This window comes from Streptomyces sp. SCA2-17, from assembly GCF_044336695.1.
Genome location: NZ_CP117521.1, coordinates 5,695,361 through 6,614,351, shown reverse-complemented (window position 1 = coordinate 6,614,351; position 918,991 = coordinate 5,695,361). Strand labels below are relative to the sequence as shown.

Here is a 918,991-nt window from a genome sequence, read left to right as displayed (position 1 = left end):
GCATGATGTGGGCGTAGGTCTGGTGGGTGATCTTGGGGTCGCGGTGGCCGAGCCATTCGGCCATATCGGTGACGGGTACACCCTTGGACAGGCCGGCAGAGGCGAAGAAGTGCCGGAGCCAATGTGGGGTGATCTTCCTGGTGATGCCGGCGGCTTTCTTGGCGTTGCGCCAGAGCCGGTCGACGAGGGAGTACATGAGGATGTTGGTGCGTCCGACGTTGGAGAACAGGTAGTCCCCTGCGATCCGGTTCAGCCCGTCCTCGACGTGGAACGTGCCGTGCATTCGCAGGTGTTCGCGGATCTTGGCGGCGATGGTGGCCGGCAGGGGGACGGAGCGTCCTTCGTCCTGGTCCCGCCACTTGAGGTGGCGGATGCAGTGGGCGCGCCCCTTGCCCTTGGTCACCGCCTTCTGCCGCTTCGTGGTGGGTTCCTCGTTCTCCCCGTCCTGGGTGATCTGCCGGTCGACGTAGAGAGTGCCGTTGTCGAAGTCGATCTGCTGCAGGGACACCGCGCTGGCTTCGCCGATGCGCAGGCCGCAGCCGGCCATGAGCCAGACCAGGAGCCGGTACGGGCCGGGGAGGTTGGCGGCGATGGCTTCGAGCTCCGCCAGGGTGGGCAGGTGGATGGTCTTCTTGGTCTTGCGCTTGGCGCGGGTGCGTCCTGCCTTGACCTGCTGGCAGGGGTTCTTGGCGATGTAGTCGTTGGCGAAGGCGAAGCTGAAGACCCCACTGAGGGTCTCGTAGCGGTTGATGGCGGTGCTGGCTTCGTAGCCGCGGTCCTCGACCATCCACTTCAGCCAGGCCTTGAGGTCCTTAGGCTTGATGGCCCCGATGGCCCGAGCGCCGAAGTACGGCTCCACGTGAAGGCGGAGGCTGGTCTCGTAGGCGTAGCGCGTGCTGTTGACGCGTTCGTCACCGCCGATGTCGATGAACTCGCGGTAGACCTGAATCAGCGGGGTCAGGAAGCCAAGGGGTTCGATGTAGGTGCCGAGGTCCTTCTCCCGCTCAACCTTGTCCACGAAGGCATCGGCCTGGCCCTTCTTCCGGAAGGACTTCTCGCGCTGGCGGCCGGTGCGGCCTCCGGGCTCACGGTAGCGCGCGGTCCAGGGGTGACCGCAACGTGTCTGATCACACGGGTAGTGCCTGTTCTCCTCGTCTTCCTTGCACTTCTGAAATACCCTGGCCAAGCTATGCCGTCCGCCCCGTGCTAATCGTGAAGTGCTGCATCATCCGTATCTGCGGTCCAAGTAGGCCACCACGTCGCGCTCGCGGAAGCGAAGCAGACGGCCCACCTTTTGGGGCTTCAAGCCCCAGCCCTGGTACTTGTTCTTGATGGTGTTCTCGCTGACCTTCAGCCAATCAGCCACCTCCGCCGGTGTAAGCAGGCGGTAACTGCCACCCTGCGCCAAGACACACTCCCTCAATCGTTCCGATTTCCGAGCGCAGCCGTCCCCGCGGCTAACTACACCTTCATGGTGCGGAGAAATCCCGGTTTGGCTAACCGGAGATCGTCGGCTATGTATGGCCGTCGCCCGGGTGAGGGGCGCTCCTGCTGTAAGTCGGCCAGTTGCCATAAGGCCAGCCAGTTCGATGTCGGTCTCCAGCACGACGAAGTCGTCAGCGGTGCGGCGGCCAAGATTGCGGGACCAGGGCGCGTCCCCGGACTCCGGCAGCGCGGGCGATGTGCCGTTACCAGCACCGGGATTACCGGCAAAGCGTACGATGAACCTGCCCACGTCGGACGTCGCGTTGCAGCAGCTCCTCTGCAATAGGCCGGCCGCACTGACTTTGAGGCGTAGGGCGGTGGCCCGGGCCTCGTGGCCTTGACGTTGCTGCGCCCCAGGCTTCCGCTGTGCCGAGAGCGAAGAGGACCGTAGCGGTGAAGCGTAGGGAACTAAGCACAGTGTTGGATAGGTGGGCTCCTTGAGCGTGCTCCCTATCACGAAGCAAGGACGGCGAATGGGCGCGGCCTCATAAGGTGGGCCGGTAATGACGGTTGACCAGCGCTCGGCTTGCGAGACCCTGCACCTCCATTGACCTGGTGTTTCCGGGGGACGCTGTACGTTGACATGGCCCCGGGAAACATTCCAGCCCTTGGAGGTGTTTCGTTGTCTGCCGTGGGCGAATTACGGCGGAGATGCATTCACATGCGCCTGCGCACGGCGGGGTTACAACACGAAAGGGGCTTGATCGATAGCCCCAGAGATGTCGCCCGGCTGAGGCCGAGCACGGGTTCAAATCTCGCCCTTCAGATCCCCCCTCAGCCGCTCGCCGGCTCGCTGCGTGGCGTGAGCCCGCCCAGCGCCACTACCTGCTGTCCGGCCAGGTCCCAGCCGTTCCGCAACCGAGTACCGCTTCTCGCTCAAAGGCGAGGTTAAGGGGGGCCAGGTCATCGACTCATGCGCGCACCACCCCACCGAGATGGCCGCCGGCCTGGAGGCCATCCGGGGCGCTGGCGGCTCGCGCATCCTCGCCGTCTTCCAGCCGCACCTCTCCGCACCCAGGAGCCGGGCGCCGAGATTGGCCAAGCCCTCGCGCCGACCAACGCCTCCATGGTCCTCGGCATCTGCCCGGCCCGCGAGAACCCGATCCCCGGCATCGCCAGCGAGCTGATCACCGACGCCGCCCGGTCCGCCGGCGATGACGTCTGGCCCGAGCACGCCATATCCGCCGTCCCGGACGTCGTCGCGAGAATGATCCGCCCCGGCGATCTCGCTCTGACCTTGGGCGCCGGCAATGTGACGTGCATCGGTCCGCGCGTCCCCGCCGGCCTCGAAGTCTGATCGGCTTCCACTGCTCCGGCCCCCGGCCCCCTGCACAGCAGGATGCGTCCGCAGCGGCGCTTCCGTAGCAGGGGGGACTGGTTCGCCTCCGCCGGGCTGATGCCGTACTGTTCACCGTACCGACGCGGGGTGGAGCAGCTCGGTAGCTCGCTGGGCTCATAACCCAGAGGTCGCAGGTTCAAATCCTGTCCCCGCTACTCACACGTGAAGGCCCGGCATTTTCCGGGCCTTCACTGTTTCCTGACCTGTCCCTCGGCGATAGGACCACTGCTGTGGCAGTCCTGGGAACACTCCTGGGCAGTCACACCGAACGGCGGTGGTCCGAAGTCGAGTTTGGAGGTTAGGCGGTGCGTTCCAGGAAGTCGCGGACGAGGGGGACTTCCTTGCGGATGGCGAGTTTGGCCCGCAGGTCGTCCAGGGTGGAAGTGCCGCGGGCGGAGGAGAATCCGCCCATGTGCTCGACTGCTCGGTGGGCGGTCTCGACAGCGCCGTCGAGGTCGTCGAGGGAGATCCGGGCCTCGGCTTCGCGTGCGAGGTAGATGGCGGCGCCGCGCGGGAAGTGGTCTTCTTGATAGGCGTCGGCGGCCCGGAGTGTGGTCGGAGCGGCGGTGAATTGGATCAGTGCTTCCTTGGGGCGGCCGAGGTTGAGCGCGCAGGAGCCGGCCAGCATTTGCAGCTCGCCGAGGTTGACCCAGTACCGCAATCCGGCTCTTCTTGGGGCGAGCAGTCGCGTGCTTGGTCGTAGGCGTCCAGGGCAGCGTTCTGCGCGCGGGCCGAGGCGCGGGTGATCGCCGGCGTGAGCGTGCGCCACGGCCCAAGCGGGCATGGAGCATGGAGATCATCCTCGGGGAGCCGATCGAACGGGCCCGGCCGAGGGCATCGGTCACCAGGTCGGCTGCCCCCTGCGGGTCTCCGGTGGAGTAGCGCATGATCGCCCAGACGGCGAGGGTGTTGGCTGTGACGACCGGGTCGTTGGAGGAGGCAGCCGCGCGCAGGGCGGCCAGGTAGTACTCCTCGGCCAGGGCGTGGTGGCCGGAGTCGTAGGCGGTCCAGCCGCAGATCCGGGCGGCCTCCGCCGCGGCTGCGTGGAGCTGTCGGCCGGTCTCGTCGGAGTATGCGTTGTTTTTGAGGGCCGAGATGATCAGCCGGAGCTGGGCACGGGCGGAAGTGTGCACCTGGCCGGATCCGAGTTGGTCGTCCTGGCGCCGCAAGATCGCCAGTGCCTTGTCGAACAGAGCTGGGGCCTGGCGGCCGATCCATCGGCCGCATGGTCGGGCTACGGCGGGCTCGGCGCCGGCAACCCCGGCGAGAACCGGGGCTATCCCCGTGACGACCAGGAATCCCCTGCGGTCCATCGGTCCTCCCGTCGAGGCCACGCGATCCAATAGGTCAATCGTGGTCTGTGGATCCCATGGGGCGTCAAGTAGTGGCCACTCGCGGATACATGCCAGCTTGAGCCACTCCGGCCACGGCCGATCCGTGACCTCCTCCTCCGGGATGCCGTGCAGGAAGGCCATCGCCTTCTGAGCGCGCATCTCAGGAGTGACGCCGTGCCGGGTCCAGCGCGTGACCCGTTTGCGCTCCGTCTTCGTAATCCGTCCGTAGCCGAGGTGACGGTGCGCGGCGTCCAAGAGCGTCAGGTAGTGAGGGGCTGACCAGCTATTGAGGTGGAGCAGGTAGGCCAGCGAACGCACCCTTCTTCGACAAAAGGAGCTGCGCAGAGAGCCGCTTCTTGAAGACGGTGGCCCGCTCCAGCGGGTTGGCCTGGACGTTCAGGACGTGCAGGAGCGGGTGGTCGGTGAGCGTTTCCGCGAACTGCCGCTCGTCACCACCACGTCCGATCTCGACGGTGAGAGCACCGGGGTGTTTGGAGATCGCCTCGACTGACTTGAAGGTCCAGATACTCCGCTCGTATCCCTCCTGGATGACGCGGTCGGGTCCCAGCCCGTGGCGCGGTTCTCGGTGCCCCATACGGTCGTGGTGCCCGCGTAGGTCATGGAGACGTATGAGTTGCCGATCGGCCCGGCTGATTTCTCTTCCCGCGGCAGACGCGGGGCGCGGGACGAGGAGGCGGCGGAGGCCGGGCAGGAACTGGCGCTGCGGCATCAGGCCCCCTCGCTGGCCAGCCACACGCCTACCGCGGCGAGGGCCGTGCCGACTTCGGCCCAGCCCAGCAGTGGAAAGTACGCGAAGGCGCAGCACACGGCGGCCGCGACCACGATGGTGCTGATAGTGCAGGTGACGGCGCGGGAGACCTTGGTCCTCGGCGGTGCCAGGAAGCGGAGGGCCGCGAAGGTGCCCGCGGCCGCCACGCTGCTGCTCAGTACCGGGTGCATGGCGCCCAGGGCAACGAGCACGACGAGGATGCCGGCGGCGGCGAGGAGCAGTCCGGCGGCTTCGCGGGCGAGGCTTCGCGGCGAGGGTGTCTCAGGCGGTGTACTCACGGCGCGCACGATGGGGGCAGCGTGGCGTTAGTGTCGCGCGCTGGTTGGGAAGGTGGCCAGGGGCGGCTGGGAGAGGACGTGCGCAGTCAGCGGGGCCGGCTGACTCCGGCCATGTAGGCGCTGATGCCGCGCCGCCGGATTTTCTCACCAGGGATGATCTTGGTGCCCATCGGGGGCGGCGGGATCTTGCGCTTCTTGCGCGTCGACTGGTCCCCGCCGATCAGGTGCCTGTTGTCCACCTTTTCTGCGCAGTCCTCACCCTTGACCTCGTCGTACGGGCGTCGGCAGCCCTTGCAGTACACCTCAAGGGCGTCGACGCGCTGGCCGGCAGTCGCTTTGAAGGAGCCTCGGAAGTCGGCGATGCTCGCGATGCGCGGTTCCACCTGGATCTCAGCGGCGACGACCCAGGTGTGAGAGAGGTCCTGGGGCGGTTCGGCCGGCGGGATAGGAGGTGCGGGAGGCGCTGCCTTCGTCTCCACCTTCATCACCGGAGCCTGTGAAGCCGGGGCGGGCTTTGACGGGAACAGCGGTTCCTGCTAGAAAGCCCGGCCCGCTGCCCGTGAGAGGGGAGCAGTAGCAGTCGTCACCCATTCCTCCGCGCCGATTCGCTGGCGGGATTGACACAACAGCCGACCTCTTTCACAGCGCGGAACGTCAAGCGACCGTGATCTGTTACACCGGCCGCTGGCCGAGTCCGCTCTTACCCCAATGCGGACAGCGTCCACTGGTGTGCCGGGTCGGTGAGCCATTCCACCGTCTCGGGGTCGTCCAGCAACAGCTCGGGGTCTTGTACGCCGACCCTCCGCATGAACTCCACCAGGTCGGCATCACGGAAGGCGCGACCGAGCGGCTGTTCGACGCCGCCTTGGCGAGCGGTTACGCGACGCCCGCCGCGCGCGTCGATCCGGTGGACGGAGAACGGAGCAGCCACCGCTTCAGCCTCCGCCGCCGTCGACCGACCGGCACGTGGTAGGCGGCCGACCGGGCGGTCACGGCGGCGGGGCGAGTTCGTCGAGGAGCGGTCGCAAGGCCAGGCGCAGCTTCTCAGCCGTGTTGTCCGTCCGGGTCTGTTCGAACACAGGGGTAGCCCGGGTGATCAGGTCGGTCAGGCGGCCGGCAGGCGCCTCACGCAGGCTGGCCCGCAGCTGGGGCCCCGAAAGGCCACGGCGTGCCAGGTCCTCGGCGAAGGCCCGTTCGACGTCGGCGGGGTTCCAAGTGCCGGAGCCGTACTCGTCGAGGAGCGCCGCGGCTTCCCGGCGGGTGCTGTCCGCGGTTAGCCCGGACTCAAGCATCACCCGGTTCGCCGTCTCGGTCAGCGAGCTGGACGAGGGGACCACGGTCTCAAGACTGCCCGGCAGCAGGTCTCCGGGCCGGTACCAGTCCCGCATCTCCTTCTCGCCGTATTCGCTGGCCTGCGGCTTGGACGCGTGACGGCGCAGGGTCTCTTCGAACGGGATGTCGAAGTAATACAGATGGGTGTGGCCCCGGTGGTCACGGACCAGCGCGTCAATCATCGGGCCGTAGTGGGCGGCGTACAGGATGCCTTCGAGGACGACGTGGAAGCCGTGGTCGAGGGCGTAGCGCGCCGTCACGTTGATGAGGCCGATGTTCGCGCCGTCGGGGGTGTCTCGCTCGCGCAAGATCACGCGGCGGAGGTTGTCCTGACCGACCAGGGCGATGCCCCGGCCGTAGCGCTCGCGCAGCTCGGTGGCGACCGAGGTTTTCCCCGAACCGGAGTTCCCTCGGAGGATGACGAGCCGGGTGTCCTCGGTTCCGAATGGCGCCGGCTGGGGCTGCTCGGACAGCTCGGGCCTCACTCGACGTCTCCGGCGTAGAACGCGTGCGCAGTGCCAGCGGCTGCCTGGGCGGCGAGCCCGGGGAGCAGGGCCTGGAGGAACGGGGGGATCATCGACAGGCTGGCGACCTTTTCGAGCGGGACCCATTCGATGCCGGTCTGGAGGGCGTCGTGCTGGGTGCCACCGAGGGTGTCGGGTTCGTGCAGGATCTCGCACCAGAAGACGGCCTCGACACGGTGATGACCGGTCTCCGCCGGGATGTTGCTGTCCGGGTGGTTTCCGGCGATGTGCTCGCGCAACAGGAGCATCTGGCCTGCTGTGACGCGGACGCCGGTTTCTTCGAGGACTTCGCGCTCGGCGCAGGCGGCCAGGGTCTCGCCGGGCTGCTGTCCGCCGCCGGGGAGCCAGTAGTTCTCGGCGTTCGGGTCAGGCCAGGTGCCGCGGACCATCAGCACGTGGCCGTCGCGGACGACGAGGCCGGAGGCAGCGTTGCGGAGATAGAAGCCGTCGGCGGGCTGCTGAGTCGTCATCGCCCGTACGGTAGTCGCACTGGGTGCGCCGTCGTCCGGTGTTCTCCGAGGATGTACCGGTCGGGGTGACGGGGCTCGACGGTCCGGCGGGCTCATCGTGCTGGTCGCCAGACCATGCGCTGGTAGGGGGTCGGCCGGAACCCCAGCTCCTCGTATAGGCCGATGCCGGACTCGGTGGCGGTGAGAGCGGCCGAGGAACAGCCCTGGGCGGCGAGCCAGTCGCGGGCGGCCCGGGTGACACGGCGGGCGTAGCCGCGACGGCGGTACGCGGGGTCGGTGGCGACCTGGTGGATCTCGCCATGCCACAGGGCGAGCGAGGCGTGGCCAGGAAGTCGTGGGGAGAGGCCGGCGCCCGCGCATGAGGCGAGTCTGCCGGGTGTGTCGGGGGCGTCGAGGACGAACATGGCGAAGCGGGGAGTCTCCAGCATGGAGATCAGCGCGTTCTCACACCGCTTCAGCCATTCTCCGTCCGGGGTGGGCTCGTCGTGGTTGGCGTCGAGCATGACGCGGCGGAGCCGGACGAGTTCGGGAGCGTCGTCGGGTATCGCGCGACGGACGATCGGCATGCGCGGGATCGTAGCGGTGTATTGCCGTTGCGGGAGGCCGAATGCCTACACTGCCGTGGTCCGGACGCAAGGGACGCTCCCCTCCCCAAATCCCCGACACTGTTGGCTAATCCGACCGCGGGCGTTACGTCGGCTTCGGCGATCCGTTGAGGATCTTCGAAGCCGACGTCGTGTTGTGGGGAAGGTGCCGGTATCGCTGCACGTCAGGAGTGGGAGGCTCGAGGTTCCGGTAGAAACGGCTCGGGTGGCGCGGGCCGCGTTCCCCAAGGGAAGCCTGCCGATGCGCATCCGTGACGAGCTGGGGGTCCTGTTCGATGACGAGGAGTTCGCAGAGCTCTATCCATCGAGGGGGAAGCCGGCGTGGTCTCCGGCCCAGCTCGCGCTGGTATCCCTGCTGCAGTTCGTCGAGGGGCTCTCGGACCGCCAGGCCGCGAACGCGGTGCGAGGACGCCTCGACTGGAAGTACCTGCTCGGGCTTGAGCTGACCGACCCGGGATTCGATCACTCGGTCCTCAGTGAGTTCCGGAACCGGCTGGTTGCCGGTGACGTGGGCCTCCGCCTTCTCAACCGGATCCTCGACACGGTTCAGGAGCGGGGCATGGTCAAGCACCGGGGCCGCATGCGAACGGACTCCACGATCGTCCTCGCGGCGACGCGGAAGATCAACGGCCTGGTCCGGCTCGCAGAGACCCTGCGCGCCGCGCTGAACACCATCGCCACGACCGACCCACGGTGGCTGTTCTCCCACGCCCCGCACGCGTGGTCCGAGCGGTACGCGACGCGGTGCGAGGACAGCCGCCTGCCCCAGGGAGCCACGAAGCAACAAGAGATGACGGAGGAGGTGGGCGCGGACGGGATGAGGCTGCTCACCGCCGTCTACGCCACTGACGCTCCCCCCGCGCTGCGTCGGCTACCGGCCGTTGAGACGCTGCGTGTGATGTGGATCCAGCAGTACGTCGTCGTCGACGGCCAGGTGCGCCGGCGGGAGAAGAAGGACCGCCCTCGTGCAGCCGCATGCCTGGTCACCCCCTACGATACGGACGCCCGAGCCAGCACCAAACGCGGAACGTTCTGGGACGGGTACAAGGTCCACCTGACCGAGACGTGCGAGCCGGACACGCCCAACCTGATCACGCATGTCACCACGACGGGCTCCACCGTTCAGGACTTCTCCATGGTGAGGCCGATCCACGACGCCCTCGCCGCGCAAGGCCGGCTGCCGGGGACCCATCTCGTCGACGCCGGGTACGCAACGGCGCGCGCAGTCGTTACCGCCCGCGAAATGCACGGCATCAACCTGCTGGGGCCCGTCCTGGGGTCCACCAGCTGGCAAGCGAGGGAAGGCACCGGCTACACGCAGGATGACTTCCACACCGACTGGGAGAAGAAGACCATCACCTGCCCGGAGGGGAAGGCGGCCCGCAGCTGGCTTGATGACCTTTCACCGAAAGGCACCCCGGTCATCCGCGTGAAATTCGCCTACAGCGACTGCCGCGCCTGCCCGTCGAGAGAGAAGTGCACACGCGGCACCCAGAAGGCCGGCCGCAAGATCACTCTTCAGCCCAGGGAAGAACACGCCGTTCTCTGCGAAGCCCGGCAGCGCGAGAACACTCCGCAGTGGAAACAGCAGTACTCCTGCCGCGCCGGCGTCGAGGGAACCATCTCCCAGGGCGTGCGGGTGTTCGGCCTCAGGCAGTCGCGCTACCGAGGGCTGACCAAGACCAGTCTCCAGCATCAGCTCACCGCCTCGGCGATGAACCTGCGGCGCATCGACGCGTGGCTCACTGGCACACCACGCGCCCGTACCCGGGTCTCGCCTCTGGCCGCGGCCGCGCAGCCGTAGCAGTCGCCCTGCGTTTTCCAGGCGCTGTCTGATCCGTTCGCCGCCGGGCCGCCGGGAGCCGCAGCCACCGTCGTCTCCTCCAGGCCCGGCCAGGACCCGGCCTACGCCCCCAGGACTTTGTCGAAGTAGCCGGGCCCGGTGCTGGGGATGACCTGAAGGGCGCTGGTGTAGCGGCGGGTCTGAGTCTGCCAGGCGTGGTAACCGCTCATCCAGGCCCCCATGACCTCGACATACGTAGCCACGGCGGTTCGCTCCAGGTCGGTGAGACCGAGCTGTAGGCACATGGCCGGGACCTGGAGGGAAAGTTCCTGGAACCGCTCGACGCGCCCGTCGATTTCTCGGCGGGCGGCCGTGATCGCGTCATCGCGGGTACGGTGCTGGGCGTGTTCGATGACGAGGACGAGGTTGTCCATGTCGCCGCGTGCTTCTTCCTTCTCCAGGGAGTACACGTCGTTGCACATCATGGGGACATCGACTGCGATGTCACGCATGACACGCAGCTGGGGGCTGTGGAAGGCGGCGGCGGGGATGTTGATGCCGGCGGCGCGCTCTGCGAGGGAGATGGTGAGGGCGGTACCAGCTATGCCGCGGCGGACCTGGAGGTAGGTCTCCATGTCGCCGGGGGTGCCACGAAGCCGTCCTATGGCCTCGTGGGCCTGGGCAGCGAAGTAGTACTCCCACTCGTGCGCTGTACGCGCCACCCAGCCCGGGTGCGCGCCATCGCAGCTACGCGTCCAAAGGTCGGCAAACGCCACCGAGCACGCATCCGCCCCCGAGGCGGGGGCAGCGCCGTCCACGATGTTGATCAGTTGCTGGCACACAGCCGCGGCGCGGGCGGGGTCCTGACCGAGAGGACCGTCAAACTGATCATCGAAGACGAAGAAGAACGCCATCGCGTCCGCGCACAAGTCCAGTCCCGGACCTTGAGCGTGGGGAAAGCCGTAGGCGGCCAGGAGCGGCATGTCCCACGACGCGTACCACTCCAGCGAGCGGCCCTCCCCGACAAGGCCCATACGCCGCACCCACGCCAGATTGCGCTGCCGCGCGCCCTGCAGATCCGGGCTGAGGGAGCTCGGGAAGGGCAGGTGGAACTCGATGTCCTGCGGCATGTGCCCTCCGTGAAGCAAGCTGGCCACAGCCAGGTAGAAGTCCCCACCAGCTTCCGATACGGAGTTCACAATCTCCCGGTTCCGCGGCAGAACGAAGCTGGCTGTCAGCCAGATAATGGCCGGTATCCGCCGGTCTTGTCGCGGTAGCCGAGCACATTCGCGATGACCGGGGACCCCAGGCGCTTCGCTCCCGGTGGACGGTCCTTGATGCCGCGGCGGTGGACCTGGCGCTCCATGGCGACGTACTCCTGGACCCACATCGCCCGAAGGGTCTGGACAGCGGGCAGCAAGCGAAGGAGGGTCGGGGTCTGCGGGCTGGTCACGGAGTGCAGGAAGTCCATCCCGTCGGTGCCTATCTACGGAACGCGGCCCGCGCTACCCGCACCGTCTCCGGCGGAACTTCCCCAGGCTCGCCCGCCACATCGACACCCCGCCCCCCCGCACACAACAAACACGACGGCGGTCTCCGAGAGCAATCCTCGAAGACCGCCATCACTCCCCGCAGCCGATCAGTCAGCGGGCCGTCCTGGCTAATCCTTCCCTACCCATGCGAAGACCTCAGCCCCGGTGAAGAGAACGACGGCGTCGTCGTTGTCGAGGCGAATGCGCCTGACCTCCGCGGTGTAGCGGGCCACCACGCGGCCTTCGGCGTCCACGACGTCGATGCCTTCGGGGACGGCGCGTCCTTCGCCGAGGGACAGGACAGGCACCCCGTCCACGTAGATCGGTTCCAGACTGGGCGCACCCTCGGGCTTCACCTCTGTCGCCGGGGTTGGCGTCCACTTGGCCGGGGCCGGACCCTTTGAGTTGGGTGTGAACTGCTCAGCCATGCTGCTCCCCCTACCGGTCGATTCCCTGCCGATTCCCAAAGATCCTTCCATGACCGATCGTCACGGACACGTCACTCACTGAAAGAAGGGTGCGCGGATCTACTGATGCCTGATGAGCACGAGCGCGACACCCCAGCAGCACTGTCCCTGCTGGATTCGCCAACAGTGTCAATCCCCTGGGGAGGGGAGCGTTCGGCACATGGCGATGGTATTGCTCAGGGCCCTACAGCGCGCCGTTGATGATACTGGCGCAGAACTTTGCCCACTCTTGGGTGTGGTAGCGCAGGTCGCCCTGGTTCGGGTCCTTGGAGTCTCGGACGGCGAGGCCGAGCCCGGGGAGGTCGGTGATCTCAACGCACTGGTTACCGCCGTTGCTGCGTGACGACTTACGCCACGTGGCGCCGGTCAGGTCGATGGCGTACAGGTCTTCCTTGCGATTCATGTTTAGCCGTCCTTCTCCATGATCTTCTTAATGGTCTCCCGTGAGTCATCTACGGGAAGTGCGGTGGCGAGGATGCGATCGAAGGCCGTCTCGAAGTCCGCCACGTCGTCGGTCCCTTCCACGAAGGAGCCTCCTTGCATGTTTTCGAGATTGATTACGGTGGGCCAGGGGTGCGGGAACCGTACGATCTCGAAGAGGCCCATCATCCCGGGGTTGGGGGCCATCGACATCGGCATGATCTGAATGGTGACGTTCGGCAGACCGGCCATGTCCAGCAGGTGCCGGAGCTGTTCCCGCATGAGCATCGGCTCGGATGCGAAGCGCTGGTGCAGCACGGCTTCGTGAATGACGGCCCAGAAACTGAGTGGTGACCTGCCGTTGCGCGCGGTCAGTACCGCTTGGCGCGCCTTGCGGACCTCCGCGAGCGCGTTCACCTCGTCCGGCGTGCGGTTGAAGGCGGTGGCGGCGATGATCTCTCTGGCGTACGCGCCGGTCTGGAGCAGGCCGGGGATCAGGTTCGGGGAGTAGATGCGCGTGCTGTCGGCGTCCGACTCCAGTGACAGGTAGTCCTTGTAGTTGGCGGCGACGACATCGCCGTAGGTCTGCCACCAGCCTCTCTTGCTGGCGTCTCTGGCCAGGGCGTCGATGGCCATGAGGATGTCCGGCGAGTCCACGCCGTAGATGCCGAGCAGCTTGGATGCCTCAGTGGGCTTGATGTGTGCCTTGGCGTTCTCGATCTTCGAGAGCTTGCTGCGGTCCCAGCCCATGATCTCGGTGACCTGGTCACCGCTCATACCGGCTTCCTTGCGGAAGCGGCGCAGGGCTTCGCCGAGGCGGCGCCTTCGTAGGGTGGGGACTGGTAGCACTGTCGGCATTCTCCCGATTTGCCTTCCTGTGCGCTGGCGAGGTCGCGATGGGGTGTTGCGCTGACCCTGCGGGGGCGGTTGGCCGGGCAACAGGGTTTCTTTGCCTTGCAGTTGGGCGTCCATGTTGACGGTACGGGGGCAGCATGAAGCCAGTCGGGGGTTCAAGGCAATAGAACAAGCGTATTTCTTTGGCGAGTTGAGCTAGCAAGGTTGCCAACTGGTCGAGAAAGTCGGCATGCTGCCTGAGCCAAGGTGATGCGCATCACGTTCGCGCTCATCCGGTGATCAGTGCGCGGCGGCTCGTCGTCCCCCGACGGATGAAGCGGCGGGCCGCCGCTGCCGGCCGCTACCTTCACCGCTCGTCCAGGAGCCTCCCCATGCCCGTGTTTCCTGGTACCGCCATGTCTGGACCCGCCCCCCGCGTCCAGGAGAAGTACGAGATCCCCGCCGAGTCCCCCATTGGCGCCCGCTTCCGGCAGGCTCACGGGGACACGGCGGACTGGCCCGCTGACGACTTCGAGGTCTACTGGGACCTCGCCCGCGTAGTGCCCGTCCCCGACCTCGGCCCCGGGCAGACCCAATGACCGCGCCTGCAGCCCCGCTGCTACGCGGCCATCTCCTGTCGCATCCGGTCCAGCGCCTCGCCGACCGCGGCCCGGATGTCCGGCAGCCGCTGGCTGGTGGCGCGCATGATGCGCTGCAACTGATGCGGCAGCCGCTGCACCACCGCTTCGCCCACCGCCACGTCCAGGGCCTCGGCCGCCCCCGTGCCGTCGCCGCCGAGCAGACGGACTTGGGCGACGGTGATCAGCTCGATCACCCTCCACTGCGGCGCTACGGTCGACGAGCGTGCTGGTCGGTCCTCCGCGAGCCTTATGGCCGCCGGTGCGCGGCCCGTCGCGAGGAGGCCGCGCAGGCGGATCTCGTGCAGGGCGTATGGGTTGAACAGCGAGGTGTGCGCCGCGGTGTCGAGAAGCCGGCCAGTCTCGCGCATCACCGAGTCGAACAGCTCCTGGTCACTGAGGGCACCCGCTGCGCGGGCCAGGAGCGGCAGGACGGCGGCCCGGTCGTCGAGCGTGGGTGCGATGGCGGCGGCGTGGCGCAGGCGCTCGACGGCTGCTCCGGTCAGGCGGGCCTTGCGCAGTTCGTTGCCGTGCATGCGCAGGATGCCGGAGAGCAGGCCGGAGTCGTGGCCAAGGTGGCGGGCGGCTTCGAGGCTGCGGGCGGTCCATCGGGCTGCGGTGGCCAGGCGCTCTTCGGGGAGCACGTTGCCGAGGGCGACGCCGAGGCCGAGGCGGGCGTGGGCGAGGAGCCGTACGACGTCGCGTTCGCTGTGGCCGTCCTCGACCCGGGCTTCGAGGCGCGCGACGAGGGGCCACAGTTCGGCGACGGCTTCGGAGGCGTGGCCGGACTGGCGGGCGATCTCGGCGAGCCGGACGGTGGACTCGCCGAACTGCAACATCGCCCGGTGGTCGGTGTCCGCGACGTCCGTCACCCCGAGGATGTGCGGCGGGAGGCCGAGGCATTCCGCGACGCGGCGTCGGGAGCCGACATCGTCCAACGAGCGTTTGCCCAGTTCCAGGGCCGAGACGTACGTCTTGTCGTAGCCCAGGATCTCGCCGAGTTCGGTCTGGTTGAGCCGGTGCACGGCCCGGTGGAAGCGCAGGATGACGCCGAGGTCGCGGGTGGCGAGGACGGCCTCGGCCTGCGGGGTCGCCCAGTGCCACACCACATGGCGGGCGGCAGGACGGGACGCCGGAAGCATCGTGTTGCCGGCCGGTCAGCGGTGTCGCTGTCCGTACCAGGCGGCAATCGCGCGCTTGTACCCGTCGGGCATGTTCAGCCCCGGCACCTCGTCGGCCGTGAACAGGGCGATCTCCTTGTGCTCGTGGCTGACGACCGGCGTCCGGTCCGGGGTAAGCACAGTGCAGCCGTAGGTCACGATCAGGACGCGCCGGCCGGGGATCGGCTCGTAGATCCACACGCCACCGTCGATGAGCGGTCCGGTCTTCACCTCCCAGCCGGTCTCCTCCAGCAGCTCCCGCTCGACCGTCGTCTCCGGACTGTCGTCGTCGTGCTCGAGACGGCCCCCGGGCAGCTCCCACTCCTGCCTCTCGTTCTTCAGCAGAAGTACGCGCTGATGGATGTCGAGTGCGACGGCTTTGACGGAGACGGGCCAGGTCGGGGGCGTGTAGGTCATCGCTGCTGTCCTTCGCGGGGCATCGCCGGTCCTTGGGGCGTGCGGAACATAGCACGCGCCCGGCAACCTGCCATCCCGGTAAGCGAATTGTCCGAGTCGACAATCCGTCGCTGTACCCGGCCCGTCGCTGCCGCCGACTCTGTCCGCATTCCCTTCGATGAGAGGAGCACGCCGATGCGTGAGGCCCAGCCGTTCGCGGCCCACTTCGTCGACATCGAGTCGCCGCGGGCCGAAGAGGTCGTCCAGGAGCACTTACGCGACTCCGGGATGATCACTCTCAGCGGCTTCACCTCCCGCAGCGTCGTCCGCGACTTCGCCGCCCGGATCATGGACATCACCGCGCACCGCGACAGCGACCCCGACGGGCTGACCACCATCCGCGACACCCGACGCCACACGCACCTTGCCGGACTCAACGAGCTTCTGGCGCAGCCAGGGGCCCGGCCGGTCCGGCTGCTGCTGGGCGGTGAGGCGGTGTCGCCTCAGCTCCTCGCTCGGACCGTCGAGGAGTTCCCGGACGTCGAGGTGTGGAACCTGTACGGACCGACGGAGACTACCGCAACCGCGACGGCGGGCCGGCTACTGCCGGGCTGTCCGATCGACGCCGGGGCACCGGTAGCCGGAGCGCGGCTGCTCGTGGTTGACCGCTGGGATGGACCGCTGCCCGAGGGCTTCCCCGGCGAGGTGTGGCTGGCGGGCCCCGGAGTCGCCGCCGGCTATCTGAAGGACGGCCAGGTGTCGCCGTTCGGGACCGTCGCCGTGGACGGCCGGGACATCCCGGCCTACCGGACGGGCGATCTCGGTGTCCTGTCGCACCGCCGTCTCCACCTGCGCGGGCGCAAGGACCGGCAGGTCAAGATCCGCGGGTGGCGGATCGACCCCCAGCAGATCGAGGCGGTTGCCGAGAAGCTCGACGGGACCCGGGCCAGGGTCGTGGTGAGCGACCGTGGCGGGCCCGCGCTCCACCTCTTCCACACCGGGCCGGTATCCGCGGAGGACATGACCGCGCACCTGCGCCGGGAGCTCCCGGCCGCTCTTACACCGACTGTCACGTGCGTCCCCACGTTCCCGCACACGCCCACCGGAAAGCTCGACGAGCAGCGGCTGCTGACCGCCATGAAGCAGACCGGCTGGATCGACCCCGACGAGGCCTACACGCCGGCGGAGCGCGTGGTGGCCGGCGTCTGGCGGAAACTGCTGGAATGCGAATGGCCCAGCCCCAAGGCCGACTTCTTCACCATCGGCGGGCACTCGCTTGCGCTGGCTCGCGTGGTGAACGTGCTCCGTGCGCAGGGCCATGACCGGCTCACGCTCAAGGCCGCCGTCCGCGAACCCACGGTCAGGTCCATGGCAGGCCTCCTCGACCTCACGGTTTCGCCGTCGTGACCGCCGACGTGGGCGAGGGCAATCTCCTGACGCTGCGCGAGAGCGGTTCGTCGGCGCTGGTGTTCGTGCATCCCGCGAGCGGGATGGCTACCGCGTTCCGACGGCTCCCCGCCCATCTTGACGGCGACTACTCCTTGGTGGCCTTCGAGAACGCCGGGCCGGTGGGGACCGGACTATGCTCGGTGGGGCGCCTGTCGGCAGCGTACGCGGCCGAGCTGCTGGCCCACAAGTTCGACAACGTCGTGCTGGCCGGCTGGTCCTTCGGCGGGGCCGTCGCGGTGGAGCTCGCGGCACTGCTGGAAGCCGCCGGGCGGGTGGTGGCCTGTGTTGTTCTGATCGACTCGGCCTCACCCGACGTGCTGGCTTCCAGCGAACGCACGTTCGTCGGCGAGCTGGCGGGCCTGTTCGAGTTCTCGCCGCTGGAGGAGCGCGAACTGGAGTCCACCTCCTCCAGCGAGGAGACCTGGGCGGCGGTCCTACGCGTGCTGCGGGCCCGGTACCAGCTGCCGTCGCTGACCAAGGACGACCTGCAACCCTTCCTGGACGCCTACTCCTGGCACCTGACGGCGTTGCGCGCGCCTTGGACGCCGCCCCAGCTGCGCCTGCCCGTACTCCAGATCAGGGCGCAGCACGAGACCGGGTGGGGCGACGCCCCCACGGACCTGGGGTGGGCGGCCTCCCTGGACGTACCCGTCCAGCTGGCCGAGTCCCCCGGGAACCACTACAGCATGCTCAGCTCGGACAACGTGGCTGTCTTCGCAGATGTTCTGACGTCCTGCCTGAAGCGCCTGGGGTGGCCGAAGTGACGATCGAGGATGACACCATGGAACACGCCTTCTCCAGCCCGAGCGCTGCCCTGGAAAACTGCATAGCCATTGTCGGCATGGCGGTGAGAGCCCCCGAAGCACCGGATCTGGAGTCGTTCCGGGCCGTTGTCGAGGAGGGGGCGGACGCGACCACCACCTGGGGCCCGTCCGACGTCGAAGCGTCCCGGGTCACCACCGCCGGCCTGCTGGCCGACGTCGACCTCTTCGACGCCGCGGCGTTCGGGCTGAGCCCCGCAGAGGCGGAGATCCTCGACCCGCAGCACCGGGTCTTCCTGGAACTGTGCTGGGACGCGCTCGACCGGTCCGGGGTGGTACCCGACCCCGATCTGCTCACAGGTGTCTACGCAGCGGCGGCGCCCAGCAGCTACCAGGTGCCGCCGTTCAGTTCGGAGGCCGCCCGGTACCAGGTGCTGACGAGCAATGAGCCCGACTTCCTGGCCACCCGGGTCAGCTATCTGCTGAACCTCCAGGGCGAGGCGATCAACGTCCAAACCGGTTGCTCCTCCTCGCTCGTTGCCGTCCACCTCGCGGTCGAGAGCCTGCTCTCCGGCAACATCGACGTCGCTCTCGCGGGCGGCGTAACCGTCAACCTCGGCTTGGAGGACGGCTACGTCTTCGAGGAGGGGATGATCGCCTCCCCCAACGGCGTCTGCCGGCCTTTCGACGCCGCCGCAGACGGCGCCGTCCCCGGCAGTGGGGCGGGTGTGGTCGTCCTGCAACGGCTTGAGGACGCGCTCGAACAACGGCGGGTGATCCACGCCGTCATCCGCGGCACCGCGGTCAACAACGACGGCTCCGAGAAGTCGAGCTTCCTGGCGCCCAACCAGCGAGGGCAGGCGGACGTCCTGACCTCCGCCATCTCCCGCGCTGGGGTACCCGCCGAAAGCATCGGCTACCTGGAGACGCACGGCACCGGGACCAGGCTGGGCGACGCTATCGAACTGGCCGCCGCGCAGGACGCGTTCGGCGCTCTGACCAGCGCGGCCCAGTTCTGCGCCGTCGGCTCCCTCAAAGCCAACTTCGGCCACCTGGACCGCGCCGCCGGCGTGGTCGGCCTGATCAAGGTCGTGTTGTGCGTCGAGCGAGGCTTCGTGCCCCCGCTCCGGAACTTCCGGGCGCCCCTTCCTGACTTCCCGGCACAGACCTCGCCGTTCACTTTCCCGACGCAGGCTGAGCAGTGGCACGGGCCCGTCCGCCGAGCTGGTGTCAGCTCCTTCGGGGTCGGCGGGACCAACGCCCACGTAATCGTCGAGCAGCCACCGCCCGGCTACCGGTCCGAGGCCGCGCCTGCACGTGGACCAGTGGCTCTCCCCCTCTCGGCGCCGCAACCATCGGCGCTGACGGCCGTGGAGGAGCGTGTCCTCGGCCACGTCGATCGGCACGGCATCGACCTCGACCTCCTGCACACGCTCGCCCTGGGCCGGCGCCGCCACGGCTACCGGAGCGTGGTCGTCCAGGGCGGGCCCGCGGGCACACGGCGGGTCGCCGGTCCCCGCGTGGATAGGCGGTCCGGCGCTGATGGGGTCGGCGTCGCCCTCGCGACCCTCGACACGCAGCCATGCCAGGGGTTCGAGGAACTACTGAGCCGCTATCCAGCGGCACGCCCCATCTGGGAGTCGACGGCCCGCAGGGCGGGAATCGGCGCCGACGTCCTGGCCCGCGCGCTGCGAGGCGAGGAGGAGGACAAACGGGCCCGCGCCGCGGCGCGGGTTAGCTACCATCTCGTCCTCGTCGAGCTGCTGAGGTCCTTCGGAGTTCGGATCGCGTCGTTCACAGGCCAGGTGCACGACCCGCTGCTGCCCCTTCTGAGGGGCAAGACCGGCCTGGAGCACATCCTCGTCACACCGGGCGGCTCCGGGGACGACACGAGCCCGTCGGCCTCCGAGAAGGGGGTGATCCTCGACCTGGCCGCCGCCATGGCGCATCCCGACGGCTGCACGGTGGGGCTGCTCACGGAGCTCGCGGCCCTGTGGGTCGTCGGCCACGACGTCAACTGGGACGCGGTGAACCGCGCGGAGCAGGGCTCGATCACCGTCCTGCCTGCCTATCCCTTCGACCGGCGTTCCCACTGGGTGCACAGCACCGACGCTGACCCGGTCCCCTCAACGCTGTACGGGCGCTGTGTACTGGAGCACCCCGTCTGGGTGCCGGACCCGGCTCCTCTCCGTGACGGCCTCCGAGTGCCGGCCGAGGTGCGGGTGATCGGCGAGGGAGTGCTCGCCCGGGCGCTGCGTGACCGGTTCGCGGCGATCGGCGCCGCCGAGCGGAAGACGTCCGGAAGCGCCGTCGTGGTCGTCACGGACGAGCCGCGGCTGGCCGCGGCGACCGACCTGGAGGACTTCGACCTGTCGGCGTGGCTCCGGAACACCCTGCTCGGCCCGGCGGGAGCGCTCACCGAGAGCACCTCCGACCTCGTACTGGTCTCCCGGGGCGGCTTCGCCGTCCTCCCCGGGGAGCTTCCCCACCTGCACGCCTCCGGCCTGATCGGGGTGAGCACCTGTGCGCCCCACGAGGTCGTCGGTCTGCGTTCTTCCGTCATCGACCTGGAGCCGCACAACCCGACGGGCCCGGGCCGGGACGCGGACGCCGAGGCCGCGGCGGAGGCCGACTGGATCCTGTTTCACCTCGCGGCCGGCCGGCACGCGGACCGGGCGCTTCGCGGCACCACGTCTTACCGGCGGGTGTACCGATCCGCTCCCGCCGTCAGCCCGAGCATGCTGCGCTGGGGTGGTACCTACCTGGTGCTGGGCGGGACGGGGAACCTTGGGATCAATCTCGCCGAGGCGATCTGTGAACAGACCTGCGCGCGTGTCGTGCTGGCCGGCCGCAGTGCGCAGGCGGCCAAGGCACCGGCCGTGCGGGAGGCCGAGCGCAGGATCCGCGAGTCCGGCTCGGCCCTTGAGTGGGCCACGGTCGACTGCGCGCATCGGTCTGACCTCCAGCGCCTCATCAAGGAGGTCGCTGCCAGCACGGGCCGGATCGACGGCATCTTCCACTTGGCCGGGGACACCGACCGGGACATGTTCCCCGAGCTGTCCGCGGTGACGGAGGAGTCCGCACTGGCCACCGTCCGGGCCAAGGTCGACGGCGCGCGCTTCCTTTCCCTGGAACTCGCGGACGTCGACTACGACTTCGTTGCCATGTACTCCTCGCTCTCCACCGTCATCGGGGCCCGCGCCTTCGGCCCGTACGCCAGCGCCAACGCCTTCCTCGACGCCCTGGCCCAGATGCAGACTCGGCGGACGGGGCGCCCGTGGTTCTCGATCCAGTGGGACGGCTGGTCACACGACGGCAAAGAGAGCGAGCGCGGGCTCAGCAAGGAGGAGGGCGCACTGCTGTTGAGGGCCTCGCTGTGCACCAGGGCCCCGATCGTGGCCCCGGCGACCGAGCCGGTCGAGACCCGCCTGCGGACAATCCGCCGGGACCTGCTGGCGGTGGCCGACAGCGTGGCCGATGGTGTCGGCGGTGCGCAGTACACCGATGCGCTCGACGCCACCCTCGCCGCCCTACGGGTGGTCACCGGCCACAGTGAGGTCTCGGCGGACGAGGCCTTCCTCGCCCTCGGGATCGACTCCCTGCAGATGATGCGGTTCGCTGCCCGGGTGCGTCCGTTGCTCCGCTCGGACGTCCCGCTCGCGCGGCTGATGGCCTGCCGGACTCCCCGGCAGGCGAGTGAACTGCTGGCCGGTCCGGCGATCGCGCCCGCTCCGGTGGGGCCCCGCTCCACCGACGACTTGGGCGATGCCCTCTCAACCATGCAGGAGCGGCTGTTCTACGAGAGCCAGCTGGGCGGGGACATCGACTCCTACAACGTCCCCTTCGGCTGGGCCGTGAACCAGGAGGTCTCCGAGCAGGAGTTACGGGCCGCCGTCGACACGGTGCTCGACGAGCACGCGTCGCTGCGCTCGGTCTTCCGGACCGACCGTGGGGGCGTCGCGCGGCGCACGCCGACCGCGGTCTCCGAGGTCCCGGTCGAGGTGTTCCCCGGACGGCTTGAGGACGACCCGGCGGATGCGCTGCTGGAGGAGTTCATCTCGCGGCCCTTCGACCTCGCCGCGAACTCGACCCGGGTACTCCTGTGGCAGGGGCCGGAGCGGTGGAAGGTGGTCTTCGTCTGCCACCACATCTCCGTCGACGGCTGGTCCACCGACCTCATCGCGGCCTCGCTCTCCGCGCGGCTCACCGGAATGCCGAACAGCCGGCCGGCCGGCGACTACACCGACTTCGTCGCCTGGGAGCGTTCGTTCCGGTCCGGAGCCGGGCACACCGAGCAGCTGGAGTTCTGGCGCCGAAACCTGGCCGACGCGACGCCCACGCTTCCCCCGTCGGACAGCGGGGCCGACCCGAACGACGGCGTCGGCCTGGTCTCGCGCTCGATTCGCCGGGCTGTCCTGATCGGCCTTCAGGAGACCCTCGCGGTCGAAGGCGCGACGCTGTTCGCGGCCGCCCTCTCCGCCTTTTCCAGCTCGCTCGCCCGCTGGTGCCGGACGGACGAGGTGGTGATCGCCACCAACGTCTCCAAGCGTCCGCTCCCGAGCCACGAAAACATCGTGGGACTGCTCGTGGATCCGGTGCTGCTCCGGCTGGGGGAGCAGCGGCCGGACCACGGGCTCTCCTTCGGTGAGAACCTCGCTGGGGTACGAAACCGGCTCCTTGAGTCGATGGGCAATGCCGACATCCCCTTCCTCGACGTGCTGCCGCTGGTGCAGCGCGGCCCCCGGGCCCGGTCCCGCGCCTTCAACGTGATCGCGACCATGTTCGACGGGGAGTCCGCCGACGCGGTGCTGGAGCCGCTGGAGGTCGGGCTTCCCGGGACCGCGAAGTTTCCGCTGGCTGTCGAGTTCCGGACCGCTGCGGGCGAGCTGCGGATTCGGGTGCTCTATGACCGTCAGCTGTACCGGGAGGCGACCATCGTGTCGTTGCTCGACGACATGACGCGCTATCTCGAGACGTTCGCCGCCGAGGGCGCCAGCGGAATGGTCCCCACGGCCGCCGCCCGCCCCGCGCCGTCCACCCGTGCACGCCTGGCAGCACGGCTGACCTCCGCGGTCGGCGGCGAGGGCAAGCAGATCGCAAAGGAGTCACAGTGAGCACGTTGACCGAGCGGCGGGGCCTCTTCGAGGCGTTCCTCCACCAGGCCCGGACCCGTCCGTCCGTGGAGGCGCTGGTCACACCTGCCCGGACTTGGACCTACGGTGATCTCAAACGCGACGCGACGGCGCTGGCCGGGCGGCTGACCGCCGCCGGGGTCCGTCCCGGCGACCTGGTGGGCGTTCTCGGCGACCAGCAGGGCACCACCGTGGTCGCCATGATTGGCGTGCTGGCGAGCGGCGCCGCCTTCTGCCGGATCGACCCCTCGCTGCCGGACCACCGGCGCGAGCAGATGCTCCAGGACCTCGACGGCCCGGTGCTCGTCGACGCCGACCGGGACGTACTGGTGCCCTGCCCGCAAGCCGCCCGTGAGTCCAGTGCCGGCTCCCACCGCGAGGCGTCCGGCCTCCCTGGGCGGCGACCGGAGACCGGGCTCGCCTACGCCATGTTCACTTCCGGGTCCACGGGCCGGCCGAAGGGGGTGCTCGTCGGAGCGGACAGCCTGCTCAACATGCTGTCATCGCTGCACGAGCTCGCCCCCTGCGCCGAAGGATTCCGGGGTGCTCTGCTGGCGCCGCTTAGCTTCGACGTGTCCATGTGGGAGGTCTTCTCGACCCTGGTCTACGGAGGCACCCTCGTCGTTCCGCCGAAGGAGGCCGTCCTCGATCCCCGCGAGCTGTGGGACTTCCTGGTCCGCGAGCGGGTGAACAGCGCCTACGTGGCGCCAGCGCTGCTGGCCGGACTGGTCGCGGAGGCGAAGCGGGAGGGGGCGGCGGCAACGCTGGAACGGCTGCTGGTGGGGGTCGAGCCGATCCCCCAGTCGCTGCTGGCGAACCTGCTCGACGCACGGCCAGGACTGCGGATCGTCAACGGCTACGGGCCCACCGAGACGACCGTGACCGCGACGCTCCACCTGGTCGGCCGCGAGGACCCGTACCGGCGCGTTCCCATAGGCCGCCCGGTCGTCGGCACGATCGTCCGGCTGCTCGGCGACGACGGTGCCGAAGTGCCGGACGGGGAGGTCGGCGAGATCGTGGTGTCGGGTGCCGCGGTGGCCCGCGGCTACCTGGGGGAGGAACAGGGCGGCTTCACCATCGAGTCCGGCACCCGCGGCTACCGGACCGGCGACTACGCCAAACTGCTGGAACAGGGGGTGCTGGAGTTCGTCGGCCGCCGGGACCAGCAGGTCAAGATCGACGGATTCCGGGTCGAACTGTCCGATGTGGAACTGGCCATGACAGCACATCTGTTGGTGCGCCGGGCCGTGGCCTTCACCACGGAGGGGCCCGACGGAAAGCCGCGCCTCGTCTGCGCCGCGGAGGCGCCGGAGTCCGTCAGCGAAGCCGAGCTGATCGATTTCGCCGCGCAGCGCCTCCCGCGTCATCTGACGCCCGGCCGGATCCTGGTCGTGTCGGCCTGGCCCCTGACCGCGAACGGCAAGGTCGACCTCGCCGCGCTCACCTCGCAGGTGGGCGCCCGTCCCGCCGGACTGCCGTACCTGCCCCCCGAGACGCCGCTGGAGGAGCAACTGGCCGCCGTATACGCCACGCAGCTCAACGTGGACACGGTCGGCGTCGAGGACGACTTCCGGCTGCTCGGGGGTGCCTCCAGCGACGCGGTGCGGCTCGCCGTGCAGCTGAGGGGTCTGGGCATCCAGGTCACCGGCGGCGCGATCCTCAGGTGCGGGACGATCCGGGCCCTGCTGGCGGAGCCTGTGGAGACGTGGGCGGACCCGACGCCAGGACGCAGCCTCCTGGGCGGCCATCCGGCCACCCAGGAGCAGGCGGGTGTGTGGGCCTGGCGGGAGCTGAACCCCTCCTCGGCCTCGACCACCGTGCTGTCCGGCGTGGAGATCGAGGGGCCGGTCGACGCCTCGGCCCTGGAGAAGGCGTTCTCGGTCGTGGTGCGGCGCCACCCGTCCCTGCGGACCACCTTCGCCCCGGACGAGACCGGCCGGGTCGCGCAGCGGGTCGGCGAGGCGCCGGCCGGACGGTTCTCGGTGCGCGCGGTGGAGGGCCGGGAGGCGGTGCACCGGCGCTTCGAGGAGCTCGGCGCCCACCGCTTCGACGTGACCTCGGAGTGCTGGGCCGCGGAGCTGCTGATATCCGACGGGTGTGCCGTCCTCCTTGTCGCCGCAGACCACAGCGTCTTCGACGGGGAGTCCGCAGTCATCCTCCAGGCCGATCTGGCCCGCGCCTACGACGGGCTCCTTCCCGAGGGCGAGGTACCGGGGCCCGCGGCGCACCGGGCCGGGCTGGTCAGCTCCGGTACGGACCGTACGGCGCTGGAGGAGTACTGGAGCACCCGGGCGGTAGCCGCCGACCTCTCCCGCTCCGTCCTGCCCGAGCTGTTCGACGAGGACGTCACCGTGGCCCGCCCCCGGCGGCTGGAGCAGCGCTCCTTCATGCTCGCCGGCGAGGAGCTGGCCGGCTTGCGCGACCTGACGCGCACGACCGGCGCCACACCCGTCACCGTGCTGCTGGCAGCGGTCAAGGCCGTGTCCCGGCTGCGGTCGGGAGTCGCCCGTAACGCGGTCTGCCTGGCGCGCTCCCGGCGCGAGGAGGTCGGCGCGGTCGACGCGATCGGCATGTACGTCACTCTGCTGCCCGTCTACGACGAGGTGTCGCCGGCCCTTCAGGGCCGGTCGACGTTCCGCGAGCACCTGGCGCAGGTGACGGCGACGGCCGGGGAGGCCCTGGAGCACGCCCGTCTCTCCTATGAGGAGATCCTGCGCGTCCTCCCGGACTCGGGCCAGCCGGGAGCGCCCGCTGTCGTCGTGGTGGAGGAGCTGACTCCGGAGCCCGCGCTGACTGTGGATCGGCTCCGCCTCAGCGCCTACCCGCGGACGTACCCGGTGAACGCCATCTACGACCTCACCGTCTTCGTCCGCCGGCGCCCGGGGTCGGTACCCGGCTGGGAGGTGACGGTAGTCGGGGACGCCGGAGGTCGCCTGGAGCACGCCGTCGCGACCTTCACCGAGGCCCTGTCCGGGTTCGTCCGGTCGGCGCTCCGCCGTCCGGACGCGCCCGTCGGCAGCCTGCCCTACCTCACCGGGGCCGAACGTGTGCTGATCGACACGGCGGTGCACGGCTTCTCGGCTCCACAGGACGAAGCGGCTCCGACCAGCCTGACTGCGGCGGTCGCCGCCCATGTGGTGCGGCAACCGCACCGACCGGCGGTCGAGTTCGACGGGACGGTGCTCACGTACGAGCAGCTGTGGCAGCGGGCACACGAACTCGCGGCCGTGTTGCGGCCCACCCCGTCGGAGCCGGCGATAGCCGTGGTGCTCCCGAAGAGTCCGGACCTTGTGGCCGCCTTCCTGGCCTGTCTGCTGACCGGCTACGCGTACCTGCCGCTGACCCCGGAACACGCAGCGACCCGGCTGCCCGCGCTGGTACGCAACAACGGTGTACGGCAGTGCATCACATCCATCGGGGTGGCACGTGGCCTCGACCTCGACGGCTGCCTGGCCATCCTCGTCGACGAGGTCGCGCCACAGGGCCCGGACGCCCGTCCCGCGCTCGGCGACTTCCGGCGGGAGGAGGACTCTGGCACGGCCCCCGCGTACGTCATGCCCACCTCGGGCAGCACTGGGCCTGCCAAGCTGGTGCGCGTACCGCAGTCCGCCGTCTGCCGCCTGGTGATCGGGAACTCCACGCTCCCGCTGGACGAGCACGATCGCATCATGCTCGTAACGAATTCCTCCTTCGACCCGGCCGCGTGGGAGGTCTGGGGCGCGCTGGCAAACGGCGGCACCGTCGTCGTTCCCACCTCCGAGGATCTCTCCACCCCGCAGGCTCTCTGCCAGGCGCTCGAACGAGATGACATCAGGTCGGGGTTCTTCGCCACGCCGCTGTTCGCCCAGATGGTCGCCGCGGAGCTGCCCGGCCTGGGCCGCATGCGGCAGATCGTGGTCGGTGGCGAGGCCGTCCCGGCCCAACTCTTCATTCAAGCCGCTGCCTTCGTCCCGGACACGAGGCTGGTGGACGGCTATGGGCCGACGGAGAACAGCGTCTACTCCTGCTGCTACCGCTACGACCCAGCTGACGGCTACGAGCGCAGGCTGCCGATCGGACCGCCGCGCGACGGCACCGGCGCGGTGGTGCTCGCAGAGGGCCTGCACGTGGTCGCCCCCGGGATGCCCGGTGAACTCGTCGTAACTGGGAGCGGGTTGGCCGACGGCTACGCCGGCGACGAGGCACAGACCGCCGCACGCTTCATCCGGCTGCCCGAGGAACTTGGCGGCCGCGGCTACCGCACGGGCGACGGATCCCGTCTACTGCCTTCAGGTGACTTCGACTACCTGGGCAGACTCGACTTGCAGCTGAAGATCCGCGGCTTCCGGGTGGAGCCGAGTGACGTGGAGAGCGTGCTGCGGCAGCACCCGGACGTACGCCGGGCGGTCGCCTTCGACGTCAAGACAGCTACGGGTTCACTGCTCTGCGCGGCCGTCGAGCCCGCCGGACTCAACAGCCAGACGCTCCGTCAGTTCGTGGCTGATAAGGTGCCGGAATATCTCGTGCCCGCACGTGTGCTCTCGGTGGACATCATGCCCGTGACTGCACAGGGAAAGACCGACGTCAACAAACTCAGCATGTTGGCAGCCGCAATGCACAGCGCTCACGACGGAGCGGTGACGGCGACCGAGACCGTTCTGCTGGACGTGTGGCGGGATGTGCTGGCGCTAGAGGGGGTGGACGTCGAGGCGGATCTTTTCGAGCTCGGGGCGAACTCGCTGTCCATCCTGACCGCCGCCGCCCGGGCGTCCGAGAGGCTCCCGGGTCCGCTGCCCGCGCACCTCGTCTACGAGACGCGCACCATCCGAGCGTTGGCCGCCAGGCTCGACACCCAGGGCGGCGCAGGCTCGCACTACGACCCGAGCCGAATCCAGCAGCGGTCAGCCCGCAGGCGCGTCGCTGTGCAGGGCAGAGCAACTCCATCAAGAACTGACAGGCCAACCGACCGAGGGATAGAGGAATAACCGACGCCATGCAACCCGACCAGAGCAACGTCCACCTCCGCCCCGGCCGAGCACACCAGGATTGGTCGAACCGGCTCGCCGCCCTGGCCCCCGGGGAAGCCAGGCGGCTCGGGCGGGAAATTGAGCACAGCTGCAGGGAGCTAGGCATCTGGCAGTACACCGACCTCGTCCCGCTTCAGCCCTTCGTGGTCGATACGGCCGGAGGTCGGGGTCTCGACGACCTGAACGCGCAGCTCGGACAGCTGCTGGTTTCCTACGCGCTGGATATTGCGGACGGGGACTACGGGCGGCTCGCGGACCGGACAGGGGTTCCGGTCGAAGCACGGTGGTTCCTGCCCTCCGCCCAGCCGCTGGGCCGGGCGCTCGGCTGCTCCCGCGCGGACGTCCTGGTCCAGGCGGGCCGCCCCCAGTTCCTGGAGTTCAACTTCGGTGCGTGCCTCAACGGGGCAACCTCGACCCCGATCTTGACCCGCGCCTTGATGGAGTCCGGCCCCGGAATCGAGGCCCGCCGGGCACACGGGATCGCGACGGAGTCGGTCTTCGCCGCGCGGCTAGCCTGGCTGATGGACCACCTCCCCGATCGCACCGGCCGGGTGGCCCTGCTGGGCTTCGCCCGGGACGGCGACGAAGGCTCCCTGCGCGCCTTCGAGCTGGAGGCCGCCCACCACGCGGCGTACGGGGTTGCCTGCGACTTCGTGCCCTTCGACGAGGTCGACATCGACGCGAGCGGACTGCACTGGCAGGGCATCACCTACTCCGCGGCTGTGAAGTACTTCATGGTCGGGGAGCGAGTGTTCGGGGAACACGCCGACAAGCTGGCCGCGCTGGAGCAGAGCGGTGTGCCTCTCTTTGGCGGCCAACTTGCGGCCTTATTCACCAGCAAGGCACTCACGGCCGACCTGTTCCAGAGCACCAATCTGTCGTCGGCGCAACGGCGCTTCTCGACTACGTCCCCTGGACGGCCCGACTACGGGAGGGACCGGCCCGCCGCGGTGAGGGCGTGGTCGACGCTGCTCAATGGGCGGCCGACCACCGGGAGCAGGCGGTGCTCAAGCCCTGCAACGCATTCGGCTCACGAGGGGTAACTCTCGGCGCCGTTACTCCAGCCAGCGACTGGGAGCAGGTCCTCCACGACGCCGTCCGGAGCGGCGACTACGTGGTGCAGGAGGCCGTTGAGCCCGACCCCTGGCCGCTCGCCTACTGGGACCTCAAGCGGGAGGAGATCACCACCGTTGAGGCACCCGTCCTGCTCGGCCCGTTTCGCGTCGGCGAACGCAGTGGCGGCTGCTACACCAAGCAGCCTGGCCTAAACGATCCGGCCCGGCTGGTGCGCAGCCGCGACGGGCTCTCCTTCGGCTGTGTGGTGACCGCTGGCGAGATCGGCCCGTCGGCCACGGGAGTGCAGGGGTGATCCTCCTCGGTAAGAAGGCGGCACGCCGTATAGGGGATGCCGAGGGCAGCGACCAGACCCGGAAGGGTGACTGTCGGCTAACCCGGCTGTTCGTCGCCTTCGGCTTCGCGAACATCGCCGATGGCGTGAGCCTCGTTCTGCTGCCGCTCGTTACCCTCTCGCTCACCCGCTCCCCGCTCGCGCTAACCGCCGTGGCGCTGGCCCGCACCCTGCCCTGGTCGGTGCTGTCCATGGTGATCGGGGTGGTGGCCGACCGCCGTCCGCTGCGTACCTTGATGATCGCCGCCAACCTGACCCGGTTCGTGGTCATGGCCTCGCTCGCAGTCCTGTTCGTCCTCGGGAGGTTGCCGCTCGTCCTGGTCGTTGCCGGAGCCGGCGTGATCGGTGTCTGCGAGGTCTTCTACGACATCGCGGCGCAAACCTCCCTGCCCAGACTGGTGCAGCACGAGGCGCTGGAGAAGGCGAACTCGCGCCAGACGATGATCGCCGAGTCACTGCACGGCATGGCGGGCCCGGCGCTGGGCGGCCTGGTCTCCACCATTGGCCCTGGCATTGCGCTGGCCGGTGCGGGCGCGTGCTACCTCATCGCGGGCCTGCTCGGCCTGCGGCTGCCACACCTGCGGCCGGAGGGCACCGCCAAGGGGCGGCTCAGGGCGGAGTTCCTGAGCGGCATCCGGACCGTCTGGTCAGAGCCGCTGCTCCGGGTCTTCCTCGTCATGACGGGGTTCGGAGCGGTCTCCTTCGCCGGCTGGCAGGCGATGCTCAGCCTGTTCGCGCTCGGGTCCGGACCAGTGCACCTCAGCAACTTCGAGTTCGGCCTGATCTACACGGTCGGATCCTTGGGCGGTGTGCTCGCGGCCGCCGCGATGCCGGCGCTCACCACCCGTCTGTCACGGACCACGCTGATCGTCGGCTGCCGCCTGCTCGCGGTCGGCAGCCTGGCGCTGCCCTTCTTCCTCCCCACCTTCCTGGGCTGCGCCCTGGCGGTCACCGGTTACAGCGTGGCCGTCATCGTCTGGAACGTGGTGACTGTGTCCTACCGGCAGCGCAGCCTCCCGGTGTCCGTCCTCGGCCGCAGCAACGCCTCCTACCGCACCGTGGCCTGGGGGTTACTGCCACTGGGACCGGTCGTGGCAGGGCTGGTCAGCCAGGCCGTCGGCCCGGCGATCGCTCTGCTCACCATGAGCGGGCTCAGCGCACTCTCCCTGCTCCTACTCCCCGCAGTCCACCGCCGTCGGGCCATGCTCGACACAGAACACCCTGAGATGGCGTAATGGCAACTACCAGACTGGACACCCACCTGCTGGACTGTGGGGTCGGCAGCAGCCGGGGCCGGTGGATAGCCGAGCGCGTGGACGAGGCCATGTCCATCGGCCCGTACCGCCACGTCGACGCAGCCGTTCCGCTGCGGCCGCTGTACCTGCCGACGAAGGAGATCGCCGACCTCGCCCGGATCGGCCGCCGCCTCGCCCGGCTGCTCGTCAGGACCTGCCGAGCCAGGGCGGGAAGTGCGATCGAACTGGAGCCTCTGCTCCGCTACGAGCGGCCCGCCGAGTCACTGCTGACGGACAGCCGGGCACAGAACCGGTTCGCCCTGGACTCGCTGCGCCCTGACATCGTGATCAGCGAGGGCATGCCCAAGGTCGTCGAATGCAACATCAACTCGGCCATCGCTGGCCCCGAACAAGTGGCCGCCCTCAACGGGCTGTACCGTCGGCACCTGCTCGGACACCCGGAGACCGCCGCCCTGCTCCCCGAGGCCCAGATCCTCGAACCGCTGCCGCTGCGCGCCCAGGTGGTGGCGGCAGCCTCCGCCGCCTTTCACGGCGCGCCGGGCACGGTCGCCGTCATGGGCTGGGCCGAGGAGGGCTTCGGAGCCGAAGAGTACTTCGCCGACGTTCTAGCGGAACTCCGACGGGCCGGACTCGACGCCCACTTCGCCCTGCCCGGGCAGCTCTCCTGGCACGCCGACCGGCTCCTCTCGCACCGGGGTCCGGTCGGCACGGTCCTGCGCACGTTCGTCACGGCCGACGCCGAGGAGGCGGGGCTGGACCTTTCGCCGGTGCGTCGTGCATTGGCTGCCGACCAGGCCCTGGTACTCGCTCCGGAGGTCGGCTCACTCCTCGCGTCCAAGCTCGTGCTGGCGTGGCTGAGTTCCGACGCCGACGCACAGCGGCTCGCCCCGGCAGACGCCGCCTTCGTGGCACGCCACCTGCCGTGGACCCGTGAGGTCCGCGACGAGCGCGTGACCTGGCGCAACCGTCCGACCGACCTGCTGCCGCTGCTCCATCGCGAACGGCACCGGTTCATCCTCAAGCCCCTGAACCAGTACGGCGGCTCCGGCGCGGTCGTCGGTCGGGACACCGACGCCAGAGCATGGGCCGACGCCTTGCGGCTTGCTGAGCAGTCGCAGCGCTACGTGGCGCAGGAGTTCTTCCGTCCCGACCCGGTGGAACTTCCCGTATTCCGAGCGGGCGGCCTCGAGCCCCACCTACTCACGGGAACCGCGGTGTTCAGCCCGATGCTCTTCGGCTGGCGGATGGGCGGTCTGCTGGCCCGCATCGTCCCGGACCGCGAGCGGTCGATCGTTAACGCCGCGACCGGCGGCCTGATGAACTGCGTATGGGGCACGAAGGAGAACTAGCCGATGCCAGACATATGGGATGAGACCCATCCCGCCCATGCAGCGCAGTGGTCGGCGGGGAACCCTGCCAAGGCCGCCGCCGCAGCCGAGCTGATCAACGCCAGACTCAACGGGCTGCGGTTTGCCTCGGCCGACGATCTGACCGCCTTGCGTCCCACCATCCTGGCATCCGGGCTCCGCGAGGAATTGGCCCGGGCGGCCCGCCGCCTGGTCGACGTGATCACCCACTACTGCTGGGGACTCACCGGCGACCCGCGGGAACTTGCCCGACTCTGCGGCCTGGAACCGCACCAGCAGCCCTTCCTCGATGCGGCCAGCCCACAGCTCGAACGGGCCCTCGCCGCCTGCAACGCCCGCCCGGACGCCCTCCTCCGAGACGGGGTACCCGTCTTCCTGGAAGCCAACTTCGGGGCTGCGAACAGCAGCCCCATCACCACGAACGCGCTGCTCCCAGTCTACGAGGAGCTCTACGGATGCGTCCCGACCACTGGCCAGGCGGAACTCCGCGAGCCCTTCGCCGCTCGTGCAGCCCTGTACTCCCGCATCTGCGAGGACTACGGATTCGATCGGCGGGTCCTGATCCTCGGGACGGTGCGCGAACCGGACATCGGCTCGGCCCGGTACCTGGAGGCGGAAGCTGACTACCTCGGTGCTCACGGCTTCGAAAGCCGGTATGTCGAGCCCGATTTCTTCGCCACCCCGCGCGGCCACGACGTGGCGCGGAGCGGGGGGATCGTACTGAAGCACTTCCTGCCCGAAGAGTGGCAATCACTCGGCTTCAACATCCCCTGGCCGGACCTGCGGAGCGCTCATCGCACCATGGCCTGGATCGTGCCCGACTCCGGCCTCTCACTGTCCAGCAAGCTCGTGTTCGGTTGGCTGAGCCAGCACAGCGACCGTCTCGACCCCGACGACGCAGCCTTCGTCAGAAGGCACATCCCTTGGACACGCGTACTGGACGGCAAAGACCTCGACTTCCGGGGAACGACCTACGCACCAACAAAGCTACTCACCGAGTTCCAGTCGGACCTGGTCCTCAAGCCCGCAACCTCCTGCGCCGGCCAGGGTGTCCTCGTGGGCCGAGCCACACGCGAATCCGTCTGGGCTGACAAGGTGGCCCGTGTCGCGTCCGCGGGAACACATGTTGTCCAGGAACGTGTCGAGGCGGACGAGCTGGTGATGGATTTCTACGATGCGTCGGCGAAGTCCGTCGTGCGCAAACCCGTCTCCTATGTCCTGGGGCCCTATGTAGTCGACGGCCGCAGCGCAGGTTGTTCTATTCGGCACACCGTCTCTTCGGAATCCGGCATCGTCAACCACGCCAGCGGAGCTGGGATAAACATCGTGCTCTAGAAGGCGGCCGGCCAAGACCGGCGTCGCCCGCAGCGAGGACCACCGCCCGTCATGTGAGACCAGCCTAATGATGCATACCACCCCCGGCCAGGTCCGCGAACGCTTCCTTGCCAACGACATCAGCCAGCGACGCGTCCGCTGTCTGATCCTGGCTCTGAACCAGAAGTCTGTGAAGGTCAAGGTCGGGTGAGGACCCGGATGTGGAGGAACTTGAACGAGGCCCAGCCGTACATGACCCCCTTGAGGTTTTTCACCCTGTTTCCGTGATCCTCCACGATGCCGGAGAACCACGGCAGGGCGAGTCCAACGGTGACGGCAGCGCGGTCCTGGCGAAGGAACCCGGCGAAGCCCCGAACGGGATCGGGAGCATCGTGTTCTGCCTGTCGGATCCTCGACCATGAGCGCGGTCCCGGCAGATGCTCTCGGTAGAGACGCGGGTCAGTCACCCCACCTGACAGGTGAAAGCCTCGTACGCCGGCGCGTCGAAGAGTACGAAACGGACCCCTCCACTAACGTCGGCGTCTGCCGGACTGTCTCGACCGCGATGCGGGACGCGCCTTTCAGAGGCCATCCGCAGACACCCGTGAAGATGGCTGGGAAGTCGACCGACTTCGCTCTCGTCTGCGATCCGCGGGGAGTCCCGATAGCAGGACGCCAGTAGCGACTCGTCGCCGCCGGAAACCTGAACACCGGGCCACGATATGGACGGTCCTGAGCGGTCATGTACGTCCGGCTACCTCTTTCCGCCGCCGCAGGCGGAGCGGGACGCCTTGCACGGAAGATCTGCTCAGCGATCCGCCGACCCGCACCTCCACTCCAGGGGCCATCGCATCCCTTGAGAGGCCGCGTCCGCCCTCGCAACACAAGGCCAGGGCGCCGAATGCCCTGTCGAGGAGCGGACCTCGCCGCTGAAGAACACCGAGACCCCTGCCAGCACTCTGTCCGGCAGGAGCCCCAGCGACCATCACGTGTCACGTCGCTGTCACCAACACCATCGACACACCGGGACCACAGCGGCCCCACCTGCATGAACAGCAGCGACATAGACCACGTGGACACCAGCAGACGCTTCCGCCTACCTGTGCCAGGTGGTATCGAGTGCGGGGCCGACGACCACGGCAGGCCCGCACTCAAAGCTGCCGATCCGGGACCCAGCCGACCTCGGCGGCCTCGTCCTCGCCGAACGGCGACCTCGCTGTCCCCCAGCTCGGGGACGCTGGTGCCAACCCCGAGAGCCACTTGTCGAACCTGTCGCGCTCGACCCTCGAACTACAGAAAGAGCAAGCTCGCCTTCCAGGCATTGACCTCATCGGAGGCGACGTCCTCCACATAGGGCGGACCCAGGTGGCGTGAAGGTCTCCCAACACATCGGGCCGAGGAGTCCTCCGGCCCAACGCAGGGTCCGATCCATGCCCGAATGAAGAAGTTCAACGCTCCGTAGTCAGCACCAAGTCAGCACGGGATAGGTGACCAGGGGTGCTGACGTGGGATTTTAGTCAGCACCAAGTCAGCACGGGAATCCGCACCCAAGTGCCAGATCATCCCAATCACGACATCACTCCGTGCCGAATTCCTAAATCGAGTTGAGCGACACGCAGGGCCCGCGGCGCCCCCTCATAGGCGCCGCCCTCACACCCCGCCCCCGAAGTGTGGTCTCCCGCCACATAGGCCATTGACCTGCACCTTCCTACGGTATGGCGACGCAATGACGCGCCCCTGGCCCACCCGGAAGTGATGACCATGACCACCCCTCCCCCACCCACCCCAACTCCCAACTCGCTCTCCAAAATCGTCGTCGCGAGCCTCATCGGGACCACTATCGAGTGGTACGACAACCCATCCGGTCAGAGCTATGACCTGGGCTTTCCCCCTTGATGAGGCGCGGGAGGCAGCACCGAACCAGCACGGGATCCTGCCCGACCCCCCGGCTGATGGTCTGCAGGGCGGGCGAACCGGCCACCGGTGGGGCGCCCTCAGTATCGGTGTTCACCACTCTCCGTGATCATGCGGCGGAGCGCATATCAGCTCAGGCCCAGTCGGTCAGGTCGTAGACGGCTTCGCACAGGGGGTCGTGGGCGTTGTGGCCCTGGTGAGCGGCCAGGGTCGTGGGTTCCTCCGGGCGCAGGAGCGCGATGAGCCGATGGTGCGACCCTCATGGCCGAGGTAGACACGGACGACGCCGGGGGCGTGATGGTCGAACCCCGTCAGGACGTAGAGCTCGGGAGCCGCGGAGGGCGTCGCGCCGTGCCAGAGCGGGTCGCCGACGAGGTCGGCAACGAGGTAGTCGATGCCGTCGTCCAGGGTGACCTCGGCTGCTTCGGGAACGATCGAGCCGACCAGTGCGGCCACGTCGACGTACGGAGCCTCCTGCCGCTCGGCGGCCAGGGAAACCGTTCCCGCGGCCAGTCCGCCGGCCGTATGGCGCAGAGCTCCGACGTACCACCAGCTGCCACGCTCCCAGCCGAAGCTGGTCGGCAGGTCCACGAGGACGTTCTGTCCCGCGCTGTCGGCGAGGCGGACGCGGATGCGGTCCCCGTCCGGCCACATCAACGCGCGGATGCGCCACTCGGTGGCCGGGAGGGGTACACCGATGAAGCGGCGCAGTACCAGAAGGGCTTCGGTGAAGTGGTCGTCCATGAGCGGTCTCTCCCCGTCCTCGTCCAGCCGCCGCCGGTGGTGATGCTCACAGGTCGTTGACCCAGTCGAGGCAGAGGGTCTGGCCCACGCGATACGCGGTCACGGTGCCCAGCGGGCGCCCGTCAGGGGTCCTCTCACCTCCAGGCCCCCGGTCGCCGCGCTCGGCGACGCTGACCGTGATCATGCGTACCTGGCCGCTGCTGGTGGCGATGACGCCCCAGTACTCGGCCCGGCTGCCGGAAACCTTGTCGGCCCTCCCGTGATACGGGGCGTCGATCGCCTTCTCGCTGCGCATGTTGTGCTTGGACGAGGCATGCTGCCGCCCGAAAGCGGCGGTGCCGTGGCGGGTCGGGATGTCGTGACCGTCCCAGTCACGCACGGACCAGTTGACCTTGTGCCAGGGCTGCTGAGGGTCGAGCACTGCTCCAACCGCCGGTGCCAAAGGGTCGGAGAGCATCCGGACACCGGCCACCCGAGCAGACTGCTCGCCGAAGGGCTTGACGTACTCCTCGTTGGAATACGTGTACAGCTCGCCCTCGCCATCGCGTCCTGCGGCCCACACCATTCCCGGCGCGACGAACAGGACGGACAGACATATCGCCATGAGCACGGGCAGACCACGCCGCATCAGGTTTTCAACCACACCACAGGTTGTACCGGGCCGGATGGTCGTCCTCGGGGGATTCTGGTACTCACCTCACCCATACGGCTGCACTCCCCCTGCAGAGAGCTGTCGGCATCAGGCCGTGAGGGCAGACGTGGATGAGACACCCGCTCGCAGGCTCGTCACCGCACACAGCCGGATCTGTGTGCGGCGGCCGGATTCGTGCCTCCAACCATCGCAGCCCCGGTATGAATCGGCTGCGATTCTCCAGCACCAGCCATGGCCGGGCCCGCCGGACGAGCAGGCCGAGGCGGAACAGTCTCTCGACGGCGGCGCCGGCCCTACCCCTATGGATCAGGATGCGGGGCTCCACGTCTCGATCTGGGCCGTATCACCGGCTCAGGATGCCACCGGCCCAACCTCAAAGGAGGTAAGTGCCCCGACCGCATCGGCCACGGAAGCCTGCGCGAGGTATCCCACGGCGTCGTGTGGGGCGGCGAAGCCATTGTTGACCCGGTTGTCCGCGAGGGATCCCGACGTCACGACGTGTGCGAGACCGGCTCCCGCGGTGACCGGGTCGCCGTCAGCGTGGAAGTTGTGTCAGGCGAGCGACTCCGGCACGACCAATTGCGCGTCGCCCGGCAAGCTACGGCGCACCGTGAACCAGCCGAGCGGGGAGCCGAGTGGGGAGCCGCAGGTGATCAGGGGGTGGATGCCGGGATCCCGTAGCTCCCTGCGGTGCAGCATGTCGTACGCGATCACACTGCCGAGCGAGTGAGCGATGAGGACACGCGCCCCGGAGCGCTCGACCTCGGCCCGGACCACCTTGCGGATCTGCTCGCCGAGCGCCTCGTCGTACAGGTAGCGATAGGCTTGCCGGACCAGGACCAGGGCCTTTGCCCCCGCCCCGCGCCCGTGGCGGGCGTCTGCCGCCGCGAGGCGACGAGTGACCGCGTTCGGGACATACGGCAAAGGAGGACCCAGCGTCCCTGGGGAGGGGATGGCCTCAGGCAGCGGGCCAGGCGCATAGGCCGTGAGGACCTGCAGGACGAACTCCTCCTCTCGCTCGTCCATTGGGCCGTCCGCCCCGGGTACTTGCTCGTCCACCGAACCCAGACGTCGTTCGGCACCGGGCGCGTCTGGCTTGTAGAGGCCGGTGCAGTGCGGCCTGCCGATGAAGGCCGCCGCGGCCCGCCCCTCAGCATCGGCGCCCCGGGCCGCACCAAGCGTTGAACTCCCGGCCAGCAAGCGCCCGAACCGGGGATACGGACGGAGCCCGGTAGACCCAGGATGCGGGAGTGTCCCTGGCGAATGGCACAGTGGGCCGGTGATCCCTTCCCCCTTCGCCGATGTCCCGCCCCTCCTGTACACCGACAGTGTGCACATACCCGTGGTGTTCCACGCAGTCCGGCGGCACGGCCGTTCAAGCAGTGGAGGACCGCGAAGTCGGCGCCATGGCCGGCGGCCGCCGGGTTTCCCGCGAAGAACGGCTGGTACCTGCCCACCACCACCTGGCGAGAGATCCTCAAGGCCGCTACCGAGGTGGGCCGGGACATCACCCCGAACCTCCTGCGACTGCCCCAGCTGGCCAGCAGCGAACTCGTCGCCCGCGTCGCCCCTCTCTACGCCTACCTGGGCACCCACGCCGCCGACACCAAGCACACCCTGCCCGCAACTCCGCGTCCGGGGAGCACGTCGGCGGCCGACCCCCTGCCGGGACGAGTGGATCGCCTGCGGGCCGCTGGTGCCCGACGACGGCGCGACCTGGCCGGGCACGGCGGCGCTGATCCGGGCGCCCGATCCGCGGACCGCGCGCCGCCCCAACCCCGGACCGGCCCGCCGATGTCGAGGTGCATCCCTGGCAGTTCGGGGGGCGTCCGTCATGAGTCGGAGGGGGCGGCGGGCGGGGTGGGGGCACGGCCCGCATCCTGAGACCCAGACCCATACCCAGACCCATACCCAGACCCCGACCCCGACCTCCCCGACGGCACTCCGCGCAGGAGGGGAAGGCAGGCCAGCAGCAGCAGGCCTGCCAGGGCCCAGGGGGCGCCGAGCCCGGTGTGCTGGGCCAGTGCTCCGCCCGCCGACGCGCCGATCGGCATGGCCCCCCAGGCGGCCAGGCGGTAGCCGCTGGTGACGCGGCCCAGCATGTGCGGTGGCGCGAGTCGTTGGCGGAGCGAGACGGTGCACACGTTCCACAGCACCACTCCGGCGCTGTTGAGGGCCAGCATCAGGGCGACCAGCGGCCACCACGGCAGCAGGGCGACCACCAGATAGCTGAGCGCCGACACGGACACCGAGACCTTCAGGCTCCGCCCGGACCCCAGCCACCGCGCGGCCCTCGCCGCCCCGCTCGCTCCGGCGAGGCTGCCGGCGGCGGCCGCGACGAGCATCAGGCTATAGCCGTAGGCCGGCAGCCCGAGTTCCCGTTCCACGTACACGACGAGCACCGCGTAGACCGCCTGCTGCCCCACCCCCAGAACCGCCACCACCACCATGAGCCGGCGCAGGACCTGGTCCCGCCCCAGGAACCGCAGTCCGGCCCAGGTGCCGCGCAGCAGACTCCGCAGGCCCCGCCCGTCGCCCCCCGCCCCCTCGTGCGCGGCCCGCGACGGCAGGCCCATGAGTAGCAACGCCGACGCCAGGAATGTCACGCCGTCCAGCAGGAACGGCAAGGGGTGCCACACGGCCCACAGCGCGGCCCCGACCGGCGGGCCCAGGAACCCCGTTCCGGTGATCTGCGCGGCGATGACCCGGGCGTTCGTCCGCTCCAGTTCGTGGTCCGCGGTCAGCATGGGAACGACGGCCTGCGCGGCGCAGTCGAAGAACACCTCGGCCACCCCCGAGGCGAACGCCAGCAGCACCAGCGCCGTCACCGACGTCCGCCCCGCCGCCACGACGGAGAACAACACGAGCAGCATCACGCAGCGCGCCAGATCCGCGCCGACCATGGGCCGACGTCCCGGCATGCGGTCCACCAGGGTACCGATGACGGGTGCGAGCAACCAGGCCGCCCGGCCCGCGGCAGCGACCAAGGACACCCAGAACACATCGCCGGTGGTCCAGGCCGCCAGCAGGGGAAGCGCGGCGAACCGCGCGCCGTCACCCACCGCACTGAGCGCGTTGGCGGTGACGAGCCGGCGCAAGGCCGGAGTTCGGGACCCGTCGGCCGGAGGAGAGGGTGGACCGGCGAATGTCATGGGCAGCGGATTCTTTCGTCGGCGGCACGTCGCGGCGCGCACACGAATACACCCGAAGGAACGGACGCGCCACAACCTGAAGCAGGCACACTTGCCTCTCCGCCTGCCCCCTCCGTGGCGAACTATTCATGCCGCCCGGCAGAGTTTGTGAACTCCTTTCGTGTGCCGCCGGATTGGTCAAAATCGATATCTGTGGCGGTTGACGCACCTCCCCTCCCGTGGCAGGGTCGATGAGTCGATGGAACGTCAGTTGCGATTGAGGCGTCCACGACTTTGCCGACAGTCTTGTTGACCCGTGCCGTCCGCCGCGACCCTCGAATGACGCAATGAGTTCGCTTGCGCAATGAGTTCGCATTGCGCAATGAGCGCCGGACGTTCTTCGACAGGGACCGCTGTATGCAAGAGCCTGCACTCGTGGCGCTCGCCCGCCATCCCGTCTTCGCCGAATCGGCGGGAATCCTCAGCCGATTATACGAAACCTACGATTTCCTTCTCGACTGCATCGCGCCCCATGAGTGGCCGACCGGCCCGGGCCAACGCCGGATCCTTCCGGAAACCGCACTGGAACCCATCGTTCGGCACGGACTCGACCAGGCGTTGCGCAGAATCCGCAACCCACCCGCCTGCAAAGCGGAATTGACCGCGCTCGCGGAAAGAAGACACGTCGACTCGACGCTCGCCGTACTTCATGTTCGTGGACGAGATCATGAGCCTGCGGACGCTGCGCAGCGTCGGCGAGGCGCTGTCGGCGACGTCCGCCGACGTGTACTGGTACGGCGAGACCCGGTTCGCCGGGGGCCTGGACGGCGAACTCGCCCGCCTGCTCCACGCCTCCGGCTGCCGCCGGATGAACTTCGGCCTGGAGTCGGCGAGCCAGCGGGTCCTGGACCTGATGCGCAAGGGCACGCGGATCGAGGACGCGTGCGAGAACATCACGGCGATGCTGGAAGCCGGCGTGCCGATCCACCTGTTCGTGATCCACGGCTTCCCCGGCGAGACCCAGGAGGAGGCCGCGCGCACGGTCGCGTTCGCGGAGGCCGTACGGCGCCTGTCCGTGGACCGGTACGGCGTCGCCCACACCACCTGGGGCGGATCCCCCTTCGTCCTGGACGTGCACTCGCCCGTCGGCACGCAGCCCGAAGCCTTCGGCGTGCACATCGAACCCCCGGCGCCGCTGGACGACCTGAGCCTGAGCCGGAACTACCGCACCGACGCCGGGCTGTCCCAGCAGGACAGTCTGCGGGTCGCCGAGGACGCCGCGGGGTCGGCCGGTGACACCACCGTCTGGTTCCGCGCGGCCGGCGACCCCATGGCGCGGGAGATCGAGGAGTTCACCTTCCTGCGCGCCTGCGTCGGGGCACCGCAACCCAGGGCGGCTGCCGTCCCGCTGTTCGACTGGCCGCCGCCCGAGCCGGACGCCCGGCTCGCCCTCGCCTCCGGGGTGACGTTCACCCGGGTTCCCTGGCCGACGACGGAGGCGGACGCCGAACCGGCGATGGCGCTGTACCACCCGGCCGAGGACAGGTTTCTCCAGCTCAACTGGACGGGGCACACAGACCTGCGGCAGCTGGACGGTCTGTCCTGGCGCGATCTGGAAGCGTGGCTGACCGACCGGGAGTGCCACTACCTCGGCTCCGGTCCCGGCGCCACGGCCGCCCTGCTGCTCAGGCACGGCTTCCTGGTGCCCTCGCGGCGGCAGGCCCGCCCGCCGGCCGCCCGGCTGTGCGCCGAGATCGGCACCGGGACGGAGATTCGCGACGGAACCCAGTACGTGTCCAACCCCGTCACGGGCGTGACGATCCGCCTCCGGGGCGCGGCCGTGGAGACGTGGCAGGGTTGGCAGAACGGCGTGGCACCCGCATCGACGGACGACCCCGTCACCAGTGCGCTCGTCCGCTACGGATTCCTGTACCGCGAACCGGTCGGCTCCGGGCGGGCGCAGCCGAGGTACCTCACCCAAGGACAGGCGGTGTAACGCAGTGAAGCAGTTCCCGACATCCGGCGAGGCCGCGCCGATGGTGCGCCCCATGCGGCCGGAGGACGAACCCGACGTGGCCCGCGTGCTGGCAGCCTGCGACGACTATCTCCTCGCGGCCACCGGCTTCCCCACCCTGCCCGCGGACGTACAGAGCCTGTACTACTCCCTGCCGGACGGCGCCGACTTCGAACAGAAACACCTGTTGGTGGTGTGCGACGGAGCGACGGTGGTGGGTGTGGTCGACGCCGTCGCCGGTCACCCCGACCGGCTCGGCTGCTCGGTGGGCCTGTTCCTCCTCGACCCGAAGGCGCGCCGCACGGGAATCGGCACGCGGGTGGCCCGGCACCTGCTGCGGGAAGCCGCGACGCGTGGCATGCGGTACGTGACCGCCACCTGTCCGCGGAGCTGGGCGCCCGGCCGGGCCTTCCTGGTGAAGATGGGCTTCGAGGTGAGCGCACCGGCACAGGACGCGGGACCGACGGTCGGCAACCGGCTCCGGTTCCCCGCGGAGGAGGGCCTGTGCACCGCCGTACGGAAACTGGACGGGGCGTCCGCGGACGGTGCGTCCGCGGACGACGGGCACCCGGACCGGGGCGCACCGTGACGGCGGTGGCAGGCCTCCTCGACGCGAGCCCCGAGGGCGTCGAAGAGGACATCAAGGAGGCGTACGCGCTGGTCCGCGCCTACGACGACGCCACCACGCTCGCGCAGGGCGGTGATCCGCACGCCGAGTTCGCGGCGCTGCGCCGACAGGGTGCCGTGCACCGGTCGACGCTCGAACGGGTGCTGACCGGAACCGACGGCGCCGAGGGGACGACGACCCCGGCCTGGCACGTCGTGTCGTTCACCGCGGCCGAGCAGGTGATCCGCGACGAGGACACCTACTCGTCGGCGGCCTACGACGACAGCATGGGCCGCGTGATCGGCAGGTCCTTCCTCCAGATGGACCATCAGGAACACAGGATCTGGAGGAACGTCCTGCAAGGCGGCTTCAACCGGCAGACGGTCCTTGCTCACCGCCAAGACGTCCGCTTGGCCGTGGCGTCCAGGCTCTCCTCCGTCACTGCCCGGGGGGGGCGGTGACCTGGTCGCGAAGGTGGCCTTCCCGGTGGCCCTGACGACCATCGCGCGCTTGGCGGGCCTGCCGCGCGGAATACGCATCGGCACTCTGTACACCTGGGCGGTGGGGCTGCGCGAGGATCCGGACGGCGAGGTCACCTCCGCTGTACGGGAGTTGCTCGACACGCCCTCGGCCTGGACACCGGGCAGCCTCATCGACCTCCTCCTGCGCGCGAAGAACCCGGTCATCGGAACGGGGCCACAACTCCTGCCCGCGCTGCGGTTGCTGCTGTCCACCGGCACCGAGCCACCGTTCCGTTCCCTCGCCACGCTGATGTACGCGGCTCTCACGGCCCCCTCCGTGCCGGCCCTCCTGCGCACCGACCTGTCCCTGGCTCCCACCGTCTTCCAGGAGTGCTGGCGTTGGGAGCCCCCGCTGACCTGGGTGTTTCGCCGCTGCACCACCGGGACGGAGCTGGCCGGGCAGAGGATCGACCGTGGCGAACTGGTCTGTGTCAACCTCGCGTCGGCCAATCGGGACGACAGCCGGTGGCGCCACGCGCATCTCTTCGACGTCCGCCGCGAGCAGCTGCCGAGCCTGGCCATGGGGACGGGCCCCCACACCTGCCTCGGGCGGCACCTCGCCGCCGTGGAAGCGCAGGAACTGCTGTCGGAACTGCACGACGCGGTAGGTTCCGCCTGGCCGACGGGGTGGACCCTGCACACCGACGGCCCGGCCGGACGCGGCTTCCGCTCACCCGGCCGACTCGGCGTCCGGCTCTGCAACACCTGACGGCGGCTCGGGAGCCGAGCCCACATCGGCTGGCCCGGCTGGACCGCGGCGGTCGTCGCGACCGTGGCCGAAGGGGTCGGGACGGCGGTGGCCCCGCTGCTCGCCGGCGAGCCGGCCGAGCGCGACGTGGCCGCCGACCAGGCCAAGGCCTTGGCCGCCGCCCTGGCCGAGCTGCCCTCCGATGAGGCCTTCGGCTTCCTCCTGGAGCGGTCCGGCAAGGGCCGTGAGCATCTCGGCCAGGTCTGAGAAGGGTGTCCTCAAGGGGCAACCAGGAGCGGAGACGCGCGCAGGCCCCAGGGGCCGGTCGTGCTCGGTTCCTGGGGCCTGTCTTTGGTGCTCAGTTAAAGGTGGTGGTCCGGTCAGCCGTCGGTCGGATCGCCCTCGGCTGTGCGGCGCCGAGCACGGCGAGCAGTGCGCCTCCGCCTGCGGCGGTCAGTACTCCTGCTCCGGCCATCAGCCATCCAGTGGAGTCCGCGCCGGTCTGAGCGAAGGAGCCCGTCGGGGCGTGCGAGGAGGTACTGGAGGTGGTCTGTTCCGGGGTCGGGGCTGCGGAGCTGGTGGGGGGCCGGGAGGTGGCCGGGGTGCTCGGGGTCGGCTTGGCCGACGGCGTGGCCGTCCAGCCCTTCACGGGCCTGCGCGATATCACCGTGCGTCTGCTTCATTTCCCGGCGCAGCCGTCGGTCACCCTGAAGCAACATGTCTGCGAACCCGATCCGCACCGAATGCCGGAGTTCAACGCTGCGTAGTCAGCACCAAGTCAGCACGGGAGGAACGACAACGTGGGATGACGTGGGCTTTTAGACCGTGTCCTACATGGTTGTTGGCCGTTGGTCTGGTCATGGGGAGTGGGGCTGGATTGTTCCTGGTGAGCTGTGGCAGTTGGTGAAGCCGTTGCTGCCTGCCGCGCGGGTGCGTCCGCAGGGCGGTGGGGTGGCGAACATCGATGACGAGGCAGTCTTCGCTGCAATCGTCTATGTACTGGTCAGTGGGTGCGCCTGGAGAGCTCTGCCGCCATGCTTCGGGGCATCGAAGTCGACGGTGCACCGCCGGTTCCTGATCTGGTCACGGGCCGGTGTCTGGGGCCGGCTCCACCAAAAGGTGCTCGAGTTGCTGGACAGGCAAGGGCTGGTCGATCTGTCCCGGGCTGTGTTGGATGCGGCCCATGTCCGGGCGAAAAAGGGGGGCGAACTTGCAGGCCCGTCGCCCGTGGACCGGGGCAGGCCGGGTTCCAAGATGCACATCCTGTCCGATGCTGCGGGGCTGCCCCTCCGCGTCGGACTCTCCGCGGCCAACACCCACGACAGCCTCGCCCTGAGCTCTGCGCGCCAGCGCGCGGCGTTGCTGCCGTCCAGTTGCCCAGCGAAGGCAGCACGGGCGGCGTCGACAAGTTCGGCAGGGGCCCCCGGACCATACTTGGCGGTCTCCCACAGCGCGTCATCCGTTGCCATGTCGAGCCCAGTGCAGGTCCGCAAACCCTGGCCACTGAGCACCTCTTCCAACACGGCGCCGAAAGTCCTCCTCAACTGGTCCTCGGTCGGCCAATCACCGAGCATGGACCCACCCCTCCCTGAAGCGAACGAACTGTCCCGTCCCTGTACGACGCCCGGCGCGATCGGGCGGGTTCCCGCCGCCGTCACCGCTCGCATCCTCCCGAACGATCCACCCGGCGACAACAACGCCGTCGAGCCGAAGCTCGGTAGTTGTCACATATTGATCTGAAACGGTTTGGGCTTTGGGTCGTTGGTGGGGTGTGAGCGATCTGGTGGGGGACGCGCGGCATCTGTCGCCGTCGGCGCAGGAGACCCTGCGACTGCGGGCGGTGGCTGCGTTAGTGGCGGGGCGGGACCGTGAGGACGTGGCGGCGGTGTTCGGGGGTCGCTGAAGGCGGTCGACAAGTGGTGGGCGAAGTGGCAGGCCGGCGGCCGGGAGGCGCTGGTCATGCGGCCGCGGGGCAAGCCGGTCGGGGTGCACCAGGTGCTCGGGGAGGCCGAGCAGGGCGCGGTGCGGCAGGCCGTCCTCGACCACCGGCCTTGTGACGTGGGACTTTCCGGGCAGTTGTGGACGCGGCAGCTGATCGGTGACCTGATCGCGAAGCTGTACCGGGTACAGCTGACCGAACCGGGGGTGGCAAGTACCTGAGGCGTTGGGGGCTGTCCTTCCAGCGTCCGGACAAGCGGGCCGTCGAGCAGCACCCGGAGGCCGTGCGCCGCTGGCACGAGGAGACCTGGCCGGCGATCCGGGCGAAGGTGAAGAGGGACGGCGGCGAGATTCTGTTCGCCGACCAGGTCGGCATCCGCTCCGACCAGGTCACCGGCCGCACCTGGGGCGAGAAGGGCAGGACACCCGTCGTGCGGCGGAGCAGGAACCGGTTCTCGGTGAACGCGATGTCGGCGATCAGCACCAAGGGCCGGATGCACTTCATGGTCTTCACCGAGAGCTTCACCGCCGAGGTGATGGCCGTTTCCTGGACCGGCTCGCCGGCCACTTCGACCACAAGGTCCACCTCGTCGTCGACGGGCACTCCGCCCACCGGTCCAAGAAGGTCCGCGACTGGCTCGCCGCCCACCCCGACGACGTCGAGCTGCACTTCCTGCCGCCCTACGCACCCGAGCTGAACCCCGACGAGTTGGTCAACGCGGACCTCAAGCACAGCCTGCCCAAGCAGCACCGGGCCCGCGACCAGGCCGAACTCGCCGCCGAGACACGCCGCTTCTTCCACAGGCGCCAACGCCAGCCACACATCGTCCGCGGCTACTTCGGCGGCCCGCACGTCCGCTACGTCCTGGACGAGAACCCCATCAGTTTCTGATCAATAGCCATCCAAGCCTGAAGGTGCCGATGCCGCGCCCAGGGCTACATGTGTGGCCATCACTATCGGAGACCGTGCGCTGCAGCGATGTGCGGTTTCTGGGCAAGGAGGGTTTCTAAGCGGTCTTGGCGAAGTTCGCTGCGGCCCCCGTCAGGTCCTCACCCGGCGGGGACCGTCTCGTCAGCCGCAAGTGAGTTGCCCTCGGCGATGCTGCCGCAGGAGGATGGGGCCTCCTTGCCGGCGAACCGGTCGCGCAGCCAGGCGAGCGCGGTGGGCACCGTGGCCGTGGGTGCGGTCAAGTGGCTGAGGGCGTCGTACTGCTTGTACCAGACCGCGGCGTCGCCCTCGGCGCAGTACTTCCGTGCCAGCGCCCGTGTGTCCCCGGCGACCGTGATGCCGTCGCCCGAGCCGATGCCCGCGATGTTGCTCGTGGTTCCCTCAAGGGAGCCGGCGTTGCCCTGGCCGATGTAGCCGGGGACGGTCGGGGTCGGTGCCAGGCCGAGGTTGGTCTTGTTGACCGCCTCGACGAGCTCGGGTACGGAGTTCGGGTTCGCGTACTCCGGCTTCGCCATCTTCTTCCACGTCAGACCGGGGTAGTGGCCCAGCGCGTCGGCGATCGAGGCGTGCTGGTGCTCGTTGACCAGCTGCTTGCCGTAGCCGTTCAGGTACTTCTTGAGGTCGAAGTCGTACGAACGCGCTTGCCCGATGAGCAACTCCGGGATGAGCCCGGACCACACCTGACTGCCTTCGATGTACCTGAGGATGTGTGAGGGCTTCACGAGCACCCCGCCCTCGGCGTATCCCACCAGGCGCTTGTTGACGTCAGGGGCGTATTTGGGCGCGAGGGAGGCGGCCCAGTTGGTCGCGACGGCGCCGCCGGAGTAGCCCATGAGGCCGACGCGCGCGTCGGGGCTGATGCCGGTCCTCGACGCCGCGCTAGAAGCGGCACGCAGGGAGTCCAGCGTGTTGTACCCGTACTCGCGGGAGGCCGTGAGGTGGGCGGCCTGCCCCTCGGTGTCAGGGAGGACGACGTCGTAGCCGGACAGCAGGAGCGGCGCCACGAGCGTGGACTCGCCGTTCGCGATCAAGCCGCCGGGCAGCTTGACGTTGCCCGCGACCGCCCGGGACGGACCGTCTTCGGGGTCGAGCGAGTCGTAGAACGACTGGTACGACACGACCTTGCGGCCGTCGCCGCCAGGGCTGCGCAGCACGGAGGTCACGCCTGCGGACGGGTGGCCCTGCTCGTCGGTGGTGCGGTAGAGCAGCTGCGTCGCCTGGATGGGTGTCGCGATACCCAGGACGTGGTACGGCAGCGTCCGGACCTTGAGCACGTCCCCGGGCCTGTACGAGGACAGCGGCTTGCTGCCGTTGTAGGTGTAGAACGCGTCGCTCCCGGCTGTCGTCGACGAGGACTGCTCCTGAACGCCGGACGCGACAGTGGGCACGGCGGCGACGGCGAGGGCGACGACGCCCGCGATCGCGGCTTGCCGCACTCTGAATTTGCGCATGACTCTCCCAAACGGTGTAGCGGATCAGAGAGAGGACCGCTACGGCTACGGCCCGAAGGGGGAAGTGGCCAAGGGTCGGTTCCGGCGCAACCTAACAAAGGGACACGGCAGTTGACCAGGGGTGCGCCAGAGTCTTCACGGGGCGAACGGCGGCTGAGTCAGTGACCCCGCTCCGCCAATTCCCTTGGGGTGCGACTCTTCTCCGGTGAGGTCGTCGTTCAGGCGGTGAGTTTGCAGTTGGCCTGGTCGGCGGCGGGATGGAGGCGCCGGTGTTCGGCCTGGACGTGGAAGTTCCAGTACGCCGGGAAGTCGTCGTTACTGATGACGGCGCGGAGGATGAGGAGGGCCTCGGCGCCCGGGACGCTCCATCTGCTGCCGGTAACGTCGAGCCTGTCGGCGAGGTGGCGGGCTGCGCCTTCGATGACGCCGCTGGCGATCGGCCAGCCGGCGGCGAGTGCCCGGTCGTAGTGGACGAAGTCGGCGTTGTTGTTGAGGTATTGACAGACTTTCGTCGGCGGCCGTGTGTTAATCACCCGTCAGCTTGCAGTGGTCGGCCTCGGCGCGGATCTCGTCGGCGGCCTGCTGGGCGTATCCGCGGAGGATGCGGGCTGTCTTGACGGCGATCCAGTTCTCGGCGTCCGCATCGGCGGGGGCGTGGAAGCAGCGGGAGGCGGCCCACTGGGTAGGCCGCGCGGCGAGGTGCCCGTTGCCGGGTCCTTTTCCGACGGCCCCCACCGAACCCACCGTGCTAAGCGATCTTGAGTATTTGGGCTGTGGCTAGCGTCATCGCAGCAGCCCGCCTGTTCAGGGCACGGTCGACGGCGGTGTGGAGCTCCTTGGCGGTGGTGTAGGCACGGACGGGCATGTCCTGGTACTTGGCCGAGCGCCAGATGCGTTCGATGCGGTTCAACTCCGGGGATCTGGAAGGGAGGTAGAACAGATGGACTCCTATGGCGGCCAGTTCCTCGCGACGTCCCTTGAAGGCGTCGGCGCGGTGGATGGAGGCGTTGTCCAGCACGATGGTGCAGGGCCGAGAGCGCTTGAAGCCAGCCGGCGACGTACTGAGTCGATCCGCTCCGCCGGGCAGCCTGGCGATGTGGTTGCAGACGAAGTCGAGCACCGTCGCCGCGTCGATCCGGTGCTCGACCGTGGTCCACAGCAGTTCGGGCTCGGGGCCGGTGTCGTTGAGCGCGCCGAGCACGTTGACCCGGCGGTTCTTGGTGTCCTCGCGGTTGACCACGACTCGTGTTCCGGTGCGGGCCCAGGTGTAGCCGGTCGGCAGGGTCGGGGAGAATCCACACTCGTCGAGGTAGTACAGGTCCTCGATGCCGACTTCGGACCTCAGCCGTACAGCCGCAGACCCTCCAGTCGTGCCCATGCGGCGGCCTGGAGGGCCGGGTCGGCCTGGTGCCGGATGCTGTCCCGGGTGCGTTTCCAGCGGAAGCCGTCCCGGTGCAGCAGCACTGACAGCCACGAGGAGTCGAGGACGACACCGCGTTCGCGGCGCAGCCACTCGGCCAGTGCCGGCAGCGTCCAGATCTCGCCTCGCACCGCGGCCTCGTCCAGCATCGCCTCCAGGGCATCAAGGTCCTCGCGCCCCCAGCGCGGCGGACGCCCCGGCCGCGCGGCGTCCGCCAGAGCCTCGAACCCTCCGTCAAGAAAACGGTGCAGGGCTTTGCGCACCGTGACCACGTGTTTGTCGAGAATCGACGCGATCTGGGGCGCGGTGCGGCCCTGGGCCGCGAGCCGCACGCAGTCCAGCCGCATCCGTTGCGTCCGGCACGGCAGCGCACCGCTCCGGCTGCCGGGAGGGCGATCCCGTCCTCCTGGCGCCCGACGGGTGGCAGCACCGCCTTCGCCACGGAGACCGATCTCGCCGCCGATGCCCCCTCGGTGGCACGAGCCACCCGGCGACTCCTGGAACTGGCAGCACGCGTCGCCGACCAAAGCCGCCGAGCCCGCCACGCCCACGACACTCCGGTACGTGCCCTCGTGCAGGCCCACGAGACCGGAACCGTATCCAAGGATGAGCTCCTCGGCACCATCGTCTTCCTGCTCTTCACCGGAGCCGACGCCCTGGTCCACCCACTGGGTGCGGGCATCTTCACCCTCCTGCGGCACCCTGCTCAACTCGACCAGTGCCGGGCCGACCCGGGTCTGTGGCCCCGGGCCGTCGAAGAAGTCCTGCGCTACCACCACAACGGCTCCCTCGGCCCACCACGCCTCGCCACCGAAGACGTCACCCTGCACGGCGTCACCATCCGGAGGGGACAGGGCGTGTGCGTGTCCATGCGCAGCGCGACCTGGGACCCCGGCCACTACGCCGATCCCTCCGCCTTCGACATCCACCGCACCACGGACGGCTCCGCCACCTTCGGCGCCGGCCCGCACTACTGCCTCGGCTCCGCCCTAGCCCGCCTGACCTTGCACACCGCATTCACCGCACTGTTCCACCGGCTGCCGGCACTGCGGCTGGCCATTTCCGCCGACGACGTGCCGTGGGACCGCGGATCGACCTTCACCGGCCCCAGCACCCTCCCCATCCGCTGGTAACGGCAAGCCTCCCAGATGGCTCAGCCGCCAGCTCCGGAGGCCACCGGCCATGGAACAGCACCGGAGACGTCGTCGCGAACCCACTGAACAAAAAGGTACTTGGTCGCTTAGAAGGCTTGCCGGTTGCGACTCGCACGGAACAGGTCAGTCACGACATCAGTGGACTCACGCCGCACGGCCACGGCACCCGCCCGGTCCGCGCCTGGACCGTCGGCACCAACAGCGGTATGCCCGACGGCTCTCTCACCCGCGGAGTGCCGGATGTTCGCCAACCCCACTGCCAGGTCACGCTCGTACGGAACTTCCACGCGACCCCGTTGAAAACCCGGCGGTCGTCCAGCCACCTCCTGCCCTCCCAGGACATGGACAGCCACGGCTGGAGAAACTCCGTACCGTAGCCCACTAAAGCGCAGCTCCGGCACGTCCGCGGGCTGTCACAGCCCCCCAGCCCCCCGCGTCGGCGTCTCGCAAATATCCCGAGCGGTGAGCGGCGCTCACCGAGGGGGCTCATCGGGATCAGGGGCGCTGTCCTTCCTGCGGTCCCCGTCCCTGATCAACGCCTCGATCTCCTCCCGGGGCAGCGCCACGGCAACAGCCCATCGGTAGATGCCCAGAGCGAAGGCCGCGACCACGAGGACGTCCCACCACAGGGGTATCCACCCAGTGCCTCCAAAGCTGCCCTGCCAGGAGACGAGACCGAGGCCGGCGAGGTAGGCAGGCAGCCACTGGGCGGAACTCCAGCTTGCCCGAAGCGCGGCTGCGGACCCGGGCCGTGAGAGGGCGTACCCGCCGAGGAGGAGGTAGCCCAGCACGACGGCAAGTCCCAGGCGCCATACGGTGCCCCACCCGGCCCAGTAGATGATGAGGCCGGAGACCACGAAGGCCGCGGGCGAGACGAGGCCGCCGAGCGGCAGCCGGTAGGGGCGGTGCCGGTCCGGGAGCCGCTTGCGCAGCGCACCGAACGTCAGCGGCGCACCCGCATACATGAGGACGCTCGCGGAGGTGATGAAGCCGACCAGCTCCTGCCAGCTGGGAAACGGCAGGAAGCACACCACTCCGGTGCCGAAGGACAGGAGGAGCCCCAGCCAGGGGACACCGCGGCGGGTGGTCTTGTCGAACGGTCGCGGCGCATAACCGTTCCTGCTGAGGGCGACGGTGATGCGGGAGGCCGACGTGGTGTAGAGGAAACCGGTGCCGCCCGGCGAGATGATGGCGTCCACGTAGAGCAGCCAGGCGAGCCAGCCGAGCCCGAGGACCGAGGCGAGGCCGGCGAGCGGACCGCTGATCCCCGAGTAGTGGAGGTGCGCCCAGCCGTCGGCGAAGGAGCCGGCGGGCAAGGCTCCGATGTACGCCACCTGCAGGGCCGTGTAGACGACGGCTCCCACGGCGACGGCACCGAGCACGGCCCGAGGAATGTGACGCCGGGGGTCGCGGCTCTCCCCCGCCAGCTGAATGGCCTGCTCGAAGCCGAGGAGGGCGAAGATGACGCCGCTCGAACTGACCGCGGTCAGCACACCCTGGATGCCGTACGGCGCGAACCCGTGGGAGGTGAAGTTGCCGGTGTCGAAGTGTGCCGCTGCCAGCGCGAAGATCGCGACCAGGGGAACGAACACCTTCCACCACGTCACCGTGCTGTTGGTGTGGGCCAGTACGCGCACGCCGAGGAAGTTCACGGCGACGAAGACGGCCATCAGTGCGACGGCGACGGCGAAGCCGGAGGGGGTCAGCGTCCCGTCGGCGCGCTGCAGGCCCGCCGCCCACGGCCAGTGGGTGGCGTAACCGATCACTGCCGTGACCTCGATGGGCGCCGTCGTGGCCGCCTGCAGCCAGGAGAACCACCCGAAGGACATGCCCGCCAGGCTGCCGAAGGCGTAGAACGGGTAGCGGGCCGTGCCTCCCACCGTGGGAAACATCCCTCCGAGTTCCGCGTGCACCAAGGCCAGGAGGACGACTGCCGCGGCGCCGATGAGCCAGGAAACGAGGGCGGCCGGCCCGGCGACCACCACTGCCTTCTGGGATCCGTACAGCCAGCCGGAGCCGATGATCGAACCCACGGAGGCGAACAGGAGGCCGACGAACCCGACCTCTCGCCGGAGCCCGCCACCACCGTGCACATGGGGTGGGTGCCTGTCGGTTGTGGCGGGAGACGGCATGGGGTCCTCTCAGCCGTAGAGGCAGGTCCGTTCCAGCTCGCGGAGCCTGGCGGTGTCAGCCTCGATCACTGCGGGGTCATCCGAGGTGAGGTACACGGCGCCCGGGCAGGTGGCCAGGTCCACGGTGCGCGGTGCGGGCCCGCCTTCCGCCAGGTTCGTCACGAGCCCGGCGAAGGACGCGAGCGCCCGGATCGGGGCCCACCCCTCACCCGACGGCACCGTGCCGCCCGTCTCGCTGATCAGGTTGACGCACCGCAGCCGGGACAGCAGGCGGTACGGCTCCTGAGCCCGGCGGAGGAATTCCTCCGGCCGGGCGATGGACAGGGCGAGAGAGTCCACCTGGTCGGTGCCGACGCAGCGGGAGAGCACCTGCGGCATCTGGCCGCCGCCGAGCCGCGCTCCGCACTCGACCAGGACGGGACCGCTCCGCGTCAGCATTACCTCGGTGTGCGCGGCGCCGTTGCGGATCTCCAGGGCCTCGAGCACGGAGAGGGTGTAGTCGGCTACCCGGCGACCGCCCGGATCGTCCGGGGGAAGGAGGTCCTCGTAGTCGTTGATGGACCTCCCGCCGGGCGCGGGCCGCTTGTAGTAGTGCCAGATCTCGATGATGCGGTGCACGCCGTCGCGGCTGACGGTGTTGACGTAGTGCTCCTCGCCCGCGAGGTACTCCTGGGCGAGCACTGCGGGGTTGCCTCGGCCGTAGCGGTCGACGCCTGCCACGATCTTCGCGTGGGCCGCGGCGACGGCCTCGGGGCTGTCGCAGAAGATGACGTTGTCCGTGCCGGCGCTGGCCACCGGTTTGAGGACGACCGGCCAGGTTCCGCGGTCCTTGGCCCACTGCAGGATGTCCTCGACGTGTGCCGAGAGGACGCTGTCGGCCGAGGGGAGTCCGGCCTCCTGCACCGCCCGGTGCATACGGAACTTGTCCCGGCGTGCCTCGGGGTGGCGCATGCCGTTGCCGGGCGTGCCGAGAGCTGCCGAGAGCTCGTTGGCGAGCAGGACCCCGGACTCGGCCGCGGCCACCACGATTCCGGTGCCGTGTCGCCTCAGGGTCTCCGCGGTCTGCTGCACGTCCCCTCGGTGTGTCACCTCGGTGGTGAAGTCTTCGGGGCAGTAGGTGAGATTGGTGTCCGGGTGCTCGGAACGCACGTGGAGGTAGTCGACTCCGTGGCGGCGCAGGGCGGCGGGCAGGAGGCGCCCGGCTCCATAGGCGTCCACAATGGCGCATTGCATGCCGTATTCCATGGCGGGCTACCCCTTCCCGTTCGGTGCCTGCGGGCCCGTCACCGACTCGCCGGGCGGGCTGACCGGCGTTTCGTCGAGCGGCAGTTGCGCCCCCTGGTGATTCTTCGCGCTCCCCTGGAGATCCTTCTCGTTCCCCCGGAGATCCTTCTCGTTCTCCTGGAGTTCCAGCTCCTCCTGCCGGTCCTTACGGGAGCGCTTGAGGATGCCTGCGGCCACGAGGGCGAGGATCGCCAGCGTGCACAGGAAACTGGACAGGGAGGGGTTCAGGCGCCCGTCGAGGAGCTGGAGCAGCAGGGTGACGAGGGGCGAGGCCGACAGCAGCAGCGAGGTGGTGATCGGCTCCGTGTGCTTGATGCCGATCTGCAGGACGTAGATGGGCAGGCCGACGCCGATGACGGCCACGATCACGGAGGGCCAGAAGGCCTGGGCGAGCTGGGGCCGTTCCTCCAGCGCCGTCATCACCCAGGTGATGCCGATCATCAGGAAGAAGCGGATGGCGAGGACGGACTGCGGTGTCCCCCCGGCCTCGCTCAGCCGCTTCATGTAGATGATGTTGGCGGTCGACCCGATGCCGCAGGCGACGGCGAAGACGAAGCCGGCGACGGCGTGCGCGGTGCCGAGGTCGCCGACGCCGCTGCGGCCGGTGAAGGACTCCCGGACGAGCAGGACGAGGACGAGGCAGATGCCGAGAGAGACCACGATCTCCGTGGCCATGGCGGCGCTCCCACGCCGCAGCAGGGGCCCCATCACCACGGTGAGGATGGGACCCAGCGCCACGACGACCACGCTGACCACGGCGGGTTCGAGGTACTTCAGGGAGTAGAGCATCGACAGCCAGGTCACGGCCGTCGTCACGTTGATCGCGACGACGTCGTACGTCTGCGTGCGCAGCGGGCGCAGTGTGGTGGCGAGGCCGTGCCGGACGGATTCGAGGCCCAGGAAGAACGCCGCGGTCACGGAAAAGGAAATCGCGGCCAGGGCCTGCGGGCTCACCACCTGCAGCTGGTGGCCCCCGTAGACGTCGAGGGCGGCGGTGAGGACGCCGAAGGCGAGGATCGGCGCGATGCCGCGGCCGATGCGGGAGGTGGAGCGTATGGGACTGTCAGCCAATTATGGAGTCTCCGATTCGGGGGCTGAGGAGGTCGTCGGTGCCGTGCGCCTGCCGGTCGCCGGGCTCCAGCCGGTGCGGGGACGCGAAGTAATGGGCACCGGTCTCGTGGTTGTCGAGGTGGTGGTAGAAGCCGCGGAGTGAGCGGAACTCATAACGCACCTCCTCCCGGTCCACTGCGGACGTGTCGCCCGCGGCGATGCGGGTCAGCCCTTCGACCATATCGAAGGGGAAGCTTTCCGGGGCGCTTACGTATGCTTCACCGTCTTCCCGCCAGCCTGCCGGGAGTTGGTCGCCCGGGGCAGCGTACACGGGGCGGCACTTGCGCTCGAACCGGTAGAGGTGACGGCCGAACTCACGCCACTGGTACGGGAACAGCGGAACGATCTCCTGCATCCACCACTGCTCGAACGCCGTATCGATCGCGGGGTCGGTGTAGAGCATCCGGTGGCCGACGGCGACGGCGGGGGACTCGGCGAGAACGGGGAAGACTTCGCGGAACCTCGTGACGGACGGGTCGGCCGAGGCGTCGATCCAGCGCAGCAGCGAGTGGATCACCTGGGACTGCGTCAGGCCGGCCAGCAGCCGGGCCGGGTGCCAGAGACGCTTGAAGTACTGGTTCTCGCCCAGGATGCGCGCAAGGAACATGAAGCGCTGCATCACGAAGTTCTCCTCCAGGGTGGAGGTGCGGTTGGCCAGGACGTACTCGAAGTCGTCGGCCTGGCCGCGCAGCGTGACGAAGCCGTGCAGGTCGCGCTGCTCGCTGTAGGCGGTGTTGGGCAGCAGCAACAACGGGTAGACCGCTATCCGCGGGACTCTCTCGGCTATCTTGTCGTATCCGTCGAAGAACGACTGTGTCGTCTCCCCCGGAGCTCCCCATATCAGTTCGACGAACGACTCCATGCCTTCGTCGGCCAGCCAGTCGGCGAGCTCCTCCCACTGGTTGAGCTTCATGTTGCGGCGCTGCATGCCGGTGAGCGCCTCGCCGGAGAGCGTCTGCAGGGCGAGGGTGAAGGAGCTCTTGAAGCCGTGGTCGCGCAGCGTCCGCACGATGCCGTGGAAGCGCTGCGACTTGTTCTTCGCCCAGTTCGCCTCGAGCGCGGTGGGGAAGCCGTACTTCTCGTGGACCCTGAGGAGGTCCTCCGTGAACTCCTCGTCCGCTTCGAGCATGCCGAAGTTCGCGTCGCAGAGGAAGACGGTGGGCACCTTGTGGAATCCGAAGAGGTCGAGCTCTTCGGCCAGCCGTTCGCGGGAGAAGGAGCGCACCCGCTGACCGGTGGCGCCGCCCCAGTAGCAGAAGGAGCACCGGTAGGGGCAGCCGCGGTTGGTCTCCATCAGTGCGAACTCGTACGGGAAAGCGCCATTGCGGTCGTGAAGGGGTATCGCACCCGTGAGGAAGGGGGACGGCAGGATGTCCAGGTCGTCGATCCGGGCCCGGTCGGGAGTGGTGTGATAGCCGGGGACCGGTGCGGTGGGCTCCCCGGGGGCACGGAGGTCAGCAGGGAGCCGGAACGACAGGCCGGAAACGCCGGAGAATTCAGGCTCGCTACGGCCGTGGCCGGCGAGAAGGACCGTGATCAGCTCCCGGAACGTCAGTTCTCCTTCGCCGTTGACGATGAGGTCCACGGACGGGCATTCCCGGAAGACCTTGCCGGCCTGGTGGCTCACGTGGTTGCCGCCGAAGACGCGGTAGCCCTCGGGCTTCAGCTGCTGGTGGACCTCCGCCAGGAGGCAGAAATTCCGGTAGTTCCAGCCGAGTACGGAGAAGGCGAGCACATCCGGAACCCCTTCGGCGAAGATGGCCCGCGCCATTTCCGTCACCGACCACCCGCCCCGCATGTTGTGAATGCGGACGTCGACCTCCGGACCGATGCCGGTGTCGGAGTCGAGCAGCGCCTTCAGATATCCGGCTGCCAGCGGCATGGAGTCGATGGGGAGATCCCAGGCGCTCTGCTGCACCAGACCGATCTTGAGCATGGTAGCGATACCTCCATGGGGGCGGAGTGCTCCTCGGGGCGTTCTTCGTCAGCCGCTGGCCACCCAGGTGACCTCCGTGTCCGCGGTGTGGTCGAAATCGTGGAACGTCACGCTTTCACTGTGCGGAGCCACGCGCTCCGCGAGCTCGCGCCGGGCCTCGGCGAGGACCTCGGGCGGCACTACGGAGGCGATTCCCTCCAGCAGGAGCATGACGTCTCGCGTAGCACTTGTAACCTTGGTGTTGTCGGCGTCGCGGTGGTTCCAGTGGCGGGTCAGAACGGACGAACCGTCGCCGTAGACGACCTCCCCATCGCCCGGGATCTCCTGCTCGTCGGGCTTGCCCAGCGGGATGTGAATGTCTCCCTCGCGGGCGTAGCGGAGGCAGAAGCCCTCCCGGATGCCGTCGAGATCGTAACCGCCCGTGGGCAGCATGTACTTCATCGACACGAGGTTGCAGGTGTCGACGAGCGGCGAAACCCTGGGAAGGCGACCGGACTTGACGAGCCGCCGCCTCAGGGCGTCCACGCTCGGGCGCGTCCTGCGGGGGTTGGTGCCGAAGCTGCGCAGCAGGTCGTGCCATGCGGAGATGGAGGGCGCGCTCTCCTCGGGCATGCTCCGCACCCCGTCGCGCACCTCGGCCTCCAGGACGCTCAGCTCCTCTTCGGTCTCGGGCCAGGGCTCGGCGTTCTTGACCCCGAGGACAAGGATCGCCGCGGTGCGGCAGTCGGGGTACCGGGCGGCGATCTCGCCCGACACGCTCAGCCGGAGGGTCCGGACCTGCCGGCCGGGAGGAGTGATGTGAGGAGAGGTGCGGCGAGCGGGGTGGGGAGTGGCGTCATGCGAGTGGGTCATCAAGTCTTCCTGGTACGAGGAGTCCGGTGCGGAGTGCTGCACGGCTGTTCAACGGTCGGTTCGCTCGATGGACACGAAGCCGGCCGGCCGCGCGGGGCGGGGCGGCACCACCGGCCTGCACCCGGCCTGTCGCTCGCCCAGCCTGCACCAACTGCCCTGTGAAGCCTCAGGGGGTCTCAGGGGTCCGTAGAGGGGCCTCAAAGGGTCCGTAGAGGGGTCTCAAGGGTCCGTGGAGATCGCAAAATGACCTGGGGGATCGGAAGCAGACGAAAAAATCACCAGGACGCGACGCTACGTGAACGCCTCACCGGAGGATAGGACTCCGTATCACTTGGCGCATCAGGCACGCATATTCGGCCAGCACTTAGGTCTGAACATTCCTGAAATAACCTCCGAAGGCCGGTCCGGAGAAGATCAACATAGCGAGTGACATGCGTCACACTCCTCTTTCCCGGGGTTGATTCCTGTGCCACGCGCCCCGCACTGTTGGCGGGCGCCACCAGGTCCTGTCCTACCTGCTGTACGGAGGGTCAGAGAATTGAGCGCCACCGAGATCAACGCCGCGGATGTCGAACCCATTCTGAGCCGGCACATCCCCCGGGCATTCGACGATGAACGACTGCGGCGGGCTTCGCAGAAATTCCGTCGCGAGGGGTACGTAAAGATTCGCGAGATGGTGCCCGACACCCTCTTCGAAGCGTTGCAGAAAGAGACACACGAACTGCTCGCCCTGCACGAGAAGCGCATCGACGTCAACCTGCCCGAGACCAGTAACTCGCCCCGCTACATGAGCACGGTGAGCTCCACCTCCATAGCCAAGGACGGCAAGCTCATCCCCGCCGTCTACGACTCGCAGTCCCTCAAGGATGCGCTGTCCCGCATCGCGGCCGAGCCCGTACTCGAATGCCCCTGGGAAGGCGAGAAGTTCGCCATCCTCCACCAGCACAAGAAGGGGGACACCCACGGCTGGCACTGGGGGGACTTCAGCTTTGCCATCGTGTGGCTGATCGAGGCCCCCGACCTCGAATACGGCGGGGCGCTCCAATGCATCCCGCACACGGACTGGGACAAGAAGAACCCGCGCGTGATGGACTACCTCCTGGAGAACCCCATCCACACGCATGGGAACGTCGTGCGGGACCTCTATCTGCTGCGCACGGACACCACGCTCCACCGGACCATTCCGTTGTCCGAGGACAAGACGCGGATCATCCTCAACACCACCTTCGCCGGTGAGCGGGACCTGTCCAAGCCGGTCACGCACGAGACCATGAGCGCCATGTTCGACTGAGCAGGCCGCCTGCCCGTGGCTCAGCGGCTCAGCGCTCGCGCAACGTAACGGCCTGCAATGTAACGGCCTGCGTAGCCAGTCCTTCTGCGTAGCCAATCCTTCTGCGTACCCACCGGCCCCGCGCACTTCTGCGGTCGCAAGCCGGTGGGTACGCACGCCCATGCGCCACGCGCCCACTGCAGCCGGCAGAAACGGGGGACCATGAACATTTCACTCGACGGGCTGCGGCTGCTCCATTTCGCCGCAATCGTCTGCGGGGCGGCGGGAGTTGTGGCGATGGGAAGGATCGCGGCCCGGCGGACCCGGCAGCCCGAAGTCATCGGTGAGATCGCCGCGGGCATGCTGAGCGGCCCGGCCCTGCTGTGGCTCCTCGGCCCGGACGGTTTCCATTCCGCCCTCCCGCCCTCCCTCCTCGCCACGCTCAGACAACTCGCCCAGCTCGGGCTCGTTCTGTTCCTGGTGGGTTTCGCCTACCGCCTGCGGCACAAGGAACTGCAGCCCTCCCTCAGATCGACGGCCTGGGTGACCCTGGGATCCTTCCTGCCGGCGATGGGCGCCGGTCTCCTGCTCGGGATGACAGTGATCCGTACCGGATCGCCATCGACCCGCGGGACGGCTCCCACGGCCTCCTTGCTCCTCATGCTCGCGGTGGCCCTGTCCATCACCGCGGTTCCGGTGCTCGCCCGCATCCTCGCCGACCGGAACATCACGGATTCCCTGCCCGGACGGCTCGCACTCAGCTCTTCCGTCGTCATCGACTCCGCGGCCTGGCTCCTTCTCACCCTTGCGGTGGGCCTCCGCACCGGTCAGCTCAAGGACTTCCTCGGAGCGGTCGGAGTCCTCGGCGCGGGCATCGTGGCCTGCGTGCTCCTCCGCCGCCTGCTGGGCACACGGCTCGCCCTGCGGCTCTGCGGCCGCAGGACCGCGGGAGCCGCCATCGCAGGAGGGCTCGCCGTCGCCCTGGCCCTCGCCACGGAGCACGCCGGCATGACGCTGATCCTCGGCGCCGTCCTGGCCGGGTACGCGATCCCGGACGGCAAGCACTGGGCCCGGGCCATCGCCGTCGTGTCCCGGATCGGGGAGACCCTCCTGCCGGTCTACTTCGTCGCGAGCGGGGCCACCGTCCTGACGAAGGGGCTCGGCAGTTCCTCTCTGACTCTGACCGCCCTGGCCGTCGCGCTGGCCACCCTGGGGAAGGTGGCCGGGGGCTATGCCGGGGCGCGCATGGGCGGCCACCGGCACGCGGACTGCATGCGCGTGGGCGTCCTGATGAACACCCGCGGCCTGACAGAACTGATCATCTTGCAGGTCGGATACAGCGCGGGCATCCTCACGGCGCCGCTCTACCTGTCGCTGATCGTCATGGCACTGGTGACCACGGCACTCACCGGCCCCCTGCTCCAGCTGATCGACTACTTCGACACCGGTGGCAGACCGTGGCGCCCGGGCAACGCCAAAGTCATGCAGGACGAGACCATCCGGCGCAGACCCACTCCCCCATGGCGCGTCCGCGCTGCGTCGTACCGAGGAAGCGGTGCTCCTCGCGGTCGTGATACCGAGTTGCCGGGCGGTCAGCCGGGGCATACCCCGGATCAGACCGGAGGGCAGGGCGCCTCGGCAGGTCGACGCCGGGAATGAGGCCGGGAATGAGGCCGGGCGACGGCGGTGGACGTCCCTCCGGAATGATTCCGCAGCACCCTCTCGGCTGCGCTCATCGGCCGGTGCCGACGCGCCTTTGCCCTCACCGGAATCTCCCGCATCCTGGGCAACCCCGTCACCGTCCGCATCACGACCACCCCCGAGGAGGCCGGCGGGCCCTCCCTCGTCGTCACTCCGTCCGACGGCGCACCGATGCCGTCACAGGAGTGAGGAAATGTTCGCTCCTTCCCGCCTGTTCGCGTACGACCCGGCCCATGTGGCGACGTCCGTGCCCAGCAGGGAGCGGGCCCGCTGCACGATGGCACGAAGCGCCGCGTCGAGGTCGGGGCGGCGAGCCGGTCCGGCGAGGCGTCGTCGGCGCGGGCGCGCAGCACCGGACGCTCGTACTCCGCGGCGGGGGCGCCGCGGGCGAGCAGCGCGAGGTACGGGGTCTCGGCGTGATCGCCGGACATGCGCACAGGCTTACCGCCGTGGTCCGGCGGCGCGCCGGTCACGGGTGGCCGCCGGCCGGTGGGCGAGGTCAGTGGGCGGTCCATCCGCCGTCCATGGTCAGGGTGCTGCCGGTGATGAAGGAGGCATGCGGTCCGCACAGGTAGGCGACGGCTTCGGCGACCTCGCCGGGTTCGATGAGGCGCTTGACGGCCGAGTCCGCCAGGAGGATCCCGGTGAGGACGCTCTCGGCAGGGATGCCGTGGAGGGCGGCCTGGTCGGCGAGCTGCTTCTCGACGAGGGGCGTGCGCACGTAGCCCGGGCTCACACAGTTGGACGTGACGCCATGGGGCGCCCCTTCGAGGGCGGTGACCTTGGACAGCCCTTCGAGGCCGTGCTTCGCGGCGACGTAGGCGGACTTGTACGCGGAGGCCCGCAGCCCGTGTACGGAGGAGATGTTGACGACGCGGCCCCATCCGCGCTCGTACATGTGCGGCAGGGCTCCTCTCAGCAGGCGGAAGGGCGCTTCCAGGAGGAGGGTGAGGACGGCGCGGAACTCCTCCGGAGGGAAGTCCTGGATGGGGCGTACGAGCTGGGTGCCGGCGTTGTTGACGAGGATGTCGGTGCCGGCGGCCGCCTGCTCGGCGGCGTCGAGGTCGGTGAGGTCGAGGAGTACGGTCTCGACGGCGCCGGGCAGCTGCTCCGCCCGCGCGTGAAGGGCGTCCAGCCCGGGGCCGTCACGGTCCACGGCCCGGACCCGGGCCCCGGCAGCGGCCAGCCGCAGCGCACAGGCGGCTCCTATACCGCCTGCGGCACCGGTGACGAGCGCGGTGCGCCCGCGCAGGTCGATGGAGGAGTCCGCCGGGGGCGGCGGCGGGTGCAGTGGATTGAGCGGCGGTTTCGGGGAATGAGGCGCGGTCATGCTCGCACCCTAGGCGGGGACGACAGCCGGAACGATGTAGTGTGCAGCCATAATGTGGGCGGGGTATGTGGCATGGGGAGACATCTAGTGGATCTCAGATCTCATGGAGGCCGGGCGGTGCGGTTCGTCTGCCGGAACTTCGGGCTGTCGGACCTGCCGCGGCGTGGTCTCGCCCCGCAGGAGGCTCCCCTGGCAGTGCTTCTGCTCGACATCGAGGCAGAGCTTTCCCTGTGGGAAGACGGGCGGCCGGTGTGGTCCGAGGAAGCGTTCCCCGTGGCCGAGCTGGCCTACCACCTGGCACTGTGGCTCCGGAGCCCGGACGCCGGCCGGGAAGACTTCGAGCTCGACTCGATGCAGGCGGATCCGGGGCTGATCCGTATCACGAGCTCGGATGAGGGCTGGCAGATCGGCTCCAGCTTCACGCCGGGCTTCTGGACCGCGCCGGTCCCCTGGGACGTTCTTGTCGCGGACATCAAGCAATTCGTGGCTTCCGTGCGTGCAGGTGTTGCCGCCCTGGGTATCGAGCCCGCCTTTCTGCCGGCGCTCTGACAGGCCTTCCGCGGTCACCTGGCCGACCACCGGTCCGGCCGGCCCTCAAGGCCGGGAGAGCAGCCCGTACGCGTGCAGCGCACCGGAGAACGTCGCTACGTATACCTTGCCGCCCGTTACGGTCGGCGGCACGAACTTGGCGAACAGGCCCACGTCGTCGCGCGTGGCGTTCATCTTGCTGTTCCACAGCTCGCGTGTGAGGTCCTCTGCTTGGTAGCAGCGCAGGATTCCCTCCACCACCGCCTGGTTGGCGTCGTCCCGGTAGGGGTGAGAGGCCCACAGCACGGCGGTGGCGGGGTCGGTGTGGTGGGCGGAGAGGGAGAGCATGCCGCCGGGCATGCCCGGGGAGCCGCCGGGGACGCCGGTGGGGTCGGTGGTGGTGCTCGTGGACACCGGGGTGGTGGCGAAGAGGCGGCCGTCGAAGCGGTAGGCGCGCAGGAAGGCGTTCTCGGGCCAGACGTAGGCCCGGGGGCCGCCGGGGAAGTCCCCGTACACCGGTCCGCCGTGGATGTGGTGGCGGTTGCCGTCGGGGGTCACGACGTAGAAGCTCTGCGGGATCTGGGAGTCGGACCCGGCGTGGAAGTGGCCCATGCTGCCGGTGTCCAGCAGGTAGAACTTTCCTTCCTTGCCGCCGCCCAGCAGCAGTGACGTGCCGGGCAGGAGCAGGGGGCCGGCCGAGCCGAGGTCGGCGTCCTGGGCGTCGAGGGCGGCGTTGTTGTACGGCGAGAACCAGTCGGCGAGGGCGAGATCAGGGGTGAGTTTGACGACGCTGTCGCCCAGTTCGCTGCCGTCGGCGGCGAATCCGCCGTTGCCGGTCATGAAGTACAGGCAGCCGTCGGCGTCGACCGCGAGGCCCTGCCCCGCCTGCCAGATCCCGCCCATGCGCGTGCCCGGCGTCGTCACGTAGGCGCCCGTGAGGGCGAGGGTCGCGGCGTCGTGGGCGAGGACCCAGCCGTGGTAGGGGCGGCGGTCGCCGTAGGAGGCGAAGGCGATGTACACCCGGCCGTTGGCCAGGGTCAGCGCGGTCCGCTGGATGTGCCGCCTGCTGACGAACGCGATCCGGCCGCCGCTGCTGCCCTCGCCCGTACCGGGCACCTCGGCCGCGATGCGGACCGGGCCGCCGAGGGCCTGCCGTCCGGTCGGCAGATCGAGGGCGTGCAGGGTGTGGTGGTAGCCGTCGGCGTCCTTCGTGAAGGACACGGCGTACAGGACTTGCCGCACGGTGTCGATGACGGGCGTGCTGACGATGCCGACCTCGACGGCGATGTCGCGGTAGCCGGACGGCCCGATCTGCGGGTCGGGCAGCGGGACCGGCGGCCCGAGGGACACCCGCCACAGCGGGGCACCGGCGGCGGGGTCGTGCGCGTCGAAGGCGTAGACGCTGTTGTGCATCGTCGCCGCGTAGACGACGTCGCGCCGCCCCGCGCCGGGCACGTCGACGCCGGGGACGACGAGGGGCTGTGCGTAGATCTGGCCGTCGACGGCGCGGGTGAACAGCTTGCCGAAGGTCGTGGGGCCGATGCCGGCGGGGGTGAGCATGTGCTCGCGGAGATTGGCGCCGGTGCGCCGGTTGTCGTTGTGCTGCGTGGTCACCGGCGCGGGGCCGGCCCCGTCGGGGATCGTCGGCATCCGTATCGGCTCCCTTTTCCTCAACCGCCCGCTACATGCCCTCTCCCGGCTCAGCGTCGGTGAGGGACCGCCGGGCCTCAATCACCGGAACGGGTGACGCGGGGGTGCGGCGTCACCATTGGTGGTGCGGCATCGAATCGGTGGTGCGTCATCGACCGGAACGTCACCGGCCGGTGCCTCATCGTCCCGTACCTCATCCGCCGGCGTGCCGTTCGAGGTAGATGGAGGTGAACACGGCGACTTTGGCGCGCAGGGCCCAGGGGTCGAACGGCTTGCTGATGTAGTCGACCGCGCCTGCCGCGTACCCGCGGGCCGAGTGTTCCGGGTCCACACCCATCGCCGTCAGGAAGATGATCGGCACGTCGCGGGTACGGGGCCGGCGCTTGATGTGCGCGCACGTCTCGTAACCGTCCATCTCCGGCATCTGCACGTCCATGATGATGACCGCGAAGTCGTCGTGGTCGAGCAGCGCCTTGAGCGCCTCCCGCCCGGACGAGACGGTGACCAGGTCCTGGTCGAGGGTCTCCAGTACGGCCCTCATCGCGAGCAGGTTGTCGGCCTGGTCGTCGACGATCAGGATCTTGGGCAGGGCCCTGGAGCCCGTACGCGGGCCCGGGCCCGGCGCCGAGCCTGACCGCGAGCCCGAACCGCGGCCGGAAGACACGGAAGGCACGGAGGACACGGAAGACACAGAAGATACGGACGGCAAGCCGGTGGGCAAGGCCGTGGGCAGGGCGGTGGGCAGGGCAGCCGTCACGGGCTGCCGCTCGACGGCTTCCAGCTGCCGTTCGAGCAGGTCACACCGGGCCTCTGCCGCAGCACGCTGTTCCCGCGCCTCGCGGAGCTCCCTCCCCAGCCGCGACACTTCGGCCTCCAACGCGCTGCGTTCCTGGAGGAGGTCGGAGACGTCGGGATGGGCCGCCGCGAGCCTGTCCGCCCGTTCCCGTTCGGCCATGCGGTCGGCCTCCAACTGGTTCAGGCGCACTTCCAGGTCGGCGATGCGGTGCGTGCGGTCCAGCAGCGCGTCGCCCAGCACGTCGCCCCGTACGGTCGAGCGCCGGGAGACCCGGTCGGCGTCGGCCAGTTGCTGCTCCAGGATCTCCAGGGCGTGCTTGGGAGAGGAGCCGGCGTCGACGGCCGACCCGTACAGGCCGCGTACGAACTCGATGGCCTCGGCGGTGACTGCCGTCCCGCGGTGTTCGGCGAGGTCCGCGAACAGGTCCATGATCACTTGCCATGGCGGTAACCGGGTCCCGTTCAGGTAGCGCGAGAAGGTCCCCGGATCGCGCCGGCGGCGGGCCGCGTACCGCCGCACGGACACCTCCAGTCCCTCGAACAACTCGCGCAGCGCCTGGGCCAGGGCCCGGGACGTGTCGGTCAGGTCGTCTCCCAGCGGCCGAAGCTCACCCATGCCTCTCCCTTCCCTTCTCCAGCGAACTCGCCCCCCTCCCGCCGGACGCGGGAAAGGGGAAGGGGATTCACAGAATGAGGGGCCGCGGACCCGTTGCACTGCGCGATCCGGGAAGTGACGCAACGGTGCTTCGCGTTGCCGCCGTTGCACCGCAACACCCGCCTCTTGAGGCTGGTTTCAATACAGACGTACGCTGTATCGTAATTCCATGAACCTCGGCAGCGGCAACGGCCCACGCAGCAGTACCACCACCGCCACCCCGCCGGCCCCGGGCACGCGACTCCCCGGCCGCCCCCGCAGCCAAGAGGCCGACGAGGCCATCCTTGCGGCGGCACTCGACCTGCTGATCGAGCGGGGCGCCGGCGCGGTCGGCATCGAGCAGGTCGCGCGCCGCGCCGGGGTCACCCGCGCCACCGTGTACCGCCGCTTCCCGACCCTCACCGACCTCCTGATACGGGCGATCGAACGGGAGTACCGCGACCTGGACCCCGGCTCGCTGGCCCGGCCGGACATCGAGGCCATGGTCACGGACTGGGCCGGCCATCTCAGCAACCCCCGTGCCCGCCGGCTCGCCCGCCGCCTCTACGCTACGGTGGACGACCTCCCCGAACTGCTGCGCGCCTACCACGACGCGTACGGCGTCCACCGCAGCCGTGCCGTGCACGCCGCACTCGAACGGGCCCGCGCGGCCGGGCAGCTCCCGCCGGACAGCGACCCGGAAGTCCTCCAGCAGATGCTCAGCGGCGCGGCGCTGCAGCACCTCGCCGCCCACCCCGACACCGTCGGCGCCGAGGAAGTCGAGGCCTACTTCGCCGCCGTCCTCCGCCAGGCCGGCTACCGGCCGTCAGCCGTACCCGCTGCGCCCGCCATCTCTCCTGAACCCGCCATCTCTCCTGAACCCGCCATCTCTTCTGAACCCGTCATCTCTGCTGAGCCCGTCGCACCCGTCCCGCCCCGAAGGAGTACCGGCCGATGAGCGAGAGCAAGGCGTGGCTGGGGTGGGACGTCCGCCGGGCCCGCAGGCAGGGCACGGCCGCGATCGTGCAGCGCCAGCGGGAGCGGCTGGCGGACATGGTCGCCTACGCCCGTACCGCATCGCCGTACTACCGCGACCTCTACCGCGGCCTCCCCGAACGGGTGGAGGACCCGGCGCTCCTGCCCGTCACCGACAAGAAGACGCTGATGGAGCGCTTCGACGACTGGGTGACCGACCGCGACATCACCCAGGAGAAGGTGCGGGCGTTCACCGGCGACCCGGAGCTGATCGGTCGGCGGTTCCTCGGAAAGTACCTGGTCGCCACCACGTCGGGCACCAGCGGCAGGCGCGGCCTGTTCGTGCTCGACGACCGGTACATGGACGTCGGCTCCGCCGTGATCTCCCGCGCGCTCGTCTCCTGGCTGGGCCCGGCCGGCATCCTCCGCGTCACCGTCCGGGGCGGGCGCTTCGCCCTGCTCGTGGCCGCCGGCGGGCACTACGCGAGCTACGCCGGCTACTCCCGCGTGGTCCGCGAGGGCGGGCGGCGCGGGAAGCTGCTCCGCGCGTTCTCCGTGCACACGCCCATGCCGCAGCTGGTCGCGCAGCTCAACGCGTACCGCCCCGCCGTCATCGTCGGCTACGCCAGCACCGTCATGCTGCTGACCGCCGAGCAGGAGGCCGGGCGGCTGCACATCGACCCGCTGCTCATCGAACCCGCGGGCGAGACCATGACCACGCACGACACCGACCGCATCGCCCGCGCCTTCCGCACCACGGTCCGCACGGCGTACGCCGCGACCGAGTGCACGTTCCTCAGCCACGGCTGCGCGGAAGACTGGTACCACGTCAACAGCGACTGGGTGGTGCTGGAGCCGGTCGACGCCGGCCACCGGCCCACCCCGCCGGGCGAGTTCTCCCACACCGTCCTGATCAGCAACCTCGCCAACCGCGTGCAGCCGTTCCTGCGCTACGACCTCGGCGACAGCGTCCTGCTCCGGCCCGACCCTTGCCCCTGCGGCAGCCCGTTTCCCGCCCTTCGCGTACGGGGCCGCGCCGGCGACGTCCTCACTTTCCCCACGGGCAGCGGCGGCATCGGTGACCACGGAGATCAGGGAGATCAGGGAGATCACGTCAGCCTCTCCCCTCTGGCCTTCGGCACCCTCTTCGACCGCACCCCCGGCATCGAGCTGTTCCAGATCGAGCAGACCGCCCCGTCGGCCCTGCGCGTACGGATCCTCCCGGCTGCCGGCGCCGACCCGGAGCTCGTGTGGCAGACCGTGCTCCGGGAGCTGACCCGCCTGCTCGCCGACAACGGACTCGGCCACGTGAGCCTCCAACGGGCCGAGGAGCCGCCCTGGCAGACGCCCGGTGGCAAGTACAGGACGGTCATCCCACTCGCTTGACGCCCGCCGGCTCCGCCCGCCCCCGGCCTACCCTGCGCCTATGCCTGCGCCTACGCCTGCGCGGTCAAGCCACACTGGCGAGGTGCTCGGCGACCTTGGCGGTGAGGAGCTCCGGGGTTCTCGCCCGGGAGGCCGTGGCCGCCCGGCACGCGCAGCAGCCGGGCGTGGGGTATCCCGTCGGCCAGTTCGAGCTGGTGGTGCGGGAAGACGATGCGGTCGTCGGCGCTGGAGATGATCAGAGTCGGGGCCGTGACCTCCGGGAGCAGGGAGGTGAGATCGAAGGTCACGTTGGCCTCGGACTGCCGGGCGAACCCGTCCCCGGCCCTGCCCCCGGACCCCTCCTTCTCCCCCTCCCCCGCCAGCAACGCGGTGAAGGCGGCGGCCGCCTGCTCGAAGGTGGCCCCGTCCCAGGTCCGGAGGGTGTCCTTGCCCATCGCGGTGAGCAGGAGCATCCGCGCCATCGCGGCCGGGTCGGTGCGGACGAGGTCCTTCCATAGCTCGAACTGGAACGCCATCTGCGCATCCGCCCGGACCCACCCGGCGTGCACCGCCAGGGAGCTGACCAGGCCGGGGTGCAGGCCCGCGGTGGCCGTGGCCACGACGGCGCCGAGGGAGTGCCCGGCGAGGTGGAAGTGTTCGAGACCGGCGTCCCGGGCCGCCGCCACGACGTGGGCGACCATGTCGTGAAGGGTGATCGGCCCGCCGGGGTCGCGGGTTCCGCCCGAGCCGGGCAGGTCGGGAGCCACGATGGTGTACCGGTCGGCGAGGGCTTCGATGAGCGGCCCCCAGTTGGCCCGGCCGGTGGCGCCGGTGCCGTGCACCAGGACCAGGCCCGGTCCGCTTCCGGTGACGAGGTAGTGGGCCTTGCTGATTCCGCCGGAGACGGCGACGTCGACTACGGGCATGGTGGTTCTTCCTCCGGAGATCGCTGGTCCCGGCCGAGACCTGGTCCTGGCCAGTACCCGTTGAGGTGTGGGTTCAGGGGGTGTTCAGGCGGCCTGGGCAGGGGCCGTCAGCCTCAGCGCCGCGCGGAGCGCCTCGTTGAAGCGCCCGGCCCGGTCCTGCTGGGAGATGTGGCCGCGTCCAGCAGTTGCCGGACCGTCCAGTCGATCATGGCGGCGCTCACCCCCGGGCGGTACCAGTGCGGGACGAAGTCGGCCAGGGTGCCCGCCCTGTCGGCGCGCAGGTCCGCCAGCAGCTTGTCCATGGCTTCCCGCATCCCGGAGAAGTGGTGGATGCCGGCGTCCACGGGGCGGGCCGGTCCGACCGGCCGCAGCCCCGCCAGTCCAGGGTGATCACGCGGTGGTCGGTCATCAGGTCGGCGGCCTGGGCGTCCCACACGCGGCCGCTGGTGCCCCAGCCGTGCAGGAACACCAGGGGACGGCCGGAGCCGAGGTCCTGGTAGTGGAGCGTGGTGCCGTTGACGGTCGCGTAGGCCATCGTCCTGTCCTGTCCCTTTCTTCTGCGGGCCGTTCGAGGAGGCCGCGCCGCGCTGTGGTGACGTGGCCATTCCAGTGGACAGGGCGGTGACGACCAAGGAGCGGTCCGCTCCTAGACTGATCAAGAAACGTGATGAATAAGAGGAGTAAGAGGGGCAAGAGGCCTCAGGGACATCAAGGGCCTCCAGGGCCTCAGATTGCCTCAGGGCTTAAGAGGGGGAAGCAGCGTGGAGCTGCGTCAGGTGCGCTACTTCGTTGCGGTGGCCGAGGAACTGCATTTCGGGCGTGCCGCCGAGCGGCTGCACATCGTGCAGCCGACCGTCAGCCAGCAGATCCGGCGGCTCGAACGCGAGCTGGGCCTCAAGCTGTTCGACCGCACGACCCGTACCGTGACGCTGACCGCCGCCGGGCGGGCCTTCCTGGCGCACGCCCACGCCGTCCTGGAGGCCGAGCGCTCGGCGCTTGAGGCTATGGCCGCGCTGCAAGCCGAGCAGGAGTCCACGCTGCGGGTCGGCACCACCACGGGGCTCGGCCTCCGTCTGGACGCGGTGCTGACCGCGCTGACCGAGCAGGCCCCGCAGCTGATGGTCGAGCTGGTCAGCGCGCCCCGCGCGGCCCGGCTCCAGCAGCTTCGCGACGGCGAGCTGGACGCCGCGTTCGTCCGGGGCGCGGACGCGCACAACCCGGGCCTGGAGTTGCTTCCCCTCTGGCGCGACGCCCTCGTCGCCGCCCTGCCGGCCGGCCATCCCCTGGCCGCGCGGCCGTACGTGAACCTCTCCGACCTGGCCGGGCTGCCCCTGCGGATCACGCCCCGCGACACCAACCCGTACCTGGTCGACACGGTCACCGGTGCCTGCCGCGCCGCGGGCTTCGAGCCGGTCATGGGCGCGGCGTTCACCACCGACCAGGACACTCTGGCCGCGATCGCCACCGGCAGGCCGAGCTGGACGGTGTATTACGCGGCGCAGGCCCGCGTCCAGCCGGCTCCCCGCATCGCCTTCCGCCCGTTCGCCGCCCCTGCCCCCGCCGTCCGCACGTACCTGGTGGTCCGTCCCCACACCCCTACCCGGCGGTTGGCCGCTCTTCTGGACGCCTGCAACAGCCTGGAACGAGCGGAAGGGCCGGGGGACTAGGGCTGAGCACCCCGGGCAAGGCTTGTGGGTCCCCGGCAGCGAGCCGCCGGGGACCAGGGGGCGCCGTCAGACCCGGTCGGCCGCGATGAGCAGGTACTGGAAGCTGCCGTCCTTGTACGCGGTCAGGAAGGCCTTCTCGATGCCCGTGGCCAGGGGCGACTGGGCGCGCAGCTCCCAGTACGGGATCGTGGCCTCGGTCAGGTCCACCACGGCGGCCGGGACCAGGCGGTTCTTCGCCATCTCCTTGAAGTAGCTGCTGCGCGGGTGGATGTCGCAGATGTAGTGGGCGTTGATCTCGCTGACGGCCCGGGACGGCAGGCCGTAGCTGTCGTTGTAGCAGCCGGTGATGGTCACGTACCGGCCGCCGTGCCGCAGCATCCGGGCGTACTCCGGGAACAGCTGGGACAGGTCGACGTACATCGTGCTCTCGTTGTTCCAGATGGCCCGGAAGCGGCCCGTCTCGAAACCGGTGTCCAGCATGTTCTTGAGGTGGAAGCGCACCTTGCCGGACACGCCGCGCTTCTCGGCCTGCTCGTTGGCGAACGCCACCTGCGTCTCGGAGATGGAGATGCCGTCGACGTGACAGCCGAACCGCTGGTTGGCGACGAGGCTGCTGCCGCCGCGGCCCGAACCGGAGTCCAGCAGGTGGTCGTCGGGGGTGACGGGGCCCAGGTGGCTCAGGAGCAGGTCCGCCTGGGCGCACTCCAGGCGGTGCAGCTCGGCGGTGATCCGCTCGTCGCGGGTCTCCTCCGGCCCTTCCAGGACCGACCAGTCGGCGTCGCCGATGCCGTAGTGGTGGTGGTAGATGCCGTCCACTTCGCCGAGGCGGAGGTTGACCGGGTTCTTCTCGCGGTTCCAGTAATCGGCGACGGACCGCTGGTACGCGCTGGCGAGGACCGCGGCCGGGGTCACCTGAAGGGCGGGGGTCTCCTGAATGGTCACCGTGTCTTCTCTTTCCGATAGCCGGCGAACTGATGGGAACTGTGGGAACTCATGGTCATGTGCAGGGACTCAAGCTCCAGGCGAGTCACTGGCCCGCTGTGCCGTGGTAGCGGGGGCTGGTGGCGTGCCACTCCTTGCTGCCGCCCATCCAGGCCCACAGCCCGGTCAGGTAGCGCCGCAGCGCGGGTGAGCCGGCAGCGCTCAGGGCGGCGCACTCGGCCTCCACCGTGTGCATCAGCTCGTCGTGGACGCAGGCCGCGCGGTCGACGGCCTCCTGGAGCGAGCAGTTGTCCTCGGCGGCGATGAGGTTGGGCAGGTTGGTGTCGGTGGGGTCTTCCTTGGTCATCGAGTACAGGTCGTTGAGCAACACGTTGGCCGTACCGGCGTAGAGGTACGTACGGCGTACGCGCGCGTCGGCGAACTCCGCGGCGGGGAGTTCGTAGCCGCCGACCGGGTCGATCAGGACCATGCACGGGTAGAAGGCGTTCTCGTAGCGGTGCAGCATGTACTCCCACACGGCGGGGGTACGGCCGGAGCTGCGCCACTCCGCCTCCTGGTTGTAGCCCACGAACATCACGGCGAGTTCGTGGCGCAGCCGTGCGACCTGGGTGGGGCTCGCGATCTGCGCCAGGTGGTCGAGGCAGGAGCGGAAGGCGCGCAGCACCGGCTCCTTCCGGACGACGTTCTCGAACTCCGCCTGGTAGCAACCCGGGAGGCGGACGGGGTCGACCACGGCGTGGGCGAAGGCCAGGCGCGAGCCGATCAGCTCGGGGTTGGTGTCCTCCCCCTCGTCGACCCAGTGGTCGTCGACGGCCCACTCGGCGAGTCCGCACCGGGCGGCGGTGAGGATGCGCTCGGGGTCGTCGGTGTCGGGGTGGGCGAGCATGAACAGCCGCCCGAAGTTGTGGGACCGCAGCCGTTCGAGACGGCCCTGGAAGATGCCGATGTCCTCGGCCCACTCGACGAGCCGGTTGTTGACCTCTTCGCCGAGGGCCGGGTCGTCCCGCTCGGCATCCGGGCAGTAGAGCGGCGGCACCACGACGGAGGCCCCGTCCGCGCCCTCTTCGGAGCCTTCGCCGGCGGGCGGGGCGGCGTCCTGCCCGGCGGGGGGAGCTGCGGGGGCCTTCGCCGGCTCGCAGCCGGCGTCGGTGAGGGACGTACGAAACAGGCGGACCGCCGACGTGCCCAGCCCCGTAGGCCCGGCGAGGAGGCCGTGCACCGCGTCCGCCACGGCCGACGGCGCCCCGCCGACTGCGGGTTGATGGGGGCGGGGGGCACTGCGCGCTCCCGCCTGGAGCGGAGAGGCGCCGTCAAGCTGGGGCATCCGGGGGTCCCTTCGCTACGCATGCGGGCATCGCGAACGGCGGTCCGCGACGCCGGAGTTCTCCGGTGCAGCAGACTGACGGGCCGGGAGGCACCTGCACAGCAGAACCGGCACACATTCATCCGTATGTAGCTGTGTATGTTTATCCGGTCGCGTTGTGGTGCAGATACGGCAGAAGCGGTACCTGCGACCAGTGCCCGTGCGCGTGCGGCCGCATCCCGTCCGCGCCGGAGGCCGGCAACCGGCTCGGGGCGCCGGCCGCGGCGGGTCCGGGCCGCGCTGCATGCCCGCGACGCCGGACTCACCGGCTGGAGATCCGGCCGAACCCCTTTACTCCAGCAGGCGCTTCGCTGCGTCCGCGCGAGGGGGCCGACGTATCGACGTGCTGACCGGTGGGCGAGTAGATTCTCCGGCCGAGGGGCCCAGTACAGCACCGACGAGGTCTTCTGCAACGAGCGGGTGAAAGAGAGTCAGTGGGAGCACACCATGTCCACGCCGATGGTTCCGGATCCGCGGCCGCCCGCCGCCGGTCCGGACGAGCACTGCGGCGGCTCCGCCGAGGCGCCGCTGCCCTGCTGACCCGGCTCGAACTGCCCGACCACTGCGACATCGTGACGCTGTGCGAGCACCTGAGCCGCGAGCGGGACCGGCCGCTCCACCTCGCTCCGGTGATCATGGGGCCGTCGTACCCGTGCGGGATGTGGGTGGCGCTGGACACGGCCGACATCGTCATCTTCGAGGCCAACACCAGCAGGCTGCACCAGGACCACATCATCGCGCACGAACTCGCGCACATGATCTGCAGCCACAGGGGGGAGACCGAGCCGGCCGGCACCTCGGGCCTCTTCACGATGTTCCCGCACCTCGACGCCCAGCGCGTCCGCGAAGCCCTCGGCCGCACCAGCTATTCGACGGAGGAGGAGCAGGAAGCCGAGATCATGGCGTCGTTGATCCTGGAGCACGTCACCCGGCCGCCGCTGGAAAACAGGTGGGACGTCCCCTCGGTGGACGCGGAAACCGTGGCCCGCATAGAAAGGTCACTGTGATCTCACCACTCCTCGCCGAGGAGGAGCGGTGCTGGGCCTGAAGAGCGTCATCTTCCCTGCCTGCGCCGCCCTCTGCGCCATCGCCTTCCTGTACAAGCTCCTCGACGTGCGCGGAGGAAGCCGAGGAAGCGGGGGAAGCGTTGAGAACAACGGAAGCAAAAAGAGCCGGGACCCCGCGTTGTTCGCCCTCCTCGCCGCATTTCTCTGCAAGGGCGTTTCCTTCGTGCTGTCGACCCCCGCGGTGTCGGCCGGCGTCGACGCGTTCTCCGGCGTGCGGAACCTGGGCGCCCTCGGCATCCACCTCATGGGCGGGGCCTCCTCCAGCGCCGCCTTCCTGATCGCGATCGTCCACTGGGTCCACCCGCGGGACGTGGCCCGTGCGAGGACCCGCATGCTCCTGACCGTCACCGCCCTCTGCGGACTGGTCATGATCGTGCTGTGGTGGGCGGGGGACGACGGGTCGGGCCGGAGGTCGCAGCACTACCTGTTGCAGAACGCGCACCGGCCCGTCACGGCCGCCTATCTGCTGCTGTACGTCACCGCGTTCGGCGCGGGCATGGTCGAGATCATCCGGCTCAGCCTCCGGTACGGCAAGGTGTCCGGCCGCGCGTGGCTCCGCCGCGGCCTGCACTGCACGGCGGTCGGCGCCGCCGCCTACCTCGTCTACTGCCTCAACCGCGCCTGGGCCGTCGTGGCGGTGCAGCTGGGCCTGGCCCCGCTGAACTGGGAGGCCGTCACCCCCGTCGCCAACGGCATCGGCATCACCTTCCTCGCCGCCGGGCTCACCATGCCGTCCTGGGGCCCGCGCGTCTCCGCCGCGCGGCAGCGCACGGACCACTTCCTCGCCCACCAGAAGCTGCACCGGCTGTGGAGCGACCTCTGCGCCGCCAGCCCGAACATCGCGCTGAGCCCTCCGGAGCGTTCGAGACTCGTGCGCTTCGCGCCGTACGACATCAACTACCGGCTGTACCGGCGCGTCATCGAGATCCAGGACGGCATCCTCGCCCTTCGCCCGTACATGCCGGAGGAGCCGGACGGGGTCACCGCCGATACCGAAGCGGCCCTTGTGGCGGCGGCGATCGATGCGAAGATGCGTGAAGTCGAACTGCCCGAGCCGCCGCCGACCGTGACGTCCTTCGTTCCCACGAACGTGGATTACGCGGGCGAGGTCTCCCGGCTGATCGGAGTGGCCCGTGCCTATTCCGCCCTGGTGAAACAGGGAGGGGGCGGGGCAGCGGCGGACGGTGGAACATGGGACACGTGAGGAGAAACAGGTCATGAAGAACCGCAGGCTCGGTGACAGCGGTGCGACCGTATCGGCCATCGGCCTCGGATGCATGGGCATGTCCATCGCCTACGGTCCCGTCGACACGGCGGAGGCGCGGCGCACCCTCGACCGCGCCGCCGAGCTGGGAATCACCTTTCTCGACACGGCGGACGCTTACGGTCGCGGGGCCAACGAGGAACTCCTCGGGAACTGGCTGCACGGACGGGCCCGCGAAAGCTTTTTCCTCGCCACCAAATTCGGGCTGCGGCACGACCCGGTCAGCGGCCGGGTCGACCGGGTCGACAATTCGCCGGAGCACACGAAGAAGGCGTGTGACGCGTCGCTCCGCAGGCTGGGCGTCGACCACATCGACCTGTACTACGTCCACCGCCGCACGCCCGACATCCCGGTCGAGGAGACCGTGGGGGCCATGGCGGAGCTCGTCTCCGCCGGCAAGGTGCGCTTCCTCGGGCTGTCGGAAGTAAGCCCCGGGACGCTGCGGGACGCGCACGCCGTGCATCCCATCAGCGCCGTGCAGATGGAGTACTCGCTCGCCACCCGGGACGTGGTGGAGGGCGACATGCTCGCGACCTGCCGGGAGCTCGGCACCGCCGTCGTGGCGTACTCGCCGCTGGGCCGCGGCATGCTCGCCGGCGCCGTCGCTTCGCGCGACGAGCTCTCCGAGGGCGACAACCGCCGGCGCTGGCCCCGGTTCTCCGAAGAGAACCTCGGCCGCAACCTCGCGCTCGTACGCGCCCTCGAAGCCGTGGCCGGGGAGATCGGCTGCACGCCCGCCCAGGCCGCCCTCGGCTGGCTGCTCGCCCAAGGCGAGGACGTCATCCCGATCCCCGGCACCAAGCGCCTCGCCCGGCTCGAAGAGAACGCCGCGGCCGTGGACCTGGTCATGACGCCGGAACAGCTGGCGCGGATCGGCGACGCCGTCCCCGCCGAGGCGGTGGCCGGCGCGCGCTACCCGGAGCAGGCCCTGAGCCGGCTGGGCCACTGACCGCGCCGGCCGGGCCGGTGCCGGCGCCGGAACGGCCGGGGGCCGGCCCGGCGCGGCACGTCAGTAGTACCGCGGTCCGGAGTCGGTGGCCCGCACGGGCTGGGCGAAGCCCGACGGCTTCTCGCCCTTCATGACCACGTCGCAACCGTACTTGGACGGGCTGCCCAGGGGCGCGAGAACGGCCTTGGGGATGTCGTTGCACAGGGCGTAGTCGATGCTGCCCTTGAAGTTGCCGTAGAGGAGACGGGCGACGCCGTCGCGCGTGAGGATTCCCTGGCGCGGGGTCGCCGTGTACTTCACCGTGCTGAAGACGGACTTTTCACCGATGCGCACGTCCCACTCCACCTGAAGGCCCTCGAAGGTGGTCTTGCAGGTCGCCTGCGTTCCGTTCTCCGACCCCAGGTTCTCGGGGCACTCGGCGGTGATGCTGCCCGTGGTGCCGGCCATGTCCCGGGTCTTGCGACGCAGCTCGTACTCCAGGTTCTCGCTGAACGAGGCGTCGGCGGCCGGGGAGGGCTCCGCCTTGTCGTCGGGCATGGCGGGCGGCTGGTCCAGCCTCTGCGGCAGGGCGGTGCGGGCCGGCTTCGGCTCGGCGCCGGCGCCGTCCGCGCCGGACTTTCCACCTCCGCATCCCGCGGCCACCAGGCACACCGCACCGGTTATGAGCACTGACACGATCTTCGATTTCACGGCGGCCACTCTACAGAGGCGCCGGACGGCGGCCTCATTGTGAACGGGATCACAGTGGCGACCTGTCACGGTTCGCCGGTGCGGGGTGTCTCGATGGGCATCTGAAGAACAGACGGCCCGCTGCTGACGGCCCGATACCCCGACGAGAGGAGCCGGGCGTGATCCCGGAGCGCCGATGCGCACGCGAGGCGGAGGCAACTCATGGCTGAGGGCGACGCCTTCACCGAGCACCGTCCGCTGCTGTTCACCATCGCCTACGAGATGCTGGGCAGCGCCGCCGACGCCGAGGACGTCCTCCAGGAGAGCTACCTGCGCTGGAGCGCGGTCGATCCGGCCACGGTCGAGCACCCGCGGGCGTACCTGGTCCGCGTGGTGACCCGGCAGGCCCTCAACCACCTGCGCACGCTGAAGGCGCGGCGCGAGGACTACGTCGGCTCGTGGCTGCCCGAGCCGATCCGCACGGCTCCCGGGGTGGGCGAGGACGCGATCCTGGCCGAGTCGGTGTCGATGGCCATGATGCTCGTCCTGGAGACGCTGAGCCCGGCCGAGCGCGCGGTGTTCGTGCTGCACGACGTGTTCGGCTACACCCACGGCGAGATCGCCGCGTCGATCGGCAAGACGGAGGTCACCGTCCGGCAGATCGCGCACCGCGCACGCCGGCACGTCCACGCGCGCCGCCGCCGCTTCGAGCCCGACTCCGGCGCGGCCCGGGAGGTCGTCCAGCGGTTCCTGCTCGCGGCGGAGACCGGCGAGGTCCAGGCGCTGATGGACCTGCTGGCGCCCGACGTCGTGCAGGTGTCCGACGGCGGCGGGAAGGCGACCGCGGCCCGCCACCCGATCACGGGCAGCGCCGAGGTCGCCCGCTACGTCCTCGGTGTGGCCCGTACGAGCATCACGGCGACGACGCGCATCGAGCAGGCCACGTACAACGGCATGCCCGCGGCGCGCTCCGTCACCGGCGGCGCACTCGACTGGCTGCTCGCCTTCGAGATCCACGAGGGGCGGATCACCGGCCTCTACGTCATGCGCAACCCCGACAAGCTGCGGCGCACCGACGCGGTGCGCCCCCTCGACCGAGGAGAACTCCAGCCATGGAAACCATGACCGTCGAGCGCACCATCGCCGCCCCGATCGACGAGGTCTTCGCCTGGCTCACCACGACGACCAACTACACGAGCTCGCCCCTCGTGCTGCGCTGCCGCCTGGCCCGGCGCGGCGAGGACGCGCCCTACGGCGTCGGCGCGGTGCGCGTTCACCTCTGGCTGATCGGCTGGTTCCGCGAGCGCATCACCCACTACGACCCGCCGTACGCCACCGAGTACGTCGTCGAGCGGAGCCGGCCGCCGGCCCGGCACGAGCTCGGCCGCATGACGTTCACCGAGACCGAGGGCGGCACCCTGGTCCGGTGGACCACGCGCGCAGCGGTTCCCGTCCCGCTGCTCGGCGCCTTCCTCACCCGGCGCTTCGCGAAGCCGATCATCATGCGTACCTTCGGCAACATCCTCTCCGCCGCCGACACCGCTCTGTCCCGGCGCACGGGCGGGGGCCACGGGCGGCCTGCCACCCCGCCGCTCACCTGAGCGCCCGGGGTACGGGGCCCGGCCGGCCAGCGGTTACCAGTAGTGCCGCCGGCCTCCGACTTCGTGGCCCACCGCACCCAGCACCCACAGGATCGCTCCGATGACGAGCACGATGATCCCGATGGTCCACAGGATGGAGATACCGGTCAGGAACCCGATGATGAGGAGAATGACTCCGAGGACGATCATGATGGCCTCCGCTCGGCGGAAATCCCCCTCCTCCTACTGTCCACCCCCTCCGGGCCCCGCGCCAAGGGGAACGGGTGGCGCCCGGTGCCCTCAGGCGGCGAAGCCGACGTTCGTGACGTACTCGTACTGGCCCCACTGCGAGCCCAGGTCGATGATCGTGTCCGTCCAGGCGTCGTCGAGCCCCTGGTAGTCGCCGGCGGCCCACGCGGCGACGATGCGGTCCCAGCGGCGCACGTTCATCGTCCGGTACTCGACCACGCGCTGCAGCGGCCTCGGCACCTGGGACTGGTTGAGGGGGTGGATCTCCACGCGCGTCCCGCCGGCCGCGTTCAGCCGCCGCAGGAGGTGCCGGGCGACGTTCTGGCGGCGTACCGACCGGTAGGCCTGTTCGATGCGGTCCAGGTTGGCCTTCGAGGGGCGGCGCCTGCCGTCCAGCCACGCCTTCAGGGTGCGGTCGGTGACGGTCAGGCCGGCGTCGCGGGCGGCTGCGCGCGCGTGGGCCGTCCTCGTCAGGTAGTGCAGGCGGGCCATGAGGCCGCGGCGGGCGGTCACGGGGGTGGTGATGCCGCCGGCGAGCTCGTCGAGCTTGCGGGCGACGGCTTCGCTGCCCCTGACGCCACGGGCGCCGTACTTGCCGAAGTCGATGTTCTTCTGCGGCATCTACTCCTCCTCCCCCGTTCCGGCGGCAGCGGTGTACGCGTCCTTGACCTTGACTTCGGTAACGCCCCGGCCCTCGGGGAAGACACGCCGCCAGTCGCCGATGACGTGGAGCTCGTCGGTGCCCATCGCCCGGACGACCGCCAGCCCCTCGTCGTGGGCCTTGAGGGCCTTCATCCAGAGGTTGGCGAACGCCTGGGAGCGGATGATGTGCATCCAGTCCGGGCGGTAGAGCTCCCGGTTGTAGTTCGACTCCCCCATCGTGGAGACGAACTTCGAGTACATCGCCTTCACGTACTCCAGGGTGACGTCGTCGTTCTCCGTGATGGCCGCGTCGCGGGCGTCCTTGAGGGCGACGCGGAACTTCTCCAGGAGGTTCTCGGTGGCACCCGAGGTGTACGACTCGTGGATCTCCGGCGGTGCGCACAGCCCGTACTTCGGGCCCGACAGGCGCAGCAGGAGGCGCAGGGTCGGCTCGGTGACCCACAGCGGGCCGGGCTCGTCCCGCTGCCCGATGGGGTTGGGGAGCACCGCCTCGTGTTCCCACGGGGGCGGGGTGATGAGGTGGACGCCCGCGCGGCGGCGGTCGTGGGCGAGGCCGGCGGAGTGCTCCAGCTGCCCGAGGGGCAGGTGGGTCTTGAGGGCGCTCAGGTAAGCGCCGTTGACGTCGAGCGCGGTCACCTCATGACGGCCCGGCGGCAGCTCCTGGCGGGTCCACTTGGGGCGGGCCTCCCAGATCTGGTCCGCGCCGCGCGAGGTCTGCTTCTTCAGGATGTCAGGGATCCACGGGTGGGCGACGATGTCGTAGCGGGCGCCCTTGCGGGTCTCGTCCAGCAGCCGCATCGCGTCCGGGATCGCCCGCTTCAGCAGGGCGGCGGTGGCCGCTTCCACGTCGCCTTCGTGCTCGGCGAGGGCAGCGCGGACGGCCTGGCCGATCAGGTCGGCAGGGCCGGACGGCTCCTGGAACGCGCGCCGGGCAGGGCCCTGCGCGCGGCCGGAAGGGCGCGGCGTACGCGACGGGGCTTCCTGTCTCGCTACGGGCCGGGCCGCCTCGGGGGCGGGGGCAGGAGCGGGGGCGGGGGCGGCGTGGCAGTCCGCCGGGTCCAGGTGCTGGGCGAACCCCGCCACCCGGCTCCCGGCCGGCTGCCCGCACAGCACGCACGGCTCGGGCACGGCGAGCGACTCCACGTCGTCCCCCTCGCCGGCGCCGACCGTTTCAGGGGCGGGTGAAGCGGCATCGGCCGGGGCCGAATCCTGCACGGGCTCCGGCTCCGGTTCCGGTTCCGGTACGGGCTCCGGTTCCGGTACGGGCTCCGGCTCCTCCTGGACCTGTACGGCGAGCTTGGCGGCCAGCCCGTCCAGCAGGTACGCGTACCGGGTACGGATCTCGCCGGACGGATCCCGGGTGTCCTCCCAGCCGGCCACCGTGGAGGGGCTCACCCCGAGCGCCCGGGCGACCTGGGCCTTGGACAGGCGGGCCTGCTCCCGCAGTTCCCGGCGGACTCCAGGGGCGGGCAGTCCGGCCTCCGGGCCGACGGCGGCGAGCAGCGAGTCGATGGCGTCGAAGTCACCCACCGGAGCGCACCCCCCGCGCGGCCGTGGTGTCCCGGCGCCGGGCCGCGGGCAGCGCCTGGCACGCGCGGGCCGGACCGGCCAGCAGATCCAGGGCGCCGATGCCGTAGTGCACGGCAAGGGCGTCCACGTCGCCCAGCGTCCACGACGCCGCGCCCGACTGCCTGCGCGACACCTGTGCCTGCGTCAGCCCCAGCACACCGGCGACCACGCGCTGCGACTCCCCCGTCGTCCGCATCAACGCAGCCACCGACAGGCGCAACGACTCCTCCAGTCCCGAGCTCATGCCGGACACCCTACCAATGACCATGCGCAAACCGCATACACGCAGGGGGGTGATCGAGCGGTCCTCCTACGTGGCGGTGGGCGCCCGCCGAGTCCCGGCCGGCGGCCCGCCGTTCATCCGGAGGCGCCGGACCCCGCGGTCGGCAGGTAGCGCGGTGCCCGCCAGGCCTTCAGGCGGTCCTCCACCGCGGCCCCCAGCGCCAGCAGCCGGCTGTCCTGCCGGTCGCCGGCCATGAGGAGCAGGCCGACCGGGAGTTCGCCGACGAACCCGGCGGGCACCGACAGCGAGGGGTATCCGGCCACGGCCGCGGGGGTCGAGGACGGGATGATGTCGTTGTCGCCCCGCGCGCAGTCGGTCGTCCAGGCGGGCGGGTTCGCCGGCGCGGCGATGGCGTCCAGCCGGTGGGCGGCCATGGTCTCGTCCACGGAGCGCCGGGAGAGGTCCTTCAGCTCGGCGCGCACGGCCCGGTACCCCGGGTCGGTGACGGGTGGCGCGGCGAGGGCCTGTTCGAACAGTTCCTGGCCGGCGAAGCAGGTCCGTTCCGCCGCGTGAGCGCGGTTGAACGCGATCAGCGCGGCGAGGTCGCGCGGCCCGCGGCGGGTGGCGAGGTAGGCGTCGATGTCGCGGTGGAACTCGCTCAGCAGCGCCGGGTATTCGAGCTGAGCGAGCCGTTCCTGGTACGGGGGCGTCACCTCGACGACCACGGCTCCCGCGTCGCGCAGTTCGCCTGCCGTACGGCTCATGAGGGCGTCGACGTCCGGCCCGAGCGAGGGCAGCCGCCACAGGCCGATCCGCTTGCCGCGCAGCCCGCCGGGGCGTGGCGGGCCCTCCGGGAGGGCGGCGCCGGCGCGCGAGGAGCCGTCCTCGCGGAGCACCGCGAGGGTGAGCGCGACGTCGGTCACGTTGCGCGCCATGGGCCCCGCGGTGTCCTGCTCGGCGGAGATCGGCACCACGCCGGCCCCGCTGACCAGCCCGAGGCTGGGCTTGTGGCCGACCACCCCGTTCATGCCGGCCGGGCACACGATGGAGCCGTCCGTCTCGGTGCCGATCGCCACCTGCGCGAGCGACGCGGCGAGCGCGGCGGCCGAGCCGGAGGACGAGCCGCACGGGTTCCGGTCCAGGACGTAGGGGTTCCTGGTCTGCCCGCCCACCGCCGACCACCCGGACGTCGGTGTCGCCGCGCGGAAGTTGGCCCACTCGGACAGGTTGGTCTTGCCGAGGATCACCGCTCCCGCGTTCCGCAGCCGGGTCACGAGGGCCGCGTCGGTATCCGGCGGGCTGCCGGCCAGCGCCAGCGATCCGGCCGTCGTGAGCAGGCCGCGGGTGCCGATGTTGTCCTTGAGCAGGACGGGAATGCCGTCGAGCGGTCCGCGGGCGGTGCCGTGCCGGTGTCTGGCGTCACTGGCGGCGGCCTGGCGCATGGCGGTGGGGTCGGTGCGCAGCACCGCGTTGATCCTGGGATCGACGGCCGCGATCCTCCGCAGGTAGGCGGCGGTGAGGTCCGACGAGGTGAGTGATCCGTCGGCCATGCGGGCCTGTAGCTCCGGGATCGTCACCCTGTCGAGGCCGGCCCGCGGCGCCGGTGGTGGATCGTCGGTCAGCGGCGGGCTGCCGGCGTCGCGTTCGGCGGCTTGCGCGCGGGCGTCCGGCACACCGGGCACGCCCGGCACACCCGTCATGAGAGACCCCAGCCCCACCGCCAGTGCGGCCATCAGTACGAGAGCGCTCTGCTTCCCCATGCGTGCCAGCGCACTACATCGCCGCGCCCGGCACAAGAGCCCGCACGCGCCACGACCCGAAGCCGGCACCCCCGCCGCACCCGTAACAGGGACATCGGGCACCATTGGGGCATGAGCGTAGTCAAGATCAACGTCCTGACCGTCCCCGCCGAGCAGCGCGCCGTCCTCGAAGAGCGCTTCTCCGCACGCGCCGGGCTCGTGGAGTCCAGCGACGGCTTCGAGTGGTTCGAGCTCCTGCGGCCCGTCGAGGGCACGGACGACTACTTCGTCTACACGCGCTGGCGCAGCGAGGAGGACTACCAGAACTGGATGAACGGCCCCATGCGCCAGGCCCACCAGGGCGGCGACGGCGCCCGGCCCAAGCCGGCGGCCACGGGTTCCAGCCTGCTCTCCTTCGAGGTCGTGCAGCACACGGCGCCCAAGAACGCCTGAACGGGCCCGGGGGCGCGAGGATCGTTCCTCGCGCCCCCGGCCGTCACCGCTTCCGGGTGTGGGCGATCAGGTCCACTCTCCGGTGAGGGCGATCAGGTCCACCAGACGAGTTCGTTCTCGTCGTTCAGGGCCGTGAAGCAGGTCAGCAGCAGCCGCTTGGCGTCACCGTCGAGCGTCTCCCCCGGATCCCCTGAATCGCCTGAATCCCTTGAATCCACCGGCCCCCCTGTCTCCCCGCCCAGGACGGCGTGGGCGAGGTTGCCGTTGATCACGCACAGGTCCCCGCTCCCGACCGGGACGACCACGCCGGGGTGGCCCTCCAGCTGCTCCGGCGGGTAGGGGAAGCCGCTGTAGGTCAGGCCCAGCCGCTCGCGGGAGCGGTCGTCGGGCTCGACGTTCCACAGCTTGATCTGCCCCGTCCCTCCGGGCACCTGCGGGTAGACGTTGACGGCCATCACCCGCCGCAGCCGCTGTATCTCGAAGCCCGCTTGCAGCGGGTCCCGGAGCTGCGCGAGGTCGTCGTGCGGCATGAGCAGGAACGCGCCGGTGTTGTTCCAGAGCACGGCCTTCGAGTCGCCGGCGGCGCGCCCTTCGTGCACCGCGGGGCGGACCCGCGACAGGCCGCCGTGCGCGGCCAGCTCGTCGCGCAGCGCGGCCACCGGGTCCGTCGCACCCTCGTACAGGGCGCGTACGGCGTCCGCGGACCGTTCCACCTCGGTGAGGTAGGCGTCCGTGGTCTTCTCGATGTGCGACGCGCCGACGATGTACCCCTCGACCCCGTCCTCCCCTTCCCCGTAGCGCGGCGTGCGGCGCGTGGAGGCCCAGAAGTTCTCCACGATCCGCCGGCAGTCCGCTTCGGGGACGAAGCCGGTCACCCGGTAGGCGGCCAGCTCTCCGCGCAGCACCCGGAGGACGGCTTCGACGTCGAGGCTGCCGTGCGTCTCGTGCACCCGGAACTGATCCGCCGGCATGGACCTGCCGGTGATCCGCGGTGCCGTGGTGCTGGTGGTCATGCGCTCCTCCGGCGGGTCTCGGTCGCGGTGGACGGCGTGCCGCCGGCCGCGGTGCCGTGGTGGAGCAGCGGGCGCTTGCGGTCGAGGAAGCCGAGCATGGCCGGGACCGGGCTGATGATGCGCGGCCGGCTGTCCAGCTCGCCCCGGCGCCGCTCCCGCACGACGGGCATCTGTGACCAGTGCGTCGCCGGGCTGAGGTGGTGCTCCTGGTGGTAGCCGTCGTTGAAGGTGAGCGCGTTGTACAGACGGCCGTAGTGGCTCACCGAGTCCGTCGCGCGGGACGACGGGTCGGCCCCGTAGTGCCGGTAGTAGTTCTGCACGTTCACCATCGCCAGGGCGATGAAGAACGAAGGCAGGTAGCAGAACAGCGTCCACTGCCAGGAGATCACGGCGAACAGCACGAGGGACAGGCAGTGCGCGGCACGGTCGGCCTGCACCTGGCGGAGTTCCTTGCTGCGGCGCGGCTCCCTGCGGGAGGCCAGCTCCAGCAGGTTGCCGTCGCCGGGCGTCACGCGCCACAGCCGCACCACGTAGAGGATTTCCTTGCCCCGGCCCACCAGCGAGTCCAGTGCGCCCATCACCACGTAGGAGAGCAGCGGCGCGTGTTCGCCGTCCTTGCCTTCGCGGTAGGTGGAGGAGGTGTCCCGCGTCGTGCCGTCCGCGCCCTTGAGGTCGTTGTTGAACCGGTGGTGGTTGCGTACGTGGGTGAGGTGGTACGCCTGCACCGACTGGCCGATGTTGACCGAGTTCAGGAGCGACACCAGCCCGTTGAGCCGGGACGAGGCGAACCACGGCACGTGCGTGAACAGGTGGGAAATGACGATGATGTTGTAGGCCGTCATCACGGCCAGGAGGGCGTATCCCCCGGCCCTCCAGGGGGCGGAGGCCCCGTCCCAGGCGGTGGCGAGCCCGATCGTGATGGCGAACTGCGCCACGCTGAACACCAGCAGGAGTGCGTCCCGCGGTGTGTGCTTCCATATCCCCCCGGTCGTCATGAGAGGTACGACTCCAGGGTGCCGCGGCGGCGCACGTCCAGCGTGGCGCAGTGGAACGAGCCGCCGAAGCTGTTGAAGTTGCGGAAGTTGACGGGGATCGGCTTGAAGCCGAACTTCTTCATCGCGTCGATCATCGGCTGGTCCTGCCGCTCCACGATGACCCGCTCCTCGTCCAGCATGAGGATGTTCATGTTGATCCACTTGCTGGTCATGTACAGCGGGTGCGCGTCGGGGATGACCGGCGCGGGGGCGGCCATGACGTCCCAGCCCTTGAACAGCGCGGGCACCTCGGGGACGCGCTCGGGGTGGATGAGCAGCTTGCCCGGGGCCATGGGGACGAGCGTGGCGTCGATGTGCATCGGGTGCGAGTCGTTGAACTCGAAGACGTGGATGCGGTAGTCGTCGCCGAGGTGGCGGCGCAGCCACTCGATGCCGAAGTCGTTGGTGACGTTGCTCTTCTGGGCGATGATGTCGCGGCCGCAGCGCGTGAAGTCGGCGGCGTCGAAGGTCGGCTCGAACTCGGTGACGACGAGGCGCTGCGGGCCGTCCTCGCCCGGGTCGGTCCAGTCCTGGTCGAACTGCTCGTCGGTCAGCTCGGGCTTGGGCCCGGCGCTCCACTTGGCGCCGCCGCGGAAGTACTCCTTGAGCAGCGGGCGGTAGGCGAGGTTCTCGTAGTAGCGGGAGCGCCAGGCCATCGGGCACTCGATGATGTCGTCGCCCACCACGAGCAGGGCGTCGCGCGGCATCGCCGCGTACATGCCGGTGCTCTTCCAGTCCAGCGTGCTGTACTCCGTGCGCTGGGGGATCGGCTCGGGGCGGCGGACCTTGACGCCCTCGCTGGTGAGGATGTGGGCGAACTCCTCCAGCTCCTTGTGCGCCGCGGCGACCTGCTCGGCGGGGAAGGGCCGGCCGGCGTTGCGGCGGAAGGTCTCGTGCTGGTTGCCGGGCAGCACGGGCGGCAGGGCCATGTGCCAGGTGGGGAAGCTCGCTTCGTCGACGATGCCGACGATCACTTCCTCCAGTGGGTCCCACTCGGTGTAGGAACACACGGGGCCTGCCGGCTGTTCTGCCTGAGCAGTGTGTTCGGTCGCGCTGTTGTCCACTGCGTCAAGTGTCACGGGTAGTGCTCCTCTTGCTGTGCGGTGCGACGTGCGGGGCCACCACCAGGAGGTACCGGCGGTACGCGTGGTGATGCGGTGCGGCGAGTGCGTCCTCACCGGCGGCGGCCGTCGATCGAGTGATCGAATTCAACGCGTGCGCCCGCCGGGCGGGCAAGGCTCCCGGCGATGTTGTCGCAAAAGGTGTTCTTGACAGGCGCCACGCGCCTGATGCGGCGTCAGGACAGCTGGCCGTCGTAGTCGGGGAGCTTGAAGCCCTTCTCGTAGTAGCCGCCTTCAAAGTCGGTCGACCGGTTTCCGATGTTGGCGGTGATGGCGTAGCCGTCCCGGGTCAGTTCCTTCCGGCAGCGGGCCTTGCCCTCGCCCTTGCTCTCGCCGTGCTCGCGCGTGCATATCGCGTCCACGGGATAGCCGGCGTGCTCAAGCTGCTGCCGGGCGGAGGACGAGGAGGTGCGGGCGGTGACGAACAGCACCCGCATGTGGTGCTCGTGCGCCCACTCGGCCACCTCCAGCACCGGCTGGTTCGCACGGCCCTCGTGGTAGTACGTCTCCAGCGCGGTGTTGTCGATGTCCAGCACGATGGCGGGCTTCCCGCCGCGCTCGGCGGACCGGCCGCGCAGCCACGGGACGGCGGGGGCGACGGCCTTCTTCACGTCGGCCTGCCAGGTCTGGTAGCCCGGCGCTGCCGCTGCCCGCTCGGAGGCGGCGGTCTGCGCCCGGGGAGCGGCCTGGGCGGGGGCGGCGAGGGCCGGCATCACGGCCGGGAGCGCGACTGCCGTCAGCACGGCGAGGGCGGCGATACGGAACTTCCTGACGGACATCAACCCGTTCCTTCCGATGGTCGAACGATCAACCTGTCGGTCAGACAGATCAACACCGCGGAAGGACGCCGGGGCGACGGGGAGATGTCACCGTCATGAACGCGCCAGGACCGGCTGCCGTCCGGATCCGGACCGGCTGCGACCCCTTCCGCGCGGCGTTCGCCTCAGTCCGCGGGAGCGGCCGCCGTCCACTCGTCCGGCACCCGTGGCGGCGTGCCCCGGGTCCACGTCACGTGCAGTGCCGAGGAGCTGATCCGCCAGCCGTCGGGCGTCCTGACCAGTTCGGTGAGGGTGCGGCCGCCGGAGACGAAGAGGTCTTCCGAGCCGCCGGCGAGGACGTGCGTGCTGAGCTGGGCTCCGCCGGCGGTGGCGCGGTCGCCGTCGATCTCGATGACGGGAGCGGACCCCAGGTGCACGGTGCGGTCGAAGAGCGCCATGCCGCGCCGGATATGGGCCAGGAGGGCCGCGCGGCCGCGGACGGTGCCGATGGGCATCTCCGCGGTGACGTCCTCGGTGTGGAACGCGCGGGCCCAGGCCTCGTCGAAGACCCGCTCGTCGAGGGAGCGCAGATAGCGGGCCAGCAGGTCGGTGATCTCCGCGCGGTCGGTGAGGGCTTGCAGCTGACGGTGCATCCGTTCGGTTTCCATGAGGGAACCCTGTCACCTCAAGCGCACTTGAGGTCCAGCGGCAAAAGAGTGGCTGCGGCCACGGTGAGCGGTTTGAATGGGGCCGGTGACCTCGACCAACGATGCAAGCAGCAGCAAACGGGCCGCGACCGGAGCCATGATCGGGCTGGCGCTCGGTGACGCGCTCGGGTTCCCCACCGAGTTCAACGACGTCCCACAGATCCTCGCCAAGTGCGGGCCCTGGCGGTCCATGCCGCTGCCCGCGCGGGCCTTCGTCACGGACGACACGCAGATGACCCTCGCCCTGGGGCGGGGCCTGCGGACCGCGAGGGAACGGGGCCCGCTCGCGCCGGCCAGGATGGAGCGGCCCGTACGCGAGGAGTTCGTCGCGTGGTGGCGCTCGCCGGACAACAACCGGGCCCCGGGGACCACCTGCCTGGTGGCTTGCGAGCAGCTGAGCAACATGGGCCTGCGCTGGCAGGCGGCGAGCCGGACCGGTTCCAAGGGGTGCGGGGCGAACATGCGCGTGGCGCCGCTCGGGCTGATGCCCGGGCTGCCCGACGAGGTCCGCTCGGGTGCGGCGCAGTTGCAGGCCGCGCTCACCCACGGGCACCCCACGGCCCTGGCCGCCAGTGACCTCGTCGCGTACGCGGTGCACCTGCTCGCGCACGGCGCACGGCCCGGCGAACTCGTCGGCCTGCTCAAGGAGTACGCGCTGGCCAACCGCTCCGTCTACCGGGAGCGGTGGCTGGGCGGCCTGTGGGAGTTCGCGCAGGACCACAGCGCGGTCGCCTTCACCGAGCGCGGCTGGGACGAGTGCCTCACCGCCCTCGACCGGGTGGGGGCGGCGCTGAGCGATCCGGATCCCGAAGCCGACCCCTGCCTGGCCACGGGGGAGGGCTGGATCGCCGAAGAAGCCATGGCCACCGCGCTGCTGTGCTTCCTGCTCTTCCCCTCCGAGCCGGTCACCGCGATACGCCGGGCCGCCTGCACCTCCGGCGACTCCGACTCGATCGCCTGCCTGACCGGCGCGTTCGCGGGAGCTCACCTTGGCGCCGACGCGTGGCCGCGGGACTGGGTGCGGCGGATCGAGTACCGCGACGAACTCCTGGCCTTCGGGGCGCTCTGGGACCACTGAGGGGCCCGGCCGGGGCGGGTTCGCCGCCGCCTTCGCCAAGGGTGGACGCGAAGGTGGCGGCGTGCCGTTGCACCAGTTGCCGCGGTTCCGCTCAGGCGGCCGCCGGCTCCGGGAGCCGGGATTCGGCCACGGCGAGGCCCGCGACGGCGGCCAGCAGGAGGAGCGTGCCGAGGACGGTCGCCGTGGTGAGGTGTTCGCCGAGGAGTGTGACGGCGAGGATGGCCGCGCTGACCGGCTCGATCAGCATCACCACCGCCGCTGTCGTCGCGCGGACGGCCGCGACGCCCGCGAAGTAGAGCGGGTACGCGAGCGCGGTGGTGACGGCGGCGACGTAGGCCATGAGCAGCAGCACGCGCCCGAGGTGCTCGGTGTGCGGGACGAGGCCTTCGGCCCAGGCGAGGGGCAGCAGGACCACGGCGCCGATGCCGAAGGACCACATCGTCAGGCTGTACGGGTCTTCGCCCCCGCCGCCGCGGCGGCCCGTCCAGCGGGCCAGGAGCGTGGCCACGGCGTATCCGGCGGCGGACAGCAGCGCCAGGCCCACCCCGAGGGGGTCGACCGTGCCGGTCTGATCTCCCAGGACCAGTACGGCCAGGCCGCCCAGGGCCCCGCACACGGCCAGGACCCCGCCTCGCCCGATCCGCTCGTTCAGCAGCAGCCGCCCGCCGATCGCGGTGAAGACGGGCCCGGCCCCGAGCGTGACGATGGTGCCCACGGCCAGACCGGTCTCCTGCACCGCCCCGAAGTAGGCGGTCTGGAAGACGGCCAGGCCGATGCCCGTACCGCCCAGGAGCAGCAGCCGCTGCCCCCGCCACCACGGCTGCCGGACGACGCGGGGAGTGGAGGGAGAGGCGGGGGCGGTGCGGATACGGAGGAAGGCACGGGCGGCGAGCAGCAGCGCCAGACCGCTGACGTACCGCCAGAAGGACAGCGCCATGGGGCCCAGGTCGCTGGACCGGTAGACGATGTCCACGGCGGCGCCGGTCGTTCCCCAGGTGGTGCCGGCGACGGCCAGGTAGACGAGGCCGCGCCCCACGGAGCGCGACGCCGCCCGCGCGGGGTTGCCGGCGTCGCCGGCCAAGGACGACGGCGCTATGGGCGTTTCAGAGATGGATTCTGACACCGATTCGGACACAGTGCGTTCTCCAGACGGAGCGGATGGTCATGGACTCCCGTGCGCGGGCACAACCACAAAGCGCGTCGGCCTCGAAGGGCCCGGCGCGCTGAGGAGACGTGGCGGCCCGCCTCAGGCAGCGGGAGGCGCAAGCACTGTCGAACGCATGCCGACCACCCTACGCCCTCCCCCACTCCAAATGATCAATGATCCGGCTGCGGTTGGCGGAAATTGACCGGTACGCGAGCCGGATCAGGCCGCGTTCGGGGAGCGTCCGGGGTGCGCTCCGCGAACACGGCCGGTCAGCCGTGTTCGGCGAACGCCACGGCGATGTCGTCGTGTGCCGCGCCCGCAGCGAGCAGCAGGCGCAGCAGCACCCTCGCCTTGTACGGGTCGAGCAGTCCGCCGTTGATCAGTCCGCGCTGCTGGAGGTCGGTCTCCGAGCCGGGCGCGCTGTACGTGCGGCGGAGCACCGGGCCGCTGCCGGTGCGGGAGGTGAGGACGACCGGAATGCGGTCGGCGAGGGCACCCAGCACGGGGGCGAGGGAGGCGGGTACGTGCCCGGCCCCGAAGCCGGCGACCGCCAGGCCCCGGTACGCAGCGGCGAGGCCTTCGAGCCGGCCGGGGTCGTCGTCGAACGTGACGCAGTGCAGGGCCACGCGGGCGGCGTCGAGCCGCGCTCTGCCGATGCCGGCCGGCAGGACGGCACGGCGCGGCGGCGGGGCCAGGACCCGTACGCCGCCTTCGACGACGCGCCCCACCGGGCCGGCGTTCGGCGAGACGAAGGCCGCCGTGTTCGTGCTGTGGGACTTGCGCACCCACCGCGCCGCGTGCACCTCGTCGTTGAAGGCGACGAGCGCGCCGAGCCCGCGCGCCGCGGGGGCGGCGGCGACGCGGGCGGCAGCGAGCACGTTGGCCGGCCCGTCGGCGCCGGCCATGCCCGGCTGCCGCATCGCCCCGGTGAGGACGAGCGGTGCGTCGTGCGGCCACACGAGGTCGGCGAGGAACGCGGTCTCCTCCAGCGTGTCGGTGCCCTGGGTGACGACGGCACCGGCGGCGCCGTCCGCCACGGCCCGCGAGGCCGCCTCAACGACGTCGAGCACCTGCGTGAAGGTCAGGCTCCCGCTGGGAACGGCGTGGACGTCCCGTACGTCGAGAGGCACCCCGAGGTCGTCCAGCCCGGGGACGGCCGCGGTGATCTCGGCCCCGGTCAGCCGCTCCCCCGTGGTGCGCCCCGACACCGATATCGTGCCCCCGAGCGCGAACAGCGCGATGCTCACGTTCTCCCCCAACCGTCGACGCCGGCGTCCGGCGCCGGGCTACGCGCCCCGGATCAAGTCCGCGGCCTTCTCCGCGATCATGATCGTAGGCGCGTTGGTGTTGCCGCGCACCAGGGCCGGCATGACCGAGGCGTCGACCACCCGCAGGCCCCGTACGCCGTGCACCCTCAGCTCGTTGTCGACGACCGGTCCCATGGCGCAGGTGCCCGCGGGGTGGTAGAGCGTGTGCGCTTCCCGCCGGGCGAAGTCGAGGAGGTCCTGGTCGCTGTCCGACCGAGGTACGCGGAAGTCGGCGCGCCGGTGCGCGCGCAGGGCGGGCCGGTCCGCGATGTCGAGCAGGACCCGCAGGGCGCGCACCGCGGCCGCGCGGTCCTCCTCCGTGGACAGGTAGTGGTGCACGATGCGCGGCTTGGCGCTGGGCAGGGCCGAGCGGAGGGAGACCTTTCCCCGGGCGGTCGCGCCCAGCAGGACCGCGCCGTGGTGGAAGCCGTGGGCGGCCGGGGCGCCGAGCCCCTCGTCCTCGTACGTGGCCGGAATCGCATGGATCTGTATGTCCGGCGCTTCGAGGCCGGCCAGGGTCCGTACGAATCCGCCCGCCGGGGCCATCGCCGTCATCGGCGGCTCGCTGCTGGTGAGGTGGATGAGGGGCAGGTGCACGTGGTCCTGGAGGTTCTCGCCCACGGGGAGGTCGGCGCGGGGCGTGATGCCGAGCGCTTCGAGCTCCGCGGCGAAGCCGATTCCCGAAAGCATCAGCAGTTGCGGGGAGTTGTAGGTGCCCGCGGAGACGATGACCTCCCGTTCGGCGCGCAGGTCCACCAGCTCCCCTTGGTGCTCGGCCTCGACGCCGGCGGCCCGGCCGCCGGAGAAGAGCAGCCGGGTGCAGTGGGCTCCGGAGAGCACCGTCAGGTTCGGCCGCTCCAGGGCGGGGCGCAGGTACGCGTCGGCCGTGCTGCACCGCATGCCGTTGCGCTGGGTGAGGTCGTAGTAGCCGAAGCCGTCCTGCTCGGGGCCGTTGAAGTCCGGGTTGAACGGATGACCGGCCTCCTGCGCGGCCTCCACGTACGCGGTCAGGAGCGGGCTGCTGGAGCGGCCCCCGCTGACGGTGAGCGGGCCGCCGGCGGCGTGCCGGCCGGAGGCGCCGCCGTGGTGGTCCTCCGCGCGGAGGAAGTACGGGAAGACCTCGTCCCAGCTCCAGCCCTTGGCGCCGGCGTCCGACCAGGCGTCGTAGTCCCTGTGGTTGCCGCGGATGTAGATCGTCGCGTTGATGGACGACGAGCCGCCGAAGGTCTTCCCGCGCGGCAGGTAACAGCGGCGGCCGTCCAGGCCCGGCTCGGGTTCGGTCTCGTAGTCCCAGTCGTACTTGGTCCGGAACAGCGTCGTGAACGCCGCCGGGACGCGGATCTCCTCGGCGTCGTCGGGCGGCCCCGCCTCCAGCAGCAGGACGCGGACGCCGGGGTCCTCGCTCAGCCTCGCGGCCAGTACGCAACCGGCCGACCCCGCCCCCACGATGATGTAATCGTGGCTCTCGTGCTGTGCATCCCTTGCGCCCTGCATGGGCATGGGTGTCCCCTTCCAGGTGACCGATGCGACGGCGCTCTCATGATGGCCCCCAACCCCGGGGACGAACAGACGACCGCTGCGGCGCGGGCGGCTTGCAGGACGAGACCGGGATGAGTACGCGCACCCGTGCGTTCTGAGTACCCGGCCCGATGCGGGCAGGCCCGGGCGCAGGGTTCAGTGGACCCATGAACGACCTCACGACACAGGCACAGGCGGACGACGGACCGCGGCGGGACCGGGCCGTCGCCGACTCCGCGGGTGCCGCCGCCGCGCGGACCGGCGGCACCGGCCGCCGCGGGCCCGACGAGCAGGACGAGCGCGCCGGGGGCTCGATCGTCCTGCCCGTCGTGCTCGCAGTGCTGCTCATCCCTGGGGCCCTCCTCTTCGGCGGTCTCGCGCCCATGGCCACCGACAGCTGCGGCCCCGACCACTGCTCCCGCGCTCTCGACCAGGCCCTCTCGGATGTCTCGTACGGCCTGCACGCGACCTTCGCCGGGACGCCGGCGCTGCTCCTGACGGCCGGGCTCCTGCCGCGGCGCGCGCGGTACGCCACGGCGCGCAGGCTCACCGCCTGGAGCGCCGTGCTGCCGCCTGCCTTCGTCATTCTCAGGGTGCTCGGCTTGCCGCAATGAGCACGGCCGGGGGTGCTGCTGAGCGGGGACCGGGGATCAGGGGCCGGGGGCGGTGTCCGGGGGTTTTCCCCATGGCAGAGGTCCGGTGAGGCGCATAGTCTCGCCTGGACAGGCAGCTCCCCGCCAGGAGTACCTGGCCTTCCCTGACGTCTCATCAAGAACGGTGGATATTCCTCATGCGTGCGCGCCTCCGTCTGCTTACTGCCGCCATGACAGCCGCCATCGCTGCCGGCGGGATCAGCGCGTGCAGCATGATGCGGAAGAACTTCGACGACGACACCACCGTCACGCAGAAAATCACCTCCGTACGGCTGGACACCGGCTCCGGCGGAGTCACTCTGCGTGGCAAGGAGGGTGCCACCTCGGTGAGCCTGCACCGTTACGTGGAGTACGGCGGAGACCGCCCGGAGGGCGCCACGCATCGCGTCGAGAACGGCGTCCTCGTACTCGGCGGGTGCGACGACGACTGTTCCGTGGCCTACACCGTCGACCTGCCGGCAGGCATACCGGTGTCCGGCCGGACGACGAGCGGCGCGGTCAGCGTGTCCGAGTCGGGCGCGGTGAAGGTGCGGACCGGTTCCGGCGCCATCGACCTGGACGGCGTCAACGGCGCGGTCGAGGTGCGGGCCGGCAGCGGCGCCATCACGGGGAAGGGGCTCAAGGGCGGCCCCGTCGCGGCCAAGTCCTCCAGCGGAGCCGTCGACCTCACCCTGTCCGAGGCGCAGGACGTCAAGGCCGGCGCCGGAAGCGGGTCCGTCACTCTGGCCATGCCCGACGGGCGGTACCGGGTGACCGCCGAGAGCGACAGCGGTGGCAAGGACATCGCCTTCCACGACGACCCGTCCGGCCCGCACCGGCTCGACCTGAGCACGGGCAGCGGCGCCATCACCGTCAAGCGGTCCTGAGGGCGGCCGCCCGTGCCCGGGCCCCGGGTCATGAGACGCGGCGCAGGAACACGTCGTCGGCGTTGTTCGTGTCGCCGGGGACGAGATTGCCGGCCGAGCTGGTGAAGACCGCCGTGCGGCCCTGGCCGTCGGCTGCGACGCCGGTCGACTCGCCGTCGGCCGGGGTTCCGTCGGCCGCGACGTCGAGCCGTTCGACGGCGCCGGTGCGCAGGTCCCGCGCGTAGACGGCCTGCCGTCCGCCGGTGGGGCCGCCGGGGACCAGGTTGGGGGCGGTGGAGGTGAAGAACACCTTCCGGTTGTCGGCGCTCATGACGGGACCGCGGGAGTCGCCGAGGGCCTCGGACCCGTCGTGGGCGAGGCTGAGCCGCCGCGTGGTTCCGGTCCGGAGGTCCCGGGCGTAGACGTCCGTCGTCTGCGTGGTCTTGCCCGGTACGACGTCGGCGTTGCCGGTCGTGAAGAGCGCGTAGCGTCCGTCGGGGCTGAGGCGGATGTCGCTCGCCCCGGCCTTGCTGCCGTCGCGTTGCCGGGCGGCGAGCTCGGTCCGGCCGGTGCGCATGTCGTGGACGTAGAAGGTGCTCAGCCGCGGCCTTGCGAGCCCCGCGGCGGCGGAATCCGCGGGTTCGCCCTCGCCCAGGCCGCCCAGCGACAGGAACCCGACCTTGCTGCCGTCCGCGCTGATGACCGGCACCGCGGAGCGGGTGCCCGCCTGGCTGCCGTCCGACCGGACGCTCACCCGCTGCGTGGTGCCCTTCCAGCGGTCCCGTACGTAGACCGCCACCGGATCCGTGCTCGGGCCGGGGACGAGGTCGGTGCGGTCGGAGGTGAAGGCGACGAACCTGCCGTCGGCGCTGATGGCAGGTGCGTAGGACGCTCCCGCCTGCTGTTGTTTGTTCTCCAGCAGCAGCTCTGTCCGCCCCGTCAGGCGGTCGCGGACGAAGAGATCGGCGTCTCCTGGGCGCTTGTCCGGGGAGAGGTTGCCGGCCCGCGAGTCGAAGACGGCGTAGCGCCCGTCGGCGCTGAGCGCGATGTCGAAGGACGAGTCGTCGGCGGGCGTGCCGTCGCTCGCCACGTTCGCCTGCTCGACGGCCCCGGTGCGTAAGTCCTTGATGAACAGGTTGACGGCGTTGCGCGTGCCCGGCGTCAGGTTGGTGGCCACGGATCTGAAGGTCGCGAAGCGGCCGTCGGCGCTGATGCCGGCGGTGTACGAGTGCGCGTTGCCCTGGGTACCGTCGGCGGCGACGCTCACCCGTTCCGTACGCGGGCGCTGGTGCCCGGCGTCGCTGGTGGCGGCGGTGGCGGTGGCGGGCAGTGCGGCCACCGTGCAAGCGCTCAATGCGGCGGCGAGCAGTGCGGTTCGTGCGAGACAGCGCATGGTTCCCCTCCTGGAGCGGACTGGACTGGACTGACGTCAAGGTGAGGGAAGCCAAGCCCCGTCGAGCGGGCCCGGTCAACCCGTCTACTCGCCACTTCGGCCGGCCCGTCGGCGGCCGAGGCTTGCGATGTCACGGGCCGGGGAACGGCTCTGTGCATCAGGGATCCGGTGAGCAGCGCCGTGCTCGGCGCGACGGGAGGGGCCTGCGATGCCAGAGATGCCGGACGTGTCGGGCGGGCAGCCGGGGTGGCCGGATGTGTCGGACGGGCTGCCGGCGTGGCCGACCCTGTCGGACGAGGTACGGGAGGCACTCGCGCGGGGCCGGCCGGTGGTCGCCCTGGAGTCGACGATCATCGCGCACGGCCTGCCCGCGCCGCGGAACCTGCACGTGGCGGAGGAGCTGGAGGAGCTCGTACGGGAGGGCGGCGCCGTCCCCGCGACCGTCGCCGTGCTGGACGGGCGGCCGCGCGTGGGGCTGGACAAGGCGGAGCTGGCGCGGGTGGCGGGCGAGGACGGCTTCCGCAAGCTGGGGCACCGGGACCTGGCGCCGGCGGTCGCGGCGGGGGCGAGCGGGGCGACGACCGTGTCCGCGACGGCCTTCCTGGCGGCACGGGCGGGTATCCGGGTCTTCGCGACGGGGGGCCTGGGCGGCGTCCACCGCGAGTGGGTGCGGACCCAGGACGAGTCGGCGGACCTGCGCCTGCTGGCGCGGGTGCGGATCGCGGTGGTGTGCGCGGGGGTGAAGTCGGTCCTGGACGTGCCGGCGACCCTGCAGCGGCTGGAGACACTGGGCGTCGGCGTGCTGGGGTTCCGGACGGCGGAGTTCCCGGGCTTCTACCTCAGCAGCTCCGGCGAACCGGTGGACTGGACGGCCCGTTCCGCGACGGAGGTGGCCGATGTGCTGCGGGCCCAGGACGCGCTGGGGGGCCCGGAGTCGGCCCTGATCGTCGCGAACCCGGTTCCCGTGGCGCAGCAGTTGGATCCGGCGCTGCACGACCGGGTGCTCGCCGAGGCGCTGGCGGCCTGTGCGCGGGAGGGCGTCACCGGGCAGGCGGTCACTCCCTTCCTCCTCGGCCACCTCGTCCGGCACACCGGCGGCGCTTCCCTGGAGGCCAACGTGGCCGCGGTGCGGGGCAATGCGCGGCTCGCGGCCGAGATCGCCGTGGCGTACGCCTCATGAGGGGTGTCCGGGCCGGGGCGCTGCTCGTCGTCGGGGACGTGGTGACGGACGTCGTCGCCCGTCACCGCACGCCGCTCGTCACCGCGACCGACACCGCAGCCGCGATCGTCACGCTCCCGGGCGGCGCAGGCGCCAATGTGGCCTGCTGGGCGGCGCGTTCGGGTGCCCGGGACGTCCGCCTCCTGGCCCGGGTGGGGGCGGACGCGGCGGCGGAGCAGCACGAGCGCGCGCTGCGGGCCGCCGGGGTCAGGCCGCATCTGGTCGTCGACCCCGAGGCGGCCACCGGCACGGTCATCTGCCTGGTCGGCGCGGACGGTGAGCGGACGTTCCTCACCGACAGCGGTGCCGTCGAGCGGTTGTCGCCTGCGGACTGGAGTGACGGTTTTCTCGCCGGGGTCGGTCACCTGCACCTCTCCGGCTACCTCTTCTTCGCCGAGACGAGCCGCCGGGCGGCCCGGGCCGCCATGGAGGCCGCCCGCGCCCGCTCCGTACCGGTCAGCGTCGACCCGGCTTCCGCGGGCTTCATCGCCCGGCTGGGGGTGGACCGCTTCCTGGAGGCCGTTGCGGGAGCGGACGTCCTCCTGCCCAACGGCGACGAGGCGGCGCTCCTCACCGGCCTGCCCGGCCCGGCCGACGCCGCGGCCAAGCTGAGCCGGCAGTTCCCGCTCGTGGTGGCCACCCAGGGCGCCCGGGGCGCGCTGGTCGCCGTCTCCGGCACGGTCACGGCCCGGGTGCCGGGCCGGCCGGCCTCGGCCGTGGACACGACGGGCGCGGGCGACGCCTTCACCGGCGCCTTCCTCGCCTCCCGCCTGACCGGCGACGCCCCGGCCACCGCCGCGCACCACGGCTGCCGCGCCGGCGCGGAGGCAGTCACCCACGTCGGCGCCCGTCCGGGCGGCCGGGGCAGCGACAGTGGCTGATGCGTTCCTACGGAGCGAGGGAGGCGTCCGAGCGCGGGTCCCGTCGGGTGTCTCTCAGCCCTCCGGCGAGACGCCGAGGTCGCGGCGCATGGCGGCCCTCAAGGACCGGAGCATCTCCCAGATCTCGTACTGGGCCCGGGAGGCGCTCTCCATGGTCTCTCCCGGTCCGGGTTCTCCTCGTTCGAGGCGCTTTACCTGGCCGTACACCCGGTTCAGGGCCTGGTTGACGGTGCTCGCCCGCTCGAGGACGGCGTCGGGGGCGATCAGCTGCGCTTCGGAGTACCGGTCGCGGTGCGCGCTCTTCGCCACGTCGAGCGCCGCCCTCTCGGCGTCGTCCACGCCGCGTTCCCTCATGATGTGGAGGTGGTGGTTGAGTGCCGTGGTGAACTGCCGGGCGTCCCGGTTGAGCTCCACGTAGCACGTACGGCGGAGCGAACGGTTCTCGCGCGCGTCCTCGTGGGCGCGGACGAGCTCTATCTCCCGGCGCTTCGCGCGTTCGGAGCCGCGCTGGGTGAGCAGCGCGGCCCCCAGGGTCCCCGCGACACCGGCCACCGCGATGACCACGGCACTGGGATCCACCGGCTCACTCCTCCACGCTGTCCGCCTCCGGCGCCGTACCGCGCGCCCATCCGATCGTAGTGAGGGTGGTGCCTCTGCCCGGTCTCGGGTCCGCGGTCACTCAGCCCGTCGCGTCGGCGGATGTGCGGGGGTGGGGGATCAGGGCTTCCCCGCCCGGCTGCTGGAGGGAGACCGTGCGCGCCGGAGCAGGGATCTTGATGCCCTCCTCGCGGTAGCGCCGGTGCAGGCGCTTTACGAACTCGTGCTTGATGCGGTACTTGTCGCTGTACTCTCCGACGCCGAGGATCACCGTGAAGCCGATCCGGGAGTCGCCGAAGGTGTGGAAGCGGACGGCGGGCTCGTGGTCGGGGACGGCGCCGGCGATGTCCTTCATCACGCTCTCGACGACCTCGTTGGTGATCCGCTCGACGTGTTCCAGGTCGCTGTCGTAGCCGACGCCCACCTGGACCGTGACCGACAGCTTCTGCTCGGGGCGGCTGAAGTTGGTCATGTTCGTGCCGGCGAGCTTGGCGTTCGGGATGATGACGAGGTTGTTGTTGAGCTGCTCGACCACGGTGATGCGCCAGTTGATGTCACGGACGTAGCCTTCCTCGCCGCTGCTGAGCCGTATGTAGTCGCCGGGCTGGACCGTCTTCGAGACGAGGATGTGGACGCCCGCGAAGAGGTTGGCCAGGGTGTCCTTCAGGGCCAGGGCGATCGCGAGACCGCCCACGCCGAGGGCGGTGAGCAGCGGGGCGATGGATATGCCGAGGGTTTCCAGGATGATGAGGAAGCCCATCGCCAGGATCCCGACGCGGGTGATGTTGACGAATATCGTGGCCGACGCGGCCACGCCGGACCTCGACTGCGCGACGGACCGCACGAGCCCGCTGACGACCCGGGCGGCGGTGAACGTCGCCGTCAGCATGACGAAGGCCGTCAGCGCCTGGTTGATGGTGTGGCCGACCTGACTGGTCAGCGGGAGCGCCGCGGCCGCCGACGCCACGCCGCCCGCCACCGCGGCCCACGGGGCGACGGTGCGCAGTACGTCGACGATGATGTCGTCGCCCTCCCACGCGGTACGGGCGGCCCGTTCGCCGAGCCAGCGCAGGATCACGCGCAGCAGGAGGGCTACGGCCACGCCTGCGGCCACCGCGATGCCGGCGACGACGGCGTCGTGCAGGGTGAGGTCACGGGTCACCGGTGACCCCCTGCCGTTGCGGAGAACGGAGCGACGGCGTCGCAGCCTGCCGGAAGCGCGGAGTAGTGGTTCGTCACCTTGTACCTGTCTGTCCTGACGGATCGTGAGTGCGCGGGGGCCCACGGAAGTGGATCACCGCGACAGGACATCCTGCACCACGCCCGATGCGCCCCTGCGCGCCCGGGTGGCGATCGGCCGCGCGGTCGCCACGGGCTCCGTCAACGACGCTCGGCTGTAGGGGCGTTGCCGCCGCACGCTCCTCCGCCGGCCGAAACACGTCGACAGCCGCCCGCTACGGAAGCAACCGCACCTGAAGGCGACTGAAGTCAATCGGGATTCTCCCGGAGGTAACACCCGAAACTGAAGTTTGAGCCATGTCTTAAACGTCGGCGGAGCAGAGGCGCCCCCACGCTCCCACGACCGGCAAATCTCCGCAAATATCACCAAAGGTGAAACGCTACTGGAGGGTTTATGACGGTGAGTCGCCACCCGGGAGGACGAAAGGTGGCCGGAACATTAAGTCGTGGACGCACAGGGCTGTAACCTGATGAGAAGTCATTTGCAGCGCGCGATCATCGGCGATTCCCCTCACGTGCCGCGCAGGCTCCAGGCGTGGCTCTTCGCTCTTCGAGCCGGAGCCCCGGCGGGCAGGCCCCTTTGCGCGAGTGATCAGCCCTCAATGCATGACGGGGATCATGAGACTTTGATCCTTTCAAGACCGAGAACAGCCCCTATCTGCTCGCGAGCCTGATTTCCGGCCGCATACCGGCCCGACGCCTGACAGTAGCCGCTGCGTAACGCTCATAACCGGGGGGTCAGTTGAGTCAGAACGCCGGACACGCATTACCCGCGCACCCACCCCGCCCCGGTTCGGCGATCCGCCGGACCGGCCGCACCTCTCCGCCCTGACAGCAGCCATCAGCCACGCCGAGACGCAGCCGGAACACAGCTGAGCACCGTCGGCCTCGGTGAATGCAGCCGTGCCCGGAATGCCCCGGACCGGCCCGCTGCCCCACTTGCCTGCTGATTTCCGGCCCGGTGCGCCCCGGGAGTGCCGGCGTACCCCTCTTCACCATGCCTGCATTCGCTCCGGGCGCTTCCACCGTAAGCCGCTCACGGAAACTCCAGCCGCTCATCAAGAAAATGGACTGCTTCTCTGCACATTCCGCCCCGCCGTCGCCCTGCCGCCGATCAGGAGAACACTCACTTGACCGACCAGACGCGTACCGCACGCTCCATGCTCTCCCGAGGGCTCTCCATCCTGAACTGCTTCCGTCCGGGGGAATCCGAGCTGGCCCTGTCCGAGCTCGCGCGCCGTGCCGACCTGCCCAAACCGACTGCCCACCGCCTGATCGCCGAACTGGTGGACGCAGGAATGCTGGAGCGCGGGGACAGGGGCCTGCGCCTCGGGCTCAACCTGTTCACGCTGGGCACCCGTGTGCCCCGGCAGCGCAGGCTGAGCGAACTGGCACGCCCGCATCTGAAGCGGATGCGGGACCTCACCCGGCAGTCCGCCTTCCTGTTCCTGCCGGACGGCCTCGACCCCGTCATGGCGGACGGCGTGTGCGGCGGCCCGGCAGGTGTGCCCTGCCCCCCGGCGGAGGGCGAGGCGGCGGCGCGCGCGGTCATGACGCTCTTACGGGTCCACCACGCCCGGCTCGCCCCCTCCGGCGCCGGCCCCGCCGAACGGTCCCGGCCGCTTCGCCGTGCCGCTCGCGCACCGTCGTCCGTGGAGCTGGCTCGCGTGGCGGAACAGGGCTTCGCCATCGCCCGGTGCGGACCGGAGACCATCGCGGTCGCCGTGCCCGCGTTCGGTGCCAGCGGTGTCCTGATCGCCGCGCTCGCCGTCGCGGGGGCGCCGGAGCGGACACATCCGGCCAGGGCGGCCTCGCACCTGCGGGCCGCCGGCACGAAGCTGTCGCGCGCCTTGAGTAACACCCCCGGCCTGGTACCCGCACCGTGATCCCCCGGTCCGTGCCCGGCTTCCTCCCGCCCGTCACCCGGCTGAGGTTCCTGCCCCGGCCCGCCCGTGAAGGGCCGGCACCCTGCGACACCGCCCGGGACACCCACGTGCTCGTCAAGCCCGACGGCGTAAGCCGGGGCCTGGCCCAGGAAGTGATCCGGTCTCTGCGAGAGGCCGGACTGACCGCCGAACCGGTGGGCAGTCTCCGGCTGACCCGGGCTCAGGCCGAATGCTGGTATCCGGAGAAGCTCAACGAGCCGGACGGCCCCCTCACGCTCGCCTATCTCAGCGAGGGGCCCATGCTGCTGCTGGCCGTCACCGGGGACGACGCGCTGCGCCGGACGTGCCGCGTCAAGAAGGACCTACGCCGCCGGTTCCGGGCGGACGAGCGGCGGAACGTCGCCCACTGCCCGGAGACGCGCGGCGAACGGGACCACGAGAGGGCTGTGTTCGGCCCGCTCCTGCGGCCCTGCCAGTAGGGGCGTGCCCCACCGGCCGCCCCCGCCGGCCCGCTCGTCCCGCCGGGCGGCTCACTCACGGCGGAAGACCACCTGGGCCGAGAACCGCTCCTGACCGCGCGTCCCCTCACGTACCCGCTCCACGGCGTGCCAGCTGTCCTCCCGGCGGACGAGGAGGACTCCGGTGTTGGCCACGGGAGCGACCCGCCGCACCACGTCGTCACCGGACGAGGAGCCCAGCAGCAGCAGATCGCCGCCCTGCCCCGCGGGCCATGCCTCGTTGAAGTACAGGACGTGGGTGACGAGTTTCTCCGGCTTGTCGACGTGCGGGTCCAGCCAGCAGCTCGGGCCATAGCGCCAGAGGTTCACCTCGAGGGGCGCGCCGTCGAGTCGCAGGCCCGTCAGCCCGGCGACGGCCGCGCGGTAGGCCGGTTCCGTCACTTCGGCGACGAAACGCCGCCAAGGCCCGGCGAGTCCGGCGGCGCCGTCCTCGCCGTCGCCGGCAGGGTGCAGCGGGCGGTGGTACATGGCGTACGACTTGTCCGGTCCTGTGCGTGTGACCCTCCGGAACCCGTCCCGCGGAAACGTCCGGCACAGCGCGTCCGCGTCGGCCGGGCGGAACGTGTCGCGGACGTGGTACCAGCGGAAGGGGGCCTCCTCGGCCGCGGTGCCGTCGAAGGAGAGCAGGGACAGGGATGGCGTGCTCAACGGGTCTCCCCCGCACGCAGCGGCTCGGAGGCGCCGGGAGTCAGCTCCTGCTCGACGTCGAAGAGGAAGCGCTGCAGCTCGGCCGCCCCCACCGCGTAGTGGCAGTACTCACGGCGGACGCGCTCCAGCGCGGTCTGCGCGCTCGCCCCGCCCAGGACGATGTCGAGGCAGGACAGCACGGTCCCCGTACGGCCGTGCCCGCCGTAGCAGCCCACCTCCACCGTGAACCCGTCCTCCAGTGCGGCAGCGGCCTGTTTGACCAGGCTCACCAGCAGGGAACGCTCCCCCGGAGCCTGGAGCGTGGGCCAGTACACGAAGTGCGTGGCGCGGGCGTGCGTCGCGCCACGCCACCGCTCGTCGAGATAGAGGCCGATGTCGGCCGGTTCGGTGCGCGGCGCCTGCCGGCGGCGCTCCTCGCTGTCCAGCGACGTGCCCCACGCCTCGTACGCGCCCACCCGGTAACGTGTCCTCCAGTGACGGTCCTTCATGGCGTCCTCATGTCTTCCTTCTCGTCCTGTGCCGGCGGTGCCGGCGCTCGCTTGCCGGCGGTCGCCCCGGGAATCCAGTAGCCGGCCGTGTGGTATTCGTCCGGGCCGAAGGCCGCCTTGAAACGGGTCACCGACGTGCCGGGATAGGTGTCGCCCATGTGGAGCGCCCGTGCGCCGCGGGCGCAGGCCTCCTCGATGACCAGGTGCAGCAGGTACGGGGCGGCGCGGGTGGGCGCCGCCAGGGCCTTGTCCATCGCCCCCTGCCAATAGACGACGTGGGGGCCCTGGTGCAGCGTCAGCACCGCGGCGGCCGCCTCCCCGCCGTGACGCGCCAGCCAGATGCGGCAGTCGCGGCCCAGCCGACCGGCGACGGTGGCGAACTTCGCCGGCGGGTACTTCTCCTTCACCCGCCGGCGCAATTCCCCCGGCGGCTCGTCCGACTGGCGGTCCCAGCGGTCTGCCGACAGCTCGAAGAGCCGGCAGAACTCCGGGAGGAGGCGGCCCGTGGCGTCGTGTTCCACCGTCAGCCCGGCCCGCTCGGCGCGCCGTACCGCGGTACGCAGCGTGCCCCGGAAGCGGTGCCGCCACACGTGGCCGAAGCCGTCTTCCAGATTCAGGATCTGGGTCAGCCGCGGAACGCGCCGGGTGCCGGGCGGAAGCAGCCGGTCCCACAGGGCCGTCGACGTGGGGTGCGGACGCAGGTAGACCCGGTCCGCGGGCAGGGCCGCCAAGTCGTCCAGCACGGCCCTTGCGCGGCCGGGAGTGAGCGCGCCGGGAGCCGGGAGCACGCCCCCCACGCCCCAGCCCGCCGGCCACGACGCGTACTCCGCACGGGCCGGGTCGGTGGCACGCGCCAGGGGCACGAGGAGCCCGGTGCCGTCGGGCCAGGTGTAGAGGCGTGTGGCGTCCTGCCAGCCGTGCGTGCACACGGCCGCTCGCCAGCCCGGTGTCTGGCTCGGCAGGGCGTCGCGGGCCGCTTCGGCGAGCAGGTCGTGCCACAAGCTGTCCGGCACCGGCGTCCGCACCCGTACGCCGGCACCCGGTGCGCGGCTCATGGCGTGCCTTTCACGGCATGACTCATGGTGTGCCTTCCTGCGCGTCCGCGGCGCCGGCCGGGCGCCGGGGACGAACGGCGGCGGGCGGGGGTTCGGTCAGCAGTCCGCGCACCCGCTCCACGTCGTCCTCCGCGACGCCCGCGGCCTTCAGCGCCTCTTGGACGCTGCCGTGCCGGGCGTTCACCTCGGCCAGCCAGCGCTCCATCGTCAGCGGCGAGGTGCGCAGCCGGGAGAGGTACTCCTCGCGAGTGTGGCCGCGCCGCAGCCACTTGTCCTGGAAGCGGTCGGCATGGGCGATGAGGTCGGGCATGCCGGCGGCGTAGTCGGCGGCGATCTCGTGCGGGGGCGCGCCGGCGAGCGACAGCAGAGCCGCTACGACTGCGCCGGTGCGGTCCTTGCCGAAGTGGCAGCACAGCAGGAACGGGCGGTCGGCCGCCCCGGCGAGCGCCCGGAACAGGCGCGGCCAGCTGCCGGAGGCAGCTTCGGTGAGGATTCCGTGCAGGTAGCGCGTACGGTCGGCCACGCCGGGCCGGCGGGCGGCGATGCTGTCGCGCGGATAGCCGGTCAGCGGCACGCGCAGCCAGTGGACGCCGCGGGCGAGCAGTCCGCCCGGCGGCCCGTAGCGTGCCACCTCGGGGTCCGACCGGAGGTCCAGTACGGCGGTCAGGCCGTGCCGGTCGACGAGGACGCCGGCCTCGTCCGCCGTGATCGCGGTCGGGTCGCCGGAGCGGTGCAGGAGGCCCGGCCGCAGTCCGGCGGCCCGCGGCATGCGGTAGTTGATCCCGGGAGCAGTGGGCACGGCGCTCACCCGGCCCGGGCCGGCAGAGCGAGCGCCGCGGTGACCTCGTCCCAGAACCCCGGGAAGCCGGCGTTGACGTCCGGACCGTAGGAGACACTGACGCAGGGCAGTGCGCCGAGTGCCGCGAGGACGTCCGAGCGCACGGCCGGCTCGGGGCGCGGGCGCGGCAGCAGGCCGAGGTAGTCGGTGAAGTGCCGCAGGTCCGGCCCGGCCAGCAGGGAGCCGTCGAGGACCGCCGCGCGGTCCGTGACGGGTTCGATGTCCCAGCCCCTGCGGTCCCGTTCCGCCCGGGGCAGCACGATGCCCGCGGGGCGGGTGTCCGTGGCCACGGCGGCTCCGGTCAGCGCCGTGAACTCGTCCAGGTCCGCAAAGAGCCGCTTACGCGCCTCGGGCGTGGTGCTCCAGGCGGCGTCGGCGGGCACCCGCGGCGTGCCGGAACCGTGCCGGCGCAGCGATGCGCGCTCGAAGTCCTCGCGGGCGGGATGGCCGGCGAGCAGGGCCGTGGCGATGCCGACGCGTTTGGGCCAGCCCCGCAGGACCGGCGGCGAACCGGTGCCCGGCGCCCAGGCGACGAGGGTGTCGTCGGACACGAAGTCCGCGCCGCACAGGGTGACGGCGAGGAAGGCCAGCGACGATTTGCCCCGGTGCTTGGGTCCCAGCATGAGGACCGAGGAGCCGTTCACGGCCACGGCCGATCCGTGCAGGAAGACCGTCCCGCGGCCGGTGAGCTGCGCGCCGAGGAGCGTACCGAGGAACCGGACGACGGCCCGTACGGAGGCGGGACCGGTGTCAGGCGTCTCCGCAGTCACCTCGGCCGTCGGCTCGCCCGTCACGCCGGCCGTGGCCTCTCCCGTGCCGGGCGTCGCGGTGATGACGAGGGACGCGCTGTCAGCCTCGCCGTCCCGCAGGAGCACGGTCCGTTCGGCGGAGCGCTCCAAGACGACGAAGCGGGGCCCGTCGCGGTGCACGATCAGCTGCGGCGCGGCGTCCAGGTCGCGCGGGCCGGGCAGGGCCGGGTTTCCCGGGGCGGCCGTGACGGTCAGGCGCGGTGCCGACGGGTTCACGACGCCGCCCACCTCGAACAAGGGGTGCACCAGAGCGCTGATCGCCGCGCGGAGTCCGGGAAACGCGCTGTGTACGGTCAGTTCGGCCGGTGGCGCGGCGAGCCGGAACGTCTCGGCGGTGGCCGGGAGCGGACGGGGCTGCCGGGGGCGGGTCAGGGGCGATGCGGCGACGGCCATGGGCCTCCTTCGGAGGGGTGTGGGCGCGCTCGGGCCCCGCGGATCCTGACGCTGTGATGATGGCCGATCCCGGCCGGGCCGGAGAAGGAGGTGTTCCCCCGTGTGGAACGGCGATGCGAGGAGGGGCCTTTTCGTTCCGCCTGACGGAACACCCGGGTGCGGGAGGAAGGTCGAAGCGCACGACGGTTGAGGGGCGCGGCGCTCGTGGACACGGCTAGGGTGCGGTCCGTGATCGAGATCGTGGAGTACGACGCGGCCTGGCCGGCCCGCTTCGCGGATCTGGGGTCCCGGCTGCGCGCCGGGCTCGGGGACGTCGCGCTGCGCATCGACCACATCGGTTCGACCGCGGTGCCGGGACTGCGGGCGAAGCCGGTGATCGACGTCCAGGTGTCGGTCGGGGCGCTCGAGCCCGCTGTCTTCCGCGCGCCGCTGGAGGCAGCCGGGTTCGCGTTCCGTGGCGGCAACCCCGACCTGACGAAGCGGTATTTCCGTGAGACGTCCGGCCCGCGCACCCATGTGCACGTCCGGCGGGAGGGCAGCTTCTCGCAGCAGCTCTGCCTGCTGCTGCGCGACTACCTCCGGGACTCCCCGGCGGACGCGGACTGGTACGGAGCGCGGAAGGCTGTACTGGCCGGACGGTACGGCGGGGACCGGCGTGCCTACACGGCGGCGAAATCCTCGGTGGTGTGGGAGCTGGCGCACCGGGCCGACATCTGGGCGCAGGCGCGCGGGTGGCAGCCCGGTCCGAGTGATGCCTGATGTGCCATCAGGGCTGCCCTCCCGGTTCGGCGCGCTCGTCGCTACGGACCAGCGGCGTCGTAACGACCGTGAGGAAGACGGTGAGGACCGTGACGGTCCCGTCGGCGCCGCCCGGCTCCGGTGGCACCAGGGTGAGCACCGCGGCCGAGAGCACCAGGGAGTACAGCACCGGCAGCCGGGCGCGCACCCGGTCGGCGGCGGTGCGGCGCGCTGCCCGGGCCGTGGCGGTCGCGACGCGCGCGGAGAACTCCGTATGGCGCCGCAGCAGCAGCGGGACGAGCACCGCACCTGCCGGGCCGGTCCAGGCGTCTTCCGTGGCGGTCCGCACGATACGGCGCACCGCGCGGGCCGCGTCGGCGTCCGCGCCGCTCAGGGCCGGCGGCGCGGGGGCAGGCACGGTCCGGCACAGAGGAAGGAAGGCCGGCGCCAGTGCCGGGTGCACGGTGAGGGCCACCGTCAACCGTACGGTCCGGTCGGCTATGTGACGGGCCGTTGACAATCGGCTACTGGTGGAGGGACGTACGCCTGCGGCGAGGGCGCCCGTCAAGCGGTCCGCGGCGCCTGCGCAGCAGTACGCGGCGGCCAGACCGCACAGGGGCTGCCATACAGCCCCGCCGGTCTGTGCGGCGTGCACCACAAGGCCCCCGGCGGCCCCCAGGAGGGCCGCCACCGCACCCAGCAGCACGGCTACCGCCGCCGAGGCCGGCCCACGCTTCACGGCGCGGCCTCCTCGGGCATGGGGAGCCTCACCACGTGCGTGCCGGCGCGGGGGCTCCAGGCGGCCAGCACGGCGGCCAGGAGGGCGTCGGGCTCGCCTGTGAGCCGCACCTGTGTCGCGCCCAGTTCCAGGGCGGCGCTGACCCTGGCGGCGGCGATGCGCCTCCAGGTCTCGTCGTCCAGGTCTGCGCCGCCCGAGAACTCGGCGGACAGCACGGTGTGCCAGCCGTGCGGCAGGGAGCGCGCGAGCTCGTCCAGCCGGCACAGCCGTACGGTGCGGGGAAGCCGTTCGGGCACGGATTCGTCCGGGCCGAGGGCGCCCAGGTGGACGTTCTCGGCGAGGTCGGCGAAGCCCAGGCGGCTCGGCCGCACCGGAACGGTGACGAGCCCGGCGGGCGCGCCCCGAGGCCCCTCGCCGCCCGCCGCCGCGGCCTGCTCGGCCGCGTGCAGGTGACGCCGCGTCACGCGCGCGTGGCGCACGGCGGTCAGATCCGCCGTCGTCAGGCCGTACAGGCTGCGGGCGATCAGGATCGCCGCCGTCACGAGGCCCGCGGCGGCGGCCGCACGGTTCGCCGCGCCGGCTGCGGGCACGAGCGCGGCGACGCCGGACAGCACGGCGGCGAGCACGGCGACGGTGCGCGCCTCGCGGCGGCGAGCGTGCCAGCCGGCCCGTCCGGTGCCCCGCGCGCGCAGCCACCGGGGCCGCGTCACCACCGCGAGGGCAAGTGCGCCGCACAGACCCGGACCGGCCGCCAGGACAGGGTCCACGAGGGCAAGTGCGCCGCACAGACCCGCGAGTGTCATCACGTCGCCGGCGATGCGGGCGAGGGTGGCGAGGGCCGCACCGGGTTTGGGCTCCCAGCGGATCGCGACACCCGCTGCCGCGTACAGGTGGTCCCGCAGCGCCGCCGTGCTCCGGTCGTCGTGGCCGGCGCCGAGCCGTTGCACGGCGTGCAGCAGCCGCGTACGGGCGGCCCGGTCCCGGGCCCGCGCGGCCGGTCCGAGCGCGGCCGAGCCGAGGGCGGCCCCCGCCTGGTGTACCAGCCGGCATCCGGCGAGCCACCAGAGCACGGCACCGGGCGGGTGAACAAGCAGCAGGACACCCGCCGTGCACGCGGCGCCGCGCAGGGCAGCGCCCCCCAGCACCCCGGTCAGTCCGACGCTTCCGATCACCCCGGCACTCCGTTCACTCCGGCACCCCGGTGCCGCTCGCCGTCCTGATCACTTCACTTCGGTGGCCCGATCGCTCCGACGCCCCGGAGGGGCCTCTCATGGCGCCGCAGCGCGGCGCCCGGGCGGCCCGGTACCGGGTGCGTTCGCCAGGAGACGGTTCAGGGCGTCCTCAGCCCGGTGGCGGAGGGGGTCCCATGCCAAGCCGGACCCGGACACCCCCGTGGCCAGGCCCGCGAAGTCCGCCGCATCAGCGCGGCGGCCGGGGAACGGCTCCTCAAGGCAGCCGGCGTCGGAAGGGAGCAGGTGCGCCCGGACGGCCGCGACCGTCGCCTCCCGGCCGGCCGCACGCACGGTGGGGACGTCGCCTCCGGCCGGGGACAGCACGACCAGTGCGCCGAGCGGGGCGCAGTCCGCGGTCGTCACGTCCAGGACGCGCTCCGACTCGCCCGGGGTGAAGATCACCTTGCCGGGTGCCCGGGGCAGGTCGGCCACACGGCAGCGGCCGTCCCCATGGCGCATCAGCGCGGTGTCCCGCACCCGCCCCGCCAGGCCCAGCCCTTCGAGCGTGCCCCAGCGGAAGCGGGGCAGCAGGCCGGATCCGACGGCCCACCAGCCGGCCGGACCCGGGACCAGCAGTGTCCGGTCGCCGCTCACGAAGCGGCCGCCCGCCCGGGCGAGGTGCAGGGCGAGCGTGCTCTTGCCGGTGCCGGAGTCGCCGAGGAACACGACAGCCCTGCCGTCCGGGCCGGTCGCAGCGGACGCGTGCACCGTCAGGCCCCCGCGAGCCGCGAGCGCGGCTGCCACCAGGGCCCGCAGCACGATGTCGCCGGCCATCGCGCGCTGCGCGGTGCCGCTGTCGGCGTGCAGGATCGTCCACTTCCCGTCGCCGGGGACGATGGCGTGCCGGTGAAGACGGGGCTGTCCCGCGCCCGCCGGCGGGCGCTCGCCGCGCACCCAGGCCCCCTCAGGAGTGCGCTGGTAGCCCTCCTCGCGCAGCGGGCGGGCAGGCCCTGAGGCCACCCGCTCCAGCCGGGCCAGCTCCACCCGGTCCCGCACCGAGCTCACGCTGAGCCGGACCCGGTCGGACGGGGGCCAGCGGCAGGGCGTGGACGTCACGTGCTGCGCCTCCACGCGTGCCGCCTCGGCGGCGTCGTCGGCCGTGTACGACCAGGACACCGGGCCCCGGCGGCCCGCCGCCGTCCGGCGTCCGGGCGTGTCGGACACCATGTCAGCCGGCCTCCGCACGGCGTGCCGTGAGCAGCGACGGCAGCAGCCGTCCGGCGAGGTATTCCTCCCGGGCGGTGGCGAGCGTGCGCCGGATGAGCTCCACCGGCTCCTCGCCGTAGATGCCGGCCACGCTTCCGTGGAACACCCGGACCACCTTCAGGCGGTCCGCGAGCAGCGCGACGGCCCACTCCCGCAGGTCCCTGCGTGCCACGCCGGTGAACCCGGCCTCGCTCAGCTGACGCAGCCGGTCCGGCAGGGAGGTGACGTAGAAGACGTCCGGCGGGTGCACCTCGTGGAAGGCGGTGGAAGGCCGCAGCCCGGCCGGTGTCAGGCTGACCTCCTCGGTGGCGACGAGCAGGCCTCCGGGGCGCAGCAGGCGAGCCGCCTCGCGCAGCACCGCCGCGGGCCGGGGGAAATGCGGCATGGAGCCGGTCACGATGACGACGTCGAGCGTCCCGCCGGGCAGCGGTACATCGGTCGCGTCGGCGCAGATCTCGGTCACGTCGGCGCGCCCTTGGGAGGTGGTGATGCGGCGGCTGACCGCACAGTGCTCGGGCACCAGATCGATGCCGTACATCCGTGCGATGCCGGCGCCGCCGGCCGCGAGCGCGTCCGCCAGGTAGCGCAGCGCGCCGCCGAAGCCGCTGCCCAGTTCGCCCGCGGTCAGCCGGTCGCCCGGGAAGGCCTCACGGACGGCGCCGGCGACGAGGTCGCAGCCCTGGGGCCCGAAGTGGCCCATCTGGTCCAGGCCCAGCAGGCCCTTGGGGCCGTTCTCCCCGGTGAACTCGACGATGGAGGCCTCGGTCCGCTCCCAGTCGTGCAGGGCGGGGAACAGCTCCCGGTGGTACTGGTGCTGCACGCGGGTCTGCTCGGTGCCGCCGTGGCGGCCGGGCGTCGGGGTCACCATGCCGCGCGCTCCTCGGACACGAAGTGCACCAGCAGGACGCGCCGGTCCTGTGCCGCGCGCTCGGCGACCGGTGTGACGGCGTGCCAGGAGTCGGGCGAGGGGACGAGCAGGACCGAGTCGGTCAGCCCCGGCAGGACCTCGGCAGCCACGTCGTCCGCGGCGGGGGAACGCAGGATGCGCAGCGTTCCGTTCCACTCGGGGCGCCAGCCCTCGTTGAAGTACCAGGTCTGCGTGACGATCTTGTCGGCGCGGTCGGTGTGCGGGTCGATCCACGACCCGGGGCCGTAGCGCACGGCTCGCACCTCAAGGGCGCAGCCGCCGAGGTCACGGCCGGTGGCTTCGGTCACGGCCGTGCGGTAGTCGTCGTCCAGCAGGGAGGCGATCAGGTCCTGCCAGACCGGTGTGAGCCGGCGCGTGCTCTCGGCCACGGGGAGGCCGTCCCGGACCAGGACCAGGTTCCAGGTGCGGTAGCCCTTCCCGGCGGCGGTGCCGCCGGCCCGCTCGGTGAGGACGAATCCCTCGGCGGGGAACTCCCCGGCGAGGCGCCGCCGGGCCGGCAGCTCCGGCACGGAGTCCGTCACCAGCCCCCAGGCGAAGGGGTCGCGGGCCATGGCCGTGCGGGCGATGGCGGCCCGGTCGAGCACCGGGGCGGTCGTCATGGGCTTCCTCCCGTTTCCGTTGCTCCCTTTTCCGTGCCGCCCGCTGCCGTATCTCCCGGTTCCGTTCCTCCCGCTTCTTTCGGCACGTCGATCCGCGCTCCCAGCGCGGCGAGCTTCGCCGGCAGGTCCTCGTAACCGCGGGCGAGGTGTCCGACGCCGTGCAGCCGGTGCGGCACGCCGGTCCCGAGGGCGGCGAGGAGCAGCGTGGCGGCGGTCCTGAGGTCACCGGCCACCAACGGCTCGCCGGAGGGCTTCAGCGCGCCGGGGGATATCCGCAGCTCGTTTCCGGCCGCATCGAGCGCGGCGCCCATGCCGCGCAGGCCCTCCGCGTAGCCGAAGCGGTTCCCCCATACGCCGTCGGTCAGCCGTGACGGTCCGTCGGCTCCCAGCAGCATCAGCGCGAAGAGCGGGCCGGCGTCGCTGTACACGTGGTGCGAGGCGGCCAGGACGCGGGTGCCGCGCAGCCGCTCCGGCGGCCGGATCCGCAGCGCCGGCCCCTCCCAGCTCAGCGGCACGCCCATCGCGGCGAGGCATTCCAGCTCCGGGGCGAGGCCGGAGCGCACCACATCGGGCCGCTCCAGCAGCAGGTCCAGCTCGCGGCGCAGGTGGACGGCCCAGGCGATGAAGGTGACGACCTCCATCAGGTCGGAGGGCAGCGTGACGTCCGCGCCGCCCAGCGGGCCGCCCAGGCCTTCCACGGTGATCCGTCCGGGGAGCACGTCGACCCGTGCTCCGGCCCGGCTCAGGATCCGCGCCAGCTCCAGCGCGTCGGGCTTCGGGTACGGGTTGTCCAGCACGGTCGTCCCGTGTGCGGTGACCGCGGCGAGGAGCGCCGTCTTGGTCGCGCCCGAGTAGTGCGGGCCGGTGGGCGTCCCGGTGCCCGGTGCGGGCTCCGCGAAGTCCGCGAGGTCGATCCGGGTGCCCCGCAGCCCGCTCCGGGGTGCCGTGGCGCGGAACCCGCCGGCGCCCGCCTCACACACGGCGCCGAACCGCTCCAGGACGGCAGCGATGTGGGACAGCGGGCGTGAGCCGTGCGTTCCGCCCCCGATGGCACAGCCGCCGTGCCGGCCGGAGCTCACCTCGCCCCGCGCCGCGAGCAGCACGGGCAGCAGGTACACGCCGCCGTGGACGCCGGCGCTCCAGTGCGCCGGTATGCGGTGCCCGGCGAGGCCGGACGCGTGGACGGTGACGCGGGCCCCGGCGTCGTCCACGGTCGCGCCGAGGTGACGGAGCATCGCGGAAAGCAGCCTGCGGTCCTCGATCCAGGGGGCGTTGCCGATGTTCCAGGGACCATCGGCGAGGCAGGAGGCGGCGAGCGTCGGTACGAGCAAGTGCTTGAAGCCGCCCATCGCGAGCGCCGGGCGCGGGACGTCCGGTCCCCCGAGGACGTCCCAGTACGCCGCCGGGGCGGTGGGCATGCGGTGGCCGACCGGGCAGCCGGCCACAGCGGCGGACGGGGTGTTCGGCACGCTGCTGCTCCTTGGGGGTGTGTCGGCCGGGCGGCGTCACCCGGCCTCGCGTACCGTCCCGTCCTCGGCGAGGTCGCCCGGATGGCCGAGCACCAGCACAAGGAACCACGGCTTCCGCGACAACTTGTCGAACTTCTGGCCGAACTCGTCCCGCCGGGCCGGGTCGGCGCGCGGTTCGTACAGCTCGCGCAGGGCGAGCCCCGCGCGGTGCACGTCGGTGATCATGCGGCCGAGGGGGCGCCGGAAGAAGTGGACGACCGGCGTGGGCGGACCGAAGCCCGGCCACTCGTCCTCCAGTTCCTCCACCCGGAAGTAGTCGCCGCTGGGGGACATCTCGAAGTCGTTCAGCGGATGGTGCGTGGAGAGCACCACGGTGCCGCCCGGCGCCAGGACGCGCCGGAACTCGGCCAGCGCCGGCACCCAGTCCTCCAGATAGTGCAGGGTGAGGGAGGACACCACCACGTCGACGGACGCGTCCGGCAGGAAGTCCAGCCGTTCGCGCAGGTCGTGCACCCGTACGTCGGCCTGGTCGCCCAGCCGCTCGCCGGCCAGCTTCACCAGGGTGGGGCTCGCATCCAGTGCGACGACGCGCGCCGCCCCCTGGTCCACCAGCCACCGGGTCAGCCGGCCGCCCGCGCAGCCGGCCTCCAGAACGCGCCGCCCGGCGAGCGGAGGACACTTGCTCTGCACCGCGGGGCGGTCCAGCAGCGTGTTGTAGATGTTGTCCGCGCTGCCCTCGTCGTACTGAACGGCGAACTCCTCGTAGCTCCTGTCGCGAGCCATGTAGTGCTCCACTCCTCATCGCGCACGGGGGCGGCCTGGCGCCGGCGCCCCGCCCTTCGCCCGCCGTGCCGGGCCGGTCCCCTCGGCGCCGTCCTCGGGCAACCTATCGCGGTGGCCGGTGAGGGGGCCGGACGCGTTTCGTGCGGCGGAACGGAATTCGTCGGGCACCGTCGCGCAGGTCGCGTCCAGGAGGTCCAGCGCCTCCTCGGCCTCCTCGTCGGTGGCCACCATCGGCGGAAGCAGGCGGATGACCTCGGGCTGTCCCAGGCACGGAGACACCACGAGTCCGCACCGGCTGAGTTCGAGCAGAACGTGGCCGGCCGCGCCCGGCGGGCCGAACTCGACGCCCCACAGCAGGCCTCGGCCGCGGACGTCCGTGATGAGGCCGGGGTGCCGGCCGGCGATCCGGCGGAGCCCCTCCGCCATGAGTGCCGCCAGCCGCTCGCCGCGGGGCGCAAGGTGCTCCACGGCCCGCAGCGCGGCACGGCCGGCGGCGGCGGCGAGGGGGTGGCCGGAGAAGGTCGTGGTGTGCACGAACGGGTCCTTGGCCAGAGGGGCGTACAGCTCCTCGGTCGCCACCAGCGCCGCCAGGGGCTGGACGCCGCCGCCGAGGGCCTTGCCGAACAGCACCGCGTCGGGCCGCAGCCCGGCGGTGACGCTCAGCGCCCGTTCGCCGCACCGGCGCAGGCCCGTCTGGATCTCGTCGGCGATCACGAAGGCCCCGTGCTCCCGTGCGGCGGCGGTCAGGGTGTTCAGGAACGCCGGTGGCAGCGCTCTGACCCCGCCCTCGCCCTGCACCGGTTCCACGATCACGGCGGCGACGTCGCCGTCCGCGAAGGCCGCGGGCACCGCCTCCGGGTCGGCGGGGAGGTGTGTCACCCCGCTCAGCAGCGGCTCCAGGGACTGCCGGTAGCGCCGGTTCCAGGTGGCTGCCAGCGCCCCCAGCGACTTGCCGTGGTAGGCGCCTTCGACGGCGACGACCCGGGTCCGGCCGGTGGCCAGCCGGGCCAGCTTGAGCGCGGCTTCCACCGCGTCGCATCCGTTGAGGCCCTGCCACACCCTGGTCAGCCGGCCGGGGCCGGTGTACGCGACGAGGTCGGCCGCGAACCCGGCCGCCGTGCCGTTGGCCAGGACCCGGGTGGAGACCGGCATCGCCTCCAGTTCCTCACCGACCGCGCGCAGGACGCCGGGGTGCCGGTGGCCGAGCAGCGTGACCGCGTAACTCCCGAAGTCAAGCGCGGACCGCCCGTCGGACAGGACGATCCTCGCCCCCTCCCCGCGCGACTCGACCGCCCCCGCGCCGTTCATGCCGTAGACGAGGGCCAGCCCGGGGGACGAGTGGGCCCGCACCCGGCCCAGTACGGCCCGGGCGTCGGGCTGTGCTCCCGCGGGCCCGGTTCCTCCGGATCCCACTCCCCCGCGCCCTGCGCCCGGGGGCCCCGCCCCGGGTGCCGCTCCGTCGCGCTCCGCTCCCCCGGCCCCCGCGCTCACGCCCGCCCGCCCGCCGCCGGCGCCGCCGCGGCGGCCCCCGCACGGTCCTGAGCGCGGTCCTGCGGCGGACCGCCGGGGCGCTGGGCGAACCACTGGTGCACCGCGGACGTCGCGTAACCGCCGGACGGCAGGAAGAACGAGACGGCAGCGGCGTACCGGCCGGGGTGCAGCGGATCCGGCTCGACGCGGTGGACCGAGATGTGTGTCTGCAGAACGGTCGGGCGCGCGGCCGTGCTGCGTACGCACTCGCCGTCCGTCCAGCGGTAGCGCACGTAGTCCAGCTCCGGGCAGCGCGCGGCGAGGGCGAGCACGGCGTCGCGCGTGGTCGCGAAGGCGTACGGGATGCCCTCCCGTTCGACGCCGGTCACGTCCCCGCCCGCGGCCTCCCCGAGGAGAGACCGCACGTGTGCGTTCCACTCGTACGAGGCGTGCGCGCACCGGTAGAAGACGGGGGTGCGAGGGTCGAGTCGCTGCCAGAACTCCCGGGCGGTCCCCCGGTGTTCGAGCGCCTGTGCGCCCTCGGCGGAGCCGGAGCGGCGCAGCAGGTCCAGCGCCGTGTCCTGGTCACCGGCGAGCAGGGCCCCGCCGATCAGGTGGGTCTGCTTGGGCCCGCCCGGCACGCCGAAGCGCTGGGTGTCGTAGTAGTTGACGAAGAAATGCGTGTGCCGTCGCGGCCCCCGGTCGAGTGCGCCGGCGGTCGTCGCGTCCAGGCCCCGGAGGACCAGCCGGAAGCAGTTGCCGTCCAGCTCTCCGGTCCGCAGCGGCGTGGTGCCGGTGCCGTGCGGCCTCACTTTCCAGAGGCGGTCCGCGCCGCCGGAGCGGCCGCGCGCGTTGGCGGCCTCGACCTCGCCGGGCGAGAGCACGGCACGCACCGAGACGTACTGTTCCGTGATGCCGTCCTCGTCCTTGAGCCCGGCCGCCGCCACGGCCTCGCCGTCCACGCCGAGCGCCCCGGCGAGTTCACGGATCGCCTCATGGGTGGTCAGGCCGCGCTTCCACAGCGACAGGTAGGTGTGCGTGGACGCGCCGGGCGGCGCCGTGCCGAGCCCGAGGGCCTCGGTGACCCGGAAGTCCTCGGGCAGGACTTTGAGCAGAGGCAAGGTCAGGGGCGGGGGCAAGGGCAGGTCCATGAGGCTCTCTCCGGACTCTGGACGGCCGGCGGACGGCCGGCGGGAGGGATGAGCCGCTCCCCGCGCGTCAGCCGCCGTGGGTGACCGGCGCTTGCGCCCTGTCCCGCGCGAAGGAGCGTCTACAGGTGACTGCTGCCCGCTGCCTTCGGCGTTCCCGTACCCGTGCGGGGGCCCGACCGTCCGGCGCACGGGCCGGAAGGGCACCTCCGCCGCGTACGACCGGCGCGACGACCACTGAAGTGGGATCACATGGGATTCATGAGGTGACAGGTGATGACTCAATGGCGCCGAGCCGTGGCGGCAGTTCTGCCTCGGCAAGTTCTACCGGCCGCCTCCGCCGCGGGCGGGAACCGTTCCGCGCACCGGAACACTTCCCGGGGCTCCTTGCCGCCCGGTCGGCGGCCTGCCTACCGTGACCGGGTTGCCGGGCCCGGGGAGCTGCGCTCCCCGCTCACTGCTCCCTGCTCTCTCGCTCGTCGCCACGCTGCCGCCGGGAGGCACAGACCGTCATGAAACGCATCGCCGCACCGGCCGCTTTCCCCGAACGGCATGTTCAGGAGAAACGTCTCCGGGAGTTCCTGGAGGAACGCCGCCTCAGCCTCGGTGACGTGATCGGCGAGACCGACCAGGGGCTCGGCCGGCCGGCGCTCGCGGTGGCCACCGGGTCGGTGCTCGCCGGCTTCGGCAACCGCCGCAGCGACCTCGACCTGCTGGTGCTCGTGGAGAGCGAGCAGCTCACCAGGTTCCCCATCCAGTCGCACGAGCACGGCACGCTGATCGACGTCAACATCCGTCAGGCCAGCGCGGTCCGCGACCGTACGGCGGAGCTCCGCGACGGCGCCTGGCCCCGCTTCGGGAGCGTCACCCAGGAGGCGTGGAACCACCGGCGCCGCGCCATCAAGACCGCGAGCAGACTCGGTCTCGGCCTGGCGCTGACCACCACCGAGCCGTGGGACACCTGGCACGCGGGCCTGCGGGAGCCGTGGCTGGCGCGGGTGGTGGAGCAGTGGTGGACGGTCGAGGCGCACCGGCTGGCCCGTGCCGCCCTGCTGCTCGCCGGCGAGCGGCCCATGGCGGCCGCGGTCCGGGGCCGTGAGGCCGTCGTGGCCGCGCTGAACGCCCGCGCCGCGGCCGCCGGGCAGATCTACTTCACCGAGAAGTGGGTCGGTGAGAAGCTCAAAGCCCTGGGCGACGGGGACTCCCTCGCCCTCCTCCATGAGGTCCTCGCGCCGCCGCTCTCCCCCGGCGACCGGGTGGCGCGCTGCGTCGGCCTCGTCGGTCAGCTGGCCGCCCCGGAGGCGCCCTTGCACACCGTTCTGCGCTGGGCGACCGGCATCGGGACGGTGCCGCTGGAGGACCGTACCGTGGTCGACCGCTGGCAGCTGCGCGCCCTGGAAGTCCCCCGCACCGACCTGCCGCCCGCCGGGAGCGACGCCGTCCTGTGGTCGGGGCCGCCCGGCACCGACCCGCCCGCCGAGGTCAAGCGGCTGTTCACGCACGACATGCTGTGGCTCGGCGTGGCATCAGCAGAGTCCGTGGCGTCGTCGGAATCAACGGCGTCACCCGAGGAGGAGGCTCCCGGACGATGACCGCACCGTACGCGCAGACTCACGAGCCCCTGCCGGACCTGCGCCGCCTCGTCGCCTTCCGGGCTCACGGGGCGGGGCGCCTGCTGCTGAAGTGCCGTGCCGCCCTGGAGGACGTCGAGGGCGCGACGGCGGCGGGCCAGGCCGAGGTCGCGGTCCTCATGGCCTACGACCTGGTGCAGCTGTCCCTGTCCGTACGGGGTCTGCGCACGCACGGCGAGCTGTCCTACACCGGTGAGCAGCCCGGCTTCGACCCGTTCGCCGGGGTGCCCGCGCAGGACGTCAAGGACGGTCTGCGGCTCGCCGCGGCCGGGCTGGAGGCCGTCCCCGAAGGCCGGGGCGAGGAGTGGCTGGACCGGCTTCGCACCCATCTCGACGTCACCGAAGCGCAGTTGGGCTACGCGCGGAAGCTGCCCGACGTCCGCTCCGGGAGCGGACTGATGAAGGGGTTCAAACTGGCCCGTTCCTGGGCGCCGCACCTGGAGCGGCTCGGCCTCCCGGACCTTGTCCCCGGCAACTGGACCCGGCGTGCCGACTGAGCCCCGCGCCGTGCCCGGCCCCGCCCTGACGCTGCGCGGGATCACCAAGCGGTACGGCCCGGTCACCGCGCTGAGCGAGGTGGACCTGGACGTCGCGCCGGGTGAGATCGTGGGCCTGCTCGGACACAACGGCGCCGGCAAGACGACCCTCATGTCCGTCGTGGCGGGGCTGCTCCGCGCCGATGCCGGGCACGTCCGGGTGCTCGGCAAGGACCCGGTGCGCGAGCCGCACGAGGCCCGCCGCCGGCTCGGCCTCGCCCCGCAGGAGCTCGGCCTCTACCCGCCCTTGACGGTACGTCAGAATCTGGCGTTCTTCGCCGAGCTCGCCGGGCTGCGCGGCCGGGCGGCCGACCGGCGGATCGAGGAGGTGGCCGAGCCGCTTGGCCTGACCGCGCTCCTCGGCCGCCGGGCCGGGCAGCTGTCCGGCGGCGAACAGCGCAGAGTGCACACGGGAATGGCCCTGGTGCACCGGCCTCCCCTGCTCCTGCTGGACGAACCGACGGCCGGGGTCGACGTGCAGACCCGTGAACAGCTGCTGGAGATGGTCCGCACCATGGCCGCCGAGGGCACCGCCGTCTGCTACTCGACGCATTACCTGCCCGAAGTGGAGTCCCTCGACGGCTCCGTCGCCGTGCTCAGCGACGGCCGCATGGCCGCCCGCGGCACGCTGAAGGAGCTGGTGCGGCAGTACGGCGGCAGCGGCGTCGAGCTCACCTTCTCCGGAGGACCGCCCGACCTGCTCCTGCCCTGGCCCGTGGCGCGGGACGGCCGGGTCCTGTCGGTGACTGTGGAGCAGCCGCACCTGGCGGTGCCCCGGGTGATGGAGTCCCTGGGCGAGGCGGCCGGGGAGCTGGTCAACCTGCGGATCGTCCAGCCGAGCCTGGACAGCGTGTTCTTGCGGGTCACAGGACGCCGGTACGACGCGGCCACGGAGGAGGAACCCCATGCGTGACGGTGCGCCCGGGCGGATCGCCGCACTGATCCGCCAGGACATCCGGCTCCAACTGCGCGACCCGGCCCCCCTGATCGTCCGTACCGTCATGCCCCTGCTGCTCATGGGCTTCATGCAGCCGCTGTTCCGTACAGCGCTCAGGGCGGACCGGGTGGAGGGCGCCACAGGTGCGGAGCAGGCGGTGCCCGGCATGGCCGTCATGTTCACCTTCTTCCTGGTGAACCTGGTCGGCTTCGCGGTCTTCCGGGAGCACGGCTGGAAGACCTGGGACCGGCTCCGGGCGAGCCTCGCCCGGCCCGGCGAGGTCGTCGCCGGCCGTGTCGTCGTCCCGCTGGGCATCGCCGTACTGCAACTCGCGGTGGTGTTTCTCGCCGGCGGGCTCCTGTACGACCTGCGGATCACCGGCTCGTGGCCGGCGCTCGTCGCGGTCGGGGCGGCACTGGCACTGTGCGTGGTCATGTTCGGCATGGCGCTCGTGTCGCTCTGCCGCACGGTCTCCCAGCAGGCCGTGTTCGCCAACCTCGCGGCGCTGTTGTTCGCGGGCCTCGGCGGTGCGCTGACGCCGCTGTCCGCCCTGCCGGACTGGGCGCGCCCGCTGGCGCCCGCGGTGCCCAGCTACTGGGCCATGCGCGGCTTCACGTCGGTCGTCATCGACGGGGGCGGAGCCGGCGCGGTGCTGCTGCCGGTGGTGGTCCTGCTGGGCTTCTCCGCCGGCTTCTCCGCCGTGACGCTGGTCTTCTTCCGCTTCGAGCACCAGAAGGTCTCGTGGTCATGACGGATCGAGAGACGGGTCAAGAGACGGGTCGGGAGATGGATCGTAAAACGGCTCAGAAGGCGGATTCCCGGGGCGGCACGGCCGGCGGCGGGACAGTGGTGGTCTTCGACTGCTTCGGCACGGTCGTCACCGAGCGGCGCCCCATGCCGGGCCCGGACGACTTCGCACGGGCGGTCGCCGACGTGCTCGCCCTGGACCGGCGGCTGGCCGGGGAGGTCGTGGAGACGGTGTTCACCACGCTGTACACCGCGCTCGTCGACAAGGCCGCCGTCCAGCCGGGGACCCGCGACCTGCTGGTCACCGCCCTGGGGGAACGGGGAGTGGTCCGCCCGGCGGAAGACGTCGACCGGGCCCTGTGGCGGGCTCTCGGGTGCGAGGACGACGACCGGTACGAGCTGTGCGAGCCGGCCGCCGACGCCCTGCGGCGCACCGCCGCGGCCGGCCACGCGGTCCGCCTGATGTCGAACTGCTACCTTCCCGGCAACCTGATGCGCCGCCTCCTGCGCGATCTCAAGGTCCCCGAGGTCTTCGACCGCGCTCTGTTCACCGCCGACGGAGGACCGAAGAAGCCGGACGCGCGCGCCTTCGAGCTGATCTCGGCCGGCCCCTTCCGGCGCAGGATCATGGTCGGCGACTCCGACGCCAACGACATCGTCCCGGCCCGCCGGCTCGGCTGGGAGGTGGTCCCGGTGGATCCCGCCCGCCCCCGGTTCGCCGGGCTCTACACGCTGCTGAGCCTGTGACGCACGGATCCGTGCCGCGTGCATCCGTGACGCGCGGACCTGTGACAGGCCGGAAAACCGTTCCGCCCAGAGGAACACCCGCTCACCGGCCGGTCGTCCGCGGATAGCGTTTCACGGCGACGCGCCGCGACGCGCGGCCCTCCGCCCTCCTCTGTGCACCATGCCGAAGGAGCCCCCTGTGAGAGTCCTGGTCATCTGGCCTCCCCACGTCCCCGGTTACTTCAACGCCGGCCACCACACCCCGCTGTACATGACGGCCGGTCACCTGCGCCGGCTGCCGGCGGTGGAACGGGTCGACGTACGGGACGCCGGCGTGCTGAACACGCACTGGAAGGCGGTCGGCGACCTCCTCCACCAGGGCCGGTACGACGTCATCGCGATGATGAACGACTTCGACGCCATCGACGGCTTCGAGCGGTTCACGGCCTACGCCCGCGAACTGTCCCCGGACAGCCGGCTGATCACCTTCGGCCGCCTGAGCAGCATGAACCCCGGCTTCTTCCAGCGGTACGGACTGGACGCGATCGTGCGGTCCGGCGACTACGAGGCGGGCGTCGCCCACTACGTCCGCGCGCTCGCCGCGGGCACACCCCACCGCGCGCTGCCCGGCGTCGCCGTACGCCATGGGGAGCAATGGCAGCCGCCGTCGCGCGACGGGGACAGCCTGCCTCCCGCGGAGTGGACGCTGCCCGACGTCCGGGAGATCCCGTACGAGCATTACGACCGGCTCTACGCGCGGGACGAGGACAAGTTCTGCGGCATCCCCTTCCGCCGGGAACTGGTGGTCCCGGCGGCCCGCGGCTGCCCCATCGGCTGCGAGTTCTGCGAGGTGCACGAGATCTTCGGGCTCCGCGAGCGGCGGCTGTCCACCGACGCCGTCGTCGCGTACATCGAGGAATGCCTGAGCGCCCTGCCGTTCGAGTACGTCTCCTTCTACGCGCCTACGTTCACGCTCGACAAGCGGTGGGTCCGCGAGCTGTGCGAACGGTTCCTGGCCGGCCCCGTGTCGCCGCGGTGGAAGTGCGCCACGACGGTCCATCACCTCGACGCCGGCCTCGTGGAGCTGATGGGCAGAGCGGGCTGCGTGCGCATCTCCGTGGGCCTGGAAACCCTCGAACCCGACGGTCATGGCGCGCTGCCCCGGGCCAAGCGGATCGAGGAGGAGCGGTTCCGGGAGCTCGCGGAGCAGTGCGCCGGGGCGGGCATCGAACTCAATGCCTTCGTGATCATCGGCCTGCCCGGCACCGGGCCGGAGGGGGCGCGACGCACCCGGGAACTGGTGGAGCGGGTCGGCGCGCGCTTCCGCCCCACGATGTACACACGGCTGCACGACATGACTCCCGCCATGACGCCGCTGGAGATCAGCAGGTTCAACCGGCACCTGATCGCCGACCCCGGCCACGCGCCGGACGACGGGCTCTACGACTTCCTGTTCGGCCGCGAGACCCGGGTGACGTCCGTACACGAGCAGATCCCCGTCGTGGCCGCGGCCCGGAGCAGGGTATGAGCGCCCCGCCGGGCGCGACGTCGGCGAGCGCCGTGCCGTTCCCCACCCGGCGGGCCGTATGGGACCTGCCGTGGGAGCCCCGGCGGCAGCGGCCCGGGGTCCTGAACCTGAAGAGCTGCGAACTGCGCCACCCCGCGGCCGCCGAACTCGTCCGCGCGGCGGCCCGCCGGCTCACCGTCGCGGACCTGATGCACTACCCCTACCAGCAGGCCCTGCTGGCCGCACTCGGCGGCTATCACGGCCACGACCCGTCCGGCATCCTGCTCACCGCCGGCTCCGACTGCGCCGTCGGCCTCGTCGTGGACGCCCTCGCGGCCGGCGGCGCGGGAGGCCTGATCCTGCACGAGCCGGCGTTCGAGAGCTGGCGCTACTACGCGGCCCTGCGCGCCGTGCCCGTCACGGGCTGCGCCGCACCGGATGCCGGGGCGTCCCGCCTCGACCCGGCCGGGCTGCACGCCACCATGGCGGACCACCCCCCGGCGGTGGTGGTGGTCACCAACCCGGCGAGCCCGTCGGGACTCGCCCTGGCACCGGAGGAGATCCGCGAGACGGCCGGGCTGGCGCGGCGCGCGGGCCATCTGCTCGTCGTCGACGAGTGCTACGGCGCCTTCACCGGCATCACCCATGTCCCGCTCGTCGCCGCGTCACCGCACCTGCTGGTCGTCCGCTCGTACTCCAAGACCTTCGGGCTCGCCGGGGCGCGCATCGCCGCCGTGTTCGGCTCACCGGCGCTGGTGTCCTACCTGTCGCGGTTCCGGCCGGACAGCACGGTCTCGGCCACGGCGCTGGCGCTGCTGCACGCCCTTCTACAGGACCACGACCGGTTCGCGGACGTATGGCGCGACGTACGGGCCGTGCGTGCCGAATTCATCCGGGAGGTGCGCGCGGGGCACCCGGGGTGGCAGGCTCTCGACCCCGGCGGCAACTACGTGACGTTCCGGACCGGCGACCGCTCCCTGCCCGGGCGGATGACACGCCATCTGGACGAGCACGACGTTCGTATCCGCCCGCTCGACGGCCTCCCGGGGCTGGAGGGGTGCCTGCGGGTCTCCCTCGCGGATGCGCCCGCGATGCGGAAGGTGGCCGCGCTGATGACCGGCCCGGCGGCCCCGCGATGACGCGCGCCGTGCCGCACAGGATCGTGGTGCTGGGCAGCCCCGGCAGCGGAAAGTCGACCTTCAGCCACGCCCTCGCGGCCGGTACGGGGCTGCCGCTGATCCACCTCGACGACCTGTACTGGCGAGCGGGCTGGCGCAGGCCTCCTGCGCAGGAGTGGGAGCGGACGGTGGAGCGGCTCGCCGCCGGACCGCGCTGGATCATCGACGGCAACTTCGCCGGCACCGTGCGGCAGCGCGTCGAGCAGGCGGACACCGTGATCCTGCTCGACCGGCACCCCTGGCTGTGCGCGGGCGCTCTCGTACGCCGCTCTCTGCGGCTGCGCCGGGACGCGCTGCGGGGGCGCCGGCCCCGGGACTACGTGCCGGCCGGGCTGGCGGCGGACGACCCCCCGGTACGCAGCCTGACCGCCCTCGTCCGCAAGGCCGCCGGCTTCCGGTGCCGCGAGCTGCGCAGGATGCGTCCCGTGCTGGCATCCTGCTCCGCCCCGGTCCTGCGCTGCCGCAGTCGCCGGGCGTCGGCGCGGCTGCTCAGGCAGCTGTCGGCGCAGGCCCGGCCGCTGCCGGCCGGCCTTGCCGGGAAGGATCAGGCACTGGTGTGCACATGTGCCCGGCGGCGGAGCCGCGATGGTGGTGGCCCGGTGCCGGATCCACCCGGTCAGCCGCTGTGTCCCGGTCAGCCGCCGCATCCGGACCAACCGTCGTCCCCGGCCCGTCCGGTCCACGAGAGGAGCACCTGAGCATGGGCAAGCCCGCAGATCGGGAGCAGCCGCCCCATGCGGCACTGCTCGCCTCCGGCTGGCGTGCCGGCTGGGTGCCGGACCCCGCGCCGGACGGCGCCTCGGGCCCGGACCGGATACGGCAGGTGGCGGCGAGCGGCTTCGCCGCGCTGGGCATCCCCCGGGAGTTCGGCGGCGGCGGCGCCGACCTGGTCGAAGTGGCCTCCGCGCAGCGCGCCCTGGGAGCCGCCGACCCGTCCGTCGCCATCGCCCTGAACATGCACTCGTTCACCGTGGGGCTGATGGCCGACTACTGGCGGCGTCACCGGGACACCAGCTGGATGCTGCTGGAGGGCATGGCCGGATCGCACGCCCTCGTCGCGTCCGCATTCGCGGAGCCGGGCGGCAGCCCCAACTTCATGAGCAGCCGGTCGTCGGCGGTCGAGACCGGCAAGGGCTATCTGGTCTCCGGGGTCAAGTACCCCTGCTCACTGGCGTCCAGCGCCACCCTGGTGTGCCTGACGGCCCGCGTCGAGGCGACGGACGAGACGATCCTCGCCCTCTGTCCCGCCGCCTCCCCCGGGCTCACGGTGGAGGGCGACTGGCCGTCCCTGGGCATGACCGGCTCGGACACGGCCAAGATCGTGCTCCGGGACGTGGAGCTCGATGACCGTCTCGTCTTCCACCGCGGACCGGCCGACGTCATCGACGACAACGTGATCTCCGGGATGGTCTGGTTCTCGGTGCTGCTGAGCGCCACCTACCACGGCGTGCTCAGCGCCCTTCTCGACCTGGCCTTCACGCAGGTGACCGGTTCCGGCCAGTACGGTCCGCGCGTCGCCCTCCTGGGCCGCGCGACCCGGGAGGTGCTGACGCTCGGCGGTGCCTGCCGCCAGCTCGGCCGGGACTTCGAGGACGGCGTCCTCCGTGGCCGCGCGGCCCTGGCCGCGGCGATCGCACTGCGCGCCACTCTCAGCGACGTACGGGACCGCGTCACGTCGGCCGTCACCCCGGTGATCGGGAGTCGCCTGTACACCCGGGGGCACCCCGCGGCGCGGCTCCTCGTCGACTCCCTGGCCGCGCACCACCATCCGCCGAGCCTGCTCGTCTGCGACCAGGTCGTCGGGGACCACTGCACAGGACGTGAGATCAGCTTCGACCCGGCCGGCTGAGCGGTCCGCACCGTCCGCACCCTCCGAACCGGACCGCACGCCGAGAGAACCGTCCCAAGAGGAGAGCACCCGCCATGCCCCAAGTCGAAGTGAACCTGCGGATCGAGGCACCGGTCGAAGAGACGTGGCGCGCCGTCACGCGCCTGGAGGACTATGCGGCCTACATGGACAACGTCGAGTCCGTGACGGTGCGGGGCGAGTCGCACGGCAAGCGCGTGAGCGAGTGGTCGGTGCTTCTCAAGGGCTCGGTGCTGGAGTGGGTCGAGGAGGATCAGCTCGACGAGCCGTCCCGCACGATGACGTTCGATCAGATCTCGGGGGACCTGGACCGGTTCACCGGCTACTGGCGGGTGGACCCGCAGGGCCGGGGCGCGTCCCTCGTGACGTTCTCGGTCGACTTCGAGATCGGCATCCCGCTCCTTGCCGACATGCTCAACCCGGTCGCCACGAAGGCGCTGCGGGAGAACTCCGAGCAGATGCTCCGGGCGATCGAGAGGCGGCTCGTCGTCTCGTGACTCCCCCCGCACGCATTCTCGTCACGGGTGCCACCGGCGCGGTCGGCGGCGCGGTCCTGTGCCGGCTGGCCGCGGCGGGCCACGACGTGTACGGGGTGAGCAACCGCGGCGGCTCCGGCTCCCGCCAGTTCGCCTGGCGGATCGGCGCCGAGGAGCCCCCGGAAGCGCTGCGCGGCCCCTGGCACGCGGTGGTCCACTGTGCGGCCGACACCCGCTGGAACCTCTCGGCCGCGGAAGCGGAGGCGGCGAACGTGGCTCCGCTGCGCGCCCTGCTGAAGTGGATGGGCGATGACGTCCGCCTCGTCCATCTGTCGTCGTCCTACGCGACCGGGCTGACGGGCAGCGTGGAGCCCACGTCGCCGGACGCCTACCGCAACACGTACGAGTGGTCCAAGGCAGCCGGCGAGCGGCTGATCGCCGCCGAGTCCGCGTCGGCGGACGTAGTCCGTTTCCCGATCGTGATGGGCACGCGCCGGGACGGCTCCCTGGACCGCTACAGCGGCTTCTTCTGGCTGCCGTCCTCGCTGTGCACCGGGGCCGTCCCCGCGCTGGTCGGCGACGAGAGCGCGTACATGGACATCGTCAGCACCGACGACATCGCCGGGCACGTCCGGAAGCTGGTGGAAGGGGACCGGCCCGACGGGATCAGGCTCTCGGTGCTGGGCCGCGGCGACGGCGCCCCGCGCGTCGCGGAGGTCTTCGACACGATCCTGTCCGCCCTCAACGACTGGCGCGCGGACAACGGCGTGCCGGCGCTCCAGCCGCTGCCCTACGTGTCGGTGAGCCAGTGGAACCGGTTCTACCTGCCGTTCGCGCGGGAGCACTTGGACCGGGCGCAGCTGCTGCGCGTCACGGCCTTCCAGGCCTACCAAGGCTACTTGTCGATGACCGACCCGTTCGAGGTGACGCACAGGGTGGACCCCATCCTGCCCACCCTGTACCGCTCCATACGAGGATGGGCCGAACACCACGCCCCATCCGCCCGCCGCATCCCCAGAGCATGGCGCGCGTAATCCGCCCGGCCGGTTGCCCGGCCCCCGGCAGGGCGGGGGCCGGGACGGGGGCGGTCAGTTGTTCCAGGGGTTGGCCGGCTGGTCGTTGATGGCCGTCCAGAAGCGCGTGCCGGCGGGGACGTCACCGTAGGCCCAGAAGCTCCAGCCTCCCGAGCTCTCCAGGTTGGGGCCGTATCTGCCGTCGTGGAACTCGGCCATGCGCCAGCCCTCGCCGAAGGTGTTCGCGCAGACGCCGTCGGCGGCGGCGCGGCTGGTCAGGCGGGTGCCGCGGATCGGGTTGGTGGCGGCGACGGCTCCGCGGGCCCAGCCCGCGTAGAAGCCGGGGGTGATGCCGGCGGGGGCGGCCCGGCCGTCGATCCTGAGGCAGAGCACGGGCAGGGCCGTGGTCGTGGCGGTGTCGCCCTGGTACGGGTTGCTCAGGGCGCCGCCGCCGACCTGCACGGTCCCGCTGGGGCCGTCCGCCATCAGCGTCCAGGTCATGGCCTTGCCGCCGGAGTGGGTGGCGGGCGCGGCTGCGGTGGCGGGCGCGGCGAGGCTTCCGGCCGCGGCGAGCGCCGCGACGCCGAGCGCGAGGGCTGCCTTCACCGACTTCACCGACTTCACCGGGGATTTCACCGAGCGCATGACTTCTCCTCACTGATGTGACTTGAGATGCATGGCGTGACGTGACGGTGCGGATTCTCCACGCTCTTCACAGGGCCTCCAAGCCCGGAACCGGACACCCCGTCCCCGGCTTTCAGCCGAAGCGTTCGACGAGTCCGGCGAAGGCGGAGAAGGCGGGCTTGGGCGCGTAGTCGTCGGTCATGAGCCCGAACCGGTGGAACAGGCCGGGCTGCTCACTGTCGGCGTCGCGCAGGGCGAAGTGCGTGTAGCCGCTCAGTCCGAGCGTCCCGACCTGGGCGGCGACCACTCCGACCACGGTCTCGACGACTTCGGCCTGCCGGTGGACGGGCCTGCCGGGGCCGGTGGGCCAGCCGTTCTCCGTGATGTGCAGGGGCAGGTGCCCGAGGCCGGCAGGGTCCAGGACCGTACGGCGGTGGTGGCGCAGCAGCCCCTCGACGGCGTCCGGGAGGGCGGGCGCGGCGACGGGCCGGAAGACGTCGGGGAAGAAGTCCAGGCCGACGTAGTCCAGGTCGGCGAGGAAGGCGTCGCCTGCCCGGCGGGTCAGGTCGGTGACGAAGGAGGCGGCCGGCCCGAAGAGCGGGGTGGTGTTGAAGCCGACCCGCAGGTGGGTGTGCCCGAGGGCGCGTGCGCGCTCCTTGGCCGCGGTCACCCCGCGGACGATCGCCTCCTGCACGCCGGGGTAGGCGCCGTCCAGGGTGGGCATCGACGTCATGTTCGGCTCTTCCGTCACTTGCAGGGTGCTCGTGACGGCCCCGTACTGCTCGACCAGTTCGCGAAGGAAGGCGCAGTAGCCCTCGATGTCACCGGCGGCGGACTGGTACTGGGCGACGAGATCCAGGCGGCGGCCCCGCACGGCGTACCGGGCCGCGTCGGCCGGCGCGGACGTGGCATGAGGGCGGCCGAGCGCGGTGGTGTCGTTGAAGCGGGTGTAGGCGCGGACGAGGAAGGGGCGGCCGGGCCTCCCCTGGAGCAGGTCGAGCGCGGCGGTGATGCGGGACGGGTCGTCGGGCGGGCCTGCTGCCAGGCCTCCGGTGTCGTCACCGGCGACACCGCCCGGGTATATCCCGAAGAGCATTCCGTCGTGCACTGTCGGCGTCATGGGGCGATTCCTCTCGACCGGGTTTCGAGCAGGGCGCGGCGAAGGGCCCCGCCGGCCGCCCGTGCGGAAGCCAGGCGCTCCTCGTCGGCCGCCGTGCGCTGCCGGAGCCGCTGCGCCCGCTCGGTGAGGGCTGCCACGGTACCGTCCGGACCGAGCGCGCCGAGGTAGGTGACGGCTCCGAGGAAGCGGGTGAACTCCCGCTCGGGGTTACGGATCCGGCCGTCCAGCCGTCGTACGAGTTCTTCGCGTCCCGCCTCCGTGAGCGCGTAGACGGTCCGCTCCGGACGGTTTCCCGAGCGCTGCCGGCCCTGAACGGCCATCCACCCCGCCTCTTTGAGGGCGGCGACGGTGTTGTAGAGCGTGCCGCGCGTGATGGCGACCGCGTGGCTGTCACTGCGCTGCCACAGCTCGGCGAGCATCTGGTACGGGTACGAGGCCTGCTCCAGCAACAGGCCCAGCACCGCCAGCACGAACGCGCGAAGGGCGGTGGCGCCCCGGGTTGCGTTCCGGGGTGCCACCGCCCTCGCGATGGTGTTCAGCTGTCTGCTGTCGGCTCCGGATCAGTACGCGGAGTTGACGTTGTCCATCGAGCCGTACTTGTCGGCGGCGTAGTTGCAGGCGGCGGTGATGTTGGCGACCGGGTCGTAGATGTCCCAGGACGTGCCCTCGACGTGGTACGCCTTGAACGTCGGGTCGATCATCTGGAGCAGGCCCTTCGACGGCACACCGTTGGCGGCGTTGACGTCCCAGCCGTTGATCGCCCGCGGGTTACCGGTCGACTCACGCATCACGTTCTTCTTGATGCCCTCGTAGGAGGCGGGGATGCCCTTCGCACGCAGGATGTCCAGAGCCTCGCTGATCCAGCCGTCCACGTCGTTCGCGTAAGCCTTCTTCACCGGAGCGGCAGGCTTGGCGGCCGGGGCGGCGGGCTTGGCCGCGAGGGCCTTGCGCTCGGTGGACCGGTTGGCGGCCTGCTTCTCGGCACGCGCCTTGTCGGCCTGCGCCTTGCCGGCGTCGGCCTTGGCAGCCGTAACAGCGGCGGCGGTCTGCGCCTCCAGCGCACCCTGCTGCGTCTCACCGAAGGACTCGGCGCTCCACGCCACCGGCTTCACCGAAGCAGCGGAAGCGGTGCCGGCGGCGAAAGCGTGCGGGGCGACGGCCACCGCGACGACGGCGGCACCGGTCGCGGCAAGGCCGGCGACGGAGAACTTGTGAATCTTCGGGAGACGGTTATAGCGGGAGATGGTGGAGCGCATGTCTGAGCTGAACCTTCCGATCGCGGATGTCGCCCGGCCCTGAAGCGGCGCAATAACGAAGCGCCGTTTCTCGGTCGACGGCGCCCAGCGACTCCGCAATTGTTAGCGGCGGCCAAAACCCCTGACAAGCACGGTGACCTACTACGCCCGCTCATAGCCCCTGGAAAAACCCCGCCCTTTCCCCCTCATTCCGCCCTCGTATCCACTAACGCGTTTCGTAAGTGACCCAGGCCTCATGGGCGGCCTCACACGGAGCGGCCCCGGTTGTCACGTAAAGCGAGCGGGTCTTCACACAGGAGCGGCCGCGCTCGTGTCGCGTCCGCCCGGGTGGCGGTGGCGCCAGGTCCAGAAGACGGCGCAGGCGAGGACGGCCCAGGCCCCGAGGACGGCGAACGGGAAGAAGTGCTGGTACTGCCGGAAGTACACGGCCGTGTGCTGAGCGTTTACGGAGGCCCCGGGCGGCAGCCAGCGGCCGATCTCGCCGAGGAGGGAGGGCAGCAGCGGCCAGGAGACGGCGCCACCGGAGGAAGGGTTGCCCAGCAGGACCATCAGCCCCCATGTGGGCAGCATCGCCCACCGCCCGAAAAGGGCGTTGAACATCGTGAAGACCATTCCCGACGTGAACATCGTCAGCGCGAGAATGAACCAGGATTCCGTGAACGGCAGCCGCACTGCGCCCAGCGCCCAGTCCACGACGGCGGCAATGGTGAATCCGCCCAGCACGGAGTATCCGGCGGTGAAGGCGATGCGCTCGGCGGGATTGAGCGCGGAGGCGTGGACACCCAGCTGAATGGCGCCGACGAATCCGACGATGACCGCGGCGAGCGTGATGTAGAAGAGCGCGAGTCCTCGCGGGTCGCCTTTTTGCAGGGGATTGATGTCCTTGACGGCCACGGGCACGCCGATGGTCTTGCCGACCTCCGGCGCGGTCTCGGTCAGGAGCTGGGCGACGGTCGCGCCGGAGGCCCCGGAGACGTCCAGTCCGGCCGCGCCGGGACGGTCCTGGAGGATGGCGTAGACCTGCTGGTCGTCGACGGCGTTCCGGGCGGCCTCGTAGGTGGTGAAGTGGCGCAGCCGGAGCTCGGCCCCGAGCGCCTTCTCCATGCCCTGGACGAATTCGGCCCGCTTGATCTCGGACGCGGGGACGCCCGTGACCGCGGTGGGGATGTTGTGCGGGGTCGGGTTGGCCATGGCGTACGTGTACGAGCCGGCGAAGAGCCCGGCGGACGCGGCCACGATCAGCAGGAGCACGGTGGCGGGGAAGAACGGCGAGTGGCGGAACGCGTGCCGGCGCGTACGGTCGTGCCGCCCGGCACCGGCGGGGGCGGGCGCCGGGCCGGTGCCGCGCGGCGCGCCGGGGTTGCTCTCTTCACCCATGGGATCACCCATGGGGTCACGATAAGCGGATGATCCTTACGAACCGGGCACGGCGCGGCCGGGCCCGCGCGTCGCAGGTGAGCGGCCAGGCGGGCCGGGTCAGCGCTCCCCCGCCTGCGCCGCGTCGAGGCTCTCGGTGAGCCGCTCCAGGAGCCCGCGCAGAGTGCGGGCGTCCTCAAGCGACAGGCCCGACGCGGCGGCGATGCTGCGCGGCACCGGCAGGGCGCGCTCGCGCAGCCCCTCACCGGCTTCCGTGACGCGGACGACGACCGAGCGCTCGTCCTCCGCGCTGCGCTCGCGTGCCACGAGGCCGGCCGATTCGAGCCGCTTGAGCAGCGGGGAGAGGGTGCCGGAGTCGAGCCTCAGCCGCTCGCCGATGGCCTTGACCGGCTGGGGGTCGGGCTCCTCCCACAGGACCAGCATCGCGAGGTACTGGGGGTAGGTGAGGCCGAGGTCCTTGAGGGCGTCGCGGTAGACGCCGCCGAAGGCGCGGGCCGCGGCGTGCAGCGAGAAGCAGATCTGGTGGTCGAGGCGGAGCAGCTCCGCGTCGTCCGGGAGGGGAGGGTGCGGAGCGGTCATGGCCCAAGACTAACCCGCACCACGATTAAGTTGTGCACAACTAAGTTGTGTGCAATGCTCATGGCTGTGCGAAGGCGCCGCCCGCCCCGCACAGGAACCTGCCGAACGAAGGAGCTCCCATGGATGCGCTGTACACCGCTGTCGCCACCGCCAACGGCCGCGAAGGCCGCGCCGTGAGCTCGGACGGGCAGCTCGACCTCGCCCTGGCCATGCCCCCGGCGCTCGGCGGCAACGGCCAGGGCACCAACCCCGAGCAGCTCTTCGCCGCCGGCTACGCGGCCTGCTTCGCGAGCGCGCTCGGACTGGTCGGCCGCGAGGCGAAGGTCGACACGAAGGACGTCTCCGTCGCCGCCGAGGTCTCCATCGGGAAGGACGACACCGGCTTCGGCCTGTCCGTCGTCCTCCGCGTCGAACTCCCCGACACCCTCGCCGGCGAGACGGGCACCCGCCTCGTGGAGCAGGCCCACCAGGTCTGCCCGTATTCGAAGGCCACGCGGGGCAACATCTCCGTCGAGCTCGTCGTCGAGTAGGCCCGGAACGGCGCGGCCCCTCCCCCACGCGGCGGGGCCGCACCCGTCCCCGGCCACCAGCGCAACGGCGACGCCGCAACGACGCCACAGCAACACCCGAAGCCGCGCCCCGAAGGTGGCACGATGACGGCATGCCCCCTCACCCGTTACTGGACTGCTCCCGGACCTCATCCGTATCGATCGAGGCCCATCTCGACCGGATCGGAAGGATCTTCGCTGCCTTCCGGGGACAGGACTCAGGGTGCGTGTCCTACGGCGTCCGTCTCGCCGACGGTGAGCGCTGGTTCGTCAAAGAAGCCGTCACCCGCGACGCGCGGCGGTCCCTCGACCGGGCCTGGGCCTTCCACCGGGCCGTACAGCACCCGGCGATCGTGCCGCAGGTGCACCGCATCGCCCTACGGGACGGCTGGGCGGTGGTCATGCCGTGGCGCGACGGCGAGGTCCTCTACCATCCCGCCGTCCACGGATCCGCGGGCCGCACCGCCCCCGGCAGCGCCACGGCACGTTTCCGGGCGCTGCCCCTCCCCCTCGTCGTGCGCGCCTTCGAGCGGATCCTGAGCGCCCACCTCGCGGTGGAGGACGCAGGCCACGTCGCCGTGGACTTCTACGACGGCTCCCTGCTGTACGACTTCGCCGCCCGCACCATCCACCTCGTCGACATGGACGAATACCGTCCGGGCCCGTTCGTCCTGGAGGAGGAGCGGCTGCCGGGCTCCACGCGGTTCATGGCGCCCGAGGAGTTCGCGCGCGGGGCCGTCATCGACATCCGCACCACCGTGTTCACTCTCGGGCGCGCCGCCCGCCTGCTCCTCGGCTCCGGTGACTGCGAACGCGCCTGGCGGGGCGGGCCCGCTCGGCTCACCGTCGTAGAACGGGCCACCCGGGCCGAGCCCGGGCAGCGGTTCGCGTCGGTCAGCGACTTCGACCGCGCCTGGCGCGCCGCCGGCGCGTCATGAAGCGCGCAGGTGCCCCAGGACGGACCGCATCGCGCGTTCCACGGCGCCGCGCGCCTGCTCGGTGCGGTCAGCCGTGTCGAAGCCGTGGCGGCCGTCCGGCACGTCGATCACCTCGACCGCGGCCCCGCAGTCCCCGGCGGCCGTGAGGAACTCCTCGACGGTCGCCGCGAGCTCCGCGAACTCCCGGCCCGCCCGGGTCAGTACGACCGGCAAGGACCCGGCCGCGCGCACCGCATCCGCGGGCCGGAAGCGCGACCCGGCCAGCCCCCAGTTCGCCAGCGGGACGAGGACGGGGTACGTCGCCGCCACGCACCTCAGCCACGGCGGGGGCGCGGCCAGCCAGTCCGCCGACAACAACGCTCCGCCGGAGAAGAACCACAGCGCGACCCGCTCCCCGTCGACGCGCGGGTCGGCCCGTACGCGTTCGACCGCCGCGGCGACGTCCTCGGCGGCGCGCTCGTAGTCGGTGAGGTCGTGCAGCCGATGGTCCACCGTCGCCCCGACCGCCCCCAGGCTCGCCGCGTACTGCGCGTAGCCCGTGTAGAGCGGCCAGTCGCGCGGCGTCGGCCGCACGTCGGCGGGGACCGGTCCGCCGTGGACGAAGACCACCGCGGGGCGGGGGCCGCCGGCCTCGGGCAGGTGGAGATCGACCCGCCCCGCGCGCTCGCGGCGCTGCTCCGGTACGTCCAGGAGGAAGGGCCGCAGATGGGACGGCGGTTCGTCCGCCGGCTCCGCGGACAGCCGGTGTCCTTCGTCCGCGGCGGCGCGGAGGAGGATTTCGGCCAGCTCTCCAGGGGCGGAGAGCATCGGCCAGTGCCCGGTGCCGAGTTCGAAGAAGCCGACCCGCGGGTGGACGAGCTCCAGGAGGCCCGGGTCCCCCATCCTCACGAGCGACTCGACCAGGGCGATGCCGGCTCCGCCGGCGGTGCAGAGGATGCCGGTCGTCGGCAGTTCGGAGACCGCCCCGCCCGGCGCATGCAGCGGCCGGGTGAGCGTGGCCAGGGGCTGCGGGGCGGCGAGGCCGGTCAGCCGGTCCAGCGCGTCCTGGGGGATGCCGGCGAGGCTGCCCCACCGCTCCCACTCGGCGGGCGCCGGCGGGGAGAGCCGCCCGTCGGCCCCGGCCCCGGGCTCCCCCGCCCGCTTCCGCACGGCGTCCCGGAGCGTCTGATCCGGTATCAGTTCGAGGGCCGGGGCGCCGTCCTGAGGCACGGTCGTGTCCACGTAGACGACCCGGGCGACCCGTCCCGGGCGCCGGGCGGCGGCGCCGAGTGCCGGGTGGACGCCGTAGCAGTGGCCGACCAGCACCACTTCGGGCGCGCCGCTCCCGTCACTCTCATTGATCTCGTCGATCAGCCGCACCACGTCTTCGATGTGTGTGTCCAGGTCGATGCCGGTACGGGTGTCCGCGCCCGCCTCGTCGCCGCCACCGCCCATACCCGTCAGTGTTACGGGACGGGCCTCGGCGCCCGCCTCCCGCAGCCGGGCGGCCACGTCCTCCCAGATCCAGCCGCCGGTGTGGGCACCCGGCACCAGGACGAATGTCGTCACGCTCTCCTCCTCGCAGGCCGTCGTGCGGCCTCGTACGCCTCGGTCCGCAGGCCCGGCCCGCCGGGCCGTCCGCGCTCGCCGGTACGGTAAAAGCTCCAGCTGGGGGAGGTTCAAGCCGTGTCACCTGACGGCATGTGGAGCATCGGAGAGCTCGCCGAGCACGCGGGCGTCACCGTCAAGACCGTCCGCTTCTACTCGGACCGCGGCCTGCTGCCCGAGGCGGGCCGCAGCGCCGGAGGCCACCGGCGGTACGGCCCCGAGGCCCTCGACCGGCTGCGCCTGATCCGCTCCCTGCGCACCCTCGACCTGCCGGTCCCGGACGTGGGCCGGGTCCTGGACTCCGAGGACGCCCTGGAGGACGTCGTCGCGGGGCAGTTGCGGGAGCTCGGCACGCAACTGGCCGCCCTGCGCTGGCGGGAGGCCGCCCTTCAGCTCGTACGGGACTGCCCGGCGGGCGAGCGCGCCGACCGGCTGCGCCTGATCGGCGCCGTGTCCGCCCCGCCCAGCACGGCCGCGCTGGCCCGGTTCTGGCGCCGCTGGCTGCCGCCGCGGCTTCCGGCGCGGGTGCTGTCCGCGGTCGTCGACCAGGCAGTGCCGGCGCCGCCCGCGGACCCGACCCCGGCGCAGGTCCTGGCCTTCGCCCGGCTGCACGCCCTCGTCTCGGGCCCGTGCACCGGAGCGTCCGACGTCAGCAACTGGCAGCCCGCGGCGCACCGGACCGGAGGCGGCTACCGCCCGGCCATGCTCTACGAGGGCCTCGGCGAGGCGTATGCCCTGGCCTCGCCCGACCTGCGGGCGCAACGGCAGCCGTACGACGGCGAGGCGCTCGACTGCTTCGTCGCGGCCTACGCGCGCTCGCGCGGCACGCGCGACACCCCGGCCTTCCGCTGCGAGCTCAGCAGCCAGCTCGCCGCGGATCCCCGCATCGACCTCTACTGGCAGCTCGCCGCCGAGCTGTACGGCCCGGCGCAGCCGACTCCGGGCGCCGCCCACGACTGGCTCTGCGCCGCCCTGGACGCCGGAATCGCCCGTTCGGCGGTGTGAAGCGGCTTGCCGTCGCCCTCGGAGTGAAACCCCGCCCGGGAAACGTTTCCCGCCGTGCTCCGGCTCGTTGGCCCGTATGCACGAATCGCCATGCCCCGGTACGAGCCGGAATGAACCGGCATGAACCGGCATGAAAACGAGAAGGCGGAGGGAAACTGTGCGTCGTATGAGGATCCTGGCGGCCGCGGCCGTCGTGGTCGGCGCCTTGGCCGCACCCGCGGCGGCCGCGCAACCCGCGGCGCGACCGGCCCCGGCGGCCCCGCCCGCCGTGCACCTGCCGGCGGCGCACCCGCCTGCCGGCAAGCCGCCCTTCCCCTACGCGGACTGCATCAAGGCCACCCAGAAGCGCGGGGAGAGCAAGCGCTACGGCAAGTGGCACTGCGACCAGCTGGTCAAGAAGGGATGGGTCAGGCCCCCGAAGCGCTGACGGCGCGACGGGGGCCTGTGGGCCCGAGGCGGGCAGGGCGGCCGGTTACGCGGCGGCGCGGGCTCCGGCCAGGCTCTCGATGACCGCGGTCAGGCCGGTGGTGACCTCCGCGTCCTCGACGGGGTGCAGCTCGGCGAAGCGCGTCATGGAGCCGGGGATCGCGACCTTGGCGTGCTCCACCACCGTGCCGCCGGCAATGCCGACGGCCTTGCGGGCCTCGTCCTGCGCCCACACCCCGCCGTACTGGCCGAAGGCGGTGCCGACCACGGCGACCGGCTTCCCGGCGATCGCGCCGCCGCCGAACGGGCGCGACAGCCAGTCGATGGCGTTCTTCAGCGCGGCCGGCATGGTGCCGTTGTACTCGGGCGTGACCAGCAGGAGCGCGTCGGCGCGGGCCACGGCCTCGCGCAGCTCGACGGCGGCCGCGGGGACGCTCCCCTCGACGTCGATGTCCTCGTTGTAGAAGGGGACGTCGGCGAGGCCCTCGTAAATCTGGACGTCGGTGCCCTCGGGGGCGATCTTGACGGCCGCCTCGGCGAGGCGGCGGTTGTGGGACCCGGCGCGGAGGCTGCCGACGAGCGTGAGGATGCGGACGGACATGGTGATCTCCATAGGGGTGAGCGACAAGAGGGAAACCGGACCGGGGCCCTGTTTAAAGTTGTAGCACTTATCCGGACCGCGGTCCAGTTAGTTGTCCTACGCGCTACGCTGGTCCCATGACCGGCCTCCCCCCGCCCCCGCCCTGCCCGGACCCCGGCGGCCCCGAAGACGCCCCCGACAGCACCCGGGGCGACCGTCCGGGCCTCGCGCTCATCCCGATCGGCGAGGCTCCGCAGCTGCGAGCCGACGCGGCACGCAACCGCACGCGCCTGCTGGAGGCCGCGTCACAGCTGACGGCCCGGTGCGGGGTTGCGAGCCTGACCATGGAGGCCGTGGCCGCGGCGGCCGGTGTCGGCAAGGGCACCGTCTTCCGGCGCTTCGGCGACCGCACCGGCCTCCTGCTGGCGCTCCTGGACCACCGCGAAGAGCAGCTCCAGGCGGCCTTCATCTCGGGCCCGCCGCCCCTGGGCCCCGGCGCGCCCGCGGCGCAGCGCCTGCACGCCTTCGGGCCCGCCCTCATCCGCCACGAGCGGGACCACCACGACCTGATCCTGGCCACCCGGACCGACCCGCTGCGCGCCTACAGCGTCCCGGCCCGCCACTTGCGCCTCACGCACGTCGCCATGCTCCTGCGCGGGGCGGGCGTGGAGGGCGACGCCGAGCTCCTCGCGCACACGCTGCTGGGCTCCCTCGACACCGCCCTCGTCCACCACCTTTCCGTCGAGCGCGGCATGCCCCTCGACCGCCTGGACGCGGCCTGGCACGACCTCGTGACGCGGCTGGGAGCCGGCCCGGTCGTCTGAGCCTGCCGCGGTCCGCGCCGCACTCGCCTGACCGCCGGAGGTCAGGCGAGGGGCTCGCTGAGCTCGATCGCCCGCAGTGCGGCGGAGTGCGCCTGCTCGTCGGCGACGTCGAGGGCCGTGTCGGCGAACTTGATGACGTGTTCGTCGCCGTGCGCCACCGCGCGCTCCAGCACGTCCGCGGCGGCGACACCGCCCGAGGAGGCGTACGGGACGGCTTCCGCCGGGGCGTACATCGCCGTGACCGCGGCCGACGCCTTCCAGGCCGCGTGCAGGCTCGGCGCCCACAGGGGCCGCGGCAGCGCGGGGAGGGTGCGCAGAACAGCGCTGGGAGCCGTGGCCGCGTGCACGAGCATGGTCGCGTCGCCGTGGCCGTGGGTGGCGTAGCGGTGGGTCGCGGCGCGCACCAGCTCCGCGAGCCGGCGCCGGGCCGTGTCCGGGTCGGTGACGTCACCGGCCCAGGCGGGCAGCCGCTCGACGCGGGCCAGTCGCGCCGGGAAGCCGCCCTCGGCGGCCGGGACCGGGGGTACGGCGTGCAGGCTCGCGGCGGCGTGCGGCCGGCCGGGGAGCCAGGTGATGCCGGTGAGCGGGTGGTGGCGGGCGGCCCAGTAACCGAGCGCGTGGGCGAGTTCGGTCAGCCGGGGCTCGCTCTCGCCGTCGCGGAGCAGGGCGCGTACGGCGTGGCCGACGCGGATCACGGGATGGGTCGATCCTCCGTACATGCCCGGCAGCAAACGGGGCCACCACGTCGCGAGCACGCTCTGCCGGCCGTGTTCGGAGAGCGCGCGGCCGAAGTAGGCGATCCAGTCGGCCGCCCGGCGCGGGTCGCCGAGCGCGCCGGGCCAGTCGGCGTCCGTGACGGGTGCGACGGCGGCCGGGAACTCCTCCAGCCGCTCCTCGTAGAGATCGAGCCAGCGGTGCACCGCGTCCGGGCGGCCGTGGGCGACGAGCGCCTCGACCACCATGGGGGCGTGGTTGGTGAGCCGCCCGAGCCGCTCCGGGCCCGAGGCGTGCAGCCGCTGGAACGCTTCGTCGAGCACGCCGCTCGTGTCCGGGGTGTCCGTAGTGTCCATACGGGGCACGCTAGGCGCGGTCGCCGGCCGCCGTATCGGCCCGTGGGACCACGTCGGGCGGCGCGCCGGTCCTAGGCCGGACGGCCAGGTTCTTTCAGGGGCCCCGCCAGATGTTGTCGAAGGCCGCCTGCTCGATGGTCCGCCGCTGCCGTACGGCCTCCAGGTCGAGCAGCGCGTCATTGACCGCGGCGAGCACGGTCTCGGCCTCGTCACCGGCCTCGACCGGCGCCTCCCCGTCCGCGCCGCTCTCGCCGCGGATCCCGACGGCCGTCGCGAGGCCGGCGAGCACGGGCTCGTCCGCCGCCAGGCGGTCCTCGGCGAGGCGGTGGTCGGCGGAATCGGCCGGGACCGCCCGGCCGGACCGGAACGGCATCCAGCGGCTGCCTCGCCGCGTCAGCTGCCCGTCCGCCTCCAGGGCGCCCAGGTAGACCGCCGCGAGGCCGCGGCCCCTGCGCCACAGCCAGTCGCCGACCGGCTCATAGGGCGCTTCCCGGACGAGCGACGCCGCGGCCTCGCCCAGCACACGATCCGCCGGAGCTGCCGGAGCGCCGGGCACGAGGCGGTCGCCGTCCAGGATGACGGCCCCGGCGGCCAGGAGGTCGATCACCTCCGCTCCCGCCAGCGCGAGCGAGAGATCGCCCGGCTCCACGGGGTGCGTCGACGCCGCGTCCATGGCGGTCATCATCAAGTCCCGTGCTGTGGTCATCAAAGACTCCACGTGGGCCGCCGGCGAATACTCCGCCCCCGAGCCTACGGAGCAACCCCGGCCCCTGCACCCCGTTCCGCCCCGGACACCGGCCGCCGCCTCCACCCAGGCGCCGGTCGTCGACCCGGTGGCCGTGCCCGTCAGACGCGGTCCACGATTCCCACCTTGCCCTCGGAGCGTGCGCAGTGGGCTCCGCAGTACCAGTGGCCGTCCGCTTCGACGCCCTGGCCGATGATTTTGACCCGGCAGTGCTCGCAGACGGGGGCCATCTTGTGGATGGCGCAGGTGAAGGAATCGAAGACGTGACGCGAACCGTCCCGGGTCTCCACGGAGAACGCCAGGTCGTAGTCGTTACCGCAAACCTCGCAACGTGCCATGAGCCGCATGCTCCGCGGGGAGGGGACCCGGGGCAAGGCTATGGCGGGCGGGTCGGCGGGGCTGCACCCGGCCGGCGGAACCGGCCGGCCGCGGGGCAGGGCTCGTGGGGTCGCTCAGAGCAGGCTTCCGGGCACGGGGCCGGCCGGCTCGGAGGGCACCGAGCGGCAGGTGAAGCCCAGCCGGGTCAGCGCACGGGTGACCTCGTCGGCGGTGAAATCACGCCGGTCCTGCCGGGTGATCACCTGCCCGACCTGCTTGACGGGATACGTGCGGCGGCCGATGGCCACGCAGGCACCCACGGCGGGCTCAGGCGCAACGCCCTTCATCATCTGCTCGACCTCGCTCTTGACGAGATCGAAGGGGAAACGGGCGATAACGCAGCGCATAGTGCCTCGACGAGGTGGGAGGGAAACCCGGGGGCGGGATGCCGGCCGGCGCGTATCGAAAGAATTCCCCGGCGGCCACGGGCCGCCTGCCGGAATGGAGCGGAAAAGCAACGAGCCGGGGCCCGCACCCCAAGGTGCGGGCCCCGGCTGCGTTCAGCACACGTCAGGCGACGGGCGTCAGGCGGGGAGGATGTTCTCCGCCTGGGGGCCCTTCTGGCCCTGGGTGACGTCGAAGGTCACCTTCTGGCCCTCCTGGAGCTCACGGAAGCCCTGGGTGGCGATGTTCGAGTAGTGGGCGAAGACGTCGGCGCCGCCGCCGTCCTGGGCGATGAAGCCGAAGCCCTTTTCAGCGTTGAACCACTTCACGATGCCGGTAGCCATATTAATCTCCTTCGGGGCATTACCCGGGGTCCACACTGTGCGGACCCCGCATCGCCGCGATGATTGCCCTGTCCGGAAATGGAAAAGCCGGAAATACAAAAAGTGCCATCATCGACTGGAGGCCGACCGATGAACACTTGCAAGTCTTTGGGAACCACAACTGCAACTGAAAAGACAGTAGCACGGAACCCCCGCCGGTGGGGCGGAAAAATTTTTCGCCCCACGGTCGAGTGAAAAATCATCTCTACGCCGGGATTTTCCGCGAAGGCCCCCCGGACCGGGCGACGGTCCTGCCGGCATCAACACCCCTGTGCTCGCCATGCGTTTCATGTGTTTTCCGGGGGTTGCGTGTCGGTTCGTCCCCATGGTCGTTCTGCAAGACATGAAGAACCGCATCGTGACGCGTATCGCTGTGGGATCGGCCCTCCTGGTGTGCGGCGCCGTCTCCGCATCCGGCACCGCCCAGGCCGCCGGCGGGGGCGGGCTCAGCCCGCGGCCGCTGATGAACCGGCTGGCCCACCTCGCCGACGTCGAGGAATCTCCCGTGGGCGACACCGTCTCCTTCGTCAACGAGAAGCTCCCCAAGGAGGCCTCCAGCCGCATTTCCCTCCGGTGACACCCGACGAGCCGGCGACCGCGGTGCCGGGGCCCCGGCACCGCACCGCCCGCACCGCCCGCACCGCCCGCAGCGAACCCGTAGGGCGATAATCCCCGGGTGGCTTCCCTCGACGAGCACCTGACCGGCCAGTGGTGCAGCGCCCCTTTCGACGCGGGCGCGATGGAGACGAGCGAGCTCGTGCTCCTGGCCGACGGCCGCGGATGGAGCCGTTTCGACAGCATCAGCGGCGAGCTGAGCATCGGCCGGTTCGCCTGGTGCCGGCCCTCCCCCGGCCTGCTCGAACTGGGCTACACCTGGCGGGTCAACGGCCGGTGGAGCCCCTCCGGGGACGGGTTCGAGAGCGTGGACGACAGCGGCCCGGACGGCGAGCTGATCCGCACCGCGTACCGCATCGGCACGGAGCGGCCGCCGCTCTCCGGCGCGCCGGTGACCGCGCTGCGGCTCGACGTCCCGGTCGAGTGCGCCGGAGCTTTCGCCCGCGGACGCCGGATCATGACTCCCGCCGATGATCCTTCGTCAGCGGCGGCCCCGTACGCACCGCCCGTCCATCCCGCCTCACCCGTACGCTGACCATCGCACCAAACCCTCCCCCGGGCGCCCGCAACGGCCCTACGGTAGGCGGTCGCCACCGCCGAAGGAGGGGAACGTCCGTGGACAAGGACCAGCGCGCCCGCATCGTCGCCCGGGTCACGGAGGAGCGCGAGCGCCTGCGCCCGCTCCAGCCGGAGATGACCCGCACCGTCATCGAACTCCTGCGCCGCACCGTGGCGGAGAAGGAGCCGGGCGTCGTGCCGTGGGTGAACCTGGCCACCATCAAGGCCATCCAGGCCGAGCACGGCACGGACGGCATCCTGGCACTGGCCCTGTCCCTGGGGAACTGGGCCGCCGCGGTGGCCCAGGACTTCGCCCGCACGACCGGGCGCACCGCGGAGCAGCTCATGGATTTCTACGAGACGCAGTTCTTCGAGGACGACGACCCGTCCGACGACGACGCGTCCTGAGCGGGCGGCGGGCTCACGCGGCGCGGCGCTGGGCGAAGCGCAGCATGTTGCCCGCGGGGTCGCGGAAGGCGCAGTCGCGGACCCCGTACGGCTGGTCGATCGGCTCCTGGAGCACCTCGGCGCCCGAGGCCCGGATGCGTTCGAAGGCGGCGTCGCAGTCGTCGGTCGAGAAGATCACGCCGCGCAGCATGCCCTTGGCGAGCAGCTCCGCCATGGCCTGCTTGTCGGCCGGGGAGGCGTTGGGGTTGGCGGCGGGCGGTTCGAGCACGATCTCCACGTCGGGCTGCGAGGGGGCGCCGACCGTCACCCAGCGCATGCCCTCGAAGCCGACGTCGTTGCGCACCTCGAAGCCGAGCGCGTCCCGGTAGAAGGCGAGTGCCTTGTCGTGGTCGTCGACGGCGATGAAGCACTGTGAAAGCTTGATGTCCATGCAGCTCACGCTACGGGCGGGCCGCGTGCTGCGCTTCTCCGATCCTGACCGGTTCCGCGTTCCTCGCCGGTCTCGCGTCCCCCACCGGTTCCGCGTTCCTGACCGGCCGCGTGAAGATCTTGGCGACGCAGGCGGGTACGGCCGCGCCCTGCTCGTGCGGGCGCGCCCGGTACGCGCTCGGGCTCTCGCCCACCAGCTCGGTGAACCGCGAGCTGAACGACCCCAGTGAGGTGCATCCGACCGCGAAGCAGACGTCCGTCACCGACAGGTCGCCGCGGCGGAGCAGGGCCTTGGCCCGCTCGATCCTGCGGGTCATGAGGTAGCTGTACGGGGTCTCGCCGAAGGCGGCGCGGAAGCTGCGGGAGAAGTGGCCGGGCGACATGTGGGCCGAGCGGGCCAGCGCGGGCACGTCGAGGGGCTCCGCGTAGTCGCGGTCCATCGTGTCGCGCGCCCGGCGGAGCCGGACCAGGTCCGTCAGCATCACCTGACCAGCATCGCACGGCCGCCGGCGGCCGCGACGGCCGTGAGCGGGGCCCGGGGGAACGGCGGAATCTCGTCGCGCGAGCCCTCTTGCGTTGCCCCTGTCACAGCCGTCAGGGTCACTTACCGACGTCACGAAGTCAGCGAGGTTCACGTACGCGCCGCAGCTCACATCAGCCCCTTGTATCCAGGAGGACCGATGCACGAGTCAGCTCCGCAGAACCCCCGGCAGCCGGAGCCGGAGACACCCGGCCGCGCCCAGGACCCCGGTGTCAGCCGCCGCTTCCTCTTGAAGTCCGCCGGCGCCGCGGGCGCGGGGGTGGGGGTGGGCCTCGGCGCGGGTTCGGCCCAGGCCGCCACCGCAGCGGCAGCACCCGCCGCGGCGGTCCCGCGGCGGCAGGGCGCGAGCATGATCGGGGTGCCGTTCGAGCGGCGCGGCACCGTGCGGGTCGGGATCGTCGGGCTGGGCAACCGCGGCGCCTCGATGGCGGAGCTGTTCCTGGCGGTGCCCGGGGTCCGGGTGGTGGCGCTGTGCGACACAGTGCGGGCGAAGGCGGAGAAGGTCGCGGCCACGGTGAAGGCGGCGGGGCAGCCGGCTCCGGCGCTCTACACCAAGGGCGAGGACGACTACGCGCAGCTGTGCGGGCGCGGCGACGTGGACTTCGTGTACGTGGCCACGCCCTGGGAGTGGCACTTCCCGATGGCCGAGGCGGCCCTGACGGCCGGCAAGCACGTGGGGGTGGAGTGCCCCGCCGCCATGGAGCTGGATCAGCTGTGGCGGCTGGTGGACCTGTCCGAGCGGACGCGGCGGCACTGCATGCAGCTGGAGAACTGCTGCTACGGCAAGAACGAGATGCGCGTGCTGCGGATGGCGCACGCGGGGGTCTTCGGCGAGCTGCTGCACGGTGCGGGGGCGTACCTGCACGACCTGCGGGAGCTGATGTTCTCGCCGACGTACTACGAGGGCCCGTGGCGGCGGCAGTGGCACACCCGGCTGCGGGGGGACATCTATCCCACGCACGGTTTCGCGCCGGTGGCGAACTACATGGACGTCAACCGCGGGGACCGCGCGGTGCGGATCTCGACGGTGGGCTCCCCCGCCGCCGGGCTCGCCGCCTACCGCGCGCAGCACATGCCGCCGGGTGATCAGAGCTGGAAGGAGACGTACGTCGGGAGCGACCTGTCGGTGAGCCTGGTGCAGACGGCGAAGGGGCGGGTGATCCGCCTGGAGCACGGGGTCTCCAACCCGCACCCGTACAGCCGTGTGAACACGCTGGGCGGCACGAAGGGCGTGTTCGAGGACTATCCGCCGCGGATCTACCTGGAGCCGGAGATGTCCGGGGACGAGTGGGGGGACTTCGGGGCGTACGCGCAGTGGGACCACTGGCTGTGGAAGGAGCACGCGAACCCGCCCGGCGGGCACGGCGGCATGGACTACATCATGGTCTTCCGGCTCATGCAGTGCATGCAGCGGGGCCTGGTGCCGGACTTCGACGTCTACGACGCGGCCACGTGGAGCGCGCCCGTGCCGCTCAGCCACGCCTCCATCAGAGCGAAGGGGGCGCCGCAGGAGATCCCGGACTTCACTCGGGGGCAGTGGCGTGCGGGGCGGTCGGGCGTGGACTCGGTCAAACCGTAGGCGCCGGGCCCGGCCGAGCCGCAGACAGGGGGCCCGGGCCGAGCCGCAGGCACGCGCAGAGGCGCCCACCCCGGTCTTCCGGGGTGGGCGCCTCTCTTGCTTCATCCGGTCAGGACTGACCGGCCTCCGCACGGGCGAGCTCGTTCTCGCGCTGGATCTTCGCGACCCGGCCGCGGACGAGGTACCAGCCGCCGATCAGCATGGCCACGATGATCGGCAGGCACAGGACGGTGGTGCGCCCGGCGCCCGGCTCGGCCGCCATCAGACCCAGCACGCCGGCGAGGAAGAGCAGCGTGACGATCTGGGTGTACGGGGCCCAGGGCAGCTTGTAGCCGGGGCGGGTGACCCGGCCTTCCTTGGAGCGGCGGTAGAACAGCAGGGAGCAGACCATGATCATGCCCCAGGTGCCGATGATGCCGATGGCGGCGAAGTTCAGCACGATCTCGAAGGCGTCCGCCGGGACGACGAAGTTCAGGCCGACGCCCAGCACGCAGAAGAACGCGGTGAGCAGGATGCCGCCGTAGGGGACCTGGCCCTTGTTCATCTTGCCGGTGAACTTCGGCGCCGAGCCCGACATGGCCATCGAGCGCAGGATGCGGCCGGTGGAGTAGAGGCCGGAGTTCAGGCTGGAGAGCGCCGCGGTGAGGACCACGAGGTTCATCACGCCGGCCGCGTACGGCACGCCGATCTTGGACAGGACGGTGACGAAGGGGCTCTCGCCGGCGTGGTAGGCGGCGTAGGGCAGCAGCACCGCGAGCAGGATGACGGAGCCGACGTAGAAGAGGCCGACGCGCCACATGATCGAGTTGATCGCCTTCGGCATGATCTTCTCGGGGTTCTTCGTCTCGCCCGCGGCGACGCCGCACAGCTCGACCGAGGCGTAGGCGAAGACGACGCCCTGGATGACCATCAGCATCGGCATCACGCCGGACGGGAAGATGCCGCCGTGGTCGACGATGTTGCTCAGACCCGGGGTGCCGTCGCCGACCTTGTGCTGGCTGGCCAGCAGGAAGATGCCGACGACCATGAAGGTGGAGATCGCGGCGACCTTGATGATCGCGAACCAGAACTCCATCTCACCGAAGTACTTCACCGAGATCAGGTTCACGGTGAGCACGACCGCGAGGGCGATCAGCGCGAGGACCCACTGGGGGATGTCGCTGAACATGCTCCAGTAGTGCGTGTACGTGGCGACCGCCGTGATGTCGGCGATGCCGGTGGTGGCCCAGTTCAGGAAGTAGAGCCAGCCCGCGGCGAAGGCGCCCTTCTCGCCCATGAACTCACGGGCGTAGGAGACGAAGGCGCCGGAGGACGGGCGGTAGAGGACGAGCTCGCCCAGGGCCCGGACGACGAAGAAGGCGAAGAGGCCGCAGACGGCGTACGCGATGAAGAGGGAGGGTCCCGCGCTCGCCAGGCGGCCGCCGGCACCGAGGAAGAGTCCGGTGCCGATCGCTCCACCAATGGCGATCATGTTGACGTGGCGGGACTTGAGGTCCTTGCTGTACCCGGCATCGCCGGCGTCCACGTGCGCGGAGGCCGCCGGCGCCGCCGTGGCGGCGGGCTGGGTTTCGGCCGCAGTGAGGGTGCGGTCACTCATGTGGTACTTCGCCTTCTTTGGAGGGGGCAGGACCGGGCCGTGGTGGTGCTGCGAGGGGGTGGGCCCGGTGACCCGGAGGGCCGGCCGGCGAAGCCGTTCCTCCGGGGGGTGGTGCGATGCCCGCCGGCCGTGAGCCGGGCATGTCCTCTCCACCGGCCGGGCGCGGGCGGCCCCGGGTGCGGGGTCGTCTGCGGCCGTGCAGGGGGGAGCGGGCACGAGGGTGCGTGGCCCGGGGCGGCGGAGCTGTTGCTGCCGTCCTGGGCGCCGCTGGGTCGGCGCGGGGAGGTCAGCCCTTTAAGGGCCGCCGCCGGCCGGATGTCGCCCGACGGGCCGGCCTGCCGTGGGACGCGTGCGCCCCGTGGCACGGCATGGCGCCGGGGCGCTGCTGCGCCTCGGTGCTCGGCCGGCTGTCGGTGGACTCCATGCCGTGAATGGTGTGAGGCGCGTAAGGGCGGCGTCAAGACTTCACAGAGAATTGATATTTCCGTCGGTAAGTGATCGATCAGTGCTGGTCAGAGCGGGGTGACAAGGGCATTTCCCGGACGGGCAAAGGGATTCGCGGGCCGGGAAAGGCAGGCTCGTACATGACCGTTTTCGCGCATTGCCCCTGTCCGGTGTGATCAAGGCCACAGCTGCGTGATCTTGCATTGTTTGCCCCGGGCGACACATGCCTTCTGCATTCATGGCTATTGCATTCATGCATCCCGCATACGGATGGGCGGGCAGCCGGACGGGTGGACCTGGGCCCGGCCCGAGCGCGGGGGCGCGGGCGCCCGAAGGGGGCGACTTACAGTGGCCGCCACAGAAAGCTGCAACACGGCGGAGGTGTTTTGCCCATGCAGGTCGCCGGCTGGCACGTAGAAATCGAATTCGACGAGGACGAATCCCGTACCCGGGCCGCCGCCCTCCTGCGACTGCGCGACGGCACCGAGCTCCGCGCCCGGACCAGCTCCACCCGGGACTCCCGCGACCCCAACGAGCCGCGCGTCGGCGAGGAGATCGCCGGCGCCCGCGCCCTGCGCGACCTCGCCGAGCAGCTGGAGCTCAAAGGCCGGGCCGAGGCCCGGAACCTCTCCAAGCAGTAGGCACCGGCACCGGCCCGGCCCGCGGCGGCCCGCCGCGACGTGATCCGACCCGCGGGATCCGGTCGATCCGCGGGCATATGCACGGGGGCCGGCCACGGGACCGGAAGGGGCCCCTCAACTGCGGGGCGAGTGCGGACCGGTGTGCCCCGCACGACGCTCCGGAGGCGCGGGTGGTCGGCGTGAAACCATCGCCGGCCACCCGCTTTTACCTTGCCTATATTGCTGCATGACTATCTCTTGACTAATCTCCCGAAGGCACCGACCGGCACCACCAGTAGCAGAGCACAGCAAAAATCCCTGGGGTACGCCTTCGCGCGGCGCACCCCAGGGACCTCCGGTCGGTCATCGTCTCCCGCAGCGGCTGCGGGCTTCCGTCAAAGACAGCAGCCGAAGCGGGCCCAACCGACGCCAAACCAGTCTTCGGAGGGTACCGTGAACCACCCCGCCCGGCTACGTGACGCCATCGCCGCGGACGGCACCACCCCCCTCATCGGCATCTTCGACATGTTCTCCGCCTCCGTCGCGGCCCAGCACTACGACGGCATGTTCGTCTCCGGCTTCGGCTTCGCGGCCTCCCACTACGGCCTTCCGGACATAGGTTTCATCGCCTGGCCCGACATCGTCGCCTTCGTGCAGCGGCTGCGCCTCGCCTTCCCCGCGCAGCACCTGCTCGTCGACATCGACGACGGCTACGTCGACCCCGAGACCGCCTGCCACGCCGTCCAGCAGCTGGAAGCCGCCGGCGCCTCCGGGGTGATCCTGGAAGACCAGCAGCGGCCGCGCCGCTGCGGGCACGTCGACGGCAAGCAGATCCTTCCCCTGCAGGAGTACCTGGACAAGCTGAACATGGTCCTCGACTCCCGCCGCGACCTCGTCGTCGTCGCCCGGACCGACGCCACGGAGGAGCAGGAGATCCTGCGGCGCGCCAAGGCCCTGGCCGCCACCGACGCGGACGTCCTGCTCGTCGACGGCGTCCGCAGCACCGACTGGATCCGCAAGGTCCGGGACGTCATCGGCGACAAGCCCCTCCTCTTCAACCAGATCGCGGGCGGCAAGTCGCCCCGGCTGTCGCTGCCGGAGCTGTCCGGGCTCGGCGTGGACGTGGCGATCTACAGCACCCCGTGCCTCTTCGCCGCGCAGTCGGCCATGGACGAGGCGCTGGCCGGGCTGAAGGCCCGGGACGGGCGGCTGCCCGAGCACACCCCCGACAGCATCGGCGTCGCCGAATGCCTGTCGCTGCTGGAGAAGAACATCAGCCGTCACCACGGCCGGGCCCTGACCGCCGCGCCCGGCGCCCACTGACCGCACCCCTTCCCCATCCGGCCCTCCGGGGCCGCCCGTGGCCGCGCCCCCATCCCCTCCGGCGCGGCCACGGGCCTGTTTTCCCGCCCGGTCCGGTGAACCAGCAGGGACATCCGGTGAACCGGCAGGGTGCGCCACGGCGTCTGAAGGACTGGCCCTGCTGCTCAAGGCGGCGGGCGCACAGCAGCCAAGGGCAGGGGACACCAGACCGTGAGCCGGACCGGCACGACAGACAGCAGCACTCCGGCGGGCATACCCGCCGGCGATCCGGCGGATCCCGCGGGCCCGGCGGCGCAGGCCGGGCCCGCGCCCGCGTCAGGGTTCCGCCCCAGGGGGCTGGTCGACCTGCGGGCGGCCGGCTGCCGGGCGCCGGAAGTGCTGTCGTATCCGGCGGGGTCGGTCGTCGTCGTGTCGGGGCTGCCCGGCAGCGGCAAGAGCACCCTCATGCGCCGTTGGTCGGCGGCGGCACCCGCCGTCGACCCGAGGGCCGCCCACGAGCGGTGGCAGGCTCGCATGCCGGACCGGCTGCCCTACGCGGTCTACCGGCCGTGCGCCCGGCTGGACCACTTCCTGCGGATCCGGGCCGCCGTACGCAGCGGGGAGCCCGTGCTGGTGCACGACTGCGGCAGCCGCCCGTGGATGCGGCGCTGGCTGGCCCGCGAGGCCGGCCTCCGGGGCCACGAACTGCACGTGGTGCTGCTGGACGTGGGCCCGGCACAGGCGCTGGAAGGGCAGCGTGTACGGGGCCGCCGGGTCAGCCGGCGCGTCTTCACCCGGCACGCGCACGGGCTGGGCCGGCTGCTCCGCGGGCTCGACGGCACCGCGGAGCCGGGCGGCGGGAGCAGGCCCGTGCCGCCGGACGTCGCGGAGGCCGCCTCGCTCGTGCTGCTGGGCACCACGACCCGCGAGCACGTCTCCGGCCTGGAGTTCCGGCCCGCCCGGTGACCCGGACCGCCTCGCCCTTCCGGTTCAGTACCGCAGGACCGCGGCGAGGCGGTGTTCCTCGGCCAGGGTGTCGTCGGGGACGAACTCGACGTCCGCGCCGCTGTCGAGCGCGCTCTCGACGATCTCGTCGACGGCGTCCTCGATGAGGGAGGCATCCGCGCTGAGCGGCTCCGCGGACTCCTCCACCAGCTGCGGGTGGCCGCCGTTGCCGTCGGTGCGGACGGTCGCCTGGTAGTGGTCCTCGACGGCCAGGAGGGCCACCCGGCCCTGCCGCACCGTCTGCCAGACCTCGTCGAGTCCGGAGGTGTAGCGGCGGGCCCCGCGCGCGTCGCTGAGCCTGCGCATCACCTCGCCCCGGCGCGCCTCGCGGCGCTCCTCGAAGGCCGGCCTGAGCACCTCCAGGAGCTCGTGGCCGCTCTTCGCGGTGCCGCTGCCGTTCTCGACCACGGCGGTGATCGCGCCCTGGTTGGGAAAGGCCTCCTTGAAGTGCGCGGTGAGCTCGCGCAGGCCCACGAGGTACAGGGGCCGGGGCTGCTTCTCGAGGACGCCCGCGAGCGCCCCGGCGACCGACCGCAAGTACTGCCGTTCGCGCTCGGCCTGGCCCTCTTCGCGGATGGGCGTGCCGTAGTTCTTGCCCGGCAGCGCGTCCACGTGGTCGGGCAGGGCCGGGTGCACGGGGAAGCCGTTGCCGGTGAACTCGGTGAGGAGCTCGCCCGCGCCGTCCCACAGGCGGCACTCCCCCTTGGTGACGGCCAGGGCCCAGTACGGCTCCTCCATCCGGGCGGCGGCCACGAGGTTGCGGGTGAGGAAGGTCTTCCCGACCACCACGCGCTGGGGCACCGAGCGCGGCAGGTACCAGACGTGGTGCTCGCCGGGGGCCGCGAGGATCAGCAGCCCGTCACTGGTGTGCGTCAGGTCCACCCCGGCGACGGCCGCGTCGAGCTGCCCCTCGACGTCCGACCGTACGGACCGGGAGACCCCGGCGTCCTCGGCGAGCCGGCGCTTGGCCTCGGCGACGGTGTTCCGCAGCCGGACGGGGTCCTCGGGGCTGTAGGGGGAACGCCGGGTCGTCGGCACGAGCAGCGAGACCGCCGGATAGGGCCGCTCTCCGCGCAGATCGCGGAGGATCTCGTCGGTCAGGTCGCCGATGTCCATGGGTGTTCTCCTACCGCCGCGGCCTCCGGGACCCTTACAGATCACCAGAAACACCCCGCACCAGCCACCCCAGTGCCACCAGACGGGGACGCGGGCAGGGGGACGTAAGACTTTCGTCACCGGAATTCCGGACCCGGCCCGGGCCGGATCGCGTTCCAAGGAGTGAAGGGAACACGCCGGGTTTACGGAGGCAGGAAATGGGACGTGTACGACGGGTGCTGCGCAAGCCGGTCGTCATCGGGGTGCTGGTCGCGGGAGCCCTCGCGGTGGCCGCGGGGCTGGTCTGGTTCCAGCCGTGGAAGCTGTGGGTGGACGAGACCGTACGGGAGTCCGTGCCCTCGGCCACCGGCTCCGCACGGGCGGGCGGCACCGGCGGCGTGCGGACGCTGGCCACCGGCGACCTGATCAGCCACGAGCACAGCACCAGCGGGAAGGTGCGCATCCTCCAGCTGCCCGACGGAAGCCGCACGTTGCGCATCGAGAACCTCGACACCAGCAACGGCCCCGACGTCAAGGTCCTGCTCAGCGACGCCCCGGTGAAGAAGGGGCGGGACGGGTGGCACGTCTTCGACGACGGCGCGCACCGCAGCCTGGGCTCCCTCAAGGGGAACAAGGGCGACCAGAACTACGCCCTGCCGGCCGACGTGGACCTGTCCCGCTACACGAGCGTCAGCATCTGGTGCGACCGCTTCGACGTGTCCTTCGGGGCGACCGCCCTCAAGCCCGTCTGACTCGGAGCCCGTCGGGCCTCAAGCCCGCCGGGCTGCGGTCCTCCCGCCGTGTCAGGTGACGTCGATCGTGGCCGCGACGGGCGCGGTCCCGGAGACCTCGCAGGTGACGGTCACGCCGAAGACGTGCACGGTGGCGTCGCCCGGCGTGATGGTCGCGGATCCTCTCGCGGCGAGGCCGATCGAGGCCGTTCCGCCGGTGAGCGTGACGGTGGAACCGCTGGGCACCGTGCCGGCGTTGGTGAACCCGGTGGCCGTCACGGAGCCGGTCGCCGAGCCGCCGAGAGCGAGGACCATCTCGCCGGTGGAGGCGCGGGCGGGCACGTCGATGGGGACGGTCAGCGCGGTGGTGACCTCGATGGACACGTCCGCGGTCGAGCCCTGCGGCGCACTGGCGGGTGCGGTCACGGTGACGAGGAGGGACTGGACGCCGCCGGGGGCGCCGGGGCCGGTACAGGTGTAGCCGACGGTGACGGCGTCGGCGGCCGCGGCGGGCGGGGCGCCCAGCACGGTGCCCGCACCGGCCAGTACGGCGACTAGGGCCGCGCCTGTGATCGTCCGGCTGCGATTCCGCTGTGCGCGGGTGTGGGGGATGCTCATCGCCGTGCTCCTTCCGTCCGGCGCCGCGGTGGGCGGGCCGGATCCGAGGACGGGGGCTGCCGGAAGACGGCAGGACTGACGTGAACATGTCATCTCTGCCACGAGGGTGCGGAGAAGTCAACAGCCGTGCGGACGCCGCTAGTTCTCCGGGCTCCCCGGCCCCTCCGTGCTCCCCGGACTCCCCGGGCCCCCCGGCCCCTCCACGCTTTCCTGGCCCTCCGGTCCCTCCACGCTTTCCTGGCCCTCCGGTCCCTCCGTGCTCGCCAGAGCGGTCAGGGCGGTCAGCCCGCCCGCGGCGAGGGCGCTGCGCAGGCGGTCGGCCGGGGCGCCGCGGCCGAGGAAGAGCCGCAGCAGCCGGTTGACCTCACGCGTGTCCCCGGCTTCGTCCAGCGCCGGGGTGATGTGCGCGAGCAGGGCGCCGACCGCCTCGCCGGGGCCGAGGCGCCGGCCGTGGGCGTCGATGAGGCCGCGGTGCAACCCGTAGCGTGCGGCGTGCCAGTTCGCGGCGTGCAGCATCTCCGGCGTGCAGGTCGCGAGCGGCAGACCCTCGTGTTCCTCGCGCAGCGCGGTGGCGACCAGGGCGCGGACGATGCCCGCGAACAGGACCGCGTCCTCGACGGTGAGCTGGACGTCCAGCGCCCGCACTTCGAGGGTGGGATAGCGCTCGGAGACGCGCGCCTGCCAGTAGAGCTGGCCGGTGTCCATGATCGCCCCGGCCCGGAGCAGGGCACCGACCCGCAGGTCGTAGTCGTCCGGCCCCTCGAAGCGGGGCGGCGGGCCGCTGACCGGCCACCGCCCGAAGACCACCGTGCGCCAGCTGGCGAACCCGGTGTCCCTCCCCCGCCACAGCGGGGAGTTCCCTCCCATGGCCACCAGCACCGGCAGCCAGGGCCGCAGCCGGTTCAGGGCGCCGACGGCTTCGGCCCGGCCGGGCACCCCCACGTGCACGTGCATGCCGTTGACGAGCTGCTCGTCCACCAGGCGCCCCCCTTGCGCCTGGAGCGCCAGGTACCGCCCCTCGCCGGTGACCGGGACGGGCGGCCCGCCAGCCAGCGGCGCGGCGCCGCAGGCGACGGGCCGGCACCCGGCCTTCCGCGCCGCCGCGCTGACCGCGTGCCGCAGCCGCAGCAGGTGCCCGCGGACCTCCGCGAGGCCGGTGCAGACCGGAGTAGCGGCTTCCAGCTGGGCTTGCAGCAGCTCGGACTTGATCTCCCGCGCCCCGGCCGTCGCGTGCAGGCCGGAGGCCGCCCGCACCTCCTCCGCCAGTGGCACCGGCAGCGCCGTGACGGGGTCCAGGAGCAGGTACTCCTCCTCCACCCCCAACGTGATCATGCGACCGTCCGCCCTTTCGTCCGCCGTTCCGCACCGGGGCAAGGGCTCCCCGGCGTCCCCGGAAGACCCGCCGGCTGGAGGTGTGCCCGGTGGTCGCGGGCGGTAACGGCCGCTGCTCCAGATGCACCGGGCGGGCCCGCCCCGCCCGGAGGGCCGACGGGGCGATTCCGGCCAATACTGATACGGGGAACCGCGGCACTACGAGAGGGACGCCGATGCGGGAAATAGCCACCGCGGTGGACATCGCCGCCACGCCCGGCCAGGTCTGGCGGATCCTGACGGACCTGGAGCGCTACGGAGAGTGGAATCCCTTCATCCGTGAAGCGTCGGGGACGGTCTCGCCCGGCCGGCGCCTGCGGCTGCGGGCCTTCCCGGCCGGCCGCCGGCCCATGACGTCCCGCCCGAGGATCCGGGTCGCGGCCCCCTCGGAGGAGCTGCGGTGGCTCGGCCGGACCCTCCTGCCCGGCCTCTTCACCGGCGAGCACCGCTTCGTCCTCACCGACCTGGACGGGGGCGGCACGCGCGTCGTGCAGAGCGAGAAGTTCACCGGGGTGCTGGTGCCGTTCCTGCGGCGGAGCATCGCCGCCTGCGTCGCGGACTTCGAGGCGCTCAACCGGGCCCTGAAGAAGCGCGCCGAGACGACGGCGAAGAAGTGTGCCGCGCCGGCGGCGGGCGGCCTCTGAGCTGCGGTATCCCCTGGGAGACCACTCCGACACTACAAACCGGACTGTCGGTTTCTCACTTCCAGCCAAAGCCGCAAATCAGCACATCCATAAACCATTCACCCGTGGCTCAATCCGGGCCGTCGCGTCGGCGTTATCCATCGCCGGGAATCCGGCCCGCCACTTACCCGTCGATAGGCCGCATTCCGGGCAGGCGAAGTAGAAATCAAACCAGTTAGTTGGTTTCATGTGTCCATGATGTTGTCGAACCACCGCAGGAGCTTTCGGTGACGAAGCAAGAACGGGCCATGAACACCCGGCACGCGCTGATCCGCTCCGCAGCGCAGGCCTTCGACGAGTTCGGCTACACGCGCGCCAAGCTCGCCGGCATCAGCGCCGGGGCCGGGGTGAGTTCGGGTGCCCTGCACTTCCATTTCGACACCAAGGCGGCCATGGCGGCCGCCGTGGAGTCCGAGGCCACCAGGACCCTGCACGCCCTGGCCCGGCACGCCCACCGCAAGAGCCCCTCCCCCCTCCAGGCGCTCATCGACTCCTCGCACGTCATCGCCCAGCAGCTGCGCCGGGATGTCGTGGTGCGCGCCGGCTTCCACCTCAACTGCCGTACCGCGCACCACTCCGAGGTGAATCTGCACCAGGAGTGGCTGGAGTGCGTACGCCGTACGCTGGAGCGCTCCGCGGCTCACGGGCAGACGCCGCCCCATGCGGTGCAGGAGGAGCTGACGACCACGGTCGTGGGCGCGACCGCCGGCTTCGAGGCCCTGGCCCGCCAGGACCACACCTGGCTCTCGCGCCCCGCCCTCACCGGCCTCTGGCACACCCTCCTGCCGCAGATGGCCACCCCCAAGGCCCTGACGCAGCTTCAGGCCGCCGGAACGGAAGCCGTCATCAACGCGACCGGACCCGCTCCCGCGCAGCCCGCCGCGGTCCACGCCACCGTCGGCTGAGGGCCGGCAGCAGAGCCGGGCGGTGGAGCCTCGCCGCCGTCCTCGGGCCCGCAACTCCCTTGCGGGCCTTTGCCGTACCCGGGAAGCCGCCTCCGGCACCCGCCCCGGCTCCACCCCCGGAGCCCACCCCGGAATCCCGCCTTCCCTCGCATGCCCCGCAGGGCATCCACCCTGGTGAAACGCGTGAAGGAATGTCGTTCACCCTTGACAAACAGGATATCCGGTTTGTTAGCGTCCTGGCATCGGATCACCGGAGGATCCGCTGCCACGGGCAGCGGCCTCCGGACAGCTTTCCGATGCCGCGCAGGGGTGACGAGGGGGGGCTCGTGACCCGTTGGCGCTGTGCGCCCGACGCGGCATCGGCCGGACACCAGGGGGAAAGCGTGGACGTCATCAGGAGGCGGTCCTGTCCAGCCCGCCGCCCGGCCATCCTCCGCGCGCCCGGCGTCACAGCCGGAACGCGCGCGGCACGTCACGCGGAGGCCGCGGCCTCCGCCTCTTCGCCCTGGGCCCGGTGCGCCTGCCAGACCCGCGCGCCCCGGTCGGGGGCCGTGTCCAGCATCCGCAGGGCGCCCGGCACCGCGACGCTCGGCAGGAACATGTCGTACAGCAGGGCGATCCGCTGCTCCAGGGAGTCGCCTTCCGGGTGCGCCGTCGTCAGGATCTCGACGCCCGTCCAGGCGCTCACGAACAGCATCGCCGTCCGCTCCGCGTCCACGTGGGGCAGCAGCTCCCCCTGCTCCTTGGCCTCGGTCAGCTGGCGCGCGATGAACTCGATCCACCCGGGCCAGGACGTGCCGAAGAGGTCCCGCGCCTTACGGTCGGCCGACAGCCGGATCGCGGCGCTCAGCAGGGGCTCCGCGGGCAGCCGGTGCGCCAGCACCATGCCGACGTCCACCCACTCCTGCAAGCGCGACTCCTGGGGCAGTACGCCCTCCGTCGTCAGCGCCTCACTCAGAACCCCGCGCGCCAGCTCCTCCTTCGACGCGAAGTGGAAGTACAGCGCACCCTTGGTGACACCCGCACGCCCGAGGATCTCCGCGATCGTCGCCGACTCGTATCCGAACTCGTCGAAGACCTCACCCGCCGCCTCGAGAATCAGGCGACGCGTGTGAATCGCCCGCGCCTGCTTCGCCATTGACTACCTCCCGCTCACCGGCAACACGCCGATACGAACGCCCGGCCGGCCCCGGCCGCCGAACGCGTCCTGCCGGACGAAACGGGCAGGGCCCGGAATCGACGGCCAGGGCAAGCACGAGCGACAACCCTAAAGCAAACCGGATAGTCCGTATCTTATCACCGGGCCGGTTAACAACCGGGACGCACGATTCCACTCCGAGGAGAGACGTGTCTCAGATCCTGCTCCGCCCCGCACTCGACGCCGCCCACGGCACCCCGCGGCAGTCCACCGACCACGCCACCGAGTGCCGGCTCGTCCGGCTGGAGGCCGGCGGGACCGATGCGTCCGGTGGGTCGCAGGCCTCGACCCCAGACCTTAGCGCCCGCACCGCACTCCCCGCCCACGACGGCGCCGGAACCGCCGGCGGGCCCGCCGCCAAGGAACTCGTGCACCTGAGCTTCGACGACGCCGTCTTCGTGGCCCGCTGGGAGCAGCAGGACCCCACGCACTACACGGTCACCGGGAGCTGGCCCGCCCACACGACGCACCACGTGCCCGGTCACGGCACTCATTACGAGCCCCTCACCGTCGCCCAGACGATACGCCAGGCCGGGCTCCTCCTCGCCCACACCGCGTTCGAGGCCCCGCTCAGCCACGCCACGCTCCTCCACACCTTCTCCTACACCCTCAACCCGGGTGCCGCCCTCGCCACCGACCGGGCCACCCCGCTGCACATCGACGTCACGGCCACGCCCACGACCACACGCAACAAGCGCGTCACCGCCCTCCACCTCCGTATGACCATCACGGCCGCGGGGCCCGCCGCGGGGCCGGGGGCCGCCGACGGCACGGCCCCGGCCCCGGTTCTCGTCACGGGCGAGACCACGTTCGAGTGGATTCCCCCGGCGGTCTACCGGCGGCTGCGCGGTGAGTACCACCAGCCGCCCTCGGCGATGCCGCCGCTCACTCCGCATCTGCCGCCCGCGCACGTCGGCCGGAGCAGGCCGGACGAGGTCCTGCTCAGCCCCACGGACGAGCCCCGCCGGTGGCAGCTGCGTCACCCCTTCGACAACACGGTCTACTACGACCACGGCGTCGATCACGTCCCCGGTCTGGTGCTGATCGAGGCCGCCAACCAGGCCGCGTTCACCGGGACCGCCCCGACCGCGACCGGCCCCGTGGCCGGCGCCGCCGGGTCCTGCGCCTGCGACCCGGCAGCGGGCTCCGGCTACCGCCCGCAACCCGCCACCACGCACACCACCTTCCACCGGTACGCCGAGTTCGACGCCCCCATCGCCATCACGACCGAGCGTCAGACGACGCCGAGCACGACGACCCACACCACCGTCGGGCACCAGAACGGCGAGGCCGTCTTCACCACCACGCACACCGGCCCCGCCGCGTGAAGCGGGGGCCCGCCGGCCGTCGTCCGGCCGCCGGGCCCTCTCCCCCTGCCGCGTCACGCCCCGAACCGCGTCACACCATCGTGAAGCCGCCGTCGACCGGCAGGACCGCTCCCGTCACGAACGACGCCCGGTCGCTGCACAGCCACGCGGCCGCCTCCGCGATCTCCGCCGGCTCGGCCGTACGGGCCTGCGGCGTCAGGCGGTGCAGCTCCGGCTCGATGTGCGGGTTGCGCTCGAACCAGCCCGCGATGATCTCGCTGCGCGTCGTGCCGGGGGCGACCGTGTTCACCCGGATGCCGTGCGGCGCGTACTCCGCCGCCGCGGCCTTCGTCAGGCCGATCACCGCGTGCTTCGAGGCGACGTACGGCGCGGCCGCGGGTATGGCCAGCATGCCGGCGACGCTGCTGTTGTTGACGACGGAGCCCCCCGTCCCCGACTCCACCATGGCCGCGAGTTCGTGGCGCATGACGTTCCACACGCCCCGTACGTTCGTGTCCATGATGGCGTCGTAGGCGTCGTCCTTCATCAGGTGCATCGGCTCCTGGTCCCAGCCGATGCCCGCGTTGTTGAAGGCGGCGTCGAGGCGCCCGTGGCGCTCCACCGCGCACTCCACCGCCCGCCGCGCGTCGTCCTCCACGCGCATGTCCCCGACGACGAACGCGGCGTCGCCGCCGCTCCCCCCGATCTCCTCGCACAGCGCCTCCAGGCGCTCGCCCCGGCGCGCCGTCAGCACCACCGCGGCGCCCTCGCGCGCGAACACCTTCGCGGCGGCAGCGCCGATGCCGCTGCTCGCCCCCGTAATCAGCACACTCTTACCGGTGAGAAATCCCTGATGATCAGTCATGGCCGGAATCCTGCCATTCCCTGACGGCCGCTCTCCCCCGCCCCCGTGCCCCAAGTGGCGCATCGGTGGCTGGCAGAGAGGCGGGAAGGGGGAAGGAGGACCGACGTGCCCGGACTTCGTGATCCCCTGACGATGCTGGTGAGGCGCGGCAGGGAACCGGCGGTCGTGCAGACGGTGCGGTCCACCGCAGCCGCCGTGATCGCCTATGTCGTGGCGCTGTGGCTGAGCAGGGAACCGGCTCCGCTGACCGCGCCGCTCACCGCGCTCCTGGTCGTCCAGGTCACCCTCTACTCCACGCTCACCACGGGCGTGCGCCGGGTCAACTCGGTCGTGGCCGGCGTCCTGATCGCGATCGGCTTCAGTGTGCTGGTCGGGCTGACGTGGTGGAGCCTCGGGCTGATCATCCTCGCCTCCCTGGTCATCGGGCGGTTCGTGAAGGCCGGCGAGTTCGTCCCCGAGGTCGCGATCAGCGCGATGCTCGTCCTGGGGGTGACGCGGGTCGCGGAGACGGCCTGGGACCGGGTGCTGGAGACCCTGATCGGCGCGGTCGTCGGGCTGCTGTTCAACGTCCTGCTCGTCCCTCCGGTGTGGGTGCAGCCCGCGGGCGAGGCGATCGAGGACCTCGCGCGCCGGATGCGGCGCCTCCTCCAGGACATCGGCGAGGAGGTCACCGGCCACACGCCCGTGGCGCAGGCCGCGGCCCGGCTGCACGCGGCGCGGCGGCTCGACCACGACATCGTCGAGGTGGACGCCTCGCTCCGGCAGGCCGAGGACAGCCTCCGGCTCAATCCGCGCGTCAAGGAGGGGCTCCTCTACCGGGTGGTGCTGCGCACGGGGCTCGACGCGCTGGAGATCACGGCCGTCGTGCTGCGCGTGACCTGCCGGACCCTCACCGATCTGGCCACGCACCGGGCGCAGGAGCCGCTCTTCCCCGGGGACACCGCCGCCGCCCTCGCGGAGGTCTACGGGCACATGGCCCTGGCGGTGGAGAACTTCGCCGTCGTCATCACCACGCACGTCACCACGAGCGCCGAGCACGCCGAGGAGCACCTCACGCGGGAGCTCGACGCCGCCCGCCGCACCCGCGACCGGGCGGCCGACCTGCTGCTCCATCAGGTCCAGCAGCACCCCCGGCAGTGGCAGCTGCACGGGGCGCTGCTCGCGGAGCTCGACCGCATCCTCGACGAGCTCGACGTGGAGAAGCGCACCGAACGGCTCACGGAGGAGCTCGACCGCCGTTCCCGGGAACAGCGCGAGCGCTACCCGCGTCTCCACCGCGTCGTGCAACGGCTGCGCAAGAGCCGCTACGGCCGCCGCAGCACCCTCGGATAGCCCGCCGGGGCCTCCCGCGCCCGGCGGGGATCGCGACGTTCCGCAACCCTGGCGTGACAGCGCGCGGCGATCTACGATCGCAGGCGGCTGGGGCACATGTACGAGGGGGGCTCGTGGTACTGCCATTGACCGCCTTGGGGTCCGCCTCACGGACCGGGAGACCGCGATGACCCGGCGCCGATACCGGGTCATGTGCCCGCCCGTCCCTACGACCGCGGGAGAAGCGACTGAGATGCACTGGAGGCATCTGCGCCGCCGATGCCAGAAGGTGATCGGCGGGATTCCTGTGCCCGACCCGTTCTCCGCACAGGACCTGTGCGAGCGGCTCGCCGCCGAGCGCGACCGGCCGCTGCGCCTGCTGGCCCTGCCCACACCGACCGTCCCCGGCACGCCCTCGGGCATGCTGCTGTCCGTCGAGACGGAGGACTTCATCCTCTACGACGGGCAGACCAGCCCGCTGCACCAGGAGCACATCATCGTCCACGAGATCGGGCACCTGGTGTGCAACCACCGCTCCGCGCTCGACGACACCCGGCTGTACCGCCACCTCGACATCACCGATCCCCAGTCAGTGCGCCGGGCGCTGCCGCGGATCCGCTACGGCGACGAGCAGGAGCAGGAGGCGGAGATGATCGCCACGCTGATCCTGGAGGCGGCCGGGCGGGTGCCCGCGCCGACGCTGCTGTCGGGGATGCTCGGCGGGCTGGAATCGGCGATGGGGCTGCGGGTGGGCCGGCCGACGGGGGCGTCGTGCTCGCCTGGATAGCGGAGCTCACCTGGATCGAGAACGCGGGCATCGCCGCCCTGTGGTCGGCAGCCCTCGTACGGGCTCCGCAGGCCGTCCGCCACCGCGAGCAGCGGCCGCTGTGGTTCGCCGTCGTCATGATCGCCCTGGCGATGTCGATGCACCTCGAACCCGTGACGGCCGTGCTGTCCCGGATGGTGCCCGGGGCGCACTGGGTGGACCTGACGACGCACCTGTTCAGCATCGTCGACGCGGCAGCGGTCCTGTGGTTCATCCACGGCGCGGCCGGCCGCCGGCGCCACACCGGTGTGCTCTTCGGCACCGCGGCGGCCGTCATGGTCGCGCTCGTCCTGCTGGACGTGCTCGGGCCGGCGCACGCGCGGAACCAGATCGCGCCGTCCCGGGCCACGCCGAGCGTGCCGGACGCCTACTGGTGGGTGTTCTTCGCCTTCCACCTGACGGCCGACACGGTCTGCGGCGTCGTGTGCTGGAGCCACGGCCGCCACGGCACGCCGCGTCTGCTGCGCTACGGGCTGCGCCTGTTCGGCTCCGGCATCCTGCTGGCCTCGGTGCTGTGGTCGCTCAAGCTCGTCTATCTGTACACGCGGTCGCCGGTGTTCGCCCCGCTGTTCTCGCCGGTCACCGGGGTCGAGGCCGTGTGCATGGCGCTCGGGGTGGCCCTGCCGGTGTTCGCCCGGATCCGCACCCACGTGCAGTACCGCAGGTCGTACCGGGGCCTGGAGCGGCTGTGGCAGGACCTCACGACGCACACCCCGGACGTCGTGCTGCGCCCGGCCAACCGCATCGGGGCCGTGGCCGTCCCCCTTCAGCTGCGGCTCTACCGCCGGGTCATCGAGATCCGCGACGCGATGATCGTCCTGCGCAACTACATCCCGCCCGCCACGCTCGACTCCATCCAGCAGAGCGTGAACGGGCGGTCCCTGCCGGCCCACCTGATGGACGCGCACATCACCGCGTGCTGGCTCACGGCGGCGCTGCGCAACAAGCGCGAGGGCCACAAGCCCCACGCCCAGACGGTGAACCTCACCGGGCCCGGCGACGAGGACGGGCCTTCGGCGCACAGTCTGACCCACGAGATCGACCACCTCCTGCTGGTCGCGGCCGCCTACCGCGCCACCACGACCGCCCCGCCGCGCGCGGGGGACTGAGAAAAGGAAAGGACGGCACACCACCGTGCTCATCGCCTTCACCCTGACGCCCGTCGGCGTCGGAGAGAGCTTCCCCGACGAGATCGCCGACGCCGTGGCCATCATCCGCGCCTGCGGGCTGCCGTACCGCTCGGACTCGATGTACACGATGATCGAGGGCGAGTGGGACGAGGTCATGGACGTCGTCCGGCGGGCCACGGAGGCCGTCGCGGCGCGGGCGCCACGGGTCCAGCTGGTCCTCAAGGCCGACCTGTGGCCGGGGCGGCCCGGCCTGCTGGACGGGAAGATCAGCACGTTCGAGCAGCACATGGCCGATCGCGGACAGTGAACGGGTGCGCATGGCGTCGGGCGGTTATCCGTGTTGCGATGGAAGGGCAAGAACCTGCCACGACGGGAGGAGCGATCATGGCACGGAACAAGCCGCTCAAGGCCCGCGACATCATGACGGCGGGCGCGAAGTGCGTCGGCGAGCACGAATCGCTGCTGGACGCGGCGAAACTGATGCGCGAGCTGCACGTGGGCGCGCTGCCCATCTGCGGTGACGACGACAGGCTCCAGGGCCTGGTCACCGACCGGGACATCGTCATCAAGTGCGTGGCCGACGGCGTGGACCCGGCGAGCGTGGAGGCGGGTTCGCTCGGCGGCGAGCTGCACTGGATCGATGCGGACGCGTCCGCGACGGACGCCCTGGCGACCATGGAGCAGCACCAGGTCAAGCGGCTTCCGGTGATCGACGTGCAGAACGGCCACCGTCTCGTCGGCATGATCTCGGAGGCCAACCTCGCGCAGAACCTCTCCGACAAGCAGATCGCGGAGTTCGCGGCGAAGGTGTACGCGGGCGCCCACTGACGGGGCGCGCGTTCCCCGGCGCGGGCTCTGCGGTCCCGGGGCTCAGAGGCGGGCACCTGCCGGCCGGGCGGGTGTCACCGCCGTCTTGAGGTGGGTCATGGCCCGCTCGCACAGCCCCGCCGCGTCGGGGTCGGTGGAGGTGACGCTGAAGAACAGCCTGCCGCCGAAGCCGATCAGGATGACCAGCGGGGCCCCGGAGAGGCTGGTGTGGGCCGCGCCGTGAAAGGCGGTCAGGCGCAGGTCGCCGTACGTGTCCGGGATGGACGTGAGGAAGTTGCTGAGGGACACGTCGAAGCGTGCGCCCTTGTTCTCGCTGCGGTGCAGGAGCCGTGTGATCATCCCGTCCGGCAGGGGCAGCAGGCGGAATCCCGCGACGAGCGGGCGCAGTTCCTCCGGCCGCAGGCGCCGGTGGAGGCGCTCCCTGAGCTCTCGTGCTCCTTCCCAGAGGTCGTCGTGGGGGCGGCCGGTCGCCACGGGCAGCAGGAAGCTGGCCGCGTAGAGGCCGACGGACTCCTCGGGCACGGGCGCGAGGATGCGGCGCAGGTCCGCCGCGACGGCGATGCGGGCGGGCCCGGGGGCCCGGCGGGCGCGGGCGAAGGCCGCGCAGAGGGCGGCGTGGACGGTGGTGCGCTCGGCGCGGCAGCGGTCGAGCAGCGCGGTGGTCTCCGCCCGGTCCAGCGTCCAGGTGCGGCAGGTCAGCGGGGCGGCGGGGCCCGGCGGCAGGGGCGGCGGGCCGGCCTGGCGGGGAAGGCGCAGGGAGCGGGAGAGCTTGGCGAGGTCGGCGGGGCGGACGCGGGGACCGGGCAGGAGGCCGTCCGCGGGCGGGGCGGCGACGGCGGGGCCTCCGGCGCCGGGCGCGGCGAGGTGCCGGAGGATGTCGCGGAACACGACGGCGGCGGAGTGCCCGTCCGCCACGAGGTGGTGGAAGACGGCGATCAGGTCGAAGGAGGTGCCGCCGTCGACGACGACGAACCGCGCCAGGGGCCCGTCGGCGGTGGCGAAGGGGCGCTGGAGTTCCTCCTCCAGCACGCGGGCGACGGTGCGGCCGGCGACGGGATACTCCACGCGCAGGGGCGTCTCGGGCACGCCTTCGGTGGTGAACCAGGCGCGCCAGGGGCCGCCGCGCTCCACGCGGGAGCCGAGGAGGGGGTGGCGGGCGCGGACGGCGGCGACGGCGTCGCGCAGCCGGCCGGGGGTGGTGGCGCCCTCCACGTGCACGGCGCCCGCGACGGTGGCGGGCAGCGCTTCCCCTGCCGCCCACACGGCGCGTTCGTACGGGGAGAGGTGTCGGCGCACGGTCATGTGCTGCTCCGGATGTCGAGGAGTGCGGGGCTCGGGGTGGTGCGGAGCCCGTCGGGCCAGGTGATGCGCGGGGTGAAGGCGGGCAGGGTGCCGGGGGCGGTGGTCCAGGAGGGGTGACGGGCCTCGCTGACCTTGTCCGGGTTGAGCATGCCGGTGCGGCCGAAGGCTCGGGCCGCGGCCAGGGCGAGGGGTGCGGGGAGGTGGACCACGCGGGGCGGGCGCCGGCCGAGGGCGGCGGCGACCGCCGCGCCGATGTCGCTCCACAGGTGCTCGGCGCCGTCGCCGACGTGGTGGACGGCGCCGGGCCTGCCGTGTTCGGCGGCGGCGAGCAGGGCGCGGCACAGGTCGTCGACGTGCAGGAGGGAGTAGCGGCGGGGGCCGCGGGGGCCGACGGCGGGGAGCAGGCCGCTCCGGGCGGCCGCGGCGAGGCGCGGCAGGAACTGGCGGTCGCCGGGCCCGTAGACGATGGGGGGCCGGACGGTGAGGGCGGGCAACCGGTCCGCGGCGCGGTGCAGGGCGTCCTCGCCGCCGAGTTTGCTGCGGCCGTAGGCGGAGACGGGGGCGGGCGTGTCGCTCTCGTGGCGCAGCCGGCCGGGGCCGCTGGCGGCCAGGGAGGAGCAGTAGACGAGCCGGGGCGGCCGGGGGTGGGAGGCGAGGGCCGCGGCCAGGCGGCGGGTGCCGCCGGTGTTGACGGCGGCGAGGGCCCGGGGGTCGGCGGCGTGGGTGAGGGCGGCGAGGTGGATGACGACGTCGGCGCCGGCGGTGGCCTCGCGCAGCCCGGCGCCGGTGGCGAGGTCGGCGGCCGCGGTGCGGGCGCCGGGCACGGTGCGGCGGGGGTCGCGCACGAGGACGGTGACGTCGTGGCCGAGCGCGGTGAGGTGCGCGACGAGGCGGGTGCCGACGAATCCGGTGGCTCCGGTGACGGCGTACCTCATGAGGCGGTGGCCGGAGCGGGGCCGAGGGGGCGGTGGTAGAGGCGGTGGGTGCGGATGCGGACGCCGCCCATGGCCTGGACGAGGGAGGTCATGGGCCGGTTGTCCTCCAGGACCCAGGAGTACTCGGTCTCGGTGTATCCGAGGCGGGCCGCGGCCTGCTGGGCGCGGTGGAAGAGGGCGGCCATCAGGCCGCGGCCCCGGTGTTCCTTGAGGATGCCGCCGGTGGAGGCGCGGGTGCGGTTGATGCGGCGGCGGGCGCGCGTGGCGCGGATGAGGCCGAGGGGCAGGCCGTAGGTGGTGAGGCGGCCGCGGGCCGCGGCGAGGGCCTGGTGGGCGTCGGGGAGCCAGAGGGTGAAGCCGGCGGGTTCGCCGCCGACTTCGGCGATCTGGAGCAGGTCGGGGACGAGGAGCGGCTTGAGGCGGCGGCCGAGGTGCCGGAACTCGGCGTCGGTGAAGGGCACGGAGGCGTAGTTCCCGGCCCAGGCCTCGTCGTAGATGCGCCGGACGGCGGCGAGGTCGGCGTCGTAGCGGCGGGGGTCGAGGGGGCGGATGCGGACGCCGGGGTCGGTCAGGGCGCGCTGCGCGGCGCGTTGGATGGCCTCGGAGGGCTCGCCGTCGGCGGGCACGGGGCCGGTGAAGGAGTGGAGGTCTTTGGCCTTGGTGAAGCCGCAGGCGGTGAACAGGCCGCCGTAGTACGAGGGGTTGTGCGGCATCTGGACGGTGTGCGGGCCGTCGAATCCGTCGACGAGCACGCCGCATTCGTCGTTGGTGGTGAAGCTCAGGGGCCCGAGGACGCGGTCGGCGCCCCGGGCCGCGAGCCAGCGGTCGGCGGCGGCGAACAGGGCGCCGGCGACGGCCGGGTCGTCGGTGCACTCGAAGAAGCCGATGTGGCCGGTGCGTTCCTCGTGTCGCTGCTGGTACCGGGGGTCGATGTGGGCGGCGATACGGCCGAGGGGGGTGGTGCCGCGCAGGGCGAGGAAGAGCTGGGCGGTGCCGGTGGCGTGGAAGGGGTTGCGGCGGGGGTCGAGGCAGGCGCGCAGCTCGTGTTCGAGGGGGGCGACCCAGTGGGGGTCGTGGCGGTAGAGCGCGCGGGGCATCCTGATGAAGGCGGTGGTGGCGGCGCGCCCGCGCACCGGGGTGACGGTCACGTCGGTCATCGGGCGGTCTCCGGGGCGAGGGCCTGAGGGGAGCGGGCGGGCAGGGGCGCGGGGACGGCGGGCGGCGGGGTCCTGCGGGCGCTCGCGAAGGCTTCGGCGATGTGGTCGACGTGGGTGTCGGTGTGGGTGGCCTGGAGGGTGACGCGGATGATGCTGGAGCCCTCGGGGACGGCCGGCGGGCCGACGGGGTTGGTGTAGACGCCCGCGTCGAGCAGGTGCTGCCACAGCCGGACGCAGTCGGCCGGGTCCCCGGTGCGCACAGCGATGACCGGTCCGGGGGGCGGGGGCGCGCCGGGCGGGGCGGGATCGGCGTGCGCGGGGCCGGTGGCGTAGCCGAGGGCGGTGAGCCGGGTGCGCAGGCGGGCCGCGAGGGCCAGGACGCGGTGGCGGCGCCAGGGCTCGTCGATGCTGATCTCCAGGGCGCTCATGGCCGCGGCGAGGGCCGGCGGCGGCATGGAGGCGGAGAAGAGGATGGCGCGGGCGGCGTAGCGCAGGTGGGTGATGACGCGGGCGGGACCGGCGAGGAACCCTCCGGTGGAGCCGAAGCACTTGGAGAACGTGCCGGTGAAGAGGTCGACCTGCTCGTGGACGCCGAGGAGCTCGGCGGCGCCGCGCCCGGTGGGCCCGAGCAGCCCGATGTCGTGGGCGCCGTCGACGAGGGTGCGGGCGCCGTGGCGGCGGGCGGCGGCGGTCAGGGCGGGCAGCGGGGCGAGGGCGCCGTCCATGGAGAACATGCCGTCGGTGACGACGGCCTTGGCCGCGGCGGGGTCGGCCGCGGCGAGGAGCCGGTCGAGGTGGCCGGGGTCGGCGTGGCGGTAGCGCAGGCGGTCCGCGGCGCCGAGGCGGATGCCGTCGATCAGCGAGGCGTGGTTGGCGGCGTCGCTGAAGACGGCGTCGCCGGGGCCGAAGAGGGCGGCGAGGGCGAGGTTGGCCTGGAAGCCGGTGGTGACCACGGCGGCGTCCTCGGTACCGAGGAAGTCGGCGACGGCGGCTTCGAGTTCGCCGTGGAGCGGGAGGGTGCCGTTGAGGGTGCGGGCGCCCGAGCAGGAGGTCCCGTACGTCTGGAGGGCGGTCGCGGCCGCGGCGGTGACCCGCGGGTCGGTGGCCAGGCCGAGGTAGTCGTTGCAGCCCGCCATCACGACCTTGCGCCCGTCGACGACCGCCTCGCCGTCGCGTGCTTGCAGGGGGCGGTAGTAGGGCCGTACGGGAGTGGCGTGGACGGCCCGCAGGAAGGGGGAGGCCAGGGGCTTGTCGAAGAGGTCGGCGGGTGGATGGTGACCGGGGCTGCTGTCGGAGTTGCTGTCGGGCATGAGGGAGGGGGGCTCTTCCGTCGGCGGCAGTGAGCGGGGAGGTGCACGGGGCGGTGCGGTGGGGAACGAGCGCGGTGGTGCGCCTGGCAGCCTGCCCTGCGGGGCGTGCGGGTGCCAGGGCGTCAGGGCCGCTTTCACTCACGCGTGGTCGTCATTGGCTTTTCCGCTTGTGTCTCTATACGATTGCCCGCCTCCCGGGCCGAGACGGGTGCGGGGCGCCGGCGGCGGGCTTCTGATGGTCCTTCGGCTGATCGGCGCAAAGCCCCGGGACGACGAATTGCGAGGTTCCGGGGGCGGGCGCAAGGTGACCGTAACGATCACCCGTCCTGCCCGAAGGAGTTCGTTCATGGGTGCTTCCCGCAGAACCGCTCTCATGGTCTCCGGCGCCCTGTGCGGTGCGCTGGCCCTTGGTACGACCGGTTCCGCCGTCGCTTCGGCCGGTTTCCCGCCCCCGGTGCCGCCCACGTCCCCGGCGGCCGAGGCGCCGTCACCCGAGTCGCTGCGCGAGGCCGCCGCCGGCGGGGCCCGGGCCATCGACCGCAACGTGATCCGCAAGCGGGCCGTGGAGGCGCTCAAGGCCTGCCGGGCGGCCGGGCCGGGGGCGGCGGAAGCTGCCGGTGGCACGCAGCAGGGCCTGCCGTGCCCGCAGGTCAAGGAGCACCTGGACGGCCTGAACCGGGCCCGGGGCGCGCTGGCCCGGGAGGCCGCGGCCGAGCACCCGGACCTGGAGCGGATGACCACGGCCGCCACCGACGCGGCCGCGGCCACGGCGCATCTGGCCAAGGACGGGGTCGAGGTGTCCGACCGGGGCCGGCCGCCCGGGCGCGGGCACGGACACGGGCCGCACGGGCATGAGCGGTACGACGGCCGGGGCCCGGGCCTGCTGAGCCTGGTGACGGGCGTGCTGGGCGGTCTGGTGTTCGCGCTCGGCGGGGTGGTCGGCGGGCTGACGGGGCTGGTCGGCGGGGTGCTGGGCGGCATCCTGGACTGAGTGCCGGTCAGCTCGCGAGGGCGGCACGGGCCTTACCGGGGCCCGTGCCGCCCTCGTGTGTGCGCCGGGCTCTCCGGGGCGCTCTGCGTGTGGTGGGCCCTTCACGTCTCTTGACACCTCAACAGTTGTCATGGACATTCTCATCGCTTGGTCCGGTCCAATGCCCCCCACCGCATGCACCGCGCACCCCGCCCGGAGGAGCCATGAAGAGAGCCCGTACGGCCCTGCTGTCCGCAACGGCCGCACTCGCTGCACTCGCCGCCCTCGGCGCCACCGTCCCCGCCGCCTCCCACCCCCGGGCGGCGGGGAGCACGGCTTCCGCCCACCGCGATCCCGTCCCCTCCCCCGGCGCCCCGCACCGCGGCACGGTCGCCGGTGCCCGCACCCCCGGCCACTCCCCCGCCCGCGACCGCGCCGCGCGCATCTTCGCCGAGGGCCGCCGGGCCGCCGCGCAGGCGGGCTCCCTGAGCCGCCACGACCGGACGCCCGGCGGCGGGACCGCGACCCCGGAAGCGGACCTCACGCACAACTGGTGGGGCGTCTTCCCGCAGCCCGGCACCCACGACGGCATTCAGGCGACCCACAGCGTCGACGCCTCCTACCGGGTCTCCGACAGCGAGAACTTCACCTACTCCCCCACCACCAAGGCCCAGAACTCGTGCATGGAGGTCGTCACCGCCTACTGGGACAGCGGGAACGAGATATGGGCCTGGGACTGGTGCTCCAGCCCCGGCGGCCCCGCGAAGACCCTCGCCGTCGACGCCGCGTTCCTCACCACGTACACGGACAAGGCGAGCGGGCGCCCGGCCTACAGCGTGCAGATGGTGCAGGACAACGCCGCGGCCAACCAGTGGTCGGCGTACCTCTACAACTACCGCACGGCCGGCTGGGACCTGCTCTTCCGTCAGTCCGGCAAGGACCAGAGCGGCCTGTCGCACGGCTGGGACATGTTCGAGATCTACGCGAGCGTCAACCCCGCGACCGGAACGGGCTACTACTGCACCGAGGCCCGCACCACCGTCTTCGACTCCAGCGCCGTCGCGCTGCGCAGCCGCGGGGCGTGGCGGCCCGCCCGGCCGGCCGACTCGCCGTGGACCGAGGAGAGCCCCCAGGGCCGCGACTTCCTCTGCCCGCCCCTGAAGTTCCTCCAGGCGGGCGCCAACGACCACTGGACCGTCCGTCAGTAGCCGTGCGGAGCAGCCACGTACAGCACCAGGCACGGCGGCCGCACGCGGAGACCGCACGCAGCGACCACGCACAGTAATCAACCCGCCGGAACTCCTGAGCGGATGATACGCAAAACCGAAGGTGCGCCAGGGAAAGAGGACTACCCACCCCCGGCCGTCGTCACACGCTGCGTCACCGAAGCGAGGGAGAGATCCGCCGATCCGCCCTCCCCCGCCCCGCGCGTCCCCCGAGAGTTAGCCCCATGAGCCTCACTACCGCAGGCAAAACCCCGGGCCCCGTCCGCTTCTACCTCGCGTGCGACCACCACGGCTGCACCACGCACACGACCTTCGACCTCGTCATCCCCGACCCCGGACCCTCGCGCGACGACGACCTGTGGGGCCACCTCCTGCACCACACGTACACGGCCACGCCCCACATCGAGGAACTGGGCTGGAGCTACATCCACGGCAACGGCTACACCTGCCCCACGCACCGGGTTCCGGCCCTGCCCAGCGCCTCCTGACGTCCCGTCGGAGCGCTTCCCGGCTCCGGCCCCGCCCAGGGGCCGGGCCCGGGGCCGGCAGCGCCGCCCGCGCCCCCGCCTCCGGCGGGCCGCCGGCCAATGGCATCCTGGCGGCGTGAGCAGACCGGAAATCCATGTCACCCTCGCCCCTGAGCTGCGGCTCTTCGTCAACTCCGAGCTGCGCCGCGAGCGGGCGCCCGTCGCGATCGACGCGTCCTCGTCCCTGGGGCACGTCGTCGAATCGCTGGGCGTTCCGCTGACCGAGGCCGGCACGCTGCTCGTGGACGGCCGCCCGGCGGCGGTGTCCCACGTCCCCTCCGCGGGTGAATCCGTCGAGGTGCGCGCGGTCGGGCGCCCGCAGCGGGTGCCCGGCGCGCCGCTGCGCTTCCTGCTGGACGTGCACCTGGGGACGCTCGCGCGCCGGCTGCGGCTGCTGGGCGTGGACGCGGCCTACGAGAGCGAGGACATCGGCGACCCCGCCCTGGCCGCGCTGTCCGCGGCGGAGCGCCGGGTGCTGCTCAGCCGCGACCGCGGGCTGCTGCGGCGGCGCGAGATATGGGCCGGCGCCTACGTCTACAGCGACCGGCCCGACGAACAACTGCGGGACGTCCTGAGCAGGTTCGCCCCGGCGCTGGCCCCGTGGACGCGCTGCACCGCCTGCAACGGGCCGCTCGCGGACGCCGCGAAGGACACGGTCGCGGAGCGGCTGGAGCACGGGACGCGGCACACGTACGACGTGTTCGCCCAGTGCACCGTCTGCGAGCGCGTGTACTGGCGCGGGGCGCACCACGCGCGGCTGGAGGCGATCGTCGAGGACGCCGTGCGGGAATTCGGCGGCTCCGCCGCCTGAGGGCGGCCGCCGCGCGTGCCGTACCGCTGAGGACCGCTTGACGGAATGTAGCGTGCTGTCCGGAGGTCGGTCATGCTCAAGGGATTCAAGAACTTCGTCATGCGCGGTGACATCGTCGTCGTCGCCGTCGGCCTGATCATCGCACTCGCGCTCAGCACGCTCATCAAGGCGTTCACCGACTTCGTGATCAATCCGATCATCGCCCGCGCTCAGGGCGGCCATGCGATGGGGCTGGGCTGGCAGCTGGGCCGGGCGGGCAACAAGAACACCTACCTGGACCTGGGTTCGTTCCTCTCGGCGGCCGTCTACTTCCTCATCTTCATGGCCGTGGTGTACTTCCTGATCGTGGTCCCGTACAAGCACGTGCAGGCGCGGCGGGGCGTGGTGGTCTTCGCGGAGCCGGGCCCGCTCAAGACCTGCCCGGCGTGCCTGTCGGAGGACCTGCCCGCGGCAGCGGTCAAGTGCCTGCACTGCGGCAGCGATCAGCCTCCCGCGGCCGCGGCCGCCGGGGGCGCGGCGCCCGCGGGCCGCTGAGCGTCAAGGCCGCTCAAGGGCATCGGAGCGCCCAAGGCGCTCAAGGCCAGGTGCGGTTACGGGCCTGGGCGCGGGCGCGGCGCTCCTCGGTGCGGATGCGGCGCTCCTCCGCGGCCCGCCGCACTCCCTCGGCGCGGCGCTCCGCATAGCCGTTGGGCTCCACGACGTGGAAGCACTGGCCGCAGACGTAGCCGCCTTCGGGGCCCTCGATAACCGGGTTCAGACAGTCCTTGCACAGCATCACGACAGCATTCGGCCGGGAAACAACGACATCGCCCATTATTCCGCCCGCCGTCCGACGCGACAGCACAATCCGTTACCGTCAGCCACCCGGAGTAACGGGGTGCGGACGCGGCGCCCCTGAACGCATCCGCTCCGCGCCGGGCGGGCGGCCCGGCGCGGAGCGGATGCAGAGGGGGAGAGAGATCACCGGCGCCGCCCTCTCACCGGGTGCGGCGAGGGGCGGTCCGGCGCCCGTGCGCCGGCGGCGCGCGGCGGGCCTCAGCCCATGGCGGCCCGGGTGGCGGGGGCGCTGTCCAGGGGCGTGCGGTCGACGTCCTTACACAGCGGGACGGCGCCGGTGCCGGCACTGCCGACGAAGGCCGCCGCGACCCAGGTGTTGCGGTTGCGGATCAGGTACCAGACGTTGTTGCCGCCGACGGTCTGGGCGCGGACCTTGCAGCGCAGGCCGATCTTGGCGCCGCGGGCGACGGTGCCCCGCACCGCCGAGTCCGTGCTGGGGTACATGCGCTCGTTGACGCCCGAGGCGCTGACGATCTTGCCGGCGGGCTGCTGGGGGACGGGCGGGACGACGGGGCCGGAGGCCGCCTGGGCCGAGCCGGCGACCAGCAGCGAGCCCGCCAATGCGGCCGCAGCGATGGCATCCGTCGAGATCTTCTTGCTGCGGACTGCGAGTGTCCTGGGCATGGGGGCTCCCTGTTCTGCGGGGTGGATGACGCAATGCCGTCGTACCTCGCCGCAATCCTTAATAAACCAGGGCAATTCGCCCTCACTCTTTCGTGTCTGATGTTCCCTCAGTCGGCCCCTTCTTCGCCCTGCTCGGCTGGACGCGCTTCGGCTCGCCCTTCATCTTCGGGTGCTCCGGCGGGTACGGCAGATCGCCCAGGCCGTGCTCGCGCTCGTCGCGGTCGGCCAGCTCCAGGGCGGCCTCCAGCCCGCACGGCTGGTCCTCCATTCCCGCGTGCACGTCGCCCACGGCGTCGAACCGGGCCGGCATGCTCGCCAGGTCGAAGTCCTCGGGCACGGCACCGCCGGTCACCTCTTCCCACGTCAGCGGCGCGGACACCGGGGCGTGCGGGCGGGGGCGCACCGAGTAGGCGCTGGCGATGGTGCGGTCGCGGGCGGTCTGGTTGTAGTCGACGAACACCTTGGCGCCGCGCTCCTCCTTCCACCACGCCGTGGTGACCTCCTGCGGCACCCGCCGCTCCACCTCGCGGGCGACGGCGATGGCGGCCCTGCGCACCTGGACGAAGGTCCACCGCGGTGCGATGGGCACGAAGACGTGCAGCCCGCGGCCCCCGGACGTCTTGGGCCAGCCGGTCAGCCCCAGGCCGTCGAGGACGTCGCGGAGTTCGACGGCGGCCCGGACGGCGTCGGCGTACCCGGTGCCCGGCTGCGGGTCGAGGTCGATGCGCAGCTCGTCGGGGTGCTCGGTGTCCGTCCGGCGCACGGGCCAGGGATGGAAGGTCAGGCAGCCGAGGTTCGCGGCCCACAGCACGGCGGCGGCCTCGCCCGGGCAGATCTCGTCGGCGTAGCGGCCGCTGGGGAAGGCGATGCGCCCGGTCGGGATCCACTCGGGGAGGTTCTTCGGCGCCCTCTTCTGGAAGAAGGACTCGCCCTGCACCCCGTCCGGGTAGCGCTCCATCGTGGTCGGGCGGTCCTTCAGGGCCCGGACGATGCCGTCGGCGACGGCGAGGTAGTAGCGGGCCAGGTCGTACTTGGTGAAGCCCCGCTCGGGAAAGTAGACCTTGTCCGGGTGCGACAGCCGTACCGTTCGCTCCCCCACGGTGAGCTCCAGCGCCTCCTGTGCCATGCCTCTCACGCTAGAGGGCGGCACCGGGCCCCGCCTGCGGACGGCCCGCGGAGAGGAAGCTCCGGAGAGCCGGCGGAGGGGCGGCCGCGGACGGCTCGGCGGAGAGGCGGCCGGGGCCCGGGGCCCGCACAATCGCGGTCATGGACCTCCCCGTGATGCCCCCGCTGCAGCCGATGCTCGCGAAGTCCGTGGCGGCCATCCCGCCCGGCATGCTGTACGAGGCGAAGTGGGACGGCTTCCGGGCGATCGTCTTCCGCGACGGCGACGACGTCGAGCTGGGCAGCCGCTCCAGCAAGCCCCTGACCCGCTACTTCCCGGAGCTCGTGGAGGCCTTCCGCGAGCGGCTCCCGCCCCGCTGCGTGCTCGACGGGGAGATCGTCATCACCCGCGGCGGGCGCCTGGACTTCGACGCCCTGCTCGAACGCATCCACCCCGCCGCCTCCCGCGTCCGCCGTCTGGCCGAGGACACCCCGGCGAGCTTCATCGCCTTCGACCTGCTCGCCCTCGGCGAGGAGTCCCTGCTGGCGGCACCGCAGCGGGACCGGCGCGACGCCCTGACCACGGCGCTGGACGGGGTCTTCGCCCCGGTGTACGTCGCTCCGGCCACGTACGACCTGGAGACGGCGCACGCGTGGTTCGAGCAGTTCGAGGGCGCCGGGCTCGACGGGGTCGTCGCCAAGCCGCCGGGCTCCCCGTACCGGCCCGGCGAGCGGGCCATGGCCAAGGTCAAGCACGAGCGGACGGCCGACTGCGTCGTCGCCGGGCTGCGCCCGCACAAGAGCGGGCCCGTCGTGGGCTCACTGCTGCTCGGCCTCTACGATCCGGCCGGGCGCCTCCAGCACGTCGGCGTCTGCGCCTCGTTCCCGATGCGCCGCCGCCAGGAGCTCATGACCGAGCTGGAGCCGCTGCGGATGCCCACGGCCGAGGGGCACCCGTGGCAGGAGTGGACCAGCGAGGAGGCGCAGGCGGCCGGCCGGATGCCGGGCGGCCCCAGCCGGTGGACCGGCACCAAGGACCTGTCCTGGGTGCCGCTGCGGCCCGAGCGGGTGTGCGAGGTCGCCTACGACCACCTTCAGGGCGACCGTTTCCGGCACACCACGCAGTTCCGCCGCTGGCGCCCCGACCGCGAGCCCCACCAGTGCACGTACGCCCAGCTGGAGGAGCCGGCGGACTACAAGCTCGCCGACATCCTCGCGCTGTGACCGGCGGCCTCCCGGCGGGGCGGGCGGTTTTCAGAGCGTGCGCAGGGCGGGCAGCAGCTCCTTCCGGGCCCATTCCAGGTACGGCTCCTGGTGGCCGCCGCCGATCTGGACGAGCGCGACCTCGGTGAACCCCGCGTCGGTGTACGCCCGTACGGCCTCCACGAAGCGGTCCACGTTCGGGCCGCAGGGGATCGCCTCGGCGACCTCCTCCTTGGTGACGGAAGCGGACGCGGCGGCGAAGGACTTGTCGTGCGGCAGCTCGGCGTTGACCTTCCAGCCCAGCCCGAACCAGCGGAACTGCTCGTATGCCCGCTCGACCGCCGCTTCGTGGTCGGTGTCGTAGCAGACGGGAAGCTGCCCGATCCGGGGCTTCCCGGCGCCGCCGTGGCGGTCGAAGGCCTCCAGCAGCTCCTGCTTGGGCTCCGTCGCGATGACCAGGTCGGCCGCGCTGCCGGCCAGCCGGCAGGAGTGCTCGCCCGAGACGGCGATCCCGATGGGCGGGGGCGGTACGGGGACGTCCCACAGCCGGGCGTGCTCGACGTCGTAGTGGGTGCCGTGGTGGGTGACGAGGTCCCCTTCGAAGAGGGCCCGGATGATGAACACGGCTTCTTCGAGCATCTCGTGACGAACGCTGATATCGGGCCAGCCGCCGCCCACGACGTGTTCGTTGAGGTTCTCTCCGGAGCCGAGTCCGAGGCGGAAGCGCCCCTGGGACAGCAGCTGGACGGTGGCCGCCTGCTGGGCGACGAGCACCGGGTGGTAGCGCGTCGTGGGGCAGGTGACGTAGGTCATGAGCGGGATCCGGGACGTCGCCTGGGCCGCGGCGCCCAGCACGGCCCACGCGTTGGGCGCGTGGCCCTGCGCGGCGAGCCACGGGAAGTAGTGGTCGGAGGTGACGGAGAAGTCGAACCCCGCCTCCTCCGCGCCGGCCACGTGCGCGACGAGGTCCCGGGGCCCCGCCTGCTCGGTCATCATCGTGTATCCGATCTGCACCATGCGGCAACGGGTTCCCGGTGGTGGCCCGCCCGTAACTGACGCTCTGTCGACAGAGCGATTTATCCGGGTTCCGTTCGGAGTAATCCGACGTGTCTGACGGGTCGGCACCTGTCACTGTGTCTGAAATGGACCGATCAGCCAATATGAAGTGCGGGGGATCGATGCCATACGCGGCACCGCGGCACGCCGCCCGGCCCCATGCGGGCCGGGCGACCGCGCCCGGCAGGAAGAAGACGAAGAAGGCACTGCGGTGCGGCGCGGCCCTGGTGGTGTCCGCGTGCGTGTGCGCCGGCGCGATGTCCCTGGCCTGGCCGGCCAAGGGGGCGCTGACGGACGACGAGGAGAACCTCGACGCCGCGTCCCCGTTCTGGATCGAGCCGCGGGGACCCGCTGCCCGCCAGGTGGAGGTGTGGCGGGAGCGCGGGCGCGAGGACGACGCGCGGGTCCTCCAGCGCATCGCGCGCGAGCCGATGGCCGTCTGGCTGACCGGTGACGACCCCAAGGCGCAGGCCGAGGACGTCACCCGGCAGGCGGAGCGCGACGGGGTCATCCCCGTACTGGTCGCCTACAACATCCCGCAGCGCGACTGCGGTCAGTACTCCTCCGGCGGCGCCGCCGACGCCGCCCACTACCGCACGTGGGTCTCGCGGGCCGCGGCCGGGATCGGCGCGCGCCGGGCCTGGATCGTCCTCGAACCCGACGCGCTCGCCCAGTGGGCGTCCGGCTGCGTGCCCCGGGCGGCGGCCAAGCAGCGGCTCGCGCTCATCGCCGGGGCGGTGCGCGCCTTCAAGGCCCGGCCGGGGGTCTCGGTCTACATCGACGCCGGCAACCCCGGCTGGATCAAGGACCAGAACCTCATGGTGACGGCGCTCACCGAAGCGGGGATCGCGGAGGCGGACGGCTTCGCGCTCAATGTCTCCAACTTCCACACGACGCCCGTCACGCGCGCCTACGGCGACCGCCTCTCGGCGCTGCTCGGCGGCGCCCACTACATCATCGACACGAGCCGCAACGGCAACGGGCCGCTCCCCGAACCGCCGCACAAGGGCAAGAAGAAGGGCGGCCGGCGTCCCGCTCCGGCTCCTGTGGGCGCGGCCGAGGCCCGGCGTGCTGCGGGAAGGGTCGATCCCGACGATCCCGAGGAGATGGAGGAGCTGGACGAACCGGAGGGGCTGGAGGAACTGGACGGGGTCGCGGGGGCGGAAGGCGACGGGACGGACGGGGAGGAAAGCGAGGACGTGCCCGGGCAGGAGCCCGGGCACGAAGACGAGCATGAGGCCGGGCACGGAAGCGGGCACGAGGCCGGGCAGGAAGGGGAGCACGAGCCCGGGCCGAAGCCCGAGGCCGAGCACGAGCCCGAGTCCTGGTGCAACCCGCCCGGGCGCGCCCTCGGCTCGCCTCCCACGACCGCCACCGGCGACCCGCGCATCGACGCCTTCCTGTGGGTCAAACGGCCCGGGGAGTCCGACGGGGCCTGCCGCGGCGCGCCGCCGGCCGGCCGCTGGTGGGCGGAGTACGCGCTCGAACTGGCCCGCGCCACACCGGGGCAGGTCACGCGTCCGTCGCAGGAGCCGGGCGAGCCGGAAGTGCCGGTATCGCCGCCTGCCGTTTCTCCCGGCACCGCTCCCGGGCGCCCGCCCGCGGACGGCGCCGCGGCGTCCCCGGCCGCTCGCGGACGCACGAAGACGCCGGCGGCCCCCGACCCCCTGCCGCCCGCTCCGGTGCCGGTCCCGCCGGCCTCCGCAGCGCCGTCGCCCGGGCCGGGCGGCGGGCAGGCGCCCGCGGCCACGTCCGCGGCCCCGCCCGCCGGGCCGCCCGTGGACCCGCCGGACGGGCGCGCCACGGGCGAGTGACGGCCGGCTCTCGCAGGGATGCCGGCGGACGCCCTGCCGGTGTTCGGCGAGTTCGCCGTGCGAGTGGTCAACATCCCCTGTACGAGAGGCCCCGCCCTGACGAGTGATCCGAGGCGCTCGGCCGGCCGGCCTCAGTAGTGCCAGCGCGGCTTGCCGCTGCCGCCGCAGTTCATGAGCCGGCCCTGGGCGTCGTGCGTGCTCGACCCCACGTCGGCCGTGCGGCAGAACTGGCCCGCCTTGTAGCAGTTGCCGGCGCTGGAGCGGATCTCGCACGTCGTACCGGCCTCGCGCGGGGCCGGCGTTCGCGCCGAGGAGCCGCCCGCGCCGGTGTGTTCGGCGGCCGGCGGGGTCGCGGACTTGCGGGGCGGCTTCGGCAGGATCGGGGAAGGGGTGGCGGCCCGGGAGGGCGGCGCGGTCGGGGACGCCGAGGGAGCCTGCGACGGCGACGGCGAGGAAGAGGGGGACGCGGAGGCGGAGGCCGAGGCCGAGGGCTTCTTCGCCGGTGAGGCGTCCTCGTCGCCCCCGGTGCAGCCGGCCAGCGTGAGGACTCCGGCGAGGGCGATGCCGCAGGCGCCGGCCCAGCGGCGGCGAAAGGCGGGGAGGGATATGCGGGAAGACATGGTCGGGCAACTCCACGATCGGAACGGGCAGGAAAGAAGCCGCACTTCGAAATCCATGACTCCGCTTTACGCGGGCACGGAGTCCGCTGCCGACACGTGGGGGGATCCGCCTAGGCGGATCCACATTAGCGGCATGCCGCCGGGCGAGTGAACCAAGATCGCAGGAAAAGAGCAGGAAAAAGGCGTTCGAAGCGGAGGGGCCGGCGCCGGGCCCCGAAGAGAGCATTCGTCGTCAAAGCACAACAACCGGGCCCTTCCTGGGGTCTGGAATGATGGCCGCGTGGACGAAGAAGTCATCCCGGTGCTTTATGTCGAGGACGCGAGGACGGCGGTCGCTTGGTATGCGCGCCTAGGGTTCGCCGAGCAGTGGGAGCACCGCTTCGAACCGGGCCTTCCGGCCTTCGTCGAGGTGGCGCGCGGGCCGGTGCGGCTGTTCCTGTCGGAGCACGAGGGCGACGCCCGGCCCGGAACGCTGGTGTATCTGCGGGTGCGCGATGTCGACGCGGTTGCCGCCGAGTTCGGCGTACCGCCGCAAACCGCCCCCTGGGCGCGGGAGATCGAGCTGCGTGACCCCGACGGAAACCGGCTGCGAGTGGGCACCCCGACCATCCGTTGACCGAATATCGACGTTTCGGCCCGGCATGCCCCGCTCAAGCCTCCTCCCGACTTGGCGCTGTTGATCGATGGCATTAGCATCGAACTGGTTGCCTAAGTCAACTGCTGGCAATCGCCCTGCCGCATCAGGAGGAATCACGCATGACCGCCACGGCGCAGCAGTTCCGCACATACGTGGAGCGGAACCTCGACATCCTGGGGGCCGACCCCACCAGGACTGCCGTCGTCCACCACGACCGTCGCGTCACCGCCGGTGAGCTCCGCGACCTCGTCCACCGGATGGCACGCGCGCTGCGTGCCCGGGGCGTGGAGCGCGGACAGGTCGTCACCCTGCTCAGCGGCAACCTGCCGGAGACGATCGCCGCCCGTTACGCGGCCAACCTGATCGGCTGCGCGGTCAACCACCTCTACAACAAGCTCTCGGCCGACGTGCAGGCCACCATCATGCGCGACGTCGAGACGCGCGCCCTGATAGCCGACCCCGCCTACGCCGGGCGGGCGGCCGAGCTGGCGGAGCTGACCGGCGTCGAGGACGTGTTCCTGCTCGGTCCGGGCACCGTGGGCACCGACCTGCTGGAGCTGTCCGCAGGGCAGCCGGCCGAGCCGCTCTCGGGTCTCGCCCGCCCCGAGGACATCTGCATGATCCGCCACACCGGCGGCACCACGGGCCACCCCAAGGCCATCTGCACCGCCTTCGAGCGGCTGCCCGGATTCCAGGACGACGTCGACGAGATCCTGGAGCCGGAGGGCAAGAGCGACGACGGGATGCGGCAGCTGGTGTGCACGACGCTCGCCCACGCCGCCGGGCTGCTGGCCGACGTCACCCTGCGCACGGACGGCGGCACCGTCGTCCTCCTCGACGACTTCGACGCGGCGGAGGCGCTCGCGGCGATCGAGCGCGAGCGCATCACCCACATGTTCCTGCTGCCGCCCCTGCTGTACCAGCTGATGGACCACCCGGACGTGGACGGCACGGACACCTCCAGCCTCCGCAACGTCACCTACGGCGGCTGCCAGTCCTCCCCGGCCCGCCTCGCCTCGGCCGTGCGGCGCTTCGGGCACGTGCTGACGCAGTTCTACGGGCAGAACGAGGCCGGCGGCATCAGTGTGCTCAGCCCGGAGGACCACGACCCGGACAACCCCGCCCTGCTGCGCACCGCGGGCAAGGCCATGAACGGCGTCGAGATCGCGATACGCGACGAGTCCGGCCGCGACCTGCCCGCCGGCGAGCACGGCGAGGTCTGCGTGCGCTCGGAGCACATCATGACCGGGTACTGGAAGCAGCCCGAGCTGACCGCCGAGGTCCTGCGGGACGGCTGGCTGCACACCGGCGACATCGGCTTCCTGGACGACGAGGGCTACCTGACCATCGTCGACCGGATCAAGGACATGATCGTGGTAGTCGGCGGCCACGTGTACACCACCGAGCTGGAGGACCTGCTCAACACCCACCCGGAGGTGCTGCAGAGCGCCGTCTTCGGCGTCCCCGACGCCAACCGCATGGAGCACGTGTACGCGGCCGTCGTGCGCGCCCCCGGCAGCGAGCTCGACGAGAAGGAGCTCCGCGAGCTGGTCCGCGACGAGCGCGGCGCCATGTACGAGCCCGCGCACATCTCCTTCATCGACGCCCTGCCCCTGACGGACGCCGGCAAGCCGGACAAGAAGTCCCTCCGCCGCGAGGCGGAAGCCGCGGCGGCTGCGACGCGCTGACGACGGCGGACGGATGCGCCGAGGGGGCCGGCTCGCGTACTGCGGCCGGCCTCCTCGGCCACCCGTGCCGTTCCGGTCGGCGCGTCCCTACGGCGCGGGGTTCAGCTCGGGCGCGTCCGCGCCCTGTTCGGCGCGGAGCCGGTCCGCCACCGCATCCGTGCGGGCGCGCAGGGCGAGGACCCGCTCGCCGGTCTTCGTGCCGTGCAGCGGGGGCTCGGCAGGGAGGACCGGGACGCCCTTGGACTGAGCGGTGCGGACGAGGCTGTGCATGACCTCGGGCTGCTGGGCCAGCAGGGCCGTGGTGAACATGTTGGCGCGCAGCGTCTTCTTCACACCGAGCATGCCGCGGTACGTGAGCTCGCAGGCGACGTCGACGGTCTCCAGGCGCTGCTCGCCCGCCTGTTCCAGCGCCGCGAGCATCACGGACGCGAGGCCCTCAACCACCTTGGTGACCACCCACTTGCGCCCGGGGAGCGGGGGCAGCAGGTCCCGGATCCGGTCGATCTCGGTGTCGAGCGCGTCCGTGGTCATGGCGCTGAACGCGTCGTGCAGCCGGAGGTGGACGACCTTGTCCCAGGGGACGTCCTCGCCGTCGAAGCCGACCGACTCGGGCCCGAAGCGCAGGGCGCCGATGCCGTCCAGCGGGCGTAGCGCCTTCGCGGTGAGGGCGGGGACCTTGGGGTGGCGGCAGATCAGGGCGCCGAGGGAGAACTCCCACTCCGCGGTGGCGGGCGCGGCGGGGGCGGGCAGCGAGCGCAGGACGGAGAGGACCCAGTCGCCGGAGGCGTTCGTGCCGGTGCGCCCGGCGTCGACGCCGCGCTGCACGGCGTTCGCCACGTCCATGCCGAAGGCGGTCGCCGCCGTTCCCACCTGGTCGCCCAGGTTCTTCACCCGGTTGAGTATGCCCATGCCCTGTCCCCGTCTTCACCTGCGATGTTCGTACGATCTCGTACGGCGGCGACACTTTACCCAGTGGCCGGGGGCGTGCTCCGGCCGGCCGGATCCGCGGCCGGGCCGGGGCGCGTACGGCAACGGCACGGCCGTGCTCACCCGCGCCGGGGGTCTCGACTAGCCTGTGGGCACGATGAACCGTTTGATGACGCCGTGGGGCGAGCTGGTCCTGACCCGTTTCCCCGAGGACCCCCGCGACCAGCTCCGTGCCTGGGACGCCGCCGATGAATACCTGCTCCAGCACCTGGCCGGGAGCGCGGAGAGCGCCGACGGCTCCGCGGACCTGTCCGGCACCGTGGCCGTCCTGGGCGACCGGTGGGGCGCGCTGACCACGGCCCTCGCCCGGCAGGGCGCCCGGCCCGTGCAGATCACCGAGTCGTTCCTGGCCCGGCAGGCCACCCTGCGGAACCTGGAGCGCAACGGCCTCGGCGCCGGTGCCGCGGAGCTCCTGTCGACCAGGGACACGCCGCCGGACCGCATCGACGTCCTGCTGGTGCGCGTGCCCAAGAGCCTCGCGCTCCTGGAGGACCAGCTGCACCGGCTCGCGCCCCGGCTGCACGCCGGGACCGTCGTCGTGGGCGCGGGCAAGGTGACCGAGATCCACACCTCGACGCTCAAGCTGTTCGAGCGGATCGCCGGCCCCACCCGCACCTCGCTGGCCGTGAAGAAGGCCCGCCTCATCTTCTGCACGCCGGACCCCGCCGTCCCGCAGTCCGGGAGCCCGTGGCCGCACCGCTACGCCCTGCCCCTGGGCGTCGGGCCGGCCTCCGGCCTGACGGTCACCAACCACGCGGGCGTCTTCTGCGCCGACCGCCTCGACATCGGCACCCGTTTCTTCCTGCGCAACCTGCCGCAGCGGCGCGGCCCGGAGCGCGTCGTGGACCTCGGCTGCGGCAACGGCATCGTCGGAACGGCCGCGGCGCTGGCCAATCCGCAGGCCGAGGTGGTGTTCGTCGACGAGTCCTACCAGGCGGTGGCGTCCGCCGAGGCCACGTTCCGGGAGAACGCGGGGCCGCGGGCGAAGGCCGAGTTCCGGGTGGGCGACGGCCTGGCGGGCGTGCCCGCCGAGTCCGTGGACCTGGTGCTGAACAACCCGCCCTTCCACTCCCACCAGTCGACCACCGACGCCACGGCCTGGCGCATGTTCACCGGGTCGCGCGCCGCGCTGCGCCGCGGCGGCGAGCTGTGGGTCATCGGCAACCGGCACCTGGGCTACCACGTGAAGCTGCGCAAGCTCTTCGGCAACTGCGAGACCGTGGCGAGCGACCCGAAGTTCGTCGTCCTCAAGGCGGTCAAAAACTAAACGACTTGGAGCAAGCCGACCCCACTGGCGGGCAGTGATCCAGATCACTGCCCGCCAGTGGTTTAGGACTTCTGAGGGCCGCCGCACCCATGGCATGATCATGCCGTTACCGGCGGGTAGCCGTCCGGTTCACCCGCCCATGCCGTGTGATGCGGGCCGGAGTGCCGACTCCTCCGGCCCGCCCCCACCTCACGCTCCCGAGGATCGAATTTGCGCAAGTCCGCACGTTTTTTGGCTTTACCCGCCATCACCGCTGCCTCCCTGCTCGCCACCGGGTGCTCCGCGGCCTCCGGGCCGTCCGGCAGTGACCCGGGCGCCGGCGCCGAGAAGGCAGCAGCAGCCCGCCCGCCCGCGGCGGAACCCCAGCTCGCCGTCCGGGCCGCGCCCGAGGGCGCGGGCGCCCCGAGCGCCGTGGCCCGCCCCTCCGGCTCCGGGAAGCCGGCGCAGAAGTCCGCGCTGAAGGTCGCCTCGTTCGACCAGAAGAGCGGACGCGCCGTCATCTCCGGTGCGGCGAAGCCCCCCAAGGGCGTGGCCCCCGGCCGCAAGCCCGCGCCGTCCGGCTCGGCAGGGGCCGCGAGCAGCGCGTCCCCCGAGGCCTCCCCCGGCAAGAACGGCCAGGTGGACGTCGGCGACATCATCGCCAGCGCGCCCGCCCCCGGCGCCCCCGACGGTGTCCTCGCCAAGGTCACCAAGGTGCTCGGCAAGACCGAGCAGGGCACCGAGGTCAACACCGCTCCCGCCACCCTGGGTGCCCTGCTGGGCGACTCCCGGGCCAAGGGCGCGGTGCCCGTCGACCCGTCCACGGTCGAGGTCGAGCCGCTCGTCAAGGGCGTCAAGACCTCGTGGACGAAGACGGGGAACGTGCACTTCGGGCCCAAGGGCGCGAAGGTGCCGCTGGGCAACCTGCGGCTCGACGTCGGCACGTCCATCGCCACCGCCAAGGACGCTCCGGTGTCCGCCGCGGCGTCGGCCTCGGGCTTCGTCCAGCTGGCTCCGGAGGTCGACTTCGCCTACGACGGCGGCGGCGCGGGCTTCGGCGGCGCGCCCGCCAGCGCCTCGGTGTCGCTGTCGGGCGACTGGTCCTCCCAGTGGGAGCTCAAGGGCCAGGCGGCCGCCTCGACGGACGGCAAGCCGCTGCGCGTGCCGTTCGCCAAGCTGCACGCCTCGCCGGTCATCCAGGTCGGCCCCGTGCCCGTCGTGGTCAACCTCGGCCTCACCTGCTACCTCCAGGTGGACGCCGACGGCCACGTCAACGTCGACGTCAAGGAGGAGCTCAAGGGCGGCTTCCGCGTCGGTGGCGCGTACAACCGCGGCAAGGGCTGGTCTCCGGTCAACACCTCCGACTTCTCGGCCACTTCGCCGCAGGCGTCCGTGACCGCGGCCGGCAAGGTGAAGGCGGCGCTCGGCGCCGAGGCGTCCGTGGGTCTGTACGGCGCGGTCGGCGTGAAGGCCGACGTCGCCCCGTACCTGCGGGCCGAGGCGGAGGGCAGCGCGACCGCCTCCGCGGACGGCAAGGCCTCGGCCACCGGCAAGTGGGGCGCCTACGGCGGCCTGGACCTCGCGGGAGCCCTCCAGCTCCAGTTGCAGGTCTTCGGCACGCCGATCTTCGAGAAGCCCATCCCGCTCGGTTCGCTCCACAAGGAGTGGAAGCTGGCGGGCGGCGAGGGCACCGTTTCGACGAACTCCCGCCGCAAGTAGGTCCCCGCACGCGGGGTGAGGGCACCGGTGCACGCGCGTTCAGCGGCGTGCGCCGGTGCCCTCCTGCGCGGAGGCCTCTGCGGAGGCCTCTTTGGAGGCCCGCAGCGAGTAGACCATCGGGACGCGCGGGCGGCCCTCCGGGAGGCGGTAGACCGTTCCCTCGCCGCCCCGGCTGCCGCTCGTGTCCCGCGCCCGGTCCATGTCGTCGAGGTACTTGAACAGCGTGAAGTCGTGCTCGTGCAGGAACTCCAGCCGCAGGCCGGCCGTGGTCACCGCGCTGACCACGTCGCCCAGGGGATGCTGCCACTCCACCGTGCGGTTGTGCCGCGTCGGGGCGGTCATGTCGGCGTACGAGCCGGGCTCGTCGTACGTGAACGGCCCCCGCGCGAAGTAGTCCTCGGCGAAGGCGCTGCCGTCCCCGCCCAGGCACATGGCCACCGGGTGGAACTCCGCCAGGTACAAGAAGCCGCCCGGCGCCACGAGTTCCGCCGCCGTGCGCGCCCACTCCGTCAGGTCGGGCAGCCAGCACAGGGCGCCGAACCCGGTGTAGACGATGTCGAAGGTCTCGCCCCGCAGCGCGGCCGGCGCGTCGTACACGTCGGCCTCGACGAACCGGGCCCGCTCCTCGCCCGCCTCCGCCGCCAGCGCCCGCGCCGCCTCCACCGCCGGGCCGGAGAAGTCCAGCCCGGTCACCTCGGCGCCCTTGCGGGCCCAGGACAGGGTGTCGGTGCCGATGTGGCACTGCAAGTGGAGCAGGCGCTTGCCGGTGACGTCACCGACCTCGTCCGCCTCGAACCCGCGCAGGTCGTTGCGGCCAGCCTTGAAACCCGCCACGTCGTAGAAGGCGCTTCCCGTGTGGAGGGGCACCCTCTCGTCCCACATCGCGCGGTTGTCCTCGCGCCAGTTCCCGGCGTGGCCGCTCCGCCCGCCGTCCGTTCCTCCGCTGGTCGTCGTCACCAGCGTGACGCTAGTGGGGGTCCTTGCGAGCACGCGAACGGTTTTCCGGCGCGTCGCCGAGGAGCGGACGGCCGGCGGGGAGGTGCACCGGGCACGCGCACGCCGGGGGGTGCGTGCCGTGGCGCGGCGCGCCGCACGCACTGCGGGAGAGGCGTACGAAGCGGCGGTTCGCGCGTTGTGCTGGGTAAGGAGGAGCAGGACGTCACGGGTGACACGGGCGTGACTGCGGGAGAGGGACGGGGCGCGTGAGTGAGCTCCGTGTCCGCCTCTGACGGCCACCGGGCTCCGGCACACGGGAAGGAAGGCACGTTGATCCGTCTGGCGCGGGGCGCTACGGGATTCCGGGGGCCGCACGAGGCCCCTCTGCCGCGGACGGAGGCGGCGCTGTTCCGGGCCGCCTGTTTCACCGCGGCCATGGAGGCCCGGGGGCGGGCCGGCGAAGTGGTGCCCGGCGAGGTGCAGACGTTCCGCCGGGCGGCGCTCAGCGACGGGTACGGCCGGGTGTTCACCGCCCTGGGCCACGTCCACCTGCCCGTGGTCGCCTTCACGACGGACGCGGTCCGCGAGGGCGAGCCGGTGCCGGGGTTCGCGGACCCGCCGGTGTGGGCGCAGGTCTTCGAGACGGCGGGGCTGCGGGTGATGGGGGTCAAGGAGCTGATGACCCCCTTGGAGGAGGTCGACGTCTCGGACCTGTCGTCGGCCGAGCTCACGGAGATCCGTTACTGGAAGCCGTCATGTCTGGGGGACGTCCTGTTCAACTGGTGGGACTGACCGCAGGCCTGATACCGGGCCGGCCCCGGACCGGCGGCCGCCCGCAACGCCTCACGGAGCGGGCGGCCCCGCCCTCTACGCCGTCAGCGCCGCACGCTCCTCCGTGTCGGCGCCCGCCGCGGCGACGGACGCCAGCTCCTCCATCGACAGACCCAGCACGGAGGCCAGCGCCGCGATCGTGAAGAAGGCGGGGGTGGGCGCACGGCCGGTTTCGATCTTGCGGAGCGTCTCCACGGACAGGCCCGCGGCGGCGGCGATCTCCACCATGCTGCGGTCGCCGCGCGCCTCGCGGAGCAGGGCGCCGAGCCGCTCGCCGCGCCGTCGTTCCCAGGGGGTCAAGGGGGTCCTCACCATGACCCGGATTCTAGACCGTGATACTAATACCGGTATAAGAATTGGTGACGCCGAGCTTAGGGGAGTTCCGGGACCATGGTGGAGATCAAGACCGACGGCGAGCTGGACGCCATGCGCGAGGCGGGCCGGGTCGTGGCCCACGCGCTGGCCGCCGTCCGCGACGCGGCGAAGCCGGGCGTGACGCTGCGGGAGCTGGACGAGGCGGCCCACGCCGTCATCAAGGACGCCGGGGCGACCTCCCCCTTCCTGGGCTACAAGCCCGACTTCGCCCCCACGCCCTTCCCCGGGGTGATCTGCTCCTCGGTCAACGACGTCGTCGTGCACGGCATCCCGGACGACTGCGCGCTGCGCGACGGCGACCTGGTCAGCATCGACTGCGGTGCGCAGCTCGACGGCTGGACGGGCGACGCCGCCATCAGTTTCATCGCCGGCACGCCGCGCCCGGCGGACACGGCCCTGATCGAGGCCACGCAGCGGGCGCTGGACGCCGCCATCGCCGCGGCCGTGCCCGGCAACCGCATCGGGGACATCTCCCACGCCGTCGGCACCGTCGCCCGCTCCGGGGGCTACGGCATGCCCGCGGACTTCGGCGGCCACGGCATCGGCCGGCAGATGCACGAGGACCCGCACGTGCCCAACCGGGGCCGGCCGCGCCGGGGCATGACGCTGCGGCACGGTCTGGTCCTCGCGCTGGAGCCGATGCTCATGGCGGGTGGCAGCAACGGCTACCGCACGGACGCCGACGGCTGGACGATACGCACCGCCGACGGCAGCCGCGCCGCGCACATCGAGCACACGGTCGCCATCACGAAGGACGGCCCGCGGGTGCTGACGCTGCCCTAGCGGCGCGGCTCAGGCCGAGAACTGCCGCATCAGCCGTACGCCCTGGGCCGCCGTCATGTGCGGCAGGTACGCCTTGCCGATGGCGCGGGTGATGGCGGGCAGGGCGGCGGGGTCGGGGTAGGCCATGTACATGGGGTGGTACTGCGGCTGGAACTTCGCTTTGAAGTTCAGCAGCGACCGGAAGCCGTAGACCGGTTCGAGGACCTTGCCCCCGTAGTCGAGGATCCGCTGGAGCGCCGCCGGGGGCTCCTCGGTGGCCTTGCGGGCGAGCGGGGCGCCCGAGAGGCTGAGGAAGCGGGCGCCCTCCTCCTGGAAGCCGAGCGCGGCCGAGGCGATGAGGAACTCCATCGAGCCGCGGAACCCGGCGGCGCGGCGGCGCATGAAGTCCAGCGTCCAGCCGGCGGGCCGGCCCGCTTCGTACACCGGCATCCAGCTGGTGATGCCGTGCACGGTGCGGTCGCCGTCCACGGCGATGAGGCAGCGCACGGCGGGGTCTTCGAGCTCCTCCAGGCCGCCCAGGGTGAAGCCCATCTCCGGCAGGCCCTTGTCGGCGACCCACTCCTCGGAGATGGACCGGATCTGGTCGGTGAGGGCGACCGGAGCTTCGGGGTAGGACCACCACTCGGCGGTGATGCCCTCCTTCTTGGCCTTGTTGAGGGCGGTCCGGACGTCCTGCCACTTCTTTCCCGTGAAGGCGAGGCCGGGCAGGGGGACGACGGTGTCCTCGGCGACCTGTACCGAGCGCCAGCCGAGCGCCTCCGCCGCGGCACGGGTCTCCTCCCCCACGCTGTAGAAGCACGGCGTCCAGCCGCGCTCGTCGCAGTGGCGCGCGAAGCCGCCGACGGCCGCCGCCCGCGCGTCCGGCGCGCCGAACGGCTCGCCGGTGGTCAGGGCCACGGTGGCGATCACGCGGTAGGCGACGGCTGCGCGCCCGGCCGCGTCGAACCAGTAGTAGTTGCCGTCCCAGGTCGTGAGGAACGACAGCGTGGAGCCGCCGTGCGCGGCCAGGAGTTCGCGGGCGCGGACGGCGGCGTCGGCGTCGGTGTGCAGGCGCGGGCGGCGGAAGGTGACGAGCAGCGCGATCAGGGTGACGAGCCAGAAGACGAGCCCGCAGTAGTGGAAGAGGGCCTGGGCCGTGCCCCCGACCGGGACCGGCCAGTCGGTGAAGGTGGCGAGCAGGGTGGGCGGCAGGAACTCCGACGCGAGCCCCGAGAAGAGCACCGAGGGCGTCGCCGCGGGGTCGTACTGGTCGCGCACGGCGTAGCCGATGCCCACGTACGCGGCGCAGGCCAGGACGAGGGCGCCGCCGGTGACGGCCGCGAGGCCGCGCGTCGCCGAGCGCGGCAGCCGCAGGCCGAAGCGGGCACGGGTGACGATCAGGAGGGCCACGATGAGGACGGGCAGCAGCATCTGTTCCGCGAAGGCCTGGGCGTACGTCGAGCGGTCGGCCGGCTCGGCCCAGCCGGCGGGGTGGCTGAGGAAGTCGTGCAGCCACCACGAGAACAGGGCGGTCCAGGCGAGGTGGACCAGGACCGCCAGGCTCCAGGCGAGCCGCAGCCCGCGGCGCAGGCCTTCCGCGAGGACGAGCATCAGCGCGGGGACGAGGACGGCCATGACGGCGGCGGGCGAGTCGTAGAAGTTCCGCAGGGCGTGCACGAAGTGGCAGTCCCCGGCGGAGGCGGCGCACGCGTCCGCGACCTCCTGTCCGGTGGGCTGGACCGAGACGTAGAGCTGGAAGGAGTTGAGGGGCCCGTAGGCGTCGCGGTAGAGGATCGCGACCATGGGGCCGATGGCGGCGGCGGCCACGACGAGGGCGACGAGGACGCGGGCTTCGGTGTGGGAGGAGTGCCGCAGGCGCAGCGGTCCGGCCCGGCGGTACAGGAGCGCGCCCAGGAGGAGGCCGACGACGGCGCCTCCGAAGCGCAGGACGCCCTGGAGGTGGCCGACGTAGAGGGCCATGACGAGGGCGAAGGCGACGATGCCGAGGCGGGTGCGGCGCCGCCACAGGGCGGTGAGCCGGTAGCTGAGGACGCCGCCGACGGCGAGGGCGCCGACGGTCGGGGAGACGGCGAGGTAGCCGGCGAGCTCCTCCAGCCACCACTCCCCCGCGATGTTGCCGAGCTGGACGATGCCGGTGCCCAGGAGCGTGCCGAGGATCTGGCCGCCGATGAGGACGGCCGCGGTGCGGGCGACGCCCAGGCGGCGCTCGGAGGGGGTGACGAGCAGCAGGATGATGGCGGTGGCGCCGAGGTAGCCGCCGAGTCCCGGGCACCACAGCAGGGAGCTGACGGGGGTCCACCAGCGGCCTTCGGCGAGGGCGGGGACGCCGGCGCCGACGTGCTCCATGCGGTGCCGGCTCGGGCCGCTGCCGAGGCTGCCGGTGACGGCGCCGACGATCCACAGCACCGCGAGGAAGCCGAGGGTGAAGGGGGCGTGGCGGACGGGGGCGAGCAGCCGGTCGAGGGTGACGCGCCAGGGGTGGGTGCTGTCGCCGGGGGTGGGCGCGGGCGGCGGGGCGGTGGTCTCGCTCATCGGGTCAGCCCCGTCTCACGGGAGATCCAGGGCAACTGGCGCTCCAGGCCGGGCCGCCAGACCTGCCAGCTGTGGCCGCCGGGGAGCAGGACCCACTCGGCCCGCATGCCGGCCCTGACCGCCGCGTCGTAGACCTTGCGCTGCTGGGGCCGGTAGGTGCTGTCGCTGCTGCCGGCGACGAAGGCGGCCTTGGTGTCCGGGAAGCGCTGCCGTGCCATCACGTCGAGGGGGTTGACGGCGGTGAAGGCGGCGGTGTCGCCGCCGAAGGCCTTGTCGATGGTCTTCTGCGGGCTGCCGAGGGTGGGGGCCTCCTGGCCGGAGATGTCGTTGACGACGCCGTAGACCCCGGGGGCGTTGACGCCGAGCTGGAGGGAGCAGGTGCCGCCGAAGGAGATGCCGGAGATGGCCCAGGAGGTGCGGGCGCCGGCGACCTGGAGGTGGGAGCGGATCCAGTCGGGGACGTCGGTGGCGAGGTAGGTCTGGACGTTGCCGAGCCGGGAGTCGAGGCAGAGGGTGTTGGCGAACTGGGAGCCGAGCGGGTCCACGACGACGACCACGGGCGCGAGGCCGCGGTGCCCGGCCGCGAAGGTGTTCATCATGTCGACGAGCCGCCCGGAGTTGATCCAGTCGTCGGGCGAGCCCGGCTGTCCGGCCATGAGGACGAGGACCGGCAGGAGGGGGCGCGGCGTGGCGCGGTAGGCGGGCGGCAGGTAGACGTAGGCGCTGCGGGCGTGGAAGCCGGATCTGACGCCGGGGACGGACGACTTGGAGAGCGTGCCGTGCGCGGCCATGCCGGCGGGCGGGCGCCAGACGTCGGCGATGGTCTTGCCGGCGGGGACGCGCAGGGCGGGTTCGGTGCGCCCGGTGGCCTCGGTGATGCTCGTGGTCTTGGTGAGCCAGGAGTTGAGGGCGCTGCGGGCGGTGGGGTACTGGTCGAAGTGCCGGTTGATCTCGGAGGCGCCGAGGAGGACGACGAGGAGGCCGGCGAGGACGGCGGCGGCCCAGTGCCGCGGGCGGAGCAGCGGGATGCGGAAGGCGGCGAGGCACACGCCGAGGACGGCGATCCCGGCCCAGATCACCACGCCGGCGGGCAGGGGGTCGGGGAAGGGCTGCCACCAGTCGTCGACGGCGGTGCGCAGGAGCCAGGTCGCGGCGGCGGCGAGCAGGACGGCCGCCGGGGCGAGGCGGGTCCACCAGGTGCGGCGGCGGGAGAAGAGGAGCGCCGCGAGGGCGCACAGTCCCACGGCCAGGAGGGCGACCGGAATCCATCCGCTCACCAGGGACCAGTCCAGCGGGCCTGCGGAGATCTGCATCCATCGCACCTCCCTGAAAATGCTACATATCGCCGTAAATGCGGCAACTCAGGAAGGTGTGCCGCGACCCTTGCCGGTGACCCCGCCCGGTGGGAGATTCTCGGGTGGGCCGCGCCGGCCGGTCCCCTGCGGGGAATTCCCGGAGCCGGCGCCCCGCCCGGCGCGCGGGGCAGGCAAAGGCGCATTCGCCCCCCTCCGGCGCACTCCCTCGCGCACGCGCACGGCCGTAATGCCGCAGCCCGGGAAGAGCACCGGGCGGCACGGGAAAAAAGCGGGCCACAGATCATGTGAGGATCCGGGTCGGCATATCGATCGCCTCGTAACGAGCGGTAAGGCCCTGGCAATTGATCCATGCCATGCACATGCGTATGCGAAAAGGCCCCCGGCGGCGGCGTTTTCCGCATATCCCCTGGTGACGCCGGAGATTCGCACTCCCCGCACGGCCCCCCACTCCGCTCTCGAACAGGAATCCACACCGTTCATGCGCTAATACCAGCGGACCGGATCAAGTAATACGCTCCGAAAAAAGTGGCCGGAACGAATATCCCCCGAATCAGCCGGGCCATGATTCGCTGACCGCGTATGCACGCATACTGCCGGACCACGGCGAGGAGAGACTGATGGCCGAAGTCAAGAAAATGATCACTCCGACGCCCACGGCGTCGTCGCGCCCTTGCGGGTTCGTCTCACCCGACAAGGGCAACGCCCCGACGATCACGCCGGTACCGAAGGCGGAGTCGGTCCGCACGGACGTCGCCGAGACGAAGGAACCGGTCACCCCTGCCTGACCATCCCGGCGCACCGGTTCCGGCGGGCCCGCCGCGACGCACGCCCGCGGCGGGCCCGTTCCACGGGCGCGCGCCCCCGGCCGGCGTCCCGGCCCCGTTCGATCCGCACCGCTTCCAGGAGGAAGTCCACCGATGTCGGCTCCGGTTTACCAGTCCTCCCGCTACGTCCGTACGATGCGCACCGCCCGGGACCGCGACTTCGCGCGGTTCGGCGGCCGGCTCGACGCCTACGACGGCACCGAGCGCACGGTGGCCTTCCACTCCCTCTTCGGCAACGCCCGCCTGGTGGACCGCGATACGGTCGAGCTGCTGCGCGAGGCCGCCGGCGGCCTCCCCCTGGACGCGCTGCGCGCCCGCGCGGGCAGCGAGACCGTGGACAGCCTCATCGAGGCGAAGTACCTGGTGGAGGCCGGCCACGACGAGGCGGCGCAGATCGACGAACTCCTCGCCGCCCGCGGCGAGGCGCTCAGCAGCGGCGTCTTCCACTCCTCGATCCAGCTCGTGCTGACCAACGCCTGCAATTTCTCCTGCCAGGGCTGTTTCGCGTACAACTTCGACGGCGGCGTCGAGGAGCGCAACACCTCGGGCGAGTCCGTCAAGCCCGGTCCGGTCCTCGTCCAGCTGCGCACGGCGCGCGGCGACAGCGGGCCCACGCTCGCCCGCGGCGACTGGAACGAGGGCACCGACGGCGCCCGCAACCCCTCGATGCACATGTCCCCGCAGGTCGCGGAGAAGACGCTGCGGGAGGCGGTGGCGCTGCGCAAGGCCAACGGCGGCGGCGAGCTCACGGTGTCGTTCTTCGGCGGCGAGCCGACGCTCGCACGCAACACGATCCTGCACATCCTGCGCACCTTCGGGCACTTCTACGACGGCGTGACGCTGTCGTACGACATGACGAGCAACGGCTCGCGCATCGACGACGAGCTGCTCAAGGCGCTCGCCGAGTACCGCGTCTCCACCACCGTCTCGATCGACTACCTCGTCCCCGAGACCGGGGAGTTCCGCGGCGGGCAGCAGCAGCGCACGCCGTGGCCGGTGGTGCGCAAGGCCATCCTCGACATGAAGGCCGCGGGCGTGCCCGTCGCCATCACCACCGTCCTGTCGCAGTACACCTGGGACAAGTGGGGCACCCCGCTGATCGACTTCGTGGCCGAGGCCGGCCTGGACTCCCTGGACGTGATCGTCTCCTTCCAGGCGCGCGAGTTCTTCGAGCAGCACAGCCCGCACGACGTGGCGCAGAAGCTGCTGTCCGCCGTCGACTACGGGCGCGAGCGCGGCGTGCAGCTCAGCGGCTACTGGTACCAGACGTTCCAGATGATCGCCGACGAGGCGAAGTGGGCGGCCCAGGCGGACTACAAGACCTGCCCGGCCGTGGGCCGGCAGCTGTCCATCGAGCCCAACGGCAGCGTGTTCGCCTGCAAGGCGACGGCCCGCAAGCTCGGCACCATCGACGACTGGCGGGGCGTGTTCAACTCGGCGGCCTACCGCGACTACGGCATGCGCGCCTACACCAACGGCCCCGGCTGCCAGGGCTGCGAGCTGCAAGGCACCTGCTCGGGCGGGTCCGCGGGCGCGCTGGAGGAGGAGAACGGGTCGATCCAGGTGATGTCGCCGGGCTACTGCGCGTACATGCGCGAGGTCGTGCAAGGGCTGCTGGAACGCCACCACGCCCAGGTCTGCGCGGGCGTCTGAAGGGGCCCGGCAGATGCCGACGATCGGTCTGAACTTCGGGCACGACGGGGGTGCGGCCCTGGCCCAGCCCCCGGGGATCCACGTCATCGAGGGCGAGCGCCAGGTGGGGCTGCGCCACGTGTGCGGCGGCAACGCCGGGTTCGCGGCGTCGGTCGGCGACTGGGTGAACCGGCTGCACGCGCTGGCGCGCGGCCCGGTCACCGCGGTCGCCGTCGCCGACTGGTACACACCGGCGTGCCGGACCCTGCCCGGCGGGCTCGTGGAGCTCGTCTCCGAGGACATCACGTGGAGCCGGCCGGGCGACGCGCTGGCCACGTCCGTCCTGCGCCCGGTCAAGTCCGTGGACTGGCCGCTCGCCGACGGCCCGGCCGGCCCCCTGCCGGTGATCGCCGTGCGCCACCACTACGCGCACGCCGCCCTGGCCTACTACACCTCCGGGGCGGACAAGGCGCTCGTCCTCGCCCTGGACGGGACGGGCAACTACGCCGAGTGCGGCATGGTGTGCCTGGGCGACGGCACGTCGCTGACGCCCGTCCTGTCGTTCAGCAACCGCACGGGGCCGCGCTTCGGACTGGTCTACGAGGCGCTGGCCCGCCGGGTGCACGGCGGGCAGTTCGACACGGGCAAGCTGCTGGGCCTGGCCGCCACCGGCACCGTCGACGCCGACCTCCTGCCCGTGCTGCGCGCGATGCTCGCCGGGGAGCGCGCCCGGCGCACCACGCCCGACCTGCTCCCCCCGCTCGGCGGTGAGGCGCCCGCCGGCAGCGCCCTGCGCTACGAGGACACCTGGTACCCGTACGACGAGGACGCGGGCGGCTACCTGGACGGCCTGCTGGGCGACGCCACCGACGACGACGTGGTGCACTCCTACGGCGGGGTGTTCCCCGACGAGATCCGCACCCCGCGCGGGCACCGGTTCCTCGTCGGGCACAGCCCCGGCGACCCGGTCTGCCGGAACCTGGCCGCTACGCTCCAGGCGGCCGTGGAGGAGGACCTCACCCATCTCGTCGCCGGACTGCACGCCCGCTGGCCCGGTCACCCCGTGCTCTGCTACGCCGGGGGCTGCGCGCTGAACATCACGGCGAACACCCGGATCGTGGAAAGCGGGCTGTTCTCCCGGGTGCACATCCCCACGTGCTGCGACGACTCCGGGATCGCGCTGGGCGCGGCGCTGGCCGTGGCCGCCCCGGAGGACCGGCCCGCGGCAGGTGAGCACCCGGGAGCGGAGCTGGCCTACGGCGGTCCGCCGCTGACCGCGCGCGGCCCGGTCGGCACCGGGCACACCCGTACGACCCTCGCGAGCGACGCCGCCCTGGCCGAGCACGTGGCCGGCATGCTCGCCGGGCGCAAGTGCGTGGCCTGGCTGGGCGGCCGGATGGAGACCGGGCCGCGCGCCCTGGGGCACCGGTCGCTGCTCGTCTCGCCGCACTGGGCCGGCGCCCGGCGCCACGTCTCGCAGACCATCAAACGGCGCGAGTGGTTCCGGCCGGTGGCGCCGCTGTGCCCGGCGGAACTGGCCGGCACGTACTTCGCCGGCCCGCTCGACCACACCGACACCATGCTGTTCGCGGTGCGCGTCCGCGAGGAGCACGCGGAGCGGCTCGCCGAGGTGCGGCACATCGACGGCACGGCGCGGTTGCAGACCCTGCACGCCGACCGGCATCCGCTGCTGCACCGCGTGTGCCACGCGCTGGCCCGCCGGACGGGGCTGCCGATCCTCATCAACACCAGCGCCAACGGCGGCGGCCGGCCCATCCTCAACGACCTCGGGGAGGCCCTGGAGCTGCTGGACGCGACGGCCCTGGACGCGGTCGTCCTGGCGGACGAGCGGACCGTCATCACCTGACCGGGAGCACACCGGCACCCCTGAGACCCGAACGTGAACCTGACCAGGAGCAAGGAGCACCGACCATGGCGAGGACCCAGCTCAGGGACATCCGCAAGAAGCTGCCGCTGCGCGTGCTGTCCCCCGAGGACTGGGAGCACTGGACCACCCGCGGGTACGTGGTCGTCCGGCAGGCCGTCCCCGCGGACAACGTCGAGCGGCTGACGCGGGCACTGTGGGAGTTCGAGGACATGGCGCCCGGCGACCCCGCCACGTGGTACGCGGACCGCACGGACAACCAGCGGCTGCCGGGCCACAGCGGGCTGGTGGAGATCTACAACCACCAGGCCATGTGGGACAACCGGCAGACGCAGCGGGTGTACGACGCGTTCGTCGACATCTGGGACACCACCGGCCTGTGGGTCGTGATCGACTTCGCCAACGTCAACCCGCCGAACCGCGGCAGCCGTGCGTTCGAGGGATTCGTCCACTGGGACGTCGACACCTCCCGGCGGCCGCTGCCCATCAGCTGCCAGGGGGTGCTCTCGCTCAGCGAGGGCAACGAGGAGATCGGCGGCTTCCAGTGCGTGCCGGGCATCTTCGAGAAACTGGACGCGTGGCTGGAGGAACAGCCCCCCGGCCGCGACCCGATGACGCCCGACATCACGGGCTACGCGGTGGAGACGCTGCGCGTCGACCCCGGCGATCTGATCATCTTCAACAGCCTGCTGCCGCACGGGGTGCGCCCGAACCGCTCCGCGGACCGGGTGCGTATGGCACAGTACATCTCCATGGCGCCCGCCCTGGAGGACGACGCCGCGCTCCGGGACAGCCGCGTACGGTTCTGGCGGGACCGCATCCCGCCGCACGAGCACGAGCACCACGGAAGCCCCCGCAAGAAGGAGCGCGAGCTGTACGGGCGCGCCGAGCTCACCCCGCTGGGCGAGCGGCTCCTGGGGCTCACGAGTTGGTCGTGACCGTGCCGGGCGGCGGGGCGGCGGTGCGCGGCGGCCGGACGCGGAGTGAAGTCCCTTGACCGAGACCGGGGCACCCGCCCGAACACCCGTGCTGGGCCGCCGTTTCCGCTGGCTGTGGTCGTCGTCCGTGGCGTCCAACGCCGGCGACGGCGTCACCCGCACCCTGCTGCCGCTGCTGGTGGTCGCGAGCCACCCGCAGCCGATGGTGGTGGCCGGGCTCACGGCGGTGAACATGCTGCCGTGGCTGCTGTTCGCGCTGCCCGCCGGGGTCCTGGCGGACCGTCACGACCGGCGGCGGATCCTGCTGTTCAGCAACGTCACGCGGGCGGCGGCGCTGCTGGCTGCCGTCGGGGCGTTCGCCGCGGGCACGTCGCTGGCCGTGCTGTTCGTGCTCTCGTTCGTCCTCGGAATCGCCGAGACGCTGGCGGAGACCGCGGCGCCCGCGATGCTGCCCGACATCGTGGCCTCCGAGCACCTGGAGCACGCCAACGGCCGGCTCTTCGCGCCGCAGGTCATCCTCAACGAGATGGCGGGCCCGCCGCTGGCCGGCCTCCTGGTCGGCGTCGGCGCGACGCTGGCGCTGGCGACGGGCGGCGCGCTGTACGGGCTCGCCGCGGTGCTGCTGCTGGGGCTGGCCGGCGTCAAGGCCGCCCCGCTCGCGGCGCCCCCGCCGGGGACGTCCGCGGCCCGGTCGCTGTGGCAGGACCTGCGCACGGGGGTCTCCTTCGTGCTCACCCGGGCGGCCCTGACCCGCACGCTGGCCGCCAGTGCGCTCTACGGCCTGGTGTACTCGGCGACGTTCTCGATGCTCGTGCTGCTGGCCTACCGCACCCTGCACCTGCACGCCACCGGCTACGGCCTGCTGCTGACCGCCGGCTCCGTCGGCTCGATCGCCGGGACGTGGCTCGCGCCCCGGCTCGCGCGGCGGCTGCCCACGCTCGTCCAGGCGCTGTGGTCGCTGATCCTGTCCGGCGCGGCCTACGTGGCACTGGGCCTGGCGGGGCACGTGGTGGCCGCCGGTGCCGCGATCTTCTGCAACGGCGTCTTCATGATGAGCTGGAACATCCCGGTGCTGTCCCTGCGCCAGCGGTTCGCCCCGCCGGAGCTCCAGGGCCGCGTGATGAGCGTGTCACGCCTGTGCTCGTGGGGAACGATGCCGATCGGGGCGGCCCTCGGCGGGCTGCTCGCCCGTACCACGTCCGTCACCACCGTTTTCGTCACGTCCGGGGCCGTCCTGATCGTGGGATCCGTCGCCCTGCTCGCACCGCTGCGCCAGGACGCGCTCGCCGGCGAACAGCCGGAGGCCGCCCGCGTGCCGCGGCAGCACACCGACACCGAAAGAGGAGAGCATGACCGCGGAACTGTATGACACCGTGATCGTCGGCGGCGGACCGGCGGGCCTCAACGCCGCGCTGTACCTGGGCCGTTCGCGCCGGCGCGTCGCGCTCGTCGACTCGGGCGACGCCCGGAACATGGCCGCGGGCGTCATGCACAACATGCTCACCAACGACGGTGTGACCATCGCGGACTTCCGCGCCCGCGCCCGCGCCGAGATCTCCCGCTACGGCGTGGAGTTCGTGGACGACGAGGTGATCTCCGTGGCCCCCGAGGGCGACCGTCTGGTGACCGTGGCCAAGCAGTCGGGGGCGTTCAGGAGCCGCACGGTGATCTACGCGGCGGGCGTGCGCTCGAAGGTGCCCGACGTGCCCGGGCTCGCCGCGCTGTGGGGCAAGGGCGTGTTCGAGTGCCCGTACTGCCACGCGTACGAGGTGCGGGAGGGGGACTTCGGCGTGTACGGCGGCGCGGTGCCCGGCGAGTGCCTCGCCGCGACGCTGACCGCGTGGACGTCCTCGCTGACCTATCTGTCGGACCGGCGGGAGCTGCCCGAGGAGGAACAGGGGTTCCTGGCCGCCTCCGGGGTGAAGGTCGTGCCCGACAAGATCGCCGGGGTGGCCGCGCACCCCGACGGGGTCGCCGTCGACCTGACGGACGGCAGCGTCCTCACGTTCGCGGCCCTCTTCCTGCACATGGACACCGAGCCGCGCGTGGAGCCGCTGCGGCCCTGGCTCCGGGCGGCCGACCTCACGGAAGTCCAGACGGACGAGCGCGGCCGGACCTCGCTCCCCCGTCTGTACGTGGCCGGTGACCTGGGCAAGAACATGCAGCAGGCGGCCATGGCCGCGGCCAGCGGCGGGCTCGCCGCCATGGCCGTCAACGCCGACCTGATCCGCGAGGACCGGCCCGGCGCGCTCTACGACCTGCCGCCCGCCGCCCACTGACGCGCCCGTACCGCACAGATCCGAGGCCGTCCCGGAAGACCCGAGGAGAGCCCTGCCCCATGAAGTCCCCGCGCGCCGAACTCGTCCCCCACATGGAGCACTACACCTTCGTCCTGGAGGACCAGCCGTACATCGGCTTCTTCCAGTACGGCAACGAGCGGACCCCGGTGTACTCCACCGACTCGTGCGGTTTCCGGGTCACCCACACGACGGACGGCACGGCGACGGTCGCCGACGGCCGCCCGCCGGGTCCCGTCCGGCTGCTGGCCGGCAGCTCCTCCGTGTTCGGCGTGGGGGCGAGCGGCGACCACGCCACAATCGCCTCGCGCCTGGGCAGCCGGCACGCGCCCGGGCCGCCGTGGCTGACCTTCGCGGGGCAGAGCCTGAACTCGGCTCAGGAGCTGATGCTGCTGACGCTCTTCCAGCACCTGCTGCCCGAGGTCGCGGAGATCGTCGTGTTCTCCGGCGTCAACAACCTCGTGCTCAGCCGGCTGCCGGCGGCACAGCACGGCCGGCACGGCGCCTTCTTCGAGTGCGGGCCCGCGCCGGACCCGTCCGGGGTGCCGGCCCCGGCCGAGCGCATCGCGCACGCCACGGCGCTGACGGTGCGGCACCTGGGCGGGTGGCGGCTGCTGGCCCGGGCGTTCGGGGCGCGGCTGACGTTCGTCCTCCAGCCGCTCGCGCCCTGGGTGCGGGAGGAGCCGGCGCCCCAGGAGAAGGCGCTGTTCGACGAGCTGGACGACGTCTCCAACTGGCGCCGGCTGCACAACGACATCGCCTCGATGGACGTCGGGCGGGCCTACGCGGCCGCCCTGCGCGAGGGCTGTGCGGCGCTGGAGGTGCCCTTCATCGACATGAACGCGGAGCTCGGTGCGGCGGCCGGGCCCGGAGACTGGCTGTTCGTGGACCGGGTGCACTGCGTCGACGCCGGATACGACGCGGTCGCGCGGGTCCTCGCCGGCCACCTGGGCACGTCTTAAGGCGAGGGGGGAGGGTTCGCATGGCACTGCTCCGCAGAGTCCTGGCGCGGCTGCTGCGCCTGCGTCTGCGCCGCAAGCGGGCGCTGAAGCCGCAGCCGGCGGACGACGCGTCCATCTATCCCATGTTCTGATCCGGGGGCGCCGCGTGACGCAGCTGGTTCTGGGTTTGTCGGCCTTCTACCACGACAGTGCGGCCGCGCTGGTCGCCGGCGGCGTTCCGGTCGCGGCCGCCCAGGAGGAGCGGTTCAGCCGCAGACGGCACGATCCGTCGTTCCCGCACGGGGCGGTCGGCTACTGCCTCGAGCAGGCGGGCGCGGAGCTCGGTGACGTGTCCGCCGTCGCCTACTACGAGGATCCGGCGCTGAAGTTCCGGCGGGTCCTCGCGACGTACGCGGGGGCCGCGCCGCACGGCCTGCCGTCCTTCCTCGACGGGCTGCCGGCCTGGCTCGGCTGGAAGCGGTCCGCCACGCGGGCCGTGCGCGAGCACCTGGCCGGCGCCGGGCGGCGGGCCGCGGTGCCGGAGGTCGTGGCACGGCGCCACCACGAGTCCCACGCCGCGTCCGCGTTCTTCGCGAGCCCCTATCCGGCGGCCGCCGTGCTGTGCGTCGACGGCGTCGGCGAGTGGGCGACGACCACGCTGTGGCAGGGCGCGGGGACCCGGCTGCGGTGCCTGGCCGAGCTGCGGTTCCCGCACTCGCTGGGGCTGCTGTACTCGGCGTTCACGTACTTCTGCGGCTTCAAGGTCGACTCGGGCGAGTACAAGCTGATGGGGCTCGCCCCGTACGGGACGCCCCGTTTCGCGCCGCTGATCAGGGAGCGGCTGATCGACGTCAAGCCGGACGGCTCGTTCCGGCTCGACCTGCGCCGGTTCGAGTTCCTGCGGGGCCGGGTGATGACCGGTGCCGCCTTCGAGCAGCTCTTCGGCGGTCCGCGGCGGCAGCCGGAAGGCCCGCTGACCGAGCGGGAGTTCGACCTCGCGGCGTCCGTGCAGCAGGTGACCGAGGAGGTGATGGTCAAGCTGGCGCGCACCGCGCGGCGGCTGACCGGGGAACCGCGGCTGTGCCTCGCCGGCGGCGTCGCTCTCAACTGCGTCGCCAACGGCCGGCTCCTGGAGGACGCGGGGCTGACGGAGCTGTGGGTGCAGCCCGCGGCCGGGGACGCCGGGGGCGCGCTCGGGGCGGCGCTCGCCGAGGCCTGCGAGCGGGGTGCGCCGCGGGTGCACGCGGCCGCCGGGCACGACGCGATGGCGGGCGCGCTGCTGGGGCCGGAGTACTCGGACGACGAGATCGGCGCGTATCTGGACGCGCACGGCATCCCGTACGAGCGCCCGGGGTTCGAGGGCGTGGCGCGGCGGGTGGCCGCCGCGCTGGCGGACGGGGCGATCGTGGGCTGGTTCCAGGGGCGGATGGAGTTCGGGCCGCGGGCGCTGGGGTCGCGGTCCATCCTCGCCGACCCGCGGGATCCGGGCATGCAGTCGGCGCTCAATCTGCGGACGAAGTTCCGCGAGTCGTTCCGGCCGTTCGCGCCCGCGGTGCTCGCCGAGGACGCGAAGGACTGGTTCGACCTGCGGCAGGAGAGCCCGTACATGCTGATCGTGGGCAAGGTCGCGGAGGCGCAGCGGCTGGCCGCGGACGTTCCCGGCGGGGTGGGCGGGCTCGACCTGCTGCACGTGCCCCGGTCGACGGTCCCGGCGGTGACGCACGTCGACGGTTCGGCGCGGGTGCAGACCGTGGACGGGCGGCATCCGCGGCTGCGGCGGCTGCTGCTCGCGTTCAAGGAGCGCACCGGGTGCCCGGTGCTGGTGAACACGTCGTTCAACGTCCGCGGCGAGCCGATCGTGAACACGCCGCGGGAGGCGTACGCCTGCTTCATGCGGACCAACATCGATCTGCTGGCGCTGGGCGGCTTCCTGCTGCGCAAGCAGGGGCAGCCGCCGTGGCATGAGGAGCGGGACTGGCGTGCCGGGATCCCGATGGACTGACTGCCGGGGAAGGAGGTGTGACGCCGTGCGGACGTTCCTGCTGACGGCGGTGTACTACCTGGTCGTCACCCCGTGGGGGTGGTGCCGGCGCAGGGTGCGCGATCCGCTGGCGCGGCGCTGGCAGCCGCGGGCGGAGACGTACTGGCACTTCGTGCCGGGGAGCGGGGCGAGTACGGGGTCCGGCGCGGACACGGGTGCGGGTACGGGTACGGGTACGGCCGGGAGGCGCTGACGGGTTGCGGGCGGGCCGGGTGTGGCTGATGGTGGACATCAATCATGACGCACGTCACCGGCCCGGACGGTCAGCCCCAGGCGCCGCGCCTGCCGCACCGCGCGCGGCTCCTCGTCGTGGCGGCGTACGTCCTGCTGACCGCGGCCGTCGCGATGGACCTGGCGGAGAGCCCGGAGTGGACGGTGTCCCCCGTCCTGGCCACCGCGCCCGTGCTCGCCAGCATCGGCACGCGGCGGCCGCGCGTCCCGCTGCTCGTCGGCCTGGTCGCGCTGGCCCTCGTCGCTCCGCTGGCCCTCGCCGACGACGAGGTCCCGATGCTCGTCCACCTGACGTCGGCGTTCACCGTGCTCGCGATCACGTGCGTCAGCACGGCGAACGTGGTGCTCGTCGCCACGCGCGAGCGGGAGCTCCTGGCGTCGCGGTCCGTGGCGGAGGCCGCGCAGCACACGCTGCTGCGGCCGCCGCCCGAACGGCTGGGCGGGCTGCGGGTCGCCGTGCGGTACCTGGCGGCGGCGGCCGAGGCGCGGGTCGGCGGCGATCTGTACGAGGCGCTGGTCACGCCCTTCGGGGTGCGGCTGCTCATGGGCGACGTGCGGGGCAAGGGGCTCGCCGCGATCGACACGGCGGCGGCCGTGCTGGGCACGTTCCGGGAGGCCGCGCAGGTCGAGCCGTCGCTGGCGGTGGTCGCGGGGCGGCTCGACGCGGCGATGGGGCGGCGGCGGCCGGGCGAGGAGTTCGTGACCGCGGCGCTGGTGGAGGTGGCCGGGCCGGGCAAGGCCGAGCTCGTGAACTGCGGGCACCTGCCGCCCCTGCGGTGCCGGCCGGGGCGGGCGGGCGGAATGGAGGTGGACGAGGTGCCCACCCACGACCCGCAGCCGCCGCTGGCGCTCCTCGGCCTGGCCGGCGGCACGTACCGGGGGCGGCCCTTTGCCTTCGAGCGGGGCGACCTCCTGCTGCTGTACACCGACGGGGTGACGGAGGCGCGGGACGCGGCGGGCCGCTTCTACCCTTTGGCGGACCGCCTCGCCACCATGCCGGACGCGTCCCCGGCGACCCTCCTGGACGGCATCGTCGCCGACCTCCTCGCTTACGCGGGCGGCGAGCTCTCGGACGACGCGGCGCTCCTCGCGGTGCGGCGGGAACACTGACGTACGGGGCGGTTCGGCACCGCCGGGAAGGTCGTGGTCGGCTGAGCGCCGCCGCGGCGGATTCAAGGGGGCGCGCACCCTTGAACCGGCGGCCGGGTCGGGGACGTTCCGGCCGCGGCCGGAGGATCGTGCCGGCCGCAGCCGAATCACGGGCCCGCAGGCCCAGGTCAAGGATGCCCGCATCCTTGGAGCCGCCGCCACGGCGCTCAGCCGACCACGACCTCCTCGGCGGTGCCGAACCCACCGCACGCCGGAACGGCACCGCCGGACACCTCGCCCGCGGCGGAGGAACACGGAGGTGCAGGGCCCCGAGGCACCGAGGCGTGTCAACACAATGCAGTTATCTGCCTCTTGGCGGTTCCGCCTCCGGTGCATAGCGTCATTGGCATGCAGACGATCACCTTAGGCGGAGTGGGCATCACCCGCGTCGTGGAATGGCACGCGCCGGTCGCCCCCACCCCCGCGATCTTTCCCTCCAGCACCCCGCGGATGTGGAAGGAGAACGAGTCGTGGCTGGCGCCGGACTTCTGGCGGCCGGCCACCGACCAGCTGGTGTGCAACGTGCAGACGTGGGTGCTGCGCAGCGAGGGCCGTACCGTCGTCATCGACACGGGGCTGGGCGACGACAAGGACCGCCCGCACATGCCGGACTGGTCGCAGTTGAGGACCGGCTACCTGGAGCGGCTCGCCGCCGCCGGGGTGCGCCCCGAGGACGTGGACGTCGTCGTCAACACCCACCTGCACGCGGACCACATCGGGTGGAACACCCGCCTGCGGGACGGCACGTGGGTGCCGACGTTCCCGAACGCGACGTACCTCGTCGCGAGGGCCGACTTCGACTACTGGGACCCGGCGGGGCCGCACACGCCGCGCGGCGTCCTCGGGGACCTGAGCCTGGCCGAGGGCATCGAGACGGTGTTCGAGGACAGCGTCCTCCCCGTACAGCGGGCAGGGCAGATGGTGCTGTGGGAGGGCGACACGTACCGCATCGACGCGGGCCTGACGCTGGAGGCCGCCCCCGGGCACACGCCGGGGTCGGCCGTCGTACGCCTGGAGTCGGGCACGGACCGCGCCCTGTTCATCGGTGACCTGGTGCACAGCCCGCTGCAGATAGCCGAGCCGGACTGCGACACGTGCCTGAGCGAGGACCAGGCGCAGGCGACCCGCTCCCGGCGGCGGATCCTGGAGGAGGCCGCCGACACCCGCGCCCTGGTGTTCCCGGCGCACTTCCCGGGCCACGGGGCGGCCGAGGTCCGCCGGGAGGGCGGCAAGTTCGCGCTGTCGCGCTGGGCGGCGTTCGACCGTACGGAGGACGGGGACCCGGGCCCGGCCTGACCGGGGTCCCGGTACGCCGACGGGCCGGCCCGGAAGGGGCCGGCCCGCGGATCCGGGGCGGTGCGCGCTAGCGGATGCCGAACGGCAGGTCCTGGTGGAAGAAGGACAGGTCGCCGTTGCCGACCGTCACACCCGCGTCCGCCCGCGACACGTCGCGGGGGGCCGACGCGGCGACGGCGATCCGCAGCCGGTAGGAGACCGTGGCGCCGGGGGCGAGCGGCCCCTTGGCGACGGGCAGGAGCGCCGCGCTCATGCCGGGGTCGCAGCCGCCGGCGACGAGCGGGACGCGCTCCCATCCGTGGCCGGGCCGGTACTGCTGCAGGACGAGGTCCTTGGGGGCCAGCGCGTGGCTGTTGCCGGTGCCGTAGGCGAAGTAGGAGGCGTACAGGGCGGGGTAGGGCCGGTCGGTGGTGTTCTTCACGGTGACCGTGAAGGGCCCGCCGGCCGCGCCGCCGCGGGTCAGCCGCTCGCCGCTGCGCCAGCCGCTGACGGAGACGTCGGGCCGGGTGGTCGTGGCGGTGCGGGCGGGGGCCTTGTAGGTGTGGCCCTTGCCGTCGTCGACGGACGGCGTGACGGTGAGGGTGCCCGGCCGGTCGAGGTCCTGGATCCGCAGCGCGACGCTGTGCGGGCGGGCCGCGCTCGCGTCGGCGGTGACCGGGAAGGTGAAGACGCCGTGGGTGTCCGAGCCGGTGGGGCTGCTCTTGAGGTCCGTCCACTTGTGCGTCGCGGGCACGTAGCGCTGGACGGAGAGGGAGTCGGTGCCGAAGCCGCGGCTGCGGACGTCGAGCCGGACGGTGCCCTTGGTGACGGGGGCGCGGAGGGTGACGCCGGAGCGCGACCACATGCCGATGGGCAGCTGGGAGGGCAGGCTGTAGGAGATCTTGTCCGCGGCGGTGCCGACCGCGGCGGCCGGCGGCTCGGCCGTGGCCGCGCGGGCCGCGGCGGCCGCGGCGGCGGACGGCTGTTTCTCCTGGTCGCTGCCGCAGCCCGCGGTGGCCCGCGGACCGCTGCCGGCCGGTATGGCCGTGGCCGTTCCGGCCGTCCCCGCGACGAGGACCAGGCCGGCCGCGAGGGCGGCCACCGATCCCATGACGCCCCGCACCGCCGGCGACCGCCGCTGCGCGACTCTTCGTGACATGTACCGCCCCCTGTTTCCGGGTTCGTACGCACACTCGTGCGTCTCCGACGTACGAGATTGCCTTCCGTAGCTGATGGTTCCCTGTGACACCGGAAATACCGCGGAAACTCGTAGGTGTGCCGCGCACGGGTCAAGCGGCGGCGCCCTGGAGCTGAAGCCGGGTCAGCGAGGCGGTCAGCTGGTCCACTTCCTCGGCCGTGTTGTACAGCGCCAGGGAGGCCCTGGTCGCGGCCTCCAGCCCGTAGTGGCGCAGCGAGGGCTGGGCGCAGTGGTGGCCGGCGCGGACGGCGATGCCTTCCTGGTCCAGCCACCGGGCGATGGTCGTGGGGGCGTGGCCGGCGAGCGTGAAGGTGAGGACCGCGATCTTCCCGGGCGCGTCGCCGAGGACGGTGAGGCCGGGGACCGCGGCGAGGGCCTGCCGGGCGTGGCCGAGCAGGGCGGTCTCGTACGCGGCGACCGCCTCGCGGCCGAACGAGCTGAGCCAGTCGATGGCGGACCTGAGGCCGGCGACGCCGGAGATGTGCCCGGTGCCGGCCTCGAAGCGGTGCGGGGCGGGCGCGTAGGTGACGCGGCCGAACTCCACCTGGTCGATCATGTTGCCGCCGCCCTGCCACGGCGGCATGCCGGCGAGGATCTCCGGCTTGGCGTAGAGCGCGCCGATGCCCGTGGGGGCGTACAGCTTGTGCCCGGAGAAGACGTAGAAGTCGCTGTCCAGGTCCTGGACGTCCACGGGGAAGTGGGCGACCGCCTGGGCACCGTCCACCAGCACCTTGGCGTCGTAGCGGTGGGCCAGTGCCGTCATCTCCTTCACCGGCGGCACGGTGCCGAGCACGTTGGAGGCGTGGCTGACCGCGACGAGCCGGGTGCGGTAGGAGAGCAGGTCGGCGTAGGCGTCCTGGTCGATGCTGCCGTCGGGCAGGAGGGGGATGGGGACGACCCGGGCCCGCCGCTCCTTGGCGATCAGCTGCCAGGGGACGATGTTGGAGTGGTGTTCCAGGGTGGAGACGAGGATCTCGTCGCCGGGGCCGAGGTTGGCGCGCCCCCAGCTCTGCGCGACGAGGTTGACGGCCTCGGTGGTGCCCCGGGTGAAGACGACGGTGTCCGGCGAGGGGGCGCCCAGGAATCCGGCGACCGCGGCCCGTCCGCCCTCGTACATCTCGGTGGCCTCGCGGGCCATGGTGTGCGCGCCGCGGTGGATGTTGGAGTTGGCGGTGGCGTAGTAGGCGGCGAGGGTCTCGATGACCTGGCGGGGCTTCTGGGTGGTGGCGCCGTTGTCGAGCCAGACGACGGGGCGGCCGTTGACGGGCCGCTGGAGGACGGGGATGTCCCGCCGGGCGGCTTCGGGGGTGAACTGCCCGCTGCGGGTGGCGGCGCTGCCGGCGGAGGGCCACGGGGGCGGGGCGGCGTACGCGCCCCACTGCACGTCAGGAGTAGTCATGGTACTTGGACACCTCGACGTTCTGGAGCACGGCGAGGGCGTCCTCGACCAGCACCGCGGCGTTGAAGTAGGCCGTCATCAGGTACTGGGTGATGCCCTTCTGGTCCATGCCCATGTTGCGCATGGACAGGCCCGGTTCGACCTCGTCGGCCACCTTCGCGGGCCGCAGGCCCACGACGCCCTGCTCGGCCTCGCCGACGCGCATGAGGAGGATCTCGGTGGTGGCGGCGCCGTTCGGGCCGCTCATGCGCACCTTGTCGGAGGGCAGCAGGGGGACGCCGCGCCAGGTCAGCAGGGGGCTGCCGAAGCGGTTCTCGATGACCGGGGGCACGCCGCGGCGGGTGCACTCGCGGCCGAAGGCGGCGATGGCGCGCGGGTGGGCGAGGAAGTAGGAGGGCTGCTTCCAGACCTTGCTGAGCAGTTCGTCCATGTCGTCGGGGGTGGGCGCGCCGGTCCGGGTCTGGAGGCGCTGGCCGGGGGCGACGTTGTTGAACAGGCCGGACTCGGGGTGGTGGAGCATCGAGCGCTCCTGGCGCTCGCGCAGCGCCTGGATCGTCAGGCCGGCCTGGGCGCGGGTCTGGTCGATGGGCTCGTTGTAGAGGTCGGCGACGCGGGAGTGGACGCGCAGCACGGTCTGGGCGAGCGTCATGTGGTACTCGCGGGGCGTGTCCTCGTAGTCGACGAAGGTGCCCGGGAGGTCCGGTTCGCCGACGTGCCCGGCGCTCAGGTCCACGGGCACCTCGGCGCCGGGGACGGTGCGTTCGCCGGTGGTGTAGGCCGCCAGGGCGGCGCGCAGCGCCTTGTCGCGGCCGGCCAGCCGGGCCAGGTGGCTGCGGTCGGCGCAGAGGGCGGTGCCGGGGGTCAGGGCCTTGACGCGGTGGGCGGCGGGCGAGCCGCAAGCCCAGGCGTCGAGGTCGAAGAACTCGCCGTCACCGAGGATGCCGAGGAGGGCGTCCTCGCCGTAGCGGCCGGTCGTCCGCTTCTCGGCGCGGCCCTGGACGAGGATCCAGAGCTTGTCGGCGACCTCGCCCTCTTGAAGGAGCGGCTGCCCGGCGTCGAAGGACACCTCGGTGAAGGCGCCCGCCAGTTCGCGCAGCAGCTCCTCGTCGGCCTCGCGCAGGAAGGGGATCTCCCGGAGGTCCTCCGGGACGACGTGGTGGGCGTCGTCGTTCCTGAAGGTGGATATCCGGTCGTCGCCGAGGATGAAGGTCCGCCGGCGGTTGACGCGGTAGACGCCGGACTCGACGTCCACCCACGGCAGGGCCCGCAGCAGGTAGCGGGGCGTGATGCCGCGCATCTGCGGGGTGGTCTTGGTGGTGGTCGCGAGCTGCCGTGCCGCGTCCGGGCTGAGACTCAGCCGGTCGTTCATGAGGACCTCCTCGTGTGGGCAACGAGGGTGATCGTCTTGTCGGCAACATTGCGTTCACAAGGCCGCAGCAATGCGTCATGGCCTTAAAGCGTTCAGCGGTGTCGCAGTGTTAGTTCTGCTCGGAAGTGAACACATCTTGTTCGTGGGGGCGTTGAACAGTGCGCTTTTCCGCGTCTTTGCCGGGTCGGGCCTCCGGTCTGCACGGTACAGAGCCGGTCCGTCTCGCGCACAATCGACCAGATCCGATCGCCGGCGGGCTTCGCGCGACACCTGCTGCTCACCGGGCCCGGTGGCGGCCCTTCCCCCGGGGGCGGCGGGCTCCCGAGGACACGGCGAGCAGGACCAGCCACACCCCCACGAGCAGCAGGTGCGCCCGCTGGGGGACGCCGTGCCAGCCCGGCCGCCCGAACAGCGGGCCGACCGTGCTCACGGCCGTCACGAGCGCGGCCGCCAGGACCCACGGCCCCCAGCGGCGGACCAGCGGCCACCGGGTGCCGCGGGCCGCGGCGGTCACCATGAGGGCCATGGAGGCGAACAGCGCGGCGTGGGCCAGTGCGCTGGTGGCCGTGTGCCAGGGGTTGACGGCCTCGCAGGCGTGGTTCACCGACGGTGCGCACCGCATCGGGACGACGACGTCCGCGATGGAGGACGCGGCGAAGGCGACCAGCGCCCACCGTCCGGCGGCGGACCAGCGGTCGCCTCCCGCACGCCGGCCGAGCAGAACCGCGCCCGCGGCGACGAGCAGGGCGGTGACGACCTCGACGACGCCGAAGAGCCCGTGGAAGGGCTGGTCGGCGGCGTAGAGCTCGCTGACGTAGGAGTGCCGGGCGTCCAGGCCCGTGGGCAGCAGGAACTCCAGCACCCAGGCGTTGTACGCCACCGCCGCCACGGCCAGCGGCCACGCCGCCCGGCGGGCTCCGCCCTGGTCCTGCGGGCTCGTGCCGGCCGCGGCCGTCACCCGGCCGGGGGCGGCTTCCCCCGGCCGGGGCTCGGTGGGCGCGTCGCGCATCGGGGCCGTCTCAGGCCCGCCGGGCGGCGGGCCCGCTCATGCCGCCCCTCCCGGTCCGGCGAGCCCGCGGTTCTGCGGCCCGTAGGCGGGCCCCGGCTCGGTCGGCGGCTTCTGCGGTTTCTGCGGGGACGGCGGGGCCGTCGAGGGGGTCGGCGGGGCGGACGAGGACGGCTTCGACGGCTCGGTACTGCTCGGCTCCTCCGACCCCTGCGAGGCCGGGCCGGACGGGATGGCGCCGCTGGGCGGCGGGACCGGGCGGTCGCTGCCCCCGTCGGTGCCGACCGGGCGTTCGAACCACTGGCCGGTCACGGGGTCGTACACCACGATGACGTAGACGACGGTCGTGGCCTGGGTGACGGCGACCACGTTCGACGACTTGTACGCGCTCCAGCTCTGGCCCTTGGTCTTCGGGGTGCCCTTGGCCGCGACGGGCGGGCCGAGGGGGTTGCCGCAGGCGCAGCGCACGCGGGGCAGGCCGCGGTTGTCGACCAGGACGGCCGTGCCGGCCTGGAGGACGGACTGGAACGTGGTGGCCGAGCCGTCCTTGTAGCCGTGGTTGGTGACGCGGGTGTCGGAGCGCAGTTGCAGGGGCGTCAGGCCGCGCAGGTAGCGGGGGATCTCGCCCTGCTGGATGCCGGCGGCGCTCGCGAAGGCGCGGGACTTGGCCTGGTCGTCGTTGAGGTAGCGGATCTGGCGCTCGACGTCGCAGCTCGCCGCGTTCTGGGTGCCGCCGTAGAGGCCCGGGGTCGAGCCCTGGTACGTGCGGGTGCCCCCCTCGGCGGGGGTGACGGGTTCGGCGGCCTCCTTGGTGCCCGTGTCCTTGGCCGTGGACGCGGTGAAGGGGTCGTTGCCGTGGGCCGACGCGGCCTGGAGGAAGACCTCGCCGCCGCCTTCCGGGCGGAGGAAGAGGATCACGAGCGCCGCGGCGGCGACCAGGGCGCCGGCGAGGAGGGCGACCCTGGGGGCGGAGCGCCACCAGGACTTGGCGGGCTCCCCCGCGGGAGGCGGCGCGCCGTGTGCGCCGGACGGCGGTGCCGGCGGGCCCGGCGGCTCCGGGGGCTGCGCGCCCGTGGGGCCGCTGATCTCGGTGGCGCCCTCACCCGACGGGGTCGAGTGCCAGTCCGGGCGGGTCGGTTCGGGAGGGGGTCCGGACGGGCCGGACCTGCCGGACCCGCTCCCTCCGCCGCCGGACAGGGGGCCGGAGGGCGGGCCGGTGGGTCGGTCTTCTGACGGTGGTTCGGACGACACGAGCCCTGCTCCTCCGGTTTTGTCCTCTTTGGCAGGCTTACGGGCTCATTGTGTGCCGCAAACCGGCGCGGCCCGCAAGCGGGGTTCCCTCCGGGAGGGGCGGGTACGGGAGGGGTGCGCCGGGCGCGTCCTCGGCAGGCACCGGGCGCGTTCTCGACAGGTGGGGCGGGCCGCGCGGGCGTAGGTTGGGCTTCCCGGGCCTCCCCGCCGGAGGCCGGGTGTCCGACCGTCGACGACGCACGCGGAGGCAGTGTGAGCCAGCCGCCCGGAGGCGCGCCCTCCGTCGTCCGCGCCTGGGGCGAGGCCCTCGCCGCCGTCGCCGCCGGGGTGGCCGCGATGTTCGCCGTCGCCGCGCTCGGCCTGTGGGCCGCCGGGGCCGGCGGGCTCCCGGGCGGGGCGTTCCCCTCGGTGACGGCCGCCACCGTCGTCACCGCCGTGGGCGGCACGGTGGAACTGTCCGGCGACGCGGGCGTCCTGGGCCGTACGGGGGCGGGCATCGCCGTCGTCCCGCTCTCGGTGACCCTGGCCGGCGCGGTCGCCCTCGCCGTCGTCTTCCTGCGCCCGCTGCGGCACCACGCCGTGACGGGCGGGCGCGCGCTGCTCGCCCGCGTCGCCCGGACGGCCGTCCTGTGGCTGCTCGCCCTGCTGCTCATCGGCCTCGGCGCCCGCCACGACTTCCGGATCGACCTGGGCGACTCGCTCCTCGGCGACATCGGCGACGTCATCGACGTCGCCCCCCGCGTCGGCTTCCGCGCGGCGCTCGGGCCCACGCTCGGCTATGGCCTGCTGTGGCTGCTCGTCCTGCTCGCCGTCGCCGTGGCGGCCTCCCGCAAGACGCCGCTGCCGTCGCGGCTGCTGCGCTTCCAGGACCCCGTGCGGCCCGTGGCGTCCGCCATGGTGGCACTGCTGCTGGGTTACGTGCTGCTCGGCCTCGTCGCCGGGCTCGTGACCGCGGCCGTCCGGGGGCATCCGGGGGACACGATGGCGGTGCTCCTGCTCGGCCTGCCCAACCTCGCCTGGCTCGCGTTCGGCCTCGGCCTCGGCGGCTCCTGGGACGGCCGCGTGCCCGGCACGTCGCTCGGGCTGCCCATGCCCGCGCCGCTCACGGCGGTGCTCCGCGAGGGGGGTGACGGGCCGTCCACGCTCAGCGTCTCCTCGCTCGCCGAGCACGACGGCCGGGCGTGGCTCCTCGTGGTCGTCGCCGCGGTCGCCCTCCTCGCGGCGGCGTTCCTGACGGCCGTACGGTCACCGGCGACGACGCGGCCGTGGGAGCACGCGGTGCAGGTGGGTGCGGCCTTGGCGGTCACGCTGTTCGTCATCGGCACCCTCACCCGCATCTCGGCCCGCTTCGGCCTGTCGCTGCTAGGCATCACCGACATGTCCGCCTTCGGCGGCGAGGTCGCCTTGCGGCCGCATCTCCTGCTTCTGGTGGGCCTGGGCTTGCTGTGGGGCGCGGTGGCGGGCTTCGCGGGAAGCGTCCTGTCCCGCAGGGTGCGGCGCGGGGGCCTTGCCGGCGAGGCCGGAGCTCCTGGGCGGGGGTGAGCCCGGTACCGCGGATTGCCTGCGGCGCAGGGCGCCCATTGAGCCGGGGCGAGCCCGGCACCGCCGGAATGGTCGGCGGTGGTTGCGCGCCGCGGCGGCGGAGGGGATGCGCGCGGCCCGCACGAATTCGGCGCCGCCACCCGTGCCCCGGGCCGGGGCAGGCCCGGCACCGCCGGACAGGGCCGTGGTTGCGCGCCGCGGCGGCGGAGGAGATGGGCGCGGCCCGCACGAATTCGGCGCCGCCACCCGTGCCCCTGGCCGGGCAGGCCCGGCACCGCCGGAAAGGCCGGCCGTGGTTACGCGCCGCGGCGGCGGAGGAGATGGGCGCGGCCCGCACCCAGAACCGGCACGGGACAGCCGAACCACCCCCGCCGCAACGGCGGACCACCACGACGGCGTAGCCCGGCGGTGCCGGACCGGCCGCGCCGCCCCGCCCCCGAACCCGCCGTCAAACGCCCCGTTCCGGGAACGCGACCGCCGCCCACCCCGGCGGCTCCGGGACGCGTCTCGGGCCGGGCGTCGCCGTCGCCGAGCGCAAGGCCGCCACAAACCGCAGGCAGCTGTCGAAGCGTTCGTCCGGGGTTTTGGCCAGGGCCTTGGCGAGGACGTCGTCGGCGGCAGCCGGCAGCCCCGGGACCTGGTCCGACGCCCGCGGCGGCGCATCGTACTGGTGCGCCCACAGCAGCGCCATGTCGTCCTCGCGCCGGAACGGCGGCGCTCCGGTGAGCATTTCGAAGACGACGCACCCCAGGCTGTACACGTCGCACCGCCCGTCGACCGGCTTCCCCGCGATCTGTTCGGGCGCGACGTAGTCCAGCGTGCCGACGAACTGGCCCACCCGGGTGTACCCGGTCAGGGACAGGGACTTCTTCGTCAGCCCGAAGTCGGTGAGGTAGACGTGCTCGGGATGGTCGCTGTCCGTGCCCTCCGTGACAAGGATGTTCCCCGGTTTGACGTCCCGGTGGACGAGATCGTGCGCGTGGGCCGCGTCGAGCGCGGAGGCGACCTGCCCGGCGATGCGGCACACCACGACCGGCGGCATCGGCCCGTCCCGGTCGAGGAGGGCGCGCAGATCGAGCCCGGCCACGTACCGCATGGCGATGTAGAGCACCCCGTCGGCCTCCCCGGCCTCGAACACGGGGACGATGTGCGGATGGTCGATGGCCGCGGCGACGCGCGACTCGTGCCCGAAGCGCTGGCGGAAGGTGTCGTTGCGGGCGAGTTCGGGGGCGAGCAGCTTGAGCGCGACGATCCGGCCGAGCCGCAGGTCGCGGGCGCGGTAGACCACGGCCATGCCGCCGCGCCCCAGTTCGCCCTCCACCTCGTAGCCGGCGATGCGGTGGCCGGTCAGCTCGGCGGGCCGGTCCCCGGCCGCCGCCATCAGCGCTCACCGCCGGAGCCGCCGGAGCCTCCAGGGCCGCCGGGACCGGCGGGAGACGTGAGCGCGGCCATGGCCGTGCCGTCGCAGTAGCACCACAGGTCCCGCTCGGCGTCGTAGAGCCAGACGGCGTCGCCGTCGACGACGGCCCCGATGCGCAGGCCCCGGGCCGTCCGGCCGAAGGCCTCGGCGTCCGTGCGGCCGGCGGCGAGGTCCTCCATCGCCCCGCGGTAGCGGTCGAGGGCCTCCTGGACGCGGGTGAGGAGCCCGCGCGCGTCGTCCGTCCGGACGAGCGGGCCGCCGGCGGCGGGCGGGTCCTGCGGGAGGACGACGAGGAGCCGGGCGTCGGTCCAGGCGGCCCAGCCGTTGGAGCAGAGCACCCGGCCCCAGTCGCCGCGCCGCTCCACGAGCCGTACGGGCAGGAGCGGGTCCAGCGCCGTGGTGGGCACGGCCCCGTCGGGGCCGGCCCAGGTGGCGAGCCCGCCGGGGGGCACGACGTGGGTCGGCAGGAAGCCGGGGATGCCGGACGCGCCGCCGGACGCCAGGGGGACCGTGCTCATGGCTCCGTCTCCTCCGTCTCCGTCACTTCCGCATGACCGCGGGTTCGTGGCGGCGCAGGAGGCGGGCCACCAGGAGCGCGAACACGAGCGACAGGACCACCATCATGCCCATGTCCATCAGCCAGGTACCGACGGCGTGCCGGAAGAGCGGGTCCCCTCCCCCGGCCGACGGCGGGAGCTGCCCGGTGGCGGGCGGGATGCGGGTGAAGTCGATCGTGGAGCTCATGGCCGCCAGCGCCCAGCGCGAGGGCACCAGCCAGGACAGCTGTTCCAGCACGAGCTTGTTGTTGAGCTCGATCATTCCGCCGCAGAAGACGACCTGCACCAGGGTGATGAGGACCAGCAGCGGCATGGTCACCTCTTCCCTGCGGACGATCGCCGAGACGAGCAGGCCGAGCAGCATGGACGTGAACGACAGCAGCGCCAGGGCCAGGGTCATCTCCAGCAGGGGCGGCATGAGGACGCCCCGGCCGTGGGGCGCGCGGGTGTCCACCCCGGCCAGGCCGACGATGGACAGGACGATCGCCTGCGCCACGGTGATCACACCGAGGACGAGGATCTTCGACATCACGTAGGCGGACCTGGACAGGCCCACGGCTCTCTCGCGCCGGTAGATGACCCGTTCCTTGACGAGTTCGCGCACGGCGTTGGCGGCGCCCGTCAGCACGCCGCCGACGCACAGGATCAGCAGGACGGTGTTGGCCTTGTCGGCGGAGGCGAAGCGGGTGCCCGAGGACAGCCGCGCCATCGCGCCGGTGACGAACGGCAGCACGATCATGATGATCAGGAAGGTGCGGTCCGTGCTCAGCGCGCGCACGTAGCGGCGCATCAGGGTCGACAGCTGGGCGCCCCAGCTCTGCGGCTTGGGCGGCGGTGCGGGCTCCTCCTCCGGCGCGTGCGCCTCGCCGGGGCGCGGCTGGCCGGCGGCGGGGGCGACGTACTGCCGGAACTGGGCCGAGGCGCGGTACTCCCCCGGCCAGTCGCGGTCCTTGTCGTTCTCGAAGGCCTCGAAGGCCTCGGGCCACTCCTTGAACCCGAAGAAGCCGGGGGTGTCCCCGGGCGGGCCGTAGAACGCGGTGCGCCCGCCGGGGGCGAGGACGAGCAGCCGGTCGCAGACGTCCAGGCTGAGGACGCTGTGGGTGACGACGATGACGGTGCGGCCGTCGTCGGCGAGGGTGCGCAGGGTGTTCATGACCGAGCGGTCCATGCCCGGGTCGAGGCCGGACGTCGGCTCGTCGAGGAAGAGCAGGGAGGGCTTCGTCAGGAGTTCCAGGGCGACGCTGACGCGCTTGCGCTGGCCTCCGGAGAGGCTGTGGATGGGCTGGTCGGCGCGCTGTTCGAGGCCCAGTTCGCGGATGACCTCCTCGACACGGGCCAGGCGTTCGGCCTTGGCGGTGTCGCCGGGGAAGCGCAGCTCGGCGGCGTAGGACAGGGCGCGGCGCACCGTGAGCTGCACGTGCAGGATGTCGTCCTGGGGGACGAGGCCGATGCGGGCGCGGAGTTCGGCGTAGTCGCGGTAGAGGTCGCGGCCGTCGTAGAGCACCGCGCCCTGGTCGGCGGGGCGCAGGCCGGTGAGGGCGTTGAGGAGGGTGGACTTGCCGGAGCCGCTGGGGCCGACGACGGCGAGCAGGGACTTCTCCTCGACGGGGAAGGAGACGCCGTCGAGGAGCCGTTTACGGCCCTCTTCGGCGTCGACGTGGACGCACAGGTCCTGGACGTCGAGGGAGATCTCGCCGCTGTCGACGTACTCCTGGAGCTGGTCGCCGACGAGGCAGAAGGCGGAGTGGCCGATGCCGATGATGTCGCCGGAGAGCACCGGGGCGCGGCGCACGGGGTGGCCGTTGAGGAAGGTGCCGTTGTGGCTGCCGAGGTCGACGATCTCGTAGTCGCCGCCGGGGCCCGCGCGCAGTTCGGCGTGGCGCCGGGAGACGACCAGGTCGTCGACGGTGACGTCGTTGTCGGGACCGCGGCCGATGCGGATGGTGCGGGCCGGCAGGGGGCGTACGGAGGTGGGGCGGCGGAAGGTGCCGGTGGCGGCGGGATGGGACACCGACGTCGGGCGCTCCGCGAGGGACGCCGGGGGCGGAGGGGGCGGCGCCGCGGGTGGCGGGGCCGGGGGCGGGGCGCTCTTGAGGACGGCCGCGGGCCCGTCGGCGGGGCTGCCGAAGCGCAGGACGGTGCCGGGGCCCACGTCGAGGAGCTGCACCCGCCGGCCTTCGGCCCAGGTGCCGTTGGTGCTGCCGGCGTCCTCGACGGTCCAGTGGTCCGCGACCGGGCGCAGCACCGCGTGGTGCCAGGAGACGCGGGCGTCGTCGAGCACGATGTCGCTCTGCGGGTCGCGCCCCACCTGGTAGACGCGGCTCGGGGTCATCGTCTGCGAGCCGCCGTCGGACTCGACCACGAGTTCGGGGGCGGAGGGCACGACAGGCCGCTCTCCCATACCGGTAATTTTACGGCGGACCACCCTGCCCCGCCTTTCGGTGGTGCGGGCGGTTGTGGCGGCAGGGGCGTGCGGGGCGGCGGAGGGAGCCGGGGATGGCGGCGGAGCAGGAGCGGCTGCCGGTGTTCGTCTACGGGACGCTGCGTCCCGGGCAGGTCAATCACGGGCGCTTCCTGCGGGGCCGCACGGTGGCCGAGGAGCCGGCGCGGCTGCGGGGCGCGGTGCTGTACGAGGGGCCCGGGTATCCCTACGCCGTGGCGGAGCCGGGCGGTGAGGTCAGTGGCGAGCTGGTCCGGCTCGCGCCGGGGGTGTACGCGGCGGTGCTCGCGTCCCTGGACGAGCTGGAGGGCTGCGCTCCGGACGGTACGGGCGAGATGTACGTACGGGTGGTGCGGCCGGTGCTGCCCGGCGGCGGAAGCGGCCCGGTCCGCGCCTGGGTGTATCTCGCGGCGGAGCGGACGGCGCGGCGGCTGCGGGCGTCGGGGACGCGCGTGGCGGGCGGCAGCTGGCCCGGGGCGTAGGGGTCCGCGTCTCACATTCCAAGATGACGGCGACCGCCGGCAACCCTCAGCCCGGGACCCCCATCTCACCCTGCGGTTGACGCCAAGTCACCACATAGGCACCTTCCGTTCGGTCATTGTTAACAGTTGATCAACTGTCCGGACATCACGCCTATCTGATCTTTTCATGCCCATGCCAGTACAGGCAGAGTCCTCCGCGGGACCACAGGTTCCCGCGGTGCGCGAGTGACGGCGCCGCGTGCATGCAGGCGGCCGGGCGCGTCCCGAACCGCCCTCGACGCAAAGGGCGCTGAACTTGCGTACATCCCCCACGACGCACCAACGAATACTCACGGCCGCCGCGATCGTCGTGGCCGCGGCCACGATGGCGGGCACCGCGTCCGCCGCTCCGTCCCAGCCCGTGGACAACGGCGGCTCCCTCCGGGACCGGGCCCGCGCGGCCGCCGCGGACTCCTCCATCAGCGCGGCCGCCCTCGCGGCCAACGCGGAGACCGTGAAGGCCGCCACCGCCGCGGCGCTCGCCCACGCGGACGCCACGGGCGTCGGCAAGAACGAGACGCTCCGGGTCAAGGACACCCTCGTCGACCCCGAGGGCAAGCGCCACGTCCGCTTCGTCCGGGCCTACCAGGGCGTCCCCGTGGTCGGCGGCGACCTCGTCGTCCACCTCGACGCCAAGAAGAACTACCTCGGCGTCACCCGGGCCATCAAGCACCAGGTCGCCGTGGACTCGGTCGCCCCGAAGCTCACCGCGCCGCAGGCCGCGGCCACGGCGGCGAAGTCCGTGTCCGGCAAGGCCGCCAAGACCGAGCTCGTGGTCGACGCGCGCAGCACCGAGCCGGTCCTCGCCTACCGCGTGACCGTCACCGGCGGCGGCAAGGCCGAGACCGGCGTCAGCCACAGCGTCGTCGTGGACGCCGGCAGCGGCAAGGTCATCAGCAGCACGCCGCTCAGCGACGGCTTCATCTCCCCCCGCCTGAAGGCGAAGCTCCGCGACCAGGGCCAGCAGGCGAAGCCGCGCAAGAACGCGAAGTCCGCCCCGCCGGCCAAGGTGCAGCCCGGCGCCGGGTTCCCGGCCCAGGCGAGCGGCACCGGTGCCTCCTTCTTCGCGGGCGACGTCCCGCTGACGACGACGCAGAACGCCAAGGACTCCTTCGTCCTCAAGGACCCGAGCCGCGGCGGCGGCGAGACCCGCGACGCCGGGGGCAAGGAGCTCGACTCCTTCGCGTCCGGCAAGGCGTTCACGGACTCCGACAACCGCTGGGGCAACGGCACCACCACGGACGCCGCCACCGCCGCCGTCGACGCGCAGTTCGGCATCACCAGCACGTACGACTACTACAAGGCGGCTTTCGGCCGGAACGGCATCAAGAACGACGGCTCCGGCCCGCACGCCCTGGTGCACTTCGGCGACAAGGTCGGCAACGCCTTCTGGTCGCCCGAGTGCGGCTGCATGCTCTACGGAGACGGCGATGGAGAAACGTTCAAGCAGCCGCTGGTGGCCCTGGACGTCACCGGTCACGAGCTCAGCCACGGCGTGATCGAGGCCACCGCCGACTTCCAGCCCACGCGGGTGGACGCGCGCCAGAACCAGTTCGGCGAGGCGGGCTCGCTCAACGAGTCGCTCGCGGACATCTTCGGCTCGGGCGTGGAGTTCCGCACGAACAACGCCGGCAACCCGCCGAACTACCTGCTCGGCGAGAAGCTCGGCCTGGAGCAGAAGTTCCTGCGCCGCATGGACAAGCCGTCCCTGGACGTCCTGGAAGGTACCGTCGACTACTGGGACAAGGACTCCTACGACCGCGAGGTGCACGCCGGCTCCGGCGTCTCCTCGCACGCCTTCTACCTGCTGGCCGAGGGCAGCGGCAAGAAGACCGTCGGCGGCGTGGAGTACGACTCCGCCACGTACGACGGCAAGGCGGTCGCCGGCATCGGCCGCGAGAAGGCGCAGCAGATCTTCTACCGCGCGCTGACCCGCTACATGGTCTCGACGACCGACTTCCACGAGGCCCGTACCGCCACGCTGCAGGCCGCCGCGGACATGTACGGCGAGAAGAGCACCGAGTACCAGGCGGTCGACGCCGCCTGGGCCGGGGTCAACGTGACCGCGAGCAACACGCCCAAGGAGGGCCCGGCCGTCAAGCGCTGACGGTCGCCCGCGTCCGGCCCGGCCGGTTTCCCCGCGCGCTGTGCGCCGGGGAACCGGCCGGGCCGGTGTGATCCACAACCCCTGGTCCGGCGAAGTGGATGTTGTTATCGTCGACGCCACCAGAGAGTTGGGGCTTCAAACCCACCCCACGCGCACTGGTCGACGACAAGGGGGAGCAAGTGCCGGCACCTACGGAGAACGCTGCGACGGTCACGAGCGCGGAGGAGCTGAAGGCTCTGAACGCGGAGCTCGCGGCGTCCCTCGAAGGCGGTTTCACCAGCGAGTACGCCGAGGTCAACGGCGTCCGGCTGCATTACGTGACCGGCGGTCAAGGCGATCCGCTGGTGCTGCTGCCCGGCTGGCCCGAGACGTGGTGGGAGTACCGCAAGGTCATGCCCGCCCTCGCTGCCCGCTTCCGCGTGATCACGGTCGACATCCGCGGCATGGGCGGCTCCGGCAAGCCGCAGTCCGGCTTCGAGAAGAAGTCCATGGCCCGGGACATCCTGGAGCTGGTCCGCCACCTCGGCCACGAGAAGGTGAACATCGCCGGGCACGGCATCGGCGCCATGGTCGCCTTCGCCTACGCCGCGAACCACCCGGAGGCCACCGAGAAGGTGGCGATCCTCAACACCACGCACGCGGACCAGAGCTACTACAAGTTCCCCATGCTGCCCAACCCCGGCGACAAGGGCCCGCACCGCTGGTGGCTCGCTTTCAACCAGGTGGCCGACTTCCCGGAGAAGCTCCTGACCGGCCGCTACCGCCACATCATCGACTACATGTTCGGCCTCAGCCTGGTGAACCCGGAGGCGATTACCGACCGGGACCGCGACATCTACGCCAAGGCGTATTCGTCGGCCGAGGCGATCCGGGCCAGCAAGGGCTGGTTCCAGTCGTACCAGCAGGACATCGCGGACTTCGAGTCGTACGACAAGATATCCGTGCCGATGCTCGGCCTCGCGTACGGGACGTTCTTCGAGTACATGCGGGAGGTGTTCCCGCAGCAGGGCACCGACGTGCGCATGGCCGAGATCGAGGGCAGCCGCAACTACCTGGTCGAGGAGCAGCCGGAGGCCGTCACGCGCGCGCTCCTGGAGTTCTTCGGCTGACCCTTCGGCCCCTTCGGCCGGACCCGCCCCGCGGGTGACGCCCCGCGCCGGGCCCCCGCGGCCCGGCGCAGGGACCTCCGCTCGGCCTCGCTCGTCCCGCCCCACACGCCGCTCTCCTGCCCGGACTCCAGCGCCCAGCGCAGGCAGCTCTCCAGCACCGGGCAGCGGCGGCAGACCGACTTGGCGTCCTCGGTCTGGACGATCGCGGGGCCCCGGCTCCCGACGGGGAAGAAGAGCTCGGGGTCCTCGTGGAGGCACGCGGCGTACTGTCGCCAGTCCATGTGGCGATTCATGTGACTATCCCTTCGATCCGGGTCTGCGGTTTCCCCCTCTCCCCTTACTCCGCGTTGCCCGGGACGCGCCGCGTAAGCCTCACTCCATGTGAATGTCGACGCCCATCTCCTTATCCCCGGGATTCCCCTGCACCTCGATGGTGACGCCGGAGAACTTCCCGTTCGGCAGGTTGAGCGCGGGCCTCGTGCTCTCGCCGAGGGTCGCGTTGCCCAGGGAGGGGTAGAGGTCGTCGGAGTCGCCCCGGTTGCCGCGCCCGAAGATCGCGCCGAGGTCGCGCTTGCCGTCGGCCTGCATCAGCTCGATCGCGAGCCGGTTCTCACGGTTCACGTCCGCGATGGCCTGATCCACCACGTAGCAGGCGATGCCCTCGTCGGGAGCCGCGGCGTCCTGCCCCCGGCGGCGCCGGTACTCGACGATGAGGTACTGCAAGTCCGTCATCGTGTCCGGGTTCTGGACGAAGAGCAGGTCGCCGGTCTCCGCCGCCGGCCGCAGCACCACGTCCTTGGTCGTCGCGGCGATGCTCCGCGGCGTGACCCAGCCGTGGAACATGCGCAGCATGCCGTTGGGGAGCGTGGGCGTGAGGCCGTGGTTGCCCCAGTTGCCCGAGGCCATCAGGCAGTAGTTGCCGAGGCCGTTGGACTTGGTGGCCTCCAGCTCGCCCGTGTCGTAGTAGTCCGCCCAGCGCGCCGCCAGGTGGCCCCACTCGTGGGCGCACACGCCCATCGCGCAGTCCTCCGGCACGGTGAGGAAGGTCTCCACCTTCAGCCCGGGAGCGACCTTGATGCCGTCCGGGATGCCCCACTTGAGGCTCCAGATCTCGTCACGGCCCTCCGGGCCCTCGATCTCCTCCGCACCGCGGCCCGCGTGCACGATGAAGAGGGCGGTGACCATCTTCTCGTCCAGGACGTCGAACGGCGTGAAGTCGACGCCCGCTTCGAGGGCGAGCCGGACCGCGTCCCGCGCCATTCCCTGGGAGTTGCGGGGGAACCCCTCCTCGGTCAGGCCCGAGTTCCCGTCGGCGTAGAAGGAGAGCGGCTGCGGCAGGCGGAACCAGCCGTGGACCTCGCCCTGGACGTCTATGCCGTTCTCGCTGAACGACTGGAACCCGCTCACCGTGCGGTAGTAGTCGCGCATGCTGCCGGTCGGGAGGGAGTTCGCGCTGAACAGCAACTGTTCGTAGTGGCCCGGGCGGTGGTCCGGGTCGTGCGGCCGGTCGGGGAAGTCCACCAGGAGCACCAGGGTGTGGATGACGCCCTTCAGCTTCTTGGACGGCGGCGTGATGAGCTCGCGGCCGGCGAAGGCCGGCCCGACCCCGGCGGCGCCGTCGTCGAGGCCGACGCGCTTCTCGCCGCGCCGGGCGGAGCGCCAGACGTAGTAGTAGTCCTCGAAGGTGGTGCCCTTCGGCAGCCGGCCCCGCTCCGCCAGGTCGAGGTACCGGGCGTAGAGGCGGGCCAGCGCGTCGGGGGACAGCGGCACCGGACAGGGCCGCGTGCAGGTGTTTCTCATGGCGATCACTCACGGGATCGGTTCGGTCACAGGATGCGTGGCATATTTACCTCGTAAACATGTCGTTTCCGTTTATGCTGTATATGTACAGGTTCAACCTGGCCTGTCCCCATGTCAAGGGAGGCCGTCGCCATGGCTGCCCGCCCCCGTCTCACCAGGGACCGCGTCGTCGGCGCGGCGCTGCGCGTCGTGGACGCCGAGGGTCTCGACGGCCTGAGCATGCGCCGGGTCGCCGACGAGCTGGGCGTCGAGACGATGGCCCTCTACCGCTACACCCCCAGCAAGGACGAGCTGCTCGACTGCCTCGTCGAGAGGCTGTTCATAGAGCTGGAAGAGAGCCTGAGCGGCACTCCGTTCGGCCCGGCGGCCCTCGCCGCCGGGGACGCCGAGACCGCTCCCCCGTGGCGCGAGGCGCTCGTCGGCGTCGCCCGGGCGATGTACCGCGTCGCGCTCGCCCACCCGCACGTCGTCCCGCTGATGGCGCTCCGGCCGTTCACCGTCCCGCTGACCCGGCGGCCGCCCGCGGTGCTGCGCGCCCACGAGCGGCTGCTGACCCGGCTGGAGCGGGCCGAGCTGGGAGAGCGCGCCACGCTGGAGCTGTACCGGGCCTTCATCTCCTGGGTGCTGGGGTACATCGTCACCGAGCTCCGGGAGGTCGTGGACAATCCGGACGAGCCCGAGCCGTCCTTCCGGCTCGGGCTGCACCGGCTGCCCGTCAAGGACTTCCCGCGGCTGCGGGCCCTCGGGCCCGGGCTGGCCGCCCGCGGCGGCGAGGAGCAGCTCGCCGCCGGCGTCACCGCGCTCATCGACCGCTTCGCTCCCCCGACCTGACAGAGCGGGCCGCGCGGAAGGGTGCCGCGCCCGGCTGATCGGTAGGTAGTGGTTCCACGCCCATGCCTCCCTCGAGCCCCAGGACGGTCAGCATGCTCGCACCCTCCCCCGCCGACACCGGCCGGCCCGCCCCGGCCGGCTCGGTCACCCCGGTCACCCCGGGCACCGCGCTTCCGGGCGGGCTCAAGCAGCGCCACCTGTCCATGATCGCGCTGGGCGGTGCCGTGGGAGCGGGCCTGTTCGTCGGCTCGGGGGTGGGGATCAGGTCTGCGGGGCCCGCGATCGTCGTCGCCTACGTCCTGGCCGGCGGCCTGGTGTTGCTCGTCATGCGGATGCTGGCGGAGATGTCCGCCGCCGACCCGGCCACCGGGTCGTTCTCCGTGCACGCGGCCAAGGCGCTCGGCCCCTGGGCGGGTCTGACGGCGGGCTGGCTGTACTGGTCGCTCCTGGTCGTCAGCGTCGCCGCGGAGGCGATCGGAGCGGCGGACATCATGACCGGCCTGCTTCCCGGCGTCCCCGGCGGGGTGTGGATGACCCTCTTCATGGCCGCCTTCACGGGCAGCAATCTCGCCGCCGTCCGGCGCTTCGGCGACCTGGAGTTCTGGTTCGCCGGCCTGAAGGTCGCCGCCATCTGCGTCTTCCTGCTGCTGGGGGCGCTCGCCGTCACCGGCCTCCTGCCGGGCTCGGCCGCGCCGGGGACCGCCCATCTCACCGGCCACGGCGGCTTCCTGCCGCACGGCTGGCACGGGCTCGCCCTCGGCCTCGTCGCGGCGGTCTTCGCCTACGGAGGGCTGGAGACCGTCACGATCGCGGCCGCCGAGTCCGCCGATCCGGTCGGGGCCGTGGGCCGCGCCGCCAGAAGCGTCGTCTGGCGCATCTGCCTCTTCTACATCGGCTCGATGGCCGTGATCGTCACCCTGCTGCCCTGGGACAGCGGCACCGCCGGCACCAGCCCCTACAGCGGCACCCTCGCACGCATGGGCGTCCCCGGCGCCGGGCACGTCATGAACGCGGTGGTGCTCGTCGCCCTGCTGTCGGCCATGAACGCCAACATCTACGGTTCCTCCCGCATGCTCTACTCCCTCGTGCACCGCGGCGACGCGCCCCGCGCCCTCGGCCGCGTCACGCCGGGCGGGGTCCCGCGCAACGCCGTCCTCACCTCCGCCGCGTTCGGCTTCGCGGCGGTCGTCCTCAGCGTCGTCTGGCCGGAGTCCGTCTTCCGCTTCCTGCTCAACGCCGTGGGGGCCATCATCCTGATCGTCTGGTTCCTCATCGGCCTCTCCCAGCTGCGCCTGCGCCGCCGGCGCGCCCGGCGCGGGGATCCGCAGCCGCCGGTGCGCATGTGGCTGTTCCCGCACCTCACCCGGCTGTCCCTGCTCGCGATCGGCGCGGTCCTGGTGGTCATGGCCCTCGAACCGGACTCCCGTACGCAGGTCCTGTGCACGGGGGCCTGGGCGGCACTGCTGGTCGTGTGCGCTCTGGTGAAGGGGCGCAGGAGGGCGGGGTGACCGGGGCGGCCGGCCGCCCCCGGCTCAGGCCGGGCGGGCACTCCCTTCCTTGCGGTACCGGCCCGGCGCCACTCCGAACTCCCTCTTGAAGGCCTTGGCGAAGGCGAACTCCGAGGTGTAGCCGGCCTGCTGCGCGACGGAGCGCAGCGGGGCGTCGCCGTCGCGCAGCAGGCGGCCCGCGGTCGTCATGCGCCACCAGGTCAGGTAGGCGAGCGGCGGCTGGCCGACCAGGGCGGTGAAGCGGCGGGCGAAGGCGGCGCGGGAGAGTGCCGCCCGGGCAGCGAGTTCCTCCACCGTCCACCGCCTCGCGGGGTCGTCGTGGATGGCGTGCAGGGCGGCCGTGACGGCCGGGTCGCCGAGGGCGGCCGTCCATCCGGCCGGCGCTTCCGGGCGCTCGGCGAGCCACCAGGTGCGCAGCAGGTACAGCAGCAGGGTGTCGAGGAGCGCGGGCACGATGGCGTCGCTGCCGGGCTGGGGGCCGGCCAGTTCGGCGCCGAGGAGTTCCACGGCGGAGTGCAGCCGGTCATGGGCGCCGACCCGGGCCGGGACGTGGATGAAGGGCGGCAGGCCGGTGAAGAGCGGGTGGGCCCGTGCCCGGTCCAGCCGGTACGCGCCGCACAGCATGAGGGTGTCGTCGCCGGCGACGGGACCGTGGTCGCGGAGCTCGGGCCAGGAGCCGTCCGGATTCAGTTGCGCGTCCTCCAGGGGCGTCGCGGGGTGGTCGGCGAGACCGTGACCGTATCCGTGGGCGAGGAAGACGACGTCGCCGGGGCCGAGCCGGACGGGTTCGCCGTCGCCGGGCGGCAGCAGCCAGGCCGAGCCCTGGAGGACGACGTGGAACCCGGCCCCGTCGGATGCGGGAAAACGGACGCCCCACGGCCCGCGCTTGACGGAGCGTGAGGAGTGGGGGCGCCCGCTGCGCATGACGGCGATCGCGTCGCTCAGTACGTCCATGGCGGCACCCTACCGCCGCGATCGCACCCTGCCGCCATGATCGCGAGACGCTGGGACATAACCAGGATGCTTTCAGATATGGATCGTCTCCCGACTCCTCCGTACGGTCGTTCATATGACAACTTCCCCCGCAGTCAAGGCAGTCACCAAGGCCGTTCTCTTCCACGAGCTCGGCGGCCCCGAGGTCCTGAAGATCGAGGAGGTTCCGCTGGCAGAGCCCGGGCCCGGCGAAGTCCTCTTCCGCGTCGAGGCGATCGGCCTCAACCGGGCCGAGGCCCTGTTCCGGGCCGGCCGCTACTACTACCAGCCGACGCTGCCCGGCTCCCGGCTCGGCTACGAGGCCGCCGGTGTGGTCGAGGCGGTCGGCGAGGGCGTGACCGCGTTCGCGCCGGGCGATCCGGTGATGGCTGTGGCCAACTTCGACTTCGGTGTCCACGGGGTGTACGGCGAGCACGCCGTCCTGCACCAGACGTCGCTGGTGCACCGGCCCGAGGGCGTGGACACGGTCACGGCCGCGGCGGCGTGGCTGTCGTACTCGACGGCGTACGGCGGCATGGTCGAGACCGGCGGGCTGGCCCCCGGCGACCACGTGATCATCACGGCCGCCTCCAGCGGCACGGGGACGGCCGCGATCCAGACGGCCCTGCGAACGGGCGCGATCCCGATCGTCACCACACGCGGCGAGGCCAAGCGGGAGCTGCTGCTGGAGCTCGGTGCGGCCCATGTGGTCAGCACCGGCTCCCAGGACCTCGTCGAAGAGGTCAAGCGGATCACCGGTGGCAGGGGCGCCCGGATGGCCTTCGACGGGGTGGGCGGCCCGGGTTTCGCGACCCTCGGCGACGCGCTCGCCCCCGGCGGCACGATGGTGGCCTACGGCTTCCTGGACCCGCGTCCCATCCAGCTGTCGATGAACTGGCCGCTCACCGTTCACGCGTACGGCAACGGAGTCCTGTCCCGCGAGGAGGCCTACCGCCGCCGCTCCGCCGCCTTCATCGGTTCGGGCCTGGCGAGCGGCGCGCTGGCGCCCGTGATCGCCGAGACCTTCGACGGCCTGGAGCGCATCACGGACGCGCACCGCCTGATGGACTCCAGCACGTTCACCGGCAAGATCGTGGTCACCGTATGACGGCGTGAGAAGGCCCGGGGGGTGAACCCTGCCCGCGCGCGCCGCGGGCAGGGCCGTCGAAGAATGGGGGGATGAGCAGCGCGACGAGCAACGGCCCCGCCGTCTCCCGGCGGGAGTTCGACGCGATGTTCGAACGGGTGTGTGCGTGGGGCCGCTGGGAGCCCGCCGGGCGGGGGGCCTGGAACCGGGTGGGCGCGGCTCACGTCCGGCGCGCGGCCGCCCTGGTGCGGTCCGGGACCGTCGTCCCGCTGGGCCGGCCGTGGGACACGGCGTCCGGCCCGGACAACCGCAAGCCCGCCCTGCACTACATGTCCGACCTGGGTGACGTCGAGGCCCCCGAACCCTCCACGCACAAGGACTTCGTGGGCGCCGACTACCACGGCAAGGGCATCAGCCACCTGGACGCCCTCTCCCACGTCGCCTATCGCGGGCAGCTCTACGGGGGCGGCGCGGCGCGGGAGCTCGTCGGCGCCGCGGGCGCCCGCTTCGGCAGCGTCGCGGCGCTCGGCCCCCTGGTGACCAGGGGGGTGCTCCTGGACCTGCCCGCCGTGCGGGGAAGAGCCTGGCTGGAGCCGGGAGAGGCCGTACACGCCACGGACATCGCCGCCGCGCAGGAGGCGCTGGGCGTGGAGATCGCCGAGGGCGACGCCGTACTGCTGCGGACCGGCCGCTTCCGGCGCCGCCGGGAGCTGGGCCCCTGGGACGCCGACGCGGCCTGCGCGGGGCTCCACGTGGACGCCGTGCCGCTGCTGGCCGAGCGCGGCATCGCCCTGCTGGGCGGCGACGGCGACAGCGACGTGCGGCCGTCGCCGGTCGAGGGCGTGCACTCGCCGGTGCACACGCTCGCCGTCGCGGCGATGGGCGTGCCGCTGCTGGACAACCTCGACGTCGAGGAGCTCGCGGCCGCCTGCGCGGGCACGGACCGTTACGACTTCCTGCTCCTCGTGTCCCCCCTGAACATCCCGGGCGGTACGGGCTCGCCCGTCAACCCGGTCGCCGTCCTGTGACCAGGGAGAGCCCTGGAGAGACGACCGCGGAAACAACCACGGAAGGAACCACGGGATCCGATATGTCCGGGAAGTTCTAAAATGGAACATCAGTGCAGGCGTGCGGACCGTACGGGGAAGTGATGCGGATGGGGCTCGTCACGGAGGACACCGGCCCCGTGCTCGCCCGTGAGCAGTTCTTCGCCGGCGTGCCGGTCGAGGGTGCCGTGCGCAACCCGATCCTCGATTCGTGGCAGCGGAGCCGGTCCCTGGGGCTCTCCCCGGACGGCTGTGAACTCCCGTACTTCCCGGACCTCGACCTCGACGGCCGCCTCGTGCGCGCGGCCGGCCCCGTGCTGGACCGCCTCCAGGCCCGGTTCGCGGGCCGCAACATGAACGTGGCGCTGGCCGACGGGCGCGGCGCGGTGCTCCAGCGCCGCTTCGGGGACACCTCCCTGGTGCGGCGGCTGGCCGCGATCCAGAGCGTCCCCGGCTTCGTGTTCGCCGAGAAGTACGCCGGGACCAACGGCATCGGCCTGGCCCTCGCGGAGCGGCAGCTGGTCAACGTCTACGGCGCCGAGCACTTCGCCGAGCGCTCCCAGTCCAACGCGTGTGCGGCGATCCCCGTACGGGACCTGCTCAACGGCCGCATAGAAGGGGTCCTCTGCCTGGGCTTCCCGCGGACGGACGCGGACGCGGCGCTGGACGTCGTGATCCGCAAGGCGGCGGGCGCCATCGAGCGGCGGCTGCTGGAGCAGAGCTCCGTACGCGAGCGCGCCCTGCTCCAGGCGTACGTCGACGCCAGGCTCCGCGCGCCGGCCGGGCCCGCGGCCGTCAACGGGCAGTTGGGCGAGCCGGCGGCCGCGAGCGGCCTGGACTGGCGGGACCGGATGATCCTGGAGGAGCGGGCCACCGAGCTGATCGCGTCGGCCCAGCGGGCCGCCGTCGAGGTGTCGCTGCCCGGCGGGCGGCGGGTCACCCTGCTGAGCCGCCCGGTGACCACGGCCTCCGGGGTGGAGGGCGTCGTCGTGGAGGCGTTCCTCGACGCACGGCACCAGCGCCTCACGGTCGCCACCGAAACAGTCGCCGCCGAAGCCGGGACCGCACCCGAGGCCACGGCCGCAGCCGCCGGAGCCGCACCCGGACCCGCGGCCGCCGCGGCCCCCGGCCTCCTGGCCGAGCAGGCCCTAGCCCGCTTCGTCCCGCTGCCGGGACGGCCGCCCGGCACCGCCCCCGGCCGGCCCGCCGCGACGGCCCGCGCACCGGGCCCGGCAGCCCCCGGCGCCGCCGCGGGCGCCTCCGCGGCCGGCAGCCTGCTGCTGGTCGGCGAGCCGGGCGTGGGGAAGCACGCCGTGGCGGCGCGGCGCCGCCTGGAGCTGCTGTCCGAGGCCAGCACCCGGATCGGCACCACCCTGGACGTGGCCCGCACGGCCCGCGAGCTCGCCGAGATGGCCGTCCCGCGCCTGGCCGACTTCGTCACCATCGACCTCCCCGAGGCGGTGCTGCGCGGCGACGAACCGGCCGACCCCGCCAAGGGCCTCCACCGCACCGTGGTCCACGGCATCCGCGGCGACTGCCCCTTCTACCCCGTCGGCGAGCGGGTCCACCTCAAGCCGACCACGCCCCAGCTGCGCTGCCTGACCGGCAGGAGGACCGTCCTGGAGCCCGATCTGCGGGACGCCCCGGGCTGGGTCACCCAGGACCCCGCGGCCGCCCAGCGCATCCTGGCCCACAACGTCCACTCCCTGATCGCCGTCCCGCTGCTCGCGCGCGGCATCGCCCTGGGCATCGCCAGCTTCTACCGCGCGCGGGACCCCGCACCCTTCGGGGACGACGACCGCGCGCTGGCGCAGGAGCTCACCACGCGCGCCGCCATCTGCATCGACAACGCCCGCCGCTACACGCGCGAGCACGCGATGGTCCTCGCCCTCCAGCACAGCCTGCTGCCGCAGGGCTTCCCCGAGCAGAACGCCGTGGAGGTCGCGCACCGCTACATGCCCGCCGAGTCCGGCGTCGGCGGCGACTGGTTCGACGTCATCCCCCTCTCCAGCGCCCGCGTCGCCCTCGTGGTCGGCGACGTCGTGGGCCACGGGCTGCACGCCGCCGCCACGATGGGCCGGCTGCGCACCGCCGCGCGCAACTTCGCCGAGCTGGACCTGCCGCCGGACGAGGTCCTCACCCACCTCGACAACCTCGTCGGGCGCCTGGACCGCGAGGAGGGCGGCGGCGACCCCGTCGCCGGCATCCCCGGCATCATCGGCGCCACCTGCCTGTACGTCATCTACGACCCCACCACGCAGGAGTGCACGATGGCCCGGGCCGGTCACCCGCCGCCCGCGCTGGTGCGCCCCGACGGCTTCGTCTCCTTCCCCGAGCTGCCCGCCGGCCCTCCGCTGGGGCTGGGCGGCCTCCCCTTCGAAACGGCGGAGTTCCTGCTGCCCGAGGGCAGCCAGCTGGTCCTCTACACCGACGGGCTGATCGAGGACCGCCGGCGCGACTTCGACACGGCCCTGGAGGACCTGCGCCGGGCGCTGTCGCATCCGAACCGGCCGCCCGAGGACACCTGCCGCGCCGTCCTGGAGGCCGTGGTCCCCGCCCACCCGGAGGACGACATCGCCCTGCTGGTGGCCCGTACCCACGCCCTGGACCGGAACCGGATCGCCACCTGGGACCTGCCCGCCGACCCTGCGCTGGTCTCCTCCGTCCGCGCCGCCGTCACCCGCCGGCTGGCCGAATGGGGGCTGGAGGACACCGCCTTCGCCGCCGAGCTGCTGCTCAGCGAGCTGGTCACCAACGCGATCCGCTACGGCTCCGGCCCCATCCAGGTGCGCCTGCTCTACGACCGGGCCCTGACCTGCGAGGTCGCCGACACCAGCAGCACCTCCCCGCGCCTGCGCCACGCGGCGGCCACCGACGAGGGCGGCCGCGGCCTGTTCCTCGTCGCCCAGCTTTCCCAGTCCTGGGGCACCCGCTACACCCCGGAGGGCAAGGTCATCTGGGCGGAGTGCGCGCTGGAGGTGCCGGGCGGCAAGGCCGGTCCCGCCGCGCTGCGGATCGACCTCGACGACATCCCCGCCATCTGACGGGCCATCCGGCATACGGGGCGAAAGGGGCCGTAGCATGACGGGCGTGCGGAACTCCCAGCCCCTCGTCCGCATCCGCGGTCTCGGCAAGCGGTTCGGCGGCACGCTCGCGCTCGACGCGGTCGACCTCGACATCGGCCGCGGCAGCGTCCTGGCCCTGCTCGGCCCCAACGGCGCGGGGAAGTCCACCCTCATCAAGGTGCTCGCGGGCGTCCACCGCGCGGACACGGGCGAGGTGACCGTCGCCGGGCACCCGCTCGGCACGGAGGCGGCCTCCCGCGCCATGTCGTTCATCCACCAGGACCTCGGGCTGGTCGGGTGGATGACGGTCGCCGAGAACATCGCGCTGGGCACCGGATACGCCCGCCGCGCGGGGCTGGTGTCCTGGCGGCGCACCCGCCGGCAGTGCGCCGAGGCCCTGGGCATCGTCGCCGCCCACCTCGACCCGGACGCCGTCGTCTCCGGCCTCACCCGCGCCGAGCGCTCCCTGGTGGCCATCGCCCGCGCCCTGGCCACCCGGGCCGGGCTGATCGTGCTGGACGAGCCGACCGCCAGTCTCCCGGCGGCCGACTGCGCCCGCCTCTTCGACGTCCTGCACACCCTGCGCGACCGCGGGCACGCCGTCGTCTTCGTCACCCACCGCATCGACGAGGTGTTCAAGGTCGCCGACGCCTTCGCCGTCCTGCGCGACGGACGCATCGTCAGCCACGGCCCGCTCGCCGGCTATCCCCCGGCCCGGCTCGTGCACGACATCGTGGGCCACGAACCGCGCGGCTACGCGTTCACCGCCCCCGCGCCCGGGCCGCCCGTCCTCAGCCTGGACGGCGTGCGGACGAAGCACACCGGGCCGGTCAGCCTGGAGCTGCGCGCCGGCGAAATCCTCGGCATGGTCGGCCTCACGGGCGCCGGGCACATGGAGCTGGGCCGCGCCCTCGCCGGCGCCCGGCCCCTGCTCGGCGGGCGCGCCGTGCTCGACGGCCGGCCCTACCGGCCCGGCACGGTCACCGCCGCGGTGGACGCCGGCGTCGGCTTCGTGACGAGCAACCGGCTGGAGGAGGGCTGCGCGGCGGAGCTGACCGTACGGGAGAACTTCCTGGCCAACCCCCGGGCCGGCGGGCTGCGCAGCGCCCACTGGATCAGCCCCTGGCGCGAACGCGCCGAGGCCACGGTCCTCATGGAGCGGTTCGCCGTGCGTCCCCCGGACAGCGAGGTGCCGATCGCCACCCTGTCCGGGGGGAACCAGCAGAAGGTCATGATCGGCCGGTGGCTCGGACCCCACCGGAACCTCCTGATCCTGGAGGAGCCGACCGCCGGCGTGGACGTCGGCGCCAAGGCGGCGATCTACCACCTGCTCCAGCACGCCCTGGCCGACGGCCTCGCCGTGCTGCTCCTCTCCACCGACTTCGAGGAGGTCGCCGGCGTGTGCCACCGCGCCCTGGTGTTCGTCCGCGGGCAGGCGACGGCCGAGCTGAGCGGCGAAGCTCTCACCGTCGCCGCGCTCACCCACGCGGCCTCGGCCATGGCGCCCCTCACCGGGACGCCGTGACGATGGCCTCTCCGAACCGCCGTCCCGCGGTCCGTCACCGGATCGGGCACCTCATCGGCGCCTACGGCCTCCTGGCCCTGACCGTCCTGCTGTTCGCGGCCTTCTCCCTCACCTTGCCGGACACCTTCCCCACCCTGGACAACATCTCCGCCGTCCTGTCCAACCAGTCGATCCCCGCGATGCTCGCGCTGGGCGCGACGGTCCCCATCGCCACCGGCAAGTTCGACCTGTCCATCGGCTACGGCCTGGGCCTCGCGCACGTCGTGATGATGCAGCTCCTCGTCGCCGGCCACTGGCCGTGGCCCGCCGCCTGCCTCGCGGTGGTCCTGGGCGGTGCGGCCGTCGGCGCCGTCAACGGCGCCGTCGTCGAGTTCGCGCGGATCGACTCCTTCATCGCCACGCTCGGCACCGGCAGCATCATGTACGCCTTCACCGGCTGGATCACCGGCGGGGCCCGGATCGTCCCCGGCCCGGGCGGCCTGCCGGCCGGCTTCACCGCGCTCTACGACTCCCGGTTCCTCGGCCTGCCGGTCTCCGCCTTCTACGTCCTCGCCCTGACCGCCGTGCTGTGGCTGCTCCTGGAGCGGCTGCCGCTGGGCCGGTACCTGTACGTCATCGGCTCCAACACGCGCGCCGCCGACCTCGTGGGCATCCCCTCGCGGCGCTACGTCACCGGCGCCTTCACCGCCTCCGGTCTGGTCGTCGGCCTCGCCGGGGTGCTGCTCGCCGCGCAGCAGCAGACCGGCAACCCCAGCGTCGGCATGGACTACCTGCTGCCCGCCTTCGTCGGCGCGCTGCTCGGCTCCACCGCGATCCGGCCCGGCCGCGCCAACGCCCTGGGCACACTGGTCGCCGTCACCGTCCTCGCCATCGGCCTCGCCGGCATCGGCCAGCTCGGCGCCCGCTTCTGGGTCACCCCGATGTTCAACGGCGCCACCCTGCTCATCGCCGTGGGCCTGGCCGGCTACGCGGCGCGCCGGCAGCTGCGCCACGGAGCCGGATCGTGAACCGTACGGCCGTGCCGGCGGGCGCGGTCGTCCTGGCCGTGGCCGTCGCCGCCCTCACCGGCTGCGAGCGCGGCTCGTCGACCGGCCCCGTCCCTCCTTTGGAGACGCCGGCGAGGAGCGGCTGCCCCGCCGCCCTGGCCAGGGCCGAGGCGGCCGTCCGGCGGGCCGAGCGGACCGACTCCGCGTGGGGCGGGCCCGCCGCCGGGCCGCGGGCCGTGCCCGGCAAGTCGCTCGTCCTCGTCGCGCAGTCCATGACCAACCCCGGCGTCGCGGGCGTCGCCCAGGGCGTGCAGGAGGCGGCCGGGGCCATCGGCTGGCGCGTCCGGGTGATCGACGGGCAGGGCACCCCCGCCGGGATCCAGGCGGCGTTCGGCCAGGCCGTCGCCCTGCGGCCCGCGGGCATCGTCATCGCCGGCTTCGACCCCCACCTGACGTCGCAGCAGGTCGCGCAGGCCGGGGCGGAGCACATCCCGCTCGTCGGCTGGCACGCGGTCGCCTCCCCCGGCCCCAGCAGGGACCCCGCGCTGTTCACCAACGTCACCACGCGGGTCGGCGACGTCGCGCGGATCAGCGCGGACTGGGTCATCGCGCACGGGCACGGCGCCGCCGGGGTCGTCGTGTTCACCGACGCCTCGATCCCGTTCGCCAGGAACAAGTCCGAGCTGATCACGAAGGAGCTCGGCACGTGCGCGGGCGTGCGGCTGCTCGCGGAGGAGAACGTCCCGCTCGCGGACACGAGCAGCCGGACGCCCCAGGAGGTCTCCTCGCTCCTCTCCCGCTTCCCGCGGCGGTGGACGCACTCCGTCGCCATCAACGACGTGTACTTCGCCGACGCCGCGCCCGCCCTGCGCGCGGCCCGCAGGAAGGGCGCGGGCGCGCCGTACAACATCGGCGCGGGCGACGGCGACCCGTCGGCCTTCCAGCGCATCAACAGCCGCCAGTTCCAGGCGGCCACGGTGCCCGAGGCGCTCTCCGAGCAGGGCTGGCAGATCGTCGACGAGTTCAACCGGGCCTTCGCCGGCGCGCCCGCCAGCGGGTACGTGGCCCCCGTGCACATCGCCACCGCCGCCAACAGCGGCGGCGCCACGTCCTGGGACCCGCCCGGCTACCGCGCGGCGTACCGCAGGATCTGGGAGGGCGCGGGGCGCGCCGGTCAGATGCGGTCGGCGGCGATGAGGAGGTAGTGGAAGCTGCCTTCCTTGTACGCCGTCAGGAAGGGGTCCTCGACGCCCGTGGCCAGCGAGGACTGGGCGCGCAGCTCCCAGTACGGGATCGCGTCGGCCGTCAGGTCGACGACGTTGATGGGCACGAGGCCGTTGGCGGCCATGGCCTTGAAGTAGGCGCTGCGGGGGTGGATGTTGCAGGTGTAGTGCTCGTCGATGCGGCTGACCGCCTTGGAGCGGCCGCCCGTGACGTCGTTGGAGCAGCCGGTGATGACGACGTAGCGGCCGCCGAAGGCGAGCTGGCGGGCGTGCTCGGCGAAGAGCTCGAACAGGTCCACGTACATGGTGGACTCGTTGTTCCAGATGCCCTGGAAGGCGCCGGTGGGCAGGCCGGTGTCCAGCATGTTGGCGAAGTGGTAGCCGACCTTGTCGGCCACGCCGCGCTTGCGGGCCTGCTCGTTGGCGAAGTCGACCTGGGCCTGGGAGATGGAGACGCCGTCGGCGCGGCAGCCGAAGCGGGCGTTGGCCATGATGCTGGTGCCGCCGCGGCCGCAGCCGGCGTCCAGCACGCGCTGGTCGGCGGCGATGGGGCCCAGGTGGTCGAGGAGGACGTCGGCCTGGGCCGACTCCAGGCGGTGCAGCTCCTCGGTGATGCGCGCCTCGCGGGTGGCCTCGGGGCCCTCCAGGACGGAGGGGTCGTAGTCGCCGAGGCCGTAGTGGTGGTGGTAGAGCCCGTCGACGTCGCCCAGCCGGAGGTTGACCGGGTCCTTCTCGTTGTTCCAGTACTCGGCGACGGACTTCTGGTAGGCGGTGCGCAGGACGGGGGCGGGGGCGCTGGACATGGTCGTGCTCCTTTGGAACGGGCAAGGAAGGTGAAGCGGGTGGTTCAGGCGTTGTTGTAGCGGGGGCTGCCGCTGTGCCACGCGCGGTTGCCGCCGAGCCAGGCCCACACCCCGGCGAGGAAGCGGCGCAGCTGGGGCGAGCCGGTGACGGCCAGGGCGGCCGCCTCGGCCTCGTAGGTGCGCACCAGCTCGTCGTGGACCTCCACGCTGCGCTCGATCGCCTCGCGGGGCGAGCACCGCTCCTGCTCGGCGATCACGGTCGGCAGGTTGAACTCCACGCCGGTGGCGTGGTGTTCCTTGGTCATGGAGTACAGGTCGTTGACGAGCGTGGCCGCGGTGGCCGCCATGGTGACGGCGCGGCGCACGCGCGGATCGGCGTACTCGCCCGCGGGGAGCGTGTAGCCGCCGACCACGTCGGCCAGGGCGATGCAGGGCAGGAAGCTGTTGATCTGGCGGTGCGCCAGGTACTCGGGGACGGTGGGCACGTACTCCCGCGAGCGCCAGGAGCCCTCCTGCCCGTAGCCGACGAAGAGGACGGCGACTTCGTGGCGGAGCCGGTTCAGCTGGGAAGGCTCCGCGTAGCGGGCCAGGTGCTCCAGGCCGGAGCGCAGGGCGACGCGGACGGGGTCGGCGCGCATCTCGCGTTCCCAGGCGGGCGCGTAGCGGGCGGGGAGGTGGGCGGGGTCGAAGGCCGCGTAGGCGGGCCCCAGGTGCGAGCCCAGGAGCTCGGGTCCGGCGCCGTCGTCGCAGTAGTAGTCGTCCGTGGCCCACTCCGCGAGCGCGCACTTGCCCGCCGCGAGCAGCCGGTCGGCGTCGTCGGTGTCGGGGTGGGCGAGCATCATCAGGCGCCCGAAGTCGGCGGCGCGGACGCGGTCGAGCCGTCCGGCGTAGATGCCGGTCTCGCCGGCCCAGGCCAGCAGCCGGTCGTTGACCTCCCGGCCGAGGGCCGGGTCGTCCCGGAGCGCGGGCGGGCAGTACAGCTCCGGGACGCCGGAAGCGGAGACCGAGGAACAGGCAGCGGAGGCAGCAGAGGCAGCGGACGCAGGGGTGGGCGCGGCCGGCGGCGGGGGTGCGACGCGGGCCGCGGAGGTGCCGAGGCCGGTCGGCCCGGTGGGCGGCCGGAGCGCCCTGGGCGCGGCCGGGACGCCCTGGCGGGCGAGCAGGGCCGCCGCGAGCAGCGCCGCGTCGTGCCGGGCCGTGGGCGCGGTGATCCGGGACAGCAGTGACACCGGTTCTTCTTCTCCGTTCCGGGGGCGGTGGTGGGCGGCGCCCGTCAGGACGGGGTGTGGAAGACCTCGGCGTTCTCCAGGACGCCGAGCGCGTCGGGCACGAGGACGGCCGCCGAGTAGTAGGTGCTGACCAGGTAGGAGATGAGGGCCTGGTCGCTGATGCCCATGAACCGCACGTTCAGGCCGGGCTCGTACTCGTCGGGTATGCCGGTCTGCCGCAGGCCGACCACGCCCTCTTCGGCCTCGCCCAGGCGCATGGCGAGGATGGAGGAGGTGCCCTCCTCCGAGACGGGGATCTTGCCGCAGGGCAGGATCGGCACGCCGCGCCACGCGGGCACGGCGTGGCCGCCCACGTCGGCGCTGTCGAAGGACAGGCCCCGCTTGTTGCACTCGCGGGCGAAGGCGGAGATGGCCCGGGGGTGGGCGAAGAAGGCCTTGGTCCCGCGCCGCATGCTGAGCAGCTCGTCCATGTCGTCGGGGGTGGGCGGGCCGGAGTGGGTGGAGATGCGCTGGCTGTGGTCGGCGTTGTGCAGCAGGCCGAACTCGGGGTTGTTGACGAGCTCGGACTCCTGGCGCTCGCGCAGGGCCTCGATGGTGAGCCGCAGCTGCTGCTCGATCTGGTCCATCGGGTCGTTGTAGAGGTCGGCGACCCGGCTGTGCACCCGCAGGACGGTCTGGGCCACGCTCAGCTCGTACTCGCGCGGGGAGAGCTCGTAGTCGACGAAGGTGCCGGGCAGCACGGGCGCGCCGGTGTGGCCGGAGGCGAGGGCGATGTCGGCCTCGCCCTTCTTGTTCTGCGGGCGGGCCTGCTCGGCCTGGCGCCGGCGGACGTGGGCGCGCAGCCGCTCGTTGCGGCCGGCCACCTCCTCGTACGCGGCCCGGGGCAGGGTCAGTACGGTGCACGCCGTCATCGCGCGCGCCGTGAACTCCCAGGTGCCCGGCGTCTCGGCGACGGCCCGGGCGCCGAAGAACGCGCCGTCGGCGAGCACGCCGCGGCGGGTCTCCTCGCCGTACTTGCCGGCGCCGGCCTTCTCGACCTTGCCGTGCGCGATGAGGTAGACGTGGTCGACGGGGCTGCCGCGCTCGGCGATCACCTGGCCGGGCTCGTACTCCTCCTGCCGGCACCGCTCGGCCAGCGCCCGCAGCGCCCCGGCGTCGTCGAAGCCGCGCAGCAGCGGCAGTTCGCCCAGCTCGGCGGGGACGACCTTGACCGCGGCGCCTTCCTGGACGAAGGTGATCCGGCCGTCGCCGACCTCGTACACCAGGCGCCGGTTGACGCGGTACGCGCCGCCCTTGACCTCCACCCAGGGCAGGGTGCGCAGCAGCCACCGCGAGCTGGTGCCCTGCACCAGCGGGGCGGTCTTGGTGGTGGTCGCGAGGTTCCGCGCGGCGGCGATCCCCAGGCTGAGCTGTGCCCGGCCCGTCTGCTGCTCGGGCTGCTCCTGCTGCTGCCGGTGCGCTGCGGTCGACATCCCGGTCCTTCCCCTCTGGGCACGTGCGTCAAGAAGGAGCCCCTCGATTAGCCCGTTCGGACTACCAGGAGCTCCCGCGGCGCAAGTGAAGCAGCGCGCGATGATGTTGGTCGAGACGATGGGGACCGTACCGTCGCTTTTGCGCCACCGGGACGGCACGGGTCCGTACGGCCCGATCCGGGCTGGAGGCACAGGTGAGGGCGGATGGCCATGTCCGCTATGCCGCGGTGTGGGCGGTGGCTGAGGTGGCTGATTACGTACGGTCAGCCGGCCTTCCGCGGGCTTCCTCAGGCGGCGCGGAAGTCGCGGCGGTAGCCGCCGGGGGCCAGGCCGTACTCGCGCTTGAACGCCTTGGCGAAGGCGTACTCGGAGCCGTATCCGGAGCGGGCCGCGACGGTCGTGAGCGGGGCGTCGGACTCGCGCAGCAGCTTGGCGGCCGTGGTCATGCGCCAGCGGGTCAGATAGGCCATGGGCGGCTCGCCCACGAGGGCGGTGAAGCGGCGCGCGAAGGCCGCGCGGGACAGGCCCGCCCGGCCGGCCAGGGACTCGACCGTCCACGGCGCGGCCGGGTCCTCGTGGACGGCGGCGAGGGCCGGCGCCACCGCGGTGTCGCTGAGCGCGGCGGCGAAGCCCTTGGCGTCCGCCGGCGGCTGGTCCTCGATCCAGGCGCGCAGGATGTAGAGGAGCAGCGAGTCGATCAGCGCGGGGATGATGCCGGCCGAGCCGATGCGGGGGTTCTCCAGCTCCGAGCCGAGGAGCTGGACGGCGGCTTGCAGTTCGGCGTGGCGGCCGTGCCGGGTGGGCAGGTGGATGATCTCGGGGAGCTGGCGCACCAGGGGGTGGGGGCGCCCCTGGTCCAGGTGGTAGTGGCCGCACAGCAGGCTGGTGCGGGGGCCGTCGGCGCCGATCGTGACCGTGCCGAGGGGTGCGTCCGGGCAGACCTCCCCGTCCCCCGCCGTCTCCTGGGGCGGGGTGGAGGGGTGGTCGGCGAGGACGTGCCCCCGGCCGTCGCGCAGGAAGATCACGTCTCCCGGGCTGAGGGCGATCGGCCGCACGTCCGCCGGGTCCCCCTCGGGGACGAGCCAGCAGGTGCCGTAGAGCACCACGTGGAAGCCGGCGCCGGCGACCGGGGAGAGGCGCAGGCCCCAGGGCGCGAGGCCGTTGGTGCGCACGGAGCTGGGGCGGCCGGTCCGCATCGAGCTCAGCGCCTCGGTCAGGATGTCCATCGCCGTCCCCTCCCCCTGCTGTCTTCTGTCCCTGTCCGGCGTCCAGCCTACGGGCCGTTCCGTGCGCCCTTTCCGTGTCAGTCGACGGTCAGGACGACCTTGCCCTGGGTCCGGCCCGATCCGACGACCTCGTGGGCCTTGCCGGCCTCGGCGAGCGGGAACGTTTCGGCGACGTGCGGGCGGATGCGGCCGGCGTCCACGAGGGCGGCGATCGCCTCCAGCGAGGCGTAGTCGGGCTCGACGGCGATGCCGGCGAAGCGGCGTCCGACGGCCTCGATCCGGGCGGCGAGCTCCCGGTCCCCGTGCTCCATGATGCTGACGAGCGTGCCGCCGGGGCGCAGGACCTCGAGGGCGCGCACGCCCTCGGAGGAGGAGTCGAAGACGACGTCGACGTCCTTGACGGCCTCGGTGTAGTCGGTGGTGCGGTAGTCGATGACCTCGTCGGCGCCCAGGCTCCGGACGAAGTCGTGCTTGGGGGCGCTCGCCAGGGCGGTCACGTGGGCGCCGCGGACCTTGGCGATCTGCACGGCGAGGTGCCCGACGCCGCCGGCCGCGCGGTGGATCAGCACCCGCTGCCCTTCGGTGAGCCCGGCCGCGTCCACCAGCCCCTGCCAGGCCGTGAGCGCGGCGAGCGGGAGGGCGGCGGCGTGCACGTGGTCGAGGGTGGCGGGCTTGCGGGCCACCTGGCGGGACGGCACGGCGACGTACTCGGCGTAGCCCGTGGCGGCGCGCGGGAAGAACGGCATGCCGTACACCTCGTCGCCCGGCTTGAAGCGGGACCCGGCACCGGCTTCCTCGACGACGCCGGAGATGTCCCAGCCGACACCGAAGGGCGGCTCGCCGAGCAGCGGGTAGGCGCCGGAGCGGACGGCCACGTCCACCGGGTTCACGCTGCTGGCGTGGACGCGGACGAGGACCTCCGCCATGAGGGGGGTGGGACGCTCGGTCTCGACGACCTCCAGGACCTCGGGGCCTCCGAAGGACTTCTGGATGACAGCGCGCATGGTGTGTTTCTCCCTGCTGGTGGGGTGGGTTCCTGTTCTGTGCTCAACATTAGGGAGATCGAATGAGCCGATGAATATCCCTGGATCTTCGGAAGATGTCCCATCGTCTTCCTGCCCGGGAGGCTGGGCCATCAGCCCCTGTCAGCCCGTCACCCCGTCACCCCCGTCACCGTCCACCCGTCAGCCCTCCTTCACGACGGCGTCGACCGTCTCCTCCAGGGTCATCTGGGAGGTGTCGAACCACGTGCCCCGGCCGCCGAGCTCGGCGCGCAGCGCCCCGTCCAGGAACGACCAGTCGTCCGCCAGCACCTTGTCCCGCTCGGCCACCCGCCGGGCGACGACCTCCGCCGACGGCGCGAGGACGATCAGGCGCAGCGGCAGGTCCTTCAGGTGCTCCAGGTAGAAGTCGAGGTGCGCGCGCCGCACGACCACGTCGTCGATGACCGGGACGACGCCGGCGGCGTGGAAGCTGCGCGCCAGCACGGCCGCGTTGCGGGCCCTGAGCAGCAGCTGGCGGTCGGCTTCGAGGTCCTCCTCCGGCGAGGGCAGGCGTCCTCCCGCCACGATCAGCTCCTGGAGGTGGTCGCCCTCGATGTGCGCGCCGAGGGGGAACCGGCGGGCCAGCGCCGCCGACACCGAGCTCTTCCCCGACCCCGGAATGCCGATGACGAGATAGGCGGCGGAGGCGGGTCGTGCGGTGTCGACGGTCTGGCCCTGGAACGAGGTCTCCGGCATGGTGTGCGTACTCCTTTTCGCTGTTCGGGCAAGGGTAGTTGCTCATGCCGGGCGTATCGCGGGGGACTTCGTTCGCGCCGTTCCGCGTGCGTTCCGCCCGGCCGGCGCCGACGATGGGCGCATGGTGCGGTCACGGCGGGTGCAGGTGCGGAGGGTCTACGACCCGGCCGAGGAGGCGGACGGCAGCCGGGTGCTCGTCGACCGCATCTGGCCGCGCGGCCTGAGCAAGGAGGCGGCCGCGCTGGACGAGTGGTGCAAGGACGTCGCGCCCTCCACCGGGCTGCGCACCTGGTACGGGCACGACCCCGCCCGCTTCGAGGAGTTCACCCGCCGCTACCGCACGGAACTGCGCGACGAGCCCCACGCGGCCGCCCTCCAGCACCTGAGGGAGCTGTCCCGGCACGGCACGCTCACCCTGCTGACCGCGACCAAAGACCGCGACATCAGCGCGGCGGCGGTCCTGCGGGACGTCATGACGAAGGACTGACGAAGGACTGACGCCGTGCTGCCCCCGGGCCGACCCTTACGGAGTGATGACGTGCCGCGTGCACCCGGGCCGTACGGCCGCCACCCGCCCTACGGTCGGACGCATGCGCGTACTCGTCACCGGAGGAGCGGGCTTCATCGGCTCGCACATCGTTTCGGCCCTGCTCGCCCGCGGGCACGACCCCGTCGTCCTCGACGCCCTGCTGCCCGCCGCCCACCCGGTGCGGCCCGCCCTGCCCGAGGGCGTCACGTGGTGCGAGGGCGACGTGCGCGATCCCGGCGCCGTCGCGCGGGCGCTGCGGGGCGCCGACGCGGTCTGCCACCAGGCGGCGATGGTCGGCCTGGGCAAGGACTTCGCCGACGCGCCGGCCTACGTGAGCTGCAACGACCACGGCACGGCCGTGCTGCTGGCGGCGATGGCCGAAGCCGGCGTGCGCGGCCTGGTGCTGGCCGGGTCCATGGTGGTCTACGGCGAGGGGCGCTACGACTGCGCGGAGCACGGCCCCGTGCGCCCCGGGCCCCGGCGGGCCGGGGACCTCGAAGCGGGCCGCTTCGAGCCCCTGTGCCCGCGCTGCGGCACGCAGCTCGCGCCGGGGCTCGTCGGCGAGGAGGCCGCGGCCGACCCGCGCAACGTGTACGCGACGACGAAGCTCGCCCAGGAGCACCTGGCGTCGTCCTGGGCCCGGATGACGGGCGGCCGCGCCGTGTCGCTGCGCTATCACAACGTCTACGGGCCGGGGATGCCGCGCGACACCCCGTACGCGGGCGTCGCCTCGTTCTTCCGCTCGGCCCTCGCGCGGGGCGAGGCGCCGCGCGTCTTCGAGGACGGGCGCCAGCGCAGGGACTTCGTGCACGTCCGCGACGTGGCCATGGCGAACGTCCTCGCGCTGGAGGGGCTCGGCACCCGCCCCGCGGGGAGCGCACGGGCGTACAACTGCGGGAGCGACGCGCCCCGCACGATCGGCGACATGGCCCGCGCTCTGAGCGCGGCCCACGGCGGGCCGGCTCCCGTGGTCACCGGAGAGTTCCGGCTCGGGGACGTCCGGCACATCACGGCGACCTCGCGCCGGCTCCGCGAGGAGTTCGGCTGGTCTCCGCAGGTGGACTTCGGGGCGGGCATGACGGAGTTCGCGCACGCCCCGCAGCGGCGGCCGGCGCACGCCTGACGGAAGCCGCCCGGGTCAGGTGACGGGAGGCGTCCGGGTCAGGGCGCCGCCGGCAGGACCACCTCGAACCGGCAGCCGCCCTGGACGTTGCAGACCGTCGCGCGCCCCGCATGCGCCTCGACGATGCCGCGCACGATCGCCAGGCCGAGGCCCGCGCCCGCGGTCGGCGTACGGGCCTCGGAGCCCCGCCAGCCCGTGTCGAACACGCGGGGCAGGTTCTCCTCCGGAATGCCGCCGCAGGCGTCGGTGACGGACAGGACGACCGTGCCCGTCGCCTCCTCGTGCCGCGCGGCGATCGCGACGGTCCCGTCCGCGGGGGTGTGGCGGATCGCGTTGACGAGGAGGTTGCCGAGGACCCGGGTCATCTCCCGGCCGTCGACCTCGACGGGCACGCCGGCCGCCTCCTCGCCCTTCTCCCCGATCAGCCGGACGCCGTGTTCGCGGGCCAGCGGCTCGGCTCCGGCGAGGGCATCTCCCACCAGGTCGTGCACCGACATCCGGCTCGGGCTGAGGGAGAGCGCGCCCGCGTGGATGCGGGAGAGCTCGAAGAGGTCGCTCACCATCCCGTTGAGCCGGTCGGTCTCCGTACGGATCTGCCGGTGGTAGCGCGCCGGGTCCTCGACGACGCCGTCCTCCAGGGCCTCCGCCATGGCGCGCAGCCCGGCCAGCGGGGTGCGCAGGTCGTGCGAGATCCAGGCCACGAGCTCCCGGCGCGAGGCGTCGAGGGCGCGCTCCCGCTCCCGGGACTCCTCCAGCTTCGCGCTGGTGGCGGCCAGCTCCCGGCCGAGCGCGGCCAGTTCGGCCGTGGCGTTGCCGCCCGGGGCCGCGAAGCTGCCGCTGCGGCCGAAGTCCCGGGCGGCCAGGGTCAGGGCCTTGCTGCGGGCCACGACCCAGCGGCCGAGCACCAGCGCGGTGGCCAGGGAGACCACGGCGGCCATGGCGCACACGGTCGTCACGACGGTCAGGTCGTGCGAGGACAGGAACATCGCCCACGCCACGCTCAGCGTTCCGGCCAGCATGGCCGTCACCGACACGGCGGCCACGACCGTCAGGGACACCGCCACGGAGCGGTGCCGGAGCAGCCGCAGGGCGAGGGCGCCGAGCACGCCGGCCGCGGTCGCTCCCGCGAGGGCGTAGAGGGCGATCAGCAGGATGTCATTCATGGGTGCCGGTCTCCCCGTCCCGCGCGGCACCGGCGGCGGCATCGGCGTCACCCTCGGCGTCGAAGCGGTAGCCGACGCCCCACACCGTCCGGATGTGGCGCGGCCGGGCCGGGTCGTCCTCGACCTTCGCGCGCAGCCGGCGGACGTGCACGGTCACGGTCGACAGGTCGCCGAACTCCCAGCCCCACACCTTGTGCATCAGCTCCTCGCGCCCGCAGGCCCGCCCCGGGTTCCGCAGGAGGAAGGCGAGGAGGTCGAATTCGCGGAGGGTGAGGGCGAGCGGCGCCCCGTCCTTGGTGGCCTGCCGCGCCACGGGGTCGAGGACGAGCCCGGCGGCGCGCAGCGCGGGGGCGGGCGGCGGCACGTCGGCCCGGGACCGGGCCCGGCGCAGGACGGCTTCCGCGCGCAGCACGAGCTCCCGGGGGCTGAAGGGCTTGGTGACGTAGTCGTCGGCTCCGATCTCCAGCCCGAGGATGCGGTCCTCCTCGTCGCCGCGCGCCGTCAGCATGATCACCGGTACGGGTCCCGCGGCCCGCAGCCTGCGGCAGACCTCCAGGCCGTCCATGCCCGGCAGCATCAGGTCGAGGAGGACGAGGTCGGGGCGCACGGCGGCGGCGAGCTCCAGCGCCGCCGGGCCGTCCGCGGCCAGGTCGACGGCGAAGCCGGCCCTGCCGAGGTAGCCGGAGACGACCTCGGCGACGGTCGGGTCGTCGTCGACGACGAGGACGCGGGCGGGAGTTTCGTTCTGCATGACTCCAGCCTCGCACCGGCGGGGACGCGCTGGTGCGGGGCGTCCCCGCCCGCGGTCGGGCGTCCTCGTTTCGTAAGACCCTGACATCCGAAATGCCGGAATTCGCTCCGTAGGGTGAGTGGCGTGACTCACTCCACCTCTCCTACCGCGGACGTTGTGCTGCCCTGTCTGGACGAAGCGGCGGCCCTGCCCTGGGTCCTGGCGCGGGTGCCCGCCGGCTGGCGGGCGATCGTCGTCGACAACGGCTCCCGTGACGGCTCGGCGGACCTGGCCCGTTCCCTCGGCGCGACCGTCGTCCACGAACCGCGCCGCGGCTTCGGCGCGGCGTGCCACGCGGGGCTGGCCGCCGCCGAGGCCGAACTCGTCTGCTTCTGCGACTGCGACGCCTCGCTCGACCCCGGCCTGCTGCCCGGCCTCGCGGCGGCGGTCGCCGCCGGCGACGCCGATCTGGTGCTCGGCCGGCGCCGCCCGCGGGGGCGCGGAGCCTGGCCGGCCCACGCCCGCCTCGGCAACGCGGCCGTGGCCCGGATGGTCCGCCGCCGCACCGGGGTGCGGCTGCACGACCTGGGCCCCCTGCGCGTCGCGCGCCGGGAGGCCCTGCTGGGCCTCGGCCTGACCGACCGCCGCAGCGGCTATCCCCTGGAGATGGTGGTGCGCGCCGCCGACGCCGGGTGGCGGGTGACGGAGACCGACGTCCCGTACCTCCCGCGCACCGGCCGCTCGAAGGTGACCGGCACCTGGCGCGGCACGTGGCGCGCGGTGCGGGACATGCGGGGCGTGCTCCGGGCGCCCGCCGCGCCGCGGGAGGTGACGGCCCGGTGAGCGCCGCCGTTCCCGCAGGCCCGGCACCGGGCGGGCCGACGACCCTGCTCGTCATCGCCAAGGAACCCCTGCCCGGGCGGGTCAAGACGCGCCTCACCCCGCCGTACGCACCCGCCGAGGCGGCCCTGCTGGCCGAGGCCGCGCTGACGGACACGCTGTGGGCCGTGCGGGCCATGCCCGCCTGCCGCCGGATCCTCGTCCTGGACGGCCGGCCCGGTCCGTGGCTGCCGCCGGGCTTCGAGGTCCTGCCGCAGTGCGCGGGCGGCCTCGACGAACGGCTCGCCGGCGCCTTCGCCGCCTGCACGGGGCCCGCCCTGCTCGTCGGCATGGACACTCCGCAGCTCACGCCGGCCCTGCTGGCCCCGGCGCTGGGCCCGGCGGGCTGGCAGGGCTGCGACGCCTGGTTCGGGCCCGCCGCTGACGGCGGCTTCTGGGCCCTGGGGCTGGCCGAACCGTGGCAGCCCGGTCTCCTGCGCGGCGTCCCCATGTCCACGGCCACGACCGGCGCCGTGCAGCGCCGCCGGCTCGTGGCGGCCGGGCTCCGCGTCCGGGACCTCCCGGAGCTGCTCGACGTCGACACGGCGGCGGACGCCCTGCGCGTCGCCGAAGCGGCACCCTGCAGCCGGTTCGCGGCGGCCGTGGAGCGGCTCGGGCGGCGGGTGCCTGCGCCGCGGGGGCCGGTGCGAGAGCCCGCACAAGAGCCGTCATGGAAGCCGGCTCCCGCGCCGCTCTCCCCCGGCGGAGGTGGCCGGCCGTGCCGACGCGCGCACTGACAGCAGAACCGGCGGCGCCCGCCGCCCGGATACCGGCCCCCTGGCGCAGCGACCCCTACGCCGACGCGGTCAGCGCCGGCCGCGGGCCGCTGTTCCTGCGCCGTACGGACGGCTGGATGCTGCCGCTCGACGTCGAGCGGTGGTGCGCGGAGGCCGACCCCGCCGACCTCACGGTCCTCGACCGGTGCCGGGGTCCCGTCATCGACATCGGCTGCGGCCCCGGCCGGCTCGTCACCGCCCTGGCCGTCCGCGGCCACCCGGTGCTCGGCGTGGACGTCAGCCCGGCCGCCGTCGACCGCACCCGGCGCGGCGGCGGTGCGGCCCTGTGCCGGTCCGTCTTCGCGCCCCTGCCCGGCGAGGGGCGCTGGGGCACGGCGCTGCTGATCGACGGCAACATCGGCATCGGCGGTAACCCGGCCGCCCTCCTCGACCGCGTCGCCCGCCTGACGGCGCCGGGCGGTCTCCTCATCGCCGAGTCCGCCGGCGCGGACGTCGGCGAGCGCGTGGACGAACGCGTGGAGGTGCGTGTCGACGACGGGCGCGGCCGCACCGGGCCGCCCTTCCCGTGGGCCCGCGCCGGCACGGCCGCCCTGACCCGCCACGCGAGGCGGGCCGGGTGGCGGGTGACGGAGCGGTGGGCCGTGTCCGGGCGGGTGTTTCTGGCCCTGCGCCGCTGAGACCGGGGCCGCGACGCCTGGTGGGGCGCTCTCCGTAAGCCGGAGGGCGCCCCACCCACGCGTCACGAGTCCCGCGACCCCTGCCGTAGCCTCCGGGCCCCTGCCCGTACGAGTACGGCCGCGGCGGTCACCGCAGCCGTCAGCCCCAGCAGGAGAAGCCAGTTGCGCAGGTAGTCCAGCGGCAGCACCGACGGGTTCTGCGGGACGCCCGGCCGGAACAGGACCGGGTAGGCCACCGCCGTCAGGCTCGCCGCGACGAGCAGGCCGGCGCGCACCGCACGCCGCGCCCGCAGCCGTACGACCACGAGGCCCGCGAGGAGCGTCAGCGGGACGACGATGCCGTCGTGCACGAGCACCGCCCCGGTCAGCCACCGCACGACCGGCCACGGATCCTGCGGGTCGTCGCCGCACCACGCGGCCCACACGCCCACCCCCATCAGGGCGATCCCGCACGCGCCGGCGGCCGCGCGGAACACCCGCAGTGCCCGGCTCCCCCGTCCCCGTCCTCGCCCCCGCATCACAGCGCCTCCATCCGGGACACCCACTTGGTCTGGAGGACGCCGGGCCTGTTCGGGGCGATGATCCGGGCCGGATAGCCGTGGTCGGGCGGGAGTTCCTGCCCGTTGAGGCGCAGGGCCAGCAGCGTCAGGGGATCGCGGGCGTAGGTGTGCGGCATGACCATCACCCGGTAGGCGCCGTGCCGCTCCAGGGAGGTGACCCGGATCAGGGCTCCCTCCGGTGCGCCCGCCCGGTCCAGCAGGTCGCGCACCCGTACGCCCGTCCAGCGCGCCGACCGGCTCCAGCCCTCCACGCAGGCGATCGGCAGGGTCGCCTCCCGCTGCGGCATGGCGCGCAGTTCGTCCAGGGTGATCTCGTACGGGCGCGGGCCCCCGACGTACAGCCGCCAGCCGCGTACGGCCTCCGTGGTCACTCCGGCGCGGGCGGCGGTGCGGTTGACGGGCAGGCCCAGTTCGCCGTGGTCCGGGTGGCGCGGGGCGAGGAGGTCCAGGCTCTTGAGGGGCGTGAGGGACTGGCCCGCGGTGGTGAGCGTCACCGCTCCGACGGCGGCGCCCGTGGCGGCCAGCAGCGACCGCCGGTCGGGGCCGTCCTCGGCGGGGAGGGACAGCGTCCCGGGTGAGCGGCGCCGCCAATGGGCCGCGATGTCCGGTGCCTTGACCGCCAGGTGCAGGAGCAGCGATCCGATGAGCAGCCAGCCGACGGCGTAGTGCACGGGCACGAAGGAGAACGGCCACGGGTACCACTGCGCGGTGTTGAACAGCCCGGAGAAGAGCTCGAAGAGCGCCGACGCGACCAGCACCGCGACGGACAGCCGCTCCAGGGCGTGCCGCACCGAGCGCACGAGCGGCCGCGTGAAGAGGCGGGGGTAGACCGTCCACAGCTTCACCAGCAGCAGGGGGATCGCCGCGATCCCGCTCGCGACGTGCAGCCCCTGACTCCACCGGTAGCCCCAGGAGGGGCGGCTGGGAAGGCTGTTCGCGAGCAGGGACGGCGGGTGCTGCACGACGTGGCTGACCAGCCCGGTCACGAAACACACGGCGATCACCAGGCCGAGCCAGCGGCCGACGGCGGTGGCGGTACGGGCGTCGTGCAGCCTGCCCGAGAAGGAGGGGAACGGGAGCCCGGGAAGGCGGAGGGATGGCCGGAGGGGGCGCTTGAGAGGGAGCCGGAGCGGGAACTTCATGCCTTCATCAGAACGCGCGCGGGCGCCGGGACGGGGGTGCGAGGACCTTACGGAATACGGACGTTCGCCCTGTGCGGCACGTGTTCCGCCGGTGCCCGGTGCAGGCTGGCCTGGTGATCGTCCTTCCCCGCCGCCCCGCCGTCATGACCGCCGTCACCACGGCCGCCCTCGCCGCGCTCACCGCCGTCCTCGTACTGGCCGTCCGCAGCGACGCCTACGTGACCGACCCCGCCGCGCTCGCCGGCTGGTACGCGGTGGCGTGGGCGCTGTTCGGCGCGGCGGCGTGGGCGGTGCGGCACGTACCGGCCCGCATCGTGGCGCCCCTGGTCCTGGCGGGGTCCGTGGCCGTCGCCGCCGCCGGGCTGGTCGCCGAGCCGCGCACCAGCTCCGACCTCTACCGCTACGTCTGGGACGGCCGGGTCCAGGCCGCGGGCATCTCGCCGTACGACCACGTGCCCGGCGACCCCGCCCTGTCCCGGCTGCGCGACGACTGGCTGTTCCCGCGGGGCGCGGAGTGCGGGGAGCCGGAGCGGTTCGGGGTGGCGGCAGCGGCGGAAGGCGGCCCGGCCGTGGAAGGCCGCCCCGCCACCTGCACCCGCATCAACCGCCCCTCCGTGCACACGATCTACCCGCCCGTGGCCGAGGGGTACTTCCTCCTCGTCCACGCGGTCTCGCCCGCGGACGCCCGGCACAAGCCCTTCCAGGTGGGCGGGGCGGTGCTGTCCGTCGCCGTCTCGGCCCTGCTCCTGGCCGTCCTGCGCCGCCGCGGCCGCACTCACTGGGCCGCGTACTGGGCATGGTGCCCGGCGGTCGCCGTCGAGGCCGTCAACAACGCCCACGTCGATGTGCTCGGCGTGCTGCTCGCGGTCGCGGGCCTGGCGGCGGTCCGCGCGCGCCCGGTCCGGGGCGGCGCCCTGATCGGCGCCGGAATCGCCACCAAACTGCTGCCCGCGGTGGTCCTCCCCGGAGCCCTCGCCGGATCGGCCGCACGCGGGCCGGGCCGGCCGGGCGGCGCCGTCCGCCGCGCCCTCGCCACCCTGCTGCCGGCGGCGGCCGTCGTCGGCCTCGGCTACCTGCCGTACCTCCTGATCTCCCACGGCTCGGTCCTCGGCTACCTCGGCGGCTACGCCGCGGAGGAGGGCTACGACGACCCCACCGTGAAGAACCGCTACGCCCTCCTCCGCCTGATCCTCCCCACCTCCTGGGCCCAGCCCGCGGTCCTGGTCCTCTGCGCGGCGGTGGTGGCGTACGTGCTGCTGCGCGGAGACCCGGAGCGCCCCTGGCGAGGCGCACTCCTGGTGACCGGCACGGCATTCCTCCTCACCACCCCCGGCTACTCCTGGTACGCACTCCTCCTGATCGCCCTCGTCGCCCTCGACGGCCGCTGGGAGTGGCTGGGCGTCGCCATGGCCGGAGCGGCCACATACGTGGGAGGCCGCGCGGTGGAAGACTCCGCCCTCCTCGGCACCACGGCCTACGCCCTGGCGGGCACCGCGGTCCTCACGGGCCGGCTGCTACGCCGCCGGGGGCGGGGCAGCAGGGCCCTGGGGAACCCGAGCGGGCGGCCGTCGGCGACACCCCCTGAACGATCGAAACCGCATGGGGTTAGCATGTGAGCGCTGCCTAGCTCGAAAGAGAAAAGCCTGTGACTGTCAACGACGACTCGTTCACTGACTGGAAGAACCGCGAGGAGATCGCGGAGTCGATGATCCCGATCATCGGGAAGCTGCACCGCGAGCAGGACGTCACCGTCCTCCTCCACAGCCGCTCCCTGGTGAACAAGTCGGTGGTCAGCATCCTGAAGACCCACCGATTCGCCCGGCAGATAGCCGGCGAGGAGCTCTCGGTCACCGAGACGCTGCCGTTCCTGCAGGCGCTGACCACGCTGGACCTCGGCCCTTCCCAGATCGACATCGGCATGCTCGCCGCGACCTACAAGGCCGGCGACCACGGTCTGTCCGTCGAGGCCTTCACCGCCCAGGCCGTCGCCGGCGCCACCGGCGAGAACAAGATCGAGTGCCGCGAGGGGCGCGACGTCGTCCTCTACGGGTTCGGCCGCATCGGCCGCCTCGTGGCCCGGCTCCTCATCGAGAAGGCCGGCTCCGGCAACGGCCTGCGGCTGCGGGCCATCGTCGTCCGCCAGGGCGGCGAGCAGGACATCGTCAAGCGCGCCTCGCTGCTGCGGCGCGACTCGATCCACGGCCAGTTCCAGGGCACGATCACCGTCGACGAGGCCGGCAGCACGATCGTCGCCAACGGCAACGCGATCAAGGTGATCTACGCGAACGACCCGTCGGAGATCGACTACACGGCGTACGGCATCAAGGACGCCATCCTCATCGACAACACCGGCAAGTGGCGCGACCGCGAGGGCCTGTCCCAGCACCTGCGCCCCGGCATCGACAAGGTCGTCCTGACGGCCCCCGGCAAGGGCGACGTCCCCAACATCGTCCACGGCGTCAACCACGACACGATCAAGCCGGACGAGCGGGTCCTGTCCTGCGCCTCCTGCACCACCAACGCGATCGTCCCGCCGCTGAAGGCCATGGACGACGAGTACGGCGTGCTGCGCGGCCACGTGGAGACCGTCCACTCGTTCACCAACGACCAGAACCTGCTGGACAACTACCACAAGGCCGACCGCCGCGGCCGCTCCGCGCCGCTCAACATGGTCATCACGGAGACCGGCGCCGCCTCGGCCGTCGCCAAGGCCCTCCCCGACCTCAAGGCGCCGATCACCGGCAGCTCGATCCGCGTCCCGGTCCCGGACGTCTCCATCGCGATCCTCAGCCTGCGGCTCGGCCGCGAGACCAGCCGCGAGGAGGTCCTCGACCACCTCCGCAACGTGTCGCTGACCTCGCCGCTCAAGCGCCAGATCGACTTCACCACCGCCCCGGACGCGGTCTCCAGCGACTTCATCGGCTCGCGCCACGCCTCGATCATCGACGCCGGCGCCACCAAGGTCGACGGCGACAACGCGATCCTCTACCTGTGGTACGACAACGAGTTCGGCTACTCGTGCCAGGTCATCCGCGTCGTCCAGCACGTCTCCGGCGTGGAGTACCCGACGTTCCCGGCACCGGTGCTCTGAAGGCCCTGAGCCGGTCCCGGTGACCTGCGGCGCGGCCGCCACCCCGCTGAGGGGTGGCGGCCGCGCGCCGTACCGGGGCGGCGCTTACGGGCGCGGACGCGCGTGGAGATCCAAGCCGCTCGTGCCCGCGCTGCCCGGCGAGGCGGGCGAGGGCCTGAACCGCAGCCCCGGTCCTTACTGTTCGGGGGAGGCGTACGGCCGGTCGGGCGCCGGCGAACCGGACGTGCCGCCTGAGCCCGGGGCGCGCGTGTCCTCGTCCTTCTTCCAGGGGCCGACGCCCAGCTTCCCCGTCGTCCCCAGGTCGAACTCGGGCGTCACCATCACCGCGGGGGCGCCGGGCTGTGCCACCACCCGCGCGTAGGGGGCGTTCACAGGTCCGCCACTGGTGACGGTGTTGCGCCAGACCAGAACGGAGTACGCGCGCTCGCCCGGCTTCAGGACCAGCGGCTGCGGCGATCCGTCGGCTCCCGTACCGCTCGAAATGGCGCTGCCGCCGCGGAGGATGTCCACGCTGTCCACGGACCGGTGGCTCGCGTCGAGGAGCTGGATCTTCGGGTAGCCGTTGAGCCGGTAGGGCTGGGTGCCACAGTTCTGCAGCAGGATTCCCTGGACGCGCAGCCCCATGGCGGCGTCCCCCTCGTCCACGGAGACGTGCACCCCCGACGGCGGGCAGGCGCCTCCCTGGGACGGCGCTTCGGCGGTGGGAACGCTCCGCACCTTCACGACCCGCACCCGCGGGCTGTCCTGCCCGCCTGACTTCGGCGTGTCCGGTACGCCCGACTCCGGCCCGCTCAGCGTGAAGGTGCCCCGCGCGGTCCGTCCGGGCTCCACCGACGGCACCGTCTGCTGCGTCGTCTCGACTCCCCTTCCGGAAGGCGACGGGAAATCGAAGGTGACCGTGTAAGTGAACGGTTCCTTCTCGCGATTGGTGACCTCGAACGTGACGCAGGGACGCGCGCCGCGCCCCACACCGGTAATCGTCACTCCGTCCTTGCCCGGCTCCCCGGACGTCGCGCCGGAAGGCGACGGCAGGCCCTCGCAGGGGGAATCGCCGTGAGAGCCCGGGGCTCCGGACGCCCGCGCCGCCGGACCGTCAATGTGCGAACCGCACGCGGTGAGCAGCACGGCCCCGGTCAAAACAGCGGGAAGAGCACGAAAGTTACGCAGCATGCGGTGATTCGACCAAGGCCGGCCCGCAATTGCAATTGCCGTGACCTGGGCCACACTCCCCTGTCAACCTTCGTGCCGCGGGCGCCGTCAATGCTGCGGGTGAGCGTGCCACCGGTGGCCGCGGCCGCCCGCGCCACCCTGCCGCGCGCCGGGAGCGGACGGCTTTCCGAGCCGCGCGCGCAGCCGGATGCCGTGCCCGACCTCGATCAGTCCCATGACGACCAGCATGATGCCGACGACCATCGTGAGGACGGCGATCGACGCGAAGGGCGACGTGATGACCACGATTCCGGCCAGGACGCTGACGATTCCGAGGAAGACCTGCCAGCCACGGGCCGGGAGCGCCGGGACGGACAGGGCCACGCCCGTCAGCATGACGCCGCGCAGCAGCCAGCCGAAGCCGATCCACAGCGCGAGCAGCAGCAGCGACTGCGCGGGCCCGCGAAAGGCCACCAGCCCCAGCAGTACGCAGATCCCGCCGCTGACGAATCCCAGGACGCGCATGTGTCCCGGAATGTGCGTGCCGAAGGCCCCTGCCAGCTGGAAGACCCCCATGGCCAGCAGATAGATGCCGAAGAGCACGCCGGCCACCGTCAGGCTCGCCTTCGGCCAGGCCAGCACGACAACGCCGAGGGCGACCGAGGCCACGCCCGCGCTCACCAGGACCTGCCAGCCGGCGTCGGCCAGCATGCGCAGACCGGAGGGAATCTCGGTGGGGGCTTGGGCAGCGGGTTCACCGGCGCCTTCACCGACGCCCGCGTCTGCCTGGTGAGCCGCGTTGAATTCGCTGGAACCGCTCGAGGAAAAACTCATAGCGCTTACCTCTCGCCCCCGCGCATGAATTGCCCGACTACTCCCCATATCAGGCTTGCACAGTTCCCGACGGCGCGACACCGGAATCCCGGGCAAGTGGAATCCCCGGTCAGCGGGAATCCCCGGTCAGCCGTCCGCGGAGACGACGCGGATCTCGGCGCCCTGGTCGCGCAGCCGCCGTACCTCCGGGGCAGGAACGGCGTCGTCCACGATGACCAGGTCGAAGTCGGTGAGGGGGGCAAGCGCGTACAGCCCCTGGTTGGCGAACTTGGTGTGGTCGACGAGCAGCACGCGCCGGGTCGCGGACGCCATCATCGACCGCTTGACCTGCACCGTCTCCGGCGACATGTGGTAGCAGCGGCCGCCGGTGACGGCGGTCGTCGACATGAACAGCAGGTCGGCGCGGTACGCCTGCGCGCTCTGTGCGGCGTGCAGGCCCATGAAGGCGTCGTAGGCCGGGAAGTACGTGCCGCCGAGCGAGATCAGCGAGATGCCCGGCTCCCGTGCCAGCGCGGAGACGACCGGCAGCGCGTTGGTGATGACGGTCAGCGGTGTGCGGCCGGCCACCTGCGCGGTCAGTCCGAAGCACGTGGTCGAGTCGTCGATCATCACGACCCGGCCCGGTGCCAGCAGGCCGGCCGCGGCACGCGCCAGCCGCTGCTTGACCGGCGCCATCGTCGTCATGCGTTCGCCGACGCTGCCGTGGAACTGCGCCGACGGCTGACAGCTCGCGCCGCCGCGCACTTTGCGGAGCCATCCCTGGGCCTGGAGCGCGTCGAGGTCGCGGTGCACGGTCATCACGCTGACGCCGAACTCCTCGGCCAGCGCGGACGTCCGGACGAATCCCCTGGCCGCCACGAGGTCGCGCAGCTGCCGGCGCCGCTCCTCCTGACCGTCCCCCCGGGTCACGCCGCCCCTCCCGCCGCCTTCATGTGAATCTCACATGAAGCTAACACGGTGTTACGCGGCCGTCCGGGCTGCCCGTACCGGCCCCCGTACCAGCCCACGTACCGGCCCCGGGAAGGACCTCACATCACGCGCGTCCCGCGGCGCGGGAAATGGTCCGTGGCTGATTGACGCCCTGTCCGGCGGCGGGTTTCGCTACCTCCGCGAACCGGCCGTCGTCCCGGGAGGCAACGCCCTCCCCGGTGGCACGGCCACTGCAAAGAGGCAGAAGAGGTAGAAGAGGCAGAAGGGGCAGGGGGACCCGAAGTCATGTCGGTTCTCACCATCGACGTCGGCACGTCGGTGATCAAATCGGTCGTCTTCGACGACCAGGGGCGGGAGATCGCGGTCTCGCGCGTCGCCACCGAGGTGCTGCGGCCCCGCCCCGGCCGGGCGGAGCAGGACATGGACGCGGTCTGGAACGGCGTGGTCTTCACCGTGCGCAGTGCCCTGTCCGGGCTCGGCCGGGGCGCCGGCCCCGTGTGGCTCGTGAGCCTGACCGCACAGGGCGACGGCTGCTGGCTGGTCGACGACCGGGGCCGCCCCACCGGGCCGGCGGTCCTGTGGTCCGACGGCCGGGCGGGCGGGCTGCTGCGGCGCTGGGAGTCCGAGGGCGTCCTGGAGGAGGCCTACCGCCGCAACGGCTCCCTCACGTGCGGCGGCATGCCCAACGCGGTGATCAGCTGGCTGGCGGAGCACGACCCGGAGCGGCTGGAGCGCTCCGCGACGGCGCTGACGGCGGCCGGCTGGCTGTTCCTGAAGCTCACCGGCGTCGCCGCGATCGACGAGTCCGACGCGTCGGCGCCCTTCCTCGACCACGCCACCGGCGACTACGACCCGCGGATCCTGGAGCTGTTCGGCCTCACCTGGGCGCGCCGCCTCCTGCCGCGCGTCCTGGGCGAGGACGAGCGCATCGCCGAGATCACCGCGCGCACGGCCGGCGAACTGGGCCTGCCCGCCGGGCTGCCCGTCGTCATGGCCCCGTACGACATCGCCGCGACCGCCCGCGGCGCCGGCGTGGTCGACCCCGGCCAGGCCTGCGGCATCCTCGGCACGACCCTGTGCACCGAGATCGTCACCCGGCACGTCGACACGGCGGGCGAGCCCTGCGGGATCAACATCGCCTACGGGGGCCGCGGGCGCGTCCTGCGCGCGTTCCCCACCCTGTCGGGCACGGAGGTCCTGGACTGGGCGGCACGGACCCTCGGCGTCGCGGGGCCCGCCGCGCTGGGAGAGCTGGCGTTCGGCACCGGACCGGGCTCGGGTCCGGGCGCCGGACCCGGCGCCGGAGGGCTCGCCTTCCTCCCGTACCTCTCCCCCGCCGGGGAACGCGCTCCCTTCCTCGATCCGCGCGCCCGCGGCACGTTCTGGGGCCTGTCGCTGGAGCACACCCGCGCCCAGCTGGCCCGCGCCGTCTTCGAGGGCCTGTCCCTCGTGGTGCGCGACTGCCTGCACGCCTCCCGCACCGAGGTCCGCGAACTGCGCCTGTGCGGCGGCGGATCGGCCAGCGACGACTGGTGCCGGCTGATCGCCGACGTCACCGGGGTGCCCACGGCCCGCAGCACCGACGCCGAACTCGGCGCCAAGGGCGCGTTCCTGACCGGGCTGGTGCTCACCGGGGCGGAGCCGAGCATGCGCGACGCGGCCGCCAAGTACGTCCGGATGCGCGCCGGCTGGGAACCCGACCCGCGGCGGAGCGCCTTCTACGACGAGTTCTACGCCTCGTTCCTCACCTGGCGCGGCGCCGCCCGCTCCCTCGGCTGGTCGCCCGGCGCCACGTCCACACGGGAGTCGTCGTCGGCGCCCGCTCCCGTAGAGGAAACCGCACATGTCTGATTCCCCGCACCTCTCACCGGCCGCCTCCCCCCTCCCCGACCCCGACGCCGTCCACCTCGGCCTTGACCTCGGCACCCAGAGCGCCCGGGCGGTCGCCGTGGACGGCACCGGCCGCGTGGTCGGTGCCGCCTCCCGGCCGCTGAGCAGCCGGCGCGAGGGCGTACGCCACGAACAGGACCCCGAGCAGTGGTGGACGGCCCTGGCCGCCGCCTGCCGGGAGGCCCTCGCCGGCATCGCCCCCGAGCGGGTGCGCGGTCTGGCGGTCGACGCCACCTCGGGCACGATCCTGCTGGCCGACGGCCGGGGCACGCCGCTCACGCCCGGCCTGATGTACGACGACGGGCGGGCCGACGCGTACACCGAGCGCGTCAACACCGCCGGCGCCGCGGTGTGGGAGGCGTCGGGCTACCGCTCCATGCAGCCGTCGTGGGCGCTGCCCAAGCTGCTGTGGCTGCTGGACCGGGGGCCGCTGCCCGCCGGAGCGCGACTGCTGCACCAAGCCGACCTGATCACCTGGCGGCTGACCGGACGACAGGCGCCCGCCGACGCCGGCCACGCCCTGAAGACCGGCTACGACCTGGTCGAGGAGCGCTGGCCGGAGGCGGAACTGTCCGCGCTGGGCGTTCCGGACGGGCTGCTGCCCGACGTCGTACGCCCCGGGGCCGTCCTCGGCACCGTGTGCGCCGACGCGGCGCGCGTCACCGGCCTCCGCGCCGGCACTCCGGTCGTCGCGGGGATGACGGACGGCTGCGCCGCGCAGATCGGGGCGGGGGCGCTCGCGCCGGGTGCCTGGAACTCCGTCCTGGGAACCACCCTCGTCCTCAAGGGCGTGAGCCCCCGCCTGGTGCGGGACCCGGCCGGCGTCGTCTACTGCCACCGGGGCCCCGGCGGCACGTGGCTGCCCGGCGGGGCGTCCAGCAGCGGCGCCGGCGTCATCGCCCAACACTTCCCCGGAGCCGGCCTCGACGCCCTCACCCGGCAGGCCGCCGCCTCCGATCCGACAGCCGTGGCCTACCCGCTGACCGGCGCGAGCGGGGAACGCTTCCCCTTCCGCGCCCCCGGAGCGCGCCCCTTCGTCCTGGGCCGGGCCTCCGGCGAAGCCGAGCGCTTCCACGCCTTCCTGCTCGGCGTGGCCTGCGTCGAGCGGCTCTGCTTCGACTACCTGGACCACCTCGGCGCCCCCGTCCACGGCCCGGTCACCCTCACCGGCGGCGGAGCCCGTAACGCCTACTGGTCACAGCTACGGGCCGACGTCCTGGGCCGTACGGTCCGGCTGCCCGAGCGGTCCGGGAGCGCCACCGGCATGGCGGTGCTCGCCGCGACCCTCTCGGGCGCCACGCTGGAGGACGCGGCGGCCGCCATGGTCCGGGTGCGCGCGGAGCTGCGCCCCGACGCGGCGCGCACCGCCCGCCTGCTGCCCCGCTACCTCGACTTCGTCGACGAACTGACCCGACGCGGCTGGCTGGAGCCGGCCGTGGCGGCGCACGCCCGCAGAAAGGCCGAGCAGTGACCGACTTCCTCCTCGTACGCCACGGCGAGACCGAGTGGCACGCCGAGAACCGCTACGCGGGCCGCAGCGACGTGCCCCTCACCGAACGCGGCCGCCGGCAGGGCGAGGCGCTCGGCGCCTGGGCGGGCGGGCAGGCGCTGGACGCCGTGATGTGCTCTCCGCTGTCGCGCGCCGGGCTCACCGCACGGCCGGCGGCGGACGTACTCGGGCTGCCCCTGCGGGTGGACGAGCGGCTGACCGAGGTCGGCTTCGGGCGGGGCGAGGGGCTGACGCGCGGGGAAATGGCCGAGGCGTTCCCCAAGGAACTGGCCGCGTTCCTCGACGACCCCGTGGCCCATCACCTGCCCGGCGGCGAGGACCCCGCGGCGGCCGCCGCCCGGGCCGTCGCCTGCCTGACGGAGACCGCGCGCGGCCTCCCCGGCGGCCGCGTCCTCGTGGTGGCGCACTCCACGCTGCTGCGCCTCGCCCTGTGTGCGCTGCTCGGCATTCCCCTCTCCCGCTACCGCGTCGTCTTCCCGGCCCTGGAGAACGGGGCCCTGACGGAGCTGCGGCTGTGCGAGGGGCGGGCGTCGCTGCTGCGGCTCAATGTGCCGGTCGCCGGCGGCGGCCCTGCCCTTGCCTGACCCTTCTTCCGCCCCCTCACCCGCCCCACTGTCCGATTCCCTCTGGAGCACCACCATGACCACCACCGTCCTCGCCGCGGGCGACCACTTCGTCCTCCCCCGCCTGCTGTCCGGCGAACTCCGTACCGCCGCGCCGGAAGCCCCGCTCGACGTCCGCGAGCTGACCCTGCCCTGGCCGCACACCCCGTTCGGGCCGGTCGCGGAGGTCGACGAGGCGTCGGGCACGGAGGACGAGCTGATCGAGGCGCTGCAAGGGGCGCGCGTGTGCGTCACCCAGATGGCGCCGCTGACCGAACGGGTCCTGCGGGCGTGTCCCGGCCTGGAGCTGTTCTGCGTCAGCCGCGGCGGCCCGGTCAACGCCAACCTGGCCGCCGCCACCCGCCACGGCGTGGCCGTCAGCTACGCGCCCGGCCGCAACGCCACCGCGACCGCCGAGCACACCCTGGCCCTGCTGCTGGCCGCCGCCCGGGGCATCGGTGACGTGCACTCCGACCTCAAGCGGGGTACGTGGCGCGGTGACTACTACGACTACGACGCCTGCGGCATCGAGATAGAGGGCTGCGTCGTCGGGCTGGTCGGCTACGGAGCCATCGGCTCCCGCGTGGCCCGCGTGCTGGTCGCCATGGGCGCGCGCGTCCTGGTCCACGACCCGTACGTGCCGGCGGAGGCGCTCGCCGGCCTGGCCGAGCAGGTCACTCTGGAGGAGTTGCTGCGTCGCTCCCGCATCGTCTCCCTGCACGCGCGCGTGACCGACGAGACCCGGGGCATGATCGGCCGCGCGCAGATCGCGGCCATGGAGCGCGGCTCGGTCCTCGTCAACTGCGCGCGCGGCGCCCTGGTGGACTACGACGCCGTCTGCGACGCCCTGGAGTCCGGGCACCTGGCCGGCGCCGGGTTCGACGTCTTCCCCGCCGAACCGGTACCGGCCGGCGCCCGGCTGCTGGCCGCTCCGGGTGTGGTGCTCACCCCGCACATCGCGGGCGGCAGCCGGCAGGTCGCCCAGAAGGCGGCCCGTATCGTCGCCGCGGAAGTCGGCCGCTTCCTCAGCGGCGAGCCGCTGGCCCACTGCGCCAACCCGGAAGTGCTGGCGGCTTGAGGCCGTGACCCGGCCCCTGCCGGGCCCCTGCCCGGCCCCCGAGCGCCGGTGCGGTGCCGCCCCTACCATTGGAGTGACTGCGGGCGGGTACCACTCCCGCCACTGACGGCTCGGCTGTGTGGAGCGTGACCGGCCGGGTATGCGCGGTCGTACGCCGGAGCGTCCGACCGCCGCCGGCCCGCCGCGCCGCACCCCCGTCCCCGCCCTGATTCCGCCCCCGATCCCTCAGGTGGAGCATTGAGCGCCGATCGCAGAAGACTCCCGAACGGGGCGCCCGCGCCCCGGCGCGGCGCCCCGCAGCGCGGCGGGACTTCGGCCACCGACCGGATGCTGAGGACCCTGCTGCGGCGCCGCAAGAAGATGCTGACCATCGAGGACGTCACCGTCACGGACCGCCCCGAGGTCCACCGCGCCGTCTCCGCCGCGGCGCTGGGGAACATGATGGAGTGGTTCGACTTCGGCGTGTACGCCTATATGGCGGCCACGCTCGGCAAGGTCTTCTTCCCCTCCGGCTCCCCCGGCACGCAGGTGATCGCCGCCTTCGCCACCTTCGCCGCGGCGTTCGTCGTGCGCCCGCTCGGCGGCCTGGTCTTCGGCCCGCTGGGCGACCGCATCGGACGGCAGAAGGTGCTCGCCGCCACGATGATCATGATGGCGGTCAGCACGTTCGCGGTCGGCCTCCTGCCCGCGTACACCACGGCCGGCGTCCTCGCGCCCGTACTGCTGCTCGTGTGCCGGCTGGTGCAGGGCTTCTCCACGGGCGGCGAGTACGCGGGGGCCACCACGTACATCGCCGAGTACGCGCCGGACAAGCGCCGGGGATTCCTCGGCAGCTGGCTCGACTTCGGCACCTTCGTCGGCTACGCGCTCGGCTCCGGCCTGGTGACCGTGCTCACCGCGGCCCTGGGCACCGACGGCCTGGCCGACTGGGGCTGGCGGCTGCCGTTCCTCGTCGCCGGGCCGCTCGGCCTGATCGGCCTCTACATGCGCATGCGCCTGGAGGAGACGCCCGCCTTCCGCGCGGAGACGGAGAGCGCGGCGGAGCTCGCCGGCGCCGAGGAGGCCCGGCAGTCCGGTCACGGCCGGCTGAAGGAGATCTTCACCCGGCACTGGCACGCCGTGCTGATCTGCATGGGCCTGGTGGTGGTCTACAATGTCACCAGCTACGTCGTGACGTCCTACCTGCCGACGTTCATGACCGAGACCCTGAAGCAGAACCCCACCACCGCACAACTGCTCGTCCTGGCCACGATGATCCTCGTCGCCCTGACCATCACGACCGTGGGACGGCGCTCGGACACCTGGGGGCGCCGCCCGATGTTCATGGCCGGCAGCGCCGCCCTGGTCGCCCTGGCCGTACCCGCGCTGCTGATGATCCGGGCCGGCGGCGTGCTGCTGCCGGCGATCGGCTGCTGCGTGCTCGGGCTGCTGCTGGTGGTCTTCGCCGGCACCTCCGCGGCCACACTGCCGGCCCTCTTCCCCACCCGCATGCGCTACGGCGCGCTGTCGGTGTCGTACAACATCTCCGTCTCGCTCTTCGGCGGCACCACGCCGCTGGTCGTCTCGGCGCTGCTGGAGAGCACCGGCAACGAGATGGTCCCGGCCTACTACCTGATGGGCGCGGGCGTCATCGGCTTCCTCTCGGCGTTCTTCCTGCACGAGACGGCGGGCAAGCCGCTGCGCGGCTCGGGCCCGATGGTGGAGACGCCGGAGCAGGCGGAGCGGCTGGTGGCCCACAGCCGCACCGAAGCGGGCCGCCGAGCCCGGAACGTATGGCTCCACCTGCGCCATCCGGGCCACCGCCACCACGAGAAGCCGTGACGGCGGGCGAGCGTCGCCGGCGCCGGGGCGCCACGCCGGAGAAGGACGAGTACGGCCCCGGACGCGTACGGCCCGGACGCTAGGGCCCTCCGGGCGGTCAGATCCCCGGCGGTCAGATCCTCGCGCATGCGACCGTGTCGTCCAGGACGTCCGCCGCGTGGTCAGCGACGAAGGAGACGACGTCCTCGCCGTCGCCGTCACTGAGTTCGAGCAGGAGGCTCCGCACGGGGAGGTGCTCCGCACACGCCGCCAGCAGGGCCGCGACGATGGTGCGCCCTTCGGGGTCGGAGGGGTCGACGGGCCCGCCGGAGAGGTCACTGTCGTCGCCGGGGAATTCGTCGAGGAAGCCGATGCCGGCGATGGTGCCGTCGGGGCGGCGGGCCGCCACGAGAGGCGCGTAGCTCTCGCAGTAGAAGGACCGGCGCTCCTGGCTCATCGGCGTCGGCGGGGTGGGGTGCGGCCAGTCCCGGGCGTCGAGGGAGTCCCACCACGCCTGCATGACGTCGTCCGGTGCCCAGGTGGGCCCCTCGTGCCACTCGATCGCGTAGCCGTGCTCTATGGGGCCGATCGCCCGGGGCCGGACCCGGAACGTTCGCGTGCGGCGCTGGTGGCGGAATCCGCGGTCGGTCATCCAGCGGTGCGCCGGGGTGCCGGTGACGGCCTTGCCCCACGGGCGCAGACCCATGTCGCTCATCATCGTCGTCAGATGGGCCAGGGCGGCCGAGCCCAGGCCGCGCTCCCGCAGCCCGGGGACGATCTCGACGTACGTCCACACCAGGCTTTCGCCGAGGAGGCCGGGGAAGCGGCGGAAGCCCGCGACGCCGGCCGGTTCCCCGGTCGTGCTGTCGCGCATCACGCGTGCACGGCACAGGCCGTCGCCGTCCTCCTCGCTGCGCAGGAGCATGCGGCCCTGACTCACCGTCATGTCACCCGCGGGCCCCAGCGCGCCGAGCACGGCGCTCGCCCCGGCTTCGTCACCCGGCCACGGCTCGAACCTCAGCGACGGGAACGAAGGGGACGCGGCGTCGTCTGTCGTGCGCATTGTCGCAGCGTAACGCCGTTGTCAGTGGCTGCCCTTACGGTTTTCGGCATGGCGATGCTTCCCCGACCTCCGCCGCCGGGATCGTCTCGCGGAAGGCCGCCACCCACTCGGCCGTGGCCCGCAGGCCGCCGAAGCTGTAGAAGTGCAGCTTGACGGTGCCGTGCCGCTGCGGGTCGTATCCCTCGGAGAGGGCGCGGAGGAACCGGTCGGGGCCTGCGGTTCCCACGAGGTGGGTGAGGGAGAGGCCGTACTTCCGGGCGATGCCCGCGCTGGTCCCCACGCCGAACCGGGCCGCGTACCCGAGCAGCCTGCGTACCCCGGCGGGCCCGGGGACACCGACCCTGACGGGCAGGTGGATGCCGCGATCACGCAGTTCCTCGATCCATCCGAGGACCGGGCCGGGGTCGAAGCCGAACTGCGTGATGACGTGGCCGGGTATGCCGCGACCGGCGAGCGCGGCGGCCTTCTGCTCCAGCGCCGACCACAGCTGCGGGCCGGTGATGGCCGGGTGTCCCTCCGGGTAGCCGCAGACACCGACCTGCCGCACGCCGTACTGTTCCAGCAGCCCCGACCGGATGAGCGCCAGGGCGTCCTCGTACGGCCCCTCCGGCACGGCCGGGTCGCCGCCCACCGCGAACACCCGCCCGGACGTCCCGTCCGCCCGGAGCCGGGAGAGGAACTCCTCGAACGCCGCGCGGGAGGGCATCCGGCGGGCCGACAGGTGCGGGACGGGCTCGAAGCCGAGGTCCTTCACCGCACGGGCGGCGGTGAGCCGCATCGACAGGTCCTCGTTGCCCAGGAAGGTCACGTTGATGCGCGTACCCGCGGGGAGGAGGTGTTCGGCCTCGTGGAGAGCCGGGACGTCCTTGCCGGTCATTTCGACGGAGAAGTCTTCGAGCAGCAGGCCGGTGGCCCCACCGGGCGAGGCGGTACGAGAATCCATCGTGCTCCGTAAGGCGTGGGACGACCCGACTGCACGAGGGTAAGGGAACACCCGTCCGCTCCCGTCCGCGGGCGCCCCCCGACGCCCCACCGGTGGCCGCGGGCCGGGGCCGGTCAGATGACCGACGCGGCGTGGACGAGCGGCAGATCACCCCACCTGCGCCGCGAACGCTTCGTACGCCCGCTCGTCGAAGAGGACGAAACGGACTTCCTGCACCTGTGTCTCCGTCTCCCGCACCGTCTCGACCGCGATGCGGGCCGCGTCCTCGACCGGCCAGCGGTAGACACCTGTGGAAATCGCCGGGAAGGCGACCGTCTTGGCACCCAGTTCGTCCGCCACGCGGAGGGACTCCCGGTGGCAGGACGCCAGCAACGCGGAGCGGTCCTCCTCCTGGGAGAAGACCGGGCCCACCGTGTGGATGACCCACTGAGCCGGGAGGTTGCCCGCTGTTGTGGCGACCGCCCGGCCCGTGGGGAGGCCCTTGCCGTAGTGGGAGGCGCGGAGGGCGCGGCAGGCGGTGAGGATGCCGGGGCCGCCCTTGCGGTGGATGGCGCCGTCGACGCCGCCGCCTCCGAGGAGTGAGGAGTTCGCGGCGTTGACGACGGCGTCGACGTGCTGTTCGGTGATGTCGCCCCGGACGAGAGTGATCATGGTCATGGGGCCATCCTCTCCCGTCCGGTCGGGCCGGACCGGGCCAGAGCGGGTCAGAGCGGGTAGCGCACGCTGCGGACCGGCGGGTCGGTCAGGGAGCGGCCGGGGCCGAGGGTGCGGGCGCCGCGGGTGCAGTGGCGGTCGGTGTAGTAGACGACGGTCCGGTTCGTGCCGTTGGTGAGCTTGCGGATCTTCGCGCGGTTCTCGGTGAGGAGGCTGAAGCACTTGCCGTCCTGCGGGTCCTTCTCGCTTCTGCTCACCCGCTCGGGGAGGCAGGCCACGCCGGGAATGCCGGTGCCCGCTTTGCAGCGTGAGTAGTCCACGCTCAGGGTGCCGTTCGCGGCGTGCGCCGCGGGCGTGGAGGCGAAGGAGGAGAGCAGGAGTACGGAGACGGCGGTGCCAAGGGCGCGGCGGATACGCACGGGATTCCTTTCGTGGTGGAGGGGCGGTGCGGTGCCTCCAGCTATCCACGGCCGCTGATCCATCCGGCGGAATCACTCGTCGGTGGGCGCGGCATTGCCACGCCTCCGCGATCTTGGAACAAGCGAGCGGGCGACCGGACGGTCTCGGCGCGATCTCGGGGTGGTCACGCTTCTTTCCGGATCGGGACATATTCATCGGCCGGTTTTGACGGCCCTCGATCAAAGTAGGTAAGCCTTGCCTAATTCTTTGCTCGTGCCCTGGAGGTCCCGTGTCCGTGCCACAGCTGCCGCATCCTCAGCCGCGGCCGCTCCGCCTGTACGACTCGTGGTGGACGGTCACGGCCGGCGCGCTCCTGGCGTGTGCGGGCCTGGCCGGCTGCCTCTGGGTCTCCCTGCACGTACGCACCGACCAGGTCCTGCACACCGGGGCCCTCTTCGTCCACCTCGCCTCCCTGGTGCTCGGCTTCGGCGCGGTGCTGGCCGCCGACTGGTTCGGGCTGCTGTGGATCACCCGGCGGCTCGCGCTCGCCGACGCCCTGGGCGCCGTCGGCCGCCTGCACGTGCCGGTCTGGGCCGGGCTGGCCGGGTTGCTGGTCAGCGGTGCCTTCCTGCACCCGGACCCGGCCTCGCCGCTGACCCGCATCAAGCTCGTGCTCGTCGTCGTCCTCACCCTCAACGGCCTTCAGGCCGGGGTGCTCACCCGGCGCCTGGCGCAGCAGTCCCCCGCCCCGCCGGGCCGCCGGATGCTGGCCTGGGGCGCCGGAACCGCCCTCGTCTCACAGGTGTGCTGGTGGGGTGCCGTCGTCATCGGGTTCGCCAACGCTCAGCACTGACGGCGGCCCGCCCCGTACGCCCCCACGCCCCTGCACGTCCGGGCTCTCCATCGCCCAACTCGCCAGGATCCGCAGGGACTCGGCGGAGGGCGAGCCCGGCTCGGCGTGGTAGGTGACCAGCTGCTGGTCCTGGTCCGCGGGGAGCACCAGCGTCTCGTACGAGAGGGTCAGCGGGCCCACCACGGGGTGGTGCAGCTTCTTGACGCCGAAGCCCTTGTCCTCCACGTTGTGGGCGGCCCACAGCGAGCGGAACTCCGGGCTCTTGACGGACAGCTCGCCGACGAGCGCGGCGAGGTGCGGGTCCTCGGGGCAGCGGCCGGCGTCGAGCCTGAGGAAGGCGACGACGTCGGCGGCCTTCTTCTCCCACTCGGTGTACAGCTCGCGGTTGGCCGGTCCCAGGAAGATCTGCCAGGCCAGGTTGCGCTGCCCGGCGGGCATCGCCTCGAAGTCGCCGAGGAGGGCGCGGGCCAGCCGGTTCCAGGCGATGATGTCCAGCCGGCGCCCGACCACGTAGGCCGGGGTGTTCTCCATGCTGTCCATGAGGTGCTGCACCGAGGGGCGCACGCGCTGCGGGCGGGCCGGGCGGCACGGGCGCGCCTTCTTCACGCTCGGGCGGACGAGGCGGGAGAGGTGTTCCCGCTCGGCGCCGGTGAGCCGCAGGGCGCCGGCGATCGCGTCCAGCACGGCCGTGGAGACGTTCTGGCCGTGCCCCTGTTCCAGGCGCGTGTAGTAAGCGACGCTCACGCCGGCGAGCTGGGCCAGCTCCTCGCGCCGCAGGCCCGGCACCCGGCGCCGCCCGCCGTAGGGCGTGAGGCCCACTTCGGCGGGCTGCAGGCGGGCCCGCCTGCTGCGGAGGAACTCGCTCAGTTCGGTGCGCTGGTCCATGCCCACCAGTATGCGGGGGTGCCGGGGCCCGCGAGAGGGCCCAGGGTGACACTCCCAGTGGTAGGAACGGCAAGCGTACGTTCGGCCGGGTTCTGGCTGGGTTTCGCGGGCCGCCGCATGCTGGCGGGCATGAACCACACCACTGTTCCCGCATACGCCGCCCCTTCGGCCAAGGCTCCTCTGGAGCGGATCACGATCCAGCGCCGGGAGCCGGGTGAGCACGACGTCCTCATCGAGATCAAGTACGCCGGCATCTGCCATTCCGACATCCACACCGTCCGCGGCGAGTGGGGCGACGACGGGCACTTCCCGCTCGCCCCGGGCCACGAGATCGCCGGTGTCGTGACCGCGACCGGCCCGGGCGTCACCCGCTACCGGGTCGGCGACCGCGTCGGCGTCGGCTGCTTCGTGGACTCCTGCCGCGAGTGCGACAACTGCACGGCCGGCCTCCAGCAGTACTGCACCGGCGAGCTCGGCAACGTCGGCACCTACGGCGCTACCGGCCGCGACGGGGAGATCACCCAGGGCGGCTACTCCACGCACGTCGTCGTGGACGAGAACTACGTCCTGCGCATCCCCGACGCCATCCCGCTGGACCGGGCGGCGCCCCTGCTGTGCGCCGGCATCACCCTCTACTCCCCGCTCGCGCACTGGCAGGCGGGGCCGGGCAAGAAGGTCGCGATCGTCGGCCTCGGCGGCCTCGGCCACATGGGCGTGAAGATCGCGCACGCGATGGGCGCGGAGGTCACCGTGCTCAGCCAGTCCCTGCGCAAGCAGGAGGACGGCCTGCGGCTGGGCGCCGGCCACTATTACGCGACCTCCGACCCGGCGACCTTCGAGGAGCTGGCGGGCACCTTCGACCTGATCGTCAACACGGTCTCGGCCGACGTCGACCTCAACGCGTACCTCGGCCTGCTCAAGACCGGCGGCACGCTCGTGCAGGTCGGCGCCCCGGAGAACCCGCAGCCGGTCGCCTCGTTCGCCCTGATCACCCGGCGCCGGTCCCTGGCGGGCTCGATGATCGGCGGCATCCCGGAGACCCAGGAGATGCTCGACTTCTGCGGCGAGCACGGCATCGGCGCCGACATCGAGCTGATCCGCGCCGAGCAGATCAACGAGGCGTACGAGCGGGTGCTGGCCAGCGACGTCCGCTACCGCTTCGTCATCGACGCCGCGACGATCTGACCCCTCGCACCGGTGCGGGGCGCTCCGTAAAGCCCGTCGCCCGCCCCGCACCGCGCCGGTAACGACTCCGCGCGCCGCCGGCCCCCGGCCATCGCGTCGCGCGGTGCTCCGGAAGCGGTGCAAGACTTGGGTCGCGTCGGGGGACGCCGAGCGCCGCGCCCGCGGTGACGGGGCGGGGCCTCGCGCGCATCCGTTGCCCCCGCGCGCATCCGCCGGAGGAGCACCCACCATGCTCAGCACTGATTTCGTGACCGGATCACCCAACTGGCTCGACCTCGGCAGCCCGGACACCGCGGCGTCCGCCGGGTTCTACGGAGCGGTCTTCGGCTGGGACGTCGCGTCCGCCGGGCCCGACACGGGCGGCTACGGCTTCTTCCAGCAGGACGGCAAGGACGTCGCGGCGCTCGGCCCGCTGACGGAGGAGGGCGCGAGCCCCGCGTGGACGGTGTACTTCCAGACGCCCGACGCCGACGCCACGGTCAAGGCGGCCGAGCAGGCCGGCGGCGCCGTACGGGTCGCGCCGACGGACGTCATGGACGCGGGCCGGCTGGCCTGTCTCACCGACCCGGGCGGCGCGGAGTTCGCCCTCTGGCAGCCCGGCGCCGTCAAGGGCCTGGAGAAGGTCTGCGAGCCCGGCACCCTGCTGTGGGTCGAGCTGCACACCGCGGACCCGGCGGCGGCCGGGGCCTTCTACCGCGCCCTGTTCGGCTGGGGCACGCAGGAGAAGGAGTTCTCCATCGGCACCTACACCCTGATCGCCACCGCCGGGGCGAGCGGCGACGACGCCGCGTTCGGCGGCATCGCACCCGCGCCCGAAGGGGGCGGGCCCGGCCGGGGCTCCCGCTGGATCCCGTACTTCCTGGTCACGGACACCGACGCCACCGTCGCCAAGGCGCAGGAGAGCGGCGGCTCGGTGGTCGCGCCCGCCCACGACGTGCCGGACGTGGGCCGGATCGCCTGGCTGGCCGACCAGTTCGGCGCGGTCTTCGGCGTCCTGAAGCCGCTGCCGCGCGCCGCCTGACCCGCCGGTCCGGGGCGCGGCGCGCGCCCCGGACCGGACCCGGCCGGCGCCCCGGTCCGCCCCGCCGCAAGACCGCTCAGCCGCCGCCCTCGCCCTCGGGGGCGGCGGCGCCCTCCTCCTCCGGGGCCCCTTCGGCCGCCACCGCTGCTTCCTCCTCCTCGGCTTCCTCCTCCTCGACCGGCTCGGTCTGGGCCGCGACGATCTGGAGGACGGCGTCCTCGCCGTCGACCGCGAGGCTGGTGCCGCGCGGCAGGGGGATGTCCTTGGCGTGGATGGTGTGCCCGGCCTCCAGTCCCTCGATGGAGATCGTGACGCCCTCCGGGATGTGCGTGGCCTCGGCCTCGACCGGGAGGGCGTTGAGGATGTACTCCAGCAGGTTGCCGCCGGGGGCGAGCTCGCCCTCGGTGTGGATCGGGATGTCCACCGTGACCTTCTCGCCCTTCTTGACGATCAGCAGGTCCACGTGGACGAGGAAGCCGCGGATGGCCTCGCGCTGGACGGCCTTGGGGATGACGAGCTCCTTCTTGCCGTCGACGTCCAAGTTGATCAGGACGTTCGGGGTCCGCAGGGCCATCAGCAGCGCGTGCCCGTTCACCGACACGTGCCGCGGGTCGGCGCCGTGGCCGTAGATGACGCAGGGGACCTTGTCCTCCCTGCGGATCCGGCGGGCGGCACCCTTGCCGAAGTCGGTGCGCGTCTCGGCGGTCAGCTTCACTTCGGCCATGCCTGCACTCCTCGCGGTTCGGTCGTCTGAAGATGTGTTAACCGCAGGCCGGAAAGGTGCCTCCGCGGCTACTCCGTACGGGAGCGATATCGGGCGGTTTTCCTTCTGATGGCAGAACCGGCGGCAATGGCGGACGCACCGCGCGCCCGGGTGCGCATCGCCGTATCCGGAATCCGTCCGCCCACGCCGGGGCGATCGGGCAGACTTTGCGGGCACCGTCCAGCACCTTCCAGCACCGTCCAGCGCGAGACCCCGTCACACCGTTGTGAACCCGAGGGGACACCCATGAGCGGTATACGAAGATTCAGCCGGAGAGCCCTGTTACGCACCGGCCTGGGGGTGAGCGGCGGAGCGCTCGCCGCACAGCTCCTGCCCGCTTTCCCCGGTGCCCGGGCGGGCGCAGCGCCCGCCTGGGCACCGGCCGCGGCCCGGCAGGGGCTCTTCCCCGAGTGGAGCCGCTACGCCCGGCTGGCCGACGGCACCTTCGACGAGGACGCCGACCCGCTCCGCGACATGAAGCCCGTGATCACGGCGCTGAAGGCGCAGAACGTCAGCGTCATCGAGCTCGACACGGTCCTGTCGAACTGGCTGACGCCCGCCGAGTTCACCGAGCACATGGGCAAGGTCAAGAGCTTCGTGGAGCTGGCGCACGCCGCCGGGATCCGCGTGGTCATGTACTACCCGTCGCTGGAGCTCATCAGCGTCGGCGGCGAGAAGGGCCGGTCGTTCTACAAGGACGGCGAGGGGAAGTCGTGGGTGCAGCGCTCCCTCGACGGCAAGCCGAACGTCTTCTACGGCAGCCTGGTCGTCTGGGTCGACCCCGGCGACGAGAGCTGCTGGCTCAGCCCCAACTCCCCCTGGCGCGACTACTACCTCGGCCGTATCAAGGCTCTCGCCGCCACGGGCGTGGACGCCATCTGGCCGGACGTGCCGATCTACTTCGACGGGGCGCTGAGCTGGTGCGACGGCTCTGCCTGGGCCGCGGACGCCTTCAAGGCCGACACCGGTCTGGCGCTGCCCGCGAAGGCCGACTTCTCCAGCCCGCCCTTCCGCCGCTACGTGGAGTGGCGGCACCGCAACCTCAACCAGTGGCAGCTCGACATCGCCGCCGCCGGCCGCTCGGTCAACCCGGACCTGGTCACCTTCGTCGAGACGGTGAGCATGGACTACCAGTACGCCACGCTGGTCGGCCTCGACGGGGCGTACCTGCGCAAGGCGGAGGGCGTGAGCCACGTCTGGGAGGTGGACATCCTCGGCAACTACGACGGGATGCGCCACGCCACGGCGACGGACTGGACCTGTCTGATCTCGATGTACAAGTACGCGCGCGCCGCGAGCGGGACGAAGCCCGCGTGGGCGTTCTCGTACGGCTGGAAGGCCGACGACGCCTCGCTGGTGATGGCCGAGCTGCTGGCGGCGGGCTGCAATCCGTACGAGGTCAAGAGCCCGTTCAAGAACGAGACCACCGACAAGGCGATGCGCACCCGCATGTACGCCTTCGTCGCGGCCAACCAGGCGAAGCTGTACGACGCGGTGCCGGCGGCCGAGGTCGGCGTCTACCACTCCTCGGCCTCCCGGGACTTCGTCAGCCCCTCCGCCGGCACGGGCATGTACGCCAACGCGAAGGCGCCGTCGGGGGTCAAGGACTGGTGGGCGTCGGGCAGCGCGGAGGAGAGCTGCACGTCCCAGGCGTGGCTGGGCGAGTTCCGCGGCACGGTCAAGGCGCTGGTGTACGCCCACATCCCCTTCGGCACCGTCCCGAGCCCGCACCTGTCCGCCGCCGACCTCGCCCCGTACCGCGTCCTGATGCTGCCGAACCTCCAGGCCGTCTCCGACGCCGAGGCCGCGGTCCTGCGGGAGTACGTGGCGGGCGGCGGGACGGTCGTCATCACGGGCCCCGTGCCGACCGGGCTCGACGAGCTCGGCACGGCCCGCGGCGAGTACGCGCTGGCCGACGTGCTCGGGTTCCGCAAGGGCGACGCGCTGCCGGCGAGCAAGCAGAATCGATTCGGCGCGGGGACGTGCTGGTACGTCAAGAACCTGGCCGGCCACAGCTACCTCGCGAAGACGGACCAGGCGAGCGCCGACCAGCTGCTCGCGCCGGTACGGGCGGCGGCGCCGCCCGCGGTGGAGCTCACGGGCGACCGGCGCATCCACATGGAGGTGAGCCGGCTCGGCGCCGACACGGTCGTCCATCTGGTCAACTTCACCTGCTTCGGTGACAGCCCGGCGGCCTTCAGGACCACGCCGGCCGCGTGCTCGGTCGCGCTGAAACTGCCCGCGGACAAGCAGGTGCTGGCCGCCACGGTGAGCTCGCCGGACGGGGCCTCGCCGGCTCCGCAGCCGGTCGCCTGGCAGACGGCGGGCGAGACCGCCACCATGTCCCTGACGGTGTCCCAGTACTCCCTGCTGACCGTCACCACCGGCTGACTGCCGTGACCAGCTGACCGGGCCCGCTCTCAGGGCCCGTCGGTTCCGGGGGCGGGGATCCGCCACAGCGAGGCCGGCCGGTCCTCGTCCCCCGGGTGGGACTCGAAGGCGATCCACCGCCCGTCCGGCGACCAGCTCGGCGCGCCGTCGTAGTCCGCGCCGCGCGTGGTCACCCGGACGGGGCGCCCGCCGGCGGCCGGGATCACGAAGATCTGCGGCACCTCCAGGCCGCCGGCGGTGGAGGAGAAGACCACCGACCTGCCGTCCGGCGACCAGCTCGGGTCGGTGTGCTCCCCCGGGCCGTCGGTGAGCCGCCGCAGGCCGCTGCCGTCGGCGTCCATCACGTACAGCGCCCACGCGTCCGCGCCGCGCTCGCGGCGCTGGAAGACCAGCCGGTCGCCCTTGGGCGACCAGTTGGGCTGGCGGTTGTCCGTGCCGGTGGCGGGGCCGTCCAGGAGGCGGGTGCGCCCCGTGCCGTCCCTGCGGACCTTCCAGAGGGAGCCGAGCGCGCTGCCGCCGTCCCCCGCCCCCTTCTCCCGGATCTCCTGGAAGACGATCCACGACCCGTCGGGCGAGAAGCTGGGCTCCAGGTAGCCGGAGTCACCGCCGTGCTCGGTGACGCGGGAGGGGCGGCCTCCGGGGGGCATCACCCACACCTCGTCGCGGCCGCCCGCCCGGTCCGAGGCGAAGGCCACCCCGGCCGAGGGGTGCCAGCTGGAGCCGGGCAGGTTGACCGCGGCCTTGTCGGCCTCGTCGAGCAGGGTGCCGGGGCGGCCGGGGGCGCCGCCGCCGTGCAGCGGGAGCACGCGCAGCGCGGCGGCGCCCTCGTTGTAGCCGTCCTCGAAGAGCGTGAAGAGCACGGACTTGCCGTCCGGCGAGAAGGCGGGGTTCTGCGCGCTGGCGTGCCCCTTGCCCCGGTAGAGGAGCTCCGCGCCGTCGGACCGGCCGGCCAGCCGCCCGTCGGACGGGTCCGGCGGCCGCGGCCCCTCGGAGCTGCTGCACGCCGCCAGGGCGAGGGCGGCCAGGAACGCTGCGACGTAGACGTACAGGCGACTGCGCACCCGGCCGACCCTAGTGGCTCCGGCGCGCGCCGGAAGGCGGAACGGCGCAAGGCGGCGTACACCCGTGCGGGCCACCCGTCCGGGCCCGGCAGCGCGCCGGATTGCCCGCGGCACCGGCCGGTGCCGACCATGGAGTCGCCGACTGACGCTACGTCAATCGGCGGCAGCGCCCCGTCGGCTGGGAGCACTCATGAAGGACCCGTCCACGGCGCACCGGCAGCTGCTGTTGCGGTTCTTCCGCGGGTTCGGCGCCCCCTACCGCCGGCTGCTCGCCCTCGGGGTCGGGCTGCGGCTCTGCGAGACGGCCGCGGACCTGGTGACGCCCTGGCCGGTCGCCGCCGTCATCGACCACGTCCTCGGGTCGGGCGGCTCGCGCAACCCCCTCGGCTCCCTGCTGGACGTCCTCGGCACGGACCGGACCGCCATGCTCACCGCGGCGGCCGCCCTGGTCGTGCTGGTGGCGCTGGTGTCGGCCGCCTTCGACTACGCGGGCGACCGGCTGATGAACGGCGTGGGCGAGCGGATGAGCGCAGCGATCCGCCGCGAGACGTTCGCGCACCTGCAACGGCTGCCGCTGAGCTATCACGACCGGGGGACCGTGGGCGGGTCCACGAGCCGGGTGATCACCGACTGCGGGAACGTCAAGGACGGCCTGGTGGCGTTCTGTTCGGTGCTCTTCCCCGGCGTGCTCTCGGTCACCGGCTACGCGGCCGCGCTGCTCCTGCTCGACTGGCGGTTCGGGCTGATCGGCGCCGCGGTCGTCCCGGCGGTCCTGCTCCTCGGCGTGCGCAACCGGCGGCGCGGCCACCGGGCGGCGCGGCGGCGCCGGGAGGCGGAGGGCGAGCTGACGGCTCTGGTCGCCGAGGCGTTGCAGGGCATCCGGACGGTGCACGCCTTCGGCCGGCACGGCGTGCACGACCGGGACTTCGCGGCGCGCAGCGGCGGCGTGCTGAGCGCGGGCCTGGAGGCCGTGGACGTCCAGGCCCGCCGGGCGCCGCTGCTGGAGTCGGTGACGGCCGCCGGGACGGCGGCGCTGCTGTGGGTGGGCGGGGTGGGAGTGCTGCGCGGGTGGTGGAGTACGGGCCATCTCGTGGTCGCGATCGGCTATCTGACGGGCATGGTGGCCCCGCTGCGGGCCCTGTCGAAGCTCTCCGGCACCTTCGCCCAGGGGCAGGCGTCGGCGGAGCGCATCGCCGAGGTCCTCGCCGAGCCGTGCCCGCTGCGGGCGCCGGTGCGAGCCGCCGCGCGCGGCCTGCCACCCCGTGCGCGGGGCCGGGTCGACTTCGCCGGGGTGTCGATGGACTACGGCGACCGGCGCGCGCTGCACCGCCTCGACCTGAAGATCGCCGCCGGTGAGCGGATCGCCCTCACCGGGCCGAACGGCGCGGGCAAGTCGACGGCGCTCGCGCTGGTCGCGGGCCTGTACCGGCCCACGCGCGGCACGGTGAGCATCGACGGGACGGCGACGGCCGACCTGCCGGAGGAGTGGCTGCGCCGCCAGGTGACGGCCGTGCTTCAGGAGACGTTCCTGTTCGCGGGGACGGTCGCCGACAACATCCGCTACGCGCGGCCGGACGCGAGTCCGCGGGAGGTCCGCGCGGCCGCGGACGCGGCACTGGTGACGGCGTTCACCGACGGCTTCCCCGACGGGCTCGGCACGCGGCTCGGCGACTGCGGCGGCGGCCTGTCGGGCGGTCAGCGCCAGCGGGTGGGCATCGCCCGCGCGCTGCTCGCCGACGCCCCGATCGTGCTGCTGGACGAGCCGACGTCGGGCCTGGACGCGGAGGCGGAACGGCTGGTGGTGGCCGCGCTGGGGAGGCTGGTGGCGGACCGGACGGTGGTCATGGTCACGCACAGGCCGGCGCTGCTGGAGACGGCGACGGGGGTGGTGACGCTGGAGGCGGCCGGGCCGGGGGCGGCTGGGCGGCGGCCGGAGGGACGGTGAGGAGGCTCCATGCCGGTACGTACTGACGCGGCGTTCGGCGCATCGGCCGGTCCGGGCACGCCGGTCCCGGCCGTAAGCCGCGGTGAACCTCCGGCCGGCCGGCCGGCGGTTACCGGCCCTGGACCAGGTCCGCCGGGTCCGTGTTGGCGCCGCAGAGGATGACGGCGATCGTTTCGCCCTCGGCCGGCTCGTAGGCGCCGGCGAGGGCGGCGAGGGCCGTGGCGCCCGCCGGTTCGACCACGATGCGGCGCTCGTCCCACAGGGACTGCCGCGCGGCGGTGATCGCCTCGTCCGATACGAGGAGGGAAGTGACGTCCGGCCGGCGGGCGGCGGCCAGGGCCGCCTCGGAGACGCGGCGGGCTCCGAGGGCGTCCGCCGCGACCGAGTCGACGGTGACGTCGACGACCCGCCCCGCTTCGAGGGCGGCGTTGAGCGCCCGGCTGCCGGTGGGCTCGACGGCGACCGTCCGTATGCCGTGGTGGCGCGCGGCGGCCGCGACGCCGGCGAAGAGCCCGCCGCCGCCGACCGCGACGACGACCGTGTCGAGGCCGGGGACGCCGGCGCGGATCTCGTCGAGGAGGGTTCCCGCGCCCGCGGCGATCAGCGGGTGGTCGTAGGCGTGGCTCGCGAGGGCGCCGGTCGTGCGCGTGAACTCCTCGCAGGCGGCGAGCGCCTCGGCGTACTCCGTGCCGACGAGGCGGACGTCGGCGCCGTAGCCGCGCAGCCGGGCGACCTTCACCCGCGGGGCGTTCCCGGGCAGGAAGACGGTCGCGGGCAGGCCCTGCTGCCGGGCGGCCCAGGCGCAGGCCAGTCCGGCGTTGCCGCCGGAGGCGATGGTGACGCCGGCGTCGGGCAGGGTGCCGGCCTCGCGGTGGGCAGCGAGGAAGTTCCAGGCGCCGCGCGCCTTGAAGGACCCGGTGTGCTGCATGAACTCCAGGGCGAGCCACACGTTCGCGCCGCGGCCGTCGCTCCGGTCGGCCGGGGTGACGGCGACGGGGCGGGTGCGGCCGGCGATGCGGGCCGCGGCCTTCTCGACGTCGCCGTATGCGACACCGCCGTGGGTGAGGTCGTGCACGGGTTCTCTCCTCGGAGCGCAGGCGGCCAGCGTATGTAACAGCGTACGATACGCTGTCTCACATGCCGCGGCAATCTCCCTCCCTCGCCCGGGCGACCCCGGAACTCATCGCCCGCACCGCCCTCGCGATCATCGACGAGGAGGGCCCCTCCGCCCTCAGCTTCCGCTCCCTCGCCGAGCGGCTGGGCGTCTCCCACGCGACGATCCACCGCCGCTGCACGGACCTGGGCGGCCTGATCGACCTGTGCACCGACCACCTCGCCGCGGGGCTGCCCGAGATCCCGCCGGGCACACCCTGGGCCGAGGCCACGGAGCGGCGCTTCACGGCGCTGTACGAGCTGCTCACCGCGCACCCGGGGCTGGTCGCCCTGCGCGGCTCTCGCCCCTGGCTCAGCCCTCAGCTGCTGGCCCGCCTGGTCGAGCCCGCGCTCGCCGACAGCGTCGCTGCGGGGATGACGCCGGAGCAGGCGTTCCGCACCTACCGGCGGATGTACCTGCTCACCCTCGGCAGCGCCACCTTCGTCGACCACCGCGACCCCGCCCGCACCGCCCGGAGCACCCGCACCGCGCTGGCCGCGCTCGACCCCGCGCGGTTCCCCGTCCTGACGGGCGGCATGGCCGCCGTCCTGCCCGTCATGACGGACCATGAGGTCTACTACGGAGCGTTGCGGCAGCTGATCGAGGCGGCGCACCCCTGAGCCTCATGGGTCGGTTGGTGAGATGGATGTGCTCCACCGGAAGGCTTGGGGAAGCAAATCCGGCTGCTCTACGATGGGGAACATGACGAAGCCGCGCCCCTGTTCGATCGCCGACGCGCTCGGTGTGGTCGGCGAGAAGTACTCCCTGCTGGTGCTGCGTGAGGTCTTCTTCGGAGTCCGGCGCTTCGACGCGATCGCCCGCAACACCGGGGCCCCGCGCGACATCCTGGCCTCACGGCTGCGGCGCCTGGTGGAGGCGGGAGTGCTGGAAAAGGTTCCCTACAGCGAACGGCCGGCGCGCTTCGAGTACTGCCCCACCGCGTCCGGGCACGATCTGCGTCCCGTCCTCATCATGCTGATGAGCTGGGGCGACCGGCATCTGGCGGACCTGCCGCCGACGGTGTTCGAGCACTCCTGCGGCTCCGACCTCGACCCGGCCGTCGTCTGCCGCTGCTGCGGCGAGGAGGTCGACGGCGCGGCGATCACCGCACGCTTCCAGGTGCCGGGCTGGAGCGTGGAGGGCGCGGCCTGACGGGCCCCGGGCACCGGGAGCCGGATCCCGTTCACCAGTCGGCGACGCGGTAGTCCTTGAGATGGACGCCTGACACCGGGTCGCCCGCCTCACCGCGCACGATCGGGTCGTAGACGCGGGCCGCGCCGTCCACGATGTCCAGCGGGGTACGGAAGCCGTGCGCGGCCATCCACTCCTTCTTCGGCGCCGGGTTCTCGTCGGTGATCCAGCCGGTGTCGACGCTGCACATGTGGACGCCCCGGGCAGCGAGTTCGTGGCCGCTGGTGCGGGTGAGCATGTTGAGCGCGGCCTTGGCCATGTTGGTGTGCGGGTGCCCCGCGGACTTGTTGCGCACGGCGAAGCGGCCTTCGACCGCGGTCACGTTGACCACGTAGCGGCGCGGGTGCGGGGAGGCCAGCAGGAGCGGCAGCAGCCGGTCGCACAGGAGCGCGGGGGCGAGCGCGTTGACCAGCTGCGTCTCCAGCAGCTCCGCGGGATCCAGCTCCCCGATGCGCACGGACCAGGAGTTGGCCGCGGAGCGGTCCGGCACCAGCCCGGCCTCGTCCACCTCTCCGGCGGACGGCAGGACGAGCCCGAGCGCCGCCGACGCGCCCGCGCCGTGCCCGCTCCCCTCCAGCGCGTACGGCGTCCGGAAGCCGGGTGCCTCCCACACGTCCGCTCCCGCCGGGCCGGCGGGCAGGGCGCGCGACTCCCCCGCGATCAGCGGCGCGTAGGCGCCGGGCGGGCGGCGGATGGTCTGCGCGGCGTTGTTGACGAGGACGTCCAGCGGCCGGCCCTCCGCCCTCAGCCGCTCGCACAGCCCGAGCACCTGCCGGGGGTCGCGCAGGTCGATCCCGATCACGGTGAGCCGGTCCAGCCACGCCTCGCTGCCCTCGGCCGCGCGGAAACGGCGGACGGTGTCGCGCGGGAAGCGGCTGGTGACCAGCAGCTCGGCGCCGTCGCGCAGCATCATCAGGGCGAGCTGGAAACCGATCTTGACCCGGCCGCCGGTGAGCAGCGCCAGGCGGCCCGTCAGATCGGTGCGCAGGCCCCGCCGCCGGGCGTTGTCGGCGGCGCATTCCGGGCAGAGCAGGTGGTAGAAGGCGTCGGCCCGGCTGTAGGGGGTCTTGCAGACGTAGCAGCGCCGGGGGCGGCCGTAGGTGCCCGGGGTGCCGGGGGTGCTCAGGGGCGCGTCCTCGCGGCGGTCGAGGGCGCCGGTCGCGGTGGCGGCGACCACGGCGGCGTCGGCGGCGTTCTGTTCCTGCCGGCGGACCTTGCGGCGGTGGTGCCGTCCCTCGCGTGCGAACGAGGAGGCGACGTGCTCGGCGCGCAGGCGCACCGGGTCGTCGGCGGGGAGCTGCCGCAGCTTGCCGACCGTGCGGTCGAAGGCGGCCAGCTCCTCCTCGGTGATGCCGGTGCTGCCGGTGTCGCCGGCACTGACCTCCACGTCCGTGTTCCCCGCCCCGCGGCGGGGCCCGGCCCCGCCTCCGCTCCTGCACGACAAACTGCCCGTCCGGCCGGAATCGAACCGGCGTCCTCCGTCATGCAATGACGGCGCGCCTGCCTCTGCGCTACGGACGGGCATTGGCCAGAACCTTACCGATTTCCGGGGCGACGGCAAAAACGGTTTCGGGAGGCGGTGCCTCCGCCGAGGGGGCGCCCGCCGGGCGAAACGGCTCTAGACTTCAAGGAATCACCTGTTCGTGCCCATGGTGCTGGGGGCCGTCGTGAGCGAATTCGCCGAGGCCATGCGACAGCGCGTGCGGCAGGCCCGGGAGGCCCTCGCGGCGGCGGAATCCGACGGTGACGCCTACGAGATCGCGGTCGCGGAGGACGAGCTGGAGGACGCCCTGCGCCTGGCCCGCGGTCACGGTCTCGATCCCGGCGACGGGGCGTCCCAGGCGGCCGTGCCCTAGAGGTCGTTGCCCGCGTACGACAGATTGAAGCTCTTGTTGGCCAGGGGGAAGTCGGGGACGATCGTGTCCGCCAGCGCCACGGGCAGGGCGGGCCAGTTGAAGAACGACGGGTCGACGGTCTTGACCCGGGTGAGCGTCTCCTCCGCGCCGAGTTCGACCCGCGTCGTGATCGTGCCGCGCCAGCCCTCCACGATCCCGACCCCGGCGCGGCGGGTGCTGCGGGCGAACAGCGGCGGCCAGGCGAGCGAGGTCCCCGTGGTCCGGCCCGCTTCCAAGCCGGCCGCGAGCCGCTCGGCCGTCGCCAGCGAGGCCTCCGCCTCCTCGGCCCGCACGAGGAAGCGGGCCAGGACGTCACCGGTGGTGTGGACGGGGATGGTCAGCACTCCCCCATGGTCGTGGAAGGGGTGGCTCGCGCGCGCGTCGGCGGACAGGCCGCTGGCCCGGGCGACGTAGCCGAGGCAGCCCAGGTCGCGGGCCGCGGTGATGTCGAGGCGGGCGGTGCCGGTGAAACGGTCGCGCACGGTGGTGTGGCCGAGGGCGAGGGTGACGATGTCGCGGATCTCCCGGCCCAGTTCCCGCAGTCGCGCCGGGCCGGGCACGGCGCGCAGCACGGAGCCGCCGGGCACGACGCCGCCGCGCAGCAGCCGGTGCCCGGTGACCTCCTGGTTGAGGCGCAGCAGGCGTTCGCGGACGTGCTGGGCGCGGGCGTGCAGGATGCCGTGGCCGACGTCGTTGCAGAGCGCGCCGAGGTCGGCGACGTGGTTGTGGAGGCGTTCGAGTTCGAGGAGGAGGGCGCGGGCGCGGCGGGCGTCGAGGGGGACGTGGGCGCCCGTGGCCTCCTCCACGGCGAGGCAGTAGGCCAGCGCGTGGCCGACGGCGGTGTCGCCGCTGATGCGCTCGGCGAGCGGCAGGCCCTGGTCGGGAGTGCGGCCTTCGAAGAGCTTCTCGATGCCTTTGTGGACGAACCACAGCCGGGCCTTGAGCTTGATGATCGTCTCGCCGACGACGGAGAAGCGGAAGTGACCGGGTTCGATGATGCCGGCGTGGACGGGGCCGACGGGGATCTCGTAGACGCCCTCCCCCTCGACCTCCAGGAAGGGGTAGGGGCCCTCGGGTTCGGCGAAGGGCGGGGGCGGGCCGGCGTCGGGATGCATCGGATACCAGCCGCGGGGCCAGTGGAAGTGGCGCACGAGGCGGTGCGGGAGGGGGTGGCCGACGGGGACGATGCCGTGCAGGTCGCGCATCTCACGCTCGAAGCGGCCGGCGGGGAAGGAGAGGTGGGCGAGGGTGGGGACTTCGGGAGCCTTGGGGTCGAGGCGGACGTGGAGTTCGGTGCGGGTGTCGGGCGGGCCGGCGACGAAGAGGTAGACGACGCGGACGGCCCGGCCGCCGGGTTCGTCGGGGCTGTCGTGGTGGGCGGCGACGAGGGCGAGGCGGTGGCCGGCGACGAGGAGGTCGGCGGCCCTGCCGGGCAGTTCGGCGGGGCCGATGTCGGTGACGGTGCGGTGTGCGGTGGCCGGTTGCATGCTCAGTGGCCTCCGATGATCTCGCCGGCCTCGGACAGCAGCGTGGTGAGGGGTCCGGTGGTGACGCCGAGGGCCGCGCAGGCGGCCAGGCCGGCGACCAGGGGGGCCGCGGCGTCGGCGCCGAGCGGTACGGGCTCGGCCTCGTCGTCCTCGCCCGGCGGCGGCCCCAGGAGCATCCGGGCGGTGCGGGCGGCCAGGGCGGCGAAGGCCGCGAGCATCAGGACGAGGGCGGCGGCCAGGGCCCAGCGAGGGCCGGAGAGGAACCCCGCGCGCGCGATGCCCAGTTCGGAGGCGAAGAGGCCGAACGGCGGGAGGCCGAGCAGGGCGACGACGGCCGCGGCGAAAGCGGTGCCGAGGCAGGGCGAGTGGGCGAGCAGCCCGCGGATCCTGCCGATGCGGGTCGTGCCGCACAGCCGCGCGATGTGGCCTGAGGCGCAGAACGCCACGGTCTTCGCGAGGCCGTGGCCCGCCATGTGCAGTAGCACGGCGGACAGGGCGAGCGGACTGCCGACGGCGGTGCCGAGGGCGATCAGGCTCATGTGCTCCATGCTGGAGTACGCCAGCATGCGCTTGCAGTCGCGCTGGGCCAGCAGGAGGGCCGCGGCCAGGGCGAGGGTGATCACGGCGACGCCCGCGAGCAGGGTGCGGGTGAAGCCCGCGCCGAGGGCCGCGTCCGCGATGACCTTGTAGCGCAGGAGGCCCGCGAAGGCGACGGAGAGCAGGACGCCGGACATCAGGGCCGAGACGGGGGCGGGCGCCTGGCTGTGGGCGTCGGGCAGCCAGGCGTGCAGGGGCGCGAGGCCGGCCTTGGCGCCGAAGCCGAGCACGACGAGGCCGGTGGCCAGCCGGGTGACGGAGGGGTCGAGGCGGTCCGCGCGGGCGGCGAGGGTCTGCCAGTCCAGGGCGTACGCCTCGGGGATGCCGGCCTGGCGGGCCGCGTAGTAGAGGAGGACGGTGCCGAGGAAGGCCAGGGCGATCCCGGCCGAGCAGATCACCACGTATTTCCAGGCGGCTTCGACCGAGGCGCGGGTGCGCCGGTGGCCGACGAGGAAGGCGGTGACGATGGTGGTGGCTTCGATGGCGACCCACAGCACGCCGAGGTTGGCGGCGAGGACCGCGGCGCTCATGGCGGCGAGGAAGGCGTGGACGAGCAGGTGGTAGCGGCGGGCCGCGGGCTCGTCGGTGCGCTCGTGGGCGAGGTGGGCGGGGTTGGCGGCGCAGGCCAGGCAGGCGACCGCGCCGACGGTGAGGAGCATCCAGACGGTGAGCGCGTCGGCGCGCAGCAGCCGCCCGTAGGCGGTGACGGGCCCGCTGTCGGGGACGGTGCAGGCGAGGGCGGCGCCGCAGGTGAGGATCGCCGCGGGTGAGACGAGCCCGAGCCGGCCGGTGAGCGGGCGGGGCCCTCCGGGGCGGAGTGCGCCCCACGGGCGCGGCATCGGGGAGGGTCCCCTGCCAGGGCGGGGTTTCCCATCGGTGCCAGTGCTGGTGCCGGCGCCCTCGGCAGGCTGAGCGCGGGACCAGGTGGGCGCGCCCGGATCCGGATCCGTGACCCCCTCAGGTCCCGCGCCAGGACGTCCTGGAGACCGGCCTGGACGCGTGCCCGGCCAGGCGGGCGCGCCCGGACCCTGCCCTGGGAAGCTGTCAGCTCCAGTACGGGAACCGGGAGAGGTGTCAGGACGGCCGTCCGGCCAAGCGGGCATTCCCGGACCCGGGATCCCCTCAGACCACGTACGAGAGCCCGGAGACGTCCCCGGCCCCGCGCCCGGAGACCCGGAGGACCCCCCGCCGGAGCGGACGGGCCCGCCCCGGCCGCCGCCCCGGTCCGTGGAGTTGCCCGGGCCGGGCGGCGCGGAAGATCCCCCGCCGGACCAGGCGCGCGCGCCCGGCCCCCCGTACGGCGAGCCGTCAGCGGTCTCGGCCGGTGTCGTGCCGTAGGTCGCGGGGCCGCGGCCCGGGCGGAGGACGAGCGTGGCCACGGGGGCCGCGGCGCCGCGCCGGCGCGGCGTGCGGTGCCCGAGGGCGGCGGCCCCCGCGGCGCGTGCTTTCGCGTCGCGCAGGCCGGACGCGGCGTACGCGGCGGACGTGGCGAGCGGCACCACGATGGGCGCGGTCAGCAGCAGTGCGGTGGTGGCGTGCGTCATCAGTCGCGAAGCTCCCGCAGGTCGTCGATGCCGGTGCCGCCGAAGGCGGCCCGCATCCGGGTGGTGAGGATCTGCAGGACGAGAACGGCGAGGAGGAGGTCGAAGGACACGCCGAGTTCGACGATCAGGGGGACTCCGGAGGCGGCGAGGAAGGCGGTGACGGTGATGCCGTTGTCCAGCAGCAGGAAGCCGACCATCTGGGCCAGCGCGCGGCGCCGGGTGACCAGGGTGAAGAAGCCGATGAGGACGACGGCGAGCCCGACGGGCAGGGCGCGCGTCGCCGGCGTGGGGTTGAGCTCGACCAGCGGCCGGGACACGGCGTAGGCGAGGAGGGTGAGGAGGGCCGCGCTCAGCAGGGATGCGGCGACGTTGACGAGCGGCTGCGTCTCGCGGGTCTCGCTGACGTCCTCCTGGTAGTGGGGATGGGAGCGGTGCGGCGTGCCGGCGGTCAGGGCGCGCAGCATCAGGCGCGGCAGGGCGACGGCCCGCAGCAGGCCGATGCCGGCGGCGACGGCGAGCAGGCCGGGGCGGTCCTCGTGCAGGCCGAGGAGGGCGGCGACGGCGGCCAGGGCGACGCCCTGGAGGGCGAAGACGCGGACGATCGAGGACAGTTGCCGCAGCCACAGGACGACGACGGCCGCGAGCAGGAACGCGCCGCACGCCAGGTCGAGCAGCTGGGTGTAGACGCTGTCGGTCATGTGTCCCTCACTCACTCTCCCGTGAGGAAGTAGGAGGCGGTCACCGCGAGGAGTGCCAGCAGGAAGGAGCCTGCGAGCAGCTCGGGCACGCGGAAGAGCCGCAGTTTGGCCCAGAACACCTCGGCCGCGGCGAGTGCCGCGCCGAGCAGGGCGACCTTCAGCGCGAGCAGGACGAGGGCGAGGACGAGGGCCGCCGGGGAGGCGGTCGTGGCGATGCCCCAGGGGGCGGACAGCGAGGCGAGCAGGCCGAGCAGGACGGTCAGCCGCATCTGGGAGCCGAGTTCGACCAGGGCGAGGTCGGGTCCGGCGTACTCCAGCACCATCGCCTCGTGGACCATCGTCAGTTCCAGGTGGGTGGCGGGGTTGTCCACCGGGAGCCGGCCGGTCTCGGCGAGGACGGCGACGGCCAGGGCGGCGGTGGAGAGCAGCCCCGCCGGGGAGGCGAGGCGGACCGGGTCGTGGATGCCGCCGGAGACGATGGCCGACAGGTTCGTCGACCCGGCCGGTATCGACAGGGCGAACACCGCGAGGAGGATCGTCGGTTCGACGAGCGCGGCCACGGTCATCTCCCGGGAGGCGCCCATGCCGCCGAAGGCGGTGCCGGTGTCCAGGCCGGCCAGGGCGAGGGCGACGGTGCCGAGCCCGAGCAGCGCCACGACGAGGATGAGGTCGGCGCTGCCGCTGACGGGGGTGGCGGTCGAGGCCAGCGGGACGAGCGCGGCGACGACGGCCGTGGTGGCGACCAGCACCAGGGGTCCGAGCCGGAAGGCCGGGCCGGTGCCGGCCGGGGTGACGGCCTCCTTGCGCAGCAGCTTGCGCAGGTCGCGGAAGGGCTGGGTGACGCCGGGCCCGGCCCGCCCCTCCAGCAGCGCCCGTACCTGCCGCATCAGTCCGGCGAGCAGGGGTGCGCCGGCGGCGACCAGGGCGACCTGGAGGGTCACCGCGGCCGTGCCGGTGGCGGTCATGGTGCCGTTCACGGCGTCTCCTCGTGCGAGGTGGCGCTCACCAGCCGACCGCCAGGGCCAGCAGGAGAGCGACGAGACCGAAGAACCCGTAGCCGAGGTAGCGGTGGACGCTGCCGGGGGCCAGCCGGCGCGCGGCCCGGCCGAGGGCCACGGCGGCGGCCAGGACGGGCCGGTAGAGGCGGTGCTCGATCCGGTCGGGGACGCTGCGCCGGAAGCGCACGCGCTCCACGAGGTAGGCGGATTCGTGCACCGGGGTGACGTCGACGTCCTGTTCGGGTTCGAGGACGTCGTCGAAGACCCGTTGCAGGGGCTCGGCGAAGGAGGTCGCCGTGTACGACATACGGGGCGTGGGGGCGCCGCCTCCGCAGTCCCACAGGCGGGCGTTCGTGCGGCGCCCGCGGCGGGTGGTGAGGCGGATGAGGCCCGCGGCGGCGACGACGCCCGCGACCAGGGCGGCTGTCACCCACAGGGGGGACAGCGAGGCGGCGACCTGGTCCAGCCGCAGTTCCAGGCCGCCGCCCGCCAGGGGGCGGCCGCCGTGGAGCCCGGCCGCGGCGACGGCTCGTGACAGGCTGTTGCCCAGGGTGCCGGGGACGAGGGCGAGGGCCGTGCAGCCGATGGCGAGCAGGCCCATGCCGAGGTGCATCAGCGGCGGGCTCTCCTCCGCGGCCGCGGCCCGCGCGCTGCGGGGCCGGGCGAAGAAGCCGACGCCCAGGGCCTTCACGAACACGGCCGCCGCCAGCCCGGCCGACAAGGCGATGACGGCGACCGCGAGCGGCAGCACGATCGCCGTGGACACCCCGGGCACGGTCATGCCGTGGATCAGGGATTGCAGCAGCAGCCACTCGCTGAGGAAGCCGTTGCCCGGCGGGAGGGCGACCGCGGCCAGCGACGACACGGCGAAGAAGCCGGCCGTGGCCGGCATCCGCGCGCGCAGCCCGCCCATGCGGTCGAGGTCGCGCACCCCCGTGGCGCGCACGACGGAGCCGGCCGCGCAGAACAGCAGGGCCTTGAAGACGGCGTGGTTGGTGACGTGCAGCAGGGCCGCGGCCAGGGCCAGGGCCGCGGGGACGGGGTAGCCGGAGGAGGCGAAGAGGCCCGCCGCGCCGACGCCGATGAGGACCAGGCCGAGGTTCTCCGACGTCGAGTACGCGAGGAGGCGCTTGATGTCCGACGCCATGGCCGCCTGGAGGATGCCGTAGACGGCGGACAGGGCGCCCGTCGCCAGGACGAGCAGCCAGCCCCAGCGGGGTCCGCCGCCCAGCAGTTCGAAGTTCACGCGGATGATCCCGTACGCGCCCAGGTTCACCATCGCGGCGCTCATCAGCGCGGAGACGTTGCTGGGCGCCTCGGGGTGGGCCCGCGGCAGCCACGGGTGCAGCGGCACCATGCCGGCCTTCGACGCGAACGCGGCCGCGACGAGGAGGAAGACCGCGCCGCGGGCGCCCGGTGACATGCCGCTCGCCCCGGCGCGCAGCTGCGCGAAGGTCTCGCCGCCCGCGCCCGCCGCGAACAGGGCGAGGCCCGCCAGCAGGAGGACGAGGCCGAAGTGCGTCATCACCGCGTACCAGACGCCGGCCTCGCGGACGGCGGAGCGCTCGCGCTGGTCCGCCAGCACGAGGACGAGCGACGTGACCGCCATCGCCTCCCACAGCAGCAGGAACGACGACACCGAGGCGGCCGCCGGGACCAGCACCAGCGTCAGCGCGAAGACCGGCAGGGCCGCCTGCACGCCGCGTGAGGCCGGGCCGCGCGGGCCGCGCCCCGACGCGTAGCCGATGCCGTAGACGGCGACCGCGAGGACCACGGCGCCGGCCACCGCCATGAACAGGCCCGAGAGGGCGTCGACGGCCAGGCGCAGGCCGGCCAGCGGCAGCAGGCCCGGCAGGTACGCGGACCAGCGGGTGCCGCCCAGGGCCGCGACGCCGCCCGCGAGGCCCGCGCCGCCCAGGCCCGCCGTGCACAGGCCGACGGCGACGACCCGGATCCGGCCCGGCAGGAGCATGCCGGCCAGCACTCCGGCGCCGGCGAGGCCCGCGGCCACGACCGTCGCGGACTCGGCCGAGCTCATGCGGCCTGCCCTGCGGGGCCGGGGGTGGGGGTACGGGTGGAGGTGCCTATCGACCGGGTCCCGGGCGCGGGACTTGCGGCTCCCGCCGCCGGCTTACGGAGCGCGCCGTACGGATTCACCGGCCGGTCACGACGCGCAGCGCCGCCACGATCCGCTCCGGCTCCGGCGGGCAGCCCGGCACCAGCAGATCCACGGGGACGACGTCCCCCGCCGCGCCCTCCACGCCGTGGCCGCCGGCGAACTCCCCGCAGCCGATCGCGCAGTCGCCCACGGCGACCACCAGGCGGGGGCGGGGCATCGCGGCGACGGTGCGGCGCAGCGGCTCGGCCATGTTGCGGGTGACGGCGCCGGTCACCAGGGCCACGTCGGCGTGGCGGGGCGAGGCCACCAGGCGGGCGCCGTAGCGCTCGGCGTCGTACACCGGGCCGAAGGCCGCCGCGATCTCGATCTCGCAGCCGTTGCAGGACCCGGCGTCGATGCAGCGCACGTGGGCCGAGCCGGCGAGTTCCGCGGCGCCGGGGGGCGGGTCGCCCGCCGGGCGGGGCGGGGCGTCCTCGGCCACCCGGCCGGTCTCACGGATCTTGCGGAGCAGGCTCATGCGGGTTCCCTCACCTCGGCGTCGGTGTCCCTCACGAAGGTGTGGCGGCCGTCTCCCGCCGTCACAGCGCGGATTCGCGCCGAGAGACGGCCGCCGGTCGGAAGGGCCGCGACGGCCCGCGCGGACGGCGGTCGGTAGCCCGGTCTCCGGCGCCGCGCGGATTCCGCCGACGCGGTGGCCCGGGCCCGCCGGCGCTCCGGGTGGGATCGTCGTACGGCCTTCGGCAGCCCCGTTTGCATGAGGACTGATCTGGCCGGGTCAACGCCTGCCGCGGCCACGGGTCACGGGCGGGCGGGCCTCGGCCCGCGTGTTGTGACAGGGCGGACAACTGGGACGGATGAGTCGAATCCCCTTGTCCCCCACGGGCGCGAGTTCGCGCGAACCGGCACGGCCCACCGGGCGCGCGGCCGGCACCTGGCGGGGTGACCGGTGGTTGCTCGCCGCTGCGGCGGAATGAAGCGCGCGGCCCAGAGCCGCCCCCAGCAGGCATGGGGGCCCGCCCCCATGAACCCGCCGCCGCGGGGGCCCGCCCCCACCGGCCTCACCGGCGGTGCCCCGCACACATCACGCCGCACGGCACCGCCGGTCACCTCGCCGGTGGTTGCTCGCCGCTGCGGCGGAAGAAATGCGCGGCCCAGGGCCACCCTCATCAGGCGGTTCGGCACCGCCGACCGCCTCGCCGACGATTGCTCGCCGTCGCGGCGGAATGGAGTGCGCGGCCCGAAGCCGTCCCCGCCAGGCCTGGGGGGCCGGCCCCCATAAATCCGCCGCCGCGGCGGCCCGCCCCCACCGGGGTGACCGGCGGTGCCCCGCACACATCACGCCGTACGGCACCCCCGGCCGCCTCGCCGTCGCGGCGGAATGGAGCCCGCCCCCAGCCCGTGGTCAGCTGACCGGTTGGGCCGTTGGCGTCGTGCGGGCGCGGTGGGTGCCCCGTGCCGTGTGCAAGGTCAAGGCCGCCAGCGCCTCCGGCGCGCCGGATTGGCCTCGGATGCCCGGGAAGGCGTTGACGTCCACGATCAGGGGCGTTCCGGCCACGTCCAACAGATCGACGCCGTACACGTCCAGGGCGAACGCCTCGCCGACGCGGCGCACCACGTCCAGCCAGCCCGCCGGCAGGCGATCCGTGGGCAGGGACTCCGTACCCGTGCCGGCGGGGGAGGCGAGTTCGGAGCGGCGGAGGCCGGCGAAGACCTGTTCGCCGACGACCCACAGCTTGTGGTCCCAGCCGTCGTTGGGCGTGAAGCGCTGCACCACGACGGGCTCGTCGCCCCACTCGGCGGCGAGCACGGCGAGCCGCACGGGGTCGTCGACCCGGGCCACCAGGTCGTCGCGGCGGCTGTGCCGGCTCTTGACCACGACGGGGTACGACAAATCGCCGCGCGTGGCCAGCCCCGCGAGGGACGGCTCGGTGGCGGTGGCGACGAAGGGGAGGCCCGCCGCCAGGGCGACCTCGGCCATGGCGGTCCGGTCCTGGACCCGCGCGGTCGAGGCGGCCGAGTTCAGCACGGGCGCGCCGCGCTCTTCGAGGCGGCGCGCGAAGGCGAGGGCGCGCGGGGTGCGGGTCTTGAGCAGGTAGACGTCGGCGAGCTCGCCGGCCGCCGGGTCGGCCGCGTTCGCGGGGTCCAGCGCGACCACGTCGTGGCGGGGCGTCAGCAGCGCCGTGGCGGCGGCGAGCAGCGGGTGGCCGGGAAACGGGGTGAGCAGGCCGATCCTCATGCGTCGCCGCCCGTGGCACCGCCGAGGGGCAGCGCGGCGGAGGCGTGGCCGGGGAGCGCGTCCGCCGCGGGCAGCGGGCGCTCGCCCCCCGCGTCGGCGAGCCGCAGGATCGCCCACGCCACGCGGGCGACCGCGTCGGGGACCTGGCGGAAGCTGGGGAAGTCGTTGACGTCGACGACGACCGGGCCGTCGGGCCCGAGGACGACGTCCACGCCGTACAGGTCGAGGCCGAAGACCTCGCCGACGCGCGCGGCGATGGCGGCCACCTCCGCGCCGAGCGGCACCTGCCGTTCGACGGCGGGCTGGTCGGGGTGGAGGGGCGAGCAGCGCTCGGTGGCGTAGAGCCGGCCGTCGACGCAGTACACCTTGAGGTCGGTGCCGGAGTTGGGCACGTACGGCTGGGCGATCAGCATGCCGCCGTCGGGACGCTCGTCCCGGGAGGCCGGGTCGGTGAGCCGGTCCGGGGAGGGCACGAGGCGCACGGCGCGGCCCGAGCTGCCGTCGGCGGGCTTGACGACGAGCGGGTAGGCGGCCTCGGGGACCTCGGCGAACTCCTCGATGCGCAGGGCCGCGTAAGTGACGGGCACGGGCAGGCCGTGCCGCTCGGCGGTCACGGCGGCCAGCACCTTGTCCCGTACGCCGCGGATGGCGCGCGCGTCGTTGATCGTGGTGAGGCCGGCGCCGGCCGCGGCTTCCAGCAGGGTGAGGCCGGGGCCGCCGGAGACCGTCTTGAGGACCCAGGCGTCGTGGCGGCCGGCGGCGACCGTGTCGGAGAGCTTGAGGAGCGAGCCGCCGGGCCTGAGCACGTCCACCCGGTGACCCCAGGACCTCAGTTGGCGGATGACGTCCACCGGCATGCCGTCGTGCCGGTACTGCTCCTCCACCAGGAAGCAGAGTCTCATTGGTGCATCCTCGTAATCCCCGGACATCCGCCGATCCCGTCCGGCAGAACTCATGACGGCTCAGGATGTCATGCGGGCAGGGCGGGGCATGACCAGGCCTGTCTCAATTCCGTAGCAACCCGGCCGGGCCCCGGCCGATTTTCTCCGGATACGACCGACTGATACCCCATCGGATACGGGCCGACCCCCGCCGAACGACGGACGGGAGCGGCTGCAGCAGGGCTACGCACCCCGGGACTTCATTGGCCGATACACCGGCTTTGGCCTCGGCCGGGACCCCGCGGGAACCACCCCCGGGATCCCGCCGGGATCCGCGGCAGTTCGGGCAGAGATAGATGCTTCAGTGCCGGTTCGGGCGGGAAAGATAGCTACAGCCTGAATTATGCGGGCGGCGGGGCGGACCGGCCGCACGCGCCCGCCGAACGGGATGACCGCCGATGCACGCGTATGCCGACCCCCACTCCCCCACCGCGACCGTCCCCATGACCGCCGTCGACGCGGAGGGGACCGTCACCCTGTGGAGCCCCGCGGCCCGGCACCTGCTCGGCCACGCGCCGGGCGAGGTCGTCGGGCGCCCCGCCGCCGCCCTCCTGGCCGCGCCCCTGCCGGGCCCGGCCCTCCGGGCGCTCACGCGTTCGGCGCCCTGGAGCGGCGTGCTCACGGCCCGTCACCGCGACGGGGGCGCCGTGCGGGTGACCGTACGGGCACACCCCTGCCCGGAGGGCGACGGCCGCGTGCAGTGGGTGCTCCTCGGGGCCGCACCGGAGGCCGCCGGCGCCACCGGGCCGGAGGCCGCGCCCGACGCGGTGCTCGCGGACGCGGCCCGCAAGGACGCGGCGCTCAAGGAGTGGGCGTACGTCCAGTCCCCCATCGCCACCGCCGTCTACGACCGCGACCTGCGGCTCACCGGCGCCAACAGCGAGATGCTGCGCCTGTCCGGCCGCCCCGAGGAGGCCATGCTGGGCTTGCAGCTCACCGAGATCTTCCCGGGCTCCCCCTTCGACGAGTTCGGCCGGCTCATGGCCGAGGTGCTGCGCACCGGGGAGGCGCTGCGCACGGACACGTTCTTCCGAGCGCCCGGGCAGTCCCGGGAGCGGGCCTGGGCGACGTTCTTCACCCCTCTCAAGGACGGCGACGGCCGCGTCCAGGGCGTGTCGATAGCGGCCCTGGACCGCACCGAGCCGCACCGCGCCCGCGAGCGCCTGGCCATGGTCAACGACGCGGGCGCCCGCATCGGGACCACCCTGGACGTCGGGCGCACCGCCGAAGAGCTCGCGGACCTCACCGCGGGCGGCTTCGCCGACCTCGTCACCGTCGACCTGCTCGACGCCGTCCTGCACAGCGGCGACCCGGCCGCAGCGGCCTCCGACGGCGACGGGCAGCCGGACGGGGCCGTCCTGCGCCGGGCGGCCGTGCGCCCCGGCCGCGACGGCCTCCCCGCGGGCCCGCCGGGCGCCTTCTCGTACGCGCCGGATTCCCCGCCCGCCGAAGCCCTCGCGTCCGGCCGCGCCTCACTGCACCGCGCGGATGCGGCGACGATCGGAGCCTGGGCGGACGGCACCGGAGGAACCGTTCCTTCCACCGGCCCGGCCGCTCCCGGCAGCCGGGACCTCCGCGACGGCGCGGGCCTTTCCGCCGCCCCGGCGTCCTCCGGCTCTCCGGACCCCGGTGGCGCGCACTCCGTGCTCGTCGTCCCGCTCGGCGCCCGCGGCACGCCGCTCGGCGTCGCCCTGTTCGTCCGGCGCCCGGGCACCGAGCCGTTCGACGCCGACGACCTGCTGCTCGCCGAGGAGATCGCGGCGCGGGCCGGCGTGTGCGTCGACAACGCCCGCCGGTACGCCGCGGAGCGCTCGGTCGCCCTGACGCTCCAGCGCAGCCTGCTGCCGGGGCGGCTGCCCGAGCAGGCGGCGGTCGAGGTCACCTCGCGCTATCTGCCGGCGGGCGCCCAGGCGGGCGTCGGCGGGGACTGGTTCGACGTCATCCCGCTGTCCGGCGCCCGCGTGGCGCTCGTCGTCGGCGACGTCGTCGGCCACGGGCTCCAGGCGTCGGCGGTCATGGGCCGGCTGCGGGCGGCCGTACGCACCCTGGCCGACCTCGACCTGCCGCCCGACGAGCTGCTCACCCACCTCGACGACCTGGTCGTCCAGCTGGCCCAGGACCAAGCCGCGGAGCGGGCGCCGGGCACTGTCCGGGAGACGGGCGCGACCTGCCTGTACGTCGTCTACGACCCCGTGTCGCGCTCCTGCGTCCTGGCGCGCGCGGGCCACCCCGCGCCGGTGCTCGTGACGCCCGGCGGCGCGGCGCGCTTCCTCGACATCCCGGGCGGGCCGCCGCTGGGCCTGGGCGGGCTGCCCTTCGAGTCCACCGAGCTGCACCTGCCGGAGGGCAGCCTCCTCGCGCTGTACACCGACGGGCTGGTCGAGGGCCACGACCACGACATCGGGGCAGGCCTGGAGGGGCTGCGCGCGGCGCTCTCGGGGCCTGCCGCGCCCCTGGAACAGACCTGCGACGCCGTCCTGGACGCGCTCCTGCCGCGCAGGCCCGAGCGGCCCGCGGACGACGTCGCGCTGCTCCTGGCCCGTACGCGCGCGCTGGACGCCTCGCAGGTGCGCAGCTGGGACCTGCCGGCCGAGCGGTCGACGGTCGCCGACGCACGCAAGTTCGCGTCCGAGCAGCTGACGGCCTGGGGGCTGGAGGAGCTGGGGTTCACCACCGAACTGGTCGTCAGCGAGCTCGTCACCAATGCCGTACGGCACGCCTACGCGCCCATCCGGCTGCGGCTCATCCGCGAACGGGCCTCGCTGATCTGCGAGGTGTCGGACGCGAGCAGCACATCGCCGCGGATGCGCCGGGCCCGGGTGACGGACGAGGGCGGCCGGGGCCTGCTCCTGGTGGCGCAGCTGACGGAGCGGTGGGGGACGCGGTTCACCCCGGACGGCAAGACGATCTGGGCCGAGCAGCCGCTGGCCGCGGCCGGCTGAGCGCCGGTGCGGCCCGCGGCCGGCGGCCCCTCAGCGTTCCTTCTGGCACACCTGCACTTTCGTCAGGTGACCGGCGACGATGGGTCTCGCCATGCGGGCCGCCTCGCGCACCTCGGCGTTCTTGCCGCCCGCGATCTCGGCGTCGAGGAGTTCGAGGGCCTGGACGTGCCCGGCCTCCGCGGCCTTGAGCCAGAGCGTGTCGTACTCCCGTTTGTGCGCCTTCCTCCGCAAGTCCCGCAGCGACTTGCGCTGCTCGGAGGTCTCGACCGGCAGGGTGACCTTCAGGCGGCGCGCCAGCTCCCGGATCTCCTTGTCCATCCGGGTGTGGTCCTTGACGAGGAGTTCGGCCGTGTTCTTGACGCACGGCATGACGGCGTTCTTCCTGGCGTCCCTGCTCATGGCGATCTCCGCCAGACCTGCCTGGTGGGCCGCCTTGAGGAAGGCGCCGTCGGTCTCCGCCTTCGGCTCCGTCATCTTCCCGGGCTTCATCCCCGGCTTCTTCGCCGGCTTCGCCGGCTTCGTCTCCGCCGTGTCCTCCGACTTGCGTCCCGTCTCGTGCCCCTTGTCGCAGGCGAGCGCGGCGCCTGCCGGTGCCGCCGCCAGGACGAGGGCTGCCGCTGCGGCCGTGAACCGGTGTCCCATACGCATCCTGCACACTCCATTCGTTGGGTGACGCCCCCACGGGCTGATGCCTGCCCGGGGGCCGGGCGTGCCGCATCAGCCCGGCCGTCACTCCCCTCCAATGGAGCACCGATCCGCGTCAGCGATCTGTCGGGGCGTCAGGTGCACCGGGTCCGGTCGGCCGGCAGCTTCCCTTCCAGGAGGAACGCGTCGACCTTCTCGTTGACGCAGTCGGCGTCCGAGGAGCCGTAGACGCCGTGCCCGCCGCCCGCGTCCGTCATGGTCACCGCCGACGGGCCGAGGGCCCGGGCCATGCGGCGCAGCCACGCCACGGGGGTCGCGGGGTCGAACTCGGGGGTGTGCAGGAGGATCTTCGGGGCGCGGGGGGCCGCGACGTCGTGCGCGGCGTCGTCCCCGGCCTGCGGCCATCCGGTGCACACGGCCATGCCGGCGGCCAGGGCGGGGCCGAAGACCGGGGACGCCTCGACGAAGTCGTCGTAGGCGGCCGCGACCTGGTCGGCGGTGTAACGGCTCCTGGTGTCGGCGCAGTTGACGCCCGCCGCCGCGGCCCCGGCGCCGTCGCGGTCGCCGGCGTCCTTGCCGCCGGCGCGGGCGACGGCTTCCTGGGCCATGTGCGCGGCCTCGCCGGGGCGCAGCCGGTGGACGATGGCGGCGAGGAGGTTGGGGGCCTCGGGCAGGCCCACGCGGGAGCGCAGGAGGCCCATGGTCTGCGTGACGGCGGCCTCGCGGTCGAGGGTGCGGCCGCCCACCCACGGCAGCGGGTGCTCGTCGAGGCGGTTGAAGGCCGCGGTGACGCTGTCCATGGCGCGGTCGGTGTCGGAGCCGAGGATGCAGTCCTCGTCGCCGCGCCGGGTGCAGATCTCCACCGCGTGGCGCAGGGCCTTCTGGTAGGCGGCGGTGCGGGCGAGGGCGTTCTTGCGCAGGTCGGGCGCCGGGTCGTCGACGCTGTCCATGACCATGCGGCCGACCTTGTGCGGGAAGCGGTGGGCGTAGGCGGCGCCGAGCCGGGTGCCGTGCGCGTAGCCGAGGTAGTTCAGCCTGTCCTCGCCGAGGGCGGCGCGCAGCACGTCCAGGTCGCGGGCGGCGTGGGCGGTGCCGAGGTACGGCAGGACGGGCCCGGTGCGCTCGGCGCAGTCCCGCAGGGCCTTGGCCCGGTCGTCGACGCGGTCGGCGAGTTCGGCGGCGGCGTCGGGGCCGTCCTCGTCGTCGCGGCTGCGGGGGGCTTCCGGGAGGCCGTCGCCGGTGCCGCAGCGGACCGGGGAGGCGGCGCCGGCGCCGCGCGCGTCGAAGGCGACGAGGTCGTAGCGGCCGGCCGCCTTGCTGAAGCCGTCGGGGCCACGGGCGCCGAGCTGCCCGAGGCCGGACACGCCGGGCCCGCCGAAGCCGACGACGAGGGAGCCGAGGCGGTGGTCGCGGTCCGCGGCGGGGTAGCGCATGAGGGCGAGCCGCAGCTCGCCCTTGCCGGGGTCGTCATAGGTGTAGGGGACGGTGAGGCGGGCGCACTCGGCCGTGCGGCCGGCGTCCCGCGTCTCGTCCCTGACCGTCCTGTCCTGCTCCCGGGAGCAGGGCTCCCAGGAGATCTCCTGGTCGTAATAGCGGGTCAGATCCGGCCGGGCTGCCGCCTCGTCACGGCTCGCGCAGCCGGTGAGACCGCATGCCAGCAGGGTGGCGGCGAGGGGGAGGGAGAGGGAGGGTGCGAGTACGGACCTCATGCCGCGGACGGTACTTGTCCCGCTAGCGTCCGGCGCCTCGTGCGGCTCGTCCGGGTGACGGACGGTCCGGTCCACGGCGTGTCGCCGGGCCGAGCGCCGCTGCGGCGATCACGAGGAGCGCGGCACCCAGCAGGACGGCGACGGCCCGGTGGGGCCCGGCCGCCCCGGAGAGGTGCAGGGCGAGGGTGACCAGGGCGATGCCGAGGGCGGTCCCGAGGCCGCGGACCATGTTGACCAGCCCGCCTCCGGTGCCCGAGGCGGAGGCCGGGACCGCCCCCATGACCAGGGCGTTGTTGGCGGGCGTGAAGGTCCCGAGGCCCAGGCCGAGGAGGGCGAGGAGCGGCACCAGCGGTACGGCGGCGAGCGGCAGGGCGAGCATCGCGGCCAGGGCGGCGGCCGCGACGGCCGCGCCCAGCAGGCACCGGGCCCGGTCGCCGAGGGCCGCGGGCAGCACGCGGTCCGCGCAGGTCGCCGCCAGGGCGAAGCCGGCCGGAAGGGCCGTCAGGACCAGCCCGGCGTGCAGTTCGGAGGAGCCGGCGCCGGTCAGCACGACCGGTACGAGCACGAGCGGGCCGAAGAGGACGAGGTAGGCGCCGAGCGCTCCGGCGAGCCCCGTAGAGACGGCGCGGCGCCGCAGCAGGGCCGGGTCAACCAGCGGGACGGCGGCCCGGCGCTCGCGCAGCGCGAAGCCCCCGGCGGCGGCCGCGGACAGGGCGAAGAGGACGGCGACGGCCCAGGCGGGCACGGACAGGCCGGAGAGCATGGACAGGCCCAGCAGCAGCGCGGTGGTCGAGACCGCCAGGAGCACCGGGCCGAGCCGGTCGGCACCGGCCACGGGGCTGCGCGTACGGGTGCGGGGCAGCAGGTACCGGCCGGCGACGAGGGCGGCGACGCCGACGGGCACGTTGACCGCGAAGACCCAGCGCCAGCCGAGCCCGGCCACCAGGGCGCCGCCCACGGTCGGGCCGAGGGCGAGCCCGAGGGCCTGCGCCGCGGCCTGCACGCCAAGGGCGGCGCGCATCTTCTCGCGCGGGGCGCTGGTGGTGACCAGGGCCACGCTGTTGGCCTGCATCATCGCGGCCCCGGCGGCTTGCAGCACCCGGAACCCGACGAGGACGCCGAGGGACGGGGCCAGCGCGCAGGCGGCGGAGGCGAGGGTGAAGACCAGGAACCCGTAGAGGTAGAACAGCTTGCGGCCGTGCGCGTCCGCGAGCCGGCCCACCGGCACCAGCAGGGCGACGAGCGTGAGGAGGTAGGCCAGCGAGACCCACTCCACGGCGGCCAGCGAGGCGTGGAACTCGCTGCGCAGCCCGCCGTAGGCGAGGGTGACGATGCTCGCGTCGAGCTGGCCCATGAAGGCGCCGAAGCAGACCGTGGCCACGGCGAGCCGCCAGCCCCCGGGGCGTGTCCGTATGCGCTCGGGGCGGGCCCGCTCCTCGACGAGGGCCGAGGGCCACGACCGGGGGCGGCGGGGGTGCGGCGGCATGCGGCGAGGCTACACCGGCCCCGGCAGGGGTTCCCGGGTGCGCCGGGCAGGTCGCCGAGCGCGGCGCACGCCGTGGCCGGCCGGGCCGCGTTCTACTCCGGCTCCCCCGGGCTCTCCTCGTACTCCGGCAGCGTCAGCGTGGTCAGTGCTCCGCCGCCCGGGGCGTTGGCGAACGTCAGCTCCGCGTGGATGGTGCGGGCCTGGCCGATGGCGATGGTCAGGCCCAGGCCGTGCCCCTTGGCGCCCGAGCGCGTCGGCTCGGTGCGGAAGCGCTGCGGGCCGTGTTCGAGGAGGTAGTCCGGGTAGCCCTCGCCGTGGTCGCGGATGGAGACGACCGGGCCGTCGACGGTGACGACGACGGGCGGGCGGCCGTGCCGGTGGGCGTTGGCGAGGAGGTTGCTCAGCACCCGCTCCAGGCGGCGCCGGTCGGTCTCCACGCACGCGTCCCGCACGACGTGGACCTCGGCCTCCAGCCCCGACGCGCGCACGGCCCGCTCGGCGAGCCGCCCCAGCAGGTGCGCGTCGAGGTCGGCCTGCTCGGTCAGCGAGTCGAGCCGGGAGATCTCCAGCAGGTCCTCGGTGAGGCGGCGCAGGGTCTGCACCCGGTCGCGCACGAGCTCGGTGGGGCGGCCCGGCGGCAGCAGGTCCGCGGCGGCCTGGAGGCCGGCGAGCGGGGTGCGCAGCTCGTGGGCGACGTCGGCGGTGAAGCGCTGCTCGCTCTGGAGCCGGGCCTGCAGGGTGCCCGCCATGGCGTCGAGCGCCGCGGAGACGGCGGCGACCTCGTCCTGCTCGCGGGCGGGCCGCGTGGTGCGCGGGTCGGCGACGCGGGCGTCGAGGTCGCCGGCGCTGATGCGGCGGGCCACGTCGGCGGTGCGGTGCAGCCGGCGGGTGACCCTCGAGACGGCGAAGACGCCGATGAGCAGGGTGCCGCCGATGGCCAGCGTGGCGGAGCCGGCGATGGCCCGGTCGAGGCCGTCGATGGTGTCCTTGCTGTGCCGGTAGTCGAAGCGGGCGGTGATGACGCCCGCGTCGGCGGGCCCGGCGGCCCACATGGTGGGGGCGCCGTCGTGGTCGCCGAGGGCGGTGCCGCGCTCGCCGCGCAGCGCCATCTCCTGGAGCCGCCGCGGCAGGTCGGGCGGGTTCAGGGCGGCGGGGTGGTGCATGGGGTCGCCGGACGCGTAGGCCCGGGTGGCGGAGTCGAGCCGGGCGAGGGCCTCGGAGCGGGCCTGGTGGACGGTCTGCCGCGTGACGATGACGTGCACGAGGACGCCGAGCACGGTCGCGACGACGCAGCACACGACGGCGAGGAAGAGCGTGAACTTCCCGTAGAGCGAGCCGAGCCGGGAGAGTCTGCGGAGCCGGGCGCGCAGGCCCCGCGGCCGGGTGGCGGTCACGGGCGCCCCTTGCGGTCGCGCCGGGTGCCGGAGGATGCGGGGGTCTCGGCGCGGCGGATCTCGTAGCGCCGGAAGTCCATGTAGTGGGTCTGGGAGTTCCAGGTGTAGACCGAGCGCAGGGCGTAGTGCGGGGTCGTCCAGGGCTCCCAGACGATGAGGTCGCGGCCGGCGACCTCGATGGACGAGGGCTGGGCGATGGTCGACAGGACGCGGGTGGGCTCGCCCTTGACCAGGGTGTAGGCGCGCAGCGAGAGGAAGTGGTCCTCCATCTCGATGCCGACGACGAGGTCGTCGCGGCCGTCGCCGGTGAGGTCGCTGTAGACGGGCTTGCGCATGGGGCAGGCCCGCTCCTGGCGCGCGGCGGAGCACGAGGAGGCCAGCTTGGCGGCGGTGGCGTCGTCGAGGGCGTCGGCCCCCGAGGCCTTGCGGTTGGCCGCGACCTCGGCCTTGACCAGGGCGTACGCATCCAGCTTGTGAATGTCACCGGAGGGGACGGGGGCGACGCCGGGGACCTTCTCGGCCGTCTCGCCGTCGTGCTGCGGCCCGCTCGGCGAGGGCGCGGGCGTCGCCTGCGGCCACAGCCTGGAGGGTGCGGAGGCGGGGGCCGTGCGCCCGGCGCCGACCGGCTCGCCCGCGCTGGAGCACCCCGCCACCGCGGTCACCGCCGCCGCCAGCGTGGCCAGCGCCCCGAGCGCCCGCAGGGCGCGCCTGCGGGGCGCGGTAGGCGGGCGCGGCACGGCTCTCCCGGCGTCGGGGCGGGCGGATCGGGGCACTCGGGGTTCCATCGTCGGCTGCGGCGGCGGCCCCTGTGCGGGGCCGGGATACAGCACGATGTTATGCGAGCTGCCCCGTGCGCCGGCCGGGTCCGCCGCGGGGAGCCGCCCGCCGTCCCGGGCCCGGAGCCGGCGGCCGCCCGGTGGGACGGCCGCGGCGGTGCGGCGGCCGTCCCGCGGGCGGTGCGGTCTAGCGCTTCCTTCCCCGGCGCTTGGCGATGGCGGTCATGACGACGGGCAGGAGCAGTTCGAGCGCCCGGGCGACCTGGGCGGCCGGCAGGCCCGTGCGTTTGGCGACGGTCTCGGCGACGGGTTTGGTGATCCTGCCGAGGACACCGGACATCAGCCCGCCGCCCGGGCCGCCGCCCGGCCCCTGCCCGAGGCCGCCGAGACCGCCGAACCCGCCGAGGCCGGCCACGCCGGCGGGGGCCGCTCCGTTCTCCCGGGTGAGCTCGTCGGGGAGGGCCGCGACGGTCTCCCGCACCATCCGCGTCGCCCCCTCGGCGTCGGTGCCGAGCTCCCCCGCGAGCTCCTGGATGCGGTCCTCGCCCAGCTCGTCCAGTACGTCCTTCTGCAGCGCTTCATCGCCCATGGGGCCGACATTACGCGGGCCGAACAGATCTCGGTACGCAAGGTAGTGCGGCGGTCACCGTGCGGGACGACGTGCGCCCGCGCGCCGTCCCGCACGGAAGCGGCGGCACCGATCTCAAGATCCTTATGCGGAGCGGCTCCGACTTTCACCTCATTGAGGGGAAATATGACCTTCCGATCTACCCACCCGGGGTGCGCGAACTAGCGTGGGCGGCCATGTCACACCCTTTCGAACTCCCCTCCTTCTACATGCCGTATCCCGCGCGCCTGAACCCCCATCTGGAAGGAGCCCGGGAGCACTCCAGGGCCTGGGCCCGCGAGATGAACATGCTGGAGGGCTCCGGCATCTGGGACGCGGCGGATCTGGACGCGCACGACTACGCCCTGCTGTGCGCGTACACCCATCCGGAGGCCTCCGGCCCGGTGCTCGACCTCGTCACCGACTGGTACGTCTGGGTGTTCTTCTTCGACGACCACTTCCTCGACGTCTTCAAGCGCACCGGCGACATGGCCGGCGCGAAGGCCTATCTGGACCGGCTGCCGGCCTTCATGCCCCTGCACGGTGGTGAGACCCCCGAGCCCACCAATCCGGTGGAGGCGGGCCTGGCGGATCTGTGGGCCCGCACGGCCCCGGCGATGTCGGAGGACTGGCGCCGCCGCTTCACCGAGAGCACGCGGCACCTGCTCAACGAGTCGGTCTGGGAGCTGTCCAACATCAACGAGGGCCGGGTCGCCAACCCGGTCGAGTACATCGAGATGCGCCGCAAGGTGGGCGGCGCCCCCTGGTCGGCGGGCCTCGTCGAGTTCGCGGTGGGCGCCGAGGTCCCCGAGGCGATCGCCGGCAGCCGGCCGATGCGCGTGCTCAGGGACACCTTCGCCGACGGCGTGCACCTGCGCAACGACCTCTTCTCGTACGAGCGGGAGACCGGCAGCGAGGGCGAGCTGGCCAACGCCGTCCTGGTGCTGGAGCGGTTCCTGGGCTGCGGCACCCAGGAGGCCGCCGACACCGTCAACGACTGGCTCACATCACGGCTCCAGCAGTTCGAGCACACCGCCCTGACCGAACTCGCCCCGCTCTTCGAGCTGCACGGCCTGGATCCGCAGGCCCGGCACGACGTCTTCGCCTACGTCAAGGGGCTCCAGGACTGGCAATCCGGCGGCCACGAGTGGCACATGCGCTCCAGCCGCTACATGAACGACGCCCCGCCGGGCGCGGTCAACGCCCCCGGGGCCCTGCTCGGCGGGCCGCTCGGGCTGGGCACCTCCGCGGCCCGGCAGTTCGCCTCGGTGGTGGCGACGGCGCCGGCGCGGATCCGCAAGCACACGCACGTGCCCTTCCAGGCGGTGGGCCACCTGCCGCTGCCGGACTTCCCCATGCCGTACCGGCTGCGGCTCAATCCCGGCCTGGACGCCTCGCGGCGCAACAACCTCGCCTGGGGACACCGCATGGGCATGCTGGCCCCCGACCCGGCCCTCCCCGGCTCCGGGCTGTGGACCGAAGAGAAGCTCGCGGACTACGACTTCGCCCTGTGCGCCGCGGGACTCCACCCGCGAGGCACCGCCGAGGAGCTCGACCTGGCGACGGACTGGCTGACCTGGGGCACGTACGGCGACGACTACTACCCAGCGGTCTTCGGCGGGCGGACCGGGGCGGCCGGCATGGCCGCGGCGCAGGCGTGCACGGAACGGCTGCTGCTGTTCATGCCGGTGGACTCCCCCGTCACCCCGCGGCCGGAGCACGTCCTGGAGCTCGGGCTGGCCGACCTGTGGGCGCGCACGACCGGGGCCATGAGCGGGGAGGAGCGCGCCGGCCTGCGCACCGCGGTCGGGACGATGCTCGACGCCTGGCTCTGGGAGCTGTGGAACCAGAAGCAGCACCGCGTCCCCGAGCCCGTGGACTACATCGAGATGCGCCGCCACACCTTCGGGTCGGAGATGACCCTGACGCTGTGCCGCAACGGCCTCGGCGCTGCGCTGCCGCCGGAGATCTACCGCTCGCAGCCGGTCCAGGCCATGGAGAACGCGGCCATGGACTACGCCTGCCTGATGAACGACATGTTCTCGTACCAGAAGGAGATCCAGTTCGAGGGCGAGGTCCACAACGCCGTCCTGGTCGTGGAGAACTTCTTCGACTGCGGGCGCGAGGAGGCGCTGGCCGTCGTCAGCGACCTCCAGGCCTCGCGGATGCGGGAGTTCCAGCACGTGGTCACCCACCAGTTGCCGGTCCTCTCCGAGGACTTCGGCCTCGGTGAGGAGGAGCGGGCGGCACTCATGCAGTACGCGCAGGAGCTCCAGGACTGGATGGCCGGGATCCTCAACTGGCACCGCGAATGCCGGCGCTACCGCGAGGAGGACCTGCTGCGCCACAAGGGCGCCGGCCAGGTGCTCTCCGCGCCGCCGGTGGGCACCCTCACCGGGCTGGGTACGTCGGCCGCACGCCTGACGGCGCTGCTCCGCGCGCCGGCGCGGGTCCCCGGCGGCCGGCCGGCCGGCTGACGCATTCCGGTGCCGTACCGGGGGCCCGGTCTCACTCCCCCGTACGGCGGCGCTCGCGGAGGGCCCGGACGCGGCCCCGGCTCGCGCAGGAGGGGGCGGGGCACCAGCGGCGGCGGCCGGTGGGGTTGGCGAAGACGCCCCGGCAGTCGTGCTCGGGGCAGACGGAAAGGGTGTGACGCTCGGGGCCGGTGAGGTGATCGGCGGCCTGCCGGGCGATGCGTGCGAGGGCCGCTCCGGCGGTGGCCGGCGGCTCGCGCAGCAACCGGTCCGCCGCGACCAGCCGTACGGGGTCGCCCTCCTCGCCGAGGAAGCGGGTGAGTCCCGCAACGGCCTCGGCCGGCGGCGGCCGTTCCTCCACGACGGCCAGGGCCAGGGGGCGCAGGGTCTCCCGCAGGGCGCGGGCCCGGCGCAGATCCGCCGCGCCGGGCGGCCGGGAGGGCGGCAGCTCGCTGCGGTCGAGCCACTCCGCCAGCCGCTCGGGGGTGGCCAGGCGCTCGACCGGGTGCGCGCTGAAGTGCCGGCCGCTGGTGGCGAGCAGGTTGAGCCAGGTGGCGCCGCAGTCGAAGCGGAAGGCCGTGCGGTCCTCGTCGGTCATACGGGCATCGTAACGGTTCACCCGTTACAGTGATCACGTCGATCACGGTAACGGGTGAACCGTTACACGCTGGGACTGAGGAGACGTCATGGGGCCTGTCATACGGACCGTTCTCGGGGACATCCCCGCGCCGGAGCTGGGGGTCTGTGACGCGCACGACCACCTGTTCCTGCACAGTCCCCGCCTGCCCGGCCAGGAGCTGGACGACGTGGACGCGGCGGGCGAGGAGCTGCGGGCCTTCCGCGCGCTCGGCGGGCGGGCCGTGGTGCAGTGGACGCCCCGCGGGATGGGGCGGCGGCGGGCCGCCCTCGCGGCGCTGGCCTCGGCCACGGGAGTGCACGTCGTCGCCGCGACGGGGCTGCACCAGGCGGCGCACTACGCACCGGAGTACCTGGAACGCGACCGGGACCGGCTCGCGGAGCTGTTCGTCCGGGACCTGACGGAGGGCCCGGTCCGGGCCGGGCTGGTGAAGGTCGCCGGGGGCTTCCACGGCCTCGACGCCCACGCCCGGCACGTCATGGCCGCCGCGGCGCAGGCACACCACGCGACGGGCGCGGCCGTCGCCGTCCACCTCGAACTCGGCACGGGCGCGCTGGAGGTGCTGGACCTGCTGTGCGGGGAGCTGGGCGTACCGCCCGGCCGGGTCGTGCTCGGCCACCTCAACCGCTTCCCTGATCTGCGCGTGCCTCTCCGGGCGGCGGCGGAGGGGGCCTTCCTGGCCTTCGACGGGCCGTCACGCGCCCATCACGCCACGGACTGGCGGCTGTTCGACGCGCTGACGGCGCTCGCCGGGGCGGGTCACGCGGGCCGGATCCTCCTGGGCGGGGACACCACGACGGCGGCCGCCCGCTCGTCGGCGGACGGCCCCGGCATGCCGTATCTGCTGCGCAGGCTCCGGCCGGCGCTGGTGGCGGAACTGGGCGAGTCCTTCGCCCACGGGGTGTTCGTCACGAACCCGGCCCGCGCGTTCGCCGCGGACTGGCGAGAGGCCCCGCGCCCCTGACAGGGCGCGGGGCGGGACCCGACGGCGAGGGCCCGGCGGAATGCGCGATCACCGGCGTCAGCGCGTGCGGCCGGACGGGCCCCGTGCCCGCTCTTTACCTGTTGTCCACCACCGTGCGCAGCTTGCCGCTGGCCGGGGTGCGGTGGAGGGACGCGCCGTCGACCGTTTCGACCGTCAGGTCGAGCAGTTTCTCGTCGACGGCCGTGCGCAGTTCGGGGTAGCCGGACAGGAAGGCGTCCCGGGCCGCGGCGGCGTCGGTCGCCTCCGTGCGCTCCATGCGGACGGTGAGCCCCTCGCGGGGGCCGTCGTTGTCCAGGACGACCTGGAGTTCACCGACGAAGCGCAGGCTCTCCTCGGCGATCGCCACGAAGCGGCGGTAGTTGAGGAAGTACGTCGCGACGCGCATCACGTCGCCGAGCCGGCCGAGGAGCTCGAACCGGGGGGCCCGGCTGCCGCAGGGGCAGCGGCCGGGCAGGGCGCGCCCGAGGTCGCCGATGACGTAGCGGTCGAGCTGCTGGCCGCGGCGGGCGCGGGTGGTGAAGACCAGGCGCCCGGTCTCCCCCGGCTCTACGGGCTCGTCGGCGGCGACGTCCAGGATCTCCAGCGTGTGCAGGTCGGCGTGGAGGTGGTGGACGCTGCCGGTGCTCTCGGCGCACTGGTAGCCGAGCGGGCCGAGGTCGGTGCTGCCGTAGGTGATGGAGCGGATGACCTCGATGCCGAAGGTGTCGGCGAGGGTGCGGCGCTGTTCCTCGGTGAAGTGCTCGCCACCGTAGAAGATCTTGCGGATGCCGCCGTACGAGCGCAGCGCGTCCTCCTGCTCGTGCAGGAGCTGCCAGAGGTAGGAGGGCATGCCGAAGAGGGTGTCGACCTCGTGGGCGATGACGGCCTCGGCGGTGGCGCGGTGGTCGGGGCCCGCGGCCATGGGTATCTGGACGCCGCCCAGCCGCTCCAGGATGGAGAAGAAGCTGATGAAGCTGCCGTACATGCCGCCGCAGTAGAAGAGGTTGGCGGTGCGGTCGCGGGCCGGGTCGTAGCCGGCGGCGAGCAGGCCGCGGGCGGCGGCGTGCATCTGGGTGTCGTAGTCGTCCCAGCTGAAGAGGGACAGGGCCGGGGCGCCGGTGCTGCCGCCGCTGCGGAAGTACAGCTCGGCGTCGCCGCGGGCGACCTCGCGGTTGCGGTCCTGGACGGCCGCCTTGTCCAGCAGCGGCCCGGCGGGCGCCGGGAAGTCAGGGGTGCGGGCCAGGTCGTCGAGGCAGGCGGTCGTGGCGAAGCGCTCGTCGGCCTGGACGGCGACGCGGCGGCTGTAGCGCTGGAGGGCGTAGACGCCGTCGTGGGGTTCGCCGGAGTAGCCGGCGGTCATGGCGCCGACGGGGGTGACGCGGGTGGCGCCGGCGGCGAGGACCGTGGCGGACAGCTCCGCGACGTCGGTGCGGCTGCCGGCGATGCCGGCGGTCTGGAGGTAGCGGCGCATGGGGCGCAGGGCGCCGATGAGGCCCTTGCGCGGCAGGGGCTTGACCCACACGCTGCGGTGCAACGGGGAGGCGGTGAGCGCCGGGCGGGTGTCGGCCATGACGCGCCAGGAGCCGTCGGGGGCGGCGTGGACGCGGGTCAGGCCGAGGTGCTCCTCCAGGCGGGCGATGAGCTCGGTGGTGGTGAGCTCAGCCTCCTCGGCGGGGTCGAGGGGGTCCCCGTCGGCCGCCGGCATCCCGGCGAGGACGGCGGCGAAGCGCTCCGCGAAGGCGAAGACCTCGTCGGCGTCCTCGGTGTCGAGGTAGACGACCTGGGGGCTGGAGCAGGCCTGCTGTTCGAAGAGGCACACGTCGGCGGCGAGGGCGGCCAGCGTCGCCTCGTCGGCCCAGGCGTCGCGCGTGAGGTACGCGAAGGAGATCTTGTGGCCCCACTCGACGAGCCGGCAGCCGGCCGGGACGTGGGCGGCGACGCCCTCGACGGCGGCTTCGCCGCCCCAGACGGCGACGGCGTCGGCCGGGGCGCACATGAGCTTCAGCCAGTCCTGGCGGCCGGAGGAGAAGCGCAGCACGATGACGCGCTCGGCGAGGGCGCCGCTCGGGTCCAGGGCGGCGAGCTCGGCGAGGAGGTGCTGGGCGAGGAGGGTGTCGGCGCTGCTCGTCTTGAGGATGTTGACGTTGCCGGCGAGGAGGCCCTCGATGAGGCTGAGGGGGGCGACGGTGGCGGCGTTGCCGGGGGCGATGTGGGCGACGAGGCCGACGGGGGCCCACGCCTCGTAGACGGTCTCCTTGGCGTCGGGGCGGGTCAGGCGCTGCGGCGCGGTGCCGCCCAGTTCGCGGCGGAGCTTGCGGCTGAGCGCGCCGCGGTCCAGGAACGCGGCGAGCTCGCCGAGGAGGGCGGCGGCGTCCTCGCCGACGGGCACGTGGGGCGCCAGCCGGGCGCGGACCGGGTGGGCCGGGTCGCGCAGGGCCTTCGCCAGGGTGTCGCAGGCGGCGAGGACGGTCTCGGTGTCGAGCGGCGCGGCGAGGGCCGCCTCGACGGCGGCGGGCAGGGTCTGAAGGCGGCGTGCGGCCTCGTCGTCGCCGATGAAGGCGCCCTGCCAGTAGTGGTGATGCATCGAAAGCCCGTTCTCGGTCATGACATTCCCTTCATCAGCTCGGCGGCGGCCACCGCGCAGCTCTTGTTGCGGCTCACTCCGGCGCGGCCGTGGATGGTGAACCACGGCGTCTCCAGCTCGCAGCCGCACTCCTCGCCGGGGTGGAGGGAGGCGAGGTCGCCCATGACGACGCTCTGGGCGGGCACGGAGGTGATGTACGGGGAGACGAGGTGCAGATAGCCCTTCTCGCCGTACGGCAGCGGTTCGAGGGTGCGGGTGGAGCGGATGAACACCCGGGACCACACCGGCGCGTGCAGGTTGTGGTGGGAGCACTCGATGTACGGGATGCAGTGCTCGACGGAGCCGAAGGTGTCGCGGATCCGCTCGGAGGGGATGCCGAGCTGTTCGGTGACGCGGGCGTAGAGCTCGTGCTTGCCGATCTGCTGGTCGGTGTGGCCCTTCCAGCCGCCGCCGAGGATGATCAGCGAGTCCTCGGGCAGCCGGAGGGGCGGCAGGCCCATGGCGCGCATGCGCTCCAGGGTGAACCAGAGGAAGGCGGGGAAGCCGAGGATGCGGACGGGGGTGTCGTCCTCGGCGAAGCGGCGCAGGGCGGCGATGCAGCCGAAGGGGTCGAACTCGTGGCCGCCGCCGGTGTTGCGCAGGGCGTACTCGACCTGGCGGGCCGGGGCGAAGTCGCACAGGTAGTTGTCCGTGAAGGACGTGCCGAGCTTGAGGTCGCGGGCCGGCTCGTAGCTGTAGAGCAGGTAGTTGACGGGCTGCTCGGGGGTGATCCAGCCGTTGCGCTCGAAGATGCGGGCGACCATGCGCTGGGCGGAGCGGATGGTCCACTCGTCGAAGAACATCTGCGACTTCTGCCCGGTGGTGCCGGACGAGGTCAGGTGCAGGTGGACGTCCTCACGCGGGATGGACAGCACTTCGTGGCGCTTGAAGAAGTTGGCGTGGACCAGGGGCGCGCGGTAGGGCGCGTCCTCCGCCGTGGCCGTGTGCAGGTCGCGGAAGAACGGGGAGCGCTCGCGGTGCCAGGCGTGGCTCTCGGCCATGGCCGCGGCGAACAGCTCCTCCTCGGCGGGGCCGGAGGTGTACGGGTCGGTCAGGTCGCACAACTGCTGGACGTGTGCGAGCGCGTCCGGGTCGGGGACGGTGACCGGGGCGAGATGGGGGTTGAGGGGTGCGGTGAGTGTCATGAGGCAACCTCGCGTGAGGGCAGATACGTCGACGCCCAGGCCGACACGTAGGAATCCAGGAAGGGCTGCAGGGCCGCGTCGGCGACCAGGCCGCGGAAGTCGATCTGCTCGGTGGTCCGGGACATCACGACGTAGTCGTGGAAGCCGTCGCCCTCCCGGCGCATGGCCGGGTAGAGGGCGCTGGGGATGAAGCCCTGGGCGAGGCCCGCGGAGAGCAGGTCGTGCCGGTCCAGCGGGAGCAGCGCCTCGACGTAGCCGGCTCCGGCACGGGTCAGGGCGCGGGTGATCGGTTCGAGGTGGGCGGCCGCGACGGCCGGGCCGGGGTGACCGGCCACCAGCGCGCCGTAGCCGCCGGCCCGGTTGAGGCAGGCGTAGACCTCGAAGCTGCCGTCACCGGGCACGAGCAGCACGTTGGGGGTGTGCAGGGGGTAGAACCAGTGCGTGGCGTCGGGGAAGCGGTCGCGGAAGCGGCGGCGGACGAACGCCGGCGCCTCGATCATCTCCAGCTCGGAGGCCGCTGGTGCGGTCGCCGCCGGGGCCGGGGCCGGGGACGGGGCGGTGACGCACGTGTCCGCGTAGCTGATGCCCAGGGTCCGCTCCGCCGTGCGCAACAGCGGCATGAGAGGGCCGGGGACGTCGGATATGGGGGCGCGCCGCTCCAGGACGCCGGGCGAGTAACGCGCGTAGAGCGCGAGGCTCTCGCGGCTGTCGAGGTCCACGGCGTTGGGCAGGACGCCCATGGGGCGGAAGCCGTGGCGGCTGACGACGCGCTGCGGGCCGGCGCTGACGGTGCGGACCGTGGCGTAGACCGAGTCGAGGCGGCCGGCGTCCAGCGTGCGCCGGCACAGGGCGTCGGTGAGCAGTCCGGCGATCCCCGAGCCGCGCTGATCGGGGTGGACGGCGAGCCCTTCGAGGCGGCCGAGGCGGCTGCCGGGCTCGCCGTGCACCGCGGCGGAGCCGGTGAGGGCGCCGGTGCGCGGGCAGCGGGTGACGAGCCAGAGGGTGTGCGGGTCCTCGATGAGCCGGGCCATCACGGCGGGGTCGGTGCCGAACGCCGTGGGGTAGTGCGGCCCGTAGACCGCGTAGTAGAGCTGGCGGAGCTCGGCGATGTCACCGGGCGCGGCCTGCTCGACGGCTGGGACGACGGGGGCGCTCACCTCGTGCCTCCCGTGGCGGCGCCGGCCGGAACCGGTGCCTCCGCGTCGGGCCCGTGAAGCTCGGCCCCGTCGGTCACGGACTTGCCCGTCCCGGGCTCGTCCGTCCCGGGCTCGTCCGTCTCCGCGGCCGCGGCGGGTTCACGGAGCAGCGCCAGTGCGAACGCCGCCGGGACGAGGCCGGCCGCCTGGATCAGGCACAGGGTCTGGGCGGACAGGTGGTCGCCCAGGAGGCCGAACAGCAGCGAGGCCACGGGGAAGGTGGCGCCGAGCACGGCCTGCATGACGGCGAAGAATGCGGGCTTGTCGCCGGTGGGCACGAGGCGCTGGAAGAGCGCCACGAAGCGGACGCCGATGACGCCGACGCACCAGCCGGTCACGGCGAGGGCGCCCGCGATGACGGGCCGTTCGCCGACGAGGCCGGGGACGGCGAGGGCGACGGCCATCGCGCCGAGGCAGGCGGAGCCGACGGCGGTGGGGCGGCCCGGGACGCGCGCGCCGGTGAAGGAGCCGATGAGGGTGCCGGTGCCGAGCGCGGCCTCCAGCAGGGCGACCGTGGCGCCGTCGCCGTGCAGCACCGACTTGGTGTACAGCGGCATGACGATGAACACGGCGGTGGTGAAGAGGTTGGCCGCGGTGAAGCAGATCAGGATGGCGCGGACGAAGGGCAGTCCGGCCAGGACCTGGCGCAGCGTGCGCGGCCCGGCCCCGTCGCCCGCTTCCGCGTCGTCGCCGGCACCGGCGGGGGTGCGGAACCGGACGGTCGCGATGAGCACGGCGGCGGCCGCGTAGGCGGTGGCGCACCCGGCGGCGAGGCCGGGGATGCCGGCGCGGTCGACGATGAGGGCGCCGAGGAGGGCTCCGCCGAGGCTCGCGAGGGACTGGGTGGACAGTTCGAAGCCGGTCGCGGCCTCGATGTCCTCGTCGTCGACGAGTTCGGGGACGGAGGTGGTCAGGCAGGGGTCGAAGAAGGCCTGGCAGGTGGCGAGCGCGAGGGTCGCGGCGTAGGCCGCAACGATCGGCAGGTCGCCGGCGTACGCCCAGATCGCGAGGGCCGTCGCGGCCACGGCGGCGCCGCCGGCCGCGGTGCGCAGCACCGAGCGGTGGGCGAAGCGGGCGATGGACCGGGCGACGACGGGGGCGAGGGCGACGGCGGGCACGGTGCTGACGGCCATGAAGAGGCCGGAGGCGAGGCCGTTGCCGCCGGAGACCGCGTAGGCGACGAGCCACCAGGAGACGCCGACCTGGAACATGCGGACCGCGGCCTGCGTGAGGACCTGGCCGAACCACACGGCGCCGAAGGCGCGGTTGCGCAGGACGAGCGGCAGCCTGCGGCCGGCCGCGGGGGCGGCGGTCATGCCGTGGGCCTTTCGTCGATGACGCGGGTCAGCTTGCCGGAGCGCGGGTTGACGGCGAGGTCGCGGTGGCGCACCCACTCGACGGCGAGGGGGTGGACGAAGCCGGTGGTGACGGCGTCGGGGTAGAAGGGGCGGGCCTCTTCGAGCGCTGCCACGACGGCCTTGGCGAGGACGTCGAGCCCGGCCGTGTCCTCATCGCCGGGGGCGGTGGCGAGGCGCAGGACGAGTCCGTCGCGGCCGTCCCAGCGGCGCACGACGAGCTGCATGCCGACGACGCGGCCGTCGGTGTCGGCGGTGGCGACGGCGGCCTGGACGTCCTGCGAGTAGAGGGAGACGGGGCCGACGCGCACGCCCTCTTCGGCGCGGCCGAGGATGCGGAAGACACCGGCCTCGGGGTCGGTCCACTCGGCCCGGTCGCCCGCGGGGTAGCGGATGACGGGCATGAGGCGGCGGAAGAGCTGGGTGACGACGACGCGGCCGGCGCGGCCCGCCTCGCGGATGGGCTCGTCCGTGGCGTCGTCGAGGATCTCGACGACGGTGTGCGGGGTGAAGGCGCGGTGCGTGCGGGCGTCCGGGCCGGGCACGGGGCGGCCGAGCAGGCCGGCGTCGACGCTGGCGTAGCCGAGCGAGCGGGGCTCGGCGTTGGGCAAGGCACGGGCCAGCAGGCGGCGCTGGTCGTCGAAGAGGGCCTCGCCGCCGAAGAACAGCAGCTCGACGTCGGCCAGCTGCTCGCCGTCGGCGATCAGGTGCTCGGCGAGGCGGCACAGGGTGGTCGGGGTGCCGGCGATGACCTGGGCGGCGAAGTCGCGCAGGGTGGGGACGGTCGTCTCCAGCGGGGCGCCGCCGCCGATGGGCAGGCGGACGCTGCTGACGGGCGCGTGGGAGAGGGAGTCGAGGATGAAGAGGAAGCTGGCGTACAGCTCTCCCGCGTAGAAGAGGTCCGCGACGCGGTGGCCGGGGCGGAGCCCGGCGTCGACGAGGCCGTGGCCGAAGGCGGTCACGAACTCCGTCCATTCCTCGCGGGTGAAGCAGGAGAACTTCGGGGCCCCGGTGGTGCCGCCGGTCTTGAAGACCGAGGCCTCGTCGAGCGGGGCGGTCAGGACGCGATTGCCGTGGAGGGTGTTGGCCGCCCAGAAATCGCTCTGCCCGACCACCGGGAGATCGGTGAGGCAGTCCACGTCCGGCGGGAGGTCCGCGTAGAGGTCCGCGTAGAACGGGGAGTTGTGACGGACATAACGTATGAGGTCCGATAGCTGATGGACGGGCATGCTGCCTTTGCCTGCTCAGAGAATAGGGATGGGTTTCCGGCCGGGCGGAGCCTGTGCTCGCCACCCGCCGGTTGACTGTTCAACGAGAACGCGTGCACCACGCACTCGTGAAGCGCCGGCCTCCGCCTGATGCGCGGTCACAATCATGGGACACAGCGGAACGTACTGCAAAATCGGCCGCGTACCGGCCGCTTTTCCTGGCCTGAAACCGAGGGTGACCGCTGGTAACCCCTCTCTTCCCGCCGGGTCGTGACGTTCCCGCAGCAGACGTTGCACTCCCCGAGTTGACAACGTCCACCGCCCTGCATGGACCGCCCATACCCGGCGTGTGAACGTTGTACGAGGACCGCATAACGCATCAAGAAACCATCAAGAATTCACTCGTGCGTAAGCCCTGTCTTGCCTCCGTGCCCGTAGCGACGAACGGAATTGACCCGCATGCCCATTCAAGAATCAGTGGCCCTCGTCGGCATCGGCTGCCGTTTCCCCGGCGGCATCGACTCACCTGAATCCTTCTGGGACTTCCTGGCCGGCGGCAAGGTCTCGGTGGAATCCACCCCGGAGGACCGCTGGCGCGCCTACACCCGGATCAGCCCGGAATTCACCGAGGCCCTGCGCAGGGCCGAGCGGCCGGGAAACTTCCTCGGCGCCGTCGATGGATTCGACGCCGAGTTCTTCGGCATCGCCCCGCGCGAGGTCGAGCTGATGGACCCCCAGCAGCGGCTGGTCCTGGAAGTGGCCTGGGAGGCGCTGGAGAACGCCGGGATGGCGCCGCGCTCCGTGGCCGGATCCGACGCCGGGGTCTACATCGGCACCTGCTCGGACGACTACGGGCGCCGGCTGCTGGAGGACCTGCCCCGCATCGAGCCCTGGACGGGCATCGGCGCCCAGCTGACCGGCATCGCCAACCGCGTCTCGCACGTGCTGGACCTGCACGGGCCGAGCTTCGTCCTCGACTCGGCCTGCTCCGCCTCCCTGGTGGCCGTCCACCTGGCCTGCCAGTCCCTGCTGACGGGCGAGACCTCGCTCGCGCTCGCGGGCGGCGTGAACATCATCCTCTCCCCCGCCTACACCCTCACCCTGGAGGCGGCCGGCGCGCTCTCCCCCGACGGGCGCAGCAAGCCCTTCGACGCCGAGGGCGACGGCTACGGGCGCGCCGAGGGGTGCGGCGTGCTCGTCCTCAAGCGGCTGTCCGACGCGACGCGCGACGGCGACCGCGTACTGGCCGTGATCAAGGGGACGGCCGTCGCGCAGGACGGCCGCACCAGCGGCATCATGGCCCCCAACCCCGACGCGCAGCGCGACCTGCTGCGGCTGGCCTGGCAGCAGGCGGGCCTGGACCCGGCGACCGCGGGCTACATCGAGGCGCACGGCACGGGCACCCGGCTCGGCGACCCGGTGGAGGCGTCCGGGCTGCACGCGGTCTTCGGCGCGGGCCGGCCCGCCGACAAGCCGTGCTGGATCGGCTCGGTGAAGTCGAACATCGGTCACGCCGAGCCGGCTTCGGGCGTCGCGGGCATCATCAAGGCCACGCTGATGCTGCGGAACGCCGAGATGGCAGCGACGGTCCTCACGAGCGAGCCCAGCCCGGACATCCCGTGGGACGAGTGGGGGCTGCGGCTGGTCACCGAGCACCAGGTGTGGCCCAAGGGCGACGTGCCGCGGCGCGCGGGGGTCTCGGGGTACGGCTACGGCGGCACGATCGGCCACGTCGTCCTGGAGGAGGCGCCCGAGCCCGCCGAGGGGCCGGCGCAGGAGCCGCTGCCGGGCGGGCCGCGGCTGTTCCCGCTGTCCTACCGCAACCGGGCGGGCGTCGCGGAGTACGCGTGCCGGCTCGCCGACTGGCTGGAGCGCCACCCCGACACCCCGCTGTCCTCGGTCGGCCACACGCTGGCCTCCCGCCGTTCCCACCTGGACCACCGGGTCACCGTCGTGGCGGACGGCCGCGCCGAACTCGTGGCCGCCCTGCGGGCCGTCGCCGCGGAAGGCACGGAGGAGCAGGAGCTCGACAACGTCGCGGAGGGCACGGTCCGCCCGGGCTCCGGCGACGGCGCGGTGTGGGTCTTCTCCGGGCACGGCTCGCACTGGTCCGGGATGGCCCGCGAACTCCTCGCGGACAACGCCGTGTTCGCCGACGCCATCGACCGTCTGGAGCCCGTCTTCCGCACCGAGCTGGGCTTCTCGCCGCGGCAGGCCATCGTCTCCGGCGACTTCGAAGCCGTCGACCGCGCCCAGTCGATGATCTTCGCGGTGCAGGTCGGGCTCGCCGAGGTGTGGCGCTCGTACGGGCACCGGCCCGCCGCCGTCATCGGGCACTCCGTGGGCGAGATCGCCGCGGCCGTCGCCGCGGGCGCCCTGTCCCTGGAGGACGGCGCGCGCCTGAGCGGGCGCCGGTCCGCGCTGCTGCGCCGGGTCGCGGGCAAGGGCGCGATGGCGATGGTGGCGCTGCCCTTCGAGGACACGGCCGACCGGCTGGACGGGAACCCGTCGGTCTGCGCCGCGATCGCTTCCTCCCCCGGCTCCACCGTGGTCTCCGGCGACGCCGGGGCCGTCGCCGCGCTCGTCCGCGACTGGGGCGCGGAGGGCATACCCGTACGGCCCGTCAACTCCGACGTCGCCTTCCACAGCGCCCACATGGACCCGCTGACGGAAGCGCTGCGCGAGGCCCTCGCCGGCCTGGAGCCCCGTACGCCCGAGGTGCCGCTGTACAGCACCGCGCTCGACGACCCCCGGGCCGGGGCCCCGCACGACGCCGCCTACTGGGTGGCCAACCTGCGCAACCCCGTGCGCCTCGCCCAGGCCGTCACCGCCGCCGCCGAGGACGGGCACCGCCGCTTCCTGGAGGTCTCACCTCACCCGGTCGTCTCCCACTCCATCGGCGAGACCCTGGCCCACCTGGAGGTGGCGGGCGCCCACGTCGCCCACACCCTGCGCCGCAACCAACCGGAGGTGCGCACGCTGCTGCTGAACCTGGCCGCGCTGCACAGCCACGGCGCCGCGGTCGACTGGAGCGCGCAGTACGGGGACGGCCCGCTCGCAGAACTGCCCCCGATCGCCTGGCAGCACCGCCGCTACTGGACCGACGCGGTGCTGCCCGCGGGCGCCGTCGTCGCCCACGGGCACGACATCAGCGGGCACACGCTGCTCGGCCCGCCGGTGGACGTGGCGAGCACGACGCCGCTGCGCATCTGGAACACGTATCTGGACGACTCCGTGCGGCCGTTCCCCGGCGGCCACGCGCTGCACGGCACGTCGATCGTCCCCGCCTCCTCGATCATCCACACCTTCCTGGAGGCCGCGCCCGGACAGGGCGGCAGCAAGGCGCTGTTCGACGTCTCCCTGAAGTTCCCGGTGGCCCTGGCGACGCCGCGCGAGGTGCAGGTCGTGCAGGAGGGGCTGACGCTGCGGCTGAGCACGCGGCCCGCGGGCCCGTCCGGGACGAGCGGGCCGGGCAACTGGCTGACCCACACCACCTCGTCCACGATGGCCGCCGACGCCCCGCCGTTCCCGGCGGGCATGCTCTCCGTGACCACCCCCGCGGGCCTGGCCGCCGCGGATCCCTCGGTGGTGATCGGCCGTCTGGACGCCATCGGCGTGGAGGGCATCGCCTGGCCGTGGACGGTCGAGGAGCTGCACATCGGCGAGGGCCTCATCCGCGCCCGGGTGCACGCGCCCGCCGTGCCCGGCGACCAGGTCACGTGGGCGCCGCTGCTCGACGCCGCGCTCGGCATCGTCCCCGTCATCTACGGCGGCCCGCCCACCGTCCGCATGCCCGCCCACATCCGCGAGGTCCGCGTGGTGGGCGAGGCGCCGGAGACCGGCTGGGTCGACATCCGTCTCGTGGACCCGGCGACGGACACCGTGGACATCGTCATCAGCGACGAGCAGGGGCAGTTGAGGGCCTGGCTGCCCGGGACGCGCTTCGGTGCGCTGCACGAGAACGGGGCGGCGGCCGGCGACGCCACGGCGTCCGGCCCGGAGGCTACGGCCGTGGACGGCGCACCGGCCTCGGACGAGCCGGCGCGGTGGCGCGAACTGCCGCCGGAGGAGCTCGCCGCCCGTGTCCACGACGAGATCACCGGACGGCTGGCGCGCGAGATGAAGATGCCGGCCGGCGAGCTGGACCCGGAGCGGCCGCTGACCGACCTCGGGCTCGACTCGGTGATGTCGATGCGGGTCTGCGCCCAGCTGGAGAAGCTGCTCGGGGTGCGGCTGCCGGTGACGGTCCTGTGGAACTACCCGACGGCGAAGGGCCTGGCCGGCCACGTCACGTCGCTGCTCGCTCCCGAGGGCGAACCGGTGGCGGCCTCGTAGCGCCTCGCGCCGCTCCGCACCACCGCGTCACTCGAGGCAAGCGCAATGGCGGCCCGTGCACGGGTGCCCCGTCGGGGGGTCCGTGCGCGGGCCGCCGCGCGTCTCGGCAGCACTTGCGGCGGACGGCTAGACCAGCGGGGTAAGGAACCGTTCCGGCTGGCAGGCCTCGCAGGGAAGGGCGTTGCGGGCGAGGAGCTGTTCGCGGGCCTGCGGCGTGGTCATGGTCTCCTCGCCGCCCTTCGGTACCCAGCATCCCGCGTGGTGCAGCTCGTGCATGTTGCGGCCGGAGCCGCGGTGGGTGGTGACCGGCCAGAGGGCGTGCTCCATGTCCGGCCGGTACGGCGGCCGTCCGTCCCCCTGGCGGTGTCCGTTCGTGGCCGGCGGGTCGTCCTCCAAGTACGCGTCGTCGGTGAGGACTTGCAGGACCACGGCACGGACCCAGTCGCGCGGGTCCATCCCCGACTCCTGCGCGGCCTCCGTGATGAGGGCGAGTTCGTCGTCGCTGAAGAGCTGCTCCATGCCGCGCGACGGTAGCAGCGCGGGGGCCGCCCCGGGGGGCGGTTCCGCAGGTCGCGGTACGGGCCGGAGGGGTACCCGCGCGGGGCCCGGCACCGGTTCCCGGCCGACGGGGGATTAGCCCGAAAGACTGATGGCGGAACGGCACCGGCACCGGCGAGGATCGTCCGTGCGGCCCGTGCACCAGGGAGGTCGCCCCTGCCGGCCCACCAAACCGGAATACAGACCGGGCAGCCGGTTTCCCAATGTCGCAATCCCGGCTGAAGATCCCGAAGCGTCCGGTTCCCGGGCAAGAACTGACGCACTGAAAGCTTCGGTCTTCCCAATCAACAGACCGGATGGTTCGGTACCGCCGTCAAATGATCTCGGTACCCGTACCGGTACGGACCGTGCTGTCCGCGCTGCCCTCCGCATCCATGCTGTGACTGCGCCCTGGGGTTCGGGGCGTGCTCGTTCTACGGGAGGAAGCAGTGCCCAAAACACTCAATGGGGAGGACACCCCGTTGCACGGGGCGTCGGTGGAACCGCCGGTGGGGTCCGTGGGCATCAGAGCCCGCGTCGAGATTCCCGTGCAGCGGGCCGACGGGGCCTGGACGCCCGGTCAGATGGTGACGTTCAGCGGCCTCGGCGACGGTCTCGAGCACGTGGCGGTGCAGTTCGGACCGATCGCGGACGTCCCGCTGGTCCGGCTGCACTCCGAATGCCTGACCGGTGACGTCTTCGGCTCCGCGCGGTGCGACTGCGGTCCGCAGCTGACCGAGTCGATGCAGCTGCTCGCCGCGTCCGGCGGCGTCCTGCTGTACCTGCGCCAGGAGGGCCGGGGCATCGGCCTGTACAACAAGCTCGACGCCTACCGCTTGCAGGACCAGGGCCTCGACACGTTCGCCGCCAACCGCGAGCTGAACTTCTCGGACGACCTGCGGGACTACCGCTCGGCCGCCCAGATGCTCCAGTCGCTCGGCGTGACGCGGATCCGGCTGCACACCAACAACCCCGACAAGGCCGCGCAGCTCGCCTCGTACGGCATCGAGGTCGTGGAGCAGGTCCGTACCGGAATCTTCCGTAACGAGAACAACGACCACTACCTGCGCGCCAAGGCCGAGTACGGCGGCCACTCGATCGAACTCGTGGAAGGAACAGCGTGATCCAGCACCGGGGACCCATCAGCGGCATCGCGGCGTGGCAGGGTGCCTACGTCGCCACCGCCGGCTACGACAACCAGGTCATCTGCTGGGACCAGCGGACCGGCACGGCCCTCGCCCGCTCCTTCCACGACCACCTGGCCAACCAGTGCGCGTTCTCGCCGGACGGGCGCCACCTGGTCACCTCCTCCAGCGACTACACCGCCCGCCTGTGGACGGTGCCGGACCTGCGCCTGGTCGCGGTCCTCGCCGACCAGGAGGACGACGTGGAGATGTCGGTCTTCCACCCGTCCAAGGAGCTCATAGCCACCGCCTCCCGGGACCACCGGGTGCGGGTCTACGACTTCACGGGCGCCCTCGTCGCCCGCTTCGCCGGCCACACCGCCGACGTCATCTCGGTGGAGTGGGCCCGCGACAGCGACGAGCTGATCTCCTCCAGCGACGACGGCACCATCAAGCGCTGGTCGCTGGAGACCGGCGGGCTGATCGCCGACCTCGACATGGACGGCATCGAGACCGACACCATCGCCATCTCCTCGGGCGGCACCATCTTCGCGGGCAACGACGAGGGCCAGATCATCGTGGTCGGCCCCACCGAGCGCTCCGTGCTGCCGGCCCACGAGGCGGGCATCAAGCGCCTGGTCCTGGACGACGCCCGCAACCTGCTGGTCAGCCTCAGCTACGACCGCACCATGCAGCTCTGGGACGTCGCCTCGGGCGTGCCCCAGCGGCGGGACACCACCGCCCTGCCCGATGACGTGTGGCCCCGCTCCTGCGCCTTCGCCGGCGGCTCCCGGCTGGTCTTCGCGACCTTCGGCGCCGGCTACCGCGGCTACGACTACGAGGGCCGCACCTGGGACACCGCCGAGGTGCCGCCCACCCAGGGCGTCAACGCCGTGCTGCCCACCGCCTCCGGCGCGCTCACCATCGGCGACGCGGGCATCGTGCACCGCGAGGGCGAGGTCGTCGCGGAAACCGGCAGCCTGTGCAACTTCCTCACCCCGCTGGGCGGACTGGTGCTCTCGGGCGGCCAGCTCGGCAAGGTCTTCGACGCCCTGACGGGCCGTGAGCTCCACCAGCACCGCTCCCCGCTCAACTGCGGTGCCGCGTTCGAGCGCGACGGCGCCTCCTACGCCGTGGTCGGCGCCTACACCGGCGAGGGCCTGCTGCTGCACCTGACCGGCGCCGGCGAGGCCGAGCACGTCGCGGACCTGCCGCTGCACACCAACGCCGTCAAGGGCGTCGCGGTCTCCGGCGACCTCATCTTCTCCGTGGCCGCCGACGCCTCCGCGACCTGGTACCGCACCTCCGACCTCTCCAAGGTCACCACGATCGAGGACGCGCACGACCGGATCGCCAACGGCTGCGCGGGCCTGGGCGACGGCTGGTTCGCCAGCGTCAGCCGCGACCTGAAGCTGCGCATCTGGGACCCGGAGCAGCGCGCCGAGGTCCTCGACACCCCGCACACCCACTCGATCAAGTGCGTCGCCGCCTCGGGCGACGGCCGCGTGGTCGCCTCCGGCAGCTACAACGGCCGCATCGCGCTCTACGACCGCACCACCGGTGAGTGGACCGCCGTCGTCCGCCCGACCACCGCGGGCATCTCGTCCCTCACCTGGGACGCGGAGCGCAAGGCCTTCGCCGCGTCGTCCTACGACGGCCGGGTGTACTACACGCCCTCCGTCTAGGACGGGGCGCCACGGACCGGTCGCGGGGAAGGCGAGGGCTGCGCCCGCCTTCCCCGCGACCCATGCCCGCACGCGCCCGGCACCGATCACACACCCGAGCTCCAGCAGACGAAGGACCGTCCCCCATGGCCGAAAGCCATTCCATAGCAGACCGGTACACGGTCGAGCAGACCGAAGCCACCCCGCTCGACGAGACCCGTTACGCCGACGTCCTGCGCAGCGACTTCGTCGACCACTACGCCGGCGGACGCGACATCTGGACCGGCGAGGAGGCGATGCGGCAGGCCCCGCGCCTGCTCATGGACGCCCTGCGCGCCCGGCCGGGAGCGGAAACCCCCAAGAGCCCTGAGAGCCCTGCGAGCCCCGCCGCGCACGTCCTCGACATCGGCACCGGCCACGGCCGTGACGCCGGGATCCTCCTCGCGGGCGGGCACCGCGTGACCGGCATCGACCTGGTCGCCTCCCCCGAGTGGGAGACCCTCGCGGGGCAGCACCCGGGGCGGGCCCGCTTCTTCGCCACGGCCGCGCTCGACCTGCCGGGCGCCGCCGAGTACGACGCGGTGCTCGACAACGGCTGCTTCCACCACCAGCACCCCGAGGCGTACGGAGCGTACCTGCGGCGCATCCACGAACTGCTGCGCCCCGGCGGCCTGCTCACCCTCTCCGTCTTCCACGCGACGGGCGGCAAGGGGGGCCTGTACGCCAACGCCGGCAACCGCCTCTACCGCGAGTTCACCGAGCAGGAACTGACCGGCCTCGTCGGGCAGTACGGCTTCGCCCTCGTCGCCTCCCACCAGGTGCCCCGGGCCGTCGGCGACCTCACGTACCTCGTCAGCACCTTCCGCCGCACCGAGGGTGAGGGCCGGTGAGCCGTACCGCCATCCGGCGCACCGCCGCGGCGGGAACGGCCGCGCTGCTCTCCTGCATGCTGCTCGGAACGCCGTCCGCGCAGGCCGCCGACGCGAGCAGCTGGACCGGCACCTGGGGCACGGCTCCCGCGCCCGCCGCCCCCGACGGCATCTCCAAGGAGGGCCTGGACAACCGCACCGTGCGCATGGTCGTGCACACCTCGGCCGCCGGCGGCGAGCTGCGCCTGCGCTTCTCCAACGCCCACGGCAGCGCGCCACTGGCCCTCGGCCGGACGACCGTCGCGCTGCCCGGCCCGGGGCCGTCCCCCGCCCCGGTGCCCGGCACGCTGCGGCCCGTCACCTTCGGCGGGGCCGGCGGGGCGACCGTGCCCGTCGGAACGGAGATCGTCAGCGACCCCGTGGCCTTCGACGTGCCCGCCGACCGCGACCTGCTGGTCAGCGTCCACCTGCCCAAGCCGACCGGTCCCGCGACCTGGCACTGGCTCGCCCAGCAGACCAACCACGTCTCGGAGCCGGGCGACCACGCGGCCGACGCCGGGAACGGGGCGTTCACCCGCGCCGAGACCTCCTGGTTCTTCCTCACCGGCGTCGACGTCCGCGGCAAGGGCGCGCGCGGCACCGTGGTGGCGCTCGGCGACTCGCAGACCGACGGCGTGAAGTCCACCCTCGACGGCAACGCCCGCTGGACCGACGCCCTCGCCCGCAGGCTCACCGCCGACCCGGCCACCCGGGGCACCGGCGTCCTCAACGAGGGCCTCGGCGGCAACCGCATCCTGCGCGACGGCAGCGAGACCGACCGGCCGCAGCGCGGCACGGCCGCCTCGAAGCGGCTCCAGCGCGACGTCATCGACCGGCCGGGCGTGCGCACCGCCGTCCTCTACGAAGGCATCAACGACCTCCAGCTGGAGCCCAGGGCGAGCGCCGCCCAGGTCCTCGACGGGCTGCGCGGCATGGCCCGGCGGCTGCACGAGCAGCACATCCGGGTCGTGGTGGGCACCCTGACGCCGTTCAAGGACTCGCCCTTCTACAGCCCGGAGGCCGAGAAGGCGCGCACCGAGGTCAACGCCGCCCTGCGCTCCCCCGCCGCCCGCGCCGACTTCGACGCCGTCGCCGACTTCGACGCGGCCGTCCGCGACCCGGCCGACCCGCAGCGGGTCCGGGCCTCGTTCGACGGCGGAGACCACATCCACCTCAACGACCCGGGCTACCGGGCCCTGGCCGACGCGGTGCCGCTCGCCGAGCTCGCCGGCAGCCCCGTTCCCGCCGTCCACGGAAGGTAATCCATGACCAGCAGTACGCCGCCGGTCGTCCTCGCCAACCCCAACACCCTGACCGACCGGGCCGCCATGGCCCTGCCCGACGCGTTCGTCGCACGGGGCCCGCAGCATCTCCTGGCCGGGCACCGGGACCTCCTGGCCGCCGCGCCGGACGTCCTCGTCGGGGTGGCGGAGGACCCCGCCGAGCCGTTCGCCCGCCGCTACGCCGCCGGCACCGTCCTCGGGCTGACCGGCGATCCGCGGATCCGCCCGGAGGACCCGCCGATGGCCGACGTGCCGGCCGCGCGGGTCCGGCTGGGCCTCGCGCCCGGCGAGGTGGCCGAGGTCACCGGCCGCTGGCGCCACGCGGGCGTCGAGGAGGAGTGGATCGCCAAGGAGTGCCCCGTCTACGAGGCGGACCTCGCGGCCTTCCGGATCGCCCTGCACCCCGTCACCAACGCCGAGTTCCGGCTGTTCCTGGAGGACACCGGCCGCACCGAGCTGCCGACCGCGTGGCGCTTCGGCGTCTACCCGGAGCAGCTCGCCAACCACCCCGTGTGGACCGTGACCCCCGAGGCCGCCGACGCCTACGCGGCCTGGCTCTCGGCCCGGACCGGGCGCCGCTTCCGGCTGCCGACCGAGGCCGAGTGGGAGTACGCCGCCTCCGGCGGGGACGGCCGCGACTTCCCCTGGGGCGACGACTGGCGCCCCGGCGCCGCCAACACCGTCGAGGCGGGGCCGCTGACGACGACGCCGATCGGCATCTTCCCGGCCGGCCGCTCGCCGTTCGGCGTGCACGACCTCGCGGGCAACGTCGAGGAGTACGTGGCGGACGACTACGCCGCCTACCCCGGCGGCGAGGACATCGCCGACGACCTCGCCGTCACCCAGGGCACCTACCGCGTCGCCCGCGGCGGGAGCTTCACCCGCTTCGGCGACCTCGCCCGCTGCCGCCGCCGGCACGGCTGGTACAAGCGCGAGATCTACGCGATGGGCTTCCGGCTCGCGGAGACGCCGTGACGACGGCGCTCACCGCCACAGCCGCCGAGCGGGCGGCCATGCGCCGGGCCCTGGAGCTCGCCGTCACCCGCCTGGGCCGCACCAGCCCCAACCCCGTCGTCGGCTGCGTCCTGCTGGGGGCGGACGGCTCCACGGTGGCGGAGGGCCGGCACCTGGGCGCGGGGCACCCGCACGCCGAGGCCGAGGCGCTGGCCGCCGCGGGGCCCCGCGCGCGGGGCACGACGGCCGTCGTCACCCTGGAGCCGTGCGCGCACCAGGGCCGCACCGGCCCGTGCGCGGACGCCCTCCTGACCGCCGGGGTCGCCCGCGTGGTGTACGCGGTCCCGGACCCCGTGCCCGGCCACGCGGGCGGCGCCGAGCGGCTGCGCGCCGCGGGCGTCGAGGTCGTGGGCGGCGTGCTGCGCGAGGAGGCCGAGCGGGCCAACGAGCTCTGGCTGACCGCGACCCGGCTCGGCCGGCCGTGCGTGACGTGGAAGTTCGGCGGGACGCTCGACGGCCGCTCGGCCGCACCCGACGGCACCTCGCGCTGGATCACCGGCCCGGAGTCCCGGGCCGATGCCCACGGGCTGCGCGCCACGCACGACGCGGTCCTGGTCGGCTCGGGCACGCTCCGCGAGGACGACCCCCACCTGGGGCTGCGCCACGGCGTCTCCGGGCAGCCGCCGCTGCGGATCGTGCTGGACCGGACCGGGAGCATCCGGCCCGGGGCGCGGGTCCTGGACGACGCCGCCCCGACCCTCGTGGTGGTCGGCGAGTCGGCCGCGCGGCCCGGACTGCCGAACGGGCACACGGTCCTGGCCCTCCCGGAGACCGGCGGCCGGCTGGACCTCACGGCCCTGACGGCCGCCCTGTACGAGCGGGGGCTGCGCTCCGTCCTGCTGGAGGGCGGCGCACGGCTCGCGGCCGAGTTCGCCTCCCTGGGCATGCTCGACCGCGTCGTGGCCTACGTCGCGCCGGTGCTGCTCGGCGGCGGGGGGCGCGCGGTGCTCGACGGGTTCGGCGCCGGCACGCTGAGCGAGGCGCTGCGGCTGGAGTTGGACGAGGTCGCCCGGCTCGGCGACGACGTCCGGCTGGTGCTGCGCTCCCGCCCGCTCGCCGGCGCCGGGGAGCCGGAGGAGGCGCCGTGACCCCGAAGGTGGCCGTCGTCTACCACAGCCGGCGCGGCACGATGCGTGCCCTGGCGGAGGCCGCCGCCGAGGGGGCCCGCGCGTACGGCGCGCAGGTGCGGCTGCTGGGGGTCGCCGACGACAAGGCGCTCACGGAGTGGCCGGAGCCGGAGGCCGCGCCGGAGGACGTGCTGTGGGCCGACGGTCTGGTGCTGGCCGCGCCCACGTACTTCGGCAACCCCTCCTCGCCGTTCAAGCGGTTCCTGGAGAGCACCTCGCCGCTGTGGGCCCAGGGGCTGCTCGCCGACCGGATCGTGACCGGCATGACGGCGGCGACCTGTCTGCACGGCGGGCGCGAGGCCACTCTGCTGGCGCTCTATCAGTCGGTCTACCACTGGGGTTCATGGGCACTGGGCCCGGACCCCGCCGGCGCCGAGGCCATGGCGACGGGCGGCAATCCGTACGGGCTGGCGGTCACCTCGGCGCGCGACGGCGTCGTCGGGGAGGGCGACCTGGCCGCCGCGTGGTCGGCCGGCCACCGGCTGGCCGCCACGACGGCCCAGGTGCAGCGCGCCGCCCGGGCGGGCGACGCCCACGGGCGCGCCCGGGTCACGGTCGTCCACTGCGCCGAGGACGAGACGGTCCGGATGCTGGCGCAGGAGTGCGCGGCGGGCGCCCGTGAGCTGGGGGCGGAGGTGCGGCTGCGCCGCCTGGCGGGGCCGGCGGCCCCCCGGGCGGCGGGCCTGCCCGGCCCCACGAGCGGTGCCCCCGCGGCGGCCGTCGTCGCCGCGGACGACGTGGCGTGGGCGGACTCGCTGCTCTTCGGTGCCCGCGTGCGGTCGGGAGCCCTGGCCGCGTCCCTGCTGGGCTTCCTCCAGTCGCTGGAGCCCGAGAGCGGCCCGGGGCCGCTGGCGGGCAAGCCGGCCGCCGGATTCGCCGGCACGCCCAGGCCGCACGCGGGCAGCGAGTCGGCGCTGCTCGCCCTGAACAACGTCCTGCACCACGGCGGCGCCGTGGTGGTGCCGCCCGGCTACACCGACCCCGCGGTGTTCGCGGCGGGCGGCAATCCGTACGGCACGTCGCACCCCCGGTCGGCGGGGGCCCTGCCCACGGCGCAGGCGCTGGCGGCCGCCCGGCACCAGGGCCGGCGCATGGCCCTGGCCGGCGGCCGGCTGCGCCGCGATCCCGTGCTCGCGGCCGTCACCTCCGACACCCCCCTCGAAAAGGAAGTCATATGACCGTCCAGCAGTACGACGACATCGGCGAGGCCTACGAGGGCTTCAAGTCGCTGCCCATGGCCCGGTACCCCGAGAGCGGCAGCTTCGTGCGGATGCTCGGCGACCTGAGCGGCCGCTCGGTGCTGGACCTGGCGTGCGGCACCGGCTTCTACACCCGGCAGGCCAAGCGGCTGGGCGCGGCGGACGTCCTCGGCGTCGACGTCTCCGACGGGATGGTGGCCGCGGCCCGGGCCATCGAGGAGCGCAGCCCCCTGGGGGTGCGCTACCAGGTCGCCGACGGCGCCGATCTGCCCGTCTTCGACCGGCGCTTCGACGTGGCGACGGCGGTGTACCTGCTCAACTACGCCGACGACGCGGCCACGATGGAGTGGATGTGCCGCGGTGTGCACCGCAACCTGCGGCCGGGCGGGGAGTTCTTCGTCCTCACGCAGGCTCCGGACTTCCGCTTCGACGGGCCGCCGACGGACAAGTACGGCTTCCGCTACGAGCCGGTGGGCGAGGGCGAGGTGGGCCCGCGGGTGCGGATCACGGCGCTGCTGGACTCGCCCATCGAGTTCGTGACCAACTACCCGCGGCGCGAGGTCTACGAGGGCGCCCTGCGGCAGGCGGGCTTCACCGGTGTCACCTGGGTGCCGCTGGAGGTGCCGCAGGAGGGTGCCGCCGCGTTCGGCGCGGACTTCTGGGCGGACTTCCTGGCCAATCCGCCGCTGGTGATGCTGCGTTGCACGGCCGGCTGAGCCGGCCTCATCCCCCGTAGGCCCCGGCGGTCCTCACCGCCGGGGCCTTCCGGTGTGCGCGTCCGCCGTCACAGCAGCCACGGACGGAAGTCCTCCGCGGGCGGCAGGCCCGCGTGCTCCCGGGCGGCCGCGGCCGTGCGGTGGATGTGGAACAGCAGGCGCACGGCCGCTCCCGGGTCGCCGAAGGAGACCTGCCCGCCGGGCTCTTCGCGCAGGGCCCGGTCCACGCGGGGCACGATGGTGCGCGGCCCGATGATGGTGGCCCCGGCGGTGAAGAGCATCCGCTCGACCTCGGAGTACGGCTTCTGCTCGGCGACGGAGTCCTCGCAGGTGGTGAGGACGGCCACGGGCTTGCCCACGAGGGGCGAGCCCTCGGTCGGCCAGGTCAGCCAGTTCAGGAGCGTGCGCAGCGAGCTCGGTGGCGCGCCGTCCGTCTCGGGCGTGGTGAGGACGATGCCGTCCGCGAGCGCCGCCATCTGGCGGAGCGCGTCGGCCACGGGGTGCGACGGCGCGATGATCTCGCTGCCGGCCCGGGCCAGCACGGAGGGTGCCGTGCTGACGACGAGCCGGGTGCCGGAGGCTCCCGGGGCCGAGAGGGCGCGAAGCAGCCGGTCACCGTACGGATCGTCTTCGGTGGGGGCGCTCAGCCCCAGCAGGAGGACGTTCTCCACGGTCGGTCTCCTTCCTTGGGGTGCTTGGGTGCCGGGCGTCAGGCGGCCGCGGCGGGGCGCAGGCGCCGGGAGACGAGGACGCCGGCCAGGGCGAGGACCGCGGTGATGGCGAAGGTGAACAGGAGCCCGGCCCGGGTCGTGGAGTCGTGCTGGTGGGCCATGGCGATGGCGGCGCCGCCGATGCCGGAGATCAGGCCGGTCGCGAGGGTCTGGGCGAGCTGGAGGGAGCCGCTGACGAGGCCCTGCTGCTCGGCGGGGGCCTGTTCGAGGGTGTCGGTGGTGGCGGCGTTGAAGCCGATGCCCATGCCGATGCCGCCGAGGGCCCAGCCGGCGATGGCGACGAGCGGCGGAATGGCCTCGACGAGCACGGCCGCGGCCATGACGACGAGTCCGGCGAAGAGGATGGTGAAGCCGAGGGTGACGCTGCCGGTGCGGCCGTTGCCGCTGCCGTCGCGCTTGGCCTGCCAGGCGGAGCCGACGACCCAGGTGATGGCGCCGGCGGACAGGCCGAGGCCGGCCAGGGAGGCGTTCACGCCGCGGAGTTCCTGGAGGCCGAGCGGCAGGAAGGCCTCGCTGCCGAAGTAGACGCCGCAGAGCAGGAAGCGGATGCCGATGCCGGCGCCGACTCCGGCGCGCAGGCTGAGCGTGCCGGCGGGGGTGACCTGGCGCAGGGTGGGCACGGCGACGGCGATGCCGACGAGGGCGAGCACGACGAGCAGTACGAGGTTCTTCAGGAGCAGGGCCTGGAGCAGCAGGGCGGTGCCGGCGGTGAGCAGGATGCTGGCGGCGAGGGGGCTCTTCCACCAGGGGCCGGCGGGGGCGCTGCTGCCGGCGGCGCCGGACGGGCGCTCCAGGCGGCGCAGGCCGGGCAGGGTGAGGAGGGCGGCGATGGCGATGAGGGGGAGCATCAGCAGGAAGACGCCGCGCCAGCTGGTGAGGTCGGCGAGGGTGCCGGCGATCACGGGGCCGATCAGCGAGGGGATGGTCCAGGCGGAGGAGAGCAGGGCGAACATGCGGGCCCTGAGGTTCTCCGGGTAGGCGAGCCCGATCACGGTGTAAGCCATGCTCATGACAGCGCCGACGCCGAGGCCCTGGAGCGCCCGGCCCAGCAGGAAGAGCGGCCAGGTGGGCGCCGCGCCCGCCACGGCGCAGCCGACGGCGAAGACCAGCATGCCGATGGCCATCGACCGCACGGGGCCGCTCCGGTCGGCGGCGCGACCGGCGACCACGGTACCGATGATGTTGGCGAGCATCAGGGCGGACAGGCCCCAGCCGTAGGCGCCCAGGCCGTCGAGGTCCTTGGCGATGTCCGGCAGCACCGTGGCGACGCCCAGGGACTCGAAGGCCACCATGCTCACGGAGAGGATGACGCCGAGCGTCAGCGCGCGGTAAGCCCCGCTGAACACGCTCTCCGACGCGGCGGCCGGCGCGTCGGCCGCGGTCTTCGTGCCCCCCTCTTCGACCGGTGACACGAGCGGCTCACCGGCCCCCTCCGTCATCTGGTTCACGTCTTGCGGCACAACGGCCTCCCAAGTTTCGTTCCGTTCCGGGACGTAATTAATAGCAGATTACCTATACTGACCGCATGGTGAACACCCCGAACGGCGCGGTGGCCGAAGAACGCGAAGCCGGTCAGCAGCGCACAGGCAGGCCGCGGGACGGCCGCATCGACGCAGCCGTGCCCGCCGCGGTGATGGAGCTCCTCAACGAGTCGGGCTACGGGAACCTGACGCTCGAAGCGGTGGCGGCCCGTGCGGGCACGAGCAAGCCGGCCCTGCGCCGGCGCTGGCAGTCCCGCCAGCACCTGGTCGTGGACGCGCTGGTCACCACCATGGGCACCGCCCCGACCCCCGACACCGGCTGCACCCACTGCGACCTGATCGCCGGGATCGGCACGCTCAGCCAGGCCTTCGGCACCGCGCTCGGGCGGCGCGTGCTGCCCGCCCTGGTGGCCGACCTCGCCGACCAGCCGGAGCTGGACGCCCTCTTCCTGGAGCGCTTCTTCCACCCGCGGCGCGCCTCGACGGCCGAGGCGCTGCGGCGCGGCATCCGGCGGGGGGACATCCGCCCCGACGCGGACATCGACCTGCTGCTGGACATGCTCGCGTCCAGCACCTACTACCGCGTGCTCTTCGGGCACCTGCCGGTGACCGCGACGCTCGCGGAGGACGTGGTCGAGGTCGTCCTGAAGGGCGTGGCGACCGGCACGTGGCGCGAGAGGCACCGGCACGGGGTCTTCGACGGGTTCTGACCCGGGGTTCCCGCAGGGGGCGGGGGGCCGGGCGCCGTGACGGCCCGGCACGTACGAGGGGAGGGAGAGACTGTTGCTGAGCCGCGACAGCGAAATGACGGCCCTGGACGGGGCCTTGTCCGTAGCAGAGGCGGGAATGGGGGCCAGCCTGCTGCTGGAGGGGGGCATCGGAACCGGCAAGTCGCACCTGGTGCGGGCCGCGCTGAGGACCGCCCGGAGCAGGGGCTTCGGGACGGTCTCCGCCCGTGCCAGACCCGGCGAGCGGAGCCGGGCCCACGGAGTCCTGCACCAGATGCGCGACCAGCTGCTGTGCCTGCTCGGGAGGGCCTGGCCGCAGGAGGGCCCGGGCGACGGGGACGCGGAGGCCGCCGGGATGCACCGGCTGATCACCGCCGCCACGGCCGGCTCGCCCCTGCTGATCGCGATCGACGACCTCCAGTGGACGGACACCCCGTCGCTGCGCTGGCTCGGCTATCTGACGGCCCGTCTGGAAGGCCTGCCGGTCTTCCTGCTGGCCACCCTCGGCGTGGACCGCCCCGCCCCGGCGGACGAGGGCGCCGGGCCGCGGAGCGCCGAGTCCCCCGCCGGGGTCGCCTCCTTCTTCCACCGCCGCGCGGTGCTCCAGGGCCTCAACGCCGACAGCGTCGGCTATCTGCTGTCCTCCTTCACGGGCGAGCTCGCGGGCCCCGACCTCGTCCACGCCTGCCGCACGGCCACCGGCGGCAATCCGCTGCTGCTCCAGGCGCTGCTGCGGGAGCTGCGGCGCACGGGCCTCGCGCCGGGCGCCGTCTCCGCGCACCGGGTGGCCGGGCTGGGCCCGGTGGAGATCGCCGAGACCCTGCTGACCCGCCTCGACGGCGGCTCGCCCCAGGCCGGCGCGGTGCTCGACGCCGTGTCGGTCGTCGCGCCCGCGGCGAGCGGACCGCTCGTCGCCCGGCTCGCCGGCATCGGCGAGGGCGAGGCCGCCGACCTGCTCTACCGGCTCGTGCACTGGGGCATCCTGACGGAGGGCCAGGACGGCTTCGGCTTCGCCCAGCCGCTGGTCATGGCCTCCTTCCGGGCCCGGATGCCGCCCAGCGAGCGGGCCCGGCTGCACGCCGAGGCCGCCCGGGCCCTCTACGCGAACAGCGCCCCCCGCGAGCGCATCACCGCGCACCTGCTGCCCGCCGCCCCCCTGGGCGAGCGCTGGGCGCTGCGGCTGCTCGTGGACGCGGCCGACGCGGCGCTCGCGGGCGGCGCCCTCGCCCGGGCCCGGGTCTGCCTGGAGCGCGGCCTCGCCGAGTGCGGGCCGGAGGAGGAGCCCGGGCTGCTGCGCCGGCTCGGCCACATCGAGCTGGCCGACGGCCCCGAGCCCGCGGTCGCCCGGCTGCGCCGCACCGTCGGCCTCATCCAGGGCGGCACCGAGCACCGCGCCATGGCCCTGCTGGACCTGGCGCAGGCCGCCGCCATGACCGGCGACGTCCCCGAAGCCCTGCGGATCGTCGAGGAGGAGGCCGGCGAGCTGGAACGGTCAGGTGCCCCGAAGGAGCTGCGGGCGGGCTTCCGCGCCGTACGCGGCCTGCTGGAGCTCCTCGAAGGCCGCGGCGCGCGGCCGAAGCCGTCCTGCGTGCCGGCTTCGTCGTTCCCCGCGCAGCTGAGCGAGGTCGCCCGCTGCCCGTGGGTGCGCCGCGCCGAGGCCGCGGCGCAGGCCATGGGCGCGCAGTGGAGCGGCACGCAGCGGGCCGAGGCGGTCCAGCAGGCCCGCCTCGCGCTCGGCGAACCGGTCACCACCGTCAACGACCACGCCCTGATGCGGCTCGGCCTCGTCCTCGTGCTGGCCCGCTCGGGCGCCGTGGAGGAGGCCCTGGAGCACGGCGCGGCCCTGCTCACCGCGGCGACCGAGGAGGGCTCGCGCACCGTGGCGGCGCTCGCCCGCGCGGTGCTCGCCGAATGCGCCTTCCGTGCGGGCCGCCTGACGGAGTGCCTGGAGGCCGCGCAGGGCGTGCTGGAGCGGGGCCCGGAGCCGGCCGGGCGCGAATGGCTGGGCTCGGGCATGGCCCACGGCTGGCTCGGCAGCGCCCTGTACGAGTCCGGTGACCTCGACCAGGCGCAGCGGGTCCTCCTGGAGGCCGGGCTGGAGAGCGCGGTGCCCGCCGTGACGCTGCCCGGGCTGCTCTTCCACCGCGGCCGGCTGCAAGTCGCGCTGGGACGGGTGGGACCCGGTCTGGCGGACCTGGAGGAGTGCGGGCGGCTGCTGCTGCACCGAGGCTGGACCAACCCGGCGCTGTGGCCCTGGCGTTCCGAGGCGGCCCTGGCGCACGCCCGGCTGGGCGACGAGGACACGGGCCGGCGGCTCGTGCAGCAGGAGCTGGCCCTCGCGCGGGAGTTCGGCGCGCCCCACGCCGTCGGCGTCGCCCTGCGCGCCGCGGGCCTGCTCGGGCCCGGCGAGGAGCGGGCGGCGGTCCTCGCGGAGTCCGCCCAGCTGCTGCGGGAGGCGGGCGCCGCCCTCGACGAGGCGCGGGTGCTGCGCGACCTGGGCCGCGAGCTGATGCGGACCCGCAAGACGCGGCAGGCGCGGGAGCACCTGCGGACCGCGGCCGCGCTGGCCGAGAAGTGCGCGGCGCACGTCCTCGTCCAGGAGCTGCGCCAGGACATGGTCGAGGCCGGTGCCCGCCCGCGCCGCGACACCGAGATCGGCCCCGCCTCCCTCACCCCCGCCGAGCGCCGCACCGCGCTGCTCGCCGCGGAGGGGCTCACCAACAAGGAGATCGCCGGCCGGCTGTACGTGACGCGGCGCACCGTGGAGATGCACCTGAGCCGGGTGTACCGCAAGCTGTCGATCTCCGACCGCCGCGCGCTGAGCCTGGCGGCGGACGACGAGCGGCTGGCGCCCGCGGCGTGCCTGCACCTGCCGGAGCACGAGGCCGCCGAGTCCTGCGCCTGACGCCGCTGCGCCCGAAGCGTGCTGCCGCCGGGGCGGCAGCACGCGGGCGGCCGCCTGTCGTCTCGGTACCGGCACCCAATTGCTCCGGGGAACGCTACGGGCCGCACCGTGATCCGTGACCCCGGCGCGGGGCGGGAATCTGGAAGCCTCAACTCCGGGCGATCCGGAAGAAGGTGAGGCGCCCCATGACCGACGCGGCGGACGGCAGCGCAGTGCGCCCGTCCCACGACGACTTGCAGTACGACCGGATCGGCGAGGACTACGAACTGTCCAAGCTGCTGCCGCTGACGTGGTATGTGGAACGGCCCAGCGTGCTGGGTCTGCTGGCGGACGTCCGGGGCAAGGACGTGCTCGATCTCGCGTGCGGTACGGGGGTCTACACGCGACACGCCCGCAGGCTGGGGGCGGAGCGCGTGCTGGGCGTGGACATCTCCCCGAAGATGATCGATGCCTGCCTGGCGGCGGAGGAGCGCACGCGGCTCGGCGTCGAGTACGCCGTGGGCGACGCGTCCGCGTTACCGCGGCTCGGCGAGTTCGACGTGCTGCTCGCCGCGTACCTGTTCAACTACGCCGCCTCGCCGGAGGCGCTGGAGAGCATGGCCCGGAACTGCGCCCGCAACCTGCGCCCGGGGGGCGCGCTGCGGGCCTTCGTCGCCCACCCGGACTTCGACTTCGGCCGCCCGCTGCCGGAGCGCTACGGATTCTCCTTCGAGCGGGAGCCGGACCCGGCGCACGACGGCCGGATCCGCGTCACCGCGCACACCGACCCCCGGGTCAGCTTCTCCGCCTACCTGCCCTCCGGCCGGGCCTTCGAAGAGACCTTCGCCGCCGCAGGCTTCCGCGACTGCACGTGGGAGCCGGTGCGGCTCTCCGTCGAAGGGGAGCTGGAACACGGGCCCGCCTACTGGGACGACTTCCGGGCCAACCCGCCGTGGGCGGTCTTCCGCTGCGTCAAGTGCACCGAGGGCAGCCCCGGATGAGCCTTCCGGCCACCATGGAGTTCCTCCTGCCCGACCGCCTGGACGACGCGCTGGAGGCGATGGCCGCCCGCCCCGGCACGCTGCCCGTGGCCGGCGGCACCGACGTCATGGTGCGGCTGGCCCGGGGCCGGCAGCACCCGCCCGCCGCCGTCGACCTCACCCGGATCCCCTGCCTGGCCCGCTGGGAGCGGGAGGCGGGCCTCGTCCGGCTCGGCGCGGCCGTGCCCTACACGCGGATCGCCGACGAGCTCGCGGGCCCGCTGCCCGGGCTCGCCGCCGCGGCCCGCACGGTGGGCTCCCGCCAGATCCGCAACCGCGGCACCGCGGGCGGCGCCCTCGGCACCGCCTGGGCCGCCGGTGACGTCCACCCCATGCTGCTGGCGTGCGGCGCGGAGGTGGAGCTGGTGTCCGCGCGCGGCGCCCGGCGGGTGCCGGTGCGGGAGTTCTACACCGGCCCGGGCCGCACGGTCCGCGCGCCGGACGAGCTGATCCGCGCCGTGCGGGTGCCTGCGGCGGAGGGGCCGCAGAGCTACGCCAAGGCGGGGCGGCGCGGCGCCGTGGTGGTGGCGACCTGTTCCTTCGCGGTGGCGCTGTGGCCCTCCCGGGGCACGGTGGGCACCGGCATCGGCGGGGCGGCGGACACGCCCCTGCCGGCGCTCGAAGCGGAGCGGTTCGTGGCCGGGGAGCTCGCCGGACGGCGGCTGTGGCATTCCCTGAAGCCGCTCCCGGACGGCGTCGTGACCCGCTTCGGCGAACTGGCCGCCGCGGCGGTCTCGCCCGCCGACGACGTGCGCGGCTCGTCCGCCTACCGCCGGCACGCGGTGGCCGTGCTGGCCCGCCGGGCCCTCGGCTGGGTGTGGGACGACTACCGCGCGGACGAGCGCGCGAAGGAGGAGACGTGCGCCTGACGCTGACGGTCAACGGCGAGCGGCACGACATCGACGGCGTCGCCGGGACCCAGAGCCTGCTGTCCGTCCTGCGGCGGCGCCTGGGCCTGTCCGGCGCGAAGAACGCCTGCGAGCAGGGCCAGTGCGGCTCCTGCTCGGTGCACCTGGACGGGGTGCTGGTGTGCGCGTGCCTGGTGCCCGCGCCCCAGGCCCACGGCCGGAGCGTGGAGACCGTCGAGGGCCTGGCCGGCGAGGACGGCCCGCACCCGGTGCAGGAGGCGTTCCTCGCCTGCGGCGCCGTGCAGTGCGGCTTCTGCACGCCCGGCATGCTCAAGTCCACCGAGGACCTGCTGCGCCGCTGCCCCGACCCCGGCGAGGCCGAGATCAAGGACGCCCTCGCGGGGAACCTGTGCCGCTGCACGGGCTACGGGCACATCCTCGACGCCGTCCGCCTGGCCGCCGCCCGCACGCGCGCCCTGGAGGCCCGCCCGTGACCCCGAACGCCCCCGCCTCGTACGTCCCGGGCTCCCGCCGCACGCCCGGGACCGTCGGCGACAGCGCCCCCCGCCCGGACGGGCCGCTGAAGGTCCGCGGCGCCTTCGCCTACTCCTCCGACCTGGAAGCCGAGGACATGCTGTGGGGCACCACGCTCCGCAGCCCCCACCCGCGCGCCCGCATCCTCTCCGTCGACACCGCCGCCGCGCTCGCCCTGCCCGGCGTCCACGCGGTGCTGACCCACCGTGACGTGCCCGGGCGCAACCTCCACGGGTCGATGGTGGTCGACCAGCCGGTGCTCGCCGTGGACACCGTGCGCTACGAGGGCGAGCCCGTCGCCGTCGTGGCCGCCGAGGACCCGGAGACGGCCCGCCGCGCCGCGGAGCTGGTGCGCGTCGCCTACGAGGTGCTGCCGCCGGTCACCGACGCCGAGGCCGCCCTCGCCCCGGACTCCCCCGCCGTGCACGACGGCGGCAACCTGCTGCGCCACGTCCCGCTGCGCCGCGGCCGCGCCGCGCGCGGCGAGCCGCTCACCGCCGACGTCGTGGTGCGCGGGGTCTACGAGGTCGGCATGCAGGACCAGGCCTTCCTGGGGCCGGAGTCGGGCCTGGCCGTGCCCGACCCGGACGGCGGGGTGTCCCTGCACGTCGCCACGCAGTGGCTGCACGTGGACCACGACCAGGTCGTGGCGGCCCTGGGCCTGCCGCGCGAGAGGGTGCGGCTGCACCTGGCGGGCGTCGGCGGGGCGTTCGGCGCCCGCGAGGACCTGTCGATGCACGCGCACGCCTGCCTGCTCGCCCTGCGCACCGGCCGCCCGGTGAAGATGTGCTACACCCGCGAGGAGTCCTTCGTCGGCCACGTGCACCGCCACCCGGCGAAGATGGCCTACGAACACGGCGCCACCCGCGACGGCCGGCTCCTCTACGTCAAGGCCTCGATCATCCTGGACGGCGGCGCCTACTCCTCCAGCTCCCCCGCCGTCGCCGGCACCGTCGCCACCTGCTCCCTCGGTCCGTACGAGGTCCCGGACGCGGAAGTGGACGTGCGCGTCGTCTACACCAACAACCCGCCGTGCGGGGCGATGCGCGGCTTCGGCGCCGTGCAGTCCTGCTTCGGCTACGAGTCGCAGATGGACCGGCTCGCGCGCGAACTCGGCATGGACCCGGTGGAGCTGCGCATCCGCAACGCGGTCGCCGAGGGGTCGGCGGTGGCCAACGGGCAGGTCCTGGACCACCCGGCGCCGGTCGCCGAGCTGCTGCGCCGGGTGCGGGACCGGCCGATGCCCCCCGCGGCGCCGCCCGAGGGCGCCCACCTGTCCCGTACGGCCTCGCGCGGCGAGTCCGTCGTGCGCGGCGTGGGCTACGCCGTCGGCTTCAAGAACGTCGGCTTCGTGGAGGGCTTCGACGACTACTCCACCGCCCGGGTCCGGCTGGAGTCCGCCGGCGGGCAGGCGCGGGCCGTGGTGACCAGCGCGGCGGCCGAGGTCGGCCAGGGCGTGGTGACCGTGCAGGCCCAGATCGCGCGGACCGAACTCGGCGTCGAGCAGGTGACGGTGGAGTTCGGGGACAGCTCCTTCGGCTCGGCCGGGCCCTCCTCGTCCTCCCGCCAGACGTACGTCACCGGCGGGGCCGTCAAGGCGGCCGCGGAGGCCGTCCGGGCCCGCGTCCTGGAGCGCGCGGACCGGCTGCTGGGACGGCCCGGCACCGCCACGGGCCTGTCCGGCGGCGCGGTCACCGGGCCCGGTGGCCGGGTGCTGTGCAAACTGGCCGACGTGCTGGGCGACGAGGCCGTCGAGGAGACCGCCGAGTGGCACCACCGGCCCACGTTCCCCCTGGACCCGCACACCGGGCAGGGTGACTCGGTCTTCCAGTTCGCCTTCGCCGCGCACCGGGCGGTGGTCGACGTGGACACCGAGCTCGGCCTCGTCCGGACGGTCGAGATCGCCACCGCCCAGGACGTCGGCAAGGCCGTCAACCCGCAGGCCCTGCTGGGCCAGATCCACGGCGGCACCGTGCAGGGCCTGGGGCTCGCTCTGATGGAGGAGATCCGCACCGAGGGCGGCCTGATGCAGAACCCGTCCTTCGCCGAGTACCTCATCCCGACCGTCCACGACGTGCCGCCGATGCACGTCGACGTGCTCGAACTGGCCGACCCGCACGCCCCCTACGGGGTGCGCGGCGTAGGGGAGCCGCCGAACATCTCCAGCCCGGCCGCGGTCGCCGCCGCCGTCCGGGACGCCACCGGCCTCGACCTGCCGCGCATCCCCCTGCGCCTCGAAGACGTGGCCGGGCTGCCCCGCACGCCCGGCTCCGGGGTGCGGTGAGCGCCACCCCACCCTCCCCGAGCCGGTCACGGCCGGGGCCCGCCCCACCCGAGGAGACCCCCCATGAGCCAGGAGCGCACCACTGCGCAGTACGACGTGATCGGAGCGCGCTGGGAGGACGCGCGGTCACTGCCCACGGTCCACCCGGAGCGCGCGAGCTTCCTCGCCCTGCTGGGCGACGTGACCGGGCTGGACGTCCTCGACCTGGCGTGCGGCGACGGCTTCTACACGCGGCAGGCCAAGCTGCTGGGCGCGGGCCGGGTGGTGGGGGCGGACGTCTCGGAGGAGATGGTCGCGGCGGCGCGGGCGGCCGAGGAGCGGGCGCCGCTGGGCACCCGCTACGTGGCCGCGGACGCGGCCGACCTGCCGGACCTCGGCGGCTTCGACGTCGTGACGGCCGCCTACCTGCTCAACTACGCGCGGGAGGAGGAGACGCTGACGGCCATGTGCCGCGGCGCCTTCGAACGGCTGCCGCGGGGCGGGCGGTTCATCGGGGTGACGCAGAACCCGCACTTCTCCTTCGAGGGGCCGCGGCCCGACCCGTACGGCTTCACCTTCGAGCCGCTCGCGGCCTCGGCGTTCGGCACCCGGATCCGGGTCACGGCGGCGCTGGAGCCGCCGATCACCTTCGAAACCTGCCTGATCCGGCCGGAGGTGTACGAGGCGGCGTTCGCGGCGGCGGGGTTCACCAAGGTCTCGTGGGTGCCGCTGCACGTGCCGGAGGCGGCGTTGCAGCGCTTCGGGGCCGCGTACTGGGAGGGCTTCTCGGCCAATCCGCCCATCGTGCTGTTCGAGGCCGTCCGCTGACGGCGGGCGTGCGGGCGCCCGGCCGGGCCCCGGAGTCCACGCGGGCGCCGGACCCGCCCCGCCGGTCAGCCGGCGGCGGCCAGCCGGGGCGGCTGGATGGCCGCCAGGAGCTCGTGGAGCCGGTCGAGCCCCTCGGGGCGGACCGAATAGCAGATCTGGGTGCCGCGGCGGCGGGTGACCACGAGGCCGGCCTCGCGCAGCACCTTCAGGTGCTGGCTGATGGTCGGCTGGGTGACCTCGAAGAACTCGGTGAAGTCACAGGCACACGTCTCGGGTTCGGCCGCCAGCGCGCGCATGATGCCCAGCCGCACGGGGTGTCCGAGCGCCCGGAGCATGGCGACGTCCGTCTTGTCCTCCGCAGGTTCTCTCACGTTGACAGGCTATCAAACAGCGCCTATATAGTGGATCTCCTAAATAGGAAATTGCCTATGTAAAACTGGTTCGGAGGTCCGATGACCGACAAGACCGAGGCGCCCGCCGCAGACCCCGCCGAAGGCGGCGTCCTCTCCCCCCGCTACCGCGCGCTGTCCTTAGGGCTGATCACGTCGGTCACGCTGGTGGCCTTCCTCTGGCTGGGCGTCGCCACCGTCCTGCCCGAGGCCGCCGAGGACCTCGGCGGGGTCCACCTGTTCGGCTGGGCGTTCACCGCGTTCATGCTCGCCAACCTCTTCGGGACCATCGCCGCCGGCCAGGGCGCCGACCGGGGCGGCCCCACCCGCCCGTACGTGCAGGCCTTCATCGTCTTCGTGATCGGCTGCGTGGTCGCGGCGATCGCCTCCAACTGGTGGATCCTGCTGGCGGGCCGCATCCTGCAAGGCCTGGGCGTCGGCGGCGTGCTCGCCCTGGCCTACCTGATCGTCGGCCTCGCCTACCCCGACGAGCTGCGCGCCAAGATGCTCGCGCTGGTGGCCTCGGCGTGGACGCTGCCCGCCCTGCTCGGCCCGGCCATCGCCGGCGCCATCGCGAGCGCCACCAACTGGCGGGTGGTCTTCCTGATCCTCGTCCCGCTGGTGCCCGTCGCGGCCCTGCTCACCCTGCCCGCGATGCGCAAGCTCAAGCCCACCGGCGACGGCACGCCGGGCGAGAACCGGCTGCCGCTGACCGTGCTGCTGGTGCTCGGCGTCGGCGCCCTGCTGGCCGGCCTGGAGAACCGCAACCTCGTCGTGCTCGTGCCGCTCGTCGTCGTCGGCATCGCGATCACGCTGCCGGTGCTCGGCAAGCTGCTCCCGGCGGGCACGCTCACCGTCCGGCGCGGCATGCCCGCCGGCATGATCGTGCGCGGCCTGGTCAGCGCCGCCTACTACGGGGGCGAGTCCTTCTTCCCCCTCAGCATGACCCGCGTCCTCGGCCTCACCACGCTCGGCTCCGGCCTCGCGCTGTCCGCCGGCGCCCTCACCTGGGTCAGCGGCGCCTGGCTCCAGGCGAAGCTGGACACCCGCAGCGGCGGCAAGGGCCGGCACGCCCGCGTCGTCCTCGGCTTCGTCCTGCTGGTGGCCGGTGACGCGCTGATCGCCCTGGCCGTCGGCACCGACCTCAAGAGCGTCCCGCTCGCGATCGTCGGCTGGGCCGTCGCCGGCCTCGGCATGGGCTTCGTCTACCCCGCCGTCACCACGATCGTGCTGTCTCTGGCCCCCAAGGGCAAGGAGGGCTCGGCCAGTTCGAGCCTCCAGCTGTGCGAGACCCTGTCCGTGGCCGTGATGACCGGCCTCGGCACCGCCATCACCGCCTACGGCTCCTCGCACGACTGGGCCGACAGCCGCGGACTGGGCATCATCTACGTCATTGCCGCCGCGTGCGCCTTCCTCGGCATCGCGGCGGGCCTGCGGACCGCCGTCCGCAAGCTCACCGGCGACGGCGGCCCGGAGGACGCCCCGGCGGCCTCGGCGGAGCTCCGGGAATCGGAGCGAACGGCCTGATCAACGGCCTGTTCAACGCCGGATGAGATGTCCGGCACGGGTCCGGTTCGGTACGCGGCGCGGAAATGCTTCGGTCGCTGTACCGGGCCGGTCCGTGCTGTTCGCGGCGGCCCCTTCGCCGATGCTGGAGCGACCGGTGCGAGTGACGCGCCGGTCGCGCAAGCATCTCCATGGGAGGGAACAGTGCCGAAAGTGCTGAACGCCGATGTGCTGAACGGCGAGGCGCCCGCCCCGGCCCCCGCGGACGGCCGCCGGGGCGGGGCCCGTGTCCGGTCCCGGGTGGAGATCCCGCTCCACCTGGCCGACGGCTCCTGGCAGACCGCGCACGTCATCACTTTCGACGGGCTCACCGACGGCCTGGAGCACATTGCGGTGTCCTACACCCGACACCCCGCCGTCCCGCTGGTCCGGGTCCACTCCGAGTGCCTGACCGGAGACGTCCTCGGCTCGGGCCGGTGCGACTGCGGGCCGCAGCTCGACGAGTCGCTCCAGCGGGTGGCCGAGGAGGGTGGCATCCTGCTCTACCTGCGCCAGGAGGGCCAGGGCCGCACGGACGTCAGCCTCTACGACAAGCTCGACGCGTACAGCGTCCAGGACCGCGGCCGCGGCATCTCCGCCGCGGGCCACGGCCTGCGGACGGCCGACGACGCCCGCGACTACCACGCGGCCGCCCAGATGCTCCGGGCCCTGGGCGTCGGCCGGGTCAGGCTGCTGACCAGCAACCCGGACAAGGTGCGGCAGCTGAGCTGGTACGGGATCGCCGTCGAGGAACGGCTCGACTTCGCCGGCCGCGGCGCCTGACGGCCGGCGCGCGCCCGCCCCGGGCCCTCACCCGGCGCGGGCGCCGGACCAGGCGGCGGGCTGCGCGGCGCACTCCGGCAGGTCGGCGCCCGCGGAGCCGCTCTCGGGCCGTGCGAAGTACTCCGCGAGGCCGGAGCGGCCCGTCACGGCCAGCTTGCGGTAGACGCGGCTCAGGTGCAGCTCGACCGTGCGCTGGGTGACGAACATCTTGGCCGCGATCTCCCGGTTGGTGAACTTGGCCACCGCCATGAGCGCGACGCGGCGCTCGGTCGGGGTGAGGGCGTCGATGCCCACCTCGGTCGGGCGCCGCGGCCGGGCCCCGGCCGCCAGCAACTCCTGACGGGCCGTCTGGGCCAGCACGGCCGCACCGCACTGCTCGGCCAGGGACTGCGCGCGCCGCAGGTGCTCGCGCGCCTCGCCGAGCCGGCTGGACTTGCGCATCAGGATGCCGAGGTCGGTCAGCGCCCGGGCCAGGTCCAGCCGGGCCGCGGACTCCTCCAGCACCTCGACGGCCTCCCGCAGCGCCTCCTCGCCGCCCAGGCCCTTGGCCAGCAGCCCGGCCGCCCGCAGGGCCCGGCCGGTCGCCCGGCGGCCTCCCCACCGGCGCGCCCGGGCCAGCTCCTCCTCCACGAGGGCGAGCGCGGTCTCGCGCTCGCCGAGCCCCGCGTGGACGAGGGCCGCCTCCGAACGCCAGGACAGCACGGACGGGTTGAGCTGCCCGGCGGCGCCGAGCCGGCGGCCGCACTCCATCAGGTCGGCCAGGCCGGCCTGCGGATGCCCGCAGGCCACGCGGAGCCGGCCGCGGTGGAAGAGCAGCGCCGCGAAGCCGGCGCCCTCCGGCACGTCGGCGTCCAGGCCGAAGTCGCTCAGCGCCCGGTTGGCCTCCCGCAGCTCGCCGGTCTCCAGCAGCGAGGCGACGACCGCCGCCATCGCCTGACCCGTGCGGCTCCAGTGCCCCGACGGCGAGGACCCGGCCGGCTCCAGGGCCGCGCGCGCGTCCTCCAGGCAGCCGGTGATGTCCCCCGAGCGGTAGCGCACTTCGGCGCGCATGCTGTGGGCGATGGTGAGCAGCGTCCGCGACCCCTCGGCCCGCGCGCGGTCCAGCAGCGCGCGGCACTCGGACAGGGCGAGGTCCAGCTCGTCGGCGCGGGCGAGCACTTGCAGGGGCACCGTGCGGGTCGCGATGCGCCAGTCGAGGCTGACGTGCTCCTCCTGGAGCGCCTGGCGGGCCTGGTGGACGGCGCGGTCGCGCTCCTCGCCGCGGCGCGAGGAGCGCAGGGCCGCGAGGCTGAGCCGGGTGTGGCGCTCGCCGGGGGTCGCCGTCGCCGCCGGGGGCAGCGGTTCGGCGGCCCCGGCGCAGTCCTCCTCGACCGCCGCGTCGACTGCGTGGTTCAGTTCGCGCAGCAGGCAGCGCTCGGCCCGCAGGGCGTCCGCCGCGTCCTCCTCGGCGCCGCGGGCCTCGGCCACGCCTTCCAGGAGGACGCGCTCGGCCTCCTCGGGGCGGCCCAGGAGTTGCAGGGCGTGGGCGGTGCACAGCCGGATGTCGGCGCGGCAGGCGGCGTCGGGTTCGAGGGCGAGGGCGCGCCGCAGGTGTTCCACGGCGGCCGCGGGGTCGGCGGCGAGCTCGATCCGGCCGAGGGCGCGCAGGAGCTTGCCGCGGCACGCTCCCTCGCACTCCTCCAGGCCGCGGTGGAGGTAGGCGCGGGCCTGGTCGGGGTCGCCGCGCTGGATGACCTCGCCGGCCGCCGTGGAGAGGACGGTGCAGGTCCAGTGCAGGCCGAGGGTGCTGCGCACGCGCAGGAGCTGGGCGGCGACGCGCTCGGCGGGGGCGCCGGACTCGTGGAGGAGCTGGGCGGCGCGGGCGTGCAGGGCGTCGCGGCGGCTGGGCGGGACGCGGGCCAGGACGGCGGTGCGCAGGACGGGCCGGGCGAAGCGGACGACGCTGCCCTCCCCGGTGAGGGCACCGGCCCGGACGAGGGCGTCGACGACGTCGGCCGCGCCGAGCGGGTCCAGGCCGAGCAGCCGGGCGGTCATGGCGGTGGTGGCGGAGCCGTCCAGGACGGCGATGGCCTGGAGCACCGCCGCGGCGCCGGGGTAGGCCCGGTCGTAGCGCGGCAGGAGCGTGTCGGCCACCTCCACCGGGGCGAGGTCACCGATGCGGTCCACGGCCTCGGCGTCGGGGCGCAGGCCGTGCAGGCGCATCACGCGGAAGAGCGCTTCGAGGAGGTACGGGCTGCCGCCGGTGGCGGTGCGGCACGCTTCCACGAAGCGGGGGTCGGGGGCGGCGTCGGTCGTGTCGGGGCCGGGCCCGGGGGCCAGTCCTGGGGCGGCGAAGGCGTCGGCGGCGATGCGCGCGGTGTCCTCGGCGGAGAGGCCCCTTAACAGCGTGCGGTGGCGGAAGGAGGAGAGCACCTCGGCCAGGACGGGGTCGCCGGGGGTCTCGCCGAGGGCGACGGTGGCGACGACCGCGACCGGGGTGTTCTCCAGACGGGCCATCAGGTAGCCGAGGCAGCGCAGGGACGCGGTGTCGGCCCACTGGAGGTCGTCGACGGCCAGCATCAGCGGGGTGCCGGTGGACAGCAGCCGGGCGAGCGGGTGGACGGCCGCCGCGCCGGGCGAGGGGTGCGCGGCGTAGGGGGCCGGGCAGGTGAAGCGCGCTTCCCAGGGGTCCGGCGGCGCGGCGGGGCCGTCCGGCCCCGGGAGGGCGTCGCCCAGGAGGGTCCGGGCGCCCGCCATGAGCTGCTGCGCGATGCTGTACTCGACGTCCTGCTCGGAGGCGCGGGCCCGCGCCGAGAGCAGGTGGAGGCCGTGTTCGCCGGCCTGGTCCATGGCGTGGCGCAGGAGCCTGGTGCGCCCCATGCCGGCCGTGCCTTCGATGAGGATGCTCTGGCCGCGGCCGGCGCCGGCGGCTTTCAGGATGTCGTGCACGCGCGTGCCCTCCCCGTAAGGCGGCGGGGCCGTCCCGGAGCTGCATGCCACTCCCCCGGGTCCCCCCGTTGACCGGCCCGGTCTTTGCCTCCGTGGTGCCGTGGGTAGTGATGTGTCTCAGGAGGCCGGACCGTGAAGTCGAAGACGTTAACTCGTATGAACAAGCTGACCAATAGTTGGTTCACCGTAGCTTATGGCGTCACAAGAGGTGACCCTAACTTGAGAGTTGGGGCATTTCAACCGGCATAACGGAGCCACGGACGCCGCTTACCGTGCGGCGTCCGTGCCTCGTGGGAAAGCCGGCCTCGGGGGGGGCGAGGCGGAGGGCCTGGGCAGGCTCCGGCCGGTGGGGGGCTCGGCCGTGGGGGGCGGCCAGGGGCGCGCTAGGGCTGCCGCGTGCCCTGTTCCAGCTCCCGGAGCTGGCGGATCATGTTGGCGGCCATCCGCTTCCCCTCGGGGGAGAGCGCCGCGAGGTCGCCGCGCAGGTAGACCGCGCTCACCCCGGCGTCCGCCATGGCCTGGTCCAGCTCGCGGCCGGCCAGGACCTCCTCGTCGATCATGCGCCGGGCCACGTCGTCCTCGGTGAAGTAGGAGACGGGCACGTCGAAGTACGCGGCGAGCGCGCACAGGTGGCGCAGCGTCGGGTTCGTCCGCTCGCCGCGGTGCAGCTGCCACAGATACACGCTGGAGAAGGTCTCGCCCGACTGGGCGGCGATCTCCGCGGCCATCTTCTTGTAGGACGGCTTGCCGTTGTCACTGGGCCCGGCGCGCCTCTTGAGCAGGTGGTCGAGCTTCTGCGCCACCGTGAGGCGGCGCCGGTCCGGACCGTCCCTCTCTTCACTCATCCTCTGCCAACCCCCCTCTGCACGTCACCAGTTTAGGCACGAAAGGCCGGGCCCCGCGCCGCCGGGCCCCGCCGTATCCTGCACTATCCCGCCTCTTCGATGCGCCGTCTGCGCTCCCGTTCCTTCTCGGCGAGGACCATCATCTCCCGGACCTCCGGGCAGGGTTCCTCGTCCTCGCCGTCCTCCTCGACGTCGCCGTCGGGGATCAGTCCCTGCTCGCGCAGCTGCTGGTCGTGCACCTTGACGGGCGGCTGCGGGTCGTGGTCGGAGGGGCGCGGGCCCTCCGGGCCGTCCGGCCCGACGCGCACGAGGCGCTCGATGCGCACCACGCGGAAGCGCCGCCCGGCCACCTCGGCCTCGGAGCCGCGCTCCGCGTCGAGCCGGTCCGCGGCCCGCGCGTACTCCTCGCGCTCGGCCTCGTCCAGCCTGCGCAGCACCGGCGCCATCACCCGCAGGTCCAGGGCGAGGGAGTCGCGCGCGCTCTGGGGGGTGTGGCAGCCGCCGGTCACGGGCTCCCACCCGCCGTCGCCGGACCGCTCCGCGATCATGTAGCCGGCGGGGAGCAGCACGCCGCCCGGGTGGGTGGCCGCGGCCCGCAGGGAGTCGGCCCGCACGTCGGCGGGCGTGCCGTCCGGGCCGCGGACGAGGGACAGCAGCTCGACCTTGAGGATGCCCTCGGACAGGCCCGTGGCCGTGAGGGTGTCGAGGACCATTCCCTGGACGGGGTCGGGCACTTCGTGGGAGCGGCCGGCCGGGGCCGGGTCGGGGTCGGAGGGGCGCGGCGGCTCGGGCCCGTCGGGGCCCGTCCGGATGAACTGCTCGGCGCGCACGACGCGGTGGCGGACGCCCCGCACGGTCATCTCGTCGACGGCCTCCCAGTCGAGCCGTCCGGCAGCAGTGAGCAACTCCTCGCGGGCGGCGGCGTCGCCGGAGGCCCCCGCATCGCCCGAGGCCTCCGCGTCGCGGGCGGCACGGCGGAAGAGGGCCGCCATCGTGTCGCGGGAGTCCTGCGGCGCGGGGTCGGCGAAGCGGGTGAGCATCTCCCAGCCGCCTTCCTCGCGCTCGCGGGCCACGCCGAAGACGGGCCCGCCGGCGCCGAGGATCTCGGGGTACGCGTCGCGCGCCAGCCACGCTTCCTCGTCCGCCAAGGCGGCGACCGGGGCGTCGGGCGCGGCCATCCTGATCTGCCGGTACCCCGGCACTCGCTCGCTGTGATCGGACATGCACTCAGCATGTCGCGCGAGTCCGCTCCCGCGCAGGAAAACGCGTGGGCTCACCCGCTCCCTCCGCGCAGCAGCCGGGCCGCGACGCCGAGGTCGGAGACCAGGCCCGCGTAGGCCTCGGCGCGGGCCGCGGCGTCCGCGCGCAGCACCGCGGATGGGTGGATGGTGGCCACGAGCGCGCCCGCTCCCTCCTCCCGTTCCCCGTCTCCGGTGCCGTCGGGCGCGGGCAGCGCGAGCGGGACGCCGCGCTCCTGCGTGACGCGGAACGACGGGCCGAGCAGGGACTTGCCGGCCGTGGCGCCGAGGGCGACGACCACTTCCGGGTCGATCAGCCGCAGTTCGGAGGCGAGCCAGGGCCGGCAGGCGCTGATCTCGCGGAGGCCGGGGGTCTTGTGGATGCGGCGCTTGCCGCGCTCCTGCCGCTCGAACTTGAAGTGTTTGACGGCGTTGGTGACGTAGGCCTCGGCGGGGTCGATGCCGGCCTCCGCGAGCGCCCGCTTCAGGACGCCTCCGGCGGGGCCGACGAACGGCTCTCCCTGCCGGTCCTCCTGGTCGCCCGGCTGTTCCCCGACGAGCACCACGCGGGCGGAGGCCTCGCCGGTGCCGAAGACGGTCTGCGTGGCGTCGCGGTAGAGCGGGCAGCCCCGGCAGCCGGCCGCGGCCTCCCGCAGGCGGCGCAGGTCGGCCTTCTCCGGTACGAAGGGGCGCGCGTCGTAGGCCTCCGGCCCCGGACCGGGCATCAGGCCCCCGCGGCCTTGCGGAACTCGGCGAGGGCGGCGGTGCAGAAGGCCTTGAGATCGGCCGGTTTCCGGCTGGTGACCAGCGTGTTGGGGCCCGCGGTGCAGACCTGGGCCTCCTCGTCCACCCAGGTGCCGCCCGCGTTGCGGATGTCGGTGCGCAGACTCGGCCAGGAGGTGAGCGTGCGGCCGCGCACGACGTCCGCCTCGACGAGGGTCCAGGGGGCGTGGCAGATCGCGGCGACGGGCTTGCCGGCGTCGAAGAAGGCCTTGACGAAGGCGACGGCGCGGTCGTCCATGCGCAGGAAGTCGGGGTTGGCGACGCCGCCGGGCAGGACCAGGCCGTCGAAGTCGCCGGCGCGCGCGGTGTCCACGTCCTCGTCGACGGCGAACGTGTCGGCCTTGTCGAGGTGGTGGTACGCCTGGATGCGGCCGGTCTTCGTGGACACCAGCCGCGGCGCTCCGGCGGCGTCCATGACGGCCTGCCAGGGGTCTGTCAGCTCGACCTGCTCGACACCCTCCGGTGCCGCCAGGAATGCGATCCGCATGGTCATCAAGCGCCCTTTCTGTCAGTGGTCGTGGTCCATCAGTCCGGCAGCTGCGGCAGCACCTTGCTGCGGTAGAAGTCGAAGAAGCCCCGCTGGTCGGGGCCTATCTGGTTGATGTAGACGGTGTCGAACCCGGCGTCGGCGTAGGCGCCGACCGCGGCCAGGTGGGCGTCCAGGTCGTCCCCGCAGGTCACCGCGGAGGCGACCCGCTCCTCCGGAACGAGCTCACTCGCCTGTTCGAAGTGGCGGGGGGTGGGGAGGACCTGCGCCAGCTCGCCGGGGAGCTGCTCGGTGGCCCACAGCCGGTGCGCGGTGCGGACGGCCTCCTCGCGGTCGGTGCCCCAGCACACCTTGAGCCCGCCGTGCGCGGGCTTGGTCCCGCCCCCGCTGCGCCGGAAGCGGTCGACCGCCTCGGCGTCGGGGGCCATGGTGAGGAAGCCGTCGCCGATGCGCCCGGCCAGCTCGGTCGCGGCCGGCCCGAACGCCGAGACGTCGATGGGCACGGGCTCGTCCGGGACCGTGTAGAGCCGGGCGTTCTCGACGGTGTAGTGCTTGCCGTGGTGGCTGACCTCGCCGCCCTCGAAGAGCATCCGCATCACCTGGACGGCCTCTTGCAGCATCTCCAGCCGTACGGCGGCCTGCGGCCAGGCGCCGCCGAGGATGTGTTCGTTGAGCGCCTCCCCGCTGCCCACGCCCAGCCGGAAGCGCCCGTCGAGCTGGACGGCGGCGGTGGCGGCCGCCTGGGCGACGACGGCCGGGTGCATGCGGATGATCGGGCAGGTGACGGCGGTCCGTACGGGCAGCGAGGTGGCCTGCGAGAGCGCGCCGATCACCGACCAGACGAAGGGGCTCTGGCCCTGTTCGGAGTTCCACGGATGGTAGTGGTCGGAGATCCACAGGGAGGTGAAGCCCGCCTGCTCGGCCATGCGGGCCTGTTCGACCAGGTCGGCGGGGCCGTGTTCCTCGGTGGACAGGAAGTAGCCGTATTCCGTCATCGGGGGTGTCCTCCTGGAGGGCGGGGCTTCGGACGCCGGGTATCCACTGCGGCAGGGCGGAAACACCCGGGGGAAAACATCCGGCCTCCGGGCCTTCACGCACCGCGGGCTGACCGTCCGCCCCGGCGCCTGCGCAGGGCCGCACGGGCCGCCGCGCCCGCGGCGAGCAGGGCGGCGGCCGGGAGCACCGCGGGGTGCCGGGCCAGGGCCGCCTGCGGGGCGTGCGCGTGGGACCGCTCGTCGAAGGCACCGTGCGCGCCGAAGTCGCCTCCGCCGGCGTCGTCCACCGGATGCCAGAGGTTGTGCGGCCGGTCGGCGCGCGCCTGCTCGTCGGTCTGCTGGGAGGAGATGCCGGTCCGGGCCAGGTAGCGGTCCAGCAGGGCGGGGGCGGCCTTGTCGGCCAGGATCGTGGCGAGGGTCGAGGCGCCGACGTAGTACTGCTTGCGCCGGGGGTGCCGTGCGGCGTGCACGACGGCGCGGGCGGCGACCTCGGGCTGGTAGATCGGCGGGACGGGCTGGGGGTGGTTGGGGAGCCTGGACAGGACCCAGGAGAACTGCGGGGTGTTGACCGCGGGCATCTGCACGACCGTCACGCGGACGCGGCTGTGCCGGGCGAGCAGCTCGGTCCGTACGGCGGAGGTGAAGCCGTTGACGGCGTGCTTGGCGCCGCAGTAGGCGGATTGCAGGGGTACGGACCGGTAGCCGAGCGCGGAGCCGACCTGGACGACGGTGCCGGCGTCGCGCGGGAGCATGCGGCGCAGGGCGGCCCGGGTGCCGTTGACGCAGCCGAGGTAGGTGACGGCGGTGACGCGCTCGTACTCCTCGGGCGTGATGCGGGTGAAGGGGGCGAAGACGGAGGTGAAGGCCGCGTTGACCCAGACGTCGATCGGCCCGAACGCCTCCTCGGCGGCGCTCGCCGCGGCCTCCACCTGCGCGGGGTCGGCCACGTCGGTGGGCAGCACGAGGGCCTTGCCGCCCAGCCGGGTGACGTCGGCCGCGGCGGCCTTCAGCCCGGCCTCGCCCCGGGCCAGCAGCGCCACGCGGGCGCCCTTGCGGGCGAACATGCGGGCCGTGGCGCGGCCGATTCCCGCGCTGGCGCCGGTGATGACGACGGTCTGGCTCATGGGGCTCCTTCCCTCGGGTCCCTGGGAGGCGGCGGCCGGTGCGGTCAGCGGACCCGGTACGGTTCGGCGCGGCCGGCGAGCAGCACGAGCCCGTGGCCCGGTGTGCCCTCCTCGCCGGGGCGCACGGACCCGCCGCCCGGGTCGAGGGCTCCCGCGAAGAAGAGCGACTCGATCCTGGTGTGGTCGTGGAACCACTCCAGGTGGCGCAGGTTGGGCACGGCGGCCGCCGCGTGGGCGTGGACGTGCGGGGCGCAGTGCGCGGAGATCTCGATCCCGGCCGCCTCGGCGAGGGCGGCGGCCCGCAGCCAGACGGTGATGCCGCCGCAGCGGGTGGCGTCGGCCTGGAGGCAGTCGACGGCGCCGGCCCGCAGCATGCTGCCGAAGTAGGAGAGGCTGTAGCCGTACTCCCCCGCGGCGACGTCAGGCAGGACCGTGTCGCGCAGCCGGGCGAGGCCGGTGAGGTCGTCGGAGGAGACGGGTTCCTCGAACCAGACGACGCCGTGGCCGTCGAGGTGCCGGGCCAGCCGCGCGGCCTGCTTGCCGGTGTAGGCGCCGTTGGCGTCGGTGTAGAGCTCCACGCGGTCGCCGATGCTGCGGCGGGCGTGGGCGACGCGGTAGCGGTCCCGGTCCTCCGCGGCGCCCCACGCCTCCCCGATCTTGATCTTGACGCGGGGGATGCCGAGCTCTTCGGTCCAGTGGCGCAGCTGGCGGTCCTGGTGCGCGTCGTCGTAGGTGGTGAAGCCGCCGCTGCCGTAGACGGGCACGTCGGTGCGGCACGCGCCCAGCAACTGGACGAGGGGCAGGCCGAGCAGCCGGGCCTTGAGGTCCCACAGGGCGATGTCGACGGCCGAGACGGCGCCGGCGACGAGGCCCGGCCGGCCGGTGTTGCGCACGGCGCGGCTCATCGCCTCGTTGGCCGCCGGCACGTCGAAGGCGCGGCGCCCGGCGACGACGTCCGCGAGCTGCCCGGTGATCACGTCGGCGGTGGCCGGGGAGCCGTAGGTCCAGCCGGTGCCGGTGGTGTCGCCGGAGTGCACCGAGGCGAGCACCAGGGTCGTGGCGTTCCAGCTCAGGGTGCCGTCCGCCTCGGGCGCGTCGGTGGGGACCGTGTAGACGGCGGCCGTCACGCCCTCGACGAGCGGGCCGTCCGGGGCCGGCCCGGTCACCGGGATGCTCCCGCGGGTGCGCGCAGGCCGCTGCGCGCCCCGGCCGCCAGCCGGCCGGCGGCGCGGTCGACGAGCGCCATGATGGTCAGGGCCGGGTTGGCGCTGCCCTGGGTGGGCAGCACGCTGCCGTCGGTGACCAGCAAGTTGGGCACGGCGAAGGTGCGCAGGTCGGCGTCCACGACGCCGCTCCCGGGGCCCGCGGCCATCCGGCAGCCGCCGACGAGGTGCGCGTACCGGTTGATGGTGATCACCTCGGTGGCGCCCGCCGCGCGCAGGATGTCCTCCATGACGGTGCGCGCGGCGCGGATGAGCATGCGGTCGTTGTCGCACTGACCGTACGAGAAGTGGGCGACGGGCAGGCCGTAGCGGTCCTTCTCCTGCGACAGGGTGACGCGGTTGTCGGGCAGGGGCAGCAGTTCGCACAGCGCGCCCAGGGTCGCCCAGTGCACGTAGTCGCTCATGTACGTGCGCAGGTCCTCGCCCCAGTGGCCCTGGGCCGCCACGTGCTCCGCCCAGACGACGGGCAGCGGGGAGACGGTCTGGAGGGAGAAGCCGCGCTTGTACGGCTTGGCGGGGTCGGTCTCGTAGAAGTCCTCCGAGGACACCTCCGGGGGCGGCGCCTTGTAGGCCCGCACCTCCTCGGTGAACCGGCCGGAGGTCTGCGGCGCGCCCTGCACCATGACGTACCGTCCGACGAGGTCGAAGTCGTTGCACAGCCCCTCGGGGAAGCGGCGGCACGCGGAGTTCAGCAGCAGCCGGGGCGTCTCGATGGAGTAGCCGGCGACGGCGACCGTCCGGGCGCGCTGGAAGCGCTCCCTGCCCTCGCGCAGATACCGGACGCCGGTGGCCAGGCGGCCCTGGGCGTCGAGCTCGATGCCCGTCACCATGCAGTCGGCGCGGATCTCCGCGCCGTGGGCCAGCGCGTCGGGCACGTGCGTGATGAGGGTGGACGCCTTGGCGTTGACCTTGCAGCCCTGCAGGCAGAAGCCGCGGTAGACGCAGTGCGGGCGGTTGCCGAAGCGGCCGTTGGTGATGGCGACCGGGCCCACGCGCGCCCCGATGCCCAGCGCGGCGGCACCGCGCAGGAACACCTCGCCGTTGCCGCCGACGGGGTGCGGCGCGTGCGGGTACGGGTGCGGGTCGCCCCAGGGCCAGTACTGGCCGGCGACGGGCAGCTCCTGCTCGATCCGCTCGTACGAAGCGCGCAGGTCCGCGTAGCGCAGCGGCCAGTCGGCGCCGACGCCGTCGCCGGTGAGCGTCGAGAAGTCCGAGGGGTGGAAGCGGGGGGTGTAGCCGGCGAAGTGCGTGGTCGAACCGCCCACGCCGCGGCCGGAGTTGTTGGCGCCCAGCGGGACGGGGTCGGTGCCGGAGATGACGCGCGGGTCCGTCCAGTACAGGTGGTGCGAGCCGGCCTCGTCGCTGACCCAGTCGGTGTCCGGGTTCCAGAACGGGCCGGCCTCCAGGCACACCACGGACCAGCCGTGGCGGGCCATGCGCTGGGTGAGGGTGGCGCCGCCGGCTCCGCAGCCGATGACGACGAGGTCTACCTCGTCGTCGTCGTTGTGGCGGCGCATGCCGCGGACGAGGGACTGGTCGAACCGGGTGTCCCCGCGGGGGAGCAGCCACGCGGAGGCGTTGCGGTCGCGGACGCGGCTCGTCGGTGACACGGTCAGCCGCAGGGTGGCGGCTGCGGCGCGGGTCGCTGCCGCGGGGCCCCGAAGGGTCGCGTTTCCGGGTGCGGCCCGGGAATGATCCAGCCCGTCCGGCGTTTGAGGACCGGGGTCCGGGGCGGAGCCCCGGTTGCGCGCCACCGGATCCACCGGGTGCTGGTCCCGGGCCTCCCAGCGTTCCCTCTGGTCTACGCCCAGCCTCACGTACCCCCGCGGGTACGCCGGGCCGCCGAAGCCGATTTCGTTCCAGGACCACGGGTGGGAGTAGAACGCCGTCGCGGTGTACCGCGTCCACAGGCCCCACACGTGCGCGGCCGGCATCTCGTGCCACCGCGCGGAGCCCGTGTCGCGCACGGCCTGGACGAGCGCGGCCTGCCGTTCGCGCGCGAGGGCGCCGAACGGCGCGCCGTGCTGGGCGCGGGCGTCCTCGTCGAGGCCGGCCAGGGAGCGCCGCCACGCCACGTCGTCCTCGGGCATGTCGGCGTACCGCCAGCCGTCGGTCTGCATCTCGGCGAGGCGGGCGTCGACCATCTGGAGGACCGGCACCCGGGGTTCGTCCCACTGCGCCAGCAGGTGGTCGAAGAGCGGGCGGGCCGCGGCCTCTTCGGTGAGGGTGAAGAACCGCAGGTCCGGCTGGACGGCCGTGCGGGAGAGGACGACGCCTGACGTCGCCGCGTCCCACGTGCCGGCCTGGGCGAGCACGTCGTGCCCGGGGAACCTGGGGTCGTGCCGCCCGGGTGTCGTCACCGTCACCGCTCCCTGCGGAGCAGGGCCGCCAGCAGGCCCATGCCGCCGACCATCGTGACCAGGAGCGGCGCGAACAGCGGCGGTCCCAGCTCGACGTTGTAGCGGGCCATCGCCCAGCCGCCGGGCTTCTGGGCGATGCCGCGCACGTGCAGGTACGTGCCTTGCAGGCCGTTGGCGGCGATGGCCGCCGAGGCCAACGGCAGGGCAGTCTTGGCCATGCGCTCGCTGGCGAACCCGGCGATGCCCGCGGCCGCGCCGACGGGCCCGAGCAGCACGGGCCACCACATCACGCGGTTGCCGAAGCTGGCGCGGTCGTGCTCCAGGTAGATCTCCGCGGCCGTGACGAGGGAGCCCGCGGCCGTCAGCAGGGACAAGGTGCGCTCGAACCTGCCGTGGCGGACGTTGCGCACCATGCGGTCGAGGGCGTAGGGCGCGGGGCCCGCCGCCCGGCCCCGTCCCCGGCGTCGCGGCCGCGTGCTCATCCGCCGCCGCCTTCCCCGTGCCCGTGGCGCTTGCGGCCACCGGGCAGCATGTCCTGCAACTTCGCCTTCAGTCCCTGGCGGACGACGGCGGCGCGGTCGCTGTCGCCCTTGAGGACGGAGGCGGCCGCGGCCTCGATCTGGTCGAGGGTCGCGTGCGGCGGGATGGGCGGTACGGCCGGGTCGGTGCGGAAGTCGATGACGAAGGGCCGGTCGGCGGCGAGGGCCCGCTGCCAGGCGGCGACGACTTCGCCCGGCTCCTCCACCCGTACGCCGTCGAGGCCGATCGAGCGGGCGAAGTCGGCGTAGGGCACGTCGGGGATCGCCTGCGAGGGCAGGAACTGCGGGGCGCCCTCCATGGCGCGCATCTCCCACGTGACCTGGTTGAGGTCCTGGTTGTTGAGCACGGCCACCACCAGCCGCGGGTCCTGCCACTCCTTGTGGTACTTGGCGGCGGTGATGAGTTCGGCCATGCCGTTCATCTGCATCGCCCCGTCGCCGACGAGGGCGATGGCGGGCCGGTCGGGGTGGGCGAACTTGGCCCCGATGGCGTACGGCACGCCGGGGCCCATCGTGGCCAGGGTGCCCGACAGCGAGCCGCGCATGGTGCCGCGGATCCGCAGGTGGCGCGCGTACCAGTTGGCGGCCGAACCGGAGTCGGCGCTCAGCATGGCGTTCTCGGGCAGCAGCGGGTCCAGCGCGTGGAAGACGTACTCGGGGTTGACGGGGTCGGCGGAGACCGTGGCGCGCCGCTCCATCACCTCCCACCAGCGGGCCGTGTTCTTCTCGATGCCGGCCCGCCAGTCGCCGTGCTCCTTGGGCTTGAGCTGCGGCAGCAGCCGTGTGAGGGTCTCCCGCGCGTCGCCCACGAGGTTGATCTCGAAGGGGTAGCGCAGGCCCACCATGAAGGGGTCGATGTCGATCTGCACCGCCCGCGCCTGCCCGAACTCCGGCAGGAACTGGGTGTACGGGAAGCTGGAGCCGACGACGACCAGCGTGTCGCAGTCGCGCATCAGCTCGTAGGAGGGCCGGGTGCCCAGCAGCCCGATGGCGCCGGTCACGTACGGCAGGTCGTCGGGCAGGGCGTCCTTGCCCAGCAGGGCCTTGGCCACGCCGGCGCCGAGGACCTCGGCGAGCTGCTCGACCTCGGCGCGCGCGCCGCGGGCGCCCTGCCCGGCGAGGATCGCCACCCGCTCGCCCGCGTTGATCAGCTCGGCCGCCCGGGTGATCTCGGTGTCCGCGGGCACGGGCGCGTAGGGCGCCACGCCGAGGCTGGAGGGGACCATCTTGAACGCGTGCTGCGGCGGCTTGTAGTCGAGCTCCTGCACGTCGGCGGGGATGATCAGCGCGGTCACGGTGCGCCGCGTGTACGCGGTGCGCATGGCCCGGTCGAGGACGTTCGGCAGCTGCTCGGGGACGGTCACCATCTCGCAGAAGTCGGAGGCGACGTCCTTGAACAGGCTGAGCAGGTCCACTTCCTGCTGGTACGAGCCGCCCATCGCGCTGCGGTTGGTCTGCCCGACGATCGCCACGACCGGCACGTGGTCGAGCTTGGCGTCGTAGAGGCCGTTGAGCAGGTGGATCGCGCCCGGCCCCGACGTCGCCGCGCACACGCCCACCTTGCCGGAGAACTTCGCGTAGCCCACGGCTTCGAACGCGGACATCTCCTCGTGCCGCGACTGGATGAACCGCGGGTTGTCGTCCGCCCGGCCCCACGCGGCCAGCAGGCCGTTGATGCCGTCACCCGCGTAGGCGAACACCCGGTCGACGCCCCACTCGCGCAGGCGCTCCAGGAGGTGGTCGGACACCTTGGTGGACATGGGGTCTCCCTTTCGCCGGGGCGTGGCGCTCGTCTCGCGGCGGAGCTGCGTGCTCCGTGCCGTAGTGCTACGGGTGACCGGTCCCGGCCGCGGGAAACGCGGGGTCCGCCGAATCCCTCGTACGGATGTGTGGGGTCAGTCCTTCGGCCTGTACCGGTGCAGTGCCCAGCCGGGCAGCCCGAACCAGCACAGCGCGAGCCACGCCACGATGGCCACCACCAGCCAGGGGACGGCCGCGCTGTGGAGGGCCACGCGCAGGATCAGCAGCAGCGCCGAGGTGACGGTGCACAGCAGCAGGATGACCCCGGCCAGCGTCAGCCGGGCGGCCCAGGTGACCGTCTGCGGCTTGATGCGGCGCCCGCTGACGATCCGGTGGAAGGAGACCGGGCCGATCAGGGCGCCGGTGGTGGCCGCGCCCAGCATCACGGTCACCACGTAGATGGTGCGGTCCGTGCCGTCGAGCGTGGCGAAGCGCGGCGTGAAGACCACGGTCAGCAGGAAGCCGAAGAGGATCTGCACGCCCGTCTGGGTGACGCGCACCTCCTGGAGGAGCTCGGCCCAGCGCCGGTCCGCGCGCTCTTCGGGCGTCTCCTTGCGGCCGCCGTCCTGCGTTCCGCTCGGCGCCATGGCGTCCCTCCGCGTCGCTTGGTGCCGGAGTACCCCGGCCGGACCCGGGCATGCACATGCGCGCCCATGGTGTGCGGAAGCGGGGGTACACGCGCCGTGCGACACGCGCCCGGCCGGTCCGCCGGATCGCCGGGCCCGCGAGCCGATACTGGGGCGTTCCCGCAAGCGGCGGAGGTGGAGCGGATGGCGCGCGGCATCACACTTGCCGTGGCGGAGGTCCTCGTGTGGTGGGCCGGGCTCACCGCGGTGTGGACCCTCCTGATCAGCCGGGCGGACACGCTGGAGCTCGCGGTGGGGGCGGGCGCGGCCCTGCCCGCGGCCTGGGCGGCCCGCGGCGCGCGCCGGGCCGCGGCCCGGTGAACTGGTGGCTGGCCGCCGCCTTCGCACTCGTCGCCGGCGGTCTGGGGCCCTGCTTGTGGGGTGCGGCGCGCGGGTCGGCCGGGCGGCGCGTGGTCGCCCAGAACATGGCGACGCTCCTGCTGTGCCTGGTCTTCCTCCTGCTGGCCCAGGGCTACGGGCGGCCCTCCTACGTCGACCTCGCCCTGGTCGTCGCCGTGCTGGGGCCCGCCGGCACGCTGGTCTTCACCCGTCTCCTGGGTGACGAGATGGAGAAGCAGCCGCCCGGAACGCGCCTGCTCACCCCCGCCGTCCTCATCGGCGCCCCCGCGACCGTCGTGCCCATGTGCATCGCCACGGGCCCCGGCCGGGCCGCGGCCAAGCTGGTCCTCATCGGCGTGCTGCTGATCGCCGGAGGCACCGTCACCTCGCGGGCGGTGCGCCGTGGATGACGCGCTCGTCGTCGCCGCCCTGCTGCTCGTCGCGGCCGCGGCCACCATGGCCGTGCTCCAGCGCGACCCGGCCCGGCAGGCGATCGTGCTCTCGCTGCTCGGCCTGGCCCTCGCCGTGCTCTTCACCGTCCTGCAAGCGCCGGACGTGGGCCTCGCGCAGCTCGCCGTGGGCTCGGCCGTGACCCCGCTGATGATCCTGCTGGCCGTGCGCAAGGTGCGGCAGAAGGGGCGTCGGAAATGACGCGCCGCGCACGGCTGTGGATCCTGGCCGCCGGGCTGCTCGCCACGGCCGCGGTGTACGCGGCGGCCTGCACGGAGCTGCCGGGTTTCGGCGGCTCGTGGCACCCCTACGGCGACCGGGCGGTGCACACCGCGCTCCAGCAGCGGACCGCGAACACGGTCTCCTCGGTCAACTTCGACCAGCGCGCCTTCGACACCCTCGGCGAGGAGAGCGTCCTGTTCGCCAGCGTCCTGGGCACCGTCGTGCTGCTGCGGCAGACACGCGACGAGAAGCGCGTGGCGCCGGAGCCGGTCCGCGTGCCGGCCGCGCTGCGCCGCTACGGCCGCCTCACGCTGCCGGTCACCCTGCTCATCGGCCTCTACGTGATCGCGCACGGGCAGCTCAGCCCGGGCGGCGGCTTCCAGGGCGGCGTGGTCGCCGCCACCTCCCTGCACCTGCTGTACATCGCCGTCGACTACCCCGCCCTGGAGCGCTTCCGGCCGCTGGGGCTGTACGAACTGGCCGACGGCGCGGGCGAGGCGGCCTATGTGCTGCTCGGCGCGGCCGGGCTGCTCACCGGCTCGGCGTACCTGGCCAACGTCCTTCCGCCGGGCACGTTCAACACCCTCTCCTCGGGCGGCACGGTGCCGCTGCTGAACGCCGCGGTCGGGATCGAGGTCACCTCGGCCGTCGTCGTGCTGCTCGCGCACTTCCTCGCCCAGGCGCTGGAGATCGAGGGCGATGCGGAGGAGGGCCGTCCCACATGAGCCTGCTGCCCTATCTGATCGCCGGGTGGATCTTCCTCGTCGGCGTCCACGGCATGGCCACCAGCCGCAATCTGATCCACGCCGTCGGGTGCCTGGCCGTCACCCAGTCCTCGACCTACGTGCTCCTGCTGTCCGTCGGCTACCGCAAGGGCGCCACCGCCCCCGTCTTCTCCGACGTGCCGACGAACGTGCCCGTCGTGGACCCGGTGGTCCAGGCGCTCGCCCTCACCGACGTGGTCGTGGGCGCGACCGTCACCGCGCTGCTGCTCGCCCTCGTCGTCCAGACCGCCAAACGGCACGGCACGATCGACCCGGACGAGCTGTCCGGGCTGAGGGGCTGAGCGGCGGTGGGCCGGCTGCTCCCGCTGATCGTCGTGGTGCCGCTGCTGGGCGCGGCCCTGCTGGTGGCGGGCGGCCGCCACGTGCCCCGCCCGGTGGCGGAGGCCGTCGCGGGCCTGGCCGCCACGGCCTCGGCCGGGCTCGCCGCCCTCGCCCTCACCCGCCCGCCGGCCGTCGCCTGGCTCGGCGCGTGGCCGCCGCGGGACGGCCACAGCGTGGGGATCGTGCTGGTGGGCGACCGGATCGGGCTGGGCCTCGCGGCGCTCACCTCGCTGCTCGTCGTCGCCGTGCTCGCCTACTCCTGGCACTACTTCGACGAGCCGCCGCACGGCCACGGCGGCGCCTTCCCCGCCCTGGTCCTGCTCTTCCAGGCGGGCATGTGCGGCTTCGCGCTGACCGGCGACCTCTTCGACGCGTTCGTGTTCTTCGAACTGATGGGCGTCGTCGGCTACGCCCTGACCGGCTACCGCGTCGAGGAGGCCCGCCCCGTGCAGGGCGCGCTGGTCTTCGGTTTCGTCAACTCCCTCGGCGGCTACGCCGGCCTGCTCGGCATCGGCCTGCTGTACGCGCGCACCGGCGAGCTCGGCATGGCGCAGGCGGGCCGGGAACTGGATCGAGCGGCCGGCACGGCCGGGCGCGGCGGGGACGCCCTGGTCGTCGCCGCGTTCGTGCTGATCCTGACCGCGCTGCTGGTCAAGGCCGCGGCCGTGCCGTTCCACTTCTGGCTGCCCGACGCGCACGCGGTGGCGCCGACGCCGGTGTGCATGCTGCTGTCCGGCGTGATGGTGGAGATGGGCGGCTACGGGGTCGCGCGCGTCTACACGACGGTCTTCGCCGGGCCGGGCGGCGTCCCGGCCGCCGGCGCCCGGCGCACGCTCCTGGTGCTGGGGGTGGCGAGCGCGCTCGCGGGCGCGCTGATGTGCTGGCAGCAGCGGCACGTCAAGCGGCTGCTGGCGTTCTCCACGGTGGCGCACACCGGTCTCTTCCTCACGGGGATCGCCCTGCTGACGCCGCACGGCACCGCCGGCACGGCGCTGTACGTGCTCGGGCACGCCGGGGCGAAGGGCACCCTCTTCGCCTGCACCGGCATCCTCCTCGACCGCCACGGCAGCGTCGACGAGTGCGAGCTGCACGGCAAGGGCCGCGACACCGCGGTCACCGGTGTGCTGTTCGCCGCGGGCGGGCTGGCGCTCGCCGGGCTGCCGCCGTTCGGCACGAGCCTGGGAAAGGCGCTGGTGGAGGAGCAGTCCCCCTGGCTGCCGGCCCTGTTCGTGCTCGTCTCGGCGGTGACCGGCGGTGCGGTGCTGCGGGTCGCCGCGCGTGTCTTCCTGGGCGCGGGGCAGGCGGGATACGAGAACGACGAGGGGCCGGAGACAGCGGGCGGGGAGGAGGAGCCCGAGACCGGCCGCCGCGTCCGCCGCCCGCCCGTCCCCATGGTGACGGTGGCGGCGCTGCTGCTGGCCGGGGCGCTCGCCGTGGGCACGGTGCCCGGGCTGACCGGCGCGGTCACCGCCGCCGCGGAGTTCTTCACCGACCACGCCGGCTACGCGGCGGCGGTCCTCGACGGCCGCCCGGCCGCGCATCCGGCAGGGGCGTACGGGTGGTGGACGTGGAGCGGCACCGGTCTCGGCCTGCTGTCGGCCGCGCTCGCCGTCGTGCTCGCCGCCCTGACCGTGGGCCGCGGGTCGCGGGTCGTGCCCGGGACCGCGCCGCTGCGCCGCCTGCAATCCGGGCACGTCGGCGACTACGTGGCCTGGACGGTGGCCGGCATCGGGCTGGTGTCCCTGCTGGCCCTGTGGTGACCGGGTGACCTTGTGGTGACCGGGCACCGGGCCCGCGGCCGCCCGCCCGAACGGTTGCGGGTCCGCGGCACCGCGGGCAGGGTGAAAAACGTAAGCAATCACTATGAGGGTGGACATCATGCCTCGAGGTTCCAGTCCCAAGCGTGAACGGCAGTACGAGCACATCAAGGAGAGCGCGGAAGACCGCGGCGAGAGCACCAAGCGCGCGAAGGAGATCGCCGCGCGCACCGTCAACAAGGAGCGGGCCCGGTCCGGGGAGTCGAAGACGGCGAGCAAGTCGTCGACCCAGGACATGTCCTCCTCCCGGCGGGGCGGGCAGCGCTCCCACAGCGGCTCCGGGGGCCCGACCTACGACCAGCTGTACGCCGAGGCCCAGCGCCGCAACGTCCACGGCCGGTCGCACATGAACAAGGCCGAGCTCAAGCGGAAGCTGGGGCACTGACCCCGGCTCCGGCCGCGGCGCGCGCTACTGCGTCTTGTACAGCGGCCCGGCGCCCGGAGAGCCGCCCGGCACCTGGATGATCGGCACCGGTTTGTTGTGCGGCCAGCCGTCGGAGGCGTCGTCGAAGCTGAGGTCCCCGCTCGCGGCGGGGACCACGGCCGCGTCGTGGAGGTTGGTCAGCTGGTTGAAGACGTCCTGCACGCCCGGCGTCTCCCGGCCGGTCTGCCCGGTGACCATGCGCAGCGCCCACACGGCGGTGAGCACGGCGTCGTGGTGCATGACGGCATAGCCGTCGGCGAGCTCCTTGTCGGGGAACTTCAGGTCGCGGAAGCTCTGGAGGAAGGGCTTGAAGCCGCCCGGCTCCCCGTTCCCCTTGATCCACTGCTCGGTGTCGGTCGCCGACGCCTCCAGGATGGTGATCCTGCTGTCCTTGAGCAGCCCCATCACGTCGTTGGCCTGCTGCACGGCGCCCTGCGAGCCCGCCACGATGGTGATGGGCTTGTCGTGCCCGCACTGGCTGCGCGAGGACAGCGAGCGCACGAGGTCGGAGAGGTCGCGGCCGCGGCCCGCGTAGAAGACGAGCTCGGACTTGGTCAGGCAGATGTTGTTGAAGGCGTTGAAGAACAGGCTGGGCATGCCCTCGGTGCGCGGGCCGGTGGTGCCCACGAAGGAGACGCGGCGCTTGTCGATGTAGTCGGGGAAGACCTCGTCGTAGGCCTGGCGCATGGTCCGGACGTAGTTGTCGTCGCGGCTGTCGAAGACGAGGTAGCCGCGGCGCTGATCGGCGGGCAGCCGGTCCAGTCTGCGGCGCAGGGCCTTGGCGTAGTCGGTGTTGGACGGCGAGACCTTGAACAGGCGCTCGGAGTTGACGTTGGTGGCGGTCAGGACGGCGCCCACCGCGGGGATCTTGCGCTTGGCGAGCTCGTCGGCGGCCTGCTGGGTCTCGGGCACGCTGACGCCCATGCCGGCGACGGCGACGAGCGGGTGGTCGCCTGCCGTCATGCCGGCCAGTTGCTCGACGACGGGCCGCCAGTGGGCCTGGTTCCTGCCCTCGCTGGCGAGGACCAGCTGGATCTGGGGCGTGCGCCCGTGGATACCGGTGGCGTTCACGGCGGAGAGCCCGGGGCAGGCGTTGGCGCGGCACTGCGCGGTGTAGGCCCCTTCGAGGCTGCTCCTGATCTCCTCGATGGGCAGCACGCTGCTGTCGCTCGCGGTCATCGGGGTGAGCAGGGCGACCTTGACGTAGGGGACGGGGGTGCGGCCGGCGGCCGGCCGCTCCCACTGGTCGCGCACCCGCCGGTTCTCGGCGGCGATCTTCTCGGTGACGTCCTTCAGCCGGGGGTCGAAGGCGTACGCGGTCTCGTTCATGACGCCGACGCACTCGCGGCCGCCCCCGGAGCCGGCCAGGACGAGGCCCGGCACGTCGTCGTCGCAGCGGTCCTCCCCGTCGCCGTTCCCGCCCAGCAGCCAGAAGCCGCCCCCGGCGAGGAGGGCCAGGACGACGACGAAGGCGGCCATGCCTTGCCAGCCCCTCCACCAGGGCGGCAGCTCGTCGAGGGGGCGGGGACGGTTCACGGGCATGTGCGGGCTCCTTGCCGGACGACGGCGGGCGCGCGCTGCGGCGCGGTCAGACGTACTTGGCGGCCTCGTGCCTGAGTCCGACCCTGCGCGGGTCGGAGTGCATGGCCAGGCTCTGGAACATCGAGCTGATCGTGTCGTTGAGTTCGGGCCGGGCGGCGGGCATGCGGTTGCGCGGATCGCCCGCCAGCCACAGGGCGGTCACCAGCATCGTGAGGGCCCGGCGGTCGGGCGCGGCGAAGGAGGCCGGGGCCAGCTCCTCCGCGAGCCGGTCCACGCGCAGGGTGGCCGTCTGCTCGGGCAGGACGGGGGCGCGCAGGGGCGCGGCGGTGACGGCGTAGAGCTCGTACAGCCAGGCGTCGGTGCCGGGCAGGTCCGTCAGGCTGCGGGCGAGGTGGCCGACGACGTCGTCGAGCCGGCCGCGGGCGAGTGCGTGGTAGAGCACGTCGAGGGGGTGGCCGTGGCGCGCGTGCCAGTCCTGGAGCAGCTCGTGGACCTCGTCCCAGCGGGAGCCGCCGCGGGCCAGCTCCTCCAGGAGCAGCAGGCGCAGCCACGGGTGCAGGACGGGGTGGGCGGACAGCGGGCGCGGGTGGGCGTCGTGGAGGTATCCGGAGCCGCGGCCGCCGCGCGCGCCGGCGTCCTGGGGGACGGCGGGGGTGAGCCACAGCCGGTTGCCCGTCTCGCGGGCCAGGCTGTTGCGGGTGCGCAGGGAGAAGGCGTCCAGCAGGTCGGTGTCGCAGGCGGCGTCGAACTCGCGGGCGGCGGAGCAGGCGACGAGGGCGGTGCGCTGCTCCTCGTTCAGGTCTTCCAGGAGGCCGTGCAGGACGGCCCGGCCGAGCGGCACGGGCTCGGTGACGGGTTCGGGTCCGGGTTCGGCTTCGTCGCCGGCGGGGGGCGCGGGCAGGGAGAGGATGCCGCGCAGTTGTTCTTCGCCGCCGCCGCGGCCGGGGATGTGCGCCGCGGCCTCCAGCAGGCGGTGGGCGCTCCAGGCGTGGCCGCGGGTGAGCCGGTGCACCAGCGGGGGCGCCTCGGGCAGCCGGTCGGCGAGGCCGGCGCCGAGCTGGGCGACCTCGCCCGCGGTCAGGTCGCGCAGCTGGACGCAGTACCACCGCCAGGAGGAGTCGGGCGGCGGGTCGGGCACGGAGCGCTCCCAGTCGGCGTACGAGGCCTGTTCGGGCGTGCGGATCCGCACGCCGGCCGGGCCGGGGGCGAAGGGGCCGGGGACCTTGCCGGCGTCGGAGGCGGTGGCGACGACCAGCAGCGGGTCGGGGGTGCCGCTCGCCTCGCGCAGCTGCACGAGCAGGTCCAGGAAGCCGCGGCCGCCCGGGGCGTCGATGTTGTCGAGGAGGACCACGCCGTTGCGGTCGCGGCGGCGGCGCGCGAACTCGCCGCGCAGGTCGGCGAGGAAGGCCTCGCACAGCCGCCGGTCGACGGCGGCCCGGTCGGCGTCGGTGGGGCTCTTGCTGAGCTGGTTGAGGGCGACGAGCTCGTGCAGCGGCGTGTGCGGGCCGGCGTACCAGGAGAAGCCGGTGCGCCGTGCGACGCCGAGCGGCATCCGGGGCGGGCGGCGGATCAGCCCGGCCAGCAGGCCGATGCCGGGGATCTGCAAGAGGTTGAGGTCCTGGAGGAGGCCCGCGACCTCGGCGGCCCGGTCGGCGGCCACGGTGTGCTCGTGGGCGTCGTACAGGGCGTGGCGCAGCTGGTTGCCGGCGCGGCGGGAGTCGTGGGCGTCGAGCGAGAGGCCGGGGTCGACGACGAGCAGGCCCAGGGTGAGGCGGGGGAAGAGCAGGGCGGGCTGGCGGGCGAAGCGGTGGGAGAGCCCGTAGGCGAGGCGGCCCGCGACCTCGTGCGGGCGGCGCGGCCCCGCGGAGGCGAAGTCGTATAGCGCGTGGGGGCGGTGCGAGCCGAGGAAGCCGAGCCATTCGAGCGCCGTGGTGCGCCCGCTGCCGCGGGTCCCGACGAGGACCACCACGGGCAGGCCGCGGGCGCCGGCCGCCGCGCGCTCGTCCTGGACCCGTGTGCGGCACTCCTGGAACAGTTCCTCCACGCCTTCGGTCCCCAAGGGCCGTCTCGCAGGCTCCGGCACGTCACTTCGCCCCCCTCGGGCCGGCGCGTGTCACCGCCGGCCGGTCAGGAAATGCTGCCACGCGGGTGCCGTTCGCGGGAGGCGTCGGGCGGCAACTGACAGGCGGGCATGCGGAAGCGGCGCCCCCTCTCCGGGGGCGCCGGACCGGGTCAGCCGCGCGTGGCGGCCTTCGCCGGGTCGTCCGCGGGGGCCGCCGCCAGGGGCGTGCGGGCCGCGCGCCGGCGCGCGAAGGGGTATCCGGCACCCAGCAGGGCGAACCAGACGGCGACCACGTAGAGGGCCACGCGGGTCTCGGACTCCCAGGCGATCAGCACGGTCACGAAGGCGAAGCCCGCGAGCGCGATCCAGTTCGTGTACGGGGCTCCCGGCATCCGGTACGTGGACTTCCGCGCCAGGCCCGCGGCCACGGCCCTGCGGTACTTCAGGTGCGTCACGAGGATGATGCTCCACACCGTGATCGCGCCGCCGGTCGAGACCGCCGTGATGTACGCGAACGCGTGCTCCGGGTCGATGGCGTTGATCAGCACGCCGAGGGCCATGACCACCGCCGAGACGACGACGGCCGTGGCCGGCACGCCCCGCTTGCTGAGCCGGCCGAGCGCCTCGGGGCCGTGGCCGTTCAGTCCGGCGGTGCGCAGCATGCGGGCCGTTGCGTACAGGCCGCCGGCGTTGCACGAGGACAGCGCCGAGGTGAGGACGACGAAGTTGACGATGCCGGCCGCGGCGGGGATGCCGATCTTGGTGAAGGCGGCGACGAACGGGCTCGTGCCGGGGTGGAACTCCTGCCAGCTCACGACGGACAGGATGACGAAGAGGGCGCCGAGGTAGAACAGGCCGAAGCGCAGCGGCAGGCTGTTGATGGCCCGCGGGATGTTCTTGTCCGGGTCCTTCGTCTCGCCCGCGGTGACGCCGACGAGCTCCACGCCGAGGTAGGCGAAGAGCACGATCTGCAAGGTCATCAGGGAGTTCCACACGCCTTGCGGGGCGACGCCGCCGTCGGCCCACAGGTGGCTGACGGACGCGGTGTCTCCGGCGTCCCCGAAGCCGATGATGAGGACGCCCAGGCCGATGAGGATCATGCCGACGATGGCCGTGACCTTGATGATCGCGAACCAGAACTCCAGCTCGCCGAAGATCTTCACCGAGATCAGGTTGGCGCAGGCGAGCACCACGAGGGAGATCAGCGCGGTCTTCCACTGGTCGAAGCCGGGGTACCAGTAGTTGACGTACTGTCCGGCGGCGGTGATCTCGGCCATGCCGGTGGTCACCCACATGATCCAGTACGTCCAGGCGGTCGCGTACCCCCAGAACGGGCCGAGGAACCGGTGCGCGTAGTCGGCGAAGCTTCCCGAGGTCGGGTGGTGGGTGAGCAGCTCGCCCAGGGCCCGCATGACGAGGAAGAGCACGGCGCCGGCGGCGGCGTACCAGATGATGAGGCTGGGGCCGGCCTGGGATATGGCGGTGCCGGCGCCGAGGAAGAGGCCGGTGCCGATGGTGCCGCCGATGGCGATCATCTGCATCTGCCGGGAGCCCAGGCTCCTTTTGTACCCCTCGGTGCCGGTGCCCGGGTCCCCCGTGGTTGGCGAGCTCACTGTGGTCGGTTCCTCTCTCTGGCTGTTCCTGCGCTGTCAGTACAAGATCCCCCAGGAGAGCCGCCGTGACCAGAAGATTGCGACCACGGAGTGGGGTGTGTCCTACGGGACGAGCGCGCACAGCACCGCCGGGCCGTCGCGGCGCCGCCCCGCCCGGAGCGGGCGACCGCTACCGGTTCCGGCGGACCGACGGCGACGGCTGGACGGCGTGCGCGGTCAGCGACACCGTACGGTCCACCGCGGCACCCCCGGAGGGCACGCGCTCACCCGGCGCCACGCCCTGCGCCCGCAGCCGCGCGTCGTCGTCCAGGCAGAAGTCCGGCCGGGGCCGGTGCTCGTCGTAGTAGCGGTGGTAGACGGGGGTGAGGCCGCCGGACAGGGGCGGGACGATCCACGACCAGTCGGCGGGGCAGGCCCGCCCCGCGGTCTCCTCCCTGGCCACGTGGCGCAGGAAGCGCGCCGACTCGGTGTGGTGGTCGGCGATGGTGACGCCGGCGGCGTCGAAGGAGTGCAGCACCGCGCGGTTGACCTCGACGAGGGCCTGGTCGCGCCACAGCGTGCGCGCGCTGGTGGTGTCGAGGCCGAGCCTGCGCCCGACCTCCGGCAGGATGTCGTAGCGATCGGCGTCGCAGAGGTTGCGGACGCCTATCTCCGTGCCCATGTACCAGCCGTTGAAGGGGGCCGCGGAGTAGGAGACGCCTCCGATGCGCAGCCGCATGTGGGAGATGGCGGGGACGGCGTGCCAGCGCAGGCCGAGGTCCGCGAACCAGGGCAGTCCGGGGTGGCTCAGCGGCACTTCGAGGACGTCGTCCGGCGGGACGCCGAACCACTGCACGCCGTGCCCCCGGGCCTCGATGATCAGCGGAAGGACGTCGAACCGCCCGCCCGCGCCCTCCCAGCCGAGCTTGGCCGCCAGCTCCGTCAGCCCGTGTCCCCTGGGGTCGCCGGTGCAGCCGCCTTCGAAGCGCGGGTAGCCGGCGTAGCGGATGAGCTGCTCGTTCCAGATGAGGACGGGCGGGCCCGCGGCGTCGTCCTGCGGGAAGACCGTGATGACCGGCCGGACGCGGCCGCCGTTCGTCGCGGCGCGTAAGTGCGCGAGGCACTCCGCGGCGACGCCCGCGGGGTCGGTGACGTGCCGGCGGTCGCGCACGCACAGGCTCTGCCAGTAGAGGCGGCCGATGCAGCGCGCGGAGTTGCGCCACGCGACCTTGGCGCCGAAGGCGAGCTCCTCGGAGGTGTGGCGGTAGCTGCCGGTCTCCGCCAGCTCCCGGCGTATCGCTGCCAGCCGCGCGTGGAGCGCGTCGTCGCCCATTCCGGACTCGCCGGCGAACTGCCGTACGAACCGCTCGGCTTCCTCCCGGTCCGCCACGGCGGCCGCGCGCCGCCCGTCCCGCTGATCGGTCGTCATCGAGCCCCCACCTTGCGCCGGCCGTCGCCGCCTCGGGCCCGGGCGGCCGGAATAAACCCAAAAGACCTTCGGATTGCGCGCCGGGACATCGTATGCGGCGGCACAGCGGCGGCCAAGGAGTTCGGCGATACGGCCACGCGGGCGGGGCGGAGGCGGTACAGGACGGGGCAGGCCCGGAGATTTGCCCGTGGCGCCACGGCGCTGCAAGGATGGCGCCATGGAACTGGTGCGGTATGTCGACAACCTGCGGCAGGAGCTCCTCGTCGCCGCCGAGGCGGGTGACGCGGAGACTCGCGAGCTCGCCGAGCGTCTCGTCGCGCCACTCTCCTCCGCCGTCCGGCTCGTCCTGCTCGACGCCCTGTCGGCCGCCGCCGACGAGATCACCCGCGAGCTGGCGCCCGGCTCGGTGGAGGTGCGCCTGCGGGGGCTCGACCCCGGCTTCGTCGTCACCCCTCCCCCCGCCGAACACGGCCCGGGCGACGCCGGGGACGGCATCGGTCACCCCGGCTCCGGGCACCCCGGCGCGGTGCCGCCGCTGCCCGCCGCTCCCCCGCCGCCGGCCGGCGCCGAGGACGGCGCCACGGCGCGCATCAACTTCCGTCCGCCCGAGCACCTGAAGGCCCGGATCGAGGAGGCCGCGGGCCGGGAGGGGCTGTCCGTCAACGCCTGGCTGGTCCGGGCGGTGTCCGCGATGCTCGAGTCCGACGACCGCGCCCGCCGCCCCGAACGGCGCGCCCCGCGCGGCGGACAGCACTACACCGGCTGGGTCATCTGACCGCTCCCGGCACCGGCCGCCGCCCGGCGGCGCCGCAGCAGCACGCATCCGGCCGGCGGGGACGGCCGGCCGGTTCACCTGGAGGGGCAGCCATGCCTGTTTTCGAGACCCCGTACGAGACGTCGTACGAGACGCCGCAGCCGGTCTCCGTCTGTGTCGACCTGGCGATCGGCGAGGTCCGCCTCGACGCGGGCGACCGCACCGACACGGCCGTCGAGGTGCGCCCGAGCGACCCGCGGAGCGAAGCGGACGCGAAGGCCGCCGAGGACACGCGGGTCGAGTTCGCGGGTGGCCGGCTGCTCGTCAAGGGCCCGAAGCCGCGCCTCTTCGGCAGGTCCGGGTCCGTCGACGTGCGGGTCGGCCTCCCCGCGGGCTCGGACGTCGAGGGCACCGGGCAGCTGGCGGCCTTCCACGGCTACGGCCGGCTGGGCGAGTGCAGGATCAAGACGTCGGCGGGCGACATCCGGCTGGAGGAGACCGGCCGCGCCGCCCTCGCCACGTCGCTGGGGGAGATCACGGCGGACCGGGTGGGCGGACCGGCCGACATCACGGCGGGGGCGGGCGCGGTGCGGATCGGCGTGCTGGCGGGCCCGGCGGTGATCAAGAACGCCAACGGCGGCACCCGGGTCGGCGAGGCCGCCGGGGAGCTGCGGGTCCGGTCGGCGAACGGCACCGTCTCCGTCGGCAGGACCGGCGCGGCGCTGGAGGCCAAGACGGCGTCGGGCGACATCCGGATCGGCGAGGTCGTCCGCGGCGAGGTCGTCCTCGGCACGTCGAGCGGCCGGATCGAGATCGGCATCGCCGAGGGCACGGCGGCCCGGCTCGACGTGCGCACCAAGGCGGGCAACGTCCTCAACTCCCTGACGGCGGCCGACGGCCCGGGCACCGCCGCCGAAACGGCTGAGATCTACGCCGTGACCTCGGCAGGCGACATCACGATCCACCGCGCCGACGGGGTGTGACACCGGCGCGTACGTACGCCAGGGCCGCCCCGCGCCGCACCCCCACCGGTTGCCCCGGCGCGCCGCCTCCGGCACGTACGCTCCCGGTGGGCGCGGCGAGCGGCGCCGTGGAGGAGGCCGGATGCGACAGGTTCTGGAACGTGCCGCCGACCGGCTCTTCCCGGACGGCACCAACGAGCACGGCGCCCTGCCGGCCGTGCTCATCCTCCAGACGCTGGCCACGGGCATTGTGGACGCTGTCAGCTTCATCGGCCTGCACCACGTCTTCGTGGCCAACATGACCGGCAACGTCGTCTTCCTCGGGTTCGCCCTGGCGGGCGACAGCAATTTGTCGGTCCGGGCGTCCCTGACCGCCCTCTGCGCCTTCTCGGCCGGGGCCTGGTCGGCCGGCCGGCTCGGCCACCGCGCGGCTCACCCGGCGCGGCTGTTCGCCGTCGCCACGGCCGTCCACGCGCTGCTCGTCGCGGCCGCCTTGACGGTCGCCTTGACGGCGGGGCACCGGACGGCCGCCGCGCAGACGGCCCTCATCGCGCTCCTCGGCTGCGGCATGGGGCTCCAGAACGCCGCCGTCCGCACGCTCGCCGTCCCGGACCTGGCGACCACCGTGCTGACGCGCACCCTGACCGGCCTGGCCGCCGACGCCCCCGGCCCGGCGACCGTCCGCCGCCTGGCGTCCCTGACGGCCATGTTCACCGGAGCCCTGTGCGGGGGCGCGCTCTTCCTGCGGGAGGGGGCGACCCCGGCACTGGCGCTCGCGCTCGTCCTGCTCGCGGCGGGCGCGGTACCCGTACGGGTCAGGGGGCGACGACAGCACGGCCCCGCCGGGGTGTGACGCACCGTCACCTTCCGGCCACTGGCGCGAACAACTCCTTGACGTGTGTTCCGCGCAGGTAAATGGTGTGTGATCGCCGCGCTCGCAGGGAGAGCGGCGCAGGTCAGCGAGGGTTCTCGCGCCTTTCGCGGAACACGTCGCAGCAGCCCTCGCAGCCAGTTCTCAGCACACTTCAAGGAGCCGTCTTGCCCGGCGAGCAGCAGTTACTGAAGGTCTACTCCGACCGCCCCTACGTCCACACCACCACGGTGCGCCATCAGGGCACCACGGTGGCCCTGGCCATGGACGACCAGCGGCGCCTCGTCTACACCGTCCTGGACCTGTCGCGGCACGACGCGGGCAAAGGCGAGCTCGACGCCGCCTACTGGTCGGAGAACCCCGTCCCGCTCCGCTTCCCGTCCGAGATCGCGGATGTCGGCTTCGCGGTCGCCGGTGCCACCGCGCTGCCGGCGGTCAAGCGCGGCGGCAGGGTGGAGGCCGCGACCGGGGAGCGGCTGGGCGAGGACGAGGCGGACCCCTTCCTGTCCACCACGGCCCGGCTCACGGCCCTCGCCCCCTTCCACGCGCTGTCCGACGGCACCCACGTCGTGGTCCTGCGCCAGTCGGTGGACGCGGCGCACCCCGACGCCGTCCACAAGCTGACCGGAGGCGCCTCCTCCGGCGATCCGGACCGTACGGACTACGTCCTGGACGCCTCGGGCGCCAAGGTGCCGCTCGTCGCGGACACCCTGCTGTGCGACCGCTACCTGCTCGTCGGCGGCGAGCTGAAGCCCGTCCTCGAGGCCCGCTACCGCCGCAGCCGGCACCGGACCCGGCCCGACTCGGCCAAGGACAGCCTGGGCACGACGGACATGGAGGGGCGCCCCTTCCACGAGCCCACCCAGGAGCTGTCGTTCGTACGGAACCTCTCCGGCGGACGCTTCACCGCCCTGCTCGTGCCCACCGCCGTCCACGGGCGGCAGCGCTGGCAGGTCTTCGCGCACAACGACGCCACGGGCCGCATCGACTCCTTCAACGTCGAGCAGGGCCGCGACGGGCTGTTCAACCTCCAGGGCACCCAGGCCTGGACGAGCCCCGACCCCGCCCACCGCAGCGCGGTCTACGAACCCGGACCCGGCACCTGCCCGTTCACCGGGCAGCCGCTGGTCCCCGTGGTGAGCACGGAGGGGCACGCGGAGACCGCGCTGGCCTTCGGCGAGGGCGACGCCCACGTGCGCGTCGAAGGCGGCCCGGAGCTCGCGGGCCGTGACTTCACCGTCGAGTTCTGGGCGCGGCGCACGGCGACGGGCCGCCAGGAGTTCCTCATAGGCCACGGCGACGAGGCGGGCGCCCCCCGGCAGTCCCTGCACATCGGCTTCCGTGACAACGACAGGTTCGTCTTCGGCTTCTACCACGACGACTTCGACACCGAGGCGCGGGGCGACGACACCGCCTGGCACCACTGGGCCTGCGTCTACGAGCACGCCGGCCGCCGGCAGACCGTCTACCGCGACGGTGAGGAGACCGGTACCCGCACCACGGACGGCGCGTACGCCGGGGCGGGCCCGCTGCTGCTGGGCAAGGCCCTGTGGCTCGGCAGTGCCCGCGCCGAGCTGGACGAGGTGCGGATCTGGGACCGGGCCCGCGGCGCCGACGAGCTGAAGCGCGACAAGGGCGTGCGCCTCATCGGCAACGACCCGGGCCTCGTCGCGTACTACCGCTTCGACGAGGGCTCCGGCACGCGCCTGCACGACCAGACCGACGGCGCCCGGCACGGCGAACTCCGGGGCGATGCACGGTGGGTGACCTCAGAGGCGCCCGTCGGCGACCACCCCGGCGTGCGGCGCGACAGCTTCGCCGTCACCGGCCGCACGGTCGTCTCCGGCCTGTCCGCCGTCCTCTACCACCAGCAGGAGGACACGGCCGTCGGCTACGGCCAGGAGCCCAAGCCGGCCAAGCGCCAGGCGCGCGTGCTCCTCTCGTACGCCACGTCCGGCCCCGATCCGAAGACCGGCGCGGCGAGCAACGAGGCCTACGCGGCCACCGTCGACTTCGCCGTCGGGCGCGACGGCCGGCTCGCGCAGGTCCCCGACGAGCTCGCCCTGCCCGTGCTGGCCGCGCCCGAGGCCAGCGGCGACGTCGAGGCGATCAGCGCGCTGGACGCACAGGTGCGGGAGCTGGACCGGCAGGCCGCCGCCAAGGAGCCCGAGCTCGCGCGGCTGGTCCAGCAGACGCCGGACGCCGGGCAGGCGCGCAAGGAGCGCGACGCGCTCAAGAGCGAGCTGGACGGCAACCTCCAGGCGTGGTTCTACCGCGTGCGGTTCAAGCAGCAGCGCGACGGCAAGGACCTCTACCTCGCGGTGGCGGGCCGGCCGCAGAACGACGCCCGGCTGATCAGGACCACGGACAAGGACGACGCGTCCGCCGTGTGGCACTTCCTCGAGTACGGCGACACCTACGAGGGGTACCCCCTCTACTTCATGATGAACAAGGCGGGCGCGCTCGACGTGCACGTCTACTACGAGAGCCGGGACAACGGCGCCGAGCTGGTCCTGTACCGGCGCAACGTCCGCGGCTGGAACAGCCACTTCATCGTCCGGCCGCTGGGCGACGGCTACGCGGCCATCGTCAACCGCTACAGCGGCAAGGCCATCAGCGCCGTCGACAGCGTCAACCGCGACCGGGTCGTGCAGTACGACTTCGGCGCGGCCACGGCGAGCGGCGAGGCGGCGGTCGTCCTGGAGCGGCACGAGGCCCGCTCGTCCGACTCCGGGGTGCGCGGCCTGCGCGAGCGCCTCGAACTCGCCGAGGCCCGGCTGCGCGAGGCGGAGACCGGCCAGGAGAAGATCAGCCGGCTCCAGCGCGAGCTCGACGTCCTCCAGGCGGAGCTCGCCGCCAAGCGCGAGGAGCTCGCCCGCCTCACCGGCGGCCTCAAGGGCACCGACGACATCGCGCTGCCGATGCCGCAGCTGTGCGTGGACCGGACCGGCCTCAGCTGCTCCGGCGCGCTCCTGGAGTTCGCCCGCGGCACCGACCGCCCGTACCTGCTGGACAGCGCCACCGGCAGCGTCGTGCTGTACTTCCGGGGCGCCAATGGGCAGTTCTTCGCCACGTACTACGACACCCTCGTCTCCCGTGCCACCCGGCAGCTCGCGGGCCCCGACGGCACGGCGCTGACGTTCGCCGCCCGGGACGCGGGCACCGACCTCGCCGGCCTGGACATCCTGATCATGGACGTGGGCGACGCCGGGCTGTGCGAGCTGACGATCCGGCGCGGCGCCGAGAGCGAGATCTGGCGCAAGCTGCCGCGCCGGGCCGCCGACTTCGCCGCTGCCGTCAACGGTACGGCGGGCCGGGCGTACGACTACGCGCAGCAGGCCGGGAGCAACCGGCCCGGCGTGCCGCTGTCGGCCGGCTCCCGGCTCCTGGTCGTCGACCCGGGCCGGGCGCAGGAGGTGCCGCTCGGCGCCGTGCCCGACCTGGTCACCGGTCACGGCCCCCGCTGGCGCGCGGACAAGCCCGGCCGGGCGTACGCCTTCGACGGGCAGCAGCACGTCCTGGCCATGGACGCGCAGCCGGACCGCACCGCCACGACGGGCGACCTGACCCTGGAGGCATGGGTCAACCCCGAGCGGGTGAAGGGGACGGCCCGCGTCGTCCACGCCAACACCGGGGACAACCCGTACGCCCTCGGCCTGCTCGCCCCGCCCGCGCCGCCGGCGACCCCCGCCCTGGCCTTCGACGGCAAGAGCGGCGTCGCCATCACGGACGCCGAGGTGCCGCTGTCCGGCACGGACTTCACGGTCGAGTTCTGGGCGCGGCGGCCCGCGGCCCCCGACGGCCGCCCGCAGATCGTGGCCGGCCACGGTACGTCCCACGCCGCCGACAACTCCTCGATGCACATCGGCTTCCGCGCGGACGGCGCCTTCACCTTCGCCTTCTACGGGGACGACCTCGACACGAAGGAGAAGTACACCGACACCGCCTGGCACCACTGGGCCTGTGTCTACACCACGGCCTCCCGTGAGCAGGTGCTCTACCGGGACGGTGCGGAAGTGGCCCGGCGCACGGCGACACGCGGCTACTGGGGCACCGGGCCCTTCAGCTTCGGCAGTTCCCACGCCGGCTGGATACCGGACTACGCCCGCATCGAGATGGACGAGGTCCGGCTGTGGGGCACCGCCCGCACAGCGGCCGAGATCCGTGAGCGGATGGAGACGCGGCTCAAGGGCGACGAGACGGGCCTTCAGGGCTACTGGCCCTGTGCCGGCCCTGCCACCGGGGCCGACGGCAAGCCCGTCGTCGCCGACCGCTCACCGCAGCACCGCACGGTCTCGCTGCGCGGGACCGTCACCACCGCCACCGCCCCCGAAGCGCTCTCCGGGAGCGAGGCCCCCGGCTACCGCGTCGTCGCCGCCGTCGGCAACCGCCTCACCGCCACCCGCGCCTCCTTCCCCCTGCGCGAGTGGGCCCACCTGGCCGCCGCCTACGAGCAGTCCTGGGCGGTCGAGCTGACGGACGGCGCGTACCTGGAGGTGCCCGACAACGACGCCCTCGACGTCACCGGCGACCTCACCGTCGAGGTGTTCTGCCGCACCGACGCCCTCGGCACCACCCAGGGCCTGCTCTCCAAGGGGCGGGCCGCGGACGGTGCCGGCGGCAGCGTCCCGTACCGGCTGCTCGTGCTGCCCGACGGGCGGCTGGAGTTCGGCTTCGAGGAGCCCGACGGCAAGCTCGTGCGGTTCGCCTCCACCGAGGCCCTCACCGCGGGGACGTTCCACCGGATCGCCGTCGTCCGCAAGGGCGGCCGGTCGATGCAGGAGCGCAAGGGCTCGAAGGAGATCACCGCGGCGGGTGCCGGCGGCAAGCCCGTCAAGCAGACCGTGGAGCTCGTGGAGTCCGTGGACGTCCAGGAGTGGCACGACGTCCGCTTCTTCGTCGACGGCCGCGAGGCCGGCACGTTCCGCTACGACGGCCCCGGCCCCAGGGGCAACACCGGCGCCTTCGACCTCGGCCGGGCCCGCGACGGCCTGGAGACGCACTCCTTCACCGGCGTCGTCTCCGAGGCGCGGCTGTGGAGCGTCGCGCGCGACGCCGCGCAGCTCGGCACGCCCGTCTCGGCGCGCGACCGCGGACTGACGGCGCACTGGCGGTTCGAGGAGAACGCGGGCAACACGGCGGCCGACACCACCGGTTCGCACGCCGCCCGGCTGCGCGGCGCCCGCTGGACGGCCAACCCCGACCCGCGCGGCAGCGTCTTCCGCCTCTACCGCAACGGCGTGTCCGTCGCCTGCGACCCGCTGGAGAGCGAGGACTTCGCCGGCTACGGCGACCGGGCGCTCGCGCTGGGCGCCCGGCTGAAGGACGGCCGGGCCGACCAGCCGTTCCACGGCGTCCTGGAAGAGGTGCGGATCTGGCGCACCGCCCGCACCCAGGAGCAGGTTCTGGACAACCTCTTCACCCGCCTCAGGGGCGAGAAGGAGGACCTGATCGCGTACTGGTCCTTCGACCGGGCCTCCACCGACGAGACGGCGGACCTCGTACGCGACGAGGGCCTGCGCGGCAACCACCTGACGCTGCGCGCCGCCCCCGCCCGGCCCGCCGCCGTCCTGTCCACCGCCCCCGTCTCCAGCGACACCGCCCAGGTCCGCTCGGCGCTCGCCGCGATGCGCACGCCCTTCCACGAGGCGATCGGCGGCGCCCCGGCCGTGGCCGAGTACGCGGACATGCAGTACACCGCCAAGGGCGAGGCGTTCGGCGTCCTCAAGCGGGCGTACGGCTACCTGCGCGACGGCCGCTGGCACCTGGTCACCGGCTACAAGGTCGGCGACCTGGTGAGCGAGTGGGTCAGCCAGGTGCAGTTCGACCCGCAGCTGGTCGGCTACGTGGAGGGCGCGCCGCCGGTGCCGTCCGAGAACCTCACCCCGAACACGGTCGACCCCGACCGCGCGACCTATGACGGCGTCGCCTCGGTGGAGTTCACCCAGGCCGAACAGGTCGTCCACTCGCTGTCGTCGGCGAAGGAGCGCAGCGTCGACGCGGCGTTCAACTTCGCCCTCTCCAACGAGGTCGACGTCGACATGTGGATGATCGCCGCGCCGCTGGGCTTCGGCGTGGCCAAGTCCATGGCGAAGGCCAAGGTGTCGGTGGGCGTGCGCGGCAGCCTGGAGTTCTCCAACAGCTGGGCCGACGAGACCGCCGTCTCCCAGGGCGAGAACACCGCCCGCGCCATGAAGGTGGACCTCTCCGGCAGCTGGGAGGACCCGCTGAAGCCGCTCAACCCGGCGCTCGGCCGCCGCTATGTGCCCGTCAACACCGGTTTCGCGGTCGTCCAGTCCCAGACCGCGGACGTCTTCGCGCTGCGCCTGGCGCACAGCGGGGCCCTGGTCGCGTACCGCATCCAGCCCAACCCGGACGTGCCCAAGGACTGGAACGTCGTCCCGTTCCCCCTCAACCCCCGCTACACCAAGCAGGGAACGCTGGACGGCACGGTCGGCTTCGACGAGCACGGCAGGGTCCTGGACCCGGACTACGAGGGGGCCCGCGAGCACGGCGAATACAGCTACTACAAGCCGCGCGAGGCGTACGCGATCAAGCGGCGCATCCAGCGGGACCAGCAGCGGCTGCGCAGCTACTACGAGACGGTCTCCACCGACACGGGCACGCCCGACCCCACCGCCGAGCGGGCGGGCCGCGTGCTGGGCGGCGCGATCGGCGGCGACACGTCGCCCGGCCGGAGCCGCGACACGGCGGGCAACTCCACCGGGGACGGGTTCTCGCGGCGCGACCTGGTCAACACCTACGTCTGGACGGCGGACGGCGGCTTCTTCGCCGAGACGACGGAGACGACCGACGCCGTCAGCGAGACGACGTCCGGCTCGTACGCGCTGTCCGGCTCCGTGGGCGCGTCCGTCGGCACGTCCTTCGACGTTATGGGCGTGGGCATCAACGCGCAGCTGGACGCGTCCGTCGGCGGCGGCATGTCCGTGACCCGGGCACGCGGCAAGGAGGCCACCCGCTCGTTCGGGCTGAACGTCACCTGCTCGCCGTCCGGCAACGTCCAGCAGTACGACGCCGGCCGCAAGCCGGTCTTCGACGCCGACGGCAATCCCGTCAACGCGCCGGGGAAGGTCGACGCGTACCGGTTCCTCAGCTTCTACCTGGGCGAGGACACCGAGCACTTCGACACGTTCTTCCACAAGGTCGTCGACCCGGCGTGGCTGGAGAACGGCGCCGACCCGAACGCGGCCGCGCTGCGGCAGGCCCGCCAGTCGGACCGCAAGCCGCCGTGCTGGCGCGTCATGCACCGCGTCACGTTCGTCAGCCGGCTCCTGCCGCCCGCCGCGGCCGCCGGCGCGCCCGCGCTGGAGAAGGCGATGCGGCAGCTGGACGTGGAGAGCAACTACGAGCTCGTCCGGCGCCTGGACCCCTACGTGAAGGGAGCGGCGACGAGCCTTCCGGAACTGACGGAGGCCGTGCGCTCGGCCCTGGCCGCGCACCTCCCGGAGCTGAGCCCGCACGCGGACCACGTGACCGGCTTCCTGGCGCAGTACTACGGCGTCGAGGCCTGACGCGCGCGTGCCCCGCCCCCGTGAGCCGGGGGCGGGGCACCACCCTCGCCCTCGGCGCGGTACCGCTCAAGCAAGTAAGTTAGGGTCTCCTTACTAAGGGATGATGATACGTTCTATCGGAGGTGAGCGGAGTGCGCGCAGTGCCGCGTTCGGCCCTGATCGAAGGCACCATCGGCCGGCTGAAGTCCCAGATCATCAGCGGCAGATGGCCGATCGGCAGCAAGATCCCCGTCGAGGACGAGCTCGTGGCGGAGCTGGAGGTCAGCCGCAGCACGCTGCGGCAGGCGGTCCAGGCCCTGGTCCACGTGGGCCTGCTGGAGACCGCGCAGGGCCGCGGGACGTTCGTGCGGGGCACCCACGAGGTCGACGCCGTCCTGACCCGTTATCTGGCCGACGCCGAGCTCCGCCACGTCCTGGAGACCCGCCGCGGCCTGGAGGTGGAGGCGGCCGGTCTCGCCGCCGAGCGCCGCAACCGGTCCGACGTGGTCCGCCTCGCGGCCGTGTACGCGCGCCAGACCGCCGCCCACCGGGACGGCAGGGCCGGCGAGTTCAACCGGGCGGCGGTGGAGTTCCACACGGCCGTCGTCGAGGCGGCGGGCAACCCCGTGCTGACCCGGCTCTACAGCAGCATGCTCGGCTCCGTCCGGGACTCGGTCCGGGTGGGCGGCGTGCGCCGCCCCGAGGAGCACTACGGGGACCCCGGTCACGCCCGCATCCTGGAGGCGATCGACGGCGGCGACCCGCAGGCCGCGCGGGACGCCGCGGCCGAGCACGTGTCCGCCTTCCTGATCGCGCTCGCGCCGGCCGGCGAGGACGCGCCGTGACGGCCCGGGGCGGCGCGCCCTCCCCCCACGGCGAGGAGCCGCTGTTCACCCGCACCGCCGTGGTGACGTCCTGCCTGGGCATGGTGATCATCGGCGCGCTGATCGCCCTGTACGGCCCGGTGGTTCCCGCCCTGCGCGACCGGTTCTCGTTATCGGAGCCGACGGCCGGGCTGGCCCTGGCCGCCCAGTCACTCGGCGCGGTGGTGGGTGTCCTGGGCTTCCACTCCCTTCACCGCCGGATCGGCAACCGCGCGCTGCTCGTCTCCTCCTACTTGACGATGATGGCGGGCACGGTCACCTTCGGCCTCTGCGGGACGTGGCCCCTGATGCTCGCGGCGGCCGTCGTGACGGGACTCGGCCTCGGCGGCGTCGACTTCGCCATCAGCCGGTTGTTCCTCATCGGGCTCGGCTCCCGCGGCCCGGCCCTGCTGAACGTCGCCCACGGCTGCTTCGGGCTCGGCACCGTCCTGGCGCCGGCCGTCATCGCGGTCACCGGCCCCGAGCGCTACGGCGCCGCGTTCATCACGATCGGCCTGCTGACGCTGATCCCCCTGGCCTGCGTGCGCGGGGTCCGGGCCCGCCCGACGCCCGCCGAACTCGCCGAGGCCTCCCCCGCGGCACCGGCCCACCGCTCCGGCGGACGCGGCCCGGCCGTCATCCTCGCCGGCTTCGTGGCGATCTACCTGCTGCACTTCGCGGTGCAGAGCGGCATCGGCAACTGGGAACCCACCCACCTGCACGCACTCGGGCAGAGCATGACCGGCGCGACGGTGGCCACGTCGGCGTACTGGCTGGCCATGACCCTCGGCCGCTTCCTCGCCGCCCCGCTCGCCCGCCGCCGGCCGCCCGCCGCGATCGTGACCGGCGCCTGCGCCCTGATGACCGTCAGTGTCCTGCTGGTGCCGGTGCCGGGCCTCGCCCCGTGGGCCTACGCGGCCGCCGGGCTGTGCATCGGGCCCGTCTTCCCCAACGGCCTGAACTGGCTGAACCGCTCCGCGCCCGCCTCGGGCAACGCCATGGCCTACGCCATCGCCGCGGCCATGCTCGGCTCCGTCGCGTTCCCGCCCGCGCTGGGCGCGGTCATCGAGGAGTACGACGTCGGCGCCCTGCCCCTGACGCTGTCCGTCCTGTGCCTGGTCACGCTGGCCATCAGCACGGCCCTCGCGCGACGGCTGCGCGGCGCCCGGCAGGGAACTGTCACGGCCGGGGCCCCGCTCCTCCGCGAGCAGCCCCTCACCACCCCGACCGTACGATCAAACACCCGAGAGAGAGGCGCTTCATGACCAACCAGTGGGTGGCGGGATTCCGCAGCGCGGTGATCAGCCCGTACGAGACCGTCCGGCTCACCGAGTCCCGCGGCTTCAGCAATCAGACGGTCCGCCAGGTCCTGCACATGGCCGGAGGCGGCGTGCGGATACGGGTGCGCCTGTCCAACCGCTACGGCCGCTCCCCGCTGACCGTCGCCGACGCTCGGGTGGCCGAGCGCAAGACCGGCGACGAGATCGTCGCCGGGACCGACACCGGAGTGCGCTTCGACGGCTCCCCTCAGGTGACGATCGCGCCGGGCGGCGAGGTGGTCAGCGATCCCGTCGCCCTGCCCGTCCGGGCGGGCACCGACCTCGTCCTCAGCCTCTACCTGCCGGCGGAGACCGGCCTGGCCACCACCTCGCACATGCCCGCCGAGACGTCCTACGTCACCGCCGGGAACCAGGCCGGGGCGGCGAGCCTCCCCGGGGCCGAAGAGGTACCGGCCAGGTTCTACGTCACCGGGATCGACGTGCTCGCGGACGAGGGCACGGCGGTCGCCGTCGCCTTCGGCGACTCCTGGTTCGAGGGCGTCGGCACCACGCCCGGCACCAACCGGCGCTCCGTCGACGCGCTCAACCGGCGCCTGGAGCGCGGCTGGACCGTCAACCAGGGCATCGCCGGGAACCGGCTGCTGACCGACGAGATCGGCGAGCACGCCCTGGCCCGCTTCGAGCGGGACGTGCTCTCCGTGCCCGGCGCCGCCCACGTCCTGGTGAACTTCGGCATCAACGACCTGGGCCTGCCCGGCATGGCGGGCCTGCCGCCCGCCACGGCCGGCGAGCTGACGGCCGGGTTCACCGAGCTGGCCCGCCTGGCGCACGAGGCCGGGCTGACGGTCCACGTGGCGACCATCGGCCCGTTCGCCGGCGCGATCTACCCGGGGATCAGCACCCCGGAGGGCCTCGCCGTCCGGCGCGAGGTGAACGAGTGGATCCGCACCGGCGGCGCCTTCGACTCGGTCTTCGACGTCGCCCGCGCCGTGGAGGACCCGGAGCGGCCGGACTACATCCGCCCCGGGTTCGACAGCGGTGACGGCATGCACCTCAACGACGCCGGAGCCATGGCCATGGCCGCCGCGGTCGACCTGGACGCGCTCACGTTCTGACACCACCGGCGTCCCCGTGGCGACCCCGCACGACGCGCTTCTCGTGCAACCCCCGGCCGTGCGGGGTCCCTCTCCTCCCCCTACGAGACCGTCACTTCGGCGATGCCCGTGCGGGACCCGGCGGCCCCGGCACCCTGCACCACCACCCTCACGTACCGCGCGGACACCGGCGTGGCGCTTCCGCCGGCCGGGACGTCGCGCCAGTGCCGGCCGTCGGTGGAGAGCTGGACGGCGGAGGAGGCCGGGGCCGGGCCGCTCCAGGCGGGGGTGACCTTGGTGACGCGTACGGACTTGCCGAGGTCGGTGGTCAGGCTGCCGTCCGGGCCATCCGGGACCCAGGCCGTGGCCGTGTTGCCGTCGACGGCGGCCGCCGCGTACATGCCCGGTTCCTCGGAGGAGGCGGTGGCGGCGGTGCAGCGGGCCGTGTTGGCGGTCGGCGCGAGGTCGGGGCGGCGGGTGTCGAGCACGGCCGGGGCCGCCTTCGTGACGGTCTTCGTGCCCTGCGGCGTGTCGAGGGTCATCGGCGCGCCGTCGGTGAGCCGTACGGTGGTGCGCCGGGCGCCGAGCTCGACGTCGTACGTGCGGCCCTGCCAGCGCAGCCCGCGCAGGGTGACGCCGCGGCCGAGCTGCGGCGGCAGCATCGGGTCGAGGTGCAGCCGGTCCTCGCGCATCCGCATGCCGGTCAGGCCGTTGGTGAAGATCTGGAGGAAGCCGCCCTTGCCGGTGAGGAAGTCGTGCGCGGGCGAGCCGGCCAGCGGGTCCTCGGCGCCCGCCTTCGCGCCGCGGGCCTCGGAGAACTGGGCGAAGGGCCCGCGGACGAACGGCCTGATGGCGCGCTGCAGATAGGTGTACGTCGAGCAGCCCGGCTCGCCCGTGCCGGCGGAGACGATGGCGTGCACGGAGTCCGTCATGGCCGGGCCGTCGGGGTCGGTCCGCTGCGCGTAGTAGTCGAGGGTGTTCGCTGCCGCGCCCTGCGGCATCGGCCACTCCAGCGGGTACATCAGCAGGACCGTGTCCGCCTGTTTGATCTTGCTGCCGCGGTAGCCGTCGTACTGCTCGAAGACCTTGCGCTGCGCGTCGTAGGGGATCCGGATGCGGTCGGCGATCGCCGTCCACTCCCCCGGTGCGCGCTCGCCGAGCAGCTGTGCGGCGCGGGCGGCGTTTCGCAGTGCGGTGGCCGCGCCCGCGTTGGTGAAGACCGCGTCGTCGACGCCGTTGCTGTACTCGTCGGGGCCGGCGGTGTCCTTGATGGAGTAGCTGCCGTCGGTGTTGCGGCTGACCCTTCCGGCCCAGAATTCGGCGATGCCCTTCATGACGGGCCAGCCGCGCCCGCGCAGCCACGCGGTGTCGCCGGTGGCGAGGTAGTACTGCCAGGCGGCCAGGGAGATGTCGGACTGGAGGTGGATCTGGGTGCGGCAGTGGGGCGGGTCCACGCTGTGGCACTCCTGGGCCAGGTCGCCCTTGCTGCCGCTGTTCCAGGGGTAGAACAGGCCCTGGTAGCCGAGCTTCCGGGCGTTCTCGCGGGCTCCGGGGAGGGTGCGGTAGCGGTATTCGACGACGCTCCTGGCGAGCGCGGGGTCGGTGGCCAGCAGGGCCGGGTACATCCAGGTCTCGGCGTCCCAGAACACCAGCCCGGCGTAGTTGTCGCTGGTCAGCCCGGCCGGGGCGATGCTGTCGGAGGCGTCCTTGCGGCTGCTGGAGAGCAGCCCGTAGCGCGCGGAGCGCACCCATGCCTGGAGGTCGCGCTGCCCGGGCACCTCGATGTCGGCGCGCCACAGGCGGGCCCAGGCGGCGGTGTGGGCGCGCAGCAGGCCGTCCCAGCCGCGCCGGGCGGCGCGCTGCGAGGCGGCGGTGGCGTCGCGGCGGGGTGCGTGCGAGGTCAGGGCGGTGTCCACGCCGACGTACTTGGTGAGTTCGTAGGACCGGCCCGTGCGGACGGGGAAGCTGAGCGACTGCCGTGCGCTCAGGTCCGCGGCGGCGCCGGCGCCCTTGGATCCGGTGGTCCGTATGCCGTTGCCGGCGCGCAGGGTGGAGGCGACGGCGCCGTCGGTGCCGGTGCCGTCGGTGCGGAAGGTGACGTCCATGGTGCGGCCGTCGCGGCCGGGGCTCTCGGTCCGGTCGCCCCCGCCGGTCCCGCTCATGCGCCGGGCGCCGTGTCCGTCGATGAGGTCGGTGACGGTGGCCTCGCCGCTCCAGCGCGGTGTCATGCGCAGCCGGACGGCGCCCGCGTGCGGGTCGTTGCGGTCGGCGAGCACCTCGTAGACCAGGTCCGTCTTCCTGCCGTCGGCGGCGGTCCAGGTCAGGGAGGTCCGGACGATGCCGCAGTGCAGGAAGAGGGTCTGGCGGTAGCCGGACACCCGGCCCGGTTCCGTCGAAGAGTTGAAGGTATCGCCGTGTGCGCCGCCGGTGCCGACGGTGAGCCCGGTCCAGGTCGGCAGCGCCGCGACGGCCTGCCGGTCGTCCGCGGTCTGCGGGTTGTGCGCGTAGAGCCCGGAGACGAACGAGCCGTCGTAGGCGGGGGTGAAGAGCGGCCAGCCGGTCTTGGTGTCGCTCGCGGAGTAGCCGGCGCCGTTGGGCGGGACGCGCTGCCCCAGGTAGCCGTTGCCGACGTAGGCGTGGTGGGTGTCGGCGGTGTCGATGCGGGTGGAGTCGAGCGACCAGCCGTCGCCCGTCCGGCAGCCGGCGGACGGGGGGACGGCGGCGGGGGAACGGTCTGCGGTGGGGGGTTGTGGTGCGGATGCCGCGGCCGCGGGCGCCACCGGGGCGACGAGCGCTCCGGCGAGCAGCAGCGCGGTCAGGCGGGCGGGACGCGGGCGCGGGCGCGCTCCGGGGGAGTACGTCATTGTTCTCCGTCGTTCTCGTAACTCGTGCGAGAGTCCCGCGACCATAAAGTTGCTGAACGTACAACGTCAATGGTTGGCATTGTTCATACAACTTCTGAAGGTAGTGCCGAGGCGGGCGGCCACTCCGTCGCCGGGGCGCGGTTCCAGCGCATCCGGGACCAGGGCAGGGCCAGTTGGCTGCGGTCGGACACCTCTCGCGGGGCGAAGTCCGCGATGGGCGCGGCCTCGCGGTGCCGGGCGTAGACGGTGTCGACGTAGCGGTGCCCGGTGTCGGCGGCGATGAAGAGGACCGTCCGCCCGGGGGTGCGTTCGCGTTCGTGGCGGGCGGCGAGGTAGCCGGCGCCGGTCGACAGCCCCGCGAAGACCGCGTGCCCCCGCAGCAGGTCGACGCTGCCGGCCAGGGCCGCGTCGAAGGAGATCCAGTGCAGGGTGTCGTACAGCTCGTGCGCGACGTTCCCGAAGGGGATGGAGCTGCCGATCCCGGCGATGATGATCTCGGGGTCGGAGACGTGCCCGGCGCCGAAGGTGACGCTGCCGTACGGCTGGACGCCGACGAGTTCGACGTCCGCCGGGCCGTCGGGGGCCGCGCGGAGGTAGCGGGCGAGGGCGCCGGTGGAGGCTCCAGACCCGACGCCGCCGACGACGGTGAGCGGGTCCGGGCCGGTCGCCGCCCGGATCCCGTCGGCGACCGCGCGGTAGCCGAGATAGTGGATGCCGTCGTGGTACTGCCGCATCCAGTGGTATTCGGGGTGTGCGGCGAGGATCTCGTGGATCCGCTCGACGCGCCGCTTCTGGTCGAGTTTGAGGTCGCTGCACGGCTCCATCTGCTCCAGCGTCGCCCCGAGGACGGCGAGCTGGGTGCGCAGCGTGCGGTCCACCGTCGCCGAGCCGACGATGTGGCAGCGCATGCCGTGCCGGTGGCAGGCCAGGGCGAGGGCGTACGCGTAGATGCCGCTGGAGCTGTCCAGCAGGGTGTCGCCGCGCCGCACGGCGCCGGTGTCGAGCAGGTGGCGCACCGCGGCGAGGGCGGAGACGACCTTCATCGTCTCGAAGCGCAGGCAGACGAGCCGGTCGTCGAGGCGTATCAGGTCCGGCCGGCCGATCGACTCCGCGATGTGCTGGTCCATTCAGGGTCCCTTCGGTGGTGGTGAAAGGTGGAGAAGGCGGAGAAGGTGCTGAAAGTGGTGGAGTTGCCCAAGGTGGTGAAGGTCCGGGTGGCGGGGATGCCGTGGGCGTCCAGGGCGCGCAGGCAGCTGCGGACGCGGTGCCGCAGGCCCGGGGTGGCCGGGGCGAACAGCACGCCCGCCACGGCGCCGCTGTGCGCGATCTGGACGCCCGCGGCTCCGACCCGGCGGGCGATGGCGGTCAGTGCGCCGAACTCCGGGTGGCCGAGGACCTGCTGGCCGCGGCGCGCGCTGGCGGTGGCGACCTGCCCGAGCAGGTGCGCGTCACCGGTGGCCACCGCCCGGCGCAGCCGTGTGCGCAGCCGCTCGAAGTCCCGGACGTCGGCCTCGGTGGCCTCCCGTACGGGCAGGGCGAGGGTGTCCACGGGCGCGCCCCCGCCGAAGGCGCAGCCGACCACGACCAGCGGCGGCAGGGCGGGGCCGAGGACCTCCAGGACCCGGCCCTCGCGCTGGGCGAACAGCACCGGGCGGCCGTCCAGCATCAGCGGGTCGCAGGCCAGCTCGGCGCGGACGGCCAGCCGGGCGACCGCGTCGGGGGCGAGCCGCAGCCTGTACGAGTCCGCGACCGCGCGTACGGCGGCGATCACGTCGCTGGTGGAGCTGCCCATGCCCAGGCCCACCGGTACGTCGCACGTGAGCCGCAGCTCCCCGCCGCAGGGCGGCTGCCCGGTCCGCTCGGCGCACGCGGCGACCGCGAGGGCCGCGGCTTGCGCGGCTTTCGTTCGGCCGGCGGGGACGACGGTGAGCGCGCCGGGCGGGGTGCCGGGCCTGCGGACGAACTCGGCGTGGCTGCCGGGGCCGGCCATGGGGAGGGTGACCAGGCCCGCGCACCGGCGCCCGTCACCGTCGAGGAAGACGCCCTGGAGGATCTCGCCGTGGTGGCAGGGGGCGTGCCCGGTGCCGGCGGGCGCGTCGCCGGCACCGGGGACCGCCGGGCGGGCGGCGGGCTTCACGCGCCGCCCGCCGGCCGGTAGCGGTACAGGACGCTCTCCTCGGCGCTGAACTGGGAGAAGGGGAACGGTTCCGCGGACAGGGCGGTCACGCCCGAGCCGAGGAAGGCGCGGGCGACGGCGCTGCCGGTCTGGGCGTAGACGACCAGCGGGACGCCCCGGGTCCGGCAGCGCTCCAGGATGGTGTCGAACGAGCCGTTGCTCAGGGTCATTCCGGTGGCGACCACGGCGTCGGCACGGTCCAGCACCGCGTGCATGTCGTCGGTGACGGGGTCGCCCCACTGGGTGGCCTTGAGGTTGAAGTCGCAGGGCAGCGGGGCGCCGCCGCGCTCGCGTATCGCCGCGACCAGCGGGTTGACGACGCCGATGAGGCCCACCCGCGCGCCCTCCTCGATGTCCAGCAGGCCGGCGATGGCCGCGTCGCGGGCCTTCGCCCGGGTCTCCGGGGTGCCGGTGGGAAGGGTGACGGCCTCGGCGTCGCCCGCCGCGGCGGCCGCGCGGTGCGGGCGGGTCTCGGCGAGGTAGGCGTCGAGGGCGGCGATCCGCAGCGGGCGCGGGGCCTTGCGCAGCAGGACGTCGAGCGGGGCGCCGGAGGAGTCGCGGCAGACCGACGGGTCGGTCTCGCCGGCCTCGAAGGCGCAGCCGCCGAACGAGCCGCCGAGGCGGACCAGGACGTACTGGTTGAGGTAGGTGGTGTCGCCGCCGGCGAGGCGGGTGCCGTGGTGGAGCCAGAACACGCTGGTCGCGACGAGTTCGGAGGGGAGCGGGCCGTGTTCGCCCGCGAGGACGGCTTCGACGAGGGCGTCGACGGAAGGGGCGGGGGGCGTCGGGGTCATGGGGTTCCTTTTCCTGGGTTTTACGGGGAGGGCTGGTGTTCGGGGGCCGGCACGCCGAGCGGCCCGCGGTAGGTGACGGCGGGGTGTCCCAGGGCGTCGGTGGTGAGTTCGGCGTCCACCTCGAAGACCTCGGCGAGCCGCTCGGCGGTCAGGACGGCGGCGGGGGTGCCGGCGGCGATCAGGCGGCCGTGGTGCAGGAGCAGCAGCCGGTCGCAGTACCGGGCGGCGAGCGACAGGTCGTGCAGCGCGACCAGGACGGTCTGGTCCGTACGGGTCAGCAACCGCATCAGTTCCAGCTGGTGTTTGACGTCGAGGTGGTTGGTGGGCTCGTCGAGCAGGAGCGCGTACGGCTGCTGGGCCAGCGCGCGGGCGATGTGGGCGCGCTGCCGTTCGCCGCCCGACAGCGCCTTCCAGGGGCGGCCGGCGAGCGCGGTGAGCCCGAGGCGCTCCAGCGCGGCGGCGACGACCGCCCGGTCGGTGGCGTCCGGTCCGCGCCAGCGGTCGCGGAACGGGGTCCGGCCCAGGCCCACGACGTCGGCGACCCGCAGTTCGCTGTCGGCGCCCGGGTCCTGGCCGGCGAAGGCGACGTGGCGGGCGATCCGGCGCGCGCTCCAGTCCCGTACGTCCTCGCCGTCGTAGCGAACCGTGCCCGTGTCGGGGGCCCGCAGGCCGGCCAGGCAGCGCAGCAGCGAGGACTTGCCGGAGCCGTTGGGGCCGAGCAGTCCGACCGTCTCGCCGGGGGTGATGCCGGCACTGACACCACGGACGACGGGCGTGCCCGCCACCGACCAGCTCAGCTCTTCGGCGGTGATCCTCACAGCTCACCCCTCTTGCGCAGGACGAGGAGGAAGAGCGGCACGCCGAGGAGTGCGGTGATCACGCCCACGGGAACCTCGCGGGGCGCGAAGGCGATCCGGGCCAGCGCGTCCGTCCACACCAGGAACACCGCGCCCGCGAGCGCCGCGTACGGCAGCAGCACCCGGTACAGCGGGCCGACGAGGAAGCGCACCCCGTGGGGGACGATCAGCCCGACGAAGCCGATGGCGCCGACGGTGGCCACCGCCACCGCGGTCAGCGCGGCCGTGACCACGAGCAGCAGCATCCGCGTGCGGCGTACGCCGATCCCCAAGGACGCGGCGGTGTCGGTGCCGAAGGCGAGCCCGTCGAGGGCGGTCGAGCAGAGCCACGCGGCCAGCAGCCCCAGCGGCGTGACGACCGCGCAGACCACGACGGTGTTCCAGCGGGCGGGCGCCATCGAGCCCAGCAGCCAGTGGGTGACGGCCCGCGTGGTGTCCGCGTCCGCCGAGGCCATCAGGATCAGGGAGGTGAGCGCGGTGAAGAGCTGGCCGACGACCACGCCGGTGAGGACGATGCGGGACGAGTCCAGCCCGGTGCGCCGCAACAGCAGCATGAGCAGGCCGAAGGAGAGCAGGGCGCCGGCGAGCGCGCCTCCGGTGACGCCGAGCGCGCTCGCGCCCAGCCCGGTCAGAGGCAGGACGACTACGGTGACGGCTCCCGCCGACGCGCCCGAGGAGACGCCGAGGAGGTAGGGGTCGGCGAGGGCGTTGCGGGTGACCGCCTGGAGGACCGTGCCGCACACGGCGAGCGAGGCGCCGACGAGGGCGGCCATCAGCACGCGCGGCAGCCGCAGGTCCCAGATGAGGGAATCCACCAGCGGGGGCAACGGCTCCACGCCCAGGCCGAGACGGGCGCCGAGGACACGGGCGAGGCCGGTCCAGCCCACGTCGGCGGTGCCGATGGCCACGGCCGCGGCGACCGAGCCCGCCAGGGCGCCGAGTGCGAGGAGGAAGAGGAGTGCCCGGGCAGGACCGGGCGGGCGGGGCCGGGTGGTGCGGGGGCACTCCGTCATCATCCCGCGGGCCGCCGGAAGCAGGAGGTCCGTCGGCTTGTGCCGAGTGACCGGGTCAGCGGGCATACCCGAGGTCCTTCATTCCCTCGGCCAGCAGCCCGAGCGCATGTACGGAGCGCACCGACGGGTCCAGCTCGATGCCCGGCACTTCGAGGATCTTGTGGTCCCGGACCGCGGCCAGCTTGGAGACCACGGGGTGCCCGGTCATCGCGGCGCGCTTCTCGGCGGCGCTGTCGCCCGGCCGCCCGCGCTCGGACAGGTCGCCGATCACGATGACGTCCGGGTCGCGCTTGGCGACCTCCTCCCAGGAGACCTCCGGCCAGTCCTCGTTGACGTCGTCGAAGGCGTTCTTCGCGCCGATGATCCGGCTCATCTCGCTGGGCAGGCCCGACTTGCCCGCCACGTACGGCATGCCGTTGAAGACGGAGTAGAGGTAGACGACGGTCGGCCGGTCCTTGCCCGCGGGGACCTTGGCCGCGTTCTCCCCCGCCTTGGCGACCGCGGCGCGCTGGCCGGCGGCGAGCTTGCGGGCCCGCTCCTCGGCGCCGAAGACCTTGCCGAGGTTCTCGTAGTCGGAGAAGAGCAGCTCGAAGGGGGACTTGCCGGCCGGGTTCTGCCGCGGGCAGTCCACGGCGCTGACGAAGGTGGGGACCTTGAGGGCGGCCAGTTCCTCGCGGGTGCCGGCCCGGTCCTTGGTGAAGAGGTCCGTGGAACCGCCGATGACGAAGTCGGGGCCGGCGGCGCGCAGCTGCTCGCCGGTGGCGATCTTCGGGGCTATGACGGGGACCTTGTCGTACGCGGCCCGGTACTGCGCGGGGACCTTCGTCTTGAGGTTGGCCGTTCCCGCCATCCGGTCCTGGAGGCCGAGTTCGAGCAGGGTCTCGGTGGAGGTCTGGTCCAGGGTGACGGTGCGCTGCGGAGGCCCGGCGAAGGACAACTGACGGCCGCAGCTGGTGACGGAGGCCGCGGTGGCGGACCGGGCGTCCGCCCCGGAGCCGTCACGCGCTGCCGCGGAGCAGCCCGCGGTGGCGAGGGCGATGGTCAAGGCGATGCCGAGGCGGGCGGGGTGGCGCATGGGGGCTCCAGTCCGGGAGGGGGTGCCGCGTTCGAAGGGTACTGTAATGGTATTCATTTTCATTAAGCGAATCCGGGTGGCTTCCCACCGGACCGCCACCTCACCCCAAGGAGCAACCACACCGTGACGACCACGCCCGCACCGACAGCGGCCAAGTCCGCCACCCCGCCCCCGCGTTCGGTCCTCCGCGACCCCGCTTTCCTGCGCCTGTGGGCGGGCACCACCGCCTCCGGCCTCGCGACCTGGGCCCTGCCCTTCGTCCTCGGGCTCGCCGTCCTCCACCGCGACCTCGGCGCGGCCGGCCTCGGCCTGGTCCTCGCCGCGCGCACCGCCGGCTTCCTCGCCGCCGTCGCCGTCGGCGGCGTGCTGGCGGACCGGCACTCCCGCCGCGCCGTCGTCCTCTGGTCGGCCCTCGCGGCGGCGGTCGCCGCGCCCCTCCTCGCCGCCGGACTCGGCCGCTCACTCGTGCTGATGACGGCCGCCGCCGCCCTCGCGGGCGCCGGACAGGGCGCCTGCCGCCCGGCGTTCCAGGCGCTCACCGCCGAGACCGTCGGCCCCGCCCACCGCCAGCAGGCCAACGCCGCCACGACCATGGCTGTACGCGGCTCCACGCTCGCCGGGCCCGCCCTGACCGCGCTGCTCGCCTCCTTCCTCGACGTCTCGACGCTCCTGCTCGGCATCGGCCTGCTCTGGCTGGTCGCCGCGCTCGTCCCGGGCAGGGGCACCGCCGCGGCGGCGGCTCAGGCCGCCGAGGCGGCCGCCCCGCGCACCGGCTTCCGCAGGGAGTTCCTCGACGGGATACGCGAGGCGCGCCGCCACCCCTGGTTCCTCGCCGGGCTCGCCGCCCTCGTCGCTGTCATCGCCCTCGGCTACTCCGCCACCAGCGTCGCGCTGCCCCTGATCAGCCGCGACCGCTACGGCACCGGGTGGGTCCTGGCCGCGGCCATGACCGCGTACACCGTGGGCGCGCTCGGCGGCGCCCTGGTCATCGCCCGTTGGCGGCCGCGCTCCCAGGGCTGGGCCGCCTTCGCGGGCCTGGCCGCGTACGGCTTCGCGCCGCTGAGCCTGATGCTGCCCGTGCACCCGGTCGTGGTCGTCGCCGCGTACGCTGTCGCCGGGGTCGGGATCGAGCTGTTCAACGTGCCCTGGTTCACGGCCACCCAGCGCGAGGTCGCCCCGGAGAAGCTGGCCCGCGTCTCCTCGCTGGACTTCCTGGTGTCCTACGGCCTGGCACCCGTCGGCCTGGCCGTGATCGCCCCGGCCATCGACGCGTTCGGCACCACGCCCGTCCTCGCGGTGTGCGCCGCCGCCTGCTTCCTCATACCGGCCGCGGCGGCCCTGGTGCCCACGGCCCGCCACTTCACCCGCTGAGGCCGGGGGCCCGTCGTGCGCGAGCCGGCGTGCCCCGGTCCGCACCGCCGGCCCGGCGGTGGTTCGGCCGGCTGGTAGCGGAACGTCAGGATGGCCCCGCGCCCTCCTCCCCCCGGCGCGGCCGACCCTGCCTTTCCGGCCCGGCAGGGGTCGTGCCGCCGGACAGGGAGCCCCGCGGGCCGGGCCGGCGGGGCTGTCAAGGCATCAGTTCATCAGGAGCAGCCGCGTCTGCGGCACCAGCTTCCGGTTCACGCTGGTGCTCTGCACGAAGATCGTGAAGTCGTCGTTGTGGTCCGGCTTGACGCGGACTTCCGCGTCCGGCAGGCCGAGCAGGGCACGTGCCTCCGGCCCCGTGTACACCCGGTCCGTCTTCTTCTCCAGCACCGCGATCTGCTTCCGCGCCTGGATCTTCTCCGACTTGCTCAGCTGGTAGAACGCACCACCGGTGCGGTAAGTGTGGCCGCTTTCGACGACCCAGTCCCGGATGGCCGCTTCGCGGGCCACCGGAATCAGCTGGTACGCCGACGGATCGGCCGGGGTGAGACCGGCCGCCTCGATGGTGTCCTTGTTGACCGCTTCCGCGCCCATGGAGAACACCGCCCGCGATCCCCGGATGCCCTGGGTGCGCCCCACCATGAACTTCTCGGTGGCCTCCTGGATGACCTGCCCGGCCTCCTCCAGGCCCTGGGTGCTCGTGGCGTCCCAGATGGCGATGTTGTCCTTCGGGAAGCCGCACCGCATGGCCTCGCGCTTGCCCATCTGGTCCGGCACGAGAACGGCCAGCGTCCAGTTGTCCTGCTGCGTCTCGATCATCTCGGCCACGGCCCGCACGAGCTCACGCTGATCCCTGGTGGGGGCGTCCACGCAGTGGTGACTCGCGTTCTCCTGACCGTCGGTCAGCACGAACGTCAGGAAGCTGTGGTCGCCGTACAGCTGGGCCGTCTGCGCCAGTTCCCGCTGCGACTTCAGCGCGGCCGCCAGCAGGGCCGTCATCCCACCGACCCGGTACAGCTCCTTCAGGGACGGCATCCGCAGCACGTCCTTGTCGTAGATGACGCACTCCACCGTGTTCGCGAAGACGTACACCGTGACGCGGGTCTCCTGGTCCAGCTCCTCCGACCGGCGGGCCAGGTAGGCGATCTGCTGGTCGGCGACTTCGACGACCTTGCGGCTCAGGTGTGACATCGACGAACTGGCGTCGAGGACGAGAGCAACGTGGTTGATGTAGTTCTGGTTTCCGGACATGACGGCTCCCCCGAAATCTTTCTCCGACTCGATGCTCCGATCCTCGCAGCCACCACTGACAATCGATCTTCACGGCGACGCCCGGCGGACCCCGCCGGCCGCCGGGCGGTGGGAAGACGGCGATATCGGGCACGGAAACGGTACGGAGAGGCCTCGGAGACTCCGGCCAAGGCCGCGGGCACCGAGCCGCATGTTCCAGCGGTACACGTCTGTGTCTTCCGAGCATGAAGGGTGGCGCGTCCGGAAACCATGGAGGTCATCGACTCCCGGCGCGTCGGTGCCGGCGGCAACGTCGAAGGGCTTCCCATGACCCTACTGGGAACGATCATAAGGATGGCCGGACTCTGCATCGTCGCGGCCACGTTGATGTACGCACTGCCCCTCACGGTCATCGGCGTGAGGTTCGCTCGTCGCAACGGCGCGTCGCTGCGCGGCCAGCTCGAACTCTCGGAGGGGCCGTCCGCCAGGCCACCGCCCGGCTGGACCGTGTTCGCGCTCATCCCGTGCCTGAACGAGGAACGGGTCATCGCCGACACCGTGCGTGAGCTGCTGGCCGGCCAGCCCGGGGTGCGTGCAGTGGTCATCGACGACGGCAGCGGCGACGCCACGGCCGAGCTGGCCCGGACCGCGGGCCGCGGCCGGATCACCCTCGTGCGCAGAACGCTGCCCGAGGCCCGGCGGGGCAAGGGCGCGGCGCTCAACGCGGGGCTGCTCGCGGTGCGCCGTTGCGTGGAGGACGAGGGCCTGGACCCGGTGCGCGTGCTGGTCTGCGTGCTGGACGCCGACGGCAGGCTGACGCCCGGTGCCGCCGCCCGCGTTGCTCCGTCGTTCGACGCACCGGCGGTCGGCGGGGCCCAGGTGGCGGTGCGCATCCGGGACCGGCGGAACTGGGTCCTGCGGTTCCAGGACATCGAGTTCTGGGGCCTGAGCGCGCTGACCCAGTTCGGCAGGGTGTCCACGGGCTCGGTGAGCATAGGCGGCAACGGGCAGTTCACCCGCCTCGCCGCCCTGGACAGCATCGGGCCGGCGCCGTGGTCGGACTCCCTGACCGAGGACCTGGACCTGGGGATCAGCCTGGCCGTGCACGGGTGGACGGTCACCTCCACCACGGGCGCCTACGTCTCCCAGCAGGGCCTGACCTGCCCCCGCCGGCTGCTGCGGCAGCGCACCCGCTGGTACCAGGGACACATGAGCGCCATCACGCGCCTCCCCGAACTGTGGGCCGCCCCCACCGCCGACGCCAAGGCCCGGCTGGAACTCACCGGCTACCTGCTCGTGCCCTACGCGATCACCCTCCCCTGGTCGATCGCCCAGCAGTACCTCCTGGTCCACACGCTTCACACGGTCTACAACAACGCCACGACGCTCACCGCCCCGGCCGCCGGGCCGGTGTGGGGGGCAGCGGTCACCGGCATCGGGTGGTATCTGGTCTCCTTCTCGCTCTACCTGGCCTGGGCATTGCTGTACTGGCGGCGTGCCGACGACCTGCCGCTCTGGAAGGCCGTCTGCTATTCCCATGCGACGGTGCTGTGGACCTACGTCGGTTTCGCCGCCTGCTGGCGTGCGTTGTGGCGCATGGCCGCCGGACGCACCGGCTGGTCCAAGACCGAACGCACTCGGGAGACACCGGTGCCCGAACCACGTGTGAGCTGAACGGGATCACGCTGTGTACGGCACCTGCCTCCACCGGCGGCCCGGCAACCGGTGTACGGCGCCGGTTACGATCAGCCCCATGCGGCAAGAGGCTCTCAACGACTTCACTTCATCCGGCCAGAGCAACTTGTACATACCAAGCTCTTCGGATACAGTGCAAACTTTTCAGGCAGCAGGCAGCAGGCAGCAGGCAGCAGGCAGCAGGCAGCAGGCAGCAGGCAGCAGGCAGCAGGCAGTTCTTCTTGCCGTGCGTTCAGCGGGGGCTCTTCACCGGCTGCTCGACGTCCTGCCCGTCTTCGAAGGCGACGACCGCATAACCGTCCGTTTCACGCTGGTGCCGGGATCGGCATTCGACGCGGAAGCCTTCGCGGCCCTTGAGCACTCCCCCGCCCGCGTCATCAGCTGGGACGAGGCACGGGAACGCAAGCACGACCTGATTCTGACCGCGAGCCCGAAGGGCCCGCTGCGGGCCCTCTCCGGACCGGGGGTCCTGCTTCCGCACGGCGCGGGCTTCAACAAGGCCCTGAGCGACGAGGGCTCGCCCCACCTGCCGTCCGGTCTCGACCCCCACTATCTGCTCGCCGGCGGCGAACCCTGGGCCTCGCTCCACGCGCTCGCCCACGGCGACCAGCTCGCCCGTCTTGCCGAGCACTCCCCCGCCACCGCCGCGCGGGGCGCAGTGGTGGGGGACCCGTCCCTGGACCGGCTGCTCGGCGCGGTCGCCCACCGGGAGAGCTACCGTTCCGCCCTGGGGACGGGCGAGCGCCGGCTCGTCGTCCTCACGTCCACCTGGGGGCCGGAGTCGCTGCTCGCGCGACGGCCTGAGCTGCCGGGCGAACTCCTCGGCCTGCTCCCGCACGACGAGTACCAGCTCGCCCTCGTCCTCCACCCCAACGAGTACAGCCGCACCAGCACCTTCGATCTCTCCCGCCACCTGGGCCCCGCCCTCGCGGCGGGCCTGATCCTGGCCAGGCCGTACGAGGAATGGTCCGCGCTGCTGGTCGCCGCCGACGCCGTGGTCACCGACCACGGCTCCACGGCCCTCTACGCGGCGGCCCTGGGCCGGCCGGTCATCGGGGCGTACGACGGCGGAGGCGAACTGATCCCCGGCAGCCCCATGGCACGGATGCTCACCCGGATCCCCCGGCTCAGCAAGGCCGGTGACCTGGCGCACCTCCTCCCGGCGGCCGAAGCCCTCGACACCCGGGACTTCGCCGGTGCCGCGTTCGCTCTGCCCGGCCAGGCCCTGCACCGCCTGCGCTCCGAGCTCTACCGGCTGCTGGGACTCCAGCCGCGGCAGGTCCCCCTGATGCCGCCCCCGCTCCCCCGCCCAGCCACGCCCCGGAGCCCGCAAGCCCTCTCCGTACGAGCCGAGGTGTCCGGGCTCCGGGTCGGCGTCGAACGATTCCCTCCGTTCACTTCCGAGGTGGTGCATCATCTGGCGGCTGAATACCCCGGGGCCGGCAACCGCCACTTGCAGAGCGCGGCGGTGCTGTGGCACCGCGCCCGGCCCGCCTCCTCTTCACCGCACACCAGTGCCTGGACGGCCGCCGGCTGGACGGCACGAGTTCTGGACGAGTTTCCGGGCTGCCGGACGGCAGCCGCCGTCCTCTCCCCGGAACGGTGCCTGGTCCGGCACCGGTCGTCAGAGCCTCTCAGCGTCCGCATCGCCCCTCGCAGGACCGCCGGACGCATAGCGCGCGCCGATCCCGCAGCGGTGGTGTCGGCGGTCCACGCCTGGCTCCGTGCCCGTCCGCAGTGGACGCCGCCCGCGACCATCACGTGCGAGACCGGACCTCTCACCGTACGCGTAGAGCTGTCTCCGGCCGGCAGAGCAGATCTCGACTACGAGCTCTGATCTCCGTCAGACAGGCCGCCCGAGCATTCAGCCAACCGTCGTGCCGTTGCCCGGTGTTCCTCCGCTTGAGCGGTGTCGCCCAGCTCGTCGGCGAGGGAAGCCAGCTCCGTCAGTATGCGCGCCTCGTCGAAGGTCGAGCCCCGTTCGCGGGAATTCGCCAGCGCGGCACGCACCAGCCCCTGTGCTTCGGCTGCCCGCCCGGCGCTCCGCAGGGCACGGCCGAGTTCGAATCCGGTCCGCGCCGTCATGCGCTCCCGCTCCTGTTCCCGCGCCATCGTGTGCGCCTCATGCAAAAGAGCGACCGCCCGCTCGGGCTCACCCAGGCTCAGCGAGGTGCGGCCCAGCAGGTAGGTCTGGAGCAGGACGCCGTACGCGTTGCCGATCTCGGCGTGCGTTCCTCTCGCGGACTCGAAGTCCGCGGTCGCGCCCGCCCAGTCGCCCTGCGCCGACTTCAGCAGTCCCCGGAATTCCCGTACCGACGCCTTCAGTTTCCGTTCCTGCGGCGAATCGCCGAGGGCTTCCGAAGCGCCCAGCGCGTGTCGCAGGTGCTCGGCGGCCTCGTCGTACTGTTCCTGTTCCCACAGCGGCCTGGCCAGTTGGCATCGCATCCGCACCATCGCCGGCAGGTATTCCAGGCGATCGGCGGCCGCCGCTCCGGCGCGGAAGGCGTCCGTGACGTCCGCGTAGTGCGGGTGATCCAGGAAGTGGGTCCACAGTGGTTCGCACAGGGCCCAAGCGTCCTCGTAGAGGCCCGCTTCAAAAGCCAGCCGCACACAGCCGTACAGGGCGAGCCGCTGCGCTTCCATCCACCGCAGGGCCTCCGCCTTGCCCTTACCGCTGAATTCGACGTCGGGAGCACCGGAAACTGCCGCTGCGGTTTCCGCGAAGGTCATGCGCGGGCCGGCGGCCAGCAGGTCCGCTCTGGCCGCCTGACGCCTGTACCAGCGGATCAGCCGGCACCGCGCCTCGGCACGAGCCGCCCCCGCGGGATCGGCCTCGCGGGCACGGCGGTCGGCATGCCCGCGCAGCAGGTCGTGCATACGGTACCCCTCGGGCCTGTTCTCCAGCAGGCCCGCGGATTCCAGCTCCTCCAGCGCGTCCTCGGCGGACCGGAGGTCTCCTCCGAGGAGCGCGGCGGCGGCCGGGGCCGCGATGGCCGGAGCGGGGTACTGCGTCACTACGTGGTAGAGACGGGCGGCCTCCGGTGCCAGCCCTGCGTAGGCTGCGTCCCAGACCGCCTCGACCATGGGAATGCCCTTCTCTCGCAGCTCGGCGCTGAGCTCGGCGACCAAGCGGGAGAGGCTGCGCCTGCGGTACTTGCGCACCCACTGACCGGCCACCTTGAGCGCCGCAGGCAGTCCGCCGCAGCCCCGGACGATCTCCGTCACGGCGCCCGGCTCCGCCGCGAGCCGGGGGTCGTCCACGATGTGCCCGAGCAGCCGTACCGCATGGTCCGGTGTCAGCGGGCTCAGCGGCACCTCGACAGCGGTCACGCCGTCGAGGTCGTAGAGCGGCCCTTGGCTCGTCACGATCGCCAGACTCCCGGCGGACGCCGGAAGCAGCGGAACGGCCTCCGCGCCGTAGCGGGCGTTGTCGATGACCACGATGAGACGCTTGCCCCGGGTGCGCGTCCAGTACTGTTTCGAGCGGCCGGCGAAAGAACGCTCCTGCCAGTCGGAGGAGACGTCCAGACCGGTGAGCAGTTCACCGACCGCGTCCGCCACTTCCACGGTTCCGTCCCGCCGCAAGTCGTCGAGATCGACGTACAACACGCCATCGGGATATCTCTGGCTGAGCCGCCGCGCGACGTGAAATCCGAATTCCGTCTTGCCGATCCCGCCGATTCCGGTCAGCGCCACCACCAGTGGTCCGGGGTGGTCCGCGTGGTTCTCGGCAGCTCGTTCGATGTGGTCCTGCTCGTCCTGACGGTTCTCGAAGTGTGCGAGTGCCGGGGGCAATTGGAACGGCACCGGCCGAGAGGGTGGCGCCGAGCCATGAAAGTGCTGGTGCAGCCCTTCAATACGGCCGGCCTGGACCGCCACATCCGCCCGCCCGCCCAGACTGTTGTACGTCTCCTCGCCCATCCCCCAACCCTAGGGGGTGACGCACTACCTGATGGGACGACACATCTCAGCCATGTCCACCGGAAAGCACCGGGATCCGCTGCGTCCATGACCCAGCGCTTCTATGGTGTGTCTACTTGCAGACAAACCAGGGAGTACGCCATGGATCCGATCGCGGTGACCACCCTCACAGCACTGGCCGGAGGAGCCGGCGGGGAAGCCGGACGCCAGGCGTGGCAAGGGCTCGTCGCGCTCGTCCGGCGCCCCTTCCGGCAAGAGGACGCTCGCGACGGGGACGGGGACGAGAACGTCACTCCCAGCTCGGGCCGGCCCGAGCTCACGGCGCTGCAAGACGCCCCCGCCGACCTGACGCGCGCGGCGGCACTGGCCACGGCGCTCGGCGTACGGGCGGCCCTGGACACCGAATTCCGGGGGCTCCTCGCGGAGTGGCAGCAGCAGGCCCAGGCGGTCCGCCCCGCCGGCTCCGTCCACAACGAGATCAGCGGCGGGACGCAGCACACCGTCCTCCAGGGACAGGACTTCTCCAACCTCACCTTCACCGTCTCCCCGACCACGCCTCCCACCTCGTAGCGCGCCACCGGCGCCGGCAGTGCCAATCCGGTCCGGTCCGGCTGCGCCGTAGGACCGCAGACTGCGCAGTGGCGGTCAACTCGCCCCGCCCGGACGGGCCAGGTCGCAGCGGGAAGTGCGCCCGCAGTTCCGTTATCAGGTCGTCCCTGATCTCGTCGGCCTCGCCCTTGTGGTCGAGGATGTGCTTGGAGCCGATGTTGCTGGTCATGATGACCACGGTGTGCCGGACGTCGACGGTGCGGCCCTGGGCGTCGGTCAGCCGTCCGTCGTCCAGGGTCAGACAGTGGCGGTCCCGTCCGCCCGGGCGATCAGCAGATCCAGCAGCGAGAGCAACGCGCCGCGGACCTCCTCCCGGGAGCGGGCGTCGAGCAGGAGAACGGGAGTGCCCGGGTCCTGAAGGTGCAGAGCCGCTCTGATCTCCTCGGTGGTGTAAGGCTGTTCACCGTGGAAGCAGTTCGCGCCGATGACGAACGGCAGCCCGCGGCTCTCGAAGAAGTCGATGGCGGGGAAGCTGCGGTCCAGCCGCCGGGTGTCGACCAGAACGAGCGCGCCGAGCGCCCCGTACAGCAAGTCGTCCCACATGAACCAGAAGCGCTCCTGGCCCGGTGTACCGAAGAGGTACAGGACCACTCCGGCGTCGGTGAGCGTGATACGGCCGAAGTCCATCGCGACCGTGGTCGCCTTCTTGCTCTCGATGCCGTCCAGATCGTCGACTCCGACGCCCGCGGCCGTCAGCCGCTCCTCGGTACGCAAGGGGTCGATTTCGGAGATGGCTTCGACCAGAGTGGTCTTGCCGACGCCGAAGCCCCCGGCTATGAGGATCTTGGCGGGGGACGCTTCCGGTGCGGCGGTGTCATAGGCGGGCAAGGTTGTCCCTGATTTTCATGAGCAGGTGGACATTGGAGGTTTCGGAGACGTCCAGCGGCGGCCGGTGGCGGATCAGACCGCGGTCCAGCAGCTCGCCGAGCAGGACCGTCACGGGGGTCAGCCGCATCTGCATCCGGGCGGCGATCTCGGCGACCGCCCGTCCGTTCGGCGACGGGCACATGGCGAGGATCTCCTGCCACTCCGTGGGCAGGCTGCCGTGACCGCCGGTGTCGGCAGCCGCTGTGATCATCGTGTCCATCGTCAGGCCGTGGCCGGGCGCGGCCGTACGCCCATCGGTGAGGGCGTACAGCCGCGTCCGACGGCCCTGTCCGGGCTGGGGGTCGGCCGCCACTACGACGTGGGCGTCTGTGAGCGTTCGGGGGTGCCCAGCCACTCGCCGAGGGCCTGCGCGGCGCGGACGGTCTCGCCGCCCAGTTCGCCGAGCCGTGCCTTGCGGGAGGCCACCACGATCAGCGTGCTGCCCGACCCGCACCCGACGATGCACAGGTACCGGTCGTCCATCTCCACGAGCTGACGCACCACCCCGCCGCCGTCGATCTCTCGCGAGATGGCCTTCATGGTGGAGGCGATGCCGGAGGCCGCCGCGGCCACCCGCTCGGCTTGGTCCCGCTCCAGCAGATAGGCGCTGAGCTTGATCCCGTCGTTGGAGAGGAGCACGGCTCCCTGGATCCCCGCGATCCTGCTCAGGTTGTTGTCCAGGATGCTGTAGATCACGTCGTTGTTCGCCGTCGTCATGGCTGGTCCCCTCGGAGCTCGAGTTCCACTTGCCGGGTGCTGTCTTCGTAGTCCGTCCAGGCGTCGGCCACCTCTTCGGGCGTGGCGGCGTCCTGACGGAGCGGTTCGGCCGCGCGCCGCTCGCGCAGCCGCGGGGCCATATGGGCCTGCGGGACGCGCTCGGGGAGAACCGGCCGGGTGGGGAGGTCCCCGGAGCGTGACGGGAGCGGTGCCTCCGGCGTCGTGGTACGGGCCGGCCGCGCCTGCTCCTTCCGCCGGCGCCGCGGCAGTCCCGGCGCGGTGGGAGCGGGGTCGTCAGCCGGATCGCGGGGCTGCTGAAGCGGGACGAGCCCGGGCCGGCGTTCCTCGGCGGACCGCGGTACGGGCACGTGTTCCTTCGCCGGCCCGGGGGCCGGGGTGCGCTCCCGGGTGTCCACGAGGTGCTCACCCGGGACGATCACCACGGCGGATGTTCCGCCGAACGCCGACCGGCGCAGCGTAACCGTCACCCCCAGCTGGTCGGCCAGGTGGCCGACCACGAAGAGGCCGAGCCGGTGCGCGTTCCGGGCCAGCACGGAGTACGGCGGGGCGGAATGCAGCCGGCCGTTCATCTCCTCGTACTTCTCGGCGGTCACCCGCGGGCCACGGTCCTCGATCTCGACGCAGAGGCCGTCGGCCACGAGTTCGGACCGGATGGCGACCCTCGTCGCCGGCGGGGAGAAACGGGTGGCGTTGTCCAGCAGCTCTGCCAGCAGGTGGCTGAGCTGGCTGATCACGCCGGGCTCGACACTGGTCTCGTCCATGGCGTGGCGGTCGACGCGCCGGAAGTCCTCGACTTCGGCGGCCGCCTCCCGGAGCAGGTCGGCGATGCGCATGGGCTCGGTGTGCGGGTCGGGGATCTCGCCGCCCGCCAGGATGAGCAGGTTCTCGATCTGCCTCCGCATGCCGACCGTGAGCTGATCGGACCTCATGAGGTCGGCGAGGAGCGCCTCGTCCTGGCCGAAGGCGTCCTGGAGGTGCTCGGTGAGGGCCAGCTGCCGGCTGACCAGGTTTCCGGTCCGTGAGGCGATACCGGAGGCGAACACGCTGAAGCCCTGCCGCTCGTCGGCGAGCGTACGGTGCCCCTCGATGGACACGGCGACGACGCGGGCGAAGGCGTCGCTGATCCGTCCGACCTCGTCCTGCTCACCCCGCGGCTGCGGCAGCGCGTCGGCGCCGACGGCTTGTCCGCGCCGCAAGCGGGCGACGATGTCCGGCAGGGTCTCCTCGGCCACCGTCACCGTGCGGTCGTGGAGATCCCGCAAACGGCGCAGAACCGAGCGCGTGGTGACGACCACTACGGCGATGACCAGCAGGAGGGCGGCGCCGCTTGCCGCCACCAGCAGGACGACCTGGTGCTCCAGCTGCGCCGCCTCGTCGTCGGCGTGGGTGAGCAGTTCCTGGAGCTCGCTCTGGTTGAGGGTGTTCAACTGGGCGGAAACGGTATCGGCGGCCGCCCGCCAATCGCGGATGTCCGGCGGCAGCGCGATGCCGGAAGGGACGTCCCGGTGCTCGGAGACGACCGCCTTCTCGATGCGGGACTTGGTTTTCCATGCCTTCGAGGCGAGGATCCGCTGGAGGATCTCCTGGTCATCGGCGGGCAGATCGAGGACGATCTTGTCGTACAAGTAGTCGCTCGCGCCGACGGCTTCGATGAATTCACCGAACCTGGCGGTTGTCAGCTTCCCGGAGGGGCCCGACATCGCGAGGATGGAGTCCTCGCGGGCCACCACCTCCGATGCCGAGAACAAGGCCACCAGCGACGCTCTCTCCTGTGTGAGCCCACCGTCGTCGACGTGGCTGAAGTCTTCGTAGCAGCGGATGGTCTCGTTGATGACGCCGGTGTAGTAGTCGACGGTGTCGTCCAGGCTGCCGTGGCGCGCCTCGGCTCGAGCACGCCGAGCACCCAAGTCAGCCAGCTGTTCCGTGACTTCCTGCAGGTGCTTCTTGACCTGGCCGGAAGAGACCTCAACGGTGTCCGATGACTTCGAGAACGCGGTCACGGCCCGGTCGGTGTCGGTCCGGCGGCTGCGCAGGTCGGCCGCGGACACGGGGGTACCCGACCACCAGGCGGCGGTGATCGCGCGCTCGGACTGGAGTGTGACCATGAGCTGGTACAGGGGCACGCCGGTCCGCCGGCCGGCTGCCACGTCCTCGCGCAGGTGCCGGGACTCCTGCATCAACCGATTCGAGCTGATGAGGACTTGGATGCCCATGGCCACGGTGGGCACCACCGCCAGCCAGACGAGCAAGGTACGCAGGCGTACTGTGCGCCGCCGTCTCCTTCGTGGTGGCTCGCCCGGGTCTTCGGATGCGGCAGGAGTCATCAGCCCTCGTAAAACAGAGTCGGCCATTCTTGGGAAGGGGCCGATCATAACCAGTCAACTTAAGAAAGAAACATTGAGGTTGGCGCCGAGGAATGATAAAGGCGCTCAAGAGGAGTTGGTTGCCGGTTGGGGTGATTGTCGGCTGCGCCCGAAGATTGAGCGGATTGCACGCCGAGGCGTCAACATTCGAAGCATCGCGGGGGCACCCCTGGCCCGCACGGGCACCCGGAGGGCGGCTCAAGCGCATCACGCTTGAGCCCTCCGGTGACGCGGGCGGTCCGCGGTGGAGGCGGCCGACACCCTCCTTCTTCCGGGCGCATCCCGCCCCGAAGACGCCGGCACCGGGGAGGGCGCCGCCGCCCTCCTGCACCACCTCAACACCGGCCGACACCACGGCCGAGCTCCACCCCAGCCTCGCCGAAACCGTCCGCGGTCACCGCTTCGCGCCCGCAGCGCCGGCCGCGATGCGCTCCTACCTGGACGCACTGGACGCCGCCCCGTTCGGGCCACCCGCCACAACGGCCTCGCCGCACCGCGTACTCACCGTCCTGGACCCAGGTATGCTGTCGCTCGCTGCCGAACGCACCTGGGGTGCCAACGTGTTGGGCATGCCCGTCGAGCACACCCGCAGGGCGAGGTCGGTGCTCGGCCCCGACGCACTGCTGGCCGTCACCCAACTCTGTGTGCTCAGCTCCGACCGCTCCCGGACGGCCGAGCTGGCCCGAGCCACGGGAGCGGCGGCCCTGCCCAACCGCCGCGCTCTGCTGCACGACCTGGAACACCTGGACGTGGACGCGCTCGGCGAGCGGCTCGTGGACGCAGAGGAACTGGCCGCGCACCTCGCGCCCTGAGCAGGCGTCCGCAGGGGGAGCCGCCGCAAGAACACGGGATCAGTCAGCACGAGGCCCATGCACGCATCGCTCATGATGGAATCGCCCCCGTCGACCTCCTTGTCCGCCCGACCCTCCCGGAGTGCCGTATGAAGATGCTCATCAACGTTCCCGAATCCGTCGTTCCCGATGCGCTGCGGGGGATGGCCGCTGCTCATCCTGAGCTCAGCGTCGACGTCGAGCACCGCGTCGTCGTGCGGCGGGACGCGCCCGTGGGCGGGAAGGTGGGGCTCGTGTCCGGGGGTGGGTCGGGGCATGAGCCGTTGCACGGGGGGTTCGTGGGGTACGGGATGCTTGACGCCGCGTGCCCCGGGGAAATTTTCACCTCTCCCGTTCCTGACCAGATGGTGCGGGCGGCTGCGGCCGTGGACAGCGGCAAGGGCGTGCTGTTCGTCGTGAAGAACTACACGGGTGACGTCCTCAACTTCAACATGGCCGCGGAGCTCGCCGAGGACGAGGGCATCCAGGTGGCCAGCGTGCTGGTCAACGACGACGTCGCGGTGACCGACAGCACCTTCACCGCGGGCCGGCGCGGCACCGGCGCCACGCTGTTCGTGGAGAAGATCGCGGGCGCGGCGGCCGAGGAGGGGGCGCCGCTGGAGCGGGTGGAGGCGCTGGCGCGCCGGGTGAACGAGGCGTCGCGGAGCTTCGGCGTGGCGCTCGCCGCGTGCACCACGCCCGCCAAGGGCAGCCCGACGTTCGACCTGCCGGCCGGGGAGCTGGAGCTGGGCGTGGGGATCCACGGCGAGCCGGGCCGGGAGCGGCGCGCGATGATGACGTCCGGCGAGATCGCGGACTTCGCCGTGGACGCGGTCCTGACGGACCTCCGGCCGGGCGGCGAGCCGGTGCTGCTGCTGGTCAACGGCGCGGGCGGGACGCCGCTGCTGGAGCTGTACGGGTTCACGGCCGAGGTGCACCGGGTGCTGCGCGAGCGCGGCGTGCCGGTCGCGCGGACGCTCGTGGGCAACTACGTCACCTCCCTCGACATGGCGGGCGCCTCGGTGACGCTGTGCCGGGCCGACGAGGAGATCCTGCGGCTGTGGGACGCGCCGGTGCAGACGTCGGGCCTGCGCTGGGGCCGGTAGCCGGCCTCATCCCGCTTGCGGCCGGCTGACCGAGCCCAGCCACAGCGTGTCGCGCGCCCGGGTCATGGCGACGAAGAGCTGGCTGCGGTGGAGTTCGCGGCGCTCGCGGGCGACGCCCTCGTCGGTGCCGTCGCCCGCCCGGGCCGCGGCCGGTGCGTCGTGGTCGGGCAGGTGGACGTGTTTGAACTCCAGCCCCTTGGCGCGGTGGTAGCTGCCCAGCTTCACGCCGGGCACCGGGCGGCCGTCGTACTGCTCCAGGGTGATCGCGGGTATGCCGTCCCGGGCGAGGAGGCGCCGGTAGCGCTCCCGCTCCGCGCCGGTGCGGCAGAGCACGGCCGTGTCGGGCCACGCCCCGGGGCCCAGGGCGTGCAGGGCGGTAAGGAGGGCCGCGTCGTGCTCGGCGAGGGTCGCCGCGGCGACCCTCGTGACGCGGCCGTCGCCGCAGGTGAGGTCGATGTCGCGGCGCCCCGCGGTGGGGGTGCCGTCGATGTCGTCGAAGGAGTCCTGGGCGACGACTGCGAGGGCGGCTTCCAGGACGGCCTTGGCGTTGCGGTAGTTCGTGCGCAGCACCTGCCCGCGGTCGCCGCGCACGTCGACGCCCGCGTCGGAGAGCCGGAAGCCGCCCGGGTAGACGGCCTGCTGGCCGTCCCCGACGAGCAGCAGGCCGTTGTCCGCGTCGCCGACGAGCGCGTGCAGCAGGCGGACGCCGACGAGGGTGAGGTCCTGCACCTCGTCGACGACGACCGAGGTGTACGGGCTGCTGCCGGGGTGGGCGAGGGCCTCGTCGAGCGCGAGGGCGAGGACGTCGTTGAAGTCGTGCACGCCCTTGGCGGCGAGGTTGCGCTCGTACTCCTCGTACAGCGCCCACACCGCCTGCCGGTGCGGCCGGCGCAGGTGGGTGCGGCGGCGCACGCGCCGCACCGTCGCGTACTCCTCGAAGTCGGTGATGCCCCGGCCCTTGACGACGTAGTCGATCTCCTCGCGCCAGTAGCCGGGGGCCGGGTCGAGGGCGGCGAGCACCGTGCCGCGGCCATGGTGGGTCCAGGCCCGGCTGAAGGCGTCCTCCGCCTTGCCGCCGTCGAGCCTGCTCGCGATGCCGCGGGCGCGGAGGAACTGCCCGGCCCACGCGTGCAGGCTGCTGAACTCGACCCGGTCGGCGACCGCGGGGGCCATGGTCTTCAGGAACGTGCTCTGCACGCGGGGCAGGTTGTTGGCGAAGGTGACGTAGAGGATCCGCCCAGAGGTGCGCTGCGCGAGATGGGCGGCGCGGTGCAGGGCCACGACCGTCTTGCCGGTGCCCGCGGGGCCGCTGACGCGGGCCGGGCCGGACCAGTTGCGGCGGACGAGGGCGAGCTGGGCGGGGTGGAGGAACGTCATCCACTGTTCGATCGGGGCGCTGCGGGCGGCTTCCAGGGCCGCGTTCCGGATCGCCTCGGCGTCGAAGAGCGCGTCGTCGGGCGCATCCGGAGCCGGGAGCTGCGCCGGGGCCGGAGCTGAGACGGGCCGAGGGGACACGGCGGTGCTCTCGTACGCGGGGAAGGCGCGCTCCAGATGGTCGGCGACGGCCCGTACGTCGGCCGGACGGAGACGGGTCCGCTCGGCGACGAGCGCCGGGGTCACCTCGCGCTCCCCCAGCAGCCGTACGGTGCCGAGCGCGGCGTTCACCGACCGGCCTGCGAAGACCATCAGCGGCTGGACGGCCACGGGTGACAGGTTCAGCCCGGAGACGGCGTTCTCCGCGGTCCGCGTCATCCGGAGCAGCTTGCCGATCTCGCCGTCGTAAGTGCGCCCGCCGGCCGTGAGATGGCCGCCGGCCGTCTCGGGGGCGTGCCGCCAGTTCTTGACGTCGATGACGAAGACGCCGCCGGGGCCGACGAGCAGCATGTCGACGTTGGCCGAGCGGGTGCCGGGCCAGCGGCGGTCCAGGAGCAGCCGCCAGCCGCGCCGGGTGAGCACCTGGAGCTTCGCGGCGACCTGCCGTTCGCCTTCGCTCGCGGCTTCCCAGTTGCGGACCTCCCACCGGGCCGCCCTGAGCTGCTCGCGCAGCTCGCGTTCGTACTGCCGGGCCTCCTGCGCCCGCTTCCACGCCGATCCCCCCGCGGCCATGCGCGCCCCCTCTGCCACCCCCGGACGTAGAGTGATGATCGTATAACCCAGAGGAGCGAACGGGGTATCTCCCGCCTGACTCTCACCCTTTACTTGACGTTGACAGCTGCCCACGCGGCCGCCACCGCCGCGTACTGGCCGCTGCCGGTGCCGTACAGCTCCCCCGCCGCGCGCAGGGTCGCCGTACGGGCCGCCGCGTAGTCCGTGCGCGAGGTCATGTGGACCGTCAGCGCGCGGTACCAGATCTTCTCGGCGGCGGGCAGGCCGATGCCTCGGACGGGCTTGCCGTCGTAGGTGGGGCTGTCGTAGTGAACGCCGTTGACGTCCTTGGCACCGCTGCCCTCGGCGAGCAGGTAGAAGAAATGGTTGGCTGGGCCGCTGGAGTAGTGGACGTCGACGGTGCCGATGCCGGGGTACCAGTAGTCCTTGGAGGCGCCGTCCCTGGAGGGCTTGTCCATCCAGCCGCGTGCGGTGGTGCCCATGATGTCGGTCCGCTCGCCGGTGAGGTAGTCACCCGGGTCGACCGGGTTGTGCGCGGAGAACTCGGCGGCCGCGGCGAAGATCGTGCTGGTCGCCTCGTTGAGGCCGCCCGCCTCGCCGCTGTACCCCAGGCCCGCCGTCGACTCGGTGACGGCGTGGGTCATCTCGTGCGCGCCGGCCTCGATGGTGAGGACGGGCTCCCTGCTGCCGTCGGTGCCGTCGCCGTAGGTCATGCAGCCGCTGAGGGCGTCCCAGAAGGCGGAGGAGTAGTGGTTGCCGTAGTGGACACGGCTGCAGTTGCCGCGGCCGTCGCCGTAGACGCCTCTGCGGCCGTGGGTGTTCAGGTAGTAGTCCCAGACGACGGAGGCGATGTAGTGGGCGGCGACGCCGGCGGTCTGCCTGCCGCCGTCGCACCAGTCGTTGTCGGCGTCGGTGAAGAGGGTGCCGTTGCCGGTGGTCGAGCCGCCGAGGTCATACGTCCTGTGGTGGCCGCGCCCGGCGTCGTCGAGCTCGTACCGGCCCGTGGTGGTGTTGCGCGTGGTGCCGAGAGTGACCTCGCCGACGGTGCTGCCGCCGCAGCCCTTGCCGGTGGCGGGCTCGCCGGCGGGGCGGGCGCTCGCGGGGCCGGCCTGGAGCCCGGCGAGGAGCAGGGCGGCGGCGGATACGGCGAGGGCGAGTGACTTCCGGGACCCACGGGGTCTACGAGGTCTACGAGGTTGACGGGGCATGGCGGCGGCACCTTCTTCGGCTGCGGCGGCGGGAACCCTGCGGAACGGGCACGGAACCTGAAGCAGGAACGAGGGTGCCACCAGAAAGCCCCGCTTGTCAGGATCCCGACAACCTTCTCGTCACGTCCCCTCGGGCGTATGCCGCAGGTAGGCCAGCACGGCACTCACCCGCCGGTGCAGTTGCGGTATTTCGGCGAGGCCGAGCTTGGCGAAGGTGGAGTTGACGTGCTTCTCGATGGTCGACTCGGACAGCCGCAGCGACTCCGCGATGGCGCGATTGGTCTTGCCCTCCGCCATGTGCCGCAGGACGTCGAGCTCCCTGCGGGTGAGCCGGGACAGCGGGGCGTCGGCGGCGCGGGCGTGGCTGCCCATCAGGACCTCCACGATGCGCGGGTCGACGACGGAGCGGCCGGCGACCACCTCGCGCAGGGCGCGCAGCAGTTCGTCCACCTCGCCGATGCGCTCCTTGAGGAGGTAGGCGAGGCCGTCGGTGCCGCGCCGGAAGAGGTCGAAGGCGTAGTTCTCGTTGGCGTGCTGCGAGAGCACGACGACGCCGATGCCGGGGTGGCCGGCGCGGATGGCGTGGGCGGCCGCGATGCCCTCGGTGTGGTGGCCGGGCGGCATGCGGATGTCGGCGATGACGACGTCGGGGCGGAGCCGGCCGACGGCGTCGAGGAGTTCGCCGGCCGTGCCCACCGCGGCGACGACGTCGGCCTGGCCGGTGTCCTCCAGCAGCCGGCGGGTGCCTTCGCGGACCAGGTAGTGGTCCTCGGCGATGACGACGCGCAGGGGGTCAGGCACGGGTCTCCTCCCTCACTTGCTTCTCCTCCCGCACCCGCTCCAGGAGCCGGGCGCGGATGACGGTGCCGGTGCCGGGGCCGCTGGTGATGGTGAGCTCGCCGCCCACCGCCTCGATGCGGTCGCGCATGCCGGTGAGGCCGGATCCGCGGGTGGTCTCGGTGGGGAACCCGGTGCCGTCGTCGCGGACTTCCACCAGGAGCCGCCCGTCGGCGCGAGCCATGCGGATGGCGACGTGCGTGGCCGCGGCGTGCTTGAGGACGTTGGTGAGGGCCTCGGAGACCAGGTAGAAGGCGGACTCCTCGACGTCGAGGGCGAACCGCACCCCGCCCAGCGTGTCCTCGCTGTGGACGGTGACGGGGATGGGCATGCGGCGGGCGCAGGAGGTCACGGCGGCCACGAGGCCCTGGTCGGTGAGGATCGGCGGGTGGATGCCGTGGGCGAGCTCGCGCAGCTCGTCGATGACGCGGTAGGCGTCGTCCTGCATCTCGGTCAGGGCGGCGTCGATGTCACCGCCGCGGCGCAGGCAGCTGCGGGCGAGGGCCAGTTTGGCGACGAGGGCGACGAGCTCCTGCTGGATGCCGTCGTGGAGGCGGCGTTCGATGCGGCGGCGCTCGGTGTCCTGGGCGTGGACGATGCGGGCGCGGGAGGCGTCGAGCTCGGCGGCCTGGCTCTGCACCTCCTCCACGCGGGCGGAGAGCTCGGCGGCGAGGCGGACGTTGTGCACGGCGAGGGCGGCCGAGCGGGCCAGGGTCTCGCCGATGTCGTGGTCCTCGGGGGTGCAGCGGCCCTCGGCCTTCGGGCCGTACTCGATGAGGCCGAGCACGTCCTCCCCGTAGAGGAGGGGGAACTCCCCGAGGGGCTCGCCGGGCAGCCCGCCGGCGCCGGCGGGCCGTGCCCCGGCCTCCCCCACGGCGACGGGCAGGCCCTCGCCGCCGAGCCGGACGCGCACCCACTGGAGGTTCAGGCCCTCGTGCAGGCCGGTCGCGAGGCGGGGCGCGAGCCGGCCGAGGTCGTAGGCGTGCTCCAGGGTGGTGCCGAACTGGACGAGGAGCTCGAACCTGCTCAGGCGCTTGCCGAAGACGCGGCGCTCGGCGAGGGCGTTCAGCCGGGCGCGCAGCGGCTGGAAGAGTGCCGTGGCGACGACGGCGACGAACAGGGACAGGCCGACCGGGAGGTACTGGCCGGCGGTGAGCCCGAGCGTCAGCGCCATGCCGAGGTACCAGCTGTTGATGATGATCCACAGGGATCCGTAGACGGCCGTGCGGCGGATGACGAGGTCGACGCCGAGGAGCCGGTGGCGGAACGCGGCGTAGACGATGGCCAGGGCGATCGCCACGTACGGCAGGGCGCCCAGGACGGCACCGACGAAATAGAGGATGCCCTGCTCGCCCTGCCAGGTGCGGAAGAGGCGGGAGGCGCCCCGGGCCAGGAGGAGGACCGCGCCGGGGACGGCGAAGGGCAGGAGGGCGGCGATGTCGCGGCGGCCGGCCGCGGGGGCGCGCAGGCAGCGCAGCACGAGAAGGGCCGCGCCGAGGCCGGGCAGCCACGCCTCGGGGTAGTAGAAGACGACGTAGTGGACGGTGAGCCGGCTCATCCCGGTCAGCGGCAGGACGGCGGGCAGGGCCAGCAGGCCCCACAGGGCGCCGAGGACGCGGCGCTCGTACGGGAAGGCGTACGTGCCGTCGGGAAGCAGGGCGAGCAGCCGCACCACGAGGATGCTGACGATCAGGTCGCAGGTCTGGCTGAGGACCTGGAGGCCGTAGTCCGCGGGCAGGTGCAGCGCGCTCGGCCCCGGCCGGAGGTTCCAGCCGAAGGCCCGGATCAGCAACGTGGTGCTGTAGCGAAACGCAATGGTCACCGAGAGCCAGGTGCCGATCAGGAGAAGTCGCTTTGCGACCGGGCTTGTCGGCGCGTGCCACCACGTGAACAAACCGGCGAAATAGCACGGGAGAACGGAACCCAGGATCCACGGCAGCGTATACCGGTTCTGCAACTGGGTGGTGCCGATGAGCGTCGCCCAGAGCATGCACAGTCCGCCGCACACCGCGACGATGTGCATCCCCCGGTTTCTGGCCGCTGTCATAAGGGACATTATCGCGGGCCACCGGCGGAACCGTCCAGAGAGGAAATCCACCGTCGTGCATGGCGGAGAACCTCCATGCGGTTTGGGGGGCCGCCGGGTGCCCGGGAAAAGCCGCCGGGCCGCACACTCATGACGTCGCTTCCACGACATCGCATCCACGACATCGCTTCAGGGAATTCGAACGGAACGGTGGCTGCCATGAGTTCTTCCTCCGGTCCAGAGGTGGTCGTCTGGGACACCACCTACGCCTGTCCCCTGCGCTGCTCGCACTGCTACTCGGAGTCGGGGCGGCGCCCGTCCCGCCAGCTCGGCCCGCAGGACATGCTCCGGGTGACCGACGCCCTGATCTCCCTGGGGCCGCGGGTCGTCGCCCTGTCCGGCGGCGAACCGCTCCTCGTCCGCGGCCTGTTCGAGGTGGCGGCGCGGCTGCGCGCCGCCGGCGTGCGCACGTCCGTCAACACCAGCGGCTGGGTGATGAACCGGTCCCTCGCCGAGCGGCTCGCGGACCACTTCGACGAGGTGATCGTCAGCCTCGACGGCGCGACGCCCGGGGTGCACGACCGCATCCGGGGCCGGGCGGGCTCCTTCGACCGGGTGATGGCCGCGCTGGCGCTGCTGGACGAGGTGGCCGGGGAGCGCCGGGCGGCCGGCCGGCAGGGGCCGCGCCTCGGCATCGACTGCGTGGTGATCCGCAGCAACGTCGGGCAGCTGGAGGACTTCGCGGCCGTCATCGCGCACCGCTTCCCCCGGCTCAACACCCTCGCCTTCAATTCCGCCGTTCCCGAAGGCCTCGCCAGCCGCCCGGAATTCTGCCGCCGCGAACTCCTCGACGACGCCCAGGTGGAGTACCTGACCAGCGACGCGCTGCTGGCCCGGCTGCGCGAGCTCGCTCCCCCGTCCGTCTCCGTCTTCACCACGGACAACTTCAACCTCGTCATGAACCCGGAGCGGGTGGCACGCCGCGTCGACACCCTGGTGATGCAGGTGGAGCCGGACGGCAGGGTGCGCGGGATTCCCGTGTACGAGGGAACGGTCGGCAGTCTCCTGGAAGAGCCCGCGGCGCTGCTGTGGGAGCGCACCCTGGAGCGGCTGAGCGACCCCTTCGTCGTGGAGACCCTGTCCTCGGTGCGCTCCATGGGGACCTGGGCGGAGGCGGTGCGGCGCATGGACCTGCGCTTCGGCTCCCCGGAGGACGTGCTGAGGATCGGCCGGCGCTCGGTCCGTACCCATCCTCCGGAATTCGCCGAAACGACCGACTCCATGGCCGGCTGATCCTGTAGTCGGCTGATTCCGTAGACGACTCGTCCAGCGGCCGGATGATTTCCGGGCCGCATTCCGCGGACAGGCCGCGGGCCCGGTCAACGCCGCCGATTCCCAAGATCTCCGAAGTCGTCAAAAGAATTCCTCAGGCTTCCGCAGACGCCCGCACACTTCCGAAGTACCGAGAAGTACCGAGAGGAGGGGCCCGCCTTGATGCGTCTCAAGGACTACGACCGTTTCTACCGGGCGGACCCGGACTTCTTCGAATTCCCCGAGCGCCTCGCCGACACCTCCGGGCGGCTTTCCGCTGCCCTCCGCGAACCGCCGGCGGGCTGGGACCGTACGGACCGCGGCTGGTGGGTGGCGCTGCGGCCGCGGGCGGCGCGCGTGCCCGCGCAGGGCTGGCGGATCCACGTCTCCGTGGCGCTCCCGTACGTGGCGCGCGCGGCGGAGACCGTGCGGGGCTTCTGCCTCCTGCGTGGCATCCCCTTCGAGGTCGTCCGCAGCCTCGACGCCGCCCGTGCGCTGGCCGGCGAGCACGCCGACCGGCTCACGAGCGGCGATCTGATGACGCTCCACCCCGCCGGCGAGAGGGAGCTCGCCGACACGCTCACCGAACTGAACGCGCTGCTGGAGGCGCTCCCGGGCCCGTATGTCCCGGGCGGTCTGCGCCACCGTGCCGGGCCGCTGTACGTGCGGTACGGCTCCTCCGGAACGCTGCGCTGCCCCGAGCGGGCCGCCGCGTACGGGGCCGGTGACGAGCCCCGCCTGGTGCCCGCGCTGGAGCGCCCCGACGGCACGCTCGTGCCCGAGAACCGCCGCCCGGTCTTCCGCTGCCCGGACTGGGTCGCCCTGCCGGAATTCCTGCGCCCGGACCTCGAAGCGCTGCACGCCGCGCCGGAAGAGCCGCTGCCCTACCGCGTGCTGCGAGCGCTGAAGGCCACTGCCGGCGGCGGCACTTACCTGGCCGAGGAGCGCGCCACCGGCACCCGCGTCGTCCTGCGCGAGGCCCGCCCCCACACCGGCCTCGACGGGCACGGCGACGACGCCGTCACCCGCCTCGCCCGGGAGCGCGCGGTCCTCGGCCGACTGGCCGGGCTGGACTGCGTGCCCCGCGTCCTCGGCCACCACGTCCGGGCCGGGCACCACTTCCTCGCCCTGGAGCACGTCGAGGGCCGCAGCCTGGCCGAGGTCGCGGCCGCCGCCTTCCCGCTGACCTCCGAGGCACGGGCGGCCGAGGAGGCGGCCGCGTACGCCGACCGGTCCCTGGCCGTCGTCGCCCGGATTGCCGGAGCGCTGCGCGAACTGCACGCCCGGGGCGTGCGCCTGGGCGAGCTCAATCCGGCGGACGTGCTCCTGCGCCCCGACGGGCGCGTCGTCCTCACCTGTCTCGCGACGGCCACGGACCTGGCGGACGACCGGGCCCCGGCCCTGGGCGAGGAGGGCTGCACGGCACCGCCCGGCCTCCGGGGCGCGGACGCCACCGCGTACCTGCTCGACGCCCTGCGCCTGTGGCTGCTCCTGCCCGTCCCGCACCGCAGCCCCGCGACCCTGCGCGCGCTCACCGCGGCCACCGAGGAGCTGTACCCGCTGCCCGCGGGATTCGGCAGCAGGCTGCTCGCGGGCCTGCTGCCGCATCAGGCGGCCTACGGGGCGGCCCGGGAACGGGACGAGGACCACGCCGAGCTGCTCGCCGCGGAGGACCTCAACTGGCCCGCCGTCCGGGACTCCCTGGTCGCCGGCATCCACGCCATGGCCACCCCCGAGCGCGAGGACCGGCTCTTCCCCGCCACCCCGGCAGGCCCGGACTCCCTCGGCGGCCACGCGTTCGGCCACGGCGCGGCCGGCGTCCTCTACGCCCTGCACCGCGCCGGCGCCGACGTGCCGGAGCGGTACGTCGCGTGGCTGGTGGCCGCCGCGGCGCGCGACGCCGATCCGCGGCCGGGCCTGTACGACGGGCTGCACGGCGTCGCCCTGGTCCTCGACCTGCTCGGCCGCCGGGACGAGGCCCTCGGCGTCCTCGCCCGCTGCCGCCCGGCCGAAGCCCGCGTGATCCGCCCGGACCTCGCCGGCGGCAAGGCGGGCATCGCCCTGAACCTGCTGCGGTTCGCGCGGGTCACCGGGGACGCCGGGCTCCACGAGGCCGCGCTGCGCACCGCCGGCGAGCTCGCCGCGCTCGTCACGGCCGGGCCGCTCACCGCCCGGCCCGGCGTGCCGCCGCCCTGCGGCCTGCTGCACGGGGCCGCCGGCATCGCCCTGCTCTTCCTGCACCTGTACGAGGAGAGCGGCGCGGCACGCTGGCTCGATCTCGCCGACCGCGCCGTGGGGCACGACATCGACCGGTGCACCGTCCAGAAGGACGGTGCCCTGACCCTCTTCGACGGCACGCACCACCTGCCGTACCTGCACGGCGGGAGCAGCGGGCTCGCGTTCCCGCTGCAAGGGCTGCTGCGGCACCGGCCCGGCGGCGGCAGGGCGGCCACGCTCGCCGCCGTCCGGGACACGTGCCGGGCACTGTACGTGCGCAACGCCGGGCTGCTGCGCGGGCGGGCGGGTGCGATCGCCACGCTGGCCGCACTGGACGGTCACGGGGGCCGGCCCGGTGCGGACGTCCGCACCCAGGTCCGCCGCCTGGCCTGGTACGCGCACTCCTACCGCGGGCACCTCGCGTTCCCGGGCTTCCGGATGCTGCGCCTGTCGGCGGACCTGGCCACGGGTTCGGCGGGCGTGCTCCTCGCCCTGGGCTCCGCGTTCGAGGGTGACGGCACGGCGGGGCCCGGTCCCGTCCTGCCGTACCTCGACCCGCGGTCGTCGTCCCGACGAGCCGAAGAGCGGAGGTGATTCGGATGACGGAGATCCTGGAGCTTCAGGAGCTGGAGGAGGAGACCCCTGCCCTGTGGCCCTGCGCCAACAGCTCGCACAGCAGCCTCGGCATGGCCTGACGGTCCGTGCGGCCGCACGGCCGTGCCGGACAGGCCGGCGACGGGAGGGAGGTGACGAACATGTCGGAGATCCTGGAACTGCAGGAGCTGGAGGAGGAGACCCCCTCCGTGTGGCCCTGCGCGAACAGCTACGAGAGCGCCCGCGGCGTCGCCTGACGCACCGGCCGCCGCGCTGCTGAGGCAGCGCTCGCCCGCAAAGACTGCCGGCCGTGGGCTGCCCGCGGCCGGCAGGAGCCGGGGATCAGGGCGCCGTGATCAAGCCGGCATCAAGCCGGGATCGAAGCGCCGCGATCAGGAATCAGGGAACCGGGAGGGGAAGGTCGCATGCTCGCTCAGGGTCATCTCGCCGCGGATCCCTGCTTCGTGGACACGCTCGACCGCATCGGCGACGCCGCGGAGCGCTTCGCGCACACGGACGCGCCGCCGCCCCCGGGGTGGCTGCGGTCCGAGCGCGGCGGCTGGGTCAGCCTCCACCGCCCGGAGGCCCGGCTGCCGCGACAGGGCTGGAAGATCCACGCCTCCGCGACGCCCGCCCGGGCGGAGCACGTCATCGACACGGTCTGGGACCACTGCACCGCACGCGGCGTCCCCTTCAAGTTCCTGCGCAGCCCTGCCGTCCACCAGCAGGTCGACAGCAAGCAGGGGCCGCGCTCGGCGGGCGGCAAGCTGGTCACCGTCTACCCGGCGGACGAGCGGGAGCTGGAGCGGACCCTGGCGGACCTGTCGGGTCTGCTGCGCGGCGTGGAGGGCCCGTACATCCTGAGCGACCTGCGCTGGGGCGACGGCCCGCTGTACGTGCGCTACGGCGGCTTCAGCCTGGCGTACTGCTTCTCGCCCGAAGGCGAGTACGTGCCGGCGGTCGAGGGGCCCGGCGGCGCTCTCGTGCCCGATGTGCGGGGCACCTCCTTCCGGGTGCCGGCGTGGGTGGAGGCGCCGGCTTTCATCGCCGCCGCCATGCAGGCCGCCACAGCGAGTACGCCAGGCGGCTTCCCCTACCGGGTGGAGAAGGCCCTGCACTTCTCCAACGGCGGCGGGGTGTACCGCGCCACGGACAAGGGCTCCGGGCGGCGCGTCGTGCTCCGCGAGGCCCGGCCGCACGCGGGCCTGGACGACAGCGGCGCGGACGCCGTCGCCCGGCTGGACCGCGAGCACGCGATGCTGCGGCGGCTCGCCGGCCTGGACTGCGTGCCCCGGGTGTACGCGCGGACGCGCCACTGGGAGCACCACTTCCTCGTCGAGGAGCTGGTCGAGGGCGAGCCCTTGCAGGAGGCGGTCGGGCGGCGTCACCCGCTCTTCCGGCACGGCCCGGGCGAGGACGAGGTCGCCGCGTACGCGCGCTGGGCCTGCGACGTCCTCGGGCGGATCGAGAAGGCCGTGGCCGAAGTGCACGCGCGAGGCGTGATCTTCGGTGACCTGCAACCGGGCAACGTCATCGTGCGCCCCGACGACAGCGTGTGCCTCGTCGACTTCGAGACGGCGTTCGCGGAGGGTGGCGAGGACGGCGCGTCCCGGCCCGCCCTGGGGACCCCGGGCTTCACCGCCGCGTGGGCCCGGTCGGGTGCCGCGGTCGACACGTACGCCCTGGCCGCCGTGGCCCTCGCGCTGTTCTGCCCGCTGACGCCGCTCCTGCGCTTCGACCGGGAGAAGCACGTGCAGCTGGCCGGGTGGGCGGAGCGGCGGTTCCCGCTGCCGCCGGGCTACGCCGCGCGCCTGCGCACGGAGCTCGCCCCGCCGCCCGGCGAACCCGCCTCGGACGACCCGCCGGACGGCTCCCGCTGGCCGGAGGAGTGCACGGCGGACGGACAGGCAGCGCTGGACTCCCTCCGCGAGGGGATCCTGCTCAGCGCGACGCCGGAGCGCACGGACCGGCTGTTCCCCGGAGACGTACGGCAGTTCGACCAGCAGGGCGCGTCCCTGGCGTTCGGAGCGGCCGGCGTGCTGCACGCCCTGTACGTCACCGGGCGCGCGGACTACGACGCGTTCGGCGAGCACGTCACGTGGCTGGTGCGGGCCGCCGAGCGGACGCCGTGGCCGCGCCCCGGGCTGTACGACGGGCTCGCCGGCATCGCGTACGTCCTGGACGAGCTGGGGCGGCCCGAGGAGGCGCGCGAGGCGCTCGCCCGGCTGGACGGCATCGACCTGCAAGGCTGCGGCCCCGGGCTGTTCGGCGGGCTGGCCGGGATCGGCCTGGCCCGGCTGCACTTCGGCGACGCGGACGCCGCCGCGCGGCTCGCCGGCCGGCTGGCAAACGCGCTCAGCGGTACGGAGCGGCTCGCGGGCAAGGCGGACGCGGCCGGGCTTACGCACGGCTGGTCGGGCCCGGCGCTGCTCTTCACGCGGCTGTACGCGGCGACGGGCGAGGCGTCCTGGCTGCGGCACGCGGAGACCGCGCTGGGCAGGGACCTCGGACGCTGCGGAGCGCCCCGGGAAGGACAGGTCCACGTCAAGGATGGGCAGCGGTGGCTGTCGGCGCTCGACCGCGGCAGCGCCGGGATCGCCCTCGTCCTCGACGCGTACGTGCAGCACCACGAGGACGCGCACTTCGCGCTGCTGCGCGACCGGATGCGCGACAGCCTGGGCACCGAACTCCTGCTCTCCCCCGGACTCCTGGACGGACAGGCGGGGCTGCTGTACAGCCTCGCCCACCTGGCCGGCCCAGGTCCCGCACCGGCTGCACACCTGCGGGGCCTGGGCCTCCACTGCGTACGGTTCAAGGGCCGGCGGGCCTTCGCCCTGGACGGACTGCTGCGGCTGTCCATGGACCTGGCGACCGGCAGCGCGGGCGTGCTGCTGGCGGTGCACACCGCGCTCCGCGGCGGCCCGGCCGGACTGCCGCACCCGCCGCTGCCGTTCCTGGCCCCGTCCTCGCCGCCGTCCTCACCGCCGCCCGCGCCGTGAGCGCTGCCGTGAAGCCCAGGGCCCGCGGACGCGCGGCCCCGCCCGGCAGCCTCCGCCGGAACCGGGACTTCCAGCTCCTGTGCGCGGGCCAGGGCCTGTCCATGCTGGGCTCGGGCGCCTCGGCGATCGCGCTCCCCCTGCTCGTCCTCCGGATCACGCACTCGTCCCTGAGCGTGGGGCTGGTGGAGGCGGTCTGGACGGGCGCGCTGGCGCTCGCGTGCCTTCCGGCGGGCCCGGTCGCCGACCGCTTCGACCGCCGCACGGTCCTGCTGGTGTGCGAGACGGGCCGGGCGGTGGCGAGCGCGGCCCTGGCGGCCGCGGTCCTCACCGGTTTCTCGCCGCTGCCGGTGCTCCTGGCCGCGGGCGTCGTGCTGGGGTTCCTCGCGGCGCCGTTCAACGCCGCGGTGCTGCCGGCGGTCCGGGAGGTCGTGCCGGAGAGCAGGCTGGCCACGGCGCTGGCCGTCAACCAGGTGCGGGGCCAGCTCGCGTTCCTGATCGGACCGGTCGCCGGGGGCCTGCTGTTCGAGGCGTCGCCGAGCTGGCCGTTCTGGCTGGACAGCGCGTCCTACGCGGTCTCCGCCGCGTGTATCCGCGCGCTCCGTACGCGTACGCGACCGCCACCGGGCGAAGGGGCCGGACGCGAGGGCTGGTGGCGGTCGTTCACCACGGGGATCGCCTTCCTGTGGAGCGAGCGGGTGCTGCGCCGGCTGACGCTGATCGCCTCGGCGCAGAACTTCGTCTTCGACGGGGTGTACCTGGCGATCGTGGTGACCGCCGCGCGCGAGGGGGCGCCGGGCGGCTCGGTCGGGGTGCTCACGGCGCTGTCGGCGGTGGGGGCGATGACGGGGGTGGTCCTCGCGCCGCGCGCGGGCAGGCTCCTCTCCCCGTCCGGGGTGCTGCTCGTGACCGGCGTGCTGTGCACGCTGCTCGTCGGCGCGATGGCGCTCACGGCGAGCGCGCTGGTGCTGGCCGTCCTGCTGGCGGGGTGCGCGGCGGCCGTGGCCGTCGCCGGCTCCGTACTGACGGTCGCCCGGCTGCTGCGCACGCCGGCCGGGCTGCAAGGCAGGACGAACAGCGCGATCGGGCTGCTGTTCATGGCCACTCCCCCGCTCGGCTCGTCGGTGACGGGACTGTTCCTGGGCGAACTGCCGGGCCGGCTCCTCTTCTTGTGCTTCGCGGCGGTCCTGGCGTTCCTCGCCGTCGCGTCGCCCCGGGAAGCCGCGTTCACCTCCGCCGACGCTCTGGACCGTTCGAACGGTGTAGGACACACTCGGGCGCATGCAATGGACTGACATCCAGCAGATAGCGGCACAACTCGCCGCGAAGCACCCGGACCGCACGCCGCTCTCCGTCGCCTTCCCGGAAGTCCGCGACCTGGTGGTCGGGCTGGAGGCGTTCAGCGACGACCCGGCCCGCTACAACGTACGCATCCTGGAGTCCATACAACTCGCCTGGAGCGACAGAAGGGACTGACCCGAGGCCGGAGTCGGTGCCTCCGGCCTACCTCCGGCACCGGAGGCACCGACAGTTTCGAACAAGACATCGTCGGAAAACTCCACGCCAGATTCTTGTTGCGCACCTGTCAACTTTTGCCGGTAGCTGGCACCATCCTCTCGATTCACTCCTGCATCAACGGGCAGTCCGCCCTGGGATGTCCGATCCCTCGCCGGGCCGCGGCCCGGCGCCCCTGCTAGGAGACAGAGTTGAGACGCATAACCCCCCGCAGCCACACCGTCCGCACCACCGCCCTCCTCGCCTCCGCCGCCCTGTGCGCCGTCGCCGTGCAGACCGGGGTGGCCGGTGCCCAGGCCGACCGCGGCCCCGGCGCCATGGCGGTCCAACTGAGCCCCGACCAGCGGGCCTCCGAGATACGCACCGCCCAGGACCAGGCGAGTGCCACCGCCGGGCGCATCGGCCTCGGCGCCAAGGAGAAGCTGGTCGTCCGCGACGTCGTCAAGGACGCGGACGGCACGGTGCACACCCGCTACGAGCGCACCTACGACGGCCTCCCGGTCCTCGGCGGCGACCTCGTCGTCCACCGGGACAAGGCCGGCCGCACCACCGTCACCAAGGCCACCGAAGCGACCCTCGCCCTCGCCTCGACCGACGCGCGGCAGCCCGCATCGGCCGCGGCGAAGACCGCCCTGTCGGCCGCCTCTTCGGCGCACACCGCGAAGCCCTCCGCCGGCACCCCGCGCAAGGTCGTCTGGGCCGCCGCCGGCACCCCGGTCCTCGCCTACGAGACCGTCGTCGAGGGCGTCCAGCGCGACGGCACGCCGAGCGAGCTGCACGTCGTCACCGACGCCGCCACCGGCGCCGAGCTCTTCCGCCACGAAGCGATCGAGACGGGCACCGGCACCAGCCAGTACAGCGGCACCGTGCCGCTCACCACGACCAAGAGCGGCAGCAGCTACCAGCTCACCGACGGCGCGCGCGGCGGCCACAAGACGTACGACCTCAACCAGGGCACGTCCGGCACGGGCACGCTCTACACCAACGCGACCGACACCTGGGGCGGCGGCCGCCAGACCGCGGGCGTCGACGCGCACTACGGCGCGGCCGTCACCTGGGACTTCTACAAGAACTTCCTCGGCCGCAACGGCATCCGCAACGACGGCAAGGGCGCCTACTCCCGCGCCCACTACGGCAACAGCTACGTCAACGCGTTCTGGAGCGACGCCTGCTTCTGCATGACCTACGGCGACGGGTCGGGCAACAAGAAGCCGCTCACGGCCATCGACGTCGCGGGCCACGAGATGAGCCACGGCGTGACGGCCGCGACCGCGAAGCTGGTCTACAGCGGCGAGTCGGGCGGCCTGAACGAGGCGACGTCGGACATCTTCGGCACCGCGGTGGAGTTCTACGCCAACAACTCCTCGGACGTCGGCGACTACCTCATCGGCGAGAAGATCGACATCTTCGGCAACGGCAAGCCGCTGCGCTACATGGACAAGCCGTCGAAGGACGGCAACTCCGCCGACAACTGGTCCAGCGGCGTGGGCGGCAAGGACGTCCACTACTCCTCGGGCGTCGCCAACCACTTCTTCTACCTGCTGGCCGAGGGCAGCGGCGCGAAGAAGATCAACGGCGTGCAGTACGACAGCCCGACGGCCGACGGCTCCAAGGTCACCGGAATCGGCCGGGACAAGGCCGTCAAGATCTGGTACAAGGCCCTCTCCACGTACATGACGTCCAACACCAACTACAAGGCCGCGCGCACCGCGACGCTGTCGGCCGCGGGCGCCCTGTACGGCACCACGAGCACCGAGTACAAGACCGTTGCGGCGGCCTGGAGCGCCGTCAACGTCAAGTAGGGCCGGCATCGCCGGGTGCCCCTTCCGGGCCCGTCCCCACCTCCACAGGGGGCGGGCCCCTCGGCGTGCCCGGATCGCTCCCGGGCCGTTCCCGCGCCGTCCGCCGACCGTCCACATCCCGCCATACACTCGCCCCCACATGTGCCGAGAGAAAATGCCAAAACTCTCGCCCCACAGTGCTGTCATCGATTACCTTCCGTCGCAGCGGACACGCCACTGGTAATCGGGCACGGGGGGCTGGAGAGGATCGTGTGACCGGTATCGACGGGTGCCTGGCCGAGGCCATGACCATCCCGGGCGCGCGGGGCGCGAGCCTCGTGGACTGGACGAGCGGGCTCGCGCTGGGCGAGGCGGGCGAGGGCCCCGGGCGCGACCACGAGAGCGCGGCCGCCGACACCGCGGAGCTGGCCCGGCTCGCCTTCGAGAACAGCGCGTTCACCGGGGCCACGGCGCGGACCGGCCCCGTCGAGGACCTGATCGTCACCGCGCGCGGCAGCTACCACCTCGTCCGTTTCGTGGAGACGGATTTCGACAGCAGCGTCTTCCTCTACCTGTGGCTGGACCGCGCCGAGGCGAATCTCGCCGTCGCCCTGTTCCGGCTCAAGAGCCTCACGGACAGGCTGGTCCTGGCATGAAGGCCCCCGGCTTAACCGGCCCGATATCCGCGGACGCCGCCGAACCGGCATCCGAGACGGCCGGACGCACACTGGACCGGCTCGCTTCCGAGCGGGCCACCGGCGCCCTGCACGGCTGCGCCGGCGCGCTCTACCTCGCCGACGGCGCCGTGGTGCACGCCGAGAGCCCCGCCGTGCCCGACCTGGGGAGGCGGCTGACCGCCCGGGGCAGGCTGTCGCCGCAGGCGTGGGAGGAGGCGGTCGCGGAGGGCGGGCCCGGCTACCGCGCGGGCAGCCTCCTCGTCGAGCGCGGCCGGCTGAGCCGCGGCGAGCTGGAACTGTGCCACCTGAGCGCGCTGTTCGACGCGGCCTACTTCGTCCTCTCCCCGCTCGGCCCGGGCCTGCGCGCCCCCGACCGCTTCCTCGGCGGGGCCCGGCACTGGCTGGGGCCCATCCGCCCCGTGCCCGTACCGCTGCTGCGGCGGGAGGTCGTCCGCAGGCGGCGGCTGCTGGAACGGGCCTGGCCGCGCCCGGAGGTGGACGCCGCCCCGGTGGTGCGCACCTCCGGCGGCGACGGGGCCGGCCCGGCCCAGGCGGTCGGGCGCCGGGCGGTGCTCGCGGCCGCCGACGGCGTCCGCACCCCCGTGCAGATCGCGCGGGACCTCGGGCGCCCGGCCTTCGCGACCCTCCTCGACGTGCGGCGGCTGGCCGCCGCCGGCCTCGTCCGCACGCCCTGTGCGGACGCCCCGACCGCTCCGGTGCCGCCGCCTCCCGCGGCTCCGGAGCTCTCCCTGCTCTACCGGATCCGCGACGCCCTGGAGGCCCTGTGACGGTGAGGCGCGCTTTCAGACCGTTCGCCGGAAGGAGACAGCAGATGACCGCCGCACCCGAGGTGCTCGCCGAACTCGAGGGGTTACGGGCCCGGGTTCCGCACCTGACCGGGGCGATGGTGGCCAGCACGGACGGGCTGGTGATCGCCCATCTGGTCACCGGCATGGAGCCGGACGGCGTGGCCGCCCTGACCGCGGCGGCGCTCGGGGTCGGCGCGCGGCTGACCGATGCCGTGGGCCACGGCGGCTTCCGCGAACTGCTCGTCCGCGGCGAGCACGGCTACGTCGCGACGTACGCGGCCGGGCCCTCGTCCGTGCTCACGCTCCTGGCCACGGCCGACGCCAACGTCGGCCGGCTGAACCTGGAGGCCCGCCGGGCCGGGGCGCGGATCGCCCCGCTGACCGGCGGGCCCGCCGACCGCCGGGAACGGGCCGCGGCCCCGCCGCCGCCCTCCCGGTCGCCCCTGCCCGCACGCCCCGGCCACCGGCCCGGCAACGGAAACCCCGGCAACGAGAACGGAGTCTCTTCATGACGAACACCGAAACCGCCCTCAAGGACGCGATGGGCTCGATCGAGGGCGCCCTCGGCGTGGCACTCGTCGACTACGGCAGCGGCATGGCGCTGGGCACGCTCGGCGGATCCCAGTCGCTCGACCTCAACGTGGCCGCGGCGGGCAACACGGACGTGGTCCGCGCGAAGCTGCGCACGATGGAGATGCTGAACATCCAGGACGCCATCGAGGACATCCTCATCACCCTCGGCGGGCAGTACCACCTGATCCGGCTGCTGACCGGCCGCGGCGGCAACGGCCTCTTCCTCTACCTGGTGCTGGACTCGCGGCGCGCCAATCTCGCGATGGCGCGCCACCAGCTGAAGCGGATAGAGGCGGAACTGGAGGTCTGACCCCGGTCTACTGGAGGTCTGACCCCGGTCTAGTGGCGCTTGCCGCTGCTGTTGCCGCTGCCGTTGTGGTTCAGCAGCGAGATGCGGTCGGCGAGGTGCGACAGCGGGTTGTTGCCGTTCTCGGTCACCGAACCGCTGGTGCACTGCTGCTGTTGCTGCGACGTGAGGACCGGGAGGTCCTGGATGCCGACGTTGATGAGCAGCAGGAGCGACTGCACGCCGAGCTTGCCGACGCCGATGCACAGGTCGTTGAGCGTGCCCTGGAGCGCCGTCATCTGCGGGCTCATGTGGCCGCCGGTGAGCGTCTCGCCGCGGCCGTTGTACGCGCCGTTGGCGTTGGCCACGTCCCGGCCGTCGCCGACGGCCGCGGCGGGGCCGGCGATCATGCCGACGGCGGAGGCCGTCAAGGCCGTTGCGGCCATCACCCTCTTCAGCACTTCAGCACCTTTCACTGGGTCCGCGGTTCCCGGGGGAACGCGCACTGACTAACTCCCCGATGCCGTAAATGTTCCGGCTTGTCACCCATTCGACCGCTGCCCGGCGGGCCGCTTGCACGCACCATGCGTCACCGACAAGATGCGGTGCGTCACCAACCGTGGGGCTCGGCCATGAGCCCCGCGAACCCGGTCCGCCAGGAAAGGTCGTACGCGTGCATCCGGAGAGCTCAGAGGATTCGGCGCGGGACGACCGGGCCGTGGCCGTCGTCGGGGCGGCCTGCCGGCTGCCCGGCGGCATCGACGGCATGGCGGCGCTGTGGGAGGCCCTGGAGCGGGGCCGGGACCTGATCACGCGGGTGCCGGAGGACCGGTTCGAGACGGCCCGCTTCGTGGACTCCTCGGCCCCGCGCCCCGGCAAGAGCCGTACGGCGGCGGGCGGGTTCCTGGACGACATCGCGGGCTTCGACGCCGGCTACTTCGGCATCTCGCCCAGGGAAGCGGCGCAGATGGACCCCCAGCAGCGGCTGCTGCTGGAGCTGACGGCCGAGGCCCTCGACGACGCCGCGATCGACCCGGCGGCGCTGGCCGGTTCGGACACCGCCGTGTACGTGGGGATCTCCGACACCTCTTACGGCGCCCAGCAGATGCTGCGGATCGAGGGCGTCGACGCCTACACCATGGCGGGCGGCGCGGCGTCGATCGCGGCGAACCGCATCTCGTACGCCTTCGACCTGCGCGGCCCGAGCATGGCCGTCGACACCGCGTGCTCCTCGGCGCTGGTGGCCCTGGACCGGGCCTGCCGCACGCTGCGCGAGGGCACCAGCCGCACGGCCGTGTCGGCGGGCGTCAACGTCCTGCTCAGCCCTTATCCGTTCGTCGGGTTCTCGCAGGCGTCGATGCTGTCGCCGCGCGGGCGGTGCGCGCCGTTCTCGGCGGCGGCCGACGGCTACGTACGGGCGGAGGGCGGCGGGGTCGTCGTACTGAAGCTGCTGCGGGACGCGCTGGCCGACGGGGACCGGATCCACGGAGTGATCCTGGCGACGGCCGCCAACAGCGACGGCCGGACGGCGGGACTGTCGCTGCCGAACCCGCGGGCGCAGGAAGCCCTGTTGACGTCGGTGTACGCGCAGGCGGGCGTGGACCCCGACGAGGTGGTCTACCTGGAGGCGCACGGGACGGGGACCTCCGCGGGGGATCCGGCCGAGTGCGAGGCGGTCGGCCGGGCGCTGGGGAGGCGGCGCCGGCGGGGTGCGCTGCCGGTGGGTTCGGTGAAGTCCAACCTGGGGCACCTGGAGCCGGCTTCGGGAATGGCCGGGCTGCTCAAGGCGCTCCTGGTGCTGCGGCACCGCAGGATCCCGGCCACGCTGCACGCCCTGCCGCTCCATCCGGGGATCGACTTCGCGGGCCTGGGGCTGGCCCCGGCCACGGAGGCGCGGCCGGTCGACGGCGACGCGGGGCGGCCGGTGGTGGGCGTCAACTCCTTCGGCTTCGGGGGCGCGAACGCCCACGCCGTGGTCACGGCCGCCCCGCCGCCCCCGCCGCGGGCCCGACGGGGGGCGGGCCGTGCGCGGTCGCTGCCGTTCGTGGTCTCCGCGCGGACGCCCGAGGCGCTGGCGCAGGCGGCGGCGCGGGCCGCGGAGCAGCTGGCGAAGGCCCGTCCGGACGACTTCTACGACCTCGCGCACACCAGTTGTGCGCGCCGCGGGAAGCATCCCCTGCGCGCGGCGGTGCTGGCCGGCGGCCCGCGGGAGGCCGCGCAGGCGCTGGCGCGGCTCGCCCCGCGCGCCGCGCTCCCCCCTCAGTCGCCGGCGGAGGTGCCGGCCGCGGAGGCCGTGACGGGGGAGGCGGTCCGGGACGGCCGGATCGCGTTCGCGTTCTGCGGCAACGGATCGCAGTGGGCGGGCATGGGGGCGGACTTGCTGGCGGACCCGGTCTTCCGGTCAGCGGTCGAGGCCGTGGACGAGGAGCTCGCGCCGCACGTCGGGTGGTCGGTGGTCAAGGAGCTCGCCGGGGCGTCGCCCGAGCGCATGAGGGCCACGGAGGTGGCCCAGCCGCTGCTGTTCGCGCTCCAGACAGGCCTGGTGGCCGTGCTGCGCGCCCACGGCATCACGCCGTCGGTCGTGCTGGGCCACAGCGTCGGCGAGGTGGCGGCCGCGCATGCGGCGGGGGCGCTCGGGCTCGGCGAGGCGGCGTGGGTGATCGCCGAGCGCAGCCGCGCGCAGGCGCCGCTGGCCGGGTGCGGCCGGATGGCGGCCGTGGGCATGTCCCGTGAGCAGGCCGAGGAGTTGCTGGCCGGGTACCCGGGGCTGGAGGTGGCGGGGGTCAACTCCCGCCGGGACGTGACGGTCGCCGGCCCGCAGAAGCAGCTGTACCGGCTGCTGGGCGATCTTGCGGGGCGGGGCGTGGTGTGCGCGGAGCTCGACCTGGACCACGCGTTCCACAGCGCGGCCATGGATCCGCTGCGCGCTCCCCTGCACGCCGCCCTCGCCGCGCTGAGCCCCTCCCCCGCACAGATGCCGCTGCTGTCGACCGTCACGGGCAAGCCGCTGGAGGGGCCCGAGCTCGACGCGGACTACTGGTGGCGCAACGTCCGCGAGCCGGTGCTGTTCTCCGACGCCGCCGAGGGCGCCCTGGAGCAGGGCGCCGACATCTTCCTGGAGATCGGCCCGCAGCCGGTCCTGCAGAGCTACCTGCGCCGCGTCACCGCCGGTCACGCGGCGCCCGGACCGCGGGTGGTGGCCCGTACGCTGCGCAAGGGCGACGACGGCGTGCGGGCGCTGCGCACCGCGGTGGCCGGGCTGCTCGCGGCCGGGGCCCGGGCCGACTGGGGCGCGCTCTTCCCGCGCCCGGGCCGGGTGGCGTCCCTGCCGGCCTACCCCTGGCAGCGCGAACGGCACTGGAGCGGCGGGCCGGAGTCGTGGGTGCGCAGCAGCGGGGACGGCCGCACGGAGCACCCGCTGCTGGGCGAGCGCATGCCGGCGCCGCTGCCGGTGTGGCACGGCGCGGTCGAGCCGGCGCGGCTGCCGTGGGCCGCCGACCACCGGCTCGGCGGGTCGGTCGTGATGCCCGCGACCGCCTACGTGGAGATGGCGCTGGCGGCGGGCCGCCGGGTGCTGGACACGGCGGTGGAGGCCGACCACCTGGAGTTCGTGCGGCCGCTGTTCGTGCCGTGGGGCGAGCCGGGCACGGTGCACACGCAGGTGTCTTTCGACCCCGAGGACGGGGTGGTGCTGATCAGCAGCACGGACGACCAGACGACGGGGCAGAGCCGGCACGCGCGCGGGCGCGTACGGGCCCGGTGGGGACAGCCCCCGGCGCCGGCGGACCTGGCCGGTGCGCGGGCCCGCTGCGGCCGCCGGGTGACCGGCGAGGAGCACTACCGGCGGGTCGGCGAGGCCGGGCTCGGCTACGGGCCGTCCTTTCAGGTGCTGACGGAGCTGTGGGCCGGCGAGGGCGAGGTCGTCGCGGCCTACGCCGGCCACGGCCCCCTGGACGGACTGGAGATCAGCCCCGCCCTGCTGGACGGCGCGGTGCAGGCGGGGGCCCCGCTGCTGGACGACGAGATCCTCGCGGGGCACACGTACTTGCCGACGGCGATGGACGCGGTCCGCGTCTGGCGCGCCCCGGCGGCCGAGGGGGCGGTCCACGTGCGCGAGCGCGGCCGGACGGCGACGGAGGTGTGCTGGGACATCGCCCTCACCGACGCGGACGGCGCCGTCGCGGTGGAGCTGGAGGGGTGCCGGATGCGGCGCCTGACGGGCGTCCGGCGCACGCCCGTGACCCGCCAGGAGACGGTGCTGCGCGCGGCCCCGCACCCCGGCGACCCGCAGGAGCCCCTCGCCGGGCCGGCGCCGCGGGAGGTCGCCGAGCGGGCGGCGAACCGGGTCCTGGCCCTGCGCCGCGACTGGCGCACGGCCGGCTACCCGCGCTTCGCCGCCCGGGTGCAGGAGGCGGCGGCCCACGCCTACGCCGCCGCGCTCGGCGGTCTCCTGCCGGAGGGGAACGGCTCGTTCACGGTGGGGGACCTGGTCGCGGGCGGGATGCTGCCGAGGCACCGGCAGCCCATGGAGCTCATGCTGGCCGCGATGACGGAGCACGGGCTGGTGCGGCAGGAGCCGGACGGCCGCTGGCTGCGGCAGGACGAGCCCCGGTGCGCGGTCGGGATGCTGCGCGAGGCCCTGCACGAGCAGCCGGCGTTCGCCACGGAACTCACCCTGCTCGTCCGCCAGTTCCTGCACCTGGGCGAGGTCCTGAAGGGCGCGCGCGACCCGCTGGACCTGCTGGGGGCCGAGGGCGCGACGTCGACCCTCGAACAGTTCTACGACGTGGCGCCGGTGCTGCGCTTCCACAACCGCGTCGCGCAGGCGCTGGTGCGGGAGATCGTGGCGGCGCTGCCGGCCGGCCGGCCGCTGCGAGTGCTGGAGGTCGGCGCGGGCACCGGCGGGACCACCGCGGCCCTGCTGCCGCTGCTGCCGGCCGACCGCACCCGCTACCTCTTCACGGACGTGTCACCGTCGTGCTTCGCGCGGGCCCGGCAGCGCTTCGCCCCGTACGACTTCGTGGACTACCGCACCTTCGACGTGGACGCCGACCCCGCGGGCCAGGACCTGCCCGAGGGCGGCTTCGACCTGGTGGTCGCGGCGAACTCCCTGCACGCCGCCGGGGACCTGGAAGCCGCCGTGCGGCGGGTGGCGTCGCTGACGGCCCCGGGCGGCCGGCTGCTGGTGCTGGAGACCCACGACCCGCTGTGCCTGCTGCCGTTCTTCGGCACGCTGGAGAGCTTCCGGAACCGCACGGACACCGGGCTGCGGCCCCGCTCCCCGCTGCTCGGCCGCGAGGAGTGGGCCGCGCTCCTCGCGCGCTGCGGCTTCACGGGCACCGTGCGGACCGGCGACGACGCCGAGCCGGCCCGCGAGGACTACTCGGTGTTCCTGGCCGCCCGCGCCGACCTGCCGGTGCGGGCTCCGGCACTGCCCGCCTCCGGCATCGGCACCTCCTGGGTCGTGGTGGCCGAGACCCCGGAGGAGAACGGGCTGGCGGGGGCCACCGCGGGCCTCCTGCACGCGGCCGACGCCGTGGAGGTGCACACCACCGTGGCCAGTGAGGACCCCGGCGCGTGGGCCCCGCTGCTGTCCCGGGAGACGGTGATCGTCCTCGTGCTCGCCCCTGCCGCCGGCGACGACGTGACCGAGCGGACGACGCGGCGCAGCGCGGTGCTGCGCGCCCTGGCCGTGGCGTGCGGGCGGCTGACGGGCGGCCAGAGCGTCGCGCTGTGGCTCGTGACGCGGCCTTGCGGCGCGGTGCCGGAGCCCGGGCCGGACGGGCCCGGTGCCGCTGACGCCGTCGATCCCGTGGACGCCGCCGCATGGGGCGTGGTGCAGTGCCTGGGCAACGAGCAGCCCGCGCTGACGACGCGCCGCGTGTCCCTGGCGCGCGGCGGCGACACGGCGGCCGACGCCGACCGCCTCGCCCGGGAGCTCCTCGCCGCCTCGGAGGAGTCCGAGGTCGTCCTGACGCGCTGCGGCGGCCGGTTCGTCCCGCGCGACCGGGACTTCCCCCGGCCCCTCGTGCCCGCCTCCGCGGCCGGCGCGTTCGTCCTGGAGGTCCGCGAGCCCGGGCTGTCCTTCCGGCCGGCCTGGGTGGAGACGGACCGGCCGGCTCCGGGCCCGGGGCAGGTGCTGGTCGCCGTGCGGGCGGCCGCGCTGAACTACCACGACGTGGTCCTGGCCACGGGCGCCATGGCCGGCGAGGACTCCGCCGACGGGCGCTTCGAGGCGGTGTACGGGCTGGAGTGCGCGGGGACGGTCGCGGCCGTCGGACCGGGCGTCACGGGCATCGCCGTGGGCGAGCGGGTGTTCGCCAGCGGCTCCGGCTGCCTGGCCTCGCACGGGGTCACCGCCGCCGGCGCCGTGGCCAGGATGCCCGACGCGATGGGCTTCGCCGAGGCGGCGACCCTGCCCGCGGTGTTCCTGACCGTCCACTACGGCCTGGGATGGCAGGCCGGGCTCGCGGCCGGGGAGACCGTGCTCGTGCACGGCGGAGCGGGCGGCGTGGGCCTCGCGGCGCTGCAGTTCGCGCGGCTGCGGGGGGCACAGGTCATCGCCACCGCCGGCAGCCCCGCCAAGCGCGACCTGCTGCGCGCCCTGGGCGTCGAGCACGTCCTGGACTCGCGCAGCCTGGCCTTCGCCGCCCGGGTGCGGGAGCTCACCGGCGGGCGCGGCGTCGACGTCGTCCTCAACTCCCTCGCGGGCGAGGCCGTCTCCCGCAGCCTGGAGCTGCTGCGGCCGGGCGGCCGCTTCGTCGAGCTCGGCAAGCGCGACATCCTGGACAACAACCGGCTGCTGCTGCGCCCCTTCGAACGCGACCTCGCGTTCTTCGGCGTCAACCTCCTCGCGCTGCTGGCCGACCCGCAGCGGGCGGCCCGCCTGTTCGCCGAGGTCGGCGAGCGCATCCGGGCCGGGGACTACCGGCCGCTGCCGCACACCGTCTTCCCCGCCGCCCGCGCCGAGGACGCCTTCCGGCTGCTCCAGCACTCCCGGCACACCGGCAAGGTCGTCGTCTCCTTCGACCCGCTCGACGAGCCCGTCCTGATCGAACCCCGGGCCCACGCTCCGCGCTTCGACCCCGAGGCCACGTACCTCGTCACCGGAGGCCTCGGCGGCTACGGCGCGGCCACCGCGCACTGGCTCGCCGACCACGGCGCGCGCCGCCTGGCCCTCGTGGGACGGCGGGGGCCGCGTACTCCCGGCTGCGAGACGCTGCTCGCTGCTCTGGAGCAGCGCGGCGTGCACGCCGTGCCCTACGCGGCGGACGTCGCCGACCTGCCGTCCATGCGGCGGATCGTGGAGGAGATCGACGCGGGCGGGCACCGGCTGCGCGGCGTGGTGCACTGCGCGATGCACCTGGACGACGCCCCGCTGGAGTCGCTCAGCGACGACCGCTTCCGCGCCGTCCTGGCCCCCAAGGCCGCCGGCGGGGCCGTGCTCGACGCGCTCACGCGCGGCCGGGAGGACCTGGACCTGTTCCTGGTGTTCTCCTCCGTCGCCGCCCGCGTCGGGCAGGTCACCCAGGCCCCCTACGCCGCGGGCAACCTCTTCCTCGAAGCACTCGTCCGCAGGCGCCGGCGGGACGGCGAGCCGGGCCTGGCCGTGGGCTGGGGTGCCCTCGGCGGCACCGGCTACGTCGCCCGCAACGGCCTCGCCCCCGCCCTGGAGAGCGGCGGCCTGGAGACGCTCTCCCCGCGCGAGGTGTTCGACGCGGCCGGCGTGCTGCTGGGCGACGGCACGGAGGTCGCGGGGGTCGGCCGGTACAACTGGGCGCGGCTGCGCGCCTGTCTGCCCGCGCTCGCCGCACCCCGGTACGGGCAGCTCGTCCCCGAGCCCGACGAGGAGACCGGCCACACCCACGCGGAGATCGTCCAGGCGCTCGCGGCGATGCCGCCCGCGGACGCGCTGCGCACGATCACCGGCCAGCTGGTGCGGATCCTCGCCGACGTCCTCCACCTCGACCCCGCGCGGATCGACGCGGGGCGGCGCATCGAGGAGTACGGCGTGGACTCCCTCATGGCCGCCGAGTTCCTCGCGACGCTGCACCGGCGCTTCGACGTCCGGGTGCCGCCCATGGAGCTGATGCGCGGCGGCGGCACGGCCGCCGACATCGCGCGCATCGTCCACTTGCGGCTGCGACCCGGTACCTCGGGCGCCGCCCCCGGCGCACAAGCCTCGCCGGCCACTCTCCTCCCTGCGGTCTCGGAGGCCCCGGGCGTTCCCTCGCAGCACGGACCCGCCGCCGACCAGGCCGAGCAGGCACCGCCGTGCTGACGTCCCTGGCCCGCTTCAGCACGCGCCACTGCCGTACGGTCCTCGTCCTGGCCGCGCTGGCCGCCGTGGCCTGCGGGCTGCTCGGCCACGATGTGGCGGCCCGGCTGGCGAGCGGCGGCTGGACGGCGCCCGGCTCGCCCTCGGCCCGCGCCGAGGCCCTGCTGACCGGACGGTTCCACGCGGGCGCGCCCGACGTCGTCCTGCTGGCCCGCGCCCCGGACTCGGTCGACACGCCGGCCGCCCGCGCCGCGGGCCTCGCCCTCGTCGGCCGCCTGTGCCGCGAGGCCGGGGTCACCGGCGTGGACTCCTACTGGACCGGCCCCGTCCCCCGCGGCGCGTGCCGTACGCCCGGAGCCGGCAGCACCGTGGACGACGCAGCGCTGCGCTCGGCCGACGCCCGCACCGCGCTCGTGTCGGTGCGCCTGGAAGGCGGCGGGCGGGCCGCACGGGCGACCGTCGAGCGCCTCCTGCCGGCCGCCACCGCGCCCCGCGCTCCCCTGCGGGTGCAGGTCACCGGGCACGCCGTCCTCGACCAGGCCCTGGAGCGCTACAGCGAACGCGACCTGCTGCGGACCGAACTCCTCGCCGTTCCCGCCACCTTGCTGCTCCTGCTGTTCGTCTTCGGGAGCGCCGCCGCGGCCTGCCTGCCGCTCGCCGTGGGCGCGGTCGCGGTGGCCGGCACGCTGGCCGTGCTGCGCGCCCTGACCGCCGTGACGGAGGTGTCGGCGTTCGCGCTGAACATCACGGCCGCGGTGGGGCTCGCCATCGCCATCGACTACAGCCTCTACCTGGTGGCGCGCTACCGCGAAGAGATCGCCGCGGGACGGCCCCAGGAAGAGGCCGTGCTGAGCGCGGTCCGCACGGCCGGGCGGATCGTGGCCGTCTCGGCGGCGGCCGTGGTGCTCTGCATGCTCGGCCTGCTGCTGTTCCCCCTGTACATCCTGCGCTCGATGGCCTACGCGGGGGCCGGCGTGGTGCTGCTGGCGGCCGTCGCGGCCCTGCTGCTCGTCCCCGCGGCGCTGTCCTGCTTCCCCCGGGCGATCGGCCGGGGCGACCTGTTCGCCCGCCTGCGCCGCCCGCCGGAGCGGCCACGGGACGGCTGGCGGCGGCTGGCCCTGCGGGTGATGCGCCGCCCGGTACTGGTCACGGTGGTCACCACCGGAGCCCTGCTCGTCCTCGCGCTCCCCTTCCGCCAGGTCGCCTTCGGCTTCAGCGACGACCGGGTGCTGCCCCGCGACGCCCCCGAGGTCCGGGCCACCCAGGAGCTGCGCGACGGCTTCCCGCAGCTGCGCAACCCCGTCGAAGTGGTCCTGCCGGGATGGCGGCCCGACGGCCGCGACCGGGTCGGCGAGCTCGACACGTACGCCCGGCGCGTCTCGCTCCTGCCGGGCGTCCTGGGCGTGCGGACCGCGACCGGCTCCTACGTCCAGGGCCAGGACGTCCCCCTCGCCTGCGCGGCCGAGGCGCCCCCCGCGCCCGGCACCCTGCCGCACTGCCCGGCCCTGCGGACCTTCACCTCCCCCGCCGGCACCTGGCTGGCGGTCAGCGGCACGGCCGACCCGTACGCCCCGGAGTCCGCCGCGCTCACCGACCGGCTCCGCGCGGCCCGCGCACCCGCCCCTGTACTCGCCGGCGGGCCGACGGCCCAGTTCCAGGACGCCCGCGACACCCTCGCCCGGCGGCTGCCGTGGACGCTGGGCGCGATGGCCGCCGCCACGTTCCTGCTGCTCCTCGCGTTCACCCGGAGCGTGTTCCTGCCGCTGAAGGCCCTCGCGGTCAACCTCCTCAGCCTGACCGCGTCGTTCGGCGCCATGGTGTTCGTCTTCCAGCAGGGCCACCTGAAGTGGCTGGTCGGCGACTTCACGCCCACGGGCACGATCAGCGTCGTCGTGCCCGTGATCACGTTCTGCCTCGCGTTCGGCCTGTCCCTGGACTACGAGATCCTGTTGCTGGCCCGGATCAGCGAGGCCCACGCCCGCACCGGCGACACCGTACGGGCCACGGCCGCGGGACTCCAGGCGGCGGGCCCGCTGTTCACGGCCTCCGCCGCGCTCGTCCTGGTCGTGCTGCTCGCCCTGGCCACGGCCGAGGTCGCCTTCGTCAAGCTCCTCGCCGTCACGACGGCCCTGTCGGTCGTCCTGGACACGGTGGTGATCCGCCCGCTCCTCGTACCCGCCGTCATGCGCCTGGCGGGCCGCGCCAACTGGTGGCTGCCGTCCTTCCCCCGCCGCTCGGCCACGGCGCCCGGCGGCGGTCACCTCAGCACCTCTCCCGGGGAGGAGCTCTCCTGACCTTCGCTTCTCCACCCGGGGTAGCGGCACGAACGGTTCCGGCGGCAAGGTGGGGGAGCACGAGGACGAAGGAACGGGAGGGGACGTCCGGTGAGCGGACTCAACAAGGAGATGAGCGGCAGCCTCAGCAAGGGGCTGGGCAAAGTGCAGGTGTCGCTGAAGTGGGATCCGAGCCCACTGGGGATGCCCGACAACGACCTCGACATCATCGCGGGGACCTACAGCACGGAGGCGCCGCACGGAAAGGCCGCCTATCTCGTGCACTTCGACAGCCGGCTCTCGCCCGACGGCACCATCAACCTCAACCGTGACAGCCGCACCGGCGCGGGCTTCGGCGCCGACGAGGTCATGACGCTGGAGCTCGACCGGCTCTCGTCCTCGTACGCCCGTGTCGTCGTGGGGGTGGCCATCCAGCAGAGCGGCGGACGCAAGACCTTCGGGGACGTGCCGAACACCGGGGTGCGGGTCGTGGAGGGCTACACCGAGCTGGTCGTGGACGACTTCGCCGGTGTCGCCGGGGCCACGGCGGCGACGGTGGTGGAGTTCGTCCGCGACAGCAGGGGCGTGTGGGAGTGCCGCCGCGCCGTCCGGGGATTCGACGCGGACCCGGAGGAGTTCGCCGCGGTGATGGGCGGCGCGTGACGGGCAGGGCGTGACCCCGGAGTTCTGCCCGGCTACTTCACGGCCGGGCAGAACTCCGCTTTGATCACGTCACCGGCGGCGCTGCTGTCGCCCAGGGCGTCGGTGCTGAAGTTGAAGACGAGGCTGCGCCGGGTGTCCGCGGAGACGTAGGCGACGCTCTGCGTGCCGATGAAGAAGCCGGTGTGCCCCCACAGCTCCATGCCGCAGAGCGTGAAGTGGAACAGCCCCAGCCCGTATTCCACGCCGGGGTCCTCTCCGGTCGGGACGGTCGACTTCAGCTCCCGCTGCTGGGCCGGCGGCAGCAGCCTGCCCCGCAGCAGGGCGGTGAGGAAGCGGTCGAGGTCGGCGGGGCTGGTGATCAGGTCGCCCGTACCCCGGATCAGGGACGGATCTAGGTCGGTGACGTCGTACATCTTGTGGTCCGGGTCGTCGGTGAACCGGCTGTAGCTGCGTCCCGCGGGGGCCGGGAGCGTGCGCTCGTGGCCCGGCAGGCGGGTGGAGCGCAGGCCGAGCGGGCTGATGATGCGGCGCTCCACCTCCTCCTCGTAGGACCGGCCGGTCGCCTTCTCCATCACGAGGGCGGCGAGGACGTAGCCGGTGGGGCTGTAGGAGTAGCGGGTGCCGGGCGGGAAGTCCGGCGCGTGAGCCGTCGCGGTCCGCACGATCTGTTCGGGCGTCCAGGGGTCGTAGCGGTGCTGGAGGAACGCGGTGGTGGTGAGGTTCCGCAGGATTTCCGGGTCGCTGGTGTAGTCGTAGAGCCCGCTGGTGTGGTTGAGGAGCTGGCGCAGGGTGATCCTTCGGCCGTCGTTGCCGTGCCCGCGCACCAGACCCGGCAGCCACTTCTCGACGGTGTCGCCCAGGGTGAGCCGGTGCTCGGCCTCCAGCTGGAGGATGACGGTGGAGATGAAGGGCTTGACGATGCTGCCGGCACGGAAGTGCTCTCCGGGCAGCCTGGGGCGATGGGTGGACAGGTCGGCGACGCCCGCGGTGCCGTGCCAGGTGCCGCGCGGGCCGCGGGCGAGGGCGATGACGCCGGGGACGCCGGCCGTGACGGCGGCGTCCAGGGCCGCTTGGGTGCGCTCGTGCCCGCCGCCGGGTGCGGCGGCCCCGGCGTGGACGGCGGCGCCCGCCGGAGCGGGAGCCGTCAGGGCGGCCCCTGCCATCGCGGCAGCGGTCAGGAGCACGGCCAGTGCGGCTCTCGCCGCACGGACCGCCCTCGGCGGACGCTTCGTCATGACAGCCCTCCTTCTTACAGGGGTCGGCGGGTTCGGTACGGATACGGATACGGACCGGAGGCGGGGTGCAGGGGAGCCGGGCACGGTCAGAGCACGGCGCGGTCCGCCTCCTCGTGCGCCGCGGGGACCCCGCGGTCGGCCTGCAGGGTCCACAGCTCCCGGAAGAGACCGGGGGCTTCGACCAGCTCGGCGAAGGTGCCCTGCTGGATGACGCGCCCGTGGTCGAGGACCACGACGCGGTCGGCGACGGCCACGTTGGCCAGGCGGTGGGTGACGAGGACGACGGCCCGCTGCTGGGCGACCTTGCGCAGCCCCGCGAAGATGCGGTGCTCGGCCCGGGCGTCCAGGGCGCTGGTGGGTTCGTCCATGACGAGCAGGCCTGCCGGGCGGTAGAAGGCGCGGGCGATGGCGATGCGCTGCCACTGGCCGCCGGAGAGCTCCACGCCGCCGAACCACTCGCGGGCGAGGAGGGTGTCGAGCCCGCTGCGGAGCTCCTTGACGACTTCGTCGGCGCCGGCGTGCGCGGCGGCTTCGTGGACGGCACCGTCCCCTTCGTGGGCCTGCCCGAGGGTGATGTTGTCGCGGGCGGACAGGGGCCAGTGGGCGAAGTCCTGCGGGACGACGGCGGTCTGCCGCCACAGCGCCTGCGGGTCGAACTCGCCCGTGCCGGCGCCGTCCCAGGTGACCTTGCCGCTGGTGGGCAGGTACAGCCCGGCCAGGAGCTTGCTGAGGGTCGTCTTGCCCGAGCCGTTCTCCCCCACCAGGGCCAGCACCTCGCCGCGCCGCACCTCCAGGCTGACGTCGTGCAGCACCGGGCGGTCCGAGCCGGGATAGCAGAAGGTGAGGGACTCGGCCCGGACGGCCAGGGGGGACGCGGGCGCGAGCGTGCCGCGCTGCAACCGGTGGCCGCCGGCCTCGTCGATGAACTCGGCCCAGTCATCAAGATAGAGACCGGTGCGGAACAGGCGCGCGCCGTAGCCGACCATGCCCCGCAGGGACGAGCCGACCGAGCGCAGGGCGAAGACCGCCGTCCCGGCCGAGGCGAGCGACATGTGTCCCGTGCCGAGCAGGAGGGCCAGCGCGGCCCACACCAGGCCGGAGGCGATCCCGCCGGCCACGGCGCCCGCGAGGGCGTACCGGGCGCCTTGGTGGACGGCCCGGTCGGTAGCGGTGTGGATGCGGTCGCTGATCGAGCGGTAGCGGCCGAGGAGGAAGCCGGCCATGGTGCCCGAGCGCAGCTGGTCGGCGAAGACCTTGTCGGTGACGTGCCAGCGCAGGTGGCTGAGCACCCGGCGGTCCGCGCTCAGCGCGCGGGAGGTCTGGTAGTGGACGCGCGCGGCCTTCACGCTCGCGATGCCCTGCGGGAGGGTGGCCAGCAGCAGGAGCGGCAGCAGGACGGGGTGCAGGAGTGTGACCACGCCGGCGGCGGCGACGAGTGACGCGAGGCAGGCCATGAGGTCCTGGGACTCGGTCAGCAGGTCCTGGGCGACGTCGGCGCCGCGGTCCGCGGCCTCGCGCTTGTCGTTGAAGCCGGGGTGGTCGTAGGCCGCGAGCTCGGCGTTGATGGCCGCGTCGAGCATTTCCAGCTCGGCCTCGCGGGAGATCCGGGGTGCCAGCCGGCTGGAGATGTTGCTGACGGCGATGGCGAGCAGGGCCCGGGTTCCGGCGGCGCCGGCGAGGAGGCCGATGGAGGGCAGGGCGTCCATGAGCCGGTCCTGCATGTGGCCCGCGGTGATGAGGGCCGTGATGGTGCTGCTGGTGGCGAGGAGGCCGAAGGCCTCGAAGGCGCCGGACAGCAGCTGGCAGGCGAGGAGGGCCAGGACGGCGCGTCTGTCCACGTGCCAGGCGAGGCCCAGCGCCTTGCGGACCAGCCGGGGCAGGCGCCGGCCCATCGCGCGGGCGGTGAGCGGGCTCCTCTGGAAGGCGGTCAGGGTCGGGGAGCGGAAGCGTAATTCCTCGTGTACCTCGGAGGTCTCGGTGGTTTCGGCGGACAACGTGAATCCCCTTGGTTGCGGATGGTGATGGTCTGGTTTCCGAAGGTGACCGCCTGCACGATGGCGCATGGCGCGCGTGCGGTACGGGTGAACGCCCTCAATCCACTCGAACGGGGTTCTTCTGACTGCCCGTCACGCACCACCGGCACCTCACGCTTGACGCGCCCCTGTCAATAGTTGGGCACTCGTGGCACCCTGCCCACGCAGCCCCACGCACCCCCGGCCGGTCCACCCGCCCTCAACCCGCCGTATCCGTACCGCAGAAGGAGCACGCAGAACGAGCACACGCGAACAGGCATGTGGAAGGAGTACGCGTGAGACGATCCCGACGTACGACAGCAGGTGTGCTGCTCGCCGCCTGCGCCCTGGTCGCCGCGGGCACGCAGGCCGCGGCGGCCGGAACCGCCCCGGCCCGGGCCGCCGCGCCCGCCGTGCACACCGCGGCCGCCGCGCCTGCCGACCGGCAGGCCGTCAGCGACTACTGGACCCCCGAGCGGATGCGCGCCGCCGTGCCGCTCGACCTGCCCGCCGCGGCCCCCGGCACGCTCACCGCACCCGTCGCCCGGGGCGAGGTCCGCACGGTCGCCGCCACCGCCCCGGCAGCCGGGTCCCTCGCCGCCTTCCCGCAGCAGGGCGGGCCGTGGACCGGCGGAGGCGCCGTCACGAAGACCTCGGGCCGGGTGTTCTTCACCATGCAGGGCCGCAACGCCTCCTGCTCGGGCGACGCCGTCACCAGCAGCAACGGCAGCACCGTGATCACGGCCGGGCACTGCGTCAAGTACCAGGGCAACTGGCACACCAACTGGACCTTCGCCCCCGGCTACCACGACGGGCAGACGCCCTACGGCACCTGGACGGCCACCAAGACGCTCTCCACGCCCCAGTGGGTGGCCAGTGAGGACATGAACTACGACGTCGGCGCCGCGGTCGTCGCCCCGCTCGGCGGCAAGCGGCTCGGCGACGCCGTGGGCGGCCAGGGCGTGCAGTTCAACGGCGCCTACAACAAGCCCATGTACTCCTTCGGGTTCCCCGCGGCAGCCCCGTACGACGGCACCAAGCTCATCCACTGCAGCGGGAACTCCACCAAGGACTTCCTGCTCACCAAGGACCACGGACTGAGCTGCAACATGACCGGAGGCTCCAGCGGCGGCCCCTGGTTCGCGTCGTTCGACGAGGCCACCGGCACCGGCCTGCAGGCGTCGGTGAACAGCTTCGGGTACACGTTCCTGCCGAACACGATGTTCGGCCCGTACTTCGGCGACGAGGTCAAGGCCCTCTACGAGCAGGCGCAGACGAGCTGACGGATGCGGACGAGCTGACCGGCGCAGACGAGCTGACCGGTGCGCCCGGACAGCGGACAGGGCCCCCGCCATCCGGCGGGGGCCCTGCTCTCCAGTGCGCCACCAGGGACTCGAACCCCGGACCTGCTGATTAAGAGTCAGCCGCTCTAACCAACTGAGCTAGCGGCGCGAAAGAAATACTACCTTACGAGTGAAGGTGTCAGGTTCACCCGGAGGAGTCCCACTCTGAGGGCGGCGATCTCACCGAAGGCACCCCGGGTCAGGTCGATGCAGCGGCGCGCGTCCCGCGGCCCCCTGTCGTTGATCCGCACCAGGACCGAGTCGCCCGTCCCGGCGTTCGTGACGCGTACGCGGGTGCCGAACGGCAGGTCACGGCTCGCGGCCGTCATCGCCTCCGGGTCGAACGGCTCGCCGCTCGCGGTGGGCCAGCCGTCGAGCCGCTCCTCCGGCGCGCCGTACCACGACGCGATACAGCTGCGCGGCGGCCCGCCACCCTCGGCGCGGGCCGGCAGGGCGGCTGACGGGGCCAGGGCCGCGGCCAGCGCGACGGCGGCCGTCGCGCGGCCGGGCGACCGGGGGTGCGTCATGGCTTCCGCTCCGGTGGGTCGGGACGGCGGTCCTGCCGCTCGCGGGTGTGGAGAATCGTGACCGTTCCCGGCGGATTCCACTCCTCGCGGCGCGGCGGAGCAGCCGATCGGCCGCAGGGCCCCGCGGCGTCAGGCGGCCTAGACGCGGCTGACCAGCTCCTGCCGTGCCACGGTCACGATGAATTCCCGCAGCCGCTCGATGCACAGCCGCATGTTCTTGTACGCGACATCGGTGTCCGGATAGCGGCAGGCGAACTGCATGCCCTCGTGGAGCCTGGTGATCCACGCGCACACCTGGTCGCCGTAGGACACCCGGATCAGCCCGTACGCCTTGAGGTCCTGCCAGCGCTCCGAGCCCGGGGTGCCGCGCCCGTCGACGAACGACATGATCGAGTACATGTCGGGGGAGGTGGGCCGGAAGTCGGAGCCCAGCAGGTGGAGGACGCGGGCGATGGGCATCCGCGCCAGCAGCCTGTTCTCCCGCAGCGCGGTACGGACCATCTCCAGGGCGCCGTCGAAGTCCGGCGCCTGCGCCACGGGCACCTCGATCGGCGCGCCGCCCACGTACCAGCCCACCGAGTCCGACCACTGGGACTTCACCCGCGTGTGGAACGGCACCACCGTGCGGTACACCTGCACCCCGCCGATCTCGCGGACGATGAGGCCGACGGCCGCGAGGACGCCCACCAGGCTTCCGCCGTACGGGCGGCAGTACGCCTCGAAGGCCGCCGCGTCGGCGTCGTCCACGAGCATCTCGTGCAGGAACTTCTGGGTCGGCAGCGGCCCTTCGGGGTCGAGGCCGAGGTCGACGGGGAAGTTCGGCAGCTTTCCGTCGCACCGGTCGATGAACTCCCGCCAGCGGGACACGATCGCATGTGTGTCGTCGATCCGGTCGGCGTCCGTGCGCTCGGACGCGCAGAAGTCGACGTAACTGGCGGCCGGCGCCGCGGCCACGGCGCGCCCTTCCAGGGCGGCGGCGTAGAGCTCGTGGATCTCGGCGGTGATGCGCTGGATCGAGTACGAGTCGACGTTGCTGTGGTCGAAGGCCATGTACACGCTCGTGCCGTCGTCCCTGACGACGGCCGTGAAGATGAAGTTCGGCCAGCTGAGCGCGTCCGCCGCGGTGTCGAAGCGGTCCTGGAGGTAGCGGGTCAGCGTCTCCGCGTCGGCGAAGTGGCCGACGTCCTCGCGGTGCAGCACGACGGCGTCGGCTTCCAGCGTGAAGCGCCGCATCTCGTCGCCTGCCCAGCGGAATCCGCTGCGCAGCGTCTCGTGCCGAAGTGTCCAGGCTCTCAAGGCGACTTGGAGGGCGTCGAGGTCGACCTGCCCGGGGATGTCGAAGGCCGTGCCCAGCCAGGTCGGCACGAACAGGCCGTCCTGGCGCACCGATCGCGCCGTCCGCACGTGGGACTCCTGCACGTACGCGGGTGGACGGCGATCGTCCGGCAGGCTCAGCGCGGCCTCGACAGCCGTCGGGTGCAGCGTCCACTCCACCAGCCGGCCGGGCCGGATCTCGCAACGCTGGATGTCGGTCATTCGCACGGGACTCTCCGTTCGCATGCCCCCGGATTGCTCAATGCCGGATCAACGATCGGACGAACGCAAGGAAACGCCGGCGGACCGGGGACGCGCTGGGAGCGGGGCGGTTGGGTGGCGGGGAGCCCGGCCCCGAGAACCTAGGGACCTTGATCGTCACGGCCCGAGCGCTCTGAGCGTGCCGATGAGCTCCGCCCTCTTGTGGAGTGGCGGAGCTCTGATCAGCGGGTTCCCGGCCGCAGGAAGTGCCGCAGCTTCTGCAAGGGCCAGGTGTTGATGACGTCGTCCTTCGTCAGCCAGCCGCGCTGGGCCGTGCCCACGCCGTAGCGCATGTACGGCAGGTGGGTCACCGAGTGGGCGTCGGTGCTGATCGCGAACTTCACGCCGTAGCGCTTGGCGCGCAGGATGTCCTCGTCGCACAGGTCCAGCCGCTGCGGGTGGGAGTTGATCTCCAGGGCCGTGCCGGTGCGGGCGCAGGCCTCGAAGACCGCGTCGAAGTCGGCGTCGATGCCGGGGCGTTTGCCGATCTGCCGGGTCGTGGGGTGGCCGATGACCGCCACGTGCGGGTTTTCGCAGGCGCGGATCAGCCGGCGGGTCAGTTCGTCGCGGGTCTGGTTGAAGTGGGAGTGGACGGAGGCCACGCAGAGGTCGAAGCCGGCCAGGAAGTCGTCCGGCCAGTCCAGGTCGCCGTCGGGGCCGATGTTCAGCTCCGTGCCGTGCAGGAGCCGCATCCGCCGGTGCTTGCCGTCCAGGGCCCGGACCTGTTCCCGCTGGGCGAGGATCTTGGCGTCGGTCATGCGCTGCATGTACAGGTTCGGGGCGTGGTCGGTGACGGCGTAGTACGCGTAGCCCTGCCCGGCCGCGGCGGCGACCATCTTCTCCAGTGGGGCGACGCCGTCCGTGAGGTCGGTGTGGGTGTGCAGGTCGCCGCGGATGTCGTCCTCGGTCACGAGCTCCGGCAGCTCGTCGCGCAGCCCGGCCGCGATCTCGCCGCGGTCCTCCCGCAGGGTGGGCGGGATCCAGGGCAGGCCGAGGCGGGCGTAGATCTCCTCCTCGGTCGCCGAGACGATCTTCTTGCCGCTCTTGGCGTGGAAGAGGCCGTACTCGGAGAGCTTGTACTTGTGGCGGACGGCGATCTCGCGGATGCGGATGTTGTGCGCCTTGGAGCCGGTGAAGTACAGCAGGCCCGCTCCCCAGGCGTCCGGCGGCAGGACGCGCAGGTCGACTTGAAGGCCCTTGGTCGTGCGGATGGAGGTCTTCTTCTCGCCGTGGGCGATGACCTCGGCGGTGACCGGGAGCTCGGTGATGGCCTCCATCAGCGGGGCGGAGCGGTCGGCGGCGACGAGGATGTCGACGTCGCCGATGGTCTCGCGCATCCGGCGCAGCGATCCGGCGTACGCGCACCGCTCGCACCCGGCCACGCCGGAGAGCTCGGCGGTGATCTGTTCGGCGACGTCCATGGCGGCGTCGATCAGGATGCGGCCTCCGGCCTGCTGCAACAGCGCGATGCCGTGCAGGATGTTCTCCTCGGTGCGGGCGCCGAAGCCCTTGAGGTCGCGGAGCTTGTGGTCGTGGAGGGCGTCGAGGAGCTGGTCGACGGAGGAGATGTGCAGCTCCTCGTAGAGGACCATGGCCTTCTTGGGGCCGAGCATGGGGATGGAGATCAGCTCGCGCACGCCGGCGGGGATGACCGTCCGGGCCTCTTCGATCATGGAGACGCGGCCGGTGCTCAGGTATTCGAGGACCTTCTCGGCGATCGACTTGCCGACGCCGGGGATATCGAGGAGCCCCTTGAGGTCGAGGCGGGAGACGTCGGCGTGGTGGCCGCCGATCGCGCGGGCGGCCTTCTCGTAGGCGCGCGCCTTGTAGGCGTCGCCGCCGGTGATGGTGACGAGGTCGGCGTACTCCTGCAGCAGCGCCTCGACCTCTTCGTTGGGCCGGGCCATGGGTCTGCTGTTCCCCGTGGGGCCCCGGCCCACACATTCCTCGGGAAATACCACCATTTCTACAATGGGACACGGGGGAAGCGACCGAACCCGCGGGAGGTGGTTGAACCGTGAAACTCGCACTCGCGGGAGACACCATGCTGGGCCGCGAAGTCGCCGGGCGGCTCGCCACCGACCCGCCGGAGAGCCTGTTCGACGACGGCGTGGTGGCCGTCGCGCACGAGGCCGACGCCTTCGTCCTCAACCTGGAGTGCGCGGTCTCCGCGCGCGGCGAGCGCTGGCGGGACCCGTTCAAGCCGTTCTTCTTCCGGGCGCCGCCCGTAGCCGTACGGACCCTCCAGCACCTCGGGGTGAGCTGCGTGAACCTGGCCAACAACCACGCCCTGGACTACGGGCCCGAGGCCCTGCTCGACACCGTCCGCCACCTGGCCGACGCCGGGATCGCCTGGACCGGGGCCGGCCGGGACGAGCAGGCCGCGCGGCGGCCCGCGGTCGTCGAGCGCGGCGGGCTGCGGCTGGGCGTCGTCGGCGTCACCGACCACCCGCGCGACTTCGCCGCGGGCCCCGACCGGCCGGGCGTCGCCCACGCGGACCTGGACGCCGGCGCCCCGGCCTGGCTGCTGCGGACCGTCACGGGCCTCGCCACAGACGGCACGGACGGCACGGACGCCGTGGACGTCACCCTCGTCACCCCGCACTGGGGCCCGAACATGACCCGTGGGCCCGCCGCGTACATCCGCCGCGCCGCGCAGGAGTTCCTCACCGCGGGCGCCACGCTCGTCGCCGGGCACTCCGCGCACGTCTTCCACGGGGTCGCGGAGCGGGTGCTCTACGACCTCGGGGACTTCGTCGACGACTACGCGACGGACGACGAGCTCCGCAACGACCTGGGCCTGCTCTTCCTCGTCACCTTCGACGGCGCTCGCCCCCTCCGCGTGGAGGCGGTGCCGCTGGCGCTCGAATTCTGCCGCACGCGGCTCGCGGACGCGGGCGAGGCCCGGTGGATCGCCCGCAGATTCCGCGAAGCCTGTGCCGTCTTCGGTACGGAGGTGACGGAGACGGACGACGGCCGCCTCGTGGTGGAGTGGCGCGGGGCGGAGTGAACTCGGCCGAGTGCCTGCTTCCGCCGGGGCCCGCGCCCTACCATCGGGCGGGTGAGCGCTCCCCCGCCGCCCCTGGCCGCCCGCGTCTACTTCACCGGCGAGACCGGTGAGGAGCAGCGCGCGGCGCTGACCGACGGCCTGGCGGGGCTGGGGGTCACCCCGTACAGCGCGACGCTGGAGGCCCTCCGGAGCGAGGCGCTCACCTGGCTGGTCCTCGTCGTGCTGCCGCTCAGCGGCTTCCTCCAGAACGTCGGGCAGCTCCTCGCCCAGGACGCCTGCGCGGCGCTGAAGCGGGTGCTCGGAGGGGCCTTGCGCCACTCCCCCGACGAGCCTTCCGCACCGCCGCAGCCGCTCCTGCTGGAGGACGAGCTGTCGGGCGCCCGGATCGCCATCGAGGCGGACCTGCCGGTGGCCGCGTACCAGCAGCTCTTGGAGCTGGACCTGGGCTCCTGCGAGGGCCGGACCCTGACCTACGACCGGACGCGGGGCCGCTGGCACTGAGGCCGAGGCGGGGGTGTCCACATAGGCCGCTCCTCCCCCACCCCTCCCCTTCTCGCCGCCCGTCCGCTACGTTCGCCTCGCGTACCGCCCTCAGTCACGCCCGCGACACGGCCCCTTCCCCGGCGCTCGCTGCTCTTGGAACTACCGGTTCCCGTCCCCACTCCCAAGAGGTCCTCACACCCATGCCAGAACTCAACCGGCGGCGGTTTCTCCAGATCGCTGGCGCGACCGCGGGCCTCGCGGCCCTGTCGGGCAGCATCGAGCGCGCCGCAGCCATCCCCGCCCGCCGCCGTGCCGGCACCATCCAGGACGTCGAGCACATCGTCGTCCTGATGCAGGAGAATCGTTCCTTCGACCACTACTTCGGCACCCTGAAGGGCGTGCGCGGCTTCGGCGACCCGCGCCCGGTGTCCCTGCCCAGCGGCAAACCGGTGTGGTACCAGTCGGACGGTTCCAGGGAGGTGCCGCCCTACCACCCGGACGCCGAGAACCTCGGCATGCAGTTCATCGCGGGCCTCAACCACGACTGGCAGGGCGGCCACAAGGCCTGGAACCAGGGCCGGTACGACCAGTGGCTGCCCGCCAAGGGCACCGGCACGATGGCCTACCTGACGCGCAAGGACATTCCGTTCCACTACGCGCTGGCCGACGCGTTCACCGTGTGCGACGCGTACCACTGCTCGTTCATCGGGGCCACCGACCCCAACCGCTACTACCTGTGGACGGGGCACACCGGCAACGACGGCAAGGGCGGCGGCCCCGTCCTCGGCAACGAGGAGGCGGGCTACGACTGGACGACGTACCCGGAGCGGCTGGAGAAGGCCGGCGTCTCCTGGAAGATCTACCAGGACGAGGGCGACGGCCTCGACAAGGCGGGCTCCTGGGGCTGGATCGAGGACGCGTACCGCGGCAACTACGGCGACAACTCGCTCCTCTACTTCAACAACTTCCGCAACGCCAAGCCCGGTGAGCCCCTCTACGAGAAGGCCCGCACCGGCACGAACGTGAAGAAGGGCGGCGGCTACTTCGACGTCCTCAAGGCGGACGTCAAGGCGGGCAAACTGCCGCAGATCTCCTGGATCGCCGCCCCGGAGGCCTTCTCCGAGCACCCGAACTGGCCGGTCAACTACGGCGCCTGGTACATCGCCCAGGTCCTGGACGCCCTCACCTCGAACCCCGAGGTGTGGAGCAGGACCGCCCTGTTCATCACGTACGACGAGAACGACGGCTACTTCGACCACGTCCTGCCGCCGTTCCCGCCCGCCGGCGCGGACCGGGGCGCGTCGACGGTGGACGCCTCGCTCGACGTCTTCGGCGGCAACGCCCGCTACGGCGCGGGCCCCTACGGGCTGGGGCAGCGCGTGCCCATGCTCGTGGTCTCGCCGTGGAGCACCGGCGGCTACGTGTGCTCGGAGGTCTTCGACCACACCTCGGTCATCCGCTTCATGGAGCAGCGCTTCGGCGTGCGCGAGCCCAACATCTCGCCGTGGCGCCGCGCGATCTGCGGCGACCTCACGTCGGCCTTCGACTTCGGCCTCCGCGACCCGCACCCGGCCTCCCTGCCGGACACCGCGGCCTACGAGCCGCCGGACCACAAGCGGCACCCCGACTACGTGCCGAAGCCCCCCGCGGGCGGCTCGCTGCCCGCGCAGGAGAAGGGCTCGCGGCCCACCCGCCCGCTGCCGTACGCGCCGCTGGTGGACGGCTCCGCGACCCCGTCCACCGGACGCTTCACGCTCACGTTCGGCGGCGGTGACAAGGCGGGCGTGTGCTTCACCGTCACCTCGGGCAACCGCACGGACGGCCCGTGGACGTACACGGCGGGCGCCGGGCAGCAGTTGTCGGACACGTGGAACACCGCTTACTCCAAGGGCACGTACGACCTGTCGGTGTTCGGCCCGAACGGCTTCCTGCGCACCTTCCGCGGGCCGGGCAAGGCCGCGGGCCCGGAGGTGACGGCCCGGCACAACGCCGGCACCGGCGGGCTCACGCTGACGATGACGAACGCGGGTGCCGAGGCCTGCAAGCTGACCGTCACCGACGCCTACAGCGGGCAGAAGCAGACGTTCCGGGTACCCGCGGGCGGGCGGCTGGTCCATGCTGTGGACCTGCGCCGCAGCAAGCGCTGGTACGACCTGAGCGTCGTCTCCGACACGGACGGCACGTACCTGCGCCGCTTCGCCGGGCACGTCGAGACCGGCGGGACCGGGGTGAGCGACCCCGCGATCCGCACGGCGTAGCAGGCGCGGCGCAGCAGGGCCCGGTGGGGCTGTGGACGGTCCGGGACCTGGGGGCGCCGGACGGCTACCGGGCGGCGGTGGCCGTCAGGGCGCCCGCCGCCCGCGTGACGGTCATGTCAGGGGGCGGGGGCCGGGCATGAGCGTGCGGACGAGGTCGTCCGTGCAGGCGTACGCGCCCCGGAAGCACGCTTCGACGGACGCGCCCCGTACGTAGTCGCCGGTCAGGGCCAGGCCGGGCATGTCCTTGGCGAGTTCGGCGAGGGCCTTGAGCGTCGTGGAGTGGAAGGCGGAGTAGGCGCACAGGCCGTGTTCCCAGCGGGCGGACACGGCGGCGGTGCGGCGCGGGGCCGAGAGGTCGACGTGGGCGCCGAGCTCCTTCTCGGCCAGGGCGATCAGGTCGTCGCGGCCGTGCGGCAAGGCACGGGCCGCCCGGCCGCTGAAGGTATAGCGGACGAGGTGCCGGTCCCCCACCCCGTACGCGCCCGCGTTGCTGAGAGGGCTGCCGGGCGGGAACGTCAGGGCGCGGACGCGCTCGTCGAAGACCGGCCGGTCGTACGCGGCGACGACGACGGTGACGGGGAAGTACCGCACGCGGCCCAGCAGCCGGGCGGGCTGCGGGTGGTGGGGTTGCAGCAGCGCCGCGGCGGCGGGCGCGGGCAGGGCGAGGACGACGGCGTCGGCCGCGAGCTCGGAGGCCTCGCCGCCGGTGGTGGTGTGCACGCCGGTGACGCGGCCGTCCTCGACGGCGAGTGCCGTGACGCGGGTGCGGGTGCGGGTCTCGACGGTGTCCGCGAACCGGTCGAGGATGCCGTCGAAGCCGCCGGTGAGCTGGTCGAAGCTGTCGAGGAGCATGCCCAGGTTGGTGCCGAAGGTGCCCAGGTGGGTCTCGTCGGGCTCGGCGCCGTTCATGCGGACGACGGCCGGGCGCAGCAGCCGCTCCTGGAGGACGGGCCCGAAGTACGCCGAGAGGGCGGGGTCGCCGGTGCGGGCGGCGAGGCGGTCGAACTCGGGGCCGGCGAGGAAGGCGTTGGCGCGGTCGCCGCGGACGTAGCGGGCGAGGCACAGGATCCGGGCCAGGTCGCGCGGGGGGACGCCGGCCAGCAGGCCGGTCAGGCTCGCGGCCCGGCTGGTGCTGTCGACGGTGCGGACGCGGCCGTTCTCGATGCGGGAGGAGTTGATGCCGAAGTGCTCCCAGTCGGCGTCGCGGGCGCCCATCGCGGCGGCGAACGCGCGGAAGGAGGTGTATTTGCGGCCGATGTTCTTGCCGCCGAGGGTCACGCTGCGGGAGCCGAGCGGGGCGGCTGCGGAGCGGCCGCCGAGGGCGGACTGTTCGTCGAGGAGGACGGGGCAGGCACCGGCGCGGTGCAGGTTCCAGGCGGCGGCGATGCCCGACCAGCCGCCGCCCACGACGATCACGCGGGGCGCGGCGGGCGTCGGGGCGCTCTTGTCGTCAGGCGTCATGCGGCCCGTCCCTCTCCGGTTGCGGCCCGTCCCTCTCCGGTTGCGGCCGGTCCGTCTGTGGTGGTGCGCCGGTGCCTTCCGGTGCGGCGGTGGCCTTCAGCACCCACTGGGCGAGGTGTGCGCACAGTGCCGCGTTGTGGCGGACCCAGCGGAAGTGGTCGATGCGCTTCCCGCCGGCGGCTTCGGTCGTGTACTGCCAGCGGTCGAGTGCGGCCCGGGGCGCTTTGGAGAGCAGGTGTTCGCGCGAGCCGGGCGGGGCGAGGGTGTCGTTGTCCACGCCGATGGCGAGCAGCGGCAGGCCGAGTCTGCCGAGGGCCTGCTCGTAGTCGGTGGTGCTGCCGGTGACGCGGTAGCGGCCGGTGCGCCCCTGGCGGGCCCAGTCGCGCATGACGCCGGTCGCCTGGGTGCCGCCGAAGCCGACGCGCTCGCCGGGCCAGTAGCCGAGGACGGTGGCCAGGGCCGCGAAGAGCTGGCCGGCGGCGAGGTTGCGCAGCCCGCGCAGGCCGCCGAAGCCGCGGTACCAGACGGATCCGGCGGCGACGAGGACGACGGCGTCGACGGGCTCACGGCCGGCCGCCGCGTACAGCAGGGCCAGCTGTCCGCCGAGGCTGTGGCCGACGAGGACGAGCGGGCGGCCCGGGAGGGCGGAGCGGACGGCCGCGACGAGGGCCGGCAGGTCCTCCTCGGCCAGCTCGCGGTAGCCGAACCGGACGCCCCGGCCCGCCGCCGGGGTCGCCTCGCCCTGCCCGCGCAGGTCGGCCGTGACGACCGTGAGGCCCTCCTTGTGCAGGGCGCGGGCGAACGGCAGGTAGAAGCGGGCGGCGGTGCCCATGGCGGGCAGGACCACGGCCACCGGCCGGCCCGGTTCCGGGTGTTCGAGTACGCGGGCGACGAGGGTCACGCCGTCCGCGGGCTCGATCCGGGCGAGGACCGGCGGCGGCTCGGGAGGCTGTTTCGCGGGCTTCATGGGCACTACTTCATCAGCCTCGGGTACTCGGCGTCGTGTTCCTTGATGTAGACGGTCTCGGGGGTCACCTCGAAGCGGTCCTCGTTGTCGAAGTCCGCGCGGGCCTCGGTGAGGTGGTTCATCAGCACCTCGCCCTTGGTGTTGAGGGTGTGGCGCAGGTAGTCGGTCTGGAGGTTGCCGTGCCAGATGACGCCGAGTTTGTTGACGGTGTAGCGGTCGTCGTGCTCGTCGATGACGCCGGCCGCCAGGTGCCCGTCGATGACGTGCTGCACGCGGGCGAAGGCGTCTTCGCCGACCCGCTCGGCGTAGCTGTTCAGCAGCGCCTTGTCGAGGGACTTGTAGCGGGGGAACATCACCATGATCCGGTCGAGGACGCCGTCGGGGCCGATGGACTGGAGGGTCTCGGTGGAGGCACCCTGTTCGTCGACGTTGGCCTGCCACTGGTCGACCTTCTCCGGGTTGATCGACACCATGTCGCGGAGGTTGCCGCGGGCGGCGCAGCCGACGCCGATGATGTCCTGCCGGGCGCAGTGCGCGGTCTGGTACTGGGAGCGCTCGGGGCGCTTGGACCAGGTCTCGGCGATGGTGTTGTGGTAGCCGGCCGCGCTGAGCGTGTCGTAGAGGTGCTCGCGCATGGAGAGCAGCTGCCAGGGGCTGCCGGGCTGTTCGACCCTGCCGTCCATGATGAGCTTGTGCAGGGGGCGGTAGGGCAGGTAGATGGTGGTGAACAGGTCGATCTCGGCCGGGTCGTAGCAGTCGAGGAGCTCGGCGAGTTCGGCCTGGAAGCCCTCCAGGGTCTGGCCGGGCAGGTCGTACATCATGTCGACGCAGGTGTCGGCCTCGTAGCCGAGGTCGCGCATGCGGTTGAAGACCGCGTCGACGTCGTCGCGGGTGTCCAGGCGGCCGATCTTGCGGTGGATCTTGGCGTTGAGGGTCTCGATGCCGAAGGTGACGCGGTCCCAGCCGTGGTCCTTGAGGACGTCGAGGAGGCCGGGGCGGCGCAGGGTGCGGGGCTCGCCGGTGAAGGACTTCTCGATGGAGTCGAAGTCCGGGACGACCTTGCGGAGGTGGGCGCTCAGCCGCTCGACGGCGGTCACGGGGAGCGTGGACGGGCTGCCGCCGCCTATGTAGATGCCGGTGAACTCACGCGCCTGCACGTAGGGCTGGCGCATGTACCAGTCGATCTCCTTGATGAGGTAGTCGGTGTAGCGCTCCAGCCGCTCGGAGTCCTGCTTCGGGTAGTGGTACCGGTTGAAGTTGCAGTAGTGGCAGAACGACTTGCAGTACGGCACGTGGATGTACATCATGATCCGGTCGTTCAGGTTGCCGCCCGGGTCGGTCAGGCTGCGGATGTTCTCGACGACCTTCTCGCGCGGGACCTGGTGCCAGTCCATCGTGGCGAAGTTGGGCATGATGTAGTGCGAGACGGTCATGACGCCGTCGAAGGGGACGGGGCGCGAGGCGTTGTCCCCCAGGTAGTACGGCTCCTGATGTGCGGTCAGCGGTGGCATGGTTCCTCCTGCTCGTGCGGTGCGTGCTCGGGGTGTGCCGGGGACGGCGCCCGCCAGCGGATGACGCCGGCTCCCCAGACGAAGCCGGCGCCGAACGCCGCCATCACGATCCGGTCGCCGGGGTGCAGGCGGCCGCGGTTCCTGGCCTGCCGCAGCGCGAAGGGGATGGACGCCGACGAGGTGTTGCCCACGTTCTCGATGCTGATCTCGGTGCGGGACGGCGGGACGCCGAGCTCCGCGGCGACGGCGCGCAGGATCCGTGCGTTCGCCTGGTGGCCGATGAAGAGCCCGACGTCGGCGAGGGTGAGGCCGCAGCCGGTGAGGACGGCGCGGGTCTGCTCGGCCATGGAGGCGACGGCGAACTCGTAGACCTCGCGGCCGCGCATGCGCAGCAGGCGGTCGTCCGGGTCGGCGTACAGCAGGTCTTCGTGGCGGCCGTCCGAGCCGAGGCGGAAGGCGGGCCGCTCGCCGGTGCCCGGCCCGGCGGGGGTGACGACGACGGCGCCGGCCGCGTCGCCGAAGAGGACGGCGGTGGAGCGGTCGGTGGTGTCGGTGATGCGGGAGAGCGCCTCGGCGGCGCACACCAGGACGCAGCGGGCCCGGCCGGACTCGATCTGCGCGCAGGCGTGGTCGAGGGCGTAGAGGAAGCCGGCGCAGGCGGCGTTGAGGTCCATGGCGGGCGGGTGGGGGGCGCCGAGCCGGGTGGCGAGGCCGGGGGCGATGCCCGGGGTGATGCGGTCGGGGGTGATGGTGGCGACCACCACGTGGTCGACGTCGCGGGCGTCGCGCCCGGCGTCGGCGAGCGCCTCCCGGCAGGCCTGCTCGGCGAGGCCGGTCAGGGATTCGCCCGGGCTCAGCCAGTGGCGGGTGTGGATGCCGGTGCGTTTGACGATCCACTCGTGCGAGGTGCCGAGAGGGGTGAAGTGGTCGTTGCCGAGGACGGTGGCGGGCAGGGCCGCGCCGACGCCGGCGATCGTGGCGGTCGTCATCGTGCGCCGCCGGCAGGCGCGGTGGGCGTGGGCGCGCAGGCCGCGGGTTCCGCGCCCGGCACGGCCTCGATCGTGATCTCCAGTTCGGCGGCGGGCTCCCCGCGCTGTTCCACCGTCACGGCGACCGTGCGGGGGCCGGTGGGGCGGGCCCGGCAGCGGACGGGTGCGGACTGCTCGGCGAAGGCCAGGAACCGGGCCCGGCAGGCGGTCGCGAGGAGGGCGCCTGCCGGTACGCCACGGATGCGCGCGCAGACGGCCAGGGCGGTCTGCCGGGCCGCCTCCATCAGCAGCATGCCGGGGAGGTGGTCGAGCGGGTGGTCGTAGAAGACGGGGTCCTGCGGGTCGGCCACGATGTCGGCCACGAAGCCGTCGGCGGATTCGGCGGCGGGTTCGGCGTCGGGTTCGTGCTCTTGGGGGCGCTCGTCTCCCCCGGGCCGCTCGGTGCGCAGGCCGCCGATGACGACGTTGCGGGGGTCCGTGCGGCCCACGGCGGAGGGGGCGCACCGCGGCGGCGCCTCCCCGGTGCCGGGGGCCGGGGGCCGGGTGCTGCCGGCGCGCAGGTCGTCGTAGGAGTCGCCCTCCAGGAAGCGCAGGGTTCCGGTGAAGAGGGCGGCGTCGCGGCCGTCGATGCGGCAGGTCGCGGTGCCGCGCAGGCTGCGCACGGAGCCGTCGCGGCGGCGGCGCAGCCGGTCGATGTCCAGCTCGACGAGGAGGTCGGCGGGGGCGGGGCCGATACGGACCGCGTCCAGGCCGGTGAAGGCGATGCCCAGGTCGCCGATCACGAAGCGGCGGTCGAGGGGCACGTGCAGCAGGTCGTGGACGATGGCCTCGACGGTCTGGCGCGCGGCCTCTCCGACGAGGAGGAGGTCGTGGTACGGGGCGCAGGTGTCGTTGTAGTGGCGGTGCAGGCGGGGCAGCTGGGCCGTGCCGAGGAGGCGGCCGCCGCTCTCCGCGACGGCCGTGGTCAGGACCTGTTCCACGGCGCGCTTGTGGACGAGGCCGCGGTGGACGGTCCGGTCGGCGGTCAGCGCGGGGACGGCCTCGGCGGGGCTTGTCGTTCCGGTGTTCACATCGGCCTCCGTCCACCGGCGGGAAGTTCCGTAGCGGGAAGGCCCGTATCCGGAAGCCCCGTAGCGGGAAGTCCCGTAGCGGCAGGCAACCCTGTATCGGCGGGCCGCTCCGTACCGGCAGGAAGCCCCGTACCGGCGTGCAGCCCCATGCCCGCGGCCCGCATTCCGCCGTCGGCGTGGAGCACTTCGCCGGTGATGCCGCGGGCCAGCTCGGAGAGCAGGAACAGCACCGGGCCGGGCACCACGTCGGCCGCCGCCGTGGCGCTGTCCCACCCCAGGGGCGCGTGGCCGGCCCAGTGGGCGTCGAGCGCGTCGAAGGTGGCGACGCCGCGGCCGGAGACGGTGTCGACGGGCCCGGTCGCCACGAGGTTGACGCGGGTGCCCCGGGGTCCGAGGTAGAGGGCGAGGTAGCGGCACACGGACTCCAGGGCGGCCTTGGCCACGCCCATCCAGTCGTAGCCGGGCCAGGCGCGGGAGCCGTCGAAGTCGAGGCCGACGACGCTGCCGTGCCCGGCGCCGCGGTGCAGGTGCGGGGCGAGCGCGGTGACCAGGCCGTGGAGGGAGGCCGCGCTGGTGCGGAAGGCCGCCTCGGCGCTCTCGGGCGGCGTGGTCAGGAAGCCGCCGCCGAGCGCGCCGGGCGGGGCGCCCGCGATGGCGTGGACGGCGCCGTCGAGCGCGGGCCAGCGCTCCTCCACCGCCGCGGCCAGGGCGGTGAAGTCGCCGGGGCGGGTCACGTCGAGGTAGAGCACTTCGGCGGGCTTCGGCAGGTCGGCGGCGGCGAGTTCGGTGATCCGGCGGCTGCGGCCGTGGCCCGTCAGGAGCACGTCGGCGCCGGCCAGCTGGAGTTCCCTGGCGATGTGCCAGGCGATGGAGTCGCTGGTGAGGACGCCGGTGACCACGTAGCGCCGGCCGGGGAGCCGGATCACGCCGCCCTCCCGCCGGAGGCCGCCCGCAGCACGAGGACGGCGTTGTGGCCGCCGAAGCCGAAGGAGGTGGACAGCGCGGTCAGCGGGCGCGGCCCGGGTGCCGTGAGGGGGCGGGCGGTGGTGATGTGGTCTAGGGCGCCGAGCTCGGGGTCGGGGTCGCGCAGCCCCACGGTCGGCGGGGCGGTCCGGTGGTGCAGGGCCATCACCGTGGCGACCGCTTCCACGGCGCCGGCCGCGCCCAGGAGGTGCCCGACGGACGACTTGGTGGAGGAGAGCGGGATGCCGGCGAGGGCGTCGCCGAGGCTGCGCCGGAGCGCGGCCGCCTCGGCCCGGTCGTTGAGGACGGTGCCGGTGCCGTGGGCGTTGATGTAGTGCAGGTCCGCGGGGGTGATGCCGGCGTCGGCGAGGGCGCCGCGGACGGCCCGGGCGGCGCTCTCGCCGGCCGGGTCGGGTGCCGTGAGGTGGTGGGCGTCAGTGGTGGCGGCGTAGCCGGCGAGTTCGGCGAGGACGGGCGCGCCGCGCTCGCGGGCGGCCCCGGCGTCCTCCAGGACGAGGATGCCGGCGCCTTCGCCCAGCCGGAAGCCGTCGCGGCCGCGGTCGAAGGGCACGGAGGTGCCGGTCGGCGAGAGGGCGCCGGCGTTGAGGAAGGCCGCGCGGACGATGGGCGAGGTCGCGGCTTCGGCGCCGCCCACCACGGCCGCGTCCGCCTCGCCGGACCGGATCAGGCGCAGTCCCGCGCCGATGGCCTGGGCGCCGGCGGAGCAGGCGGCGATCACGCAGTGGCTCTCGCCGCGCAGTCCGTGGCGCAGGGCGATCTGGGCGGCCGCGGCGTTGGCCATCATCATCGGGACCATGAGCGGGGAGACGGCCTCGGCGCCGTCGGCGGCCAGGACGGTCGCTTGCGCCTCGAAGGTCTCCAGGCCGCCGACGCCCGAGCCGACGAGGCAGGCCACGCGCTCGGCCGCGTAGGGGAGTTCGCCGCTCCACCCGGCTCCGGTCAGCGCCTCGGCGGCGGCGACCAGGGCGAACTGGCAGAACCGGTCGGTGCGGCGCGCCTCGCGCCGGGAGAGGGCGGGGGCGGGGTCGAAGTCCGTGCAGCGGCCCTCTCCGCCGGCGAAGGCGCTCTCGCCGGCCGCGGCCCGCCGGTGGAGCGGGCCGGCGCCGGTGCCGAGGGAGGTGACCGCGCCCGCCCCGGTGACGGCCACGGCGCGAGCGGCCATCAGATGCCCGCGGTGCGGAAGATGGCGTCGAGGGCCTCTCCGACGGTCTTGACGCCGTCCATGTCCTTGGGGCGCACCTGTATGCCGAAACGGCGCTTCACGGCCTGGCCGAGTTCCACGAGGTCGAGGGAGTCGATCTCCAGATCCTCGAATGCGGCATCCGGAGTGATGAGGTCCTCTTCCGCGCCGAAATCGGCCAGGGATGCGGTGACGAATGCCGTCAGGGAGGCGCGGTCGGGCACGCTGGTCATACGGAACTCTCCGATTCGCTTTCGCACGGGCACATATACGCACGGGCGGTAAAGGAAATGGGGGTGGGGAAAACCGGTGACGGGAAGGGAACGGACAGGAGCTGAACAGACAGGAACGGAGGGGGAACGGAACGGGGGAATCAGCGGAATCAGCTGTGGGGCGGTTGCGGGACGAACGCCGCCGCGGAGAGCCCGCCGTCGACCGTCAGGACGGTGCCGGTCACGTATCCGGCCTCGGGTGAGGCCAGGAAGCGGACGCAGGCGGCGATTTCGTCGGGGTGGGCCGCCCTCCGCAGAGGGATCGCGGTGCGCGCGGAGCGTCTGAGGAACTCGACGTCGCGGACGAGCCCGGTGTCGACGAGGCCGGGTGCGACGGCGTTCACGGTGATGCCGCGCCGTGCGGTCTCGATCGCCACGGACCGGGTGAGCCCTTCGAGCCCGGCTTTGGCGGCGGCGTAGTTGGCCACGCCGGGCAGGGACTGTCGGCCGAGCACGGAGCCGATGTTGACGACGCGCCCGAAGTGCGCCTGTGTCATGCCGGGCAGGGCCCGGCGCGTGGTGCGGTAGACGGCGCCGAGGTTGGTGTCCAGCACCGGCTGCCAGTCGGTCTCCTCCATGGCCGCGAAGACCTGGTCGGCGCGGATGCCCGCGCTGTTGACGAGGACCAGGACCGGGCCGTGGCGGGCCTCGGCGGCCGTGAACAGCGCTTCGACGGCCGCGGGGTCGGTGACGTCGGCGCGGACGGCCAGGGCCGCGCCGCCGGCCTGCTCGATCGCCGCCACGACTTCCTTGGCCGCCGCCTCGTCCTGCCGGTAGCAGAGGGTGACCGGCCAGCCGTCGGCGGCCAGGGTGCGGGCGATCGCGGCGCCGATGCCGCGGGAGCCACCCGTCACCAGGGCCGATCCGCCGGGTCGGGAGGCGGGGTGGTGCTCGGTCGGTGCATCCGGACAGGACTGAGCGTTGCGCGACATGCATTTCCCCCGTAGCGAGCAGCGCTGTTCGCCAGGACCTCGCGGTCGCTGCTGTCTGGACCATAGAACGGTGATCTTGGAAAGTCACTAGTCGTTCTTGACTGCTTGTCGGTTACAGGTGTCGTGTCTAACCTCGCGCCCATGGAAGAGAATTCGGCGGCGGAGACGGTGGATCCGACATGTACGGGACGAGCGGAATCGCCGTGCGTGCACGTGCAAACGCAGGACGGGATCGCCCTGCTCACCCTGAACCGCCCGGCTACGGGTAATTCCATGAATGCCGAGCTGCTTGCGGACCTGCGTTCCGCATTGCGCGAGTTGGCGGCGCAAACCGCACTGCGCGGGGTGCTCATCACCGGCGCCGGGAAGGCGTTCTCGCTCGGCGGGGACGTCCGCGCGTACCACCGGGCCCTGTCGAGCGACTCCTTCGACGCCGCTGCCTACGGCGATCGTCTGACGTCGCTGCTCTCGGAGGTCGTGCTCACCGTACGGTCCATCGGCTGCCCGGTGCTGGCCGCGGTGAACGGCCAGGCGGCGGGCGCCGGCTTCTCGCTCGCCCTCGCCTGCGACCTGCGGCTGGCGTCGCGGCGCGCGTCGTTCCACTTCGCGTACGGGGCGATCGGCGCGTCCACCGACGCGGGCATGGCGTGGTTCCTGCCCCGGGTGGTCGGCTATCCGCGCGCGCTGGAGCTCCTGCTGGAGCAGCCGGTGCTACGGGCCGCGCAGGCGCAGCGCGAAGGGCTGGTGAGCGCGGTGGTGGAGCCGGAGGAGCTGGTCGGGGCGGGCCTGGCGCGCTTGCGGGAGCTGGCGGACGCCGCGCCGCACGCCGTTCGCAGTGCGAAGCGGTTGCTCGACCGGAGCCTGTCGACGGATCTCGCCGAGCATCTGGAGCTGGAGCGCGAGGACTTCGCGGAGGGCGTGGCTTCGCAGGACATGCGGCACGGGGTCACGGCTCTGCTCGACGGAGAGTGGCCGCGCTTCCAGGGGCGCTGACCTCCTCCTCCGCGGCCGCGGTACGGCCGGTGCCGCCCGTGAGGCAGAGGGTGAGGAGGATCGCCGGCACCGTGCTCGCGGCGGCGAGGAGCCAGCCCCGCTGGAGGGCGTGGCGCAGGGCGTCCGGGGCGGGCGTGCCGACGGCCGCGACCAGCAGCGCGACCCCGAGCACGGCGCCGGTCTGGCGGGCCGCGGAGTTGGCGGCGGTGCCCACCGCGAACCGGGCCGCGGGCACCTCGGCGAGGGCCGCCGCACCCAGGCCGGGCAGGCTCGCCCCGGCCCCGATGCCGGTGAGCGCGCTGACGGGCAGCCACCGGCCGGGGAAGTCGGGGTGCGGCCCGATCCACGTCCCGTACAGGCAGGCGCCGGCCGCGAACACGAGCATCCCTGCGACGCAGACCGCCCGGACCCCGAAGCGGCGGGCCAGCCGCTCGGCGGGCAGGGCGACCAGGGACGCGGCGACGGGGGCGGGCGTGACGGCGAGGCCCGCCCGCAGCGTGGAGTAGTCCCACACCGCCGTCAGGTACAGGACGTTGCACAGCAGCGTCGCGAAGAACGCGATCGCGAAGAGCAGGGACGCCGCGTTGGCCACGGAGAAGGAGCGCAGCCGCAGCAGAGCCGGGTCGACGACGGGGGCGGCGTGGCGTGCGGAGCGCAGGGCCACCGCGAGCAGCGCCAGGGCGGCGAGCGCCAGGAAGCCGAGCGTGGGCCACGATGCCCAGCCCCAGTCCTGGCCCTTGACCGCGGCGAGGGCCAGGGCGCCGACGGCGACGCCGAGGACGCCGGCCCCGGGCAGGTCGGGCAGGGGCAGGCCGCGGGGCTCGCGGCTCTCGGCCAGCACCCGCCACCCGGCCGCGGCCGTCACGACGCCCAGGGGCAGGTTGACCAGGAACACCAGCTCCCAGCCGCGGAGGGCGACGAGCACCCCGCCCACGGACGGGCCGATCCCGGCGGCGACCGCCGAGGCCGCCCCGTACGCGGCGACGGCGGCGGCCCGGCGGGCGGCGGGGAAGACCTCCAGGAGCAGCGCGAGGGACGTCGGGACGAGCAGGGCGCCGCCCGTCGCCTGCGCGACGCGGGCCGCCACGAGCACCGGCACGCTGCCGGCCAGGGCGCACAGCCCCGAGGCCGCGGTGAACAGGGCGAGGCCGAGCAGGAAGGAGCGCTTGCGGCCCCAGCGGTCGGCGAGCCGTCCGAAGGGGACGAGGAAGGCGGCGAAGGCGATGTTGTAGCCGTTGAGGACCCAGGAGAGGTCGCCGAGGGAGGCGTGCGGGAAGGAGGTCCGCATGTCGGGGACCGCGATGTTCACGATCGTCGCGTCGAGGAAGGCCATGAACGCCCCGACCAGGGTGACGGCGGTGACGGACCTGCGGCGCAACGGCGGCCGGCTGCTCACGGGTGACCTCACCAACGGGACGTCGGGCACAGGCCGGGATGCGGCCCCTGGTGGAGCCCGGGCACTGTATGCCCCTGCGGCCGGGCCGGACAAGGAGATGCGCGCCGCCGCCCGCGGCTCTCCGGCCCTCGGGCCGCTACGGAGGGTGACGGCGGGGTGCTTCCCGTTCGCGCGGCGGAAGAGGGAGGGGTAGACATGGGATATGGCCCGAATCCGGGACCGCTCCTCGGGGCCCTCGGGCCGCAGGTTCACCGGTCGGCGCCGAGACAGCAGGCGTGAGCCGGGTCAGTCGCACCACGGCTCGCGGGTGCCGTCGGCCGGTCGTCTCCGGTCGGTGGCGCGCAGCCGCAGTGTCGCCGGTCAGATGTTCCTGCTGCAGCTGCTGATCGTCCTGCTGCTCGTCGTCGCCGCGGTGGTCACGCTGGTACTCCAGGCGCGGAGCGACAGGTTCCAGGCGGCGCGCGACCGATCGCTCGCCGCCGCACAGGCGTTCGCCCACGCCCCCGGCCTGGTCGAGACCCTGCGCGGCCCGGACCCCAGCAAGGTGCTCCAGCCGCTGACCGAGGCCGCCCGCAAGGAGGCCGGCGTCGACTTCATCGTCGTCACCGACCGGGACGGCGTGCGGTACACCCACCCCCGGCCCGAGCTCATCGGCAAGCACTTCATCGGCACCATCGCGCCCTCGCAGGCCGGGCACGTCACCGTCGAGAGCGTCAACGGGCCCCTCGGCGAGGAGGTGCAGGCCGTCGTCCCCGTGGAGGACGACCACGGCAACGTCGTCGGCCTCGTCTCGTCGGGGCTGAAGGTCAGCTCGGTGAGCAGCGCCGTCGACCGGCAGCTGCCGCTCGTCCTCGCCGCCGGCGGCGCCGCGCTCGCCCTGGCCACGGGCGGCGCGGCCCTGGTCAGCCGGCGGCTGCGGCGCCAGACGCACGGCCTCGGCCCGTCCGAGATGACCCGGATGTACGAACACCACGACGCGGTCCTGCACGCGGTGCGCGAGGGCGTCGTCATCGTCGGCGGCGACGGCCGGGTCCTGCTCGCCAACGACGAGGCCCGCCGGCTCCTGGACCTGCCGCAGGACGTGGAAGGGCAGCCGGTCACGGGCCTCGGCCTCGACCCCCGGATGGCGGAGCTGCTGGCGTCCCGGCGCGTCGCCAACGACGAGGTGCTGCCCGTCGGGGACCGGCTGCTCGCGGTGAACAACCGGCCCACGGACCGCCGGGGCGGGCCGCCCGGCAGCGTGGCCACGCTGCGTGACTCCACCGAGCTGCGCGCGCTGGCGGGAAAGGCCGAGGCCGCGCGCGAACGGCTCAAGCTGCTCTACGACGCGAGCGTGGCCATCGGCACGACGCTCGACGTACAGCGCACCGCCGAGGAGCTCACGCAGGTGGCCTCCCCCCGGTTCACCGACTACGCCACCGTCGACCTCGCCGAGCCCGTCCTGCGCGGCGACGAGCCCCGGATGGTGGGGCTGGGCGGCGAGGCGCCCGAGCTGCGCCGGGTGGCGCTCAGCGGCGCCCGCGACGACCACCCGCTGTACCGGGCGGGCGAGGTGCACCGCTTCGCCGCGCCCACGCCCCAGGCCACGGGCTTCGTCAGCGGGAAGGCCACCCTCGTGCCGGACCTCTCGGCCTCCGCGGGCTGGCGCACCCAGGACGTCGAGCGGACGCAGGAAATACTGGACTACGGCTTCCACTCCCTGATCACCGTGCCGCTCAAGGCGCGCGGCGTGCTGATGGGCATCGCCAACTTCTGGCGGACGGAGGACAGCGACACCTTCGAGGAGGACGACCTGTCCCTGGCCGAGGAGCTGGCTGCGCGGGCAGCGGTGTGCATCGACAACGCCCGGCGCTTCACGCGCGAGCACGCCATGGCCGTCACGCTCCAGCACAGCCTGCTGCCGCGCGGCCTGCCCGAGCAGAACGCCCTCGACATCGCCTACCGCTACCTGCCCGCCCAGGCGGGGGTGGGCGGTGACTGGTTCGACGTCATCCCGCTGCCCGGGGCGCGCGTCGCCATGGTCGTCGGCGACGTCGTCGGCCACGGCCTGCACGCCGCCGCGACGATGGGCCGGCTCCGTACGGCCGTGCAGAACTTCTCCGCCCTGGACCTGCCGCCGGACGAGCTCCTCGGGCACCTCGACGAGCTCGTCGGCCGCATCGACCAGGAATCCGCGGGCTCGGACGAGGAGGCCGCGATCGCCGGCGCCACCTGCCTGTACGCGATCTACGACCCGGCCACGGGCGTGTGCGCCATGGCCCGGGCCGGGCACCCCCTGCCGGCGCTGGTCCGCCCCGACGGCTCGGTCGAGTTCCCCGAGCTGCCCGCGGGGCCGCCGCTCGGCCTCGGCGGGCTGCCCTTCGAGGCCGGGGAGCTGGAGCTGGCCGAGGGCAGCAGCCTCGTGCTCTACACGGACGGCCTCGTCGAGGACCGCAAGCGGGACATCGACGCCGGCCTCGCGATCCTCCGCGACACGCTGGCCCACCCGGGCCGGACGCCCGAGGAGGCCTGCGACGCGGTGATCAGCGCGCTGCTCCCGGCCCGGCAGCGCGACGACATCGCCCTCCTCGTCGCCCGGACCCGCCGCCTTGCGGCCGACCGGTCGGCGGAGTGGGAGCTGCCCTCCGACCCCGCCGTGGTCTCGCGCGCCCGCGCCGACGTCACGCAGCAGCTGTCCGACTGGGGGATGGACGAGGCCGCGTTCACCACCGAGCTGATCCTCAGCGAGCTCATCACCAACGCCATCCGCCACGCCTCGGGCCCGGTCCGCGTCCGCCTGCTGCGCGACCGCGCCCTGATCTGCGAGGTCGCCGACGGCAGCAGCACCTCCCCCCACCTGCGCTACGCGGCGGCGGAGGACGAGGGCGGCCGGGGCCTGTTCCTCGTCGCTCAGCTGGCGGAGCGGTGGGGGACGCGGTACACGCCGGAGGGCAAGGTGATCTGGGCGGAGCAGCCGTTGCCGTGAGACGGCGGGAACAGCCCGGCCCGGGCGGGCTCGACGGGGTGAGCCGTACCCGCGGGGAAGAAGGCCAGAAACACTCCGGCGACGACGCCGGACACACGGACACAGAGACGCTTCCACATGGCGTCGTGACTACCCCCGGCGGGCGGGGCATGCGCGGCAGGGGGGCGGGTTCAGCCGATCGGGGAATGCGGTGAACCCAAGTTCCGTACGGGCACGGCGGGTTGGAGGTTGCATGCCGCGCCGCCGGGGCCTCGTCCGAGGCCCCGGCGGCGTACCGGCGACGACGTGCGGCTCAGCGGCCGCCGCCCAGGTTCTTCCTGGCCTTCTCCGCGGACTCCTGGACCTTGCCCGTCAGCTTCTCGGCCCGGCCCTCCGCCTCCATCCGCTTGTCGCCGGTCGCGTTGCCCGCGCTCTCCTTGAGCTTGCCCTTGACCTGCTTCGCCTTTGCCTTTGCCTTGCCCATGAGCGGGCCTCCCTGTGTGCGATGAAGGGGTTCTGCCGGATTCCACCCTCCGGCCGGTCCCCCGGCCCCGCAACCGCAGAGCCGGACACCCTCCCTGCGGCGGCTCAGTTCAGCCAGAACCCCGAGCGCTCCAGCCACAGGTCGAGGAGGGGCTCGTCACCGAGGATCTCGACGCCGCCGGTGCCGCTGGGCGTGGGGCGCCGGTAGACGAACAGCACGAGGTCGGTGAGCGTGCCGCGCACGGCGACGGCGGCCTTCGCGTGCGCGTGGCTCCAGCGGGCCGTGTCGCCGGTGAGGTCGACCAGCCACTCCCCCGCGGTCGTGCCCGGTGCGGGGCCGGTGGCGTGGAAGTGGAGCGTGCGGCCGGGGCCGAGCAGGGCGGGGCCGCCCGGCGGGGCCTCGGCGGCTTCGGCGTACGAGGCGAACGTCATCCATTCGTCGAGGGCGTCCAGGGCGACCTCTTCGTCCAGCCGGTAGCCGGCGCCGGCGGCGAGCGCGGCGTCGGCCCGGTGGACGGCCGTCTCGTGCGTCATGCGGCGGGCCCAGAAGGCCGCCGAGCGCTCTTCCGAGGGCGTCCACACCTGCGCGCCGGGGCCGGCGTCGCGCAGCGTCCGGGCGAGCCGTTCGGCGCCTTCGGCGAGCCACGTGTCGAGGAAGGCGCCGTCCTCGTCGGTGTAGCGGGCGAGGGCGGCGTCGCCGACGAGGTCGTCGGGGACGGGCGCGCCGGCCCGGGTGCGGACGACTTCCTCGGCCCAGCGGTGGGTGCCGCCGATGTGGCGCAGGAGCTGGCCGAGGTTCCAGCCGGGGCAGGAGGGCACGGGGGACCGCATGCCGGCGCCCTTGACGTGCGACCTCAACAGGTCGGTCTGCGCCGTGACTTCGGCGCAGCAGCGGTCGAAGCTGAGGGTACTCATGGGGCCACGGTACGGTCCGGGGCGGGGGTGCTGCCGCCGCCGGGGCCGGGGTAGACCCGTTCCAGGGCCTCCCAGCCGCTGTCGTGGGCGCGGACGGCCGCCTCGGCCCGGCCGCCGCCGCGCAGCCCGAACAGGCGCTTCGCGTACAGCAGGTACACCACGACGGCGAGGTTGATGACGAGGGTGAGGATCTTCAGGACGCTGATGTGGCCGGTGAGTTCGTAGAGCTCGGGGACGAGGAGCACGGCGGTCGCGACGAAGGTGAGGTACTCGGCCCACCGGCGCGCCCGCCACAGGCCGACGGCCTCCACGCCTTCGAGGAGCGCGTACGCGGCGAGGACGGCGCCGATGACCCACAGGGTGCGGCCGTGGGCGGCGAAGGCCCGTTCGGCGTCGCCGAGCAGGCCGCGGCCGTGGGCGCCGGTGGGGCCGCCGACGCCGGTCTGGAGGGCGTCGGCGAAGCGGTAGAAGGGGTCCCTGAGGCGGTCCCGCTCGCGGGCGAAGACGAAGACGGCGACGGCGAGGACGGTCAGGACCGCGCAGTGCAGCATCCGGTCGAGGGCGATCAGGCGCAGGACGTAGCGGTCGCGCAGGGGGCGGCCGCGCAGGGGCAGCTCGATGCCGTCGCGGCCCGGGGGCGTCTCCCGCCCGGGCCGGTCGGGCGGCGGGAGGGGGAGCCACGCGTCGCAGCGCAGGCAGCGGTGCCAGCGCAAGCCGCCCGGGCCCTCGCGGACGAGGAGGGCGTCGGCGGGGCGTACGGCCGCGGCGTCCGTGCCGATGAGGCGGTGGCCGTGCAGGGCGCACTCGGCGAGCTCGTAGCGGAGGCGGCGGCGCTCGGGGCGCGCGCCCGGAGCGGCTGTCAGTTCCGGCCCGTCGCTCACGCGTCCACCGTCCCTCCGTCACCGGCCCGGCCGCCGCGGCCCCGCGGGCCGCTTCAGGGCACGAGTATGGCTGGTCGGGCCGCGGCCGGCCGGGATTCGGGGGGTGGAGTCAGCTTCCTTGTACCCCCGGCGTCTACGGGCGTTCCCGGCGCGTCTGCGCCCCGGGGCCGGGCTCTGTCGCAGGCTCCTCGGGCGTCAGGGGTTCGGCGTCGCGCCACTCCTCGGTCCGGGTGGGCCGGCCCGAGCGGGTCAGCTCTTGCACTTCCTTCTTCAGTTCGTCGTCCCGCTTGGCGCCGTGCTTGCTGCTTCCCCGGTCCATCGTGCGGTCCTCCTGATTGCCACAGGTGCTGGAACCCGTCGGGTGCCCGGACTTCCCCTTGCTAAACCAGCCGCCGGCGCCCTGCCGGACGGGCCGCCACCCCCTCCCGAGCTCAAGATTTAGTTAGGTTAGGCTTACCTCACTTTGCTGGGTGAACGCCCCAGGGGAACGTGAGAATCGGGAGCCCTCTATGAGGCTGGGTCCGCTGTTGGTCCGCACACGCGAGGGCCTGCCGGCCCTGCCTGAGCCGGGCGGCGTACGGATGGCACGCGCCGCCGACGCCCCCGCGCTCCACGCCCTGTCGGAACCCTTCATGCGGACGGGCGCGCTGCGCCGCCGGACGCCGCACGTGTACGCGGCCAGGTTCGCGGAGTTCTTCGTCGCGGAGGACGCCGACGGGGTCCTCGAAGGCTGTGTCGCCCTGCGCACGTTCCCCGCCGAGGGGCTGCCGGCCGCGGCCGGCAAGGCGGGCGTCCTGCACAACTTCTGCGTACGGCAGGGCCGTCAGCGCCGCGGCGTCGGGTCGCGGCTGCTGACGGCGCTGCTCCTGCACGCCTCCGATCAGTCGGTGACCGAGGTGTTCGCGGCGACGACCGGCGACGGCGCGGCCTTCCTCCGCAGCGGCTTCCACGAGACCGGCACCTCGCGGGCGCCGCGCACCTGGGTGGCGGCCCTGGATCCCGGCCGCGGCTCCCGCGTCTTCGCCCGGCCCCTGCCCGGGGCCCCGCTCCCCGAGGGGAGCGTCCTCGCTCAGCCCTGGCCTGCGCGCCACTGCCGGGCGAGCACCCACACCAGGTAGCAGCCCCCGACGACGCCGGTCAGGACCCCCACGGGAAGCTGCGTGGGGGCCAGCATCCGCTGCGCGGTGATGTCGCTGACCGCGAGCACCAAGGCGCCGAGCACCGCGGACGCCAGGAGGCCCGGCCCCGGGGAACGGGTGAGCCGGCGCGCGACCTGCGGGGCCACCAGGGCCACGAACGGAACGGGGCCCGCGACCGCGGTGGCGAGCGCCGTCAGCCCCACGCCCGTGACGAGCGCGCCCGCCTTGGCCCGCTCGGTCCGTACGCCCAGCGCCGACGCCGTGTCCTCGCCCATCTCCAGCATGCGCAGGGGCCGGCCGAGGAGCAGGGCGGCGGGGGCGAGGACGGCGAGCGCGGCCGCCATCGTCGTCACGTGCTGCCAGCCGCGGCCGTTGAGGCTGCCGGTGAGCCAGACCTGGGCGCTCTGCGCGTCGGTGAACGACGCCTTGGCGATCAGATAGGCGTTGGCCGAGGAGAGCAGGGCGCTCACCCCGATGCCGACGAGGACGAGCCGGAACGCGGCCGCCCCGCGCCGCCACGCGAGCAGGTAGACGGCGGCGCTGGTGACCGCGCAGCCGGCGACGGACCCGGCGGCGACCGAGGCGGCGCCCGCGCCCAGCACGAGGAGGGCGACGAGGGCGCCGGTCGCGGAGCCGACGGTGAAGCCGATGACGTCGGGGCTGCCGAGGGGGTTGCGGGCGACGCTCTGGAAGAGCGCCCCGGACAGGCCGAGCGCGGCGCCCGTCAGAAGGGCCGTCAGGAGCCGGGGCAGCCGCAGCTCTTCGACGATGTACGTATAGGCCGGGTTTCCCTCTCCGGCGAGGACGCGCAGCACGTCGGGGACGGGGATGCGGAAGTCGCCGGTGGTCAGCGTCCACACCCCGGTCGCGGCCGCGGCCAGGAGCAGGGTGGCGCAGACGGCGGCGGTGCGCGGGTCCCAGCGCAGGGACACGGCAGGCCGGCCGGGGCGGCCGGGCAGGGCCAGGCGCAGGGTGCGCAGGCGCGTGGCCCTGCCTGTCCGCTGCGCCCGGCCGGGGCGCGGGCGCCGGCGCCGTCGCGCAAGGGGGTTACGGCTGGTCACAGTTCGCTGATCCTCTTGCGGCGGACGAGTGCGATGAACAGGGGCGCTCCGAGGAACGCGGTGACGACGCCGGCCTCGAGCTCCTGCGGGCGCAGCACGACGCGGCCGAGGATGTCGGAGGCGAGCAGCAGGGCCGCCGCGAGGACGGCGCTGTAGGGCAGGACCCACCGCTGGTCGGGGCCGGCGATCAGGCGGGCCACGTGCGGAACGGCGAGTCCGACGAAGGCGATCGGGCCGACGGCCGCGGTGGCGGCCCCGCACAGCAGGGTGATCGCCACCATGGTCGCGAACTGCGTACGGCCCGGGTGGGCGCCGAGCGCGCGGGCGGTGTCGTCGCCGAGGGCCAGGGCGTTGAGCGGCCGGGCCAGCAGGGCGGCCAGCAGGGTGCCGGCGGCGAGGAACGGCAGCACTTGGCGGGCGAGGGCGCCGTCGGCGGCGCCGAGGGTGCCGATCTGCCAGAACCGGAAGCGGTTGAGGGCGAGCGGGTCCAGCAGGATCAGGCCGTTGACGACGGCGGTGAGGACGGCGGTGACGGCCGTGCCCGCGAGCGCGAGCCGCACGGGGGTGGCCCGGGACCGGCCGCGGGTGCCGAGGAGGTGGACGGCCGCCGCGGCGGCGGCTGCGCCCAGCAGCGCGCACCACACGTAGGAGGTGAAGGCACCGAGGTTGAGGAGCGCGGTCGCGGCGGCGACGGCGGCCGCGGCACCGGCGTTGACGCCGAGCAGGCCGGGGTCGGCGAGCGGATTGCGCGTCAGGGCCTGCATGAGGGCACCCGACAGGCCGAGGGCGATGCCGACGCCGATGCCGAGGAGGCTGCGCGGCAGCCGGGAGGTGCGTACGACGATCCAGTCGTCGTTGCCGGGGTCGTGGTGCAGGAGGGCGTGCAGGACGTCGCCGGGCGGGATCGTCTTGGCGCCGATGCCGATGCTCAGCACGGCGAGGACGGCGACGAGGGCGGTGCAGGCGAGCAGCCCGGCGGCCCGCCGCGCGTGCTGAGCGCGGCGGACCGGGGACGGTCCCTCGCCTCCGGCGTGCTGCGCGGGGCGGGGGCCGTCCGCCGAGGCCGGAGGGGCGGTCGCGGCGTTCGTGGCGGGATCGGCGGTCGTGGTCACGCGTGCTCGTGCTCGTCGTCCGCGTGGTGGTCGTGGTTCTCCACGCCGCGCTTCCAGTAGCCGTCGATGTCGACCTGCTCCTTGGCCATGCCGAGTTCGCGGCGCAGGTAGCGGCGGATGGGCTTGAGGGTGCCGGCCTCGCCGGCGATCCAGGCGTAGCCGAGCCCGCCGGCGGGCAGTTCGGCGGCGCGCACGGCCCGCTCCAGCAGGTCGCTCGTGCCGGGCGGGGTGTCGCCGCGGTGCAGCCAGGTCAGGGTGCAGTCGGCGGCGGTGGTGAAGTGCTGCTCGTCCTCGGGGCCGGGCACTTCGGCGAAGGCGAGGACGCGGGCGCCGGCGGGCAGCATCTCCAGCCAGCGGCCGAGCGCGGGCAGGGCGGTCTCCTCGGCGGCCAGCAGGTACCAGTCGTGGACCATCGGCAGGATCTCGGAGCCGCGCGGGCCGAGGACGCCGAGCCGCATGCCGGGCTCCGCGCGGGCGGCCCACGCGGAGCCCACGCCGTCGCCGTGCAGGACCATGTCGACGTCCAGCTCCTGCGCTTCGGGGCGGTAGTGGCGGACGGTGTAGTCGCGGGTGATGGGCTCCACGGGGGCGTCCATCCAGGTGTCGTCGCGGATGACCGGCTCGACGGGCAGCTCGGTGCCGGCTTCGGCGAAGCAGAGCTTCACGTGGTCGGTGGGCGCCTGTTCGCAGAACCCCTCCAGATCGGGGCCCGTGAGCGTCACCCGGACCGTGGAGGGGGTGATGCGGTCGACCCTGCGCACCTCCAGCAGGCGGTACTTGAGGGGGTGGCGGACGATGCGCACGCGCGGCGGGAGCGTCTCAATGGTCATCGATCATCCCAATCTGGCGGGGTGTGCCGCGGGACCGGCACCGCGTTGCGGTGGCCCCCGCGCACGGGCGCGGGGGCCACCGGGCTTCACGTGTACGGCCGGAGAAGACCCCCCGGGCCGAACTTAGGCAACCCTAACCTAACTCATGATGCATTGACCATCGTTGCATGGGACACCGTTGCCTTGGCCGTCGTTCCGGCCACCCGGCCGCCGTCCAGCGCGATCACCCGCGGCAGCCGGGCGATGGTCGCCGGCCGGTGCGCGACGACGACGATCGTGCGGTCGCCGCGCATCCCGTCCAGCGCGTGCTCCAGCCGGCCCGCCGTCACCGGGTCGATGTCGGCGGTCGCTTCGTCCAGGACGAGCACCGCGGGGTCGGCGAGCGCGGCCCGCAGCAGCCCGACGATCTGCCGCTCCCCCGCCGACAGCCGGGAGCCGCGCACGCCCACCTCGGCATCGAGGCCGCCGAGGTCGCGGAGCCAGTCCTCCAGGCCCAGTTCGGCGACGGCCCGTTCCATGGCGGCACGGTCCGGGGTGGTGTGCACCAGCTGCAGGTTCGCCGCCACCGTGCCGGTCACCATGCGGACCTCCTGCGGCACCAGGACGACGCGGCGGCGCAGCTCCGCCTCCGGGATGTCCCGCAGGTCGACGCCCGCGAACCGCACCACGCCGCGGTCGGGCGCGTACAGGCCGCACAGCAGCTTCGACAGCGTCGTCTTGCCCGAGCCGGTCTCGCCGACCACGCCCGTGCGGTCGCCCACCGGGAAGGCCAGCGAGACGCCGCGCAGCACCTCCGTGCCGTCGCGGTAGGAGTAGCCGAGGTCCTCGCAGACGAGTTCGCCGCGCAGGGGCGGCTCCGCGGCGGGCCGGGCCGCTTCGGGAGCGTGTGCCGCTTCGGGGGTCTGCTCCGTAGCCCGGTCGGTGGCCGCCAGCAGGTCCAGCAGCCGGGCCAGCCCCGTACGGGCCGTCTGCACCTCGCCGACGAGCTGCGAGATGTCCGAGAACGAGTCGAAGAGGTTGCGGCTCGCCAGGACGAACACGACGACGGTGCCGACGCCCATCGCCCCGCGCGAGACGGACCAGCCGCCCACCAGCAGCAGCACGACCAGCGCGAACCCCTCGATCAGGCCCACCAGGTCGATGCGGTTCTCCACCCGGATCGCGCGCCGCGCCGCGCCGACGGCCGCGGCGTTCTCCCGGTCGAAGCGGCGCAGCCAGCCCGGCAGGCCGCGGGCGCTCTGCAGCGCCTCCCGTACGTTCAGGGTCTCGGTGAACGTCGCCGCGACCGTCGCCTCCGCCGCCGCCTTCCCGCCGAACGCGCGCGGCGCGGACCGCTGGAACCAGCGCATCACCAGCAGCGTCAGCGGCACGAAGACCGCGAGCTGCACGAGCGCGAGCTGCCACGAGTAGCCGAAGAGGACGACGAGGGTGAACAGGAGCGTCGCCGTCGCCGACACCAGGTTGCGCAGGTGCATGCGGACGAACGAGGCCAGCGCGGCCACTTCGCCCGTCGTACGGCGCAGCAGGTCGCCCGTGCGGTGCGACTCCAGGAACCGCAGCGGCGCCGACGCCAGGTTCTCCACGCACTTCTCGCGCAGGCTGCGCACCACGTTCTCGCCGGCCTTCGCCAGCAGCAGCTCGCCGGCGCGGGCCAGGCCGAGCTGGAGGACGGCGAGGAGGACGAGGACCGCGGCGGCGGACAGCAGCCCGCCGCGGTCCTTGGCGAGCAGCGCGTCCGTCGCCCGCCCGATCAGCGGCGCGACGGCCACGAGCGCGGCAGAGTCGGCCAGCCCGACCACGACGGCGACGAGGAGGGCCCGCCGGTGCGGGCGCAAGTACGGGGCGGCCCGGCGCAGCACGCGCCGCTCGTCGGGCTGCTCGTTCAGCAGAACCGTCTCAGCCACGGGGGCCCTCCGGGGTGGGGGTGGAAACGGATGCGGGTACGGCCGCGGGCGCGGGTCCGGCCGCGACGGGGCCGGAGCCGGTACGGGTGCCGGACGCGGAGGCGTCCGTGCCGGGCCCGCCGGCGGAGCCGGAGGGCTCCGGGACCGCCGGGGACTCGCCGTCGGCGCCAGCCGGACGGGGGCGGGTGCCCGCGCCGGGCCGGACATCGGCATCGGAGACTGCCGGGACAGCGCCCGGGTCGTTGCCGATGGCGGACTCGCCTTCGGCATGGGCCGCAAGGGCGCCAGGGCCCGTGCCGGTGTCCGTCGGGACGGCAGCGGTCTCCGTGCCGGGCTCGGCGTCGGTGCCGACTGGACGGGCGGCAGCGCCGGCACCCCCGCCGCAGCGGGATCCGGGGCCGGGACACGATTCGCCATCGGCGTCAACCGGGCGGGGGCGGGTGCCCGCGCCGGGCCGGGCACCGGCGTCGGAGGCTGCCGGGACGGCAGCCGTGTCCGTGTCGGACTTGGTGTCGGCATTTGCGGGACCGTGGTCGTCGCTCGGGGCGCCGGCCTCGTCCGCGTCACCCCCACGCCCCGCGGCCGCCAGCGTCACAACGCGGTCCGCCGCTTCCAGTACCGCCGTGCGGTGCGTGGCGAAGACGATCGTGCGGCCCGCGGCCCACGTGCGCAGGCGGTCCAGGACCGCCCGCTCCGTGGTGGTGTCGAGGGCGGACGTGGAGTCGTCCAGGATCAGTACCTCCGGTTCGCCGAGCAGCGCGCGGGCGATGGCAAGCCGCTGCACCTGACCGCCCGACAGGGCCGTCCCGCTCTCGCCGAGCTCCGTGTCGTAGCCGTCGGGCATCGCGGCGATCTGGTCGTGGATGCCGGCCGTCCGGCATGCGTCGTGGAGGGCCTCGTCGGGCAGGTCGCGGCCGAGCCGCAGGTTCTCGGCGACGGTGCCGGACAGCAGCATCGGCCGCTGGGCGACGTACGCGATCCGCCCGCGGATGTCGTCGAGGGCGGCGTCGCGCAGGTCGGTGCCGCCGTAGCGGACGGTGCCGGTGTCCGGGTCGTCGAGCCGCACGGGCAGCCGCAGCAGCGTGCTCTTGCCGGAGCCGGTGGCGCCGTCCACCGCGACGAACTCGCCCGCCCGTACGGTCAGGTCGAGCGGCGCGAGGACGGTGACGCCGTCGCGGACCGCGCTGACGCCGGTCAGCTCCAGGTCGCCGCCGGGGGTGAGCGCGACCGGCTCGGCCGGGTCGGTGAGGGTGCCCTCGATGGACAGCGCCTCGTCGATGCGGGCGGCGGCCACGTCGGCCTGTCCGCGGGCGAGGAGCCGGTCGACGAGGACCCGGGTGGCGAGGGTGATGCTCGCCATCCAGGACGTGAAGGCGACCAGCCCGCCGACGGTCAGCCGGCCGTCGAGTACGGCGAGCCCGCCGACACCGACGCCGATCGCCACGGCCATGCGGGGCACGAAGGGCGCGACGGACGCCCAGGAGGCCTCGATGCGGGCCGCCTTGACGGTCCGGTCGGTGACGGTGGCGCTGGCCGCGGCGTGCCGGGCCACCAGCGGCCGGTGGCCGCCCGTGCCGCGCAGGCCGGTGCCGAGCTGGAGCAGGTCCGCGACGGCCTCGGCGCGGAGGCCGTGCGCCTCGGCCAGCTCGCCGCTGGCCGTGCCGAAGCGGCGCGGGAAGTACAGGTTGACCCAGACCAGGAACGGCAGCATGCCCAGCGTCACCAGCAGCAGCGACACGTCGAGCACGCCCATGCCGGTCAGGACGCCCGCGAACGTCGTGGCGAGCACGACCCAGATCGCCAGGCCGTGCACCCACTCGCGCACCAGGTCGGTGTCCCGGCCGGCGCGCATGGCCAGATCGCCGTGGCCGCGCGAGGCGAGCGCGGCGCGGTCCAGCCCGGCCAGGTGCCGCAGCAGCCGGGAGCGCAGGTCCGCGCCGACCTTGGCGTCGGCGGAACCGGCCCAGTACTGCCAGCCGTACAGCCCGGCGAACTGGACGGCGGCAGCGGCCAGCGCGGCGCCAGCCCACCCCAGCAGCGCGTGGCTGTCCCCGGCCGTGACGCCGTCGTCCAGCGCCTTCTGGATGCACCACGGGACGGCGAGGAAGGCGACCTGCCGGATCCCGGCGGCGGCCATCGCCGCGCCGACCGTCGCCCAGTGCGGCCGCAGGGAGCCGCGCAGCAGGGCGCGGGCCCGGGCGCGCCGCTCGGGCGAGAGGTCCCGCGGGCCCGGCTCGGCCTCCTCCGCGGCGGCCCCGGCCTCCTCCGGGGTGTTCTCGGCGGGCGGCGGGCCCGGGGGCTCGTCGGCAGTGCCGGGATGGTGCTCCGGCTTGGCGTGTTGGGTGCTCACGACGTCAGGTATCCGCTCTCAGCAGGTCGGCTCGGCCGCGCGGGCCGGACCGGGCGGGTGCGCGGTCCGGGCCCGCGGCGGCGGGTCTTCGGGAGGGGTCCGGTCAGGACCGGGCGACGAGGCTCGCCGGGCGCATGTCGGTCCAGTGGGCGTCGACGTAGTCGGTGCAGCCCTGCAGGGAGTCCTCGCCGTGGACGGTGGTCCAGCCGCCGGGGATCTCGGCGAAGGCCGGCCACAGGGAGTGCTGGTTCTCGGCGTTGACGAGGACGAAGTAGCGGGCGTCGTTGTCCTCGAAGGGGTTGGTGGTGTTGCTCATGGTGGGTGCTCCTTCTTATCCGGATGGGTGAGTGAGGTGATACGTGGTCAGGGTGTTGCAGGGGTGGATTCCCGTACACGAGCGGCGAGTTCGGCGACGGTCGGCCCCGCCAGCAGGTCCGCGATGCCCGGGCCGGCCTCGCCGGTGCCGAGGGCCTCGCGGATACGGAGCACGAGCGTCATCGCCAGCAGCGAGTGCCCGCCGAGGTCGAAGAACCCGTCGTCGACGGTGACCTCGGGCAGCCCGAGCACATCGGCGAAGACGTCGCACAGCGTCTTCTCCGTCACGTCGCGCGGGGCGCGGCCCGTGCCGCCGGCAGCCATGTCGGCCGCGGTCGGCGCGGGGAGGGCCTTGCGGTCGAGCTTGCCGTTGACGGTCAGCGGCAGCGCGTCCAGCACGACGAACGCCGACGGGACCATGTATTCCGGGAGCGAATCGGCGAGCGAGCGGCGGATGACGGCGGCATCGATGCCGTCCGCGGACGCGGGGACGAGGTAGGCGGCGAGTCGCTTGACGCCCGGGGTGTCCTCGCGGACCACCACCGCGGCCTGGGCCACGGACGGCAGGTGCGTGAGCGCGTCCTCGATCTCGCCCGGCTCGACGCGGTAGCCGCGGATCTTCACCTGGTCGTCGGCCCGGCCCAGGAAGTCCAGCAACCCGTCCCGCCGCCACCGCACCACATCACCCGTGCGGTACATCCGGGCCCCCGGCTCGCCGAACGCCGCGCCGAAGGGGTCGGCGAGGAACCGGCCGGCAGTCAGCCCGGGGCGGCCGAGGTAGCCGCGCGCGAGGCCGACACCGGACACGTACAGCTCGCCGGGGACCCCGACGGGCACCGGGCGCAGCCGCGTGTCGAGCACGTAAGCCCGGGTGTTCCAGATGGGGCGGCCGACGGTCGCGGTGTCGCTGTCGAGCGTGCCGCCACCGAGGGTGTTGATCGTGTACTCGGTCGGACCGTAGAGGTTGTAGCCCATCAGGCCGGGCGTCTCGCAGAGCCGGGTCCAGAGCGACTCGGGGACGGCCTCGCCGCCGAGCAGGACCAGCACCGGGCGGTGATGCCCCTCGTCCAGCAGGCCGCATTCCACGAGCGCCTGGGCGTACGACGGCGTCACGTTGATGACGTCGACCGCCTGCTCGGCGCAGTACGCGGCCAGGCCCTCGGCATCGCGGCGCAGCGACTCGTCCAGGACATGGACCTCATGCCCCTCCACGAGCCACAGCAGCTCCTCCCACGACATGTCGAAGGAGAACGACACCGTGTGCGCGATCCGCAACCGGCGGCCGCCCGCCGCCTCCACGACAGGGTTGAAGATCGCCTCGCGGTGGTTCAGGAGCATGTTGGTCAGGCCGCGGTAGGGCGTGACAACGCCCTTCGGACGGCCCGTCGAACCGGACGTGAAGATCACGTACGCGGCGGCATCGAGATCCACCCGCACGCCCGCCGGACCTTCGGACAGCCCGGCCAGCTCCGCCACCACGGCGGGGTCGTCGAGCTCCACGCGCGGAACGCCGTCCACGACCGGCATGCGGTCGTGCGCCGTGGAGTCCGTGAGCAGAACGACCGGAGCGGTTTCCTCGACCATGTAAGCCAGCCGATCCACCGGATAGTCCAGCTCCAGCGGCAGATAAGCGGCCCCGGTGCGCAGCACGGCGAACAGTGCCGCCACCATGTCCAGCGAGCGCGGCAGACCGAGCGCCACCACGCGCTCCGGACCCGCTCCCCGCGCCGTCAGCAGCCGGGCGAAACGATTCACCCGTGCGTCCAGCTCGGCGAACGACCACACCCGGTCACCCGCCACCAGCGCCACCGCGTCCGGCGTACGGACGGCCCGGTCGGCCAGCAGGTCCGCGACCGAGGCGTCCGGCAGCTCGCGCCCCGTCTCCGCCCACTCCCCCAGCACCGCGCCCCGCTCCTCTTCCGTGAGCACGTCGAGGGAGCCGATGCGGCGGGCCGGGTCCTCGGCCACCTGGGCGAGGAGGGAGAGCAGGCGCTCCACGAGGGCCTCGGCGGTGGAGCGGTCGTAGAGGCCGGCCGCGTACTCGAAGGCGATGTCGATCTCTTCGGCGGAGGGGGTCTCCTCGAAGTTGAAGTCGAGCTCGAACTTCACCGCGCCCAGCTCGAAGGGGAGGATGCGGCTCTCCAGGCCGAGGAGCCGGCGGGCCTCGCCGTCGCTGTTGCGGTACCCGAGCATCACCTGGAACAGCGGGTGGCGGCCGGGGACGCGCGGCGGGTTGACGGCCTCGACGAGGCTGTCGAAGGGCAGGTCCTGGTGGGCGAAGGCCGCCAGGTCGCGCTCCCGGACGCGGCCGAGGAGCTCGGTGAACGCCGGGTCGCCGGACAGGTCGTTGCGCAGCACGAGGGTGTTGACGAAGAACCCGACGAGCCCGTCGAGGGCGGCGTCCGCGCGGCCCGCGACCGGCGCGCCGAGGGGGATGTCGTCGCCCGCGCCGAGCCGGTGCAGCAGGGTGGCGACGGCCGCTTGCAGGACCATGAACGTGGTCGTGCCCGTGGCCGCGGCGGCGTCGCGCAGCCCGCGGTAGACGGCCGGCGGCACCTGGGCCCGTACGGTGCCGCCCCGGAGCCCGGCCCCGGTGGTCTGCGTCCGCGGGCGGTCGGTGGGCAGGGCGAGCTCCTCCGGGAGCCCTGCCAGGGCCTGCTTCCAGTACGCCGTCTGGCGGCTGTGCAGGCTGTGCTCGTCCGCGGGATCGCCCAGCAGGTCGCGCTGCCACAGCGCGTAGTCCGCGTACTGCACCGGCAGCGGCTGCCAGTCGGGGGCACGGCCTTCCGCGCGGCGGGTGTACGCGGTGGTGATGTCGTCGACGAACGGCAGCATCGACCACTCGTCGCCGGCGATGTGGTGGAAGAGCAGCACCAGGACGTGGTCCCGGGGGCCGATCTCCAGCACGGTGACGCGCAGGGGCAGTTCGCGCGCGAGGTCGAAGCCGTGGCGGACGGCGGACTCCACGTCGGCCTGCAACGTCTCCTCCGTGGTGGCGGCGACGTGCAGGGCGGCGGCGGGGTCCGGCGCGTCGAGGATGCACTGGACGGGGCGGCCCTCGTGCTCGCCCACGACGGTGCGCAGGCTCTCGTGACGGGTGGTCACGTCGGCCACGGCGTGCCGCAGCGCGTCCAGGTCGAGCGCGCCGTTCACACGGACGACGAGCGGGACGTTGTACGTGGCGCCGGAGCCGTCGAGGTTCTGGAGGAACCACATGCGGCGCTGGGCGTGCGAGAGGGGCGGCTCGGCGGGGCGCTCGCGGCGTACGAGCGCGGGCCGCTCCTGCGCCGTCTCCCCCGCGGTGCGTTCGGCGAGCGCCGCGGGGGTCGGGGCCTCGAAAAGGTCCCGGACGGCGAGGCCGACGCCGAGGGCCGTACGGATGCGGCTGACGAGGCGGGTGGCGAGCAGGGAGTGGCCGCCGAGGTCCAGGAAGTGGTCGTCGGGGCCGACGGGGCCGGTGCCGAGCACCTCGCCGAACAGGGCACACAGCTGCTCTTCGCGAGCGTTCGCGGGGGCGCGGCCGGCTCCCGTCCCGGCGAGGTCCGGCGCGGGGAGGGCCCTGCGGTCGAGCTTGCCGTTGACGGTCAGCGGCAGCCCGTCCAGCACGACGAACGCCGACGGGACCATGTACTCGGGCAGGGAGTCGGCGAGCGAGCGACGTATGGCAGCGACGTCAACGCCGTCTACGGGCGCGGGGACGAGGTAGGCGGCGAGTCGCTTGACGCCCGGCGTGTCCTCGCGAACCACGACCGCGGCCTGGACGACGGCCGGATGAGCCGTCAGGGCGTCCTCGATCTCGCCCGGCTCGACGCGGTAGCCGCGGATCTTCACCTGGTCGTCGGCCCGGCCCAGGAAGTCCAGCAACCCGTCCCGCCGCCACCGCACGACATCGCCCGTGCGGTACATCCGGGCCCCCGGCTCACCGAACGGGTCCGCAACGAAGCGGCCCGCCGACAGGCCCGGCCGGTTCAGGTAGCCGCGCGCCAGGCCGACGCCTGACACGTACAGCTCGCCCGGGACGCCTACCGGGACCGGGCGCAGCCACGCGTCCAGGACGTGCGCCCGCGTGTTCCAGATGGGGCGGCCGACGGTCGCGGTGTCGCTGTCGAGCGTGCCGCCACCGAGGGTGTTGATCGTGTACTCGGTCGGACCGTAGAGGTTGTAGCCCAGGAGCCCCGGCGTCTCCTTCAGGCGCGTCCAGAGGGCCTCGGGGACGGCCTCGCCGCCGAGCAGGACCAGCACCGGGCGGTGGCGCCCCTCATCCAGCAGACCGCATTCCACCAGCGCCTGGGCGTACGACGGCGTCACGTTGATGACGTCCACGGCCTGCTCGGCGCAGTACGCGGCCAGACCCTCGGCATCGCGACGGAGCGACTCGTCCAGGACGTGGACCTCATGTCCTTCGACCAGCCACAGCAGCTCCTCCCACGACATGTCGAAGGAGAACGACACCGTGTGCGCGATCCGCAACCGGCGGCCGCCCGCCGCCTCCACCACGGGGTTGAAGATGGCCTCGCGGTGGTTGAGCTGCATGTTGGTCAGGCCGCGGTAGGGCGTGACGACGCCCTTGGGGCGGCCCGTCGAACCGGACGTGAAGATCACGTACGCGGCGGCGTCGAGGTCGACGCGCGCGTCCACCGGTCCGCCGGGCAGTCCGGCCAGCTCGGCGGCCACCGCGGGGTCGTCCAGCTCCACGCGGGGAACGCCGTCCACGGCCGGCATGCGGTCGCGTACGGACGAGTCCGTGATGAGGACGACCGGGGCGGTCTCCTCAACCATGTAAGCCAGCCGATCCACCGGATAGTCCAGCTCCAGCGGCAGATAAGCGGCCCCGGCCCGCAGGACCGCGAAGAGTGCCGCCACCATCTCCAGGGAGCGCGGCAGGCCCAGCGCCACGACCCGGTCGGGGCCGGCGCCGCGGGCGAGGAACAGCCGGGCCAGGCGGTTGACCTGAGCGTCCAGTTCGGCGAACGTCCACGTGCGCTCGCCCGCCACCAGCGCCACCGCGTCGGGCACGGTCGCCGCCCTCTCCGCCAGCAGGTCGGCGACGGAGGCGTCCGGCAGCTCGCGCTCCGTGTCCGCCCACTCCCCCAGCACCGTGCCCCGCTCCTCGTGCGTGAGCACGTCGAGGCTGCGGACGAGGACGCCGGGGTCGGCGGTGATCTGCTCCAGGAGGGCGACGAGGCGGCCCGCGTGCTCCTCGACCGTCGTGCGGTCGAACGCGTCGGGGCGGAACTTCCATTCGAAGCCGAGCCGTTCGCCCGGGTTGGCCGCGAAGATCAGCGGGAAGTGGGTGGCGTCCACGTCGGTGACGTCGTCCACGCCGAGGGCCTCCCCGATGCGGTCGCGCTCGTCCTGGTCGACGGGTGTGTTGCGCAGGACCTGGAGCGTGTCGAAGAGGCGGCCCGCCCCGGCGGCGCGCTGGATGGTGCCCAGGCTGAGCTGGTGGTGCGGCAGGAGTGCCGCCTGCTCGTCCTGGAGGCGGGTCAGGTACGCGACGACCGTCTCGTTCCGGTCGAGCCGGGCCCGTACGGGGACGGTGTTGAGGAACATGCCGATGGTGCGGTCGATGCCCGTCAGCTCCGCCGGGCGGCCGGAGACGGTGGTGCCGAAGACGACGTCCTGGCGGCCCGTCAGACCGGCGAGGAGCAGGCTCCAGGTGCCCGAGAGGACGGTGTTGAGCGTGAGGCCGTGGGTCCTGGCGTAACCGGTCAGGCGAGAAGTCTGGGCGGCCGTCAGCTCCGTGTCGTGCTGCTCGGGCAGCAGGGCGGCTCGCTCGCGGGCCTGCGGGGCGATGAGCGTGGGCTCGTCGACGCCGGCCAGGGCGGAGCGCCAGGCCTCTTCGCCGGCGGCGGTGTCCTGGGTGTGGAGCCAGGCGAGGAAGTCGCGGTAGGCCAGGGGCCGGTGGGACGGGTCCTCGTCCGGGCCGGGCTGCGGCAGGGCGCCGGTGACCGCCAGCGCCTGGCAGCAGGCCAGGAGCTCCTGGAGGAACAGGCCGGTGGACCAGCCGTCCCACAGCAGCATGTGGTGGGTGACGAGGATGTGCTGGCGGCCGTCGGGGGTGAGGACGGAGGCCAGGCGCACCAGGGGCGGGGCGGCGAGGTCGAAGCGGGTGCGGGCCTCGGCGTCCCGGAGCCGGCGCAGTTCGGCGCCGGCAGCCTCCGGGGTGAGGGCGCGCAGGTCGGTCTCGGTGACGGGCACCGTCGTGGTGGCCGGGATGAACTGGACGGGGCGGTCGAGCCCGTCGTGGAGGAAGCCGGCGCGCAGGTTGGGGTGCCGGTCGAGGACGGCGGTCACCGCGGTGCGCAGGATGTCCGCGGTGACGGGGCGGCGCAGGGTGACGACGTCACGGGAGGTGTAGACGTCGAGGGCGTCCTCGTCGTAGAGGGCTTCGAAGAGCAGGCCTTGCTGGAGCGGGGAGAGCGGCCAGACGGCGGTGGAGTCGGGGGCGGCGGCGCGGACGGCCGCCAGGTCCTGTTCGGTGGGCTCGGGCAGTTCGGCGGCGATCGCCGGGCCGGTGGTGTCGGCGGCGGGCGTGCGGTCCGCCCGCTCGGCCAGGGCGGCGGGGGTGCGTGCTTCGAAGACGTCGCGCGGGCTGAGGGCGAGGCCTGCGGTGCGTGCGGCGCCGACGAGGCGGATGGAGATGATGCTGTCGCCGCCGAGCCGGAAGAAGTCGTCGTGGACGCCGACGGCGGGGAGTTGGAGGACTTCGGCGAAGAGGGCGCACAGCGTGGCTTCGGCGGGGGTGGCCGGTGCGCGGTCGGCGGCGGGCGCGGCGACGTCCGGGAGGGCGTCGGGCAGGGAAGCGCGGTCGAGCTTGCCGTTGACGCCGAGCGGGAGGGCGTCGAGGGTGACGAAGGCGGACGGGACCATGTACTCGGGCAGCCGGGCCGCGCACGCGTCGCGCAGCGCGCCGGCGTCCGGGGAGGTGCCGGCGGCGGGGACGACATAGGCGACGACATGCTGGGCGCCGGCCGGGGTGGCGCGGACCAGGACGGCGGCCTGGGCCAGGCCGGGCAGGGCGGTCAGCGCGGCCTCGATCTCGCCGAGTTCGATGCGGAAGCCGCGGACCTTGACTTGGTCGTCGGTGCGGCCGAGGTATTCGACCGCGCCGTCCGGGCGGCGGCGTACGAGGTCGCCGGTGCGGTACATGCGCTCGCCGTTGGCGTGCGGGTCGGCGACGAAGCGGGCGGCCGTCAGCCCCGGGCGGTTCAGATAGCCGCGGGCCAGCTGGACGCCGGCGAGATAGAGCTCGCCGGGGACGCCCACCGGTACAGGGCGCAGGGCGGCATCCAGGACGTGCAAGCGGGTGTTCCACACCGGGCGGCCGATCGGTACCACGTCGGAGCCGGGTTCGGCACGGTGGTACGTGACGTCGACGGCGGCCTCGGTCGGCCCATAGAGGTTGTGCAGCTCGATGCCCGGCCACAGCGCCGCGAACCGGTCCACGGCCGCGGCAGGCAGCGCCTCGCCCGAGCAGAACACGCGACGTACGCCCGCGAAGCCCGTACGGATCGCCTCGTCCTGCTCCGCCGCCGTAGAGAAGGCAGTGAGCATGGACGGCACGAAATGCGCGGCCGTAATGCCGGAACGTGCGGCCAGATCCGCCAAGTAGTCGGGCTCGCGGTGCCCGCCCGGCCGCGCGAGGACCACCGCGGCACCGCTGACCAGCGGCAGGAAAAACTCCCACACGGACACGTCGAAGCTGGCCGGAGTCTTCTGAAGAACCCGGTCCTGCGGCCCGAAACCGTACGTCTCCCGCATCCAGTCCAGGCGGTTCACGATCGCCTCATGGGTGACCACCACCCCCTTGGGGCGCCCGGTGGACCCGGAGGTGTAGATGACGTACGCGGCGTGCTGCGGGCCCGCGGCGGCCTGTACGGGCGGCGCGGTGCTCGCGCGGGGGGCGTCGGCGAGGAGGACGGGCACGTCCCGGAGCCAGGAGAGCCGGTCCTGCTCGGCCTCCACGGTCAGCACGCACACGGGTGCAGCGTCGTCGGTCATCCCGGACAGGCGCTCAGCGGGGTGGTCGAGGTCCAGCGGAAGGTAGGCGGCGCCGGACTTGAGCACGGCCAGCAGGGACACCATCAGCTCGGCCGAGCGCGGCACGGCCACCGCGACGATCCGGTCGGGCCCGGCACCGGCGGCGGCGAGCTCGCCGGCCAGCGCGTCTGACTGCTCATCAAGCCGGCGATATGTCAGCTCGCGGTCCTCGTAGACCACCGCCGTCGCGTCGGGCGTCGCCGCCAGCCGCTCCGCGAACCGCGTGACGAGCGTGCCCCCGGGCACGGCCCGGTCCGTGGCGTTCCACTCCCCCGCCAGGGCCCGGCGCTCGTCCGGGAGCAGCAGGTCGAGGCGGGCCAGGGGCGTCTCGGGGGCCTCGGCGAAGAGGGTGAGGAGTCGCAGGAAGCGGTGGGTGATGCGTTCGGCGGCCGCGTGGTCGAACACGTCCGTGCGGTAGCCGAGCTCCAGGCGCAGGGTGTCGCCGCCGGGCAGGACGCGCATGGTCAGCGGGTAGTGGGTGGCGTCGCGGGCGCCGAGTCCGGTGACCTTCAGGCCGCCGGTGGCCGCGGCCGCGCCGAGGGTGCCGGAGACGTCGTCGCTGCCGGCGTAGTTCTCCACGACCAGCAGGGTGTCGAAGAGGGGGCCTTCGACGGGGGTCAGGCGCTGGATGCCGCCCAGGCCGAGGTGCTGGTGGTCCATCAGGGCGGCCTGCTCGGCCTGGACGGCGGCGGCGGTCGCGGCGAGCGTCGCGCCGGGTGCCAGGCGGACGCGGACCGGGAGGGTGTTGATGAACAGGCCGACCATGGTGTCGGCGCCGGGCAGGTCCGCGGGGCGGCCGGAGACGGTGGTGCCGCTGACGACGTCGTGGGCACCGGTGAGGGAGCCCACGAGGACGCCCCACAGCGTGTGCAGGACGTTGCCGAGGGTCAGGCCCCGGGCGCGGGCCGCGGCGGTGAGGGCGGCGGTCAGTTCCGGGCCGGCCTCGGCCTCGGCGTCCGCCGGTTCGGCGGCGGCGCCGAGGCTCGCGCCCGGGGCCACGGGGTGGGCCTCGGTGATGCCGTCGAGGGCGGCGGCCCAGGCGCGCCGGGCGGCGTCGGCGTCCCGGGTCGCGAGCAGTTCGAGGTGGTCGCGGTAGGGGCGGACGGGCGGCAGCACGGCGAGGTCGCCGCGGGAGCCGACGAGGGTGAGCAGCTCCCGCACGAGGATCGGCATGGACCAGCCGTCGAGGAGCAGGTGGTGGCAGGTGACGACGAGCCGGGCGGTGTCCGGGGCAAGGCGCAGCAGGGTCAGCCGCAGGAGCGGGGGTTCGGCGAGGTCGAAGCGGTGGTTCCAGTCCTCGTCCATGGCGGCGGCCACGGCCCGGTCGCGGTCGTCGCCGGGCTCGTGCGCCGTGAGGTCGAGCTCGCGCAGGGGCGTGTCCACCTGGCGCTGCACGAACTGGACGGGGTCCTCGCCGTCGTCGTACCAGAACCCGGCGCGCAGGTTGGCGTGGCGGCGCAGCAGGGCGTCGGTGGCGGCGGCGAGGTCGGCCGTGGCGAGGGGTCCGGCGAGGTCGAGGTGGGACTGGACGACGTAGACGTCGCGGGAGCCGTCGTCGTAGACGGCGTGGAAGAGCAGGCCCTCCTGGAGGGAGGACAGCGGGTAGACGTCCTCGAGCGCGGATCCGGCGCCGGAGTCGTCGGCCGGGTTCAGGTCGGTGGAGTCAGTCATGGCGGCGCTCTCGGTCGTGGAATGGGCGGCGGGTTCGCGGGCGGGGAGGGGGTGGGCGGCCGGGCCCTCGTACGTGCCGGGCCGGGTGGTCATCGGCGCCTGCGCAGGCGGGATTCGAGGCGGTCGATGCGGGCCTGGTCGAGGGAGACGAGGCGGACGTCGGAGGGCGTGATGCCGCCCGCGTCGGGTGCGGCGGCGTGCCGGGCGAGCGCGTCGAGGGCGTCGAACCAGCGCGTGGCCAGGGCGGCGACCTGCTCCTCGGTGAACAGGGCCTGCGGCCAGCTCCATTCGACGGCCAGCTCGGGCCGCCCGGCGGCGCCGGAGCGGACGACGGCGTCGATCTCCAGGGGGTACGGGGCGGGCATGGCGGCGTCGGGTGCGGCGCCCTCGGCGACGGCGGCGCGTTCCGCGTCCGGGGCGAACGCCCAGGGGCGGGCGCCGGCCGTGGCGGTGGCTCCGTGGTCGGTGCGGCCGCGGTAGTTGAACAGCAGCTGCGAGCCGGGGAGGGCGGCCAGGGCGGGTGCGGTCTGCGCGTTGAGGTGGCGCAGCAGCCCGTAGCCGAGGCCGCGGTCGGGGGCGGCCCGGAGCTGTTCCTTGACCTGCTTGAGGGCCGCCCCGGCCTGCCGGCCGCCGGCCAGGGCGTCGGCGAGGTCCACGCCGCTCACGTCCAGGCGTACGGGGTGGACGGTGGTGAACCAGCCGACGGTGCGGGAGAGGTCGGCGGGGAGGCCGTCGCTGCCGCCGCGCCCGTGGCCCTCCAGGTCGATCTGCAAGGTGCCGGTGTGCGCGACGGGCAGGCCGGGGTCCGTGGTGCGGCGCACGTCGGCGGCGGCCAGGGCGAGCCCGGCCAGCAGGACGTCGTCCACGCCGGCGGAGAAGGCCTGCGGCACGGCGGTCAGCAGGGGCTCGGTGCGGTCGGCGGACAGGGCCATCCGCAGGGTGCGCAGGGTCGCCGTGGTGTCGCGGCGCGGGTCGGCGGCGGTGCGGGAGAGCGGGGCCTGCGGCCCGGCCAGCGCGGTGCGCCAGTAGGCGGCTTCGGCGGTACGGGTACGGGTGTGGGCGTGGTGCAGCAGCTGCGCGGCCCAGGCGCGCGGACCGGTCGCCTCGGGTTCGAGGGCGGGCGCGCGGCCCGCGGCGCGGGCGGCGTAGGCGTCGGCGAGCTCCGGGACGAGGATGCGCCAGGAGACGCCGTCGACGGCCAAGTGGTGGACGGTGAGCAGCAGCCTGCCGTCGGCGCCGGGGCCCGCGTCGCACCACAGGGCACGCAGGACGGTGCCGCTGCCGGGGTCGAGGGCGGCGGCGGAGGCGTCGGCCTCCTTGGTGAGCAGGTCGTGCAGGGCGGTCGCGTCCAGGCCGGTGATGTCGGCGCGGCGCAGGGTCGCCGGGTCGGTGATGGCGGGCGCCTCGGCGGCGGGCAGGATCTCCTGGGTCCACAGGCCGCCGGTCCGGTCCAGGCGGAGCCGCAGCGCGGGGTGGTTGCGGGCGAGGTCGGCGAGGGCCTCGCGGAGCGGGCCGGGCCGCAGGCCGGCGGGGACGGTGAGGAGGACGGACTGGTTGAACCGGTCGACGGAGCCGCCGCGTTCGCGCAGCCAGTGCACGACGGGCAGCGGCGGGAGCTCGCCGTCCTCGTCTACGGCCGTGGGTGCCGCGGGTTCCTGGTCCGCGGGGCGGCCCGCGGCGGCCAGGGCGGCCGGGGTGGGGTGCTGGAAGACGTCCTTGGCGGCGATGGTGAAGCCGGCCTTGCGGGCGGTGCTGACGAGCTGGATGGAGACGATGCTGTCGCCGCCCAGGGCGAAGAAGTTCTCGTCCTCGCCGACTTCGGGCAGGCCGAGGATCTCGGCGAACACCCGGGCCATGGCCGCGGCCGGGCTGCCCCCGCGGGCGGGGGCGGGTACGGCCGGGCGGGCAGCGACGGCGGCGCGGGCCGGCTCGGGGAGCGCCTTGCGGTCGAGCTTGCCGTTGACGCTCAGCGGGAGCGCGTCCAGCAGGGTGACGACGGCGGGCACCATGTGTTCGGGCAGGCGCCCGGCCAGATCCTCGCGCAGTGCCCGCGCGTCGGGTGCCGCCCCGGGGGCGGGGACGGCGTAGGCGACGAGCTGCGGGGCGCCGCCGGGCGCCAGGGGGCGGGTGGTGACGGCAGCCTGTGTCACGTTGGGCACGGCGGTCAGGGCAGCTTCGATCTCGCCGAGTTCGATGCGGAAGCCGCGGATCTTGACCTGGTCGTCGGTACGGCCCAGGTACTCCACCGCACCGTCCGGGCGGCGGCGTACGAGGTCGCCCGTGCGGTACATGCGCTCGCCGTTGTCGGAGAACGGGTCGGCGACGAAGCGGGAGGCGGTCAGGCCCGGGCGGTTCAGGTAGCCGCGGGCCAGCTGGTCACCGGCGAGGTACAGCTCGCCGGGGACGCCCACCGGGACGGGGCGCAGGGCGGCGTCCAGGACGTGCAGGCGCGTGTTCCACACCGGGCGGCCGATCGGGACGACGTCGGCACCGGGTTCGGCCCGGTGGTACGTGACGTCGACGGCGGCCTCGGTCGGCCCGTACAGGTTGTGCAGCTCGATGTCCGGCCACAGCGCCGCGAACCGGTCCACGGCAGCAGGCGGCAGAGCCTCGCCCGAGCAGAACACACGACGCACGCCGCCGAAGCCCGTACGGATCGCCTCGTCCTGCTCCGCCGCCGTAGTGAAGGCAGTGAGCATGGACGGCACGAAATGCGCGGCGGTGACGCCGGAGCGTGCGGCCAGTTCCGCCAGGTGGTCGGGCTCGCGATGCCCGCCCGGCCGCGCGAGGACCACAGCGGAGCCGCTGACCAGCGGCAGGAAGAACTCCCACACGGACACATCGAAACTGGCCGGAGTCTTCTGAAGAACCCGATCCTGCGGCCCGAAACCGTACGTCTCCCGCATCCAGTCGAGACGGTTGACGATGGCGCGATGGCTGACGACGACGCCCTTGGGGCGCCCGGTGGACCCGGAGGTGTAGATGACGTACGCGGCGTGCCCGGGCCCGGCTGCGGGCAGCGGGCCGGCGCCATCCTGGACGCCGGAAACACCTGCCAGGGATGCGCCGGTGGCGGATCCGGCCACGGGAACTGTTGCGGCGTCCTGCGGGACGCCGTCCTGAGCCCCGGAAACACCCGCCGGCAACGCGGCGGTGGCGGATCCGGCCACGGACAGCGGCGCGCTGCCGCCCTGCGCACCGCGATCGCCCGCCGGCGACGTCGCGCTGCCGACCCCGTTCGTCGCCCTCAGCACCGTATCCGGCGCACCGGAATCGCCCGCCACCCACGCGGCACCGTCCGACCCGGCCGTAGGCCGCACGGCAATGCCCTGCGAGGCCGGCTCGGCCGCCCCGTCCACCAGGACGATCGGGACGCCGCCGGTCGCCGGGACGCGTTCCGCCTCGGCCACGGCAGTGACCACGCACACCGGTGCCGCGTCCTCGATCATGTAGGCGAGCCGCTCGGCCGGGTAGTCGAGGTCCAGGGGCAGGTAGGCGGCGCCGGACTTCAGTACGGCCAGCAGGGCGACCATCAGCTCCGCCGAGCGCGGCACGGCGACAGCGACCACGCGGTCCGGTCCCGCGCCGGCGGCGGCCAGCGTACGGGCCAGGCGCCCGGCGAGGGCGTCGAGTTCGCGGTACGTGAGGGCGCGGCCCTCGAAGACGACGGCGGTGGCGCCGGGCGCGGCGGCCAGGCGCTCGGCGAAGCGGGTGACGAGCGTGCCGCCGGGCACGGCCCGGTCCGTGGCGTTCCACTCCTCCGCCAGGGCCCGGTGCTCGCGCGGGCTCATCACGTCGACGCGGTCGACGGGGCGGCCGGGCGCGGCGAGGGACTGACCGAGGACGTGCAGGAGGCGGTCGCCGAGCAGGCCGGCCGTCTCACGGTCGTACAGGTCCTGGGCGTGAATGACCGTCAGGTCGGTGTGCGTGCCGTCGGCGGACTCCACGAAGGTGAAGGCGAGGTCGAAGCGGGCGGCGTGCAGCGGGTCGGGCAGCAGCGTGGTGCGCGCGCCGAGGAGGCGGTCCAGGCCCGCGGCCTCCTTGCGGTGCTGGACCATCACCTGGAACAGGGGGTGGCGGCCGAGCGAGCGCTCGGGGGCGGCGATCTCGACGAGCCGGTCGAACGGCAGGTCCTGGTGGGCGAGCGCGCCCAGGACCGTCTCCCGTGCGCGCAGCACGAGCTCGTCGAACGTGGGCGCGCCGCCTCCGTCCGCCCCGGACAGGTCGTGCCGCAGGACGAGGGTGTTGACGAAGAAGCCGACGACGTTCTCGACGGCCTCGTCGGAGCGGCCGGCGACCGGCGTGCCGAGGGCCACGTCGTGCGTGCCGGCGAGGGCGCCGAGCAGGAGGGCGCCGGCCGCCTGGGTGACCATGAAGGGCGTGGTGCCGGTGCGGTGCGCGTAGTCGCGCAGGGCCTCGTGCAGCTCGTCGGGCAGGCGCAGGCGGACGGCGCCGCCGTGGCCGCTCGGCTCGGCCGGGCGGGGCCGGTCGGCGGGCAGGCGCAGCTCGTCGGGCAGGCCGGCGAGCCGCTCGGTCCAGTACGCGGTGAGGCGGTCGCTGCCCGCGGGGTCGGCGAGCATGTCGCGCTGCCAGAGGGTGTGGTCGGCGAACTGCACGGGCAGCGGGGCCCACGCGGGCGCCTCGCCGCGGCGGCGGGCCGCGTAGGCGGTGTCGAGGTCGCGCAGCAGGACGCCTTCGGACCACTCGTCGCCGGCGATGTGGTGCAGGGCGATGCACAGGACGTGGGTGCCGGGTCCGCTGCTGAAAAATACAGCGCGGACGGGCGGTTCGGCGGCGAGGTCGAAGGCGTGCGCGCCCGCCGCGGCGACGGCCGCGTCCAGCTCCTGCGGCGTCACTTCCCGTACGGAGAAAGGCACATGGGCGTCCTCAGGAGCGAGGATCTTCTGGTAGGGGCGGCCGTCGGTGTCGGGGTAGATCGTACGCAGGGCTTCGTGGCGGGCGACGACGTCGGCGAACGCGGCGCGCAGGGCGTCGGTGTCGACGGTGCCGTCGATGCGCAGTGAGCAGGGGATGGTGTAGGCGGTGGAGGGGCCTTCGAGGTGGTGGAGGAACCACAGGCGGGCCTGGTCGGGCGACAGCGGCAGCTCGTGCGGGTTTCGGGGCCGCGGCCGGGCGGTGGGGCCGGACCGGCCGGGGCCGGTGTGCCGCATACGGCGTGCGAGGGCGGCCGGCGTACGGGCCTCGAACAGGTCACGGACGGTCAGGTCCGCCTGGAGGGCGGTACGGATGCGGCCGACGAGGCGGGTGGCGAGCAGGGAGTGGCCGCCGAGGGCGAAGAAGTCGTCGTCGGCGCCGACGGCGGGCAGGCCGAGGATGCCCGCGAAGGCGCCGCACACGAGGGCTTCGCGCTCGTCGCGCGGGGCGCGCCCGCCGGTGCCGGCGAAGTCTGCGGTGCCCGGCTCGGGGAGGGCCTGCCGGTCGAGCTTGCCGTTGACGTTGAGGGGCAGGGCGCCGAGGACGACGACGGCGGACGGGACCATGTACTCGGGCAGGTGCGCGCCGAGCGCGGCCCGCAGCGCGGCGGGGTCGGCGACGGCTCCCGCGGCGGGGACGACGTAGGCGACGAGGCGCTTGACGCCGGTGTCGCTCGCGCGGGCCAGGACGGCGGCCTGGGCGACGGTCTCCTGGGCGGTGAGGGCCGCCTCGACCTCGCCGGTCTCGACGCGGAAGCCGCGGATCTTGACCTGGTCGTCGTCGCGGCCGAGGTAGTCCAGTGTGCCGTCGGCGCGCCACCGCACGACGTCGCCGGTGCGGTACATGCGCTCGCCGTTGCCGGAGAACGGGTCGGCGACGAAGCGGGAGGCGGTCAGCGCGGGCCGGTTGCCGTAGCCGCGGGCCAGGCCGGGGCCGGCGATGTACAGCTCGCCGGGGACGCCGGCCGGCACGGGCCGCAGGCGGGCGTCGAGGACGTGGACGCGGGTGTTGGCGATGGGCCGGCCCACGGACGGGGCGGGGCTGTCGGCCAGTGCGGCGCCGAGGGTGTCGACGGTGTACTCGGTGGGGCCGTAGAAGTTGTGGCCGATGACGCCGTCGGTCTCGCGGATCCGCGTCCAGAGGGCGTCGTCGACGGCTTCGCCGCCGAGGAGGAAGAGGACGGGGCGGTGGCCGTCGCCGCTCTCGTCCAGCAGGCCGCATTCGACGAGCTGGCGGCCGAAGGACGGGGTGACGTCGAGGGTGTCGATGCGGTCGGCGCGCAGCCGGGCGGCCAGCGCCTGAGGGTCGCGGCGCAGCTCCTCGTCGTAGACGTGGAGTTCGTGGCCGCAGATGAGCCACAGGAGCTGTTCCCAGGAGGAGTCGAAGGAGAACGAGGCCGTGTGCGCGGCGCGCAGGCGGCGGCCGCCGGCGGCTTCGACGGCGCGGGCGAAGACGGTGGAGCGGTGGTGGTCGAGCATGTTGACCAGGCCGCGGTGGGGCACCTGGACGCCCTTGGGGCGGCCGGTGGAGCCTGAGGTGTGGATGACGTAGGCGAGGTCGCCGGGGGCGGGCCGCGTCGGCGTGACGTCCGGGACGCCCTCGGCGCCGTCCTCGGCGTACAGCGTCGTGAAGGCGTCGCCGGTCAGGGCCGGCAGGAGCCCGGCGGTCGGACGGGTCGTCAGGACCGCGAGGGGGGCGGCGTCCTCCAGCATCAGGGCGACGCGCTCGGCCGGGTGGTCGAGGTCGACGGGCAGGTAGGCGGCGCCGGCCTTCAGGGTGCCGAGGACGGCGGAGACGAGGTCCGCCGAGCGGGGCAGGGCCAGGGCCACGACCGTGTCCGGGCCGGCGCCGAGGGCGGCGAGGCGGCGGGCGACGGCGTCGGCGCGGGCGTCGAGTGCGGCGTAGCTCCAGCGGGTGCCGCCGCAGACGACTGCGGTCTCGGCCGGGGTGGCGGCCGCCTGGGCCTCGAAGGCGTCGACGACGGTCCCTTCGGGCACGTCGCGTGCGGTGTCGTTCCAGGTGTGCAGGAGGGTGTGCCGCTCGGCCGGGCCGAGGATGTCCAGGGAGCCGACCGTGGCCTCGGGGCGGGCGGCCATGGCGGCGAGCAGGCGCAGCAGGCGGTGCCCGAGGTCGGCGGCCCGGGCGGCGGTGAAGGTGTCCGGGCGGTACTCGACGGTGATGCGCGGCGCGTCGCCGGGCAGGGTGAGGACGGTCAGCGGGTAGTGGGTGGCGCCGCGGTTGCCGATGCCGGTGACGCACAGGCGGCCGGGGCCGCCGGCGGGGTCGGGGGCGGTGAGCTCGTCGGGGTCGACCGGGTAGTTCTCGAAGACGAGCAGGGTGTCGAAGAGCGTGCCGAGGCCGGCCCGGGCCTGGATGCCGGCGAGGCCCGCGTACTGGTGGTCGAGGAGCTGCGCCTGCTGTTCCTGGAGGCGGGCGAGTGCGGCGGCGACGGCCTCGTCCTCGTCCAGGGTGAAGCGGACGGGGATGGTGTTGCTGAAGAGGCCGACGATCGACTCCACGCCGGGCACGTCGGCCGGGCGGCCGGAGACGGTCGCGCCGAAGACGACGTCCGTGCGGCCGGTGAGGCGGCTCTGCAGGACCGCCCAGGCGCCTTGCACGAGGGTGTTGAGGGTGAGGCCGTGGCTGCGGGCGAGGCCGGTCAGGGCGGTGACGGTGTCCGCGGGCAGCGGCAGGTCCACCTCGCCGGCGCGGGTGCCCGTCCCGTCCGTGGCCTCGTGGGCCAGGGTCCCGGCGAGCAGGGTGGGCGCCGTCAGGCCGCCCAGGGCCGCGGCCCAGGCGGCGGCGTGCGCCGTGTCGTCCTGGCGGGCCAGCCAGGCGAGGTGATCGGCGTACGAGGCGGCGGGCGGCAGGGCGGAGGCGTCGCCGCCGGCCGCGTACGCGCTGATGATCTCGCGCAGCATGACGGGCGTGGACCAGCCGTCCATCACGATGTGATGGCGGGTCAGGACGAGGCGGTGCCGCTCGTCGCCCGTGCGCAGCAGGGCGCAGCGCAGGAGGGGCGGCCGGGTGAGGTCGAAGGGCGCGGTGGCTTCGGCGGTCTCGACGGCGTCCACGGCGGCGTCGAGGGCGTCGGCCGGGGTGCCGGTGAGGTCGTGCACGGTCCAGGGGACGGTGACGTGGCCGGCGATCGTCTGGAGGGGTCGGTCGGCGCTCGTGTGGTCGAAGCCGGCGCGCAGGGCGGGGTGGCGGGCCACGACGGCGTCGACGGCGCGCCGCAGGGCGGGGGCGTCCAGGGGGCCGGTGAGGTCCAGGCCGGTGACGGACGTGTACAGGTCGTCGGCGGTGGTCTCGTAGAGGGAGTGGAAGAGGAGCCCGTCCTGGAGCGGGGAGAGCGGCAGGACGTCCTCGGTGCCGGGGCGGGCGGCCTGGACGCGGTCGAGGGCGTCCTGGCCGATGCCGGCGAGCGGCACGTCGGAGGGGGTGAGCCCGCCGGCGCCGGGGCGCGCGGCGCAGGCGGTCAGGGCGTCGAGGGCGCGGAACCAGCGGTCTGCGATCGCACGCACGGCGTCTTCGGTGAGGACGCCCTCCGGCCAGGTCAGGACGGCGGTGAGCTCGGGGCCCGCGGGCCGGTCGTGGACGAAGGCGCCGATCTCCAGGGCGTGCAGGGCGGGCATGGCGGGGTCCGCGGTCGCCGCGACGGCGTCACCGGCGGCGCTCCAGAGGCTGTCGTCGGAGGCGAACCGGCCGAGGTAGTTGAAGAGGAGCTGCGGGGCGGGGGCTGCCGCGAGCTCGGCGCGTGCCTCGGGGTCGAGGTGGCGCAGGAGGCCGTAGCCCGTGCCGTCGTCGGGCAGGGCCCGCAGCTGCTCCTTGACGAGGGCGAGCGCCCGGCCCGGGTCGCCGAGGCCTTCGATGCTCTCGATGTCGAGGCGTACGGGGAACTCGCTGGTGAGCCAGCCGACGGTGCGGGCGGTGTCGGCGCCGGGCACGAGGTGGTCCTGGCGGCCGTGTCCTTCCATGCGGATCAGCAGGTCGCGGCGGCGGCCGGCGAACGCGAGGGCGAGCCCGGTGAGCAGCACGTGGTCGACGCCCGCGCGGCGGGTGGCGGGCACCCGGTCGAGGAGCGGCGCGGTGCGCTCGGGGGGCAGGGTCAGGCGGAGGGTGCGGCTCGTGCCGGCGGTGTCCCGGGCCGGGTCGACGGCCCGCTCCCCGAGCAAGGCCCCCGCCCCCGGGGCGAGCACCTCCCGCCAGAACGGCAGCTGGGCACGGACGGCGTCGCTGGTGGCGGCGGTGTGGAGACCGCGGGCCCAGCGGCGCAGCGGCGTGCTCGCGGGGGCGAGCGGGCGGCCTTCGTAGGCGGCGCGCAGGTCGGGCAGCAGGATGCGCCACGAGACGCCGTCGACGGCGAGGTGGTGCACGGCGAGCACGAGCCGGCCGGGGGTGTCCGGCCCCAGGTCGCACCAGGTGGCGGCGAGGACGGCCCCGGCGGCGGGGTCGAGCCGGTTGGCAGCGGCGTCGCGCTCGTGGGCGACGGCGAGGTCGATGCTGTCGGCGGGGGTACGGGTGAGGTCGACGTGGTGGAGGGTGACGGCGGGGGCGGATCCGGCGGGGAGGATCTCGGTGGACCAGTCCCCGGGGGCGGCGTCGAAGCCGCCGTAGCCGCCGGAGCCGAAGTGTTCGGCCGACCGGGGGCCGCCTTCGGGCCGGCCGTCGGACGGTGCGCCCGGGCGACGCGCGGCGCGGGCCCTCTCCGCCTCCCCGGTGCCCGTGGCTCCGCCCGGTATAAGCCGCAGGCGCAGCGCGTCATGACGTGCCGTCAGGGCGTCGAGGGCGTCCCTCAGCCGCTCCCCGTCGAGGTCCGACGGGACCGTGACGGCCGTCGTCTGGGCGAAGTGGTCGATCGGGCCGCCGCGTTCGCGGAGCCACTCCGTGATGGGGGTGGGCGGCAGCACGCCCTCCGCGTCCTCGCGGAGGTCGGCGGTGGCCGGACCGCCGCCGAGGGGTTCGGCGGCCGCCGCCACCGCGGCGATCGTCTTGCGTTCGAAGACGACGCGGGGCGTGATGCCCCAGCCGGCCTGGCGGGCGCGGCTGCCGAGCTGGATGGCGGAGATGCTGTCGCCGCCGAGGGAGAAGAAGTTGTCGTCGGGCCCGGCGGCGTCCAGGCCGAGGATGTCGGCGACGAGCGCGCCGAGCACCCGCTCGGCCTCCGTGCGGGGCGCCCGCGAGGACGTGGCCGCGGCGGGGGCGGGCTCGGGCAGGGCTTTGCGGTCGAGCTTGCCGTTGAGGCTGAGGGGCAGGGCGTCCAGGAGCACCACCACGGGCGGCACCATGTGCTCGGGGAGCGTCGCGGCCAGCCCGGCGCGCAGCGCCTCGGCGTCGAGGGCGGCGGCGCCCGCGGCGGGGACGGCGTAGCCGACGAGGCGGCGCGGCCCGCCGGGCACCGTCTCCCGCGCGGTGACGGCGGCCTGGGCGACGCCGGGCAGGGCCTCCAGCGCGGCCTCGATCTCGCCGAGTTCGATGCGGAACCCGCGCACCTTGACCTGGTCGTCGGTGCGGCCGAGGTATTCGACGACGCCTCCGGGCGCCCACCGGACGAGGTCGCCCGTGCGGTACATGCGCGCACCACCGCCGTCGCCGTCATAGGGGTCGGCGACGAAGCGGGAGGCGGTCAGGCCGGGGCGGCCGAGGTAGCCGCGGGCGAGCTGGTCACCGGCCAGGTACAGCTCGCCGGGCACGCCCACCGGCACGGGCCGGAGGGCCGCGTCCAGCACGTACAGGCGCGTGTTCCACACCGGCCGCCCGATCGGTACGACGCCGGAGCCGGGCTCCGTCCGGTGGTACGTGACGTCGACGGCGGCTTCGGTCGGCCCGTACAGGTTGTGCAGGGGCACGTCCGGCAGCGCGGTGTACCAGCGGTCGACGACGTCGCCGGGCAGGGCCTCGCCGGAGCAGAAGACCCGCCGCAGCCCGGCGCAGGCCTCGGCGGCCGTGGGCTCCTCCAGGAAGGCGCGGAGCATGGAGGGTACGAAGTGGAGGGTGGTGACGCGCTGTTCGCCGATGAGCCGGGCCAGGTAGGCGGCGTCCTTGTGGCCTTCGGGGCGGGCGAGGACGACGGTGGCGCCCTCGCACAGCGCCCAGAAGAACTCCCAGACGGAGACGTCGAAGCTGGCGGGCGTCTTCTGGAGGACGCGGTCGTCCCGGCGCAGGCGGTAGGCGTGCTGCATCCAGGCGAGGCGGTTGACGATGGCGCGGTGGGTGACGACGACGCCCTTGGGGCGGCCGGTGGAGCCGGAGGTGAAGATGACGTACGCGGGGTCGCCGGGGGCGGGAGCCGTGACGTCGTCGCCAAGGGCGTCACCCCCGTCGCCGTCCGCCTCGTCCAGCAGCAGCGCCACGTCCCGGGCGCCGCGCGGCAGGCGGTCGAGGACGGCGGGGACGGTGACGACCCGCACCGGGCCCGCGTCCTCGACCATGGTGGCGAGCCGCTCGGCCGGGTAGTCGGTGTCCAGCGGCAGGTACGCGGCGCCGGATTTGAGGACGCCGAGGAGGGCGACCATGAGCTCGGCGGAGCGCGGCACGGCGACGGCGACGACGGTGTCCCGGCCCGCGCCGGCGGCGGTGAGCGTACGGGCCAGCGCCCTGGCTCGCGCGTCGAGTTCGCGGTAGGTGAGGTGCTCGTCCTCGAAGATGACGGCGGTGGCGTCGGGCGTGGCCGCGGCGCGTTCGGCGATGAGGCCGGGGAGGGTGGCCGGGGCGACGTCGCGGCCGGTGGCGTTCCAGGTGCGCAGGACGTCCTCGTGCTCGCCGTCGGCGAGCAGCTGCGCCTGATCAAGGGTCAGGTCCGGGTCGGCGGCGAGGCGTCCCATGAGGTCGGTGCACCGCTCGGCGTGCGCGGCGAGCGCGGCGGCGTCGTAGAGGGCGGGGTTGGCGTCGAATTCGAGGTGGAGGACGTCGTCGGGGCTCTTGCTGACCGACACGGACAGGTCCTCGACGGGCCCGGAGGCGAGGTTGACGGTGTGTCCGGGGACGCCGGCGAAGTCGAGGTCGAGGTCGAAGGGCTTGAGGTTGAGCATCGGCCCGTGGAGCCGGTCGTCGCTGCCGACGAGGCCGAGGTCGCGCCGGATGTCCTCGCCGCGGTAGTGCTGGTGGCGGCGGGCGTCCTTGAGTTCGCGGGCGGCGCGCCGGACGAGGTCCGGGAAGGTGTCGGTGCCCTGGACGGAGAGGCGGACGGGCAGCACGTTGACGGCCATGCCGGGGACGCGCATGGTGCCGGGCGCGCTGCGGGCCATGAAGTGCATGCCGAGGACGGCGTCGGTGGTGCCGGTCATGCGGTGCAGGTAGCCGGAGAGGGCGGCGACGGCGGCCTCGGCCCAGGTGCCGCGGACGGCGGCCGCGCAGTCCAGGACGGCGGCGGAGCGCTCGGCGCCCAGGCTCGTGCGGTGCCGCAGGGAGGACCAGGAGGCCTGCGCGGTCTGCTCGGTCAGGCCGGTGACGCGGGGGCGGCCGGTGTGCCGTGCGGTCCAGTAGGCGCGGTCGGCGGCGGGCTTGTCCGAGGCGAGGTAGGCGGCGTCGGCGTCGGCCAGCCGGGCCGCGGGTTCGAACGGCGAGGCGGGCACGGCCTCGCCGCGGACGAGGGCGGTGTAGACGGCGGCGACGCGGCGCGTGAAGAGGGCGACGCTGTAGCCGTCGACGACGAGGTGGTGGAAGTACTGGAACCACAGGTGGTGGCCGGGGGCGACGGTGACCAGCAGGGAGCCGGTCAGGGCCGGGGCCGCGCCGGAGCCGTCGGTGGGCTCCAGGCGCGGCGGGCAGGCGAGCTGGTCGCGGACGAGGGCGACGGCGGCGTCGACCGGGGAGGCGGCGCCGGTGGTGTCGAGGCGGGGCAGGTGCCAGGCCGCGGCGTCGAAGGGGACCGGGCGGAGCACGGTGCGGCCCTCCTGCTCGGCGAGCCGGACGTGCAGGCCGTCGGCCTCGGCGAGGGTGCGGCGCAGGGCCTCCTCCAGGGCTGCGGCGTCGATCGCGCCCCGGAGTTCGACGTACTGGCCGACGTTGTAGCCGGGGTTGTCCGGGTCGATCCGCTGCGCCGCCAGCACTCCCTCCTGGGCTCGCGTGAGCTCCAGGAACCGTCCTGCGTCGCTGGTCACCTCTGACATGCCGGCCTTCCGGGTCGTTCGTGGTACGGGGAGGGAGTGCGGTGGGGTGGGGTAGGAACTGGAGTGGGGGCGGCCGTGCGGCTACAGGCCCTTGAGGATCTTCTCGATCTGGCCGAGGACGTCGATGGACGTGCCGTAGCGGTCGGTGGTGGCGTAGGTGACCGGCAGGACGCGGTTGTCCTTGGCGGCCTTCAGCAGCTTCCAGGAGGGCTTGTCCTGGAGCTCCTTGACCTCCTTGGGGACCTCGCCGGTGGCGAACATGCGCGGCACGAGGATCACGTCGGCGTCCGACAGGGCGTCGATCTTCTCCTGGGAGTACGTCACCTCGTGCTCCTTGCCGTCGTCGGACGCCTTGGCGAACTTCGCGCCGACGTCGGCGAGGACGCGGCCCACCCACGACGTACGGGTGTCGACGATGAACTCGCCGTTGCCGTAGGAGGAGGCGACGGCCCAGTTGACGCTCTTGAGCTTGTCCCCGTAGGTGTTCTTGATCTGGTCGGCCTTCTGCCGGTAGTCGGTCTTCAGCTTGGTGAAGACGTCCTCCTTGCCGACGGCCTGGGCGATCTTCTCCTGCGCGTTGAGCAGGTCGACGGGGGTCTTGATGCCGAAGTAGAGCGTGGGTGCGATGCCTTCGAGCTTCTTGACGTTCCAGTCGAAGGCGGCGGCGCCTTCGACGACGATCAGGTCGGGCTTGAGGGAGGCGACCTTCTCGATGTTGGTCTCGATGCCCGAGCCGATCGACGTGATCTTCTTGGCCCGCTCCGTCTGGGAGGGCAGCAGTTCCATGGGGTTGTTCTCGTCGATGGCGCTGGTGCCGACGGGCTCGACGCCGAGGTCGAGGAGCGCGCCCGTGGCGTACGAGATGCTGACGATGCGCTGGGGGGCGGCGGGCACGGTGACCTTGCCGTTGCTCGCCTCGATCGCCCGGCCGCCCTTGGCGTCCTTCTCGTCCTTGCCGCCCGAGCCGTTGCCGCCGCACGCGGTCAGGGTCAGCAGGGCGGCGGCGCCGGCGAGTGCGGCGACGGTACGGCCGCGGGCGGCACGGGTGTTCATGGTTCTCCTCGGGAGTGGTGCAGGGGGTGGGCGGGAGTGGATCAGGCGGCGGTCAGGTGCTCGTGCCAGCCGCGAATGGTGGGGGTGGCCTCGATGAGCGCGGCGAACTCGACGTCGTTCCCGGCGGCGCGCCAGCGTTCGACGAGGGTCATGACGCGGATGGAGTCGAGGCCGAGGTCCTGAAGGTTCTCGTCGACGGAGACGTCACCGGGCTCCTCGCCGAGCACGGCGGCGACGTCGAGCAGAACGGAGTCGAGCGTGAGGGAGGAGGTGGGGGAAGGCATGGGAGATCCCTTCGGGGGGGGCGGGGCGGGGGTGGTGAGCGGACGTACGAACCGGGCCTGCGTGCGCACTCGGCCGCCGACCTCAGCGGACCGGGTCGGCCGAGCTTGGGACGGCCCGCGCGGCCGAGCGGACGGCAGTCCGCCCGTCCGAGTCCGGGACGGGCCCCTGTACCGCCGGATCAACGGCAGCCCGTACCGCCGGATCCCGGGCGGCCCGCGCCGCTGGATCCGGGGCGGTCACGCCCGCCCCTGCGCCCCGGCCAGGGCACTCGCGCCCGCGGCCGCGCCCGCACCGCCGTCCGCGAGGACGTCCCGTTCGGTGCGGCCCAGGACGAGGGAGTCGCAGATTTCTCCCGAGCGGACTGCAAGCGTGGACAGCAGGGTCGACGTGATGCCGTGGGTGTGCTCGGTGCCGCCGCCCTGGAGGTAGATGCCGGCACGGACGCGCCCGGTGGTCAGCACACGGTGGTCGCGGTCGATGCGGAGACGCCCCTGTCCATCCGTCAGGCACTCGTCGGCGAGGTCGCCGAGGAGCTCACCCGGGTCGGCGGGCCGGTAACCGGTGGCAAGGACGACCGCGTCGCAGTCGAGCGTGAGGTCCTCGCCCGTGGCGAGGGAGCGGATCACGGCCCGCGCCCCGCCGGGGACGTCCTCGACGGCGGTGAGCCGGCTGGTGTTGAGGATGCGGAGCCGCTCGCGGCCCTGGACCTTCTCCTGGTACGCGGTGCGGTAGAGCTGTTCGATCAGCTCTCCGTCGACCACGGAGTAGTTCGTATTGGCGTGGTAGCCGAGAAGGGCCTGCTTGACGTCCTCGGGCGCGTCGTAGAAGTGGTCGACGGCCGCGGGGTCGAAGATGCGGTTGGCGTAGGGGCTGTCGTCGGCGGGGCTGTAGCCGTAGCGCGAGAAGACGGCGCAGACCTCGGCGTCGGGGAAGGTGCGGTGGAGGTATTCGGCGCTCTCGGCGGCGGACTGGCCGGCGCCGACGACGACGAAGCGGCGGTGCGGCCTGTCGGCGAGCCCGGCCGCGCGGAAGAGCAGGTCGCGGTTGTGCCACACGTGCGGGCCGGCGGTGACGCCGTCGGGCAGGCGCGGAGTGAGGCCGGTGCCGAGGACGACGTTGCGCGTGCGGCGGACGCTCTCGTCGGCCGGGCCGTGCACGGCGCGCGAGACGACATCCAGGCACTCCGCGACGCCGTCGTCGCCCCGCACCGGATGCAGGGCAACCGCGGCCCGGCCGTAGTCCACGCCGGAGGCGAACTCCGCGGCGCACCACGCGAAGTAGTCATGGAACTCGACCCGCGTGGGGAAGAACGTCTTCTGGTTGATGAAGTCGGCGAGCCGGCCGTGCTCCTGAAGGTAGTGCAGGAACGAGAAGCGGCTGCCCGGGTCCCGCATGGTGACGAGGTCCTTGAGGAAGGACACCTGCATGGTGGCGCCCTCGATGAGCATGCCGCGGTGCCAGCCGAAGCTCTCCTGGCGCTCCAGGAATCCCGCGTGGATCTCGCTGCCGGGGTTACGGCGGTTGTGGTCGTCGATCGCGATGGCGAGGGCCAGGTTGGCCGGGCCGAAGCCTATGCCGACCAGGTCCTCGATGGGGCCGCACCCCGTGTGTGCGGAATCCCCGCGCCGTACCGACATGCTCATCCTTTCGTGGCTGCGAACAGCCCAGAACGTGAATGCTTAGGTTAGCCTAACCTAACTTTTCAGCCAGGTGGAGTGTCAAGCTCCGTCAGTCGCGTCAGCGGCGTCCAAGATGCGCGGCAACGCCCCCACGAACGCGTCGACTTGCCCCTCGCCGAGGACGAGCGGAGGAGCGAGCCGCAGCACGTACGGGCCCGTCGCGTTCACCAGGAAGCCCGCCTCCAGCGCGGCCTGCTGCGCCCGCGCGGCCACCGGCGCGGCGAGGACAACGCCCAGCAGCAGCCCCGCTCCCCGCACCTCGCGCAGCAGCGGATGGCCCGTGGCCGCGATGCCGGCCCGTAGCCGCTCCCCCACGCGCCGGACGTGCTCCAGCAGGCCGTCGGCCTCGATCGTCGCGAGGACGGCGAGGGCCGCCGCGCACGCCACCGGGTTCCCACCGAACGTGGAGCCGTGCTGACCAGGCGTCAACAGCCGGGCGGCGCGCCCGAAAGCGATGGTGGCTCCGATCGGCAGCCCGCCGCCAAGCCCCTTCGCGAGGGTCACGACGTCCGGTTCCACCCCCGCGGCCTGATGGGCGAACCAGTGCCCGGTCCGCCCGATGCCCGTCTGGACCTCGTCCAGGACGAGCAGCGACCCGGCGGCCGTGGTGATCTCCCGGGCCGCCCGCAGATAGCCCGGCGGCGCGGGGACCACGCCGTTCTCGCCCTGGATGGGCTCCAGGACGACCGCGGCCGTCCCCTCGTCCACCGCCTCCCGCAGCGCCTCCACGTCCCCGTACGGCACGTGCGTCACCTCGCCCGGCAGCGGCAGGAAGGGGTCCTGCTTGGCGGGCTGGCCGGTGAGGGCCAGCGCCCCCATCGTGCGGCCGTGGAATCCGCCGGCCGCGGCGACCATCCGGGTCCGCCCGGTCCGCCGCGCGATCTTGAAGGCCGCTTCGACGGCCTCCGTGCCCGAGTTGGAGAAGAACACCCGTCCGTCGCGCCCGGACAGTTCCAGCAGCCGTTCAGCCAGCCGTACGGGCGGCTCGGCCACGTAGAGGTTGGAGACGTGGGAAAGGGTGGCGATCTGCTCCGAGACCGCCCGGACGACCGCGGGATGGGCGTGGCCGAGGGCGTTGACGGCGATCCCGCCGACGAGGTCGAGGTAGGTGCGGCCGTCCGCGTCCTGGACCGTCGCCCCTTCGCCGCGCACGAGCGCCAGCGGCGGCGTCCCGTACGTGTCCATCAGCGCGCCCTGCCAGCGCTCCGTCAGCGCGGCGCCGCCGCGGTCGGCCGGCGGCGGGCCCTGTCGTCGGCTCATGCGGGCACCCGGTCCGGGATCTCGGCCTGGTCCAGGATCGCGTCCGGATCCAGGATCTCTTCCGGGAGCACGGCCGGGTCCGGGACGACGGCCGTGCCGACGCCCTCGCCCGTGAAGACCTCCAGCAGCAGGGAATGCGGGACCCGCCCGTCCAGGACGTGCGCCGTGCCCACGCCCGCGCGGACCGCCCGCAGGCAGCCCTCCATCTTCGGCACCATGCCGCTCGCCAACCCGGGCAAAAGCGCCTCTAGTTGGCTTACGGTCAGGCGGCGGATGACGTCGGTGCTGTGCGGCCAGTCCGCGTACAGACCCTCGACGTCGGTGAGGACGATCAGCTTCTCGGCGCCCAGGGCCTCGGCGAGGGCGGCCGCGGCCAGGTCGGCGTTGATGTTGTAGATCTCGCCGTCGGCACCGCGCGCGACGGGAGAGACGACGGGGATGCGGCCGCAGGCGAGCAGCGCCTCCAGCGTCTCCGGGTCCACCGCCACGATGTCGCCGACCAGCCCGATGTCCACAGGCTCGCCGTCCACCTCGGCCATGCGCCGCACGGCGGTCATGGTGTGGGCGTCCTCGCCGGTCATCCCGACGGCGAACGGCCCGTGACGGTTGATCAGGCCCACGAGTTCGCGTTGGACCTGCCCGGCGAGGACCATGCGGACGACGTCCATGGCCTCGGGTGTGGTGACGCGCAGGCCGGCCTTGAACTCCGATACGAGGCCGAGCCGGTCGAGCTGGGCGCTGATCTGCGGGCCGCCGCCGTGCACGACGACGGGCCGGAGCCCCGCGTACCGCAGGGAGACGACGTCCTGGGCGAAGGCGGCCTTGAGTTCCTCGTCGACCATGGCGTTGCCGCCGAACTTGATGACGACGGTCTTTCCGTGGAAGCGCCGGAGCCAGGGCAGCGCTTCGATGACGGTACGGGCTTTGCTGTTCATGAGGAGTACGCGCTGTTCTCGTGGACGTAGTCGGCGGTGAGGTCGTTGGCCCAGATGACGGCGGTCTCGGAGCCCGCGGCGAGGTCGGCGGTGATACGGATCTCCCGGCGGCGCATGTCGACGAGGTCGCGGTCGTCACCGACGGAGCCGTTGCGGCACACCCACACGCCGTTGATCGCGACGTTGAGCGCGTCGGGGTCGAAGGCGGCGGAGGTGGTGCCGATGGCGGACAGGACACGGCCCCAGTTCGGGTCCTCACCGTGCAGAGCACACTTGAGGAGGTTGTTACGGGCGATGGACCGCCCGACCTCGACCGCATCGTCCTCAGTAGCGGCGTTGATCACCTCGATACGGATGTCCTTGCTCGCCCCCTCCGCATCCCCGATCAGCTGACGCGCAAGGTCCTCACACACAGCCCGCACGGCCTCAGCGAACACGCCCGGGGCAGGGGTGATGCCGGAGGCGCCGGAGGCCAGCAGCAGGACGGTGTCGTTGGTGGACATGCAACCGTCGGAGTCGACACGGTCGAACGTCGTCCGGGTCGCCGCCCGCAGCGCCGCATCCAGACCAGGGGTGTCGACGTCGGCGTCGGTGGTGAGCACGACGAGCATGGTGGCCAGGCCCGGGGCGAGCATGCCCGCGCCCTTGGCCATGCCGCCCACCGTCCAGCCCTCGCCCTGGGCGACGGCCGTCTTGTGGACGGTGTCGGTGGTCTTGATCGCGATCGCGGCCTTCTCACCACCGTGCGCGGAGAGCCCGGCCGCGGCCTTCTCAACACCCGGGAGCAGTTTGTCCATGGGCAGCCGGACACCGATCAGGCCGGTGGAGGCGATCGCGATCTCGCCCGCACTGTGACCGAGGACCTCGGCCGCCTTCTCGGCGGTGGCGTGGGTGTCGGCGAAGCCTTCGGGGCCGGTGCAGGCGTTGGCGCCACCGGAGTTGAGGACCACGGCGGAGACCTGACCGCCCTTGAGGACCTGCTGGGACCACAGCACCGGCGCGGCCTTGACGCGGTTGGCGGTGAAGACGCCCGCGGCGGCCAGACGCGGCCCCTGATTGACCACCAGAGCCAGGTCCGGGCTGCCGTTCTCCTTGATCCCGGCAGCAATGCCCGCCGCCGTGAAACCCTGCGCTGCCGTGACGCTCACTGCATCCCCTCGTCAACCTGCTTGCCGGTCGTGTTCCTGGCCGTGTCGCACGGCACCAGCCGTGCCAGAAGGGTCGCGATGACCCGGCGCACGCTCACGGCGCCACCCCCGTGACCGGCAGTCCCATGTCCTCGGGAAGGCCGAGGGCGATGTTCATGCTCTGCACCGCGCCGCCGGCGGTGCCCTTGGTGAGGTTGTCGATCGCGCTCACCACGACGACCCGCCCGGCCGCCTCATCCAGGGCCACTTGTACGTGGACGGTGTTCGACCCCGTCACGGCGCCGGTCGAGGCCTGCTGCCCTAGGGGCAGGAGCTGGACGAAGGGCTCATCCGCGTAGGCCTCCTCGTACGCGCTCCGCAGGCTCTCCGCCGTAACGCCGGGGCGGGCCTTGGCGCTGCACGTGGCGAGGATGCCGCGGGACATGGGGGCGAGGGTGGGCGTGAAGGAGACCGTCACGCGCTCCCCCGCGGCTGCGGAGAGGTTCTGGACGATCTCCGGGGTGTGCCGGTGGCCGCCGCCCACGCCGTACGGGCTCATGGAGCCCATGACCTCGGAGCCGAGCAGGTGCGGCTTGGCCGCCTTGCCCGCACCCGACGTCCCCGACGCCGCCACCACCACCGCCTCCGGCTCCACCAGCCCCGCCGCATACGCCGGAGCCAGCGCCAGCGACACCGCCGTCGGATAACACCCGGGCACGGCAATCCGCCGCGCCCCCTTCAGCGCCTCCCGGCCACCCGGCAGCTCCGGCAACCCGTACGGCCACGTCCCCGCATGCGCGGAGCCGTAGAACCGCTCCCACTCCGCCGCGTCCTCGAGCCGGAAATCCGCACCGCAATCCACCACCAGCGTCCCCTCACCCAGCCCAGCGGCAACCCCCGCCGACTGACCATGCGGCAACGCCAAAAACACCACGTCATGCCCGGCCAGCACCTCGGCGCTCGTGGCCTCCAGAACCCGCCCGGCCAGCGGGGCGAGGTGGGGCTGGAGTTCCGCCACGGGCCGGCCGGCGTTGGAGGCGGCCGTCACCGCGCCGATCTCGACGCCGGGATGCCCCAGCAACAGCCGCAGCAATTCACCGCCCGCGTATCCGCTCGCGCCTGCCACTGCTGTGCGCACCATGTTCCGTCCTTGCGTCGTTCCGTGCCGGGGCAGGACGGATCGGCGCAAGAGCGCGCGTCCGTCCGCCGGTGAGAGGCCGAGGCCGGCATCGGGTTCCGCGCAGCACTGCGACCGCTCTGCACGAGGTAGAGCGGTCACGGGGAGTGCGTCACGACACCCGAGGCGGGACTTAGCTTAGGCTAACCTAACCTGCCTCGGGCGGGAAGATCGACTCGTCTCTTCGACAAGATCACGCAAGTGCGCGGCAGAGGCTCGTCCCGCCGGTCAGGCACACCGGGGCGTCTCGCAGAGCTGCCACTGCGCGGGCCACCAGCCGCGCGGCACGCCGGTGTCAGGCGCTTCTTCGGTGATCTGCCAGTAGCGGTCGCGGTTCCACTCACGCGCCGTCACCTTCAGCCGTCCGTCGGCCAGTTCAGTGACGGTCTCCGGCCGGCTCAGGCCCACGGACGCTTCGGTGACCTTGCCCATGTGGGCCGGGGGGAGCCACACGCCGTCGGAGCTCAGCTGCGTGCGCGACTCCATGGAGCGGTCCGGCTTGCCCGACGACGCCATGGCTATGAGAGTGCCGTTCGACCTTTTGAAGAGCACGAGGAAGCCGTGGTACGGCGGCGGCTGGAGGCCGAAACCCTCCGGCGCGGACCACGGCCCGCCCGCCGGTCCCTGCACGGTGTGGCAGAAGCCGCCGTGGTCGAGCCAGAACAACTCCAGCCCGCCCGCGGCGTTCTCCACGGCGGTCACGAAGCTCCCCTTGGGGCCGACCGTGCCCGCGCTGACCCTCTCCCACGCCCCGTACGATCCGCCGGGCGCCGCCTGGGCCCTGTGCCACACGAACGGCAGCCCCTGCGTCGCGGTGGAGTCGTAGAACACCTGGAACTCATCGACCCTGCCGTCCGCGCGCGGCACGGAGACCGGGCTTTCGGACGAGGCTCCGGCGACACCCTGGGCGGCGGTGTCCATGCTGCAGCCGCCCGCCGATACCGCGCTCCTCACACTCTGAGCGGCGGGCGCCGCCGGCGCGGCGGCGAAGGCTCCCGCACAGGCGATGGCGAGCGCGACAGCAACACGAGCGGCTCTCCGGAAGGCTCTCCCCATGACCCAACTGCTACCCCGGCCGGGCCGGTTCACACACGAGTTCGCCCTTCGCTCATACAGCACGGCAGCACCGGCCGGACGCGGGCATCCGCTACGGCACGACGGGCCACGACAGCCGGAACCGGCCGGCGTCCGCGGCCGCGACTGGCACATCAAGCGCGTGGCCGTCCTCCTCGGGGACAACAGGAGGGTCAGCTTCGACTGCTGGACGCGGGTACTACCCGCTGGAACGCATCCTGGGCACGGTCGTCGTCACACATAGCCCTCGGGGATCGTCATCTTGATATGAGCAGCGATCTCCTCCAGGACGGCCGTTCCATCGGCACCGCCGCCATCGACCCCGCTACCGCCCCCGCCCGTGTACTCCTTCGGCAGCGTCACCTCGACCCACGCGGCGCGTTTCGTGGCCAGGAAGCGGACGCTGCCGTCGGCCTGCTGCTGCGGATACCACTCGATGCCGCCGAGGTCCCACGCCGAGCCGTAGCGGTCGAAGTGCGGGGACTCGGCCTTGAGCGCTTCGGGGCGCGGGACGCCGCAGCGCAGGAAGACCGCCGGCGCGCCCCACTGCGCGGTGAAGTCCGAGGCGGGCCGCGGGGTTCCGCGCCGCAGGCCCGCCAAGGTCGCGGGGAGCTGCGCGTGCAGGGCGCGGCAGCGGGCGGCTTCCTGCGCCGGCGGCCGGGGTACGGCGCGGGCCGCGGCGCCGCTCGCCGAGGTCGAGCCGGCGGCGGCGAGGAGCGCCGCGGCGACGGGCAGGGCGCGCCACCGGCGGGGCCAGGTCTTCACCGGATGATCATAGGCGGGCACGGCGGGCACGGCGGGCATGCCGGGCACGGTGGGCATGCCTGGCCCAGCAGGCGCAAATGATGCCGGATCACCTCTAAGTGGAACCAGTCGATCATGACGTGCGTATTGGATAGCGACCGCATCACCGAGGACACAAGGAGCATACGATCTTGGAACGCACAGGCGCACGCCCCTCCCGCCGCACGATCCTGACTCTCGGCGCCGGAACGGCCCTCGCCGCCCTGACCACGGGCGGGACGGCGTACGCGGCGACGCCCGGAGGCGACCGGATCGCCCGGCGGCTGCGCGAGCTGGAGCAGAAGCACTCCGCCCGGCTCGGGGTGTTCGCCCACAACACGGTCACGGGCAGGACGGTGACCCACCGGGCCGACGAGCTCTTCCCGATGTGCTCGACGTTCAAGACGCTCGCCGTCGCCGCCGTCCTGCGGGACCTCGACCGCGACGGCGAGTTCCTCGCCAAGCGCATCCACTACACCAAGAAGGAGGTCAAGGACTCCGGCTACGACGAGATCACGGGCACGGACACGAACGTCGCGAACGGCATGACCGTCGAGGAGCTGTGCGCCGCAGCGATCTCCTACAGCGACAACGGCGCGGCCAACCTCCTCCTCCGCGAGCTGGGCGGCCCCACCGCCGTCACCCGCTTCTGCCGCTCGACCGGCGACCGCATCACGCGGCTCGACCGCTGGGAGCCCACGCTGAACTCGGCGGAGCCGGACCGTACGACGGACACCACCACCCCTCGCGCGATAGGCCGCACTTACGCCCGCCTCGTCCTCGGCAACGTCCTGGACCCCGCGGACCGCAAGCGCCTGACCGGCTGGCTGCTCGCCAACACGACCAGCGACAACAGGATCCGGAAGAACCTCCCCGCGGGCTGGACCGTCGCGGACAAGACCGGCGCCGGCTCGTACGGCACCAACAACGACGTGGCCATCACCTGGTCCCCGCAGGGGGCACCGATCGTCATGTCCGTCCTCACGACCAAGCACGAGGCCACCGCGAAGGGGGACGACGACCTCGTCGCCGGGACGGCGGAGATCCTGGCGTCGGCGCTCGGCTGATCTCCCGTTTTCCCAGAAGCTCCTGACGGGCCGACCGCTACTACTGAAGGCCCGTCAGGGATGCGGCACCACCGCGACGGGACAGGGCGCGTGGTGCAGCACCGCGTGGGCCACGTGGCCGATGCGCTGGAAGCCGTGCGGGCCGGAGGCATGGCGCCCGACGACCATGAGGGAGGCAGCCCCGCAGGAAGAGAGCAAGACCTGAGCCGCGCTCCCGATCTCCACCTGCTCGGCGACCCCGACCTGCGGGTGGCGGGAGCGCCACGGCTCCAGGGCGTCGGCCAGCCGCTTCCGTTCGAGGGCGGCGAGCCCTCCGGTCTCGTCGGCCAGCCGCATGGAGCCGGGTCCCCAGTCAACGACCGGGGGCAGCGACCAGGCGCGTACGGCACGCAGTTGCGCTCCGCGCACGGAGGCGGCCTCGAAGGCGAACTCCAGGACGTCGTCGGGCTCCTCGCCCACACCGGCCAGAACCTCACCCACACCTGCACCCTCGTCCGCCCCCGCCCCCGCCTCCTGTTCCTGCTCGGGGCTGCGCACGAGGACGACCGGGCCCTTGGCCTGCCGCAGCACGTGCAGGGCGATGGAGCCGATCAGATAGCCGACGAGCGCCCCGTGGCCGCGCGAGCCGAGGACGAGCACGGCCGCCTCGGCGGACTCGGCCACGAGCGCGGGAACCGGGTCGGCGGGCAGCAGCCGGGCCGTGACCGGCAGGGCCGGGTGCCGTGCCGTCACGCGGGCGCGGGTCTCCTGCAACAGGTTCCCGGCCCAGCGCTGCTGCGCCTCGGTGTCCACGGTGACGGGGAGGTCCAGGGGCTGCTGGGCCCAGGCGTGGACGAGGCGCAGCTCCATGCCCCGGAGCACGGCCTCGGCGGCCGCCCAGTCCGCCGCGGCACTGCCGTGCTCGCTGCCGTCCACGCCAACGGTGATCACGCCGGACACAGGGCCTCCATGGTGCACGGGAAGTTTTCTCCTTACTGGCCACTGTCCGTCCGTGGCCGTCCCCAGGGCGGGGGCCGCAGGGGCCGGCCACACGGACGAGTGACTCCACCTGGACTTCGTGGCGCCGGCCGGGTCAGACGACGCTACGGGTCCCGATCGCGTTGTACGCCGCCGCCCAGCCCAGGGCCATCCGGTCGCCCCGTGTGAAGACGACCGCTCCGAGGCCCGTGGCGTCCGCGGAGTGGTGGTTCCGCGGGCGCGGGACCTCGACCGGGCTGCCGTCGGAGAAGTGCTCCGTCGTCGTCTTCCCGCTCCAGGCGCGCACAATCGCCCCGGGCGGCGCGAGGACGTGCACGGTGTCCCCGCCGGGATCCTCGGTGAAGGCCGTGCCCGTGGCCCGGTCGGCGAGGAGGGCGCGGTAGCGGTCCGCGGGGAGGGCGCAGGAGGCGGGCGGGGTGGTGCCCGGCCAGTCGGGGGCGTCGACGCCCCGCTCCCGGGCGGCGCGCCACATCTGCGGCACGAGGTGGCGGGCCAGCGGCGCGGTGGCCATCTGCTCGCACATCCACAGCAGCCGTCCGGCGCCGCGCGGGGGCCCGAGCGTCCGCCAGCGGATGCGGGCCGCGAGGTCGGAGGCGGCGACGGCCGCCCACGGGTGGACGGTGCTGAGGGGGCCCTGGGCGCCGAGCCAGGCCAGGTAGCGCTCGGCCTCGTCAAGGATGTTCGTCATGCTCTCCAGGGGGATGCCGAGCACGTAGGCGCTGCGCGTGCGGAACGCGTGCGGGCTGTGGGCGACCAGGAGGAGGACGGCGCGGGAGAGGTCGCCGGGCGCGGGCTTGGCCCCGTCGTCCTGCGCACCGGCGGCCGTTCCGTCGGGGTCGTCGGTGCGGCCGCCGGTGCGCAGGACCCGCAGGAGTGCGGCGCGGGCCCGTTCCGTGAAGGGGGCCTGTTCCAGGACGGGCAGGACGGCGCTCAGCAGGGCGGCCAGCGTGTCCTCGGCGGTGTCGGGGTCCTGCGGGACGGGCAGGCCGCGCAGCGCGCTCGTGAGGGTGTCCGCGAGGTCGGAGTCGACCATGAAGCGGCTGGTGAGCTTGCCGAGTTCGGTCGGTACGAGGAGGCCGGGGGCGCCGTCGCCGTCGGGGCCGGGGGTGCGGCGCAGGAAGCGGGATTCCGCGAGGAAGTCGACGGCGTCGTGAAGGGAGTCGAAGCTCTCCTGGCCCTGGTGGAAGGCGAGGGTCTGCGTCCACCAGGCCTCCGCCTGCGGCAGGGTGCGCAGGCGGCCCTGGACGGCTTCGGCAAGGAGGTGGTCGGGCAGGCGGTCGCGGATGCGGGAGCGGACGGTGTAGCCGGCGGCCAGCCTGGCCTGCCACTCGGCGCGCTCCTCCCCCTCCGCGAGGAGGAAGGCCCAGCCTTCGCGCTCCCCCGCGCCGACGCGCCCGGCGCGCCCGAACATCTGCTGGACCATGGACACTTCGATGCGGTCCAGCCCGATCTGCGTGTCGCGCACGACGACGGCCCGGGCGGGGAGGTTGACGCCCGCGGCGACGGTGGAGGTGGCCACGAGGACGTCGGCCTGCCGGGTGCGGAAGGCGTGTTCGGCCTCGCGCTTGTAGGGCCAGTCGCGGTAGTGCAGCCGGATTCCGGCCCCGGCGCAGAGCCGCTCGACGAGTTCGGCGTCGTCCGCGTCGGCTCCGGCGGTGGGCACGCCGCGGTCCGCGGCGAGGGCGAGCGCGGTCGCCCGTACGCCCCGTTTGCTGCCGCAGAAGACGAGCACGCTGCCGCCTTCGCCGGTGACGGTCCGGGCGAGGCGCACGGCGGTCTTCGTGCGCGAGGCCGCGCGGGCGGACCAGTCGGCGTCGGGCGCGGCGGCCAGGACGGGGATCTGCCAGGTGAGGCGGGTGGGCCGCCAGGGGGTGCGGATGAGGCGGGCGCCGAGCCATGCGGCGACTTCGTCCGCGTTGGCGACCGTGGCGGAGAGGCCGACGATGCGCACCTGCGTGCTGTCCTCGCGGACGCGCGCGAGGAGGGCTTCGAGGACGGGGCCGCGCGTGGGGTCGCCGAGCAGGTGGATCTCGTCGACGACGAGGCAGCCGACCTCCGCGAGGGCGTCGCGCAGCGATCCCGCGCGGCAGATCGCCTCGAACTTCTCGGTGGTGGCGACCCAGACGTCCGCCTTGCGGACGAGGCCGGCGTCGACGGCGGACTCGCCGGTGAGCCGGACCACTTCGAGGCCGTTGCGGCGCCACGCCTCCAGTTCGCGGTCGAGCTCGTCGGTCAGCGAGCGCTGCGGTACGAGCCAGGCCGCCTTGCGGCCGCGGTGGTGGGCGTGCAGGGCGGCGACCATGCCGACGGGCGTCTTCCCGGCTCCGGTGGGGGCGACGACGACCAGGTGCTCGTCGCCGTCGAGCACGGCCGGGACGGCGGCGGCCTGGGCGGGGTTGAAGGACGGGTGGGTGAGGAGCCCGGCCCAGGACTGCGGGACGAGGTCGGTCACCGGCACGTACGCGTCGGTCTCGCCGGACGGGAGCTCCTCCAGGGCGTCCCACTGGGCCGCGAAGGCGTCGCGCGCGGCATGGGCGCCGGGGCCCGCCACGGGGGCCGCGTCCCGCGCCGGGTGCGCGACCAGGTCCGTGGTGTCCCCGAAGTCGCCTACGGTGCCGACCTGTTCGGCTTCCTGCCAGTGGCGGACGCTGCGGCAGGGTATGCCCTGCGCGGCGAGCTCCTCGCGCAGGGCGTCGAACGCGGGGGTGTCGGGGACGATGACCCGGACGTCCTCGGCCGCGGCCACGGCCGCCGCGGCGGGCCGCCAGGCCGGTTCGGTGACCTTGCACCACAGCAGGCGGCGCTTCTCGTCCTCTGCCGGCAGCAGCAGGTCCCCGGGCCAGGCGGGGCGCGGCTGCCGCGCGGGGGCGGAGGAGCCGGAGGTCGCGGAGGGGCGCGGCGCCCGGATCGCCGTGACGCTGACGCCGGGCCCGGTGGGACACGGCCCCAGGGCCATCCGCTCCAGGACGGCGGAGAGCGCGACGGGCTCGGGCGACGGCGCCGGGGCGGGGGCCGGAGCCGCCGTCCGCCCCGGCGCGCACAGCTTGTCGTAGGTCTTCACCCCGAGGTCGGCCAGGGTGTACGCGGCGGGGCAGGAGGGGCAGACGACGGCGACGTAGCGGTAGATGCGCCCCTGGGACTCGTACGGTCTGCGCAGCGAGTGCAGGGCCCGTTCACAGACGGGGCACGTGCGGGGCACCTGTTCCTGGTAGCTCCAGCCCGGTTCCAGGAACCGGGGGATGAGCGTCCCGGTCAGCCGGGTGCCCCACCGTTCCCGCACCAGTTCCACGACGGTCGGCCCGGAATCCGCGCCGCCGGGCGTCTCCGTCACCGCCTGCGCATCCTCAACTTCACCGTGCATCCCGCAACTCTGTCAGAGGTGCGGGCACCTCCGGGGCGGAACGATCACCTCCCCGTCTTCGGCAGCGAGCACGTGGCCTTGGCCGTCTTGCGGGGGTCGCTCTCCGAGCGTGCGGTGAGGGTGACGGTGCCCTTGCGGTCGGCGCCGGGCTCGGCGGTGACGGCGACGTCGACGGGGACCGCGGTGCCGGCGGCGGCGGTGGTGAGGCGGTTGGGCAGCCAGGCGGACCAGCCGCGCCCGGAGGCGGTGGCGGACAGGCGGTAGACGTCGGAGGACAGGCGGGGGTCGCTCTGCGGCGCGGCCTTCCCGGTGTTGGCGAGGCCGAAGGTGCACACGGCCCGGCCCCGGTCGGGCCCGCTCCTGACGCTGCCCTTGCCGAGGGCGACTCCGCGGGCCTGCGGCCCGGCCCCGTCGAGGGACTTGACGCCGACGTCGTAGGAGAGGACGCCGGTGGCGTCGCGCTGGACGTTCAGGACGTAGAAGTGCAGCCGGTTGGCCTCGTCGGCGTACTCGTACGAGCTGCCGGAGTCGGCGCCCGCGTGGAAGAGGGCGTCGCTGAGCTGCCGGTAGTCCCCCATGGTGATCTTCTGCGGGGTGCCGTCGGGGCGGGTGAAGTCGGTCAGGCCGATGTCCTCGGGGTGGGCGTCGACCACCCAGGCGAAGGGGGCCCGGTCGGCGTTCTTGGTCTTGCTCAGCAGGACGCCGCTGTCCGGGGTGAAGGAGTCCGCGCCCATGCGGTCGACGACCTCGACGGTGTAGTTGTCGTAGCCGCCGCCGTCGCAGAGCGGGTCGGTGGTGCGGTCGCACGCCGGGGACAGGTCGCGGCCCATGGCGATGTTGACGCCGGTCAGCCCCTTCTCGCCGGGCGGGGCGGAGCGGGCGGTGACGCGGGCGACGACGAGGCCGGAGCCCTTGAGGGCGTCGCGGTCGAGGCGCAGGACGTTCTTCTCGTCGACGATGCCGAGTTTGAGCTTGTCCCGCAGGACGTGCTGGGCGCCCATGGAGCCGCCGGCCGTCGCGGGTATCCGCCATCGGGTGTGCGGCCCGCCGGGGCCGTTGAAGGAGCCGCGCGAGAGCATGCCCCAGATGCCGGTGTACGAGCGGCTGAGCGGCGTCCCGTAGGGGTTGTTGTAGTTGTCGCCGATGCCCAGGATGTGGCTGAGCTCGTGCGCGAAGGTGGCCATGCCGGAGCTCTCGGCCTGGGTGGAGGAGCCGTTCGCGGCGTTGGGCCAGATGCGGGCGGCGGCCTGCCAGGACGTCCACGGCACGTAGCGGGTCTGCGCGGCGTTGAGGCCGGAGGCGATGGGCGACGGGGGTCCCCAGGCGGCCGGCACGTCCTGCGCGGACGGGAACTTCATCGGCCCGAACTCCTGCCAGGCGGAGGACTCGTCGACGCCCGCGGTGAGGTAGAAGACGAAGTCGAACTCGCGCGTCTTGCCGGCGCCGACGTCGGCGGTCCAGGCGCGCTTGCCGTCGGCGCGGATGTCCTTGCCGCAGGTGTCGCCGACGGGGCAGGCGCCGGGGTTCATGCCGGGCTCGATGCCGTACTGGTAGGACTTGCCCGGCATGCGGTAGACACCGAAGGCGGTCAGGCCGACGCCGAAGCGGCCGCCGGAGTCCTCCATCCAGTACTCGTTGATGGTGTGGCCGTGGTTGAGCGCGCCGGGCTTGTTGAGGAAGTCCTCGTAGAACTTCGGCACCTGCGCGCGCGGGATGCCGGCCGCGCTGGGCAGCGGGTTGCCGAACTTGGCGGCTCCGGCGGGCTTGCTGACCGAGAACTCCTCGTCGGAGTAGTCCAGCAGCACGAGAGCGCCCTTGAACTTGCGCTGTGCGGGCGTGCGGGCGGGGTTCGCCCAGTCCGTTCCGGGCACGGAGCGGTACTCGGCCCAGGTCATGTCGTCGGGATTGCGCCAGTGCTGCGGATCGATCGGCTGGACGAGGGGCAGCGGGCCCCGGGAAGCGGTGTCGGGTGTCGCCCGGGCGGGGCCGGCGGCGACGGCGGCCACGACGCCGAGGAGCAGGGCGACGACACCGAGCCGGCGCAGCCGGCGGACGCGTCTGCGGCGCAGGAACACGGCTCACCTCTCTGGAGTGAGTGAGTGTCAGGTTCATGCCAAGACATGCTGTTCGAGTGTGCCTACCGGGGCCACGGTAGGGCCGGGGCCAGGTGCGACGCCAGAGCGCGTACGTGACCCCGGTGACGTCCGGCGGGCTCAGCCGCCCCCGCTCACCCGCCGTTCAGCACGAGCTGGTAGGCGCAGACCGCGAGCACGCCCAGGACGGAGACGATGACCGCCCAGGACCCGAGGCCCGTGTGGCGGCCCTTGCGCGCGGGCCGCGCCTTCGCGGCCTTCGCCGCGCGCCCGTTCCCCGCCGCACGCGGATCGCGGGGCGCGGACGCGGCGGCGGTCTCGGCGAGCAGCCGCCGGCAGGCCGCGGCGAGCTCGCCCATGCCCGCCGACAGCGGCACGACGGCCTCCGAGCGCGCCGGGGCGGTGGTCCCGCCTTCCAGGATGCGTCCCGCGCGGACGAGCACCTCGTCGGCGCCGGCCGCGGCAGCGAGGCTGATCCAGCGCTGTACGTGCTCGCCCCGGATCACCACCTCCCCGGACCGGTCGCGGTAGACGATGTACTCCCGCCACAGGAGCCCGGCCAGCTCTTCCGCGGTCTCTCTCAGTCTCGCCCTCACGTGTGGTCCCCCCACAGTTCATCGCAGCATCGGATCGCGTCATCGGATCGCGCCACCTAATCGAACAAACGCCGCATTCTAGCGGCGGCCTGACGGTCCGACGGCACGAGGTCGGCGACACCTGGCCGAGGAGGGCGAGGGAGGACGGGCTACAGCCCCCGGAACCGCCCCTCGTAGAAGACGAGCGGGCGGCCGCCCTCCCGGTACTCGGCCTCCTCGACGCGCCCCACGAAGAGCACGTGGTCTCCCCCGTCGTACGCGGCCCACGGCGTGCAGGAGAGGGTCGCGAGGGCGCCCGCGAGGCGGGGGGCGAGGCCGGCGGGCGGCCGGGGCGCCCACCGGGGCGGCGCGTGCGTGCGCCGGCCGGCGAAGCGCTCGGCGAGGTCCCGCTGGTCCTCGCCGAGCACGTTCACGGTGAACGGCCTGCCGGCCAGGTGCCGTCCGGCCTTGCTCCGGCGGTGCAGCGAGACCAGGACCAGCGCCGGGTCCAGCGAGACCGCCGTGAAGGAGCTGACGGTCGCACCGTGCGGGACGCCGCCGACCTCGCACGTCACCACGGTGACGCCGGTGGCGAAGTGCCCCAGACACGCCCGCAGCTGCCGTTCATCGGTGAGCACCGGCCGTCACCTCGCCCCGCCGGCCGGCAGGTCGAACCAGAGGTGCACCTGCCCCGTCCCGATCCCGTTCTCGTACGCGCTGAACCGCCGGCCCCGCGCCCGGCACGCCTCCCCGCCCAGCGCGCCCGCCAGCATGAGGTAGTGGCCGAAGCGGGCCTCGGGCGCGTACCGCAGGTACTCCGGCATGGACCGGATCACCTCGTCGTGCCGGCCCGCCTCCAGCCAGGCGATCCGCTGCTCGTCCGCCGCCCGGGCCCCGGGCGAGACGATGTTGCCCGGGTCGCCGGCCATGCGGTCGCGCAGTTCGCCCAGCGGCCGGAAGCGGTGGGACAGGCCGCCCGAGGCGAGCAGCAGCACGCGCCGCCCGCCGAGCCCGGCGACGGCCTCCCCCACCACCTCGCCGATCCTGAGGAAGTCCTCGGTGGTCGCCGTCTGGCGGACGGAGACGGACACCCATGGCGTGCCGGTCCGCCCCAGGTACGTCCAGAGGTTGAGCGTCGCGTAGTGGACCGGCAGGTACGGGTCGTCGTTGGCCTCGATCCACACCTTCCGCTCCGCCGCCAGGCCGGCGACCGCGTGCGCCAGTCCGGGGTCCCCGGGCAGGTCGTACGGCAGCCGGCTGATCGCCGACGGCATCTCGTCAGAGGTGAAGAGGCCCTTGCGACGCGGATGGGCCGTGATCACCGCTTCGGTCGTCGTGGCCCAGTGGGAGTCGAACACCACGACGGTGTCGTACGGGGCCGTGTCGGTCACCTCGCGCCGCAGCCGCTCCAGGCCGGTCGCGAGCGTGAAGTCGCTGCCGCCGTTCGCTGCGACGCGATCGGGTTCGGGGAACATGATGACGGGCGCGTGCGAGAGCAGGCCCGCACCGGCGATGTCACCCATGGCGATCCTCCTTTACGGGACTTTCCAGAAATTCACGGGACTTCACGGGACTTCACGGGACGAGGAGGAGCTTTCCGGACGTGGCGCGGGAGGCCAGGTCGGTGTGCGCGCGGTGCGCCTCGGCGAGGGGGTACGTCCCGGCGACGGTGAACGTGAGCGTGCCGTCGACGAGGCCTCTGAACACCTCACCCGCCCGCATCTCGAACTCCTCGACGGTGGCCCGGAAGTGCTCCAGATAGGGCCGGGTCAGAGTGAGCGAACCGCCCCACAGCAGCCGCATCACGTCGACGGGCGGGACCGCGCCGCCGGCCCCGCCGAAGAGGACCAGCGTGCCGCGCGTGCGCAGCGAGTCGAGGCTCGCGTCGAAGGTGGACGCGCCCACACCGTCGTAGACCGCGTGGACGCCTTCTCCGCCGGTGAGCGCGCGGACTTCGGCGGCCAGGTCGTCGGTCTCGGTGTAGCGGATCACCTCGTCGCAGCCGTTGGCCCGGGCGGTGCGCTCCTTCTCCTCGGTGGAGACCGTGCCGATGACCCGTACGCCGCGCTGCTTGAGCAGCTGCGTGAGCAGGAGGCCCACACCCCCGGCGGCGGCGTGTACGAGTACGGTCTCGCCCGCGCGGGCCGGGTAGGAGTCGTGGGCGAGGAAGTGGGCGGTCATGCCGTGGACGAGCACGCCGCCGGCCGTCCGCAGGTCGATGCCGTCGGGCACGACGATGGCCTTGTCCTCGGGCACGAGCACCCGCTCGGCGTAGCTGCCGAGCACGGTCGTCCAGGCGACCCGGTCACCGGCCGTGAAGCGGGTGACGCCGGGGCCGGTCGCGAGGACCACGCCGGAGCCCTCCTCACCGGGGACGCAGGGCACGGGCAGCGGATAGCGCCCCTCGCGCCGGTACAGGTCGATGAAGTTCACTCCGGCCGCGGCGAGTTGCACGAGGATCTGCCCTTCGCCGGGCTGCCCGGGGTCGGGCCTCTCCACGTAGAGCTGGACGCCGGGCCCGCCGGTCTGACCCGCGGTCGCTGTTTCACCCCTGGTTCGTCGACGGCATCGACCTGGCGGAGTACGAGGCCGACCTCTACCGGACGGCGCCGCGGTGGGCGCCCAGCTTGAGCCAGGGGAAGGTCTCGGCGCGGCGGGCTTCCGGGTCGGAGAACCAGAGGTAGCCGCCGAAGACCTCGTCGGCGCCCTCGCCGGACAGCACGACCGTGGCGTGCTGCCGGACGGCGGCGAAGAGCAGGTAGAGGGAGACGTCGAGGTCGGCGAAATTGTACGGCAGGTCCCAGGCGCCGAGGACGGTCCGGCGCACGGCCGGGTCGAGGAGCCGGCCGCGGTCGAGGACGATCGCGTGGTGCTCGGTGCCGGCGTGCCGGGCGGCTTCGAGGGCGTACGGGCCGTCCGGGGTGGGCCGGATGGCGTCGGCGCGGAAGTTCTCGGTGTGGCCGGTGAAGTCGACGGAGAAGGTGGCGAGGCGGTCGCCGGTCTTGGCGCGGGTGCGTGCGGCGAGGGCGGTGACCGTGCTGGAGTCGAGGCCGCCGGAGAGCAGGGAGACGAGCGGGACGTCGGCGGTCATCTGCCGGGGGACGATGTCATCGAGGAGCTCGCGGACGCGGGCCACGGTGGTGGGCAGGTCGTCGGTGTGCGGGCGGGCTTCGAGCGCCCAGTAGCGCTCCTCCTTGATCCCGTCGCGGCCGGCCCGTACGAGGTGTCCGGGCTTGACCTCGCGCATGCCGCGGAAGGGCACGCGGCCGGGGGTGCGCAGGAAGAGCAGGGCGTCGCACAGCTCTTCCGCGCCGGCTTCGGCGCGGGCCAGGGGGTTCGCGAGGACGGCCTTGGGTTCGGAGCCGAAGAGCAGGCCGCCGGGCGTGGGGTGGTAGTAGAGCGGCTTGACGCCGAGCCGGTCGCGGACGAGCAGCAGTTCTTCGCGGGCGGTGTCCCAGAGGGCGAGGGAGTACATGCCGTTGAGGCGGTGGACGAAGTCCGTGCCCCATTGCAGGTAGGCGCGGAGTGCGACCTCGGTGTCGCTGCGGGTCGCGAACCGGTGGCCGAGCAGGACGAGTTCCTCGCGCAGCTCGCGGAAGTTGTAGATCTCGCCGCCGTAGGAGACGACGGCGCGGGGCCGGCCGCCGGGGCCCTGTTCGGGGGTGCGCATCGGCTGGGTACCGTGCTCCAGGTCGATGACGGCCAGCCGCCGGTGCACCAGGGCGGCGTGGGTGTCGAGCCAGATGCCTTCGGCGTCGGGGCCGCGGGCGGCGAGCGTGTCGGTCATGGCCCGGACCACCTGCTGTTCGGCGGTCAGGTCGCGGGTGAAGTCCACCCATCCGGTGATGCCGCACATGTCACTCGTCCTCGCTTCCGGTCCAGGGTCCCCGGCGCCAGCCGTCGAGGTCGTAGTCGTCGAGGCACTGCTGCACCAGGGCCTCGTAGCGGCCGAGGCTGCCGCGGTTGGCCGCCCAGCGGAGCGCGTCGAGGCGGACCTGTTCGCCGTTGCCGGAGTAGTTGCGCTCGTAGAGCTCGTGCCGGCCGCCGAACTCGGTGCCGATCGCGTCCCAGACCAGCTTCAGGAGCTTGATCCGGTCGTGGGCGGAGCTGTCCGCGCCGCGGTAGAAGCGGTCGATCAGCGGCCGCAGCTCGGGGTTGGCGAGGTCGCGGGCGCTGGAGGGCACGGCGAGCGGCGCCCCGCCCAGGGTGGTCTCGAACAGCTCGTGGACGCGGTCCCAGACCTGGGCGTTGTACATGCGCATGGCGGAGGCGTGCTCCAGGCGCGGCACGACCGTGCCGCCGCTGCCGGGCTCCGGGTCGTACGCCATGGCCGACGTCAGCGCCCACACCATGTCGCGCATGGTGACGACCTCGCCGACGGCGGCCTGGACGCCGCGGAAGGCGTCGGTGCCGTTGGCCTTGGTGGCGCGGGAGAGGAGCCCGGCCATGAGCTCCAGCTTGACGCTCAGCCGGATGCCGGACTGGAAGTTGTAGAGGTTGGGGAAGCCGGAGGCGGCGTAGAAGCCGGTGGCGCGCTCGATGTCGCGGTGGACGAGGACGTCCTCCCAGGGGATCAGCGCCTCGTCGAGCAGGAGCACGCCGTCGTTCTCGTCGAAGCGGCTGCTGAGCGGGGCGTCGAAGGGGCTGCCGGCGTGCTGCCCGTAGGGGGTGCGGCAGATGAGCTTCACGCCCGGGTTGTCCATGCGGACGAAGAAGACGAGGGCGAAGGCTTCGGCCTTGCCGGGGGCGAGGGCCGCCGAGCCGACGGGGGCGACGAAGCCCGCGTTGGTGATCGCCGATCCGGTCGCCAGCATCTTCGCGCCGCTGACCACGACCCCGGCGTCGGTCTCGCGCACGGCGTGCACGAAGACGTCCTCCATGTCGTGGATCGCGCGCTTGCGGTCCACGGGCGGGTTGATGATGACGTGGTTGAGGTAGAGGGCCTTGCTCGCGAACTCGCGGTACCAGGCGGTGGCGTTGGCGGCGTACGGGCCGTAGTAGTCCGCGTTGACGCCGAGGCCCGCCATGAAGGACGCCTTGTACTCGGGGGTGCGGCCGAGGAATCCGTAGCTCATCCGCGCCCAGGCCGCGATGGCTTCGCGGGCCTCGGCGAGGTCGGCCGCCGAGCGGCTCGGCTTGAAGAACTTGTGCGTACGGATCCCCGTCGGCTCGTCGACACCGGTCAGCACGCCGGCGGTCGCCGGGTCGTGCAGGGCGTCGTAGAGGCGGGCCACGGAGCGGGCGGAGTTGCGGAAGGCGGGGTGACGGGTGACGTCCTTGACGCGCTCGCCGCCGACGTAGACCTGCCGGCCGTCGCGCAGGCTCTCCAGGTAGTCGTCGCCGGTCATGAGACGGTTGGGCTCGTGGGCCGGACGGTCGTAGGTCGTACGGTCCTGGGTCGTGTGCTCGTGTGTCATCGGACCAGCCCCGGGTTGTCGAGCGGCGGCGTGCCGAGCACCTGGACGCGGCGCAGGTGGCGCGGGGCGCCGCTGGTGAAGGCGTTGCGGCCGTGCAGCAGCGTGTAGTTGTCGGTGACGACCAGGTCGCCGGTCCGCCAGGCGTGGACGTAGAGGTGCGCGGGGTCGTACAGCGCGGCGCGCAGGCTGCGGTGCACCTCGGCGATCTCGTCGTCGGGCAGGCCGGTGAAGCGCAGGTCGGGGTGGTTGACGAAGCCGGCGTCATCGGCGGCGGTGGGCTCGTTGTAGCGGATGACGGGCGCGCCGTGGACGGGGTGGCTGGTCACGAGCGGCGAGACAGTGACGCTGTCGTAGAACTCCATCGCGCGGTGGTACGTGCCGGTGACCCGCGACCACCGGGCGACGGTCCCGGGGTCGGTGCGTTCCAGGACGGCGGTCGTGTGGGAGAACGTGGTCTCGCCGCCGTTGCCCTCGCCGGGGGCGTGCACGCACTGGAAGACCTGGAACTCGGGGATCTGCTCGCGGTACATGCCGTCCCAGTGCATGGGCATGTAGCTGGAGTCGAAGATGTGGTCCTCGGGGTGTTCCTTCTCGACGAGTTCGAGCACGGTCCCGAAGGGCCAGACGCTCGGCTCGCCCCAGCGCTCGCAGTAGGAGGAGAGCGCGTCCGGGCCGTCGAAGGCGCCGAAGCCGCGGAGCAGCACGACGTGGTGCGCGCGGACGAGGGAGCGCAGCGGCGCGACGGGGACGTCCTCGACGCGCAGGCCGGGCTCCGTGGCCCGTATCGCCAGGCCGAAGGGGGTGAGGGGGGCGACGTCGTAGCGGAGGCCGGTGAGGATGGCGGTGGCTGCGTCTGCTGGTGCGGAGGTCATGGGTGCCTCTTTCGGTGCTGGGGGACGGTGGTCCGCCGGGTGGTCAGGCGCAGGCCCGGTCCCAGGAGTCGCGGGACAGGACGTAGTGGCTGGGGTTCCCGCCGGCGAAGACCAGTTCGGCGCCGGCCGCTTCGGCTTCGGCGCGCTTCATGAGCGTGAAGCGGCCGCCGGCCTCGACGGCGACGCTGTGCCAGGGCGTCAGCCAGGTGTCCGGGGTGTCGGCGAGCAGGATGCCGATCTTGTCCGTGCTGCAGGGCTGCGGGTGGATCGACAGGCGGATCGCCGTGGGGAAGAGCCGGTCCAGGAGGTTGCCCCAGGCCCGGCTGCGCTGGATGACGCGGTAGGCGAGGTCGCGGCACTTGCGCTGGAGGGCGGAGCGGGTGCCGGTCCAGGCGGGGCCGGACAGGTCCTCCAGCATGAAGCGGGTGATGCCGCGGTACATGGCGAGCGGGGCGCCCCCGCCGCGTACCTCCTCGCGCAGCTCCTCCAGGGTGGGGGCGTGGCCGGCGGAGAGCATGGTGCGCATGTCCTCGTGGCCGGCGCCGGTGTAGACGTCGTCCAGGCTGAACTGTTCGAGCCGGTCGGCGCCGATCCTGGTGATCATGGCGTCGAGGGCCTGTGCGTAGGCCGTGACGTTCTCGTCGCTCACGCCGAGCAGGTCGTTGAAGACGCGGCCGTCGGAGCAGATGAGGATGGCCGCTCCGGGTGCGTAGACCTCGCTGATGCGCTCGCACAGCTCGTTGAGGAACCGCAGGGCGAGTTCTTCGGCCAGGTCGGGCAGGGGGCCGAGGACCTTGGCGGGGTTCGGGGACTTCGTGGGGAAGGCCGGCAGGACGAATTCGATCCGCCGGCCGTCCTGGATGGCGCTGTGCACCGCGTCCAGGTGGTGGCGGACGCAGCGCAGGCAGACGCGTCCGGCGCATCCGCCGTCGCGCATTCTGCGCTGGTGGGACAGGACCTCGCGGACGACTTCTACGGCGGCCAGGTCGATATCGGGTGCGGCCGGTTCGGACACCGCGCCCTCCCTTCGTGGACTGGGATCCACGGTGCGTGGGGGGCGCATGAGAAGCGCATGAGAAGCGCACAAGGGCGGCGCGCCGTGCGGGGTATGAGCGTGCGCCCCGGGTGCGCTGAGGCCGGATCAGCAGCCGCTTCGCGCTGCGGCTGCGGCTCCGGACGTGCCGGCCGTCCGGACGCACGGTGGGCACCGGGCGTCAGGCCCGGCCGTCCGCCGGGAGCGCGCTGCGCGGGCCGGCGTCCCGCTCAGGGAGTGTGCAGGGCACCGTTCGTTGAGACGAGGCCGGCGGAGCGCGCGGCGCCAAGGCCGGCACCCGACCGGGGCAGCGGGATCTCAAGCCCCGCGGCAGCGGACGAAGGCCGGGCAGCGGGCCGGGGCTCCGACGGCGGCGGGCTGCATCCGGCGTACCGCCGCTCAAGGTGCCGCGCGGATCACCGGTCAGTGACACCCGCGGACCGCGTCGCCCCGTCGAGCTCCTGCCGGGCTCGTCCCGCCCACGACGGCATCCGGAGGCTGCGGAAACCGTTCCATGCCGTCGTGAGGTGGCTCACGGCGGCGCCGCGGTCGCCCAGCGCAGCGTGCGCGCTGCCGAGCCAGAGGGCGGTGAGCGCCTCGCCCCGGCGTTCGCCGAGCTCGGCGAAGATCGCCGCGGCCTGCCCGAGCGGGGCGAGGGCCCACGCGGCCTGGCCGGGGCCGCCGGGTTCGGCGTGCATGCGGCCGAGGGCCAGCAGGGCGTAGGCCTCGCCGGGCCGGTGCCGCAGGGACCGGTACTCGGCCAGGGCCCGGTGCAGGTGGCGGGCGGCGCGTTCGGCGCGGCCGTGGCCGATCTCGGCCCAGGCGAGGAGTTGCAGCACGTCGGCAAGGGCGAGCGGGTGGCCGAGGCGTTCCGCCGTGGCCACGGCCGGTTCGAGCGCGGCGACGGCTTCGGCCTCGCGCCCCTGGGAGGAGAGTGCGAAGCCGAGGCTGCGCAGGGCCATGACGTGGCCGTGCTTGTCGCCCAGCCGGTTCATCGCGGCGGCCGCGGACACCGCGTCGTCGTGGGCGAGCCCGGCCATGCCCCGGTCGGCGATCGCGAAGCTGCGGTGGATGCGGAGGCGGGCGGCGTGGTGTTCCTCGCCGAGCGCGTCGAGTTGTGCGATGGCGCCGGCGTAGCGGGTCAGGGCGTCGTCCACCCGCCCGCGGACGGCGCAGGCCCGGGCCAGGGAGCCCTGGGCGACCGCGACGGCGACGGGGTCGCCGTCGGCCGTGGCGCGGTCGAGTGCGGCGCGGGCGACGTGCTCCCACTCGTCCCACCAGTTGCGCAGGTGGCAGACGTCCTCCAGGGCGGCGGCGAGCCCGGCCGTCTGCGGGCCGTAGCCGGCGCTCGCGGCGAAGCCGACCACGGTGACGAGGCCGGTGCGCTCGCTCTCCAGCCATCCGACGAGGTCGCCCGCCGCGCCGGGCGCGTGTCCGCCGGTGCCTCTTCGGATGAGCTGGTCGCCCGCGGCGCGGGCGCGGGCGAGCCAGCCGTCCAGGACGCGGGCGACCGCGGCCCGGCGCCACGACTCCGGCTCGTCGGCGAGGGCGCGTTCGGCGGCGTAGGCGTGCAGCAGGTCGTGCATGCGGTAGCGCGGCTGCCGCTGTCCGTTCAGTGACTCGACCTGTACGAGGTTGGCGTCGATGAGCGCGTCGGTGGCACGGTCCGCGGCGCGTTCGTGGGCCGCGGTGCATCCGCCCGCGGCACGTTCGTCGCCCGTGCCGGCGTCCGCCGGGTCGAGCAGGGCGGCGGAGAGGGCCCAGCCGGGGAACTCCGGTGCGGGGAGCAGCCCGATGGCCCGGAAGGCGCGGGCGGCGTCGGGGGCCAGGCCGTGGTAGCTGGCGGCGACGCACGTGCGGACGGCGAGGTCGCCGACGGTGAGCTCCGCGAGCACCCCGCGCTCGTCGGCCAGCCGGTCGGCCAGGCGGCGGACCTGCCAGTCGGGGCGTCCGGCGAGCCGCGCCGCGGCGACCCGCAGCGCCAGGGGCAGCCCGGCGCAGGCGGCCAGGATCCGCCCGGTCGCCTCGGGCTCCGCCGCGAGCCGCTGCGGGCCGACGATGCGCCGCAGCAGGTCCTGCGACTCCTCGTCGTCGAAGGGGGCGACGTCGATGAGGTGCGCGTCCGTGAGCCCGGCGAGCCGCGTCCTGCTGGTGACGAGGGCCGCGCTGCCCGGGGTGCCGGGGAGCAGCATCCGGATCTGCGCCTCGTCGCGCGCGTCGTCGAGGAGGACGAGCACCTTGCGGTCGGCGATCAGCGAGCGGTAGAGCGCGGCACGTTCCTCCGTGGCCTCAGGGATGGAGGAGCCGGGGACGCCGAGGCTGAGCAGCAGGTTGGCGAGGATCGCGCCGGGCGTGCGCTGGGGGCCGCGCGTGCCGTCCAGGTGGACGAACAGCCGGCCGTCGGGGAACTCGTGGCGGAGGTGGTGGGCGAGCCGGGTGGCCAGGGCGGTCTTGCCGACGCCGGGGAGCCCGGTGAGGATCGCGACGGGCACGGCGCAGGGCGTGGTGCGGCCGGGCCGGCCGGCGGCGGGTCCGATCAGGGCGGCGACGCGCTCCAGGAGGTGGCCGCGGCCGACGAAGTCGGAGTCGTCGGAGGGCACTTGGACGGTGGGCTGCCAGGCGTCGGCGGGCCGTACGGGCTGCGCCGCGGCGGGCGGGGCGCCCAGTCCCGGGTCCCTGGTGAGGATCGCGTGGTGCAGGCGGCGCAGTTCGTCGCCGGGGTCGATGCCGAGTTCGTCGCGGAGGGCCGTGCGGGCGAGGGCGTAGGACTGGAGGGCGTCGCCGGGCTGGTGGCTGCGGTACTGCGCGGTCATCAGCTTGGCCCACAGGGATTCGCGCAGCGGGTAGCGGGCGGTCTCCGCGCGGAGCGGGCCGACGAGCTCGCGGGGCTCGCCGAGGGCGAGGCGGGCCTCGGCGTGGTCCTCGAAGGCGGTCAGCCGCGCCTCCTCCAGGCGGGCGACCTCGCCGAGCAGGGCGTCGTGGTGCGCCACCCCTTCGAACGGGCTGCCGCGCCACAGCGCGAGCGCCTCTTCCAGGGCGTCGGCCGCGGCCCGGTGCTCACCGGCGCCCAGGGCGGTGCGGCCGCGCGCGGCGAGGAGCTCGAAGCGGTGCAGGTCGGCCTCGCCGGGGAACACGCGCAAGCGGTAGCCGCCGTTGCCCTGGCTGAGCCGGTCCTCGCCGGATGCCGGTCCGCCGGCCGGGCTGAGGACCTTACGCAGGACGGCGGCGTAGCTGCGGATGTTGGCCTGCGCGGAGGCCGGGGGCGCCTCGCCCCAGACGGCGTCGCACAGCCGCTCGCCGGAGACGGCGGTGTTGGCGTTGACGAGCAGCACGGCGAGCAGGGTCCGCTGCTTCGGTCCCCCGAGCGGGAGGATCCGGCCGTCCGCGACGGCCGTGAGCGGCCCCAGCACCTGGAACTCGACACGCGTGTGCACCACCCGCATGACCACCCTTCCGCTGTACAAGATTCGAACATCGGCGAATCCGACAACCATAGGCGTCATACGGGGTTGGCTCTTCCGCTTACCTTTCCGGTCCGGCACGGAGCACGCGCGCGCGGCGCCGGGCGAGGCTCATCGCCCTTGGAGTGCCTTCACGTTGTCGCCGAAGCTCCACCCCTTCGAGCCGTCCCAGTTGACCGACCAGGTCATGAGGCCCTTCAGCGCGCCGCGGTACGTGTTCCACGCCTGTGCGACCAGCGCCGGCGTCATGTGGCCGCCCCCGGCGCCGGGCTGGGCCGGCAGCCCCGGGACCTGCTTGTCGTAGGGGACCCTGATCGTGGTGCCCTGGACGACCAGACCCTTGTCGAGGCAGTCGGTCTGCGCGGTGAACCCCTGCACCGTCCCGGCGGAGTACGAGTCGCCGGAGCAGCCGTACATATTCCCATTGTAGTACTGCATGTTGAGCCACCAGAGCCGTCCGTTGTCGGCGTACTTCTTCACGACCGGCAGGTACGCGCCCCAGATCGAGCCGTACGTCACGCTGCCGCCGGTGACGTACGCCGTCTCCGGTGCCATCGTCAGGCCGAAGCCCGCGGGCATCCGCGCGAGCACGCCGTCGATGATGCGGATGAGGTTGGCCTGCGAGGCCGAGAGGGTGGTGATGCTGCCGCTGCCGGTGAGGCCGGTCTCGATGTCGATGTCGATGCCGTCGAAGTTGTACGCCTTGAGGATCGGCACGACGGTTTCCACGAACCGGTCGGCGACCGCGCTGGAGCCGAGGTCGATGCCGGCGGCCGCACCGCCGATCGACATCAGGATCGTGGCCCCCGCGGCCTTGGCGCGGCACATCTCGGCCGGGGTCGCGACCTTCACCGTCGCGTCCATGCCGTCCTCCCACAGCACCGTGCCGTCCGGGTGGATGACCGGGAACGCCATGTTGATCACGTTGTAGCCGTGCTGACCGATCCGGGGGTCGGTGACGGGCACCCAGCCGAAGGGCGGGTGCACGCCGTTCGCCGCGCCGTCCCAGTTCTCCCAGTAGCCCTGGAGCACCTTGCCCGCGGGTCTCGGCCGGACGGGACAGGTGTCGTCGGCGGGCGTGACCACCGCTTGCGGGCCGTCCATCAGGGTCTGCGCCTGGGCGCCCTGCGGCACCTGCCCGAGGAAGGCGGCGGCCACGAGCAGGCCGGCTCCCAGCAGCCGTGCCATCCGACCGGTCATGCCCGACCACCCCCTCGGCGAGGACGACGCCCGGACGCCGATGCCCGGAAGGCGACGCTCGCCACACGATGCTCGAAAGGTGTCGAACGCTAGGACCGCTCCACCCGGACGTCAATAGGTCTGGACCAAGCCGGAGGCAACAGGGGGCAGCCGGGGGCCGTCGTCCGCCGGGTGTGCTTCCGTGCACCCCCGGAGGCGCTGATCCGTCCACCCGGCGGAGCGGACAGCATGGTGGGGTGACGACGCCGACACCGCCGTACCCCAGGGGCTGGTTCTGCATCGGATTCTCGCGGGAGTGGAAGGCCGGCAGCGTCGGCACGCGCCGTTTCATGGGCGGTGACGTCGTCGTCTACCGCACCCGGCGCGGGGTGCTCCGGGTCATCCGGCCCTACTGCCCCCACCTGGGGGCCCACCTCGGCGCCGGTGGCACCGTCGACGGCGATTATCTGGTGTGCCCGTTCCACAGGTTCGCCTTCGCCCCGGACGGCACGTGCGCGCGAACCCCGTACGGGACGCCCCCCAAGGCGTCGCTCACCCTGCTGCCCTCCCGGGAGGCGTACGGCATCGTCTGGGCGTGGCACTCCCCCGACGGCGCCCCGCCGGCGGGGGAACTGCCCGCCCTGCCCGGCCCGCTCGTCAGCCCCCGCGCCTTCCGCGTCACCGAAGAGGCGGGCCGCCCCCAGGAAGTGACGGAGCGCGTCGTCGGCCGGATCCTGTCCCGCTCCGCCTCCCGGCACGTCGGCCTCCGGGTCCTCGGCCCCGGCGCCTCGCTCGTGATGATCGAGCCGGTGCGGCGTCACCTGTGCGCGGCACCGTGGGGCCTCGTGCTGTGGGTCCTCGCCACCCCCGTCTCTCCGGGCCGGGTCCGGCGCTGGACGGCCGGCAGCGCCGCGGTCGGGCCGGTGGCCCGGCTCCCCGCGGCGCCGCCCCCTCACCCCGCCGGGCAGAAGGATCCGGTCCGCCGCGGCCGCAGCGGCACCGGCTCGCCCACCCCCTCGGACCCGGGGTCGTAGGCGATGACGGAGGTGACGTCGGGATCCAGCCGCACCCAGGCTCCCCGCAGCAGGTTCCCGCGGAAGGCCGCCCCGTTGTAGCGCGTCCCGGACGCGTGCACGGCGAGGTTCCCCTGGAACAGCATCCTGAGCGCTTCCGCGTAGGCCGCCACTCCCGGCTCCCTGGAGACGAGTTCACGTTCCATCGCCAGGTATTCGGCTTCGATGGCGCGGACCAGTGCGCACGCCCGGTAGACGGCCCCCTGGAGCGACATGCCGTCCCGCCGCATCCAGAGGGTCAGAATCCCGGTGTCGGCGCAGCCCTTGGCCAGTTCCCTCCGGTAGGAGTACACGTCATTGATGATCAGCACGTGTTCGACGGCCTTCACCTTGAGGGGCCGGAGCATCTCCTCGTGGCCGGACACGTCGCAGCCGACCGCGTATTCGGCGATGGCGATGTTGGCCTCGTAGCCCACGTCGCTCACCCGCCAGTCCAGGAATTCCCGGTCGGTCATGCGGTGCGTCCCGGGCGGGGTGCCGCCGCGGAGGGCGCCGGAGTCGATCCAGTCCCCGAGCGCCGCGTTGATCCTGCTGCGGAACGTCCTTCCCACGCCGTCCAGAAAGGGGTTGATGATGGCGGCCAGGGTCTTCTCGACATCGGTCTCGGGCTTCTTCTGCTGGGCGATGACCCGTTTCAGGCCGGCCACCATCCGCCTCGCCCCGATTCCCGTCCAGCCCTCGTCGAGCATGTCGTCGATCAGATATGTGATCATCACGTATTTCGCCGCCGCCAGGATCCGTTCCATGTCGGCCGACTGCGGGGCCCACAGGCAGACGAGGCGGGCCGACTGATCCTGCCGGATCTTCGCCGCATAGGGTTTCAGGACGGGATGCCCGGCGACGTATCCGGCCAGCTGCCTCTCCGCTTCCGCCGCCCCCGGATGGACGTGGATGGGCAGGCGGGTCCTGATCTGCGGGAAGTGGATGATCTCACGCAGTTCCATCTTCCCTCCGGTCAATCGGGCGCCACCGCGTAGAACTGGCGGGCCCAGTGCCGGTAGGCACCGATCGGCCCGTCCTCACTGTTCAGCCGCGGGTGGGGCAGATATGCCTTGTGGTGGAAAACGGGCCAGTCGGCGCGGGAGTCCTGAAAGGACCACCGGTTCATTCCGAAGGCCACCGCGCGTTCGAGAGCACGGCGGGGTGCGGGGGGAATGCGGAGCAGCGGATCGAGCACCGCGCTGGCCGCGAGGCAGTACCGGATGCGGCCCGGTCCTACGGGGGTGACCAGCACCCACTGCGCGGCACGCAGCCGGCAGCGCGGCACGTCGATCGTCATGAGCGCCGCGCCCAGCCCGAAATACCGGATGCCGATGTCCTGGACGGTGGAGAAGAACGGAAGGCTGCGCCCGACGCGGACCGTCAGGGAGTAGAACGGCCCGTCCCCCGCGGGCGCCGTCACGATGTCGAGGAAATCGACACCGTGCAGTTCGACGACGTGCCTGTGGTCGATGAAGTTCTCCATCACGTCCTGCGGGTGGCCCGCGAGTTCGACCGCACGGAAGGTGCGGGGACCTGCGAAGTCGCCGGAGAGCAGCGGGAGTTCCCACGAGGGCGGCGTACGGTCGTGGGAATGCCCTACCCAGACGATGCCGTGCGCTTCCCGCGTGGGCAGCGCGCACTGCAGTGCTCCACCGCGGGTGCGCCGGATGAGCAGGTCGGCTCCCATGAAGCGGCACATGCGGACGGTTCCCGGTTTCCACTGCCACGAAAATCCCGCGCAAAACCATCCGCTCGGGTACGGCAATGGCTCCGGGAAGGCCTCGTCCGCCGCTTGCGCCCGGTAGGGAGAGGTATAGGTACGCGTCCGCATGTCGCCCTCGCACGGTAGGAGCTGGTGCAGCAGAGGCCTTTGGCGAACGATAAGTGACAATCCACGGTTCCTCCCCCGGTACGCGCACAGTGCCTGTACGCATGCTGGCGAACAACGCGAAGTCCGCCAAGGCGCACACGGCCGGCGCTTGAAGCACGCGCACCCTGCGGTGGTGCGCAGTAGCACGGGCGAATGGCCGATGCACCGGCTTTTGTGGCCATGGGTGGCCATGGGGAAAGCCGGCTGCGGAACGCGACCCTCACCCCGATACTCGAAGGATTTGACGCGGCCCACAGAATCGGTTTTGCGCCAGGTTACCGGGGATGAGTACGACGTGTCCCCGGAACGATTGACGGTACATCCCGTTTATCTGTGCGCCGCACCGTTCGCCGGCTCGCGCAACGGCGGTTCAGGGGCTGACCGCCAGCACCACGTAGGCCGCCAGGAGCGAGAGGTGCAGCCCGCCTTGCAGCGGGGTGGCGCGCCCCGGGATCACCGTCAGCGTGCCGACGGCGACCGTGAGGGCGAGGAGCACCATGTGCGTGGCGCCCAGGCCGAGGACGAGCGGGCCCTCCAGCCAGACGGAGGCGACCGCGACCGCGGGAATGGTCAGGCCGATGCTGGCCATGGCCGAGCCGAGGCCGAGGTTGAGGCTGGTCTGGACGCGGTCGCGGCGGGCGGCGCGCAGGGCGGCGATGGTCTCGGGGAGGAGGACCAGCAGCGCGATGACGACGCCGACGACCGAGGCCGGCAGGCCGGCGGCGGCCACCCCGGACTCGATGGCCGGTGACACCCCCTTGGCGAGGCCGACCACCGAGACCAGGGCGACGCCGAGCAGGCCGAGGCTGGTCAGGGCGGTCCGGGCCGACGGCGGCGCGGCGTGGTCGCTGTCGATGACCTCGCCCTCGGCGGTCACCGGCAGGAAGTAGTCGCGGTGCCGCACGGTCTGCGTCGCGACGAAGAGGCCGTAGAGGATGAGCGAGGCGGCCGCGGCGAAGACGAGCTGGGCCGGGGAGAACCGCGGGCCGGGCGTGCTGGTGGTGAAGGTCGGCAGGGCCAGGCTCAGCCCGGCCAGGGTCGCGACGGTCCCGAAGGCGGCGCCGGTGCCCTCCGCGTTGAACACCGCGACCCGGCGCCTGAGCGCGCACACCAGCAGGGACAGGCCGACGATCCCGTTGCAGGTGATCATGACGGCGGCGAAGACCGTGTCGCGCGCCAGGGAGCTGCTCTTGTCACCGCCGTCGGCCATGAGCGTGACGATGAGGGCCACCTCGATGATCGTCACCGCGACGGCGAGGACGAGGGAGCCGAACGGTTCGCCGACGCGGTGGGCGATCACCTCCGCGTGGTGCACGGCGGAGAGCACCGCGCCGGCCAGGCAGCAGCTCACCAGGGCCACCACCGCCGGGGACAGCGACCGCCCCCAGGTGAGGGCCAGCACGAGGGCGGCGAGCACCGGGACCAGGGCGGGCCAGCGCGCGGCAAGCAAGCGGAACCGATGCTTCATATGGACAAGCTTCGCAGATCACCCGTCAGATGCCCGTCCACCGGAGGCGCGGCCTGTCCTCGCCGCCCCCGCCCAGACCGCGGCTGGTAGGGCTGGACGGGGGCGGCGTACGGGTCTCACCCCAGATCTGCACCGTCGGATGATCGGAGAAACACCTGTCACCCGGATGAGGGGCAACGAGGTGGGCGGGGACGACGAAGGAGGGGCCGTCCGTAGCGGACGACCCCTCCTTCTCATGTGTGGAGCTAAGGAGAATTGAACTCCTGACCTCCTGCATGCCATGCAGGCGCTCTACCAACTGAGCTATAGCCCCGTGTTCAGATGTTTTGCCTGAGTTGTTCTGCTTGAGTTGCTCTGCTTGCCGCCCGGTTTCCCTGGCGACGCAGACAATATTACACGACGGCAGCAGCGCCATTGACGCCGTTTTCGCACCGTGCCAGATTCTGCGCATCCCCGCGCGAGCCAGGAGTGTGGCACCCATGTCGTCGCCCGTGTCGTCGTCCGTGTCACCGTCCGGGCAGCCGCCGTCCCGGTCCCCGCTCGCCGTCGAGCGCCGGACGATCGAGGTGATTCCGGACGCCGAGCGGCACGGCGCACCGCACGGCCAGTTCACGCTGTGGTTCGGCGCGAGCATGCAGATCACGGCGGTCGTCGACGGCGCCCTCGCGGTCGTCTCCGGCGCCGACGCGCTGTGGGCGGTCCCCGCGCTGCTCGCCGGGAACGTGCTCGGCGGGATCGTGATGGCGCTGCACTCCGCGCAGGGCCCGCGGCTCGGGGTGCCGCAGATGATTTCGAGCCGGGCGCAGTTCGGGGTGCACGGGGCCGTGGTCCCGCTGGTGATGGTGGTCCTGATGTACCTCGGGTTCGCCGCGACCGGCAGCGTGCTCGCGGGCCAGGCCGTCCGCAGGCTCCTCCACCTCCACGGCACGACGGCCGGCATCCTCGTCTTCGGGGCGCTCACCGCCGTGGTCGCCCTGGCCGGATACCGCCTCATCCACCTCGCGGGCCGGGTGGGGACCGTGGCCGGCAGCCTCGGGCTCGGCTATCTCCTCATCGCCCTGTTCACCCGCTACGACGTCGGCGCCCACGTCGGCAACCGGCCGTTCGACGCCGCCGCGTTCCTGTTCGCCGCCTCCCTCGGCGCCGGCTGGCAGCTCACCTTCGGCCCCTACGTGGCCGACTACTCCCGCTACCTTCCCCGTACCACCAGCGCGCGGGCGGCCTTCTGGGCGACCTTCACCGGAACCGTGACCGGCGCCCAGTGGGCCATGACGCTGGGCGCCCTGATCGCCGCCGTCGCCGGCGGGTCGTTCCTGTCCGACCAGGTGGGATTCGTGGGCGAGCTGGCCGGGCCGGCGGCCGCCGCCTTCCTCGTGTACCTGGTGGTGCTGGTCGGCAAGCTCACCGTCAACTGCCTCAACGCGTACGGCGGTTTCATGTCCGTCCTGACGACGGTGACGGCCTTCGACGGCCGCTCCCGGATCACCCCGGCGGCCCGCGCGGCGTACATCGTCGCGTTCACGGCCGCGGCCACGGCCATCGCCGTCGCGGCCAGCGCGGACTTCCTCGACCACTTCAAGAACTTCGTCCTGCTGCTGCTCATGGTGTTCACGCCGTGGAGCGCCATCAACCTCACCGACTACTACCTGGTTTCGCGCGAGCGCGTCGACATCCCGGCGCTGTACGACCCGGACGGCCGCTACGGGCGGTGGAACGTCCCGGCGCTGACCTGCTACGTCCTCGGCGTCCTCGCCCAGATCCCGTTCCTGGCCCAGAAGCTCTACACCGGACCGCTGGCGCACCGGCTCGGCGGCGCGGACGTCTCCTGGATCGTCGGGCTGGTCCTCACCGCGGCGCTCTACCTCCCCTGGGCCCGACGCACAGCCCGGCCGCCCGCCGCGACGATCCACCCGGAGAGCGAACGCGACGACCTGACGGCTGCTTTGTAAGGGCAGCTGTCCCGTAAGAAGAGCGGACCCGTAAGAAGAGCTGATCCGTAAGAAGAGCTGACCCGTGAGAACGGCTGCTCCGTAAGCGTGACAGCAGCGGGCAGCGGGGCCCGGGTCACCGATGTGGCAGGTGTGCGGGGAGGGCAGGGAGAAGGTAAGCAGGACCCATGCCCCTTCAGCGCAGGCGGTCCGGCTCCGGACGACGCCGGCGGCGTGCCAGTCCGCTCGTCGCCGTGCCCCTGGGGCTCATCGCCCTGGTCGTGGTGGTCGACCTGCTGACACCCCCCAACATCCACCTGGGCCCCCTCCTGGTCGCCGCCCCTGCCATCACCGCGGCCATCGGCGGGCCCGCGCTCACCGGCGCCATCGGAGCCCTCGCGGTGATCGCCCAGGTCCTGATCGGGATCTTCCACGGCGGCTTGTCGACGCCGAACCATCAGGCCCAGATCGTCGCGCTGCTCCTCATCTCCGTCTTCCTCGTGGTCTTCCGCCACGCCCGGGCCCAGCACGAGCAGCAGCTGAGCCAGGCGCGCTGGGTGGCCGAAGTGGCCCAGCGGGTGCTGCTGCGGCCGATCCCGGCGCGGCTGGGCCCGCTGCGGATCGCCGCGCTCTACATCGCCGCCGAGGCGGAAGCCCGCATGGGCGGCGACCTGTACGCCGCCGCGCGGACCGAGCACGGCACCCGGGTCATGATCGGCGACGTGCGCGGCAAGGGCCTCCCGACCATCGGGGACGCCGCCTCCCTCCTCGGCGCCTTCCGCGCGGCGGCCCACCGCAATCCCCCCTTGCCCCGGCTGGTGGCCCACTTGCAGAACGCCACGTACTGGGCAATGGCCGAGCTCCCGGAGGGCCCGGCGACGGGAGAGGGCTTCATCACCGCCGCGGTCGTCGACATCCCCGACGAGCAGCCGGTGCTCCGGCTGATCAACTGCGGGCACCCGCCCCCGCTCGTCCTCAGCCACGGCGAGGTCACCACGCTGACGGTCGCCGACCCCGCCCTGCCGCTCGGCCTCACCGGAGGCCTGACGGAGGAGGACTACGCGTCGGAGTCCTTCCCCTACCGCCCGGGCGACATCCTCCTCCTCTACACGGACGGCGTCATCGAGACCCGGGACTCCGACGGGCGCTTCTACCCGCTGGCCGACCGGGTCGCCGACTGGCAGGAGACCGACCCGGACGGGCTCGTCCAGCACCTCCACCGGGACCTGCTCGCGTACGCGGGGGGATCGCTGGACGACGACGTGGCCGTCATGGCGATCGAACGGCTGCCGCGGGAGCCGGCGTGAACCAGGTGTGAGCGGCGTGAGCGGGCGTGAGCCGGGCTCCATGTCCGTAGCTGTCACTCACGCTGATCCGGGCGCGCGCCCCGGACGGACGGGTCATGCAGGCGTACGGACCGCCTCCGCCCTGCGGCCGAGCGCGGCGAGCGCGGCGAGCGCGCCGCAGGTCAGTGCCGCCAGTGCCGCTCCCGCGGCGAGCAGTACGGGCATGCTCCACCACCGGGACAGCAGGGCGAGAGCGTACGGCGTGAGCATGCCGAGGTAGGCCGCCGTCCAGAACAGGGACGTCACCATGGCGAGCCGCTCCGGCGGCGCGGCCGCGGCGGCCTCGGTCAGGCCGAAGGACAGGGCGAGGCCGTAGCCGGCGCCCAGGAGGGCCGCCGCGACCAGCGCCAGTCCCGGCCGGGCCCCCGCCGCGGCAGGCACGGCCAGCGCCAGCCCGGCCGCGGTCACGCCGAGGCCGGCCACCCCGGTGGCCATGCGGTGCCGGGCGGCAAGCCGCCGGGCGAGCGGCTGCACGAGCAGACCGCTGCCGGGGACGACGGCGGTCGCGATGCCCGCGTAGACGGTGCGCCAGCCGGCCAGACCGCCGTCCACGAGGCCGGGCAGGGTCGCGAAGCCGATGGCCGGGGCGGCGAAGACCCACGGCGCCAGGGGCAGGACGGCACGGCGGAAGCGACGCCAGTCGGGGGCGGGGGCACTGCCACCCGCGCCGGGCCGCTCCCGGCCCGCCCGGTTCGCCTTGTCCGTCCGGCCGCCCGTCTCCGGCGCGCCGTGTGCGACCGCCCAGGCGACGGCGGCCAGGACCACGTGCGGCACGTACGCCGTCGCCATCGGGTGCGGCAGCCACTGGGCGATCAGCGCGGCCACCAGCCCGCCCGAAGCGAATCCCGCCGAGACGAACAGCCCGGAGCGCCGGGCCGCCGTCCCCGCTGCCGCGTACGGTGCGTACGGCGGGCAGGACAGCTCCTTGACCCAGGCACTGCCCGCTGCCAGGAGCGCGCCCGCGCTGAGCCCGGTCAGGAACCGGCCCGGCAGAAGCCATCCCGTGGCGGCCGAGCCCGCCATCAGCATGCAGGACGAGAGCAGGTTGACGGCCAGGGCGGTCAGCGCCACCGGGCGGCGCCCGCGCCGGTCGGCCAGCGGCCCGCCGGCCAGCAGGCCCGGCACCAGGCCCACCACGTACACCGCGAACAGGCCGGTGACCGTGGACTCGGACAGGCCGAGTTCGGACCGGTAGGCGCCGAGCAGCGCGGAGAACTGGTTCGCGCTCCAGCCCGAGGCGGTCATCATCCAGCCGGTGCGCAGCCAGGGGCGGCCCGCGGCCGCGGCGCCGCGCTGCGGGCTTACCGGCATGTTTGTCGTCTTACTTGTTGCAGAGGTACTCACGCCGTCCAGTCCTACGGCCCCGGCCCGCCCCCCGCCGCCCGCGTTCACGACTTGTGAACGGGCGTACGAACCGGTCGGCGGTCATGTTTATGGTGGCTGTCATGGATCTCCGCCTGCTGTCGTCCTTCCTGGCGGTGGTCGAGGAACGACACTTCGGACGGGCGGCCGCCCGGCTCTTCCTCTCCCCGCCCGCCGTCACCCAGCACGTCCGGCGGCTGGAAACCGACCTCGGCACCCGCCTGCTGCACCGCAACCCCGTGGCGCCCACGCCCGCCGGCGAACGGCTGGCCCGCCACGCCCGCACCCTCCTCGCCGCCGCCGACGCCGCGCTGGACGACGTGGCGGAAGCGGACCTGGCCCCGGCCGCCGCGGGCAGGCCGCTGCGCGTCGGCATCATGGGCCACGGCTCGGCGGAGCTGACCCCGGCCTCGGTCAACGCCTTCCGCCGGGCCCGCCCGCACGTCGCCGTCGAGCTGCGGCAGCTCGACTTCACGGAACACGTCTCGGCGCTCGTCGAAGACCGCGTCGACGTCGCGTTCGTCCGCCCCTCCCCGGATGACGACCGCATCACCGCCGACGTCCTCACCACCGAGCAGCGCATCGTGGTGGTCCCGGAGTCGTCCGCCCTCGCGGACGCCCGCGACACCGGCGCCCGGCTCGCCGACATCGCCGACCTGCCGTTCTTCCGCGTCCCGGGCCGTACGCCGCGCCCCTTCACCGAGTACCTGTACTTCGGCTCCGCGGCCCGGCGCCGCAGCACGGACTTCGCGCTGACGCCGCAGGAAGTGCTCACCGGGGTGGTCACCGGCCGCGCGGCCGGCTCCGGCCTGAAGTCCTTCGCCCGCTACTACGCGTGGCCCGGCGCGGTCTTCGTCCCCGTCCTGGATGCTCCCCGCGACAGCAGCTACCTGGCGGTACGCGCCGCGGACCGCAACCCCGAGGTCCAGATCTTCCGCGCGCTGAGCCTGGCCCTGGCGAAGGAGCTGGGCCCGGCGATCAGCGCGTGAGCGGCCACCGCCGGAGCCGCCGACCGGTTGGTTGCGCTGTGACAGGAGGGATCACAGACTGGAAGTGAAGGTGAGGACGAAGGGGCGGACACGGTGGAAAACCGACTGCACATCCTCCTCTCCGAGGAGGGCGCGGAAGCCGAAGCCGAACACGTCGACGAGCTGACCGGCTACCTCCGCCGGGAACTCCTCCAGCTCGACGTGGACGACGTCACCGCCCTCCCCGCCGCCGAAGAGGTGCCGCCGGGCGCGCGGGCCGTCGACGCCGCCCAGGTCGGCGCCCTGCTCGTGAGCCTCGGCAGCTCCGCGCGCGCGTTGCAGCAGGTCGTGGGCGTCGTCCACAACTGGTGGGGCCGCTGCCGGGACTCCCGCCCGTCGATGCGGCTCACGCTGAACGACGACGTGCTGGAGCTCTCCGAGGCCACTCCGGAACAGGTCACCGAGGCGTTCGACCTCTTCGTACGCCGCCATTCCCCGGCCGCCGATACCGGTACCGGTACCGATACCAGGACCGGTACCGGTACCGGCGAGGCACCGCCATGACCTCACCCGCGACCCGGCACGCCCTGATCATCGCCAACGACACGTACCAGGACGAAGGCCTCAGGCAGCTGGCGTCCCCGGCGCAGGACGCCGAGGCCCTGGCCGCCGTCCTGGGCGATCCGCAGATCGGCGGGTTCGACGTCCAGGTCGTACGGAACGAGCCGTCGCACACCATCACCATGCGGCTGGACGACTTCTTCTCCGACCGCCGCCCCGGCGACACCCTGGTCGTCCACTTCTCCTGTCACGGGCTCAAGAGCGAGTCCGGCGAGCTCTACTTTGCGGCCGGCAACACCCGCCCCCGCCGGCTGGCCTCCACCGCCGTCCCCGCCGACTTCGTACGGCGCTGCATGTCCGCCACGCGGGCGCGGTCCGTCGCCCTCTTCCTCGACTGCTGCTACGGCGGCGCCTTCCCCCAGGGCGTGGCCGCCCGCGCCGGCGGCGACGTCAACGTCCTCGACTCCTTCGCCGGCGACAGGCCCGGCGGCGGCCGCGGCTGGGCCGTCATCACCGCGTCCAACTCCATGGAGTACGCCTTCGAAGGCACCGAGCTCACCAGGACCTCCGGCCCGCGGCCCTCGGTCTTCACCAGCGCGCTCGTCGCGGGCCTCGCCACCGGGGAGGCCGACCTGGACCAGGACGGCCGGATCTCCCTCGACGAGCTGTACGACTACGTCTTCGACCGCGTACGGCAGGAGAACCCGCACCAGACCCCGAGCCGCAGCGTCGACATGCAGGGAGACCTGTACCTCGCCCGCAGCCGCCGGCGGCGGATCGCCCCCTCCCCCGTGCCGGACGACGTGCGCGCCGCGATGCGCAGCCCCGACGCCTACTCCCGCCGCGGCGCCGTCGCCGAGCTGCGGGCCCGCATGGAGAACCCCGACCTGTCCGTCGCCGCCGGGGCCCGCGAAGCCCTGGTGGAGATGGCGCGCAAGGACGTCCGGGCCGTCGCGGACGAAGCCGCCCGCGCCCTGCACGAGGTCTCCGTCACGCCGGATCCGGCCCGGCTGGACTTCGGACCGGTGCCGCAGCACGCACCCTCGCCGCACCGGCCGGTACGGCTCCTCGGGCCGCCCCTGGCCCGCAGTTGCACGCCGTACGTCGGGGACGGCTGGCTGCGGGTGGCGGAGTCCTCCGACGGGCTCGATGTCAGCGTCGACACGTCCCGTGTGGGTCGGCGCAGCGGCGACATCGTGCTGAAGGGGGCTGCGGGAGAGGCGGTGGTGCATGTGGAAGCAGAGGTGGTGGCGGTGCCGGCGCGGAGTGCTGTACGGCCACCACCGTCGCGGCCGCAGGCACGGGCGGAACCTGTGGCGCAGCCCGCACGTGACCATGCCGTGCCGGCCGCCCCCGCACGTCCGCCACACCCTCCGGCCGCCGCACCGCCCCCTCCCGCCGGACGTGCCCCCGCCCTGGCAGCCGCAGCACTCGGCCTGGCCATCACCTCACTGATCACCCTCGTCCTCACCGCCGTTGCGGCGGCACAGGCGCTGGAGAACCAGGCGACGAACGAGCGGTTGCACCTGACGAGGACCCTCAAGGACGAGGTCCGCGACGCGGGAATGATGACGCCGCTCGTCATCTGCATGATGGCGGCGGTCCTGGCGCTGATCCTCGCCTCCATGGCCCGGCAGACCCCCCACCCGGCCGAAGCGGTGCGCACCACGCGCACCCTCACCCTCACCGCCAAGGCCCTCGCCATCCCGGCCCTGACCCTGGCGCTCCTCGCTTCGGCCGCGTATCTGGTCTACCTGACCGCCAACGGCCAAGCGTGATCACCGCGTACGGGGCGGCGGCGTGCCGCGGCCCACGCCTCACGGTGCCTCGCGGACCGACCCCACGGAGCGCACGCCGCCGCTCTTCTCGGTCGCCGCGTACACGCAGGCCCTGAACCAGTCCTCCACTCCGTCGGCCGAGGCCTGGATGAGGGCGCTTTCCTTGCACACGGCGCGGGCGGCGATACGCACTTGCTCGTCGCTCTCATCGCCACTGAGCTTCTCGCTGTAGGCATGCCCGAAACTCCGTCCCTGCTGGAACGGCGTCTCCGGCCGCTCGGGCCCGCCGGAGCCGCCCGGCCCGGCGCAGGAGGTCAGCAGGACCGTCAGGACACCAACGGCGGTAGCGGCGAAAGCGACGGCGGCACGTCTCGGAATGCGCATACGGGCCAGGCTCCCGGCTCCGCCCCGGGTCCGGACAGCGGCCGCAGAGCCGAATTCGCACGGGATTCCGCCACACTTCTCGGCAGGCGGCGGGCGGCGGCCGAGCCCGCCTCGAAAACAGTTTGAGCGGGCCGCGCCCGTGGAGATAGGTTTTGCCTCGTTAGTTCGAATAGCGAGGAAAACTTCATGCGCAAGCTCACGTCGGGCGCGGTAGCCGCCGTCATCACGATCGGCACGCTCACCGGCTGCTCGTCCGCTGCCGAGAAGGCCCCGGCCCCGGCCGGCGCGGCGGCGCACGAAAGCGAGAAGCCGAAGGAGAAGCCCGGCACGACCGGTGGTGCGACCGGCGCGGCCCGGAAGCCCGGCGAACCGGGCAAGAACGCGGAGTGGAAGGACGGCGGCCGGGTCGGGGACGCCGGAGCGGTCTGCGAGTTCCCGGTGTCGTTCGAGGTGGCGAAGGCGTGGAAGCCCAAGGGGCTCGACGCCGAGGGCGCGGAGTTCCTCAGCAAGTGGCTGGGCCACCAGTCGTTCAAGGGAGCCTGCGAAATCGACGCGAAGCCGGCGGGCATGATCGGCTACATCCGCGTGTGGACGTCGGAGCGGACGGACATGTCGCCGCGTCAGGCGCTGGAGACGTTCACGGCCGAAGAGAAGAACGTCACCAGCAAGGAATTCAGTGACACCAAGGCCGGTGACCTTCCGGCCGCGGAAGTCGTCTACGAGCAGAAGAACCCCCTGCTGGACGAGACGAAGCAGGAACGCGCCTTCGCCGTGACGACGCCGAAGGGCGTCACCGTCGTCCACCTCGGCGGGCTCGACACCGGCGAGCACAAGGAAATGCTCCCGGCCTACGAACTGGCCAAGAAGACCACGAAGCTCCCCTGATCGCCTGACCTCCTGTCTTCAGCGCGGGCCGCCGCCCATCGCCCCCAGCATCTCCTTCCCGCCCGTACGGAGGAAGCGCACGAGCAGCGCGGCGGCCAGGCCGAAGAAGGCGATGTTGAGCCAGGTCGTGTAATTCCAGCTCACCCCCGCCTCGGGGATCGTGGCGTGCTCGCGGCCGGGAATGAGCCCCAGGCCGCCGAAGACGAATTCGACGGCGTACCCGGCGACGACCATGGCTACGTAGAAAGTCACCAGCAGGAAGAACGCCATCCTCGCGCCGTAGTACTTCCGGTAGATGTTCAGGATGGGCAGGATCAGCAGGTCGGCGAAGATGAACGCGACCACGCCGCCGAAGCTGATGCCGCCCTTCCACAGGACGACGGCCAGCGGCACGTTCCCGATGGAGCACACGAACGAGGCGATCGCTACCAGCGGGCCGACAAGCGGGCCCCACCATTTCGCGAGCCCTGGGTCGTCGGTGAGGAAGAACGCCGACCAGAACGAGTCCGGGACCCATGCCGCGATGGCGCCGGCGATCAGCAGACCGGCCACGAGATCGCGCAGGATCGCCGCCCACTCCATGACGAAGATGTGCGCCGCGGCCGTGAACCCCTCGCCGGAGAACAGGCGGCGCGCGAACGTCCCCTCACGCCGTACGGACATGTCCATAGCCGCGTGTCCCTCCATAGAACCGGCCACGCCACGCCCGGCCTGCACCCGGGCCTCGTCCAACAGCCGGGGCCGGAGGAACAGCCTGAAAAGCACCGCCAAAGCGATGATCATGACGGGCCCGCCCACGAACTCCGCGAGCGTGAACTGCCACCCCATGAGCAGTGCCAGGATCACCCCGAGCTCCACCACGAGATTGGTGGAGGCGATCTCAAAGGCCATGGCCGCAGTGAAGTCCGCCCCCTTCCGGAACAGGGCCCGGGCCAGCGCGACGGCCGCATAAGAACACGACGAAGAGGCCGCCCCCAGCCCCGCGGCAATGGCCAACGTACGCGGCCGACCGTCACCGAGCAGAGCACGGACGGTCCCCATCCGCACCACCGCCTGCACCACAGCGGACAGAACGAACCCCAGAACCAGAGCCCAAGCAATCTCCCAGCCCATAGCCCCGGCAACAGCCAGCGCCCGCACCATCGCTTGCATCCGCCGCCTCTTCCTCCAGCACACGACGCAGGGGGCGATCTCACCTCCGCACGTCTCGTATACCTCTACCTCCCGCAACCCCGCCTACGGGACGAGGAACGCCCGGATTCGGCCCGGATTCGACCCGGATTCGGCGCTTGCCTGACTCCGGCGGCCGCCGAGGGCCTTGGTCAGGGCAGGCCCGTACGGCCCAGCCACGCCGGCGTGCCCCGTCGCCCCTGCCGCCTCCGCCGCCATTGTCTTGATCTTACAGATTCCTGCTTCCAATTCGGTGGGCCGGATCAAGCGAAGTCACCGGCAATGTCCTGGCAGTGTCGTCTTTGTGCCGTACGGATCAGCTGCGCGGACCACCGCAGCGTCTTGTTGATTTCCTACTTGTGCATGGAGGGGCAAGGATGAGCAGCAACACCGAGGTGCTCGTGACGGGCGTCGGCGGGATCACCCCGCTCGGCGCCGACATCACGCAGTCGTGGAAAGGCATGGTCGCCGGCGAGTCCGGCGTGACGCGGCTCGGCGAGGAGTGGGCGGAGGCGGACCTGCCGGTGCGCGTGGCCGGTGCGCTCCCCGTGGATCCGCTGTCGCTGCTGGAGCGTGTGGAGGCCCGTAAGTGGGACCGGTGTGAGCAGCTCGCGATGATCGGCTCGCGTGAGGCGTGGCGGGACGCGGGGCAGCCGCAGGTGGAGCCCGAGCGGCTCGCCGTCGTCATCGGCACGGGTACCGGCGGCATCCTCACCACCCTCGGCCAGGACGACGTCTACGAGCGGTCGGGGGCGCGCCGGCTCTCCCCGTACGCCGTGCCCATGCTGATGCCGAACGGCCCGGCCGCCTGGGTGAGCATGGAGCTGGGCGCGCGGGGCGGCGCGAGGACGCCGGTGAGCGCGTGCGCCTCCGGGGCGGAGGCGATCGCGATGGGCCTCGACCTGATCCGGGCCGGACGCGCCGACGTCGTGGTCGCGGGCGGCGTCGAGGCGTCGCTGCACCCGTTCTGCGTCGCCGCGTTCGCGCAGATGAAGGCCCTTTCCACGGACGACGGCGACCCGCGCGCGGTCTCCCGTCCCTTCGACGCGGCCCGCAGCGGCTTCGTCATGGCCGAGGGCGCGGGTGTGGTGGTCCTGGAGCGCGCCGGGTTCGCCCGGGACCGGTCGGCGCGTACGTACGGGAAGCTGGCCGGCGCCGCCGTTTCCTCCAGCGCGCACCACATCACCGCCTCGGACGCGGAAGGCCAGGTGCACGCCATCCGGACGGCCCTGCGCGACGCGGGTCTCGGGCCGCAGGACGTCGACAACGTTCACGCGCATGCCACGTCCACGGAGTCCGGGGACCTGGCCGAGGCGCAGGCGATCAAGACCGCGCTCGGCGGGCACGTGGCGGTCACGGCCACGAAGTCGATGACCGGGCACATGCTGGGCGCCTCGGGCGCGGTGGCCGCGGTCGCCGCCCTGCTCACGCTCCGGGACGGCGTGCTGCCCGTGACCCGCAACTTCGAGAAGCCGGGCCCGGGCATCGACCTGGACGTGGTCCACGGCCGGAGCCGCGCCGGTGACTGGTCGGCGGGGCTCGTGAACTCCTTCGGCTTCGGCGGGCACAACGTCAGCCTCGTCGTGACCCGCGAGGGTTAACCGGCCCGGCGATGCTGCCCTCCGTAAGCCTCGGGCAGGGTGGGCCAGGAGAGCCAGGGCGTGTCGGCGGGTCTGCGGGTCGGCGGGTCGTGCATCGGCGCGAACGCCTTGACCTCAAGTGCAGTTTATGTATGAGGGTTGACGATCATGACGCAATTCCTGGACCTCGTCCACCCTGCCGCCGGAACAGCTTTGATCAGTGAGTGGCTCACCGGCACTCCCCAGCGTTCGCACGCGGCCGCCGAAGCAGCGATCGACGAGTGGGCGGCAGCCGAGACGCCCGCAGCGCTCCTCGCCCAGCACTTGTTCTTGTCCACTGACGGCACCGGCCTCCTCTTCTACGCCCAGTGGACAAGCAATGAGGACCACCTCGCGTGGGCCCGCGCCCGCCGCCTCGGAATAGTCAGCCGTGTCGACACACTCGTGCCCGGTATCGAACGGCCCGGCCTCAACCGGACCCGCCTCCACCGCAGCGTGGTTCACGACGCGGAGCGCCGGCCCGGCGTCTTCGCGGTGACCACGATGGCGGTGGACGAGGTGGACAACGCCGTCATGGCGGCGCCGGGCTTGCTCGGCACACACCTCCACCTGACATCGGACGGTGAGCGCGCGATCGTCGTCACGGAGTGGACCGATGCCGCCTCGCAAGAGGCGGCCATCACCGACGGTCGTGACGTCAAGCAGTACACGCTCCACCACTCGTTCCTGAACGACCGTGCCTAAGCGATCACGAGCATGCGGCCGGGGCTGGGACGGGGTGCGCCCGCCCACCGGGCGCCGCCTTCGCCACCCTGCGTTCAGGCTCAGCGAGCAGGGCGATGCCCGCCACCGCGGCGGCATCGCCTCGTCAGCCGTTTCCGTACCGCCTTCAGCAGTTCCACCCGGCCCACGCGCAGGGTCAGTACGTCGCGCCCCGGTAGAGGCTTTGCGTACCAGGGGAGGCCGAGGCGTTGCCAGCGGGTGGGCTTCAGGGGCGGCTGGGGCGGTACGGGGACGGACCACTCCTTGCCTGCCGCGGCGAGGCGGAGTGTCAGCTCCCGTTCGCCGGCCGTCGCGCAGCGGACCCGTACCGTGAAAGTGCCGTCGGAGGAGGCCGGTTCGACCGGGGTGCGCTCTTCCGTGCCGCCGTCCGGTCCGCCGGCTCGTATCGTCAGCGCGCCGCCGGGCCAGCTCGCCAGGCTGCAGCGGCCCTTCACGACGAGGGTGGCGGGGGCGTCGGCCGACCACGCCGCGCCGGTGACGCGCAGGTGCGGCGGTATGCGGTGGCGGGTCTCGCCCACGTCCAGGGTGAGGTTGCCGTAGGGCTTGGTGGTGAAGAGGGCGACGGCCGTGCCCGCCTCCGTGACGAGCGTGGTCGTCGCGGTGGTCACGGAGTCCGCGCGGCTGCTGCCGAGGCGGGCTTCCTTCACGATGCCCTGGGCGCCGACGGCGAGCGAGATGTCCCAGAGGCCGGGCGTCAGCGAGGCGAGGTCGACGGTCACGTCGTACCCGGCCATGTCGTACGCGTAGAGGCCGCCGTCCTCGTCGGCACCCAGACCCGGGGTCGGGGTGTGGTGGACCGGGAGGCGGCGCTCCGCGTCCGTGCCGCGCTTGCGGAGGATGAGCTCGGTGGTGACGTCGGTGACGTCGCGCGTGGATATGCGGTGGATACGGGCGTGACCCGCGAGGCGCAGCCCGGTGGCGTTGATGTCGGCGGAGTCGACGCGGTGCCGGGCGCGCAGCTCGGCGGTGATGTCGTAGCAGTCGTCGGGGATGTTGAGCGTGGAGTCGCGGAAGTAGGGGTAGAGGGCGTACGCGTGGCCGCCGTCGACCAGGAGCTCCGGCCCGGTGGCGGCCGTGGCGGCGAGAGTGGTGATGCCATAGCCGGCCGCGCCCCGGTCGAGCTCCCAGTGGACGAGGGTGAGGAGCTCATCGAGGAGCCGCTGGCGGATGAGGTGGCACCGCAGGCGGACCGCGGCGGGCAGGCGCGCGGCCAGGCCCTCGGTCCAGTGCAGGGCGACCAGGTCGGCGAGCTCGTACAGCAGCTTGTCCTGGATCTCGCGCTGCGGTTCGCGGCCCAGCTGGAGTACGGCGTCGCGCAGTTCGACCGCGTAGTGCCGGTGCATGAGCGTGTCCCGGCGGGGGCCGGCCGGGGTGTGCGCGGCGACGAGCTCGGTCATCTTCCGGAAGAGGTCGGTGCGCATCCGCGCGCCGTGCTCCTGGGCGGTGATGTTGTTGCCGTCCTCGCGGGCGACCCAGTAGAGGCAGTCGTAGTCGGCGACGACGGAGATCGCGGCGGCTTCGAGGTAGGCGGTGGCGACGAACGGCTGGTCCTCGCCGATCGACAGACCGGCGTCGAAGCGGAGCCGGAGCCGGTCGATCAGCTCGCGGCGGAACAGCTTCATCGGGTTGAGCGTCCAGTAGACCCTGGAGGCGAACACGTCCGTGCTGGGCTGGTTCCGCCGGAACATCGACCCGGGCGCGCGGCGGCCGCCCTCGCCCACGATGCGGCCGAGGACGACGTCGGAGCCGTTCTCGTCCGCCGCCGCGACCATGCGCTCCAGCGCCTCGGCACCCAGGTGGTCGTCCGCGTCGAGGAAGAAGACGTAGCGCCCGGTCGCGCGGTCCAGGCCGAGGTTGCGCGGGCCCGCGGGCCCGCCGGAGTTCGGCTGGTGGATCACGTGCATCAGCGGCGCCCGCCCCGCCAGGCGGTCCAGCTCGTCCGCCGTGCCGTCCGTGGAGCCGTCGTCGACCGCGATCACCTCGATCCGGTCCGCCCCCAGGGACTGACCGAGGACGGAGCCGACACTGCGGGTCACGTACGGCATGGCGTTGTAGGCGGCGATGATGACCGTGACTTCGGGCCCAGGCACAGCAACAGGCTCCACCCGCAGGCCCCGCGGACTCCACAGTTCCGCAGATTTCGCAATCCAGAAGGGGCCATTGGGGGAGAAGCCGCCGTCGAGAAGCCGACGCCAGAGCCGCCCCACGCGCAACTTAGGCTAACCTAAGTCCCTCTCCGTCAAGCCTAAGGTCGAGGACGGTCACGATGCAGCGATCGCAGCACAGCCAGGGCACGCCCGGTATCGCTCGGACCCGGGACGGCCGCGAGTTGCACTTCATGGAGCTCGCCGACCCGGTCGGCGGCGCCGCGCCCGCGACGGTGGTCTTCGAAGGCGGGCTGGCGTCGGTGCGGTCGTACTGGGCGCTCGCGCAGCGGGGCGTGGCGGGGGCGGCGCGGGCCGTGGTCTACGACCGCAGCGGTCTCGGGCGGAGCGCTCCCGACCCGTCGGGGCAGCGCCGGCTCGCCCGGCTCGCCGATGACTTGGGCGAGCTGCTCGACCACCTCGGCCCGGGCCCGTACGTGCTGGTCGGGCACAGCTGGGGCGGCCCGGTCATACGGCTCGCCGCGGCGGCGCGGCCCGGGCGGATCGCCGGCCTGGTGCTGGTCGACCCCACGGACGAGGCCTGCGACCTCCTCTTCGAGCGCTCCGTCCGCCGCCTGGAGAAGGTCCGGTACGGGGTTGCCCTGCTGCTGGCACGCCTGGGGCTGCTCGGCCTCCTCTTCCGCAAGGTGACCGCCGCCCTGCCGCCCGACGCCGCCGCCGACATGCGCGCGGAGGCGTTCACCGTCGCGACGATGCGCACGATGGGCGCCGAACAGGCCTCCATCGAGGCCGATCTGCGCGCCCTGCGCGACCAACCGCCGGCCCTCGGGGACATCCCCGTCACCGTCATCTCGGCGACCCTGCCCACCCCGGGCATGAATGCGGACGCCCGCGCGTCCGTGAACGCGGCGCACGCCCACCGGGCCCGGCAGTCCCCCCGGGGACGGCACGTCCTCGCGCAGCACGCGGACCACATGGTGCCGACGGCGGAGCCCGGGATCATCGTCGCGGAGATCAAGCGGCTGCTGGAGGACGCGGGACTGTGTGATCAGAGACGCGGGACGGCGTGAACAGAACGGGCAGATCGCCTCATAACGGGATAGATTGAGCGGAAGTCCACGAGAGGAGACCCCCATGTCCTCCAAGCGACGCCGCAAGAAGAGGGCTCGCCGCGGCAAGGCCGCCAACCACGGCAAGCGCCCACAGTGCTGAACCCATAGCTCTGGCCCCACAGCGCCGAACCGACAGCACTGAACCAACAGCGCTGAACCGGCAGGGGCTGAGTCAGCCGCTGTAGCGGACCCGGAAGCGGATCCCCGCCGCCGCCAGCCGCCCGGTCAGCGCGTCCCCCATCGCCACGGCCGTCGTGACCTGCCCCGACGTCTCCGGCAGGTCGTCCAGGGCGAGGCACAGCGACGCCTCAGCCAGGATCTTCGCCGTCTCACCGTAACCAGGATCACCACCCGTGACCTCGGTGAACACGCGCCGCCCGCCCCCTTCACCCACGGCTCGCACCTGGAACCAGGCACGGGCCCGCTGCTCCGCGCCCGGCCCCCTGCCCGGCTCGTAGAGGCGGGAGAGCACGGACCGGACGGGGGCCACCTGCGCGGCCACCGCCAGCGCGCCCAAGCCGACCGGTCCGGCCAGAGCCACAGGCAGCGTCTTCACGGACGCATAGTGCCGGTAGCGGAAATCGGGACCGTACCGCTCCAGCGCCGCGGCCGAGCGGCGTACGACCTGGGGGTCGAGCGTAGGCAGCGGCAGCGCCCACGTGCCCGTCTCCTTGCTGAACCGCGGCGCCCCCAGCGGAGCCCGCACCCGCCGCCCGGCGGGCGCCGGCTCGTACCGGCTCCGCTCCCGCGCCGCCGCCTTCGTCTGGCGCTGCCGCGCGGCGATCAGCAGCGACGTGGCCAGCGTCCCGCCGGAGATGATCCCCGACGCCCGGACGAAACCGTCGACCGTCAACGGCACTCCCTCCGGCAACTGCCGGACGGTGAAGTACGCGAGGAGGTCGTGCGGCACCGAGTCGAAGCCGCAGGCGTGCACGATCCGGGCACCGCTCCTGCGGGCCTGCGCGTCGTGACGCAAGTACGTGAGGTCGACGAACTCCGGCTCACCGGTGAGGTCGGTGTAGTCGGTACCGGCTTCCGCGCAGGCCGCCACCAGCTCCCGGCCGTACCGGATGTACGGGCCGACGGTCGAGGCGACCACGTGCGCGGACCCGGCCAGCTCGCGCATGGCGGCAGGGTCGGCCGCGTCCGCGGTCAGCAGGGCCGGCTCGGCAGCCCGTACGGGATCGAGCGCGGCCAGCCGCTCGCGGAGCTGCTCCAGCTTCGTCCGGCTGCGCCCGGCGAGCGCCCACCGGAACCCCTCCGGCGCGTGGGCCAGCAGGTATTCGGCCGTGAGCCGACCGACGAACCCCGTGGCGCCGAAGAGCACGACGTCGTACGGGCGTTGCGGTCCGTTCCGCCGGTTCATGGAGCCTCCGGCTGCTGCGATCGAAGTCACCGGGCATGCATCCCTTCTCGTGTCCGACTCGTGTCCGTCCACCATGTGTCCGTCCCGTGTCCGTCCACCGTGGGGGCCATTCTGCCGCCCGGTCAGCGCGCCGCACGCCCGGCGCCCCCGAACGCGCGGCGCGGCGGCTGCGCACGCGGCGGAGCCGTATGCCCATGCACGAACGGGTGGTGGGCAACGGTTCCGGTAGGTACGCAACGGCCGCCCGGCCCATGCTCATTGCCGACAGTGCGGTTCTGAGGCGAACCGTTCGCCTCCCCGAAACCACGCGCAGAAACGGCAGGACGACCATGCCAGTGCACCCGCTCCCGCTCACCCGGCGGTCCGCGATCCTCGCAGCCGCAGCCGCAACCGCCGCAACGCTGATGGCCCTGGCCCCCGGCACGGTCCGAGCCGACTCCCCCTCACCGGAACCCTCCTCAACGGCCTCAGCAGCCTCATCGGCCTCGGCAGCGCCGATCAAGAACGAGGGGAACGGCTGGTACCTCGGCAGCAGCGGCGACTCCTCCAAGGCCCCCGCGTACACCACGAAGTACACGGGCGAACCCGCCTCCGCTCCCCCGCAGCTCAAGTGGACCTACGACGCCTCCACCAAGCTCATCAAGAACGAGGCGAACGGCTGGTACCTCGGCAGCGCCGGCGACTCCTCCAAGGCCCCGGCGTACACGACGAAGTACACGGGCGACCCGGCCTCCGCTCCCTCGCAGCTCAAGTGGTCGTACGACGCCTCCACCAAGCTCGTCAAGAACGAGGGGAACGGCTGGTACCTGGGCAGCGGGGGCGACGACTACGGCAAGGCGCCCGCGTACACCACGAAGTACACCGGAAGCCCGGCGTCGGCACCGGCGCAGCTGAAGTGGTCGATAGCGTCCTAGGTTCCGGGTGGTGGGTCTCCTGAGGGAGGAGACCCACCGAGGGCCACGGGCTCGGCCCGTTGAGCGTGGCGTGCTCGGTGAAGATCTGCGCCGAGTCGGCGTACGGGGCGGTCACGGCGAATTCCACAAAACCGGGTCCCGTAGCCAGTGCCGTGACGGCACAGGTTCGCCGGGTTGGTGGCTTCGCCTCGATATTCTGCGCGGCGTGATCAACTCATACGCGAGTTCTGACGATGCTGAGATTGCGATAGCTGGGGCATGTGCCGGCGCGGGCGTGGTGCGCACCATGTACGGTCAGCGGCTGACCCGCATTGACAAGGGCGCCGGAGACTTTGCCACCGCCGCCGACGTGGAGGCCGAGAAGGCGATCCTTGGTGTTATCCGTGCTGCTCGGCCCCATGATGCGGTGCTCGGTGAGGAAGGCGGGCAGCACGGTGCCGCTGACACTGTACGCCGGTGGTTGGTGGACCCCCTGTGCGGCACGCTGAACTACGCCGTCGGCAACATGCTGGTGGCCGTCAACGTGGCGCTGCGCAACGGGGCCGCGGCGGTGGCCGATCCGTTCAGCGGCGAGGTCTTCTTCACCGACGGGGAGACCGCCTGGGTGCGGCATGACGAGGTGAACGCCCGGTTGGTGCCCACGCCCGCCACGCGGCTGGTGGACGTCAATCTGGATCCGCCGTTCCCGAGCGCGCCCCGGTTCCGGGCCGTTGACCTGCTTGCCCACCCCGATTTCGTCGAGCGGTTCCGGCCGCGGGTCGTATCCACGACACTGGCGTTGGGCTGGGTCGCGGCCGGCAAGCGCGCCGCCTACGTCACCGATGGCGGTGACCTGTCCGAGAGCGTGCATTTCGCCGCCGGTATCGCTGTGTGCCGGGCTGCCGGCTGCGTAGTCACCGGGATCGACGGCGCCCCGATCGGGCAGGCAGGCCGCGGACTTGTGGTGGCGGCCGACGCTGAGACCCACGGGCTGCTGATGTCGCTGATCCGCAGCCGAAGTTAATGCTGTCACCGCATCGGTGCGTGCGCCGGGTCGTCAGGCTGCGGCTGCGAGGGGGGCGTCCGCCCCACCGAATTCAGCGCAGTCAGGGTGTTAGCCGCGCCCTTGCGGCGGCGGTTGACGCCCCACAAGGTCACCGCCGACCGCATAACAGCCGTGAAAATACATCACCCCGTAGGTGCGGTGGAAGGCCGTCGGCAGCCGGTCCGGTCTGCCCTTCTGGGCCCAGCAGGCCCAGCGGTCGGGGGGGGATCCTCAGGGGGCATGGTCGCCTACGTGGCCGCCTTCGCCGTCGGCCTCGGCCCCGTCTTCTGGATCCTCATCTGCGAACTCTCCCACCCAAGGCACGCGCCCGCGGCACCGGCACCTGCGCCGTGGTCAACTGGGCCGCCAACTTCGCCGTGGGCCGGATGTTCCTGCCCGTCGCCGACCTCACCGGCGACGGTGCCGTCTTCTGGTTCTTCGCCGCGGAGTCGCCGACAGCGATCGCCTTCGTCCACCGCACCGTCCCGGAGACGAAGAACCGCTCCTTCGAGGAGATCCAGCGGACCTGCTCCCCGACCGGGCCTGACCGCGGACCGCCCCGCTACGCGCTTGTTGAGCCTACGCTCGCGGGCTCGCGGTCAGGGTGAGGCTTCCGGGAAGGGCCCCACACGCTTCCCGGAAGTGGGCGGCCAGGTCACTGCGCGTCGGTGTGCCCGGCGAGGACACCCATGTGTCCAGCGCACAGTGGAACGCGGCGACGAGCATGTCCAGGGCGAGCCGTGGACGCGGATCGTCCTCGCTCCCGAAGTCGAACCGGCGGTGAAGGATGCCGAGCGCGGCGCGGCTGGTGTCGTTGCAGAACCGCAGACCGTGCGCATCCATCGACGGAGCGCGGGCGGCCAGCTGACGGCTGAGCAGTACGCGATGCGCCCAGTCGTCAGCAGTCATGCGCTCCAGCGCGGCGCACAGCGCCGTCCGGAGCATCTCCAGCACCGGACGACGGCCGGGCTCGCGGGTTTCGAGGTCGTCGAGGAAGGCCCGCCACAGATCCTGCGTCGGCGCCATGGCCACGTCTTCCTTGCTGCTGAAGTGCCGGAAGAAGGTGCGCTTGGACGTCTCCACCTCGTCGCAGAGCTCGTCGAGGGTCACGCCGTTGAACCCCCGCTCGGTGAACAGCTCCAGAGCGGTGTCGATCAGGGCTTCCCGCGTACGCCGCTTCTTGCGTTCGCGCAGTGGAAGCCGGTCGCCGTGTTCGCGTGGCGTAAGCACATTCCCCATGACGGACAGCGTACCCGAGGGGTAATTGCCACTTGCGGGCATACGCCACTCAGTGGCATAACTGTGGTCCTGCGCCAACCACGCCAACCACGCCGCCCACCGGAGGATTCACCGCCATGCGTGCATTGCTCGTCGACCGTTCATCACCTGCCGGACTCCGGCTCTCCACGGTCCCCGACCCCGAGCCCGCCCCTCATCAGGCTCTGATCCGGGTGAAAGCGACCTCCCTCAACTACGGCGAGGTCCGGTTCGCCGTGCGGGAAGCGCCCGAGGGCACTGTCCTCGGATGGGATGCGGCCGGCGTGGTGGTGCGAGTAGCCGCCGACGGGTCCGGCCCGGCGATCGGCACCCCGGTGGTCACCCTCGGCCTCGACGGCGCGTGGGCCGAACTCCGCGCCGTGGACACCGACCTGATCGGCGTGGCCCCGACCGGAGCCGACTTCGGAGCCCTCAGCACCATCCCCGTGGCGGGAGCCACCGCCCTGCGCGCCCTCCACCGCCTCGGGCCGATCCTGGGACGGCGCGTGCTCGTCACCGGCGCGACAGGCGGTACGGGCCGGTACGCCGTGCAGTTGGCCCGGCGCGGCGGAGCGCACGTCGTGGCCTCCACCGGAACCCCCGCACAGCACGGCGACAGCCTGCGCGGCTCGGGGGCGCACGAAGTGGTGGCAGGACCGCTGGAAGCCCGAGGGCCGGTTGACGGGGTGGTGGATCTGGTGGGCGGGCAGCAACTCGTCGACGCCTACAGCATGCTGCGCGAAGGCGGCACCCTCGTCGCCGTCGGGCACTCCGCACACGAAGCCGAAACCTTCCCGTACGGTGCGCTCTTCGGCGACCAGGGACGGCACGACCGCTCGATCACCACCTTCTTCCTGCTCACCTGCACCGAGCTCGCTCCGGACCTGTCGTGGCTCGCGAGCCAGGTCGCTTCCGGCGACCTCGACCCGCAGGTCTCCTGGCGCGGCAGCTGGGAGAAGGCCGCGGACGCCATGGACGCGTTGCTCGGTCGCCGCCTCCACGGCAAGGCGGTGCTCGATATTCCCTGAGACGGCTTCCCTATTGCCGGGCCGGCGCTGGGGGTCGTGTCACGTGACGACGGGGACGTGGACGCCTTCGGCTGTTCGAAAGCGCTCCCGCAGGAACTCGGGCCTCGCAAGCACCTCCGCGATGTCCGGGTAGTCCCCCGCCGGATCCTGTGAACGTATCTTGCGCAGAGTTCCCTTCTCTTCTCCGGGTCGTGGTGACGCCGTGGGGTAGCAGCTACCCGCCGGGCGCCGGCGGCATCGCTCGTGGAGGTCGTCTGCAGATCCTGTGCGGCTGCACCCGGGCATCAGATAGGAGGTGGTGTCCCGCCGGCTGCCTTGCCGGTACACGATCTTGATGACCTGTGCGAGAAGTCCAGTGGCCTGCTGGTAGCGCGACTCAGGTGTCGAGGTGGGCAGCGTCACTTCGGAGGCTCCGATCCGAGAGTCCGGCCATGGCGCTCAAATGAATACCAGGACAGGCAGACAGTCGTGCTTTTGGACGGTCATGAACGCGGTCGAAGGGCGACACGGGCCCGCTGTCGAGCCGCCGAGCCAGCTGCATCGGCTGTGATCACGTTGCGTAGGCCGTGTCCATATCACATGCACCTGCCGCAGTGGTCAGGGCAGGCGTGAGGTCATCCGCCGCTCCTGTGTGGTGGCGCCGCGGATCCGGCGCCCCCAGTTGCCCATAACACCGCGGCCAAGGGCGGGAGATCGTCGCCGTGCTCAACCCGGACGTCGAGCTGGCCGGCCCGGCCGAGGCCATCGCGGAGATCGGCTACCCGGCCTGAGGCCCCCCGCCCCCGGCCCCCGCCCCCGGCCCCCGCCCCTGCGGCGACGGCAAGGGCTGGGTGGCTCGCCGCATGGAGAGAGGTGTGTCAGCTGCGCCAGTAGTCGCGTTCCGGCAGGTCGACCCAGGTGTCGGGTGGTCCGGAGACGGCGCGCGTGTCGGTCGGGCGCAGTCCTGCCCAGGCGCAGGCGTAGGCGACGGCGTTGTGTCGGTAGAGGTAGTGCTGAAGAACGTCTTCGGATGTGGGGGTGTCGTCGGGGTCGAGGTCGCCGCCGGGGATGAGGTCCCAGTCTTCGATGACGCCGTTGCGGGCGATGCTGCCCTGGTTGCCGCTCTTGGCGTTGGCGTACAGGCCGTAGCAGGAAGTGCCTGTTGAGAGAAGCTTTTGCACGCCGGGCATCTGTGGTGCGTAGCCCCAGGGCTGGGTGACGATGCAGCCGCCCGGCACTGTGGTGACGCCGACGGTGCGCAAGTCTTCGCCCCAGGAGGGCGTTTGGAGGGCGTGGAGTCTGCTGCCTTCGACGGGTGTGGCGTCCAGGCGGCGTATTGCCTCCGGGCCGTCGATGCCGGCCACGCACACCAGGCCGAGGCCCTCGTGGTGGGTGTCTTTGAGGACGGCGAGGAGTTGTCGGGCTTGGTGTGCTGCTGCGCGTTCCGTGTTGCTGAGCCCTTGCTGTCCGTCGGGGGTGGTGAACAGGTTCGGGGTGGGTCCGGCCAGGCTGAGCCGCCCCGGAGACCAGCCGGCGATGAGTGGCCGCCAGGGGTCGGCACCCACGGCGACGAGTGCGCGGGCGCTGTCGGGCTGGTTTTCCATGACGGCTTCCCACAGTGCGGTCGTGCCGTCCTGGAGCGCGTCCACGTCCGCCACGCGTCCGGCTAGTTCCGCGACGACCTCCGACGAGCCGGCCATCACGGCCTGGTGCAAAGGCCGGGAGCCGTTGAGGTCGTCCGGATCAGCGCCTTGCTCCAGCCGTCGGCGAACTATTTCCACGTGCTTCCAGTCCCGCCACTGCATGCCCTCCCAGCCATGTCCCTGTCCTGTCACGTCGCTCCTCCTGTACCGAACGAACGGGCAGCGCCGATCGCCGCCCCCCACAACGACACCCTTGCAGTCACCACTGACAGGCAAGCAGCCACGGCCGTTCGCCGGCCCTGTAGCGTTCGTACGGGTCAGCGGCGGTCGCAGGAAACGGGCTGACTGGGATGACTGTGCCGCTCGCCGCCCGCATCCATCTACTGATCACTGTGATGGCCGCAGGAGCGGCAGGGTCGGGGGCGGCGATCGGCTCACGGCTTGCCCGCCGGCAGTTCACGGCCTACCTCTCACGCGGCAGGCAACAGGCAACAGGCGTCAGGCGTCAGGCGTCGGCCGATGGATACGCGCAAGGCATCGCCGACGCGGTCGTCGCCCACATCGCCATCTACCAGGCCGCAGTCTTCCCCCTCGTCCCCGCCGGCGTGAGCGAGGAGGAACGACAGGCTCGCCGCGGCCGCTGCGCTCGAAGCCATCGATCAAGGAACAGACGCCGAACAGGCCGAAACAGCGATGAAGGACCTCGCCCTTACGGCCTACGACCAGCGCCCCCGCCACTGAGCAACCGACTACGCCTCCTCGGACCAGCCTCTGGCCCGGTCCCCGTAGCGCAGCGACGGTCGCTGCCTGGCCGACCGGCGCTCACCTCGCACCGGACGACCCGCCGCGGCCGGTGGCCGCCGGGGAAACCGTGCCCAACGTGGTCGGCGTCCACCTGTACCTCGAAGACGAGGCCGGCCGGCAGGGTGCTGCTCGGACCGCGCCACCCGGACTCCGCTTACGCCGGCCAGCTGTGGCATTCCCGGCGGGACACTGCGAACAAGAGTCCGCTGTTGCCTGCCTGGTCCGCGAAGCACGGGAGGAAACCGGCATCAAGATCGACCCGGCCGACGCCAACTCCACTCATGCTGTGCATCTCGTGAACACACCCGGGGACCAGCCGCGCATGCAGATGGTGTTCCGGGTGCGCCGCTGGACGGGCACCCCTGCGGTACGCGAGCAGCACTTCGGCGGTTGCCGGTCTGCTGCGGCTCGGGGCCGCCGGATGCCACAGGGGTCGGGCAGAGACCTCCTCCCGGGATACGTATTCCCCGAGATGGCGTCACGCAGGTGAGAGGACACTGCCCTGCGCTGCTGACGATGAGCGCCCCCGCCCCCGTGGTTGACATGCCCGTGGTCCGGCCGCGGCCAGTGAGGGCGATTGCCTGGCTTCATTGCTACCGGCGCGGCACGCGGATCTGCTCGCGGATCGCGGCGGTCTTCTTCGCAAGGTCGTCGAGGGTGATCGGTTCGTTTGCGGAGACGGTAGCGACGGTGCTGTGGTCACTCCATCCGCAGGTGGAGATGGTGCCCGGCTGTCCGGTGCCGGTAACTGAGTACACCTCGCAGGTTATCGGCTCGGCGGCGCCGCTCGGCGTGACGTCCTTGGCTGGGGTGGTGACTTCGATGCCCGGGTTTTCGCTCACGCCCTTGAGCATGCTGGTCATTGCGCGCTTGGGGTCGGTGATCTCGCCGTAGAGACCGGAGACGACGATGGTCTGCGGCCCTTGACCGGATGCGCTGGTGTACTGCCCGCCCGCTCCCTTCATGTTCCGTTCGTTACGGCCGTTCCGCTGTCCTGCCATGCCGTCGTCCAACGTCCGGCTGAGGTCCTTCTCCATCGTGTACTCGCCGCCCAGGAGAGAGGACGGCACGGAGAGCCGGTACCGCGGGGAAGGGCTGTCACTGTTGTGTGAGTCGCCGCGCTCTGTCCCGCTGAGGGCCGGCTCCGCTGTCCGGGCCGGCTCGTCATCCCCGCCGAAGGCCAGGAGAATGAGCATGCCCACAGCGACGACACCGGCCAGTGATCCGACGACGATTCCGGTGATCGCCCAAGGCCCGATCTTCCGGGGCGCTGGTGCGGCAGGTGGCGGTCCCCACATACCGGGCTGCGGGGGTGCCGGCCACTGCTGCGACGCGCCATGGGGCGGGGCAGGAGGCTGGGGCGGCTGGTGGGGCGGCGGAACCGTCACGGGTTGGGGCGTCCTCTCTCAGAACTTGGTGTTTTGTCAGCGTGTGCCACTGGGCATTATCGATGCTCATCGATACAGGTGAGATGTGCCTGACGCCAGGTCGGAGGGCTCACCGGTCACGCTGTAGGACGCCAGCGGCGGACTCCACGCGCTGCTCGCCGCCTACGCCGGGCTGCACCAACTCGGCCCAGTGGCTCCCGGTATCCGGCGCCGGCATGGTCGTCGCGGAATACCGCACCGGCGACACCACGACCCGCGGCCTCCTTGCACCCCTCACCCACCCGGCCACCGCCACCGCCACCACCATTCGGACCCCAGCCATGGGAATGGTGCCCCGGGCCGGCGTCGTGGGCTGCCGGGCAGCTTCTGGTCCTCGAGGACGTCGATTACCGTCCCGCATACTTGCTCCCCGGCGGCGCCATCGACACCGACGAAGCACCCTCGCAGGCCGTGGCGCGCGAGGTCCACGAGGAACTCGGCCTCACCCGCCGCTTCTCCCGCGCCCTGGCCGTCGACTGGGTGCCCCCCACCGCCCCTGGCTACCCGAAGGGGTTCCCCGGCGAGATGATCTACGTATTCGACGGCGGGACCCTGGCCGAAAACGACTTCGCCAGAATCCGTCTGCGGAGCGGGAAGTCACCGGCGTCCGCTGTGCCGAACCAGCGCTTCTCCCCCACCACATGAGCCCGGGCAGCGCCCGGCGCACCCTGGCCGCCTTCCGCGCGCGGATCAACGGCAGCGGCCCCGCAGTCCTCGAAGACGGCCGTCCCCTCGCCCCGACATGCCTGGACGACCTCGAGGTGTTGCGGACCCCGCGCAAACCCCAGCTCTGGCCCTGGCACACCGGCCCCGTGCCAACCACCGGCTCGGCCTGCCTGCCCGGCGGAACGGTCGAGCCGGCTGATCACGGAAGTCCGGCACGAACGCTCCAGCAGGAGGCGTGGGAGGAGGCCCGGGTGCGTATCAGCGATCCGCTCTACGTCGGCTACCTCCACGACGACACCAACGGCCGGCGCTGTGTCCGGGCCCGGTACGCGGCCGTGATCACCGATTGGGAACCGCCGAGCCGCGACGAGGCCACCGGCCGGACGTACACCCGGCTCCTGGCCACGCCCGAGCAAGCCGCACAGCATTTCGACTGGGGCGGCGAGGCCGCACCTCAACTGGCCGCCGTCCGCGCCGCCCGGGAGAAGCTCGGCATTCCGGCTCCTCCTCGGCAACCGCTCACAGGCCTCCCTCCGCGTCGGCCCTCCCCCGGTCCCGCGGCTCAGTAGGACTACGTGGCCAGAAGGAGCCTGAAGGACGGCTTCGCGGTGGTCGGGGACACGCAGTTCCTCCCCGGCTACTCGGTCCTCCTCGTCGACGACCCTGGCGTGCAGCGCCTCACCGACCTGCCGAGGCAGCTCCGACAGGCCCAGCTCAGACCAGGACGCGTAACCGATGTCCGTGGCGCCGGTTGCCGCCCAGTACCAGCCCGGGAAGTTGCGCTGTCCCCGGTATGACGGCAACCCACGAACCTGCTCCGCAAGCTCGAAGCCGACCGGCCACACCTCAAGGGGCCCTCGGCGCAGCTCACCAGGGGCTGCCACATACTCCAGCCAGAAGTCTTCCGTGTCCACAGATTGGCTCGCCATCAGCGAGAGGGGTCGCCCGGCGAGGGAAGCATGCATAACCCGGCTCGTCGTTCAGGGCATGTCCGATTCCTTCAAGATGCGCCTTGACCTGCGTGGTTGCATGGTCGTCATGGGCACAGACATCGGATTTGCTCTCCAGCCGGGTCAGCCGGGATACGACGAGGCGCGGCTGGGGCTGAACAGGGCGGTCGAGTCGCGGCCGGCCTATGTGGTCGAGGCGGCCTGCGACCAGGATGTAGTGGCCGCTGTGGGGCTGGCCATAGAGCAGAAGCGGCCTGTGGGGGTGCTGGCCACAGGGCACGGACCGGCTCTGTCCGCCGACGGGGCTGTGCTGGTCAACACGCGCCGGATGGACGGCGTGAGGGTAGACGTGGCCCGCGCGACGGCGTGGATCGAGGCAGGGGCGCGCTGGCGGCAGGTGCTGGAGCGGACTGCCCCGCACGGGCTGGCCCCGCTGAACGGCTCGAGTCCCAATGTGGGCGCGGTCGGGTACCTGGTGGGCGGCGGCGCGGGGTTGCTGGGCCGCCGCTTCGGTTTCGCTGCCGATCACGTGCGGCGGCTGCGCCTGGTCACCGCCGATGGCCGGTTGCGTGAGGTGACGGCTGAGTCCGACTCCGGCCTGTTCTGGGCGGTACGCGGCGGGAAGGACAACTTCGGCCTGGTCGTGGGCATGGAAGTCGATCTTTTCCCGGTTTCGCGGCTCTACGGAGGCGGGCTCTATTTTCCGGGTGAGTCCACGGCTGAGGTGCTGCACGCCTACGCCGATTGGGTCCGGCATGTGCCCGAGGAGATGGCTTCCTCGGTGTTGCTGGTCCGCAACCCCGACCTGCCCGATATCCCGGAGCCGCTGCGCGGGCGATTCATCGCCCATCTCCGTATCGCCTACAGCGGCGACATGGCGGACGGCGAGCGCCTGGTGCGGCCGCTGCGCGACCTCGGCCCGGCTCTCCTGGACACCGTGCGGGAGATGCCCTACGCCGAGGTCGGCACGATTCACCACGAACCCACCTCCATGCCGTACGTCTCCTACGACCGCAACCTGCTGCTGAGCGACCTGACAGCCGATGCCGTCAACACCATCGTCGCCCTCGCCGGACCGGACACGGGGGCGCCGTACGTCACCGAACTGCGGCATTTCGGCGGCGCCTACGCCCGCCCGCCGAAGATCCCCAACTGCGTCGGCGGACGCGACGCGGCCTTCACCCTCTTTACGGGCACCGGCCCGGAAACAGAGAATCGCCGGCGCCGCGATGACCTGCTCGCCGGGCTGCGCCCCTGGAGCACTGGTGGCACCAACCTGAACTTCGCGGGCGTTGAGGACACCAGCCCAGCCCGTGTGCGCGCTGCCTACGCCCCAGCTGACTTCGACCGGCTGAGGGCCGTCAAGGCCCGCCACGACCCCGGCAACATGTTCCGGATCAACCACAACATTCCACCGGCGGAGCCTTCGGCATGAGCGTGCGATTGCGCCTGGCCGGCCCCGTGCCGGAGAGGAGGGGGTTGAGATGACCTCACGTGACGGATCGGACCTCACCGAGCTGGTCAATATCGGCCAGTCCGTAGCCCGGTACTTCGAACGTATCGGCATCACCAGGATCGCGCAGCTGGAGCACCAGGATCCGGTCGAGCTGTACGAACGGATGTCGGACGCCTCCGGCAAGCAGCTCGACCCCTGTCTGCTCGACACCGTCATGTCCGCCGTGGACCAGGCCGAAGGCCGGCCTGCCCGGCCTTGGTGGCACTACACCCCTCAGCGCAAACGGCTGCTGGCCCAAGAAGACCGTGAACCATTCAGCAGATCTGCGAGGGAAGAGGACCACACGGAATCAACGGCATGAGCACAGGGGAAGCCTGCGCATCAACGCAGCCGCTTCCCGAGCCGCGGGATGCCTGCCGGAGCTGGCGGTCGCCTTTCACGGCTCGGACGCCAATGGCGGTCGGTTTGTTCGCACCGTCGGTGGACGCGGCCGCTCGAACTACCGGCCGACCAGGTCGGTCAGCGGCTCTCCCGCCAGTTCGCGCACGTCCCGGGCAAGATGGGCCTGGTCCGCGAAGCCCGTGCGGGCCGCCGTCTCCGCGAAGGGAATGCCGGCGCGGGCCAGCGCGAGGGCACGTTGCAGGCGCAGGACGCGGGCCAGGGTCTTGGGGCCGTAGCCGAAGGCGGTCAGGGAACGGCGGTGGAGCTGTCGGGCGCCGAGACCCACCGATCCGGCGGTCGCCGTGACCGAGCGGCCGGCCTCCAGCGATGCCACGACCGCCCGCAGGAGCGGGTCGGGGGGTGGCGCATCGGCCGCGAGGCGCAGCGCCAATTCCTCAAGAGCAGCCGCCGGATCGGGCGCTCTATCGACGCGCTCGGTGAGGCGGCGTGTGCTGGAGGTGGGCCAGAGGTCAGCAAGGTCCACGCGCCGGTCGCGCAGCTGGTGCGCGGGGACGCCGAGCAGAGTCGGCGCGATTCCGGGAGAGAAGCGGACCCCTGCCCACAGGCCCCGTTCGCCGGGGCCGGGGCGGTACGCGGCCGTGTCGGGTCCGGGGACGAGTAGCCGGCCCTCGGTCCACAGCAAGTCCATGCAGCCGTCCGGCAGCACGGACGCCACCTCGCCATCACCTGAATGCCCGGCGGATCCTCGTGTCCACACAACGGCACCGGGCAGCTGGGATGCACGCTCTACGTACGCGGAGGACACGCTGCGAATCCTACGTCCAGCGGACGCGTTCCCCAGAGGCGATCATCTGCCACGTCCTCGAAGCGGTGGGCAAGCCCTCCTTCATGTGTACGGTGTCCGGCCGTCATGCCGGGAAGGCTATCCAGGCGATGGGTCGCGGCCCGCGTAAGAAGGAGGCGCGCGAGAACGCCTGCCGCGCCTGCTGGCCGTGCTCCCTGTGATCGCCGACCCGCCGCAGAAGGGCGCCGCAGGTGCGGAGGGCCCCAGCAGGCGGCGGAAGCGGAGTTGGCCGCCGCGCCGAACCTGTCGGGGCCCGACGCGGCCGAGCTGACGGCACGGTGGTGTGGCTGCCGGGCCAGGGCGCAGCGCTGGCCACGGATCCGGGGCGCGACAAGGCCCGCATGCTGCTGTACCGGCTGGACGCCTGAGGCTCAGGAATCGGGTGCCCTGCGGTCAGCCTGTCCGGCCGGACACGTGGTAGTAGCCACGCTTGCGGTGCGTCATCACTGACCCAGACCCAACAAGGCGCCCAGGCCAAGGACGCCGCCGAGGAGGCCGCTGGAGCCGGGGAGACGCTGCCGCCCCCGGGGGCGGCCGTCCGGGCAGACCCGGACAGGATCTGAACCGGCCTGAGACGGCGGCTTCCGAGTCGATCAGTTGTCGCTGATCGCTGCCAGGAGGCGGGTGGCTATACCGGTCGTGCTGCCGCCGTCGGGAGTGGCTGTGCCGTAGCCGTAGCCGTAGCCGTAGCCGTAGCCGTAGACGATGCGGCGGTTCAGGTCAGGTGTGGCGAAGGCTGCGCTGTGGTAGCCGAGGTCATCTCCCGTCTTGCCCCACATCACCGAACCGTCCGGCAGTGGGACGGACATCAGGACCGTGCTGAAGCAGGCAGTGCCCTTCTCGGGGCCGGTGTTGCAGTGGGAGCCGTCCGCGTAGGGCAGAGGTTTGCCGTTCGCGTCACGCGGCACGGTGAACAGTTCGGCGGCCTGGGCTGGGGGCAGGAGACGGCCGCCGAGGAGAGCGGTGATGAAACGGTCGAGGTCGGCGGTTGTGGAGATCATGCTGGACGGCAGGCCGCCTTGTTCATTGACGTCGACCTGCTCACCCCGGCTGGTCGGCACGTACCCGGGCACGTACGGGCCCGGTATCCGCGCGGTACGGGTCGGGGCGGAGGTCTCTTTCATCTTCAGGGGCACCAGAATGCGGTTGGCCACCTCGTGCTGGAAGGAGTGGCCGGTGAGTTTCTCAATGAGCTCGCCGGCGATGCGGTAGCCGAGGGAGTTGTACTCCTGCTTGGTCCCGGGGGTGAACCGCGGGCCCGGCCACTGCCGGCCCTCGGGCCGAAGCGTCTGTTGAATGACCTGGTCGAAGGTGTAGAAGCCGAAGCGGCCTTCGACGACCACCCGGCCCTCGGCGGAGAGCTGCAGCAGGATGACCGCTTCCATCGGCTTGGCGATGCTGCCGATCCGGAAGTGTGCCACCTGGGCCACGGCGCCGGCCATGACGTCGCCCGGGTGGACCGCGACCGCTTCGCGCAGCTCCGCGTCCAGGTGCGCGGGTGTCTGCGCGACCGGCATGGCCTGCGCAGATGCGCCCGCCGCCGGAAGTAATACGGCGGCCGCAGCGACCACGGCCAGGACTGAAGAGCGGCGCACGGGAACTCCGATGGCCGGACACGCCCTAACGGGCTGGTCGCTGTCGGATACGGACCGGCACACCTATCGGCTGCTGGCGCTGACATGAACGAGGCTCCCACCCGGGATGGCGGATTCCAGGGATCGTTGCAACACAGGTTGAAACTCAATTCCGGCCTGCGCTCGGGCAGTCGAGGATGCACGCGGAGCCGCGCCCCCTGGATGTGGCTTTGCGGGCAGCCCCCGCCTGCCTCATGCGAGGCTTGCGCTTCCCTCTCTTCAGAACCTCCCGCCTCACGTGCATACTGAGGGCCCGGAAGGCCACCCGGGGACACACGGCCTACGGTCCCGGCTCCTCCTCGGTCGGCACTCATGGGAATCATCGCGCGTTGCCCAAGTTCCGCACTCCTCAGGAGCCGTCTTGCGCATACCCAGATATGTCACCGCCGTCTGTGCCGCCGCCGCGGCGACGGTCTTGGCAGCCTCCCCGCCCGCGGCAGCGGAGACCGGCCCCTGGCAGGACAATTTCCTTCCCGCCATGGTCCATTCCATCCTCCGCCTCGACATCGATCCGCCGGGCGCCAATGACTGGAGCTGCCGACCCGGCGCCGCCCACCCGCGTCCGGTCGTCCTCGTACACGGCACCTACGAGAACCGCTACAACAACTGGGCTCGGATGTCCCCCGAGTTGAAGGCCCAGGGCTACTGCGTCTACGCCCTTGACTTCGGCGACACCGACGACGCCGGAGTGGCTCTCGCCCCCACCGTCAAGGGTTACGGAGACATCAAGAAGTCCTCCAAGGAGCTGGCCGCCTTCGTGGACAAGGTGCTCGCCGCCAGCGGCTCCGGCCAGGTGGACCTTGTCGGCCACTCCCAGGGCGGGACTCTGTCCCGCTGGTATCTCAAGGCCGACGGCGGCGCGAACACGAGCGACCCCTCGAAGAACAAGGTCAAGAAGATCATCCAACTCGGCGCGACCAACCACGGCACCACCATCAGCGGCATCGAGACACTCGCCGACAAGCTCCACATACTGGAGCCCGGGGCGAAGCCCCTGGGGAAGGCGGGCGTCCAGCAGTACGTGAAGTCCGACTTCATCAAGGAGCTCAACGCCGGCGGCGACACGGTTCCCGGGGTCGACTACACCGTGATCGCCACGAAGTACGACGAGATCACCACCCCCTGGCAGAGCACGTTCATGACGGCGGGCCCCGGAGCGACGGTGCAGAACATCACCTTGCAGGACGGCTGCTACGTCGACTTCTCCGCCCATCTGAGCATGACGTACAGCCCGCGTGCGATCGGACTGGTCAAACAGGCCCTGGATCCCTCAGCCCCGGCGGCTCCTTGCGTGCCGAGGGCGCCCGCCTTCTGATTCCGGCCCGACGGTCCGCCTTGGCCGATGACGTTCGTCGGTCGGCCGCCGGAGTCCTACTGGAACGCGGGCGGCCAGGTCCTCCAAGCCGGGGTGACATCGGGTCAGGCGGCGTCACGTCAGGCGGACACCGTCACCGGTTCTCACCGGGCCCGGCGTCGCCACCGTGGCCAGGGCGTCCAGGCGGTTGTCGTGTGCTCGTGCGACGGCTCGCAGGATCAGGGGTGAGTGCGGGAGGCCCTGCTGGGCCTCGTTGACCGTCACGCAGCGTTCGCTGGAGCGGACGAACTCCACTCGCAGGGTGTCGCCGATGCGTGCCGTGCGCCCGAACCATTCGTCCTCGGCGAACGGGCGGGTGCCCGGTGGGGTGCGGACCACGAGGTTCGGGCGGAAGCGGCGTTCGTCGACGGGGATGCCGGGGGCGGCCGCGCGCACCCAGTCGAGGGTGGCGGTGGTGAGCACGCTCAGGGGGAGCTGGTCGAAGTGGGAGACCGCATCCTCGCGGGCCAGTCCGACGTCGTCGCGGCCGAGGTAGTGACGGAGGTAGGCGTCCGGGTCGGGTACGGCCGTGCCGTGGGGGTCCAGGAGTTCGGGGCGGCCTGCCGGTCCGTCCGGGTAGCGGGAGCGGAGGTCCAGCAGGCCGGGCATGCGGCGGAAGCGGCGGGTGTTCTTTCCCGAGCCGAATCTGCCTTCGGCGTCCCGCACCGCGTACAGGCGGTCGCCTTCGAGGCCGCGCGGGCCGGCGTCCGCGCGCTCCAGCCGTTCACCGCCCGTCGATTTGATCGGATAGCGCCAAATGCGCTCGATGGTGCCTATCAGCTCTGTCATTCGATCGACGATATCTTGGATTCCTGCCCGATTCCGGGCAGAAAATAGGGAGTTCGCGGTTCCGGCAGTACAGTGACCGTCCATGATCACACTCTCCGCCCTGGGGTCCTTCGCCCTGATCGTGGGGCTCCTCACCCTCACGCCCGGCCTCGACACCGCGCTCATCCTGCGCACCGCCGCCCTCGGTCATCGCAGGCGCGCCTGGGGCGTGGTGCTCGGCATCCAGACCGGAACCCTCGTCTGGGGCGTGCTCAGTTCGCTGGGCATCACCGCCCTGCTGACCGCCTCCCACCTCGCCTACACGATCCTCCGCTGGGTGGGGGCCGCGTACCTGGTGTGGATGGGCTGCCGGATGCTGATACCGGCCCTGCGCCGGCGGGCCGGTGCGGAATCCGGCGCCACCGGGCCCGCCGGCAACACCGACGGAGCCAGTGACGCCGACGGAGCCAGTGACGCCGACGGAGCCGGTGACGCGGGCGCACCCGACGCCACCGGCGGTTTCCGGGCCGGCTGGCGGCGGGGTGTCGTGACCAACCTGCTCAACCCCAAGATGGGCGCCTTCTACGTGGCCGTCCTGCCGCAGTTCATCCCGGCCGGCGCCCCGCACGTGGCGACCGGCACCCTGCTGGCCGGCGTGCACATCGTGTTCGCCTCGCTGTGGGCGGCCGTCCTGATCGCCTTCGCGCGGGCGCTGCGCACCACCCTCCGGAAGCCCTCGGCGCGCCGGGTCCTCGACCGGATCACCGGCACCGTCATCGCCGCCTTCGGCATCCGGCTCGCCCTCGGCGACTGACGCGGCACGGCCCGCCCTGGCGAGCCCCGCCTACGGAACCGGGCACGTGAGCCGCGCCGGCATCCTCGTACTGATCAGGTAAGCGGTCTCGCGCTCCCGTGCGCAGGCGGAGTTGTAGTAGGAGACATGGCCGTTCACGTCCGTGACCAGCAGCCGGCTGCCGGCGATCTCCCGCTGGAGGCGGCGGCCGCCGGCCAGGGGCGTGGACGGGTCATGGGTGTTGGCGGCGATCAGGACCGGCGGCGCGCCGTGCACCGTCGTCGGCTGCCACGGGCTGGTCGGCTCGACGGGCCAGTCCGCGCAGCTGGCGGAGATGACCCAGCCCTCCACGGCCGCGCCCGTGCGCGGCGCGGCCTTGCGGGCCTGTGCGAGGCGGGCCGCCGCGTCGGCGTAGCCGGTGAACTGCGGCGGGAAGTCCAGGCAGGAGACGGCGGTGTAGGCGCTCCCCTGATCGCCGACGTAGCTTCCGCCTTCGACGAGGCCCGAGGCGTCGTTGCGCCGGTCCGCGGCGGCCAGGCGCTCGGCCAGCTTCGCCCACGCGTCGAAGCCCATGGCCTCCTCCAGCAGGCGGATGCGCACGAGCTGGTCAGGCAGGGCCATGCGGATCCAGTCGCCGTTGACGGCGGGCTGCCCCTTCGCGCCGGGCGCGGGGATCGGGGTGCGGTCGGCCCGGGCCACGACCCGGTCGTAGACCTTGCCCGCGTCTTCGCCGTGCAGGGCGCACGCGGTGTCCCGGGCGCACCACGCCACGAAGCGGTCGAACTCGCCCTCCATGACGGAGGCTTCCTCCAGCATGAGGCGGGTGGGCCCGGAGGCGTGGTCGAGGGGGCCGTCCAGCACCATGGCCCGGATCCGCTGCGGGAACAGCTGGGCGTAGGTCGCGCCGAGGTAGGTGCCGTAGGACACGCCGAGGTAGGTGAGGCGCCGCTCGCCGAGCGCGGCGCGGAAGGCGTCCATGTCGCGGGCGACCGAGGCGGTGTCGACGTGGCGGACGAGGTCGCCGTGGCGGGCCAGGCAGCGTTCGCCCCGGGCCCGGCTGCTCCGCTTCATCTCCTCGTACTCGCGGGGGTTCTTGGGCAGGACGACCTGGCCGGGGTCGAGCACCGGCCCGCAGTCCAGCGCCCGGCTGCCTCCGGTGCCGCGCGGGTCGAGGCTGACGATGTCGAACCGGTCCCGCAGCGGCCCCTTGAACAGCTTGTCCGCATACCCGTAGGCAAGCATGGTTGCGCCCTGCCCGCCGGGGCCGCCGGGGTTGAAGAACAGCGCGCCGACGCGGTGCTCCTGGTCGCGGGCCGGTACGCGGGCGACCTTGACGTCGATCTGCTCTCCGGCCGGAGTCTGCTCTCCGGCCGGCTTCGTCCAGTCGAGCGGTACGCGCATCGTGCCGCACTGGACGGGGTATCCGGCGGGTGCTTCGGCGCACGGCTGCCACGCGACGGGGGACGCGGGCGCGTCGGAGGGGGCGGGGGCCGGGGCCGCGTGGGCGGCCGGAGCGAGCGCGGTCGTCGCCAGTAAGGCCAGGGTGCTCAGGGCCACGCGGTGACGTGCGGCGCGCGGTGCGCGCCTGTGGTGAGTCTTCATGGGGCCATCCCAGCCCTGTTGCGATCACCCTGGCAAGCAGGCCGGTATAACAGCTGCATGGCACATATATCACGACGGCGACGGCGTTCCCTGGCACCGGCCCTGACCGCGGCGCTCGCCCTGACGACCCTTCTGGCCCCGGCCGCCACCGGCACGCACACGGCCGCGGCCTCAGCACGAACCCGGCCCGCGCCGGCCGCCACCGCCGGCGACCGCGCCGTCGTGACCGGCCTGGAGCGGTACGCCCACCCGCTGCGCAGCACCGAGCCGGGCGGGCCTTCGGCGGACCTGCGGGCGTTCGGGGAGCTGACCCGGGGCGCGGACATCGTCGGCCTCGGCGAGGCCTCGCACGGTTCGAGGGAAGTGTTCACCGTGAAGGAGCGGTTGTTCCGGCAGTTGGCCGAGCACGAGGGCTTCTCCGCGTACGCGATGGAGATCAGCTGGTCGGCGGCCACCCGCCTGAACACGTACCTGCGCACGGGCGAGGGTGACGTCCGGCAGATCATGCGCGAGGAGTTCCAGGACGGGTACGCCCTGCTGAACACCGAGGAACTCGCCCACCTGTTCGGCTGGATGCGTGAGCACAACCGCGCCGGCGGGCACCAGGTCCGGGTCGTGGGCCTGGACTACTCCGACGCCGACCCCGAACAGTACGAGCGCATCCTCACCTGGGCCGAGCACAACGAACCCGCCCTCGCCCCCGAGCTCCGCCGCCGCTACGCCGGGCTGCGCGCCCTGCCCACCGGGGTCGCCGCGCGCATGGCGGCGTACAACGCCCTGCCGCTCGCCGAGCGGAAGACGATGGCGAAGGACGCGGACGCCGCCTACCGGCTGCTGGACAAGGCCGGGAAGCAGGACCCGTGGGTGCTCCAGGAGGCCCGGGTCATCGCGCACATGACCGCGGAGTACACCGTCGACTGGAGCGACCCCGCCCAGGCGAAGGCCGCGAGCCGCCTGCGCGACCGGACCATGGCGGAGACCGCCGTGTGGTGGCAGCGGCAGACCGGCGAGCGGATCGTCGTCTCGGCCCACGACGGGCACGTCTCGTACGAGACGGTGATGCCCGAGGCCTACCCCGTCACGATGGGCGCGGACCTGCGCGAGCTCGCCGGCCGCAAGTACCTCGCCGTCGGCACGTCCCTTTACGGCGGCGACTACCGCGCCCGGGCGGCGACGGGCGGGGAAGGGACGTACAGCGTCGGCCCGGCGGCGCCCGGGAGCAACGAGTACACGCTCGACAAGGTGCGTCACCGCGACTTCTACGTCGACCTGCGGGCGGCCGGCCGCGACCCGGTCGTCAACGCCTGGCTGACCACGGCGCGCCCCACGTTCGTCATCCCCGGCCGCTACCCCAACGAGCCGTCGCCGCCGCTCGCGCTCGGCCGCGCCTACGACGTCGTGGTGCACCTGCACCACGTGCGGGCGTCCGTGTCGGTGGCGCGGCCGGAGTAGGCGCCTGTCGCTCTGTTACCCGTCACCGGACCGCATCCGGGAGGGCACCCGTCGTCTCGGCGAGGTCATCACGGAGGAGACGTACGCCGTCCGCGGCAGCGAGCGCGGCGCACTCCATAACCACTGTTTCTAGGAGCGAGAAGAAACAGCTCTTGGACTTATGGCGGTCCGGGAGGCGATCGTGAAGGCATGGACCTCACGAGCCTGATCGCCGCCGAACGGCGGGAACTTGCCGACCTGTTGGACGGACTGACGGCCGAGCAGTGGGACGCGCCGAGCCTGTGCGCGGGCTGGCGGGTGCGGGACGTCGCCGCCCACATGTCGATGGGGTTCCGCTACTCGGTGCCCCAGGTGCTGGGGCAGCTCGTCAGGGCGCGCGGCAGCCTGCACCGGATGACCGACCGCCTGGCCCGCCGCGACGCGGCCGCGGCGAGCACGGAACAGCTCGCCGACTGGCTGCGGGACAACGCCCGTCACCCCTGGACGCCACCGGTCGGCGGCCTCGTCTCGGCCCTCGGCCACGACGTGGTGCACGGCCTGGACATCACCGTCGCTCTGGGGCTGGACCGGCAGGTGCCCGAGGACCGCCTGCGGGTCCTCCTGGACAGCGTGACGTACAAGGGGGCCCGGTTCTTCGGCGCTGATCTGACAGGCCTGCGGCTGCAAGCCGACGACCTCGACTGGTCCTTCGGCACGGGCGCTCCCCTGACCGGCCCCGCGCAGGACCTGCTCCTGGTCGCCTTCGGGCGCAGGCTGCCGGAAGGCCGGCTCAAGGGCGCGGTGCCGCGGACCGCTGCCGCGGGCTGAACCGGCCGGCCGCGCTGCGCCCTCAGACCACGGACGCGGCCCGGCGCCGCACCAGGACGTCCTGCACGGCGAGGGTCACCGCCAGGTACAGGTAGACGGTCGAGGCCCCGAGCAGGCCGGTCCGCGTGGTGTGGTCGATCCACTTGTCGAGGCCGATGTGCACCGCGATGGAGACGATCCACAGGGCCGTGGTGGCCGGCGCCCCCTTGCGCAGCAACTGCCCATCGGGCGCCCGCCACACCGTGACCGTACGGGCACGCACCACGCCGAACCCGGCGGCTACGAGGAAGCACGCCGCCACGAGCACGACGGTGAGGCCGCCCAGCGGGTGCTCCTTCACCACGGAGGCCACCCCGAAGGCGAACGCGAGCACGCCGAGCACGCCGAGGATTCCCAGGAGCACCAGCCCGCCCTTGCCGTGCACGGGCCGGGTGCGCAGTTGCCTGCGTATCACCAGAGCGACGATCACGATCCCGATGACGATGCCGGCGTTGTTCACGGCCGATTCCCCCTTTGTCCACCGCCGCAGGACGGCTGACGAGCTGTACGTGGCAGCAGGTATCAGATCATCACGAGCCGCACGCGTCCGAATCGGCGGCTCTGGAACGGGCGGAACGGGCGGAGCGCCGCGGGAGCATGACAGCGATCGCCACGGACAGGGCCGCGCAGACCGCCGCGCTCGCCCACAGGACCGTCTGCCAGGCGCCGGTGAGTCCGTGGGCGACGAAGCCGGCGAACTCCTCCCGGACGCCGGCCGGCAGTGCGGAGAGCGGGCCTGCGAGGTCTCCCGCGGTCACGCTGCCGGCCAGGTCCCCGGCCGTCCCGCCGTAGCCGGGGAACCGTTCCGGGACGCCGCTCAGCCGGTCGCGCGTCAGGCCGGCCAGTGCCGCGCCGGCCGCGGCGATGACGACGGCCTCGCTGCCCAGCCGCAGCGTGTTGAGGAAGCCCGCCGCTGTCCCGGTGGCCTCGGGCGCGACGACGGTCAGGACCGCACCGTCGACCAGGCCGAAGTTGAGCCCCAGCCCGGCCCCGAGCACGAGCAGCGGGCCGGCGAGCTCCGCCGGGCCCGCCTCCGGCCGGAGGACGGCGGCGAGCCACGCGACGCCCGCGGTCAGGCACACCAGGCTGAGCCCGAGAACGGCCCGCGTGGACATCCCCGACCGGATGAGACGGCCGGCCAGCAGCGGGGTGACGAGGATCGGCAGCGTCATCAGCAGCATCGTGGCGCCCGCCGCCCGGCTGGAGGAGCGGTGCGCGACCACGAGGTACTCCGGGAGCAGCGGCAGCAGGACCACGAACGAGAACGAGACCACCACGGGTATCAGGCACAGCGCCATGAACCCCGCGTTGCGCAGCAGCCCCAGGTCCAGCATCGGGTGCCGGACGCGCCGTTCCACCAGGACGAACAGCGCCATCAGCAGCGCCGCCCCGGCGAGGAGCCCCAGCACCCCGGCGCTCCCCCAGCCCCACTGCGGCCCCTCGACCGTGCCGAGCATGAGCAGGAAGAGGCTGCCGATGAAGAGCACGGTGCCCGCCCGGTCCACCGGGGCCGCCGACTCACCGCGCGACTCGGGGAGGAACGGTACGGCGCACAGGACCAGCAGCATCAGCGCCGCGTGCAGCCCGAAGAACGACCGCCACCCCAGGGCGTCCGCCAGCGCTCCCGCCGCCATGGCCCCCAGGGCGAGCCCGCCGCCCGTCACGATGCCCACGGCGGCGAACACCCGGGTGCGCGCCGGTCCGTCGAAGGCCGCGGCCAGCAGGGAACTGCCGCCGGTCAGCAGCGCGGCCGCCCCGGCGCCGGCCACGACGCGCGTCACGTCCAGCAGCACGATGCCGTCCGCGAGGGCGCTCGCCAGCGACGCCGCCGCGAACAGCACACCGCCCGCGGCGAACACGCGGCGCCGGCCGAAGCGGTCGGCCAGCGAGCCGCAGGCGAGCAGGAGGCTCGCGAAGGCCAGGTTGTAGCCGTGCATCACCCACTGCAGCGCGTCCGGCGGCGCGCCCGTGTCCCGTCCGATGTGCGGGAGAGCCACCCCCGAACCGGTCACCGAGGTCGGGAGGATGAGCAGCGCCGTCAGGACGGCGAACAGCACGACGGCGGGCCTGGAACGCCGTACGGGAGCGCTCGCGCGGGAATTCGCTGTGCTGCGCGGGGGATTCACCTCCGCGCGCGAAGGATGCACCGTCGTACGGAGGGAGTTCACGGTCGTACGGAGGGATTTCACGGTACGGAGGGAGTTCACCGTCGTACGCCCCGTCATGCCGCGGGCACGCAGCCGGTGAGACCGCCGTCCACGACGAGGTCCTGTCCGGTGATGTACGAGGCGTCGTCGGACGCCAGGAACGCCACGGCCGCCGCGACGTCGTCGGGATGGCCGAGACTGCCGAGGGGCACTTCGGCGGCGTTGCGGGCCTCGGCCCCCGGATCGGGGTTGGCGTCCCGGTACATCTCCGTGTCGATGTAGCCGGGACTCACGGAGTTGACCCTGATCCCGCGCGGGGCGAGGCCGGCGCCCAGGGTCCGGGCGAGGTTGTGCACGGCGGCCTTGGTGGCGGAGTAGACGGAGGCGATGGCCAGTCCGCGGTGCAGGGTCCAGGAGGCGTTGATGACGACGGCGCCGCCGTCCCGCAGCAGCGGCAGGGCCGTGTGAATCGTGTGGAAGACGCCCTTGAAGTTGACGTCGATCGTGCGGTCGACGTCCTCCTCGGTCAGTTCGGCGGCCGGCTTGAAGATCCCGGTGCCCGCGTTGGCGAAGACCACGTCGAGTCCGCCCCGCCAGGTCTCGGTCTCTCGCATCAGCTTGTGCAGATCGGCCCGGGAGGCCACGTCCGCCCGCACCGCGAGGACGCGCCCGGGGGCGGCGCCGAGCCGCGCCACGGCGGCGTCCAGGCGCGCCCGGTCGCGGCCGGTGATGACGACGTAGGCGCCCTCGTCGAGGAGTCTGCGCGCGGTGGCGAGCCCCATGCCGCGGGTGCCGCCGGTGATCAGGGCCGTCTTGTTCGTGAATCGCTTCATGCCGACGATCCTCGGCACGGGCGCCCGGGCCCGGCAGTGCCGGTCAAGCCTGGGTCTGTCACCACCACCCTCGGCCGGTACGGCCCTCGGCCGGTGGGGCCCTCAGCCGGCGACGGGCTCCGGTACGCCGAGCAGCGCGGCCAGCCGTTCCCCGGTGCCGGTGCCCGGCGCCGGAGTGTGCAGCAGCAGCCGGTGGCCCGGCAGGTCGGACAGCGGCAGCGTGGTGTACTCGAAGACCAGCTCGCCCGCCTCCGGGTGGTCGAGGGCCTTGAGGCCGTGGGACGTGCTGCTTCCGACGGGGTGTTCGGCCCAGATCCCGGCGAAGGCGGGGCTCGCCGCGCACAGGTCGGAGGCGATCCGGCTGAACTCCGGGTCGTCCGGGTAACGGGCCGCGTCCGCGCGGAACCGGCCGGCGATCTCCCGTGCCGCGTCCTCCCAGTGGCACAGCGACGCGCGGTGGCGGGCGTTGGTGAAGAAGCTCACCAGACAGCTGTGGTCCGTCTCGCCGTACCCGAACACCAGCCGGGCGGCCCGGTTGACGGCCGCGAACGTCCAGTGCCGGTCGATGACGTAGGCGGGGCGCGGCAGCCAGCCGTCGATCACGCGCCGGAGCCCGGGCGGGACCTCCCGCTCCGCCGGAGGCGCCTGCGGCGGGTTGAGCCCGGCCAGCAGGTACAGGTGCTCGCGCTCGGCGGGGACGAGTCGCAGCACCCGCGCGACGGCGTCCAGGACGTCCCCCGACACGTTGATCTCACGGCCCTGTTCGAGCCACGTGTACCAGGAGACGCCGACCCCGGCGAGCACCGCCACCTCTTCCCGGCGCAGCCCCGGCGTGCGCCGCCCGCCGCCGCCCGCGGCCATGCCGACGTCCTCGGGAGACAGCCGGGCCCGCCGTGAGCGAAGAAACGCGCGGATCTCCGCGCTGCGTCGCTGCCGTGCGTCTGCGGGAAGCCGGGAGATGTCCATCGGGCCATGCTAGGCAACGGCTTGAGGGCCGCCGCGGACGGAGGCACCCGGCCGACCGCTCCCGCCGCCGGCCACCCCGCGTGGCTACCCTGGCGGGATGAGCATCCCGTCCACGGAAGACATCCGCGCCCTGCACGAGCGGCACGCACCGTCCCCCGAGGCGCTGGAACTGGTCCTCACCCACTGCGAGATCGTCTGGCGGATCGCCGAACAGGTCCTGGACACCTCCCCCGACGGCATCGACCGCGACCTGGTGCGCGCCGGCTGTCTCCTGCACGACATCGGCGTCTACCGCCTCTACGACGACGACGCGGGAAAGGCCGACCTCACCCACTACGTCCGGCACGGCGTGCTGGGCCACGAGCTCCTGAGGGCCGAGGGACTGCCCGAGGAGATCTGCCGGTTCTGCTCCTGCCACGTGGGCATGGGCCTGACCCGGCACGACGTGCTGCACCGGCGGCTTCCCCTGCCGGCCGCCGACTACCTGCCGGTCACGCGGGAGGAGAAGCTCGTGATGTACGCGGACAAGTTCCACAGCAAGACCTCGCCCCCGCGCTTCGTCGCCGCCGGCACGTACGCCGCCCACGCGCGGCGCCTGGGCGACGACAAGGCCGAGACGTTCACCGGTCTACGCAAGGCCTTCGGCGATCCGGAGCTGACCGGACTGGCGGCCGCGTACGGGCACGTCCTGACCTAGCCCGGAACCCGGCCCCTGACCCGGCCCGCTCCAGCTCCAGCCCTGGCCCCGGCCCCGGCCCGGAGACGTCCTGTGCGTAAATGGGAGGCAAAGGACGCCTAAGGGGAGATTGCGCGTGGAAGCGAGGACCGGGCCGGAGTCGTACCTGGAGGGGTACGAGGAGATCCTGACCGACGCGGCCGGTACGGGCCGGCGCCCGGACCGGACGCAGATCGGCGCACGGCGCGCGAGCGGCGAGCAGGCGGCGGAGGCCGGGCTGTCGCTGCGGTCCTGCGTGGCCGCCCACCTCGCGGCCACGCGCCGGCACTGGCCCGCGGGGCGCAGCTCCCCCGCCGACGCCGACCGTGTGCTCGGCGCCGCGGAGCAGGCGATCGACGCGTTCGCGGAAGGGTACGAGCGGGCCCAGCGGCTGGCCGCGCGCCAGGAGGAGGCGGACCGGCGGGAGTTCGTCGACGACCTGCTGCACGGCCGCAGCCACCTCGGGCGGCTGGCGGAGCGCGCCGAGCGGTTCGGGCTGCTGCTCTCCCACGCGTACGCGGTGGCCGTGGCCGAGGGCGCGGAGCCCTACGACGACTTCCACGCGGTGACGCGGCAGGTGGGCGCGGCGCTGGTCGGCCGGTTCGGCAGCCGGAACATCCTCATCGCGACGAAGGACGGCCGGATCATCTGCATAGCCCCCGGCGACCAGACCGACGTGCTGACGTACTTCGCCAAGCAGGCGTACGCGACGGTGCCCGCGGGCGGCCGGATAGCCATCGGGAGGGCCAAGGGCGGCGGCGGGGGCGTCGCGCACTCGTACGAGGAGGCCCTCTCGACCCTGGAGCTCGCCGCGCGGATGGGCTTTGACGAGCCCGTGCTGAAGGCTTCCGACCTGCTGGTCTTCCCGGTGCTGGCCCGGGACCGCCAGGCGCTGGCGGATCTGGTGCACACGACGCTGGGGCCGTTGCGCCGGGCGCGCGGCGGGGCCGTGCCGCTGCTGGAGACGCTGACCGCCTATTTCGACGCGGGGTGCGTGTCGGCGGAGGCGGCCCGCACGCTGTCGCTCAGCGTGCGGGCCCTGACCTACCGGCTCCGGCGCATCCACGTGCTGACCGGCTGCGACCCGGCCGACCCCGCGCAGCGCTACACGCTCCAGACCGCCGTGATCGGGGCCCGGCTCCTGGACTGGCCGGCCAGGTCCTGACCCCGCACACGGCTCCCGGCTGCTAGTCGGTGACGGGGATCCTGCCGTTCGACGGGGCCGCTCCGGCGTCCCGTACGGGCTCGGCCGTCCCGCCTGTTCCGCCCGTCTTGTCCCCGGTGAGTCCCTTCAGCAGCCGGCCCAGGTCGACGCCCGTCGTGGAGCCGATGAGCTCCATGCCCTGGGCGACGTTGTCGGCGACGGCGCGGGGCAGCTTGCCTGCGCCGTCGGTGGAGATGACGGTCAGCTTGTCGATGGCGCTGAGCGGTTCGGCGGCCTTGCCGACGACCTGGGGCAGCACCTCGACGAGCATCTGGAGGACGGCGGCGTCGCCGTAGCGCTCGAAGGCGTCGGCCTTCTTGTTCATCGCCTCGGCCTCGGCGGTGCCCCTGGCGGCGATGGCCGCGGCCTCCGCCTCGCCCTCCTGGCGGACGGCGTCCGCGATGGCGACGCGCCGGGCGCGCTCGGCCTCGCCCCGCTTGGCGCCCTCGACGGCCACGGCCTCGGCCGCGGCGATCGCCGCCAGCCGCTCGGCCTCCGCCTGCTTGACGCGGGCGACGCGCTTGGCCTCGGCCTCCTGCTCCGCCTCGTACCGCTTGGCGTCGGCGGGCTTGCGGACCTGCGTGTCGAGCTGGCGGTCGGTCAGGGCGGCCTGGCGCTCGGCGACCTTCTCCTGCTCGACCAGGATCTGCTGCTGGCGGTCGGCCTCGGCCAGCGGGCCGGCGGCGTTGGCCTGGGCGGCGGCCGCGTCGGTCTCGGCCTTGATCTCCGCCTGCCGCAGGTACAGGGTCCGCTGCGCGACGGCGATCTCCTCCTCGGCCTTCAGCCGGGCCTGTTCGGCCGCCTGGCGGGCGTTGGCCTCGGCGATGTCGGCCTCCTGCATGGCCCGGGCGGCCTCGGGCCGGCCCAGGTCCTCCAGGTAGCTGCCCTCGGTGGTGATGTCCTGGATCTGGAAGGCGTCGAGGACGAGCCCCTGCCCGGACAGGCTGGCCTCGGCCTCCTCCGCGACCTGCCCGGCGAACGCGGCGCGGTCACGGATGATGTCCTCCACGGACATGCGGCCGACGATGGACCGCAGGGCGCCCGAGAGCACTTCCTGGGTGAAGCCGACGATGCCGCCCTGCTGCTGGAGGAAGCGCTGCGCCGCGGCGCGGATGGCGTCCTCGGTGCCGCCGACCTTGACGATCGCGACGCCCTCCAGATGGGCCTTGATGCCGCGCAGGGTGACCGCGCCGCGGACGGCGACGGGGATGTGCCGGCTGGAGAGGTCGAGCACGTACCGCTGCTGGACGAACGGAACGACGAAGACGCCGCCGCCGACCACGACCTTCTGGCCGCTGTTGTCGGTGAAGACCTGCCCGGTCTGCGGGTCCGTGGACTTCTTCCCGCGCCGGCCGGTGATGAGGAACGCCTCGCTGGGGCCGGCGACCTTGTAGCGGGTGACGACGACCAGTGCGAGGAGGACGAGGAGCACCACCACTCCTACGACCGCGGTGACGACTGGGCTCATGGAGAATCTCCTCTCCTGCCTCCCGGGGGACGGCAGGTCGTACTGGTAGGGAAGGCCGTACGGACGGGGAGGCCCGTACGGGCAGGGGCGGTCAGCGCTCGACCGCGCGCACGGTCACCGCCGTGGACGACGGGGCGGCGGTGACCCACACCTCGGCGCCCCGGACCAGCGGCCCGTCCGCCGTGGCGGCGCACTTGACCGGCTGACCGGCCAGGCGGAGCAGGACCTCGCCGTAGCCGCCGGCCGGAATCGCGGTCACCACGGTGCCGGCGACCCCGACGAGGTCGTCCTTCGTGGGGGCGGCGGGGCTGCCGCCGCGCAGGAGGGCCCGGCTGAAGCGGTACGTCAGCCAGCCGGCGCCCGTTCCCGCGACGGCCCCCGCGGCGGCCGCCGCTCCCGCGCCGAGTCCGGTGGACCCGAGCACGATCGCCCCCGTGAAACCGAGCATCGAGACGAAGCCCGCGACCACCGGGAGCGACAGCCACCCGTCGAACAGTCCGCCCAGGGCGCCGTCGAACGCGCCCTCCAGCACCCCGTCGAACACCAGCGAGAGGATCAGGAGCGCGATCCCCCCGATGCCGAGACCGAGAAACAAGCCCATGAGCACCTCGCCCGCCTGACCGACAACCTCGCTGAACGACGGCATCGTGGCAGCAGACGGAGGCGGCGCACATTGCCTGGTTCCGGCAATCTTTACGACTCTTTAACGCCTCGCGGACCCGCACATCCGAGGGCTTCCGATGGCTTCCGGCGGCTATTGAAAGTTACTGTCCGGTCTCCTTAGAGTTCCGGGCAAGTGCGGCACAGGCGCCGCGAGTTGACGAAAAGGACGACGGTGGAGAAGACAGGCATGGCGATGACACGTATCCGCAGAACCCTCTTCGCGGCAGGCCTGGCGGCCGCGCTCGCCGTGGGCGGCACCGCGTTACCCGCGGCGGCGGCCGGTGCACGGACCGCCGAGGCGCTTGACTCCTGCGCGGACCGGACGAGCGTGTCGGTCTTCCACCAGGGCGGCATACCGCTGCTCGACTGGCGGGAGAACCTGGAGTTCGACGGCCGGGGCACGCTCTGGGTCTCGCACGTCACGCAGCACCGGGTCGAGGGGTACGCCCCCGACGGCACGCTCAAGGCGAGCTTTCCGCTGAGCGGGCCCGGCGGCATCCGGCGCGGCCCGGACGGGATGATGTACGTCAACTACGGCGTCAACCCGCTGAAGCCGGCCGGCGGCATCGTGCGCTTCGACCCCACCGCCGCCGCGCCGCAGCCGGAGAAGGTCGTGAGCGGGCTGTCCGGCATCAACGGCCTGGCCGTCGACACGGAGGGCAACCTCTACGTCAGCCGCGAGCTGGCCACGGGCATCCTCAAGTTCCGTCCCGACGGGACGAAGGACGAGGAGTGGACGCGCGGCGCGAACGTCTTCGGCACCAACGGCCTGGAGATCGTCGGCGACCAGCTGTACGCGAGCGTCCTCCTGGACAGCTCGTCCCGTGTCGTCCGCGTCCCCCTGAAGGACCCGGCCCGTCACACGACGGTCACGCGCCTCAGCTCGAACCTGCTCGACGGCAAGTTCCTCGACGACCTCACCGAGTTCAACGGCAGCCTGGTCGTCGCGTCCTTCCGCGACGGCGAGCTCATCCGGGTCGACCCCGCCACCGGCCGCTCCTGCACCCTGGCGACCGGCCTGCACATGCCCACCAGCGTCCGCGTCCCGCGCGGCTTCGGCGGCTACGGCGCGCGGCACACGCTGTTCGTCGTCGAGGCGTCGGGCCGGATCGTGAAGGTGACGATCGGCTGAGCGGGGGGCTCACAAGGCTCACGCCCCGACCGGCAGCCCCTTGGGCTCCTTCACGCGCTTCATGATGATCTGCGAGTTCACCTCGGTGATGCCCGACAGCGTGGTGAGCCTCTCGATCCACAGCCGCTCGTACGCGGCGAGGTCGGCGACCGCGATGCGGAGCAGGCAGCCGGGGCTACCGAAGAGGCGGTAGGCCTCGATGACGTCGGGGATGTCCTGGAGGGCCGCCTCGAAGGCCTCCACCGCCTCGCGGTCGCGCTTGACCTCGATGGAGACGAGGACCTCGAAGCTCCGGCCGACGGCCTCGGGGTCGATGACCGCCCGGTAGCCCTGGATCACTCCGTCCTGCTCCAGCTGGCGGACGCGGCGCATGCACGGGGAGGGGGTCAGGCCGACGCGGTGGGCGAGCTCCTGGATGGTCAGGCGGCCGTCCTCCTGGAGCTCACGCAAGATATTTCTGTCGATGCTGTCCACAACGCAATTATCCACCACACATTCGGGCCGGACCCGCTCATATCAGCGAACCAATTGCGCGCGATTCGTCTTATTGTTCCCCTGCCCGGCCGACACGCTCCCGTGGACGGCCTTATTGATCTTGAGAAGGGCGGGCACACGTGGGACAGGTCGTCGTCATCAGCACCGGCGGAACGATCGCCAGCCGCTGGCAGGGCTCCGGCTTCGCCGCGGACGCGCGGGGCGGCGACGTCCTGGCCACGGCCGCGGTGCCCGAGGGCGTCTCGGTGCGGGTCGTCGACCTGATGAGCGTGAACAGCGCCCGCCTGACCACCCGCGACCAGCTCGCCCTGCTGCGGACCGTGCACGAGGTGCTGGCCGACCCCGCCGTCGACGGCATCGTGGTCACGCACGGCACGGACACCCTGGAGGAGTCGGCCTTCCTGCTCGACCTCCACCACGACGACCCCCGCCCGGTCGTCTTCACCGGCGCGCAGCTCCCGCTGGAGGCCGCCGACGGCGACGGCCCGCGCAACCTCCACGACGCCCTGCTGGCGGCGGGCTCGCCCGCGCTGCGCGACCACGGCGTCCTGGTCGCCTTCGACGGCCGGATACACGCCGCCCGCGGCACGATCAAGGTGCAGACCCTGGCGGCCGACGCGTTCGCCGACCCCTCCGGCAACCCCGTCGCGGACGTCAAGGACGGCCGCCTCGTCGTCCACGGGCGGCCCGGGCGCCCGGCGCCGCTCCCCCTGCCGGCCACCGGCGAGGACCTCCCCCGCGTCGACATGGTCATGCACCACTGCGACGCGGATCCTCTGCTGTTCAACGCCGCCGTCGAGGCGGGCGCCCAGGGCATCGTCCTGGTCGCGACCGGCGCGGGCAACGCGACCCCCGAGGTCGTCGCGGCCGTCGAGGCGGCGATCGCCCGCGGCGTGCTCGTCGCCCTCACCACCCGCGTCCCGGCCGGCCCGGTCGCCGAGATCTACACGCACGGCGGTGCCGTGGACCTCGCCGCCGCCGGCGCCGTCCTGACCGGCACGCTCCGCGCCGGGCAGGCCCGTATCGCCGTCCTCAGCGCCGCGCTCACCGCCGCCGGCACCGACGAGCGGACGAGCGCGCTGCGCGGCCTCATCGGCGCCCCGGCCGCCGCCTGAGCATTCCCCTCCCCCCACGCCTCTCCCCCACCGCACCCGATCGGAACACCCATGTCGGCCTCCGTCCCCGGCCCCTCCCGCACCGAGCACGACCTCCTCGGCGACCGCGACGTCCCCGCCGCCGCGTACTACGGCGTCCACACCCTGCGCGCCGTGGAGAACTTCCCCATCACCGGTACACCCATCGCCGCCTACCCCGACCTCGTCACCGCCCTCGCCTCCGTCAAGCAGGCCGCCGCCCTCGCCAACCGCGACCTGGGCCTGCTCGACGACCGCAAGGCCGGCGCGATCGTGGACGCCTGCGAGGAGATCCGGGCCGGGCAGTGGCACGACCACTTCGTCGTCGACGTCATCCAGGGCGGCGCCGGCACCTCCAGCAACATGAACGCCAACGAGGTCATCGCGAACCGCGCGCTGGAGCTCCTCGGCCACGCCAAGGGCGAGTACCGGCACCTGCACCCGCTGGAGGACGTCAACGCCGGGCAGAGCACCAACGACGTCTACCCGACCGCGGTCCGCCTCTCGCTCCAGCTCGCCGCCGCCCGCCTGCTGGAGGCCATGGACGTGCTGCGCGGGGCCTTCGCCGCCAAGGCGGAGGAGTTCGCGGACGTCCTGAAGATGGGCCGCACCCAGCTGCAGGACGCCGTCCCGATGACGCTGGGCCAGGAGTTCGCCGCCTACGCCGTCATGCTGGAGGAGGACCGGGCCCGTCTGGCCGAGGCGTGCGCGCTGCTGCGCGAGATCAACCTCGGCGGCACCGCCATCGGCACCGGCCTCAACGCCCACCCCGCGTACCCGGAGCTCGCCTGCCGCCACCTCGCCTCGCTCACCGGCGTCCCGGTCACCGTCGCGGGCGACCTGGTGGAGGCCACGCAGGACATGGGCGCGTTCGTCCAGCTCTCCGGCGTGCTCAAGCGGATCGCCGTCAAGCTCTCCAAGACCTGCAACGACCTGCGCCTGCTCTCCTGCGGCCCGCGCGCCGGCCTCGCCGAGATCAACCTGCCTGCCGTCCAGGCGGGTTCGAGCATCATGCCCGGCAAGGTGAACCCCGTCATCCCCGAGGTCGTCAACCAGATCGCCTTCGAGGTCATCGGCAACGACGTGACGGTCACCTTCGCCGCCGAGGGCGGCCAGCTCCAGCTCAACGCCTTCGAACCGGTCATCGCCCACAGCCTCCTGAAGAGCCTCACCCACCTCCGGGCCGGCTGCCTGACGCTGGCCGAGCGGTGCGTCGACGGCATCACCGCCAACCGCGAGCACCTGGCCCGCCTCGTCGCCCAGTCCATCGGCCTGGCCACCGCGCTCAACCCGTACATCGGCTACGAGCAGGCCACCGCCGTCGCGCAGGAGGCGCTCACCACGGGCGCCGCGGTGCACGAACTCGTCCTGGCCAAGGGCCTGCTCACCCAGGAGCAGCTCCAGGAGATCCTCCACCCGGACAACCTCGCCCGCCCCCACACGCGCATGGCCGCGGCCACGGCCGTCAGCGCCTGAGACAGTCCCCGCACACCCCAGCACACCCCAGCACACCCAGAAAGAAGAAGTAACCCCATGGCAACGGCGCCAAGCGTCTCGTACTCGATGACGGTCCGGCTGGAGGTTCCCGCGAGCGGGACCTCGGTCAGCCAGCTCACCACGGCCGTGGAGTCCTCCGGCGGATCCGTGACCGGTCTCGACGTCACGGCTTCCGGGCACGAGAAGCTCCGGATCGACGTCACCATCGCCGCGACCTCCACCGCCCACGCGGACGAGATCGTCGAGGAGCTGCGCGGTATTGAGGGCGTGGTGCTGGGCAAGGTCTCCGACCGTACGTTCCTGATGCATCTCGGTGGCAAGATCGAGATGGCGTCGAAGCACCCGATCCGCAACCGTGACGATCTGTCCATGGTCTACACCCCTGGTGTGGCCCGGGTGTGCATGGCGATCGCGGAGAACCCGGAGGACGCGCGTCGTCTGACGATCAAGCGCAACAGTGTTGCGGTGGTCACGGACGGCTCGGCGGTGCTGGGCCTGGGCAACATCGGGCCGAAGGCGGCGCTGCCGGTGATGGAGGGCAAGGCGGCGCTGTTCAAGCGGTTCGCGGGGATCGACGCGTGGCCGATCTGCCTGGACACCCAGGACTCGGACGCGATCGTGGAGATCGTCAAGGCCATCGCCCCGGGCTTCGCGGGCATCAACCTGGAAGACATCTCCGCTCCCCGCTGCTTCGAGATCGAGGCGCGGTTGCGTGAGGCGCTGGACATTCCGGTCTTCCATGATGACCAGCACGGTACGGCGATCGTGGTGCTGGCGGCGCTGACGAATGCGTTGCGGGTGGTGGGTAAGGCGATCGGTGATGTGCGGGTCGTGATGTCGGGTGCGGGTGCGGCCGGTACGGCGATCTTGAAGTTGCTGCTGGCGGCCGGCGTCAAGCACGCGGTCGTCGCGGACATTCACGGTGTGGTGCATGCGGGGCGTGCGGATCTGGTGGATGCGGGGCCGCAGACGGCGCTGCGGTGGATCGCGGACAACACCAATCCCGAGGGCATGACGGGGACGCTGAAGGAGGCCGTGCGGGACGCGGACGTCTTCATCGGTGTTTCCGCGCCGAACGTCCTTGATGGTGAGGATGTGGCGGCGATGGCGGAGGGTGCGATCGTCTTCGCGCTGGCCAACCCCGACCCGGAGGTGGATCCGGCGGTGGCCCGTCGCACGGCCGCGGTGGTGGCCACGGGCCGGTCGGACTTCCCCAACCAGATCAACAACGTGCTGGTCTTCCCGGGTGTCTTCCGCGGCCTGCTGGACGCGCAGTCCCGCACCGTCGACACCGGCATGATGCTCGCCGCCGCCCGCGCCCTCGCCGACGTCGTCACCGAAGACGAACTCAACGCGAACTACATCATCCCCAGCGTCTTCAACCCGGGCGCCACGGAATCCGTCGCGGCCGCCGTGAAGCGCGCGGCCCTGGCGCTCCGTCAGGCCGAGTAAGCGGAGCAGGCAGACGAAGGGGGCCCGCCGGTCGGCGGGCCCCCTTCGCTTTTCGTTCAGCAGACGGGCTCCGCCTCCCCGTCCTCCGCCGTCGCGCGGGCGAACTGCGTGCGGTGCAGCTCCTCGTAGCGCCCGCCCGCGGCCAGCAGCTCGCTGTGGGTGCCGCGTTCGACGATCCGGCCGTCCTCGACGACGAGGATGAGGTCGGCGGCCCGCACCGTGGACAGCCGGTGGGCGATCACCACGGCCGTGCGGCCCTCCAGGGCTTCGGCCAGCGCCTCCTGGACGGCGGCCTCGGACGTCGAGTCGAGATGGGCGGTCGCCTCGTCCAGGATGACGACGCGCTGACGGGCCAGCAGCAGGCGGGCGATGGTCAGCCGCTGCCGCTCGCCGCCGGAGAGCCGGTAGCCGCGCTCGCCGACGACCGTGTCCAGCCCGTCGGGCAGGGCGGCCACCAGGCCGTCGAGCCGGGAGCGCCGCAGCGCGTCCCAGATCTCCTCCTCGGCGGCGTCCGGCCGGGCGATGAGGAGGTTGGCGCGGACGGTGTCGTGGAAGAGGTGCCCGTCCTGAGTGACCATGCCGAGGGTCTCGCGGATGGAGTCGGCGCTCAGGTCGCGCACGTCGATGCCGCCGAGGCGTACGGTTCCGGCGTCCGCGTCGTACAGCCGCGGCAGCAGCTGGGCGATGGTCGACTTGCCCGCGCCGGAGGAGCCCACGAGGGCGACCATGCGGCCGGGCTCGGCGCGGAAGGAGACGCCGTGCAGGACCTCGGCGCCGCCGCGCGTGTCCAGGCCGGCGACCTCCTCCAGGGAGGCGAGGGAGACCTTGTCGGCGGACGGGTAGCCGAACCGTACGCCGTCGAACTCGACGGACACCGGCCCGTCCGGCACCTTCCGTGCGCCCGGCTTCTCGGCGATCAGCGGTTCGAGGTCGAGGACCTCGAAGACGCGCTCGAAGCTGACGAGGGCGCTCATCACCTCGACGCGGGCGCCGGCCAGCGCGGTGAGCGGGGCGTAGAGGCGGGTGAGGAGGAGGGCGAGCGCGACGACGGCTCCCGGCTCCAGGCGGCCGTGCAGCGCGTAGAAGCCGCCGAGGCCGTAGACGAGGGCCAGGGCCAGCGCGGAGACGAGAGTGAGGGCCGTGATGAAGGCCGACTGGGCCATGGCGGTGCGGACGCCGATGTCCCGCACCGCGCGGGCACGGGCGGCGAACTCGGTGGACTCCTCGGCGGGCCGGCCGAACAGCTTGACGAGGGTGGCGCCCGGCGCGGAGAACCTCTCGGTCATCCGGCTGCTCATCGCGGCGTTGTGCGCGGCCGCCTCGCGCTGGAGCCCGGCCATGCGCGCGCCCATCCGGCGGGCGGGCAGGACGAACACCGGCAGCAGGACGAGCGCGAGCAGCGTGATCTGCCAGGAGATGCTGAGCATCACTCCGAGCGTCAGGAGGAGAGTGACGAAGTTGGAGGCGACACCGGACAGGGTGTTGCTGAAGGCCCGCTGGGCACCGATGACGTCGTTGTTGAGGCGGCTGACGAGTGCGCCCGTGCGGGTGCGGGTGAAGAAGGCGACCGGCATCCGCTGCACGTGGTCGAAGACCGCGGTCCGCAGGTCGAGGATGAGCCCTTCGCCGAGGGTCGCCGAGAGCCAGCGGGTGAGCAGCCCCAGGCCCGCCTCCGCGACGGCGAGCACGGCGATGAGCAGCGCGAGCCGGACGACGGTGCCGGTGTCGCCGCCGTGCACGATCGCGCTGACGACGCGCCCGGCCAGGATCGGCGTCGCCACGGCGAGCAGCGCCGTGATCACGCTCAGCAGCAGGAACTGCCCCAGTTTCCGCCGGTGCGGCCGTGCGAAGGCGGCGATGCGGCGCAGGGTGGCCCGCGAGAGCGGCCGCCGGCCCATTTCGGCGTTCATCGCGCTGTGCAGCGAGTGCCACGCCGTGACTTCCATGCTCATGGGGCTCTCCTCCGGAGACGTCGGTACAGCTGCACGCTAAGACCTCAACCAAACTTGAGATCAAGCGTCGCACCCGGTGGCCGGAGAGGCGAGGAACATCTAGCCGGCCAGCAGCTGTGTCCTCGCCAGGTCGCGGTAGAGCGCGTCGTGGGTCATCAGCTCGGCGTGGCTGCCGACCGCCCGGACGCGGCCCGCCTCCATGACCACGATCCGCTCCGCGGTGGTCACGGTCGACAGCCGGTGGGCGACCACCAGGACGGTCGTGTGCCGGGCGGTGTCGGCGATCGTGTCGCGCAGCGCGGCCTCGTTGGCGGCGTCCAGCTGGGACGTGGCCTCGTCCAGGAGGAGCAGGCCGGGGCGGCGCAGCAGGGCGCGGGCGATCGCCACGCGCTGCCGCTCGCCGCCGGAGAGGCGGCTGCCGCGGTGGCCGACGTCGGTGTCCAGGCCGTCGGGCAGGCGGTGCGTGAGGAGGTCCAGGCGGGCCAGGCGCAGGACGCGGTGGAGTTCCTCGTCGCCGGCTCCGGGGAGGCCCAGGGTGAGGTTGTCGCGCAGGGTGCCGGCGAGGACGGGGACGTCCTGTTCCACGTAGCCGATGGACGCGCGGAGCCGGGTCAGCGGCCAGTGCCGTACGTCTTCGCCGTCCAGGAGCACGCGGCCCGAGTCCTGTTCGTAGAAGCGCTCGATGAGGGAGAAGACCGTGGTCTTGCCCGCGCCGGACGGGCCGACGAACGCGGTCAGTCCGCGGGCGGGGACGGTGAAGGAGACCTCGTGGTGGACGCGGGGCAGCCCGGGGCGGTAGGCGAAGCTCACCCGGTCGAAGGACACGCTGAGGGGCGCTCGCGTGACGTCTTCCGGCGCGTCGCCCTCCTGCTCCTCCGTCTCCAGCTCTTCGGCCTGCGCGATGCGGGCCGCCGCGGCGGCCCCGATCTGGACCTGGCCGACGCCTTCGACCAGTTGCCCGATGCGCGGCGCGAGGGCGAAGAGGTAGAGCAGGAAGGCGACGAGGGTGGAGACGTCCGTCGCGCCGGAGGTGACGCGCGCGCCGCCCACGCCGAGCACCACGAGGAAGCAGACCTGGACGACCACCGCCGACGTCGTCGCCGACACGGCCTCCCAGGCAGCCGCGCGTATCCCGGTGCGCCGGGCGCGTTCGGCCTCCCGGAGCAGCGCCGCCGCCTCGTACCGCTCGGCGCCGGAGGCCTTGACGGTGCGGAAGGCGCCCAGCACCCGCTCCAGCGCCGCCCCGATGCGCCCCACCGCCTCCTGGGTGCCGTGCGTGGCGCGGCCGATCCGCGGGGCCACGACCGCCACGACGACCCCGACGAAGGCGACCACGGCGAGGGTGACGCCCAGCAGGACGGCGTCGAGCAGCCCCATCATGACGACCGTCGCCGCGGTGACCAGGGTGCCGGTGACCGCCGCCGACACCGCCTGGGGTGCGGTCTGGCGCAGCAGCGTCGTGTCGGACGTGACGCGGGCGATGAGGTCGCCCGGTTCGGAGCCCTCCACGACGGGCACGCGCAGTCGCAGGAGGCGGTCGGTCAGCCTGCGCCTGGCGGTGCAGACGAGGGATTCGGCCGACCACTGCAGCACGTAGTACCCGAGCCCGGCGAGGGCCGCTCCGGCCACGACCAGCAGGCTGAGCACGAGCACGGGGCCGGCGGCCGGCGCGCCGTGGCCCATGTCGTCCATCACGCGCTTGGCCGCCAGGGGCTGGGCCAGGCCCATGACGCTGCCGACGAGCCCCAGGGCGACGCCCGCGGCCATGCGCCACCGCTGCGGGCGCAGGTGGCCCAGCAGGGCCCGCTGCCCCCGCCGCGACCGGTCCGGGCCGCTCGAAGGCACGCCGTCCGGCCCGGGGGCGGGAGGGCCGGTCCGGGGCGTGTCCACGGATGGTGCCGCGGTCATCGGTTCACTCCACGGTGAAGAAGCGCTGGAAGTAGTCGGCCGGGGCGCCTTCGCCGACGAGGACCCCTTCGGCCTCGACCCAGGCGTGCGCGGCGAACGGCGGGCGGTTGCGCACGCCGACGCACCAGGTCGGCCAGTGGCCGTACCAGCGGCAGAGCAGCACGGTGGCCAGGGAGCGGGGCAGGCATCCCTTGTGCCCTCCGGCGGCGAGGCTCACGGCGAGCACCGTCCGCCGCGCCGTGCTCGCCTCGGCGAGCGTCGCGGGACGGGCACCGCGCCGCAGCCTCGTGAGGACGGCGCGGATCCGGGCGGGCGGCTGGGTCGCCAGCAGGTGGGCGCAGCCCACGGCCAGCCGGGCCGTGCAGCGCCGGGCCAGGGGGATCGAGCGGGGGTGGTAGGGAATCGCTTCCGGTGTCGACATCGGCGTGCCTCCAGATCGGCAGGGCGTCCTACGGGGTGAGCAGTCCTGCCGCGCTCAGCTCGCTGATGATGCGGCGGACGTCCTCCCCGGCGAGTGCGGCGTCGACGCCGTCGAACCGTGCCGTGAGGAGCTCGGTCGCGCGCTCCGGGCCGTGTCCCTCCAGCACCGTCCGCAGGACGAGGGCGGCCGTCGGGTTGAGCGTCCAGTACTCGGCGCTCTCCTGGTCGAGCAGCGCCATGCCGTACTCGGTCTCGGTCAGCAGGACGCCGGGTTTGAGTGCTGGCACCGGTTCACGCCTTTCGGTCGGCGGCGGGGAGGGGCGTCATCTCCCGCGAGCGCAGCCACACTTCGCAGGCGATGGTGGGGTGGAGCCGGTAGCTCTCGGTCTCCGCGGAGAGGGCACGGCGGCACCAGTCGCGCAGTGCTCTCCCGTCGGCCAGGCCGAGCCGGACCAGCCGGGAGTCCTCGCACAGGGCGAGCAGCGCCCGGCGGTTGCGGCGCAGCCCCGCCTCCTCCTCGAACGTCGCGTTGGCCTTGGTGCTGCGGGTGCGGCCGGCCTCGGGCACGACGCCGCGCATGGCTTCGACGATGAGCGGCTTGTACCGCCAGGGGGTGATGCGCTCCTCGGTGCGGACGGCGAGGGCCGCCTCGATGACGGGGGCGTCGTAGTAGGGCGCGGAGACCGCGATGCCCAGGGGCGCGGACATCTGCCCGATGTGGCGCACCCATTGGGAGATGCCGTCCATGGCGACCAGTTCGCGGTGTTCGCCGCGGTCCCGGCCCCGGGCCCCGGTGGGGGTCCGGCGGGTGCGGATCACTTCCCGTGCCGCGGCGACCGCGTCGGGCGTGGCCCACGGCGGCATCCGGGGTGGAACGGCCCAGTCGAGCAGCGGCTCCTCCGCGGGGGCGGCCGGCCCGTTCAGGTCGCGGGCGAGGCGGTCGAGCCAGGCCCCGTAGGACCTGCGGTCCAGGAGCCGGCGCAGCACCGCCCGCCGGGCCCAGCGGTATTTGGCGGCGTAGCCCCGTATCGCGTGCAGCGCGACGAAGGGGTGGCTGAGCAGCAGCGTGTGCAGCCGGGCGGGCGTGCCGGCCAGGAGTTCGTCGCCGCCCAGGCCGGTGAAGTGGAGGCCGGATCCGCGGGCAGCGGCCCTTTCGATGATGCCCATGCGGCGGTTGCGGTCGACCGTGATGATGCTGGGGGTGTCGAGGACGTCCCGGAGGGTGTCGATGCCGTCGAACGTCATCGCCACGTCGCGGGCGGGTACGACGTGGTGCTCCACGCTCCCCAGCGCCCGGACGGTGCGTTCGGCCCAGTACACGTCGTCGCCGGCCTCGTCGTGGACGGCGGCGGTGTAGGCGACGACCTCGGCTTCGCCGCGGGCCGCCGTGCAGCACACCGCCGTCGAATCCAGGCCGCCCAGGTCGGACGAGACCAGGTCGCGTCCGCGGGTGCGCACGGCGACCGACTCGGCGAGGGCTTCCCTCAAGCGGGCGGCGCCCGCGGCGAGCGGGACGACCGGGTCGGGCGGTGACCACCACCGGGTGGTGCGGGCCCGCCCGGCGGCGTCGAGCGTCAGGCGGTGGCCGCCGGGCACGGGGCGCACGCCCCGCCACAGCGGATCGCCGTGCCACGGGTACGGCACGCCCGAGGCGAGCATTTCGAGGGCGATGCGGGGCTCGTCGAGGCCGGCGCCCACCAGTTCGGCGAGCACGTCGGCCCGGTCGGACGCCACGCTCACCGGTCCGCCGGGCGTCGTGGTCTCGGCGTGGAACACGCGCCGCAGGGTGACGACGCCGCCCTGCACCCGGACCCGGCCGGGGCAGGAGGCGATCAGGTGGAAGCTGCCGGCCCGGCCGGCGAGGCGGTCCAGCTCCGGCGGAGAAGCGGAGCCGGCCGCGGCGGCGGCCGCCCGTTCGGCGTCGGCCGCCGGGACGGCGTGCTCCCCGATCACCACGACCCGCGCGTCGCGGTGCGCGCCCGTCACCGCCGTAGCCGGGTCCCACCGGCCCACGATCCAGGGCCGTCCGGAGGCGTGGAGCAGACGGCGGGTGGCGAAGGAGAGGGCCTTGGCGGCGGGGACGGCCGCCGCGGGGGTGTCGGGCAGGACGACGAACCAGGCGGGCACGGACTGGAGCGACAGGGACTGATCCATGGGGCGCGGCCTTCCGTCGGCGAGGTCCGGGACAGAAAAAGCGGGTGGCGGCCGGAGGCCGCCACCCGCCCTCAGGTCAGAGGACCTGCTTGCCGCCCAGGACGTCCTTCGGGCCGTGGTCCTTGAGGCCCGTCACCTTGCGGAAGCTGCCGGCCTTGGCGAGGGTGGGACGCTCGTACGTCATGACCATTCTCCTTCTTCTGGATGGGGACGATGATGCGTACTACAGGCGCCTGATTGCGGACTCCACTGATTTCCGCAGGAAACCCGAGCGGTGGATCCGCGGCACCCACCGTAAGTACGACAAGCACATCGTCACAACGCCGCAGCTCCAGCTGTGGGGTTACGCCGGGGGCGCTCCTTTCTGCTTCGCCACCAGCACACAACCCCTCACGCCACCTGCGAAAACGGAAAAATCCGTGAGGAGAATCGTTAATCTTTAGGGGGTGGGTCACACCCCCTGCGCCGGTTCCGCCCCGTGCCACACCGTGGTCACGTTGCAGAATTCCTTGATGCCATGGCCCGAGAGCTCGCGTCCGTAACCCGAACGCTTGACTCCGCCGAACGGCAATGCGGGATGCGAGGCGGTCATGCCGTTGAAGAAGACGCCCCCGGCCTCGATGTCCCGCGCGAAACGTTCCTGTTCCGCCGCGTCCGTGGTCCACACGTTCGAACTGAGTCCGAAGGGCGTGTCGTTGGCCAGCTCGACGGCCTCGTCGACGCCGCCCACGCGGTAGACGGTCGCCACGGGGCCGAACGCCTCTTCGCGGTGGATGCGCATGTCGGGGGTGATGCCGGTGAGGACCGTCGGCTCGTAGAACCAGCCCTGCGGCAGGTCCTTCGGCCGCTGCCCGCCGCACAGGGCCGTCGCACCCCGCCGTACGGCGTCGTCCACGAGCTCCTCCAGGTCGGCGCGGCCCTGTTCGCTGGCCAGGGGGCCGACGTCGGTGGTGTCGGCCATGGGGTCCCCGACGGTGAGCCCGGCCATGCGGGCGGTGAAGCGTTCGACGAAGGCGTCGTGGACGTCCGCGTGCACGATGAAGCGCTTGGCGGCGATGCACGACTGGCCGTTGTTCTGGACGCGGGCGGTGACCGCGGTCCGCACGGCGCGTTCGAGGTCGGCCGACGGCATCACCACGAACGGGTCGCTGCCGCCCAGCTCGAGGACGGTCTTCTTTACCTCGTCCCCGGCGATAGCGGCGACCGACCGGCCGGCGGGCTCGCTGCCGGTGAGGGTCGCCGCGGCGACCCTGGGGTCGCGGAGGATGCCTTCGACGGCCCGTGAGCCGATGAGCAGGGTCTGGAAGCAGCCCTCGGGGAAGCCGGCGCGACGGAAGAGGTCGCCCAGGTAGAGCGCGGTCTGCGGCACGTTCGAGGCGTGCTTGAGCAGCCCGGCGTTGCCCGCCATGAGGGCGGGGGCGGCGAAGCGGACGACCTGCCAGAGGGGGAAGTTCCACGGCATGACGGCCAGGACCACGCCCAGCGGCCGGTAGCGGACGCGGGCGAGCGCGGCCCCGGAGTCGGCGACCTCGGCCTGCGCCGGGTGCTCGTCGGCCAGCAGCTCCGCGGCGTGCGCGGCGTACCAGCGCATGGCCTTGACGCACTTGGCCGCCTCCGCGCGGGCGGCGGCCAGCGGCTTGCCCATCTCGGTGGTCATCGTGCGGGCGACGTCCTCCTGGTCCTCCTCCAGGAGGTCCGCGGCCCGGTTGAGCAGGCGGGCCCGTTCGGCGAGGTCCGTGGTGCGGTAGTGCCGGAACGCCGACGCCGCGGCGGCCAGGCGCCGCTCGATCTCCTCGGCTCCCAGTTCCTCGAACGTCCTGAGCGTCTCGCCGTTCGCGGGGTTCACCGTTGCGATGGGCATGGGGTGCCCTCCTCGTGCTCGATGCCTCGGCCTGTGTGCGCCTCTCGGGGACCTGCCCCGTCCGTCCTGTACCACGCCGCGCACGGGTCAACCCGGCGGCGGGGGCCTTTGACCCGTCCGGTGAGGGCCCGCTCAGTGGTACGGGCCTGCCTGTCAGCGGTACGGGCCGGGCGCCGGAGGCGGGCCTCACCCCGTACGGCGGTCCGCGGCGTCGTCCGTGGCGCGCGGCTGGCCGGGCAGCATCCGCACCGCGTCCTGCGCCGCGGCGGCCTCGGCACCGGCCTCCGCCGCGCTCCCCGCCGCCCCCGCCGGGTAGGGGCACGGCAGCAGCCGCGTGCGGTAGAGCCAGGCCACGGCGGACCCCGAGGCCAGCCCGAAGAGGAGGCAGGACACCCACGGCAGCCAGGCCCGCCCGGTCCGCTCGCCGACGTCCATCACCCAGCCGATCACGGCGTTCCCGCCGGCCGCCGTCGTCCCGGACAGCACGTAGAACAGGCCGAAGTACGTACCGGTCAGCCGCTCGCTGCCGAACCGCGGGATCAGCCCCAGGACCGGCGGGTAGGCGACCATGCCGCCGAGGTACAGCAGCAGCGAGGCGGAGATCATGACGAGGAGCCGCGGCACCACGTCCCCGGCGCCCCTCGGCGGCGACGCGTCGCACACGAGCAGCGGCGGTACGAAGCCGAGCCCTATGACGGCGATGCCGGCCCCCACCCAGCGCATGCCGCCCCCGCGCTGCTCCAGGCTCCGGGTGATCCGGAACTGGAACAGCAGGTTGGCGACCGCTCCGGCGCTCAGCAGCACGGCCTCGGCCCCGGCCCAGCCCGACGCCTGCTGCGCGCCGTCGGGCAGCAGCATGTACAGCTGGTTCTCCATGATGAACATGCCGGTGGTGGCGAAGGCGAAGCACAGGAAGCGGCGGTTGCCGAGCACCTCCCGCAGCTCCCGCACGATGGGCTCGTGGCCGGCGGCGACCTCGCGCGCCGGGAGCGCGAACGCCTGGGCGACGGTCAGCACGGCGAAGAGCCCGGCCGCCGTGAGGGCGCAGATCCGGAAGTCGGTCAGGTAGAGCACGCTGCCGGCGAGCAGCCCGACGAGCGAGCCGATCGTGGCGAAGACGTTGAGCAGGGCGAACGCCTCGGCCTTGCGCTCGCCCGACTCGTGCGAGACGTAGGAGCGCACGGCCGGGTAGAAGAGCGCGGCGGCGAGCCCGCTGATTCCGGAGGCGGCGAGCAGCAGGGGCAGCGAGTTGCCGAACGAGAAGAGAGTGAAGCCCACGGTCCGCAGGGCGCATCCGGTGATGATGACGACGCGGGGGCCGAGCCGGTCGGCCGCGGTGCCGCCGATGATGTACATGCCCTGCTGGCTGAGGTTGCGCACTCCGAGGACCAGTCCGACGACGGCCGCGGACATTCCGAGATCATGCCCGATATACGTCGCCAGAAACGGAATCAGCAGATAGAAACCGGCATCGATGCCGCACTGGTTGATGAATAGCAATCGCAATGCGAGAGGGCACTCGCGGACCGCCCGAAGAGTTCTCATGCGCGTCCCTGCAGTCAGCCCGAGCGAGGGGACATCTTGGGCCCCGGCCCCGGTCAGGGGCCGGGGTTCCCCGGCGATTGGGTCGACTCCGCCCCGCAGCTCCCGGCCGCGCTCGGAAGGGTACTCAGCGGATACGTTAGCAAAGCCGACGTCTTATCAACAGGGTGATATTCCGGGCATGGGCGGCTCCTGGAGTAAACCGGCACAAGGGAATTGCGCCCCGGCTCTCTCTTCGAGAGCTGGAACTCGCGTGCCCCGTTATTGCGTTCACGCGGCGGCGCGGCTGTGATGCGGTGTGATGTGATGCGGCCGGCTGCCGGGTCGCCGGCCGGGCGGCGCCGAGGGGCCGGACGGCGTTCCCCCGGAAGGGTGAAAACCGCGACTGAATTCCCGTCACCAGAACACGGATTCTCCGCCGAATCCATTCTTCAGACCACCGCCCGCCCGAAGATGCCGAAAGGCCCGCGGGCCACGGGCGACTTCGCGACGATGGCCGTATGAACGACCGGAACTTCTTGGAGCGCACCAAGCAGTTCGCGCTCTACCTGGCCGAGCTCCAGACGGTCCTCGACCCGGAGTCCTACGCGTTACTGCTGCGGATCCTCAAGGGCTTCAACGAGGCGATCGTGCACCGGGAGAGCGGGATCGACATTCCCTTCTCGCCACGCGAAAAGGAGTTGCTCACACCTGAGTTCGGCCGGGTGCTCACCAGGCTCGCCGGCTTCCTCGGGCCGCACGGCATGCACGTCGTCGTCGGCACCCACGGCTCTCCCCCTCCGGCCGCCGAGCACGACCGCAGCGAGGTCGACGCCATCGCCCGGGCGAGCGGCATGAGCCCGTAGCGGCCCCGCGCATCGTCTACAGTCGCGACCACCTCCGCAGTCTTCCTGCCCGTAGTCACAGTTCCCTCCCGTAGCCACCCTTCCCGCGGTCCCCCGCGTACGCCGTCGCATCAGGAGGCCACGCCTCGTGCCTGCTCAGTCCGCCGCCGCCCTGGCGGTCAATCCGCTCGACGCCTCCTCACTGCTGTCCGCCTTCGGCGCGCTCGGCATCGCCGCGGTGATGTTCGCCGAGACCGGCCTGCTGATCGGCTTCTTCCTGCCGGGCGACTCCCTGCTGTTCACCGCCGGCCTGCTGGCCCGCAGCGGGGCCCACTCCGGGCCGCACCTGGACCTCGTACAGGTCCTGGCCGCGTCCGTGACCGGCGCGCTGGCCGGCGCCCAGGTCGGCTACGTCCTCGGGCGGCGCGGGGGGCGGGCGCTGCTGACCCGCTCCCGCAGCCGCAAGCTGCACGAGGGCGCCGAGCGCGCCGAGGAACTGCTCGGCCGCTACGGGCACGCCCGCGCCATCGTGCTGGCCCGCTTCGTCCCGGTGGTGCGCACGGTCCTCAACCCCCTCGCCGGGGCCCTGGGCGTCGCCCCGCGCACCTTCGCGCTCTGGCAGGTGGCCGGCGGCCTGGTGTGGACGGTGGGCCTCGTCCTCGCCGGCTACGGGCTGGGCTCTGCCGTGCCGAACGTGGACCGCTATCTGCTGCCCGTCGTGGGCACCGTCGTCGCCCTGTCCCTGCTGCCGGTCGCCCTCGAAGTGCTGCGCGGCCGCAAGCGCCGCACCGCGGCCGTCACGCCGGAGACGCGTCCCGATGGGCCTCACCCCGCGGGGCCCCGTTCTCCGGAAGGCCGCCCTGCTCCCGCGCCCAGCGCCGGGCAAGAGCCGTGAAGGCCCGTGCTGCCGCGCTCTGGTAGGCGGCCTCGCGGCGCAGCAGCGTGACGGTGCGCGAGGGCAGCGGCGGATCGACCGGTACGGGGTGCAGGTGCGCCGGCCCGCGCGTGATGGCGTCGGGCAGCACGGTGGCGAGCGCGCCCCGGCCGACGATCTCGGTGAGGGCGTTGATGGAGTTGGCCTCCACGGCGATGCGCGGCGTGATGCCGTGCCCCGCGAAGTAGTCGTCGATGTGACGGCGCGTCGCGAAGTCGCCGCTGAGCAGGGCGAGCGGCTGGGCGGCCAGTTCCGCGGCCGGCAGCGCGGTGGTGCGGCCTGCGCAGGCGTGGCCGGCCCCGACGACGAGGCCGAGCGTCTCGGTGAACAGGCCGGTGCCGGCGATCCCCGGCAGGTGTGTACCGCTGAAGGCGATGCCCAGGTCCAGTTCGTCGGCCAGGAGGGCGGATTCGATGCGGTCCTGCGGCAGCTCGCGCAGGTCGATGTCGATCCCGGCGTGCCGGGCGTGGAAGTCCGCCACGAGCGGCCCGACCAGGTACGCGGTGAAGGTGGGCGTCACGGCCAGCCGCAGGGTCCCGCGCGAGAGGTCCTGCACGTCCAGCACGGCGCGCTCCGCCGCCGCGAGGTCTTGCAGGGCGCGCCGGGCGTGGCGCGCGTACACCTCGCCCGCGTCGGTGAGGCGCACGGTGCGCCCGGACCGGTCGAGCAGCTGAACGCGCACGGACCGCTCCAGCTGCTTGATCTGCTGCGACAGCGTCGGCTGCGAGATGTGCAGGGCCTCCGCGGCGCGGGTGAAGTTCGCGTGCTCGGCGACGGCGAGCAGATAGCGGAGGTGGCGCAGTTCCATGCGGGCAACTATAGGCAGCCATAGACCGCGTCGATGGCTGCCGGGGGATGCGTCCGCAGCCGCCTATGTACGCGGCCGGCGGTCAGCTCTGCCCGATGCCCTCGAACCAGGTGGCGCCGCCCTCCACGGCCTGCTTGATGCGCCGGACCGCGAACTCCTGCAGCGGCGGCAGGGCGTCCGGCTCGAACCAGCCGACTTCCAGGGACTCGTCGTCGTTGACGCGCGCCTCGCCGCCCACGGCCCGGCACAGGAAGCAGACGTCCATGTACTGGCACTGGTCGCCGTTGGGGTAGGTGACGGGGGCCAGCGCCTCGACCACCAGGACGCTCTCCGCCACGCAGTGGACGGCGGTCTCCTCGTACACCTCGCGCACGATGGCGGAGGCGGGCTGCTCTCCGGGATCAGGGATGCCGCCGATGATCGCCCACTCGCCGCTGTCCGAGCGGCGGCCGAGCAGCACGCGGCCCTCGGCGTCGAGGACGACGGCGCTCACGCCGGGGATCCACAGGAGCTGCTGGCCCGCGATCGCGCGGAGGTCTCGGATGAAATCGGGGGTGGGCATGGCAGGAGCCTAGTGGTCCGGGAGGGGCCGGCGTTCACCCAGGTGGCGGCAGGGGCGGTGGGAAAGGCCCAGGTCAGGCCGGGGCCTTGCGGCCGGGGGCGAGCCGCAGCGCCCGGCGGATCACCCGTACGGCGGATTCCGCGTCGTCGACGGTGACCGTGAACGTGCGGCCGTCGCCGAGGCGGAGCACGAAGCCCTCGCCGCGGCGCACGACGACGGCGGTGCCCTTCTCGGGCCGCCACCGGTAGCCCCAGCCGCCCCACTGGCGCGGCGTGACGCGCGGGGCGAAGTCGGCGTCGACCACGTGGGACAGCGGGATGCGGGTGCGCGGCACGCCGATGTGCCCGCAGCGCACCTCCAGCGCCTCCATGTCGACCCGTACGGCCACGTGGACGAACGCGAGGGTGCCGTAGAGCATCAGCAGCCCGGCCGCGACGCAGCCGACGACCGCCATGACGAGAGGGGCCAGACCTGAGGTCCATGCGCTGTCGACGGCAAGTTCGACGCCGAGTGCCAGACAGGCGGCGCCGGCCGCGGCAAGCAGCCACTGGACGCGGTTGGTCGCGCGACCGGTCCAGACGGCGAGGTCCGCGGCGCCGTCGGCCGGGGAAGGGGGTCCGGCCGCGCCCGTGTTCTCGTCGTCCTCGTGGCCCTGCGGGCCCTTGGAGTGGTCCCTCATACCAGGCAGCCTACTCACCTTCCGCCACCATGGCAGGGGTGATGCACGGACCCGCACCGGAACGGGTGGCCGGAAAGGACCGGCTGCCGCCTCAGGGGCGTACGGCGGCGGCCTCGACGAGGGAGCGGCCCTCGGGGTAGGTCAGGGAGGCCGGGTCGATGCTGCCCTCGCGGCCACTGAGCAGCACCGTCAGGCGCCCGGACGGGGCGGCGTCCGGGGCGGGAGCGGCGCCGATGCGGCGCAGCGTCTGTGCGGCGACGGCCTCCGCGGAGCCGTACAGGGTCAGGCGCGGCACCGCCGGCGACAGCAGGGGCTGGACCGCCGCGCGGATACGCTCCGCGACGAGCTCGTAATGGGTGCAGCCCAGGACGACGCTCCTTACATTGCGGGGCGTGAGGGCGGCCGCGGCGGCGACCGCGGCGTTCACGGCCGCGGAGTCGGCGTACTGGACGGCGTCGGCGAGGCCGGGGCAGGGCACCTCCGTGACCTCGACGCCGGCCGCGAAGTCGCGGATCAGGCCGCGCTGGTACGGGCTGCCGGTGGTGCCCGGCGTGGCCCAGATGGCGACGGGACTGCCCGCGGCCGCGGCGGGCTTGATGGCGGGCACGGTGCCGATCACCGGGACGGCCGGTTCCAGCTCCGCCCTGATCGCCGCGAGCGCGTGCACGGACGCCGTGTTGCAGGCGACGATCAGCGCGTCGGGGGCGAGGGCGGCCGCGGACCGGGCGCAGTCCAGGGCGTGCGCGATGATGTCCTCGGGCGTGCGGGGACCCCACGGCATGCCGTCGGGGTCGGAGGAGAGGACCAGATCCGCGTCCGGTCGCAGCCGTTGCACGGCGGCGGCCGCCGCGAGCAGCCCGTTGCCGGAGTCCATGAGCGCGATCTTCACCCGGTCACTCTAATGGATGGGCGGAAACGGCGGCCCGGGCGGGCGGGCGCGTTCGCTCCGCTTCTTGTGAAGACCCCGACTTCTTGTGAAGACGCCGATCAGCCGCTTCTTGCCAAGTCCCCCGATCAGCCGCCCTTCGTGCGGCAGACTGCGACGGGTGAGCGCGCTGACTTGGATCACTGCCGGTTCCCTGGCCGCGTGGCTGTGGCTGCTGCTGTGCCAGGGCTTCTTCTGGCGTACGGACGTGCGACTGCCCGAGCGCACGCCGCCCGTGGTGTGGCCGCCGGTGGCGATCGTCGTCCCGGCCCGCGACGAGGCGGAGGTGCTGCCGTCGAGCCTGCCGTCCCTGCTCGCCCAGGACTACCCGGGGCGGGCGGAGGTGTTCCTCGTGGACGACGGGAGCTCCGACGGCACCGGGGAGCTGGCCCGGGCCCTGGCGGCCGAGCGCGGCGGGCTGCCGCTGACCGTCAGCTCCCCCGGCGAGCCCGGGCCGGGCTGGACGGGCAAGCTGTGGGCCGTGCGGCACGGCATGGCGCTCGCCCGGGCCCGCACCGACGCCACGTACCTGCTGCTCACCGACGCCGACATCGCCCACGCGCCGGACAGCCTGCGCGAGCTCGTCGCGGCGGCGGAGTCGGGCGGCCTGGACCTCGTGTCGCAGATGGCCCGGCTGCGCGTGGCCACCCTGTGGGAGCGGCTGATCGTCCCCGCCTTCGTCTACTTCTTCGCGCAGCTGTACCCGTTCCGCCGGATCAACCGGCCGGGCGCGCGGACCACGGCCGCCGCGGGCGGCTGCGTCCTCCTGCGGAGCGACGCCGCCGAGCGGGCGGGCGTCCCCGACAGCATCCGGCAGGCCGTGATCGACGACGTGACGCTCTCCCGGGCGGTGCGGCGCACGGGCGGCCGGATCTGGCTGGGTCTCGCGGACCGGGTGGACAGCGTCCGGCCATATCCGGGCCTGGGCGAGCTGTGGCGGATGGTGTCGCGCAGCGCGTACGCCCAGCTCCGCCACAACCCGCTGCTCCTGGCCGGGACGGTCGCCGGGCTGGCGGTGGTCTACCTGGCGCCGCCGGTCGCCGTGGTGGCGGGCGCCCTGACCGGCGGGACCGCCGCTCTGGCCGCCGGGGCCGCCGCCTGGGCGGTGATGACCGGGACGTACGTGCCGATGCTGCGCTACTACCGGCAGCCGCTCCTCCTGGCTCCGCTGCTGCCGTTCACCGCGCTGCTCTACCTGCTGATGACCGTGGACTCGGCGGTCCAGCACTACCGGGGCCGGGGCGCGGCCTGGAAGGGGCGGACGTACGCCCGCCCCGAGGCCGCGCCCTGAACGGCCCAGCCGGTCACTTGCGGCCCGGCGTCCAGTTCATGCCCCAGCCGTAGGCGCGGTCGAGGGTGCGCTGCGGGCTGACGCCGCGGTCGGGCACGAGGTAGCGGGCCTCGCGCTGGACGACGAGGTCGCCGCCGTTGTTGGTGATGAGGGCCAGCGCGCAGACGTTGGAGAGCACGGTGCACTCGTCGAGCGAGAAGTCGACGGGCGCGCCGTGCTGCGGCTGCAGCGTGACCGTGGCGTGGAGGCCGGCGAAGCTCCGGGCGCCCTCGTAGATCGTCACGAAGACGAGGATGCGCCGGAAGTCGTTGATGTGGTCCAGGTTGACCGTGAGGTTCTCGCCGGCCGCGACCGCGCCCGTGCGGTCGTCGCCGTCGAGGTGGATGAACGGCGGCCGGTTCAGGGAGCCGAAGGAGTTGCCCAGGGCCTGCACCACGCCCTTGGTGCCGTCGCGCAGCTCGAAGAGGCAGCCGAGGTCGAGGTCCAGGTCGGAGTGCATGGCCATGGCCTTGCCGAACTTGGCGCCCCAGCCCTTGAACGACTTGCGCACCTCCCAGTTGAGGTTGACGCGCAGCGCCCCGGACGTGCCGCCCTGCTTGGTGAGGGAGACGGTGGGCGACTCCTTGGTGAGCGTGACCTTCGTCAAGCGCACGGGCTGGGGCGCGGGCGGCGCGGCGGGCGGGGGCGGGGCGACCGGCTGCACGGGCGGGGCCGCGGGGGCCTGGGCGGGCGGGGCCGGTATGGCGGCCGGGGCGGGGGCGGCGGGCGCGGCCGGGACGGAGGCCGGCTGCGGTTCGTCCACGGTGATGCCGAAGTCGGTCGCCAGGCCCTCCAGGCCGCTGCTGTAGCCCTGGCCCACCGCCCGGAACTTCCACTCGCCCTGACGGCGGTAGAGCTCGCCGAGGACGAACGCGGTCTCTACGGTGGCGTCCGTGCTGTCGTAGCGCGCGAGCTCCGCGCCGCCGGCCGCGTCGGTGACGCGGATGTACAGCCCCGGCACCTGGCCGAAGCTCCCGCCGTCGGCCGAGGCCGCCAGCACGACGGTCTCGACGGACGGCTCGACCGCGGAAAGGTCCACGGTGAGGGCGTCGGTCGTCGTGCCGGCGCCGGACGGCCGCTTCCCCTCGTGGCGGACCGCGCCCGAGGGGTGCACGGCCTGGTTGTAGAAGACGAAATCCGCGTCCGAGCGGACTCTGCCGCCGGCGAGCAGCAGGGCGGAGGCGTCGACGTCCGGCACCCCGGGGGCCGTGTTCCAGCCCAGCTCGACCCGCACCGCCGGCGCCGGAATCCGGACGTTGGCACCCTTCAGCATCCCCATGCTCCACCCCTAATGGACGGTCTCTTGCTTGCGGGGACAACGTATCGCGACTGTTGTTTGTCCCTGCTTGGCATGGATTGGGGAAGCCCGGGCCTTGTGTCGGTTACGAACCGCCCGTGACCTTAGGCGGCTCCACGGCCGGGGGCGGGGCGTGGGTGTCCGGCGGGGGCGGCTTGGGCTTGGCCGCCGTGGGGGCCACGGGGTGGCCCTCGGTGGGAGGCACGGGTTTCGCGCCTGTGGGGATCACCGGCTTCACGGGCTTTTCCGTGACCGGCTTCTCCGTAGCCGGCTTCTCGGTGACCGGCCTTTCCGTGACCGGCTTGTGTGTGGCCGGCTTCTCCGTGACCGGCGGTGCGACGGACCGGGTCGCCGTGGGCTTGGGGGCCTGCGTGCTCGCCCGGGGCGGGGTGGTGTGCGGGGTGCCGGGCGCGGTGCTGCCGTGCGGCGGCTTGGACGACACGCCCGGCCGCGACGGCACGGGGGGCTCCGTAGACGGCCGCAGGCCCTGGGCCGAGGAGCGGCCCGACGGCTGGCCGGAACCGCTGGAGGACGATCCCGCTCCGGAGGAGCCGGACGCCGACGAGCCGGATCCGGACGAGCCTGACCCGGAGGAACCGGCCGACGGTTCCGAGGACTTGTCCTTCGGCGGCTTCGAGGACGGCTCACCGCCGCCGGGGCCCGAGGAGCCCGTACCCGCGGAGCCTGAGGAACCCGGAGAGCCCGGAGGAGTCTTCGGCGGATCCCAGTGGAAGGGCTTGCTGTCCTTGCTCCCGTCACTGCCCACGCCGCGGTCGAACGCCTTGTCCCCCTGGAACGGGTCGACAAGGGGAATCTGTTTGACGGGACCCTGTTCCTTCGTACGGGGCTTGATGACGGTCACCTCCGTGGCGGTGAACGTCTCCCAGCGGGTGCCCGTGTAACTCGCCGCCTTCGTGTCGATGTTGCGGTCCGGCTCCAGGAGCGGGTTGCCGCAGTTGCATTTGACGGCGGGCCCCGTGTAGTTGTCCACGAGGACGAGCACGCCCTTCTGGATCACCGACAGGTACTCGCTGGCCTCGCCGTCGCGGAAGTCGTGGTTCTTGACGAGCGTGTCGAACTCCAGGTACGTCTCGGTGAGGTTGTTGATGTACTCGCCGATCCTGCCCTCGTCGATGTTCTTCACCGCGGCCCACGCCCTGGCCTTCTCGGGGTCGTCGGTGAGCTGCTTGATCAGTGAGGCCTTGTCGCAGCGCGTGGCGCCCTGGACCCCTCCGAACGCGCCCCGGGCGTCCCCCGCCCGCTGCCCGCCGCCGCGCGTGGCGGAGCTGACGCCGCGGAGGTCGGTGTCCGGGTGCTCCACGAAGGGGAACGCCCCGCTCTCCCCCACGGCCTCCAGGACGAGTTGCACGGATTTGCTGCCGGACGACCCGCACCCGGCGAGGGCCGCGCCGCCGATCAGCGCGGGCGCGGTGAGGAGCGCGACGACCCGGAGCCGGCGGCGCCGCGCGGAGGTTTTCTGCTGCATGTCCCGGAAGGGATCGGTCACCAGCCGCATCTTCATCCCCCGATAGCTGGTCAGTTCTTTCCTTCGGCGTCTTCTCTCAAGGCGTTGCTTGTTTCAGTACGTTGCGCATTTCGTCACCCAGCCGCCGTTGCACGTGCCCGGGTTCTTGGTCGGTCCGGTCGTGGGGTAGGTGGGGGCGGTGGGATCGTCCGTGGCGTGCCCGGACGGCCCGGGCGGGGAGGGGCTGGGTTCCTCCGAGCTCCGGGGGCTGCCGGATTCGTCCGGCTGCTGGGATTCGTCCGGCTGCACGGTGCCCGTGGAGCCCCCGTCCGGATGCTGCCCGCCGTCCCCGTTCCCTCCTGCCGACAGCACCCCCGCGACGGTGCCGCCCGCGATGAGGAGCAGCGCCAGCAGCGGTCCCAGGTAGACGGGCCAGCCTCGGCGCCGCGGCGGCGTGGTGCCCGGGGCCGGGCTCGGGCTCGGCGGCGGGTAGGCGGGCTGCACCGCCCCTTGGGCCGCCACCGGATACCCGTAGGCCTGTCCGGCCGGCGGATATCCGTAGGCCCGTCCGGGCGGCCCGGCGGGGCTCCCGGCCGCGCCGGACCTGCTCGTCGGCGCCCCGGGCAGTCCACCAGGCGGTCCGGACGGCCCACTCGGTGAGGGCAAGGAGGTCGGCGGGGTGGGTGCGGACAGCGCGGTGGGCACGTATCCGCCGGGCTCGGGCCTGCCCCAGTCGGGCTGGGTGAGCATCTGGCCGGCGGCGACGGCGTCCAGCAGGCGCTGTGCCTCGGTCGAGCCCATGCGGGTCTGCGGGTCCTTGCGCAGGAGTCCTTCGAGGAGCGGGGTGAGCGGCCCGGCGCGGCGCGGCGTGGGCGGGTCGTCCTGGACGACGGCTTGCAGCGTGCTGAGCGCCGAGGTGCGGCGGAAGGGCGAGACGCCTTCGACAGCCGAGTAGAGCGTGGCGCCCAGGGACCACAGGTCGGAGGGGGTGCCGGGCCGTTCGCCGAGGGCGCGCTCGGGCGCCAGGTAGTCGGGCGAGCCGACGAGGTCTCCGGTGCGGGTGAGGGTGCCGGACCCCTCCACCAGGGCGATGCCGAAGTCGGTCAGGACGACGCGGCCGCCGGGCTCCAGCAGGACGTTGGCGGGCTTGACGTCGCGGTGCAGGACGCCGCAGGAGTGCGCGCTGCGCAGCGCCTGGAGCACCATCGAGCCGACCTTGGCGGCCTCCTTGGGGCTGAGCACGCCTTCGTGCTGGAGGATCTCGGCGAGCGACCGGCCGCGGACGAACTCCATGACGATCCAGGGCCGGCCCTCCTGCTCGACCACGTCGTGGACCGTGATGACGTTGGGGTGGCTGATGCGGGCGGCGGCGCGGGCCTCCTGCTTCAGGCGCGCGTAGAGGGTGCGGACGTCCTGCTCGCGCATGTGGTCGGGGGCCCGGACCTCCTTGGCGGCGACCTCCCGGTCGAGGAGCTCGTCGACGGCGCGCCAGACCACGCCCATGCCGCCGCTGCCCAGCTGGTCGATGAGCCGGTACCGGCCGGCCAGTAACGGGTGCCGCTGCTGCTCGCCGTCCACGTTCGTGCGCCCCCTTCCCCGTACGCGCTACGCCCCGGGCCGTGCGCGTTTTCGGGCCACACCGGCTGGGACGAGCCGGGTCCGTGCGGCGTTCCCGGTTCCGCTGCCGTCCGGGGAGGCACGCGGCGCAGCGGGGGGCGCACCGGCGCGGGCTCAGGCGCGCGGGTCCGGGGTGCGGCTCACCGTGCGCCCGAGCGCGGCCGCCGCGCGGGCGAAGACGACGGCGTCGCGGACGGCCGCCCCGCCGGGGTCGTTGTTGAAGTAGGCGTAGACGTGGGCCCGCGCGGGCCAGGTGTCGGCGATGCGCCCGGCCCAGCTCGCGAGCGCCGTCCGGCCGTAGCGCGGCCAGGGCCGGGCCCGCCCGCTGTGGAAGCGCACGTACCCCCAGGGGGCCGTCCGCCACAGCGGGGTGACGGGCCGGGAGCCGTGGTCGGCCCAGCACAGGGCGGCGCGGTGGCTGCGCAGGACATCCTGCACCTCGTCGGTCCACCAGGAGTCGTGGCGGGGCTCGACGGCCACGCGGACGCCGTCGGGGAAGCAGCCGAGGGCGGTGTCCAGGAGCGCCGGGTCGGCGCGCAGGGTGGGCGGCAGCTGGAGGAGGACGGGGCCCAGCCGGCGGCCGAGCCCGGCGGCGTGCCGCATGAGCCGCCGGACCGGTTCCTCGGGGTCGCGCAGCCGCTTGATGTGGGTCAGGTAGCGGCTCGCCTTGACGGCCATGACGAAGTCGGCGGGCGTGCGGTCGTGCCAGTCGGCGAAGGTGCCGGGCGGCGGCAGCCGGTAGAAGGCGTTGTTGTTCTCGACCGTCGCGAACTGCCGCGCGTACTCCTCCAGCCACAGGCGCTGCGGGCAGCCCTCCGGGTAGAGGACGCCGCGCCAGTCCTTGTACTGCCAGCCCGAGGTTCCGACGTGCAGAGGCATGGGTGTTCCCTGCCCCGGCCGTGCGGGGGCGTCACGGGCGCGCCGCGAGGAACGCCGGATCGGCGGCGGTGCGCGGGTCGCCGGGCCGGCGGGACGGCCCGGGGTCGCCGGGTACAGGGGCCCGCTGCGGTTGACTGGGGGCATGGACGAGGCTGCCTGCATCTTCTGTGAGATCGCTGCGGACGGCTCCGCGGGCCACCGGGTCTTCGAGGACCCGACGGCGGTCGCCTTCCTGGACGCCCGGCCGCTCTTTCCCGGCCACGTGCTGGTGGTGCCCCGGCGGCACGCCGAGACGCTCACCGACCTGTCCGCGGACGAGGTGGGGCCGCTCTTCGCCCGGGTGCAGCGGATCGCGGGGGCCGTGGAGCGCGGGATGGGCGCCGCCGGGTCGTTCGTGGCCGCGAACAACCGGGTGAGCCAGTCGGTGCCGCACTTCCACGTGCACGTGGTGCCGCGCAACCGCAAGGACGGCCTGCGGGGATTCTTCTGGCCGCGGGGGCGCTACGCCTCGGAGGAGGAAGCGGCGCAGGTCGCGGCGCGGGTCAGGGCGGCGCTGGAATCCGGGGACGCCGGCCCGGTGCCCTGACATGGACGACCGGCGGGAATCTGACCATATTGGAGGTAGGGCTTCCCTCGTTACTGGAGGTATGGCTTCCCTCGTTCTCCGGAGCGCCGTCCCCGGGAGAAGAGGTGGATCATGAGATTCCTCAACCGTGTGGACGCCGGGCGCCGCCTGGCCGAGCGGCTGGCTCACCTGCGCGCCGAGGACCCCGTCGTCCTGGGCCTGCCGCGCGGCGGCGTCCCCGTGGCCTACGAGGTCGCCCGGGCGCTCGGCGCCCCCATGGACGTGGTGCTCGTGCGCAAGCTCGGGGTGCCCTTCCACGAGGAGCTGGGGTTCGGGGCGATCGGCGAGGGCGGGGTGCGGGTCGTGCACAGCGACATCGTCCGGATGAGCCGCGTGGAGGAGGACGACCTCGCCGAGGTGCAGCGGCGCGAGGAGGCGAACCTGGCCCGCCAGGCCGAGCGGTTCCGCGGCGGCCGCCCGCGGATCCCCCTGAAGGGCCGCACCGCGATCGTCATCGACGACGGCGTCGCCACCGGCGCCACGGCGTCGGCCGCCTGCCAGGTGGTGCGGGCCCAGGAGGCGGGGCGGGTGGTGCTCGCCGTGCCGGTGGCGGCACCGGACGCGGCGCAGGCGCTCCGCGCGGAGGCGGACGAGCTGGTCTGCCTCAGCACGCCGCCGGTCTTCTTCGCGGTCGGCGAGTGGTACCAGGACTTCTCCCAGACCCCGGACGAGGAAGTCATCGACCTGCTGGAGCGCAACAGGGCGGCAAGGACGGACCCCGGAGGTGTGCGATGACCACGGAGAAGATCGTCGAGAGCCCCATCGACATGGAGTTCCGCGAGGCCGGCGCGCTGACCCAGGCGGCGGTGCGGCTGCACATGCACGACGGCACGGACTTCACCGCCGTCGGGACGACCAACCGCAATCCCACCGACCCCACCCAGCAGCGTGTCGGCGAGGAGGTCGCGGCGGCACGGGCGCTGCGCGATCTGTCCGAGCAGCTGCTCGACAAGGCGGGAGTGGACATCGAGGAGGCCACGCACGTCACGACACGGCTGAACCACTGACGGTCACCGGTCAGATCAGATCTCGGTTCAGATGTCGACGCCGTCGGCCACCCGGGAGGTCGGCACGCAGAGCATCCCGTCGTACGCGTCGGCGATCGGCGCGTGCAGGTAAGCGCTCTGCAGCCGGGTCCGGTCGGGGCTGCCCTCGCCCCGGGGCGCCGCACGCAGCCCGGCGAGGCCGGTGGCGCCGGCCGGAAGGGCGCGGGCGAAGGCGGCCTCGATACTCCCCGGCTCGGGCGGCGCCAGCTCCGTGTCGTCGACGGTGAAGCCGAACCGGGCGCCCGCGTCGAGCGGCATCTCCGCCGTACGGCCGCCGACGGACGTCACGCCGAGGGCGAAGTAGTCGTCGCCCAGGGCGTGCTGGAGGTAGTGGCCCATGGGCAGCGTCGTCTCGTGCCCCTCCAAGGAGACGGGCTCCTTCTGGAGGTGGGCGTTGTGGGCCATGAGCACGACGCGCGCCCCCGGCCCGGCGTGCTCCAGGTGCCACAGGACGGACCCGGCCAGGAAGGTCTCCCGGGCCGCGGTGTCGATGGTGAGCCCCTCACCGGCGAACAGGGCGGCCATGGCGCGGAGGGTGTGGTCCGCGTAGGCGGCGGCTTCCATGCGCCGGAGGGCGACCTCGTACGCGTACCGGCCGGTGCGGGCCACCTGGAGGGGCTCGGTGGCGCGGAAGCGGATGAGGAGACGGGCGAGGGCGGCCGTGAGGGCGTCCTGCTCGGCTGCCGGCAACTGTGCCCATGCGGGCGCTGCCGCGGCCGCGGACCCGCCGGCGAACCGCTCGGCGATCCCGATCGCGGTCCGGGCGAGCGGGAGCGCCCCGGGGTCGGCCTCGCGGAGATGGTCGGCGACCGGGCGGAGCGCGGGCACGAGCGAGCCGCCCGCCGCCGGAATGTCGGCGCCCGCGAAGCCCACGGGCCGGGCCGCGGTGCGGTTGTGCAGCCGGAGCGCGCGCAGCAGCTCCGGCGCGCCCATGGGGAGGTCCGCCGTGGTGATCCGTGCGAGGTCGTCGTCCGGGCCGGCGCCCCGGGCCCAGGCGTCGAGCGCGAAGGCTTCGCTGAACCCGTACTCGAAGGTGAGGACGGTGAAGCCGCAGCGCTCGACGAGGAACCGCAGGAGGCGCTTGCGCGTGAGGCCGAACTCGTGGATGAAGTGCGAGTTCTCGCCCACGCCGACGACGCGGGCGTCGCCGATGAGGTCGCGCAGGGGCTCCAGGTCGTCGAGCGGAGCGTCCGGGTCGAGGGTGGTCAGGGTGGTGGCGTGGTCGCGCAGCCACTGGGCGAACGCGTCATGGGAGTCATGGGAGTCATGGCCGGAAGGCTGGAGAGGCATGCTGAAGGCTCTTCTCTCGGTGGAGGAACGTGCGGATGCGGATCACCGGAGGGGAAGCGCGCACGGCGAGGGAACTCCCGGCGGGGAGCGGGTCGTACGGCTTCCCGAGGGAGCGTCAGCGGAAGAGCGTGCCAGGAACCATGATCAGAGACTAAGAGGAACCGTGAGCCACGGACAACGGGTTTAATGCGGCGCCGTCAGCTGACCGTCGTCGTCCCGTTCCCCCGTCCCCCGTTCCTCCGCCTCCGCCGGGAGGCTGTCCATGAAGGAGCTCACCGAGAAGACGGCACGCCCCGGGCCGGGCGGCCCGTAGCCGGGAGGCGAGGTCAGCCCGTACTCCTCCAGAGTCGCCCGGTACACCTCCAGCAGCCGTACGTGGTACTCCAGCGGGGCGCCCTCGGGGTTCAGCCGGCCCAGGGGCGTGGTCGGTTCGGGGCACCAGGTGGTGAACCGCGGGACGATGCCGTGGGACATGAAGAACCGCAGCCCCTCCGCGGTGGACGCGATCGCCTCGTCCACGGTGGCGAACCCGTCCGGGGTGGCCATCTCCACGCCGGCGACGAAGTTGGGGATGACGTTGCGGGCGCCGAAGACGTCGGCGGAGTCGAGGATCCGCCGGTGCCACTCGGCGCGGCCCACGTACCGCTCCTTGCCCGGGCAGTAGAGCTGGAAGAGCCGCTCGTCCCACACCTCGAAGTTGGGGTGGTAGATGCGGATGCCGTAGTCGTGGAAGCGCTGCACGTCGGCCTTGGGGAGGGCCTGGGCGACGACCTTGCCGATCCAGCGGCCCGGGAAGCGCTCCTCGATGGCCTGGGCATAGCGGCCGTAGAAGTCGGCCTCGGTGTGCCCCGCGACCTTCGAGGTGATGGCGCCGCCGGTCAGGGTGTACGCCTGCGAGGCCCGGCCGGTGTCGTACCGGTCGATGATCTCCAGCGCCTCCAGGACCTCCTCGACCGGTTTGACGCCGGTGTACGGGCGCCCGGCGGCCTTGTGCTGGCGCCAGTTGTGGTTGATGTCGCAGTACTGGCACTCCTCCTTGGCGCCGAAGTACTGGCACACGCGGAAGACGGTCAGGTAGACGAGGTAGCCCCACTGGATGGTGGGGGCGACCTCCATGACGGACTTCCCGTTGGAAAGCGTCTGCCGGTAGTAGTCGGGCATGGGCGGCAGGCCGACGTCGGAGATGCGCCGCCCGTCGAGGTAGAGGCCCAGCGCGCCGTCCTCGCCCGCACGGACCCGGTAGGGCGAGGCGGGGTTGACGCGGACGGAGACGACCGTGCGGCGCAGCTCGTAGGGGCCGCCGGTCAGCACGATCTCCTCGGGCGGGCGGCGCAGGGCGGCGGCGCCGAGCTCGGGGAGGGTGCGGTGGTCGAAGGAGAAGATGAAGTACGACTTGGGTTTGATCCCGCCGGACGCCTCGTTGGCGGTGTCGCTGAGCGCGGAGTCGTCGAAGGCCATGCCGCCGCGCAGCAGGTCCTCCTTGATGACGGCTTCCCGCGGGATGTGCGGGAACCGTTCCATCAGGCCCTCGATCAGGTGGGTACGGCCGGTCATGTGCGGTGCTCCCCCTTCGTTGCGTGATTCGCGCGTGCGCTGCGGGCGGGGCTCGCCCGTGATCACTGACGCTAGACCCGCGCGGTGCGGGGGATGCGGCCGGGTCGGCCGTTGCGCGCTGTACGGTCCTCGGATGGACTGCTGCGAAACGATCACCCTGGGTGAAGGGACTGTCCGGATAACGGACGAGTTAACCGGATCTCTCTGCGCCTGCACATACTCGAACATCCCGATCTCGCATGATGGACAGGCACGACCATGAGCCGGACAGACATAACCTCTCCCCCGCAGACGGAGGGCGCCCCCGAGCAGGGGTCGCCGCTCTCGAACGGACTCAAGCAGCGGCACCTGTCGATGATCGCCCTCGGCGGCGTCATCGGCGCGGGCCTCTTCGTGGGCTCCGGTGCCGGCATCGCCGCCGCCGGCCCGTCGATCGTGCTCGCCTACGCCGTGTCCGGACTGCTCGTGATGTTCGTGATGCGGATGCTCGGCGAGATGTCCGCCGCCAACCCCGCCTCCGGCTCCTTCTCCGTCCACGCCGACCGGGCGATCGGCCCGTGGGCCGGCTTCACGGCGGGCTGGATGTTCTGGACCCTGCTGGTCGTGGGCGTGGCGATCGAGGCGATCGGCGCGGCCCACATCGTGTCGGGCTGGCTCCCGGGCACCCCGTCGTGGATGTGGGTGCTGGTCTTCATGGCGCTGTTCTGCGGCAGCAACCTGGCCGCGGTCTCTAACTTCGGCGAATTCGAGTTCTGGTTCGCCGCGCTGAAGATCGGCGCCATCGGGCTCTTCCTGGTGCTGGGCGCACTCGCCGTCTTCGGCGTCCTGCCCGGCAACGACTCCCCCGGCGCCGCGCACCTCCTGCACGACGGCGGCTTCCTGCCCACGGGCGTGAACGGCCTGCTGATCGGCCTGCTGGCCTCGCTCGCCGCCTACGGCGGCCTGGAGACGGTGACCATCGCCGCCGCCGAGGCGAAGGACCCGGTGCGCGGGGTGGCCAAGGCCGTGAAGACGACGATGTGGCGGATCGGCATCGTCTACGTCGGCTCGATGCTGATGATCGTCACGCTGATCCCGTGGAACGACGAGTCCGTCACCGAGAGCGGCCCGTACGCGGCCGTGCTCGACCGCCTCGGCGTCCCCGGCGGCGGGCAGATCATGAACGTGGTCGTCCTGATCGCCCTGCTGTCGGCGATGAACGCCAACATCTACGGTTCCTCGCGCATGGCCTACTCGCTGGTCTCCCGCGGCCAGGGCCCCAAGGCGCTGGGCAAGGTCTCCGGCGGGGTGCCGCGCCGCGCGGTGCTCGCGTCGTCCGCCTTCGGCTTCTTCGCCGTCCTGCTGTCGTACTGGTATCCCACGACGGTCTTCGCCTGGCTCCTGAACATGGTCGGCGGCGTCGTGCTGGTGGTGTGGGGCTTCATCGCCGCTTCCCAGCTGGTGCTGCGCCGCCGCCTGGAGCGCGAGACGCCCGGCAAGCTGGTCGTGCGGATGTGGGCCTTCCCGTACCTGACGTGGCTGACGCTGGCCGGCGTGGCCGGGGCGCTGGTGCTCATGCTGCTGGAGGACGACACCCGCGTGCAGCTGTACTCGACCGGCGGCCTGGCGCTGGCGCTGGCCGTGATCGGATACGTGCAGCAGCGGGCGGCCGCGAAACGGTGACGCTCTGACGCCGGTGCGTCCGGCAGAACGGCGAAGGCCGGTCCTCCTCGGTGAGGGGACCGGCCTTCGCCGTGTGTGCGGGCGTCCTAGGAGGCGGCGGCGCCGGCCGTCTCCCGCTCGCCCGCCTGGGCCGGAACCGTGCCGGCGGCAGCGCCCCGGGCGCCGGAGAGGACGGGGTCGGGGCCGGGCAGGCCCGCGCGGTGGGCCTGGACACCGGACCGCACCGCCCAGAAGTAGAAGCCCAGGGCCGACACCCCGACCAGAGCCGTGTCGAGGCCGCTCGGGATCACGCCGCGGCCGCCGAACTCCGGGCTGCCGAGCGCCGACAGCAGGGACAGCCACAGCAGGAACCCGACCATCCACCAGGCCGGCGCGAACTGGCGGCGCAGGTTCTCGCCCCGGCGGCGCAGCACGACCGCGGCGATGGGGACCGAGACCAGGGTGAGCAGGGTCACCTTGCCGGTGTTGGGCCACTTCGACCAGTACAGGGCGCAGGCCGCGAAGGCGAAGATGAGCGGGCAGAGGACCTTCGCGGCGGGGAGCTTGAAGGGGCGGGGCAGCTCCGGCTTGGTCTTCCGGAAGACACCGACCGCGATGGGGCCCATGAGGTAGGAGACGACCATCGCGGCGGAGACGACGCTGGCCAGGGCCTCCCAGCTGTGGCCGATGGTCAGCAGCAGGAGGACGGAGAAGCCCAGGTTGAGCCACATGGCGGGGCGGGCGACGCCGTAGCGGGGGTGCACCTCGGCGAGCTTCTTGGGGAAGAAGCCCGTGTCGGCGAGGTTCTGCGCCAGATAGGCGGAGGAGGCGACGTTGCCGATGTTGGCGCCGTTGGGCGAGATGAACGCGCCGAACTGGAGCATGGTGACGACCCAGTGCAGCATCAGCAGCTTGGCGAGGTCGGCGAAGGGCGAGGCGAAGTTGATGCCGCTCCAGCCACCCGCCTCGGCGAGCTTCTCGGGCGGGACGGCGCCGAGGAAGGCGACCTGGAGGGCCAGGTAGATCACCAGGCCGAGGGAGAGGGCGCCGACGAGGGCGAGCGGGATGGCCCGGCCGGGGTTCTTGGCGTTGCCGCCGAGGTTGACGACGGCCTGGAAGCCGTTGAAGGCGAAGACGACGCCCGAGGCGGTGACGGCGGTGAGGACGGCCGACCAGCCGTTGGGCGCGAAGCCGCCGTGCGCCGTGAAGTTGTCCGTGTGGAAGCCGGAGGCTATGAGCGCGCCGACCGCGAGGACCGGGATGGCGAACTTGACCAGGGTCAGCAGGTTGTTGGCCCGGGCCAGCAGCTCGACCGACCAGTAGCAGGCCAGCCACAGGGCGAGCGTCAGGAACAGGGCCGTCGCGATGCCGGTGCCGGTGAGGCTGCCGTCGGCGACCAGCCCCTGGGCCCAGCCGAAGCTCCACGAGGACATGTACTGGGTGCCCGCGATGGCCTCGATCGGGATCAGCGAGGCGGTCGCGATCCACACGGCCCAGCCGGTGATGAAGCCGAGCACCGGGCCGTGCGAGATGGAGCCGAACCGGGCCATCGCGCCGGGCAGCGGGTAGGCGGCGCCGACCTCCGCGTACGACATGGCGATCATGCCGATGAAGATCGCGCCGATGACCCAGGCGACCAGTGCGGCGGGCCCGGCGACCTGCGCCGCCTGCCCGGCTCCGAAGAGCCAGCCGGAGCCGAAAATGGACCCCAGCCCGATCATGATCAGGGCGAAGAGGCTGAGGCCTTTTCGATTGGCCGCGCTCAGATCCACGACGTGCATTCCGTTCTGCCGGAGACAAAGTCTGCGGGCAGCACGGTGCACACCTCAACGGCCGTCCGGCTGCCCTGCCTGCGTCGGCTCGCGCCGACGGGTACTCCGTCTTCCGGGCCGGGCGGGAAATGCGGCAGGGAATTCGATCAGCAGTGGTCCGATCTCGCCTGCGACGAGATCACCGAGGGCGCAAATTACGACGCCGGTCATGCTACGGCAAGGGACGGATCTACTCCAATCGCCTTGATCGGAAACTTATTTCCAAAATAATTCCTGCATTTCGCCGCGAACACGTCGTTCTTTCCCACGCGAGGGCAACCGCCGCACGCGCGGGGCACCGAACCGCTCGACCCCATCTGCTCAGCGATGGCCCTCACGACCCCCCGGTCACTGGACGGACGGGGGGGCGACCGCATGGCTGTTCTCCGGTGGTCAGCCGCGATCGGCGTCGGCCGCTCGGGCGGCGGGCGGGGCGGGTGGCGTCCCGCCCCGGCGGCGGGGTGCCTCGGTAGCCCCCCGCTTCTCCCGGCGTTCCTGTACGAGGAGTCCGGCGCAGGCCACGACGGCGAGGGCCATGACCGCGACGCTGTACACCATGGTGGTGGGCCCGAGCCCGAACTCTTGCACGGCGAGACCCGCGACCACCGCGGGCACGCTGAAGCCCAGGTAGCCCACGACGTAAATGCTGGCCGCGAGCCCGGCGCGTTCGTCGGGACCGGCCAGCGGCGCGATGGTCTGGAAGGCTCCGAGGAACCCGGTGCCGAAGCCGTAGCCGGCGATGACGATGCCGACGAAGAAGAGCGCCGGGGAGGGGATGCCGAGGGCGCCGAGAGTGGTGCCGATGCCGACGAGGAAGGCCACGAAGCCGAGGGTCATGGTGCGGCGCGGCGGGCGGTTGCGGCGCAGCAGCGAGCCGAGGGCGCCCGATCCGGTCAGGGCGAAGATGACCAGGCCGCCGACGAGGTGGCCGTTCATGTGGAGGGTGCGGACCGCGATGGACGGGCCGAGCGACATGTACAGACCGCCGACCGCCCACACCGCGAACAGGCTGGGCGCCACGGTCAGGAACAGCGGCCGCACCCGCCGCGGCACCGCCAGGTGCGGCATCAGGGAGGCTGCCGCGCCCGGCCGCTTCGGCGAGGTCTCCGGCAGGAGCGGGACGACGAGCGCCGCGAGCACGAACACCACCAGGAGCAGTGCGTAGACGAGGGTCTTCGGCGCGGGTGCGTACTCGACGAGGAGCCCGGAGCCCAGCGCGCCGAGGGCCAGGCCGACGAGGGGCACGAGGCTGTTGACCAGCGGGCCGAGACGGGGCCGGCCCGGGGGCTGCAGATCGAGCAGGGCGGAGCTGGTCGCCCCCGTCGCGGCGCCGGTGGCCAGCCCTTGGATGACACGTGCCGCGAGGAGCGGGCCGACGCTGTCGGCGGTGACGAACAGCAGCATGCTCACCACCTCGACGATCAGAGACGCCGCCAGGACCTTGCGGCGGCCGACGTGGTCGGAGATGCCGCCCACCACGAGCAGCGCCGCGAGGAGCGCGAGCGCGTACACCGCGAAGACGGCGGTCAGCGTGGTGGCGGAGAAGCCCCAGTCGGCTTGGTACACCGGGTACAGCGGAGAGGGCGCGCTCGCCGCGAAGAGCAGCAGGGCCTGGACCGTGGCGATCAGCCAGAAGGTGAACCCGCGGGAGAGCTGAGGCAGTTGACTCATGCCGACACCGCACGAGCCGGCCGGGCGAGCGTGCGGGAAACCGGCTCACCGGCCGCGTCGGGATGCCCCTCTTCGGCGAGATTCCCCGCGTGAGCCGGTAACTGCCCGAAAGCGGCGGGCAGATGGCCGTACGTCTCCATGACAGCGATCCGGGCCTGCTCGCCGAGGGCCGCCGCGGCCCGGCCCGTGGCCCGGTCCGGGTCGAGCGGGCCGGAGTCCGCCCAGGTCTCCCTGTCGCGCGTCGGGGGGCGAATAGGCATGGTCCATCCCTCTTTCTTTGTGTACCGGGGTGGGGAACCAGGAGGCGAAGGCCGGGGCGGCTCTGCTCCAGGTCGAAGGTGAGGCACGCTTGGGGACCTTGCCGGTCGAGCCGGCCGGGGAATCGGCCTCGGCCACGACCGCCGCCGCGAGAGCTCGCAGCCCGGCGGTTTCGAGCTGCCGGGCGCCCGCGTCGAGCAGCTCCTCAGTGTCACTCAGCGAGCTGCCGGCCTGCAACTGCCCTATGGCTGCGGGCAGCCGGCCGCCGCCTGCGGGCCGGGCACACCGACCACCGCGCGGCCCTGGAGCAGCTCGGGCGCAGTCGGCGATCAGCACCTCTTCATCCTGAAGGGGGCGACCCCTGCCGACGGGGGCGAATTACGCGATCATTCCATGTGACAACCATCACTCACGACATATTCGGAGATCTTTGCCGCTATAGCTTGCGGTGTCGCTCACGGCGGGCCAATGATGGAGGGGGCGCCCGGGGAGAGATCAGCGCGACGACGGAAGCCGCCCTCCCATTGCACAACAGCAGGCATCCATAGTCCAGTTACTTCTGCACGTCTACACAACAGCGTTTTCTGTCAACAACGCACTTGCGCACTCCTGCAGTTCAACACTTGGCTTACCTGCAATCCTGACAGCGCGAATGACTCACGGAGTAGCCGCTTGCACGGCTGCTCGTGAGGCAGACACCCCTCAATCTTGAGGAAATCTGCACGGGGGCACACGAGGACCAGCTCGTGCGCGCACTTGGATCCGGCACCCGCAGGCCTTCAACAAGGCTGCCTCGGAGCCGTTGACCCTGCCCCGGACCGGCTGCGCTCTCTGGACGCATCGCGGGTCATAACGGGGAGGCACGACGATGACTTCTTTGAGTTCTGTCCTGATCGGCAGTGGGAGCGTACTCGCTCGCTGCGGCGACGTACTCGTGGCGAAAGGGCACCGGATCGCAGCCGTGGTGACCGGTGACGCCACCGCCCGTTCCTGGGCGGTCAAGGCGGGCGTCCCGCACCATGAACTCGCCGACGCCGTGGCGCTCGCACCACAGTTGACCTGCGACCTCCTGCTGAGTATCGGCAACTACGCGGTGGTGCCCGACGCGCTGCTGGGCTGTGCGACGCGGGCCGCCGTCAACTACCACTACGGCCCGCTCCCCGCGTACTCGGGTCTGCACACGCCCTCCTGGGCCATCGCGGAGGGGGCACGGGAGTACGGCATCACCTGGCACCGCATGGCCGAGGTGGTCGACGGCGGTGAGGTGCTGGGGCGGGTACCGGTGGCGATCGAGCCGGAGGACACCGCGCTGTCGCTGGGCCTGAAGTGCGACGAGGCGGCCGTCGCCAGCCTGCCCGGGCTGATCGACGACATCGCGGAGGGGCGCGAGACCGCGGTCCCCCAGGACTCCACGGCGCGCCGCTATTTCTCGCGGCACACCCAGTTCGCCGCCGAGGGGCTGATCGACTGGAGCCTTCCGGCCGAGCGCATCACCGCCATGGTCCGGGCCACCGACTACGGCCCGTTCGCCAGCCCGTTGGTATGGCCCAAGGTCAGCCTCGACGGGCATTTCTACGCCGTCCGGGAAGCCCGCTCCCGGGCCGCCTCCGCTTCTGCCGCGGATGACGCCGCCGCCACACCCGGTACGGTCCTTTCCTGCGACGACACGTCGGGCCTGCGGGTGGCCACGGGCGCCGGAAGCGTCACCCTGGCCCGGCTGTGCACCCTGGAGGGGGAAGAACGGTCCGCCGGCGCCATCGCGGTGGTCCACGGAGTCCGGCCCGGCACGGTCCTGGACGTCCCCGGCGAGGACGCGAGCGCGCGTCTGACCGAAGCCGGGGTGCGAGCCTCCAAGGCCGCCGCCCGGTGGCGTGAGCGCCTGATCGCGGGCGGCGACCAGCCGTACCGCCTCCCCTACCCGCAGCCCCGCCCGGGCACCGGGGCGCGCGCCGAGAGCGGACAACAGCCGGATCCCGTCCTCGTGCGATGCCCCGTGCCGCTCCGGGCCGGCGGCGACGGCCTGGAAGCATCCGCGGCGGCCGCCGCCCACCTGGCCGGTGCGCTGGGCCTCTTCCTGGGCCGGGCGAGCGGCCGACGGGAGGTTCACCTCGCGATGGCGGCACCCCGCGAGGGCGTCGACGCCGCGCACCGCGACCTGTTCGCCGCCTGGCTGCCCCTGCCGTGCCGTGCCGACGCCGACGCGACGATCTCGGAGAACCTGCTGGCCGTGCGACGGGAGTTCGCCCGAGGCCAGGACCGGGGGTGGATCCGCCGCGACGCCGTCGGCCGGGACGAAGCACTTCGGGAACGCTGGAACAGCGGCACACTGATACCGGACGTACTGATCTCCTGGGGCACCCGCGACGCCGCCGGCCACGACTCCGGCGACCACGGCGGCCACCGCCCGAAACTGGAACTCCACATCCAGCAGGGCGGCGCCCAGGAGGGTGCGCTCGTCGCCTTCCACTACGACGCCTCGCGCCTGTCGGCGCCTGACGTCGCCCGGCTGGTCGGCCAGTTCGCCGCGTGGTGCGAGCGTCTCCCCGCCGCCGTGGAGCAGCTCCCGTCCGCCGCCGGCCTTCTCGCCGCGGACGAACACCGGCTCCTCATCGAGGAGTTCAACGCTACGGACACCGCCGCCGCGGACCTCCCGGAGCGGGGCGTGCACCGGCTCTTCGAAGAAGCCGCGCGCGGCCATGCCGAGGACACCGCGCTGGTCTGCGCGGACACCAGCCTGACCTATGCCGAGCTCAATGCCCGTGCCAATCGGCTCGCCCACGCGCTGACCGACCGGGGCGTGGGCCGCGGCGACCTGGTCGGCGTGGCCCTGAGCCGTTCGGCCGACCTGGTCGTGGCTCTCTTAGCGGTCATGAAGACAGGCGCCGCCTACGTGCCCGTCGATCCGGGTTTCCCGGCGGAACGCATCCACCAGATGATCGACGACGCCGATCCCGTCCTCGTCATCACGCCCGGGACCGTGCCCACTGTCCTCGCCGCCTGGGACGCCCGTTGCGTGAGCGTCCACCTGAGTGACGGGCCGAGTGCTGACGAGGACCTCGCGGTCGAGGTGGACGCCGGGGACCTGGCCTACGTCCTGTACACATCGGGTTCGACCGGCCGCCCCAAGGGGGTCGAGATCACCCACGGGGCCGTGGGCAACTTCTTGGCCGCCATGCGCGAACGCCCGGGATGCACCGCCGCCGACCGGCTGCTGGCGATCACCACCGTGTCCTTCGACATCTCCGTACTGGAGTTGTTCCTGCCGCTGCTCTGCGGCGCGACCACGGTCATCGCCCGGGCCGACGAGATTCTGGACGCCAAGGCCCTGAGCGGGCTGATGGAGCGGCACGCGATCACCATGATGCAGGGCACCCCCTCCACCTGGCAGCTGCTGCTGGACGGGGGCTGGCGGGGCACTGCCACGCTGAAGAAGATCCTCTGCGGTGGTGAGGCGCTGTCCCGCGACCTGGCGGACCGGCTGCTCGCCGCCGGGGACGCGGTCTCGGTGTGGAACATGTACGGGCCCACCGAGACCACCGTGTGGTCGACCGCCTGGGCGGTGGCGGACCGGGAGGAGGAAGACGGCATCCTCATCGGCAGCCCGATCGACCGCACCCAGGTCTACGTCCTCGACGAGAACCTGTCGCCGGTGCCGCTCGGCTTCCCCGGCGAACTGTGCATCGGCGGTGCCGGGGTGGCCCGTGGCTACCGCAACGACCCCGAGCAGACCCGGCTCCGCTTCGCGGACAACCCCTTCCATCCCGGCACTCTCTACCGGACCGGCGACCTGGCCCGCTTCGCCGGACCCGGCAAGCTCACTCTGCTGGGACGCAACGACCGCCAGGTCAAACTGCGCGGCCACCGCATCGAGCTGGCCGACGTGGAGGCGGCCGTCAGCCGCCACGCATCGGTCCGCCGCGCCGTGGTGGTCGGCCGTGACGAGCACCTGGTCGCCTACTGCGTCCGCGACGCGGCCCCGGCCGGCGATCCGGTCTCCGCCTCCGCGGACCAGAGCACCGCCCTGGCCGAGTGGGCCGCCGCCTGGGACCGCGCCTACGAAGCCGGCACCGACCACGCTCCCGTCGGCTCCGGCACCGCATCCGATCCCGTCACCACCGACGCCACGTTCAACCTGGCAGGCTGGCGCAACAGTTACGACGGCCTCCCCTTCTCGGACGGGGAGATGCGCGAGTGGCAGCGGAGTTCCGTCCGGCGCATCCTCTCCCACGCGCCGGAGAACGTCTTCGAGATCGGCTCCGGCAGCGGCCTGATGCTGTTCGGCCTGGCGCCGCACTGCCGCAGCTACCACGCCGTGGACGCCTCCGCCGCAGCCGTCGAGATGACCCGGCGGCACCTGGCCTCCCTGCCGCACGTGACCTGCGAACAGCGCGCCGCCCACGCGCTCCCCGAGGTGGCCGAGGGCGCCTTCGACACCGTGGTCATCAACTCGGTGGCCCAGTACTTCCCCGACGTCACGTACCTGACCTCGGTGCTGGAGTGGGCGACCAGGACGGTCAGCAGGGGACGGGTGTTCCTCGGTGACGTACGCGACCTGTCGCTGCTGGACGTCTTCCACGCCGACGTCGCGCACTTCCGCGCGGAGGGAGAGCCCGGTGGGATCTCCACCGAGGAACTGGTCCGCCGCACCGAGCGCGGGATGCGCGAGGAGCGCGAACTGGTCCTCAGCCGCGACTACTTCGCCGGCCTTCCCCGCCTGTTCCCGCAGATCACCAGGGTCGACATCACCCTGCGTGACGGCCGCTACGTCAACGAGATGACGCGCTATCGCTACGACGTCACCCTGCACATCGGTGAGGACACCCGGCCCGCAACCCCTGCGGTGGAGAAGGACTGGCAGGCCGGCGGTCTCGACCTGGCCGCGCTCCGCACCGAGCTGGGTTCCGTCGCCGACCGCCCGCTCCGCCTGAACGGCATCCCCAACGGCCGGATGGGCGAGGTGTGCGGCCGGGTCGCCTCAGCCCTGGAGTCCAGGGGCGCGAGCACCTCGGTGGCGCCCACGTCCTGGATCGACCCCGCCGACCTCTCCCGCGCCGCCGCTGAGGCAGGTCTCGAACTGGCCCTGCTGCCCAGCCGCTCCTGCGGCATCTGGCGGTGCGACGCCGTGTTCTGGCGGCCCGGCCGGACCCCCGATCTCAGCTCGCTCCCCACCGAAGCGCCGGACCCCGGCGCTCTCAGCCGGTACGCCAACACGCCCGCGGTCGGCGAGCCGCCCAGGACCCCGCTGCACCGCGTGCTGCGCCCCTGGCTGGCCGAGCGGCTGCCGGGGTACATGGTGCCGACGTTCTTCGTGGAGCTGGACGAGTTTCCGCTGACCCCGAACGGCAAGATCGACGAGAACGCGCTGCCGGACCCCGTGGTGGAGGTCGAGGCCACCGCCAAGCCCGCCACCGAGCTGGAGCGGGACATCATGGCCATCTGGTCGGACGTGCTCGGCCACGACCGGATCGGCGTCAACCAGAACTTCTTCGAGATCGGCGGCAACTCGCTGCGGGTCGTCCGGGTCCAGACGCGGCTGGAGGAACTGCTGGGGCGGCCCGTCGTCGGGGCCAAGCTCTTCGAGCACTTCACCGTCAAGACGCTGGCCGCCTACCTGAGCGGCGGCACGCGGACGCGCCAGGAGGTCGTGCCCGACCGGCGCCGCGCCGTCCAGGACGAGCCCATCGCCATCATCGGCATGGCCTGCCGCCTGCCCGGTGATGCCAACATCCCGGAGGAGTACTGGGAGCTGCTGGAGCGCGGCGGAGACGGGATCGTCGACGTCCCGAAGGACCGCTGGGACGCCGAGGCACTGTACAACCCGGACCCGGAGGTGCCCGGCACCTCGTACTGCAGCCAGGGCGGGTTCGTCCGTGGCATCGACCTCTTCGACGCCCCCCTCTTCGGCATATCGCCGCGCGAGGCCCGCGCGCTCGACCCCATGCAGCGCTTGGTGCTGGAGACCACCTGGGAGGCGTTCGAACGCGCCGGCTACACCACGGACCGGCTGCGCGGCAGCCGGACCGGCACGTTCGTCGGCATCGGCAAGAGCTCGGCGTGGCGCGAATACGGCCTCACGGCGGCCGGCGGGCTGAGCGACCTCGACGGCTATGTGGGCTCGGGTTCCATGGGCGGCACCATGTCCGGCCGGGTGTCGTACGTCTTCGGTCTGGAGGGCCCGGCCCTCACCGTGGACACGGCATGCTCCTCCTCCTTGGTCACCACCCACCTGGCCTGCAACGCGCTGCGCAACGGCGAATGCGACCTCGCGGTGTCGGCCGGTGTGAGCCTGATGCTCACCCCCGAACTGCACGTCGAGTTCAGCCGCCTGCGCGGCATGTCGGCGGACGGCCGCTGCCGGTCGTTCTCCTCCGACACCGACGGCACGGGCTGGAGCGAGGGTTCCGCCACCGTCGTCCTCAAGCGGCTGTCCGACGCCCAGCGCGACGGCGATCCCGTCCTGGCCGTGCTGCGCGGCACCGCCGTCAACCACGACGGCCGCAGCGCCGGCCTGACCACACCCAGCGGCCCCGCCCAGCAGCGGGTCATCCGCGCCGCCTTGGCGGCTTCCGGACTCCAGCCGGGTGACATCGACTACCTGGAGGCGCACGGCACCGGCACCAAGCTGGGCGACCCCATCGAGGGCACCGCGCTGGCGGAGGTCTTCGGCGCAAGCCATTCCGGCGAGGTGCCCCTGTGGGTCGGTTCGGCCAAGTCCAACCTCGGCCACACCCAGGCCGCCGCCGGTCTGGCCGGCCTGATGAAGGTCGTCCTGGCCATGAGCCACGACACCCTCCCCCGTACCCTGCACGTCGCCGAGCCCACCCCCGCGGTGGACTGGAAGGGCGCCGGGATGGCGCTGGTCCAGGAGCAGCGCCCGTGGCCGGCCGGGGACGTGCCGCGGCGCGCGGGCGTCAGTTCGTTCGGCATCGGCGGCACCAACGCCCACGTGATCGTCGAGGAGCCGCCGCAGCCGGCCGCGAAGGCCGTCGAGGAGAGCGCGCCCGCGCCGCTGCCGCCCACGGTGCCGTTCGTGGTGTCCGGGCACAACGACGCCGCCCTGCGCCGGCAGGTGGAGAACCTGCACCTGCACATGAGCGGGAACACGCGGGACCCCCTCGGTGACGTGGCCCGCTCCCTGGCGACTACCCGCAGCCATCTCCGTCGCCGGCTGGTGCTCGCGGTCCAGGACAGGGCCGAACTGCTCGGCAAACTCGACTCCTTCGCCCGCACCGGGGAAGTGCCCGCGGAGTCGGTGTGCACCGGGAACCACACCGAGGAACCCCGGCCGGCCCTGCTCTTCACGGGCCAGGGCTCCCAGTTCCCGGGCATGGGCAAGGACGTCTACGACGTCTACCCCGTCTTCCGCGAGGCACTGGAGGAGGTCGCCGCCCGCTTCACCGAGCTGGAGAAGCCCCTCCTGGGGGTGATGTGGGCCGATCCGGGCAGCGAGGACGCGGCCCTGCTGCACCGCACCGACTTCACCCAGCCCGCCCTGTTCGCCCTGGAGGTGTCGCTGTGGCGGCTGTGGGAGAGCTGGGGTGTACGGCCTGAGCTGCTCCTCGGCCACAGCATCGGCGAACTCGCCGCCGCTCACGTGGCGGGGGTGTTCGACCTGGACGACGCCTGCCGGCTGGTCGCGGCCCGCGGCCGGCTGATGCAGGCCCTGCCCGCCCGCGGCGCCATGGTGTCGCTGGAAGCCGGCGGTGAGGAGGCGGAGGCGGCTATCGACGCCCTCGGGCTGCGCGGCAAGCTGGACGTCGCCGGACTCAACGCGCCCACGCAGACCGTGCTGTCCGGTGACACCGACGCCGTCGAGGCGATCGCCGCCCACTTCACGGAGCAGGGCCGCAAGGCCAAGCGGCTGGCGGTGTCCCACGCCTTCCACTCGCACCACATGGACGGCATGCTCGCCGGGTTCCGGGCCGTGGCGGAGACCATCCGCTTCCGCCCGGCCGTGATCCCCCTCGTCAACAGCCTCACCGGCCGGCGCGCCGCACCGGGAGAATTGGAGCAGCCCGGCTACTGGGTCCGCCAGGTGCGCCACTCGGTCCGCTTCGAGGACGGCATGCGCAGCCTGATCCGGGAGGGCGCGAACACCTTCCTGGAGCTGGGCCCGCAGCCCGTGCTGTCCGGTCTGGGCGCATCCTGCCTGGACGGCGAGGAACCGGTGTCCTGGGTGCCGTCCTGCACCCCGGGCAAGAACGGGGCCTCGGTCATACAGCGAAGCCTGGCCGAGCTGCACGTGCGGGGCGTCCCGATCGACTGGGACGGCTACTTCGCTCCCTTCGGCGGCGGCCGGGTGGCCCTGCCGACGTACGCCTTCCAGCGGGAGCGGTTCTGGTTCGAGCCGCCGCTCTCCCGCGAGGCCGGCGCCGGTCTGAAGCCCACCGGTCACCCGCTCCTCGGTGGCGGTGCGGAGATCGCCGGCACCGAGCTGTCGCTGTTCACCCATGTGGTGGCGGCACACCAGCCCGCGTGGGTGCAGGAGCACAAGGTGCTCGACACCGTCCTGATGCCGGGCACGGCGTTCTTCGAGGTCATACGGGCGGCGGGTGACGCGGCCCACGAGGGCGAATGGGACGTGTCGGACGTGGTGTTCGCCTGGCCGCTGGTGCTCACCCCCGGGACGCCGGTGCGGATGCAGGTCACCGTGGGACCGGCGAGCGGTGACACCCGTCCCGTCAAGATCTACAGCGCGCCCGAGGGTGCGGACGGCGCATGGCAGCTGCACGTCGAGGGCTGCCTCACGCCCGCGGAGACAGCCGGTACCGCGGACGGCGCCGGTACCGTCGCCGCGGTGACGCTGCCGCCCCGGGGCGCCGAGCCCCTCGACGTTGCCGCCCTCTACCGCGAGCTGGACTCCGTCGGTTACGGATTCGGCCCGAACTTCCGGGGCATAAAGGAGGCTTGGCAGGCGGAGGGGGTGGTGTGGGCCAGGGTCGCGCTGGCGGAGAGCGAGCAGCAGTCCGCCGCCCGCTACGCCCTGCATCCGGCCCTGCTGGACTCGGCCATGCAATCACTGCTGATGACCCAGCGGCTGCGGAACCCGGACAGCGACGACGCCTTCGTGCCGTACGAGGCCGAGCGCCTGTCGGTGCGGGTGAAGGGCCTGGCGGAGATCTGGGTCCGGGTCGCCGAATTCGAACTGGGCGACGGCGAGTTCCTGGGCTCCCTCGATATCCACGACAGCGACGGCAGCCACGTCGGCCACCTGCACCGCCTCCACGCACGGCGCATAGACCGGGCCGTGCTGCGCCGCCTCGCCGCGGCGGGAGTGGACCGCTTCCAGTTCGACGTCGACTGGCGCCACGCCGACACCGAGGATGTCGAGCTGGGCGGCTCCTGGGGCATGATGACCCCCGCCGGGGACGTGCCGTGGGCGCGGGAGGTCAAGACCCTCCTGGCTCGGGCCGGCATCCAGGCGATCAAGGTCCAGGACCTGGAGGACGCCGAAGACCTGGACGGCCTGGTCTGCCTGTGGGACTCCGGCGCGGAGGTGCCGGACCAGGCCCACGCGTTCGCCGCCAAGGCCCTGGAGCAGCTCCAGGAAGCGGTGGGTACGGAGCACCGCACCCCGCTGGTCTGGGTCACCCGCAACGCGGTGGGCACCGGCGCCGGCGACATGGCCTCCGGGCCGGGCGCCGGTCCGCTGTGGGGCCTGATGCGGACCGCCCGCAACGAGCACCCGGAACTGAGCCTGCGCCTGATCGACATCGGTGAGGAGGACGCGGACCGCAAGGCCCTCCCCGCCGCGTTGATGCTGGAAGCCGAGCCGGAGTGCGCCATCCGCGACGGCGAGGTGCTGGTGCCGCGGCTGCTGCGGGTGAGCGACGAGACGCCGGTCCCGGCCCAGCAGCAGCAATTCGTGCGGCCGGACGGCGCGGTGCTCGTCACGGGTGGCCTCGGCGGCCTGGGCCGGCGCGTGGCCGAGTGGCTGGCCGGTACCCACGGTGTACGCGACCTGGTGCTGACCTCACGTCGCGGGATGGAGACCCCCGGCGCGCAGTCCCTGGTGGACGAGCTGTCCGGACTGGGCGCCACGGCCACCGTGATGGCCTGCGACGCGGCGGACCGCGACGACGTCGCCGCGGTGATGTCACTGTTCAGTGAGAAGCGCCCGCTGCGCGGCGTGGTCCACATGGCGGGTGTGCTGGACGACGGCATCCTGACGGACCTGACGCCGGAGCGGCTCGACGCGGTCTTCCTGCCCAAGGTGGACGGCGTGTGGCATCTCCACGAACTGACCCAGGACAGGGAGCTGGACTTCTTCGTGATGTTCTCCTCCGTCTCGAGCGTCATGGGAACACCTGGTCAGGGTAACTACGCCGCCGCCAACGCCTTCCTGGACGCGCTCGCCCACCTGCGCCGCGCCAAGGGCCTGCCGGCCACCGCTGTGGCCTTCGGCCCCTGGGAGGGCGACGGCATGGCCGCAGGGCTCAGCGAGCCCGACCGAGCCCGCTTCGCCCAGTTCGGCCTGGACCGGCTGATGCCGGACGAGGGCCTGGAGCTCTTCGAGCTCGCCGTCAGGAGCGGCCGCGCGCTGACGATGGCGGCCGCGCTGGACCTGAACCGCGTTCAGCGCTCCTTCGAGGGCGGCAGCGGCATACCGCCGCTGTACCGCGCACTGCTCAACGACAACGCCGGCGGACACACCCAGGGTGCCGGAACGGACCTGCGCAAGCTGCTCGGCGAGGCCGCTCCGGAGGAGTACCCGGGCGTGGTCCTGGCCACCGTCCGCGCGGAGGTGGCGAAGACGCTGGGCTTCGCCTCGCCGGCGGCCGTGGGCGTCGACGTGCCGCTCCGGGCCATCGGCTTCGACTCGCTGACCGCGGTCCTGATGCGCAACCAGCTCGCGAACCTCACCGGACTCGTCCTGCCCGCGAGGATCGCCTTCGATCACCCCAACCTCATCGCACTGTGCGACTTCCTCCTGGAGAAGCTGCTGGAGGCGGGGCTGGACGCGGCACCCGGGCCCGCCACCGGCACCGCAGCCACCGAGGTGGCCGGTGCAGCGGGCACGGACCTGTCCGCCGCCCGGAGGGGCTGCCTGCACCCCGACCTCCGCTTCGACAACGCCGTCGCGGCGCCGGAACGCCCGGAGGCGGTCTTCGTCACCGGCGCCACCGGATTCGTCGGCGCACACCTGCTGCACGAGCTGCTCGCCTCGCAGGTGGTCGCCCACTGCCTGGTGCGGGCGGACAACACCCACCGGGCCATGGAGCGCCTGGTCACCGCCCTCAGCGACTACGGCCTGTGGAAGGAGGAATTCGCGCCGCTGCTGAAGCCGGTGGTGGGCGACCTCACCCAGCCGCTGTTCGGCCTGGACGAGGAGCGCTTCGACGAACTGGCCGACCAGGTGGACGCCATCTGCCACTCCGCTGCCCTGCTGGACTGGATGCGGCCGATGGAGGAGTACATCGGCCCCAACATGGTCGGTACGCACGAGGCGTTGCGCCTGGCCTCGCGCGGTCGCGGCAAGGCGTTCCACTTCATCTCCACCTTCGCCACGCTTCCCAGGTACCTGGGGTACCAGGTCACCGAGGACGCCCCGGAGTACGGCTACCAGACCTCCAAGTGGCAGGCGGAGCAGATGGTGGCCGCCGCCCGGTGGCGCGGCGCGAAGGCGTCGACGTACCGGCTGCCGTACGTGGGCGCCTCGGCCCGCACCGGGCGCTTCCGGCTCGACCGCGGCGACTTCCTGCACAACCTGATCACCGGATGCCTCGCGATGGGGAGCTTCCCGTCGCTGGCCGCCGACCTCACGGCGGTGCTGCCGGTCGACTACCTGTGCCGGACCGTCGCCGAGACGATGACCAGCGACCTGGCGCGCATCGGCAGGGACTACGACTTCGTCAACTCCGGCGCCCCGGCCTTCGACCGCTTCTTCGAGATGGTGGGTGCCGCCGGCGGCGGGGCGGAGATCGTACCCTTCGACGAATGGCGCCGGCGGGCGCTGGAGTTCGCCGCGGCGCACCCGGCGAGCCCCCTCGCCCGGATCGCCGCCCTGGTGGACGGCTTGACGACGCAGGGCCTGGTGGACATGTTCGCCGCGCTCCCCGTGGGAAGCGACGTCTTCGGCGCGGAGGACTACCCGTCCCCGCCCATCGACGAGGAATTCGTCCGCACCTATGTGCACCGCATCAACACTTCGGACCGAGCGGAGAACACGACCTCATGAGCAACCCGAACCGGATGCCGGACGCGACTGCGGACGACGACGCCACTGTCACCGGCACCTACCAGAAGACCGGCACCTTCCTCCACTCCTCGGCCGCGGTGCACGCCGAGCAGCTGTCCCCGGTGCTGGACAAGTACCAGGTCGACAAGGGGGAGGTGGAGTCGAAGCTGCCTCCGCACCAGGTGCTGAACACGAGCCGCTTCCGCCCCGAGTCACATCCCACCCACGTCGTCCGGATGAACCTGGACGACGACCTGGCGAACGACCTGGCACGCCAGCTGCGCTGCCAGGCGATGATCCAGGAGAGCTTCGCCGCCGCCTCGATCGGCAGCTACTTCCCGGTCTCCACCATGTTCGAGAACTGCGTGCTGTTCGTGCCCTCGGCGAAGCGCTTCTACGACCTGAACCAGGACATCGTCCGGGAACACTTCCCCGAGGTCGAGACCTCGGTGGTCAACGCCTTCATCGTGCCGGCCGGGAAGCGGCCGTACGGCACCCACGCGGCCAGCTCGATCGCCCTTCAGATCCCGTCGCTGGTGAAGAAGCAGCTCGGCTTCCCCACCGAGTACCGCAGCTTCCACACCGCGCTGACCCCCACTCCGCTGAGCCGGCAACCCTTCGTGATCTTCGAGGAGGCCGAGCTGGAGGCCCCGAACCTCTCGTACGCCTACGAGAAGATGCTGGAGCACGGCCTCAAGGGCGAGGAGAAGGACGCCGTCGACAAGGCCCTGTACCTGTTCCTGGAAGGGAAGCTGTCCGAGATCGACCTGCCCTCGGTGCGGGACTTCCTCATGGCGATGTACTGGGCGAAGACGTACGCCGACAAGCCGTCTCCCGGCTACTACTGCGACAGCCGGGTGGGGGACGCCCTGGTCTTCGACAACTACCGGGCACATGCCGACAGCACCCTGCCCCGGACCACCAAGGACCGCCTCACCATCGACCTGCGCTGCTTCAACAAGGTGCTGTACCCGAAGGGCATGACCAGCGGCCTGGACTTCATCGTCGACCCGGACGAGCGCGCCTACCAGGTCAAACGCAAGTGGGCGTCGATCGAGTTCCTCCTCGCCACGCTCGGCTACGAGAGCGTCGACGACTTCCTGCGCCTGGTGTTCGGCGGGTCCCGGCGCGCGGCGGACATCGATCCGTTCGGCCTGATGACCGACCTCCAGTTCGGCATCTACAACAAGTCCGCATACCACCTGCTCGACCAGAACCTCGACGCCCACTACGAGCGGGTCGAGGCCCTGTACGACCGCATCGCGAAGGATGGCGAGTACATCCTGCCGGAGCGGGCCAGGCAGTGCCTCACGGCGCTGAGCGAGCGGCCCGGCAGCTGAAGGGGGCGGCACTGCTGCACACTCACACGACTGCGGCGGAGGGTCGATCCGGGGGCTGGGCTCCCGGATCCCGCCCTGTTCGGTTCCGACAATCGGACCATAGGTGCGTCCCTCCCGAGCGCGAAGAAGCTGACAGACCCGAAGTCCTCTCCAGCGCGCACCCCGCCACCCTCAAGTGCCGCATGTCACGATGACCGGGCGGTGCCCGGATGCCTTACGGGGAAGACTCCGGACCCCATGGCATGGACGCGCGCCCCAGTCTTCGATGCACAGCGACAGGAGTGGACCACCAGATGCCCCATACCTCCACCCAGCAAGCCACCGCACAGATCGGCGTCACCGGGCTCGCCGTCATGGGCAGCAACCTCGCCCGCAACTTCGCCCGGCACGGGCACACCGTCGCCCTCCACAACCGCACCTACGCCAAGACCGAGGCGCTGGTCGGCCGGCACGGACACGAGGGGACCTTCATCCCCGCCGAGTCCGCCGAGGAGTTCGTCGCCGCCCTGGAGAAGCCCCGCCGGATCGTCATCATGGTCAAGGCGGGTGACCCGACGGACGCCGTCATCAAGGAATTCACCGCGCTCCTCGAACCCGGCGACGTCATCATCGACGGCGGCAACGCCCACTTCGCCGACACCCGCCGCCGCGAAGCCGCCCTGCGCGAGAAGGGCATCCACTTCGTCGGCACCGGCATCTCCGGCGGCGAGGAAGGCGCCCTCCACGGGCCCTCCATCATGCCCGGCGGATCGACGGAGTCCTACAAGTCGCTCGGGCCGCTCCTGGAGTCCATCGCCGCCAAGGCCGAGGACGGCTCCCCCTGCTGCACCCACATCGGTCCCGACGGCGCCGGACACTTCGTCAAGATGGTGCACAACGGCATCGAATACGCCGACATGCAGCTCATCGCCGAGGCGTACGACCTGCTGCGCCATGTCGCGGGCTACGAGCCGCAGCGGATCGCGGAGACCTTCCGCGCCTGGAACACCGGCCGGCTGGATTCGTACCTGATCGAGATCACCGCCGAGGTGCTGGCGCACACCGACGCCGCCACCGGCTGCCCGTTCGTGGACGTCGTGGCCGACGGGGCCGAGCAGAAGGGCACCGGCCGCTGGACCGTGCAGACGGCCCTCGATCTCGGCATCCCCGTATCCGGCATCGCCGAGGCCGTGTTCGCCCGGTCCGTGTCCGGCCACGCGGACCTGCGCGGCGCCGCCCGCGGGCTCCCGGGCCCCGCGCGGGAGCCCCTCGCCCCGGAGGAGGCCGGGGAGTTCGCCGCGCTGGTCGAGGAGGCGCTGTACGCGTCGAAGGTCGTCTCGTACGCCCAGGGCTGGAACATGATCAGTGCGGCGAGCGCCGAGTACGGCTGGGACATCGACCTGGGGGCCGTCGCCGCCATCTGGCGCGGCGGCTGCATCATCCGGGCCGCGTTCCTCGACCGCATCCGCGCCGCGTTCGCCGCCGACCCCCAACTGCCCACGCTGCTCGCCGACAAGGGGTTCGCCGCGGAGGTCGGCAAGGCGCAGGACGCCTGGCGCTCGGTCGTCGCCACCGCGGTCGGCCGCGGCGTGCCCACGCCGGGGTTCTCGGCCGCGCTCGCGTACTACGACGCGCTGCGCGCCGAGCGGTTGCCGGCCGCGCTGACGCAGGCGCAGCGCGACTTCTTCGGCGCGCACACCTACCGGCGCACCGACCGCGAGGGCTCGTTCCACACGCTGTGGGGCGGGGACCGCAGCGAGGAGCAGACCGGCTGAAATCGCCCTGCCCATCCGTGCGTACGGCTGTCCGCGCGGCTTGAGGCGCCTGCGTCCGGGTGGCTCCGCACAGTGCCTGCGAGGGCACAGCGCGATACCCCCGGATGGCCGTACGTACGGATGTGTCCGACTTTGACGGCTCTGTCCTGACCTGCGTCTTTGCAGGTCAGGGAAGTGTTAGTGCCGACCGTGGCATAGACCGGGCGAGGGACGTGGGCTTAACTTATGCGCTATGACCTCCCCCCGCAGCACCTACGGCGGCGGCTACTACGCCTCGTCGTCGTTCCCGGACACCCCGATTTACGACAGCCTCGTCGCCGAGCGGGGCACCCCGCAGATCGCCCCGATCCGCGTGTCGTCCCCGTACGACACCGGCAGCAGCCACACCGGCGGCAGCAACCTGCCCGCGCTCCCCGCACTGCCGTCCGGCCCCTCGGCCCCGGCCCCGCAGGCCCCGTACGGCGCCCAGGGCGGCGCCCCGTACGGATATCCCGCGCCCGGGCAGCAGCAGCCCGCCGGGCTCCAGCAGGCGGCCGCCCCGTACATCCCGCAGCAGACGCCGCAGCGCGCCTACCCGGGACCGGGCCCGCAGCAGTACCAGCAGCAGCGGCCCGGCGCGGCCCCGGCGGGTCAGGCGGGTCCGGCAGGGCCTTCCGGGTACGACGCCATGCGCCCGGTCACGCCTCGCCCTGCGGCGGGGCAGTACGAGGACCCGTACAACCGCCAGTACCCGAATCAGGGGGGTTACTGACCGTCTGTCCGTTGTGCTGGGGGTCCCGCTCCGGCGGGCAAGGGGTACTTCGTTCAACCACCCGGCCCGGGTGGCAGGATGACCGCATGTCCACGTCGCCCACGCTGACCGCGCTGCACTTCTACCCCGTCAAGTCGCTGGCGGGGTGCACCGTCCCGGAGGCGGCCGTCGAGCCGTGGGGTCTCGCCGGGGACCGGCGGTGGATGGTGGCGGACGCCGACGGGATGATGATCACCCAACGGCAGCGGCCGAGGCTTGCCCTGGCCTCGGCCCGCCTGCTCCCGGGCGGCGGCGTGCGGCTCACCGCGCCCGGGGCGGAAGCGCTCGACGTCGCCGTGCCCTCCCTCGCGGAAGTGGAGGGCACCGTCACGGTGCAGGTGTTCCGGGACAAGATCGAGGCGGTCCCGGCGGGGGACGCCGCCGACGCATGGCTCAGCGCGCACCTCGGGACCACGGCCCGCCTCTTCCACATGGACGAGCCCGCGAGCCGCCGCGCGATCGATCCTGACTTCTCCCTCCCCGGTGAGACCGTGAGCTTCGCGGACGGCTTTCCGCTGCTGGTGACCACGCTCGCCTCGCTCGACGCCGTCAACGCGCTCGTCGCCCGGGGCGACCTCCCCGGCGAGGGCCCGCTCCCCATGAACCGCTTCCGCCCGAACGCCGTGGTCGGCGGCACCGAGCCCTGGGCCGAGGACGGCTGGCGGCGCGTGCGGATCGGCGAAGTGACGTTCCGGGCGGTCAAGGACTGCGGCCGGTGTGTGGTCACCACCACCGACCAGATGACCGCGGAGCGCGGCAAGGAGCCGCTGCGCTCGCTCGCCCGGCACCACCGCATCGGCGGCAAGGCCGTGTTCGGCAAGAACCTCATCCCTGAGCACACGGGGACCCTGCGTGTGGGCGACACCGTCGAGATCCTCGACTGAGCAGCTCCCCGACGGAGCTTCCCTCACTCCTTCGCCCCGCCTTTTCAGGATTTCTCTCACTCTTCTCCCCGCAGCTTCCTCACTCCCCTCCCCCCCGCCGCACGCCACCCGTCAACGCGCCGCCGCCAACGGCATCCGGAGGGGGTGATTTTGCTCTCTCCGCCGTCTTCCTCCGCATGCGATGCCCTGTGTGAGGTATTTACGGACCCGGAAGGGGGCGAGCATGATGCGCGCTACGGCACTCGCATGGCGATGGCGGCGCAATTCCCTGCGTCGCCGGACCGATGTCCTGGAGTCCTGGGTGGGGTTGGTGGCCGTGGTGCTCATGCTGCTCGCGGGCCCGGTCTCCGGCTGGGTGACGGGGTCGCTCGCCCACGAGGCCCTGCGGCACACGGTCCGCGAGCAGCACCGGCACCGCCACCTGGTGACGGCCACGACACTGCGCCCCCTGCGCGGCGGGCCGGCCGACACCGACCGCGAGGCCACGGCCGCCCGGGAGGGCCACCATCGGGTGGTCGCCCGCTGGCCCGGCCCGGACGGCAAGGAGCGCTCGGGTGTGGTCCCGGTGCGCCATGCCACGCGCCCCGGGCAGCCGTTCCCGCTGTGGACGGACGACCAGGGCCGGCTCTCCGGCCGCCCCATGGACCACGACACGGCCGCCGTCCACGCCGGTCTGGCGGGCGCCGGGGCGGCCGCGGTGGCCTGCGGTCTGCTGGAGGCGGTGCGCCGGCTGGTCGTATGGCGGGTCATGCAGCGGCGGTACGCCCGCTGGGACCGCGCGTGGCTACGGGCCGGGCAGACCTGGGGCAGGGCGGACGCGGGCAGCTGACCGGTCAACTCCCGGGGCCCGCGCGCGCTACGGTGGCTCCGGTGGCCGGTCCGGTACGCACCGGTCCCGGGTGGACGCACGCACGAGGTGGGGGCAGAGCAGCACCATGGCACAGGGCTCGGTCCAGGTGACGCACACCGGCACGGCGCGATGGCGGCGGCGCACGGGCGAGTACGAATCCCTCGCCTCGGCCCTGGAAGCGGCGGTCGACGGCGACGTGCTGTCCGTGGCCCCCGGCACGTACCGGGAGAACCTGGTCGTCACGCGCGCGGTCACGCTGCGCGGCGCGGAGGGTTCGCGCGGCAGCGTGCGCATCGCTCCCCCCGACGGCATCGCCCTGACCGTACGGGCCTCCGCCGCGCTTCAGGACCTGCACGTCGAGGGGCACGACGCGGCGGCGCCCGCGCTCGTCGTCGAGGACGGCGCCCCGGAGCTGTCCGGCCTGCGCATCGTGACCCGCTCCGCGGTGGGCATCGAGGTGCGCGGCGGCTCCCGGCCGACGGTGCGTCAGTGCACCGTCGACAACGCGGGCGGCGTCGGCATCAGCGTGCTGGACGGGTCGGGCGGTCTGTTCGAGGAGTGCGAGGTGGTGGCCGCCGGCCAGTCGGGGATCGCGGTCCACGGCGGGGCGCACCCGCGCCTGGAGCGCTGCCGGGTGCACCACGCGTCGGGCGCGGGGCTGTCGCTCACGGGCGAGGGCAGCTCGCTGGAGGCGGTGGGCTGCGAGGTGTACGAGGTGCGGGGCGCCGGGGTGCAGGTGGCCTCCCGGGCCGCCGGCCGGCTGACCGACTGCCGGGTGCACCGCACGTCCGGGGACGGTGTGACGCTGGACACCGACGCCGTGCTCTCCCTCGTCGACTGCGACATCCACGACGTACCGGAGAACGGGGTGGACCTGCGCTCGCGTTCGGTGTTGTCGATGACGCGCTCGTCGATCCGCAGGTTCGGGCGCAACGGCCTGTCGGTATGGGACCCCGGCACGCGGGTGGACGCCGACTTGTGCGAGATCCACGACAGCAAGGGCGACTATCCGGCGGTCTGGATCAGCGACGGGGCGACAGTCTCCCTCGGCTCCTGCCGCGTGCACGACGTCCCGGACGCCCTGTTCGTGCTCGACCGCGGTTCCCACGTCGACGTGGTCGACAGCGACCTCTCCCAGGTCCGCAACACGGCGGTGTCGGTGAGCGACGGGGCGTCGGCCCAGCTGGCGGGGTGCCGGATCCGCGAGGCGGGCACGGGCGCCTGGTTCCGCGACCACGGCAGCGGCGGCTCGATGGCGGGCTGCACCATCGACGCCGCGGCGACGGGCGTCATCGTCACCAAGGGCGCCGACCCCTCCGTCGAGCAGTGCACGGTGAGTTCGCCGGTGGAAGCGGGCTTCTACGTGTCGGCGGGCGGCCGAGGCACGTTCCACGAGTGCCGGGTGACGGGCAGCGGCGGCTACGGCTTCCACGTCATCGACGGCTGCCGCTCGACGCTCACCCGCTGCCGCACCGAGCGCTGCGAGCGCGGCGGTTACGAGTTCGCCGAGGCCGGTCCCGTCAGCGAGGGCTGTACGAGCGACGAGGCGGTGACGTCACCGGCTGTTGCCGCGCTGCCCTCCGGGGGCGGCGCGGGCGCGGCGCCGGTGGCGACGGCCGTCCCGCGGACGCTGCTGAAGCCGGTGGCCGTGCCGGTGCAGCGCTCGGCGGAGGAGGCGCCGCCCGCGCCCGCCGCCCCGTCCGGGGCACGCGCCTCGGTGACCGTGCTCCAGGAACTGGACGCGCTGGTGGGCCTGGAGAGCGTCAAGAAGGAGGTCCGCGCCCTCACCGACATGATCGAGGTGGGGCGGCGCCGGCAGCTGGCCGGGCTGAAGGCCGCCTCGGTGCGCCGGCACCTGGTCTTCACGGGCTCGCCCGGCACGGGCAAGACGACGGTGGCCCGGCTCTACGGCGAGATCCTCGCCTCGCTCGGCGTGCTGGAGCGCGGCCATCTGGTCGAGGTGTCGCGCGTGGACCTCGTGGGGGAGCACATCGGCTCGACGGCCATCCGCACCCAGGAGGCCTTCGACCGGGCGCGCGGGGGCGTGCTGTTCATCGACGAGGCGTACGCGCTCGCCCCGGAGGACTCGGGGCGCGACTTCGGCAGGGAGGCCATCGACACGCTGGTGAAGCTGATGGAGGACCACCGCGAGGAGGTCGTGGTGATCGTGGCCGGCTACACCGACGAGATGGACCGCTTCCTGACGGTCAATCCCGGGGTGGCCTCCCGCTTCTCACGCACCATCACCTTCGGCGACTACGACCCGGAGGAGCTGCTGCGCATCGTGCAGCAGCAGGCGGACGAGCACGAGTACCGGATCGGGGAAGGGGCGGCGGAGGCCCTGCTCCAGTACTTCCGCGACATCCCGAGGGGACCTGCGTTCGGCAACGGCCGTACGGCGCGGCAGACCTTCGAGGCGATGGTGGAGCGGCACGCGGGCCGGGTCGCCCAGCTGGCCGACCCGAGCACCGACGACCTCACCCTGCTCTACGCCGAGGATCTGCCGGTGCTGCCCTGAGGGGGCACCGGTATCCAGGCGGCGAGGCGCGCGAGGAGGGCGGCGCGGGTCCGGGCGAACTCGGGGTCGGACTGGTACTGGGAGTGGCCCAGGATGCCCGCGGGCAGCGGGTGCTCGGCGGTCCGGCCGTAGGCGAGGGGGTCCTTGAGGGGGCCACGGTCCACGGCGGCGCTGCCGTCGCCGTGGAGGCGGACGGGGCCGCCGATGGGGTCGGTGCGCCGCCACAGGTTGCACCAGCAGTGGACGTCGTGGTGGAGGGCGGCGAGCTTCACGGGGCCGAAGTAGGCGGGGAACCAGCGGCCGTAGAGGCGCTCCAGGGGTGAGCCGTAGGTGAGCAGGGCGACGCGGCTGCGCGTGGCGGCGGGCAGCTGCCAGACGGCGGCCGCGGCGAGGACGCTGCCCTGGGAGTGGCCGGAGATGACGAGGCGGCCGCCGGTGCGCTCGGTCCAGGTGCGCATGCGCCAGGTGAGGTCGGGGACGGCGCGCTCGGCGTAGCAGGGCGGGGCGAAGGGGTGGGCTGCGCGCGGCCAGAACGTGCCGACGTCCCAGAGGATGCCGACGGTGCGCCGGGCGGCGGGGTCGCGGTAGGCGCGCCGGCCCCAGGCGATGAGCAGGACGAAGCCGAGGCCGACGCACCACGAACCGAGGGCCTGGGCGGTCTGGGCCACGTCCTCGACGGCGGCGGGGGTGCCGGCTGCGGCCCGGCCCGGGGCGTCGTGGGTGCCCCAGGCGCCGGCGACCGCGCCGGCGCCGAGGAGGAGCGTGAGCGCGGCGACGGTGCCGAGCACCCAGGGGGTGGCGTCGGTGAGGCCGGCGCGGGCGATGCTGCCCGCGATGGCGCGCGTACGGGCCTGGTCGTGGCGCTCGTCGGGATAGCCGTCGGGAACGGTGCGGCACAGGCCCTTGCCCAGGTGCAGGGTGCGGGCGGCCAGGGCGAGGAGGAGCAGGAGCAGGACGAAGAGGAGGGGCGGGATGACGGACGCCTGCCACGTGAGCAGCACGGGCGGGCCGCTGATCGGGCCGTCGCCCATGCCGGGGGTGGCGGGGCCGTCGAGCCAGTCCGCGACGCGGTGGGCTACGCCTGCGGTCATGACGCCGCCGAGGGCGCAGGCGAGCGTGGCGACGGCAGGTCCGGCGAGGCCGCCCAGCGGGGTCCGCTCGACGGGGGCGGCGCGGTGCAGCCGGCGGGCGGCGAGTGCGAGGAGGAGGATGAGGGCGCCCTGTCCGAGGGCGAGGAGGCCGAAGGCGCGGTCGCCGGGGAGCATGCCGTGGGACTGCCAGCCGGGGCGGTCCCAGGCGGCGTAGACGGAGGAGACCAGGAGCAGGCCGAGCGCGGTGAAGGGGAGTGCGGCGACGATGAGGCGGTCGGCCGTGTGGTCGGGGGCGTCCTCGCTGCGGCCCCTGCGGCAGACGGTGTGGACGACGAACAGGGCGGCGGCGATCAGGACGGCGCCGAGGATCCGGCCCAGGGTGTCGAGGGCGGGGCTGCCGCCCGGTGCGCGGTCGTGGTGGGCGGCGGCCTGGACGAGGAAGGCGGCGACGGTGAGCAGGGCCGCGGCGGTGTGGGCGGCGCGCAGCCGGGCGACGATGCGCCGCCCGTACCAGAAGCCGGGCAGGCACAGGGCGGGGCGGCCGCGGCCCTTGTCGCCGTCCTCGCCGGTGCCGGGGCGGGCGGGCGGCTGGGCCTCGTACGCGCTCCAGGTGCGGCGGGAGAGGAGCCACAGCAGGCCGGTCACGGCGGTGGGCACGGCGGCGGCGAGGGCGAGACGGCGGCCCGGCGGGCTCCACCAGCCGCCCCGGTCGGCCGACATGAAGCCGAGCCAGGCCTTGTCCGCGGAGCACGCGGGGGTGCCCGCGCACTGCCACGCCGTCAGGTCGAGGGCGACTTCGCAGGCGGCCGCGGTGAGCAGGACGGTGAGGGTGAGGGCGATGAGGCGCACCAGCAGGCCGTAGGCCCGCACGGTCGTGGCGCGGCCTTCGGAGGTGGGGCGCATCCAGTGGGCGAGGTTGATGACCATGAACGGCAGGAGCACCAGCCACAAGGCGCGGGAGCCGTCGCCGGAGGTGAGGTTGGACCACACGTAGGCCTCGGGGACGGGCTCGCGGCGGTGGTCGCCGGGGCGGTCCTCGGCGTCGACGTCATCGGCGCGGCGGTGGATGCCCGCGACGGCGTCGCCCGTGACGCGGACGGTGCGCGGATCGCCCAGCATGAGCTGCGGGGTGGTGCCTCCGACGCCGTGCACGAGGAGCTCCAGGGCGAGCTCGGAGGCGCCCGCGGGCGCCGGCGCTTCGGTCTCTTCCGTGGTCTTCGCCGTGGCCTGTTCCATGGCTTGTTCCATGGCCTGTTCCGTGGTTCGTTCCGTGGCCTGTGCCGTCTGGGGTCGTTCGTCCGATGCCACCGTGTCCCCCCGGTCCCGGTGTGCCGTACCGTCAACCAGCATGGTGCCAGGGGCCACTGACAATGCGGCGGCATCGACGGCAGGATAGGCCCGTTCGTGATCCGGCCGAACGAAGACGATCGCCGCGGCGTGGCGCGTGGGAGGATGTGCGCGCACGACTGCCGGTGGCTGACCGGAAAGGACGGGCCGGGTGAGCGACAACCAGAATCTCCTGGCGGAGCAGCGGCGTGCGCTGATCCTCGACGAGGTCAGGAGACGCGGTGGGGTGCGGGTCAACGAACTGACGCGGAGGCTCAATGTCTCGGACATGACGGTCCGCCGGGATCTGGACGCCCTGGCCCGGCTGGGCGTGGTGGAGAAGGTGCACGGCGGGGCGGTGCCGGTGGCGGAGGCGACCGCGCACGAACCGGGTTTCGAGGCGAAGTCGGCGCTGGAGCTGGCCGCCAAGGAGGACATCGCGCGGGCGGCGGTGGCGATGGCGCCGCCGGGCAGTGCGATCGCGCTGGCGGGCGGAACGACGGTGTTCGCCCTGGCGCAGCGGCTGGTGGATGTCCCCGATCTGACGGTGGTGACGAATTCGGTGCGTGCGGCCGACGTCCTCCACAGCTCCCAGCGGCCGGTGACGGCGGCGGGGCCGTCCGCCCGGCCGGGGGCGGCCACGGTGGTGCTGACGGGCGGGGTGCGCACGCCCTCGGACACGCTGGTGGGGCCGGTCGCGGACGCGGCGATCCGCTCGCTCCACTTCGACGTCCTGTTCATCGGGGTGCACGGGATATCCGCGGAGGCGGGTCTGTCGACGCCGAATCTGGCGGAGGCGGAGACCAACCGGCACTTCGTGCGGTCGGCGCGGCGGGTGGTGGTCCTCGCGGACCACACCAAGTGGGGGACGGTGGGGCTGAGTTCGTTCGCGGCGCTGGAGGAGGTGGATGCTCTGGTGACCGACGCGGGGCTGCCGGAGGCGGCGCGGCGGGAGATCTCCGAGCGGCTGCCGGAGCTGGTGGTGGCCGATGCCTCCGGGGACTCCACGACGTGCGGCGGCGTGCCGGTGTAGGCGCGCGCGGCCGCCCCGGCGCTCCGGCGCGTCAGTCCGGCCAGCGGCCGGTGGCCAGGAAGGTGGTGATGGCGCCCGCGTACGGGCCGATGTCCAGACCCTGTCCGGCGAGCCAGGCGTCGGAGTAGTACGTGTCGAGATAGCGCTCGCCGGGGTCGCAGATGAGGGTGACGATGCTGCCCTTGGTGCCGTTGCCGGCCATCTCGGCGACGATCTTCAGCGCGCTCCACAGGCCGGTGCCGGTGGAACCGCCCGCCTTGCGCCCGATGGCCGTGTCGAGCGCGCGTACGGCCGCGATGCTCGCGGCGTCGGGGACCTTCATCATCCGGTCGATCACGCCCGGCATGAAGCTGGGCTCCATGCGGGGCCGGCCGATTCCTTCGATCCGCGAGCCGCGCTCGCCCGTCGCCGTGGGGTCGTGGTCGCGCCAGCCGTCGAAGAAGCAGGAGTACTCGGGGTCGGCGACGCAGATGCGCGTGTCGTACTGCATGTAGCGCACGTAGCGGGCGATGGTCGCGGAGGTGCCGCCGGTGCCCGCGGTGGCGACGATCCAGGCGGGCACGGGGTGGCGTTCGCTGCGCAGCTGGCTGAAGACGGATTCCGCGATGTTGTTGTTGCCGCGCCAGTCGGTGGCCCGTTCGGCGTAGGTGAACTGGTCCATGTAGTGGCCGCCGGAGCGTTCGGCGAGGGCCGCCGCCTCCGCGTACATCTTGCGGGGGTCGTCGACGAAGTGGCACCGGCCGCCGTGGAATTCGATGAGGCGGCACTTCTCGCGGCTGGTGGTGCTGGGCATGACGGCGACGAAGGGCACCCCGATCAGGCTCGCGAAATACGCTTCCGAGATCGCGGTGGAGCCGCTGGAGGCCTCGACGACCGGGGACTCGGGACGGATCCAGCCGTTGCACAGGCCGTGCAGGAAGAGCGAGCGGGCGAGGCGGTGCTTGAGGCTGCCCGTGGGGTGGGTGGACTCGTCCTTGAGGTAGAGGTCGATGCCCCATTCCTCGGGCAGCGGGAAGCGCAGCAGATGGGTGTCGGCCGAGCGGTTCGCGTCGGCCTGGACCTTGCGGACCGCTTCGCTGAGCCAGGCGCGGTAGGCCGGGTCGCTGCGGTCGACGTCGGTGGTGTGCACGCCGCCTCTCCCGTTCCATCCGGGCCCATGCGGAGCACTCGGACGTTTCGATCATAAATGGGCACTGGTGCGTGAGCCCCCTCACGGGCAGACTGCGCACGAGGCACACGAATCGGCCGGGGAGGCGGTTGGCGTGGCGGAGCCGGGGTTCCAGGAGCCGGAGTTCACTGCGACCGGGGTACGGATCGAGCGGTCCCTCCGCTCGCTCACCCGGGCGGGCCAGGTGAAGATCAAGGACGGCAGGCTGGAGCTGCTCACCAGCTACGGCCGGGAGATCGACAGCGCCCCCCTGGGGGCGGTCCACGCGAGCAAGCCGTGGTTCGCCGGCCGGGACCGCGCCCGGGCGACGGTGAACGGCACACGCTACGTCCTGACGCTGGGCCGGCTGGAGGATCCTTCGGGAGCGGAGGAGACCACGGGGGAGGCCGCCGTCCGGCGGTTCCTGGAAGCCGTCCGCTCCGGACGCGGCGGAGACGCCAGGGACTGACGGTGCAGAAGTTGCGCGTGCGGCTGCTGGAGCCGACCCTTGACTCGTACCAGCATCACTGAGGGTTCACGGACGGTTACGCTCTGGATGAGTAGCCGCCGCCCGGCTCGGCAGCGACCGCCGCCGGCCCGGCCCCAGCGCGTGCCAGAACGCGTTTCTGAATCAGGCTAGCCCTACTTCTTCCCAGGGAGTCGCAGCCGTGATCAGCCGACCGAACAAGCACTGCACCGTAGAGCTCCAGGCTCTTCCACCGCGGATCGGCCAGGTCCGCAGAATCGTATCTGCGCAACTGCGGTACTGGAATCTCGATCCGCTCATCGACCCCGCGGCGCTGTGCGTCACCGAGCTCCTCACGAACGTGCACCAGCATGCCGAACCGGACAAGCGCTGCACCGTCGAGATCGACCTCGTGCTCGACCGGCTCACGGTCTCGGTCCGCGACCACGACCCGCGGCTGCCCCGCCTCGCCGACGCCGACGCCGGCAGCACGCACGGGCGCGGGCTCGCGCTGATCGCGGCGGTCAGCGACAGCTGGGGGGTGCAGGAGCGGCACGACGGCGGCAAGGTCGTCTGGTTCTCGCTGCCCGTCCCGGAGCGGGCGGTCGGCGGACGGCGGACGCGCGACGACCGGACGACGGTCACCCTCGAACAGCCGGCCGTAGCCCTCCCGCCCCTGGAGGAACCGGCCTTCGACCAGTCCGCGGTCGTACTCGACCGCTCCCCCGTCCGGTCCACGGTCCCCGGCTGAGGGGCGGGGCGATGCCCCGGGCAGAGTCGCCGGGTTAGGCACCGCCGGACGACGCGGTGGGGCTTACTCGCCGTTGCGGCGGGGGGTTGGTGGGCGTGCCGGCACTCGCGGCGGGGGCTTGTGCGGGCACACGGCGGGAGCGGGCCGCGCACGCTGTCGCTGCTGCCGCGCCAACACCCCTCCGCCGCAACGGCGAGCAAGCCCCACGGCGTGGATCGGCGGCGCCCGGCGGGCATCAAGACCGTCCGGCAGCCGCAGGAACCCCGGCGGCGTGTCGACGGCGCGGGCGTGTGCAACGCGCAGCAGGATCGGGCCGCGCCCGCCATCCTCGCTGCCGCCCGGCGACAACCCTCCGCCGCGACGGCGAGCAACCACAGCCGTGGAGCCCGGCGGTGCCCGGCCGGCGTCAAAGCCGTCCGGCAACCGCCGGGGCCGGACACGCGCCCGCGGTCACGACGTGCCGCGTTTGCCGGGCGCTCCGAAGTGTTCCTCCAGGACGGAGACGCGGCGCCAGTACTCGTCCTCGTCGATGTCGCCGGAGGCGAACCGGCGGCCGAGGACCGTCAGCGGGGAGTGCTCGGCGCGTGCCTGGCGCTGGTGCCAGGGGGCGCGGCCGCCGCGCCACACGGTGCGGCGCAGGACGGCGACGACGCCGATGACGACGGCCGCCCAGGCGAGGGGGAAGAACAGGATCCAGGGGCCGGGGCCGCCGTCGGCCAGGGCGTGGGCGAGGGTGCTCATGAGAGCCCGCCTCCTCAGTGGTGAAGGAATGTCGGCGGCGGTTTGCCGCCACCACCGAGCCTCCTCACGAAAGACCCCCGCGTCGTCGTACGGCCGGCTGCACCGCCCCTGCGGCGCGCGGAGTACGCGGGGGCCGACCGCGTACTCCGGAGCACACCCGTACGGCAGTCAGCCCAAGAGCATCAGCCCACAACCGTCAGCCCAGGACCGTCAGCGGGTCGTCCAGGACAGGCTGCCAGGCCGCCTCGGCCGCACCGATGAGGCTGTTGTAGTCGAGCGTGCAGGGCAGAATCGGCACGCTCCCGCTGCGCCCCCACAGGCTGCGGTCGGCCACGACGGCCCGCAGCCGCTCGGGGTCGGCGTCCAGCAGGGCGCGGTGGAGCCCGCCGAGGATGATGCGGTCGGGGTTGAGGATGTTGACGAGGCCCGCGAGGCCGAGACCGAGCCGGTCGACGATCAGCTCGGCGGCGGCGCGGACGGACGGGTCGCCGTACTCCGTACGGAGCAGGTCGCGGGCCTGCTGGAGCAGGGACACCTCGGGTCCGGGGGCGCGGCCGGCCGCGGTGAGGAAGGCGAGCGGGTCGGTCTCGACGTCCAGGCAGCCGCGGCTGCCGCAGTGGCAGGGCAGGCCGGCCGGGTTGACGGTGAGGTGACCGACCTCCAGGGCGAGGCCGGAACTGCCGCTGTGCAGGCGGCCGTCGAGGACGAGCGCCCCGCCGACGCCGCGGTGTCCCGTGGCCACGCACAGCAGGTGGCGCGCGCCACGGCCGGCGCCGTGCCGGTGCTCGGCGAGCGCCGCGAGGTTGACGTCGTTGCCGGTGACGCCGATGGCGGGGCCTTCGCCGGGGCCCGGGACGCCGGCCTTGGCCAGGGCCTCGGTGAACAGCCGGCGGACCGGCGCACCGGCGGGCCAGGAGAGGTGCAGCGGGTTGAGGGCGGTGCCGTCCGGCTCGGCGACGGCCGACGGGACGGCGAGGCCCGCGCCCAGGCAGCGGCGGCCGGTCTCGCGCAGCAGGCCGGCGCCCGCCTCGACGACGGCGTCGATGATGCGCGACGGGTCGGCGGGGACGGTCATGCAGCCGGGCGCGGTGGCGACCACCCGCCCGCCGAGGCCGACGAGGGCCGCGCGGAAGCCGTCTGCGTGGATCTGGGCCGCGAGCACCACGGGGCCGCCGGGCGCGACGGAGAGCCGGTGCGAGGGGCGGCCCTGGGAGCCGGCGGCCGCGGGGCGGGCGTCGACGGTGATCAGTCCGAGGGCCTCCAGCTCGGCGGCGACGGCACCGGCGGTCGCGCGCGTCACCCCGAGTTCGGCGGTGAGCACGGCGCGCGTGGGGGCGCGGCCGGTGTGTACGAGCTCCAAGGCCGGGCCGAGGGCGCCGCGGCCCCGCTCCAAACGTGTTGTCCGAGTCTGGGTCACGCCCCTATTGTGACTTTGTGCCGACACTAAACAAAATACGGACGGCTCTTTTGGGCGACACGCGGACGGTCCGTCCGGGCGAACGGCGCCCGGACCGGAGCGGTCCCGCCCTCCGCCGGCTCCGTACAGCCCTCACCCTGTTCTTCGCCCTCGACGGCTTCCTGTTCGCCGGATGGGTGGTCCGGATCCCCGCCATCAAGGAGCAGACCGGCGCGTCCGCGGGCGCGCTGGGACTGGCACTGCTCGGCGTGTCGGCGGGGGCCGTGGCCACCATGATGCTGACCGGGCGGCTGTGCCGCCGGTTCGGGAGCCACCTGGTGACGGTCGTCGCCGGCGTGCTGATGTCCGCGGGGATCGCGCTGCCTCCCCTGACCCACTCGGCGACGGCCCTCGGCCTGGTGCTGCTCGTCTTCGGTGCCGCCTACGGCGGCATCAACGTCGCCATGAACAGCGCGGCCGTCGACCTCGTCGCGGCGCTGCGCAGGCCCGTGATGCCCAGCTTCCACGCCGCGTTCAGCCTCGGCGGAATGCTCGGCGCGGGCCTGGGCGGGCTGGTCGCGGGACACCTCTCCCCCACCCGGCACCTGCTGCTCCTGACCGTGGCCGGGCTCGCCGTCACGGCGGTCGCGGGGCGCATGCTCCTGGCGCACCCCGCGCCCCGGGCCGAGCGGCCGGCGTCCGTCCCGGCGGCGGACGGCGGCAGCCCGCGCCGCCGCGGCAACCGTACGGTCGCCCTCTTCGGGGTGATCGCCCTGTGCACGGCCTACGGGGAGGGCGCTCTCGCCGACTGGGGCGCGCTGCACCTCCAGCAGGACCTCGGGGTCCACGCGGGCGTCGCGGCCGCCGGCTACTCCGTCTTCGCGCTGGCCATGACCCTCGGCCGGCTCAGCGGCACGTTCCTCCTCGAACGCCTCGGCCAGACCACGGCGCTGGTCGCGGGCGGGGCGGCGGCCGCGGGCGGCATGCTGCTCGGGGCGCTGGCGCCCACGGTGTGGGCGGCGCTCGCGGGCTTCGCCGTCACGGGCCTGGGCCTGGCCAACATCTTCCCCGTCGCGGTCGGGCGGGCCGGTGAACTGGGCGGCCCGGGCGGCGTGGCCGCGGCCTCCACGTTCGGCTACGGCGGGATGCTGCTGGGGCCGCCGGTCATCGGCCTCCTCGCCGACGCGTCGTCCCTCCCTGTGGCCCTGACCACTGTCGCGGGCCTCGCGGCCGTGGCGGCGGCGATCGCGTACGCCACCCGCCGCACGGTCTCCGGAGCCCGCTGACGCCTGGGTACGCCTGCCGTGCGGCGCCCGGCCGGCCCGCCGCGCGGCGGCGTTGTCAGTGGGGGCTGACACAATCCGAGGGCGTGGACGGAAGGGGTGGGCCATGAGTGCCGAGCAGGGGGAATGGCGCTGCGGCGGGGTGCGCTGGAGGCCCGCCGGGCCGGAGCTCGTCTGGCTGCATCCCGCGCACGGGGAGCGCGGCACTCCGCTGCCCGCCGGGCGTCCGGTCGCGTTCTCGACGGGCGCCGCGCGGCGGTGCGTGGGGGTCCGCAAGGGCGGCAGGCGCACTCCGTGCCCCGTGGGCGCGGAGGTGCCGCACGCCGCGGTGTCGGCGCAGTGTGCGGAGTGCGCGCGGCTCGACCGCTCGCACTCGGTCGCGGCCGACACCGCTCTCGACGACCCGCGCCCGTACGACGTGTATCTGGCCTGGTCCGTGCCCGGCGCGGTGAAGGTCGGGATCACCGCCGCCGAACGCGAGGGCGTCCGCCTGCTCGAACAGGGCGCGCTGTCGTACGCCCTGCTGGGGCGCGGCCCGCTGATGGCCGCGCGGCGTGCGGAAGCCGTGCTCGGCGCGGCGCTGTCGGTCCCCGACCGCATCCCGTACGCCGCCAAGCGGGCCGCCCGGTGCCCCGTGCCGGGGCGGGAGCTGCGGACGGCCGAGCTGGCGGGTCTGCACGCGCAGGCGTGCGGGCTCGGCACGCTGCCGGAGTCGCTGGCCGTGCTGCCGTTCACGCCCGTGCATCACGACGATGCCTTCCACCTCGACCGGCTGTGGCCTGGCTGCGGGACGGTCGTCCTCGCGCCCGGTCGCACGATAGCGGGCACGGTCGCCGCCGTGGCCGGGCCCGACGTGTATCTGGACACGGCGGACGGACGGCAGTTGCTGGTGGACGCACGGCAGCTGGCCGGGTGGACGCTCGCCGCAGCCGAGCCGGGGGCGGCGATCACCGCGGAGGTGCTGATACAGGCGCCTCCGGCCGCCGGTCCCGAGGCGCTGTTCTGACCGGCCGCGGCGTACGGCGGCGGGTTCAGCCGAGCCAGCCGGGGCGGACGAGCCCGCTCTCGTAGGCGAGGACGACGAGCTGCGCCCGGTCGCGGGCGCCCAGCTTGATCATGGCGCGGCTGACGTGGGTCTTGGCGGTCAGGGGGCTGACGACGAGCCGCCGCGCGATCTCCTCGTTGGAGAGGCCTATGCCGACCAGCGTCATCACCTCGCGTTCGCGGTCGGTCAGCTCCGCGAGTCCTGGCGCCTCGGCGGGCTCCTTGGAGCGCGCGGCGAATTCGGCGATGAGGCGGCGGGTCACGCTCGGCGAGAGCAGGGCGTCGCCGTGGACCACGGCCCGCACCGCGCGCAACAGTTCCTCCGGTTCGGTGTCCTTGACGAGGAAGCCCGAGGCGCCGGAGCGGATCGCTTCGAAGACGTACTCGTCCAGTTCGAAGGTGGTGAGCATGATGACCTTCACGTCCGCCAGGGCCGGGTCCTCGGTGATCCGGCGGGTCGCGGCGAGGCCGTCGAGGACGGGCATGCGGATGTCCATGAGGACGGTGTCGGGCCGCAGTTCGCGGACCAGCGCGAGCGCCTCCTCGCCGTCGGCGGCCTCACCCGCGACGGCGATGTCGGGCTGGGCGTCCAGCAGGGCGCGGAAGCCGGCGCGGACGAGCAGCTGGTCGTCCGCCAGCACCACACGGATCTCGGTCACGGCGTCTCCTTCGTGCATGGCGTTCTCCCTCGACGCCCCTCTCGCGACGGCTCCTTCACGATGCCGCCTTGCGCGAAGAAGTGAGCGGCAGCCGGGCCCGTACGCGGAAGCCTCCGTCCGGCCGGGCGCCCGCCTCGGCGGTGCCGCCCAGGGCCGCGGCCCGCTCCCGCATGCCCACCAGGCCGTTCCCGCCGCCGGAGACCGTGCCGGAGAGGGCGGGCCCCGCGTCGTCGACGGTCAGTTCGAGGGCGTCGGGCCCGTAGCGCAGCCGGACCTCGGCCGTGCGGGAGCCGGAGTGCCGGACGATGTTGGTGAGGGCTTCCTGGACGATGCGGAAGGCGGCGAGGTCGGCGCCGGGCGGCAGGTCCGTCCGCGGGCCCTCGGTCGTGACGTGCACCTCGAGTCCGGCACCGGCCGCCTGCCGGGTCAGCTCCTCCAGCCGGCCGAGGCCCGGAGCCGGGGAGCGGGGCGCGTCGCCGGGCGTGCGGAGGGTGTCGAGGACCTGGCGGACCTCACCGAGCGCCTCCTTACTGGCGGCCTTGATGGTGGTGAGCGCTGCCCGGGCCTGCTCCGGGTGGCTGTCGATGAGGGCGAGCCCCACCCCGGCCTGGACGTTGATGACGGAGATGCTGTGCGCGAGGACGTCGTGCAGCTCACGGGCGATGCGCAGCCTCTCCTCGCTCGCCCGGCGCTCCTCCGCCGCGGCCCGCTCGGCCCGCGCCTGCGCCCACTGCTCACGCCGTACGCGCGCGAACTCGGCCGCGGCGACGAGGGCGACGGCCCAGGCCGCGGGGGCCCACTCCGCTCCCCAGGCGGCCGGTCCGTCACCGCGCGGCGGCAGCCGGTGGTAGAGCCAGTGGGCGATGAGGAGGTGCCAGGCCCACAGCAGGCCGACGGCGGTCCAGACGGCGCGGCGGTGCCCCGCGACCACCGCGGTGAAGCAGCTGACGGCGACGCTGACGAAGACCGGGCCGTAGGGGTAACCGCCGCCCAGGTAGAGCGCGGCCGCGAGACAGGTGCCGAAGACGGCGGCGACGGGGTGCCGGCGGCGAACGAGCAGGAACGCCGGGCCGACCGCGAGCAGCACGCGCGCGAAGGAGTCCAGCGGGGCCCGGCCGGGCTGGCTGAGCGCGGCGTAGGAGCTGCCGGCCTGCTGGAAGGCGGCGACGGCGAGCGCGGACACCCAGGGCAGGCGGCCCGGGCGGGCCGGCCACCGCTCCCACGGCGGCCCGGCGCCACGCCCCTGCGCCCACGGCGCCCGTCTCTCGCAGCCCATACGGGCAAAGCTAGCCGCCGCCCGGGCCCACCGCGTCGGCCGGACGCGGTGGGCGCGCCTACTCCACCGGGAGTAGGCGCCCGCCCCACCGCGCGGGACGAAGCCGGGAGGCTACGGGCGGTCGACCGTGGAGAGCACGCGGCGGGCCATCGGGTGGGTCCGGACGATCTCCGCCAGCGTCGTCTGCCCGCGGGTGATCCGGGTGAAGGCGTGCCACGCGGGGCGGAAGCCGGTGAGCGCGGCGTGCATCACGCCGGGACGGCGCTCGAAGAAGGTGAGCATGCGGCGCCCGACGCCCATCTCCACGCCCAGCCCGGCCTTGATGGCGAACGCGTAGTTGAGGGCCTGCCGGCGGGCGTCGACCGCATCCTGCGCCTCGCCGATGCGGACCGCCCACTCGCCCGCCAGGCGGCCCGAGCGCAGGGCGAAGGAGATGCCCTCGCGGGTCCACGGCTCCAGCAGCCCCGCGGCGTCGCCGCACACGATGACGCGGCCGCGCGAGAGCGGGGAGTCGTCCGAGCGGCAGCGGGTGAGGTGGCCGGAGGAGATGCTGGGCTCGAAGCCCGCGAGGCCCAGGCGGGCGATGAAGTCCTCCAGATACCGCTTGGTGCCCGAGCCGTCGCCGCGCGCCGAGATCACGCCCACGGTCAGGGTGTCGCCCTTGGGGAAGACCCAGCCGTAACTGCCGGGGATCGGGCCCCAGTCGATGAGCACGCGCCCGGCCCAGTCCTCGGCGACCGTCGGGGGCACGGGGATCTCGGCCTCCAGACCGAGGTCGACCTGGGCGAGCTTCACCCCCACGTGTGCTCCTATGCGCCCGGCGCTGCCGTCGGCCCCGACGACCGCGCGGGCGAGGACGGTCTCGCCGCCGGCGAGCACGACGGCGACCGTGCGCCGGTCGGGCACGGCCGGGCCGTGCTGCTCCACGCGCGCCACGGCCACGCCCGTGCGCACCTCGGCGCCGGCGTCCTTGGCGGCCTCCACCAGGGCGGCGTCGAACTCGGGCCGGTTGATGAGGCCGAACAGCATCCGCTTGGAGCGGCGCGTGCGCGTCAGCTTGCCATTCAGGGAAAAGGTGACCGCGTGGACGCGGTCGCGCAGCGGCAGTTCGAAGCCGGGCGGGAGGGAGTCCCGCGAGGGCCCGATGATGCCGCCGCCGCACGTCTTGTACCGCGGCAGTTCGGCCTTCTCCAGGAGCAGCACCCGGCGGCCCGCGGAGGCGGCGGCGTGGGCGGCGGAGGCCCCGGCGGGCCCCGCACCCACCACCACGACGTCCCACACCGGCTCCCGGTCCCCGCCCTCGCCCTCGCCCCGCCCCGCGCTCTGGGCTGCGTTGTCGCTGCTCACCTGTGCTTCTACTCCCGCTCCATCACCGGCTTCGGCTACCTGCCGCATCCTACGGCCAGCCCTCCGCGGCCCTGCCACGGGAAGGCCGTGGGTGCCGCGGGCGGCGGGCGTGGGAGGATCGACGGCACAATCGCCCATTCGTACGGATACAACGCCGCGTCCACAAGGAGCGTTCCATGGAAGCGTCCTCGAACCACCAGCCGGGGCCGGTCCCGGCCGAGCTGGCGGCCACCGTCGCCGCGCTGCAGCCCCGCGCCCGCACCGAGCTGGCCGAGCTGGTGGCCTTCCGGTCGGTGGCGGACGAGGCGCAGTTCCCGCGGAGCGAGTGCGAGGCGGCGGCGAACTGGGTGGCGGGCGCGCTGCGCGCCGAGGGTTTCCAGGACGTCGCCCTGCTCGACACCCCCGACGGCACCCAGTCCGTCTACGGCTACCTCCCGGGCCCCGCCGGCGCCCCGACCGTGCTGCTCTACGCGCACTACGACGTGCAGCCGCCGCTGGACGAGGCCGCCTGGATCTCACCGCCGTTCGAGCTGACCGAGCGCGACGGCCGCTGGTACGGGCGCGGCGCGGCCGACTGCAAGGGCGGCGTGGTCCTGCACCTGACGGCGCTGCGCGCGCTCAAGGAGCACGGCGGCGTGCCGGTCAACGTGAAGATGATCGTCGAGGGTTCCGAGGAGCAGGGCACCGGCGGCCTGGAGCGCTACGCCACGGCGCACCCGGAGCTGCTGGCCGCGGACAGCATCGTGATCGGTGACGCCGGCAACTTCCGCGTGGGCCTGCCGACCGCCACCGCGACGCTGCGCGGCATGACGCTCGTCCGCGTCCAGGTGGACACGCTGGAGGGCAATCTGCACTCGGGCCAGTTCGGCGGCGCGGCGCCCGACGCGCTGGCGGCGCTGATCCGCGTGCTCGACTCGCTGCGCGCCGAGGACGGTTCGACGACCGTCACCGGTCTGGAGGACGAGGCGGCGGCGAGCTGGGAGGGCATGCAGTACCCGGAGGAGGACTTCCGCAAGGACGCCAAGGTCCTCGACGGCGTGGAGCTGATCGGCTCCGGCACGGTCGCCGACCGGCTGTGGGCGCGCCCCGCGGTCACGGTCCTGGGCATCGACTGCCCGCCGGTCGTCGGGGCCACCCCGTCGGTGCACGCGGGCGCGCGGGCCCTGATCAGCCTGCGCGTGCCGCCGGGCACGGACGCCGCCACGGCGACGAAGCTGCTCGCGGAGCACCTGAAGACGGCGGCCCCGTGGGGTGCGCGCGTCGCGGTGGAGCAGGTCGGCCAGGGCCAGGCGTTCCGCGCGGACACCGGCAGCCCGGCCTACACGGCCATGGCCGACGCCATGCGCATCGCCTACCCGGGCCAGGAGATGCAGATCTCCGGCATGGGCGGCTCGATCCCGCTGTGCAACACGCTCACCGCGCTGTACCCGGACGCGGAGATCCTGCTGATCGGCCTGAGCGAGCCGGAGGCCCAGATCCACGCGGTGAACGAGAGCGTCTCACCGGAGGAACTGGAGCGACTCTCCTTGGCGGAGGCGCTGTTCCTGGGCAACTACGCGGAGAGCAAGCGGTAGGCCGTCCCGGCGGGGTGCGGCGCGCGTACTCCGCGGGCCCTCGCGGTCGCAGCATTTCGCCGTTGCGGCGGACCTTCGCCGTACGCCGGGCGTGCCGACGACTCACAACGCTCGCGCCGACCCGGCGCAAGCGCCTTCCGCCGGACCCTCGCGGTCGTGACGCTGCACCGTTGCGGCGGGGCTGTCCTCGTCCGCCGCAGCGTCACGAACCGGCGGATCACGGCGTACGGACCAATCCCGGCAGATCGGCCTTCCGCCAGGCCTCGCCGTCGCAGCGCTTCGCCGTTGCGGCGGACCATTGTTGGCTGCCGCAACGGCTGGGATAACGCGGCGTGACGGGCCAAACGGCTCACGGCCCACGCGCCGAGCCCGGCAGGTATGCACTCCCCCGTCATGCGGGGCCCCTCGGCGCGTCCGGACCCGGCCCGGTGCCGTAGACGGTCTCAGGCCACCGCAGGGCGCGCTCAGCCGACAGGGACTCCCGCTTCGAGGTTGAGGGGGCGGCCCTGTTCGCGGGCCCGGAGGGCCCATCGGAGGCGGCTCAGCCGTACGGGCGGCAGCAGGGACGCCGCCTCGCTTTCGGTGACGAAGCGCCAGCCGCGCAGTTCGGCGCCGGGGAGCAGGAGCCGGTGGGCGTCGGCCCCGGCCAGCCGCCCGCCGTCGAAGAGGAAGCGCAGGCCGCCGTAGCCGGGCGGCTTGGGCGGCTCCCAGTCGACGACGAGCAGGCGGGGCACGGCGGGGAGTTCGATGCCGATCTCCTCGGCCACCTCGCGCATCCCGGCGCGGGCGGGCGCCTCGCCCGGCTCCACGACCCCGCCGGGAAACTCCCAGCCCGGCTTGTAGGTCGGGTCGACCAGCAGGACCCGGTCCTCCTCGTCGAAGAGCAGCACCCCCGCGGCCAGCGTCTCGGCCGTCGGCTCCGGGGTCTGCACGATCTGGCACGCGCCGGCGGCCCCGCTCCGTACGGCGTCCGCGACCCCCTCAGCCACCTCACGCGGCGTCAGATGACCGGTCTCGACGACGTACGCGTCGGAGCGAAGCCAGGGCAGCGCCTCGCGGTACGGGGCGATGTGGTCCAGCGCCCACTGCCGGACGGACTCGCTGCGGCCGGGGTCGTCCGCGAACTCCTCGCGGCCGGCGATCCGCCCCCGCAGGATCGTTTCATCGACAGCCAGCAGCACATGTCGCACCGGAATGCGGCGCGCGGCGAGCCCGCCGAAGATCTCGTCCCGGTACTCCTGGCGCAGCAGCGTCATGGGGACGACGAGCACCCCGCCGACCTCGGCAAGCAGGGCCGCCGCCGCGTCCACGACCAGCCGCCGCCAGACCGGCAGGTCCTGGTAGTCGCCGGTCTCGCCCATTCTCTTGGGCGGCAGCAGGTACTTCAGCGCCCCGCCGATCACCTCGGGGTCGTAGAGGGTGCTGTCCGGGATCAGCTCGGTCAGTTCCCTGGCCGTACTGGTCTTCCCCGCACTGAACGCGCCGTTCAGCCAGACGATCACGGTTCCCCCTTCTCCGTAGCCCCCTGTGAAGTGCCCGGAACACCTTGCCATGGAAACGCTTGCGAGGGGCACGGTGCCGGGGCGCCCTCCGGGTGCGTCCATAGCGGCAGCGGCACGTACTGCCGCTGGCCGGTGCGCTCTACGCCGGGCCGGCCTCCCGCGTCCCCCACAGGCCGAACCGCTGCGCCGCCGCCGCGGCTGCCCCCACGAGGCCCGCGTCGGAACCGAGCCGGGCGGGCAGCACCTCGACGCCGGAGGCGAAGGAGAGCGTCGCGTAGTCGCGCAGGCGCTCGCGCAGCGGCGCGAAGAGCACTTCGCCCGCGCCCGCCACGCCGCCGCCTATGACGGCGACCTCGATCTCGACCAGCGTCGCGGTCGCGGCGATGCCCGCCGCCAGCGCCTGCGCGGCCCGTTCGAACGAGGCGCGCGCCACGGCGTCGCCCGCTCGGGCCGCCGCCGCGACGGCCGCCGCGCTCCGGTCGCCGTCCGGACCCGGCAGCCAGCCGGCGTCCAGCGCGCGCCGGGCGATGTTCGGGCCGCTGGCGATGCGCTCGACGCAGCCGCGGGCGCCGCAGGGGCAGAGATCCCCGTCGAGGTCGACGCTGATGTGCCCGATGTGGCCGGCGTTTCCGGTGGGACCGGTGTGCAGACGACCTCCCAGCACCAGGCCACCGCCCACTCCGGTGGACACCACCATGCACAGGGCGTTCGCGCGCCCCCGCGCGGCGCCCTGCCAGTGTTCGGCCGCGGTCATCGCCACGCCGTCGCCGACGAGCACCACCGGCAACCCGCCCACCCGCCGCGCCACCTCGGCGACCAGCGGATAGTCCCGCCACCCCGGGACGTTGACGGGGCTGACGGTCCCTCGGGAGGCGTCCACCGGCCCCGCGCTGCCGATGCCGGCCGCCCGCACGCGCGACCAGTGCGCCGCGCCCTTGAGCTCGTCGATCACCGCCGCCACCGCGCCCATCACCGTGGCCCCGTCCTCGCGGGCCGGCGTCGGCCGCTGCGCGCGGGCCAGCAGCCGGCCGCGGTCGTCCACGAGCGCCCCCGCGATCTTGGTGCCACCGATGTCGAGGGCTGCGACAAGGTCGGCGAAGTCGGTGCGCATGGGGACGATCTCTCCTGGTCGGGCAGTGGTGCAGGCTCTGCGGACGCCAGTCTGTCCGGATCTGACAACGTTGTCTAGGCTCTATGCTCGACGTCACCCCGCTCCGCCCCCCCGGTAAGGACGAGCCCCGTGCCGAGCAGCGCCCAGCCCACCCGCAGCCCCTCGCCCCGCTACGGCGCCCGCCCGACGATGAAGGACGTGGCGGCCCGCGCGGGCGTCGGCCTCAAGACCGTCTCCCGGGTGGTGAACGGCGAGCCGGGCGTCACCCCCGACACCGAGCGGCGCGTCCAGGACGCCATCACCGCGCTGGGCTTCCGGCGCAACGACAGCGCGCGGATCCTCCGCAAGGGCCGCACCGCGTCCATCGGACTCGTCCTCGAAGACCTCGCCGACCCCTTCTACGCCCCTCTCAACCGGGCCGTCGAAGAAGTCGCCCGCGCGCACGGCGCCCTGCTCATCAACGGCTCCAGCGCGGAGGATCCGGAGCGCGAACGGGAGCTCGCCCTGGCGTTCTGCGCCCGCCGGGTCGACGGCCTCATCGTCATCCCGGCCGGCGACGACCACCGCTACCTCGCACCCGAGATCGCGGCCGGCATCGCCACGGTCTTCGTCGACCGGCCCGCCGGCCGGATGGACGCCGACGCCGTCCTCTCCGACAGCTTCGGCGGCGCGCGCGAGGGCGTGGCCCACCTGGCCGCCCACGGCCACCGCCGCATCGGCTTCATCGGCGACCGCCCGCGCATCCACACCGCCGCGGAGCGGCTGCGCGGCTACCGCGCGGCCATGGCGGACGCGGGCCTGCCCGTCGACGAGTCCTGGGTGTCCCTGGGCCCCACGACGCCCGAGCGCGTCCGCGCCGAAACGGAACGCATGCTCACTGCACCGGCGCCGGTGACGGCGCTGTTCACGGGGAACAACCGGGTGACGGCGACGGCGGTACGCGTCCTGGCCCGCGTGCCCCGCCGCGTCGCGCTCGTGGGCTTCGACGACCTGGAACTCGCCGACCTGCTCTCCCCCGCGGTCACCGTAGTAGCCCAGGACGCGGCCCGCCTGGGCCGCACCGCGGCCGAACAACTCTTCCGCCGCCTGGACGGAGCGGCCGAACCGCCGCGGCGGGTGGTGCTGCCCACCCGCCTGATCGTGCGGGGTTCAGGCGAACTCCGCCCGGAGGAGTAACGCCCCTCCGCAGCCCCTGCCCCACCGCCCGCCGGCACGGCACCGCCGGGATCCCCGGCGGGGGCGGATCGCCGCGGCGGCGGACGCAAGGGGCGGCGACAGCCTGCTCCTTGGACCGCCGAGACCCCGGCGGGGGCGAACCACCGCGGCGGCGGACACAAGAGACGGCGACGGCCTGCCCCCTAAACCAACCAACCTCCCGCCGGGGACAAGATGCTTACGCCCGCACGGCACCGCCGAAACCCCCGGCAGGGGCGGATCACCGCGGCGGCGGAAACAAGGGCCGTGGCCCTTGACCAACCGCCCCCTGGCAGGGACAAGGTCCTCAGCCCGGCACGGCACCGCCGGGATCCCCGACGGGGGGCGGATCGCCGCGGCGGCGGAATCAAGGGGCGGGGCCAGCCCCTTGACCAACCGAACCCCTGGCAGGGACAAGATGCTTACGCCCCCACGGCACCGCCGAAACCCCCGGCAGGAGCAAATCCCCGCGGCAGCGGACGCAAGGGGCTGCGGCCCCTTGCTCAACCAACCCCCGCCGGGGACAAGGTGGTTACGCCGGGCACCGCACCGGGCCGCAGTCGGGCACGGGCGGGAGGGGTGGGGGCGCAGGGGTAGGGGTCCGGGACGCTGACGTGTATTTGCGGGCCCGATGCGGGAGAGGGCGCGAAGAGGAACACGGGGAACGGGCCCGTAAATATACGGTCCCGGACCCCTGCCCCGGAGCCCCCGCCCCGCACCCCCAACAAACCTCAGCGCCCCGCCACCCCCGCCAACCCCTCCAGACCCTCCCGCCCCAACCCCGTCAAAGCCGACACCTCGCCCTCATCCACCGCCCCGCAGTCCATCCCCCGCAACAGATACCCGCTCAGCGCCCGCGCCGTAGCCGGCTCGTCCAGCACGTCCCCACCGGCCCGGTTCACATACGCGTCCAGACGAGCCGCAGCACCCCCCAGCCCCTCCCGGTAGAACGCGTACACCGCCGCGTACCGCGTCGGCAGATGCCCGGGATGCATGTCCCACCCCTGGTAGTACGCCCGCGCCAGCGACCGCCGCACCAGCCCGAAGTGCAGCCGCCAAGCCTCATGCACCTGCGCCGCAGACCCCACCGGCAGCACATTCGTCGATCCGTCGGACAGCCGCACCCCTGTCCCCGCGGCCGCCACCTGCATCACGGCCTTCGCATGATCGGCCACCGGATGGTCGAGGGCCTGGTACGCCGCACCGACCCCGCACGACGCGCTGTAGTCGAACGTGCCGTAGTGCAGCGAACTGACCCGCCCACCACCCGCGTCGATCATCCGCGCCACCGTGGCGCGCCCGTCCGCCCCGAGGACCGCCTGCGTGGTCTCGATCTGTATCTCGAAGCGGATACGCCCCCGCTCCAGCCCCCGCGCCTTCTCGAACTCCCCCACCAGTTCAGCCATGGCGGCGACCTGCTCCGCGTAACTCACCTTGGGCAACGTGAGCACCAACCCCGAGGGCAGACCGCCGGCGTCCATCAACCCGGTCAGAAAGACATCCAGCGTCCGGATCCCACGATCCCGGACGGAGGACTCAAGGCACTTCATCCGAACACCCACAAACGGCGGCACCACGCCCCCGCCCACACCCCCGCCCACACCCCCGCCCACGCCCCCGCGCCCACCCCCGCACATAGCCGCCACGAGCCCCGCCGCCCGCACAGCCGCCGCGTCCTCCTCCGCGTCGGACCGCGGCCCGTACCCGTCCTCGAAGTCGACGCGAAGGTCCTCTACCGGCTCCCGCAGCAACTTGGCCCGCACACGCTCGTAGACAGGCACAGCAAGCGCCTCGGAAAGACCGAGGACCGCAGCCAGCGAGGAGGCGTCAGGCGCATGCTCGTCAAGAAGGGCAAGCGCCTGATCACCCCAGAACCGCACCGTATCCGCGGCAAAGACATCAGCGGGCACGTAAACGGTATGCACAGGCTGCCGCGTGCCCGGTTCACCGGGGTAGCGCCGGGCAAGGTCGGCGTCGACGTCGGCGAGAGAGGCGCCGATACGTTCCTTCACCGCCCCCGTAAAGGTCGTCGCAACCGACTGCCGCTGTCCCATGGCTGGCCCACCCTCCACGTTTCCGCTGCGCGGAACCGACCGTCCGCGCGGGCGAAGCTATCGAGGCCACCGGAACGGGTCAACAGGCAGGCCCCCGCACGCAGGCCGCACGCAGGCCCCCGCACGCGACAAGCGTGCGGGGGCCTGGTGAAGGAACCGCGAGTCGGGTCAGCCCTTGCGCGTCTTGACCTCGTCGGTCAGCTGGGGAACGACCTCGAAGAGGTCACCGACCACGCCGTAGTCAACCAGATCGAAGATCGGCGCCTCAGCGTCCTTGTTGATGGCCACGATGGTCTTCGAGGTCTGCATGCCGGCCCGGTGCTGGATCGCACCGGAGATGCCCGCCGCGATGTAGAGCTGCGGGGAGACCGACTTGCCGGTCTGGCCGACCTGGTTGGTGTGCGGGTACCAGCCGGCGTCGACGGCGGCGCGGGAGGCGCCGACGGCCGCGCCGAGCGAGTCGGCGAGGGACTCGATGATGGAGAAGTTCTCGGCGCCGTTGACGCCGCGGCCGCCGGAGACCACGATCGCGGCCTCGGTCAGCTCGGGGCGGCCGGTCGACTCGCGCGGGGTGCGGGAGACGACCTTCGTGCCGGTGGACTTCTCGCCGAAGGAGACGGCGAGCTGCTCGACCGTGCCGGCGGCCGGGGCGGCCTCCGGGGCGGCGGAGTTGGGCTTGACCGTGATGACCGGGGTGCCCTTGGTGACGCGGGACTTGGTGGAGTACGAGGCCGCGAAGACGGACTGCGTCGCCACCGGGCCCTCGTCGCCGGCCTCCAGGTCGACGGCGTCGGTGATGATGCCGGAGCCGATGCGGACGGCGAGGCGGGCGGCGATCTCCTTGCCCTCCGCGGAGGACGGGACGAGCACGGCGACCGGCGAGACGGCCTCGACCGCGGCCTGGAGCGCGTCGACCTTCGGCGCGACGAGGTAGTCGGCGAACTCGGCGGCGTCGGCCGTGAGGACCTTCACCGCGCCGTACTCGGCCAGCGTCGCGGCGGCGGCGTCCGCACCGGCACCCAGGTGCACGGCGACGGGCTCGCCGACGCGGCGGGCGAGGGTGAGAAGTTCGAGGGTGGGCTTGCGGACGGCACCGTCCACGTGGTCGACGTAGACGAGGACTTCAGCCATGGCGTTGCTCCTGCGGAAAAAGTGGGGCGGGTGACGGTTCGTTCGGGATCAGAGAGCTCAGATGAACTTCTGGCCCGCGAGGAACTCGGCGAGCTGCTTGCCGCCCTCGCCCTCGTCCTTGACGACGGTGCCGGCCGTGCGGGCCGGGCGCTCCGTGGCCTCGTCGACCTTGGTCCAGGCGCCCTCCAGGCCGACCTCCTCGGCCTCCAGGCCGAGGTCGGAGAGGTCCAGGGACTCGACCGGCTTCTTCTTGGCCGCCATGATGCCCTTGAAGGACGGGTAGCGCGCCTCGCCGGACTGGTCGGTCACGGAGACCACGGCCGGGAGGGAGGCCTCCAGCTGCTCGCTGGCGGCGTCGCCGTCGCGGCGGCCGGTCACCTTGCCGCCCTCGACCTTGACCTCGGAGAGCAGGGTGACCTGCGGGACGCCGAGGCGCTCGGCGAGCATCGCCGGGACGACGCCCATGCCGCCGTCGGTGGAGGCCATGCCGGAGACGACCAGGTCGTAGCCGACGTGCTCGAGAGCCTTGGCCAGCACCAGCGAGGTGCCGAGGGCGTCGGTGCCGTGCAGGTCGTCGTCCTCGACGTGGACGGCCTTGTCGGCGCCCATCGAAAGCGCCTTGCGGAGCGCGTCCTTGGCGTCCTCGGGGCCGACGGTCAGGACGGTGATCTCCGCGTCGTCGTCGGCCGCCTCCTTGATCTGCAGCGCCTGCTCGACCGCGTACTCGTCGAGCTCCGAGAGCAGGCCGTCCACGTCGTCGCGGTCGACGGTCAGGTCTTCGGCGAAGTGCCGGTCGCCGGTGGCGTCGGGCACGTACTTCACAGTGACAACGATCCTCAAGCTCACGCCGGCTCTCCTACTGCATCGTCTCTTCGTAGCTGCCTTGGCAGGCAGCATAGGCGCCTTGTGGGGCGGATTCCGCCCGTTGCGGGCCGCGCCCCGAACGGAATGTTACTCGTCAGTACAGCGACCCGTTCAGCCGGGCGCAAGGCCGGTCGGCTGTGATCTGTCCAACGTGCGAACGCGGGACGTCTCAGTCCCGCAGACCGTTGAAGCGCCCCTGGTGGTAGAGGAGCGGGCTCCCCGCTCCGGCGGGGTCGCCCGCGACGACCTCGGCGAGCACGAGCCGGTGGTCCCCTGCAGGCACCCGGGCCACCACGCGGCACACCAGCCACGCCAGGACACCGTCCAGCAGCGGCACGCCCTCCGGACCGGGGCGCCAGCGCGTGGGCGGGGCGAAGCGGTCGGCGCCGCTGCGCGCGAAGGTGCCGGCGAGCTCCCTCTGGTGCTCGCCGAGTATGTGCACGCCGACGTGCTCGGCCTCGGCGAGTACGGGCCAGCTGGACGAGCCGGTGCCCACGCCGAAGGAGACGAGGGGCGGCTCGGCGGCCACGGACGTGAGCGAGGTGGCCGTGAAGCCGACCGGCCGCGCGCCCTGCGCGGTGATCACGGCGACTCCGGCGGCGTGCCGGCGGAAGACGGAGCGCAGCAGTTCAGGAGTGGCGAGGGAGGTGCCGAGCCCGGGCATGGCCGTCATGAAACTGTCCTTCTCATCAGGTCGGCATGCGCATGTCCATACAGCGCGTGGAGAAACGGTCCTGGCCACATAACGTCACCTTGACGATTCGGGGCGTGAAGCGTCAAGGGCAGCCTCGGAGATGGGAGAGGGATCACGGGAAACGCCCTGCCCCGGGCTTCCCCCCGGCCGCTCACACCGCGGCCCCGAGCGCCGCGATGACATCCGCCGTCCGCGGCTGGCCCGCGGCTCGGCGCACGACGCGCCCGGCGGCGTCGAGGACGAGGACGGTCGGCGTCGCGGTGATGTCCAGCGCCCGCACGAGCGCGAGGTGCGCCTCCGCGTCGATCTCGACGTGCGCGACCCCCTCGACCATGCCCGCGACCTGTTCCAGGGTCCGTCTCGTGGCCCGGCAGGGCTGGCAGAAGGCGCTGGAGAACTGGACGAGCGTGGCCCGTGCCCCGAGCTCCCCGCCGATGTCGCCGGCCCCCAGCCGCAGCCCGCCGCCGTCACCCTCGTGCACCTTCGGCCCCTCTTCTCGTCGTGTTTCCATCCGTGCAGCACCGCGCGGTACGGAGAAAATTCCTCGGGAATTCCCCCTTCCCCGGCACCGACGTGATGAGGATCTCCCGGCCGCCGGGGCGTCCTCGCTGGCCCCTGGACGGGCATTCGGGCACGATCTGGCAGAAGCCGAACCCTACGGCCGCGTAACTTAGCCCGGGAGCCCCCTCCCCCAGGCCCGGAAGGATCCCCCCTCGATGGCAGAGCTCGTCTACCCCCCGGTGATCGGTGTCGCTCGCACCATGTTCAAGGCGCTCGACCTGCGCTTCGACATCCAGGGCACCGAGCACGTCCCCGCGCGGGGCGGGGCGGTCCTGGTGAGCAACCACATCGGCTACCTCGACTTCGTCTTCTGCGGGATGGCTGCCCGCCCCGCCAAGCGGCTGGTGCGGTTCATGGCCAAGGAGTCGGTGTTCCGGCACAAGGTGTCGGGTCCGCTGATGCGTGCGATGAAGCACATCCCCGTGGACCGCGCGGCCGGCATGGACGCCTACAAGCACGCGCTGACCGCGCTGCGCTCCGGCGAGATCATCGGGGTGTTCCCGGAGGCGACGATCTCCCAGTCGTTCACGCTGAAGAACTTCAAGTCCGGCGCGGCGCGGCTTGCCCAGGAGGCCGGGGTGCCGCTGCTGCCGATGGCGCTGTGGGGCACGCAGCGGCTGTGGACCAAGGGGCACAAGCGTGACCTGGGCCGCAACCACGTGCCGATCTCGATACGGGTCGGCGAGCCGATGACCCCCGAGGCGGACGAGCACCCGGACACCCTCAGCGACCGGGTGCGCTCCCGCGTCCAGGAGCTCCTGGAGGCGGCTCAGCGCGCCTACCCGGTGCGGACGAAGGACGCGGACGACACCTGGTGGATCCCGGCGCACCTCGGCGGCACGGCGCCCACGCCGGACCGGGCGGCGGCGATGGACCGGCGCCGCTAGAGCGGGACGCAGCGCACCCGCAGGACACAGCGGCACCCGCAGGACGCAGCACACCCGCTGAAAGAGAAAGGGCGCCCGGCCGCACTCGCGGCCGGGCGCCCTTCGCGGTCTCCGGACGGGCAGCCGCTACTGCCGGCCCATCTCCTCGGCCAGGGCCGCCGCGAACGCGTCGACGTCGGCCTCGGTGGTGTCGAAGGAGCACATCCAGCGGACGTCACCGGCCGCCTCGTCCCAGAAGTAGAAGCGGTAGCGCTTCTGGAGGCGCTCGCTCACGTCGTGCGGGAGCCGGGCGAAGACGGCGTTGGACTGCACCGGGTGCAGGATCTCCACGCCCTCGACGGCCCGTACGCGCTCGGCCAGCCGCGCGGCCATGGCGTTGGCGTGCGAGGCGTTACGCAGCCACAGGTCGCCGCTGAGCAGGGCCTCGAACTGGGCCGAGACGAAGCGCATCTTGGAGGCGAGCTGCATGGACATCTTGCGCAGGTGCTTCATCGCCCGGACCGCGTCCGGGTTCAGGACGACGACGCACTCGCCGAAGACCAGGCCGTTCTTCGTGCCGCCGAAGGAGAGCAGGTCCACGCCGGCGTCGGTGGTGAAGGCCCGCAGGGGGACGCCCAGGGTGGCCGCGGCGTTGGCGATGCGCGAGCCGTCCAGATGGACCTTCATGCCCCGCTCGTGGGCGTGGTCGCAGATCTCGCGGATCTCCTCGGGCGTGTAGCACGTGCCGAGCTCGGTGGTCTGGGTGATCGAGACGATCTGCGGCTGCGCCCGGTGCTCGTCGTCCCAGCCGAAGGCCTCGCGGTCGATGAGCTCGGGGGTGAGCTTGCCGTGCTCGGTGGGCACGGTGAGCAGCTTCAGGCCGCCGACGCGCTCGGGCGCCCCGCACTCGTCGACGTTGATGTGCGCGGTGGCGGCGCAGATGACCGCGCCCCAGCGTTCAGTCGCGGCCTGGAGGGCGACGACGTTGGCGCCCGTGCCGTTGAAGACGGGGAACGCCTCGGCGGTGGGGCCGAAGTGGCCGCGCATCACGTCCTGGAGATGGGCGGTGTAGTCGTCCTCGCCGTAGGAGACCTGGTGCCCGCCGTTGGCGACGGCGAGCGCCGCGAGGATCTCGGGGTGGGCGCCGGCGTAGTTGTCGCTGGCGAACCCGCGGACCTCAGGATCGTGGCGGCGTATGGCGTCGGTCTTGTCGGTCATACCTGCGGAGTCAGCCACAGACGGGTTCCGTTCACTTCCTGGGCGGGCTTCTCCCAGACGCCGACGATCGCCTCGGCGAGGTCCTTGACGTCGGTGAAGCCCGCGAACTTCGCATTCGGGCGCTCGGCGCGCATGGCGTCGTGCACCAGTGCCTTGACGATCAGAATGGCAGCGGCGGCCTGCGGCGGGCCTTCGCCCCCCGCCTTGCGGAAGGAGTCGGCGAGCGCGAGCGTCCACGCCTCGGCGGCGGCCTTGGAGGCGGAGTAGGCGGCGTTGCCCGCGGTGGGCTTGCTGGCGCCCGCCGCGCTGACGAGCAGGTACCGGCCGTTGCCGCTGCGCTGCAGGGCGGGCTCGAAGGCGAGCGAGGTGTGCTGCACGGTGCGGATGAGCAGCTTCTCCAGCAGCTCCCAGTCGGCGAGGTCGGTCTCGGCGAAGGTGGCCGAGCCGCGCCAGCCGCCCACGAGGTGGACCAGGCCGTCGATGCGGCCGAACTCCTTCTCGGTGCGGTCCACCCAGCGGCGCGTGGCCTCCAGGTCCAGCAGGTCCACGGTGTCGCCGGTGACGGTGGCGCCGCCGTGGGCGTAGCGGGCGGCGTCCACGGCCTCGGCGAGGCGGGCCGCGTCCGCGTCGGAGGCGACGACCGTCGCTCCGGCCTCGGCCAGTCGCAGCAGCGTGGCGCGGCCGGCCGGGCCGGCGGCCCCCGCCACAGCCACGACGGCGCCGTCCAGCCGGCCGTTGCCGTTGGTGGGAGTGCTCATGGTCGTCTCCTTCGTCTGCTCGCTCACGCGGCCACCTGCTGGGCCTTCGCCGCGGTGATCCCCTTGGTCGAGGCGATCACGTGCCGCAGCTTCTTGGCAAGCGCCTCGTAGAACATGCTGAGCGGGAACTCGTCCGGGAGCACGTCGTCCACGAGCTTGCGGGGCGGCTGGGTGAGGTCGAGGGCCTCGGGGCCCTTGGCCCAGACGGAGCCGGGGTGCGGGGGGAGGTAGGAGGAGACGAGCTCGTAGGCGGCGAGCCAGTGGACCAGCTTGGGGCGGTCGATGCCGTCGCGGTAGAGCTTCTCGATCTCGCCGCAGAGCTGGTTGGTGATCTGCGGGGCTCGGTCCCAGTCGATGTGGAGGGTGTTGTCCGTCCAGCGTACGACGTCGTGGCGGTGGAGGTACGCGAAGAGGAGCTGGCCGCCGAGGCCGTCGTAGTTGCGGACGCGGTCGCCGGTGACCGGGAAGCGGAACATCCGGTCGAAGAGGACGGCGTACTGCACGTCACGGCCGTGCGTGTTGCCCTCGGCCTCCAGCTTCACGGCCTCCTTGAAGGCGGTGAGGTCGCAGCGGAGCTCCTCCAGGCCGTACATCCAGAACGGCTGCCGCTGTTTGATCATGAAGGGGTCGAAGGGCAGGTCGCCGTGGCTGTGGGTGCGGTCGTGGACGATGTCCCACAGGACGAACGCCTGCTCGCAGCGGTGCTGGTCGCCGATCATGTCCCGGATGTCGGAGGGGAGCTCCAGGCCGAGGGCCGCGACGGCCGCCTCGGTGACGCGGCGGAAGCGGGCCGCCTCGCGGTCGCAGAAGATGCCGCCCCAGGTGAAGCGCTCGGGGGCCTCGCGGACGGCGATGGTCTCCGGGAAGAGGACGGCGGAGTTGGTGTCGTAGCCCGCGGTGAAGTCCTCGAAGGTGATGCCGAGGAAGAGCGGGTTGTCGTAGCGGGTGCGCTCCAGCTCGGCGAGCCACTCGGGCCAGACGACGCGCAGGACGACGGCCTCGAGATTGCGGTCGGGGTTGCCGTTCTGGGTGTACATCGGGAAGACGACGAGGTGCTGGAGGCCGTCGGCGCGCTGGGCCGCGGGCTGGAAGGCGAGGAGCGAGTCCAGGAAGTCGGGCACGCCGAAGCCGGTCTCCGCCCAGCGGCGCAGGTCGGCCACGAGGGCCGTGTGGTACGCGGCGTCGTGCGGCACGAGCGGCGAGAGCTGCTCGACGGCCGCGACGACGCGGTCCAGCTGGGCCCGGGCGGCCTCGCCCGGTGGTGCGTCCTCCGCGGTGAAGTCGATGGAGCCGTCCTGGGACTGCCACGGCCGGATCGTTTCCACAGCGTCCTTGAGCTCGGCCCACGCGGGGTGATCGATCACCGGCTCGGCGGTCGATTCATCGGCCCGTATCGCCGTCGACGCAAGGATTTCCGTCATGGCTGCTCCTCCTCGGGAGAACTTGGCGTTAAGACACCGTATCTGTGCGCGCTTCTCCTGCTCAAGAGGGGAGGCCACAAATTATCCTGCCGAACCCCTGGTCGGGCCGCTGTTTTTCCTGCGCGCTGCCGCCATACGTGTTCCCATATCCACACATCTGACACACCAGTCCCAGTGGCCCCGTGTGCCGTCCTAGGCGGGTTTCAGCCATTCCCCGGTGTTTCCAAGCCCTCCCCCGGCCCTCCCGGTCCTCCGCCGGCCCTCCCCCACTGTCCCCTGCCGTTCCGGAGCCCGCTCTCCCGCGTCCTCCGGGCCTACCCGCCCGCCGCCGGTGAATTCACGAACGTGCAACAGTCTTCCGGTATGCGGACGGTCGGTGACCTGACCTGGACAGAGCGGTGATCACGCTGCCAGTCTCGCGCCATGCCCGTCGCCCACCGGCCCACGTGCCGCACCGCCGCCCCGGCCGCGCCCTCCGCCACCCGCCGCCCGCGCACGGCCCCGGTCGCCGCCTGCCTCGCCGTCCTGCTCGCGGCCGCCGCCGGCTGCGCTCCCCAGGACGACGGCGGCTCCGGCTCCTCGAAGTCCTCCGCCACGCCGCCCACCGCGGCCGCGTGCACGAAGGGGAAACTGGCCACGCAGGTCCCCGGCAAGCTGACCGTGGGCACCGACAAGCCCGCCTACGCGCCCTGGTTCCAGGACGACGACCCCTCGAACGGCAAGGGCTTCGAGTCGGCCGTCGCCTACGCCCTCGCCGAGCGGCTCGGGTACGACCGGGGTGACGTGGCCTGGCAGACCGTGCCCTTCAACACCGCCGTCGCCCCCGGCGCCAAGAAGTTCGACGTCGACCTCAACCAGGTCTCCGTCAGCGACGAGCGCCGCCGCGCCGTCGACTTCTCCTCCGGCTACTACGACGTCCGCCAGGCCGTTATCGCCCTCAAGGACTCTCCCGCCGCGAAGGCGAGGAGCGCCGCCGACCTCAAGCACGTCAAGCTCGGCGCCCAGGTCGGCACCACCAGCCTCGACGTCGTCAACGACGTCATCAAGCCCGACGAGCGGCCCGCCGTCTTCCAGAAGAACGACTACGCCAAGACCGCGCTCAAGAACCGCCAGGTCGAGGCGATCGTCGTGGACCTGCCCACCGCCTTCTACATCACCTCCGCCGAGGTCACGGACGCCCGGGTCGTCGGCCAGTTCGAGGCCGGGGGCGGCAAGCCCGAGCAGTTCGGTTTCGTCCTCGACAAGGGCAGCCGCCTCACCTCGTGCGTCAGCGGCGCCGTCGACTCCCTCCGCAAGGACGGCACGCTCGCCCGGCTGGAGAAGAAGTGGCTCTCCGAAGCCGTCGACGCCCCGGTGCTGAAGTGAGCGCCGGGGAAGCGGCCGCCGGGCCCGGGGACGCCCTGCCGTCCCTGGTGAAGGAGACCGCCCAGGACGCCTACACCCCCTCCGCACGGCGCCTCGAACGGGAGCGCTTCAAACGGGCCCGGGCGCGCCGCGCCACGGCGATCGCCGCCGGCAGCACCCTGGTAACAGGCACCGTGCTGTTCCTGGCCGTCGTCAACTCCCCCGGCTGGGCGCGCACCCGTGAAACGTTTCTCAGCGGCCACTACGCGCGCGAGGCGCTGCCCAAGGTCCTGGAGGGCCTCTGGCTGAACCTCCGCCTGCTCGTCGTGTGCGGGGCGGCCGTGCTCGTCATCGGCCTGCTGATCGCCGTCGCCCGCACGCTGCGCGGCCCGGTCTTCTTCCCGCTTCGCGCGCTGGCCACCGCCTACACCGACTTCTTCCGCGGGCTGCCCCTGGTGATCTGCCTGCTGATGGTCGTCTTCGGCGTCCCGGCACTGCGCCTTCAGGGCGTGACGACCGACCCGGTGCTGCTGGGCGGGACGGCGCTGGTGCTGACCTACTCGGCCTACGTCGCCGAAGTCTTCCGCGCGGGCATCGAGTCCGTGCACCCCAGCCAGCGCGCCGCCGCCCGCTCGCTGGGCCTCACCGGACGGCAGACCCTGCGGTACGTCATCCTCCCGCAGGCCGTGCGCAGGGTCGTGCCACCGCTCCTCAACGACCTGGTCTCGCTACAGAAAGACACCGGCCTCGTGTCGATCGCCGGTGCGGTGGACGCCGTCTACGCGGCGCAGATCCTGTCGAGCAAGAGCTTCAACTACACGCCGTACGTGGTCGCCGGGCTCATCTTCGTCGCCCTCACCATCCCCATGACCCGCTTCACCGACTGGGTCACGGCACGGACGGACCGCCGGCGGGCACAAGGAGGGATCGTATGAGCGGGCAGCCCGTGCTGCGCCTCGAAGCGGTGCGCAAGACCTTCGGGAGCACCGTCGTGCTGCGCGACGTGGACCTGGAGGTCGCCCCGCACACGGTGACCGCCCTCATCGGCGCCTCCGGCTCCGGCAAGTCGACGCTGCTGCGCTGCGCGAACCTGCTGGAGGAGATCGACGACGGAGCGATCCTCCTCGACGGCGAGGACATCACCGACCCGCGCGTCGACCCGGACAGCGTCCGCCGCCGCATCGGCGTCGTCTTCCAGGCGTACAACCTCTTCCCGCACATGACCGTGCTCGACAACATCACACTGGCCCCGCGGCGGGTGCACGGCGTCCCCCGCGCGGAGGCCGAGGAACGGGCCCGGGAGCTGCTGGAGCGGCTCGGCCTGGGCGGCAAGGCGGGCGAGTACCCCGACCGGCTCAGCGGCGGCCAGCAGCAGCGCGTGGCGATCGTCCGGGCGCTCGCGGGCCGGCCGCGGCTGCTGCTCCTGGACGAGATCACGGCGGCCCTCGACCCCGAGCTGGTCGGCGAGGTGCTGGGCGTCGTGCGGGACCTCAAGGAGGACGGCATGACGATGGTCCTGGCCACCCATGAGATGGGCTTCGCCAGGGACGTCGCCGACCAGGTGTGCTTCCTGGACGGCGGGGTCGTGCTGGAGCGCGGCACCCCGGAGGAGGTCTTCGGCCGGCCGCGCGAGGAACGCACCCGGCGGTTCCTGCGGCGGATCGTGGAGGCGGGCCGGCTGTGAGGCGGGCGGCCTCGGGCAGGTAAGGGGCGCTGCCCATTGAGCAGCGCCCCTTACCTCACCTGCGCCGTCCGCCCCGCCGTCAGACCAGTTCCTTGATCAGCAGCTCGAACTCCAGGTCGTCGCGCTGAGGGATCCCGAAGCGCTCGTCCCCGTACGGGAACGGGCTCATCCGCCCGGTGCGCCGGTAGCCCCGGCGCTCGTACCAGGCGATCAGCTCGTCGCGCTGCTTGATGACGGTCATGTGCATCTCGGTGGCACCCCACTCGGCGCGGACCAGTCGCTCGGCCTCCGCGATGACCGCCTTGCCGAGCCCGCCGCCCTGCACCTCCGGGCTCACGGCGAACATGCCGAAGTAGGCATGCGTGCCCCGGTGTTCGAGCTGGCAGCAGGCCACTATCCGGCCGTCGCGCTCGACCACCAGCAGCCGGCTCGCCGGGTCCGTCACCACGGCCTCGACGCCCTCGGGGTCGGTGCGCTGGCCCTCCAGCAGGTCCGCTTCGGTCGTCCAGCCGGCGCGGCTCGCGTCACCGCGGTAGGCCGACTCGACGAGCGCCACGAGAACGGGCACGTCGCCTACGGTCGCGTCCCGGAAGGTCGTCTCGTTGCTGCTGGTGGTGGTTTCCATCGTGTTCCTGGGGTCCTCTCCGTACGGCGGTTCCGGCTCCACGTGAACACTAACCCGGCCCCGGCGCGGGGCCGCCGCCGCTTTCGCGCCCCTGAAGCGCCACCGCGCGTACGCGGGCGCATCAGCATCCTCTCCCAAGCTCCTTCGTGCGCCCATGCGCCCCCATGTGCACGCGTCGCCCGGGGAATCAACCGGAGGTGGGTCTGCGCGTCCGGGGAGGTGTGCCGTGCATGGACCGCCGCTGATCGGCTGGCTGCTGGTGGCGCTGTGCGCCGCGACGGGCGCGTACTGCCTGGTGCGCCTCTACGCGGGCACGCACGGAGAGCGCCCCGCCGTCGGAAGCGACGCCCTCATGGGGCTCGGCATGGCCGCCATGGCCGTTCCGGCCACGGTCCTGGACGCGCGGCCGTGGGAGGCCCTGCTGTTCGCCGTCGTCTTCGGGGCCGCCGGGGCGCACACGCTGGTGGCCGTGGCCCGCAGCCGCCTGGACACTTCTCACCTCCACCACGCCGTGGGCGCGTTCGCCATGGTCTACATGGCGCTGGCGATGGCGGGCGGCCCCACCGGCGGCCGGAGCATGCACGCGGGCACTGCCGCGCATGCCGCCGCGCACGAGCCGGCCGGCACCCCGCTGCTGACGGGACTGCTGCTGGTGTACTTCGCCGTGTACGTGGTCCGCACGGTGGCCGTGCTCGTCCCCGTCACCGTCGCTGCGGGACAGCTCACCTGGCCGGGCCGGCCGGACCTCACGCACGCCTGCCGGCTGTCCATGGGCATCGGCATGCTGGCCATGCTGCTGACGCTCTGAGCGCGCGCCCGCCGCCCGTGGCATGCGTCACTTCGCGTGCGGGACCGTACCTCCGCCCGCGCCGCCGCTCATAGGCTGACGGCCATGATGGTCCCGCTCGCCCTGCTGGTCCTCGGCGCACTGGTAGCGGCGCTGGCGCCGCGCGTGCTGACGCGCTCCGACTGGCCCGACCGCGAACCGGTCGTGGCGCTGTGGGTGTGGCAGTGCGCGGTGGCGGCGGTGCTGCTGTGCTGCCTGCTCTCCATGGCGCTGAGCGCGTCCGCGGCCTGGGAGGCCGTTCGCGGGCACGTCTTCGCCGCCGCGCCGCGCGGCGTCGTCGAGGCGTACGCCCTCACCGCCTACGCCGCGTGGGCCGCGCCGCTGGCGCTGCTCCTGGCGGGAGGTGCCGCGTGGACCGCGTGGATGCTGACCCGCGAGATCCGCTGGGCGCGCGCCGGGCGCCGCCGGCGCCACGCGGAGCTGCTGGTGCGCTCCCCCCGGCTGCCCGGCGAGGAGCCCGGCGAGGACCGCCTCGTGGTCCTGGAAGGCGACCGCCCGGACGCCTGGTGGCTGCCCGGCGGCACGGCCCCGCAACTGGTGATCACGACGGGGGCGCTGCGCCGCCTCAAGGGCTCGCAGCTGGACGCGGTGCTGGCCCACGAGCAGGGGCACGCCCGGGCCCGGCACCACTGGCTGCTGCACGTCTCCTCGGCGCTCGCGAACGGCTTCCCGCAGGTGCCGGTCTTCGCGGCGTTCCGCGACCAGGTGCACCACCTGGTGGAGCTGGCGGCCGACGACGCGGCGTCGCGGCGCTTCGGCCGGCTGACGACGGCCCTGGCCCTGGTCGAACTGAATGAGGACCGCGGGGTGTTCGGGCCGTGCCCGTCCCGGCTCTCCCAGGTGCCGACGCGGGTGGAGCGGCTGCTGGCCCCCACGCCCCGGCTGACGGCGGCGCGGCGGCTGCGGCTGACGGCGGTGGCGTCCCTGGTGCCGGCGGTCCCGCTGCTGGTCACGTTCATGCCGGGCCTGAGCGCACTGACCCGGTCCGGCTCGTAGCTCCGGGACGGGCGGCGTAGCGCCCTCGGGTTCTCATGATCGTCGCAACGCCCGGACACCGGGAGCAATCGGCCGTTACGGACAACAGGTGGCCCTGCCGCCGTCCCATGGGCCACGATCGCCGCATGCACGCCCCTCCGCAGCCCTCGCCCCCGCTCCCCCGCTCCCCCTCCCGTACGCCGTTCGGCCGGAAGACGGTGATCCGCACCGGGCTCGCCCTCGCCGTCGTGTTCGCGGTGCTCCTGGCCCTGGTGGCCGGCGCGTGGGAGCCGCTCGTCTCGCTCGACCGGCAGGTCGCAGAAGGTCTGCACCCCGTGGCCGTGGGGCACCGCGGCTGGACGCGGTGCGTCCGCGTGCTGTCCGACTGGCTGTGGGACCCCTGGACGATGCGCGCCGCCCTGGCCGTGGCCGTGCTGTGGCTCGCACGTCGGCGCGACTGGCTGCTCTGCGCCTGGATCGCCGGAACGTCGGCCCTGGGGACCGCGCTCCAGCAGGGGCTCAAGGCGGCGGTGGGGCGCGCCCGTCCGAGCTGGCCGGACCCGGTGGCGACCGCGCACTACGCGGCGTTCCCCTCGGGGCACGCCCTGACGGCGACCGTCACCTGCGGGCTCCTCGTGTGGCTGCTGTGGCGGCACGGCGTCCGGGCGGCGGTGCTGGGGGCCGCTCTGGCGGCCGGGGCGGTGTCGGCGCTCGGGGTCGGCTTCACCCGCCTGTACCTGGGGGTCCACTGGCTGTCGGACGTCGTGGGCGGGTGGCTGCTCGGCGGGGCGCTGGTGGCGCTCTCCGCAGGGATGTTCGGCACGCTGACGGACCGGCGGGCCGGCGGGCCGGGAACGGGTGGCGCAGCGCGGCCGTGAGCCGGCCCCGACCCGCGGCCGACGCGCCCGGCCCTCTGTGTGACGCTGGGTGCCCTGACAACAATCGGTGAGCCCGCCGTCCGCTCGCACGGACGGGGGCTGAGGGGGCGTCATGACGTTCAAGGGAGTGCTCTTCGACTTCTCCGGCACGCTGTTCCGGGTCGAGCCGGCCGCATCGTGGCTGGCCGCGGCGCTGGAGCGGACGGGCATGCGGATGAGCGAGACGGAAGCGGCCGGGGCCGCCCGGCGGTTGGAGGAGGCGGGTGCGCTCCCGGGCGGAGCACAGCCGCGCTCCGTACCGCCGCATCTGGCCGAGGCGTGGGCCGCGCGCGACCGCAGCGCGGAGGAGCACCGTGCCGCGTACACCGGGCTGGCGCGCGAGGTGCCGCTGCCGGGGCCCGGGATATACGACGCGCTGTACGAGCGGCACATGGAGCCGGCCGCCTGGCGCCCGTACGCCGATGCGGCCGGTGTCCTGGGGGAACTGCGGCAGCGCGGGGTGCGAACGGCCGTGGTCAGCAACGTCGGCTGGGATCTGCGGCCGGTGTTCCGGGCGCACGGCCTCGGCACGTACGTGGACACCTTTGCCCTGTCCTTCGAACACGGCGTGCAGAAGCCCGAGCCACGGCTGTTTCTGACGGCCTGTCAGGCGCTCGGACTGGCTCCCGAGGAGGTGCTGATGGTGGGGGACGACCGCCGGGCCGACGGGGGAGCCGCCGCGCTGGGCTGTGCGGTGCACCTGGTGGATCATCTGCCCGTCGAAGAGCGGCCGGCGGGCCTGCGGCCGGTGCTCGGACTGGTCGGCTGACGGCTGTCGGCAGGCCTGCCGGCGACGCCTCCTGCTGAGGTCCCCTCGGCGGCCCGAGCCCGCCACGCTGGTCTGGGCGGTCCCCCGCGCCGCCCAGGCCAGTCGACACGCCGGAGTCGCCACCACGCCAGGAGCGGGGCAGGACGGCCGGATAGCTCTTGAGTATATTGGCTCGGAGCCAGTCAACGCAGGAGTTATGGAATGTCCCCGCGCAGCGCGTCGGCCAACGAGGAGATGCGCCGCCGTTCCCGTGAGCGGCTGCTCCAGGCGACGGTCGAGCTCATCGGTGAACGCGGGTACGAGGCGACGACGCTCGCCGACATCGCCGACCGGGCGGGCACGGCGCGCGGCCTCGTCTCGTACTACTTCCCCGGCAAGCGGCAGTTGCTGCAATCCGCGGTGCACCGCGTGATGCACATGGAGCTCGAGGCGGGCCTGGAGCGCCCCCCGTGCGCCCGGGACGGCCGCGAGCGCCTCGCCCGCGCGATCGACGCGATCCTCGGGCTCGCCCGGGACCGGCCGCTGCTGATGCGCACCCACATGGCGGGAATCCTCCAGGCGGAGGGGTTCATCCAGTGCCCCGAGCAGCAGCGCCTCGCGCATCTGCTGCACGACACGGTGGCGGCCTACGGCTCCCCGAACCCCGACGCGGACTACCCGCTGCTGCGCGCGCTGCTGATGGGCGCCGTCGTGGCGGTCCTGCTGCCGGGCGCGCCCATGCCGTTCGAACGCCTGCGCGCGGAGCTGTTCCACCGTTACGGCCTCGACTGGGATCTGGGCGTCCCGCCGGGGCCCGAGCCGCCGCCCGCGGGCGCCTGACCCACGGCCCTTGCCCCGTCCGGCCCTCCCGAACCGGCCATGCCCGCCTGTCGCACTCCCGTCCCGCGCCCTCCGGTGCGATCCTGGAGGGACCTGCGGGACATCTGCGGAGATCCGCGGAAAGGGGCCCACCGTGCTTCGCATCGCCGTCGTCGGGTCGGGGCCGAGCGGGGTCTACACCGCCCAGGCCCTGGTGCAGCAGCAGGACGTCCCCGGTGTGACGGTGGACGTGCTGGACCGGCTGCCCTGCCCGTACGGGCTGGTGCGCTACGGCGTCGCGCCCGACCACGAGAAGATCAAGTCGCTCCAGAACAACCTGCGGGCCGCCATGGAGCACCCGGACATCAGGTTCTTCGGCAACGTCCCCGTGGGCGACGGCCCCCGCAGCATCGCACCGCGCAGGCTCCTGGACCTGTACCACGCGGTGGTCTACTGCGTCGGGGCCGCGACCGACCGGCGGCTCGGCATCCCGGGCGAGGACCTGCCCGGCAGCTTCTCGGCCACGGAGTTCGTCTCCTGGTACAGCGCTCATCCGGACGCGGCGCCGGGCGGTTTCGTCCTGGGCGCGCGCTCCGCGGTCGTCATCGGCGTGGGGAACGTGGCCGTCGACGTGGCCCGCGTGCTGGCGCGCGGCGCCGACGAACTGCACCACACCGACGTGCCGGACGCCGCCCTGGGCGCACTCGCGGAGAGCCGGGTGACGGATATCCACATGGTCGGCCGGCGCGGGCCGTCGCAGGCGAAGTTCACCACGAAGGAGCTGCGCGAACTGGGCGCACTGCCGGGCGCGGAGACGCGCGTCCAGGCCGCGGAGGCGGCGCTCGACCCCGCGTGGGCCGACTCCGGCGGCCTGCCGGCGGTGGGGCGGCGCAATGTGGAGGTCCTGCGCGACTGGTCCGGGCGTCCTCCTGCGAGCCGCCCGCGCCGCATCCACGTGCGGTTCTTCCTCCGCCCCGTCGCCCTGCTCGGCGACGGCGCGGTGCGTGCCGTGCGCTTCGAGCGGACGGTGCCGGACGGCCGCGGCGGCGTCGCCGGGACGGGTGAGTTCGAAGACATCGAGGCACAGTTGGTACTGCGCTCGGTGGGCTACCGCGGCGTGCCGATCGCGGGCCTGCCGTTCGACGGCGAGCTGGGGACCGTACCGCACGCGGAAGGCCGGGTACTGCGGGACGGGGCGCCGTCCCCCGGCGAGTACGTGGCGGGCTGGATCAAGCGCGGTCCGACGGGCGTGATCGGCACGAACCGCTCGTGCGCGAAGGAGACGGTGACCTCCCTGCTGGCCGATGCCGGGGCGCTCGCGGCGCGCACGCCCGTGACCGCCGAGGAGGCGCGGGCCGCCCTGCGGGCGGCGGGGCGGCAGCCCGTGGAGTGGCCGGGCTGGCTGGGCATCGAGGCCGCGGAGGCCGCTCTCGGCCGGCGGCTGGGGCGCGGGCCGGTGAAGATCCCGGACTGGGCGGGGCTGCTGTCCGCGGCGCGCGCCGACGGCTGACGATCAGACAGCGGGCGGCCCCGGGGGGCGCGGGTTCCGTCAGGGCGCGGTGCTCAGGCGGGACGCCTGGAGCGACGCCGCCGTGAGGACGGAGGCGAGCAGCCCGGGGAAGAGCGCTTCGAGGTCGTCACGGCGCAGGGCGTTCATCTTCGCGGTGCCCCGGTAGATCTGCTGGACCACGCCGTTCTCGCGCAGCACGCGGAAGTGGTGGGTCGTCGTCGACTTGCTGACCGGGAGGTCGAAGACCGAGCAGTTCAACTCGCCCTCCACCGCGGCGAGGTCGCGCACGATCTGCAGGCGCATGGGGTCGGAGAGCGCGTGCAGCACGCCCTCCAGGCGGATGTCCGCGCGGTCGGGGTGTTCCAGGGAGCGGCCGCTCGGCGGCTGTTTCTGCGCTTCCTGCGCTTCCGGTGTCTTCTGAGCCTTCTGCGCGGGCACGGCTGCTCCTCCACCCAGGTGCGCCGGGGATCTCCACGGCGCACCCATTGTACGAGGACCCTCGTAGTTTGACATCTCTCGTACTACGAGAGTTATCGTACGACGGAAGCCGCTATGGAGACCCCGGCGCACCTGAAGGAGCCCGCTGTGACCGCCATGACCGCACTCTTCACTCCGTACAACCTGCGTTCGCTCACCATTCCCAACCGGGTCTGGATGGCCCCGATGTGCCAGTACAGCGCCGAGGTCTTCGGGCCCGGCGCGGGCGTCGCCCACGACTGGCACTTCGCGCACTACGCTGCCCGCGCGACCGGCGGCGCGGGGCTGATCCTGGTGGAAGCGACGGCGGTCAGCCCCGAGGGGCGCATCAGCCCGGCCGACCTCGGGCTCTGGAACGACACCCAGACCGCGGCGCTCCGCCGCATCACCGCCTTCCTCAAGGAGCGCGGCACCGTGCCGGGCATCCAGATCGGGCACGCCGGCCGCAAGGCGGCCACCGACCGCCCGTGGCGCGGCGGCGGGCCGGTGGGGCCGGACGAGGCCTGGCAGCTTGTCGCCCCGAGCGCGGTGCCGTACCAGCCGGGCCACCCCGTGCCGGAGGAGCTGACAGCGGACCAGATCCAGCGGATCGTGCGGCAGTTCGCGGACGCGGCGCGGCGCGCCCTGGCCGCCGGCTTCCAGGTCGTAGAGGTGCACGGCGCGCACGGCTACCTCATCCACGAGTTCCTGTCCCCGCTCAGCAACCGGCGCACCGACGCCTACGGCGGGGCGTTCGAGAACCGGGCCCGCTTCGCGCTGGAGGTCGTGGAAGCGGTGCGCGCGGTGTGGCCGGAGGAACTGCCGGTGTTCTTCCGGACGTCGGCGACGGACTGGGTGACGGAGAACCCCGAGGACGGGCGCGACGGCTGGAGCGCCGGCGACACCGTGCGGCTCGCGCACGAGCTGCGGAGCCGCGGCGTGGACCTGATGGACGTCTCCACGGGCGGCATCACCTCCGGCATACGCATTCCGACCGGCCCCGGCTACCAGGTGCCGCTCGCCCGCCGGGTCCGCGAGGAGGCCGGCCTGCCGACGGGCGCTGTCGGCCTGATCACCGAGCCGCAGCAGGCCGAGAAGATCCTGGCCGACGGCGACGCGGACGCCGTCCTGCTCGGCCGCGAACTGCTCCGCGACCCGCACTGGCCCCACCGCGCGGCGGCCGCGCTCGGCGCCGCGAAGCGCCTGCCCGACCAGTACGCCTGGGCCGTCTGAGCCCTGCGCCCGGGCCGCCTGAGGCCGGGAGGCAGCCCGGCCCCTCGGCCACACGTACGGCTGAATCTGCCGGGCGGGAACGGGCGGGTGTACGCACTGCTCCCCGCCCGGCCCGGCCCCGCGGCCCGGGGCGTGAGCGCCGCCCCTCCCTCGCGTACGATCCTAGACTTGCGCAACTGCCAGCAGTTTGTTGAGAGGGAGGGGCGGCAGCTGTGGCTGCACGACCTTTGCACGAGATCGTCGAACCGGGCTGGGCGAAGGCCCTGGAGCCGGTGTCCGGCCGGATCGCCGCGATGGGCGACTTCCTGCGCGCCGAGATCGCCGCGGGCCGTACGTACCTGCCCTCGGGCGCCAACGTCCTGCGCGCCTTCCAGCAGCCGTTCGACGATGTCCGGGTGCTGATCGTCGGTCAGGACCCGTACCCGACGCCGGGACACGCCGTGGGGCTGAGCTTCTCCGTGGCGCCCGAGGTGCGTCCGCTGCCCGGCAGCCTGGAGAACATATACCGCGAGATGCACACCGACCTGGGGCTGCCGCGGCCGTCCAACGGTGACCTCACGCCGTGGACCCGGCAGGGCGTCCTACTGCTCAACAGGGCGCTGACCACCGCCCCGCGCAAGCCCGCCGCGCACCGCGGCAAGGGGTGGGAGGAGGTCACCGAGCAGGCGATCCGGGCACTGGTCGAACGGGGGCGGCCGCTGGTGGCGATCCTGTGGGGGCGCGACGCGCGCAACCTGCGGCCGCTGCTGGGGCAGGTGCCGTCCGTGGAGTCGGCGCACCCCTCCCCCATGTCGGCCGACCGCGGCTTCTTCGGCTCGCGGCCGTTCAGCCGCGCCAACGACCTGCTGGTGAGCCAGGGCGCCGCCCCGGTGGACTGGCAGCTGCCGTGATGCCGGCGCGGCACCGGGGGCCCGGCCTCGCCGCGGGGTGTCCGCGGACGCGACCGGTCCGGTGAGCCCGATGGTTCCGGCGAGCCCGATGGCCCCGGCCCGGTGAGTCCGGTGGCCGGTCACGTCCTCGGCGTCGACTCCGGCGGCTCGGGGGTCCGCGTGGCCCTGCGCGCGGTCCCGGGCAGCGGCCCGGACCTGACCTGGACCTCCTCCGTCCCGGTCGCCGTCGGCGAGCAGGGCATCGACGCCCGGGGCTTGCTCGGCCAGGTGCTGCCCGCGGCCCGGAGCCTGCTGGCGCGGGCCGGGGCGCAGCACTGCGAGGCCGCATGCGTGGGCGCCGCCGGCATGGCCACGCTCGGTGCCGGTCTGCGCGCCGTCCTGCCCTCCGCCCTGCGCGAGGCCCTCGGCGTGCGCAAGCTCGCCCTGGCCACGGATGCCGTCACCGCGTACGCCGGTGCCCTGGGGCAGCGGCCGGGAGCCGTCGTCGCCGCGGGCACCGGGCTGATCGCGGTGGGCACGGACCTGACCGCGGAGGGCGGCTGGCGGCGCGCCGACGGCTGGGGGCACCTGCTGGGCGACTGCGGGAGCGGCGCCTGGATCGGCCGCGCCGGGCTGGAGGCGGCGATGCGGGCGTACGACGGGCGGGCCGACGGTTCGCAGGCCCTGCTGGAGCGCCTGCAGACGGTCTTCGGCCCGCCCCCGGAGCTGCCCGCCGTCCTGTATCCGCGGACGGACCGGCCCGCGATCCTCGCCTCGTTCGCCCCGGAGGTGGCCCGGTGCGCCCTGGAAGACCCGGTGGCGGCCGGCATCCTGCGCCGGGCGGCCCGGCACATCGCCGAGGCGGCCGCGGCCGTCTGCCCGCCGCTTCCCCTGCCCGGCCGGGATGCGCCGCCGGCGGCGACCAGCCGGCAGGCAGGTCTGGCGGATCCGGCCAACGAGGTGTACCGGGACGCGCGCGGGGCCGGCGAGGCGTACGAGGTGGCCGTGACCGGCGGCCTCCTCCGTATGGGTACTCCGTTACTGACACCCTTGCACGAGGAGTTGCAATTGCAACTTCCCCATGTGCGTCAGGTCGCCGCCGCGGGCGAGCCTCTGGACGGCGCGTTGCGCGCGGCCGAAGCCCTGCTGACGGACAGTCTGCTACTGCCGGCCGACCCGCCGATGCTCCGCGTCGTTTGCTGAACGCTTCCAGCCACTCCCGTACGCTTCTGCGATGAGCGTATTTTTGGGCGAATAAATCCGGACAGACGCCACCGGGGCGCCCCCACCCGAACGGCCCAGTCCTCCGAACGACTAACATGCGGCGCCATGAGCTCCCCCACAGGGCCTGCACCTGGCCTGCCTGTACGAATGCCGCGACCCCGTCAGCCCGGACGGCACCGGCGGCCGGAGCCGGCGGCCGCCCCCGTCGGCGCGCCGCCGCTGGTGCTCGCCGTTCCGGGGCTCCCCGACACGGCGACGCGCCTCCTCGCCGAAGAGGTGCTCAGCATCGCGCGCTCCGAGCTTCCGGGCCTCGACGCCCGCATCGGCTACGTGGACGCCGACGGGAGCACCGAGGGCTACCCCTCCCTGGAGTCCGTCCTCGCCTACGCCGCCGCGCAGCGTGCCGCTCGCGCGAGCGAAGCCCGCGAAGCCGGCGCCGAGGACGGCGCCGCCGACGCCTGGGACCAGTGGCCCTCGGCCATCGTGGTGCCGCTCCTGGCCGGCCCGGACAACGCCCTCCTGCGCCGCATCCGCCAGTCCGTCATGAGCAGCGGTTCCGCCGCCGAGCTCACCGACGCGCTCGGCCCGCACCCGCTGCTCGCCGAGGCCCTGCACGTCCGCCTGTCGGAGGCCGGCCTGGCCCGCGCCGACCGCGCGCGACTGTTCACAGTTGCAACGGCGGCGGACGGGATCATCCTGGCGACGGTCGGCGGCGAAGAGGCCGTGCAGGCCGCCGGGATCAGCGGCATGCTGCTCTCCGCCCGCCTCGCCGTGCCGGTCCTCGCGGCCGCTCTCGACATCGACGGCGACATCGCGCGCGCGGCCGACCAGCTGCGCGGCTCCGGCTCGCTGAACCTGGCGCTCGCCCCGGGCCTCATCGGCCCGGAGATCGCCGAGGGCCTCGCGGACGCCGCCGCCAAGGAGGCGGACTGCGCGGCGGCCGCGCCGCTCGGCGCCTACCCGGCGATCGGCAAGCTCGTCCTGGCCAAGTACGCGGAGGTGCTGGGCATATCCGTGCAGCCGGCCCTGGGTCCGGCGCGCTGACCGTCCTCGCCGAACCGACTGCACTCCCGTACGGGTCCTGCGCCCAGACCGTGCCGTGACTGTCTGACCGCCCGACCCGTCCGTCTCCCGAAGAGGGGCTCCCGCACTGCGGAGAGCCCCTCTCGGCGTTTCCGGGGCCCGCGGCGGGGGGCGTCCGGGCGGGGCCTCCGGGCCCGGCTCCTGTGCTCGGCTCCGGGGCTCGGCTCCCGGCCTCAGCTGAAGATCACGCAGGATGCCGCCGGCACGGCGACCGCGCCGGCGAAGGCCGGTATGCCGGTGTCCGCGTCCACGGCGAACCACGCGACGTCGCCCGACCGCTCGTTCGCGGCGTAAAGGTAGTGGCCCGAGGGGTGCAGGGACAGATCCCGCGGCCACACGCCTCCGCAGCCGACGACGTCGCGGAGCCCGGCGACGTCCCCCGACCCGTCCAGGGCGAGGACCGAGATGCTGTCGTGGCCCCGGTTGGCCACCCAGAGGAACCGCCCGTCGGCGGAGACCACGGGCTCGGACGGGTATGTCGGAACGCCCTCGCCCGGCGGCAGGACGCGCGTCTCGCCGAGGGGCTCCAGCAGGCCCTCCGCGCTGCTCCAGCGGCAGACGGTGACGCTCGGCGCCAGCTCGTTCAGCACGTAGACGCGGTCGGCCCGGGGAGCGAACGCCAGGTGCCGCGGGCCCGTGCCGGACCGCAGCGGGGTCTCACCGTGCAGGCGCGGCAGGCCCGTCACCGGATCGAGGGCGTACGCCCACACCGAGTCCGTGCCGAGGTCGGCGGCGAGGAGCATGCGGCCCGAGGGGTCGGGCAGGACGGCGTGGGCGTGCGGGCCCTTCTGCCGGTCCGCGACCGGGCCGCTGCCCCGGTGGGCCAGCACCGCGGCGGGGAAGCCGAGCCCGCCGCCCCTGCGGACGGGGAGGGCGCTGACGCTGCCCGAGCCGTAGTTGGCGGTGAACACGTGGGTGCCGGTGACGGCCAGATGGGTGGGTGCGTCGCCCCGCACGGGCACCGGCTCGCCGAGCGGCTCGGGCCGTACGGGATCGGCGAGGGAGAAGGCCGCGACGGAGCCCTCGTCGGTCTCGCTCACCGCGTAGAGCACGTCGGCGCCGGGCGAGAGCGCGAGGAAGGAGGGGTTCGCCACGGCGTCCGTGGAACCCAGAAGCTTCAGCTCACCCGTGCCGGGGTCGGCCTCGGCGACCGTGATGCCCTGCCCTCCGGCCGCCGTGTACGACCCGATGTACGCGAGCCGTCCGCGCTGCCCGGCCCGTCCGCCGTCCACCGTCATGCCGCCCTCCCCGCCCGAAGACTGTGATCCCGACGCTACACGGAGCCACTGACATCCCGGACGTCAGGCCTCCGCGAACACTCCGCGGGGTCCGCTGCGCAGCGGCTCGGCCAGCGAGGACAACGAGGCCTCGAGGTCGCGCAGATGGGTGAGCGCGGCCTCGGCGCCGGGGTGGTGGTGCGGCGCCGCACCGGGCAGCACGGCCGCCGGCCGGGTCTCCCCGCCGGGTGCGACGAGGCCGAGCAGCGCCGTCTCGACACGCTGGCAGGCGGCCGTGAGCCGGGCATCGTGCGAGGCGTCGGGGTCCGCGGCGACGGCCGCCAGGCCGCGCGCCTGCCGGGCGCAGTCGTCGAGGTGGAGCATGACCTGCCGTGCGCGCTCCTTGCGGGCGCGCAGCGGGCTGAGCGGGTGCAGCAGCGGGGCCAGGGAGACGCGGACCTTGCCGAGGAGGAGTTCGAGCTCGGCGACGTGCAGTGCGGGGTCCGCGGAGGCGTCGCCGGCCAGCTGCCGCGCGGACTCCGCCGTGCAGTGGCGCACGGCGGACAGGGCGCGCCGGATCCAGGCGTCCGTGGCGGCGTGGGTGGTGACCGGCAGGACGAGCGCGACCGCGATGGCGGCGCCGGCCGCGCCGACGAGGGTCTGCTCGAAGCGCAAGGCGAGCAGGCCGGGGTGGAGGACGCCCAGCAGCCCGTAGAGCAGGCCGGCCATGACGGTCACGAAGAACATCATCCAGCTGTACGAGGGGGCCGCGGTGTAGAAGATCCCGAAGACGCAGGCGGCGACGAGGACGGCGGTGGGCCCGGGCGCGCCGTGCAGCGGTACGGCCACGAGGAGGCCGACCGCGATGCCGGCCAGCGTGCCGATGACGCGGCGGAACCCGCGGACGAGGGTCTCCCCGCGCGAGGCGGTGTTGACGAAGATCCACCAGGCGGTGCCCACGGCCCAGTACCAGCGCTCGTCGGAGACCAGCTGGCCGACACCGAGCGCGAGGGCGCAGGCGAAGGTGTTCTGGAAGGCCAGCCGGGTGGTGTGGCGGGCGAGGCCGCGCCCGGCGAGCGGGGCCGGGGCGGGGGGCGGCGGGGTGCGGCGCTCGATGCACCACAGCCCGAAGCGCACCAGGCCGCAGGCCGCGAGGGCCATGAGCACGGCCGCGTACAGGTGCGGGAGCTGGGCGGGCACGGCGTGCAGGAACTGCGTGGCGAAGAACATCATGAAGCCGAAGATCCCGAGCGCCTGTCCGCGCGGTCCCCAGCGCCGGGCGTAGACCCCGCAGAACACGACGGCGAGGAACGCCGCGTCGCGCAGCAGGGGCGTGCCGTGCAGGGCCGCCGCCAGGGCGAGCACGGGGAACCCGACGGCGGGCAGCAGGGCCGTGGTGACCACCTGGCGGCCCGGCGTCGCGTCGCCGACGGTGAACATCGCGAGCAGTGCCGCGAGGCCGCCCGCGATGGAGGCCGGCAGCGGCAGGCCGGACAGCTCCACGACGGTGACCGCGAAGCTCACGCCGATGACGGCGCGGACGGCGGTCCGCAGCCGGAGCCGGCCCGGATCCGGAGCCACGAAGATCCTCTTCAGTGCTGCCGCCCCTTCTCCCCGAGTGGGTACGCGCGCACGCACGCGTACGGATGGTTTTCGGATGTACCGATGACTGTCGGATGCCCTTCGGCATGACAAAGGCGCTGCGGGGGTCCGGTCCGGCTCCGTCGCCGCCCGGCGCAGCCCATCGCAACGCCATCGATGGGTAGAGGAAAACATCCGTGGCCCCAGTGGCTCAACAGCAGGCGTGATGACTGGGCCATTGGTACAGTTACCGGCCGGAAACTCCGACCACGAGGAGGCCGTTGGCCCATGGCCGTGGACGCACTGGACGCGAAGATCCTCAGACTGCTGCTGGAACAGCCCCGGACGAGCGTGCGCGAGTACGCGCGCGTGCTGGGCATCGCCCGCGGCACGCTGCAGGCCCGGCTGGACCGGCTGGAACGCGAGGGCGTGATCACCGGTTCGGGGCCGCGGCTGTCGCCCGCCGCCCTGGGCCACCCCGTGCTGGCCTTCGTGCACATCGAAGTCACCCAGGGACATCTGGACACGGTCGCCGAGGCGCTGGCGGAGGTCCCGGAGATCATGGAGGCCTTCTCGATCACCGGGGGCGGCGATCTGATGGCCCGGGTGGTCGCGCGGGACGCGGCGCACCTGGAGGACGTGATCCAGGTGCTGGTGCAGACGCCGGGGGTGGTGCGCACCCGTACGGAGATGGTGCTGCGCGAGCGCGTGCCCTACCGGGTGCTGCCCCTGGTGGACTCCGTGGGGCGCGGGGCGCAGCGGAGCGGGTGAGGGCGGCAGGGCGAGGGTGACGGTGGGGCGGGCGGGTGAGGGGCCGCCGGGCCGTCTGCAGCATGCTGGTCCGCATGAGCTTTCCGCGCCATTCCCGGAATCCGGCGGTCATTTTCGATCTCGACGGAACGCTAGTGGACAGCGAACCGAATTATTACGAAGCGGGCCGCCGGGTGCTGGAGCAATACGGCGTGCCCGGCTTCAGCTGGGAGCAGCACACCCGGTTCATCGGGACAGGCACCCGGGAGACGCTGGAGATCCTCCGCCGCGAGTGCGGCATCGAGGCACCGGTCGACGAGCTCCTCGCCGCCGAGAACCGCGCCTATCTGGAGCTGGCAGGCGCGCACACTGAGGTGTTCCCGGAGATGCGCCGGTTCGTGGAGCTGCTCCACGGGGCGGGCGTGCCGCTCGCCGTGGCGTCGGGCTCCTCGCGAGCGGCGATCGAGGCGGTGCTGGCCCGTACGGGGCTCGGCGGCGTGCTGGCCACGCTGGTCTCCGCCGAGGAGGTCGGGCACGGCAAGCCCGAGCCGGACGTGTTCCTGGAGGCCGCACGGCGGCTCGGGGCGGCCCCGGGCGACTGCGTGGTGGTCGAGGACGCCCCGCCGGGCGCGGAGGCGGCCCGCCGGGCGGGGATGGGGTGCGTGGCGGTGCCCTACGTGCCGGGGACCGCCGGCGACCCCGCCTTCGCGTCGGCGGGGCTGCTCTTCCCGGGCGGCCAGAAGGAATTCGACGCCGGGCGGGCCTACGCGTGGGTGACCGGGGGAAACTGAGGCGCCCCCAGATTCTCGCCGTCGAAGAACTGATGCGATTATCGGCTCGCTCGGCATTGCGGGCGAGGCGAATCGCCCGGCTCAACACGCGAGGATCAGAGGCATACATGGAGCGTTCCGTAAGACCGGTCCGCCGCTGGGGCGCGGCCGCGGTCGCATCGGCCGCAGCGGTCGCCGTCGCCCTCCCGGCGACGACCGCCGAGGCCGCGAGCGGCCCGTCGGTCGGCGCGAAGGGCGCGTTCCTGCTCGACAGCGGCAAGAACAGCGGGCTGTGGGGCAAGGACGCCGACACCAGGCGGCAGATGGCCAGCACCACCAAGGTGATGACGGCGGTGACCGTACTGGACACCAAGGGCGTGGACCTCGACAAGAAGGTCACCATCAAGCAGTCGTACCGCGACTACGTGGCCCGCCAGGGCGCGAGCACGGCCGATCTGCGCACGGGCGACAAGATGACCGTACGGCAGCTGCTGTACGGCCTGATGCTGCCGTCGGGCTGCGACGCCGCGTACGCGCTCGCGGACACCTTCGGCAGCGGGGGCACCGAGGCGGCGCGGACGGCGTCGTTCATCACCAAGATGAACAAGAAGGCCGCCGACCTGGGTCTGAAGAACACCAAGTACGACTCCTTCGACGGCATATCCCGGGCGGGGAACAACTACACGACCCCGCGCGACTCGGCGCAGCTGGCCCGGCACGCGCTGGGCAACAGCACGTTCCGGACGGTCGTCAAGACTCCGTCGACCCGGCAGAAGGCGGCGAACATCAACCGCACCTACTACTGGGACAACACCAACAAGCTGCTCGGGTCGTACAAGGGCGCCATCGGCATCAAGACCGGCACCGGCACGGCGGCCGGCGCCTGCCTGGTCTTCGCCGCCGAGCGCAACGGCCGCACGGTGGTCGGCGTCCTGCTCAACGACGGCGCCAACCGCTACCCGGACGCCGTCAAGATGCTGGACTGGGCCTACCAGACCAAGACCAGCGTGAAGCTCCGCCAGCTGCCGGAGTCGGCGCAGAAGGACTGACGGCCCCGGCTCCGGCGAGCCCTTGGCGGGGCCCCGGCGGCTCAGCCGAGGAAGGTCAGCCGCACCTGGCGGTCCGGGTTGTCCTTGTTGGTGTCGACCAGGCACACCGACTGCCAGGTGCCCAGCTCCAGCCGGCCGCCGATGACCGGGAGGGTCGCGTGCGGGGGCACGAGGGCGGGCAGCACGTGGTCGCGCCCGTGGCCGCGGCTGCCGTGCCGGTGGCGCCAGCGGTCGTCCGCCGGGAGCAGGTCGTGGAGGGCGGACAGCAGGTCCTCGTCGCTGCCGGAGCCGGTCTCCAGGACGGCCACGCCGGCCGTGGCGTGCGGGACGAAGATGTTGAGCAGTCCGTCGCGGCCGGCTGCCGCCTCACGCAGGAACGCCTCGCAGTCGTGCGTGAGGTCGTACACCGTCTCCGCGGAACCGGTGGCGATGTCGAGGACGTGAGTGCGGAAAGAGCCGTGGGAACCGTGGGAGCCATAGGTGTCTGCCATGGCTCCATTTTCGTACGCGGGAAGAGATCTCCCCTCCCCAGGGTTGGTAGAACCATGAACAATCCTGGGGTGCGTGAGACCGAGGTCGTGGTGATCGGCGCCGGGCAGGCCGGGCTGTCGAGCGCCTACCACCTGCGCCGTGCGGGGTACGAGCCGGACCGGGACTTCGTCGTCCTGGACCACTCCCCGCGGCCGGGTGGCGCCTGGCAGTTCCGCTGGCCGACGCTCACCTACGGCAAGGTGCACGGCATGCACGCCCTGCCGGGCATGGAGCTGACCGGTGCGGACGCCTCCCGGCCGTCGTCGGCCGTGATCGGCGGCTACTTCGCCGACTACGAGCGCGCCTTCGGCCTGCGCGTGCACCGGCCGGTCGACGTGCGGGCGGTGCGCGACGCTCAGGAGGGCCGAGATGAGCGGAACGGACGGCTCACCGTCGAGTCCTCCGAGGGCGTGTGGTCGGCACGGGCCCTGATCAACGCGACCGGCACCTGGGGCCGCCCGTTCTGGCCCCGCTACCCGGGCCAGTCGGCATTCCGCGGCCGTCAGCTGCACACGGCGCACTACCCCGGCCCCGAGGCGTTCGCCGGGCAGCACGTGGTGGTGGTCGGCGGCGGCACCTCCGCGGTGCAGCACCTGCTGGAGATCGCCGAGGTGGCCGCCGGGACGACCTGGGTGACGCGCCGGCCGCCGGTCTTCCGTGAGGGTCCCTTCAACGAGGAGTGGGGACGCGCCGCGGTCGCCCGCGTCGAGGAGCGGGTACGCCAAGGACTGCCGCCGCAGAGCGTCGTCTCGGTGACCGGGCTGCCGATGACGGAGGCCATGGAGCGGGCGCGGGCGGCCGGCGTCCTGGTCCCGCGGCCCGTGTTCGACCGCGTGACTCCCACCGGCGTGGCGTGGGCCGACGGAAGCACCGTCGACGCCGACGTCATCCTCTGGGCCACCGGCTTCCGGGCCGCGGTGGACCACCTCGCCCCGCTGAAGCTGCGCGAGCCCGGCGGCGGGATCCGCCTGGAGGGCACCCGCGCGGCACGCGACCCCCGCGTCCACCTCGTCGGCTACGGGCCGTCGGCGAGCACCATCGGGGCCAACCGGGCGGGCCGTGCGGCCGTACGGGAGATCCGCGCGCTGCTCGGTTCTTCACAGCCGCTGGTCCCTGCGGCAGTATGAGGCCTCCGGATGATCACCGCGGGAACGCCGGTGACGGGATCCGCTGAGCGGTGAAGCCCGCCGCCCGGCGAGCGAGGAGGGGTCATGCGCGTGGCGCTGTTCGTGACCTGTGTCAACGACACGCTCTACCCGCACACCGGCCGGGCGGTCGTCACCCTCCTCGAACGGCTCGGCGTCCACGTGGACTTCCCCGCGGAGCAGAGCTGCTGCGGCCAGCCCCTGTTCAACTCCGGCTACCGGCACCGCACCGAACCCCTCCTGCGCCGTTACGCCACCGCCTTCCGCGACCACGACTACATCGTCACTCCTTCGGGGTCCTGCGCGGCCATGGTCCGCGACAACTACCCGCGGATCGCCACCAAGGCCGCCGCCGAGGGCCGGGACGCCGCGGTTCCCGGGGCCGTCACCGAAGCGGCGGCCAGGACCTACGAGCTCACGGAGTTCCTGGTCGACGTCCTCGGAGTGACCGACGTGGGCGCCTACTATCCGCACACCGTCACCTATCACCCCACCTGTCACGGGCTGCGGGTCCTCGGCCTCGGTGACCGGCCGCGCCGGCTCCTGGAGCACGTCGAGGGCCTGGAGCTGCGGGAGCTGCCGGGAGCGGAGGAGTGCTGCGGCTTCGGCGGCACCTTCGCCCTCAAGAACCCGGCCGTCTCCGCTGCCATGGGCGCCGACAAGGCCCGCGCCGTCACCGCGACCGGAGCCCGCGCCGTGTGCACGGTCGACAACTCCTGCCTCATGCACCTCGGCGGAATCCTCGCCCGGGAGGGCTCGCCGGTCCGCCCCGTGCACATCGCCGAGATCCTGGCCGGGACCAAGGACGCCCCGGCGCCCCTGGTGCCCGCACCTGGCACGGCCCGCACGGGAGGCGCACGGTGACCGGCACCTACCTGGGGATGCCCTCCTTCCCCCGAGCCGCCGAGACCTCGACGCGTGACGTCCGGCTCCGCGCCAACCTCCGCCGCGCCACCAGCACCATCCGCGCCAAGCGCGACCGGGCCGTCGCGGAACTGGACGACTGGGCCCGCCTGCGGGCCGCCGGAGCCGCGGTCAAGGACCGCACCCTGCGCCACCTCGACCACTACCTCGTCCAGCTCGAGGAGTCCGTGACCCGCGCGGGCGGCACGGTCCACTGGGCGGCCGACGCCGCCGAGGCCAACCGGATCGTCACCGGTCTGGTTCTGGCCACCGGCGAACGCGAGGTGGTCAAGGTCAAGTCGATGGCCACCCAGGAGACCGGTCTCAACGGCGCCCTCGCCGCGGCCGGCATCCGGGCGTACGAGACCGACCTCGCCGAGCTCATCGTGCAGCTCGGCGGCGACCTGCCCTCGCACATCCTGGTACCAGCCATCCACCGCAACCGGTCGGAGATCCGCGACATCTTCCGCAGCCGTATGGCGGACTGGGGCCTCCCGGCTCCGCAGGGGCTGACCGACAGCCCCGCCGATCTCGCCGAGGCCGCGCGACTGCACCTGCGCGAGAAGTTCCTGCGGGCGAAGGTGGCCGTTTCCGGGGCCAACTTCGCGGTGGCGGAGACCGGCACGCTCGTCGTGGTCGAGTCCGAGGGAAACGGCCGTATGTGCCTCACCCTCCCGGAGACCCTGATCTCGGTGGTCGGCATCGAGAAGGTCGTGCCCACCTGGCAGGACCTGGAGATCTTCCTCCAGCTGCTGCCGCGCTCGTCGACGGCGGAGCGCATGAATCCGTACACCTCGATGTGGACGGGCACCGCCGACGGCGACGGCCCCCGGGACTTCCACCTGGTCCTCCTCGACAACGGCCGCACCGACACCCTCGCCGACACGATCGGACGCCGGGCCTTGCGCTGCATCCGCTGCTCGGCCTGCCTGAACGTCTGCCCCGTGTACGAGCGGGCGGGGGGCCATGCGTACGGCTCGCCGTACCCGGGACCCATCGGGGCCGTCCTCACGCCCCAGCTCCGCGGCCTGGCCTCGCCCCTAGAGGAGTCGCTCCCGTTCGCCTCCTCCCTGTGCGGCGCCTGTTTCGAGGCGTGCCCGGTGGCCATCGACATCCCCGAGATCCTGGTCCATCTGCGGGAGAGGGTCGCGGAGGGCGGCCCGGTGACGATCCGCGGCACCCGCACCGTCATCAGGCCCGCGAAGCGGCACAGCACCGAGCGCGCCGTGATGCGGGCCGCGAGCTGGGCGTTCGACCACCCCCGCGCGCTGCGCCGGGGCCAGCGGCTGCTGGCCCGCACCCGCGGCCTGCACCCCCGCCGGCTCCCCGGACCGGGCCGCGCCTGGTCGGACAGCCGGGACCTGCCGGACGTGCCGCCCGAGTCGTTCCGCGACTGGTGGGACCGCACCCGTGGTGGCACCGGCCGGGCAGGAGGCACCTCTTGAGCGGCGATTCCAGCAGGGAACGGATCCTCGGACGGGTGCGGCGGGCGCTGCGCGACGTGCCGGCGTCGGAGCAGCCGGCCGATCACCCCGTGGCACGCGACTACGCGGAGAAACACGGCGAGCGCCCGCACACCGCGACCGTCGGCCTCCTCGCGGAGAACCTGGCGGACTACCGCGCCCTCGTCCACCGCACGGACGCGCCGGGGCTTCCCGCGCTCCTCACCCGTCTGCTCCTCGAACGCGGCGCCCGCCGGGTGGCTGTGCCGGCAGGACTTCCGGCCGGCTGGCTCGCCGGGGCGCCCGTCGAACTCCTCGTCGACGCCCCGGCGCTGACGGCTCATGAGCTCGATGCCGCCGACAGTGTCGTGACCGGCTGTGCGCTGGCGATCGCCGAGACCGGGACGGTCGTGCTCGACGCGGGACCGGACCAGGGAAGCCGCCGTCTCACGCTCGTGCCGGACCACCACATCTGTGTGGTGCGGACCGGCGACCAAGTGGTGGACTCTGTCCCGCAAGCCGTCCGGCGGCTGTCCCCGGCACGGCCCCTGACCTGGATCTCGGGCCCGTCGGCGACGAGCGACATCGAGCTGGAGCGCGTCGAGGGCGTACACGGGCCGCGCATCCTGGAAGTGGTCCTCGTGACGGGCGAACCGCGCGAGCTGTGAGCTGTTGTCCATGGGCGCGACACTAGGCCCGAAGCGATCGCCGATGCGCCGGACTGTCCACAACCCCGGTCATATGAACTGTCCGGCGGGAGGAGCCGAGTTGAAGCTGCCCCTGCACGACATCACAGTCGTCGCCCTCGAACAGGCCGTGGCCGCCCCGTTCGCCACCCGCCAGCTCGCCGACCTCGGCGCGCGCGTGATCAAGGTCGAGAGGCCGGGGCGCGGGGACTTCGCCCGCGACTACGACCGCGGGACCAAGGGGCTCTCCGCCTATTTCGTCTGGGTCAACCGCGGGAAGGAGAGCGTCGCCCTCGACCTCAAGGCCGACGAGGACCGCACCCTGCTCGACCGTCTCCTCGCCCGCGCCGACGTGTTCGTCCAGAACCTGGCCCCCGGAGCGGCAGGACGGCTGGGCTTCGGCAGCGACGTACTGCGCGCCCGCCACCCCCACCTGATCACCTGCGACCTCTCGGGATACGGCGCGGAGGGCCCGTACCGCGACAAGAAGGCCTACGACCTGCTGGTGCAGTGCGAGACCGGGCTGGTCTCGCTCACCGGGGACGCCGGCGCCCCCGCCCGCCCCGGCATCTCCATAGCCGACATCGCGGGCGGCATGTACACCTACACGGGCATCCTCACCGCCCTCTACGAGCGCGAGCGCACCGGAGAGGGCACGGCCCTGTCCGTCTCGCTCTTCGACGCGCTCGCGGAGTGGATGGGGCAGCCGTACTTCGCGGAGGCCTACGGCGGTGCTCCGCTCACCCGCAGCGGGGCCCGCCACCCGTCCATCTCCCCGTACGGGCACTACCGCTGCGGCGACGGCGGGCAGGTGTTCCTGAGCGTGCAGAACGACCGGGAGTGGTCGGCCTTGTGCGAGCGGGTGCTGCGGCGGCCCGGCCTGGTCCGCGACCCCCGCTTCGCGGACAACCCGCTGCGCCGGGCCCACGACGACGAACTCACCGCCGTCATCGAAGAACACTTCGCCCCGCACACGGCGGACGGGGTGGCCGCCCTGCTCGACGGGGCGGGGATCGCGAACGCCCGGCTGCGGACGGTGGCCGAGTTCACCGCGCATCCGCAGCTCGCGGCGCGCGACCGCTGGCGCGATTTCGGCTCCCCCGCCGGTCCGCTGCGCGGGCTGCTCCCGCCCGTCGAGGTGAGGGGCCGGGAGGCGGCGATGCGGGCGGTGCCGGCGCTGGGGGAACACACGGACGCCGTCCGCGCCGAGTTCGCCGCACCGGGCGGCGCTGCAGCCGCGGCCTCCGAGGCCGGGGAGGAACGGAAGCCGGCGGGCTAGGCGGCCCGGTCGAGCGGGCGCTTCGCGGTCTCCGGGAGGATCACGTAGACGCACGCGGAGACGAGGCAGAGCCCGGCCACGTACCAGGGGAAGGCCCCCGGGTGGCCCGAGTCCTTGAACCAGGTGCCGAGGTAGGGGGCGGTGCCTCCGAACAGTGCCACGGTGAGCGAATAGGGAAAGCCGATCCCCGCGGCCCGTACCCGCGCGGGGAAGACCTCGGCGTTCACGGCCGCGGCGATCGAGGTGTACCCCGTGAGCAGCACCATGCCCGCGCACTGCACGAGCAGCAGCGACGTGAGAGAGCCGCCGATCGCGTGCAGCAGAGGGACGGCAAGGGCGGCGAACCCCACTGCGAAGCCGATCAGCAGGGGCTTGCGGCCCACGCGGTCCGACAGCAGTCCGCCGAGGGGTTGCAGCGCGGCGAAGAAGGCCAGCGAGATCGTGCCGGCCGTGAGCGCGTCGCCCTTGCTGATGCCGGCGTTCATCTGGGCGTAGGTCGGCAGGTAGGTGGTCCAGGTGTAGTAGGCCAGCGTGCCGCCGGCGGTGATGCCGCAGATCAGCAGGGACTGGCGGGGGTGGCGGCGCAGCGCTTCGAGGACGGCCGGGCGTTCGGACGCCTTGCCGGGTATGCCGTGCGTCTCCTGCGCGCCCTGCCGGATCCAGAATCCGGCCAGGCTGATGAGCGCGCCGACGAGGAACGGCACGCGCCAGCCCCAGTCCCCCATCTGTCCTTCGGTGAGGAGGTGGGCGAGCAGGGCGGCCGTGCCCGAGGCGAGGAGCTGGCCGGCGGTGGTGGACACGTACTGGAAACTGGAGAACAGCCCTCTGCGGCCCGGGCCCGCGGATTCGACCAGGAACGTCGTGGAGGCGGCGAACTCCCCTCCGACCGAGAGCCCCTGGATCAGCCGGGCGACCACGAGGACCACGGGGGCGAGGACGCCCGCGGCGGCGTAGGTGGGGGTGAGGGCGAGGAGCAGGCTCCCGGCGCCCATCAGCAGGATGGTGACCGTGAGAGCCGCCCGCCTGCCGCGCCGGTCGGCGACCGCGCCCATGAGCAGGCCGCCGACCGGGCGCATGAAGAAGCCGACCGCGAAGACGGCGAATGTGGAGAGCAGCGGCACGAGGGAGTCGCCGGAGCCCTTGGGGAAGATCTGGTCGGCGAAGTAGACCGCCAGGAAGGAGTAGGCGTACCAGTCGTACCACTCCGCGGCGTTGCCGACGGACGCCGCGGCGAGCTGGCGGACAGAGGAGCGGGGCCGGGGTGGGGGTGGGGAGGCGGGCCTGGATGGTTCAGGGGCCGGCCCGCCGCGGGTGGCCATGCCGCCGTCGGCGGGTCCGGACAGTGGCTCGGATTGCGTCATGATCCTTTGGATCCCCCCGGCGACGGCTCCGCACACCCGTACGAACTCCGTTCATGGAGCCTTCACAGAACAGCCGCCATGGACCGGCCTTCACACGTCGGCCGTCACGCGCCCCGCGTCCCGGCGCACGAGGGCCGCGTAGTGCCCGTCCCGTGTGAGGAGCTCCTCGTGGGTGCCGCGCTCGGTGACCTGCCCGCCATCGAGGACGACGATCTCGTCGGCGTTGCGGACGGTCGAGAGGCGGTGCGCGATGGTGATCGTCGTCCGGCCGGCGGAGAGGGCGTCGATGGCCTGCTGGACGGCGTGTTCGGTGCGGGTGTCCAGGGCGCTGGTCGCCTCGTCGAGGATGAGGACGGGAGGGTCGCGCAGGATCGTACGGGCGATGGCCAGGCGCTGTTTCTCGCCGCCCGAGAAGCGGTACCCCCGCTCGCCGACGAGCGTGTCGTACCCGTCGGGGAGGGCGTCGATGTGGTCGTGGATCTGTGCGGCGCGGGCCGCCGATCTGATCTCTTCGTCCGTCGCGTCGGGCTTGGCGAAGCGGAGGTTGTCCGCGATGGAGGCGTGGAAGAGGTAGGTCTCCTGGGAGACCACTCCGACCGCCCTGGCCAGGGTGTCGAAGTCGAGGTCGCGGACGTCGACGCCGTCGATCAGGACGCGGCCGCCGGTGACGTCGTAGAGCCGCGGGACGAGATAGCTGAGGGTGCTCTTGCCGGAGCCCGTCGGCCCGACGACGGCGAGGCTGCCGCCGGCCGGCACGGTCAGGTCGATCCCGCTCAGCGTGGGGGCCGAGGGCTCGCGGGAGCCCGGCGCGTCGTAAGCGAAGGTGACGTCCTCGAAGCGCACGTCGCCCCGCACCTCTCGCAGCCGGACCGGCTTCTCCGGCTCGGCGATGTCCACCGGCAGGTCGAGGTATTCGAAGATGCGCTGGAAGAGCGCCATGGAGGTCTGCATCTGCACGCCCGTGGACAGCAGGCTGACGGCGGGCCGGAACATGCCCTGCTGAAGGGAGACGAAGGCCACCAGGGTGCCGGTGGAGATGCCCGGCCCGCCTGTCCCCATGGCGATGCCCGCGGCCCAGTAGATGACCGCGGGCATGGCGGCCATGACGACGCCGATGGTCGACATGCGCCAGCGCCCGGCCATGTTCGCCCGCACTTCGAGGCCGACGAGGCGTTCGGACTCCTTGGTGAAGGACCGGGTCAGGGAGTCGGCGCGGCCCATCGTGCGGCCGAGCAGGATGCCGCTGACGGAGAGCGATTCGGTGACCATCGCGGCCATGACCGCCATCTGCTTCTGCCGCTGAGAGGTGATCTTCTTGCGCTCGCGGCCGACGCGGCGGCTGATCGCGACGAACACCGGCAGGAGGAGCAGCGAGACGAGGGTCAGCCGCCAGTCGAGGGCCAGCATCGCGACCACCGTGGCGACGACGCTGGTGAGGTTGGAGACGAGCGAGGTGGCCGTGGAGGTGACGGTGGCCTGCATGCCGCCGATGTCATTGGCGATGCGGGACTGCACCTCGCCGGTGCGGGTCCGGGTGAAGAACGCCAGCGGCATGCGCTGGAGGCGGTCGTAGACGGCGGCGCGCAGGTCGTGCATGACGCGCTGGCCGACCGTCGTGGAGAGCAGGGTCTGCAGGACGCCGAAGACGCTGTTGACGACCGCGGCGACGATCATGCCGAGCGCAAGGAGGGACAGCAGTCCCGTACGCCCCTGGGGGATCGCGGTGTCGAGGATCTCGCGCAGCATGAACGGCGAGGCGACGGAGACGAGCGAGGAGGCGGCGACGAGGAGGCCGACGAGGGCGAGCCGGCCGCGGTAGGGGCGGAAGAGCCGCAGGATGCGCCGCACCTGGGCGGGCTGCTCGGGGTCGGCGGGCGGTGGGGTCCATTGCTGTTCGTCGTGGTGCATGGGCTCCTGGATTTCGGAGACGACAGTGCCGGTTGCCGAGCATAGCTCACTGTTACCTAAGCTCACAATGCACATGGTCCTGGTAACCTTGCGATCATGACCGCCCCCGACCCCTCCGGACAGCTCGCCGAGCAGTTGCTGCGGCTCACCCGCAGGCTCCACCGGGCCCAGAAGCGCTATCTGGACCCGGTGGGGATCACGCCCGCCCAGTCCCGGCTGCTGCGCACGGTCGCGCACTGCGACCACCCGCCCCGGATGGCGGACCTGGCCCAGCGCCTGGAGGTCGTGCCACGGGCGGTCACCACCCTCGTCGACGCCCTGGAGACAGGCGGCTCGGTACGCCGGGTGCCCGACCCGTCCAACCGCCGGGTCATCCGGATCGAGCTGACCGACGAGGGCCGCAGGATCCTGCGGCAGCTCAGGGAGGCCCGGCGCACGGCCGTGGAGGACGTCCTGGCGCCCCTCTCCGCCGCGCAGCGCGATCAGCTGGGAAGCCTCCTGGACGAGCTGATGGCGGGCCCGGGCCCCTCCCACTGATGCCCGCGCCGGGCGGGTGCGGCGCCCCCGAAGCGCCTCGCGCCCGCCCGGCGCAGGACCACTCGGACGCCTGGACGGTCAGCAGGAGCGGCTGTCCTCCGTCAGTTCGCCCTGGGCGGTGGCCAGAGTCCGGTCGTAGCAGCTGCCCGGCCCGAGGAGGCGGTAGCGCTCGCGCGAGACGCCGGTCGCGTGCCGCTGCTCGCGGGGGACGTTCTGGTTGTACGCGGCGTCACCCGTATAGGTGTCGTCGAGCCGCGACCAGCCGATCCTCTTCCCGGCGCGGAGCGTCACGCTGTCGGAGCGGTCTCCCATGGTCATCACGGTGCGCAACCGGTCGCCGGAGCCGATGGTGATCTCGCCGTCCATGCTGTAGGCGCGGTGGGCACGGGTCGTGACGGCGGGCCCCCGGCCGGTCACGGTGACGTCCTCGTCGTCCGTCCAGCGGGCCCGGAGCCCGTCCTTCGACTCGCCGTCGGTCCAGCGGTGGGTGGAGGAGGCGGCGACGTTGCGGGTCACCGTGGTCGCCACCCTGCCGTGCGAGGTGTCGACGTATCCGGCGACGGTCAGGGAGTGCCCGCCGTCGGCCTTCAGGGTGTGCTCGGTGCCGGGCTCGTAGGCGACCGTGTTCGCGGGCGCTCCGGTCCTGTGCGCGGTGAGGGCGCCGGTGACCCGGTCGGCTTTTGCGTCCTGCCACACCAGGACGTTGGTGGGGGTGCTCCAGCCGCTCTGTCCCTCGGGCACCCCGGCCACCGCGACCGTGATCCGGTGCGGCTTGCCGTCGTTGAGCTGCCCGGCGAACGGCGTCAGGTCGTACTCCAGGGGCCGCACGTCGAAGGCGCGCGGCCCGGGGACGACGTACCAGAGGAACGGGTTGGACCAGCCGCCCGTCCATACCGTGGGGAAGGGCGCGGCAATGCCGGCGAGCTTGCCGTCCACGGACACCTGGACCTCGCGGTACGGGCCGTCCTTGGCCTTGCAGGAGTACGGTGCGGCGTCCGGCACGGTCAGGTACCAGAACTCCTCGCAGCCGCCGCCCGAGCCCGTCGCGTACACCTCCGCGACGATCCTCTCGCTGTTGCGCGGCGTGGTGAGCATGCCTTCGTAGGACGTACCGGCGTTGTGCCCACTGTCGAGAGTGAGGACTTTGTCGGGCGTCTGTGCCGGCCCGGTCCGTCCCTCGGCGGCGTAGAAGGTCAGGGTCGCCTTGACCTTGATGACACCGGTGTAGGTCTCGTTCACCAGGTTGCCGATGAGCATCTCTACGGGCTGCTGGTCCCGGAACGTGGCGGAGTAGCGGGTGACGTCCTTTTCCACATGCCAGGTGATGCCTTCGGGTGAGGGCTCCGGGGTGGAGGTGCGCAGCACTTCCACCCCTCCGACCTGGAGGTAGCCGAGGCGGTCGTACTGCCGTCCGGCGACCGCTCCGTCGAGCCGCAGGACGACCTTGTTCCAGCGGTCGCCGCAGCCCTTGGGGGGCAGGTACGTGCTCTTGTAGGGCGTGTAGTCACGGAATTCGGTGTCGGCGAGCGTCGCCGTGCAGGACTTGGTGTCCGGTACGGCGACGGGCGGGCCGGCGGTGACCGGGTCGTGCCAGTCCGTGCCGAACTCGGTCGGCGGGCCGGCGGCCAGGGCGGGGCTCACGCTCAGCGCCAGGCCGGCGGCCGCGGCGCACACTGCGAGGAACAGTCGTCTCATGGGGCAGGAGTGAAGCGCCTCGCACAGCAGTGCGCCAGGGCCCCTTTTGGCCTGACTCGGCGTCAGTGTGTGAAAACCAGTTGAATGCGGCACTCCAGTGGCGCGAACCTTTCACAACTCCTGCCGGCCCGCCCACCCCCTGGGATGTCATGCAGATTCGCGACCTTCCGTACGCCGATCCCGGCCGGCCCGACACGAGGTCGGGGCCGCGCCTCCTGCTCTGGCTCGGGCGGAACCAACTGGCGGGCCAGGCCAAGGCCCTGGTGTGGGGCGTGGTGCACATGGCCGCCGTGGCCGCGCTGCCGGTGGCCCTCGGCATCGCCGTGCAGGCGGTGGTCGACCGCTCGGGCACCCGGCTGACCGTGGCGGGCGGGCTGATGGTGCTGCTGGGCGTGCTCATAGCGCTGGGCGACACGATGCTGCACCGCACGGCGATCACGAACTGGATCACTGCTGCCGCCCGGTTGCAGCAGCTTCTGGCTCGTAAGACGGCCGAGTTGGGAGCCACCCTGACCCGCCAGGTCGCCGCCGGGGAAGTCGTGGCGGTGTCGACGGCCGACGTCGAGAGGATCGGCTGGTTCGTGGAGGCCCTCTCGCGCTTCGGCTCCGCGCTGTTCACCACGCTCGCCGTGTGCGTGGCCCTCGTGATCTACCAGCCCGCCCTGGGCGCGCTGATCGCGCTGGCGGTGCCGGCGCTGGTCCTGGGCGTGCTCCCCTTGCTGCCGCCGGCGACGAAGCGGGCCGACGAGCAGCGCGAGAAGGCGGGTTACGCCACGGAGCTGGCCTCCGACACCGTGGCCGGACTGCGCGTGCTGCGCGGCATCGGCGGCGAGGAGCTGTTCCTGGACCGCTACCGGCGCGCCTCCCAGGAGGTGCGGCGCGCAGCCGTGCGCAGCGCTCGGATGTGGGCCCTGATCGCGGCCGTCCAGGTGCTGCTGCCGGGGCTGCTGCTGATCGCGGTGGTCGGGTACGGGGCCGGGCTGGTGGAGGACGGCAAGGTCGGCATCGGCGAACTGGTCGCCGTCTACAGCGTGGTCACGTTCCTCCTCTTCCCTCTGCGGGTGTTCGAAGAGATCGCCATGGCGTACTCCTTCTCCCGTCCCTCGGCGGCGCGCGCGGCCCGCGTGCTGTCCTTGGCCCGCACGGCCGGCCCGGCCGGTGCAGCCCCGGGTGAAGGGTCCGCGGTCGCGCCGGCCGGGGAGCTGTACGACCCGGGGAGCGGGCTGTCGGCCCCGGCGGGGCTGCTGACCGCCGTGGTGTGCGGTGACCCGGACGTGGCGGGCCGGCTGGCCGACCGGCTGGGCGGGCATGCCTCGGCCGGCTCCGAGGGGGCGCCGTCGGCACTGCTCGGCGGCGTCGCACTGGACGAGCTGCCGTTGGAGGCGGCCCGTACCGCGGTCCTCGTCCAGGACAAGGACCCGGTGCTGCTGTCGGGGACGCTCGCCGAACTGCTGGACGTGCCCGCCTCGGGTGCCGTGGCGACCGAGGACGCGCTGGCCGCGGCGCAGTGCGGCGACGTGCTGACCGCCCTGGCGCAGGCCTCTCCGGATGCCTCAGGCGACCCGATGCGGGCCCGGATCACCGAGCGGGGCCGCTCGCTGTCGGGAGGGCAGCGGCAGCGGCTGGCACTGGCCCGGTCGCTGGTGACCGACCCGCAGGTGCTGGTGCTCGACGAGCCCACGTCGGCGGTCGACTCGCACACGGAGGCGCGGATCGCCGACGGGCTGCGAGCCCTGCGGCAGGGCCGTACGACGGTGGTGTTCTCCTCCAGCCCGCTGCTGCTCGACCGGGCGGACCGCGTGGTGTTCGTGCAGGAGGGCCGGACCGTGGGGGTGGGGACGCACCGCGGGCTGCTGCACGACGACCCGGCGTACCGCGCCGTGGTCACCCGGGAGACGGACGCCGTGACGGCGCCGGCCCGGCCGAGGGACGCGGAGCTCTCCGGGCTCGGCGGGAGCGAACAGATCGAGGAGTCGGCATGATCGGTGTGGCACCCCCTGCCCACGACCCCGCGGCGCCGGAGTCGGCGGCCACGCTCCCGGTCGCCGGGCCCGCGACCGTAGGAGCCTATGTGCGCGAGCTGTTCCGCAGACACCGGAGGGCGTTCATGCTGCTGGTGACGGTGAACGCCGTCGCCGTGACCGCTTCCATGACCGGCCCCTACCTGCTGGGCGGGATGGTCGAGAACCTGTCGGCCGGGGCGGCGGAGGTCCATCTGGGGCGCACGCTCTCGCTGTTCGCCGTCGCTCTGGCCGTGCAGGCCGTGTTCGTCCACATGGTGCGGCTACGGGGGTCGATGCTCGGCGAGGAGATCCTGGCGGACCTGCGCGAGGACTTCCTGGTGCGGTCGGTGGGGCTGCCGCCGGGCGTCCTGGAACGGGCCGGCACCGGTGACCTGCTGTCGCGGATCACGACCGACATCGACCGGCTGGCGAACGCCATGCGCGAGGCCGTGCCCCAGCTGGCGATCGGCTTCGTCTGGGCGGCGCTGCTGCTGGGAGCGCTGGCGGTGACGGCGCCGCCGCTCGCGCTGTGCGTGCTGGTCGCCGTGCCGGTGCTCGTCATCGGCTGCCGCTGGTACTTCCGCCGGGCGCCGGGCGCCTACCGTTCGGAGGCCGCGGGGTACGCCGCCGTGGCGGCGTCGCTCACCGAGACCGTCGACGCCGGGCGGACCGTCGAGGCGCACCGGCTGGGCGAGCGCCGCGTGGCGCTGTCCGACCGGCGGGTCGCCGAGTGGACCCAGTGGGAGCGGTACACGCTGTGGCTGCGGTCGGTCCTCTTCCCGGTGATCAATGCGACCCACTCGCTGGTCTTCGGCTCCGTGCTGATCATCGGCGGTGTCTTCGTGCTGCGGGGCTGGGTGTCGGTGGGGCAGCTCACGACGGGCGCGCTGTTCGCACAGATGCTCGTCGAGCCCGTCGGCCTGATCCTGCGCTGGTACGACGAGCTCCAGATCGCGCAGGTGTCGCTCGCCCGGCTGGTGGGGGTGCGCGAGATCGGGACGGACGGCGCGGACGACGGCACGGACCCGAAGGGCCGGGAGGTCCGGGCCGACGAGGTGCGATTCGGCTATGTGGCGGGCAACGACGTCCTGCACGGCGTCTCCCTGAATGTCCGGCCGGGGAGCCGGGTGGCGCTGGTCGGGCCGTCCGGCGCGGGGAAGTCGACGCTGGGCCGGCTGCTGGCTGGTGTCTACGCGCCGCGCTCGGGCGCGGTGACGCTCGGCGGTGCGGAGCTCGCGCGGATGCCCGCGGAGCGGGTGCGCCGCCACGTGGCCCTGGTCAACCAGGAGCACCACGTCTTCGTGGGGTCGCTGCGCGACAACCTGCTCCTCGCCCGGACGGACGCCGACGACGGCGAGCTGTGGGCCGCCCTCGGCGCGGTGGACGCCGACGGCTGGGCGCGGGCGCTCGCGGACGGCCTGGACACGGCGGTGGGTTCGGGCGGGCTCGCGCTCACCCCGGCCCGGGCCCAGCAGGTCGCCCTGGCGCGGCTCGTGCTCGCCGATCCGCACACGCTGGTGCTGGACGAGGCGACTTCGCTGCTGGACCCGCGTGCGGCCCGGCACCTGGAGCGTTCGCTGGCGACGGTCCTGGAGGGCCGTACGGTGGTGGCCATCGCGCACCGGCTGCACACCGCCCATGACGCGGACGTGATCGCGGTGGCGGAGGACGGCCGGATCACCGAGCTGGGCAGCCACGACGAGCTGGTCGCGGCGGGCGGTGCGTACGCAGCCCTGTGGCGCTCCTGGCACCGGTAGCCGCCCGCGCGGGGCGGGCGAGGGTGCCCCGGGTCAGATGAACTCCAGGGCCCCGAGCCCGCCCAGCCCCCCGAGCACGAGGAACGCCGGCATGAGGACCTTGAGCTCCACCCAGCTGCCCGCCCGGAAGCGCATGGCCTTCGGCGGTCCGACCGGGTACCAGCGCTTGCGGCCGACGGGTATGGGCCACAGGATCGGGCAGCCGGAGACGGTCAGTGCGTCGCCGATGTCGTGGACGAGGGCACCGAGGACGATCGGCAGGCCCAGCCACAGGTACTCCTGGCCGGGACCGGAGAAGAGCCAGCCGGCGCCGTTGCCCGGCTCGTTCAGGACGCCGGCCAGTATCCAGGCGCTGGTGGCCCCGAGGAGCCACACCAGGACGTCGCTGGAGGTGCGGGCCGCGCGCCACAGGAGCCCCTCGACCGCGAGCACGAGGTGGACGAAGAGGATGCCGAGGACGGCCCAGCGCCCGCCCGTGACCGCCAGTGCGGAGGTGCCGGCGCCTATGAGGACGGCCCACAGCCAGGTGTGGGTGAGCGTGCGGTGGCCGCCGTTGCGGCGTGGGTCCCCGTGGCCGCGGGTGGCCTTGTAGACGGAGTGCGACAGCTTGTCGATGACGTCGCACAGGACGCGGGACACCGGGCCGAAGGCGCGCGATATCGTCGCCGACTTGTGGTCGAGGTCGGGGGCGAGTGCCGCTCCGGCGCAGATCAGGGCGCCGACGACGAGCACCGGCCAGGGCATCGGCTCGCCGGCGGCCGCCATCGCCGATCCCACTCCCAGCCAGGCGGCCGCTCCCGAGAGCGAGTGCGCCGGTCCCATCATGGTCGTTCCCACTTCCTGTGCCGGACGGCGTGCGCTGTTCTGACGCCGGGTCGGCGACTCAGCGTAGCGTCCGGATGATCACCATTGGACCGGCCGGTTCCCTGATCCGGTCCGGGGCCAGGCAGTATGGAGGGGTGACCCTTATCGATCAGATGCCGAGCCATGCCGACCCCGATGCCCTTTTCGAAGCCTTCTCGGCCTGGGCCGAGGAGCGGGGCATCTCGCTGTACCCCGCGCAGGAGGAGGCGCTGATCGAGGTGGTCTCCGGGGCGAACGTGATCCTTTCGACCCCCACCGGCTCCGGCAAGAGCCTCGTCGCGGCCGGTGCGCACTTCACCGCGCTCGCCAACGACCAGGTGACCTTCTACACCGCGCCCATCAAGGCGCTGGTGTCGGAGAAGTTCTTCGACCTGTGCAAGATGTTCGGCACGGAGAACGTCGGCATGCTCACGGGCGACGCCTCGGTCAACGCCGACGCGCCCATCATCTGCTGCACCGCCGAGGTGCTCGCCTCCATCGCGCTGCGGGACGGCAAGGACGCCGACATCGGCCAGGTCGTGATGGACGAGTTCCACTTCTATGCGGAGCCGGACCGGGGCTGGGCGTGGCAGATCCCGCTGCTGGAGCTGCCCCAGGCGCAGTTCATCCTGATGTCGGCCACTTTGGGCGATGTATCCCGTTTCAAGGATGACCTGACCCGGCGCACGGGGCGTCCCACCGCCGTGGTCCGCTCGGCGACCCGGCCCGTGCCGCTCTCCTACGAGTACCGCTCGACGCCGCTCACCGACACCCTCACCGAGCTCCTCCAGACGCACCAGGCGCCCGTCTACATCGTGCACTTCACGCAGGCCGCGGCCGTGGAGCGGGCGCAGGCGCTGATGAGCATCAACATGTGCTCGCGCGAGGAGAAGGACGAGATCGCCAAGCTGATCGGCAATTTCCGCTTCACCACCAAGTTCGGCAGGAACCTCTCGCGCTACGTCCGGCACGGCATCGGCGTGCACCATGCGGGCATGCTGCCCAAGTACCGCCGCCTGGTGGAGCGGCTGGCGCAGGCGGGTCTGCTGAAGGTCATCTGCGGCACGGACACCCTCGGCGTCGGCGTCAACGTGCCGATCCGCACGGTGCTGTTCACCGCCCTCACCAAGTACGACGGCCAGCGGGTGCGGACCCTGCGGGCGCGGGAGTTCCACCAGATCGCGGGCCGCGCGGGGCGGGCCGGCTACGACACGGCCGGCTTCGTCGTCGCCCAGGCCCCGGAGCACGTCGTCGAGAACGAGAAGGCCCTGGCGAAGGCCGGCGACGACCCCAAGAAGCGGCGCAAGGTGGTCCGCAAGAAGGCGCCCGAGGGCTTCGTCAACTGGGGCGAGAACACCTTCGAGAAGCTCATCGCCTCCGAGCCGGAGCAGCTGACCTCGCGCTTCCGCGTCACGCACGCGATGCTGCTGGCGGTCATCGCGCGCCCGGGCAACGCCTTCGACGCGATGCGACGCCTGCTGGAGGACAACCACGAGCCGCGCCGGAACCAGCTGCGGCACATCCGCCGCGCCATCGCGATCTTCCGCTCCCTCCTCGACGGCGGCGTGGTCGAGCGGCTCGAGCAGCCCGACGCCGAGGGCCGGATCGTCCGCCTCACCGTGGACCTGCAGTCGGACTTCGCGCTCAACCAGCCGCTGTCGACGTTCGCGCTCGCCGCCTTCGAGCTCCTGGACCCGGAGTCCCCGTCCTACGCCCTGGACATGGTCTCGGTGGTCGAGTCCACGCTGGACGACCCGCGGCAGATCCTCGCGGCGCAGCAGAACAAGGCGCGCGGCGAGGCCGTCGCGGCGATGAAGGCGGACGGCGTCGAGTACGAGGACCGCATGGAGCGGCTCATGGACGTGACGTACCCCAAGCCGCTGGACGAGCTGCTGACCCACGCCTACGACCTCTACCGCAAGAGCCACCCCTGGGTCGGCGACCACCCGCTGTCGCCGAAGTCGGTCATCCGCGACATGTACGAGCGGGCCATGACCTTCACGGAGTTCACCTCCTTCTACGACCTGGCGCGGACCGAGGGCATCGTCCTGCGCTATCTGGCCAGTGCGTACAAGGCGCTGGACCACACCGTCCCCGATGACCTGAAGTCCGACGACTTCGAGGACCTGATCGCCTGGCTGGGCGAGATGGTGCGCCAGGTCGACTCCAGCCTGCTGGACGAGTGGGAGCAGCTGGCGAACCCCGAGGAGGAGTCGGCGGAGGAGGCCCAGGACCGCGCCGACCAGGTCAAGCCGGTCACGGCGAACGCCCGCGCCTTCCGGGTGCTGGTGCGCAACGCGCTCTTCCGCCGGGTCGAGCTGGCCGCCCTCGACAAGGTCGGCGAGCTCGGCGAGATGGACGCCGACGCCGGCTGGGACGAGGACCGCTGGGCCGAGGCCATGGACGCCTACTGGGACGAGTACGACGACCTGGGGACCGGTCCCGACGCGCGCGGCCCGAAGCTGCTGCGCATCGAGGAGAAGCCCGAGGACGGGCTGTGGCGGGTCCGGCAGACCTTCGCGGACCCCGGTGGCGACCACGACTGGGGCATCACGGCCGAGGTGGACCTCACCGCCTCCGACGAGGAGGGCCGCGCGGTGGTCCGCGTCGTGGACGTCGGTCAGCTGTAGCCTCCGAGGCGCGGCCCCCGCGGCCCGCCCCGGCAGCGAAGGAGGCCCGATGACCACACCGACCGACCGTCTGGTGGGTCTGCTCGACCTGGAGCGGATCGACCTGAACATCTTCCGGGGCCGCAGTCCCGACGAGTCGCTGCAGCGCGTCTTCGGCGGGCAGGTGGCCGGGCAGGCGCTGGTCGCGGCCGGGCGGACCACCGATGGTGACCGCCCGGTCCACTCGCTGCACGCGTACTTCCTGCGCCCGGGGCGGCCGGGCGTGCCGATCGTGTACCAGGTGGAGCGGGTGCGCGACGGGCGCTCCTTCACCACGCGGCGCGTGGTGGCCGTCCAGCAGGGCCGGACGATCTTCAATCTCACCGCCTCCTTCCACGAGCCCGAACCGGGCTTCGAGCACCAAGTGGCCATGCCGGACGTGCCGGCGCCGGAGGAGCTGCCGCGGCTCGCCGACGAGATCCGCGACCGCCTCGGCGAGCTGCCCAGCGCACTGCGGCACATGGAGCGCCGGCTGGCCTTCGACATCCGCTACGTGGACCGGCTGCGCTGGACCCCGCAGGAACTGGCGCACGCCGAGCCCCGCAGCGCGGTGTGGATGCGCGCGCTGGGGCCGCTGGGCGACGACCCGCTCGTGCACACCTGCGCCCTCACGTACGCGAGCGACATGACGCTCCTCGACGCCGTACGCATCCCGGTGGAGCCGCTGTGGGGGCCGCGCGGCTTCGACATGGCCTCGCTGGACCACGCGATGTGGTTCCACCGGCCGTTTCAGGCCGACGAGTGGTTCCTCTACCAGCAGGAGTCCCCCATCGCGACGGGCGCCCGGGGGCTGGCCCGCGGTCAGATCTTCGACCGCGAAGGCCGGCTGCTGGTGTCGGTGATGCAGGAGGGGCTGTTCCGCAAGGTCGGCTGAACGCCGCCGCCGGAGCCGGCCCCCGCGGGGCGCTCACGCGATGCGCCGCAGTCTGCGGAGCCACCCCCGCAGACCCGCCGGCGCTTCCGGTGCCGCGGCCGCCCGCTCCTCGGGCCCCTCTTCCGGATCCGGCTCCGGCCGCTGCTCCGCCCCCGGCTCCGTCGCCGGCAGGGCAGCAGGCCGGGGCGGCTCCGCATACCCTTCGGGCTTCGGCGCCGGCCGGGCCGCACGGGCGGTGGCCAGGGCCCGGGCGAGCCGCTCCCGGTGACGCCGGATCTCATCGGCATCGACGGCGATCGTCACCCGCTCGATGACCTCCCGCGCCGCCGCCGAGTCCGTGCGGATCCCGGCGAGATCCGGACGCAGCAGGTTCAGATACGCCCGCTCGTACGGGTCGGGCACGGCGTCCGCCAGCTGGTCGGGGGCGAGCATGGCCGCGACGGCCGCCGCGCGCTCCCAGGGGTCCGCGGTCAGCACGGTCAGCTGGCCGAGCCGCCGGGCGCGCCAGCTCCGGGCCCGCTGGTCGTCGCGCTCCTCCAGCTCCATGCGGAGCACGGGGTCCGTGCGGCCGGCGAGCAGTCCGGGATTGGCGTCGGCGAACTCCACGAGGTCGGAGGCCAGATAGTGCCAGACCACGGCCCGGTAGCGATTGACATAGAACCTCACGGGCGCGAAGCAGCCCGCTCTGGCGAGGCGCGCGAAGCGGGCGGGGCTCACGCCCATCAGCTGGGCGGCCTCCGCCGTGCCCACGGCCCACAGCCGGTTGCGCAGCGATTCGGGGAATCCCGCGCCGGACCGGAGCCGCTCGATCTCCTCGCGGGCGACCCGTGCCCGCGGTCTGCCGCCGAAGGCGACGGACACCGTCCGCACATGCCCCAACTGCACGGCGAGCTCGAATTCGCGGGGCCGCAGGCCCAGCTCACGCGCCGCCCTCCCGCAGGCCACCGTGGCCGCCGTCCCCCGCTCCCGGCATTCCTGCACTGCCATGATTCCTCCCCCGGCACCGTCCGATCACTGACAGTGACGACGATAGCGGTGGAGTACGACGGCGTTTCCGGCCTGTGGATAACCTTCCGTCAGCTTTCGCCGCCCGGGCCCCCCGGCGCCCCGCTCTGCTGCCGGGCCGCGACGCCGAGGTGCTCGCCGACGCGGTTGACGAGCAGCGTCATCTCGTACCCGATCTGGCCGATGTCGGCCTCCGCCGCCCCGAGGACGCACAGACAGCTGCCGTCGCCCGCGGCCGTCACGAACAGCACGCCTTCGTCGAACTCGACCATCGTCTGCCGCACCCGGCCGGCCCGGAACTGCCGGCCCGAGCCCTTCGCGAGGCTGTGCAGCCCCGACGCGACGGCGGCCAGGTGCTCGGCGTCCTCGCGCTTCAGGCTCGTGCTGGCCCCCGTCACCAGCCCGTCGTTGGAGAGCACCAGCGCGTGCCGTATGTGCTCGATGCGCTCGGTCAGGTCGTCCAGCATCCAGTCGAGCCCCTTGCCGACTGCCATGTCCCGCCTCCCCGTTCGGCTGTTCCCCGTAACTGCCGTGCAAGCCTTGCTCACCCGCGTGCCGTCGGCAACCCGTCCCGGCCCGTCGGCACGCCTCCGTGCACAAGTTGGCACATGATGGGGACATGGCACAGGAAACGACCAAGGACCAGTGGCGCGATCCCGCCCACGTGCAGGAGTTCTTCAGCGTGCGGGCGCGCGACTGGGACGCCCGGTTCCCCGGCGACGGGCCGGCCTACGACGCCGCCGTCGCCGATCTCGGGCTGCGGCGGGGCGATGCGGTCCTGGACGCGGGGTGCGGCACCGGCCGGGCGCTGCCGGCGCTGCGCGCGGCCGTCGGCCCGCAGGGCGTCGTGCTCGGCGCGGACCTCACCCCTGCGATGCTGGAGGCGGCCGTACGGGCCGGCCGGCAGCGGTCCGGCCGGTTGCTGCTGGCCGACGTCACCAGGCTCCCGCTGCGCGACGGTTCGCTCGACGCCGTCTTCGCCGCGGGACTCGTCTCCCACCTGCCGGACCTTGCGGAGGGCCTGCGAGAGCTGGCCCGCGTCGTGCGGCCCGGTGGCCGGCTCGCGCTGTTCCACCCCGTCGGACGGGCCGCTCTCGCCGCCCGTCACGGCCGCCAGGTGACGCCCGACGACGAGCGCGCCGAGCCCAACCTGCGCCCCCTGCTGGCGCGTGGCGGCTGGCGTCTCGACTCGTACACGGACGAGGACACGCGCTTCCTGGCGCTCGCGAGCCGCGCGGACCGCCCTGTGCGGAACGGCGCGGTCTAAAACCGGCCTGACAAGCGGGGCGGACGAAGGAGACCAGGGCCTAGGAGGGCAGGAGGGACTGCCCGGCGACCGCCTGCACGAAGGCGGCGGGATTGTCGAACATCATGTTGTGCCCGGCGCCGGGCACGGTCTTCACGGCCACGCCCGAGGCCTCCAGCCCCTCGCGGCCGGTGAGTTCGCCGCTCAGCTCACCCATCAGGTACGTTCGCGGAATGGCCAGGTCCTGAAGCATGCGGCGCATCGTCGGCCGGGTCCCGCGCACCAGGCCGACCGCGCTGCGGTGGAGCGCCGTGGGGTCGGCCAGCCGCATCGTCGCGCGCCAGAACGGGCCCACCCGTTGCAGCGTCTCGGTGAAGCCGCCGCCGTGGACGAAACCTTCCTCCGTGTAGGAGGCGATGCCGCTGCTGCCGGCCGTGCGGGGCGGGTCGGGGTCCAGGTTCGCCTCGGCGAGGACGAGGCCGGAGACGAGCTCCGGCCGCCGCGCCGCGAGCACGACGGCGACCGCTCCGCCCATGCTGTGGCCCACGAGCTCGGCCCCCTTGACCCCGGCCGAGTACAGGGCCGCGGCCACGGCGTCGGCGTGCTCCTCCAGGGTGTAGCCGAAGTCCAGGGGGCGGTCGCTGATGCCGTGCCCGGGCAGGTCGATGAAGAGCGAACGCCGGTCGGCCAGCGCCGGGGCGGCCGCGATGTGCGCGTGGTAGACGGCCGAGGCCGATCCCAGGCCGTGGAGATAGACCCGCGCCGGGCCGCCTCCGGCGGCCTCGGTCCATCGCACACAGGCCCCCGTGGATCCGAACTCCGCCTGTCGCATGCCCTTCTCCCCTCCAGCGATTTTCCGTACTGGATCATCACCATACATCGATCACGATGTACCGCCATAGCGATGTACAGCGGCTGTCGGGTTGAATACCGCCATGCTTGAACTCGCCATCCTCGGATTCCTCTACGACGCTTCGCTGCACGGTTACGAGCTGCGCAAACGCATCGCCGCACTGACCGGGCACGTCAAGCCCGTGGCGGAGGGGTCGCTGTATCCGGCGATCAAGCGGCTGGAGTCGGCGGGGCTGCTGGCACGTGAGACCCGGCCCGGCTCCGGAGCCGCCCCACGGCACGTGCTCAGCCTCACAGCTCACGGCCGTGAGGAACTGCGCCACCGGCTGGCGGAGCCGGCCGAGAGCGACATCACGGACGAGAACCGCTGGTTCACGGTGCTCGCGTTCCTGCGGCACCTCGGTGAACCGGCGGGGCAGGCCGCCGTGCTGGAACGGCGGCTCGCCTTCCTCCAGCAGCCGGCGAGCTTCTTCTACGCCGGCGACCAGCCGCTGCGCGCCGAGGAGATCGAGGATCCCTTCCGGCGCGGAGTGCTCACCATCGCCCGCGCCACCAGCCGTGCGGAACTGACCTGGCTGCGCGAGACGATCGGCTCACTCCGCGGCGCCTGAACCGTTCCCGTGCGGCACGGGGCAGGCCGTGCCGCGGCGGCCGGCGGGAAACGTGCCCAGCCCGGCGACGACATAGCCGCCGGGATAGCCCTTGATCTCGGGGTTCTGGCGCGCGTAGTGAGGCGTGCGGCGGGGCGGGAGCAGGCGCACGGCTCCGGCCCGGGCCCGCAGGGCACCCCGCACCAGCGCGCGGGTGGCGGGGCGGGGCCGCTCGTAGCGGAATGCGCGCAGCAGGGAGTCGTCGAGCAGGGCCATGCTCGCGCCGCGCACGAGCGGGGCCAGCGGGCGCGGGTACCAGGAGGCCATCAGGTCGAGCGTCGCGTCCGACACGCGCCGGCCGCCCTCGTCCCAGCCGAAGTGCTCAGCCTCATAGTCGTCCAGGCAGTGTTCGAACTCGGCATAGGAGCCCGGGATGCCTTGGATGCCCATGCGCTTGCCCAGGGTGCGGTAGTACACGCTGATCGCGTGCCGCTCGTGCCCGGAGAGCCTTCGCCAGCCGTACGCGTCCACCCACCTGGCCGGGATGACGACGAAGGTGCACAGGACGTAGCGCATGTCGTCGTTGCTGATGTCGTAGCTGCGGTGCATCTGGTTGATTCGGCGGATCGCGGTCCGGCCGCTCTCGCTGTCGAATCCGTGCTCCACGACGGTGTCGAGCAGCAGGGCCGTGTCGTCGTAGCGCTTCTGCGGACGGCGGGAGAACTCGCCCGTCTCCGCGAGCAGGCGGCCGTGCTGGGCACGGCGTAGGTCCTGTAGAGGGCGAGTTCCAGGGCGCGGGTCATGTCCCAGGGGAACTCCAGGGTCACCGCGATCCGGAAGATCCTGAGGAAGTCCCGTTCGGGGTCCAGCCTCCGGATCTCCTTGAGCCGGTCGTAGCGCTTCACGCGGCGGTCGCCCCCTTGTTCGTCGGAGGTTCAACTCTACGGGTGGCGGGCACACTTGAACGACCACGGCACGGAACGCTCGCGGAGGCAGGTGAGGATCGGTGTTCGGCAAGCTCCGCAAGCGCATCGAGGAGGCCTGGCAGCCGCCGGAGCCCCCGCCGCCCGCCGGGCGGCAGCGCAATCTCTTCGAGGCAGCCGCCACGTACGTGGCGGCGTGCGCCGAGAACGACCAGGAAAGAAGCACCGAGGCGGCACGCTGGGTCTCCCCCGAGGCGCTCTGCTTCGGCGTGAACGAGCTCGCGTGCAGGGCGGTCGCCGCGCTCGCCCGGGAGCACGACGAGACGCCGCAGCACACGGCACGCAGACTGCTCAACCTGCCGGTCGCCTGAGGCGCCGAGCCTGACCGGCGGCACCGACAGTTCCCGAAGCCGTCACCTTGAAGGCGTGTACATGACAGGCGGCTTCTCTTACCTTGCCGGTATGCCCCCCGCCACCAGCCACTCTCGCGGGCCGCGCCGGTTCCGCCGCCGCCACCTCGGCACCCTGGTCACGGCTCTCGGCCTCGCCGCCGCGTCCCTCGGCCTGTGGGCCTCGGACTCCACCGCGGCAGCGGCCGTGCCCACTCCCGACCACGTAGTGGTCGTGGTCTTCGAGAACCACGCCTACGGCCAGGTCATCGGGAATTCCGGCGCGCCTTACATCAACTCCCTCGTCTCGGACGGGGCCGGCCTGACCGCCTCGTACGCCGAGATGCACCCCAGCCAGCCCAACTACTACGCGCTCTTCTCGGGCGACACCCAGGACGTCACGGACGACAGCTGTGTCACCCCCGGCTTCAGTGACGCGCCCAACCTCGCCTCCGAACTGACCGCCGCGGGCAGGACCTGGGCGAGCTACAACGAATCCCTTCCCGCCGAGGGGTCCACCACCTGCAAGAGCGGCAAGTACGCGCAGAAGCACAACCCCTGGTTCGGCTTCAGTAACGTGCCCACCGCAACCGCGCACACCATGGCTGCCTTCCCCAGCGACTACGCGAAGCTGCCGACCGTCTCCTTCGTCGTGCCGAACCTCTGCAGCGACATGCACGACTGCTCCGTCGGTACGGGCGACACCTGGCTGAAGAACAACCTGAAGGGCTATGCGGACTGGGCCAAGACGCACAACAGCCTGCTCCTCATCACCTTCGACGAGGACAACAGGCTCAGCGGCAACCGCATCCCGACCGTCCTGTACGGGCAGCCCGTCAAGCCGGGCTCCACGTCCGGCACCACCTACAACCACTACGACGTCCTGCGCACGCTCGAGGACATGTACGGCACCGCGCACGCAGGCAGGGCGGCGGGCGCGCGCGACATCACCGGCATCTGGAACAGCTGACGGTGTACCTCACGGACAGCCGCACCACCCCGGGCGTCCCCGACACCGCCGGCCGGTCCCCCTCCCCCGGCCGGCGGGCCGCCGTCCCCGCGACGGTGCTCACCCTGGGCACCGTCAGCCTCGTCACCGACATCTCCTCGGAGATGGTCACCGCCGTCCTGCCGCTCTACCTCGTCGCCGAACTGGGCCTCTCGCCGCTCGGCTTCGGCCTCCTGGACGGCATCCACAACGGCGTCGGCGCGCTCGTCCGGCTCGCAGGCGGCAGGTTCGCCGACCGGGGCCCGGGCGGCCACAAGGCCGTGGCCGCAGCCGGCTACGGCCTCTCCGCCCTGTGCAAGCCGCTGCTGCTCCTCGTGCACGGCGTGCCCCTGATCGGCGCGGTGCTCGCCGCCGACCGCACGGGCAAGGGCCTGCGCACCGCGCCGCGCGACGCCATGATCTCGCTGGCGTGCGACCCGGCCGCGCGGGGCCGGGCCTTCGGGGTGCACCGCGCGATGGACACCGCGGGGGCGCTGATCGGTCCCCTGGTCGCCTTCCTCGTCCTGCGGGCCGCGGCCGGGGGCTACGACGCCGTGTTCACCGTGAGCGGCTGCGCGGCCGCCCTAGGGGTGCTCATCCTCTTGCTGTTCGTGCCCGGCCGCACGGCCTCTCCACGGCATCACAGCGCGCCTGAGGGGCGGGCGCTGCTGCGCGCCGTGGCTCGCCGTCCGGAGGTCCGCCGGCTGACCGCGTGCGCGGTGCTGCTGGGGCTGACCACCGTGAGCGACTCGTTCCTGTACCTCACCCTCCAGCGGCGCCTGGACCTGTCGGAGACGTGGTTCCCGCTGCTGCCGCTGGGTACGGCCGGCACCTTCCTGCTGCTGGCCGTACCGCTGGGCGCCGTCGCCGACCGCTTCGGGCGGCGACGGCTGTTCCTCTGCGGCCACCTCGCGCTCCTGGGGGCGTACGGCGTGCTCGCCGCCCCGCTCGGCGGCTCGCCCGCCCTGCCGTGCCTCGCCCTCGCGCTGCACGGGAGCTTCTACGCCGCCACGGACGGCGTGCTGGCCGCGGCCGCCGCCGACGCCGTCCCCGAGGCCGTCCGCGGCAGCGGGCTCGCCGTCGTGCAGACCGGGCAGGCAGCCGCCCGCTTCGCCTGCTCGATCGCCTTCGGCGCGGCCTGGGCCGCGTGGGGCGACCGCACGGCCCTGGAGGCGGCAGCGGCCGGGCTGGCCGTCTCCGCCGCCGTCAGCGCCCCGCTGTTGCGACCGTCGAGGAGCCCGGAGAACGCTCAGAGCCCGACAACCGCCAAGGGCCCGGCCCTATGACCCGCAGAAGCCGTCTCCTGATCCTGTTCACCGCCGTCCTGCTCCTCGGCGGCGTCGCCCTGGCCGCCACGCTGCACGCTGCCGGGCGGGCCGCCGAGAAGGACCGCGCGCGGCCGGGCGATCCCCGGGTCACCTCCGGCGAGGTCGTCCTGGACGCGCCCGGCCGGAGCGTCTTCCGGAACATGGCATGGGGGCCGCACCGCGACGAGATCGCCTCGGTGCCCGCCGCCGACCCCTCGGGCCCCCGTGCCGCGTCAGGGGTGCGCTGCCTGCGCTTCCACGCGGCGGGCGGGACGGGCATCTGCCTGCAAGCGGTGCACAGCGGGCTCCGGGACGGCTACCGGGCCGTCGTCCTGGACGCCCGGCTGCGCGAGCTGCGCCACTACGACCTCGCCGGCATACCGACCCGGGCCCGGGTGTCCCCCAGCGGGCGTACCGTCGCCTGGACCGTTTTCGTCAGCGGCGACTCGTACGCGGGTACGAACTTCTCCACCCGCACCTCCGTCCTGGACCTACGCACCTGGACGCTGGACCGCAATCTGGAGGACTACCGGTTCTTCCTGGACGGACGGCCGTACAAGGCCGTCGACACCAACGTCTGGGGCGTCACGTTCGCCGACGACACGCACTTCTACGCGACCGTCGCCACGGGCGGGCGGACCCGTCTCGTACGCGGTGACCGCACCGCACGGACGCTGCACAGCGTGCACACCAACGTGGAATGCCCGTCCCTCTCGCCCGACGGGACGCGCATCGCCTATAAAAAGCGCGTGGAGGGCGCGCCCGAGGAGGCGCCCTGGCGGTTGTACGTCCTGGACCTGCGCACGCAGCGCGAGACCCCGACGGCCGAGCGGCGCAGCATCGACGACCAGGCCGTCTGGCGGGACGCCCACACCCTCGTCTACGCGCTGCCCGGCGACTACGGATCGGATCTGTGGACCGTCCCGGCGGACGGTTCCGGCAGCCCGCGGGTCATCATGGCCGCGGCGCTGGCCCCGGCCTTCACCGGCTGATCCCCGCGCCGCGCGGCTCCCGCGCGGGACCGCTGCCCGCCGCTTCGCGCGGCCGTCAGCGGCCGATCTCCTTGCGCGAGACCCTGCGCAGCCGCTTGCGCTGCGAGGAGTCCAGCAGCAGATACGCGCCCACCGGGACGCCGACCATCACCAGCAGCGCGGCCCAGAAGGGCAGCAGCCACAGCAGGATCACTCCGACGGCCACGCCTCCGGCGGCGACCTTGGCCCTGTTGCTCATTTCCCTGCCTCCTTCGCGACGGCTGCCGCTCTGTCCGTGAGAACGCCCGGCGGCTGCGCCCGGTTCCTCAGCCGGTCCGCAGCGGGGCGCCCACGTCGTGCATGTGGCGCAGCGCCTGGCGGTACGAGTCGGCGATTCCAGTCTCCGTGTACGGCAGCCCCGACGCGCGGCAGTGCGCGCGGACCAGCGGCCGGGCGAGGCGCAGGTGGGGGCGCGGCATGTTCGGGAAGAGGTGGTGCTCGATCTGGTAGTTCAGGCCGCCCATGAGCCAGTCCGTGACGACCCCGCCGCGCACGTTGCGGGAGGTGAGGACCTGGCGCTGGAGGTGGCCCCAGCGCTCGCCGTCCGGGTCGGGCATCTCCATGCCCTTGTGGTTGGGGGCGAAGACCATGCCGAGGTGGAGACCGAAGAGCGCGTGGTGGACGAGGGCGAAGACGACGGCCTTGCCGGGGGACATCGAGGACAGCAGCAGGGCGGCGTAGCCGGTGACGTGGAGGGCGAGGAGTGCCGCTTCCGCCCGCCGTTCTCCCGCGCTCTGCCGCTTGAGGTCGCGCACGCTGGAGACCTTCAGGGCGATGCCTTCGAGCAGGAGCATGGGGAAGAAGAGGCGGGCCTGGTTGCGGGTGAGCCACCGGGAGAAGCCCTGGCGCTGCGCGGCCTGCCGCTGGGTCCACACGAGCGCGCCGACACCGACGTCGGGGTCCTTGTCGACGTGGTTGGGGTTGGCGTGGTGGCGGTTGTGCTTGTCGTTCCACCACGCGTAGCTCATGCCCAGCAGGAGGTCGGCGTGGAGCAGGCCGAGCAGCCGGCCCGTGCGCCGGGTGGCGGCTATCTGGGCGTGTCCGCTGTCGTGTCCGACGAAGGCGGTGCGGGCCCAGAACAGGGCGGCGGGGACGGCCAGCAGGACCGTCCACCAGGAGTCGCCGGTGAGCACGATCCCGGCCGCCGTGGCGGCGAGCGCCAGGAGGTTCACCGCGATGCTGCGTGCGTACCAGCCCCTGCGGCGTTCGAGGAGGCCCTGGTCCCGGACCTGGCGGAGGAGCGGGGCGAAGTCACTGCCCGCGGCGGGTTTCGCGAGCAGTGTGGCGGCGGCCTGGGGCATGGGGTCTCCGGACGGTCGGAAAGCTGGGCTGACCTCACAGAACGTACGGATCGGAGCCGGTGGGGAGCCATGGCGTCACCACCCGGCTCCTGCTGGGGCAAACCCCCCGCCGGGCACGGGGGTTTGGGTACACCCCGGCTCCGGAGGTGTGGCCCGGCTCACGCCGTGGCCGCCTTCGCCGGGAGCGCCCTTCCTGTACCCTCGGCGGCTCCGGACCCCGACTAGTCAAATTTGAGGAATGCGCAGCGCTGTGACACCGCCCTCTGCCGCAACACCCTCCGAGATCTCCCGGCTCGCCCACTGCTCCGCCGTCTTCCTCCCCGGTGACCCCGCGCGCACCGGGCGGGTCGCCTTCCGGCTCCCGGACGGCGAACCGCCCGCCTCCCCTGGCGGCGTCGAAGACCTGACCATCGCCGTCGCGGACGGCGCCGGCGTCACGACGACGACCGTCCGGGCCGCCGTCCTGCCCGTGCGCGACGCCGTCCCCGTCCTCACCCGCGCCCGGGCCGCGCGGGCCGACGAGGCGGCCGCCTTCTGGGGCGCCGCCGCTGTCCTCGCCCTGCAACTGGCGGCGCGCGGGCGCCTGCTGCCCGGGCTGTCGGCGACCGACCACGACGCGTGGCGCGTCGGCCCTCTCACCGCCGACGACCTGCGCCGCGTACGCGACCTGGCAGCCGCCATGCCGCCCGCGGCGCGCGCCGTACCGCTCCCGGGCTCCGGCCCCCTGCTGCTCCCCGAGCCGGAGCAGCTCGTGCGTGCCTTCCTGGACGCGGTCGCCGACGGGCTGCCGCGCTCCCCCGCCGCGGCCCTCGCCGCCGGCGGGCCCGCCTTCGCCGCTCCCGAGCCGCGCCGCCTGCCCGAGCAGCGCGCCTGGGCGGAGGGCGTCGCCGCCGGGCACGACGCGGGCGTGCGACTCTCGCTGCGCATCGAGGCTCTGGGCCCCCTCAACGGCGAGGGGCGGGCCGCCCCGCGCTTCCGGGCCGTCCCGCAGCTGCACAGCCTCTCCGACCCGGCCCTCGTGGCCGACGCCGCCGTGGTGTGGTCCGGGGAGCCGCCGGCAGGCGCGGCGCTGGGCCGGGACGCCCGGATGAAGGCGCTGCTCGCGCTGCGCCGGGCCGCCCACGCCTGGCCCGCACTCGCGCCGCTGTTGTCCGCCGCGGTCCCCGACGCCGTCGACCTCGCCGACGACGAGGTCGGGGAGCTGCTGGGCGCCGCCTCCGCGGCGCTGGACGCGGCCGGGGTCGAGGTGCACTGGCCGAAGGAGCTCGTCCGCACGTTCACCGCGCGGGCCGTCGTGGGCCCTCCGGACGACGACGGCCCCGGGCCCGGCCACGAGCGTTCCGGCATGCCGTCCCTGCTCTCGGCCGACGCCTTGCTCACCTTCCGCTGGCGCTTCGCCGTGGGCGGCCTGGAGCTGACCCAGGACGAACTGGACCGGCTCGCGGAGGCCGGCCGGCCCGCCGTGCGGCTGCGCGACCAGTGGGTGCTCGTCGACCCCGAAGCGGTGCGCCGCGCCCGCGGCCGGCAGGACCGCAAGCTCACACCGGTCGAAGCGCTGGGCGCCGCCCTGACGGGCAGGGCGCACACCGACGACGGCGACGAGGACGGCCCTCAGGTCGACGTCCGGCCCACCGGCTGGCTGGCGGCGCTCCGCGACCGCATCGCCGACCCGGAGCACGGCCGCGACCCCGTTCCCCCGCCCGCCGCGCTCGCCGCCACCCTGCGCGACTACCAGTTGCGCGGCCTGGACTGGCTGCACCGGATGACCTCGCTCGGGCTGGGCGGCTGCCTCGCCGACGACATGGGGCTCGGCAAGACCGTCACCCTCATCGCCCTCCACCTGCACCGGCAGACGCTGCCCGACGCGGCCGGCCCCACGCTGGTCGTCTGCCCCGCGTCTTTGGTGGGCAACTGGCAGCGGGAGGTCGAGCGGTTCGCGCCCGGCACGCCCGTACGCCGGTTCCACGGCGCGTCGCGGTCCTTGGAGGGGCTGTCCGACGGGGAGTTCGTGCTCACCACGTACGGCACGATGCGGCTCGACGCGCGGCAGCTGGCCGGCCCGTCCTGGGGCCTGGTCGTCGCGGACGAGGCCCAGCACGTCAAGAACCCGTACTCCGAGACCGCGAAACAACTGCGCACGATCGGCGCGAAGGCACGCGTGGCGCTCTCCGGCACGCCGGTGGAGAACAACCTCTCCGAGCTGTGGGCGATCCTCGACTGGACGACTCCTGGGCTGCTCGGTCCGCTGAGCAGGTTCCGCAAGCGCTACGCCCAGGCCGTCGAGGGCGGGGCGGACCCGGCCGCCGCCGAGCGCCTCGCGGCCCTGGTACGCCCGTTCCTGCTGCGCCGCCGCAAGTCCGACCCCGGCATCGCGCCGGAGCTGCCGCCGAAGACGGAGACGGACCGCGCGGTGGCGCTCACCAAGGAGCAGGCCGGCCTGTACGAGGCCGTGGTGCGGGAGATGCTCGCCGAGGTCGAGGGAGCGGACGGCTTCGAGCGGCGCGGCCTGATCGTCAAGCTGCTGACCGGCCTGAAGCAGATCTGCAACCACCCGGCGCAGTTCCTCAAGGAGAAGTCCCCGCGGATCGCCGGGCGCTCGGGCAAGGTCGAGCTCCTGGACGAGCTGCTGGACACGATCCTCGCCGAGGGGGCGAGCGTGCTGGTCTTCACGCAGTACGTGGCGACCGCCCGCCTCCTGGAGCAGCACCTGGGGGCGCGCGGCGTCCGCACGCAGCTGCTGCACGGCGGCACGCCCGTCCCGCGCCGAGAGGAGATGGTGCGCCGCTTCCAGGACGGTGAAGTACCCGTCTTCCTGCTGTCCCTGAAGGCCGCCGGTACGGGCCTCAACCTCACCCGGGCGGAGCACGTCGTGCACTTCGACCGGTGGTGGAACCCGGCGGTCGAGGCGCAGGCGACCGACCGTGCGTACCGGATCGGCCAGTCGCAGCCGGTGCAGGTGCACCGGTTCGTCACCGAGGGCACGGTCGAGGACCGCATCGCCGAGATGCTCGTCCGCAAGCAAGCGCTCGCGGACGCGGTCCTGGGGAGCGCCGAGGCGGCCGTAACCGAACTGACCGATGCCGAGCTGGCGGATCTCGTCGCACTGAGGGGGAACGGGCGTTGACCGGACAGGAAGTCACCGGCCGGGCGGAGCGCACCTACGCGGCGCTGCCGCCCGGGGCCGGGTGGGGCTCCGCACGGACCTGGTGGGGCCGGGCGTGGCTCAAGGCGCTGGAGGACACGGCGCTGGACGGCAAGCAGGTGAAGGAAGGACGCAGGCACGCGCGCGCGGGCGCGGTGGGGGCGGTTTCGGTGCGTCCGGGCCGCATCACGGCCGTCGTGCGGGACCTGGACGGCACTCCGTACCGCGCCGACGTGGTGGTGCAGGAGTTCGGTGCGGCCGACTGGGAGCGGTTCCTGGAGCTGGTGGCGGGTCAGGCCGGGTACATCGCGGCCCTGCTCGACCGCGACATACCGCCGCATCTGGCCGAGGACGCGCTGGCGGCGGGGGTCGAACTGCTGCCGGGCATCGGGGACCTGGAGCCGGAGTGCTCGTGCGGGACCTGGGACCACTGCGCGCACACCGCGGCGCTGTGCCATCAGATGGCGCTGCTGCTCGACCGGGACCCGTTTGTGCTGCTGCTGATGCGCGGGCGCGGGGAGCGCGAGCTGCTGGACGAGTTGCAGGAGCGCAATGCCGCGGCCGGGCCGGACCGGGCGCCTGGGGCGGGACGGCGTTCCGGGGTGCCGGCCGCGGAGGCGTTCGCCGAGGACGCTTCCGTGGACCCGCTGCCCGGTCCGCCTCCCGCGGTGGAGGCGCCGGGCCGTTCGCCGGTGCTCGACGGGGACGTTGCGCCCGCGCCCGGACTGGACGCGGGGGCGCTGGAGTTCCTGGTGGCGGCCGCGGCGGCCCGGGCCCGGCAGCTGCTGGCCGAGGCGCTGGCCCCGGGCCATGACCGCGCTCCGGTCGCGCGGGAGCTCACGCTGTGGGAGGACGCCGTACGGCTCGCCGCGGCCGGCCCGGACGAGCGGATCCCCGTACGGCTCGCGGCGGGCTGCGGGCGGGAGCGGTCCGGGCTCGACCGGGCGGTACGGGCGTGGCAGCACGGCGGGCCCGCCTCGCTCGCCGTCCTGGAGGAGGAGTGGACCCCGGAGCCCGAGGCGCTCGCGCGCGCCCGCGCCCGGTTGGCGGCCGCGTGGGCGGAGGAAGAGGCTCCGCGGCTGCGGGCCGTGCGTAACCGCTGGACCGTCGTGGGCACGGGCGCGCAGTTGCGCTACGGCAGGGACGGCCGCTGGTGGCCGTACCGGAAGGAGGGCGGGCGCTGGGAGCCCGCGGGGCCCTGCGAAAGCGACCCGGCGGCCGCGCTCGCCGCGCTCCTGGCGGAGGCACCCTCCTGACAGACGCACCTTCCTGAGAACGCGCCTTCCTGAGGACGCGCCTCCCCCCACACGCCAGCGATTCGAAGGCGAAGAGGAATAAAAAGGAACCTTTCATAGGCAACCCCGAGGATTCTGCCGATCAGTGACAGATTATGGTGATCTACAGTTCGATCACCTTCTGGACATAGAAAGGCCCTTTGGGATGGCTTTCGCCCTGCTCCGCCGGTTCACGCGTTTCTCCCGCCCGGAGACCACGCCGATTCCGCTCGGAGCGGGGGCCCTCGACTGCGCCGTGGTCGACACGGCGCAGTCACCGCTGCACAGAGCCGAGGTCTCCGTGCGGGACGCCGCCGGGCAGGAAGTGGTGCACGGGCAGACCGACCCGAACGGCCGGTTCGCGACGACCGTCGCGCCCGGCGAGTACAGCCTCGCGCTGTCGGCCGACGGGTTCCGGCCCGTCCTGAGCACCGTCACCTGCGCGGAGGGCGTCAGCACTTCCCTCGGCACCGTCGCGATGGAGACGGCCCCGGCGCCGGCCATGCCCGCGCCGGGCGCCTGGCGTATCGACCCGGACCACACGGCGGTGCGTTTCATCGCCCGGCACATCGGGCTCGCCGAGGTGCACGGGCGCTTCAACCTCTTCGAGGGCACCCTGTGGATCGCCGAGGACATCCAGCACTCCAGCCTCGACGTCGTGATCGACACGGCCAGCATCGACACGGGGGTCGCGCAGCGCGACGAGCACCTGCGCTCGGCGGAGTTCCTGGACGTCGCCCACTACCCGTACATGCAGTTCACCAGTGAGCGCTTCGTCCACCGGGGCGGCTCGCGGTGGACGGTGCAGGGCGTGCTCAACCTGCACGGCGTCAGCCGGAACATCGCGCTGGACACCCGCTACCTGGGAATCGGCACCGGCATCATGGGCGAGACCCGCACGGCCTGCTCGGCCTCGACCGAACTGCACCGCGAGGACTTCACCCTGGACTGGCGCTCCATGCTCCGGCGCGGCATCGCCATGATCGGCGCCACCATCAGGATCGAGCTCGACATCCAGGCCGTTCCGCAGCAGGAACCCGCCGCCTGACGGCCCGTGCGCAGCCGGCGCGGCGGTCAGTGTCCGCCGCCGGCGCCGGGGACCGGCAGCAGGCCCGTGGGGAAGCCGCTCGGCAGGCCGGTGGGCAAGGACGTCGGCAGGCTGCTCGGGAAGCCCGTGGGGAAGCCGCTGGGCAGGCCCGACGGCAGCGCCGTCGGCCACTGGGACGGAAGCCCGCTGGGGACGGTCAGGGAAGGCGAGGCGGTCCCGCCGGGCGACGTGCCGTCACCCGGCCCGCCCGGCTTGCCGCCCTTGCTGCCGACGACGAGGACAGTGCCCAGCCCGAGCGCCGCGACCGCCACCAGGGCGGCGGCGAGGAGGGCGGCCCTGCGCCCGCCGCCGCTCCGGCGAGGGGGCGGCGGCGGAGGCGCGTCCCACGGCGGCTGGGCGGGCCCGAAGCCGCCCGGGGGCGGCCCGTACGGCGGTCCAGGTGGAGTGGCCATACGGCCAGCGTCCCGCCGGGCGCGCACGCACGGAAGGCGGTGACGGTACCGCTACACAATCCGCCCCGGACCAGGACATTCCGCCGAGCGGCCCGCGGACGTGCCGCAAGATCCCGGAGCCGCGCGCTCAACCCGCCAACGAACACTCAATCTGCCAACGAAGCTTCCTACGCTCAGCCCGCCCCACGCAGGAATGTTTCGAGGCCCGCGAGGTCGTCCGTGTTGAGGAAGTCCACGCCCGCGGAGAGCAGTTCCCGCCACACGGCCTCGCGCGCCGGGCCGGGCCGGTCCGGCGTGGCCCAGAACCGTACGGTCCGGCCCTCCGCGTGCGCGGTGGAAACGATGTGCCGGAGGCGGGCCCTCTCCGCGGACGGCATGGGACCGGTGCCCTGCCAGCCGAACACACTGTTCCAGTTGTCGCTCACCAGGGAGACGAAGGACGCGGGGGCGCCGGCACCGAGGTCGGCGAGCCGGCCGTCGTAGAACGCGTGGCGCAGCCGCTCCTGCTCCATGGGCCCCCGGGCGCCCCGGTCCCCCGAGATCACGGCGGTGACGGCGCCCCGGCGGATCCGGCCGTCGGCACAGGACGTGAACAGCGTGCCGTAGCGGCGCAGCCGCCGCGAGAGCTCCCGGTACGTCGCGGCGCCGTCGCTCTTGATGTCGACGAGCAGCTTCAGCGAGAGGTCGTACCCCGGGTAGACCCGGCCGTGACCGGCTCTGACCCGGCGCTGCAATGGGTCGAGGTACAGGGCTTCGAGGGTGCGGGCCGGGTCGAGGCCGGACGCGTCGTGGGCGACGAGGAGCTCGCCGTCCACGAGCCAGACGTCCGCCTCGACGCTGCCGAACCCATGGCTGAGCGCATCGGCCAGGGGGTGGGGGTGCTCGTAGTCGTTGTGCGCGTGCGCGCGGCGAAGGGGCGGCCTGCCCGGCGCGCCGGAGGCGTACCGCTCCACCGCCGCCGGGGCGGCGTAGCCCGGCGCGGCGAAGGACCCCGTGAGCGCGGCGCCGAGGGCGGCTCCGAAGGTGACGACGGCCGCGCGGCGCGTACGAAGGCTCATGGCAGCTCTCCCAGTTCTCCAGGAACTCCCCGTCGGTGCCGGCCGGTGGGCGGTGGTCCGTCCGCACGGGCCGGTACCTGTGAGTATCGGGGCCCGCTGAGTCCCTGGGCAGGCATGTGCCGAGAGTTGCCCGCGTCGACGCCGGCGCGTTTCCTGTCGTTCTTTCGCGTGGCCTGTCGTTCTTTCGGGGCATAGTGAACCGTTCTGCTCCGTGCCAGAGTTGACGGGACCTCTGGGGTGACTGTGAAGAGACACAGAAGACGTGTGCGCTCGGTACTGACGGTTCTGGTGGCGTGGACCTCGCTGATCGGCGGGGGCACCGCCCTGGCGGATGCGGGTGACCGGCCCGCGCTGCGGCTGGGGGCCCCGGCCCCCGTCGCACCCGGTGTGGCGTACCGGGAGTTCTCCCTGCCGGACGCCTCCCACGGCCCGGCGTACGGACATGTGCTGAAGGTGGATCTGAGCGAGCCCGGCGTCTCGCTCGACCTGCTGTACCCGGGCTCCGTCGCCGCGCGGGCGACGGTGTCGCGGATGACGGCCGCCCGCGGCGCGGTGGCCGGGGTCAACGGCGACTTCTTCAACATCACGGAGACCCAGCACCCCGGGGTCGAGGCCACGGGTGCGCCGGTCGGCCCGTCCGTCGCGGGCGGCCGCCGGCTCGGCGCCGCCGTGCCGGACGGCCAGCGCTTCGGCCCGGCGATGCCCCCGGGTACCACCACCCGGGACGTCATCGGCCTGGGCACCGACGCCCGGGGCCGGCTGGACCGGCTCACGCTGACGGGCACCATGACCGCCAAGGGCAAGCGGCTGCCGCTGCGCGGCTTCAACCAATACGCCCTCCCGGTCGGCGGAATCGGGGCGTACAACTCCTCCTGGGGTTCGGCGTCACGGCTCAGGGCGGCCTGCGGCACGGACGCCGACAGGGCCGCGCCGTGCACGGACGACACCTACGAACTGACGGCCCGGCACGGCAAGGTGGTGTCAGCGGCGCACAAGCCGGGCCACGGCCCGATCCCCTCGGGCACGGTGGTGCTCGTCGGGCGTGAGGCGGGGGCGCGCGAGCTGCGCCGGCTGAAGGCCGGTGACGCGGTGCGCGTCGAGGAGCGGCTGCAGCCCGCCGAGCGGGGGGCGCTGCGTTTCGCGGTCGGCGGGTTCCCCGTGCTGCGCGACGGCCGGCCGGTGCCCGGGCTGGACTCCGCGACCTCCGCGGTGCGGACCTCCGCCGGTGTGAGCGGGAGCGGCCGGCTGTTCTATCTGCTGGCGCTGGACGGCGGCTCCGGCTACCGCTCGGGGCTCACCGTCGCCGAGCTCGCCGACCTGATGCGGGATCTGGGCGCGGACGACGCCGTGAACCTGGACGGGGGCGGCTCCAGCACGCTGGTCACCCGCGATGCGGACAGCGGCCGGACGACGGTTCGCAATCATCCGTCGGGCGGCGCGGAACGGCCGGTGGCGAACGGCATCGGCGTTTTGGTCCGAACGTAACATCATCGATCAATCCACCCTTTTGAGTGACTGCGCCCGCTGATATCCCACTGCTAGCTTCGAAGGCGGTCAAGGGGAATTCTTCGGCACGCCCGCAGCCCGTCCGTAGGGGCTGCGGGCGGTCCTTAACGGATGGGTGGGCATTCCGATATGACGACGTCAGTGGAGACCGGCACCGACGGCAATAACGGCCCCGGCCGGCTGAGCCTGGGCACCGAGGCCGCGCGGAATCTGGCGACCACGACAAAGTCCGTGCCGCAGATGCAGGGAATCACCTCGCGGTGGCTCCTGCGCATGCTGTCGTGGGTGCACGTCCCGGGCGGCACGTACCGGGTCAACCGGCGCCTGACGCACACGCTGGGCGACGGCCGGGTCGAGTTCGTCTCGACGGGCGCCGACGTCCGGGTCATCCCGGCGGAGCTGGGCGAGCTCCCGCTGCTGCGCGGCTTCGGCGACCCGGCGGTGCTGGAAGCCCTCGCGGGCCGCTTCACCCAGCGGGAGCTCCGGCCGGGTGACGTCCTCGTGGAGGCCGGGCAGCCGGCTGACCAGGTGGTGCTGGTCGCCCACGGCAAGCTCAGCAAGATCCGCCAGGGCGAGTACGGGGACCCGGCTGTCCTCGGCGTCATCGCCGACGGCGGCTACTTCGGCGACAAGGCCCTGGCCGCGGCCTCGGAGAGCAACTGGGACTTCACCATCAAGGCCGTCACCGCCTGCACGGTCCTGACCCTGCCGCGTCAGGCGTTCCAGGAGGCCCTGGAGGGTTCGCAGGAGCTGCGCTCCCATGTGGAGGCGTTCCGCGCGGCCGCCGCCCGCCCCCGGAACGAGGACGGCGAGTCCGCCATCGACGTCTCCGCCGGCCACTCCGGAGAGCCGGTGCTGCCCGGCGTCTTCGCGGACTACGAGCTCTCCCCGCGCGAGTACGAGCTGAGCGTCGCCCAGACGGTCCTGCGCGTCCACACCCGCGTCGCCGACCTCTACAACGAGCCCATGAACCAGGTGGAGCAGCAGCTGCGGCTGACCATCGAGGCCCTGCGCGAGCGCCAGGAGCACGAGATGATCAACAACCGGCAGTTCGGCCTGCTGCACAACGCGGACCTCAAGCAGCGCATCCACACCCGCAGCGGCCCGCCCACCCCCGATGACCTCGACGAGCTGCTCGCCACGGTCTGGAAGGACCCCGGCTTCCTGCTGGCCCACCCGCGCACGATCGCGGCGATCGCCCGCGAATTCAACCGGCGCGGCGTGTATCCGGACAATGCCGCCGTGGGCGGCCACTCGGTGCCCGCCTGGCGCGGAATTCCCATCTTCCCGTGCAACAAGATCCCGATCAGCGAGAACGGCACCAGCTCCATTCTCCTGATGCGCACCGGAGAGGAATCCCGGGGTGTCGTCGGACTGCACCGCACGGGAATTCCCGATGAATACCAGCCCAGCCTTTCCGTGCGTTTCATGGGAATCAGCGAACAGGCCATCATCTCCTACCTGGTGAGTGCCTACTACTCCACCGCCGTCCTGGTGCCGGACGCCCTCGGAATTCTGGAGAACGTCGAGATCGGGCACTGATCCCGGCCGTCGCACCACGTCCGCGCACCACGTCCCGCGCACTGCGGATCCGCGAGCCCGCGAGTCCGCGCCGAGTACCGCACACAGATGGGTGACAACCAGCTATGACCACGTCAGTCGAGTCCGGAGTGGCCGCACAGTCCGGGGAGGCGCAGCTCAGCCTCGGCACCTCCGCGGCCCGCCAGCTCGCCACGACGACCAAGTCCGTACCGCAGATGCAGGGGATCTCCTCCCGCTGGCTGCTGCGCGTGCTGCCATGGGTGCAGGTGTCCGCCGGCACCTACCGGGTGAACAGGCGGCTCACGTACACCGTCGGGGACGGCCGGGTCGAGTTCATCTCGACCGGCTCGGAGGTCCGGGTCATCCCGCCGGAGCTCGGGGAGCTGCCGCTGCTGCGGGACTTCGGCGACAACGACACGCTGGAGGCGCTGGCGAACGGCTTCGTCCAGCGCGAGTACGCCGCCGGTGACACGCTCGTCGAGGCCGGCACCCCGGCCGACCACATCTTCCTCGTCGCCCACGGCAAGCTCAACAAGACGGGCACCGGCAAGTACGGCGACGAGACCGTGCTCGGCGTGCTGGCCGACGGCGACTACTTCGGGGAGCGGGTGCCCCTGGAGCCCGACGGCACCTGGCAGTTCAGCGTCCGGGCCGTGACCCGCAGCACGGTGCTCGCGCTCCCGCTGCAGGCCTTCCAGGAGCTGGCCGAGCGCTCCGACGCCCTGCGCGAGCACGTCGAGGCGTTCGCCTCCCGCCCCGCCAAGCCGGCGAACAAGCGCGGTGAGGCCGACATCGCCGTGACGTCCGGCCACGTCGGCGAGCCGGCCATCACCGGGACCTTCGTGGACTACGAGCTCTCCCCGCGCGAGTACGAACTGAGCGTCGCCCAGACCGTCCTGCGCATCCACACCCGCGTCGCCGACCTCTACAACGACCCGATGAGCCAGCTCGAGCAGCAGCTGCGGCTGACGGTCGAGGCGCTGCGCGAGCGCCAGGAGCACGAGATCGTCAACAACCGCGAGTTCGGCCTGCTGCACAACGCCGACATCAGCCAGCGCATCCACACCCGCAGCGGCCCGCCCACCCCCGACGACCTCGACGAGCTGCTCGCGCGGCGCCGCAAGACCCAGTTCATCCTCGCCCACCCGCGGACCATCGCGGCGTTCGGCCGGGAGTGCACCAGCCGTGGTCTCTACCCGCAGTCCCTCGACGTCCTGGGCTCGTCCGTGCGCTCGTGGCGCGGGGTGCCGCTGCTGCCCTGCAACAAGATCCCGATCAGCGAGTCCGGGACGAGCTCGATCCTCGCGATGCGGACCGGCGAGGACAACCAGGGTGTCGTGGGCCTGCACCAGACCGGCATCCCGGACGAGTTCCAGCCGAGCCTCAACGTACGGTTCATGGGCATCAACGACCAGGCCATCTCCTCGTACCTGGTGAGCGCCTACTTCTCGGCGGCGATCCTCGTGCCGGACGCCCTGGGCGTCCTGGAGGACGTCGAGATCGGTCGCTAGCCGCGCGGCACGGCGTCGCCGCCCGGGCCGGGTTCCCCGCAGCGGGGTCCGGCCCGGGCGGCGCCGGGGCCGTGCTTCGTCAGGGCCGTACGCCGCTCACGATGCGTGCCGTGGTGTTCAGTCCGTCGGAGATCGTCGGCGCGATGCTCGTGCTCGCGAGGAGGAAGCCGAGCAGGACGCAGACCAGGGCGTTCGACATGCGCAGCGAGCCGCTCCGCATGAACACGACCACCAGGACGAGCAACAACAGGACCACGGAGAGCGAAATGGCCATGGCGAACCTCCTCGGTGGAGCGGGTGTCCGTCAGTCTGGCCCACCGGGCGCCCCGGCCCGCGGCGCCGCGTGTACTCCATTCAGGTACGAGCGTTGCCATTTCCGGTACGGGCGTCGCCGTCCGGGCCGCCGCGCTCGGCAGGCAAGCCGCCCGCAGGGTGCCTAGGCTGGCGGAATGAGCCGCACAGCCGCCGACAGCAGGCCTTCCGCGGAGCGGCCCGCCCCGGCTCCCCAGGGCCGCGAGGGCGGGGAGCGCGAGTCCGCGTGGCGGCGGTTCCTGCACCGGGTTCCCAACGGTTTCGCGATCTTCTTCGGCGTCCTCGGCCTGTTCTGTGCGATCACGTCCCTGATCGTGCCGCTGCGGCGGGCGGTGGGTCCGCTGACGCGGGCGCTGGACACGCTGACCGTCCCCACGGCCCCGAACCTCGCGTACGCCGTCTTCCTGCTGCTGCTCGCGACGGCGATGGCCGCCCGCAAGCGGGTCACCCTCTGGTTCGTCCTGGCCTATCTGACGCTGCTGCTGATCGCCGACGCCCTGCTGCTGGCGGTGGGCTACTGGGACACGATCCCCTCGCTGGTGCTGTGCGTGGCGGCGATGACGCTGCTGGTCCTGGCCCGGCGGGAGTTCTACGCGGCGTCGCGCCGGGGGGCGTTCCTGCGGGCGCTGCTGGTGCTGGCGGCGGGGCTCGCCGTGGCGGTCCTGGTGGGCTGGGGCCTGGTGTCGCTGTTCCCGGGTTCGCTGGAGCGCGGGGCGGGGAACCGGCTGCTGTTCGTCGCCAACAAGGTGTGCGGCGGGCTGGTGAGCGGCCGGCACTTCGAGGGCCATCCCCCGCACTGGCTGTACTTCCTGCTCGGGCTGTTCGGCGCGCTGGCCCTGCTGAACGCCGCCATGGCGCTCTTCCGCTCGCAGCGCCTGGAGGCGGCGCTGCACGACGACGAGGAGCCGCGGATCCGCGCCCTCCTGGCCCGCTACGGCGGCCAGGACTCGCTGGGCTACTTCGCGACGCGCAGGGACAAGGCCGTGGTCTTCTCCCCCAGCGGCAAGGCGGCGGTGACGTACCGGGTCGAGGCGGGCGTCTGCCTGGCCTCGGGCGACCCGCTGGGCGATCCGGAGGCGTGGACCCCGGCGGTCGACACGTGGCTGGAGGTCGCGGGCCGCTACGGCTGGCAGCCGGCCGTGATGGGGGCCAGCGAGGCGGGCGCGAAGGCGTACGCCCGTTCGGGGCTGGGCGCGCTCCAGCTGGGTGACGAGGCGATCCTCCAGGTCGCCTCGTTCGACCTGGACGGGCGCGAGATGCGGGTGACGCGGCAGGCCGTGCACCGGGTCGAGCGCACGGGCGCCACCGTCCGGATCCGGCGGCACTCGGCGCTCACCGACGAGGAGATGGGCGAGGTCATCCACCGGGCGGACGCGTGGCGGGACACCGAGACCGAGCGGGGCTTCTCGATGGCGCTGGGCCGGCTCGGCGACCCGGCCGACGGCGACTGCCTGCTGGTGGAGGCCTTCGACAGCGAGGGGACGATGATCGCCCTGTTGTCGTTCGTGCCGTGGGGCCGGGACGGGGTTTCGCTGGACGTGATGCGGCGCGACCGGGCCGCGCCCAACGGCGTCATGGAGTTCATGGTCGCCCAGTTGTGCGCGCAGGCGGGCCGGTTCGGTGTCAAGCGCATCTCGCTCAACTTCGCCGTGTTCCGCTCCGCGTTCGAGGAGGGGGCACGGATCGGTGCGGGGCCGGTGCTGCGGCTGTGGCGCAAGCTGCTGCTGTTCTTCTCCCGGTGGTGGCAGCTGGAGGCCCTCTACCGCTCGAACGTGAAGTACAACCCGGAGTGGCACCCGCGGTTCCTGTGTTACGCCGACGCGGGTGCGCTGGCGCGGATCGGGCTGGCGGCGGGCATCGCCGAGGGCTTCGTCGCGGTGCCGAGCCTGGGCCAGCTGTGGAGCCGCGGCCGGGCCAGGGGCGTCACCAGCCCGGCGTCCACGGCGGGCCTGCCGCCGCTGTCCGAGCTGGGCCTGGAGGCCGGGGCCGGGGAGGCGGGGCACGACGGGCTGGCCGGGCTGCCGGAGCAGGTGCGGGTGCGGCGGCGGAAGCTGGAGCTGCTGCGGGCGGCGGGCGTGGACCCGTATCCGGTCGACGCCCGCCGTACGCACACGCTCGCCGCGATCCGCGCCGCCCACGCGGGGCTCCCGCCCTCGTCCCGCACGGGCGAGCGGGCGACCGTGGCCGGGCGCGTGCTGCTGGTCCGCAACCACGGCGGGGTCGCGTTCGCCGTGCTGCGCGACTGGTCGGGCGACCTCCAGCTGACGTTCACCCGCGAGGACTGCGGGCGCGAGGGCCTGCGGCGCTTCGCCACGCACATCGACCTCGGCGACCACATCGAGGCGGAGGGCGAGATCGGCACCACCGACCGCGGTGAGCTCACCGTCTTCGTGTGCGACGCCCGGATGACCGCCAAGTGCCTGCGCCCCCTGCCCGACAAGCGGCACGGCCTGAGCGATCCCGAAGCGCGGGTGCGGATGCGCTACGTGGACCTGGCCGTCTCGCCGGAGGCGCGGCGGACGGTGCGGGCCCGCAGCGCGGCCGTGCAGGCGCTGCGCCAGGGGCTGCTCGACCGCGGGTTCCTGGAGGTCGAGACGCCGATGCTCCAGCAGATCCACGGCGGCGCGAACGCCCGGCCCTTCACCACCCACATCAATGCGTACGACCTCGATCTGTATCTGCGGATCGCGCCGGAGCTGTATCTGAAGCGGCTGTGCGTGGGCGGCATGGAGAAGGTCTTCGAAATGGGCCGCACCTTCCGCAACGAGGGGGTTTCGTACAAGCACAATCCGGAATTCACGATGCTGGAGGCGTATCAGGCGTTCGCGGACTACGACGTGATGCTCGACCTGACGCGCGAGCTGATCCAGGCCGCGGCGGCCGCCGCCCACGGGTCGGTGGTGGCCCTGCGGCCGGACGCGGGCGGGAAGCTCGCCGAGCACGACATTTCGGGGCCGTGGCCGGTGAAGACGGTCTACGGCGCGGTCTCGGAGGTCCTCGGCGAGGCAGTCGATGCGGACACGCCGGTGGGGGTGCTGCGGCGGCTCTGCGACGCGACGGGGGTGCCGCACCGGCCGGAGGACGGGCGCGGGGACATCGTCCTGGAGATGTACGAGCGGCTGGTCGAGGAGCGTACGGAGCTGCCCGTCTTCTACAAGGACTTCCCCACCGACGTCTCGCCGCTGACACGGCCGCACCGCTCCGATCCGCGGCTCGCGGAGCGCTGGGACCTGGTGGCGTTCGGCACGGAGCTGGGCACGGCGTACTCGGAGCTGATCGATCCGATCGAGCAGCGGCGCCGGCTGACCGCGCAGTCGCTGCTGGCCGCGGGCGGCGACCCGGAGGCGATGGAGCTGGACGAGGACTTCCTGCGGGCCCTGGAGTACGCGATGCCGCCGACGGGCGGGCTGGGGATCGGGGTGGACCGGCTGGTGATGTTCCTGACGGGGCTGTCGATCCGGGAGACGCTGCCGTTCCCGTTGGTGCGGAGGCGGTAACAGCGGGGCGTGGAGGGCGTGACAGCAAGCACCCCCAAGGATTCCTTTGAGAATGGAATAGAATCTTTTATTTGCCTTATAGATCCGCCGTTGTTAGCTTGCGAATATGACCTCGGCACAGCGCACCAGCATTCCGTGGATACCGATGGCGGCGACCGCGCTGCTGTGGGGTTCCGCGTTCACCGCCATTCAGGTGGCGCTGCCGGACTACTCCCCGGCCGCGATCGCGCTCCTGCGCATGGCCATCACCGTCGTCCTCCTCCTGCCGTGCCTGTTCCTGGGCCGCATCGGCCGGCTGCGGCGCGCCGACGCGCTGCGCATGGCGGCCTTCGGACTCACCGGGATGACGGCCTATCAGGTGCTGCTGTGCGCGGGCGAGCAGAGCGTGGACGCGGGCACCGCGGCCATGCTGATCGCCGCCTCCCCGGTCTTCACCACCGTGCTCGGCATGGCCTTCCTCGGCGACCGGCCCGGCAGGCGCGGCCTCGCCGGCCTCGGCGTGGCGCTCGCCGGTGCGCTCACCGTCGCCGTCACCTCCGGCGGCGGGAGCGGTTCGCTCGTGGGCGCACTCCTGGTGCTGGGCGCCGCCGCGACGCAGGCGACGTCGTTCGCGCTGCAAAAGCCGCTGCTGAAGAGGTACTCGGGCGCGGAATGCGTCTTCTACGGCAGCCTGTTCGGCATGCTGCCGCTGCTCCCGCTGGCCCCCGGAGCGGTGGGGCAGATCGCGGCGGCCGACGGACACCGCACGCTGGCCGTGCTGTGGCTGGGCGTGGGCTGCACCGCGATGGCCTTCTGGACCTGGTCGCGGACGCTGCGGGCCACGACGGCGTCCACGGCGTCGCTGGTGCTGTACGCGGTGCCGGTCGCTGCGCTCGGCCTCGACGCGGTGTTCCTCGGAAACCTGCCTTCGCTCGATGCGGCCGGCGGGGGGCTGCTCGTGCTGGCCGGCGTTGCTGTGGCCGCAGTGCGGAGGGCGCCGAAGGCGCCGGAGCCGGTGGTCGAGCGCGAGCTCGCCGGCAGCCGGCGCTAGGCCTTTCGGGGCTCCGCCCCGGACCCCGGTCCTCAAACGCCGGACGGGCTTGATGTGGTTGCGGACCCGGCTGGTTTGGTTGCGGAACCGGCTAGTCCGACTTCTGCACCAGCTGGTCCCACTGCACCGTCTCGTCGCACCAGCGGTCCAGCAGCACCTTGTCGTGTCCCACCGCCAGCAGCCCCGCGCCGCTCTCGGCCCGGTAGTCCTCCACGACCGCCACGAGAGCGGCCGCCGTCGACGCGTCCAGCATCGCCGTCATCTCGTCGCAGATCAGCCAGCGCGGGCGCAGGACGAGGGCCCTGGCCAGGCACGCGCGCTGCAACTGCCCGTCGCTGACCTCGTGCGGCCGCCGCCTGAGGAGCTCCGCGGAGAGCCCGACGCGCTCGGCCAGTGCGGCCACCGCCGCTGCCGCCTCGTCCCGCCGGCCTGTCGCCCGCAGCGGTTCCGCGATCAGGTCGGTGAGCCGCAGGCGCGGGTCCGCGGCGAGCCGGGGCTGCTGGAAGACCACGCCGAAGGCCGTGCGCTGCTCGCGCGTGGCCCGGTGGCGCGCGCCGCGGACGGGCTCGCCGTCGACGGCGACCGTGCCGGAGTCCGGCCGGTGCAGCAGGGCGGCCACCCGGGCCAGGGTGGACTTTCCGCAGCCGCTCGGGCCGAGCAGGCCGACGGCGCGGCCGGATCCGATCGTCAGGGAGACGCCGCGGACGACGGGCCGGCGCGCGTCGTACCCCGCGGTGATACGGCTCAGCTCAAGCACGCGAGGACTCCTCCGGATGGTGGCCGGCGCTCGGACGGCCGGGAGTGACCGGATGGTGGCAGGCGACGCCGCCGGTCGTCGCCGGGACCGTCCCGCAGAGGTCGCTCGCCCGTGCGCAGCGCGCGGCGAAGGCACAGCCGGCCGGCAGGTCGCCGAGTTCGGGCGGCATGCCGGGGATCGGGGTGAAGGCGCGTTCGGGGAGGGCCTCGAGCAGGGCGCGGGCGTAGGGGTGGCGGGGGCCCGGCTCGCCGAAGAAGGCGGGGGCGCCGGTGACTTCCACGATGCGGCCCGCGTACATGACGGCGACGCGGTCGGCCACGCGCCGGGCCGCCGCGAGGTCGTGGGTGATCATCAGCAGGGCGCGGCCGGCGTCGGCGTGCCGCCGCAGTTCGTCCACCGTGCGGTCGACGAGGTCGCGGTCGAGGCCGGTCGTCGGTTCGTCGGCGAGCAGGAGCGGGGCGTCGCCGACGAGGGCGAGGGCGGTGGCCGCGCGCTGCGCGAGGCCGCCGGAGAGCTGGTGGGGGTGGCGGTCCAGGTGGCTTATGGGGAAGGCCGCCCGCTCGGCCGCGGCTTCGGCCGCCGCCCGCAGCCCGGCCCTGGGGGCGCCCGTCAGCTCCCGGACGGTCTCCTCCAGCTGGGAGCGCACGGTGCGGACGGGGGTGAGGTGGGCGGAGGGGCTCTGCGGCACGAGGCCGATGCGGCGGCCTCGTACGGTACGGGCCAGGGTGCGCTCGTCGGCCGCCAGGAGGTCGAGGTCGCCCAGGAGGGCCCGGCCGGTGGCTTCGGCGTTGCGCGGCAGCAGGCCGAGCAGGGCCGAAGCCAGGACGGATTTGCCGCAGCCGCTCTCGCCGATGAGGGCGAGGCATTCGCCGGGGGCCAGCTCGAACGAGGCGTCGGTGACGGCGGCGATCTCGCGGCCGCCGCGCATGCGGAAACGTACGGAGAGGTTCCGTACGGACAGGACGGGGGGCACGGCCGGTACGGGGTCCACCGCCCGTACGGGGTCAGCAGCCGGTACGCGGCTCACAGCGTCAGCTCCGATCGGCTCCGTGGGTTGAGCCGTTCGCGCCACGCGCCCGCCAGCCCGGCCACGGCCAGGGTGGGGACGATGATGAACAGGCCGGGGAAGAGCGTCGGCCACCAGTCGCCCGCGAGGAGGGAGCCGCGCGCACTCTGGACCATGTTGCCGAGGCTCGCCTGGTGCGTGGGAAGGCCCAGGCCCAGGAACGACAGGGCGGACTCGTGCCAGATGGCGTGCGGGACCATCAGCACCGCCGCGAGGCCGGCCTGCGGCAGGACGGCGGGGAGCAGGTGGCGGACGGTCACCCTCCACCGCGACGCACCGCCGGACACTGCCGCGTCGACGTAGGGGCGCGAGCGCAGCGACAGCACCTCGGCTCGTACGATGCGCGCCGTCGACAGCCAGTGCGTGACGACGACGGAGGCGACGACGGGCCAGACGCCCGGGCGGAACATCGTGACGACGAAGATGCCGAGCAGCAGGTGCGGCACGGACGAGAACAGGTCGACGAGCCGCATCAGGACGCGGTCCGCCCAGCCGCCGAGCGCGCCCGCCGCCGCGCCGACGGCCGTGCCGATCACGGTCGCGGCGAGGGCCGCGGCGACGCCGACGAAAAGGGAGACGCGGAGCCCGTACACGCTGCGCAGCAGCAGGTCGCGGCCCACTTCGTCGGTGCCGAAGGGGTGCGCCCAGGTGGGCGCCCGGAGCTTTGCGGCCAGGTCGACGGCCTGTTCGTCGAGGGGGACGGCGAACGGCACGGCCACCGCGGCGAGGACGACGGCCGCCATGACGGCGGCGGACACTGTGGTGCGCGTCCGGCCGCCCCTCATCCGTCCACCCCTTATCCGGTCACCCGTCGAAATCCGGTCACCCATCGAAGCCCACCCTCGGGTCCGCCAGGCCGTACAGCAGGTCGGCGAGCAGGTTGCCCGCGAGGACGGCGGCGGTGGCGAGCACGGTCAGGGCGGCGAGCAGCGGGAAGTCGACCTTGGTCGCGGCTTCGACGGTCGCGGAGGCGATGCCCGGCCAGCTGAAGACGGTCTCCACCAGCAGGGCGCCCGTGATGAGTTCGGGGACGCGGGAGCCGGTGAGGGTGAGGACGGGCAGCAGGCCGGAGCGCAGGGCGTGGCCGAGCAGGACGGTGCGTTCGCGCAGGCCGCGGGCGCGGGCGCCGCGCACGGGGTCCTCGGCGAGGGCGTCGCCGACGCCCTGGCGCACGTACAGCATGAACCAGGGCAGCTGGGAGACGGCGAGGACGGCCGCGGGCAGGACGACGTGGGAGGCGATCCGGCCGGGCGTGGCGGTGTCGCTGCCGGTGTCGGTGAGGCCGCCGGCGGGCAGCGCGTCGAGCTTGAGGGCGAAGAGCCAGATGGCGAGGAGGCCGAGCCAGAACGGCGGGGCGGCTTCCAGCGCGTACGCGAGCGAGGTCACGGCCCGGTCGAAAAGGCCACCGCGGCGGCGTGCCGCGAGGACGCCGAGCGCGGTGCCTGCGGTGACCGCCAGGGCGAAGGCGATGCCGCACAGCAGGACGGACCAGCCGATGCGTTCGCCGATGACCTGGGCGACGGGCTGGCGGAGCGAGGCGGAGACGCCGAGGTCGCCGGTGAGGGCCGAGGTCAGCCAGTCCCACCAGCGGGCGGTGAAGGACCGGTCGGCGCCGAGGTTGTCGCGCAGCTGGTCGAGGACGTCCTGGCGGGCGCCCAGTCCGGCACTGCCGGCGTACGCCTTCGCCGGGTCGAAGGGCGAGGCGGCGGCGAGGGCGAAGACGCCGAAGGTGACGGCCGCCAGGACGGGGACGGCGGCGAGGAGCCGCCGTCCGGCCATGCGTGCCATGGGCCCCCACGGGAGCCCGGTGGTACCGCGGGTCACTGTTTGGGCTGCCAGTCCTCGACGTTCCACCAGGGGCCGGCGCCGAGGCCGTGGTCGTGCGGCTCGACCTGGGTGGAGAGGTCCTTCCACGCGTCGTTGACGACGTAGAGGTGGTCGATGTGGGTGAGGAAGGTGTAGCCGGGGTTGTCGGCGAGGCCCTGCTGGACCTTGTCGTAGGCGGCCTTGCGGGCCGCCTTGTCGCCGCTGCGCCGGCCTTCCTCGAGGGCCTTGTCGACGTCGGGGTTGCTGTAGGCGGCCATGTTGTTGAAGCCGTTGAGGGCCAGGGAGGAGTGCAGGAGGTTGTAGAGGTCGAAGTCGGGGTCGGCGGGGTTGCCGTCGCCGGCGAGGACCGCGTCGTTCTTCATGCGCGGCTCGATGACCTCCCAGGTGCCGCTCTGCACCTTGACCTCGATGCCCGCCTTCTTGGCGTCGGAGGCGAAGGCGAGGGCGTGCTCCTCGCGGAGCTTGTCACCCGCGGGGAACCAGAGGGTGAAGGCGGCGCGCTGTCCGTCCTTCTCCCGGATGCCGTCGCCGCCGGTCCGCCAGCCCGCGTCGTCGAGGAGCTTCTTCGCCTTGTCCGGGTCGTACGGGCGCTCGGTGCCCTTGGCGAACCAGTCGCTGTCGGTGGGGACGGGCCCGTAGCCGGCGCGGCCGGCGCCTTCGAGGAGCTTGTCGACCATGGCCTTGCGGTCGACGGCGAGGTCGAGGGCGCGGCGCACGGCGAGGTCGCCGGTGACCTTGTTCGCGGTGGGGAGGGTCACGCCGCGGAAGTCGGTGGTGCGGGCGGTGACGGTCGTCTTGGACTTGTCGCCCTTGAAGCCCTTGGCGAGGTTGGGCGGCAGGATGGCGCCGTCGAGGTCGCCGGAGCGCAGCCGGGTGGCGCGCACGTCGTCGTCCTTGATGATCGCCATCGTGAGCTTCTTGACCTTCGGCTCGCCGCCCCAGTAGCCGGGGTTGGCCTTGAAGGTGAGCTTCTCGCCCTTGCTCCAGCCGGTCAGGACGTACGGGCCCGTGCCGATCGGGGCGGTGTTGAAGGAACCGGAGTTGACGTCCTGCCCCTTGGCCGCGTGCTCGGGGACGATCGGCAGCACGGTGCGCTCGGCGAAGGGCGCGTAGGGGTACTTGAGCGCGAAGACAACGGTGTCGTCCCCGGCGGCGGTGACCTTGTCGATGGCGTCGAGCTCGCCCTTGGCGGCGTTGTTGGTCTTCTCGTCCAGGATGGTGCGGTACGTGAAGACCACGTCCCGGGCGGTGAACGGCTCGCCGTCGCTGAACTTCACGCCTTTGCGGAGCGTGAAGGTGTACGTACGGCCGTCGTCGGTGACCTTCGGCAGCCCGGCGGCGAGGGCGGGCTGGAGCTTCATCGAGGCGTCGCGGCGCAGCAGCCCGTCGAAGATCTTGGAGTTGCCGTCCTTGCCGTAGCCGAGGAGGGGGCTGAGCGTCTCGGGCTCGTTGGCCAGACCGACGACGAGAGAGTCCTTGGCGCCCTTGGCGCCGCCCCCGCCCGGTGTCGAACAGGCCACCGCCCCTGCCGCGAGAACGCCTGCCATGGCCGTGGCGGCCACTCCCCGTACGGACCGGGCCGTCATGCCCCACACCTCTGCTCGGTTACTTGCTACTACTTGCTTCTACTTGCTTTTGCGAACCACTCGCAATTAAACAATACGCAAAGGAATGGCATGGCCAGGGGGTGGGGCCAGTCGAGATCTCGTGCAAGGACATTGGACCCATGACACACAGCGCGCCGACACTGCCTGCCGGTGACGGCAGCAGTACCGCACCCGCCGAGAGCCGGTATGCCGAGGACATGCGGGTGGAGCGGGAGGCCGTGCGGGAGGTGGTGCGGGCCGATGCCTTCGGGGCTCACGTCGGGCTCGTCGTGACCGTTCTTGTCGTGACGGCCGCCGTGGTCTTCGGCGAGCCGCGGTGGTACGGGGCCATCGGCGGGGTCTGCGCGGGGTGGTTCGTCGTCGCCCTGGTGGTGGTGCTGCTCCGCGGGGGCCGGGGGTGGGACGCGCTGCGGCGGGCGTACGTCGCGACGTTCGGGTGGGGCGACTACGTCTCACCGTGAGGGCGGGGCCGTGGAGGCGCGGGGTAGCAGGCTCGGGGTGGTGTCCTGGATGCGGGCGGGTGGGGCGCCGTTCAGGAGGGACAGGAGGTGTTCCGCTGCGCGGCGGCCGAAGGCGGGGGTGTCCCGGGTGAGGGACGTCAGCGTGGGGTGGGTGTTGCGGCAGAGGGCCGAGTCGTCCCATGCGACCACGGATACGTCTCCGGGGACCGAGAGGCCGCGTTCCGCGGCCACCGCCAGGCCCGCCACGGCCATCACGTCGTTGTCGTAGACGATCGCCGTGGGCGGGCGGGGGCCGGCCAGGGCGCGGCGGGTGGCCTCGGCGCCCTGGGCGTCGGAGTAGTCGGTGGTCACCGACCGCACGTCGGGCAGTTCCCGGCGGGCGGCCTCGGCGCGGAGGCAGGCCATGCGGCGGCGGGTGTGGGCGAGTTCGGGCAGGCCCGCGATGTGGGTGATGCGCCGGTGGCCCAGGGTGTGCAGGTGGTCGATGACCGAGGTCATCGCGGCGGTGTCGTCGGCCCAGAGGGTGGAGATCGCGGCGTACGGGGGGCCGGGCGGGCCGTCGGGGGCGCCGACGACGACGGCGGGCAGGCCGAGCTCGTCCAGCAGGCCGGGGCGCGGGTCCTCGGCGCGCGGGTCGACGACCAGCAGGCCGTCCACGCGGCGCTCGGCCCACCAGCGGCGGTAGACCGCGCACTCGGCTTCGAGGTCCTCCACGACCTGGAACAGCAGCCCGAAGCGGCGGGTGGCGAGGGCTTCCTGCACGCCGGAGACCAGTTGCAGGAAGAACGACTCGACGCCCAGGGTGCGGGCGGGGCGGGCCAGGACGAGCCCCACCGTCGCCGCGCCCTCGCCGGACAGGGCGCGGGCCGCGGTGCTCGGCTGCCAGCCGAGCTGCTCGGCGACGCGGCGCACGCGCTCGCGCGTGGCCTCGGAGACGCCGGGGCGGCCGTTGAGCGCGAACGACACCGCGCTCTCCGAGACGCCGGCGCGGCGTGCGATGTCCTTGATCGTCGGCCGGCGGGGCGGCGTGCGGCGCATCCCCTTCCCCCCTCCACCGGATCCTGCGGTTCCTGCGGATCCTGGACGGCAACACACTAAAGCGCATTAGCGGTTGACGGAAGTATTGACTAACTCCCTTTGCCGGGGCACCTTTTGGACCGCACCTCCCGGCCCCGACCGAAGGAGACCCGCCGGCCATGCCGATACCCCGCAGAGCCGTCGCCGCGACCGTTCCGCTGCTCGTGTCCGCCCTCACGCTGACCGCCTGCGGCTCGGGCGGCCCGGACTCCGGGGGAGGTGACGCGGGCGGGAAGCCGGAGGGTGACATCACCTTCCAGACGTGGAATCTGCGCAGCAACTTCAAGGACTATTTCACCGGTCTGGTCGCGGAATTCGAGAAGGCCAACCCGGGCGTCCGCGTCTCATGGCTGGACCAGCCCGCCGACAACTACGCGGACAAGCTGAGCGCCGACGCCGCCGCGGGCACCCTGCCCGACGTCGTCAACGTCTCCCCGGACCTGTCCTATCCCCTGGCCAAGGCCGGGCTGCTGATGAACCTCGACAAGGAGCCGGCCGTGGCGGAGTTCAAGGGCGAATACACCCCGGAGGCGTGGGAGGGCAATGTGCTGCCCGGCCTGGGCGGTTCGTACTCCTTCCCCTGGTACCTCAACACCGGCCCGCTCTTCTACAACAAGGCCTTGTTCCGGCAGGCCGGCCTCGACCCGGAGAAGCCGCCGAAGAGCTACGGCGAGCTGTTCGCGGCGGCTCGGACGATCGCCGAGCGCTCGGGCGGCAGGATCGCGACGCTCGGCGGGACCCCCGCCGTGGAGGACTTCGGCCGCTACGGCGTGCGGCTGATGAACGGCGACGCCACCCGGTTCACGTACAACGAACCGAAAGGCGTGGAACTGCTCACCGAGTACAAGAAGCTCTACGACCTCGGCGGCCTCGACCCGCAGTCCCTGACCAACACCCCGGACAAGACGGGCCAGAAGTTCCTGGAACAGAAAGTCGCCATGAATCCCGGCAGCGCCCACGACCTGGAGAACTTCAAGAAGAACGCCCCCGGCCTCTACCGCGAGCTCGGCATCACCGACGCCCCCAACAACACGGGCAAACCCAATATGTACGTCATGGGCCTCGGCGTCAGCAGCCGAAGCAAGCACAAGGCCGCCGCCGTCGCCTTCGCCCGCTTCGTGACGGACCGGAAGAACCAGGAGGCGTTCGCCCACAAGGTCGCCGTCTTCCCCAGCACCAAGGGCTCCCTCGACGACCCTTACTGGACGAAGGACGACGGCACCGACGAGGGCCGCGTACGGGTCGCCTCGGCGAAGATGCTGAAAGGGGCGGTCAATTACACGCCGGTCGTGCTCAGCGAAGAGATGAAGACCGTCCTCAAGAACGAGGTCGCCAAGGCCCTCCAGGGAAAGAAGACGCCCAAGCAGGCCCTGGACGACGCGGTCGCGCAGAGCGACAAGCTGCTCAAGCAGGGCTGACGGGCGTGAAGCACGTACGTACGCGAGCAGTGCCCTTCCGCACGCCGGCAAAGCCCATCCGTACGCCGGTAAAACCCGCCCCTACGCGGGTGAAGCCCATCCGTACGCACCGGCCCGCCAGCCCCTGGCTCTTCCTGCTGCCCGGCCTCGCCACCGTCACCGCCTTCAGCCTCTACCCCTTCCTCACCACGCTCCACAAGGCCTTCACCGACGCCCGCACCCTCACGCCCGGCACGTGGGTGGGTCTGCGCAACTTCCGCGACATGGCGCACGACGAGCAGTTCTGGGTCGCGCTGCGCAACAGCGGCCTGTACGTGGTCCTCGTCGTGCCCTTCACCGTGCTGCTGCCGCTGCTGCTCGCGCTCCTGGTGCAGAAGCGGCTCCCGGGCGTCGCGTTCTTCCGGTCCGCGTTCTACACGCCCGTCGTGGCCTCCAGCGTCGTGGTGGCCCTGATCTGGGGGTGGATGCTCGACGACCGGGGCCTGGTCAACGGCATCCTGCGGGTGCTCGGGGCCGGGCCGTTCGCCTTCCTCGGCGACGAGTGGCTGCTGCTGTTCAGCGCGATGGCCCTGACGGTCTGGAAGGGCCTCGGCTACTACATGGTCATCTACCTGGCGGCGCTGGCGCACGTGCCGCGCGAGCTGTACGAGGCGGCGGCCGTCGACGGCGCGGGCGCGCTGCGGCGCTTCACCGCCGTGACCGTGCCCGCCGTGCGCTCGACGATGGTCCTGGTCGGCGCCCTGTCGTCGGTGGCCGCCTTCAAGGTCTTCTCCGAGGTCTTCCTCCTGGCGGGCCCCACCGGCGGGCCGGCCGGGCAGGACACCACGCTCGTCATGCTCGTCCAGCGCACCGGTACGGGCCTCAACGGCCGGGTGGGCTACTCCTCGGCGCTCTCGCTGGTGGTCTTCGCCGTCGCCCTGCTGCTGATGCTGCTGGTGCTGCGCGCCGGCCGGAGGGGGGAGAACGCATGAGCCGTACGCCGCACGCCCCGCGCGCGCATAAAGCCTCCGCCGCGCAGAAAGCCTCCGCCGCGCAGAATGCCCCCACGGGGCGGAAGGCCTCCACCGGCGAGAAGGTCCTGCGCTACGTCCTCCTCCTCGCCGTGCTGGCGCTGACGGTCGGCCCGTTCCTCTGGCAGCTGTCGACGTCCCTCAAGAGCACCACCGAGGACGTCTACACCGCCCCGCCCCGCTTCCTGCCGTCCCACCCGACCGCCCACAACTACGCCGCGGTCGCGGACATCATCCCCGTGTGGGACTACGCCCTGAACTCCCTCAAGGTCGCCGTCGCGAGCGTCCTCACCAACCTCGCCGGCGCCTCGGCGGCCGGTTACGCGCTCGCCCGGCTGCGGTTCCGCGGGCGCGGGGCGGCGGGGCTGGCGTTCGTGGCGGCGGTGCTGGTGCCGCTGGAGTCCATCGTCGTCGCCCAGTTCACGATGATGCGCGACCTGGAGCTCAACAACACGCTCGTGGCCGTCGTCCTGCCCGGCGCGGTCGGCGCGCTCAACGTCCTGCTGATGCGGAACGCCTTCTCCAACCTGCCCTACGAGATCGAGGAGGCGGCCGTCATCGACGGCGCGAACGTGTGGCAGCGGTTCGTGCGGATCGCGCTGCCGTCCGTACGGGGCACGCTCGCCGTCGTCGCGGTCTTCTCCTTCATGGGGGCGTGGGACGACTTCCTGTGGCCGCTGATCGTGCTGTCCGGCCCGGACCGCTTCACGCTCACCGTCGGCCTGAACTACCTGCACGGCACCTTCCAGCAGGATCCGCGGCTGGTCGCCGCCGGCACGGTCATCGCCGTCGCCCCGCTCGTCGTGATGTTCGCGTGCCTCCAGCGGTACTTCTTCCGCGGCGTCGGGGAGGGCGCCGTCAAGGGCTGACACCTCCCGTCCACGACACCCGTAGCAGAAGGGACACCCCCGCCCCATGCGCTTCGGCGTCAACTACACCCCCGCCCGCGGCTGGTTCCACCACTGGCTCGACTTCGACCTGGACGACGTCCGCGCCGACCTGGACTCCATAGCGGCGCTCGGCCTCGACCACATCCGCGTCTTCCCCCTCTGGCCGCTCTTCCAGCCCAACCGCACCATGATCCGGCCGCGCGCCGTCGAGCAGCTCGTGAGCCTGGTGGACGCGGCCGGCGAACGCGGGCTCGACGTCAACGTGGACGGGCTCCAGGGGCACCTGTCCAGCTTCGACTTCGTCCCGTCCTGGACCACGACCTGGCACCGCCGCAGCCTCTTCACCGACCCGGACGTCGTCGACGCGCAGGCCCGCCTCCTCACCGAGCTCGCCGGCGCGCTCGCCGGGCGGCCCAACTTCCTCGGCATGACGGTCGGCAACGAGTTCAACCAGTTCTCGGGGCCGCCCCACCCCGACCCCGACCGCGTCAGCCCCGCCCAGGCCGGCCGCTGGCTGCGCCGCATGCTCGCGGCCTGCGAGGAGGGCGCGCCCGGCAAGACCCACCTGCACGCCTCGTACGACGCCGCCTTCCACGACGGCGAGCACCCCTTCACGCCCGCGCACTCGGCACGGCTCGGGGCCATGACCGCAGTGCACTCCTGGGTCTTCAACGGCACCGCGCAGCGCCACGGCCCGAGCGGCGCGGCCGAGCACCTCGCCGCCTACCTCATCGAGCTGTCCAAGGCCTGGGCCGCCGACCCCGCCCGCCCCGTATGGCTCCAGGAGACCGGCGCGCCCGCCCCGCACCTCCCGCCCGGCCGCGCCGCGGCGTTCACGGAGGCGACCGTCCGCCACGCGCTGGACTGCCCCGGCCTCTGGGGCATCACGTGGTGGTGCTCCCACGACGTCGACCGCGCCCTCGCGGACTTCCCGGAGCTGGAGTACGGGCTGGGGCTGCTCACCAACGACCGCGAGGTCAAGCCGGCCGGGGAGGTGTTCGCACGCCTCGCCCGGGAGCACCGGGACGGCCACGGCGGCCCCGCGCCGCGGCGGACGGCCCTGGTCCTGGACGCGGGCGACACCGAGGACGCGCCGGGGCGGGCCGTGTGCGCGCCGGGCGGGGCGTTCTTCGAGGCGTGGATGCGGGTCGCCTCCGGCGGCGGGCGGCCGGCGGTGGTGCTGGCCCAGCGGGCCGGGGACGCGGCGCATCTGGCTGCGCGGGGCATCACGGAAGTGATCGCGGTCGATCAGGTGCCCTAAGCGCTCCGTGGGAAGTGGAGTGCGTCATCTGCGGGCCGGTGGGGGCTGGTCGCGCAGTTTCCCGCGCCCCTTCGGGGCACGGACCCGCACCGTACTTCGGCAAGACCGCTTAGTAGTGCGCCTCCTCCAGATGTGCCCCCGGACGGCTTGAAAGAAGAGGAGTCACCATGAACGTCACCCGCCGAAAGGCTTTAGCCACCGGCGCCGCCGGCCTCGCCGCCGTCGCCCTGTCCGCCGGGCGCGTCGCGGCCGCCGACGCCCCCTCCCCCGCCCTCCAGCCGTACGCCTCCTACTGGTTCCCCGACAGCCTGCCGGCCGGCTCGCCCGCGCCCGGGGTCGTCCGGCGCAGCCTCGCCGCCTGGGATCCCGCCAAGGACCCCGGCTTACCGTTCAACCGGGCGACCGTGCCGCTCGCCGCGCGCTTCGCTCCCCCGCCGCCCAACGCCACCGCCCGCGCCGGCCAGGCCCGCGTCAGCGCGCTCGCCGCGTTCGCCCACACCTCCGGGAACCCCTCCCAGGGCGCGCCGACGGCCGACTTCTACGCGCTGACCCACTGGGCCTACCTCGACGAGCTGGTCTTCTGGGGCGGTTCCTCGGGCGAGGGGCTGATCCTGGCGCCCAACGCGCCCGTCGTGGACGCGGCCCACCGCAACGGCGTGCCCGTGCTCGGCACGGTGTTCCTGCCGCCGGCGGCGTACGGCGGGCAGTTGCAGTGGACGCGGGACCTGGTGCGGCGCGGCCCGGACGGCGGGTTCCCGCTGGCCGACCAGCTGGTCCGGGTGGCGCGGGCGTACGGCTTCGACGGCTGGTTCGTCAACGCCGAGACCGGCGGCGGCGACGCCCGTCTCGGCGCGGACATGCGCGACTTCATCGCGTACCTCCGGACGCGGGGCGCGGCACGCGGCAAGGCGCGGGGCGCGGACCTCCGCGTCACCTGGTACGACGCCATGGTCGTCTCCGGCGGCATCGACTGGCAGAACCGGCTGAACGACAGCAACGCGCCGTTCTTCCGCGCCGCGAGCTCGATGTTCCTGAACTTCAACTGGGGCCGGGAGGGCCTCGTCTCCTCCGCCGATCTCGCGCGGAGCATGAGTCGCGGCCCGTACGAGCTGTGGGCCGGGATCGACGTCGAGGCGCGCGGCTGGGACACCTCCGTGGACTGGGACGCCGTCGCCCCGGCGGCGGGCCCGCACGTCACCTCGTACGGCTTCTACCGCCCGGAGTGGACCTGGACGAGCCTGCCCGCCGGGGCCCGCGGCCCGGCCGCCTTCCACGCGCGCGACGACCGCTTCTGGTCCGGTCAGCGGCTGGATCCCGCGGCGCCGGAGGCGGGCCCGTGGCGGCCGCCGGCCGCGTCCGTCGCGGACCGGTCCACGCTCACCGCCCTGCCGTTCGCCACGACCTTCAACACCGGTCACGGCCTGGGCTGGTACGAGAAGGGCCGGCGTACGGGCGAATCCCCGTGGCACCACCTGGGGCTCCAGGACCGGCTGCCGGGCCGGCGCTGGGTGATCCGTACGGCGGGCCCGCGGCCGGCCGTCGGCTTCGCCTTCGACGACGCCTGGCGGGGCGGCAGCAGCCTCCTGGTCGCGGGCGAGCTCACTGCCCCGGCGGAGGTCGGGCTGTACGAGGCCCGGCTGCCGTTCTCGGACGCCACGGTCGTGGAGCTGGCCCACCGTACGGACCCCGGTTCGGCGGCGGTGCGCGTCGAGCTGGTGGTCGCCGTGGACGGCGGCGGCGTCGCGTACCTCCCGGCCGGTGTCCTTCGCGCGGGCGGCCGCGGCTGGACCACCGCGACGGTGCGGGCCGGAGCGAAGCTGCGCGGCCGCGCGGGGCGGAGGCTCCGGGCGCTCGGCGTCCGGCTCACCGCACCGGACGGCGGTGCGGTGCGCTGGCGGCTGGGCCGCCTGGCGGTGCGCGACGCGGCCCCCGCGGCGCCCGCCCCGCCCGTGGCCCCGGCGGTCACCGCGTCACACGTGGGGCCCGGCGGCACGGCCGAGCTGCGCCTGGCCTGGGGCGCCCCGGCGGGCGCGGCGGTACGCCAGTACGAGCTGCGTCAGGCGCTGCCCGGCGGGCGCTTCCGCTTCCTCGGCGGCACCTGCGGGCATGCCTACTACGTCCCGGCGCTGCGTCGTACGGACGGCGAGGCGGCCACCCGGATCGAGGTGCGCGCCGTGGACGAGCTGTACGCCGCGTCCGCCCCCGCTTCCGTCGCCTTCCGCTGGTGACCTGGCAACCAAGCGACCCCCGGTAGGCAACCGACCTAAGGAACCGACCTGATGCACAACGACCGCACCATCACCGAGGCCCGGCTGAAGCGCGTGCTGGACGAGCGCATCCGTCCGGCCGTGTACCCCGAGTCGGTGCCGCTCGCCGTCACCGTCTGGCACGCGCCCGGCGAGCCCGTCCCGGTGGCCGAGGGGATCGCCGCCGGGGGCGTTCCGATCGAGGCGGGCGCGGCCTGGGGGTCGCCGTGGGGCACGAGCTGGTTCACCGTGACGGGCAGCGTGCCGCGGGAGTGGGCGGGCCGGACGGTCGAGGCCCTGCTGGACCTGGGGTTCGACGAGAACATGCCGGGCTTCCAGTGCGAGGGGCTGGTCTACCGGCCGGACGGCTCACCGGTGAAGGGCCTCAACCCGCGCAACCAGTGGGTCCGGATCGCCGAGCGGGCGGCCGGCGGCGAGGACGTGCTGCTGCACGTGGAGGCGTCGTCCAACCCGGTGATCCTCGACTACCACCCGTTCGTGCCGACCGAGCTGGGCGACCGGGAGACGGCCGGCGGCGAGCCGCGCTACCGGCTGGCGCGCATGGACCTGGCCGTCTTCGACCGGACGGTGTGGGAGCTGGTCCAGGACCTGGAGGTGCTGGAGGGGCTGATGGCCGAGCTGTCCGGGGACGCGCCCCGCCGCTGGGAGATCCTGCGGGCCGTCGAGCGCGCGCTGGACGCGGTCGACCTCCAGGACGTCGGCGGTACGGCGGCGGGGGCGCGCGAGCGGCTCGCTGCGGTGCTGTCCGCGCCTGCCCACGCCTCCGCGCACCGGATCAGCGCGGTCGGGCACGCGCACATCGACTCGGCGTGGCTGTGGCCGCTGCGCGAGACGGTGCGCAAGGTCGCCCGCACGACGTCGAACATGACGGCGCTGCTGGAGGACGAGCCGGGGTTCGTCTACGCCATGTCGCAGGCGCAGCAGTTCGCGTGGATCAAGGAGCACCGGCCTGAGGTGTACGCGCGGGTGAAGAAGGCGGTCGCGGACGGCCGCTTCGTGCCGGTGGGCGGCATGTGGGTGGAGTCGGACACGAACATGCCGGGGTCGGAGGCGCTGGCCCGGCAGTTCGTGCACGGCAAGCGCTTCTTCCTGGAGGAGTTCGGGATCGAGACGGAGGAGGTGTGGCTGCCGGACTCCTTCGGCTACTCGGCCGCGCTGCCGCAGCTGGTGCGGCTGGCGGGGGCCAAGTGGTTCCTGACGCAGAAGATCTCGTGGAACCGGACGAACAAGTTCCCGCACCACACGTTCTGGTGGGAGGGCCTGGACGGCACCCGGGTCTTCACGCACTTCCCGCCGATCGACACGTACAACGCACAGCTGTCGGGCGGGGAGCTCGCGCACGCGGTCCGCACCTTCCGGGAGAAGGGCGGGGCCACCCGCTCGCTGGCGCCGACGGGCTGGGGCGACGGGGGCGGCGGCACGACGCGCGAGATGCTGGCGCGGGCGAAGCGGCTGGCGGATCTGGAGGGCTCGGCGCGGGTGGTCTTCGAGAAGCCGTCGGCGTTCTTCGAGAAGGCGCACGCCGAGTACGCGCAGGCGCCGGTGTGGGTGGGCGAGCTGTACCTGGAGCTGCACCGGGCGACGCTGACCAGCCAGGCCCGCACCAAGCAGGGCAACCGGCGCGCGGAGCACCTGCTGCACGAGGCGGAGCTGTGGGCGGCGACGGCGGCCGTGCGGGCGGGCTTCCCGTACCCGTACGAGGCGCTGGACCGGATCTGGAAGACGGTGCTGCTGCACCAGTTCCACGACATCCTGCCGGGCACGTCGATCGCGTGGGTGCACCGGGAGGCGGCGGTGACGTACGCGGCAGTGGCGGCGGAGCTGGAGGAGATCGTCGGGAGCGCGCTGGCGGCGCTGGCGGGCGACGGCCCGGGCGACGGCGGGACGGTGGTGTTCAACGCGGCGCCGCACGGGCGCGGGGAGGCGCCGGCCTTCGGTGCGGCCGCCGCCACCGGACCGGTGCGGCTCGTGGAGCCGGAGCCGCGCGACGGCGGCGGGTTCGTCCTCACCGACGGCGCGCTGCGCGTCGAGATCGACGGCAGGGGCCTGGTCGTGTCGGTGTACGACCTGGCCGCGGACCGGGAGACGATCGCGCCGGGCGCTGCCGCCAACCTGCTGCAACTGCACCAGGACTTCCCGAACATGTGGGACGCCTGGGACGTGGACCACTTCTACCGGAACACGGTGACCGACCTGACGGACGCCGAGTCGGTGGAGCTCGCGGACGACGGGACGACGGTGCGCGTGGTGCGGGCCTTCGGCTCCTCGCGCGTCGAGCAGCGGATCTCCCTGCCGGCGGGCGAGCGGCGGCTGGACATCGCCACGGAGGTCGACTGGCACGAGACGGAGAAGTTCCTCAAGGCCGCGTTCCCGCTGGACGTGCACGCGGACCGGACGGCGGCGGAGACCCAGTTCGGCCACCTGTACCGGCCGGCGCACACCAACACGAGCTGGGACGCCGCCAAGTTCGAGGCGTGCGCGCACCGGTTCGTCCACCTGGAGGAGCCCGGCTGGGGCGTGGCAGTCGTCAACGACTCGACGTACGGCTACGACGTGACGCGCACGGTCCGCCCGGACGGCACGGGCACGACCACGACGGTGCGGCTGTCCCTCCTGCGGGCCCCGCGCTTCCCCGACCCGCGCACCGACCAGGGAACGCACCGCTTCCGGTACGCGCTGGTGCCGGGCGCGTCCGTCGGCGACGCCGTCCGCGAGGGCTACCGCATCAACCTGCCCGAGCGGCGGGTGCCGGGCGGCACCGCCGTCCAGCCGCTGGTCCGCGTCGGGAACGAGGCGGTCGTCGTCTCCGCGGTGAAGCTCGCGGACGACGGCAGCGGCGATGTGGTCGTGCGGCTGTACGAGTCCCGGGGCGGGCGGGCCCGCACCCGCCTGGAGGCGGGCTTCCCGCTCGCTTCGGCGTCGGTGTGCGACCTCCTGGAGCGGCCGCTGGCCGCAGCGGCGGCGGACGGTGACGCCGTCCCGCTGTCGCTGCGGCCGTTCCAGATCCTCACGCTGCGGCTGAGGCGGCGCGGCTAATCGCTTCGCGGGAGCGCGGTATTCCATCTGCGGGTGGGTCGTGGCCGGCCGCGCAGTTCCCCGCGCCCCTTCGGGGCGCCGGGGGGTGTCAGGCCGGGCGCGGGATGTAGGCCAGGCCGTGGGCGCCGGAGAGGCCGAGCTTGCCGAGGTCCAGCCGGGACAGGCGCTGCATCGTCTCCAGGTCGACGATGTCGACGGTGGAGGAGACGACGCAGGACACGTAGGCGAGCCGGCCGTCGGGCGACGAGTTGATGGTCAGCGGGACGGTGCCCACCTCGACCTCGCCCAGTTCCTCGCGCGTGCCGGCGGAGAACACCCGCAGCCGGCCCGCCGCATGGTTGCGGATCCCGGACTCCGGGTCGAACCCCCCGTCCAGTTCGCCGGCAAGCAGCTTTCCGGTCGACGTGACGTGCACGGGCATCACGACGTCTTTGGTGGGCAGCGTGTCCACGACGGTGGCCGTCCGGGTGTCGATGACCCGGATCCCGGCGAGCGACCGCTCCTCGGTGGCGGCGAAGGGCCGGGCGTAGGGCGCGGCGACGAAGAGGTGCCTGCCGTCGGCGGAGAGGGCGAGACCCTCGCTGCCCGGCACCTCGATCCTCGCGGTGAGGGTGCGCTGTTCGAGGTCGACGACGGACACGAACGGCGTCTCCTTGTTGGTGGAGTACCCCGTCCGGCCTTCCGGGCCGACGGCGAACCAGTGCGGGACGGGCGCGTCGAGGCCGATCCTGCCGAGGGGGCGGCGGGTGTCCGTGTCGATCACGACGACACCGCCGGGCCGGTCCGCCGAGGCCTCCACGGTGACGTACAGGCGGTGGTGCGCGGTGTCCAGCGCGAGGCCGTGCGGCCCGTGTTCGGGGGCGAGGTCGATGACCTCGACGATGCGGCGCGCGTCGGGGTCGATGACGGTCAGTTCGGTGCGGCGGCCGGTGTTCTCGGCGTAGTGGCCCGAGTGGTACGTCGTGACGCACCACAGGAGCCGCTGCGTCGGGTCGTAGACCAACTCGTGGGGCTCGGGGATGACTTCGACGGCACCGAGGCGCTGGTCGGAGGCGGCGTCGAAGAACGAGACGGTCGCACCGACCTGGCTGACCACGGCCAGGACGTCGCCTTCCCGGCCGGCGCGCGGGGACTGCTGGGCGGCCGGCGCGGAGGACGCAGAGGACATGAAGGGCTCCTTGAACGACGTGAACGAGACGATTTCGCGGATGTCTCCACCCTCGGCGCAGGAAGAGCCCGGAACAATGCAAAGATAGGCACCAAGTCATTGACTCAAACGTAAAAATGCAGGTCAGGATGGTTCCAATGGATCTCAACTTGTTGCGAGTCCTGGACGCCCTGCTCCAGGAGAACAGCGTGACCCGTGCCGCCGAGCACCTCGGCACGTCGCCCGCGGCGGTCAGCCGCACCCTGGCCCGGCTCCGCCGCGCCGTCGGCGATCCCCTGCTGGTCCGTGCGGGCCAGGGCATGGTCCCGACCCCGCGCGCGCTGGAACTCCGGGAGGAGGTGAGCGCGTTGCTGCGCGACTGCGACAACGTCCTGCGGCCCGGCGCCGGCTTCGACCCCGCGCACCTCCGGCGCACCTTCACCGTGCAGACCAGCGACCTGCTCCTGGCCGGGCTGGTCGGCACCCTGACCGAGCGGATCCACGCGGAGGCCCCGCACGTGGACGTGGTCTTCCTCTCGGAAGCGCTGGAGGGCGGCCCCGGGCTGCGGCAGGGCTCGGTCGACGTCGAACTCGGCGTCCTCGGCCACCTCGACCCCGAGATCCGCACCCGGCACCTCGCCCGGATGCCCCTGGTCGGCATCGCCCGCAGCGGTCACCCCCTCTTCGAGGGGCGGATCGACGCCCGCCGCTTCGCCGCGGCCGGCCACATCGGCATCTCGCGTCTCGGCAAACGCCTCGGCCCCATCGACAGCGCGCTCGCGGAGCTCGGGCTGCGGCGCCGGGTCGCGGTCGTCGTCCCCAGCCACACGGGCGCGATGGTCCTCGCCCGCGACACCGACTTCGTCTCCCTCACCCTGGCCGGCTGGCTCCCGGGCACGGTCGCGGCACTGGGGCTGCGCACCTTCCCCATCCCCCTCGACCTGGCACCGCTCGACCTCGGCATGGCCTGGCACCCCCGCAACGCGGCCGACCCGGGGCACCGCTGGTTCCGCGACCACCTGGCGGCTTCGGTCCTCGACCCGTCCTCCAGCATGGGGAGTGACAGCCTGTAGGAAGCAACGGCCCGGAAGAACGCAAGGCGGGCCCTGAGCCCGGTGATACGCATCGGACTACGGTGACGGTGTGACGACGTATGTGGCGCTGCTGCGCGGTATCAATGTGGGCGGCAAGAAGCGCGTTCCGATGCAGACCTTGCGGGAGCTGCTCTCCGGCATGGGGTGCGGCTCCGTCCGTACCCACCTCAACAGCGGCAACGCCGTGTTCACGCACCCCGGGCCGGACCCGGACGAACTGGCCCGCGAGCTGGAGCGGGCGATCGAGCGCGAGCTGGGCTTCGCGGTGACGTGCATGGTGCGGGAAGCGGGCGACATACGCCGTGTCGTCGACGCCGACCCGTTCGCCGGGCGGGAGGTCGACCCCGCGCGCTACGTGGTGACGTTCCTGGCCGGGCCCGCCGATCCCGCCGCCGTGGCGGACGTCGACCCGGCGGCGTACGCGCCGGAGGAGTTCGTCCTGGCCGGGCGCGAGCTCTACGTGTACTACGCGGCGGGCATCCGCGACGCGAAGCTCGCCAAGGTGCTGACGGAGCGCCGCCTGGGCACGGCGGGCACCGGGCGCAACTGGAACACGGTCACCAAGCTGGCCGCCATGGCGCAGGAGATGCAGCAGACGGAGGAGACGGGCGCGGCCGGGGGATGACCGCGGCGCAACCACCCGCCCGCGGCTCAGCCGGATGAGGTCTCCGCTTAGCATGCGGGCATGAAGCTGCGTTTTCCCCGCCTGCGCGGGCGACGGCTCGCCGCCACCGCCGCCGCGGCCGCCGTGCTCGCCGGCGGCGGCACCTGGGCCGCGGCCTCCGGCGCGGGCGGCGATCCGCCCGTGCACCGCGAGGACCGCTTCATGCCGATGCCGGAGGCGCCCGGCGGCAGCGGTTCCGTGCGCATCGACACGTCGTTCTTCACGGCGGGCGGCACGGGCCGCAGGCCCGCCGTCCTGCTCGCGCACGGCTTCGGCGGCAGCAAGGACGACCTGCGCGGGCAGGCCGAGGAGCTGGCGCGCTCCGGCTACGCGGTGCTCACGTGGTCCGCGCGCGGCTTCGGGCGCTCCACGGGGCGGATCGGGCTCAACGACCCCGGCCACGAGGTCGCCGACGTGAGCCGGATGCTCGACTGGCTGGCCACACGCCCCGAGGTGGAGCTGGACGGCGACAAGGACCCCAAGGTGGGCATCGCGGGCGCCTCGTACGGCGGCGCGATCGCGCTGCTCGCGGCCGGTCACGACAAGCGCGTCGACGCGATCGCCCCGCAGGCGACGTACTGGAACCTCGCCGACGCGCTCTTCCCCGGCGGGGTGTTCAAGAAACTCTGGACGGGGATCTTCTTCACCTCCGGCTCGGCGACGCCGGGGCCTGTCGCGGGCGGCAAGGCCGGCGCGGTCCCGGGCGCCGGCGCGCAGGCGTCCCCGTCCGCGGAGCTCGGCTGCGGGCGGTTCGAGAAGCAGCTGTGCGAGATGTACGAGCGGGTGGCGGTGGCCGGCAAGCCGGATGAGCAGGCCCGCGAGCTGCTGGAGCGCCGCAGCCCCTCCGCGGTCGCCGGCCGCATCAAGGTGCCGACGCTGTTCTTCCAGGGCCAGTCCGACTCGCTCTTCCCCCTGGACCACGCCGACGCGGCGGCCGGGGCGATCGGCCGCAACGGCGCGCCGGTCGCCGTCGACTGGATCGCCGGCGGCCACGACGCCGGCATCGGCGAGACCGACCGGACCGTGCAGCGTACGCGCGCGTGGTTCGACCGCTACCTCAAGGGCGACGAGAGCGTGGGCACGGGGCCCGCCTTCCGGGTCAGCAGGACGGGCGGCATCGACACCACCGACGGTAAAGCGCAGTTGCGCGGCGCGAGCGGCGAGCGCTACCCGGGCCTGCGGAACGACCCGCGGACGGTCGCGCTGTCCGGGCGCCGGCAGACCTTCGCCAACCCGCCCGGGGCGGCGCCGCCGGCGATCTCGGCCGTGCCCGGCGTCGGGGCCGCGGCGTCGCAGCTGTCCGGGCTCGGTCTGGGGCTGTCGCTCGACTTCCCCGGCCAGCACGCCGGCTTCGACTCGGAGCGCCTGGACGAGGGCGTCCGGGTGACGGGGTCGCCCGCGGTGAAGGTGAACGTCGCCTCCGACACGGGTGAGGCGGTGCTGTTCGCCAAGGTCTACGACGTCGGCCCGAACGGGAAGCAGGTGCTGCCCGCGCAGCTCGTCGCGCCCGTGCGCGTGACGGACGCGAAGGGCGGCCGGACGGTGGAGCTGCGGCTGCCCGCGATCGACCACACCTTCGAGTCCGGGCACCGGATGCGGCTCGTCCTCGCCGCGACCGACCTGGGCTACGCCTCCCCGGCGGCGCCCGCCACGTACAGCGTCTCCGTGGAGGGCGGGCTGAGCGTGCCGACCGCGCCGGACGTGCGGACGGCCTCGGCCGCGCTGCCGTGGTGGACGTGGGGGCTGCCGCTGGGCGGTGCGGTCGTCGCGGCCGCCCTGCTGCTGACCGGGCGCCGGCGGGTGACCGCCCCGGCGCCGGACCCGGCCCTCGCCGGGGTGCCGCTCCAGATCACCGGGCTGAGCAAGCGGTACGCCAAGTCCGCCGACCGGTACGCCGTGCGGGACCTGTCGTTCCGGGTCGAGCGCGGTCAGGTCCTGGGCCTGCTGGGGCCGAACGGCGCCGGCAAGACCACGACGCTGCGCATGCTCATGGGGCTCATCCGCCCGGACGGCGGGGAGGTCCGCGTGTTCGGGCAGGCGGTGCGGCCGGGTGCGCAGGTGCTGTCGCGGGTGGGGGCGTTCGTGGAGGGCGCCGGCTTCCTGCCGCACCTGTCCGGGCGCGCCAACCTCGACCTGTACTGGCAGGCCACGGGCCGGCCGGCCGAGGACGCGCACCTGGACGAGGCGCTGGAGATCGCGGGGCTCGGCCCGGCCCTGGAGCGCGCCGTGCGGACGTACTCGCAGGGCATGCGGCAGCGGCTCGCGATCGCCCAGGCCATGCTGGGGCTGCCGGACCTGCTGATCCTCGACGAGCCGACGAACGGGCTGGACCCGCCGCAGATCCGGGAGATGCGCGAGGTGATGACCCGTTACGCGGCGGCCGGCCGGACCGTCATCGTCTCCAGCCACCTCCTCTCCGAGGTCGAGCAGACCTGCTCCCACCTGGTCGTCATGGACCGCGGCCGGCTGGTGACCGCCGGTCCCGTCGCGGACATCGTCGGCTCGGGCGACACGCTGCTCGTGGGCGTGGAGGGCGAGGTGTCCGAGGTGACGGCGGAGAAGGTGGCGGCGCTGCCGGGGGTGGCGTCGGCGGTACGGGCCGAGGACGGCCTGCTGGTGCGGCTCGACGGCGCGAGCGCGCCGCAACTGCTGGCCGAGCTGGTCCGGCTGGAGGTCCCGGTGGCGCGCGTGGGTCCGCACCGCCGCCTGGAGGACGCGTTCCTGACCCTGATCGGAGGCCCGGCGTGAGCGCTGCGGTGAACGAGGCGCAGGCGGCCGGCGAGTCCGCTCCCGGCTACCGGGCGCGGCACACGCTGCCCCTGCGCGTGGAGGCGATGCGGCAGCTGCGGCGGCGCCGGACGATGGTGGTCGGCGCGGTGCTCGCGGCGCTGCCGTTCGTGCTGATCGCGGCGTTCGCGATCGGCGGGCAGCCGGCCGGGCGCGACGGGCGGATCACGCTCATCGACACGGCGACGGCGTCCGGGGCGAACTTCACGGCGACGTGCCTGTTCGTCTCGGCGGGCTTCCTGCTGGTGGTGCCGGTCGCGCTGTTCTGCGGCGACACGGTGGCGTCGGAGGCCGGATGGTCGTCGCTGCGCTACCTGCTGGCCGCGCCGGTGCCGCGAACGCGGCTCCTCGTCAGCAAGCTGACGGTCGCGCTGGCGTTCAGCGCGGCGGCGATGGTGCTGCTGCCGGTGGTGGCGCTGGCCGCGGGCACGGCCGCGTACGGCTGGGGGCCGTTGCAGATCCCCACGGGCGGTTCGCTGCCGGGCACCACCGCCGTGGGGCGGCTCGCGATCGTCGTCGCCTTCGTCTTCGTGGGGCAGCTGGTGACGGCCGGTCTGGCGTTCTGGCTGTCGACGGTCACGGACGCGCCGCTGGGGGCGGTGGGCGGTGCGGTCGGCCTGACGATCGTGGGGAACGTCCTGGACGCGGTGACGGCGCTGGGGCACTGGCGGGACTTCCTGCCGGCGCACTGGCAGTTCGCGTGGGCGGACGCGTTGCAGCCGCGGCTGGAGTGGGGCGGGATGGTGAAGGGGACGGCGGTGTCGGTGGCGTACGCGCTGGTGCTGTTCGCCCTGGCGTTCCGGCACTTCCGGGGGAAGGACGTGGTGTCGTAGGGGGGGCCGGCTGGTCGTAGGGGGCGAGCACCCGGGCCCCCTCCCCCTGAGAGCTACCCCGCCCCGTACACCTCCCCCGGCTTCCGCACTCCCCTCAGCAGGCCCCGTACCGCCTCGCCCGCCTCCGCCGGGGTCCAGCGGTCGCCCTTGTCGGCGACCGGGCCCGGGTGCCAGCCCTCCATGACGGTGATGCGGCCGCCCTCCGCGGCGAAGACCTGGCCGGTGACCCCGGCCGCGCCGGCCGAGCCGAGCCAGACGACGAGCGGGGAGACGTTGGCGGGGGCCATGGCGTCGAAGCCGGCTGCGGGCGCGGCCATGGCCTGCGCGAACACCCGCTCGGTCATCCGGGTGCGGGCGGCGGGGGCGACGGCGTTGACCTGGACGCCGTAGCGTCCCAGTTCGGCGGCGGCGACGAGGGTCAGGGCGACGACGCCCGCCTTCGCGGCGGCGTAGTTGGCCTGCCCGACGCTGCCGAGCAGCCCGGCCCCGGACGTGGTGTTGACGACGCGCGCCTGCGGCGTCCGCCCGGCCTTGTGCTCCGCGCGCCAGTGCGCGGCGGCGTGCCGCAGCGGCAGGAAGTGGCCTTTGAGGTGGACGGCGACGACGGCGTCCCAGTCGTCCTCGCCGAGGCTGACGAGCATCCGGTCGCGCAGGATGCCGGCGTTGTTGACGAGCGTGTCAAGCCGCCCGTAGGCGCCGAGGGCCGCGGCGACGAGGGAGGACGCGCCCTCCTCCGTGGAGACGTCGCCGGTGTGCAGGACGGCTTCGCCGCCCCGGCGGCGGATCTCCGCCACGACGGCGCGCGCCTCGCCGGACGAGGACCACACGTCGTTCACGACGACCCGCGCCCCCTCCGCCGCGAAGGCGAGGGCGTGCGCCCGGCCCAGGCCGCGGCCGGCTCCGGTGACGGCGGCGACGCGCCCGGTGCAGATTCCGCTCATGCCGGCGGCTCCTCGTGGTGGACGACGTGTTCGGCGTCGTGGTCGACGTCGTGGTCGACGTCGTGGTCGGCGTCATGGTCGGCAGTGGCGGCGGCGAGGAAGGCCGGGCGTTCCCCGCCACCGTGGACGAGCAGTTCGGCCCCGGTGATGTGGGCGGCGTCGGCGGAGGCGAGGAAGACGGCGGCGGCGCCGATCTCGTCGGGCTCGGCGAGCCGCCCTGCGGGGACGGTGCGGGCGACCGCGGCGAGCCCCTCCGCGTCCCCGTAGTGGCGGCGGGCGGCCTCCGTGCGCACCAGGCCGGGGACGAGGGTGTTGACGCGGACGGCCGGTGCCCATTCGACGGCCATGGTGGCCGCGAGGCTGTGCAGCCCGGCCTTCGCCGCTCCGTAGGCGGCGGTGCCGGGCGAGGGCCGGGTGCCGCTGACGCTGCCGACCATCAGGATGCAGCCGCCGGGCTGTTCGCGCATCAGCGGGTACGCGGCGAGCGACGCGGTCAGCGGTGCGACGAGGTTGAGGGCGAGGACGCGGGCGTGCCGGTCCGCGCCGGCGTCGGCCAGCGGCCGGAAGGGCGTGCCGCCCGCGTTGTTCACGAGGACGTCGAGCCGCCCGTACTCCGCGGCCACGCGGTCGAAGAGGGCGGTGACGGCGGCCGGGTCGCGCAGGTCCGCGGGCAGGTGGCGGGCCGTGCGCCCGGCGGCGGTGACGGGCCGCTCCGGCGGCCGGCGGGCACAGACGACGACGCGGGCTCCGGTGCGCAGGAAGGCCCGCGCGATGCCCGCGCCCACGCCGCGCGTGCCACCGGTGACGACGACGGTGCGCGCCCCCGTACCTCCCGTACCCCTCGTGCGCTCCGTACCGGCCGGCATGGTGCCACCTCCCGCGGCGGGTCGTCCGCTGCTACCGTCGGACCACGGCAACTACCTAACAAACGTTTGGTGGAAAGGTAGCGGATCCTCCGATGAGTGTCTCCACCTCACGCCCCGAACCGGCCGTCACCGTCGTCACCGTGGACTTCCCGCCCGTCAACGCCCTTCCCGTGCAGGGCTGGTACGACCTGGCGGCCGCGGTCGGCGCGGCGGGGGCCGATCACGCGGTCCGCTGTGTCGTGCTGGCCGCCGCGGGGCGCGGCTTCAACGCCGGCGTGGACCTCAAGGAGATCCGGAGCTCCCCCGGCCACGAAGCCCTGCTCGGCGCCAACCACGGCTGTGCGGCGGCCTTTTCGGCGGTCTACGACTGCCCGGTGCCGGTGATCGCCGCCGTGCACGGCTTCTGCCTGGGCGGCGGGGTCGGCCTGGTGGGCAACGCGGACGCCGTGGTCGCCTCGGAGGACGCCGTGTTCGGCCTGCCGGAGCTGGACCGCGGCGCGCTCGGCGCCGCGACGCACCTGGCCCGGCTCGTCCCCCAGCACCTCATGCGCACCCTCTACTTCACCTCGCGCACCGTCACCGCGCACGAGCTGCACCGGCACGGCTCCATCTGGCGCGTCGTGCCGCGCCCGGCTCTGCGCGCGGCCGCCCTGGAGCTGGCGCGGGAGATCGCCGCGAAGGACGGTGCGCTGCTGCGCCTGGCGAAGGCCGCGATCAACGGCATCGACCCGGTCGACGTGCGCCGCAGCTACCGCTACGAGCAGGGCTTCACCTTCGAGGCGGGCCTGTGCGGCGTGGGCGACCGCCTGCGCGAGGCGTTCGGGCAGCAGGACAGACAGCACCACGAAAAGGAGCGGCAGGAGAGGGAGCAACGACAGGAAGAGGAGCAGCCATGACCGGTGAACAGGCCGTGGCGGGCCGCGACAAGACCATGACCGCCGACGAAGCCGTCGCCCGCCTGGCGAGCGGCATGACCATAGGCATCGGGGGCTGGGGCTCCCGGCGCAAGCCCATGGCCCTCGTCCGGGCCCTGCTGCGCTCGGACGTCCGCGACCTCACCGTGGTCTCCTACGGCGGCCCGGACGTCGGCCTGCTGGTGGCCGCAGGCCGGGTCCGCAAGCTGGTCGCGGCCTTCGCGACGCTCGACTCGATCCCGCTCGAACCGCACTTCCGGGCCGCACGCCAGCGCGGGGAGGTCGAACTGGTCGAACTCGACGAGGCGATGTTCATGTGGGGCCTGACGGCCGCCGCGCACCGGCTGCCGTTCCTGCCCGTGCGTGCGGGCCTCGGCTCGGACGTCATGACCGTCAACCCGTTCCTGCGCACCGTGACGTCCCCCTACGGGGACGGCGAGGAGCTCGTCGCCGTCCCGGCGCTCACCCTGGACGCGGCCCTGGTGCACCTCAACCGGGCGGACGCGCGCGGCAACGCCCAGTACCTGGGACCGGATCCGTACTTCGACGACCTGTTCTGCGAGGCGGCGCGCGAGGCGTACGTCTCCTGCGAACGGATCGTCGACAGCACCGAGTTCACCAAGGAGGCCGGCCCGCAGACGCTCCTCGTGCAGCGGCACTGCGTCAGCGGCGTCGTCGAGGCGCCGGGCGGGGCGCACTTCACGTCCTGCGTCCCGGACTACGACCGGGACGAGGCGTTCCAGGCGGCGTACGCGGCGGCCGCGGCCGATCCGGCGGCCTGGCGGGAGTTCGCCGCCCGCTTCCTGTCGGGCGACGAGGACGCCTACCGGGCCGCGGTCGCCGGCTTCACCGGGGGCGCGGCGTGAGCGCCGGGCGGGCGGAGCGCGCCGAGGTGTGCGTCGTGGCGTGCGCGGAGGCCTGGCGCGGGAGCGGGGAGGTGCTGGCCGCTCCCATGGGCGTGGTCCCGTCGATCGGGGCCCGGCTCGCCCGGCTCACCTTCGCCCCGGACCTGCTGCTCACGGACGGGGAGGCGCTGCTGGTGGCGGACGTGCCCGCGCTGGGCGCGCGGGCCCGGGCGGTCGAGGGGTGGCTGCCGTACCGCCGGCATCTGGCGCTGGTCGCGGGCGGGCGGCGGCACGTGATGATGGGAGCGGCCCAGCTCGACCGGCACGGCAACCAGAACATCTCCTGCATCGGCGACTGGCGGCGGCCCTCCCGGCAGCTCCTGGGCGTCCGCGGCGCCCCGGCCAACACCCTCAACAACCCCACCAGTTACTGGATCCCCCGGCACTCGCCGCGCGTGCTCGTCGAGAAGGTCGACATGGTCAGCGGCGTGGGCTACGACCGGGCGGCCGCCGCGGGGCCGTCGGCGACGCGCTTCCACCGCATCCCGCGGGTGGTCACCGACCTGGCGGTGCTGGACTTCGAGACGCCGGACCGTACGATGCGGGTCCGCTCGCTGCACCCGGGTGTGACGGCGGCCGAGATACAGGCGGCCACGGGCTTCCCCCTGGAGGTCCCCCACGACGTGCCCCGCACCCGCCTGCCGTCCGCCGAGGAGCTGCGGCTGATCCAGGAGGTCATCGACCCGGACGGGCTGCGCGCACGGGAGGTACGGGGGTGAGGACGGCCCTGACCGAGCTGGCGGGAGTCCGGCACCCGCTCGTGCAGACCGGCATGGGCTGGGTCGCGGGCCCGCGGCTGGTGGCCGCCGTGGCGAACGCGGGCGCGCTCGGCATCCTCGGCTCGGCGACCATGACGCCGGACGCGCTCAGGGCCGCGATCAGGAAGGTGCGGGCCCGTACCGCGGGTCAGCCCTTCGGGGTCAACCTGCGGGCGGACGCGGGCGACGCCCGGGAGCGCGTGGACATCCTGATCGAGGAGGGGGTGCGGGTCGCGTCGTTCGCGCTGGCCCCGTCCCGGGAGCTGATCGCCCGCCTCAAAGGCGCCGGGGTGCTCGTCGTCCCGTCCGTGGGCGCGCGGCGCCACGCCGAGAAGGTCGCGGCGTGGGGTGCGGACGCGGTCGTGGTGCAGGGCGGCGAGGGCGGCGGTCACACGGGCGAGGTCGCGACGACCGTCCTGCTGCCGCAGGTCGTGGACGCGGTGGGCATCCCGGTCGTCGCCGCGGGCGGCTTCCGCGACGGGCGCGGCCTGGTGGCGGCCCTGGCGCTGGGCGCGGCCGGGGTCGCCATGGGCACGCGCTTCCTGCTGACCGCCGACAGCACGGTGCCGGACGCGGTCAAGGCGGCGTACCTCGCGGCGACGGTGCGGGACGTCGTGGTCACGACGAAGGTCGACGGCCTCCCTCACCGGATGCTGCGCACGCCGTTCGTCGCGGGCCTGGAGCGGTCGGGGCGGGTCGGCGGGCTCGTCCGTGCGCTGCGGCACGCCGCCTCGTTCCGGGCGCTGTCGGGGACGAGCTGGCCGGCGCTGCTGCGGGACGGCCGTGCGATGCGGCACGGCCGGGAGCTGACCTGGAGTCAGGTGCTGCTGGCGGCGAACACGCCGATGCTGCTGAGGGCCGCGATGGTGGAGGGGCGTACGGATCTGGGGGTGATGGCCGCGGGGCAGGTCGCCGGCGCCATCGACGACCTGCCGACGTGCGCCGAGCTGGTGGCGCGCGTGATGACGGAGGCGGAGGAGGTGCTGGCGGCGCTCGGGGGACACGGCGCCGGCGGATGAGCGCGGGCGCGCCGGAGCCACCCGCGCCCCGTACGGCTCACAACCGCTCGATGATGGTCACGTTCGCCTGGCCGCCGCCCTCGCACATGGTCTGGAGGCCGTAGCGGCCGCCCGTGCGCTCCAGTTCGTGGAGGAGCGTGGTCAGCAGCTTGGCGCCCGTCGCGCCGAGGGGGTGGCCCAGTGCGATGGCGCCGCCGTTGACGTTGACCTTGTCCGGGTCGGCGCCGGTCTCGCGGAGCCAGGCCAGGACGACGGAGGCGAACGCCTCGTTGATCTCGACGAGGTCGATGTCCGCGATCGTCAGGCCGGCCCGCTTCAGGGCGTGGGCGGTGGCCGGGATGGGCGCGGTCAGCATGCGGACCGGGTCCTCGCCGCGTACGGACAGGTGGTGGACGCGGGCGCGCGGGGTGAGCCGGTGGCGCCGCACGGCACGCTCGCTCGCGAGCAGCAGGGCGGCCGCGCCGTCGGAGATCTGCGAGGAGAGGGCGGCCGTCAGCCGGCCGCCCTCCACGACCGGCTTCAGCGCGGCCATCTTCTCCAGGGAGGTGTCCCTGCGGGGGCCTTCGTCGGCGGTCAGCCCTCCGTACGGGACGAGCTCGCGGTCGAAGCGGCCCTCGTCGGCGGCGTGCGCGGCCCGCAGGTGCGAGAGCAGCGCGTACTCCTCCATGGCCGGGCGGCCGATGTCCCACTGCCGGGCGATGAGCTCGGCGCCGTGGAACTGGCTGACGGGCCGGTCGCCGTAGCGCGCCCGCCAGCCCTCCGAGCCGGCGAACGGGCCTTGGGTGAGGCCGAGCGGGACGGCCGCCTGGTGGACGGCGTAGGCGATGGGGATCTGCGACATGTTCTGGACGCCGCCCGCGACGACGAGGTCCTGGGTGCCGGAGAGGACGGCCTGGGCGGCGAAGTGGACGGCCTGCTGGCCGGAGCCGCACTGCCGGTCGACGGTGACGCCGGGGACCTCTTCGGGCAGCCCGGCGGCCAGCCAGCTCGTCCGGGCGATGTCCCCGGCCTGGGGGCCGACCGCGTCCAGGCAGCCGAGGATCACGTCCTCGACGGCGGCCGGGTCCGCTCCCGTGCGCTCCATGAGGGCGCGCAGGACGTGCGCGCCGAGGTCGGCGGGATGGGCGGCGGAGAGGCCGCCGCCGCGCCGGCCGACGGGGGTGCGGACCGCTCCGACGATGTATGCCTCGGCCATGGCTGATCGCTCCTCGGTGTCCCTGGGGTCATTCGCGTACGGCGATGCCCTCCAGCACCATCGACAAGTACTGACGGGCGATCTCCTCGGGGCTGTGCGCGCCGCCCGGCCGGTACCAGGACGCGGCGACCCACACGGTGTCGCGCACGAAGCGGTAGGCGAGCCGGACGTCGAGGTCGGTGCGGAAGACGCCGGCCGCGGCGCCGCGGCGCAGGGTGCCGAGCCAGGCCCGCTCGAACCGGCGCTGGGAGTCGGCGAGGTAGGCGAAGCGCGGCTGCAGGGCGAGGTGCCGGGACTCGCGCTGGTAGATGGCGACGGCGGGGCGGTGCCGGTCGATCTCCCGGAAGGACTCGGTGACCAGGGCCTCCAGGGTCTCCCGGGGGCCGAAGCCGGCGGCGAGGACCGCGTCGTAGCCGTCCCACAGCTCGTCGAGGAAGGCGGACAGGATCTCGTCCAGCATCGACTCCTTGGAGTCGAAGTGGTAGTAGAGGCTCCCGGCGAGGATCCCGGCCTCGTCGGCGATGCGCCGCACGGTGGTGGCGTTGTAGCCGTGCGCGGCGAACACCTCGGCGGCGGTCGCGAGGAGTTCGCCGCGCCGCTCGGGCGCGGGCCGCTCGGCGGCGGTCTTCTTGCTGTTCGGCACGGTGCCATTGTCGTTCACGCGCGCTGGCTGCTGACGGAGACCGTCTCGCCGGTCATGTACGAGGAGTAGCCGCTGGCGAGGAAGACGATGACGTTGGCGACCTCCCAGGGCTCGGCGGCCCGCCCGAACGCCTCGCGCCGCACCAGCTCCTCCAGCAGCTCCGGGGTGGTGACCTTGGACAGGTGGGGGTGGAGGGCGAGGCTGGGCGCGACGGCGTTGACGCGCACGCCGTAGGCCGCGGCCTCCACCGCCGCGCAGCGGGTGAGCGCCATGACGCCCGCCTTGGCCGCGGCGTAGTGGGCCTGCCCCTGCTGGGCGCGCCAGCCGGCGACGGAGGCGTTGTTGACGACGACGCCGCCGGTGCCGCGGGCGCGCATCCGGCGCAGGGCGGCGCGGGTGCAGCGGAAGGTGCCGCCGAGGGTGGTGCCGACGACGGCGTCCCACTGCTCGTCGGTCATGGCGGTGAGCTCCGCGGTGCCGCCGAGGCCCGCGTTGTTGACGACGACGTCGAGGGCGCCGTGCCGCTCCTCGGCCAGCGCGAACAGGGCCGCGACCTGCTCCTCGTCGGTGACGTCGCACGGCAGGCCGGCGACCTGCCGGCCGCCGAACTCCTCGCTCAGGGCGGCCACGGCGTCGCGCAGCCTGCGGGCGTGCCGGTCGCCGAGCACGACGCGGGCGCCCTCCTCCAGGAACCGGCGGGCGGTCGCGGCGCCGATCCCGGCGCCGGCCGCGGCGGTGATGACGGCCGTGCGGCCGGACAGCAGGTCATGAGCGGGAGGGCGGGGCGGCGGACCCGGCCGGACAGCGGTGGACTCCTCGACGCTGCTCATGACCGTACGTTAACCTACCAAACACTTGTTAGGGAAGGATGGTTGATGACCACTGACCCTGTGACACCCACTGAGCCTGTGACACCCACTGAGCCTGTGGTGCTCTACGAGCGCACCGGTCCGGTCGCAACGGTCACCATGAACCGGCCCGCGTACCGCAACGCCCAGAACTCCGCGATGACGTACGCCCTGGACCGGGCCTTCTACGAGGCGGCGGCCGACGACGCCGTCAAGGTGATCGTCCTGGCGGGCGCGGGCGCGCACTTCTCGTCCGGCCACGACATCGGCACGCCCGGGCGCGACGCCCACCTGCCGTTCGACCGCCGGGCGGGCCTGTGGTGGGACCACTGCGGCAAGGCGGGCGCGGAGAGCCGGTTCGCCCGCGAGTCCGAGGTCTACCTGGGCATGTGCCGCCGCTGGCGCGAGCTGCCCAAGCCGGTGATCGCCGCGGTGCAGGGCGCGTGCGTGGCGGGCGGGCTGATGCTGGCCTGGGTCTGCGACCTGATCGTCGCGAGCGAGGACGCCTTCTTCGCCGATCCGGTGGTGCGGATGGGCATTCCCGGCGTGGAGTACTTCGCGCACCCGTGGGTGCTGCCGCCGCGCGTCGCGAAGGAACTCCTCTACACGGGCGACCGGATGAGCGCGCGGCGCGCCCACGAGCTCGGCATGGTCAACCGCGTCGTGCCGCGCGAGGAGCTCGCCGGGCACGCCCGCGAACTCGCCGGGCGCGTCGCCGCGATGCCGCGCATGGGCCTCGCCCTGGCCAAGCGCGCCGTCAACCAGGCCGAGGACCTCCAGGGCCTGCACGGCGGCCTCGACGCGGCGTTCGCCCTGCACCACCTCGCGCACGCGCACAACGCCGAGACGGCCGCCGACCCCCTGGGCGGCATGGACATCCGCGCGATGAAGGCGGAGGCGGGGACGGAGGCGGGCGGGGCCTGATGGACCTGGACTTCACTCCCGAGGAGGAAGCGTTCCGCGCGGAGGCCCGCGCCTGGCTCGCCGCGCACGTGCCGCGCGCGCCGCTGCCCTCCCTGGAGACCCGGGAGGGCTTCGGCGAACACCGCGCGTGGGAGCGGACGTTGCACGCCGGTGGCTGGTCGGTCGTCTCGTGGCCGCCCGCGTACGGGGGCCGGGGCCGTTCGTTCCTGGAGTGGCTGGTCTTCGAGGAGGAGTACTGGGCGGCCGGTGCGCCCGCGCGGGTCTCGCAGAACGGCATCGGCCTGCTCGCCCCGACGCTCTTCGAGCACGGCACGGAGGAGCAGCGCGCCCGGATCCTGCCCGCGATGGCGAGCGGGGAGACGGTGTGGGCGCAGGCGTGGTCCGAGCCCGGGGCCGGGTCGGACCTCGCGTCCCTGCGGTCGGTGGCCGTGCCGGCGCCCGGCGGGTGGCTGCTGAGCGGGCAGAAGGCGTGGTCCTCGCGGGCCGCGTTCGCCGACCGGGCCTTCGGGCTGTTCCGCAGCCGGCCGGCGGGCGACGGCCGGCCGCACGAGGGGCTGACGTACGCGATGTTCGGGCTGGACGCGCCGGGGGTGACGGTGCGTCCGGTGGCCCGGCTCGACGGCCGGCCCGCGTTCGCGGAGATCTTCCTGGACGAGGTGTTCGTGCCGGAGCGGGACGTCGTGGGCGCGCCCGGCGACGGCTGGCGCGTCGCCATGAGCACCGCCGGCAGCGAGCGCGGTCTCACGCTGCGCAGCCCCGGCCGCTACGTGGCCGCCGTGCGGCGGCTCGTCGCCCTATGGCAGTCGGCGGCCGACCCCGGGGACACGGCGCTGCGCGACCGGGTGGCGGACGCGGTGGTGCGGGCCCGGGCCTACCAGCTGTACGGGTACGGGTGTGCGAGCGCGGCGGGCGGCCCGCGGGGCGCGGAGCCGAGCCTGACGAAGCTGTTCTGGTCGGAGCTCGACCTGGCCCTGCACGAGACGGCGCTCGACCTGCTCGGCCCGTACGGCGAACTGGCCGGCGCCGCGGCCGACGCCCCGGCGCACGGCGCGTGGTCGGAGGGCTGGGTCTTCGCCCTGGCGGGCCCGGTCTACGCGGGCACGAACGAGATCCAGCGGGACATCGTGGCGGAACGGCTGCTGGGGCTGCCGAGGGGGCGGCGGCCGGCGGGCGGGGGCGGTGCCCCTGGAAGCTCGCCGCCTGAGCAGCCGGCTGAAGGCCGCACCCGGCCGCAGCAGCGGCCGGGCGTGCGGCGTCCACCGACCCCTTGACCTCCTCACGGGAGCAGACCGCATGCAGTTCACCCTCGGCACCGAGCAGCAGGACTTCGCCCGCGTTCTCGGCCGGATGCTGGGCACGGCGGACACGCCGGCGGCCGTGCGGGCCTGGGCGCGGGGTGAGCACGGGCCCGGCCTCGCCGTGTGGGAGCGGGTGGCGCGGGCGGGGGTGTTCGAGCCGGCGGTGCCGGAGGCGTTCGGGGGTGCGGGGCCGCTGCCTGCGGAGGTTGCCGTGGCGTTCACCGAGCTGGGCCGGTACGCGGTGCCGGGCCCGGCCGTGGAGACGGTCGCCGTGGCGGCGCTGCTGGCCCGGCTGGCCGCGGCGGGCCGGACCCTGCTCGCGGAGGCGTGGCTGCCGCGGGTGTGCGAGGGCGGGGCCCTGGTGACGGCGGCGCTGCCGGGCGCGCCGGGCGGGAGCCCGTACGCGCTGGACGCGGACGTGTGCGACGCGGTGTTCGTCGTGCCGGCCGGGACGGACGACCTCTTCCTCGCCGCCGGGCACGGCCCCGTGCAGCCCTCGCTGGACCCGGCGCGGCGGCTCGCCGTGCCACGCTGCGGGGCGGAGCCGGTGGCCTCCGGCCGGGCGGTGCGCGAGGCGGTGCGGCACGCCGCGGACTGGGCGGCGTTCGCGGCGGCCGCGCAGCTGCTCGGCGTGGGCGAGGCACTGCTGGAGCGGACGGTGGCGTACGTACGGCAGCGCAGGCAGTTCGGGACGCCGGTCGGCGCGTTCCAGGCGGTCAAGCACCGGCTGGCGGACACGCGCGTCGGGCTGGAGTTCGCGGCGCCGCTCGTGCACGGGGCCGCCGTGGCCCTGTCGGCGGGGGCGCCGGGCGGCGCTACGGCGGAGGTCGCCGCGGCGAAGGCGGCCGCGTCGGACGCGGCCTACGCCGCGGCGCGGGCCGCGCTGCAGCTGCACGGCGCGATCGGCTACACCGCGGAGTACGACCTGTCGCTGTGGCTGGGCAAGGCGCGGGCGCTGAGGTCCGCGTGGGGGGCACCGGCGGAGTGCCGGGCCCGCACCCTCGATATATTTCGCGAGTAAAACACTTGCTAAACTCTTAGGTATGGTGAGACGACCCGCCCTGCCCGGGGCCCTGCACGCCGCCTTCCGGCTCGGCCGCCCGGCGGACATCCGGCACAAGGCGGCCCTCAGCGCCGTCGTGGCCATGGCCGTGCCGGACGCCGCCCTGCTCGCGGCCGGCCGGCTGGACCTGGCGCTGTACACCTCCGCCGGGGCCCTATGCGCGCTGTACGGCCACGACCGCCCGTACGCCGCCCGCGCCCGGGCCCTCGCCCTCGTGGTGCTCGGCATGACGGCGGGCGTGGGCGCCGCCTTGGGCGCCGCGGCCCTGACCCGCTCCCCCACCGTGCTCGTGCTGGTCGCGGCAGCTCTCGCGGCCGTGCAGAAGACGGTGTGCGACGCCTTCCGTACGGGCCCGCCCGGCAACGTCGTCCTCACCTTCGTGTCGGCGTCGGCGTGCTTCGTACCGCAGCGGGCCGCCGACCTGCCGCTCCACCTCGGGCTGACCCTGGCCTGCGGGGTCTGGGCGTGGCTGGTCTGCATGGCGCCGGGCCTCATCCGGCCGCACGGGCCCGACCTGATCGTCGCCGCCCGCGCCCTGGAGGCCGCGGCGCGCGCGGTCCGCGCGGACGAGGCGGCCGCTCCCCGCGCCCGGCACGCCGCCTGGCAGGCCCTGCTGCGGGCGCCGGCGCAGGTGCGCGCCCACGTACACGGCGCACTCACCCGCACGGAACCGGACACCGCACCGGACGCCCGGCGCTGGGAGGCCTGGGCGCGGGATCTGCGCAAGGGCCGGCCCCTGCCCGGGGACGCCCCCGCCGCACCCGGCCCGGGCGCCGTGCCCCTTCCACCTCCCCGGCTGCGCCCGCACCTCCCCGCCGCCGCCCGCGTGCTCACCGGCTCCGCCCTCGCCGGCTGGGCGTCGCTCGCCTGCGGCGTCGGGCACCCCTACTGGGCGGTGGTCACGGCCGCCTCGGTCATTCAGGCCAACTCCGCGCTGTCCTGGCACCGCGCGCTCCAGCGGGTGCTGGGCAACCTCCTCGGCGTCCTGCTCTTCGCCGCGCTCGTGCCGCTCGTCCGCACCGGCGCCGTGGCCATGGTGCTGGCCGCGCTCGCCCTCCAGGCGGGCGCCGAGGCGCTCATCTCCCGCAACTACTGGCTCGGCACGGTCTGCGTCACCCCGATGGCCCTGCTGCTGACCGAATTCGGCGGCAGCCACCCCGCCCGGGAGCTCGTCGGCGACCGCTGGACCGATACGCTCGTCGGCGTGGCGACGGGCCTGCTCGCCTGCGCGCTGGTCGGTAACCGGCGGGCGGCGGACCGGGTCGAAGCCGCCGTGGCCCGGGTGGACGGGGCGAGCGCCGCGGCGCTCGCCGTGCCGGCCGGAGCGGACCGTGCCCGCGAGGCCGCCCGCGACCGGCTCGCGGCCGCCCTCGTCGAACTGCGGGAGGCGGCCGACACCGCGGCCGGCGAGTGGCGGCGGACCCCGCCCGGGGAACGGGTGGCGCACGCCGAGCGCGACGGTCACCGGGCGCTGGCCTCGCTCGTACGGGGGCACGCCCCGGGCGGCGCGGCGGCGTTCTGAGCCTCCTTCCGGGCGGGCACCGGCGGGGCGGCAGAATCTACCCGGAGCACCGACTGGAAAGGATCACCACCGTGACCGAGGACATCGTCGCGCGCGTGCTGCGGCAGTGGCAGCAGGTCCACCCGGGACTCGACACCGCGCCGATGGCCGTGATCGGCAGGCTCAACCGCTGTGCGGCGCTGCTCCAGCAGGCCACGGACGCCCCGCTGGTGCGGGAGGGGCTGACGCGCGCGGAGTTCGACATCCTCGGCACCCTGCGGCGGACGGGCCGGGAGCTGACGCCGGGACAGATCGCGCGGGAGACCTTCGCGTCGGGGGCCGCGGTGACCAAGCGGCTGCGGGTGCTCGAAGCGCGCGAGCTGGTCGCGCGCCGCGCGGACGAGCGGGACCGGCGCGTGGCGCACCTGTCCCTGACGGAGGAGGGCCGGGAGCTCATCGACCGCCTGATCCCCCATCAGCTGAGCTACGAGAACGCGCTGCTGGAGGGGCTCGGCGGGGAGCGCCGGGACGAGCTGGCGGAAACGCTGGCCGAACTGCTCGTCCTCTTGGAAGGAAGGCTGGGCGGCCTCCAGCCCTGAGCCCTTCCGGCGGATCACGGCACACGCACCGTCCACGGTGCCCGCCCCGGTCCGGCCTCCGCGGCCCCCTCTCTTTCCCGGCCCGTACCCCCCAGGGGTACGGGCCGGATTCGTTCCCGCGCCTTGCGCGAAATACACCCCAGGGGTATACATGGAGTCAAGAGATACCCCCTAGGGGTATGAGGGGAACGGCGGCGAGGAGTGCAGATGAGCACCACGAGCAGTACCACCAGGACCGGCACGGCCGAGGTGGAACTCGCGATCGGCGGCATGACCTGCGCCTCCTGCGCCGCCCGCATCGAGAAGAAGCTCAACCGCATGGACGGCGTCGAGGCCACCGTCAACTACGCCACCGAGAAGGCCAAGGTCGTCTACGGCGGGGACGTCGCCGTGGACGACCTGATCGCCACGGTAGTCGCCACCGGCTACACCGCCGAACCTCCCGCGCCGCCCGCCCCGGCCGCGGAGGAGGCCGGGGCCGAGCGGCCCGCGGCCCCGGAGGGCGGCGAGCTGCGGACGCTGCGGCAGCGGCTGGTCACCGCCGTGACGCTGGCCGTCCCGGTCATCCTGCTGGCGATGGTGCCGGCGTTGCAGTTCACGTACTGGCAGTGGCTGTCGCTGACCCTGACGGCGCCGGTCGTGACGTACGCGGCCTGGCCCTTCCACCGCGCCGCCGTCACCAACGCCCGGCACGGCGCGGCCACCATGGACACCCTGATCTCGGTCGGCGTCTCGGCGGCCTTCCTGTGGTCGGTGTGGGCGCTGTTCCTCGGCGACGCGGGCATGCCCGGCATGACGCACGCCTTCGAGCTGACCGTCGGGCGCAGCGACGGCGCGGAGAACATCTACCTGGAGGCGGCCGCGGGCGTCACCGCGTTCATCCTGGCCGGCCGGTACTTCGAGGCGCGCTCCAAGCGCAAGGCGGGGGCCGCGCTGCGGGCGCTGATGGAGCTGGGCGCCAAGGAGGTCACGGTGCTGCGAGGCGGGAGCGAGGAGCGCATTCCCGTGTCCGGCCTGGCCGTCGGGGACCGCTTCGTCGTCCGGCCCGGCGAGAAGATCGCCACGGACGGCACGGTCGTCGAGGGGAGCTCCGCCGTAGATGCCTCGATGCTCACCGGCGAGTCCGTCCCGGTCGAGGTCGGCGCGGGCGACCCGGTCACCGGCGCGACCCTCAACGCGGGCGGCCGCCTCGTCGTGGAGGCCGGCCGGGTCGGTGCCGACACGCAGCTGGCCCGGATGGCGAAGCTCGTCGAGGACGCCCAGAACGGCAAGGCGGCGGCCCAGCGCCTCGCCGACCGCATCTCCGCCGTCTTCGTCCCGGTCGTGATCGCCCTGGCGCTCGGCACGCTCGGGGTCTGGCTCGCGACCGGCGCCGGGGCGACCGCGGCGTTCACCGCCGCCGTGGCGGTGCTGATCATCGCGTGCCCGTGCGCGCTGGGGCTCGCCACGCCCACCGCCCTGATGGTCGGCACCGGGCGCGGCGCCCAGCTCGGCATCCTCATCAAGGGCCCCGAGATCCTGGAGACCACCCGCAAGGCCGACACGATCGTCCTCGACAAGACCGGCACCGTCACGACCGGCCGGATGACCCTGCTCGCCGTCCGCACCGCCGGCGGTGTGAGCGAGGCCGAGGCCCTGCGGCTGGCCGGCGCGCTGGAACACGCCTCCGAGCACCCCATCGCCCAGGCGATCGCCGCCGGTGCTGCCGAGCGGACCGGGCGGCTGCCCGTGCCGGAGGACTTCGCCAACCTGCCGGGGCTCGGCGTGCAGGGCGTGGTCGAGGGGCACGCCGTGCTCGTCGGCCGGGAGAAGCTGCTGGCCATGGGGGCACCCCCTGGACCGGAGCTTGTCGGAGGTCCTTGGGGGAGGGCGATGACGCTGCCGGGCGAGCTGCGCGAGGCGCAGGACGCCGCGGAGGCCGCGGGTCGCACCGCCGTCCTGGTCGCGTGGGACGGCGAGGCCCGCGCGGTGCTGGAGGTGGCCGACGCGGTCAAGGACACCAGCGCCGAGGCCGTCCGGCGGCTGCGCGCGCTCGGCCTCACGCCGATCCTGCTCACGGGCGACAACAAGGCCGTCGCCGAAGCCGTCGCCGCCGAGGTGGGCATCGACGAGGTGATCGCCGAGGTCATGCCGCAGGACAAGGTGGACGTCGTCAAGCGGCTCCAGGCCGAGGGCCGTTCGGTGGCCATGGTCGGCGACGGCGTCAACGACGCGGCCGCCCTCGCCCAGGCCGACCTGGGCCTGGCGATGGGCACCGGCACCGACGCCGCCATCGAGGCGGGCGACCTCACGCTCGTCCGCGGCGACCTGCGCACCGCCGCCGACGCGATCCGCCTCGCCCGCCGCACGCTCGGCACCATCAAGGCGAACCTCTTCTGGGCCTTCGCCTACAACGTGGCCGCCCTGCCGCTGGCGGCCCTGGGGCTGCTGAACCCGATGATCGCCGGGGCGGCGATGGCCTTCTCGTCGGTCTTCGTCGTGGGCAACAGCCTGCGGCTGCGCGGGTTCCGGCCCGTCGACTGAGGCCTCCCGCACCGCCTGCCCGCTCGTACGCGGCCGGCCGGACCCGCCCCGGGGTCCGGCCGGCCGCGTCGTCGTCCCACCGGGCCGCTCACGGAGCCGGCCGTGCTCAGCGCGACGTGGCCGGGGTCGGCAGCTTGGCCGCGGGGAAGGCGTTGTTGCTGTCGCAGACCAGGTCGGAGATCACGACGCCGCCGCCGCTGAGCTCGACCTTGACGTCACGGATCTGCCGCCCGCGCGGCACCTCGTTCGCGGCCGCGGTGCACACGAACTGGCTGCGGGCGACCGACGAGAGCCGCAGGACGTTGTACGGCATCTGGATGCCCACCCGCAAGGTGCCGGTGGTGACGTGCACCTCGCCGTTCATCTTGGGCACGTCGGTGTACAGGCCCCGGATCCGCTGCTCCTCGTCCGGCCCCTCCAGCAGGAGCACGATGGCGTCCTCGGCGCCGAGCTTGACCTTGGCCTGGCGGGTCACCTGCGTCACGCCGGTGGGCGACATGAAGTAGAGCTTCGCCTCCGCGGCGTTGACCTCTCCCTGCCGCTTGGCGCCCGTCGCGGGCTGCCCCACGTCGATGACGCCGGTGGTCGTCACGCCGCAGCCCGCGAGCGCGGTCAGCAGCGCGGACGCCAGGGCGGCGTGCCGCAGTCGCCGTGCCGTCATGCCGTCTCGCCCCCGCCCTGCCGCAGCGGCAGCTCCACCGTGAACACCGCGCCTCCTCCCGGCCGGTTGGCGGCCCGTACGGTCCCGTCGTGCAGGCGTACGTTCTCCAGGGTGATCGCGAGGCCGAGGCCGCTGCCCTCGGAGCGGGCGCGGGCGGAGTCGGCCTTGAAGAACCGCTCGAAGACGTGCGGCAGCACGTCGGGGTCGATGCCCTGGCCGCGGTCGGCGATCTCGATCAGCAGGCGGCGGCCCTCCTCGCCGTGGGCCACCCGCACCGCGACGTCCACCGGCGCGCCGCCGTGCTTGAGGGCGTTGCCCACGAGGTTGGCGACGACGACGTCGATGCGGCGCGGGTCCAGCCGGGCGCGGACGCCCTCGGGCAGGTCGGCGGCGACCTTCTCCTGCCAGCCGCGGGCCTGGACGGTCTTGCGGATCGTCTCGGAGACGTCGACCTCGTCCAGGTGGAGGGCGGCGGCGCCCGCGTCGAAGCGGGAGATCTCCATCAGGTCCTCGACCATCCGCGCGAGCTTCCCGGTCTCCTCGCTGATGAGGCGGACGGCGTAGGCCGTGTCGGGGTCGAGGCCGGCGGCGTCCTCGTCGAGGACGTCGACGACGGCGGTCATGGCGGCCAGCGGGGTGCGCAGCTCGTGCGAGACGTCGGCGGCGAAGCGCCGCGAGTTCGCCTCCATGCGGCGCAGTTCTGCGACGTTCTCCTCCAGGGCCTCGGCCATGTCGTTGAAGGTGCGGGAGAGGTCGGCGAGTTCGTCGCGGCCGGTGACCTTGAGCCGGGTGTCGAGCTCGCCGGCGGCGATCTTGCGGGAGGCGCGGCGCAGCTCGCGCACGGGCCGCAGCACGCCGCTCGCGGCGATGAGGGCGGGCACGGCGGCCAGGGCGACGGCGGGCAGGGCGCCTCTCTGGGCGGCCTTGACCAGGGCCTGGACGTTCGCCTCGTCCTCGCGGAGCGGCATCTGCGCGTAGACCTCCAGGCCGGAGGCCTCGCTGGTGCCGCGGTAGGTGACGGGCAGGCCGATGGCGAGCCACGGCTCGCCGCCGCTGTCGAGGCGCTGGAAGGCGGGGATGCCCGCGCGGACCTTCGCCTGGACGCCCTGCGGGATCCTGCCGGGGCCGCCGCCGGGCACGAGCCCGCTGCCGTGGTAGCGCAGGTGGACGGACCAGCGCTGGGCGCCGCCCGCCGTGTTCAGCCGGTGCTGGAGGTCCTGGAGGGCCTGCTGGGACAGCGGGAAGGTGTAGTCGGGGACCTGTGAGTTCACCTGGGAGCGCAGCGCCTCGATGGCGGTGTCCTGGGTGCGCTTGAGGATGGCCGTCCGGGCCTCGCGGAAGGTCAGGGCCGCCGTGGTGAGCGCGCTGAGCGCGGCGACCAGGAGGAACGCGAGCACGAGGCGGGCGCGGAGGCCGGCGGCGACGTCGCGCAGGGACGGGCGGCGGAAGGCGGGGCGCCGCAGGCAGGCGGGCCGTCTCACAGGGGTCCGAAGCGGTAGCCGAAGCCGCGGACGGTCTGGATGTACTTCGGCGACCGGGTCGATTCCTCGATCTTGGTGCGCAGCCGCATCACGCACGCGTCCACGAGGCGGGCGTCCCCGTGGTAGCTGTGCTCCCACACGTGCTCCAGGAGCTGCTGGCGGCTGAAGACGCGGCCGGGAGTGGCGGACAGGTACAGCAGCAGCTTCATCTCGGAGGGGGCGAGCGGCAGGTCCTGGCCGTGCTTGGCGACGAGGAGGCCCTTGCGGTCGATGGTCAGGTCGCCGTGGGTCTCCACGGGCTGGAGGGAGGCCGGGTCCGGTCCGCCGTCGCCGGGGGCGGCTCGGCGCAGCACGGCGCGGATGCGGGCCTCCAGGACCTCGCCGCGGGCGGGCTTGACGATGTAGTCGTCGGCGCCGGCCTCCAGGCCGAGGACGACGTCTATGTCGTCGCCGCGCGCGGTGAGCATGATGATCGGGATCTGCTGGGTGGCCCGGATGCGGCGGCACACTTCGAAGCCGCTCTTGTCGGGCAGCATGAGGTCGAGCAGGACGAGGTCGGGCCGGAAGGTCTCCATGGCGGCGAGCCCGGCCTCGCCGGTGGCCGCGCCCTCCACCTCGTGGCCGCGGCGGCGCAGGGTGAGGGAGACGCCTTCCCGTACCGCGCGGTCGTCCTCGATCAGCAGCACCCGTGACATGCGGACAGTATCGTTCCCTTCAGTACGCGCGTGCGCCGCACGGCCCTCCGAACGGCAGAACTGTCACAGACTGCTCATATTCCTGCGTCATATGCCGATGTGCCGTCGCAGCAGGGCCCGGAAGTCCCGGTCGAACGCCTCGTAGCGGCGCCGCAGCCCTTCCCCCGGCCAGTCCGCCGGCAGCAGGGCCCCGGGCAGGACCGGGTCCGCCAGGAGGTGGCGGAGGACGGCGGCCGAGACCGTGAAGCGCCCGGCCAGGTCCGCCGTGCGGTCCTCGCGCAGGGCGGACTCCAGGGCCCGGGCGCGGGCCGCCCAGCCGTCCAGGTCCCACAGGGCCGCCGCGAGGTCCGCCGGGTCGCCCTCCGGGGCGCCGGTGAACAGCGCGCACTGGGCCGTGACGACCGGCGGCCGGTCCCGCGGCTCCCGCAGGAGGTTGGCGGGGCGCATCCAGCAGCCCTCGCGGAGCTCGCCGAGGCGGAGCGCGGCCATGGCCTGCCGGAAGGCGGCGCGGTCGGGCGCGGAGCGGCGGTCGGCGGTGACGACGGCGATCTCCCAGTCACCGTCCCAGCGCCGGGTGCGCGGCGCCCGGCTGTCGTCCTGGCGGGCCTGGCGGGCGACGAGCCGGCCGGAGAGCCGGTAGGTGCCGTCGCGCTGCTCCAGGTCCCCCGCCGCGACCATCCGGGTCAGCGCCGTCCGCACCGTCCCCTCCGCGGTCCCGAACAGCTCCCCCACGCGGACGAGGGCGCGGGCGGGCAGGGCGGGCGGGTGGTGCCCCAGGAGCGTGGAGAGCACGACCGAGCGCGCGGTCAGGGGGCGCAGCGAAAGGGATTCGTCCATGGCCGGCCCCAACCTACCCACCGCCCGCTCCGGCCCTTCCCCCAAGGTCCTTTCTCGAGGTCCTTTCTCGGGGCCCTTCGCTCACGGTCTATCCATTACGGTCTCGGATCACGCATCATAAAAGTGTAATGCCGCAATGCCGCCCCCGCAGGAGGTCGCCGTGAGCGCCACGCACGAAGTCTTCAACCAGGCCCCGCCCCTGACCGGCTTCACCACCGCCGACGACCCCGCCCTGCTGGAGGCGCTGCGCCGCGACGGCGGGGCGTGGGGCGAGGCCGAGGTCCGCGAGCTGGGCGCGCGGGCCGGCTCGGAGGAGGTGCAGGACTGGGCGCGCATGGCCGAGGCGCACCCACCGGTGCTGCGCACGCACGACCGGTACGGCCACCGCGTCGACGAGGTCGAGTTCCACCCCGCTTGGCACCAGTTGATGGCCGCCGCCGTGGAGAGCGGCCAGCACGCCGCCCCCTGGGCCGAGTCCCGCTCCGGCGCGCACCTGGTGCGGGCCGCGAAGTTCTACGCGTGGGCCCAGGCCGAGCCCGGCCACGGCTGCCCCGTCTCGATGACCTACGCCGCCGTCCCCGCGCTCCGCGCCGAGCCCGCGCTGGCCGCCGCGTACGAGCCGCTGCTGGCCTCCCGCACGTACGACTACGGGCTGCGGCCGCCGCTCGGCAAGCAGGGCCTGATCGCGGGCATGTCGATGACGGAGAAGCAGGGCGGCTCGGACGTCCGCGCCAACACCACCGCGGCCGTGCCCGCGGGCGACGGCTCGTACGTCGTCACCGGCCACAAGTGGTTCACGTCCGCGCCGATGAGCGACGTCTTCCTCGTGCTCGCGCAGGCCGAGGAGGGGCTGACCTGCTTCCTCATGCCGCGCGTCCTGCCCGACGGCACCCGCAACACCATGCGCTTGCAGCGGCTCAAGGACAAGCTCGGCAACCGCTCCAACGCCTCGGCCGAGATCGAGTACGAGCGGGCCGTGGCCTGGCCGGTCGGCGAGCCGGGCCGCGGGGTGCGCACGATCGTCGAGATGGTGAACATGACCCGGCTCGACTGCGTCATCGGCTCCGCGGCCGGCATGCGCGCGGGCCTGCGGCAGGCCCTGCACCACGCGGCGCACCGCAAGGCGTTCGGGGCGGAGCTGATCGACCAGCCGCTGATGCGCAACGTCCTGGCCGACCTGGCGGTGGAGTCGGAGGCCGCGACGGTGCTCGCGATGCGGCTCGCGGCGGCGCTCGACCGCTCCTCCGCGGGCGACGCCGCCGAGGCCGCGCTGCGCCGGCTCGCGCTCGCCGCCGGCAAGTACTGGGTCTGCAAGCGCGGCAGCACCCACGCCGCCGAGGCGCTGGAGTGCCTGGGCGGCAACGGCTACGTCGAGGAGTCCGGCATGCCGCGGCTCTACCGCGAGGCCCCCCTGCTGTCCATCTGGGAGGGCTCGGGCAACGTCGCCGCCCTCGACGTGCTGCGCGCGCTCGGCAGGGAACCGGCCGCCCTGGACGCCTACTTCGCCGAGGTCGGCGCGGCGGCGGGGGCGGACGCCCGGCTCGACGCGGCGGCCGCGCGCCTGCGCGACCTGCTCGGGTCGCTCGGCGACCCGGGCCGCGCCCAGCTCCTGGCCAGGCGCCTGGCAGAACAGCTCACCCTCGTCCTCCAGGGCAGCCTGCTCGTCCGGTACAGCCCCCCGGCCGTCGCCGACGCCTTCTGCGCCTCCCGCCTCGACGGGGAGTGGGGCAACGCCTTCGGCACGCTGCCGCCGGGGGCGGACCTGGGGCAGATCCTCGACCGCGCCGCGCCGAAGGCCGGGCAGTGACGGCGGACGGGGGCGGAGCCTCGGGCCCGGACGGCCCTGCGCGGCAGGGCCGTCGCTCCGCCGGCGGGCCCGCCCCCGCGGTCCGCACCGAACGCCGCGGTCCCGTCACCACCGTCGTCCTGTCCCGGCCGGACGCCCGCAACGCCGTGGACGGGCCCACCGCGCGGCTGCTCGCCGACGCCTTCCGCTCCTTCGAGGCCGACGACGACGCCCTCGTCGCGGTGCTGTGGGGCGAGGGCGGCACGTTCTGCGCCGGGGCCGACCTGAAGGCGATGGGCGGCGAGCGCGGCAACCGCGTGGACCCCGGCGGCGACGGCCCGATGGGGCCCACGCGAATGCGGCTGTCGAAGCCCGTCATCGCGGCGGTCAGCGGCTACGCCGTCGCGGGCGGCCTGGAGCTCGCCCTCTGGTGCGACCTGCGGATGGCCGAGGAGGACGCCGTCTTCGGCGTGTTCTGCCGCCGCTGGGGCGTGCCGCTGATCGACGGCGGCACGGTCCGCCTGCCCCGCCTCGTCGGGACGGGCCGCGCCCTGGACATGATCCTGACGGGCCGCCCGGTCCCGGCGCCCGAGGCGTACGCGATGGGGCTCGCCGACCGCGTCGTCCCCACGGGCACGGCCCGCGCCGCCGCGGAGCGGCTGGCGGCGGAGATCGCCGGCTTCCCCCAGGACTGCCTGCGCGGCGACCGGGCGTCCGTCCTCGGCCAGGAGGGTCTCACCGAAGAGGCGGCGATGGCCGCCGAATTCGCCTACGGAAAGGCGTCATTGGCCAAGTCGGCGGAGGGCGTGGCGCGCTTCGCCGCCGGGGCGGGCCGGCACGGGGACTTCACGCGGACGCCTCCTTCGTCCTCGTTGCCGGGTGAATCCCGCACATAAACCACACAGTTCTTCATCCCTTCGGTGGGATTGCCCCCGCCAGGGGGCAGTTGAGGGCTGGACAACCGGCAGGATCGCCCCGTGAGCGGATGGGTGCGCGCTGGGCGTGCGGGGATCGTGGCCTTCGCGGCCGTACTGGCGACGACGGGGCCGGCGGCGGGCGCGGGGCCCGTCCCGGGAGAGGACCCCGGTCCCGGAGCGGGTCCGGACCGGGGCGTCCGGACGGCTGAGCTGCACGGTGCCGGTGAGCAGGAGCGCCGGGCGGACGAGCAGCGCCCGAGCGGCAGGCAGCGCCAAGACGACGGGCCGCAGCACCACGCCGGAGAGCGCCCGCCCGGCGGTCCGCCGCCCGTGCCCCGCCGACACCGCCCCGGGTCCGGCTCCGCCCTCGTCGAGCACGGCCCCGGCCGGCTCCGCGTGGTGGCCGGCGACCCCGGCGGGCCCGGGGACGAAGCCACCGCGGTGATCGTGAACAGGCCCGGCTGTCTCGCCCTCGCCGCCGGTGACGGGGCGGACTCCGCAATCCTCGTCATCGGCTGCCACCGGACCCCGCCCCCGGCCCCGCCGGCTCCCCCGCAGCCACCCGCGCCCCGCCCCGTACCACCACCGCAGCCCCGCCCCGCACTGCCGCCACCCCCGGCGCCCCGGGTGCACCTCGCGCCCGCGCCGGCCCCGCCGGCCCCCGCCGCTCGGCCCGTAGCAGCAGCGCCGCACAGCGAGCCTCCCCCGGCACCCGAGCCCGCACCGCCCACTCCCCCGCACGTCATTCCGCGCGCCTACCACGCGTCCGCCCCGCGCCCGCCCGACGGCGGGGCCTCCCTGGTCACCCTCACCCTGCTGCTGACCACACCGGCCGTGCTCGCCGCGGCCATCCTGCGGCCCCGGGGCGGCGGCAGCGGCGGCCGCCGCGCCTGACACCCGTAGCCACGGCCCGTAGGTACCCCCCGTAGCGCCCGTACCCGAACTCCCATCTTCCGGAGGTTTCCCTTGTCCGAGTGGCTGGTCCTGGTCCTCGCCATGGCCGCGGCATGCGCGGTCGTGCTGACCATCACCGTGCTCCGGGAGCGCAGGCGCGGCGAGGACGAAGACCCGAGCGAGACACCCGACGTCATCGAGTACATGACGATGATGATCGGCGTTGTCTACGCCATCGTGCTGGGCCTGGCCATCGCCGGCGTCTGGGAGGCCCGCAACGGCGCCCAGGACCAGGTCCTCACCGAGGCTCAGGCGCTGCACGAGGTCACCGAGCGGGTCCAGGCGTACGCGCCGGCGGCCCGCGACCGCACGCGCGAGGACGTCAACACCTACGTGAGCTACGTGGTGCACAAGGAGTGGCCGGTGATGCTCAAGCGCGGCGAGCTGACCGACCGCGGGGCGATGCTCCTGGACAAGGTGCGCGAGGACCTCACCTCGTACGAGCCGCGCAACGACCACGAGGGCCAGTCCTACCAGCCGCTGCTGGACCAGGTCGGCGCCGCGGACGCCGCGCGCAACGCCCGGGCGCAGAGCGCGGGCGACACCATGCCGGGCGTGGTGTGGTTCGGCCTGGTGGCAGGTGCGCTGATCGCCGTGGGGCTGATCTTCACGCTGCAGATCCGGCGCTCGCCGCGCGAGCTGCTGCTGGCCGGGCTCTACAGCGCCCTGATCGCCTTCCTTCTCTTCCTGATCTGGGACTTCAACTCGCCCTTCGGGCACACCGTCGCCGACTCCACCGCGCCGTTCACCGATCTGTTCGCCATCTGACGGGCAGGTGCTTGAGGCCGTTCTGGAAGTTCGACGTGAGCCGCACCGCCTCGCCCGCCCGCTCCAGGCCGGGCAGGCGGTCGAGGACCGCCCGCAGCACGGCGCGCAGCTGGGCGCGGGCGAGGTGGGCGCCCAGGCAGAAGTGCGGGCCGAAGCCGAAGCTGACGTGGTCGTTGGGACTGCGGGTGATGTCGAAGCGGTCCGGGTCCGCGAAGACGCGCTCGTCACGGTTGGCGGACGGGTGGAAGACGACGACCTTCTCGCCGCGCCGGATGCACTGCCCGCCCAGCTCGGTGTCGTGGGCGGCGGTGCGCCGGAAGTGCACGACCGGCGGCCAGTAGCGCAGCATCTCCTCCACGGCGGAGGGGATCAGGTCCGGCCGGGTGCGCAGGAGGGCGTACTGGCCGGGGTGGTCGAGGAGCGTCAGCAGGCCACCGGGGAGGGCGTGGCGTACGGTCTCGCTCCCCGCGACCGCGAAGAGGAAGAACATCATCTCGAACTCGTCCCGGGTGAGGCCCCCTTCGCGCATGGCCGCCATCACGCTGCCGGGCGCGGGCCGCTCGGCGAGCGCGTGGGCGTAGTGGAACATGTCGGCCAGCGCCTCGCGCGAGCGCGGGTTGACCGGGTACCCGTCGGGCCGGGTGCGCGGGGCGGGGCGCCGGGCGAGGGCCGCGCGGCCCATCGGGGTGAGCCCGTCCGGGGCGGTCTCCGAGAGCGCGTAGTCCGTGTCCTGGTAGCCGATGATCCGGTTCGCCCAGTCGTGGATCAGCGCGCCGTCCTCCCGCGGCACGCCCAGGACGTGGGCCAGGGTCCGCACGGGCAGGTCCGCGGAGAGCGCCACGAAGTCGGCCTCGCCGCGGCCGGCGACGCCGTCGACCAGCGCGCCGGCGCGTGAGTCGATCACGGCCTCCAGTTCGCGCACGGCGCGCGGCGTGAGCGACGCGGCGACGATCCGGCGCAGCCTGCTGTGGCCGGGCGGGTCCTGGTTGAGCATGGTGGCCCGTACGAACTTCAGGTCGGCCTCGGTGTCGGGGTCGCGCAGCTGGGTGGCGCCCAGGTGCGAGGAGAAGGTCCGCGGGCTGCGCAGCACGTGCTTGACGTCGGCGTGCCGGAAGACCGCCCAGAAGCCGGGGCCCGGCGGCCAGGGGCCGACGGCCGGTTCCCCGATGCGGCACACGGGGCGGTGCTTCCTCAGCTCCCGGAAGCGCGCGTAGGGCACGCCGCGGGCATAAGTACCGGGCAGGAAGACGTCGTCGGTCACCTGTTCTACGGTCACGCGTGGACCGTAGACCCTCCTCTGGCGGGCGGGTCAAGGGCTCGCCACAATGTGTGGGGTGACCATCGGCCGGCACGACGGACGGAGGTACGGATAGTGACCGACATCAGGTGCGGCACCGCGGGCCCGCAGCGCGTCGTCGACGACGCCGAAGCGGAGGCCCTGGTCCGCGGGATCTGTTTCAAGACGGGCCCACCGCGGTTCCTCGGCGTCGAACTGGAATGGCTCGTCCACGACGTTCAGGATCCCTCCCGGCCCGTCTCCCCCCGCCGCCTGGCAGCCGCCGCCGACCGGCTGCAAACCCTCCCGCTGCACTCTCTGTTCACCATCGAGCCCGGCGGCCAGCTGGAGTTCAGCTCCCGCCCCGCGGAGTCCCTCACCGCCTGTGTGGAGGAAGTCTCCGCCGATCTGGCCGCGGCCCGCTCCGCGCTCCGCTCCCTCGGCCTCCGCCTCGCCGGCTACGGCAAGGACCCCTGGCATCCCGCGCGCCGCGTCCTCACCACGCCCCGCTACCGGGCGATGGAGGACTTCTACGACCACTGGGGCGGCGCCGGCCGCACCATGATGACGAAGACCGCCTCGGTGCAGGTGTGCGTCGACGCCGGGCACGAGGAGCCCGGGCCGCTCGGCTTCGGGCGGCGCTGGCAGCTGGCCCACCTGCTGGGCGCGGTCCTCGTGGCCGCGTTCGCCAACTCCCCGCTGGACGGCGGCCGCCCCACCGGCTGGCGCTCCACCCGGCAGGCCTGTTACGAGCGGATGGACCCGAGCCGCACGCTGGCCCCGGCCGCGGACGCCGACCCGCGGGCGGCGTGGGCCGCGTACGCCCTGGACGCGCGGATCATGTGCGTACGGTCCGGGCAGGGCCCCTGGGAGCCGCCCTGGGGGCTGGACCTGCGCGGCTGGGCCCGTACGGCGCGGCCCCGGCCGGCCACCGCCGACGACGTGGCCTACCACCTGACCACGCTCTTCCCGCCGGTGCGGCCCCGCGGCCACCTGGAGCTGCGCATGATCGACGCCCAGCCGGGCGAGGACGGCTGGGTGGTGCCGCTGGCCGTCACGGCCGCCCTCTTCGACGACCCCGTGGCCGCCGAGACGTCCTACCGGGCCGTCAAGGCCCTGGCCGACACGGCGGGCCAGGAGCCCGCGCCCCGCAACGCCCTCTGGCGCAACGCCTCGCGGCTCGGGCTCGCCGACCCCGAGCTGCGCTCCGCCGCCGCCGTCTGCTTCGCCGCCGCCCGCGAGGCCCTGCCCCGGCTCGGCGCCACGCCCCGCGTGCTGGCGGCCGTCGACGCCTTCACCGGGCGGTACGTCGACCGTGGCCGCTGTCCCGCCGACGACCTCCTGGACGGCCTCGACGGTGAGCCGGTCCGGGAGAGCAAGGAGAGCACCGCATGACCGCCCCCGGCACGGATCCCGGCGTCCTCCGCCGGCGCGCCACCGACGCCCTGGTCCGCGCCCGTGCGCGCACCCGGCTCCTCACCGGATGCGTCGACGACCACGACCTGACCGCGCAGCACTCGCCGCTGATGTCGCCGCTCGTGTGGGACCTGGCGCACATCGGCAACCAGGAGGAGCAGTGGCTGCTGCGCGCCGTGGGCGGGCACGAGGCGCTGCGCCCCGAGCTCGACCCGCTGTACGACGCGTTCCAGCACCCGAGAGCGGCGCGGCCGGCGCTGCCGCTGCTGCGGCCCGCCGAGGCCCGCTCCTACGTCGCGGACGTCCGCGGCCGGGTGCTGGACGTCCTGGACGCCGTCCCCTTCGAGGGCCGTCCGCTGGTCGAGTCCGGCTTCGCGTTCGGCATGATCGCCCAGCACGAGCAGCAGCACGACGAGACCATGCTGATCACCCATCAGCTGCGGCGGGGGGCGGCGGCGCTCGGCGCGCCCGAGCCCCCCGCGGCGCCGCCGGACGCCGCGCGCCTGCCGTCCGAGGTGCTGGTCGAGGGCGGCCCGTTCACGATGGGCACGTCGGCGGAGCCGTGGGCGCTGGACAACGAGCGGCCCGCCCACCACCGCTTCGTGCCGGCGTTCTTCATCGACACGCTGCCGGTGAGCAACGGCGCCTACCTGCGCTTCATCGAGGACGGCGGCTACGGCGACGCCCGCTGGTGGCACCCGGAGGGGTGGCGGCAGGTCCGCGCGCACAAGCTGGCGGCCCCGCTGTTCTGGCGGCGGTCGGGCTCGCGCTGGCTGCGGCGGCGCTTCGGCACCGTCGAGCCCGTGCCGCCCGGCGAGCCGGTCCTGCACGTCAGCTGGTACGAGGCCGCGGCCTACGCCGCGTGGGCGGGCCGGCGGCTGCCCACCGAGGCCGAGTGGGAGAAGGCCGCCCGCCACGACCCCGCCTCGGGCAGGTCCCTGCGCTATCCGTGGGGCGACGCCGACCCCGGCCCCGAGCACGCCAACCTCGGCCAGCGGCACCTGCGGCCGGCGCCGGCGGGGGCCTACCCCGCGGGCGCCTCGCCGCTGGGCGTCCGGCAGCTGATCGGCGACGTGTGGGAGTGGACGGCCAGCGACTTCCTGCCCTACCCGGGGTTCCGGGCCTTCCCGTACCGGGAGTACTCGGAGGTCTTCTTCGGCAGCGAGCACAAGGTGCTGCGCGGGGGGTCCTTCGCCGTCGACCCGGTCGCCTGCCGGGGCACGTTCCGCAACTGGGACCTCCCGGTCCGCCGGCAGATCTTCGCCGGGTTCCGGACCGCGCGCGACGCCGAGCCCGCCTGATGTGCCGCCACATCGCGGTCCTCGGGCCGCCGGAGCCGATCGGCGCGAGCGTCGCGGACCCGCCGCACTCCCTCGTGCGCCAGTCCTGGGCGCCGCGCCGGCAGCGCCACGGCACGGTCAACGCGGACGGCTTCGGCGTCGGCTGGTACGCGGACGGCGACCCGGTGCCCGCGCGCTACCGGCGCGCGGGGCCGGTCTGGGCCGACCTGTCCTTCGCCGACCTCGCCCGCGTCGTGCGCACCCGCGCCCTCCTCGCGGCCGTCCGGGACGCCACCGGCGCGGGAGCCGACGGCGAGGCCGCCGCCGCGCCGTTCGCCGCCGGGCCCTGGCTGTTCAGCCACAACGGCGCGGTGGCCGGCTGGCCGGGCAGCGCCGCGCCGCTCGCCGCCCTGCTGCCCGCCGAGGCGCTGCTGCGGCTCGCGGCCCGCTGCGACGCCGCCTTCGTATGGGCGCTGGTGGAGCACCGGCTGCGCGGCGGCGACGCACCCGGCGGCGCCCTGGCCGACACGGTCGCCGAGCTGGCCGAGGCCGCGCCCGGCTCGCGGCTGAACCTGCTCCTCACCGACGGCGCCTCCATCGCCGCCACCGCCTGGGGCGACACGCTCTGGTACCTGGCGGACCCGGCCGGCCGCACCGCGGTCGCCTCCGAGCCCTACGACGACGACCCCCGCTGGACCGAGGTCCCCGACCGCACCCTGCTCACCGCGACCCGCACCGCCGTCACCCTGACACCGCTCAAGGAGCCCTGCCCGTGAGCCCGTTCGCCCTGACCCGCACCCTCCCCGCCGACGCGACCGCCGCGGCCCTGCGCGCCGACGTCGCCACGGGCCTGACCCGCACCCCCAAAGAGCTCCCGCCGAAGTGGTTCTACGACGCGCGCGGCAGCGAGCTGTTCGACGAGATCACCCGGCTGCCCGAGTACTACCCCACCCGCGCCGAACGCGAGATCATCATCGCCCGCGCGGACGAGATCGCCGCGGCCACCGGCGCCCGCACCCTCGTGGAGCTCGGCTCCGGCTCCTCCGACAAGACCCGCCACCTCCTTCGCGCCCTGACCGCCCGGAACTCCCTGGGCCACTACGTGCCCGTCGACGTCAGCGAGAGCGCCCTGACCGGTGCGGCCGAAGGTCTGCTGGCCGACCACCCGGGGCTCACGGTGCACGCCCTCGTCGCCGACTTCCAGTACGGCCTGCACCTGCCGCCGGCGCCCGCGCCGCGCCTGCTCGCCTTCCTCGGCGGCACCATCGGCAACCTCCGCCCGAAGGAACGATCCGCCTTCTTCGCCGCCGTCCGGGCCGAACTGGCCCCCGGCGACGCCCTGCTCCTGGGCACGGACCTGGTCAAGGACGAGCGGACGCTGGTGCGGGCCTACGACGACGCGGCGGGCGTGACCGCCGCCTTCAACAAGAACGTCCTCACCGTCATCAACCGCGAACTGGAGGCCGACTTCGACCCGGACGACTTCGACCACGTCGCCCTCTGGGACGCGCGGGAGGAGTGGATCGAGATGCGGCTGCGGGCCCGCGGCGCCCTCGTCGCGAAGATCCCCGCGCTCGACCTGGCCGTCCACTTCGCCGCGGGCGAGGAACTGCGCACCGAGATCTCCGCCAAGTTCCGCGAACCGGGCATGCGGGCCGAGCTGGCGGCGGCCGGGCTGGAGACCACCCACTGGTGGACGGACGAGGAGGGGCGGTTCGCGCTGTCGCTGTCGGTGCCCGTACCGGTGCCGGCGCGCGCCGGTTAGCCTCGCCGTGTGAAGGACGAGCTGAACGAACCGCAGAAACCGCAGAACGGGAGCCTGCCGGCTGGCTTCGAGCGCGGCACGGACGGGCCGAAGGTGATCGTCGCCGGCGTCGACGGCTCCGGCACGTCCTGGCGTGCCGCCGCCTACGCCGCGGGCCTGGCCCGCCGTCAGCACGCGCTGCTCGCCGTCGTCTACGTGCAGCCGCTGCTGGCGGGCGGCGCGGCACTGGGCGCGCCGGTGTCGGAGACGACGGAGGAGGTCGCCGAGGAGCTCCTCGCCGAGATCCGCGAGGCGGCCGAGCGGCTGCGCGGCGAGCCCGGGGTGCGCTGGGAGTTCCACACCTTCCGCGGCGACCCCTACCAGGGCCTCGTCCAGGCGGCCGACGACCTCAAGGCGGACGCGGTGGTCGTCGGCGCCTCGGAGCGCGCCGGCCACCGCATCGTCGGCTCGGTCGCGGTGCGGCTGGTGAAGGCGGGGCGCTGGCCGGTGACCGTGGTGCCGTAGCGGGCGGCGGGGCCGCGGGCTCCCGGCGGTCGCGGTGAGCCGGGCGTACGCGCTCGCCTCGCGCGGGGGCGCGGGGTGCGCCACGGTGGTGGTGACCGGACCGCTTCCACCAGCACCTGGAGCAGCGCCCATGACGCACCACACCTACCGCGTGACGGAGATCGTCGGGTCCTCCCCGGACGGCGTCGACCAGGCCGTCCGCAACGGCCTCGCCCGCGCCTCGCAGACGCTGCGCAACCTCGACTGGTTCGAGGTCACGCAGATCAGGGGCCATCTGGTGGACGGCGCGATCGGGCACTACCAGGTGGGCCTCAAGGTCGGCTTCCGCCTGGACGGCGGCGACTGAGCACCGGCGGCGGCCGGTACGTGCCTACGCCTCCCATCCGGGCGTGCGGGCCGTCTCCGGGGTCTCGGTGTCCAGGGGGACGGAGCCGGCGCGGACGAGGCCCAGCTGGACGCCCTGGCGGGGCAGGGCCGCGTCCAGGAGCCAGTCGGCGGCCACACGGATGCGGTTGCCGGGCATGGCCGCCAGGTGGTAGCCGCGGGTGACCGCGGCGGCCACGGGCCCGGACAGCGGGATGTGCAGCGGGTCGGCCGCCGCCTGAGCACCGCCGAGTGCGACGGTGAAGCCCAGGTCGCGGTGGCGGTACGGGCGGCGCTCGCCGCGCCCGTAGGAGGCCGCGATGTTGCGGGCGGCGGCCCGGCCTTGGCGCTGGGCGTGCTGGGCGGTCATGGGGGTGTACTCGCCGGGCCGCGTGAGGTCGGGCACGGCGGCGGCGTCGCCGCAGGCGAGGACCTCCGGCCGGCCGGGCACAGCCAGGTACTCGTCCACGCACAGCCGCCCCTGTTCCGTGGGCAGGCCGAGGCCGGCGACCAGCGGGTCCGGGCGGACGCCGACGCACCAGACGAGGGAGCGGGTGGGGACGAACTCTCCGTCGTCCAGGTGCACGCCCTCGCGCGTGGCCTCCTTGACGGACGTGCGCGTACGGATCTCCACGCCGCGGCGGCGCAGCACGCGCTCGGCGGTGCGGGAGAGGCGCTCGTCCAGCCCGGGGAGGATGCGCGGGGCCGTGTCGAGCAGCAGCCAGCGGGGGCGGGCGCCGGCCGCGCGCAGGGCGCTGTTGCGGCGTACGAGGGAGTCCGTGAACAGCACGCCGTGCGCGGCGACTTCGGTGCCGGTGTAGCCGGCGCCGGCGACCGCGAAGGTCAGGCGGGCGGCGCACTCCTCCGCGGAGGCCGCGGAGGCGGCCAGTTCGGTCTGGCGTACGACGTGGTCGCGCAGGTAGAGGGCCTCGGGCAGGCCGCGGAAGCCGTGGGCGCGCTCGGCCACGCCGGGCACGGGCAGCAGCTTGTTGACGCTGCCCACCGTGAGGAGGAGCCGGTCGTAGCGCAGGGATCCGCGGTCGCCCTCGGGGCCGGTGTACGTGACGTGCCGCCCGTCGAGGTCGACCGCGTCCACGGTGCCGAGGACCAGCCGCACGTGCGGCAGCGTCCCGGTCAGGGACACCGTCACCCGGCGCGGTTCGAGGACGCCGGCCGCGACCTCGGGCAGGAGGGGCAGGTAGAGGAAGTGGTCGTGCGGGTTGACCAGCACGATCTCGGCGGCGCCGCGTGCCGTGCGGGACAGCTCGCGGGCGGCCTGGTAGCCGGCGAATCCGGCTCCGACGATGACGATCCTGGCTCGGTTGCTCACTCGCGCCTCCCGGGTTCCGGTTGCGGGGGTTCTCCGGTGGTCCGCGTTCTCCGGTTGTCCGCCGGGCAGCGGTCCAAACGGGGCCGAACGGATGCCGGGGACGGGGAAGGCCCGGACCGGCAGGTCTGCAAGTCGCTTATTCCGGTCGTATACAGAACTGCACGATTGTGCAGTGGTTCGCGGCCCGACGCTCCCGGGCGCGGCCCGCCGGGCAAGCACTGGACAGGCCCTTGGACGGGCACGGGACGAGCGAGGGGCCGGGCATACCGTGGTGAGCGACGAATACATCAGTTGGCGCAATCATTTCCTGCTGCTCCTCGACCGCATTCCGACCCCGATCGCGGTCTGCCGCCCGGACGGCGAGGTCACGGTCGCGAACCCGGCCATGGCCGCCGAGTGGGGCACGTCACCGGGCCGGCTGCGCGGCCGGAACCTGCACGAGCTGTTCCGGCCACGGCTGCCGGGCCGGCTCGACCGGCACATCGAGGCGCTGCGGCTCGGCCGCCGGCCGCGTCACCCGATCGAGGTGCGCTGGCTGGCGGGCGCGGGCGGCGTCGAGCGGGAGGGCGAGCTGCTCGTGGACCCGGTCGGCGACGGCTTCCCGCCGAGCCCGATGCTGCTCGCGGTGCTGCGGGTGCGGGCCGCCGCCGAGACGGTCCCCCGCCCGGCGGAGCCGGTGGCCGAGGTCAGCGTGGTGGAGGGGCACATCCTGGCCCTGGCCGCCGCGGGGGCGACGACGGCCGCCATCGGCAAGGCCGTCGGCCTGACCGTGGACGGGGTCAATTACCACCTGACGCGGCTCACGCGGCGCTGGCGCGTGCCCAACCGCACGGCGCTGGTGGCGAAGGCGTACGTCCTCGGGGTGCTCTCAACGCGCGAGTGGCCGCCCGCCCCGTTCCCTCAGCGCACGCGGGGCGGCGCGTGCCGCAGCACGCAGTCGCCGCACGTCCCGCCGGGCGGCACGCGGTAGTAGAGGCAGCAGGTGCTGCGGACGAAGGACGGCGCCGCGTGCGGCGGTCCGCCCGCCGTGAGGGTGCCGGTGCCGTGCAGCAGCGGGTCGTCCAGGACGGCGCGGGCGAGGGCGGTCGCGCGGGCGGCGTCCTGCGGCCGGCCCTGCTCGCAGCACCAGGTGTGCAGCACGCGCAGGGAGCCGGCGAGCGAGGACGCGGCGTTGCCCCACAGGAGGCGGCCGGAGATCGCGACGACCGCGCGCGTGGTGCGGTGCAGGTCCGTCAGGGAGCCGCGGAGGACGTGCTCGCGGATCAGGGCGGCGGGCCCGCCGTGCGCGGGGTGCGGCAGGGCCTCCGGGTCCGGCAGCCACAGGTCGTCCGGCGCGGTGCGGGCCGGGTGCCAGCGCAGCCGGCCGCCCGCGAGGCCGGGGACCTCGCCGGTGAGGACCGCCGAGCCCAGGGCGATCGACAGCAGCCGCCCCGCGATGCCCTGGTAGGCGACGGACGCGGCCACGCGGCGGTCCTCCGTGCCGAGGCGCCGCGCGACGGTCTCCACCCGGGCCCGTACGGTCGGCTCGTCGAGCGGCCCGTACTCCGCGGCCCCGGCCGGCGCCTCGCCGGTCCGCAGCGCGAAGAAAGGTCCCACGGACGCGAGTTCGGGCAGGCGGGTCAGGCGCATGGAGGTGATGATCCCATTCCGCGGGGCGGGGACATAAACTCGGCACCGATCCCCACCACGCGCCCCCGGAGTCCCCCCATGCACGACCCGTACGTCCGGGTCCGCGGTGCCCGCGAACACAACCTCAAGGCCGTCGACGTCGACATCCCCCGCGACGCGCTCGTCGTCTTCGCCGGGGTCTCCGGCTCCGGCAAGAGCAGCCTCGCGTTCGGCACGGTCTACGCCGAGGCCCAGCGCCGCTACTTCGAGTCCGTCGCCCCGTACGCGCGCCGGCTGATCCACCAGGTGGGCGCGCCCAAGGTCGAGGAGATCACCGGGCTGCCGCCGGCCGTGGCCCTGGAGCAGCGCCGCTCCGCGCCGACCTCGCGCTCCTCCGTCGGCACGGTCACCACGCTGTCGAACTCGCTGCGCATGCTGTTCTCCCGCGCGGGCGACTATCCCGAGGGCGCCGCGCGGCTCGATTCCGACGCGTTCTCGCCGAACACCGCCGCGGGCGCCTGCCCGGAGTGCCACGGCCTCGGCCTGGTGCACCGGGTCACCGAGGACTCGCTCGTCCCCGACACCTCGCTCTCCATCCGCGAGGGCGCGATCGCCGCCTGGCCCGGCGCCTGGCAGGGGAAGAACCTGCGGGACATCCTCGACGCCCTCGGCCACGACGTCGACCGGCCGTGGCGCGAGCTCCCGCAGAAGGACCGCGACTGGATCCTCTTCACCGACGAGCAGCCGGTCGTCACCGTCCACCCCGTCCGCGACGCGGAGCGCATCCAGCGCCCCTACCAGGGCACGTACATGAGCGCCCGCCGCTACGTCCTGCACACCGTCGCCGACTCCAAGAGCGCCTCGCTGCGCGCCCGCGCCGAGCGGCACCTGGTCAGCGCCGCCTGCCCGGCCTGCCGCGGGAGGCGGCTGCGCCCGGAGGCGCTCGCCGTCACCTTCGCGGGGCAGGACATCGGCGCGCTCGCCGCCCTGCCGCTGTCCGCCCTCGCGGAGACGCTGCGGCCCGCCGCCGGCGGTGACGGCGCCGCGGCGACCCTCGCCCGGGACCTCGTCGCCCGCATCGAGGTGCTCACGGAGCTCGGCCTGGGCTACCTCGCCATGGACCGGCCCACCCCGACCCTGTCCGCGGGCGAGCTCCAGCGGCTGCGGCTCGCGACCCAGCTCCGCTCGGGCCTCTTCGGCGTGGTGTACGTCCTGGACGAGCCCTCCGCGGGCCTGCATCCGGCGGACAGCGCCGCGCTCCTGACCGTCCTGGACCGGCTCAAGGCCGCGGGCAACTCCCTGTTCCTCGTCGAGCACCACATGGACGTCGTGCGCCGGGCCGACTGGATCGTCGAGGTCGGGCCGGGCGCCGGGGAGCACGGCGGGCAGGTCCTCTACAGCGGCCCGGTCGAGGGGCTCGCCCATGTCGCGGAGTCCGCGACCCGCCGCTTCGTCTTCGCCGAGGAGGCTCCGGCGCCGCGCACGCCCCGCGAGCCGTCCGGCGCGGTGCGGCTGCGCGGCGTCACCCGGCACAATCTGCGCGGCCTCGACGCGGAGTTCCCGCTGGGCGTGTTCACCGCGGTCACGGGCGTGTCCGGCTCCGGCAAGTCCACGCTCGTCGGACAGGTGCTCGCCGGGGCGGTCGCGGCCCACCTGGAGGGCGGCGGGCCGGAGTTCGGGGCGGGGTTCGGGACGGAGTTCACGGCCGAGGGGCTGGCCGCCGTCGACCGTCTCGTACGCGTCGACCAGAAGCCGATCGGCCGCACGCCGCGCTCCAACCTCGCCACGTACACGGGGCTCTTCGACGCCGTGCGCAAGGTGTTCGCCGCGACGGACGGCGCGCGTGAGCGCGGTTACACCGCGGGCCGGTTCTCCTTCAACGTCGCCGCGGGGCGCTGCGAGGCCTGTCAGGGCGAGGGCTTCGTCGCCGTCGAACTGCTCTTCCTGCCCGGCTCGTACGCCCCCTGCGGCGCGTGCGGCGGGGCGCGCTACAACCCGGAGACGCTGGAGATCACCTACCGGGGCGCGAACATCGCCGAGGTCCTCGGCATGACCGTCGACGCCGCGGCCGCCTTCCTCGGCGACGTGCCGGCCGCGCGCCGCGGCCTGCGCACCCTCCAGGACGTCGGCCTCGGCTACCTGCGGCTGGGCCAGCCCGCCACGGAGCTCTCCGGCGGCGAGGCGCAGCGCATCAAACTCGCCACGGAGCTCCAGCGCACGCACCGCGGCCACACCCTCTACGTCCTGGACGAGCCCACCACCGGCTTGCACCCGGCCGACACCGAGCTGCTCATGCGGCAGTTGCACGGCCTGGTCGACGCCGGCAACACGGTCGTCGTCGTGGAACACGACATGACGGTCGCCGCGACCGCGGACCACGTCCTGGACCTGGGCCCGGGCGGCGGCGCGGAGGGCGGGCGCGTGGTGGCGTCGGGCACGCCGAGGGAAGTGGCGGAGGCCGCCGGGAGCGCGACGGCGCGTTACTTGGCGGAGGCGCTGGGCGAGGGCTGATCCCCGCGCCTCGCGGCACGCCGCCGTCGCGCACGGCGCCCGGGGCCGTGGCGGAGCGCTTCCCGCGCTCTGGACGGGCCGCCCCCCTCCCCCGTTACGCTCGGAGCATGACCCACGCCCTGGTCATCGGCGGCGGCATCGCCGGCTCCGTCACCGCGATGGCGCTGCGGCGCGCCGGCATCGAAGCGACCGTTCACGAGGCGCATCCGACCGGTGCGGACCGTCTCGGGGCGTTCCTCGTCCTCTTCGCCAACGGCCTGGCCGCGCTCCGCACCATCGGGGCCGACGAGCCCGTCCTCGCGTGCTCCTTCCCCGCGGACACCGTGGAGTTCCTCGGGCCGGCCGGCGCGCGGCTCGGCGCCCGGCCCCTCACCGGCGCGAGCGGCAACGGCCTGAGCCCGCGCACCCTCCAGCGCGCCGCCCTCTACCGGGCACTGCGCGACGAGGCCGTCCGCCGGGGCGTCCGCGTCGCGTACGGCAAGCGGCTCGTGGACGCCACGAGCGGGCCGGACGGCGTCGTGGCGTACTTCGCGGACGGCACCCGCGCCGAGGGCGACGTCCTCATCGGCGCCGACGGCATACATTCCCGCACCCGCACCCTCCTCGACCCCACGGCGCCCCCGCCCCGCCACACCGGCCAGCTCACGGTCTGCGGCCGCACGCACGCCGCCGGCCACGCCGTCCCGGAGCGTACGTACCGGATGGTGTTCGGGCAGCGCGCGTTCTTCGGCTGCACGAGCGCGCCCGACGGCTCCACGTACTGGTTCGCCAACATCCCGGCGCCCGAACAGCCCCGCCCGGCACTCGCCGCGATCAGCCCGGCCGGGTGGCGGGAGCGCGTCCTGGAGGCCTTCGCCGGGGACCACACGCCCGTGACCGCGCTCGTCGCCGCCACGGGCGACGCCGTCGTCGGCGTGAACGCCTACGACATCCCCACGCTGCCCGTCTGGCACAGCGACCGCGCCGTGCTCGTGGGCGACGCCGTGCACGCCACCGCGCCGAACGCCGCGCAGGGCGCTTCGATGGCCATCGAGGACAGCGTCGTCCTCGCGCGCTGCCTGCGGGACCTGCCCGGCCCGGAGGAGGCCTTCGCCGCGTACGAGCGGCTGCGGCGCGAGCGCGTGGAGCGGGTGGTGGCGCTGAGCGCCACGCTGGCCGGGCGGATCGCCTCGCCGCCGGGCGAACGGGCGACGGCCGCGGCCTCCGACGGCGCGGACGACTGGCTGACGTCGTACCGCGTCGACTGGGACGCGCGCGCCGACTGACGCGGTCGGCGGGGCGACGCCCGAGGCGGTCCGGCACCGCCGGAGCGCCCGCCGTCTCAGTTGCTCGCCGCCGCGGCGGGAGGGGCTGCTGTGACGGCCGCCTGCTGCTGTTCGCCGGGCGAGGGCTGCGGCGGGTCCGGCACCGCCGGAAGGCGTCGCCGTGGTTGCTCGCCGCTGCGGCGGAGGGATGTTGCTGTGCCCGGCACGCAGGGCCGGCCCCGGCAGGAGCGGCTGCCGGCCCCGCCGGCCTGGGCGGCAGCCCGGCCGGGCGTGCCCTGCGCCTCCTGACGCGCGGCACCGGAGGTGCCGCGCGCCCCGCTGCGGGAGACTGGAGCCATGCCCGAGTTGCCGGAGGTCGAAGCGCTCGCCGGGTTCCTCACCGGGCGCCTCGTCGGCCGTACGGTCGAGCGCGTGCTGCCCGTGGCCGTGAGCGTGCTCAAGACCTACGATCCGCCGCTCACGGCCCTGGAGGGCCGGGAGGTGACCGCCGTGCGCCGGTACGGCAAGTTCCTGGCCCTGACCACCGGCGGAGGCCCGTACCTCGTCGTCCACCTGGCCCGCGCGGGCTGGCTGCGCTGGCAGGACAGCCTGCCGGAGGCGCCGCCCCGCCCCGGCAAGGGGCCCCTCGCGCTGCGCGTGCGGCTCGCCGGGGGCGGCGGCTTCGACCTCACCGAGGCGGGCACCCAGAAGCGGCTGGCCGCGTACTGCGTGCGCGACGTCGCGGACGTGCCCGGTGTCGCCCGGCTCGGCCCCGACCCGCTCTCCCCGGACTTCACCCTGGACGCCTTCGCCGCGCTGCTGCGCGACGAGCGACGGCAGCTCAAGGGCGTCCTGCGCGATCAGAACGTGATCGCGGGCATCGGCAACGCCTACTCGGACGAGATCCTGCACGCGGCCCGCATGTCGCCCTTCAAGCTCGCCGCGAGCCTGACGGAGGACGAGACCGCCGCCCTGTACGGGGCGTTGCGCACCGTGCTGCACGAGGCGGTGGAGCGGGCGCGCGGCCACGCCGCGGCCGAGCTGAAGGCGGAGAAGAAGAGCGGCCTGCGGGTGCACGGCCGCACGGGGCAGCCGTGCCCCGTGTGCGGCGACACCGTCCGCGAGGTGTCCTTCAGCGACTCCTCGCTCCAGTACTGCCCCACCTGCCAGACGGGCGGCAAGCCCCTCGCCGACCGGCGGTTGTCGCGCCTGCTGAAGTAGCTTCCGCCGGGCCCCGGCCGGCTACTCCTGCGGAATCCCCCGCGCATCCGCATGGCGCAGCTCCGAGTGCTTGTACGAGTACGCGAAGTACACCGCCAGGCCCACCACGAACCACACCGCGAACCGGACCCACGTCTGCCACGCCAGATACGTGATCAGCCAGATCGACGCGGCGACCCCGACCCCCGGCACCACCGGCACCCACGGGCAGCGGAACGACCGCGGCAGCTCCGGCCGCCGGTAGCGCAGCACGATCACCGCCGTGCACACGACCGCGAAGGCCAGCAGGATGCCGATGTTGGTCAGCTCGGCGGCCTCCCCGATGGGAACGAGGCCCGCGATGGCCGCCGACGCCACCCCCACGATCCAGGTCACGCGCGTCGGCACGTGCCGCGTCGGGTGCGTCTTGGCGAACCACTTCGGCAGCAGGCCGTCGCGGCTCATCGCGAACCAGACCCGGGTGACGCCCAGCATGAAGGTGAACATGACGGTGAGGATGCCGATGATCGCGCCGACCGCGATGACGTCCGCGATCCCGCTGAGCCCGACCGACTTGAAGGCGGTGGAGAAGCCGCTGGCCTTGTCGATGTCCTTGTAGTTCTGCATGCCGGTGAGCACGAGGCAGGCCAGCACGTACAGCACCATCGAGATCGCGAGCGAGTACATGATCGCCCGCGGCATGTGGCGCTGCGCGTCCTTGGACTCCTCGGCGGCCGTGGACATCGCGTCGTAGCCGAAGACGGCGAAGAAGACGGTGGCCGCGCCGGTGAACGCGCCGCTGACACCGAAGGGGAAGAAGGGGGTGTAGTTGCCGGAGTTGATGTGGAAGAAGCCGACGCCGATCACCAGCAGCACCACGATGACCTTGAGGACCACGACCACGGTCTCGAAGCGGGCCGCGCTCTTGATGCCCATGTTGAGCAGCCAGGCGATCAGCAGGCAGAGCAGCGCCGCGAACAGGTCCACGCGGTGCCCCGTGCCGGTGCCCGGCGCGCCGAGCATCCACGCCGGCAGGTGGGCGTGCGTTTCCCCGAGCAGGAAGTTGATGTAGCCGGAGATGCCGATGGCCACGACCGAGACGATGGCCGTGTACTCCAGCAGCAGGTCCCAGCCGATGAACCAGCCGCCGATCTCGCCGAGGACGGCGTAGCCGTAGGTGTAGGCGGAGCCGGCCCGCGGGATCAGGCCGGCGAACTCCGCGTAGGAGAACGCCGCCGCCGCGCTCGCGATGCCCGCGATGAGGAAGGAGACGAGCACGGCCGGCCCGGCGACGCCGTTGGCGATGGTGCCCGCGAGGCTGAAGATGCCCGCGCCGATGATGCCGCCGACGCCGATCGCCGTGAGCTGCACCAGGCCCAGCGAACGGGACAGGTGCTCGCCGTGCGCCTCGGCCTCCTCCGCCTCCTCGATCGTCTCGATCGGTTTGCGGCGCAGAATGCCCTGTCCCGCTCGGAGCCCGGCCATGTCATGTCCTCTCGTCGGCGCTGACGGCGGATCATCGCGGTCATCATGGACCGCTGGGGGCGGCGACGGAAGGCGCCGCCCCGCGCCGGCGGGCAGGGTTCAGCCGATGGCGGGTGCCACGGCGGCGTCCCCGGTGCCCCACTCCGAGGGGCTGTCACCGACCGTGAAGTCGAGCCGGCCGCCGTCGGTGATCTGCCGTGAGGTCAGGTACGTCCGCCCGTAGCGCTCGCCGTCGAGCCGTACCGACTGCACGTAGCGCTCGCGGTCGGAGGTCCCGCGGGCGGTCACGGTGAAGCGGCTGCCGCCGAGGTCCACGTCCACCCGGTCGAACACCGGTGTGCTGAGCCCCCACACGTCCGCACCGGGCTGCACGGGGAACACGCCGATGGCCGAGAGGACCATCCACGCCGACATCGTGCCCAGGTCGTCGTTGCCGGTCATCCCGGTGGGCGAGTCGGTGAAGAGGGTGAGCGCGGCGTGCACGACGTCCGTCGTCTTCCAGGGCTGCCCGGTCGACAGGTACGTGTACGGGGCGATCAGATCGGGCTCGTTCTGCGGGTTGTACTTGTCGGCGTTGTAGTAGTCGTACGGGCCGTGGACCCACACCTCGCGGGCCGTGCGCGCCGGGTCGCGCAGCAGCCGGTCGTAGGCGAAGAAGGAGTCGAGGCGGGTGTTCGCCCGCTCCTTGCCGCCGATCAGGTCCACCATCCCCGGCAGGTCCTGCGGCACGAGCCACTGGTACTGCCACGCGGTGCCCTCGTGGAAGCAGGTGCTCTTCGCCGGGTCGGCCGGGCCCGTGAACGCGCCGTCGGCGCCGCGGGCGCGGAAGAAGCCCGTCGACCGGTCGTAGACGTTGCGGTAGTTGCGGGAGCGGGCGGCGTAGCGCTCGGCGTCCGCGCGGTGCCCCAGGGAGCGGGCCATCTTCGCGAGCATGCCGTCGGCCAGGGCGTACTCCAGCGTCGCCGAGCCGCCCTCGTGCAGGTCGGAGTCGCCCGGCTTGTCCTTGGGCCGGGAGGGCGTGCAGGGCACGTAACCGTCCTTGATGTACCGGTCGTTGCCGTCGCGGCCCACGTACGGGGAGTCCTTGGGCGGCACGCCGTCGGCGTTGCGCTTCAGCGCGCGGTACGCCTCCTCCTCGTGGCCCTTCAGCAGCCCGTGCTGGTAGGCGTTGGTGAGGAAGGGGGTCACCGGGTCGCCGGTCATGATGTTCGTCTCGACCGTGCCGTAGCCCCACTTGGGCAGCCAGCCGCCGTCCTCCTCCACCCGCAGCACCGACAGGGCCATGTCCCGCGACTCCTTGGGCGCGAGCAGCGCGAGCAGCTGCGCCTGGGTGCGGTAGGTGTCCCACAGGGACCAGTTCTGGTAGTAGGTGAAGTCGCGGGCGCGGTGGACGCGCTGGTCCCAGCCGGTGTAGCGGCCGTCGGCGTCGCTGCCGGTGTTCGGGGCGAGGAACGCGCGGTAGAGCGAGGAGTAGAAGGTGCGGCGCAGTGATGCGGCGCCGCCCTGGACGCGTACGTCGCCCAGGCGGCGCTCCCAGGCGTCGCGCGCGGCGCGGGCCGTACGGTCGAAGCCGTCGTCCTCGGCGCGCAGGTTGCCGGCGGCGCCGTCCGCGTCGACGTAGCTGATGGCCGTGGTGGCCTCCACCGTGCGGTCGCGGGTGGTGTCGAAGCGCACCCAGGCGCCGTTGCGGCCGGTCGAGGTGGACTTCCGGGTGCCCTGCGAGACCTGGTCGCCGTTCCAGGTGCCGAAGGCGGTGAAGGGCCGGTCGAAGCGCGTGATCGTGTAGACCGTGTACGGGCGGGTGTCCTGGCAGAAGCCGCGGCCGGTGATGGCGGAGCGGACGGTCCGGGAGTCGAGGACCTCGGCGGTCGTGGAGACGGTGCGGTGCAGCGACTGCCCGGTGTTGAGCAGGACGTTGGCCTTGTCGGTGGCTGGGAAGGTGTAGCGCTGGTGGCCGGTGCGGCGGCCCGCGGTGAGCTCGGCGGTGATCCCGCCGTAGGAGGAGAGGCCGACCCGGTAGTAGCCGGGGCGGGCGGTCTCGTCGCGGTGGCTGAACTCCGCGGCGTAGCGGGCGTTGTCGGTGCGGGTCACGTCACCGGTGGTGGGCAGCACGGGCAGGTCGCCGCCGATGCGGCAGCCCACGCCGGAGAGGTGCACGGTGCTGAAGCCGCGGATGTGGTTCTGTTTGTAGTCGTAGCCCGTGCTGTGGCCGGTGTCGGGAGAGAGCTGCACCATGCCGAACGGCACGGCCGCGCCGGGGAAGGTGTTCCCCTCGTTCTCGGTGCCGATGAAGGGGTTCACCAGGCCGGTGAGCCCGCCGGCCGCCGCGGCCGGCTCCGGGGCGGCGAGCGAGACCCCGCCCAGTACCGCCGCGAGTGCGAGTGCGGCCGCGCAGGTGCGCGAGCGCAGGTGTCCGGTCCATCTCATCGTCCACGCCCCTCGGGTGACGCCACGTAGGATGCCGACATCGTTGTCAGCGCCGAGGGTAGCGAGTGGTTGACGTGCTGTCATGATGCCCCGCGCGACAGATGTGGCGACGACGGTCACTGACGGCTCACCCCGGCCGGAGTGAGCCCCTCCGGGTTACGCGCCCCCGTACCAGTGCCGTACGAGCCCGCGGAAAACTTCTTGACGCCTCAGGTGTTACGTATAACGATCGTCGTGTGATCTCACCCACGAGCACGTCGTCACCGGACAGGGCCCCGCGGCCGGAGGATTCGGCGGACGGGGAGGTCTCCCCGTGAGCTATGCGGACCTGCTGCGCGGCCCCCATGTGATGAGGCTGCTCCTGGGCACGCTCGTCGGGCGGCTGCCGAGCGCGATGGCCGCCGTCGCCGTCCCGCTGGCGCTGCGTCAGGCGGGCGCGTCGTACGGCTTCGTGGGCGCGGCCGTCGGGGCGTTCGCGGTCGCCTCCGCCGTGGGCGGGCCGCTGCTGGGCCGGATCGTGGACCGGGTGGGGCAGCCGCGGGTGCTGCTGCCGACGGCCCTCGTGGCGGCCGTGGGCTTCGCCGTCGTCGCCGTCGCGCCCGGCAACACCGCGGCCGTCCTGAGCGGCGTCGTGCTCGCCGGTGCGGCCACTCCCCCGCTGGAGCCGTGTCTGCGGGCCCTGTGGCCGGACATCGTCGCGCCCGGGAAGCTGGAGTCGGCGTACGCGCTGGACTCCGCCTCCCAGGAGCTGGTCTTCGTGGGCGGCCCGCTGGTGGTGGCCGGCGGCGTGGCGGTCGCCTCGCCCGCGGCCGCGCTGTGGGCGGGTGCGCTCCTGGGCATCGCCGGGGTGCTCGTCGTCGTCACCGCCCCGCCCGCCCGGGCCTGGAAGGCGCCCGCCCGGCCCGCCGACTGGCTGGGGCCGCTGCGCAGCCGCGGCCTGGCCGTCCTGATCACGGGCCTGACGGGCGTCGGCGTCGCCATCGGCACGCTCAACGTCCTCGTCGTCTCCTACGCGGAAGGCCACCGGATGCCCGGCGGCGCCCCGGCGCTGCTCGCCCTCAACGCGCTCGGCGCCCTCACCGGCGGGCTCGCCTACGGGGCCGTGCGGAACTGGCGGGTGGCGCCGCCGCGGCGCACGCTGCTGATGATGCTGGGCCTGACGGCCGGGTACGGGCTGCTGTGCCTGCTGCCCGCCCCGCCGTACATGGCCTGCTTGATGCTGCTCACCGGGCTGTTCCTCGCGCCCGTGCTCACCGTCGTGTTCGTGCTGGTGGGCGAGCTCGCCCCGGCGGGCACCGTCACCGAGGCGTTCGCCTGGCTGGTGACGCTGATGACGGCGGGCGTGGCGCTGGGGTCGGCCGTCACCGGCACGGTCCTGGAGGGGGCCGGGGCCACGTGGGCAGCGGCGTGCGGCGTACTGGGGGTCGCCGTGGGCACGCTGGTGATCCTCGCCGGGCAGGCGCATCTGGTGCCGGCGGCGCGGGAGGAGGCCGGGGAGGCGCCCGCCCGCGCCGCGGCCTGACCGCGGGCGGGCTCGTGGGTCAGCCCTCGGTCCGGCGTACGGGTCAGGTCTCGGCCGGGGCCGGGGCCGCCGCCGTGCGGGCCGCCCAGCGCTGTTCGACCTTGCCGAAGCGCCAGTAGCCGAGGGCGATCGCCCACACCACCACGAACAGGCCGACGATGACGAAGCCGACGTTGTCGAGGTTCAGGCCGGCGATCCAGCCGGTCACCGCGTCGTCCAGCGCCAGCTTCTCGTGCAGGACGCCGACCAGTTCGATGGTGCCGATGAGGAACGCGACGGCGATGGACAGCCCGGTGATGGTGAGGTTGTAGTAGACCTTGCGGACCGGGTTGGAGAACGCCCACTGGTAGGCGAAGTTCATGAACGTGCCGTCGAGGGTGTCGAACAGGCTCATGCCCGCGGCGAACAGCAGCGGCAGGCACACGATCGCGTACCAGGGCAGGCCCGCGGCGGCGCCGCTGCCCGCCATCACCATCAGCGTCACCTCGGTGGCCGTGTCGAAGCCGAGACCGAAGAGGAAGCCCAGCGGGTACATCTGGCCCGGGCGCGTGATGGAGCGGGTGAAGCGGCCGAGGATGCGGTTCATGAAGCCGCGCGAGTCCAGGTGCTGCTCCAGCTCGGCCTCGTCGTAGCGGCCCTCGCGCATCGCGCGGAAGATCTTCAGGATGCCGGCGAGGGCGATGAGGTTGAGCGCGGCGATGAGGTAGAGGAAGCCGCCGGAGACCGTGGTGCCGACCACGCCGAGCGTCTGGTGGGTCGTGGACTCCTCGTCCATCAGCTTCCCGGCGATCTGCGTGCCGCCCGCCACCAGGGCGGCCATGGCGACGACGACGCTGGAGTGGCCGAGGGCGAACCAGAAGCCGACGGAGACCGGGCGCTTGCCGTCGGCCATCAGCTTGCGGGTGGTGTTGTCGATGGCGGCGATGTGGTCGGCGTCGAAGGCGTGCCGCATGCCGAGGGTGTAGGCGGTGATGCCGAGGCCGACGCCGTAGACCTTGGAGCCGACGGTGTAGTGGTTGGGGACGACGAGCAGGTAGAGCACGCCGAACGCGACGACGTGCAGGGCGGCGATGACGGCCAGCAGGCCGGCGGTGCGCACGGTGTCCTGGCGGCGCCAGCGGAAGGCGGGCGCGGTGCCGCCGGTCGAATCGGTGGATCGGGACATGGGGTTGAACGCTCCAGCACCTCGTGGACCATTTGCGAGATGCCGTGGCCGGTCTCCTGGCTTACGGGTCCGTTCGCGCCCGCCCCCGCCTTCCCGGCAGCCGGCTGCGGCCAGTGGCTCCGCGCGCCCGTGGGGCGGCGCGCGGAATGGGACGGTCACTCCCCGATCACAGTGGCGAGGGCCGCTCCGGACTGGGACCTCGATGGTCCTTCACCGGTCTTCCCGAACACCACGGCCGGGTCACTTTAGCGCCCGGAGGACGCCGATGCGAAGGTCAGGCAGCTGCGAAGTCTTTGCAAGTGTGTCGCCGGGATGCCCGGCCCCGGCGCCGCGCCGGCCCGCTCAGTTCCCCCGCCCGCCGTCCAGCGCCTGCCCGCCGAAGCTGCCCTCGCCCTCGGACGCCCGCTGCCACCAGGCCTCCAGGGCGGGCTGGTCCATGGCCGCCCACGCGGGCGTGGCCTGCACCTGGGCGCGGCCGAGGCGGCGGCCGAGGCTGACGACGGCGCGGCCGGCGGGCGTCCGCGCGGCGTCGTACGCGGCCACGGCCCTGTCCCAGCTTCCGGCGCCGGCCAGGCAGCGCTCCAGCACGGTCGCGTCCTGGAGGGCCTTCACCGCGCCGCTGCCGCAGTGCGGCCGGGCGACGGCGGCCGCGTCGCCGACGAGGACGAGCCGGCCCTCCCCGTAGCGCGGCACGCACAGGTCGTAGACGGGCTGGACATAGGTGGCGTCCTTGGGCGTGCGCCGGACGACCTCCTGCCAGTACGGCGGGAAGTGCGCGTCCACGACGGTGCGGTGATGTGCCGTCAGCGCCTCGGGCACGCGACTCGGCGGGAGACCCGCCGCGTCGTCGACCGACAGGGCGTGGGCCGGGTCGTCGGGCGCGGTGTAGAAGACCCAGTTGGCGCTGGTACCCATGCCGCCCGGACCGGGGATGCGATAGACGATCATGTGGCCGCCGGGGAAGGCGACCGTGGCGGCCTCTTCCCGGGCCCACGCGCCGGCCGGCCCGGGCAGCTCCTCCTCCGGGAGGGCGCCGCGCCACGCCAGGTATCCGGCGTAACCGGGCACGGTCGCGTTCCGGGTTGCGGCCCGGACGGCCGAGCGGTATCCGTCGGCGCCGATCACGAGGTCGAAGCGTTCCTCGCGGCCGCCGGCCAGGCGCAGCACGGCCCCGTCGGGCCCGGGCAGCACCCGCTCGACCGCCGTGCCGCGCTCGTAGCCGACGGAGGAGGGTATGCGGGCACGCAAGGCGCTCCACAACGACCCCCAGTTGTACGAACGGAACCCGAACGGAAGCGCTCCCACCCGCCGCCCGGCCCGGCTCCCGGCGTCGCGCACGATCCAGGGGCGCGAGGTCAGCCGCACCCACGGCACGTCCGGGCCCAGGTGCCCGGCCGCCTCCAGCTCCGCGTAGCGCCGCTCGTGGACGGCGAGGCCGATGCCCCGGTCCGCGAGCCCTCCGGCCGCCCGCTCGAAGACCACCACCTCGCCGGCGCCCGCGCGCGCCACGGCGAGCGCGGCCGCGCACCCCGCGATCGAGCCGCCCACGACCGCCACCCGTCCTGTCAGCATCCCCACCCCTTTCGTCACCCCCGTCGCAGACGGAACCTACCCGGCCGTTTGCAGCCGCAGCCGCCGGGCGTGCCCGAACGGTGGACGGGGCCGACACGCCGGTGCTACCAGTGCATTGAACGCATAATCAGGTCAGCCGGACCCCATCCGGCACGAGAAGGGGCTGACCGCCATGGCAGGTACGGCAGGCACGTCAGGCAGGGGCAGACCGCCGGCGGACCCGGACGAGGTCGGCTTCGTACGCCGGATCGGCCTGTTCCAGGCCACCGCCATCAACATGAGCCAGATGTGCGGCATAGGCCCCTTCGTCACCATCCCCCTGATGGTCGCGGCCTTCGGCGGCCCGCACGCCGTCATCGGGTTCGTCGCGGGCGCCGTGCTGGCGCTGGCCGACGGGCTGATCTGGGCCGAGCTCGGGGCCTCGCTGCCGGGCGCGGGCGGCAGCTACGTCTATCTGCGCCAGGCCTTCCAGTACCGCACGGGAAAGCTGATGCCGTTCCTGTTCGTCTGGACGATGATGCTCTACTTCCCGCTGGTCCTCTCGACGGGCGTCATCGGCTTCGTGCAGTACCTGACGTACCTCTGGCCCGGCATGACCGCGACGCAGGGCGACGCGACCGGCCTGGTGCTCATCGCCCTGGTCGTGGCGCTGCTGTGGGGCCGGGTGGAGAACCTGGCGCGGATCACCGCCGTGCTGTGGTGCGTGATGATCGCCTCCGTCGTGCTGGTGATCGTCGCCTCCTACACCCACTTCAGCGCGGACCTGGCCTTCACCTACCCGTCGGGCGCCTTCGAGCTGACGTCAAGTCACTTCTGGATCGGCTTCGCGGCGGGCCTGACCATCGGCATCTACGACTACGGCGGCTACAACACGACCGCGTACATGGGCGCCGAGATCAAGAATCCCGGGCGCACCATCCCGCGCTCCATCATCTACTCCATCCTCGGCATCATGGCCATCTATCTGCTCCTCCAGATCGGGACCCTGGGCGTGGTCGACTGGAAGGAGATGCTCGACCCCGACAGTCCGGCGTCCTCGTCCGTCGCCTCGGCGGTGCTGGAGGCGACGTGGGGCAAGGGCGCGGCGGACGCCGTCACCGTGCTGATCCTCGTCACGGCCGTGGCCTCGATCTTCACGGGAATGCTCGGCGCCTCCCGGATCCCGTACCACGCGGCCCGGGAGAAGGTCTTCTTCCGCGCCTTCGGCATCCTGCACCAGCGGCACCGCTTCCCCGTGCTGGGGCTGCTGTCCATGGGCGGGATCGGCTGCGTGGCCTTCCTGATAGGACGTCATACGGATCTGGCGACGCTCATCCAGCTGCTGCTGACGGTCGTGGTGCTCGTCCAGGCGCTCGGTCAGATCGCGGCCGTCACGGTGCTGCGGCGGCGCCAGCCCGCGCTGCGGCGCCCGTACCGGATGTGGCTCTACCCGCTGCCGAGCCTGGTCGCGCTCGTCGGATGGCTCGTCATCTACGGCTACGCGGACCGGAATTCCCCCGGCCGGCACCCCATCGAATGGTCCCTGGCCTGGGTCGGGGCGGGCTGCGTGGCCTTCCTGCTCTGGGCGCGCTACGAGAAGGTGTGGCCGTTCGGGCCGCGGGAGATCAGCGAGGAGTACCTGCACGGCGCCGACCCCGGCACGGAACCGGATGCGGAGGCGGAGACGGCAGGGACACGTACCGTGCCCGACCCCCGGCCGGACGCCGAGGGCGGCACCGGACCCGACGCGGGCCCCGGCCCGGACCCCGACGCCGACCCCGGCACCGGAGTTCCCGCCGAGCGGTGATACTTGCATTCATGCCTGTTTCTGCCTCCCCGCACTCCCCTCCCGCCCCGCGCACACCTGCCGCACGCCGCCGCAGGCTGTACTGGCACCGCCTCTTCTTCGGGCTGTGGTACCGCCCGGTCGAGATCCTGGACGAGGCGCGGGACCGGAGCGTGTGGGGGGCGGCGGCGTTCCTCTGCGTGCTCTGCGGGGCGCTGGGGACGATGGGCCGCGACGGCTTCTGGGAAGGGTGGCGGGTGGGCCCCGCGTTCGCCCTGGAGGCCATGGCGATAGCCGACGTGGTCCTCGTCCTCGCGAGCCTGCTGCTGGGCATCGCCACGCAGGCCATCGCGCGCCGGCTCGGCGGCAACGGCAAGTTCGGCCCGACGGTGACGCTGTTCGTCGTGGTGTTCTGGGCGACGGACCTGCCGCGGCTCGCCCTGGACGCGTGCCTGCCCGGGGGCTCCTTCCCCGTACGGGCAGCCGCCTGGGTCACCTCGGCCTTCGGCTACGCCTTCGCCACGCTGCTGATCCGCGGTCAGCACCACCTGCCCACACACAAGGCCGTGGCGGCGGTGAGCATACAGATGCTGGCGGCGGTGGCCCTGCTGAAGTTCCCTGCCGCCACGGGCTGACGCGCCCGGAGATCCCCTTGAGGGAGTCGAGGGCCCGCCCGGTGCGACGGGGGATGCACACCGGGCGGGCTCGAGGACAGTTCTACCTCATCAAGGATGGGTCATGCACCAAAAACCTGTTCGGCTTTGCCCGCTACCAGCGCACAGGGAGCGAAATCAGGCCACGTGCCCGCACCGAGGGCCGCCACGCGAGCTCCTCCCGCGCCACGTCGAGCGCGAGCCCCGGAAGCCGCTCCAGCAGCGCTGCCAGCGCGGTTTCCGTCTCCATCCTGGCCAGCGGGGCCCCGAGGCAGTGGTGGATCCCGTGCCCCAGCGCCAGATGACCGGAACGATCACGGTTCAGATCCAGCCGATCCGGCTCGGAAAAGTGATGAGGGTCACGATTGGCGGCGGCGAGGGACAGCAGGACGGTCTCCCCGGCGGGTACGGTCACCCCGCCGATCTCCACGTTCTCCAGCGGAAACCTCCGGATCGCGAGCGCCGCGGGCCCGTCCCACCGCATGAACTCCTCGACGGCCGTCCCGAGTCCGGCCGGATTCGCTCGCAAAGACTCCATCAAGACCGGGTGGTCCAGCAGGGCCAGAACGGCGTTGGCGATCAGATGGACGGTGTTCTCGTAGCCCGCGAAGAGGATGAGGAACGCGAGCGAGCTCAACTCGTCCTCGGAGAGCCGGTCGGTCCCCTTGCTCCCGTCGCCCTCGCCGTCACGGGCCGCGATGAGGTCGGAGAGCAGGTCGTCGCCGGGGGTGGCGCGCTTGCTCGCGATGAGGCCGGTGAAGAAGCGCATCATGTTGCCGATGGCTTCCTTCATGAGGTGGGTCCGCGTGGGATCGGGCACGAGCATGGCGTCGGTCCACGCCCGGAAGTCCAGCCGCTGGTCCTGCGGCACGCCCAGCAGGTCGCATATGACGGTGATGGGCAGGGGACCCGCGTAGGACGCCAGCAGGTCCATGCGTCCCTCGGCCTCGACCGCGTCGAGGAGTTCGTCGGCGACCTTGCGCACGGGCTCGCGGAGCTTGTCCACGCGGCCGGGGGTGAAGGCCTTGACGACGAGGCGGCGGATGCGGGTGTGGTCCGGGGGGTCCATGTTCAGGAGGTTCCGGTCGAGGGCCGGAGGCAGACTGAATCCGGTGTAGTTGTCGCGCGAGGCGTTGGCCTTGTCCAGGGACAGCCGCGGATCGGCGAGCGCCCGGCGGACGTCCTCGTAGCGGGTCACCAGCCAGGCGGGCCGCCCGTCGGGGCCGGTGATGCGGTGGACGGGGGCGGCCTCGCGGAGCTCGGCGTACGTGCCGTACGGGTCGGCGATGAGTGCGGAGACTGGTGAGTTCTGCATGGCGCCCGACTCTAGAAGATCAGACCGTCCGGCACGTAAAGGACCGGAGCCGCGTGCCGGACCCCGCGGGAGGAGACGCGCACGGGCGGCGCCGGATCCGTCGTGGTGACGGACCCGGCGCCGGCCTGTGGCGCAGGCGGCCTTGACCCCCGTCCAGGGCCGCCTCGTCCATGGGCCGCACGCCGTCAGGGACGGCGTGCTGCGCTGATCTCCCGTAGTTCGTCGAGGACGGCGTCGACCATCGGGTCGTGGTAGACGTCCGCGACGAGGGCCAGGTGTTCGTGCTCCTCGGCCGGATCAGCGCTGACGGTGATGACGACGCTGTCGGCGTGCGGTGCGGGTACGTGCCCGGTGACCTGGTTCTGCAGGCCGCGCCGGAGGGCGGCGGCCTCCACGACCGCGGCGAGGCGGCGCTCGTCGAGCGCGGCGCCGGTCGCCTTGCGGCGGGCGATGTCCAGGGCGGCGGGCTCGACGTGGCGGCGGATGCCGCGCTGGATGTCGCGGATCTCGGCCATCTGCCGGTTCGCCCGCCACTCCAGGTCGGCGAAGGGCCAGCGGCCCGTCATGCCCTGCCCGCTGAGGGTGACCTCGGGGGCGTGCGCGGTGACGGCCTGCCAGAGCGGCTGCAGCCGGCGGAGCCTGCGCCAGGCGGCGGCGCGGGGCCCGGCGGCGGGCAGCGAGAAGCCGAGCAGGACCAGCAGCGCGGCCACCGAAGCACTCATCGGGGCGACGCCGTTGGACAGCCAGTAGGCGTCGTGGCCGGCCCAGGTCAGCACGAACCCGGCGAGCTTGCACAGGCAGTAGAGCAGGCCGAGCCAGCAGCCCGCGGCCAGGGTCCGCAGGCCCTTGGCGAGCCAGCACGGGCCGAGCTGGGCGGCGTAGCGCGGGCAGAGCGCGCCGAGGCCGGCGAGGCTCGTGCCGAAGATGGCCAGGTACAGCACCAGGAAGGCGACGACGCCGGGCGCGTCGGCGTAGGCGGTGCTGAAGTCGCGGGGATGCTCCACGGCGTCGGGGCGGCCGACGGCGAAGCAGACGATGGCCGTGATCCAGGCGACGGCCACGACGGCGACGGCGACCCGGGAGCGGGCGGCGGCCCGGGCGCGGGCGACCGCGTCGCCGTGGCTGGTCCAGCGCAGCAGGAGGATCGTGGCGCCGGAGGCGAACAGGACCACCGCCGAGTAGAGGAAGACCATGGCCAGGTTGGCGACGCCGGTCAGCCGGTCGAAGGCGCGGTAGACGCTCGGCGCGGAGAACAGGAAGACGATGGGCACACCGGAGGTCATCAGGGCGGTCAGGCCCAGGTCGACGTTGCCGCGGTCGCGGAACCAGGCGCGGGCCTTGTAGGCGACGATGGCCCACGTGATCGCGCTGAAGGTCAGGTAGAGGGCGTCAAACACCGTCGCCCCCTCCGCCGTTCGCGCCGGCGTCGCCCGGTCCGGCGGCAGCGCCGTGCTCGCGGATCTGCCGGCGGACGTGCTGGAGAGCGGGGCCGAGGGAGGCGGCCAGCTCGGCGGCCGCGCCCTCCAGGCGGGCGTCCTGGCCGGGCGGCGGGGGCACGACCTTCTCCATGAGGAGGGTGCCGAGGATCTCGGTCTCGCGCTCGGTGAGGTTGTCGTAGCAGTGGTGGCGGGCGAGGCCCATGGTCAGGCCCATGCGGCGCATGGCGGTCGCCACGTCGACCGAGGGGGTCCACACCTTGAGGGCGTCCTCGGTGACGGCCGGGTCCTGGTCGTGGCCGAGGAGCAGGTGACCGATCTCGTGCAGCACGATGTGGACCTGGTGCCAGGGGGACGTCTTCTGCTCGTAGATGACCCAGTACGCGTCGTCGGTGGTCGCGGTCATGCCGGAGACGACGCCGTCGAGGCTCATGGGGACCAGGCGGATCGGGCGTCCGACGCGGCGCGCGACGACGTCGCACAGACCCTGGAGGTCGGTGGACGCGGGCAGCGCGAGCTCCTGGATGAGCTGCTTGCACCGGCGCCGTATGCGCCCCACTCGCATGCCTGCACCGTCCTCGTCCTCGGTACGCCGCCAGTACGTGAAGAGCCGGTCATCCGCCGTGACGGTCACGGGCGCTCCTCACCACCCGCGTCGGGCGGGTCGGACGGTAGGTTCATCTGCTGCCGGAACTGCGAGATGATGGTGGTCAGGCTGTCCTGCACCTCGGGCGGCAGGCCCACCGAGCGCAGGGCGATGGCCCGCACCCGCTGGTCCCGCATGGCGACCAGGAAGCGCACCTCCTCCTCCACGCGGGCGGCCTGCGAGTCCGAGAGGTCGCCCATCAGATAACCGACGGGCACCGCGAAGAACTTGGCCAGGGCGCGCAGCACGTCCGGGCTGGGGTTGGCGCGGCGGCCGTTGCGCAGCATCGACAGATACTGCTCGGTGAGGCCGGTCCCGCCGTACTCCGCGCCGTTGGTGATCTCGTCGGCGACGTGTCCGTTGGTGTAGGGCGCGCCGGGCGGGTGCATGTTCGCGAACAGGTAGTTGAGACGCGCCGCGAGCGTGCTGCGCGCGTCGCCTGCCGCCCCATCGCCCCCGACTGCCATCTGCTCCCGTCCTCACCGGCCGACGTTCCCCCACGGCACCTCACGGCCAGTTAAGCCGGAGGTGACTGCGAGAGGCATCCTGTCACGGCCTAGGCCTGTAGCACTAGTCCGTCCAGGGTTTCAGCTCGGTGACGGACTTAACCACGAGTTGATAGCCCGGTAAACGACCGGGCGCTTCCGGGGCGCGGGCGCCGAGCTCCCGGGTAAGGAAGCGCCGAAGCCGCCGGATGCATTCCACCGTAGGGCGGATGGGCGCCCGCACCGGCGCCGCTCCGGTGTGTCCCGCGCCGGTGTCCCACGTCCTTGTGAATCCTGTCGCGTCCTGGCCTGTTCACCCCGGTCCCGCCCGTAGGACGATGACACGCTCGCCACGAGGAGGTATCCGACCATGCTCAGACCTCACAGACCCCGCACCCTGCACGGCCTGGCCGCCGCACTGCTGTCGGGGGTGCTGGTCGTCGCCGCGGCCGGCACCGGCGCGGCCGCCGGGGGCGGGCCTCCGCGGCGTGCCGCGGCCGACGCCGACGCCTATTGGACACCGGAGCGCATGGCGGCCGCCCTGCCGGCCGGGCAGCGTGCGGAAAGGGCGGGAGCCGGTGCCGTGCCGCCCAGCCATCCGTTCGACGGGCTGCCGCAGGTGGGCACGTTCTTCTGGACGGACGGGAACAACACCGGCCGTTTCTGCGGCGGTACGGTCGTCCGCAGCCCGCACCGGAACCTGGCCGTGAGCGCGGCCCACTGCCTGCGCTCGCCGGATCCCAAGAAGCGGCTGACGTTCGTGCCCCAGTACCACGACGGTCTAAAGCCCCACGGAGTCTTCCCCGTGGAGGACATCTACATCGACCAGCGCTACTACGACCTGGGGACGGACCGCGGGGCGCGCTGGGACTACACGGTGCTGCGGCTCGGTGAGCGCGCGGACGGCGAGGACGTGCAGGACGCCGTCGGCGGGTTCGGCCTCGCGATCCGCCCGGGGTTCGCGCACCAGGACGTCCGGCTCATCGGCTATCCGGGCAGCAGCGACGCCAAGTACCCCAAGCCGCTGGACTGCTCCTCCTCCACGCACCGTTACACCAGCACCGACCCGAACGCCCCGGGCGACTTCCTGGAGATCGCCTGCGCGGGCTACGTCGGCGGCACGTCGGGCGGGCCGTTCCTCGTGCGCGACGAGGACGGGTACGAGGTCATCGGCGTGATCGGCGGCTATCACACCGGGGGCGACACCCCGGACATCTCGTACAGCTCGTACTTCACGCACGACCTGCTGGAGCTGTATCTGGACGCCGTGGACGGCGACCGGCCCGCGGGCCGGTGAGCGGGGCGCCTGCGTCCCCGCCCACCGGCCGCGCGGCGCGCTACTGCCCCGCGGGGCGGCGCGGGTGGCGGGTCAGGACGTAGCCGCCGATCGCCGCGAGCGCGCCGAGCACGGCGCCGCCGACGGTCCACGCCCAGCGGTCCGACCACCAGCTGCCGTTCCAGCCGTCCTCCGGCTCCTCCACGGCCGCGGCGTGCAGCGGGGCCACCTCGCCGCCTTCGGCGCGGGCGCCGCCCGCGTCCTTCGCCGTCGCCTCGACCTCCGCCTTCACGGGCAGGCCGTGGTCCCGGTCGGGGCCCTCGGTCAGCGTGAGGCGGATGTAGTAGGCGCCGGGCAGCGGGTCGTTCGCCCACCGCTCGGCCCACGGGCGGACGGTCCGCAGCGTGCAGGTCAGGGTCACCGAGGCGTCCTGCTCGGAGGCCCGCTTCGTGGGCTCGCCGGAGGCGCAGGCCTGGCGGCGGCGCAGCCCGTCGTAGACGTCGAGCTGCCAGACGGCGGAGCCGTGCCGCGCGGACGCCTCCGGCAGGTTGACGGTGGCCTTGACCTGCGGCTGCTGCCCGGCGCCGGCCGGGAACTGCCAGTAGAGGTAGTCGCCCGTGGAGGCGTCTGCCGTGGCCTTCTGCCCCTGCTTGAGGACGGTGGCCGTGCGGAAGCCCGTACCGGCCTCCGTGGGCGCGCCGTCCTCACCGGCCGAGGCGCTCGGGCTCGGGGAGGCGGCAGCGGCGGCGCCGGCCGAGGTGAACAGTGCGGCGGCGGCGAGCAGTCCGGCCGCGGCCGCGCGGGCCATAGAGAGGAGTCTCATCAGTTCGCCCTCCACACCGAGACGCGCCAGCGGGAGACCCAGCCCCACACCAGCCCTGCGATCAGCCCGGTCAGGGCCAGGACGCCCAGCAGCACCCAGCCCCGGCCGAGGCCGAAGGCGGCCAGGTCGGAGGGGTTGTCGGGGGCGTCGGCGAGGTCCACGGCCAGCTCGACGGGCAGGCCCGGGTCGCGCTTGACGTTCGCGGGGGCCGAGAAGGAGCTGGAGACCTCCAGGCAGACGGTCCGCGGCTCCTTGCCCTTCTCGTCCTCGTCCCCGGACTGCCCGTTGGGGTAGCGGAGGCCGGACGAGATGACGTCCGTGCGCCCGCTGCCGGCCTCGGCGCCGCGGACGAGCTCCTGGCCGCCCTCGCTCACGGCGCGCACCAGCACGCCGTAGTCCCGGTCGACGGCGCGGTCCGCGCCGATGCTCACGGAGGTGCGCAGCTCCTTGCCCGGCTTCACCTTGACGCGGTACCAGCGGTGCTCGGAGAACGTCTCGCGGTCGGTCCACAGGCCGGCGCCGATCTCGGGGGCCTTGGCGCACGCGTCCGCGCCCTGGACGGGCTTCGGGGTCTCGACGGGCGTCTCGGAGCGGCGCACGAGCTGCTTGATGCGGCCGGACAGCTCCTTGGTGTGGCGCACGGTGCTGTACGTGCCGCCGGTGGCCTCGGCGATGCAGCTGAGCTGCTCGCGCGTCTTGTCGTCCTGGGCCAGGCCCAGGGTGTCGATCGTCAGGTGCGTGCCCTTGGCCGCGAGTTCGCGGGCGACGTCGCACGGGTCGGGCTGGCCGCAGGAGTCCTCGCCGTCGGTGATGAGGACGATGCGGCGGGTGCCGCCGTCCGTGCCGAGGTCCTGGTCGGCGCCGCGCAGGGCGTAGCCGATGGGGGTCCAGCCGGTGGGCCGCAGCGTCGCGACGGCGGCCTTGGCTTCGGTGCGGTCGACGCGGCCGACGGGGTAGAGCTGCTTGCTGTCGCGGCAGCCGAGCTCCTTGTTGTCACCGCCGTAGTCCGCGCCGAGGGTGCGGATGCCGAGCCGCACGCCCTCCGGGACCGCGTCGATGACCTCGTTGAACGCCTGCTGCGCGGCCGCCATGCGGGTGCGGGTGCCGCCGTCCACGTCCTGGGCGCGCATCGAGCCGCTGACGTCCAGCACCAGCTCGACCTTCGGGGAGTCCTTCGGGGGGCCGTCGGCGGCGTTCGCCGGCGCGATCCCCCCGGCCAGGGCGGCGAGGAGGGCGCACGCGCCCGCTGCCAGCCGTTTTCTGATGATCATCCGAACGATCCTACTGACTGCCGGAGGCCGAAACGCCCGGGGACGGCTGCCGCGAGGGCCCGCCGTGCGGATCGCCGTGGTCCTGACCGCCGTTCAGCAGCCCCCGGCCGAGGAGGGCGGCGACGGCGAGCGCGAGCAGCGCCCCCCATATGGGGGGGGCGCCGATCGTGCCCGGGCTGTTCCTCCGCCGCGTACGACCGTTCGCCCATGGGGCAGGACTTCAGCCCTCCGCGCCCTCCGTGCCTTCCTCCAGGGAGCCCTCGGTCTCCAGGAAGACCTGCCGCAGCGCTTCGAGCGTCTCCGCGTCGGGCTTGGCCCACATGCCGCGGCTCTCCGCCTCCAGGAGGCGCTCGGAGATGCCGTGCAGGGCCCAGGGGTTCGCCTCCTGCAAGAAGGCGCGGTTCTCCGCGTCCAGGACGTAGGTCTGGGCGAGCTTGTCGTACATCCAGTCCGCGACGACGCCGGTCGTGGCGTCGTAGCCGAACAAGTAGTCCACGGTGGCGGCGAGTTCGAACGCGCCCTTGTAGCCGTGGCGGCGCATGGCCTCGATCCAGCGCGGGTTGACCACGCGGGCGCGGAAGACGCGGGACGTCTCCTCGACGAGGGTGCGGGTGCGGATCGTCTCCGGGCGGGTGGAGTCGCCGATGTACGCCTCGGGGGCCTTGCCCCGCAGCGCCTTGACCGTGGCGACCATGCCGCCGTGGTACTGGAAGTAGTCGTCGGAGTCGGCGATGTCGTGCTCGCGGGTGTCCGTGTTCTTGGCCGCGACCGCGATGCGCTTGTACGCCGTCTCCATCTCCTCCCGGGCCGGGCGGCCTTCGAGGCCGCGGCCGTAGGCGTAGCCGCCCCACACCGTGTAGACCTCGGCGAGGTCGGCGTCGGTGCGCCAGTCGCGGCTGTCGATCAGCTGGAGCAGGCCGGCGCCGTACGTGCCCGGACGGGAGCCGAAGATGCGGGTGGTGGCGCGGCGTTCGTCGCCGTGCGCGGCGAGGTCGGCCTGGGCGTGGGCGCGGACGTAGTTCTGCTCGGCGGGTTCGTCGAGCGAGGCCACCAGGCGTACGGCGTCGTCGAGGAGGCCGATCACGTGCGGGAACGCGTCGCGGAAGAAGCCGCTGATGCGGAGGGTGACGTCGATGCGGGGGCGGCCGAGCTCTTCGAGAATGACGGGTTCGAGTCCCGTCACGCGCCGCGACGCCTCGTCCCAGACCGGGCGCACGCCCAGCAGGGCCAGGGCCTCGGCGACGTCGTCGCCCGCCGTACGCATCGCGCTCGTGCCCCACAGGGACAGGCCGACCGACTGCGGCCACTCGCCGTTGTCGGTGCGGTAGCGCTCCAGGAGGGAGTCCGCGAGCGCCTGACCGGTCTCCCACGCGAGGCGGCTGGGGACGGCCTTGGGGTCTACGGAGTAGAAGTTGCGGCCGGTCGGGAGGACGTTGACGAGACCGCGGAGGGGTGAGCCGGACGGGCCCGCCGGCACGAAGCGGCCTTCCAGTGCCTTGACGGCGTTGTCCAGCTCGGCTGTGGTGCCTGCCAGGCGGGGAACGACTTCGCGGGCCGCGAAGTCCAGGATGGCGGCGACCGGTTCTCCGTGGCCGGCGGCCACGGCAGGAACAGCCGCAAGGTCCCAGTCCGCGGCCTCCATCGCCTCTACCAGCGCCCGCGCCGCCGCCTCCGCCTCGTCCGCCGTCGTCCGCGTCGCCGCCGACTCGTCCAGGCCCAGCGCCTCGCGCAGGCCCGGCAGGGCGGACTTGCCGCCCCAGATCTGGCGGGCGCGCAGGATCGACAGCACGAGGTTCACCCGCGCCTCACCCGTGGGCGCGCCGCCGAGGACGTGCAGGCCGTCACGGATCTGCGCGTCCTTGACCTCGCACAGCCAGCCGTCGACGTGCAGCAGGAAGTCGTCGAAGCCGTCGTCGTCCGGGCGCTCGTCCATGCCCAGGTCGTGGTCGAGCTTGGCGGCCTGGATGAGGGTCCAGATCTGGGCGCGGATCGCGGGCAGCTTGGCCGGGTCCATGGCGGCGATCTGCGCGTACTCGTCGAGGAGCTGTTCGAGGCGCGTGATGTCGCCGTACGACTCGGCGCGGGCCATCGGCGGCACGAGGTGGTCGACGAGCGTGGCGTGGGCGCGGCGCTTGGCCTGGGTGCCCTCGCCGGGGTCGTTGACGAGGAAGGGGTAGACGAGCGGGAGGTCGCCGAGCGCGGCGTCGGGGCCGCAGGCGGCGGACAGGCCGGCGTTCTTGCCGGGCAGCCACTCCAGGTTGCCGTGCTTGCCGAGGTGCACCATGGCGTCGGCGCCGAAGCCGCCGTCCTCGCGGGCGGCCGCGATCCAGCGGTACGCGGCGAGGTAGTGGTGCGAGGGCGGCAGGTCGGGGTCGTGGTAGATGGCGATGGGGTTCTCGCCGAAGCCGCGCGGCGGCTGGATGAGGATCAGCAGGTTGCCGCGGCGCAGGGCCGCGAGGACGATGTCGCCCTCGGGGTTGCGGCTGCGGTCGAGGAACATCTCGCCGGGTGCCGGGCCCCAGTGCTCCTCGACGGACGCGCGCAGCTCCTGCGGAAGTTGTGCGTACCAGCGCTTGTAGTCGGCGGCCGGGATGCGGACGGGGTTGCGGGCGAGCTGCTCCTCGGTGAGCCAGTCCTGGTCGTGGCCGCCGGCGTCGATGAGGGCGTAGATGAGCTCGTCGCCGTCGCCGGACGCCAGGCCGGGAACCTCTTCCGTGCCGAAGTCGTAGCCCTCCTCGCGCAGCCGGCGCAGGAGCGCGACGGCGCTGGCGGGGGTGTCGAGGCCGACGGCGTTGCCGATGCGGGAGTGCTTCGTGGGGTACGCGGAGAGGACGAGCGCGATCCGCTTCTCGGCGGCGGGGACGTGGCGCAGCCGGGCGTGACGGACGGCGATGCCGGCGACGCGGGCCGCTCGCTCGGGGTCGGCGACGTAGGCGGGCAGGCCGTCCTCGTCGACCTCCTTGAAGGAGAACGGGACGGTGATGATGCGGCCGTCGAACTCGGGCACGGCGACCTGGGTGGCGGCGTCGAGCGGCGAGAGGCCCTCGTCGTTCTCCTCCCAGGCGCTGCGCGGGCCGGTCAGGCACAGGGCCTGGAGGATCGGCACGTCGAGGGCGGCGAGGGCGCCGGCGTCCCACGACTCGTCGTCGCCGCCGGCGGAGGCCTCGGCGGGCTTGGTGCCGCCCGCGGCGAGCACGGTGGTGACGACGGCGTCGGCGCCGCGCAGGGCGTCGATGAGCTCGGGCTCGGGGGCGCGCAGGGAGGCCACGTACAGCGGCAGGGCGCGGCCTCCGGCGTCCTCGACGGCGCCGCACAGGGCCTCGACGAAGGCGGTGTTGCCGCTCATGTGGTGGGCGCGGTAGTAGAGCACCGCGATGAGCGGGCCGCTCGCGCCGGGCCGGGGGGTGCGCTCCAGCTCGCCCCAGGCGGGGGCGGGGGCGGGGGGCTCGAAGCCGTGGCCGGTGAGGAGCACGGTGTCGGAGAGGAAGCGGGCGAGCTGTTCGAGGTTGGCCGGGCCGCCGTGGGCGAGGTAGGCGTGGGCCTCGGCGGCGATGCCGACGGGGACGGTGGAGGCCTCCATCAGCTGGGCGTCGGGCGCCTGTTCGCCGGTCAGGACGACGACGGGACGGTCGCCGGCGAGCAGCAGGTCCAGGCCCTCCTGCCAGGCGCGGATGCCGCCGAGGAGGCGGACGACGACGAGGTCGGTGCCCTCCAGGAGCTCCGGGAGGTCGTCGAGGGCGAGCCGGGCGGGGTTGGCGAGCCGGTACGGGACCGGGGCCTCATGAGCAGCAGCCGCGCGGGCGCTGAGCAGGTCGGTGTCGGACGTCGACAGGAGAAGGATCACGCGGCGCTCCCCAGGGCATCGTGGGTCGCCCGGGGTGCCCGGCACCGGAATGTGCGCATGCGGCGGCAAGCCTTCCTCGGGGTCCGCGCCCCGGGCGGTTGGAGGACGGCGGGAGTTCCTGACTCGCCCGGCGGACTGCCGGGCTCACAGTGGCGGGACCGTGCCGGAGTCTCACCGGCTTCCTCCCCTGTCGCCGTCGCTGGCGTTTGGCGGAGCGGTGCTCGCGAAGCGGGCACTGTTCCACCGTTGAGCATAGTAAAGCCCAGGCAGACAGCGGTACGGGAGTGTTCGGGGCGTGCGGTACGGGGCCGTGCGCCGGTCAGGGGCGTCGGTATGCTCGCCGCCATGTCCACCACCCCCGCACCTCCCCCGGACCGGGCCGCCCCCGGTGCCGGCGCACCCTCGGCGGGGCCCGTCCGCGAGCGGGGCGACGCCTGCCCCGGCGCGCTGCGCCTGCACGCCGCGGACGACGGTGCGCTGGCCCGGATCCGGCTGCCCGGCGGCTTGCTGACGACCCATCAGGCGATGGAGCTGGCCCGGATCTCGGAGGATTTCGGGGACGGGCACCTCGACCTCACCTCGCGCGGCAACGTCCAGTTGCGAGGCCTCGCCGAAGGCTGCGGGGGCACGGTCGCCGGGCGGCTGCGGGAGTACGGAATGCTGCCGTCGGACCGGCACGACCGGATCCGCAACGTGGCGGCTTCGCCGCTGTGCGGCCTGGACGGCCTTCCTCTTGATCTTGATTCCGCTTCCGGCCCGGAAGGGACGCCGGCCGATGTCCAGGCGTGGGCCCGTGAGCTGGATGAACTGCTCTGCGCCGACGACTCCGCCGGAGACCTCACCGGCCTCTCCGGCCGGTTCCTCTTCGGGCTGGACGACGGGCGCGGCGACATCGTGGCCCTCCGGCCCGATGTGACATTGATCGCAAGCGGTCCCGGGCGGGCCGGCCTGTATTTCGGCACTTCAGGCCCCGGCCTGGGCGTCGCCGCCGCGGACGCCCCGCGCGCGGCCGTGCTGGCGGCGGCCGAGTTCCTGGCGGCGCGGGAGGCCTGCGGCAGTACGGCGTGGCGCGTACGGGAGCTGCCCGCCGGGCGGCGTCCGGCCGCCGGCGGGCTCGCGGAGCGGCTCGCGGCGGCGGGCATCGGCTGTGCGCCGCTCCCCTCTTCCCTCCGGCTTCCTCTCGGCGAGCCGCCCGCACCGGGCGTGGTCACCGGCCCGGACGGGCTCTGCGCCTTGTCGGTGACGGCGCCGCTGGGGCGGCTGACCAGCGCTCAGTGGCGGGTCGTCGGCGAAATGGCCGCGCAGGAAGGGCACGGGGAGATCCGTGTGACCCCGTGGCGCGGCCTTGTCGTCCCCGGCATCCCGGCGGCGAAGGCGCCCAGGCTGCCGGCCGTGCTCGCGCGCGCCGGGCTCGTCACCTCCGCGGACTCCGCCTGGCACCGCGCGGGCGCGTGCGCCGGGCGCCCCGGATGCGCCAAGTCCCTCGCCGACGTGCGGGCGGACGCGGCGGACTGCCTCGCGGGCGGGCAGCCTGCCGGTGCGGCGGCGCTCCCGGTGTACTGGTCCGGGTGCGAGCGGCGCTGCGGGCACCCCGGGGGCGGCCCGTGGGTCGACGTCCTGGCTACGGGCGACGGATACCAAGTGACGGTGCGGGACCGGAGTGACGAGACCGGTGGCCGGCAGGACGCCGCGCCCCGGACGGTGACGACAGCAGGGCTCGCCGGCGCGGTGGCGGCGGCACGTACCACGACATGAACGACGACAACGAGGCCACAGTGTTCGACTACGACAAGGACGGCGCGTCCATCTACCGCCAGTCCTTCGCCACCATCCGCGCCGAGGCGGACCTCGGCGGGCTGCCGCCCGACGTGGGCCGGGTCGCGGTGCGCATGATCCACGCCTGCGGGATGACGGACCTGGTCAAGGACCTCGCCTACTCCCCCGGCGTGGTCGCGAAGGCGCGCGCGGCGCTGCTCTCCGGGGCGCCGATCCTGTGCGACGCGAACATGGTCGCCAGCGGCGTCACCCGCAAGCGCCTGCCGGCGGACAACGAGGTGCTGTGCACCCTCGCCGACCCGGTGGTGCCCGAGCTGGCGCAGCGCATGGGCACGACCCGCAGCGCCGCGGCCCTGGAGCTGTGGCGCGACAAGCTCGACGGCGCCGTCGTGGCCGTCGGCAACGCCCCCACCGCGCTCTTCCGGCTGCTGGAGATGGTCGCCGAAGGCGCACCGCGGCCGGCCGCCGTGCTCGGCGTACCGGTCGGCTTCATCGGCGCCGCCGAGTCCAAGGACGCCCTGGCCGGCAGCCCGCTGGGGCTGGAGTACCTGGTGGTGCGGGGGCGGCGCGGCGGCAGCGCCATGGCCGCCGCCGCGATCAACGCGATAGCGAGCGAGGAAGAGTGAGCGAGCAGCAACCGCAGACCACGGACCGGACCACGGGCCGGCTGTACGGGGTGGGGCTCGGTCCCGGCGACCCGTCGCTGATGACCGTACGGGCCGTCGAGGTCATCGCGGCGGCCGACGTCGTCGCGTACCACAGTGCCCGGCACGGCCGCTCCATCGCGCGCTCCATCGCCGAGCGCCACCTGCGCCCCGAGCACATCGAGGAACGCCTGGTCTACCCGGTCACGACCGAGACCACGGACCACCCCGGCGGCTACCGGGGCGCGATGGAGGAGTTCTACGAGGAGGCCGCGGAGCGGCTCGCCGCACACCTGGACGCCGGGCGCACGGTGGCCGTCCTCGCGGAGGGCGACCCGCTCTTCTACAGCTCCTACATGCACATGCACAAGCGCCTCGCGGACCGGTACCCCACCGAGGTGATCCCGGGCGTCACGTCCGTGAGCGCGGCGGCCGCCCGGCTCGGCGAGCCCCTCGTCGAGGGCGAGGAGGTCCTGACGATCCTGCCGGGCACCCTGCCCGAGGAGGAGCTCACGGCACGGCTCGCCGCCACGGACTCGGCCGTCGTCATGAAGCTCGGCCGGACCTTCCCGGCGGTGCGGGGCGCGCTGGAGCGGTCCGGGCGGCTCGCGGACGCGCGGTACGTCGAGCGCGCGACGATGAGCGGCGAGCGGACGGGGCGGCTGGCGGACGTCGACCCGTCGTCCGTGCCGTACTTCTCGGTGGCCGTGCTGCCGAGCCGCGTGGACGCCTCGCCCGGCGCGGAGCGGGGCGAGGTCGTGGTCGTCGGGCTCGGCCCGGCCGGCCCGCTGTGGCTCACCCCCGAGGCGCGCGGCGAGCTCGCGGCCGCGCAGGACGTCGTCGGCTACAGCACCTACGTGGACCGGGTGCCGGCCCGGCCCGGCCAGCGCCGCCACGCGTCCGACAACAAGGTGGAGTCGGAGCGGGCCGAGTTCGCGCTGGACCTGGCGCGGCAGGGGCGGCGCGTCGCCGTCGTCTCGTCGGGCGACCCCGGCGTCTTCGCCATGGCCACGGCGGTCCTGGAGGTCGCCTCGGAAGGCCCGTACCTCGACATTCCGGTACGGGTGGTGCCCGGCATGACGGCCGCCCACGCGGCCGCCTCCCGCGCGGGGGCCCCGCTGGGCCACGACTACGCGGTCGTCTCGCTGTCGGACCGGCTCAAGCCGTGGGAGGTCATCGCGGAGCGGCTGCGGTCCGCGGCCTCCGCGGACCTGGTGCTCGCCCTGTACAACCCCGGCTCCCGCAGCCGCGTCTGGCAGGTCGGCAAGGCCCGCGACCTGCTCCTGGAATTCCGCGCCCCGAGCACGCCCGTGGTCCTGGGCCGCGACGTGGGCGGCCCGGAGGAGAGCGTCCGCATCGTCCCCCTCGGCGAACTCGACCCGGACGAGGTCGACATGCGCACGATCCTCCTGGTCGGCTCGACCCAGACGCGAGTGGCCCGCCGCACGGCGGACGGCTCTCCCGAGCAGATCGTCTGGACGCCGCGGAGGTATCCGGAGGGGTGACGCGGACGACGGCCGGCCCGGCCCCGCCGGGCCACGCCGTCGTGGCCGGCCGCCGCCGCGGGCCCGTTCAGGCGGTGGGGAAGCGCCGGCGCAGCCACTCTCCGGCCTCGGCCGGGTCCGCTGCCGTCGGGACGCCCTCCGGGGCCGGGGGGCGGCGGACGACCACGACCGGGATGCCCGCCTCGCGGGCCGCGGTCAGTTTGGCCGACGTGGCCGCCGCCCCGCTGTCCTTCGTCACGAGGACGTCGACCCGGTGGCGGCGCAGCAGTTCCCGCTCGCCGTCGAGCGTGAACGGGCCGCGGTCCAGGAGGACTTCCATACGGGGCGGAGCCGGCGGCTCAGGGGCGTCCACGGAGCGGACGAGGAACCACATATCCTCGAGGTGCGCGAAGGCCGCCAGGCCCATCCGGCCCGTGGTCAGGAACGCGCGCTCCCCCAGCGCGGGCAGCAGTCCGGCGGCCTCCGCCAGGGAGGCGACCGGGTGCCAGCGGTCGCCCGGGCCCGGCTCCCAGCCGGGACGGCGCACGGCCAGCAGGGGAACGCGGGCGGCCGCGGCGGCCTCCGCCGCGTTGAAACTGATCGTGCCGGCGAAAGGATGGGTGGCGTCGATGAGCGCGTCCACCTGCTGCTCGCGCAGCCACCGGGCGAGGCCGCTCGGGCCTCCGAACCCCCCGATACGGACGTCACCGGCCGGCAGCCGGGGCTGCGCCACGCGCCCCGCGAGGGACGTCGTCACCCGGAAGCCGGGGTCCTCGGCGAGCTCGCCCGCGAGCCTGCGCGCCTCCGTCGTGCCGCCCAGGATCAGGATGTGGCGGCGGTCGCTCACGTCGTGCCTTTCTGTTCGGGGCCGGTCTGTTCGGGCCTGGCCTGTTCGGATCTGGCCTGTTCGGATCTGGCCTGTTCGGATCTGGCCTGTTCAGGCCCGGTCCGTTCAGGCCCGGTCTGTTCGGACCCGGCGGCCGGCGTCGGCGGCCGGGTGCAACCCTACGGTCGGAGGCAGCCTTGACTGACACCGCCACCGGCACAGCCGGCAACGCCGCCGGCGGCCGCGCCGCCCAGTTGCAGCACACCGGTCTCCGCCACGGCTGGACGACCGGCGCGTGCGCGACCGCCGCCACGACCGCCGCGTACACCGCGCTCCTCACCGGCGAGTTCCCCGACCCCGTGACGATCACCCTGCCCAAGGGGCAGACGCCCGCCTTCGCCCTCGCCGCCGAGCGGCTCGGGGACGGGCGCGCCATGGCCGGCATCGTCAAGGACGCCGGTGACGACCCGGACGTCACCCACGGTGCGCTGGTCCGTGCGACCGTACGGATCCTCCCGCCCGGTTCCGGCGTCGCCTTCCGGGCCGGGCCGGGCGTGGGCACCGTCACCCGCCCCGGGCTCCCCCTGGACGTGGGCGAGCCCGCCATCAACCCCGTGCCCCGGCAGATGATGCGCGACCACGTCGCCGCGGTCGCCGCCCGGCACGGCGGCTCGGGCAACGTCGAGATCGAGGTCTCCGTCGACCACGGCGCGGAGATCGCCCGCTCGACCTGGAACCCCCGGCTCGGGATCCTCGGCGGCATCTCCATCCTCGGCACCACCGGCATCGTCGTGCCCTACTCGTGCTCCGCCTGGATCGACAGCATCCGGCGCGGCGTGGACGTGGCCCGCGCGGCCGGCCGCCGCCACGTCGCCGGCTGTACGGGGTCGACGTCGGAGAAGGTCGCCGTCGCCGTGCACGGCCTGCCGGAGGACGCCCTGCTCGACATGGGCGACTTCGCGGGCGCGGTCCTGAAGTACATCCGCCGGCACCCCGTGGACCGGCTCACCGTCGCCGGCGGCTTCGCCAAGCTGTCGAAGCTGGCCGCCGGCCACCTCGACCTGCACTCGGGGCGCTCCCAGGTGGACAAGGGGTTCCTCGCGGAGCTGGCCCGGCACGGGGGTGCGGGCGAGGAGCTCGCCGCGGCCGTCGCCTCCGCCAACACCGGCCTGGAAGCGCTGCGGCTGTGCGAGGCCGCCGGCGTTCCGCTCGGCGACCTGGTCGCCGCCACCGCCCGCGACGAGGCGCTCGCCGTGCTGCGCGGCGCGCCCGTCGCGGTCGACGTCATCTGCATCGACCGCGCGGGCGTGATCGTGGGGCGGGCGGAGGCGGTGGGGCCTCGCGGTGTTTAGCCGGCTTCGGCGGTGTTAGCGGAGGGTGTTGACCTGGGTTGTCGCTGCCGGCTTGTCCTTTGCCGGCTTCGGGAGCGCTCCGCAGAACTCGCCCTCGAACATGTTCTCAAAGGGCGGGCTCTCGTTGAGCCAGTCACCGTTGATGTTGAACGTGAGCATGTGCTTGCCGTCACGCGTGCCCGCCGCGCCGGTCAGGGAGCCCCAGACGACGCCGTCGTGCCCGTACACCTGCGCGCCGCACGTCAGCTTGCGGGAGATGATGCCCAGGCCGTACGTGTAGTGCTCGCCCGTCTCGACGGTGGTGAGCATCTCGTCCAGCTGCTTCTTCGGCAGCAGCTTGCCCTGGAGGAGGCCGCTGAAGAACCGGTTGAGGTCCCCGCTCGTGCTCACCACCTCGCCCGTCGCGCCCGACCACGACGGCCGGTACTCGGTGGCGTCGTAGATCTCCGGGCCCGGGTTCGGCACGTACAGCTTCGAGTAGCCGACCGGGTGCGGCGCCGGCAGCTTCGGGTCCGTCCCGGGGAAGGTCGTCTCCTTCAGGCCCATCGGCTTGACGATGCGGCGCTCCACCTCACGGGCGTACGGCTTCCCCGTCACCTTCTCGATGATCATTCCGCCGAGGACGAAGTTCGTGTTCGAGTAGCGCCAGCCCTTGCCGGGCTCGAAGTCCGGGCCGTACTTGATGCCCATCGCCACGATCTGCTCCGGCGTCTTGATGTCGTAGCGGTGCTCGAAGAAGCCCTGCCCGTTCATCTGCTCGTTCCACTCGGGCGTGTACACCATGTCGTGCACGCCGCTGGTGTGGTTGAGGAGCTGACGGATCGTGATCTTGTTGGCGTCGTAGCCGTTGCCCTTGACCACGCCGGGGAGCCACTTCTCGACGGAGTCGTCGATGCTCAGCTTCCCCTCCGCCTCCAGCTGGAGCAGGACCGTCGCGACGAACGACTTCGTGATGCTGCCCGCGCGGAAGTGGTCGGCGGCGGTGCGCTTGCGCTTCGCGGCCGTGTCCGCGTAGCCGGCGGAGCCGGACCAGGTGCCCTTGGGTGTGAGGGTGCCTGCGGCTACGCCGGGCATGTCGGCGGCTACGAGGCCGTTGAGGGCTTCCTGGGTGACGGCGTGGCTCTCGGCGCCCGCCGGGCTGCCGGTTGCCGCGCCCGCCGGGGCTATGGATGTGGCTGCTGCTGCGACTGCCGCGAGGGCTACGAGTGCGGCTCGTGTGGTTTTTGACGTGCGCTTCGGCATGCGGGTCCCCCCTGGGATGATCATTTCGAGGTAAGCATAGGCTAACCTTCCTTCCCGCAGGGGTTGCGGTGGCGGTCCGTGGAATACAGGTAGCTGTCCGGGAACTGCTCCGCCGCGAGTGTGCGGCCCACGATGATGACCGCCGTGCGGATCACTCCGGCCTCCCGCACCTTGTGTGCGATGTCCGCGAGCGTGCCGCGCAGGACCAGTTCGTCCGGGCGGCTCGCCATCGCGACGACCGCCGCGGGGCAGTCGGCGCCGTAGTGCGGCAGGAGTTCGGCGACGACCTCGTCGGTGTAGCGGGCGGCCAGGTGCAGGACGAGGAGGGCGCCGCTGCGGCCGAGGGTGGCGAGGTCCTCGCCGGGGGGCATCGGGGTGGCCTGGCGGGCGATCCGGGTGAGGATCACCGTCTGGCCGACCGTCGGCACGGTCAGCTCGCGGCCGAGGGCGGCGGCGGCCGCGGCGAAGGCGGGGACGCCGGGCACGATCTCGTACGGGATGCCGGCGGCGTCCAGGCGGCGCATCTGCTCGGCTACGGCGCTGAAGACGGAGGGGTCGCCGGAGTGGAGGCGGGCCACGTCGTGGCCCGCCGCGTGGGCGCGGACGAACTCGGCGGTGATGGCGTCGAGGTCGAGTTGCGCCGTGTCGATCAGGCGCGCTCCCGGCTTGCACTCTGCGAGAAGTTCACTCGGCACGAGGCTGCCTGCGTACAGGCAGACGTCGCAGCGGGCGAGGATGCGGGCGCCGCGGAGGGTGATGAGGTCGGCGGCGCCGGGGCCGGCGCCGATGAAGTACACGGTCATGGCTGTGCTCCTGTGGGTACGGGTGCGGGTGGCCGGTGGGTCGGGGCCGGGGCGGGGCCGGCCCTTCCGGGGCTGCATGATTTAGGCGGGCACTGTCAACACGTCTACGAACTCCGAACTTCCGCCACAAATCACGCTTTACGCCCCTCCCAGGGCCGGCCCCGCCCCGGCCCCTCCTCCTCGCCCTGCGTCTGCGGCCCGGTTTTCACCACGGACCACTGCGTCACCGGCATCGCCTGGCGCCAGCCCGTGAAGCCTCCTACGGGCGTCGCGTGCGACACGGCCAGGCGGGTCAGTTCGCCTCCGTGGCGCTTGTACCAGTCCGTGAGCAGCGCCTCGGATTCGAGGGTGACCGTGTTCGCTACGAGGCGGCCGCCCGGGGGCAGTGCCTCCCAGCAGGCGTTCAGCAGGCCGGGGGCCGTGAGGCCGCCGCCTATGAAGATGGCGTCCGGGGTGGGGAGTTCGGTGAGGGCGGCGGGGGCCGGGCCGGTGACTACGCGGAGTGCCGGGACACCGAGCGCGTCGGCATTGCGGGTGATGCGGGCTGCTCTTGCGGGGTCACGCTCGACGCTGACAGCGCGACAGGTCTTATGAGCCCTCATCCATTCGATGGCGATGGAGCCGGAGCCGCCGCCTACGTCCCAGAGGAGTTCACCGGGGGCGGGGGCGAGTGTGGCGAGGGTGACTGCTCGGATATGGCGCTTCGTCAGTTGGCCGTCGTGTTCGTAGGCGTCGTCCGGCAGGCCGGGGGTGAGGGGGAGGCGGGGTGCGCCGGGGGTGCGGTGGCAGGTGATCGCGATGACGTTCAGGGCGTCGCCGGGGGCGTGGTGCCAGTCGTCGGCCGTTCCGTCGACGCGGCGTTCGGTTGCGGCGCCGAGCTGTTCCAGGACCGTCATGCGGCTCGGGCCGTAGCCGTGTGCGCGGAGGTGGGCGGCGACTTCGGCGGGCGTGTCCGCGCCGGAGCTGAGGACGAGCACGTGGTGGTCGTGGTGGAGGGCCGCGGTGAGGGCGGCGAGCGGGCGGCCTACGAGGCTGACCACCTCTGCTTGTTCGCGTGGTATGCCCAGGCGGGCGCAGGCGTACGAGACGGACGACGGGTGCGGGAGCACGTGGAGCGCGTCCGGGCCGAGGGTTTCGGCGAGGGTGCGGCCGATGCCGAAGAACATGGGGTCGCCGCTGGCCAGCACGCAGACGCGGCGGCCCGCGTGCGCCGCCAGCAGGCCCGGGACGGCCGGGCGGAGGGGCGAGGGCCAGGGGACGCGTTCGGCGGGGCAGGTGGTGGGCAGCAGGTCCAGCTGGCGGGGGCCGCCGATGATCACTTCGGCGGTGTTGAGCGCCTCTTGGGAGACGGGGGCCAGGCCGGGCCAGCCGTCGGCGCCGATGCCGACGACGGTGACGGGGGCGGGGCTCACGGGGCTGTCACCTCGGCGTTCGCTGCGATCTGGGGCACGGGAACTCTACTGACCGCGGGCCGCGGCGCGGCATGCGGGCCCTTAATGCATAGGATGTGCAATTGCTATTGGAATGCAGGAGGTGCGGCGTGGTGCGTTCGCCGGTGGTGCTGGGTATCGAGTCGTCCTGCGACGAGACCGGTGCCGGTCTGGTGCGGGACGGGAAACTGCTGGGCCACGCCGTGGCTTCCAGCATGGATGAGCACGCTCGGTACGGCGGCGTCGTCCCCGAGATCGCGGCGCGTGCGCACGTGCATGCCGCGGCGCCCGTGGTGCATGCCGCGCTCGCCGACGCCGGGCTGACGATGCGGGACATCGGCGCCGTCGCCGTGACCACCGGGCCCGGCCTCTCCGGCGCGCTCCAGGTGGGCCTGGCCGCGGCGAAGGGGCTCGCCTACGCGCTGGACGTGCCGCTGTACGGGGTGCACCACCTTGCGGGGCACGTGGCCGCGGACACGCTGGAGCACGGGCCGCTGCCCGATCCCTGCATGGTGCTCATCGTCTCCGGCGGGCACACGTCGCTGCTCCTCGTACGGGATCTGGCGCGCGATCCGATCGTGCACCTCGGTGACACGCTGGACGACGCCGCGGGCGAGTGCTTCGACAAGGTCGCCCGGGTCTTCGGCCTGCCGTACCCGGGCGGGCCCGCCGTCGACCGGGTGGCGCGGGAAGGTGACCCGCGGGCCGTGCCGTTCCCGCGGCCGCTCACGGGGCCGCGGGACGACCGCTACGCGTTCTCGTTCTCCGGGCTGAAGACGGCCGCCGCGCGGTGGGCGGAACAGCACCGGGCAGCGGGGCGGGCGCTGCCCGTCGCGGACGGGGCGGCGTCCTTGCAGGAGGCCGTGGCCGATGTCCTCACGCGCAAGGCGGTGGGGGCGTGTGTGGAGCACGGGGTGGGGACGCTGGTCGTCGTCGGCGGCGTCGCCGCCAACTCCCGGGTCCGGGCCCTGGCCCAGGAGCGGTGCGCCGCCGCGGGCATCGAGCTTCGGGTGCCGCCGCTGCGGCTGTGCACGGACAACGGCGCGATGATCGCCGCCGTGGGCGACCTCCTGGCCCGCGCGGACGCCCCACCGGCCCCCTTGGACATCTCCATCGACCCGTCGGCCCCACTGGAGTACGCGGCGCTCCACCCGGTGGCACGGCAACTCGCCGCGTAGTCACCACAAACCCCGGCCCGCCAAATACCCCCGCCGCCGCGATGAGCAACCACGACGGCGGCAACCGGCGGTGCCGAACCCACCAGTCGCCCCGACGGGCCGCCCACGGCCGACCCCAAACCTTGGGCCCGCCAAATACCCCCGCCGCCGCGGCGAGCAACCACCGCGGCGGTGGTCGGCGGTGCCGAACCCACGCATCCCCCCGGATCGCAAGCCCCCGGGCGGAAGCCGTCAGGCCCCGATCGTTCGGGCCCCGACGGAGTCGACCCCGCCGCCCAGGGTCACGTACTCGCCCTCGTAGCGCGTGCGGATGCGGGACGCCGCGCCCTGGGCGATGTCCAGATCGCGTCTCAAGGACGCGGTGAGGCTGAGCGCCGCCGCGCCCGTCGCCTCGTCCTCCGTGATGCCGTCGCCCCGGCGCGGGAAGCCGCGGGCGCGGACGCGGCCCGTCGGCTCGTCGTGCCAGGACCAGGCGTAGAGCCAGCCGTCGCCGGGCGGCGGGGACGGCAGGGCGTCGACGTCCGCGGGCAGCGCGTACTGCTCAAGAAGGCGACCCGCGGCCCAGGACGCGCGGGCGCGGATCCACGTGGCACCGGACGCCGTCCACGCCGGCACGTCGCCGGCGGGCGGCCGCAGCACGTCCGCCGCGTACCCGCACTGCCGCAGGTGCCACGCCGCGCCCACCAGCGGGTGCCCCGCGAAGGGCAGGGGCCCGCTGGGGGTCCGGATGTCGACCTCACCGCGCCGCGGATCGTCGATGAACACCGTCTCGCTGAAGCCCAGCTCCGCGGCGAGCCGCTGCCGGGCCGCGGAGCCGGGGACGGACGGGCCGTCGTGGACGACGCCCAGGAGGTTGCCGCCGGAGCCGTCCGGGCCGGTGAAGACCCGCAGGATGCGGACGTCCACGACGGTGGCCTTACCAGCCCGCCGGGCGGTAGTCCTTGAGGAAGCAGCCGTACAGGTCCTCGCCCTGCTCACCGCGCACGATCGGGTCGTAGACGCGGGCCGCGCCGTCGACGAGGTCGAGGGGGGCGTGGAAGCCGGCCTCGGCGAGGCGGACCTTGTCCGGGTGGGGGCGCTCGTCGGTGATCCAGCCGGTGTCGACGCTGGTCATGAGGATGTTGTCGGTCTCGAACATCTCCTGCGCGCTGGTGCGCGTGAGCATGTTGAGCGCGGCCTTGGCCATGTTGGTGTGCGGGTGGCCCGCGCCCTTGTAGCCGCGGCTGAAGACGCCCTCCATGGCGGAGACGTTCACCACGTACTTACGGCGCGCGGGCGACGCGGCCATCGCCGGCCGCAGCCGGTTGACCAGTACGAACGGCGCCGTGACGTTGCACAGCTGGACTTCGAGCAGCTCGACGGGGTCGACCTCGCCGACCGCCTGGATCCAGGTGTTGGTGGCGTCCAGGTCGGGCACGAGCCCGCCGGCGTCGATCGCGGTGCCGGCCTCGACGCGGGCCAGGGACGCGGAGCCGCTGGTGAGGGCGAGCTCGGTGAGGGCCTGCGGGGTGAGGGAGTCGTGCCCGCTGCCCGCGGGGGCGGGCAGCTCGGGCTGGGCGCCGCTGCCGAAGGCGCCGAAGACCTCGGAGGCCGGCAGCTCACCGGCGGGCAGCGGGGCGGACTCGGCGCTGATCAGCTCGCGGTAGGCGGCCGGGGAGCGGCGTACGGTCTGGGCCGCGTTGTTGATCAGGATGTCGAGGGGGCCCTCGGCGCTGACCGAGTCGGCGAGGGCGACGACCTGCGCGGGGTCGCGCAGGTCGATGCCGACGATCTTGAGGCGGTGGAGCCAGTCCGCGCTGTCCTCCATCGCCTTGAAGCGGCGGATGGCGTCATTGGGGAAGCGCGTGGTGACGGTGGTGTGCGCACCGTCGCGCAGCAGCCGCAGCGCGATGTACATGCCGATCTTCGCGCGGCCGCCGGTGAGCAGAGCGCGGCGGCCGGTCAGGTCGGTGCGGGCGTCGCGGCGAGCGCGGTTCTCCGCCGCGCAGGGCTGGCAGAGCTGGTGGTAGAACGCGTCGACCTCGGTGTAGCGGTCCTTGCAGGTGTAGCAGGACCGGGGGCGCTCGAGGATGCCGACGATCTGCGTGGCGGCGGTGGCCGCGAGCGGTATGCCGCGGGTCTCGTCGTCGATGCGGTCGGCCGCGCCGGTGGCCGTGGCCTCGGTGACGGCCTTGTCGTGCGCGGTCTTGGCGGCGCGGCGCTCCTGGCGCCGGCGCTGCTTGACCGTGCGGTAGATGCCGGCCGTGGCGCGGCGGACCTCGATCGCGTCGGGGTGGTCGACCGGCAGCTCGTCGAGCTCCTGGAGCACGCTCAGGCAGACCGCCATGCGCTCCGGGTCGATGCCCGGCCCGTACTCGTCCTCGCCCGCTGCGCCTGCGCCCTCGCGGCTGTCCTCAGTGACCTCGGTGACCGTCATCGCCGCTGTTGTTTCCCGGTTCTCTGTTCGAATGAAGCTGCCAGGAAACTGTACGTAGGCGGGGGTGGTGGCACCAAACCCGCAGGCGCGGGGCCTGTGCCGCACGCTTCACACCCGGCACCCCGCGCCTCAAACATCACATACCACTTATTGGGTCTTCCGGGTTAATTGTGTCTTTCGGTGTCTATATCCGACCTGTCTCCACAGTTACACCGGACACAATTGCCGCTCACCACCCATGAGAAAGGTTTAGCCATGTCGCGTATCGCCAAGGCCGCCGTCCTGACCGCTGCCGCCGGCGTCGCCGTCACGGGCGCTGCCGGAGTCGCCTCCGCCAGTGCCGGAGCGAACGGCGCGGCCGTCGGCTCGCCCGGCGTCATCTCCGGCAACACCATTCAGGTCCCGATCCAGGTTCCGATCAACCTGTGCGGCAACACGATCGACATCATTGCCCTCCTGAACCCGACCTTCGGGAACACCTGCGTCATCGCCGGCTAGTGACCCCCGCGCCCGGGCGGGACCACCGGACCTGCCCGCGCGGCAGGCGCGGGAAGGGTCACAGTCAGCCGCCGGAATCCTGACCTGCGCTTTCGTGGCGCCCATCACGCTCTGCGCGGTGGGCGCCACGGTCATGTCCGGCCGCCTCCCGCCCGCCCTCGCCGCTCTCGCCGCCCTCCGCGCCGGAGCGGCCGGGCCGCTGGGCGCCGGGGAGGTCCGGTATCTCCACGACCGGCGGAAGGTCGGGGGTCAGGTGCGAGTGGGCTGTGGTCATCGTCTTCGCCTGCCTTGACTCGGAGGGGCGGGGGGAGGGGGCCGGGGCGTCAGCTCGGGGCCGGGGTGCGCTGCGGAGCCGCCGCGGGAGCCAGGAGCTCCTCGCGCAGCCGCGCGCAGGTCCGGCTGAGGATGCGCGATATCTGCATCTGGGAGACGCCCAGCCGCGCGCCGATCTGCTTCTGGGTGAGGTTGCCGAAGAACCGCCAGTACAGGACGTACCGCTCCCGCTCGGAGAGCGCTCTGAGCAGCGGCTTGAGGGACTGCCGGTCGACGACCAGGTCCAGCGCCGGGTCCGTCCAGCCGAGGGTGTCGGAGAGCGGGAGGTCGTCGGCGCCCAGCACCGGGTGGTCCAGCGACAGCGTGTTGTGCACGCCCTCGGCGGCCAGGCCGCGAAGGACCTCCTCCTCCGACAGGCCGCACTCGGCGGCCAGCTCGGCGGGGCCGGGCCGGGTACGGGCGTCGCGCTGGCCGAGGGCCGTCTGCGCGGCGCGCACGGCCGTGCGGAGCTCCTGGTCGCGGCGGGGGATGTGCAGCGACCAGGCGTGGTCGCGGATGTGCCGCTTGAGCTCGCCGACGATCGTGGGCACGGCGAACGTCTCGAAGGCGTGGCCGAGCCGCGGGTCGTACCGGTCCACGGCGTTGACCAGGCCCAGCGCCGCGACCTGGCGCAGGTCGGCGGGGGTCTCGCCGCTGCTGCGGAAGCGCAGGCTGATGCGCTCCGCCATGGGCAGCCAGGCGGCGATGAGGTCCTGCCGCAGCCGGTCGCGCTCGGTGCCGGCCGGCAGGTCCGCCAGGCGGGCGAAGGAGGCGGCGGTGTCGGGGGCGTCGCGGTTGCGCCGGCGCGCCGTCCGGTCCGCGACCGCAGTCCGGCGCTCCGCGCCCGTCGTCCGCCCCGCGCCGGTCCCCCGGTCCATGGTCGTCGTCCGGTCCATGGTCACAGTCCTCCTCGCTCCTGAGCAAAAGGAGTGCCTGCCGGCCGGAAGCACCTTCCGGTAGGTGCGGCTGCCCCCGCGGGGCACCCGCAAACAGGTCGGCGGATCGCCTCCGCGGGCCGCGGGGGCGGCGTCCGGGGAGGCCGGCCGCATGCCTCAGGATCACCTGGGCCGGCCGGTTCCGCGACTCGGAGCGGCCAAGGCGCTACGGAGAGTGATGGTGCGCCCGGGGTCGAAGTCGGCCGGACCGGTCCTACGCGCGGGCCGCCGGCGGGTGGCAGCGTGTCCGGTGCCCCGCCGCGGAGCGTTTGGCGCGCCCGGCGGCGGGTACCCGGCACCGCGTCCCGAGGAGGCCGTATGCCCGAGCACGCCGACCGCACCGCCGGAGAGGGAACGGGCAAACCCGCAGGCCCGAAGCCGGACGGGCCCTCAGACGCCGATCTGGCCGCGCTCGACGCCCACTGGCGCGCCGCCAACTACCTGGCCGCCGGCCAGCTCTACCTCCTGAGCAACCCGCTGCTGACCGTCCCCCTGGAGCCCGAGCACATCAAGCCCCGGCTGCTCGGCCACTGGGGCACCTCCCCCGGTCTCAACCTGATCCACACCCACCTCAACCGCGTCATCAAGGCGCGCGGCCTGGACGCCGTCTGCATCTGGGGCCCCGGGCACGGCGGTCCCGCCGTGCTCGCCAACTCCTGGCTCGACGGCAGCTACAGCGAGGTCTACCCGGACGTGAGCCGGGACGCCGACGGCATGGAGCGGCTGTTCCGGCAGTTCTCCTTCCCCGGCGGCGTGCCCAGCCACGTCGCCCCGGAGACCCCCGGCTCCCTCCACGAGGGCGGCGAGCTGGGTTACTCCCTCGCCCACGCCTACGGTGCCGCCCTCGACAACCCGGGCCTGCTCGTGGCCTGCGTCGTCGGCGACGGCGAGGCCGAGACCGGCCCGCTGGCCGCGTCCTGGCACGCGAACAAGTTCCTCGACCCCGTCCACGACGGCGCCGTCCTGCCGGTCCTGCACCTCAACGGCTACAAGATCGCCAATCCGACCGTCCTGGCCCGGCTGTCCGAAGGCGAGCTGGACAAGCTCCTGCGCGGGTACGGCCACGAGCCGATCCACGTCGCCGGCGACGACCCCATGGAGGTGCACCGCGCCCTCGCCCAGGCCATGGACCGGGCCCTGGACCACATCGCGCTCGCCCAGCACGTCGCCCGCGAGGAGGGCGTGACCGACCGGCCGCACTGGCCGGTGATCGTGCTCCGTACGCCCAAGGGCTGGACGGGCCCGCGCGAGGTCGACGGCGTGCCCGTGGAGGGCGCGTGGCGCTCCCACCAGGTGCCGCTCGCGGGCGTCCGCGACAACTCCGAGCACCTGCGGCAGCTGGAGACGTGGCTGCGCTCGTACCGGCCGGAGGAGCTCTTCGGCCCGGACGGGCGGCCGCGCCCCGAAGTCCTCGCGCACGTACCGGAAGGCGCCCGGCGGCTCGGCGCCAATCCGCACGCCAACGGCGGCCTCCTCACGCGCTCCCTGCCCGTACCGCCGCTGGAGCACTACGCGGTGCCCGTCGACAAGCACGGCGCCGGCCCGCACGAGCCCACCCGCGTCCTCGGCGGGCTGCTCGCGCAGATCATGGCCGACACGGCGGGCAGCCGGGACTTCCGCGTCGTCGGACCCGACGAGACCGCCTCCAACCGGCTCGACGCCCTCTACTCCGTCACCGGCAACGCCTGGCAGGCCGGACAACTGCCCACCGACGAACACCTCGCCCGCGACGGCCGCGTGATGGAGGTGCTCTCCGAACACCTCTGCCAGGGCTGGCTGGAGGGCTACACCCTCACCGGCCGCCACGGCCTGTTCTCCTGCTACGAAGCGTTCGTCCACATCGTCGACTCGATGGTCAACCAGCACATCAAGTGGCTCAGGACCGCGCGCACCCTGCCCTGGCGCCGCCCCGTGCCCTCCCTCAACTACCTGCTGACCTCGCACGTCTGGCGCCAGGACCACAACGGCTTCTCCCACCAGGACCCCGGCTTCGTGGACCACGTCCTCAACAAGTCCCCCGAAGTGGTCCGCGTCTACCTGCCCCCGGACGCCAACACGCTGCTGTGCGTGGCCGATCACGTGCTGCGCAGCCGCGACTACGTCAACGTCGTCCTCGCCGGCAAGCAGCCCTGCTTCGACTGGCTCGGCCTGGACGCGGCCCGCGCGCACTGCGCCCGCGGCGCGGGCGTGTGGGAGTGGGCGGGCACCGAGACCGGCGACCGGCCCCCGGACGCCGTCCTGGCCTGCGCCGGCGACGTCCCCACCCAGGAGGTGCTGGCCGCCGCCGACCTGCTCCGCCACGAACTGCCCCAGCTCGCCCTGCGCGTCGTCAACGTCGTCGACATGACGCGGCTGCTGCCGCAGAAGGAGCACCCGCACGGCATGCCGGACACGGAGTACGACGCGCTGTTCACGCCCGACAAGCCCGTCATCTTCGCCTACCACGGCTACCCGTGGCTGATCCACCGCCTCGCCTACCGCCGCACGGGCCACGCCAACCTGCACGTCCGCGGCTACAAGGAGGCCGGAACGACGACCACCCCCTTCGACATGGTCGTCCGCAACGACCTCGACCGCTACCGCCTCGTCATGGACGTCATCGACCGGGTGCCGGGGCTGGGCGTGCGGGCCGCGTCCGTACGGCAGGCGATGGCGGACGCGCGCACCCGGCACCACGCGTGGATCCGGGAACACGGCGTGGACATGCCGGAGGTCGCCGACTGGAGCTGGCGGGGCTGACACAGCGCCACATGTGCTGACACACCGCCCCGTGTGATGCGCGGCACCCCGGCGAAGCCTTGACGGCCCCTGCGTGTAATCGATTACCTGGCCCGCACAGCAGCCGTGCGAAATCGATTACACGGATGGCACGAGCCGGGGCGGGAGGCGCAGCACCATGGCGAACATCAAGGACGTCGCCGAGCGGGCCGGCGTCTCCGTCGCCACCGTCTCCCGCGTCCTCAACGGCCGCTCCCCCGTCGCCGCGACCCGCGAGCGCGTCCTGGCCGCCGTCGCGGAGCTCGGCTACCGGCCCGACGCCGTCGCCCGGGCCCTGCGCACCGCGCGCACCCGTACGCTCGGGCTCGTCATCAGCGACCTGCGCAACCCCTTCTTCACCGAACTGGCCGACGCCGTCGAGCAGGAGGCCCGCCGGCTGGGCTACAGCCTGATCATCGGCAACGCCGGTGAGAGCACGCGGCAGCAGGACGACCACATCCGCACCCTCCTCGACCGGCGCATCGACGGCCTGCTGGTCAGCTCCGCGGGCACCGGCTCGGCGATGCTCCGCGAAGCCGCCGGCGCCGGCACGCCGCTCGTGCTCCTCGACCGCACGGTGCCGGGCGTCGCCGCCCCGTGCGTCCGCGCCGAGGGCCGGGCCGCGCTGACGGAGCTCGCCGCGCACCTGGCGGCGCTGGGGCGGCGCCGGCCGGCCGTCATCGTCGCGCCGGCCGGGACGCCCGTCGGGGACGAGCGCCTGGAGCTGTTCCGGGCCGCCCTCGCCGCCCACGGCATCGCCCTGCCGCCGGAGCGCGTCGGCGCCTCGCCGGACCTGCGCCCGGAAGGCGGCCGGCAGGTGATGCGGCGGCTGCTGGACCTCGCGGAGCCGCCGGACGCCGTACTGGCCACCGACAACCTCATGGCGCTCGGCGCCCTGGACGAGGTGCGGGCGCGAGGGCTGCGCATCCCCTCCGACGTCGCGCTCGTCGCCTTCGACGACGTGGCGTGGTTCGCCCACCTCGACCCGCCGCTCACGGCCGTCGCCCAGCCGACGCGCGCGCTGGGCGAGGCCGCCGTGCACGCGCTGCTGGAGCGCATCGAGGGGCGCGAGGCCCCGTCCGTGCTGCTCCCCGCCCGGCTCGTACCGCGCCGCTCCTGCGGCGAGGCGGCAACCCGCTGACAACCAGGAGAACGGACACCAGGAGAGGGGCAGCGCATGACCGGCGTCAACGACGACGTACGGGACGGCCGCGAGCTACTGCGGGTCGAAGGCGTCACCAAGGCGTTCCCGGGCGTCCGCGCCCTGGACGGCGTCTCCTTGCGCCTGCGCGCGGGCGAGGTGCACGTGCTCCTCGGCGAGAACGGCGCCGGCAAGAGCACGCTCATCAAGATGCTCGCCGGCGTCCACCGGCCCGACGCGGGCCGCATCCTGGTGGCCGGCCGCGAGGTCGCCGTCCGCTCCGCGCAGGACGCGCAGCGGCTCGGCATCGCCACCATCCACCAGGAGTTCAACCTCGTGCCCGGCCTGACCGTCGCCGAGAACATCTTCCTGGGCCGCCTGCCGCGCACCGCCCTCGGCCTGGTCGACAAGCGCACGACGCGGGAACGGGCCGCGGAACTCCTGCGCCGCGTGGGGCTGGACGTCTCCCCCACCACGCCCGTCGCCGAGCTCGGCATCGCCCGCCTCCAGATGGTCGAGATCGCCAAGGCCCTCAGCCTCGGCGCCCGCGTCCTGATCATGGACGAGCCGACGGCGGTGCTCACCTCCGAGGAGGTGAACACGCTCTTCGGCATCGTCCGCGAGCTGCGCGACAGCGGCGTCGGCATCGTCTTCATCACCCACCACCTGGAGGAGATCGCGGCGCTCGGGGACCGGGTGACGGTCCTGCGCGACGGCCGGTCGGTCGCCGAGGTGCCCGCCACCACGGACGAGGACGAGCTGATCCGGCTGATGGTCGGCCGCGACATCGCCGAGCAGTACCCGCGCGAGCGCCCCGCCGCACCCGGCGCGCCGCTGCTGCGGGTGCGCGGGCTGACCCGCGAACCCGCCTTCCGCGACGTCGCCTTCGACGTCCGGGCCGGGGAGGTCGTGGGGCTCGCCGGCCTGGTCGGCGCGGGCCGCACGGAGGTGGCGCGGGCGCTGTTCGGGGTGGACCGCTACGACGCCGGGACCGTCGAGGTCGACGGCCGGCCGCTGGCCCGCGGCGACGTGCGGGCGGCGATGCGGGCCGGAGTCGGCCTCGTCCCCGAGGACCGCAAGGGCCAGGGCCTGCTCCTGGACGCCTCGCTGGGCGACAACCTCACCCTGGCCCGGCTGGACCGGGACACCCGGGGCGGCTTCGTGGACCGGCGCGGCCAGCGGCGGGAGGCAGCAGCGGTCGCCGAGCGGCTGAAGGTGCGCATGAGCGGCCTGGAGCAGAGCGCGCGGACCCTCTCCGGCGGCAACCAGCAGAAGATCGTCATCGGCAAGTGGCTGCTGGCCGGGGCCCGGCTGCTGATCCTCGACGAGCCGACGCGCGGCATCGACGTCGGCGCGAAGGTCGAGATCTACCGGCTCGTCAACGAGCTGACGGCCGCCGGCCACGCCGTGCTGATGATCTCCAGCGACCTGCCCGAGGTGCTCGGCATGAGCGACCGGGTCCTGGTCATGGCCCAGGGCCGGATCGCCGGGGAGCTGTCGGGCGAGCGGGCCACGCAGGACGCGGTGATGGAGCTGGCCCTGAGGCCGGCGAACGACGGCAACACGTACGAGGTGAGCGCGATGGAGGGCTCCGATGTCGGCTGAGGTGCTGCGGGCGCCCGGGGGCAACGCCCTCGGGCAGTGGTTCACGAGGGCGGTGCTCCGCAACGGCCCGCTGGGCGGGCTGATCGCCCTCGTCGTGGTGATGGCGGTGCTGTCCCGGGACTTCCTGAACGGGCAGAACCTCCTCAACGTGGGCGTGCAGGCGTCGGTGACGGCGATCCTGGCGTTCGGCGTCACGTTCGTGATCGTGTCGGCGGGCATCGACCTGTCCGTCGGCTCGGTCGCCGCCCTGTCGGCGACCGTCGTGGCGTGGTGCGCGACGAAGGAGGGCCTGCCCGTCTGGCTGTCGGTGCTGCTGGGCCTGGCCGTGGGCGCGGCGGCCGGGCTGGTCTCCGGCGCCCTCGTCGCGTACGGGAGGCTGCCGGCGTTCATCGCCACCCTGGCGATGCTCTCGGTCGGCCGCGGCCTGGCCCTCGTGATCTCCGGGGGCTCCCCCATCGCCTTCCCCTCCTCCCTCGGCGGGCTCGGCGGCACGCTGGGCGGCTGGCTGCCCGTGCCCGTCCTCGTGCTGGCCGCCATGGGCGCGGTCGCGGCGCTGATCCTGGCCCGTACGTACACCGGCCGCGCGATGTTCGCGATCGGCGGCAACGAGGAAGCGGCCCGGCTGTCGGGGATCGACGTCCGGCGCCGCAAGCTCGTCATCTACGCGCTGTCCGGGCTGTTCGCGGCCGTGGCCGGCATCGTGCTGGCCGCCCGGCTGACGTCGGCGCAGCCGCAGGCCGCGGTCGGCTACGAGCTGGACGCCATCGCGGCCGTCGTCATCGGCGGGGCGAGCCTGTCGGGCGGCTCCGGCAAGGCGTCGGGCACGCTGATCGGTGCGCTGATCCTCGCGGTGCTGCGCAACGGCCTCAACCTGCTGAGCGTGTCGGCGTTCTGGCAGCAGGTGGCGACGGGCCTGGTCATCGCGCTGGCCGTGCTGCTGGACACGCTGCGCCGCCGGAGCACGCGATGAGGCGGCGGGTGACGAGGCGGCGGATGACGCGGGGCCGCGCGGCAAGGGTGCGCGTCGTGGCCGTGACGGCGGGCCTGGCGGCCTCCCTGGCCCTGTCCGGCTGCGACCGCGGCGGGAACACCGACCTCGGGCTCGCCCTGTCGACGCTCAACAACCCCTTCTTCGTCGGCATCAAGGAGGGCGCCCGGGCGGAGGCGCAGGACCGCGGCCTGAAGATCAACATCACGGACGCGCAGAACGACCCCACCCAGCAGATCAACCAGATGGAGACGTTCACGAGCCAGAACGTCAAGGCCGCCGTCATCAATCCCGTCGACTCCGACGCCGCGGTCCCGGCCGTGGGCGTGGCCAACCGGGCGGACGTGCCGGTGATCTCCATCGACCGGGGCGTGAACGGCGGCCGGGTCGGCTCGACGATCGCCTCCGACAACACCGAGGGCGGGCGGCTGGCGGCCAGGACGCTCGCCGCGTCCCTCGGCGGCAAGGGGAAGGTGGCGTTCCTGGAGGGTCAGCCGGGGACCTCGGCGGCGCGCGAGCGCGGCAAGGGATTCGAGGAGGGCATCAGGGCGTACCCGGGCATCGAGGTCGTGGCCCGCCAGCCCGCCGACTTCGACCGCACCAAGGGCATGGACGTGATGGCCAACATGCTCCAGGCGCACCGGGACCTCGGCGGCGTCTTCGCCGCGAACGACGAGATGGCGCTCGGCGCGGCCAAGGCCCTGGGCTCCGCTTCGGGCAAGAGGGTGAAGGTCGTGGCCTTCGACGGCACGCCGGACGGGATCGCCGCCGTCCGGGCCGGGACGCTGACCGCGACCGTCGCCCAGCAGCCGCGGCTGCTGGGCCGGCAGGCGGTGGACTGGGCGGTGAAGGCGGCGCGGGGCGAGCGGCTGCCGGCCCGGGTGAAGGTGCCGGTCGTGCTGGTGACCAAGGAGAACGCGGACGGATTCGATGGGTGACGACACGATGCACGACAAGATGCAGGGCGAGAAGCGGGACGAGATGCACGGCAAGACGTACGACGTCCTGGTCGTGGGGTCCGCCAACGCGGACCTGACGGTCCGGGTGGAGCGCCGGCCCGGCGCGGGCGAGACCGTACCGGGTTCGGATCTGGTCGAGTCGGCGGGCGGCAAGGGTGCCAATCAGGCCGCGGCCGCGGCCCGCCTCGGCGCCCGGACGGCGCTGCTGGCCAGGGTCGGTGACGACGCGTTCGGCGAGCTGCTGCTGGCCGGGCAGCGCGAGGCCGGCACGGAGCTGCGGCACGTGCTGGTCGAGGAGGGCGCCCGGACGGGCACGGCGATGATCGTCGTCGGCCCGGACGGGGACAACAGCATCGTGGTCTCGCCGGGCGCGAACGCCCGGCTCCTGCCGGAGGACGTCGAGGCGGCGCGGGACGTCATCGCCGCCTCGGCCGTGGTCTCCCTCCAGCTGGAGATCCCGCCCGCGACCGTGCGGGCGGCCGCCGAGACCGCCCGGGACGCGGGCGCGCGCGTGGTGGTCAACCCCTCGCCGGCGCCGGACCGGCTGGACACCGAGGTCCTCACGGCGGCCGACCCGCTGGTCGTCAACGAGCACGAGGCGCGGCACCTGACGGAGCTCACCGACGGCACGCCGGAGGCGTGGGCCCGCGCCCTGCGCGCCCAGGGCGCCCGCTCGGTCGTGGTCACGCTCGGGGCCGAGGGGGCGCTGACCCTGGACGCGGGGGCCGCGGAGGCGGTGGCGGTGCCCGGCGTCAAGGCCGAGGCCGTCGACACCACGGGCGCCGGGGACGCCTTCACGGGCGCGCTCGCGGCCCGGCTGGCCGCGGGCGCCTCGCTGGCCGAGGCGGCCCGCTTCGCCGTACGGGTCGGCGCCGCGTCCGTGACCCGGCCGGGCGCCCAGCCCTCGTACCCGACGCTCGCGGAACTGCCTCCGGAACCCGGACCGTTGTCCTGAACCGTTGGCCTGAACCGAGCGCGCGGTCCGGTGGCGCCTTCGTGACGGGAATTGTGCGGGCGCCATAGGCAGAGTGGGGTGAACACACCAGGATCGGGTACGCAGGTGCCCGTCCTATCCGTACGAGCCGGAGGTGCCCGATGCGTCTGACGCGTCGCCCAGCCGCCGCCGTGGCAGCCGCTGCTGCCGTGGCCGCCACTGCCGTCGCCGTCGCCCTGCCGTCACCGCAACCCGCCGCAGCCGACGGCGAGAAGACCCTGGCCTGGACCGCGGTGCACCGCACCGGCAGCCCGCCCGAACACCCCAAGGAGGGCGACACCTGGGCCGTCTACGCCGACCTGAAGGGCCCGTCCGGCGAGTCCGCCGGGGACGGCAGCGCCGTCTGCACGGTGGTGCTCCTGCGGTACGAGGGCGTGGTCGCCCAGTGCCGGTACGTGCTGCGCGGGACGGACGGCACGCTGGTGCTGGAGTCCATGGAGAACCGCTTCGGGCGCGGCCCGTACCGCAGCGACGCGGCCGTCGTCGGCGGCACGGGGGCGTACGCGGGCGCCAAGGGCGAGGTGAAGCTCACCATCGAGAACCAGCGCACGCTCTACAACGTCCGTCTCAAGTAGCCCCGGAAAGGCCCTGTCCGGCGCCCGTCCTACGCTCGGACGATGGACACCGCCGACACCACCGCGACCGCTTGTACCGCCGACCCTGCCGCCCTTCCGCGCCCGTTCGGCGCCGCGTTCTTCGCCGACCCCTACCCGGTCTACGCGCGGCTGCGGGCGGCGGGCTCCGTGCACCGGATCGCGCTCCCCGACGGCTCGCCCGTCTGGCTCGTCACCCACGAGGCGGACGTGCGAGCCGCGCTCACCGACCCGCGGCTGTCGGTGAACAAAGCGCACTCCGGCAGCGGTTACCGGGGCTTCTCCCTGCCGCCCGCCCTCGACGCCAATCTGCTCAACATCGACCCGGCCGACCACCTGCGGCTGCGCCGCCTGGTGTCGAAGGGCTTCACGCCGCGCCGCGTCGCGGATCTGCGCGGGCGCGTCCAGGCCACGGCGGACCGGCTCGCCGGCGCCCTCGCCGGGCGGATCGCCGCGGAGGGCAGCGCCGACCTGGTCACAGAATTCGCCAATCCGCTGCCGCTGGCCGTCATCGGCGACCTGCTCGGCGTGCCGGAGGCGGACCGGCGGCCGTTCTCCGCGGACGTGGGCACGATGTTCGCACCCGGGCACCCTGCGCAGGTCGGGGAGGCCGTGGACCGCATCCACCGCTTCCTGCTGGACCTCGTCGCGGCGCGCCGGGCCGCGCCCGCGGACGACCTGCTGTCCGCGCTGATCGCCGCGCGTGACGACGGCGACCGGCTCGGCGAGGACGAGCTGGTCTCGCTGGCCTTCCTGATCCTGATGGCGGGCAGCGAGAACGCCCAGCACCTGATCAGCGGCGGCCTGCTGACCCTGCTCGGCCACCCGGAGCAGCTGGCCGCGGTGCGCGCGGACCCGGCGCTGTGGCCGGGGGCCGTCGAGGAGCTGCTGCGCTTCGGCCACCCCAACCAGATGGCCATCCGCCGCTTCCCGGTGGAGCCGGTCGAGATCGGCGGCGTCCGCATACCGCCGGGCGACACGGTGCTGCTCTGCCTCGCGTCCGCCCACCGGGATCCGCAGCGCTACCCGGATCCGGACCGCTTCGACGTCCACCGCGAGGACAAGGCGCACCTGGCCCTCGGCCACGGCGTGCACTACTGCCTCGGCGCGCCCCTCGCCCGCATGGAGACCGGCATCGCGCTCGCGACGCTGCTGCGCCGGCTGCCGGGCATCGCCCTCGCGGTCCCGGCGGGCGCGCTGCGGTGGCGGGCGTCGTTCCGGTCGCACGCGCTGAGGGAGCTGCCGGTCACGGTCACGGGGCGGCAGGGGGCGCCGGGACGGCGCGGGCGATGAGGAGGGCCACGTCGTCCTGGTCGTTGCCGGGGCGCAGGGACGTCAACAGGAGGTCGCAGGTCTCCTCCAGGCCCGCGGGGGCGTCGGCCAGGACGGCGAGGAGCGCTTCGAGGCGGGCGTCGATGGCCTCGTCGCGGGTCTCGACCAGGCCGTCGGTGTAGAGGACGAGGCCGTCGCCGGGCGCGAGGTCCACGGCCGTGTTCTCGAAGGGGATGCCGCCGACGCCCAGCGGGGCCCCGGCGGGGAGGTCGACGAGGGCCGGGGGGTGGCCGGGGCGGAGGCGGACGGGCGGGAGGTGGCCGGCGTTGGCCACCCGGCAGAGGCCGCTGCGCGGGTCGTACACGGCGTACAGGCACGTCGCGATCATCTGGTCCAGACCACTGGCGGTGTGGTCGAGGTGGTCCAGCACCCGGGCCGGGTCGAGGCCGAGCTGGGCGAGGGTGCGGGCGGCGGTGCGCAGCTGCCCCATGGCGGCCGCCGCGTTGATGCCGCTGCCCATGACGTCGCCGACGACCAGGGCGCTCTTCTCGCCGTCCTGCGGGATGACGTCGAACCAGTCGCCGCCGACCCTGCTGGCCGCGCCGGCGGGCTGGTAGCGGAAGGCGATCTCCAGGCCTACGGAGCCCTGGGGCCGCTGGGGCAGCAGGCTGCGCTGGAGGGTGAGGGCGGCGGCGCGCTCGCGCTGGTACCAGCGGGCGTTGTCGATGGAGACCGCGGCGCGGGCGGCGAGCTCGGCGGCGAGGGCGGCGTCGTCCTCGTCGAAGGGGCGGGGGTTGCCGATGCGTTTGAGGTCGAGGGCGCCGAGCACCTCGCCGCGGGCGATGAGCGGCACGGCCATGTAGGAGTGCAGGCCGGCGCGGGCGAGCAGGCGGGCCGCGTCGGCGTCGCGGGCGATCTCCGGCAGGTCCTCGGCGTGCACGCGGGGCACCCTGACCGGGTGGCCGGTGCGCACGCAGCGGGCGACGAGCCGGTCGTGGTCGTACTTGGCGATCCCGCCGGGCGGGTCGGCGGCCCGTACGGCGTCGGCGCAGGCCGCGGACGCGGCGGCGTCGGCCCCGCGCGCGGCGGCGACGGCCAGGGCCCGGAAGACCTCGCCCCGGCCCGAGGAGGCCCCGGCGCGTCCGCCGTCGACGACGGTGTCGAGGACGTCGACGGCGGCGACGTCGGCGAGGCGGGGCACCACGACCTCGGCGAGCTCGCGCGCGGTCTGTTCCAGCTCCAGCGTGGTGCCGATCAGCACGGAGGCGTCGGCGATGAGCGCGGTGCGGCGGCGGGCCTCCTCCAGGGCGCGGTGGCGGTCGCTGACGTCGACGAGGGACGTGGCGACGCCGAGGATCTGCCCGCCGGGGTCCTCCAGGCGGTAGTACGAGACGAGCTGGGCCTGTCCCTCGTCCGCGCCGCCGCCCTCGTGGCCGACGGCCATCCGGTCCAGCAGCGGGGTGCCGGTGGCGAGGACCTCGCGCATGGCGGCCTCGATGGCGCCGGTGTCCGCGCGGGGCAGCACCTCGCGGACGGTGCGGCCGGTGCACTGCTCGGCGCGCAGGCCGTAAATGCGTTCGAGGGCGGGGTTGACCATGACGTAGCGGAGGGCGGTGTCGAGGACCGCGAGCCCGATCGGGGACTGGCGGACCAGGCCCAGCGACAGGGCGAGGTCCCGCTCGACCGTGCGCAGGACCTCCCGGTCGGTGGCGATGCCGAGGGCGAAGAACTCGCCGTGCCGGTCCTCCAGGCGCACGTTGCGGAACTCGATCAGCCGGGTGCCGCCGTCCTTGTGCCGGGCGGGGAAGACCACGGCGAAGGTCTCGCCCTCGGCCATGACCTCGGCGAACAGCTGGAGCACCGCGTGGACGTCGTCCTCGGCGACCAGCAGCCGGGCGGCGTACTGGCCGAGGGCCTCGGCCGCGGTCCAGCCGAAGAGCTGCTCGGCCTGCGGGCTCCACAGCACGATCCGGCCCTCGCGGTCCAGCACCCCGGCGGCCACGCCCAGCTCGTCCAGCAGGCTGCCGGGCACGTACGGCGCACGGCCGGAGGTCTGCTGGACGGGGCGGGCCCGGAATGCGTCGGTCGCGCCCATCGAGGACCTCCTTCCGCCCGCCGCAGCGGTTCCATGGTCTCTCCGAAGGGGGCGGGCGCGCAGCCCGCGGGGCGGCCGGACGGCGGCGGCGGGGGCGTGGCGGGGTGCGCTAGGGCAGGCGGAGGGTGAACCAGACGGTCTTGCCGTTGCCGGAGGCGTGGTGGCCCCACTGGGCGGCGATCTGCTCGACGAGCCACATGCCGCGCCCGTTCTCGCTGTCGGGCCCGGCCTCGCCGCAGCGGGGCAGGTAGCCGCCCGGGTCGGTGACCTGGGCGACGAGGTGGCCCTGGCCCCGGCTCAGGACGAGCTGGATGCCCTGGGGCGTCCCGGGGACGTGCACGACGGCGTTGGTGACGAGCTCGGAGAGCAGCAGGGCCGCGTCGTCGGCGAGCTCGTGCAGGCCCCACTCGGCCAGCAGCGCCCGGGAGAACCGGCGGGCGGCCGCGACGGAGCGCTCCGTCGCCGGGAGGGAGAGGGCCTGGGTGGCACGGCCGGGCGGGGGAACGCCGGGCGGCAGGCCGGGGTGCGGCTGCCGCCGGGAGAGCGGGCCGTGCATGCACAGGGGGATGTGCGGACCCCAGGGAGCGGGGAGCTTCCTGGGGGAGGCGGACCAGAAGGCGACCGCCGGGTCGCCCGTACCGGCGAAGGCGTCAGCCGGGTGCACGGGTCTCGCGGTGTCGCGGATGGCTGCATACATGGGGCTCAGCACAATCGGGATAGCGCGCGGGGCGCCGGATGTGGTTCCCCCCACAGTCGCCTGCTTTTCGCCAGAGGTCTATACCCAGTGGGTCACGGTGGCCGAGCGGAGTGCGATCACCGCAGGTGGGGGCGGGTGGGGGCGGCGCAAATTGCACACCGCCCCCGGAGAACGGCGCCGCTAGTTTCTCGGGCACTCCTTCCAGGCCAGGTGGTAGATGGTGTTGAGGTCGCCGTCGGTGGAGTCCATCGTCATGAAGCTGGTGGTCTTGGACGGGTCGGAGCTGCCCGCGTTGACCCGCAGCTCCGTGTTGATGTTGAAGTTCCGCTTCTCGCCGCAGGGGGCCCAGACCATCGCGGCCACGTCGACGCGGTCGGTGGCCTGCCAGTTGTCCGCGTAGTTGCCGCGGAAGGTGTGGCTGATGGGCGTGGTGACGGACGACCCCTGGAAGTAGTACGAGGCCTTCTCGGTGCCGCTGGCGCCGGGCTCCAGCTTCGCGTAGCCGCGGTAGTCCGCGCTGGCGATGGCGTACGTGAAGCCCTGGGGGACGTGCACGATCAGGTTGAGCTGGCAGTTCTTGCGGAAGTCGGTCGGCTTGGACCCCACGCCCACCTGGGCGAGGTAGTCGCTGTAGGTGACCGTGAAGGCCGTGTTGTCGGGCGCGACGGCCACCGCGGCCGTGCCCGCGGGGCAACCGGAGCCGTTGACCGTGGCGATCTCGATCACGATCTTGTCCGGGGGCGGATTGACGATGATCGACGCGTCGTACGTGGATATCGGTGAGGCGAACAGTGCCGCGAGCGCGGCTCCTGCGATAAGGCCGCCGGGCATGGCTCTCCAATCGGTTGTCCTCGGAATGAGCGACGTCATTTCGGCCGGGATCCCGGAGGACGCCGGACCGGAATGGGTGGGAGCATGGTGCGGTTAGGGCATGGACATGCCATGCCCTTCCTCCCAAGTACCCCTGGGGACGGGAGCGTTCGAATGGTAGGAGGCGCCACCCGAGTGCGCCAGACTTCGCGTAGGACAACCGTTCCCCGGTTCTCGTCAACCGGCGGAAACCCAGGCCAGCGGGGTCGGCGAGCCGTCACAACCCCTCGGCGCCTGTAGACACTTGCTCAATACAGGGAAAACGGCCGCACCGGGCCGCACCCGGAACCGTGAATTCACCCCGGTTTTCCCGGCGCCCGGCGGCGCCCGCGGAAGCGTTCCGGAATTCGGGCGGGCGCCGGGCGTAACCCGGAAGGGAGTCAGGGCGTTCCTCTTAGCCCGGGAAAGGCCTGGCCGAGATGGACACAGAGGAGGGAGATGAGAACCGCGGCCGTGATCACACCCAGGCACCCCAGCACATCGCGCAGGGTGCTCGCGAGCGGGCCCAGCGGATCCGGCGGGGCCGGCAGCGGCGCCGGCGGTGCGGGTGCGGCGGGCGGGACGGCCGCGCGGTCCTCAGGTCTGGGCGGGCTGTGCATGGGGCGGACCCGTGCGCAGGGCCGTGGCGGTGGCCGCGGCGGGAGCGGGAGCCTGACCGGGGGCGGCGGCGGACTGCTGCGCACCGATGCCGTACTGGGCGGCCTGGAGCTCGTACATCGACCGGTACAGGCCGCCCTCGACGGCCATCAGCTCCTCGTGCGTGCCCTTGCCCACCACCCGGCCGTGGTCGAGGACGTAGATGAGGTCGGCCGTGGCCGTCGCCGCGAGCCGGTGGGTGATCAGCAGGACGGTCGTGCCGTCGTCGGTCAGCGTCCGCAGCGACTGGAACGCCTCGGCCTCCGCGCGCGGGTCGAGGGCCGAGGTCGGCTCGTCGACGATGAGCAGGGGCGCGCGGCGGTAGCGCGCGCGGGCGCTGCCCAGGCGCTGCCACTGGCCGCCGGAGATCTGCGTGCCGCGCTCGAAGCCCTTGACCACGAGGCTCTCCCACTGGTGCGGCAGGGACGAGACGACGCCGGTGGCGCCGGCCTCGGCGGCCGCGCGCTCGATGCGGGCCTGCTCCGGGGGCGTTCCGGGGCGGCCGATGTGCACGTTGGCGCGGGCGGTCATGGGCCAGCGCGGGAAGTCCTGGGAGAGGACGGCCACGTGGTCGAAGAGCTGGTCGCGGTCGGCGTCGCGGATCTCGACGCCGTTCCAGTACAGGTGCCCGGAGGTGGGCAGGTACAGCCCCGCGACCAGCTTGGACAGGGTGGTCTTGCCGGAGCCGTTGGCCCCGACCAGGGCGACGACCTTGCCGGGCGGCACGGTCAGGCTCACGTCGCTGAGCGCGGCCGCCGGGGCCCCGGGGTAGCGGAAGGTGACGTTCTCCAGCCGGATCTCCTTCACGCCGTGGGGCAGCGGCGTGCCGCCCGCGGGGATGGCGTGGCGCTCGGCCTCCGTGCAGGCGCGCTCCAGGTCGCCGAGGTACATGGCCTCCTCGTAGAGGCGGTTGGTCTGGGCCACCAGGGCGGTGAGGCTCGCGCCCGCGGCCCGTACGGCGATGACGGCGGTGCCGGCGACGGCGAGCGGCATCCCGCCGGAGGCGAGCAGCAGCCACAGCACGCCGTAGACGGCGAGGGCGGCGCCGCCCGAGAGGGCGGAGGCGGCGCTGCACGTGACCGCCTCGGCGCGGGCGAGGCGCTGCTGTTCCTTCTCGACGGTGGCGGCCATGTCGTCGTAGGCGCCGACGAGCATGCGGCCGGCGTCGTGCACGCGGATCTCGGCGGCGGTGTCGTGGCCGGTGAGGGTGGAGGTGATGACGGAGATGGCGCGCCGGTGCTCGATCCAGGCGTGCCGGGAGGCGTACTGGCGCCGGGCGGTGACGACGGCGCCCCAGCCCTTGGGTGCTGCCACGAGGACGAGCATGAACACGAGGGAGGGGTGCAGCAGCGCGAGCACTCCGGCCGAAGCGGCCAGTCCTACGAGGGCGTTGACGACGGTGACGGAGGACCCGATCATCAGGCGGACCGAGTCGGTGCCGAAGCGGCCGGCGTCGAGCAGGCGGTGGAAGTCCTTGTCCTCCAGCACCGCGAGCTCGACGCGGACCGCGCCGCGGTAGAAGCGGGCGGTGCACACGCGCTCCACCTTCGGTTCCAGCTGTCCGGCGGCCGCCAGGGAGACGGCGGAGAGCAGGGCGGTGGCGGCGGCGACGGAGGTGACCGCCATCAGCGAGGGCAGGGCTTCGCGCAGCCGCGCGGGGGTGGGGCCGGCGGTGAACAGGGCGGTCAGGGCGCGGTTGGCGGCGACCAGCCCGAAGGCGCGCGTCAGGCCCTGGCACAGCTCGGCGCCGAGGAGCGTGCACAGCGCCCGGGGGTCCTCGCTCCAGGCGGCCCGGGCGACGGTGGCGACCATGGCGGGCAGCTGCCGGGCCATCGCCCAGAAGGACAGCCGCAGCAGCGGCCGCTCGTGGGTGACGAAGGCCTTGTCGGGCCGCAAGGCCCCGCCGAACAGCAGGAGTTCGCTCTCCGACACCGGGAACGTGCGCGGCGGACGCCGCGCGAAGGGCGTCACCGTGGCTCCGGTGCGCGGTAGGCTCGCGGGCCGGTCGCGGGCGCGGCGGGTGGCGCGCTGCGGGACGCGGTGGCGTACGCCGCGGGGGACGCGGGGCGGGACATGGAAGCCTCCTGAAGGCGGTGGGGCTGGCCGTCGGGTGCGGGCAGGAGGGCGCTGGTGCTTGGCGGCGAGAGGCGTCGGTGAACCGATCCGTGCCAAGGGCATGGCCGAGGGGCACGCCAAGGCTGCGGTACGCGGCGGCGTGCCGTGGGAGTCGGACTGAGGGTGGTGGACGGGACTCCGGCGGACGGCTGCTCGTCCGGTGCCGTCGGGGTGTCCGCGGCTTTCCGGTGCCCGTTTCCGGACAGGTAGGACTCTAACCGCCCCGGCCCGCGGGAGCCTTCGCCAACCCGCAGTTCCCCGCAGACTGTTCACTCGTTCAGGTATAAATCACCGCGGCTTCGCGGGAGTTGGTACAACGCGGGCCCGGACCCTCGAAGGGGTCCGGGCCCGCGGGCGGAGCAGGGTGCGGTCAGTCCTCGTGCGCGGCGGCGGGGAGCCGGCGCAGCTTCAGCGGGGTGTGCTTCCGGAAGGCGTAGTCGAGCATCTTCGCGGCGTCCGGGTAGCGGTTCACGGCGTCGTTGAGGAGGACGCCGACGACGGTGCGGCCGCCGCGCCGCGCGGCGAACACCAGGCAGGGGCCGGCGGCGGAGGTGGTCCCGGTCTTGACGCCGGTGACGCCGTCGTACGAGCCGAGCAGCTTGTTGGTGTTGTACCAGGTGTAGAGCCGGTTGACGTTCTTGGCCTTCTGCTGGGTGTTCAGCGCTCCGGTGACCGTGCGGAAGGTGCTGTTGCGCAGGGCGTGCAGGGAGAGCCTGGCCAGATCCTGCGGGGTGGAGCGGTTCCTTCCCGCGGAGGAGATGCCGTCGAAGGAGTCGTAGGTGGTGCCGGTCAGCTTCAGCTGCCGGGCCTTGGCGTTCATCTTGGCGACGAAGGACTTCGTGCGGGCCGCCTCGTCGGGTCCGGTGCCGTAGGCGTCGGCGAGGGCGTAGGCCGCGTCGCAGCCGGAGGGGAGCATCAGCGCGTACAGCAGTTGACGTGTCGTCAGCTTGTCGCCGGTGCGGAGGTCGGCCGTGCTGGCCTCGGTCCGCTGGACGTAGTCGCGGTAGGACTGCTTGATCTGGATCTGCCGGTCGAGGTCCGTCCCCGGGGTGTCGAGGACGACGACCGCGGTCATGATCTTCGTGGTGCTGGCCATGGGCCGCTCCACCGTCGCCGCCTTGGCCCACAGGGGGCGCTCGGAGCGGGCGTCCATCAGGTAGGCGCCCTTGGCGCCGACCGAAGGGCCGGGCGCGGCCTGCGCGGCCGGTGCCGGAAGGGCGGCGGCGACCGCCGCGGCCGTCGCCGTCACCGTGGCCGCCAGGGGCGCTCCCCACGCTCCCCGGCGGCGGTCCTGCTCTCCCCCACGTCGCTGCATCAAGGCTCCATTCCTCGGGTGTCGGGTCGGGGCGAGCGGCATCGTCGCACCGGCCCGCACGCGGGAAGAAATCCGAACCCCTCACGGGTGAACGGGACTTCGGAGGCTGACGGGACGCCGGGAGCGGATGTGGTACGAGGAAGAGCCCGCCCGGGTGACCCGGGCGGGCTCTTCCCACCGGCTGCGGTTGCGGGCCGCGCTCAGCCCGCCGGCGCCGCTGCCCGCGCCTTCTCCTCCGGCGTCCCGGCCCGCGGGGCCAGGAGCCGCTCGGCGAAGTGGCCGAAGAGGAGGCCGAAGCCCGTCCACAGCAGGAGCTGCATGGCGAGGGCCGAGAGGCGGAACTTCCAGAGCAGGCCCGCCGGGAAGTCGTCGGGCAGTTCGTTGACCGACGGCAGGAACGCGTACGCGAGGCCGACCGCGACCACGAAGGCCGCGCCCGCCGCGACCGTGGCGTTCCAGTTGCCGAGGCGGGGCGCGAGGCGCTTGCCGAGGATGACCGTGCCGACCGCCAGCAGGACGCTGAGCGCGATCATCAGGAAGTACAGCGCGGTGCGCTTGCCGATCGTGTCGGGGTCGCCGACGGACGGCGGGTTGGCCGGGTACTTCAGGAACGGCACGAGGTAGACGGCGATGAGCGCGCCGAGCGAGACCAGCGCGGCCGTGGCCCGGGGGCCGAAGCGGCCGATCCGGCCCAGTGCCGTGCAGAAGGCCAGTGAGGCGATGCCGCCCAGGGCGACGCCGTACACGAGGATGCCGGTGGCCAGCCCGGCCGTGGACTGCAGGGTGCGGCTGACCGGCTCCTCACCCCCGCCGTGGTCGTGGCTGTGCGCCTCCTCGAAGGAGATGGCCGCGTCCACATGGGGCTCGCCGAGCAGATAGGCGACGATGAGGGCCAGGACGCCCGCGGCGAGGCCCGCGAGCATGCCGCGGACGAGCAGGGCTCTGACGGAGATCGAGTTCACGGTGGTACCCCCGGCCGGTCGTCAGTGGCAGGGGAAGCCGAGCAGGTGGCGTCCGTCGTGGACCCACTCGTGGACGTTCTCACCGGAGACGAGGGAGGTGGCACCCTGCTCGGCGCCGACGAAGTACAGCAGGACCAGCATGAGGACGCCGGCGAAGAGCGCCCACGGAGCGATCTCCTTCAGCGAGATGGGCGCTACCGCGGGTATGGCGGTGGACGCAGCGGGGGCGGGGGCGGCTGACTGAGCCATGGCGAAACCTCCTGGGAAAACACGCGTCCCAATAGTCGGGGCCTAGGACGACAGTGCGGGGTCTGACTTCCCTGCGGGCGTTCCGCCGGGTACACAGTGGCGCGACCGTGCCGGGTTCTCACCGGACTTCCGTCACACCGTCGTCGTTGCCACGCGACCGTACCGCGCACCGGTGGCCCGCGCCACGGCGTACGGATGCGCACCCCGGCGCGCGGCTCCGGCAGTGTCCGTGATCTGCTGATTCGCGGCGGACACCGCCCGCCCGCAGACCCGTTGGCGAAAGGGGACGACGACACCCATGACCGTCCGTGTGATGCTGATCTCACCGGCCGCCGTCGCCGTGCGCGAGGCCCGGTTCGGGGACGACGGCCCGCTCGACGCGGCGGGGCTGCGCCGCACGCGGGCGGCCGGGCGGCTGCCCGCGGCGGGCCGGGTGCTGACCGCGCCGTCCCCCCGCTGCCGGCAGACCGCGGAGGCCCTGGGCGCGGAGGCCGCCCGCGCCGAGCCCGCGCTCAGTGACCTCGACGCGGGCCGCTGGCGGGGGCGCGGGCTGGCGGAGGTCGGCGCGTCCGAACCGGAGGCGGTCGCCGCCTGGCTGACGGACCCGGACGCGGCGCCGCACGGCGGCGAGTCGGTCCGCGACGCGGTCGCCCGGGTCGGGAGGTGGCTGGACGGCCTGGAGGACGGCAGGGTCCTGGCCGTCGCCGCCCCGGCGGTGATCCGCGCCGCGGTCGTCCACGGCCTGGCGCTGCCGGCGCAGTCGTTCTGGCGCCTCGACGTCCAGCCCCTGTCCCTGACCGAACTGACGGGCCGCGGCGGCCGCTGGAACCTGCGCTGCGGCGTTCCGCTGACGCAGGGGCAGGAAGAGCCGCCGGGCGGGACGGCCGGCGACCGAGGTCACCCCACCTCGCCTGCGGGAACCCAAAGTTCTTAGGCTAGCCTTACCTTATGACTGTCTCGCAAGTGGGCCCCCCGGAGGTGCAGCCCGCCGCCCAACAGGCCCCCGCGGGGCGCCTGCACGGCAACCGGGCCTTCCTGACCGCCTCGGCCGCACTCGTGCTGGCGGTCCTCGTGCTGTCCGCCCTGTCGCTGTCCGTCGGGGCGGGCGAGGTCGGGGCCGGGGACGTACTGGACTACGTCCTCGGGCGGCACGGGGCGCGGGACAGCTCCCGCCTGTCGCTGGTCGTGGGCGACCTGCGGCTGCCCCGCACGCTCACCGCGCTGGCCGTCGGCGCCGCCCTCGGCACGGCCGGCTGCCTGCTCCAGGCCGTCACCCGCAACCCCCTGGCCGAGACGGGCCTGCTCGGCGTCAACGCGGGCGCGTCGCTCGGCGTCGTCGTCGGCATCGCCTTCCTCGGCGTGCACAGCGGCTACGGCTATCTGCTGTGGGCGTTCGGCGGCGCCGTCCTCGCCAGCGCGCTGGTGCTGCTCATCGCCAACCGCCGCGGCGGCGGCTCCCCGATGCGGCTGGTGCTCGCCGGGTCCGCGCTGGGTGCCACCTTCGGCGGCATCACCAGCGTGCTCATCGTGAACTCCGCCGAGACCTACGACCGCTTCCGCTTCTGGGTCCTCGGCTCGCTCGCGGGCGTCGAGGGCTTCACCAAGCTGACGAGCCTCGCCCCCGTCCTGGCAGCCGGCTTCGCCGTGGCGCTGCTCATCGCCCGCCCGCTGTCGGCCCTCGCCCTCGGCGACGACCTCGCCAAGGGGCTCGGCCACCGGCCCGGCGTCATCCGCGTCGTCGTGGCCGTCGCCGTCACCCTGCTCACCGCGGCGTCGGTGGCCCTCGTCGGCCCCATCTCCTTCCTCGGCCTGCTCGCCGGATTCCTCGCGCGGGCCGTCACCGGGCCCCGCCTGACGGCGCAGCTCCTCCTCGCCGGCCTCATCGGCGCGGGCGTGCTCACCGGCTCCGACGTCCTGGCCCGCGTGGTCTCCCGCCCGTTCGAGGCGCCCGTCTCCGTGATCATCGCGCTCTTCGGCGCCCCCGTCCTCATCGGCATCGTCCGCTCCCGGCGGATGGCCTCCATGGGCATGACCGACCCCGCCGCCGACGAGAGCCCGCAGGGCGGCCGCGCGGCGGCCGTCCGGGCGCCCCTCCCCGCCGGCCGCGACAGCCTCGTCGTCCGCACCGGCTCCCTGTCGCTGCTCGTGCCGCGCCGCGCCGCCGTCGCCGCGTTCGCCCTCGCCGCCCTGCTCGTCGGCGCCGTCGTGCTGTCCGCGTACGCCGGGCAGAGCCAGATGGGCCTGAGCCGTACGTTCGGCGCCGTCTTCGGGTCGGGCGACCGCTTCGACGTCCTGCTCGTGCAGAAGTTCCGGCTCGGCCGGATCGTGGCCGGGCTGGCCGCGGGCGCGGCCCTCGGGCTCGCCGGCTGCCTGACGCAGACCCTCGCCCGCAACCGGCTCGCCACGCCCGAACTGCTCGGCGTCAACGACGGCGCCACCGCCGCGGTCCTGCTGTCGGCGACGCTCAGCGGCACGTTCGGCGCCTGGTGGGCCGGGCCGCTCGGCGCGCTCGCCGCCGTCCTCGTCGTCACCGCCGTCTCCGGCGGCCTCGGGCAGCGCGGCTACCGCGTCCTCGTCGTCGGCCTCGCCATGTCGGCGCTCGCCTCGGCGGTCACCCAGGTCGTCCTCTCGCGCCGCTCCCTGAACTCGGCCAGCTCGCTGTACGTGTGGACGTCCGGCAGCCTCAACGGCCGCAGCTACTCCGTGGCCGTCCCCGTCCTCATCGGCCTCGCCGTGCTCGTGCCGCTCGCCCTCATCGTCACCCGCCACCTCAACGTGCTGCGGTTCGACGACTCCACCGCGGCGTCGCTCGGCGTCGCGCCGGGGCGGGTGCGGCTGGTGTGCATGCTGATCGCGGTCGGCCTCGCGGGCCTCGCGGTCGGCATCTGCGGCCCGGTCGGCTTCGTCGCCCTCGCCTCCCCCGTGATCGCGGGACGGCTGGCGGGGCCGCTGCGGGTGCCGGTGCTCGGCTCGATGCTGGTCGGCGCGGCGCTGGTCGTCCTGGCGGACACCGTGGGGCGGATCGCCCTCGACGGGGCCGAGATCCCCGTCGGGATCGTCACGACGGTGCTCGGCGGGCCGTTCCTGCTGTGGGTGCTGCTGGGACGGTCGGCGGCGACGCGGGTGTAGTCGCCGCCCCGCCGCTCGGTCATTCACCCGTGGTTTCGCCTGCCTGAGACAAGGAAGCCCATGGAACTGCAGAGCCCTGCCCTCCGCGAGCTCGACGCCGCCGTGCGTCACGGCATACCCGACGCCCTCGGCGTCTTCTGGCGGCACGCCGCCACCGCCGGCACCCCCCTGGTGGAGCCGGACCCCGACGGCGACCCGGCCTGGCGGCTCGTCACCTTCCTGTGGCGCGACGACCCCGCCCGGCCCGCCACGGACGTGCTGGCCCTCCTCCACACCGTCACCGACAAGGACCGGCACGCGGGGAACCTCGCGCCGCACCTCATGCGCAAGGTGGGCGGCACCGACGTGTGGGCCATCAGCCACCGGCTGCGCGCCGACCACCGGGCCTCGTACCAGTTCTTCGTGGCCCGCGGCCCGCGCGAGGACACGCTGCGCGCGGACCGCCGCTCGTGGCTGCGCGTCCTGGACGCGGCCGAGCCCGACCCGCTCAGCACGCGCCCGCAGTTGCCCTCGCGCGACGGGCGCAACCCGTCCTCGGTGCTGGAGCTCCCGGACGCGCCCGCCCAGGAGTGGGCCGCCCCCCGCCCCGGCACGGCCCGCGGCGAGCGGACCGACGCCGTCGTCGACGGACGGCGCGTCCACGTGCACCTGCCCGCCGGGCACCGGGCGGACGGCGGCCCGTACCCCGTCGTCGTGCTCCTGGACGGCGAGATGTGGGGGCCGGTCCTGGACTTCGGCACCGCGCTCGACAACCTGTACGCGGACGAGCGCATGCCGCCGGCCGTCACGCTGATGGTGGACACCATGGGCCGCGCGCGCCGCATGGAGGACCTCAGTTGCAGCGAGGAGTTCGTCGACTGGCTGGCGGACGTCCTGCTGCCGTGGGCCGCGCGGACGTACGGGGCGTCGGACGACCCGGCGCGCACGGCCGTCGCGGGCCAGAGCGCGGGCGGGCTCACGGCCGCGTTCGCGGCGTTCCGCCGGCCGGAGCGGTTCGGCAACGCCCTGTCCCAGTCAGGCTCCTTCTGGTGGCCGGACGGGACGGAGTTCGACAGCGGCAGCGAGTGGCTGACCCGGCAGTTCGCGGTGGAAGGGAAGCGGCCGGTGCGGATCCGGCTGGAGGTGGGCCTCCAGGAGTGGATGCTCCTCCCGCAGAACCGCCACCTGCGCAACGTGCTGGAGGCGCGCGGCTACGACGTCGCCTACGGCGAGTTCAACGGCGGGCACGATTACGCGTGCTGGCGCGGGGGGCTGGCGGCGGGGCTGGCGGCCCTGCTGGGCGGGCCCCGCTAACTTCTTCTGTTGCACTGCGGGCCGGGACCGACGCATCGGCGTCGGTCCCGGCCCGCAGTGCAACAGAAGGCCCGTCAAGCGGCAACGGCCCCCTCCTCCTGGGGCTCGTCGTCGAACGGCGGCGGGCCGGGGGCCTCCTTCGGCATCCGGAGGGCGCACAGGGCGCCGAGGGCGACCAGGCCCGCCGTGACCAGGATCGCCGCCCGGTACGGGCCCGGGTCCGTGTCCTGGGCGTGCGAACCGCCGCCCGCGGCGATCACCGCGGCCGTCGCCGCGATGCCCAGCGCGCCGCCGAGCGTGCGGACGATGGTGAACAGGCCCATCGCCTGGCCCATGGCCGGCGGCGGGACGTCCGCGAAGCCGGCGATCTGGACGGTGAGGACGGCCGTGCCGAGCACGAGGCCGACGCAGAACATCAGCGCCCGCACCGCCCACGCGCTCTCCGCGACGCCCGGCACGGCCAGCGCGGCGAAGACGCCCGTGGCCAGCAGCAGGGCGGGCACCGCGAGGAGGCGCGGGCCGAGCTTCAGCATCAGCCGGTCGGCGACCTGGGAGGCCAGCATCAGACCGAGCGCCTCGGGGAAGACGCTCAGGCCCGCGTCCAAGGCCGAGGCCCCGAGCGCCGCCTGGTAGAGCAGCGGGAACGCGAAGAGGACGCCCATGAGGCCGGCCGAGGTGAGCAGGGCGAGCACCGTGGCGGAGGCGAACACCTTGTCGGCGAGCAGCCGCAGCTCCAGGAGCGGGTTCTTCGCCCGCAGCTGGTGCGCGCACCCGGCGACGAGCAGGGCCAGCCCGAGCGGGCCGGCCACGGCGACGGACGGCGAGGTCCAGCCGTGCGCGGGGCCGAAGCCGAGCGCGTAGGTGAGCAGGCCGAGCGCGGGGGTGGCGAGCAGGAAGCCGGGGACATCGAACGGGGCAGCGCCGCCCTCGGTGTTCTCCTTGTCCTCGCGCAGCCCGGCCACGCCCAGCAGCACCGCGGCCGCGCCGATCGGCACGTTGACGAAGAACAGCCAGTGCCAGGAGAAGTGCTCGGTGAGGAAGCCGCCGAGCGGCGGGCCGAGGGCGGGCATCAGGGCCGTCGGCACGATGAGCACCTTCGACAGCTTCATCCGCTCGTGCGGCGGGAAGGCGCGGAAGAGCAGCGTCATGCCGACCGGGGTGAGCAGGCCGCCCGCGATGCCCTGCACGACGCGCGCGAGGACCAGCGCGGTGAGGCCCTGGGAGAGCCCGCAGGCGGCCGACGCCGCGGTGAAGACGGCGAGGGAGCCGAGGAAGACGCGTTTGGTGCCGAAGCGGTCGCCGAGCCAGCCCGCGACGGGCAGGGCGACGGCGAGGGCCACCAGGAAGGCGACCTCCACGGTGTTGGCGGCGGAGATCGGCTCGCCGAAGTCCCGGGCGATGGTGAGGAGCGCCGGGTTGACGATGGTGGAGTCGAGGCCGTTCATGCACATCGCCGCCGTGTACACGATCACGACGGCGACGCGCGGGTTGATGCCCTTCACCCCTGGGCCGCCGGGGTCAGGTCGGTCCAGTGCTCGGTGATCCAGTCCAGGGCCTGCTGCCGCTCGCAGGGGCCGTGGACGGCGGTCCAGCCGTCCGGTACGGCGGCGAAACCCGGCCAGAGGCTGTGCCGGCCTTCGGCGTTGACGAGGACGTGAAAGGGTCCGTCGCCGTCGAAGGGGTTGGCGGGTGCGTCGCTCATGGGGTCAGTTCTCCAGGTTCTGCAGGCGGTCGGCGATCACGCTCGCGATGTGCGCGATCGGTTCGGGCAGGGTCATGTCCTTGTGCGAGCACTTGACGTCCGTGTTGTCGATGCGCCCGGTCACGTACGGGGTCCAGGTCCCGGGGGTGAGCTCGTCGTCGATGGTGTCGACGGTGGCGCGGAAGAAGAGGACGTCGCCCTCGTAGACGCGGTGGTCGAAGGCGCGCACGAGGTGGTTGGTGTTGAGGTAGGTGCGGTTGAGGGCCTCGATGGTGGCGTCGTCGAGGCTGGCCAGCGGGGAGCCCTCGCGGCGCAGCACCTCGGTGACGTGGGCGAGTTCGAAGGGCTTGCCTTCCAGGCTGTCCGGTCCGTAGCCGCCCATGGCGAGGAGCGCTTCGAGGGCTTCGGCCTGGTCGGGGACGGGCAGCTCGCGGAAGCCCTCGGCGGGGTAGGCGTCGAGGATGGCGAGCAGTCCGACTTCGTGGCCGAGGTCTTGCAGGCGGGTGGCCATGGCCTGGGCGATGATGCCGCCGGTGGACCAGCCCAGCAGGCGGTACGGGCCGTCGGGCTGGACTTCGCGGAGCCGGTCGACGTAGTGGGCGGCGAGCTCTTCGAGGGTCTGCGGCAGCGGTTGTGCGGCGGTGGCGGGGCCGACGCCCTGGGCCTGCATGCCGTAGATGGGCACGTCGGCGGGGAGGTGGCGGATGAGGCCCGCGTAGCACCAGCTGAGGCCGCCGGCGGGGTGGACGCAGTACAGCGGCGCCTTGTCGCCCTCGCGTGCCGGGCGCAGCGGCAGCAGGACGTCGAGGGCGTCGGTCCGCCGGGAGGCTTCGACGGCCGCGTCGAGGGCGGCGACGGTGGGGGCCTGGAAGATGGTGCCGATGCCGACGTCGGCGCCGAGGGCGTCCTTGACGCGTCCGGCGAGGCGCACGGCGAGCAGGGAGTGGCCGCCGAGGTCGAAGAAGTTGTCGTCGACGCCGACGCGGGGCAGGCCCAGGACGTCGGCGAAGATCGCGCAGAGCTGTTCCTCGCGGGGGCCGCGGGGTGCGCGGCCTTCGGTGACGGCGGAGGCGAGGTCGGGGGTGGGGAGGGCCTTGCGGTCGAGCTTGCCGTTGGCGGTGAGCGGCAGCCGGTCGAGGAGGACGACGGCCGAGGGCACCATGTGGACGGGGAGGCCGCCGGCGGCGTGCTCGCGCAGCGCGGCCGGGGTGGTCTCGCGGGCGGGGACGGCGTAGGCGACGAGGCGCTTGTCGCCGGGGGTGTCCTCGCGGACGACGACGGCCGCGTCGGCGACGTCGGGGTGGTCGGCGAGGACGCCTTCGATCTCGCCGAGTTCGATGCGGAAGCCGCGGATCTTGACCTGGTGGTCGGCGCGGCCGAAGTAGTCGAGGTTGCCGTCGGGGCGGCGGCGGGCGAGGTCGCCGGAGCGGTACATGCGGGTGCCGCTCTCGCCGAAGAGGGCGGCGTACGGGTCGGCGACGAAACGTTCCGCCGTGAGGGCGTGGCGGCCGAGGTAGCCGCGGGCGAGGCCTTCGCCCGCGACGTACATCTCGCCGGTGACGCCGGGCGGCACGGGTTGCAGGTACGGGTCGAGGACGTAGACGCGCAGGTCGGGGATGTTGACGCCGATGGTGCTGGAGGCGCCGGCGGCGGCCTTCTCCCGGTCGAGGGCGATGTACGAGACGTGCACGGTCGTCTCGGTGATGCCGTACATGTTGACGAGCGTGGGCGCGTTCTCGTCATGGCGCTCGTACCAGTCGGCGAGGCGCGCGAGTTCGAGGGCTTCGCCGCCGAAGACGACGTAGCGCAGGGCCAGATCGCTGCCGGGGTACTCCTTCTCAGCGGCCATGAGCTGGTAGAAGGCCGACGGCGTCTGGTTGAGGACAGTGACGGACTCGGCGGCGAGCAGGCGCAGGAAGGCGGCCGGGTCGCGGCTGACGAGGTGCGGCACGACGACGAGGCGGCCGCCGTGCAGCAGGGCGCCCCACATCTCCCACACGGAGAAGTCGAAGGCGTAGGAGTGGAAGAGCGTCCAGACGTCGGTGTGGTCGAAGCCGAACCACTGGTCGGTGGCGGTGAAGAGCCGGACGACGTTGTGGTGGGTGACGGGGACGCCCTTGGGGCGGCCGGTGGAGCCCGAGGTGTAGATGACGTAGGCGACGTCGTCGGGGCGCACGGGCCGGACGCGCTCGTCCGGGGCGAGGTCGGCGCTCGCGTACGCGTCGGCGCCGGTGCCGTCGACGAGGACGACCGGCAGGTCGTGCGCCGGGATGCGGGCCGCGGTCGCGCTGTCGGTGACGACGGCGGCGGGTGCGGCGTCCTGGAGCATGTACGCCAGGCGGTCGGCCGGGTAGTCGGGGTCCATCGGGAGGTAGGCGGCGCCGGCCTTGGCGACGGCCAGCAGGCCGGTGACCAGCTCCAGGGAGCGCGGCAGGGCGAGCGCGACGATCGAGCCGGGGCCGATGCCGCGGGCGGCCAGCAGCCGGGCGAGGCGGTTGGCGCGCGCGGACAGCTCCGCGTAGTCGAGGGACGCGCCCTCGCAGGTGACGGCCGTGCGGTCCGGGTGGCGGCGGGCGGCGTCCTCGTAGAGCTCCACGAGGGTCTGCTTGGAGGGCTCGGGGGCCGGGGTGCCGGTGTTCCACTCGACGAGCAGCCGGTGGCGCTCGTCGTCGCCGAGCAGCGGCAGCCGGCCGATGGGCGCGCCGGGGTCGGCGGCGGCCGCGGCCAGCAGGCGGGCCAGGTGCGCGGAGAGGCGCTCGGCGGTGGCGCGGTCGAAGAGGTCGGTGCGGAACTCCAGGAAGCCGGCGATGCCGCCGCCGGGCTGCTCCCCCGCGTTCAGGGTGAGGTCGAACTTGGCGGTGCCGGACGGGGTGGCCGCCATCGCGGCGGTCAGGTCCGGGCCCATGGCGAAGGCGGCGTCGGGCAGGGACTGCCAGGCGAGCATCACCTGGAAGAGGGGGTGCCGGGCCAGCGAGCGCGGCGGGTTGAGCTCCTCGACGAGCCGGTCGAAGGGCAGGTCGCCGTGCTCGTACGCGCCGAGGGTGGCGGTGCGGACGCGCCCGAGGAGGGTGCGGAAGTCCGGGTCGCCGGAGGTGTCCGCGCGCAGCACGAGGGTGTTGACGAAGAAGCCGACGAGGCCGGCGGTCGCGTCGTCGTCGCGCCCGGCCACGGGGGTGCCCAGCGGGATGTCGGTGCCGCAGCCGTACCGGGTCAGGAGGGCGGCGAGGGCGGCCTGGACGACCATGAAGACACTGGTGCCGGTGGTGCGGGCGAGCGCCTCGACGGCGGCGTGCGCGTCGGCGCCGAGGTGGAAGGGGACGGTGTCGCCCGCAGAGGAGGCGACGGCGGGGCGCGGCCGGTCGGTGGGGAGTTCGAGCTGGTCGGGCAGGCCGGCGAGGGCCTGCTTCCAGTGCTCCAGCTGCCGGGCGGCGAGCAGGGTGGGGGCATCGGCGGCGCCGAGGAGTTGCTGCTGCCAGGCGGTGTGGTCGGCGTACTGGACGGGCAGGGGCGCGAGGTCGGGCGCGCGGCCGGCGGTACGGGCGGTGTAGGCGGCGGCGAGGTCGCGGGCGAGGGGCGTGGTGGAGGCGCCGTCTCCGGCGATGTGGTGCAGGAGGAGGAGCAGGGTGTGCTCGGCGCCCCCGTCCGTGAACAGGGTGACGCGCAGGGGCGGTTCGGCGGCGAGGTCGAAGCAGTGCCGGACGGCGGCAGTGACGTCGGCGGTGAGCGGGGCGGTGTGGAGCTCGGGGTAGGCCGCGTCGGCCGTCAGGATCCGCTGGTAGGGCTCGTTGTCAGTGGCCGGGTATACGGTCCGGAGTGTTTCGTGACGCTCGGTGAGGTCCCGGAGGGCGAGGCGGAGTGCGTCCTGGTCCAGGGGGCCGGTGAGGGTGAGGAGCAGGGGGATGTTGTACGTGGGGCTGGGGCCTTCGAGCCGGTGCATGAACCACAGCCGCTTCTGGGCCGGGGAGAGCGGCATCCGCTCGGTGCGGGGTACGGGCACGAGGGCGGGGCGCTCGGCGGCGTCCCCGCCGGGGACGCCGCTCAGGAGGGCGGCGAGGGCGGCGGGGGTGGGGTTGCGGAAGACGTCGGCGAGGCCGAAGCCCTCGTCGTGGGTCTCGCGGATGCGGGCGGCGAGGCGGCCGGCGAGCAGCGAGTGGCCGCCCAGCGCGAAGAAGTCGGCGTCGGGGGACGCCGGGGCGTCCAGGCCGAGCACGTCCTGGAAGAGGCCGCAAAGTGCGGCTTCCCGCGGGGTGCGGGGCTCGCGGGCGGCCGGGCCCGCGGTGGGCTCCGGGTCGGGCAGGGCGCGGTGGTCGAGCTTGTCGTTGGCGGTGCGGGGCAGGGCGTCCAGGGCGAGGATCGCGGCGGGCACCATATGGGCGGGCAGTTGCCCGGCGAGGTGGGCGCGCAGGGCCTCCGTGTCGAGGTCCGCGGCGGCGGTGCCCTCGGCGGGGACGGCGTAGCCGAGGAGGCGCTTGCCGTGGGCGGTGTCGCGGGCGATGACCGCGGCCCGGGAGACCGCGGGGTGGGCGGCCAGCGCGGCCTGGATCTCGCCGAGTTCGATGCGGAAGCCGCGGATCTTGACCTGGTCGTCGGCGCGGCCGAGGAATTCGAGGGTGCCGTCGGCGCGGCGGCGCACCAGGTCCCCCGTGCGGTACATGGCGGCGCCGGGGTCGCCGTGGAGGGCGCCGAAGGGGTCGGCGGTGAAGCGCTCGGCAGTGAGGTCGGGGCGGCCGAGGTAGCCGCGGGCCAGGCAGGCGCCGGCGATGTAGAGCTCGCCGGTGACGCCGTCGGGCGCCGGGCGGAGGGAGTTGTCGAGGACGTAGGCGCGTGAGCCCCGGACGGGTCTGCCCTGCGGGGTGCCGTCCTCTCCGGGCAGCCAGTAGTAGGCGTCGACGGTGGTCTCGGTGGGGCCGTAGAGGTTGACGGGGCTCAGGCCCTCGGTTGCGGCGAGGCGGTGCCAGAGCGGGTCGGGCACGGTCTCGCCGCCCACGACGACGACGGCCGGGCGGTGCCGGCCCGGATCCAGCAGGCCTTCGGCGAGGAGGGCTTCGGCGTAGGAGGGGGTGACGTCGAGGTAGTCGAGGCGCTCGTCGTGGACGTAGGCGGCGAGAGCCGCGGGGTCGCGGTAGCCCGCGTCGTCCAGCAGGTGCAGCTCGTGGCCGTGCACGAGCCAGATCAGCGGGTCCCAGGAGGCGTCGAAGGCGAAGGAGGCGCTGTGGCCGATGCGCAGGCGGTCGCGGCCGGTGCGGGCGGTGGCGCGGGCGACGTGGTCGCTGCCGTGCCCGGCGTGGAGGTTGGCCAGTGAGGCGTGGGTGACGACGACGCCCTTGGGGCGGCCGGTGGAGCCGGAGGTGTGGATGATGTACGCGTCCTGACGGAGCGCGGGCGCGGCGGGTGCGGTCGCGGGGCGGGCCTCGATGCGGGCGCGGGTGGCCGGGTCGTCCAGGAGCAGGACGGGCACGCCGTGCGGGGGCAGTGCGCGGACGGCGTCGGCGGTGCCGACGAGGCAGCCGGGGCGCGCGTCGTCGAGGACGGCGGTGATGCGCTGGGCGGGGTGGCCGAGGTCGAGGGGCTGGCAGACGCCGCCGGCCTTGAGGACGGCGAACAGGGCCACGACGGTGGCCGCGCTGCGGGGCAGGGCCAGGGCGACCGGTGTGCCGGGCGTGACGCCGGCGGCGGCGAGCTCGTGGGCCAGGCGGTTGGCGGCAGCTTCGAGCTCGGCGAAGGTGAGGGTCTCGCCGGCGCTGCGGACGGCGACGGCGTCCGGCGTCCGGGCCGCCTGCGCGGCGAACAGCTCGGGCAGGGTGTGTTCGGCGGGCGGCTCAGTGCGCCCGGCGGTGGCCCGGCGGATCGTTTCGGCATCCAGCAGGTCGAGGCTGCCGACGGGGCGCTCCGGGTCGTCGGCCAGGAGCGCGGCGAACGCGTCGAGGTAGCGCAGGAAGGCCGCTTCGTGGGCGGCGAGCTCCTCGGCGGTGTAGCGGCCGGGGTTGGCGTCGAGACCGACGACGAGGGAGTCGCCGGGCCCGGGGGTGACGGTGACGGCGAGGTCGTCGACGGGGCCTGCGGCGAGGTTGCGGACGGTGCCGGGCAGGCCCGCGAAGTCCAGGTCGCCGTCCTCGAACGGCTTGATGTTGACCATCGGGCCGAAGAGCGGCTGCTCGCTGCCGGAGAGGCCGAGGTCGCGGCGCAGCTCCTCCAGGCGGTAGCGCTGGTGGCGGCCGGCGGCGCGGGCGCCGAGGACGGCGCGCTTGAGGAGCGCGGCGCCGGAGTCGTGGGGCCGGACGGCGAGGCGCAGCGGCATGACGTTGACGGTCATGGCGGGGGTGCGGAGGGCCTCGGCGCTGCGCCGGTTCTTCTGCGGCAGGCCCAGGAGGACGTCCTGGGCGCCGGATATGCGGTGCACGTAGCCGGCACTGGCGGCCATGACGAGGTCGGCCCAGGTGCTTCCGGGCCGGGCGTGTGCGGCCGCCTCGGCCAGGCGGCTGCGGGTGCCGCCGGGGAGGGTGGTGAGGCGTCGCAGGACGGTGGTCGCGGGTGCGGCGGGGCGGGCGGAGAGCGAGGCGGGCTCGGGCCGGTCGGCGAAGGTCTCGCGCCAGTAGTCGCGGTCGGTGGCGTGCCGGGCGCTCGCGCGGTAGGCGGCTTCCTCGTCGGCCAGGGCGCGCAGGGGGGCGAAGCCGGAGGCGGCGGGCTCCTCGCCGGCGGTGAGGGCGGTGTAGACCTCGGCGACGCGGCGGCCGATGAGCGTGAGGGCGTACGCGTCGACGGCGAAGTGGTGGACGCGCTGGTACCACCAGTGCAGTTCGGCGTCGACGCGGAAGAGGGCCTGGGTGACGAGGGGGCCTCGGGTGAGGTCGACGGGGCGGTCGAGGTCGGCGCGCATCCACGCCTCGGCCTCGGCGCGCGAGTCGGCGGCGGTGCGCAGGTCGATCCGGTGGAGCGTCAGTTCCTGCCCGGTGGCGAGGCGCTGGGCGGGGACGGCGTTCTCGTCGGCCGGGTCGGCGGGCACGGCGACGAGGGAGAGGGTCTCGGCCTCGGCGGCGGTGCGGAGCAGGGCTCGCTCGAAGAGCTCCTCGTCCAGGGGGCCCCGGATCTCCACGCAGTCACCCGTGTTGTAGACGGGGTTGTCAGGGGCGAGTTCCTGGGCGTACAGGATTCCGGCCTGGGCGGCGAGCAGCGGCAGCTCGGCCTGAGCGGTCTCGGCCTCGTGGTGACGCATGGCGTGGGGACTCCCGTTGTAGGACAGCGATCTGGCCACACCGGTACCCCCCGGTATGTCAGCTTAGGTAAGCCTAAGCTATTTTCGGCCTATCCGTGAGAGTCTCCCACCCCAGCGTGCGGACGGAACAGGAGCACCGAACATGACCGCGGCCGAAGGCCTCAAAGCAGACCTGCGCGAGCGCGTACTCGCCCACCGCGACGACCTCCTGTCGCTGAGCCGGCGCATCCACGCGCACCCCGAGACGGCCTTCGCCGAGCACCGCGCCGCCGGCTGGTGCGCCGACTTCCTGCGCGGGCACGGCTTCGACGTCACCGCGCCCGCGTACGGCCTCGACACGGCCTTCGCCGCGACCACGGGCAGCGGGCCCGTGACGGTGGCCGTCGTCTGCGAGTACGACGCGCTGCCCGGCCTCGGGCACGCCTGCGGCCACAACCTGATCGCCGCGGCCGGCCTCGGAGCGGCCCTCGCCCTCGCCCCGCACGCGGACGAACTGGGCCTGACCGTACGGGTCCTGGGCACGCCCGCCGAGGAGCGCGGCGCGGGCAAGGCGCTGATGCTGGAGGCGGGCGCCTTCGACGGGGCCGACGCCGCGATGATGGTGCACCCGTGCCCGTTCGAGGTCGCCGAGTTCCGCTCGTTCGCGCTCGGCACGCTCTCCGTCGCGTACACCGGCAAGGCCGCCCACCCGAGCCTCAACCCGCACGAGGGCCGCAACGCCGCCGACGCGCTCACCGTCGCCCAGGTCGCCCTCGGGCTGCTGCGCCAGCAGCTGCCGCCGCAGTGGAAGGTGCACGGGGTGACGACGGGCGCGGGCACGGCGCCCAACCTGATCCCCGACCGGGCCACGGCCGAGTACGAGATCCGCACGTCGGCCGCGGAGGACCTGCGGGAGCTGCGCGAGCGCGTCGAGGCCTGCTTCCGCGCGGGCGCCCTCGCCACGGGCTGCGAGGTCGAACTGACCCGCCCCGAGCCGGACTACCTCGACTTCCGCACCGACGCGGAGCTCATCGCGCTCTGGCAGGACAACGCCCGCGCACTGGGCCGGCCGGAGCCGCTCCAGCGGGACGCGTTCGCCTGCACGGACATGGGGAACGTCTCGCACGCCGTGCCGTCGATCCATCCGGTGCTCGACATCACCGGGGGTGTCTGCGGGCCGCACGAGGCGGAGTTCGCCGCCGCGGCGGTTTCGCCCCGCGGCGAGCAAGCGCTCCTCGACGGGGCGGTCGGGATGGCCTGGACGGCCGCGGACTTCGCCGCAGCACGCCGCTGAAGCGCCGCGTGGGGGACGTGCCTTCCGGCCCGTCCCCCACGAAGAATCGTTACTTGAGCGCCTTCACGATGTCGTCCACGACGACGCCGCTCGCGATCGGGCCGCCGCGGGTCGACCAGACCGAACCGTCCACCGTCACGGCGTGGTTCTTCTTGACCGCGTTCAGGTCCTTGTACGCCGGCTTCTCCTGGACGTCCTTCAGCGCCTTCTCACCGTCGGAGGTGAGGGTCGACAGGAACAGCCAGTCGCCGTCGATCTCGTTGATCTTCTCCAGGCTGAGCGCCGGGGTGTGGGCGTTGCCGTCCTTGTCCTGGTTCTTGGGCCGCTTGAGGCCCATGTCCAGGGCGACGCCGCTGGCGAACTGCTTCTTCTCCATCCAGCTGGGGCCGTCCGGGTTCCAGCGGACGATGCTGACCTCGGCGCCCTTGTTGCCGCCCAGGCCCTCGCCGGCCTTCTTGGCCTTGGCCTCGTAGTCGCTGATGACCTTGTTGGTCTCGTTCATCTTGTTCAGGGCGTTGCCGATGCCCCGGAAGGAGAGCTTCCAGTCATCGGTCGGGGCCATGGTGACCAGCGTGGCCGGCGTGATCTCGCGCAGCTGCTTCAGCATCTGCTCGTCCTGCATGTCACCGGCCAGGATGAGGTCGGGCTTGGCGGCGACGACCTTGTCCATCACCGGCTGCAGCAGGTTGCCGACGACGTTGATGTCCTTGACCTTGTCGGCGAGGTAGGCCGGCGGCTTGCTCAGGCCCTGGCCGTTGGTGATGCCGACCGGCTTGATGCCGAGCGCGAGCACCGCGTCCAGGTCCTCCTGGGTGAGCGTCACGATGCGCTTGGGGTTGGCCGGGACCTTCACCGCGGTGCCGGTCGCGTCCTTGACCGTACGGGTGCCGCCGCTCGCCTCGGAGGCGTTGTCCGACTTCTTGTCCGAGCCCTTGCCGGAGTCGGAGCCACAGCCGGTGACCAGCAGCGCGGCCGCCCCCACAGCGGCGAGCACCTGCACCGCGCGGCGCGGGGCGAAGGGGAGGAGGCGGGTGGGTGTGGTCATCGAATGCTCCGGGCGTGGTGAAGAAGAGGGGGATGGAAAAGAAAGGACAAAGGGACGGCAGGAAGCACGAGGAACCCCTCGCACCCACCCGCAATAGACATTAGGTTAGCCTTACCTTAAAGCTCTCCCCCCGGGAGGGTCCACAAAAGAACCGGCGATCTTCTGGAAAGGCCCGCCCGTGGAGCTCCGCGTCGAACAGCTCGTCGCCGGTTACCCCGGCCACCGCGCCGTGGCAGGGGTCGACCTGACGATCCCTTCCGGCCAGGTCGTCGCGATCGTCGGGCCCAACGGCTGCGGCAAGTCCACGCTGCTGCGCTCCGTCGCCCGGCTCCACCAGCCCGAGTCGGGCCGGGTGTACGCGGGCGACGCCGACATCTGGCAGCTGAAGCAGCGCCGGGCGGCACACCGCATCGCCCTCCTCCCCCAGGCACCGCTGGCCCCCGAGGGCGTCACCGTCGCCGGGCTCGTGCGCTACGGACGCCACCCGCACCAGGGCCTGTTCCGCCAGTGGTCGCGCGACGACGAGCGGGCCGTGGCGGAGGCGCTGCGCGCCACCGGCGTCGACGGCCTCGCCGACCGCCGGCTCGACCAGCTCTCCGGCGGCCAGCGCCAGCGCTGCTGGCTCGCGATGGTCCTCGCCCAGGAGACGCCGGTCGTCCTCCTCGACGAGCCGACCAGCGCCCTCGACATCGGCCACGCCGTCGAGGTCCTCGACCTCGTGCGCGAGGTGGCCCTGGCCGGGCGCACGGTCGTGATGGTCCTGCACGACCTCGCGAGCGCCGCCCGCTACGCCGACGGCATCGTCGCCATGAAGGACGGCCGCGTCGTCGCCCACGGCGCCCCGCGCGACGTCGTCGACACCGCCCTCGTGCGCGAGCTCTACGGCATCGAGGCCGACATCCTGGAGGCCCCCGCCGACGGCTCCCCCGTCGTCGTCCCGGCCCGCCGCGCGCCGGTGGCGGCGACCGCGGCCGCGGCCGTCTCGTAGGCCGGGCGCGCCGTCCGTCAGAATCCGGCCGCGTACCGCCAGAAGTCCCGCATCAGGGCGGGCGGCGTCGGCCCCGTCATCAGCACCTGCGTGAGCAGGATCGCGACCAGCCCGGTCGACGGCACGAGGTGCGCGGCCGTCCCCGTGCCGCCGACCCAGCCGTAGCGGCCGGGCACGTTCCAGGGCTCGGCCGCCGTGATGTCGACCGAGCCGCCGAACCCCCAGCCCTGCCCCTCCAGGAACAGCGCGGCGCCCTCGCGCTGGGCCGGCGTCAGGTGGTCGGTGGTCATCTGCCGTACCGCCACGGGCGACAGCAGCCGCTGCCCGCCGGGCGCGGTGCCCCCCGCGAGGAGCATCCGGGCGAAGGCGTGCAGGTCCCCGGCGGTGGAGACGAGGCCGCCGCCCGCGGCCGGGAACGCGGGCGGGCGGCTCCACTCCCCGTCAGGAGGGTCCACCGGCTCCGGGCCGCCCTCGCCGCCCTCCGGGGCGGGCCGGTAGAGGGACGTGAACCGGCCGAGGTCCGCGGCCGGAACGAAGAATCCCGTGTCGGCCATGCCCAGCGGCCCGAAGAGCCGCTCGGCCAGGAAGGCGGGCAGGGAGCGGCCCGCGACCCTGGCGATGAGCACGCCCAGGATGTCGGAGCAGGTCTGGTAGAGCCAGGCCTCCCCCGGCTGGTGCAGCATCGGGATGCGGGCCAGGTCCGCCAGCCACGCGTCCGGCACCGGGGCCTGCTGCGGGGCCAGGAGGTGCCGGTGCGCCTCCTGGTGCAGGAGCACGACCGCCGGCAGCGAGAAGTCGGCCGGGAAGCCGTAGCCCGCACGGAAGGTGAGCAGGTCGTCGACGGTGATGGGGCGGGCGGCCGGGACCACGTCGTCGACGGCCGCGCCCGGCGTACGGACGACCACCGGCGACGCGAGCTCCGGCAGCCACTGCTTCACCGGGTCGCCCAGCGCCATCCGGCCGTCCTCGATCAGCATCATGGCGGCCGCGGCGATCAGGGGCTTGGTCAGCGACGCGATGCGGAACAGCGAGTCCTGCGCGAGGGGCGCGCTGCCCGGGCCCCCGGCCGAGCCGATGGCTTCCGCTTCGGTGCGGTCGCCACGCGCGACCAGCGCCACCGCGCCGGGCAGCGCACCGCCGCTGACGTACGGCCGGAGGACCTCGCGCAGGCCCGTCACGATCCCGCCGCGGGCCCGGCCGTCCGGAGCGGGGTGATCTGCTCGATGTCGTAGCGGACGCGCAGCTCCGCGATGGCCTCCAGATCGACGGGCGGGCCCGCCTCCAGGATCTCGAAGAGCTCCTCGAAATAGCGCTCGTGGTCGGGTGGCGGCGAGGCCTGGAAGAACATCCGCACCGGCTCCGACGTCGGGTTGGCGAAGGCGTGCGGGCAGCCCGGCGGGACGAGGATCACCGTGCCCGGAGTGGCCCGTGCGTACCGCTGGCCGGCCGCCGAGCGCCACTCCCGCCAGTGGTCCGGCGTCCGCACGAGCGGCTCGAAGGCGAGCACGTCCAGCTCGCCCTCCAGGACGTAGAAGAGCTCCTCGCTGCGGGTGTGCAGGTGCGCACCGACGTCGAAGCCGGGCGGGACGACGACTTCGAAGCTGGAGGCCGCGCGCGAGTGCTCCCCCGTGACCTTGAAGGTGACCTGCTGGGCCGGGCTGACGAGGGTGCGGCCCCCGCCGGGTGGCACGACGAGACCGTCCTGGGCGGAGATCAGGGTCATCGCGGCGGTCCTTCCCGGCAGCGCTCCACGGCGTGGCGGAACCACGGCGTCCGACATTCCGTAGATTTCCCGTTCGGACCGCGCGGCACCCCTGCCCTCACCCGTACGGGTCACACCTCGCGGGACAGCCGCTCCACGAGTCCGGGGTCGGGCTGCGGCACCTCGCCGAAGTCCGCGTCGTCGCCGGCGACCGTGAGGCGGTTGACGACGCTCTCCAGCGCGGCGGGCAGATGGGGCGTCAGGCCGCTGTGCCACTGCACGAGCAGTTCGTGGCGGGCCGCGTCGGACAGCAGCTTGCGGCGGCCGGCCGGCCGGGGCGCGGGCCGCGGCGGCTCCTGCGGGTCGTGGGCGGCCTGGGCGCGCCAGAACGCGGCGTCGCGGAACTCTCCGTTGCGGCGGTGCGAGAGGTGGAGGCAGTACGCGGCGGTCCGGCTGCCGCCGCCGGCGGCGAACTGCCACCAGAACTCGGCAGCCCCGGTGTGCCCGGCGACGTGCAGCAGGCAGGCGAAGACGAGGGCGCCTTCGGGGTCGATGCCCCGGTCGTCCGCGAACCGTTCGAGGCTGGCCGCCGCCTCGGCGGCGTTGATCACCAGCACGCAGGCGAGGTCGAGCTCGTGCCCGGCCTCGTCGCGGGCGCTGGGGCCGCCGGCCGGGGCGGCCCTCTCCGGCCTGCGGCGGTCCGGCCGGCGCCGGCTCTCGAACGCCACGGCGATGGCGCGGGCGTCCGAGGTGAGCACGGCTTCGATGACGTCACCGTCGGTGTCGTGGCTGTGCGGCATTACTTCCCCCTGCCGGAGTGCTGGACTCCTGATCCGGATAATCCGGAGTGCTGGACCTCTAATGCGGACAAGGCCGCGGAGACCTTGCGTTTGGCGTGGCCGATGAGGGAGCGCACGGCCGCCCGGTCGACGCCCAGCAGGTCCGCGACCTGGCCCACGCTGTAGCCGATCACCAGGTGGAGGACGAGGGCGTCGCACTGCCGCTCGGGCAGCCGGGCTATCGCCGCGTACAGCGCGATGCGGCTCTCCAGGAGGCGGAACCGCTCCGCGCGGTCCGGGCCCGGGGCGTGCGCCGCGCGGTGGAAGGCGGCCGTCGCCAGCGCCGTGTCGCGGCGGTGCCGGGCCAGCCGGCCGGCGACGTGCTCCTTGAGAAGCGACCAGGCGTAGGAGTCGGCGGAGGGCCGGCGCAGGGCGTGCGGCCACTGGACGCACAGCCGGTCGAAGGCGGCCTCCGTGATGTCCGCGGCGGCCTCGGCGTCCCCGGTGTGCAGGAAGGCGTAGGCGCCCCATTTTCGTTCGTGCAGTTCGCGGAAGGCCATGAAGGCGATCTCCATCCGGCGCTCGGCCGGGAGTGCGGTCCCGGGGGGCGCGGGCGTCCGACCGCTGTCCGTCATGGGCGCCTCTCGTCGTGTGTCCCGCTGCTTCTTCTGCGTGCTTCCAATGAACCGGAAAAGCAGGCTCCGCCGTGCCGTAACCCCGCAAATAGTCCGGCCCTCCGCTTCGGTGCGGTTTCCCGCCCGTGGCCGGGGACAGGTATGGGGCAGCCGTAACGCGAAGGGGAGGCAGAGAAGATGGGCGAGGCCCGCGAGGAGCCCGTGGTCGACCTCCGGCTGGACCGGGCCCACTCGGCCCGCATCTACGACTGGTTCCTGGGCGGGCGGACGAACTTCGCCGCCGACCGCGAGGCCGCCGGTCAGGTCCTCGCCGTCTTCCCGTCGGCCGGGGAGGCGGCCCGGATGAACCGGGCGTTCCTGCACCGGGCCGCGGGGCACCTCGCGCGCGAGGGCCTGACCCAGTTCCTCGACATCGGCACGGGCATCCCCACCTCGCCCAACCTGCACGAGACCGTGCAGGAGATCGTCCCCTCGGCCCGCGTCGTCTACACCGACAACGACCCGATCGTCCTCGCCCACGCCGCCGCGCTGCTGCGCGGCCGCCCCGAGGGCCGCACGGCGTACGTGGAGGCCGACGTCACCGACCCCGGCAGCGTGCTGCGGGCGCCGGAGCTGCTCGCGACGCTCGACCTCGGCCGGCCGGTGGCCCTGACCCTCAACGCCCTGCTGCACTTCATCCCCGACGACGGCCGGGACCGCGCGCACGCGGTCGTCGAGCGTCTCAAGGCGGCGCTGCCCAGCGGCAGCGCGCTCGTCGTCACGCACGGCACCTCCGACTTCTCCCCGCCGGCGGCGGGCCGGATCATGGACATCTACGCGCGGGCCGGGACGCCGCTCCAGCTGCGCAGCGAGGCCGAGTTCCGCCGGTTCTTCGACGGCTGGAAGCTGGCGGAGCCGGGCATCACCCTCGCCCACCGCTGGCGCCCCGGCGGGCCGGACGTGCCCGGTGAGGCGGACCGGCCGACGGCGGCGGAGGCGGTCTGCTACGCGGCGGTGGCCTTCAAGCCGTAGCGGCTGCCGCCGGTTCCCGCGCCCCGCCTATATCGCGTACTTCCACACCGTGAGCATGAACGCGCCGTACCAGCAGCCGAACAGGGTCGCCGCGCACAGCACCGTCACGGCCGTGCGGGTGCGGGCGGCGGCCAGGGCGCGGGCCGCGGGGACGAGGAAGAGGACGGCGGGTATGAGGAGCCGCAGTTTGGAGTGGGAGTAGTTGCTCTGGGCCAGGGTGAGGACCACGATGCCCGTGCCGTACACGAGCAGCGGCGGCCAGGTGCCGCGGTGCCAGGTGAGGACGGTGGCGCAGAGGAGGGCGAGGAGGAGCACGGCGGTGCTCACCGGCACCCAGCCGTCGCCCCGGCGCAGGGTCTCGCCGAGGAAGTCGAGGAAGGCGGCCCCGTTGTCCCAGTGGGTGCCCCAGCCGGCCTCCTGGATGCGGAACCAGGCGCCGAGGTCGCCGACGCGCTGCCCGACCCACCACAGGTAGAGGGGCGTGCCGAGGCAGCCGAGGGCGACGGCCGCCAGGGGCCGCGGGCTCAGGCGGCGTTCGCGCAGCAGGTGCAGTCCGGCGGCGACGGCGAGGGCGGCGACCACGGCCGCGGCGGCCGGCCGGGTGAGGCCGGTGAGCAGGGCCAGGGTGCCGGCGGTGAGCCAGGCCTTGCGGTGGGCGGCCAGGAGCGTGCCGGCGGCCAGGGCGAGGAAGAGGGACTCGCTGTAGGACATGAGGAAGGACAGGGACATCGGCTGCGCCCCGGCGAGCAGCACGATCGCGACGAGGGCGGTGCGGGTCCCGTGGAGCGCGGCGAGCAGGCGGTGCACGGCGATCAGTGCGGCGAGCAGCCCGAGGTGGGCCGCGACGATGCCGGAGGTGCCCCAGCCGAGGCCGGTGACGGCGTGGACGGCGCGGATCAGCATGGGGAACAGCGGGAAGAACGCGAGGTTGTTGCCGGTGAGGGTGCCGTCGCCGGCGTAGGAGTAGCCGTGCGGGTAGCCGTGTTCGGCGATGCTCACGTAGAGGTTGCCGTCCCAGGCCAGCAGGCGCTCGCGCAGGCTCGGGCCGTCCGCGTCGCTCATGGCGGCCAGGATCAGCAGGTGGAGCACGGTGGTGACCGCGTAGACGGCGCACGCGGGCAGCAGGAACCGGAAGATACGTTTCGCTCGCTGCCGTGCCGACGGCTCCGGCGGGGCCGGTATCGCGCCGGGGCCGGCGGTGGAGGAGTCGGGTACGAGAGCCGTCATGGGCGGTCATGCCATTTCGTCGCGGGCGTACGGACGTGGGTACGCGGTGGGACTGGTGCGGAGGGGGCGGGCCGTCACACGGCGGGATAGTGCTCCGCGCGGGCGGCCGTGATCAGGGCGGAGACGTCCGTCCAGTCGAGGCCCTCCCGGCGGGCCCGGCCCATCCAGTCCGCGAGCTCGCCGCGCAGCGGGGAGTCGGCGAGGGCGCGGGGCCGCGCCGGGGAGGCGCTCACGAAGGTGCCGACCCCCGGCCGGGCCTCGACGAGCCCGAGGTGTTCGAGCTCGCGGTAGGCCTTGAGCGTCGTGTTCGGGTTCAGCTTGGTGACGGCGGCGACGCGGGCGGCGGTGGGGAGCTGGTCCCCGGCGGCGAGGATGCCGAGGCGCAGCGCCTCCTGCACCTGCTGGACGATCTGGAGGTAGGCGGCCATGCCGCTCTGCCGGTCGATTCTGAACTCGACCATGGTGCGGCCCCCCTCATCCCGTCTCTGCGTGCGGCGACCGTGCGGCGCGGTTCACAGCGGGCGCCGCCGGCCCCACCACAGGGTGAGGGCGAGGATCGCGAGGGCCGCTGCCAGCACGAGAGCCGCGTAGGTCCACTGCATGCCGGGCATCTGGTCGTACCCGAAGTATTCCAGGCGCTCGGCGACGATGCCCCTGGCCCTGCAGTCCGCGGGGGTGCCGTTGAAGCACTCGCCGAAGCCGTGGAGCCCGCCGTGCGCGTCGACGGTCCAGTTGTCGAACCGCACCGCGCCTCCGGGCAGCCCGGGTTGTCCCTCCTCGACCGGGTTGACGAGCACGCGCGGCTCCGTGAAGACCCGCCGGAGCGGGCCGGCCAGGACCTCCCAGGCGAAGGAGAACCCGAGGGCGAGCACCATGGCGGGCACGGTGCGGCGCAGGAACATGCCGAGTGCGGCGCCCACGGCGAAGTGGAGCAGCGCCAGCGCGACGGGCACGGGGCCGGTGTTGTCGAAGATGTCGCCCGCGCTCCAGTCGCCGGCGTTGAAGAGGTCGTGCGCGGGTTCCCACCAAGAGGTGAAGGCGGCCGAGAGCGCCGCCGCGCACACGACGGTGATCAGCGCCGCCGTGCCGAGCTTGACGGCGAGCCAGCGGCCGCGGGTGACCGACTGGGTGGTGACCAGCTGCACGGTGCCGCGCTCGCGGTCCCCGGCGATCAGCGGGGCGCCGAGGAGGACGCCCGCGATGACGGGCACCAGCGACATCATCCAGGTGGCGTTCTGGAAGGCCTCGCCGTACGCCTGGCCGGAGGCCTGCACCAGGTCCACGGCGCCGTGCGTGCGGGCGGTTCTGAGCCAGCCGAGCGTCGCGTGGCGCTGCCAGAGCATGTGCACGCAGCCCGCCGCGGTCAGCAGCAGGACGGCCGCGAAGGCCGCCCGGTGCTGCCGCCAGACCAGCCAGGGCAGGCCACGCAGGATGCGGGGCGGCTGCTTGCCGGCCGGAGCTGCGAGGGGTTCCCGTACGGCGGTGCTCATGCCGTCACCTCTTCGTCTTCCTGTTCCTGGCTGTGCGGGCCGTCGACGCGGGCCGCGGCGGTGAGCAAGGGGGGCGCGGCGGGCGAGCGCATGTAGCCCAGCAGCACCTCTTCCAGGGCGGGTTCCACGGTCTTCCAGTCGCCTTCGACGGGGCCGCGGGGCCGGATGAGGGCGGTGAACTGGCGGCCCGTGGTGCGGGATTCGACGACGGTGTGCCGGGCGATCTCCGCGGGGACGCCCTCGGTGAGGTGCACGCCGGTCACCAGCCGGTGGGCGGCGAGCAGTTCGTCGATCTCGCCGGCGAGGCGGACCCGGCCGCCGCCGACGGCGACGAGGTGGTCGCACATGGTCGCCACGTCGGCCGGCCGGTGGGAGGACATCACGACGGTGGTGCCCTGTTCGGCCGCCTCGGCCAGCAGGAGGCCGCCGATCTCGTGGGCGGCGAGCGGGTCGAGCTCCGCCATGGGTTCGTCGAGGAGCAGGAGGCGGGGGCGCTTGCCGAAGGCCAGCGCGAGCGCCACGCGGGCGCGCTGGCCGCCGGAGAGGCTGCCGACGCGGGCGCCGAGGGGCAGCTTCCCGGACCGTACGATCCGCTCGGCCGCCTCCTGGTCCCAGCGCGGGTTCAGCTCGCGGCCCAGGCGCAGGGTCTCCTCGACGGTGAACCGCGGGAAGAGCGGCTTGTCCTGGGCGAGGAAGGCGGTGTCGGCGAGGCCCGCCGGGTCGGCGACGGGCGAGCCGAAGATCCGCAGGCTCCCCTCCGTCGGCCGGATGATCCGTGCGGCCATGCCCAGCAGCGTGCTCTTGCCGGCGCCGTTGGGGCCGACGAGCCCGCAGACCGCGCCGGCCGGGATCCGTACGGAGAAGTCCTGGACGGCCCGGCGCCGCCGGAAGCACTTGCCCAGACCGCGCGCCTCGACGGCCCAGCGGCTCGCGCCGTCGGCTGAAGTCATCCCACCCCACCTGCCCCACCTGCTAATTCACTAGTCAGCTAGTGGAATGAGCATATAGAACACCCCTGCGCTGTCAATATCCGGTTCAGAAGGGGGCAAATAGGTCAGGCATGGCTCTACGGCGTCACGCCCGTGGCCTTCCGGCGGGCCCGGTGGGCGGCCGCCGTCGCGCGGTTGCCGCAGATCTGCGGCGAGCAGAAGCGCCGCGACAGATTGCGGGAGGTGTCCACGAAGACCTCGGCGCAGCGGTTGCCCACGCACACGTGGAGCCGCTCCACGCCGCTCGTGGTGACCACGGTGAGCAGCCCCATGGCGGCGTTGACCGCGTACTGGTCGATGAGGGGGGCGCCGGGTGCGGCGACGTGCAGGTGCCAGGAGCCGTCGTGGTCGGTGTAGTGCGGGACGGCGCCGCGGCCGGCGAGGACGCCGTTGAGCAGGGAGACGGCGGTCGCCGCGTCCGGGGCGCCGAAGACCTCGCGCAGCACGGGCCGGAGCTCGCGCGCCGCGGCGAGGTCCGCCTCGGTCGGGGCGGCGGGCGGCCGGATGCCATGGGCGTCGAGCAGGGCGGACAACGCCGCAACATCGGGCATCTTCTCCACATTGCGCACGATGTTGAAGGTATTGACCAGGTCCTCAGCCAGGGTCACCGAACCGTCTGAGTAACTAGTAAACCTCACCATGACTCCGTACTATTGCTGCTCGTAGTCGCCACCGCATCACGTACGGCGGCGCTGTTTCCTGTTGCCCGCATGTCCGCGGAGGACGTCGATGGACTCTCAAGAGGCATTACCCGCCGAGGGGTCGGCGCCATCGCTGGAAACACCCGCCCCCGCCGCCGGATTCCGGGAGGAGGCACTCTACGGTCTGCGGGCCGCGGTGCCCCTCGCCGTCGCGGTCTTCGGCTTCGCGGTCTCCTTCGGCATCGTGGCCCGCGCGGCGGGCATGGGCGTGCTGGCCCCGGTGGTGATGTCGCTGACCACGTTCGCCGGGTCCGCGCAGTTCGCCGCCGCCTCCGTGCTGGGCACCGGGGGCGGGGTCGCCGCGGCGATCGTCGCGGCCGTCCTGCTCAACTCCCGCTATCTGCCCATCGGGATCAGCGTGGCCCCGGCCATGACCGGCGGCGTCGCCAAGCGCTTCCTCTCCGCCCAGCTCGTGGTGGACGAGTCCTGGGCCGTCGGTCACATCGGCAACGGCCGCTACTCGCGCGGCCGGCTGCTCGGCGCCGGCGTCCTCGTCTACGTGGCCTGGGTCGGCGGCACCGCCGTCGGCCTCCTCGGCGCCCATTACCTGGGAGACCCCGAGCGCTTCGGGCTCGACGTCGTCTCGCCCGTCCTGTTCATCGCCCTCCTCAAGGGCCAGATCACCAGCCGCAAGGCGCTCGCCGCCTCGATCCTGGGCGTGGCCATCGCCCTGGCGCTGGTCCCCTTCGCCTCCCCGGGCGTACCGCTCATCGCCGCCACCGCCGCCTGCCTGCTGGGACTGAGGAAATGACCGGACTCTGGCTCGCCGTGCTCCTCGTCGGGGCCGTCTCCATGGCGCTCAAGGCGACCGGCCCCGTCCTGCTGGGCGGTGAGGAACTGCCCGCGGCCATGCAGCGCGTCGTCACGCTCATGGCGCCCACCCTGCTGGCCGCGCTGATCGCCACCCAGATGTTCGGCCACGGCAAGTCGCTCGTCATCGACGCCCGCGCCGTGGGGCTCGTCGTGGGCGCCTTCGGCGTCTGGCGCAAGTGGCCCACCCTGCTCGTGGTGGTGCTCGGTGCCGCGGCCACGGCCCTCACCCGGCTGGTGACCGGCTGACCGGGCCCGCGGGCAGCCCCCGCAGCCGGCCCGCGGTCCTTTCGGGCCGTTCCCCGCTCCCCGACCGGAAGGAGGCACCCATGGCACCCACTCCGCCCCTCGATCGCACAGGCACCACGGCCGCACCGGACGGCACGGCCGCCGGCACCCCGGCACCGCTGCCCGCCGCGGCGCCCCTGCCCACCACGGCCCTGTGGGATGCGGGCGTCCGCCTGGGGGCCGCGATCGAACTGCCGCCCCTGCCGCTCGCGCCGGTCGCGGCGGGCATGCGCTGCGCCGGGCCGGTGCGCCGCGTCCAGCACACCGAGGGAGTGGTCTCGATCCTCGCCGGGATGGACGCGGCGGCCCCGGGCGACGTCCTCCTCATCGACAACTCCGGCCGTATGGACGAGGCCTGCGTGGGCGACCTCGTCGCCATCGAGGCCCTTCAGGCCGGCATCGCGGGCATCGTGGTGTGGGGCTGTCACCGCGACAGCGACGAACTGGCCGCCATCGGCCTGCCGGTGTTCAGCCTCGGCCCCTGTCCGGCCTCGCCCCGGCTCGGCCCCGGCCGCCCCGCGCCGCCAGCCCTCCCCCGGATCGCCGCGCGGGACGGCGACGGCGTGGCGGCCGACTCCGACGGCGTGGTGTTCCTCCCGGCCGCGGCCCGCGACGGGGTGAGCGCCCTCGCCGCGCGGATCGTCCGGGCCGAGCGGTCCCAGGCCGAACTGGCCCTGCGGGGCGTCAGCCTGCGCGAGCAGCTCCGCTGGGACCGCTTCCTGGAGCGGCGCCGCACCGACCCCGGCTATGCGTTCCGCTCCCATCTGGCCCAGGTCGACGGAGCGCTGGAGTAGGCGGGCCCGGGGACGTACGAGGGAAGGCCCCGCCGCAGCAGCAGGTGCCGGCGGGACCAGGGGTGGGGCTCAGGAATCCCGTCCCGGAGGCGCGACGAGAACGCGAGCACGGCGAGTCCGTTCACGGAACCGTTCAAGGAGGTCTCCTCATCCTCATGCCGTCGAGATCGGTGCAGGCACAGCGGGCTCCGGCCCGGTTCCCGGTGGACCCCCGCCGCCGGGGGCCGGACCAGGGCCCGCTGCGCCGTGCCCCCGGCCCGGCCGGGGGCGGCTCGCCGGACGGGCTACGGCCCGGCAGGCGGCAGATGGGTCCGCGCGAACTCCAGCTGCCGGCGGAACAGCGCCACGCGCTCCTCCACGCCGGTCACGCTGTGGCCCCCCTCGTGCACGTGCAGCCCGTACGGGACGCCGCGCCGCGCGAGTCGCTCGGCGTAGTCCTTCACCTGGTCGACGGGGCAGCGGGCGTCGTTCTCGCCCGCGAGGATGAGCACCGGCGCACGGACGGCGTCGACGTAGGTCAGCGGCGAGGACTCCCGGTAGCGCTCGGGCACTTCGTCCGGCGTGCCACCGAAGAGGCTGCGGTCGAGCGCCTTGATCTCCTCCATCGCGCCGTGGTGCGCGGCCGCGCAGTCGGCGACCGGTGCGCCGGCGAGCCCCAGCGCCCACTCCCCCGGCCGGGTGCCGAGCGCGAGCAGCGTGAGGTAGCCGCCCCACGACCAGCCGGATATGACCAGGCGGCGCGGGTCGGCCATGCCGTGGTCGACCGTCCACTGCCGGACGGCGGCCACGTCCTCCAGCTCGGTGAGGCCGACGCGGCGCCGCAGCGCCTCGGTCCACTCGCGCCCGTAGCCCGTGGAGCCGCGGTAGTTGACGCGCACGACGGCGAAGCCGTGGTCGGTCCAGGCGGCGACGGCCGGGTCGAAGGCGTCCTCGTCCTGTTCGTCGGGGCCGCCGTGCAGCAGGAAGACCGCGGGGTGCGGGCCCGGGCCCGCGGGCGTGTTCAGCAGGGCGTGGATGCGGCCGCCGGGGCCGTCCACCCACAGGTCGCGGGCGTCGGCGGCCGGGGGCGGCGGCTGGTCCGGCAGCGGCAGTTGCGGGTCCTCCAGCAGGCCGCGGAACTCCGGCGGGCGGGCCGAGCTCGACCACAGCAGCCAGGCGTCGCCGCCGGGCCGGGTCCGCGCGTGGGCGATGACGCCGGCCGGGGTGCCGATGCGCTCCAGCCGCCCGCTGCCCAGGTCGTAGCGGTGGAGGGTGGAGCGGGCCTCGTGGTCGTGGACGACGAGCAGCGAGCCGGCGTCCTGGAACCACTGGACGGAGACGTCGCCGGGCAGGCCGAGGCGCAGCTCGGTGCGCTCGCCGGTGCGCGGGTCGAAGAGGACGGGCTCCCAGCGGTCGTCGCGCTGGTGCGTCAGCAGCAGCCGCGGGTCGCCGCGCACGGGCGAGAAGCCGACGGCTTCCAGGCCGCCTTCGTCGTCGGCCAGCTCGGCCACGGTGGTGCCGTCGCCGGTGGTGAGGACGCGCACGCCGAGGTCCCAGAGGTCGCCGCGCTCGCTGTGCGCGATGACGGCCAGGTCGAGGGAGCGGGAGAGGTCGACGGCGTAGGCCGGTTCGTCGTGCCGGTAGAGGGGACGGGCCGCGCCGCCGGGCAGGACGAGGTGGACGGCGGCGCCCTCCTCGGTCGAGCAGCCGAGCAGGAAGTGCCCGTCGAGGCCGACGGCCAGGCCCGAGGGCCAGTAGCGCCCGGTGGAGGGGGCGGCCGGGGTGTCGGGGCCGCCGGTGAAGGGCTGGCGCATCCAGCGGCCGTATTCGTCGCCGTCGCCGTCGTCGAACCACCAGACCGCTTCCCCGGAGGCCTCGATCGCGCACTGCTGGGTGCCGGCGGGGCGGTCGGTGACGCGGCGGAGGGTGCCGGCCGCGCGGTCCCAGGCGTGCACCTGGGCGATGCCGGAGAGGTCGCTGACGAAGACGCAGCGGTCGGGCGCGCTCTTGGCCCAGGCCGGGAGGGTGTGGCGGGGGGCGCGGAAGCGCCGTTCCCAGACGGGTCCGTCGGCGAGGTGGTGCCGGGGTGCGGTCGTGGTCATCGAGGGAGTTCCTCCCGTGGCTCGCTGGGGTGTGCGCCCCCGCCCCTCGCGCACGCGCAGCGACCGGCCGCCGCCGGCGTCGGGCCGGGGCGGCCGGCGGGCGGCACCGGCCGCCCGTGCGGGGTGGCTCGTGCGTCAGTGGCAGCCGCAGCTCGCCGAGGTGACCCGGTTCATGCGGCGCCGGGGCCGCTCGCCGCCGGTCTCCGTGCCGGCGCCGGCGAGGGCCTCGGTGGCGCCGGGGGCCGTGACCGTGCTGGTGGAGCAGGCCAGCGTGAGCTGGTACGGGGTCTGCGGCAGGGCGCCCAGGACGATGTGGGCGGAGGCCGCGGCCTTGCCGGCGGCCGCCGAGTTGGCCTCGGTGTTGAAGGGCAGCGGCTGCGTGCCGCTGCTCAGGCCGAACTCGATGCCGGAGACCAGCGCGTGGTCCCCGTGCTCGGCGAAGAGCCGCTCGAGTGCGGCGGCGGCGGTGCCGGAGCCGGTGGCGGCGGCCTTGAGGTCGGTGACCGCGCCGTTGTCCACGGTGAGCACGAGCGGGTAGTGCGAGAGCCCGGTCAGCTGGTCGTAGATCTCGTGCCGGCGGTCGGCGCTCGCGCTGCGGGCGCGGACGACGGGCCAGCCCTTGACGGTGATCTGCCCGGAGAGCGCGGTGCCGGTCACGTCGGTGGCCAGGCGCAGCCGGCCGGTGGGTGCGGTCCGCACGGCGCCCGGCTGGAAGAGGCCGGCGTCGGTGCGCGACCAGGTCGGCTTGTCGTAGGTGAGCTCGGCGACGGAGCCGGTGAGCGCCTCGGTGAGCTGGAGCCCGCCGGAGGCGGCGAGGGCGGCGGTGAGCCGGTCGGCGCGGGCTTGCACGTCGGCGGGGTCGGTCTTCTCCAGGGCCGTCAGGACGGTGCCCACTTGGTCGAGGGCGAGCGGGCCCTGGCCGGCGCGGACGGCGGCGACGGTACGGCCGGGCCCGATGTCGGCGGCCGGGGCGGTGAGCAGGGTGTCGGCGGTGGCAATCACGAGGACGTCGCAGTTGTCCGGCACGTCGGTGCGCAGGATGTGGCCCAGGGTGCGGCCGGGCTCGGCCGCCACGACGGCGCTCCGCTCGTAGCGGTCTCCGCCGTCGAGGCGGAAGAACCCGGCGAGCGCCTTTTCGAGGACCAGTATGAAGTTCGTGCGGCCGACCGGATACTGGCGGTAGGCCTCGGGGCGGACAATAATCATCGCGACACCACTCCCAGATATGCGTGTTGCGTGTCGGCGAGGCGGGTCGAGTCAGCACCTCGACCCGCCTCGCACCAGGGCTGTGAATTCAGCCCGTCACCCGGGTTCAGCCCAGCAGGGTCCCGAGGTAGTTGCTGTTCTTACGGACCTTGATGGTCTTCTTCATGGGAACTCACCTCCCGCCAATGGCCATGGTTTCCGGATGGGATGCGGGGCTATTAGCCCAGCAGGGTCCCCAGGTAGTTGCTGTTCTTACGGACCTTGATGGTCTTCTTCACGGGAACTCACCACCCTCCATTGGCTCGGATCCGGCCGGGTACCGGGCTATTAGCCCAGCAGGGTCCCGAGGTAGTTGCTGTTCTTGCGCACCTTGATGGTCTTCTTCATGGGGAATCACCTCCCGTCGTCATGGATTTCGCGCTCCCGCCGCGTCCGCCGCGGGCCGCCGCTCAGGCGGCCGGTGCGATGCGGACGCTCGGGGCGCCGCCCTTGTTGCCGAGCACCACTTCACCGCTCTCGGTGTAGACGGTGGTGTCGGGCGAGATGATGTCGAGGTGGTACTGGGTGAAGGGGGTGAGCCCCAGCCCCCAGTGCAGGCAGCCCCGGTCGCCGCCGTAGACCTCGTTCATCGCGTGGTTGCCCCGGACGATGTCCAGGCTGGTGTTGAGGGCGTGACCGATCTCCCAGACCAGGGTGTAGCGGGAGTCGATCTCGAACATCGCCTCGAAGACATCGGCGACCGGGGCGCCAGCGGGGCGGAACGGGCGGAGCGAGGTGATCGCTCCCTTCTGCACCTCGGCGACGACCGCCTCGTGCTCCAGCCCGGCCAGCTTGCCCTGGAGGCGGGCCTGGTCCTTGCGGAGGAACGAGGGCGTGCCGTTGTGCAGGATCGGGAAGCCGCGGAAGGCGATGCTGCCTTCGAGCGGCAGGTGCAGCGAGTCGTCGAACTCGACGATCTGCATGGGCAGGACGCTGATTTCGCCCGAGGGCACGATCTGCTGCTCGCCCCATTCGAGGGGGCCGGCCTGCTGGTTCCAGACCAGGTCGTCCGCGAGGTGGTCGAGGACGGCGCGGGTGCCGTGCCGCTCGTCGACGTACACCAGGTGGTCGGTGGATTCCGCGAGCTCGAAGAAGCGGTCGCTGAACTCGGCCTGCTCCCGGGCGGAGGTGCGCTCGATGACGCCCAGGAAGTGCCGGATGATGCCGAGGTCCGTCGGCGTCGAGTTGCACGCCATGCCCATCAGCTTGCGGCGCGGGCCGAGCGCTTCCTCGGACGGGGACTCGAAGAACCGGTAGGGCGAGATCACCAGCGAGTGCGAATTCTGCGGAACCGTTTCATCGGCGAGCATCTTCTCGAAGTCGTCGCCGGGCTTCAGGATGATCGTCCGGTACTCCGCGTAGGGGGCGTCCCTGACGATTTCGAATTCCTGCACCATCTCCTGATTGGTGATCAGGCAGAAGATGCTTCCGTCGGCCGGGCCGAACTGACTGAATCGCGCCGGGTTGATCTTGATTGCCATAATCGGCGATACCCCCAGGTGGCTGATTACCTGGCCGCAAGAAAACAGCACCCGGCGAACCCCGCGCAATATGCCGGGGGGTAATGGCCGGAACATATGCCGGTTTGAACGGTGCCCCTGTCCGTTTCGCGCACCTGGTGACGCTTGACCGGCTCTGTGGGCGTCTCACGGTAGATAAATCCACGAAATCCGAGGTCCGGGGCGCCTGACGGACCGGCAAACGGACCGTATGCCCTTCTCACCCCTCACTTCTACCGCACCCCCCGCGGCCCGCCCACCCCCGACCGGGGGGAGGCTCAGGAGCCCCTGAGGCACACCGGAAACCCCTCCGCCGCACACTTTCGGCCATGATCCGCAGGGTGACGGGACCCCCACTCGACGTCACAGGCCGGAATCCTCGCCTCCACCCCACTGTGATGTGAATCACCTCCGCTGCCGGATCATGGATTCCGGGCACAAGAGTGCCGGGCGGTCGCGCGCAGTCGGGGGTGTCTGCGCGCGGACCGCCCGGCTCGTATGCCGCGGTTGTCCTGTGAGCGTCAGGGCATTACGCGGCTGGCTTCTTGGGGCGCGGGATGAACAGGCAGGCGACGGCGGCCAGGGCCGTGGCGACGAGGACGAAGTCCCAGCCGTGGTCGAAGGCCGTCACGGCGGCGTCCGCGCCCGCCGGCGCGCCGATGAAGGCGACCAGCAGGGCCACGCCGAGCACGGAGCCGACCTGACGGGCCATCGTGACGACCGCCGAGCCCGTGGAGAAGCTCTGCGGGGGCAGCGCGGACACGGCGGCACCGACCAGGGTCGGGACGACCATGCCGACCCCGACGCCGGTGAGCAGCATGCCCGGGAGGAGGCCCGAGGCGTACTCGTGGGCGGTGTCGAGGCGGTAGACCCACCAGCCGATGCCGGCGCCGAAGAGGACGCTGCCGACCGCGGAGACCGCCGCCGCGCCGAACCTCTTGATGACGGGGCCCACGCCCATCGCGAAGGCGGGCACGAGGACCGGTCCCGGCGCGATGGCGAGGCCCGTCTTCAGCGGCGACCAGTGCCACACGTTCTGGCACCAGAGCACGGCCGAGAGCAGCATGGCGCCGAAGGAGACCGCGAACAGGAGGTTCGCGAAGGTGGCCGGGCCGACCCCGGGGATCCTCAGCAGGCCCAGCGGGAGGACGGGCGAGGGGTGCCGGGCCGAGCTCACGAAGAACGCGGCCAGGAGGACGACGGCGGCCGCCAGGGAGAGGACCACCTTGAGCGAAGTCCAGCCCCAGTCCTCGCTCTTGACCAGGCCCAGCGCGAGGACCGCGATGCCGAGCGTGAGCAGGACGGCGCCCGTCAGGTCCAGCCGCGCGGCGGCGGGGCGGGCGGCGATGCGCGGCAGCACCCGGGCGCCCAGGAGAAGGGCGAAGACGCCGATCGGCAGGTTGACGAGGAAGACCCAGCGCCAGTCGAGCTGCGTGAGCAGTCCGCCGATCACGGGGCCGAGCGCGGCGGCGAGGCCGCTGATCGCGGTCCAGCCGCGCACGGCGGGAATCCTCTTCTCCGGCGGCGCCGCGGCGAGCAGCAGGCCCAGGGAGGACGGGATGAGCATGGCCGCGCCGATCGCCTGGATCACGCGGGCCGCGACCAGGAGCCAGACGCCGGGCGCGACGGCGCACAGGGCGGAGGCGACGGTGAACACCGCGATGCCCAGCAGGTACGCGTTGCGGGGGCTCGTGCGGTCGGCGAGGCTGCCCGCCGGCACGAGCAGGGCGGCGAAGACCACCGCGTAGGCGTTGAGGATCCACGACAGCGATGCCAGGGAGGACCCGGAGAACTGAGTGCCGATGTCGGGCAGCGCGACGTTGACGATGAACATGTCGAGGTTAGACATCGCAACCCCGGCCACAACGACGGCGAACACCGGCCCGAAGGCGGGCTTCGGCACGCTGACCGCCTGTCCGGCGGCAGTCTGAGTCATCGCTCTCCTCGCTAGTGAGTTGGCTTTTCCAACTCACGCGAGCATACAGCGTTCCCCCGGGGGTTGTCGGTGTGATGTAGGCGTCACATCAGGACGGCTGAGGGTTTGTCAGCTTGTGACGGCCCGGTACGCCACGGCTCCCGCGACCACGAGGAGCAGGCCGGCGGCCGGGACGAGGCAGCTGCCTCCCAGCAGCCGCAGCGGCAGCCGCCAGGGGTTCCGGGCCGTGGCGGCGCGGCGGTCCGCGGCCAGGGTCAGCAGGCCGGCGGGGACGAGGGCGGCGGCCGTCCCCAGCCACCCGTACAGGCATGCCGCCGGCTGCTCGGCGAGGGCGCCGAGGTGGCCCGACATCAGGAGCACGGCCAGCACGGCGGCAGCGGCGACGGGCAGGGCGAGGAGGGGCAGCGGTGCCGCCGTGCGGCGGGCCAGCGCGGCGGTGGGGAGGACGAGGACGGCGGCGAGGGCGGCGGCCACGAGGGCCCAGAGGGCCAGGAAGAACGGGAGGAACACGATGCCGAAGATTCCGCTGTCGTCTTCGGAGGGCGAGAGCGTGTCCGTGACGGGTGCGGCGGGCTGGACCCACGCCCAGAGGACCAGAGCGACGACCGTGGCGGCCGCCTCCGCAATCAGGGCGCCGACGGCGGTGAGGAACGTGGGTGGTGCCCAGAGGCTACGACGTGCGGTTTGCTGCTTCACGGGCCCATCATGCGGGGCGTGCTCCGCGCGGGGCGCGGGGCCCTCCCCCGGGGCTTCCGGCGTCCCACGCATCCCTCCCGCCGCAACGGCACGCAACCCCCGGAAACGCGACCGGCGGTGCCGTACCCACCTGAAGTGGGCACGGCACCGCCGGAAACCGCCGCTGGGGCTGAGCACCGCTGCGGCGGAGGGTGGGGCGGGGCCCCGGAAGCAGCCGAGCACGGCACCGCCGAAAGCCACCGCGAGGCCGAGCACCGCTGCGGCGGAGGGAAGGGCGCCCGGGGCGCGGCCCCGTCAGGCCAGCTTCACCGGGAGCGTGGCGAAGCCGCGCTGGACCAGCTGGTCGCGGAACGTGGGTTCCGACGCGAGCGCGAGGCCCGGGAAGCGCCGCAGGACCGCCGGCAGGGCGACCTCCGCCTGCATCCGGGCGAGGCCCGCCCCGAGGCAGTAGTGCGCCCCGCCGCTGAGGGTCAGCGCGTGGTTGCCCGTGCGGTACGGGTTGAACGTGCCGGGGTCGGCGTACTGCCGCGGATCGCGGTTGCCCGCGGCGATCAGGAGCGTGACCTTCGTGCCCGCGGTGAGCGGGACCCCGAAGAAGTCGAAGTCCTTGACGGCCATGCGGTTGAGGGCCTGCGCCGCGGGGTCGAAGCGCAGCACTTCCTCGACGTAGCCCGGCGCGAGGGAGTCGTCCTCGCGGAGCGCGTCCGCGTACTGCGGGTGCTCCACGGCGAGCCGCAGCCCGTTGCCGATGAGGTCCATCGGCGCTTCGGTGCCGGCGACGAGCAGCAGCATGAAGTTGGCGACGAGCTCCTCCTCGCTGATGCCGCCCGCCGTGTCCAGCTGCCGCACCATCTCGCTGACGAGGTCGTCGCCGGGCTCGGCCCGCCGCTTGGCGACCAGGTCCCGGAAGTAGACGGCCAGTTCCTCCATGGCGGCGTCGCCGGGCAGCAGCTGGGCGAGGTCCTGGATGGGCTCCAGCGCGGTGGTGATGGCGCCGATGTGGCCCCGGAACCCCGCCTGCTCCTCCTCGGGTATGCCCAGCAGCTCGCCCATGATGGCCATGGGCACGCGGAAGGCGAACTCGGCCATGAAGTCGACCGGGGCGCCGCCCTCGCCGAGCGCGCCCAGCCGGTCCACGAGCCCGCCGATCAGCCGCTCCACCGCCGGCTGGAGCGCGGCGATCCGGCGCGGCGTGAAGCCGACGCTGAAGAAGCGCCGGTAGCGGTCGTGGTCGGGGTTGTTGCTGAAGAGCATGTTCTTGGTCAGCCACACCCAGGAGGAGTGGTCGCGCCAGCCGGGCATCATCGAGTCCTGCACGGCCCCGTCGGTCGACAGGAGGGCGGGCTCCCGCAGCGCCCGTGCGCACTCGGCGTGCCCGGTGACCACCAGCTGGCCGGGGCCGAGCGGCAGCATCGGCCCGTAGGAGCGCAGCGCCTCGTAGAGCGGGTAGGGGTCCCGCTTCCCGGCCGGGCTCAGCAGCGTCATCATCGCCCGGCCCGGATCCATCACCGGTGTGGTCATGTCACTTCTCCTAGAGGTCTACAGCGGTTCTACAGCGGTGCCATGACGAAATCGGCCTTGGTGGTGCCGCAGTCCGGGCACTCCCACTCGTCCGGGATCTCCTCCCAGGGCGTGCCGGGGGCGATCCCCTCCTCGGGCAGTCCGAGGGATTCGTAGTAGACCCAGCCGCAGACGAGGCACATCCATGCCCTTTTCCCGACGTCTTCGCTCACGGGATGGTCTCTCCAGTTCTCGTTCCGTGTTCGGCGACGAACGCGGAGATGGCGCTTTTCACTTCGGGGGACATGAGGATCCCCATATGACCGCGGCCCGGGGCCTGTTCGAGCCGTACGTCCTTCAGCCCGGCGGCGATGGCCTCGGCCTCGCAGTACGGGACGACGGGGTCGCCGGGGTCGTGCAGGGCCAGCACGGGGACGTCGAGGTCGCGGCCGAGGCCGACGACGTCCCAGTGGCTGACGGGCACCCCGTTGCGGCGGTGCAGTTCGCGGTAGATGCGGTCGACGACGGCGCGCGAGAGCATCAGCTCGCCCTGGGACCAGCGTTCCAGGACGGCGGTGAGGGTGCAGGTGGGGGCGACGAGCGCGATGCAGTCGACGTCCGGCCGCTCCTCCATCGCCACTGCCCCGACGGCGGCGATCGAGCCCAGCGAGTGGGCGACGATCACCCTCGCGCCGCCGAGCGAGTCGAGCGCGGCGCGGACGGCGGCCGTGTACTGGGTCATGGTGGCCTGCGTGCCGCGGTTCACGCCGTGGGCCGGCGCGTCGAACGCGGCGACGCGGTAGCCGAGGTCCCGCAGCGGGGCGATCAGCGAGTACATGCTGCTGCTGTCGGCTCCCCAGCCGTGCACGAGGAGCGCGGTGGGCCGGTCGTCGTCGCCCCACAGGTATCCGCCGTGCACGTCGGGGTTGCCGAGGACGTCGAAGCCGCGGGCCCCGAGCGGCAGGACGTTGTCGGGCTGCGTGCCCAGGGCGCGGGTCCGGCTGAAGACGTCGGTGGCCCAGCGGCCGCCGGGCCCCGGGGCGAGGGCGCCGGCGGCCGCGTGGGCGAGCCTTCTCAGGACGAGGGGCATCATGACGGGGCGTTCACCGTCTTCGCCGCCACCGGCTTCGCGTCCGCCGGGTCGATCCGCGTCCGCTTGAAGTCGGTGTAGAAGCCCGACTCGGTGTCGTAGAAGTGCAGCCGCCGCACGATGGTGCGCAGCTCACCGATCTTGACCGGCTGTTCGCGGACCATGCCCGGGTAGGCGTCCTTCAGGGCTCTCTGCGCCTTCTGCAGGTTGTAGAAGGGGACGACCGGGGCGACGTGGTGTGCCGTGTGGATGGAGATGTTGTGCGTGAGGAACAGCAGCCACTTCGGGTACACGTAGTCGGTGGTCACCAGGAGCCGGCTGGCGTTGCGCGTCCAGTGCTCGTTGGTCAGGTACGGGATGTCGCTGGAGCTGTGGTGCATCAGCGTCGTGGCGCTGAACCAGGCGTGGGTCGCGAGCCACGGGGCGACGAAGTAGATCAGGAAGCCGGTGAAGCCGGTGAACCAGATCAGCGGGACGAAGTAGACCGCCATGACGGCCAGGACGAAGAGCATCGAGCGGCGGACGTCGCGGCGCGCCTCCCGCTTGGGGAAGTAGCTCGGCCGGAAGCCGGACTCGCGCCAGTAGTTGATGGTGCCGCCCCAGAACGCCCAGGTGCGCGTCCCGTGGTAGATGATCTTCTCGTGCAGCGGCATCCGGTCGTAGAGCGCCGCCGGGACCGGGCGCCAGTCGGTGTCCAGCTCCAGGTTGTTGGTGTGGCTGTGGTGCAGGTTGTGCACGTGCCGCCAGGCGTGGAACGGGTAGATCAGCGGCAGCAGCGAGACGTGCCCGATCGCGAAGTTGAACTTGCGCGAGCGGGAGAAGGAGCCGTGCCCGCAGTCGTGCGCGATGCAGTGCAGGCCCCAGCCGCCCAGGCCGGCGACGATCCACAGCGGGATCCACAGCAGCCAGTGCGGTGCGAAGGCGATGCCGACGAGGGCGCCGATGTACAGCACCCAGCTGACGGCGAAGCCGAGCAGGCCGCGGCCCACGCGTGGTTCGAAGAATTCCCTCGGGATGGCCCCCGCGAGCCTTTCGCCCTCGATCTGCTCCGACTTGCGCTTGAAGTCCTCGAACGCCTGGTCCGGAGCGGACGGAAAGTTGTATGCCCCCATCGTCGTGGTTCCCTTCAGCCGGTCCGGCGGGACAGCCTGAGTTCCTGCGCCAGGTAGCCGCTCAGGTCGTCGATGGTCTGGTGCTCGTAGAGCAGGCCGGGCGAGAGGCGGCGCTCGACGACCTTCTCCAGGGCGCCGGAGACCTGGACGGCGACCCGCGAGTCGAGCCCGTAGGACTCGAAGGACTTCTGCGTGTCGATGTCGGCGGGCTGCACCTCGATGCGCTGGGCCAGGTGCTCGATGAGCCACTGGCGCAGGGAGTCCTCCGTGAGCGGGCCCTGGATCTGCTGGGCGTCCTTCTTGCGACCGAACATGTGGTTACGCTCCTGCTGGTGTGCGAGGGTGAAGCGCAGTGCGGGTGTGAAGCACTGCGGGTGGAGCACTGCGTGGGGGCGGGCGGTTACGCGGCCTGCTTCATGGCGCGCTTCCGCTCGATGGTGGCCTTGTCCGGTTCCCGCAGGTCCCAGACGACGCCGGCCTTGCCCAGGCCGAAGAGGAGCCAGCCGCTCAGATCCGGCTCCCACCAGGTCACGCCGTGGCGGTACGAGCCCGGGAAGGCGTGGTGGTTGTTCTGCAGGCCCTCGCCGAAGGTGAAGGCGGCGACGGGCCAGTTGTTGGCGCTGCGGTCCTTGTTGTCGAAGGGGCGGCTGCCGATCGCGTGGCAGATGGAGCCGACGCACCAGGCGGCCTGGTTGGCCACGAAGATGCGGGCGAATCCGCCGAAGACCAGGCCGGTCAGCAGCGACATCGGGGTCTGCTCGACGGCGAAGCCGACGACGGCCGGGATCAGCAGGCCGGTGAGGACCCAGGCCGGGTAGGTGCGGCTGTACCACATCAGCCGGCGGTCGCGCAGGACGTCGGGGGCGAAGACGCTCCACTTCGAGGTCTCGTCGCTGAGCATCCACGGCATGTGCGCGTACCACAGGCCGCGCAGCCGGGCCTTGATGCTCCATCCGTGCAGGTTCGGCGAGTGCGGGTCGCCCTCGCGGTCGCTGAAGCGGTGGTGGCGGCGGTGCGTGGTGACCCAGAACATCAGCGGGCCCTGGGCCCCCATGGACCCGGTGATCATCATGATGCCCTCGAACACGGCAGAGGTCTTGAACGCCTTGTGCGAGAGGTAGCGGTGGAAGCCGATGGTGATGCCGCCCATGTGCACGAAGTACATGACGACGAACAGGACCAGGTCGGTGGTGGTGTAGTTGCCGGTCCACAGGAACCAGGCCGCGGCGGCGGTGCCGATCAGCGGCAGCGTCATCGTGGTGAGTGCGGAGAAGCGCTTGATGCGGGCGCTGGCGGGGTCGAGCTTGACGATCGCCGACGCGAGCGGGTCGGCGGTTGCGGTAGACACGGGGCCGCTCCCTTTCTACTCGGAGTGCTGCGCAGGCCGTGCGCGCTTGGGATAGCGCACGTTGGTGACCAGCCCCAGGACGTCCAGCAGCCGGATGAAGCCGCCGGCGATGTCGATCTGCCAGAAGGTGTGCCGGTTGTGGGCCAGCGCGGGCTGTGCGTGGTGGTTGTTGTGCCAGGAGCCGCCGACCGAGAAGGGCGCGAGCGTCGCGACGTTGCGGCTGTTGTCCCGGGTGCGGTGGGGCCGGCTGCCCAGCGTGTGCCCGATCGAGTTGACGCTCCAGGTCACGTGGTCGAGCAGGAAGATCCGGGCGAGGCCGCCCCAGAGCAGGCCGCCGGCCGTGCCGCGGAGGCTGCCGCCGGTGAGCGCCCAGCCCAGCAGGGCGGGCAGCGCGAGCCCGGCCAGGACCCAGACGAAGTAGTACTCGTTGATCTTCATCACGAGCCGGTTCTTCATCAGGTCCGGGACGTACTTGCTCCAGTTCTGCCGGCGGACGGTGAACAGCCAGCCGACGTGGCCGTGCCACAGGCCGCGCAGCCGGGGGTACCGGCGCCCGTCCTGCATCGGCCGCGGTGAGTGCGGGTCGCCGTCGCGGTCGGTGAACGCGTGGTGCTGGCGGTGGGTCGCCACCCAGAAGACCACGGGGCCCTGTGCCGCCATGCTGCCGGCGATGCCCCAGAAGGCGGTCACGGCCGGCTTGGCGGCGAAGGACAGGTGCGAGAAGAAGCGGTGGAAGCCGCCCTCGACGCCCAGGGAGGTCAGCAGGTACATCCCGATGAGCAGGCCGAGGTCGGTGCCGGTGAAGCCGTAGTGGTACGCGAAGACCACCGCTCCCGCGAAGCCCAGGGTGGGCACGCCGACCGTGAGGTAGGCGAGCCGGCGGGCCGAGGCGTCGGTGTCGGTCGCGGCCTGCTGCTGCGGGGCCGCGGCCGGGCGGGCCGTGCGCGGGGCGCCGGACGCGGCGGCCCCGGGCGATTCAGGCGACATCGTCATGGTGGGCTCCCGTCACCGCACGGCCTGCGGCGTGTCGTCGGCGACCGGGGTCAGCTTCTTCAGCGTCCCCTGGAGGTAGGCCTTGCGGGTCGCGTCCCGGCGGACCTTGCCGCTGGTGGTCATGGGGATCGCGCCGACCGGCCCGAAGTGCACGGCGGCGGGCTTGACCCCGTGCTCGCCCGTCACCGCGGCGATCACCGCGTCCAGCACGGCCGCCCCCTCCGCGGCCAGCCGGCGGGCGGTCCCGCGGTACTCGGCGGCCACCACGAGCTGTTCGCCCTGCTCGCCGGGGACGGCGAAGGCGGCGCAGCCGCGGATCTGCTCGTGGGCCTGGCGGACGGTGAGCTCGATGTCCTGCGGGTAGAGGTTGCGGCCGGCGATGACGACGAGGTCCTTGAGCCGGCCGGTGATGAACAGCTCCCCGTCGAGCAGGAATCCGAGGTCGCCGGTGCGCAGGTGGGTGCGCTCGTCGTCACCGGCGGTGCGCGCGGTGAAGGTGGCGGCGGTGAGGTCCGGCCGGCCGAGGTAGCCCTGGGCGACGTTGGGCCCGCTGACCCAGATCTCGCCGACCCGGCCGGCCGGGACCGGACGCAGGGTCTCCGGATCCACCACGGTGACGTCGTGGCCGTCGGCGACGGTGCCGCAGCTGACGATGTGCGCGACCTGTCCCGGCTCCCCGGCCCCTTCGCCGGAGCGGCGCACGAGACCGTTCTCCAGGGCTTCCCGGTCGAGGCGTTCGGTCCGCAGCGGGGTGCCGGCGGGCTTTCCCGATACGTAGAGCGTCGCCTCGGCCAGGCCGTAGCAGGGAATGAGGGACGTCTCGTCGTAGCCGCGGGGTGCGAATCGCTCGCGGAACTTCTCCAGGGTCACCCGGGAGACGGGCTCGGAGCCGCAGAAGACCTGGCGCAGCGTGCTCAGGTCGAGGGTTTCCAGCTCGTCGTCGGTGATGCCCGAGGTGCACATGTCGAAAGCGAAGTTGGGCCCGACGGAAATGGTGACCTTGTGGTCGGTGATCGCCTTGAGCCAGCGGTAGGGCTGCTGCACGAAGTGTGCGGGGGACATCAGCACCAGCGGCCATCCGCCGTGTACCGCGAGCATGATGGTGCCCATGAGGCCCATGTCGTGGTACGGCGGAAGCCAGGTGCAGCCGACGCGGTCGGCCTCGTAGCCCATGTTGTGTTCCAGGGAACGGCAGTTGCTCACGAGATTTTCGTGGGTGAGCACGATTCCCTTGGGATCTCCGGTGGAACCCGAGGTGTACTGGAGGAGTGCCGGATCGGAAACGGCGTCCGGTACCGCGTCGGCGGGCTCGGGTCCGAGGAAGTACGCGTCGTCGACGAAGAGCCATTCCGGGGCGCGGACCGTGGCGGGGAGTTCCGCCGCGAATTGCGTGACGCGGCCCTCCAGCCGGCGGTCGGCAATGATCACGTCCGGTGTGCTGTCCACGACGATGGAGGCGAAGCGGGCCACCGCGCGTTTCCCGGTGGGCGGGAAGGACGGCACGGCGGTGGCGCCGGCGCGGAATATCCCGAACAGGGCGGCGATGTAGTGCAGCCCGGGATCCAGGGCCAGCACCACGCGGCGCCCGGTGAGTTCACGGCCGAGCAGGTCCGCGGCAATACGGCCGGCGTGTGCGTACACGTCGTGGTAGGTCCAGTCGACGGCCTCGTCGCTGGTACCGTCGGCAAGAAAGCGGAATGCCAAGCGCCGTGGTCCGGCAGCCCGTTCCTGGAGAATGCCGGGCAACCCCGGCAATGCGGGATGGGCCCGCCCCGCTCTGTGGTCCACAACGCCCCCGTGAGTTCAGTTCTGTAGCGCGGGCCGCCGGCGCCGGTGTTCGTCACCGGGGCGCGGCCCGCGTCGTGGTGTGCTCCGTACCCTGCGGCTGTCGCCCTTGTCAGCCGGTACGGACGATGCGGAGCTGCTGTGCGGAGCCCAGGTGGGCACCGTCCCTGCCCCAGGCGTCGATCTCCTCGTCGACCCAGCCCTCGGCGGTGGCCGAGCGGGTCCGTGCACGCAGCAGGATCCACGGCGAGGACGCCTGCGCGAGATTGCTTCCGGGCCGCACCGTGAGTTCCACGGTCGGCACCAACGCTAGCGTCGACAGTACCGCCGCGTAGGACGGAGCGAGTGAATCCATCAGGAACACGAATCGCACGGGATCCGGAGGGCGTTCGTCCTCCAGGATCCTGATCCACGCGATCAGTTCGGGCTCGGCGCCGCCCGCGTACGGCCGGCTGGCGCCGACCGGGCGGATCTCCAGGTAGGTGGAGATGGCGACGAACTCGGGCGGAATGACGAAGACCTCGCACTCCTCCGGGGCCGGAGCCTCCGGAGCGGCCGGGGCGAACGTCTGCCATTCGGCCGGCTGCGGATTTCCGAAGACGGCCGATCCCGCTACGTGAATACCCTTCTCGGTGACGGCGTCGGCACCGAGGGTAGTGAGGGTGCGCCCGGCGCGGATCAGCGAGGTCTCCAGGCGGAAATCATCGCCGATCGGCCGCAGAAAACGCGCCGTTGCGCTCTGCAGCCGGAGGCCGGGTGACACCTTCTGTGCGGCGTCCTGCATGGCGGAAGCCATGAGCGCGAGCGTCAGGCCGCCGTGAAAGCCGCCGAAGCCGTGCAGATGACTTCCGGCGGCGATCCCGGGGCCGGTCGGCCCGTCCAGGAGCGCCACCGGGGAAAGCGGTGAAGCGGTGCTGGTCATGGCCCCTCCGACCCGATGGCGCACAGGGCGGCATCGATGCGGATGAGGGGCGGATTAGTGTGGTGGTGCTCGGTTCCTGGCAACACGCCATTCAACGTTCCGAGTTGGATCACATGGGTGACCGTAGAAGGGCCGTGCGTCACCAAGCAAGCGAAAAAATTTGTGACCCGCATCACCCTGCATTCGAATCATGGGCACGGCGTGACGTTCAACACTGACACTCGGCGCCGTAGTGGGTTGCGGGGTCCGGCCCACCCGGAGATAGTCTCGCCGCCGACACGTTCAGAAGCGGCTTGGGGGGGCCTGTATGCGCGGATTGACGCTGCGAACCGCCGGGAACGGCGCGGGAATTCTGGGGATCGGCGCGTACCGCCCGCACCGTGTGGTGGGCAATGGGGAAGTCGCCGCCCGCACCGGCCGTACGGCCGAGTGGATTGAGCGCCGGACGGGCATCGTCGAGCGCCGATATGCCGCCACGGACGAATCCCTGATCGATATGGCGGTGGAGGCCGCGCGGAAGGCCGCGGCCGACGCGGGCATCGCCCCGGGAAAGATCGGCGCGGTCGTCCTGGCCTCCATGTCGTATCTGCGGCAGAGCCCGGGCGGTGCCGCGGAGATCGCCGGCCGGCTCGGAATCCATGCCGCCGCTTTTGATCTCAACGCCGCCTGCGCGGGGTTCTGTTACGGACTGGCCGTCGCCGCGGGCATGGTGCGCGACGGCTCCGCGCGCTACGTGCTGGTGGTCGGCTCCGAGCGGATGACGGACATCGTCGCGCCGGACGACCCGTCGGCGGCGATCCTCTTCGCGGACGGGGCGGGTGCCGTGGTCGTCGGTCCGCGGGACGGCGAGGGCATCGGCCCCGTCGTCTGGGGCTCCGACGGCAGCCGCGCCGGGCTCATCGCGCACGACGCCCCGTGGAGCGCGTTCCGGGAGGACCCGGCACTGCCGTGGCCGGTCATGCGGATGGCGGGGCCCGAGGTGTTCCGCTGGGCCATCGAGGAGATGCCGGCCGTCGCCCGCGAGGCCCTGGACGCCGCCGGGGTCACGGCCGGCGACCTCGACGCCTTCGTCCCGCACCAGGCGAACCTGCGCATGATCGAGACGATCACCCAGCGGCTGGGCCTGCCGGAGCACGTGGCCGTGGCCCGCGACGTGACGCACAGCGGCAACACCTCCGCCGCCTCGGTGCCGCTCGCCGTGGCCCGCCTCAAGGAGCTGGGTGCCGTCGGCAGCGGCGGGCTCGCCCTCCTCCTCGGCTTCGGCGCGGGGCTCACCTGGGGCGCCCAGGTCGTCCGGCTGCCCTGACCGGCCGCACGGCCGGCCACCCCGCCCCTTCTTCCCCTCCGGTCCCCCTTCTTACGGGAACACCCTTGCGGATGCCTGGCCGAACGATGCATTCCGGCCAGCCGATCCGGTAATCGGCCTAGTGTCGAGAGCAGGCGCATCCCCGTACGAAGGCAGGAACCACCATGACCCCCAGCCCGCCGTTCGCACACTTCGGCCCCGACGTGCTGCACGACGCCCTGGGCGCGCTCCCGGCGCGCGCCGTCGAGGAGTTCACGGGTTCGTGGGACGACCTGCCGGCGGATGCCCACCTCGGCACCGACACGCCGTACCGCTTCCGCCGCTACGGCCTCTTCCGGATCCACCCGGACCGGCTGGAGCGGCTGCCGCACACGGCGTTCTTCCAGGACAAGTCGATCAACAAGGTGCACGGCGGGGTGGAGCGGCTGTTCGCACCGCTCGCCGGCGCGGTCGCCGGCGGCGAGGTGCTGCGCACGCTCGTGCACACCCTGCGCCGCCATCTCCCGGGCCCCCGGGCCGGCATGGACACCTGTGGCGTGCACCAGATACGCGTCACGGCCACGCCCCGCGCCGAGGGACACCCGGCGCCGGAGGGCATCCACCGCGACGGGCACTGCTACGTGGCCCAGGTGCTGATCCGGCGGGAGGACGTGCGGGGCGCGGAGTCGTGCCTGTACGACCTGCGCCGCCGCCCGGTGCACCGGGCCCTGCTCACGGCCCCGCTGGAGACGATCGTCCTCGACGACCGCCGCCTGCTGCACGGCGTCTCACCGGTGCGGCCGGCGCCGGGGGCCGCGTCCGGCGTGCGGGACATGATGCTGGTCGACTTCTTCACGGCGGGGAACAGGCCCTTGCCCGGCTGAGGCCGGGACACGCCCCGGTGCCGGAGGAGGCGGGAGCCCTACGCGGGCGGGTCCTGGGCGGGCGGGCGCTGCGCGAGCCGCGGCAGGTGGAGGCCGAAGTGCAGGGCCCCCATCCGCACCGCGAACACGAGGGACGCCGCGACGGCGGCGGCAGCGGTCGGGCCGGTGCCGAGGCGGTCCAGGAGCAGGTAGGTCACCGCGCCGAGCAGCGCCGCGGTGGCGTAGACCTCCTCCCGCAGCAGCAGCGGCGGGAACTCCCCGCACAGCACGTCGCGGATCACCTCTCCGGTCACGCCCGTGAGCACGGCGAGGATGACGGCGGCGAAGGGGGTGACACCGGCGTCGATCGCGGCCCGCGCGCCGATCACCGTGACGACGGCGAGGCCGACGGCGTCGACGGTCATCAGCGAGCGGTGCGGCAGTTCGCGGTAGCGGAGGAAGACCATGGTCGCCACGGCCGTGGCCGCGATGACCGTGAGCAGGAGCCGGTCGTGGGTCCAGTACAAGGGGTGGCGATCGAGGATCAGGTCGCGCAGGGTGCCGCCGGAGATGGCGGCGGCGAAGGCGAGGACCAGTCCGCCGAAGGGGTCGAGCCGGGCGCGGTGCGCGGCCAGCACGCCGCTGGCCGCGAACGCGGCGATCCCGGTCAGGTAGAGCACGTGGAGCATCGCTCCAGCCAACCACCCGCGGCTCCCCCGCCGCCTCGGCCGATCGGCCGGAGCCGCATCGGCCGAAGGGACGAGCCCCCGGCCGCTGCGGGCGGCGGTCACTCGGCGGTGCGGGCGACCACGTCCTCGATCCGGGGCGAGCGGTTGACGTGCAGGACGCCGAGCTCGCTGTAGCGGCCGGTGTCGTTGCTCCAGTCCAGGTTGCCGCGCATGCAGGCGCGGTTGGTGTCGAGGAAGAGCCGGGTGTTCTCGCGCTGTTCGGGAGTGAGGCCGAAGACGCCGCAGAGCCGGTCGGCCTCGGCCTCCAGTTGCAGGAAGCGGGCGGTGCGGCGGTGGATCATGCGCTGGACGTGGGCGATGGCCTCCGCGCGCGAGCACCCGTGCTCCAGGCCGAGCAGCAGCACGGCGTTGTTGAGCTCTCCGTTGGCCAGGTCCTTCTCCAGGGAGTGCAGGTCGTTGGTGAGGGTGACGACCTCGGCCGTGATGGCCCGGGCCTCGAGGACGGCCATGCTCTGGTGGATCTCGGGGGGCGCCTCGAAGTGTCCGCAGCGCTCGGAGACGTCCACGACGACCTCGCTGCCGATGCCCAGGCGGCGCAGCTTCATGTACGAGTCCATGCTGAGGACCGTGCCGCTGCGGCGGTTGACGGCCTCCGACACGTAGGTGAGGAAGTACTCCTCCCAGTGCCGTACGGACCGGGCGCGCCAGGCGGCGGACATGCCCAGCTGGGACTGCTCCCACAGCTCGGCCCAGACGCGGGCGAGCGGGAAGGAGGGGGTGACGTCCGTGGTGCCCGGCTCCTGGCGGGCGAGGGCCGCCATCTCGTGGCAGATCTCGTAGGTGGCGGCGGGGTCCTCACCGAGCCCGCTGTCGAAGAGGTCGTCGAAAAAGAAGAAGAAGCTCTGCACGGCGAGCCCGAACGTCAGCTCGTTGACGCTCACGCCGGGCAGGAAGCCGGCGGCGAGCCGCTCGATCCGCCAGGTCCGGTACCGCTCGACATTGTGCGGGCTGCTGAGCAGACCGGCGGATACCAGCCAGTGTTCGTTGCGCGCCCGCGCCACCTCCACGTAGGGGTTCAGCCGCTTGGGGAAAGGAATGTCCAGGGCGATGTCCTGTGGCATCGAGGCCAGCCTCCTTCAGGGCCGTGCTGAGCCGATCTCGATCCTTCCGCGGTGCCTGCCCGGGCCGGTGCGCAGCACGTGCTTCACCTGTGCGTTCGCGGCCGGGCATGGCAGAGTGCTGCCCTTTCGGCACAGCAATTAAAACGACAACCATATCTTCCATGGGTGCATTGGGGCCGCCCGGCGCACTCGCAGCCCACTGCATAGGACACGGGCCTTAGTCCGCAAGCCGAGCGCCCCGTGAAGCCCTCAGCAGGGCTTCACGGGGCGCGGTTACGGAAGGCGGTCCGTCACTTCAGGGCGCTGCGCTTCTGCCACTGGTCCCAGTTCTCCTGCCAGACCTCCAGGCCGTTGCCGGGGTCGGTGACCTTGGTGCTGGTGGTGTTCTTGACCTCGACGGTGGAGCCGATGGGCAGGAAGTCATAGGCCCGCTTGGCGTCCGCGGTGGTCATGCCGAAGCAGCCGTGGCTGTTGTTCTCCACGCCGATGGAGTTGTTCCACGGAGCGGAGTGCAGGAAGGTGCCGGAGGCGGTGAGGTGCGTGACCCACTTCGCGTCCAGCATCCACTCGTTGCCGTGGCCGATGGTGGCGGAGTCCATGACCTCGTCGGCGTTCTTGCTGCGGACGGTGTGGACGCCGCCGCGGGTGGGGTCCACCGCGGAGCCGGCGGAGCCCTTGATGGTGCCGACGGCCTTGCCGTCCTCGTACATGGTGAGGGTGTGCGCGGGCACGTCGATGACGGCCTTGTGGTCGGCGCCTATGGTGAAGCCGAAGTCGTAGTTGCGCGCGAACACGCCGCCCTCACCGGTGTCGACGCCGGCGAGCATGCCCTTGACGGAGACCTTGGTGCCGCTGGGCCAGTAGGTCTTGGGCCGCCAGTCGATGCGGTCCTGGCCGGACCAGTCCTTCACCCAGCCCCAGGCGCCCTCCACCTTCGGCTCGGAGGTGACGGTCAGGGACTTCTCGATCTCGGCGCGCTTGCTCTTGTCCACGGGGTGGTCGAAGAGGATCGAGACGGGCATGCCCGTGCCCACGGTCTGCCCGTTGGAGGGGGTGTTGGCGAGCTTGTTGACACTGGCCGCCGCCTGCGTGGTGAAGGTCGCGGTCGCGGAGGCCTCCTTGCCCTTGCCGTCCTTGCCGCCCTTCGCCTTGGAGCGCACGGTGTAGGTCGTCTGCGGGCCGGCCTTGCCGTCGGAGGTCCAGGTGGCGCCGTCCTCGGCGAGCTTGCCGGGCACCTTGTCGCCCTTGGTGTCCTTGACCTCGACCTCCGTCAGCCGTCCACCCTCGGCGCGCACGGATATAGGGGAGCCGAACTTCACGTCCTTGCCGTCGCCGGGCGTGACGGTGATCTTCGGCTCGGCCCCCGCGTCGATACTGGCCCCGCCCGAACCCCCCGAACAGGCGCTGAGCACCAGCGAGCCCACAAGAGCGGCGGATGCCCACAGGGCGGAGCGACGACTCGGTCCGAGGTGCACGGTGAGACGACCTTTCTGGCTTTCTGCACGTTATTCCTTCGCCCGTACAGATGATCCACACGCGTGCGCGGTTGCAGGAAGAAAAGAAACATTTGTGCATCGGAAGCCGGAAGGCCGGACTCCGCCCTGGGGGCAGGATCAGACTGACGGGTCGTCGCCGACGCTGACCGCCTTGTTCTCGCCGTCGACGAAGACCACGCGCGGCTTGAGGGCGCGGGCCTCGGCGTCCTCGACCGACGCGTAGGCGATGATGATCACGATGTCGCCGGGGGCGACGAGCCGGGCGGCGGCGCCGTTGATGCAGACCACGCCGGAGCCGCGCTCGCCCTCGATGACGTAGGTCTCCAGGCGGGAGCCGTTGTTGACGTCGACGATGTGGACCTGCTCGCCGGGCAGCAGGTCGGCCTGCTCCATCAGCACGGGGTCGAGGGTCAGCGAGCCGATGTAGTTGAGGTCGGCCCCGGTGACGGTCGCGCGGTGGATCTTGGACTTGAGCATGGTGCGGTACATAGGTGACTCCTGATGTGTCGGCTCCCTGCCCGCTCGTGCAGGTCAAGGGCTGTCTCCGCACCTTACAACGGGCCCCTCGGCGGGCGGGCCGCCCGGGTTGCCGGAGCGGGCGCACGGGGCGCGGCGGACGGGCGGGGCTGCTCCGCTGCCCCGGTTTGGTGCGCCGCTCCACCTCTCAAATGAGTGAAGAGGAAGGGTAGTTCACTATTCCCACCCGCCCGGGAAATGCCTGACCCATGGAGCCCTTCGCCCCGCCATCCGCCCCGTACGAACACGAACCCGTCGCCGTCGTGGGCACGGCCTGCCGGCTCCCCGGCGGCATCACCGGCCTCGGCGGCCTGTGGACGGCCCTCGCCGAGGAGAGAGACCTGATCAGCGCGGGCCCGCCGGCCGGCCGGATGGACGCGGCCCGCTTCCTGGACCCCGACGTGGAGCGCCCCGGCAAGGCGTACACGATGGCCGGCGGCTATCTCGGGGACGTCTCCGGCTTCGACCCCGAGTACTTCGGCATCTCGCCGCGCGAGGCCACGCACATGGACCCGCAGCAGCGGATGCTGCTGGAGATGGCGGCCGAGGCGCTGGACGACGCGGCCGTCGACACGGCGGGCCTCGCCGGGTCGGACACGGCCGTCTTCGTCGGCATCAGCGACATGTCCTACGGCGGCCTGCAGATGGCCCGCACGGAGGAGATCACGCCGTACGCGATGAGCGGCTCCGCGCTGTCGATCGCGGCCAACCGGCTCAGTTACGCGTTCGACCTGCGCGGCCCCAGCATCGCCGTGGACACCGCCTGCTCCTCGTCGCTCACCGCCGTGCACCAGGCGTGCGAGACGCTGCGCTCGGGCCGCAGCCGGGTCGCCCTCGCGGGCGGCGCGAACCTGCTCCTCAGCCCGTACCACTTCATCGGCTTCTCGCGCGCCCTGATGCTCTCGCCGCGCGGGCGCTGCGCGACGTTCTCCGCCGGGGCCGACGGCTACGTACGGGCCGAGGGCGGCGGGATGGTGGTGCTGAAACGGCTCTCCGACGCGCTGGCGGACGGGGACCGCGTGCAGGCGGTCATCGCGGCGAGCGGCGCCAACTGCGACGGCAACACCTCGGGGATGACCGTGCCGAGCACGGAGATGCAGCAGCGGCTGCTGCACGAGGTGTACGAGCGGGCCGGGACCGCCCCCGACCAGGTGCTGTACTTCGAGGCGCACGGCACGGGCACGCCCGTGGGCGACCCGCTGGAGTGCCGGGCGGTCGGCGCGGCGCTGGGCCTGCGGCGGGCGAACGGGCCGCTGCCCATCGGGTCGGTGAAGACCAACCTGGGGCACGCGGAGCCCGCTTCGGGCATGGCGGGCCTGTTCAAGGGGATGCTGGTGCTGCGGCACGGCCGGATCCCGGCCTCGCTGCACGGCGAGCCCGCCAACCCGGAGATCGACTTCGCCGGCCTGAACCTCAGCCCGGTCGGCAGCATGCGCCCCGTGGCGGACTGCGGCGACGGCGGCGTGGTGGGGGTGAACAGCTTCGGCTTCGGCGGCGCGAACGCGCACGTGGTGCTGGGCGCGGCGCCGCCGCGGCAGCGCACGGAGCCGGCCGGGCGGCAAGGGCCCCTGCCGCTCGTGGTGTCCGCGCGCACGCGCAAGGCGCTGGCGGAGACGGCCCGCGCGGTCGCGGAGCGGCTGAACGACGTCGGCGACCACGAGTTCTACGACGTGTGCTGGACGGCCTCCCGCAGGCGGACCCGGCACCCGCACCGCGCGGCCGTCCTGGCCGCCGGGCCGCAGGACGCGGCGGCGCAGCTCGCGGCCCTCGCGGCGGACGAGAGCGCGCTGGCGGCCGCCTCCGCGCACGTCGAACGGCCCGCGCGGGGCGGCATGGTGTTCGCCTTCTGCGGCAACGGCACGCAGTGGGAGGGCATGGGGGCGGCCCTGATGGCGCAGGAGCCGGCGTTCCGCACGGCCGTCGAGGAGGCGGACCGGCACCTGGAGCCGCTGCTGGGCTGGTCGGTGGCGAAGCTGCTGGCGGCAGGGGCGGATGCGGGCCTGGAGGACGCGCCGGCCGCGGACGGCGAGCGGGGGACGGCCGGCGCCGAGCGGATGGCGGACACGGCGTTCGCGCAGCCCGCGCTGTTCGCCTTCCAACTCGGGCTCGTCGCCCTGCTGGAGGAGCACGGGACCTTCCCGGCCGCCGTGCTGGGACACAGTGTCGGCGAGGTCGCGGCGGCATACGTCTGCGGGGCGCTGGACCTCCCGGCCGCGGCGCGCGTGGTCGCCGAGCGCAGCCGGGCGCAGGCCGCGACGGCCGGTACGGGGCGGATGGCCGCGGCCGGGCTGAGCGAGCAGGAGGCGGCGGAGGCGCTCGCCGGGTACGGCGGGCGGCTGGAGATTGCCGCCGTCAACAGCGCCCGGGACGTGACGGTGTCCGGGGAGCCGGCCGCGCTGCGGGAGCTGGGCCGGGAACTGGCCGCCCGGGAGGTGCCGTTCCGCGAGCTCGCCGTGGACCACGGCTTCCACAGCGCCGCGATGGACCCGGTCGAGGAGCCGCTGCGGGCGGGCCTGGCCGGCCTCGTCTCCCGCGCGCCGCGGCTGCCGATGTACTCCACGGTGACGGGCGAGCTCGTCACCGCCGGGCAGCTGGACGCCGCCTACTGGTGGCACAACGCCCGCCGTCCGGTGCGGTTCGCGGACGCGGTGGGGCGGGCGGCCGGGGCGGGGCTCACGGCGGTGGTGGAGATCGCCCCGCAGCCGAGCCTGGCCGGGGCGCTGAACCGTATCGCCTCCGACACCGCGGGCGGCGCGTTCCCCGTCGTCTCCCCCGTGACCCGGGAGCTGTGCGACGGCGCGGCCGTACGCCGGGCCGCCCTGCGGCTGCTGGCCGCGGAAAGCGTGAACGGCGCGTACGGCACGAGCCGCATGAACGGTACGACCGGCATGAACGGCATGAACGACCTGAACGGCACGGGCCACGCCGACCGCTGGTTCCCGCGGCCGGGCGAGGTCACGGACCTGCCGTCCTACCCGTGGCAGCGCGAGCCGTACTGGCACGGCACTCCGGAGCACTGGTTGCGGACCAGCGGCGACGGCGTGCTGGTGCACCCCCTGCTCGGCGAGCGCGCCCCCGTCCTGGAGCCGACGTGGCACACGCCCGTCGAGCGCACCCGTACGCCGTGGCTGGCCGACCACCGTGTGGCCGGGTCCGTGGTGATGCCGGCCACGGGGTTCGTCGAACTGGCCCTGGCCGCCGGGCGGGAGGCGTTCGGCGGCCCGGCCGAGCTCGGCGACCTGGAGATCACCCGCGCCCTGCCGCTGACCTGGGACGCGGCGATGGACGTCCGTCTGCAGACGTCGCTGTCGGACGAGGACGGCATCGTGCGCGTCGCCAGCCGCACCGGCGACTCGGGCGGCTGGCGGCTGCACGCCCGCGGCCGGGTCCGGCGCCTGGCGGCCGCGCGGCCCGCGCCGGTCGGCCTGGCGGAGGTGCGCGAGCGGATGTCCGGCCGCGTCACCGGCGAGGAGCACTACGCCGCGGTCGCGGCGGCGGGCCTGGCCTACGGCCCGGTGTTCCAGGTGCTGCGCGAGCTCCGCACCGGCCCCGGCGAGGTGCTCGCCGCGTACCACTGCGACCCGCCGGACGACGGCTACGGCGGGTACGTGGTCCATCCCGCGCTGCTCGACGGGGCCCTTCAGGCCGGGGCGCCGCTGCTGGCGGACGCGGAGACCGGCTTCCTGCCGTCGGCGGTCGACGGGGTCCGCATGTGGGCGCCGGCGCCCGCGGACGGGCTGGTGCACGTGCGGCAGCGCTCGCGCAGCTCGCGCGAGGCCGTGTGGGACATCACGGTCGCGGGCGAGGACGGCGCGGTGGCGCTGGAGCTGACCGGCTGCCGCCTGCAGCGGGTGACCCTGCCGGCCGGGGACCGCGGCGAGGAGTACGTCTCGGTGCTGCGCGCCGCGCCGCTGCCCGGGCAGCCGGTGCCGGCGTGGGTGCCGCCGTCACCGGGCGAGGTGGCCGCGGCGGCGGAGGAGGCGCTGGAGCGGCTCCGGACGTCGCCGCCGAACGAGCAGTACAGGAAGGCCCATGCCTATCTGCAGCGGATCACCGGGACCGGTGCGGCCCGGGCCTTCGCGGAACTGCTCCCGGGACAGGACGTCTTCACGTCCGGCGATCTCCTGGCCGCCGGGGTGCTGCCGCGGCACGAGAAGCTCGTGGGGCTGCTGGCACGCACGGCGGAGAAGGAGGGACTGCTGGCCCGGGAAGGCGAGGGCTGGCGGTTGCTGGGCACCGGGCAGGTGCCCGGCTTGCGCGAACTGTCCGGACTCAGCGACTACCTCCCCGGGTGCGTCCTCAACCTGCGCTTCGCCACCCGCCTGCCGGATCTCCTGACCGGGCGGCTGGACCCGCTGGAGCTGCTGTTCCAGGACAGCGGCCCGGAGCTGGTCCAGCATTACTACGACATCAACCCTCCGTGCGCGCTCCACAACCGCATGGCCGCCGAGCTGCTGGGCGCGCTGATCCGCGCCTGGCCCGCCGACCGGCCGCTGCGCGTCCTGGAGGTGGGCGCGGGCACCGGCGGGCTGGCCGCGCACGTCGTCCCGCTGCTCGACGACCGCGCCGGGTACGTGTTCAGCGACGTCTCCGCCGCCTTCTTCCCTCCGGCCCAGGCGCGGTTCGGCGACCACCCCTGCGTGACCTACCGCGTCCTCGACCTGGACACCGACCCGGAGGAACAGGGCTTCGCGGCGGGCTCCTTCGACGTCGTCGTCGCCGGGTTCTCCCTGCACACGGCCGCCGACCTGCGGGCAGCGCTGCGGCGGCTCGCGCGGCTGACCGCCCCGGGCGGCCACCTGCTGGCGCTGGAGCTGCACGACCCGGAGGTCGTGGCACTGCTGTTCGCCCCCCTGGAGGAATTCTGGGAGACGCGCGATCCGGAGCTGCGAGCCGAGCACATCGTGCTGCCCCGCGAGCAGTGGCCGGGCCTGCTGGCCGACAGCGGCTTCCAGGACGTGGTGCAGACGGGAGCCGCGAGCGCACCCGCGAACGAGCACTTCTCCGTCCTCCTCGCCCGCACCCCGGCGGGGAACGGCGTGCCGCCCGCCGTCACCACCGGGCCGCCCGCCCGGGAGTCCTGGCTCCTCGTCACCGAGGACGACGCGGAACGGGCCCTGGGCGAGCAGGTGGCCGCGGAGCTGGCCGCCGCGGGCTGTGCGGCGGCGCCGGTCGTGCCGCTGCCGGAGAGCGCCGGGGCGTGGCAGGACGTCCTCGGGCAGGCGCCGTCCGCAACAGTGGTCCTCCTGCTGAGCTCCGCCCCGGACCGGGCCGCCGAGGGCGACCCCGCCGCCGGCACGGAGACGGCCGTGCGCCGGGCCGCCGCGCTGCGGGACCTGGCCCTGGCCGAGCGGGCGCTGGAGGGCTCGGCGAACCACCCCTTCGTCCTGGTCACCCACCCCAGCGGCGCCCTGCCCGCGCCGGAGAGGCCCGCCTTCCCCGGCCAGGCCGCCGCCTGGGGCACGGCCCGTACGCTGGCCAACGAATCCGCGACGACGCCGGCGCGGCGCATCTCCCTCGATCGCGGGACCGACCCGGCCGAAGACGCGGCACGGCTGGCCCGCGAGCTCCTCGCCGCCGCGCCCGAGGGCGAGCAGGAGGAGGACGAGGTCGCCCTGACCAGGGGCGGCCGGTTCATCCACCGCTTCGAGCGCGCCGCACCGGTCACGGAGCCGGCCCGGCCGGGCGGCGGGATCCGCTACCGGCTGCAGGTGCAGGACCAGGGGCTGGCCTTCGGGCTGCGGTGGGCCGAGACGTCCGTCGCGGATCCCGGGCCGGGCGACGTGGTGGTCGCGGTGCGCGCCGCCGCGCTCAACTACCGCGACGTGATGGTCGCGACGGGGCTGCTGCCGCCCGTGGCCGAGGAAGGCGTCTCCTCGGAGGACTACCTGGGTCTGGAGGGAGCCGGGGTCGTCGCCGCGGTGGGCGAAGGCGTCGCGGAACCGGCCGTGGGCGACCGCGTGTTCGGCCTGTTCCCGGGGGCCTTCGCCTCCCACGTGCGGGTCCCGGCCGCCGCACTGCGCCCGGTCCCCGACGGCATGACCTTCGCGGAGGCGGCGACCCTCCCGGCGGTGTTCTTCACCGTCCACCACGGTCTCGGGCACCTCGCGCGCCTCCGGCCGGGCGAGACGCTCCTCGTCCACGGCGCTACCGGAGGCGTCGGCCTGGCCGCGGCCCAGTACGCCGACCTCGTCGGGGCGCGGCTCATCTCGACGGCAGGCAGCCCGGCCAAGCGGGACCTGGCGCTCGTCCTCGGGGCCGAGCTGGTGCTGGACTCGCGCACCCACGCCTTCGCCGACGCGATCCGCGAGCACACCGGCGGCCGGGGCGTCGACGTCGTGCTCAACTCGCTCAGCGGCGAGGCGGCGGCCCGCACCCGCGAACTCCTCGCCCCCTGCGGCCGGTTCGTCGAGCTCGGCAAGCGCGACATCCTCGGCAACCAGCGCATGCTGCAGAAGGCGCTGGCGGGCAATGCCGCGCACTTCACCGTGGACGCCGCCAACCTGATCTGGGCGGCGCCCGAGCGCGCCGAGGCGGTGTTCGACGAGGTCCTCGCCCGCATCCGCTCCGGCGACTACCTGCCCCTGCCCCACATGGCCTATCCCGCCCACCGCGTCGAGGAGGCGTTCCGCCTCCTCCAGCACTCCAAGCACATGGGCAAGATCGTCATCACGTTCGACGAGCCGGTTCCCGTCCACCGCGCGCCCCGTTCCCTGCGGCCCCCCGCCGACGGGACCTGGCTCGTCACCGGGGGCCTGGGCGGCTTCGGTGCGGAGACCGCGCGTTGGCTGGCCGCGCGCGGGGCCCGCCGGCTGGACCTCGTCAGCCGCCGGGGCGAGGGGGCGCCCGAGGCCGGAGAGCTGCTGGCGGGGCTCCGTGCACAGGGCGCCGACGTACGGGCGCACGCCGCCGACATCAGCGACGCGGCGGCGGTGCGTGGGCTGGTGGCGGACCTCGAAGCGGACGGCCGTCCCGTCCGGGGCGTCGTGCACGCCGCCATGCACCTCGACGACGACGCGCTCACGGAGCTCACCGACGAACGGCTCCGCTCCGTCCTCGCCCCGAAGTGGACGGGAGCGCTCCTTCTGGATGAGCTGTGCCCCCGGGCGGACTTCGTCGTCTACTCCTCGATGGCCGCGGCGGTCGGGGTACCGCACCAGGCCGCCTACGTGGCGGCCAACCTCGCCATGGAGGCGCTCGTACGGGCGCGGCGGGCGGCGGGCCGGCCCGGACTGGCCGTGGGCTGGGGCACCGTAGGCCGCGTCGGCTACGTCGCCCGCAACGAGCTGGTCCCCGTACTGAGCGCCGGCGGTGCCGCTCCCCTCGATCCGGGCGACGCCCTGACGGCTCTGGAGGGTCTGCTCGGCCGGGGGGCGGAGTGTTCCGCGTTCGCCCGCCTGGACTGGGGCCGGCTCTCCGTGCTCGCCCCGACCACGGTCGGTCCCCGTTTCGCCGCCCTTCTGCCCACCACGGTCGAGGGGACCACCTGGCACCTGGAAGACCTCCTCGAACAGCTCGCCGCCGCGAGCCCCGACGAGGCCTTCGTCATCGTCGAAGACCTCATCACGTCCATGGTCGCCGACACCCTGCACATGCCGCCGGAGGAGGTCGACCGGCACCGCCCGCTGCAGCAGTTCGGCATGGACTCGCTCATGGGCATGGAGATGCTCGCCAAGTTCCGCAAGCAGCTCAACCAGGAGGTGCCGGTCATGGAGCTGCTGCACTCCGACGGCTCCATCCACGGCATCACCGAGACCGTGCTGCCCCACCTTCTCAGGCAGGCCCGCACCGGCACCCTGCCCGAGGGGATGCCCGCCCTGCCCGGCAGGCTCCCGGGCAGGCTCCTCGCCAGGCCCGGCGCCCGGAAGGCAGGTGGGGCGTGACCGTCGTCCTCACCGGCGCCACGGGCTTCCTCGGCTCCCGGCTGCTGCGCGCCCTGCTGGCCGGCGGCCGGACCGTGGCCGCCCTCGGCCGCGACGCCGCCGGACAGCCCCTGGCCGCCCGGCTTGAGACAGCGCTCCGCGCCTGCGGCGCCGGAGACGGCGAACTCGGCGACGCGCGCGAGCGGCTGACGGCCGTGCCCGCCGACCTCACCAGACCCGGACTGGGCCTGAAGCCCGTGGACCACGACCGGCTCGCCGAGGAGACCGAAGCGGTCTGGCACTGCGCGGCCGCCCTCTCGCTGATCGACACCGAGGACACCCTCACCCCCGTCAACGTCGGCGGCACCCACCGGCTCACCGAACTCGCCGACCGCTCCCCCGCCCACGTACCCCTGCTGTACGTCAGCACCGCCTACGTGGCGGCCGGCCCGGACACCGGGTCCGCGAACGGACAGCCCGTGCCCGCACCCTCCGCCCTCGAAGCGGTCACCGGCTACGAGAGGACCAAGCGGCGGGCCGAGGCCGTCGTACGGGAGTGGGCCGCGAGCCGGCAGCGGCCCGCGCTGATCCTGCGGCCCAGCCTCCTGGCCACCGACCGGCCGCTGCCCCCGGACGCCGCCCAGCAGCCCCTCTCGACGCTCGGCACCGGCCTGGCCGAGCTCATCGGCCAGGCCCCGCCGCTGCTGCGGCGCGGCATCCTGCACCGGCGTCTCGGGCTGCCCCGCGTCCGCCTGCGCCTTCTGGGCGACCCTGCGGCCCACATGAACGTCGTCCCGGTCGAGTACGCCGTCGACGCCGCACTGCGCCTCGCCGCACTGCCGCACCAACCGGGCGTCTCCACGTACCACCTGGTCCATCCCGTGGAGACTCCCGCGCCACTGCTGGTCGCCGCGGTGAACGAACTCGTCCCCGGCGTCGAACTGGTGCTGCAAGCCGCGGTCGACCGCCCCAACCTCATCGAGCAGCAGATCAACCCGATGCTGGCGAACTTCCTCCAGCGGGACTGGCGCAGCCGCGCCGACGGTCACACGCCGCTGCACGAGGTCCTGCCCGGCCTGGCCGGGCCCGCCCCCGTCGATCTCGCCTACCTGAGGACGGCCATGAACTTCCCTATTCATCGAGCAAGTTGAGAGAGGTACCGCCGTGAAGCCACCCGAGGGCAGGACATCGTGGAAGAAGGCCGCCGCCGTCGCCGTCCCGGCGCTCGCGGCGGTCGCCGCGATGGCGGTCGGGATGGCGGAGGGCGTGCTGGCGTCGTCGTTCGCCGTGTCGGGGTCGGCGTTCCAGGTGTCGTCGGGCGCGCTGTCGAGCAAGGGCCTCGCCTCGTACGTCCACGTCGACCGGTCCGCCGACGGCACGGGCCACCCGGTCGCCCTGCTCGGGCTCGGCGACGCGACGCTCTCGGACATCTGCCAGTCCGCGCAGGTCGCCACGCCGCTGGGCACGGTCGTGTTCAAGCTGACGGCGGGCGGCGGGGCCGGGGAGGTGCGGGCGAGCAACCTCGTCCTCGACAGTGAGGACCTGGTCGGGGACGCGACCTTCGGCCGGGTCCAGATCGGCCGGGACGCCTCCACGCTGGACGCCGTGCCCGGTGTCCAGGGCGAGGCCGGGCAGTTCGGGCTGCAAGCCGCGGAGGTCTCGGTGTCCCGGGTGCGGTCGCACGCCCGGTCGGCCACCGGCGGCGACTTCAAGCTCAAGGGACTGGCACTGAACGTGAAGCTGAACGGCAAGGCGTGTTTCTGACCCGGCGGCCGCCCCGGCGGCGGACCCGGTTCGCGGCCTGGCGGCGGAGGCGGCCGTTCTGGGCCGGCGCCCTGCTCGTCCTCGCCGGCGCCGAGATCGCCGCCGTGCCGCTGGCACCCGTGTCGGTCCTGGTCGGCCTGGGGCTCGGGGGCGTCGCCGCCCTCGGCATCGGGGCCGCGCTGATCGCGGCGGGCCTGTTCCTGTGGTTCCTGCCGCACACCCGGCACTACGTCGGGATGCACGCGGTGATCCTGTCGGTGCTGTCCTTCGCGGTGACGAACCTGGGCGGATTCCTCGCCGGCATGCTGCTGGGAATCGCCGGCGGCGCGATGGGGTTCGCGTGGAGCCCTGAGCGACCTCCGGCGGCAGCCTCTGAGCAGCCCGCTCAGGAGCCCCCGCACCTACCGGACCCGGGCGTGGCCGCGCACCCGCCGCACAAGACGCTGGCGGTCGCGCTGCCCTTCGTGCTCCTCGCCGCGACCGCCGTCCCCGCGCCCGGCTCTCCCCCGCCGGCCCCCGGTCCGGGCTCCGTGACCGTGCCGCGCACGCCGCCGACCGTGACCACGACCCGGTTCACCCCGGACGGCTTCACGCTCGCCCGCGTCACCGAGGTGCCGACCGCGGACGGCCCGCGCAGGGCGATGGTGCTGAGCATGCGGGCGGCGTCCCTGCACGACTACCGGCTGCGGACGCGGGACGGCGGCGGCGCCGAACTGGCCCTGGACGCCGACGAGCTGCGGCTCGGCGGGCGGGTGACGCTGTACCTCACCCGCCTCACCGGCTGCGTCCAGGGCATCCTCTGCCTCACCTTCACCCCGGACCGGCTGCCCGTGCCGCCGGTGGCGCCGCCGTTCGTCTTCATGACGGACGTCACGGCGGAGCAGGCCCTGGTGGCGAGCGGCACCATCGGCGCCGACGGCCTGGCCCTCAGGCCCGGCCGTTCCCCTGCTCCCCCACCGCCGCGAGCGCCTCGGTGAGCCACTCCGTCCAGAACGTCTCCAGCCCGATGCCGCCGCGCAGCACCGCGTGGCGCAGCCGGTCCTCCTCGCTGTCGCGCTCCGGCGGGAAGTCGCGCTCCTCGATCGCCCGGTACTCCGCCAGCTGGCGCCGGTGCAGGTCCAGGTGGCGCCGGAGCTCCTCCGCCAGGCCGTCCGTGCCCACGACGGCCGCGGCGCGCATGCGCAGCAGCAGGGGGTCGCGGACGGGCCGGGGGTCGCCGGCCTCGGCCACCCACGCGCTGAGCGCGGCCCGGCCGCCGGGCAGGACCTCGTACTCCTTCTTCTGCCCGCGCGCGGGGGCGGTGGGCAGGGCGCGGATCAGTCCCGCCTTTTCGAGCCTGCCCAGCTCCCGGTAGATCTGCTGGTGCGTGGCGGACCAGAAGTAGCCGATCGACTTGTCGAAGCGGCGGGCCAGCTCCAGTCCGGAGGAGGGCTTTTCGAGGAGGGCGGTGAGGATCGCGTGCGGGAGGGACATGCCCGCATCCTAAGGACCGGGCGGGCACGCCGGACGGTCGCTCGGGGGCCCGTGCGTCAGATCTCCGCGGCGAGCTCCGTTCCCTGGCGTACGGCGCGCTTGGCGTCGAGTTCGGCGGCGACGTCGGCGCCGCCGATGACGTGGACGGAGTGCCCGGCCGCGCGCAGCTCCTCGTACAGCTCGCGGCGCGGCTCCTGGCCGGTGCAGAGCACGACCGTGTCGACGGGCAGGACGGTGCGCGTGCCGCCGGCGGTGATGTGCAGGCCCTCGTCGTCGATGCGGTCGTAGGTGACGCCCGCGGTCATGGTGACGCCGCGGTGCTTGAGCTCGGTGCGGTGGATCCAGCCGGTGGTCTTGCCGAGGCCGGCCCCGACCTTGGTGGCCTTGCGCTGGAGGAGGTGCACGGTGCGCGGCGGGGCGGGGCGGCGGGCCTCGCCGAGGCCGCCGGGCGTGCGGTAGCCGGTGTCGACGCCCCAGCGGCGGAAGTACGTCTCCGCATCGAGGCTCGCGCCGTCGCCGCTGTCGGTGAGGTACGCGGCGACGTCGAAGCCGATGCCGCCCGCGCCGACGACGGCCACGCGTTCGCCGGCTTCGGCTCCGTCGCGCAGGACGTCGAGGTAGCCGAGCACGCTGGGGTGGTCCGTGCCGGGGATGTCCGGGGTGCGCGGGGTGACGCCGGTGGCGAGGACGATCTCGTCGTACGCGGCGGCCGTGAGGTCCGTGGCGGTCACGGGGGTGGACAGGCGGACGTCGACGCCGTGGAGAGACAGCTGCGTGCGGTAGTAGCGCAGGGTCTCCTCGAACTCCTCCTTGCCCGGGACCCGCTTGGCGATGTTGAGCTGTCCGCCGATCTCGGCGGCCGCGTCGTACAGCGTGACGGCGTGGCCGCGCTCGGCGGCGGAGACCGCGAAGGCGAGGCCGGCAGGGCCCGCGCCGACGACGCCGATGCGCTTGCGGCGGCGCGTGGGGGCGAGGACGAGCTCGGTCTCGTGGCAGGCGCGCGGGTTGACCAGGCAGGACGTGATCCTGCCGCTGAAGGTGTGGTCGAGGCAGGCCTGGTTGCAGCCGATGCAGGTGTTGATCTCGTCCGCCCGGCCGGAGCGCGCCTTGGCGACGAAGTCGGGGTCGGCGAGGAAGGGCCGGGCCAGGGACACCAGGTCGGCGTGGCCCTCGGCGAGCAGCTTCTCGGCGAGCTCGGGGGTGTTGATGCGGTTGGTGGTGACCAGGGGGATGGTCACGGAGCCCATGAGCTTCTTCGTCACCCAGGCGTACGCGCCGCGCGGCACGGACGTGGCGATGGTCGGGATCCGGGCCTCGTGCCAGCCGATGCCGGTGTTGATGATCGTGGCGCCTGCGGCCTCGATCCCCTTGGCGAGGGTGGTCACCTCGGCCAGGGAGGAGCCGCCGGGCACGAGGTCGAGCATCGACAGCCGGTAGATCAGGATGAAGTCCGGGCCGAGGCGCTCGCGGGTGCGGCGGACGATCTCCAGGGGGAGGCGGATCCGGTTCTCGTACGTGCCGCCCCAGCGGTCGGTGCGGTGGTTGGTCGCGGCGGCGGTGAACTCGTTGATCAGATAGCCCTCGGAGCCCATGATCTCGACGCCGTCGTAGCCGGCGTCCCGGGCGAGCTCCGCGGTCCGCACGAAGTCCTCGATGGTCTCCTCGACCTCGTCACCGGTGAGGGCGTGCGGGACGTACGGGCTGATGGGCGCCTGGATCGCGCTGGGGGCGACGAGGCCCGCGTGGTGGGCGTAGCGGCCGAAGTGGAGGATCTGCAGGGCTATCCGGCCGCCTTCGCGGTGGACGGCGGCGGTCACGGCCTTGTGCTCCTCGGCCTCGGCCGCGGTGGTCAGCTTGGCGCCGCCCTCCCAGGGGCGCCCCCGGTCGTTGGGGGCGATGCCGCCGGTGACGATCAGCCCGGCGCCGCCGCGGGCGCGCTCGGCGTAGAAGGCGGCCATCCGCGCGAAGCCGTGCTCGGCCTCCTCCAGCCCGACGTGCATCGAGCCCATGATCACGCGATTGGGGAGGGTGGTGAACCCGAGGTCGAGGGGGCTCATGAGGTGCGGATACGGGCTCATCGGGGGCCTTTCTCACGGTGCGGTCGTACCAGTTCTAGAGCCCCCGGGGTCTTTTTGCAACCAGTTGCATAAGGTTCTGCACCATTTCAAGATCAACTACAACTTTGCCAATCCTTGGTGTTTTTGACTCAATCCATGCACGAGCCTCAAGATCACCCCCCGGAATCGCTGGTTCCGATGCAGGGAACCAGCCATTCCCTCACGTGAGTTGAGAGGCAGGAGATCACGTTGAACAAGCAGGTCATGCGCAACGGCGCCAGACTGGCGGCGCTTTCGGCAGCCGCGCTCGGGCTGATGGCGGCCATGGCCGCCCCGGCCGCCGCCGACGACCAGCCCACGCGCAAGCAGCTCATAGCCGACTGCTCGTCCGGCGAGGGGAAGTGCAGCTTCAACGACCCCGTGCTCGGCAAGGCGTTCCTCGGCGAGTTCCGCCAGGTGTCCGACTCGCTCTACAACTGCAGCAGCTCGGACGCCACGCAGTCGATGGGCTGGTCCGACTCGGTGGGGTCGACGGACTCCGTCGGCGTCTCCGTCACGGCCGGCGGCAAGATCGCGGGCATCGTGGACGTCAGCGTCACCGCGAACTACGGCCACACCTGGTCGAGCAACCACGAAGAGAACAGCTCGCTGAACATGACGGTGAAGCCCGGCGAGGTCGGCTGGATCTCCCGCGCCCAGGTCATGCAGACCGTCTCGGGCACGTGGCAGACCCACTACGACAGCCCGAAGTGGGGCCACTACTACTGGTACGTGCCGGACACCATCACCGGCCCGGCCGCCAACGGCACGGACGGCAAGAGCAACGCGGTGGTCGTCAAGTCCCGCAAGATGACCGCGGAGGAGAAGGCGTCCTGCTCCGCCGGCAGCAAGTCGGGCCGGGCGTTCGTCGCCCAGCGCTGAAGCGCCGCCCCGTGACCCCGTGCGGCGGCGGAGTGCTCCCGCCGCCGCACGGGGCGTCCCGGATCACCAGGTGACGGGCATCCCCGCGGGCATGATGGCCATGCGGTTCGGCACCCACGGAACCTCGTCCGGGGGCACCGCGAGGCGCAGGCCCGGCAGGTGGTCCAGCAGGGTCCGGAAGGCCGTCTCGGACTGCTGCCGGACCAGGTGCGCGCCCGCGCAGTGGTGCCGCCCGTAGCCGAAGCGCAGGTGCGGGTTGGGCGACCGGGAGGGGTCGAAGTCCCCGGCGTCCTCGAAGGCGGCGGGGTCGAAGTTGACGGCGTCGAGGGAGAGCAGGATCAGGTCCCCCTCCTTGACGGCCGCCGTGCCGAGCTCGCAGTCCTGCGTGACGAAGCGGGGGATCGCGTTGCCCAGGACGACGCTGCACCGCAGCAGCTCCTCGACGCACCGGGGCATGAGCTCCGGCTGCGCCCGCAGGGTGTCCATGAGCTCCGGGCGCCGCAGGAGGTTGAGGGCCGCGACGCCGAGGAAGCTCGCGAAGTCCTCGTAGCCGGTGACCCAGAGCATGGCCGCGATGTTGGAGAACTGCCGCTCGTCGAGCGCCTGCTGCCGGCCGTCGAGCTGCTCGCGCGCGTTGAGGCCGGCGAGGCGGTCCAGGAGGCCGCGGGGCTCGGCCGGGCGGGCGGCGGTGTACTCCTGCATGTAGACGCGGAGCTCCTCCCAGTTGCGGGCGAGCTCCTCGTCGGTGGCCGTCTTCATGGTCAGGTCGAGGTCGGCGCGGACGGCCAGCCAGTGGCGGTCCTCGAACGGCAGGCCCAGCAGGCGGCACATGCACTGCGCGGCGACCCAGTCGGCGAAGTGGTGCTGGAGGTCGCCGGGTGCCCCTTCGCGGACCATGGCGTCCAGGCCCTGGACGGTGATCCCGGCGACCCAGTCGGCCGGCAGGTCGGGCTGCTTGCGGCCGAGCGCCTTCAGGGCCTCGTCGCGCAGCCCGGCGCGCTGGAGGTGGTTCATGGCGTCCAGCAGCTCGGGCGCGAGGATCGGGGCGTCCTGGGTCGGGCCGCCGGGTGCGCCCAGCACCGACCGGGCGAACTTGCGGTCCCGCAGCACCTGTTGAGCGAGCTCGTAGCCGGTGACCAGCCAGGCCTCGCCGCCCGCGTTGGTGCGGACCCTGGCCACGGGGCAGCGGCTCCGGAGGTCCTGGAGTTCGGGCGCGAGCCGGTCGCCCCGGTCGCTGAAGGGGTAGTGGGGCAGGGCCTGTTCCGGTGCGGACACGGTACGCGGAGCCTTTCGGGGAGCGGACGCGGTGGGCGGGGTGGCCGGGGCGGGCGGGGTCACCAGCGGACCGGCAGCCGGGCCGGGGCGCGCAGCGGAGTGGTCTCGTCCCAGGGCAGGGAGTCCGCCGGCTCGGCGAGCTCCAGGTCCGGCAGCTTCTCCAGCAGCACGCGCAGGGCGACGGACAGCTGGAGCCGGGTGAGGTGGGCGCCGGTGCAGTAGTGGGGCCCGTAGCCGAACGCGGTGTGCGCGTTGGGCAAGCGGCTCAGGTCGAGCCGGTCGGGGTCGGGGAAGGCCTCCGGGTCGCGGTTGGCGGAGGCGATCACGGGGAGGACGGCGTCGCCGGCGCGGATCCGCTGCCCGTGCAGCGTGAAGTCCTCCAGGGCGACGAGGACGTTGATGGCGTTCATCAGCGGGACGTACCGCAGCAGCTCCTCCACCGCGGCGTCGATGCCCTCGGGCTCGTCGCGCAGCCGGCGGAGCTGCCCGGGGTGGGTGAGCAGCGCCAGCAGGGCGTTCGCGGTGTGCTGGATGTTGGTCTTGTAGCCCGCCATGAGCATGGTGACGACGAAGCTGACGACGTCGTCGCGGGTCAGGTCGCCGCCTGCGCGGCGGCTCTCGGCGAGGAGGAGGCTCACGTAATCGTCGCTGCCGTCCTCACTGTCGTGCAGTTCCTTCTCCTTGCGGTCGATCAGGCCGGACGCGTAGTCCTGGAGGGCGTAGAGCGCCTCCAGGATCTCCTCCATGGACAGGCCGGCGGCGCTGAGCAGGGTGAGGGTGTGCGGCAGGTAGAGGTCGCGGTCCTCGTGCGGCAGGCCGGCCGTCTCGCACAGGACCCGCAGCGGCAGGGGCTCGGTGAAGGACGCCACGAGGTCGCCCGTCCCGTCCGCGGAGTCGCGCACCATGGTGTCGATCAGCTCCTCCGCCATGGCGCGGATCCGCGGGGCCATGAACTCCAGCCGGCGGCGGCCGAAGAGCGGGGACACGGCGCGGCGGACGCGGGTGTGGTGCTCGCCGGTCATCTCCAGGAAGGTGGGCAGGCACGGCGGCGGGGCGTCGGCGTCCTCGCGGGGCGGCCAGGCGGAGAGCAGGGGCCGGGTGAGCCGGGGGTCGGCGAAGGCGGCGCGCACGTCCTCGTGGCGGCTGATGAGCCAGCCCGTCTCGCCGTTGGGCATGAGCGCCTTGACGACGGGCCGCTCGGCGCGCAGCCGCGCGTAGGCGCAGGGCGGGCCGGGGTCGGCGGGGTCGAAGGCCGGGACGGGCATGGGGGCGTCAGTGGCGCCCGTTTCCTCGATGGCGGTCATGTCATGCCCCCTCGGAGGCGGTGCGAGTGGTGCGTTCGGGCCGGGCGATGTAGCCGGAGGTGAAGAAGTACTCCAGGTAGCGGTCGAGGAGGGCGGCGTCGACCGGCGGGCACTCCAGCCCGCTGCCGGCCAGCGCCTCCTCGGCGTTGCGCCGCCCCAGGACGGGGAAGACGCCGTTGAGGTACATCTCCTTCACGGAGATGTCGGCCTTGTTGCTCCGGTCGACGCACAGGGAGACGAACGGGGCCGTCGGGCTGGTGGGGTTGCGGGCGACGTGGCGGACGAGTTCGCCGACCCACTGCCCGTACGGCAGCGTGCGCAGCGCGAAGCCGGCCGCCCGCATGCGGTCGAGGACGTCGGCCAGCGTGGCCGGGCGCGGGTTGGTGACGTGGTGGACCCGCCCCGTGGCCGGGCGCTGCGTGGCGATGTGGACGACGGCCTCGGCCAGGTGGTCCACGGGCACGAAGTCCATCGGGAGGTCGATGTCGGGCGCGAGGCCCGTCTCGGCGATGGTCTTGAACAGCGAGCAGATGGCCGTCTCGGTGTTGCAGGCGCCGTGCTGCCGGTCGCCGGTGACCTCGTACGGCCGGTACACGGCCGTGGGCAGGCCCTGTTCCGCCGCGCTGCGCAGCACCCCTTCGGCCACCCACTTGCTCTCCGCGTAGCCCATGGTGAGCCCGTCGGCGTGGTCGAGCGGCAGGTCCTCGTCGACGGTGCGCACGCCGGCCGTGCCGAAGCCGGCGACGACGGCGACGGTCGACAGGAAGTGGACGGGGACGCGCCGGGCCGCGGCGAGCCTGACGATCTCGCGGGTGCCGTCGACGTTGGCGGGGCGCAGGGCCTCGTACGGGTAGAGGAAGTTGACGCGCGCGGCGTTGTGGACGATCAGGTCCAGGGAGCGCGACAGCTCGGCGGCGTGTCCGGGGGTCAGCCCGAGGCCGGGGGCGGCCAGGTCGGCGGGGAAGCACCGTACGCGCTGCCAGGCCGCGGCGTCCGGGCGCAGGCCGTAGCGCAGGAGGCCGGCCTTCACGCGCCGCTCGGCGTGCGCCGCACCGGAGGCCCGGACGGGGCAGTGGATGACGGCGGTGGTGGCGCGCAGCAGCCGGTCGAGGAGGAAGGCGCCGACGAATCCGGTGGCGCCGGTGAGCAGCACGTGTTCCGGCCGGCCGGGGCGGGGTACCGGGCCTTCGGCGGGCGGGAGGACGAAGCCGAGCTCGGTTTCGCGGCGGAAGTCGACGGCGGCGCCGGGCGAGGCCGCCCCGCCTGCCGGACCGGTGCGCACCTCGCGCACGGCTTCGGCGAACCCCGCGAGCGTGGGTGCCGCCAGCAGGGCCCTGACCAGGGTGGAGCCGAGCCCCGCGTCGAGCTGGAGGACGGCCAGGGTGCGCGTGACGGCCTCGGCGGCCAGGAGGGAGTCGCCGCCGAGGGCGAAGAAGTCGTCCTCGGGCGCGGGGCGGACGCGCAGCACGAGCTGCCACACCTCGGCGAGGGCGTCGAGCAGGCCGGCGACGCCGGGGTCGGTGCCTTCCGGCGCGGGGGCCCGGGTCGCGGCGGTGGTCGCGGCGGTGCCGGAAGCCGTCGCCGTGTCCGCCGCCAGCCGGGCGCGGTCGATCTTGCCGCCGCTCGTCACGGGGAAGGACTCCCTGGCCACGAGCGCCGGGACGGCCTGGGCGGGCAGCCACTGCGCGCAGTACGCGCGCAGGTCGGGCAGGTGCGGGGCCCGGCCGGGCTCCGCCGGGGTCACGTAGGCGGTCAGGGCTCCCGCCTCGATCTCGACGGCGGCCTCGCCTATGCCGGGGTGGGCGCGCAGCCGGGCCTCCACCTCGTCCAGTTCGATGCGGTGGCCGCGCAGCTTCACCTGGCGGTCCAGCCGCCCGCGGTACTCCAGGGTGCCGTCGGCGGCGCGCACGGCCCGGTCGCCCGTGCGGTACAGCAGGCCGTCGGGCTCGGCGGCGGGCATGCGGACGAACCGTGCGGCGGTCAGCTCCGGGTCCCCCGGGTAGCCGAGGGCCAGTCCGTCCCCGCCCACGTACAGCTCGCCCTCCTCGCCCGGCGCGGCCGGGGAGCCGTCGGGGCGCAGGACGTGGCAGGTGGAGGCGCCGAAGGGGCGGCCTATGGGGACGCTCGTGGCTTCGGCGGGCAGGGTGCGCAGGACGTGGGCCGTGGAGACCACGGAGTTCTCGGTGGGCCCGTAGAAGTTGACGACCGTGGCGTCGGGGCAGGCCTCCAGGACCGCCCGGGCGAGGGCGGGGTCCATGGCCTCCCCGCCGGCCGAGACGAAGCGGAGCCGCTTGAACGCGCGGGGCCGGTTGCGTGCGACGAGGTGGAAGACGCTGGTGGTCAGGTAGGCCACGGTGACGCCGTGGGCGTGGAAGACCTCCTCCAGCGCCGCGGGGGACAGCAGCTCCTCGCGGTCGGCGAGGACCAGGCAGGCGCCGGTGAGGAGCGCGCCCCAGATCTCGATGGTGGACGCGTCGGAGGAGAGCCCGTAGGCGTGCAGGACCCCGTCGCCGGGGCCGGGCGGCGGCAGTTCGGGCTCGGAGAACACCAGGCGGACCACGCCGCGGTGCGGGATCGCCACGGGCTTGGGCCGGCCGGTGGACCCGGACGTGAACATCACGTAGGCGCAGTCGGTCGCGGGGACGGGCGGGGCGGGGGCGGCCGGGGTGGTGGCCGTTTCCGTGCCCACGGCGTCGACCTCGATCCAGGACAGCAGGCCGCGTATGCGCCGGCCGCTGCCGGGGAGGACGGCGGCAGCGCGCAGTCCGGCGTCCTCGGCCATGGCCCGCAGCCGGGCCGGCGGGAGCTCCTCGTCGAGGGGGACGTACGCGCAGCCGGCCTTGAGGATGCCGAGGAAGGCGACGAGCGCTTCCAGGGAGCGGCTGCCGCAGACGCCCACCGGCGAGCCGGGCTCGATGCCGTGGGCGAGGAGGCGGGCGGCGAAGGCGTCGGACCGGGCGGCGAGCTGCCCGTAGGTCAGCGTGCGGTCGTGGTGCCGGGCCGCGGGGGCGTGCGGCCGCAGGTCCGCCTGCGCGGCGAAGAGTTCGGTAAGGCCGCGCTCCCGGGGATAGCCGTGCGGGGTAAGGGGAGCGGGGTGCGCCGGGACGTGCAGGTCTGCCATGGGTACGTGCTCGCTTCCGGAAGGGATTCGGCTGCTGCTGGTCCGTCAGTTCTCAGGTGCCTCATGACTCACCCGTCCCGCTCCATCCGGTCGGCCTCGGAGAACTCGGCTGCGAACGCAGCGAAGTTGGCGGTGCGCCAGCGCTGCGGGCGCATCCGGAACGTGATGTCGTCGGCGAGCTGGTCAGCGGTGGACTTCAGATAGGCGCGGGCCTCGTCGGGGTCGAGGTAGCGGTGGGCTATGGCCTCGCGCTCGATCGGGTCCACGGGGTCGTTGATCGCGGTGACCGGACCCTCCACGCTCACGTACCGGTAGGGCGGGTTCTCGTCCTGGACGCAGAGGCTGAAGCGGCCCGCCGCGCGCAGCAGCCGCGCTTTGACGGTCTCCCGGCCGGTCTGCACCACGACCTCGCCCCCGGGCTCGTAGCGGTACCAGACGGGCACGAGCAGCGGCGCGCGGCCGTCACCGGTGTCGGTGACGCCCAGCACGCCGACGTGGAGGCCGGCCAGGAAGTGTTCGCGTTCTTCTCCGGGCATTGCGGGCACCATGAAGGGCTCCCTGTCTCAAGTGGGGAAGGGGTGAGAGGAAGGTGATGGCGGTGACGAAGGTGATGAGGGTGTGATCAAGGCCGGATTACCGCGGGTAGCCTCGGCGCACCGGGTGTGGCCGGTGTGACCAGAGCGGCAGGAGCTCCGCATTCCTGCATGTCAGTGCACAGGCCTCCACACAAGGCCCCGTGCAGCCGCACAGGAATGCACACCTCCGCAGCCGTCTACGCGCGGATACCTTGTATCTCACCCACGGCCGGGCGCACGGCAGGCCGCAAACCGGCCATGAACGAATTCGAGCCGGAACCGCTCGCCCCGGTGAGCCCCGGCCTTGCCGGGCGCCGCGCGGCCCCGGCCACCGGCTTCGTCGCCCTGCCGACCCGGGTGAATCCGCGCGGCCTGTGCGAGCCCGGCCGCACCTTCGCCGCCCACCCGCCTCCTGGTCGCGGGCGCGCCGATCATGGTGGATGCGGGCCTGCCGCACCACCCGCCCTGTCGGCCGCCGGTGGCCGAGAGCGCCGGTTACGGCCTCGCGGGCGGTCCCGCGGACACCGGACTGGCGGGATTCACGCCGCTCATGCGGGGCGAACCCGTCCGCCTCCGCCCCTCCGGCCCGCGCGAGGCGGCCGGGTCTCCCTCCCCTCCCCCGGCACCTCACGTCCTTGGCGAGGGCGGACCACCCGGCAGCGAGGGCCCCGGGGGCGACACGCCCCCAGGCGGGTTACGCCGAGCCCGAAAAGGACCCACATGTCCATGATGTCTAGATACGATATGCGGCATGGTCAAGCCCGGACAGCCGCGACCCCGTCGCACCCAGGGCCGGTGGTCCCCAGTTCAGCTGTCACCGGTGCTCCTGACCGTGGTGATCGCCAGTTTGGCGTACGCCACTCCCCCGGACATGGCCTTCAGCCGCATCCTGCCCGCGGCCCCCGCCCTCGCGGCCGCCATGTGGCCCGTGCTCCCCACGGTGCTGCTGGGGACGGTCTGCTTCCTGCTCATGATCGGCCTCAGCCTCGTCTTCCCCGGCCTGGGGGCCTGGTACACGGTGGCGGGCATCGTCGCGGTCACCGTCGCGGCCGCCTACGGCAGCCACGTCCGGCTCCAGCGCGAGCAGTCCCTCTTCCAGGTCCGGCTCGTCGCGGACGCGGCGCAGCAGGTGGTCCTGAGCCCGATGCCGCGCCGCTTCGGGGCCATCGAGATCGAATCGCTGTACCTGGCCGCGGCGGCGGAGGCCCGCATCGGCGGTGACTTCTACGAGGTGGCCGACACGCCGTACGGGGTGCGACTGCTCATCGGCGACGTGCGGGGCAAGGGCCTGCCGGCCGTGGGGACGGCCGCGGCGGTGGTCAACTCCTTCCGCGAGGCGGCCTACGACGAGCGGGACCTGAGCGGCATCGCCCGCCGCCTGGAAGCCAGCAGCACCCGCTACAACTCCGCGTTTCCTCCCGAAGACCTGGCGGAGCGCTTCTCCACCGCCGTCCTCGTCGAGATCCCGCACGAGGACAACCGCCTCAGGATCCTCAACTGCGGGCACCCCCCGCCGCTGCTCCTGAACCGCGACGGGCTCCGCGTCCTGAGCCCCACCGACCCCTCACCGCTGCTCAACCTCGCGGGCCTGATCGGCGATTGCTACAGCACCGACACCTTCGACTTCGCCCCCACCGACCAGTTGCTCCTCTACACCGACGGGGTCACCGAGGCCCGCGACCGCACCGGCGCGTTCTTCCCCCTGACGGAGTGGATGCGCCGCCGGACCCCGCAGCGCCCGCGCGAACTGCTCGACGGTCTCCACCGCGACCTCCTCGCGTACAGCAACGGAGGCCTGGACGACGACATCGCCGCCCTCGCCGTGGGCTTCCGCAACGGTCCGGACAGCGGCCACGGTCTCGCCGGCCGGACGCAGCCCTGACCGGCGCCGCCGGCTCATGAGGCCGGCTGCGGGCGGCCCGCCCCCGTACCGCTGGGCACACAGCGAACCGCCCGGCCTGCCTGTCGGGGGAGTCAGGCGGGCCGGGCGGCATCCGGGGAGGGCCCTCAGGCCCGGGCGGGAGTGCTCGCGCGGTAGCGGAGGCCGGCCAGCGTGGCCAGCAGAGCAGCGACGATCATGTAGATCCAGCCGTGCCGGAAGGCATCCATCGCCGGGTGCTCCGAGCTGCCGAGGATCGCGGTGAGCAGGGCCACTCCCAGGGCGGAGCCGATCTGGCGGGACATCATCAGCGTGCCCGAGCCCACCGAGAGCTGCTCGGCGGGCAGCCCGCTCGCCGCGCCGAACAGGGCCGGCTGGATCAGGGCGTTGCCCGCGCCGACGAGGATCGCACCGGGCAGGTAGGCGGCCGCGTAGTGCGGCGTGGGGTCGGTCGCAACGAGCCACCAGCCGCAGCCCACCGCGAACACCAGGCCTCCGGCCACCGCGGAGGCCCGGGCGCCGATACGGCGGATGATCTTCCCCGAGAGGGCGGAGAGGATCATGACGGTGACCGGGGTGGGCGCGATGCCCAGGCCGGCGCGCAGGACCGAGTAGTGCCACTGACCGGTCAGGAAGAGGGCGGCCTCGAAGAGCATCGAGGCGAACGCCAGGTAGTAGAGGAAGATGCCGATGGTGCCGACCCTGAACAGCCGGCTCGCGAAGAGGGTGGGGCTGATGATCGGGTCCGCGGTGCGGCGAATGTGGAGCAGGCAGAGGCCGATCAGCACCAGGGCGGCGACGAAGCAGCCCAGGGTGCCGGGCGATGCGTAGCCCCAGACGGGCGCCTCGACGAAGGCCATGGTCAGTGCGCCGGACGCAAGGAGGATCAGCGCCGATCCCAGCAGGTCGAGACCCTGTGAGGCCTTGCGGGGCACCTTCGGCAGCAGGCGCACGCCGGCCAGGACGGCCACGGCGCAGACGGGGATGTTGATCAGGAAGATCCACCGCCAGCTGATCTGCACCAGCAGGCCGCCCAGCACCGGGCCGCTGCCCGCGGCGACGGCCGCGACCGCCGTCCAGATGCCGATGGCCGTGGAGCGCTCGCGCTCCGGGAAGGCCGGCAGGGCGAGCCCGAGGGACGTGGGCACGAGGACGGCGGCGGCCACCGCCTGCACCACACGGGCGATGATCAGCACGGCGAGGCTGGGCGCGAGGGCGCAGCCGACGGAGGACAGGCCGAAGAGGACCATGCCGATCAGGAAGCTGCCCTTGCGGCTCGTCTCGTCCGCGAGGCGCCCGGCGGGGATGAGGAGCGCCGCGAGGACGATGGTGTAGCCGTTCAGCACCCACGACATGGAGGCGAGCGATGCCCCGTGAAACGAGTCTTCCAGGGCGGGGAAGGCCACGGTGACGGCGAACAGATCGAGGATCGCGAGGAACTGGGCGGCCGACGCGACGGTCAGCACCAGCCAGCGCCGGGGATCCGCCGGTTCGGGACCGGCGGGAGCCGCCGCGTCCACCGGACGGGTTTCAGGAGTTGAGGTCATGGACGTATCCGTCGTCTCTCCGTAGTTCGAAAGGAGGCGCTTCCCACTATCGGCGCGCACGAACACCCCATCGAGTGGCAGATCTGCCATGAGCCGTTAGATTGCTGCCATGACTCAGCAGCCCGGCAGACCCGGCACCGTGGCCGTGGCGGTCACCGACGGCATGCCGATCCTCGAACTCGCCGTGCCCTGCCATGTGTTCGGAACACCGCGCCCCGATCTCCATACGCCCTGGTACGACTTCCGGCTCTGCAATCCCACGGAGGGCGACGCCGTCCCGGCCCGACAGTGGTTCACCACGCACACCTCGCACGGCTACCAGGAGCTGGTCGAGGCGGACACCGTCATCGTTCCCGCCAGCGCGGACGTCCGCGGCGAGCCTCCCGCACGGCTCCTGGAGGCCATCAGGGAGGCCCACGACCGCGGCGCGCGGATCGCCTCCTTGTGCTCGGGGGCCTTCGTCCTGGCGGCGGCCGGACTGCTCGACGGGCGCCGTGCCGCCACGCACTGGGAGCACGCTCCGCTGCTGGCCGAGCGCTATCCCGCCGTGGACGTCGACCCCACCGTCCTCTACATCGACGACGGAGACATCCTCACCAGCGCCGGCAGTACCGCCGGCATCGACCTGTGCCTGCACTTGCTGCGCAAGGACCTGGGATCCCGGGTGGCCGGGTCGGTCGCCCGCCACCTGGTCGTCCCTGCCCACCGGCCCGGCGGGCAGGCCCAGTACATCGAGACGCCGGTGCCGCCGGCGGAGACCGACAGCGGGCTGGCCCCGCTGCTGCACTGGGCCGCCGAGCGGCTCCACCAGCCGCTGACCACCCCGCAGCTGGCCCGGCAGGCCGGCACGAGCGTACGGACGCTGATGCGGCGTTTCCATCAGGCGACGGGCACCACCCCTCTCCAGTGGCTCCAGGCCCAGCGCATCACCCGTGCCAAGGAACTGCTGGAGACCACCGACCAGCCGATGGACAGGATCGCCGAGCAGTGCGGACTGGGCAGCGCCGGCAACCTCCGGCTCCACTTCGCCCGCAGCGTCGGCATTCCCCCCAGCGAATACCGCCGCGCGTACCGCGCGGCGGACAGCCGGGCCGCCGGCCCCACTGCCGGTTCTTACACCAAAGTCGCATACCCGGCCGGCCTGCTCCGCAGGTAGAAACAGAGGTGACTGCCCTCGTCAGGACCTCTCCAGGAAAAGGATCTGTATGCCTGTCATCTCTGTCGACATGTGGCACGGCCGGGCCGAAGCGGACAAGGCCGCCCTGGCACGTGAGCTCACCGACGCCTTCCAGCGCGCCTGCGGGAGCACCCGGGAACGCATCTACGTCATCATCCGCGACGTTCCGAAGGAGAACTGGGCGATCGGCGGTGAGATGTGCACGGACCTCCCGACCGTCGCCCCCGCTTCCCAGCCCGCCCCGTCCCCGGCGGACTGACCGGATGCCGTCCTCCGAGCGGTACGCGGAAGGCGACCGCATCCGCAGGGAAGTGCTGGGCGACGCGCACGTGAACTCCATGCTGAGCGACTGGCCTCCGGCGAAGCCGTTGCTCGACCTGATCACGGAGTATCCCTGGGGCTCGGTCTGGGCACGCGAGGGGCTGGACCGCCGGACGCGCAGCCTCATCAACCTCGCCCTCCTCACCGCCTTGAACCGGCCCGAGGAGCTGCGCCTCAACGTCCGCGGCGCCCTGCGCAACGGGTGCTCCGCCGAGGAGATGGCCGAAGTGGCCCTTCAGTGCGCCGCCTACGCCGGTGCTCCGGCCGGCATCGCGCTGATGAAGGCCGTCCACGAGGTCCATGAAGCTCATGAGGACCACGACGCCTGAAGCGGAGCACAGAGGAACGACAAGGGGCGGGCCCGGGGAACTTCCCCGGGCCCGCCCCTTCGGTGCGGCCGTTCAGCGGCCACCCCGGCCGGCGGCGCCGTCAGTGCACGGGCGCCGTCAGCTCCGCGTCCCGCTCGGCAGCGCGCCCGGACGTGGTGAGGCGGTTCAGGCCCTGCTTGAGGCAGGACCGGGCGATGGAGTCGCCCTGGAGCAGCGTGCGGGAGTTGACGTGCGGCCGGGCACCGATCGCGGTGACCCACTGCACCGACTCCACCGGAGGCCCGTAGGAGAACCGGGCCGGGTGGGGAACGCCCCGGCCGTCGATGACCTGGAAGGTCACGTCCGTGACGTCCAGACCGCCGGTCTCGTAGCCCGGGCCCGCCTCGTCGGGGATGAAGTGGGCCCGGCATCCCCCCGCGGCGTGCAGCGACGCCAGCAGCGGGTCGGTGGCCCGGCGCACGTCGGTCACCGGCAGGTGGGCCTCGACGAGCGCCGTCACACTGACCGGCTCGCCCGGCACCTGCGGCGAGCCGGCCAGGAACGCGCCGGACTCCTCGTCGGCCGTCACCTTCATACGGGGGCCGAGCAGCTGGACGACCCCCGCCTCGACCAGGGCTCGGAGCTGCCGGACGCGCGTGGCCGGCGGGCCGCTGGCGGCATAGTTGTTCAGTCCGCTGAACCACCCGTCGATGTGGTCCCGGTAGGAGGCGCCGCTCAGGCCCCGGTGGGAGATCACCTGCCGCACCTCGTCGCGCAGGTCGCGCATGACCGCGGCGGCCGCCTTGACGGCGCTGGTGGCCGGGCCCAGGTCCGAGTGGCGCAGGTCCTCGTCGAGGACGCCGAGGATCCACGCGCGGTAGTCGGCGGAGCCGGCGAACTCGCGCCGGTCCGCGGGGCGGTCGAGCGTCTCCCAGTTCCAGCGCAGCTCCGGATCGGGCACCAGGTCGCTCAGGAGCGCCTCCATCTCCGGGGATCCCCAGGCGTGGCGCGGGTACTCGGCCAGCAGCCGGGCGTGCCCGGCCGGGTCGCCGGTCTCCAGCAGCACCTTGTAGTAGTTCCAGGCGACCTCCTTCGCCACGAGGGGGAACAGGTCACGCATGAAGTCGGTGCGGCCGGTGCCCGCCGGGCCCCTCAGCCGGGCGATCTCGTCGGCGGACAGGAACGTCGCCTGGTAGCGGGGCACGATCTCCTGGCGGATCTCGGCCCGCGCACGGTACGGGACGCCCCGCCCCGAACCGGCGTACATGACAGGCTCGTCGCCGCTCGGCAGATACGTCAGCCCGCCGCCGGAACCGGGGACGAAGCGGCCTCCCCTGCCCTCGGTGAGCAGGGCCATGTAGTCGTAGAAATTCAGCCCGAGCCCCCGCAGGGCGACGGGCTGTCCCGCGCCGATCGGCGTCAGGTCGGCCTCCGCCGGGCTGCTCGGCGGTACGTAGTGCAGGCCGTGACGGCGGGCGAAACCGGTGAGCTCGCGCTGCTTCTCCAGGGGCGCGACGTCGTAGTGCCCCTGCGCGAGGATCACCGCGTCGACCGTCAGCGGCAGCTCCTGGCCCTCCAGGGACACCTGCTGTGCGCCGTCCGCGCACTCGGTGAGCGACGTCGCCCGCGTACGGTGCACCCGGACCCGGACGCCGGACGGAGCGTTGCGCACGATGTGGGCGAAGGCCCAGCCGAGGTACTCCCCCTGGAACGCCCGTGAGGCGTACGACCACGGTTCCATCTCCGCGGCCTCGGCCTTCGCCTCCTCGGTCACGTCGGTGACCTCGCCCTCGGCGACCATGCGCGCCCACTGGTACTGGGTGGGCCCGAACGTCAGCGGGCCCTCGCAGGTGACGGTGTCGTCGGTGAACACGGTCACGTCACCGGCCACGGTGTTCATCAGCAGCCGGCGCGACTGGCCGAGCCGCCACACCCGCCCGCCTCCCGCGGGGTAGGGATCGACGACGTGCACCTCCACCGGTGTGTCGCCCGCGACTTCGGAGGCGTTGGCGCAGATGCGCTCCAGTGCCACGGTGCCCCGGGGCCCGGCACCGACGATGCAGATGCGCAGGGGTTCTGGTTCTGCGGACATGTTGAGGGCGGTCACGCGGAGTCCTCTCGCTTCATTTCCCGGAAGAGGGTGGGGAAGTAGTTGATGTCGTCGGTGAGGCCGGTCAGCAAGGAACCGATGACGGGGCCCGTACTGCCCGCGCCCTTCAGGAGGTCGCTGTTGTGCCGCCGGGTGCGGTCGCCGAACGGCAGGGAGCCCGTGGACAGGTAGCGGATGGCGCCCTCGGCGTCGCGCTTGGGGATGATCTCGGACTTGGCGTAGCGGCTCGCGCTGAAGGGGATGTCCAGGCGGCCGGCCGCGAACGCGTCGGCTATGGCGGTCATGGTGTCGGGCGCGGCGAGGACGGGTTCGACGATGTCGGCGACCTCGTCGACGATCCAGGCGAGCTCGTCGGCGACGCGTTCCTCGTCGGCTGTGACGAAGTCCAGGAGCGGTGAGTTGGCGCGGTCGGCCAGCCGCAGCCCGTCGACGTTCGCGCGGGTGTCGGGGATGCCGAACGCCTCCTGGTAGGTCTTGGTGATGAGTTTGGAGGCCCCGCCGAGGCGGGCGACGAGAGCCCCGTAGAAGATCAGGTCCTCCGCGTTGCCGCGCTTCTTGGGGAAGACCCCCATGAATTCGTGGAGGACGGCGTGCACGTCCACCTCGGGCGGCAGGTAGGTGCGGGCGAGGACGGGGATCGCCCGCAGCGCGGCGACGTCCTGGACGAGGTGGCCGCTCTGCGGGTAGGACACGGAGATGCAGCGCACCCCGGCGCGGGCGGCGAGCACCGCTTCGAGGACGCTGATCGCGAGGCTGATCGAGGGCGGGACGAGCACGGCGGTCAGGGTGCCGAAGAGCTCACGGTCGATGACCAGGCCGAGGTCGGCGAGTTCGCCGCACACCGTGTCGACGTCGTGCCACGCGGCCAGCGACTCCGCGAGCGGGACCGCCTTGGAGTAGGGCAGGTTGTAGGAGATGCCGCCGCCCTCGAAGGAGGTGATGCCGGAGGCTACG

755 protein-coding genes, 4 tRNA genes, 18 pseudogenes and 2 riboswitches (2 of these 779 cut by a window edge) are annotated in these 918,991 nt (G+C 73.2%); of the genes and pseudogenes, 361 read left to right on the top strand and 416 right to left on the bottom strand.

Translation table 11 applies throughout. The features are described from left to right. Together PS271_RS29450 and PS271_RS29445 are read right to left on the bottom strand one after the other, a co-directional pair. Positions 1–1,018, bottom strand: partial view of a tyrosine-type recombinase/integrase gene (locus PS271_RS29450; protein ID WP_398386081.1) — the 5' portion only. The gene continues 104 nt to the left of window position 1, outside the view; only the first 1,018 of its 1,122 coding nucleotides appear in the window; its start codon is at positions 1,016–1,018; the stop codon falls past the left edge of the window. 207 nt (positions 1,019–1,225) lie between these two features. Beyond that, complete coding sequence (locus PS271_RS29445) at positions 1,226–1,573, bottom strand: helix-turn-helix domain-containing protein (protein ID WP_398387112.1); 348 nt, start codon at positions 1,571–1,573, stop codon at positions 1,226–1,228. A gap of 778 nt (positions 1,574–2,351) precedes the next feature. Between PS271_RS29445 and PS271_RS29440 the strand changes: the two are divergent. Further along, positions 2,352–2,782 (top strand): annotated as a pseudogene (locus PS271_RS29440) (glutamate ligase domain-containing protein); the annotation flags it as partial. A gap of 123 nt (positions 2,783–2,905) precedes the next feature. Then, positions 2,906–2,979 (top strand) — tRNA-Met (locus tag PS271_RS29435). Between the two features lie 143 nt (positions 2,980–3,122). Here the strand turns inward: PS271_RS29435 and PS271_RS29430 are convergent. The 9 genes and pseudogenes from PS271_RS29430 to PS271_RS29395 all read right to left on the bottom strand — a co-directional run bounded on the left by PS271_RS29430 (position 3,123) and on the right by PS271_RS29395 (position 8,118). Continuing rightward, positions 3,123–3,485: a hypothetical protein gene (locus PS271_RS29430; protein ID WP_398386080.1), complete on the bottom strand. Its 363-nt coding sequence runs from the start codon at positions 3,483–3,485 to the stop codon at positions 3,123–3,125. A 148-nt stretch (positions 3,486–3,633) separates the two neighbouring features. Beyond that, positions 3,634–4,476, bottom strand: a pseudogene (locus PS271_RS31395) (NsdA family TPR-like regulatory protein); the annotation flags it as partial. Continuing rightward, a complete protein-coding gene (locus PS271_RS29425; RefSeq protein ID WP_398386078.1) occupies positions 4,442–4,888 on the bottom strand; it encodes a hypothetical protein in 447 nt (148 codons plus the stop codon). The pseudogene PS271_RS31395 and the gene PS271_RS29425, both read right to left, overlap by 35 nt. Continuing rightward, positions 4,888–5,226, bottom strand: coding sequence for a hypothetical protein (locus PS271_RS29420; protein WP_398386076.1), 339 nt, complete (start codon positions 5,224–5,226; stop codon positions 4,888–4,890). The genes PS271_RS29425 and PS271_RS29420 overlap by 1 nt, the downstream gene beginning before the upstream one ends. An 86-nt stretch (positions 5,227–5,312) precedes the next feature. Further along, positions 5,313–5,711, bottom strand: coding sequence for a hypothetical protein (locus PS271_RS29415; RefSeq protein WP_398386075.1), 399 nt, complete (start codon positions 5,709–5,711; stop codon positions 5,313–5,315). Positions 5,712–5,926: 215 nt separating this feature from the next. Continuing rightward, positions 5,927–6,157, bottom strand: a complete 231-nt coding sequence (locus tag PS271_RS29410; protein WP_398386073.1) for a hypothetical protein — start codon at positions 6,155–6,157, stop codon at positions 5,927–5,929. 343 nt (positions 6,158–6,500) lie between these two features. Beyond that, a pseudogene (locus PS271_RS29405) lies at positions 6,501–7,031 on the bottom strand (kinase); the annotation flags it as partial. A gap of 8 nt (positions 7,032–7,039) precedes the next feature. Further along, positions 7,040–7,552: an NUDIX domain-containing protein gene (locus PS271_RS29400; RefSeq protein ID WP_398386071.1), complete on the bottom strand. Its 513-nt coding sequence runs from the start codon at positions 7,550–7,552 to the stop codon at positions 7,040–7,042. 92 nt (positions 7,553–7,644) lie between these two features. Then, positions 7,645–8,118, bottom strand: a complete 474-nt coding sequence (locus PS271_RS29395; RefSeq protein ID WP_398386069.1) for a GNAT family N-acetyltransferase — start codon at positions 8,116–8,118, stop codon at positions 7,645–7,647. Positions 8,119–8,314: 196 nt separating this feature from the next. Here PS271_RS29395 and PS271_RS29390 point away from each other — a divergent pair, with 196 nt between their 5' ends. After that, a complete protein-coding gene (locus PS271_RS29390; protein ID WP_398387110.1) occupies positions 8,315–9,961 on the top strand; it encodes an IS1182 family transposase in 1,647 nt (548 codons plus the stop codon). 101 nt (positions 9,962–10,062) lie between these two features. Here PS271_RS29390 and PS271_RS29385 read toward each other — a convergent pair whose 3' ends face one another. The 5 genes from PS271_RS29385 to PS271_RS29365 form a co-directional block, all read right to left on the bottom strand. Next, positions 10,063–11,070, bottom strand: coding sequence for a terpene synthase family protein (locus PS271_RS29385; protein ID WP_398386067.1), 1,008 nt, complete (start codon positions 11,068–11,070; stop codon positions 10,063–10,065). Between the two features lie 104 nt (positions 11,071–11,174). After that, on the bottom strand, positions 11,175–11,360 hold the full coding sequence (locus tag PS271_RS29380; RefSeq protein WP_398386065.1) for a hypothetical protein: 186 nt from the start codon (positions 11,358–11,360) through the stop codon (positions 11,175–11,177). 240 nt (positions 11,361–11,600) lie between these two features. Continuing rightward, entirely contained in the window at positions 11,601–11,900 is a 300-nt protein-coding gene (locus tag PS271_RS29375) for a hypothetical protein (RefSeq protein WP_398386064.1), read from the bottom strand. A gap of 223 nt (positions 11,901–12,123) precedes the next feature. Beyond that, entirely contained in the window at positions 12,124–12,342 is a 219-nt protein-coding gene (locus PS271_RS29370; protein ID WP_398386063.1) for a DUF397 domain-containing protein, read from the bottom strand. Between the two features lie 2 nt (positions 12,343–12,344). After that, on the bottom strand, positions 12,345–13,217 hold the full coding sequence (locus PS271_RS29365; RefSeq protein ID WP_398387108.1) for a helix-turn-helix domain-containing protein: 873 nt from the start codon (positions 13,215–13,217) through the stop codon (positions 12,345–12,347). Positions 13,218–13,609: 392 nt separating this feature from the next. Here PS271_RS29365 and PS271_RS29360 point away from each other — a divergent pair, with 392 nt between their 5' ends. After that, entirely contained in the window at positions 13,610–13,792 is a 183-nt protein-coding gene (locus PS271_RS29360) for a hypothetical protein (RefSeq protein WP_398386061.1), read from the top strand. 20 nt (positions 13,793–13,812) lie between these two features. Here PS271_RS29360 and PS271_RS29355 read toward each other — a convergent pair whose 3' ends face one another. Together PS271_RS29355 and PS271_RS29350 are read right to left on the bottom strand one after the other, a co-directional pair. Continuing rightward, positions 13,813–14,973, bottom strand: a complete 1,161-nt coding sequence (locus tag PS271_RS29355) for a helix-turn-helix domain-containing protein (RefSeq protein ID WP_398386059.1) — start codon at positions 14,971–14,973, stop codon at positions 13,813–13,815. A gap of 15 nt (positions 14,974–14,988) precedes the next feature. Next, entirely contained in the window at positions 14,989–15,408 is a 420-nt protein-coding gene (locus PS271_RS29350) for an NUDIX hydrolase (RefSeq protein ID WP_398386058.1), read from the bottom strand. 174 nt (positions 15,409–15,582) lie between these two features. Here PS271_RS29350 and PS271_RS29345 point away from each other — a divergent pair, with 174 nt between their 5' ends. From PS271_RS29345 to PS271_RS29305, 9 genes are all read left to right on the top strand, one after another. Then, positions 15,583–16,794, top strand: coding sequence for an AMP-binding protein (locus tag PS271_RS29345; RefSeq protein ID WP_398386056.1), 1,212 nt, complete (start codon positions 15,583–15,585; stop codon positions 16,792–16,794). After that, positions 16,791–17,600, top strand: coding sequence for a thioesterase domain-containing protein (locus tag PS271_RS29340; RefSeq protein ID WP_398386055.1), 810 nt, complete (start codon positions 16,791–16,793; stop codon positions 17,598–17,600). Before PS271_RS29345 ends, PS271_RS29340 begins: the two co-directional genes overlap by 4 nt. After that, a complete protein-coding gene (locus PS271_RS29335) occupies positions 17,597–22,711 on the top strand; it encodes an SDR family NAD(P)-dependent oxidoreductase (protein WP_398386053.1) in 5,115 nt (1,704 codons plus the stop codon). The genes PS271_RS29340 and PS271_RS29335 overlap by 4 nt, the downstream gene beginning before the upstream one ends. Then, on the top strand, positions 22,708–27,693 hold the full coding sequence (locus PS271_RS29330; protein WP_398386051.1) for a non-ribosomal peptide synthetase: 4,986 nt from the start codon (positions 22,708–22,710) through the stop codon (positions 27,691–27,693). Before PS271_RS29335 ends, PS271_RS29330 begins: the two co-directional genes overlap by 4 nt. 8 nt (positions 27,694–27,701) lie before the next feature. After that, entirely contained in the window at positions 27,702–28,778 is a 1,077-nt protein-coding gene (locus tag PS271_RS29325) for a hypothetical protein (protein WP_398386050.1), read from the top strand. A 71-nt stretch (positions 28,779–28,849) separates the two neighbouring features. Beyond that, on the top strand, positions 28,850–29,104 hold the full coding sequence (locus tag PS271_RS29320) for a hypothetical protein (RefSeq protein ID WP_398386049.1): 255 nt from the start codon (positions 28,850–28,852) through the stop codon (positions 29,102–29,104). Then, complete coding sequence (locus PS271_RS29315; protein ID WP_398386047.1) at positions 29,101–30,378, top strand: MFS transporter; 1,278 nt, start codon at positions 29,101–29,103, stop codon at positions 30,376–30,378. The genes PS271_RS29320 and PS271_RS29315 overlap by 4 nt, the downstream gene beginning before the upstream one ends. Continuing rightward, on the top strand, positions 30,378–31,748 hold the full coding sequence (locus PS271_RS29310) for a hypothetical protein (protein ID WP_398386045.1): 1,371 nt from the start codon (positions 30,378–30,380) through the stop codon (positions 31,746–31,748). The genes PS271_RS29315 and PS271_RS29310 overlap by 1 nt, the downstream gene beginning before the upstream one ends. Before the next feature lie 3 nt (positions 31,749–31,751). Then, positions 31,752–33,101, top strand: a complete 1,350-nt coding sequence (locus PS271_RS29305; protein WP_398386044.1) for a hypothetical protein — start codon at positions 31,752–31,754, stop codon at positions 33,099–33,101. A 442-nt stretch (positions 33,102–33,543) separates the two neighbouring features. Here the strand turns inward: PS271_RS29305 and PS271_RS29300 are convergent. The 4 genes and pseudogenes from PS271_RS29300 to PS271_RS29285 all read right to left on the bottom strand — a co-directional run. Then, a pseudogene (locus tag PS271_RS29300) lies at positions 33,544–33,762 on the bottom strand (macro domain-containing protein); the annotation flags it as partial. A gap of 1,379 nt (positions 33,763–35,141) precedes the next feature. After that, complete coding sequence (locus tag PS271_RS29295) at positions 35,142–35,738, bottom strand: hypothetical protein (protein WP_398386043.1); 597 nt, start codon at positions 35,736–35,738, stop codon at positions 35,142–35,144. Between the two features lie 46 nt (positions 35,739–35,784). Next, positions 35,785–36,381: a hypothetical protein gene (locus PS271_RS29290; protein ID WP_398386041.1), complete on the bottom strand. Its 597-nt coding sequence runs from the start codon at positions 36,379–36,381 to the stop codon at positions 35,785–35,787. Positions 36,382–36,942: 561 nt separating this feature from the next. Next, the gene (locus PS271_RS29285; protein ID WP_398386040.1) at positions 36,943–37,416 is read right to left on the bottom strand and encodes a lipase family protein; all 474 of its coding nucleotides are present in this window, start codon (positions 37,414–37,416) and stop codon (positions 36,943–36,945) included. Between the two features lie 634 nt (positions 37,417–38,050). Between PS271_RS29285 and PS271_RS31390 the strand changes: the two are divergent. Then, positions 38,051–38,228: pseudogene (locus PS271_RS31390) on the top strand (YciI family protein); the annotation flags it as partial. Here the strand turns inward: PS271_RS31390 and PS271_RS29280 are convergent. Beyond that, positions 38,223–39,542: an MFS transporter gene (locus tag PS271_RS29280; RefSeq protein WP_398386039.1), complete on the bottom strand. Its 1,320-nt coding sequence runs from the start codon at positions 39,540–39,542 to the stop codon at positions 38,223–38,225. The pseudogene PS271_RS31390 and the gene PS271_RS29280 overlap by 6 nt on opposite strands. A 694-nt stretch (positions 39,543–40,236) precedes the next feature. Here PS271_RS29280 and PS271_RS29275 point away from each other — a divergent pair. From PS271_RS29275 to PS271_RS29240, 9 genes and pseudogenes are all read left to right on the top strand, one after another. After that, positions 40,237–41,517: a radical SAM protein gene (locus PS271_RS29275; RefSeq protein ID WP_398386038.1), complete on the top strand. Its 1,281-nt coding sequence runs from the start codon at positions 40,237–40,239 to the stop codon at positions 41,515–41,517. A 4-nt stretch (positions 41,518–41,521) separates the two neighbouring features. Continuing rightward, positions 41,522–42,124 carry a GNAT family N-acetyltransferase gene (locus PS271_RS29270; RefSeq protein WP_398386037.1) on the top strand — a complete coding sequence of 201 codons (603 nt, stop codon included), beginning with the start codon at positions 41,522–41,524 and terminating at the stop codon, positions 42,122–42,124. Positions 42,125–42,129: 5 nt separating this feature from the next. Further along, a complete protein-coding gene (locus PS271_RS29265) occupies positions 42,130–42,603 on the top strand; it encodes a hypothetical protein (RefSeq protein ID WP_398386035.1) in 474 nt (157 codons plus the stop codon). A 25-nt stretch (positions 42,604–42,628) separates the two neighbouring features. Next, positions 42,629–43,372: a cytochrome P450 gene (locus PS271_RS29260; protein WP_398386033.1), complete on the top strand. Its 744-nt coding sequence runs from the start codon at positions 42,629–42,631 to the stop codon at positions 43,370–43,372. Between the two features lie 63 nt (positions 43,373–43,435). After that, positions 43,436–43,618 carry a hypothetical protein gene (locus tag PS271_RS29255; RefSeq protein WP_398386031.1) on the top strand — a complete coding sequence of 61 codons (183 nt, stop codon included), beginning with the start codon at positions 43,436–43,438 and terminating at the stop codon, positions 43,616–43,618. Between the two features lie 278 nt (positions 43,619–43,896). Beyond that, positions 43,897–44,118, top strand: coding sequence for a hypothetical protein (locus tag PS271_RS29250; RefSeq protein WP_398386030.1), 222 nt, complete (start codon positions 43,897–43,899; stop codon positions 44,116–44,118). 67 nt (positions 44,119–44,185) lie between these two features. Next, positions 44,186–44,686 (top strand): annotated as a pseudogene (locus tag PS271_RS29245) (IS5 family transposase); the annotation flags it as partial. Between the two features lie 624 nt (positions 44,687–45,310). Further along, the gene (locus PS271_RS31385) at positions 45,311–45,511 is read left to right on the top strand and encodes a hypothetical protein (RefSeq protein ID WP_495656764.1); all 201 of its coding nucleotides are present in this window, start codon (positions 45,311–45,313) and stop codon (positions 45,509–45,511) included. Continuing rightward, positions 45,508–46,181, top strand: a pseudogene (locus PS271_RS29240) (IS630 family transposase). The gene PS271_RS31385 and the pseudogene PS271_RS29240 overlap by 4 nt, the downstream one beginning before the upstream one ends. A 158-nt stretch (positions 46,182–46,339) precedes the next feature. On the opposite strand, the gene PS271_RS29235 reads toward PS271_RS29240, so the two are convergent. The 5 genes from PS271_RS29235 to PS271_RS29215 all read right to left on the bottom strand — a co-directional run bounded on the left by PS271_RS29235 (position 46,340) and on the right by PS271_RS29215 (position 49,456). Beyond that, on the bottom strand, positions 46,340–47,689 hold the full coding sequence (locus PS271_RS29235) for a lipase family protein (RefSeq protein ID WP_398386029.1): 1,350 nt from the start codon (positions 47,687–47,689) through the stop codon (positions 46,340–46,342). Between the two features lie 218 nt (positions 47,690–47,907). Further along, the gene (locus PS271_RS29230; RefSeq protein WP_398386027.1) at positions 47,908–48,222 is read right to left on the bottom strand and encodes a hypothetical protein; all 315 of its coding nucleotides are present in this window, start codon (positions 48,220–48,222) and stop codon (positions 47,908–47,910) included. After that, positions 48,215–48,424: a hypothetical protein gene (locus PS271_RS29225; protein ID WP_398386026.1), complete on the bottom strand. Its 210-nt coding sequence runs from the start codon at positions 48,422–48,424 to the stop codon at positions 48,215–48,217. The genes PS271_RS29230 and PS271_RS29225 overlap by 8 nt, the downstream gene beginning before the upstream one ends. 13 nt (positions 48,425–48,437) lie before the next feature. Next, complete coding sequence (locus tag PS271_RS29220; RefSeq protein WP_398386025.1) at positions 48,438–49,067, bottom strand: transposase; 630 nt, start codon at positions 49,065–49,067, stop codon at positions 48,438–48,440. After that, positions 49,031–49,456 (bottom strand): helix-turn-helix domain-containing protein, encoded by a 426-nt coding sequence (locus PS271_RS29215; RefSeq protein WP_398386024.1) that lies wholly within the window; start codon positions 49,454–49,456, stop codon positions 49,031–49,033. The genes PS271_RS29220 and PS271_RS29215 overlap by 37 nt, the downstream gene beginning before the upstream one ends. A gap of 126 nt (positions 49,457–49,582) precedes the next feature. Here PS271_RS29215 and PS271_RS29210 point away from each other — a divergent pair, with 126 nt between their 5' ends. Continuing rightward, a complete protein-coding gene (locus tag PS271_RS29210) occupies positions 49,583–50,242 on the top strand; it encodes a cytochrome P450 (RefSeq protein WP_398386022.1) in 660 nt (219 codons plus the stop codon). A 494-nt stretch (positions 50,243–50,736) separates the two neighbouring features. Here PS271_RS29210 and PS271_RS29205 read toward each other — a convergent pair whose 3' ends face one another. Genes PS271_RS29205 through PS271_RS29185 form a run of 5 tightly spaced genes read right to left on the bottom strand, consistent with a single transcriptional unit; the run spans position 50,737 to position 57,577 of the window. Further along, positions 50,737–52,395 (bottom strand): APC family permease, encoded by a 1,659-nt coding sequence (locus tag PS271_RS29205; protein WP_398386021.1) that lies wholly within the window; start codon positions 52,393–52,395, stop codon positions 50,737–50,739. A gap of 9 nt (positions 52,396–52,404) precedes the next feature. Continuing rightward, positions 52,405–53,628: a hypothetical protein gene (locus PS271_RS29200; protein ID WP_398386020.1), complete on the bottom strand. Its 1,224-nt coding sequence runs from the start codon at positions 53,626–53,628 to the stop codon at positions 52,405–52,407. A gap of 18 nt (positions 53,629–53,646) precedes the next feature. After that, the gene (locus tag PS271_RS29195; protein ID WP_398386019.1) at positions 53,647–54,750 is read right to left on the bottom strand and encodes an EamA family transporter; all 1,104 of its coding nucleotides are present in this window, start codon (positions 54,748–54,750) and stop codon (positions 53,647–53,649) included. Then, a complete protein-coding gene (locus PS271_RS29190; RefSeq protein ID WP_398386018.1) occupies positions 54,743–56,725 on the bottom strand; it encodes a KedN5 family methylcobalamin-dependent radical SAM C-methyltransferase in 1,983 nt (660 codons plus the stop codon). Before PS271_RS29190 ends, PS271_RS29195 begins: the two co-directional genes overlap by 8 nt. Before the next feature lie 48 nt (positions 56,726–56,773). Continuing rightward, a complete protein-coding gene (locus tag PS271_RS29185; RefSeq protein WP_398386017.1) occupies positions 56,774–57,577 on the bottom strand; it encodes a B3/B4 domain-containing protein in 804 nt (267 codons plus the stop codon). Positions 57,578–58,115: 538 nt separating this feature from the next. Here PS271_RS29185 and PS271_RS29180 point away from each other — a divergent pair. Together PS271_RS29180 and PS271_RS29175 are read left to right on the top strand one after the other, a co-directional pair. After that, on the top strand, positions 58,116–58,868 hold the full coding sequence (locus tag PS271_RS29180) for a HalD/BesD family halogenase (RefSeq protein WP_495656763.1): 753 nt from the start codon (positions 58,116–58,118) through the stop codon (positions 58,866–58,868). A 201-nt stretch (positions 58,869–59,069) separates the two neighbouring features. After that, positions 59,070–60,506: a cation:proton antiporter gene (locus tag PS271_RS29175; RefSeq protein ID WP_398386014.1), complete on the top strand. Its 1,437-nt coding sequence runs from the start codon at positions 59,070–59,072 to the stop codon at positions 60,504–60,506. 279 nt (positions 60,507–60,785) lie between these two features. On the opposite strand, the pseudogene PS271_RS29170 reads toward PS271_RS29175, so the two are convergent. Together PS271_RS29170 and PS271_RS29165 are read right to left on the bottom strand one after the other, a co-directional pair. Continuing rightward, positions 60,786–61,063: pseudogene (locus PS271_RS29170) on the bottom strand (hypothetical protein); the annotation flags it as partial. Further along, entirely contained in the window at positions 61,048–61,878 is an 831-nt protein-coding gene (locus PS271_RS29165) for a 3-hydroxybutyrate dehydrogenase (RefSeq protein ID WP_398386013.1), read from the bottom strand. The pseudogene PS271_RS29170 and the gene PS271_RS29165, both read right to left, overlap by 16 nt. A gap of 195 nt (positions 61,879–62,073) precedes the next feature. On the opposite strand from PS271_RS29165, the gene PS271_RS29160 reads away from it, so the two are divergent. Next, positions 62,074–62,427 (top strand): DUF7878 domain-containing protein, encoded by a 354-nt coding sequence (locus tag PS271_RS29160; RefSeq protein WP_398386012.1) that lies wholly within the window; start codon positions 62,074–62,076, stop codon positions 62,425–62,427. A gap of 45 nt (positions 62,428–62,472) precedes the next feature. Here PS271_RS29160 and PS271_RS29155 read toward each other — a convergent pair whose 3' ends face one another. After that, positions 62,473–64,056: a PQQ-binding-like beta-propeller repeat protein gene (locus PS271_RS29155; protein ID WP_398386011.1), complete on the bottom strand. Its 1,584-nt coding sequence runs from the start codon at positions 64,054–64,056 to the stop codon at positions 62,473–62,475. A 193-nt stretch (positions 64,057–64,249) separates the two neighbouring features. After that, entirely contained in the window at positions 64,250–65,467 is a 1,218-nt protein-coding gene (locus PS271_RS29150; RefSeq protein WP_398386009.1) for a response regulator, read from the bottom strand. A 208-nt stretch (positions 65,468–65,675) separates the two neighbouring features. Here PS271_RS29150 and PS271_RS29145 point away from each other — a divergent pair, with 208 nt between their 5' ends. After that, positions 65,676–66,443 (top strand): TetR/AcrR family transcriptional regulator, encoded by a 768-nt coding sequence (locus PS271_RS29145; RefSeq protein WP_398386008.1) that lies wholly within the window; start codon positions 65,676–65,678, stop codon positions 66,441–66,443. Beyond that, a complete protein-coding gene (locus tag PS271_RS29140) occupies positions 66,440–67,846 on the top strand; it encodes a phenylacetate--CoA ligase family protein (RefSeq protein ID WP_398386006.1) in 1,407 nt (468 codons plus the stop codon). Before PS271_RS29145 ends, PS271_RS29140 begins: the two co-directional genes overlap by 4 nt. A 50-nt stretch (positions 67,847–67,896) precedes the next feature. Here the strand turns inward: PS271_RS29140 and PS271_RS29135 are convergent, their stop codons facing one another. From PS271_RS29135 to PS271_RS29125, 3 genes and pseudogenes are all read right to left on the bottom strand, one after another. Continuing rightward, positions 67,897–68,751 (bottom strand): alpha/beta fold hydrolase, encoded by an 855-nt coding sequence (locus PS271_RS29135; protein WP_398386004.1) that lies wholly within the window; start codon positions 68,749–68,751, stop codon positions 67,897–67,899. A gap of 113 nt (positions 68,752–68,864) precedes the next feature. Continuing rightward, the gene (locus PS271_RS29130) at positions 68,865–69,095 is read right to left on the bottom strand and encodes a hypothetical protein (RefSeq protein ID WP_398387141.1); all 231 of its coding nucleotides are present in this window, start codon (positions 69,093–69,095) and stop codon (positions 68,865–68,867) included. A 50-nt stretch (positions 69,096–69,145) separates the two neighbouring features. Further along, positions 69,146–69,286, bottom strand: a pseudogene (locus PS271_RS29125) (alpha/beta fold hydrolase); the annotation flags it as partial. A gap of 226 nt (positions 69,287–69,512) precedes the next feature. On the opposite strand from PS271_RS29125, the gene PS271_RS29120 reads away from it, so the two are divergent. Continuing rightward, positions 69,513–70,418: a LysR family transcriptional regulator gene (locus PS271_RS29120; RefSeq protein WP_398386002.1), complete on the top strand. Its 906-nt coding sequence runs from the start codon at positions 69,513–69,515 to the stop codon at positions 70,416–70,418. A gap of 66 nt (positions 70,419–70,484) precedes the next feature. On the opposite strand, the gene PS271_RS29115 is transcribed toward PS271_RS29120, so the two are convergent. Both PS271_RS29115 and PS271_RS29110 read right to left on the bottom strand, forming a co-directional pair. Continuing rightward, positions 70,485–71,354 (bottom strand): geranyl diphosphate 2-C-methyltransferase, encoded by an 870-nt coding sequence (locus PS271_RS29115; RefSeq protein WP_398387107.1) that lies wholly within the window; start codon positions 71,352–71,354, stop codon positions 70,485–70,487. 91 nt (positions 71,355–71,445) lie between these two features. Next, positions 71,446–72,591, bottom strand: a complete 1,146-nt coding sequence (locus tag PS271_RS29110) for a family 2 encapsulin nanocompartment cargo protein terpene cyclase (RefSeq protein ID WP_398386001.1) — start codon at positions 72,589–72,591, stop codon at positions 71,446–71,448. A gap of 566 nt (positions 72,592–73,157) precedes the next feature. Here PS271_RS29110 and PS271_RS29105 point away from each other — a divergent pair. Genes PS271_RS29105 through PS271_RS29095 form a run of 3 tightly spaced genes read left to right on the top strand, consistent with a single transcriptional unit; the run spans position 73,158 to position 76,003 of the window. Then, positions 73,158–73,730 carry a M48 family metalloprotease gene (locus PS271_RS29105; RefSeq protein WP_398385999.1) on the top strand — a complete coding sequence of 191 codons (573 nt, stop codon included), beginning with the start codon at positions 73,158–73,160 and terminating at the stop codon, positions 73,728–73,730. A 28-nt stretch (positions 73,731–73,758) separates the two neighbouring features. Next, entirely contained in the window at positions 73,759–74,994 is a 1,236-nt protein-coding gene (locus tag PS271_RS29100) for an MAB_1171c family putative transporter (RefSeq protein ID WP_398385997.1), read from the top strand. Positions 74,995–75,007: 13 nt separating this feature from the next. Continuing rightward, entirely contained in the window at positions 75,008–76,003 is a 996-nt protein-coding gene (locus tag PS271_RS29095; RefSeq protein WP_398385995.1) for an aldo/keto reductase, read from the top strand. 60 nt (positions 76,004–76,063) lie between these two features. On the opposite strand, the gene PS271_RS29090 is transcribed toward PS271_RS29095, so the two are convergent. Continuing rightward, positions 76,064–76,693 (bottom strand): hypothetical protein, encoded by a 630-nt coding sequence (locus PS271_RS29090; RefSeq protein ID WP_398385994.1) that lies wholly within the window; start codon positions 76,691–76,693, stop codon positions 76,064–76,066. A gap of 201 nt (positions 76,694–76,894) precedes the next feature. Here PS271_RS29090 and PS271_RS29085 point away from each other — a divergent pair, with 201 nt between their 5' ends. Together PS271_RS29085 and PS271_RS29080 are read left to right on the top strand one after the other, a co-directional pair. Beyond that, positions 76,895–77,797 (top strand): RNA polymerase sigma-70 factor, encoded by a 903-nt coding sequence (locus PS271_RS29085; protein ID WP_398385992.1) that lies wholly within the window; start codon positions 76,895–76,897, stop codon positions 77,795–77,797. After that, positions 77,785–78,273 (top strand): SRPBCC family protein, encoded by a 489-nt coding sequence (locus PS271_RS29080; RefSeq protein ID WP_398385990.1) that lies wholly within the window; start codon positions 77,785–77,787, stop codon positions 78,271–78,273. Before PS271_RS29085 ends, PS271_RS29080 begins: the two co-directional genes overlap by 13 nt. Positions 78,274–78,306: 33 nt before the next feature. Here PS271_RS29080 and PS271_RS29075 read toward each other — a convergent pair whose 3' ends face one another. The 5 genes from PS271_RS29075 to PS271_RS29055 all read right to left on the bottom strand — a co-directional run bounded on the left by PS271_RS29075 (position 78,307) and on the right by PS271_RS29055 (position 82,716). Continuing rightward, the gene (locus PS271_RS29075) at positions 78,307–78,462 is read right to left on the bottom strand and encodes a DUF6131 family protein (RefSeq protein WP_398385988.1); all 156 of its coding nucleotides are present in this window, start codon (positions 78,460–78,462) and stop codon (positions 78,307–78,309) included. 90 nt (positions 78,463–78,552) lie between these two features. After that, on the bottom strand, positions 78,553–79,122 hold the full coding sequence (locus tag PS271_RS29070; protein WP_398385986.1) for a transcriptional regulator: 570 nt from the start codon (positions 79,120–79,122) through the stop codon (positions 78,553–78,555). Further along, complete coding sequence (locus PS271_RS29065; protein WP_398385985.1) at positions 79,123–80,694, bottom strand: helix-turn-helix domain-containing protein; 1,572 nt, start codon at positions 80,692–80,694, stop codon at positions 79,123–79,125. Then, the gene (locus tag PS271_RS29060) at positions 80,687–80,977 is read right to left on the bottom strand and encodes a helix-turn-helix domain-containing protein (RefSeq protein WP_398385983.1); all 291 of its coding nucleotides are present in this window, start codon (positions 80,975–80,977) and stop codon (positions 80,687–80,689) included. The genes PS271_RS29065 and PS271_RS29060 overlap by 8 nt, the downstream gene beginning before the upstream one ends. A gap of 113 nt (positions 80,978–81,090) precedes the next feature. Continuing rightward, complete coding sequence (locus PS271_RS29055) at positions 81,091–82,716, bottom strand: amidase family protein (protein WP_398385982.1); 1,626 nt, start codon at positions 82,714–82,716, stop codon at positions 81,091–81,093. A 111-nt stretch (positions 82,717–82,827) separates the two neighbouring features. Here PS271_RS29055 and PS271_RS29050 point away from each other — a divergent pair, with 111 nt between their 5' ends. Then, a complete protein-coding gene (locus PS271_RS29050; RefSeq protein ID WP_398385980.1) occupies positions 82,828–83,148 on the top strand; it encodes an antibiotic biosynthesis monooxygenase family protein in 321 nt (106 codons plus the stop codon). A 92-nt stretch (positions 83,149–83,240) separates the two neighbouring features. On the opposite strand, the gene PS271_RS29045 is transcribed toward PS271_RS29050, so the two are convergent. The 5 genes from PS271_RS29045 to PS271_RS29025 form a co-directional block, all read right to left on the bottom strand. Then, on the bottom strand, positions 83,241–84,161 hold the full coding sequence (locus tag PS271_RS29045; protein ID WP_398385979.1) for a hypothetical protein: 921 nt from the start codon (positions 84,159–84,161) through the stop codon (positions 83,241–83,243). Beyond that, positions 84,158–85,156 (bottom strand): fatty acid desaturase family protein, encoded by a 999-nt coding sequence (locus tag PS271_RS29040; RefSeq protein WP_398385978.1) that lies wholly within the window; start codon positions 85,154–85,156, stop codon positions 84,158–84,160. The genes PS271_RS29045 and PS271_RS29040 overlap by 4 nt, the downstream gene beginning before the upstream one ends. Next, positions 85,153–86,274: an amidinotransferase gene (locus tag PS271_RS29035; protein WP_398385976.1), complete on the bottom strand. Its 1,122-nt coding sequence runs from the start codon at positions 86,272–86,274 to the stop codon at positions 85,153–85,155. The genes PS271_RS29040 and PS271_RS29035 overlap by 4 nt, the downstream gene beginning before the upstream one ends. Positions 86,275–86,492: 218 nt before the next feature. Next, complete coding sequence (locus PS271_RS29030) at positions 86,493–87,095, bottom strand: HAD family acid phosphatase (RefSeq protein WP_398385974.1); 603 nt, start codon at positions 87,093–87,095, stop codon at positions 86,493–86,495. Positions 87,096–87,259: 164 nt separating this feature from the next. After that, positions 87,260–87,742 (bottom strand): nuclear transport factor 2 family protein, encoded by a 483-nt coding sequence (locus PS271_RS29025; protein WP_398385973.1) that lies wholly within the window; start codon positions 87,740–87,742, stop codon positions 87,260–87,262. A gap of 136 nt (positions 87,743–87,878) precedes the next feature. Here PS271_RS29025 and PS271_RS29020 point away from each other — a divergent pair, with 136 nt between their 5' ends. Then, positions 87,879–88,859: an ADP-ribosylglycohydrolase family protein gene (locus tag PS271_RS29020; protein WP_398387106.1), complete on the top strand. Its 981-nt coding sequence runs from the start codon at positions 87,879–87,881 to the stop codon at positions 88,857–88,859. A gap of 91 nt (positions 88,860–88,950) precedes the next feature. On the opposite strand, the gene PS271_RS29015 is transcribed toward PS271_RS29020, so the two are convergent. The 3 genes from PS271_RS29015 to PS271_RS29005 form a co-directional block, all read right to left on the bottom strand. Beyond that, positions 88,951–89,940 carry a DMT family transporter gene (locus PS271_RS29015; RefSeq protein ID WP_398385971.1) on the bottom strand — a complete coding sequence of 330 codons (990 nt, stop codon included), beginning with the start codon at positions 89,938–89,940 and terminating at the stop codon, positions 88,951–88,953. Positions 89,941–90,275: 335 nt separating this feature from the next. Next, positions 90,276–91,253, bottom strand: coding sequence for an asparaginase domain-containing protein (locus tag PS271_RS29010; protein WP_398385970.1), 978 nt, complete (start codon positions 91,251–91,253; stop codon positions 90,276–90,278). A 39-nt stretch (positions 91,254–91,292) separates the two neighbouring features. After that, complete coding sequence (locus PS271_RS29005; protein WP_398385969.1) at positions 91,293–92,813, bottom strand: GMC family oxidoreductase; 1,521 nt, start codon at positions 92,811–92,813, stop codon at positions 91,293–91,295. A 185-nt stretch (positions 92,814–92,998) separates the two neighbouring features. Between PS271_RS29005 and PS271_RS29000 the strand changes: the two genes are divergently transcribed. Together PS271_RS29000 and PS271_RS28995 are read left to right on the top strand one after the other, a co-directional pair. Beyond that, the gene (locus PS271_RS29000) at positions 92,999–93,445 is read left to right on the top strand and encodes a hypothetical protein (protein ID WP_398385967.1); all 447 of its coding nucleotides are present in this window, start codon (positions 92,999–93,001) and stop codon (positions 93,443–93,445) included. Positions 93,446–93,654: 209 nt separating this feature from the next. Continuing rightward, positions 93,655–94,350: a DUF4097 family beta strand repeat-containing protein gene (locus PS271_RS28995; RefSeq protein WP_398385965.1), complete on the top strand. Its 696-nt coding sequence runs from the start codon at positions 93,655–93,657 to the stop codon at positions 94,348–94,350. A 28-nt stretch (positions 94,351–94,378) separates the two neighbouring features. Here PS271_RS28995 and PS271_RS28990 read toward each other — a convergent pair whose 3' ends face one another. Then, positions 94,379–95,722, bottom strand: a complete 1,344-nt coding sequence (locus tag PS271_RS28990; RefSeq protein WP_398385964.1) for a TolB-like translocation protein — start codon at positions 95,720–95,722, stop codon at positions 94,379–94,381. Between the two features lie 208 nt (positions 95,723–95,930). Between PS271_RS28990 and PS271_RS28985 the strand changes: the two genes are divergently transcribed. Next, complete coding sequence (locus PS271_RS28985; protein ID WP_398385962.1) at positions 95,931–96,902, top strand: pseudouridine-5'-phosphate glycosidase; 972 nt, start codon at positions 95,931–95,933, stop codon at positions 96,900–96,902. Next, on the top strand, positions 96,899–97,822 hold the full coding sequence (locus PS271_RS28980) for a carbohydrate kinase family protein (protein ID WP_398385961.1): 924 nt from the start codon (positions 96,899–96,901) through the stop codon (positions 97,820–97,822). The genes PS271_RS28985 and PS271_RS28980 overlap by 4 nt, the downstream gene beginning before the upstream one ends. A gap of 54 nt (positions 97,823–97,876) precedes the next feature. Here the strand turns inward: PS271_RS28980 and PS271_RS28975 are convergent, their stop codons facing one another. Together PS271_RS28975 and PS271_RS28970 are read right to left on the bottom strand one after the other, a co-directional pair. After that, positions 97,877–98,401, bottom strand: coding sequence for a hypothetical protein (locus PS271_RS28975; protein ID WP_398385960.1), 525 nt, complete (start codon positions 98,399–98,401; stop codon positions 97,877–97,879). Between the two features lie 100 nt (positions 98,402–98,501). Then, the gene (locus PS271_RS28970) at positions 98,502–99,581 is read right to left on the bottom strand and encodes a mechanosensitive ion channel family protein (RefSeq protein ID WP_398385959.1); all 1,080 of its coding nucleotides are present in this window, start codon (positions 99,579–99,581) and stop codon (positions 98,502–98,504) included. A 1,207-nt stretch (positions 99,582–100,788) separates the two neighbouring features. Between PS271_RS28970 and PS271_RS28965 the strand changes: the two genes are divergently transcribed. Further along, the gene (locus tag PS271_RS28965; RefSeq protein WP_398385958.1) at positions 100,789–101,544 is read left to right on the top strand and encodes an IclR family transcriptional regulator; all 756 of its coding nucleotides are present in this window, start codon (positions 100,789–100,791) and stop codon (positions 101,542–101,544) included. Positions 101,545–101,555: 11 nt separating this feature from the next. After that, the gene (locus tag PS271_RS28960) at positions 101,556–102,023 is read left to right on the top strand and encodes a nucleoside-diphosphate kinase (protein WP_398385956.1); all 468 of its coding nucleotides are present in this window, start codon (positions 101,556–101,558) and stop codon (positions 102,021–102,023) included. 51 nt (positions 102,024–102,074) lie between these two features. On the opposite strand, the gene PS271_RS28955 is transcribed toward PS271_RS28960, so the two are convergent. The 5 genes from PS271_RS28955 to PS271_RS28935 are packed head-to-tail and all read right to left on the bottom strand — an operon-like array spanning position 102,075 to position 106,293. Next, a complete protein-coding gene (locus PS271_RS28955) occupies positions 102,075–102,710 on the bottom strand; it encodes a 2OG-Fe(II) oxygenase (RefSeq protein ID WP_398385954.1) in 636 nt (211 codons plus the stop codon). Further along, complete coding sequence (locus PS271_RS28950) at positions 102,707–103,198, bottom strand: phosphatase domain-containing protein (RefSeq protein ID WP_398385952.1); 492 nt, start codon at positions 103,196–103,198, stop codon at positions 102,707–102,709. Before PS271_RS28950 ends, PS271_RS28955 begins: the two co-directional genes overlap by 4 nt. Then, a complete protein-coding gene (locus PS271_RS28945; RefSeq protein ID WP_398385950.1) occupies positions 103,195–104,253 on the bottom strand; it encodes a GNAT family N-acetyltransferase in 1,059 nt (352 codons plus the stop codon). The genes PS271_RS28950 and PS271_RS28945 overlap by 4 nt, the downstream gene beginning before the upstream one ends. Positions 104,254–104,275: 22 nt before the next feature. After that, positions 104,276–105,052, bottom strand: coding sequence for a tyrosine-protein phosphatase (locus PS271_RS28940; RefSeq protein ID WP_398385948.1), 777 nt, complete (start codon positions 105,050–105,052; stop codon positions 104,276–104,278). Positions 105,053–105,057: 5 nt separating this feature from the next. Next, entirely contained in the window at positions 105,058–106,293 is a 1,236-nt protein-coding gene (locus PS271_RS28935; RefSeq protein ID WP_398385947.1) for a hypothetical protein, read from the bottom strand. Between the two features lie 228 nt (positions 106,294–106,521). On the opposite strand from PS271_RS28935, the gene PS271_RS28930 reads away from it, so the two are divergent. Continuing rightward, a complete protein-coding gene (locus tag PS271_RS28930; protein WP_398385945.1) occupies positions 106,522–107,052 on the top strand; it encodes a GrpB family protein in 531 nt (176 codons plus the stop codon). Positions 107,053–107,059: 7 nt separating this feature from the next. Here PS271_RS28930 and PS271_RS28925 read toward each other — a convergent pair whose 3' ends face one another. The 9 genes from PS271_RS28925 to truD all read right to left on the bottom strand — a co-directional run bounded on the left by PS271_RS28925 (position 107,060) and on the right by truD (position 116,608). After that, entirely contained in the window at positions 107,060–107,770 is a 711-nt protein-coding gene (locus PS271_RS28925; protein WP_398385944.1) for a hypothetical protein, read from the bottom strand. Beyond that, a complete protein-coding gene (locus PS271_RS28920) occupies positions 107,767–108,942 on the bottom strand; it encodes a hypothetical protein (protein ID WP_398385942.1) in 1,176 nt (391 codons plus the stop codon). The genes PS271_RS28925 and PS271_RS28920 overlap by 4 nt, the downstream gene beginning before the upstream one ends. Before the next feature lie 96 nt (positions 108,943–109,038). Further along, positions 109,039–110,169, bottom strand: coding sequence for a hypothetical protein (locus tag PS271_RS28915; RefSeq protein WP_398385940.1), 1,131 nt, complete (start codon positions 110,167–110,169; stop codon positions 109,039–109,041). A 1-nt stretch (position 110,170) separates the two neighbouring features. Continuing rightward, positions 110,171–111,076, bottom strand: coding sequence for a class I SAM-dependent methyltransferase (locus tag PS271_RS28910; protein WP_398385938.1), 906 nt, complete (start codon positions 111,074–111,076; stop codon positions 110,171–110,173). Beyond that, complete coding sequence (locus tag PS271_RS28905) at positions 111,070–111,735, bottom strand: 2OG-Fe(II) oxygenase (RefSeq protein WP_398385937.1); 666 nt, start codon at positions 111,733–111,735, stop codon at positions 111,070–111,072. The genes PS271_RS28910 and PS271_RS28905 overlap by 7 nt, the downstream gene beginning before the upstream one ends. After that, positions 111,732–113,204: a carboxyvinyltransferase gene (locus tag PS271_RS28900; RefSeq protein WP_398385936.1), complete on the bottom strand. Its 1,473-nt coding sequence runs from the start codon at positions 113,202–113,204 to the stop codon at positions 111,732–111,734. Before PS271_RS28900 ends, PS271_RS28905 begins: the two co-directional genes overlap by 4 nt. 36 nt (positions 113,205–113,240) lie before the next feature. Beyond that, positions 113,241–113,987 (bottom strand): class I SAM-dependent methyltransferase, encoded by a 747-nt coding sequence (locus PS271_RS28895; RefSeq protein WP_398385934.1) that lies wholly within the window; start codon positions 113,985–113,987, stop codon positions 113,241–113,243. A gap of 15 nt (positions 113,988–114,002) precedes the next feature. Beyond that, positions 114,003–115,400: an aspartate aminotransferase family protein gene (locus tag PS271_RS28890; protein WP_398385933.1), complete on the bottom strand. Its 1,398-nt coding sequence runs from the start codon at positions 115,398–115,400 to the stop codon at positions 114,003–114,005. Positions 115,401–115,474: 74 nt separating this feature from the next. Further along, entirely contained in the window at positions 115,475–116,608 is a 1,134-nt protein-coding gene (gene truD / locus PS271_RS28885) for a tRNA pseudouridine(13) synthase TruD (RefSeq protein ID WP_398385932.1), read from the bottom strand. A gap of 509 nt (positions 116,609–117,117) precedes the next feature. Between truD and PS271_RS28880 the strand changes: the two genes are divergently transcribed. From PS271_RS28880 to PS271_RS28830, 11 genes are all read left to right on the top strand, one after another. Further along, the gene (locus PS271_RS28880) at positions 117,118–118,197 is read left to right on the top strand and encodes a hypothetical protein (protein WP_398385930.1); all 1,080 of its coding nucleotides are present in this window, start codon (positions 117,118–117,120) and stop codon (positions 118,195–118,197) included. After that, complete coding sequence (locus tag PS271_RS28875; protein ID WP_398385929.1) at positions 118,194–118,733, top strand: hypothetical protein; 540 nt, start codon at positions 118,194–118,196, stop codon at positions 118,731–118,733. Before PS271_RS28880 ends, PS271_RS28875 begins: the two co-directional genes overlap by 4 nt. Next, positions 118,723–119,685 (top strand): ABC transporter ATP-binding protein, encoded by a 963-nt coding sequence (locus PS271_RS28870; RefSeq protein WP_398385928.1) that lies wholly within the window; start codon positions 118,723–118,725, stop codon positions 119,683–119,685. The genes PS271_RS28875 and PS271_RS28870 overlap by 11 nt, the downstream gene beginning before the upstream one ends. Further along, the gene (locus tag PS271_RS28865) at positions 119,678–120,460 is read left to right on the top strand and encodes an ABC transporter permease (RefSeq protein WP_398378861.1); all 783 of its coding nucleotides are present in this window, start codon (positions 119,678–119,680) and stop codon (positions 120,458–120,460) included. Before PS271_RS28870 ends, PS271_RS28865 begins: the two co-directional genes overlap by 8 nt. A gap of 35 nt (positions 120,461–120,495) precedes the next feature. After that, a complete protein-coding gene (locus tag PS271_RS28860) occupies positions 120,496–121,203 on the top strand; it encodes an HAD family hydrolase (RefSeq protein ID WP_398378864.1) in 708 nt (235 codons plus the stop codon). Positions 121,204–121,381: 178 nt separating this feature from the next. Continuing rightward, complete coding sequence (locus tag PS271_RS28855) at positions 121,382–122,710, top strand: B12-binding domain-containing radical SAM protein (protein WP_398378866.1); 1,329 nt, start codon at positions 121,382–121,384, stop codon at positions 122,708–122,710. Next, positions 122,707–123,828 (top strand): aminotransferase class I/II-fold pyridoxal phosphate-dependent enzyme, encoded by a 1,122-nt coding sequence (locus tag PS271_RS28850; RefSeq protein ID WP_398378868.1) that lies wholly within the window; start codon positions 122,707–122,709, stop codon positions 123,826–123,828. The genes PS271_RS28855 and PS271_RS28850 overlap by 4 nt, the downstream gene beginning before the upstream one ends. 8 nt (positions 123,829–123,836) lie before the next feature. Further along, positions 123,837–124,565, top strand: a complete 729-nt coding sequence (locus PS271_RS28845) for a P-loop NTPase family protein (protein WP_398378870.1) — start codon at positions 123,837–123,839, stop codon at positions 124,563–124,565. Positions 124,566–124,567: 2 nt separating this feature from the next. Beyond that, on the top strand, positions 124,568–125,716 hold the full coding sequence (locus PS271_RS28840; RefSeq protein WP_398378872.1) for an acyl-CoA dehydrogenase family protein: 1,149 nt from the start codon (positions 124,568–124,570) through the stop codon (positions 125,714–125,716). A gap of 74 nt (positions 125,717–125,790) precedes the next feature. Continuing rightward, positions 125,791–126,231, top strand: coding sequence for a type II toxin-antitoxin system RatA family toxin (locus PS271_RS28835; protein ID WP_398378874.1), 441 nt, complete (start codon positions 125,791–125,793; stop codon positions 126,229–126,231). Then, a complete protein-coding gene (locus PS271_RS28830) occupies positions 126,228–127,244 on the top strand; it encodes an NAD-dependent epimerase/dehydratase family protein (protein ID WP_398378876.1) in 1,017 nt (338 codons plus the stop codon). The genes PS271_RS28835 and PS271_RS28830 overlap by 4 nt, the downstream gene beginning before the upstream one ends. Before the next feature lie 54 nt (positions 127,245–127,298). Here the strand turns inward: PS271_RS28830 and PS271_RS28825 are convergent, their stop codons facing one another. The 6 genes from PS271_RS28825 to PS271_RS28800 all read right to left on the bottom strand — a co-directional run bounded on the left by PS271_RS28825 (position 127,299) and on the right by PS271_RS28800 (position 132,179). Beyond that, positions 127,299–127,868: a hypothetical protein gene (locus PS271_RS28825; protein WP_398378878.1), complete on the bottom strand. Its 570-nt coding sequence runs from the start codon at positions 127,866–127,868 to the stop codon at positions 127,299–127,301. Between the two features lie 112 nt (positions 127,869–127,980). Continuing rightward, entirely contained in the window at positions 127,981–128,967 is a 987-nt protein-coding gene (locus PS271_RS28820; RefSeq protein ID WP_398378880.1) for a hypothetical protein, read from the bottom strand. After that, positions 128,964–129,485, bottom strand: coding sequence for a PadR family transcriptional regulator (locus tag PS271_RS28815; protein WP_398378882.1), 522 nt, complete (start codon positions 129,483–129,485; stop codon positions 128,964–128,966). The genes PS271_RS28820 and PS271_RS28815 overlap by 4 nt, the downstream gene beginning before the upstream one ends. Before the next feature lie 42 nt (positions 129,486–129,527). Continuing rightward, positions 129,528–130,223 carry a transglycosylase SLT domain-containing protein gene (locus PS271_RS28810; RefSeq protein ID WP_398385926.1) on the bottom strand — a complete coding sequence of 232 codons (696 nt, stop codon included), beginning with the start codon at positions 130,221–130,223 and terminating at the stop codon, positions 129,528–129,530. Positions 130,224–130,511: 288 nt separating this feature from the next. Beyond that, positions 130,512–131,612, bottom strand: a complete 1,101-nt coding sequence (locus tag PS271_RS28805) for an ABC transporter permease (protein ID WP_398385924.1) — start codon at positions 131,610–131,612, stop codon at positions 130,512–130,514. An 87-nt stretch (positions 131,613–131,699) separates the two neighbouring features. Beyond that, positions 131,700–132,179, bottom strand: a complete 480-nt coding sequence (locus tag PS271_RS28800) for a MarR family winged helix-turn-helix transcriptional regulator (protein ID WP_398385923.1) — start codon at positions 132,177–132,179, stop codon at positions 131,700–131,702. 119 nt (positions 132,180–132,298) lie between these two features. Between PS271_RS28800 and PS271_RS28795 the strand changes: the two genes are divergently transcribed. Next, positions 132,299–132,709 carry an organic hydroperoxide resistance protein gene (locus PS271_RS28795; protein WP_367133259.1) on the top strand — a complete coding sequence of 137 codons (411 nt, stop codon included), beginning with the start codon at positions 132,299–132,301 and terminating at the stop codon, positions 132,707–132,709. A 131-nt stretch (positions 132,710–132,840) separates the two neighbouring features. Then, the gene (locus PS271_RS28790; RefSeq protein WP_398385921.1) at positions 132,841–133,665 is read left to right on the top strand and encodes a protein kinase family protein; all 825 of its coding nucleotides are present in this window, start codon (positions 132,841–132,843) and stop codon (positions 133,663–133,665) included. Here PS271_RS28790 and PS271_RS28785 read toward each other — a convergent pair. After that, the gene (locus PS271_RS28785; RefSeq protein ID WP_398385919.1) at positions 133,660–135,213 is read right to left on the bottom strand and encodes an alpha/beta hydrolase; all 1,554 of its coding nucleotides are present in this window, start codon (positions 135,211–135,213) and stop codon (positions 133,660–133,662) included. The genes PS271_RS28790 and PS271_RS28785 overlap by 6 nt on opposite strands. A 132-nt stretch (positions 135,214–135,345) precedes the next feature. On the opposite strand from PS271_RS28785, the gene PS271_RS28780 reads away from it, so the two are divergent. Then, positions 135,346–136,257, top strand: coding sequence for a helix-turn-helix domain-containing protein (locus PS271_RS28780; protein ID WP_398385917.1), 912 nt, complete (start codon positions 135,346–135,348; stop codon positions 136,255–136,257). 166 nt (positions 136,258–136,423) lie between these two features. Continuing rightward, positions 136,424–136,684 carry a hypothetical protein gene (locus PS271_RS28775; protein ID WP_398385916.1) on the top strand — a complete coding sequence of 87 codons (261 nt, stop codon included), beginning with the start codon at positions 136,424–136,426 and terminating at the stop codon, positions 136,682–136,684. Positions 136,685–136,729: 45 nt separating this feature from the next. Here PS271_RS28775 and PS271_RS28770 read toward each other — a convergent pair whose 3' ends face one another. Then, positions 136,730–137,284, bottom strand: a complete 555-nt coding sequence (locus tag PS271_RS28770; protein WP_398385914.1) for an NADPH-dependent FMN reductase — start codon at positions 137,282–137,284, stop codon at positions 136,730–136,732. 116 nt (positions 137,285–137,400) lie between these two features. Here PS271_RS28770 and PS271_RS28765 point away from each other — a divergent pair, with 116 nt between their 5' ends. Further along, complete coding sequence (locus tag PS271_RS28765; protein WP_398385913.1) at positions 137,401–138,087, top strand: TetR/AcrR family transcriptional regulator; 687 nt, start codon at positions 137,401–137,403, stop codon at positions 138,085–138,087. 41 nt (positions 138,088–138,128) lie between these two features. On the opposite strand, the gene PS271_RS28760 is transcribed toward PS271_RS28765, so the two are convergent. The 5 genes from PS271_RS28760 to PS271_RS28740 form a co-directional block, all read right to left on the bottom strand. Beyond that, positions 138,129–139,157 carry a questin oxidase family protein gene (locus PS271_RS28760; protein WP_398385912.1) on the bottom strand — a complete coding sequence of 343 codons (1,029 nt, stop codon included), beginning with the start codon at positions 139,155–139,157 and terminating at the stop codon, positions 138,129–138,131. Positions 139,158–139,251: 94 nt separating this feature from the next. Next, positions 139,252–139,863, bottom strand: a complete 612-nt coding sequence (locus PS271_RS28755; protein ID WP_398385910.1) for a GOLPH3/VPS74 family protein — start codon at positions 139,861–139,863, stop codon at positions 139,252–139,254. 140 nt (positions 139,864–140,003) lie between these two features. Next, positions 140,004–140,240 (bottom strand): metallothionein, encoded by a 237-nt coding sequence (locus PS271_RS28750; protein ID WP_120756121.1) that lies wholly within the window; start codon positions 140,238–140,240, stop codon positions 140,004–140,006. Between the two features lie 114 nt (positions 140,241–140,354). Then, positions 140,355–140,627, bottom strand: a complete 273-nt coding sequence (locus PS271_RS28745; protein WP_398385909.1) for an SCO5918 family protein — start codon at positions 140,625–140,627, stop codon at positions 140,355–140,357. Positions 140,628–140,804: 177 nt separating this feature from the next. Next, complete coding sequence (locus PS271_RS28740) at positions 140,805–141,008, bottom strand: cold-shock protein (protein WP_120756123.1); 204 nt, start codon at positions 141,006–141,008, stop codon at positions 140,805–140,807. A 364-nt stretch (positions 141,009–141,372) separates the two neighbouring features. On the opposite strand from PS271_RS28740, the gene PS271_RS28735 reads away from it, so the two are divergent. The 3 genes from PS271_RS28735 (at position 141,373) to PS271_RS28725 (ending at position 142,628) form a co-directional block, all read left to right on the top strand. Next, positions 141,373–141,624 carry a hypothetical protein gene (locus PS271_RS28735; RefSeq protein ID WP_120756124.1) on the top strand — a complete coding sequence of 84 codons (252 nt, stop codon included), beginning with the start codon at positions 141,373–141,375 and terminating at the stop codon, positions 141,622–141,624. A 99-nt stretch (positions 141,625–141,723) separates the two neighbouring features. Continuing rightward, complete coding sequence (locus PS271_RS28730) at positions 141,724–142,197, top strand: hypothetical protein (protein ID WP_398385907.1); 474 nt, start codon at positions 141,724–141,726, stop codon at positions 142,195–142,197. Positions 142,198–142,277: 80 nt separating this feature from the next. Then, the gene (locus PS271_RS28725; RefSeq protein ID WP_398385906.1) at positions 142,278–142,628 is read left to right on the top strand and encodes a hypothetical protein; all 351 of its coding nucleotides are present in this window, start codon (positions 142,278–142,280) and stop codon (positions 142,626–142,628) included. A 13-nt stretch (positions 142,629–142,641) separates the two neighbouring features. Here the strand turns inward: PS271_RS28725 and PS271_RS28720 are convergent, their stop codons facing one another. Together PS271_RS28720 and PS271_RS28715 are read right to left on the bottom strand one after the other, a co-directional pair. Then, complete coding sequence (locus PS271_RS28720) at positions 142,642–143,058, bottom strand: VOC family protein (RefSeq protein ID WP_120756395.1); 417 nt, start codon at positions 143,056–143,058, stop codon at positions 142,642–142,644. 10 nt (positions 143,059–143,068) lie between these two features. After that, positions 143,069–143,539, bottom strand: coding sequence for a helix-turn-helix transcriptional regulator (locus tag PS271_RS28715; protein WP_398387105.1), 471 nt, complete (start codon positions 143,537–143,539; stop codon positions 143,069–143,071). A gap of 198 nt (positions 143,540–143,737) precedes the next feature. Between PS271_RS28715 and PS271_RS28710 the strand changes: the two genes are divergently transcribed. Further along, positions 143,738–145,177, top strand: coding sequence for a Gfo/Idh/MocA family protein (locus PS271_RS28710; RefSeq protein WP_398385904.1), 1,440 nt, complete (start codon positions 143,738–143,740; stop codon positions 145,175–145,177). A gap of 109 nt (positions 145,178–145,286) precedes the next feature. Here the strand turns inward: PS271_RS28710 and PS271_RS28705 are convergent, their stop codons facing one another. Further along, positions 145,287–146,774 (bottom strand): amino acid permease, encoded by a 1,488-nt coding sequence (locus tag PS271_RS28705; RefSeq protein ID WP_398385903.1) that lies wholly within the window; start codon positions 146,772–146,774, stop codon positions 145,287–145,289. An 836-nt stretch (positions 146,775–147,610) separates the two neighbouring features. Here PS271_RS28705 and PS271_RS28700 point away from each other — a divergent pair. The 3 genes from PS271_RS28700 (at position 147,611) to PS271_RS28690 (ending at position 150,106) form a co-directional block, all read left to right on the top strand. Next, positions 147,611–147,859 (top strand): dsRBD fold-containing protein, encoded by a 249-nt coding sequence (locus PS271_RS28700; protein WP_356286448.1) that lies wholly within the window; start codon positions 147,611–147,613, stop codon positions 147,857–147,859. Between the two features lie 432 nt (positions 147,860–148,291). Further along, positions 148,292–149,161, top strand: coding sequence for an isocitrate lyase/PEP mutase family protein (locus tag PS271_RS28695; RefSeq protein ID WP_398385901.1), 870 nt, complete (start codon positions 148,292–148,294; stop codon positions 149,159–149,161). A gap of 210 nt (positions 149,162–149,371) precedes the next feature. Continuing rightward, positions 149,372–150,106, top strand: a complete 735-nt coding sequence (locus tag PS271_RS28690; RefSeq protein WP_398385900.1) for an AAA family ATPase — start codon at positions 149,372–149,374, stop codon at positions 150,104–150,106. Positions 150,107–150,130: 24 nt separating this feature from the next. On the opposite strand, the gene PS271_RS28685 is transcribed toward PS271_RS28690, so the two are convergent. After that, a complete protein-coding gene (locus PS271_RS28685) occupies positions 150,131–151,261 on the bottom strand; it encodes a baeRF3 domain-containing protein (protein WP_398385899.1) in 1,131 nt (376 codons plus the stop codon). A gap of 197 nt (positions 151,262–151,458) precedes the next feature. On the opposite strand from PS271_RS28685, the gene PS271_RS28680 reads away from it, so the two are divergent. Beyond that, complete coding sequence (locus PS271_RS28680; RefSeq protein WP_398385897.1) at positions 151,459–151,992, top strand: DM13 domain-containing protein; 534 nt, start codon at positions 151,459–151,461, stop codon at positions 151,990–151,992. Positions 151,993–152,043: 51 nt separating this feature from the next. On the opposite strand, the gene PS271_RS28675 is transcribed toward PS271_RS28680, so the two are convergent. Beyond that, a complete protein-coding gene (locus PS271_RS28675) occupies positions 152,044–152,589 on the bottom strand; it encodes a hypothetical protein (RefSeq protein ID WP_398385895.1) in 546 nt (181 codons plus the stop codon). Between the two features lie 138 nt (positions 152,590–152,727). Continuing rightward, positions 152,728–153,921, bottom strand: a complete 1,194-nt coding sequence (locus PS271_RS28670) for a carboxylate-amine ligase (RefSeq protein ID WP_398385893.1) — start codon at positions 153,919–153,921, stop codon at positions 152,728–152,730. Positions 153,922–154,136: 215 nt separating this feature from the next. Here PS271_RS28670 and PS271_RS28665 point away from each other — a divergent pair, with 215 nt between their 5' ends. Together PS271_RS28665 and PS271_RS28660 are read left to right on the top strand one after the other, a co-directional pair. Continuing rightward, complete coding sequence (locus tag PS271_RS28665) at positions 154,137–154,604, top strand: SRPBCC family protein (protein WP_398385892.1); 468 nt, start codon at positions 154,137–154,139, stop codon at positions 154,602–154,604. 266 nt (positions 154,605–154,870) lie between these two features. Continuing rightward, positions 154,871–155,548, top strand: a complete 678-nt coding sequence (locus PS271_RS28660) for a ScbR family autoregulator-binding transcription factor (protein WP_398385890.1) — start codon at positions 154,871–154,873, stop codon at positions 155,546–155,548. Between the two features lie 472 nt (positions 155,549–156,020). Here PS271_RS28660 and PS271_RS28655 read toward each other — a convergent pair whose 3' ends face one another. Next, on the bottom strand, positions 156,021–156,686 hold the full coding sequence (locus PS271_RS28655; RefSeq protein WP_398385888.1) for a ScbR family autoregulator-binding transcription factor: 666 nt from the start codon (positions 156,684–156,686) through the stop codon (positions 156,021–156,023). Positions 156,687–156,895: 209 nt separating this feature from the next. On the opposite strand from PS271_RS28655, the gene PS271_RS28650 reads away from it, so the two are divergent. After that, a complete protein-coding gene (locus tag PS271_RS28650) occupies positions 156,896–158,074 on the top strand; it encodes a ScbA/BarX family gamma-butyrolactone biosynthesis protein (protein WP_398385887.1) in 1,179 nt (392 codons plus the stop codon). 70 nt (positions 158,075–158,144) lie between these two features. On the opposite strand, the gene PS271_RS28645 is transcribed toward PS271_RS28650, so the two are convergent. Then, complete coding sequence (locus PS271_RS28645; RefSeq protein WP_398385886.1) at positions 158,145–158,918, bottom strand: SDR family NAD(P)-dependent oxidoreductase; 774 nt, start codon at positions 158,916–158,918, stop codon at positions 158,145–158,147. A 132-nt stretch (positions 158,919–159,050) separates the two neighbouring features. Between PS271_RS28645 and PS271_RS28640 the strand changes: the two genes are divergently transcribed. The 5 genes from PS271_RS28640 (at position 159,051) to PS271_RS28620 (ending at position 163,013) form a co-directional block, all read left to right on the top strand. After that, positions 159,051–160,250: an aromatic acid exporter family protein gene (locus PS271_RS28640; RefSeq protein WP_398387103.1), complete on the top strand. Its 1,200-nt coding sequence runs from the start codon at positions 159,051–159,053 to the stop codon at positions 160,248–160,250. Between the two features lie 232 nt (positions 160,251–160,482). Next, the gene (locus PS271_RS28635; protein WP_356286400.1) at positions 160,483–161,016 is read left to right on the top strand and encodes a M48 family metalloprotease; all 534 of its coding nucleotides are present in this window, start codon (positions 160,483–160,485) and stop codon (positions 161,014–161,016) included. After that, complete coding sequence (locus PS271_RS28630) at positions 161,001–162,164, top strand: MAB_1171c family putative transporter (protein WP_398385883.1); 1,164 nt, start codon at positions 161,001–161,003, stop codon at positions 162,162–162,164. Before PS271_RS28635 ends, PS271_RS28630 begins: the two co-directional genes overlap by 16 nt. A 25-nt stretch (positions 162,165–162,189) precedes the next feature. After that, positions 162,190–162,492 (top strand): thiamine-binding protein, encoded by a 303-nt coding sequence (locus PS271_RS28625; protein WP_398385881.1) that lies wholly within the window; start codon positions 162,190–162,192, stop codon positions 162,490–162,492. Between the two features lie 77 nt (positions 162,493–162,569). Beyond that, positions 162,570–163,013, top strand: a complete 444-nt coding sequence (locus PS271_RS28620) for a CBS domain-containing protein (protein ID WP_398385880.1) — start codon at positions 162,570–162,572, stop codon at positions 163,011–163,013. A 42-nt stretch (positions 163,014–163,055) separates the two neighbouring features. Here the strand turns inward: PS271_RS28620 and PS271_RS28615 are convergent, their stop codons facing one another. Genes PS271_RS28615 through PS271_RS28600 form a run of 4 tightly spaced genes read right to left on the bottom strand, consistent with a single transcriptional unit; the run spans position 163,056 to position 167,717 of the window. After that, a complete protein-coding gene (locus PS271_RS28615) occupies positions 163,056–164,315 on the bottom strand; it encodes a phthiocerol/phthiodiolone dimycocerosyl transferase family protein (protein ID WP_398385878.1) in 1,260 nt (419 codons plus the stop codon). After that, positions 164,312–165,250: an NAD-dependent epimerase/dehydratase family protein gene (locus tag PS271_RS28610; RefSeq protein ID WP_398385876.1), complete on the bottom strand. Its 939-nt coding sequence runs from the start codon at positions 165,248–165,250 to the stop codon at positions 164,312–164,314. The genes PS271_RS28615 and PS271_RS28610 overlap by 4 nt, the downstream gene beginning before the upstream one ends. Next, complete coding sequence (locus tag PS271_RS28605; protein WP_398385874.1) at positions 165,247–166,407, bottom strand: GNAT family N-acetyltransferase; 1,161 nt, start codon at positions 166,405–166,407, stop codon at positions 165,247–165,249. Before PS271_RS28605 ends, PS271_RS28610 begins: the two co-directional genes overlap by 4 nt. Then, positions 166,404–167,717 (bottom strand): aminotransferase class I/II-fold pyridoxal phosphate-dependent enzyme, encoded by a 1,314-nt coding sequence (locus PS271_RS28600; protein WP_398385873.1) that lies wholly within the window; start codon positions 167,715–167,717, stop codon positions 166,404–166,406. The genes PS271_RS28605 and PS271_RS28600 overlap by 4 nt, the downstream gene beginning before the upstream one ends. Positions 167,718–168,063: 346 nt before the next feature. Between PS271_RS28600 and PS271_RS28595 the strand changes: the two genes are divergently transcribed. The 5 genes from PS271_RS28595 (at position 168,064) to PS271_RS28575 (ending at position 171,785) form a co-directional block, all read left to right on the top strand. Beyond that, positions 168,064–168,708 carry a hypothetical protein gene (locus PS271_RS28595; protein WP_398385871.1) on the top strand — a complete coding sequence of 215 codons (645 nt, stop codon included), beginning with the start codon at positions 168,064–168,066 and terminating at the stop codon, positions 168,706–168,708. Positions 168,709–168,911: 203 nt separating this feature from the next. Then, entirely contained in the window at positions 168,912–169,895 is a 984-nt protein-coding gene (locus PS271_RS28590) for a carbohydrate-binding protein (RefSeq protein ID WP_398385869.1), read from the top strand. Between the two features lie 242 nt (positions 169,896–170,137). Further along, complete coding sequence (locus PS271_RS28585) at positions 170,138–170,401, top strand: hypothetical protein (protein ID WP_120756152.1); 264 nt, start codon at positions 170,138–170,140, stop codon at positions 170,399–170,401. A 115-nt stretch (positions 170,402–170,516) separates the two neighbouring features. After that, complete coding sequence (locus PS271_RS28580; RefSeq protein WP_398385867.1) at positions 170,517–171,251, top strand: Mut7-C RNAse domain-containing protein; 735 nt, start codon at positions 170,517–170,519, stop codon at positions 171,249–171,251. Between the two features lie 72 nt (positions 171,252–171,323). Continuing rightward, positions 171,324–171,785, top strand: a complete 462-nt coding sequence (locus tag PS271_RS28575) for a large conductance mechanosensitive channel protein MscL (protein WP_398385865.1) — start codon at positions 171,324–171,326, stop codon at positions 171,783–171,785. Between the two features lie 40 nt (positions 171,786–171,825). Here PS271_RS28575 and PS271_RS28570 read toward each other — a convergent pair whose 3' ends face one another. The 3 genes from PS271_RS28570 to ligD all read right to left on the bottom strand — a co-directional run bounded on the left by PS271_RS28570 (position 171,826) and on the right by ligD (position 173,838). After that, positions 171,826–172,026, bottom strand: coding sequence for a hypothetical protein (locus tag PS271_RS28570; RefSeq protein ID WP_189383096.1), 201 nt, complete (start codon positions 172,024–172,026; stop codon positions 171,826–171,828). A 260-nt stretch (positions 172,027–172,286) separates the two neighbouring features. After that, positions 172,287–172,712: an SH3 domain-containing protein gene (locus PS271_RS28565; RefSeq protein WP_398385863.1), complete on the bottom strand. Its 426-nt coding sequence runs from the start codon at positions 172,710–172,712 to the stop codon at positions 172,287–172,289. An 82-nt stretch (positions 172,713–172,794) separates the two neighbouring features. Beyond that, complete coding sequence (gene ligD / locus PS271_RS28560) at positions 172,795–173,838, bottom strand: non-homologous end-joining DNA ligase (protein ID WP_398385862.1); 1,044 nt, start codon at positions 173,836–173,838, stop codon at positions 172,795–172,797. Positions 173,839–173,978: 140 nt separating this feature from the next. Here ligD and PS271_RS28555 point away from each other — a divergent pair, with 140 nt between their 5' ends. Continuing rightward, entirely contained in the window at positions 173,979–175,040 is a 1,062-nt protein-coding gene (locus tag PS271_RS28555; protein WP_398385860.1) for an ATP-dependent DNA ligase, read from the top strand. 30 nt (positions 175,041–175,070) lie between these two features. Here PS271_RS28555 and PS271_RS28550 read toward each other — a convergent pair whose 3' ends face one another. After that, complete coding sequence (locus PS271_RS28550; protein WP_398385859.1) at positions 175,071–176,036, bottom strand: TIGR03557 family F420-dependent LLM class oxidoreductase; 966 nt, start codon at positions 176,034–176,036, stop codon at positions 175,071–175,073. Positions 176,037–176,161: 125 nt separating this feature from the next. On the opposite strand from PS271_RS28550, the pseudogene PS271_RS31380 reads away from it, so the two are divergent. Further along, positions 176,162–177,058, top strand: a pseudogene (locus tag PS271_RS31380) (glycoside hydrolase family 6 protein); the annotation flags it as partial. A gap of 327 nt (positions 177,059–177,385) precedes the next feature. After that, positions 177,386–177,559 (top strand): annotated as a pseudogene (locus PS271_RS31375) (glycoside hydrolase family 6 protein); the annotation flags it as partial. Between the two features lie 461 nt (positions 177,560–178,020). Here PS271_RS31375 and PS271_RS28540 read toward each other — a convergent pair. Continuing rightward, positions 178,021–178,509 carry a hypothetical protein gene (locus PS271_RS28540; RefSeq protein WP_398385858.1) on the bottom strand — a complete coding sequence of 163 codons (489 nt, stop codon included), beginning with the start codon at positions 178,507–178,509 and terminating at the stop codon, positions 178,021–178,023. A 280-nt stretch (positions 178,510–178,789) separates the two neighbouring features. Between PS271_RS28540 and PS271_RS28535 the strand changes: the two genes are divergently transcribed. Continuing rightward, on the top strand, positions 178,790–179,125 hold the full coding sequence (locus tag PS271_RS28535) for a glyoxalase superfamily protein (protein ID WP_398385856.1): 336 nt from the start codon (positions 178,790–178,792) through the stop codon (positions 179,123–179,125). 140 nt (positions 179,126–179,265) lie between these two features. Beyond that, the gene (locus PS271_RS28530; protein ID WP_398385853.1) at positions 179,266–180,834 is read left to right on the top strand and encodes an AMP-binding protein; all 1,569 of its coding nucleotides are present in this window, start codon (positions 179,266–179,268) and stop codon (positions 180,832–180,834) included. Between the two features lie 87 nt (positions 180,835–180,921). Here PS271_RS28530 and PS271_RS28525 read toward each other — a convergent pair whose 3' ends face one another. Further along, positions 180,922–181,743: a hypothetical protein gene (locus tag PS271_RS28525; protein WP_398385852.1), complete on the bottom strand. Its 822-nt coding sequence runs from the start codon at positions 181,741–181,743 to the stop codon at positions 180,922–180,924. Positions 181,744–181,918: 175 nt separating this feature from the next. Between PS271_RS28525 and PS271_RS28520 the strand changes: the two genes are divergently transcribed. Together PS271_RS28520 and PS271_RS28515 are read left to right on the top strand one after the other, a co-directional pair. Beyond that, a complete protein-coding gene (locus PS271_RS28520; RefSeq protein ID WP_398385851.1) occupies positions 181,919–183,088 on the top strand; it encodes a methyltransferase in 1,170 nt (389 codons plus the stop codon). Between the two features lie 231 nt (positions 183,089–183,319). Continuing rightward, positions 183,320–184,786 (top strand): hypothetical protein, encoded by a 1,467-nt coding sequence (locus PS271_RS28515; protein WP_398385850.1) that lies wholly within the window; start codon positions 183,320–183,322, stop codon positions 184,784–184,786. A 39-nt stretch (positions 184,787–184,825) separates the two neighbouring features. On the opposite strand, the gene PS271_RS28510 is transcribed toward PS271_RS28515, so the two are convergent. Beyond that, positions 184,826–185,668: a class I SAM-dependent methyltransferase gene (locus tag PS271_RS28510; RefSeq protein ID WP_398387101.1), complete on the bottom strand. Its 843-nt coding sequence runs from the start codon at positions 185,666–185,668 to the stop codon at positions 184,826–184,828. A gap of 384 nt (positions 185,669–186,052) precedes the next feature. Here PS271_RS28510 and PS271_RS28505 point away from each other — a divergent pair, with 384 nt between their 5' ends. Next, positions 186,053–186,514, top strand: a complete 462-nt coding sequence (locus PS271_RS28505; RefSeq protein ID WP_398385849.1) for a hypothetical protein — start codon at positions 186,053–186,055, stop codon at positions 186,512–186,514. Positions 186,515–186,589: 75 nt separating this feature from the next. Here PS271_RS28505 and PS271_RS28500 read toward each other — a convergent pair whose 3' ends face one another. Beyond that, positions 186,590–186,868 carry a helix-turn-helix domain-containing protein gene (locus tag PS271_RS28500; RefSeq protein WP_398385847.1) on the bottom strand — a complete coding sequence of 93 codons (279 nt, stop codon included), beginning with the start codon at positions 186,866–186,868 and terminating at the stop codon, positions 186,590–186,592. A gap of 75 nt (positions 186,869–186,943) precedes the next feature. Here PS271_RS28500 and map point away from each other — a divergent pair, with 75 nt between their 5' ends. Beyond that, positions 186,944–187,711: a type I methionyl aminopeptidase gene (map, locus tag PS271_RS28495; protein ID WP_398385845.1), complete on the top strand. Its 768-nt coding sequence runs from the start codon at positions 186,944–186,946 to the stop codon at positions 187,709–187,711. A gap of 9 nt (positions 187,712–187,720) precedes the next feature. On the opposite strand, the gene PS271_RS28490 is transcribed toward map, so the two are convergent. Both PS271_RS28490 and PS271_RS28485 read right to left on the bottom strand, forming a co-directional pair. Beyond that, positions 187,721–190,243, bottom strand: coding sequence for a bifunctional lysylphosphatidylglycerol flippase/synthetase MprF (locus PS271_RS28490; RefSeq protein ID WP_398385843.1), 2,523 nt, complete (start codon positions 190,241–190,243; stop codon positions 187,721–187,723). Further along, entirely contained in the window at positions 190,240–191,556 is a 1,317-nt protein-coding gene (locus PS271_RS28485) for an alpha/beta hydrolase (protein ID WP_398385842.1), read from the bottom strand. The genes PS271_RS28490 and PS271_RS28485 overlap by 4 nt, the downstream gene beginning before the upstream one ends. A gap of 620 nt (positions 191,557–192,176) precedes the next feature. Between PS271_RS28485 and PS271_RS28480 the strand changes: the two genes are divergently transcribed. The 11 genes from PS271_RS28480 to PS271_RS28430 all read left to right on the top strand — a co-directional run bounded on the left by PS271_RS28480 (position 192,177) and on the right by PS271_RS28430 (position 204,793). Further along, positions 192,177–192,344, top strand: a complete 168-nt coding sequence (locus PS271_RS28480; protein ID WP_356286570.1) for a hypothetical protein — start codon at positions 192,177–192,179, stop codon at positions 192,342–192,344. A gap of 132 nt (positions 192,345–192,476) precedes the next feature. Further along, the gene (locus PS271_RS28475) at positions 192,477–194,036 is read left to right on the top strand and encodes a radical SAM protein (protein WP_398385841.1); all 1,560 of its coding nucleotides are present in this window, start codon (positions 192,477–192,479) and stop codon (positions 194,034–194,036) included. Between the two features lie 13 nt (positions 194,037–194,049). After that, a complete protein-coding gene (locus PS271_RS28470) occupies positions 194,050–195,882 on the top strand; it encodes a carbamoyltransferase C-terminal domain-containing protein (RefSeq protein ID WP_398385839.1) in 1,833 nt (610 codons plus the stop codon). A gap of 65 nt (positions 195,883–195,947) precedes the next feature. Next, on the top strand, positions 195,948–196,838 hold the full coding sequence (locus tag PS271_RS28465) for a phytanoyl-CoA dioxygenase family protein (protein ID WP_398385837.1): 891 nt from the start codon (positions 195,948–195,950) through the stop codon (positions 196,836–196,838). A gap of 55 nt (positions 196,839–196,893) precedes the next feature. Continuing rightward, positions 196,894–198,207, top strand: coding sequence for an MFS transporter (locus tag PS271_RS28460; protein ID WP_398385835.1), 1,314 nt, complete (start codon positions 196,894–196,896; stop codon positions 198,205–198,207). Further along, positions 198,188–199,117, top strand: coding sequence for an NAD(P)/FAD-dependent oxidoreductase (locus tag PS271_RS28455; protein ID WP_398385833.1), 930 nt, complete (start codon positions 198,188–198,190; stop codon positions 199,115–199,117). Before PS271_RS28460 ends, PS271_RS28455 begins: the two co-directional genes overlap by 20 nt. A gap of 59 nt (positions 199,118–199,176) precedes the next feature. After that, on the top strand, positions 199,177–200,097 hold the full coding sequence (locus PS271_RS28450; RefSeq protein ID WP_398385832.1) for an SGNH/GDSL hydrolase family protein: 921 nt from the start codon (positions 199,177–199,179) through the stop codon (positions 200,095–200,097). Positions 200,098–200,242: 145 nt separating this feature from the next. After that, positions 200,243–202,078, top strand: coding sequence for a carbamoyltransferase family protein (locus PS271_RS28445; protein ID WP_398385830.1), 1,836 nt, complete (start codon positions 200,243–200,245; stop codon positions 202,076–202,078). A gap of 25 nt (positions 202,079–202,103) precedes the next feature. Then, on the top strand, positions 202,104–202,310 hold the full coding sequence (locus tag PS271_RS28440) for a hypothetical protein (RefSeq protein WP_398385828.1): 207 nt from the start codon (positions 202,104–202,106) through the stop codon (positions 202,308–202,310). A gap of 44 nt (positions 202,311–202,354) precedes the next feature. Beyond that, entirely contained in the window at positions 202,355–203,458 is a 1,104-nt protein-coding gene (locus PS271_RS28435; RefSeq protein WP_398385826.1) for a PP2C family protein-serine/threonine phosphatase, read from the top strand. 387 nt (positions 203,459–203,845) lie between these two features. Beyond that, a complete protein-coding gene (locus PS271_RS28430) occupies positions 203,846–204,793 on the top strand; it encodes an MBL fold metallo-hydrolase (protein ID WP_398385824.1) in 948 nt (315 codons plus the stop codon). Between the two features lie 67 nt (positions 204,794–204,860). Here PS271_RS28430 and PS271_RS28425 read toward each other — a convergent pair whose 3' ends face one another. The 5 genes from PS271_RS28425 to PS271_RS28405 all read right to left on the bottom strand — a co-directional run bounded on the left by PS271_RS28425 (position 204,861) and on the right by PS271_RS28405 (position 210,995). Then, positions 204,861–205,931 carry a hypothetical protein gene (locus tag PS271_RS28425; protein ID WP_398385822.1) on the bottom strand — a complete coding sequence of 357 codons (1,071 nt, stop codon included), beginning with the start codon at positions 205,929–205,931 and terminating at the stop codon, positions 204,861–204,863. A 130-nt stretch (positions 205,932–206,061) separates the two neighbouring features. Continuing rightward, positions 206,062–207,369, bottom strand: coding sequence for a SufS family cysteine desulfurase (locus PS271_RS28420; protein WP_398385820.1), 1,308 nt, complete (start codon positions 207,367–207,369; stop codon positions 206,062–206,064). Further along, the gene (locus PS271_RS28415; RefSeq protein ID WP_398385819.1) at positions 207,356–208,738 is read right to left on the bottom strand and encodes a family 2B encapsulin nanocompartment shell protein; all 1,383 of its coding nucleotides are present in this window, start codon (positions 208,736–208,738) and stop codon (positions 207,356–207,358) included. The genes PS271_RS28420 and PS271_RS28415 overlap by 14 nt, the downstream gene beginning before the upstream one ends. Positions 208,739–209,015: 277 nt before the next feature. Beyond that, positions 209,016–209,747, bottom strand: coding sequence for a DUF998 domain-containing protein (locus PS271_RS28410; RefSeq protein ID WP_398385817.1), 732 nt, complete (start codon positions 209,745–209,747; stop codon positions 209,016–209,018). Between the two features lie 36 nt (positions 209,748–209,783). Further along, positions 209,784–210,995, bottom strand: a complete 1,212-nt coding sequence (locus tag PS271_RS28405; protein WP_398385815.1) for a DUF6777 domain-containing protein — start codon at positions 210,993–210,995, stop codon at positions 209,784–209,786. A gap of 252 nt (positions 210,996–211,247) precedes the next feature. On the opposite strand from PS271_RS28405, the gene PS271_RS28400 reads away from it, so the two are divergent. Then, positions 211,248–212,537 (top strand): streptophobe family protein, encoded by a 1,290-nt coding sequence (locus PS271_RS28400; RefSeq protein ID WP_398385811.1) that lies wholly within the window; start codon positions 211,248–211,250, stop codon positions 212,535–212,537. Between the two features lie 448 nt (positions 212,538–212,985). Here PS271_RS28400 and PS271_RS28395 read toward each other — a convergent pair whose 3' ends face one another. Genes PS271_RS28395 through PS271_RS28385 form a run of 3 tightly spaced genes read right to left on the bottom strand, consistent with a single transcriptional unit; the run spans position 212,986 to position 216,915 of the window. Then, positions 212,986–213,918, bottom strand: a complete 933-nt coding sequence (locus PS271_RS28395) for a serine/threonine-protein kinase (RefSeq protein ID WP_398385810.1) — start codon at positions 213,916–213,918, stop codon at positions 212,986–212,988. Further along, positions 213,918–214,475: a hypothetical protein gene (locus PS271_RS28390; RefSeq protein WP_398385808.1), complete on the bottom strand. Its 558-nt coding sequence runs from the start codon at positions 214,473–214,475 to the stop codon at positions 213,918–213,920. The genes PS271_RS28395 and PS271_RS28390 overlap by 1 nt, the downstream gene beginning before the upstream one ends. Positions 214,476–214,497: 22 nt before the next feature. Then, positions 214,498–216,915, bottom strand: coding sequence for an FHA domain-containing protein (locus PS271_RS28385; protein ID WP_398385806.1), 2,418 nt, complete (start codon positions 216,913–216,915; stop codon positions 214,498–214,500). A gap of 95 nt (positions 216,916–217,010) precedes the next feature. Between PS271_RS28385 and PS271_RS28380 the strand changes: the two genes are divergently transcribed. The 3 genes from PS271_RS28380 (at position 217,011) to PS271_RS28370 (ending at position 220,691) form a co-directional block, all read left to right on the top strand. Beyond that, a complete protein-coding gene (locus tag PS271_RS28380) occupies positions 217,011–217,436 on the top strand; it encodes a gamma-glutamylcyclotransferase family protein (protein WP_398385804.1) in 426 nt (141 codons plus the stop codon). Positions 217,437–217,800: 364 nt separating this feature from the next. After that, the gene (locus PS271_RS28375; protein ID WP_398387100.1) at positions 217,801–219,582 is read left to right on the top strand and encodes a M4 family metallopeptidase; all 1,782 of its coding nucleotides are present in this window, start codon (positions 217,801–217,803) and stop codon (positions 219,580–219,582) included. A gap of 179 nt (positions 219,583–219,761) precedes the next feature. After that, positions 219,762–220,691, top strand: coding sequence for an alpha/beta fold hydrolase (locus PS271_RS28370; protein WP_398385802.1), 930 nt, complete (start codon positions 219,762–219,764; stop codon positions 220,689–220,691). A gap of 44 nt (positions 220,692–220,735) precedes the next feature. On the opposite strand, the pseudogene PS271_RS28365 reads toward PS271_RS28370, so the two are convergent. Next, a pseudogene (locus tag PS271_RS28365) lies at positions 220,736–220,972 on the bottom strand (WhiB family transcriptional regulator); the annotation flags it as partial. Positions 220,973–221,063: 91 nt separating this feature from the next. After that, positions 221,064–222,491, bottom strand: a complete 1,428-nt coding sequence (locus PS271_RS28360; protein ID WP_398387098.1) for a M6 family metalloprotease domain-containing protein — start codon at positions 222,489–222,491, stop codon at positions 221,064–221,066. Between the two features lie 132 nt (positions 222,492–222,623). Here PS271_RS28360 and PS271_RS28355 point away from each other — a divergent pair, with 132 nt between their 5' ends. Then, the gene (locus tag PS271_RS28355; protein WP_398385801.1) at positions 222,624–223,322 is read left to right on the top strand and encodes a TetR/AcrR family transcriptional regulator; all 699 of its coding nucleotides are present in this window, start codon (positions 222,624–222,626) and stop codon (positions 223,320–223,322) included. 92 nt (positions 223,323–223,414) lie between these two features. Beyond that, positions 223,415–224,830: an amino acid permease gene (locus PS271_RS28350; protein ID WP_398385799.1), complete on the top strand. Its 1,416-nt coding sequence runs from the start codon at positions 223,415–223,417 to the stop codon at positions 224,828–224,830. A gap of 24 nt (positions 224,831–224,854) precedes the next feature. Here PS271_RS28350 and PS271_RS28345 read toward each other — a convergent pair whose 3' ends face one another. Then, positions 224,855–225,784 carry an AraC family transcriptional regulator gene (locus PS271_RS28345; RefSeq protein WP_398385797.1) on the bottom strand — a complete coding sequence of 310 codons (930 nt, stop codon included), beginning with the start codon at positions 225,782–225,784 and terminating at the stop codon, positions 224,855–224,857. A 115-nt stretch (positions 225,785–225,899) separates the two neighbouring features. Here PS271_RS28345 and PS271_RS28340 point away from each other — a divergent pair, with 115 nt between their 5' ends. From PS271_RS28340 to PS271_RS28315, 6 genes are all read left to right on the top strand, one after another. Beyond that, positions 225,900–226,910: a zinc-dependent alcohol dehydrogenase family protein gene (locus PS271_RS28340; RefSeq protein WP_398385795.1), complete on the top strand. Its 1,011-nt coding sequence runs from the start codon at positions 225,900–225,902 to the stop codon at positions 226,908–226,910. Positions 226,911–226,981: 71 nt separating this feature from the next. Continuing rightward, complete coding sequence (locus PS271_RS28335; protein WP_398385793.1) at positions 226,982–227,917, top strand: cyclase family protein; 936 nt, start codon at positions 226,982–226,984, stop codon at positions 227,915–227,917. 128 nt (positions 227,918–228,045) lie between these two features. Continuing rightward, positions 228,046–230,979: a SpoIIE family protein phosphatase gene (locus tag PS271_RS28330; protein WP_398385791.1), complete on the top strand. Its 2,934-nt coding sequence runs from the start codon at positions 228,046–228,048 to the stop codon at positions 230,977–230,979. 46 nt (positions 230,980–231,025) lie between these two features. After that, positions 231,026–232,525 carry a sugar ABC transporter ATP-binding protein gene (locus PS271_RS28325; RefSeq protein WP_398385789.1) on the top strand — a complete coding sequence of 500 codons (1,500 nt, stop codon included), beginning with the start codon at positions 231,026–231,028 and terminating at the stop codon, positions 232,523–232,525. A gap of 2 nt (positions 232,526–232,527) precedes the next feature. After that, positions 232,528–233,532 carry an ABC transporter permease gene (locus PS271_RS28320; RefSeq protein WP_398385787.1) on the top strand — a complete coding sequence of 335 codons (1,005 nt, stop codon included), beginning with the start codon at positions 232,528–232,530 and terminating at the stop codon, positions 233,530–233,532. Beyond that, positions 233,529–234,716, top strand: a complete 1,188-nt coding sequence (locus PS271_RS28315; protein WP_398385785.1) for a substrate-binding domain-containing protein — start codon at positions 233,529–233,531, stop codon at positions 234,714–234,716. The genes PS271_RS28320 and PS271_RS28315 overlap by 4 nt, the downstream gene beginning before the upstream one ends. Here PS271_RS28315 and PS271_RS28310 read toward each other — a convergent pair. From PS271_RS28310 to PS271_RS28285, 6 genes are all read right to left on the bottom strand, one after another. After that, positions 234,686–235,537: a geranyl diphosphate 2-C-methyltransferase gene (locus tag PS271_RS28310; protein WP_398385784.1), complete on the bottom strand. Its 852-nt coding sequence runs from the start codon at positions 235,535–235,537 to the stop codon at positions 234,686–234,688. The two genes, PS271_RS28315 and PS271_RS28310, sit on opposite strands and share 31 nt — an antisense overlap. Before the next feature lie 44 nt (positions 235,538–235,581). Beyond that, complete coding sequence (locus PS271_RS28305; protein WP_398385782.1) at positions 235,582–236,766, bottom strand: family 2 encapsulin nanocompartment cargo protein terpene cyclase; 1,185 nt, start codon at positions 236,764–236,766, stop codon at positions 235,582–235,584. 44 nt (positions 236,767–236,810) lie between these two features. After that, positions 236,811–238,238, bottom strand: a complete 1,428-nt coding sequence (locus tag PS271_RS28300; RefSeq protein WP_398385780.1) for a family 2B encapsulin nanocompartment shell protein — start codon at positions 238,236–238,238, stop codon at positions 236,811–236,813. 287 nt (positions 238,239–238,525) lie between these two features. Further along, positions 238,526–239,464, bottom strand: coding sequence for an AraC family transcriptional regulator (locus PS271_RS28295; RefSeq protein WP_398385778.1), 939 nt, complete (start codon positions 239,462–239,464; stop codon positions 238,526–238,528). 77 nt (positions 239,465–239,541) lie between these two features. Then, positions 239,542–240,468: an NADP-dependent oxidoreductase gene (locus PS271_RS28290; protein ID WP_398385777.1), complete on the bottom strand. Its 927-nt coding sequence runs from the start codon at positions 240,466–240,468 to the stop codon at positions 239,542–239,544. A 180-nt stretch (positions 240,469–240,648) separates the two neighbouring features. Next, positions 240,649–241,203, bottom strand: a complete 555-nt coding sequence (locus PS271_RS28285) for an AAA family ATPase (RefSeq protein ID WP_398385775.1) — start codon at positions 241,201–241,203, stop codon at positions 240,649–240,651. A gap of 121 nt (positions 241,204–241,324) precedes the next feature. Between PS271_RS28285 and PS271_RS28280 the strand changes: the two genes are divergently transcribed. Next, positions 241,325–241,690 (top strand): DUF488 domain-containing protein, encoded by a 366-nt coding sequence (locus PS271_RS28280; protein WP_398385774.1) that lies wholly within the window; start codon positions 241,325–241,327, stop codon positions 241,688–241,690. A gap of 103 nt (positions 241,691–241,793) precedes the next feature. Next, positions 241,794–242,855 carry an NAD-dependent epimerase/dehydratase family protein gene (locus PS271_RS28275; protein ID WP_398385772.1) on the top strand — a complete coding sequence of 354 codons (1,062 nt, stop codon included), beginning with the start codon at positions 241,794–241,796 and terminating at the stop codon, positions 242,853–242,855. A 38-nt stretch (positions 242,856–242,893) separates the two neighbouring features. Here the strand turns inward: PS271_RS28275 and PS271_RS28270 are convergent, their stop codons facing one another. Together PS271_RS28270 and PS271_RS28265 are read right to left on the bottom strand one after the other, a co-directional pair. After that, on the bottom strand, positions 242,894–244,018 hold the full coding sequence (locus tag PS271_RS28270; protein ID WP_398385771.1) for a sensor histidine kinase: 1,125 nt from the start codon (positions 244,016–244,018) through the stop codon (positions 242,894–242,896). Next, the gene (locus PS271_RS28265) at positions 244,011–244,769 is read right to left on the bottom strand and encodes a response regulator transcription factor (protein ID WP_398385769.1); all 759 of its coding nucleotides are present in this window, start codon (positions 244,767–244,769) and stop codon (positions 244,011–244,013) included. The genes PS271_RS28270 and PS271_RS28265 overlap by 8 nt, the downstream gene beginning before the upstream one ends. A gap of 114 nt (positions 244,770–244,883) precedes the next feature. On the opposite strand from PS271_RS28265, the gene PS271_RS28260 reads away from it, so the two are divergent. From PS271_RS28260 to PS271_RS28250, 3 genes are read left to right on the top strand one after another with little or no spacing between them, the layout of a single operon-like run. Then, positions 244,884–245,591, top strand: a complete 708-nt coding sequence (locus PS271_RS28260; protein ID WP_398385768.1) for a glycosyltransferase — start codon at positions 244,884–244,886, stop codon at positions 245,589–245,591. Continuing rightward, positions 245,588–246,364, top strand: a complete 777-nt coding sequence (locus tag PS271_RS28255) for a TIGR04282 family arsenosugar biosynthesis glycosyltransferase (protein WP_398385766.1) — start codon at positions 245,588–245,590, stop codon at positions 246,362–246,364. Before PS271_RS28260 ends, PS271_RS28255 begins: the two co-directional genes overlap by 4 nt. Then, positions 246,346–247,041 carry a methyltransferase domain-containing protein gene (locus PS271_RS28250; RefSeq protein ID WP_398385765.1) on the top strand — a complete coding sequence of 232 codons (696 nt, stop codon included), beginning with the start codon at positions 246,346–246,348 and terminating at the stop codon, positions 247,039–247,041. Before PS271_RS28255 ends, PS271_RS28250 begins: the two co-directional genes overlap by 19 nt. Before the next feature lie 62 nt (positions 247,042–247,103). Here PS271_RS28250 and PS271_RS28245 read toward each other — a convergent pair whose 3' ends face one another. Then, on the bottom strand, positions 247,104–247,517 hold the full coding sequence (locus PS271_RS28245; RefSeq protein ID WP_398385763.1) for a hypothetical protein: 414 nt from the start codon (positions 247,515–247,517) through the stop codon (positions 247,104–247,106). A gap of 41 nt (positions 247,518–247,558) precedes the next feature. Next, on the bottom strand, positions 247,559–248,743 hold the full coding sequence (locus PS271_RS28240) for a molybdopterin-dependent oxidoreductase (protein ID WP_398385761.1): 1,185 nt from the start codon (positions 248,741–248,743) through the stop codon (positions 247,559–247,561). Between the two features lie 113 nt (positions 248,744–248,856). Between PS271_RS28240 and PS271_RS28235 the strand changes: the two genes are divergently transcribed. Both PS271_RS28235 and PS271_RS28230 read left to right on the top strand, forming a co-directional pair. Beyond that, positions 248,857–250,359, top strand: a complete 1,503-nt coding sequence (locus PS271_RS28235) for a glycosyltransferase 87 family protein (protein WP_398385760.1) — start codon at positions 248,857–248,859, stop codon at positions 250,357–250,359. A 29-nt stretch (positions 250,360–250,388) separates the two neighbouring features. Continuing rightward, positions 250,389–251,834, top strand: a complete 1,446-nt coding sequence (locus PS271_RS28230) for a glyceraldehyde-3-phosphate dehydrogenase (RefSeq protein ID WP_398385758.1) — start codon at positions 250,389–250,391, stop codon at positions 251,832–251,834. Positions 251,835–252,008: 174 nt separating this feature from the next. Here PS271_RS28230 and PS271_RS28225 read toward each other — a convergent pair whose 3' ends face one another. From PS271_RS28225 to PS271_RS28215, 3 genes are all read right to left on the bottom strand, one after another. After that, positions 252,009–252,665 (bottom strand): DUF4232 domain-containing protein, encoded by a 657-nt coding sequence (locus PS271_RS28225; RefSeq protein WP_398385756.1) that lies wholly within the window; start codon positions 252,663–252,665, stop codon positions 252,009–252,011. Between the two features lie 426 nt (positions 252,666–253,091). Further along, entirely contained in the window at positions 253,092–253,694 is a 603-nt protein-coding gene (locus PS271_RS28220; RefSeq protein WP_398385754.1) for an HdeD family acid-resistance protein, read from the bottom strand. Between the two features lie 249 nt (positions 253,695–253,943). After that, positions 253,944–254,726, bottom strand: coding sequence for a DeoR/GlpR family DNA-binding transcription regulator (locus PS271_RS28215; protein ID WP_398385752.1), 783 nt, complete (start codon positions 254,724–254,726; stop codon positions 253,944–253,946). A 306-nt stretch (positions 254,727–255,032) separates the two neighbouring features. On the opposite strand from PS271_RS28215, the gene PS271_RS28210 reads away from it, so the two are divergent. From PS271_RS28210 to proP, 5 genes are all read left to right on the top strand, one after another. Then, positions 255,033–256,598, top strand: a complete 1,566-nt coding sequence (locus tag PS271_RS28210) for an FGGY family carbohydrate kinase (RefSeq protein WP_398385750.1) — start codon at positions 255,033–255,035, stop codon at positions 256,596–256,598. Next, entirely contained in the window at positions 256,591–258,108 is a 1,518-nt protein-coding gene (locus PS271_RS28205) for an FGGY-family carbohydrate kinase (RefSeq protein ID WP_398385748.1), read from the top strand. Before PS271_RS28210 ends, PS271_RS28205 begins: the two co-directional genes overlap by 8 nt. Next, the gene (locus tag PS271_RS28200; protein WP_398385747.1) at positions 258,105–258,731 is read left to right on the top strand and encodes a histidine phosphatase family protein; all 627 of its coding nucleotides are present in this window, start codon (positions 258,105–258,107) and stop codon (positions 258,729–258,731) included. Before PS271_RS28205 ends, PS271_RS28200 begins: the two co-directional genes overlap by 4 nt. A 55-nt stretch (positions 258,732–258,786) precedes the next feature. Then, the gene (locus PS271_RS28195) at positions 258,787–259,827 is read left to right on the top strand and encodes a 2-hydroxyacid dehydrogenase (RefSeq protein ID WP_398385746.1); all 1,041 of its coding nucleotides are present in this window, start codon (positions 258,787–258,789) and stop codon (positions 259,825–259,827) included. Between the two features lie 327 nt (positions 259,828–260,154). Beyond that, positions 260,155–261,648, top strand: coding sequence for a glycine betaine/L-proline transporter ProP (gene proP / locus PS271_RS28190; protein WP_398385744.1), 1,494 nt, complete (start codon positions 260,155–260,157; stop codon positions 261,646–261,648). Between the two features lie 112 nt (positions 261,649–261,760). On the opposite strand, the gene PS271_RS28185 is transcribed toward proP, so the two are convergent. From PS271_RS28185 to PS271_RS28170, 4 genes are all read right to left on the bottom strand, one after another. Further along, positions 261,761–262,690: a GNAT family N-acetyltransferase gene (locus PS271_RS28185; RefSeq protein ID WP_398385742.1), complete on the bottom strand. Its 930-nt coding sequence runs from the start codon at positions 262,688–262,690 to the stop codon at positions 261,761–261,763. 34 nt (positions 262,691–262,724) lie between these two features. Continuing rightward, a complete protein-coding gene (locus PS271_RS28180; protein ID WP_398385740.1) occupies positions 262,725–263,633 on the bottom strand; it encodes a methylenetetrahydrofolate reductase in 909 nt (302 codons plus the stop codon). A gap of 147 nt (positions 263,634–263,780) precedes the next feature. Beyond that, a complete protein-coding gene (locus PS271_RS28175) occupies positions 263,781–264,290 on the bottom strand; it encodes an O-acetyl-ADP-ribose deacetylase (RefSeq protein WP_398385739.1) in 510 nt (169 codons plus the stop codon). A 47-nt stretch (positions 264,291–264,337) separates the two neighbouring features. After that, positions 264,338–264,706, bottom strand: a complete 369-nt coding sequence (locus PS271_RS28170; protein WP_398385737.1) for a hypothetical protein — start codon at positions 264,704–264,706, stop codon at positions 264,338–264,340. A gap of 269 nt (positions 264,707–264,975) precedes the next feature. Between PS271_RS28170 and PS271_RS28165 the strand changes: the two genes are divergently transcribed. Next, positions 264,976–265,539 (top strand): hypothetical protein, encoded by a 564-nt coding sequence (locus tag PS271_RS28165; protein ID WP_398385735.1) that lies wholly within the window; start codon positions 264,976–264,978, stop codon positions 265,537–265,539. Here the strand turns inward: PS271_RS28165 and PS271_RS28160 are convergent. Beyond that, positions 265,483–266,424, bottom strand: a complete 942-nt coding sequence (locus tag PS271_RS28160; RefSeq protein WP_398385734.1) for a helix-turn-helix transcriptional regulator — start codon at positions 266,422–266,424, stop codon at positions 265,483–265,485. The genes PS271_RS28165 and PS271_RS28160 overlap by 57 nt on opposite strands. 129 nt (positions 266,425–266,553) lie before the next feature. Here PS271_RS28160 and PS271_RS28155 point away from each other — a divergent pair, with 129 nt between their 5' ends. Next, entirely contained in the window at positions 266,554–267,609 is a 1,056-nt protein-coding gene (locus tag PS271_RS28155) for an NAD(P)-dependent alcohol dehydrogenase (protein ID WP_398385733.1), read from the top strand. Positions 267,610–267,838: 229 nt separating this feature from the next. Next, positions 267,839–268,630, top strand: coding sequence for a VOC family protein (locus tag PS271_RS28150; RefSeq protein ID WP_398385731.1), 792 nt, complete (start codon positions 267,839–267,841; stop codon positions 268,628–268,630). A gap of 76 nt (positions 268,631–268,706) precedes the next feature. Here PS271_RS28150 and PS271_RS28145 read toward each other — a convergent pair whose 3' ends face one another. Next, positions 268,707–269,354 (bottom strand): 50S ribosomal protein L25/general stress protein Ctc, encoded by a 648-nt coding sequence (locus tag PS271_RS28145; RefSeq protein WP_398385729.1) that lies wholly within the window; start codon positions 269,352–269,354, stop codon positions 268,707–268,709. A 285-nt stretch (positions 269,355–269,639) separates the two neighbouring features. Here PS271_RS28145 and PS271_RS28140 point away from each other — a divergent pair, with 285 nt between their 5' ends. Then, the gene (locus PS271_RS28140) at positions 269,640–271,784 is read left to right on the top strand and encodes a hypothetical protein (protein ID WP_398385728.1); all 2,145 of its coding nucleotides are present in this window, start codon (positions 269,640–269,642) and stop codon (positions 271,782–271,784) included. Positions 271,785–271,813: 29 nt separating this feature from the next. Here the strand turns inward: PS271_RS28140 and PS271_RS28135 are convergent, their stop codons facing one another. Next, on the bottom strand, positions 271,814–272,845 hold the full coding sequence (locus PS271_RS28135) for a hypothetical protein (RefSeq protein WP_398385726.1): 1,032 nt from the start codon (positions 272,843–272,845) through the stop codon (positions 271,814–271,816). Between the two features lie 190 nt (positions 272,846–273,035). On the opposite strand from PS271_RS28135, the gene PS271_RS28130 reads away from it, so the two are divergent. Beyond that, positions 273,036–274,790, top strand: coding sequence for an ABC transporter ATP-binding protein (locus PS271_RS28130; RefSeq protein WP_398385724.1), 1,755 nt, complete (start codon positions 273,036–273,038; stop codon positions 274,788–274,790). A 109-nt stretch (positions 274,791–274,899) separates the two neighbouring features. Here the strand turns inward: PS271_RS28130 and PS271_RS28125 are convergent, their stop codons facing one another. Beyond that, a complete protein-coding gene (locus PS271_RS28125; protein ID WP_398385723.1) occupies positions 274,900–275,865 on the bottom strand; it encodes a serine/threonine dehydratase in 966 nt (321 codons plus the stop codon). A 62-nt stretch (positions 275,866–275,927) separates the two neighbouring features. Between PS271_RS28125 and PS271_RS28120 the strand changes: the two genes are divergently transcribed. Together PS271_RS28120 and PS271_RS28115 are read left to right on the top strand one after the other, a co-directional pair. Next, a complete protein-coding gene (locus PS271_RS28120; protein WP_398385721.1) occupies positions 275,928–276,563 on the top strand; it encodes a TetR/AcrR family transcriptional regulator in 636 nt (211 codons plus the stop codon). 82 nt (positions 276,564–276,645) lie between these two features. Then, a complete protein-coding gene (locus PS271_RS28115) occupies positions 276,646–277,095 on the top strand; it encodes a winged helix-turn-helix transcriptional regulator (protein WP_398385719.1) in 450 nt (149 codons plus the stop codon). A 31-nt stretch (positions 277,096–277,126) separates the two neighbouring features. Here PS271_RS28115 and PS271_RS28110 read toward each other — a convergent pair whose 3' ends face one another. Beyond that, the gene (locus tag PS271_RS28110) at positions 277,127–278,521 is read right to left on the bottom strand and encodes an SDR family NAD(P)-dependent oxidoreductase (RefSeq protein WP_398385717.1); all 1,395 of its coding nucleotides are present in this window, start codon (positions 278,519–278,521) and stop codon (positions 277,127–277,129) included. Positions 278,522–278,582: 61 nt separating this feature from the next. Beyond that, positions 278,583–278,655 (bottom strand) — tRNA-Ala (locus PS271_RS28105). Positions 278,656–278,783: 128 nt separating this feature from the next. On the opposite strand from PS271_RS28105, the gene PS271_RS28100 reads away from it, so the two are divergent. After that, positions 278,784–278,990 carry a hypothetical protein gene (locus PS271_RS28100; RefSeq protein ID WP_398387097.1) on the top strand — a complete coding sequence of 69 codons (207 nt, stop codon included), beginning with the start codon at positions 278,784–278,786 and terminating at the stop codon, positions 278,988–278,990. On the opposite strand, the gene PS271_RS28095 is transcribed toward PS271_RS28100, so the two are convergent. The 8 genes from PS271_RS28095 to PS271_RS28060 form a co-directional block, all read right to left on the bottom strand. Further along, positions 278,987–280,516 (bottom strand): hydrogenase large subunit, encoded by a 1,530-nt coding sequence (locus tag PS271_RS28095; protein ID WP_398385716.1) that lies wholly within the window; start codon positions 280,514–280,516, stop codon positions 278,987–278,989. The two genes, PS271_RS28100 and PS271_RS28095, sit on opposite strands and share 4 nt — an antisense overlap. Positions 280,517–280,518: 2 nt before the next feature. Further along, on the bottom strand, positions 280,519–281,952 hold the full coding sequence (locus PS271_RS28090; protein ID WP_398385714.1) for a proton-conducting transporter transmembrane domain-containing protein: 1,434 nt from the start codon (positions 281,950–281,952) through the stop codon (positions 280,519–280,521). A 704-nt stretch (positions 281,953–282,656) separates the two neighbouring features. Further along, complete coding sequence (locus PS271_RS28085; RefSeq protein WP_398385712.1) at positions 282,657–283,355, bottom strand: hypothetical protein; 699 nt, start codon at positions 283,353–283,355, stop codon at positions 282,657–282,659. Positions 283,356–283,366: 11 nt separating this feature from the next. After that, positions 283,367–284,332, bottom strand: coding sequence for a respiratory chain complex I subunit 1 family protein (locus tag PS271_RS28080; RefSeq protein ID WP_367133571.1), 966 nt, complete (start codon positions 284,330–284,332; stop codon positions 283,367–283,369). Positions 284,333–284,357: 25 nt separating this feature from the next. Beyond that, complete coding sequence (locus tag PS271_RS28075; protein WP_398385711.1) at positions 284,358–286,391, bottom strand: proton-conducting transporter transmembrane domain-containing protein; 2,034 nt, start codon at positions 286,389–286,391, stop codon at positions 284,358–284,360. A gap of 115 nt (positions 286,392–286,506) precedes the next feature. Beyond that, complete coding sequence (locus PS271_RS28070) at positions 286,507–286,989, bottom strand: NADH-quinone oxidoreductase subunit B family protein (RefSeq protein WP_120756265.1); 483 nt, start codon at positions 286,987–286,989, stop codon at positions 286,507–286,509. 885 nt (positions 286,990–287,874) lie between these two features. Next, on the bottom strand, positions 287,875–288,708 hold the full coding sequence (locus PS271_RS28065; RefSeq protein WP_398385709.1) for an ATP-grasp domain-containing protein: 834 nt from the start codon (positions 288,706–288,708) through the stop codon (positions 287,875–287,877). Beyond that, entirely contained in the window at positions 288,705–289,610 is a 906-nt protein-coding gene (locus tag PS271_RS28060; protein WP_398385708.1) for an ATP-grasp domain-containing protein, read from the bottom strand. Before PS271_RS28060 ends, PS271_RS28065 begins: the two co-directional genes overlap by 4 nt. A gap of 437 nt (positions 289,611–290,047) precedes the next feature. Between PS271_RS28060 and PS271_RS28055 the strand changes: the two genes are divergently transcribed. Beyond that, positions 290,048–292,591 carry a SpoIIE family protein phosphatase gene (locus tag PS271_RS28055; RefSeq protein WP_398385707.1) on the top strand — a complete coding sequence of 848 codons (2,544 nt, stop codon included), beginning with the start codon at positions 290,048–290,050 and terminating at the stop codon, positions 292,589–292,591. 30 nt (positions 292,592–292,621) lie between these two features. Here PS271_RS28055 and PS271_RS28050 read toward each other — a convergent pair whose 3' ends face one another. The 6 genes from PS271_RS28050 to PS271_RS28025 form a co-directional block, all read right to left on the bottom strand. After that, entirely contained in the window at positions 292,622–293,239 is a 618-nt protein-coding gene (locus PS271_RS28050; protein ID WP_398385705.1) for a DUF4142 domain-containing protein, read from the bottom strand. A gap of 131 nt (positions 293,240–293,370) precedes the next feature. Continuing rightward, on the bottom strand, positions 293,371–294,945 hold the full coding sequence (locus tag PS271_RS28045) for an alpha/beta hydrolase (protein WP_398385704.1): 1,575 nt from the start codon (positions 294,943–294,945) through the stop codon (positions 293,371–293,373). A gap of 22 nt (positions 294,946–294,967) precedes the next feature. Then, positions 294,968–296,431, bottom strand: coding sequence for an MFS transporter (locus PS271_RS28040; RefSeq protein WP_398385702.1), 1,464 nt, complete (start codon positions 296,429–296,431; stop codon positions 294,968–294,970). Positions 296,432–296,523: 92 nt separating this feature from the next. Beyond that, positions 296,524–297,825 carry an ATP-binding protein gene (locus tag PS271_RS28035; protein WP_398385700.1) on the bottom strand — a complete coding sequence of 434 codons (1,302 nt, stop codon included), beginning with the start codon at positions 297,823–297,825 and terminating at the stop codon, positions 296,524–296,526. Further along, complete coding sequence (locus tag PS271_RS28030; protein WP_398385698.1) at positions 297,822–298,562, bottom strand: hypothetical protein; 741 nt, start codon at positions 298,560–298,562, stop codon at positions 297,822–297,824. The genes PS271_RS28035 and PS271_RS28030 overlap by 4 nt, the downstream gene beginning before the upstream one ends. Positions 298,563–298,788: 226 nt before the next feature. After that, entirely contained in the window at positions 298,789–299,190 is a 402-nt protein-coding gene (locus PS271_RS28025; protein ID WP_398385696.1) for a DUF937 domain-containing protein, read from the bottom strand. A gap of 215 nt (positions 299,191–299,405) precedes the next feature. On the opposite strand from PS271_RS28025, the gene PS271_RS28020 reads away from it, so the two are divergent. After that, positions 299,406–301,685, top strand: a complete 2,280-nt coding sequence (locus PS271_RS28020) for a terpene synthase family protein (protein ID WP_398385694.1) — start codon at positions 299,406–299,408, stop codon at positions 301,683–301,685. 31 nt (positions 301,686–301,716) lie between these two features. On the opposite strand, the gene PS271_RS28015 is transcribed toward PS271_RS28020, so the two are convergent. Continuing rightward, positions 301,717–302,280, bottom strand: a complete 564-nt coding sequence (locus tag PS271_RS28015; protein ID WP_398385692.1) for a CGNR zinc finger domain-containing protein — start codon at positions 302,278–302,280, stop codon at positions 301,717–301,719. A gap of 88 nt (positions 302,281–302,368) precedes the next feature. On the opposite strand from PS271_RS28015, the gene PS271_RS28010 reads away from it, so the two are divergent. Next, on the top strand, positions 302,369–303,283 hold the full coding sequence (locus PS271_RS28010) for a phosphotriesterase family protein (RefSeq protein ID WP_398385691.1): 915 nt from the start codon (positions 302,369–302,371) through the stop codon (positions 303,281–303,283). 94 nt (positions 303,284–303,377) lie between these two features. On the opposite strand, the gene PS271_RS28005 is transcribed toward PS271_RS28010, so the two are convergent. Genes PS271_RS28005 through PS271_RS27985 form a run of 5 tightly spaced genes read right to left on the bottom strand, consistent with a single transcriptional unit; the run spans position 303,378 to position 310,831 of the window. Further along, positions 303,378–305,888, bottom strand: a complete 2,511-nt coding sequence (locus PS271_RS28005) for an aldehyde dehydrogenase family protein (RefSeq protein WP_398385689.1) — start codon at positions 305,886–305,888, stop codon at positions 303,378–303,380. Further along, positions 305,885–307,051: a LuxE/PaaK family acyltransferase gene (locus tag PS271_RS28000; RefSeq protein WP_398385688.1), complete on the bottom strand. Its 1,167-nt coding sequence runs from the start codon at positions 307,049–307,051 to the stop codon at positions 305,885–305,887. The genes PS271_RS28005 and PS271_RS28000 overlap by 4 nt, the downstream gene beginning before the upstream one ends. Then, the gene (locus PS271_RS27995) at positions 307,048–308,208 is read right to left on the bottom strand and encodes a GNAT family N-acetyltransferase (protein ID WP_398385687.1); all 1,161 of its coding nucleotides are present in this window, start codon (positions 308,206–308,208) and stop codon (positions 307,048–307,050) included. The genes PS271_RS28000 and PS271_RS27995 overlap by 4 nt, the downstream gene beginning before the upstream one ends. Continuing rightward, on the bottom strand, positions 308,205–309,563 hold the full coding sequence (locus tag PS271_RS27990; RefSeq protein WP_398385685.1) for an MFS transporter: 1,359 nt from the start codon (positions 309,561–309,563) through the stop codon (positions 308,205–308,207). Before PS271_RS27990 ends, PS271_RS27995 begins: the two co-directional genes overlap by 4 nt. After that, on the bottom strand, positions 309,560–310,831 hold the full coding sequence (locus tag PS271_RS27985) for a phenylacetate--CoA ligase family protein (protein WP_398385684.1): 1,272 nt from the start codon (positions 310,829–310,831) through the stop codon (positions 309,560–309,562). Before PS271_RS27985 ends, PS271_RS27990 begins: the two co-directional genes overlap by 4 nt. Positions 310,832–311,269: 438 nt before the next feature. Here PS271_RS27985 and PS271_RS27980 point away from each other — a divergent pair, with 438 nt between their 5' ends. Then, positions 311,270–315,145: a type I polyketide synthase gene (locus PS271_RS27980; RefSeq protein WP_398385682.1), complete on the top strand. Its 3,876-nt coding sequence runs from the start codon at positions 311,270–311,272 to the stop codon at positions 315,143–315,145. A 126-nt stretch (positions 315,146–315,271) separates the two neighbouring features. On the opposite strand, the gene PS271_RS27975 is transcribed toward PS271_RS27980, so the two are convergent. Next, positions 315,272–315,664, bottom strand: coding sequence for a DUF6233 domain-containing protein (locus tag PS271_RS27975; protein WP_398385680.1), 393 nt, complete (start codon positions 315,662–315,664; stop codon positions 315,272–315,274). Between the two features lie 602 nt (positions 315,665–316,266). Between PS271_RS27975 and PS271_RS27970 the strand changes: the two genes are divergently transcribed. The 8 genes from PS271_RS27970 to PS271_RS27935 all read left to right on the top strand — a co-directional run bounded on the left by PS271_RS27970 (position 316,267) and on the right by PS271_RS27935 (position 324,717). After that, a complete protein-coding gene (locus PS271_RS27970; RefSeq protein WP_398387096.1) occupies positions 316,267–316,806 on the top strand; it encodes a GTP cyclohydrolase II RibA in 540 nt (179 codons plus the stop codon). Then, on the top strand, positions 316,803–318,491 hold the full coding sequence (locus tag PS271_RS27965; RefSeq protein WP_398385679.1) for a WD40 repeat domain-containing protein: 1,689 nt from the start codon (positions 316,803–316,805) through the stop codon (positions 318,489–318,491). The genes PS271_RS27970 and PS271_RS27965 overlap by 4 nt, the downstream gene beginning before the upstream one ends. A 125-nt stretch (positions 318,492–318,616) precedes the next feature. After that, entirely contained in the window at positions 318,617–319,360 is a 744-nt protein-coding gene (locus tag PS271_RS27960; RefSeq protein WP_398385678.1) for an SAM-dependent methyltransferase, read from the top strand. Next, positions 319,357–320,640, top strand: coding sequence for an SGNH/GDSL hydrolase family protein (locus PS271_RS27955; protein WP_398385676.1), 1,284 nt, complete (start codon positions 319,357–319,359; stop codon positions 320,638–320,640). Before PS271_RS27960 ends, PS271_RS27955 begins: the two co-directional genes overlap by 4 nt. Positions 320,641–320,643: 3 nt before the next feature. Then, entirely contained in the window at positions 320,644–321,636 is a 993-nt protein-coding gene (locus PS271_RS27950; protein ID WP_398385675.1) for a formylglycine-generating enzyme family protein, read from the top strand. A 38-nt stretch (positions 321,637–321,674) separates the two neighbouring features. Beyond that, positions 321,675–322,763, top strand: a complete 1,089-nt coding sequence (gene ribD, locus PS271_RS27945) for a bifunctional diaminohydroxyphosphoribosylaminopyrimidine deaminase/5-amino-6-(5-phosphoribosylamino)uracil reductase RibD (RefSeq protein ID WP_398387094.1) — start codon at positions 321,675–321,677, stop codon at positions 322,761–322,763. Beyond that, entirely contained in the window at positions 322,760–323,980 is a 1,221-nt protein-coding gene (locus PS271_RS27940; protein ID WP_398385673.1) for a flavodoxin family protein, read from the top strand. Before ribD ends, PS271_RS27940 begins: the two co-directional genes overlap by 4 nt. Beyond that, the gene (locus tag PS271_RS27935) at positions 323,977–324,717 is read left to right on the top strand and encodes a class I SAM-dependent methyltransferase (RefSeq protein ID WP_398385671.1); all 741 of its coding nucleotides are present in this window, start codon (positions 323,977–323,979) and stop codon (positions 324,715–324,717) included. Before PS271_RS27940 ends, PS271_RS27935 begins: the two co-directional genes overlap by 4 nt. Positions 324,718–324,785: 68 nt before the next feature. On the opposite strand, the gene PS271_RS27930 is transcribed toward PS271_RS27935, so the two are convergent. Both PS271_RS27930 and PS271_RS27925 read right to left on the bottom strand, forming a co-directional pair. Next, complete coding sequence (locus PS271_RS27930; protein ID WP_398385669.1) at positions 324,786–325,388, bottom strand: NAD(P)H-dependent oxidoreductase; 603 nt, start codon at positions 325,386–325,388, stop codon at positions 324,786–324,788. Positions 325,389–325,426: 38 nt separating this feature from the next. Continuing rightward, complete coding sequence (locus tag PS271_RS27925) at positions 325,427–326,908, bottom strand: MFS transporter (RefSeq protein WP_398385668.1); 1,482 nt, start codon at positions 326,906–326,908, stop codon at positions 325,427–325,429. A 65-nt stretch (positions 326,909–326,973) separates the two neighbouring features. On the opposite strand from PS271_RS27925, the gene PS271_RS27920 reads away from it, so the two are divergent. The 7 genes from PS271_RS27920 (at position 326,974) to PS271_RS27890 (ending at position 336,054) form a co-directional block, all read left to right on the top strand. After that, entirely contained in the window at positions 326,974–327,639 is a 666-nt protein-coding gene (locus PS271_RS27920) for a TetR/AcrR family transcriptional regulator (RefSeq protein ID WP_398385666.1), read from the top strand. A gap of 73 nt (positions 327,640–327,712) precedes the next feature. Further along, a complete protein-coding gene (locus PS271_RS27915; RefSeq protein WP_398385665.1) occupies positions 327,713–330,562 on the top strand; it encodes a helix-turn-helix transcriptional regulator in 2,850 nt (949 codons plus the stop codon). 185 nt (positions 330,563–330,747) lie between these two features. Beyond that, positions 330,748–331,542 (top strand): class I SAM-dependent methyltransferase, encoded by a 795-nt coding sequence (locus PS271_RS27910; RefSeq protein WP_398385664.1) that lies wholly within the window; start codon positions 330,748–330,750, stop codon positions 331,540–331,542. A gap of 14 nt (positions 331,543–331,556) precedes the next feature. Continuing rightward, positions 331,557–332,450, top strand: a complete 894-nt coding sequence (locus PS271_RS27905; RefSeq protein WP_398387093.1) for an FAD binding domain-containing protein — start codon at positions 331,557–331,559, stop codon at positions 332,448–332,450. Then, positions 332,441–332,923: a (2Fe-2S)-binding protein gene (locus PS271_RS27900; protein ID WP_398385663.1), complete on the top strand. Its 483-nt coding sequence runs from the start codon at positions 332,441–332,443 to the stop codon at positions 332,921–332,923. Before PS271_RS27905 ends, PS271_RS27900 begins: the two co-directional genes overlap by 10 nt. Further along, the gene (locus PS271_RS27895) at positions 332,920–335,247 is read left to right on the top strand and encodes a xanthine dehydrogenase family protein molybdopterin-binding subunit (protein ID WP_398385661.1); all 2,328 of its coding nucleotides are present in this window, start codon (positions 332,920–332,922) and stop codon (positions 335,245–335,247) included. Before PS271_RS27900 ends, PS271_RS27895 begins: the two co-directional genes overlap by 4 nt. Before the next feature lie 63 nt (positions 335,248–335,310). Next, positions 335,311–336,054, top strand: coding sequence for a class I SAM-dependent methyltransferase (locus PS271_RS27890; RefSeq protein ID WP_398385660.1), 744 nt, complete (start codon positions 335,311–335,313; stop codon positions 336,052–336,054). Positions 336,055–336,119: 65 nt separating this feature from the next. Here PS271_RS27890 and PS271_RS27885 read toward each other — a convergent pair whose 3' ends face one another. Next, positions 336,120–336,425 carry a metalloregulator ArsR/SmtB family transcription factor gene (locus PS271_RS27885; RefSeq protein WP_398385658.1) on the bottom strand — a complete coding sequence of 102 codons (306 nt, stop codon included), beginning with the start codon at positions 336,423–336,425 and terminating at the stop codon, positions 336,120–336,122. 81 nt (positions 336,426–336,506) lie between these two features. Here PS271_RS27885 and PS271_RS27880 point away from each other — a divergent pair, with 81 nt between their 5' ends. Both PS271_RS27880 and ribA read left to right on the top strand, forming a co-directional pair. Then, complete coding sequence (locus tag PS271_RS27880; protein ID WP_398385657.1) at positions 336,507–337,970, top strand: MFS transporter; 1,464 nt, start codon at positions 336,507–336,509, stop codon at positions 337,968–337,970. Between the two features lie 183 nt (positions 337,971–338,153). Continuing rightward, the gene (gene ribA / locus PS271_RS27875) at positions 338,154–338,771 is read left to right on the top strand and encodes a GTP cyclohydrolase II RibA (RefSeq protein ID WP_398385656.1); all 618 of its coding nucleotides are present in this window, start codon (positions 338,154–338,156) and stop codon (positions 338,769–338,771) included. A 27-nt stretch (positions 338,772–338,798) separates the two neighbouring features. Here ribA and PS271_RS27870 read toward each other — a convergent pair whose 3' ends face one another. The 12 genes from PS271_RS27870 to PS271_RS27815 form a co-directional block, all read right to left on the bottom strand. Beyond that, a complete protein-coding gene (locus PS271_RS27870) occupies positions 338,799–341,699 on the bottom strand; it encodes an AAA family ATPase (RefSeq protein ID WP_398385655.1) in 2,901 nt (966 codons plus the stop codon). Between the two features lie 383 nt (positions 341,700–342,082). Next, entirely contained in the window at positions 342,083–342,544 is a 462-nt protein-coding gene (locus PS271_RS27865) for an XRE family transcriptional regulator (RefSeq protein ID WP_398385653.1), read from the bottom strand. An 83-nt stretch (positions 342,545–342,627) separates the two neighbouring features. Beyond that, positions 342,628–343,767: a DUF5954 family protein gene (locus PS271_RS27860; RefSeq protein WP_398385652.1), complete on the bottom strand. Its 1,140-nt coding sequence runs from the start codon at positions 343,765–343,767 to the stop codon at positions 342,628–342,630. Between the two features lie 50 nt (positions 343,768–343,817). After that, on the bottom strand, positions 343,818–344,507 hold the full coding sequence (locus tag PS271_RS27855) for a UdgX family uracil-DNA binding protein (RefSeq protein WP_398385650.1): 690 nt from the start codon (positions 344,505–344,507) through the stop codon (positions 343,818–343,820). Continuing rightward, positions 344,507–345,052 (bottom strand): type 1 glutamine amidotransferase domain-containing protein, encoded by a 546-nt coding sequence (locus PS271_RS27850; protein ID WP_398385648.1) that lies wholly within the window; start codon positions 345,050–345,052, stop codon positions 344,507–344,509. The genes PS271_RS27855 and PS271_RS27850 overlap by 1 nt, the downstream gene beginning before the upstream one ends. Positions 345,053–345,090: 38 nt before the next feature. Further along, a complete protein-coding gene (locus PS271_RS27845; RefSeq protein ID WP_398385647.1) occupies positions 345,091–346,047 on the bottom strand; it encodes a TIGR03557 family F420-dependent LLM class oxidoreductase in 957 nt (318 codons plus the stop codon). Positions 346,048–346,142: 95 nt separating this feature from the next. Then, the gene (locus PS271_RS27840; protein WP_398385645.1) at positions 346,143–347,171 is read right to left on the bottom strand and encodes an SDR family oxidoreductase; all 1,029 of its coding nucleotides are present in this window, start codon (positions 347,169–347,171) and stop codon (positions 346,143–346,145) included. A gap of 44 nt (positions 347,172–347,215) precedes the next feature. Further along, positions 347,216–348,337: an enolase C-terminal domain-like protein gene (locus PS271_RS27835; RefSeq protein WP_398385643.1), complete on the bottom strand. Its 1,122-nt coding sequence runs from the start codon at positions 348,335–348,337 to the stop codon at positions 347,216–347,218. After that, entirely contained in the window at positions 348,334–350,754 is a 2,421-nt protein-coding gene (locus PS271_RS27830; protein WP_398385642.1) for a GMC family oxidoreductase, read from the bottom strand. Before PS271_RS27830 ends, PS271_RS27835 begins: the two co-directional genes overlap by 4 nt. Positions 350,755–350,756: 2 nt before the next feature. Beyond that, a complete protein-coding gene (locus PS271_RS27825; RefSeq protein WP_398385641.1) occupies positions 350,757–351,236 on the bottom strand; it encodes a hypothetical protein in 480 nt (159 codons plus the stop codon). Then, complete coding sequence (locus tag PS271_RS27820) at positions 351,233–353,053, bottom strand: thiamine pyrophosphate-requiring protein (RefSeq protein ID WP_398385639.1); 1,821 nt, start codon at positions 353,051–353,053, stop codon at positions 351,233–351,235. Before PS271_RS27820 ends, PS271_RS27825 begins: the two co-directional genes overlap by 4 nt. A gap of 135 nt (positions 353,054–353,188) precedes the next feature. After that, positions 353,189–353,680: a DUF6328 family protein gene (locus tag PS271_RS27815; protein WP_398385638.1), complete on the bottom strand. Its 492-nt coding sequence runs from the start codon at positions 353,678–353,680 to the stop codon at positions 353,189–353,191. A 183-nt stretch (positions 353,681–353,863) separates the two neighbouring features. On the opposite strand from PS271_RS27815, the gene PS271_RS27810 reads away from it, so the two are divergent. The 7 genes from PS271_RS27810 to PS271_RS27780 all read left to right on the top strand — a co-directional run bounded on the left by PS271_RS27810 (position 353,864) and on the right by PS271_RS27780 (position 358,038). Next, entirely contained in the window at positions 353,864–354,040 is a 177-nt protein-coding gene (locus PS271_RS27810; protein WP_398385637.1) for a hypothetical protein, read from the top strand. Then, positions 354,037–354,468 (top strand): MrpF/PhaF family protein, encoded by a 432-nt coding sequence (locus PS271_RS27805; RefSeq protein WP_398385635.1) that lies wholly within the window; start codon positions 354,037–354,039, stop codon positions 354,466–354,468. Before PS271_RS27810 ends, PS271_RS27805 begins: the two co-directional genes overlap by 4 nt. Then, the gene (locus tag PS271_RS27800; RefSeq protein ID WP_398385634.1) at positions 354,461–354,709 is read left to right on the top strand and encodes a Na(+)/H(+) antiporter subunit B; all 249 of its coding nucleotides are present in this window, start codon (positions 354,461–354,463) and stop codon (positions 354,707–354,709) included. The genes PS271_RS27805 and PS271_RS27800 overlap by 8 nt, the downstream gene beginning before the upstream one ends. Then, positions 354,706–355,455 carry an MnhB domain-containing protein gene (locus PS271_RS27795; protein WP_398385633.1) on the top strand — a complete coding sequence of 250 codons (750 nt, stop codon included), beginning with the start codon at positions 354,706–354,708 and terminating at the stop codon, positions 355,453–355,455. Before PS271_RS27800 ends, PS271_RS27795 begins: the two co-directional genes overlap by 4 nt. After that, positions 355,452–355,796, top strand: a complete 345-nt coding sequence (locus PS271_RS27790) for a sodium:proton antiporter (protein WP_398385631.1) — start codon at positions 355,452–355,454, stop codon at positions 355,794–355,796. The genes PS271_RS27795 and PS271_RS27790 overlap by 4 nt, the downstream gene beginning before the upstream one ends. 6 nt (positions 355,797–355,802) lie before the next feature. Continuing rightward, positions 355,803–357,596, top strand: a complete 1,794-nt coding sequence (locus PS271_RS27785; RefSeq protein ID WP_398385630.1) for a complex I subunit 5 family protein — start codon at positions 355,803–355,805, stop codon at positions 357,594–357,596. 118 nt (positions 357,597–357,714) lie between these two features. Then, the gene (locus PS271_RS27780; RefSeq protein ID WP_398385628.1) at positions 357,715–358,038 is read left to right on the top strand and encodes a plasmid stabilization protein; all 324 of its coding nucleotides are present in this window, start codon (positions 357,715–357,717) and stop codon (positions 358,036–358,038) included. A gap of 24 nt (positions 358,039–358,062) precedes the next feature. On the opposite strand, the gene PS271_RS27775 is transcribed toward PS271_RS27780, so the two are convergent. The 4 genes from PS271_RS27775 to PS271_RS27760 all read right to left on the bottom strand — a co-directional run bounded on the left by PS271_RS27775 (position 358,063) and on the right by PS271_RS27760 (position 364,702). Then, complete coding sequence (locus PS271_RS27775) at positions 358,063–359,619, bottom strand: type 1 periplasmic-binding domain-containing protein (protein WP_398385627.1); 1,557 nt, start codon at positions 359,617–359,619, stop codon at positions 358,063–358,065. A 46-nt stretch (positions 359,620–359,665) separates the two neighbouring features. Beyond that, positions 359,666–361,663 (bottom strand): hypothetical protein, encoded by a 1,998-nt coding sequence (locus tag PS271_RS27770; RefSeq protein ID WP_398385625.1) that lies wholly within the window; start codon positions 361,661–361,663, stop codon positions 359,666–359,668. 188 nt (positions 361,664–361,851) lie between these two features. Then, the gene (locus PS271_RS27765; protein WP_398385623.1) at positions 361,852–363,294 is read right to left on the bottom strand and encodes an amino acid permease; all 1,443 of its coding nucleotides are present in this window, start codon (positions 363,292–363,294) and stop codon (positions 361,852–361,854) included. A 169-nt stretch (positions 363,295–363,463) separates the two neighbouring features. Continuing rightward, positions 363,464–364,702, bottom strand: a complete 1,239-nt coding sequence (locus PS271_RS27760; RefSeq protein WP_398385621.1) for a nitric oxide synthase oxygenase — start codon at positions 364,700–364,702, stop codon at positions 363,464–363,466. Positions 364,703–364,919: 217 nt separating this feature from the next. Between PS271_RS27760 and PS271_RS27755 the strand changes: the two genes are divergently transcribed. From PS271_RS27755 to PS271_RS27725, 7 genes are all read left to right on the top strand, one after another. Beyond that, positions 364,920–365,477 (top strand): hypothetical protein, encoded by a 558-nt coding sequence (locus PS271_RS27755; RefSeq protein ID WP_398385619.1) that lies wholly within the window; start codon positions 364,920–364,922, stop codon positions 365,475–365,477. A 92-nt stretch (positions 365,478–365,569) separates the two neighbouring features. Further along, complete coding sequence (locus PS271_RS27750; RefSeq protein WP_398385617.1) at positions 365,570–366,439, top strand: DUF4097 family beta strand repeat-containing protein; 870 nt, start codon at positions 365,570–365,572, stop codon at positions 366,437–366,439. Between the two features lie 121 nt (positions 366,440–366,560). Continuing rightward, on the top strand, positions 366,561–367,271 hold the full coding sequence (locus tag PS271_RS27745; protein WP_398385615.1) for a YoaK family protein: 711 nt from the start codon (positions 366,561–366,563) through the stop codon (positions 367,269–367,271). 185 nt (positions 367,272–367,456) lie between these two features. Then, positions 367,457–374,821 (top strand): LamG-like jellyroll fold domain-containing protein, encoded by a 7,365-nt coding sequence (locus PS271_RS27740; RefSeq protein WP_398385614.1) that lies wholly within the window; start codon positions 367,457–367,459, stop codon positions 374,819–374,821. Positions 374,822–374,952: 131 nt separating this feature from the next. Beyond that, a complete protein-coding gene (locus tag PS271_RS27735; protein ID WP_398385612.1) occupies positions 374,953–375,645 on the top strand; it encodes a FadR/GntR family transcriptional regulator in 693 nt (230 codons plus the stop codon). Then, the gene (locus PS271_RS27730; RefSeq protein ID WP_398385610.1) at positions 375,642–376,928 is read left to right on the top strand and encodes an MFS transporter; all 1,287 of its coding nucleotides are present in this window, start codon (positions 375,642–375,644) and stop codon (positions 376,926–376,928) included. Before PS271_RS27735 ends, PS271_RS27730 begins: the two co-directional genes overlap by 4 nt. Then, a complete protein-coding gene (locus PS271_RS27725) occupies positions 376,925–378,058 on the top strand; it encodes a GDSL-type esterase/lipase family protein (RefSeq protein ID WP_398385609.1) in 1,134 nt (377 codons plus the stop codon). Before PS271_RS27730 ends, PS271_RS27725 begins: the two co-directional genes overlap by 4 nt. Positions 378,059–378,138: 80 nt before the next feature. Here PS271_RS27725 and PS271_RS27720 read toward each other — a convergent pair whose 3' ends face one another. The 7 genes from PS271_RS27720 to PS271_RS27690 form a co-directional block, all read right to left on the bottom strand. After that, entirely contained in the window at positions 378,139–380,901 is a 2,763-nt protein-coding gene (locus PS271_RS27720; protein ID WP_398385607.1) for a discoidin domain-containing protein, read from the bottom strand. 83 nt (positions 380,902–380,984) lie between these two features. After that, positions 380,985–382,028, bottom strand: coding sequence for a pyridoxal-phosphate dependent enzyme (locus PS271_RS27715; RefSeq protein ID WP_398385606.1), 1,044 nt, complete (start codon positions 382,026–382,028; stop codon positions 380,985–380,987). Beyond that, on the bottom strand, positions 381,986–383,038 hold the full coding sequence (locus tag PS271_RS27710) for a GHMP family kinase ATP-binding protein (protein WP_398385604.1): 1,053 nt from the start codon (positions 383,036–383,038) through the stop codon (positions 381,986–381,988). Before PS271_RS27710 ends, PS271_RS27715 begins: the two co-directional genes overlap by 43 nt. Next, the gene (locus tag PS271_RS27705) at positions 383,035–383,871 is read right to left on the bottom strand and encodes a Rossmann-like domain-containing protein (RefSeq protein ID WP_398385602.1); all 837 of its coding nucleotides are present in this window, start codon (positions 383,869–383,871) and stop codon (positions 383,035–383,037) included. The genes PS271_RS27710 and PS271_RS27705 overlap by 4 nt, the downstream gene beginning before the upstream one ends. Positions 383,872–383,891: 20 nt before the next feature. After that, a complete protein-coding gene (locus PS271_RS27700) occupies positions 383,892–384,689 on the bottom strand; it encodes an ABC transporter ATP-binding protein (protein ID WP_398385601.1) in 798 nt (265 codons plus the stop codon). Further along, positions 384,686–385,807, bottom strand: coding sequence for a FecCD family ABC transporter permease (locus PS271_RS27695; protein WP_398385599.1), 1,122 nt, complete (start codon positions 385,805–385,807; stop codon positions 384,686–384,688). The genes PS271_RS27700 and PS271_RS27695 overlap by 4 nt, the downstream gene beginning before the upstream one ends. After that, entirely contained in the window at positions 385,797–386,816 is a 1,020-nt protein-coding gene (locus PS271_RS27690) for an ABC transporter substrate-binding protein (protein WP_398385597.1), read from the bottom strand. The genes PS271_RS27695 and PS271_RS27690 overlap by 11 nt, the downstream gene beginning before the upstream one ends. A 123-nt stretch (positions 386,817–386,939) precedes the next feature. On the opposite strand from PS271_RS27690, the gene PS271_RS27685 reads away from it, so the two are divergent. Beyond that, complete coding sequence (locus tag PS271_RS27685) at positions 386,940–388,187, top strand: MFS transporter (protein ID WP_398385596.1); 1,248 nt, start codon at positions 386,940–386,942, stop codon at positions 388,185–388,187. Between the two features lie 204 nt (positions 388,188–388,391). On the opposite strand, the gene PS271_RS27680 is transcribed toward PS271_RS27685, so the two are convergent. Beyond that, complete coding sequence (locus PS271_RS27680) at positions 388,392–389,432, bottom strand: vWA domain-containing protein (RefSeq protein WP_367133169.1); 1,041 nt, start codon at positions 389,430–389,432, stop codon at positions 388,392–388,394. A 333-nt stretch (positions 389,433–389,765) separates the two neighbouring features. On the opposite strand from PS271_RS27680, the gene PS271_RS27675 reads away from it, so the two are divergent. After that, positions 389,766–391,085 carry a glycosyltransferase family 2 protein gene (locus PS271_RS27675; RefSeq protein ID WP_398385594.1) on the top strand — a complete coding sequence of 440 codons (1,320 nt, stop codon included), beginning with the start codon at positions 389,766–389,768 and terminating at the stop codon, positions 391,083–391,085. A gap of 247 nt (positions 391,086–391,332) precedes the next feature. Further along, the gene (locus PS271_RS27670) at positions 391,333–392,943 is read left to right on the top strand and encodes a translation initiation factor 2 (RefSeq protein WP_398385592.1); all 1,611 of its coding nucleotides are present in this window, start codon (positions 391,333–391,335) and stop codon (positions 392,941–392,943) included. Here PS271_RS27670 and PS271_RS27665 read toward each other — a convergent pair. Continuing rightward, the gene (locus PS271_RS27665; RefSeq protein WP_398385591.1) at positions 392,931–395,027 is read right to left on the bottom strand and encodes an NB-ARC domain-containing protein; all 2,097 of its coding nucleotides are present in this window, start codon (positions 395,025–395,027) and stop codon (positions 392,931–392,933) included. The two genes, PS271_RS27670 and PS271_RS27665, sit on opposite strands and share 13 nt — an antisense overlap. 141 nt (positions 395,028–395,168) lie before the next feature. Here PS271_RS27665 and PS271_RS27660 point away from each other — a divergent pair, with 141 nt between their 5' ends. After that, positions 395,169–395,597, top strand: coding sequence for a hypothetical protein (locus tag PS271_RS27660; RefSeq protein ID WP_398385589.1), 429 nt, complete (start codon positions 395,169–395,171; stop codon positions 395,595–395,597). Between the two features lie 112 nt (positions 395,598–395,709). Here PS271_RS27660 and PS271_RS27655 read toward each other — a convergent pair. The 5 genes and pseudogenes from PS271_RS27655 to PS271_RS27635 form a co-directional block, all read right to left on the bottom strand. Continuing rightward, positions 395,710–395,871, bottom strand: a pseudogene (locus PS271_RS27655) (AAA family ATPase); the annotation flags it as partial. Positions 395,872–395,873: 2 nt separating this feature from the next. Further along, positions 395,874–396,464 carry a GTP-binding protein gene (locus PS271_RS27650; RefSeq protein WP_398385587.1) on the bottom strand — a complete coding sequence of 197 codons (591 nt, stop codon included), beginning with the start codon at positions 396,462–396,464 and terminating at the stop codon, positions 395,874–395,876. Continuing rightward, the gene (locus PS271_RS27645; protein ID WP_398385586.1) at positions 396,451–396,816 is read right to left on the bottom strand and encodes a DUF742 domain-containing protein; all 366 of its coding nucleotides are present in this window, start codon (positions 396,814–396,816) and stop codon (positions 396,451–396,453) included. The genes PS271_RS27650 and PS271_RS27645 overlap by 14 nt, the downstream gene beginning before the upstream one ends. Continuing rightward, positions 396,816–397,220, bottom strand: a complete 405-nt coding sequence (locus PS271_RS27640; RefSeq protein WP_398385584.1) for a roadblock/LC7 domain-containing protein — start codon at positions 397,218–397,220, stop codon at positions 396,816–396,818. The genes PS271_RS27645 and PS271_RS27640 overlap by 1 nt, the downstream gene beginning before the upstream one ends. Next, positions 397,217–399,490 (bottom strand): sensor histidine kinase, encoded by a 2,274-nt coding sequence (locus PS271_RS27635; RefSeq protein ID WP_398385582.1) that lies wholly within the window; start codon positions 399,488–399,490, stop codon positions 397,217–397,219. Before PS271_RS27635 ends, PS271_RS27640 begins: the two co-directional genes overlap by 4 nt. 683 nt (positions 399,491–400,173) lie before the next feature. On the opposite strand from PS271_RS27635, the gene PS271_RS27630 reads away from it, so the two are divergent. Next, positions 400,174–400,416 (top strand): hypothetical protein, encoded by a 243-nt coding sequence (locus PS271_RS27630; RefSeq protein WP_398385581.1) that lies wholly within the window; start codon positions 400,174–400,176, stop codon positions 400,414–400,416. Positions 400,417–400,544: 128 nt separating this feature from the next. After that, entirely contained in the window at positions 400,545–401,540 is a 996-nt protein-coding gene (dhaK, locus tag PS271_RS27625) for a dihydroxyacetone kinase subunit DhaK (RefSeq protein WP_398385580.1), read from the top strand. Between the two features lie 6 nt (positions 401,541–401,546). Here dhaK and PS271_RS27620 read toward each other — a convergent pair whose 3' ends face one another. The 4 genes from PS271_RS27620 to PS271_RS27605 form a co-directional block, all read right to left on the bottom strand. After that, the gene (locus tag PS271_RS27620) at positions 401,547–403,646 is read right to left on the bottom strand and encodes a nuclease-related domain-containing DEAD/DEAH box helicase (protein WP_398385579.1); all 2,100 of its coding nucleotides are present in this window, start codon (positions 403,644–403,646) and stop codon (positions 401,547–401,549) included. An 89-nt stretch (positions 403,647–403,735) separates the two neighbouring features. Further along, positions 403,736–404,854 (bottom strand): M4 family metallopeptidase, encoded by a 1,119-nt coding sequence (locus PS271_RS27615; RefSeq protein ID WP_398385577.1) that lies wholly within the window; start codon positions 404,852–404,854, stop codon positions 403,736–403,738. 120 nt (positions 404,855–404,974) lie between these two features. Continuing rightward, positions 404,975–405,655, bottom strand: a complete 681-nt coding sequence (locus PS271_RS27610; RefSeq protein WP_398385575.1) for a response regulator — start codon at positions 405,653–405,655, stop codon at positions 404,975–404,977. After that, positions 405,648–407,738 (bottom strand): sensor histidine kinase, encoded by a 2,091-nt coding sequence (locus PS271_RS27605; RefSeq protein ID WP_398385573.1) that lies wholly within the window; start codon positions 407,736–407,738, stop codon positions 405,648–405,650. Before PS271_RS27605 ends, PS271_RS27610 begins: the two co-directional genes overlap by 8 nt. 198 nt (positions 407,739–407,936) lie before the next feature. Between PS271_RS27605 and PS271_RS27600 the strand changes: the two genes are divergently transcribed. From PS271_RS27600 to PS271_RS27555, 10 genes are all read left to right on the top strand, one after another. Then, positions 407,937–409,010 carry a radical SAM protein gene (locus PS271_RS27600; RefSeq protein ID WP_398385572.1) on the top strand — a complete coding sequence of 358 codons (1,074 nt, stop codon included), beginning with the start codon at positions 407,937–407,939 and terminating at the stop codon, positions 409,008–409,010. A gap of 201 nt (positions 409,011–409,211) precedes the next feature. Continuing rightward, positions 409,212–411,839, top strand: a complete 2,628-nt coding sequence (gene lanKC, locus PS271_RS27595) for a class III lanthionine synthetase LanKC (protein WP_398385571.1) — start codon at positions 409,212–409,214, stop codon at positions 411,837–411,839. A gap of 425 nt (positions 411,840–412,264) precedes the next feature. Next, the gene (gene lanKC / locus PS271_RS27590; protein WP_398385570.1) at positions 412,265–414,838 is read left to right on the top strand and encodes a class III lanthionine synthetase LanKC; all 2,574 of its coding nucleotides are present in this window, start codon (positions 412,265–412,267) and stop codon (positions 414,836–414,838) included. 8 nt (positions 414,839–414,846) lie between these two features. Further along, positions 414,847–416,130, top strand: a complete 1,284-nt coding sequence (locus PS271_RS27585) for an MFS transporter (RefSeq protein ID WP_398385568.1) — start codon at positions 414,847–414,849, stop codon at positions 416,128–416,130. Then, positions 416,117–416,311 (top strand): Fe-S cluster assembly protein IscX, encoded by a 195-nt coding sequence (iscX, locus tag PS271_RS27580; protein ID WP_120756348.1) that lies wholly within the window; start codon positions 416,117–416,119, stop codon positions 416,309–416,311. Before PS271_RS27585 ends, iscX begins: the two co-directional genes overlap by 14 nt. Before the next feature lie 230 nt (positions 416,312–416,541). Then, entirely contained in the window at positions 416,542–418,152 is a 1,611-nt protein-coding gene (locus tag PS271_RS27575) for a M4 family metallopeptidase (RefSeq protein WP_398385566.1), read from the top strand. Positions 418,153–418,403: 251 nt separating this feature from the next. Next, on the top strand, positions 418,404–418,787 hold the full coding sequence (locus PS271_RS27570) for a hypothetical protein (RefSeq protein WP_398385565.1): 384 nt from the start codon (positions 418,404–418,406) through the stop codon (positions 418,785–418,787). Next, positions 418,784–419,596: a transcriptional regulator gene (locus tag PS271_RS27565; protein ID WP_398385564.1), complete on the top strand. Its 813-nt coding sequence runs from the start codon at positions 418,784–418,786 to the stop codon at positions 419,594–419,596. Before PS271_RS27570 ends, PS271_RS27565 begins: the two co-directional genes overlap by 4 nt. Before the next feature lie 44 nt (positions 419,597–419,640). Beyond that, on the top strand, positions 419,641–420,129 hold the full coding sequence (locus PS271_RS27560) for a roadblock/LC7 domain-containing protein (protein WP_398385562.1): 489 nt from the start codon (positions 419,641–419,643) through the stop codon (positions 420,127–420,129). Beyond that, entirely contained in the window at positions 420,126–420,500 is a 375-nt protein-coding gene (locus tag PS271_RS27555; protein ID WP_120756352.1) for a hypothetical protein, read from the top strand. Before PS271_RS27560 ends, PS271_RS27555 begins: the two co-directional genes overlap by 4 nt. A 29-nt stretch (positions 420,501–420,529) precedes the next feature. On the opposite strand, the gene PS271_RS27550 is transcribed toward PS271_RS27555, so the two are convergent. Continuing rightward, positions 420,530–420,937: a rodlin gene (locus tag PS271_RS27550; protein WP_398385560.1), complete on the bottom strand. Its 408-nt coding sequence runs from the start codon at positions 420,935–420,937 to the stop codon at positions 420,530–420,532. Between the two features lie 212 nt (positions 420,938–421,149). Here PS271_RS27550 and PS271_RS27545 point away from each other — a divergent pair, with 212 nt between their 5' ends. From PS271_RS27545 to PS271_RS27535, 3 genes are all read left to right on the top strand, one after another. After that, entirely contained in the window at positions 421,150–428,757 is a 7,608-nt protein-coding gene (locus PS271_RS27545; RefSeq protein ID WP_398385558.1) for an SDR family NAD(P)-dependent oxidoreductase, read from the top strand. Further along, positions 428,751–431,048, top strand: a complete 2,298-nt coding sequence (locus PS271_RS27540) for an MMPL family transporter (RefSeq protein WP_398385556.1) — start codon at positions 428,751–428,753, stop codon at positions 431,046–431,048. The genes PS271_RS27545 and PS271_RS27540 overlap by 7 nt, the downstream gene beginning before the upstream one ends. A 111-nt stretch (positions 431,049–431,159) precedes the next feature. Beyond that, positions 431,160–431,690: a TerD family protein gene (locus PS271_RS27535; RefSeq protein ID WP_398387091.1), complete on the top strand. Its 531-nt coding sequence runs from the start codon at positions 431,160–431,162 to the stop codon at positions 431,688–431,690. 32 nt (positions 431,691–431,722) lie between these two features. Here the strand turns inward: PS271_RS27535 and PS271_RS27530 are convergent, their stop codons facing one another. Together PS271_RS27530 and PS271_RS27525 are read right to left on the bottom strand one after the other, a co-directional pair. Then, a complete protein-coding gene (locus PS271_RS27530; protein ID WP_398385554.1) occupies positions 431,723–432,925 on the bottom strand; it encodes a serine hydrolase domain-containing protein in 1,203 nt (400 codons plus the stop codon). Positions 432,926–433,011: 86 nt separating this feature from the next. Continuing rightward, positions 433,012–434,988, bottom strand: coding sequence for an ATP-binding cassette domain-containing protein (locus PS271_RS27525; protein ID WP_398385552.1), 1,977 nt, complete (start codon positions 434,986–434,988; stop codon positions 433,012–433,014). 245 nt (positions 434,989–435,233) lie between these two features. On the opposite strand from PS271_RS27525, the gene PS271_RS27520 reads away from it, so the two are divergent. Then, on the top strand, positions 435,234–436,220 hold the full coding sequence (locus tag PS271_RS27520) for a trypsin-like serine peptidase (protein ID WP_398385550.1): 987 nt from the start codon (positions 435,234–435,236) through the stop codon (positions 436,218–436,220). 95 nt (positions 436,221–436,315) lie between these two features. On the opposite strand, the gene PS271_RS27515 is transcribed toward PS271_RS27520, so the two are convergent. From PS271_RS27515 to polX, 4 genes are all read right to left on the bottom strand, one after another. Continuing rightward, positions 436,316–436,389, bottom strand: a tRNA-Lys gene (locus tag PS271_RS27515). Positions 436,390–436,399: 10 nt separating this feature from the next. Beyond that, entirely contained in the window at positions 436,400–436,807 is a 408-nt protein-coding gene (locus PS271_RS27510; protein WP_398385549.1) for a septal ring lytic transglycosylase RlpA family protein, read from the bottom strand. Positions 436,808–436,945: 138 nt separating this feature from the next. Further along, the gene (locus PS271_RS27505) at positions 436,946–438,343 is read right to left on the bottom strand and encodes a condensation domain-containing protein (RefSeq protein ID WP_398385548.1); all 1,398 of its coding nucleotides are present in this window, start codon (positions 438,341–438,343) and stop codon (positions 436,946–436,948) included. A 221-nt stretch (positions 438,344–438,564) separates the two neighbouring features. Then, a complete protein-coding gene (gene polX / locus PS271_RS27500; protein WP_398385546.1) occupies positions 438,565–440,289 on the bottom strand; it encodes a DNA polymerase/3'-5' exonuclease PolX in 1,725 nt (574 codons plus the stop codon). Positions 440,290–440,399: 110 nt separating this feature from the next. On the opposite strand from polX, the gene PS271_RS27495 reads away from it, so the two are divergent. The 3 genes from PS271_RS27495 (at position 440,400) to PS271_RS27485 (ending at position 444,133) form a co-directional block, all read left to right on the top strand. Then, the gene (locus PS271_RS27495; RefSeq protein WP_398385544.1) at positions 440,400–441,392 is read left to right on the top strand and encodes a CapA family protein; all 993 of its coding nucleotides are present in this window, start codon (positions 440,400–440,402) and stop codon (positions 441,390–441,392) included. Between the two features lie 51 nt (positions 441,393–441,443). Beyond that, the gene (locus PS271_RS27490; protein ID WP_398385542.1) at positions 441,444–441,893 is read left to right on the top strand and encodes a hypothetical protein; all 450 of its coding nucleotides are present in this window, start codon (positions 441,444–441,446) and stop codon (positions 441,891–441,893) included. A 182-nt stretch (positions 441,894–442,075) separates the two neighbouring features. Further along, complete coding sequence (locus PS271_RS27485) at positions 442,076–444,133, top strand: phosphocholine-specific phospholipase C (protein WP_398385540.1); 2,058 nt, start codon at positions 442,076–442,078, stop codon at positions 444,131–444,133. 111 nt (positions 444,134–444,244) lie between these two features. Here the strand turns inward: PS271_RS27485 and PS271_RS27480 are convergent, their stop codons facing one another. The 9 genes from PS271_RS27480 to PS271_RS27440 all read right to left on the bottom strand — a co-directional run bounded on the left by PS271_RS27480 (position 444,245) and on the right by PS271_RS27440 (position 453,421). After that, complete coding sequence (locus tag PS271_RS27480; RefSeq protein WP_398385538.1) at positions 444,245–445,594, bottom strand: FAD-dependent oxidoreductase; 1,350 nt, start codon at positions 445,592–445,594, stop codon at positions 444,245–444,247. Continuing rightward, a complete protein-coding gene (locus PS271_RS27475) occupies positions 445,584–446,561 on the bottom strand; it encodes an alpha/beta hydrolase family protein (protein WP_398385536.1) in 978 nt (325 codons plus the stop codon). The genes PS271_RS27480 and PS271_RS27475 overlap by 11 nt, the downstream gene beginning before the upstream one ends. 5 nt (positions 446,562–446,566) lie before the next feature. Then, positions 446,567–448,072, bottom strand: coding sequence for a coproporphyrinogen-III oxidase family protein (locus tag PS271_RS27470; protein ID WP_398385534.1), 1,506 nt, complete (start codon positions 448,070–448,072; stop codon positions 446,567–446,569). Then, the gene (locus tag PS271_RS27465; protein ID WP_398385533.1) at positions 448,060–449,061 is read right to left on the bottom strand and encodes a beta-ketoacyl-ACP synthase III; all 1,002 of its coding nucleotides are present in this window, start codon (positions 449,059–449,061) and stop codon (positions 448,060–448,062) included. Before PS271_RS27465 ends, PS271_RS27470 begins: the two co-directional genes overlap by 13 nt. Continuing rightward, positions 449,058–450,131 (bottom strand): AfsA-related hotdog domain-containing protein, encoded by a 1,074-nt coding sequence (locus PS271_RS27460; RefSeq protein WP_398385531.1) that lies wholly within the window; start codon positions 450,129–450,131, stop codon positions 449,058–449,060. Before PS271_RS27460 ends, PS271_RS27465 begins: the two co-directional genes overlap by 4 nt. Then, entirely contained in the window at positions 450,128–451,057 is a 930-nt protein-coding gene (locus PS271_RS27455) for an SDR family oxidoreductase (protein WP_398385530.1), read from the bottom strand. Before PS271_RS27455 ends, PS271_RS27460 begins: the two co-directional genes overlap by 4 nt. Continuing rightward, positions 451,054–452,277 (bottom strand): beta-ketoacyl-[acyl-carrier-protein] synthase family protein, encoded by a 1,224-nt coding sequence (locus tag PS271_RS27450; RefSeq protein WP_398385528.1) that lies wholly within the window; start codon positions 452,275–452,277, stop codon positions 451,054–451,056. The genes PS271_RS27455 and PS271_RS27450 overlap by 4 nt, the downstream gene beginning before the upstream one ends. Continuing rightward, the gene (locus tag PS271_RS27445) at positions 452,277–452,528 is read right to left on the bottom strand and encodes an acyl carrier protein (protein ID WP_398385526.1); all 252 of its coding nucleotides are present in this window, start codon (positions 452,526–452,528) and stop codon (positions 452,277–452,279) included. Before PS271_RS27445 ends, PS271_RS27450 begins: the two co-directional genes overlap by 1 nt. A 149-nt stretch (positions 452,529–452,677) precedes the next feature. Beyond that, positions 452,678–453,421 (bottom strand): SDR family oxidoreductase, encoded by a 744-nt coding sequence (locus tag PS271_RS27440; RefSeq protein WP_398385525.1) that lies wholly within the window; start codon positions 453,419–453,421, stop codon positions 452,678–452,680. 285 nt (positions 453,422–453,706) lie between these two features. Here PS271_RS27440 and PS271_RS27435 point away from each other — a divergent pair, with 285 nt between their 5' ends. After that, positions 453,707–454,492 carry an enoyl-CoA hydratase/isomerase family protein gene (locus PS271_RS27435; protein WP_398385524.1) on the top strand — a complete coding sequence of 262 codons (786 nt, stop codon included), beginning with the start codon at positions 453,707–453,709 and terminating at the stop codon, positions 454,490–454,492. Here the strand turns inward: PS271_RS27435 and PS271_RS27430 are convergent. Next, positions 454,446–455,888 (bottom strand): MFS transporter, encoded by a 1,443-nt coding sequence (locus PS271_RS27430; protein ID WP_398385523.1) that lies wholly within the window; start codon positions 455,886–455,888, stop codon positions 454,446–454,448. The two genes, PS271_RS27435 and PS271_RS27430, sit on opposite strands and share 47 nt — an antisense overlap. 364 nt (positions 455,889–456,252) lie before the next feature. Here PS271_RS27430 and PS271_RS27425 point away from each other — a divergent pair, with 364 nt between their 5' ends. Continuing rightward, positions 456,253–458,853, top strand: a complete 2,601-nt coding sequence (locus PS271_RS27425; protein ID WP_398387090.1) for a SpoIIE family protein phosphatase — start codon at positions 456,253–456,255, stop codon at positions 458,851–458,853. Between the two features lie 292 nt (positions 458,854–459,145). Here PS271_RS27425 and PS271_RS27420 read toward each other — a convergent pair whose 3' ends face one another. The 4 genes from PS271_RS27420 to PS271_RS27405 all read right to left on the bottom strand — a co-directional run bounded on the left by PS271_RS27420 (position 459,146) and on the right by PS271_RS27405 (position 461,430). Further along, positions 459,146–459,316, bottom strand: a complete 171-nt coding sequence (locus tag PS271_RS27420) for a CsbD family protein (RefSeq protein ID WP_398385521.1) — start codon at positions 459,314–459,316, stop codon at positions 459,146–459,148. 104 nt (positions 459,317–459,420) lie between these two features. Beyond that, positions 459,421–460,230, bottom strand: a complete 810-nt coding sequence (locus PS271_RS27415) for a maleylpyruvate isomerase family mycothiol-dependent enzyme (RefSeq protein ID WP_398385520.1) — start codon at positions 460,228–460,230, stop codon at positions 459,421–459,423. After that, positions 460,227–461,111: a DUF2127 domain-containing protein gene (locus PS271_RS27410; RefSeq protein WP_398385518.1), complete on the bottom strand. Its 885-nt coding sequence runs from the start codon at positions 461,109–461,111 to the stop codon at positions 460,227–460,229. Before PS271_RS27410 ends, PS271_RS27415 begins: the two co-directional genes overlap by 4 nt. A gap of 133 nt (positions 461,112–461,244) precedes the next feature. Further along, positions 461,245–461,430, bottom strand: coding sequence for a hypothetical protein (locus PS271_RS27405; RefSeq protein ID WP_398385517.1), 186 nt, complete (start codon positions 461,428–461,430; stop codon positions 461,245–461,247). A gap of 190 nt (positions 461,431–461,620) precedes the next feature. On the opposite strand from PS271_RS27405, the gene PS271_RS27400 reads away from it, so the two are divergent. After that, the gene (locus PS271_RS27400) at positions 461,621–462,229 is read left to right on the top strand and encodes a GNAT family N-acetyltransferase (protein WP_398385515.1); all 609 of its coding nucleotides are present in this window, start codon (positions 461,621–461,623) and stop codon (positions 462,227–462,229) included. On the opposite strand, the gene PS271_RS27395 is transcribed toward PS271_RS27400, so the two are convergent. The 17 genes and pseudogenes from PS271_RS27395 to PS271_RS27315 form a co-directional block, all read right to left on the bottom strand. Then, positions 462,181–463,230, bottom strand: coding sequence for an iron chelate uptake ABC transporter family permease subunit (locus PS271_RS27395; protein ID WP_398387089.1), 1,050 nt, complete (start codon positions 463,228–463,230; stop codon positions 462,181–462,183). The two genes, PS271_RS27400 and PS271_RS27395, sit on opposite strands and share 49 nt — an antisense overlap. A gap of 77 nt (positions 463,231–463,307) precedes the next feature. After that, complete coding sequence (locus PS271_RS27390; RefSeq protein ID WP_398385514.1) at positions 463,308–464,423, bottom strand: iron chelate uptake ABC transporter family permease subunit; 1,116 nt, start codon at positions 464,421–464,423, stop codon at positions 463,308–463,310. After that, the gene (locus tag PS271_RS27385; protein WP_398385513.1) at positions 464,420–465,253 is read right to left on the bottom strand and encodes a siderophore-interacting protein; all 834 of its coding nucleotides are present in this window, start codon (positions 465,251–465,253) and stop codon (positions 464,420–464,422) included. Before PS271_RS27385 ends, PS271_RS27390 begins: the two co-directional genes overlap by 4 nt. Before the next feature lie 143 nt (positions 465,254–465,396). Continuing rightward, positions 465,397–467,157, bottom strand: coding sequence for an ABC transporter ATP-binding protein (locus tag PS271_RS27380; RefSeq protein WP_398385511.1), 1,761 nt, complete (start codon positions 467,155–467,157; stop codon positions 465,397–465,399). Then, positions 467,150–469,507: an ATP-binding cassette domain-containing protein gene (locus tag PS271_RS27375; RefSeq protein ID WP_398385509.1), complete on the bottom strand. Its 2,358-nt coding sequence runs from the start codon at positions 469,505–469,507 to the stop codon at positions 467,150–467,152. Before PS271_RS27375 ends, PS271_RS27380 begins: the two co-directional genes overlap by 8 nt. Before the next feature lie 103 nt (positions 469,508–469,610). Next, positions 469,611–469,823 (bottom strand): MbtH family protein, encoded by a 213-nt coding sequence (locus PS271_RS27370; RefSeq protein WP_359104637.1) that lies wholly within the window; start codon positions 469,821–469,823, stop codon positions 469,611–469,613. 86 nt (positions 469,824–469,909) lie between these two features. Beyond that, positions 469,910–479,629 (bottom strand): annotated as a pseudogene (locus PS271_RS27365) (non-ribosomal peptide synthetase); the annotation flags it as partial. Continuing rightward, entirely contained in the window at positions 479,626–492,582 is a 12,957-nt protein-coding gene (locus PS271_RS27360; RefSeq protein WP_398385506.1) for a non-ribosomal peptide synthetase, read from the bottom strand. The pseudogene PS271_RS27365 and the gene PS271_RS27360, both read right to left, overlap by 4 nt. Positions 492,583–492,663: 81 nt before the next feature. Next, on the bottom strand, positions 492,664–493,635 hold the full coding sequence (locus PS271_RS27355) for an ABC transporter substrate-binding protein (RefSeq protein WP_398385504.1): 972 nt from the start codon (positions 493,633–493,635) through the stop codon (positions 492,664–492,666). Positions 493,636–493,676: 41 nt separating this feature from the next. Further along, positions 493,677–493,919, bottom strand: a complete 243-nt coding sequence (locus tag PS271_RS27350) for a phosphopantetheine-binding protein (RefSeq protein WP_398385503.1) — start codon at positions 493,917–493,919, stop codon at positions 493,677–493,679. A gap of 237 nt (positions 493,920–494,156) precedes the next feature. Then, the gene (locus PS271_RS27345) at positions 494,157–495,557 is read right to left on the bottom strand and encodes a lysine N(6)-hydroxylase/L-ornithine N(5)-oxygenase family protein (protein WP_398385501.1); all 1,401 of its coding nucleotides are present in this window, start codon (positions 495,555–495,557) and stop codon (positions 494,157–494,159) included. Positions 495,558–495,638: 81 nt separating this feature from the next. Next, entirely contained in the window at positions 495,639–496,859 is a 1,221-nt protein-coding gene (locus PS271_RS27340; protein WP_398385500.1) for an acetylornithine transaminase, read from the bottom strand. Next, positions 496,856–497,794 (bottom strand): acetylglutamate kinase, encoded by a 939-nt coding sequence (gene argB / locus PS271_RS27335; RefSeq protein ID WP_398385498.1) that lies wholly within the window; start codon positions 497,792–497,794, stop codon positions 496,856–496,858. The genes PS271_RS27340 and argB overlap by 4 nt, the downstream gene beginning before the upstream one ends. Further along, positions 497,791–498,942 (bottom strand): bifunctional glutamate N-acetyltransferase/amino-acid acetyltransferase ArgJ, encoded by a 1,152-nt coding sequence (gene argJ, locus PS271_RS27330; RefSeq protein WP_398385496.1) that lies wholly within the window; start codon positions 498,940–498,942, stop codon positions 497,791–497,793. The genes argB and argJ overlap by 4 nt, the downstream gene beginning before the upstream one ends. Positions 498,943–499,036: 94 nt before the next feature. Beyond that, the gene (argC, locus tag PS271_RS27325) at positions 499,037–500,062 is read right to left on the bottom strand and encodes an N-acetyl-gamma-glutamyl-phosphate reductase (protein WP_398385495.1); all 1,026 of its coding nucleotides are present in this window, start codon (positions 500,060–500,062) and stop codon (positions 499,037–499,039) included. Positions 500,063–500,326: 264 nt separating this feature from the next. Beyond that, entirely contained in the window at positions 500,327–501,019 is a 693-nt protein-coding gene (locus PS271_RS27320) for a PLL family lectin (RefSeq protein WP_398385493.1), read from the bottom strand. A gap of 387 nt (positions 501,020–501,406) precedes the next feature. Next, positions 501,407–501,937 (bottom strand): DUF3515 family protein, encoded by a 531-nt coding sequence (locus PS271_RS27315; protein ID WP_398385492.1) that lies wholly within the window; start codon positions 501,935–501,937, stop codon positions 501,407–501,409. A gap of 170 nt (positions 501,938–502,107) precedes the next feature. Here PS271_RS27315 and bla point away from each other — a divergent pair, with 170 nt between their 5' ends. Then, positions 502,108–503,022, top strand: coding sequence for a class A beta-lactamase (bla, locus tag PS271_RS27310; protein WP_398385490.1), 915 nt, complete (start codon positions 502,108–502,110; stop codon positions 503,020–503,022). Positions 503,023–503,076: 54 nt separating this feature from the next. Here the strand turns inward: bla and PS271_RS27305 are convergent, their stop codons facing one another. From PS271_RS27305 to PS271_RS27245, 13 genes are all read right to left on the bottom strand, one after another. After that, positions 503,077–503,952 (bottom strand): universal stress protein, encoded by an 876-nt coding sequence (locus tag PS271_RS27305; protein WP_398385488.1) that lies wholly within the window; start codon positions 503,950–503,952, stop codon positions 503,077–503,079. Between the two features lie 142 nt (positions 503,953–504,094). Beyond that, entirely contained in the window at positions 504,095–507,331 is a 3,237-nt protein-coding gene (locus PS271_RS27300; protein WP_398385486.1) for a DEAD/DEAH box helicase, read from the bottom strand. Positions 507,332–507,405: 74 nt separating this feature from the next. Beyond that, positions 507,406–509,436 carry a M6 family metalloprotease domain-containing protein gene (locus tag PS271_RS27295; RefSeq protein ID WP_398385485.1) on the bottom strand — a complete coding sequence of 677 codons (2,031 nt, stop codon included), beginning with the start codon at positions 509,434–509,436 and terminating at the stop codon, positions 507,406–507,408. A gap of 152 nt (positions 509,437–509,588) precedes the next feature. Then, on the bottom strand, positions 509,589–510,050 hold the full coding sequence (locus PS271_RS27290; protein ID WP_398385483.1) for a hypothetical protein: 462 nt from the start codon (positions 510,048–510,050) through the stop codon (positions 509,589–509,591). 149 nt (positions 510,051–510,199) lie between these two features. Next, the gene (locus PS271_RS27285) at positions 510,200–510,667 is read right to left on the bottom strand and encodes a flavin reductase family protein (RefSeq protein WP_398385482.1); all 468 of its coding nucleotides are present in this window, start codon (positions 510,665–510,667) and stop codon (positions 510,200–510,202) included. 6 nt (positions 510,668–510,673) lie between these two features. Continuing rightward, a complete protein-coding gene (locus tag PS271_RS27280) occupies positions 510,674–511,552 on the bottom strand; it encodes a DODA-type extradiol aromatic ring-opening family dioxygenase (protein ID WP_398385481.1) in 879 nt (292 codons plus the stop codon). 52 nt (positions 511,553–511,604) lie between these two features. Continuing rightward, the gene (locus PS271_RS27275; RefSeq protein ID WP_398385480.1) at positions 511,605–512,528 is read right to left on the bottom strand and encodes a quinone oxidoreductase family protein; all 924 of its coding nucleotides are present in this window, start codon (positions 512,526–512,528) and stop codon (positions 511,605–511,607) included. Positions 512,529–512,625: 97 nt separating this feature from the next. After that, positions 512,626–513,885 carry an asparagine synthase (glutamine-hydrolyzing) gene (gene asnB / locus PS271_RS27270; protein WP_398385478.1) on the bottom strand — a complete coding sequence of 420 codons (1,260 nt, stop codon included), beginning with the start codon at positions 513,883–513,885 and terminating at the stop codon, positions 512,626–512,628. 1 nt (position 513,886) lies between these two features. Then, positions 513,887–515,446, bottom strand: a complete 1,560-nt coding sequence (locus PS271_RS27265; RefSeq protein ID WP_398385477.1) for a 4-hydroxyphenylacetate 3-hydroxylase family protein — start codon at positions 515,444–515,446, stop codon at positions 513,887–513,889. Beyond that, a complete protein-coding gene (locus tag PS271_RS27260) occupies positions 515,443–516,318 on the bottom strand; it encodes a TauD/TfdA dioxygenase family protein (protein WP_398385475.1) in 876 nt (291 codons plus the stop codon). The genes PS271_RS27265 and PS271_RS27260 overlap by 4 nt, the downstream gene beginning before the upstream one ends. 43 nt (positions 516,319–516,361) lie before the next feature. After that, positions 516,362–517,333, bottom strand: coding sequence for an L-tyrosine/L-tryptophan isonitrile synthase family protein (locus PS271_RS27255; protein WP_398385473.1), 972 nt, complete (start codon positions 517,331–517,333; stop codon positions 516,362–516,364). Positions 517,334–517,767: 434 nt separating this feature from the next. After that, on the bottom strand, positions 517,768–520,788 hold the full coding sequence (locus tag PS271_RS27250; RefSeq protein ID WP_398385472.1) for an AfsR/SARP family transcriptional regulator: 3,021 nt from the start codon (positions 520,786–520,788) through the stop codon (positions 517,768–517,770). A gap of 135 nt (positions 520,789–520,923) precedes the next feature. After that, positions 520,924–522,012 carry a chitinase gene (locus PS271_RS27245; RefSeq protein ID WP_398385470.1) on the bottom strand — a complete coding sequence of 363 codons (1,089 nt, stop codon included), beginning with the start codon at positions 522,010–522,012 and terminating at the stop codon, positions 520,924–520,926. A 236-nt stretch (positions 522,013–522,248) separates the two neighbouring features. Here PS271_RS27245 and PS271_RS27240 point away from each other — a divergent pair, with 236 nt between their 5' ends. Next, positions 522,249–523,025, top strand: a complete 777-nt coding sequence (locus tag PS271_RS27240; RefSeq protein ID WP_398385469.1) for a Rieske 2Fe-2S domain-containing protein — start codon at positions 522,249–522,251, stop codon at positions 523,023–523,025. Here the strand turns inward: PS271_RS27240 and PS271_RS27235 are convergent. The 4 genes from PS271_RS27235 to PS271_RS27220 form a co-directional block, all read right to left on the bottom strand. Further along, positions 522,944–524,008, bottom strand: coding sequence for a terpene synthase family protein (locus PS271_RS27235; RefSeq protein ID WP_398385467.1), 1,065 nt, complete (start codon positions 524,006–524,008; stop codon positions 522,944–522,946). The genes PS271_RS27240 and PS271_RS27235 overlap by 82 nt on opposite strands. Positions 524,009–524,019: 11 nt before the next feature. Beyond that, the gene (locus tag PS271_RS27230; protein WP_398385465.1) at positions 524,020–524,745 is read right to left on the bottom strand and encodes a hypothetical protein; all 726 of its coding nucleotides are present in this window, start codon (positions 524,743–524,745) and stop codon (positions 524,020–524,022) included. Positions 524,746–525,286: 541 nt separating this feature from the next. Then, entirely contained in the window at positions 525,287–526,384 is a 1,098-nt protein-coding gene (locus tag PS271_RS27225) for a calcium:cation antiporter (protein ID WP_398385463.1), read from the bottom strand. A gap of 240 nt (positions 526,385–526,624) precedes the next feature. Then, positions 526,625–526,697: transfer RNA gene (locus tag PS271_RS27220), tRNA-Ala, on the bottom strand. 166 nt (positions 526,698–526,863) lie between these two features. Here PS271_RS27220 and PS271_RS27215 point away from each other — a divergent pair. Next, positions 526,864–528,333 carry a purine-cytosine permease family protein gene (locus tag PS271_RS27215; RefSeq protein ID WP_398385461.1) on the top strand — a complete coding sequence of 490 codons (1,470 nt, stop codon included), beginning with the start codon at positions 526,864–526,866 and terminating at the stop codon, positions 528,331–528,333. Positions 528,334–528,500: 167 nt separating this feature from the next. Continuing rightward, positions 528,501–529,619, top strand: a complete 1,119-nt coding sequence (locus tag PS271_RS27210; protein WP_398385460.1) for a PP2C family protein-serine/threonine phosphatase — start codon at positions 528,501–528,503, stop codon at positions 529,617–529,619. A gap of 93 nt (positions 529,620–529,712) precedes the next feature. Here the strand turns inward: PS271_RS27210 and PS271_RS27205 are convergent, their stop codons facing one another. Then, complete coding sequence (locus PS271_RS27205) at positions 529,713–530,969, bottom strand: MFS transporter (protein ID WP_398385458.1); 1,257 nt, start codon at positions 530,967–530,969, stop codon at positions 529,713–529,715. Between the two features lie 134 nt (positions 530,970–531,103). On the opposite strand from PS271_RS27205, the gene PS271_RS27200 reads away from it, so the two are divergent. The 3 genes from PS271_RS27200 to PS271_RS27190 all read left to right on the top strand — a co-directional run bounded on the left by PS271_RS27200 (position 531,104) and on the right by PS271_RS27190 (position 534,327). Continuing rightward, a complete protein-coding gene (locus tag PS271_RS27200) occupies positions 531,104–532,009 on the top strand; it encodes a LysR family transcriptional regulator (protein WP_398385457.1) in 906 nt (301 codons plus the stop codon). A 93-nt stretch (positions 532,010–532,102) separates the two neighbouring features. Continuing rightward, on the top strand, positions 532,103–532,552 hold the full coding sequence (locus tag PS271_RS27195; RefSeq protein ID WP_398385455.1) for a hypothetical protein: 450 nt from the start codon (positions 532,103–532,105) through the stop codon (positions 532,550–532,552). Beyond that, complete coding sequence (locus PS271_RS27190; protein ID WP_398385453.1) at positions 532,549–534,327, top strand: caspase, EACC1-associated type; 1,779 nt, start codon at positions 532,549–532,551, stop codon at positions 534,325–534,327. Before PS271_RS27195 ends, PS271_RS27190 begins: the two co-directional genes overlap by 4 nt. Positions 534,328–534,366: 39 nt before the next feature. On the opposite strand, the gene PS271_RS27185 is transcribed toward PS271_RS27190, so the two are convergent. Next, positions 534,367–534,711, bottom strand: coding sequence for a hypothetical protein (locus tag PS271_RS27185; RefSeq protein ID WP_398385451.1), 345 nt, complete (start codon positions 534,709–534,711; stop codon positions 534,367–534,369). Between the two features lie 186 nt (positions 534,712–534,897). On the opposite strand from PS271_RS27185, the gene PS271_RS27180 reads away from it, so the two are divergent. Next, positions 534,898–535,596 (top strand): lipoprotein, encoded by a 699-nt coding sequence (locus PS271_RS27180; RefSeq protein WP_398385450.1) that lies wholly within the window; start codon positions 534,898–534,900, stop codon positions 535,594–535,596. Between the two features lie 18 nt (positions 535,597–535,614). Here PS271_RS27180 and PS271_RS27175 read toward each other — a convergent pair whose 3' ends face one another. Next, positions 535,615–536,748, bottom strand: a complete 1,134-nt coding sequence (locus PS271_RS27175) for a permease (protein ID WP_398385448.1) — start codon at positions 536,746–536,748, stop codon at positions 535,615–535,617. Between the two features lie 395 nt (positions 536,749–537,143). On the opposite strand from PS271_RS27175, the gene PS271_RS27170 reads away from it, so the two are divergent. Beyond that, positions 537,144–538,367 (top strand): beta-ketoacyl-[acyl-carrier-protein] synthase family protein, encoded by a 1,224-nt coding sequence (locus PS271_RS27170; protein ID WP_398385447.1) that lies wholly within the window; start codon positions 537,144–537,146, stop codon positions 538,365–538,367. Positions 538,368–538,514: 147 nt separating this feature from the next. After that, positions 538,515–539,090, top strand: a complete 576-nt coding sequence (locus PS271_RS27165; RefSeq protein WP_398385446.1) for a hypothetical protein — start codon at positions 538,515–538,517, stop codon at positions 539,088–539,090. 80 nt (positions 539,091–539,170) lie between these two features. Here PS271_RS27165 and PS271_RS27160 read toward each other — a convergent pair whose 3' ends face one another. Then, positions 539,171–541,219, bottom strand: a complete 2,049-nt coding sequence (locus PS271_RS27160) for a glycosyltransferase family 2 protein (protein ID WP_398385444.1) — start codon at positions 541,217–541,219, stop codon at positions 539,171–539,173. A 176-nt stretch (positions 541,220–541,395) separates the two neighbouring features. Here PS271_RS27160 and PS271_RS27155 point away from each other — a divergent pair, with 176 nt between their 5' ends. Continuing rightward, entirely contained in the window at positions 541,396–542,304 is a 909-nt protein-coding gene (locus PS271_RS27155) for an alpha/beta fold hydrolase (protein ID WP_398385442.1), read from the top strand. A 64-nt stretch (positions 542,305–542,368) separates the two neighbouring features. Beyond that, entirely contained in the window at positions 542,369–542,446 is a 78-nt protein-coding gene (locus PS271_RS27150; RefSeq protein ID WP_391475994.1) for a 50S ribosomal protein bL37, read from the top strand. Positions 542,447–542,518: 72 nt separating this feature from the next. Here the strand turns inward: PS271_RS27150 and PS271_RS27145 are convergent, their stop codons facing one another. Then, the gene (locus PS271_RS27145) at positions 542,519–543,712 is read right to left on the bottom strand and encodes a saccharopine dehydrogenase family protein (RefSeq protein ID WP_398385440.1); all 1,194 of its coding nucleotides are present in this window, start codon (positions 543,710–543,712) and stop codon (positions 542,519–542,521) included. Between the two features lie 329 nt (positions 543,713–544,041). Between PS271_RS27145 and PS271_RS27140 the strand changes: the two genes are divergently transcribed. The 3 genes from PS271_RS27140 to PS271_RS31370 all read left to right on the top strand — a co-directional run bounded on the left by PS271_RS27140 (position 544,042) and on the right by PS271_RS31370 (position 546,258). Continuing rightward, complete coding sequence (locus PS271_RS27140; protein WP_398385438.1) at positions 544,042–544,626, top strand: hypothetical protein; 585 nt, start codon at positions 544,042–544,044, stop codon at positions 544,624–544,626. 205 nt (positions 544,627–544,831) lie between these two features. Further along, complete coding sequence (locus PS271_RS27135) at positions 544,832–545,629, top strand: inositol monophosphatase family protein (RefSeq protein ID WP_398385437.1); 798 nt, start codon at positions 544,832–544,834, stop codon at positions 545,627–545,629. Further along, a complete protein-coding gene (locus PS271_RS31370; protein ID WP_495656762.1) occupies positions 545,629–546,258 on the top strand; it encodes an MFS transporter in 630 nt (209 codons plus the stop codon). The genes PS271_RS27135 and PS271_RS31370 overlap by 1 nt, the downstream gene beginning before the upstream one ends. Here the strand turns inward: PS271_RS31370 and PS271_RS27125 are convergent. Beyond that, positions 546,230–546,889 (bottom strand): TetR/AcrR family transcriptional regulator, encoded by a 660-nt coding sequence (locus tag PS271_RS27125; protein WP_398385433.1) that lies wholly within the window; start codon positions 546,887–546,889, stop codon positions 546,230–546,232. The genes PS271_RS31370 and PS271_RS27125 overlap by 29 nt on opposite strands. A gap of 116 nt (positions 546,890–547,005) precedes the next feature. On the opposite strand from PS271_RS27125, the gene PS271_RS27120 reads away from it, so the two are divergent. Then, on the top strand, positions 547,006–547,935 hold the full coding sequence (locus tag PS271_RS27120) for a zinc-binding dehydrogenase (protein WP_398385431.1): 930 nt from the start codon (positions 547,006–547,008) through the stop codon (positions 547,933–547,935). Positions 547,936–548,792: 857 nt separating this feature from the next. On the opposite strand, the gene PS271_RS27115 is transcribed toward PS271_RS27120, so the two are convergent. Further along, positions 548,793–549,749: an ankyrin repeat domain-containing protein gene (locus tag PS271_RS27115; protein ID WP_398385429.1), complete on the bottom strand. Its 957-nt coding sequence runs from the start codon at positions 549,747–549,749 to the stop codon at positions 548,793–548,795. 278 nt (positions 549,750–550,027) lie between these two features. After that, on the bottom strand, positions 550,028–550,213 hold the full coding sequence (locus tag PS271_RS27110) for a hypothetical protein (RefSeq protein WP_398385427.1): 186 nt from the start codon (positions 550,211–550,213) through the stop codon (positions 550,028–550,030). A gap of 197 nt (positions 550,214–550,410) precedes the next feature. On the opposite strand from PS271_RS27110, the gene PS271_RS27105 reads away from it, so the two are divergent. Continuing rightward, on the top strand, positions 550,411–550,851 hold the full coding sequence (locus tag PS271_RS27105; RefSeq protein ID WP_398385426.1) for an NUDIX domain-containing protein: 441 nt from the start codon (positions 550,411–550,413) through the stop codon (positions 550,849–550,851). 103 nt (positions 550,852–550,954) lie between these two features. Here the strand turns inward: PS271_RS27105 and PS271_RS27100 are convergent, their stop codons facing one another. Beyond that, on the bottom strand, positions 550,955–551,398 hold the full coding sequence (locus PS271_RS27100) for a hypothetical protein (RefSeq protein ID WP_398385424.1): 444 nt from the start codon (positions 551,396–551,398) through the stop codon (positions 550,955–550,957). 753 nt (positions 551,399–552,151) lie between these two features. Between PS271_RS27100 and PS271_RS27095 the strand changes: the two genes are divergently transcribed. The 5 genes and pseudogenes from PS271_RS27095 to PS271_RS27075 all read left to right on the top strand — a co-directional run bounded on the left by PS271_RS27095 (position 552,152) and on the right by PS271_RS27075 (position 555,221). Then, entirely contained in the window at positions 552,152–552,433 is a 282-nt protein-coding gene (locus PS271_RS27095) for an NUDIX domain-containing protein (RefSeq protein ID WP_398385422.1), read from the top strand. Then, a complete protein-coding gene (locus PS271_RS27090; RefSeq protein WP_398385420.1) occupies positions 552,430–553,023 on the top strand; it encodes an NUDIX hydrolase in 594 nt (197 codons plus the stop codon). The genes PS271_RS27095 and PS271_RS27090 overlap by 4 nt, the downstream gene beginning before the upstream one ends. Before the next feature lie 15 nt (positions 553,024–553,038). Continuing rightward, positions 553,039–553,158, top strand: a pseudogene (locus PS271_RS27085) (diadenosine tetraphosphate hydrolase); the annotation flags it as partial. Between the two features lie 283 nt (positions 553,159–553,441). After that, complete coding sequence (locus PS271_RS27080) at positions 553,442–554,839, top strand: FAD-binding oxidoreductase (protein ID WP_398385418.1); 1,398 nt, start codon at positions 553,442–553,444, stop codon at positions 554,837–554,839. A gap of 49 nt (positions 554,840–554,888) precedes the next feature. Continuing rightward, entirely contained in the window at positions 554,889–555,221 is a 333-nt protein-coding gene (locus PS271_RS27075; protein ID WP_398385417.1) for a helix-hairpin-helix domain-containing protein, read from the top strand. 138 nt (positions 555,222–555,359) lie between these two features. Here PS271_RS27075 and PS271_RS27070 read toward each other — a convergent pair whose 3' ends face one another. Then, the gene (locus PS271_RS27070) at positions 555,360–556,076 is read right to left on the bottom strand and encodes a helix-turn-helix domain-containing protein (protein WP_398387086.1); all 717 of its coding nucleotides are present in this window, start codon (positions 556,074–556,076) and stop codon (positions 555,360–555,362) included. A 623-nt stretch (positions 556,077–556,699) separates the two neighbouring features. Further along, on the bottom strand, positions 556,700–557,623 hold the full coding sequence (locus PS271_RS27065; RefSeq protein ID WP_398385415.1) for a serine hydrolase domain-containing protein: 924 nt from the start codon (positions 557,621–557,623) through the stop codon (positions 556,700–556,702). Between the two features lie 595 nt (positions 557,624–558,218). Between PS271_RS27065 and PS271_RS27060 the strand changes: the two genes are divergently transcribed. Beyond that, positions 558,219–559,055 (top strand): esterase/lipase family protein, encoded by an 837-nt coding sequence (locus tag PS271_RS27060; RefSeq protein ID WP_398385413.1) that lies wholly within the window; start codon positions 558,219–558,221, stop codon positions 559,053–559,055. A gap of 114 nt (positions 559,056–559,169) precedes the next feature. Here the strand turns inward: PS271_RS27060 and PS271_RS27055 are convergent, their stop codons facing one another. Beyond that, positions 559,170–559,883 (bottom strand): MOSC domain-containing protein, encoded by a 714-nt coding sequence (locus tag PS271_RS27055; protein ID WP_398385411.1) that lies wholly within the window; start codon positions 559,881–559,883, stop codon positions 559,170–559,172. 82 nt (positions 559,884–559,965) lie between these two features. Here PS271_RS27055 and PS271_RS27050 point away from each other — a divergent pair, with 82 nt between their 5' ends. After that, positions 559,966–560,676 carry a LysE family translocator gene (locus tag PS271_RS27050; protein ID WP_398385409.1) on the top strand — a complete coding sequence of 237 codons (711 nt, stop codon included), beginning with the start codon at positions 559,966–559,968 and terminating at the stop codon, positions 560,674–560,676. A gap of 30 nt (positions 560,677–560,706) precedes the next feature. Here PS271_RS27050 and PS271_RS27045 read toward each other — a convergent pair whose 3' ends face one another. Then, positions 560,707–562,257 carry an alpha/beta hydrolase gene (locus PS271_RS27045; RefSeq protein WP_398385408.1) on the bottom strand — a complete coding sequence of 517 codons (1,551 nt, stop codon included), beginning with the start codon at positions 562,255–562,257 and terminating at the stop codon, positions 560,707–560,709. 57 nt (positions 562,258–562,314) lie between these two features. Here PS271_RS27045 and PS271_RS27040 point away from each other — a divergent pair, with 57 nt between their 5' ends. Then, positions 562,315–563,709, top strand: a complete 1,395-nt coding sequence (locus PS271_RS27040) for an erythromycin esterase family protein (protein ID WP_398385406.1) — start codon at positions 562,315–562,317, stop codon at positions 563,707–563,709. Between the two features lie 189 nt (positions 563,710–563,898). Beyond that, positions 563,899–564,516 carry a maleylpyruvate isomerase family mycothiol-dependent enzyme gene (locus tag PS271_RS27035; RefSeq protein WP_398385404.1) on the top strand — a complete coding sequence of 206 codons (618 nt, stop codon included), beginning with the start codon at positions 563,899–563,901 and terminating at the stop codon, positions 564,514–564,516. Between the two features lie 22 nt (positions 564,517–564,538). Here the strand turns inward: PS271_RS27035 and PS271_RS27030 are convergent, their stop codons facing one another. From PS271_RS27030 to PS271_RS27015, 4 genes are all read right to left on the bottom strand, one after another. Continuing rightward, positions 564,539–565,015 (bottom strand): hypothetical protein, encoded by a 477-nt coding sequence (locus PS271_RS27030; RefSeq protein ID WP_398385402.1) that lies wholly within the window; start codon positions 565,013–565,015, stop codon positions 564,539–564,541. A 70-nt stretch (positions 565,016–565,085) separates the two neighbouring features. Next, positions 565,086–566,612 (bottom strand): MFS transporter, encoded by a 1,527-nt coding sequence (locus tag PS271_RS27025; protein ID WP_398385401.1) that lies wholly within the window; start codon positions 566,610–566,612, stop codon positions 565,086–565,088. Positions 566,613–566,776: 164 nt separating this feature from the next. Further along, positions 566,777–567,535 carry an SDR family NAD(P)-dependent oxidoreductase gene (locus PS271_RS27020; RefSeq protein WP_398385399.1) on the bottom strand — a complete coding sequence of 253 codons (759 nt, stop codon included), beginning with the start codon at positions 567,533–567,535 and terminating at the stop codon, positions 566,777–566,779. A gap of 102 nt (positions 567,536–567,637) precedes the next feature. After that, positions 567,638–568,501 (bottom strand): helix-turn-helix transcriptional regulator, encoded by an 864-nt coding sequence (locus PS271_RS27015; protein WP_398385397.1) that lies wholly within the window; start codon positions 568,499–568,501, stop codon positions 567,638–567,640. Positions 568,502–568,598: 97 nt separating this feature from the next. Here PS271_RS27015 and PS271_RS27010 point away from each other — a divergent pair, with 97 nt between their 5' ends. Continuing rightward, on the top strand, positions 568,599–569,198 hold the full coding sequence (locus tag PS271_RS27010) for an HD domain-containing protein (RefSeq protein WP_398385395.1): 600 nt from the start codon (positions 568,599–568,601) through the stop codon (positions 569,196–569,198). A 115-nt stretch (positions 569,199–569,313) separates the two neighbouring features. Then, the gene (locus PS271_RS27005) at positions 569,314–570,381 is read left to right on the top strand and encodes a PucR family transcriptional regulator (protein WP_398385393.1); all 1,068 of its coding nucleotides are present in this window, start codon (positions 569,314–569,316) and stop codon (positions 570,379–570,381) included. A gap of 22 nt (positions 570,382–570,403) precedes the next feature. Here PS271_RS27005 and PS271_RS27000 read toward each other — a convergent pair whose 3' ends face one another. Together PS271_RS27000 and PS271_RS26995 are read right to left on the bottom strand one after the other, a co-directional pair. Then, positions 570,404–571,888, bottom strand: coding sequence for a flotillin family protein (locus tag PS271_RS27000; RefSeq protein WP_398385392.1), 1,485 nt, complete (start codon positions 571,886–571,888; stop codon positions 570,404–570,406). Positions 571,889–571,979: 91 nt separating this feature from the next. Beyond that, complete coding sequence (locus PS271_RS26995) at positions 571,980–572,489, bottom strand: NfeD C-terminal domain-containing protein (protein WP_398387084.1); 510 nt, start codon at positions 572,487–572,489, stop codon at positions 571,980–571,982. 249 nt (positions 572,490–572,738) lie between these two features. On the opposite strand from PS271_RS26995, the gene PS271_RS26990 reads away from it, so the two are divergent. Further along, positions 572,739–573,683 carry an SMP-30/gluconolactonase/LRE family protein gene (locus PS271_RS26990; protein WP_398385390.1) on the top strand — a complete coding sequence of 315 codons (945 nt, stop codon included), beginning with the start codon at positions 572,739–572,741 and terminating at the stop codon, positions 573,681–573,683. A gap of 18 nt (positions 573,684–573,701) precedes the next feature. Here the strand turns inward: PS271_RS26990 and PS271_RS26985 are convergent, their stop codons facing one another. Further along, entirely contained in the window at positions 573,702–574,157 is a 456-nt protein-coding gene (locus tag PS271_RS26985) for an Lrp/AsnC family transcriptional regulator (protein ID WP_398385388.1), read from the bottom strand. A gap of 140 nt (positions 574,158–574,297) precedes the next feature. Here PS271_RS26985 and PS271_RS26980 point away from each other — a divergent pair, with 140 nt between their 5' ends. Genes PS271_RS26980 through PS271_RS26970 form a run of 3 tightly spaced genes read left to right on the top strand, consistent with a single transcriptional unit; the run spans position 574,298 to position 578,260 of the window. Continuing rightward, the gene (locus tag PS271_RS26980) at positions 574,298–575,293 is read left to right on the top strand and encodes an asparaginase (protein ID WP_398385386.1); all 996 of its coding nucleotides are present in this window, start codon (positions 574,298–574,300) and stop codon (positions 575,291–575,293) included. Between the two features lie 51 nt (positions 575,294–575,344). Next, positions 575,345–576,787, top strand: a complete 1,443-nt coding sequence (gene aspA / locus PS271_RS26975) for an aspartate ammonia-lyase (RefSeq protein WP_398385384.1) — start codon at positions 575,345–575,347, stop codon at positions 576,785–576,787. A 57-nt stretch (positions 576,788–576,844) separates the two neighbouring features. Then, positions 576,845–578,260 (top strand): NAD-dependent malic enzyme, encoded by a 1,416-nt coding sequence (locus PS271_RS26970; RefSeq protein WP_398385383.1) that lies wholly within the window; start codon positions 576,845–576,847, stop codon positions 578,258–578,260. 56 nt (positions 578,261–578,316) lie between these two features. On the opposite strand, the gene PS271_RS26965 is transcribed toward PS271_RS26970, so the two are convergent. From PS271_RS26965 to PS271_RS26940, 6 genes are all read right to left on the bottom strand, one after another. Beyond that, positions 578,317–580,212, bottom strand: a complete 1,896-nt coding sequence (locus PS271_RS26965) for an ABC transporter ATP-binding protein (RefSeq protein WP_398385382.1) — start codon at positions 580,210–580,212, stop codon at positions 578,317–578,319. 99 nt (positions 580,213–580,311) lie between these two features. Further along, positions 580,312–582,120: an ABC transporter transmembrane domain-containing protein gene (locus PS271_RS26960; protein WP_398385381.1), complete on the bottom strand. Its 1,809-nt coding sequence runs from the start codon at positions 582,118–582,120 to the stop codon at positions 580,312–580,314. 4 nt (positions 582,121–582,124) lie between these two features. Continuing rightward, a complete protein-coding gene (locus PS271_RS26955) occupies positions 582,125–582,541 on the bottom strand; it encodes a lasso peptide biosynthesis B2 protein (RefSeq protein ID WP_398385379.1) in 417 nt (138 codons plus the stop codon). 28 nt (positions 582,542–582,569) lie between these two features. Continuing rightward, positions 582,570–582,827: a lasso peptide biosynthesis PqqD family chaperone gene (locus PS271_RS26950; protein WP_398385377.1), complete on the bottom strand. Its 258-nt coding sequence runs from the start codon at positions 582,825–582,827 to the stop codon at positions 582,570–582,572. A 4-nt stretch (positions 582,828–582,831) separates the two neighbouring features. Continuing rightward, on the bottom strand, positions 582,832–584,694 hold the full coding sequence (locus PS271_RS26945) for a lasso peptide isopeptide bond-forming cyclase (protein ID WP_398385375.1): 1,863 nt from the start codon (positions 584,692–584,694) through the stop codon (positions 582,832–582,834). Positions 584,695–584,770: 76 nt separating this feature from the next. After that, the gene (locus PS271_RS26940; RefSeq protein WP_157848734.1) at positions 584,771–584,878 is read right to left on the bottom strand and encodes a keywimysin-related RiPP; all 108 of its coding nucleotides are present in this window, start codon (positions 584,876–584,878) and stop codon (positions 584,771–584,773) included. Between PS271_RS26940 and PS271_RS26935 the strand changes: the two genes are divergently transcribed. Further along, a complete protein-coding gene (locus PS271_RS26935; protein WP_398385374.1) occupies positions 584,877–585,137 on the top strand; it encodes a hypothetical protein in 261 nt (86 codons plus the stop codon). The genes PS271_RS26940 and PS271_RS26935 overlap by 2 nt on opposite strands. Before the next feature lie 8 nt (positions 585,138–585,145). Here PS271_RS26935 and PS271_RS26930 read toward each other — a convergent pair whose 3' ends face one another. Both PS271_RS26930 and PS271_RS26925 read right to left on the bottom strand, forming a co-directional pair. Further along, a complete protein-coding gene (locus PS271_RS26930) occupies positions 585,146–586,555 on the bottom strand; it encodes an NADP-dependent succinic semialdehyde dehydrogenase (RefSeq protein WP_398385372.1) in 1,410 nt (469 codons plus the stop codon). Between the two features lie 186 nt (positions 586,556–586,741). Then, positions 586,742–588,100, bottom strand: a complete 1,359-nt coding sequence (locus PS271_RS26925) for an MFS transporter (protein WP_398385370.1) — start codon at positions 588,098–588,100, stop codon at positions 586,742–586,744. 497 nt (positions 588,101–588,597) lie between these two features. Here PS271_RS26925 and PS271_RS26920 point away from each other — a divergent pair, with 497 nt between their 5' ends. Together PS271_RS26920 and PS271_RS26915 are read left to right on the top strand one after the other, a co-directional pair. Then, complete coding sequence (locus PS271_RS26920; protein WP_398385368.1) at positions 588,598–588,942, top strand: hypothetical protein; 345 nt, start codon at positions 588,598–588,600, stop codon at positions 588,940–588,942. A gap of 127 nt (positions 588,943–589,069) precedes the next feature. Next, positions 589,070–589,816 carry a DedA family protein gene (locus PS271_RS26915; RefSeq protein ID WP_398385366.1) on the top strand — a complete coding sequence of 249 codons (747 nt, stop codon included), beginning with the start codon at positions 589,070–589,072 and terminating at the stop codon, positions 589,814–589,816. Here the strand turns inward: PS271_RS26915 and cynR are convergent. The 4 genes from cynR to PS271_RS26895 form a co-directional block, all read right to left on the bottom strand. Then, positions 589,719–590,663 (bottom strand): transcriptional regulator CynR, encoded by a 945-nt coding sequence (cynR, locus tag PS271_RS26910; RefSeq protein WP_398385364.1) that lies wholly within the window; start codon positions 590,661–590,663, stop codon positions 589,719–589,721. The two genes, PS271_RS26915 and cynR, sit on opposite strands and share 98 nt — an antisense overlap. 82 nt (positions 590,664–590,745) lie before the next feature. Further along, a complete protein-coding gene (locus PS271_RS26905; RefSeq protein ID WP_398385362.1) occupies positions 590,746–591,225 on the bottom strand; it encodes an NUDIX hydrolase in 480 nt (159 codons plus the stop codon). A 73-nt stretch (positions 591,226–591,298) separates the two neighbouring features. Continuing rightward, positions 591,299–591,904 carry a hypothetical protein gene (locus PS271_RS26900; protein ID WP_199739459.1) on the bottom strand — a complete coding sequence of 202 codons (606 nt, stop codon included), beginning with the start codon at positions 591,902–591,904 and terminating at the stop codon, positions 591,299–591,301. A gap of 91 nt (positions 591,905–591,995) precedes the next feature. Further along, positions 591,996–592,793, bottom strand: a complete 798-nt coding sequence (locus PS271_RS26895; protein ID WP_398385360.1) for a glutamate racemase — start codon at positions 592,791–592,793, stop codon at positions 591,996–591,998. Between the two features lie 157 nt (positions 592,794–592,950). On the opposite strand from PS271_RS26895, the gene PS271_RS26890 reads away from it, so the two are divergent. Beyond that, entirely contained in the window at positions 592,951–594,120 is a 1,170-nt protein-coding gene (locus tag PS271_RS26890; protein ID WP_398385358.1) for a glycosyltransferase, read from the top strand. A 13-nt stretch (positions 594,121–594,133) separates the two neighbouring features. Here PS271_RS26890 and PS271_RS26885 read toward each other — a convergent pair whose 3' ends face one another. The 4 genes from PS271_RS26885 to PS271_RS26870 form a co-directional block, all read right to left on the bottom strand. Further along, positions 594,134–595,438, bottom strand: coding sequence for a TerD family protein (locus PS271_RS26885; protein WP_398385356.1), 1,305 nt, complete (start codon positions 595,436–595,438; stop codon positions 594,134–594,136). Positions 595,439–595,541: 103 nt separating this feature from the next. After that, entirely contained in the window at positions 595,542–596,963 is a 1,422-nt protein-coding gene (locus PS271_RS26880; RefSeq protein ID WP_398385355.1) for a DUF6777 domain-containing protein, read from the bottom strand. A 72-nt stretch (positions 596,964–597,035) separates the two neighbouring features. Next, complete coding sequence (locus PS271_RS26875; RefSeq protein WP_398385353.1) at positions 597,036–598,499, bottom strand: serine/threonine-protein kinase; 1,464 nt, start codon at positions 598,497–598,499, stop codon at positions 597,036–597,038. A 153-nt stretch (positions 598,500–598,652) separates the two neighbouring features. Further along, positions 598,653–599,417: a DUF72 domain-containing protein gene (locus PS271_RS26870; protein ID WP_398385352.1), complete on the bottom strand. Its 765-nt coding sequence runs from the start codon at positions 599,415–599,417 to the stop codon at positions 598,653–598,655. Between the two features lie 142 nt (positions 599,418–599,559). Here PS271_RS26870 and PS271_RS26865 point away from each other — a divergent pair, with 142 nt between their 5' ends. The 3 genes and pseudogenes from PS271_RS26865 to PS271_RS26855 all read left to right on the top strand — a co-directional run bounded on the left by PS271_RS26865 (position 599,560) and on the right by PS271_RS26855 (position 601,049). Beyond that, the gene (locus PS271_RS26865) at positions 599,560–600,003 is read left to right on the top strand and encodes an HIT family protein (RefSeq protein ID WP_398385350.1); all 444 of its coding nucleotides are present in this window, start codon (positions 599,560–599,562) and stop codon (positions 600,001–600,003) included. Between the two features lie 111 nt (positions 600,004–600,114). Beyond that, positions 600,115–600,765, top strand: a pseudogene (locus tag PS271_RS26860) (phosphoribosyltransferase); the annotation flags it as partial. Between the two features lie 8 nt (positions 600,766–600,773). Further along, positions 600,774–601,049, top strand: a complete 276-nt coding sequence (locus PS271_RS26855) for a DUF1876 domain-containing protein (protein ID WP_120757962.1) — start codon at positions 600,774–600,776, stop codon at positions 601,047–601,049. 27 nt (positions 601,050–601,076) lie between these two features. Here PS271_RS26855 and PS271_RS26850 read toward each other — a convergent pair whose 3' ends face one another. Beyond that, a complete protein-coding gene (locus PS271_RS26850) occupies positions 601,077–602,378 on the bottom strand; it encodes an erythromycin esterase family protein (RefSeq protein ID WP_398385348.1) in 1,302 nt (433 codons plus the stop codon). A 183-nt stretch (positions 602,379–602,561) separates the two neighbouring features. Further along, positions 602,562–603,932 (bottom strand): radical SAM protein, encoded by a 1,371-nt coding sequence (locus tag PS271_RS26845; protein ID WP_398385347.1) that lies wholly within the window; start codon positions 603,930–603,932, stop codon positions 602,562–602,564. 258 nt (positions 603,933–604,190) lie between these two features. On the opposite strand from PS271_RS26845, the gene PS271_RS26840 reads away from it, so the two are divergent. Further along, complete coding sequence (locus PS271_RS26840) at positions 604,191–605,594, top strand: amino acid permease (RefSeq protein ID WP_398385345.1); 1,404 nt, start codon at positions 604,191–604,193, stop codon at positions 605,592–605,594. An 86-nt stretch (positions 605,595–605,680) separates the two neighbouring features. Here the strand turns inward: PS271_RS26840 and PS271_RS26835 are convergent, their stop codons facing one another. The 3 genes from PS271_RS26835 to PS271_RS26825 form a co-directional block, all read right to left on the bottom strand. Next, positions 605,681–607,345: an APC family permease gene (locus tag PS271_RS26835; protein ID WP_398385343.1), complete on the bottom strand. Its 1,665-nt coding sequence runs from the start codon at positions 607,343–607,345 to the stop codon at positions 605,681–605,683. Positions 607,346–607,777: 432 nt separating this feature from the next. Next, positions 607,778–609,055, bottom strand: coding sequence for an MFS transporter (locus PS271_RS26830; RefSeq protein WP_398385341.1), 1,278 nt, complete (start codon positions 609,053–609,055; stop codon positions 607,778–607,780). After that, positions 609,052–609,315 carry a hypothetical protein gene (locus PS271_RS26825; protein ID WP_398385340.1) on the bottom strand — a complete coding sequence of 88 codons (264 nt, stop codon included), beginning with the start codon at positions 609,313–609,315 and terminating at the stop codon, positions 609,052–609,054. The genes PS271_RS26830 and PS271_RS26825 overlap by 4 nt, the downstream gene beginning before the upstream one ends. An 866-nt stretch (positions 609,316–610,181) precedes the next feature. Between PS271_RS26825 and PS271_RS26820 the strand changes: the two genes are divergently transcribed. From PS271_RS26820 to PS271_RS26790, 7 genes are all read left to right on the top strand, one after another. Next, on the top strand, positions 610,182–621,491 hold the full coding sequence (locus PS271_RS26820) for an amino acid adenylation domain-containing protein (RefSeq protein WP_398385339.1): 11,310 nt from the start codon (positions 610,182–610,184) through the stop codon (positions 621,489–621,491). Beyond that, positions 621,488–622,831 (top strand): hypothetical protein, encoded by a 1,344-nt coding sequence (locus PS271_RS26815; protein ID WP_398385338.1) that lies wholly within the window; start codon positions 621,488–621,490, stop codon positions 622,829–622,831. Before PS271_RS26820 ends, PS271_RS26815 begins: the two co-directional genes overlap by 4 nt. A gap of 293 nt (positions 622,832–623,124) precedes the next feature. After that, complete coding sequence (gene gnd, locus PS271_RS26810) at positions 623,125–624,585, top strand: NADP-dependent phosphogluconate dehydrogenase (protein WP_398385336.1); 1,461 nt, start codon at positions 623,125–623,127, stop codon at positions 624,583–624,585. Positions 624,586–624,817: 232 nt separating this feature from the next. Next, positions 624,818–625,336, top strand: coding sequence for a DUF6643 family protein (locus tag PS271_RS26805; protein ID WP_398385335.1), 519 nt, complete (start codon positions 624,818–624,820; stop codon positions 625,334–625,336). 86 nt (positions 625,337–625,422) lie between these two features. Continuing rightward, entirely contained in the window at positions 625,423–626,259 is an 837-nt protein-coding gene (locus tag PS271_RS26800; RefSeq protein ID WP_398385333.1) for an MOSC domain-containing protein, read from the top strand. A gap of 223 nt (positions 626,260–626,482) precedes the next feature. Beyond that, entirely contained in the window at positions 626,483–627,088 is a 606-nt protein-coding gene (locus tag PS271_RS26795) for an Rv1733c family protein (protein ID WP_398385331.1), read from the top strand. Positions 627,089–627,194: 106 nt separating this feature from the next. Continuing rightward, positions 627,195–629,627: a right-handed parallel beta-helix repeat-containing protein gene (locus PS271_RS26790; RefSeq protein ID WP_398385329.1), complete on the top strand. Its 2,433-nt coding sequence runs from the start codon at positions 627,195–627,197 to the stop codon at positions 629,625–629,627. Here the strand turns inward: PS271_RS26790 and PS271_RS26785 are convergent. Next, entirely contained in the window at positions 629,597–631,966 is a 2,370-nt protein-coding gene (locus PS271_RS26785; RefSeq protein WP_398385327.1) for a hypothetical protein, read from the bottom strand. The two genes, PS271_RS26790 and PS271_RS26785, sit on opposite strands and share 31 nt — an antisense overlap. Before the next feature lie 250 nt (positions 631,967–632,216). Between PS271_RS26785 and PS271_RS26780 the strand changes: the two genes are divergently transcribed. Further along, entirely contained in the window at positions 632,217–633,077 is an 861-nt protein-coding gene (locus PS271_RS26780) for a DeoR/GlpR family DNA-binding transcription regulator (RefSeq protein WP_398385325.1), read from the top strand. Positions 633,078–633,108: 31 nt separating this feature from the next. Here PS271_RS26780 and cds1 read toward each other — a convergent pair whose 3' ends face one another. Then, positions 633,109–634,206 carry an L-cysteine desulfhydrase Cds1 gene (gene cds1, locus PS271_RS26775; protein ID WP_398385324.1) on the bottom strand — a complete coding sequence of 366 codons (1,098 nt, stop codon included), beginning with the start codon at positions 634,204–634,206 and terminating at the stop codon, positions 633,109–633,111. Between the two features lie 133 nt (positions 634,207–634,339). On the opposite strand from cds1, the gene PS271_RS26770 reads away from it, so the two are divergent. Continuing rightward, positions 634,340–634,693: a hypothetical protein gene (locus tag PS271_RS26770; RefSeq protein ID WP_398385323.1), complete on the top strand. Its 354-nt coding sequence runs from the start codon at positions 634,340–634,342 to the stop codon at positions 634,691–634,693. A gap of 199 nt (positions 634,694–634,892) precedes the next feature. Further along, the gene (locus PS271_RS26765) at positions 634,893–635,441 is read left to right on the top strand and encodes an ATP-binding protein (protein ID WP_398385321.1); all 549 of its coding nucleotides are present in this window, start codon (positions 634,893–634,895) and stop codon (positions 635,439–635,441) included. A gap of 450 nt (positions 635,442–635,891) precedes the next feature. Here the strand turns inward: PS271_RS26765 and PS271_RS26760 are convergent, their stop codons facing one another. Together PS271_RS26760 and PS271_RS26755 are read right to left on the bottom strand one after the other, a co-directional pair. Further along, positions 635,892–636,182 carry an SHOCT domain-containing protein gene (locus PS271_RS26760; protein WP_398385320.1) on the bottom strand — a complete coding sequence of 97 codons (291 nt, stop codon included), beginning with the start codon at positions 636,180–636,182 and terminating at the stop codon, positions 635,892–635,894. A 196-nt stretch (positions 636,183–636,378) separates the two neighbouring features. Further along, complete coding sequence (locus tag PS271_RS26755) at positions 636,379–637,599, bottom strand: ROK family protein (protein ID WP_398385319.1); 1,221 nt, start codon at positions 637,597–637,599, stop codon at positions 636,379–636,381. Positions 637,600–637,616: 17 nt separating this feature from the next. On the opposite strand from PS271_RS26755, the gene PS271_RS26750 reads away from it, so the two are divergent. Beyond that, entirely contained in the window at positions 637,617–638,864 is a 1,248-nt protein-coding gene (locus PS271_RS26750) for an MFS transporter (RefSeq protein WP_398385317.1), read from the top strand. Positions 638,865–638,967: 103 nt separating this feature from the next. Further along, on the top strand, positions 638,968–639,867 hold the full coding sequence (locus tag PS271_RS26745) for a DUF2797 domain-containing protein (protein WP_398385315.1): 900 nt from the start codon (positions 638,968–638,970) through the stop codon (positions 639,865–639,867). Between the two features lie 25 nt (positions 639,868–639,892). Here PS271_RS26745 and PS271_RS26740 read toward each other — a convergent pair whose 3' ends face one another. From PS271_RS26740 to PS271_RS26730, 3 genes are all read right to left on the bottom strand, one after another. Beyond that, the gene (locus PS271_RS26740) at positions 639,893–640,582 is read right to left on the bottom strand and encodes a response regulator (RefSeq protein WP_398385314.1); all 690 of its coding nucleotides are present in this window, start codon (positions 640,580–640,582) and stop codon (positions 639,893–639,895) included. 37 nt (positions 640,583–640,619) lie between these two features. Then, positions 640,620–641,840 carry a sensor histidine kinase gene (locus tag PS271_RS26735; protein ID WP_398385313.1) on the bottom strand — a complete coding sequence of 407 codons (1,221 nt, stop codon included), beginning with the start codon at positions 641,838–641,840 and terminating at the stop codon, positions 640,620–640,622. Between the two features lie 111 nt (positions 641,841–641,951). Beyond that, positions 641,952–643,187 (bottom strand): geranylgeranyl reductase family protein, encoded by a 1,236-nt coding sequence (locus PS271_RS26730; RefSeq protein ID WP_398385311.1) that lies wholly within the window; start codon positions 643,185–643,187, stop codon positions 641,952–641,954. Between the two features lie 176 nt (positions 643,188–643,363). On the opposite strand from PS271_RS26730, the gene PS271_RS26725 reads away from it, so the two are divergent. After that, complete coding sequence (locus PS271_RS26725) at positions 643,364–644,761, top strand: dipeptidase (protein WP_398385309.1); 1,398 nt, start codon at positions 643,364–643,366, stop codon at positions 644,759–644,761. A gap of 464 nt (positions 644,762–645,225) precedes the next feature. Here PS271_RS26725 and PS271_RS26720 read toward each other — a convergent pair whose 3' ends face one another. Together PS271_RS26720 and PS271_RS26715 are read right to left on the bottom strand one after the other, a co-directional pair. Next, positions 645,226–646,263 (bottom strand): NUDIX hydrolase, encoded by a 1,038-nt coding sequence (locus PS271_RS26720; protein WP_398385307.1) that lies wholly within the window; start codon positions 646,261–646,263, stop codon positions 645,226–645,228. A 139-nt stretch (positions 646,264–646,402) separates the two neighbouring features. Then, entirely contained in the window at positions 646,403–647,374 is a 972-nt protein-coding gene (locus PS271_RS26715; protein ID WP_398385306.1) for an ROK family protein, read from the bottom strand. A 189-nt stretch (positions 647,375–647,563) separates the two neighbouring features. On the opposite strand from PS271_RS26715, the gene PS271_RS26710 reads away from it, so the two are divergent. Next, entirely contained in the window at positions 647,564–648,550 is a 987-nt protein-coding gene (locus tag PS271_RS26710; protein WP_398387082.1) for a LacI family DNA-binding transcriptional regulator, read from the top strand. 749 nt (positions 648,551–649,299) lie between these two features. Here PS271_RS26710 and PS271_RS26705 read toward each other — a convergent pair. The 5 genes from PS271_RS26705 to PS271_RS26685 all read right to left on the bottom strand — a co-directional run bounded on the left by PS271_RS26705 (position 649,300) and on the right by PS271_RS26685 (position 653,822). Further along, positions 649,300–650,622: a DUF6986 family protein gene (locus PS271_RS26705; RefSeq protein ID WP_398385304.1), complete on the bottom strand. Its 1,323-nt coding sequence runs from the start codon at positions 650,620–650,622 to the stop codon at positions 649,300–649,302. A gap of 168 nt (positions 650,623–650,790) precedes the next feature. Next, positions 650,791–651,753 carry an electron transfer flavoprotein subunit alpha/FixB family protein gene (locus PS271_RS26700; RefSeq protein ID WP_398385303.1) on the bottom strand — a complete coding sequence of 321 codons (963 nt, stop codon included), beginning with the start codon at positions 651,751–651,753 and terminating at the stop codon, positions 650,791–650,793. Between the two features lie 57 nt (positions 651,754–651,810). Then, positions 651,811–652,599, bottom strand: a complete 789-nt coding sequence (locus PS271_RS26695) for an electron transfer flavoprotein subunit beta/FixA family protein (protein ID WP_356275105.1) — start codon at positions 652,597–652,599, stop codon at positions 651,811–651,813. A 187-nt stretch (positions 652,600–652,786) separates the two neighbouring features. Further along, positions 652,787–653,290 carry a flavin reductase family protein gene (locus PS271_RS26690; protein ID WP_398385300.1) on the bottom strand — a complete coding sequence of 168 codons (504 nt, stop codon included), beginning with the start codon at positions 653,288–653,290 and terminating at the stop codon, positions 652,787–652,789. A gap of 172 nt (positions 653,291–653,462) precedes the next feature. Further along, positions 653,463–653,822, bottom strand: a complete 360-nt coding sequence (locus PS271_RS26685; protein WP_398385299.1) for a thioredoxin family protein — start codon at positions 653,820–653,822, stop codon at positions 653,463–653,465. Positions 653,823–654,027: 205 nt separating this feature from the next. On the opposite strand from PS271_RS26685, the gene PS271_RS26680 reads away from it, so the two are divergent. Next, on the top strand, positions 654,028–654,759 hold the full coding sequence (locus PS271_RS26680; protein ID WP_398385297.1) for a lysophospholipid acyltransferase family protein: 732 nt from the start codon (positions 654,028–654,030) through the stop codon (positions 654,757–654,759). Between the two features lie 126 nt (positions 654,760–654,885). On the opposite strand, the gene PS271_RS26675 is transcribed toward PS271_RS26680, so the two are convergent. Genes PS271_RS26675 through PS271_RS26665 form a run of 3 tightly spaced genes read right to left on the bottom strand, consistent with a single transcriptional unit; the run spans position 654,886 to position 658,135 of the window. Beyond that, positions 654,886–655,956 carry a threonine aldolase family protein gene (locus PS271_RS26675; protein WP_398385295.1) on the bottom strand — a complete coding sequence of 357 codons (1,071 nt, stop codon included), beginning with the start codon at positions 655,954–655,956 and terminating at the stop codon, positions 654,886–654,888. Continuing rightward, the gene (locus PS271_RS26670; RefSeq protein WP_398387080.1) at positions 655,953–656,714 is read right to left on the bottom strand and encodes an SDR family NAD(P)-dependent oxidoreductase; all 762 of its coding nucleotides are present in this window, start codon (positions 656,712–656,714) and stop codon (positions 655,953–655,955) included. Before PS271_RS26670 ends, PS271_RS26675 begins: the two co-directional genes overlap by 4 nt. A gap of 23 nt (positions 656,715–656,737) precedes the next feature. After that, a complete protein-coding gene (locus PS271_RS26665) occupies positions 656,738–658,135 on the bottom strand; it encodes a DUF6421 family protein (protein ID WP_398385293.1) in 1,398 nt (465 codons plus the stop codon). A 423-nt stretch (positions 658,136–658,558) separates the two neighbouring features. On the opposite strand from PS271_RS26665, the gene PS271_RS26660 reads away from it, so the two are divergent. Genes PS271_RS26660 through PS271_RS26650 form a run of 3 tightly spaced genes read left to right on the top strand, consistent with a single transcriptional unit; the run spans position 658,559 to position 661,163 of the window. Next, positions 658,559–659,500 carry an ABC transporter substrate-binding protein gene (locus tag PS271_RS26660; protein WP_398385291.1) on the top strand — a complete coding sequence of 314 codons (942 nt, stop codon included), beginning with the start codon at positions 658,559–658,561 and terminating at the stop codon, positions 659,498–659,500. 35 nt (positions 659,501–659,535) lie between these two features. Continuing rightward, a complete protein-coding gene (locus PS271_RS26655; RefSeq protein ID WP_398387078.1) occupies positions 659,536–660,414 on the top strand; it encodes an ABC transporter permease subunit in 879 nt (292 codons plus the stop codon). Then, the gene (locus PS271_RS26650; protein ID WP_398385289.1) at positions 660,411–661,163 is read left to right on the top strand and encodes an amino acid ABC transporter ATP-binding protein; all 753 of its coding nucleotides are present in this window, start codon (positions 660,411–660,413) and stop codon (positions 661,161–661,163) included. The genes PS271_RS26655 and PS271_RS26650 overlap by 4 nt, the downstream gene beginning before the upstream one ends. Before the next feature lie 79 nt (positions 661,164–661,242). Here the strand turns inward: PS271_RS26650 and PS271_RS26645 are convergent, their stop codons facing one another. Continuing rightward, positions 661,243–661,788, bottom strand: a complete 546-nt coding sequence (locus PS271_RS26645) for a GNAT family N-acetyltransferase (protein ID WP_398385287.1) — start codon at positions 661,786–661,788, stop codon at positions 661,243–661,245. Positions 661,789–662,014: 226 nt separating this feature from the next. Here PS271_RS26645 and PS271_RS26640 point away from each other — a divergent pair, with 226 nt between their 5' ends. From PS271_RS26640 to PS271_RS26615, 6 genes are all read left to right on the top strand, one after another. After that, the gene (locus PS271_RS26640; RefSeq protein WP_398385285.1) at positions 662,015–662,596 is read left to right on the top strand and encodes a DUF5134 domain-containing protein; all 582 of its coding nucleotides are present in this window, start codon (positions 662,015–662,017) and stop codon (positions 662,594–662,596) included. Positions 662,597–662,680: 84 nt separating this feature from the next. Continuing rightward, the gene (locus PS271_RS26635; RefSeq protein WP_398385283.1) at positions 662,681–663,631 is read left to right on the top strand and encodes a M56 family metallopeptidase; all 951 of its coding nucleotides are present in this window, start codon (positions 662,681–662,683) and stop codon (positions 663,629–663,631) included. A gap of 125 nt (positions 663,632–663,756) precedes the next feature. After that, positions 663,757–664,488 (top strand): phosphatase PAP2 family protein, encoded by a 732-nt coding sequence (locus tag PS271_RS26630; protein ID WP_398385282.1) that lies wholly within the window; start codon positions 663,757–663,759, stop codon positions 664,486–664,488. Between the two features lie 112 nt (positions 664,489–664,600). Continuing rightward, on the top strand, positions 664,601–665,296 hold the full coding sequence (locus PS271_RS26625) for an HAD family hydrolase (protein WP_398385281.1): 696 nt from the start codon (positions 664,601–664,603) through the stop codon (positions 665,294–665,296). Positions 665,297–665,497: 201 nt separating this feature from the next. Next, positions 665,498–666,115, top strand: coding sequence for a TetR/AcrR family transcriptional regulator (locus tag PS271_RS26620; RefSeq protein ID WP_398385279.1), 618 nt, complete (start codon positions 665,498–665,500; stop codon positions 666,113–666,115). 133 nt (positions 666,116–666,248) lie between these two features. Next, positions 666,249–667,604 (top strand): FAD-dependent oxidoreductase, encoded by a 1,356-nt coding sequence (locus PS271_RS26615; protein ID WP_398385277.1) that lies wholly within the window; start codon positions 666,249–666,251, stop codon positions 667,602–667,604. 39 nt (positions 667,605–667,643) lie between these two features. Here the strand turns inward: PS271_RS26615 and PS271_RS26610 are convergent, their stop codons facing one another. Continuing rightward, entirely contained in the window at positions 667,644–668,042 is a 399-nt protein-coding gene (locus PS271_RS26610) for an ArsR/SmtB family transcription factor (RefSeq protein WP_398385275.1), read from the bottom strand. 156 nt (positions 668,043–668,198) lie between these two features. Between PS271_RS26610 and PS271_RS26605 the strand changes: the two genes are divergently transcribed. The 4 genes from PS271_RS26605 (at position 668,199) to PS271_RS26590 (ending at position 672,430) form a co-directional block, all read left to right on the top strand. Then, positions 668,199–669,293, top strand: coding sequence for an NADH:flavin oxidoreductase/NADH oxidase (locus tag PS271_RS26605; RefSeq protein WP_398387076.1), 1,095 nt, complete (start codon positions 668,199–668,201; stop codon positions 669,291–669,293). Between the two features lie 212 nt (positions 669,294–669,505). After that, the gene (locus PS271_RS26600; protein ID WP_120758000.1) at positions 669,506–670,183 is read left to right on the top strand and encodes a uracil-DNA glycosylase; all 678 of its coding nucleotides are present in this window, start codon (positions 669,506–669,508) and stop codon (positions 670,181–670,183) included. Positions 670,184–670,285: 102 nt separating this feature from the next. After that, positions 670,286–671,365, top strand: coding sequence for a BadF/BadG/BcrA/BcrD ATPase family protein (locus PS271_RS26595; protein ID WP_398385273.1), 1,080 nt, complete (start codon positions 670,286–670,288; stop codon positions 671,363–671,365). A 126-nt stretch (positions 671,366–671,491) separates the two neighbouring features. Further along, positions 671,492–672,430, top strand: a complete 939-nt coding sequence (locus PS271_RS26590) for a hypothetical protein (protein WP_398385271.1) — start codon at positions 671,492–671,494, stop codon at positions 672,428–672,430. Between the two features lie 212 nt (positions 672,431–672,642). On the opposite strand, the gene PS271_RS26585 is transcribed toward PS271_RS26590, so the two are convergent. Together PS271_RS26585 and PS271_RS26580 are read right to left on the bottom strand one after the other, a co-directional pair. Further along, positions 672,643–673,707, bottom strand: coding sequence for a lactonase family protein (locus PS271_RS26585; protein ID WP_398385269.1), 1,065 nt, complete (start codon positions 673,705–673,707; stop codon positions 672,643–672,645). Between the two features lie 63 nt (positions 673,708–673,770). Beyond that, positions 673,771–675,273 carry an FUSC family protein gene (locus tag PS271_RS26580; protein ID WP_398387074.1) on the bottom strand — a complete coding sequence of 501 codons (1,503 nt, stop codon included), beginning with the start codon at positions 675,271–675,273 and terminating at the stop codon, positions 673,771–673,773. A 282-nt stretch (positions 675,274–675,555) separates the two neighbouring features. Between PS271_RS26580 and PS271_RS26575 the strand changes: the two genes are divergently transcribed. The 3 genes from PS271_RS26575 to PS271_RS26565 all read left to right on the top strand — a co-directional run bounded on the left by PS271_RS26575 (position 675,556) and on the right by PS271_RS26565 (position 677,836). Continuing rightward, positions 675,556–676,038: an Lrp/AsnC family transcriptional regulator gene (locus PS271_RS26575; RefSeq protein WP_398385267.1), complete on the top strand. Its 483-nt coding sequence runs from the start codon at positions 675,556–675,558 to the stop codon at positions 676,036–676,038. 62 nt (positions 676,039–676,100) lie between these two features. Further along, positions 676,101–676,808: an HAD family hydrolase gene (locus tag PS271_RS26570; RefSeq protein ID WP_398385265.1), complete on the top strand. Its 708-nt coding sequence runs from the start codon at positions 676,101–676,103 to the stop codon at positions 676,806–676,808. Between the two features lie 107 nt (positions 676,809–676,915). Then, a complete protein-coding gene (locus PS271_RS26565; RefSeq protein WP_398385263.1) occupies positions 676,916–677,836 on the top strand; it encodes a D-alanyl-D-alanine carboxypeptidase family protein in 921 nt (306 codons plus the stop codon). A 41-nt stretch (positions 677,837–677,877) separates the two neighbouring features. On the opposite strand, the gene PS271_RS26560 is transcribed toward PS271_RS26565, so the two are convergent. Continuing rightward, positions 677,878–678,327 carry a secondary thiamine-phosphate synthase enzyme YjbQ gene (locus PS271_RS26560; protein WP_398385261.1) on the bottom strand — a complete coding sequence of 150 codons (450 nt, stop codon included), beginning with the start codon at positions 678,325–678,327 and terminating at the stop codon, positions 677,878–677,880. Positions 678,328–678,381: 54 nt separating this feature from the next. Between PS271_RS26560 and PS271_RS26555 the strand changes: the two genes are divergently transcribed. From PS271_RS26555 to PS271_RS26535, 5 genes are all read left to right on the top strand, one after another. Continuing rightward, positions 678,382–679,494 (top strand): NAD(P)-binding domain-containing protein, encoded by a 1,113-nt coding sequence (locus PS271_RS26555; RefSeq protein ID WP_398385259.1) that lies wholly within the window; start codon positions 678,382–678,384, stop codon positions 679,492–679,494. Between the two features lie 84 nt (positions 679,495–679,578). Next, complete coding sequence (locus PS271_RS26550) at positions 679,579–680,376, top strand: (Fe-S)-binding protein (RefSeq protein WP_398385256.1); 798 nt, start codon at positions 679,579–679,581, stop codon at positions 680,374–680,376. Beyond that, the gene (locus tag PS271_RS26545; protein WP_398385255.1) at positions 680,373–681,860 is read left to right on the top strand and encodes a lactate utilization protein B; all 1,488 of its coding nucleotides are present in this window, start codon (positions 680,373–680,375) and stop codon (positions 681,858–681,860) included. The genes PS271_RS26550 and PS271_RS26545 overlap by 4 nt, the downstream gene beginning before the upstream one ends. Beyond that, positions 681,857–682,525 carry a LutC/YkgG family protein gene (locus tag PS271_RS26540; protein ID WP_398385254.1) on the top strand — a complete coding sequence of 223 codons (669 nt, stop codon included), beginning with the start codon at positions 681,857–681,859 and terminating at the stop codon, positions 682,523–682,525. Before PS271_RS26545 ends, PS271_RS26540 begins: the two co-directional genes overlap by 4 nt. Before the next feature lie 100 nt (positions 682,526–682,625). Further along, positions 682,626–683,822, top strand: a complete 1,197-nt coding sequence (locus PS271_RS26535; protein WP_398385252.1) for a CaiB/BaiF CoA transferase family protein — start codon at positions 682,626–682,628, stop codon at positions 683,820–683,822. Here the strand turns inward: PS271_RS26535 and PS271_RS26530 are convergent. Together PS271_RS26530 and PS271_RS26525 are read right to left on the bottom strand one after the other, a co-directional pair. Further along, positions 683,819–685,141: an MFS transporter gene (locus PS271_RS26530; RefSeq protein ID WP_398387072.1), complete on the bottom strand. Its 1,323-nt coding sequence runs from the start codon at positions 685,139–685,141 to the stop codon at positions 683,819–683,821. The genes PS271_RS26535 and PS271_RS26530 overlap by 4 nt on opposite strands. 132 nt (positions 685,142–685,273) lie before the next feature. After that, entirely contained in the window at positions 685,274–687,091 is a 1,818-nt protein-coding gene (locus PS271_RS26525; RefSeq protein ID WP_398385250.1) for an ABC transporter ATP-binding protein, read from the bottom strand. A gap of 96 nt (positions 687,092–687,187) precedes the next feature. Between PS271_RS26525 and PS271_RS26520 the strand changes: the two genes are divergently transcribed. After that, positions 687,188–687,628 carry a MarR family winged helix-turn-helix transcriptional regulator gene (locus PS271_RS26520; protein WP_398385248.1) on the top strand — a complete coding sequence of 147 codons (441 nt, stop codon included), beginning with the start codon at positions 687,188–687,190 and terminating at the stop codon, positions 687,626–687,628. Between the two features lie 78 nt (positions 687,629–687,706). Here the strand turns inward: PS271_RS26520 and PS271_RS26515 are convergent, their stop codons facing one another. Then, on the bottom strand, positions 687,707–689,323 hold the full coding sequence (locus tag PS271_RS26515) for a peptide-N4-asparagine amidase (RefSeq protein ID WP_398385247.1): 1,617 nt from the start codon (positions 689,321–689,323) through the stop codon (positions 687,707–687,709). Between the two features lie 149 nt (positions 689,324–689,472). On the opposite strand from PS271_RS26515, the gene PS271_RS26510 reads away from it, so the two are divergent. Beyond that, positions 689,473–691,305, top strand: coding sequence for an ABC transporter transmembrane domain-containing protein (locus tag PS271_RS26510; RefSeq protein ID WP_398385245.1), 1,833 nt, complete (start codon positions 689,473–689,475; stop codon positions 691,303–691,305). After that, on the top strand, positions 691,302–693,083 hold the full coding sequence (locus tag PS271_RS26505) for an ABC transporter ATP-binding protein (RefSeq protein ID WP_398385244.1): 1,782 nt from the start codon (positions 691,302–691,304) through the stop codon (positions 693,081–693,083). Before PS271_RS26510 ends, PS271_RS26505 begins: the two co-directional genes overlap by 4 nt. A 33-nt stretch (positions 693,084–693,116) precedes the next feature. On the opposite strand, the gene PS271_RS26500 is transcribed toward PS271_RS26505, so the two are convergent. Beyond that, a complete protein-coding gene (locus PS271_RS26500; RefSeq protein ID WP_398385243.1) occupies positions 693,117–693,908 on the bottom strand; it encodes a metal-dependent hydrolase in 792 nt (263 codons plus the stop codon). Between the two features lie 134 nt (positions 693,909–694,042). On the opposite strand from PS271_RS26500, the gene PS271_RS26495 reads away from it, so the two are divergent. Further along, a complete protein-coding gene (locus tag PS271_RS26495; RefSeq protein WP_398385241.1) occupies positions 694,043–696,556 on the top strand; it encodes a DEAD/DEAH box helicase in 2,514 nt (837 codons plus the stop codon). A 49-nt stretch (positions 696,557–696,605) separates the two neighbouring features. Continuing rightward, positions 696,606–697,469, top strand: a complete 864-nt coding sequence (locus PS271_RS26490) for an acyl-CoA thioesterase (RefSeq protein WP_398385240.1) — start codon at positions 696,606–696,608, stop codon at positions 697,467–697,469. A gap of 33 nt (positions 697,470–697,502) precedes the next feature. On the opposite strand, the gene PS271_RS26485 is transcribed toward PS271_RS26490, so the two are convergent. Both PS271_RS26485 and PS271_RS26480 read right to left on the bottom strand, forming a co-directional pair. Next, a complete protein-coding gene (locus PS271_RS26485) occupies positions 697,503–698,456 on the bottom strand; it encodes a DUF6397 family protein (protein WP_398385238.1) in 954 nt (317 codons plus the stop codon). Between the two features lie 89 nt (positions 698,457–698,545). After that, positions 698,546–698,968, bottom strand: coding sequence for a roadblock/LC7 domain-containing protein (locus tag PS271_RS26480; protein ID WP_398385237.1), 423 nt, complete (start codon positions 698,966–698,968; stop codon positions 698,546–698,548). A 125-nt stretch (positions 698,969–699,093) separates the two neighbouring features. Between PS271_RS26480 and PS271_RS26475 the strand changes: the two genes are divergently transcribed. Next, positions 699,094–699,741 carry a class I SAM-dependent methyltransferase gene (locus PS271_RS26475; RefSeq protein ID WP_398385235.1) on the top strand — a complete coding sequence of 216 codons (648 nt, stop codon included), beginning with the start codon at positions 699,094–699,096 and terminating at the stop codon, positions 699,739–699,741. Positions 699,742–699,781: 40 nt separating this feature from the next. Here PS271_RS26475 and PS271_RS26470 read toward each other — a convergent pair whose 3' ends face one another. Beyond that, complete coding sequence (locus PS271_RS26470; protein ID WP_398385233.1) at positions 699,782–700,552, bottom strand: alpha/beta fold hydrolase; 771 nt, start codon at positions 700,550–700,552, stop codon at positions 699,782–699,784. Between the two features lie 103 nt (positions 700,553–700,655). Here PS271_RS26470 and PS271_RS26465 point away from each other — a divergent pair, with 103 nt between their 5' ends. Next, positions 700,656–701,183 (top strand): PadR family transcriptional regulator, encoded by a 528-nt coding sequence (locus tag PS271_RS26465; protein WP_398385231.1) that lies wholly within the window; start codon positions 700,656–700,658, stop codon positions 701,181–701,183. On the opposite strand, the pseudogene PS271_RS26460 reads toward PS271_RS26465, so the two are convergent. Then, positions 701,166–702,067, bottom strand: a pseudogene (locus tag PS271_RS26460) (oxygenase MpaB family protein). The gene PS271_RS26465 and the pseudogene PS271_RS26460 overlap by 18 nt on opposite strands. Before the next feature lie 101 nt (positions 702,068–702,168). Between PS271_RS26460 and PS271_RS26455 the strand changes: the two are divergent. From PS271_RS26455 to PS271_RS26440, 4 genes are all read left to right on the top strand, one after another. Next, the gene (locus PS271_RS26455) at positions 702,169–702,456 is read left to right on the top strand and encodes a hypothetical protein (protein WP_398385229.1); all 288 of its coding nucleotides are present in this window, start codon (positions 702,169–702,171) and stop codon (positions 702,454–702,456) included. Between the two features lie 91 nt (positions 702,457–702,547). Next, positions 702,548–703,444 (top strand): alkaline phosphatase family protein, encoded by an 897-nt coding sequence (locus PS271_RS26450; RefSeq protein ID WP_398385227.1) that lies wholly within the window; start codon positions 702,548–702,550, stop codon positions 703,442–703,444. A gap of 2 nt (positions 703,445–703,446) precedes the next feature. Next, complete coding sequence (locus PS271_RS26445; RefSeq protein ID WP_398385226.1) at positions 703,447–704,748, top strand: MFS transporter; 1,302 nt, start codon at positions 703,447–703,449, stop codon at positions 704,746–704,748. After that, positions 704,745–705,761: a TolB family protein gene (locus tag PS271_RS26440; protein WP_398385224.1), complete on the top strand. Its 1,017-nt coding sequence runs from the start codon at positions 704,745–704,747 to the stop codon at positions 705,759–705,761. Before PS271_RS26445 ends, PS271_RS26440 begins: the two co-directional genes overlap by 4 nt. Before the next feature lie 55 nt (positions 705,762–705,816). Here the strand turns inward: PS271_RS26440 and PS271_RS26435 are convergent, their stop codons facing one another. Then, positions 705,817–705,999: a tail-anchor membrane protein gene (locus PS271_RS26435; protein ID WP_398385222.1), complete on the bottom strand. Its 183-nt coding sequence runs from the start codon at positions 705,997–705,999 to the stop codon at positions 705,817–705,819. A 67-nt stretch (positions 706,000–706,066) separates the two neighbouring features. Continuing rightward, positions 706,067–707,101 (bottom strand): fatty acid desaturase family protein, encoded by a 1,035-nt coding sequence (locus tag PS271_RS26430; protein WP_398385220.1) that lies wholly within the window; start codon positions 707,099–707,101, stop codon positions 706,067–706,069. A gap of 238 nt (positions 707,102–707,339) precedes the next feature. On the opposite strand from PS271_RS26430, the gene PS271_RS26425 reads away from it, so the two are divergent. The 3 genes from PS271_RS26425 (at position 707,340) to PS271_RS26415 (ending at position 712,565) form a co-directional block, all read left to right on the top strand. Next, positions 707,340–710,225 carry an SCO1167/SCO6262 family helicase gene (locus tag PS271_RS26425; protein WP_398385219.1) on the top strand — a complete coding sequence of 962 codons (2,886 nt, stop codon included), beginning with the start codon at positions 707,340–707,342 and terminating at the stop codon, positions 710,223–710,225. Beyond that, a complete protein-coding gene (locus PS271_RS26420; RefSeq protein WP_398385218.1) occupies positions 710,222–711,499 on the top strand; it encodes an SWIM zinc finger family protein in 1,278 nt (425 codons plus the stop codon). Before PS271_RS26425 ends, PS271_RS26420 begins: the two co-directional genes overlap by 4 nt. A 184-nt stretch (positions 711,500–711,683) precedes the next feature. After that, positions 711,684–712,565, top strand: coding sequence for a YceI family protein (locus PS271_RS26415; RefSeq protein WP_398385216.1), 882 nt, complete (start codon positions 711,684–711,686; stop codon positions 712,563–712,565). A gap of 26 nt (positions 712,566–712,591) precedes the next feature. Here PS271_RS26415 and PS271_RS26410 read toward each other — a convergent pair whose 3' ends face one another. Together PS271_RS26410 and PS271_RS26405 are read right to left on the bottom strand one after the other, a co-directional pair. After that, positions 712,592–713,017: a hypothetical protein gene (locus tag PS271_RS26410; RefSeq protein WP_398385214.1), complete on the bottom strand. Its 426-nt coding sequence runs from the start codon at positions 713,015–713,017 to the stop codon at positions 712,592–712,594. Positions 713,018–713,190: 173 nt separating this feature from the next. Further along, positions 713,191–714,075: a phosphatidylinositol-specific phospholipase C/glycerophosphodiester phosphodiesterase family protein gene (locus PS271_RS26405; RefSeq protein WP_398385212.1), complete on the bottom strand. Its 885-nt coding sequence runs from the start codon at positions 714,073–714,075 to the stop codon at positions 713,191–713,193. A gap of 264 nt (positions 714,076–714,339) precedes the next feature. Here PS271_RS26405 and PS271_RS26400 point away from each other — a divergent pair, with 264 nt between their 5' ends. The 3 genes from PS271_RS26400 (at position 714,340) to PS271_RS26390 (ending at position 718,634) form a co-directional block, all read left to right on the top strand. Next, positions 714,340–715,560 carry a phosphodiester glycosidase family protein gene (locus PS271_RS26400; protein ID WP_398385210.1) on the top strand — a complete coding sequence of 407 codons (1,221 nt, stop codon included), beginning with the start codon at positions 714,340–714,342 and terminating at the stop codon, positions 715,558–715,560. 150 nt (positions 715,561–715,710) lie between these two features. Continuing rightward, positions 715,711–717,123, top strand: coding sequence for a family 2B encapsulin nanocompartment shell protein (locus PS271_RS26395; protein ID WP_398385208.1), 1,413 nt, complete (start codon positions 715,711–715,713; stop codon positions 717,121–717,123). 104 nt (positions 717,124–717,227) lie between these two features. Continuing rightward, on the top strand, positions 717,228–718,634 hold the full coding sequence (locus PS271_RS26390; protein ID WP_398385207.1) for a family 2B encapsulin nanocompartment shell protein: 1,407 nt from the start codon (positions 717,228–717,230) through the stop codon (positions 718,632–718,634). A 79-nt stretch (positions 718,635–718,713) separates the two neighbouring features. Here PS271_RS26390 and PS271_RS26385 read toward each other — a convergent pair whose 3' ends face one another. After that, positions 718,714–718,908, bottom strand: a complete 195-nt coding sequence (locus PS271_RS26385; protein WP_120758040.1) for a hypothetical protein — start codon at positions 718,906–718,908, stop codon at positions 718,714–718,716. Between the two features lie 175 nt (positions 718,909–719,083). On the opposite strand from PS271_RS26385, the gene lysX reads away from it, so the two are divergent. Beyond that, on the top strand, positions 719,084–722,443 hold the full coding sequence (gene lysX / locus PS271_RS26380) for a bifunctional lysylphosphatidylglycerol synthetase/lysine--tRNA ligase LysX (RefSeq protein ID WP_398385205.1): 3,360 nt from the start codon (positions 719,084–719,086) through the stop codon (positions 722,441–722,443). A gap of 106 nt (positions 722,444–722,549) precedes the next feature. Next, complete coding sequence (locus PS271_RS26375) at positions 722,550–723,473, top strand: DMT family transporter (RefSeq protein WP_398385202.1); 924 nt, start codon at positions 722,550–722,552, stop codon at positions 723,471–723,473. A gap of 91 nt (positions 723,474–723,564) precedes the next feature. On the opposite strand, the gene PS271_RS26370 is transcribed toward PS271_RS26375, so the two are convergent. From PS271_RS26370 to PS271_RS26350, 5 genes are all read right to left on the bottom strand, one after another. Continuing rightward, a complete protein-coding gene (locus PS271_RS26370) occupies positions 723,565–724,230 on the bottom strand; it encodes an ABC transporter ATP-binding protein (protein ID WP_398385201.1) in 666 nt (221 codons plus the stop codon). Beyond that, complete coding sequence (locus PS271_RS26365; RefSeq protein ID WP_398387070.1) at positions 724,223–725,158, bottom strand: oligopeptide/dipeptide ABC transporter ATP-binding protein; 936 nt, start codon at positions 725,156–725,158, stop codon at positions 724,223–724,225. Before PS271_RS26365 ends, PS271_RS26370 begins: the two co-directional genes overlap by 8 nt. 95 nt (positions 725,159–725,253) lie before the next feature. Next, a complete protein-coding gene (locus PS271_RS26360) occupies positions 725,254–726,081 on the bottom strand; it encodes an ABC transporter permease (protein ID WP_398385199.1) in 828 nt (275 codons plus the stop codon). 37 nt (positions 726,082–726,118) lie between these two features. Continuing rightward, positions 726,119–727,075 (bottom strand): ABC transporter permease, encoded by a 957-nt coding sequence (locus PS271_RS26355; protein WP_398387068.1) that lies wholly within the window; start codon positions 727,073–727,075, stop codon positions 726,119–726,121. Positions 727,076–727,116: 41 nt separating this feature from the next. Then, positions 727,117–728,709 carry an ABC transporter substrate-binding protein gene (locus PS271_RS26350; RefSeq protein ID WP_398385197.1) on the bottom strand — a complete coding sequence of 531 codons (1,593 nt, stop codon included), beginning with the start codon at positions 728,707–728,709 and terminating at the stop codon, positions 727,117–727,119. Positions 728,710–728,849: 140 nt separating this feature from the next. Here PS271_RS26350 and PS271_RS26345 point away from each other — a divergent pair, with 140 nt between their 5' ends. Then, entirely contained in the window at positions 728,850–729,191 is a 342-nt protein-coding gene (locus PS271_RS26345) for a hypothetical protein (protein WP_398385196.1), read from the top strand. On the opposite strand, the gene PS271_RS26340 is transcribed toward PS271_RS26345, so the two are convergent. Next, a complete protein-coding gene (locus tag PS271_RS26340) occupies positions 729,183–730,229 on the bottom strand; it encodes a LacI family DNA-binding transcriptional regulator (RefSeq protein ID WP_398385195.1) in 1,047 nt (348 codons plus the stop codon). The genes PS271_RS26345 and PS271_RS26340 overlap by 9 nt on opposite strands. Positions 730,230–730,387: 158 nt before the next feature. On the opposite strand from PS271_RS26340, the gene PS271_RS26335 reads away from it, so the two are divergent. From PS271_RS26335 to PS271_RS26310, 6 genes are all read left to right on the top strand, one after another. Continuing rightward, the gene (locus PS271_RS26335) at positions 730,388–731,686 is read left to right on the top strand and encodes an ABC transporter substrate-binding protein (RefSeq protein ID WP_398385193.1); all 1,299 of its coding nucleotides are present in this window, start codon (positions 730,388–730,390) and stop codon (positions 731,684–731,686) included. An 89-nt stretch (positions 731,687–731,775) separates the two neighbouring features. Next, positions 731,776–732,657, top strand: coding sequence for a carbohydrate ABC transporter permease (locus PS271_RS26330; RefSeq protein WP_398385191.1), 882 nt, complete (start codon positions 731,776–731,778; stop codon positions 732,655–732,657). Further along, the gene (locus PS271_RS26325) at positions 732,654–733,565 is read left to right on the top strand and encodes a carbohydrate ABC transporter permease (protein ID WP_398385189.1); all 912 of its coding nucleotides are present in this window, start codon (positions 732,654–732,656) and stop codon (positions 733,563–733,565) included. The genes PS271_RS26330 and PS271_RS26325 overlap by 4 nt, the downstream gene beginning before the upstream one ends. Positions 733,566–733,611: 46 nt before the next feature. Beyond that, positions 733,612–734,847 carry a glycoside hydrolase 5 family protein gene (locus tag PS271_RS26320; RefSeq protein WP_398385188.1) on the top strand — a complete coding sequence of 412 codons (1,236 nt, stop codon included), beginning with the start codon at positions 733,612–733,614 and terminating at the stop codon, positions 734,845–734,847. Between the two features lie 167 nt (positions 734,848–735,014). After that, positions 735,015–737,075, top strand: a complete 2,061-nt coding sequence (locus PS271_RS26315; protein WP_398385187.1) for an endo-beta-N-acetylglucosaminidase — start codon at positions 735,015–735,017, stop codon at positions 737,073–737,075. Between the two features lie 51 nt (positions 737,076–737,126). Then, positions 737,127–740,150 (top strand): alpha-mannosidase, encoded by a 3,024-nt coding sequence (locus tag PS271_RS26310; RefSeq protein ID WP_398385185.1) that lies wholly within the window; start codon positions 737,127–737,129, stop codon positions 740,148–740,150. Positions 740,151–740,238: 88 nt separating this feature from the next. Here the strand turns inward: PS271_RS26310 and PS271_RS26305 are convergent, their stop codons facing one another. After that, positions 740,239–741,318 carry a YncE family protein gene (locus tag PS271_RS26305; protein ID WP_398385183.1) on the bottom strand — a complete coding sequence of 360 codons (1,080 nt, stop codon included), beginning with the start codon at positions 741,316–741,318 and terminating at the stop codon, positions 740,239–740,241. A 137-nt stretch (positions 741,319–741,455) separates the two neighbouring features. Between PS271_RS26305 and PS271_RS26300 the strand changes: the two genes are divergently transcribed. The 4 genes from PS271_RS26300 (at position 741,456) to PS271_RS26285 (ending at position 746,675) form a co-directional block, all read left to right on the top strand. Then, entirely contained in the window at positions 741,456–742,370 is a 915-nt protein-coding gene (locus tag PS271_RS26300; RefSeq protein ID WP_398385182.1) for a LysR family transcriptional regulator, read from the top strand. Between the two features lie 70 nt (positions 742,371–742,440). Continuing rightward, a complete protein-coding gene (locus PS271_RS26295) occupies positions 742,441–743,016 on the top strand; it encodes a DUF1697 domain-containing protein (RefSeq protein WP_398385181.1) in 576 nt (191 codons plus the stop codon). Between the two features lie 60 nt (positions 743,017–743,076). Then, the gene (locus PS271_RS26290) at positions 743,077–745,803 is read left to right on the top strand and encodes an alpha/beta fold hydrolase (RefSeq protein ID WP_398385179.1); all 2,727 of its coding nucleotides are present in this window, start codon (positions 743,077–743,079) and stop codon (positions 745,801–745,803) included. Then, positions 745,800–746,675 carry an ABC transporter permease gene (locus PS271_RS26285; RefSeq protein WP_398385177.1) on the top strand — a complete coding sequence of 292 codons (876 nt, stop codon included), beginning with the start codon at positions 745,800–745,802 and terminating at the stop codon, positions 746,673–746,675. Before PS271_RS26290 ends, PS271_RS26285 begins: the two co-directional genes overlap by 4 nt. 53 nt (positions 746,676–746,728) lie before the next feature. On the opposite strand, the gene PS271_RS26280 is transcribed toward PS271_RS26285, so the two are convergent. Then, positions 746,729–747,616 carry an SDR family oxidoreductase gene (locus PS271_RS26280; RefSeq protein ID WP_398385175.1) on the bottom strand — a complete coding sequence of 296 codons (888 nt, stop codon included), beginning with the start codon at positions 747,614–747,616 and terminating at the stop codon, positions 746,729–746,731. Then, a complete protein-coding gene (locus PS271_RS26275; RefSeq protein WP_398385174.1) occupies positions 747,613–748,482 on the bottom strand; it encodes an SDR family oxidoreductase in 870 nt (289 codons plus the stop codon). The genes PS271_RS26280 and PS271_RS26275 overlap by 4 nt, the downstream gene beginning before the upstream one ends. A 92-nt stretch (positions 748,483–748,574) precedes the next feature. Here PS271_RS26275 and PS271_RS26270 point away from each other — a divergent pair, with 92 nt between their 5' ends. The 4 genes from PS271_RS26270 to PS271_RS26255 are packed head-to-tail and all read left to right on the top strand — an operon-like array spanning position 748,575 to position 752,078. Further along, positions 748,575–749,378: an enoyl-CoA hydratase family protein gene (locus PS271_RS26270; RefSeq protein ID WP_398385172.1), complete on the top strand. Its 804-nt coding sequence runs from the start codon at positions 748,575–748,577 to the stop codon at positions 749,376–749,378. Further along, the gene (locus PS271_RS26265) at positions 749,375–750,262 is read left to right on the top strand and encodes a CoA transferase subunit A (RefSeq protein ID WP_398385170.1); all 888 of its coding nucleotides are present in this window, start codon (positions 749,375–749,377) and stop codon (positions 750,260–750,262) included. The genes PS271_RS26270 and PS271_RS26265 overlap by 4 nt, the downstream gene beginning before the upstream one ends. Continuing rightward, on the top strand, positions 750,259–751,020 hold the full coding sequence (locus PS271_RS26260; RefSeq protein ID WP_398385169.1) for a CoA-transferase subunit beta: 762 nt from the start codon (positions 750,259–750,261) through the stop codon (positions 751,018–751,020). Before PS271_RS26265 ends, PS271_RS26260 begins: the two co-directional genes overlap by 4 nt. Beyond that, positions 751,017–752,078 carry an NAD(P)H-dependent flavin oxidoreductase gene (locus tag PS271_RS26255; RefSeq protein WP_398385168.1) on the top strand — a complete coding sequence of 354 codons (1,062 nt, stop codon included), beginning with the start codon at positions 751,017–751,019 and terminating at the stop codon, positions 752,076–752,078. Before PS271_RS26260 ends, PS271_RS26255 begins: the two co-directional genes overlap by 4 nt. A 37-nt stretch (positions 752,079–752,115) precedes the next feature. Here the strand turns inward: PS271_RS26255 and PS271_RS26250 are convergent, their stop codons facing one another. Genes PS271_RS26250 through PS271_RS26240 form a run of 3 tightly spaced genes read right to left on the bottom strand, consistent with a single transcriptional unit; the run spans position 752,116 to position 754,746 of the window. After that, the gene (locus PS271_RS26250) at positions 752,116–753,273 is read right to left on the bottom strand and encodes an acetyl-CoA C-acetyltransferase (protein WP_398385166.1); all 1,158 of its coding nucleotides are present in this window, start codon (positions 753,271–753,273) and stop codon (positions 752,116–752,118) included. A gap of 28 nt (positions 753,274–753,301) precedes the next feature. Next, positions 753,302–753,916 (bottom strand): TetR/AcrR family transcriptional regulator, encoded by a 615-nt coding sequence (locus tag PS271_RS26245; RefSeq protein WP_398385165.1) that lies wholly within the window; start codon positions 753,914–753,916, stop codon positions 753,302–753,304. A 14-nt stretch (positions 753,917–753,930) separates the two neighbouring features. Further along, entirely contained in the window at positions 753,931–754,746 is an 816-nt protein-coding gene (locus PS271_RS26240; RefSeq protein ID WP_398385163.1) for an SDR family oxidoreductase, read from the bottom strand. Between the two features lie 45 nt (positions 754,747–754,791). Here PS271_RS26240 and PS271_RS26235 point away from each other — a divergent pair, with 45 nt between their 5' ends. The 6 genes from PS271_RS26235 to PS271_RS26210 all read left to right on the top strand — a co-directional run bounded on the left by PS271_RS26235 (position 754,792) and on the right by PS271_RS26210 (position 762,672). Then, positions 754,792–755,688 (top strand): enoyl-CoA hydratase, encoded by an 897-nt coding sequence (locus tag PS271_RS26235; protein ID WP_398385162.1) that lies wholly within the window; start codon positions 754,792–754,794, stop codon positions 755,686–755,688. Continuing rightward, positions 755,688–756,959 carry an acyl-CoA dehydrogenase family protein gene (locus tag PS271_RS26230; RefSeq protein ID WP_398385160.1) on the top strand — a complete coding sequence of 424 codons (1,272 nt, stop codon included), beginning with the start codon at positions 755,688–755,690 and terminating at the stop codon, positions 756,957–756,959. Before PS271_RS26235 ends, PS271_RS26230 begins: the two co-directional genes overlap by 1 nt. Positions 756,960–756,981: 22 nt before the next feature. Next, positions 756,982–758,007 (top strand): acyl-CoA dehydrogenase family protein, encoded by a 1,026-nt coding sequence (locus PS271_RS26225; RefSeq protein ID WP_398385158.1) that lies wholly within the window; start codon positions 756,982–756,984, stop codon positions 758,005–758,007. 22 nt (positions 758,008–758,029) lie between these two features. After that, a complete protein-coding gene (locus PS271_RS26220) occupies positions 758,030–759,571 on the top strand; it encodes an FUSC family protein (RefSeq protein ID WP_398385156.1) in 1,542 nt (513 codons plus the stop codon). A gap of 71 nt (positions 759,572–759,642) precedes the next feature. Continuing rightward, complete coding sequence (locus tag PS271_RS26215; RefSeq protein WP_120758069.1) at positions 759,643–760,149, top strand: MarR family winged helix-turn-helix transcriptional regulator; 507 nt, start codon at positions 759,643–759,645, stop codon at positions 760,147–760,149. Positions 760,150–760,356: 207 nt separating this feature from the next. Beyond that, positions 760,357–762,672 (top strand): heavy metal translocating P-type ATPase, encoded by a 2,316-nt coding sequence (locus tag PS271_RS26210; protein ID WP_398385154.1) that lies wholly within the window; start codon positions 760,357–760,359, stop codon positions 762,670–762,672. Positions 762,673–762,778: 106 nt separating this feature from the next. Here PS271_RS26210 and PS271_RS26205 read toward each other — a convergent pair whose 3' ends face one another. From PS271_RS26205 to PS271_RS26190, 4 genes are all read right to left on the bottom strand, one after another. Beyond that, a complete protein-coding gene (locus PS271_RS26205; protein ID WP_398385153.1) occupies positions 762,779–763,333 on the bottom strand; it encodes a hypothetical protein in 555 nt (184 codons plus the stop codon). Then, on the bottom strand, positions 763,330–764,796 hold the full coding sequence (locus PS271_RS26200; RefSeq protein WP_398387066.1) for an ATP-binding protein: 1,467 nt from the start codon (positions 764,794–764,796) through the stop codon (positions 763,330–763,332). Before PS271_RS26200 ends, PS271_RS26205 begins: the two co-directional genes overlap by 4 nt. A gap of 14 nt (positions 764,797–764,810) precedes the next feature. Next, positions 764,811–765,509: a response regulator gene (locus tag PS271_RS26195; RefSeq protein ID WP_398385151.1), complete on the bottom strand. Its 699-nt coding sequence runs from the start codon at positions 765,507–765,509 to the stop codon at positions 764,811–764,813. Between the two features lie 87 nt (positions 765,510–765,596). Beyond that, a complete protein-coding gene (locus PS271_RS26190; RefSeq protein WP_398385149.1) occupies positions 765,597–766,346 on the bottom strand; it encodes a PaaX family transcriptional regulator C-terminal domain-containing protein in 750 nt (249 codons plus the stop codon). 160 nt (positions 766,347–766,506) lie between these two features. On the opposite strand from PS271_RS26190, the gene PS271_RS26185 reads away from it, so the two are divergent. The 4 genes from PS271_RS26185 (at position 766,507) to PS271_RS26170 (ending at position 770,771) form a co-directional block, all read left to right on the top strand. Further along, positions 766,507–768,153: an acyl-CoA dehydrogenase family protein gene (locus PS271_RS26185; RefSeq protein WP_398385147.1), complete on the top strand. Its 1,647-nt coding sequence runs from the start codon at positions 766,507–766,509 to the stop codon at positions 768,151–768,153. Then, the gene (locus tag PS271_RS26180) at positions 768,150–769,028 is read left to right on the top strand and encodes a crotonase/enoyl-CoA hydratase family protein (RefSeq protein WP_398385145.1); all 879 of its coding nucleotides are present in this window, start codon (positions 768,150–768,152) and stop codon (positions 769,026–769,028) included. Before PS271_RS26185 ends, PS271_RS26180 begins: the two co-directional genes overlap by 4 nt. Positions 769,029–769,109: 81 nt before the next feature. Continuing rightward, a complete protein-coding gene (locus PS271_RS26175; protein ID WP_398385143.1) occupies positions 769,110–769,943 on the top strand; it encodes a hypothetical protein in 834 nt (277 codons plus the stop codon). A 72-nt stretch (positions 769,944–770,015) separates the two neighbouring features. Further along, positions 770,016–770,771: a bestrophin-like domain gene (locus tag PS271_RS26170; protein ID WP_398385142.1), complete on the top strand. Its 756-nt coding sequence runs from the start codon at positions 770,016–770,018 to the stop codon at positions 770,769–770,771. Here PS271_RS26170 and PS271_RS26165 read toward each other — a convergent pair. Further along, positions 770,749–772,047 (bottom strand): cytochrome P450, encoded by a 1,299-nt coding sequence (locus PS271_RS26165; RefSeq protein ID WP_398385141.1) that lies wholly within the window; start codon positions 772,045–772,047, stop codon positions 770,749–770,751. The genes PS271_RS26170 and PS271_RS26165 overlap by 23 nt on opposite strands. Before the next feature lie 96 nt (positions 772,048–772,143). On the opposite strand from PS271_RS26165, the gene egtA reads away from it, so the two are divergent. From egtA to PS271_RS26135, 6 genes are all read left to right on the top strand, one after another. Further along, positions 772,144–773,442, top strand: coding sequence for an ergothioneine biosynthesis glutamate--cysteine ligase EgtA (gene egtA, locus PS271_RS26160; protein ID WP_398385139.1), 1,299 nt, complete (start codon positions 772,144–772,146; stop codon positions 773,440–773,442). Continuing rightward, positions 773,439–774,764 (top strand): ergothioneine biosynthesis protein EgtB, encoded by a 1,326-nt coding sequence (egtB, locus tag PS271_RS26155; RefSeq protein ID WP_398385137.1) that lies wholly within the window; start codon positions 773,439–773,441, stop codon positions 774,762–774,764. The genes egtA and egtB overlap by 4 nt, the downstream gene beginning before the upstream one ends. Then, the gene (egtC, locus tag PS271_RS26150) at positions 774,764–775,519 is read left to right on the top strand and encodes an ergothioneine biosynthesis protein EgtC (RefSeq protein WP_398385136.1); all 756 of its coding nucleotides are present in this window, start codon (positions 774,764–774,766) and stop codon (positions 775,517–775,519) included. The genes egtB and egtC overlap by 1 nt, the downstream gene beginning before the upstream one ends. Then, positions 775,516–776,508: an L-histidine N(alpha)-methyltransferase gene (gene egtD, locus PS271_RS26145; RefSeq protein WP_398385135.1), complete on the top strand. Its 993-nt coding sequence runs from the start codon at positions 775,516–775,518 to the stop codon at positions 776,506–776,508. The genes egtC and egtD overlap by 4 nt, the downstream gene beginning before the upstream one ends. A gap of 9 nt (positions 776,509–776,517) precedes the next feature. Then, the gene (locus tag PS271_RS26140) at positions 776,518–777,012 is read left to right on the top strand and encodes a universal stress protein (protein ID WP_398385133.1); all 495 of its coding nucleotides are present in this window, start codon (positions 776,518–776,520) and stop codon (positions 777,010–777,012) included. A 130-nt stretch (positions 777,013–777,142) separates the two neighbouring features. Next, the gene (locus PS271_RS26135) at positions 777,143–777,358 is read left to right on the top strand and encodes a dodecin (protein WP_120758082.1); all 216 of its coding nucleotides are present in this window, start codon (positions 777,143–777,145) and stop codon (positions 777,356–777,358) included. 24 nt (positions 777,359–777,382) lie between these two features. On the opposite strand, the gene PS271_RS26130 is transcribed toward PS271_RS26135, so the two are convergent. Then, complete coding sequence (locus tag PS271_RS26130) at positions 777,383–778,705, bottom strand: NAD(P)/FAD-dependent oxidoreductase (RefSeq protein WP_398385131.1); 1,323 nt, start codon at positions 778,703–778,705, stop codon at positions 777,383–777,385. 268 nt (positions 778,706–778,973) lie between these two features. On the opposite strand from PS271_RS26130, the gene PS271_RS26125 reads away from it, so the two are divergent. Beyond that, on the top strand, positions 778,974–779,675 hold the full coding sequence (locus PS271_RS26125) for a PAS domain-containing protein (protein ID WP_194959574.1): 702 nt from the start codon (positions 778,974–778,976) through the stop codon (positions 779,673–779,675). On the opposite strand, the gene PS271_RS26120 is transcribed toward PS271_RS26125, so the two are convergent. Then, positions 779,606–780,334 carry a (2Fe-2S)-binding protein gene (locus PS271_RS26120; RefSeq protein ID WP_398385129.1) on the bottom strand — a complete coding sequence of 243 codons (729 nt, stop codon included), beginning with the start codon at positions 780,332–780,334 and terminating at the stop codon, positions 779,606–779,608. The two genes, PS271_RS26125 and PS271_RS26120, sit on opposite strands and share 70 nt — an antisense overlap. Positions 780,335–780,412: 78 nt before the next feature. Here PS271_RS26120 and PS271_RS26115 point away from each other — a divergent pair, with 78 nt between their 5' ends. From PS271_RS26115 to PS271_RS26105, 3 genes are all read left to right on the top strand, one after another. Further along, on the top strand, positions 780,413–782,824 hold the full coding sequence (locus tag PS271_RS26115; protein WP_398385127.1) for an excinuclease ABC subunit UvrA: 2,412 nt from the start codon (positions 780,413–780,415) through the stop codon (positions 782,822–782,824). A gap of 107 nt (positions 782,825–782,931) precedes the next feature. After that, entirely contained in the window at positions 782,932–784,089 is a 1,158-nt protein-coding gene (locus PS271_RS26110) for an FAD-dependent monooxygenase (RefSeq protein WP_398385125.1), read from the top strand. Between the two features lie 336 nt (positions 784,090–784,425). Continuing rightward, positions 784,426–785,289, top strand: coding sequence for an Fpg/Nei family DNA glycosylase (locus PS271_RS26105; protein WP_398385123.1), 864 nt, complete (start codon positions 784,426–784,428; stop codon positions 785,287–785,289). Positions 785,290–785,310: 21 nt separating this feature from the next. Here the strand turns inward: PS271_RS26105 and PS271_RS26100 are convergent, their stop codons facing one another. Together PS271_RS26100 and PS271_RS26095 are read right to left on the bottom strand one after the other, a co-directional pair. Beyond that, entirely contained in the window at positions 785,311–786,753 is a 1,443-nt protein-coding gene (locus PS271_RS26100) for an amino acid permease (RefSeq protein WP_398385122.1), read from the bottom strand. Between the two features lie 99 nt (positions 786,754–786,852). Beyond that, positions 786,853–789,180, bottom strand: a complete 2,328-nt coding sequence (locus tag PS271_RS26095) for a GH92 family glycosyl hydrolase (RefSeq protein WP_398385120.1) — start codon at positions 789,178–789,180, stop codon at positions 786,853–786,855. Between the two features lie 313 nt (positions 789,181–789,493). On the opposite strand from PS271_RS26095, the gene PS271_RS26090 reads away from it, so the two are divergent. Then, positions 789,494–790,702, top strand: coding sequence for an MFS transporter (locus PS271_RS26090; RefSeq protein ID WP_398385118.1), 1,209 nt, complete (start codon positions 789,494–789,496; stop codon positions 790,700–790,702). Between the two features lie 43 nt (positions 790,703–790,745). Here PS271_RS26090 and nicT read toward each other — a convergent pair whose 3' ends face one another. Continuing rightward, entirely contained in the window at positions 790,746–791,867 is a 1,122-nt protein-coding gene (nicT, locus tag PS271_RS26085; protein ID WP_398385116.1) for a Nickel transporter NicT, read from the bottom strand. Positions 791,868–791,896: 29 nt separating this feature from the next. Next, a riboswitch (cobalamin riboswitch) is annotated at positions 791,897–792,116 on the bottom strand. 93 nt (positions 792,117–792,209) lie between these two features. After that, the gene (locus PS271_RS26080) at positions 792,210–793,439 is read right to left on the bottom strand and encodes an FAD binding domain-containing protein (protein WP_398385115.1); all 1,230 of its coding nucleotides are present in this window, start codon (positions 793,437–793,439) and stop codon (positions 792,210–792,212) included. 172 nt (positions 793,440–793,611) lie between these two features. On the opposite strand from PS271_RS26080, the gene PS271_RS26075 reads away from it, so the two are divergent. Continuing rightward, complete coding sequence (locus tag PS271_RS26075; RefSeq protein WP_398385113.1) at positions 793,612–795,225, top strand: APC family permease; 1,614 nt, start codon at positions 793,612–793,614, stop codon at positions 795,223–795,225. Between the two features lie 11 nt (positions 795,226–795,236). After that, positions 795,237–795,839 carry a hypothetical protein gene (locus tag PS271_RS26070; protein ID WP_398385111.1) on the top strand — a complete coding sequence of 201 codons (603 nt, stop codon included), beginning with the start codon at positions 795,237–795,239 and terminating at the stop codon, positions 795,837–795,839. 133 nt (positions 795,840–795,972) lie between these two features. Here the strand turns inward: PS271_RS26070 and PS271_RS26065 are convergent, their stop codons facing one another. The 4 genes from PS271_RS26065 to PS271_RS26050 form a co-directional block, all read right to left on the bottom strand. Continuing rightward, positions 795,973–797,172, bottom strand: coding sequence for a cytochrome P450 family protein (locus PS271_RS26065; protein WP_398385110.1), 1,200 nt, complete (start codon positions 797,170–797,172; stop codon positions 795,973–795,975). Positions 797,173–797,357: 185 nt separating this feature from the next. Next, positions 797,358–798,569: an MAB_1171c family putative transporter gene (locus PS271_RS26060; RefSeq protein ID WP_398385109.1), complete on the bottom strand. Its 1,212-nt coding sequence runs from the start codon at positions 798,567–798,569 to the stop codon at positions 797,358–797,360. Next, positions 798,562–799,242, bottom strand: coding sequence for a hypothetical protein (locus tag PS271_RS26055; protein ID WP_398385107.1), 681 nt, complete (start codon positions 799,240–799,242; stop codon positions 798,562–798,564). The genes PS271_RS26060 and PS271_RS26055 overlap by 8 nt, the downstream gene beginning before the upstream one ends. Further along, the gene (locus tag PS271_RS26050) at positions 799,239–799,721 is read right to left on the bottom strand and encodes a helix-turn-helix domain-containing protein (protein WP_120758098.1); all 483 of its coding nucleotides are present in this window, start codon (positions 799,719–799,721) and stop codon (positions 799,239–799,241) included. The genes PS271_RS26055 and PS271_RS26050 overlap by 4 nt, the downstream gene beginning before the upstream one ends. Positions 799,722–800,109: 388 nt before the next feature. Here PS271_RS26050 and PS271_RS26045 point away from each other — a divergent pair, with 388 nt between their 5' ends. Further along, complete coding sequence (locus tag PS271_RS26045; protein ID WP_398385106.1) at positions 800,110–801,036, top strand: trypsin-like serine peptidase; 927 nt, start codon at positions 800,110–800,112, stop codon at positions 801,034–801,036. A 40-nt stretch (positions 801,037–801,076) separates the two neighbouring features. Here the strand turns inward: PS271_RS26045 and PS271_RS26040 are convergent, their stop codons facing one another. The 3 genes from PS271_RS26040 to cobN form a co-directional block, all read right to left on the bottom strand. After that, positions 801,077–801,838, bottom strand: a complete 762-nt coding sequence (locus tag PS271_RS26040) for a hypothetical protein (RefSeq protein ID WP_398385105.1) — start codon at positions 801,836–801,838, stop codon at positions 801,077–801,079. Next, entirely contained in the window at positions 801,838–803,109 is a 1,272-nt protein-coding gene (locus tag PS271_RS26035) for a VWA domain-containing protein (protein ID WP_398385104.1), read from the bottom strand. Before PS271_RS26035 ends, PS271_RS26040 begins: the two co-directional genes overlap by 1 nt. A 220-nt stretch (positions 803,110–803,329) precedes the next feature. Further along, on the bottom strand, positions 803,330–806,953 hold the full coding sequence (gene cobN, locus PS271_RS26030) for a cobaltochelatase subunit CobN (RefSeq protein WP_398385103.1): 3,624 nt from the start codon (positions 806,951–806,953) through the stop codon (positions 803,330–803,332). 112 nt (positions 806,954–807,065) lie between these two features. Further along, positions 807,066–807,138: riboswitch (cobalamin riboswitch) on the bottom strand. A gap of 160 nt (positions 807,139–807,298) precedes the next feature. Here cobN and PS271_RS26025 point away from each other — a divergent pair. Genes PS271_RS26025 through PS271_RS26015 form a run of 3 tightly spaced genes read left to right on the top strand, consistent with a single transcriptional unit; the run spans position 807,299 to position 810,878 of the window. Continuing rightward, entirely contained in the window at positions 807,299–808,708 is a 1,410-nt protein-coding gene (locus PS271_RS26025; RefSeq protein WP_398385101.1) for a ferredoxin-like domain-containing protein, read from the top strand. Beyond that, a complete protein-coding gene (locus PS271_RS26020; protein ID WP_398385100.1) occupies positions 808,705–809,355 on the top strand; it encodes a precorrin-8X methylmutase in 651 nt (216 codons plus the stop codon). Before PS271_RS26025 ends, PS271_RS26020 begins: the two co-directional genes overlap by 4 nt. After that, a complete protein-coding gene (locus tag PS271_RS26015; RefSeq protein WP_398385098.1) occupies positions 809,352–810,878 on the top strand; it encodes a precorrin-2 C(20)-methyltransferase in 1,527 nt (508 codons plus the stop codon). Before PS271_RS26020 ends, PS271_RS26015 begins: the two co-directional genes overlap by 4 nt. Positions 810,879–810,945: 67 nt before the next feature. On the opposite strand, the gene PS271_RS26010 is transcribed toward PS271_RS26015, so the two are convergent. Beyond that, positions 810,946–811,704 (bottom strand): cobalt-precorrin-6A reductase, encoded by a 759-nt coding sequence (locus tag PS271_RS26010; RefSeq protein ID WP_398385097.1) that lies wholly within the window; start codon positions 811,702–811,704, stop codon positions 810,946–810,948. A gap of 176 nt (positions 811,705–811,880) precedes the next feature. Between PS271_RS26010 and PS271_RS26005 the strand changes: the two genes are divergently transcribed. Beyond that, positions 811,881–813,035: a cobalt-precorrin-5B (C(1))-methyltransferase gene (locus PS271_RS26005; protein ID WP_398385095.1), complete on the top strand. Its 1,155-nt coding sequence runs from the start codon at positions 811,881–811,883 to the stop codon at positions 813,033–813,035. Between the two features lie 15 nt (positions 813,036–813,050). Here PS271_RS26005 and PS271_RS26000 read toward each other — a convergent pair whose 3' ends face one another. From PS271_RS26000 to cbiE, 3 genes are all read right to left on the bottom strand, one after another. Then, entirely contained in the window at positions 813,051–814,277 is a 1,227-nt protein-coding gene (locus PS271_RS26000) for a serine hydrolase domain-containing protein (protein WP_398385093.1), read from the bottom strand. A 41-nt stretch (positions 814,278–814,318) separates the two neighbouring features. Next, positions 814,319–815,080 (bottom strand): precorrin-4 C(11)-methyltransferase, encoded by a 762-nt coding sequence (cobM, locus tag PS271_RS25995; RefSeq protein WP_398385091.1) that lies wholly within the window; start codon positions 815,078–815,080, stop codon positions 814,319–814,321. A 131-nt stretch (positions 815,081–815,211) separates the two neighbouring features. Further along, the gene (cbiE, locus tag PS271_RS25990) at positions 815,212–816,492 is read right to left on the bottom strand and encodes a precorrin-6y C5,15-methyltransferase (decarboxylating) subunit CbiE (protein ID WP_398385089.1); all 1,281 of its coding nucleotides are present in this window, start codon (positions 816,490–816,492) and stop codon (positions 815,212–815,214) included. Positions 816,493–816,623: 131 nt separating this feature from the next. Between cbiE and tsaD the strand changes: the two genes are divergently transcribed. Continuing rightward, positions 816,624–817,688 carry a tRNA (adenosine(37)-N6)-threonylcarbamoyltransferase complex transferase subunit TsaD gene (gene tsaD / locus PS271_RS25985; RefSeq protein WP_398387064.1) on the top strand — a complete coding sequence of 355 codons (1,065 nt, stop codon included), beginning with the start codon at positions 816,624–816,626 and terminating at the stop codon, positions 817,686–817,688. Between the two features lie 231 nt (positions 817,689–817,919). On the opposite strand, the gene PS271_RS25980 is transcribed toward tsaD, so the two are convergent. Together PS271_RS25980 and PS271_RS25975 are read right to left on the bottom strand one after the other, a co-directional pair. Beyond that, complete coding sequence (locus tag PS271_RS25980) at positions 817,920–818,594, bottom strand: PhzF family phenazine biosynthesis protein (protein ID WP_398385087.1); 675 nt, start codon at positions 818,592–818,594, stop codon at positions 817,920–817,922. A gap of 10 nt (positions 818,595–818,604) precedes the next feature. Continuing rightward, positions 818,605–820,104, bottom strand: coding sequence for an SDR family NAD(P)-dependent oxidoreductase (locus tag PS271_RS25975; RefSeq protein ID WP_398385085.1), 1,500 nt, complete (start codon positions 820,102–820,104; stop codon positions 818,605–818,607). A 255-nt stretch (positions 820,105–820,359) separates the two neighbouring features. Between PS271_RS25975 and PS271_RS25970 the strand changes: the two genes are divergently transcribed. Next, entirely contained in the window at positions 820,360–820,602 is a 243-nt protein-coding gene (locus PS271_RS25970) for a chaplin (protein ID WP_030364967.1), read from the top strand. A gap of 64 nt (positions 820,603–820,666) precedes the next feature. Here PS271_RS25970 and PS271_RS25965 read toward each other — a convergent pair whose 3' ends face one another. Then, entirely contained in the window at positions 820,667–820,876 is a 210-nt protein-coding gene (locus PS271_RS25965) for a hypothetical protein (protein WP_398385083.1), read from the bottom strand. Positions 820,877–820,925: 49 nt separating this feature from the next. Beyond that, positions 820,926–821,810, bottom strand: a complete 885-nt coding sequence (locus PS271_RS25960; RefSeq protein ID WP_398385080.1) for a SigB/SigF/SigG family RNA polymerase sigma factor — start codon at positions 821,808–821,810, stop codon at positions 820,926–820,928. A 357-nt stretch (positions 821,811–822,167) separates the two neighbouring features. Between PS271_RS25960 and PS271_RS25955 the strand changes: the two genes are divergently transcribed. The 7 genes and pseudogenes from PS271_RS25955 (at position 822,168) to PS271_RS25925 (ending at position 832,179) form a co-directional block, all read left to right on the top strand. Then, positions 822,168–824,588: a phosphoketolase family protein gene (locus PS271_RS25955; RefSeq protein ID WP_398385078.1), complete on the top strand. Its 2,421-nt coding sequence runs from the start codon at positions 822,168–822,170 to the stop codon at positions 824,586–824,588. A 157-nt stretch (positions 824,589–824,745) separates the two neighbouring features. Continuing rightward, positions 824,746–825,747 carry a LacI family DNA-binding transcriptional regulator gene (locus PS271_RS25950; protein ID WP_398385076.1) on the top strand — a complete coding sequence of 334 codons (1,002 nt, stop codon included), beginning with the start codon at positions 824,746–824,748 and terminating at the stop codon, positions 825,745–825,747. A 36-nt stretch (positions 825,748–825,783) separates the two neighbouring features. Next, a complete protein-coding gene (locus PS271_RS25945; RefSeq protein WP_398385074.1) occupies positions 825,784–827,352 on the top strand; it encodes a sugar ABC transporter ATP-binding protein in 1,569 nt (522 codons plus the stop codon). Then, positions 827,342–829,278, top strand: a pseudogene (locus PS271_RS25940) (ABC transporter permease/substrate-binding protein). The gene PS271_RS25945 and the pseudogene PS271_RS25940 overlap by 11 nt, the downstream one beginning before the upstream one ends. A gap of 43 nt (positions 829,279–829,321) precedes the next feature. Then, positions 829,322–830,254 carry a ribokinase gene (gene rbsK, locus PS271_RS25935; RefSeq protein ID WP_398387062.1) on the top strand — a complete coding sequence of 311 codons (933 nt, stop codon included), beginning with the start codon at positions 829,322–829,324 and terminating at the stop codon, positions 830,252–830,254. A gap of 188 nt (positions 830,255–830,442) precedes the next feature. Continuing rightward, positions 830,443–830,868 carry a hypothetical protein gene (locus PS271_RS25930; protein ID WP_398385071.1) on the top strand — a complete coding sequence of 142 codons (426 nt, stop codon included), beginning with the start codon at positions 830,443–830,445 and terminating at the stop codon, positions 830,866–830,868. Between the two features lie 42 nt (positions 830,869–830,910). Then, positions 830,911–832,179, top strand: a complete 1,269-nt coding sequence (locus tag PS271_RS25925; protein WP_398385069.1) for a cytochrome P450 family protein — start codon at positions 830,911–830,913, stop codon at positions 832,177–832,179. Here PS271_RS25925 and PS271_RS25920 read toward each other — a convergent pair. From PS271_RS25920 to PS271_RS25890, 7 genes are all read right to left on the bottom strand, one after another. Further along, positions 832,139–834,253, bottom strand: coding sequence for a SpoIIE family protein phosphatase (locus tag PS271_RS25920; protein WP_398385067.1), 2,115 nt, complete (start codon positions 834,251–834,253; stop codon positions 832,139–832,141). The genes PS271_RS25925 and PS271_RS25920 overlap by 41 nt on opposite strands. A gap of 109 nt (positions 834,254–834,362) precedes the next feature. Continuing rightward, positions 834,363–834,950 (bottom strand): ATP-binding protein, encoded by a 588-nt coding sequence (locus tag PS271_RS25915; protein ID WP_398385065.1) that lies wholly within the window; start codon positions 834,948–834,950, stop codon positions 834,363–834,365. Between the two features lie 180 nt (positions 834,951–835,130). Continuing rightward, on the bottom strand, positions 835,131–835,781 hold the full coding sequence (locus tag PS271_RS25910) for a DUF4360 domain-containing protein (RefSeq protein ID WP_356275492.1): 651 nt from the start codon (positions 835,779–835,781) through the stop codon (positions 835,131–835,133). A 615-nt stretch (positions 835,782–836,396) separates the two neighbouring features. Further along, on the bottom strand, positions 836,397–838,427 hold the full coding sequence (locus tag PS271_RS25905) for an ABC transporter ATP-binding protein (protein WP_398385062.1): 2,031 nt from the start codon (positions 838,425–838,427) through the stop codon (positions 836,397–836,399). A 514-nt stretch (positions 838,428–838,941) separates the two neighbouring features. Next, a complete protein-coding gene (locus PS271_RS25900) occupies positions 838,942–839,886 on the bottom strand; it encodes a D-alanyl-D-alanine carboxypeptidase family protein (protein WP_398385061.1) in 945 nt (314 codons plus the stop codon). A 200-nt stretch (positions 839,887–840,086) separates the two neighbouring features. Then, positions 840,087–840,848 carry a CbtA family protein gene (locus PS271_RS25895; RefSeq protein WP_398385059.1) on the bottom strand — a complete coding sequence of 254 codons (762 nt, stop codon included), beginning with the start codon at positions 840,846–840,848 and terminating at the stop codon, positions 840,087–840,089. Positions 840,849–840,869: 21 nt separating this feature from the next. Continuing rightward, complete coding sequence (locus PS271_RS25890) at positions 840,870–841,097, bottom strand: CbtB domain-containing protein (RefSeq protein ID WP_398385058.1); 228 nt, start codon at positions 841,095–841,097, stop codon at positions 840,870–840,872. Positions 841,098–841,395: 298 nt separating this feature from the next. Between PS271_RS25890 and PS271_RS25885 the strand changes: the two genes are divergently transcribed. Genes PS271_RS25885 through fes form a run of 3 tightly spaced genes read left to right on the top strand, consistent with a single transcriptional unit; the run spans position 841,396 to position 845,519 of the window. Continuing rightward, positions 841,396–842,031, top strand: coding sequence for a histidine phosphatase family protein (locus tag PS271_RS25885; RefSeq protein ID WP_398385056.1), 636 nt, complete (start codon positions 841,396–841,398; stop codon positions 842,029–842,031). Positions 842,032–842,045: 14 nt separating this feature from the next. Beyond that, positions 842,046–844,226, top strand: a complete 2,181-nt coding sequence (gene fhuB, locus PS271_RS25880; RefSeq protein WP_398385055.1) for a Fe(3+)-hydroxamate ABC transporter permease FhuB — start codon at positions 842,046–842,048, stop codon at positions 844,224–844,226. A gap of 60 nt (positions 844,227–844,286) precedes the next feature. Beyond that, positions 844,287–845,519 carry an enterochelin esterase gene (gene fes / locus PS271_RS25875; RefSeq protein ID WP_398385054.1) on the top strand — a complete coding sequence of 411 codons (1,233 nt, stop codon included), beginning with the start codon at positions 844,287–844,289 and terminating at the stop codon, positions 845,517–845,519. Between the two features lie 74 nt (positions 845,520–845,593). On the opposite strand, the gene PS271_RS25870 is transcribed toward fes, so the two are convergent. From PS271_RS25870 to PS271_RS25860, 3 genes are read right to left on the bottom strand one after another with little or no spacing between them, the layout of a single operon-like run. Further along, a complete protein-coding gene (locus tag PS271_RS25870) occupies positions 845,594–846,970 on the bottom strand; it encodes a DHA2 family efflux MFS transporter permease subunit (protein ID WP_398387060.1) in 1,377 nt (458 codons plus the stop codon). A gap of 47 nt (positions 846,971–847,017) precedes the next feature. Then, the gene (locus PS271_RS25865) at positions 847,018–847,221 is read right to left on the bottom strand and encodes an MbtH family protein (protein WP_398385053.1); all 204 of its coding nucleotides are present in this window, start codon (positions 847,219–847,221) and stop codon (positions 847,018–847,020) included. Between the two features lie 4 nt (positions 847,222–847,225). Beyond that, positions 847,226–854,434: a non-ribosomal peptide synthetase gene (locus PS271_RS25860; protein ID WP_398385052.1), complete on the bottom strand. Its 7,209-nt coding sequence runs from the start codon at positions 854,432–854,434 to the stop codon at positions 847,226–847,228. Between the two features lie 142 nt (positions 854,435–854,576). Here PS271_RS25860 and PS271_RS25855 point away from each other — a divergent pair, with 142 nt between their 5' ends. Then, complete coding sequence (locus PS271_RS25855) at positions 854,577–855,707, top strand: amidohydrolase (RefSeq protein ID WP_398385050.1); 1,131 nt, start codon at positions 854,577–854,579, stop codon at positions 855,705–855,707. 49 nt (positions 855,708–855,756) lie between these two features. Here the strand turns inward: PS271_RS25855 and PS271_RS25850 are convergent, their stop codons facing one another. Then, the gene (locus PS271_RS25850; protein ID WP_398385049.1) at positions 855,757–856,752 is read right to left on the bottom strand and encodes an ABC transporter substrate-binding protein; all 996 of its coding nucleotides are present in this window, start codon (positions 856,750–856,752) and stop codon (positions 855,757–855,759) included. A 178-nt stretch (positions 856,753–856,930) separates the two neighbouring features. Between PS271_RS25850 and PS271_RS25845 the strand changes: the two genes are divergently transcribed. Continuing rightward, positions 856,931–857,740, top strand: coding sequence for an ABC transporter ATP-binding protein (locus tag PS271_RS25845; protein WP_398385047.1), 810 nt, complete (start codon positions 856,931–856,933; stop codon positions 857,738–857,740). Positions 857,741–857,757: 17 nt separating this feature from the next. Here the strand turns inward: PS271_RS25845 and PS271_RS25840 are convergent, their stop codons facing one another. The 4 genes from PS271_RS25840 to PS271_RS25825 all read right to left on the bottom strand — a co-directional run bounded on the left by PS271_RS25840 (position 857,758) and on the right by PS271_RS25825 (position 860,856). After that, positions 857,758–858,918 (bottom strand): serine hydrolase domain-containing protein, encoded by a 1,161-nt coding sequence (locus PS271_RS25840; RefSeq protein ID WP_398385046.1) that lies wholly within the window; start codon positions 858,916–858,918, stop codon positions 857,758–857,760. Then, positions 858,915–859,463, bottom strand: a complete 549-nt coding sequence (locus PS271_RS25835) for a cupin domain-containing protein (RefSeq protein WP_398385045.1) — start codon at positions 859,461–859,463, stop codon at positions 858,915–858,917. The genes PS271_RS25840 and PS271_RS25835 overlap by 4 nt, the downstream gene beginning before the upstream one ends. 110 nt (positions 859,464–859,573) lie before the next feature. Then, positions 859,574–860,242, bottom strand: a complete 669-nt coding sequence (locus tag PS271_RS25830; protein WP_398385044.1) for a hypothetical protein — start codon at positions 860,240–860,242, stop codon at positions 859,574–859,576. Beyond that, positions 860,242–860,856 carry an RNA polymerase sigma factor gene (locus tag PS271_RS25825; protein WP_398385043.1) on the bottom strand — a complete coding sequence of 205 codons (615 nt, stop codon included), beginning with the start codon at positions 860,854–860,856 and terminating at the stop codon, positions 860,242–860,244. Before PS271_RS25825 ends, PS271_RS25830 begins: the two co-directional genes overlap by 1 nt. A 177-nt stretch (positions 860,857–861,033) precedes the next feature. Between PS271_RS25825 and PS271_RS25820 the strand changes: the two genes are divergently transcribed. Continuing rightward, complete coding sequence (locus PS271_RS25820) at positions 861,034–861,867, top strand: SAM-dependent methyltransferase (protein WP_398385041.1); 834 nt, start codon at positions 861,034–861,036, stop codon at positions 861,865–861,867. 27 nt (positions 861,868–861,894) lie between these two features. On the opposite strand, the gene PS271_RS25815 is transcribed toward PS271_RS25820, so the two are convergent. From PS271_RS25815 to PS271_RS25795, 5 genes are all read right to left on the bottom strand, one after another. Beyond that, complete coding sequence (locus PS271_RS25815) at positions 861,895–863,094, bottom strand: hypothetical protein (RefSeq protein ID WP_398385040.1); 1,200 nt, start codon at positions 863,092–863,094, stop codon at positions 861,895–861,897. 74 nt (positions 863,095–863,168) lie between these two features. Further along, entirely contained in the window at positions 863,169–863,555 is a 387-nt protein-coding gene (locus PS271_RS25810; RefSeq protein ID WP_398385039.1) for a GntR family transcriptional regulator, read from the bottom strand. A 51-nt stretch (positions 863,556–863,606) separates the two neighbouring features. Beyond that, positions 863,607–864,584 carry an ABC-2 membrane transporter-related protein gene (locus tag PS271_RS25805; RefSeq protein WP_398385037.1) on the bottom strand — a complete coding sequence of 326 codons (978 nt, stop codon included), beginning with the start codon at positions 864,582–864,584 and terminating at the stop codon, positions 863,607–863,609. Further along, positions 864,581–865,534: an ABC transporter ATP-binding protein gene (locus tag PS271_RS25800; protein WP_398385035.1), complete on the bottom strand. Its 954-nt coding sequence runs from the start codon at positions 865,532–865,534 to the stop codon at positions 864,581–864,583. The genes PS271_RS25805 and PS271_RS25800 overlap by 4 nt, the downstream gene beginning before the upstream one ends. A 116-nt stretch (positions 865,535–865,650) precedes the next feature. Then, positions 865,651–866,181: a CGNR zinc finger domain-containing protein gene (locus PS271_RS25795; RefSeq protein ID WP_398385033.1), complete on the bottom strand. Its 531-nt coding sequence runs from the start codon at positions 866,179–866,181 to the stop codon at positions 865,651–865,653. A gap of 121 nt (positions 866,182–866,302) precedes the next feature. On the opposite strand from PS271_RS25795, the gene PS271_RS25790 reads away from it, so the two are divergent. The 3 genes from PS271_RS25790 (at position 866,303) to PS271_RS25780 (ending at position 868,166) form a co-directional block, all read left to right on the top strand. Continuing rightward, the gene (locus tag PS271_RS25790; protein WP_398385031.1) at positions 866,303–867,025 is read left to right on the top strand and encodes an AzlC family ABC transporter permease; all 723 of its coding nucleotides are present in this window, start codon (positions 866,303–866,305) and stop codon (positions 867,023–867,025) included. Continuing rightward, a complete protein-coding gene (locus PS271_RS25785; RefSeq protein WP_398385030.1) occupies positions 867,022–867,333 on the top strand; it encodes an AzlD domain-containing protein in 312 nt (103 codons plus the stop codon). Before PS271_RS25790 ends, PS271_RS25785 begins: the two co-directional genes overlap by 4 nt. A gap of 80 nt (positions 867,334–867,413) precedes the next feature. Then, positions 867,414–868,166, top strand: a complete 753-nt coding sequence (locus PS271_RS25780; protein ID WP_398385028.1) for an RraA family protein — start codon at positions 867,414–867,416, stop codon at positions 868,164–868,166. Positions 868,167–868,450: 284 nt separating this feature from the next. Here the strand turns inward: PS271_RS25780 and PS271_RS25775 are convergent, their stop codons facing one another. The 14 genes from PS271_RS25775 to PS271_RS25710 all read right to left on the bottom strand — a co-directional run bounded on the left by PS271_RS25775 (position 868,451) and on the right by PS271_RS25710 (position 884,343). Then, positions 868,451–870,247 (bottom strand): prolyl oligopeptidase family serine peptidase, encoded by a 1,797-nt coding sequence (locus tag PS271_RS25775; protein WP_398385026.1) that lies wholly within the window; start codon positions 870,245–870,247, stop codon positions 868,451–868,453. 135 nt (positions 870,248–870,382) lie between these two features. Next, positions 870,383–871,453 (bottom strand): hypothetical protein, encoded by a 1,071-nt coding sequence (locus PS271_RS25770; RefSeq protein WP_398385024.1) that lies wholly within the window; start codon positions 871,451–871,453, stop codon positions 870,383–870,385. Positions 871,454–871,902: 449 nt separating this feature from the next. After that, positions 871,903–872,973 (bottom strand): hypothetical protein, encoded by a 1,071-nt coding sequence (locus PS271_RS25765; protein WP_398385023.1) that lies wholly within the window; start codon positions 872,971–872,973, stop codon positions 871,903–871,905. Positions 872,974–873,520: 547 nt separating this feature from the next. Next, positions 873,521–874,927 carry an MFS transporter gene (locus PS271_RS25760; RefSeq protein ID WP_398385021.1) on the bottom strand — a complete coding sequence of 469 codons (1,407 nt, stop codon included), beginning with the start codon at positions 874,925–874,927 and terminating at the stop codon, positions 873,521–873,523. A 108-nt stretch (positions 874,928–875,035) separates the two neighbouring features. Further along, entirely contained in the window at positions 875,036–875,623 is a 588-nt protein-coding gene (locus tag PS271_RS25755; protein WP_398385019.1) for a hypothetical protein, read from the bottom strand. Between the two features lie 294 nt (positions 875,624–875,917). After that, positions 875,918–877,144, bottom strand: a complete 1,227-nt coding sequence (locus PS271_RS25750) for a cytochrome P450 (RefSeq protein WP_398385017.1) — start codon at positions 877,142–877,144, stop codon at positions 875,918–875,920. 29 nt (positions 877,145–877,173) lie between these two features. Further along, the gene (locus PS271_RS25745; protein WP_398385015.1) at positions 877,174–877,356 is read right to left on the bottom strand and encodes a rubredoxin; all 183 of its coding nucleotides are present in this window, start codon (positions 877,354–877,356) and stop codon (positions 877,174–877,176) included. After that, positions 877,353–878,216: an alpha/beta fold hydrolase gene (locus PS271_RS25740; protein ID WP_398385013.1), complete on the bottom strand. Its 864-nt coding sequence runs from the start codon at positions 878,214–878,216 to the stop codon at positions 877,353–877,355. Before PS271_RS25740 ends, PS271_RS25745 begins: the two co-directional genes overlap by 4 nt. Continuing rightward, positions 878,213–879,325 (bottom strand): fatty acid desaturase, encoded by a 1,113-nt coding sequence (locus PS271_RS25735; protein ID WP_398385011.1) that lies wholly within the window; start codon positions 879,323–879,325, stop codon positions 878,213–878,215. The genes PS271_RS25740 and PS271_RS25735 overlap by 4 nt, the downstream gene beginning before the upstream one ends. Positions 879,326–879,339: 14 nt before the next feature. Continuing rightward, positions 879,340–879,639: an acyl carrier protein gene (locus PS271_RS25730; protein ID WP_398385009.1), complete on the bottom strand. Its 300-nt coding sequence runs from the start codon at positions 879,637–879,639 to the stop codon at positions 879,340–879,342. An 86-nt stretch (positions 879,640–879,725) separates the two neighbouring features. Further along, complete coding sequence (locus tag PS271_RS25725) at positions 879,726–880,673, bottom strand: acyl-CoA desaturase (protein WP_398385008.1); 948 nt, start codon at positions 880,671–880,673, stop codon at positions 879,726–879,728. Between the two features lie 15 nt (positions 880,674–880,688). Then, the gene (locus PS271_RS25720) at positions 880,689–881,666 is read right to left on the bottom strand and encodes an acyl-CoA desaturase (RefSeq protein ID WP_398385006.1); all 978 of its coding nucleotides are present in this window, start codon (positions 881,664–881,666) and stop codon (positions 880,689–880,691) included. Between the two features lie 12 nt (positions 881,667–881,678). Then, the gene (locus tag PS271_RS25715; RefSeq protein WP_398385004.1) at positions 881,679–883,370 is read right to left on the bottom strand and encodes a fatty acyl-AMP ligase; all 1,692 of its coding nucleotides are present in this window, start codon (positions 883,368–883,370) and stop codon (positions 881,679–881,681) included. Between the two features lie 193 nt (positions 883,371–883,563). After that, a complete protein-coding gene (locus PS271_RS25710; RefSeq protein ID WP_398385003.1) occupies positions 883,564–884,343 on the bottom strand; it encodes a thioesterase family protein in 780 nt (259 codons plus the stop codon). A 346-nt stretch (positions 884,344–884,689) separates the two neighbouring features. Between PS271_RS25710 and PS271_RS25705 the strand changes: the two genes are divergently transcribed. Continuing rightward, complete coding sequence (locus PS271_RS25705; protein WP_398385002.1) at positions 884,690–885,679, top strand: beta-ketoacyl-ACP synthase 3; 990 nt, start codon at positions 884,690–884,692, stop codon at positions 885,677–885,679. A 164-nt stretch (positions 885,680–885,843) separates the two neighbouring features. Continuing rightward, positions 885,844–886,542, top strand: coding sequence for a 2OG-Fe dioxygenase family protein (locus PS271_RS25700; RefSeq protein ID WP_398385001.1), 699 nt, complete (start codon positions 885,844–885,846; stop codon positions 886,540–886,542). Positions 886,543–886,580: 38 nt separating this feature from the next. Here the strand turns inward: PS271_RS25700 and PS271_RS25695 are convergent, their stop codons facing one another. From PS271_RS25695 to panD, 4 genes are all read right to left on the bottom strand, one after another. Next, entirely contained in the window at positions 886,581–887,222 is a 642-nt protein-coding gene (locus tag PS271_RS25695) for a trimeric intracellular cation channel family protein (RefSeq protein WP_398384999.1), read from the bottom strand. Positions 887,223–887,308: 86 nt separating this feature from the next. Continuing rightward, entirely contained in the window at positions 887,309–888,331 is a 1,023-nt protein-coding gene (locus tag PS271_RS25690; RefSeq protein ID WP_398384997.1) for a terpene synthase family protein, read from the bottom strand. Between the two features lie 290 nt (positions 888,332–888,621). Further along, on the bottom strand, positions 888,622–889,806 hold the full coding sequence (locus tag PS271_RS25685) for a L,D-transpeptidase (protein WP_398384996.1): 1,185 nt from the start codon (positions 889,804–889,806) through the stop codon (positions 888,622–888,624). A 138-nt stretch (positions 889,807–889,944) separates the two neighbouring features. Further along, positions 889,945–890,316 (bottom strand): aspartate 1-decarboxylase, encoded by a 372-nt coding sequence (panD, locus tag PS271_RS25680; protein WP_398384994.1) that lies wholly within the window; start codon positions 890,314–890,316, stop codon positions 889,945–889,947. Positions 890,317–890,552: 236 nt separating this feature from the next. Here panD and PS271_RS25675 point away from each other — a divergent pair, with 236 nt between their 5' ends. The 4 genes from PS271_RS25675 to PS271_RS25660 are packed head-to-tail and all read left to right on the top strand — an operon-like array spanning position 890,553 to position 900,946. Then, complete coding sequence (locus PS271_RS25675) at positions 890,553–898,226, top strand: SDR family NAD(P)-dependent oxidoreductase (protein ID WP_398384993.1); 7,674 nt, start codon at positions 890,553–890,555, stop codon at positions 898,224–898,226. Then, positions 898,223–899,356: an SDR family oxidoreductase gene (locus tag PS271_RS25670; RefSeq protein WP_398384991.1), complete on the top strand. Its 1,134-nt coding sequence runs from the start codon at positions 898,223–898,225 to the stop codon at positions 899,354–899,356. The genes PS271_RS25675 and PS271_RS25670 overlap by 4 nt, the downstream gene beginning before the upstream one ends. Before the next feature lie 13 nt (positions 899,357–899,369). Further along, a complete protein-coding gene (locus PS271_RS25665; protein WP_398384989.1) occupies positions 899,370–899,969 on the top strand; it encodes a DUF6230 family protein in 600 nt (199 codons plus the stop codon). Further along, positions 899,960–900,946: a DUF6114 domain-containing protein gene (locus PS271_RS25660; protein ID WP_495656761.1), complete on the top strand. Its 987-nt coding sequence runs from the start codon at positions 899,960–899,962 to the stop codon at positions 900,944–900,946. Before PS271_RS25665 ends, PS271_RS25660 begins: the two co-directional genes overlap by 10 nt. Here PS271_RS25660 and PS271_RS25655 read toward each other — a convergent pair. Together PS271_RS25655 and PS271_RS25650 are read right to left on the bottom strand one after the other, a co-directional pair. Next, positions 900,897–901,442 (bottom strand): PadR family transcriptional regulator, encoded by a 546-nt coding sequence (locus tag PS271_RS25655; protein WP_398384987.1) that lies wholly within the window; start codon positions 901,440–901,442, stop codon positions 900,897–900,899. The two genes, PS271_RS25660 and PS271_RS25655, sit on opposite strands and share 50 nt — an antisense overlap. Before the next feature lie 56 nt (positions 901,443–901,498). After that, a complete protein-coding gene (locus tag PS271_RS25650) occupies positions 901,499–903,520 on the bottom strand; it encodes an oxidoreductase (RefSeq protein WP_398384985.1) in 2,022 nt (673 codons plus the stop codon). A 228-nt stretch (positions 903,521–903,748) separates the two neighbouring features. Between PS271_RS25650 and PS271_RS25645 the strand changes: the two genes are divergently transcribed. Continuing rightward, on the top strand, positions 903,749–904,420 hold the full coding sequence (locus PS271_RS25645; protein WP_398384983.1) for a hypothetical protein: 672 nt from the start codon (positions 903,749–903,751) through the stop codon (positions 904,418–904,420). Positions 904,421–904,483: 63 nt separating this feature from the next. Here PS271_RS25645 and PS271_RS25640 read toward each other — a convergent pair whose 3' ends face one another. The 4 genes from PS271_RS25640 to PS271_RS25625 form a co-directional block, all read right to left on the bottom strand. Further along, positions 904,484–905,695, bottom strand: a complete 1,212-nt coding sequence (locus tag PS271_RS25640) for a cytochrome P450 (protein ID WP_398384981.1) — start codon at positions 905,693–905,695, stop codon at positions 904,484–904,486. A gap of 59 nt (positions 905,696–905,754) precedes the next feature. Beyond that, complete coding sequence (locus PS271_RS25635) at positions 905,755–906,999, bottom strand: cytochrome P450 family protein (protein ID WP_398384979.1); 1,245 nt, start codon at positions 906,997–906,999, stop codon at positions 905,755–905,757. A 1-nt stretch (position 907,000) separates the two neighbouring features. Continuing rightward, a complete protein-coding gene (locus PS271_RS25630; protein ID WP_398384977.1) occupies positions 907,001–910,120 on the bottom strand; it encodes an amino acid adenylation domain-containing protein in 3,120 nt (1,039 codons plus the stop codon). Positions 910,121–910,188: 68 nt separating this feature from the next. Continuing rightward, a complete protein-coding gene (locus PS271_RS25625; RefSeq protein WP_398384975.1) occupies positions 910,189–910,656 on the bottom strand; it encodes a pyridoxamine 5'-phosphate oxidase family protein in 468 nt (155 codons plus the stop codon). Positions 910,657–911,515: 859 nt separating this feature from the next. On the opposite strand from PS271_RS25625, the gene PS271_RS25620 reads away from it, so the two are divergent. Beyond that, complete coding sequence (locus PS271_RS25620; RefSeq protein WP_398384973.1) at positions 911,516–912,577, top strand: SpoIIE family protein phosphatase; 1,062 nt, start codon at positions 911,516–911,518, stop codon at positions 912,575–912,577. Positions 912,578–912,702: 125 nt separating this feature from the next. Here PS271_RS25620 and PS271_RS25615 read toward each other — a convergent pair whose 3' ends face one another. After that, positions 912,703–914,121, bottom strand: a complete 1,419-nt coding sequence (locus tag PS271_RS25615) for an MFS transporter (RefSeq protein WP_398384972.1) — start codon at positions 914,119–914,121, stop codon at positions 912,703–912,705. 109 nt (positions 914,122–914,230) lie between these two features. On the opposite strand from PS271_RS25615, the gene PS271_RS25610 reads away from it, so the two are divergent. The 3 genes from PS271_RS25610 to PS271_RS25600 are packed head-to-tail and all read left to right on the top strand — an operon-like array spanning position 914,231 to position 915,948. Beyond that, a complete protein-coding gene (locus tag PS271_RS25610) occupies positions 914,231–915,277 on the top strand; it encodes a GlxA family transcriptional regulator (RefSeq protein ID WP_398384970.1) in 1,047 nt (348 codons plus the stop codon). A gap of 49 nt (positions 915,278–915,326) precedes the next feature. Next, complete coding sequence (locus tag PS271_RS25605; RefSeq protein WP_398384968.1) at positions 915,327–915,557, top strand: tautomerase family protein; 231 nt, start codon at positions 915,327–915,329, stop codon at positions 915,555–915,557. A gap of 4 nt (positions 915,558–915,561) precedes the next feature. Further along, entirely contained in the window at positions 915,562–915,948 is a 387-nt protein-coding gene (locus PS271_RS25600; protein ID WP_398384966.1) for a carboxymuconolactone decarboxylase family protein, read from the top strand. A gap of 100 nt (positions 915,949–916,048) precedes the next feature. Here PS271_RS25600 and PS271_RS25595 read toward each other — a convergent pair whose 3' ends face one another. After that, positions 916,049–918,034 carry an FAD/NAD(P)-binding protein gene (locus tag PS271_RS25595; protein WP_398384964.1) on the bottom strand — a complete coding sequence of 662 codons (1,986 nt, stop codon included), beginning with the start codon at positions 918,032–918,034 and terminating at the stop codon, positions 916,049–916,051. Next, positions 918,031–918,991, bottom strand: the 3' portion of a protein-coding gene (locus PS271_RS25590) for a methylaspartate mutase (RefSeq protein WP_398384962.1). The gene runs 440 nt beyond the window's last position; 961 of the gene's 1,401 nt are visible here — the last part of the coding sequence; its start codon lies beyond the right edge, outside the window — the gene reads right to left on this strand; its stop codon occupies positions 918,031–918,033. Before PS271_RS25590 ends, PS271_RS25595 begins: the two co-directional genes overlap by 4 nt.

Coding starts and splice junctions, on each gene's coding strand:
- PS271_RS29445 (WP_398387112.1), bottom strand. CDS start 1,573: ATGGCAACTGGCCGACTTACAGCAGGAGCGCCCCTCACCCGGGCGACG.
- PS271_RS29425 (WP_398386078.1), bottom strand. CDS start 4,888: ATGCCGCAGCGCCAGTTCCTGCCCGGCCTCCGCCGCCTCCTCGTCCCG.
- PS271_RS29415 (WP_398386075.1), bottom strand. CDS start 5,711: ATGAAGGTGGAGACGAAGGCAGCGCCTCCCGCACCTCCTATCCCGCCG.
- PS271_RS29400 (WP_398386071.1), bottom strand. CDS start 7,552: ATGACGACTCAGCAGCCCGCCGACGGCTTCTATCTCCGCAACGCTGCC.
- PS271_RS29395 (WP_398386069.1), bottom strand. CDS start 8,118: ATGCCGATCGTCCGTCGCGCGATACCCGACGACGCTCCCGAACTCGTC.
- PS271_RS29385 (WP_398386067.1), bottom strand. CDS start 11,070: ATGCCGCAGGACATCGAGTTCCACCTGCCCTTCCCGAGCTCCCTCAGC.
- PS271_RS29375 (WP_398386064.1), bottom strand. CDS start 11,900: ATGGCTGAGCAGTTCACACCCAACTCAAAGGGTCCGGCCCCGGCCAAG.
- PS271_RS29370 (WP_398386063.1), bottom strand. CDS start 12,342: ATGAATCGCAAGGAAGACCTGTACGCCATCGACCTGACCGGCGCCACG.
- PS271_RS29365 (WP_398387108.1), bottom strand. CDS start 13,217: ATGCCGACAGTGCTACCAGTCCCCACCCTACGAAGGCGCCGCCTCGGC.
- PS271_RS29360 (WP_398386061.1), top strand. CDS start 13,610: ATGTCTGGACCCGCCCCCCGCGTCCAGGAGAAGTACGAGATCCCCGCC.
- PS271_RS29355 (WP_398386059.1), bottom strand. CDS start 14,973: ATGCTTCCGGCGTCCCGTCCTGCCGCCCGCCATGTGGTGTGGCACTGG.
- PS271_RS29350 (WP_398386058.1), bottom strand. CDS start 15,408: ATGACCTACACGCCCCCGACCTGGCCCGTCTCCGTCAAAGCCGTCGCA.
- PS271_RS29345 (WP_398386056.1), top strand. CDS start 15,583: ATGCGTGAGGCCCAGCCGTTCGCGGCCCACTTCGTCGACATCGAGTCG.
- PS271_RS29325 (WP_398386050.1), top strand. CDS start 27,702: ATGCAACCCGACCAGAGCAACGTCCACCTCCGCCCCGGCCGAGCACAC.
- PS271_RS29310 (WP_398386045.1), top strand. CDS start 30,378: ATGGCAACTACCAGACTGGACACCCACCTGCTGGACTGTGGGGTCGGC.
- PS271_RS29305 (WP_398386044.1), top strand. CDS start 31,752: ATGCCAGACATATGGGATGAGACCCATCCCGCCCATGCAGCGCAGTGG.
- PS271_RS29295 (WP_398386043.1), bottom strand. CDS start 35,738: ATGGACGACCACTTCACCGAAGCCCTTCTGGTACTGCGCCGCTTCATC.
- PS271_RS29285 (WP_398386040.1), bottom strand. CDS start 37,416: ATGGACGAGCGAGAGGAGGAGTTCGTCCTGCAGGTCCTCACGGCCTAT.
- PS271_RS29280 (WP_398386039.1), bottom strand. CDS start 39,542: ATGACATTCGCCGGTCCACCCTCTCCTCCGGCCGACGGGTCCCGAACT.
- PS271_RS31385 (WP_495656764.1), top strand. CDS start 45,311: ATGCGGCCGCGGGGCAAGCCGGTCGGGGTGCACCAGGTGCTCGGGGAG.
- PS271_RS29235 (WP_398386029.1), bottom strand. CDS start 47,689: ATGCGCAAATTCAGAGTGCGGCAAGCCGCGATCGCGGGCGTCGTCGCC.
- PS271_RS29220 (WP_398386025.1), bottom strand. CDS start 49,067: ATGGGCACGACTGGAGGGTCTGCGGCTGTACGGCTGAGGTCCGAAGTC.
- PS271_RS29215 (WP_398386024.1), bottom strand. CDS start 49,456: ATGCGGCTGGACTGCGTGCGGCTCGCGGCCCAGGGCCGCACCGCGCCC.
- PS271_RS29205 (WP_398386021.1), bottom strand. CDS start 52,395: ATGCCGTCTCCCGCCACAACCGACAGGCACCCACCCCATGTGCACGGT.
- PS271_RS29200 (WP_398386020.1), bottom strand. CDS start 53,628: ATGCAATGCGCCATTGTGGACGCCTATGGAGCCGGGCGCCTCCTGCCC.
- PS271_RS29190 (WP_398386018.1), bottom strand. CDS start 56,725: ATGCTCAAGATCGGTCTGGTGCAGCAGAGCGCCTGGGATCTCCCCATC.
- PS271_RS29185 (WP_398386017.1), bottom strand. CDS start 57,577: ATGACCCACTCGCATGACGCCACTCCCCACCCCGCTCGCCGCACCTCT.
- PS271_RS29175 (WP_398386014.1), top strand. CDS start 59,070: ATGAACATTTCACTCGACGGGCTGCGGCTGCTCCATTTCGCCGCAATC.
- PS271_RS29165 (WP_398386013.1), bottom strand. CDS start 61,878: ATGACCGCGCCTCATTCCCCGAAACCGCCGCTCAATCCACTGCACCCG.
- PS271_RS29155 (WP_398386011.1), bottom strand. CDS start 64,056: ATGCCGACGATCCCCGACGGGGCCGGCCCCGCGCCGGTGACCACGCAG.
- PS271_RS29150 (WP_398386009.1), bottom strand. CDS start 65,467: ATGGGTGAGCTTCGGCCGCTGGGAGACGACCTGACCGACACGTCCCGG.
- PS271_RS29145 (WP_398386008.1), top strand. CDS start 65,676: ATGAACCTCGGCAGCGGCAACGGCCCACGCAGCAGTACCACCACCGCC.
- PS271_RS29140 (WP_398386006.1), top strand. CDS start 66,440: ATGAGCGAGAGCAAGGCGTGGCTGGGGTGGGACGTCCGCCGGGCCCGC.
- PS271_RS29135 (WP_398386004.1), bottom strand. CDS start 68,751: ATGCCCGTAGTCGACGTCGCCGTCTCCGGCGGAATCAGCAAGGCCCAC.
- PS271_RS29095 (WP_398385995.1), top strand. CDS start 75,008: ATGAAGAACCGCAGGCTCGGTGACAGCGGTGCGACCGTATCGGCCATC.
- PS271_RS29085 (WP_398385992.1), top strand. CDS start 76,895: ATGGCTGAGGGCGACGCCTTCACCGAGCACCGTCCGCTGCTGTTCACC.
- PS271_RS29080 (WP_398385990.1), top strand. CDS start 77,785: ATGGAAACCATGACCGTCGAGCGCACCATCGCCGCCCCGATCGACGAG.
- PS271_RS29075 (WP_398385988.1), bottom strand. CDS start 78,462: ATGATCGTCCTCGGAGTCATTCTCCTCATCATCGGGTTCCTGACCGGT.
- PS271_RS29070 (WP_398385986.1), bottom strand. CDS start 79,122: ATGCCGCAGAAGAACATCGACTTCGGCAAGTACGGCGCCCGTGGCGTC.
- PS271_RS29060 (WP_398385983.1), bottom strand. CDS start 80,977: ATGAGCTCGGGACTGGAGGAGTCGTTGCGCCTGTCGGTGGCTGCGTTG.
- PS271_RS29055 (WP_398385982.1), bottom strand. CDS start 82,716: ATGGGGAAGCAGAGCGCTCTCGTACTGATGGCCGCACTGGCGGTGGGG.
- PS271_RS29050 (WP_398385980.1), top strand. CDS start 82,828: ATGAGCGTAGTCAAGATCAACGTCCTGACCGTCCCCGCCGAGCAGCGC.
- PS271_RS29045 (WP_398385979.1), bottom strand. CDS start 84,161: ATGACCACCAGCACCACGGCACCGCGGATCACCGGCAGGTCCATGCCG.
- PS271_RS29040 (WP_398385978.1), bottom strand. CDS start 85,156: ATGACGACCGGGGGGATATGGAAGCACACACCGCGGGACGCACTCCTG.
- PS271_RS29030 (WP_398385974.1), bottom strand. CDS start 87,095: ATGTCCGTCAGGAAGTTCCGTATCGCCGCCCTCGCCGTGCTGACGGCA.
- PS271_RS29025 (WP_398385973.1), bottom strand. CDS start 87,742: ATGGAAACCGAACGGATGCACCGTCAGCTGCAAGCCCTCACCGACCGC.
- PS271_RS29020 (WP_398387106.1), top strand. CDS start 87,879: ATGATCGGGCTGGCGCTCGGTGACGCGCTCGGGTTCCCCACCGAGTTC.
- PS271_RS29005 (WP_398385969.1), bottom strand. CDS start 92,813: ATGCCCATGCAGGGCGCAAGGGATGCACAGCACGAGAGCCACGATTAC.
- PS271_RS29000 (WP_398385967.1), top strand. CDS start 92,999: ATGAACGACCTCACGACACAGGCACAGGCGGACGACGGACCGCGGCGG.
- PS271_RS28995 (WP_398385965.1), top strand. CDS start 93,655: ATGACAGCCGCCATCGCTGCCGGCGGGATCAGCGCGTGCAGCATGATG.
- PS271_RS28990 (WP_398385964.1), bottom strand. CDS start 95,722: ATGCGCTGTCTCGCACGAACCGCACTGCTCGCCGCCGCATTGAGCGCT.
- PS271_RS28985 (WP_398385962.1), top strand. CDS start 95,931: ATGCCAGAGATGCCGGACGTGTCGGGCGGGCAGCCGGGGTGGCCGGAT.
- PS271_RS28980 (WP_398385961.1), top strand. CDS start 96,899: ATGAGGGGTGTCCGGGCCGGGGCGCTGCTCGTCGTCGGGGACGTGGTG.
- PS271_RS28950 (WP_398385952.1), bottom strand. CDS start 103,198: ATGAAGGACCGTCACTGGAGGACACGTTACCGGGTGGGCGCGTACGAG.
- PS271_RS28945 (WP_398385950.1), bottom strand. CDS start 104,253: ATGAGCCGCGCACCGGGTGCCGGCGTACGGGTGCGGACGCCGGTGCCG.
- PS271_RS28935 (WP_398385947.1), bottom strand. CDS start 106,293: ATGGCCGTCGCCGCATCGCCCCTGACCCGCCCCCGGCAGCCCCGTCCG.
- PS271_RS28915 (WP_398385940.1), bottom strand. CDS start 110,169: ATGGTGTCCGACACGCCCGGACGCCGGACGGCGGCGGGCCGCCGGGGC.
- PS271_RS28910 (WP_398385938.1), bottom strand. CDS start 111,076: ATGGTGACCCCGACGCCCGGCCGCCACGGCGGCACCGAGCAGACCCGC.
- PS271_RS28905 (WP_398385937.1), bottom strand. CDS start 111,735: ATGACGACCGCCCCGGTGCTCGACCGGGCCGCCATCGCCCGCACGGCC.
- PS271_RS28895 (WP_398385934.1), bottom strand. CDS start 113,987: ATGGCTCGCGACAGGAGCTACGAGGAGTTCGCCGTTCAGTACGACGAG.
- truD (WP_398385932.1), bottom strand. CDS start 116,608: ATGGACCTGCCCTTGCCCCCGCCCCTGACCTTGCCTCTGCTCAAAGTC.
- PS271_RS28880 (WP_398385930.1), top strand. CDS start 117,118: ATGAAACGCATCGCCGCACCGGCCGCTTTCCCCGAACGGCATGTTCAG.
- PS271_RS28875 (WP_398385929.1), top strand. CDS start 118,194: ATGACCGCACCGTACGCGCAGACTCACGAGCCCCTGCCGGACCTGCGC.
- PS271_RS28865 (WP_398378861.1), top strand. CDS start 119,678: ATGCGTGACGGTGCGCCCGGGCGGATCGCCGCACTGATCCGCCAGGAC.
- PS271_RS28860 (WP_398378864.1), top strand. CDS start 120,496: ATGGATCGTAAAACGGCTCAGAAGGCGGATTCCCGGGGCGGCACGGCC.
- PS271_RS28850 (WP_398378868.1), top strand. CDS start 122,707: ATGAGCGCCCCGCCGGGCGCGACGTCGGCGAGCGCCGTGCCGTTCCCC.
- PS271_RS28840 (WP_398378872.1), top strand. CDS start 124,568: ATGGGCAAGCCCGCAGATCGGGAGCAGCCGCCCCATGCGGCACTGCTC.
- PS271_RS28835 (WP_398378874.1), top strand. CDS start 125,791: ATGCCCCAAGTCGAAGTGAACCTGCGGATCGAGGCACCGGTCGAAGAG.
- PS271_RS28825 (WP_398378878.1), bottom strand. CDS start 127,868: ATGCGCTCGGTGAAATCCCCGGTGAAGTCGGTGAAGTCGGTGAAGGCA.
- PS271_RS28820 (WP_398378880.1), bottom strand. CDS start 128,967: ATGACGCCGACAGTGCACGACGGAATGCTCTTCGGGATATACCCGGGC.
- PS271_RS28810 (WP_398385926.1), bottom strand. CDS start 130,223: ATGCGCTCCACCATCTCCCGCTATAACCGTCTCCCGAAGATTCACAAG.
- PS271_RS28805 (WP_398385924.1), bottom strand. CDS start 131,612: ATGGGTGATCCCATGGGTGAAGAGAGCAACCCCGGCGCGCCGCGCGGC.
- PS271_RS28800 (WP_398385923.1), bottom strand. CDS start 132,179: ATGACCGCTCCGCACCCTCCCCTCCCGGACGACGCGGAGCTGCTCCGC.
- PS271_RS28795 (WP_367133259.1), top strand. CDS start 132,299: ATGGATGCGCTGTACACCGCTGTCGCCACCGCCAACGGCCGCGAAGGC.
- PS271_RS28790 (WP_398385921.1), top strand. CDS start 132,841: ATGCCCCCTCACCCGTTACTGGACTGCTCCCGGACCTCATCCGTATCG.
- PS271_RS28780 (WP_398385917.1), top strand. CDS start 135,346: ATGTGGAGCATCGGAGAGCTCGCCGAGCACGCGGGCGTCACCGTCAAG.
- PS271_RS28775 (WP_398385916.1), top strand. CDS start 136,424: ATGAGGATCCTGGCGGCCGCGGCCGTCGTGGTCGGCGCCTTGGCCGCA.
- PS271_RS28770 (WP_398385914.1), bottom strand. CDS start 137,284: ATGTCCGTCCGCATCCTCACGCTCGTCGGCAGCCTCCGCGCCGGGTCC.
- PS271_RS28765 (WP_398385913.1), top strand. CDS start 137,401: ATGACCGGCCTCCCCCCGCCCCCGCCCTGCCCGGACCCCGGCGGCCCC.
- PS271_RS28760 (WP_398385912.1), bottom strand. CDS start 139,157: ATGGACACTACGGACACCCCGGACACGAGCGGCGTGCTCGACGAAGCG.
- PS271_RS28755 (WP_398385910.1), bottom strand. CDS start 139,863: ATGACCACAGCACGGGACTTGATGATGACCGCCATGGACGCGGCGTCG.
- PS271_RS28750 (WP_120756121.1), bottom strand. CDS start 140,240: ATGGCACGTTGCGAGGTTTGCGGTAACGACTACGACCTGGCGTTCTCC.
- PS271_RS28745 (WP_398385909.1), bottom strand. CDS start 140,627: ATGCGCTGCGTTATCGCCCGTTTCCCCTTCGATCTCGTCAAGAGCGAG.
- PS271_RS28740 (WP_120756123.1), bottom strand. CDS start 141,008: ATGGCTACCGGCATCGTGAAGTGGTTCAACGCTGAAAAGGGCTTCGGC.
- PS271_RS28735 (WP_120756124.1), top strand. CDS start 141,373: ATGGTCGTTCTGCAAGACATGAAGAACCGCATCGTGACGCGTATCGCT.
- PS271_RS28720 (WP_120756395.1), bottom strand. CDS start 143,058: ATGGACATCAAGCTTTCACAGTGCTTCATCGCCGTCGACGACCACGAC.
- PS271_RS28715 (WP_398387105.1), bottom strand. CDS start 143,539: ATGCTGACGGACCTGGTCCGGCTCCGCCGGGCGCGCGACACGATGGAC.
- PS271_RS28710 (WP_398385904.1), top strand. CDS start 143,738: ATGCACGAGTCAGCTCCGCAGAACCCCCGGCAGCCGGAGCCGGAGACA.
- PS271_RS28705 (WP_398385903.1), bottom strand. CDS start 146,774: ATGAGTGACCGCACCCTCACTGCGGCCGAAACCCAGCCCGCCGCCACG.
- PS271_RS28700 (WP_356286448.1), top strand. CDS start 147,611: ATGCAGGTCGCCGGCTGGCACGTAGAAATCGAATTCGACGAGGACGAA.
- PS271_RS28685 (WP_398385899.1), bottom strand. CDS start 151,261: ATGGACATCGGCGACCTGACCGACGAGATCCTCCGCGATCTGCGCGGA.
- PS271_RS28680 (WP_398385897.1), top strand. CDS start 151,459: ATGGGACGTGTACGACGGGTGCTGCGCAAGCCGGTCGTCATCGGGGTG.
- PS271_RS28675 (WP_398385895.1), bottom strand. CDS start 152,589: ATGAGCATCCCCCACACCCGCGCACAGCGGAATCGCAGCCGGACGATC.
- PS271_RS28670 (WP_398385893.1), bottom strand. CDS start 153,921: ATGATCACGTTGGGGGTGGAGGAGGAGTACCTGCTCCTGGACCCCGTC.
- PS271_RS28665 (WP_398385892.1), top strand. CDS start 154,137: ATGCGGGAAATAGCCACCGCGGTGGACATCGCCGCCACGCCCGGCCAG.
- PS271_RS28655 (WP_398385888.1), bottom strand. CDS start 156,686: ATGGCGAAGCAGGCGCGGGCGATTCACACGCGTCGCCTGATTCTCGAG.
- PS271_RS28645 (WP_398385886.1), bottom strand. CDS start 158,918: ATGACTGATCATCAGGGATTTCTCACCGGTAAGAGTGTGCTGATTACG.
- PS271_RS28640 (WP_398387103.1), top strand. CDS start 159,051: ATGCTGGTGAGGCGCGGCAGGGAACCGGCGGTCGTGCAGACGGTGCGG.
- PS271_RS28635 (WP_356286400.1), top strand. CDS start 160,483: ATGCACTGGAGGCATCTGCGCCGCCGATGCCAGAAGGTGATCGGCGGG.
- PS271_RS28620 (WP_398385880.1), top strand. CDS start 162,570: ATGGCACGGAACAAGCCGCTCAAGGCCCGCGACATCATGACGGCGGGC.
- PS271_RS28615 (WP_398385878.1), bottom strand. CDS start 164,315: ATGACCGTGCGCCGACACCTCTCCCCGTACGAACGCGCCGTGTGGGCG.
- PS271_RS28610 (WP_398385876.1), bottom strand. CDS start 165,250: ATGAGGTACGCCGTCACCGGAGCCACCGGATTCGTCGGCACCCGCCTC.
- PS271_RS28605 (WP_398385874.1), bottom strand. CDS start 166,407: ATGACCGACGTGACCGTCACCCCGGTGCGCGGGCGCGCCGCCACCACC.
- PS271_RS28600 (WP_398385873.1), bottom strand. CDS start 167,717: ATGCCCGACAGCAACTCCGACAGCAGCCCCGGTCACCATCCACCCGCC.
- PS271_RS28595 (WP_398385871.1), top strand. CDS start 168,064: ATGGGTGCTTCCCGCAGAACCGCTCTCATGGTCTCCGGCGCCCTGTGC.
- PS271_RS28590 (WP_398385869.1), top strand. CDS start 168,912: ATGAAGAGAGCCCGTACGGCCCTGCTGTCCGCAACGGCCGCACTCGCT.
- PS271_RS28585 (WP_120756152.1), top strand. CDS start 170,138: ATGAGCCTCACTACCGCAGGCAAAACCCCGGGCCCCGTCCGCTTCTAC.
- PS271_RS28575 (WP_398385865.1), top strand. CDS start 171,324: ATGCTCAAGGGATTCAAGAACTTCGTCATGCGCGGTGACATCGTCGTC.
- PS271_RS28570 (WP_189383096.1), bottom strand. CDS start 172,026: ATGCTGTGCAAGGACTGTCTGAACCCGGTTATCGAGGGCCCCGAAGGC.
- PS271_RS28565 (WP_398385863.1), bottom strand. CDS start 172,712: ATGCCCAGGACACTCGCAGTCCGCAGCAAGAAGATCTCGACGGATGCC.
- ligD (WP_398385862.1), bottom strand. CDS start 173,838: ATGGCACAGGAGGCGCTGGAGCTCACCGTGGGGGAGCGAACGGTACGG.
- PS271_RS28555 (WP_398385860.1), top strand. CDS start 173,979: ATGGACCTCCCCGTGATGCCCCCGCTGCAGCCGATGCTCGCGAAGTCC.
- PS271_RS28550 (WP_398385859.1), bottom strand. CDS start 176,036: ATGGTGCAGATCGGATACACGATGATGACCGAGCAGGCGGGGCCCCGG.
- PS271_RS28540 (WP_398385858.1), bottom strand. CDS start 178,509: ATGTCTTCCCGCATATCCCTCCCCGCCTTTCGCCGCCGCTGGGCCGGC.
- PS271_RS28530 (WP_398385853.1), top strand. CDS start 179,266: ATGACCGCCACGGCGCAGCAGTTCCGCACATACGTGGAGCGGAACCTC.
- PS271_RS28525 (WP_398385852.1), bottom strand. CDS start 181,743: ATGGGCATACTCAACCGGGTGAAGAACCTGGGCGACCAGGTGGGAACG.
- PS271_RS28520 (WP_398385851.1), top strand. CDS start 181,919: ATGAACCGTTTGATGACGCCGTGGGGCGAGCTGGTCCTGACCCGTTTC.
- PS271_RS28510 (WP_398387101.1), bottom strand. CDS start 185,668: ATGTGGGACGAGAGGGTGCCCCTCCACACGGGAAGCGCCTTCTACGAC.
- PS271_RS28500 (WP_398385847.1), bottom strand. CDS start 186,868: ATGGTGAGGACCCCCTTGACCCCCTGGGAACGACGGCGCGGCGAGCGG.
- map (WP_398385845.1), top strand. CDS start 186,944: ATGGTGGAGATCAAGACCGACGGCGAGCTGGACGCCATGCGCGAGGCG.
- PS271_RS28490 (WP_398385843.1), bottom strand. CDS start 190,243: ATGAGCGAGACCACCGCCCCGCCGCCCGCGCCCACCCCCGGCGACAGC.
- PS271_RS28485 (WP_398385842.1), bottom strand. CDS start 191,556: ATGCAGATCTCCGCAGGCCCGCTGGACTGGTCCCTGGTGAGCGGATGG.
- PS271_RS28480 (WP_356286570.1), top strand. CDS start 192,177: ATGGCCGAAGTCAAGAAAATGATCACTCCGACGCCCACGGCGTCGTCG.
- PS271_RS28475 (WP_398385841.1), top strand. CDS start 192,477: ATGTCGGCTCCGGTTTACCAGTCCTCCCGCTACGTCCGTACGATGCGC.
- PS271_RS28470 (WP_398385839.1), top strand. CDS start 194,050: ATGCCGACGATCGGTCTGAACTTCGGGCACGACGGGGGTGCGGCCCTG.
- PS271_RS28465 (WP_398385837.1), top strand. CDS start 195,948: ATGGCGAGGACCCAGCTCAGGGACATCCGCAAGAAGCTGCCGCTGCGC.
- PS271_RS28455 (WP_398385833.1), top strand. CDS start 198,188: ATGACCGCGGAACTGTATGACACCGTGATCGTCGGCGGCGGACCGGCG.
- PS271_RS28450 (WP_398385832.1), top strand. CDS start 199,177: ATGAAGTCCCCGCGCGCCGAACTCGTCCCCCACATGGAGCACTACACC.
- PS271_RS28435 (WP_398385826.1), top strand. CDS start 202,355: ATGACGCACGTCACCGGCCCGGACGGTCAGCCCCAGGCGCCGCGCCTG.
- PS271_RS28430 (WP_398385824.1), top strand. CDS start 203,846: ATGCAGACGATCACCTTAGGCGGAGTGGGCATCACCCGCGTCGTGGAA.
- PS271_RS28425 (WP_398385822.1), bottom strand. CDS start 205,931: ATGTCACGAAGAGTCGCGCAGCGGCGGTCGCCGGCGGTGCGGGGCGTC.
- PS271_RS28420 (WP_398385820.1), bottom strand. CDS start 207,369: ATGACTACTCCTGACGTGCAGTGGGGCGCGTACGCCGCCCCGCCCCCG.
- PS271_RS28415 (WP_398385819.1), bottom strand. CDS start 208,738: ATGAACGACCGGCTGAGTCTCAGCCCGGACGCGGCACGGCAGCTCGCG.
- PS271_RS28410 (WP_398385817.1), bottom strand. CDS start 209,747: ATGCGCGACGCGCCCACCGAGCCCCGGCCGGGGGAAGCCGCCCCCGGC.
- PS271_RS28395 (WP_398385810.1), bottom strand. CDS start 213,918: ATGGCGGCGGCCGGGGACCGGCCCGCCGAGCTGACCGGCCACCGCATC.
- PS271_RS28390 (WP_398385808.1), bottom strand. CDS start 214,475: ATGAGCACGGTCCCCCTGGCGTCCGGCGGCGCGTCCGGCATCCCCGGC.
- PS271_RS28385 (WP_398385806.1), bottom strand. CDS start 216,915: ATGGGAGAGCGGCCTGTCGTGCCCTCCGCCCCCGAACTCGTGGTCGAG.
- PS271_RS28380 (WP_398385804.1), top strand. CDS start 217,011: ATGGCGGCGGAGCAGGAGCGGCTGCCGGTGTTCGTCTACGGGACGCTG.
- PS271_RS28375 (WP_398387100.1), top strand. CDS start 217,801: ATGGCGGGCACCGCGTCCGCCGCTCCGTCCCAGCCCGTGGACAACGGC.
- PS271_RS28360 (WP_398387098.1), bottom strand. CDS start 222,491: ATGAGAAACACCTGCACGCGGCCCTGTCCGGTGCCGCTGTCCCCCGAC.
- PS271_RS28355 (WP_398385801.1), top strand. CDS start 222,624: ATGGCTGCCCGCCCCCGTCTCACCAGGGACCGCGTCGTCGGCGCGGCG.
- PS271_RS28350 (WP_398385799.1), top strand. CDS start 223,415: ATGCTCGCACCCTCCCCCGCCGACACCGGCCGGCCCGCCCCGGCCGGC.
- PS271_RS28345 (WP_398385797.1), bottom strand. CDS start 225,784: ATGGACGTACTGAGCGACGCGATCGCCGTCATGCGCAGCGGGCGCCCC.
- PS271_RS28340 (WP_398385795.1), top strand. CDS start 225,900: ATGACAACTTCCCCCGCAGTCAAGGCAGTCACCAAGGCCGTTCTCTTC.
- PS271_RS28335 (WP_398385793.1), top strand. CDS start 226,982: ATGAGCAGCGCGACGAGCAACGGCCCCGCCGTCTCCCGGCGGGAGTTC.
- PS271_RS28330 (WP_398385791.1), top strand. CDS start 228,046: ATGGGGCTCGTCACGGAGGACACCGGCCCCGTGCTCGCCCGTGAGCAG.
- PS271_RS28320 (WP_398385787.1), top strand. CDS start 232,528: ATGGCCTCTCCGAACCGCCGTCCCGCGGTCCGTCACCGGATCGGGCAC.
- PS271_RS28310 (WP_398385784.1), bottom strand. CDS start 235,537: ATGTCCAGCGCCCCCGCCCCCGTCCTGCGCACCGCCTACCAGAAGTCC.
- PS271_RS28300 (WP_398385780.1), bottom strand. CDS start 238,238: ATGTCGACCGCAGCGCACCGGCAGCAGCAGGAGCAGCCCGAGCAGCAG.
- PS271_RS28295 (WP_398385778.1), bottom strand. CDS start 239,464: ATGGACATCCTGACCGAGGCGCTGAGCTCGATGCGGACCGGCCGCCCC.
- PS271_RS28290 (WP_398385777.1), bottom strand. CDS start 240,468: ATGCGCGCTGTCATCCAGAAGTCCTTCGGAGGCCCCGAGGTCCTGGAG.
- PS271_RS28285 (WP_398385775.1), bottom strand. CDS start 241,203: ATGCCGGAGACCTCGTTCCAGGGCCAGACCGTCGACACCGCACGACCC.
- PS271_RS28280 (WP_398385774.1), top strand. CDS start 241,325: ATGGTGCGGTCACGGCGGGTGCAGGTGCGGAGGGTCTACGACCCGGCC.
- PS271_RS28275 (WP_398385772.1), top strand. CDS start 241,794: ATGCGCGTACTCGTCACCGGAGGAGCGGGCTTCATCGGCTCGCACATC.
- PS271_RS28270 (WP_398385771.1), bottom strand. CDS start 244,018: ATGAATGACATCCTGCTGATCGCCCTCTACGCCCTCGCGGGAGCGACC.
- PS271_RS28265 (WP_398385769.1), bottom strand. CDS start 244,769: ATGCAGAACGAAACTCCCGCCCGCGTCCTCGTCGTCGACGACGACCCG.
- PS271_RS28240 (WP_398385761.1), bottom strand. CDS start 248,743: ATGAAGTTCCCGCTCCGGCTCCCTCTCAAGCGCCCCCTCCGGCCATCC.
- PS271_RS28220 (WP_398385754.1), bottom strand. CDS start 253,694: ATGCTGGCCGACGCCGGCTGGCAGGTCCTGGTGAGCGCGGGCGTGGCC.
- PS271_RS28210 (WP_398385750.1), top strand. CDS start 255,033: ATGTCGGTTCTCACCATCGACGTCGGCACGTCGGTGATCAAATCGGTC.
- PS271_RS28205 (WP_398385748.1), top strand. CDS start 256,591: ATGTCTGATTCCCCGCACCTCTCACCGGCCGCCTCCCCCCTCCCCGAC.
- PS271_RS28195 (WP_398385746.1), top strand. CDS start 258,787: ATGACCACCACCGTCCTCGCCGCGGGCGACCACTTCGTCCTCCCCCGC.
- proP (WP_398385744.1), top strand. CDS start 260,155: ATGCTGAGGACCCTGCTGCGGCGCCGCAAGAAGATGCTGACCATCGAG.
- PS271_RS28185 (WP_398385742.1), bottom strand. CDS start 262,690: ATGCGCACGACAGACGACGCCGCGTCCCCTTCGTTCCCGTCGCTGAGG.
- PS271_RS28180 (WP_398385740.1), bottom strand. CDS start 263,633: ATGGATTCTCGTACCGCCTCGCCCGGTGGGGCCACCGGCCTGCTGCTC.
- PS271_RS28175 (WP_398385739.1), bottom strand. CDS start 264,290: ATGACCATGATCACTCTCGTCCGGGGCGACATCACCGAACAGCACGTC.
- PS271_RS28160 (WP_398385734.1), bottom strand. CDS start 266,424: ATGGACCAGCGCACCGAACTGAGCGAGTTCCTCCGCAGCAGGCGGGCC.
- PS271_RS28155 (WP_398385733.1), top strand. CDS start 266,554: ATGAACCACACCACTGTTCCCGCATACGCCGCCCCTTCGGCCAAGGCT.
- PS271_RS28150 (WP_398385731.1), top strand. CDS start 267,839: ATGCTCAGCACTGATTTCGTGACCGGATCACCCAACTGGCTCGACCTC.
- PS271_RS28145 (WP_398385729.1), bottom strand. CDS start 269,354: ATGGCCGAAGTGAAGCTGACCGCCGAGACGCGCACCGACTTCGGCAAG.
- PS271_RS28140 (WP_398385728.1), top strand. CDS start 269,640: ATGAGCGGTATACGAAGATTCAGCCGGAGAGCCCTGTTACGCACCGGC.
- PS271_RS28130 (WP_398385724.1), top strand. CDS start 273,036: ATGAAGGACCCGTCCACGGCGCACCGGCAGCTGCTGTTGCGGTTCTTC.
- PS271_RS28120 (WP_398385721.1), top strand. CDS start 275,928: ATGCCGCGGCAATCTCCCTCCCTCGCCCGGGCGACCCCGGAACTCATC.
- PS271_RS28115 (WP_398385719.1), top strand. CDS start 276,646: ATGACGAAGCCGCGCCCCTGTTCGATCGCCGACGCGCTCGGTGTGGTC.
- PS271_RS28100 (WP_398387097.1), top strand. CDS start 278,784: ATGGTGCTGGGGGCCGTCGTGAGCGAATTCGCCGAGGCCATGCGACAG.
- PS271_RS28095 (WP_398385716.1), bottom strand. CDS start 280,516: ATGCAACCGGCCACCGCACACCGCACCGTCACCGACATCGGCCCCGCC.
- PS271_RS28090 (WP_398385714.1), bottom strand. CDS start 281,952: ATGCCGCGCCCGTGGGGCGCACTCCGCCCCGGAGGGCCCCGCCCGCTC.
- PS271_RS28085 (WP_398385712.1), bottom strand. CDS start 283,355: ATGACCGACAGCGTCTACACCCAGCTGCTCGACCTGGCGTGCGGCGCG.
- PS271_RS28075 (WP_398385711.1), bottom strand. CDS start 286,391: ATGAGCTCGGCCGAGTCCGCGACGGTCGTGGCCGCGGGCCTCGCCGGC.
- PS271_RS28070 (WP_120756265.1), bottom strand. CDS start 286,989: ATGAGCCTGCTCCGCAAGATCCGTGAGACCGGCCGGGTGGCCGAGGAC.
- PS271_RS28065 (WP_398385709.1), bottom strand. CDS start 288,708: ATGAGGATCGGCCTGCTCACCCCGTTTCCCGGCCACCCGCTGCTCGCC.
- PS271_RS28060 (WP_398385708.1), bottom strand. CDS start 289,610: ATGAGACTCTGCTTCCTGGTGGAGGAGCAGTACCGGCACGACGGCATG.
- PS271_RS28055 (WP_398385707.1), top strand. CDS start 290,048: ATGCACGCGTATGCCGACCCCCACTCCCCCACCGCGACCGTCCCCATG.
- PS271_RS28050 (WP_398385705.1), bottom strand. CDS start 293,239: ATGCGTATGGGACACCGGTTCACGGCCGCAGCGGCAGCCCTCGTCCTG.
- PS271_RS28045 (WP_398385704.1), bottom strand. CDS start 294,945: ATGAGGTCCGTACTCGCACCCTCCCTCTCCCTCCCCCTCGCCGCCACC.
- PS271_RS28040 (WP_398385702.1), bottom strand. CDS start 296,431: ATGCCGCCGCACCCCCGCCGCCCCCGGTCGTGGCCCTCGGCCCTCGTC.
- PS271_RS28025 (WP_398385696.1), bottom strand. CDS start 299,190: ATGGGCGATGAAGCGCTGCAGAAGGACGTACTGGACGAGCTGGGCGAG.
- PS271_RS28020 (WP_398385694.1), top strand. CDS start 299,406: ATGTCACACCCTTTCGAACTCCCCTCCTTCTACATGCCGTATCCCGCG.
- PS271_RS28015 (WP_398385692.1), bottom strand. CDS start 302,280: ATGACCGACGAGGACCGCACGGCCTTCCGCTTCGACTGCGGCGCCACC.
- PS271_RS28010 (WP_398385691.1), top strand. CDS start 302,369: ATGGGGCCTGTCATACGGACCGTTCTCGGGGACATCCCCGCGCCGGAG.
- PS271_RS28005 (WP_398385689.1), bottom strand. CDS start 305,888: ATGACCGAGAACGGGCTTTCGATGCATCACCACTACTGGCAGGGCGCC.
- PS271_RS28000 (WP_398385688.1), bottom strand. CDS start 307,051: ATGACACTCACCGCACCCCTCAACCCCCATCTCGCCCCGGTCACCGTC.
- PS271_RS27990 (WP_398385685.1), bottom strand. CDS start 309,563: ATGACCGCCGCCCCCGCGGCCGGCCGCAGGCTGCCGCTCGTCCTGCGC.
- PS271_RS27985 (WP_398385684.1), bottom strand. CDS start 310,831: ATGCCCGTCCATCAGCTATCGGACCTCATACGTTATGTCCGTCACAAC.
- PS271_RS27980 (WP_398385682.1), top strand. CDS start 311,270: ATGCCCATTCAAGAATCAGTGGCCCTCGTCGGCATCGGCTGCCGTTTC.
- PS271_RS27975 (WP_398385680.1), bottom strand. CDS start 315,664: ATGGAGCAGCTCTTCAGCGACGACGAACTCGCCCTCATCACGGAGGCC.
- PS271_RS27970 (WP_398387096.1), top strand. CDS start 316,267: ATGGTGACGTTCAGCGGCCTCGGCGACGGTCTCGAGCACGTGGCGGTG.
- PS271_RS27960 (WP_398385678.1), top strand. CDS start 318,617: ATGGCCGAAAGCCATTCCATAGCAGACCGGTACACGGTCGAGCAGACC.
- PS271_RS27950 (WP_398385675.1), top strand. CDS start 320,644: ATGACCAGCAGTACGCCGCCGGTCGTCCTCGCCAACCCCAACACCCTG.
- ribD (WP_398387094.1), top strand. CDS start 321,675: ATGCGCCGGGCCCTGGAGCTCGCCGTCACCCGCCTGGGCCGCACCAGC.
- PS271_RS27935 (WP_398385671.1), top strand. CDS start 323,977: ATGACCGTCCAGCAGTACGACGACATCGGCGAGGCCTACGAGGGCTTC.
- PS271_RS27920 (WP_398385666.1), top strand. CDS start 326,974: ATGGTGAACACCCCGAACGGCGCGGTGGCCGAAGAACGCGAAGCCGGT.
- PS271_RS27910 (WP_398385664.1), top strand. CDS start 330,748: ATGACCGACGCGGCGGACGGCAGCGCAGTGCGCCCGTCCCACGACGAC.
- PS271_RS27905 (WP_398387093.1), top strand. CDS start 331,557: ATGGAGTTCCTCCTGCCCGACCGCCTGGACGACGCGCTGGAGGCGATG.
- PS271_RS27890 (WP_398385660.1), top strand. CDS start 335,311: ATGAGCCAGGAGCGCACCACTGCGCAGTACGACGTGATCGGAGCGCGC.
- PS271_RS27880 (WP_398385657.1), top strand. CDS start 336,507: ATGACCGACAAGACCGAGGCGCCCGCCGCAGACCCCGCCGAAGGCGGC.
- PS271_RS27865 (WP_398385653.1), bottom strand. CDS start 342,544: ATGAGTGAAGAGAGGGACGGTCCGGACCGGCGCCGCCTCACGGTGGCG.
- PS271_RS27860 (WP_398385652.1), bottom strand. CDS start 343,767: ATGTCCGATCACAGCGAGCGAGTGCCGGGGTACCGGCAGATCAGGATG.
- PS271_RS27855 (WP_398385650.1), bottom strand. CDS start 344,507: ATGCCCGGTCCGGGGCCGGAGGCCTACGACGCGCGCCCCTTCGTACCG.
- PS271_RS27850 (WP_398385648.1), bottom strand. CDS start 345,052: ATGCGGATCGCATTCCTGGCGGCACCGGAGGGTGTCGAGCAGGTCGAG.
- PS271_RS27845 (WP_398385647.1), bottom strand. CDS start 346,047: ATGACGGAATACGGCTACTTCCTGTCCACCGAGGAACACGGCCCCGCC.
- PS271_RS27840 (WP_398385645.1), bottom strand. CDS start 347,171: ATGAGCCAGACCGTCGTCATCACCGGCGCCAGCGCGGGAATCGGCCGC.
- PS271_RS27825 (WP_398385641.1), bottom strand. CDS start 351,236: ATGAGCACGCGGCCGCGACGCCGGGGACGGGGCCGGGCGGCGGGCCCC.
- PS271_RS27820 (WP_398385639.1), bottom strand. CDS start 353,053: ATGTCCACCAAGGTGTCCGACCACCTCCTGGAGCGCCTGCGCGAGTGG.
- PS271_RS27815 (WP_398385638.1), bottom strand. CDS start 353,680: ATGGCGCCGAGCGGAACGCAGGACGGCGGCCGCAAGGAGACGCCCGAA.
- PS271_RS27810 (WP_398385637.1), top strand. CDS start 353,864: ATGGCGCGCGGCATCACACTTGCCGTGGCGGAGGTCCTCGTGTGGTGG.
- PS271_RS27795 (WP_398385633.1), top strand. CDS start 354,706: ATGACGCGCCGCGCACGGCTGTGGATCCTGGCCGCCGGGCTGCTCGCC.
- PS271_RS27790 (WP_398385631.1), top strand. CDS start 355,452: ATGAGCCTGCTGCCCTATCTGATCGCCGGGTGGATCTTCCTCGTCGGC.
- PS271_RS27780 (WP_398385628.1), top strand. CDS start 357,715: ATGCCTCGAGGTTCCAGTCCCAAGCGTGAACGGCAGTACGAGCACATC.
- PS271_RS27775 (WP_398385627.1), bottom strand. CDS start 359,619: ATGCCCGTGAACCGTCCCCGCCCCCTCGACGAGCTGCCGCCCTGGTGG.
- PS271_RS27760 (WP_398385621.1), bottom strand. CDS start 364,702: ATGACGACCGATCAGCGGGACGGGCGGCGCGCGGCCGCCGTGGCGGAC.
- PS271_RS27755 (WP_398385619.1), top strand. CDS start 364,920: ATGGAACTGGTGCGGTATGTCGACAACCTGCGGCAGGAGCTCCTCGTC.
- PS271_RS27750 (WP_398385617.1), top strand. CDS start 365,570: ATGCCTGTTTTCGAGACCCCGTACGAGACGTCGTACGAGACGCCGCAG.
- PS271_RS27745 (WP_398385615.1), top strand. CDS start 366,561: ATGCGACAGGTTCTGGAACGTGCCGCCGACCGGCTCTTCCCGGACGGC.
- PS271_RS27725 (WP_398385609.1), top strand. CDS start 376,925: ATGACCAACCAGTGGGTGGCGGGATTCCGCAGCGCGGTGATCAGCCCG.
- PS271_RS27720 (WP_398385607.1), bottom strand. CDS start 380,901: ATGACGTACTCCCCCGGAGCGCGCCCGCGCCCGCGTCCCGCCCGCCTG.
- PS271_RS27715 (WP_398385606.1), bottom strand. CDS start 382,028: ATGGACCAGCACATCGCGGAGTCGATCGGCCGGCCGGACCTGATACGC.
- PS271_RS27705 (WP_398385602.1), bottom strand. CDS start 383,871: ATGACCCCGACGCCCCCCGCCCCTTCCGTCGACGCCCTCGTCGAAGCC.
- PS271_RS27695 (WP_398385599.1), bottom strand. CDS start 385,807: ATGCCCGCTGACCCGGTCACTCGGCACAAGCCGACGGACCTCCTGCTT.
- PS271_RS27690 (WP_398385597.1), bottom strand. CDS start 386,816: ATGCGCCACCCCGCCCGCCTCGGCATCGCCTTGACCATCGCCCTCGCC.
- PS271_RS27680 (WP_367133169.1), bottom strand. CDS start 389,432: ATGTCCGGAAACCAGAACTACATCAACCACGTTGCTCTCGTCCTCGAC.
- PS271_RS27675 (WP_398385594.1), top strand. CDS start 389,766: ATGGCCGGACTCTGCATCGTCGCGGCCACGTTGATGTACGCACTGCCC.
- PS271_RS27665 (WP_398385591.1), bottom strand. CDS start 395,027: ATGGGCGAGGAGACGTACAACAGTCTGGGCGGGCGGGCGGATGTGGCG.
- PS271_RS27660 (WP_398385589.1), top strand. CDS start 395,169: ATGGATCCGATCGCGGTGACCACCCTCACAGCACTGGCCGGAGGAGCC.
- PS271_RS27640 (WP_398385584.1), bottom strand. CDS start 397,220: ATGACGACGGCGAACAACGACGTGATCTACAGCATCCTGGACAACAAC.
- PS271_RS27630 (WP_398385581.1), top strand. CDS start 400,174: ATGCCCGTCGAGCACACCCGCAGGGCGAGGTCGGTGCTCGGCCCCGAC.
- dhaK (WP_398385580.1), top strand. CDS start 400,545: ATGAAGATGCTCATCAACGTTCCCGAATCCGTCGTTCCCGATGCGCTG.
- PS271_RS27620 (WP_398385579.1), bottom strand. CDS start 403,646: ATGGCCGCGGGGGGATCGGCGTGGAAGCGGGCGCAGGAGGCCCGGCAG.
- PS271_RS27615 (WP_398385577.1), bottom strand. CDS start 404,854: ATGCCCCGTCAACCTCGTAGACCTCGTAGACCCCGTGGGTCCCGGAAG.
- PS271_RS27605 (WP_398385573.1), bottom strand. CDS start 407,738: ATGACAGCGGCCAGAAACCGGGGGATGCACATCGTCGCGGTGTGCGGC.
- PS271_RS27600 (WP_398385572.1), top strand. CDS start 407,937: ATGAGTTCTTCCTCCGGTCCAGAGGTGGTCGTCTGGGACACCACCTAC.
- lanKC (WP_398385571.1), top strand. CDS start 409,212: ATGCGTCTCAAGGACTACGACCGTTTCTACCGGGCGGACCCGGACTTC.
- lanKC (WP_398385570.1), top strand. CDS start 412,265: ATGCTCGCTCAGGGTCATCTCGCCGCGGATCCCTGCTTCGTGGACACG.
- iscX (WP_120756348.1), top strand. CDS start 416,117: ATGCAATGGACTGACATCCAGCAGATAGCGGCACAACTCGCCGCGAAG.
- PS271_RS27565 (WP_398385564.1), top strand. CDS start 418,784: ATGAAGGCCCCCGGCTTAACCGGCCCGATATCCGCGGACGCCGCCGAA.
- PS271_RS27560 (WP_398385562.1), top strand. CDS start 419,641: ATGACCGCCGCACCCGAGGTGCTCGCCGAACTCGAGGGGTTACGGGCC.
- PS271_RS27555 (WP_120756352.1), top strand. CDS start 420,126: ATGACGAACACCGAAACCGCCCTCAAGGACGCGATGGGCTCGATCGAG.
- PS271_RS27535 (WP_398387091.1), top strand. CDS start 431,160: ATGAGCGGCAGCCTCAGCAAGGGGCTGGGCAAAGTGCAGGTGTCGCTG.
- PS271_RS27530 (WP_398385554.1), bottom strand. CDS start 432,925: ATGACGAAGCGTCCGCCGAGGGCGGTCCGTGCGGCGAGAGCCGCACTG.
- PS271_RS27525 (WP_398385552.1), bottom strand. CDS start 434,988: ATGCGCCATCGTGCAGGCGGTCACCTTCGGAAACCAGACCATCACCAT.
- PS271_RS27510 (WP_398385549.1), bottom strand. CDS start 436,807: ATGACGCACCCCCGGTCGCCCGGCCGCGCGACGGCCGCCGTCGCGCTG.
- PS271_RS27505 (WP_398385548.1), bottom strand. CDS start 438,343: ATGACCGACATCCAGCGTTGCGAGATCCGGCCCGGCCGGCTGGTGGAG.
- polX (WP_398385546.1), bottom strand. CDS start 440,289: ATGGCCCGGCCCAACGAAGAGGTCGAGGCGCTGCTGCAGGAGTACGCC.
- PS271_RS27485 (WP_398385540.1), top strand. CDS start 442,076: ATGCCAGAACTCAACCGGCGGCGGTTTCTCCAGATCGCTGGCGCGACC.
- PS271_RS27480 (WP_398385538.1), bottom strand. CDS start 445,594: ATGACGCCTGACGACAAGAGCGCCCCGACGCCCGCCGCGCCCCGCGTG.
- PS271_RS27475 (WP_398385536.1), bottom strand. CDS start 446,561: ATGAAGCCCGCGAAACAGCCTCCCGAGCCGCCGCCGGTCCTCGCCCGG.
- PS271_RS27470 (WP_398385534.1), bottom strand. CDS start 448,072: ATGCCACCGCTGACCGCACATCAGGAGCCGTACTACCTGGGGGACAAC.
- PS271_RS27465 (WP_398385533.1), bottom strand. CDS start 449,061: ATGACGACCGCCACGATCGCCGGCGTCGGCGCGGCCCTGCCCGCCACC.
- PS271_RS27450 (WP_398385528.1), bottom strand. CDS start 452,277: ATGGCCGCTCGCGCCGTGGCCGTCACCGGGGCGGGCGCGGTCACCTCC.
- PS271_RS27445 (WP_398385526.1), bottom strand. CDS start 452,528: ATGACCAGCGTGCCCGACCGCGCCTCCCTGACGGCATTCGTCACCGCA.
- PS271_RS27425 (WP_398387090.1), top strand. CDS start 456,253: ATGTTCCTGCTGCAGCTGCTGATCGTCCTGCTGCTCGTCGTCGCCGCG.
- PS271_RS27420 (WP_398385521.1), bottom strand. CDS start 459,316: ATGGGCAAGGCAAAGGCAAAGGCGAAGCAGGTCAAGGGCAAGCTCAAG.
- PS271_RS27415 (WP_398385520.1), bottom strand. CDS start 460,230: ATGAGTACCCTCAGCTTCGACCGCTGCTGCGCCGAAGTCACGGCGCAG.
- PS271_RS27405 (WP_398385517.1), bottom strand. CDS start 461,430: ATGGACCGGGGAAGCAGCAAGCACGGCGCCAAGCGGGACGACGAACTG.
- PS271_RS27400 (WP_398385515.1), top strand. CDS start 461,621: ATGAGGCTGGGTCCGCTGTTGGTCCGCACACGCGAGGGCCTGCCGGCC.
- PS271_RS27385 (WP_398385513.1), bottom strand. CDS start 465,253: ATGACCATTGAGACGCTCCCGCCGCGCGTGCGCATCGTCCGCCACCCC.
- PS271_RS27370 (WP_359104637.1), bottom strand. CDS start 469,823: ATGAGCAACACCACCAACCCCTTCGAGGACAACGACGCCCGCTACTTC.
- PS271_RS27360 (WP_398385506.1), bottom strand. CDS start 492,582: ATGTCAGAGGTGACCAGCGACGCAGGACGGTTCCTGGAGCTCACGCGA.
- PS271_RS27355 (WP_398385504.1), bottom strand. CDS start 493,635: ATGAACACCCGTGCCGCCCGCGGCCGTACCGTCGCCGCACTCGCCGGC.
- PS271_RS27350 (WP_398385503.1), bottom strand. CDS start 493,919: ATGCCTTCCCCCACCTCCTCCCTCACGCTCGACTCCGTTCTGCTCGAC.
- PS271_RS27345 (WP_398385501.1), bottom strand. CDS start 495,557: ATGTCGGTACGGCGCGGGGATTCCGCACACACGGGGTGCGGCCCCATC.
- PS271_RS27340 (WP_398385500.1), bottom strand. CDS start 496,859: ATGAGCCGACGACAGGGCCCGCCGCCGGCCGACCGCGGCGGCGCCGCG.
- argB (WP_398385498.1), bottom strand. CDS start 497,794: ATGAACAGCAAAGCCCGTACCGTCATCGAAGCGCTGCCCTGGCTCCGG.
- argC (WP_398385495.1), bottom strand. CDS start 500,062: ATGGTGCGCACAGCAGTGGCAGGCGCGAGCGGATACGCGGGCGGTGAA.
- PS271_RS27320 (WP_398385493.1), bottom strand. CDS start 501,019: ATGGACACCGCCGCCCAGGGTGTCGCCGGAGCCTCGTCCGAAAGCCCG.
- PS271_RS27280 (WP_398385481.1), bottom strand. CDS start 511,552: ATGGGTGACATCGCCGGTGCGGGCCTGCTCTCGCACGCGCCCGTCATC.
- asnB (WP_398385478.1), bottom strand. CDS start 513,885: ATGTGCGGCATCACCGGATGGGTGGACTTCACCCGCGACCTGACCGCC.
- PS271_RS27265 (WP_398385477.1), bottom strand. CDS start 515,446: ATGACACACGAGCACACGACCCAGGACCGTACGACCTACGACCGTCCG.
- PS271_RS27260 (WP_398385475.1), bottom strand. CDS start 516,318: ATGACCTCCGCACCAGCAGACGCAGCCACCGCCATCCTCACCGGCCTC.
- PS271_RS27245 (WP_398385470.1), bottom strand. CDS start 522,012: ATGACCGGTCGGATGGCACGGCTGCTGGGAGCCGGCCTGCTCGTGGCC.
- PS271_RS27235 (WP_398385467.1), bottom strand. CDS start 524,008: ATGGAACTGCGTGAGATCATCCACTTCCCGCAGATCAGGACCCGCCTG.
- PS271_RS27230 (WP_398385465.1), bottom strand. CDS start 524,745: ATGTGCCGCTTCATGGGAGCCGACCTGCTCATCCGGCGCACCCGCGGT.
- PS271_RS27225 (WP_398385463.1), bottom strand. CDS start 526,384: ATGAAGCATCGGTTCCGCTTGCTTGCCGCGCGCTGGCCCGCCCTGGTC.
- PS271_RS27215 (WP_398385461.1), top strand. CDS start 526,864: ATGTCGTCGCCCGTGTCGTCGTCCGTGTCACCGTCCGGGCAGCCGCCG.
- PS271_RS27210 (WP_398385460.1), top strand. CDS start 528,501: ATGCCCCTTCAGCGCAGGCGGTCCGGCTCCGGACGACGCCGGCGGCGT.
- PS271_RS27205 (WP_398385458.1), bottom strand. CDS start 530,969: ATGCCGGTAAGCCCGCAGCGCGGCGCCGCGGCCGCGGGCCGCCCCTGG.
- PS271_RS27200 (WP_398385457.1), top strand. CDS start 531,104: ATGGATCTCCGCCTGCTGTCGTCCTTCCTGGCGGTGGTCGAGGAACGA.
- PS271_RS27190 (WP_398385453.1), top strand. CDS start 532,549: ATGACCTCACCCGCGACCCGGCACGCCCTGATCATCGCCAACGACACG.
- PS271_RS27185 (WP_398385451.1), bottom strand. CDS start 534,711: ATGCGCATTCCGAGACGTGCCGCCGTCGCTTTCGCCGCTACCGCCGTT.
- PS271_RS27180 (WP_398385450.1), top strand. CDS start 534,898: ATGCGCAAGCTCACGTCGGGCGCGGTAGCCGCCGTCATCACGATCGGC.
- PS271_RS27175 (WP_398385448.1), bottom strand. CDS start 536,748: ATGCAAGCGATGGTGCGGGCGCTGGCTGTTGCCGGGGCTATGGGCTGG.
- PS271_RS27170 (WP_398385447.1), top strand. CDS start 537,144: ATGAGCAGCAACACCGAGGTGCTCGTGACGGGCGTCGGCGGGATCACC.
- PS271_RS27165 (WP_398385446.1), top strand. CDS start 538,515: ATGACGCAATTCCTGGACCTCGTCCACCCTGCCGCCGGAACAGCTTTG.
- PS271_RS27155 (WP_398385442.1), top strand. CDS start 541,396: ATGCAGCGATCGCAGCACAGCCAGGGCACGCCCGGTATCGCTCGGACC.
- PS271_RS27150 (WP_391475994.1), top strand. CDS start 542,369: ATGTCCTCCAAGCGACGCCGCAAGAAGAGGGCTCGCCGCGGCAAGGCC.
- PS271_RS27145 (WP_398385440.1), bottom strand. CDS start 543,712: ATGAACCGGCGGAACGGACCGCAACGCCCGTACGACGTCGTGCTCTTC.
- PS271_RS27140 (WP_398385438.1), top strand. CDS start 544,042: ATGCCAGTGCACCCGCTCCCGCTCACCCGGCGGTCCGCGATCCTCGCA.
- PS271_RS31370 (WP_495656762.1), top strand. CDS start 545,629: ATGCTGTCACCGCATCGGTGCGTGCGCCGGGTCGTCAGGCTGCGGCTG.
- PS271_RS27125 (WP_398385433.1), bottom strand. CDS start 546,889: ATGGGGAATGTGCTTACGCCACGCGAACACGGCGACCGGCTTCCACTG.
- PS271_RS27120 (WP_398385431.1), top strand. CDS start 547,006: ATGCGTGCATTGCTCGTCGACCGTTCATCACCTGCCGGACTCCGGCTC.
- PS271_RS27110 (WP_398385427.1), bottom strand. CDS start 550,213: ATGGCTTCGAGCGCAGCGGCCGCGGCGAGCCTGTCGTTCCTCCTCGCT.
- PS271_RS27100 (WP_398385424.1), bottom strand. CDS start 551,398: ATGGAGAAGGACCTCAGCCGGACGTTGGACGACGGCATGGCAGGACAG.
- PS271_RS27090 (WP_398385420.1), top strand. CDS start 552,430: ATGAGCCCGGGCAGCGCCCGGCGCACCCTGGCCGCCTTCCGCGCGCGG.
- PS271_RS27080 (WP_398385418.1), top strand. CDS start 553,442: ATGTCCGATTCCTTCAAGATGCGCCTTGACCTGCGTGGTTGCATGGTC.
- PS271_RS27075 (WP_398385417.1), top strand. CDS start 554,889: ATGACCTCACGTGACGGATCGGACCTCACCGAGCTGGTCAATATCGGC.
- PS271_RS27065 (WP_398385415.1), bottom strand. CDS start 557,623: ATGCCGGTCGCGCAGACACCCGCGCACCTGGACGCGGAGCTGCGCGAA.
- PS271_RS27060 (WP_398385413.1), top strand. CDS start 558,219: ATGGTCCATTCCATCCTCCGCCTCGACATCGATCCGCCGGGCGCCAAT.
- PS271_RS27055 (WP_398385411.1), bottom strand. CDS start 559,883: ATGACAGAGCTGATAGGCACCATCGAGCGCATTTGGCGCTATCCGATC.
- PS271_RS27050 (WP_398385409.1), top strand. CDS start 559,966: ATGATCACACTCTCCGCCCTGGGGTCCTTCGCCCTGATCGTGGGGCTC.
- PS271_RS27045 (WP_398385408.1), bottom strand. CDS start 562,257: ATGAAGACTCACCACAGGCGCGCACCGCGCGCCGCACGTCACCGCGTG.
- PS271_RS27040 (WP_398385406.1), top strand. CDS start 562,315: ATGGCACATATATCACGACGGCGACGGCGTTCCCTGGCACCGGCCCTG.
- PS271_RS27035 (WP_398385404.1), top strand. CDS start 563,899: ATGGACCTCACGAGCCTGATCGCCGCCGAACGGCGGGAACTTGCCGAC.
- PS271_RS27020 (WP_398385399.1), bottom strand. CDS start 567,535: ATGAAGCGATTCACGAACAAGACGGCCCTGATCACCGGCGGCACCCGC.
- PS271_RS27015 (WP_398385397.1), bottom strand. CDS start 568,501: ATGGACATCTCCCGGCTTCCCGCAGACGCACGGCAGCGACGCAGCGCG.
- PS271_RS27010 (WP_398385395.1), top strand. CDS start 568,599: ATGAGCATCCCGTCCACGGAAGACATCCGCGCCCTGCACGAGCGGCAC.
- PS271_RS27000 (WP_398385392.1), bottom strand. CDS start 571,888: ATGAGCCCAGTCGTCACCGCGGTCGTAGGAGTGGTGGTGCTCCTCGTC.
- PS271_RS26995 (WP_398387084.1), bottom strand. CDS start 572,489: ATGGGCTTGTTTCTCGGTCTCGGCATCGGGGGGATCGCGCTCCTGATC.
- PS271_RS26990 (WP_398385390.1), top strand. CDS start 572,739: ATGGCGATGACACGTATCCGCAGAACCCTCTTCGCGGCAGGCCTGGCG.
- aspA (WP_398385384.1), top strand. CDS start 575,345: ATGTCGGCCTCCGTCCCCGGCCCCTCCCGCACCGAGCACGACCTCCTC.
- PS271_RS26970 (WP_398385383.1), top strand. CDS start 576,845: ATGGCAACGGCGCCAAGCGTCTCGTACTCGATGACGGTCCGGCTGGAG.
- PS271_RS26965 (WP_398385382.1), bottom strand. CDS start 580,212: ATGAGCATGGAAGTCACGGCGTGGCACTCGCTGCACAGCGCGATGAAC.
- PS271_RS26960 (WP_398385381.1), bottom strand. CDS start 582,120: ATGACCGCGGCACCATCCGTGGACACGCCCCGGACCGGCCCTCCCGCC.
- PS271_RS26955 (WP_398385379.1), bottom strand. CDS start 582,541: ATGTCGACACCGGAAGCGATTCCCTACCACCCCCGCTCGATCCCCCTG.
- PS271_RS26945 (WP_398385375.1), bottom strand. CDS start 584,694: ATGGATCAGTCCCTGTCGCTCCAGTCCGTGCCCGCCTGGTTCGTCGTC.
- PS271_RS26935 (WP_398385374.1), top strand. CDS start 584,877: ATGACCATTCTCCTTCTTCTGGATGGGGACGATGATGCGTACTACAGG.
- PS271_RS26940 (WP_157848734.1), bottom strand. CDS start 584,878: ATGACGTACGAGCGTCCCACCCTCGCCAAGGCCGGCAGCTTCCGCAAG.
- PS271_RS26930 (WP_398385372.1), bottom strand. CDS start 586,555: ATGCCCATCGCAACGGTGAACCCCGCGAACGGCGAGACGCTCAGGACG.
- PS271_RS26925 (WP_398385370.1), bottom strand. CDS start 588,100: ATGAGAACTCTTCGGGCGGTCCGCGAGTGCCCTCTCGCATTGCGATTG.
- PS271_RS26920 (WP_398385368.1), top strand. CDS start 588,598: ATGAACGACCGGAACTTCTTGGAGCGCACCAAGCAGTTCGCGCTCTAC.
- cynR (WP_398385364.1), bottom strand. CDS start 590,663: ATGGAACTGCGCCACCTCCGCTATCTGCTCGCCGTCGCCGAGCACGCG.
- PS271_RS26905 (WP_398385362.1), bottom strand. CDS start 591,225: ATGCCCACCCCCGATTTCATCCGAGACCTCCGCGCGATCGCGGGCCAG.
- PS271_RS26900 (WP_199739459.1), bottom strand. CDS start 591,904: ATGAGGGACCACTCCAAGGGCCCGCAGGGCCACGAGGACGACGAGAAC.
- PS271_RS26885 (WP_398385356.1), bottom strand. CDS start 595,438: ATGGGGATGCTGAAGGGTGCCAACGTCCGGATTCCGGCGCCGGCGGTG.
- PS271_RS26870 (WP_398385352.1), bottom strand. CDS start 599,417: ATGCCTCTGCACGTCGGAACCTCGGGCTGGCAGTACAAGGACTGGCGC.
- PS271_RS26865 (WP_398385350.1), top strand. CDS start 599,560: ATGGACGAGGCTGCCTGCATCTTCTGTGAGATCGCTGCGGACGGCTCC.
- PS271_RS26855 (WP_120757962.1), top strand. CDS start 600,774: ATGACCACGGAGAAGATCGTCGAGAGCCCCATCGACATGGAGTTCCGC.
- PS271_RS26850 (WP_398385348.1), bottom strand. CDS start 602,378: ATGCCTCTCCAGCCTTCCGGCCATGACTCCCATGACTCCCATGACGCG.
- PS271_RS26845 (WP_398385347.1), bottom strand. CDS start 603,932: ATGACCGGCCGTACCCACCTGATCGAGGGCCTGATGGAACGGTTCCCG.
- PS271_RS26840 (WP_398385345.1), top strand. CDS start 604,191: ATGAGCCGGACAGACATAACCTCTCCCCCGCAGACGGAGGGCGCCCCC.
- PS271_RS26830 (WP_398385341.1), bottom strand. CDS start 609,055: ATGAGTCAACTGCCTCAGCTCTCCCGCGGGTTCACCTTCTGGCTGATC.
- PS271_RS26825 (WP_398385340.1), bottom strand. CDS start 609,315: ATGCCTATTCGCCCCCCGACGCGCGACAGGGAGACCTGGGCGGACTCC.
- PS271_RS26820 (WP_398385339.1), top strand. CDS start 610,182: ATGACTTCTTTGAGTTCTGTCCTGATCGGCAGTGGGAGCGTACTCGCT.
- PS271_RS26815 (WP_398385338.1), top strand. CDS start 621,488: ATGAGCAACCCGAACCGGATGCCGGACGCGACTGCGGACGACGACGCC.
- gnd (WP_398385336.1), top strand. CDS start 623,125: ATGCCCCATACCTCCACCCAGCAAGCCACCGCACAGATCGGCGTCACC.
- PS271_RS26805 (WP_398385335.1), top strand. CDS start 624,818: ATGACCTCCCCCCGCAGCACCTACGGCGGCGGCTACTACGCCTCGTCG.
- PS271_RS26800 (WP_398385333.1), top strand. CDS start 625,423: ATGTCCACGTCGCCCACGCTGACCGCGCTGCACTTCTACCCCGTCAAG.
- PS271_RS26795 (WP_398385331.1), top strand. CDS start 626,483: ATGATGCGCGCTACGGCACTCGCATGGCGATGGCGGCGCAATTCCCTG.
- PS271_RS26790 (WP_398385329.1), top strand. CDS start 627,195: ATGGCACAGGGCTCGGTCCAGGTGACGCACACCGGCACGGCGCGATGG.
- PS271_RS26785 (WP_398385327.1), bottom strand. CDS start 631,966: ATGGAACAAGCCATGGAACAGGCCACGGCGAAGACCACGGAAGAGACC.
- PS271_RS26760 (WP_398385320.1), bottom strand. CDS start 636,182: ATGAGCACCCTCGCCCACGCCCTGGCCGACGGCGGCCCCGGCCCCTGG.
- PS271_RS26745 (WP_398385315.1), top strand. CDS start 638,968: ATGAGTGCCGAGCAGGGGGAATGGCGCTGCGGCGGGGTGCGCTGGAGG.
- PS271_RS26740 (WP_398385314.1), bottom strand. CDS start 640,582: ATGCACGAAGGAGACGCCGTGACCGAGATCCGTGTGGTGCTGGCGGAC.
- PS271_RS26735 (WP_398385313.1), bottom strand. CDS start 641,840: ATGGGCTGCGAGAGACGGGCGCCGTGGGCGCAGGGGCGTGGCGCCGGG.
- PS271_RS26725 (WP_398385309.1), top strand. CDS start 643,364: ATGGAAGCGTCCTCGAACCACCAGCCGGGGCCGGTCCCGGCCGAGCTG.
- PS271_RS26715 (WP_398385306.1), bottom strand. CDS start 647,374: ATGCGCACCGACTTCGCCGACCTTGTCGCAGCCCTCGACATCGGTGGC.
- PS271_RS26710 (WP_398387082.1), top strand. CDS start 647,564: ATGAAGGACGTGGCGGCCCGCGCGGGCGTCGGCCTCAAGACCGTCTCC.
- PS271_RS26705 (WP_398385304.1), bottom strand. CDS start 650,622: ATGGGACAGCGGCAGTCGGTTGCGACGACCTTTACGGGGGCGGTGAAG.
- PS271_RS26700 (WP_398385303.1), bottom strand. CDS start 651,753: ATGGCTGAAGTCCTCGTCTACGTCGACCACGTGGACGGTGCCGTCCGC.
- PS271_RS26690 (WP_398385300.1), bottom strand. CDS start 653,290: ATGACGGCCATGCCCGGGCTCGGCACCTCCCTCGCCACTCCTGAACTG.
- PS271_RS26685 (WP_398385299.1), bottom strand. CDS start 653,822: ATGGAAACACGACGAGAAGAGGGGCCGAAGGTGCACGAGGGTGACGGC.
- PS271_RS26680 (WP_398385297.1), top strand. CDS start 654,028: ATGGCAGAGCTCGTCTACCCCCCGGTGATCGGTGTCGCTCGCACCATG.
- PS271_RS26675 (WP_398385295.1), bottom strand. CDS start 655,956: ATGACCGACAAGACCGACGCCATACGCCGCCACGATCCTGAGGTCCGC.
- PS271_RS26670 (WP_398387080.1), bottom strand. CDS start 656,714: ATGAGCACTCCCACCAACGGCAACGGCCGGCTGGACGGCGCCGTCGTG.
- PS271_RS26665 (WP_398385293.1), bottom strand. CDS start 658,135: ATGACGGAAATCCTTGCGTCGACGGCGATACGGGCCGATGAATCGACC.
- PS271_RS26660 (WP_398385291.1), top strand. CDS start 658,559: ATGCCCGTCGCCCACCGGCCCACGTGCCGCACCGCCGCCCCGGCCGCG.
- PS271_RS26650 (WP_398385289.1), top strand. CDS start 660,411: ATGAGCGGGCAGCCCGTGCTGCGCCTCGAAGCGGTGCGCAAGACCTTC.
- PS271_RS26645 (WP_398385287.1), bottom strand. CDS start 661,788: ATGGAAACCACCACCAGCAGCAACGAGACGACCTTCCGGGACGCGACC.
- PS271_RS26635 (WP_398385283.1), top strand. CDS start 662,681: ATGATGGTCCCGCTCGCCCTGCTGGTCCTCGGCGCACTGGTAGCGGCG.
- PS271_RS26630 (WP_398385282.1), top strand. CDS start 663,757: ATGCACGCCCCTCCGCAGCCCTCGCCCCCGCTCCCCCGCTCCCCCTCC.
- PS271_RS26625 (WP_398385281.1), top strand. CDS start 664,601: ATGACGTTCAAGGGAGTGCTCTTCGACTTCTCCGGCACGCTGTTCCGG.
- PS271_RS26620 (WP_398385279.1), top strand. CDS start 665,498: ATGTCCCCGCGCAGCGCGTCGGCCAACGAGGAGATGCGCCGCCGTTCC.
- PS271_RS26605 (WP_398387076.1), top strand. CDS start 668,199: ATGACCGCACTCTTCACTCCGTACAACCTGCGTTCGCTCACCATTCCC.
- PS271_RS26590 (WP_398385271.1), top strand. CDS start 671,492: ATGAGCTCCCCCACAGGGCCTGCACCTGGCCTGCCTGTACGAATGCCG.
- PS271_RS26585 (WP_398385269.1), bottom strand. CDS start 673,707: ATGACGGTGGACGGCGGACGGGCCGGGCAGCGCGGACGGCTCGCGTAC.
- PS271_RS26575 (WP_398385267.1), top strand. CDS start 675,556: ATGGCCGTGGACGCACTGGACGCGAAGATCCTCAGACTGCTGCTGGAA.
- PS271_RS26570 (WP_398385265.1), top strand. CDS start 676,101: ATGCTGGTCCGCATGAGCTTTCCGCGCCATTCCCGGAATCCGGCGGTC.
- PS271_RS26565 (WP_398385263.1), top strand. CDS start 676,916: ATGGAGCGTTCCGTAAGACCGGTCCGCCGCTGGGGCGCGGCCGCGGTC.
- PS271_RS26560 (WP_398385261.1), bottom strand. CDS start 678,327: ATGGCAGACACCTATGGCTCCCACGGTTCCCACGGCTCTTTCCGCACT.
- PS271_RS26555 (WP_398385259.1), top strand. CDS start 678,382: ATGAACAATCCTGGGGTGCGTGAGACCGAGGTCGTGGTGATCGGCGCC.
- PS271_RS26550 (WP_398385256.1), top strand. CDS start 679,579: ATGCGCGTGGCGCTGTTCGTGACCTGTGTCAACGACACGCTCTACCCG.
- PS271_RS26530 (WP_398387072.1), bottom strand. CDS start 685,141: ATGGCCACCCGCGGCGGGCCGGCCCCTGAACCATCCAGGCCCGCCTCC.
- PS271_RS26525 (WP_398385250.1), bottom strand. CDS start 687,091: ATGCACCACGACGAACAGCAATGGACCCCACCGCCCGCCGACCCCGAG.
- PS271_RS26520 (WP_398385248.1), top strand. CDS start 687,188: ATGACCGCCCCCGACCCCTCCGGACAGCTCGCCGAGCAGTTGCTGCGG.
- PS271_RS26515 (WP_398385247.1), bottom strand. CDS start 689,323: ATGAGACGACTGTTCCTCGCAGTGTGCGCCGCGGCCGCCGGCCTGGCG.
- PS271_RS26510 (WP_398385245.1), top strand. CDS start 689,473: ATGCAGATTCGCGACCTTCCGTACGCCGATCCCGGCCGGCCCGACACG.
- PS271_RS26505 (WP_398385244.1), top strand. CDS start 691,302: ATGATCGGTGTGGCACCCCCTGCCCACGACCCCGCGGCGCCGGAGTCG.
- PS271_RS26500 (WP_398385243.1), bottom strand. CDS start 693,908: ATGATGGGACCGGCGCACTCGCTCTCGGGAGCGGCCGCCTGGCTGGGA.
- PS271_RS26490 (WP_398385240.1), top strand. CDS start 696,606: ATGACCACACCGACCGACCGTCTGGTGGGTCTGCTCGACCTGGAGCGG.
- PS271_RS26485 (WP_398385238.1), bottom strand. CDS start 698,456: ATGGCAGTGCAGGAATGCCGGGAGCGGGGGACGGCGGCCACGGTGGCC.
- PS271_RS26480 (WP_398385237.1), bottom strand. CDS start 698,968: ATGGCAGTCGGCAAGGGGCTCGACTGGATGCTGGACGACCTGACCGAG.
- PS271_RS26475 (WP_398385235.1), top strand. CDS start 699,094: ATGGCACAGGAAACGACCAAGGACCAGTGGCGCGATCCCGCCCACGTG.
- PS271_RS26470 (WP_398385233.1), bottom strand. CDS start 700,552: ATGCGACAGGCGGAGTTCGGATCCACGGGGGCCTGTGTGCGATGGACC.
- PS271_RS26465 (WP_398385231.1), top strand. CDS start 700,656: ATGCTTGAACTCGCCATCCTCGGATTCCTCTACGACGCTTCGCTGCAC.
- PS271_RS26450 (WP_398385227.1), top strand. CDS start 702,548: ATGCCCCCCGCCACCAGCCACTCTCGCGGGCCGCGCCGGTTCCGCCGC.
- PS271_RS26440 (WP_398385224.1), top strand. CDS start 704,745: ATGACCCGCAGAAGCCGTCTCCTGATCCTGTTCACCGCCGTCCTGCTC.
- PS271_RS26435 (WP_398385222.1), bottom strand. CDS start 705,999: ATGAGCAACAGGGCCAAGGTCGCCGCCGGAGGCGTGGCCGTCGGAGTG.
- PS271_RS26430 (WP_398385220.1), bottom strand. CDS start 707,101: ATGCCCCAGGCCGCCGCCACACTGCTCGCGAAACCCGCCGCGGGCAGT.
- PS271_RS26425 (WP_398385219.1), top strand. CDS start 707,340: ATGCGCAGCGCTGTGACACCGCCCTCTGCCGCAACACCCTCCGAGATC.
- PS271_RS26415 (WP_398385216.1), top strand. CDS start 711,684: ATGGCTTTCGCCCTGCTCCGCCGGTTCACGCGTTTCTCCCGCCCGGAG.
- PS271_RS26410 (WP_398385214.1), bottom strand. CDS start 713,017: ATGGCCACTCCACCTGGACCGCCGTACGGGCCGCCCCCGGGCGGCTTC.
- PS271_RS26405 (WP_398385212.1), bottom strand. CDS start 714,075: ATGAGCCTTCGTACGCGCCGCGCGGCCGTCGTCACCTTCGGAGCCGCC.
- PS271_RS26395 (WP_398385208.1), top strand. CDS start 715,711: ATGACGACGTCAGTGGAGACCGGCACCGACGGCAATAACGGCCCCGGC.
- PS271_RS26390 (WP_398385207.1), top strand. CDS start 717,228: ATGACCACGTCAGTCGAGTCCGGAGTGGCCGCACAGTCCGGGGAGGCG.
- PS271_RS26385 (WP_120758040.1), bottom strand. CDS start 718,908: ATGGCCATTTCGCTCTCCGTGGTCCTGTTGTTGCTCGTCCTGGTGGTC.
- lysX (WP_398385205.1), top strand. CDS start 719,084: ATGAGCCGCACAGCCGCCGACAGCAGGCCTTCCGCGGAGCGGCCCGCC.
- PS271_RS26375 (WP_398385202.1), top strand. CDS start 722,550: ATGACCTCGGCACAGCGCACCAGCATTCCGTGGATACCGATGGCGGCG.
- PS271_RS26365 (WP_398387070.1), bottom strand. CDS start 725,158: ATGCGCGGCGGCCGCGAGATCGCCGCCGTCACCGACGCCTCGTTCGAG.
- PS271_RS26360 (WP_398385199.1), bottom strand. CDS start 726,081: ATGAGGGGCGGCCGGACGCGCACCACAGTGTCCGCCGCCGTCATGGCG.
- PS271_RS26355 (WP_398387068.1), bottom strand. CDS start 727,075: ATGGCCGGACGGCGGCTCCTCGCCGCCGTCCCCGTCCTGGCGGCCGTC.
- PS271_RS26350 (WP_398385197.1), bottom strand. CDS start 728,709: ATGACGGCCCGGTCCGTACGGGGAGTGGCCGCCACGGCCATGGCAGGC.
- PS271_RS26345 (WP_398385196.1), top strand. CDS start 728,850: ATGACACACAGCGCGCCGACACTGCCTGCCGGTGACGGCAGCAGTACC.
- PS271_RS26340 (WP_398385195.1), bottom strand. CDS start 730,229: ATGCGCCGCACGCCGCCCCGCCGGCCGACGATCAAGGACATCGCACGC.
- PS271_RS26335 (WP_398385193.1), top strand. CDS start 730,388: ATGCCGATACCCCGCAGAGCCGTCGCCGCGACCGTTCCGCTGCTCGTG.
- PS271_RS26325 (WP_398385189.1), top strand. CDS start 732,654: ATGAGCCGTACGCCGCACGCCCCGCGCGCGCATAAAGCCTCCGCCGCG.
- PS271_RS26320 (WP_398385188.1), top strand. CDS start 733,612: ATGCGCTTCGGCGTCAACTACACCCCCGCCCGCGGCTGGTTCCACCAC.
- PS271_RS26315 (WP_398385187.1), top strand. CDS start 735,015: ATGAACGTCACCCGCCGAAAGGCTTTAGCCACCGGCGCCGCCGGCCTC.
- PS271_RS26310 (WP_398385185.1), top strand. CDS start 737,127: ATGCACAACGACCGCACCATCACCGAGGCCCGGCTGAAGCGCGTGCTG.
- PS271_RS26305 (WP_398385183.1), bottom strand. CDS start 741,318: ATGTCCTCTGCGTCCTCCGCGCCGGCCGCCCAGCAGTCCCCGCGCGCC.
- PS271_RS26300 (WP_398385182.1), top strand. CDS start 741,456: ATGGATCTCAACTTGTTGCGAGTCCTGGACGCCCTGCTCCAGGAGAAC.
- PS271_RS26290 (WP_398385179.1), top strand. CDS start 743,077: ATGAAGCTGCGTTTTCCCCGCCTGCGCGGGCGACGGCTCGCCGCCACC.
- PS271_RS26280 (WP_398385175.1), bottom strand. CDS start 747,616: ATGAGCGGAATCTGCACCGGGCGCGTCGCCGCCGTCACCGGAGCCGGC.
- PS271_RS26275 (WP_398385174.1), bottom strand. CDS start 748,482: ATGCCGGCCGGTACGGAGCGCACGAGGGGTACGGGAGGTACGGGGGCG.
- PS271_RS26270 (WP_398385172.1), top strand. CDS start 748,575: ATGAGTGTCTCCACCTCACGCCCCGAACCGGCCGTCACCGTCGTCACC.
- PS271_RS26265 (WP_398385170.1), top strand. CDS start 749,375: ATGACCGGTGAACAGGCCGTGGCGGGCCGCGACAAGACCATGACCGCC.
- PS271_RS26250 (WP_398385166.1), bottom strand. CDS start 753,273: ATGGCCGAGGCATACATCGTCGGAGCGGTCCGCACCCCCGTCGGCCGG.
- PS271_RS26240 (WP_398385163.1), bottom strand. CDS start 754,746: ATGAGCAGCGTCGAGGAGTCCACCGCTGTCCGGCCGGGTCCGCCGCCC.
- PS271_RS26235 (WP_398385162.1), top strand. CDS start 754,792: ATGACCACTGACCCTGTGACACCCACTGAGCCTGTGACACCCACTGAG.
- PS271_RS26230 (WP_398385160.1), top strand. CDS start 755,688: ATGGACCTGGACTTCACTCCCGAGGAGGAAGCGTTCCGCGCGGAGGCC.
- PS271_RS26225 (WP_398385158.1), top strand. CDS start 756,982: ATGCAGTTCACCCTCGGCACCGAGCAGCAGGACTTCGCCCGCGTTCTC.
- PS271_RS26220 (WP_398385156.1), top strand. CDS start 758,030: ATGGTGAGACGACCCGCCCTGCCCGGGGCCCTGCACGCCGCCTTCCGG.
- PS271_RS26210 (WP_398385154.1), top strand. CDS start 760,357: ATGAGCACCACGAGCAGTACCACCAGGACCGGCACGGCCGAGGTGGAA.
- PS271_RS26205 (WP_398385153.1), bottom strand. CDS start 763,333: ATGACGGCACGGCGACTGCGGCACGCCGCCCTGGCGTCCGCGCTGCTG.
- PS271_RS26195 (WP_398385151.1), bottom strand. CDS start 765,509: ATGTCACGGGTGCTGCTGATCGAGGACGACCGCGCGGTACGGGAAGGC.
- PS271_RS26190 (WP_398385149.1), bottom strand. CDS start 766,346: ATGGACGAATCCCTTTCGCTGCGCCCCCTGACCGCGCGCTCGGTCGTG.
- egtB (WP_398385137.1), top strand. CDS start 773,439: ATGACCGCCCCCGGCACGGATCCCGGCGTCCTCCGCCGGCGCGCCACC.
- egtC (WP_398385136.1), top strand. CDS start 774,764: ATGTGCCGCCACATCGCGGTCCTCGGGCCGCCGGAGCCGATCGGCGCG.
- PS271_RS26135 (WP_120758082.1), top strand. CDS start 777,143: ATGACGCACCACACCTACCGCGTGACGGAGATCGTCGGGTCCTCCCCG.
- PS271_RS26120 (WP_398385129.1), bottom strand. CDS start 780,334: ATGCGCCTGACCCGCCTGCCCGAACTCGCGTCCGTGGGACCTTTCTTC.
- PS271_RS26115 (WP_398385127.1), top strand. CDS start 780,413: ATGCACGACCCGTACGTCCGGGTCCGCGGTGCCCGCGAACACAACCTC.
- PS271_RS26110 (WP_398385125.1), top strand. CDS start 782,932: ATGACCCACGCCCTGGTCATCGGCGGCGGCATCGCCGGCTCCGTCACC.
- PS271_RS26105 (WP_398385123.1), top strand. CDS start 784,426: ATGCCCGAGTTGCCGGAGGTCGAAGCGCTCGCCGGGTTCCTCACCGGG.
- PS271_RS26100 (WP_398385122.1), bottom strand. CDS start 786,753: ATGGCCGGGCTCCGAGCGGGACAGGGCATTCTGCGCCGCAAACCGATC.
- PS271_RS26095 (WP_398385120.1), bottom strand. CDS start 789,180: ATGAGATGGACCGGACACCTGCGCTCGCGCACCTGCGCGGCCGCACTC.
- nicT (WP_398385116.1), bottom strand. CDS start 791,867: ATGTCCCGATCCACCGATTCGACCGGCGGCACCGCGCCCGCCTTCCGC.
- PS271_RS26080 (WP_398385115.1), bottom strand. CDS start 793,439: ATGCTGACAGGACGGGTGGCGGTCGTGGGCGGCTCGATCGCGGGGTGC.
- PS271_RS26075 (WP_398385113.1), top strand. CDS start 793,612: ATGGCAGGTACGGCAGGCACGTCAGGCAGGGGCAGACCGCCGGCGGAC.
- PS271_RS26070 (WP_398385111.1), top strand. CDS start 795,237: ATGCCTGTTTCTGCCTCCCCGCACTCCCCTCCCGCCCCGCGCACACCT.
- PS271_RS26065 (WP_398385110.1), bottom strand. CDS start 797,172: ATGCAGAACTCACCAGTCTCCGCACTCATCGCCGACCCGTACGGCACG.
- PS271_RS26050 (WP_120758098.1), bottom strand. CDS start 799,721: ATGGCAGTCGGGGGCGATGGGGCGGCAGGCGACGCGCGCAGCACGCTC.
- PS271_RS26045 (WP_398385106.1), top strand. CDS start 800,110: ATGCTCAGACCTCACAGACCCCGCACCCTGCACGGCCTGGCCGCCGCA.
- PS271_RS26040 (WP_398385105.1), bottom strand. CDS start 801,838: ATGAGACTCCTCTCTATGGCCCGCGCGGCCGCGGCCGGACTGCTCGCC.
- PS271_RS26035 (WP_398385104.1), bottom strand. CDS start 803,109: ATGATCATCAGAAAACGGCTGGCAGCGGGCGCGTGCGCCCTCCTCGCC.
- PS271_RS26025 (WP_398385101.1), top strand. CDS start 807,299: ATGTCCACCACCCCCGCACCTCCCCCGGACCGGGCCGCCCCCGGTGCC.
- PS271_RS26020 (WP_398385100.1), top strand. CDS start 808,705: ATGAACGACGACAACGAGGCCACAGTGTTCGACTACGACAAGGACGGC.
- PS271_RS26000 (WP_398385093.1), bottom strand. CDS start 814,277: ATGCCGAAGCGCACGTCAAAAACCACACGAGCCGCACTCGTAGCCCTC.
- cobM (WP_398385091.1), bottom strand. CDS start 815,080: ATGACCGTGTACTTCATCGGCGCCGGCCCCGGCGCCGCCGACCTCATC.
- PS271_RS25975 (WP_398385085.1), bottom strand. CDS start 820,104: ATGACGGTCACCGAGGTCACTGAGGACAGCCGCGAGGGCGCAGGCGCA.
- PS271_RS25970 (WP_030364967.1), top strand. CDS start 820,360: ATGTCGCGTATCGCCAAGGCCGCCGTCCTGACCGCTGCCGCCGGCGTC.
- PS271_RS25965 (WP_398385083.1), bottom strand. CDS start 820,876: ATGACCACAGCCCACTCGCACCTGACCCCCGACCTTCCGCCGGTCGTG.
- PS271_RS25960 (WP_398385080.1), bottom strand. CDS start 821,810: ATGGACCGGACGACGACCATGGACCGGGGGACCGGCGCGGGGCGGACG.
- PS271_RS25955 (WP_398385078.1), top strand. CDS start 822,168: ATGCCCGAGCACGCCGACCGCACCGCCGGAGAGGGAACGGGCAAACCC.
- PS271_RS25950 (WP_398385076.1), top strand. CDS start 824,746: ATGGCGAACATCAAGGACGTCGCCGAGCGGGCCGGCGTCTCCGTCGCC.
- PS271_RS25945 (WP_398385074.1), top strand. CDS start 825,784: ATGACCGGCGTCAACGACGACGTACGGGACGGCCGCGAGCTACTGCGG.
- rbsK (WP_398387062.1), top strand. CDS start 829,322: ATGCACGGCAAGACGTACGACGTCCTGGTCGTGGGGTCCGCCAACGCG.
- PS271_RS25925 (WP_398385069.1), top strand. CDS start 830,911: ATGGACACCGCCGACACCACCGCGACCGCTTGTACCGCCGACCCTGCC.
- PS271_RS25920 (WP_398385067.1), bottom strand. CDS start 834,253: ATGGGCGCGACCGACGCATTCCGGGCCCGCCCCGTCCAGCAGACCTCC.
- PS271_RS25915 (WP_398385065.1), bottom strand. CDS start 834,950: ATGTATGCAGCCATCCGCGACACCGCGAGACCCGTGCACCCGGCTGAC.
- PS271_RS25910 (WP_356275492.1), bottom strand. CDS start 835,781: ATGCCCGGCGGCCTTATCGCAGGAGCCGCGCTCGCGGCACTGTTCGCC.
- PS271_RS25900 (WP_398385061.1), bottom strand. CDS start 839,886: ATGCAGCGACGTGGGGGAGAGCAGGACCGCCGCCGGGGAGCGTGGGGA.
- PS271_RS25890 (WP_398385058.1), bottom strand. CDS start 841,097: ATGGCTCAGTCAGCCGCCCCCGCCCCCGCTGCGTCCACCGCCATACCC.
- PS271_RS25885 (WP_398385056.1), top strand. CDS start 841,396: ATGACCGTCCGTGTGATGCTGATCTCACCGGCCGCCGTCGCCGTGCGC.
- fhuB (WP_398385055.1), top strand. CDS start 842,046: ATGACTGTCTCGCAAGTGGGCCCCCCGGAGGTGCAGCCCGCCGCCCAA.
- fes (WP_398385054.1), top strand. CDS start 844,287: ATGGAACTGCAGAGCCCTGCCCTCCGCGAGCTCGACGCCGCCGTGCGT.
- PS271_RS25870 (WP_398387060.1), bottom strand. CDS start 846,970: ATGTGCATGAACGGCCTCGACTCCACCATCGTCAACCCGGCGCTCCTC.
- PS271_RS25865 (WP_398385053.1), bottom strand. CDS start 847,221: ATGAGCGACGCACCCGCCAACCCCTTCGACGGCGACGGACCCTTTCAC.
- PS271_RS25860 (WP_398385052.1), bottom strand. CDS start 854,434: ATGCGTCACCACGAGGCCGAGACCGCTCAGGCCGAGCTGCCGCTGCTC.
- PS271_RS25855 (WP_398385050.1), top strand. CDS start 854,577: ATGACCGCGGCCGAAGGCCTCAAAGCAGACCTGCGCGAGCGCGTACTC.
- PS271_RS25850 (WP_398385049.1), bottom strand. CDS start 856,752: ATGACCACACCCACCCGCCTCCTCCCCTTCGCCCCGCGCCGCGCGGTG.
- PS271_RS25835 (WP_398385045.1), bottom strand. CDS start 859,463: ATGACCCTGATCTCCGCCCAGGACGGTCTCGTCGTGCCACCCGGCGGG.
- PS271_RS25830 (WP_398385044.1), bottom strand. CDS start 860,242: ATGCCGCACAGCCACGACACCGACGGTGACGTCATCGAAGCCGTGCTC.
- PS271_RS25825 (WP_398385043.1), bottom strand. CDS start 860,856: ATGACGGACAGCGGTCGGACGCCCGCGCCCCCCGGGACCGCACTCCCG.
- PS271_RS25820 (WP_398385041.1), top strand. CDS start 861,034: ATGGGCGAGGCCCGCGAGGAGCCCGTGGTCGACCTCCGGCTGGACCGG.
- PS271_RS25815 (WP_398385040.1), bottom strand. CDS start 863,094: ATGACGGCTCTCGTACCCGACTCCTCCACCGCCGGCCCCGGCGCGATA.
- PS271_RS25810 (WP_398385039.1), bottom strand. CDS start 863,555: ATGGTCGAGTTCAGAATCGACCGGCAGAGCGGCATGGCCGCCTACCTC.
- PS271_RS25805 (WP_398385037.1), bottom strand. CDS start 864,584: ATGAGCACCGCCGTACGGGAACCCCTCGCAGCTCCGGCCGGCAAGCAG.
- PS271_RS25800 (WP_398385035.1), bottom strand. CDS start 865,534: ATGACTTCAGCCGACGGCGCGAGCCGCTGGGCCGTCGAGGCGCGCGGT.
- PS271_RS25790 (WP_398385031.1), top strand. CDS start 866,303: ATGGACTCTCAAGAGGCATTACCCGCCGAGGGGTCGGCGCCATCGCTG.
- PS271_RS25785 (WP_398385030.1), top strand. CDS start 867,022: ATGACCGGACTCTGGCTCGCCGTGCTCCTCGTCGGGGCCGTCTCCATG.
- PS271_RS25780 (WP_398385028.1), top strand. CDS start 867,414: ATGGCACCCACTCCGCCCCTCGATCGCACAGGCACCACGGCCGCACCG.
- PS271_RS25775 (WP_398385026.1), bottom strand. CDS start 870,247: ATGACCACGACCGCACCCCGGCACCACCTCGCCGACGGACCCGTCTGG.
- PS271_RS25770 (WP_398385024.1), bottom strand. CDS start 871,453: ATGATTATTGTCCGCCCCGAGGCCTACCGCCAGTATCCGGTCGGCCGC.
- PS271_RS25765 (WP_398385023.1), bottom strand. CDS start 872,973: ATGGCAATCAAGATCAACCCGGCGCGATTCAGTCAGTTCGGCCCGGCC.
- PS271_RS25760 (WP_398385021.1), bottom strand. CDS start 874,927: ATGACTCAGACTGCCGCCGGACAGGCGGTCAGCGTGCCGAAGCCCGCC.
- PS271_RS25750 (WP_398385017.1), bottom strand. CDS start 877,144: ATGACCACACCGGTGATGGATCCGGGCCGGGCGATGATGACGCTGCTG.
- PS271_RS25740 (WP_398385013.1), bottom strand. CDS start 878,216: ATGATGCCCCTCGTCCTGAGAAGGCTCGCCCACGCGGCCGCCGGCGCC.
- PS271_RS25735 (WP_398385011.1), bottom strand. CDS start 879,325: ATGGGGGCATACAACTTTCCGTCCGCTCCGGACCAGGCGTTCGAGGAC.
- PS271_RS25730 (WP_398385009.1), bottom strand. CDS start 879,639: ATGTTCGGTCGCAAGAAGGACGCCCAGCAGATCCAGGGCCCGCTCACG.
- PS271_RS25720 (WP_398385006.1), bottom strand. CDS start 881,666: ATGACGATGTCGCCTGAATCGCCCGGGGCCGCCGCGTCCGGCGCCCCG.
- PS271_RS25700 (WP_398385001.1), top strand. CDS start 885,844: ATGACCCCCAGCCCGCCGTTCGCACACTTCGGCCCCGACGTGCTGCAC.
- PS271_RS25690 (WP_398384997.1), bottom strand. CDS start 888,331: ATGCCACAGGACATCGCCCTGGACATTCCTTTCCCCAAGCGGCTGAAC.
- panD (WP_398384994.1), bottom strand. CDS start 890,316: ATGTACCGCACCATGCTCAAGTCCAAGATCCACCGCGCGACCGTCACC.
- PS271_RS25675 (WP_398384993.1), top strand. CDS start 890,553: ATGGAGCCCTTCGCCCCGCCATCCGCCCCGTACGAACACGAACCCGTC.
- PS271_RS25655 (WP_398384987.1), bottom strand. CDS start 901,442: ATGTCCCTCCCGCACGCGATCCTCACCGCCCTCCTCGAAAAGCCCTCC.
- PS271_RS25650 (WP_398384985.1), bottom strand. CDS start 903,520: ATGAGCCCGTATCCGCACCTCATGAGCCCCCTCGACCTCGGGTTCACC.
- PS271_RS25635 (WP_398384979.1), bottom strand. CDS start 906,999: ATGACCGCCATCGAGGAAACGGGCGCCACTGACGCCCCCATGCCCGTC.
- PS271_RS25630 (WP_398384977.1), bottom strand. CDS start 910,120: ATGGCAGACCTGCACGTCCCGGCGCACCCCGCTCCCCTTACCCCGCAC.
- PS271_RS25625 (WP_398384975.1), bottom strand. CDS start 910,656: ATGCCCGGAGAAGAACGCGAACACTTCCTGGCCGGCCTCCACGTCGGC.
- PS271_RS25615 (WP_398384972.1), bottom strand. CDS start 914,121: ATGACCTCAACTCCTGAAACCCGTCCGGTGGACGCGGCGGCTCCCGCC.
- PS271_RS25610 (WP_398384970.1), top strand. CDS start 914,231: ATGACTCAGCAGCCCGGCAGACCCGGCACCGTGGCCGTGGCGGTCACC.
- PS271_RS25605 (WP_398384968.1), top strand. CDS start 915,327: ATGCCTGTCATCTCTGTCGACATGTGGCACGGCCGGGCCGAAGCGGAC.
- PS271_RS25600 (WP_398384966.1), top strand. CDS start 915,562: ATGCCGTCCTCCGAGCGGTACGCGGAAGGCGACCGCATCCGCAGGGAA.